General features: G+C 57.0%; 808 protein-coding genes, 15 tRNA genes, 2 other RNA genes, 10 pseudogenes and 1 riboswitch (1 of these 836 running past the window's edge). Of the genes and pseudogenes, 351 read left to right on the forward strand and 484 right to left on the reverse strand.

What is annotated here, in order from left to right:
• Nucleotides 1-136 precede the first annotated feature (136 nt).
• The 3 genes from A0U92_RS07760 to A0U92_RS07770 all read right to left on the reverse strand — a co-directional run bounded on the left by A0U92_RS07760 (nt 137) and on the right by A0U92_RS07770 (nt 4,116).
• On the reverse strand, nt 137-2,350 hold the full coding sequence (locus A0U92_RS07760; protein WP_149026423.1) for a TonB-dependent receptor: 2,214 nt from the start codon (nt 2,348-2,350) through the stop codon (nt 137-139).
• A 362-nt stretch (nt 2,351-2,712) separates the two neighbouring features.
• Nucleotides 2,713-3,504: an ABC transporter permease gene (locus tag A0U92_RS07765; RefSeq protein ID WP_077812721.1), complete on the reverse strand. Its 792-nt coding sequence runs from the start codon at nt 3,502-3,504 to the stop codon at nt 2,713-2,715.
• A gap of 3 nt (nt 3,505-3,507) precedes the next feature.
• A complete protein-coding gene (locus A0U92_RS07770) occupies nt 3,508-4,116 on the reverse strand; it encodes an ABC transporter ATP-binding protein (protein WP_077814316.1) in 609 nt (202 codons plus the stop codon).
• Between the two features lie 208 nt (nt 4,117-4,324).
• Between A0U92_RS07770 and A0U92_RS07775 the strand changes: the two genes are divergently transcribed.
• Nucleotides 4,325-5,089, forward strand: coding sequence for a glucose 1-dehydrogenase (locus tag A0U92_RS07775; protein ID WP_077812722.1), 765 nt, complete (start codon nt 4,325-4,327; stop codon nt 5,087-5,089).
• A 65-nt stretch (nt 5,090-5,154) separates the two neighbouring features.
• Here the strand turns inward: A0U92_RS07775 and A0U92_RS07780 are convergent, their stop codons facing one another.
• Nucleotides 5,155-5,961, reverse strand: a complete 807-nt coding sequence (locus A0U92_RS07780; RefSeq protein ID WP_077812723.1) for a transglutaminase-like domain-containing protein — start codon at nt 5,959-5,961, stop codon at nt 5,155-5,157.
• A gap of 190 nt (nt 5,962-6,151) precedes the next feature.
• Between A0U92_RS07780 and A0U92_RS07785 the strand changes: the two genes are divergently transcribed.
• The 4 genes from A0U92_RS07785 to dnaQ are packed head-to-tail and all read left to right on the forward strand — an operon-like array spanning nt 6,152 to nt 9,185.
• Nucleotides 6,152-6,979, forward strand: coding sequence for an N-formylglutamate amidohydrolase (locus tag A0U92_RS07785; RefSeq protein WP_077812724.1), 828 nt, complete (start codon nt 6,152-6,154; stop codon nt 6,977-6,979).
• Nucleotides 6,979-7,884 (forward strand): shikimate dehydrogenase, encoded by a 906-nt coding sequence (locus tag A0U92_RS07790; protein WP_077812725.1) that lies wholly within the window; start codon nt 6,979-6,981, stop codon nt 7,882-7,884. Before A0U92_RS07785 ends, A0U92_RS07790 begins: the two co-directional genes overlap by 1 nt.
• A gap of 6 nt (nt 7,885-7,890) precedes the next feature.
• Complete coding sequence (gene coaE, locus A0U92_RS07795; protein WP_077812726.1) at nt 7,891-8,493, forward strand: dephospho-CoA kinase; 603 nt, start codon at nt 7,891-7,893, stop codon at nt 8,491-8,493.
• A complete protein-coding gene (dnaQ, locus tag A0U92_RS07800; RefSeq protein WP_077812727.1) occupies nt 8,490-9,185 on the forward strand; it encodes a DNA polymerase III subunit epsilon in 696 nt (231 codons plus the stop codon). Before coaE ends, dnaQ begins: the two co-directional genes overlap by 4 nt.
• 3 nt (nt 9,186-9,188) lie before the next feature.
• Here dnaQ and A0U92_RS07805 read toward each other — a convergent pair whose 3' ends face one another.
• Nucleotides 9,189-10,805, reverse strand: a complete 1,617-nt coding sequence (locus A0U92_RS07805) for a sensor histidine kinase (RefSeq protein ID WP_149026424.1) — start codon at nt 10,803-10,805, stop codon at nt 9,189-9,191.
• A gap of 30 nt (nt 10,806-10,835) precedes the next feature.
• Nucleotides 10,836-11,552: a response regulator gene (locus A0U92_RS07810; protein WP_077814317.1), complete on the reverse strand. Its 717-nt coding sequence runs from the start codon at nt 11,550-11,552 to the stop codon at nt 10,836-10,838.
• Nucleotides 11,553-11,710: 158 nt separating this feature from the next.
• Between A0U92_RS07810 and A0U92_RS07815 the strand changes: the two genes are divergently transcribed.
• The gene (locus tag A0U92_RS07815) at nt 11,711-12,451 is read left to right on the forward strand and encodes a PRC-barrel domain-containing protein (RefSeq protein WP_077814318.1); all 741 of its coding nucleotides are present in this window, start codon (nt 11,711-11,713) and stop codon (nt 12,449-12,451) included.
• 75 nt (nt 12,452-12,526) lie between these two features.
• A complete protein-coding gene (locus A0U92_RS07820) occupies nt 12,527-13,783 on the forward strand; it encodes an MFS transporter (protein ID WP_236748320.1) in 1,257 nt (418 codons plus the stop codon).
• Nucleotides 13,784-13,806: 23 nt separating this feature from the next.
• Here A0U92_RS07820 and lipB read toward each other — a convergent pair whose 3' ends face one another.
• Nucleotides 13,807-14,481: a lipoyl(octanoyl) transferase LipB gene (lipB, locus tag A0U92_RS07825; protein WP_408736116.1), complete on the reverse strand. Its 675-nt coding sequence runs from the start codon at nt 14,479-14,481 to the stop codon at nt 13,807-13,809.
• Between the two features lie 142 nt (nt 14,482-14,623).
• Between lipB and A0U92_RS07830 the strand changes: the two genes are divergently transcribed.
• From A0U92_RS07830 to A0U92_RS07865, 8 genes are all read left to right on the forward strand, one after another.
• Nucleotides 14,624-14,709 (forward strand) — tRNA-Leu (locus A0U92_RS07830).
• A 243-nt stretch (nt 14,710-14,952) separates the two neighbouring features.
• Nucleotides 14,953-15,831, forward strand: a complete 879-nt coding sequence (gene galU / locus A0U92_RS07835) for a UTP--glucose-1-phosphate uridylyltransferase GalU (protein ID WP_077812730.1) — start codon at nt 14,953-14,955, stop codon at nt 15,829-15,831.
• A 1-nt stretch (nt 15,832) separates the two neighbouring features.
• Nucleotides 15,833-17,242 carry a phosphoglucomutase/phosphomannomutase PgmG gene (pgmG, locus tag A0U92_RS07840; protein WP_077812731.1) on the forward strand — a complete coding sequence of 470 codons (1,410 nt, stop codon included), beginning with the start codon at nt 15,833-15,835 and terminating at the stop codon, nt 17,240-17,242.
• 12 nt (nt 17,243-17,254) lie between these two features.
• The gene (locus tag A0U92_RS07845) at nt 17,255-17,443 is read left to right on the forward strand and encodes a DUF3553 domain-containing protein (RefSeq protein ID WP_077812732.1); all 189 of its coding nucleotides are present in this window, start codon (nt 17,255-17,257) and stop codon (nt 17,441-17,443) included.
• A 100-nt stretch (nt 17,444-17,543) separates the two neighbouring features.
• Entirely contained in the window at nt 17,544-18,563 is a 1,020-nt protein-coding gene (gene moaA, locus A0U92_RS07850; protein ID WP_077812733.1) for a GTP 3',8-cyclase MoaA, read from the forward strand.
• A 126-nt stretch (nt 18,564-18,689) separates the two neighbouring features.
• Complete coding sequence (locus A0U92_RS07855; protein WP_077812734.1) at nt 18,690-19,475, forward strand: DNA polymerase beta superfamily protein; 786 nt, start codon at nt 18,690-18,692, stop codon at nt 19,473-19,475.
• Between the two features lie 79 nt (nt 19,476-19,554).
• The gene (locus tag A0U92_RS07860) at nt 19,555-19,743 is read left to right on the forward strand and encodes a DUF4089 domain-containing protein (protein ID WP_077812735.1); all 189 of its coding nucleotides are present in this window, start codon (nt 19,555-19,557) and stop codon (nt 19,741-19,743) included.
• Nucleotides 19,740-21,104, forward strand: a complete 1,365-nt coding sequence (locus tag A0U92_RS07865; RefSeq protein WP_077812736.1) for an AtzE family amidohydrolase — start codon at nt 19,740-19,742, stop codon at nt 21,102-21,104. Before A0U92_RS07860 ends, A0U92_RS07865 begins: the two co-directional genes overlap by 4 nt.
• A gap of 33 nt (nt 21,105-21,137) precedes the next feature.
• Here the strand turns inward: A0U92_RS07865 and A0U92_RS07870 are convergent, their stop codons facing one another.
• Nucleotides 21,138-21,530, reverse strand: coding sequence for a DUF4112 domain-containing protein (locus A0U92_RS07870; protein ID WP_187668893.1), 393 nt, complete (start codon nt 21,528-21,530; stop codon nt 21,138-21,140).
• A 147-nt stretch (nt 21,531-21,677) separates the two neighbouring features.
• On the opposite strand from A0U92_RS07870, the gene A0U92_RS07875 reads away from it, so the two are divergent.
• Complete coding sequence (locus tag A0U92_RS07875; RefSeq protein WP_077812737.1) at nt 21,678-22,376, forward strand: MarC family protein; 699 nt, start codon at nt 21,678-21,680, stop codon at nt 22,374-22,376.
• Nucleotides 22,377-22,562: 186 nt separating this feature from the next.
• On the opposite strand, the gene A0U92_RS07880 is transcribed toward A0U92_RS07875, so the two are convergent.
• From A0U92_RS07880 to A0U92_RS07905, 6 genes are all read right to left on the reverse strand, one after another.
• Nucleotides 22,563-23,147 carry a uracil-DNA glycosylase family protein gene (locus tag A0U92_RS07880; protein WP_077812738.1) on the reverse strand — a complete coding sequence of 195 codons (585 nt, stop codon included), beginning with the start codon at nt 23,145-23,147 and terminating at the stop codon, nt 22,563-22,565.
• On the reverse strand, nt 23,147-23,854 hold the full coding sequence (locus A0U92_RS07885) for an NAD-dependent deacylase (protein ID WP_077812739.1): 708 nt from the start codon (nt 23,852-23,854) through the stop codon (nt 23,147-23,149). The genes A0U92_RS07880 and A0U92_RS07885 overlap by 1 nt, the downstream gene beginning before the upstream one ends.
• 2 nt (nt 23,855-23,856) lie before the next feature.
• Nucleotides 23,857-25,338, reverse strand: a complete 1,482-nt coding sequence (locus tag A0U92_RS07890; RefSeq protein ID WP_149026425.1) for an ArnT family glycosyltransferase — start codon at nt 25,336-25,338, stop codon at nt 23,857-23,859.
• A gap of 232 nt (nt 25,339-25,570) precedes the next feature.
• A complete protein-coding gene (gene cysC / locus A0U92_RS07895) occupies nt 25,571-27,448 on the reverse strand; it encodes an adenylyl-sulfate kinase (RefSeq protein ID WP_077812741.1) in 1,878 nt (625 codons plus the stop codon).
• An 18-nt stretch (nt 27,449-27,466) separates the two neighbouring features.
• The gene (gene cysD / locus A0U92_RS07900; RefSeq protein WP_077812742.1) at nt 27,467-28,261 is read right to left on the reverse strand and encodes a sulfate adenylyltransferase subunit CysD; all 795 of its coding nucleotides are present in this window, start codon (nt 28,259-28,261) and stop codon (nt 27,467-27,469) included.
• 39 nt (nt 28,262-28,300) lie between these two features.
• Nucleotides 28,301-28,996, reverse strand: a complete 696-nt coding sequence (locus A0U92_RS07905; protein WP_187668894.1) for a phosphoadenylyl-sulfate reductase — start codon at nt 28,994-28,996, stop codon at nt 28,301-28,303.
• A gap of 221 nt (nt 28,997-29,217) precedes the next feature.
• Here A0U92_RS07905 and A0U92_RS07910 point away from each other — a divergent pair, with 221 nt between their 5' ends.
• Nucleotides 29,218-29,823: a glutathione S-transferase N-terminal domain-containing protein gene (locus A0U92_RS07910; RefSeq protein WP_077812743.1), complete on the forward strand. Its 606-nt coding sequence runs from the start codon at nt 29,218-29,220 to the stop codon at nt 29,821-29,823.
• Nucleotides 29,824-29,940: 117 nt separating this feature from the next.
• Here the strand turns inward: A0U92_RS07910 and A0U92_RS07915 are convergent, their stop codons facing one another.
• Entirely contained in the window at nt 29,941-30,822 is an 882-nt protein-coding gene (locus A0U92_RS07915; RefSeq protein WP_149026426.1) for a methyltransferase domain-containing protein, read from the reverse strand.
• Between the two features lie 165 nt (nt 30,823-30,987).
• Here A0U92_RS07915 and A0U92_RS07920 point away from each other — a divergent pair, with 165 nt between their 5' ends.
• The 6 genes from A0U92_RS07920 to A0U92_RS07945 all read left to right on the forward strand — a co-directional run bounded on the left by A0U92_RS07920 (nt 30,988) and on the right by A0U92_RS07945 (nt 36,189).
• Nucleotides 30,988-31,788, forward strand: a complete 801-nt coding sequence (locus tag A0U92_RS07920; RefSeq protein ID WP_077812744.1) for a ComF family protein — start codon at nt 30,988-30,990, stop codon at nt 31,786-31,788.
• Nucleotides 31,789-31,930: 142 nt separating this feature from the next.
• Complete coding sequence (gene grxC / locus A0U92_RS07925) at nt 31,931-32,191, forward strand: glutaredoxin 3 (RefSeq protein WP_077812745.1); 261 nt, start codon at nt 31,931-31,933, stop codon at nt 32,189-32,191.
• Nucleotides 32,192-32,199: 8 nt separating this feature from the next.
• Nucleotides 32,200-32,670: a DUF1178 family protein gene (locus A0U92_RS07930; protein WP_077812746.1), complete on the forward strand. Its 471-nt coding sequence runs from the start codon at nt 32,200-32,202 to the stop codon at nt 32,668-32,670.
• A gap of 43 nt (nt 32,671-32,713) precedes the next feature.
• Complete coding sequence (locus tag A0U92_RS07935; protein WP_077812747.1) at nt 32,714-33,271, forward strand: DUF2147 domain-containing protein; 558 nt, start codon at nt 32,714-32,716, stop codon at nt 33,269-33,271.
• 108 nt (nt 33,272-33,379) lie between these two features.
• Entirely contained in the window at nt 33,380-33,865 is a 486-nt protein-coding gene (locus A0U92_RS07940; protein WP_077812748.1) for a DUF2946 family protein, read from the forward strand.
• A 110-nt stretch (nt 33,866-33,975) separates the two neighbouring features.
• The gene (locus A0U92_RS07945; protein WP_077812749.1) at nt 33,976-36,189 is read left to right on the forward strand and encodes a TonB-dependent receptor; all 2,214 of its coding nucleotides are present in this window, start codon (nt 33,976-33,978) and stop codon (nt 36,187-36,189) included.
• Between the two features lie 70 nt (nt 36,190-36,259).
• On the opposite strand, the gene A0U92_RS07950 is transcribed toward A0U92_RS07945, so the two are convergent.
• The 3 genes from A0U92_RS07950 to A0U92_RS07960 form a co-directional block, all read right to left on the reverse strand.
• Nucleotides 36,260-36,988, reverse strand: coding sequence for a hypothetical protein (locus A0U92_RS07950; protein WP_077812750.1), 729 nt, complete (start codon nt 36,986-36,988; stop codon nt 36,260-36,262).
• Nucleotides 36,989-38,140 carry an FMN-dependent L-lactate dehydrogenase LldD gene (gene lldD / locus A0U92_RS07955; RefSeq protein WP_077812751.1) on the reverse strand — a complete coding sequence of 384 codons (1,152 nt, stop codon included), beginning with the start codon at nt 38,138-38,140 and terminating at the stop codon, nt 36,989-36,991. It lies immediately after the preceding gene.
• A 184-nt stretch (nt 38,141-38,324) separates the two neighbouring features.
• A complete protein-coding gene (locus tag A0U92_RS07960) occupies nt 38,325-38,672 on the reverse strand; it encodes a DUF3147 family protein (protein ID WP_077812752.1) in 348 nt (115 codons plus the stop codon).
• A 161-nt stretch (nt 38,673-38,833) separates the two neighbouring features.
• Here A0U92_RS07960 and A0U92_RS07965 point away from each other — a divergent pair, with 161 nt between their 5' ends.
• Entirely contained in the window at nt 38,834-39,817 is a 984-nt protein-coding gene (locus tag A0U92_RS07965) for a zinc-dependent alcohol dehydrogenase family protein (protein WP_077812753.1), read from the forward strand.
• Between the two features lie 23 nt (nt 39,818-39,840).
• Here A0U92_RS07965 and A0U92_RS07970 read toward each other — a convergent pair whose 3' ends face one another.
• On the reverse strand, nt 39,841-42,429 hold the full coding sequence (locus A0U92_RS07970; RefSeq protein WP_077812754.1) for an HWE histidine kinase domain-containing protein: 2,589 nt from the start codon (nt 42,427-42,429) through the stop codon (nt 39,841-39,843).
• A 220-nt stretch (nt 42,430-42,649) separates the two neighbouring features.
• Nucleotides 42,650-43,228 carry a YqaA family protein gene (locus A0U92_RS07975; RefSeq protein ID WP_077812755.1) on the reverse strand — a complete coding sequence of 193 codons (579 nt, stop codon included), beginning with the start codon at nt 43,226-43,228 and terminating at the stop codon, nt 42,650-42,652.
• 601 nt (nt 43,229-43,829) lie between these two features.
• Here A0U92_RS07975 and A0U92_RS07980 point away from each other — a divergent pair.
• The 5 genes from A0U92_RS07980 to A0U92_RS08000 all read left to right on the forward strand — a co-directional run bounded on the left by A0U92_RS07980 (nt 43,830) and on the right by A0U92_RS08000 (nt 50,614).
• Complete coding sequence (locus A0U92_RS07980; protein ID WP_077812756.1) at nt 43,830-44,705, forward strand: bestrophin family protein; 876 nt, start codon at nt 43,830-43,832, stop codon at nt 44,703-44,705.
• Between the two features lie 184 nt (nt 44,706-44,889).
• Nucleotides 44,890-46,656 (forward strand): porin family protein, encoded by a 1,767-nt coding sequence (locus tag A0U92_RS07985; protein ID WP_077812757.1) that lies wholly within the window; start codon nt 44,890-44,892, stop codon nt 46,654-46,656.
• 225 nt (nt 46,657-46,881) lie between these two features.
• Nucleotides 46,882-47,472, forward strand: coding sequence for a CarD family transcriptional regulator (locus A0U92_RS07990; protein ID WP_077812758.1), 591 nt, complete (start codon nt 46,882-46,884; stop codon nt 47,470-47,472).
• 19 nt (nt 47,473-47,491) lie between these two features.
• Nucleotides 47,492-49,126, forward strand: coding sequence for a tetratricopeptide repeat protein (locus tag A0U92_RS07995; RefSeq protein WP_077812759.1), 1,635 nt, complete (start codon nt 47,492-47,494; stop codon nt 49,124-49,126).
• A 30-nt stretch (nt 49,127-49,156) separates the two neighbouring features.
• Nucleotides 49,157-50,614, forward strand: a complete 1,458-nt coding sequence (locus tag A0U92_RS08000; protein ID WP_077812760.1) for a SulP family inorganic anion transporter — start codon at nt 49,157-49,159, stop codon at nt 50,612-50,614.
• A gap of 343 nt (nt 50,615-50,957) precedes the next feature.
• On the opposite strand, the gene A0U92_RS08005 is transcribed toward A0U92_RS08000, so the two are convergent.
• The 9 genes from A0U92_RS08005 to A0U92_RS08045 all read right to left on the reverse strand — a co-directional run bounded on the left by A0U92_RS08005 (nt 50,958) and on the right by A0U92_RS08045 (nt 59,751).
• Complete coding sequence (locus A0U92_RS08005) at nt 50,958-51,908, reverse strand: hypothetical protein (RefSeq protein WP_077812761.1); 951 nt, start codon at nt 51,906-51,908, stop codon at nt 50,958-50,960.
• A complete protein-coding gene (locus A0U92_RS08010; protein ID WP_077812762.1) occupies nt 51,905-52,855 on the reverse strand; it encodes an MlaD family protein in 951 nt (316 codons plus the stop codon). The genes A0U92_RS08005 and A0U92_RS08010 overlap by 4 nt, the downstream gene beginning before the upstream one ends.
• Nucleotides 52,855-53,553 (reverse strand): ABC transporter ATP-binding protein, encoded by a 699-nt coding sequence (locus A0U92_RS08015; protein ID WP_077812763.1) that lies wholly within the window; start codon nt 53,551-53,553, stop codon nt 52,855-52,857. The genes A0U92_RS08010 and A0U92_RS08015 overlap by 1 nt, the downstream gene beginning before the upstream one ends.
• A 64-nt stretch (nt 53,554-53,617) precedes the next feature.
• Nucleotides 53,618-54,568: an MlaE family ABC transporter permease gene (locus A0U92_RS08020; RefSeq protein WP_077812764.1), complete on the reverse strand. Its 951-nt coding sequence runs from the start codon at nt 54,566-54,568 to the stop codon at nt 53,618-53,620.
• Nucleotides 54,565-56,883: a cache domain-containing protein gene (locus A0U92_RS08025; protein ID WP_077812765.1), complete on the reverse strand. Its 2,319-nt coding sequence runs from the start codon at nt 56,881-56,883 to the stop codon at nt 54,565-54,567. Before A0U92_RS08025 ends, A0U92_RS08020 begins: the two co-directional genes overlap by 4 nt.
• A gap of 102 nt (nt 56,884-56,985) precedes the next feature.
• Nucleotides 56,986-58,383 (reverse strand): MATE family efflux transporter, encoded by a 1,398-nt coding sequence (locus A0U92_RS08030; protein ID WP_077812766.1) that lies wholly within the window; start codon nt 58,381-58,383, stop codon nt 56,986-56,988.
• Between the two features lie 195 nt (nt 58,384-58,578).
• Nucleotides 58,579-58,653 (reverse strand) — tRNA-Thr (locus A0U92_RS08035).
• Between the two features lie 86 nt (nt 58,654-58,739).
• Entirely contained in the window at nt 58,740-59,153 is a 414-nt protein-coding gene (dksA, locus tag A0U92_RS08040) for an RNA polymerase-binding protein DksA (protein WP_077812767.1), read from the reverse strand.
• Nucleotides 59,154-59,310: 157 nt separating this feature from the next.
• Nucleotides 59,311-59,751 carry a flagellar assembly protein FliX gene (locus A0U92_RS08045; RefSeq protein WP_077812768.1) on the reverse strand — a complete coding sequence of 147 codons (441 nt, stop codon included), beginning with the start codon at nt 59,749-59,751 and terminating at the stop codon, nt 59,311-59,313.
• Nucleotides 59,752-59,899: 148 nt separating this feature from the next.
• On the opposite strand from A0U92_RS08045, the gene A0U92_RS08050 reads away from it, so the two are divergent.
• The 3 genes from A0U92_RS08050 to flgN are packed head-to-tail and all read left to right on the forward strand — an operon-like array spanning nt 59,900 to nt 61,766.
• Nucleotides 59,900-61,051 carry a flagellar basal body P-ring protein FlgI gene (locus A0U92_RS08050; protein WP_077812769.1) on the forward strand — a complete coding sequence of 384 codons (1,152 nt, stop codon included), beginning with the start codon at nt 59,900-59,902 and terminating at the stop codon, nt 61,049-61,051.
• Nucleotides 61,048-61,365, forward strand: coding sequence for a rod-binding protein (locus A0U92_RS08055; RefSeq protein WP_077812770.1), 318 nt, complete (start codon nt 61,048-61,050; stop codon nt 61,363-61,365). Before A0U92_RS08050 ends, A0U92_RS08055 begins: the two co-directional genes overlap by 4 nt.
• Nucleotides 61,362-61,766, forward strand: a complete 405-nt coding sequence (gene flgN, locus A0U92_RS08060; RefSeq protein WP_077812771.1) for a flagellar export chaperone FlgN — start codon at nt 61,362-61,364, stop codon at nt 61,764-61,766. The genes A0U92_RS08055 and flgN overlap by 4 nt, the downstream gene beginning before the upstream one ends.
• A gap of 82 nt (nt 61,767-61,848) precedes the next feature.
• Here flgN and A0U92_RS08065 read toward each other — a convergent pair whose 3' ends face one another.
• Nucleotides 61,849-62,346, reverse strand: coding sequence for a hypothetical protein (locus A0U92_RS08065; RefSeq protein ID WP_149026427.1), 498 nt, complete (start codon nt 62,344-62,346; stop codon nt 61,849-61,851).
• 493 nt (nt 62,347-62,839) lie between these two features.
• On the opposite strand from A0U92_RS08065, the gene mtnA reads away from it, so the two are divergent.
• Nucleotides 62,840-63,943, forward strand: a complete 1,104-nt coding sequence (gene mtnA / locus A0U92_RS08070) for an S-methyl-5-thioribose-1-phosphate isomerase (RefSeq protein ID WP_077812773.1) — start codon at nt 62,840-62,842, stop codon at nt 63,941-63,943.
• A gap of 237 nt (nt 63,944-64,180) precedes the next feature.
• Nucleotides 64,181-65,089 carry a DUF2272 domain-containing protein gene (locus A0U92_RS08075; protein WP_077814323.1) on the forward strand — a complete coding sequence of 303 codons (909 nt, stop codon included), beginning with the start codon at nt 64,181-64,183 and terminating at the stop codon, nt 65,087-65,089.
• 27 nt (nt 65,090-65,116) lie between these two features.
• On the opposite strand, the gene A0U92_RS08080 is transcribed toward A0U92_RS08075, so the two are convergent.
• On the reverse strand, nt 65,117-65,524 hold the full coding sequence (locus A0U92_RS08080) for a rhodanese-like domain-containing protein (RefSeq protein ID WP_077812774.1): 408 nt from the start codon (nt 65,522-65,524) through the stop codon (nt 65,117-65,119).
• 135 nt (nt 65,525-65,659) lie between these two features.
• On the opposite strand from A0U92_RS08080, the gene A0U92_RS08085 reads away from it, so the two are divergent.
• Entirely contained in the window at nt 65,660-66,700 is a 1,041-nt protein-coding gene (locus A0U92_RS08085) for a cysteine synthase A (RefSeq protein WP_077812775.1), read from the forward strand.
• 53 nt (nt 66,701-66,753) lie between these two features.
• Here the strand turns inward: A0U92_RS08085 and A0U92_RS08090 are convergent, their stop codons facing one another.
• From A0U92_RS08090 to argC, 5 genes are all read right to left on the reverse strand, one after another.
• Nucleotides 66,754-67,644 (reverse strand): DUF2167 domain-containing protein, encoded by an 891-nt coding sequence (locus tag A0U92_RS08090; RefSeq protein ID WP_077812776.1) that lies wholly within the window; start codon nt 67,642-67,644, stop codon nt 66,754-66,756.
• Nucleotides 67,645-67,718: 74 nt separating this feature from the next.
• The gene (locus A0U92_RS08095; protein ID WP_077812777.1) at nt 67,719-68,909 is read right to left on the reverse strand and encodes a phosphoserine transaminase; all 1,191 of its coding nucleotides are present in this window, start codon (nt 68,907-68,909) and stop codon (nt 67,719-67,721) included.
• Between the two features lie 17 nt (nt 68,910-68,926).
• Nucleotides 68,927-69,011: transfer RNA gene (locus A0U92_RS08100), tRNA-Leu, on the reverse strand.
• 52 nt (nt 69,012-69,063) lie between these two features.
• Entirely contained in the window at nt 69,064-69,711 is a 648-nt protein-coding gene (grxB, locus tag A0U92_RS08105) for a glutaredoxin 2 (RefSeq protein ID WP_077812778.1), read from the reverse strand.
• Between the two features lie 11 nt (nt 69,712-69,722).
• Nucleotides 69,723-70,652, reverse strand: a complete 930-nt coding sequence (gene argC / locus A0U92_RS08110; RefSeq protein WP_077812779.1) for an N-acetyl-gamma-glutamyl-phosphate reductase — start codon at nt 70,650-70,652, stop codon at nt 69,723-69,725.
• Between the two features lie 368 nt (nt 70,653-71,020).
• On the opposite strand from argC, the gene A0U92_RS08115 reads away from it, so the two are divergent.
• Genes A0U92_RS08115 through A0U92_RS08130 form a run of 4 tightly spaced genes read left to right on the forward strand, consistent with a single transcriptional unit; the run spans nt 71,021 to nt 74,661 of the window.
• The gene (locus A0U92_RS08115) at nt 71,021-72,193 is read left to right on the forward strand and encodes an ABC transporter permease (RefSeq protein WP_077812780.1); all 1,173 of its coding nucleotides are present in this window, start codon (nt 71,021-71,023) and stop codon (nt 72,191-72,193) included.
• 2 nt (nt 72,194-72,195) lie between these two features.
• A complete protein-coding gene (locus tag A0U92_RS08120; RefSeq protein ID WP_077812781.1) occupies nt 72,196-73,044 on the forward strand; it encodes an ABC transporter ATP-binding protein in 849 nt (282 codons plus the stop codon).
• A complete protein-coding gene (locus A0U92_RS08125; RefSeq protein ID WP_077812782.1) occupies nt 73,034-74,017 on the forward strand; it encodes an MlaD family protein in 984 nt (327 codons plus the stop codon). Before A0U92_RS08120 ends, A0U92_RS08125 begins: the two co-directional genes overlap by 11 nt.
• A 5-nt stretch (nt 74,018-74,022) precedes the next feature.
• Nucleotides 74,023-74,661, forward strand: a complete 639-nt coding sequence (locus tag A0U92_RS08130; RefSeq protein WP_077812783.1) for a PqiC family protein — start codon at nt 74,023-74,025, stop codon at nt 74,659-74,661.
• Between the two features lie 289 nt (nt 74,662-74,950).
• Here A0U92_RS08130 and A0U92_RS08135 read toward each other — a convergent pair whose 3' ends face one another.
• Nucleotides 74,951-78,448 (reverse strand): glycosyltransferase, encoded by a 3,498-nt coding sequence (locus A0U92_RS08135; protein WP_077812784.1) that lies wholly within the window; start codon nt 78,446-78,448, stop codon nt 74,951-74,953.
• Between the two features lie 352 nt (nt 78,449-78,800).
• Between A0U92_RS08135 and A0U92_RS08140 the strand changes: the two genes are divergently transcribed.
• On the forward strand, nt 78,801-80,129 hold the full coding sequence (locus A0U92_RS08140; RefSeq protein ID WP_077812785.1) for a glutamate--tRNA ligase: 1,329 nt from the start codon (nt 78,801-78,803) through the stop codon (nt 80,127-80,129).
• Nucleotides 80,130-80,413: 284 nt separating this feature from the next.
• Here A0U92_RS08140 and A0U92_RS08145 read toward each other — a convergent pair whose 3' ends face one another.
• The 4 genes from A0U92_RS08145 to msrB all read right to left on the reverse strand — a co-directional run bounded on the left by A0U92_RS08145 (nt 80,414) and on the right by msrB (nt 84,010).
• Nucleotides 80,414-82,162, reverse strand: a complete 1,749-nt coding sequence (locus A0U92_RS08145) for a hypothetical protein (protein WP_149026428.1) — start codon at nt 82,160-82,162, stop codon at nt 80,414-80,416.
• A 290-nt stretch (nt 82,163-82,452) separates the two neighbouring features.
• On the reverse strand, nt 82,453-82,908 hold the full coding sequence (locus tag A0U92_RS08155; RefSeq protein WP_077812788.1) for a 23S rRNA (pseudouridine(1915)-N(3))-methyltransferase RlmH: 456 nt from the start codon (nt 82,906-82,908) through the stop codon (nt 82,453-82,455).
• Between the two features lie 30 nt (nt 82,909-82,938).
• The gene (gene upp / locus A0U92_RS08160; protein WP_408736104.1) at nt 82,939-83,574 is read right to left on the reverse strand and encodes a uracil phosphoribosyltransferase; all 636 of its coding nucleotides are present in this window, start codon (nt 83,572-83,574) and stop codon (nt 82,939-82,941) included.
• A gap of 25 nt (nt 83,575-83,599) precedes the next feature.
• Nucleotides 83,600-84,010 (reverse strand): peptide-methionine (R)-S-oxide reductase MsrB, encoded by a 411-nt coding sequence (gene msrB, locus A0U92_RS08165; protein WP_077812789.1) that lies wholly within the window; start codon nt 84,008-84,010, stop codon nt 83,600-83,602.
• A gap of 520 nt (nt 84,011-84,530) precedes the next feature.
• Between msrB and gpmI the strand changes: the two genes are divergently transcribed.
• The 5 genes from gpmI (at nt 84,531) to A0U92_RS08195 (ending at nt 91,033) form a co-directional block, all read left to right on the forward strand.
• A complete protein-coding gene (gene gpmI / locus A0U92_RS08175; RefSeq protein ID WP_077814325.1) occupies nt 84,531-86,069 on the forward strand; it encodes a 2,3-bisphosphoglycerate-independent phosphoglycerate mutase in 1,539 nt (512 codons plus the stop codon).
• A 42-nt stretch (nt 86,070-86,111) separates the two neighbouring features.
• A complete protein-coding gene (locus A0U92_RS08180) occupies nt 86,112-87,539 on the forward strand; it encodes a murein hydrolase activator EnvC family protein (protein WP_222927859.1) in 1,428 nt (475 codons plus the stop codon).
• A 183-nt stretch (nt 87,540-87,722) separates the two neighbouring features.
• Entirely contained in the window at nt 87,723-89,195 is a 1,473-nt protein-coding gene (locus A0U92_RS08185; RefSeq protein WP_077812792.1) for a S41 family peptidase, read from the forward strand.
• Nucleotides 89,176-90,522: a divergent polysaccharide deacetylase family protein gene (locus A0U92_RS08190; RefSeq protein WP_077812793.1), complete on the forward strand. Its 1,347-nt coding sequence runs from the start codon at nt 89,176-89,178 to the stop codon at nt 90,520-90,522. Before A0U92_RS08185 ends, A0U92_RS08190 begins: the two co-directional genes overlap by 20 nt.
• 16 nt (nt 90,523-90,538) lie before the next feature.
• Entirely contained in the window at nt 90,539-91,033 is a 495-nt protein-coding gene (locus A0U92_RS08195; protein WP_077812794.1) for an RNA pyrophosphohydrolase, read from the forward strand.
• Nucleotides 91,034-91,048: 15 nt separating this feature from the next.
• On the opposite strand, the gene A0U92_RS08200 is transcribed toward A0U92_RS08195, so the two are convergent.
• From A0U92_RS08200 to A0U92_RS08230, 7 genes are all read right to left on the reverse strand, one after another.
• Entirely contained in the window at nt 91,049-91,624 is a 576-nt protein-coding gene (locus tag A0U92_RS08200) for a phosphatase PAP2 family protein (protein WP_077812795.1), read from the reverse strand.
• Entirely contained in the window at nt 91,625-91,801 is a 177-nt protein-coding gene (locus A0U92_RS17730) for a hypothetical protein (RefSeq protein WP_187668895.1), read from the reverse strand.
• A gap of 237 nt (nt 91,802-92,038) precedes the next feature.
• Nucleotides 92,039-93,196 (reverse strand): glycosyltransferase, encoded by a 1,158-nt coding sequence (locus A0U92_RS08210; protein WP_077812797.1) that lies wholly within the window; start codon nt 93,194-93,196, stop codon nt 92,039-92,041.
• A gap of 395 nt (nt 93,197-93,591) precedes the next feature.
• Nucleotides 93,592-93,975 (reverse strand): hypothetical protein, encoded by a 384-nt coding sequence (locus tag A0U92_RS08215; protein ID WP_222927860.1) that lies wholly within the window; start codon nt 93,973-93,975, stop codon nt 93,592-93,594.
• Nucleotides 93,976-93,998: 23 nt separating this feature from the next.
• Nucleotides 93,999-95,084, reverse strand: a complete 1,086-nt coding sequence (locus A0U92_RS08220) for a glycosyltransferase family 4 protein (RefSeq protein ID WP_077812799.1) — start codon at nt 95,082-95,084, stop codon at nt 93,999-94,001.
• The gene (locus A0U92_RS08225; protein WP_077812800.1) at nt 95,084-97,285 is read right to left on the reverse strand and encodes a GumC family protein; all 2,202 of its coding nucleotides are present in this window, start codon (nt 97,283-97,285) and stop codon (nt 95,084-95,086) included. The genes A0U92_RS08220 and A0U92_RS08225 overlap by 1 nt, the downstream gene beginning before the upstream one ends.
• Before the next feature lie 85 nt (nt 97,286-97,370).
• On the reverse strand, nt 97,371-98,147 hold the full coding sequence (locus A0U92_RS08230; RefSeq protein ID WP_236748321.1) for a sugar transferase: 777 nt from the start codon (nt 98,145-98,147) through the stop codon (nt 97,371-97,373).
• Nucleotides 98,148-98,823: 676 nt separating this feature from the next.
• Here A0U92_RS08230 and A0U92_RS08235 point away from each other — a divergent pair.
• Together A0U92_RS08235 and A0U92_RS08240 are read left to right on the forward strand one after the other, a co-directional pair.
• Entirely contained in the window at nt 98,824-100,143 is a 1,320-nt protein-coding gene (locus A0U92_RS08235; RefSeq protein ID WP_077812801.1) for an outer membrane beta-barrel protein, read from the forward strand.
• Nucleotides 100,144-100,222: 79 nt separating this feature from the next.
• Nucleotides 100,223-100,810, forward strand: coding sequence for a polysaccharide biosynthesis/export family protein (locus A0U92_RS08240; protein WP_077812802.1), 588 nt, complete (start codon nt 100,223-100,225; stop codon nt 100,808-100,810).
• A gap of 51 nt (nt 100,811-100,861) precedes the next feature.
• Here A0U92_RS08240 and sucD read toward each other — a convergent pair whose 3' ends face one another.
• Nucleotides 100,862-101,737 carry a succinate--CoA ligase subunit alpha gene (sucD, locus tag A0U92_RS08245; protein ID WP_077812803.1) on the reverse strand — a complete coding sequence of 292 codons (876 nt, stop codon included), beginning with the start codon at nt 101,735-101,737 and terminating at the stop codon, nt 100,862-100,864.
• Entirely contained in the window at nt 101,737-102,936 is a 1,200-nt protein-coding gene (gene sucC, locus A0U92_RS08250) for an ADP-forming succinate--CoA ligase subunit beta (RefSeq protein ID WP_077812804.1), read from the reverse strand. Before sucC ends, sucD begins: the two co-directional genes overlap by 1 nt.
• A gap of 366 nt (nt 102,937-103,302) precedes the next feature.
• Here sucC and A0U92_RS08255 point away from each other — a divergent pair, with 366 nt between their 5' ends.
• From A0U92_RS08255 to A0U92_RS08265, 3 genes are all read left to right on the forward strand, one after another.
• Entirely contained in the window at nt 103,303-104,313 is a 1,011-nt protein-coding gene (locus A0U92_RS08255) for an NAD(P)H-quinone oxidoreductase (RefSeq protein WP_236748322.1), read from the forward strand.
• 88 nt (nt 104,314-104,401) lie between these two features.
• On the forward strand, nt 104,402-105,187 hold the full coding sequence (locus A0U92_RS08260) for an alpha/beta fold hydrolase (RefSeq protein WP_077812805.1): 786 nt from the start codon (nt 104,402-104,404) through the stop codon (nt 105,185-105,187).
• Between the two features lie 116 nt (nt 105,188-105,303).
• A complete protein-coding gene (locus A0U92_RS08265) occupies nt 105,304-106,737 on the forward strand; it encodes a DUF2252 domain-containing protein (protein WP_077812806.1) in 1,434 nt (477 codons plus the stop codon).
• A 70-nt stretch (nt 106,738-106,807) separates the two neighbouring features.
• Here A0U92_RS08265 and A0U92_RS08270 read toward each other — a convergent pair whose 3' ends face one another.
• The 12 genes from A0U92_RS08270 to A0U92_RS18270 all read right to left on the reverse strand — a co-directional run bounded on the left by A0U92_RS08270 (nt 106,808) and on the right by A0U92_RS18270 (nt 121,016).
• Nucleotides 106,808-108,331 (reverse strand): SpoVR family protein, encoded by a 1,524-nt coding sequence (locus A0U92_RS08270; RefSeq protein WP_077812807.1) that lies wholly within the window; start codon nt 108,329-108,331, stop codon nt 106,808-106,810.
• Complete coding sequence (locus A0U92_RS08275; protein WP_077812808.1) at nt 108,328-109,641, reverse strand: YeaH/YhbH family protein; 1,314 nt, start codon at nt 109,639-109,641, stop codon at nt 108,328-108,330. Before A0U92_RS08275 ends, A0U92_RS08270 begins: the two co-directional genes overlap by 4 nt.
• Nucleotides 109,642-109,668: 27 nt before the next feature.
• Nucleotides 109,669-111,615 (reverse strand): PrkA family serine protein kinase, encoded by a 1,947-nt coding sequence (locus tag A0U92_RS08280; RefSeq protein ID WP_077812809.1) that lies wholly within the window; start codon nt 111,613-111,615, stop codon nt 109,669-109,671.
• A gap of 495 nt (nt 111,616-112,110) precedes the next feature.
• Nucleotides 112,111-112,917, reverse strand: a complete 807-nt coding sequence (locus A0U92_RS08285; protein WP_077812810.1) for an MBL fold metallo-hydrolase — start codon at nt 112,915-112,917, stop codon at nt 112,111-112,113.
• Between the two features lie 32 nt (nt 112,918-112,949).
• Nucleotides 112,950-113,741: a TatD family hydrolase gene (locus A0U92_RS08290; protein WP_077812811.1), complete on the reverse strand. Its 792-nt coding sequence runs from the start codon at nt 113,739-113,741 to the stop codon at nt 112,950-112,952.
• Nucleotides 113,738-115,285, reverse strand: a complete 1,548-nt coding sequence (gene metG, locus A0U92_RS08295) for a methionine--tRNA ligase (RefSeq protein WP_077812812.1) — start codon at nt 115,283-115,285, stop codon at nt 113,738-113,740. The genes A0U92_RS08290 and metG overlap by 4 nt, the downstream gene beginning before the upstream one ends.
• A 180-nt stretch (nt 115,286-115,465) precedes the next feature.
• A complete protein-coding gene (locus A0U92_RS08300) occupies nt 115,466-116,422 on the reverse strand; it encodes a DNA polymerase III subunit delta' (RefSeq protein WP_187668928.1) in 957 nt (318 codons plus the stop codon).
• 63 nt (nt 116,423-116,485) lie between these two features.
• Nucleotides 116,486-117,160 carry a dTMP kinase gene (tmk, locus tag A0U92_RS08305; protein ID WP_077812814.1) on the reverse strand — a complete coding sequence of 225 codons (675 nt, stop codon included), beginning with the start codon at nt 117,158-117,160 and terminating at the stop codon, nt 116,486-116,488.
• 1 nt (nt 117,161) lies between these two features.
• Nucleotides 117,162-118,487 (reverse strand): D-alanyl-D-alanine carboxypeptidase family protein, encoded by a 1,326-nt coding sequence (locus A0U92_RS08310; RefSeq protein ID WP_077812815.1) that lies wholly within the window; start codon nt 118,485-118,487, stop codon nt 117,162-117,164.
• Between the two features lie 10 nt (nt 118,488-118,497).
• Nucleotides 118,498-119,373 (reverse strand): septal ring lytic transglycosylase RlpA family protein, encoded by an 876-nt coding sequence (locus tag A0U92_RS08315; RefSeq protein ID WP_236748323.1) that lies wholly within the window; start codon nt 119,371-119,373, stop codon nt 118,498-118,500.
• A gap of 17 nt (nt 119,374-119,390) precedes the next feature.
• On the reverse strand, nt 119,391-120,380 hold the full coding sequence (locus tag A0U92_RS08320) for a lytic murein transglycosylase (RefSeq protein WP_077812817.1): 990 nt from the start codon (nt 120,378-120,380) through the stop codon (nt 119,391-119,393).
• 129 nt (nt 120,381-120,509) lie between these two features.
• The gene (locus A0U92_RS18270; protein WP_236748324.1) at nt 120,510-121,016 is read right to left on the reverse strand and encodes a hypothetical protein; all 507 of its coding nucleotides are present in this window, start codon (nt 121,014-121,016) and stop codon (nt 120,510-120,512) included.
• A gap of 161 nt (nt 121,017-121,177) precedes the next feature.
• Between A0U92_RS18270 and A0U92_RS08330 the strand changes: the two genes are divergently transcribed.
• Nucleotides 121,178-121,783 (forward strand): DedA family protein, encoded by a 606-nt coding sequence (locus A0U92_RS08330; RefSeq protein WP_077812818.1) that lies wholly within the window; start codon nt 121,178-121,180, stop codon nt 121,781-121,783.
• 214 nt (nt 121,784-121,997) lie between these two features.
• A complete protein-coding gene (locus tag A0U92_RS08335) occupies nt 121,998-123,065 on the forward strand; it encodes a D-alanine--D-alanine ligase (protein WP_408736117.1) in 1,068 nt (355 codons plus the stop codon).
• A 34-nt stretch (nt 123,066-123,099) separates the two neighbouring features.
• Here A0U92_RS08335 and A0U92_RS08340 read toward each other — a convergent pair whose 3' ends face one another.
• Complete coding sequence (locus tag A0U92_RS08340) at nt 123,100-123,561, reverse strand: MlaD family protein (RefSeq protein ID WP_077812820.1); 462 nt, start codon at nt 123,559-123,561, stop codon at nt 123,100-123,102.
• Between the two features lie 228 nt (nt 123,562-123,789).
• Here A0U92_RS08340 and A0U92_RS08345 point away from each other — a divergent pair, with 228 nt between their 5' ends.
• From A0U92_RS08345 to A0U92_RS08355, 3 genes are all read left to right on the forward strand, one after another.
• Nucleotides 123,790-124,656: an undecaprenyl-diphosphate phosphatase gene (locus tag A0U92_RS08345; protein ID WP_077812821.1), complete on the forward strand. Its 867-nt coding sequence runs from the start codon at nt 123,790-123,792 to the stop codon at nt 124,654-124,656.
• A 125-nt stretch (nt 124,657-124,781) separates the two neighbouring features.
• Nucleotides 124,782-126,296 (forward strand): amino acid permease, encoded by a 1,515-nt coding sequence (locus tag A0U92_RS08350; RefSeq protein ID WP_077812822.1) that lies wholly within the window; start codon nt 124,782-124,784, stop codon nt 126,294-126,296.
• A 60-nt stretch (nt 126,297-126,356) separates the two neighbouring features.
• Nucleotides 126,357-126,431 (forward strand) — tRNA-Met (locus A0U92_RS08355).
• Nucleotides 126,432-126,787: 356 nt separating this feature from the next.
• Here the strand turns inward: A0U92_RS08355 and A0U92_RS08360 are convergent.
• From A0U92_RS08360 to argH, 3 genes are all read right to left on the reverse strand, one after another.
• The gene (locus tag A0U92_RS08360) at nt 126,788-128,098 is read right to left on the reverse strand and encodes a polysaccharide polymerase (protein WP_149026429.1); all 1,311 of its coding nucleotides are present in this window, start codon (nt 128,096-128,098) and stop codon (nt 126,788-126,790) included.
• Between the two features lie 164 nt (nt 128,099-128,262).
• Nucleotides 128,263-128,403 (reverse strand): hypothetical protein, encoded by a 141-nt coding sequence (locus A0U92_RS17735; RefSeq protein ID WP_187668896.1) that lies wholly within the window; start codon nt 128,401-128,403, stop codon nt 128,263-128,265.
• Entirely contained in the window at nt 128,400-129,854 is a 1,455-nt protein-coding gene (gene argH / locus A0U92_RS08365) for an argininosuccinate lyase (protein ID WP_077812824.1), read from the reverse strand. Before argH ends, A0U92_RS17735 begins: the two co-directional genes overlap by 4 nt.
• A 3-nt stretch (nt 129,855-129,857) precedes the next feature.
• Here argH and A0U92_RS08370 point away from each other — a divergent pair, with 3 nt between their 5' ends.
• The 7 genes from A0U92_RS08370 (at nt 129,858) to A0U92_RS08405 (ending at nt 138,565) form a co-directional block, all read left to right on the forward strand.
• Nucleotides 129,858-130,454 carry a TlpA family protein disulfide reductase gene (locus A0U92_RS08370; protein WP_077812825.1) on the forward strand — a complete coding sequence of 199 codons (597 nt, stop codon included), beginning with the start codon at nt 129,858-129,860 and terminating at the stop codon, nt 130,452-130,454.
• Between the two features lie 11 nt (nt 130,455-130,465).
• A complete protein-coding gene (locus A0U92_RS08375; protein ID WP_077812826.1) occupies nt 130,466-130,675 on the forward strand; it encodes a TOBE domain-containing protein in 210 nt (69 codons plus the stop codon).
• 141 nt (nt 130,676-130,816) lie between these two features.
• Nucleotides 130,817-133,723 carry an isoleucine--tRNA ligase gene (ileS, locus tag A0U92_RS08380; protein WP_077812827.1) on the forward strand — a complete coding sequence of 969 codons (2,907 nt, stop codon included), beginning with the start codon at nt 130,817-130,819 and terminating at the stop codon, nt 133,721-133,723.
• A 4-nt stretch (nt 133,724-133,727) separates the two neighbouring features.
• The gene (gene lspA, locus A0U92_RS08385; RefSeq protein ID WP_077812828.1) at nt 133,728-134,264 is read left to right on the forward strand and encodes a signal peptidase II; all 537 of its coding nucleotides are present in this window, start codon (nt 133,728-133,730) and stop codon (nt 134,262-134,264) included.
• A gap of 11 nt (nt 134,265-134,275) precedes the next feature.
• Nucleotides 134,276-134,812 carry a DUF3035 domain-containing protein gene (locus A0U92_RS08390; protein ID WP_077812829.1) on the forward strand — a complete coding sequence of 179 codons (537 nt, stop codon included), beginning with the start codon at nt 134,276-134,278 and terminating at the stop codon, nt 134,810-134,812.
• A 706-nt stretch (nt 134,813-135,518) separates the two neighbouring features.
• The gene (locus A0U92_RS08400) at nt 135,519-137,033 is read left to right on the forward strand and encodes a hypothetical protein (protein WP_236748047.1); all 1,515 of its coding nucleotides are present in this window, start codon (nt 135,519-135,521) and stop codon (nt 137,031-137,033) included.
• Nucleotides 137,034-137,203: 170 nt separating this feature from the next.
• A complete protein-coding gene (locus A0U92_RS08405; RefSeq protein ID WP_077812832.1) occupies nt 137,204-138,565 on the forward strand; it encodes an amino acid permease in 1,362 nt (453 codons plus the stop codon).
• Nucleotides 138,566-138,656: 91 nt separating this feature from the next.
• Here A0U92_RS08405 and A0U92_RS08410 read toward each other — a convergent pair whose 3' ends face one another.
• The gene (locus A0U92_RS08410; RefSeq protein WP_077812833.1) at nt 138,657-140,087 is read right to left on the reverse strand and encodes a helix-turn-helix domain-containing protein; all 1,431 of its coding nucleotides are present in this window, start codon (nt 140,085-140,087) and stop codon (nt 138,657-138,659) included.
• 133 nt (nt 140,088-140,220) lie between these two features.
• On the opposite strand from A0U92_RS08410, the gene aceA reads away from it, so the two are divergent.
• The 4 genes from aceA to A0U92_RS08430 all read left to right on the forward strand — a co-directional run bounded on the left by aceA (nt 140,221) and on the right by A0U92_RS08430 (nt 145,279).
• Entirely contained in the window at nt 140,221-141,504 is a 1,284-nt protein-coding gene (gene aceA / locus A0U92_RS08415; protein WP_077812834.1) for an isocitrate lyase, read from the forward strand.
• A 170-nt stretch (nt 141,505-141,674) separates the two neighbouring features.
• Nucleotides 141,675-143,894 (forward strand): malate synthase G, encoded by a 2,220-nt coding sequence (locus tag A0U92_RS08420; protein ID WP_077812835.1) that lies wholly within the window; start codon nt 141,675-141,677, stop codon nt 143,892-143,894.
• 225 nt (nt 143,895-144,119) lie between these two features.
• Nucleotides 144,120-144,533, forward strand: a complete 414-nt coding sequence (locus A0U92_RS08425; protein WP_077812836.1) for a CidA/LrgA family protein — start codon at nt 144,120-144,122, stop codon at nt 144,531-144,533.
• 2 nt (nt 144,534-144,535) lie between these two features.
• Nucleotides 144,536-145,279 carry an LrgB family protein gene (locus A0U92_RS08430; RefSeq protein ID WP_077812837.1) on the forward strand — a complete coding sequence of 248 codons (744 nt, stop codon included), beginning with the start codon at nt 144,536-144,538 and terminating at the stop codon, nt 145,277-145,279.
• A gap of 125 nt (nt 145,280-145,404) precedes the next feature.
• On the opposite strand, the gene A0U92_RS08435 is transcribed toward A0U92_RS08430, so the two are convergent.
• The 3 genes from A0U92_RS08435 to A0U92_RS17740 form a co-directional block, all read right to left on the reverse strand.
• Complete coding sequence (locus A0U92_RS08435) at nt 145,405-145,959, reverse strand: hypothetical protein (RefSeq protein WP_187668727.1); 555 nt, start codon at nt 145,957-145,959, stop codon at nt 145,405-145,407.
• A gap of 137 nt (nt 145,960-146,096) precedes the next feature.
• Complete coding sequence (gene mscL / locus A0U92_RS08440; RefSeq protein ID WP_077812838.1) at nt 146,097-146,561, reverse strand: large-conductance mechanosensitive channel protein MscL; 465 nt, start codon at nt 146,559-146,561, stop codon at nt 146,097-146,099.
• Between the two features lie 70 nt (nt 146,562-146,631).
• The gene (locus A0U92_RS17740; protein WP_187668728.1) at nt 146,632-146,775 is read right to left on the reverse strand and encodes a hypothetical protein; all 144 of its coding nucleotides are present in this window, start codon (nt 146,773-146,775) and stop codon (nt 146,632-146,634) included.
• A gap of 75 nt (nt 146,776-146,850) precedes the next feature.
• On the opposite strand from A0U92_RS17740, the gene rpmE reads away from it, so the two are divergent.
• On the forward strand, nt 146,851-147,078 hold the full coding sequence (gene rpmE, locus A0U92_RS08445; protein ID WP_077812839.1) for a 50S ribosomal protein L31: 228 nt from the start codon (nt 146,851-146,853) through the stop codon (nt 147,076-147,078).
• A gap of 283 nt (nt 147,079-147,361) precedes the next feature.
• A complete protein-coding gene (locus A0U92_RS08450) occupies nt 147,362-147,943 on the forward strand; it encodes a DUF1013 domain-containing protein (RefSeq protein ID WP_077812840.1) in 582 nt (193 codons plus the stop codon).
• A gap of 50 nt (nt 147,944-147,993) precedes the next feature.
• Here the strand turns inward: A0U92_RS08450 and A0U92_RS08455 are convergent, their stop codons facing one another.
• Complete coding sequence (locus A0U92_RS08455; protein WP_077812841.1) at nt 147,994-148,164, reverse strand: YdcH family protein; 171 nt, start codon at nt 148,162-148,164, stop codon at nt 147,994-147,996.
• A 254-nt stretch (nt 148,165-148,418) separates the two neighbouring features.
• Here A0U92_RS08455 and A0U92_RS08460 point away from each other — a divergent pair, with 254 nt between their 5' ends.
• From A0U92_RS08460 to A0U92_RS08470, 3 genes are read left to right on the forward strand one after another with little or no spacing between them, the layout of a single operon-like run.
• Nucleotides 148,419-148,619 carry a YdcH family protein gene (locus A0U92_RS08460; RefSeq protein WP_077812842.1) on the forward strand — a complete coding sequence of 67 codons (201 nt, stop codon included), beginning with the start codon at nt 148,419-148,421 and terminating at the stop codon, nt 148,617-148,619.
• 38 nt (nt 148,620-148,657) lie between these two features.
• Complete coding sequence (gene purE / locus A0U92_RS08465; RefSeq protein ID WP_077812843.1) at nt 148,658-149,200, forward strand: 5-(carboxyamino)imidazole ribonucleotide mutase; 543 nt, start codon at nt 148,658-148,660, stop codon at nt 149,198-149,200.
• Complete coding sequence (locus A0U92_RS08470) at nt 149,184-150,338, forward strand: 5-(carboxyamino)imidazole ribonucleotide synthase (RefSeq protein ID WP_077812844.1); 1,155 nt, start codon at nt 149,184-149,186, stop codon at nt 150,336-150,338. The genes purE and A0U92_RS08470 overlap by 17 nt, the downstream gene beginning before the upstream one ends.
• 120 nt (nt 150,339-150,458) lie before the next feature.
• Here the strand turns inward: A0U92_RS08470 and A0U92_RS08475 are convergent, their stop codons facing one another.
• The 4 genes from A0U92_RS08475 to A0U92_RS08490 all read right to left on the reverse strand — a co-directional run bounded on the left by A0U92_RS08475 (nt 150,459) and on the right by A0U92_RS08490 (nt 153,909).
• Nucleotides 150,459-151,220 (reverse strand): ABC transporter ATP-binding protein, encoded by a 762-nt coding sequence (locus A0U92_RS08475; protein ID WP_077812845.1) that lies wholly within the window; start codon nt 151,218-151,220, stop codon nt 150,459-150,461.
• A gap of 5 nt (nt 151,221-151,225) precedes the next feature.
• A complete protein-coding gene (locus A0U92_RS08480; RefSeq protein ID WP_236748049.1) occupies nt 151,226-152,125 on the reverse strand; it encodes an ABC transporter permease in 900 nt (299 codons plus the stop codon).
• Between the two features lie 79 nt (nt 152,126-152,204).
• Nucleotides 152,205-152,678 (reverse strand): NUDIX hydrolase, encoded by a 474-nt coding sequence (locus tag A0U92_RS08485; protein WP_077812847.1) that lies wholly within the window; start codon nt 152,676-152,678, stop codon nt 152,205-152,207.
• Nucleotides 152,656-153,909: an MFS transporter gene (locus tag A0U92_RS08490; protein ID WP_077812848.1), complete on the reverse strand. Its 1,254-nt coding sequence runs from the start codon at nt 153,907-153,909 to the stop codon at nt 152,656-152,658. Before A0U92_RS08490 ends, A0U92_RS08485 begins: the two co-directional genes overlap by 23 nt.
• 149 nt (nt 153,910-154,058) lie before the next feature.
• On the opposite strand from A0U92_RS08490, the gene gpt reads away from it, so the two are divergent.
• The 7 genes from gpt to A0U92_RS08520 all read left to right on the forward strand — a co-directional run bounded on the left by gpt (nt 154,059) and on the right by A0U92_RS08520 (nt 157,954).
• Nucleotides 154,059-154,544: a xanthine phosphoribosyltransferase gene (gene gpt / locus A0U92_RS08495; RefSeq protein ID WP_077812849.1), complete on the forward strand. Its 486-nt coding sequence runs from the start codon at nt 154,059-154,061 to the stop codon at nt 154,542-154,544.
• A 6-nt stretch (nt 154,545-154,550) separates the two neighbouring features.
• A complete protein-coding gene (locus A0U92_RS08500) occupies nt 154,551-155,471 on the forward strand; it encodes an N-acetylmuramic acid 6-phosphate etherase (RefSeq protein ID WP_077812850.1) in 921 nt (306 codons plus the stop codon).
• 15 nt (nt 155,472-155,486) lie between these two features.
• Nucleotides 155,487-155,563: transfer RNA gene (locus tag A0U92_RS08505), tRNA-Pro, on the forward strand.
• 42 nt (nt 155,564-155,605) lie between these two features.
• Nucleotides 155,606-155,911 carry an ETC complex I subunit gene (locus tag A0U92_RS08510; protein ID WP_077812851.1) on the forward strand — a complete coding sequence of 102 codons (306 nt, stop codon included), beginning with the start codon at nt 155,606-155,608 and terminating at the stop codon, nt 155,909-155,911.
• A gap of 76 nt (nt 155,912-155,987) precedes the next feature.
• Nucleotides 155,988-156,064 (forward strand) — tRNA-Arg (locus A0U92_RS08515).
• 251 nt (nt 156,065-156,315) lie between these two features.
• Nucleotides 156,316-156,588 (forward strand): hypothetical protein, encoded by a 273-nt coding sequence (locus A0U92_RS17305; RefSeq protein ID WP_149026430.1) that lies wholly within the window; start codon nt 156,316-156,318, stop codon nt 156,586-156,588.
• 274 nt (nt 156,589-156,862) lie between these two features.
• Nucleotides 156,863-157,954, forward strand: a complete 1,092-nt coding sequence (locus A0U92_RS08520; RefSeq protein WP_149026431.1) for a glycosyltransferase family 2 protein — start codon at nt 156,863-156,865, stop codon at nt 157,952-157,954.
• Nucleotides 157,955-158,139: 185 nt separating this feature from the next.
• Here A0U92_RS08520 and A0U92_RS08525 read toward each other — a convergent pair.
• The 3 genes and pseudogenes from A0U92_RS08525 to A0U92_RS08535 form a co-directional block, all read right to left on the reverse strand.
• Nucleotides 158,140-158,852 (reverse strand): annotated as a pseudogene (locus A0U92_RS08525) (transposase).
• Nucleotides 158,853-159,225: 373 nt separating this feature from the next.
• Nucleotides 159,226-159,789, reverse strand: a complete 564-nt coding sequence (locus A0U92_RS08530) for a LolA family protein (RefSeq protein WP_077812853.1) — start codon at nt 159,787-159,789, stop codon at nt 159,226-159,228.
• A complete protein-coding gene (locus A0U92_RS08535; protein ID WP_077812854.1) occupies nt 159,786-160,094 on the reverse strand; it encodes a BolA family protein in 309 nt (102 codons plus the stop codon). The genes A0U92_RS08530 and A0U92_RS08535 overlap by 4 nt, the downstream gene beginning before the upstream one ends.
• Nucleotides 160,095-160,179: 85 nt before the next feature.
• Here A0U92_RS08535 and A0U92_RS08540 point away from each other — a divergent pair, with 85 nt between their 5' ends.
• Genes A0U92_RS08540 through A0U92_RS08550 form a run of 3 tightly spaced genes read left to right on the forward strand, consistent with a single transcriptional unit; the run spans nt 160,180 to nt 163,744 of the window.
• The gene (locus A0U92_RS08540; protein ID WP_077812855.1) at nt 160,180-160,785 is read left to right on the forward strand and encodes a J domain-containing protein; all 606 of its coding nucleotides are present in this window, start codon (nt 160,180-160,182) and stop codon (nt 160,783-160,785) included.
• Nucleotides 160,786-160,826: 41 nt separating this feature from the next.
• Nucleotides 160,827-161,819 carry a cobaltochelatase subunit CobS gene (gene cobS, locus A0U92_RS08545; protein ID WP_077812856.1) on the forward strand — a complete coding sequence of 331 codons (993 nt, stop codon included), beginning with the start codon at nt 160,827-160,829 and terminating at the stop codon, nt 161,817-161,819.
• A gap of 20 nt (nt 161,820-161,839) precedes the next feature.
• The gene (locus tag A0U92_RS08550) at nt 161,840-163,744 is read left to right on the forward strand and encodes a cobaltochelatase CobT-related protein (protein ID WP_077812857.1); all 1,905 of its coding nucleotides are present in this window, start codon (nt 161,840-161,842) and stop codon (nt 163,742-163,744) included.
• Here the strand turns inward: A0U92_RS08550 and A0U92_RS08555 are convergent.
• Complete coding sequence (locus tag A0U92_RS08555) at nt 163,727-165,205, reverse strand: pyridoxal phosphate-dependent decarboxylase family protein (RefSeq protein ID WP_077812858.1); 1,479 nt, start codon at nt 165,203-165,205, stop codon at nt 163,727-163,729. The two genes, A0U92_RS08550 and A0U92_RS08555, sit on opposite strands and share 18 nt — an antisense overlap.
• 73 nt (nt 165,206-165,278) lie before the next feature.
• On the opposite strand from A0U92_RS08555, the gene A0U92_RS08560 reads away from it, so the two are divergent.
• Nucleotides 165,279-166,166, forward strand: a complete 888-nt coding sequence (locus tag A0U92_RS08560) for an alpha/beta fold hydrolase (protein WP_236748050.1) — start codon at nt 165,279-165,281, stop codon at nt 166,164-166,166.
• Nucleotides 166,167-166,205: 39 nt separating this feature from the next.
• On the opposite strand, the gene A0U92_RS08565 is transcribed toward A0U92_RS08560, so the two are convergent.
• Nucleotides 166,206-167,048: a DUF1217 domain-containing protein gene (locus tag A0U92_RS08565; protein ID WP_077812859.1), complete on the reverse strand. Its 843-nt coding sequence runs from the start codon at nt 167,046-167,048 to the stop codon at nt 166,206-166,208.
• A 206-nt stretch (nt 167,049-167,254) separates the two neighbouring features.
• On the opposite strand from A0U92_RS08565, the gene A0U92_RS08570 reads away from it, so the two are divergent.
• On the forward strand, nt 167,255-168,763 hold the full coding sequence (locus tag A0U92_RS08570) for a circularly permuted type 2 ATP-grasp protein (RefSeq protein WP_077812860.1): 1,509 nt from the start codon (nt 167,255-167,257) through the stop codon (nt 168,761-168,763).
• Nucleotides 168,745-169,824 (forward strand): alpha-E domain-containing protein, encoded by a 1,080-nt coding sequence (locus A0U92_RS08575; RefSeq protein WP_077812861.1) that lies wholly within the window; start codon nt 168,745-168,747, stop codon nt 169,822-169,824. The genes A0U92_RS08570 and A0U92_RS08575 overlap by 19 nt, the downstream gene beginning before the upstream one ends.
• Nucleotides 169,825-169,899: 75 nt before the next feature.
• Here the strand turns inward: A0U92_RS08575 and A0U92_RS08580 are convergent, their stop codons facing one another.
• From A0U92_RS08580 to A0U92_RS08595, 4 genes are all read right to left on the reverse strand, one after another.
• Entirely contained in the window at nt 169,900-170,613 is a 714-nt protein-coding gene (locus A0U92_RS08580; RefSeq protein ID WP_236748051.1) for a JAB domain-containing protein, read from the reverse strand.
• A gap of 178 nt (nt 170,614-170,791) precedes the next feature.
• On the reverse strand, nt 170,792-171,559 hold the full coding sequence (locus tag A0U92_RS08585; protein ID WP_236748052.1) for a Crp/Fnr family transcriptional regulator: 768 nt from the start codon (nt 171,557-171,559) through the stop codon (nt 170,792-170,794).
• 52 nt (nt 171,560-171,611) lie between these two features.
• The gene (locus A0U92_RS08590) at nt 171,612-172,709 is read right to left on the reverse strand and encodes a branched-chain amino acid aminotransferase (RefSeq protein WP_077812864.1); all 1,098 of its coding nucleotides are present in this window, start codon (nt 172,707-172,709) and stop codon (nt 171,612-171,614) included.
• 171 nt (nt 172,710-172,880) lie between these two features.
• Nucleotides 172,881-173,579 carry an HAD hydrolase-like protein gene (locus tag A0U92_RS08595; RefSeq protein WP_077812865.1) on the reverse strand — a complete coding sequence of 233 codons (699 nt, stop codon included), beginning with the start codon at nt 173,577-173,579 and terminating at the stop codon, nt 172,881-172,883.
• Between the two features lie 179 nt (nt 173,580-173,758).
• Here A0U92_RS08595 and A0U92_RS08600 point away from each other — a divergent pair, with 179 nt between their 5' ends.
• Entirely contained in the window at nt 173,759-174,136 is a 378-nt protein-coding gene (locus A0U92_RS08600) for a VOC family protein (RefSeq protein WP_077812866.1), read from the forward strand.
• A 60-nt stretch (nt 174,137-174,196) separates the two neighbouring features.
• Here the strand turns inward: A0U92_RS08600 and A0U92_RS08605 are convergent, their stop codons facing one another.
• The gene (locus A0U92_RS08605) at nt 174,197-174,718 is read right to left on the reverse strand and encodes a cupin domain-containing protein (RefSeq protein ID WP_077812867.1); all 522 of its coding nucleotides are present in this window, start codon (nt 174,716-174,718) and stop codon (nt 174,197-174,199) included.
• Nucleotides 174,715-175,275, reverse strand: coding sequence for a VOC family protein (locus A0U92_RS08610; RefSeq protein ID WP_077814330.1), 561 nt, complete (start codon nt 175,273-175,275; stop codon nt 174,715-174,717). Before A0U92_RS08610 ends, A0U92_RS08605 begins: the two co-directional genes overlap by 4 nt.
• Before the next feature lie 193 nt (nt 175,276-175,468).
• Between A0U92_RS08610 and A0U92_RS08615 the strand changes: the two genes are divergently transcribed.
• Both A0U92_RS08615 and A0U92_RS08620 read left to right on the forward strand, forming a co-directional pair.
• On the forward strand, nt 175,469-176,257 hold the full coding sequence (locus tag A0U92_RS08615; RefSeq protein WP_187668730.1) for an inositol monophosphatase family protein: 789 nt from the start codon (nt 175,469-175,471) through the stop codon (nt 176,255-176,257).
• A gap of 189 nt (nt 176,258-176,446) precedes the next feature.
• Nucleotides 176,447-177,157, forward strand: a complete 711-nt coding sequence (locus A0U92_RS08620; protein WP_077812869.1) for a YfdX family protein — start codon at nt 176,447-176,449, stop codon at nt 177,155-177,157.
• A 186-nt stretch (nt 177,158-177,343) separates the two neighbouring features.
• Here A0U92_RS08620 and A0U92_RS08625 read toward each other — a convergent pair whose 3' ends face one another.
• The 3 genes from A0U92_RS08625 to glmU all read right to left on the reverse strand — a co-directional run bounded on the left by A0U92_RS08625 (nt 177,344) and on the right by glmU (nt 181,837).
• Entirely contained in the window at nt 177,344-178,309 is a 966-nt protein-coding gene (locus tag A0U92_RS08625; protein ID WP_236748053.1) for a DMT family transporter, read from the reverse strand.
• Nucleotides 178,310-178,655: 346 nt separating this feature from the next.
• Nucleotides 178,656-180,482 (reverse strand): glutamine--fructose-6-phosphate transaminase (isomerizing), encoded by a 1,827-nt coding sequence (glmS, locus tag A0U92_RS08630; protein WP_077812871.1) that lies wholly within the window; start codon nt 180,480-180,482, stop codon nt 178,656-178,658.
• Complete coding sequence (gene glmU / locus A0U92_RS08635; protein ID WP_077814331.1) at nt 180,482-181,837, reverse strand: bifunctional UDP-N-acetylglucosamine diphosphorylase/glucosamine-1-phosphate N-acetyltransferase GlmU; 1,356 nt, start codon at nt 181,835-181,837, stop codon at nt 180,482-180,484. The genes glmS and glmU overlap by 1 nt, the downstream gene beginning before the upstream one ends.
• Nucleotides 181,838-181,933: 96 nt before the next feature.
• On the opposite strand from glmU, the gene A0U92_RS08640 reads away from it, so the two are divergent.
• Together A0U92_RS08640 and A0U92_RS08645 are read left to right on the forward strand one after the other, a co-directional pair.
• The gene (locus tag A0U92_RS08640; protein WP_236748054.1) at nt 181,934-182,611 is read left to right on the forward strand and encodes an HAD hydrolase-like protein; all 678 of its coding nucleotides are present in this window, start codon (nt 181,934-181,936) and stop codon (nt 182,609-182,611) included.
• A gap of 224 nt (nt 182,612-182,835) precedes the next feature.
• Entirely contained in the window at nt 182,836-183,627 is a 792-nt protein-coding gene (locus A0U92_RS08645; RefSeq protein WP_077812872.1) for a hypothetical protein, read from the forward strand.
• 26 nt (nt 183,628-183,653) lie between these two features.
• On the opposite strand, the gene A0U92_RS08650 is transcribed toward A0U92_RS08645, so the two are convergent.
• From A0U92_RS08650 to A0U92_RS08670, 5 genes are all read right to left on the reverse strand, one after another.
• Nucleotides 183,654-184,469, reverse strand: coding sequence for a TIGR00282 family metallophosphoesterase (locus tag A0U92_RS08650; protein ID WP_077812873.1), 816 nt, complete (start codon nt 184,467-184,469; stop codon nt 183,654-183,656).
• 74 nt (nt 184,470-184,543) lie between these two features.
• Complete coding sequence (locus A0U92_RS08655; protein WP_077814333.1) at nt 184,544-185,128, reverse strand: 5-formyltetrahydrofolate cyclo-ligase; 585 nt, start codon at nt 185,126-185,128, stop codon at nt 184,544-184,546.
• Between the two features lie 16 nt (nt 185,129-185,144).
• Nucleotides 185,145-185,301: non-coding RNA, 6S RNA (gene ssrS / locus A0U92_RS08660), on the reverse strand.
• A 9-nt stretch (nt 185,302-185,310) separates the two neighbouring features.
• On the reverse strand, nt 185,311-185,649 hold the full coding sequence (locus A0U92_RS08665; RefSeq protein ID WP_077812874.1) for a cell division protein ZapA: 339 nt from the start codon (nt 185,647-185,649) through the stop codon (nt 185,311-185,313).
• Nucleotides 185,650-185,652: 3 nt separating this feature from the next.
• Nucleotides 185,653-186,042, reverse strand: coding sequence for a hypothetical protein (locus A0U92_RS08670; protein ID WP_077812875.1), 390 nt, complete (start codon nt 186,040-186,042; stop codon nt 185,653-185,655).
• Nucleotides 186,043-186,121: 79 nt separating this feature from the next.
• Here A0U92_RS08670 and A0U92_RS08675 point away from each other — a divergent pair, with 79 nt between their 5' ends.
• A complete protein-coding gene (locus A0U92_RS08675) occupies nt 186,122-186,574 on the forward strand; it encodes a hypothetical protein (protein WP_077812876.1) in 453 nt (150 codons plus the stop codon).
• Between the two features lie 38 nt (nt 186,575-186,612).
• Nucleotides 186,613-187,284 (forward strand): thiamine phosphate synthase, encoded by a 672-nt coding sequence (locus tag A0U92_RS08680; RefSeq protein WP_077812877.1) that lies wholly within the window; start codon nt 186,613-186,615, stop codon nt 187,282-187,284.
• Nucleotides 187,285-187,306: 22 nt separating this feature from the next.
• Here A0U92_RS08680 and A0U92_RS08685 read toward each other — a convergent pair whose 3' ends face one another.
• Nucleotides 187,307-188,836 (reverse strand): FAD-binding protein, encoded by a 1,530-nt coding sequence (locus A0U92_RS08685; protein WP_077812878.1) that lies wholly within the window; start codon nt 188,834-188,836, stop codon nt 187,307-187,309.
• A gap of 199 nt (nt 188,837-189,035) precedes the next feature.
• The gene (locus tag A0U92_RS08690) at nt 189,036-189,998 is read right to left on the reverse strand and encodes an NrtR DNA-binding winged helix domain-containing protein (protein ID WP_077812879.1); all 963 of its coding nucleotides are present in this window, start codon (nt 189,996-189,998) and stop codon (nt 189,036-189,038) included.
• 405 nt (nt 189,999-190,403) lie between these two features.
• On the opposite strand from A0U92_RS08690, the gene A0U92_RS08695 reads away from it, so the two are divergent.
• Together A0U92_RS08695 and A0U92_RS08700 are read left to right on the forward strand one after the other, a co-directional pair.
• Complete coding sequence (locus A0U92_RS08695) at nt 190,404-191,090, forward strand: carbonic anhydrase (RefSeq protein ID WP_077812880.1); 687 nt, start codon at nt 190,404-190,406, stop codon at nt 191,088-191,090.
• Nucleotides 191,091-191,105: 15 nt separating this feature from the next.
• Nucleotides 191,106-192,005, forward strand: coding sequence for an endonuclease/exonuclease/phosphatase family protein (locus A0U92_RS08700; RefSeq protein ID WP_077812881.1), 900 nt, complete (start codon nt 191,106-191,108; stop codon nt 192,003-192,005).
• Nucleotides 192,006-192,082: 77 nt separating this feature from the next.
• Here A0U92_RS08700 and A0U92_RS08705 read toward each other — a convergent pair whose 3' ends face one another.
• From A0U92_RS08705 to A0U92_RS08720, 4 genes are all read right to left on the reverse strand, one after another.
• Complete coding sequence (locus A0U92_RS08705) at nt 192,083-193,006, reverse strand: transglutaminase family protein (protein WP_077812882.1); 924 nt, start codon at nt 193,004-193,006, stop codon at nt 192,083-192,085.
• Nucleotides 193,003-195,624, reverse strand: a complete 2,622-nt coding sequence (locus A0U92_RS08710; protein WP_077812883.1) for a circularly permuted type 2 ATP-grasp protein — start codon at nt 195,622-195,624, stop codon at nt 193,003-193,005. The genes A0U92_RS08705 and A0U92_RS08710 overlap by 4 nt, the downstream gene beginning before the upstream one ends.
• 92 nt (nt 195,625-195,716) lie before the next feature.
• Nucleotides 195,717-196,811 carry a zinc-binding metallopeptidase family protein gene (locus A0U92_RS08715; protein ID WP_077812884.1) on the reverse strand — a complete coding sequence of 365 codons (1,095 nt, stop codon included), beginning with the start codon at nt 196,809-196,811 and terminating at the stop codon, nt 195,717-195,719.
• 698 nt (nt 196,812-197,509) lie between these two features.
• Nucleotides 197,510-200,917: a transglutaminase family protein gene (locus A0U92_RS08720; RefSeq protein ID WP_077814334.1), complete on the reverse strand. Its 3,408-nt coding sequence runs from the start codon at nt 200,915-200,917 to the stop codon at nt 197,510-197,512.
• A 150-nt stretch (nt 200,918-201,067) separates the two neighbouring features.
• Between A0U92_RS08720 and A0U92_RS08725 the strand changes: the two genes are divergently transcribed.
• On the forward strand, nt 201,068-201,814 hold the full coding sequence (locus A0U92_RS08725) for a phosphohydrolase (protein WP_077812885.1): 747 nt from the start codon (nt 201,068-201,070) through the stop codon (nt 201,812-201,814).
• Nucleotides 201,815-203,557: 1,743 nt separating this feature from the next.
• Here the strand turns inward: A0U92_RS08725 and A0U92_RS08735 are convergent.
• Together A0U92_RS08735 and A0U92_RS08740 are read right to left on the reverse strand one after the other, a co-directional pair.
• The gene (locus A0U92_RS08735) at nt 203,558-205,759 is read right to left on the reverse strand and encodes a pyrroloquinoline quinone-dependent dehydrogenase (RefSeq protein WP_077812887.1); all 2,202 of its coding nucleotides are present in this window, start codon (nt 205,757-205,759) and stop codon (nt 203,558-203,560) included.
• Nucleotides 205,756-206,139: a glycerol dehydrogenase gene (locus A0U92_RS08740; protein ID WP_077812888.1), complete on the reverse strand. Its 384-nt coding sequence runs from the start codon at nt 206,137-206,139 to the stop codon at nt 205,756-205,758. Before A0U92_RS08740 ends, A0U92_RS08735 begins: the two co-directional genes overlap by 4 nt.
• A 145-nt stretch (nt 206,140-206,284) precedes the next feature.
• Between A0U92_RS08740 and A0U92_RS08745 the strand changes: the two genes are divergently transcribed.
• A complete protein-coding gene (locus A0U92_RS08745) occupies nt 206,285-206,800 on the forward strand; it encodes a hypothetical protein (RefSeq protein ID WP_077814335.1) in 516 nt (171 codons plus the stop codon).
• A 73-nt stretch (nt 206,801-206,873) separates the two neighbouring features.
• Here A0U92_RS08745 and A0U92_RS08750 read toward each other — a convergent pair whose 3' ends face one another.
• Nucleotides 206,874-207,077 carry a hypothetical protein gene (locus A0U92_RS08750; RefSeq protein WP_077812889.1) on the reverse strand — a complete coding sequence of 68 codons (204 nt, stop codon included), beginning with the start codon at nt 207,075-207,077 and terminating at the stop codon, nt 206,874-206,876.
• A 210-nt stretch (nt 207,078-207,287) separates the two neighbouring features.
• Between A0U92_RS08750 and murJ the strand changes: the two genes are divergently transcribed.
• Nucleotides 207,288-208,850 (forward strand): murein biosynthesis integral membrane protein MurJ, encoded by a 1,563-nt coding sequence (gene murJ, locus A0U92_RS08755; RefSeq protein WP_077812890.1) that lies wholly within the window; start codon nt 207,288-207,290, stop codon nt 208,848-208,850.
• A 378-nt stretch (nt 208,851-209,228) separates the two neighbouring features.
• On the opposite strand, the gene A0U92_RS08760 is transcribed toward murJ, so the two are convergent.
• Complete coding sequence (locus A0U92_RS08760; protein ID WP_187668731.1) at nt 209,229-209,927, reverse strand: YfdX family protein; 699 nt, start codon at nt 209,925-209,927, stop codon at nt 209,229-209,231.
• Between the two features lie 207 nt (nt 209,928-210,134).
• On the opposite strand from A0U92_RS08760, the gene A0U92_RS08765 reads away from it, so the two are divergent.
• Genes A0U92_RS08765 through A0U92_RS08775 form a run of 3 tightly spaced genes read left to right on the forward strand, consistent with a single transcriptional unit; the run spans nt 210,135 to nt 212,267 of the window.
• Entirely contained in the window at nt 210,135-210,410 is a 276-nt protein-coding gene (locus A0U92_RS08765; RefSeq protein WP_077812892.1) for a hypothetical protein, read from the forward strand.
• A gap of 7 nt (nt 210,411-210,417) precedes the next feature.
• Complete coding sequence (locus A0U92_RS08770) at nt 210,418-211,950, forward strand: PepSY-associated TM helix domain-containing protein (RefSeq protein WP_236748055.1); 1,533 nt, start codon at nt 210,418-210,420, stop codon at nt 211,948-211,950.
• On the forward strand, nt 211,947-212,267 hold the full coding sequence (locus A0U92_RS08775; protein WP_077812893.1) for a hypothetical protein: 321 nt from the start codon (nt 211,947-211,949) through the stop codon (nt 212,265-212,267). Before A0U92_RS08770 ends, A0U92_RS08775 begins: the two co-directional genes overlap by 4 nt.
• Here A0U92_RS08775 and A0U92_RS08780 read toward each other — a convergent pair.
• The 4 genes from A0U92_RS08780 to yajC form a co-directional block, all read right to left on the reverse strand.
• The gene (locus A0U92_RS08780; protein ID WP_077812894.1) at nt 212,254-212,748 is read right to left on the reverse strand and encodes a DcrB-related protein; all 495 of its coding nucleotides are present in this window, start codon (nt 212,746-212,748) and stop codon (nt 212,254-212,256) included. The genes A0U92_RS08775 and A0U92_RS08780 overlap by 14 nt on opposite strands.
• A complete protein-coding gene (locus A0U92_RS08785) occupies nt 212,721-213,131 on the reverse strand; it encodes an ankyrin repeat domain-containing protein (protein WP_149026432.1) in 411 nt (136 codons plus the stop codon). Before A0U92_RS08785 ends, A0U92_RS08780 begins: the two co-directional genes overlap by 28 nt.
• 89 nt (nt 213,132-213,220) lie before the next feature.
• Nucleotides 213,221-214,342: a PAAR domain-containing protein gene (locus tag A0U92_RS08790; RefSeq protein WP_236748056.1), complete on the reverse strand. Its 1,122-nt coding sequence runs from the start codon at nt 214,340-214,342 to the stop codon at nt 213,221-213,223.
• Nucleotides 214,343-214,568: 226 nt separating this feature from the next.
• On the reverse strand, nt 214,569-214,940 hold the full coding sequence (yajC, locus tag A0U92_RS08795) for a preprotein translocase subunit YajC (RefSeq protein ID WP_077812896.1): 372 nt from the start codon (nt 214,938-214,940) through the stop codon (nt 214,569-214,571).
• Nucleotides 214,941-215,077: 137 nt separating this feature from the next.
• Between yajC and A0U92_RS08800 the strand changes: the two genes are divergently transcribed.
• The 4 genes and pseudogenes from A0U92_RS08800 to A0U92_RS08815 all read left to right on the forward strand — a co-directional run bounded on the left by A0U92_RS08800 (nt 215,078) and on the right by A0U92_RS08815 (nt 219,285).
• Nucleotides 215,078-215,938 (forward strand): ATP-binding protein, encoded by an 861-nt coding sequence (locus tag A0U92_RS08800; RefSeq protein WP_077812897.1) that lies wholly within the window; start codon nt 215,078-215,080, stop codon nt 215,936-215,938.
• A gap of 135 nt (nt 215,939-216,073) precedes the next feature.
• A pseudogene (locus tag A0U92_RS08805) lies at nt 216,074-217,207 on the forward strand (Rieske 2Fe-2S domain-containing protein); the annotation flags it as partial.
• A 286-nt stretch (nt 217,208-217,493) separates the two neighbouring features.
• The gene (gene mutT, locus A0U92_RS08810) at nt 217,494-218,477 is read left to right on the forward strand and encodes an 8-oxo-dGTP diphosphatase MutT (RefSeq protein ID WP_077814338.1); all 984 of its coding nucleotides are present in this window, start codon (nt 217,494-217,496) and stop codon (nt 218,475-218,477) included.
• A 52-nt stretch (nt 218,478-218,529) separates the two neighbouring features.
• Nucleotides 218,530-219,285: a competence/damage-inducible protein A gene (locus tag A0U92_RS08815; RefSeq protein ID WP_077812899.1), complete on the forward strand. Its 756-nt coding sequence runs from the start codon at nt 218,530-218,532 to the stop codon at nt 219,283-219,285.
• An 82-nt stretch (nt 219,286-219,367) separates the two neighbouring features.
• Here the strand turns inward: A0U92_RS08815 and A0U92_RS08820 are convergent, their stop codons facing one another.
• The 3 genes from A0U92_RS08820 to A0U92_RS08830 form a co-directional block, all read right to left on the reverse strand.
• Nucleotides 219,368-220,339 (reverse strand): acetyl-CoA carboxylase carboxyltransferase subunit alpha, encoded by a 972-nt coding sequence (locus tag A0U92_RS08820; RefSeq protein ID WP_077812900.1) that lies wholly within the window; start codon nt 220,337-220,339, stop codon nt 219,368-219,370.
• A gap of 93 nt (nt 220,340-220,432) precedes the next feature.
• Nucleotides 220,433-221,377, reverse strand: a complete 945-nt coding sequence (locus tag A0U92_RS08825; RefSeq protein ID WP_077812901.1) for a tyrosine recombinase — start codon at nt 221,375-221,377, stop codon at nt 220,433-220,435.
• A 217-nt stretch (nt 221,378-221,594) separates the two neighbouring features.
• On the reverse strand, nt 221,595-221,870 hold the full coding sequence (locus tag A0U92_RS08830; RefSeq protein ID WP_077812902.1) for a hypothetical protein: 276 nt from the start codon (nt 221,868-221,870) through the stop codon (nt 221,595-221,597).
• A 153-nt stretch (nt 221,871-222,023) separates the two neighbouring features.
• Here A0U92_RS08830 and aroB point away from each other — a divergent pair, with 153 nt between their 5' ends.
• From aroB to alaS, 4 genes are all read left to right on the forward strand, one after another.
• Nucleotides 222,024-223,790, forward strand: coding sequence for a 3-dehydroquinate synthase (aroB, locus tag A0U92_RS08835; protein WP_077812903.1), 1,767 nt, complete (start codon nt 222,024-222,026; stop codon nt 223,788-223,790).
• Between the two features lie 285 nt (nt 223,791-224,075).
• On the forward strand, nt 224,076-225,203 hold the full coding sequence (locus A0U92_RS08840) for an OmpA family protein (RefSeq protein WP_077812904.1): 1,128 nt from the start codon (nt 224,076-224,078) through the stop codon (nt 225,201-225,203).
• A 102-nt stretch (nt 225,204-225,305) separates the two neighbouring features.
• Nucleotides 225,306-225,815: a GtrA family protein gene (locus tag A0U92_RS08845; protein WP_077812905.1), complete on the forward strand. Its 510-nt coding sequence runs from the start codon at nt 225,306-225,308 to the stop codon at nt 225,813-225,815.
• A 243-nt stretch (nt 225,816-226,058) separates the two neighbouring features.
• Nucleotides 226,059-228,716, forward strand: a complete 2,658-nt coding sequence (gene alaS / locus A0U92_RS08850) for an alanine--tRNA ligase (RefSeq protein ID WP_077812906.1) — start codon at nt 226,059-226,061, stop codon at nt 228,714-228,716.
• Between the two features lie 467 nt (nt 228,717-229,183).
• On the opposite strand, the gene A0U92_RS08855 is transcribed toward alaS, so the two are convergent.
• The 3 genes from A0U92_RS08855 to epmA all read right to left on the reverse strand — a co-directional run bounded on the left by A0U92_RS08855 (nt 229,184) and on the right by epmA (nt 231,631).
• Nucleotides 229,184-229,927 carry a fasciclin domain-containing protein gene (locus A0U92_RS08855; protein ID WP_236748057.1) on the reverse strand — a complete coding sequence of 248 codons (744 nt, stop codon included), beginning with the start codon at nt 229,925-229,927 and terminating at the stop codon, nt 229,184-229,186.
• A 173-nt stretch (nt 229,928-230,100) separates the two neighbouring features.
• Nucleotides 230,101-230,544, reverse strand: coding sequence for a hypothetical protein (locus A0U92_RS08860; RefSeq protein WP_187668932.1), 444 nt, complete (start codon nt 230,542-230,544; stop codon nt 230,101-230,103).
• Nucleotides 230,545-230,626: 82 nt separating this feature from the next.
• Nucleotides 230,627-231,631: an EF-P lysine aminoacylase EpmA gene (gene epmA / locus A0U92_RS08865; RefSeq protein ID WP_187668732.1), complete on the reverse strand. Its 1,005-nt coding sequence runs from the start codon at nt 231,629-231,631 to the stop codon at nt 230,627-230,629.
• A 156-nt stretch (nt 231,632-231,787) separates the two neighbouring features.
• On the opposite strand from epmA, the gene A0U92_RS08870 reads away from it, so the two are divergent.
• Nucleotides 231,788-232,867, forward strand: coding sequence for a lysine-2,3-aminomutase-like protein (locus A0U92_RS08870; RefSeq protein ID WP_077812909.1), 1,080 nt, complete (start codon nt 231,788-231,790; stop codon nt 232,865-232,867).
• Nucleotides 232,868-232,910: 43 nt separating this feature from the next.
• Here the strand turns inward: A0U92_RS08870 and A0U92_RS08875 are convergent, their stop codons facing one another.
• Nucleotides 232,911-233,300 (reverse strand): hypothetical protein, encoded by a 390-nt coding sequence (locus A0U92_RS08875; RefSeq protein WP_077812910.1) that lies wholly within the window; start codon nt 233,298-233,300, stop codon nt 232,911-232,913.
• A gap of 209 nt (nt 233,301-233,509) precedes the next feature.
• Between A0U92_RS08875 and A0U92_RS08880 the strand changes: the two genes are divergently transcribed.
• From A0U92_RS08880 to A0U92_RS08890, 3 genes are all read left to right on the forward strand, one after another.
• Nucleotides 233,510-234,133 carry a DsbA family protein gene (locus A0U92_RS08880; protein ID WP_236748058.1) on the forward strand — a complete coding sequence of 208 codons (624 nt, stop codon included), beginning with the start codon at nt 233,510-233,512 and terminating at the stop codon, nt 234,131-234,133.
• An 80-nt stretch (nt 234,134-234,213) separates the two neighbouring features.
• Nucleotides 234,214-238,767: an AAA family ATPase gene (locus A0U92_RS08885; protein WP_077812911.1), complete on the forward strand. Its 4,554-nt coding sequence runs from the start codon at nt 234,214-234,216 to the stop codon at nt 238,765-238,767.
• Nucleotides 238,760-239,578 carry a hypothetical protein gene (locus tag A0U92_RS08890; protein WP_077812912.1) on the forward strand — a complete coding sequence of 273 codons (819 nt, stop codon included), beginning with the start codon at nt 238,760-238,762 and terminating at the stop codon, nt 239,576-239,578. Before A0U92_RS08885 ends, A0U92_RS08890 begins: the two co-directional genes overlap by 8 nt.
• 884 nt (nt 239,579-240,462) lie before the next feature.
• Here the strand turns inward: A0U92_RS08890 and groL are convergent.
• From groL to A0U92_RS08910, 3 genes are all read right to left on the reverse strand, one after another.
• On the reverse strand, nt 240,463-242,106 hold the full coding sequence (gene groL, locus A0U92_RS08900; RefSeq protein ID WP_077812913.1) for a chaperonin GroEL: 1,644 nt from the start codon (nt 242,104-242,106) through the stop codon (nt 240,463-240,465).
• A gap of 56 nt (nt 242,107-242,162) precedes the next feature.
• Complete coding sequence (locus A0U92_RS08905; protein WP_077812914.1) at nt 242,163-242,456, reverse strand: co-chaperone GroES; 294 nt, start codon at nt 242,454-242,456, stop codon at nt 242,163-242,165.
• Nucleotides 242,457-242,818: 362 nt separating this feature from the next.
• Entirely contained in the window at nt 242,819-243,760 is a 942-nt protein-coding gene (locus A0U92_RS08910; protein WP_236748059.1) for a LysR family transcriptional regulator, read from the reverse strand.
• A gap of 327 nt (nt 243,761-244,087) precedes the next feature.
• On the opposite strand from A0U92_RS08910, the gene A0U92_RS08915 reads away from it, so the two are divergent.
• The 5 genes from A0U92_RS08915 (at nt 244,088) to cysE (ending at nt 249,305) form a co-directional block, all read left to right on the forward strand.
• Nucleotides 244,088-245,593, forward strand: coding sequence for a TonB-dependent receptor plug domain-containing protein (locus A0U92_RS08915; protein WP_236748060.1), 1,506 nt, complete (start codon nt 244,088-244,090; stop codon nt 245,591-245,593).
• Entirely contained in the window at nt 245,529-246,524 is a 996-nt protein-coding gene (locus A0U92_RS08920) for an MFS transporter (protein ID WP_236748061.1), read from the forward strand. Before A0U92_RS08915 ends, A0U92_RS08920 begins: the two co-directional genes overlap by 65 nt.
• A 218-nt stretch (nt 246,525-246,742) precedes the next feature.
• The gene (locus A0U92_RS17745; protein ID WP_187668733.1) at nt 246,743-246,889 is read left to right on the forward strand and encodes a hypothetical protein; all 147 of its coding nucleotides are present in this window, start codon (nt 246,743-246,745) and stop codon (nt 246,887-246,889) included.
• Between the two features lie 130 nt (nt 246,890-247,019).
• Nucleotides 247,020-248,396, forward strand: a complete 1,377-nt coding sequence (locus A0U92_RS08925) for an MFS transporter (RefSeq protein WP_077812916.1) — start codon at nt 247,020-247,022, stop codon at nt 248,394-248,396.
• Between the two features lie 90 nt (nt 248,397-248,486).
• Nucleotides 248,487-249,305: a serine O-acetyltransferase gene (cysE, locus tag A0U92_RS08930; protein WP_077812917.1), complete on the forward strand. Its 819-nt coding sequence runs from the start codon at nt 248,487-248,489 to the stop codon at nt 249,303-249,305.
• Nucleotides 249,306-249,315: 10 nt separating this feature from the next.
• Here cysE and folP read toward each other — a convergent pair whose 3' ends face one another.
• The 13 genes from folP to ruvC all read right to left on the reverse strand — a co-directional run bounded on the left by folP (nt 249,316) and on the right by ruvC (nt 262,309).
• Nucleotides 249,316-250,347 (reverse strand): dihydropteroate synthase, encoded by a 1,032-nt coding sequence (gene folP / locus A0U92_RS08935; protein WP_077812918.1) that lies wholly within the window; start codon nt 250,345-250,347, stop codon nt 249,316-249,318.
• A 97-nt stretch (nt 250,348-250,444) separates the two neighbouring features.
• Nucleotides 250,445-252,376, reverse strand: a complete 1,932-nt coding sequence (gene ftsH / locus A0U92_RS08940) for an ATP-dependent zinc metalloprotease FtsH (RefSeq protein ID WP_077814342.1) — start codon at nt 252,374-252,376, stop codon at nt 250,445-250,447.
• 134 nt (nt 252,377-252,510) lie between these two features.
• Nucleotides 252,511-253,809, reverse strand: coding sequence for a tRNA lysidine(34) synthetase TilS (tilS, locus tag A0U92_RS08945; protein ID WP_077812919.1), 1,299 nt, complete (start codon nt 253,807-253,809; stop codon nt 252,511-252,513).
• A gap of 13 nt (nt 253,810-253,822) precedes the next feature.
• Nucleotides 253,823-254,668 carry a tol-pal system YbgF family protein gene (locus A0U92_RS08950; protein ID WP_077812920.1) on the reverse strand — a complete coding sequence of 282 codons (846 nt, stop codon included), beginning with the start codon at nt 254,666-254,668 and terminating at the stop codon, nt 253,823-253,825.
• Nucleotides 254,669-255,056: 388 nt separating this feature from the next.
• Nucleotides 255,057-255,536 (reverse strand): peptidoglycan-associated lipoprotein Pal, encoded by a 480-nt coding sequence (pal, locus tag A0U92_RS08955; protein WP_077812921.1) that lies wholly within the window; start codon nt 255,534-255,536, stop codon nt 255,057-255,059.
• Between the two features lie 246 nt (nt 255,537-255,782).
• Nucleotides 255,783-257,150, reverse strand: coding sequence for a Tol-Pal system beta propeller repeat protein TolB (gene tolB / locus A0U92_RS08960; protein ID WP_077814343.1), 1,368 nt, complete (start codon nt 257,148-257,150; stop codon nt 255,783-255,785).
• Nucleotides 257,151-257,178: 28 nt separating this feature from the next.
• Entirely contained in the window at nt 257,179-258,225 is a 1,047-nt protein-coding gene (locus A0U92_RS08965) for an energy transducer TonB (protein WP_077812922.1), read from the reverse strand.
• Nucleotides 258,226-258,347: 122 nt separating this feature from the next.
• A complete protein-coding gene (tolR, locus tag A0U92_RS08970; RefSeq protein WP_077812923.1) occupies nt 258,348-258,794 on the reverse strand; it encodes a protein TolR in 447 nt (148 codons plus the stop codon).
• A gap of 3 nt (nt 258,795-258,797) precedes the next feature.
• Entirely contained in the window at nt 258,798-259,520 is a 723-nt protein-coding gene (tolQ, locus tag A0U92_RS08975; protein ID WP_077814344.1) for a protein TolQ, read from the reverse strand.
• A 167-nt stretch (nt 259,521-259,687) separates the two neighbouring features.
• Complete coding sequence (gene ybgC, locus A0U92_RS08980) at nt 259,688-260,095, reverse strand: tol-pal system-associated acyl-CoA thioesterase (RefSeq protein ID WP_077812924.1); 408 nt, start codon at nt 260,093-260,095, stop codon at nt 259,688-259,690.
• A complete protein-coding gene (gene ruvB / locus A0U92_RS08985; RefSeq protein ID WP_077812925.1) occupies nt 260,092-261,156 on the reverse strand; it encodes a Holliday junction branch migration DNA helicase RuvB in 1,065 nt (354 codons plus the stop codon). The genes ybgC and ruvB overlap by 4 nt, the downstream gene beginning before the upstream one ends.
• The gene (gene ruvA / locus A0U92_RS08990) at nt 261,153-261,770 is read right to left on the reverse strand and encodes a Holliday junction branch migration protein RuvA (RefSeq protein ID WP_077812926.1); all 618 of its coding nucleotides are present in this window, start codon (nt 261,768-261,770) and stop codon (nt 261,153-261,155) included. Before ruvA ends, ruvB begins: the two co-directional genes overlap by 4 nt.
• On the reverse strand, nt 261,767-262,309 hold the full coding sequence (ruvC, locus tag A0U92_RS08995; RefSeq protein ID WP_077814345.1) for a crossover junction endodeoxyribonuclease RuvC: 543 nt from the start codon (nt 262,307-262,309) through the stop codon (nt 261,767-261,769). The genes ruvA and ruvC overlap by 4 nt, the downstream gene beginning before the upstream one ends.
• 169 nt (nt 262,310-262,478) lie before the next feature.
• Here ruvC and A0U92_RS09000 point away from each other — a divergent pair, with 169 nt between their 5' ends.
• The gene (locus tag A0U92_RS09000; RefSeq protein ID WP_187668734.1) at nt 262,479-263,624 is read left to right on the forward strand and encodes a glycosyltransferase family 2 protein; all 1,146 of its coding nucleotides are present in this window, start codon (nt 262,479-262,481) and stop codon (nt 263,622-263,624) included.
• Nucleotides 263,625-263,861: 237 nt separating this feature from the next.
• Here the strand turns inward: A0U92_RS09000 and A0U92_RS09005 are convergent, their stop codons facing one another.
• On the reverse strand, nt 263,862-264,545 hold the full coding sequence (locus A0U92_RS09005) for a hypothetical protein (protein ID WP_077812928.1): 684 nt from the start codon (nt 264,543-264,545) through the stop codon (nt 263,862-263,864).
• A 371-nt stretch (nt 264,546-264,916) separates the two neighbouring features.
• Here A0U92_RS09005 and A0U92_RS09010 point away from each other — a divergent pair, with 371 nt between their 5' ends.
• The 3 genes from A0U92_RS09010 to A0U92_RS17310 all read left to right on the forward strand — a co-directional run bounded on the left by A0U92_RS09010 (nt 264,917) and on the right by A0U92_RS17310 (nt 267,028).
• Entirely contained in the window at nt 264,917-265,276 is a 360-nt protein-coding gene (locus A0U92_RS09010; RefSeq protein WP_187668933.1) for an acyl-CoA thioesterase, read from the forward strand.
• A gap of 155 nt (nt 265,277-265,431) precedes the next feature.
• Nucleotides 265,432-266,178 (forward strand): DUF4422 domain-containing protein, encoded by a 747-nt coding sequence (locus A0U92_RS09015; RefSeq protein ID WP_187668735.1) that lies wholly within the window; start codon nt 265,432-265,434, stop codon nt 266,176-266,178.
• Nucleotides 266,179-266,270: 92 nt separating this feature from the next.
• A protein-coding gene (locus tag A0U92_RS17310) for an IS5 family transposase (protein WP_149026434.1) occupies nt 266,271-267,028 on the forward strand; the annotation gives its coding sequence in 2 pieces (ribosomal slippage) (nt 266,271-266,589 and nt 266,589-267,028; 759 coding nt in all).
• A 250-nt stretch (nt 267,029-267,278) separates the two neighbouring features.
• Here the strand turns inward: A0U92_RS17310 and A0U92_RS09030 are convergent.
• Complete coding sequence (locus A0U92_RS09030; protein ID WP_077812933.1) at nt 267,279-268,445, reverse strand: glycerate kinase; 1,167 nt, start codon at nt 268,443-268,445, stop codon at nt 267,279-267,281.
• Between the two features lie 113 nt (nt 268,446-268,558).
• Nucleotides 268,559-270,076: a succinate CoA transferase gene (locus tag A0U92_RS09035; protein WP_077812934.1), complete on the reverse strand. Its 1,518-nt coding sequence runs from the start codon at nt 270,074-270,076 to the stop codon at nt 268,559-268,561.
• Between the two features lie 376 nt (nt 270,077-270,452).
• Here A0U92_RS09035 and A0U92_RS09040 point away from each other — a divergent pair, with 376 nt between their 5' ends.
• From A0U92_RS09040 to gltA, 4 genes are all read left to right on the forward strand, one after another.
• On the forward strand, nt 270,453-271,202 hold the full coding sequence (locus tag A0U92_RS09040) for a metallophosphoesterase (RefSeq protein WP_077812935.1): 750 nt from the start codon (nt 270,453-270,455) through the stop codon (nt 271,200-271,202).
• Between the two features lie 155 nt (nt 271,203-271,357).
• Nucleotides 271,358-271,720, forward strand: a complete 363-nt coding sequence (locus A0U92_RS09045; protein ID WP_077814346.1) for a chorismate mutase — start codon at nt 271,358-271,360, stop codon at nt 271,718-271,720.
• On the forward strand, nt 271,713-272,252 hold the full coding sequence (locus tag A0U92_RS09050; protein WP_236748062.1) for a SixA phosphatase family protein: 540 nt from the start codon (nt 271,713-271,715) through the stop codon (nt 272,250-272,252). Before A0U92_RS09045 ends, A0U92_RS09050 begins: the two co-directional genes overlap by 8 nt.
• Nucleotides 272,253-272,413: 161 nt before the next feature.
• Entirely contained in the window at nt 272,414-273,706 is a 1,293-nt protein-coding gene (gene gltA / locus A0U92_RS09055; protein WP_236748063.1) for a citrate synthase, read from the forward strand.
• Between the two features lie 149 nt (nt 273,707-273,855).
• Here the strand turns inward: gltA and A0U92_RS18275 are convergent, their stop codons facing one another.
• The gene (locus tag A0U92_RS18275) at nt 273,856-274,092 is read right to left on the reverse strand and encodes a hypothetical protein (RefSeq protein ID WP_077812936.1); all 237 of its coding nucleotides are present in this window, start codon (nt 274,090-274,092) and stop codon (nt 273,856-273,858) included.
• A gap of 240 nt (nt 274,093-274,332) precedes the next feature.
• On the opposite strand from A0U92_RS18275, the gene A0U92_RS09065 reads away from it, so the two are divergent.
• Entirely contained in the window at nt 274,333-275,709 is a 1,377-nt protein-coding gene (locus tag A0U92_RS09065) for a tetratricopeptide repeat protein (protein ID WP_236748064.1), read from the forward strand.
• Between the two features lie 92 nt (nt 275,710-275,801).
• On the opposite strand, the gene A0U92_RS18280 is transcribed toward A0U92_RS09065, so the two are convergent.
• The 6 genes from A0U92_RS18280 to A0U92_RS09090 form a co-directional block, all read right to left on the reverse strand.
• Nucleotides 275,802-276,818 (reverse strand): HAD-IIIC family phosphatase, encoded by a 1,017-nt coding sequence (locus A0U92_RS18280; RefSeq protein WP_236748065.1) that lies wholly within the window; start codon nt 276,816-276,818, stop codon nt 275,802-275,804.
• A gap of 19 nt (nt 276,819-276,837) precedes the next feature.
• Nucleotides 276,838-277,587, reverse strand: coding sequence for a hypothetical protein (locus A0U92_RS18285; RefSeq protein WP_236748066.1), 750 nt, complete (start codon nt 277,585-277,587; stop codon nt 276,838-276,840).
• A 36-nt stretch (nt 277,588-277,623) separates the two neighbouring features.
• Nucleotides 277,624-277,872 (reverse strand): acyl carrier protein, encoded by a 249-nt coding sequence (locus tag A0U92_RS09075; protein ID WP_077812938.1) that lies wholly within the window; start codon nt 277,870-277,872, stop codon nt 277,624-277,626.
• Nucleotides 277,873-278,363: 491 nt separating this feature from the next.
• Nucleotides 278,364-280,658, reverse strand: a complete 2,295-nt coding sequence (gene gspD / locus A0U92_RS09080) for a type II secretion system secretin GspD (protein WP_077812939.1) — start codon at nt 280,656-280,658, stop codon at nt 278,364-278,366.
• A gap of 60 nt (nt 280,659-280,718) precedes the next feature.
• A complete protein-coding gene (locus tag A0U92_RS17995) occupies nt 280,719-281,006 on the reverse strand; it encodes a hypothetical protein (protein ID WP_149026435.1) in 288 nt (95 codons plus the stop codon).
• A gap of 1,062 nt (nt 281,007-282,068) precedes the next feature.
• The gene (locus tag A0U92_RS09090; protein ID WP_077812941.1) at nt 282,069-282,983 is read right to left on the reverse strand and encodes an ELM1/GtrOC1 family putative glycosyltransferase; all 915 of its coding nucleotides are present in this window, start codon (nt 282,981-282,983) and stop codon (nt 282,069-282,071) included.
• Nucleotides 282,984-283,106: 123 nt separating this feature from the next.
• Here A0U92_RS09090 and A0U92_RS09095 point away from each other — a divergent pair, with 123 nt between their 5' ends.
• Complete coding sequence (locus A0U92_RS09095; RefSeq protein ID WP_077812942.1) at nt 283,107-283,862, forward strand: orotate phosphoribosyltransferase; 756 nt, start codon at nt 283,107-283,109, stop codon at nt 283,860-283,862.
• An 18-nt stretch (nt 283,863-283,880) separates the two neighbouring features.
• Entirely contained in the window at nt 283,881-284,762 is an 882-nt protein-coding gene (gene murI / locus A0U92_RS09100; RefSeq protein WP_077812943.1) for a glutamate racemase, read from the forward strand.
• A gap of 223 nt (nt 284,763-284,985) precedes the next feature.
• Here murI and A0U92_RS09105 read toward each other — a convergent pair whose 3' ends face one another.
• Both A0U92_RS09105 and A0U92_RS09115 read right to left on the reverse strand, forming a co-directional pair.
• Nucleotides 284,986-285,471, reverse strand: a complete 486-nt coding sequence (locus A0U92_RS09105; RefSeq protein WP_077812944.1) for a hypothetical protein — start codon at nt 285,469-285,471, stop codon at nt 284,986-284,988.
• A 451-nt stretch (nt 285,472-285,922) separates the two neighbouring features.
• Nucleotides 285,923-287,062, reverse strand: a complete 1,140-nt coding sequence (locus A0U92_RS09115) for a polyprenyl synthetase family protein (protein ID WP_077812945.1) — start codon at nt 287,060-287,062, stop codon at nt 285,923-285,925.
• A 193-nt stretch (nt 287,063-287,255) separates the two neighbouring features.
• Between A0U92_RS09115 and A0U92_RS09120 the strand changes: the two genes are divergently transcribed.
• Nucleotides 287,256-287,963 (forward strand): tRNA1(Val) (adenine(37)-N6)-methyltransferase, encoded by a 708-nt coding sequence (locus A0U92_RS09120; RefSeq protein WP_077814349.1) that lies wholly within the window; start codon nt 287,256-287,258, stop codon nt 287,961-287,963.
• 230 nt (nt 287,964-288,193) lie between these two features.
• Nucleotides 288,194-288,748, forward strand: a complete 555-nt coding sequence (locus A0U92_RS09130; RefSeq protein WP_077812947.1) for a Dps family protein — start codon at nt 288,194-288,196, stop codon at nt 288,746-288,748.
• A 67-nt stretch (nt 288,749-288,815) separates the two neighbouring features.
• On the opposite strand, the gene A0U92_RS09135 is transcribed toward A0U92_RS09130, so the two are convergent.
• The 3 genes from A0U92_RS09135 to A0U92_RS09145 form a co-directional block, all read right to left on the reverse strand.
• Nucleotides 288,816-289,421 carry a tetratricopeptide repeat protein gene (locus A0U92_RS09135; RefSeq protein WP_236748067.1) on the reverse strand — a complete coding sequence of 202 codons (606 nt, stop codon included), beginning with the start codon at nt 289,419-289,421 and terminating at the stop codon, nt 288,816-288,818.
• Nucleotides 289,422-289,508: 87 nt separating this feature from the next.
• Nucleotides 289,509-289,634 carry a type B 50S ribosomal protein L36 gene (gene ykgO, locus A0U92_RS09140; RefSeq protein WP_003625637.1) on the reverse strand — a complete coding sequence of 42 codons (126 nt, stop codon included), beginning with the start codon at nt 289,632-289,634 and terminating at the stop codon, nt 289,509-289,511.
• A 573-nt stretch (nt 289,635-290,207) separates the two neighbouring features.
• Entirely contained in the window at nt 290,208-291,158 is a 951-nt protein-coding gene (locus A0U92_RS09145; protein ID WP_077812949.1) for a hydrogen peroxide-inducible genes activator, read from the reverse strand.
• Nucleotides 291,159-291,305: 147 nt separating this feature from the next.
• On the opposite strand from A0U92_RS09145, the gene A0U92_RS09150 reads away from it, so the two are divergent.
• Both A0U92_RS09150 and ahpD read left to right on the forward strand, forming a co-directional pair.
• Nucleotides 291,306-291,848 (forward strand): peroxiredoxin, encoded by a 543-nt coding sequence (locus tag A0U92_RS09150; RefSeq protein WP_077812950.1) that lies wholly within the window; start codon nt 291,306-291,308, stop codon nt 291,846-291,848.
• A gap of 131 nt (nt 291,849-291,979) precedes the next feature.
• The gene (ahpD, locus tag A0U92_RS09155; RefSeq protein ID WP_077812951.1) at nt 291,980-292,504 is read left to right on the forward strand and encodes an alkylhydroperoxidase, AhpD family; all 525 of its coding nucleotides are present in this window, start codon (nt 291,980-291,982) and stop codon (nt 292,502-292,504) included.
• 79 nt (nt 292,505-292,583) lie between these two features.
• On the opposite strand, the gene A0U92_RS09160 is transcribed toward ahpD, so the two are convergent.
• Nucleotides 292,584-293,282: a retropepsin-like aspartic protease gene (locus A0U92_RS09160; RefSeq protein ID WP_187668738.1), complete on the reverse strand. Its 699-nt coding sequence runs from the start codon at nt 293,280-293,282 to the stop codon at nt 292,584-292,586.
• 498 nt (nt 293,283-293,780) lie between these two features.
• Here A0U92_RS09160 and A0U92_RS09165 point away from each other — a divergent pair.
• Nucleotides 293,781-293,857: transfer RNA gene (locus A0U92_RS09165), tRNA-Asp, on the forward strand.
• A 1,078-nt stretch (nt 293,858-294,935) separates the two neighbouring features.
• Here A0U92_RS09165 and hflX read toward each other — a convergent pair.
• The 11 genes from hflX to A0U92_RS09230 form a co-directional block, all read right to left on the reverse strand.
• Nucleotides 294,936-296,261 (reverse strand): GTPase HflX, encoded by a 1,326-nt coding sequence (gene hflX, locus A0U92_RS09180; RefSeq protein ID WP_077812955.1) that lies wholly within the window; start codon nt 296,259-296,261, stop codon nt 294,936-294,938.
• Nucleotides 296,242-296,568 carry an RNA chaperone Hfq gene (gene hfq, locus A0U92_RS09185; protein WP_077812956.1) on the reverse strand — a complete coding sequence of 109 codons (327 nt, stop codon included), beginning with the start codon at nt 296,566-296,568 and terminating at the stop codon, nt 296,242-296,244. Before hfq ends, hflX begins: the two co-directional genes overlap by 20 nt.
• Nucleotides 296,569-296,814: 246 nt before the next feature.
• On the reverse strand, nt 296,815-298,203 hold the full coding sequence (gene ntrX / locus A0U92_RS09190) for a nitrogen assimilation response regulator NtrX (RefSeq protein WP_077812957.1): 1,389 nt from the start codon (nt 298,201-298,203) through the stop codon (nt 296,815-296,817).
• Nucleotides 298,193-300,448 (reverse strand): sensor histidine kinase NtrY-like, encoded by a 2,256-nt coding sequence (locus tag A0U92_RS09195; RefSeq protein WP_077812958.1) that lies wholly within the window; start codon nt 300,446-300,448, stop codon nt 298,193-298,195. The genes ntrX and A0U92_RS09195 overlap by 11 nt, the downstream gene beginning before the upstream one ends.
• Before the next feature lie 54 nt (nt 300,449-300,502).
• On the reverse strand, nt 300,503-301,978 hold the full coding sequence (gene ntrC / locus A0U92_RS09200) for a nitrogen regulation protein NR(I) (protein WP_077812959.1): 1,476 nt from the start codon (nt 301,976-301,978) through the stop codon (nt 300,503-300,505).
• 84 nt (nt 301,979-302,062) lie between these two features.
• Nucleotides 302,063-303,226: a two-component system sensor histidine kinase NtrB gene (locus A0U92_RS09205; RefSeq protein ID WP_236748068.1), complete on the reverse strand. Its 1,164-nt coding sequence runs from the start codon at nt 303,224-303,226 to the stop codon at nt 302,063-302,065.
• On the reverse strand, nt 303,223-304,332 hold the full coding sequence (dusB, locus tag A0U92_RS09210; RefSeq protein WP_077812960.1) for a tRNA dihydrouridine synthase DusB: 1,110 nt from the start codon (nt 304,330-304,332) through the stop codon (nt 303,223-303,225). The genes A0U92_RS09205 and dusB overlap by 4 nt, the downstream gene beginning before the upstream one ends.
• A gap of 108 nt (nt 304,333-304,440) precedes the next feature.
• Nucleotides 304,441-305,067, reverse strand: a complete 627-nt coding sequence (locus A0U92_RS09215; protein ID WP_077812961.1) for a scabin-related ADP-ribosyltransferase — start codon at nt 305,065-305,067, stop codon at nt 304,441-304,443.
• 302 nt (nt 305,068-305,369) lie between these two features.
• Entirely contained in the window at nt 305,370-307,970 is a 2,601-nt protein-coding gene (locus A0U92_RS09220) for a cation:proton antiporter (RefSeq protein ID WP_077812962.1), read from the reverse strand.
• 278 nt (nt 307,971-308,248) lie between these two features.
• A complete protein-coding gene (locus A0U92_RS09225) occupies nt 308,249-309,037 on the reverse strand; it encodes a RodZ family helix-turn-helix domain-containing protein (RefSeq protein WP_077814351.1) in 789 nt (262 codons plus the stop codon).
• 216 nt (nt 309,038-309,253) lie between these two features.
• Nucleotides 309,254-309,463 (reverse strand): entericidin A/B family lipoprotein, encoded by a 210-nt coding sequence (locus tag A0U92_RS09230; protein WP_077814352.1) that lies wholly within the window; start codon nt 309,461-309,463, stop codon nt 309,254-309,256.
• 337 nt (nt 309,464-309,800) lie between these two features.
• On the opposite strand from A0U92_RS09230, the gene A0U92_RS09235 reads away from it, so the two are divergent.
• The 5 genes from A0U92_RS09235 (at nt 309,801) to A0U92_RS09255 (ending at nt 314,366) form a co-directional block, all read left to right on the forward strand.
• Nucleotides 309,801-310,019 (forward strand): hypothetical protein, encoded by a 219-nt coding sequence (locus A0U92_RS09235; RefSeq protein WP_077812963.1) that lies wholly within the window; start codon nt 309,801-309,803, stop codon nt 310,017-310,019.
• A complete protein-coding gene (dcd, locus tag A0U92_RS09240) occupies nt 310,019-310,573 on the forward strand; it encodes a dCTP deaminase (protein WP_077812964.1) in 555 nt (184 codons plus the stop codon). The genes A0U92_RS09235 and dcd overlap by 1 nt, the downstream gene beginning before the upstream one ends.
• 3 nt (nt 310,574-310,576) lie before the next feature.
• Entirely contained in the window at nt 310,577-311,839 is a 1,263-nt protein-coding gene (gene murA, locus A0U92_RS09245; RefSeq protein WP_077812965.1) for a UDP-N-acetylglucosamine 1-carboxyvinyltransferase, read from the forward strand.
• A gap of 33 nt (nt 311,840-311,872) precedes the next feature.
• On the forward strand, nt 311,873-312,841 hold the full coding sequence (locus A0U92_RS09250; protein ID WP_077812966.1) for an alpha/beta hydrolase: 969 nt from the start codon (nt 311,873-311,875) through the stop codon (nt 312,839-312,841).
• An 82-nt stretch (nt 312,842-312,923) separates the two neighbouring features.
• Nucleotides 312,924-314,366, forward strand: a complete 1,443-nt coding sequence (locus A0U92_RS09255) for an aspartyl protease family protein (RefSeq protein WP_077812967.1) — start codon at nt 312,924-312,926, stop codon at nt 314,364-314,366.
• A gap of 123 nt (nt 314,367-314,489) precedes the next feature.
• Here A0U92_RS09255 and A0U92_RS09260 read toward each other — a convergent pair whose 3' ends face one another.
• Nucleotides 314,490-315,053, reverse strand: a complete 564-nt coding sequence (locus tag A0U92_RS09260; protein ID WP_408736118.1) for a hypothetical protein — start codon at nt 315,051-315,053, stop codon at nt 314,490-314,492.
• Nucleotides 315,054-315,274: 221 nt separating this feature from the next.
• Here A0U92_RS09260 and A0U92_RS09265 point away from each other — a divergent pair, with 221 nt between their 5' ends.
• A complete protein-coding gene (locus A0U92_RS09265; RefSeq protein ID WP_077812969.1) occupies nt 315,275-315,517 on the forward strand; it encodes a DUF1653 domain-containing protein in 243 nt (80 codons plus the stop codon).
• Between the two features lie 94 nt (nt 315,518-315,611).
• Here the strand turns inward: A0U92_RS09265 and A0U92_RS09270 are convergent, their stop codons facing one another.
• The 5 genes from A0U92_RS09270 to A0U92_RS09290 all read right to left on the reverse strand — a co-directional run bounded on the left by A0U92_RS09270 (nt 315,612) and on the right by A0U92_RS09290 (nt 322,196).
• Nucleotides 315,612-316,025, reverse strand: coding sequence for a YjjA family protein (locus tag A0U92_RS09270; protein ID WP_077812970.1), 414 nt, complete (start codon nt 316,023-316,025; stop codon nt 315,612-315,614).
• 146 nt (nt 316,026-316,171) lie between these two features.
• A tRNA-Gly gene (locus A0U92_RS09275) sits at nt 316,172-316,245 on the reverse strand.
• Between the two features lie 64 nt (nt 316,246-316,309).
• Nucleotides 316,310-317,803: an efflux transporter outer membrane subunit gene (locus A0U92_RS09280; RefSeq protein ID WP_077814353.1), complete on the reverse strand. Its 1,494-nt coding sequence runs from the start codon at nt 317,801-317,803 to the stop codon at nt 316,310-316,312.
• Nucleotides 317,803-320,955 carry an efflux RND transporter permease subunit gene (locus A0U92_RS09285; protein ID WP_077812971.1) on the reverse strand — a complete coding sequence of 1,051 codons (3,153 nt, stop codon included), beginning with the start codon at nt 320,953-320,955 and terminating at the stop codon, nt 317,803-317,805. Before A0U92_RS09285 ends, A0U92_RS09280 begins: the two co-directional genes overlap by 1 nt.
• Before the next feature lie 5 nt (nt 320,956-320,960).
• Complete coding sequence (locus A0U92_RS09290) at nt 320,961-322,196, reverse strand: efflux RND transporter periplasmic adaptor subunit (RefSeq protein WP_077814354.1); 1,236 nt, start codon at nt 322,194-322,196, stop codon at nt 320,961-320,963.
• 191 nt (nt 322,197-322,387) lie between these two features.
• Here A0U92_RS09290 and A0U92_RS09295 point away from each other — a divergent pair, with 191 nt between their 5' ends.
• The 6 genes from A0U92_RS09295 to A0U92_RS09320 all read left to right on the forward strand — a co-directional run bounded on the left by A0U92_RS09295 (nt 322,388) and on the right by A0U92_RS09320 (nt 329,239).
• Entirely contained in the window at nt 322,388-323,077 is a 690-nt protein-coding gene (locus tag A0U92_RS09295) for a TetR/AcrR family transcriptional regulator (protein ID WP_077812972.1), read from the forward strand.
• 80 nt (nt 323,078-323,157) lie between these two features.
• The gene (locus A0U92_RS09300; RefSeq protein ID WP_077812973.1) at nt 323,158-325,044 is read left to right on the forward strand and encodes an AsmA family protein; all 1,887 of its coding nucleotides are present in this window, start codon (nt 323,158-323,160) and stop codon (nt 325,042-325,044) included.
• Between the two features lie 76 nt (nt 325,045-325,120).
• Nucleotides 325,121-325,200: riboswitch (SAM riboswitch) on the forward strand.
• Nucleotides 325,201-325,297: 97 nt separating this feature from the next.
• Entirely contained in the window at nt 325,298-326,533 is a 1,236-nt protein-coding gene (gene metZ / locus A0U92_RS09305; protein WP_077812974.1) for an O-succinylhomoserine sulfhydrylase, read from the forward strand.
• Between the two features lie 18 nt (nt 326,534-326,551).
• Nucleotides 326,552-327,028, forward strand: a complete 477-nt coding sequence (gene apaG, locus A0U92_RS09310) for a Co2+/Mg2+ efflux protein ApaG (RefSeq protein WP_236748069.1) — start codon at nt 326,552-326,554, stop codon at nt 327,026-327,028.
• A gap of 82 nt (nt 327,029-327,110) precedes the next feature.
• Nucleotides 327,111-327,722, forward strand: a complete 612-nt coding sequence (gene folE / locus A0U92_RS09315) for a GTP cyclohydrolase I FolE (RefSeq protein ID WP_077812976.1) — start codon at nt 327,111-327,113, stop codon at nt 327,720-327,722.
• Between the two features lie 71 nt (nt 327,723-327,793).
• Complete coding sequence (locus A0U92_RS09320; protein ID WP_077812977.1) at nt 327,794-329,239, forward strand: tetratricopeptide repeat protein; 1,446 nt, start codon at nt 327,794-327,796, stop codon at nt 329,237-329,239.
• 53 nt (nt 329,240-329,292) lie between these two features.
• On the opposite strand, the gene parE is transcribed toward A0U92_RS09320, so the two are convergent.
• Entirely contained in the window at nt 329,293-331,317 is a 2,025-nt protein-coding gene (gene parE, locus A0U92_RS09325; protein ID WP_077812978.1) for a DNA topoisomerase IV subunit B, read from the reverse strand.
• A gap of 54 nt (nt 331,318-331,371) precedes the next feature.
• Nucleotides 331,372-331,905 carry a hypothetical protein gene (locus A0U92_RS09330; protein ID WP_077812979.1) on the reverse strand — a complete coding sequence of 178 codons (534 nt, stop codon included), beginning with the start codon at nt 331,903-331,905 and terminating at the stop codon, nt 331,372-331,374.
• Nucleotides 331,906-332,250: 345 nt separating this feature from the next.
• On the opposite strand from A0U92_RS09330, the gene A0U92_RS09335 reads away from it, so the two are divergent.
• Entirely contained in the window at nt 332,251-332,799 is a 549-nt protein-coding gene (locus tag A0U92_RS09335; RefSeq protein ID WP_077812980.1) for a hypothetical protein, read from the forward strand.
• An 82-nt stretch (nt 332,800-332,881) separates the two neighbouring features.
• Here A0U92_RS09335 and A0U92_RS09340 read toward each other — a convergent pair whose 3' ends face one another.
• A complete protein-coding gene (locus A0U92_RS09340) occupies nt 332,882-333,331 on the reverse strand; it encodes an RrF2 family transcriptional regulator (RefSeq protein ID WP_077812981.1) in 450 nt (149 codons plus the stop codon).
• A 253-nt stretch (nt 333,332-333,584) separates the two neighbouring features.
• Between A0U92_RS09340 and cysK the strand changes: the two genes are divergently transcribed.
• Nucleotides 333,585-334,574, forward strand: coding sequence for a cysteine synthase A (gene cysK / locus A0U92_RS09345; protein ID WP_077812982.1), 990 nt, complete (start codon nt 333,585-333,587; stop codon nt 334,572-334,574).
• 87 nt (nt 334,575-334,661) lie between these two features.
• Here the strand turns inward: cysK and A0U92_RS09350 are convergent, their stop codons facing one another.
• The 14 genes from A0U92_RS09350 to A0U92_RS09415 form a co-directional block, all read right to left on the reverse strand.
• Nucleotides 334,662-335,801, reverse strand: coding sequence for an OmpA family protein (locus tag A0U92_RS09350; RefSeq protein ID WP_077812983.1), 1,140 nt, complete (start codon nt 335,799-335,801; stop codon nt 334,662-334,664).
• Nucleotides 335,802-336,071: 270 nt separating this feature from the next.
• A complete protein-coding gene (locus A0U92_RS09355) occupies nt 336,072-336,413 on the reverse strand; it encodes a DUF1491 family protein (protein ID WP_077812984.1) in 342 nt (113 codons plus the stop codon).
• Complete coding sequence (locus A0U92_RS09360; RefSeq protein WP_149026540.1) at nt 336,410-338,119, reverse strand: S41 family peptidase; 1,710 nt, start codon at nt 338,117-338,119, stop codon at nt 336,410-336,412. Before A0U92_RS09360 ends, A0U92_RS09355 begins: the two co-directional genes overlap by 4 nt.
• 65 nt (nt 338,120-338,184) lie before the next feature.
• Nucleotides 338,185-340,239 carry an RNB domain-containing ribonuclease gene (locus A0U92_RS09365; RefSeq protein ID WP_077812986.1) on the reverse strand — a complete coding sequence of 685 codons (2,055 nt, stop codon included), beginning with the start codon at nt 340,237-340,239 and terminating at the stop codon, nt 338,185-338,187.
• Complete coding sequence (topA, locus tag A0U92_RS09370) at nt 340,236-342,953, reverse strand: type I DNA topoisomerase (RefSeq protein ID WP_077814355.1); 2,718 nt, start codon at nt 342,951-342,953, stop codon at nt 340,236-340,238. Before topA ends, A0U92_RS09365 begins: the two co-directional genes overlap by 4 nt.
• A 34-nt stretch (nt 342,954-342,987) precedes the next feature.
• Nucleotides 342,988-344,154, reverse strand: a complete 1,167-nt coding sequence (dprA, locus tag A0U92_RS09375; protein ID WP_077814356.1) for a DNA-processing protein DprA — start codon at nt 344,152-344,154, stop codon at nt 342,988-342,990.
• A gap of 11 nt (nt 344,155-344,165) precedes the next feature.
• Entirely contained in the window at nt 344,166-344,804 is a 639-nt protein-coding gene (plsY, locus tag A0U92_RS09380) for a glycerol-3-phosphate 1-O-acyltransferase PlsY (protein WP_077812987.1), read from the reverse strand.
• Entirely contained in the window at nt 344,801-346,120 is a 1,320-nt protein-coding gene (locus A0U92_RS09385) for a dihydroorotase (protein WP_077812988.1), read from the reverse strand. Before A0U92_RS09385 ends, plsY begins: the two co-directional genes overlap by 4 nt.
• A complete protein-coding gene (locus A0U92_RS09390; protein WP_077812989.1) occupies nt 346,117-347,076 on the reverse strand; it encodes an aspartate carbamoyltransferase catalytic subunit in 960 nt (319 codons plus the stop codon). The genes A0U92_RS09385 and A0U92_RS09390 overlap by 4 nt, the downstream gene beginning before the upstream one ends.
• The gene (gene gltX / locus A0U92_RS09395; protein ID WP_187668739.1) at nt 347,069-348,472 is read right to left on the reverse strand and encodes a glutamate--tRNA ligase; all 1,404 of its coding nucleotides are present in this window, start codon (nt 348,470-348,472) and stop codon (nt 347,069-347,071) included. Before gltX ends, A0U92_RS09390 begins: the two co-directional genes overlap by 8 nt.
• Nucleotides 348,473-348,568: 96 nt before the next feature.
• Nucleotides 348,569-350,347, reverse strand: coding sequence for an FUSC family protein (locus tag A0U92_RS09400; protein ID WP_077812991.1), 1,779 nt, complete (start codon nt 350,345-350,347; stop codon nt 348,569-348,571).
• 115 nt (nt 350,348-350,462) lie between these two features.
• Entirely contained in the window at nt 350,463-351,368 is a 906-nt protein-coding gene (locus A0U92_RS09405; protein ID WP_077812992.1) for a LysR family transcriptional regulator, read from the reverse strand.
• 117 nt (nt 351,369-351,485) lie between these two features.
• Nucleotides 351,486-352,994: a sodium:solute symporter family protein gene (locus A0U92_RS09410; protein ID WP_077812993.1), complete on the reverse strand. Its 1,509-nt coding sequence runs from the start codon at nt 352,992-352,994 to the stop codon at nt 351,486-351,488.
• Nucleotides 352,991-353,170: a DUF3311 domain-containing protein gene (locus A0U92_RS09415; protein WP_077812994.1), complete on the reverse strand. Its 180-nt coding sequence runs from the start codon at nt 353,168-353,170 to the stop codon at nt 352,991-352,993. Before A0U92_RS09415 ends, A0U92_RS09410 begins: the two co-directional genes overlap by 4 nt.
• A gap of 102 nt (nt 353,171-353,272) precedes the next feature.
• Here A0U92_RS09415 and A0U92_RS09420 point away from each other — a divergent pair, with 102 nt between their 5' ends.
• The 3 genes from A0U92_RS09420 to A0U92_RS09430 all read left to right on the forward strand — a co-directional run bounded on the left by A0U92_RS09420 (nt 353,273) and on the right by A0U92_RS09430 (nt 358,576).
• Complete coding sequence (locus A0U92_RS09420) at nt 353,273-354,706, forward strand: protein adenylyltransferase SelO family protein (protein ID WP_077812995.1); 1,434 nt, start codon at nt 353,273-353,275, stop codon at nt 354,704-354,706.
• 178 nt (nt 354,707-354,884) lie between these two features.
• Nucleotides 354,885-357,734 carry a DNA translocase FtsK gene (locus A0U92_RS09425; protein WP_149026436.1) on the forward strand — a complete coding sequence of 950 codons (2,850 nt, stop codon included), beginning with the start codon at nt 354,885-354,887 and terminating at the stop codon, nt 357,732-357,734.
• Nucleotides 357,735-357,892: 158 nt separating this feature from the next.
• Nucleotides 357,893-358,576 (forward strand): RluA family pseudouridine synthase, encoded by a 684-nt coding sequence (locus A0U92_RS09430; RefSeq protein ID WP_077814357.1) that lies wholly within the window; start codon nt 357,893-357,895, stop codon nt 358,574-358,576.
• A gap of 21 nt (nt 358,577-358,597) precedes the next feature.
• On the opposite strand, the gene A0U92_RS09435 is transcribed toward A0U92_RS09430, so the two are convergent.
• The gene (locus tag A0U92_RS09435; RefSeq protein ID WP_077812997.1) at nt 358,598-359,737 is read right to left on the reverse strand and encodes a glycosyltransferase family 32 protein; all 1,140 of its coding nucleotides are present in this window, start codon (nt 359,735-359,737) and stop codon (nt 358,598-358,600) included.
• A gap of 252 nt (nt 359,738-359,989) precedes the next feature.
• Here A0U92_RS09435 and thiO point away from each other — a divergent pair, with 252 nt between their 5' ends.
• The 5 genes from thiO (at nt 359,990) to A0U92_RS09460 (ending at nt 363,322) form a co-directional block, all read left to right on the forward strand.
• The gene (gene thiO, locus A0U92_RS09440) at nt 359,990-360,961 is read left to right on the forward strand and encodes a glycine oxidase ThiO (protein WP_077812998.1); all 972 of its coding nucleotides are present in this window, start codon (nt 359,990-359,992) and stop codon (nt 360,959-360,961) included.
• Nucleotides 360,962-361,092: 131 nt separating this feature from the next.
• A complete protein-coding gene (gene thiS / locus A0U92_RS09445) occupies nt 361,093-361,290 on the forward strand; it encodes a sulfur carrier protein ThiS (RefSeq protein ID WP_077812999.1) in 198 nt (65 codons plus the stop codon).
• Nucleotides 361,291-361,295: 5 nt separating this feature from the next.
• The gene (locus A0U92_RS09450; protein WP_077813000.1) at nt 361,296-362,066 is read left to right on the forward strand and encodes a thiazole synthase; all 771 of its coding nucleotides are present in this window, start codon (nt 361,296-361,298) and stop codon (nt 362,064-362,066) included.
• Nucleotides 362,063-362,677, forward strand: coding sequence for a thiamine phosphate synthase (locus A0U92_RS09455; RefSeq protein ID WP_077813001.1), 615 nt, complete (start codon nt 362,063-362,065; stop codon nt 362,675-362,677). The genes A0U92_RS09450 and A0U92_RS09455 overlap by 4 nt, the downstream gene beginning before the upstream one ends.
• A 219-nt stretch (nt 362,678-362,896) precedes the next feature.
• A complete protein-coding gene (locus A0U92_RS09460; RefSeq protein WP_149026437.1) occupies nt 362,897-363,322 on the forward strand; it encodes a hypothetical protein in 426 nt (141 codons plus the stop codon).
• Here A0U92_RS09460 and A0U92_RS09465 read toward each other — a convergent pair whose 3' ends face one another.
• A complete protein-coding gene (locus tag A0U92_RS09465; protein ID WP_077813003.1) occupies nt 363,323-364,234 on the reverse strand; it encodes an N-formylglutamate amidohydrolase in 912 nt (303 codons plus the stop codon).
• Nucleotides 364,235-364,345: 111 nt separating this feature from the next.
• Between A0U92_RS09465 and A0U92_RS09470 the strand changes: the two genes are divergently transcribed.
• Nucleotides 364,346-364,420: transfer RNA gene (locus A0U92_RS09470), tRNA-Val, on the forward strand.
• A 169-nt stretch (nt 364,421-364,589) separates the two neighbouring features.
• On the opposite strand, the gene A0U92_RS09475 is transcribed toward A0U92_RS09470, so the two are convergent.
• A complete protein-coding gene (locus A0U92_RS09475) occupies nt 364,590-365,450 on the reverse strand; it encodes a site-specific integrase (RefSeq protein ID WP_077813004.1) in 861 nt (286 codons plus the stop codon).
• 534 nt (nt 365,451-365,984) lie between these two features.
• Between A0U92_RS09475 and A0U92_RS09480 the strand changes: the two genes are divergently transcribed.
• Nucleotides 365,985-367,136, forward strand: coding sequence for a glycosyltransferase family 4 protein (locus A0U92_RS09480; protein WP_077813005.1), 1,152 nt, complete (start codon nt 365,985-365,987; stop codon nt 367,134-367,136).
• 216 nt (nt 367,137-367,352) lie between these two features.
• Here A0U92_RS09480 and A0U92_RS09485 read toward each other — a convergent pair whose 3' ends face one another.
• From A0U92_RS09485 to A0U92_RS09515, 7 genes are all read right to left on the reverse strand, one after another.
• Complete coding sequence (locus A0U92_RS09485) at nt 367,353-367,997, reverse strand: LolA family protein (protein ID WP_077813006.1); 645 nt, start codon at nt 367,995-367,997, stop codon at nt 367,353-367,355.
• 33 nt (nt 367,998-368,030) lie between these two features.
• Nucleotides 368,031-369,449 carry an NAD(P)H-dependent flavin oxidoreductase gene (locus tag A0U92_RS09490; RefSeq protein ID WP_077813007.1) on the reverse strand — a complete coding sequence of 473 codons (1,419 nt, stop codon included), beginning with the start codon at nt 369,447-369,449 and terminating at the stop codon, nt 368,031-368,033.
• Nucleotides 369,450-369,584: 135 nt separating this feature from the next.
• Nucleotides 369,585-371,732, reverse strand: a complete 2,148-nt coding sequence (gene pnp, locus A0U92_RS09495) for a polyribonucleotide nucleotidyltransferase (protein ID WP_077814358.1) — start codon at nt 371,730-371,732, stop codon at nt 369,585-369,587.
• Nucleotides 371,733-371,739: 7 nt separating this feature from the next.
• Entirely contained in the window at nt 371,740-371,934 is a 195-nt protein-coding gene (locus tag A0U92_RS09500) for a hypothetical protein (protein ID WP_077813008.1), read from the reverse strand.
• A gap of 129 nt (nt 371,935-372,063) precedes the next feature.
• On the reverse strand, nt 372,064-372,333 hold the full coding sequence (gene rpsO / locus A0U92_RS09505; RefSeq protein ID WP_010667834.1) for a 30S ribosomal protein S15: 270 nt from the start codon (nt 372,331-372,333) through the stop codon (nt 372,064-372,066).
• A gap of 15 nt (nt 372,334-372,348) precedes the next feature.
• Nucleotides 372,349-373,272: a tRNA pseudouridine(55) synthase TruB gene (gene truB, locus A0U92_RS09510; protein ID WP_077813009.1), complete on the reverse strand. Its 924-nt coding sequence runs from the start codon at nt 373,270-373,272 to the stop codon at nt 372,349-372,351.
• Between the two features lie 115 nt (nt 373,273-373,387).
• Nucleotides 373,388-374,557 carry a transglycosylase SLT domain-containing protein gene (locus tag A0U92_RS09515; protein ID WP_236748070.1) on the reverse strand — a complete coding sequence of 390 codons (1,170 nt, stop codon included), beginning with the start codon at nt 374,555-374,557 and terminating at the stop codon, nt 373,388-373,390.
• Between the two features lie 244 nt (nt 374,558-374,801).
• On the opposite strand from A0U92_RS09515, the gene A0U92_RS09520 reads away from it, so the two are divergent.
• Nucleotides 374,802-375,140, forward strand: coding sequence for a TIGR02300 family protein (locus A0U92_RS09520; RefSeq protein WP_077813011.1), 339 nt, complete (start codon nt 374,802-374,804; stop codon nt 375,138-375,140).
• Nucleotides 375,141-375,329: 189 nt separating this feature from the next.
• Here A0U92_RS09520 and clpS read toward each other — a convergent pair whose 3' ends face one another.
• Complete coding sequence (gene clpS, locus A0U92_RS09525; RefSeq protein WP_077813012.1) at nt 375,330-375,650, reverse strand: ATP-dependent Clp protease adapter ClpS; 321 nt, start codon at nt 375,648-375,650, stop codon at nt 375,330-375,332.
• Nucleotides 375,651-375,984: 334 nt separating this feature from the next.
• Here clpS and A0U92_RS09530 point away from each other — a divergent pair, with 334 nt between their 5' ends.
• The gene (locus A0U92_RS09530; protein WP_077813013.1) at nt 375,985-377,184 is read left to right on the forward strand and encodes a D-alanyl-D-alanine carboxypeptidase family protein; all 1,200 of its coding nucleotides are present in this window, start codon (nt 375,985-375,987) and stop codon (nt 377,182-377,184) included.
• Nucleotides 377,185-377,197: 13 nt separating this feature from the next.
• Here the strand turns inward: A0U92_RS09530 and prmC are convergent, their stop codons facing one another.
• Nucleotides 377,198-378,052, reverse strand: a complete 855-nt coding sequence (prmC, locus tag A0U92_RS09535; protein ID WP_077813014.1) for a peptide chain release factor N(5)-glutamine methyltransferase — start codon at nt 378,050-378,052, stop codon at nt 377,198-377,200.
• A 91-nt stretch (nt 378,053-378,143) separates the two neighbouring features.
• Between prmC and A0U92_RS09540 the strand changes: the two genes are divergently transcribed.
• Nucleotides 378,144-378,629, forward strand: a complete 486-nt coding sequence (locus A0U92_RS09540) for a hypothetical protein (protein ID WP_077813015.1) — start codon at nt 378,144-378,146, stop codon at nt 378,627-378,629.
• Nucleotides 378,630-378,953: 324 nt separating this feature from the next.
• Nucleotides 378,954-380,666, forward strand: coding sequence for a D-lactate dehydrogenase (gene dld, locus A0U92_RS09545; protein ID WP_077814359.1), 1,713 nt, complete (start codon nt 378,954-378,956; stop codon nt 380,664-380,666).
• Between the two features lie 134 nt (nt 380,667-380,800).
• Here dld and A0U92_RS09550 read toward each other — a convergent pair whose 3' ends face one another.
• Entirely contained in the window at nt 380,801-382,330 is a 1,530-nt protein-coding gene (locus A0U92_RS09550; RefSeq protein ID WP_077813016.1) for an FAD-dependent oxidoreductase, read from the reverse strand.
• Between the two features lie 67 nt (nt 382,331-382,397).
• On the opposite strand from A0U92_RS09550, the gene A0U92_RS09555 reads away from it, so the two are divergent.
• Nucleotides 382,398-382,850, forward strand: coding sequence for a MarR family winged helix-turn-helix transcriptional regulator (locus A0U92_RS09555; protein ID WP_236748071.1), 453 nt, complete (start codon nt 382,398-382,400; stop codon nt 382,848-382,850).
• A gap of 265 nt (nt 382,851-383,115) precedes the next feature.
• Here A0U92_RS09555 and A0U92_RS17755 read toward each other — a convergent pair whose 3' ends face one another.
• The gene (locus tag A0U92_RS17755; RefSeq protein WP_187668741.1) at nt 383,116-383,259 is read right to left on the reverse strand and encodes a hypothetical protein; all 144 of its coding nucleotides are present in this window, start codon (nt 383,257-383,259) and stop codon (nt 383,116-383,118) included.
• 157 nt (nt 383,260-383,416) lie between these two features.
• Here A0U92_RS17755 and A0U92_RS09560 point away from each other — a divergent pair, with 157 nt between their 5' ends.
• The 3 genes from A0U92_RS09560 (at nt 383,417) to A0U92_RS09570 (ending at nt 387,572) form a co-directional block, all read left to right on the forward strand.
• Nucleotides 383,417-383,806: a hypothetical protein gene (locus tag A0U92_RS09560; RefSeq protein WP_077813018.1), complete on the forward strand. Its 390-nt coding sequence runs from the start codon at nt 383,417-383,419 to the stop codon at nt 383,804-383,806.
• A 71-nt stretch (nt 383,807-383,877) separates the two neighbouring features.
• Nucleotides 383,878-386,208, forward strand: coding sequence for a TonB-dependent receptor family protein (locus A0U92_RS09565; RefSeq protein ID WP_236748072.1), 2,331 nt, complete (start codon nt 383,878-383,880; stop codon nt 386,206-386,208).
• An 11-nt stretch (nt 386,209-386,219) separates the two neighbouring features.
• Entirely contained in the window at nt 386,220-387,572 is a 1,353-nt protein-coding gene (locus A0U92_RS09570; RefSeq protein WP_077813020.1) for a PepSY-associated TM helix domain-containing protein, read from the forward strand.
• A 2-nt stretch (nt 387,573-387,574) separates the two neighbouring features.
• Here the strand turns inward: A0U92_RS09570 and A0U92_RS09575 are convergent, their stop codons facing one another.
• The gene (locus tag A0U92_RS09575) at nt 387,575-388,216 is read right to left on the reverse strand and encodes an SCO family protein (RefSeq protein ID WP_077813021.1); all 642 of its coding nucleotides are present in this window, start codon (nt 388,214-388,216) and stop codon (nt 387,575-387,577) included.
• Nucleotides 388,217-388,333: 117 nt separating this feature from the next.
• Nucleotides 388,334-388,792: a MarR family winged helix-turn-helix transcriptional regulator gene (locus tag A0U92_RS09580; RefSeq protein ID WP_077813022.1), complete on the reverse strand. Its 459-nt coding sequence runs from the start codon at nt 388,790-388,792 to the stop codon at nt 388,334-388,336.
• 47 nt (nt 388,793-388,839) lie between these two features.
• On the opposite strand from A0U92_RS09580, the gene A0U92_RS09585 reads away from it, so the two are divergent.
• The gene (locus A0U92_RS09585) at nt 388,840-389,277 is read left to right on the forward strand and encodes a hypothetical protein (RefSeq protein ID WP_236748073.1); all 438 of its coding nucleotides are present in this window, start codon (nt 388,840-388,842) and stop codon (nt 389,275-389,277) included.
• Nucleotides 389,278-389,343: 66 nt separating this feature from the next.
• Here the strand turns inward: A0U92_RS09585 and A0U92_RS09590 are convergent, their stop codons facing one another.
• On the reverse strand, nt 389,344-393,558 hold the full coding sequence (locus A0U92_RS09590; RefSeq protein ID WP_077813023.1) for a translocation/assembly module TamB domain-containing protein: 4,215 nt from the start codon (nt 393,556-393,558) through the stop codon (nt 389,344-389,346).
• Nucleotides 393,558-395,615: an autotransporter assembly complex protein TamA gene (locus tag A0U92_RS09595; protein ID WP_236748074.1), complete on the reverse strand. Its 2,058-nt coding sequence runs from the start codon at nt 395,613-395,615 to the stop codon at nt 393,558-393,560. The genes A0U92_RS09590 and A0U92_RS09595 overlap by 1 nt, the downstream gene beginning before the upstream one ends.
• Before the next feature lie 174 nt (nt 395,616-395,789).
• Here A0U92_RS09595 and A0U92_RS09600 point away from each other — a divergent pair, with 174 nt between their 5' ends.
• The 5 genes from A0U92_RS09600 (at nt 395,790) to A0U92_RS09620 (ending at nt 401,132) form a co-directional block, all read left to right on the forward strand.
• Complete coding sequence (locus tag A0U92_RS09600; RefSeq protein WP_077813024.1) at nt 395,790-396,848, forward strand: lysophospholipid acyltransferase family protein; 1,059 nt, start codon at nt 395,790-395,792, stop codon at nt 396,846-396,848.
• Between the two features lie 310 nt (nt 396,849-397,158).
• Nucleotides 397,159-398,499: a tRNA (N6-isopentenyl adenosine(37)-C2)-methylthiotransferase MiaB gene (miaB, locus tag A0U92_RS09605; protein WP_236748361.1), complete on the forward strand. Its 1,341-nt coding sequence runs from the start codon at nt 397,159-397,161 to the stop codon at nt 398,497-398,499.
• Nucleotides 398,500-398,567: 68 nt separating this feature from the next.
• Entirely contained in the window at nt 398,568-399,644 is a 1,077-nt protein-coding gene (locus A0U92_RS09610; RefSeq protein WP_077813026.1) for a PhoH family protein, read from the forward strand.
• Nucleotides 399,625-400,218 carry an rRNA maturation RNase YbeY gene (ybeY, locus tag A0U92_RS09615; RefSeq protein ID WP_077813027.1) on the forward strand — a complete coding sequence of 198 codons (594 nt, stop codon included), beginning with the start codon at nt 399,625-399,627 and terminating at the stop codon, nt 400,216-400,218. Before A0U92_RS09610 ends, ybeY begins: the two co-directional genes overlap by 20 nt.
• Nucleotides 400,215-401,132 (forward strand): hemolysin family protein, encoded by a 918-nt coding sequence (locus A0U92_RS09620; RefSeq protein ID WP_077813028.1) that lies wholly within the window; start codon nt 400,215-400,217, stop codon nt 401,130-401,132. Before ybeY ends, A0U92_RS09620 begins: the two co-directional genes overlap by 4 nt.
• Nucleotides 401,133-401,207: 75 nt before the next feature.
• On the opposite strand, the gene A0U92_RS09625 is transcribed toward A0U92_RS09620, so the two are convergent.
• The 16 genes from A0U92_RS09625 to mutM form a co-directional block, all read right to left on the reverse strand.
• Nucleotides 401,208-401,582 (reverse strand): hypothetical protein, encoded by a 375-nt coding sequence (locus A0U92_RS09625; RefSeq protein WP_408736081.1) that lies wholly within the window; start codon nt 401,580-401,582, stop codon nt 401,208-401,210.
• Nucleotides 401,583-401,873: 291 nt separating this feature from the next.
• On the reverse strand, nt 401,874-402,299 hold the full coding sequence (locus tag A0U92_RS09630) for a hypothetical protein (RefSeq protein ID WP_236748075.1): 426 nt from the start codon (nt 402,297-402,299) through the stop codon (nt 401,874-401,876).
• Between the two features lie 314 nt (nt 402,300-402,613).
• Nucleotides 402,614-403,420 (reverse strand): formate dehydrogenase accessory sulfurtransferase FdhD, encoded by an 807-nt coding sequence (gene fdhD / locus A0U92_RS09635; RefSeq protein WP_077813031.1) that lies wholly within the window; start codon nt 403,418-403,420, stop codon nt 402,614-402,616.
• Nucleotides 403,417-403,845 carry a molybdenum cofactor biosynthesis protein MoaE gene (locus A0U92_RS09640; RefSeq protein ID WP_077813032.1) on the reverse strand — a complete coding sequence of 143 codons (429 nt, stop codon included), beginning with the start codon at nt 403,843-403,845 and terminating at the stop codon, nt 403,417-403,419. The genes fdhD and A0U92_RS09640 overlap by 4 nt, the downstream gene beginning before the upstream one ends.
• On the reverse strand, nt 403,842-404,084 hold the full coding sequence (locus tag A0U92_RS09645) for a MoaD/ThiS family protein (protein ID WP_077813033.1): 243 nt from the start codon (nt 404,082-404,084) through the stop codon (nt 403,842-403,844). Before A0U92_RS09645 ends, A0U92_RS09640 begins: the two co-directional genes overlap by 4 nt.
• The gene (locus A0U92_RS09650; RefSeq protein ID WP_077813034.1) at nt 404,072-404,680 is read right to left on the reverse strand and encodes an NTP transferase domain-containing protein; all 609 of its coding nucleotides are present in this window, start codon (nt 404,678-404,680) and stop codon (nt 404,072-404,074) included. Before A0U92_RS09650 ends, A0U92_RS09645 begins: the two co-directional genes overlap by 13 nt.
• Nucleotides 404,681-404,799: 119 nt before the next feature.
• Nucleotides 404,800-405,873 carry a GTP 3',8-cyclase MoaA gene (gene moaA / locus A0U92_RS09655; RefSeq protein WP_077813035.1) on the reverse strand — a complete coding sequence of 358 codons (1,074 nt, stop codon included), beginning with the start codon at nt 405,871-405,873 and terminating at the stop codon, nt 404,800-404,802.
• A 71-nt stretch (nt 405,874-405,944) separates the two neighbouring features.
• Nucleotides 405,945-408,248 carry an FdhF/YdeP family oxidoreductase gene (locus A0U92_RS09660; protein ID WP_077813036.1) on the reverse strand — a complete coding sequence of 768 codons (2,304 nt, stop codon included), beginning with the start codon at nt 408,246-408,248 and terminating at the stop codon, nt 405,945-405,947.
• Nucleotides 408,249-408,252: 4 nt separating this feature from the next.
• Nucleotides 408,253-408,714, reverse strand: a complete 462-nt coding sequence (locus A0U92_RS09665; protein ID WP_187668937.1) for a nitrate reductase associated protein — start codon at nt 408,712-408,714, stop codon at nt 408,253-408,255.
• A gap of 53 nt (nt 408,715-408,767) precedes the next feature.
• The gene (locus A0U92_RS17320; protein WP_149026439.1) at nt 408,768-408,926 is read right to left on the reverse strand and encodes a DUF2474 domain-containing protein; all 159 of its coding nucleotides are present in this window, start codon (nt 408,924-408,926) and stop codon (nt 408,768-408,770) included.
• An 828-nt stretch (nt 408,927-409,754) separates the two neighbouring features.
• Nucleotides 409,755-412,196 (reverse strand): DNA topoisomerase (ATP-hydrolyzing) subunit B, encoded by a 2,442-nt coding sequence (gyrB, locus tag A0U92_RS09670; RefSeq protein ID WP_077813038.1) that lies wholly within the window; start codon nt 412,194-412,196, stop codon nt 409,755-409,757.
• 138 nt (nt 412,197-412,334) lie between these two features.
• Entirely contained in the window at nt 412,335-413,471 is a 1,137-nt protein-coding gene (gene recF, locus A0U92_RS09675) for a DNA replication/repair protein RecF (RefSeq protein ID WP_077813039.1), read from the reverse strand.
• 31 nt (nt 413,472-413,502) lie between these two features.
• Entirely contained in the window at nt 413,503-414,627 is a 1,125-nt protein-coding gene (gene dnaN / locus A0U92_RS09680; RefSeq protein ID WP_077813040.1) for a DNA polymerase III subunit beta, read from the reverse strand.
• Nucleotides 414,628-414,779: 152 nt separating this feature from the next.
• On the reverse strand, nt 414,780-416,201 hold the full coding sequence (gene dnaA / locus A0U92_RS09685; protein ID WP_077813041.1) for a chromosomal replication initiator protein DnaA: 1,422 nt from the start codon (nt 416,199-416,201) through the stop codon (nt 414,780-414,782).
• 542 nt (nt 416,202-416,743) lie between these two features.
• Complete coding sequence (gene rpsT, locus A0U92_RS09690; RefSeq protein ID WP_077813042.1) at nt 416,744-417,013, reverse strand: 30S ribosomal protein S20; 270 nt, start codon at nt 417,011-417,013, stop codon at nt 416,744-416,746.
• 103 nt (nt 417,014-417,116) lie between these two features.
• Complete coding sequence (gene mutM / locus A0U92_RS09695) at nt 417,117-418,052, reverse strand: bifunctional DNA-formamidopyrimidine glycosylase/DNA-(apurinic or apyrimidinic site) lyase (protein WP_077814362.1); 936 nt, start codon at nt 418,050-418,052, stop codon at nt 417,117-417,119.
• 28 nt (nt 418,053-418,080) lie between these two features.
• Between mutM and A0U92_RS09700 the strand changes: the two genes are divergently transcribed.
• The 5 genes from A0U92_RS09700 to A0U92_RS09720 all read left to right on the forward strand — a co-directional run bounded on the left by A0U92_RS09700 (nt 418,081) and on the right by A0U92_RS09720 (nt 424,052).
• The gene (locus A0U92_RS09700; RefSeq protein WP_077813043.1) at nt 418,081-418,875 is read left to right on the forward strand and encodes a class I SAM-dependent methyltransferase; all 795 of its coding nucleotides are present in this window, start codon (nt 418,081-418,083) and stop codon (nt 418,873-418,875) included.
• A gap of 3 nt (nt 418,876-418,878) precedes the next feature.
• The gene (locus A0U92_RS09705) at nt 418,879-420,288 is read left to right on the forward strand and encodes a bifunctional phosphopantothenoylcysteine decarboxylase/phosphopantothenate synthase (RefSeq protein ID WP_077813044.1); all 1,410 of its coding nucleotides are present in this window, start codon (nt 418,879-418,881) and stop codon (nt 420,286-420,288) included.
• A gap of 40 nt (nt 420,289-420,328) precedes the next feature.
• Nucleotides 420,329-420,793, forward strand: coding sequence for a dUTP diphosphatase (gene dut / locus A0U92_RS09710; RefSeq protein ID WP_077813045.1), 465 nt, complete (start codon nt 420,329-420,331; stop codon nt 420,791-420,793).
• Between the two features lie 60 nt (nt 420,794-420,853).
• Nucleotides 420,854-422,581: an ABC transporter permease subunit gene (locus A0U92_RS09715; RefSeq protein ID WP_077813046.1), complete on the forward strand. Its 1,728-nt coding sequence runs from the start codon at nt 420,854-420,856 to the stop codon at nt 422,579-422,581.
• 97 nt (nt 422,582-422,678) lie between these two features.
• On the forward strand, nt 422,679-424,052 hold the full coding sequence (locus tag A0U92_RS09720) for an ABC transporter ATP-binding protein (protein ID WP_077813047.1): 1,374 nt from the start codon (nt 422,679-422,681) through the stop codon (nt 424,050-424,052).
• Between the two features lie 136 nt (nt 424,053-424,188).
• Here A0U92_RS09720 and A0U92_RS09725 read toward each other — a convergent pair whose 3' ends face one another.
• The 4 genes from A0U92_RS09725 to A0U92_RS09740 form a co-directional block, all read right to left on the reverse strand.
• A complete protein-coding gene (locus tag A0U92_RS09725; protein ID WP_077813048.1) occupies nt 424,189-424,980 on the reverse strand; it encodes a class I SAM-dependent methyltransferase in 792 nt (263 codons plus the stop codon).
• A gap of 63 nt (nt 424,981-425,043) precedes the next feature.
• The gene (locus tag A0U92_RS09730) at nt 425,044-427,788 is read right to left on the reverse strand and encodes a M16 family metallopeptidase (protein WP_077813049.1); all 2,745 of its coding nucleotides are present in this window, start codon (nt 427,786-427,788) and stop codon (nt 425,044-425,046) included.
• A gap of 138 nt (nt 427,789-427,926) precedes the next feature.
• The gene (locus tag A0U92_RS09735; protein ID WP_236748076.1) at nt 427,927-428,802 is read right to left on the reverse strand and encodes an SDR family NAD(P)-dependent oxidoreductase; all 876 of its coding nucleotides are present in this window, start codon (nt 428,800-428,802) and stop codon (nt 427,927-427,929) included.
• 3 nt (nt 428,803-428,805) lie between these two features.
• Complete coding sequence (locus tag A0U92_RS09740; protein WP_236748077.1) at nt 428,806-431,226, reverse strand: mechanosensitive ion channel family protein; 2,421 nt, start codon at nt 431,224-431,226, stop codon at nt 428,806-428,808.
• 235 nt (nt 431,227-431,461) lie between these two features.
• Between A0U92_RS09740 and A0U92_RS09745 the strand changes: the two genes are divergently transcribed.
• Nucleotides 431,462-433,405 (forward strand): OPT family oligopeptide transporter, encoded by a 1,944-nt coding sequence (locus tag A0U92_RS09745; RefSeq protein WP_077813050.1) that lies wholly within the window; start codon nt 431,462-431,464, stop codon nt 433,403-433,405.
• 22 nt (nt 433,406-433,427) lie between these two features.
• Here the strand turns inward: A0U92_RS09745 and A0U92_RS09750 are convergent, their stop codons facing one another.
• Nucleotides 433,428-433,976 carry a TadE/TadG family type IV pilus assembly protein gene (locus tag A0U92_RS09750; RefSeq protein WP_077813051.1) on the reverse strand — a complete coding sequence of 183 codons (549 nt, stop codon included), beginning with the start codon at nt 433,974-433,976 and terminating at the stop codon, nt 433,428-433,430.
• Nucleotides 433,973-434,557 (reverse strand): TadE/TadG family type IV pilus assembly protein, encoded by a 585-nt coding sequence (locus A0U92_RS09755; protein ID WP_077813052.1) that lies wholly within the window; start codon nt 434,555-434,557, stop codon nt 433,973-433,975. The genes A0U92_RS09750 and A0U92_RS09755 overlap by 4 nt, the downstream gene beginning before the upstream one ends.
• A 200-nt stretch (nt 434,558-434,757) precedes the next feature.
• Between A0U92_RS09755 and A0U92_RS09760 the strand changes: the two genes are divergently transcribed.
• The 3 genes from A0U92_RS09760 to A0U92_RS09770 all read left to right on the forward strand — a co-directional run bounded on the left by A0U92_RS09760 (nt 434,758) and on the right by A0U92_RS09770 (nt 437,920).
• Complete coding sequence (locus A0U92_RS09760) at nt 434,758-437,133, forward strand: heavy metal translocating P-type ATPase (RefSeq protein ID WP_077813053.1); 2,376 nt, start codon at nt 434,758-434,760, stop codon at nt 437,131-437,133.
• Nucleotides 437,134-437,230: 97 nt separating this feature from the next.
• Entirely contained in the window at nt 437,231-437,440 is a 210-nt protein-coding gene (locus A0U92_RS09765) for a heavy-metal-associated domain-containing protein (RefSeq protein ID WP_077814365.1), read from the forward strand.
• A gap of 159 nt (nt 437,441-437,599) precedes the next feature.
• On the forward strand, nt 437,600-437,920 hold the full coding sequence (locus tag A0U92_RS09770; protein WP_236748078.1) for a hypothetical protein: 321 nt from the start codon (nt 437,600-437,602) through the stop codon (nt 437,918-437,920).
• Nucleotides 437,921-437,926: 6 nt separating this feature from the next.
• Here A0U92_RS09770 and A0U92_RS09775 read toward each other — a convergent pair whose 3' ends face one another.
• Nucleotides 437,927-438,472 (reverse strand): HNH endonuclease, encoded by a 546-nt coding sequence (locus A0U92_RS09775; protein ID WP_187668939.1) that lies wholly within the window; start codon nt 438,470-438,472, stop codon nt 437,927-437,929.
• Between the two features lie 217 nt (nt 438,473-438,689).
• Between A0U92_RS09775 and gluQRS the strand changes: the two genes are divergently transcribed.
• The 4 genes from gluQRS to A0U92_RS09795 all read left to right on the forward strand — a co-directional run bounded on the left by gluQRS (nt 438,690) and on the right by A0U92_RS09795 (nt 443,684).
• Nucleotides 438,690-439,568, forward strand: coding sequence for a tRNA glutamyl-Q(34) synthetase GluQRS (gluQRS, locus tag A0U92_RS09780; RefSeq protein ID WP_077813055.1), 879 nt, complete (start codon nt 438,690-438,692; stop codon nt 439,566-439,568).
• A gap of 105 nt (nt 439,569-439,673) precedes the next feature.
• Nucleotides 439,674-440,981, forward strand: a complete 1,308-nt coding sequence (locus A0U92_RS09785; protein ID WP_077813056.1) for a glycoside hydrolase family 68 protein — start codon at nt 439,674-439,676, stop codon at nt 440,979-440,981.
• Nucleotides 440,982-441,244: 263 nt separating this feature from the next.
• Nucleotides 441,245-442,447: a pyridoxal phosphate-dependent aminotransferase gene (locus tag A0U92_RS09790; protein ID WP_077813057.1), complete on the forward strand. Its 1,203-nt coding sequence runs from the start codon at nt 441,245-441,247 to the stop codon at nt 442,445-442,447.
• Between the two features lie 16 nt (nt 442,448-442,463).
• A complete protein-coding gene (locus A0U92_RS09795) occupies nt 442,464-443,684 on the forward strand; it encodes a pyridoxal phosphate-dependent aminotransferase (protein WP_077813058.1) in 1,221 nt (406 codons plus the stop codon).
• A gap of 133 nt (nt 443,685-443,817) precedes the next feature.
• Here the strand turns inward: A0U92_RS09795 and A0U92_RS09800 are convergent, their stop codons facing one another.
• Nucleotides 443,818-445,098 carry an MFS transporter gene (locus A0U92_RS09800; protein ID WP_149026440.1) on the reverse strand — a complete coding sequence of 427 codons (1,281 nt, stop codon included), beginning with the start codon at nt 445,096-445,098 and terminating at the stop codon, nt 443,818-443,820.
• A 73-nt stretch (nt 445,099-445,171) separates the two neighbouring features.
• Between A0U92_RS09800 and A0U92_RS09805 the strand changes: the two genes are divergently transcribed.
• Nucleotides 445,172-445,759 carry a TetR/AcrR family transcriptional regulator gene (locus tag A0U92_RS09805; RefSeq protein WP_077813060.1) on the forward strand — a complete coding sequence of 196 codons (588 nt, stop codon included), beginning with the start codon at nt 445,172-445,174 and terminating at the stop codon, nt 445,757-445,759.
• A gap of 177 nt (nt 445,760-445,936) precedes the next feature.
• On the opposite strand, the gene A0U92_RS09810 is transcribed toward A0U92_RS09805, so the two are convergent.
• Entirely contained in the window at nt 445,937-446,803 is an 867-nt protein-coding gene (locus tag A0U92_RS09810; protein ID WP_222927820.1) for a 2OG-Fe(II) oxygenase, read from the reverse strand.
• A 196-nt stretch (nt 446,804-446,999) separates the two neighbouring features.
• Between A0U92_RS09810 and A0U92_RS09815 the strand changes: the two genes are divergently transcribed.
• Nucleotides 447,000-448,682 (forward strand): M3 family oligoendopeptidase, encoded by a 1,683-nt coding sequence (locus A0U92_RS09815; RefSeq protein WP_187668940.1) that lies wholly within the window; start codon nt 447,000-447,002, stop codon nt 448,680-448,682.
• Nucleotides 448,683-448,762: 80 nt separating this feature from the next.
• Here A0U92_RS09815 and A0U92_RS09820 read toward each other — a convergent pair whose 3' ends face one another.
• The 4 genes from A0U92_RS09820 to rpsD all read right to left on the reverse strand — a co-directional run bounded on the left by A0U92_RS09820 (nt 448,763) and on the right by rpsD (nt 453,342).
• A complete protein-coding gene (locus A0U92_RS09820) occupies nt 448,763-449,647 on the reverse strand; it encodes a DUF3108 domain-containing protein (protein ID WP_236748079.1) in 885 nt (294 codons plus the stop codon).
• Between the two features lie 55 nt (nt 449,648-449,702).
• Nucleotides 449,703-450,509 carry an IclR family transcriptional regulator gene (locus A0U92_RS09825; RefSeq protein WP_236748363.1) on the reverse strand — a complete coding sequence of 269 codons (807 nt, stop codon included), beginning with the start codon at nt 450,507-450,509 and terminating at the stop codon, nt 449,703-449,705.
• A 541-nt stretch (nt 450,510-451,050) separates the two neighbouring features.
• Nucleotides 451,051-452,613: a peptide chain release factor 3 gene (locus A0U92_RS09830; RefSeq protein ID WP_077814369.1), complete on the reverse strand. Its 1,563-nt coding sequence runs from the start codon at nt 452,611-452,613 to the stop codon at nt 451,051-451,053.
• 111 nt (nt 452,614-452,724) lie between these two features.
• Nucleotides 452,725-453,342 carry a 30S ribosomal protein S4 gene (gene rpsD, locus A0U92_RS09835; protein WP_010666343.1) on the reverse strand — a complete coding sequence of 206 codons (618 nt, stop codon included), beginning with the start codon at nt 453,340-453,342 and terminating at the stop codon, nt 452,725-452,727.
• A 312-nt stretch (nt 453,343-453,654) separates the two neighbouring features.
• Between rpsD and A0U92_RS09840 the strand changes: the two genes are divergently transcribed.
• From A0U92_RS09840 to A0U92_RS17760, 6 genes are all read left to right on the forward strand, one after another.
• Nucleotides 453,655-454,572: a LysR family transcriptional regulator gene (locus tag A0U92_RS09840; protein ID WP_077813063.1), complete on the forward strand. Its 918-nt coding sequence runs from the start codon at nt 453,655-453,657 to the stop codon at nt 454,570-454,572.
• A gap of 134 nt (nt 454,573-454,706) precedes the next feature.
• On the forward strand, nt 454,707-455,141 hold the full coding sequence (locus A0U92_RS09845) for a flagellar biosynthesis repressor FlbT (protein ID WP_077813064.1): 435 nt from the start codon (nt 454,707-454,709) through the stop codon (nt 455,139-455,141).
• 73 nt (nt 455,142-455,214) lie between these two features.
• Entirely contained in the window at nt 455,215-456,162 is a 948-nt protein-coding gene (locus A0U92_RS09850) for a flagellin N-terminal helical domain-containing protein (protein WP_077813065.1), read from the forward strand.
• 48 nt (nt 456,163-456,210) lie between these two features.
• On the forward strand, nt 456,211-457,905 hold the full coding sequence (locus A0U92_RS09855) for a glycosyltransferase family 9 protein (protein WP_077813066.1): 1,695 nt from the start codon (nt 456,211-456,213) through the stop codon (nt 457,903-457,905).
• A gap of 16 nt (nt 457,906-457,921) precedes the next feature.
• Nucleotides 457,922-458,317, forward strand: coding sequence for a flagellar biosynthesis regulator FlaF (locus tag A0U92_RS09860; protein WP_077813067.1), 396 nt, complete (start codon nt 457,922-457,924; stop codon nt 458,315-458,317).
• Nucleotides 458,318-459,047: 730 nt separating this feature from the next.
• A complete protein-coding gene (locus A0U92_RS17760) occupies nt 459,048-459,218 on the forward strand; it encodes a hypothetical protein (RefSeq protein WP_187668742.1) in 171 nt (56 codons plus the stop codon).
• A 428-nt stretch (nt 459,219-459,646) separates the two neighbouring features.
• Here the strand turns inward: A0U92_RS17760 and rbfA are convergent, their stop codons facing one another.
• From rbfA to rimP, 5 genes are all read right to left on the reverse strand, one after another.
• Complete coding sequence (gene rbfA / locus A0U92_RS09870) at nt 459,647-460,090, reverse strand: 30S ribosome-binding factor RbfA (protein ID WP_077813069.1); 444 nt, start codon at nt 460,088-460,090, stop codon at nt 459,647-459,649.
• Entirely contained in the window at nt 460,087-462,792 is a 2,706-nt protein-coding gene (infB, locus tag A0U92_RS09875) for a translation initiation factor IF-2 (RefSeq protein ID WP_077813070.1), read from the reverse strand. The genes rbfA and infB overlap by 4 nt, the downstream gene beginning before the upstream one ends.
• The gene (locus A0U92_RS09880; RefSeq protein ID WP_077814370.1) at nt 462,789-463,460 is read right to left on the reverse strand and encodes an RNA-binding protein; all 672 of its coding nucleotides are present in this window, start codon (nt 463,458-463,460) and stop codon (nt 462,789-462,791) included. The genes infB and A0U92_RS09880 overlap by 4 nt, the downstream gene beginning before the upstream one ends.
• 46 nt (nt 463,461-463,506) lie before the next feature.
• Entirely contained in the window at nt 463,507-465,078 is a 1,572-nt protein-coding gene (nusA, locus tag A0U92_RS09885; protein ID WP_077813071.1) for a transcription termination factor NusA, read from the reverse strand.
• Nucleotides 465,079-465,227: 149 nt separating this feature from the next.
• Complete coding sequence (rimP, locus tag A0U92_RS09890; RefSeq protein ID WP_077813072.1) at nt 465,228-465,839, reverse strand: ribosome maturation factor RimP; 612 nt, start codon at nt 465,837-465,839, stop codon at nt 465,228-465,230.
• A gap of 179 nt (nt 465,840-466,018) precedes the next feature.
• Here rimP and A0U92_RS09895 point away from each other — a divergent pair, with 179 nt between their 5' ends.
• From A0U92_RS09895 to A0U92_RS09905, 3 genes are all read left to right on the forward strand, one after another.
• Entirely contained in the window at nt 466,019-466,627 is a 609-nt protein-coding gene (locus A0U92_RS09895; protein WP_236748080.1) for a hypothetical protein, read from the forward strand.
• 64 nt (nt 466,628-466,691) lie between these two features.
• On the forward strand, nt 466,692-467,963 hold the full coding sequence (locus A0U92_RS09900) for an AAA family ATPase (protein WP_077813073.1): 1,272 nt from the start codon (nt 466,692-466,694) through the stop codon (nt 467,961-467,963).
• A 9-nt stretch (nt 467,964-467,972) separates the two neighbouring features.
• On the forward strand, nt 467,973-468,956 hold the full coding sequence (locus tag A0U92_RS09905) for a hypothetical protein (RefSeq protein WP_077813074.1): 984 nt from the start codon (nt 467,973-467,975) through the stop codon (nt 468,954-468,956).
• A 6-nt stretch (nt 468,957-468,962) separates the two neighbouring features.
• Here the strand turns inward: A0U92_RS09905 and A0U92_RS09910 are convergent, their stop codons facing one another.
• From A0U92_RS09910 to acnA, 4 genes are all read right to left on the reverse strand, one after another.
• Nucleotides 468,963-469,862, reverse strand: coding sequence for a LysR family transcriptional regulator (locus A0U92_RS09910; protein WP_077813075.1), 900 nt, complete (start codon nt 469,860-469,862; stop codon nt 468,963-468,965).
• 207 nt (nt 469,863-470,069) lie between these two features.
• A complete protein-coding gene (locus tag A0U92_RS09915; protein ID WP_077813076.1) occupies nt 470,070-471,668 on the reverse strand; it encodes an ABC transporter substrate-binding protein/permease in 1,599 nt (532 codons plus the stop codon).
• Nucleotides 471,665-472,396 (reverse strand): amino acid ABC transporter ATP-binding protein, encoded by a 732-nt coding sequence (locus tag A0U92_RS09920; RefSeq protein ID WP_187668941.1) that lies wholly within the window; start codon nt 472,394-472,396, stop codon nt 471,665-471,667. The genes A0U92_RS09915 and A0U92_RS09920 overlap by 4 nt, the downstream gene beginning before the upstream one ends.
• Nucleotides 472,397-472,490: 94 nt before the next feature.
• Complete coding sequence (acnA, locus tag A0U92_RS09925; RefSeq protein WP_077813078.1) at nt 472,491-475,184, reverse strand: aconitate hydratase AcnA; 2,694 nt, start codon at nt 475,182-475,184, stop codon at nt 472,491-472,493.
• A gap of 231 nt (nt 475,185-475,415) precedes the next feature.
• Between acnA and ccmA the strand changes: the two genes are divergently transcribed.
• Nucleotides 475,416-476,072, forward strand: coding sequence for a heme ABC exporter ATP-binding protein CcmA (ccmA, locus tag A0U92_RS09930; protein WP_077813079.1), 657 nt, complete (start codon nt 475,416-475,418; stop codon nt 476,070-476,072).
• Complete coding sequence (ccmB, locus tag A0U92_RS09935) at nt 476,069-476,737, forward strand: heme exporter protein CcmB (RefSeq protein WP_077813080.1); 669 nt, start codon at nt 476,069-476,071, stop codon at nt 476,735-476,737. The genes ccmA and ccmB overlap by 4 nt, the downstream gene beginning before the upstream one ends.
• Nucleotides 476,738-476,746: 9 nt before the next feature.
• On the opposite strand, the gene A0U92_RS09940 is transcribed toward ccmB, so the two are convergent.
• Together A0U92_RS09940 and hpnH are read right to left on the reverse strand one after the other, a co-directional pair.
• Nucleotides 476,747-478,036, reverse strand: coding sequence for a hemolysin family protein (locus tag A0U92_RS09940; RefSeq protein WP_077813081.1), 1,290 nt, complete (start codon nt 478,034-478,036; stop codon nt 476,747-476,749).
• Nucleotides 478,037-478,136: 100 nt separating this feature from the next.
• Nucleotides 478,137-479,333: an adenosyl-hopene transferase HpnH gene (hpnH, locus tag A0U92_RS09945; RefSeq protein ID WP_077813082.1), complete on the reverse strand. Its 1,197-nt coding sequence runs from the start codon at nt 479,331-479,333 to the stop codon at nt 478,137-478,139.
• A gap of 470 nt (nt 479,334-479,803) precedes the next feature.
• Between hpnH and dxs the strand changes: the two genes are divergently transcribed.
• From dxs to hpnK, 5 genes are all read left to right on the forward strand, one after another.
• Nucleotides 479,804-481,837 (forward strand): 1-deoxy-D-xylulose-5-phosphate synthase, encoded by a 2,034-nt coding sequence (dxs, locus tag A0U92_RS09950; protein ID WP_077813083.1) that lies wholly within the window; start codon nt 479,804-479,806, stop codon nt 481,835-481,837.
• A gap of 6 nt (nt 481,838-481,843) precedes the next feature.
• Nucleotides 481,844-482,476 carry an ABC transporter substrate-binding protein gene (locus A0U92_RS09955; RefSeq protein WP_077813084.1) on the forward strand — a complete coding sequence of 211 codons (633 nt, stop codon included), beginning with the start codon at nt 481,844-481,846 and terminating at the stop codon, nt 482,474-482,476.
• 86 nt (nt 482,477-482,562) lie between these two features.
• Nucleotides 482,563-483,753, forward strand: coding sequence for a bacteriohopanetetrol glucosamine biosynthesis glycosyltransferase HpnI (gene hpnI, locus A0U92_RS09960; RefSeq protein WP_077813085.1), 1,191 nt, complete (start codon nt 482,563-482,565; stop codon nt 483,751-483,753).
• A gap of 156 nt (nt 483,754-483,909) precedes the next feature.
• Complete coding sequence (hpnJ, locus tag A0U92_RS09965; protein WP_077813086.1) at nt 483,910-485,334, forward strand: hopanoid biosynthesis associated radical SAM protein HpnJ; 1,425 nt, start codon at nt 483,910-483,912, stop codon at nt 485,332-485,334.
• A 10-nt stretch (nt 485,335-485,344) separates the two neighbouring features.
• A complete protein-coding gene (hpnK, locus tag A0U92_RS09970; protein WP_077813087.1) occupies nt 485,345-486,193 on the forward strand; it encodes a hopanoid biosynthesis-associated protein HpnK in 849 nt (282 codons plus the stop codon).
• A gap of 22 nt (nt 486,194-486,215) precedes the next feature.
• On the opposite strand, the gene A0U92_RS09975 is transcribed toward hpnK, so the two are convergent.
• Nucleotides 486,216-487,313 (reverse strand): cysteine desulfurase family protein, encoded by a 1,098-nt coding sequence (locus tag A0U92_RS09975; protein ID WP_077813088.1) that lies wholly within the window; start codon nt 487,311-487,313, stop codon nt 486,216-486,218.
• Nucleotides 487,314-487,904: 591 nt separating this feature from the next.
• Here A0U92_RS09975 and A0U92_RS09980 point away from each other — a divergent pair.
• Both A0U92_RS09980 and tyrS read left to right on the forward strand, forming a co-directional pair.
• Complete coding sequence (locus tag A0U92_RS09980) at nt 487,905-488,570, forward strand: alpha/beta hydrolase (RefSeq protein ID WP_077813089.1); 666 nt, start codon at nt 487,905-487,907, stop codon at nt 488,568-488,570.
• Between the two features lie 98 nt (nt 488,571-488,668).
• The gene (gene tyrS / locus A0U92_RS09985) at nt 488,669-489,937 is read left to right on the forward strand and encodes a tyrosine--tRNA ligase (protein ID WP_077813090.1); all 1,269 of its coding nucleotides are present in this window, start codon (nt 488,669-488,671) and stop codon (nt 489,935-489,937) included.
• A gap of 649 nt (nt 489,938-490,586) precedes the next feature.
• Here tyrS and folB read toward each other — a convergent pair.
• The 6 genes from folB to ffs all read right to left on the reverse strand — a co-directional run bounded on the left by folB (nt 490,587) and on the right by ffs (nt 495,038).
• The gene (gene folB / locus A0U92_RS09990) at nt 490,587-490,985 is read right to left on the reverse strand and encodes a dihydroneopterin aldolase (protein WP_077813091.1); all 399 of its coding nucleotides are present in this window, start codon (nt 490,983-490,985) and stop codon (nt 490,587-490,589) included.
• 7 nt (nt 490,986-490,992) lie between these two features.
• On the reverse strand, nt 490,993-491,805 hold the full coding sequence (locus A0U92_RS09995; RefSeq protein ID WP_077813092.1) for an SDR family oxidoreductase: 813 nt from the start codon (nt 491,803-491,805) through the stop codon (nt 490,993-490,995).
• Nucleotides 491,806-491,834: 29 nt separating this feature from the next.
• Complete coding sequence (gene recR, locus A0U92_RS10000) at nt 491,835-492,428, reverse strand: recombination mediator RecR (protein ID WP_077813093.1); 594 nt, start codon at nt 492,426-492,428, stop codon at nt 491,835-491,837.
• A gap of 24 nt (nt 492,429-492,452) precedes the next feature.
• Entirely contained in the window at nt 492,453-492,776 is a 324-nt protein-coding gene (locus A0U92_RS10005; RefSeq protein WP_077813094.1) for a YbaB/EbfC family nucleoid-associated protein, read from the reverse strand.
• Nucleotides 492,777-492,841: 65 nt separating this feature from the next.
• Nucleotides 492,842-494,851 (reverse strand): DNA polymerase III subunit gamma/tau, encoded by a 2,010-nt coding sequence (locus A0U92_RS10010; RefSeq protein ID WP_236748082.1) that lies wholly within the window; start codon nt 494,849-494,851, stop codon nt 492,842-492,844.
• 92 nt (nt 494,852-494,943) lie between these two features.
• Nucleotides 494,944-495,038: signal recognition particle sRNA small type (gene ffs / locus A0U92_RS10015), an RNA gene on the reverse strand.
• Nucleotides 495,039-495,343: 305 nt separating this feature from the next.
• On the opposite strand from ffs, the gene clpA reads away from it, so the two are divergent.
• Both clpA and map read left to right on the forward strand, forming a co-directional pair.
• A complete protein-coding gene (gene clpA, locus A0U92_RS10020; RefSeq protein ID WP_077813095.1) occupies nt 495,344-497,701 on the forward strand; it encodes an ATP-dependent Clp protease ATP-binding subunit ClpA in 2,358 nt (785 codons plus the stop codon).
• 103 nt (nt 497,702-497,804) lie between these two features.
• The gene (gene map / locus A0U92_RS10025; RefSeq protein WP_077814373.1) at nt 497,805-498,608 is read left to right on the forward strand and encodes a type I methionyl aminopeptidase; all 804 of its coding nucleotides are present in this window, start codon (nt 497,805-497,807) and stop codon (nt 498,606-498,608) included.
• Here the strand turns inward: map and A0U92_RS10030 are convergent.
• Nucleotides 498,596-498,862: a hypothetical protein gene (locus A0U92_RS10030; RefSeq protein WP_077813096.1), complete on the reverse strand. Its 267-nt coding sequence runs from the start codon at nt 498,860-498,862 to the stop codon at nt 498,596-498,598. The two genes, map and A0U92_RS10030, sit on opposite strands and share 13 nt — an antisense overlap.
• Nucleotides 498,863-499,006: 144 nt before the next feature.
• Between A0U92_RS10030 and ggt the strand changes: the two genes are divergently transcribed.
• The 3 genes from ggt to A0U92_RS10045 all read left to right on the forward strand — a co-directional run bounded on the left by ggt (nt 499,007) and on the right by A0U92_RS10045 (nt 502,688).
• Complete coding sequence (gene ggt, locus A0U92_RS10035) at nt 499,007-500,746, forward strand: gamma-glutamyltransferase (protein ID WP_077813097.1); 1,740 nt, start codon at nt 499,007-499,009, stop codon at nt 500,744-500,746.
• Between the two features lie 149 nt (nt 500,747-500,895).
• Entirely contained in the window at nt 500,896-502,137 is a 1,242-nt protein-coding gene (locus tag A0U92_RS10040; protein ID WP_187668743.1) for an argininosuccinate synthase, read from the forward strand.
• A gap of 47 nt (nt 502,138-502,184) precedes the next feature.
• Nucleotides 502,185-502,688: an FKBP-type peptidyl-prolyl cis-trans isomerase gene (locus A0U92_RS10045; protein WP_077813099.1), complete on the forward strand. Its 504-nt coding sequence runs from the start codon at nt 502,185-502,187 to the stop codon at nt 502,686-502,688.
• 45 nt (nt 502,689-502,733) lie between these two features.
• Here the strand turns inward: A0U92_RS10045 and A0U92_RS10050 are convergent, their stop codons facing one another.
• Entirely contained in the window at nt 502,734-503,009 is a 276-nt protein-coding gene (locus tag A0U92_RS10050; RefSeq protein ID WP_187668744.1) for a hypothetical protein, read from the reverse strand.
• 77 nt (nt 503,010-503,086) lie between these two features.
• Here A0U92_RS10050 and A0U92_RS10055 point away from each other — a divergent pair, with 77 nt between their 5' ends.
• From A0U92_RS10055 to A0U92_RS10065, 3 genes are read left to right on the forward strand one after another with little or no spacing between them, the layout of a single operon-like run.
• Nucleotides 503,087-503,578 (forward strand): c-type cytochrome, encoded by a 492-nt coding sequence (locus tag A0U92_RS10055; protein WP_408736082.1) that lies wholly within the window; start codon nt 503,087-503,089, stop codon nt 503,576-503,578.
• Nucleotides 503,579-503,620: 42 nt separating this feature from the next.
• Nucleotides 503,621-504,616, forward strand: a complete 996-nt coding sequence (trpS, locus tag A0U92_RS10060) for a tryptophan--tRNA ligase (protein ID WP_077813101.1) — start codon at nt 503,621-503,623, stop codon at nt 504,614-504,616.
• An 18-nt stretch (nt 504,617-504,634) separates the two neighbouring features.
• A complete protein-coding gene (locus A0U92_RS10065) occupies nt 504,635-505,138 on the forward strand; it encodes a CinA family protein (RefSeq protein ID WP_077813102.1) in 504 nt (167 codons plus the stop codon).
• A 310-nt stretch (nt 505,139-505,448) separates the two neighbouring features.
• Here the strand turns inward: A0U92_RS10065 and A0U92_RS10070 are convergent, their stop codons facing one another.
• A complete protein-coding gene (locus A0U92_RS10070; protein WP_187668745.1) occupies nt 505,449-506,267 on the reverse strand; it encodes a mechanosensitive ion channel family protein in 819 nt (272 codons plus the stop codon).
• 362 nt (nt 506,268-506,629) lie between these two features.
• On the opposite strand from A0U92_RS10070, the gene hslV reads away from it, so the two are divergent.
• From hslV to A0U92_RS10085, 3 genes are read left to right on the forward strand one after another with little or no spacing between them, the layout of a single operon-like run.
• Nucleotides 506,630-507,220 (forward strand): ATP-dependent protease subunit HslV, encoded by a 591-nt coding sequence (gene hslV / locus A0U92_RS10075; protein ID WP_077813104.1) that lies wholly within the window; start codon nt 506,630-506,632, stop codon nt 507,218-507,220.
• 3 nt (nt 507,221-507,223) lie between these two features.
• Nucleotides 507,224-508,537, forward strand: a complete 1,314-nt coding sequence (hslU, locus tag A0U92_RS10080) for an ATP-dependent protease ATPase subunit HslU (RefSeq protein WP_077813105.1) — start codon at nt 507,224-507,226, stop codon at nt 508,535-508,537.
• Nucleotides 508,537-508,992 (forward strand): SufE family protein, encoded by a 456-nt coding sequence (locus A0U92_RS10085; RefSeq protein ID WP_077813106.1) that lies wholly within the window; start codon nt 508,537-508,539, stop codon nt 508,990-508,992. The genes hslU and A0U92_RS10085 overlap by 1 nt, the downstream gene beginning before the upstream one ends.
• A gap of 66 nt (nt 508,993-509,058) precedes the next feature.
• Here A0U92_RS10085 and pdxR read toward each other — a convergent pair whose 3' ends face one another.
• Nucleotides 509,059-510,489 (reverse strand): MocR-like pyridoxine biosynthesis transcription factor PdxR, encoded by a 1,431-nt coding sequence (gene pdxR, locus A0U92_RS10090; protein WP_187668746.1) that lies wholly within the window; start codon nt 510,487-510,489, stop codon nt 509,059-509,061.
• 78 nt (nt 510,490-510,567) lie between these two features.
• Between pdxR and A0U92_RS10095 the strand changes: the two genes are divergently transcribed.
• Complete coding sequence (locus tag A0U92_RS10095; protein ID WP_077813108.1) at nt 510,568-511,209, forward strand: pyridoxamine 5'-phosphate oxidase family protein; 642 nt, start codon at nt 510,568-510,570, stop codon at nt 511,207-511,209.
• Nucleotides 511,210-511,226: 17 nt separating this feature from the next.
• On the opposite strand, the gene A0U92_RS10100 is transcribed toward A0U92_RS10095, so the two are convergent.
• The 15 genes and pseudogenes from A0U92_RS10100 to A0U92_RS10175 form a co-directional block, all read right to left on the reverse strand.
• The gene (locus A0U92_RS10100; protein ID WP_077813109.1) at nt 511,227-513,173 is read right to left on the reverse strand and encodes a response regulator; all 1,947 of its coding nucleotides are present in this window, start codon (nt 513,171-513,173) and stop codon (nt 511,227-511,229) included.
• The gene (locus A0U92_RS10105; RefSeq protein ID WP_077813110.1) at nt 513,170-514,963 is read right to left on the reverse strand and encodes an ATP-binding protein; all 1,794 of its coding nucleotides are present in this window, start codon (nt 514,961-514,963) and stop codon (nt 513,170-513,172) included. Before A0U92_RS10105 ends, A0U92_RS10100 begins: the two co-directional genes overlap by 4 nt.
• Nucleotides 514,964-514,965: 2 nt before the next feature.
• Complete coding sequence (locus tag A0U92_RS10110; RefSeq protein ID WP_077814375.1) at nt 514,966-516,087, reverse strand: response regulator; 1,122 nt, start codon at nt 516,085-516,087, stop codon at nt 514,966-514,968.
• A gap of 286 nt (nt 516,088-516,373) precedes the next feature.
• Nucleotides 516,374-517,864: a Ppx/GppA family phosphatase gene (locus A0U92_RS10115; protein WP_077813111.1), complete on the reverse strand. Its 1,491-nt coding sequence runs from the start codon at nt 517,862-517,864 to the stop codon at nt 516,374-516,376.
• 710 nt (nt 517,865-518,574) lie between these two features.
• Nucleotides 518,575-519,618 carry an agmatinase gene (gene speB / locus A0U92_RS10125; protein ID WP_077813113.1) on the reverse strand — a complete coding sequence of 348 codons (1,044 nt, stop codon included), beginning with the start codon at nt 519,616-519,618 and terminating at the stop codon, nt 518,575-518,577.
• Between the two features lie 475 nt (nt 519,619-520,093).
• Nucleotides 520,094-520,471 (reverse strand): annotated as a pseudogene (locus A0U92_RS10130) (transposase); the annotation flags it as partial.
• 90 nt (nt 520,472-520,561) lie between these two features.
• On the reverse strand, nt 520,562-521,548 hold the full coding sequence (locus A0U92_RS10135) for a LysR family transcriptional regulator (RefSeq protein WP_236748084.1): 987 nt from the start codon (nt 521,546-521,548) through the stop codon (nt 520,562-520,564).
• Nucleotides 521,538-522,500, reverse strand: a complete 963-nt coding sequence (speB, locus tag A0U92_RS10140; protein WP_077813115.1) for an agmatinase — start codon at nt 522,498-522,500, stop codon at nt 521,538-521,540. Before speB (A0U92_RS10140) ends, A0U92_RS10135 begins: the two co-directional genes overlap by 11 nt.
• Nucleotides 522,497-523,447 carry an agmatinase gene (gene speB, locus A0U92_RS10145; RefSeq protein WP_077813116.1) on the reverse strand — a complete coding sequence of 317 codons (951 nt, stop codon included), beginning with the start codon at nt 523,445-523,447 and terminating at the stop codon, nt 522,497-522,499. The genes speB (A0U92_RS10140) and speB (A0U92_RS10145) overlap by 4 nt, the downstream gene beginning before the upstream one ends.
• Nucleotides 523,444-524,217 carry a creatininase gene (locus A0U92_RS10150; protein ID WP_077813117.1) on the reverse strand — a complete coding sequence of 258 codons (774 nt, stop codon included), beginning with the start codon at nt 524,215-524,217 and terminating at the stop codon, nt 523,444-523,446. The genes speB (A0U92_RS10145) and A0U92_RS10150 overlap by 4 nt, the downstream gene beginning before the upstream one ends.
• A 31-nt stretch (nt 524,218-524,248) precedes the next feature.
• On the reverse strand, nt 524,249-524,959 hold the full coding sequence (locus A0U92_RS10155; protein WP_077813118.1) for an SDR family NAD(P)-dependent oxidoreductase: 711 nt from the start codon (nt 524,957-524,959) through the stop codon (nt 524,249-524,251).
• 6 nt (nt 524,960-524,965) lie between these two features.
• Complete coding sequence (locus A0U92_RS10160; RefSeq protein ID WP_077813119.1) at nt 524,966-525,721, reverse strand: SDR family NAD(P)-dependent oxidoreductase; 756 nt, start codon at nt 525,719-525,721, stop codon at nt 524,966-524,968.
• Nucleotides 525,718-526,506 carry an ABC transporter ATP-binding protein gene (locus A0U92_RS10165; RefSeq protein ID WP_077813120.1) on the reverse strand — a complete coding sequence of 263 codons (789 nt, stop codon included), beginning with the start codon at nt 526,504-526,506 and terminating at the stop codon, nt 525,718-525,720. The genes A0U92_RS10160 and A0U92_RS10165 overlap by 4 nt, the downstream gene beginning before the upstream one ends.
• Before the next feature lie 2 nt (nt 526,507-526,508).
• A complete protein-coding gene (locus A0U92_RS10170; protein WP_077813121.1) occupies nt 526,509-527,324 on the reverse strand; it encodes an ABC transporter permease in 816 nt (271 codons plus the stop codon).
• Entirely contained in the window at nt 527,321-528,307 is a 987-nt protein-coding gene (locus tag A0U92_RS10175) for an ABC transporter substrate-binding protein (protein ID WP_077813122.1), read from the reverse strand. The genes A0U92_RS10170 and A0U92_RS10175 overlap by 4 nt, the downstream gene beginning before the upstream one ends.
• 457 nt (nt 528,308-528,764) lie before the next feature.
• Between A0U92_RS10175 and carA the strand changes: the two genes are divergently transcribed.
• The 5 genes from carA to A0U92_RS10200 all read left to right on the forward strand — a co-directional run bounded on the left by carA (nt 528,765) and on the right by A0U92_RS10200 (nt 536,544).
• Nucleotides 528,765-530,183: a glutamine-hydrolyzing carbamoyl-phosphate synthase small subunit gene (gene carA / locus A0U92_RS10180; protein WP_077813123.1), complete on the forward strand. Its 1,419-nt coding sequence runs from the start codon at nt 528,765-528,767 to the stop codon at nt 530,181-530,183.
• A gap of 10 nt (nt 530,184-530,193) precedes the next feature.
• Nucleotides 530,194-531,399: an ATP-binding protein gene (locus A0U92_RS10185; protein ID WP_077813124.1), complete on the forward strand. Its 1,206-nt coding sequence runs from the start codon at nt 530,194-530,196 to the stop codon at nt 531,397-531,399.
• 15 nt (nt 531,400-531,414) lie between these two features.
• Nucleotides 531,415-534,669 (forward strand): carbamoyl-phosphate synthase large subunit, encoded by a 3,255-nt coding sequence (carB, locus tag A0U92_RS10190; protein WP_077813125.1) that lies wholly within the window; start codon nt 531,415-531,417, stop codon nt 534,667-534,669.
• 190 nt (nt 534,670-534,859) lie between these two features.
• Nucleotides 534,860-535,333, forward strand: coding sequence for a transcription elongation factor GreA (gene greA, locus A0U92_RS10195; RefSeq protein ID WP_077814377.1), 474 nt, complete (start codon nt 534,860-534,862; stop codon nt 535,331-535,333).
• Nucleotides 535,334-535,347: 14 nt separating this feature from the next.
• A complete protein-coding gene (locus A0U92_RS10200; protein WP_077813126.1) occupies nt 535,348-536,544 on the forward strand; it encodes a threonine ammonia-lyase in 1,197 nt (398 codons plus the stop codon).
• Between the two features lie 79 nt (nt 536,545-536,623).
• On the opposite strand, the gene A0U92_RS10205 is transcribed toward A0U92_RS10200, so the two are convergent.
• The 9 genes from A0U92_RS10205 to A0U92_RS10245 form a co-directional block, all read right to left on the reverse strand.
• Nucleotides 536,624-537,331, reverse strand: coding sequence for a hypothetical protein (locus A0U92_RS10205; protein WP_149026442.1), 708 nt, complete (start codon nt 537,329-537,331; stop codon nt 536,624-536,626).
• Between the two features lie 195 nt (nt 537,332-537,526).
• Entirely contained in the window at nt 537,527-537,964 is a 438-nt protein-coding gene (gene rsfS / locus A0U92_RS10210; protein ID WP_408736119.1) for a ribosome silencing factor, read from the reverse strand.
• Nucleotides 537,965-538,095: 131 nt separating this feature from the next.
• Nucleotides 538,096-538,761 (reverse strand): nicotinate-nucleotide adenylyltransferase, encoded by a 666-nt coding sequence (locus tag A0U92_RS10215; RefSeq protein WP_077813128.1) that lies wholly within the window; start codon nt 538,759-538,761, stop codon nt 538,096-538,098.
• 8 nt (nt 538,762-538,769) lie between these two features.
• Nucleotides 538,770-540,041, reverse strand: coding sequence for a glutamate-5-semialdehyde dehydrogenase (locus A0U92_RS10220; RefSeq protein ID WP_077813129.1), 1,272 nt, complete (start codon nt 540,039-540,041; stop codon nt 538,770-538,772).
• A gap of 39 nt (nt 540,042-540,080) precedes the next feature.
• Nucleotides 540,081-541,175 (reverse strand): redox-regulated ATPase YchF, encoded by a 1,095-nt coding sequence (ychF, locus tag A0U92_RS10225; RefSeq protein ID WP_077813130.1) that lies wholly within the window; start codon nt 541,173-541,175, stop codon nt 540,081-540,083.
• A complete protein-coding gene (pth, locus tag A0U92_RS10230; RefSeq protein WP_077814379.1) occupies nt 541,175-541,801 on the reverse strand; it encodes an aminoacyl-tRNA hydrolase in 627 nt (208 codons plus the stop codon). The genes ychF and pth overlap by 1 nt, the downstream gene beginning before the upstream one ends.
• A gap of 62 nt (nt 541,802-541,863) precedes the next feature.
• A complete protein-coding gene (locus A0U92_RS10235; protein WP_077813131.1) occupies nt 541,864-542,481 on the reverse strand; it encodes a 50S ribosomal protein L25/general stress protein Ctc in 618 nt (205 codons plus the stop codon).
• 144 nt (nt 542,482-542,625) lie between these two features.
• On the reverse strand, nt 542,626-543,144 hold the full coding sequence (locus tag A0U92_RS10240) for a YMGG-like glycine zipper-containing protein (protein WP_236748085.1): 519 nt from the start codon (nt 543,142-543,144) through the stop codon (nt 542,626-542,628).
• A 27-nt stretch (nt 543,145-543,171) separates the two neighbouring features.
• Nucleotides 543,172-543,462: a hypothetical protein gene (locus tag A0U92_RS10245; RefSeq protein WP_077813132.1), complete on the reverse strand. Its 291-nt coding sequence runs from the start codon at nt 543,460-543,462 to the stop codon at nt 543,172-543,174.
• A gap of 401 nt (nt 543,463-543,863) precedes the next feature.
• Between A0U92_RS10245 and A0U92_RS10250 the strand changes: the two genes are divergently transcribed.
• From A0U92_RS10250 to A0U92_RS10280, 6 genes are all read left to right on the forward strand, one after another.
• The gene (locus A0U92_RS10250; protein WP_077814381.1) at nt 543,864-544,910 is read left to right on the forward strand and encodes a rod shape-determining protein; all 1,047 of its coding nucleotides are present in this window, start codon (nt 543,864-543,866) and stop codon (nt 544,908-544,910) included.
• A gap of 231 nt (nt 544,911-545,141) precedes the next feature.
• A complete protein-coding gene (gene mreC / locus A0U92_RS10255) occupies nt 545,142-546,278 on the forward strand; it encodes a rod shape-determining protein MreC (protein ID WP_077813133.1) in 1,137 nt (378 codons plus the stop codon).
• 11 nt (nt 546,279-546,289) lie between these two features.
• Nucleotides 546,290-546,856 (forward strand): rod shape-determining protein MreD, encoded by a 567-nt coding sequence (gene mreD, locus A0U92_RS10260; protein WP_236748086.1) that lies wholly within the window; start codon nt 546,290-546,292, stop codon nt 546,854-546,856.
• A 34-nt stretch (nt 546,857-546,890) separates the two neighbouring features.
• On the forward strand, nt 546,891-548,807 hold the full coding sequence (gene mrdA / locus A0U92_RS10265) for a penicillin-binding protein 2 (RefSeq protein ID WP_077813135.1): 1,917 nt from the start codon (nt 546,891-546,893) through the stop codon (nt 548,805-548,807).
• 63 nt (nt 548,808-548,870) lie between these two features.
• The gene (gene rodA, locus A0U92_RS10270; protein ID WP_077813136.1) at nt 548,871-550,034 is read left to right on the forward strand and encodes a rod shape-determining protein RodA; all 1,164 of its coding nucleotides are present in this window, start codon (nt 548,871-548,873) and stop codon (nt 550,032-550,034) included.
• Nucleotides 550,035-550,344: 310 nt separating this feature from the next.
• Nucleotides 550,345-550,785, forward strand: a complete 441-nt coding sequence (locus A0U92_RS10280; protein WP_077813138.1) for an RcnB family protein — start codon at nt 550,345-550,347, stop codon at nt 550,783-550,785.
• An 83-nt stretch (nt 550,786-550,868) separates the two neighbouring features.
• Here the strand turns inward: A0U92_RS10280 and A0U92_RS10285 are convergent, their stop codons facing one another.
• Both A0U92_RS10285 and A0U92_RS17765 read right to left on the reverse strand, forming a co-directional pair.
• A complete protein-coding gene (locus A0U92_RS10285) occupies nt 550,869-551,810 on the reverse strand; it encodes a DnaJ C-terminal domain-containing protein (protein ID WP_077813139.1) in 942 nt (313 codons plus the stop codon).
• Complete coding sequence (locus tag A0U92_RS17765; RefSeq protein WP_173573386.1) at nt 551,807-551,974, reverse strand: hypothetical protein; 168 nt, start codon at nt 551,972-551,974, stop codon at nt 551,807-551,809. Before A0U92_RS17765 ends, A0U92_RS10285 begins: the two co-directional genes overlap by 4 nt.
• A gap of 318 nt (nt 551,975-552,292) precedes the next feature.
• Here A0U92_RS17765 and A0U92_RS10290 point away from each other — a divergent pair, with 318 nt between their 5' ends.
• A complete protein-coding gene (locus tag A0U92_RS10290; RefSeq protein ID WP_077813140.1) occupies nt 552,293-554,017 on the forward strand; it encodes a Na+/H+ antiporter in 1,725 nt (574 codons plus the stop codon).
• 345 nt (nt 554,018-554,362) lie between these two features.
• Nucleotides 554,363-555,355, forward strand: a complete 993-nt coding sequence (locus A0U92_RS10295) for a lysozyme inhibitor LprI family protein (protein WP_077813141.1) — start codon at nt 554,363-554,365, stop codon at nt 555,353-555,355.
• A 301-nt stretch (nt 555,356-555,656) separates the two neighbouring features.
• Here the strand turns inward: A0U92_RS10295 and aspS are convergent, their stop codons facing one another.
• On the reverse strand, nt 555,657-557,468 hold the full coding sequence (gene aspS / locus A0U92_RS10300) for an aspartate--tRNA ligase (protein WP_077813142.1): 1,812 nt from the start codon (nt 557,466-557,468) through the stop codon (nt 555,657-555,659).
• Between the two features lie 104 nt (nt 557,469-557,572).
• Nucleotides 557,573-557,701, reverse strand: coding sequence for a hypothetical protein (locus A0U92_RS18435; RefSeq protein WP_257788144.1), 129 nt, complete (start codon nt 557,699-557,701; stop codon nt 557,573-557,575).
• Between the two features lie 17 nt (nt 557,702-557,718).
• Between A0U92_RS18435 and A0U92_RS10305 the strand changes: the two genes are divergently transcribed.
• Nucleotides 557,719-559,137, forward strand: coding sequence for an FAD-binding oxidoreductase (locus A0U92_RS10305; protein WP_077814382.1), 1,419 nt, complete (start codon nt 557,719-557,721; stop codon nt 559,135-559,137).
• Nucleotides 559,138-559,204: 67 nt separating this feature from the next.
• The gene (locus A0U92_RS18290) at nt 559,205-559,324 is read left to right on the forward strand and encodes a nitroreductase family protein (protein WP_236748087.1); all 120 of its coding nucleotides are present in this window, start codon (nt 559,205-559,207) and stop codon (nt 559,322-559,324) included.
• 136 nt (nt 559,325-559,460) lie between these two features.
• On the opposite strand, the gene A0U92_RS10310 is transcribed toward A0U92_RS18290, so the two are convergent.
• Together A0U92_RS10310 and lepA are read right to left on the reverse strand one after the other, a co-directional pair.
• Nucleotides 559,461-560,960, reverse strand: coding sequence for a lipopolysaccharide biosynthesis protein (locus A0U92_RS10310; protein WP_077813143.1), 1,500 nt, complete (start codon nt 560,958-560,960; stop codon nt 559,461-559,463).
• Nucleotides 560,961-561,428: 468 nt separating this feature from the next.
• A complete protein-coding gene (gene lepA / locus A0U92_RS10315; protein ID WP_077813144.1) occupies nt 561,429-563,234 on the reverse strand; it encodes a translation elongation factor 4 in 1,806 nt (601 codons plus the stop codon).
• Nucleotides 563,235-563,353: 119 nt separating this feature from the next.
• Between lepA and A0U92_RS10320 the strand changes: the two genes are divergently transcribed.
• The 5 genes from A0U92_RS10320 (at nt 563,354) to A0U92_RS10340 (ending at nt 570,849) form a co-directional block, all read left to right on the forward strand.
• Nucleotides 563,354-565,231, forward strand: coding sequence for a M3 family oligoendopeptidase (locus A0U92_RS10320; RefSeq protein ID WP_077813145.1), 1,878 nt, complete (start codon nt 563,354-563,356; stop codon nt 565,229-565,231).
• A 3-nt stretch (nt 565,232-565,234) separates the two neighbouring features.
• Entirely contained in the window at nt 565,235-566,596 is a 1,362-nt protein-coding gene (locus A0U92_RS10325) for an ABC1 kinase family protein (protein ID WP_077813146.1), read from the forward strand.
• Nucleotides 566,597-567,109: 513 nt separating this feature from the next.
• Nucleotides 567,110-567,607, forward strand: a complete 498-nt coding sequence (locus A0U92_RS10330) for a hypothetical protein (RefSeq protein WP_236748088.1) — start codon at nt 567,110-567,112, stop codon at nt 567,605-567,607.
• A 606-nt stretch (nt 567,608-568,213) separates the two neighbouring features.
• On the forward strand, nt 568,214-570,172 hold the full coding sequence (locus A0U92_RS10335) for a putative bifunctional diguanylate cyclase/phosphodiesterase (RefSeq protein WP_187668747.1): 1,959 nt from the start codon (nt 568,214-568,216) through the stop codon (nt 570,170-570,172).
• A 107-nt stretch (nt 570,173-570,279) separates the two neighbouring features.
• The gene (locus tag A0U92_RS10340; RefSeq protein ID WP_077813149.1) at nt 570,280-570,849 is read left to right on the forward strand and encodes an NADPH-dependent FMN reductase; all 570 of its coding nucleotides are present in this window, start codon (nt 570,280-570,282) and stop codon (nt 570,847-570,849) included.
• 80 nt (nt 570,850-570,929) lie between these two features.
• Here A0U92_RS10340 and A0U92_RS10345 read toward each other — a convergent pair whose 3' ends face one another.
• Entirely contained in the window at nt 570,930-572,678 is a 1,749-nt protein-coding gene (locus A0U92_RS10345; RefSeq protein ID WP_077813150.1) for a DEAD/DEAH box helicase, read from the reverse strand.
• A gap of 134 nt (nt 572,679-572,812) precedes the next feature.
• A complete protein-coding gene (locus tag A0U92_RS10350; RefSeq protein ID WP_077814383.1) occupies nt 572,813-574,651 on the reverse strand; it encodes a hypothetical protein in 1,839 nt (612 codons plus the stop codon).
• Nucleotides 574,652-574,840: 189 nt separating this feature from the next.
• On the opposite strand from A0U92_RS10350, the gene dapF reads away from it, so the two are divergent.
• The 4 genes from dapF (at nt 574,841) to A0U92_RS10370 (ending at nt 579,569) form a co-directional block, all read left to right on the forward strand.
• On the forward strand, nt 574,841-575,668 hold the full coding sequence (gene dapF, locus A0U92_RS10355; protein ID WP_077813151.1) for a diaminopimelate epimerase: 828 nt from the start codon (nt 574,841-574,843) through the stop codon (nt 575,666-575,668).
• A gap of 17 nt (nt 575,669-575,685) precedes the next feature.
• The gene (gene mtaB, locus A0U92_RS10360; protein ID WP_077813152.1) at nt 575,686-576,972 is read left to right on the forward strand and encodes a tRNA (N(6)-L-threonylcarbamoyladenosine(37)-C(2))-methylthiotransferase MtaB; all 1,287 of its coding nucleotides are present in this window, start codon (nt 575,686-575,688) and stop codon (nt 576,970-576,972) included.
• A 2-nt stretch (nt 576,973-576,974) separates the two neighbouring features.
• A complete protein-coding gene (ftsY, locus tag A0U92_RS10365) occupies nt 576,975-577,934 on the forward strand; it encodes a signal recognition particle-docking protein FtsY (RefSeq protein WP_077813153.1) in 960 nt (319 codons plus the stop codon).
• A 372-nt stretch (nt 577,935-578,306) separates the two neighbouring features.
• Nucleotides 578,307-579,569, forward strand: a complete 1,263-nt coding sequence (locus tag A0U92_RS10370; protein ID WP_077813154.1) for an outer membrane beta-barrel protein — start codon at nt 578,307-578,309, stop codon at nt 579,567-579,569.
• Nucleotides 579,570-579,779: 210 nt separating this feature from the next.
• Here A0U92_RS10370 and A0U92_RS10375 read toward each other — a convergent pair whose 3' ends face one another.
• The 4 genes from A0U92_RS10375 to A0U92_RS17770 form a co-directional block, all read right to left on the reverse strand.
• Nucleotides 579,780-580,886, reverse strand: coding sequence for a flagellin (locus A0U92_RS10375; RefSeq protein WP_077813155.1), 1,107 nt, complete (start codon nt 580,884-580,886; stop codon nt 579,780-579,782).
• 4 nt (nt 580,887-580,890) lie between these two features.
• On the reverse strand, nt 580,891-582,441 hold the full coding sequence (gene flgK, locus A0U92_RS10380) for a flagellar hook-associated protein FlgK (RefSeq protein ID WP_077813156.1): 1,551 nt from the start codon (nt 582,439-582,441) through the stop codon (nt 580,891-580,893).
• 158 nt (nt 582,442-582,599) lie between these two features.
• Nucleotides 582,600-583,973, reverse strand: a complete 1,374-nt coding sequence (flgE, locus tag A0U92_RS10385; RefSeq protein ID WP_077813157.1) for a flagellar hook protein FlgE — start codon at nt 583,971-583,973, stop codon at nt 582,600-582,602.
• Nucleotides 583,974-584,126: 153 nt separating this feature from the next.
• Nucleotides 584,127-584,288 carry a hypothetical protein gene (locus A0U92_RS17770; RefSeq protein WP_187668748.1) on the reverse strand — a complete coding sequence of 54 codons (162 nt, stop codon included), beginning with the start codon at nt 584,286-584,288 and terminating at the stop codon, nt 584,127-584,129.
• A gap of 155 nt (nt 584,289-584,443) precedes the next feature.
• Between A0U92_RS17770 and A0U92_RS10390 the strand changes: the two genes are divergently transcribed.
• On the forward strand, nt 584,444-586,729 hold the full coding sequence (locus A0U92_RS10390) for a hypothetical protein (protein WP_077813158.1): 2,286 nt from the start codon (nt 584,444-584,446) through the stop codon (nt 586,727-586,729).
• Nucleotides 586,730-586,740: 11 nt separating this feature from the next.
• Nucleotides 586,741-587,544 carry a flagellar hook assembly protein FlgD gene (locus tag A0U92_RS10395; RefSeq protein ID WP_077813159.1) on the forward strand — a complete coding sequence of 268 codons (804 nt, stop codon included), beginning with the start codon at nt 586,741-586,743 and terminating at the stop codon, nt 587,542-587,544.
• 101 nt (nt 587,545-587,645) lie between these two features.
• Here A0U92_RS10395 and A0U92_RS10400 read toward each other — a convergent pair whose 3' ends face one another.
• The 6 genes from A0U92_RS10400 to A0U92_RS10425 form a co-directional block, all read right to left on the reverse strand.
• The gene (locus A0U92_RS10400; RefSeq protein WP_077813160.1) at nt 587,646-587,852 is read right to left on the reverse strand and encodes a hypothetical protein; all 207 of its coding nucleotides are present in this window, start codon (nt 587,850-587,852) and stop codon (nt 587,646-587,648) included.
• A gap of 185 nt (nt 587,853-588,037) precedes the next feature.
• A complete protein-coding gene (locus tag A0U92_RS10405) occupies nt 588,038-589,501 on the reverse strand; it encodes an MATE family efflux transporter (RefSeq protein ID WP_077813161.1) in 1,464 nt (487 codons plus the stop codon).
• A 168-nt stretch (nt 589,502-589,669) separates the two neighbouring features.
• Nucleotides 589,670-590,818 (reverse strand): AI-2E family transporter, encoded by a 1,149-nt coding sequence (locus A0U92_RS10410; protein WP_077813162.1) that lies wholly within the window; start codon nt 590,816-590,818, stop codon nt 589,670-589,672.
• Between the two features lie 92 nt (nt 590,819-590,910).
• On the reverse strand, nt 590,911-593,007 hold the full coding sequence (locus A0U92_RS10415) for a S9 family peptidase (RefSeq protein WP_077813163.1): 2,097 nt from the start codon (nt 593,005-593,007) through the stop codon (nt 590,911-590,913).
• Between the two features lie 120 nt (nt 593,008-593,127).
• Complete coding sequence (locus tag A0U92_RS10420) at nt 593,128-593,460, reverse strand: hypothetical protein (RefSeq protein WP_077813164.1); 333 nt, start codon at nt 593,458-593,460, stop codon at nt 593,128-593,130.
• A 140-nt stretch (nt 593,461-593,600) separates the two neighbouring features.
• Complete coding sequence (locus A0U92_RS10425; protein WP_077813165.1) at nt 593,601-594,647, reverse strand: aldo/keto reductase; 1,047 nt, start codon at nt 594,645-594,647, stop codon at nt 593,601-593,603.
• 369 nt (nt 594,648-595,016) lie between these two features.
• Here A0U92_RS10425 and A0U92_RS10435 point away from each other — a divergent pair, with 369 nt between their 5' ends.
• A complete protein-coding gene (locus A0U92_RS10435; RefSeq protein ID WP_077813167.1) occupies nt 595,017-596,231 on the forward strand; it encodes a glycosyltransferase family 87 protein in 1,215 nt (404 codons plus the stop codon).
• A gap of 101 nt (nt 596,232-596,332) precedes the next feature.
• Here the strand turns inward: A0U92_RS10435 and trhO are convergent, their stop codons facing one another.
• The 3 genes from trhO to A0U92_RS10450 are packed head-to-tail and all read right to left on the reverse strand — an operon-like array spanning nt 596,333 to nt 599,082.
• On the reverse strand, nt 596,333-597,292 hold the full coding sequence (trhO, locus tag A0U92_RS10440; protein WP_077813168.1) for an oxygen-dependent tRNA uridine(34) hydroxylase TrhO: 960 nt from the start codon (nt 597,290-597,292) through the stop codon (nt 596,333-596,335).
• The gene (locus A0U92_RS10445) at nt 597,279-598,103 is read right to left on the reverse strand and encodes an ABC transporter ATP-binding protein (protein WP_077814384.1); all 825 of its coding nucleotides are present in this window, start codon (nt 598,101-598,103) and stop codon (nt 597,279-597,281) included. Before A0U92_RS10445 ends, trhO begins: the two co-directional genes overlap by 14 nt.
• A 31-nt stretch (nt 598,104-598,134) precedes the next feature.
• Nucleotides 598,135-599,082, reverse strand: a complete 948-nt coding sequence (locus A0U92_RS10450) for an ABC transporter permease (protein ID WP_149026443.1) — start codon at nt 599,080-599,082, stop codon at nt 598,135-598,137.
• A 343-nt stretch (nt 599,083-599,425) separates the two neighbouring features.
• Between A0U92_RS10450 and A0U92_RS10455 the strand changes: the two genes are divergently transcribed.
• Nucleotides 599,426-600,826, forward strand: coding sequence for a lytic transglycosylase domain-containing protein (locus tag A0U92_RS10455; RefSeq protein ID WP_077813170.1), 1,401 nt, complete (start codon nt 599,426-599,428; stop codon nt 600,824-600,826).
• Between the two features lie 41 nt (nt 600,827-600,867).
• Nucleotides 600,868-601,419 (forward strand): peroxiredoxin, encoded by a 552-nt coding sequence (locus A0U92_RS10460; protein ID WP_077813171.1) that lies wholly within the window; start codon nt 600,868-600,870, stop codon nt 601,417-601,419.
• Between the two features lie 42 nt (nt 601,420-601,461).
• Here A0U92_RS10460 and A0U92_RS10465 read toward each other — a convergent pair whose 3' ends face one another.
• The 4 genes from A0U92_RS10465 to A0U92_RS10480 all read right to left on the reverse strand — a co-directional run bounded on the left by A0U92_RS10465 (nt 601,462) and on the right by A0U92_RS10480 (nt 606,326).
• On the reverse strand, nt 601,462-601,998 hold the full coding sequence (locus A0U92_RS10465) for a hypothetical protein (protein ID WP_077814385.1): 537 nt from the start codon (nt 601,996-601,998) through the stop codon (nt 601,462-601,464).
• Between the two features lie 378 nt (nt 601,999-602,376).
• Nucleotides 602,377-603,534 carry a radical SAM family heme chaperone HemW gene (hemW, locus tag A0U92_RS10470; protein ID WP_149026545.1) on the reverse strand — a complete coding sequence of 386 codons (1,158 nt, stop codon included), beginning with the start codon at nt 603,532-603,534 and terminating at the stop codon, nt 602,377-602,379.
• A gap of 8 nt (nt 603,535-603,542) precedes the next feature.
• Nucleotides 603,543-605,537 carry a potassium transporter Kup gene (locus A0U92_RS10475; protein ID WP_077813173.1) on the reverse strand — a complete coding sequence of 665 codons (1,995 nt, stop codon included), beginning with the start codon at nt 605,535-605,537 and terminating at the stop codon, nt 603,543-603,545.
• A gap of 99 nt (nt 605,538-605,636) precedes the next feature.
• On the reverse strand, nt 605,637-606,326 hold the full coding sequence (locus A0U92_RS10480; protein ID WP_149026546.1) for a YggS family pyridoxal phosphate-dependent enzyme: 690 nt from the start codon (nt 606,324-606,326) through the stop codon (nt 605,637-605,639).
• Nucleotides 606,327-606,541: 215 nt separating this feature from the next.
• Between A0U92_RS10480 and A0U92_RS10485 the strand changes: the two genes are divergently transcribed.
• The gene (locus tag A0U92_RS10485; RefSeq protein ID WP_077813175.1) at nt 606,542-607,414 is read left to right on the forward strand and encodes a sulfotransferase family protein; all 873 of its coding nucleotides are present in this window, start codon (nt 606,542-606,544) and stop codon (nt 607,412-607,414) included.
• A 4-nt stretch (nt 607,415-607,418) separates the two neighbouring features.
• On the opposite strand, the gene A0U92_RS10490 is transcribed toward A0U92_RS10485, so the two are convergent.
• Nucleotides 607,419-608,420 carry a glycosyltransferase family 2 protein gene (locus tag A0U92_RS10490; RefSeq protein ID WP_077813176.1) on the reverse strand — a complete coding sequence of 334 codons (1,002 nt, stop codon included), beginning with the start codon at nt 608,418-608,420 and terminating at the stop codon, nt 607,419-607,421.
• A 190-nt stretch (nt 608,421-608,610) separates the two neighbouring features.
• Here A0U92_RS10490 and hisG point away from each other — a divergent pair, with 190 nt between their 5' ends.
• From hisG to A0U92_RS10530, 8 genes are all read left to right on the forward strand, one after another.
• Nucleotides 608,611-609,345 carry an ATP phosphoribosyltransferase gene (gene hisG / locus A0U92_RS10495; RefSeq protein ID WP_077813177.1) on the forward strand — a complete coding sequence of 245 codons (735 nt, stop codon included), beginning with the start codon at nt 608,611-608,613 and terminating at the stop codon, nt 609,343-609,345.
• Nucleotides 609,346-609,411: 66 nt separating this feature from the next.
• A complete protein-coding gene (gene hisD / locus A0U92_RS10500) occupies nt 609,412-610,704 on the forward strand; it encodes a histidinol dehydrogenase (protein WP_077813178.1) in 1,293 nt (430 codons plus the stop codon).
• Nucleotides 610,705-610,834: 130 nt separating this feature from the next.
• Nucleotides 610,835-611,053 (forward strand): translation initiation factor IF-1, encoded by a 219-nt coding sequence (infA, locus tag A0U92_RS10505; protein ID WP_010667149.1) that lies wholly within the window; start codon nt 610,835-610,837, stop codon nt 611,051-611,053.
• A 15-nt stretch (nt 611,054-611,068) separates the two neighbouring features.
• Nucleotides 611,069-611,707, forward strand: coding sequence for a Maf family protein (locus A0U92_RS10510; protein WP_077813179.1), 639 nt, complete (start codon nt 611,069-611,071; stop codon nt 611,705-611,707).
• Nucleotides 611,695-612,801, forward strand: a complete 1,107-nt coding sequence (locus A0U92_RS10515) for a ribonuclease E/G (protein WP_077813180.1) — start codon at nt 611,695-611,697, stop codon at nt 612,799-612,801. The genes A0U92_RS10510 and A0U92_RS10515 overlap by 13 nt, the downstream gene beginning before the upstream one ends.
• Nucleotides 612,794-612,979, forward strand: coding sequence for a DNA gyrase inhibitor YacG (locus A0U92_RS10520; RefSeq protein WP_077813181.1), 186 nt, complete (start codon nt 612,794-612,796; stop codon nt 612,977-612,979). The genes A0U92_RS10515 and A0U92_RS10520 overlap by 8 nt, the downstream gene beginning before the upstream one ends.
• 60 nt (nt 612,980-613,039) lie before the next feature.
• A tRNA-Phe gene (locus A0U92_RS10525) sits at nt 613,040-613,115 on the forward strand.
• 129 nt (nt 613,116-613,244) lie between these two features.
• Complete coding sequence (locus tag A0U92_RS10530) at nt 613,245-614,504, forward strand: tyrosine-type recombinase/integrase (protein ID WP_077813182.1); 1,260 nt, start codon at nt 613,245-613,247, stop codon at nt 614,502-614,504.
• 69 nt (nt 614,505-614,573) lie between these two features.
• Here the strand turns inward: A0U92_RS10530 and A0U92_RS10535 are convergent, their stop codons facing one another.
• Both A0U92_RS10535 and A0U92_RS10540 read right to left on the reverse strand, forming a co-directional pair.
• Nucleotides 614,574-615,143, reverse strand: coding sequence for an ATP-binding protein (locus tag A0U92_RS10535; protein WP_077813183.1), 570 nt, complete (start codon nt 615,141-615,143; stop codon nt 614,574-614,576).
• Nucleotides 615,143-616,024: a hypothetical protein gene (locus A0U92_RS10540; protein ID WP_149026444.1), complete on the reverse strand. Its 882-nt coding sequence runs from the start codon at nt 616,022-616,024 to the stop codon at nt 615,143-615,145. Before A0U92_RS10540 ends, A0U92_RS10535 begins: the two co-directional genes overlap by 1 nt.
• Before the next feature lie 799 nt (nt 616,025-616,823).
• Here A0U92_RS10540 and A0U92_RS10545 point away from each other — a divergent pair.
• The 3 genes from A0U92_RS10545 to A0U92_RS10555 all read left to right on the forward strand — a co-directional run bounded on the left by A0U92_RS10545 (nt 616,824) and on the right by A0U92_RS10555 (nt 619,510).
• A complete protein-coding gene (locus A0U92_RS10545) occupies nt 616,824-618,836 on the forward strand; it encodes a hypothetical protein (protein WP_149026445.1) in 2,013 nt (670 codons plus the stop codon).
• Nucleotides 618,837-618,911: 75 nt separating this feature from the next.
• Nucleotides 618,912-619,244 (forward strand): hypothetical protein, encoded by a 333-nt coding sequence (locus A0U92_RS10550; protein ID WP_077813186.1) that lies wholly within the window; start codon nt 618,912-618,914, stop codon nt 619,242-619,244.
• Nucleotides 619,241-619,510: a hypothetical protein gene (locus A0U92_RS10555; RefSeq protein WP_077813187.1), complete on the forward strand. Its 270-nt coding sequence runs from the start codon at nt 619,241-619,243 to the stop codon at nt 619,508-619,510. Before A0U92_RS10550 ends, A0U92_RS10555 begins: the two co-directional genes overlap by 4 nt.
• Before the next feature lie 169 nt (nt 619,511-619,679).
• Here the strand turns inward: A0U92_RS10555 and A0U92_RS10560 are convergent, their stop codons facing one another.
• Both A0U92_RS10560 and A0U92_RS10565 read right to left on the reverse strand, forming a co-directional pair.
• Nucleotides 619,680-620,342: a hypothetical protein gene (locus A0U92_RS10560; protein WP_149026446.1), complete on the reverse strand. Its 663-nt coding sequence runs from the start codon at nt 620,340-620,342 to the stop codon at nt 619,680-619,682.
• 158 nt (nt 620,343-620,500) lie between these two features.
• Nucleotides 620,501-621,310: an IS5 family transposase gene (locus A0U92_RS10565; protein WP_077812350.1), complete on the reverse strand. Its 810-nt coding sequence runs from the start codon at nt 621,308-621,310 to the stop codon at nt 620,501-620,503.
• 86 nt (nt 621,311-621,396) lie between these two features.
• Between A0U92_RS10565 and A0U92_RS17775 the strand changes: the two are divergent.
• From A0U92_RS17775 to A0U92_RS10590, 6 genes and pseudogenes are all read left to right on the forward strand, one after another.
• Nucleotides 621,397-621,876: pseudogene (locus A0U92_RS17775) on the forward strand (putative phage tail protein); the annotation flags it as partial.
• A 36-nt stretch (nt 621,877-621,912) separates the two neighbouring features.
• Nucleotides 621,913-624,198 carry a hypothetical protein gene (locus tag A0U92_RS17330; RefSeq protein WP_149026447.1) on the forward strand — a complete coding sequence of 762 codons (2,286 nt, stop codon included), beginning with the start codon at nt 621,913-621,915 and terminating at the stop codon, nt 624,196-624,198.
• A gap of 254 nt (nt 624,199-624,452) precedes the next feature.
• Nucleotides 624,453-624,944, forward strand: a complete 492-nt coding sequence (locus A0U92_RS10575) for a hypothetical protein (RefSeq protein WP_077813190.1) — start codon at nt 624,453-624,455, stop codon at nt 624,942-624,944.
• A gap of 107 nt (nt 624,945-625,051) precedes the next feature.
• Nucleotides 625,052-625,621 (forward strand): hypothetical protein, encoded by a 570-nt coding sequence (locus tag A0U92_RS10580; protein WP_077813191.1) that lies wholly within the window; start codon nt 625,052-625,054, stop codon nt 625,619-625,621.
• Nucleotides 625,622-626,111: 490 nt separating this feature from the next.
• Nucleotides 626,112-626,495 (forward strand): DUF6876 family protein, encoded by a 384-nt coding sequence (locus A0U92_RS10585; RefSeq protein WP_236748091.1) that lies wholly within the window; start codon nt 626,112-626,114, stop codon nt 626,493-626,495.
• A 95-nt stretch (nt 626,496-626,590) separates the two neighbouring features.
• Entirely contained in the window at nt 626,591-627,250 is a 660-nt protein-coding gene (locus tag A0U92_RS10590) for an Abi-alpha family protein (protein WP_077813192.1), read from the forward strand.
• Nucleotides 627,251-627,753: 503 nt separating this feature from the next.
• Here the strand turns inward: A0U92_RS10590 and A0U92_RS10595 are convergent.
• Complete coding sequence (locus A0U92_RS10595) at nt 627,754-628,473, reverse strand: hypothetical protein (RefSeq protein WP_077813193.1); 720 nt, start codon at nt 628,471-628,473, stop codon at nt 627,754-627,756.
• A 5-nt stretch (nt 628,474-628,478) separates the two neighbouring features.
• Entirely contained in the window at nt 628,479-629,000 is a 522-nt protein-coding gene (gene moaC / locus A0U92_RS10600) for a cyclic pyranopterin monophosphate synthase MoaC (RefSeq protein ID WP_077813194.1), read from the reverse strand.
• A 351-nt stretch (nt 629,001-629,351) separates the two neighbouring features.
• Between moaC and A0U92_RS10605 the strand changes: the two genes are divergently transcribed.
• From A0U92_RS10605 to petA, 3 genes are read left to right on the forward strand one after another with little or no spacing between them, the layout of a single operon-like run.
• A complete protein-coding gene (locus tag A0U92_RS10605; RefSeq protein WP_187668750.1) occupies nt 629,352-630,593 on the forward strand; it encodes a cytochrome b in 1,242 nt (413 codons plus the stop codon).
• A complete protein-coding gene (locus tag A0U92_RS10610) occupies nt 630,593-631,369 on the forward strand; it encodes a cytochrome c1 (RefSeq protein ID WP_408736120.1) in 777 nt (258 codons plus the stop codon). The genes A0U92_RS10605 and A0U92_RS10610 overlap by 1 nt, the downstream gene beginning before the upstream one ends.
• Nucleotides 631,370-631,385: 16 nt before the next feature.
• The gene (gene petA / locus A0U92_RS10615; protein WP_077813197.1) at nt 631,386-632,012 is read left to right on the forward strand and encodes a ubiquinol-cytochrome c reductase iron-sulfur subunit; all 627 of its coding nucleotides are present in this window, start codon (nt 631,386-631,388) and stop codon (nt 632,010-632,012) included.
• A 127-nt stretch (nt 632,013-632,139) separates the two neighbouring features.
• Here the strand turns inward: petA and A0U92_RS10620 are convergent, their stop codons facing one another.
• On the reverse strand, nt 632,140-632,835 hold the full coding sequence (locus A0U92_RS10620; protein WP_236748092.1) for a YdcF family protein: 696 nt from the start codon (nt 632,833-632,835) through the stop codon (nt 632,140-632,142).
• A 175-nt stretch (nt 632,836-633,010) separates the two neighbouring features.
• On the opposite strand from A0U92_RS10620, the gene A0U92_RS18640 reads away from it, so the two are divergent.
• Together A0U92_RS18640 and A0U92_RS18440 are read left to right on the forward strand one after the other, a co-directional pair.
• A complete protein-coding gene (locus A0U92_RS18640) occupies nt 633,011-633,604 on the forward strand; it encodes a hypothetical protein (protein ID WP_236748093.1) in 594 nt (197 codons plus the stop codon).
• 161 nt (nt 633,605-633,765) lie between these two features.
• On the forward strand, nt 633,766-633,897 hold the full coding sequence (locus A0U92_RS18440) for a hypothetical protein (protein ID WP_257788145.1): 132 nt from the start codon (nt 633,766-633,768) through the stop codon (nt 633,895-633,897).
• An 85-nt stretch (nt 633,898-633,982) separates the two neighbouring features.
• On the opposite strand, the gene A0U92_RS10630 is transcribed toward A0U92_RS18440, so the two are convergent.
• From A0U92_RS10630 to A0U92_RS10665, 8 genes are all read right to left on the reverse strand, one after another.
• Nucleotides 633,983-634,582 (reverse strand): thioredoxin domain-containing protein, encoded by a 600-nt coding sequence (locus A0U92_RS10630; RefSeq protein WP_077813199.1) that lies wholly within the window; start codon nt 634,580-634,582, stop codon nt 633,983-633,985.
• Between the two features lie 24 nt (nt 634,583-634,606).
• Nucleotides 634,607-635,968, reverse strand: coding sequence for an outer membrane beta-barrel protein (locus tag A0U92_RS10635; protein WP_077813200.1), 1,362 nt, complete (start codon nt 635,966-635,968; stop codon nt 634,607-634,609).
• A 90-nt stretch (nt 635,969-636,058) separates the two neighbouring features.
• Nucleotides 636,059-636,562 (reverse strand): c-type cytochrome, encoded by a 504-nt coding sequence (locus A0U92_RS10640; protein WP_236748094.1) that lies wholly within the window; start codon nt 636,560-636,562, stop codon nt 636,059-636,061.
• 22 nt (nt 636,563-636,584) lie between these two features.
• Nucleotides 636,585-637,061 carry a c-type cytochrome gene (locus tag A0U92_RS10645; protein WP_077813202.1) on the reverse strand — a complete coding sequence of 159 codons (477 nt, stop codon included), beginning with the start codon at nt 637,059-637,061 and terminating at the stop codon, nt 636,585-636,587.
• Nucleotides 637,062-637,087: 26 nt separating this feature from the next.
• On the reverse strand, nt 637,088-637,648 hold the full coding sequence (gene mauA / locus A0U92_RS10650; RefSeq protein ID WP_077813203.1) for a methylamine dehydrogenase (amicyanin) small subunit: 561 nt from the start codon (nt 637,646-637,648) through the stop codon (nt 637,088-637,090).
• Nucleotides 637,635-638,240 carry a thioredoxin domain-containing protein gene (locus A0U92_RS10655; protein WP_077813204.1) on the reverse strand — a complete coding sequence of 202 codons (606 nt, stop codon included), beginning with the start codon at nt 638,238-638,240 and terminating at the stop codon, nt 637,635-637,637. Before A0U92_RS10655 ends, mauA begins: the two co-directional genes overlap by 14 nt.
• Nucleotides 638,237-638,782, reverse strand: a complete 546-nt coding sequence (locus tag A0U92_RS10660; protein WP_236748095.1) for a MauE/DoxX family redox-associated membrane protein — start codon at nt 638,780-638,782, stop codon at nt 638,237-638,239. The genes A0U92_RS10655 and A0U92_RS10660 overlap by 4 nt, the downstream gene beginning before the upstream one ends.
• A complete protein-coding gene (locus A0U92_RS10665) occupies nt 638,779-640,008 on the reverse strand; it encodes an amine dehydrogenase large subunit (RefSeq protein ID WP_077813206.1) in 1,230 nt (409 codons plus the stop codon). The genes A0U92_RS10660 and A0U92_RS10665 overlap by 4 nt, the downstream gene beginning before the upstream one ends.
• A gap of 525 nt (nt 640,009-640,533) precedes the next feature.
• On the opposite strand from A0U92_RS10665, the gene hemB reads away from it, so the two are divergent.
• From hemB to A0U92_RS10700, 7 genes are all read left to right on the forward strand, one after another.
• Complete coding sequence (gene hemB / locus A0U92_RS10670) at nt 640,534-641,529, forward strand: porphobilinogen synthase (protein WP_077813207.1); 996 nt, start codon at nt 640,534-640,536, stop codon at nt 641,527-641,529.
• A 198-nt stretch (nt 641,530-641,727) separates the two neighbouring features.
• Nucleotides 641,728-642,678: a hypothetical protein gene (locus A0U92_RS10675; RefSeq protein WP_077813208.1), complete on the forward strand. Its 951-nt coding sequence runs from the start codon at nt 641,728-641,730 to the stop codon at nt 642,676-642,678.
• A gap of 126 nt (nt 642,679-642,804) precedes the next feature.
• Nucleotides 642,805-643,536, forward strand: coding sequence for an arginyltransferase (locus A0U92_RS10680; protein ID WP_077813209.1), 732 nt, complete (start codon nt 642,805-642,807; stop codon nt 643,534-643,536).
• Nucleotides 643,537-643,731: 195 nt separating this feature from the next.
• Nucleotides 643,732-644,412, forward strand: coding sequence for a winged helix-turn-helix domain-containing protein (locus tag A0U92_RS10685; protein WP_077813210.1), 681 nt, complete (start codon nt 643,732-643,734; stop codon nt 644,410-644,412).
• 126 nt (nt 644,413-644,538) lie between these two features.
• Complete coding sequence (locus tag A0U92_RS10690; RefSeq protein WP_077813211.1) at nt 644,539-646,116, forward strand: sensor histidine kinase; 1,578 nt, start codon at nt 644,539-644,541, stop codon at nt 646,114-646,116.
• The gene (locus A0U92_RS10695; RefSeq protein ID WP_077813212.1) at nt 646,113-646,517 is read left to right on the forward strand and encodes a hypothetical protein; all 405 of its coding nucleotides are present in this window, start codon (nt 646,113-646,115) and stop codon (nt 646,515-646,517) included. Before A0U92_RS10690 ends, A0U92_RS10695 begins: the two co-directional genes overlap by 4 nt.
• The gene (locus tag A0U92_RS10700) at nt 646,514-647,221 is read left to right on the forward strand and encodes an SIMPL domain-containing protein (protein ID WP_077813213.1); all 708 of its coding nucleotides are present in this window, start codon (nt 646,514-646,516) and stop codon (nt 647,219-647,221) included. Before A0U92_RS10695 ends, A0U92_RS10700 begins: the two co-directional genes overlap by 4 nt.
• Before the next feature lie 401 nt (nt 647,222-647,622).
• Here the strand turns inward: A0U92_RS10700 and A0U92_RS18300 are convergent, their stop codons facing one another.
• The 6 genes from A0U92_RS18300 to A0U92_RS10725 all read right to left on the reverse strand — a co-directional run bounded on the left by A0U92_RS18300 (nt 647,623) and on the right by A0U92_RS10725 (nt 652,749).
• A complete protein-coding gene (locus A0U92_RS18300; protein ID WP_236748097.1) occupies nt 647,623-648,303 on the reverse strand; it encodes a hypothetical protein in 681 nt (226 codons plus the stop codon).
• Nucleotides 648,293-648,670 (reverse strand): DUF707 domain-containing protein, encoded by a 378-nt coding sequence (locus A0U92_RS18305; RefSeq protein ID WP_236748098.1) that lies wholly within the window; start codon nt 648,668-648,670, stop codon nt 648,293-648,295. The genes A0U92_RS18300 and A0U92_RS18305 overlap by 11 nt, the downstream gene beginning before the upstream one ends.
• A 181-nt stretch (nt 648,671-648,851) precedes the next feature.
• Complete coding sequence (gene rfbC / locus A0U92_RS10710; protein ID WP_077813214.1) at nt 648,852-649,400, reverse strand: dTDP-4-dehydrorhamnose 3,5-epimerase; 549 nt, start codon at nt 649,398-649,400, stop codon at nt 648,852-648,854.
• A complete protein-coding gene (locus A0U92_RS10715; protein WP_077813215.1) occupies nt 649,387-650,745 on the reverse strand; it encodes an NAD(P)H-dependent oxidoreductase in 1,359 nt (452 codons plus the stop codon). The genes rfbC and A0U92_RS10715 overlap by 14 nt, the downstream gene beginning before the upstream one ends.
• Before the next feature lie 62 nt (nt 650,746-650,807).
• The gene (rfbF, locus tag A0U92_RS10720) at nt 650,808-651,587 is read right to left on the reverse strand and encodes a glucose-1-phosphate cytidylyltransferase (protein WP_077813216.1); all 780 of its coding nucleotides are present in this window, start codon (nt 651,585-651,587) and stop codon (nt 650,808-650,810) included.
• 97 nt (nt 651,588-651,684) lie between these two features.
• Entirely contained in the window at nt 651,685-652,749 is a 1,065-nt protein-coding gene (locus A0U92_RS10725; RefSeq protein ID WP_077813217.1) for an NAD-dependent epimerase/dehydratase family protein, read from the reverse strand.
• Between the two features lie 1,705 nt (nt 652,750-654,454).
• Here A0U92_RS10725 and A0U92_RS10730 point away from each other — a divergent pair.
• The gene (locus A0U92_RS10730) at nt 654,455-655,471 is read left to right on the forward strand and encodes an acyltransferase family protein (RefSeq protein ID WP_077813218.1); all 1,017 of its coding nucleotides are present in this window, start codon (nt 654,455-654,457) and stop codon (nt 655,469-655,471) included.
• Between the two features lie 138 nt (nt 655,472-655,609).
• On the opposite strand, the pseudogene A0U92_RS17335 reads toward A0U92_RS10730, so the two are convergent.
• From A0U92_RS17335 to cobU, 15 genes and pseudogenes are all read right to left on the reverse strand, one after another.
• A pseudogene (locus A0U92_RS17335) lies at nt 655,610-655,774 on the reverse strand (IS5/IS1182 family transposase); the annotation flags it as partial.
• Nucleotides 655,773-655,943, reverse strand: a pseudogene (locus tag A0U92_RS17340) (IS5/IS1182 family transposase); the annotation flags it as partial. The pseudogenes A0U92_RS17335 and A0U92_RS17340, both read right to left, overlap by 2 nt.
• A gap of 142 nt (nt 655,944-656,085) precedes the next feature.
• Complete coding sequence (gene glpK, locus A0U92_RS10740; RefSeq protein ID WP_077813220.1) at nt 656,086-657,576, reverse strand: glycerol kinase GlpK; 1,491 nt, start codon at nt 657,574-657,576, stop codon at nt 656,086-656,088.
• A gap of 19 nt (nt 657,577-657,595) precedes the next feature.
• Nucleotides 657,596-658,417 carry an MIP/aquaporin family protein gene (locus A0U92_RS10745; RefSeq protein WP_077813221.1) on the reverse strand — a complete coding sequence of 274 codons (822 nt, stop codon included), beginning with the start codon at nt 658,415-658,417 and terminating at the stop codon, nt 657,596-657,598.
• A gap of 16 nt (nt 658,418-658,433) precedes the next feature.
• Nucleotides 658,434-659,951, reverse strand: coding sequence for a glycerol-3-phosphate dehydrogenase (glpD, locus tag A0U92_RS10750; protein ID WP_187668751.1), 1,518 nt, complete (start codon nt 659,949-659,951; stop codon nt 658,434-658,436).
• A 136-nt stretch (nt 659,952-660,087) separates the two neighbouring features.
• Nucleotides 660,088-660,909: a DeoR/GlpR family DNA-binding transcription regulator gene (locus A0U92_RS10755; RefSeq protein ID WP_187668752.1), complete on the reverse strand. Its 822-nt coding sequence runs from the start codon at nt 660,907-660,909 to the stop codon at nt 660,088-660,090.
• 5 nt (nt 660,910-660,914) lie between these two features.
• On the reverse strand, nt 660,915-662,828 hold the full coding sequence (recQ, locus tag A0U92_RS10760) for a DNA helicase RecQ (RefSeq protein ID WP_236748099.1): 1,914 nt from the start codon (nt 662,826-662,828) through the stop codon (nt 660,915-660,917).
• A gap of 9 nt (nt 662,829-662,837) precedes the next feature.
• Nucleotides 662,838-663,221: an OmpA family protein gene (locus A0U92_RS10765; RefSeq protein WP_077813225.1), complete on the reverse strand. Its 384-nt coding sequence runs from the start codon at nt 663,219-663,221 to the stop codon at nt 662,838-662,840.
• Nucleotides 663,222-663,371: 150 nt separating this feature from the next.
• Nucleotides 663,372-665,063 (reverse strand): thiol reductant ABC exporter subunit CydC, encoded by a 1,692-nt coding sequence (gene cydC / locus A0U92_RS10770; protein WP_077813226.1) that lies wholly within the window; start codon nt 665,061-665,063, stop codon nt 663,372-663,374.
• A gap of 43 nt (nt 665,064-665,106) precedes the next feature.
• A complete protein-coding gene (cydD, locus tag A0U92_RS10775) occupies nt 665,107-666,837 on the reverse strand; it encodes a thiol reductant ABC exporter subunit CydD (RefSeq protein WP_077813227.1) in 1,731 nt (576 codons plus the stop codon).
• A gap of 51 nt (nt 666,838-666,888) precedes the next feature.
• Nucleotides 666,889-668,688 carry a sensor histidine kinase gene (locus A0U92_RS10780; protein WP_077813228.1) on the reverse strand — a complete coding sequence of 600 codons (1,800 nt, stop codon included), beginning with the start codon at nt 668,686-668,688 and terminating at the stop codon, nt 666,889-666,891.
• A 147-nt stretch (nt 668,689-668,835) separates the two neighbouring features.
• A complete protein-coding gene (locus A0U92_RS17345; RefSeq protein WP_187668944.1) occupies nt 668,836-669,009 on the reverse strand; it encodes a NepR family anti-sigma factor in 174 nt (57 codons plus the stop codon).
• A 120-nt stretch (nt 669,010-669,129) separates the two neighbouring features.
• Entirely contained in the window at nt 669,130-669,720 is a 591-nt protein-coding gene (locus A0U92_RS10785) for a sigma-70 family RNA polymerase sigma factor (protein WP_077813229.1), read from the reverse strand.
• Between the two features lie 842 nt (nt 669,721-670,562).
• Nucleotides 670,563-672,125 carry a carbohydrate porin gene (locus A0U92_RS10790; RefSeq protein ID WP_077813230.1) on the reverse strand — a complete coding sequence of 521 codons (1,563 nt, stop codon included), beginning with the start codon at nt 672,123-672,125 and terminating at the stop codon, nt 670,563-670,565.
• Between the two features lie 554 nt (nt 672,126-672,679).
• On the reverse strand, nt 672,680-673,201 hold the full coding sequence (cobU, locus tag A0U92_RS10795; RefSeq protein WP_077813231.1) for a bifunctional adenosylcobinamide kinase/adenosylcobinamide-phosphate guanylyltransferase: 522 nt from the start codon (nt 673,199-673,201) through the stop codon (nt 672,680-672,682).
• A 35-nt stretch (nt 673,202-673,236) separates the two neighbouring features.
• On the opposite strand from cobU, the gene cobT reads away from it, so the two are divergent.
• The gene (cobT, locus tag A0U92_RS10800) at nt 673,237-674,268 is read left to right on the forward strand and encodes a nicotinate-nucleotide--dimethylbenzimidazole phosphoribosyltransferase (RefSeq protein ID WP_077814387.1); all 1,032 of its coding nucleotides are present in this window, start codon (nt 673,237-673,239) and stop codon (nt 674,266-674,268) included.
• 55 nt (nt 674,269-674,323) lie between these two features.
• Complete coding sequence (cobS, locus tag A0U92_RS10805) at nt 674,324-675,040, forward strand: adenosylcobinamide-GDP ribazoletransferase (protein ID WP_236748100.1); 717 nt, start codon at nt 674,324-674,326, stop codon at nt 675,038-675,040.
• 91 nt (nt 675,041-675,131) lie between these two features.
• Here the strand turns inward: cobS (A0U92_RS10805) and A0U92_RS10810 are convergent, their stop codons facing one another.
• From A0U92_RS10810 to zwf, 4 genes are all read right to left on the reverse strand, one after another.
• Nucleotides 675,132-675,677, reverse strand: coding sequence for a histidine phosphatase family protein (locus tag A0U92_RS10810; protein WP_077813233.1), 546 nt, complete (start codon nt 675,675-675,677; stop codon nt 675,132-675,134).
• A 23-nt stretch (nt 675,678-675,700) separates the two neighbouring features.
• On the reverse strand, nt 675,701-676,102 hold the full coding sequence (locus A0U92_RS10815) for a hypothetical protein (protein WP_077814388.1): 402 nt from the start codon (nt 676,100-676,102) through the stop codon (nt 675,701-675,703).
• A 287-nt stretch (nt 676,103-676,389) separates the two neighbouring features.
• A complete protein-coding gene (locus tag A0U92_RS10820) occupies nt 676,390-676,857 on the reverse strand; it encodes a hypothetical protein (RefSeq protein ID WP_077813234.1) in 468 nt (155 codons plus the stop codon).
• Complete coding sequence (zwf, locus tag A0U92_RS10825) at nt 676,854-678,365, reverse strand: glucose-6-phosphate dehydrogenase (protein ID WP_077814389.1); 1,512 nt, start codon at nt 678,363-678,365, stop codon at nt 676,854-676,856. The genes A0U92_RS10820 and zwf overlap by 4 nt, the downstream gene beginning before the upstream one ends.
• 393 nt (nt 678,366-678,758) lie before the next feature.
• Between zwf and A0U92_RS10830 the strand changes: the two genes are divergently transcribed.
• A complete protein-coding gene (locus A0U92_RS10830) occupies nt 678,759-679,070 on the forward strand; it encodes a DUF2312 domain-containing protein (protein WP_018307807.1) in 312 nt (103 codons plus the stop codon).
• Between the two features lie 157 nt (nt 679,071-679,227).
• Here the strand turns inward: A0U92_RS10830 and A0U92_RS10835 are convergent, their stop codons facing one another.
• On the reverse strand, nt 679,228-680,640 hold the full coding sequence (locus A0U92_RS10835) for a SidA/IucD/PvdA family monooxygenase (RefSeq protein WP_077813235.1): 1,413 nt from the start codon (nt 680,638-680,640) through the stop codon (nt 679,228-679,230).
• Nucleotides 680,641-680,837: 197 nt separating this feature from the next.
• Nucleotides 680,838-681,107 (reverse strand): Hint domain-containing protein, encoded by a 270-nt coding sequence (locus tag A0U92_RS18645; protein WP_408736121.1) that lies wholly within the window; start codon nt 681,105-681,107, stop codon nt 680,838-680,840.
• A gap of 330 nt (nt 681,108-681,437) precedes the next feature.
• Here A0U92_RS18645 and A0U92_RS10845 point away from each other — a divergent pair, with 330 nt between their 5' ends.
• The 10 genes from A0U92_RS10845 (at nt 681,438) to A0U92_RS10890 (ending at nt 691,414) form a co-directional block, all read left to right on the forward strand.
• Nucleotides 681,438-683,033 carry a gamma-glutamyltransferase family protein gene (locus A0U92_RS10845; RefSeq protein ID WP_077813236.1) on the forward strand — a complete coding sequence of 532 codons (1,596 nt, stop codon included), beginning with the start codon at nt 681,438-681,440 and terminating at the stop codon, nt 683,031-683,033.
• Nucleotides 683,027-684,328, forward strand: a complete 1,302-nt coding sequence (locus A0U92_RS10850; protein WP_149026449.1) for an allantoate amidohydrolase — start codon at nt 683,027-683,029, stop codon at nt 684,326-684,328. Before A0U92_RS10845 ends, A0U92_RS10850 begins: the two co-directional genes overlap by 7 nt.
• The gene (locus A0U92_RS10855; RefSeq protein ID WP_077813237.1) at nt 684,325-685,578 is read left to right on the forward strand and encodes a pyridoxal-phosphate-dependent aminotransferase family protein; all 1,254 of its coding nucleotides are present in this window, start codon (nt 684,325-684,327) and stop codon (nt 685,576-685,578) included. Before A0U92_RS10850 ends, A0U92_RS10855 begins: the two co-directional genes overlap by 4 nt.
• A gap of 6 nt (nt 685,579-685,584) precedes the next feature.
• Nucleotides 685,585-686,499, forward strand: a complete 915-nt coding sequence (puuE, locus tag A0U92_RS10860; RefSeq protein ID WP_077813238.1) for an allantoinase PuuE — start codon at nt 685,585-685,587, stop codon at nt 686,497-686,499.
• The gene (uraD, locus tag A0U92_RS10865; RefSeq protein ID WP_077813239.1) at nt 686,496-687,023 is read left to right on the forward strand and encodes a 2-oxo-4-hydroxy-4-carboxy-5-ureidoimidazoline decarboxylase; all 528 of its coding nucleotides are present in this window, start codon (nt 686,496-686,498) and stop codon (nt 687,021-687,023) included. The genes puuE and uraD overlap by 4 nt, the downstream gene beginning before the upstream one ends.
• Nucleotides 687,020-687,373 (forward strand): hydroxyisourate hydrolase, encoded by a 354-nt coding sequence (gene uraH, locus A0U92_RS10870; RefSeq protein ID WP_077813240.1) that lies wholly within the window; start codon nt 687,020-687,022, stop codon nt 687,371-687,373. Before uraD ends, uraH begins: the two co-directional genes overlap by 4 nt.
• A 180-nt stretch (nt 687,374-687,553) precedes the next feature.
• Nucleotides 687,554-688,336: a hypothetical protein gene (locus A0U92_RS10875; protein WP_077813241.1), complete on the forward strand. Its 783-nt coding sequence runs from the start codon at nt 687,554-687,556 to the stop codon at nt 688,334-688,336.
• 94 nt (nt 688,337-688,430) lie between these two features.
• Nucleotides 688,431-689,147 carry a nucleoside/nucleotide kinase family protein gene (locus tag A0U92_RS10880; RefSeq protein WP_077813242.1) on the forward strand — a complete coding sequence of 239 codons (717 nt, stop codon included), beginning with the start codon at nt 688,431-688,433 and terminating at the stop codon, nt 689,145-689,147.
• Nucleotides 689,141-689,899 (forward strand): nucleoside/nucleotide kinase family protein, encoded by a 759-nt coding sequence (locus A0U92_RS10885; RefSeq protein WP_236748101.1) that lies wholly within the window; start codon nt 689,141-689,143, stop codon nt 689,897-689,899. The genes A0U92_RS10880 and A0U92_RS10885 overlap by 7 nt, the downstream gene beginning before the upstream one ends.
• Before the next feature lie 141 nt (nt 689,900-690,040).
• A complete protein-coding gene (locus A0U92_RS10890) occupies nt 690,041-691,414 on the forward strand; it encodes a lipopolysaccharide biosynthesis protein (RefSeq protein WP_236748366.1) in 1,374 nt (457 codons plus the stop codon).
• A 174-nt stretch (nt 691,415-691,588) separates the two neighbouring features.
• On the opposite strand, the gene A0U92_RS10895 is transcribed toward A0U92_RS10890, so the two are convergent.
• From A0U92_RS10895 to A0U92_RS10935, 9 genes are all read right to left on the reverse strand, one after another.
• Complete coding sequence (locus tag A0U92_RS10895) at nt 691,589-691,945, reverse strand: hypothetical protein (protein WP_077813244.1); 357 nt, start codon at nt 691,943-691,945, stop codon at nt 691,589-691,591.
• 175 nt (nt 691,946-692,120) lie between these two features.
• On the reverse strand, nt 692,121-693,122 hold the full coding sequence (locus A0U92_RS10900) for a ribonucleotide-diphosphate reductase subunit beta (RefSeq protein ID WP_077813245.1): 1,002 nt from the start codon (nt 693,120-693,122) through the stop codon (nt 692,121-692,123).
• Between the two features lie 202 nt (nt 693,123-693,324).
• The gene (locus tag A0U92_RS10905) at nt 693,325-695,223 is read right to left on the reverse strand and encodes a ribonucleoside-diphosphate reductase subunit alpha (RefSeq protein ID WP_077813246.1); all 1,899 of its coding nucleotides are present in this window, start codon (nt 695,221-695,223) and stop codon (nt 693,325-693,327) included.
• Between the two features lie 324 nt (nt 695,224-695,547).
• A complete protein-coding gene (locus tag A0U92_RS10910; RefSeq protein WP_077813247.1) occupies nt 695,548-696,549 on the reverse strand; it encodes a Gfo/Idh/MocA family protein in 1,002 nt (333 codons plus the stop codon).
• A gap of 261 nt (nt 696,550-696,810) precedes the next feature.
• Nucleotides 696,811-697,749: an ABC transporter permease gene (locus tag A0U92_RS10915; protein WP_077813248.1), complete on the reverse strand. Its 939-nt coding sequence runs from the start codon at nt 697,747-697,749 to the stop codon at nt 696,811-696,813.
• The gene (locus tag A0U92_RS10920; protein ID WP_077813249.1) at nt 697,746-698,810 is read right to left on the reverse strand and encodes an ABC transporter permease; all 1,065 of its coding nucleotides are present in this window, start codon (nt 698,808-698,810) and stop codon (nt 697,746-697,748) included. The genes A0U92_RS10915 and A0U92_RS10920 overlap by 4 nt, the downstream gene beginning before the upstream one ends.
• A complete protein-coding gene (locus A0U92_RS10925; RefSeq protein ID WP_077813250.1) occupies nt 698,807-700,384 on the reverse strand; it encodes an ABC transporter ATP-binding protein in 1,578 nt (525 codons plus the stop codon). The genes A0U92_RS10920 and A0U92_RS10925 overlap by 4 nt, the downstream gene beginning before the upstream one ends.
• Entirely contained in the window at nt 700,377-701,519 is a 1,143-nt protein-coding gene (locus A0U92_RS10930; RefSeq protein ID WP_077814392.1) for a BMP family ABC transporter substrate-binding protein, read from the reverse strand. Before A0U92_RS10930 ends, A0U92_RS10925 begins: the two co-directional genes overlap by 8 nt.
• Nucleotides 701,520-701,618: 99 nt before the next feature.
• Complete coding sequence (locus tag A0U92_RS10935) at nt 701,619-702,194, reverse strand: nicotinamidase (protein ID WP_077813251.1); 576 nt, start codon at nt 702,192-702,194, stop codon at nt 701,619-701,621.
• Between the two features lie 130 nt (nt 702,195-702,324).
• Between A0U92_RS10935 and A0U92_RS10940 the strand changes: the two genes are divergently transcribed.
• The gene (locus A0U92_RS10940) at nt 702,325-703,119 is read left to right on the forward strand and encodes a YdcF family protein (RefSeq protein WP_077813252.1); all 795 of its coding nucleotides are present in this window, start codon (nt 702,325-702,327) and stop codon (nt 703,117-703,119) included.
• A gap of 3 nt (nt 703,120-703,122) precedes the next feature.
• Nucleotides 703,123-704,397, forward strand: coding sequence for a DUF2075 domain-containing protein (locus A0U92_RS10945; RefSeq protein ID WP_077813253.1), 1,275 nt, complete (start codon nt 703,123-703,125; stop codon nt 704,395-704,397).
• On the opposite strand, the gene A0U92_RS10950 is transcribed toward A0U92_RS10945, so the two are convergent.
• Nucleotides 704,376-705,419 carry an ABC transporter substrate-binding protein gene (locus tag A0U92_RS10950; protein ID WP_077813254.1) on the reverse strand — a complete coding sequence of 348 codons (1,044 nt, stop codon included), beginning with the start codon at nt 705,417-705,419 and terminating at the stop codon, nt 704,376-704,378. The two genes, A0U92_RS10945 and A0U92_RS10950, sit on opposite strands and share 22 nt — an antisense overlap.
• A 145-nt stretch (nt 705,420-705,564) precedes the next feature.
• Here A0U92_RS10950 and A0U92_RS10955 point away from each other — a divergent pair.
• Nucleotides 705,565-705,640, forward strand: a tRNA-Asn gene (locus tag A0U92_RS10955).
• Nucleotides 705,641-705,761: 121 nt separating this feature from the next.
• Here A0U92_RS10955 and A0U92_RS10960 read toward each other — a convergent pair.
• Both A0U92_RS10960 and A0U92_RS18515 read right to left on the reverse strand, forming a co-directional pair.
• Nucleotides 705,762-706,094: a type II toxin-antitoxin system HicB family antitoxin gene (locus tag A0U92_RS10960; RefSeq protein WP_077813255.1), complete on the reverse strand. Its 333-nt coding sequence runs from the start codon at nt 706,092-706,094 to the stop codon at nt 705,762-705,764.
• Nucleotides 706,091-706,174: pseudogene (locus A0U92_RS18515) on the reverse strand (type II toxin-antitoxin system HicA family toxin); the annotation flags it as partial. The pseudogene A0U92_RS18515 and the gene A0U92_RS10960, both read right to left, overlap by 4 nt.
• Before the next feature lie 229 nt (nt 706,175-706,403).
• Between A0U92_RS18515 and A0U92_RS10970 the strand changes: the two are divergent.
• The 3 genes from A0U92_RS10970 (at nt 706,404) to A0U92_RS10980 (ending at nt 712,536) form a co-directional block, all read left to right on the forward strand.
• Nucleotides 706,404-708,998: an MMPL family transporter gene (locus A0U92_RS10970; protein WP_077813256.1), complete on the forward strand. Its 2,595-nt coding sequence runs from the start codon at nt 706,404-706,406 to the stop codon at nt 708,996-708,998.
• A 1,379-nt stretch (nt 708,999-710,377) separates the two neighbouring features.
• Complete coding sequence (locus A0U92_RS18315; RefSeq protein ID WP_236748102.1) at nt 710,378-712,093, forward strand: DUF4132 domain-containing protein; 1,716 nt, start codon at nt 710,378-710,380, stop codon at nt 712,091-712,093.
• An 83-nt stretch (nt 712,094-712,176) separates the two neighbouring features.
• Nucleotides 712,177-712,536 carry a hypothetical protein gene (locus tag A0U92_RS10980; RefSeq protein ID WP_236748103.1) on the forward strand — a complete coding sequence of 120 codons (360 nt, stop codon included), beginning with the start codon at nt 712,177-712,179 and terminating at the stop codon, nt 712,534-712,536.
• A 19-nt stretch (nt 712,537-712,555) separates the two neighbouring features.
• On the opposite strand, the gene A0U92_RS10985 is transcribed toward A0U92_RS10980, so the two are convergent.
• Nucleotides 712,556-713,497, reverse strand: coding sequence for a metallophosphoesterase family protein (locus tag A0U92_RS10985; protein WP_077813258.1), 942 nt, complete (start codon nt 713,495-713,497; stop codon nt 712,556-712,558).
• 222 nt (nt 713,498-713,719) lie between these two features.
• Between A0U92_RS10985 and A0U92_RS10990 the strand changes: the two genes are divergently transcribed.
• On the forward strand, nt 713,720-714,874 hold the full coding sequence (locus tag A0U92_RS10990) for an MFS transporter (protein ID WP_077813259.1): 1,155 nt from the start codon (nt 713,720-713,722) through the stop codon (nt 714,872-714,874).
• A 323-nt stretch (nt 714,875-715,197) separates the two neighbouring features.
• Here A0U92_RS10990 and A0U92_RS10995 read toward each other — a convergent pair whose 3' ends face one another.
• The 15 genes from A0U92_RS10995 to A0U92_RS11065 all read right to left on the reverse strand — a co-directional run bounded on the left by A0U92_RS10995 (nt 715,198) and on the right by A0U92_RS11065 (nt 731,964).
• Nucleotides 715,198-716,520, reverse strand: coding sequence for an ammonium transporter family protein (locus tag A0U92_RS10995; protein WP_077813260.1), 1,323 nt, complete (start codon nt 716,518-716,520; stop codon nt 715,198-715,200).
• 146 nt (nt 716,521-716,666) lie between these two features.
• Nucleotides 716,667-717,407 (reverse strand): tetratricopeptide repeat protein, encoded by a 741-nt coding sequence (locus A0U92_RS11000; protein ID WP_077813261.1) that lies wholly within the window; start codon nt 717,405-717,407, stop codon nt 716,667-716,669.
• Between the two features lie 477 nt (nt 717,408-717,884).
• Nucleotides 717,885-718,073 carry a hypothetical protein gene (locus A0U92_RS17780; RefSeq protein WP_077813262.1) on the reverse strand — a complete coding sequence of 63 codons (189 nt, stop codon included), beginning with the start codon at nt 718,071-718,073 and terminating at the stop codon, nt 717,885-717,887.
• An 841-nt stretch (nt 718,074-718,914) separates the two neighbouring features.
• Complete coding sequence (locus A0U92_RS11010; protein ID WP_236748104.1) at nt 718,915-719,478, reverse strand: polysaccharide biosynthesis/export family protein; 564 nt, start codon at nt 719,476-719,478, stop codon at nt 718,915-718,917.
• A 77-nt stretch (nt 719,479-719,555) separates the two neighbouring features.
• Entirely contained in the window at nt 719,556-720,920 is a 1,365-nt protein-coding gene (locus tag A0U92_RS11015) for an outer membrane beta-barrel protein (RefSeq protein WP_077813263.1), read from the reverse strand.
• 2 nt (nt 720,921-720,922) lie between these two features.
• Nucleotides 720,923-722,056, reverse strand: a complete 1,134-nt coding sequence (locus A0U92_RS11020) for a glycosyltransferase family 4 protein (RefSeq protein WP_077814395.1) — start codon at nt 722,054-722,056, stop codon at nt 720,923-720,925.
• Between the two features lie 14 nt (nt 722,057-722,070).
• The gene (locus A0U92_RS11025) at nt 722,071-724,278 is read right to left on the reverse strand and encodes a GumC family protein (protein WP_236748105.1); all 2,208 of its coding nucleotides are present in this window, start codon (nt 724,276-724,278) and stop codon (nt 722,071-722,073) included.
• A gap of 41 nt (nt 724,279-724,319) precedes the next feature.
• Complete coding sequence (locus A0U92_RS11030) at nt 724,320-725,150, reverse strand: WecB/TagA/CpsF family glycosyltransferase (protein WP_077813264.1); 831 nt, start codon at nt 725,148-725,150, stop codon at nt 724,320-724,322.
• Complete coding sequence (locus A0U92_RS11035) at nt 725,140-726,633, reverse strand: exopolysaccharide biosynthesis polyprenyl glycosylphosphotransferase (RefSeq protein ID WP_236748106.1); 1,494 nt, start codon at nt 726,631-726,633, stop codon at nt 725,140-725,142. Before A0U92_RS11035 ends, A0U92_RS11030 begins: the two co-directional genes overlap by 11 nt.
• Nucleotides 726,634-727,009: 376 nt before the next feature.
• Nucleotides 727,010-728,548: a hopanoid C-3 methylase HpnR gene (gene hpnR / locus A0U92_RS11040; protein ID WP_077813266.1), complete on the reverse strand. Its 1,539-nt coding sequence runs from the start codon at nt 728,546-728,548 to the stop codon at nt 727,010-727,012.
• Nucleotides 728,549-728,652: 104 nt separating this feature from the next.
• On the reverse strand, nt 728,653-728,973 hold the full coding sequence (locus A0U92_RS11045) for a hypothetical protein (protein ID WP_236748107.1): 321 nt from the start codon (nt 728,971-728,973) through the stop codon (nt 728,653-728,655).
• 52 nt (nt 728,974-729,025) lie between these two features.
• Nucleotides 729,026-729,214 carry a Trm112 family protein gene (locus A0U92_RS11050; protein WP_077813267.1) on the reverse strand — a complete coding sequence of 63 codons (189 nt, stop codon included), beginning with the start codon at nt 729,212-729,214 and terminating at the stop codon, nt 729,026-729,028.
• Nucleotides 729,215-729,243: 29 nt separating this feature from the next.
• Entirely contained in the window at nt 729,244-729,960 is a 717-nt protein-coding gene (locus tag A0U92_RS11055; RefSeq protein ID WP_077813268.1) for an LON peptidase substrate-binding domain-containing protein, read from the reverse strand.
• Nucleotides 729,961-729,966: 6 nt separating this feature from the next.
• Entirely contained in the window at nt 729,967-730,959 is a 993-nt protein-coding gene (locus A0U92_RS11060; protein ID WP_077813269.1) for a thioredoxin family protein, read from the reverse strand.
• 273 nt (nt 730,960-731,232) lie between these two features.
• Nucleotides 731,233-731,964: an SDR family NAD(P)-dependent oxidoreductase gene (locus A0U92_RS11065; protein ID WP_077813270.1), complete on the reverse strand. Its 732-nt coding sequence runs from the start codon at nt 731,962-731,964 to the stop codon at nt 731,233-731,235.
• A 258-nt stretch (nt 731,965-732,222) separates the two neighbouring features.
• Between A0U92_RS11065 and A0U92_RS11070 the strand changes: the two genes are divergently transcribed.
• Nucleotides 732,223-733,149, forward strand: coding sequence for an AraC family transcriptional regulator (locus A0U92_RS11070; protein ID WP_077813271.1), 927 nt, complete (start codon nt 732,223-732,225; stop codon nt 733,147-733,149).
• Nucleotides 733,150-733,366: 217 nt separating this feature from the next.
• Here the strand turns inward: A0U92_RS11070 and A0U92_RS11075 are convergent, their stop codons facing one another.
• From A0U92_RS11075 to nth, 4 genes are all read right to left on the reverse strand, one after another.
• Complete coding sequence (locus tag A0U92_RS11075) at nt 733,367-734,902, reverse strand: efflux transporter outer membrane subunit (RefSeq protein WP_077813272.1); 1,536 nt, start codon at nt 734,900-734,902, stop codon at nt 733,367-733,369.
• Nucleotides 734,899-738,015 carry an efflux RND transporter permease subunit gene (locus A0U92_RS11080; protein ID WP_077813273.1) on the reverse strand — a complete coding sequence of 1,039 codons (3,117 nt, stop codon included), beginning with the start codon at nt 738,013-738,015 and terminating at the stop codon, nt 734,899-734,901. Before A0U92_RS11080 ends, A0U92_RS11075 begins: the two co-directional genes overlap by 4 nt.
• Nucleotides 738,008-739,222 (reverse strand): efflux RND transporter periplasmic adaptor subunit, encoded by a 1,215-nt coding sequence (locus tag A0U92_RS11085; RefSeq protein ID WP_077814398.1) that lies wholly within the window; start codon nt 739,220-739,222, stop codon nt 738,008-738,010. Before A0U92_RS11085 ends, A0U92_RS11080 begins: the two co-directional genes overlap by 8 nt.
• A gap of 213 nt (nt 739,223-739,435) precedes the next feature.
• A complete protein-coding gene (nth, locus tag A0U92_RS11090) occupies nt 739,436-740,173 on the reverse strand; it encodes an endonuclease III (RefSeq protein WP_077813274.1) in 738 nt (245 codons plus the stop codon).
• A 288-nt stretch (nt 740,174-740,461) separates the two neighbouring features.
• Here nth and A0U92_RS11095 point away from each other — a divergent pair, with 288 nt between their 5' ends.
• Entirely contained in the window at nt 740,462-742,759 is a 2,298-nt protein-coding gene (locus A0U92_RS11095) for an AAA family ATPase (protein ID WP_077813276.1), read from the forward strand.
• 352 nt (nt 742,760-743,111) lie between these two features.
• A complete protein-coding gene (gene mazG / locus A0U92_RS11105) occupies nt 743,112-743,954 on the forward strand; it encodes a nucleoside triphosphate pyrophosphohydrolase (RefSeq protein ID WP_236748108.1) in 843 nt (280 codons plus the stop codon).
• A gap of 24 nt (nt 743,955-743,978) precedes the next feature.
• Here mazG and A0U92_RS11110 read toward each other — a convergent pair whose 3' ends face one another.
• Nucleotides 743,979-745,829, reverse strand: a complete 1,851-nt coding sequence (locus A0U92_RS11110; protein WP_077813279.1) for a tetratricopeptide repeat protein — start codon at nt 745,827-745,829, stop codon at nt 743,979-743,981.
• A gap of 16 nt (nt 745,830-745,845) precedes the next feature.
• Nucleotides 745,846-746,415: an acyl-CoA dehydrogenase family protein gene (locus tag A0U92_RS11115; protein WP_187668977.1), complete on the reverse strand. Its 570-nt coding sequence runs from the start codon at nt 746,413-746,415 to the stop codon at nt 745,846-745,848.
• Between A0U92_RS11115 and A0U92_RS11120 the strand changes: the two are divergent.
• Nucleotides 746,401-746,694: pseudogene (locus tag A0U92_RS11120) on the forward strand (ATP-binding cassette domain-containing protein); the annotation flags it as partial. The gene A0U92_RS11115 and the pseudogene A0U92_RS11120 overlap by 15 nt on opposite strands.
• Here the strand turns inward: A0U92_RS11120 and A0U92_RS18000 are convergent.
• The 7 genes from A0U92_RS18000 to A0U92_RS11155 form a co-directional block, all read right to left on the reverse strand.
• Complete coding sequence (locus tag A0U92_RS18000; protein ID WP_077813281.1) at nt 746,687-747,367, reverse strand: ABC transporter ATP-binding protein; 681 nt, start codon at nt 747,365-747,367, stop codon at nt 746,687-746,689. The pseudogene A0U92_RS11120 and the gene A0U92_RS18000 sit on opposite strands and share 8 nt — an antisense overlap.
• Nucleotides 747,360-748,613: a lipoprotein-releasing ABC transporter permease subunit gene (locus A0U92_RS11130; RefSeq protein ID WP_077813282.1), complete on the reverse strand. Its 1,254-nt coding sequence runs from the start codon at nt 748,611-748,613 to the stop codon at nt 747,360-747,362. Before A0U92_RS11130 ends, A0U92_RS18000 begins: the two co-directional genes overlap by 8 nt.
• Complete coding sequence (gene proS / locus A0U92_RS11135; protein WP_077814399.1) at nt 748,613-749,929, reverse strand: proline--tRNA ligase; 1,317 nt, start codon at nt 749,927-749,929, stop codon at nt 748,613-748,615. Before proS ends, A0U92_RS11130 begins: the two co-directional genes overlap by 1 nt.
• Nucleotides 749,930-750,122: 193 nt before the next feature.
• Nucleotides 750,123-751,382, reverse strand: a complete 1,260-nt coding sequence (locus A0U92_RS11140) for a M20 family metallo-hydrolase (protein WP_077814400.1) — start codon at nt 751,380-751,382, stop codon at nt 750,123-750,125.
• Between the two features lie 41 nt (nt 751,383-751,423).
• On the reverse strand, nt 751,424-752,692 hold the full coding sequence (preA, locus tag A0U92_RS11145; RefSeq protein WP_077813283.1) for an NAD-dependent dihydropyrimidine dehydrogenase subunit PreA: 1,269 nt from the start codon (nt 752,690-752,692) through the stop codon (nt 751,424-751,426).
• A gap of 17 nt (nt 752,693-752,709) precedes the next feature.
• A complete protein-coding gene (locus A0U92_RS11150) occupies nt 752,710-754,053 on the reverse strand; it encodes an NAD(P)-dependent oxidoreductase (RefSeq protein WP_077813285.1) in 1,344 nt (447 codons plus the stop codon).
• Nucleotides 754,054-754,210: 157 nt separating this feature from the next.
• Nucleotides 754,211-756,628: a TonB-dependent receptor gene (locus A0U92_RS11155; RefSeq protein ID WP_077813286.1), complete on the reverse strand. Its 2,418-nt coding sequence runs from the start codon at nt 756,626-756,628 to the stop codon at nt 754,211-754,213.
• A gap of 203 nt (nt 756,629-756,831) precedes the next feature.
• On the opposite strand from A0U92_RS11155, the gene A0U92_RS11160 reads away from it, so the two are divergent.
• Entirely contained in the window at nt 756,832-757,896 is a 1,065-nt protein-coding gene (locus tag A0U92_RS11160; RefSeq protein ID WP_236748109.1) for a 2OG-Fe(II) oxygenase, read from the forward strand.
• A 142-nt stretch (nt 757,897-758,038) separates the two neighbouring features.
• Here A0U92_RS11160 and hydA read toward each other — a convergent pair whose 3' ends face one another.
• Nucleotides 758,039-759,439, reverse strand: a complete 1,401-nt coding sequence (hydA, locus tag A0U92_RS11165; RefSeq protein WP_077814401.1) for a dihydropyrimidinase — start codon at nt 759,437-759,439, stop codon at nt 758,039-758,041.
• 127 nt (nt 759,440-759,566) lie between these two features.
• On the opposite strand from hydA, the gene A0U92_RS11170 reads away from it, so the two are divergent.
• The gene (locus A0U92_RS11170) at nt 759,567-761,027 is read left to right on the forward strand and encodes an NCS1 family nucleobase:cation symporter-1 (protein ID WP_077813290.1); all 1,461 of its coding nucleotides are present in this window, start codon (nt 759,567-759,569) and stop codon (nt 761,025-761,027) included.
• Here A0U92_RS11170 and A0U92_RS11175 read toward each other — a convergent pair.
• From A0U92_RS11175 to A0U92_RS11290, 24 genes are all read right to left on the reverse strand, one after another.
• Nucleotides 760,975-761,625, reverse strand: a complete 651-nt coding sequence (locus A0U92_RS11175) for a TetR family transcriptional regulator C-terminal domain-containing protein (RefSeq protein WP_077813292.1) — start codon at nt 761,623-761,625, stop codon at nt 760,975-760,977. The two genes, A0U92_RS11170 and A0U92_RS11175, sit on opposite strands and share 53 nt — an antisense overlap.
• Nucleotides 761,626-761,782: 157 nt before the next feature.
• Entirely contained in the window at nt 761,783-763,432 is a 1,650-nt protein-coding gene (locus A0U92_RS11180; RefSeq protein ID WP_077813294.1) for a ribonuclease J, read from the reverse strand.
• Nucleotides 763,433-763,441: 9 nt separating this feature from the next.
• Nucleotides 763,442-764,257, reverse strand: coding sequence for a type III pantothenate kinase (locus tag A0U92_RS11185; RefSeq protein WP_077813295.1), 816 nt, complete (start codon nt 764,255-764,257; stop codon nt 763,442-763,444).
• Nucleotides 764,241-765,017 carry a biotin--[acetyl-CoA-carboxylase] ligase gene (locus tag A0U92_RS11190; protein WP_077813297.1) on the reverse strand — a complete coding sequence of 259 codons (777 nt, stop codon included), beginning with the start codon at nt 765,015-765,017 and terminating at the stop codon, nt 764,241-764,243. The genes A0U92_RS11185 and A0U92_RS11190 overlap by 17 nt, the downstream gene beginning before the upstream one ends.
• 25 nt (nt 765,018-765,042) lie before the next feature.
• Nucleotides 765,043-766,467: an NADH-quinone oxidoreductase subunit NuoN gene (nuoN, locus tag A0U92_RS11195; protein WP_077813298.1), complete on the reverse strand. Its 1,425-nt coding sequence runs from the start codon at nt 766,465-766,467 to the stop codon at nt 765,043-765,045.
• Nucleotides 766,468-766,513: 46 nt separating this feature from the next.
• A complete protein-coding gene (nuoL, locus tag A0U92_RS11200; protein WP_077813300.1) occupies nt 766,514-768,457 on the reverse strand; it encodes an NADH-quinone oxidoreductase subunit L in 1,944 nt (647 codons plus the stop codon).
• Nucleotides 768,458-768,462: 5 nt separating this feature from the next.
• Nucleotides 768,463-768,786, reverse strand: coding sequence for an NADH-quinone oxidoreductase subunit NuoK (gene nuoK / locus A0U92_RS11205; protein ID WP_149026452.1), 324 nt, complete (start codon nt 768,784-768,786; stop codon nt 768,463-768,465).
• Nucleotides 768,783-769,508 carry an NADH-quinone oxidoreductase subunit J gene (locus A0U92_RS11210; protein WP_077813301.1) on the reverse strand — a complete coding sequence of 242 codons (726 nt, stop codon included), beginning with the start codon at nt 769,506-769,508 and terminating at the stop codon, nt 768,783-768,785. The genes nuoK and A0U92_RS11210 overlap by 4 nt, the downstream gene beginning before the upstream one ends.
• Before the next feature lie 60 nt (nt 769,509-769,568).
• Nucleotides 769,569-770,057: an NADH-quinone oxidoreductase subunit NuoI gene (gene nuoI, locus A0U92_RS11215; protein ID WP_010667122.1), complete on the reverse strand. Its 489-nt coding sequence runs from the start codon at nt 770,055-770,057 to the stop codon at nt 769,569-769,571.
• Complete coding sequence (gene nuoH, locus A0U92_RS11220; RefSeq protein ID WP_077813302.1) at nt 770,057-771,079, reverse strand: NADH-quinone oxidoreductase subunit NuoH; 1,023 nt, start codon at nt 771,077-771,079, stop codon at nt 770,057-770,059. The genes nuoI and nuoH overlap by 1 nt, the downstream gene beginning before the upstream one ends.
• Before the next feature lie 4 nt (nt 771,080-771,083).
• Entirely contained in the window at nt 771,084-773,120 is a 2,037-nt protein-coding gene (gene nuoG / locus A0U92_RS11225; RefSeq protein ID WP_077813303.1) for an NADH-quinone oxidoreductase subunit NuoG, read from the reverse strand.
• Nucleotides 773,121-773,125: 5 nt separating this feature from the next.
• Entirely contained in the window at nt 773,126-774,460 is a 1,335-nt protein-coding gene (gene nuoF, locus A0U92_RS11230; protein WP_077813304.1) for an NADH-quinone oxidoreductase subunit NuoF, read from the reverse strand.
• A 15-nt stretch (nt 774,461-774,475) separates the two neighbouring features.
• Nucleotides 774,476-775,105 carry a complex I 24 kDa subunit family protein gene (locus A0U92_RS11235; RefSeq protein WP_077813305.1) on the reverse strand — a complete coding sequence of 210 codons (630 nt, stop codon included), beginning with the start codon at nt 775,103-775,105 and terminating at the stop codon, nt 774,476-774,478.
• Complete coding sequence (locus A0U92_RS11240; RefSeq protein ID WP_077813306.1) at nt 775,102-776,394, reverse strand: NADH-quinone oxidoreductase subunit D; 1,293 nt, start codon at nt 776,392-776,394, stop codon at nt 775,102-775,104. The genes A0U92_RS11235 and A0U92_RS11240 overlap by 4 nt, the downstream gene beginning before the upstream one ends.
• A 13-nt stretch (nt 776,395-776,407) precedes the next feature.
• Nucleotides 776,408-777,064, reverse strand: coding sequence for an NADH-quinone oxidoreductase subunit C (locus A0U92_RS11245; RefSeq protein ID WP_077813307.1), 657 nt, complete (start codon nt 777,062-777,064; stop codon nt 776,408-776,410).
• On the reverse strand, nt 777,057-777,629 hold the full coding sequence (locus A0U92_RS11250; protein WP_077814403.1) for a NuoB/complex I 20 kDa subunit family protein: 573 nt from the start codon (nt 777,627-777,629) through the stop codon (nt 777,057-777,059). The genes A0U92_RS11245 and A0U92_RS11250 overlap by 8 nt, the downstream gene beginning before the upstream one ends.
• A gap of 52 nt (nt 777,630-777,681) precedes the next feature.
• Nucleotides 777,682-778,047 carry an NADH-quinone oxidoreductase subunit A gene (locus tag A0U92_RS11255; RefSeq protein WP_077814404.1) on the reverse strand — a complete coding sequence of 122 codons (366 nt, stop codon included), beginning with the start codon at nt 778,045-778,047 and terminating at the stop codon, nt 777,682-777,684.
• A gap of 365 nt (nt 778,048-778,412) precedes the next feature.
• A tRNA-Val gene (locus tag A0U92_RS11260) sits at nt 778,413-778,487 on the reverse strand.
• A 139-nt stretch (nt 778,488-778,626) separates the two neighbouring features.
• Entirely contained in the window at nt 778,627-778,911 is a 285-nt protein-coding gene (locus tag A0U92_RS11265; RefSeq protein WP_010668906.1) for an HU family DNA-binding protein, read from the reverse strand.
• 151 nt (nt 778,912-779,062) lie between these two features.
• Nucleotides 779,063-781,555: an endopeptidase La gene (gene lon / locus A0U92_RS11270; RefSeq protein WP_077813308.1), complete on the reverse strand. Its 2,493-nt coding sequence runs from the start codon at nt 781,553-781,555 to the stop codon at nt 779,063-779,065.
• Between the two features lie 242 nt (nt 781,556-781,797).
• Nucleotides 781,798-783,063: an ATP-dependent Clp protease ATP-binding subunit ClpX gene (clpX, locus tag A0U92_RS11275; RefSeq protein ID WP_077813309.1), complete on the reverse strand. Its 1,266-nt coding sequence runs from the start codon at nt 783,061-783,063 to the stop codon at nt 781,798-781,800.
• A gap of 123 nt (nt 783,064-783,186) precedes the next feature.
• Nucleotides 783,187-783,825 (reverse strand): ATP-dependent Clp endopeptidase proteolytic subunit ClpP, encoded by a 639-nt coding sequence (clpP, locus tag A0U92_RS11280; RefSeq protein ID WP_077813310.1) that lies wholly within the window; start codon nt 783,823-783,825, stop codon nt 783,187-783,189.
• Between the two features lie 257 nt (nt 783,826-784,082).
• Nucleotides 784,083-785,414 carry a trigger factor gene (gene tig, locus A0U92_RS11285; protein WP_077813311.1) on the reverse strand — a complete coding sequence of 444 codons (1,332 nt, stop codon included), beginning with the start codon at nt 785,412-785,414 and terminating at the stop codon, nt 784,083-784,085.
• 117 nt (nt 785,415-785,531) lie between these two features.
• Nucleotides 785,532-785,616: transfer RNA gene (locus A0U92_RS11290), tRNA-Leu, on the reverse strand.
• On the opposite strand from A0U92_RS11290, the gene A0U92_RS18005 reads away from it, so the two are divergent.
• The gene (locus tag A0U92_RS18005) at nt 785,591-785,791 is read left to right on the forward strand and encodes a hypothetical protein (RefSeq protein ID WP_149026454.1); all 201 of its coding nucleotides are present in this window, start codon (nt 785,591-785,593) and stop codon (nt 785,789-785,791) included. The genes A0U92_RS11290 and A0U92_RS18005 overlap by 26 nt on opposite strands.
• Here A0U92_RS18005 and A0U92_RS11295 read toward each other — a convergent pair.
• The gene (locus tag A0U92_RS11295; RefSeq protein WP_077813312.1) at nt 785,776-787,209 is read right to left on the reverse strand and encodes an NAD(P)H-hydrate dehydratase; all 1,434 of its coding nucleotides are present in this window, start codon (nt 787,207-787,209) and stop codon (nt 785,776-785,778) included. The genes A0U92_RS18005 and A0U92_RS11295 overlap by 16 nt on opposite strands.
• Before the next feature lie 140 nt (nt 787,210-787,349).
• Here A0U92_RS11295 and A0U92_RS11300 point away from each other — a divergent pair, with 140 nt between their 5' ends.
• The 5 genes from A0U92_RS11300 (at nt 787,350) to A0U92_RS11320 (ending at nt 793,575) form a co-directional block, all read left to right on the forward strand.
• Nucleotides 787,350-787,799 carry a hypothetical protein gene (locus A0U92_RS11300; protein WP_187668754.1) on the forward strand — a complete coding sequence of 150 codons (450 nt, stop codon included), beginning with the start codon at nt 787,350-787,352 and terminating at the stop codon, nt 787,797-787,799.
• A gap of 173 nt (nt 787,800-787,972) precedes the next feature.
• Nucleotides 787,973-790,189 (forward strand): DEAD/DEAH box helicase, encoded by a 2,217-nt coding sequence (locus tag A0U92_RS11305; RefSeq protein WP_077813314.1) that lies wholly within the window; start codon nt 787,973-787,975, stop codon nt 790,187-790,189.
• Entirely contained in the window at nt 790,173-791,540 is a 1,368-nt protein-coding gene (locus tag A0U92_RS11310) for a class I SAM-dependent RNA methyltransferase (RefSeq protein ID WP_077813315.1), read from the forward strand. The genes A0U92_RS11305 and A0U92_RS11310 overlap by 17 nt, the downstream gene beginning before the upstream one ends.
• Before the next feature lie 222 nt (nt 791,541-791,762).
• Nucleotides 791,763-792,077 (forward strand): hypothetical protein, encoded by a 315-nt coding sequence (locus tag A0U92_RS11315; protein ID WP_077813316.1) that lies wholly within the window; start codon nt 791,763-791,765, stop codon nt 792,075-792,077.
• Between the two features lie 169 nt (nt 792,078-792,246).
• Nucleotides 792,247-793,575: a hypothetical protein gene (locus tag A0U92_RS11320; RefSeq protein ID WP_077813317.1), complete on the forward strand. Its 1,329-nt coding sequence runs from the start codon at nt 792,247-792,249 to the stop codon at nt 793,573-793,575.
• 438 nt (nt 793,576-794,013) lie between these two features.
• Here the strand turns inward: A0U92_RS11320 and A0U92_RS11325 are convergent.
• Nucleotides 794,014-794,258 (reverse strand): annotated as a pseudogene (locus A0U92_RS11325) (transposase); the annotation flags it as partial.
• Between the two features lie 116 nt (nt 794,259-794,374).
• On the opposite strand from A0U92_RS11325, the gene A0U92_RS11330 reads away from it, so the two are divergent.
• From A0U92_RS11330 to A0U92_RS11365, 8 genes are all read left to right on the forward strand, one after another.
• Complete coding sequence (locus tag A0U92_RS11330) at nt 794,375-795,607, forward strand: multidrug effflux MFS transporter (protein WP_077813319.1); 1,233 nt, start codon at nt 794,375-794,377, stop codon at nt 795,605-795,607.
• A gap of 126 nt (nt 795,608-795,733) precedes the next feature.
• A complete protein-coding gene (locus A0U92_RS11335) occupies nt 795,734-796,435 on the forward strand; it encodes a hypothetical protein (protein WP_077813320.1) in 702 nt (233 codons plus the stop codon).
• Nucleotides 796,436-796,743: 308 nt separating this feature from the next.
• Entirely contained in the window at nt 796,744-798,375 is a 1,632-nt protein-coding gene (locus A0U92_RS11340; protein ID WP_077813321.1) for an electron transfer flavoprotein-ubiquinone oxidoreductase, read from the forward strand.
• Nucleotides 798,376-798,503: 128 nt separating this feature from the next.
• A complete protein-coding gene (locus A0U92_RS11345; protein ID WP_077813322.1) occupies nt 798,504-799,253 on the forward strand; it encodes an electron transfer flavoprotein subunit beta/FixA family protein in 750 nt (249 codons plus the stop codon).
• Nucleotides 799,254-799,255: 2 nt separating this feature from the next.
• Nucleotides 799,256-800,191, forward strand: coding sequence for an FAD-binding protein (locus A0U92_RS11350; protein WP_077813323.1), 936 nt, complete (start codon nt 799,256-799,258; stop codon nt 800,189-800,191).
• 199 nt (nt 800,192-800,390) lie between these two features.
• Nucleotides 800,391-802,748, forward strand: coding sequence for a bifunctional diguanylate cyclase/phosphodiesterase (locus A0U92_RS11355; protein ID WP_077813324.1), 2,358 nt, complete (start codon nt 800,391-800,393; stop codon nt 802,746-802,748).
• A 263-nt stretch (nt 802,749-803,011) separates the two neighbouring features.
• Nucleotides 803,012-804,235, forward strand: coding sequence for an S-methyl-5-thioribose kinase (gene mtnK / locus A0U92_RS11360; RefSeq protein ID WP_077813325.1), 1,224 nt, complete (start codon nt 803,012-803,014; stop codon nt 804,233-804,235).
• A 346-nt stretch (nt 804,236-804,581) separates the two neighbouring features.
• Nucleotides 804,582-806,312 carry a tetratricopeptide repeat protein gene (locus tag A0U92_RS11365; protein ID WP_077813326.1) on the forward strand — a complete coding sequence of 577 codons (1,731 nt, stop codon included), beginning with the start codon at nt 804,582-804,584 and terminating at the stop codon, nt 806,310-806,312.
• A gap of 670 nt (nt 806,313-806,982) precedes the next feature.
• Here the strand turns inward: A0U92_RS11365 and A0U92_RS11375 are convergent.
• The 4 genes from A0U92_RS11375 to A0U92_RS11390 form a co-directional block, all read right to left on the reverse strand.
• Entirely contained in the window at nt 806,983-807,798 is an 816-nt protein-coding gene (locus tag A0U92_RS11375) for a family 1 encapsulin nanocompartment shell protein (protein ID WP_077813328.1), read from the reverse strand.
• 1 nt (nt 807,799) lies between these two features.
• On the reverse strand, nt 807,800-808,822 hold the full coding sequence (locus A0U92_RS11380; RefSeq protein ID WP_077813329.1) for a Dyp-type peroxidase: 1,023 nt from the start codon (nt 808,820-808,822) through the stop codon (nt 807,800-807,802).
• Between the two features lie 775 nt (nt 808,823-809,597).
• Nucleotides 809,598-809,673: transfer RNA gene (locus tag A0U92_RS11385), tRNA-His, on the reverse strand.
• A 61-nt stretch (nt 809,674-809,734) separates the two neighbouring features.
• Nucleotides 809,735-810,916: an aminotransferase gene (locus tag A0U92_RS11390; RefSeq protein ID WP_077813330.1), complete on the reverse strand. Its 1,182-nt coding sequence runs from the start codon at nt 810,914-810,916 to the stop codon at nt 809,735-809,737.
• 274 nt (nt 810,917-811,190) lie between these two features.
• Here A0U92_RS11390 and A0U92_RS11395 point away from each other — a divergent pair, with 274 nt between their 5' ends.
• Nucleotides 811,191-811,529 carry a P-II family nitrogen regulator gene (locus A0U92_RS11395; protein ID WP_077813331.1) on the forward strand — a complete coding sequence of 113 codons (339 nt, stop codon included), beginning with the start codon at nt 811,191-811,193 and terminating at the stop codon, nt 811,527-811,529.
• A 164-nt stretch (nt 811,530-811,693) separates the two neighbouring features.
• Nucleotides 811,694-813,139: a type I glutamate--ammonia ligase gene (gene glnA, locus A0U92_RS11400; protein WP_077813332.1), complete on the forward strand. Its 1,446-nt coding sequence runs from the start codon at nt 811,694-811,696 to the stop codon at nt 813,137-813,139.
• A 550-nt stretch (nt 813,140-813,689) separates the two neighbouring features.
• On the opposite strand, the gene A0U92_RS11410 is transcribed toward glnA, so the two are convergent.
• Nucleotides 813,690-815,228: a gamma-glutamyltransferase gene (locus A0U92_RS11410; RefSeq protein ID WP_077813334.1), complete on the reverse strand. Its 1,539-nt coding sequence runs from the start codon at nt 815,226-815,228 to the stop codon at nt 813,690-813,692.
• Between the two features lie 192 nt (nt 815,229-815,420).
• Nucleotides 815,421-816,050, reverse strand: a complete 630-nt coding sequence (locus tag A0U92_RS11415) for a hypothetical protein (RefSeq protein ID WP_077813335.1) — start codon at nt 816,048-816,050, stop codon at nt 815,421-815,423.
• A gap of 337 nt (nt 816,051-816,387) precedes the next feature.
• Here A0U92_RS11415 and ispH point away from each other — a divergent pair, with 337 nt between their 5' ends.
• The 4 genes from ispH to A0U92_RS11435 all read left to right on the forward strand — a co-directional run bounded on the left by ispH (nt 816,388) and on the right by A0U92_RS11435 (nt 819,420).
• On the forward strand, nt 816,388-817,386 hold the full coding sequence (gene ispH / locus A0U92_RS11420; RefSeq protein WP_077813336.1) for a 4-hydroxy-3-methylbut-2-enyl diphosphate reductase: 999 nt from the start codon (nt 816,388-816,390) through the stop codon (nt 817,384-817,386).
• A 14-nt stretch (nt 817,387-817,400) separates the two neighbouring features.
• On the forward strand, nt 817,401-818,423 hold the full coding sequence (locus A0U92_RS11425; protein WP_077813337.1) for a homoserine kinase: 1,023 nt from the start codon (nt 817,401-817,403) through the stop codon (nt 818,421-818,423).
• Nucleotides 818,416-818,910, forward strand: a complete 495-nt coding sequence (gene rnhA, locus A0U92_RS11430) for a ribonuclease HI (RefSeq protein WP_077813338.1) — start codon at nt 818,416-818,418, stop codon at nt 818,908-818,910. Before A0U92_RS11425 ends, rnhA begins: the two co-directional genes overlap by 8 nt.
• Nucleotides 818,911-819,012: 102 nt before the next feature.
• Entirely contained in the window at nt 819,013-819,420 is a 408-nt protein-coding gene (locus A0U92_RS11435) for a hypothetical protein (RefSeq protein WP_077814405.1), read from the forward strand.
• A gap of 91 nt (nt 819,421-819,511) precedes the next feature.
• On the opposite strand, the gene A0U92_RS11440 is transcribed toward A0U92_RS11435, so the two are convergent.
• From A0U92_RS11440 to A0U92_RS11485, 9 genes are all read right to left on the reverse strand, one after another.
• Nucleotides 819,512-821,743: an amylo-alpha-1,6-glucosidase gene (locus A0U92_RS11440; protein WP_077813339.1), complete on the reverse strand. Its 2,232-nt coding sequence runs from the start codon at nt 821,741-821,743 to the stop codon at nt 819,512-819,514.
• Between the two features lie 167 nt (nt 821,744-821,910).
• Nucleotides 821,911-822,969 carry a transglycosylase SLT domain-containing protein gene (locus tag A0U92_RS11445; RefSeq protein WP_077813340.1) on the reverse strand — a complete coding sequence of 353 codons (1,059 nt, stop codon included), beginning with the start codon at nt 822,967-822,969 and terminating at the stop codon, nt 821,911-821,913.
• A gap of 45 nt (nt 822,970-823,014) precedes the next feature.
• Complete coding sequence (locus tag A0U92_RS11450; RefSeq protein WP_077813341.1) at nt 823,015-824,235, reverse strand: NADP-dependent isocitrate dehydrogenase; 1,221 nt, start codon at nt 824,233-824,235, stop codon at nt 823,015-823,017.
• Between the two features lie 227 nt (nt 824,236-824,462).
• Nucleotides 824,463-824,765 carry a hypothetical protein gene (locus A0U92_RS11455; protein ID WP_077813342.1) on the reverse strand — a complete coding sequence of 101 codons (303 nt, stop codon included), beginning with the start codon at nt 824,763-824,765 and terminating at the stop codon, nt 824,463-824,465.
• A gap of 1,726 nt (nt 824,766-826,491) precedes the next feature.
• Complete coding sequence (locus A0U92_RS11465) at nt 826,492-827,523, reverse strand: isopenicillin N synthase family dioxygenase (RefSeq protein WP_077813344.1); 1,032 nt, start codon at nt 827,521-827,523, stop codon at nt 826,492-826,494.
• Nucleotides 827,524-827,535: 12 nt separating this feature from the next.
• Entirely contained in the window at nt 827,536-828,375 is an 840-nt protein-coding gene (locus tag A0U92_RS11470) for a sugar phosphate isomerase/epimerase family protein (protein WP_077813345.1), read from the reverse strand.
• A gap of 9 nt (nt 828,376-828,384) precedes the next feature.
• A complete protein-coding gene (locus tag A0U92_RS11475; RefSeq protein WP_077813346.1) occupies nt 828,385-830,655 on the reverse strand; it encodes a TonB-dependent receptor in 2,271 nt (756 codons plus the stop codon).
• 215 nt (nt 830,656-830,870) lie between these two features.
• Nucleotides 830,871-831,626, reverse strand: a complete 756-nt coding sequence (locus A0U92_RS11480; protein WP_077813347.1) for a class II aldolase/adducin family protein — start codon at nt 831,624-831,626, stop codon at nt 830,871-830,873.
• A gap of 42 nt (nt 831,627-831,668) precedes the next feature.
• Entirely contained in the window at nt 831,669-832,610 is a 942-nt protein-coding gene (locus A0U92_RS11485; RefSeq protein WP_077813348.1) for a 2-hydroxyacid dehydrogenase, read from the reverse strand.
• 248 nt (nt 832,611-832,858) lie between these two features.
• Here A0U92_RS11485 and A0U92_RS11490 point away from each other — a divergent pair, with 248 nt between their 5' ends.
• From A0U92_RS11490 to A0U92_RS11500, 3 genes are read left to right on the forward strand one after another with little or no spacing between them, the layout of a single operon-like run.
• Entirely contained in the window at nt 832,859-833,818 is a 960-nt protein-coding gene (locus A0U92_RS11490) for a LysR family transcriptional regulator (protein WP_077813349.1), read from the forward strand.
• Nucleotides 833,815-835,383 carry an ABC transporter substrate-binding protein/permease gene (locus A0U92_RS11495; protein WP_236748110.1) on the forward strand — a complete coding sequence of 523 codons (1,569 nt, stop codon included), beginning with the start codon at nt 833,815-833,817 and terminating at the stop codon, nt 835,381-835,383. The genes A0U92_RS11490 and A0U92_RS11495 overlap by 4 nt, the downstream gene beginning before the upstream one ends.
• Nucleotides 835,373-836,131: an amino acid ABC transporter ATP-binding protein gene (locus A0U92_RS11500; protein ID WP_077813350.1), complete on the forward strand. Its 759-nt coding sequence runs from the start codon at nt 835,373-835,375 to the stop codon at nt 836,129-836,131. Before A0U92_RS11495 ends, A0U92_RS11500 begins: the two co-directional genes overlap by 11 nt.
• Nucleotides 836,132-836,308: 177 nt before the next feature.
• Here A0U92_RS11500 and A0U92_RS11505 read toward each other — a convergent pair whose 3' ends face one another.
• Nucleotides 836,309-837,226, reverse strand: coding sequence for a LysR family transcriptional regulator (locus A0U92_RS11505; RefSeq protein WP_077813351.1), 918 nt, complete (start codon nt 837,224-837,226; stop codon nt 836,309-836,311).
• 230 nt (nt 837,227-837,456) lie between these two features.
• Here A0U92_RS11505 and A0U92_RS11510 point away from each other — a divergent pair, with 230 nt between their 5' ends.
• Nucleotides 837,457-837,858 carry a hypothetical protein gene (locus A0U92_RS11510; RefSeq protein WP_077813352.1) on the forward strand — a complete coding sequence of 134 codons (402 nt, stop codon included), beginning with the start codon at nt 837,457-837,459 and terminating at the stop codon, nt 837,856-837,858.
• Between the two features lie 144 nt (nt 837,859-838,002).
• Here the strand turns inward: A0U92_RS11510 and argE are convergent, their stop codons facing one another.
• The 17 genes from argE to A0U92_RS11595 all read right to left on the reverse strand — a co-directional run bounded on the left by argE (nt 838,003) and on the right by A0U92_RS11595 (nt 858,494).
• Nucleotides 838,003-839,163 (reverse strand): acetylornithine deacetylase, encoded by a 1,161-nt coding sequence (argE, locus tag A0U92_RS11515; RefSeq protein WP_077813353.1) that lies wholly within the window; start codon nt 839,161-839,163, stop codon nt 838,003-838,005.
• 1 nt (nt 839,164) lies between these two features.
• The gene (locus tag A0U92_RS11520) at nt 839,165-840,778 is read right to left on the reverse strand and encodes a GMC family oxidoreductase (protein ID WP_077813354.1); all 1,614 of its coding nucleotides are present in this window, start codon (nt 840,776-840,778) and stop codon (nt 839,165-839,167) included.
• Nucleotides 840,778-842,172 (reverse strand): purine-cytosine permease family protein, encoded by a 1,395-nt coding sequence (locus A0U92_RS11525; protein ID WP_077813355.1) that lies wholly within the window; start codon nt 842,170-842,172, stop codon nt 840,778-840,780. Before A0U92_RS11525 ends, A0U92_RS11520 begins: the two co-directional genes overlap by 1 nt.
• A gap of 121 nt (nt 842,173-842,293) precedes the next feature.
• Nucleotides 842,294-842,701, reverse strand: coding sequence for a RidA family protein (locus A0U92_RS11530; protein ID WP_077813356.1), 408 nt, complete (start codon nt 842,699-842,701; stop codon nt 842,294-842,296).
• A 376-nt stretch (nt 842,702-843,077) separates the two neighbouring features.
• Entirely contained in the window at nt 843,078-844,337 is a 1,260-nt protein-coding gene (locus tag A0U92_RS11535; protein ID WP_077813357.1) for a flavin-containing monooxygenase, read from the reverse strand.
• Nucleotides 844,338-844,452: 115 nt separating this feature from the next.
• Nucleotides 844,453-845,130 (reverse strand): DUF1028 domain-containing protein, encoded by a 678-nt coding sequence (locus A0U92_RS11540; protein ID WP_077813358.1) that lies wholly within the window; start codon nt 845,128-845,130, stop codon nt 844,453-844,455.
• 374 nt (nt 845,131-845,504) lie between these two features.
• Nucleotides 845,505-847,307, reverse strand: coding sequence for an allophanate hydrolase (gene atzF, locus A0U92_RS11545; protein WP_077813359.1), 1,803 nt, complete (start codon nt 847,305-847,307; stop codon nt 845,505-845,507).
• A gap of 41 nt (nt 847,308-847,348) precedes the next feature.
• Nucleotides 847,349-850,888, reverse strand: coding sequence for an urea carboxylase (uca, locus tag A0U92_RS11550; protein WP_077813360.1), 3,540 nt, complete (start codon nt 850,886-850,888; stop codon nt 847,349-847,351).
• An 18-nt stretch (nt 850,889-850,906) separates the two neighbouring features.
• Nucleotides 850,907-851,551: an urea amidolyase associated protein UAAP2 gene (locus tag A0U92_RS11555; RefSeq protein ID WP_077813361.1), complete on the reverse strand. Its 645-nt coding sequence runs from the start codon at nt 851,549-851,551 to the stop codon at nt 850,907-850,909.
• Nucleotides 851,552-851,567: 16 nt separating this feature from the next.
• The gene (locus A0U92_RS11560; RefSeq protein ID WP_077813362.1) at nt 851,568-852,371 is read right to left on the reverse strand and encodes an urea amidolyase associated protein UAAP1; all 804 of its coding nucleotides are present in this window, start codon (nt 852,369-852,371) and stop codon (nt 851,568-851,570) included.
• Nucleotides 852,372-852,411: 40 nt separating this feature from the next.
• Nucleotides 852,412-852,891 (reverse strand): CopG family ribbon-helix-helix protein, encoded by a 480-nt coding sequence (locus tag A0U92_RS11565; RefSeq protein WP_077813363.1) that lies wholly within the window; start codon nt 852,889-852,891, stop codon nt 852,412-852,414.
• An 11-nt stretch (nt 852,892-852,902) separates the two neighbouring features.
• Nucleotides 852,903-853,817: an ABC transporter ATP-binding protein gene (locus A0U92_RS11570; RefSeq protein ID WP_077813364.1), complete on the reverse strand. Its 915-nt coding sequence runs from the start codon at nt 853,815-853,817 to the stop codon at nt 852,903-852,905.
• On the reverse strand, nt 853,814-854,779 hold the full coding sequence (locus A0U92_RS11575) for an ABC transporter permease (protein ID WP_077813365.1): 966 nt from the start codon (nt 854,777-854,779) through the stop codon (nt 853,814-853,816). Before A0U92_RS11575 ends, A0U92_RS11570 begins: the two co-directional genes overlap by 4 nt.
• A 22-nt stretch (nt 854,780-854,801) precedes the next feature.
• Complete coding sequence (locus A0U92_RS11580; protein WP_077813366.1) at nt 854,802-855,785, reverse strand: ABC transporter substrate-binding protein; 984 nt, start codon at nt 855,783-855,785, stop codon at nt 854,802-854,804.
• A gap of 764 nt (nt 855,786-856,549) precedes the next feature.
• Nucleotides 856,550-856,798 (reverse strand): hypothetical protein, encoded by a 249-nt coding sequence (locus A0U92_RS11585; protein WP_077813367.1) that lies wholly within the window; start codon nt 856,796-856,798, stop codon nt 856,550-856,552.
• A gap of 39 nt (nt 856,799-856,837) precedes the next feature.
• The gene (locus A0U92_RS11590; protein WP_077813368.1) at nt 856,838-857,323 is read right to left on the reverse strand and encodes an Hsp20 family protein; all 486 of its coding nucleotides are present in this window, start codon (nt 857,321-857,323) and stop codon (nt 856,838-856,840) included.
• Nucleotides 857,324-857,510: 187 nt separating this feature from the next.
• A complete protein-coding gene (locus A0U92_RS11595) occupies nt 857,511-858,494 on the reverse strand; it encodes a glycoside hydrolase family 5 protein (RefSeq protein ID WP_236748111.1) in 984 nt (327 codons plus the stop codon).
• A gap of 291 nt (nt 858,495-858,785) precedes the next feature.
• Here A0U92_RS11595 and A0U92_RS11600 point away from each other — a divergent pair, with 291 nt between their 5' ends.
• The 4 genes and pseudogenes from A0U92_RS11600 (at nt 858,786) to A0U92_RS11610 (ending at nt 864,131) form a co-directional block, all read left to right on the forward strand.
• Complete coding sequence (locus tag A0U92_RS11600; RefSeq protein ID WP_077814407.1) at nt 858,786-861,056, forward strand: GumK N-terminal domain-containing glycosyltransferase; 2,271 nt, start codon at nt 858,786-858,788, stop codon at nt 861,054-861,056.
• Nucleotides 861,053-861,412, forward strand: a pseudogene (locus tag A0U92_RS18320) (glycosyltransferase family 2 protein); the annotation flags it as partial. The gene A0U92_RS11600 and the pseudogene A0U92_RS18320, both read left to right, overlap by 4 nt.
• A gap of 120 nt (nt 861,413-861,532) precedes the next feature.
• Nucleotides 861,533-862,984: a glycosyltransferase family 32 protein gene (locus A0U92_RS17785; protein ID WP_236748368.1), complete on the forward strand. Its 1,452-nt coding sequence runs from the start codon at nt 861,533-861,535 to the stop codon at nt 862,982-862,984.
• Nucleotides 862,985-862,994: 10 nt separating this feature from the next.
• Nucleotides 862,995-864,131, forward strand: coding sequence for a glycosyltransferase family 2 protein (locus A0U92_RS11610; RefSeq protein WP_077813370.1), 1,137 nt, complete (start codon nt 862,995-862,997; stop codon nt 864,129-864,131).
• Nucleotides 864,132-864,231: 100 nt separating this feature from the next.
• Here the strand turns inward: A0U92_RS11610 and A0U92_RS11615 are convergent, their stop codons facing one another.
• The 11 genes from A0U92_RS11615 to A0U92_RS11665 form a co-directional block, all read right to left on the reverse strand.
• Entirely contained in the window at nt 864,232-864,963 is a 732-nt protein-coding gene (locus tag A0U92_RS11615) for a JAB domain-containing protein (protein WP_077813371.1), read from the reverse strand.
• A gap of 120 nt (nt 864,964-865,083) precedes the next feature.
• Nucleotides 865,084-866,667 carry a DHA2 family efflux MFS transporter permease subunit gene (locus tag A0U92_RS11620; protein WP_077813372.1) on the reverse strand — a complete coding sequence of 528 codons (1,584 nt, stop codon included), beginning with the start codon at nt 866,665-866,667 and terminating at the stop codon, nt 865,084-865,086.
• Nucleotides 866,664-867,836, reverse strand: a complete 1,173-nt coding sequence (locus A0U92_RS11625; RefSeq protein WP_077813373.1) for an HlyD family secretion protein — start codon at nt 867,834-867,836, stop codon at nt 866,664-866,666. The genes A0U92_RS11620 and A0U92_RS11625 overlap by 4 nt, the downstream gene beginning before the upstream one ends.
• A gap of 201 nt (nt 867,837-868,037) precedes the next feature.
• The gene (locus tag A0U92_RS11630) at nt 868,038-869,510 is read right to left on the reverse strand and encodes a helicase HerA domain-containing protein (RefSeq protein WP_077814408.1); all 1,473 of its coding nucleotides are present in this window, start codon (nt 869,508-869,510) and stop codon (nt 868,038-868,040) included.
• A 28-nt stretch (nt 869,511-869,538) separates the two neighbouring features.
• Nucleotides 869,539-870,771, reverse strand: coding sequence for a TIGR03862 family flavoprotein (locus tag A0U92_RS11635; protein ID WP_077814409.1), 1,233 nt, complete (start codon nt 870,769-870,771; stop codon nt 869,539-869,541).
• A gap of 100 nt (nt 870,772-870,871) precedes the next feature.
• Complete coding sequence (locus A0U92_RS11640; protein ID WP_077813374.1) at nt 870,872-871,957, reverse strand: EscU/YscU/HrcU family type III secretion system export apparatus switch protein; 1,086 nt, start codon at nt 871,955-871,957, stop codon at nt 870,872-870,874.
• Nucleotides 871,958-871,988: 31 nt separating this feature from the next.
• Entirely contained in the window at nt 871,989-872,792 is an 804-nt protein-coding gene (locus tag A0U92_RS11645; RefSeq protein WP_077813375.1) for a flagellar biosynthetic protein FliR, read from the reverse strand.
• Nucleotides 872,789-873,061 (reverse strand): flagellar biosynthetic protein FliQ, encoded by a 273-nt coding sequence (locus A0U92_RS11650; RefSeq protein WP_077813376.1) that lies wholly within the window; start codon nt 873,059-873,061, stop codon nt 872,789-872,791. The genes A0U92_RS11645 and A0U92_RS11650 overlap by 4 nt, the downstream gene beginning before the upstream one ends.
• Nucleotides 873,062-873,088: 27 nt before the next feature.
• On the reverse strand, nt 873,089-873,430 hold the full coding sequence (gene fliE, locus A0U92_RS11655) for a flagellar hook-basal body complex protein FliE (RefSeq protein WP_077813377.1): 342 nt from the start codon (nt 873,428-873,430) through the stop codon (nt 873,089-873,091).
• The gene (gene flgC, locus A0U92_RS11660; protein ID WP_077813378.1) at nt 873,427-873,834 is read right to left on the reverse strand and encodes a flagellar basal body rod protein FlgC; all 408 of its coding nucleotides are present in this window, start codon (nt 873,832-873,834) and stop codon (nt 873,427-873,429) included. Before flgC ends, fliE begins: the two co-directional genes overlap by 4 nt.
• A gap of 14 nt (nt 873,835-873,848) precedes the next feature.
• Nucleotides 873,849-874,244 (reverse strand): flagellar basal body rod protein FlgB, encoded by a 396-nt coding sequence (locus A0U92_RS11665; protein WP_077813379.1) that lies wholly within the window; start codon nt 874,242-874,244, stop codon nt 873,849-873,851.
• Between the two features lie 209 nt (nt 874,245-874,453).
• Here A0U92_RS11665 and A0U92_RS11670 point away from each other — a divergent pair, with 209 nt between their 5' ends.
• Both A0U92_RS11670 and fliP read left to right on the forward strand, forming a co-directional pair.
• Nucleotides 874,454-874,735, forward strand: coding sequence for a flagellar biosynthetic protein FliO (locus A0U92_RS11670; RefSeq protein ID WP_236748112.1), 282 nt, complete (start codon nt 874,454-874,456; stop codon nt 874,733-874,735).
• Nucleotides 874,732-875,526 (forward strand): flagellar type III secretion system pore protein FliP, encoded by a 795-nt coding sequence (fliP, locus tag A0U92_RS11675; protein ID WP_077813381.1) that lies wholly within the window; start codon nt 874,732-874,734, stop codon nt 875,524-875,526. Before A0U92_RS11670 ends, fliP begins: the two co-directional genes overlap by 4 nt.
• Before the next feature lie 427 nt (nt 875,527-875,953).
• Here the strand turns inward: fliP and A0U92_RS11680 are convergent, their stop codons facing one another.
• From A0U92_RS11680 to purD, 8 genes are all read right to left on the reverse strand, one after another.
• On the reverse strand, nt 875,954-876,499 hold the full coding sequence (locus A0U92_RS11680; RefSeq protein WP_077813382.1) for a gluconokinase: 546 nt from the start codon (nt 876,497-876,499) through the stop codon (nt 875,954-875,956).
• 94 nt (nt 876,500-876,593) lie between these two features.
• Nucleotides 876,594-877,283, reverse strand: a complete 690-nt coding sequence (gene rpiA, locus A0U92_RS11685) for a ribose-5-phosphate isomerase RpiA (RefSeq protein WP_077813383.1) — start codon at nt 877,281-877,283, stop codon at nt 876,594-876,596.
• Complete coding sequence (gene pgl, locus A0U92_RS11690) at nt 877,280-878,035, reverse strand: 6-phosphogluconolactonase (RefSeq protein ID WP_077814410.1); 756 nt, start codon at nt 878,033-878,035, stop codon at nt 877,280-877,282. The genes rpiA and pgl overlap by 4 nt, the downstream gene beginning before the upstream one ends.
• Nucleotides 878,036-878,199: 164 nt before the next feature.
• A complete protein-coding gene (locus A0U92_RS11695; protein ID WP_077813384.1) occupies nt 878,200-879,066 on the reverse strand; it encodes a Cof-type HAD-IIB family hydrolase in 867 nt (288 codons plus the stop codon).
• Between the two features lie 29 nt (nt 879,067-879,095).
• A complete protein-coding gene (gene gnd, locus A0U92_RS11700; RefSeq protein ID WP_077813385.1) occupies nt 879,096-880,091 on the reverse strand; it encodes a phosphogluconate dehydrogenase (NAD(+)-dependent, decarboxylating) in 996 nt (331 codons plus the stop codon).
• Nucleotides 880,092-880,112: 21 nt separating this feature from the next.
• The gene (locus tag A0U92_RS11705; RefSeq protein WP_077814411.1) at nt 880,113-882,968 is read right to left on the reverse strand and encodes a bifunctional transaldolase/phosoglucose isomerase; all 2,856 of its coding nucleotides are present in this window, start codon (nt 882,966-882,968) and stop codon (nt 880,113-880,115) included.
• 93 nt (nt 882,969-883,061) lie between these two features.
• Nucleotides 883,062-885,164, reverse strand: a complete 2,103-nt coding sequence (gene tkt, locus A0U92_RS11710; RefSeq protein ID WP_187668947.1) for a transketolase — start codon at nt 885,162-885,164, stop codon at nt 883,062-883,064.
• 233 nt (nt 885,165-885,397) lie between these two features.
• Nucleotides 885,398-886,678, reverse strand: a complete 1,281-nt coding sequence (gene purD / locus A0U92_RS11715) for a phosphoribosylamine--glycine ligase (protein WP_077813387.1) — start codon at nt 886,676-886,678, stop codon at nt 885,398-885,400.
• 88 nt (nt 886,679-886,766) lie between these two features.
• Between purD and xseA the strand changes: the two genes are divergently transcribed.
• Nucleotides 886,767-888,239: an exodeoxyribonuclease VII large subunit gene (xseA, locus tag A0U92_RS11720; RefSeq protein WP_077813388.1), complete on the forward strand. Its 1,473-nt coding sequence runs from the start codon at nt 886,767-886,769 to the stop codon at nt 888,237-888,239.
• The gene (locus tag A0U92_RS11725; RefSeq protein WP_077813389.1) at nt 888,236-888,481 is read left to right on the forward strand and encodes a hypothetical protein; all 246 of its coding nucleotides are present in this window, start codon (nt 888,236-888,238) and stop codon (nt 888,479-888,481) included. The genes xseA and A0U92_RS11725 overlap by 4 nt, the downstream gene beginning before the upstream one ends.
• 308 nt (nt 888,482-888,789) lie before the next feature.
• Here the strand turns inward: A0U92_RS11725 and A0U92_RS11730 are convergent, their stop codons facing one another.
• From A0U92_RS11730 to A0U92_RS11760, 7 genes are all read right to left on the reverse strand, one after another.
• Nucleotides 888,790-889,479: a fumarylacetoacetate hydrolase family protein gene (locus A0U92_RS11730; RefSeq protein ID WP_077814412.1), complete on the reverse strand. Its 690-nt coding sequence runs from the start codon at nt 889,477-889,479 to the stop codon at nt 888,790-888,792.
• A 245-nt stretch (nt 889,480-889,724) separates the two neighbouring features.
• Nucleotides 889,725-892,241, reverse strand: a complete 2,517-nt coding sequence (locus A0U92_RS11735) for a glycosyltransferase family 2 protein (protein ID WP_077813390.1) — start codon at nt 892,239-892,241, stop codon at nt 889,725-889,727.
• A gap of 218 nt (nt 892,242-892,459) precedes the next feature.
• Entirely contained in the window at nt 892,460-893,146 is a 687-nt protein-coding gene (locus A0U92_RS11740) for a phosphorylase family protein (protein WP_077813391.1), read from the reverse strand.
• Nucleotides 893,147-893,148: 2 nt separating this feature from the next.
• A complete protein-coding gene (gene shc / locus A0U92_RS11745) occupies nt 893,149-895,140 on the reverse strand; it encodes a squalene--hopene cyclase (RefSeq protein ID WP_077813392.1) in 1,992 nt (663 codons plus the stop codon).
• Between the two features lie 110 nt (nt 895,141-895,250).
• Nucleotides 895,251-896,555 carry a hydroxysqualene dehydroxylase HpnE gene (hpnE, locus tag A0U92_RS11750; RefSeq protein ID WP_077813393.1) on the reverse strand — a complete coding sequence of 435 codons (1,305 nt, stop codon included), beginning with the start codon at nt 896,553-896,555 and terminating at the stop codon, nt 895,251-895,253.
• A gap of 5 nt (nt 896,556-896,560) precedes the next feature.
• Nucleotides 896,561-897,463 carry a presqualene diphosphate synthase HpnD gene (hpnD, locus tag A0U92_RS11755; protein WP_077813394.1) on the reverse strand — a complete coding sequence of 301 codons (903 nt, stop codon included), beginning with the start codon at nt 897,461-897,463 and terminating at the stop codon, nt 896,561-896,563.
• Nucleotides 897,464-897,568: 105 nt separating this feature from the next.
• Nucleotides 897,569-898,519, reverse strand: coding sequence for a squalene/phytoene synthase family protein (locus A0U92_RS11760; RefSeq protein ID WP_077813395.1), 951 nt, complete (start codon nt 898,517-898,519; stop codon nt 897,569-897,571).
• A gap of 122 nt (nt 898,520-898,641) precedes the next feature.
• Between A0U92_RS11760 and A0U92_RS11765 the strand changes: the two genes are divergently transcribed.
• Entirely contained in the window at nt 898,642-899,061 is a 420-nt protein-coding gene (locus A0U92_RS11765; protein ID WP_077813396.1) for an NUDIX hydrolase, read from the forward strand.
• A 161-nt stretch (nt 899,062-899,222) separates the two neighbouring features.
• On the opposite strand, the gene A0U92_RS11770 is transcribed toward A0U92_RS11765, so the two are convergent.
• Together A0U92_RS11770 and hpnA are read right to left on the reverse strand one after the other, a co-directional pair.
• A complete protein-coding gene (locus A0U92_RS11770) occupies nt 899,223-900,377 on the reverse strand; it encodes a glycosyltransferase (protein WP_077813397.1) in 1,155 nt (384 codons plus the stop codon).
• 11 nt (nt 900,378-900,388) lie between these two features.
• The gene (hpnA, locus tag A0U92_RS11775) at nt 900,389-901,384 is read right to left on the reverse strand and encodes a hopanoid-associated sugar epimerase (protein ID WP_077813398.1); all 996 of its coding nucleotides are present in this window, start codon (nt 901,382-901,384) and stop codon (nt 900,389-900,391) included.
• Nucleotides 901,385-901,648: 264 nt separating this feature from the next.
• On the opposite strand from hpnA, the gene A0U92_RS11780 reads away from it, so the two are divergent.
• Both A0U92_RS11780 and A0U92_RS11785 read left to right on the forward strand, forming a co-directional pair.
• Nucleotides 901,649-902,704: a lysylphosphatidylglycerol synthase domain-containing protein gene (locus A0U92_RS11780; protein ID WP_236748113.1), complete on the forward strand. Its 1,056-nt coding sequence runs from the start codon at nt 901,649-901,651 to the stop codon at nt 902,702-902,704.
• 6 nt (nt 902,705-902,710) lie between these two features.
• On the forward strand, nt 902,711-903,616 hold the full coding sequence (locus A0U92_RS11785) for a prephenate/arogenate dehydrogenase family protein (RefSeq protein ID WP_077814413.1): 906 nt from the start codon (nt 902,711-902,713) through the stop codon (nt 903,614-903,616).
• Here the strand turns inward: A0U92_RS11785 and A0U92_RS11790 are convergent.
• A complete protein-coding gene (locus A0U92_RS11790; protein ID WP_077813400.1) occupies nt 903,607-904,953 on the reverse strand; it encodes a glycosyltransferase family 87 protein in 1,347 nt (448 codons plus the stop codon). The two genes, A0U92_RS11785 and A0U92_RS11790, sit on opposite strands and share 10 nt — an antisense overlap.
• A gap of 232 nt (nt 904,954-905,185) precedes the next feature.
• Between A0U92_RS11790 and A0U92_RS11795 the strand changes: the two genes are divergently transcribed.
• Both A0U92_RS11795 and A0U92_RS11800 read left to right on the forward strand, forming a co-directional pair.
• Nucleotides 905,186-905,830, forward strand: a complete 645-nt coding sequence (locus A0U92_RS11795; protein ID WP_077813401.1) for a 2OG-Fe(II) oxygenase family protein — start codon at nt 905,186-905,188, stop codon at nt 905,828-905,830.
• Between the two features lie 433 nt (nt 905,831-906,263).
• The gene (locus A0U92_RS11800; protein WP_077813402.1) at nt 906,264-907,481 is read left to right on the forward strand and encodes a tyrosine-type recombinase/integrase; all 1,218 of its coding nucleotides are present in this window, start codon (nt 906,264-906,266) and stop codon (nt 907,479-907,481) included.
• A 14-nt stretch (nt 907,482-907,495) separates the two neighbouring features.
• On the opposite strand, the gene A0U92_RS11805 is transcribed toward A0U92_RS11800, so the two are convergent.
• The 3 genes from A0U92_RS11805 to A0U92_RS17790 form a co-directional block, all read right to left on the reverse strand.
• A complete protein-coding gene (locus tag A0U92_RS11805; RefSeq protein WP_077813403.1) occupies nt 907,496-907,690 on the reverse strand; it encodes a hypothetical protein in 195 nt (64 codons plus the stop codon).
• A 6-nt stretch (nt 907,691-907,696) separates the two neighbouring features.
• A complete protein-coding gene (locus tag A0U92_RS18325; protein WP_236748114.1) occupies nt 907,697-908,251 on the reverse strand; it encodes a hypothetical protein in 555 nt (184 codons plus the stop codon).
• Nucleotides 908,252-908,474: 223 nt separating this feature from the next.
• The gene (locus tag A0U92_RS17790) at nt 908,475-908,768 is read right to left on the reverse strand and encodes a hypothetical protein (protein ID WP_187668756.1); all 294 of its coding nucleotides are present in this window, start codon (nt 908,766-908,768) and stop codon (nt 908,475-908,477) included.
• 608 nt (nt 908,769-909,376) lie between these two features.
• Here A0U92_RS17790 and A0U92_RS17795 point away from each other — a divergent pair.
• From A0U92_RS17795 to A0U92_RS11865, 11 genes are all read left to right on the forward strand, one after another.
• Complete coding sequence (locus A0U92_RS17795; RefSeq protein WP_187668757.1) at nt 909,377-909,547, forward strand: hypothetical protein; 171 nt, start codon at nt 909,377-909,379, stop codon at nt 909,545-909,547.
• Nucleotides 909,544-909,747, forward strand: a complete 204-nt coding sequence (locus tag A0U92_RS11820; RefSeq protein WP_236748115.1) for a hypothetical protein — start codon at nt 909,544-909,546, stop codon at nt 909,745-909,747. The genes A0U92_RS17795 and A0U92_RS11820 overlap by 4 nt, the downstream gene beginning before the upstream one ends.
• Complete coding sequence (locus A0U92_RS11825) at nt 909,744-910,667, forward strand: phage/plasmid primase, P4 family (RefSeq protein WP_236748116.1); 924 nt, start codon at nt 909,744-909,746, stop codon at nt 910,665-910,667. Before A0U92_RS11820 ends, A0U92_RS11825 begins: the two co-directional genes overlap by 4 nt.
• Nucleotides 910,668-911,382: 715 nt before the next feature.
• Nucleotides 911,383-911,562, forward strand: coding sequence for a helix-turn-helix transcriptional regulator (locus tag A0U92_RS11830; protein WP_077813404.1), 180 nt, complete (start codon nt 911,383-911,385; stop codon nt 911,560-911,562).
• Nucleotides 911,559-911,777, forward strand: a complete 219-nt coding sequence (locus tag A0U92_RS11835; RefSeq protein ID WP_077813405.1) for a hypothetical protein — start codon at nt 911,559-911,561, stop codon at nt 911,775-911,777. Before A0U92_RS11830 ends, A0U92_RS11835 begins: the two co-directional genes overlap by 4 nt.
• Complete coding sequence (locus A0U92_RS11840) at nt 911,777-912,292, forward strand: hypothetical protein (protein WP_077813406.1); 516 nt, start codon at nt 911,777-911,779, stop codon at nt 912,290-912,292. The genes A0U92_RS11835 and A0U92_RS11840 overlap by 1 nt, the downstream gene beginning before the upstream one ends.
• Nucleotides 912,256-912,885 carry a hypothetical protein gene (locus A0U92_RS11845; RefSeq protein ID WP_236748117.1) on the forward strand — a complete coding sequence of 210 codons (630 nt, stop codon included), beginning with the start codon at nt 912,256-912,258 and terminating at the stop codon, nt 912,883-912,885. Before A0U92_RS11840 ends, A0U92_RS11845 begins: the two co-directional genes overlap by 37 nt.
• Nucleotides 912,878-913,651, forward strand: a complete 774-nt coding sequence (locus tag A0U92_RS11850) for a terminase large subunit domain-containing protein (protein ID WP_077813408.1) — start codon at nt 912,878-912,880, stop codon at nt 913,649-913,651. The genes A0U92_RS11845 and A0U92_RS11850 overlap by 8 nt, the downstream gene beginning before the upstream one ends.
• 7 nt (nt 913,652-913,658) lie before the next feature.
• Nucleotides 913,659-913,979: a hypothetical protein gene (locus tag A0U92_RS11855; RefSeq protein ID WP_077813409.1), complete on the forward strand. Its 321-nt coding sequence runs from the start codon at nt 913,659-913,661 to the stop codon at nt 913,977-913,979.
• On the forward strand, nt 913,979-914,701 hold the full coding sequence (locus A0U92_RS11860; RefSeq protein ID WP_077813410.1) for a hypothetical protein: 723 nt from the start codon (nt 913,979-913,981) through the stop codon (nt 914,699-914,701). Before A0U92_RS11855 ends, A0U92_RS11860 begins: the two co-directional genes overlap by 1 nt.
• Nucleotides 914,698-915,192 carry a RuvC family protein gene (locus A0U92_RS11865; RefSeq protein ID WP_077813411.1) on the forward strand — a complete coding sequence of 165 codons (495 nt, stop codon included), beginning with the start codon at nt 914,698-914,700 and terminating at the stop codon, nt 915,190-915,192. Before A0U92_RS11860 ends, A0U92_RS11865 begins: the two co-directional genes overlap by 4 nt.
• 88 nt (nt 915,193-915,280) lie before the next feature.
• Here the strand turns inward: A0U92_RS11865 and A0U92_RS11870 are convergent.
• Nucleotides 915,281-915,366, reverse strand: a tRNA-Tyr gene (locus A0U92_RS11870).
• A gap of 81 nt (nt 915,367-915,447) precedes the next feature.
• Between A0U92_RS11870 and rlmB the strand changes: the two genes are divergently transcribed.
• Entirely contained in the window at nt 915,448-916,314 is an 867-nt protein-coding gene (gene rlmB, locus A0U92_RS11875; protein WP_077814416.1) for a 23S rRNA (guanosine(2251)-2'-O)-methyltransferase RlmB, read from the forward strand.
• A gap of 94 nt (nt 916,315-916,408) precedes the next feature.
• Here rlmB and A0U92_RS17800 read toward each other — a convergent pair whose 3' ends face one another.
• The 5 genes from A0U92_RS17800 to A0U92_RS17805 all read right to left on the reverse strand — a co-directional run bounded on the left by A0U92_RS17800 (nt 916,409) and on the right by A0U92_RS17805 (nt 919,981).
• Complete coding sequence (locus A0U92_RS17800) at nt 916,409-916,549, reverse strand: hypothetical protein (RefSeq protein ID WP_187668978.1); 141 nt, start codon at nt 916,547-916,549, stop codon at nt 916,409-916,411.
• A complete protein-coding gene (gene cyoE / locus A0U92_RS11880; RefSeq protein ID WP_077813412.1) occupies nt 916,546-917,502 on the reverse strand; it encodes a heme o synthase in 957 nt (318 codons plus the stop codon). Before cyoE ends, A0U92_RS17800 begins: the two co-directional genes overlap by 4 nt.
• Nucleotides 917,499-918,839 carry a heme-copper oxidase family protein gene (locus A0U92_RS11885; RefSeq protein WP_149026455.1) on the reverse strand — a complete coding sequence of 447 codons (1,341 nt, stop codon included), beginning with the start codon at nt 918,837-918,839 and terminating at the stop codon, nt 917,499-917,501. Before A0U92_RS11885 ends, cyoE begins: the two co-directional genes overlap by 4 nt.
• Nucleotides 918,840-918,944: 105 nt before the next feature.
• Nucleotides 918,945-919,691 carry a class I SAM-dependent methyltransferase gene (locus A0U92_RS11890; RefSeq protein WP_077813414.1) on the reverse strand — a complete coding sequence of 249 codons (747 nt, stop codon included), beginning with the start codon at nt 919,689-919,691 and terminating at the stop codon, nt 918,945-918,947.
• A 146-nt stretch (nt 919,692-919,837) separates the two neighbouring features.
• Nucleotides 919,838-919,981, reverse strand: coding sequence for a hypothetical protein (locus A0U92_RS17805; protein ID WP_187668758.1), 144 nt, complete (start codon nt 919,979-919,981; stop codon nt 919,838-919,840).
• 104 nt (nt 919,982-920,085) lie between these two features.
• Here A0U92_RS17805 and A0U92_RS17810 point away from each other — a divergent pair, with 104 nt between their 5' ends.
• On the forward strand, nt 920,086-920,232 hold the full coding sequence (locus A0U92_RS17810; RefSeq protein WP_187668759.1) for a hypothetical protein: 147 nt from the start codon (nt 920,086-920,088) through the stop codon (nt 920,230-920,232).
• A 219-nt stretch (nt 920,233-920,451) separates the two neighbouring features.
• Here the strand turns inward: A0U92_RS17810 and gshB are convergent, their stop codons facing one another.
• The 3 genes from gshB to motA all read right to left on the reverse strand — a co-directional run.
• Nucleotides 920,452-921,432, reverse strand: a complete 981-nt coding sequence (gene gshB / locus A0U92_RS11895) for a glutathione synthase (RefSeq protein WP_077813415.1) — start codon at nt 921,430-921,432, stop codon at nt 920,452-920,454.
• A gap of 69 nt (nt 921,433-921,501) precedes the next feature.
• Nucleotides 921,502-922,020, reverse strand: a complete 519-nt coding sequence (gene greB / locus A0U92_RS11900) for a transcription elongation factor GreB (protein ID WP_236748118.1) — start codon at nt 922,018-922,020, stop codon at nt 921,502-921,504.
• Nucleotides 922,021-922,045: 25 nt separating this feature from the next.
• On the reverse strand, nt 922,046-922,746 hold the 3' portion of the coding sequence (gene motA / locus A0U92_RS11905; RefSeq protein WP_077813417.1) for a flagellar motor stator protein MotA. The gene runs 166 nt beyond the window's last position; 701 of the gene's 867 nt are visible here — the last part of the coding sequence; its start codon lies off the right edge, out of view; it ends in the stop codon at nt 922,046-922,048.

Below are 922,746 nucleotides of genomic sequence, written 5' to 3' on the forward strand. Positions count from 1 at the left end.
CCCGTTCTTCTCACCAGCCGAGACCTTTGCAGCAGCTCCGTTATAAACTTTGCAAATCCACTGCTCAGTGGCAACAGGGGTTCGGAAGCGCGTAGCTCACTCTATATTCCTGATCTTCTGATTGTCACAAACACAGTCAGAGATCCGTGGTGAACGAGAACTTGAAGGTTCGCGGCAGACCTTCCAGCAGATAGCCATTGAAGGCTGATGACCAGAAACGGGTGTTGGCAAGATTATCCACGCCGAACCGCAAGGTCAGTGGTTTGCCGTAAGCGGCGAAGGTATAACGCGCGGCTAGATCAAACCGGGTCCAGACGGGCAGGTGAGCGGTGTTCTCCACATTGACCATCTGCTTGCCCGTATTGACCACGCGCCCGACAACCGTCGCGCCTTTCAGGAACGGCAGGTCATATTCAAGGTTACCGTTGATCGTGTAGTTCGGGATGCCGATGGCGGTGTGGCCGTTGTTGACGCCGCCCTGCGTGCGTTTCAGATCGGCGTCGATCAGCGTCAGGCCGCCATTGAAGCGCAATCCCCTGATGATCTCGCCATTGACCGTGAGTTCCATGCCCCGGTTCCGCTGCAATCCGTCTTCACGGAAGATCAGGCTGCCAGTATTGCCATAGGCTTCGGTGTAGGAGTTTGGCTGCGAAATCTGATAGAAGGCCAGTCCGGCACTGAAACGTCCGATATCGTATTTTGCGCCGATCTCGTACTGCACGCTCTGATAGGGCGCAAAGATCTGGCCGAGATTGACGACATTCGCGCCCGTGGCCTGCGGTCCCTTGGACAGCCCTTCGATACGATTGAAATAGATCGCCGTCTGTCGTGTCGGATGAATGACAAGACCGACAACCGGTGTAAACGCGCCTTTGTCATATCCGCTAGAAAGAGCGCCATTTGTCGAATATTTATAGCTGTTATCAAGGATATTCTGGTAGCGGAATCCTGCGGTCAGGGCAATCCGGTCATGCCAGAACGTCATCGTGTCAGAGAAATACAGGCTGTAGAGCTTGGTCCAGTTTGAACGGACAGGGTCTTTCAGATTACCGCCCACCAGATTCTGATTGGGAGAAGCCAGTTGCGGTGTATCGTACAGATTGCTGCGCAGCGGAGACGCACTGTTATAATACATTGAGTAGGCCGTCCGGGCTTCCTCCCATAGCGCAGACCCGCCAGCATTGATTTCATGATGCACGGGGCCGGTATCCACATGGGCCATGACACCTGCGCGCGTGCTCTCGTTGTTCTGCTGGTAAGGCACATACATGGCCCCGACAGTGCCTGCGCCAGTAGCCGCGTCGGTTACTGTGAAGCTGGAATAGTTGCCTTCTTCATTGCTGCCGAGTGCTCCGAAAGCCCCGTAAACAGTAATATGTTTTCCGAAATCATGTTCGACGTTCAGTGTTCCGAACAGATAGTTCAGATCGGCATAGGTCCAGCGCTGACCGAAATTATGGGACGGAGCGACCGGACGAGGCGCCGAGGTCACGCCCGGGCCAAGAAAAACGCCTCCTCGGCCGTTCTGCACATTCTGGTTCTGGTAGGCCATGGTAAGATCAATGCGGGTCCTGTCGTCATGCCAGTCGAATGTGCCTCCAACTGCCGCATCATGCCGCCGTTCATGATCGATGGATGTCTGACCGTCCATTCCGGCAGCATTCAGACGAAATCCGAAAGCCTTGTCCTGACCGAAGCGGCGGCTGAAATCGACAGCGCCGCCACCCTGTGCATTGCTGGTGTAATCGCCCGTCACCCGGTTGAGGTCGGTGCTTTCGGCTTTTTTGAACATCAGATTGATGTTGCCGCCAATGGATGAACCGCTGGGAGCCGCGCCATTGAGGAACGCGCTGGCGCCGTTCAGCACCTGCACCTGATCGTAGAGCTGTGGGGAAACAAGCTGGCGGGGCACAACGCCGTACAGACCATTGATCGAAATATCATCGCCATTCACGGGAAAGCCACGAATGATGAACATTTCAGAAAAATTTCCATACCCCATGGTTGTGCGGACCGAAGGATCGTTCTCCAGAACCTGACCCAGCGTCTGGGACTGCTGGTTGAGGATCAGACTGGAGTTGTAGCTGCGGATGTTGAACGGCACATCCAGACCTTTTTTGGTTCCGAGCGCGCCAAGCTGACCGCCGCTGGTCACCTCCATGCGATTCCGCCGTGCCGCCCGGATGACAATGCTTTCTGTCTTGTCCGCCTGAACAGACCGGCTCGGACTGGCTGTATCCGGTTTTGCGGATTGCGCGTTTGAATCAGGCTCTGCCGCAAGACTGGGTGGAATAAAACCGCATGAAGCAAACAGAAAGGAGAGCAGGCAGGATGCGGACTTTGCAGTCATGGGATGTAGCGCCCTGATGAACGGAAGGTTGCTTTCTCGGGTGCATCATCGCCCCGTGAAGGAGTGCGTTGTTAATGATAATTCTTCTCAATTGCAAGTGGTCGGTCAGGGGGAAAGTTTTCGAACGGGCGGCTGGCGGCTCTCCTCGGTAAAGCCCTGCATGATCTGACCCGGTATTGATGCGCAGCAAAAACAGAAGATACTGGCGGTCTGTAAAGCTCAATCCCGAAATGACAGTGCTGCTGTCACGTTGTTCAGACTCTCATCGTGATGTCGTTTGCTGTAGTGCCCGATAAAGAATGCGATTGTCGCTTCCACCGCCTCATTTTCTCCGCTGCAGACAAGAGGCCAAACGAACACCGTCACCGAGCCCGCTCCAGCCTCAACCGTCCCCGCTCATCCGTCAGATGCAGACACGTCAGTACCGCCGCCAGTGTGGCTCCGGCTAGGTTACCGAAAATGACAAGGCTCATCAGCACAATCTGGTAGCGGGAGGCAGCGACGGGGCTCATTCCGGCGAGCAACTGTCCGGTCATGATACCGGGAAGCGTGACCAGTCCGGCAGCCGACATCTGATTCAGTGTCGGGATCAATGCCGTGCGGAGCGCCTTGCGGATGGGGTCTTCCAGCGCCTTCAGGCGTGTCGCACCGAGGAGAATACGGGCTTCGATGGCCGAACGATCCCGTGTCACTGATGTCAGCAGACTGTTCAGGGTGAGGCTGGTCGCGTTCATCACGTTGCCGATAATCAGTCCCGCCATGGGAATGGTCGCACGTGCGGCGAACAGCGGGTGAGGGCGCAGGCTGGTGAGGAAGCCCATGGATGTCGCCAGCGCCGCCCCGAAAAGGATCGATGCGCCCGCAATGCCGTAATGCCAGCGCGGCGTCATGCGCGATGTCTGACGATTTCCAGCCTCGAAGGTTCCGGCGCACAGGATCACGGCGAGCACGGCGAATGTCAGGAACAGCGATGTCTGTCCAAACACAAAGAGCAGTACATTACCGATCAGCAGTAACTGAACGGACATGCGCAGGGCCGCGATAACGATGGATCGGCCCGTTTTCAGAGCCAGTATCTGTGAGGCGAGCGCACAGGCAAGGATAAGGCAAGCCGCAATGGCAAGGTCAAAGGGCGTGATAAGGGCAGGAGCCATGTGTCAGGCTACTTCTTCCAGCCGACCATCCCGCAGGATGGCGCGCCGGTCGGCCAGACGTTCAACCTGAGCCGCGTTATGGGACACCAGAGCAATGATCCGTCCATCGTTTTTCTGGCGTCTGATCAGGTCTTCGACCAATGAAGTGGATTGAGGGTCGAGGGCTGACGTTGGCTCATCCAGCAGCAGCACCTGCGGACCGTGTAAAAGTCCTCTGACAAGAGCCAGCCTTTGTCGCTCGCCGGTTGAGAGACCACGTATTTCAGCCGTCAGCATCCGCTCAGGCAGACCGACCGCCTTAATGAGTGCCCGCGCCTGCGGGGTGTCCGGAACGTGGTCGCTGACGTTCTCGCTCCACCATCCCGGTTCGGCGGGAAAGTAGGCGACACGCTGCCGCCAGACGTGACCGGCCACGCTCAGGGAGTTTTCACCATCCAGAATGAGTGTGCCGGTGTGGGGATCAAGGTCGGCGACCAGACGGAGCAGCAGGGATTTGCCGCTTCCTGAAGCGCCGGTGATGGCCAGACACTCGCCGTGTCCTACGTGAAAGGTGACTGGACCGACCCGTTCAGACCTGAGTTTTTCGGCAATCAGGCCGGTATTCTTGCTCATGAATGGCTTGTAGCGAAACGGCGGGAAGGCCGCAATTCCGCTAGAAACATCATGTTTCATATCGGATAAAAAACGAAATATAAAAGTTTATTATCTTTTATAGCGTGGAATTGACGGAAATCATGGAGCCGGATGCCGGGATGCGTGCCTGCTGCCCCCGCAGGTCAGAAATCTGCTATTCACATCTGCTCTTCAGGGGAGAACGCAAATGGCACGCGTAGCAGGGAAAGTAGCGATTATCAGTGGTGCGGCTTCGGGTATCGGCAAGGCGACTGCCATACTTCTGGCCAGGGAAGGCGCTTCCGTCGTCATAGGCGACCTGAAAGAGGAAGACGGACAGAAGACCGTTGCGGACATCGAGGCGGCTGGCGGCAAGGCGCTGTTCGTCAAGCTCGACGTCAGCAGGGAAGCTGACTGGAAAGCGGCCATTGACGCAACGATCGCAAAATTCGGAAAACTGGATATTGCCGTCAATAATGCGGGCATCGCCTACACGGGAACCGTGGAAAGCACCGACTTTGCACACTGGCAGCGTGTGATTTCCATCAATCTCGATGGCGTTTTCCTTGGCACGAAATACGCCATTGAAGGCATGCGCAAGCATGGCAAGGGTGGGTCGATCGTCAACCTGTCCTCGATCGAGGGGCTGATCGGTGACCCGACGCTGGCCGCCTACAACGCCAGCAAGGGTGGCGTGCGGCTGTTCACCAAGTCATCCGCGCTGCACTGCGCCAAATCCGGTTATGCCATCCGGGTCAACTCGGTGCATCCCGGCTACATCTGGACGCCGATGGTGGCGGCGCTCACCAATGAGGAAGCTTCAGCCAAACAGAAGCTGGTGGATCTGCATCCTCTCGGCCATCTGGGCGAGCCGGACGACATCGCTTACGGTATTCTCTTCCTTGCGTCAGATGAATCCAAGTTCATGACGGGCAGCGAACTGGTCATTGATGGCGGTTATACGACTCAGTAACTGACAGGCTTAACGTCCGCTGCATCGCAACATCAGCGGGCGTTAAGCCTCTTTCAGAAGACGAACTAGCCGACTTCCAGCGTCGTCACATTGAATGATGACAGCATGTGGGGGCCGAACGAGGTGGAGATCGCCACATCGGCGGCGTCCCGTCCGCGCGCAATGACAATCCGACCGATACGCGGTTCATTGTGTCGCGCATCCTGCGTGTACCAGCAGCCGTCCATCCAGACTTCGAACCACGCGGAAAAATCCATCGGATCAGGCAGGAGCGGCACACCGATATCGCCCAGATAGCCTGTGCAGTAGCGGGCCGGGATATTCATGCAACGGCAGAGCGTGACCGCCAGATGCGCGAAATCACGACAGACACCGGTGCCCTCACTCCATCCTTCCCACGCTGTCCGGGTGTTGCGGGCATTCTGATAACTGAATTTGATATGGTTATGTACGTAATCGACAATGGCCTGAACCCGTCCCCAGCCGGGAGCGATATGCCCGAACAGGGACCACGCGAATTCGGAAAGTATATCTGTTTCGCAGTAGCGACTGCCCATCAGAAAGACCAGCACGTCTGAAGGCAGATATTCGACAGGTGTCTGTGGGGCGCCATACCCCTGCCTTTCATGCAGTCCACTGTCATAGATCGTAAAATCGACCCAGGTACGGAACCGCCCCGCAGGTGCGAGAAGACGTGTGCAACGATTGCCGAACCCATCGATATAACGCTGTACCGGAACGAAAGGATCAAACCAGGCATTCTGGGGCGAAAGCAGATCGTTTTCGCGTTCCGGACGGATATCGAGCATCAGAACCAGAGGTGTGGGGGCTGGAAAGTCTATGGAAATGTCGTAGCCGGCTCTGATTTCCATGTATTTCTTTCCTTTTCGGATACGCAACAACTGCGACAATGGCGTTTTTCGCAACAGATGTCACGATGCTAGTCGTTAACGATCTTCAGGTGCTACGGTTCTCCTGAGAAAATACTGCCTGCCCTTGAAGAAAGGCATGGCTTGTGTGAGTCCGGACAGCGAACCGTCTCAATGCGCGCATGGATGACCGATGACTGATAAACACGCCCGGCTTTCCTCTTCATCATTCCTGACGCCCCAGGATCCGTCGCCTGTCGTCGTGCATGGAGGGGCAGATCCGCAGTCACCTCTGCTTCTGGTCAGTGACCATGCAGGGCAGGCCATTCCATCGGTTCTGGGCGATCTGGGCGTGTCCGAAACGGAACGCGCCAGACATATTGGCTGGGATATCGGCATTGACGGAGTAGGGCGGATGCTGGCCGATCTGACAGGCGCCCTGCTGATTGAGCAGAGCTATTCCCGCCTTGTGATCGACTGCAACCGTGCTCCCGGCCATGAGACCGCGATTGTGACCGTCAGTGACGGAACACCGGTGCCAGCCAATCAGGACGTCAGCACAACGGACGCCGCTCTCCGCACCAGAGCCATTTTCGAGCCTTATCACAACCGTATCGGCGAGGAACTGGACCGACGCGAGGATGAGGGGATTGAGACCTTTCTGATCGCGCTTCACAGCTTCACACCTGAGATGCAGAGTTTCAGGCGACCGTGGCACTGTGGCGTGCTGCACAATCATGACCCACGTTTTGGACGGATCGTTATCGACTGTCTGGGCGAAGAAGGTCTGACTGTCGGCGATAACGAGCCCTACGAGCTGACAGACACCAGCGACTATACGGTCCCGGTACACGGCGAGCGCCGCAAAATCCCTCATGTCGAAATCGAAATCAGACAGGATCTGATCATGGCTGAAAGCGGTCAGCGGGAGTGGGCCGAGCGGCTCGCCCGTATTTTGCCGGAAGCGATAAAACGCTACCATGAACAATATGGCAGCCACCCCACCACGGAAGCAGAGTGATGAGTGAGTTCCGCATTACCGGTAGAGCGAAACTGGCCGGAGTGATCGGGCATCCGGTGACGCACTCGCTCTCGCCCGTGCTGCATAATTACTGGCTTGCCCGACATGGAATTGATGGAGCTTACGTGCCTCTTTCGGTCGCGCCTGATGCCTTTGTCACTGCCGTAAAAGGTTTGCAGGTTTCAGGCTTCAGGGGAGCGAACGTCACCATTCCCCATAAGGAGGCCGCCTTCGCCATAGCGGATGAGGTGGACCCGATGGCCCGCATCGCGGGGTCGGTCAACACGCTGGTGTTTCGTGAAGATGGCGTCATCCACGGCTCGTCCACGGACGGGTTCGGCTATGTTGCAAACCTTGAATCTGACGGCATCGATGTTGCCGCATTGGCCAGCCGGGGACCGGCGTTGCTGCTCGGGGCAGGCGGGGCTGCGCGGTCCATCGCGACAAGCCTGCTGGAGAAAGGATTTCAGGTCGTTTTCTCCAACCGGACTGCCGGGCGTGCGGAAAGGCTCGCAATGGAACTCGATGCGGCCTGGCGACGCTATTTCCCGAAAGGTGATGCACCCCGGCTTTCCGCCATTGCCTGGGATATGTGGGAAGAGCGTCTGGGCGACGTGGCGCTTCTGGTGAACACCACCTCACTGGGGATGCAGGGCGGCCCTGCTCCGGACTGGACACCGAAGCTGGGCACGGCATCCAGCCATCTGGTCGTCTCCGACATTGTGTATGTCCCGCAGGAAACACCATTTCTGAAAGCCGCCGGAGAGCAGGGGCTGACAACCTCAGGCGGGCTGGGGATGCTGCTGCATCAGGCGCGTCCCGGCTTCAGGGCATGGTTCGGCGCGGAGACGGAAGTCGATGAGGCTACGGTTGCGTATATTAGCGCAGTCCTGAGTAATCGCTGAAGTCATATGAAGGTTATGGGGCTTACCGGCGGGATCGGCATGGGCAAGACAACCGTGGCCCATCTGCTCAGGCGGGCCGGTTTTCCGGTGTTTGATTCAGATGCCACTGTGCATCGTCTTCAGGGGGCTGGAGGCGCCGCCGTTCTTCCGATTGGAAAGCTGATCCCGGCCGCTCTGGTGAAAAACGCAGAGGGTGAGCTTTCACTGGACAGGCAGGAACTCAGAAAAGCCGTGATGGCGCATCCTGAACTGATCGGGCAGCTTGAGAAAATCATTCATCCTCTGGTGTTCGCTGCTCGTGACCGGTTTTACAGACGATGTCGCCGCCGGGGTGCGGACTGGGTTGTCATCGACGTTCCTCTGCTGTTTGAGACAGGCGGAGACAGACAGTGTGACAAGGTTGTGGTCGTCTCTGCGCCACGGCGCACGCAGATCGCGCGGATTGCCCGCAGACGGGGCATGACGCCGGCGGAGGCTCAGAGAATGATCGCCCGACAGATGCCGGATCATGAAAAACGGCGTCGCGCGGATGTGGTGATTCGCACAGGACTCTCGATGGCTGATACAAGGCGCGAGGTGAGGGCACTGATCAGGGAAATGCGCGCATGAAACGCTCGGTTCTGTTCGATACGGAAACCACGGGGCTTGAGGCGACCAAGGGCGACCGTGTGATTGAAATCGCGGCGCTTGAGTTGCTGGGGGACCTCCCGACCGGCGAGGTGTTTCACGTTCTGATCCACCCGGAGCGTGATATTCCGGAAGAGGCGTCGCGTGTGCATGGCCTCACGCTTGCCGATCTGGAAGGCAAGCCGAAATTTGCCGCCATCGCCGATGACTTTCTGGCGTTCATTGGTGATGATGAGCTGATTGCTCACAATGCCAGCTTCGATTTCGGGTTTATCAATGCCGAGATGGAGCGCGTGGGCAAACCACCACTCGATCCGTCCCGCAAGGTCGATACGCTGGAACTCGCCCGTGAGCGTTTCCCCGGCATGCCCAACAGCCTTGATGCGCTGTGCCGCCGTTATGGCATCGACCTGTCAGAGCGCACGACCCATAATGCTCTGCTCGACTGCAAACTGCTGGCCGACGTTTATGTCGAACTCATGGGTGGTCGTCAGCATGGGCTGGGGCTGGGCGGAACCGACGGCAATGAGTCACCCGTCGCACGTTACGCAGGGCCGGGTGTCCGAACACCGGTTCTTGTTCAGCCTGATGCGGAAACCCTTGCGTCTCATGCTGCTTTTGTCGGGAAATTGCCTGATAGCCTCTGGACCGCAGGCGAGAAGGCGCAAGGCTGACACTCAGGCGACCAGCGTGACCACCGCCTGAAGCCCGTTCGGTTCACGGTTGTGCAGCACGACGTCGCCACCCTGACCACGAATGATCGTCCGGGTAATGGCCAGTCCAAGCCCGGTTCCGCCGGTTTCCCTGTTGCGGCTTTCCTCACCACGGACGAAAGCCTCGAACATCCGCTCCAGATCATCCTCGGGCAGACCCGGACCATCGTCTTCGACCGTGACTGTCACACGTCCGTTGCGGAGTGAATGGATCGTCACCAGAGCATTGCCACCATAATTGACCGCGTTGTTGATCAGATTGGTAAAGGCCCGCTTCAGCCCCATCGGACGGCCTTTTGTCATGACCGTGCCATTGAAATCGGCCAGCATGATCCTGTCACCATCTGAGGGGCGGCTTTCAGCCACGTCATCGACGACCGTTTGCAGGAGAGCATGGAGGTCCAGCTTGGCCAGGGGTTCACTGGCCGAGCTGTCCTTGCTGAATTCAAGGGTGGATTCAACAAGTGTCATCAATTCATTGATGTCGTGGAGAAATTTTTCTCTCATATCATCATCTTCAATGAATTCGGCCCGTAGTTTCATCCGGGTGATGGGCGTGCGCAGATCATGTCCGACCGCAGAAAGGATACGTGTTCTCTCCGAAATGAAACGCCGGATACGGGCTGCCATGGCATTAAAGGCAGCGGCTGCCTGAGCTACTTCAAGAGGGCCTTCTTCTGACAGCGGAGGCGAGGCGGCGTCGGGTGCAAATGCGGCGGCGGCGGCGGACAGGGTACGAACCGGCAGCAGCAGCCGTCTGACGCCCCATGCGATCAGCAGGCCGCTACCAACTGTCATCAAACCCAGCGCCAGCGGAAAAGTTGAGGAGTTGAACGGATTGGGCGCGGGCAAGCGGTAACGTATGACCAGCCAGCGCGTATCATTGGGAAGCTGAAAAGCCAGTCCCCGATAGCGTTTTCTATGAACGGGCAACCATGCCACTCGCTTGGGTGGAAAGGGAAACAGCAGATCTTTCAGGCGATGCTGTTCGGGCGATGGTCCGAAACATTGGGGATCTGGTGGATGCTGCGCATCTCCAGTGAAACTGCCATCCGTCTCTTGATGAGGCAGATCATGACAGAGTTCTGAAGAGTTGCCACCACCGAAAAGCGGGGCTGGCGAACCATCCCGAAAGGAACGCAATTCCAAAGGCGGTGACCCGGAACGAGGGCCGCCTGGGCTCGCCATGTCACCCAGCGGGTTGTTTCTGAAGCCTTTTCTGAAGCCTTCCGGAACAAAGAACAGTTTCTGGAAATCCATCCAGCTTTCCTGCCGCACCATGTCCCGGTCAGGCTCATCAGCGAGGTGAACGGAAAAACTGGCGGGGAGATCCAGTTCAAGCAACTCCCGAGCCCGTTCTGCAGGGAGATCTTCCGCGACAGAACGATAGATCATCAGAGTGCGAAGCAGATCCTGATGCGCCACCATGCGTTCATGGAAGGTGATCCTGTCCATGGTCTCGACCGTAAGACCCATGGCTCCCAGCCCGACGAAGCCGACGGTGAGAAACAGGCTCATTCTCGCCGCAAGAGAACGCGGCAGGAACCGGACACACCATCTCTGGGGAAACAGGCGTTTCACTTACGGCGTAAGACCGTCTGGGCGGGCATGTCAGCGCCGCTCCACATCAGCTGCCAGCACGTAGCCGCCGCCACGCACTGTCTTGATCAGTTGCGCGTTGCGTCCGTCATCCTCAAGCTTCCGGCGCAGGCGGCTGACAGCCACGTCGATCGCACGATCAAAGGGACCAGCCTGCCTTCCGCGAAGAAGGTCAAGCAGCATGTCGCGTGTGAGCACGCGGTTTGGACGCTCCAGCAGCGCCAGAAGCAGGTCATACTCACCGCCCGTGAGAGAGATTTCCGCGCCATCGGGGTTCAGAAGACGGCGACGGGCGAGTTCCAGACGCCAGCCGGCAAAGAGGATTTCTCTGGTTTCGCTTGAGCCCTGCTCCTGACTCTCGCTGACCCTGCGCAGGACTGCGCGAATACGGGCCAGAAGCTCCCGTGGATTGAATGGCTTGGTGACGTAATCGTCCGCACCGAGTTCCAGACCGATGATGCGGTCTGTCTCCTCATTCATCGCCGTCAGCATGATGATCGGCACGTTGGCCTGACTGCGCAGCCAGCGTGCGAGGTCGAGACCCGACTCGCCGGGCAGCATCAGATCGAGCACAATCAGATGATAATGCCCCTGACCCCAGACACGTCTAGCCTCACGTCCGTCACGGACGCTGGTGACGCGCATCTGGTTGCGCTCAAGGAATTTCGAGAGAAGATCGCGGATTTCGCGGTCATCATCTATGATAAGGATATGGGGTGTCTGCTCCATGAATGCGTTATAAATCAACCTGAGCCGCCTGTGCAGGCCATGTTTCATTCTGTTGCACTTCGGGATGTGTCTTACAATTTGACCGGCAGGCACCAGCAGTCGATCATGCTCTGAACCCGGAGGTGCACGCCATCTTTCCCAACGGACAGGCTCCCAAGATGCGCAGACTGAAAAGCATTGCGATGGATGATTTCGGACCCTGCGTTCGACGGGCACACCCGGGACTGTTCAGAGCTGTTCTGGCTGGCGTGATCGCTGGTCATCTTCTCGCTTTTCCATCCGCGGCCATCGCTCAGCCGCAGGACAGCCTTCCGTCATCACAGGTTCAGGCAGAAGCACAGACTGTGCTCCCAGGTTCGGTGAATCGCGATACGGTGACGGGTGACAATCCTGATCTGGCTATTCCTGAACCCGCTCTCCGGCAGCCTGTCACCGGCAATGCTCCGTCCAGGACTGACGCTGCCATTATCACAAAAGCATCTCTCGGCAGCCTCATCGACAGGGATGTCGATGCAGCAGGAGGCGGCAACCTTGGTCATATCGTTGACGTTCTGATCGACGTTGATGGAGAGATGCGTGCGGTGGTGATCGATATTGGTGGGTTTCTGGGTGTCGGCAACCGCCGCGTCGCAGTTGCGTCTGATCTGATTCAGGTCAGTCATGCCAATCCGCAGGCTCCGCTTATCATGCAGGTGTCAGCAGCAGTGATCCGTTCCGCCCCTGAATACAAAAGAGGGGATATGAACATATCTGTGCTTGCCGGCCCACGCCTGCCTGCCTCTGGGCAATCTGCAGGCGCACCGGCAACATCTTCGGCAGAGACGATTTCCGTGAAAACGTCCGTCCGGCCAGTTGCCAGCCCGCCTGCCAGTCCTGTTTCCTCCTCGCCCGACGAGTAGGCGTGTGGCAGATCCACGCACGCTCGGCTGCCCGGAACACAGCGTCAGACTATCTGTCATAAAAGGCAGGTGGAGATGATGATGAAGCTTAAACCCAACAGCACGATGGGGCTGGATGGGGTCAGTTTTTTTGTCGCCAACCTTCAGGCTGCCTTCGGTCCGTTTGTCTCTGTCTATCTCACGGAAGAACACTGGACACAGGGAGAGATCGGTATCGCCCTGACGATCGGCTCCGTCACCGCGATGGCCAGTCAGGTGCCGGCGGGCGCACTGGTGGATGCCCTGCGGAACAAGCGGCTGATCGCCGAGCTGTCCATCGTCGCGATTATCGCCTCCTGCCTGATCATGGCGATCATGCCGGAACGTCTGCCTGTCGCTATCGCCGAGATCCTGCATGGCCTGGCGAGCTGCACGCTCAACCCGGCCATCAGCGCTCTGACCCTGGGGGTTGTCGCTCTGGCAATCGCCCGCGCTCCTGACAGGACAAGGGGGGCGCTCGGTATCCGCTTTGGGCGTAACGCCAGTTTTGCGGCAGTGGGAAATGCCATGTCGGCCGGTCTGATGGGAGCCGCCGGCTATTTCATTTCTGCAAGGGCGACATTCTTTCTGGGAGCCGCCATGGCTGCTCCCGGACTGATCGCCCTTCGCCTGATCGAGCCTGTCGTCACACCGTTTGATCAGAGCGCATCTGGCCTGGCTGAGGGCGAGAATCCCGGAAGGGCTACTGTCCGATCCTCTCTTGCCCTTTTAAAAGAGCCGGGCCTGTTTGCTTTCGCATTATGTGTGGTGTTCTTCCATCTGGCCAACGCCGCCATGCTGCCGCTGGCGGCTGGCCAGATTACAAAAGACGCCGGTCATTCCGCGGAAATTATCATCGCGGCCTGTATCCTTGCGCCACAGCTTCTGGGAGCGGTCCTCTCTCCCTGGATCGGACGCTGGGCGGAAACGATCGGACGCCGCCCTGTCATGCTCATGACATTCATGGCGCTCCCTTTGCGCGGCATTCTTTTGAGCTGCACATCCAATCCCTGGCTTGTCGTGCCGTTTCAGATGCTGGATGGAATCAGTTCAGCGTCTTTTGGCGTCATGTTGCCGCTTGTGGCGGCGGACCTGACCCGCCGCACAGGGCATTTCAATCTCTGCATGGGGCTGCTGGGACTTGCCATGGGACTGGGAGCGAGCTTCAGCACCAGTCTTGCGGGAGCCGTCGCAGATCATTCGTTGCGATACGCCTTTCTCCTGCTGTCGGCGTCCGGAGGTATCTGCCTGATGCTGATCGTTTTCGTCATGAAGGAAACCCGCAGGGAAGATGACGCCCCGCAGCCGTCTTGAGTGCCAGTTTTTGAAAGCCAGTTTCAGGATGCGACAAGTCTGTCCCATTCTTCCATGAGGATGGCGTCAACTTTTTCCATGCTGACCGGCACGCCAAGTTTCTTCAGGCTGGTCACGCCGAATTCCCTTATTCCGCATGGAACGATGCCATCGAAAGCAGACAGGTCGGGATCGACGTTGATCGAAATTCCGTGCCAGCTCACCCAGCGGGTCACACGAACACCAAGCGCCGCGATCTTGGCTTCCGCTCCGGTTCGAGGATCGACGACCCAGACACCCACACGTCCTTCGCGTCGCTCACCCTGAATCCCGAGACGCGCAAGCGTTGCGATGATCCACTGTTCCAGAAACGAGACATAGGCCCGAAGGTCACGTTCAGGCACGGGGCCATGGGGGCGGGACAGATCCATCATCAGATAGGCGACCCGTTGTCCGGGGCCGTGATAGGTCCACTGGCCACCCCGTCCGGCCGGGTATGTGGGATATCCTCTGGGATTGAAGAGATCAGCTTCCTTTGCGGATGTCCCGGACGTGAACAGGGGCGGATGCTCAAGGAGCCAGATTCGTTCCTGCGTTTCCTCTGCCCGAATCTCACGGACTGTCTGCTCCATGCAGGAGAGCGCGATCGGGTAAGGGACGAGTTCAGTCGATTTTTCCCAAATGATACCTCCGTCAGTCCTCACCCTTTCCGGGGAGATCCCACGTGGAATGGCCGTATCGGCAATTAAATCAGGTTCTTTGTCACGAATCGTACATTCAGACATTGCGGCATTCTCAGGCATCGGTTATACGCCCCTCCAACTCCAACCGGTATCACTCAAATGAGGCTGGTTGTCACGGGCGGCCGTGGCGGAATGGTAGACGCGCAAGCTTGAGGTGCTTGTGGGGGAAACCCTGTGGAAGTTCGAGTCTTCTCGGCCGCACCAAAGTGACCCTGAAAATGGGGAGTTATACCAAAATAAAAGACAATTGATGAAAATCAAACCACCCTGCAGAGAATGCGGGTGTGGTCTGTCTTTGTTTTTTGTAAATAATTTCCTTTTGCCGCGTTTTTAACAGACTTCTGCACTAGAACAGACCGGTGAGACCGATTTAGAGTCTCCACCTATCTGGGCGCGGGAGGTTTGCTCGTGTGCCCTGTTCCGTAGCATGGATAAAGGTACTACTTCGTGATCAAGCCTTTACGTAAAGCAGTTCTTCCGGTTGCCGGACTTGGAACCAGATTCCTTCCCGCCACCAAAGCCATGCCGAAAGAGATGCTGCCTGTCGTGGACAGACCGTTGATCCAGTATGCTATCGACGAGGCGCGGGCCGCGGGTATCGAAGAGATTTGCCTCATCACCGGCCGTGGCAAAGACTCGCTCATCGATTATTTCGATGTCGCGTTTGAGCTGGAACACACGCTGCGTGAGCGCAACAAGGTCGATGCCCTGAAAGCCCTGGAGCCCACCAGCATCGAGGCCGGCTCTCTGATCGCCGTGCGTCAGCAGGAGCCCATGGGGCTTGGCCACGCCATCTGGTGCGCGCGCAGCTTCATTGGCGATGATCCGTTTGCCATCCTCCTTCCGGACGATGTCGTGCAGGGAAAAGTCGCCTGCATGAAGCAGCTTGCCGATGCGTATTACGCAACAGGCGGCAGTGTGGTTGCCGTGGAAGAAGTTCCCCGCGAGCACACCAATCGTTACGGCATTCTGAAGCCCGGGAAGGATGACGGTAAGCTGGTCGAGATCACCGGTCTGGTTGAAAAGCCGAAGCCGGAAGATGCGCCGTCCAACCTGTCCATCATCGGACGCTATGTCCTGACACCGGACATTATGCCGTTCCTCGCGCTCCTTGAAAAAGGTGCGGGTGGTGAAGTGCAGCTGACCGACGCCATGGCCAAGACCATCGGCAAGACGCCGTTCCATGGCCTGCGTTATGAAGGTACCCGATTCGACTGCGGTAACAAGATCGGCTTCCTCGAAGCCCAGATCGCCTTTGCTCTTGAGCGTCCTGAACTCGCATCCGATGTGAAGACGTTCCTGAAGAAATATACGGGAGCTGTCTGATATGAGTTTCAAACATACATTCGAACAGACAAGCCTGCGCGAATATGACATCCGCGGCATTGTCGGCAAGACACTGCATGTCGAAGATGCTTTCGCCATCGGCCGGACCTTCGCCAGCATCGTTCTGAAGAACGGCGGCAAGACGGTCGTGATCGGCTGCGATGGTCGCGTGTCTTCGCCTTCTCTGGAAGAAGCGCTGGTCAACGGCGCTGTTGCTTCAGGCGCAGACGTGATCCGCGTTGGTCGTGGCCCCACCCCGATGCTGTATTTCGCCTCCGTTACGCTGAAGGCGGACGGCGCGATCATGGTGACGGGCAGCCACAATCCGGCCAACTACAACGGCTTCAAGATGATGCTGGCCAACAAGCCGTTCTTCGGCGAGCAGATCAAGCATCTCGGCCATCTGTCCCGCGAAGGCGATGTCGTTCCTGAAGCAAAAGGCACGGTGAAAACCGTCGATATCAAGAAAGAGTATATCGAGCGTCTTCTGAAGGATTACGACGGTGGCGACCGCAAGCTGAAGGTTGTCTGGGACAACGGCAACAGCGTGGCTGGCGACATTCTCCCGGCTCTTCTGGACAAGCTGCCCGGCGAGCATATCGTCCTGAACGGCGAAGTGGACGGCACATTCCCGGCTCACCATCCGGACCCGACAGTTGCCAAGAACCTTGAGCAGATCATCGCGTCGGTCAAAGAGAACAAGGCCGACCTCGGCATCGCCTTCGACGGTGACGCAGATCGTGTCGGCGTTGTGGACAACGAGGGAGGCATCCTCTGGGGTGACCAGATTCTCGTGCTGCTGGCGCGCGACGTCCTGAAAAACCATCCCGGCGGCACGATCATCGCCGACGTGAAGGCGTCTCAGGTTCTGTTTGATGAAGTGAAGAAGGCCGGTGGTGAGCCGCTGATGTGGCGCACGGGTCATTCGCTCATCAAGTCGAAGATGGCCGAAACGAAGTCTCCGCTGGCCGGTGAGATGTCGGGCCACATCTTCTTTGCCGACAAATGGTACGGCTTTGACGATGCGATCTACGCTGCCATCCGCGTGCTGGGTATCGTCGCCCGCATGGGAGAGCCGCTATCCGCATTCCGCAAGGCCCTGCCGCAGACGATCTCCACACCGGAAATCCGCTTTGACTGCGACGACCTGCGCAAGTTCCAGGTGATCGAGGAAGTGGCCGAGCGTCTCCGCAAGGATGGCGCGGATGTGTCCGAAATCGACGGTGTGCGCGTGAACACGCCGGACGGCTGGTGGCTGCTCCGTGCGTCCAACACGCAGGCTGTTCTGGTCGCGCGTTGCGAAGGCAAGAGCGAAGCCGGTCTGGACAACCTCAAGGCGGCGCTGACGCGTCAGCTTGAGCTGTCCGGTCTGGAGAAGCCTGATTTTTCTGGCGATAACGCCGGTCATTGATCTGAGGAAAGAGTGGAACGTGTGACAGACGATACGTTCCACTCCTTTCTGGAGCCGGGCCAATGGGTCCGGCATCCCGATCATCCCGAATGGGGAGACGGGCAGGTGCAGTCGGCCATCTCTCACAGAGTGACCGTCAATTTCCTGCATATGGGAAAAGTGGTTCTCGACGCCCGCGTCGTGACCCTTACCGTTATCTGACTATAATTTTCTGTGTTGGCTGACTGTGCGCCAAGCACATGCTGCCATTCTGGCAGGAGTTTAGCTTTCCAGTAAGTCCTCGTGGGTTTATACAGGACTGATGCAGTCCAGTTTAATCGACATTCAGGGCCGGAAAATCTCTTACCTCCGTGTTTCGGTGACAGACCGGTGCGATATGCGCTGTGTTTACTGCATGTCGGAAAGCATGGAGTTTCTGCCGCGTCCTGAGGTTCTGACATACGAAGAGCTGGAACGACTCTGTGCGGTTTTCATGCGCCATGGTGTGCGGCGCATCCGCCTGACCGGCGGTGAGCCGTTGGTCAGGCGTGATATCGGTGATTTCCTGCAATCACTTGGACGATGGATAAGGCCTGTTTCCTCTGCTCCGGGGCTGGACGAACTGACTCTCACAACCAATGGCAGCCAGTTGGGCCGTTATGCCGATACGCTTGTGGGGGCAGGGATTCGCAGGGTCAATGTGAGCCTGGATTCACTCCGGCCCGAGCGTTTTTCCGCAATTACCCGACGCGGTGATTTGCATCGGACCCTTGCGGGCATCCATGCTGCACGGGATGCGGGGTTGGCGGTTCGCATCAACACCGTCGCGACGAAGGGGATCAATGACGATGAGTTTGACAATCTGATCGTCTGGTGCGGCGAGATCGGCGCTGATCTGTGTCTGATCGAGACAATGCCGATGGGAGAAACCGGGGAAGACCGGCGCGCCCAGTATCTTCCTCTCCATTCGGTCAGACTCAATCTTCAGAAGCGCTGGAGCTTCGAAACGGCGGATGGTGCGACGGGCGGCGGACCGGCGCGCTATGTGCGGATCGCAGAGACTGGACAGAGACTGGGTTTTATCACGCCGCTCAGCCACAATTTCTGCGATAGCTGCAATCGTGTTCGCCTGTCATGCTCGGGCCAGCTTTACACATGCCTTGGATCGGATGGCGCCGTGGATCTTCGTGAAATTTTACGAAGCGGCGGGACTGATTCCGACATTCTTGATGCAATTGACCTCAGCCTTGCCCGCAAGCCCCTGCGGCACGACTTTCTGATCCCCGACAATGACGCACAGGTGCAGGGACCAGCCCGTCTGATGAGTGTTACTGGCGGATAAACCGATACCACTGTTGACGTTTGCCGAACACACACAGAGATTGGGCGAAAGCGGCATTTCCACGGAATTGGTAGTTTTTCAATATATTCCGTGCCTCATGCCGTACAGCACAACACGAGGCAGGAAATGAGCGTGAGCAGCCGGATCAGTCCCGTCATTCAGGACATCGTTGAGAAAGCTCTTGAAGAAATCGAGACGTCACTGGACGCCCGCATCATCCTCGCAATGGATGCCGGCCTGAGAGGGCAGGGCATGGAGTCTGCTGACAGCCCTTATCGAATCATGTTCGTCTATGTGCATCGGCTGGACTGGTATCTGAAACTCTCGCCCGGTCCTGCGACAGTTGAACTGCCCGCTTCTGATGATTTCTCGCTGACGGGATGGGATATCCGTCATCTTGTGGAGACAATGAAGCAGTCGAACGCCACGCAAACGACATGGCTGAACAGCGCGGCGATCTACCGCTCCGACCAGGACCTGCTCAGACGTCTGGCTCTTCTCCAGCGCCGGGTCTGGCAACCGGCTCCCGCTCTCGCGGCTGAGATCGAAACCGCGACCAGTGAACTTGGCAAATGGTCATTTGGCCATACACTGACCACGGAAGAGTTTCTGACGCCCATGTACGCCACTCTCTCCGCCAGAGCTATTGCGGAAGACGACGGTCCGTCGCCAGAGGACATAAGGGTGCTGTACGAGGGGCTGGCGGAGGATGTCACCAGTGAGATGGATTTCATTTTGTCTGAAAAGGCAAAAAAGGGAGCGCATTCTGACGCTCCGTCATGTTTTCGGTCCCAGCTCTTCATGAACGCCGAGTTGCCGCGTCTGCGGACGGTCGAGTTGCCGGAACATCCTGCTCCGGACGATAGTGTGTTTGACCGCTTTCTGGCCGATACGATCCGCAGGTTTGGTTGATGCGGATGCAGGCTGTCCGCAGGCACCACAATCAGAAGAGATCCGGTCTCTGAGGAAAAGCTGAAGGAAGGCCAACATAATGAACGATGACACAGAGCAGGAAACGGGTGACATCCTCGCCGTGGCCCAAAGAATCGGACTGACACTTCCTGATCCGTGTCTGCCGGGCGTCGTTGCCAACACCAGGCTTTTACAGACCTACATTGACCTCGTGCTTGGTTTCGACCTCCCCGACGACTGTCTTCCTGCTTATGAGTACGCGCCATGAGCCAGACTGCTGTCGCCATCGCCAATACCGTGCGTTTCGGACTGAGGTCTGCCCGTGAAGTTGTGGAAGCGGCACTGGAAGCGCTCGGAACCCGTAATCAGGCATATCAGTGCGTCACGCGCCTGCTGCCTGAACGGGCGCTCCATATGGCTGATACGTTGGACGCCCGAATTGCCAATGGCGATCCTGTGGGCGTTCTTGCCGGTGTCCCGTTCGGCGTGAAAGACCTTTTCGATATGGAAGGGATCGTCACGACGGCGGGTTCAACCGTCCTGAAAGGCAATCCTCCCGCCACGCAGGATGCCGCCGTGGTCCAGCGGCTCATCGCTGCGGGCGCGATCCCGGTCGCCACCCTGAACATGGATGAGTTCGCCTACGGCTTCTCCACGGAGAACGCCCATTACGGGACCACACGCAATCCAAAGAACACGGACTGTCTGGCGGGCGGGTCATCCGGAGGTTCAGCGGCGTCCGTTGCGGCAGGCCTGCTGCCATTCGCGATTGGCTCGGATACAAACGGTTCGATCCGTGTGCCTGCATCGCTCTGTGGTGTCTGGGGGTTGCGTCCCACACAGGGACTGCTTCCTCTGGACGGTGTTTATCCTTTTGTCGCCAGCCTCGACACGGTGGGGCCGTTTGCCGGAACAGTGACGGACCTGCAGCGCGTTTTTGAAGCGATGAACGGTCATGCTCTTGATGACATAGAAGATGTTCGGAGTCTGCGTGTCGCCCAGCTTGGAGGCTGGTTCACACAGGACGTCGATCCAGCCCTGCTTGACGGGATTGCACGTATCATGGCGTTTTTCGGAAGCCGAAAAGAGATCGAACTGGCCGAAGTGGCGCGGGCACGCGCCTCGGCTTTCGTGATTTCAGCAGCGGAGGGAGGAAATCTTCACCTTTCGCGTCTGCGGAAAGTCCCGATGGATTATGATCCGGCGACAAGAGACAGGCTTATTGCGGGCGCCATGGTGCCGTCAGCCGCAGTGGTTCAGGCGCATCGTTTCCGGAACTGGTTTCGGGCTGGCCTTCATGAGCTTTTTGACGAAGTCGATGTGCTGATCGCTCCCGCGACACCGGGACCGGCCCCTCGCATCGATCAGGCCACCCTCTCCGTTGGCGGCAGGACTGTTTCCGCCCGCGCCAATCTTGGACTGTTTACGCAGCCATTGAGTCTGGGAGGAATGCCTGTCCTCGCAGCGCCGCTCCCACCGGCAACCGCAGCGGCGGGACTGCCTTTGGGCATACAGATCATTGCGGCGCCTGGAAAAGAGAATGTTCTTTTCGCGATAGGCAAGGCGCTTTCGCATGCTGGTCTGGCAGGGTATCCGGTTCAGGGTGCGTCGGTAGCAGACACGGATTGAACCGGACCGCAGCGCCGAAAGCGTGCTGACCGGCTATCGTCTGACGATGCCGAAATACTGCTCCAGAAGCGCGACATTCCTCAGATTGGCCTTGAACGCGATATCGACAAGATTTCCCAGCACAGGGACAAGGTCGAAAACCGCCTCCAGCGCGATATTGGTCAGCATTCTGGCAAGCAGGCTCCCGGGCGCCTTCAGACGCCAGCCTTCCCAGACAAAGAGCAGGGAAAGAACTGTCATGATCAGGGTGCCGCCCACAGGAAGCAGACCGATCAGGGCATCAGCTCCCATCCGGAACTGCGTGCCCGGTATGCGAAGGGCCGCATCGAGAAACCACGCCAGACGACGGAGCCTCTGAAGACGCTGAAGCACGTTTCCAGAGAGTGGAGGCAGAATTTCTCCATTCAGGGCAGTTGCTGCATTCATGGCAGAGATATGAGAATCGCCGACCTCCCGCGCAAGGATGGTAATGCAAAAATTTCTTTTGCTTGCTAAGGGAGACCGCTTCACTCCGGTTTTCATGAATGTCAGTCGCCGGACGACACTGCCTTTCTTTCTGGAACTCATCCGGTCATGCACATTCCATCCGCCGTCGTCGTTGCTCGCGACAGTTTTCTTCTGGCGTTTCCGGCTCTTTTTTCGATCATCAATCCTCTTGGAGCGGCGATCATCTTCATTCAGGTCGTAGGTGACTCTCCGTCCAGCGAACGGGCTCGACTGGCGAAAATGGTTGCCTTCTACACGACGCTTCTGCTGATAGGCTCCGTCTGGATAGGCAGCCTGATGCTCAGCTTCTTTGGGATTACCCTGAACGCCCTGCGCGTGGCAGGTGGTCTTTTTGTCGCACGTGGCGGCTGGATCATGCTGCAAAGCCCTGCCGACGATGATCAGAAGCGACAGAGCCAGATCGTTACCGAAGATGGCACCCCCATTTCAGCGCCCAACTCCCAGGATATCGCTTTCTTCCCGCTCACAATGCCTTTTACCGTTGGTCCCGGTACGATGTCCGTCGCCATTGCCCTGAGTTCGGGTGATAGCGGCAAACATTCACTGGCTTACGAAGGAGGGCTGTCAGCGGCCTCTGTTGCAGTAGCTATGACCGTGTGGCTTGCCTACGCTTATGCTGACCGGCTGACCACCATTCTTGGCGTTACGGGAACCCGGATCATGGGACGGCTGGCGGCTTTGATCCTGCTGGCGATCGGCGTGCAGATTGTTGCTGCCGGACTGATGGGTTTCGGGCATGATTTTCTGAATTCCGTCAAAGACTGACAGGCAAAGACTGGTAGGCAAAAACTGGCAGGTTGTTTCAGGACAGTCGTTGATTGAGGAAATTTTACGGATTCGTTTTTATGAAGTTATTTTAAGAAAGATTCATAAAAAAACTTCTGAATAACTCAAGGCGATTGAAGTTGGATGGGACGACTGGAGCATATCAACACGTTCCGGATTACCGGATCAGTTCCCGAGAATCCGGCTTATTTCTTTTCTGAGCGCGGGAAGAACCTCTGCGCCGAACCAGGGATTACGCTTCTCCCATGCTCCGGTCCGCCATGAAGGATGGGGCAGGGGAAAATAGCGGGGTAGATACTCCCTGAAGTGAGCGACCCGATCCGAGACCTTGCCGGGTCCAAGCGCGTAATTCTGGGCGTAGCTTCCCACCAGCAGCGTCAGTTGAATGTCCTGCAGTTCAGAGAGAACTTTCTCACGCCATAGGGGAGCGCATTCCGGTCGGGGCGGACAATCGCCACCTTTCGACAGTCGTCCCGGATAACAGAACCCCATTGGGACGAGTGCGACATTTTCCGTGTCATAAAAAGTGTCCCGATCCATGCCGAGCCACTGCCTGAGTCTGTCGCCGGACGCGTCATTGAAGGAAATGCCTGTCTCGTGAACTTTCGTGCCGGGCGCCTGACTGGCGATGAGAAGCCTCGCTCGTGGAGAGACATGCAGAACCGGTCTCGGTCCCAGCGGCAGTGCGTGGGAGCAGGCAGTGCAGGAGCGAATGCGCTCCACCAGTTTATTCAACGAAGCATCCGACATCAGGCCCGGCTTGCCAGTCGATCGCGGACAAAACGGGGAACTGTCCAAGTCGCCGGTCCGTAGCTGACTTCATCGAACAGTTGGGAGTTACCGGTCGGCACGAGATTCACTTCCACCGTGTGGGCATGCTGAGCAGCCTGTTCGGCGAAACCTGCGGCAGGATAGACGGTCGCGGACGTTCCAATGGCGACAAAGATGTCACAGGCGTCAATGGCCTGCATGATGCGTTCCATGTGCAGCGGCATTTCACCAAACCAGACTATATCGGGCCGCAGCGTTGCCTGACCACATTCCGGGCAGGGAGTCTCTCGCGTGCAGATGCCTTCCCACGCCGGTGTCGCGCCGCAGGCAAGACAGCGGAGACGCAGGAGTTCGCCGTGCATGTGAACGACGTTTCTTGAACCCGCACGTTCATGAAGGTCGTCGATATTCTGTGTCACCAGCAGAAACGTATCGTCCGGATTGTCGCCATAGGCTTCCTCGAGTTCCGCCAGAGCGGAATGGGCAGCATTAGGTGTGACGTTTTTCAGTTCAAGCCGACGGTGATTGTAGAAATCATCGACCATGGCCGGATTTCGCCCGAAGCCTTCCGGCGTGCAGACATCCTCCAGTCGCACCTGCGACCAGATACCTCCCTCATCACGGAAAGTGTCCAGCCCCGATTCACGGCTGATGCCGGCTCCGGTCAGGATGACGATGCGTTCCAGTATCAGGGGTTCCCATCATTAAGTTTATAGACAACCAGAAACTCATCTTTTTCCGATTGTTTGCGTTTATAATACTCATGATAGCGGCTTTGCAGGATCTTATAAAGCAGAGACCTGACGGCAAGATTTTCTTCAGACCATGCTGGCTCCTCCGTAACGACATACTCGGGAGAAGCGGCGAGAACATGCTGTAGTTCTTTTTGCGGATCTATTCCGGTCGCTTGCCTTTCCGCGTATTCATTGAAATGTCCGGGGAACGGATGCGTAGTGAGTCCACACCAAGGAAGAACATCATAGAGAATAACAGGACCCTGATAAACAAACGTACATCCGAGAGGTTTGGACATGTACCCGATCATCTGGTTCAGAACACGCATATCCCCATCTTGCTGCATATGTTTATGAATATCCTTCTGGCCGAAAAACACGGCGATAAGCAGAAGAACCACAAAGCCAATGCGTCCCTTTGGAATATCCCATAACGGAGCGCACAGCAGGATCAGGGGAGGGAATAGCGGCAGCGCATAATGCTTATACCATCCACCAAATACTGCGACTCCAATACAGGCAGATAAAGCCCACAAACTGAGAAATCTTAAAGCAGGCACTTCTGTTTTTTTAAAGAATATTCCATGTTTCAAGCGATATCCACATCCAGCCATGGCCACGACGACAAGAGGGGCGGCAAGCAGCAACAGCCTGATCTTGTTCTGTCTCAGTGTTGCAGCGGTGCGTGAGCCACGCAGAAAAATTGACTCAATATTGGCGAACCACCAGTCATGCCCGTAGCCACCAGCATAATAGACGACGCCGATAACAACTGTTGGTAATAAGGCCAGCATGCACCAGAGAAAACCATTCAGAACCATGACGCCGCCATTGTTCTTTACCCGCGCGTTGCAACAGAGCAGGAATATCCCGAGAAACATGCCCTCAAAGACGGCGGTATATTTGATCTGTAAAGCCAGCCCGATCAGCAGCATCGCCTGACAACCGGTATTTCTCAGCGTTCTGTCTGAAGGAGTAACCAGCACAACCCGAAACAGAACCAGCGCCATCGCCGCAATGACAAGCAGATTGTAAAAAACAGGGCTTTGACCACCTTCACCGCCCGCCAGATTCAGCCAGTTGATGTAAAGCAGCGCCGCAACAAATGCCCCGGTACGTGAGGCTATCGTGCTGGCCATACGCATGAGAAGAAGGGCGGTCCCCCATACCGACAGGAGCGCTCCTATCTGATAGGCCCAGAAACGCCAAGGTCCGAACAGATGGAAAAAGGCGTAAAGGAGAAAGAGGCCAAGCGGCTTTCGATCCCATATTTGCACATAGGGCAGATCACCGTGAAGGATACGCCCCCCGGTGAACATATAGAATTGCTCATCAATATGAATGAAGGGACTACCAAAGGTCGCCCCACGACAAATGATTGCAAAAAGTAGGAGCGCTATCGGAAAAACGACGCGGATCTTGTCTATGGAAAGCAATGGAGCAGCCTGCTTTACGTATTTTCAGACCTGATAACGACTACCGTTCAGGACGATGTTGTCATGTCCAGATCACGAAAATGCTGAACGACTGCATTCATAGACGGTCTGTCAACTCAGACAATACCAGTCGCAATACAAAATATTTGGATATTTTTCAGTATGTGACACCCTGCCGCATAAAGCGGCAGGGATCACGTCTGTCTTCTGCTGAGAGAAGACAGGCCGGACGTCAGATGACGCTCAGGATATGCCTGACAAGCGCTTCAGCGTTCTCTTCCGCTGCAACCCCATCCGCCTTGATATGCAGATCAGCTTTGGTCGGCGCTTCATAGGGCGAACTGATGCCTGTGAAGTTCTCGATTTTGCCATCCCGCGCGGCTTTATAGAGCCCCTTGGAATCACGCTGCTCACAGGTTGCAAGACTGGTGTCGATAAAGACCTCGTCAAACGCCTCACCGACGATCTTCCGGGCGAGAGCACGGTCGGCCACCAGCGGCGAGATCAGCGCCACGATCACGACCTGACCGGCCTGCGTGAGGATTTTGGCGACCTCGGCGGCACGGCGGACGTTCTCGTGACGATCAGCTTCGGTGAAGCCGAGGTCACTGCACAGACCCATACGCAGCGTGTCACCATCCAGAACGAAGGCGTCCGTGCCACGGGCAAACAGCTTTTTCTCGGCCAGACGGGCGATGGTGCTCTTGCCTGCGCCGGACAGGCCGGTCAGCCAGACGACTCGCGCCTTGTGTCCTTTGCTGCGGGCACGCTGTGCGCCGTCAACTTCGCCAGCGGACGGATGAATCGCGTGACCATTCTTCAGATCGGCCGGACCAAGCAGCGGCGCGCCGCCGACGATGCGCTGGTTGCGGTCAACCAGAACGCCGCGTCCATCGGACGTGCCGGGCGAGAACGGATCGAACTGGATGGCCTCACCCGCCACCAGTGTGACATGCGCGAAACCCTCGGGACCGACTTCCTCGGCCTGCTGCTCGGTCAGATCATCGAGACGCAGCACTGAGTCGATCGACGCCACCGTCACCTGATGCTCGGCGGTGGAGAGCCGCAGACGGAAGCTTTCGCCAACCCGCAGCGGCTCCTGACGCAGCCAGAACAGGTGGGCGCGGATACGGGCCGTTTTCTCGGGAGCCTGATGCGGCAGGAACAGCATATCGCCGCGGGCGGGAATCACGTCCGGTTCAAGCACCAAGGCGATGGATTCACCCGCCACAGCTTCCTTGCTGTCGGCCGCATTCCAGCGGGCGACCTTCGCCACACGGGCCTTGCTGCCCTGCGTACCGATTTCCACCGTATCGCCCTCACGGATGACGCCGCGTTCGATGCGACCGGCGACATAGCGCACGTCGTCATAGCGGTAGACATCCTGCACCGGCATGCGGAACGGCAGGGCGGCGCGGGTGTTGCCGCTCGGGACCGCCGCCAGAGCCTCGGTGAGGATCGGACCGGTGTACCAGGGAGACTTGTCGGAACGGCTGGCGATATTGTCGCCGTCACGGGCGGAAGCCGGAACGAACAGGGACGGCTTCAGCTCAAGCTGGGCCAGCAGTTCGGTCACGGACTTCTCGACGGCGCGGATCTTCTGCTCGTCGAAGCCCAGCAGGTCGGCCTTGTTCAGCAGCACGATGATGTGGCGGATACCGATCAGGCGCAGCAGCATCGCGTGGCGACGGGTCTGCTCCTGAGCGCCCTCGTTGGCGTCCACGACCAGAACGGCGGCTTCGGCATCGGCGGCGCCGGTGATCATGTTGCGCAGGAACTGGCGGTGGCCCGGCGCATCGACGATCACGAACTGGCGGTTGCCGAGGCGGAACGGGATACGGGTGGAATCAACCGTCACGCCCTGATCGCGCTCGATCTGGAGGCTGTCGAGCAGGAAGCTCCATTCGACGGCCAGACCGCGCTTCTTCGAGGACTCGATGATCTGCTGGACCTTGCCGTCCTGCAGATTGTCGGTGTCATACAGCAGGCGGCCGATCAGGGTGGATTTGCCGTGATCGACGTGCCCGACGATGACGATGGGGGTTGCCGTATCGAGCAGGGCCTCGCGGTCAGCGGGATCGAGGCGTGCGGCGGATAATGTGTCGCTCATGGTGTCTGTTCCCAGCTCTCAGAGATAACCGGCGACACGCAGCCGCTCGAATGCGTCTTCGGATTCATGGTCCATGGCGCGGCCAGCACGCTCGGACGTCTTGGTGGTTTCCAGTTCCGCGATGACCTCAGCCACGGTGGAGGCATTGCTCTCGACCGGGGAAGTGATGTCGGAATCGCCAAGCGAGCGGTAACGCTTGCCGTCCCTGGCGAAATACAGGTCGACCAGCGGGATGTTCTCGCGCTCGATGTAGCGCCAGATGTCGATCTCGCGCCATGAAAGCAGCGGATGCACACGGATGTGCATGCCTTCCTCGTGCGGAGTGGCGTACTGGTCCCAGAACTCGGGCGGCTGGTTGCGGATGTCCCACTTGTGGGACGCGCCACGCGGGCTGAACACGCGCTCCTTGGCGCGGGTGCCCTGCTCGTCACGACGGATGCCGGCGATGACACCCTGAAGCTTGTGGGTCTCGATCATGCTGGCGAGACCAGCAGTCTTGCGGGCGGCAGACCGGGCGGCGGGCGGCAGGGTCGGGTCCATTTCCTCGACCGGCGGACAGTAGCCCAGCAGCAGATCGAGGTTCCACTTCTTCGTATATTCGTCGCGGAACGCATACATCTCGGGGAATTTCTTCTCCGTATCGACATGCATCACCGGGAACGGCACGCGGCCCATGAACGCCTTGCGGGCGAGCCAGACCATGACGTTGGAGTCCTTGCCGAGCGACCACAGCATGGCCAGCGGCTTCAGCTTCCGATACGCTTCGCGGAGGATGAAGACGCTCTGCGCTTCAAGTTGATCGAGATGATCCATGATGAGTGGAACCTTCTTATGCTGTCAGGCCGAGTGCTGTCAGGTGGGGCGGTGAATGCCACATTCGACTTTTGCCATACCAGCCCAGCGGCCGGCACGGGGATCTTCATTTTTTCCCACCGGCCGTGTGCAGGGCGCACAGCCGATCGAGGGATAACCTTTGGAGGCCAGCGGGTGACGCGGCAAGCCGCGTCGGGTCATTTCCGCGTCAATTTCTTCCCTGCTCCATTCGGCCAGCGGGTTGATCTTGATGCGTCCTTCGCCATCCACCTCGACGATTTCCATACGATTGCGTGTCGCGGCCTGTGAACGTTTCCGCCCTGTGATCAATGCGGGATAGGGCAGGGTGGCGGCATCAAGCGGTTCCACCTTGCGCATCTTGCAGCAGGCGTCGGGATCAAAAGCCCAGAGCTGGCTCTCAGGGTCGCGGTCCTGAATCGCGCGCTCCGAAGGTCGGACGTCAATCACATCAAGCAGGCCGAGGGTGCGGGCAAGCTCGTGGCGGTATGCGATCGTCTCCGGGAAGTGCATGCCGGTCTCCAGAAACAGAACCGGAATGGCGGGATCGACCTCGGCGGCCAGAGCCAGAAGAAGAGCGGACTCAGCACCGAACGACGACAGCACGGCGACCTGTCCCGGCAGCACATCGCATGCAGCTTGCAGGATAGCGCCCGCATCGGTTCCGGCAGCCCGGAGAATATCGATCTGTTGCTGGGTGACGCTCACGTCTGACATCCCTGCTGTTTAATACGACTGAATGCCGTGATTTAAAGGCGATGTAGAGGATCAGACTTACAAATTCAAGACGTATAACGGAATTTCATGGAAGGGTTTAATGTTAGTTGAACGATAAATAATAGTGAAATTGATTTGGCCGTTTGGTAAAACAGTATGATAGGCTTCGTCTGGACCTTGTGACCGGCTTTGCAACGCCGCACGCTCTCCGGAGAAGAAACATGAAGCTTTATTATTCGCCAGGCGCCTGCTCTCTCGCTTCCCATATCATCCTGAAAGAAACCGGCCTTCCGTATTCACTGGAAAAAGTCGATCTGAAAACAAAAAAAACCGAAACAGGCGAAGATTTCCTTGCCATAAACGGTCGTGGAGCCGTCCCGGCGCTTGAGACCACCCCCGGCGTTTATCTGACGCAGAATGTGGCCATCCTTCCGTATATAGGCGACCACTCCGCTGTTTCAGCCTTCAAACCGGAAGCCGGTTCTCTGGAGCGGGCCCGTCTGGCGGAAGCGCTTGGCTTTTGCGAGGACATTCATTCGGCTGTGGGTGTGCTTTTCGCTGATGTTCTGGAACCCGCCGTCCGCGAACGGCTTGTCGGTCTGGCGCACCGCAGGCTGGGTCAGTTCGAAAGCATGCTGACGGAAGGACGCGACTACTGGCTTGAGACAGGCTTTACACAGGCGGATGCGCTGGCGTTTGTCATTCTCAGTTGGGCCGAACCGTTGAATCTCGATCTCTCTCCCTACGTCAAAGCCGTTGCATTGCGCGACCGCGTGGCAGTTCGTCCTGCCGTGCAGGCTGCCCTCAAGGAAGAAGGGCTGGTCTGACTTCCCTGTCCGGCCATACGGCGGGCATTAAAGTCTGATTGGTTTTTTGCCTTAACACACTCTTCGTTCAGACCTCACTGAGAGTGTGTCTTCTCTTTCATCGGTTCAATCCGGGGTTCAATCCGGGCTTCCCAACACATCACGTAGAGACGTTGTGAACTGTCCCGGCGCGAGCGGCTTTGGCTGTGTCGGGGCAGGCGCCCAGGCGCTCATCACAGCCAGATGCAGGGGTAGGGACAGAATGCCCTCCGTATCCCCACATTTTTCCGCCAGTCCTTCGAGTGCTGTCGGGAAAAGCGCCGGGTCAGGAATACGTCGGTCCCGCAGGGACAGGGCGTTGGTCTCGCCCGCAGCCCGCAGATCCCGAAACAGCGCCAGTCCCGAACGGTAACGGATATCCATCACATCCGCGTCCACAACTGGCAGAGCAAAGCCCGCCCGCTGAAGCAGGGAGGCGCAATCCCGCAATGTTGGAAAAGGCGAGACATGCGGTGAGACACCGCCGCTCAGGGCGAGTTCCGCTTCCTCGAACCCGGCGCGCAAAGGGGCGAGGGTGGGCAACACGGGCATGCTGGCCAGAAACAAGCCATCCGGTTTCAGGATTTTTCTGATCTGGAGCAGCGCCCCCGGAAGGTCGTTGATCCAGTGCAGCGAAAGACTGGCGATCACCAGGTCGAAGCTGTTCTCTGCAAAGGGAAGAAATTCTTCATCGGCACAGACTGTCAGCGTGCCGGTCCTGTCCCGGACGTGACGCGCCATACGTGGCGACAGATCGCTGCTGACAACCTCAATCCCGCGCATCTGAAGGCTGGACGCCGTCGCTCCCCGACCGCCGATGTCGAGCGCCAGCGTGAAGGGCCGTGTCAGGTCGTCCAGTCGCTCAATCAGCCGGTCCGCGGCTTCTTCCAGAACAGCGGACACACTATCAAGAGTAGTCGCCGCACGATCCCGATGCAGTCTGACAGTATGGCGGTCGAAGATGGCATGGTGATGTTCCATGCTGGAAATATGTGCGCCGGTCTTCTGTCTGTGCCAAGAGGAAAGCAGAGGATGAAGCGGTATGTTCATCACCGTGACGGCAGAATCATGACAGCAGACCGGGGCCAGTAAAGCGATGTCAGCACTCCCATACCCGCCAGTCCCCTGCCAGCAGGCCGGTTCACTATGACGCTCCTCTCCGGACAGTGGGGCAGGGCGCTCAGAACCACTGGCCGTTTTGCGCTGGATCTTGTGCTGCCCCCCACATGCTCATCCTGTGGCGAGGAGGTGGATCAGCCCCATTCGCTCTGCCCGGCCTGTTTCATCAGGATGCACCCGATCGGCGAACCTCGCTGTGACCAGTGTGGTGTGCCGCTGCCAGCCTCCACACATCTCGGGCGGGACGCCCGCTGCGTTTCCTGTGAACTGCATCCACCAGTCTGGTCGAAAGCCCGTGCGGCCTACGTCTATGACGAGGGATCACGTGATCTGATCCTGTCGCTCAAATATGCCGACCGCACACAGAACGCCATCATTCTGGCGAGGCAGATGAACAGGGCCGGGCGAGACATTCTGGAGCAGGCGGACTGGCTGATCCCGGTTCCGGTTCACTGGCGCAGGCTGCTGGAACGGAAATACAATCAGGCGGCGCTGCTGGCGCGTGCGGTAAGCAGGCTGGCGGTTGTCCCCGTATTCGTGGACGCTCTCCAGCGCCCTCGCGCCACCAGTCGTCTCGCCAGCTTTTCCGCGGACGAGCGGGCGAGGGAGATGCAGGATGCTATCCGGGTCAGGCCACGGGCTGTCGATACGCTCAAAGGCAGGCGTGTCGTGCTGGTGGATGACATTCTGACAACAGGATCGACAGCCGCCGCCTGCACGAGTGTGCTTCTGTCCGCAGGTGCGGCAAGCGTCTGCCTGCTGGCGGCGGCGCGCACCACGCCGGATGCGCAGGAAGATATCAGTCAGACGGAACTGCCGGAAGATTAGCGGGCAGGCTGTGTCCCCGACGCCTCATCAGGACGATTTCTGTCCCGCCTTTCATATGACAGAGAAAAATGACACGCTATGATGCTGCATCATTATAACAGCGCGCGGCATGATCTGCCCGCGACAGAGTGACGGAATGCGAATGCCGAAGATCGAGATCTACACACAGCCGGGTTGCCCTTACTGCGTTCGGGCTGTGGCGCTCCTTGACCATAAAAAAGCGTCTTTCACGGAGATCAACGCGCCACACGGCACACAGGAACGTGTGGATGCGCGGGAGCGTTCCGGCGGCAGGACCACGGTTCCGCAGATTTTTGTGGATGGCAGGGCCATCGGTGGCTGTGACGATCTCTTTGCGCTTGAGCGGAGCGGAAAGCTGGACGCCCTGCTGCAGGCCGCCTGAAGCAGATCATGATCCACTATCAGCTCCGCTGCGTCTCTGACCATGAATTCGAGGGATGGTTCAGGGATTCTTCCGCCTTCGAGGATCAGGCGGCGCGTGGACTGCTGTCCTGCCCTTATTGCGGGACGGCGCAGGTCGACAGGGCGCTCATGGCGCCTGCTGTGCGTTCATCCCGGCAGAAGAGGGATGAGCGGCAGGAGGCGCCCGCAACACAGGCGGAAGTCCCCGCGGCATCTGTTGCCGGACAGGCAGGCATTCCCGATATCCTGCTGTCCGCACTTCAGAAAATGCGGCAGGAAGTCGAAAGCAAATGCGAAAATGTCGGCGACAAGTTTGCCGAGGAAGCCCTTCGTATCCATTACGGTGAAACCGAAGAGCGCGGCATTTACGGGCGCATGACCGATGAGGAGCATGAACGCCTTGAGGATGAAGGCATTTCAGTTCAAAGGCTTCCCTGGGTACAGCCTGCCGAGGGATAACCGTTCCACTCAATGGAGCCGGTTGCCCCGGGCAACCGCAAGGATGAAATACGTGACTGCTGATCTGCCGCCAGAAGCTCCCGGTCGTCCATCATCCGCCATTGCTGTCGTAAAAGCATTTGTCCGGCTGTTTCCTGCTGCTTTCATGGCGCTCTCTGGTCCTGCCATGATGGTGCCTGCCTATGCGACTGAACCCGCCGCCATCGCCGGGCAGAACGCTGCGGTCATGGGAATGTGGCTGAGCGAAAAGCATGACGGCATCTTCCGGATCGCTCCGTGCGGCGACTCTGTCTGCGGTACGCTGATTGGCCTGTCCTATGGTCCGGATGAACCCATGCCACGCGCCAAGGACGGTCGATCGGAATGCAATCTGGTCATGCTCACGGATTTCCGCCCGCTGAAAGATGATCCCGGACGCTGGGAAGGCAAGATTCTCGACCCTGATGCCGGCAATCTGTACCACGCGCAAATCTGGTCGCCGAAACCGGATACCCTGAAGCTGCGTGGCTATATTCTGGTGCCGGTTTTTGGTGAGACCCAGACATGGAGCCGTTATCACGGCACGATCGGTCCCGAATGCCGCATGCCTGCCAATCCGTAAAAGTGTGGCAGATCTCATGTGGGGTGGACGCGCTTCCGTCACGTGACTAAGGCATGAACCGCAAGGACGATCATTTTCTGAGAGACGGGGGCGGATTCTGACGACGAGATGAGGCTTTCGGGTTCTCCCGCGACACGATCGCCTGCCGGTCGCTGGTTTATCGTCGCACTCACCTTCATCGGTCTGCTGGGACAGCTTGCCCTGCAGAGCCTCGCCTCGCCGGACGAGACGCCTCGTGCGGCCATTCTCCGTCTGACCGGTATCGACATCAGCCTCATGGCTGTCATCTCCGATCATTCGTCGCATCATGAAATGAGCAGCATGAACATGGGACACGGCGCTTCAGCCGACAGTCACCATGTCATGCCCATGCCCGACCACGACGGAAACGCCGGCAAGGCGCATCATCACGGCAGTGACTGCCCGCTCTGTCCACTGCTGCTGTTTTTCGGCATTCTTCTGAACGCGACAGTCTTTCTGCCAGCCATCAGCGCGGTGTGGCTGTCGATGCGCCGTTTCTGCGCGCAACCAAGAGCGCCGCCCTCTTTCACTCTGCTGCTGCCACCGGCGACAGGGCCTCCACCCGTCATCTGAACGCCTTCCACCGTCGCAATTCATAGTTGGCTGAATGGACGCCGCCGCGTGCGCGCTCATCCGGTGACTTGTGCGATCGACCTCTGTTCAGATCACAGGATAGCCCTGTCATGTTCACTCCCGGCCACAAGCACGCGCTGCTGTGCTCTGTTTTCACGCTTGGATTTTTCGTCTCTGTCTCGCCGTTCGCAGTATTCAGCGCCTGTGCTGCCACGTTTGACCTGAGTCCGGCAAAAAGCCTTTCCCCCGCTTCATCCAGATCCTCTCAGGCCAGGGTGTCGGCTGAATCGGATGCTTCCGGACACACCAAAGTCGTTGCACAGGCTGATGAGAACATCATCGTCAACGCAATCAGGCTGCGCGACCGCACCAGCCCTGACACGACTTCGCTTTTTCGCCACAGCCTCGGCTTCAGTTCCTATTCCGCAGGAGGAGTCTCCGCACTGCCGGTGCTGAATGGGATGGCGGACGACCGTATCGCCACGATTGTCGACGGTATGAGGATCGCCTCCGCCTGTCCAAACCACATGAATCCTGCCCTGTCCTATGTCGATCCTGATTCCGTTGCGACGGCGCAGGCGATCGCGGGAATTACTCCTGTGAGCATCGGCGGCGACAGCACGGGCGGCAGCATCGTGGTGGAACGGCGTGATCCCCTGTTTGCCGAGCACGGCAAGCTTCTGGTCACCGGGCATGTGCGGGGAGATTACCGCAGCAATGGCGGCGGGTCAGGCGCATCGGGAACCATAACCGTCGCCAACGATACATGGAGCCTGCGCTATACCGGCTCGTATGCTCATGCCAGCGATTACAGGACTGGTGGGAGCGCCAGCAGACAGGTCCGTTCGACCAGCTATCTGAGCTTCAATCATGCCGTGACCGCCGGTTTCCACAAGGACAACCATCTGGCTTCCGTCACTTTTGGTCAGCAGGATATTCCTTACGAAGGCTTTCCCAACCAGTACATGGACATGACAAACAATCGCTCCACCTATGTGAACGGCAAATACAGGGGCGACTTCGACTGGGGCTCTCTGGAGGCGCGAGCCTACTGGCAGCGCGTCGATCATGTGATGAACATGATGAACGACAAGGGTGGCCACACCGCCACCACCGGAATGCCGATGAACACCGACTCCCGCTCGGTCGGTTACACCCTCAAGGCGATCATTCCTCTCGCGCCGAAGCATACGCTGACGCTTGGCAGCGAGTTCGAGCATAACGGACTGAATGACTGGTGGCCGCCACTATCCGGCAGCATGATGATGGGGCCAAATACGTTCCACAACATCAACAACGGTCACCGCGACCGACTGGGCCACTATGCGGAATGGAACGCCCAGTGGCTGCCCCGGGTATCCACGCTGCTCGGCTTTCGTAGCGACCTGATCATGATGAACACGGGGCAGGTCGCGCCCTATTCATGGACCGGCATGATGTCGATGGCCGACGCCATGGCGGCTCAAAAGTTCAATGCGGCGTCACGGGGACACACTGACACGAACTTCGATGTGACGGCTCTGGTTCGCTGGCATCCGCTGGACAGTCTGTCGATCGAAGGTGGATACGCCCGAAAAACACGGTCTCCCAACCTTTATGAGCGCTATTCCTGGGCTCGGGGGGCGATGGCCACCAGCATGATCGGCTGGTTCGGTGATGGAAACGGCTATGTCGGCAATCTTCATCTGACGCCGGAGGTTGCCAATACGGCGAGCTTCACCGTGACCTGGCATGATCCGGTTGATGATGGCTGGGAAGTGAAGATCCAGCCTTATTATACCTATACGCATAACTACATAAATGTTGTGCGGATCGGTTCTTTCTCTGACGGACTCTCAAAGCTTCAGTTCGTGAATCACAACGCGCAGAGTTATGGAATCAATTCTTCCGCAAAAGCGCGGCTATGGAAGACCGAGGCGTATGGAACAGGAGAAATCCGCGCCAATCTGAACTGGGTGCGGGGACAGGATCTGCAAAATCACTCCGGTCTCTATCACCAGATGCCGACCAACGGCACAGTAGGACTTTACGAAACCTACCAGAACTTGACGGGGCGCATCGAAACCACTCTGGTCAAGAGCAAGGATACGGTGGACTGGATCAGAAACGAGCCACGCACACCGGGCTATGTGCTGCTTGGTCTTGGCGGCAGCTATCGCTGGCGGAACTTCCTGCTGGATGCCAGTATCGAGAATATCTGTAACCAGAAATACTATCTCCCGCTGGGAGGTCTGTCGCTGGGAGACTACAAAGCGACCGGCATCATGAGCCCGCTTCAGGGAATGGGGCGGTCATTCAATGTGAGCCTGACGGCTTCTTTCTGATACTGATTGCCAGAATTTTGTTGCCAGAAAGGGTGATCTGCATTGCATATTCCCTTTCTCTTCATCGAGGTCATGATTTTGCGCTGGCGCTCCGAACCAGCGCAAGACACTGGTCGAACAGAATAAAGGGCTGACAGGACAAGACTATTTCATCGGTTTTTGAAAGGACCAGAGCGTTCTTTTCATCAATGTCTTCGACCGTAATCTCGTCTGCTGTCTGAAAATCTCTCGCGGATGTTTCATCTTCATCCGGATAGAGCGCACACAGTCGCTCGAAACCCGCGTTGATCGTGGCCTGCATGGCTTCCTCCAGAGCGATGCCAGTCAGCACAGTCTGCATTTTCGCCAGATCAAAAAACAGAACGATCTGATGGGTAATTTTTGAAACAGACTCACCGAGAAACCGTCCCTCTCCGTGAGCGATATTTGCAAGCAGACGACCCAGGCCCGGCATGGTGAGGCAGGTCTGACCATCCACGGCAAGATGGTCTTCGACCTGAAGAGTACGAAGACTTTCTGCAATGCCAATCGGGTAGCCAATCTTCGTCAGCCGCGCGTCCCATACTGGCCAGTCATGCGCCACGCCAAGCCTCAGACACACCCGACGCGCCTCCATCTCAACCTGAGAAGAAGACAGGGGATGATGCGTGCCATCCCTGAAGATCACCGTCGGCACATAGTCCCCCCGAACGTGCGAAACAGGCCTGACCCAGAGACATCTCACCGCATCGGGAGCAAGCAGCAGCGGGTCAGCGAACAGAGAAGCGATATCAGACGCCGTATAATAGCCGGCAACCATTTACGTGGAACTGGTATCCAGTTTCTCGATACTCTCACGGGTAATGTCGGCGATCGAACTGGCCCCTGTCAGGGTCATGGCGACCTGAAGTTCCTTTTCCATCAGTGAAATAAGGTTCTCGACACCAGCCTGTCCCTCTGCCGCCAGCGCATAGACAAATGCCCGTCCCAGCAGAACGGCGTCCGCGCCAAGGGCGATCATGCGTGCGATATCAAGTCCGGAGCGGATGCCTGAGTCCGCCAGAATCGTCAGCTTTCCCTTGATCTGATCCACAATGGGCGGCAGAGCGCGGCAACTGGACAGAACACCGTCGAGCTGACGGCCTCCATGATTGGAAACGACAATTCCGTCAGCGCCGAACAGCACGGCGTCCTTTGCATCTGCGGGGTCGAGTATGCCCTTGATGATCATCGGGCCTGTCCAGAACTCCCGGATCCACTCCAGATCTTTCCAGCCGATGGAAGGATCAAAGTTACCGGCCAGCCAGCCAATATAGTCTTCCAGTTTCGTCGGGCTGCCGCGATAAACCGAGATGTTACCCAGATCATGTGGCCTTCCCCGCAGGCCGACATTCCAGGCCCAGTCAGGATGTGTGACGGCCTGAAGATACCGTCTCAACGAAGCATGGGGGCCTGACATGCCAGAATGTGCGTCGCGGTAACGTGCGCCCGGAGTAGGCATGTCGACGGTAAAGACCAGCGTGGTGATCCCCACGGCCTTGGCGCGTTCCAGCACGTTCTTCATGAAGCCGCGGTCTTTGAGCACGTAAAGCTGGAACCAGATCGGTTGCAGAGACTGACTCTGCACTTCCTCGATCGGGCACACGGAGACCGTCGAAAGCGTGAAGGGAATACCTTTTTTAGCGGCGGCCCTGGCGGCCTGAACCTCTCCCCGACGTGCGTACATGCCGGTCAGCCCTACAGGCGCGAGAGCTGCGGGCAGGGAGAGTCTGTGTCCGAAAAGATCTGTGTGTGTGCTGAGACTGGAGACATTTCGCAGAATACGCTGTCTGAGGGCAAGATCCGACAGGTCGGAGATATTCCGCCCCATGGTATGCTCGGCATACGAGCCACCATCGATATACTGAAACAGGAATGGCGGCAGACGGCGGCGGGCGGCTTCCCGGTAATCCGTGGGAGCTGAAATGATCACTGCAAATCTCCTGCTACCGGTTTCCGGGAGTTGTTACCCGGCAATGGACTGTTCCGGCGTTACGTGACGATTTGCGTCAACAGATAATTGATAATAAGTCGCATTTTCAATACAGAAATGGTACGGGCAGAGAAAAAATCCTGTCATACGCTTCGCTCGGCGGGGTGGATCACTCTTCCTGTTATTAGAGCGAATATCCGAACCAGCGCAGCGTGCCCATCGTTGCCGCATAGAGCCCGAACGTCAGGCAGCATCCACCAAGGAGCGCAGGATAAAAGGGTACCCCATGTTTCATGGCCCAGGGGATGAGCAGAAACATCGGCAGGGAGGGCAGCACATACCAGAACGTCGCGAAGACATGGACCTGCATCCGCTCGGCATCATGTGTTTCCTGCCACAGCCAGAGCATCCCGAAGATTGAGACAAGAGGCAGGGAAGCGATAAGAGCGCCCGCAGCCGGGTAGCGTCTGGCTACTGAGGAAGCAAGGGCGATCATCAGTCCGGACATCACGACTTTCAGAAGAAAAAACATCCGCACTCCGCTCATTTCTTTTTTTTTCGTTAGTCTTTTTCAGACGATCTGCCCAGTCTTACGGCTAACGGCTTCATACGAAAAAAAATCGACACCCAACTGCGCCATATCAATGCACCATCGAGTCACTTCAACCAGACTTCTTTTGCAAGGAGGCAGAAATGTTCGCGATGCAGCTCAGTCAGCCACATACTCCGCTTGAAGGAGTCGAGCTTCCAGACCCTCATCCCGGACCGGGCCAGATCCGTGTGAAGGTCGGGGCCTGTGGGGTGTGCAGGACAGATCTGCATGTGGTGGACGGCGACCTGATCCATCCAGCGCTTCCCATCATTCCGGGCCATGAAATCGTCGGTCGGATTGATGAACTGGGGGATGGCGTCACGGATCTGGCCATCGGCCAACGTGTGGGAATTCCCTGGCTGGGACATACGTGTGGCCACTGCCTTTACTGCGATGAAGGCAAGGAAAACCTCTGCGATCATCCGCTGTTCACCGGCTACACGCGCAACGGTGGTTATGCGACGATGACAGTGGCCGATGCCCGCTATGCCTTTCCGCTGGGAGAAGAGGGGGACGATGTTTCTCTTGCTCCGCTGCTCTGCGCCGGGCTGATCGGCTGGCGGTCCCTGTCTCACGCGGGCAACGGCAGGAAAATCGGGCTCTACGGGTTTGGGGCAGCCGCACACATCATCGCTCAGGTTCTGCGCTGGCAGGGCAGGGACGTGTACGCCTTCACCACACCTGGCGACACGGAAAAACAGGCTTTCGCGCGGTCGCTCGGGGCTGTCTGGGCAGGTGGTTCGGATGAGATGCCGCCGGAACTTCTCGACGGAGCGATCATCTTTGCTTCGGTAGGGGCTCTGGTTCCTGCGGCCCTCAAGGCCATACGCAAAGGCTGTCGCGTGGTTTGCGCGGGGATTCACATGAGTGAGATTCCGGCGTTCTCCTACGATATTCTGTGGGAAGAGCGTGAGATTGTGTCAATCGCCAATCTGACCCGGCAGGATGGACTCGATTTTCTGTCCCTTGCTCCAAAGATCGGCATCAAGACGAAGACCACATCCTACCCGCTCCGTAAGGCGAACGAAGCACTGGATGATCTCCGACACGGTCGGTTTGATGGCGCTGCCGTGCTGGTGCCCTGAGCGCATGCCGTCGCCTCGGAGCGTCAGGCAAGCACAGCCTGCAAACTGCGGATCAGAACAGATGAAGCATAGGGTTTCTGGACGATGGGCACGGTCAAAAAGTCGCCGGGGAGCATGTCCGGTGTTGTATATCCGGTGGTGAAGATGAACGGCACACCTTTCTCTCGCAGGATGACTGCGACATCAATCACGTTTTCCTCGCCGAGATTGATGTCGAGAACAGCGACATCCACGGGCGATGACAGGATCAGTTTCTTCGCCTCGCTTGTTGAGGCGGCCGTACATATCCCCGCCACGCCATGATCAGTGAGAGTGTCCTCAATCTCCATGGCGATCAGCATCTGATCTTCCACAATCAGAACGTGAGCATTTTTCAGGTCCATGCCGCTCCGCTCGTCTTCCGAGGGTCTGCGGCTTTTCTGACGTGTCAGCGACCAGGGCGTACGATCAGGCTCGGACACCTCGCTCACGAAGCGGGCGGGTACTGACAGGCGGATGCTGACACCCTCCGGAGAGAATGTCCGTTCCGCCGCGCCTCCCAGTTCATGTTTCAATGCGCGGGAAAGCAATATTGACCCGAAACCGAGATGGGTCGACTCACTGACGACCGGACCACCGCTTTCCTGCCAGAGAATATCCCAGGTCTGGTGAGCAGGATTATGTTTCCAGGAAATCGCGAGATTGCCGGGCGCACAGGAAAGGGAGCCATATTTTGCTGCATTGGTCGCCAGTTCATGGAAAAGCAGCGTCATGACGGAAAGTGCCTTTCCAGGCATCCACAGGTCAGGACCATCCACGGTGATGGCTTCCGGCCGGATGGCATATGGAGTCAGTTCAGCTTCAAGGAGGGCGTAAAGATACCCGCCGCTATTGGCGCTTACGATCTGGTCGTGAGCCACGGCGAGGGCCTTGATCCGGTCACGCAGTCGCTGAATGCTGTCTTTCTGCGACCTTTCTTCGACAATGGAGCGACCGACAACAGACTGCACAACAGACAGAATGTTTTTGACACGATGCGTCAGTTCATCATTAAGGAGCCTCTGGCGTGCTTCGGCTGCTGAGCGTTGCTCCAGCAAAGCCCGATAGTAGGCGCCGGTGGCCTCTATCAGAGCGGCGCGCAGTTCTTCAGCGGCTTCTTCGTCCTCAACAGTCCATGTCGCCGCGCAATTATGAACTTTATCCTGGCACAGCCCTCCCGTTCCATATGGCACAGAAGGGGCTTCGTCGGGCTCCGGAGCGCGATTGACAATGCGGACCTTTTCCTTACGGAAAAAATACAGATAATCTCCCGGCTGCACTGTCAGTGGGATAACCATCATTCCGGCAATGCCGGGAAGATAGCGGGCCAAGGCAGGAGCCTCTTCGATGAGTGAGACCGTACTCCATATCTGGGCCATTCCACCCTTGTAAGATGCTGACCAGCGCACAAGCTCCGTCATGGAATCCGGCTTGATTTCAAACCCGTCGACTGCCGGATGGCCATCAATCCATACGGCCACGCCATCACATTCCATCTGCCCCGCCAACTCCGCAACATGCGCGCGGATATAGGCGGGAATGTCGGTTGCGGACGCGGCGTCATGCACGAACCCATGGATGGCGGCGTATGTCTGCTGCGTCACATGCAAACGACTGGCGCGGACATTGGCTGTAATCTGGAGAGCCACATATTCGCTGAACATTTTTGCGACGGCACGCTCATCCATCGTCACTTTTTTCGGCGAATAATTCCGCCCGATCAGCATACCCCACAAGGCGCCGTCGACGACCAGCGCCAGTAACATTGTCGCCTCGATACCGCAGGCTTTCATGTGAGCCCGCCGGAGTTCTGATGAGGCCCGCATCATCACCAGTGAAAGATCCAGCGGCGGCAGGTTGCAGGCCGAGCGGATTTCAACTGCTTCCGCCGAGACATTCTCGATCACACGAATGAGGGAGCGCAGATAAAGCTGTCTGACTTCATCGGGCATATCTGCCTGCGACAAATATTGCCCGGCCAGATGGGAGACCCCTGCAGCGCAGTCGTCAGCCATTACTTCAGCCAGCCCATGCTGCGCAAACCGGCACAGCATGACGTGGTCATAATCCACGATCATTCTCATCTGAATGACGGCTGCCTGACAGAGTGACGTGAGTTCGTTATTTTCCCTCAGCCGATCGATAGCGCTTCTCAGATGACGGATAAGAGAGCCGGTCCGCTGCGGTGGTCCGGGAGGGGTGCATTCAAGAACGAGATCATCACCCGTGACATGGACGGCAATATCACAGGCAATCTGCCGGGTGCCGAAGGGCAGATTGAAAAGCAGGGCAGGGCGGCCCGTAACCCGGTTTTCCTTCAACCCATCCAGAATGGCGCGTGCCGCCGCTTCATCTGCGCATTGAACAAAGGTTTTCCCCAGGGCAATGTCAGGCTGGGCAAGAAAAACCGGCGCGTTTACGGAATAACGGCGGAGCAGGAGTGACTGGGTGTCAAAACACAGAAGACACCCGCGTGACTGAAGAAAGTCACCGTTCGCAGTGCCTGTCTGAGCAGGCGAAGCGCCGTTGACCTTGCTTTCACCCTGCCGGGTCTCCCCGCAGGCGGCGTCACTCTTTTCTCTGTCGAAGTCCATTCCGTGTATCCACCCTGCAAGGCGCCGTGTATTTCTCAGACGACAGAAACGCCTGTTTCCTTCTGCCGTGAGTTCGTATGGCTACGGCAGGTGTTCCGCGTTCAAAAAATCTCCCTATCAATCAGTCAACTCATAGAAAAATAATTATTTTCCATGTCTAGCATGGCCGATGAATTTTCAAAAAGGTTATAGAATATAAAATTTTCTTTTTAGAAACCAGTTACAAACAAGCGAGAGCGACAACACCACCAATTACAGCAAGAGCAAAAACGCCACACACAAGCGGCAGACGTTTTTCAATGAACGTTTCGATCGGGGCTCCGAAGCGTCGTAGCAATCCGGCTATCAGGAAGAACCGTGCTCCCCGCGTCACCAGACTTGCCCCCAGAAATGGCAGCAGGGCAAAATGAGCCGCTCCACTAGCTATTGTTACGAATTTATATGGAACAGGTGTCAGTCCCTTGATGAGAACAATCCAGACACCCCATACGCGGAATTTTGCCTGTAATGCAGCCAATGTTGCGTCAGCATGATAAAAATGAACGATTGGACGCGCGATGACCTCCAGCAGGAAGGCGCCGATATACCATCCCAGCACACCACCAGCGACACTGCAGAGGGTCGCAATGGCTGCATAACGCCACGCTCTGGCTCTATTGGCCAGAACCATGGGGATAAGGAGGGTTTCCGGAGGCAGAGGAAAGAAGCTTGCTTCGCAGAACGAAAGAATCGCCAGAAAAAAGGGTGCGTTCGGACCAGCCGCATGCCCGCGAACTCGCGCATAAAGACGGTCAAGCATGATCCGCAACCCCGTATCCAGTTAAGTTGGGGCAGGCATGCCACTTCGAGCGCATGATGAGCAAGACTAATGATGCAATCATCATCAAGTCATCGATCGGAGTAAAATGAAAACAGTGCGTGGCCTGCGTCCTGAGAGCATTTCCGGGTCGTGCGCTCTGTGGGAGCGAGCCTCGAAACCTGCTTCGGGAGAAGGGGAAAGAGAACGGTCACGACAACAAATAAAACCCATAAGCCACAATAGGGAAGAGCGCAGACACGTTGCGCAATGTGCTTCACCGTAAAAGAGAGCGTGAAGTGAGGTTTCTGCCTTGATTTATATGCTGCCGGACGGCGGCTGGGCCAATCGGAGGCTGCATCGATGCGTGCAAACGAACGAAACCGTCTCAAACTGCATAGCTCATCATGTGTGATCGAGACACACGTAAGACGCATAAGATATATTATGCCAACTTTTATCGTGAGGATTAATGATAAACTATGACAAGGATACACGACTTCGCGTCTGACTGATTGTCCATTACAGTCTGCCAGACAGACGGCCAGATTAAAGGCTGCGACAGTCAGATCAGACTTCAAAAACCGGAGGAAGACGGCAACTCATGATCGTCAACAAGCGGATCGGCCTTATGGTCCTGATGCGGGAAAGCATCGGCACTCTCCTCATTCTGGCCGCATGGGATTTTATCGTCGTTATCCTCTATCAGCTTTTCCATCAGGAATGGATGGAGATCCCAAGCCTCCCTCTGTCCCTTATCGGCTCCGCCCTCGCCCTTTTCATGAGCGTGAGAAACAACACGGCGTATGCAAGATGGTGGGAAGGACGCACGCTCTGGGGCGCGGTCACCAACAATTCCCGCTCTTTTGGACGTCAGGTCTGCTCTATTCTGGGAGGACGCAAGGATCTCGTGCGGGCAATGGCGGCTTATCCACACGCCCTCAGAACGGCTCTGGGTGAAGTCGATGGAACAAAGGATGTCGAGCGGCTTCTCGCTCCTGAAATGGCTGCCCGTATCAAAGGCTGGAAGAATCAGCCCAACGGCATTCTGGTGCAGCTGGGCGTCGGCGTGACCGAAGAAGCCACGAAACTAGGCATCGATGGCGCGCTGCACGGCCAGATTGATCGCATCCTGTCTGATCTGGCCAATGCCCAGGGCGGTCTGGAACGGATTCAGAAAACGCCCCTGCCCATCCAGTATTCCGGTCTGCCGCGCGCCCTCGCCAACATCTTCTGTATCGTATTGCCGCTGTCAGCGGTTCAGACTCTGGGATGGATCACACCTTTAGGCTCCTCACTGGTCGGGCTGCTGTTTGTGGTTCTGGACAAGACAGGCGCCGATCTGCAGGAACCCTTCATCAACACTCCGCACGCGCTGCCCATGGCGGCCATGGCGACGACGATCGAGACAGACCTCCTGCAGTCCATCGGAGAGGCCGCCCCTCCCCCTGTGGTCATCAGCAACGGTGTGCAGCCCTGACCAAAGTTGCGTCATTCAGGACACAATCCGATCACAAGACCTTTAGGTGACCAGATATTGCGTTGACCGCCATTACTATTTCGTCACATTTCAGAATTATCGTTGTCACATATATCTCACCATGCGTCCCATGCGGTTGCGGCCCCAGCGAGCCGTGCCCATGCAGGGATAGAAAAGGACCAAAATGATCGGAGTTCAGCTGGCCCTGATTTCTGCCTTGCGTGCCTGTGGCCGACACCGGCCAGCATCACTGGCAATGCCTGGAAATGTGCGTCGTTCTGGCCATAAGTCTCTTCTGGCAGCCGGACTGCTCGCAAGCTCTGCGCTATTTCTGAGCGCTCATCAGGCCAGAGCCGATGAATATAGCGATCTGCTGGACATCCTGAAAATCAAGGGCAGCCTTACTCAGGGTGAATATAGTGCGCTGATGATCAAGCATCGTCGCCACCAGCAGGAAATGGCTGAGGCCGAATCAGAGCGAAGCGAGCGTCACTCCGGTCGCTTCGCGTCTGCGCGGGATCAGGATCATTCGGGACGTATCCGCTCAGCGTCTGCATCTTCATCCGCCCATCATGTCGCCGTAGCAGGCGGTTTGGATGTAACGCCCGTCTTTCTTGACGCACAGGATGCCGCCTATGACGCCGCAGCCAGCGCACGCTCGGCACGTCAGTCCATGCTGGCGGCTCAGGCCGCCATCAACGATCCGGGCATTGTCCGGACCGACAAATATGTTCCGGGCAAAGGCATAACGTTTCACGCGGGTTCAGTCGCGATCAACCTGTCCGGCTTCGTGAACGGCTTCTACACCTACGACAACGCCTATGGACGCTATGTCGGCGGCGGAACATCCGCAGGTGCCGGCGGCAGCAAGTTCGACGCCTCCGCCGTGCGTAACGGCTATCTTCCGGCGGCTCTGATCACCAAGATCACGACGACGCAGGAAGGCATCGACATGGCCGCGGTGTTCGGCATGTATCCGGGGCTCGACAACAACAAACCCGGCGCGATGAACGCCAACTCCGGCGGCAGTCCCGTCGGACTTGGAACACCCGGCATCGATTTCCGTCAGGTGTACATGACCTTCGGGAACAAGAAGATGGGAACGGTCAAGATCGGACGTGATCTCGGCATCTTCGGTTCCGACGCGATCCTTGATGACGCCACGCTCATTACGGTGGGCTCCGTCGGCGGTAACTCCGCGCCAGGCAACACAAGCCTTGGCCGCATCGGCGTAGGTTATCTCTATGCTGACTGGATTCCGCAGATTTCCTACCAGTCACCCATGATGAGCGGCGTGCAGGTCACGGTTGGCGTCATGCAGCCTATGGATGAATTCAACTTCGCCGGAACCAACAATGAAGGTGCGGGGCCGGACGCACTTTCAGCCCAGTCCACGCATCACAGCTCACCCATGGCTCAGGGCAAGGTCACCTACGATTTCACCAGTGGAGATTTCAAGGGACGGGTCTGGGCCGGTTTCCTGATCCAGCACCAGCAGAGACTCTACTCTTCCGTCATCAGCCAAAACCAGGGCAGGAGCGCTACGGTTGAAGCTGGCGAAGTCGGCACCAAACTCAGCTATAAAGGCTTTGAAGGGGTCGCATACTATTATCGGGCCAGCGGTCTCGGGACGACCGGACTTTTCTTTGACGGTATCACTCCGACTGGCCACAAGCGTAATTCGGAAGGCTATTACGTTCAGGGCTCCTACTCGTTCGACAAGCGTCTGCGCGTTGCCGCGAGCTATGGCGTCAGCAATCTTTATCAGGCTCCAGGCGAAATCGATTCAATTCTTGTCCGGCGCAATGAGTCCGAAGTGGGAGCGCTGTTCTACAAATGGACAGACTGGATTCAGTTCGTTGCGGAATACAGCCATACCGAATCAATTGCTCATAGCGGCAATCGCGGCAAGGATAACTCCGCGTCCGGTGGCGCTGTACTCCTTTTCTAATAATGAAATGCTCTGCCAGACTCGTTGGGTAAGGTCGGATCTTCCGGCGCTACTCACAGTCTGGCCGAGACTGACACGCTGTTCATGTCCATTACCGGCCGAGAGGGTTGCATTGAGAAAATCAATGCAACTTTCAAGCGTTGTGTGAGTTGAATGCCATGTACCCCATGCTGAGCATTTTCACCCACAAGACAACGTTGCGTTTTTATGGTAAAGCCGGACACTATGAATACATTCAGATCTCCTCCGAAGGGCGGCGTCACTGACGCCATGGCGCGGACAGCTGCGGCCACCACCGCTGCACAGGCGAAAACGAAGGTCAAGGACGAAGACCCGTTTCAGGAAGGTGACTCAATCGTCTATGCCGCTCATGGCGTCGGACGCGTGGATCGGATCGGGATCGACGAAATCGCCGGAACAAAGCTGGAAGTGATCCAGATTTCGTTCCCCGGCAACCAGATGACGCTCCGCATTCCCCTCTCAAAGGCCAGAAAGGCCGGGCTGCGCAAGATTGTGTCCCGTGAAATCGTCGACAAGGCGATGTCCATCATCAAGGGCAAGCCGCATGTGAGCAAGGGCATGTGGGCCAGACGCGCCGTCGCCTATCAGGAAAAGATCAATTCGGGTGATCTGGTCCAGATTGCTGAAGTTCTTCGGGATCTGCGTCGTAACGTGGACAGCCTTGATGGAAGCTTCAGTGAGCGGAAACTGTTCGAGGCTGCTCAGGAGCGCTTCGTGGCTGAGGTTGCGGTTCTTGAAAAGAAAGAGCCTTCAGACGTGCTTCAGTCCCTGACCGCCGTTATGAAAGCCGCCTGAGACACCGGAAAAACTGACAGTGCTGCTCCCCTCGCCTGCGCCGCTGCTAGCGAATATATCCCTTCCTGGTAGGGAAGCATTGGATCTGCTGCTGCGGCGGGCCGAGGCAGAACTGGAAGCCGGGCATTTCTCCGAGGTCGTAGCGGGCCTCACTCCCCATGCAGGTATGGGGAGTGAGGCCATTGATTCGCTTCTCGGATTTGCTTTTACCGGCCTTGATCGATCCGAAGAAGCGGCACTCTGTCTGCTTTCCGCCTTTAATCTTGGCGAAGGCAGCAGGCATCCGGCTCTCGAACTGGTTGCATTGTTCGGGCGGTTGAATCGAAGGGACCAGGCCAGGAACACCCTTGAAGCCCTTCTGAACATGACACCAAACGACGCGCGCGTACTGGATGCTCTGGGAGAGCTGCTCATCTATCTCGGTGAGATCGAGGAAGCTCTCAGTGTTCTGGAACACTCCCTTGATGTTCGGCCGATCTCACCGCTGACAATGAATTTCAAGGCCATCGCCCTTATGGAAAAGGGCCGGATTACCGAAGCAACCAGCATCTTCAAGAGAGTGCTGGAGCTGATACCGCACAATGCGAGCGCCCTCTCCAATCTGGCCTGTATCTACTCTGCGCTCAATCGTACTGACGATGCTCTCGCTCTCTATCGTTCCGCCGTCATTGAACGACCCGAGAACGCGACAATTCGCCTGAATTACTCGATCTCTCTCCTCAAGGCCGGACGATACGCGCAGGGCTGGGCGGAACATGAGTGGCGTCTTCAGCTTCCCGGCCATTCCCAGCTGCCTGTGTCAAAGCTTATCCCTTCTCTGGGCGACGGCGTGGATATTCGCGGCAAGCGCATTCTCGTGACGCAGGAAGAAGGGCTCGGCGACACCCTGATGTATCTTCGCTACATCCCAGCTCTGGCCCGGCGTGGCGCGATCGTTCATCTATGGGTGCCGGATACCCTGGCTGACCTGTGTCGGCGTGTAGAAGGCGCCGCTGTGGTGCAGGTCGGCGGCACTGTGCCGGAATTTGACTGGCACTGTCCCTTCATCAGCCTCCCCCGAGCCTTTGTGGGAACGGAGGACGCCATGGGCGATCCTGTTCCCTATCTCAGCACGGATCCTCAGAAAGACAGGGCAGCGCGAAGCCTTCTTCCCGACAACGGCAAGCTGAATGTCGGTCTTGTATGGGGGGGCGCCCCCCGGCCCAATCTGAGCAGTGCGCTGATGCTCGACCGTAAACGCTCAACATCCCTCGCCGCGCTCGATCCGTTGGGGAAAATAGCGGGTATCAATCTGATCAGTTTTCAGAAAGGACCGCATGCGGAGCAGGGTACGATCCTGCCCTGCGGCAAGGAAATTCTGGACCTGATGCCTTACGCCGATACGATGGACGACACGGCTTCCTTTCTCATGGGGATTGACGTGCTTGTTTCGGTCGATACATCGGTCGTGCATCTCGCCGGGGCTTTAGGGCGTCCTGTCCTGCTGATGGACCGGTTTGACAACTGCTGGCGCTGGCTATCAGGACGGGAAGATTCCATCTGGTATCCGGATTTCACGATTATTCGCCAGAAAAAACCCAACAAGTGGGATGACGTCGTCAAACGTGTTGCAACACATCTTAAAAAGATGGCCGCTGCCCACAAGCACCCCTGAATCTTCCGACGCTTCAATCTGGAACACTGAATGACTGGTTATCTGGGAGGCTGGAAAGCCAACCCCATTCGCGAATGCCTTGCCGGCATGGTCGCCACTTTCGCTCTTATCCCAGAGGTCATCGCTTTTGCTTTCGTCGCGGGGGTTGATCCTTCGGTCGGTCTGTATGCTTCATTCGTCATCAGCATTGTCATTGCCTTCACAGGTGGTCGGCCGGCTATGATTTCCGCCGCCGCGGGTTCAGTCGCGCTTGTCGCCGCAGGACTGGTTCACGCCCACGGCATCCAGTACCTGCTGATGGCGACGCTCCTGTGCGGCGTCATCCAGATCGTGTTCGGACTCCTCCGTCTGCATGTGTTGATGCGGTTTGTGTCCCGACCGGTGCGGACCGGCTTTGTGAACGCGCTGGCCATCCTGATCTTCTCGGCGCAGTTGCCGCATCTGACCGGCGTATCATGGCAGACATGGATGCTGCTCGCGATCGGGCTTGTCATCATCTACGGTGTCCCACGATTTTTTACGGCAGTTCCATCGCCTCTCATCTGCATCGTGGTGCTGACAGTCATCACAGCGTTGTATCCAATGCCGGTCGCACGGGTATCCGACCTCGGGCACCTGCCGGATGGTCTGCCCCTTCCGATGCTGCCGCACCTGCCTCTCACATCTGAAACACTGGCAATCATCTTCCCTGCGGCGCTCGCCATGGCGATGGTTGGATTGCTGGAAAGTCTGATGACGGCACGTGTGGTCGATGACCTCACGTCTACTTCTTCCGACAAACGTCAGGAATCATTTGGTCTGGGTCTCGCCAACTGCGCTTCCGGCCTGTTCGGCGGTATCGCAGGGTGCGGCATGATCGGACAGACAGTCGGTAATGTCCGGTATGGCGGACGCGGGCGTCTTTCGACGCTTTTCGCAGGTGTCTTTCTGCTCGTTCTGATGGTGCTGCTGCGTCCTCTGGTCGCGCAGGTGCCAGTCGCCGCTCTGGTCGCCATCATGGTCATGGTGTCAGCCAGCACTTTCTCATGGTCTTCCATCAAGGAGCTGACGTCTCACCCACCTCTCGCCAGCACGGTCATGATCGCAACTGTTGTGGTGGTCGTTCTGACACACAATCTGGCAGCAGGCGTTGTGGTTGGCGTCCTGCTGAGTGGGGTGTTTTTTGCCTTCAACGTGTCGTCAATGCTGCGCGTGGAGAAAACTCACGATCCTCTGACGGGCTCGGTGCATTATGCCGTCGTGGGTGAGGTCTTCTTTGCTTCGGCTGAACTTCTGGAGGATTCCATTGAGTATGGTGAGCCTGAAACGGGCAATGGAACGTCTGTCACCATCGACCTGAGTCAGGCGCATATCTGGGACAGCACCGGTACGGGAGCGATTGAAACGATCGTCACCAGCCTGAGGGAACGGGGATATGCCGTTCAGTTGACGGGACTCAATCAGAAAAGCAGCAGCCTGCTTGAGCGCTGTTCGTCCGTTCCGGGTTGAGAAGCAGCGCAGAGCAAAGAGTCGTTGCCTGCGCAAAAATGCAGCGACTTCTTCCGATCAGGCTCTCTCGAACCCGGGTCTTGCAACCCGCTTTTTATGATGATGAAATGTTTTTGTGCCGTCTTTTCTGAACCGCGACACAGAACAAATTGCATTCAGTTCACTGGCTGATTGGCTGGAATCTTGTACCAGCTAGGCGGGTACATTCCGTGATGGTGTCTGGAGTGGAAACCATATTTTCCATCAGCGTCATCATCGGCGCAGGCAGTGAGAGAACAGGCCAACATAAAAAATATCAGCCCGCGCCGCCATCCGGCAGAACCTGAAGTCAGAATAGCGTTCTTCATGGTGTGGTTTCCCCAGCTTTGAAGGGCTGTATCCTGGCCAGTGACCCGGCCTCCCGCATATATTGCGCGGCCAGAGGATCAGCCTTGGTATCTGTTCCGGCTCTCGCTCCGAGGCTTTGCGCGGCCTGAACCAGAAGTTCGTTCGCACGACTGCCCTGCCCTGCCTGACGCGCTGCCTGCGCTTCCAGCGCCAGAGCACGGGCCATCGCCCTGTAATCTCCCGTCTCACGACGCAGGGAAACAGCATCGGCCGCATGGCTCATGGCCTTTTGCGGATTACTATTCAGAGAATAACAGGCCTGAAGCTCGGCCAGATCACCCTTCTGGACCGCTGATTGCGGTGGCTTGGCTGCCTGTAGCGTCCCGATCGCCGCCATCAAAGTCGTCGTGTCACTCTGTCGGGCTGCGACCAGTCCGCTGACAAAAGCACCGCGCAAGGCGACATCCGTATCCGGCGACTGAGTGGCAATGCGGGCTTCGCGCGCAGCAGTGCCGAGATCGTTCAGGCGAAATGCTGACGCCGCAGCGACAAGGCTGAGCGCGCTGGCTCCAGCCTCCACAGTCCCGGCCCCATGAGAGCTTTGAGGCAGCCCTCCCGTGGCCGCATGAGCCTCTCCGCCCTGCCGCATAGCCAGAGCGGAGCGCGCGTTCTGCACGGTCTGAAGCGCATCCGACGCATGATCCGCGGCAAGCTGCGTGACAGCCAGATTGTAGGCAGCATCACTGATCGCCCCTACATCATCCCGCCTCAGGGCAAGCCGTGTCGCTTCACGATACGATCGCTCCGCAACGGAATAGCGTTCGATGGCGAGAGCCTGCCTCCCTGCATCCATGGACTGCTGGTAGGCCAGATCCTGATCCTGAACCGTCTCGTCCTTCGTGGCCCCGGAACAACCGGACAGCACCGTGCAGAGAAGCAGCGCCACGATGAGAGAAGTCTTTTTCATGGCGCCACCTTTCTGGCAGGCAGGCGGTTGTGGTTCGTCTCCTTGTGGCCACCCAACAGCCACAATCCCTTCAACTGATCTGTCAGCTTTTGCAGACTGTAGAGCGTCGTCTGAGCCTGCGTCAGCATGGCCGGCACACTCGACAGGCTGTCATCCACATTCCGGGTGATCGACGGAAGCCTCGGCGTGGCGTCCTTCAGATCATGCGTTGCGGATTTCACGTTGGCCATTGTCGTATCGGTCTTGTTGAGAATGGCGTGCAGTTGTTCTTCTTCCGGACGCAGGCGACTGATGACTTCATTCAGAGACACAATCATCGCCTCGGATTTCCGGACCAGTTCGTCATTTGTCAGCAACTGTCCAACGCTGCCCTTACCTGCATGCATGTCCGTGATGGCTTCATCCAACTGGGCCGTCATGTGGCGGGCGCTGGCGAGGGCTGGCATGATCTGGGCCTGGATATCCTTCAGGGTCTGGGTGATCATGTCCGTCGGGCTTGGTTCGGTGATGGCGTTGATGACCGCGTAATTCCAGTCCATCGCCTCGCCTGAGCCACGGGTCAGATCCAGATAGCTTGCGCCCGCCACGACAAATGCCTTTCGGATGACGGCCTTGCTGTCACGGCGAAGAAAGGGTTCCACCTGAGGATCAAGATCGACAATGGCGTACATGCCTCCGGTTGGATTCAGTTTGATGGCGCGGATCGTGCCGGCATGAGCGCCGAGGATCTGCACGTCTCCTCCCACGGTAAGGCCGCCCACGCCTGTCTCAGGAAGCACGACACGCAGACGGGCGGGAGGGCTCAGCCAGTCGCTCAGCACGCCTGCCTCGATAACCGCCGCCGCAAAAAGAACCATGGCGATCAGAACAAGCAGCCCGACCCACTCGTCAGCATACCGCAGATGAATGAGAGGGCGGCCTTTCTGCCGTAACCTGATCTGAAACATCAGCGTATCCGTACCGTTAAGAGACCATCATCCGCCAGCCGCCACAGGGCGCTGACCGCCTTGCGATAGGGCTGCCACACACTCGAATCACGTACAAACCAGACGACAGACGCCCCCCTGTCACGTGCTTCTGTCAGGCATTCAAAGAATGCTCCTGAAATATCCACGGGACTTCCCTCCAGAGGATCTTCGATCAGAAGGAGTTGGGGTTGCCCCAGAAAAGCCCGAACGCAGGTTACCCGCACCAGATCCGCGCTTGAGAGACGGCGCGGCGTTTCAACCGGGATACCCGGCAATCCGAACCGGGTGCACAGACGGACGGTTTGCGACGTCAGATCCGGCACCGAGACCGTCGTGTGATGCAGCTCCTTGAACATGATACCCACGTGGGTGCCGAACAGATCCGTCCATATCGGCCTGCGGGTAATGCGTCCGATCCGGCCACGCAGGGCGTTACGGTGCCGGTCATCCAGATCATCCCAGCACATGCCCATGAAATGCGCACTCCCGTTACGGAGATGTACCATGCCGGAACACAGATCGGAGAACATGGTCGCTCTCGACATGTCCCGCGTTTCGATGACGACACATTCTCCCGACATCACCCGCATGGAAAGCGGCACAGGCGGCAGACTGCTCTCATCAAAAACAGGCGTGGCGTCAGCCAGCTCAAGCAGGGGGCCATTCAGGCGCTTCATGCGTCTCTCGCATCGGGAAAGACCGGCTGACTGGAGCTTTCAGAAAACATGCTTTCCGGCCTCCTCACACCTTGAGACTGAAAAGAACGCTGACCGTCATCACGATCAGAATACCACGGGAGAAGCCACGAGGAAGCAGCGTCCCCAGAGAGTCCTCATTGGAAGCCGTCAGGCCACTGACGCAGCACCCGAGCCCCACAAGGAACCCGACAACCACGAATTTGAGCGGAATCAGCAGATAGTCCGCTGGAGTCATCGCCGTGACCACGTCGTAGAAAAACGAAAACAGCGAATTCGATAATGCGCCCGATGCGCGGCTGATGATGTAACCCGTCGTCAGGGATGCGATGGAAAACATGATACCCAGCGTAAAGCCGGCGACCGTGAAAGCCAAGGTTCTGGGCAGCACGAGCAGCAGGAATGGATCGAGTCCTTCCGCCTGCATGGAGCGGATCTGCCCACCTGTCGCCAGCATGCCGACTTCAGCCAGCGACAGCATTCCGCTGCGTCCAAGCATCAGGATACCGACCAGGATGGGAGCCAGTTCGCGCACAATGACACTGACCAGCACCGAGCCTGTCATTTTGGCCATACCGGCAAAACCCAGCCAGTAAATCGCCTGCGACACCACTCCAACGCCCGTCAGGGAGCCCATGACCAGTGTACTGAGGAGACCTCTTCCGGCGACATCCGAGAGTGTAAGCTGGAATTCATACCGGACAGTGCGCCGCCAGGAATTGGGACGCACGCTTTCACGCAGCACGCCCCACATGGTTCCCAGTATGACGAGCAGAAACCAGACCTGCTTGCGGACCAGCGCTCCGAGCGTTCCAAGGAAATAGACGAAGCGCTCACTGATGGTCGCGTTTTCCTGGTTCTCCTCATCCGGATGAAATGTTTCAGGCGGAACGCCCAGCCCATGGGCTATGCTGCCCGGATCGTTCGGCAGAATATCTTCAGGGGCCGCATTGTCGTGCTGCGGTGGGCCGCCCTGCCCTGTCGGCCTGTCTGTCACCGTCTTGTCGCGAGTACGTAAACCCGCCCTATACCGGCGCTCGGTGCGTAGAACGATCCACGACTATGGAACAGATAATGTTCCCGGAGCGCCTGATAAACCCGTTCGGTGACCTCGATCGTGCCGACATCCGGCGCTCCCTGCGCCATGAGTTCAGCAAGAGTGACGGATTCTCCCCAGAGATTGAATATCCTTGGATCCGTACCGAGTTCACCCCCCATGGCCGGACCGTAATCCATGCCAATGCTGAAAATCGGTTCAATATTGTTAGAGGACAGCAGCAACATGCAGGTTTCGCGAAGAACCAGTGCTGCTTCGGCAACTCTCCAGATCGCGGTGGAATCAGGCTCCTTGTTGCATCCCGCCACGCAGATCAGTCTATGGCCAGCAACTTTTACAGAAAACAGACTATACCGCTTAGCAATTTCCTGAACTTCCGACGCAATCCGGTCGATCAGAGGCAGAAGTGAAGACGTGTCATCGCCATTTTCCATGACCGGATCAGAGAAGGTGACGACCATCACCGCAACGCTGGGAAACTGTCCCTGACCGACTTCACCACTCGCCGTTGTCGCCTGCATCAATGCTGCGTCAAAGCGGGGGGGAGCCAATTGCTGGACTTTTGCGGCATCTGCTTCGGCAATTTCATTGGCTTCAGGAAGTTCCGCCATACCAGCAAAACGAATGGCGGTAATGGATGCCACAATTTCCAGGAAATAACTGAACGATAAAGGATCTCGTGCGTCCTCGACCGTGATGACCCCGACACTGTCCGCATGTCCGCCGCTGGTTCCCCTTATGGGATAAAGCATCAGAGAAGACGTGCCGCTGTCACGCATGATAACACGTTCATAAGGCGCTGTCCGGTCGTCCTTTGCCGCCAGAGGCACTGTAACCGGCACACCTGTATCGACCAGCTTGAAGAACCCCTCCATGTCCTTGCGGGACAGATCGAAACCACCGGAATGCGCTTCCTGCCGAGCGTCAAAGCTGTCTTCACAGATCAGCGCCATACCATCATGCAGCAAGCGCCACAGGGACACCCTGCTCGCCAGCGTGATGCGGGCAAGCTCCTCCGTCAGGGCCAGCGCTTCACCGTTGACATTGAGAAGATCAGGCGTAACGGCAATCTGCTGTAGCGCGGAAGTCTGTGTATTTATCAGCGCTTTTTCGTGAATGAGTTCCTTCGTCACACGTTCCGTACGGCGGCCCTGCCGCGCCAGCAGCGCCGCCAGAATGCTTGCCAGAACAATGATGATGACCGAAAACTGGAAATTTTCCCGACCGCTCTGTCGCGCAAAGCTGGCGAAATCATTTTCGGGAGCGACAATCAGCAGAACCCAGTGATCGGACGATGGCAATGTCTGGGCCATGCCGATGTAGTTCTTGCCCTCATAACGAAAGGGATGGGATCCAACTCCACGTACCCTGTACGTGTCGTAAACACGCTTGAAAGTGCCCTGCGTCGCGGGATCAAGCGTCATTCTTGTCGGATCACCCTGCGACCGCTCTACAACGGACTGGAATCCATGTCCGGCAATAATACGACCGTTACTATCCAGAATGATCGCGGTTCCGTTCTGACTGATTTTCAGGGCGTCCAGAAAATCACTCAGTTCATTCAACGAAACATTGATTGCGAAGACTTTCTGAAGCCCATCCTCGCCCACGAGAGGAACGGAGCCTGTTACAACCAGCTGTTTTGTCGATGCGTAAATGGTGGGCGGGGTCCAGGCGAAGCCTTTTTTCTCGACGGCGCCCTGATACCAGGGACGGACACGAGGATCATAGTTGTCTGAAGGATTTTCCTCTGACCTGATCTTTTTGCCTTTTTCATCATAGAAATCATGATGAAAAATCGCTTTTCCGTCTACGACCCGCAGATCGGTATATTCCAGTCCCTTTCCCTGAGGAGCACGCTCAACCAGCAGGAACTCACCATTCTGATCCCCCATGTAATAGGACTGGATCTGTGGGACGAGCCGCAGCATCGTGGCGCCGTAAGAATAGAAAGCGTTACGGGTTACGGCCACAGGCGCATGACTGATGAAGTCCTGCGCAAATGATCCGCCCAGCGTGGCGGCGCCCATATAGCCTGTAACATCCTGCACAACATAACGCTGCACCGACTGTAACAGTTCATGTGTCAGCTTCAGAACACCAGCACGGGTGGTGCGATAATTGTGCCAGCCGATGCCACCGATAGCCAGAAGGATAAGCAACACCGTTGCGATAGGCACCACGACCTGAATAAACTTCTGGCGCAGGGAGACGTCTTTCTGCTCCGTCGGATCGACTATCTCATTTGCAATCAAAAGCTTCGCATTCCTCTCGGCTCAGACGCACAATGCCACATCACATGTCTGATGTGTAACAGATCAACCTATTCTTAACAAAATAGTTTCCGAACAACATTTTCATTGCACGGGCGAAAGTGACCGATGGCGCCAGCATATGGCCCAGTACGCCACAGTACCCAGAAAAACCGCCGAGAAGCTGGTTGTATAACCAAACCACACTCCCCACGCGCCGTAGTAATGCGCAAACCAGTAACCAGCGGGCAGTTCCACGAATGCAATGCAGCCCAGCATGATCACCATGGGCGCAACAGAATCACCACTCGCCCGCATGGCCGAACCAAGAACGCCACCAAGAGAAAGAAGAACAGCACTTCCCATAACAGCTCTGAAAGCATGTGACGAAAGAGCAATCACGCGCGGATTGGACGTAAACAGCAGCGATACCGTCTCAGGAATCAGAATGACGATCGTTGCCAGTGTTCCTGTCATGAGCAACGCGACCAGAAACCCTACCCTCAGTATATCACGGGCACGCTGGGCATTCCGTGCACCGATTGCATGGGAGCACATGACTGAAACAGTTATGCCGACGGCCATTCCGGGATATTCGATATAGGTCAAAGTCTGAGTGAACAGGCCGTAGGCGGCCGTCATCTCGGAACCGAATCCATTGATGCGGCCGACCAGAACGATCTCGGCAAGCCCTTGCGTGGCGACTTCGACCATTGCGGGAAAGCCAAGGCTGATGACTGACCAGAGAACCTTACGTTCTGGCAAAAGCTCTCTCAGCATTCCCAGTCCCGGAGCGAGTTCATGCCCCGACCGCCTGAGCCATATCCCTGCCAGAACCAGCGCCAGAATCCATCCGAGAATGGCGGCAAAAGCGGCTCCGGAAAGCCCCAGAGAGGTTGTCAGCAGAACTGGGGTGAGAACAAGCGAGACGACGATCTGCAAACCCATCATCACAAGCGGGCGGATGTTATCTCCGGCGCCACGCAATGTGATTGCTACGGTCACCACCAGAATCAAGGCCGGCGTGCCTGCCAGAAAGACCCGGCAATATTGCGCTGCATGGTCGGTGATGTTGGCGGGCACACTGAAGAGATGGAGCATGGGCAAGACAGCCCATTGTCCCGCAACCGCAACCACCCCACCCAGCAGGACCGAGACCGCTACCGCGGCTGACGCCATGACGCGAGCCCGTTCCGGATGACCTGCCCCCCACAGTTGTCCAACGAGAACGCTTGCTCCGGTTCCGAGGCCCACGCCACATGAAACGAGAATCAGCAGTAACGGATAGAACGTACTCGCTGCCGCCAGATCATCAGCACCCAGCAGGCGGCCGATATAGATATTGCCGATCGTGCTCGCGATTGACTGAAGAACACAGTCCATCAGGACGGGCATCATGAAGATCAGGAAGGATTTCAGAAGCGGCTGCGTGCTGGCGTCGTCAGCCCGGATGAGGCTTTCGCATGATTCGGATTTCTGGATGGAGAGGACTTCCCTCGGCATTACGTGTCGCTCATCGCTTCAGTCCATCCCGGAAAGAGCCATCCGGGATGATGGAACCTGCCGTATTGCGCCAACCGTGCCCGGATCAGACATTAGGACATTGTATAATATATTATATTATTTTCTCTTTTCAGAAACATAAAATGCTCCAAGAGACATTTTGTGGATGCTGAATAATTTTGATTTGCAGAAAACTGGTGCTGCTGGCGAGGATTGAACTCGCGACCTCTCCCTTACCAAGGGAGTGCTCTACCACTGAGCTACAGCAGCGCTGCGGGTGGGTTCCTACCGTCAGAACGCGATGACGGCAACCCCCTAAAAACCTTGGGGAACATTTTTTTGTTCCCCGCATCGTCTCAGTCGTCGCGGTGAATCTTTTCCATCCGCTCATGACGTTCCTGCGCTTCGATCGACAGAGTGGCGATCGGGCGTGCTTCCAGACGCTTGAGACCAATGGGCTCACCCGTCTCTTCACAATATCCGTAGGCATTGTTTTCAATACGCAGAAGCGCCTGGTTGATCTTCCCAATCAGCTTACGGGCGCGATCACGGGTGCGAAGCTCAAGAGCGCGATCCGTCTCGACGCTTGCCCGATCCGTTACATCGGCTTCGTGAATGCCCCCCTCGGAAAGGCTGGCGAGTGTGCCCCCCGCTTCTTTCAGGAGTTCACCGCGCCATTTGACAAGTTTCTGGCGGAAATATTCAACCTGCAGGGGATTCATGAACTCTTCCTTTTCAGAAGGCGCATAATCCGGAGGAAGTGTCAGCATAATATGTGTCTCCGTTCCCTGAGGCGAAGCCCCCTTGACGAATGCGCGGCTTATAACCGCGAGGACTGAGACAGCCAAGCACGAATCCACTTTTTTCTTTGAAACATTCCTGTCACGTGTTTTTTCGGAAATTACATGCGGCTGTTTCTTTCTTTGATCATTCCGTCTCTTTCCTGTCCGTCATGAGCCGCTTCATCTTGGCGACCTCAATGGCGACACGAACTTTTATGGACATGGTCAGACTCCTGAAAGCCGGAATCTGAGCAGTCGGCGACTGTTCGGAAATCGCTTCCAGCTCGGATAGAAGCGTCATTGTGCCGGCATTTCCTTCGAGAAAGGCTAACTGGAGCTTCCTGAGCGCATCAAGAGCCTCCCCACCCCACTCAATGACCACCTGCCTCTCTGAACGGGGCTGAAGCTGGCGGCCGCTTTCTTCCTGGAGAGACAGCAGGCACGGTGCGGTCACGGATGTAACAGGCTGATCACTCGCAACCTCCTGCTCAGAAGGCACTGAAAATGCTGAAAGCCCCTTTGACTTCCGCGCCTGCGTAAGGGGCTTTCCCCGGCTCACATAGCCGATCGCGCCAATTCTGTTCACCTTGCATCTCCCTGAGCCAACCGAATCTGGCCCTGTGCGGTTCCGCTTCAAAGCTCTGAACAACGCTTTGCTGCGGACTGTTCAGGAATTGTTTGCTCTTCGCGTCGATAGTGTGGGCTCGAAACATTGACGAGCGGCAAAGAGCGGCATGACCTTTTTTTCTTGCAGGCCTGATACGGAGCGGCGGAAGGTTTTTCACCTTCTGTCTTTCCTGTTTCTGGCAGGCTTCCTGTTGATACAATCCTTTGCTGCCCATGCGGCGCTTGTCCGCATCAAGGATATCGCTGACTTTGAAGGAGTCAGGACAAATCAGCTTATCGGCTACGGTCTGGTTGTGGGGCTGCATGGCACGGGAGATAAACTGACAAACGTCCTGTTTACCCGTGAAACACTGATCAGCATGCTCAATCGTCTGGGTGTGAATATCCGTGATCGTGAAATTCAGCTTCAGACACATGATGTCGCGGCTGTCATGGTGACGGCTGATCTCCCTCCCTTCTCTCATGGTGGCGGCCGAATCGACGTTACTGTCTCGGCAACAGGCGACGCGACGGATCTGACCGGCGGAACACTGCTTGTCACCCCGCTGATGGCTGCCGATGGAGAGATCTACGCTGTCGCCCAGGGCTCGCTTGCAACCAATGCTTTCAGTGCAAGAGGCGCTGCTGCTTCGATAGTACATAACATCCCGACCAACGGTCACATTGCCAATGGCGCCGTGGTGGAGCGCGAGGTGCCGGTTGATCTGGCCAACCGCAAGCAGATGCATCTTTCGCTGCGCAATCCTGACTTCACGACAGCGGGACGGATCGCACAGGCGATCAACGGCAGTCTGGGAAGTAATATTGCCCGCGTCATGGACCCGCGCACCATTGCGCTTGATCTGACGTTACGTGACAGCATCCCGGCGTTATCCCGTATCGGAGACCTGATGGTCGAGCCGGACACTCTGGCGAAAGTTATTGTCGATGACGCCAGCGGCACCATTGTGATCGGCAACGACGTCCGTATCAGCACAGTCGCTATCGCTCAGGGCAACCTGACCATTCAGGTCACGGAAACCCCAATGGTTTCACAGCCCGGACCGATGTCCAATGGCACCACAACGGTGGTTCCACGAACCAGTATCAACGTCAATAATGGCAACAACGCCAAACTGGGAATTCTACGTAACGGGCCGGCCCTGAGTGACCTTGTCTCTGGCCTGAATGCGATGGGAGTTGGTCCTCGTGACATGATTTCGATCCTGCAGGCCATCAAGGCAGACGGGGCGCTACAGGCCGATCTGGAGGTCAGATGAGCAACGTGATCAAAAACGTCACATCCACAGGTTATGGAGCGCAGAGTCCGTCGCAACCACAGCCGGTTGACCCCAAGATATGGAAGACCGCATCTGATTTTGAAGCAATGACGATCGGGGAAATGCTTCAGCCGATGTTCGATACGATTGACACGTCTTCCGGCTTTTTCGGAGGCGGTGTGGGAGAATCGAGCTTTCGTCCAATGCTGACGACTGAAATGTCGAAACAGATAGAGAAAAGTGGCGGTTTCGGACTTGCCCCGGCCATTTACCATCAGATGCTTGAAATGCAGGAAAAAGGATCACGAAAATGACGGATCAGACCATTGCCGTCATCGAAAACGCCAATGCGCTGCTTGAAGAAGAGAATGTGTTTTTACAGGAGGGCAATATCCCTGCTGTCGTCGCTCTCCTCAGGCGCAAGGAAGCCGTTCTCGCACAATTAAGCACTGTCACCATTCAGTGCAGGAAAACGTTGAAAGATTCGGGGAAGCCCTGTTGCTCGGAAGAATTGCCGCTGGCTACGGAAAAATTAAACCGCACCATTGAAAATAATCGCACACTGCTCCAGCAGGCCATGATTGCACAGAAACACATTGTGCAGTTGCTCACAGCTTCCCTGTCCCCTCCCGGGAACAAAACACATTATGGCAAAGATGGTTCTTACAATGCGCCACGATCCACAACGGGAAGCGCTTACCGGAAAAACATTTAAGGTTCAGGATCAGAATAATCTGCAAATTAAAAAAGCCTCTTTTCCGTTGCGGAAAAGAGGCTTTTTCATGAATCAGAAAAAATCAGGTACGACGAGGTTTGCGGCCAGGTGTTGCCCGGGTGCGTGCAACCGGACGCTTGCTTGCTGCACTCTCTTTCTCGGCTGCAAGGCGATCCAGACGCTTCTGTTTCCGCGTTTCCTGAGTGATGCGCAGCTTGTCAACAGCCGACTGCTTGGTAACAACTTCCTGTTTCCGGGCGGTGGACTTCGTTACGATTTTTGCTGCGCGCGGCGTTTTTGCAACCTCTTTCGGCGCAACAGTTTTCTCTACAGTTTTTCTGGCAGATTTTGTCGCTACTGGAGCTGCTGCCTTTTTTGCGGCTGCCTTGACTGGGGCTTTTGCTGCCACTTTAGCAGTTGTAGCGACGCGCTGCGTCGTACGGGGCTTTGCAACAGGCTCTTCAACGACTGCCTTGGTGCGTTTTTTGGTTACCACTGGCGTCTCGGCTTTCTGCTTTGATGCCCGTCGTGTCGTCGTCGGAGCCGCCACTGTGACTTCTTTGGTCGGTTTTCTCGCCATATCCCCAATCTCACCCTAGTCAATGTCACAACAGACGCTTTCTCGACGCTGCTGATTTTATAAGCAATGTTTCCAAAGTAAGATTATCATGGAACCAGATATTCGATGTTAAGAATAATCCAGAGCACGACAGTATCCCACCATTTATCAACTGCGTAATATAGATTTATAGTAACTTTTGCAATATCCATATCTTGTTTTTTACAATAAAAAGAATTGCAGCTTTTGCGGCGCAAAAAACAAGAAACATAATTATAAAATTCCTTTTAATTAAACGGAGTTTTCAAATTCCCCCTCCATCACTTTATCTCGCAATCTCAAGACCGTCTTGCCATGCGTGTTTTTCATATCGCGCCAGCGTATTCAGTTACTCGTAATGAACCACGCATCTCGCGGCAGTTTTTGCATAAGCCGCCAGAATGTCATTTGTGAGAGCTGCTTGGCTGAGCTAATGGTTACCTGATTTTTTCCCACTCCTGAGGACCATGCAGCCATGAAGATAAACGGTGTGCCTTATAGAAGCGTCTGGGTAGATCAGACTGATCAACGTACAGTCTGCATTTTTGATCAGACACGCCTGCCGTTCGCTCTGGAGATCCTTCGTCTTTCTTCATCTGAGCAGGTTGCACATGCCATTGTCACAATGCAGGTCAGAGGCGCCCCACTGATTGGAGCTGTCGCAGCCTATGGTCTGGCTTTGGCTCTTTCTGCAGACGCAAGTGACGAGGCGATGGAGCGTGAGGCATCCATGCTGGCGGCAACGCGGCCAACAGCAATCAATCTACGGTGGGCCATCGATCGAATGCTTCAGAAACTTCGACCAGTCAGACCGGAAGATCGGGTGGCAACCGCCTATTCAGAGGCTGGGCTTATCTGTGATGAAGACGTCGCCCAGAATGAAGCCATCGGCAGGCATGGTCTCGAACTGATCCGCGCTATCAAAAACAGAAAGCAAGAGAGAGAAAGAATCAACATTCTGACACACTGCAATGCCGGATGGATTGCAACAGTGGATTGGGGAACAGCTCTGGCACCGATCTATATGGCGCATGATGAAGGACTGGATGTACATGTGTGGGTTGATGAAACCCGTCCACGCAATCAGGGTGCGGCCCTGACCGCATGGGAACTCGGCAGTCATGGCGTGTCTCATACAGTGATCGTCGACAATGCCGGAGGCCACCTGATGCAGCATGGGCAGGTTGATATCGTGATTGTCGGAACAGACCGCGTTACGGCAAATGGCGACGTCGCCAACAAGATTGGCACTTACCTCAAGGCGCTTGCCGCCCGGGACAACGGCTTGCCATTCTGGGTGGCCCTTCCCTCCACGACCATCGACTGGCGTGTGCAGAATGGACTGACCGAAATTCCCATAGAAGAACGCTCTCCGCTTGAGGTCACCACAGTAACTGGCCGCACCGCAGCAGGGCATCTGGAGACGGTCCGTATCACTCCGGACCATAGCACCGCCGCCAATCCTGCCTTTGATGTGACGCCTGCACGGCTTGTCACAGGACTGATAACGGAACGAGGCTGCTGCGACGCAAGTGGGCCGGGCCTACAGTCACTTTTTCCGGCGACTACCCGCCTATAACGAAATGCTGTTGCCAGTCTCCGGCTGGTGACAGCAGCCCTATCCGGCAGCAACGTGGGCCGAAACCCTCATCCCGACTCTGTGTCAGGAAGACCTTCTGGTCGGGTTAACCTCATGATTATTCATCTTTCCGTTCAACCCGCTTGACGTTAAAGAGGTCTGAACGACATGTTCGTCACTCTGTGGGCACGCGGTGTTCACGCAACCGGGGAGCCGGAAGAATATTCTGGCATATGCATGAGCAAGACTGCGGCATTTGGGCCCACTGTGCTTCTTCTGGCTCTTGCAGCCACATCCTGCGCCTCCCATCCAGGCAACAATCCTGTACCGGCTCAAACACCTGTTGCGCAGTATAGAAATGCAGCCGGTCCCCTGGCCTACAATCCCCACGTGCCTGATTTCGCCACCCGCAACTTCACTCCCTTCAATCGTCAGGATGTTGTGGCCATTTCCATGCGGGAATGGCGACTATTCGGCATGCCGGTCGATGACGATGATCCCGAACTGCGACCGGAGCCGACGGTCGCCAGCGTAAAACCTGAACGGGCGCCCGGACTATGGCAACGTGTCGGCGAATACTGGTGGATTGGACAGGATCCGCAGGAAACTGAAGTCTCATGGAGCGGTAAATACGACGCCGACGGCAGGTTGTTCAATTTCGTCCATGACGGGCATTACGCCTGGTCTGCAGCCTTCATCTCGTATGTCATGCGTGTGGCGGGAGCCAATGACCGGTTCCCCTACTCGCCCAATCATTCGACCTATATCAATGCCGCCGCATCAGGTCAGTCGAGCGGCCTGCGGGCGCATGATCCGGGAAGCTATGTTCCCAAACTTGGTGATCTTGTCTGCACCGGACGGGGCGGTAGCAAATCCGTTCGATTTGCAAGCCTGCCTACGTCATTCGGCTTCCCCGCACATTGCGGGATTGTTGTTGCAACCGGCCAGAACGGCCAGCCATTCGGTCATCAGTTGAGCATCATTGGTGGCAACATTGATGACGCCGTCACACTGACTCACGTCCCGACAGACTCCAATGGCGCTGTCGCATCGGCCGATGGTCATAGCTACGACTCACGCTATCCGTGGTGCGCCGTTCTGGAAGTGCTTTACGACGCCGAAGAAGAGCCTGACGCCGGTCAATAAAGACCGGCACCCGTGGCGATATAAGTCTCAGTTCTGCCGCCATGGCAGTCCTGAGGCTTTCCAGCCTGCGGCTTTGCCTCGATGCATCTGTCCGTCCGGCGGGCCTTCAAAACCATCTGCGACGTTGAAAACATGCTCAAAACCTTCTCTGGCAGCAGCCATCGCTGCCGAACGGCTGCGCGCTCCGGACCGGCAGATGAAATAGAGCTTCTGCGTTGCTTCAAGCCCGGCGCGGCGCAACTCCTCAACAAACTGGCTGTTTACAAGTCCGCCCGTCACCTGCCAGCTTATGGGATACAGCGTGTGTCCGGTCGCAGAAACATCTGGTATCCCAACCAGTTGCCACTCTTCTGGCGTTCTCACATCGATCAGACACGCCTCTGGATCGTTTTCCAGCGCCAGCCAAGTGTCCTTCGGGCTTACATCTTTAACCATCGTTTCTGAACTCCATTTTCTCACCCCTGTTTACCAGACGGCTCCGGCAGGGTTCGATATTCCTTATTCAAACCTGATTGCATGCAGTGCCGACACGCGCTAGCCCCAATGCTAAAAGGACGAAAGGCAGACAGCATGACTCCGACTTCAAATTCCCTGCCGTTTCCCGGCTGGACCACTGCGTCTTCCGACATGGCTGGCGCCATTGGCGGAACGCCGCTCATCAGGTTGACACGCGCTTCTGAGGCAACCGGGTGCGACATTTTCGGCAAGGCCGAGTTCATGAATCCCGGTGGGTCGGTCAAGGATCGTGCTGCTCTGGCAATCATCACTGACGCGGAAAAACGCGGCGTGTTGGCCCCCGGCGGGACGATTGTCGAAGGTACAGCAGGGAACACGGGCATCGGCCTGACCCTTGTCGCCAATGCTCGTGGCTACAAGAGCATTATCGTCATGCCGGAAACCCAGAGTCAGGAGAAAATTGATTTTCTCCGTATGATTGGCGCTGATCTCCGCCTTGTGCCTGCCAAACCCTATCGGGATGAAGGCAATTACGTTCACGTATCGCGGCGAATCGCAGAGGAAAACGGTTTCGTCTGGGCAAACCAGTTTGACAATCTCGCCAATCGGGAGGGTCATCGCCACTCGACAGCGCCTGAAATCTGGGAGCAGCTTGATGGCCGTGTCGACGCCTTCACCTGCGCCTGCGGTACAGGCGGGACACTCGCTGGTACGGCGCTTGGTCTGGATGACTGCGCGCAGAAGGCAGGCGTCAAACGTCCGGAGATCGTTCTGGCTGATCCGGAAGGCTCCGGTCTGTATGGCTGGGTGAAATCCAACGACCTGTCGGTCAGCGGCTCTTCCATCACTGAAGGCATCGGGCAGTCACGCGTCACCGCCAATCTGGAAGGCTCACCGATTGATGACGCCGAGCGTATTCCTGATCCGGAAGCCCTTGAGCAGATCTACAGCCTGCTCATCCATGAAGGACTCTCGGTCGGTGGCTCTTCCGGCATCAATGTTGCTGCTGCAATTCATGTCGCGCGTCGTCTCGGGGCGGGCCATCGCATCGTGACCATCCTGTGCGACGGGGGAGCGCGGTATCAGTCCAAGCTGTTCAACCCGGAATTCCTTCGAGCCAAAAACCTGCCGGTTCCGTTCTGGCTCGATAAATAAAAACCCGCCACTCTCCACGGGATTTTCCATGAATGCCGTGGAGAACGATTGATTTAGGAAGATTTTTTATCTCGCCTGCGTTTTAACCAATAGAGCGCAGCCGCAGTCATCAGACTGTACCCCGTCTTCTGCCATGATGGAAAAGCAATATCATGAGCATACGACGCACGGCGATCATGCGCCGGATCAAAATCACTATAGTTATGCCCTGCCAGATAACTGAACCGCTGAGTGATCGGGTCTGTAATGGGATAAATGGCTTCGAGGGGGCGAGCCATCGCGATAAAATTAAACGATAGAATCCCACTGCGTCCGATAAAATCGTGACTGAATAAAACTCCTTCCCTATCCAATCCCTCGATTGTCCAGTCTGTTGCATACTCCGCAGAATGCGTGACGGTATCGTAACGAGGAGAAAGCAGCAGGTTTTTCAGATGAAGAGCAGGAAGACCTGTCTTTTGACGAATTTTATTCTGTGTAGCCACCACTTTTTCGATTGAACGGGTGATTTGCCGGATCGAGAGGTTTTTGAGTCTGTCTTCATCGACAAACCCAATCTCCTTCCAATTGATGACCACCATCCAGTCAGGGTCCGTATAAAAATTTTGAGAAATGATCATTCCCATGACGGAAAAATCAGGCGAACTACCCAGAGATTCCAGAAATGCCCTGGTCTGTTCAGCCGGGACAAATCGTGTGCCTTCAGGCACTTCAAGCAAACCCTGTCCTGCTATTGGAACAAGCGATGAACTGGGCTGGGTGCTCGCTTCGGCTTCTTTCAAGGCTGTCGCAAGCCGCTTCAGCCGATCCACACTGCTCACTACCTCACGGGAGCAGGCTGCCCCAGATAAGAGCGGCATCAGCAGAACCAGCGCTATGCAGCGACAGGCTGAAAAACGAAACAGCAAACGATACCCCCCCCCGCAGCCCATGAGAAGTGGCATCTTTTCTTCATAAGAATAAAGAAAGGATATACATCATAAGATATATATCCTTTCTTTATGAAGTAACTGGGCAGTCAGGCTGAAAATTCAGTCCGCACTTGCGTTTCAGCCCAATCCAGCCACGGAAGAAGCGCCTCGATATCCGAGGTTTCTACCGTTGCGCCACCCCAGATGCGCAGGCCCGGCGGTGCGTCACGATAGCTGGCGATGTCGTAGGCCACGCCTTCTTTGGCAAGCAGGTCAGCGATTTTTTTTGCAGCTTTCGTCCGGGTTTCTGCGTCAAGCGCCATGAACCACGGGGCAACAATTCGCAGGCAGATAGCTGTGTTCGAGCGGATACCCGGTTCAACAGCAAGGAACTGCGCCCAGTTGGACGTTTTTTCCCATTTCTCGATAGCGGCGAGGTTGGCGCGGCTTCGGGCGATCAGTCCCTTCAGTCCACCAGCCCCCTCGGCCCATTTCAGGCCATCCAGCGCATCTTCCACACACAGCATGGATGGCGTGTTGATCGTATCTCCACAAAAGATGCCTTCGATCAGCCTGCCTTTGGAAGTCAGACGAAAAACCTTGGGCAATGGGCGTGGAGCCGGACCGGCCTCAAGCCGGGCCACCGCACGAGGCGAGAGCGCCAGCATGCCATGAGCCGCTTCACCTCCCAGCACTTTCTGCCATGACCAGGTCACAACATCGAGCTTCTCCCAGGGCAGTTCCATGGCGAAGGCAGCCGAGGTCGCGTCACAGATCACCAGCCCGTCATGCTCGGCTGGAATGGCTTCCGCATCATGGAACTTCACGCCTGACGTGGTGCCGTTCCATGCCAGCACCACATCCCGCGACCAGTCTACCGCCTTCAGGTCAGGCAGTTCGCCATACTCGGCCTTCAATACGCGAGCATCGAGTTCCAGTTGCGCTGTGATGTCATTGGCCCATGTGGCGGAGAAACTCTCGAAGGCGAGAACGTCCACAGGCCGCGTGCCCAGCAGCGACCAGAGCGCCATCTCGACAGCGCCTGTGTCCGACCCCGGCACGATTCCGAGACGCCAGTCTTCCGGCATACCCAGAATGGCTGCCGAGCGATCAATGACTTCGCCAAGCCGTGCCCGGCCTTCCGGCGCACGATGGGAGCGGCCCAGAAGAGCGCCAGAAAGCCCTTCCAGCGACCAGCCCGGCCGTTTGGCGCATGGGCCTGAAGAAAATGCCGGGTTGGCGGGGCGTGTCTGAGGCTTACCCTGCCGGGAGGACACGGGCGCTGCTGTAACGGTCATGAATCATCCGGAATGTCTGGTGCGAGAGGGGGGACTCGAACCCCCATGCCTAAAAGGCGGTCGATTTTGAGTCGACTGCGTCTACCATTCCGCCACTCTCGCGACTGCCTGCTCTGTATCAGCATCCGATCGTTCAGAAAAGATGCCAATCTGCTCAGGCGGCGTAATCGTCCATCAACGCCACTCCGCAGAGGCGTACCATCGTCTGACGATAACGCTCGACCTCAGGCGGGTAGATCACGCCTTTTATCACGGACAGGCTGTGCAGCGCCGCGAAGAGATGAATGTCGTCCATGGAGAGAGCGCCGTTCACCGCTGCTTCGGAACGGATCAACGGAGCCAGCAAGTGCAGCCGGGAGTTGAGTGTTGCGAGGAAATCGGTTCCGTCTTCCAGCAGGAGAGAAAACTGTCCCGCCGAAGGTTCTTTCTTCCGCACGAAATAGGCGCGTGCCGCTGTCGTCGCGAACTCCGGCAATGGGGCGCAGGCCGCGCGCGGCAACATGAGCTTGTAGAGCGGCTTCGAGATGCCTGATATCCAGTCCTCGATGGCAGGATTAGGCTCGCCGCACAGAACTTTTTCGCCGGTATCATCAATATGGGCGATGATATCCAGGCTTTCGCCCATGAACCGCCCATCCTCGTCAAGGATGGGTAGCATTTTCTGGCCGATCATGCCTATCGGACCGGCCTCGTCGTCATTCAGTAGATATTTGATTTCAACCGGGATGTTCTTGAAACCGAAGATCATGCGCGCTTTCACGCAAAACGGGCAGTGCTCGTAGACATAAAGAGTGCGCGTCACAATCAGTCCCCTCAGTTCGGGGAAATGCCAAGCATGAGGGCGATATTCTGGATCGCAGCCCCTGAGGCGCCTTTCCCCAGATTATCCAGCCGCGCCGTCAGCACGGCATGACGGCCTTCTGCATCGGCATGAACCCGCAGTTCCATGCCATCGCTTCCCGCCATCGTGTCCGCAACCAGCGTATTTTCCGGCCCGGCGACAGTGACGAAAGATGAAGCGGCATAATGCTCCTCCAGAATGCGACGCAGATCCTCGACGGTAGTTCCCTTTACAAGCAGATCCATATGCACCGGGATCGACACAATCATCCCTCGTGGGAAATGCCCGACTGAAGGAACAAAAATCGGTCGACGATCCAGCAGCGCGTGCTGACGGATTTCTGGAAGATGCTTGTGGGCAAGATTCAGGCCATAAAGCAGGAAAGCCGGTCCCCCTGCCCGCTCCTGCTCCTCAATCATGGTTCTGCCGCCACCTGTGTAGCCACTCACGGCATTGATGGTGACAGGAAAACTCGGTTCCATCACGCCCGCATCAATCAGCGGACGCAGCAGGGCGATGGCTCCGGTGGGGTAACAGCCTGGATTGGAGACCCGCTCCGCACGCATGATCGCTTCGGGCTGATCCGCCGCCAGTTCCGGGAACCCGTAAACCCAGCCCGGCGCTGTCCTGAAGGCTGTGCTGGCGTCAAGTATCTTCGGCGCACGCTTTCCTTGCGCGCTGAACTGGCCGATCATCTCCACCGCGTCCCGTGACGCATCGTCGGGGAGACAGAGAACGACCAGATCGGCAGCCTGCATGGCCTCGGCGCGGGCCTGTGGATCCTTGCGGCGAGCCGGATCGACGGAATGAATTTGTACAGGCAGGGACAGAAGGCGCTCACTGATTTCGAGCCCGGTCGTGCCTGCTTCACCATCAATAAAAACAACCGGTTCGGATACCATGCTCCGTTTTCCTCATCATGTTCCCGGCTTGATATAACCGGCCAGCGGGCAGTAATACCAGATGTCGATGAACTGATCCTCGTCTCATAGAGGAATGTTTCTGTCTTCAAAGGCTTAGAGAGCCGATTGCCATGGCTGCGGTCAAAAAAGCTTCCTCGCGAAAGATGAGAGGCTGTGCCTCTATGGCTCAGTCGCAAAAATCAGATAAAACCAAGCTGGCGAATTTTACCCGATGGGGGCTTACAACTTTCTTCAGATCAGCACACAGTGCGATCCATTGCCTGAGCGACACATGCCTGTCCCCACCACATCTGGCCCCACCACCTCTGGCCAAAAAGCCAAGCCTGCCTTATTATCAGCAAGGATTCATGGATAGTCACGCACCAGAAAGTTCTTCCGCCACGCAGAAAATGACGCCTGCGCAGCCTGAATGGACTCTTTCCACCAACGAACAGGTGCCGGTACTCCATATTTCAGGCGACTGGACGATCGACGAAAATGTCCCTCTGGCATTTTCCACCGGCACCATGCCAAATCATTTGCCATCAGCCTCACTGGCTGTCGATGCGAGCAGGCTGGGTCAGTGGGATTCGTCTCTTGTCTCGTTTCTGTGGAGCGCGAAGCAGGTCGCCAGCAAAGCTGGACTGACGCTCGATATCAGCGAACTTCCTCAGGGCGTGCAAAGTCTTTCCTCCCTTCTGCCGGAAACGCCACAGGCTCCAGCCCATCAGGATGCAAAGATTCGTAATCCGTTCAGACTAAGCGGCGCCTTTACCCTCTCCACCATCGCCGAAGTCGGCGCGCTGACGGAACTGGGACTGGAAACGGCGCGCGTTTCCACGAAGGCCCTGAGCGGACGCGGCGGCATGCGCCTGCGCGACCTTCTTTCGAATATTTTCGATGCCGGTCCAGCAGCGCTCATCATTGTCAGTATCGTCAATTTTCTGATCGGCGCGATTCTCGCTTTTGTGGGTGCTGTACAGCTTCAGAAATTTTCGGCTGATATTTACGTCGCCAACCTCGTCGGCATTGCCTGCGTCCGTGAGCTTTCGGCCGTCATGACAGCCATCATCATGGCGGGTCGTACGGGAGGGGCTTACGCAGCCCGCATCGCCACCATGCAGGGCAATGAGGAGATCGATGCCCTGCAGGTTTTTGGGATTCCCGTCTCCAGCTATATTCTGGTGCCCGCCGTCATATCGCTGATGGTCATGATGCCGCTTCTGTATCTTTATGGCTGTGTGATGAGTATTTTTGGCGGTTACGTCGTCTCGGTCGGCATGCTGCCTGATATTACCGGAGCCGGTTATATTCATCAGACCTTCAATGCCGTCGCGATGAATCAGTTTGAATTTGGTTTTGTCAAATCAATTGTTTTCGCGATCATGATCGGCCTCGTCTCTTGCCATATTGGCCTGAAAGCTGGCCGCAGCGCCGCCGATGTCGGCACGGCGGCCACCTCGGCCGTGGTGGTCGGCATTGTGGGAGTGATCACACTGGATGCGATCTTTGCCGTCATGGCCAATGCTCTGGGAATCTGACCATGCAGAGCAAAGCTGACCTTCCCCAACCCGCATCGGGCGCACAGCAGAATGATACCCTCCTGTCCCTGCGCGATGTCACCATTGGTTATGGTTCCAAGGTCATCCAGAAAAACATAACAATGGACGTCAAGCGTGGCTCCATCTTCGCGGTCATGGGTGGTTCCGGATGCGGCAAGAGCACCATTCTCCGCAGCATGATCGGCTTGCTTCCACCAAAAACAGGCCGATACACCGTCGATGGGGATGACTACTGGGCTGGGCCAGACAGCCACAGGACAGCTCTCAATCGCCGCTTTGGCGTGCTGTTCCAGAGTGGCGCACTCTGGTCTTCCATGACGGTCGGCGAAAACGTGGCGCTCCCACTTGAGATGTTTACCCGGCTCGATAAAGCCATGATCCGCAATCTTGTCGAACTCAAGCTGGGGCTTGTCGGTCTGTCTCAGGCCATTGATCTCTACCCTTCCGAGATTTCAGGCGGAATGAAAAAGCGGGCCGGACTGGCGCGGGCGATAGCCCTTGATCCCGACGTCCTGTTTTTCGATGAGCCCTCGGCCGGCCTCGATCCGATCACGTCGGCGCGTCTGGACGATCTCATCCTCAGTTTGCGGGAAGGTCTGGGAGCGACAGTCATCATCGTAAGCCACGAACTGCCGAGCCTGTTCGCTATCGCTGATGATGGTATCTTTCTCGATGCCCAGAGCAAGACACCGATCGCCCACGGCTCTCCCCGCGATCTGAGGGATCACTGCACCGATCCGCAGGTTCATGCCTTCATGCACCGCGACGCTCGGGTCGACTCAGCGCCCGCTGAACCAGTCAGGAAAGGCTCATCTCACAATGGCCAATGAAACAGGCGCAGCCCGTCAAACGATTGTCGGTCTGTTTGTCACGGGAGGCATCGCCCTGAGTGTGCTGGCCTTCATCTTTTTTGGGAACACCAATTTTTTCTCAAGAAACACGCAGGCCGTCATTGTGTTCCAGGATTCCGTCGCCGGACTGTCCGTCGGTGCGCCTGTGACGTTTCGAGGCGTTCGTGTCGGGTCTGTCGACAAGATCACCCTTCGGTATGATCAGTCGACAGGGACTCCCTACATACCGGTGGAAATCACGCTCGATCCGGCTCAGGTTCATGTCATTCGAGACCCGAAATCGTCCGATCATATCAATCTCCGCGAAGTCATCGATCGTGGATTGCGCGCTGAACAGAATGTCCAGAGCTTCGTGACAGGCACAGTCAGCATCAACCTCGATTTTTTCCCGGGTTCTCCCGCCGTTTTACACCCGCAGGTCACCAGCCTTAGAGAAATTCCGACTCATGCATCGGCTATCCAGAAGATGAAGGAAACGCTGTCGGATCTGCCGCTCAAAGAGCTGGTTTCCAATGTCAATGACGCCGTTCTGTCCATTCGGGAGGTTGCCCAAAAGCTCAACGTCCAGTTTCCGGCCCTTGTGGACAGTCTTCAGGAGAGTTCCAGAGACGCGCAGCAAACCCTGAAAGCGGCGACAGCGACAGTCAAGGATATGCAGGGAAAACTGAATGTTACCCTGCTCGACATTGATCGGGTCATGCAGACGGGTAATGCCCAGTTGCAAAGTCGCGGGGCCGATCTGCACGCAACATTGACCAGCGCCACCAAGACGGCCGATGAAGCCAGAAAGACACTGGAAAATGTTGAAAGCATCATTTCCCCCCGTTCAGCAAACCGGGATAACCTGGACTCAGCCCTGCGTGATATAGCAACGGCCGCCGCCGCCTTGCGGGGTTTTGCCAGCGACGTTGAAAGAAATCCCCAATTACTTCTCATGGGACGGCGTCAGTAAATCCGATGCAGATGGTTTTACACAAAGGGAAGTCTATGTCCGGGAAACAAAAAAAGCTGGCTCTTGTGGCTGGCCTGGTTTTCGCTGTGTCTCTGGCCGGTTGCGCCAGCCCCCCCTTAAGGCTCTATACTCTTGAAGGCGCCGCAACGGTAATTCCGATTACATCAGGGCCTGTCGCTGAAACCGGCCCTGTTCTGGAAATAAGCCGGGTTACTCTTCCTGACTACCTCGACTCACAGGACATTCTGACGCGCAGAGGAAATACTGTGGAGCGGAGTCCGAACGGGCGCTGGGCTGAACGTCTCTCTAGCGGAATCACCGATCTGATCACTGCACGCATCAGCGCTGCACGCCCAGATGTATTTGTTACAGAACAGGCTCCGATAGGCTCCTTTGCCAGAGCTCGTTTGCGTATTGTCATCACACGTCTGGATATCTCCACATCTGGACCAGCTTCTCTTGACGCAAACTGGACGTATATCTCAGATAATGATCATGGGCCTGTAAAAACTGAACGGGCTCATTTCACCTCTTCGGTGTCAGGCAGCGGAACTGACGAAAGAGTTGTTGAGATAACAAATGATCTTGTAAATCAGTTGAGCAGAACAATTGCATCTTCTCTGCCCGGATCTGGAACTCCATAAGAAAATACTTTTGTAATCACAATGATTACACAACCTTCTGTCTTATTTTTTGATCTCTCCGGGAAAATTCCGTCTAAAACAAACGCTGGAAATTGTGAAAATTACAGACAAGGCTTGCCAGCACTCTTGAGAGTTGCTGGCTCATAAGGCAGCAACCCCAACGCTTTTTGTACTGAAAAGCGCAGGTCTAGGCGGAGAATGCCTGATTTCACGTGTTTTAAGATATGCCAATCGATCATCACGCGTTTCGATATGACGAGTTTTATCTCTCTACTCGAACTGTTCTCAATCAATGACTGAGAACAGTCATATCGCTCTGGAATCGTCGATAACTGTGAATATAAGCGTCCGCGACTTTTTCGATGCCATAGCGTGCGCCGCATCGCAGTGCTGTAGCCGCAAAAGATTCACGCATATCAGCATTCATCATTTTCTTTACAGCATCAACAATCGAAGACTGAAAAGTTTCATCATCAGCATCCATCGGCAGCAGCAGACCCGCCTGATTTTTGCTGTCATCAGTCAGCATGGAACGGACAAAACCAACTTCTGTTGCAATGGCAGGCGTGCCAACCTGAAGAGCCTGAATCAGCGTCAGAGGGAAAGATTCACCAGGAAATCTGGTTGGTAGCAGCATACAGTCAGCCAGACGGTAAAGCCCATTGATGCATTCCTGATAACCGAGGAAATGTATTTCTGGCACCTCTCCATATTCCGCCATAAGCCCGTCAAGCGCCTCTCCGGTTCCACAGAGAAGAATATGAACCCTGCTCCCAGCATCCATTTGGTTGAGCTGGAGGACAGCTTCACATGCCTGCTTCCACCCTTTTTCAGGAATGCAACGGCTGGCTACTGCCAGAACAAAATCGGTTTCAGTCAGGCCCAGTTGAGCCCTTGTCATTGGAAACGGCCGATTATCCAAAGCCATGCCATTGCCTATGAAAGAAATATCGCCAACAGGCAGTTCTCCACGCCGATCGCGCAGGTGCAATAGATTTTTTTCAGTCAGGTAGACCCACAATGTCACGGCTTTTTCCAGTCGCCTGATAATGCTTCTGGAAAAAGCCACGCATTCATAAGAACCATGCAGCGTCACCAGATAGGGCAGCACCGGCATTGTCGTATCATCAGGGAAAAACAGCAGTTCACAGAAGCAGAAATGCGAATGAATCAGATCTGCGCGCAGATCAAGAACATAACGCCATATCCCGACCATACGTGCCGCATCAGCCGAATAGACAGGGACTGAGGCATCCAGAAGCGCCCGTATTTTTGGATCTTCGCCCGTGTGCTCATAAACCAGAAACGACACCATGACACCCTTCTGGACAAGGGCATTGGCAAGCTGGATCGGGAAAATTTCTCCTCCTCCCAGTTTGAAACCGAGCACAGCAAAGATGATATGCTGTTCTTCACGTTGGCAGGCGAGCACCTGTTCCAGATTGAAGACTGTTTCAAACGGCCCCAATATCTGCTCGGCATTCACAAACGTGAAAGTCGATTTCAGAGCCTCTGTGAAACGCATGACATGCGCATCATCCACACCCCATTTACGGCGTAGATACTCTATCAGCTCCTGATGCTCCTGATAGAAACGAGCTTTTCTGAAACTGTTTACTGATGTGTTGTTTTCATGCTGCCTGAAATAGGCCACTGCGTCAGGCGAATAGGCAATCTGACCGCCAGCGGCCCACTCAGCATAAAGATACCAGTCGCCCAGAACATGGAATTGCTGTGCCTTTGCCCAGACTTCATCCCGAACATTTCGCCGGCGGATAAGACATCCCCCTACATTGGGAATGACATTGGACACAGCAAAGGCGTTGGTAAACCACCACCCGGCTGGTCGGACCTGTGTGTCACCCCAGATTCCGGAGTGTGCACGTTCCCTGTAGCCATCCAGACCGTCCTGAAACTCTCCCGCACGATTACAGTACTGAATGCGACCGAAAGCTATCTGAACGCTCGGATCAACAAAATATCCTACCAGTTTTTCCACAAAATGTTCATCGGCAAAATCATCGCTTTCACAAATCCAGACGATCTCACCTTCAGCGGCATCAGCACCTTTCCGCCATTGCCGGAATACATTTCCCGAGTTGGAATCATTAGAGAAAATTCTTATCTTTTCTGGGTATTTCTCTTTATATCTTTCTGCGATTTCAAGACTTCCATCCTCTGAATTATCATCAAGAAATATGATTTCTATATTATCATAGCTCTGCCCCAGAATGGTTTCAAACCGTTGAGACAGGAATTCCGCATGATTATAGTTGGGAATAATAGCAGAGACCAAAGGCCTGTAAGAAATGAATTTCAGGCGCTCTGTATAGGGTAGCGCGGGACGTCCTTCACGACGACCGTGCAAGACCCAGTGCCAGAGCGGATGCATGCCAGCGTCTATGATATCTGGATATCTTGTCTTATAGTAATTGGTGTTAAAACTTGTACAGGGATTCAGACCTTCTTCGTAGCCTGTAGTCAGGTAATGTCCCGCCGCAGTAATATTGTCCAGACTTTCTAAGGGTAACCCTGATTGTTTGCTGTAATAGGCAACGTCAAAGAATGGCGCGATGTCCCTTGCGATCATCTGCTGTGTTTCATCAAGCAGATATTCGGTTCGATGGGCGCTCCCATCGGCTTCGCCCGTTGAGTCATCCCGTGCTGGCACGACGACCTGGGAACTCCCGGCGCGATGACGGGCGCGACGGGCAGCGGCTCTCGCAAAAGGCATTTTTGCAATCAGGTTCCGTGCGGGCCTGGTCATGCGCCATATGGTGCTGTTTTCAACCGCACCATATCGCTGTTCGGCATAGGCAAGTTTTACCGTTAAATCCTGCTTTTCTGCGCTCAGGGCATTCTTTTCCCGTTCACGATCATCGCAAAGCGCCGCCAGCAGATTGGCATTGTGACATTGCGTCGCAACATCCCTTGTGAGAACAGCATTTTTTTCACGCTCCTCAAAGAGAGTCCGGGCCAGATCAATGACCTTAACCTTCTCTCTGTCCAGCTCGTTTTCCAGCCTTGTAACGGAATGTTCTGTCTTCGACATGCCCTGGAAAGCATCGCTGGCCGTCACATGGTCAATGCAAACCCCGCGCACGGCCAGAGGAAGCTCTGCTCTGGATGCGATGGCGATCAGATACATTGGCTCCGGAACGTCTTCAAACCGGGCAATATCGCCTTCAGCAAGGGAGAAGCTGACATCCCGGCTCGGGGCGTCGGGAAAATCTATGACCGTCCCGAACATGTTTCTCTGACCACCAAAAACTACATTGGTAAAATATTTCTGCATAAGCTGCTGAAACTCATGACTGAAAAGCTCTTTTACATGAAACTCATTGGAGTATCCGGTTATCATCGAGTAACGATATTTATCGGGACTGGAAATGATCACCACACCTGACGGTTTCAGAACACGAAGAAATTCTTCGAGCATTTTTTCATGATCGGAAATATGCTCAATCGTCTCGAAACTGACAATAAAATCGATGCTGGAAGACGGCAATGGCAACGCGCATACGTCCCCTGTGAGGAATCTGACGCGATCATTGCCGTATTTACCTTGAGCATGTGCAGCCGCTTTCCGGGAAACATCCACGCCGATAACCGTTGCCGCCTTTGCACTGAGCAGAGCGCTGCCATAACCTTCTCCGCACGCCACATCGAGAACCGCACTGCCTTCGCTTATGACCTCACGAGCGAAAAGATAACGATGCATGTGCTCGAGAGCGGTTTCTCCACTCATTCCAGGCATGAACCGTTCGCCTGTGGCATCCAACGTCATGGTAATTCCTCAGCCCCGAATATCTGCCGGTGATCGCGCAAGGCGCTATTGTACTCTGTCTGCGTTTGTTAGGAGAGGCGGCAAAAGGCGTCAAGCGACTGACTGACATAGGAACTCAATGAAATGGAGTGTAAAATTCTACAAAAATCTTCTTTTTGAATGCCGCTTTTGATACGCGCGCGATTGCGTGGTCTCTGCGGGGATGGTGGTCTCGCTGGAACTGAAATATGATGCGCGCCAGGAGAAGAGGACGCGGCGTGTCAGATCATGCGGTCGCAGCATGATGCCGGGCATGAAATATAAGGCTCCCTCCCCCTAGCGATCACCCACCGGGATACGGCATACCTTACTGATGAAACTTCGTTTTGCTCCCAGTCCGACAGGCATGCTCCATGTCGGCAACGCACGCCAGGCCATTGCCAACGCGCTCTTTGCCCGTAAGCACAACGCGACATTTCAACTGCGGATTGATGATACGGACATCGATCGGTCCAAGGAACTCTATGTCACCGGCATCCGGACTGATCTTGAGTGGCTTGGAATCTCGTGGGATGAAACCTTTCGTCAGACAGAATGTCTGGATCGCTATGCGCGGGCTATTGAGACCCTGAAGGCGTCCGGTCGCCTTTATCCCTGCTTCGAGAGCGAGCAGGAGCTCGCCGCGAAGCGCGAAATGCGGATCAAGCTGCGCAAGCCGCCACTTTATGATCGCGCCATGCTCAAGATGACAGCCGCCCAACGCGCTCAGGCGGAAGCGAACGGCAAGGTTCCCTACTGGCGTTTCAAGCTCACGGACTCCAGCAAAAGCTGGCAGGATCTCGTGATGGGCAACTGTTCGGTCAAGCTGACAGCCGTTTCAGACCCTGTTCTTGTGCGGGCTGACGGCACCATCCTTTACACGCTGGCGTCCATTGTGGATGATCTGGAAACGGATGTAACCCATATCATCCGTGGTGAAGATCATATCACCAACACCGGTGTTCAACTGGATATAGCGGAAGCTCTTGGAGCGAAACCCAACCGCTTTACGTTCGCGCACCTCCCTCTCCTGCTGGATGAAGGCGGCGGAAAGCTTTCCAAGCGCTTTGATTCCATGTCGATGAAAACACTGCGGCGCGATGGTATTGAAGCCAAGGCCATAACGACGTACCTCGCCACGCTGGGCAGTTCAAAATCACCTGAACCTATGGGTTTCGACGCGCTCGCACAGGATTATGACCTGTCCTGCATCTCGAAATCCGCGGCACGCTTCGACATGAAACAACTTCTGACGCTCAACAGGCGCATTCTGGCTTCGGCTGAATTTCAGGATGTCAGAGCACGTTTGCCTGAAGGAGTCACAGAGCAGTTCTGGCTGGCAATTCGCGGCAATATTGAATTGCTTGCAGAATGCCATCACTGGTGGGATGTTGCGCGTGGAGAGATCAATCCTCCAGCACAGCCGGAAGAACTGGATTACCTCAAGCAGGCCGCTGACCTCCTGCCGGAAGAGCCATGGTCGGAAGAGACATGGTCTGTCTGGACAAAGGCGATTACCGAAGCGACAGGGCGTAAAGGGAAGGCTCTTTTTCTTCCCCTGAGGCTGGCTCTCACGGGTGAGGAGCATGGTCCGGAGTTGAAAATGCTTCTGCCCCTGATTGGTCGGGAGCGTGCAGTGAGTAGACTTGCTATCGAGGTCTGAATTTCGGCGCCCTTGAGAATGCCATTACGGCCTCAAGGGCGCTCCCTATCCTGCCCGTATAACCTTGGGCAGGATAGCGCTGGCGTAAGCTGCTTGTCCCATTGCAAAAACTGGTGCGAAAGCGGCTAGGTTCCGGCAGTATCGATTGCCAACATGCTGTCCATAACAAGACATTTCATCATGTGTGCCCATGCTCTGAACGGACTCAAACAGTACCTTTCATGATGCTGTTCTGATATACTCAAGTCTTCATCACTACTTCATATCCAGCGCCCGCTGGTCCACTAACTGCGGGCGCTGCTTGCTATGGTATTTTTAACTTGAGTATAAGTTGCGCCATTTTGGAATAGTGTCATGGCTGCCGCAAGCTCGGCATCAGTCGGTGCCCGAGCAAAACTGGTCATATAAAATTGCGTAATAATGGCTTGAGCTTCCACGCCATGCGCCAGCGTGGAGACAAAGGTCGCATAGGTTACTCCATTGGACATTGTGTCCTGCCAGGCGCTGATCTGGGCAGATGAAGCCGTTATATTCAGAATTTTCTGATACGCATTCGTAATCATGCTTTGCGCTTCGACACCATGACTGATGATGCTGACCATGGTGCTGTAGTTACCACCGGAAGCAAGGTAAGACGCCCATGCGTCTATCTGCGCCGAAGCTGCGACAATTCCCGTTTTGTCCTGATACACAGCAGCAATGACCTGCCGCGCTTCATTTCCCTGAGAAACGTTACTGACAATATCACGGTAAGTGGCTCCCTGTGCGAGGTAATCCTGCCAGGCATCTATCTCGGTTGCTGACGGGGTAATCCCAATCTTCTGTTCATAAACAGTCGTTATGGCAGTGCTGGCTTCACTGCCATGCGAGACCGCATTGACGAGATCGGTATAAGTGAAGCCACCTATGAAAGCATTTTCCCAAGCCGAAAGAGCATTGCTGCTTGGATTAATACCCGTTTTTTGCTGATAGACATTGGAAATGACTGATTGGGCCTCTCCTCCCGAAGAGACAGCCGAGATGAGCGAATTATACGTTGCGCCATTTCCCAGCGCATCTTCCCATGATGCTATTTCGTTACTGCTTGGCGTATAGTTCAGCTTGCTTGAATAAACAGAAGAAATAACTGCGGCAGCCTCAACGCCATGCGTTACAGCCTGGGTAGCCGTGGCAAGTGTGGCTCCCCCACTCTGCATCGCGCTTTCCCACGCAGAAACCTGATTGCTGGAAGCTGTAATCGTTAAATCGAGTTTGTCATAATAAAGGGAGATAATAGCATCACTCGTCTGAGCGCTGGCGATGATATCATTTTTAAGACTACCCAGACTATCCTGACTGGCCAAGAGCGCCTGACCTTGCGTAATAATGCTGTTTAAAGCGTTTTTTCCAGTGTAATCAACAAAATAGGAACTCAGTGTCTGATAGGCTTCACTGCTGTTTGCGAGGGTTGTGACCAGACTGGAGTAGTTTGAATACATGAAGCCATTGGACCCAAGTGGAGATGTAGTCACCTGGGAAGCATAAGTTGCCAGTTCGTCAGTCGTTGGATTTCGTCCCAGCACTGACTGAAAAGCCCATGACACACCTTGGTTAATCAAGCTTTGCTGGTTGTTCGCAACAAAGAATGGTCTAACGGGCGCCAACGAAGAAGACCACGTAAAATTGGTATCGTTGATTGTGTCATCAGCCATAGTTGGTGATGTCGCAAGCAGGGCCGAACTTGCGCTGAGAAACTGTATTGAGCCTGTTGACGCCGTTCTGGCTACTGTACTGGTTGCGTCGGAACTGGTCGCATTTGATGTGGTGCCTGATGAAGACAGGATGGTCGCTGCGCTACTGAGTTGGCTACCTGTCTGAGCATAATCACTCGAAGCAATGCTGCCGGATGTCGTTGTGTCAGTTGACGACGAACTCGCATAAGCCGCAGCAAGAGTGTCCGCCATGGACGACGTGGGAACAGTAACTGCAATAACCTGATCGCTGGATGAGGCGCCAGTTGTGCTGCTCGACAGCAGCAGGGAGGTATCGGTCATTCCCAGCCTGTTCTTTGTATAATGCCGAAATCTTTTTATTTTCACAAAGGATTGCGGATTATGTTAATGATTTTTTAGCGATACATAAGAACCGATCTCTCAGTCAACAAAACATTTGTATAAAATACTATAATTAGGTCTTTTATTTTATTTTTTATAATAAATATTCTTAAACAAGAAAATAAATTTATGTCTAATAAAGTACGTATTTTCTTTATTGTGGTCTTCTCTGAGGACAAGAACTCATAAATTAGTCTTTTATAAAATATTTCAAGGGTTTATACAGAATCTCACGGTCGTCCGGAACGGTGATAAGGATGCCCTGCCGCTATGGCTCGGGCCCTGTAAATCTGCTCCACCAGCATAATTCGAACCAGCATATGCGGCCAGGTCAGGCTGCCCAGAGACAGCGATGCATCCGCACGGGTGACCACTGTCGCGTCCAGTCCCTCTGCTCCACCAATGATGAAGCAGACATCACGGCCAGCTTCGAGCCACTCGCCAAGTCTTTGCGAAAAAACTTCGCTGGAAACAAGTTTTCCCGCCAGATCAAGAACGACCACAAAAGCCCGATCAGGCAGGACGGACAAAATCGCGTCCGCTTCCCGACGCTTGATTTCTGCCGGGCTCCCTTTTCCATCAGGGAGTTCCGTAATCGTCAATGACGGATTCAGCCGCTTGACATAACGATCCACCAATGCCCGTTCGTGGCTGTCCTTCATCCGCCCTACTGCGATCAGGCGCATTTCAAAAACGATTCCTGATTACGGGCAGCATTACTTCGTTCCGAACAGTCGGTCCCCGGCATCGCCCAGCCCCGGACAGATATAGCCGTGATCATCCAGTTCACGATCGATCGAACACGTAATAATCCTGACGTCAGGATGGGCTTTCTGAAGACACGCGATGCCTTGGGGAACAGCAAGCAGGCAGACGAAGATTATGGAATTGCATCCGGCGTTTTTGAGACGATCGATAGCAGCGACTGCACTATGCCCCGTCGCCAGCATAGGGTCCACGGCAATACAGATACGATCACCAATATCGTCCGGCAATTTGATGTAATATTCAACCGCCTCCAGAGTTTCCGGATCTCTGAACAGGCCAATATGCCCGACACGCGCGGATGGAATCAGATCGAGCATACCATCCAGAATACCGTTTCCCGCCCGCAGGATCGACACGAAGCAGAGCTTCTTGCCCGAAAGCTCCTCGCCCTCCATCGTTTCCTGCGGTGTTTCTATTGTCACCGGCTCAAGCTTGAGATCCCGGGTCGCCTCATAAGCAAGCAGCAGACTCAACTCACGCACCAGCCGTCGAAAACCGGCTGTCGATGTCGTGCGGGCTCGCAGATGGGTCAGCTTATGACGCACCAGAGGATGAGTAACGACAGTGACCATATCAGTCGGCATGCTGCGGCTTTCGGTTGACGTCATTTCAAATGGCATCTGAATGAGTGGAATCTTCGGGCTGGAAATCCAGAATCAGGCCGTTCATGCAATAGCGAAGCCCTGTTGGCGGGGGGCCATCAGGGAATACATGCCCGAGATGGCCTTTGCAGTTGGCGCACAGAACCTCGACACGCACCATGCCAAGACTGTCGTCTTTCCGCTCTTCGATCGCTCCGGGCAGCACATCGAAAAAAGAAGGCCAGCCACTTCCGCTCTCATACTTGGCGTTCGCCGTAAAAAGAGGATTTCCGCACCCCGCACATCGATACGTCCCCGGACGTTTTTCGTGGTTGAGCGGGCTGGAGCCTGGCCGCTCTGTCCCATGCTCACGCAGAATGCGCACCTGATCCGATGTGAGAGATCCACAAACGGCTACGGGGGTGGATTTTTGAACCATTACTGTGCCTTCCCTGAAACCGCACACTTCGGCAGCATGCTCGCTGTAACGCTATCGTCAGAAAATACACAACCCGAGTCAAACAGGAGATCTTAATTTCAGCACGGAATCGTGATGCTGCAATTATTTTAATCAGCAACTCTCTACCCAGACCGCGTTGAGTCTCCGTAGGCACTTTCATGAAAACAACCGGAGAGCGTGAGATGAGTGAGAAAAAACCTCCCGTATGCGGGACATCAAGCTCCAGCAAACCCATAAATGAGATTCTTGATGACGAAGGGAAAGGATCTTTTCCAGCGAGCGACGCTCCGTCATCCGGGAAAATCACTGGCGCGAATGACTGTGTCGACGAAGACACTGTCAAGGCCGGGAAAAAGAAGGACGAGGCTCCACATAAAGAGCCCTGAAACCTGCCTGTGTTAATGACCCTGTGTTATTGGGGATGACTTGGAAGCTGAGGCGTGTGGTGCCATATTTGAGTCAATAATAAAGGCACAAACAGAAGAAGGCCTGCAGAATGATGACCACCTCATCCCCACCCCGCCCCGTCATGCTGGTCATTCTTGACGGCTTCGGCTGGCGGGAAGACGAATCCGACAATGCTGTCCGTCTGGCGTCCACGCCTGTCTTCGATGGTTTGTGGGATAAATGCCCCAGCACTTTTCTGGACACGAGCGGCCATGATGTCGGTCTTCCGGATGGGCAGATGGGCAATTCCGAAGTCGGACATCTGAATATCGGCGCGGGTCGTGTGGTCATGCAGGAGCTGCCCCGGATCGGACAAGCGATTCGGGACGGCAGTCTCGCCAAAAACGAGGTTCTGACGGCTTTTATCGACACGATGAAAAAGACCGGCGGCACCTGCCACCTTCTGGGCCTCGTTTCTTCAGGGGGCGTACATTCCCATCAGGATCATGCTGTCGCTCTCGCGCATATCCTCACCGATGCGGGCGTGAAGGTTGCATTCCATATCTTCACGGACGGCCGCGATACGCCGCCCCAGTCCGGTGCCGGCTACATTGAGAGTCTGACGAAAGCTCTTCCCAAAAACGTCGGGATCGCCTCGATTTCAGGGCGGTATTACGCCATGGATCGGGATAATCGCTGGGAGCGTGTATCCAGAGTCTATGATGTCATCACCAGCGCTGAAGGTCCACGCGCGGCTTCTCCTCTGGAGGTGCTGGAGGCCTCTTATAAAGCGAACGTCACGGACGAGTTTGTCATTCCCACCGTGCTGGGCGACTTTCAGGGGGCCAAAGACGGTGACGGCATTCTCTCTTTCAACTTTCGGGCCGATCGCATCAGGGAGTTGCTGACCGCGCTTCTGGAGCCGGATTTCAGCGGTTTCCAGAGGAAAGTCGTGCGTCATTTTGCGGCGACAGCCTGTATGACCCGCTACAGCGATGAGCTTGCGAAATTCACGACTGTCCTGTTCGCTCCGCAGGATCTCCGCGAGCTACTGGGAGACGTTGTCGCAGCCGCCGGGAAAAAGCAGCTTCGCATGGCGGAGACCGAGAAATATCCCCACGTCACCTACTTTCTGAACGGTGGCCGGGAAGAGAAATTTGAGGGCGAGGACCGAATTCTCGTTCCCTCACCCAAGGTCGCCACCTATGACCTGCAGCCGGAAATGTCCGCGCCGGAACTGACGGACAAGGCGGTCGCGGCTATCGAGAGCGGCCAATATGATCTGATTGTTCTCAACTACGCCAATCCTGACATGGTGGGACATACAGGCGTCCTGTCCGCCGCCATCAAGGCCGTTGAAACGGTGGATGCGGGTCTGGGCCGTATCGCCGCCGCCATCCGGAATCAGGGTGGCGCCCTGCTCGTGACAGCCGATCATGGAAATTGCGAGACCATGAAAGACCCGGAGACAGGCGGTCCGCATACATCGCACACACTGAATGAAGTGCCCTGCGTTCTCATGGGAGCGGGTAATGTCAGGCTTCATCATGGCCGGCTTGCCGATATTGCTCCCACCCTTCTCGGTCTGATGGGCTTGCAACAGCCTGCCGCCATGACCGGGAAAACGCTGATCTCTGCTCAGGAGGCCTGATATTTCCTTCTGTGTTGAGATGGTGTTGGCAAGGGAGGAGGCGTGAGACCCGTCAAAGCGATTCCTCCCGCTGCAAGAAAAACAGGCCACGTCAACAGTCGAAAGAAATGGGGATGCCTTGTTTTAACGGGAAGCACGATTTTCCTGACATGGCCACACGTGTCATATGCTGCATCCAGCAGGCAGGTCCGGCACGCGCCCTCCTCACATTCAGGCTCCCACTCGGCAAAGAAAGCACTGACGGTTCCTTCAACGTCAACGCGGGCGGCGCTTGAGGCTGCGCAGGCGCGGGAAACTGCCCTGAGAACGCAGGCGAAAGCAGAAGCCGCACGACTGGAGCAGGCGCGCAAACAGAATATGGCGGCAGCGGCGCAGGCGGCTCAGGATCACGCCCGCTCCGTCGCGTTGTCCTCCGCAACAGTCGCTGCCGCTGAACAGCTTCAGAAAACAGAAAACAGAACCCAGTCCATTCAGTCGGAGGTCGAAGATCTCCGGGCAGACCAGAAGGCGACGCAGGCTGACCTGCAATCAGATGCAAGAGCTTTGGAACCCATGCTCCCTGTGGCGCAGCGCCTGTCGCTTTACCCCATGGACGCCCTGCTGACTGGAGCCGGTCCAACGGAAGACGTGGTGCGGGGACTGCAGGTCATGCGGGGGCTGGGAAACCTTCTGGAAACACGGGCGGAATCCCTCAGGAACCGACAGAATGACCTCGTGACGATCGAAGGAAAGCTGTCCCGGCAGATTGCGGAACTCAGTCGGGTTGAAGCGATCCAGAGTCAGCAGCGAGCCGAACTGGCAAAGCAGGCCAATGCAGCACGTATTGCCCAGATTCAGTCAAACGTCGCTGCCAGACTGGCCTCCAGCAATGCCTCGCAGGAAGCGGAAAAGCAGAAGGCCCTGCAGGCTGAGCTCAACAGCGTGCTGGCAGCGGAAGCCGCAGCCATGGCGCAGTTGCAGAGAGAGGCTGAGGCAGCCGAACGCGCTGCCAGAAAGGCCCGGGAAGCTGCCGAGGCGCGCCACAGAGCGCAGAGCACCGCTGCGGCGGCAGCCCGCATCTCTGGTCATAATGTCATAAGAGAAGCAGAACCACTGCCAGCAACAGTTTCCTCCGGACATGGCGGCGATGGTATCGTGGCGGGGCGACTTCTGACGGCCTGGGGGCAGCCTCTGGAAGGTGGCGCGGCATCGGGCAATACCTATTCAGCAGCTCCCGGCAGCAGTGTTCGGGCCCCCTGTTCCGGAACCGTCGAATTCGCCTCGCCATTCCGGAGTTATGGCGAGATGCTTATCCTGAATTGCGGACACGGCTACCGCTTTGTTCTGGCCGGTCTGGGCAGTATTGGTGTCGCAACGGGGCAGTCTTTGGTGAAAGGTTCTTCTGTCGGCTCCATGCCCTCATCTGGAGGCGCACTCCTTGTGCAGCTTCGAAACGGTGCGCGATCGGTCAACCCCAGGTCGCTTTTGTAACTGGTATTGTTCCCCTTATGGAGCAAGCCGTGGCACACGCGGGTTGGCGTGCCGGATGAGAGGCGGTATTCGTTTTGGTAAGAACCTTGTTGGATGATACGCCCTGACTGGGGCGATTCGTGCCGAGAGAGACAGAAAGCTGACTGCCAAGCGGCGCAGTCCGGCAACAGGAGACTTCACTTTATGACGTTCCGCACCGCTCTGCTGTTCGGAGCCGCAGTTCTTTCCGGACTGACGCTCGCGCCTGAGTTTCCTGTTGCTGGAGGAAATTACGGCGTCGTGGCAGAGGCTCACGCCGAGACAGCCCCCGCGTCCTCTACCGACCCGAAAATCAGTCACGCTGAAACCTACAAGCTCCTGACCCTGTTCGGCAGCATCTTTGATCTCGTGCGCGCCAACTATGTCGATCCGGTCTCGGATCGCGAACTGATCACCAATGCCCTCAACGGCATGCTGAGTGGCCTGGATCCACACAGCTCCTACATGACTGAAAAACAGTATGCCGACATGCAGGTCCAGACGACCGGCAAGTTTGGTGGACTGGGGCTGGAAGTCCAGGGTGAGGATGGTCATGTCCGCGTGGTCTCCCCGATTGACGGAACGCCGGCATGGCGGGCCGGAATCAAGCCGGGTGACTATATTGTCGCCATCGACGGGCATAATATCGACGGCAGTCCTCTGAATGACGCTGTCGAAAAGATGCGCGGCAAGCCTGACACGAAGATCACGCTGACGCTGATTCGGGCAAAAACACCCAAACCGGTCATTGTGACCCTCACGCGTGAGATCATCCATATCGAGGCCGTCAAATCGGCTCTCTATGACAAGACCGGCTACATCCGTATCCCTCAGTTCACGGAAGACACGTCCGAAGAACTCCACAAGGCTTATGATGAACTGCTCAAGAAAGCCGGTGGAAAACTGACAGGTGGGCTGGTTATTGATCTGCGGAACGACCCAGGTGGTCTGCTGACGCAGGCGATTGATGTCTCGTCTTCCTTCATCAGCAATGGTGAAATCGTTTCCACGCGCGCCAGACACCCCAAGGACAGCCAGCGTTGGGATGCCAAGGGGCATGACATAACAGATGGAATGCCAATCGTCGTGCTGATCAATGGTGGTTCGGCTTCCGCCAGTGAGATCGTGTCCGGTGCGCTTCAGGATCATCATCGCGCCGTTCTGATCGGCACCAAGAGCTTTGGTAAAGGCTCCGTGCAGACGATTATGCCCATTCCGGGAAATGGCGCGGTTCGTCTGACTACAGCCCGCTACTACACACCGTCGGGACGCTCCATTCAGGGACTGGGAATCGTTCCTGATGTCCTGGTGAAGGAAAGCCGTGAGGAGCCAGCCTTCAGCATCCGTGAGGCTGATCTTTCCCACATCCTGAAGAATCAGGGTGGCAACCAGACCAAGCCGCCGCAGCGTTCTGATTTGCCGGCTCTTGCGTCCAAGCTCCCGGAAGAGCCTCCCGCCAACTGGCCTGCTTTCGATGTAACCAAACCAGCAACGGACTTTCAATTGCAGGAAGGACTTCGTCTGGTACGGAGCATGGCTAATGTGGCGGCGCCTGACCCGGTCGCCTCCCTGCCTCCTGTTCCAGCACCCGCTTCTGAGAAGACAACGCCAGTAAAGAATGAGGCCTCCCATCACTAACGACGATCTTCATCTGGCAGCCGAGGCGCTGGAAGGTGTAACTCCAGCCAGCCTCTGGCAGCGTCTGCCACGAAACGGACGAATTTTCGTTCGTTTTTGGGGCGGCGTGTCGTTACTGGCGCTTCTGGCTGGTATTGGGCTGCAGGAATGGGCTTCCAGACATCATTCGGCGATAAATACCGCCCCACAGAACAAGCCGAATGTCACAGAGCAGGCTCCGGTGGTTGCGACCGCGAAAGAAGCGGCTGAAAAACCTCCTGTCAGTGTGGCGGATAACACGCAGCCCGATAAGCCAAAAAGTGAGTTTTCATCTGAAATCACACCCGGCGTCGCACCTATTTCGCAACCCATGCCGGATATGCTGGAAGCTGTAGCTGGTGACCCCGGCCATAGTCTGCCCAAACGTGGCCCGAACGGGGAAATGCCCCGTAATGTTTATGCGGCGGCTGTTCCCCCTATTCCGGCGGGAAATGCACGTATAGCCATTCTGCTGGACGGTTATGGCTTGTCTGAAGAGATGAGCCTGAACGCGGCGCGAAATCTCCCGGCCATGGTGTCATTCGCCGTTCCCGCTTACGCTCCGGCCAGATTGCCACTGTCCGAAACGGCAAGACTTCGCGGACATGAAATTTTCCTCTCCCTCCCAATGCAGCCTTCGACGGCGCCACTCGATGATGAGGGACCGCGTGCTCTTGGCTACGACCACACGGCAGCGGCGGACAAGGACAACCTGGAATGGGCCCTGTCCCGTTTTAATGGATATGTCGGCGTAACAAACGCCTTTTCAGGTCTGGATGGAGACGCTTTTGCCCAGTCTCCCGATTTCGCCATGGTGAGCCATGCTCTTGAAAGCCGGGGTCTGCTTTATCTGAACGCGACTCCTGGCGCTCCACGCACTGGTCCGGTGATGGGGGGGGACGCCTCTCTCACCATGGATACCAACACCGACGCGGCCGGTGTCGATGGCCAGTTGGCTCGCCTTGTGGCAATGGCCAAATCCCGTGGCACGGCCATTGCCGTCGCAGGCCCGATGCGCCCTGTATTCCTGCAACGGCTGACTGAATGGACCCATACTCTTTCCAGTCAGGGCGTCACGCTGGTCCCGGTCAGCGCGTTAAGCCGGAATGCAACACTTTCTCCAAGCCTTTCGGATAGCAGAACTCTGCATGTCGCCGTCCCGATGGCGTCGCCGCAGGCATCTGTGCCTTCAGTCGTTCCAAAGCCTGCAAAGATCGGAACGGCGTCAGGCAAACGTTCCGTAACGGAAGCTCCTCTTGACCCGCCTTCTTCGGCACCTGCTCGGGACAATACGCCCACATCTCCATAAACTGGTGACTATTGCGATGACCGATCCATCATCCCTGCCCTACCGCCGTAATGTGGGAGCGGTTATTTTCAATAACGCCGGAGAGGTCTTCGTCGCACGCCGCACTGACATGCCAGGTGCAGGCGGTCCCCCGGAAGAAGGTGTCTGGCAGTGTCCCCAGGGTGGCATTGACGATAATGAAGCAACCGATCGCGCGGTCTTCCGGGAGGTTGCTGAAGAGACCGGGATGACTTCACTCACGCTTCTGGGCGAACACCCAGAATGGATGAGCTATGATCTGCCTGCGGAGCTTATTGGAAAAGCTCTCAAGGGTCGTTACCGTGGACAAACGCAGAAATGGTACGCGTTGCGTTTCACAGGGCCGGAGACCGAAATTCGGCTTGACCTTGATGCTCATCAGGAATTCGACGCCTGGAAATGGGTTCCACTAACCCAGCTCTCAACGCTAAATGTTGGCTTCAAGAAGCCTATTTACGAAAATCTTGCTGTTTCCTTCTCACACTTTTCTTGATTTGCTCCACAGACCCTATATCCGCTGACAATAAAGATATCGGCCAAGGGTATGAGAAGCCTTTGCAATCCAGACCTCGGCGCTCAGACGATAGCCATGCAAAGCGCAGCCAATAACCAAGGCTGCGGCAACGCTGAGAAACGCCGCCTGAGGCGATAACGGGTTACGATGACGCCCCAATAAACGATGCAGGATGATGACAGCGCCCACACCAATCAAGGCGCCGACGACAGCTTCCGTAACGGTGTGAACGTGCAAAAACACACGTGAAGCACCAAAAGCAATGGCCAAAGCACACGCGCCAGCAACGACGATCGTGCCGTTTCGACATAACAGGGCGAGAAGCCCGCCATAAACCATGGTTCCACCCATGGTATGACCACTGGGACTGTAAATAAGACGCTGGTGAGGAATACCGCAGCGTTCACACCATAGTTTCAGAAAAAGCATGAGGCATGAGGCCGCTGCCATGATGCCGCCCCATACCAAAGCATCATGCCGCCGACCGACCAGAATCAGAATCAGAAATATCGCAATCTCGACAGGACCAACGACGGCCTGATCGGCGAAATCACTGAACGCACCGATCACTCATGGCACTCCGGAGCGTGTGGTCGGGTCGCTAACGGCTGCCGGCTCATTCGGCCCAATCGCCATAGCGCCGAAGTCTGTTGTCGAAGTCGTCCGACGGAGCACAATATTGGATACCCAGATCAGAACTCTCCAGACACGATAGTCTTTCAGGGTCAGCCAGAGAGTGGAAAGCACGACATCCACCTGACAGAAGGCTCAGGCCGCTGAAAAGAATCCAGAAACCGGAACCAGTTGCAGAAGATGTTAGGGTTTTGACCAGAAAGCAAGACCGAGAGGGATGAGGCTTGCTCCCATAAGAGGAAGCATCAGGCGAATTTCCCTGTATTTTGTCTGCCTGCTTTTTTCGAGCGTCTTTGACTCTGATCTCTCCGCATTCTGAAAAGAAGCAAGCAGACTTCCTGAGTGTGTTACCTAAAAACCTTCCGTTAAAATACGATCAGTGAGATCTATGATATGGGAGCGAAAAGCGGCTTTCGAAAAGCGAAGCGCATTATCCCTGCATCCCTGATCCGATATCTTATCTCGTATTTTTTCAAAGTGCTCTATGGTTTTCATAATTGAGTCAGCCGATTGTTCGTTGAACAGAAGGCCTGTGGGAGATTCTGAAAGGGTGTCATCCAGAACAATATCCAGTGCTCCACCGCGCCCAAAACTGATAACGGGCGTTCCGCAAGCCTGAGCTTCCACCAGGGTAATCCCAAAATCCTCTTCAGAAGCGAACACGAAAGCCCGTGCATTCTGCATCAGCGAAAGGAGCTCTGAATGAGGCACTTTTCCTTTAAGAATAATATTCGGAGCTCCGGCGGCTAGAGCACGGATTTTTGCATTTTCAGGGCCATCGCCTACCACAATCAGCTGTCTTTGCGGCATACGGCGAAATGCTTCCACAACAAGATCAACGCGCTTGTAAGGAACCTGTCGTCCGGCCACCAGATAGGCATCGCGGTTTGCCGGATCGGCCGGCAGGTTGAACGCATCCGTATCGACAGGCGGATGAATAACCTCCGCATCGCGCCGATAGACTTTTCTGATACGGCGGGCGATGTAGCGCGAATTGGCCACAAAAACATCTACACCGGTTGCCGAGCGTACATCCCAGTTTCGAATGCGATGGAGCAACCAACGGACAAACAGTCCTTTCAGGCCGGTCGTCAGACCGCTTTGCTTAAGATAGGCAGCCTGCATATCCCAGGCGTAGCGCATCGGAGAATGGACATAACTGATGTGATACTGATCAGGCCCCGTGATGATGCCTTTTGCGACAGCATGATTGCTCGAAAAGACAAGGTCAAACCCACTGAGGTCAAGCTGTTCCACGGCAAGCGGCATCAGCCCGAGATAATTCCGGAAATGCTTTCTTGCGAATGGCAGTTTCTGGATAAACGTCGTGGTGATTTTCCGACCGCCAAGAAAAGCGCGCTCCTTCTCCGGGAGAAAATCGACAATGGAAAAAACCTGCGCCTGAGGAAAGACAGCCAGAAGTTCACCCACCACACGTTCTGAACCAGCATAGTGCTCAAGCCATTCGTGTACAATGGCAACTTTTACGGTTGATTTGTCTGTCGTCACAGTTCTTTCCTCTTGCTTCGAATTTCAATCATAAAAAAGTTACAGTGAATATTTTTCGGCGCGAAACCTGTCGTACCAGCATTTCGTTAAGAGTTTGATCATCACTATCTGCCACTAGTTTTGATAAAGAAACTGATTTGGAATCTTGTAAATGACACCCGTTTCCTCTCCCACGGACCGTGGTCATACTTTCCCCTCGTCTGCGCCACAGACGTTACAGCGGGCAAATAATCTTGCCCCGGCTCGAGGAATTTTGCTCGCTTCAGTCACTGGCATTGTCGTCTGGACTTCTGCAATCACTGTTGTGCTCACATCCATCCGCTAAATTCTGCGGATAGGGTGCTATCCGACGCTTACTACCGCACACCAGGTTTGTAGCATTTTTTTTATAGCTTTCAAAAAATACCAGCATTTTTTACAGTAAGATCGCTTTTTCTGGCTCCTGCCATTAAAATCATGCGCGCGTTCTGTGCGGCAGCCGAATTTCGAAACATATGACAATGCTGCGCATTCATGGCAAGATGAATACCAAACCGGGCGTTCATCGTCTGAGCAAAGTGTCCGCTGAGAGAATTGACTGCCATACCGCTGCCAGATGGCTGACGCTTTACGTCACTGATGTAAAGTTCCCGTCTTTCACTGTTTGCAGCACTGCACCATACAAAAACACCCCCGCGTGCCCCCTGAGACAAGGTGGTGTCATCTTCTGAGCTCAATGCGGGAAAACTCTCCTGAGCCCGCACCGGGATACTCACAGGATAAATGAAACTCAATCCCATCAGGAGCAAGGCATACCTTGACCTCATTTCATGTCATCTTTCGCTATGGCAATTAGCATTCGGGCAGCTTTATCCCACGTGAAATATTGTGCCCGCTTATCTCCCTTATCCCGCAGGCTGGCTGCAAGCTGAGGGTCGTCCAGAAGACTGCAGATTACATGGCTGATGGATTGAGGATTACATGGATCGACATATAACGCCGCGTCCGCGCAGACCTCTCTCAACGCCGGAATATCTGCCGCGACTACAGGGCAATGACAGGCCATGGCCTCGATTGCAGGCAACCCAAAACCTTCATAGTGGGATGGAAAGACAAAACAGGAGGCTGCTGCATACAATGCATGCAGTTCTTCATCCGTCACCCGGCCAGTATAGAGTGCTGACCTCGGCAAATTGGTCTTTCCGGAGAAAACGCCTTTATCAACCCCACCGCTGATGACGAGAGGTACGCCGCGCTGTTGTAAATCCTGGGATAAAACATTGAGAGCGCCAAGATTTTTATGTCGCGCAAGATTCCCGACGGCAAGCACAAAAGGCCGTCCTACAAGATTATGGCGTTGAAGAATGGAGGTATCTGGAGCGACCCGCGATATATGCTCACATCCTTCAGGAACAACCTCAATACGTTCAGGACTGACTTTTAAATGCTTTGAAAGCTCCTGACGGGAAAATTCCGAAACAGTCACGATCCTTGCTGTCGTATGGCAAAGGATTGTCTGCAAAATCTTATACCAGACACGGAATTTCCACGAATACCCTTCGGGCTGAGAAAATACCGCAGCATCATGCAGGACGACCAACTGATGACGCCTGAAAACAGGAGCTGTATTGCCAGGATTGATAAGAAATCGATCCTGAGAACAGCGGGGAAGATCGAACTGCTCCCACGCCTGCCCTTTCAGACGGCCACAATGCACAACGGTCAGCCCCAACCCGTCTGGCGTGGTTGACGTCGTGTGCGGTGACAGCAGGATGGGCTGCTCTCCTGCTTGCCAGTCCAGCTTTGCGATCGCTCTTGTCAGTTCGCCAGCAAATCTTTGAACACCACTCTGAATCTGCGAAAGATAACGCCCGTTAATGGCGATCCTGACCCTGTTTTGCGTCTTCATCACGAGGCCAAAAGTCCATAATGCCGGTAAACCTGCAAAGCCGCCCCGGACAGGCCGGATGCGCTACCAGCAGGAACCTGTGTGAGCACAGCACCAAGTGTACGGGCATCGTATGCTTCCAGCTGGCGCATCGCACCTTTCAGATTTTCCTGCGTGGTTACGCCCCATTTTACCACGAGAACGACGCCATCGGTTTCATGGGACAAAACTGCTGCATCGGGAAAGGCCAGAAGCGGCGGCGCATCCAGAATGATGAGATCGTAATGAGGACTGAGTTCCGACAGCACAGCCTGGATAACGCCAGGTGCAATCATCTGGTCGCCAGTAGATTTCCAGCCATTCATCGTCATGACGTCCACCCCGGGCAGAACATCCCGGCTCAATCCATTATAGTCCAGACTGGTGATCAGACTGTTGTTATTCGTCTTCCCTTTGGCTGGCGTCTGAAAGGCTTCCAGCGCGGAAGGACCACGTGTATCACAGTCAAGAACCAGGGCTTTCTTGCCAGCCCGACCTGTATTGGCGGCCAGAGACAATGCAAGCACTGTCTTTCCCTCTTCCGGTCCTGATGATGTGATGATAATCGTTTTCGCACGGAAACGATTGCGACCGAAAGAAAGAATGGTTCTTACAGCCTCGACGGCTTCGATATAAATCGAAGGGCGGCTTGACTTGTACAGTTCCTGAAGAGAGCTGGAAAAGGAAGGTATCATGCCGAGCGTAAACAGCCCCGGAACAGAATCAATCTCTGTGCCCTGCCTTACGCCTTTCTGCATCCGCTCCAGCAATATGGCTACTCCAACCCCGGCAAGCCCTGAAAACAGAAGAGCAATAGCGATAAACTGGGTGCGAGGGGGGCCTGACACGCCCAGAGGCTGTTCAGCGCGACTGATCAGTTCGGCCTCTGGCTCCTGCAAAGCAGCAGCCGTGGAAGTCTGGGCATAACGACCAAGGAAATCCTGATAGACCGCGCGGGCAGCAGCAGCTTCACTCTCAAGTTGCTGCAATGTGACATTGGCGTCGTTTTCTCTCGCGACGTGCTGCTGAAGTTTTTCCACCTCATCCTTCAGAGCCGCGACGCGCATCTCGGCGCTACGGAGATCCTTGTCCGTACTGGTTGTGATTTGTGAAGTGATCTGGCTGATCTGAGCCCTGACATGCGCTGCTGCGGCACGCGCTGCCTGCAATTCCGGATTGGCATCTCCCGCCGTGCTTGCAAGACTGGCCACACGGGCGTTCAGCATCGCTTGCTGCCCCTGAAGCTGCTGGATGATCGGGGACGAAAGCACGTCTGTCGTACTTGCCGTGTCGCCCGCCATTTGATTCGCCCGGGCTCTCTTAGCTGTCAGGTCCGCCTGCGCCGCAATGAGTGCACGATTGATTTCCACAAGCTGCTGATCGGTTACCGTCACACCAGACGGCGCATTCGGACTGCCGGAATGGGTGATTTCAGCCGCGATCAGGCCGTTTTTCTCGCGATAATTTTCAACGGCCTGCTCTGCCTTACGCAGCCGTTCCCGCAAAGGAATAATCTGTTCATCGAGAAGTGAGTTGGATCGCCATGTTGAGGCAATCTTCATATGACGCTTGAAGTCCAGATAAACGTCGGCAAATGCATTCGCGATGCTGGCGCTGAGGTCAGGGCGTCCGGTTCTGACATTAACCATAATGAGATAGGATCGCCCATCATTCAGAATGGTGACATTTCGTCCAAGAAGATCTCTTACAACCTGTAGCTTTTCCGCTGGAGTGAGCGGTTTCTCCGGCAAAGCGCTTCCGGTTACTTTACTGATCCAGCCAGAAATTCGTGTTTTGAGAGATTTTTTTTCCATCTGCGCACGAAAATATGGATCATCCACCAGCTTCAGCCGCTCAGCAACGGCTTTGGCTATGGACTGGCTCTTGATGATTCCAACTTCCGTATTGATCGCCACCGCATCGACATCCAGCGCGCCCTGAGTGGCCTGCAGATCCCGGAACTCCGCCTGACGTGTGCCGATCATGAGTGAGGAAGAGGCATCATAATAAGCCGGCAGGGTCATAACGACAGCAAGAGCCGGCACAGCCAGAACCGTTGCAACGAGGCTTATGATCAGCCAGCGTTCCCGTATGATTTCAAATATCTTAAGAGGTGAGACCTGCGATAAATCCGGTGGAGGCTCGGAAATCCTGTCAAACGAAGTAGGCTGAACGGCATTCATAACGGCGCTCCACTGCGCAAAAGGAAAAAGCTACAAAGAGCGTTCTTTCTATAAACAGAAAAGACCATTTCGGGTAGCAGGCGGCTCAGCGTGCCCCTTTCTGCATCATAACAGCAGGTATGGTTCGACAAAGAATGGAGAAATCAAGCGCCAGACTCCAATTCCGGACATAATAGCTATCAAGGTTAACGCGCTCGACGTAACTTGTGTCGCTTCGACCACTGACTTGCCACAGACCTGTAATGCCGGGACGAACAGCCTCATAGTAACATAAATCCTGTCCGTAATACTGCAATTCGCCCTCGACCACCGGGCGGGGCCCCACAAGGCTCATATCCCCTTTTATGACATTCAGAAGCTGAGGGATCTCATCGAGACTGGTTCGCCGCAGAAAACGACCAATTGTAGTGATGCGAGGGTCATGCCTCAGTTTGCGGGTAGCATTCCATTCATTAGCACAATCTGCATCCGTATCGAGAAGCTGCTGCAGGACAGCATCCGCATTGGGGACCATTGAACGAAACTTAAGGCATCTGAATGGGACACCGTTCCTGCCTATTCTTGTATGGCCGTATAATACCGGACCACCATCCAGTGACACCATCACCCAGGCGAGCAGAAAAACCGGCATTACAACTATCAGAAGACAGGATGCTACCACCACATCAAGCAGTAACTTTATTTTTCGAGCTATAGAGCGACTAGCCCTACAATTTTCAGGCATTTGTGTTCCGACCCGCTCTCGTCGTGAAAGTTCATTGCGTGCATATATGCCATTAGCATTTTTCGTAATAGTCATTTTACTTGAAAAATCAGAAGCATTAGATGCCTTTCCTCTGATTTCAGAACCTGATGCGCTCATTACTCACCGCCAAACCGTAACTCTGTCATTGCTTTAGAGAAGATTTGTGACTTTACAGTGATGATATAAACAAAATTAAATAAAAATCAAAGCGTAAATTTATTTTTGAGATTTTAATAATTCGTTAAACTGAACATTTCAGCTTGAAATTAAAAACTCTTAATAATCTCACAAAATTTCATAATATTTATTTATTTTAGTAATAAAATTTCCAACTTAAAAGCCGGCAACACTTTTTGTGATTTGTGAAAAACAAGTCAAAAAACCGATAATTAAAAAATAACACCAAGTCTTAACCGCAATACGATCAGTCTCCCGCTAAAAACTGCCACCGAAAAAATCACGTTAATGAAAAATTTCAGTCCAGATTTAGTGCAGCACATGGTATTTGAGCTGATTCACCTACTGCCGAATCTCTCGCGGGATTTCATTCCTGACAGCACTCGTGGCTTGTCGCCTAATCATTCAGCATGACAATCATATGCAGGAAAAAGACACCATTATCAATTCCCTCTTGACTTTGTGATGTCTCGGTTACGGCGTTACTGTCGTAATAACGATAATATAATTCAAAATGCAAAAATTACGATTGTTGCATGACGGCAAGTTTATGTTGGCGACAAATTCAGAAGTTAATGCTAAAAAGGTCAGGTTATGGAGACCCACAGCTTAACCAATGAATAAAGTGTTTTACCTGCTCCGAGCGGCTGCAATCGTCTGGATATCACTTCCTGCAGCGGCATACGCGCAGGTGGTGACGCAGTATTTTCCAGGATTGGGTTCCGGAGCGGGCGAACTGAGCGAAGAACCTGCCCAGGTGAAGGCTACCAGTTCGTATCAGCCACTAGGCTATCATTCGGGGCCGCTGACGGTTCATCTGGATGGCGATGAGCGCGCAGGATACACTACCAACGCGGACCAGCTTCAGCATGGCCGCAAAAGCTCCATAATCAATACGCGAGGTCATATCGGGACTGTGTATCTACTTGATCGCAATGATCAGGTCCACGCAGATATCAGTGTTTCCGACGTGCGCTATCCGACCCGTTCCCTGCAAAATCGAACAACCTGGACGGCCAATATAGGCGGCACAAAGCACTTCGGTCGGGATGAACTTGGTGTAGCCTTCACCCACCTTTCACTGGTCCAGATGCCTACCGAGTCGGGCGCTCTCCTTATTCTAGGGCCGGTTCCCTACACCCTTGATGATGGACGGGTCAGCTACCTTTTAACGACCCACGGAAGACTGAGCTTCCAACCTGAACTCTCCGTTCAGCATTATCAGTTCGGCAAGCCTCAGCTCACCGGCATCTCGGAGTTTCAGAACCAGAGTTACCGGGACCGCGTTATCATCAACGAGAACCTCACTGCCCGATATCAGATGATGCAGAACAGTCATCTGCTGCTGCTGCTGCAGGGAACCCAGATCGATTATCAGTCCAGCTATATGGGATTCCCTGCCCGCAGCTCGAACGGCTTCTCTATTCTTGGCGGATATAACTGGAATGAGGCCGGGCCGTTCCAGTTCCGTGTCATGATCGGCTACCAGAGACGAATTTTTTCTTCCGCGCTCTACGGTTCACTCAGTTCTCCCATCGCGGAAGCCTCCCTAAAATGGTCCCCGACCCGCCTGACAACCGTGTCAGCTACGGTCAGTCATGGTATTGAGGATGCCGCCTTCGAAGGCGTGGTTGGTTATACCACCACGAGCGCCAGACTGAGCGTCACCCACGCCTATTCACGAAATATTGTGTTCGAGGCACACGCAGGACTCCAAAAATCCCACTACCCGTCCAGTTCCCCGGCCCTTCTCTCGACTCCCATTGGGCAGGTCGCGAACAGCCAGAGCAGTTATGGCGCCGGCGCAGGCGTTCATGTCTACCTCAATCGCCATGTCAGCCTTGAGCTGAATTACGATTTCTTTAGCCAGAGCGCGTTTCTCGGTCCTCTTTTCCCCACACACGTTGTTATGGCAGGCGTACATTTTGCCTTGTAACAATGCAGCTATTCCTGCTTCCGGGGCTCCGGCGGCAAGCCATCACACCACCTTTCTGAATGACAGGATTTTTCAGAACATGACACCAGGGTGCCCTTCTCCGCTCCGCCGTATGCGCTCGCTTGTTGCTGCCGGAAGCCTCGCCATTTCCCTGGCGGCCTGCGCAGAAGGAGGTAGCCTGAAAACTGTCCCTCCCTATGACCCCGGCACTTATACGCTGGGCGTCGATGACCAGATCAGGGTCATCACCTATGGGCAGGATCAGTTGACGTCTGATTTCCGGGTAGACAGTACCGGCAAGGTCGCCTTTCCGCTGACCGATGGCCTGCAGGCCGCGGGCCTGACAACCACACAGTTCGCTGATGAAGTCAGGCAGGCGCTTGAACACTCCAGAATGTTGCGAGATCCGAAAGTCTCGGTCGAAATCACCGCCTACAGGATGATATCGGTTCTGGGCGAGGTCGCGCGCCCCGGTCAATATCCCTACCAGCCCGGCATGACCATGCTGACCGCCGTGGCGTCGGCTGGCGGCTTTACCTACCGCTCACTCGAAAGCCGGGCCTATGTGATCCGTCAGGAAGGCGAGCAGAGCGTAGTGGGCAAGATCAAGCCGCAGGACTATGTGAAACCGGGCGACGTCATCAAGATCTACGAGCGGCATTTCTGACCCTTCCGCTGGCGGTGACTGAAAGACGGCAGACGGAATCTGTCCGCCGCCTCAGCCCCCCAGAACGCTCTTGAGCGTGCTACCGAGCTCAGCCGGCGTTGGAGCAATATGCACTCCAGCCGCCCGTAGCGCCTCGATTTTGGCCTGAGCCGTGTCGTTTCCACCCGAAACCACGGCCCCGGCATGACCCATGCGGCGTCCCGGTGGCGCGGTGATGCCGGCGACCAGTCCAACCACCGGTTTCGTGATCTTGCTTTCCTGCAGAAACTGAGCGGCTTCAATCTCTGACGTGCCACCGATTTCACCGATCATGATGATTGAATCTGTCTCGGGATCAGCCAGAAAACGATCAAGAATATCGATGAAATCGAGCCCCTTGATCGGGTCGCCACCAATGCCGACGCTGGTGCTCTGTCCCATTCCGAGAATGGTCGTCTGCGCGACCGCTTCGTAAGTCAGCGTTCCCGAACGGGAAACAATTCCGACGGAGCCCCGACGATGGATCGGTCCCGGCATGATCCCGATCTTGCAGGCGTCAGGAGTGATGACGCCCGGACAGTTTGGTCCGATCAGAAGACTTTTGGAGCGGTCCAGCGCTGCACGAACACGCAGCATGTCCTGAACGGGGATTCCTTCCGTGATGCAGACGATCAGCGGCATCTCAACGGAAATGGCTTCCAGAATAGCGTCAGCGGCCCCGGCTGGAGGCACGTAAATCACGCTTGCATCGGCTCCGGTTTCACTGACAGCCTGCTCCATCGTATCGAAAACCGGCAGGCCAAGATGCGTTCTGCCACCACGTCCGGGCGTCACACCGCCGACAATGGTCGTGCCGTAAGCAAGGGACTGTTCCGAATGAAAGGTGCCCTGAGCGCCTGTGAAGCCCTGCACGAGAACCTTTGTGCCCTTATCAACAAGAATGGACATCAGGCAGCCCTCCGTGCATGCACTTCTGCGACAATCTTTCGGGCCGCGTCTCCCAGGTCCGTCGCGATGGTGATGTTGAGGCCCGATTGACGGATCATCGATAGCCCTTCCTCAACCAGAGTTCCGGCCAGCCTGATGACGAGTGGCACTTTCAATCCCTCTTCCTTGCAGGCATCGATCACAGCGCCTGCAATCAGGTCGCATCGCATGATTCCGCCGAAAATATTGACCAGAACCCCTTCAATCTTCTGATCCGACAGAAGGATACGGAAGGCCGCACCGACCTTTTCCCTTGATGCGCCGCCGCCGACATCCAGAAAATTCGCCGGGGCCTCTCCTTCTTCGTGAATGATGTCCATGGTCGCCATGGCGAGACCGGCTCCATTGACCATGCAGCCGATGGTCCCATCAAGACTGACATAGGACAGGCCGAAGCGGGCAGCCTCCTGCTCACGAGGGTCTTCCTCATTAGGATCGCGCAGTTCAGCAATCTGAGGGTGTCTGAACAGGCCGTTGTCATCGAACGCCATTTTGGCGTCGAGAGCCATCAGGCCGCCTTCCTTCGTGACCACCAGCGGATTCATCTCGATCATCGACGTGTCGAGGCTGGTGAAAGCCGAATAGGCGCTCCTGATTATGGTGGCAAATTCATTGATCTGCGGCCCCTGCAAGGCAAGGCCGGTGGCGAGAACCCGTGCCTGATAATCCCCGAGGCCCAGCTCAGGATCAATCCAGATTTTCTGAATTTTCTCGGGCGTCTTTTCCGCAACGTCCTCGATACTCATGCCCCCGGCCTGTGAAGCGACGATCATGATCTTCCGCGCACTCCGGTCGATGAGCATGGAAAGATAAAGCTCCCGTTCGATCGCACAGCCTGCCTCGACATAGAGTTTATGTACGACACGGCCTGCCGGACCTGTCTGACGCGTGATCAGCGTCTTGTTAAGCATCTGATAAGCCGCATCCTTTGCCTCATCTGCATTTCGGACGAGACGCACTCCGCGAATTTCAGGGTGGTCTTTAAAATGACCAGCTCCACGCCCGCCCGCATGAATTTGCGCCTTGACGGCACAAATGGGCGTTCCAAGAGAGCGAACAGCCTGCCGGGCTTCCTCCGGAGAATGGATGAGCACTCCTCGGGGTGTGGGCACACCATAAGAGCGCAACAGCTCCTTGGCCTGATATTCGTGGATATTCATTGAGACTTCTCCGCCATAAGGAGGACACTGCAGACGGTCATCGCTCACATGACGAACATCTGTTACGGGTCAATCTATAAGCCGGCCTGATGAATCAGCACTACACGGGATGCTTCAATCTTTAGTGCCCTATAAAATATGTCCTGTCTCGAACCTCACACCATGTGAAACTGATTTAATAGAAAAATACAATAACACACTGATAATAAAATATATTTTTATTATATTTCAATTCAGTCTTCTATGGCGCTTCTGTCTTTTGGATAATCACTTCCCACCTCAAAGACGTGTGACTGGTCGTGAGCGCATCATCCGCCTACCGTGAAACCCAACACGACAAATCAAAAATGAACGGGACAGAACGCCATGGCTTCCACCATTCCTGATGAAATGACCGCCATCATTCTTGATGAACCGGGAGGTCCGGAGGTTCTTCACACCGACAAAGTGCCCACTCCCTCACCAAAGCCGGGCGAAGTTCTGATCCGCGTTGAAGCCAGCGGCGTCAATCGCCCAGACATCATGCAGCGCAAGGGGTATTATCCACCACCACCCGGCGCCAGTCCCTTGCTCGGGCTGGAGATTGCGGGGACTGTCGTAGCGCACGGAAGTCCACTCTCAGGCACTGAATTTCCAGCAATAGGGAGTAAAATCTGTGCTCTCACTAACGGTGGAGGATATGCGGACTACTGCGCCGTTCCCGCATCCCAATGCCTGCCCTGGCCGGATCATTATGATGCTGTAAAAGCGGCCGCCATTCCGGAAACTTTTTTCACGGTCTGGTCCAATCTTTTCACGACAGCGGACCTGAAAAAAGGCGAGACCGTTCTGATACATGGTGGCGCAGGCGGCATCGGCACAGCAGCCATCCAGATCGCCAAAGCCATGGGCGCCATTCCACTCACGACCGTCAGTGATCCCGAGAAAGGCGAATTGTGCGAGAAACTTGGTGCGATCGCCATCAACTACAAGACAGATGATTTCGTTGAAAAAGTCATGGAGCACACCGGCGGCAAAGGTGTTGATGTCATTCTCGACATCATTGGTGGCCCCTATTTTTCACGAAACCTCAAAGCGCTGGCCATGGATGGCCGGCTCGTCATCATCGCTTTTCAGGGAGGAGCGAAGGTGGAAGAATTTTCGCTTACACCTCTGATGACAAAGCGCCTGCATGTCACGGCGACCGCCCTGCGACCGCGCAGCAAGGAGTATAAGGCGACCGTTGCTGAGGCGCTGAAGACCCATATCTGGCCCTTGCTCGATAGCGGCGCTCTGGAGCCGATCGTCCACACAACTTTTCCTCTTGCGGAAGCAGCAGAAGCGCATCGGCTGATGGAGAGCAGCAATCACAGCGGCAAGATCATTCTGACGCATTGAGCGCCATAATACAGATCTGTCAAACGACATCATTAATCAGGATAATATTCTGTTTTTATAATATTATTTTACGAAAAGAGAATGATATATGCTTCTTCACGCTCTTGATCGCGGCCCCGAAAACCCGTCCGGAAACGCCACTCCCATTGTTTTCATCCATGGTCTTTTCGGCCGGGGACGGAATTTCGGCTTCTTCCAGAGACGACTTGCGGACACACGGCGCACAATAGCGCTCGACCTTCGCAATCATGGCGAGAGTCTCCACGGCCCCATGGACTACTCCACCATGGCCGAAGACGTTTACGAAACACTGAACCACCTTGGAGTTCACTCCGCCATCATTGTCGGTCACTCGATGGGGGGCAAAACCGGAATGATGCTGGCTCTGCAGCATCCCTCGATGGTCGTGAGGCTGCTTGTCGCGGATATTGCGCCCGGTGAAGGTGGCTTTGCGCAAGGGCACGACCTCGCGGCAAGGCTGGCGGCGTTGCAGTTTCCCGAGCATCTGAGCCGGGTAGAAGCCGATACTCTACTGGCGACTGTCATCAGCGAACCTGAAGTCAGAAATCTCATGCTGCAGAATATTGAACTGGGGGAACATCCTCACTGGCAGATCGGGATCAGTGAAATCGCAATGGCGATGCCGCAGATCATCGGCTGGCCGGATATTCCTGATGGCGAGACTTATGACGGACCAACACTTTTTGTGGCAGGCCAGCGTTCCCATTATATCGCTCCGGAAAATTATCCGGTCATGAAAAAGCTCTTCCCCCGATACACGCTGAAGACGATTGAAGGGGCTGGCCACTGGGTTCATGCGGAAAAACCGAATGAATTTTATGAAATACTGTCAGATTTCATCAAGGAGACCTGAGGGAGTGGCAGTGAAAACACGTCTAAAAAATATACCGAAATCCGCTTTTTCCTGCACTGCAAACAGGAATCGTCATCAGGGCAGACAGCTTGATCCGGTGACGGCATAATTCATCCATGACGATCCCTTCCGTTTCCCCATCTCCAGCATCTGCCCCCCTCCTGTCACGCAAGGAGCGTCACCAGGAAGGGAGGATGCTACGTCAGTCAGTCCCCAGATCCTCCCACGCGGAGTGGTCTCCTGCCAAAAACCGGTCTGACCCGCTTGACCTGCTCACCCGACAGAACACGCACCGCATCACCAGCCTGATCGCGGTCCGTTACGAACGGATGAGGGCGTCTCCCTTCGCGTTTCTGCGTGGGTCTGCGGTCGTGATGGCCTCAGACCTGTCAGGCACCCCCACAAGCGGTTTAACGGTGCAGGCCTGTGGCGACTGTCACCTTGCCAATTTCGGAAGCTACGCCTCGCCCGAAGGTATTCCGGTCTTCGACATCAACGATTTCGACGAGACATATCGCGCTCCCTTCGAATGGGACATCAAGCGTCTCGGCACATCTTTTGTCCTCGCTGGACTGGAGACCGGCCTCTCCTCTCATGGCGCGCGTGACCTCACTGATATCATGGCCCGAACCTACTGCGGGGAGATGCATCGTCTTGCCAGACTGAGCCCACTTCAGGTCTGGCTCAATCGCATTGATCTCAGGGACGCGATCGAGCATTTCGATGATGCAAAGACACGGCGCACCACGGAAGCGCTGTTGAAGAAGCGTCTGAACAGCACCAGTAAAGGCTTTGGTCTGATTGGTGATGATCGCAATGCGCCCTCTCTTCGGGAGCGTCCACCACTGGTGATGCGTCTGCCAGATCAGGATGATGCCACCCGGCAGGCTTTCGCCCGCTATGTGGCCACGCAGCCGCCGGAACGTCTGGCTCTTCTGAAGCACTATGCTCTACGCGACGTGATCTTCAAGGTCGTTGGGGTTGGTAGCGTCGGCACGTTTTGCGCCATCGGCCTGTTCACTACAGCGGATAACGAGCCTCTGCTGCTTCAGATCAAGGAGTCTCAGGAATCCGTGCTTGCGCGTTACACGGCTTCAGCACCTCACATCCATAATCAGGGTGAGCGTGTTGTCACCGGCCAGCGCATCATGCAGGCGGTTTCAGATTCTTTTCTTGGGTGGACGCACAGCGCAGGCGACGATGGGGAGCAATCCGAAGCCGATGCGGATCTGCCGGCAAGCCAGTCGAAGCGGCAATTCTATGTGCGCAGGGTGAAAGATACACGCCTCGCGGCAATAGGCGCAGATTTCGCGCAGGAAGGACTGGAGGACTATGCAAAGCTCTGCGCACGTGCGCTTGCCCGCGCCCATGCCCGGTCAGGCGATCCAGTGGCGATCGCAGCCTATCTGGGCAAAGGGACAGCCTTTGCCGATGCTATCGCCGCATTTTCGGTCGCGTATGCCGCCCAGACCAAGCACGACTGGAAGAAGTTTGTAGCAGTGACCACCGGCAAGTCGGCGCCGTCAGCGGACAAATCGTCCCGGACATAAAGTCCTGCCTGCTTTCCCGCGATTCGTGCGTGGAAAGCAGGCTTTATCACCGCAGGCAGAAATGGCGCGCTTATGCCTGCCCAGCCTCATGAGACAACACGACACGACCGGTCGGCGTGTCGATCTCATCCAGAACAACCCGATACCCCCACAGATCCGCCAGAGCGTTCAAGGTCAGTTTCATGTCGTTGTCAGCCAGAACCTGGCCTGACTTGGTGCGATGCTCCAGTCTCAGGGTTCTATCGCCAAGTGTATCCACATCCACGATTTCTATCTCGGTGTACCATGCCGAGGGATCGTAGGAAGCCGCGACAGTCCGGCGGATATCACGATAGCCCGCCTCGTCATGAATGGCGTCCACCAGCAGATACGGATCGCGGGTATCGTCCAGAAGCCGGAACATGCGGAAGTCCCGCATCACTTTTGGCGAGAGGAACTGAAGCACGAAACTCTCATCCCGATACTCCGCCCAGGCATGACGCAGGGTCGCGTAAGCGTCTCCGTTACCCGCGATATCCGGCTGCCACCGTCGATCCTCCTCTGTCGGATCAGTGCAGATGCGCTCGATGTCCTTCATCATCGCAAAGCCCAGCGCATATGGATTGAAGCTGGTGGAGCCCTGCTCATAACCGAACTGGGCGATGACATTCGTGGTCGAGTGGATCACCTCCATGAAGGCTGCGTCGTCGATAAGACCTTTCTCATGCAGGCGACTCATGATGCGGTCATGCACCCACGTCGCACATCCTTCATTCATCAGTTTGAGCTGAGGCTGTGGATAGAAATACTGGGCGATCAGGCGGACAATGCGGATGATTTCCCGCTCCCACGCAGTCAGCCGTGGGGCATGTTTCTCAAGGAAATAGAGGATATTTTCCTCGGGCAATCCAAGCCGACGGCGAAGCGCCTGCTTTTCACCATCCCCGAAAAATTCCGGCTCACTCCCCTGTGGCAATGTGCGCCACAGATCGTTGAAAGATCTGTCCTCGTAAGCCCGACGTTCACGCGCCCTCGCCTGCTCGTCCTTCAGGTCGACACGCCGTGACCCGCTATGCCGATTGACGCCCTGTCCCTGCAAGGCGTGCGCGGCGTCCAGCACGCGCTCGACCGCCGCCTGTCCATGGATTTCCTCACAGCGGGAGATATAGCCGCGGGCAAACTCCAGATAGTTCAGAATCTGCGAGGGATCGGTCCATTCCTGAAACAGACGGTTGTTCTTGAAAAAATGGTTGTGGCCGAAGGCCGCGTGCGCGATCACCAGCGCCTGCATCGTGGCGCTGTTTTCCTCCATCAGGTAGCTGATGCAGGGATTGGAGTTGATGACGACTTCGTAGGCAAGTCCCATAAGCCCCCGGCGATAGGCGTTTTCGTGCCCTGCGAAACGCTTGCCATAAGACCAGTGGTGATAATTGATCGGCATGCCACTGGCCGTATAGACATCCAGCATCTGCTCTGAGGTGATGACCTCGATCCGGTTTGGAAAAACGTTGAGGCCAAGCTCCTTTTCCGCAATCTCCTCAATGGCGTTGTAGCAATCGCGGATAATGGTGAAATTCCAGTCCGCGCCCTGATAGAGCAGCCCTGTTCCCGTCATGCGTGGCTGGCCTCCCCGGTTGTCTTGCGTGCAAAAAGATCGCGGAAAACAGGAAAGATTTCCTTCCGGTCACTGACCTGACGGATCGCGAGATGCGGCTGTTTTTCAGCAACGCTGCGATAGGCCTGCCAGAGATCCGTCTCTCCCCGAATGATCGCCCCTGAGCCCGTGACCTCGATGTAGGCGTAATACTGCACAAGCGGCAGGATCTCTTCACCAAGCAGTCTGACGACCTGAGGAGTATCCGATGGAGAGTTGTCTCCATCCGACGCCTGAGCGACGTAGATGTTCCATTGCTGGACTGGATAACGCGCCCGCTGCACCTGCAGCATCTCTTCCAGTGCTGTGGAAACAACGGTGCCGCCGGTGCGTGGATCGTGGAAGAACGTCTCCTCATCGACCTCTTCAGCCGTTTCCGCATGCCGGATAAAGACAACATCGAGTGTCTTGTATCGTTTTTCCAGAAAGACATGCAGTAGCAGGAAGAACTGCTTGGCCAGATCCTTCATCCGTTCCGTCATGGAGCCGGACACATCCATCAGGCAGAACATCACCGCTCTGGTGGAGGGTTTCGGTGTCGGAGCAAACCGCCTGTAACGCAGATCAACCGGATCAACCCACGGAATACGGTTCATCCGTTGCCGAAGGTTTCCACGCTTTTCACGAAGCTCTTCCAGTTCCTCAAGCTGCGCCGAAGAAAGAGGACGCACCTCTTCCAGTTCTGTAATTCTGGCTTCAATCTCATCAAGCTCGGCAGGTTTCGGACGCCCCAGCCCGATACGTCGCGCCATGGAATAACGAATGGTCCGTCCCAGATCGAGTTGCGAAGGGGAGCCGTCGTTACTCAGGCCTGCCCGACTTGGGGCGGCCGTTTCTGTGGCGGAGATTTCCCTCTTTATGAGGTCGGGAAGTTCCAGATCATCAAAGAACAGGTCGAGGAACTCATCACGCGAGAGGATGAAGCGATAGGCATCCTCGCCGCCGCCATCGGTGCCGGCCTGTCCGGGTCCACCACCCTTCCCGCCTCCGCCGGAGGGTGGTCGCCGCAGTTTGTCGCCACGGGAGAACTCATGGTTCCCCGTCAGAATAATATGTCGTTCTCCTTGCGTGAAAACGCGATGAAACCCCGGTTCATGCAACGCATCAGCCGGAATGGAGACAGCCTTGCCGTCTCCAATTTCACGGATTTTGCCGTTTGCCACGGCATCCCGCACGGCCTTCTGAACCGCGCCTCGTGCCCTTTCCAGAGCACGTCGACGGTTTTCAAGGTTTTTGCCATGTGGATTGGATCGTCTGTCAATAATGTCCAAAGCGCACCCCTGATCTGTGGGCGTATGTCAGGCAGACTGTTTTACCCGCATGTACCATTCAACGAGCCGACGGACCTGACGCTCCGTGTAGCCGCGCTCCATCATGCGTTCGACGAATTCGTCATGTTTGCGTTCGGTTTCACCGTCTTTCTTGGAACCAAAGCTGATGACGGGCAGAAGATCCTCCACCTGACTGAACATCCGTTTTTCAATCACGTCGCGGATTTTTTCGTAGGATGTCCACGATGGATTCCGTCCTCCGTTGGACGCCCGCGAACGCAGGGCGAACTTCACCACCTCGTTGCGGAAATCCTTCGGATTGGCGATTCCTGCCGGTTTTTCAATCTTTGTCAGCTCTGCATTCAGAAGATCACGATTGAGCATCTGTCCGGTATCAGGATCCTTGAAGTCCTGATCCTCGATCCAGGCATCCGCGTAATCAAGATAGCGGTCAAACAGGTTCTGTCCGTAGTCACTGTAACTTTCCAGATAGGCTTTCTGGATCTCGTTACCGAGGAACTCCGCGTAACGTCCCGCCAGTTCGGATTTAAGAACCGCGAGATAGTTCGCCTCCACTTCCGCCGGGAACTGCTCACGTCTGACGGCGTGTTCAAGGACGTACATCAGATGAACAGGATCGGCAGAAATCTCTGTTGAGTCATGGTTGAAGGTTGCAGACAGCACCTTGTAGGCGAAGCGCGTGGAGATACCATCCATACCTTCATCCACACCCGCAGCGTCCCGATACTCCTGCATCGTGCGGGCCTTGGGGTCTGTCTCACGGATATTCTCGCCGTCATACACCCGAAGCTTGGCGTACTGCGTTGAATTGGGGTGTGTTTTCAGCCGCGACAGCACAGCAAAGCGAGCCAGCATATCAAGCGTATTGGGTGCGAGCGGCGCTTCCTTGAGAGCCGATGTTTCCACCAGCTTTTCATAGATTTTGGCTTCTTCCGTCACGCGCAGGCAGTAAGGCACCTTGATGACGCAGACACGGTCAAGGAAGGCTTCATTGGTCCGGTTGTTACGGAAGCTCTGCCACTCCGCCTCGTTGGAGTGAGCCAGTATGACGCCAGTAAACGGAATGGAGCCGATATTCTCCGTCCCGACATAGTTGCCTTCCTGCGTCGCAGTCAGCAGCGGATGCAGCATCTTGATCGGCGCCTTGAACATCTCGACAAACTCGAGAACACCCTGATTAGCGCGGTTAAGGCCGCCCGAAAAGCTGTAAGCGTCCGGATCGTTCTGGCTGTAATGTTCGAGCTGCCGGATATCGACCTTTCCGACGAGCGCCGAGACATCCTGATTGTTGTCGTCACCCGGTTCGGTCTTGGCGATGGCAATCTGGCGCAGCTTGGACGGGTTCAGCTTGACCACGCTGAAGCGCGACAGATCACCGTCGAATTCATCCAGACGTTTGAGCGCCCAGGGGCTGGCGATCCCTGTCAGAACACGCCTGGGAATGCCGTAATCACGCTCAAGCGCCTCGCTCATGGTGAAAGGATCGAACAGACCCAACGGGCTTTCAAAGACAGGGCTGAGGTGCTTTCCCGCCTTAAGCACATAAATCGGCTCATGCTCCATCAGGGTCTTGAGGCGTTCGCCAAGCGAGGATTTACCGCCACCCACAGGACCAAGCAGGTAGAGAATCTGTTTCCGCTCTTCCAGTCCCTGGGCTGCATGACGGAAGAAGCCGACGATCTGCTCGATCGTCTCTTCCATGCCGTAAAAATCCTTGAAAGCAGGATAGATGCGAAGCGTGCGGTTCATGAAGATCCGCGACTGGCGGGGATCGCGGGACGTATCAACCATGACCGGCTCGCCGATGGCCTTCAGCATACGTTCTGCCGCGCTGGCATAGCAGGATGGATCAGTCCGGCAGGCTTCGAGATATTCCGAAAGGCTCATTTCAGTCTCGCGGTGCCTATCTCGCATCGCGGTTGCCAGGGAAAAAACGTCAGAGACAGAAGCCATCAGTACCGCTCTCCGGAAATTTCAGAAATCAGGATCAGAAATGTTACGCGATAGAAGAAAACCTTTCGGACATCGGGTATCCCCTCTGTAGTCATCGCTCGTTCAGCCTGCGTGTCCCATTACAGCATCGCAATGAAAAGAGAGTGAACGAGCCCGTTCCACATGACAGTGTCGGAAATCAGGACTTGTCAGTTTGCCCGAAACAGGGCAAAAAGCGCGGTCATTTCCGGCTGTAAGACTACGCTATCGAACCGACGACGATATTTTCAAGAGAAATCGCTATTCTTTCTATTGGCGACGCACTGCGTTGGCAGATTCTCAATAAGTTTTTCTTTTAAAATCAGAGAATTATAAAAAACCTGTCACATTCATGAGGAACTCGTCACATCCGTAGCCGCTATCAGGACGCACAGCTCTCAAAGCCCTGAAAAGGGCCGTCGATCGCGGTTTCTCTTGATAAACACCTCGAATCTCGCGATTCGGGTCAGAAGACGGTCAGGCCGGCGTCTCGAAAATCAGACCATCAAAAGCCGCCTCAACGCCTACGGGAAGTATTCTTTCCAGAGTCGCCCAATCCATGAACGGCCCGAGATGCGTGAGGATTGTCCGCCGTGGCTGGATACGCTCACGCCACTCCAGAACGCGGTCGAGCCAGGCATGGGCCGAGTGAGGCTTCATCTGAAGGCAGTCCACCATCCAGGTATCGACGCCCTCAAGCAGGGAAAGAACCTCATCGGTCAGGGACACGACGTCCGTGCAGTAGGCGAAACCTCCGCAACGGAAGCCAAGAGAGCTCAGTTTTCCGTGGTCCTGTTCGAAAATATCAAGGACCAGACCAACGATCTCGTGCCGCTCGCCCCCCTTGATAAAGCGCGGCTCCACGCCGGGGCGGAACGCATCTTTCGGTGTCCACGGACGGAATGCATAGTCAAAGCGCTCACGGATCTCGGAGAGCGTCGCCTCCGTGCCGAGCACCTCGATCGATCGCTCAAGCGCCCAGTTAAAAGGGCGCACATCATCCAGACCAGCAATATGATCGGCATGGGCATGCGTGTAGAAAATCGCATCGGCATAAGGAATGCCGTTCGCGATCAACTGATTGCGCATATCCGGCCCGGTATCCACGAGAAGACGGCGCCTGTCCGGAGCCTGTATCACAATGGAGGCGCGTGTCCGCCGGTTGCGCGGCTCATTCGGGTCACACTCGCCCCAGGCGCCCCGCCCATCGGCGCCACCAATAAGCGGCACACCGGAAGAACCTCCACAACCAAGAACGGTGATGGTGAGCGCGGTGTCAGTCACGATTGGTCTTCCCCGTGTATTGGACGACTGGATCAGTGTGCGCGGGTAAACAGACGACGGAAATTGGCCGTTGTCGCCTCAATGAAGGCCCTTTCTTCCATGCCCCGCGCCTGCGCGACTACTGCAGCGGTGTAAGCCGTGTAACCCGGCTCATTCCGCTTGCCGCGACGCGGAACAGGCGCAAGGAACGGAGAGTCGGTTTCGACAAAAACACGCTCCAGCGGCACGCCAGCAGCGATATCACGCAATTCCTGACACTTCGGAAACGTCACGATTCCCGAGAAGCTGAGATAGCCGCCCAGTTCCAGCGCCGTCTTCGCCAGTTCCGGACCGGACGCGAAACAATGCAGCAGAAACGGAAAAGCGCCCCGCGTTTCCGTTTCTTCCCGCAGGATCGACGCCATATCCTCATCAGCCTGACGGGTGTGGATAGCCAGCGGCAGACCGGTCAGACGCGCCGCATGGACGTGCTCGCGAAAGCTTGCCTGCTGCGTGGGCCGAACCTCTTCCGCACCATGAAAATAGTCCAGACCACTCTCACCGATCGCCACGACTTCCGGATCTTCCGCCAGTTTCACGATGGCGTCAGCATCCATGGGAGCCTCTTCCATCACGTGATCCGGATGCGTGCCGATGGCGCACCAGATCGACAGGTCCGGTCGGCTGTATCGGGTCAGAGCTTTCTGCTCCGACTGCCGCGATAGCCGCGTGCCGATGGTCACCATCCCCTCCAGACCGAACTCCTTCGCCCGGTCCAGCAGTCCCGGCATTTCCTCGTCCGAGAAATGGTCGAGATGACAGTGCGTGTCGATCAGTCCGGTCATTTTGCCTCACCAGCCTCCGGTTCGACGAAGCGCGGGAAAATCCCTTCCGGCTTCGGCAGCTCGCGGCCAGCGGGAAGCGGCATTTCCAGCGCGTCGAAGTCGCGCTCATCCGGCTCGACACCAAGCTGCGTCAGCATCTTGTCCATGCTCTCCGGAATGTAGGGCTGAAGAACCGTGGCGATGGAACGCAGGGCATCGGCCAGAACACGCAGAACGTCAGCCATCCGCTCGGGATCGGTCTTCTTCAGCGCCCACGGAGCCTGATGGTCGATATAGGCGTTGCAGGCGCGGATCAGTTTCCACGCTTCTTCCAGTGCGTCCGTCAAAGCCACGCGGGCGATCTGCGCCTTCATCACGTCGGGCAGCACGGCCGCCTGTCCCAGCAGATGGGCGTCCGCCTCGGTGTGTTTGCCCTGCGCGGGCAGGATGCCGCCGCAATTGCGGGCGATCAGGGACAGCGTGCGCTGACCAAGATTGCCCAGGTCGTTGGCCAGTTCGACATTCAGGCGGTTGATGAGGGAGCGACGCGACAGGTCACTGTCACCGCCGAACGGCACTTCGCGCATCAGGAAAAAGCGGACCGGATCGACGCCGAATTCCTTCACCAGATCACGCGGGTCGATGACGTTGCCGAGTGACTTGCTCATCTTCTCGCCTTCGACCGTCCACCAGCCGTTGGAGAACACCATGTCCGGCAGGTCGATCCCGGCCGCCATCAGGAAAGCCGGCCAGTAGACCGTGTGGAAACGGGCGATATCCTTGCCGACGATATGCAGGTTCGCGGGCCAGAACTTCATGCGTGGCGCATCGACGTCGGGATAACCGAGCGCGGTCAGATAATTGGTCAGAGCATCGAACCACACATACATGACGTGATCCGCATCGCCCGGAACCGGCACGCCCCACTTGAAGCTGGTGCGGCTGACGGACAGATCCCGCAGGCCCTGCTTTACAAAGCTGACGATCTCGTTACGGCGACCGACGGGGCCAATGAAATCCGGATGTTTCTCGTAGAGTTCGAGCAGGCGATCTTCATAGGCAGAGAGCCTGAAGAAATAGGACGGCTCGCGCATCCATTCCACCGGCGCACCTGTCGGAGCGACCTTGGCGCCGTCCGGACGCGTGGTGATCTCGTCCTCGTTGTAGAACGCCTCGTCACGCAGGGCGTACCAGCCTTCATACGCGCCGAGATAGATGTCGCCGTTGGCCGCAACCTTTTCCCATACGGCCTGAGCGCCTGCGATATGGCGCGGCTCGGTGGTGCGGATGAAATCGTCATAGGAGACGTTCATCGCATCGGCCATGTTGCGGAAATCGGCGGAAATCCGGTCGGTGAACGCCTGCGGAGCCTCGCCCGCCGTCTGTGCCGCCTGCTCGACTTTCTGGCCGTGCTCATCGGTGCCGGTCAGGAAAAACACCTCATCCCCGCACAGGCGATGGAAACGGGCGACGATATCAGCGGCGATGGAGGTGTAGGCATGGCCGATATGGGGCGCGCCGTTCACATAATAGATCGGGGTCGTGACGTAAAAACGGCCGGTCATGTCCTGCTCTTCGTTAAAACTGCCAGCCTGAACGGGCAGTAGGGTGGAGGCTCGCTCACCGTGATGAGACGCCGCGTGATCCTGACTGATGGTGCCCTATCCATATCGGATCGGCGTCCATGACGCGACCCCCGGCGGCGGCAAATCCGCCCTGCCGATTTTGGCGATCAGTTCCGTTGCTCAGCTCTGACGCGTCTGTCCTGCGACAGTCAGCGCCTCAATGATCGCCTCCTGCCTGTCGAGGTTGAAATTCTCGGTTTTGGACCGGATTTCCGCGACTTCGCGCCATGCGTCGGCCAGCCGGACACCGATGTGCAGCCCATCTTTCGACTCAGCGCGCGCCTCCTCGGCAATGGCGCTGCCCAGCAGAGTGAAGAACAGTCCGAACCCGCCTTCTCCAGCCCGCGACAGAGTCTCCGCCGCATCCAGAATACGCCCCGTGGACATCCCCTGAACGGCTTCATGGACCAGCGTGTCGATAGCCCCGCCCTTGTCCGCCAGAAGTGCAATCGCCCTTCCCGGCGAGCCTTCGGCCAGCGGCACGACGCGCTCGATCTCACCGGGCTCGGCGTCAGGCACAGTCGCCCTCAGCACGGCTCGGACATCGCCTTCCCGGAGCGGCGCGACTGGCAGCCTGCGCACGCGGCTGCGGATGGTCGGCAGCAACGCGCCGGGAGTGGCGCTGGTCAGGATCAGAATGGCGCGAACGGGTGGTTCTTCAAGAATCTTCAGCAGCGCATTGGCTGCATTCCGGTTCATCGCCTCGGCGGTATCGACAATCACCACCCGCCAGCCGCCTTCCGCCGCCGTGCGATGCATGAAGGCGTTGATGGGCCTTATGTCATCGGCGACAATTTCACCGCGGAATTTTTGCTTTTTCTCGTCGAAAGCGCGCCCGACCGCCAGAAGATCGGGGTGCGAGCCCGCACTCACAAGACGGCCGGCTGATGACTGCCCATCCTCTGCGCCGAGCAGTCGGCGCGCCATACGGAACGCCAGTGGAAGCTTGCCGATTCCCGCCGGTCCGGTCAGCAGCCAGGCGTGATGCAGTCGGCCGGACGCAAAAGCCTCGTCGAACGCGCTGAAAGCAGCGTCGTGACCCACAACATGCAGCGAGGCCGCACGGGCCGCATCCATCGGCGATACAATCGCGTCAGGATCAATTTCAGCTGCGGATGTAGCGCGGCGGGCCGCCATCACTCAGCGCTTTTCGAGGAAGGTCTTGAGCAAATTCACCACCCGGTCGGTGATGGCGGGCGCATCTTCGCTCTCGGATGAAATCCGGACAAAACGCTCGGGCTCGGCATCGGCAATCTCGCGGAATCCTGCCGCCAGACGGGCGTGAAAGGCACGATCCGCGCTTTCATACCGATCGAGCGGAGCATCCTGCCCGGACAGATCCGCCGCGCGTGCCGTAATACGACGATGGCCGGTATCCAGACCGACCTCGAACAGCACGGTCAGATCCGGCTTCAGATCAACAAGATTGATCAGGGAGCGGATCATCCCGATCAGGGCTGGGTCACCCTCTCCACGGCCGTAGCCCTGATACGCCATGGTGGAATCGAAAAAACGGTCACAGAGAACGATCTTCCCGGCTTCCATGGCGGGCCGGATGACCTGATCGACATGATCACAGCGGGCCGCGAAGTGAGTCATGATCTCGGCGCGCGCTGAAAGATCGTGCTTTCCGAAGAGCAGCAGCTCCCGCAGGGCTTCCGCACCGGGGGAACCACCGGGCTCGCGCGTCGCCACAACCTCATAGCCGAGCGCTTCGAGACGAGGCGCTACAGCCCGGAGCTGGGTCGATTTACCGGCGCCTTCTCCTCCTTCAAAGGTGATGAAGGCGCCGGGGCTTTTGCCTGCGACGCTCACCTTATGAGTGACGCTTCATGCCAAGACGCGCGGCGATCCGGCCACCGAAGCCCAGTTTGGACACGCTTGAGCCTGCTTCCACCGGAACAGTGATGACCGTTGGCTGCGGAGCGGTCGCTGCAGGAGCAGCGACCCCCACTACAGCCGCCGGAGGCACCAGAGCCGTCTGACTGCCAGGAAGTGTGATGGTGAGCTGGCCGAGTGACTGACCCGCTGTCACCGGTGCGGCGACAGGTGAGAGATAATCCACGGAAATATGTACGCGGGACTGCCAGCCGTGCGGCAGCAGGAATGTCACGTCACGGGACGCCACGACAGGCACGGTCGCGTCCTGCCCCATCCAGACCGGAGCCTGCTCAAGCACCTGCCCTTTACGCGCAATGACGGCCAGCTCGAAATTGGCGAAAGCCCAGCCGAGCAGACGCTCGCCTTCGTGCGCGCGGATGTTGGTGCTCGCCATGCCGTTGATCGCCATGACCACACGGCGACCATCCCGCTTGGAAGACGCGCAGAGGCCGAAACCGCCCGCATCCGTGTGACCGGTTTTCAGTCCGTCCGCGAGCCCCTTGTCGACCAGAACATTACGGTTGCCCTGATTGATCTTGTTGAAGGCGAACGAAGTCTCGGAGAAGAAATGATAATATTGCGGGAAGTCGCGGATGAGATGCGTCGCGATGGTGCAGACATCACGCGCCGACATGTAGTGGCCTTCAGCGGGCCAGCCGGTCGTGTTCATGAAGTGGGAATTGCTCATTCCCAGCTTCGCGGCCGTGTCATTCATCACGGCGACAAACTGTTCTTCCGAGCCGGAAATGCCTTCAGCCAGAACGATGCAGGCGTCGTTGCCGGACTGGATCAGCATACCCTGGATCAGATCCTGCACCAGAATGCTCTCGCCCAGCGGCACGAACATCTTCGAGCCCTGCATGCGCCAGGCTTTCTCGCTGACGGGCAGCATCTGGTCGAGCTTGATACGCCCCGCATTCAGCATGCCGAACACGACATAGGCGGTCATCATCTTGGTAAGAGATGACGGCGCCATATGATCGTCAGCCGCTTTCTCCAGCAGAACCTGTCCGCTGTCGAAGTCGGTGATGCAGGCCCAGCGCGCGACCGTATCGACCGGGCCGATCGGCGTCATCGCGGGCGTCGCATCAGCAGCGACCGCCGGGGCTTCGGCAGGTGAGGCAGCTTTCCCGCCATGCCTGGAAGCATGATGAGGTTTTGCCGCGAGCGCCGTGCCTGACAGGCCGACACCATTGAAAAGGCCCGCGCCACCGGTGATGGCGGCCGCGCCGCTGGCAAGAAGTATCCGACGGGTCTGCACGTTCCCAATCCTATTCGACGACAATGTGGGCCCCCGTTAACCCGAGGGCCAGGGCATGGTCCAGTGCTGCATCCGCATCAGCAACACCGGAAAATGGTCCGACGCGAACGACCCAGCCGGGACCATTGTTGTCAGAGGCGTAATTCACCGTTCCACCGGCGCGTGCCGCTTCTATCGACGCATAGGACCGCTGTGTAAATCGACCGACTTCAATCCAGAGGCTTCCTGCGGTCGCCCACCCCTGCGTGTAGACCACGGGAAGGGCCGGAAGAGTAACAGGCTGCTTCTGTTGTGAGCCGATCTCGGACCGGCCAACCGAAGCCGTTTTCGGCATGGCGGGTGTGTCAAGCGATTCGGTCTGGACCGTTCCGACTGGCGCTGCCTGCATCTCCAGCAAAGGGCCGCCCGGCAACGTTTCAGCGAAGAGTCGGCTGGGCAACTCATCCTCGATCACCTCAACCCGCGCCGGATCACGACCCATGCCGAGCGCAAGCGCTGCCTGTGGCGTAAGCGAAATCAGCCGGCCGCGCTGCTTCGGACCTCTGTCATTCAGACGCACTTCAATCTGTCGGCCATTATCCAGATTGCGGACAGTCACCTGCACAGGCAACTGAAGGGTCGGATGCGACCCTGTCATGGCTTTGGAATCGTAGACCTCGCCGTCCGCCGTGATATGCGGCGAGATGTCTGCATCCACCACAGCCAGACCGGTCTCCCGCCAGGCAAATTCCTGCCGTGGATAAAGCCAGACACCATCCTGATTATAGGCGGCGCCGACTTCATAATGAATATGGGAAGGCGGCAGGGGTGGAGCCGGTTTATGACATCCTGCGAGAAGGATTGTCACACCCGGAATCAGCCACCACGCTCCGGTCTGCCTTCTCATGCAGCCAGACCTGAGACTCATGTTGCAAGATTACCCATCAGTCCGACGCCCAGCGCATAATAATCCGAGGGGTTGTAGCGGCGGATCACGTTGAAATTGTGATACACCATGAAGGCTTCACCACCGACTCCATCGGGGCGGACAATGGCTCCCTCCACCTCCGGTCGCCCGAAAGCCGTTCCATCCTTGCGGCGCACGCCCACCGCCATCCATGCCTGAAGCGTCCGCGGGTGCTCGCGGCCCACAGCGGACTGCGCGAGAGAATCCGGAACACTGATTTCCTGTCCCCATGGTTCGCCTGTCTTCCAGCCGGATTTGGCCAGATAGTTCCCGATGGACATCATCACATCGGGAATATTTTTCCAGATATCGGCATGCGGTGAGCCGTCAAAAGCCCGGGCATATCTCAGATAGGCGCTCGGCATGAACTGCGGCTGCCCCATCGCGCCTGCGTAACTCCCCGTCATGGACGCGGGAGCAATGCGGCCCTCGCCAAGAATCTGCAGCGCTTTCAGAAGTTCGGAGCGGAAAAAAGCGGCCCGGCGGCCGTCGAACGCCAGTGTCGCAAGCGCGTCAATCACGTTGAAACCACCTGTGATCCGGCCATAATAGGACTCAAGCCCCCAAATTCCCATGACGGGCTGGCGGTCCACACCGGTTGCGGCTTCGACTCTCACGAGCGAACCATGCTGCTTTGCGTAAGCCGCACGACCTGCGTCGATCTTGGCCTGTGTCAGCACCTTTGCCCGATACTGTGCCCAGGTCAGCGTGAATTCCGGCTGATGACGATCAAGCTGCAAAACCCGCGCATTCGGCTGGTGGGTCTGGGCAAGGGCTTCACTGACCAACTCGTCCGGCAACCCCATCCCGATCGCCTGGCTGCGAACGCCTGCGAGAAACTGCGCGTAAGATCCCGTCGCTGCGTGAAGAAGTCCGGGACGCAGGGAAACGGCAGAACCGAGCCCACCGAGAAGCAGACCTCGCACTGCGGAACGACGGTTGATCATGCAAGTCATACCGGCACATTCTCCAAAATGCTGCGCTGCCTGTCGGCACACAGGGAGAACATTCCCTCCGTGCTCATTCACGCTTTCCTTTACTGCGATCGCAGAGGCTTCTCCAGAGGGTTGATGAGCCTATTTTACAGAAGGAGCATCGGGCTTCAGGAGACGACGTTCGGCAATGCCAAAGAAGATGAAATGTTCGAACGGATTTGTATCGGGACCGACATCCGGATTGGCAGCCAGATAGGCGTGTGAATCGAAGTGGGGGTTGGGATTTCTCCCCTCCCGCCAGCCTGTCTCGATATAATGGCGACTGGGATCGATATTGGCCTGACGCACATCCGGATGCTGCTTCAGATACCACTCACGATCAAAAAAACGCACGGCGACGGGCAGTGCTTTCGCTTCTGCTTCGGTCATCCGGGCGACTGGACCGACCGTTTTTCGTGATGATGGAGCTGTGGATGAGCCGGAGTGTGTGGCCGATTTCATCATGGGACGGCGACGCACCGCCAGAGCGGCCGGTGCTGGCCGATTTCCAAGAACGCTCCTGAGGGCGGCCAGTCGCGCCGCGCCCGTTGCAGGCAAGTTCGGAATTTCGCGGGCAAGTTCGGCCAGGGAAAATAGTTTTTCTGACATGCGCGAACCTTCCCGCTCTATTAATTGGACAGGGCACCCTAACCGCAAATACTCGGAAGTTAAGTCTTTTTTAACAAACAAGCTCCCTCGGAAGTCAATTGTCTATCCGCTGTGCGTTTTTGGAAACTGGAGTTCAGCCCCGGCTCGTGCAAAGAAGCGCCATGCCTTTCAACCTGTCCAATATTCTGACCACCGGCCTGACAACAGCGGCGCACACCCCGTTATGGCAGGCTGTGACGATCATTATCGGGACGTTCATTCTTGAGGATGGCGCGACTATTCTGACGGCCATCGCCGTCGGAGATGGGGCCGTGGCCCTCCAGCTCGCCCTGCCCGCTCTCTATGTCGGAATCGTTGCAGGAGATGCCGGATTATACGGGCTTGGACGGCTGGCAGCCCTCTGGCCACCAGCCCGGCGCTGGGCACCGTCCCAGGCCGGAAAAGAGAACAGCCCAGGGGCAAAATGGTGGCGTGGCGCCGCTCTCTTCCGGGTCATTTTTGTGTCCCGTTTCATTCCCGGCTCCCGCCTCCCGATCTACACTGCCAGTGGTTTTTTCAATGCCGGTTTCAGGGTTTTCATCCTCGCGACTGCTCTGGCGACGCTTTTGTGGACAACCGCGTTATTTGCACTGTCGCTGAAAATGGGTCAGATCCTGCTGGATGAGCTTGGTGTCTGGCGCTGGCTTGGTGTGGCAGGATTCATCGTGGCGATTGTTCTGGTGGGACGTCACATCGCCCGCATGCAATCGCCATCTGCACGGGGTTAAGGCGATAATGGATCATTTGGATGGAACGGGTCTTGCCGACCTTGACGCGGAGGACACTGTGACATCAGTCCTCGTGACGGAGCCCTCTTCACGCAGTACGCGTCCCCACAGCCATATCTCCGGCGGTTCAGGGGCGCACAACAAAACATTACGGCCCGCCATCCTGCACCACGAAGGCAAGAAAAGGTCTTTCATCAGCAGTCTTCTGGCCCATCTGCGTGGCCGGAATGTGGAGAACGCAGAGCCCGTCAGTTTTTTTGAGTTCTGGCCGGGCTGGCTCTTCTACACGCCGATTGTCGCCTACTGGCTCGCGCTGGGCGTACGCTACCGCGATATGGGCCTGCCAACGGCGGCAAACCCCCTGATTGCAACCGGCGGTCTCTGCGGCGAGAGCAAGAGTTCGATCCTTGATATGGCCGGCCCGTTCGCAAAAGGCTTCATTGCGCCCTATGTGATTCTGGACACGGATCGCGACGATCTGAACCGCGCCGAAGCGGCGATGAAAGCTGCGGACATCACCTGCCCTGTCGTCGTCAAGCCCGACGTGGGCTGCAACGGAACAGGCGTGAAGCTCGCCCGCACACGGGCTGATCTGGAACAGATTCTTCAGGAATATCCCCGGGGAGTCCGTCTCATGCTCCAACGGCTGATCCGTTGGGAACATGAAGCCGGTCTTTTCTATATCCGTCACGCCGGAGAAAAGCAGGGACGCATCACCTCCGTCACCTATAAGGATGTGCCCGTTCTGCTGGGTGACGGGGAATCGACTGTTGCCGAGCTGCTCGACCGTGATCCCCGGACAAAACTGCTGCCGCATATCTACCGGCCTCGTCTGGCAGACCGTCTGGACGACGTGCCTGCTCCTGGCGAAGGTCTTCCGCTGGTCTTTACCGGAAATCACTGCAAAGGCTCGGTTTTCCGCAACGGTGCGGCTGACATTACACCTGAACTGACCGCGGTTCTGGACCGTATCATGCAGGACATTCCGGAATTCCATTTTGGCCGCGTGGACGTGAAGTTCAGGTCTCCAGACGCTCTTCGGCGCGGTGAGGATTTCGAAATCATCGAGATCAATGGCGTGGGATCGGAAGCGACACACATCTGGGATGCCCGCACCAGTCTACGGGAAGCCTATGCGGCGCAATTCCATCACTATGGCGAGGCGTTCCGCATCGGCGCCGAAAACCGCAAGCGTGGCTGGAAATCCACTCCCCTGCCTGCAGGGTTTCGCCTCTGGTTCGAACAGCGCCGGCTACTGCGTTCCTATCCGCTGAACGACTGACAAGGGAGAGTAGCCCCTGATATCGTTACCGATATCAGTTTACGGGCAGACCTCCACTTCCAAAGATGTAATTGCTCACCTGCTGCTCAAGGCTGACGGGCTCACGGGTGTTGTCGAGAGCGTCACCGGCCTTTGTAACCTGACTGGATTTTCCGGGTTCGATCATCAGGGCATTATCGCCCGACATGGTCATGGACCCGACGCTCAGAACGCTGTCGATTGGAAAATGCAACGTATCGTTGACTTCGAATCTGACGACAGCCAGTTGCGTTTCGGAATCAAGGCGTACATCGGAGACACGCCCTACAACCACTCCCGCCATGGCGACCGACGCGCCGGGGTTGAGACCATTCGCGGAAATAAAGCTGGCTGAGAGCGGATAACGGGAGATACCAAAACTGGTCTGGGTTCCGTGGGCGTAGACGGCAAACCCTATTGCAGCAGCCAGAACGCCAAAACTGAAAACAATGGTGCCTGTCTGTCGGTTGCGAGCCATTCCTGCGTCCTTTTATCGAGCATTTCTGAACGCTCGTCATTCTTCAATAAGGCTTCACGACCCCTTACGGTCAAGCCGATGGGAAAAAAGAATAACGGCCTGATACCAAAACGATCATAAACGCAGTATCCCTGCCTGATAAGGCGCGTTAATTTTACCGCAAATGTGCGGGCGACTCACTCCCGTATCACGCTTGAGTCGTCAGGCTTTCAGGAACGGGTTTAATCTATGTCTTTGCTGCAGGCCCTCATCATTGCAATTCTTCAGGGGGCAACAGAGCTCTTCCCCGTCAGCAGTCTGGGGCACGCGGTGCTGCTGCCTGCCCTTCTGCACTGGCCCTTCGACGAAAACGATCCGACCTTCCTGCCTTTTCTCGTCATGCTGCACCTTGGAACATCCGTCGCGCTGTTCGTGTTTTTCTGGCGTGACTGGGCAGCCATCATTGGCGGCGCTCTCGGACTGCATGGCAGACGTTACCGCCTTGAGAGTTTCCGCATACTCTTCCTGCTGGCTATCGCCACTGTCCCTGCCGTTATCTGCGGCGGCCTGTTCGAACATCTTTTCCGTCACCTGTTCGGCTCTCCGCTGCCGGTGGCGGGCCTGCTTGTCGCAAATGGTGTCATGCTCCTGCTCGTGGAACAACTGCGTTCACGAATGGCTCCACTTCATGGCGAAGACCCTGAGGCCGGACGACCGATAGCCAGCCTGACGGCACGGGACGCGCTGTTCATCGGACTGTTCCAGTGCCTTGCCCTGTTCCCGGGCATGTCCCGTTCCGGGGCGACCATCGGAGGGGGCCTCCTGCGCGGACTGCATCATGATGTCGCCGCCCGTTTTTCGTTCCTGATGGCTGAGCCGATCATTCTGGCGGCCACAGCTCACCAGATCCTGAAAATGCGCCACGTTCCTGTCACGCATGAGCAGATCCATCTTGGCGTCATTGCCGCCTGTGTCTCCGGTGTGACCGCCCTGATCTGCACCGCTATCCTGATGCGCTTCTTCAGACAGCACGATCAATGGGCCCTGGCTCCTTTTGCCTATTATTGCATCGTGCTCGGACTGGGTTCGCTCGCCTACCTGAGTGGCGTTCTGTAACGCATACGCTCGTTCCCCATGAGCTGACAGTCCCATGAAGGATTGCGGATCATGGGGAGAGCAGCCCCGTAACGGCGACTCTCCCGCCGACAGTGTTTTCCAGACAGAACAGATCGCCTCCGAACATGACAGAACCACGACGCAAAACGGTCGAGCAGGCTGTGCAGGCCAGCGAAACGTCCGGATTGCGACGTACGATGGGGCCTTTTCACCTGATCATGCTGGGTGTCGGCTCAACCGTTGGTGCGGGGATCTACGTGATGGCCGGTACCGCAGCCGCCAATTACGCCGGTCCCGCCGTCATCCTCTCTTTTGTCATTGCGGGTCTCGCCTGCCTGTTCACGGCATTTTCATACGCTGAACTGGCTTCCTCCATCCCGGTCGCCGGTTCAGCCTATACGTACGCCTACGTCTCCCTTGGCGAGCGAGCCGCCTGGTGGGTCGGCTGGCTGCTGCTGCTTGAATATGGCGTATCCTGCGCTGGCGTTGCGTCCGGATTTTCCGGTTACGCCGTCAGTTTTCTGCGTGATCTGGGCATTGTCATCCCCAATTTCCTCCATGTGTCGCTGATCACCGTATCCATGACGACGAACGACACAGTACTCTCAGCCGGATGGCGCGTTGACCTGCCCGCAACGGTTTCTGTTCTCGCCGTAACGGGCATGCTGATGCGGGGTGTGACAGAATCCATCACCATCAACACGGCTATCGTGCTGCTCAAGACGATAACTCTCCTGATCTTTGTCGCAGTAGGTCTGACCGCAATCCATCCGGCCTACTGGCACCCTTTCCTGCCTCCTTCGCAGGGCGCTTTCCGCTACGGCATGGCAGGCGTCTTTCGAGCGGCTTCAGTCGTGTTTTTTGCCTATGTCGGTTTCGAGGCCGTTTCGACCGCATCGACCGAGGCCCGTTCACCCAGACGCGATATTCCCATCGGGATCATAGGGTCGCTACTGCTCTGCACCCTGATCTACCTCTGCGTCGCACTGGTCCTCACAGGGGTCGTGCCCTGGCAACAACTCGATGTCTCTGACCCTCTGGCGCTGGCCGCCGATGCGATCGGCTCGCCGACTCTCGCGGTACTGGTGAAGCTGGCGGGAGTGATCGGGCTATGTTCCGTTCTGTTTGGTCTCCTCTACGGACAGAGCCGGATCTTTTTCACGATGGCTCAGGATGGACTTCTGCCGCCGGTCTTCAATCGATTGCACCCCCTGTTTCACGCTCCGGTTGCCGGTTCGCTGCTTCTGGGAACACTCGTGGCTCTGACTGCCGCCACACTGCCTATCGATATCATCAGCGATCTTGTCAGCATTGGTACGGCAGCCGCATTCGGCGTTGTCAATCTGACGGTTATCAGAGATCGTTCAGTGCGCCCCGGAGCGGAACGCCCCTATCGGGCGCCTCTCGGGGGCGTATGGGTCGGTCGCATCTGGATAGGACTTACTCCCCTGCTGGGAATCACGTTTGCCATCGTGATGATGGTGCCTCTCCTGATCGAGCTGATCCACGGCATTCTCTCGGGCAATCGGCTGCCGGCGATTCTTCTGGCCGTATATTTCGCTTCCGGCGCAGCAATTTACCGTTTTTATGGCCAGTCTCATTCAGAATTTGCCCGTAACACGAAGGATATGGCGTCCTGACCCCTGATATGGGTTGACGCCGCTGCCGCATCTGGATATTTCAGCGCTCACCGGCGCGATGGCGGTGTAGCTCAGCGGTAGAGCAGGGGAATCATAATCCCTTGGTCGGCGGTTCAAATCCGTCCACCGCTACCATCGGCCGGTCTTTTCTCTCAAAATAAATATGCGGTATCATTCCAGCTACTCCTTTGGAATGCTGAGAAAATCTCGCGTTACTCCTCCCCTTACCGTCCCGCAGTCAGGCCAAAGATCTCGCTGATCGGAAGATATGCTTCGCCTACCGTCTCTTCGGTCGACGGGATATCGTAGCCGTTAAAAACTGAGCATCCCCGTTGAGGATGACGGAAAGCTGAGGGACCAGAAAAGATATCCAGAGCAATTCCACTGAACTCTGGCCCAGTGGAATTGCTCTAATTCATTGTTTATCGAGCATATTCACCAGTTCGAATGTGTCCATTCAAACTGGATATGCTCTAGCCACGCAAACCTTGTTATCCCGCTCTGGTTTCTCTCGGGACGGATAAAGCGCTGGCCCCTGGAAACAATGAATTTCTCGATGAAGCATCCAGAGCGCCGTACAGGAACCATAGCAACGCACCGGTTTTGATCGTTACCGCATTTGCCCCGATGCAGAGAGAAGTCGAGAAATAAACAGCCAGCATTGTTTTCATGATGGCGGCTTCTGGCGAAGAATTTCGGTGAAAGGCTATGAGTATCCATAAGGTTACCGTCAGCAGAACGCCGAGATTATTACACAGATAAGCATAACCGGTATCCGCTGTATAAACCGGCGACGGCGCCAGCCCAAACCACGATGCAAGGCTCCAGTCATCAAGCAGCCTGCCTGAAAACAGGAGCCTTCCCTTAAAATCATCCGAAAGAATGCCTGGATGCACTCCGGGGATTTCGTGTGTCGATCCAACCACAGTCAGTATCGTCATGACCAGAACCGGCAGCCCGATTACAAACAGAGACGAGCGTACCAGAGGCGTAAAACGCAGCATCACCATCAAAAAACAGCAGCCGGTTGCGAACCGGGAATCTCCCAGAATGATACAGAGAAATCCGAGCGCCAGAATGACCAGCATTTCGCTCCCGGAGCCTTTTTTCCAGAGGCTCAATCCCCATGCAAACAGGATGGTGGCATAATTGCCAAGGGACACAGGTTCCAGAAATACGGAAGAAATACGGGCGGAACCAAGAAGCGATGGAAAATAGGTGCGTGCATCCGCAGCACGGTTTCCACTCAAAAAAGACGTTGTATTCTGGTAATTGATAACATTTGTGCCCAACGCACCTTTATCTACATAATACTGCCATACATTAAAGAACTGACCATACACATTAAAAGCGAGAAGCTCGAAGAAACCAAAAAACAGAACAAAAACTATAGATATCCACACTGTTGTCTTTGCCGTTTTCAGGCTTGAAAGCGTTCCCAGCAGATAGAAAACATACGGAATCCAGAGATCATGAAGAATCTTGAGGCTGACAGTAGAGTTAATGAGGTGAGCCCCCACCACATAAGCCGAAATGATTAAAGCCAGCGTGATCGCCAGAGTTTGCATTTGCTGGCGAACATACCAGGTACCTGCGAAAATAATGATCAGCTCTGCAAGCGCGACTACTCCACTTGAGGCGTGCAGAAGCCCTTTCGTATCAAGGAAACAGAGCAGAGGGTTGAACATGATCGCCGCGATAACGAGCCATTTGCCCGCCACAAAACGCGATGAGGCAACAATTTCTCTCTGAAAAACAGGTATTCCTGCGAATTCGGGGGGTTGGGAAACGGCAACACTCATGGCACCCCGCAGACAATGGAAGGCTGTCGAAACAGATCAGGAACGATCAGATCTTGCGTCTATTTCCGAACCTAGAACGGCTTCAGAAAGAAAACCACATCACCTTCAACAGACAGCCTGTGTCCCCATGTCTGACGCTCTCCTCTGCATGATGAAAAGGCATCTCAATCTGGAGCCGGGTAGCTACGTGGATAGATAATCTGGCTATCTGGTCCCGGAGGATGAGGTGTGCCCTTCTTGCCGCAACCCGCAAGAGGCAGCGCGATACAGACCAGCGCCACGAACGCTGCAAATCGACGGATCATGAATGCCCCCGCTCTTTTCCAAGTCGTTCAAGCCAACCCTCAGCCTCGCGGCGTACATTGCTGCCCGCTGTGCCACCTTCGCTCACACGCGAGGCAATCGAAGCCTCAACGGTCAGCACGGAATAGAGGTCCTGCGTGATACCCGGCTCCACGGACTGCATTTCCGCAAGGCTCAGATCCGAGAGATCAACCCCCTTCCTCTCCGCCATTGCCACCAACTGGCCGGTGACATGATGCGCCGTGCGGAACGGCACCTTGAGAACACGAACGAGCCAGTCGGCAAGATCCGTAGCGGTCGAGAACCCGGAACCGGCATATTTGCGCATCTGGTCCACATTCGCGGTCAGATCGCGCACCATGCCGTCACAGGCCGCCAGCGTGAGCGCCATCGCTTCCGTCGCCTCGAACACAGGAACCTTGTCCTCCTGCATGTCCTTGGCATAGGCCAGCGGCAGGCCCTTCATGACGGTCAGCAGGCTCACCATCGAGCCCAGCACACGCCCCACCTTGGCACGCGCCAGTTCGGCCGCGTCAGGGTTGCGCTTCTGCGGCATGATGGACGAGCCGGTGGTGAACGCGTCCGTCAGACGGATGAAGCTGAACGGCGATGAGCACCAGATGACAATCTCTTCCGCGAAACGGGACAGGTGCATCGCCATGATGGAGAGCGCCGAGAGATATTCGAGCGCGAAATCGCGATCCGACACGGAATCGAGCGAATTGGCGGTCGGACGGTCAAACCCGAGCGCAGCCGCCGTCATCTGGCGGTCGATCGGAAAGGACGTTCCGGCAAGAGCCGCCGACCCGAGCGGGCACTCGTTCAGGCGCTTGCGGGCGTCCGCCAGACGACCGCGATCACGCGACAGCATCTCGACATAGGCGAGCAGATGATGACCGAACGTGACCGGCTGGGCGGTCTGGAGATGCGTAAAACCGGGCATGGCCGTATCGGCATATTCCAGAGCCCGTGTGGCGAGTGAGCGCATCAGAGCTTCTACCTGCCCGCTGATCCCGTCGATGGCGTCGCGCACCCAGAGGCGGAAATCCGTCGCCACCTGATCATTGCGGGAACGGCCGGTGTGCAGACGCTTGCCCGCCTCGCCGATCCGGTCGCTCAGGCGCGCTTCGATGTTCATGTGGATGTCTTCGAGCGCCTCGTCGAACGGGAACGACCCGGATTCGATCTCAGCCCCGATTTCGGTCAGACCACGTCTGATGGCGGCTTCATCATCGGTGCTGATGATGCCGACCTTCTTCAGCATGGCGGCATGAGCCAGCGAACCCGCGATATCCTGCCGCCACATGACCTTGTCGAACCCGATGGACGCGTTGATCTCGCGCATGATGGCGGATGGACCGCCCGCAAACCGACCGCCCCACTGCACGTTCGCGCTATTTTCTGCCGGGCTTTCTGTCGGCTTGCTCACTGCGTTCTGCTCGTCCACACTCATCAAATGCCTCAACATCACTTTCGCCCCCGCGTCTCGACCGCGAAACTGAAACTGCAGCGGCGTTCCATCCTCATGCTGGCGGGCACCCTAATCGCAGGCATGACACCGCGCAAACCTCTTCATGCGGAAGATATCACGGATGCTCCGCTTTCACTGGCGAAGCTGACGCGAACGCTCCCGCAACCTCTCACCAGCCAGACCATAACCGATGGAGACGGAATCGAGCACTCTCTGGGCGATTTTCGTGGCCGACCCACAATCGTGCATCTTTGGGCGACATGGTGCGGTCCGTGCATTCAGGAGATCCCTGCCCTTGCCACGCTCATTCCATCCCTGACAGCGCAGGGCGTCACCGTGCTGCCCGTTTCGGTCGATCATCGGGGGCCTGAAGTGGTTCGGCCTTTTCTCTCGAAACTGCACAGGGAAGATTTTCCTTCCTTCTATGACCAGAGGCGCGTCATACCGAACAGTCTGGAAGAAACCACCCTGCCCCTCACTCTTTTTCTCAATCGCCAGGGAGAGATCATCTGCCGTCATGCAGGCCCTCTTCAGTGGGATGCCCCTGATGCAGCCGCTGTTCTGCTGCGTCTGATGTCATGAAGGAAAGCACCATGAAACTCAGCGCCCGCAACCAGATCCGCGGCACAGTGACAGCGATCGCAAAAGGCGCCACCACGTCTCACGTCAGCATCGATATCGGTGGATCAATCGTCATGGCCTCCATCACCAACGAAGCGGTGGCCGATCTTGATCTGGTGGTCGGCAAGCCTGCCTACGCCGTCATCAAGGCGTCAGATGTAATGGTGGGCGTGGAAGACTGAAGCATCGGAACGCAGGAGAAACTGCCCCGCTCCGGATCACAGTCTTGACCGGGCCGGTTGGTCCTCTTCATAACGTCCTGCCCCTTATCGGGACAGGACGTAAGTCCATCATGAATTTTAGCGAATGACCAAGCGGGAACGATGACCGGATCGGACAAGACGAACACGAGCAACGCTGAGGCAGACGGTTTTCGCGACACCGTTTTCCTACCGAAGACCTCGTTCCCGATGCGCGGCAATCTGCCTGCGCGGGAACCGGAACTGCTCGCCCGCTGGCAGGAGCTGGATCTCGACGGTAAAATTCTTGCCCAGAGTGAAGGCCGACCGCTGTTCGTGCTGCATGACGGCCCTCCTTACGCCAACGGCAACCTGCATATCGGTCACGCCCTGAACAAGATCCTCAAGGACGTCATCAACCGCAGCCATCGCATGACAGGTTTTGCGGTCCATTACGTTCCCGGCTGGGACTGTCACGGTCTTCCCATCGAGTGGAAGGTTGAAGAGGAGTATCGCAAGGCGAAACGCGACAAGGATTCCATTCCTGTCCTTCAGTTCCGCGGCGAATGTCGTGCATGGGCCGCGAAATGGCTCGACGTGCAGATGGGCGAGTTCCAGCGGCTCGGCGTGCAGGGCGAATGGAACCACCGCTATTCGACGATGGACTACAGTTCGGAGGCCGCCATCGTCGGTGAAATCGGCAAGTTCCTGCTGAACGGCGCGCTTTATCGCGGCCTGCGTCCGGTCATGTGGAGCCCGGTCGAAAAGACGGCGCTGGCGGAAGCCGAAATCGAGTATCACGACCACACCTCCACGACGATCTACGTCGCTTTCCCCATCATCACGGACCCGACTTCGGCAGAGGCGCTCCGCGATGTGTCGGCCGTCATCTGGACCACGACCCCGTGGACGATCCCGGCCAACCGCGCCATCGCCTACAATCCGGAAATCACCTACGTCGTATTCCGCGCCGACGAGACCTCGCCTGATGCGGCCATCGCTCCCGGCATGAAACTGCTGGTTGCCGAAAGCCTTGTCGAGCAGGTCTGCAAGGATTGCGGCATCGTTGAGCACCATATTCTCTACACCATGCCGGGCTCCGCTCTGGATGGGGCCATCGCATCCCATCCTCTGCGGGGTCAGGGCTACGAGTTCGACGTGCCTTTGCTATCCGCCGAGTATGTCACTGCGGACGCAGGCACGGGTCTTGTTCATATCGCCCCGTCGCACGGCGAGGATGACTTTGCGGTCGGCAAGGCGAACGGGATCGAAATTCCTGAACTGATTGCGGATGATGGCCGTTACGTGGACCATGTGCCGCTGTTTGCTGGCATCCACGTCTTCAAGGCTGCCGAGCCTGTCTGCGCGGCCCTCGCCGCCAGCATGACGAAAGCCGCCGAAGAGGGTTCTGCGCCCAATGGCCTTCTGGCGCGTGGCGAACTCGTTCATTCCTACCCGCATTCATGGCGGTCACGGAAACCGATCATCTACCGCGCCACACCCCAGTGGTTCATCCGCATGGATGGTGAAAACCGGATTCGTGAGAAAGCGCTTCAGGCTCTCGGTGACGTCACTTTCGTCCCGGCGCAGGCCCGTAACCGCCTGACCTCCATGGTCGCCGACCGTCCGGACTGGTGCATTTCGCGTCAGCGCGCATGGGGCGTCCCCATCGCCGTGTTCGTGAACAGGCAGACCGGCGAAGTCCTGCGTGACGCCGCCGTCATGGACCGTATCGTCGCAGCCTTCCGTGAGGACGGCGCCGATGCCTGGTATGACAGTGACCCGTCACGCTTCCTCGGCAACGATTACAATGCGGCCGATTTCGAGCAGGTTTTCGACGTTGTCGATGTCTGGTTCGAGAGCGGCTCGACGCATTCTTTCGTGCTGAACAAACCCGGCCTGCGTTTCCCCGCCGACCTGTATCTGGAAGGTTCCGACCAGCACCGCGGCTGGTTCCAGTCTTCCCTGCTGGAAAGTGTCGGGACACGCGGTGTCGCCCCTTACAGGACGCTTGTGACCAACGGCTTCGTGCTCGACGAGCAGGGTCGCAAGATGTCGAAATCCTTGGGTAACGTCATCGCGCCTCAGGACGTGAACGATTCGCTCGGCGCTGACATTCTCCGCCTGTGGGTGATGAATTCCGACACCAACGAAGACCTTCGCATTGGCAAGGAAATCCTCAAGCAGCAGGGCGAGCTTTATCGACGCCTTCGCAATACGCTGCGCTGGCTCCTCGGCGCGCTGGAAGGCTATACTGATGCAGAAGCAGTTCCGTATGCGGAACTGCCCGAACTTGAGAAATGGGTGCTGCATCGCCTGACCGAATTTGACGGCATGATGCGTCAGGCCGTTGAGACGCATGAATGGGTGGGGGTTTACCCTGCCCTGCACGGGTTCTGCACCACCGACCTGTCAGCGTTCTATTTCGATGTCCGCAAGGATGTCATCTATTGCGACGGCACGGACAGCCTGCGTCGTCGTGCGGCTCGTACAGTGCTGGATGTCCTGCATCGTTGCCTCGCCACCTGGCTGGCGCCGGTGCTGGTCTTCACGGCGGATGACGCCTGGACAGCCCGTTTCGGCAAGGACTCCTCCGTGCATCTGGAATCCTTCCCGGTCATTCCGGAGGAATGGAATGATCCGGAACTTGGCGATCGCTGGACGACCCTGCGCGCCGTGCGCCGGATCGTCACCACGGGAATCGAATCCGCCCGCCGGTCCGGACTGATCGGTTCTTCCTTGCAGGCCGCTATCGAGCTGCCTGTCTATGAGGACAAGACTTCCCTGTTTGACGGGGTGGACTGGGCCGATCTGGCGATTGTCTCACAGGCTGAATTCACCATTCTCCCGGCGACAGCGCCACAGGTGGAGAACGGTGCGAATATTCCTTGCGGTGCGCCGGTCGTGACCGTGGCCGAAGGCGAAAAGTGCATCCGTTGCTGGAAAGTCCTGCCTGAAGTCGGACAGAATGCGGCCTATCCGACGCTGTGCGTGCGCTGTGCCGATGTTGTGGCAAGTGATCTGTTCTGCTCTCCAGCGGCTGGCCACTGAGAGTATGCGGGTCCATTACCGTTCTCTGGCGCTGGGTCTCTTCTGTGCCGCTATCGTCTTTCTGGTCGATCAGCTCTCCAAATACTGGATTCTGTTCGACTTCCGGCTGCCGGAAAAAGAGTCTGTCGCGATCTGTCCCGGCCTCAATTTCACGATGGTCTGGAATCACGCCATCACCTTCGGGATGTTCGGCGGTGCGGGCCCGGCTGGCCGCATCATCTTTTCCGTTATTTCGCTGGCCATCGTGGCGGGCCTTCTGACATGGATCGCCCGGAGTCCTCGCCTGCTTATCGCGGGACTGGCCGGCGCCATCACAGGCGGCGCAGTCGGGAATGTGCTTGACCGGCTGCGTTATGGAGCTGTTGTCGACTTCATCCATGCTCACGCTTTCGGCTGGTCATGGTATGTCTTCAATATCGCTGACGCGGCGATTGTGTGTAGTGTAGCAGGTCTGATATTGGACAGCCTGTATCGGGAGCGTCAGCATCCTTCTCAGCAGGATTCTGAACAGACAGTCGAACGGAGCGCCGGGGACAAGTGAGACAGAACAGAATGCGAGTCATCGTCGGATTTCGACATGTATCTCTTGGACTTGGACTAGGCGCCCTGTTGACAGGGTGCGCAGGCAGCGATGTCACGCGCGCCTTCGGGCTCCAGCGCAATGTACCGGACGAATACACGGTCACGACCCGGGCGCCATTGTCCATGCCGCCTTCAACCGAGCTTGTGAAGCCCGGCACCGGCGTTGATCACACGCGAGATGAAAGTCAGCGGATGGAGGCTCTCGAAACCCTGTCTCCTGATGTCGCGCTGCATGGAACATCCGGGCCAGACAGCTCGGGTCAGACCATGCTGATTAACGAAGCGGACGACGCTGCGGAACAGGCGGATCAGGGCGAACTGGGCAAGGCCGGTGAAGGCTATGTCGATGCCCTGCTGTTCTGGAAAGGCGGCGGCGCGGGTTCCGTGGTGGATGGCGATGCAGAAAATCGTCGCCTGAGAGCGAATGCTGCTCTGGGAAATTCTCCGACCAAAGGGGCTACGCCGACAAAGAAGGCAAAAAAATCCAAGATGCTTGGTGTCCTCTGAACAGCGTTCTGACCTAAACCAGAGCACTTTCAAAAGCTGACATCACCGGAAGCAGCTCTCGCAAGAGCTGCTTTTTTTGTATAAGCTGGTGAACCGCACTCTTAAAATCCACGCTGTATTTTTCTCTTTGCAGTTAAAGAAACATCTTGTTTGCATCTATTTCAGGAAAATGGCTTCAGATGATTACCCGCAGGCTCTTTTCTCCGGGTGCGATTTCAACAGCGTCGCAAGATCATACGCCATTGATGAGGCGCTGCTACACTGAAATTTCGTTCTGTCACGCCTGAGAATATCTCCGAGTATAACAACACCCTGGAATGATCCAGATTTTATAAGGCTTGATTGATACGCAAGAGATTTGACACAAAATAACATAAAAAACAAAAACAAGCCTATCAATAAATACAGAAAACCTTATTTCTTTTTTCGTAATTTTTATATTTATAAAAAATAAAAGTAAATATTTTCATTTCCAACAACAAATGAACAAAATCACTTCGTTATACTTGCATACATCAAAAAGCCTCGACGCTTGAATATAATATATCATTGTGAGACAAATATGAAATATCAGTGAGGCTGCCTGTTTGATGATCCGGCGAGTGGAATGAGAAACCAGACCAAATCCAATTCGTTCTTTACAAGAAACGGGTCATCTACATTTCGTATGAAAACGATCCCGCTTCATCAGAAAAGCAGAATCGCGTTGTTCACGTTCACTGCGTTCCTTGCTCCTCTGTATGACAAGGATGCGCAGGCAGAAACGACACTGATTTCCGCCAAAAATGTTACAATCATGGGGGCTCTTGATATAGGCGGATCAGCTTTCTTTCTCCCGAACACCAATTTCGGCGCAGGCTCCTATGAGCCCCGCAAAGATGGAAGCTACGTAAAAAACAAGAACTCCTCCTACGGTGAACTGTACGGCAAACCCATTCTCACTGGCCGTTGGGACACATCCTGGGGCTTCAATGTTTTCGGTATGATTTCCGCAGTCGGGTCCACCACGCTCGGCGATGGCGAAGCAGAAAGCGTGTCACAGACATCCGGCACCCCACGGGCTGTCACTCTGGAAGACGCCAATCTTGGAGCGGAGATCCCTCTCCATCTTCTGAAAGGCAAGCAGAAGCTGATTATTGAAGGTGGACGCCAGCGTTTTCAGATCGATGATGGTTTTCTGGTGGGTAAAGGCGCTTACAGTTCTGGCAATCGTGGCGCATGGTGGTATGCCCCACGTTTCGCATTCTCCGGACCCGGCGTTGTAAAATTTGAAGCCGACACAGTCCGTGCCGATGTTTTCATGCTTGAGAACAACAGCAACAATGATCAGGATCGTGGCTATGACAGGCCAAAGACGAAATTTGAGGGTTTTGACGTCACCTGGTTCAGGAACAAGCCTGGTGGCCACGGCGCGTCCTTGTATGAGGATCGGGCAGCCTACGTCACACTGACCTATATCCACGTTCGGGATTCTGACAGCTCATCCCACTATAATTATAATTATCGTGGCAGCCGTGATGGAATGAATATTGCCTCCCTGAGCTGGGGCGGCACTCTCTTTCCTATAAAATCTCTTGGTATATCGAAAAATTTTACATTTTATGGAAACTTCGTCGCGGAGGAAAACCGACACGCCAGAAATGGCTATCAATCGACAGAAGCTTATGGAATGAATTACGAACCCGGCTATATCTTTTCAATGCTGCCGTGGAAGCCCCACGTTTTCTATCGGTACACCCGATTGGGGGGCGCCAGGAATTCTCATGGTTCAGTCAAGAGAAATTATGATCCATTCTTTCTTTACGATGGTCGACGCTATACATATGGCGGTTACTGGCCCGGTGAAATCGTCGGCATGTATCTCTCTCCGCTGTCGGATGTCGAGATTCACCAGTTCAATATAACCGCGGTGCCACCCATGCACCTGCTCCGAAAAGATGATGAACTGACAATCGGCGCCCATTTCTACGATCTGCGCCTTTTGTATCCAGGAGGAATGGGGCTACCCCAAACTACAAAACGTCATATATCGGATGAAATCGATTTTTCAGCTGAATATAAATATGACGAAACACTCTCCGGCGCAGTCGCGGGCGGTGTCGCGTTTTCCGGGCCGACAGCCAAGGCGTTTGCCAGAGCAGGCATTCCGGAAGGATACAGCACACCTGCCATCGGCCGACATGCCGGTATCATTGAGGCGTATTTCTACAAACACTTCTAAAATGGTATCGCGATCCTTGACCTGAGCGGGCGTCTAAACTGTAATGACTCCGGAACAAAGGAACGGCATATTATCGCAGTCAGCAATATTGCTGATTTATCATCAGGTTTTTTCTTTCTTCTGCCAGGCAGAGGTGACGGAAACAGACATCTATAGAGGATTTGTCTCTTATGGCGGAGCAGAATAACGCAGTGAGCGGGCTACAGGAAAACGGTCTGAAGAACCGGCACATCATGATGATCGCCCTTGGCGGCGTCATTGGAGCGGGCCTGTTCGTCGGCAGCAGCGCCGCCATCGTGGCGACCGGTCCAGCCATTCTTCTGGGCTTCCTGATGGTCGGCATCCTGATCTTCATGATCATGCGTATGCTCGGGGAAATGGTGATCGCAGATCCGGGACGAGGCTCCTTCGTGGAGTATATCCGGAAAGCTCACGGTGACCATGTCGGATTTACCTCTGGCTGGCTTTACTGGTTCTTCTGGGTTGTCGTACTGGGTAGCGAGGCGATTGCCGGCGCCATGCTGATGCAGGACTGGGTCAATCTGCCTGTCTGGATTCTGTCTCTGGGACTGATCATCCTTCTTCAGCTGATCAATTTCGCCGCGCCCCGTATTTTCGGCGAATGCGAGTTCTGGCTTTCCGGCATCAAGGTTCTCAGCATCCTGCTTTTTGTCGGTATTTCCCTGCTGTATGTTTTTCACATCTTTGGTCCGGGCGTGCCTGCCACCGAAAATTTTCTCGGACATGGCGGCTTTTTCCCGCATGGTTTCATCTCTGTTCTTTCGCTGATCCCGACCATCCTGTTCACCATGATGGGTTCGGAAATCGCTACAGTTGCTGCGGCTGAATCGTCCGAGCCCGGCAAGAATGTCGCCCGCGTGACACGCAGCGTCGGCATCCGCGTGACACTGTTCTACCTTGCCTCCGTCACAATGATCCTGCTCGTCATCCCCTGGACCACTGTCGTCGCTGGAAAGTCACCTTTCGTCACGGCGATGGACGCAATGGGCATTCCGGGTGCGGGCCTGATCACCCGTCTCGTCATTCTGAGTGCGGTTCTGTCCTGCCTCAACTCCAGCATGTACATCACCTCCCGTATTCTGACAGAGCTTGCGGACAAGGGTGATGCTCCGGAAGCTCTTACCCGCAACTCAACGGCTGAAGCCCCGCGCCTCGCCATTCTGGTCAGCAGCATCGCGGGCGCGATTGTCGCCTTCTCATCCATTCTTGCGCCAAAAACGGTTTTCGCTTTTCTGCTGAACTGTAGTGGTGGTCTGATCCTGCTGATCTACTGCCTGATCGCCTCTTCCTATATCGTTGCGCGTCGTCTGGCCCGTAAGGATGGAACAGAAAAAGAAAACTTCGCGCTGCCACTGTTTCCTGTGATCAACTACGTGACGATCGGTGCTGTGGTTCTGGTTTTCATCGCCATGCTGATCGATCCGGGAGAGCGTATGACAGCGCTCAGTTCTCTGCTGACGGCTGTCGGATGCTATATTCTGGCGCGCCTTTTCGCCAGCAAGGCCGCGTGACTTCAAACTGACTGTATCGTTCATTTCTTACAGGAAAGGAGAAGACGGGATGACCGTCTTCTCCTTTTTACAACAAGACCAGCCACCGGTTTCATGGGCCTTCGAACGGTATCGGACGCATGACACGTTCATTGATATCCGGAATCAAACGATGCTTCAGCGGTGGAAAAGCCCGTGACCGACAATCTTCCCAGTCACACAGATGACAGGAAATACCGATGGAAGTCGGGCGTGCTTCCAGATTGAGCTGATCGGAATACACCACCTCCCGTGCGCGGGAGAGATCGCACCCAATAGTAATGGTCCGTATAGGGCGCACATCCCCCCAGCGCTGAGCCATGCCCAGAGAGCTTCTGGCAATCGAGAGAAAGGACTGGCCGGTTGTGAAGGCGACAATCTGGGTCTTGATCTGGCCGAGCGTTGTAAACGCGGTGCAGGCATTCCACTGCGGACAGGGATTGCCCTGACGGGGAATGGGAAAGCCACAGGCTGAAAAACTTTTACTGATATTTCCCGCCGGATCTGTCCGGACAAAGAAGAACGGCACGCCGCGAGCGCCCGGCCGCTGAAGACTGGCGAGACGCTGCGCCGCCTGCTGGTAAGACACACCGAAGCGGAAGCTCAGAACTTCCATATCATAGCGGCTGGCGACAGCCATTTTCAGAAAAGCCATATAGGGCATCATGATCGCGGCGGCAGCATAATTGGTCAGACCAATCTGCAGGAATGTACGGGCCTCCTTCGTGCTGGGGTCCATTTCAGCAAGAAGCGCTTCCACAACATCCCGTGCTTCCAGAAGCATGAGCTGAAAAGCCAGTTGAAATCCACGACTTTCACGAGGCAGAAGATCGGAAAGAACAAGCTGTCGCGTGACAGGATCATAACGCCTCAGTGCGTCGTCCATGGGAAGAACCTGCACGACCACACCATGTTTCTGGCGCAGCCGCGTCGCCACAGCATGATTCACTTCAGCCTGCGGCAGCCCCTCTCCATGGACAAACCCCATATCCCGCGCCATTTCCTCACGGACACTTTCGGCAACCTCCTCCAACGCCGAAAAATAGCTGCGGTGTTCGTCATAAATCTTCCTCACCTCTTCCTGAGGAAGAACAAGACGACGCCCGCCCGGCAGCGCCATCCCTTCAGCATCATGACGCGCCGCACGGTAGGCCTGATGCAGCGCCAGAATCGCCTTGGCGACATGGGCCTGTGAGGCAACGGCGGCAACTTCGTGTGCCGTCCCCTCCATATCGTTACCCAGTTCCGGGTCCGACAGCGCCTCCCGCAACTGGGCTTCGATCTTCTGCTCTTCCGAGCCCGACAGGGCCTCTATGCTGACATCCAGCGCACGCGTGAACTTGATCAGCAGAGACGCCGTGACACTGCGCTGATCATGTTCGATCAGGTTGAGATAACTGGCGGAAATTCCCAGTCGCGCAGCCAGAGCCTGCTGGGAGAGCTCCCTCTCCTGCCTGAGACGACGAACGATACGGCCAATGCGTGTTGAAGATGATCCAGTCATGACATGTTTTACAAATATAGAGTTATTTTTGTAAACGAATTTACAGCATTCATAAGAAACTGTTCCTTTTCTGTAGAAGTAATCAATGAAACCCTCTTAACTGAAAACATCACAAACAAGAAGGAACAACGCCATGTCCTCCGTTGACGCCATCGAAAAGTTCATCAGTGACAAGACCCGCTTTGCCGGTATCGAGCGGGACTACACCGCGCAGGATGTGGCGAAGCTGTCCGGATCGTTCACCGTCGAACACACGATCGCACGGATGGGTGCGGAGCGCCTGTGGAAACTGCTGCATGAAGAGCCTTACATCAACTCACTCGGTGCGCTGACAGGCAATCAGGCCATGCAGCAGGTCAAGGCTGGCCTCAAGGCCATCTACCTGTCCGGCTGGCAGGTCGCTGCGGATGCGAATCTTGCGGGGCAGATGTATCCCGACCAGTCGCTCTATCCGGCCAACTCCGTGCCGAACGTGGTGTCGCGTATCAACAACGCGCTACGCCGCTGTGACGAGATCGCGACACTGGAAGGCAAGGGCGACAAGACCTACTGGATGGCGCCGATCGTAGCCGACGCCGAGGCTGGTTTCGGAGGCGCTCTGAACGTGTTCGAACTGATGCGCTCCATGATTGCGGCTGGCGCGGCGGGCGTTCATTTCGAGGACCAGCTTGCGTCCGAGAAGAAATGCGGCCATCTCGGCGGCAAGGTGCTGATCCCCATTTCGCAGCACCTGCGTTCGCTGAATTCCGCTCGCCTGGCCGCTGATGTCGAGCGCACGCCGACCCTGCTGGTCTGTCGCACCGACGCCCACTCCGCCCAGCTTCTCACGTCGGACGTGGACGAGCGCGACCGTCCGTTCCTCAGCGGCGAGCGCACGGCGGAAGGCTTCTTCCGGATCAAGGAAGGTCTCGGCGTTGAATACGCGATCGCCCGTTGCGAAGCCTATGCGCCGTACGCCGACCTCCTGTGGTGGGAGACGTCCGAGCCGAACCTGAAGGAAGCCGAGCAGTTTGCCGAGGCGATCCACAAGAAGTTCCCCGGCAAGCTGCTGGCCTACAACTGCTCGCCTTCCTTCAACTGGAAAAAGAAACTGTCCGAGAAGGAGATCGCCGAATACCAGAAGGCGCTCGGCAAGCTGGGCTACAAATACCAGTTCGTCACGCTCGCGGGCTTCCACGCGCTGAACTTCTCCATGTTCCAGCTTGCGAAAGGCTACGCCGAGCGCGGCATGGCGGCCTATTCCGAGTTGCAGCAGGCCGAGTTCGCGGCGGAAGCGGACGGTTACACCGCGACCCGCCATCAGCGCGAGGTTGGCACCGGCTGGTTCGATGCAGTCGCCACAACGGCCAGCGGTGGCCAGTCTTCCACAACGGCCATGCACGGCTCCACCGAGCATGACCAGTTCAACCATCACTGACCACTGAACTCCCGCGCCGGGAGCCGATCCGGCGCACATCGTCCCGTCCAACTGCGGAGGCGGGCGGGACGATGGTCCTCATTTTATCGAAGCATCCGTGACGGTCTTCCAGCCCCTGTACATCCAGAAAGGCGCAGTCGGCAGACCGTCACGGACCCGGAGACACGACTATGACCACGCATATCCAGATTGAAGGCATCAGCATCGATCGCGGTCTTCATACGTTCGTCAACACCGAAGTTCTGCCGGAAACCGGCGTTTCACCGGAGACGTTCTGGGCGGGCATCTCCGGTCTTGTCGTCGAATACTCCCCCAAAATTCGTCACGCGCTCGCTCAGCGCGACCGACTCCAGAAGGCTATCGACAATTTCCTGATCGGCAGCAGCGGCACGGACATGCATCTCCGCACCCGCTTCATGCGCGAGATCGGTTACGTCGAGGAACTCCCGCCCAAATTCACCGTCTCGACGCAGAACGTGGACGCGGAGATCGGCCGGGTCGCCGGGCCGCAGCTCGTGGTGCCCGTCAACAACGCCCGCTACGCCCTGAACGCCGCCAACGCGCGGTGGGGCAGCCTGTATGACGCGCTCTACGGAACGGACGCCCTGCCCCAGACGCCGCCTTTCCAGTCCGGTACGGAATACAATCCGCTCCGGGGCCGCATCGTCGTCCGTCGCGCCAAGCTGTTCCTTGATGAGACCGTGCCTCTGCTCATCGGTAGCCACGCGGATGCATTGTCCTACTACGTGCATCATGGCGAACTGCACGCGAAGCTCGAGTGCGGCCGCACGACAGGACTGAAACACCCGACGCAGTTCGCCGGTTTCGCAGGTGCGCCAGCAGAGCCCCGGGCTGTGCTGTTCAACAATCGCGGCCTGCATATCGAGCTCAAGATCGACCGTTCGTCCCCGATCGGCAGTGTGGACAAGGCCGGAATCGCCGACGTGATTGTCGAAGCCGCCATGAGCACCATCATGGACTGCGAGGACAGCGTGGCCGCCGTGGACGCGCAGGACAAGGTTCTGGTCTATCGTAACTGGCTCGGTCTGATGCGTGGCACGCTGACAGCGGCGGTTCCCCGCAACGGTCAGGTCACGAACCGCACGCTGGCCCAGGATCGCAGTTACACCGCACCGGATGGCGCACCGCTGACGCTGCACGGCCGCAGCCTGATGCTGGTGCGCACCGTCGGTCATCATATGTTCACGGACATGGTGCTGGACGCTGAAGGCAACGAAACACCGGAAGGTGTGATCGACGCCGCCATCCTGTCCGCCATCGCACTGCATGATCTGCGCGGCAACAGCCCGGTCCGCAACAGCCGCATGGGCTCGATCTATCTCGTTCGCCCGAAGATGCATGGCTCGCAGGAGGTTGCACTGTCCGATGCCATCTTCACCTCGGTTGAGGAGATCCTGTCCCTGCCGCGCAACACGCTCAAGATGGGCATCATGGACGAAGAGCGGCGCACAAGCTGTAATCTTGCCGCCTGTATCAACGCGGCCCGCGAGCGCGTGTTCTTCATCAACACCGGCTTCCTGGACCGGACGGGTGACGAAATCCACACCTGCATGAAGGCAGGTCCGGTCGTGCGGAAAGGCGACATGAAGCAGGAGCCGTGGATCAGGGCTTACGAGCAGCGCAATGTCGCCATCGGGCTGGAATGTGGTCTCGGTATCGGTCCGCGTGGCCATGGCCAGATCGGCAAGGGGATGTGGGCGATCCCCGACCGGATGGCCGACATGCTGGAGCAGAAAGGCGCGCAGATGCGGGCAGGCGCCAGCACCGCGTGGATTCCGTCACCCACGGCGGCCACCCTTCACGCACTGCATTATCATCAGGTGGACGTGATGGAGGTCCAGAAGGAGCTGAAATACCACGCGCCGCTGCCGATGGAGGATCTGCTGTCCCTGCCCCTCGCTCAGGGCGCACACTGGTCGGAAGAGGAAATCGCCGCCGAACTCGACACCAATCTCCAGAGCATCCTCGGCTATGTGGTGCGCTGGGTGGATATGGGCGTCGGTTGTTCCAGAGTGCCTGACCTGAACAATGTCGGGTTGATGGAAGATCGCGCCACACTGCGGATTTCCTCGCAGCATGTCGCCAACTGGCTGATGCACGGAGTCGTGTCGGAAGCGCAGGTCGAGGCCGCGCTTATCCGCATGGCGCGGATGGTGGACGAGCAGAATCAGGATGAGGCTGGTTACATTCCGCTCTCCACCCATCAGGATGGTCCTGCCTTCATGGCGGCCCGTGAACTGGTGTTCGACGGAGCGCGTCAGCCGAACGGTTACACGGAGAGCATCCTGCACAGACGTCGCAGGGAGGCGAAAAGCCGCCACCGCATCGACGGTGTCTCCCATGAGGACATGGAGTTCGCCGCTGACTGACGGCTCCTTCATCCTCCTTGGTGACAGATAGCGCAAGGCGTTCCGGCCAGTTCTCCAGAAGTCGGAACGCCTTTTGACCCTGCCAGACGCGCAAATGTGGTTTGCCAGAGATCGGGTTGCGAGCGACATTCAGCCTCGCAACCCTTTACAAATCGGGGAGCACGACACCCGGCCCTCTCTTTTTCGGTTCGGGCGTTTGCTGCGCCTCCAAAAAGAAGAAAAGCCATGCCGGAAGCTTTCCTTATCCTGATTCTGTTCCAGCTTGTCGGGTCCGCGTTGCAGACCGTGCTGCATCTCCCGGTTCCCGGTCCGGTGATCGGCATGTTCCTGCTGGCCGCTGCCCTGCTCTGGAAACGCAGCCGGATACGGGCGGACAAGCCCGCCTCTTCCTTTGACACCCCTGCCCTGTCCTCGCTGTCCCGCAGTCTGATCGCCTGCCTGGGACTGCTGTTCGTCCCTGCGGGAGTGGGGCTGGTCACGCAGATGCCGGTACTGCTTGCGAACGGACTTCCGATTGCGGTGGCGCTGTTCGGTTCGACACTTCTCGGACTGATGGTGACAGCGTTCGTGATGCACAGGGCGACCCGCGACCGCCCCTCGCCCGAGCGTATTCCCGACACAGGTGGACAGGTGCTCTGACAATGCAGTCTTTTTCCCACACGCTTCATCAGATTTACGCGCGTTTTCTGCCCGAGCCGAATATGGAAACCCTGTTCTGGCTGAGTGTAACGCTTGCGGTCTTCGCGCTCGGCGTGCGGTTGCAGATCCGGCTTGATCGTGCGCCGTGGGCCAATCCCGTGCTGTTTGCGATCGCTTTCGTCGCGCTCGGGCTTCTGGTCACGGAAACACCTTATGCGACGTATTTTCAGTCCGTGAAAATCATCAACTTTCTGCTTGGCCCTGCCACCGTCGCGCTGGCCATTCCGCTGGCGGATTCAATTCGTCTCGTCACCCGCAGCCTCCCCGCCATGACACTGGCTCTTCTGGCAGGGTCGATAACGTCCGTGGTCAGCGGTGTGTTGCTCGTTCTGTTGTTGGGCGGTTCCCATGATGTCGCCCTGTCCATGGCGCCGAAGGCGGTCACGACACCGATCGCCATCGCCATCACCACGCAGATTGGCGGTATTCCGGCGCTGACGGCAGCCTTCGCCATTCTGGGCGGGATCATCGCGGCGATGATTGGAGAGACGACCCTGCGACGGTTGGGGATTACGGACTGGCGGGCGCACGGACTGGCGGCGGGGATTGCAGGCAGCGGGATCGCCGCGGCTCAGGTGGCGCAGCGTGATCCGGTGGGCGCTGCTTTCGCGGCGCTGGGGATTGGGCTGAACGGGCTGGTGACGGCGATTATTGTGCCGTTGATCCTGTATTTTCTGCCGGGATAATCAATGCTGTTCTGGAAATTGGCGGCACTGAAACTCGGGACGGGGATGGTGCTATCAGGCAAGACTGTCCCGGACTATTAAGCCCGAAAGAGCATATCAGTCGAACCTCATTTCACTATGATACTTCAAGGATCGGGCGTTTTCGGCGCATTGTCTGCTTCATGCGTTACGGAAGCTGCCTTGACAGTTTCATTGATACCCTGTTCGACCATAACGGCTTCTTGTGCTTTTCTTGCTGCTCTGGCGGCAGAAATCTGCTGGATTATCTGGGTTTTCACTTTAGCCAAGGTGGCGACAAGAAGCCGGTCCATCCCTGTTTTACGCAGAACAAGACGCATGTGGAGAGGCAAGTGGTCAATGACGATATTAGCCACCTTTGCAATAATCAGTTCATCAGAAATGATTTCGAAAAGTGTGGAAGCCGCGACCTTTGAAATGGCCCCTTCAATATAAGGCTGATACTTCCTGATGATTGCAGCCTCTTTCAAGGATATAGTTTTATCTTTCAGCCAGACCGCACTGTCCATGACATCGTCTCTGATGCCAGCTACTTTCCCGGGAAGAAATGAGATTTTTTCAGGAAGCCATTTCCTCTTGCTCTTTTCATCTGTTTTCTGAATTTCGTCATTATCCGCTTCCGTTTCATCTGAAGCAGGAGCATTTTGTCTTTCAGGGATCATGAAATCACTCCAGTCCAGTATCCGGCCTTATGAGAAGGTAAAGCTGACTTCCAGGAAACTGTTCTATCTTCAGGAACAAAGTAAAAAAAAGAGGAGCCGGAGCTCCCCTTTTCTTCAGGCTCATACGAGACAGTCGATCAGCCGTGCGTCTGCTGATGAACGATGGCGTCACGGATATCCTGCAACAGGAGTTCACTCTTGGTTGGTGCTGGCGGCGCTGCGGGCTCTTCAGCCTGCTTTGTGTGCAGCTTGGACAGAAGGCGCACCATCCAGAAGATGACAATGGCGACAATCAGGAACTGAATGACTGCGTTGATGAAGACACCATAGTTGAGGGTGACTGCCCCCGCTTTCTGGGCTGCATCCAGGGTCGGCTCAATCGGGCCTTTAAGGGTTACGAACAGATTGCTGAAGTCAATGCCGCCTGTGGCCAGACCAAGCACTGGATTGAACACGTCCTTGACGAGGCTGTTCACAATTGCCGTAAAGGATGCACCGATGATGACACCGACGGCCATGTCAACGACATTGCCCCGCATGATGAAGGCTTTGAAATCGTTGACCCAGCCCGGTGTATGCACAGCAAGTTTCTTGTCTGCCATGAGATCCTCTAAAAAATGATGTAGCCTGTCTTATCGACTGTCCACTCTTGATTACAACAATAGATTAACCTTATGGCAACAAATGGGCGCGGAAATTGATTTTTTGGCCACAGACAATCAAAAGCCCATTAAAGATTTTCCGGATGCCTGCGTCTGACCACACCCTGCCCAGGTGCGGGAAATTGCCATTTTCTACCGCTTTCTTCGTTGCCATGGCTGCCGTATCCGCCTATACGTGCGCGATCCATCCCGGTCGGCATCGGGATCTTTATTCCTAGAGAGCGTTGAAATGAAACAGAACATTCACCCCGACTACCACGAGGTCAACATCATCATGACCGACGGTACCGAATACAAAACGTATTCATGCATGGGCGCCCCAGGCGACACGCTGCGTCTTGATATCGACCCGAAGTCTCATCCGGCATGGACAGGCGTCCAGCGCATGATCGACAGTGGAGGTCAGGTGGCCAAGTTCAACAAGCGTTTCGCTGGCATCGGCAAGCGCAGCTCCTGAGAAAAGGATCACTGTGAAAGGATGCGTTCTTTTCACAGATGACCTTGCGAAACCCTGCACCGTAGCCCGGTCGCAGGGTTTTTTCTTTTTTGCTGCTCCATGAATTGCATTTCGCTCCGTCCGGATCGACGTTTTTCGCTTGACCCGGTCGCAAGCGGCGGCCATTACCGTACCAAGAGCGCGCCGGCAGGCACGCAGGGACGGACCAGCGAGGCTCCTCCCCCTCAAACCGATCCCGGTGCCTGCGTGAGCGCCAAGAGACCACGCAGCAACAGGATCGATGATGAGCACGCTTCCTCTTATGCCCAAAGCGACAGCCGTATGGCTGATCGAAAAGACTGCCCTGACCTTCACTCAGGTCGCTGAATTCTGTGGCATGCATCCGCTTGAAGTGCAGGCTATCGCTGATGGTGAAGTGGCGCAGGGAATCGTGGGATATGATCCGGTCGCCAATCGTCAGGTCACGGCGGAGGAAATCAGTCGCTGTGAAGCCGACACGAATGCCAGACTGAAAATTCTTTCGACCATCAACCCGGTGAAACGCCGCGCCAAAGGCGCCCGTTACACGCCGGTCGCCCGTCGCAACGACCGGCCGGATGGCATCGCTTTTCTTCTACGTAATTTCCCACAGGTTCAGGATCAGCAGGTTGCCAAGCTGCTCGGCACAACCAAGGACACCATCGCCAAGGTTCGCGACCGTCAACACTGGAACAGCCAGAACATCAAGCCACGTGACCCGGTGACCCTGGGCCTGTGCAGCCAGATGGACCTGAATGCTGCTGTTGCCGCCGCCAACGAGCGCCTGACACGTGAAGGGCACGAAGTGCCGCAACCCATGCCGATCGAAAGCGCTGACGGAGAATAATCACAGGCTGCGCCTGTTTCTACAGGCGCAGCCTGATAACAGTCGTCACATCAGGATACGGCCCTGATACGGTCCATTTCCTCCTTGACAGTGAGCTTCTGCAGTTTAAGGCGCATCAGGACATGCTGATCCGGCATTGGCCGGTGCCCTTCATCGTGGATTTTTTCATCAAGAACGGAGTGGCGGCGGCTTAGGCTTTCCAGGCGGGACTGCTTGCTCATTGTTTCACTCTCCGATTGGATAGTTGCAACATGCGAATGCTAGCGCCGTCCGTCACCAATCTGACATGAAAAATTGCTCATGTTTTACGGATTATTTTTGCTCCGATGGGTGTTCTTCATTTCGGAACGGGTTCTGCCTCTGGTGTCAGACAATACGTTGGCTTAACGTGACAAAAATCAGGACTGATTGTCTCACGGATGTGTAAAACAGATGTTCGTGGAGAATATCACGGAACGGAATTGCCGGAGGTGCGATGCTGAGTGACCGGGAAAGTATGCTTCGCAGGCTTCATGAGTTGCGAAGCGAACACCGTGATCTGGATACGGTCATTGACCGTCTGGTCCATGAACCGATGGATCATCTTCAGCTTCAGAGGCTGAAGAAACGCAAGCTTCTCCTTAAGGATGAGATTGCATGGATCGAGAGTCACCTTATTCCGGATAATATCGCTTGAACAGAATGGTCTGACCGGCTTCTGAGATTTGAGAGATCATGGATAATATTGAAAACCAGCCCGAAGCGGCAGCGGATGAGTCTTTACAACAGAACTCTGAAGCACCCCGCGTCGGAATTATCATGGGCAGCCAGTCAGACTGGGAAACCATGCGGCATGCCACGCTGACACTGGAAGCTCTGGAAGTGCCATATGAGGTGAAGATCGTCTCGGCCCACCGGACACCGGACCGGCTGGCGGACTATGCCCGCACGGCAGCGGATCGCGGCCTTTCAGTCATCATCGCCGGCGCTGGCGGCGCGGCCCATCTTCCGGGCATGTGCGCGGCATGGACACGCCTGCCGGTGCTGGGTGTGCCAGTCGAATCAAAGGCCCTGAAAGGTATGGACAGCCTGCTGTCCATTGTTCAGATGCCCGGCGGCATACCGGTCGGCACACTGGCCATCGGCAAGGCTGGCGCCATCAATGCGGCCCTGCTCGCCTCCTCCATTCTCGCCATTTCCGATGCGGAACTTGCCGCCCGGCTCGATACATGGCGCGCACTTCAGACTGCCTCGGTACGTGATGAACCCGAAAAATAATACGACTGCACTGCCCCCGAACTCTGTCATCGGTATTGTAGGCGGCGGCCAGCTTGGACGGATGTCCGCCATGGCGGCCGCCCGTCTTGGCTTCCGCTCCCACATTCTCGCCCAGCACGAAGATGAGCCGGGATTGCAGGTTTCTCACGACGCCACCATCGGCTCGTTCGACGACCCGGATGTCCTGAAACGCTTTGCGTCGGCTGTCGATGTCGTGACATTCGAGTTTGAGAATGTGTCCGCGAATGGACTCGATCTGCTGTCAGTTCTCAAGCCCGTCCGTCCCTCCGGCGCCATTCTCCGGATCAGTCAGGACCGCGAACAGGAAAAGACATTCCTTGGCTCCATTGGCATCCCGGTAGCGCCGTGGTCCGTGGTTACCGACGCAGAGAGCCTTGCTGTCGCAGCTGAGACGCTTGGTTATCCCTTTATTCTGAAAACCACCCGGATGGGCTATGACGGCAAGGGACAGTTCCGCGTCCATGGCGTCGAAAAGCTCGATGCGGCTCTGGCGTCGCTCTCGCCAAAGCCGTTGGTGGCGGAAGGAATGATCGATTTCGCGATGGAAATCAGCGTCATGGTGGTGCGCGGTGTCGATGGAACCACACGTAGTTTCACCGCGACTGAGAACCGCCATGTCTCGGGTATTCTCGACCTCAGTCTGGCCCCTGCCCGTATCAGCGAAGAACTGGCTTTACAGGCAGGCGGGATCGCCTCTCGTATTGCGGAAGGTCTCGACCTCGTCGGAATCATGGGCGTCGAGATGTTCGTTGGCCGAAATGGCGAGCTGCTTGTCAACGAAATAGCGCCCCGCCCACACAATTCCGGCCACTGGACGATGGATGCCTGTCCTTACGACCAGTTTGAAATGCATGTGCGTGCTGTGACAGGGCTTCCGCTGCCGGAACCTGTGCGCCACTCGGACGCAGTCATGAAGAACCTGGTGGGACCGGAAGATATGGCCCTGTGGCCCGAGATCATCGCTGCACAGGGGCTGATCCCGCATCTTTACGGCAAACGCGAAGCCAGGCCCGGTCGCAAGATGGGCCACGTCAACGTGCTGTTTCCGCGTGGTTCGCTGCCGGGAGAGTTTGGCGTGCAGGCGGCGCTCGGACCGCTGGCCAGTCCGGACGCGTAATTTCCCTGTCGCGGGCAACCATCACCTTTTCAGAAAAGGGTTGCCCGCATACTCTCAGCCAACAAAAATCAGGCCATTATCAGGCTATGACGTTCCGTTCCTGAACGGATATGCGCCAGTTTAATGCCCCGCATTCAGGTAGACCGGCAGCACATCAGCAGGCCTGCCATCCATCACGATCTTCCCCTGCTCCATCCAGAGCACGCGTGTGCACCATTTCTCGACAATGGCTGGCATATGGCTGGAAATAACCAGAATCTCCGCCCCTTCGACCAGTCCTGCAATCCGCCCTTCCGCACGCTGGATGAACGTAGCGTCTCCGGCCATGAACCACTCATCCATGATCAGGATTTCCGGCATGATCGCTGTCGCAAGACCAAAGGCCAGACGCAGACTCATGCCTGAGCTATAGGTTTTCAGAGGAAGATCCATGAAAGCGCCCAGATCTGCGAAACTCTCGACATCCTGCTCGACCTCCCGGATGGCCATGTCCGACAATCCGAAGAACAGCCCACGCAGGCGGATATTCTCCCGGCCTGACAGTTCAGGGTCCATGCCAAGGGATGTATCCAGCAGCGTCCCTACCCGTCCCCGCACAACCACGCGGCCTTCGACAGGCTCGTAAATTCCGCTGAGCGCCCGCAGGAGTGTCGTCTTGCCCGCTCCGTTTCGCCCGATCAGACCAAGACGTTCACCGGGATTCAGGGAAAAGCTGATGTCCGTGAGCGCCTGCACCATGATCCGGTTACGCGCGTCACGGGCAAACCGGCTCGATGGGGCTTTGCCTGTCAGCGCGCTTTTCATGGTCTTCTTCAGACTGCGCGCATCACCGTGATAGAGTGGAAAGGATATGGACAGGCTCGTGACATCGATTCCAGCCATATCGTCTACACCCAGTAAGCCAGACGGCCGCGCAGGCGGGCGAACAGCAGAAAAGAGACACACCAGAGAACAACACTGTAGGCCAGGGCCATGAACCAGATGGATGGTCTCAAGACCACTCCCATAAAGGGGCCTCGCAGGATCTCGATCAGCGGATAACAGGGGTCAAGCAACATATATTGCCGCCCCAGATAAATGAGATCGGGTTTCCAGAGGATCGGCGTCACAAAGAACAGGATCTGCATCACATTGGCGGCAATCGGCGGCATGTCGCGAAAACGCGCGCCCAGCACACCGAGCATCAGGGTAATGGCGTAGAGATCCGTAATCCACAGGAAGACACCGGCTGGCAGGGACCAGTTGAAGGTCGGCGTGATCCGGAAGATGGCGAACAGCACGACAATCACGCCGACACTATGCAGAAAGGTCAGGAAATTCCTGACCATCACCCGCATGATATGAACGGTGAATGGCATACGGATCGAATGGATCAGGCTGGATGTGCTTGTGAAAGCACAGCACCCGTCTGTGACAACACCACTCAGATAGGACCACAGCACGAGAGAAAAGCACAGGAACGGCAGATAAGCCCTGAGATCCGTGTGCAGCAGTGTGGCGTACAGCATACCCATCGCCGCAACCAGAATGGTCGTGGAAATGGTGACCCAGAACGGCCCGAGCAATGAACCGCGATAACGCATTTTTATATCAAGCCAACCCAGCATCCAGCCGAGGCGGAGCAGCCGGAGACTGCCCGACAGGTCGTCCAGAGCGTGAACGACACGGGCCATTCCACGTTCCGGTCGCAGATCCATGACCGGCATGTCTCCATGCGCGGCAAGTTCTGCCGCAACATGGGGCTCGTCCGTGATGGGTTTTGCGGGCCTCGTCGGTTCTGACGTCACGAGGTCTTCTCCCCCGGTGTCCGGCCGTTCTGTGCTGTCCATGCCTGCGCGATAGACAACCCTGCACGGAAGCGCAAGGTCAGGAGCCTCGCGCTTCCTTTTCAGCCCGTTGCGCAAGCGTGAAGACGCCGGCACTGGCAAGCGCGCCAAACCTGCCGATTGCTTCGAGACTGAACCACCCTGCTTCAAGGGCGTCATCAGCGGCTACGGGCTCCGGTGCGGAAAGAGGAGACGTTAAGTCACACCGCACCGCCACAATGACGTAATGAAACAGCAGAGCCCCGTCCTCGTCCCGGTGGATCGAATCAAAGGCCGTCAGCGCACATATCCCCCGGGTATCGAGGCCGGTTTCCTCCGTGAGTTCGCGGCTGGCTGCCGTCAGAAGATCCTCTCCCGGTTCGATGCGTCCACCGGGGAATCCCCACAGGCCGGCGTCCGGAGGATTGGCGCGTCGCACCAGTAGAAACCGTCCATCGGCCGGGTTACGGCAGACGGCAATCACCGCCCCTCGTGGTTCAGGCACTCGTGGTTCAGGCAGAGGGTTTGATGTCATCAAGACGATCCAGTTCACGCAGTCCGGGGAAAAGGCGCATCCACACGCCCGTCACAATCAGCGTGCCGACACCGCCAATCACCACGGCGGGGACTGCCCCCACGCAGGCCGCCAGCATGCCGCTCTCAAACTCTCCAAGCTGGTTGGAGGAACCGATGAACAGCATGTTCACGGCTGAGACGCGCCCGCGCATTTCATCGGGCGTGCCAAGCTGGATCAGCGCACCCCTGACCATCACGCTGATCACATCAGCGGCCCCCAGAACCATCAGGGCCAGAATGGAGAGCGGGATCGAGCGCGATACACCGAACACGATCGTCGCCACTCCAAATACAGCGACTGACAGGAACATGATTTTTCCTGCATTTCTGCGGATAGGCCAACGAGTCATGATGACTGCCATCAGAACAGCACCCATGGCGGGACCAGCCCTGAGCAGACCAAGCGCGACAGGTCCTGCATGCAGAATATCCTCGGCATAGACTGGCAGAAGCGCCGTTGCGCCACCAAGCAGCACGGCGAACAGATCGAGCGAGATCGCTCCCAGCATGGGCCGTTGCCTGCGCAGGAAAGCGATGCCTCCCATCACGGATTCCAGCGTAATGGGCTGACGACGGCGTTCGGGGAAGCGCATTCTGATTGACGCTGTCGCCAGAGCGGATGACGCAAAACCGATGCAGCACAACGCATAGCAGGTGTCGGCGCCGAAGCCGTACAGCACGCCACCCAGTGAAGGGCCGGCGATGCAGGCCACCTGAAACAGGGATGACGACAAGGCCGCCGCTCGTGGAAACAGGGAGGTTGGAACGATGGCGGGCAGGAATGTCTGCTGCGCGGGCATTTCAAAAGCGCGACAGGCTCCGAAGAGGGCTACCAGCGCATAGAGCGCCCACGGACCGATCAGATGCTGCCAGGAGGCAATCGCCATGCCGAACGCCGCAGAGGCTTCGATCATCTGACAGGTGATCACGATACGATGACGGCTGAACTGGTCCGCCACATGCCCGGCAGGCAGAGTCAGCAACAGCATGGGAAGAAACTGCGCCAGACCGACAAAACCCAGAGAAGCGGCGCTATGCGTCAGGGAATAGATCTGCCAGCCAACGGCAACCGCTTGCACCTGAGAGGAGAAGGCGGAAAGATTGCGTCCGACCAGACAACTGATCAGGCCCGGTTGCCGTAACAGAGTGATATCGGGAGACGAGGGGGCGGAGGAATCAGACGCTGACATGCGTCAGTTCCTAGCAGGTGATGATCGGGCTGACACCACCCACCCCTTCACGTTGCCAAGACAGGTGACGGGAGGCAATACAATCGTTACGCCGCCTTAAGCCTGTATCGAGCCTGCGGCGAAGAGACTGAGATCAATGGAGACGCGGCGTGACAGCGACGACTTATGCAACTGTGACCTGGGATCAGCTTCACCGCGATGCCCGTACTTTGGCGGAAACCCTCATGCCGAAGGGTCCGTTCAAGGGAATTGTCGCTATTACCAGAGGCGGTCTGATCCCAGCCGCTATCCTCGCCCGTGAGCTCGACTGCCGTCTGATCGAGTCAATTTCCGTTGTGACCTATGATGAAGAGTCAAAAGGCACTCCAAAAATAATCAAGGATCCGCAGGCTGCCGGAGACGGCGAAGGCTTTCTTGTCGTGGATGATCTTGTCGATTCCGGCATCACGGCCCGCGTCGTACGCGAGCGTCTGCCAAAAGCGTTCTTCGCCTGCCTCTACGCCAAGCCGACGGGAAAGCCGCTGACTGATCTTTTCGTCATGGAAGTGCCGCAGGACACATGGGTGCTCTTTCCATGGGATACGGCTCCCCTGTTCATCGCTCCCCTCGCCAAAAAAGCGACGAACGGGAACTGAGCTCTCATGTCTTTACTCCTGCCCGCCACGGAAACTGCTGACCCGGCTTTTCTGGATTACGACACATGGCCTGTCGCCACGCAGTTGACGGCGCTCTGGCAATCCCAGCTTGCAGCGGCGGCTGTCGTCGCATCAGCTCTGCCGGCTTTGACAGAAGCGGTTGAAAGCGCCCTTCCCCGGCTCATGGCCGGTGGTCGTCTGATTTATGCCGGAGCGGGCAGTTCCGGGCGTCTGGCCGCGCAGGATGGGGCGGAACTCGAACCAACCTACAACTGGCCGCCAGAGCGGATGTGCCTGCTGATAGCGGGGGGACGGGAAGCTCTCCTGAATGCCGTTGAGAACGCAGAAGACAATGCCGAGGCCGGGCGTGCCGAGGTGGAGGCGCTTGCCCTGACAGAGAATGATGTCGTGGTCGGGATAGCAGCAAGCGGGAGGACGCCTTACACTGTCGCCTGCGTCAAAGCGGCCCGAAATGCCGGCGCACTGACCTTAGGCATCGCGAACGTGCCTGAGACGCCTCTCCTGCTTGCTGCGGAGCATGCTGTTTTTGTTGGAACGGGTGCTGAGCCAATTGCAGGTTCCACACGGATGAAAGCGGGCACGGCCCAGAAGATTGTCCTCAACCTGTTCTCCACTTCCCTCATGACCGGGTTGGGACGCGTCTATAAGGCCCGGATGGTGGATATGCGCAGCCGAAACGCAAAATTGCGTGAGCGCGCTGTTCGAATGGTCGTCAATCTCACGGAATGTAGCGAGGAAAACGCGCGAATCGCTCTTGAACAGACGGAAGGTCATGTAAAACCAGCCGTTCTGATAGCGCTTGGAGCCGAGAAAAAGGCCGCTCACGCTGAGCTTTTACGGTCTGATGATAATTTACGCATGGCCCTGAGCCGATTGGGGCTTGCCAGAACCTCTCTCTGCACATAGGTTCCGCCGCAGGTTCGGGGCGTGGCGCAGCCTGGTAGCGCGCCTGTTTTGGGTACAGGAGGCCCCCGGTTCGAGTCCGGGCGCCCCGACCACTTTTCGACACGGTCTCGTTGAAAGCAACGGAGTGGCGAGTAATGACTGCAAGAATTTACAAGCAACCCAAAAGTGCCGGTCAGTCAGGGCTTTATGGTTCTCGTGACTGGATTTTCGAATACGGTCAGTCTGCTCCGCATCGTCCAAGCCCTCTTATGGGATGGACAGGAAGCAGTGACGCAAAAGCGCAGATTCATCTGAAATTTGACAGTCTCGAACAAGCCGAGGCTTATGCGCGTCGTCATGCTATCCCCTATCAGGTTGAAAAGACTGTCGAGCGCATTCGCACGCCCAAGGTCTACGCGGATAATTTCGCGATAAACCGTATCCAGAACTGGACGCACTAAAGTCCCTCAGCGGCCTCTTGTTTTTTCTGCTGGAACAATGGATAAAACGCCAGCCGGACGTTCAAGGCGGTTTTGCGCGCCCTTAGCTCAGTTGGATAGAGCAACAGCCTTCTAAGCTGTGGGTCAATGGTTCGAATCCATTAGGGCGCGCCATTTTTCCTTATAGATCAATGACTTAAATGGATTTATACCCTATTCCTTTTAGGGATATATCCACTTTTGACGCCTTGCATAATCCTCGCACAAGATTTCCACAACGAAGGAAATCAAGGGTTTGGGCATGTCTGAAAACCTGAAAAAGCACAGCACTAACACATTGGGCCAAGCTGCAGCCGTTCGGTCATTCAGTTTTTTTATGCCCAACGGCACACAAAACTGGTCCATGCGGTTTTCGCTTCCCGGCCATGGACAGATCAGACAAAGAAAAAGCAACGGCCCTTGCACACCGAAAATACTGTGAAGCGGTGCACCGTGCGGAAGCAGATCAATCAGTCAGAAATAAAGCTACAGAAAAACCAATCAGTGATTGGCTGAAATTACCGCGTTCAGGTGAACCACATCAAAAAATATCAACGCGCTTGTTTGTGATGAACCGATATTTTGGTGGCTTTATAGGTAACCAACCTATCACTGACAAGACGATGGCCGCCTATCCGCTCCAACTGGTCGCAGCGTAAAACCGTAACGCCGCATCTGTCTGCCTCCCTGAAATGCAGGGAAAACAGACACCACACGCAGATAGAAAGTACAACCTCTACGCGCCACACTAACAGCTTAAATGACGACACACTGTAGGCCAAATCAAAGAAAAACCCAAGCCGCATTAGCGACGTTTTGAACAAGGCAGCATCACAGAATGAAGATATTGGCCTCCACTCACTACTGAGATAGAATATCAAAAAAGACATCTATTTCATAGGGGTTTCTGTGACGTGTAAATTAGACATTCTAATGTCAGTCTACAATTGTGACCGATACATTTTGGAAACACTGATCAGTATCCAGAATCAGACCTTCACCGATTATAGACTTCTCATCGTTGATGATGGATCAGTCGACAGAACAGGCGAGATCATCAGGCAAGTCGCCGAGACAGATAATCGTATTCAATATTATCGGCAGGATAATGCCGGAATTGTTGCCGCTCTCAATCATGGTCTCCAGTATTGCTCTGCTCCATTTATCGCCCGGCACGACGGGGATGATATTTCCTACCCTGAGCGATTTGAAAGAGAATTAGCCTATCTACAGAAAAATCCAGATTGTGTGGCAGTTAGTTCTTATGTCGATTTAATTGATGAACAAGGCAAACGCATAGAACGAGCACTGTATACATACCCTACTGAGGATGCCGATGCATTCAGTATCCCTGCGAGAGAACCATATATCCCGCAACCCATGCTAATGATGAGAGCTAAAACGTTCATTGAAGCAGGTGGCTATAGATATCTTCCCTGCTGCGAAGATACAGACCTCTATTGGCGACTGAAGCACCTTGGCCATCTAGGAGTTATTCCTACACCTTTGGGAAGCTACAGAATTCACCCCAACTCAACTACGTCTGGATCACATAAAAAGCTTCAATCGATAGCTATTTGGTCGCAATTGAGCGCTATATCTGAACAAAGACGTCAAGCTGGTCATGATGATATCAGATTTTCTTGCGAGTTCATGTCCATCTTGGAGAGAGAAGATACTTTCAACGAATCCTTACATCATGCGGAACGGATTTTATCACCTAGTGAAAAAAGGTGGTTTTTATCATCTGCAGCTGCAAAAATAATGGAAATGTATAAAGCACGTTTTTTCCTGCCTAATATTGAAGAAATATCAATTATTAAGCAGGCTTTTGACGCTGATCCTAATATAAAAGAACATATAATAGCCACAGCAGTTATCCTCAACAGTCGTGGACACATTGAGGAATCTAAAAAATTTATAAAGCACACAACAAACTATATTACCTATATAAAATACAAAACAAGAGTTCTAAAAAATAATATCACCTCATCCACAACAATTAAATTAAATATAGAAAAATAAAAAATATTTTTATTATACTTTAAAATAACAATCCTGAATGCGCTGCTGCGAGATGGAGGAATTGAAGAACCGTTGATTGATGCCTCTGGCTCGCGATTTCAGGCTTTTGGCGATTTGATTGACGATTCTTGGGGGCTTTCGATCTGTGTTCTGAGCAGAACCGGGGACTATCATTCGCTGGATTACTACGCGCTCGCGTTCATCTTCTCGAGGAAGAGGAAGTGGCGCATATTGTAGACGATATTGGCCAGCCAGATCCTCATGGTGGCCCGGGTGAGACCTACGGTCCGGATGAACAGTCCCGTCTGCGGTTTCTGATCGGCAAAGACATGCTCGACACGGGATCGGATGACGGACTTCCCGGCATTGGACCGCTGGATATGCCGGGGCATGGGCTTGGGATGCGGCTTTTTCCTGTAAACCTTCGAGACGAAGCCCCTCTTTTCCATGAAAGCCTCATTGGCTTTTGAGCGATACGCCGTATCCGCCCAGACATCGGACGCTGTATTGCTTCGATCGAACAGGCCCTCTCTCAATCGCGCACCATCAGTGGCTGCGGCGTCTGTCGTCTTCCATTTCCGGATCAGCCTGAACTTCCGGTCGATGGAAATATGTGATTTGTAACCAAAAAACGGAATGGCGAGGTCCGTGGGCGGGAGCGTCCCGTCCTCTTGCCGTTTTGCCTTCGTGAACTTGAGCGCCCGTCGCGCATGGCGGTCCTTGTGCGACAGTTTTGCTTGAACATCAGCACTGGATCAAACGGTGGCCGTCCGCCTCTGCTCCCGTCTGAATACACCAGTGCCCTGTCCAGATCAGGGCGGAAGGCTTCAGGTTGATCACCATGCCCGCTCAGGCGAGCAAACCGCTCCTCAACATCAAAGAACCCGGGCTGTTTCATGGCGCCATCCCTCCAATCAGAACCGGAAAAATGGAATCACAGCCAACACATCAATACCAAGAGGTTTTTCGAACCCTCCACTCTCTGAAATTACTCAAATCATTTTCGGTGAGACAGTGAGCATTTTGAATAATAGACTGTGTGACTGTTGTTTCGGCAATCTGCCGGGCAGTGCTCTATGCGTTGCTGTCACCCATATGACTGAACAGGCAATTACTGACGCTTTTGGTCGCGGATAAAGCCGCCCTCCTGATTCAGAAAAAATTTCGAAAGTTAAAATTCTGAACAAGACTGTATTCCATACAACAGGCAGTCTGCCAAAATAAGAATTCAATTACAAATAACACAGTAATTCAACGCCTGTTTTTCAATATTACCCAGAAAAATTCAACGTTATCATATGCTGTCGGTCATCCACGATGACCAGACCAGACAACGTGAGCCTTTCTTCACCCTCATCCCGGAAACGTAATGTCAACAGACCATCTGACAGTCGATCCGTTCGGGCGACGGAAACCTGAAGCGTCGACGGACCACGCTTCACGGCTGTTACAGTGACCGCTCCCTGCATATGAATCGGTCGCGCCAGCAGCAGCCCAAGCGGTGTATGAGAAAGCCCCATACGTGTCACAGCACCAGTCTGCGGATTATCAAGGACCAGATGGCCATCACCCGCCGTAAGCGTCATACCTCTCGGATTGCTGTAATCCAGTCTTAGCTGCCCTGGCTGATAATTCAGCATTCCTTCACCCTGGCTGCCATCTGGCCAGGTTTGTACAAACCTGCTTTGCAGAGTTGTCAGGCCGTTCAGATAGTCTTCCACGCGAGTGACATCCTGCTGGTCCTGTACCGTCAGAGGAACGGTTCCTGTCTGAGAACAGGCAGCCAGCGCCAATCCGGATAACAGGGCGCTCCTCCGGGAAAGCAGCCGCATCATACAGCAATCTCTGCCGGTGTGTTCAGAGTCAGGGCCAGCGCATGCAGGCCATCGGTAAATTCGGCGTCGAGATATTTATGAACAAGCCGTGACCGGGCAACACGCGAAAGTCCGGAGAAGGCGTCACTCACCAGCGTAAGACGAAAATGTGTCTCCGACGCACCCTCCTGTGGTCCACGTGGGCGTGCGATGTGATGTGCATGCCGATCGCTCTCGTCGATAATCTCCATACGGACCGGGTGCAGCTTCTCCTGCAGAAGCGCCGTTACGCGCTGGGCCCGCGGGCCTGTTGCAATACCTGCCATCGCTCTTAATCTCCACCTTCTGCATGCCACTATCCGTCAACAACCCTCTTGCATCCGGACCATCGTGGCACACATAACAGGCTGCATGAGCAGACGAAACACACGTCATCGGGCATTTGATCCCGATCCGGATGCCCCGAGGCAATGTTGCGACGCCCCCGGCTGCGAGCAGGAGGCGGGCTACCGCGCGCCTCGGTCCCGCGACAGCCTGAATGAATATTTCTGGTTCTGCCTTGAGCACGTTCGCGAGTACAACGCCCGGTGGGATTATTACAAAGGCATGAGTTCAGCCCAGATCGAGGCGCATCTGCGGGCTGATATGTCATGGGACCGCCCCTCCTGGAAAATCGGGCATATCGGCCAGAAGGGTTTTAACGAGGAGGACGTCCTCGATCCGCTCGACATTCTCAACGCGTCGCGCGCCGATCGCGCCCGTCGCCACCGCCAGTCCCGCGAACCGAAAACGCCAGAACCGCTGCGTGAACCGCTTGCGACGATGGGGCTGCGTTGGCCCGTCTCTCTCGACGAGGTCAAAACACGCTACAAGACCCTTGCCAAGAAGCACCATCCGGACACCAATCATGGCGATCCCCATGCCGAAGAGCGCCTGAAAGTCATCAATGTGGCCTATTCAACCCTTCGCACGCATTTCACCTCCAACATTGAGAGTGACCTCGAAAAATCTGCCTGATCGTGGCAGGGTCACTCTGAACATTAACGAACGGATGCATCATGACCGCTGAGTCTGCTGACCTGATACCAACATCTGCGATCTCGGTTCCCGACCTTGAGGTCTCGGCACGTGAGGTTTTCGGAATTGACAGCGATCTCAAGGTTCCCGCCTTCTCGATCCGCACCGAGCATGTGCCTGAAATCGACACCAGCTACCGGTTCGATCACGACACCACTCTCGCGATTCTGGCGGGATTCGCGTTCAACCGCCGTGTCATGGTGCAGGGCTTCCACGGCACCGGTAAATCCTCCCACATCGAGCAGATTGCCGCCCGCCTGAACTGGCCATGCGTCCGTATCAACCTCGACAGTCACGTCTCGCGTATCGACCTGATCGGCAAGGACGCCATTGTCCTGAAAGACGGTCAGCAGGTGACCGAGTTCCGTGAAGGACTGCTGCCGTGGTGTCTCCAGCACCCCTGCGCTCTCGTGTTCGACGAATACGACGCAGGCCGCCCGGACGTGATGTTCGTCATTCAGCGCGTGCTCGAAGTGGACGGAAACCTGACCCTGCTCGACCAGAACCGCGTCATTCGCCCCAACCCGTTCTTCCGTCTGTTCGCCACCGCCAACACCGTGGGACTTGGCGACACGACCGGCCTGTATCACGGTACGCAGCAGATCAATCAGGGACAGATGGACCGCTGGAACATCGTCACCTCCCTGAACTACCTGCCGCACGAACAGGAAGTGGCGATCGTCACCTCCAAGCTGGGTGTTGCGTCCGACGACAAGAAGATGCGCCAGACCATCGACAACATGGTCGCCCTCGCCGGCCTGACACGGTCCGGCTTCATGGCGGGCGATATCTCGACCGTCATGTCTCCCCGTACGGTCATCGCCTGGGCAGACAACCTTCGTATTTTCGGTGATCTGGCCTTTGCTTTCCGGGTGACGTTCCTGAACAAGTGCGATGAAGCCGAGCGCAGCATGGTGGCTGAATACTATCAGCGCTGCTTCAACGCTGATCCCCTGGTCAAGCGCAAGAACTGACGACAGGAAAAAGACTGGACATGGCCGAACGTCCCCGTTCTTCCCCGCCCCTTCCCACAGTGAATGATGCGGCTGACAAGGCCGAGGCGTTCCGGCGTGCGACGGTCGGGGCTATTCGCGCCATGGGCGGACGGCCTGACACCAATGTCACCTTCCACTCCGGGAACATGCCGCCCGGCCCTCTGGATCAGGAAGGGCCGATCCGCCTTCCCCAGCCTTCACGCCATGCCACGGAGGATGAAGCCACCCGTATTCGTGGAGCGGCTGATTCTGAAGCCCTGAAAATCAGGCATCACGACGCGGATTTTCATCGGTCTCATCAACCGGATGACGGTGCGGCCCGTGCTGCTTACGACGCACTCGAAATGGCGCGTATTGAAGCCGTCGGTTCACGCCACATGCTCGGCGTAGCCGCCAATCTGGACCAGAAGCTGGAGCAGGAATGCCGCGACCTCGGCGTGTCGCACATGTCCAGCAAGGAGCAGCTTCCCACAGCCTTCGCTCTTGGGCTGCTTGCCCGTGCCAGGATCAGCGGACGGCCTGTGCCGGAGATTGTCCGCCCTCTGCTCGATGACTGGAGCCGCACGCTCTCGCCTGACGCCCTGAAAGCGCTTGAAGCGCTCAGCGCCGCCCAGAACGATCAGGCCGCCTATTCACGCGCCTCGCAGAAGCTGATGGCGGCATGTTCCCTTGTTGAACTCGACAGCGAGATGCCCGAAAGCGACGATAACGGAGAAGAAGACGCCACCGGTGAGGATGAAGAGGGTGCGGAGGAGCCGCCAGCCGCGCCGGAAGAGCAGCCTTCGACCGACGAGATGGAAGAGGAACAGGCTGGCGCCGAACCTCAACTGATGGATGGCAGCGGAGAAACTGGCGACCCGGATGAGTCCACTGAAATGGAGTCGGGCGATACGGACGGCACCGGCGATCCTTCCGGTCCCAATGAGGGGCGGCCTGCCACCCCAGGTGACACCGCATCCGGTTATCACGCCTACACCATCCAGTTTGACGAGGAAATTGCCGCAGAGGATCTGTGTGACGAAGACGAACTGACACGCCTGCGCCAGCAGCTCGACGTCCAGCTGGCGGCGCTGACCGGCGTGATTTCACGACTGGCAAACCGCCTGCAACGCAAGCTTCTCGCCCAGCAGACCCGTTCATGGAACTTCGATCTGGAAGAAGGCATCCTTGATGCCGGACGTCTCTCACGGATTGTCGTCAACCCTACCCTTTCCCTGTCTTACAAACAGGAAAGCGAGACGGAGTTTCGTGATACTGCCGTCACGCTTCTGATCGACAACTCCGGCTCCATGCGCGGACGACCGATTTCCGTGGCGGCGATGTGTGGCGATATCCTCGCCCGCACGCTTGAGCGCTGTGGTGTCAAGGTGGAAATTCTCGGCTTCACGACACGCGCCTGGAAAGGCGGCCAGAGTCGTGAGAAGTGGACGACTGACGGAAAGCCGAAAAATCCCGGACGTCTGAACGATCTGCGGCACATCATCTACAAGTCTGCCGATACCCCCCTGCGGCGGGCCCGCCGCAATCTCGGGCTGATGCTGCGTGAAGGTCTGCTCAAGGAAAATATCGATGGGGAGGCGCTTCTCTGGGCCTCGCGACGCCTGCGCGGCCGCCCGGAGCAGCGCCGCATCCTGATGGTGATCTCCGACGGGGCGCCCGTGGATGACAGCACCCTGTCGGCCAACCCGAGTTCCTATCTGGAAGACCATCTGCGCGAGGTCATCAAGGCGATCGAAAGTCGCAGCGAGATTGAGCTGGTCGCCATTGGCATCGGGCATGACGTGACGCGCTATTACCGGCGGGCCGTCACGATCACGGACGCCGAAGAACTCGGCGGCACGATGATGAAAAAGCTGTCCGAACTGTTCGATGAAGGCGCACGTCGCTCAGGCGGGCAATCCTGAGCGACGCTTTGCGGCAAAACAGAGAACCGCATCCACCATCCGGTCGACATCCGCCACCATCGTCCTGTGGTTGACGATGGCGGCCCGGATCACCAGACGCCCGTTGATACGTGTCGTCGAGGGAGCCGCCAGCCCTGACTCCTGAACGTCCTTCACGACCTCACCGTTCAGATGATCGAGTTGTTCGTCCGTCAGTGCTGGATCACGAAGTCTGAAGCAGACGATATCCAGCGTTACAGGCGCCATGAGGTCGAGTGTCGGTTCAGCGGCGACGCGGTCAGCGAGATGACGCGCAACGGCACAACAATTGTCCACCATCTGGCCAAGACGCTGCGTTCCGTAGACCGACAACGTTGCCCAGACTTTCAGCGCCCTGAACCCCCGGGACAGATCAGGACCAAGGTCGCAGAACCATGGCGCGCCCGCGGCAAGACCTCGATCTTCCCGCGAGAGATAGGACAGGGTCTGCGCAAACGCCGCGGCATGTTTGGTGGAATCCCTCACGATCACACATCCCGCGTCATAGGGAACCTGCGCCCATTTGTGGAAGTCGAAGGCAAGACTGTCGGCTTTTTCAAGACCAGACAAAGCCTCTTTAAAACGTGGAGAGAGAGCCGCCATCGCGCCGAAAGCACCGTCCACGTGGAACCAGACGCCTTCCTCAGCGGCAATACCGGCGATGGCCTCAAGCGGGTCAATCGCACCGACATCGACGGTCCCGGCCGTACCGACCACAAGGAAGGGTTCGAGGCCCGCTTGCCTGTCAGCGGCGATCATTTCCTTCAGAGCCGTTGTATCCATACGGAAGCTGTCATCCAGAGGCACCAGACGCAGCGCATCTGATCCGAGCCCGGCAAGATCAAACGCCCTGCTGACACACCCGTGCGCGCTCCGGGCGGCATATCCTACCAGCGATCGGTCCCTCATCCCATTTTCTCGTAGGGACAGACCATTTTCCGCAGCGCGACTGGCGACGATCACGGCGATAAAGTTGGCAATTGAAGAGCCTGTGACAAACAGGCCCGATGCCGTTTCCGGAAAGCCCATCAGGGTCGCGGCCCAGCGGATCACCATGCGTTCGACTTCCACCGGCGCGTGGTCCCTACCACCCAGATTGGCGTTGAGACCTGCGGCCAGCAATTCCGCCAGCATACCGACAGGAGTGCCGCCTCCATGCACCCACCCCATGAAGCCCGGATGGCGGTTGCCTACGCTGTAAGGGAGAACTGTCTCCCGGAACACCTCACCGAAGGCGTCTGCGTCCATTCCCTGATCTGGAACCGGAGCGTTACGAAATCCTGCACGCATGTCATCAGGCAAGGGCTGCCACACAGGCTGCTCCCTGAGGTTTTGCAGATTATCGAACATCATATCGAGCAGACGATGCCCAGTGGCTCTGAGCCTGTCCCAGTCCGCTCCCTGAGGATCAAGAGAAGAGAACAGGTCGGTATCATCCACCATGAGAACGCTTTCGCAAGAAACAGGCCGGCAGGAAACTCAGGCCATCACCGTGCTTTCATACAGAACTGGATTGATGAAGACCAATGCATGCTATGCTGATCATCGTAAGCCATTGATTGCAATGATCTCGAATTACAGCGATCCGGAGCGAGGACAAATCATGCTGTTCGACGGTTTTTCCCGCACAACCAGAATTGTGAACGATATCCCCTATCACTTCTGTCTGGGCGGAAGCGGCCCGCTGCTCATGCTCCTTCATGGTCGGCCCGAAACCCACGCCATGTGGCACAGGATAGCACCGGCTCTCAGCGCACAGCACACGGTGATATGCCCGGACCTGCATCCGGAACGATCACTTTCAGAGCAGGCTGCAGATCTGCTTAGTCTGGCGGATAGTCTTGGCCATCACAGCCTCATTCTTGCAGGACAGGATTATGGAGCGCGGGTCGCGTGCGAAGTCGCCGGACAGCAGCCGTCTCGTGTAAAGGCTCTTATCCTGCTCGAAGCCCTGCCCGGCCCTGATCACACAGGCCGTGACGATATGGCTTTTTCCCTGACGCAATATGAGAGTTGCTGGTTTGGTCAGCTTCATCCCAAACCTGAGGCCAATTCAGTGCAGATACCAGCTGAATGGCTATCCGATCCCATTTCTGAAGACAGCTATTTTTCACCGGAGGCCGTTAAAGACTATCTCTCCGCGCAGGTCTGGCGGAGTAACATTCCATTTTCATGGCCGGCATCCCGTCCCGAACTTCAATGTCCCGTTCTGGTGCTCTGGGGTAAAAAAGGCCGTATTGGCGGTTGGTACAATCCCGTCGCGCTGTGGCAGGCCGTCTCGGCCAGCACGGTGACGGGCCAGGCGCTCCCGGGAGAGCATTTTCTTCCTGAAGAAGTGCCGGAAGAAACAATATCCGCCATGCAGAATTTTCTGGCCGCCATGTCATGTAGCGATGGCAGGTAAGCTGCGAATGAGCGCAGATCCAATCGCTGTCTATCTCGTTTAACCGAACAGCGAAGCGACAAGGGATGTGCCGCTCGAGGTGATGCCAAACAGACTGAGAGTTGGGTCATTCGACCCATCCGAACCATAAAGCGACAATATTGTTGAAGGCTGGGTGATTGTCTGCGGATTGAACTGGAGAATAGCCAGATAACGTTCTGCATATTTCTGGATATTCGCTTGAGATGAAAAATCCGATGGTTGGTACGTTTTTTCGATCAGACGCTTCTGTTCATCGTAATCCAGAAGACCGAACTGCATTGGATTATACCCGCTGACGGTTTCAACGACTTTCAGAAGAGTGGCATCCGACATGATCTGATCGACCGTCATGCCTGTTGTCATTGTTCTCGTGAAATAAAGAGCGTTACCAACACCGGAAGTACTCCTCTGAGCCTCCAGTCCAGTTTCATATGACTTCTCTTCATATTTGGTGACGATCGAATCAACGGTCGATTGATCGGCAAAAGGTGATGTCGTGGAAGCCGAAGTGCCACTTGTATTGAATGCAGCAAAGGCTTTTGCAAACGCTGTCCAGGCCGCATTGCCTGATTTGGCCGATACAGATGTGGCGGCCTTCGGATCCTGCGTAAGGAGGTCTTTCACCAGCGCCGTGGAGTTCTGAATCGACCCGAGACCATAAGCACCGAGAACAACAGAAAGCGCCTTGTAGTTCTTCATCAGGGCGGAAGCAGACGTTATCGTTACGGCATCGGCTTCAAAGGATGACGTATAGTTACTCACCGTCGCGTCTGTCTTGGCGTAATCGGAAGCCGATTTCGCCTCGTCCTTGAGATCTTGCTCATACAGGGCGACAGGTGAGAGACCGGTGATAACAGACATGGGAGACCTCCATCAGCCGGCTTTTCCGGCGTTTGCGTCTGTCCGCAGATTGCTCCTTCTCTGTTAACGGTCAGTTAAAGCCATATACGTGGAATGAATGCTCAAGGTTAATTTTAAGCTTGGCGACACGAAATTTTCTTGCTCTTCTGTAATGAACTTCTCCCGGCAGGCTACGTTTTCCAGGAGAAAAGCGGTCAGGAGCACGAATGGGCAACTATACGCACAAACAGACCGGACCTTCCCCGACTGCCAGCGGCTTTTCCGCTGACACGCCGTCTGAAGGCCTGTTCTCCGCCTATCGCAATGGGCATTTTTTCTGCGAACTCACCAATGCCGGGGCGCCGCTCGATCCCCGGATCGACCTGCTCCGACAACGATTGAACGCGCTCCCTCTCGACGACCTCCGTGCCCGCGCGGCGCAGGCCGAACAGGAACTGTACAATCTCGGCATCACCTTCACCGTTTATTCCGACAGGGACGCCATTGACCGTATCCTGCCGTTTGACCTTGTTCCCCGCATCCTGACACAACCAGAATGGCGTCATGTGGAAGCAGGGGTGAAACAGCGCGTCAAAGCCCTGAACATGTTCCTGTGGGACATCTATCACGACCAGAACGTCCTCAAGGACGGGATCATTCCGCGTGAACTGGTCGTCGGAAATGCCAATTTCTGCAACGCCATGATGGGTCTGGACGTGCCCGGCGGCACCTACATCCATATCGATGGCACCGATCTTGTCCGCGACGAGACAGGCCGCTTCCTCGTACTGGAAGATAACGGGCGCACACCATCCGGTGTATCGTATGTGATCGAAAACCGTCATACGACGTTGCGCGTCATGCCCGACATCGCCTCGGGCATCGATCTCATGCCGGTGGACGAATATGGCATGCGGCTTCAGGATGCGCTCAGCCAGGTAGCCCCAGAAGGCGTAGACAATCCACAGGTCGTCCTTCTTTCTCCGGGCATCTACAACTCTGCCTATTTTGAGCATGTTTTCCTCGCTCGCGAGATGGGAGTTCCCCTCGTGGAAGGGCGCGACCTCGTCACTGAAAACGATCGTGTCTACATGCGCACGACAGCAGGTCTGCGACCCGTCCACTCCATATACCGTCGCCTCAACGATGATTTTCTTGATCCGGAAGCCTTTGATTCCTCAAGCATGCTGGGCGTGCCCGGACTGGTGCGGGCCTATCGCAAAGGGAATGTGACCATCGCCAACGCCATCGGCACGGGTGTGGCGGATGACAAGGCTGTTTATGCGTACATGCCGAGGATCATTCAGTATTACCTCTCGGAAGAGCCGATTCTTTCCAATGTTGAGACGCATATCTGCGCGGAACCGGAGGGTCTGGCCTACACACTGGCCAATCTCGACAAGCTGGTTGTCAAACCTGTCGGTGAATCAGGCGGCTATGGCCTTCTGATCGGCCCGCACGCGACAAAAGAAGAACTGTCCGACTTCAGCCGCAAGCTGAAAGATGATCCCGCGAACTATATCAGCCAGCCTGTCGTGCAGCTTTCGGTCTGCCCCACCCTGTGTGAAACCGGCCTTGAAAATCGTCATGTCGATCTGCGGCCTTTCGCCGTTACCGGCAAGGACACATGGGTGCTTCCCGGCGGTCTGTCCCGCGTGGCCCTGAAACGTGGCTCACTCGTCGTCAATTCGTCCCAGGGCGGTGGCTCCAAGGACACATGGGTACTGGCATCATGACCATTACTGTCGATCCGATCGCAACCCTCCCTCCGCAGCCGCTTCTGTCGCGGTATGCCGAATGTTCCATGTGGCTCGCCCGCTACATGGAGCGCATAGAAAATCTGGCGCGCATCATTGATATAACCGAAACCTTCGTTCGTTCCGGCGCAACGGAGGGCTGGAAAGCCATCATCCAGATCAATGCGGATGACGAGAGGTTTTTCAAGGCGCACCATCAGGACTCGGCGGAACAGGTCATCTCTTTTTATGTGATTGAAAGAGACAACCCGACATCAATCGCAGGACTGGCTCATGCCGCCCGTGAAAACGCACGCTCCCTGCGCCCGATCATTTCCGTGGAGATGTGGGCGCAACTGAACGTGTTCACCAACTTTATTCGCGACCTGAAAGCTGGAGATATCCGTCCGGGTGAAATCTCGACCCTCTGCGCGAAAATCAAGGAAGAGTGCCAGACCCACACCGGCATCACGGAAGGTACGCTCTATCGGGATCAGGTATCGGTCTTCTACAATATCGGACGCTTCCTTGAGCGGGCCGACCAGATCACCCGTCTGATTGACATCAAATACCATACGCTTCTGCCATCAGAGGCCGGCGTGGGATCGGAAGTCGATATCAGCCAGTGGTCCGCCCTCCTGCGCTCGGCAGCGGGCTACCACGCTTACAGACGGGTCATGGCAGGAGATATCCGCCCTTCCAGCGTCATCGGCTTCCTGCTGAAAAGCGCCGCATTTCCACGCTCGCTGGCGACCAACCTCAGGCTCGTTCATAACGGCCTTACCCAGCTTCGTCGGGATTACCGTCTTCTTGCGTCATCCAATATTCTGGAACGTGTGGAACATCTGTCCGCAGTGCTGGAAAGTCAGACAGCAGCACAGATCATTGTCAACGGACTGCACGAGTTCTGTGACTGGATTCAGAGCGAACTTCAGAAGGTTCAGAATGAGATTGCCCAGGCTTTCTGGCCAACTGAGCCGGTTGTGGCAAAGTCCATCTGGCCCATGGCTCCGCTTGAGCCCCTTCCCGCCTTTACATCGCAAACACAGAGTCAGAGCTGATCGGGTCACAGTTTTTAATCTTTGAACATTGGCCGGGCCTTTCCCCGGCCATATTTTTTCAGGTGTCCTGTGTGACTAAAGCAGCCCTGATTCCGCGAAACTCAGCCATCTGCCGTTTCCGACAATAACGTGGTCCCGCACAGTGATCCCCAGAACGCCGGCAGCAGCGACAACCTGTCTGGTCATGGCGAGATCTTCAGCCGAAGGCGCCGGATCTCCGCTCGGATGGTTGTGCACAAGGATCAGCGCTGTCGCTTTCAGTTCCAGAGCCCGACGCACGACTTCCCTTGGATAGACCGGCGTGTGATTGACCGTGCCCCTCGCCTGCGCTTCGTCAGCAATCAGCAGCCCGATCTCATCCAGAAAAAGAATATGGAACTGTTCAATGACTTCCCGAGCCAGAACGGCTGACAGGTAAGCATACAGCCTGCTCCGGTCCGAAAGAATTTCCAGGTCTGTCAGTCGGGATTTCTGAAGTCTGATTGCAGCCTCACGAAAGACTGTTACGGCTGCGAGCATGTAAGGCCCTATCCCGGCAACAGAACGCAAAGCCTGTGCTGAAGCTGTAAGAGTACCCGCAAATGACCCGAATCGGGCAAGAAGCATACCCGCAAGAAGCATCGGTTCCTCGTGCTTCGGCATGGCCAGACGTACAAGCGCGGACAGTGCTGCAATATCGTCAAGAACAGGATGATCAGTGACGAGACCACCCTCTTCCCGCATAGACAATCCGCTGTCGAGGAGCGCTCTGGTTGGGTCAGGAGACAGTCTGGTCCCGTGAACATTCAAGTCACGGAATGTCGCTCCGTCTGAAAATCCATCATTCACGAGAAGCCTCGACGCAAACAGAAAGCATCGAAAGTCTATAGTCTTATTATTTCATTTAATACCGCCAATTTTGTTTTTTTATATAAACAAATACTAAAATTAAGACGAATTATCTGTGCAGTTTATTTAAAATAATATCCTAATTATTGAGAACCGCCGTGAGTCGTGACTGATCTAGCCAGAGATTGCGGGAATCAAGACGCTTGACCAGACCATCTTCTTCAAGTTTCCCCAGCGTACGACTGACCGTTTCCACAGACGTACCCAGATAGTCAGCGATATCGGAACGGTCCATGATCAGATTCAGAACGTTTCTTCCGGAATCAAAAACCTCCGGCTGGTGGCTGCATTCCAGCAGGAAATCAGCAACACGTTTCAGCACTCTCTGATGCGTGACGATCAGCAGATGCCGTTGTGACAGCCGCAGTTGCGCCATGGCGCCCACAAGACAATCCTGCTGTAGCCGGGGTTCGTGATTACAGAGTTCGTGTAACGCGTCACGCGGTATCCGGATAAGGCAGCAATCCGTGAGCGCACTGGCGGAGTTCAGATAAACACCGTTCCCGCCCAGCCCGAATGGTTCCCCCGGCATGAAGAAGGCGACGATCTGGTTTCTTCCATCCGCAAGCTGGTGAGCGACGCGCACAGCTCCTGAATGCGGAATGTAGATATATTGTGCGGGCGTATCCTGAACGAAAATCTTTTCCTTGCAGTCGTAGGAAACCAGTGAGGCAATTCCAGCCAGTTCCTTCTGCACCACATCGTCCAGAATCAGGAAACCACCATGATCAATGCGGTCCACAGGCCAGTGTCCGATGGCGCAGATACGAACTTTCGGCAAAGGAGTGGCGAGAATCTTCATCAAAACCAGTCTGAAATGAATGGGTAGAAACGCGGGAGCCGACACTGAAGAAGTGTCGGCTCCGTAAGGGCTGATCAGATTTGTCCGCCGAACGGTTTCAGCAGACGCGATGCACCCAGTTATATGTGTCCGCAACACGGCCGCGCTGCGTCCCGATCAACGATTCCCGCAGGGCGCTGGTCACAGGACCTGGGCCTGTTCCTCCCGAAATCTTGACTTCACCGCCGCTCTTGGTGCGGACAGCGCCAATCGGAGAAACAGCAGCAGCCGTGCCGCAGGCGAAGGTCTCGGTCAGACGTCCAGACTTCGCATCCGCGAGCCACTGATCGATCGAATACGCCTCCTCACGCACCGTCATGCCTTTCTCGCGGGCGATCGTGAGGATCGAGTCACGCGTGATGCCGGGCAGAATGGTTCCGGTCAGGCCCGGCGTGCTGATGGAGCCGTCATCGAACACGAAGAATATGTTCATGCCGCCCATTTCTTCAATGTAGCGGTGTTCGACGGCGTCAAGGAACACAACCTGATCGCAGCCCTGCGCCTTGGCTTCCGCCTGCGCCAGCAGGGAGGCGGCATAGTTGCCGCCACACTTCGCAGCACCTGTGCCGCCGGGGGCCGCACGCGTGTAGGTCTCGGAAACCCACACAGTCACAGCACCTGAGCTGAAATAGGCTCCCACAGGCGCCGCGATCACCAGAAACAGATATTCCGATGCCGGTTTGACGCCCAGAAAGGCGTCATTGGCGAACATGAAAGGACGGATATACAGGCTGGCGTTCTCACCCGACGGTACCCAGTCGCGGTCCGCTTTCACGAGTTCATCAACAGCGCGGATGAAGAGTGACTCCGGCAGCTCTGGCATGGCCATGCGTTCGGCAGACGAGCGGAAACGGCGGGCATTGGCATCGGGGCGGAAGATGGCGATGCCATTATCCTCGGTGCGGAAAGCCTTCATGCCCTCAAAGATTTCCTGAGCATAGTGCAGAACCGCAGCAGACGGATCGAGTGTCAGAGGACCGCGCGGCATAACCTTCGCATCATGCCAGCCTTCGCCATCCTTGTAGCGGATCATAACCATATGATCGGTGGCGATACGCCCGAACGCGGGGTTGGCCATAAGCTCGGCCCGCTTTTCCGGCGACGTAAGATTGGAATGCGGAAGGGTTTCGAAGCTGATGTCCTCGGCGCTGCTCACGACCTGCTCTCCTGCCCTTTTCAACGGGCTTACTGTGGTTCCATGGCCGCCTGGGCCACTATTGCGCCACACTTGAGCGGAAAATATCGCTTTGGGCAATCCGGTTGCGACGCAATTCTGCCGCCTGTTTCCAATGCAATGACCGATCGGTCAATCCCTTGGGAACAGCTCCTAGGCATGAACATGTTTCAGGGCGGCTTCCAGTTGCCCGGAGACAAGCGTGGGTAGATCGGCCGGCATTTCAGCAATGGCTTCCGCGCCAGCACTGACCAGCTCACCTTCTCCACCATAACCCCACGCGATGCCAATGGCCCGGATGGCGTTGGCGTGCGCGCCGGAGATATCGAACCGTCGATCTCCGAGCATGATGGCGTGATGCTTTTCAATCCCGTGATCGGACAGGACGGAGGCGATCAGTTCCGGCTTTTCCGCGCCGCTGTCATCCGGACGGGCGCCATAGACTTCCCGGAATTCTGTCAACAGTCCCGCACGTTCAAGGATGGCGCGAGCCAGCGTTCTGGGTTTGGATGTCGCAATATAGAGGGAGGCGCCCGCCTCTTTGATGGTTGCTATCGCCTCCCGCATTCCCGGGAAAACAGGCGTCTGGAACATGCCCTCGGCTTCGTAATGCCATCGGTAACACGCCATCGCGTGGTCACAGCGGTCATCGCCATAATGCCGGAGAACCTCTCCAATCAGATCTCTCAGCGGCGGCCCCACGACCCAGGTGAGATCCTGATCCAGATCAGGATCATGGCCAAGCTCGCGGATCACTTTACGGATTGTTGCGACGATCCCTGCACGGGAGTCGATGATTGTTCCATCGAGATCGAAAAGAACCGAGGAACCGGCAAGAGGGTGCGCTGTCATACTTCCAGTTGAATACGCTTCCGGACAGCCGTCAATGCAGTGTCTGTCATCTGGCCTCCCGGTAAGGGTCTTGTCTGAATATCGCGGCTGCCTGTAGCGTGCGGCCTGTGGATGGTGCCCTGCAAGGCCTGCTTAAAATAGTGCAGGCCCGGCACGATCTGAAACTCTGGAGATCGCCTATGTTCAGCCACATCATGCTTGGCAGTAACGACATCGAAAGATCACGCAAATTCTACGACGCCATCTTCGCGGCAATCGGTGGCGCACCGGCAACCCTGAATCCAAAGGGACGCCTCGTTTACAGCCATAACGGCCAGCGTCTCGTCATCGGCAAGCCTCTCAATGGCGAACCCGCCACCGGAGGCAACGGCTCGACCGTCGGTTTCGCGATCGAGACGCCGGAAAAGATCGACGCATGGTGGAAAGCCGGTGGCGAGAACGGTGGTGTCCAGATCGAAGACCCGCCAGGCGTACGCAAGAATGCGACGGGTGACCTGTATCTCGCCTATCTGCGTGATCCAGACGGCAACAAGCTCTGCGCCCTGCATTCCATGTAAGGCTGCTTAACAGGATGATACCGGAAGATCGATTTCCGGTATCGCCTTGTCCGCCTGTATTTATTTGAAACGGCAGGGCTGGTCGCTGGTTGGTGTGTCACTGGTTTGAACAACCATCAACTCGACCGGGTCATCACCCACATTTCCTGCGTCATGCCCGATATGGCCCTGCTGGTCCTTGCGGCTGAGCTGATCCTCACCCAACGAGACCTCACCCGGTCCCATGACGACTTTGTGCCCATCCATGGCCGTTACGTACCAGGACCCTTTGAGCGGGACGATCCACTGTACTTTCGGATCGGGATGCCATGCTCCGTCCCAGTGCGCTGGTTGCACAGTGAAGATCACCTGAGCCGGGCCTTCCTTCAGACGATCCTGCCACTGCGGTCCAGCCGGTTTCGACATGGTTTTCAGATCAAAGTTACGGATCGGGCAGTGTGTCATGTGACTGATACCGTCGTGATCGCTCCAGTTATGCCAGTACCACATGGTCGGGTGAGGCGGCGTCTCATCGGCCCGCGCCATTCCGACGACACTGAGCAGACCCGCCAGTCCGGCAAAAATCGTTCCGGGCTTTATCATTCTGCTTTTCCAGACTGCCTGCGCGGAGGCTGATAGCGTTTTTCGGGTGACACCGCATCAAAGCGCTCCCTGCTAGGGGTAGCCAACAGTTCGACAATCATGCCCCAGGGTGTCTTTCCGTAGCAGAACAGGTTGCCCGGCCCTTCTTCCAGTGAAGGCTGCTTCTGCGGCTCTGTCATCAGAACACCCCCGGCTTCAGTGAAACGGGCGCATCCTGCTTCGATATCGTCAACATAGACCGCGAAATGCTGAAGCCCGAAATCGCAGGGGCGCAGGGCGGAATGCTGTTCCGGGCCGTGCATTTCAAAAAGTTCGATACAAGGCCCCTGCCCCAGCGCAACCATGCACATTTCTTTCACGACCGTTCCGGGTACAAGGTCCAGAATCTTTTCGACCTTACTTCCCTCCTGCGGGTGATCCGGCGTCACATTGCGGTAAAGCGGAACAGCTCCGAAGGCTTTTTCCAGAAAACCCAGAGCCGCGTTGATGTCAGGGACAGTCACACCGACATGATCAATCCCGCGTGGCAGACCTGAACAATCTTCGGTCTCTTTCATGGCCGCTTCTCCTGATCCATCTCTGAAAACAACGGCTCCTGCGCTGATCAGTTGCATCTGAAAACCCGATGGACAGAACCGGCGCTCTCGACGCGCCCCCGCTCCCCGGCCTATTTCTTGTCCTGTTTCAAGAAAGGGTGACGCATCGTCATCCTGCCTGACAGGAGACCGGCCCCCGCCGGGAAACATGCTCATGACTGTTGCCATTGAACGCCGTTTTGAAGCGGCACGCGCCGTTGTGGATGATGCCGCACGGCTGGCCCTTTCCATGAGACCGCCTCCGGGTGGACCGGTCGGCACGCTGAAATCGGCACAAGACTGGCTGACGGAAGCAGACGGTGCGGTTGAAGCGTTCATCTCCAGACGTATGGCGGCTCTTTTCCCGGATGACGGATTTCAGGGGGAGGAGGAAGGCGCGACACGCAGTGGCAGTCTGCGCTGGGTTGTCGATCCCATCGACGGCACCTCCAATTTCGCACGCGGCCGCAATCGCTGGTGTGTCTCGCTCGGTCTTCTGGAAGATGACCATCCAGTTGCCGGCATCGTCTGCGCGCCCGCTCTTGGCGAAACCTATACAGGCCTGATCGGCAAGGGCGCTTTCCTGAATGGCAAACCCATCAAGGCGTCACCCGTAAATGACACACGCAGCGCCATGATCGAGATGGGCTGGAGCAACCGGGTGCCGAAACCGATTTTCATGGAAAAGATCGGAGCCATTCTGGACTCAGGCGCGATGCCCCGTTCGGGTGGTTCCGGCGCGCTGGCGCTGACCGATGTGGCTTGCGGGCGGCTCGACGCCTACATCGAAATCGTCATCAATCTCTGGGATGTCGCCGGCGCTCTCCCCATTCTGGCGGAGTCGGGCGCGAAAGTTTCTCCCTTTCTGCGTGATGGCGGCCTGACCGGAGGCGCAACCATTCTTGCCGTCGCGCCCGGCATTGCTGACGCTCTGGCGAAAGCCGTACAGATTCCACTCATCTGATGCCCCAGGTCATCTGACACCCTTGGCCCAGGTGGCGCGACGCCACCCGGTGACCGTCAAAAACAGCCTTATGTAACAGTCAGCTACAAAACAATGACCTTTCATGTCTCAAACAGGGTTCTCGCCGCACCTTACGCACGATACCTTGCAGCCCATGTCATTTTCGAATGACGACAAGGAGTTTGAAACATGAAGAAAATTGCACTCTCTCTCATGCTGGCGACCGGTCTGGCGACAGCACCGACATTCGCTCACGCAGCATCAGCGCATGTGGTCTGGGAGAAATACAAGGCAGGTCGCGCCCTGAAGCATCTGTCCGCCGACGGGCAGCGTGCTTTCGGTGATCTGCTTCAGGCCCATGACCTGCTGGCGGCAGGCAAGACGGAGCAGGCCATCCCGCTCCTCTATGATGCGAACAAAAGCCTGACAGCGGCTTCAAAGGCGGACAAAAAATTTGTCACGGCTGAAGCCTCCCTGACCCCGGCGCCGCAGCATCCGGCAGCACCGGGCCACACACCTTCCACCACACAGGACGTCTGGATCCCGGTTGGTGGTGAGTTTGTGGAAACGGAAACGCTGGCTCCCGAAAAGAAAGCCGCCATCGCAGCCGCTAACAGCCAGATCAAGGCCGGCAAGGCTCCTCAGGCCGCAGAGACCATGCAGGTTGTCGATGACAATCTGGACTTCATCGTGGCTCTGGCTCCACTGAACGCCACACAGGGTGCAGTGAACCGTGCGCAGGTCTTCACGGAAGGTCGCAATCCGCAGGCTGCACTTGATGCGGTGACCCAGGCACTGAACGGCCTCGTATTCGTCGATGATGACCTGATGGATGCAAAGGCCGCGCCCGCAAAGGCTTCGGCACCTGCCTCTGCTCCGGCAGCCAAGACAGCACAGTAAGGCTGACAAGATTACTCCTGATCATCCGTTGGATCGATCAGGAGTAATTTTATGCTGCATGAGATGTGCGGAAAGCAGGCGGAGCGTTCGCTGACAAAGGTCCGTTTTTTCAGTCAGTCAGGCCTCAAGCGGACTGCATGGTCCATGCGTGCATTTGCAAACGATGCAGAGGCTCACTCCCCTCGCTCAGAAACGCTTCGACGCGGTGACTACTGATCCCCGTGCGATTTCGTTGGAGCGCTTGGCCGCCAGCTTGCGTTCCTTGCGTTCTTTCATGGCCATCCGCTCATAGCGGATGCGCTGGCGAATCCAGTTCAGCACACCCGAGAACATCAGCACCGTGATGCCGACAAAGGTCCAGCCGTCCAGCGGCTCCCTGAAGACGATGTAGCTGAGCACCACGCCCCACACCATCTGGCTATATTGTGGGAGCGCCACGCGGTTTGCAGGCGCCTTTGCCGTCGCCATCATCATCAGCAACTGACCAAGAGCCGCGAGAAATCCGTAGCCGAACAGGAAAACCCAGTCTTTGACGGAGGCGGGCCATGTTGCATGCACGCCCATCAGAATGCCGTTTCCAATGATCGGACCGATAAGGCTCGATCCGAACAGGGACAGACGGGTCTTCTCACGATCAGCCAGACGATAGGTGATCACGCTGCCCGCGTTCGCAAACGCGGCGACCAGGGCGCACAGATGTCCGAAATGCAGGGCGCGGAAGCCCGGACGCAGCACAATCAGCACGCCGATAAAGCCGAGAATGACCGCAAGCCAGGCCCAGAAGATGACTTTTTCTTTCAGAAAAACTACTGAAATGATCGTCACGAACAGCGGCATCAGGAACATCAGCGACATGGCTTCCGGCATGGGCAGAAGCATGAAGGCTTCGACACTCGCCGCCGTCGCCACGAAAACGCAGATCGCTCTGAGAAACCACATCGTCCACAACTGCGGACGTACGACATCGATGTAGGACTCTCCTTTCTGCCGGATGAACGGCAGGATCAGAAAGCCGAAGACACCTCCGGAAAAGGCGACTTCAAACGGGTCCAGAGATCCTGCCAGCAGTTTGGAAAAAGCGTCACTGATGGAAAAAGCCGCATAAGCTCCAAAGGCGAGCGTCATTCCGGTAAAGAGGTCTCTCGGAGTCATGGAATTATTACGCCGTCTGCTGGAGAAATGCGAAAAACAGTTGTGTGGGCCTGAAACAGGGAGCCGCGTATAATCATCGCGCTATATAACGTCACGCGCTATTATGCGGCTGGCACAAAAAAAATTTACAGCGTGTTTTTCTGCACTACGAAATACGCAGGTCTCCGGAAAAATAGCGCTCAATTATTTCAAACAATATTAACTTAAAATTTTCATATTACTTATCCACAAATCAGATATGCGAGTCCCAAAAGAAAAACCCTGAAGCAGGGGCTTCGCGGTCAATGCTATATTTCAAGGACATCTTTACTATAATCGGGAGCAGTTCTGCTCCCGCAAGGCGGCCCTACTCGACCGTAACCGACTTCGCCAGATTGCGTGGCTGATCGACATCCGTGCCTTTGAGAAGGGCTGTTTCGTAAGCCAGCATCTGCACGCCGATCGTCTGGATGATGGGCGTGACAAACGGATGCACCTTGGGCAGCGCAATCGTCTGCTCGGCGATGGCGGACAGACGATCCCTGCCGACTTCGTCGGTGAACGCCAGAAGACGGCCACCACGCGCCTTTGCCTCCTGAAGATTGGACAGGGTTTTATCGAAAAGCACGCCGGACGGCACTGTCGCCACGATGGGCACCGTGCGGTCAATCAAGGAAATCGGCCCGTGCTTCATCTCGCCAGCAGCATAGGCTTCCGCATGGATGTAGGAGATCTCCTTGAGTTTCAGCGCGCCTTCCATGGCGACCGGATAGGCGCTGCCTCTGCCGAGATAAAGCACATCACGCGCCTCAGCCACGACCGACGCCATCTGGCGAATGGCATCGCCATGCGTGAACACATCTGCCGCACGGCTGGGCAGATCAAGAAGAGCTGAAACCAGCTCTTCCTCACCATCCGCATCAAGTTCGCCACGCATCCGGGCAATGGCGATGGTCAGGCACGCCAGCACCGTCAACTGTGCTGTAAACGCCTTGGTTGAAGCCACCGAAATTTCCGGCCCTGCGACAGTACCCAGCACCGCGTCACTGTCGCGGGCCATGCTGCTATGTTCAGCGTTCAGGATCGACAGGATCGGCAGGCCAGCGTTTTTAAACCCGCGTAGCGCTGCCAGGGTGTCTGCTGTCTCACCCGACTGGGAAATCAGAATACCCAGCGAGCCCGGCGTCAGAGGCGGGTTGCGGTAACGCATCTCGCTGGCGACATCGATATCCACCGGAAGACGAGCGATTTCTTCAAGCCAGTAGCGTCCAACGACACCCGCATAAAAAGCCGAACCACAGGCGGTTATGACGGCACGGGGAATGGTGGCGAGATCGAACGGCATCTCCGGCAGCACAACCCTGCGGGTCGCCGGATCGATCATCCGCTGAAGCGTCTGGCCAATGACCAGCGGATGCTCGTGGAGTTCCTTCTCCATATAGTGACGATAACCGTCCTTGCCGACCGCACCGGCAATGAGCGCCGTCGTCTGGATGGTTCGCTCGACTCGCTCGCCGGAGTGATCGAAGAACTCGGCCCCATCACGGTTCAGAACGACGCAGTCGCCATCATCAAGATAGGCGATGCGGCGCGTCAGGGGAGCCAGCGCGAGACTGTCTGAGCCCAGAAACATCTCGCCATCGCCAAAACCGACAGCCAATGGTGCGCCATGACGGGCTCCGATCATCAGCCCTTCATGCTCGGCGAAGATCATGGCTATGGCATAAGCCCCTTCCAGACGGCGCAGGGCTGAAAAAGCGGCCTCGCGCGGCGACTGACCCGCACCGAGATAATGATCGACCAGCTTGGCGATCGTCTCGCTGTCCGTCTCGGTCTCGAAGCTCTGGCCTTCGGCCTCAAGCTCGGTCCGCAGGGTTTCGAAATTCTCGATGATACCGTTATGCACGATGGCCACACGAGCGGTTCCATGCGGATGCGCGTTGGTTTCGGTCGGTGCGCCGTGCGTGGCCCAGCGGGTGTGACCGATGGCGGTCTTCCCATGCAGGGGGGTCTGCTCCAGAATCTTGCCGAGATTATCCAGCTTGCCTGCCGCGCGGCGACGCTCGATATGACCGTCGGCATTCAGTGTGGCGACGCCGGCCGAGTCATAGCCCCGATATTCCAGCCGACGCAGACCTTCAAAGACGATCGGCGTTGCCTGTCTGTGTCCTACGACGCCACAGATACCGCACATCAGCCCTGTTCCTTCTTTGCCCGGAGCGCTGCACGGAAACGTGCCGCCCATCCAGTTTTGTTTGTCTGCACACCGCGCGCAACCGCCAGCGCGTCCGGCTCCACATCATTGGTGATGACACTTCCTGCCGCCACCAGTGCGCCATCCCCAATCGTCACCGGGGCAACGAGAATGGAATCCGAACCGATAAAGGCGTTCGCGCCGATGGTCGTGCGGTGCTTGAACACGCCATCATAATTGCAGGTGATCGTCCCGGCCCCGACATTGGTGGCCGCCCCGATGCTCGCATCCCCAAGATAGGTGAGATGGTTGGCTTTTGCACCGTCTCCCATCGTCGTGGCCTTGAGTTCGACGAAATTGCCGACGTGACAGCCCTCACCCAGCTTTGTGCCAGGACGCAGTCGCGCATAAGGGCCGATCAGCGATTTCGACCCCACCTCGCACTGTTCGAGATGACTGAACGCCCTGATTTCCGCACCGGAACGCACCGTCACGCCGCGCCCGAAGACCACGTTCGGCTGCACGACCACATCAGGCTCCAGCACCGTATCGAACGAGAAGAAGACGGTCTCCGGCGCAGTCAGGGTCACGCCGTGCTCCATTGCCTCACGACGCAGACGACGCTGGACGGTCGCCTCGGCTTCCGCCAGTTCGACGCGCGAATTCACGCCGAGCAGTTCACTCTCCGGTGCTTCGACAGCGCGAATGATGCCGCCCTGCTCCCGCACGATGCCGACTACATCCGTCAGGTAATACTCGCCCTTGCTGTTCGCATTGCCGACCTTGTGCAGCCACTCGCGGAAACGGGTCGCGTCGGCGCAGAAAACACCGGCATTGCACAGATCAACGGTGCGCTCGGCATCCGAGGCGTCAGCCCACTCAACGATCTTTTCGACCGTTCCGGTGTCATTGAGGATCACACGACCGTACCGGCCGGGCGTGGCGGGCCGCATGGCGAGCAGTGCGAGGTCCGTATGCCCTGTCTCACTCCGCCGCGTGTCGAGCATGCGCCGGAGCGTCTCGGGCGTGATGAGCGGATTGTCGGCATAGAGAACCGCAACGTCGCCATCACCAAACAGGTCTTCTGCCTGAAGCGCCGCATGGGCCGTGCCGAGGCGGTCATGCTGGATCACCGTTGCGTGGGGCTCGGCACAGCGCGCGAGATCGTCCATGTCGGGGCCGATAACGACGACGACACGATCGAATATCTTTGCAGCACTGGCGATCAGATGGCTCAGCATCGGCTGTCCCGCCAGTGGCTGAAGCGCCTTCGGCAGGGAAGAGCGCATCCGCGTGCCGAGACCGGCTGCGAGGAGAACGGCTGTGGAAGAGCGGTTTGCGGACGGTTTTGTCATGGTTTTCTGGCGGTAAGCCACTGGCGGGATACTGTCAAACCTGTGAGGTGTGTTTCTGTTTCACTTCGCGTTACTCTGCTTTTCCGGACCGGATTGATGGTGGGGCGACACGGCATGCGACTGGTGGTTTTCGATCTCGACGGCACCCTCGTCGACTCACTTCCCGATCTGTCTGACTGTGTAGGACTGCTGCTGGCAGAACATGGGCTCCCCGCCCCTTCGCAGGACGCTGTCCGGACCATGATTGGAGATGGTGTCGGCAGGCTGGTCGAGCGGGCGCTCGATCACGCGGGTGCAAAAAATATCGACCCGCAGAGCGCGGTTCATCGTTTCATGGAGCTTTACGGACCGCGTTCAACAGACCGCTCCCGCCTGTTTCCGGGCGCGGAGGAAACGCTTCACCGCCTGGCCAGCGAAGGTGTGGCTCTGGCCGTATGCACCAACAAACCCGTCCTGGCCGCGACAGATATCCTGCGGACCCTTGGTGTTCTTAATCTATTCGCAGCAGTAGGTGGCGGGGATTCCTTCCCTGCCCGCAAACCAGATCCAGCGCATCTTCTGGGCACCATTGCGCTCGCCAACAGCACACCCGCCAGATCCATCATGGTTGGAGATCATGCCAACGACATTCTGGCGGCACAGGGAGCGGGAGTAGACTCAATCTTCGCCGGGTGGGGCTACGGTATTCCCGCTTATGCAGCCGGAGCCTCGGCGGAAGCCGAAAAATTTTCCGACATTCCTGCCCTTGCTGACACGCTTCTGGCTACAGACTGAAGACTTCCGTTTCATAAGAAATGGCGTATTGGGTCAGCATCTGATGTATTTATTGAAACGACTTCCACAAAATGATGGCGTCATCTTTCCTGCCGGTTAAATCCGGCAGGCATCATCATTCAGTTCACACTACACAAACAAATTTCCAATTAATGATTTTCCGGTTTTAAGCGATCTGAAATATCCGCGAGCTACCGTGCCCTGAACAGATCAAGGCCGGACGAGTGTACGCTTCACAGACCTCCCCTCATGTTTTCATCGCCACGCCTTGCTTTGGCGGACTGGTCACGCAGACCTACATGCAGTCAGTCATCGGCTGCATGGCCATGGCCCAGCATCACGGGATCGAACTGACTCTGTCACTCGTCGGGAATGATGCTCTGGTCACACGCTCACGCAATACGCTGCTGCACCAGTTCTACGCCCAGAGCGATGCGTCTCATATTCTCTTTGTCGACAGTGACATCGGCTTCGCCCCGGATGCCGTGCCACGACTTGTGGCGGCAGGAAAAGACCTTGTCGCCGGGCTCTACCCTCTCAAGGACCGTTACTGGGATACGTTCACAGACGTCCTCATCAAAAGAGACGAGCCTGCTGAAACGGCCTCCCTGCGCTATGTCGGCGAAAGCACCTCGCTGCATGAGCATCAGCCCGGCGAAGGCCCTTACGCCGGGCTGGTCAAGGCAGGCTATGCCGGAACGGGTTTCATGCTCATTTCCCGGAGAGCTGTCCAGCGTATGATCGAAGCCTATCCGGAGACCCGCTACAAACGGATTGACGCCCCAGTCGCGCAGGACAACTCAGCGTCCGTCGAGACAGACGCCTACGCCCTCTTTGACTGCATGGTCGATCCTGAAACCGGCACTTACCTCAGCGAGGATTTCACGTTCTGCAGACGATGGCGCGCTCTTGGCGGCGAGGTCTGGCTCGATCCCGGTCTTGAGCTTTCCCACACGGGCGCATCCACCTTTGTGGGCGATCCTTCACTCCGCCTGGGCATCGCCAGAGGTCAATGAGCAGACAGGACGACACGCTGAACCAGTCAGAAATCCGGGAACGTTTCTGACAGCATTCCTCCCTGCCGCAAGGGGGCGACCCGCCGGGCAAGGCCAGTCGCGTCGTCTGTCTCGACCATCAGGCCGCAGACCGTCGCCTCTCCTTCCGCTGGCTGCAGGCGCTCCCCCGGCATCTTGCGGACAAAGCGGGCGACAGCGGCGTCTTTCTGCATGCCGATGACGCTATCGTAGTCGCCGCACATCCCCGCATCACTCTGAAACGCCGTTCCTCCGTGGAGAATGCGGTGATCGGCAGTGGGAGTATGGGTATGGGTACCCACCACCAGCGACACCTTGCCGTCCAGGACGTAACCGAGCGCCCATTTCTCGCTGCTGGCTTCCGCGTGCACATCCACGATGGCCGCCTGCACTGTGACGCCGAGACGATGTCTGGCAAGCAGCTCAAGCGTCAGGCGGAACGGGTCATCGAGAGGGTCCATGAAGAGGCGCCCCATGACATTCGCAACAAGCGCCTTTCGGCCATCTGTAAGCGTGACAATCGTGCTGCCCTGTCCCGGTGTGCCGGGGGGGAAATTCAGCGGCCGCACAACCGTGGGCATCCCATCGATTTCACCGATAAGGTCGCGACGATCCCATGCGTGATTGCCCAGCGTGATGACATCCACGCCGCACCCCATCAGATCCCGCGCTATTCCAGGCGAAAGTCCAAATCCGTGACTGGCGTTTTCAGCGTTGACGATCACAAGGTCGAGGGCCAGTCGCTCACGAAGCGTGGGAAGACGGGAGGTCACGCCGTCTCGTCCGCTACGCCCGACAACATCTCCCAGAAACAGAATTCTCACGACATGACTCTCACAATGATCTCAGGCTTCCATAACGCCGGGTGTCTGGAATGACACGACACGGTCAGGTTTCCTTACAGAACCGAACCGTCAGCGGGGGTGATATTTTCTTTTTCAGTAACGATAACCGGCAACGGCACGTCAAACGGCCCCACCGGAATGTCATTCACTTCCTGCACAGAGCAGGCATAGCCTATGGCGCGGGCATCCGGCAAAGACGCGAGCGTGCGATCATAATATCCCCCGCCATAGCCGAGCCTGTAGCCTCGCCGGTCAAAAGCCAGCATGGGCACAAGAATCAGATCAGGCACGTCAATCGGACCATCGGGATAAACTGTTCCGAATCGTCCCTCTCGCATCAGGCTGTCCGGTCCCCATTGCCTGAAAAGCAGAGGAGATCCTTTGGGTGGCGTTTCAGGCAGCAGGATTTGCCAGCCTCCCTTATGAAGCCGCCCATACAAAGGACGCAGATCAACCTCACCCGGCATTGGCCACACACAGGCGATACGGACAGGAGAATCGGCGCGAAGAAGGGTATGGATCCGATCGCAGATCATCTCTGATGCAGAGGCGTCAGCAAGTTCCATCCGCTGCTTCATAAGGAGACGCGCGTCCCGCTTCCTGCCTGTTGTCTCGGGGAGCTCTCGGGAGTGTGTCATGGAGTCGGAAAAACCGTGTGGAGCCGCCATGGCCGTTGGACTTTACAACCTCCAGGACCTGCTAGTGCAGGTGGGCGCCGGAATACCATGACCAAGATCACGACAGAGCCAGCTCCCGAGGAAGTGCTTATCGGCCCAGGGGATGAATTGCCTGACGCACCGGGCAGCTCCACATACATAATCTAGTCCGCCTCAAGCGCCGCCGCAATGGTTTCGGCACGTTCAGCCAACAAAGATAATTCATCCATGAGGCGTGCATTCTCCCGGGTTGCGGCTTCGCCTGCCGCAATCGCCTTGCTGGCTTCGGTGGAAACCAGTTCAGCGGTGAGGTCGGAAAGTTCGTCAGCCATCAGCAGTGATGCAAGAACGAGAATCTTTGCCTCTCCGCTGAAACCGAGAGCCCTGACCCGCGCCACCCGCTTGCTGACTTCCTGCGCCATATCCAGAAGATGGCGTTCTTCTCCGGGCTCACACCCGATCTGGTAGGCATACCCGTTGATGCGCACTGTTACCTGCGGCATGGATCAGTACCCTCCGCCATGATGTGAACCGTCACGCTCGGGGAGATCCCTCCAGCCTTCATACGAGTCCTGCTCGCCCGGCACCGGATCTCTTTCACTGTAAGACGGCTCAGACGACGAAAACTCTTCGATGGTTTCAGCCGGTTCGCCCTCGGGATGGACGGAAGAAAGCCCTTCAAGCACATTTTTCACGTCAACCATCAGCGCATCAAGTGTCGCAATGGCTTTCTCGACCTCTGGTCCCGTCTCTTTCGCGGCAGGAACCGGATCGGGCACACGCTCCCGTTCCTCTTTCTGACGAAGTTCTAGGGCAAAAGCGATCCTGTCCAGCGCGGAACGAAGCCGTGAAACAGGATCGACAGGCCTATTGTTGTCCGGCTTGTTCTCGCTCATATGCGACACGTGACTCCGTCCTGATGTCCATCTTTGGAATTTTGTTTAGAAATCGCCCGCAAAGGATTGAACGTCAAGCATGATCGGGCAAATCTGCCAGCATCCTCCCACAGGAAATGACGATACCGGACCCGGCTGTGCTTTCCTGGTTTCCAATTTGCGGGAGGCCTGTGAAGCGCTCAACGTCGCTCGGGTGAATGGATTGTCTGACGTTCTCCTCATCTCGCCTCCCGGAGCGACCGGGTCTATGGGAGCGCCATGGTGGATGGCCATGATGACAAAACTAAGAACACTTCAGGGTGACGCCCATATTTTCAGGTCCATCACCGATATTCTCGATTGCGGCAGCCAGGCGGGCCGCGCTGTTTCAGCCCTGGCTCAGGGCCAGAAACACATCGTGTTCGATCCGGCCTCTCCCCAAAGGAAGGCTGTGGAGATGCTGGCGTCCTCGCTTGGCGCAGTCGTTCTGTTCACACGCCCCGACACGATTCAGCCTTTCCCTCTTGGCATCACACGGTCTTCCGGGGAATAAGCCTCTTTTCACAGATGAGCCCGCTATCGGAGACTGAAATGAGCAGCAAGCAGCCCGAAACGGGTCAACGCCCCGAACCCTGCGAAGGGTATCTCGTCACCCCGCCCCTGCTTCAGGCCAGTTCCTTTGCAGACCGTCTCGACCGGGCGCTGGCGATGCTCCCGATAGCAGCGGTCCGACTGAGACTGGCGCCCTCAGATCCTGACAGTATGAAACGGACGATCCATGATATCCGGCTTGTCGTGGATCAGCATGACGCCGCGCTGATACTGGACGGCCTTCCGGAACTGGTGCGTGAAACGGGGTGTGACGGTGCCCATGTCGAAGCAGAAGACATTGCGGCGGCCCGCAAGATACTGGGAAATGACTTCCAGCTTGGTGCTTCATGCGGCCTGAGTCGTGATCTGGCCATGCTGGCTGGAGAAAAAGGTGCTGACTACGTTGCTTTCGGGCCGTTTGGCGCCGAGCCTGAAGCGGACGGCCTTGCTCTCCTGAACTGGTGGCGGGAAGTGATGGAATTGCCTGTGGTTGCCGAATATCGCCCTGCGTCTGATGCGACTGACCTCGTTCACACTGCAATGCTTCAGACGCTTGCGGCAACGGCGGATTTTCTGGCGCTGGGAATCACGGCAGAGGGTGAGGCCTTTGACGCCCTCTGGCAGACACCAGAAAAGTTCCTGCCTCTCTTTACTGAATCCGTTGAAAGCTGAGCAGAACCACCGCCATCAGCTGTCAGGATGAAGGCTGATGGCGGCGGTCCATCGTTGTCACGGACCCTGCGGAATCCAGTGTATTGAGGTCGTGCACATCATAGGCGATGGACCGCACCATGGCGGCAAGCGCTTTCGCACACAGATCCGTATGATGGACTGAACCGGCCTCCCCCGTGAAGTCAGACCGGAAATGCACACCCCGGCTTTCCTGTCTCTGATAAGCGGAAATAATCATCATCTGGGCAATCAGGGCTGCATCATCACAGGATGCCAGACGGGAAACACGGAACAGGGCCTGCCGTAGGGAGAAGCCCTCTCTTACAGGCCCCAGAGCCATCTTCACCAGCGGACGCAGCATCTCTCCCACGCCATTCGGGACAGAGAATTCTGGTGTTATCATGGACACATCGATCAGCGTATTTTTTGATTGATTCAATACGCTTTCGGCAACCATTTCACCGCACACAATCATTTCCAGCAGAGGATTGCCGGCAAGGGTGGACGCGCCATGCAAACCGGTACTGGCGCACTCCCCGCAAGCCCACAGTCCGGAGAGCGACGTTCTGCCAGCGGCATCAGCCTGAATGCCGCCAATATGAAAGGTGGCGGCCGTCTTGACCGGCAACGCTTCACGGCGCGGATCAAGACCGATGCTCATACATTGCTGCAGAAAGTGATCCAGCCAATCGCCAGCAATCACCGGCAACCCAACAAGCTGTTTCCTTATGTCGAGAAAAACAGAGCGTCCCGCATCACCATAGTGCTGGACAATGCGAGCAAGTTCATCCTGCTCCTTACCTGACACATCCTGCCGGTTTCCGGTTTCATCCAGAAGGAGGGCATGCTCTGCCCATAAGGGGTAAGGAACCGCAAGTCTGCTTTTGCCGCCGGTTTCAATTGACATCACAAAAGGGTGAAACTGGACAAACTCCATATCACGAAGCTTCGCCCCAGCCCTTGCGGCGATCGCCATACATGAACCTGCCCCGTGAGATAGTCCGGGATCATCTCCAAACAGCCCGCATGCTCCGCTGCCAGCCATGATAACGGCACCGGTATCCAGAATACCGGTTTTATCTCCTGTCGCGAGAACCGCGCCCCTGACATGCCCTTCTACAAGAATGAGCTGACGTAATGCAGTTGACGGGATGATCGTGACGTTAGGTCTTTTCGCGAGAATGCCGAGCAGGATGGCATGGAGGGCGCTTTCAGATTCCGGCCAGCCATGCGTTCTGATGAAATCGTATTTTTCAAGGCCGGCCAGCGCCTGATCCATTCGTCCCATGATGCACTGCACGACATCAAGCCGGGCCAGTCCCTTTGCGGCGCGTAGTGTCCGGGCAGCCCTTTCTGTTGCGCCACCCGCCTCTTTCAAAAGAGTGGAAAGGCTGTCGGAGCCCATATCCGTTACCTGAGGCTCTCTGCCAGCAATAAGCACGCAGGGCGCATCGTTCATATGCAGCGCCACAAGGGCTCCGGCAATTCCGGCACCGACAATCAGTGGCTGTCCACGTAATTTTTCAAGATTGACGGTGTGAGCCGTAACCATGCCTCTTCCTTTTCAGCACCGCACCGGCTCCTGCAGATTCAGACCAAGGCTGTACTTTTTCGTCATCGTACCGCCTGACAGGGTCTGTCGCGCAGCAGGCTCACCTCCACCTTCATCAAGCATGCATGGAGGATCAGTCAGCTTCTTCTCTCAGAGAAAAGTCAGTAAAGGGTTACTGGAGCGGCTCACTCAACAGTGCCTAATTTTCATCTTGTGGCGGATCCGGGCTCTCTGATCTTCTACGATACGAAAAAAGCAGGTTTTCGATCGTTTCCATACCGGTCAATGTTTCCGCCAAAGGCAGGACCAGTGGCAGACACTGGGTATTGCGGGCGATCACTACATCGTTTTTGAATCGAAACAATCTGGCGGGACGACCAAATATCTCGTCACTGACGCCACCAGCTTCCTCAATCAGACCGCAATTCGTGACACTTCTGCGAAAAGCCTGCTTGTCCAGCGTCTCTCCCAGCACACCCTCCATCGATGCCTGAAACTGCGGAATTGTGAAGCGTTCCGGCATCAGCTCCACTGGCATGGACAGGGATCTGAGGGGCTTTCGCAGATGCCCCAGTCCCTGCGCCAGCCATTTGTAAAATCTGCTGTCAGCAAGGGTCATCATATCCATCTGTCCATCTGCTGGCAGGTATCCGGCCTCAATCAGCACCCCGCAACGCTCCGGGGCAAGCTCGGGTCGCCAACGCAAACCTTCGAGCGCAAACAGCACACATACCTTTTTGCGCACACCCACCTGCTCGGATGTGGTCGGTGGCGTCACCTGTGCAAGAAGAAATTCTCCCAACCTGTTTTTGAGAGTGACGCCGTGATCATTTCTCTGATCCTCCCACGGTAAAAAATCGTAACAGGATGACCAGCCCTTTCCGTCTCCTCCTGTCTGTGTGGTGACAAGATAGGGAAGCTCCACGATTTTCCGAGCGTCGGACGTCTGCTCCATGCTGGCGGGCAACTGTTCGGCGCAGGCGGAAAGGATGCGTCTATGAGTGACAATCAATGTCTCAAGCGCCGCCTTGATCTGCGCCTCATCACTGCCGTAAAACTGCATATGCGGCAGCTTTCCCTGCCCGTCAGTCAGAACAAGTGGCTCTCCGGCCTGCAGGGCAACGGGCACCGCCGCAATGATGATCCCGGCTCCCTCCGTCATGTTGGGCGGATCATGTCAGCCACGTCTTCGGCTCACTTTGCTGGACGATGCTCTCGTGCGACGCTCATCGTTCCGTTGTTTCAGGCGAGCGTACGCACTCCCACACATACCTCCAATCCCGGCCCCCGGCTCCGGTTGCACGACCCACAGGACCGCCTACTCGTGAAAAGCCGTTTCAATACCGTACAACTCTCTTGAATCATTGCGGGGCAAGCCCGACAGGACAAGCGAAACCGTCAACGGTCTGTCAACGGGTCGCGTTCATTATGTCATGGCTGTTGCACCGCAATAACTTTTCCTGTCGTCTGGAACCCTGATCCATCCGCAGACTTTTTAATCCTATGCACAGCGTGCTACGCTGTCGCGAAGATTTGCAGCTTTTTTTCTTATAAAGAGAGGGTCCCGATGGCAGCCACCAGCGCCAAAGAAAGTCTCATTGCCCTTCTGCGGGGTGTTGAAAAGTTCAACACTGAAGTTTTCCCTGAAAAACAGAATCTTTTTGAAGGACTGGCAGAAGGCCAATCACCCAGCACGCTGTTTATCGCCTGCGCAGACAGCAGGGTGAACCCGACCCTCATTACCCAGACGGATCCCGGCAATCTTTTCGTTCTGCGCAACATCGGCAACATTGTGCCGGCCTATGGCGAGATGCTTGGAGGCGTCTCTTCGGCTATCGAATACGCCGTGCAGGCGCTGGGCGTCTCCAACATCATCGTGTGCGGTCATTCGAACTGCGGCGCAATGATGGGACTGCTGGACCCTGATCCGTCCAAGCTGGACAAGATGCCAACCGTCAAATCCTGGCTCCGCAATGCCGAGGCCGCAAAGGCGGTCATCGGCGCGCTGAACAGCACCGATGTCGGGCCAGCCGCTGTTCGCAGCCTCGCCGAGCAGAATGTTCTGTTGCAGATTTCCCACCTCCGCACCCACCCTTCCGTGGCCGCAGCGCTAGCGCAGAATAAACTGATCCTCCAAGGCTGGTTCTACGACATCGGAACGGGTGAAGTGATGGTACTGGACGAACAGTCCCGTAAAACCATTTCGATCGACGAAGCCATTGACCATCTGGAACAGTCGAAAACTGCCGCCTGACGCTACTTTTCCCGGATGAAAGACACATTCCTTCTGACGGGGAGACGCTGGTTTCGAACAGGCGCTATCTGGGGCGTTATCTGGCTGTCGACTCTCTTCCCACAGGAAGGACGCTGCCAGCCGCTTCGTATCACAACCTGGAACATGAGCTGGCTGACAGCCCGTCCGGCGTCTGATCCAGCGCTGCCGGAAGACATCTACCATCGTTCGCCCGACGATGTTCGACGCCTGACTGATTATGCCCGTCGTGTTGATGCGGATATCGTCGGGTTTCAGGAGGTTGACGGTCCGGAGATCGCAGCCCGGGTTTTCCCGCCCACCCGCTACCATGTCTACATGACAAGCGATCCCGTTGTGCAGCGCGTCGGGGTCGCAGTCAGAAACTCCCTTGCTGTCGAGCGCCACCCGGACCTCACCGACCTGAACGTCTATCCTCCCTCGGCTCCGCATCCTCTGCGCAGCGGTCTGGATATCACTGTTTCTGATGGAAAAGCCTCTCTCCGCATTCTCGTGCTGCATCTCAAGACGGGATGCTGGGACAATCCACCCGACGAGCGCAAACATGCCTGCCCGACCCTGCGTCGTCAGTATGAAATCATTTCCGACTGGATTCTTGAGCGTCAGGACGAGGGAGAAGCCTTCGCCATCATGGGGGATTTCAACAGGAGAATGACGCCGGGTGATCCGTTCTTCCTTGAACTTTCACAATCGGCCCCTCTCCTTCTGACGACCGCAGGCAGGGCCAGCCCATGCTGGGGTGGCGAGTATTTTATTGATCATATACTTCTGGGAGGGCAGGCCTCAGGCTGGCTGGTGCCTGACAGCCTACGGGTCATGACTTTCAAGGGGGTGGAAGAGACTCCCAGAAACACTTCTGATCATTGCCCCGTCTCAGTCGAGCTTTCGCCTCCCTGAAGAGCGCAGCATGGCATGGACAGCGCCTCGCCTGTCATCCGCTGATTGCAGATCTGCCCGGTACGCCAGAAACCCTGTCAAACGGCTTCCCGTGCAGGAAACACTCCCAGACTCTGCAGCGCCGGATCGTGCTCCCATTCATCAAGCGGAACAAGATCCACCCCGACCCGCAGCAGATCGCCACCACCACCGAGAATCAGCCCTCGAACCGGGCTGATATCCGCATAGTCACGGCCCCAGCCGAGAATCACATGCTCATCCCGCACGACAATGCCATTGGTCGGATCAAGGCCGATCCATCCCGTCTCCGGTCCAAGCCAGACGCCAACCCATGCGTGAGAAACATCAGCTCCCAGTCTTCGCTTCTGTCCGGCCAGCGGCCTCGTACGGATATAACCCGACATATAGCGCGCAGGCAGCCCCAGCCAGCGCAGTCCGCTGAGCATGAGGTGCGTGAAATCCTGACACACGCCTTCCCGGCGCTGAAGAACTTCTTCCGGCGTCGTACGTAAGGTCGTGACACCGGATCGGAAACGGAATTCCTTGTACACCCGCTCGTTCAGTGCGAGCAGCCCTTCCAGCACAGGCCGTCCGGGAGCGAAATCCCCGGACACATAGTCTCCCACAATCCGGGAGGGCCCACCCATCGGACCACCGAAAAGATACTGAGACACATCGGGATCCTGAGCCGCCAGCAACGCGACATCCTCCCACGCCAGAGTGCTGTCGGCAGGCGGTGGTTCAGGAAAATACACGTCGACATCGGATAGGGCGACAATGTCAAAATGTGAGTGCGGCGCTTCATGGAACAGCCACACGATCCGATTGCCGAAATGATCGACGCCCGTTTCACGTCGCACAGGTGCCGGAGCGCATTCCAGATGGGTGCGCAGAACCGTCTGCCCCGGACAGTCACGAGGCGTCAGGTGCAGGATATGGGCTGCCAGCTCCACTGGATGACCATACGTATAGGACGTTGTATGCCGGACACGATAGATCATGTCATGGCTCCGTCCATATCGATGGCGGTCTCATTACCGATGCCGACAAGCCGGGGAGAGTTGAGCACGGAGAAGTAGCTTCGGCCTATCTGCTCTGAAAGCTGAAGAACGGCTGCCTGCGTCTGTTTCAGGGCCGGAGGCAGAGCTGCCGTCGCCTTATCCTGACTGGCGGCAGAGAGAACCGAGGCGACCATGTCTGCCAGCGTTGCAAGAATACTCCCCGCCGCGTCCGCCAGTTCATAGGATGCTGACCGCTGCCCTTCCGACATGGAAGGACTGTCCGTAGCAAGCCCGGCCAGAGAATCCCGCAGGGCGGCAAGCTGGTAGGCGGCCCCGCGGGGATTGTCTTCATCAAGAAGAAGCAGATCCAGCACGGGCGCCGGCTGAACGACCCCGAAATAACGCGAGCGATAGGTAATCACACTATCGCAGAGCTGCAGCATCAGACGCAGCGCGGATTCCATCCGCCCACGTTGATACACGTCCGGCTGTTCAAGCACTCCCGAACAGATGAGCAGCACGGAAGACGCACGCTCAATCCGCCGTCCGAGGTCGAGGAACTGACGGCCACCGGACCGGACCATGCTTTCCGCGGTGAACCCGGACAGGGTTGCGGAATACAGCAGCAGGTCATTGGTCAGCACCGACAGCAGATCCAGCATGCGGGATGGATCTGCACGACGAGGACGCCGATCCATCATTTGAAGGATCGCACCCGCACGATGGGAAATGAAGTCACGGACGTCCTGCGTCAGCCGATCAACCAGTTCCGGCACAAGACGGATTATCTTTCTCAGCACCCGGGCGAAGAAACCGTCGGAGCTACCCACGGCGAACAGTTCGCGAACCATGCCGGCATACCCATATCCCGGCACAGGAGCTTCCTGCACGAGTCCCATGGTGCGCATCTGCCGCATCAGGACTGCAATATCCGCCAGTTCCCGTGGGGATGGCTCAGTACCGGCCATATGCGTCATGACGACCCGCAGGAGGCGGGCGCCGCTCTCAATCTGCTCAAGATAACGTCCCAGCCAGAAGAAATCATCGGCCGCCCGGCTGGGAAGATCGCCCTGTGACCTTCGGATCGCCATCGGGCGCGCCCCGGAGAAAGGGGTTTCCTGACGGGCAAAATGCTCATCCATCATGACCCAGACATCCTTGGTCGTCTGGTTTTCCCTGATCGGTCCAGCCGTGACGGCTTCTCCCGAGTCAAACATGCGTGACACGCCACCGGGTAAAACCGACCAGCCACCCTCATCCTGAATCGCAAACATCCGCAGGACGATGGAACGCGGCACTATTTCCTTTTCGCCGACACAGGGTGAAAGGGAGGCCAGAGGTTCACGGCAGGCAACGTAACGCCACGGCTCCGTCCGGACCTTCTCCCAGAGAAGGGCACGCTGTTTTTCGTCCAGCATAGCCAGACGCTGAACGGGAAGCTCCTCCCCTATGGCGGAGACAACGGCCCAGTAGTCAGTGGTATCCTGATGCGACTGCGAACGCCCGAGCAGGAGCTGCTCGAGAAACACCCGGTTATCCGGCTGCCCCAGCCAGAGACTTTTCACATTTTCCAGACTGAGCGTTTCACCAAAAAGCCGCGATGCAATTTCAGGCAGAAACGACTGCACTCCAAGCGCTTCGATAAATCCGGCTCTGGGATCGTTGATCAGACGGACAGAACCGTTACGCGCAGCATCAAGCAGGCCAGCCACGCCCGCAGCGCCTGTTCCATCCAGCTCAAGCGGATCAATCGAGTCAGCATTCTGCCTGACCAGCAGGACATCCACCTTTCGCAGCCCACGAACGGTCTTGAGCCACAGCTCTCCTTCCCGGACCGTAAGATCACCCGCTTCCACCAGCGTGCATCCCAGTTCCCGGGCAAGAATGACATGCTCGCTCCAGTAGGGACTGGTCGGTCCCGGCGTCAGAAGCGCCGGATGGGCTGTCTCGTTCATACCTTTCTTCTGAACACTGTCCTGCCAGCGCTCGAGGAAAGGGCCCAGCCTCTGCAATGCCGCCCCCGCGAACAGCTCGGGGATCGCCCTTGCCATCTGCCTGCGGTTTTCCAGCGCAAGGCCAACACCATTGCTCTGGCGCACACGATCCGCCAGCACACGCCACTGCCCATCAGATTCGCGGACAAGGTCCACGGCATAGGACGAGATGAAGTGATGAGGCGCAGGCTGAAGGGCGTCCACGTTTCCGCAGCGCAGAAAGCCTTTGTTGGCCCATACCAGCGCGGGAGGCAGCAGATGATCCGCCAGCACTCTGCGTTCGCCATATACATCCCGGAGAGTGGCTTCCAGAAGACGCGCCCTCTGGATGATGCCGTCTTCCAGCCTGCCGAATTCGTCCGCCTTCAGGAGCAAGGGTATCGGATCGCACTGCGCTCCGATGAAACTGCCTTCATTCCGGTTGTCCGCGGATTCCTCGACACGGGCAGATGGGGAAGGCAACAGCGCTCCGGTCTGATCGGCCAGGGCAAGCGCAATCTGCTGCTGACGCGACCGGAGTTCCTGATGTCCCAGATCGGAAATGGCGCTGAGAAGACGGCGCCACTGTGGGCGCACGCCTCCCTGTCCGTTGACCATCTCATCAATTGGAATCGCGCCACTCATCCGATCGGTTCTAGGGTGTCGCACTCTCTCCATGCAATCCTGCATTGAAGAATGCGACAGATTTCCTGCATGAAACAATACAGATCAATGACTTACTGTGGCGCGGAGATCACGGGTGGAAGAGGCAATCCATGCACGAGATCATGAACGAAACGCAGTTTTTCCGTGATGGAGGGCGTAATCACAAACGGATAAAGGTCCGGCTGCCCCATTGAGCGGTTGAGCGCGTTCACTGCCAGCGTGAGCGGAGGCCAGGCCACCAGCAGTTCATCGAAGCTTGCAGCGCCGTAGGCGTCGAAATTGAAACTCTGGGACAGGCTGCCATCCTGCGCGACAGTGGGGCTTACCGCCACACCAAAGGACACCGCTGTCTGGAGCGTATCCACGATATGCAAATAGTGCGCCCATGTTTCCGCAAAATCTTCCCATGGATGGGTTGTGGCGTAAGAACTGACATAATGTTCCTCCCAGCCTGCCGGCGGACCATTCTCATAATGCTGCTGAAGGGCTGCGCCGTAATCCTGTGTATGATCGCCAAACATGGCGCGACAGGCGTCCTCGTGACCCGCATCGCGCACCAGTATATTCCAGTAGAAATGCCCGACTTCATGCCGGAAATGCCCGAGCAGCGTACGATAGTGCTCACCCATTTCGACACGCATTTTCTCACGCTCGGCATCATCCGCCTCGCGTAGCGCTATGGTGATCTCGCCCTCGTCATGGCCCGTCATGACCTTCTCTTCGCCGTTTTCCGGGTCTTCAGGAAAACTGAACACCAGTCCGCCCGTCGGGTTCTCGGCACGGGTCGGTATGGGAAGGTTCAGCAGAAGAAGACTGTAGAAGAGGCGATGCTTGGCCTGCTCCAGACTTCGCCACAACTCCTGATTCCCTTCCTTGTTCAGGTCGGGGATGACGTGATTATAGCGGCACGCCATACAGAGCGCGTCAGAGCTTCCCTCAGGAACCAGCCAGTTGCAGACATCATATTCTGCATTTGTGCAAAGGAAACGTGTGGGCGCCTGAGCGTCAATCCCTACGGCAAGCCAGCCATTGTCATCCGCATTCGGTTCAAGCGCCAGCAGCCTGCCTGTTTCCGTGCAATAACCCAGCCTGTGACCACATCTTTCACAGTGTGTATTCTCAAAAAAAAGAACCTGACCGCAACTCTGACAACTGAACAGCTTCATGACAGCACAATTTCCCTCTGCATCCATCTGTCCGGTGAACGTGCTTCAGACGGTTTCGTTGCCAAAAGTCTCTGCGCAGCAATTCATTTTTTTCTATAATTATATGTTTGTGAACGTAACTTTAATCTGCAAATGATTTTTCAGCGCGACCGTTTTTATTGCCGGACAGATTGAGAGAGCCCGGCCTTTAACGCCCCGACCTGCATATCTCTCAACACCGCGACTGCGACGACAATTCAGACCCGCGCAGAGGACGACGAACTGATTTTTCTGGCCGTCCTCGCGGATGAAAACATGGCTTTCCTTTCCTGACGATCATTCCGCTCTCTCTTGCCGCATTTCCAATGTCACCAGCTTCTGAAATCAACTTGTGACCAATCGGAAGAAACGGGAAATTACGCCAACCGATACTGTCGGGCGAACAGAAAACGCCAACAGGAGCGCGCAAGCTGAAGAGACTCCCGTCAGAACAGCCTTCTGGAGCCGTTTGATATTTCTTCTTACAGGAGCACAGAAGACGCCTTGTCGACGTTCAGATCGATCAACGCACAGGGTCGGGTCCGACAAAGATCACAAACAGGACATTTATTCCATTCGTTCCTGATTAAATCAGGAATTTTCGAAAACTTTCTTTCAAAAAAGCTTCACTGACGGAACGCCGGCGGGGCATTGAAAAATACCCCGCCGGTCACGGTTTTTCAGAACCGTCTGAGGTCCAGCGTCCTCGGCTGCTCCAGCGACCGCTCCACATGCGGCTCCTTCATGGTCCCGGACGTATGACCAAACGGGAAGAAGCGGATGCGACGGCGCGCCTCTGCCTCATTGGCGTTGACGGGGCGCGTCTCGTAACTCCGCCCGCCCGGATGCGTGACATGGTAGGTCATCCCGCCGATGCTGCGTCCGGTCCATGTGTCATAGATGTCAAAGACCAGAGGAGATTCGACTCCGATGGTCGGATGCAGCGAACTGGGCGGATTCCACGCCTTGAACCGCACGCCTCCGACATATTCTCCCTGTCGCTGCGTACCGGTCAGCGGCACCGCGCAACCGTTGCAGGCGAGGATGTACCGCTCGTCCACCCAGCCGGAAACAAGGGCCTGCACACGCTCGACAGAACTGTCGACATAGCGCGCCGTGCCACCGGCCACAGGCTCTTCCGCAAGGGTATTCCACGGCTCCAGAGCCGTGCGGAGCTCCAGCGTCATCCCCAACTCGGTGATGGAGCCGATTTCCGGGAAACGGAACTGAAAATGAGGCTCGAACCACTCGGCTTCGATCGGCGCACCCAACAGACGGAGTTCGTCGATTGCATCCCCGAAATCCTGCCTCACATAGTGCGGCAACATGAAATCATCATGCAGACGGGTGCCCCAGCGCACCAGACGGCGCTCATACGGCTTCTTCCAGAACGCCGCGACCGCTGCGCGCATCAGCAGCACCTGCGCCGCCGACATCCGGTGATGGGGCGGCATTTCGAATGCACGGTATTCCATCAGCCCCAGCCGCCCGGAACTGCTTTCCGGCGCGTAGAGCTTGTCGATGCAGAATTCCGTGCGGTGGGTGTTGCCGGTGATATCCGCGAACAGGTTGCGGAACAGCCGGTCCGTCAGCCATGGCGGCGTGAACACCTCCCGGTTGACCTGCCGGAACGCGATCTCCAGCTCATAGAGAGCATCCTGTCGGGCTTCGTCGATACGCGGATGCTGGGAACTCGGGCCAATGAACAGGCCGCTGAACAGATAGGACAGTGACGGGTGATTATGCCAGAATCCAGCCAGTGACTTGAGCAGGTCGGGCCTGCGAAGGAATGGACTATCCTCGGCGCTGGCCGCTCCCATCACCACGTGATTGCCGCCACCCGTGCCGACGTGACGTCCATCAAGCATGAATTTTTCCGCAATCAGCCCGACCTTACGGGCTTCCTCGTAAAGCTGGCTGCTGCGGGTCTCATACTCATCCCAGCTTGCTGCCGGATGCACGTTGACCTCGATCACACCCGGATCAGGCGTGATGGAAAAGGACAGCAGACGCGGATCACGGGGTGGCGCATAGCCTTCCAGCACGATCTTGCGCCCGAACTCGGCGGCTGTCGCCTCGACGGCGGCGCAGAGATCCAGCCAGTCCTCGACAGCGTAAAGCGGCGGGAAGAACACATGCAGGATACCGCCGCGGGATTCCACGGTAAGCGCCGTGCGGACGACATCAGGTTCCTCACGATTGACCTCCAGCAGATGCTCGCTGAGCGCCTTTTCAGTGCTGATCCGCCAGGGTTTGCGTACAGGGTAAGGCGGCAGCGCCGGAAGATCGGAGAGTTGCGCGACCGGACGCTCAGGAGGCGCAACCGATCTTCTGATAAGATCAGGCACATCCGCACGATAGGTCTGCGCTGAACGCCGCGCGAAGGCCGGATGGGGCGGCAGACGGGGATGCGGTGCGAAAGGATCGACCGGAAACGACGGCTCGATATCATCGGCATCCGCCCAGGGCAGACTCTGAAGAGGAAGGCGGAAACCAATGGAAGAGTCGCCGGGCACAAGGAAGATCGTCTCACCCCGCATGAACCAGCGACCCGACTGCCAGCGTCGCACCCTATCCTGCACGGTCACCCTGAGCGGCAGCACTGACCCGGATTCGCGCGACAACCCACGACCGAAGACACGCGCCAGACGCTCCCGTTCCATCGGGTCATTCAGCTTCGAGCCTTCCGCGAGCACGTTGGCTGGCAGGCGATGCTCTTTCCAGAGGTAGTAATGGATATCTTCGTACGCTGGCGTGACGAGTTCCGGATCAACCTGCAACCTGGCCGCCAGTGACTGGGCGAAACGTCTTGCATCATGCTCCGTGGCGTTGTCGGTATCGTCGTCTGACGCAAGCAGGCCACGATCAAGCCAGACCGGTTCCCCGTCGCGCCGCCAGTATGTGGTCAGCGCCCAGCGCGGAAGCTGCTCGCCCGGATAATGCTTGCCGAACAGGGTCATGTAGGTTGCGCCGGGCGACCAGATCGTCATGAGACGCCGTAACAGACGGTTGGCGTAAGCCCGTTTGGTCGGGCCGAGAGCCTCGATATTCCATTCAGGCGCATCCATGTCATCTGCGGCGATAAAGGTCGGCTCGCCGCCCATGGTCAGGCGGACGTCACCGTCTTCAAGCTGCCTTTCGACCGCCTCGCCCGCATCAAGAATGGCGTCCCACGTCCGCTCGTCATACGGTTTTGTCGTACGGGGTGTTTCGGCGACGCGCTTCACCTGCATGTCGAACCCGAATTCGGTTTCGCACAACTCGACACCGCCGGAGATCGGAGCAGCCGAACCGGGTTCAGGGGTCGCCGCGAGCGGGATATGTCCTTCACCCGTCAGCATGCCGGACGTGGCATCGAGCCCGATCCAGCCCGCGCCGGGAAGGTAGACTTCGGCCCATGCGTGCAGATCGGTGAAGTCTCTGGCTGGTCCTTCCGGTCCCTCCAGAGGTTTTTCATCCGCAACGAGCTGGATCAGGTAACCTGACACAAACCGGGCGGCGTAACCGAGGTTACGGAGAAGCTGAACGAGCAGCCAGGCGCTGTCACGGCAGGAGCCCTTGCCTTCTTCGAGCGTCTTTTCCGGCAGCCAGACGCCGGGCTCCATCCGGACGATATAGCTGATGCGTTTCTGCACGATCTGGTTCAGCGCCACCAGCATATCGACGGTGCGCTGTTTTTCCCCCGGAATTTCAGCAAGCAGCGCCTTGAGCAGAGGGCCGGCCGGTTCCAGCTTTCTATAAGGAGCCAGTTCCTGATCCAGAACATGGTCGTAAGTAAACGGCCACTCTTCCGCATCGGGTTCAAGGAAGAAGTCGAAAGGATTGATGGTCGCCATGTCCGCGACAAGATCGACGGTGACATCGAAATGGGTGACGCGTTCGGGGAAAACCACGCGCGCCTGCCAGTTTCCCGAAGGATCCTGCATCCAGTTGATGAAATGAGGCTCCGGTTCGATGGTCAGCGCATAGGATAGGATATTTGTCCTGGCATGTGCCGCAGGTCTGAGGCGAATGACCTGAGGCCCCATCATAACAGGGCGGTCATAATGATACGTTGTCTTGTGAGTCAGCGCGACGTTCAGCGTCATCGTCATCTTTCCAGATCGGTCCGTTAAGGATTAAACCTCACCTCTCGTCACTTCGACAGTCTTTTTCGTTACGATTCAAAAAAAAATTACCGATACCTCTCGAAAAAGACAGCATTCTGTCATGCACACATCCTGCCCTGAAGAGCCGAAATGCCTGCCTCATCCGACAGTTCCGAAACCTCCTGCAATCTCGCTCATGACCTGCGGGACTGGCGCTGCGAAGAGCTTCAGCCTGATGTCCGCCTGATCGTGAATGAGTCGGAACCTGAGTTGACGCCAGATGTGGAAAGGCATGTTCAGGCCATCTGGGACAAGGCCCGCGCTCTCCGTCCCAAACTTTTTAACGGGCGGATTTTCTGCATGGACAGAATCGCCCCTGACCGGATCGAAGGTCACTGGACAGAATACCGTCGGGCGCTGGCTCAAATGGCGGAACCGACGATTTTCGGAGATACTCCGCTCCACCAGCTTGCTGTTTGCGGACTGCTTCGCTGCGCGGACGGCGTCGTTCTGGGGCGACGCCATCCCTCGTCGCTTTATCTTGGCGGGTTCTGGCAGTCACCGCCTGCGGGAACGGTGGAAATGCGGAAAGAGGCGCAGTCTTTCTCTCTTGCCGACCAGATTCTGGCGGAAGCAGAAGAGGAGGTGGGCCTCACCCATCATGATGTCAGTGTCTCGGCTCCCCGCCTTGCTGTCACTCACTCCAGAACAGCCATTGTCGATATTGGCGTTCCCCTGACAACACCGCTTTCCTTTACTGCCGTTCAGGACAGATGGATGTCTCATGCCAACAGGGAATACGATCGGCTGACTGTGATTTCAGATGACCAGATTGAGGACTGGCGCCTGCGGGAAGACGTTCTGCCCACGACACGCGCCCTGCTCCACACGAAATGAGACCTTTTGTTACAGTCATGTGTTTCATTCATGGCTGCAATACGATTTTCATTTACCGAAATGATCAGCAATGCTAGATTTGCTTCAGGATTAAGCCCCAAACGAAACAGGAGCCCGTGCCATGGTCACCCGCATTGCTCGTTTTGTCTCGAATGGCCTGATTGCCGTTCTGGTGGCGTCGAAGGACGAAGTCGGCATTTCAGTAACTGGCGCTACTCCGTCACAGCAAAAACCCTTCTAGGTTTGCAACGCATTCGTTGGCGCAGAAGATGAATCTTGCTGCCATATGAATTGTGGACATCAATATATAAGCGCAGTGATTGTATCGTATGGCGATTCATTGCCAAACTTTGAATGTTATAAACATCCTTTTGATAAGATGGCGTTTTTATACAGATACCAGATGTAGGAAGGTTTTGATTTTCGATTGTTTTTCTTCGAAATGCAGGCAGCAATATTCCATCGTGGGGGAGCCGCCTGATTTTATTACAGCCATCTCCCCGCTCCCCCAACAATCTCTCCTGCCTTACCGGAGAGATTGATCAGAAGAATATACGAACATCTGAAGCTACTGACCTGACCCGCAGTCAGATAAAGGCTAACAGATCTGCCTTGGCTATATCGACAAAATTACGGGGCTTTGAATTCAGTCAGCTTTTGTGCGTTCGATACGGCGGGAGGAAGCCTTTTTTTGAATAAAAAGTCTGATGTTTGGTAAGCTTTCAAGTGTATCGCATCAGCCACAAACACAAGCCCGTGGAAAAAGCATATTGATCTTCTCCATCTGCCGCTCAGACAGAAAAAACAACTCATTCACAAACTCATCCTCTACTGGCGAACCGGCGAATCACAATTGATCGTTCAGCCCAACAAACCAGCAGATCCTGATTCTAATTGGCCGCATTCTTGTTTTTTGCATTGAAAAACAAGAAAAAATACATCATGTACAATAGTTTAAAACAGTACAATAAGAACGAAAAATAATTATCAGTTTTTGTATGGTTTGACGGATGACAAAATGCACTGTACCCAAAATAATACTCTGGATCCTTATGATAAATTATATCATAAGGAAAATTAGAGTAAATTATAACGCCTAAAAACGATGCAAATGGAATAAAGCCATATTTAAATTTTGAAAACCAAAGAATAACCAAAGAATAACCAAAGAATAACCAAAGAATAACCAAAGAATAACCAAAGAATAACCAAAGAATACATTAAAAATTCAAGAAAATAAAATATAAAATAAACAGACCCATCGACCATAATGTATTTATATTTTTTCAAATGAGTTATTTTTATTAAACATTCAATTTTTTTCAAATCCATTAAAACGTAAAATGAATAAAAAGAAACATAAATCAATACAAGACAGATCAAAGAATATGCAATATTTTTCGAAAAAACATTCATTTTAATATTTTCCACAATATAAATGAATAATAATAGAATTATTTAACATATATTTACAAAATCCCGAAATCTAGAAATGCGATTTAGATACACGACTGACAATCAGAAGATGACTGTTGCAGCGAGTGTCAACATACCCCAAGTTTTTGGGTGAAGTCTTTCTGTGAAAGCGAGGCGCTCCATATCTGCTCTCAACAAAGACCGTCAGAATATTTCTTCAAATCCATATCTACGGATCTTTTATCAAATACCCCCAGAGACAAACAAGAAACAGGTCATCCCTCTTCTCCACTATCCGCCAGACAGCGGAGAAGAAAACGATCCAGGTCAGTGCGTATCAGGCAGAGCGTAGACAACCAGTTCATCGCTGACCGGTGTCATCATGAAGTGATGCCCTCCGGCCATGATCGCAACATACTGCCTGCCCTTGTACTCATACGTCATTGGTGTGGCCTGTCCGCCACCTGGCAGAACGGCGTTCCAGACTTCCTTGCCTGTTTTCAGGTCGAAAGCGTGGATGAGGTTGTCTGTCGTCGCTCCAACAAACACCAGTCCCCCAGCCGTAATGACCGGACCACCATTGTTAGGTGTGCCGATTGTCAGCGGCAGGTAGGTTGGAAGCCCCCACGGACCGTTGGCGCGGGCGCTGCCCAGCGGATGTTGCCACAGCACTTTCCTTGTGTGCATGTCGATCGCCGTAATCATGCCGTACGGCGGTTTGTTGCACATCATGTTGGTAAACTTGTTCCAGAAAGGCGTCACGACGATACCATAAGGCGTATCGGCCATTGCGCCATTTCCTTCGGCTCCACCAGCCTTGGGGTTGAAATGGGGGCTGTCGATCGGCAGCAGGCCGAGTTCATCGGCCCTGGTGCGGTCAACAAGCTGATCCCGCATCGGGGTGTTGTTCCAGTTGGCGATCAGGATACCGGTTCTGGCGTCATACGCCATGCTGCCCCAGTCGCTGCCGCCATTGTAGCCCGGATATTCAATCCATGGCCTGTTGATCTCGGGCGCAGTAAATTCACCCTCATATTTCGACTTGCGGAACAGGATACGGCAGTAAAGCTGGTCGATCGGGGTCATGCCCCACATGTCGCTTTCCTTGAGATCAGGAAAACCAAGACGCGGCATACCGACCGACCAGGGCTGGGTTGGAGACCGCGGATCGTTCGGCACATCAGTGGCTGTCGGAGCCGGACGTTCCTCAACCGGCAGAACCGGTTTTCCCGTGCGCCGATCCAGCACGAACGTCTGACCTCGCTTCGACGGCACGATCAGCGCAGGAACAGTGCCATCCGCCGTCGGCATGTCGATCATGGTCACCTGAGAACCCATGTCGTAATCCCAGACATCCTTGTGCACGGTCTGGAAGACCCAGCGCGGCGAGCCGGTTTTGACGTCGATGGCGACAATGGAAGAGGAAACAGCATTTTCCTCGGGAGAGCGCATGGCGCTGTAATAGTCGGCCGCAGAATTACCCGTCGGCACGTAAACCAGCCCCAGCGCATTATCACCCGTCATGGTCGCCCAGGAATTCGGTGTGCCGCGACTGTAGTGCTCACCTTCTTTCGGCTCGCCATGGTCGTTGGGGCGGTTGACGTCCCAAGCCCACAGGAACCGTCCGGTTTCCGCGTCGTAACCACGGATCACACCGGACGGCGCCCAGCGTCGCTGACCATCAAGCACTTCCTGATTGGTCACAACAGCGCCGTTCACGACCGGCACAGGGGCGGTGATGGAGACGAATCCCGGCACCGACTCTCCCATCCCTTTCATGAGATTGACTTCGCCGTGATAACCGAAGCCTTCGCACTTCCGCCCTGTCTCCGCATCGACCTCGATCAGACGCATATCCAGCGTGCCTTCGAGAATACGGTTGTGACAGGGCTGTCCCTCAGGAACGGTCGAGGACGTGTAATAGGTTACGCCCTTGCAGGCCGCCGTGTAGGGAATGCTCTCGTATTTGACACCAGCCTTGAAATGCCAGACTTCCTTGCCTGTCGCAGGATCAATCCGCATCATGTCGTTCATGGCGGAACACATATAGAGCCCGTCACCGACCTTGATCGGCGTGGTCTCGGCCGCCCATTTGTTGGCCTGTCCCGGACCGGGCTTGCTACCCGTGTGATAGACGAACGCCTGCCTCAGTTGCCCCACATTTTCAGGCGTGATCTGATCCAGCGGGGAATAGCGCGTGGCGTTGCTGTCGCGGCCATAAGCCGCCCAGTCGTCGTGAGCAGGATGACTGCTTTCCTGATCCACTGCCGGAGTGGCTTCGCTGGGAGGCGCTGGCGGCCCGTCCGGAATATTCGCAGCATTCACACCGCCCGCCTGAGGCGCGCTGGGTGACGGTGCGCCATACCAGCTTCCGGGATGAGGCAGAGCATCCTTGCTGGCTCCACTCCTCTCGCCCGGTGGATCTTCATTCTTGGATGGAACCTGAGCCCATGACGCCGTTACAGGCGCAAGGAGAGACGGCAGCCCACAGACGATGGTTGCCGCCAGCAGAGTGGTTTTGCGCGTCATACCGCACTTCCTCTGAGAGATGTCTTGCGCTGGGTACGACGCAGAACCGGAATGGTGAGCAGCACAGCAATAGCGACAAGGCTGGGTCCGAACAGGCGGGGAAGAAGTCCCCAGCCATCCATTCCGACTTCCCAGAAAGCCCAGGGCCAGGTGCAGAGCCACGCCGCAAGGTAGACAAATGCTCCGGCGACATGTCCGAACACCATCAGAACACCACCTGTGATGATCGTCGCTCCGAAAAGCACGTAATATAAGGAGCCACCCAGAGTCGCCAGTTGCGCCCCCATGATGAGCAGGGGCAATCCAAGCAGGACAAGCAGAACTGCCACAGCAAATGTGGCCCACTCCGCCGCGCTTCTGGGACGGTGAACAGTTTCCATGAAAAAACTCCGGCTGCGTTAACTCGCTGCACCGGCATAACGCCGGTCGGGATGAAGTGTTTCCATCTGGCAAAACTCCCTGCCGTGATTTACCGACGAACCAGATCGGGTGGTAAATCCTGATGACACTCTTTCGGAGAATGAAATGCGGCGAATAAGCGTTGCTGCAGGACTACTGTTCTGCTTTTCGGCCCATGCGCAGGAAGCCATCACCACACCTGAGAGAATGGACGGGCCATGGGTGGCCTTGCATCATTCTTCCGATGGCGGCGAGCATGTCGATGCCTGTATCCTCAAGGCCAGTGGACTGGCGCTTCAGTTCCAGGCGACACAAAAGGCTGCCTCCATTCAGGTCGCTGACGAAAGCGCCTCAAGCGGACAGTCCCTGCCTGTAACCTTGAAAGCCGGCAGCTTCTCAAGAACATTCCAGATGACATCGACAGCGTCAGAGAGCCTGTCAGCCCGCATCAAAGCTGAAGCCATGCGAACCATTCTGGACGCTTTCAGAAAAGCGCCGTCCGTGATCGTTCAGATCGGCTCGACCGATGGCGAGCCGATCCCTCTGGAAGGAAACACGCGGACTCTCGACGCCTTTCTTTCCTGCATGAAAACACATGCGTTCGACGGGCTGGAAAAAGGGGGCAGCAAAGTCCGGCATTAACGGACTCGCAGGTACCTACTTCCCGCACTCCCTTCTGGAAACGGACTGCAACGCCTTGAAGCGTCAGATAGCGTCAGATACCTATCCAGATGGCGGCCAGCACGAAAATGGCTCCCAACGTGACGAGAACCATCGTTCCGGCGGCATTGCCTGGCATGACAGCGGGAAGTTCAGCCACAAATCTTGCCGCGGCCAGCAGCATCAACGCGCCAACGATAAACACCACTATCCTGACAATGGACGTGGAACTGATGGGAAAACGTCTGATCGGCCGCATGGTGACTCCGGGTCCGCTCCTGTCCGGAAACTGGTGAGGAAGCAGTCCCATGCTCTATCAGCTCCCGGAGACAGGACAACCCTCGACTTCCGCTCTCTCTCATGCAGAAAACAGCAGGCGAGTGCCATGACGCTCATTCCGCACATATTTTTCTGCGCAAGCCCCAGAAGCTGTCTTCCCGATAACGGCAGGACACTCCTATAAGCATTCATGCTCAAAGGGTTCCTCACTGTTGGCGGCTGGACCATGCTCAGCCGCATCCTCGGCCTTGTCCGCGATCAGCTTCTCGCCGCTTTCATGGGCGCCGGACCGATGCAGGACGCCTATCAGGTCGCGTTCCGTCTTCCCAACATGTTCCGGCGTCTGTTCGGAGAGGGTGCGTTCAACGCCGCCTTTGTGCCGCTCTTTTCAGCCGAACTGACAACGGAAGGGGATGACACGGCCCGCACGATGGCGCGGCAGGTGTTTGGCGTTCTCCTGACATGGCTGGTGATCCTGTGCGTTCTGGGCGAGATTTTCATGCCCGCCGTTCTGCGCGTGATCGCTCCAGGCTTCGCCGAAAACGGGGAGCAGTACGAGCTTGCCGTTTCACTCAGCCGCATTACCTTCCCCTATCTTGTGCTGATCTGCGCGGCCGCACTCGTGTCCGGCGTGCTGAATGGACTGCACCGCTTCAGCATGGCCGCAGCCGCCTATCTCTCGTTCAATGTCGTCGGGATCGCCGCCGTCCTTTTTGCAACCCCGTTCTTTCCGGACGTCGCCCACACGGCGGCATGGGGCGTGACGGCATCCGGTTTCGTGCAGCTCGGCCTGCTCATGTACGCGGCCCGGAAAGCCGGTTTTGATCTCACCCCACTGCCCCCCCGCATCACGCCCAAGATCCGCCAGCTTGGACGACGGATGCTGCCTGGACTGATCGGCAGCGGCGTCACGCAGATCAACCTGACCATAGACACCATCATCGCGACCCTGCTTCCGGCCGGCAGCGTCTCGCTGATGTATTTTGCCGATCGTCTGAACCAGTTGCCTCTTGGCGTGCTCGGGGCCGCCGCCGGAACGACGCTCCTGCCGGTCCTGACCAGACATCTGGCTTCAGACGACATCGACTCAGCCCATGCCGCACAGAACCGGGCCATGGATTACGTCCTGATGCTCACCCTGCCCTCCATGGCCGGACTGCTGGTTCTCGGCACGCCCATCATGCAGGTTCTGTTCGCGCATGGCTCTTTCAGCCTGCTGGACGCAGCCCTTTCCGCCCAGTCACTGCGGGCCTATGCGCTCGGCCTTCCTGCCTTCGTTCTGGCGAAGGTCCTGGCTCCGGCCTTCTTCGCGCGCGGTGACACGTCCACACCTGTCAAAATCGGTTTCTTTACCCTGATGATCAACCTGATCCTCAACCTGCTGCTGATGAAACCTCTGGCGCATGTCGGGCCTCCTCTCGCCAGCAGTCTCGCGGCAATCCTGAATGTCAGCATTCTTGGAGCTCTTCTTATCCGGCGTGATGCTCTTCGTCCGGAGCCAGCCATGCTCCGACGGATTGCGCTGATGGGCCTGGCGGCCTCTGTCATGGCGTTGGCCTTGCTCGGGCTGAACAGCCTGCTCATCCTGCCTGCGTCACACGTGACATTCTGGCTGGCGATCCTGCTGTCCTGTGAAGTCCCAATGGGCGGGCTGCTCTATCTGCTGTCTCTCCATCTGTTCGGCGTTCTGGATCTGGCGAATGCGCTTGATGGCCTGAAACGCCGCCTGAATCGGAAACGTGGCAGGATCTGATTATGGAGAACTGGGCTGAGTGGTTTTGCTTGCCGTATAGGGCTCTGAAACCAAGCAACGACGAGGCTGCTTCTGACTGATGATGTCCGCCTGTGCCGCTCAGAATCACACAGGCACATGCTGCCGCATAAGGAAGAGCTATTTCCGCTCAATTCCGCAAAAAGTTCATCAGAACAGTGATTACGCAGACAATACGCCGATCAGAACAAGAGATATTTTCAAAGAAAAAATCTCTTGTGACCCTGTATTGAACCTTCAGTATTGTTATTTATTTTCAGTGTTGCAACACAAATAAATCAGCTACAGCATCCTGTTCTTTAAAAAGAACGCTCTCCACATAAACTCGGTGATATCAGGATGCCAACCGCTTCCCCCGTTTTACTTCGCCGGCTGCGGTGAAGCCGGTTTCTTCCCTGCTGTCCCCAGAATATTATCTTCACTGACAAAACGAAGCGTCTCCTGCGCCTCGGTCAGCGCGGCGACAGCTTCGTCATTTTTCCCGCCCTCAAAGAGAACCGAGGCACGGTAAACATCAGCCGTGAAAGCCTGCTGCGGCGCGATGGCGAGCACGAACTGGACGTCCACACCTGCCTTTTCCAGCCCTTCAGCAGCAGCTTTCGGCTGTCCTTTCTTCATCAGGTCATTGGCCTCGGCAATGGCCTGCTGCTGGCCGGGAGACTGCTTCGCCTCAGACGAAATGACATATTGCCCAAGCACAGGCAGCCACAGCACAGGGCCCGTCGTGGCGACTGAAGAAGGCAGTCGGCCCGGATGCCCGGCGGGCACAGCAGCGGCAGGATGAAGCTCGTTCTCAGCCTTCAGAAACTGACGATTATCCTGCGTCGCCCGGGTCAGCGTCCGGTTGGCGTCAGCCAGTGCGTCGGTGGCGATCTTATGGTCTTTGGCGATAATCGCCCTGCGGGCCACATCCACGTCAGCAAAAGCTCTCAGGCCCTCCTGCGAAAGACGACCGAAATCCTGATTAACCTGCCTCGCCGTCACAGGGGCCGCAAAAGCAGGCTGGGCACAGACTGCGGCAGTCACGAGAGCCGAGGTCAGAAAAGCGCGAATAGTCATGAATTTCTCCAGGAAAACGATCACCATACATTGACCCATCCGGCTTCAGATAAAAGCCAGAGAGATGCAATACCGCCTACAGATTTTGGCATGGAACAGTTTTCAACAATTTCGAGGGCTGTTTCCCGGGATTATCCGCTTTACAGGATATGAAGACACCCCCCTATCAATTGCGAATAAATATCATTTACAGAAACCGGCTCCACCATGGCTTTCTCATCCTACTACCTGCCCCGCCTGCTGATTGCATCCCTTCTGGCCTACCCGGCGGGGCTGGTCGTCGCAACCTTCCTGCCCCAGTTGCTCCACATGCCTCGACCTGATTCCTTTTTCGTGGCTCAGGTTGGAGCGGTCATCGTGGTGCCCACCACGGTTCTGACCATCTTCGGAACACGCTCGCTCTGGGGAGGATTGCTGGCGGCGGTCGCGGTCATTGCCACCACAATGCTCATTGCGCTCCCGCTTGCTGCTTTTGGACCTTAGTGACGCGATGACAGTCACACATAAACAGAGCGTGCCCTCCCTGCGTATGCGCATGGGGTGGCTTCACGCATGGGTCGGATTTATTGCGGGCCTGATTCTGGTGTGTATTTTCGCGACCGGAGCCATGGCCATCTTTGATACGGAACTCACTGAGTGGATGCAGCCGGAAACCCCATCCGCACAGCCCGGGATTCCCTCCGCCGCCGCGCTTGAGCAGGCCGCCGCCGTCGTTGCCGCCCAGGAAGGCAAGGAGAAGAACCGCATCTTTCTCAGCCTGCCTTCAGAGCGCGATCCGCTGCTCCATGTGAGCTACATGGAGCATGACGTCTTCAAGAGTAAGACCTTCCATCCCCAGACCGGACAGACTGTTCCTCTGCGCGAGACGGTGGGAGGGATGCTTTTCTTCTCCTTTCATTACACTCTTTATATGGGCCGCATGTTCGGTGTCATCTTCGTTCAGACGCTCACCATCGGCATGCTGGTCACGCTCGGCTCAGGAATCATCATCCACCTGAAAGCCCTGCTCCCCAACCTGGTGGCCTTCCGCCCGCAATCCAGCAGCCCTCGTCCATGGATCGACGCCCATGTGATCGCCGCCGTGCTGTTCCTGCCTTTCATGTTCATGATCGCCTACACAGGCGTTCTCATTCATGCGAATCGCTTCTTCCCCAATACGGCTACAGAGCGTCCCAACCGCGACGAGCCGGACAGGAATGGTCATCGCCAACTGTCCCCCCTGCCGTCGCTTGCGCCCCTGCTGACGGACGCGGCTGGAACTTTCGGAGCAGACAAGCTCGGATTCATCCAGTTTTCTCCGAAAACAGTGACCGTCGTGCGGGCAGACAGTTCCCGGATCGGTATCAGCCGGGATCATATTGATTATGACCGCATCACAGGCGAACGCATCGGTCTGGTCAGTAAAGACAGCCCGGCCGCCCGTACCTCCCAGTTTCTCAGTGGGCTGCATATGGCGCGCTGGGCTCCCATTTCCGTCCGCTGGCTCTATTTTATTTCAGGCTGCGCCGGTTATGTGATGTTCGCCACTGGGCTGGTGATGTTCCTCATCAAACGCCGCCGCACAGCTACACAAAAGAACTCCCTACCGATGGAGGTTGCGGAAGGACTGGCTCTGGGAACCGTGCTGGGCATGCCTCTGGCCTGCGCTGGCGTGCTCTGGATGAACCGGCTGCTTCCGGCTGATCTTCCCACCCGCGTTACGATTGAAGGATCGACACTGTTTGTCCTGTGGGGCGCACTGACAATCCATGCGCTTGGTCGGGCGTTCGGGCGCAAGGTGATGAAGGGATGGATCGAGCAGAGCAGCCTGTTGTCCCTGCTGCTGTGCCTGCTTCCCGTCCTTGATCTTGCGACGCGCTGGAAATGGATCGCGGGGCAGGACCAGACGGTCTATGTCGCCGTCGATCTGACTGCCGTTGTTCTCGGTCTCATCGCCCTGCGGCTGTCGGTCGTTCTGAAGCGCAAGACCAACACCATCAACAATCTGCCTGAACCGTCTTTGTCAGAAGAAATCACGTCATGACCATGCTGACAGCGTCACTGTTGTTCAATCTTGTCCTGTGGAGCCTTTCGCTCGCCTGTCATGCCCGCTTGCAGAGCGGCTGGCAGAGACGCCGGAAGTGGTCTCCCTCCCGCCCCATCCGGCAGATCATGCAGGCAGGCAGAGCAGTTCCACCGATGGCCGGACTGGTCCTGTCGACTGTTCTGGCTGGAGCGGAAGGTGTCGTCGGATGGGTGGCGTGCGCCTCGCTCTCTGGCGTAATGATTGCTTCAGCCGACGCATGGTATGCACAGACATCAAGACAAATTCGAGCGGAATCAGGCTCTAGGAAGACTTGACCCTTTCTCCCAAACGAACGCTACGAAGCATGGACGCAAAGGTCTGCTCGAAGTCGGGAAAATCATCTTTGCCGACAGTCGCTGCTGATATTACAACTGCGGCATGATCCGAGTAAGCGTAATTGAACAGTTGGATAACAGGCATTCCCTCAGCTTTGCAGGAAATTCTGAGAGAAGCGGTCAGACGCTCCTTTACAGGATGACGGCAGGTTATTTCGACAAAATCATCGAGCGACATCTGCATCGCAAGAATCTGTCGATTGACGAATTCCTGAAGTCGCAAGACCGGATCTGATGGAAGATCATCAGGCAAAACCCGCCGTGTAATAACCAGATTGGGAGTAATCCCGGAGGTACCTGGACGTTCAGCCGTGAGAATGAGTGTCGAGGTGTCCCGCCAGCCCCGAGGACACACTATCGACATCTCCTGAATTGATGTCCTGACGCCAACCATCAGCGTTTCGCCCCCGGTGGTGGCCATTTCCCGTCTTTATCAAGAATAAGAATTTCGTCTGGATCGGGCGATGGAAAGGGATATCCTTGAGCTTTAAGTTTTTCAATTACACGCATACGGGCCTGATCTTCTTTCGAGCCCTTAAGAATACGGCTATCTAGAATATAACTAGCAGCAGTATCACCAAATTCACTATGCGCCCAGATATTTGCACCGTGATCGATCAGGATTTCCACTACGGGCCACTGGTCTGTTGCAGCGGCAGCAATCATTGGCGTCGAATTGTCATCTGGATTCCGTTCGTCTAGATTCTGATGTTTTTCAGCTAATAAGCGCACCGCATCAATATCAGATTCCATGACGGCCCCGTACATAGGCAGTATGTCCGAACGTCCTTTTTCGCCACTCACTGTATGATCCTTTTCTGAACATCCGGAGAGTCTGGAGCAACCGACCAGAGATATTGCGCTTACAAGACTCACAAAAGCACGTCTTCGCTTCATGGGCAGTCATTGGCAGCAAGACTACCTTCAATAGCTGCCTGACGTAGCTTTAGTGCATCCATCACAGATCCCATGAAGTGCAGCTTGACACTGCGCACCGCGTTATGGAGTCCCAGCGAAGAAACATTCAAAAGCCGGTCTTTCAAAGTATAGTGGTCAGCCGGATCAAGCGCCCATGTTCTGGTCGCAAGAGCGTGGGGCATACCAGGAATTCGTTGACTGGCATGCAGAACTTCTCCACGGACATAAATCATATCCACTTCGCTGGAAACGGGATGCGGCACGGTCCGGGCGTTCAGACCGGCCGGATTGATCGTCGTGGCCGGCAGACCGGAGGCTCTTGAGGCGGCACTCGCCATGCCACCTCCAAGCGAGTGTCCGGTCAGTTGTGCTCCTGTGCCGACAGGGGATTGTTGCACACGTCGTGCTATGAATTGAGCCTGATCGTAATAAAAAGTTTCCCGACCAATTCCTTGATTAAGATTGGCTCCCCAGTCCTGTTTACCTGACGTTCCTTTATAGGCAACAAGAGGTGCACCGGTTTTCTCATTTATGAATACAGCAGCGCGAAATTCGGTTGATTTGCCTGTACGCCTGTCTATCGGATGCTCCAGCATAGCCTGACTGAGGCGGAGCTTGCGCAGATCATCTTCCGTTGCATTGCGATAACCGTCGGGAGGCTGGCGTTTTTCAGGAGGATCATATGCCGCGCTACTCGCCTGCGCATCTGTCATAAATCCAGCAAAAGTGGCTTCTTCGTTGCGAAGGGAAGTGCAAATTGTGGATTGGCGCGGTCCACCTATAAAAACATTGGAACTTCCGATGATGACAACACCACCGTGTTCCGTACGATCTCCCATACGGGCAGCAGGCTTCCCGTTGATGAATACCGAAGCCGAGCCTTCGCTAATCTTGTCCAGAGGACCATTGCAGGTTGCGATATCACCCACGCGAGCCGCTGAACGACCATTGATGAAAACATTTGGCGAGCCCGATGCAATAGGACCACCCACATGCGGCACCTGAGACGCCGTTTCTGGACAGGTGTGCATATCTGTAGTTCGGGCGGCGGGCTTACTTGAAGCCATATTCTCTCCAATATATTTCGGGCCATCCATTCGTCTTTGTGTGACAGCTTCATGGTTTTGCTAAATTTTGGAAAGACGGGGTTCACTGCAAAACTTCACACTCCGAAAGACCGATCCAACCCACGTCTGCTCTTCAGACGGGTGATGAAGCGGAATAAGGATGTCCGCCCTGATCAGAAGACGTTATATCCGGGAGCGGGAAACGCTCCTTGACACTTTCCCTCTGACCACACGCGAAACAAAGACAGTCGCCAAATCAGCCTTTACTGGCGCTTGCCCCGGTATCGTTCGCAGGCTTCTCAACGCTGGAAAGCACGGTTGAGACTGTGGAGCGCAGAACCTTCACAGTGACGTTCGGAGCTATTTCCACGTCGATTTCATCCATTTCCGGGGATGCCTTGCGCACGAGCCCGATGATCCCACCGGACGTGACGATCCGGTCACCACGACGCATATTTTTCAGGCTCTCTTTCAGCTTCTTCTGTTTCAGCTGCTGGGGGCGGATCATCATGAAATAGAAAATCACAAAAACCAGCACGTAAGGAAGCATCTGATACATGCCACTCAGGCCGCCTCCGGCACCACCAGCAGCCTGAGCGTAAGCAGGAGAAATAAGGAAATCACTCATTATGGTAACTTTTCGTCCGACGGGTTGCGGTCAGCCATAGCCGACTGATAGGCCGGGACCATAGATTTTGAGTGCGGTGCGTCAACCATGCTTTATGTCACCGCCTTCCACAACAGGACCGTTTTTCGGAAATCAAGATGACAACAGATATCATGCCCGTTCTGGAACGTATCGCCTCCGCACTGGAACGTCTTGCACCGGCTACGGCCACGCTGGACGGCCTGGACGCTGCTGGAGCCTTCATCTGGCAACCTCAGCGCGGCAGACTTTCTCCTGTCCGCGCCGTCTCGCATGTCGCCCTGAAGCTGCTTCAGGGAGTCGATTCCCAGAAACATCTGCTTCTGAACAACACGGCGCATTTTGCAGCGGGACTTCCCGCCAACAATGCAATGCTGTGGGGCTCACGCGGCACAGGGAAGTCCTCCCTGGTGAAAGCCTGCCACGCGGAAATCAATGCAACGCTTCCCGAGAACCAGCATCTGATCCTGATCGAGATCGAACGCGAGGACCTTGGCACCCTCCCCGATCTGATGGATCTGCTCCGCGCATCCGGTCGCCGCTTTATCGTGTTCTGCGATGATCTGTCGTTCGAGCGTGAAGATGCGGATTACAAGGCGCTCAAATCGGTCCTCGACGGCGGCATCGCCGGACGACCGGAAAATGTGCTGTTCTATGCCACCTCCAATCGACGTCACCTGATGCCGCGTGACATGATCGAAAATGAGCGCGCGACAGCCATCAATCCCTCGGAAGCGACAGAAGAAAAAGTCTCCCTGTCCGACCGTTTCGGTCTCTGGCTGGGTTTCCATGTCTGTCCGCAGGATGTTTATTTCGACATGGTCAGAGCCTATGCCAAAGAGCGTAACCTTCTGATCTCAGATGAGGATCTTTGTGCCCGCGCCAACGAATGGGCCATCACAAGAGGCAATCGCTCCGGCCGTGTCGCCGCCCAGTTCATGGATGACCTGACAGCGTCTCTGAAAAGCGGCAGTCAATAAGTTTACAAGTTTTTGCCTGTTGATCTGTCTCACTTCACCGGGAGCGCCGAAGTGCTATAGGAAAATGACTTTATTTTTTATACCGTTACGAAAAGCAGTGCATGCTGTGCTTTATGAAATGTGAGCAGAGATACGATGGACCAGCCAACCACGACCGAACTGCCTGATGACTTCGAAGCTTCCTGCGAAACACCCCCGGAAGCGAAGCGTAACCAGGCGGTCGATCTGCGTCGTATCCATTGTGATCCCGATTTCTGGTATCCTGTCGCCTGGTCCCGTGAGCTGAAGCGCGGCAAGACGATCGGCGTGCGTTACGCCGGGCAGCCCATCGCGCTGGTCCGGCCTGAAGAAGGCAATATCTTTGCTCTCGAAGACCGGTGCGCCCACAGACAGGTTCCCCTGAGCAAAGGGCGTGTGCAGGGACAGTCGGTTCAGTGCTGCTACCACGGATGGGCTTATGGCCGGTCGGGACGCTGTATCGACGTCCCCTATCTCGGCAAGGGAAAGCTTCCAAACGGCGTGCGCACCTTCCCGGTGATCGAGCAGGACGGGCTGATCTTCGTGTTCCCCGGCGATCCGGAAAAAGCCAGGACGGTGCACCTTCCCGCCACGCTCGCCCGCGTGGATAACCCTGCCTACAAGACCCGTCGTTTTGGTCGTGAAGTCGGTTGCCACTACAGCTTCATGCATGAGAACCTGATGGATATGAACCATCAGTTCATGCACATGAAGCAGATGGGGCAGATGCGTCCCCGGTTCCTCGGGCAGAAACGTGAGCCCGGTCTTGTCGAGGCACGCTACTCCTTCGCCCGCACCGGCGGCAAGCAGCCGCTTGGCGAGGCGCTGATCTTCGGCGAGCGCAGGGATGCTTCAGCCAAGCATCAGGATCGTGATGTCATGACGATCCGCACGACCTATCCGTATCAGACCCTGCATATCCAGACAGGCGACGAAGATCCCGTGATGGATCTGTGGATTGCCTACACACCGCAGGACAAGGACCAGCTGACGAACCGCACATTCGGCCTTCTGTCAGTGAAACGTCCGGGTATTCCGGGCCTGCTTGATCTCGCATGGCCTTTCCTCATCGCGTTCACCGAGCGGATTTTCGCGGAAGACCGTGAAATCGTCGAGCTTGAACAGAAGGCGTGGAACGAACTGGGAGGAGACCACAACCTTGAGGTTTTCCCGGTCATCAACAATCTTCGCGCGCTTCTGGCCGAGTGTGGCGTTCCTGCCGACGCCGGCAAGGTGAATGCGCCAGCCGCCTGCGCTCCCACGTCCTGCAACAAGGCCAACCCACCTTCTGAAGCCGCTACCCGCCTTGTGGCAGTTGACGAGCCCCCTCCTTTCGCTCCCATTGCCGCAGCAAGTCCTTCGGCAGGTCAGGAAGCAGACAGCTCTGTCGAACAAACGACGACACCTTCTCCAGTGGCGCCGCCGAAACGGAAACGCCATCGGACCAGAAAACATCCCAGAGATGACTCCGTAACTCCTTCCGTTTCCTGAGAATATCGAGGCAATAGTGACTTTTCCGGTCGAACCGCCAAGGCTTATGGCTGGAACATTCTGTCTGCGTGGCCTCCGGCCTGACGACGCGGGGGCCATTCATGCGCAGGTCAACGACTGGAATGTCATCCGGATGCTCAGCCGGCTGCCGTTCCCATATCCGCGTGATCTGGCTGAACGCTGGATCACCAGCACGGTCGAGCAAGCGGAAAGCAGGACGGCCTATCACTTTGCGATCGAAAATCAGGCCGGTGCGGTCATCGGATGCATCGGCCTGACACTCAGCCAGACTGATGGTCAGTATCGCGGCTCACTGGGTTACTGGATCGGGCGTGAATACTGGCGGCAGGGCATCGCCACCCTTGCGTCCGACCGTCTGTGCAGATGGGCTTTTGCGAACCTGCCGGTTGACACGATTGAAGCGTCCGTTGCGCAGGACAATGTCGCTTCGGTTGCCGTGCTGAACAAGCTTGGCTTCAGACAGACAGGCGCCACCACTCAGGTGTTCACCGCCAGAGGCGGCAATGTGAATGTCCTGTTATTCAGCGCGTCCCGTGAAAGCTTCGACACTGCCCACCAGAACAAGCCTGCTGCAGAAACCGCCTCACTAACTGAACAGAGTGAAGAGCCCCGCCGTCTTGTGCTGGTTGTTGCCGCCATTCTGATTGACGCCAACAACCGCATCCTTCTCGCCCGACGCCCTGAAGGCAAATCACTCGCAGGGTTGTGGGAGTTTCCGGGGGGGAAAATGGAACCAGGCGAAGCGCCTGAAGTCTCGCTGGTCCGGGAATTACAGGAAGAACTTGGGATTGACGCCAGCCACGCCTGTCTTGCGCCTTTCACCTTCGTGTCCCACAGTTACGAAACATTCGATCTGCTGATGCCGATCTACCTCTGTCGGCAGTGGCAGGGACATCCGGAAGGCCGTGAAGGACAGAAGCTCGCGTGGGTCGAGGCTGGTGATCTGGATCAGTATCCGATGCCGCCCGCCGATATTCCCGTCATTCCCTTTTTGCGTGATTTTCTTTGAGTGTTTAACACCTTACTGTTTTCACTGTTTACGAAAAAACGAGATACCGGTCATGAATCCCTCTTCAGCTCTTATCGTTATCGGCAACGAAATTCTTTCCGGTCGCACTCAGGATGCCAATATCCGCTTTCTGGCGACACAGCTCGGCGATATTGGAGCACCGCTCAGGGAGGTTCGGGTCATCCCCGACGTACGGGAGACGATCATCGCTACCGTCAACGAGATGAAAGCACGTTACGATCAGGTCTTCACGACGGGTGGGATCGGGCCGACCCATGACGACATCACCGCCTCGTGCGTGGCCGAGGCCTTTGGCGTTCCGCTTGAACTCCATGCGGAGAGCGCTGCCCTGCTGGAGGAGCATTACGGCACGGATCAGTTCACGTCCGCCCGCCAGCGGATGGCCATGCTGCCGCGAGGCGCAACCCCTATCAAGAACACAGCTTCCATCGCTCCAGGATTTTCAATCGACAACGTGCATGTCATGGCGGGTGTGCCGTCCATCATGCAGGCGATGTTTCATGCCGTGAGCCCGACCCTCAAACAGGGTCAGCCGATCCGGTCGAAAACCTGGCACGCGCTCGGCATCTATGAGAGCGTCATCGCCGCAGCTCTGGAAGCCGTCCAGAATCGTTATCCTGATCTGGATCTCGGCTCCTACCCGTTCAAGCGGCCCGACGGACGCGGTGGTGTCGCTCTTGTCGCCAAAGGCTCGGACCCCGCTCACCTCGAAGCCGCTTCGCAGGCGATCCATGACCTGATCGTTGCGACCGGAAAAACGCCAATAGAGGGTGAGCCCAAAGCCTGAACAGCACTCTCTTAAAGCCCATAACGCAGGAAGGCCCGGAAACAACATTCCGGGTCTTCCTGTGATGTCACAACCCGAAAAATCAGGTCAGCGCGCTGCGTCCCATGGCGAGGAATTTTTCACGCCTCTGAGCCACAAGCGCAGCCGCACCTTCGCTCAGCAGCGGCATCAGCTCCTCAGCAATCGACTGTCCAAGTTTCTCGACCATCGACTGGGGATCACGCTGCGCGCCTCCGACCGGCTCTTCGATGATCCGGTCGATCAGTCCGAGCTTCCGCAGGTCCTGAGCCGTCAGACGCAATGCCTCGGCGGCTGTTGCGGCCTGCTTCGGGTCACGCCAGAGAATCGACGCACAGGCTTCCGGTGAAATCACCGAATAAATGGCGTTCTCCAGCATCAGAACCCGGTCAGCCGTCGCCAGAGCGACAGCGCCACCCGACCCGCCCTCGCCGATCACGGTTGCAATCAGCGGCACAGACACTGTCAGGCAGGTTTCAATCGACCGGGCAATGGCTTCAGCCTGACCGCGGGCTTCCGCGTCAATGCCGGGCCAGGCGCCGGACGTATCCACAAAAGTGAGAATCGGAAGGCGGAAACGGCTGGCCATCTCCATCAGACGGATGGCTTTCCGGTAGCCTTCCGGACGCGCCATGCCAAAGTTATGCTGAAGGCGGGTTTCGAGATCGGAGCCGCGCTCTGTCCCGATCACCACCACGGACTGTCCGTTGAAACGACCGAGACCTCCAATGATGGCCTTGTCATCCGCAAACTGCCGATCACCCGCAAGCGGCGTGAAATCGGTGATCAGGCCCCTGATGTAATCGAGGGTATGCGGGCGCTGCGCATGGCGTGCGACCTGCACCTTCTGCGAAGGTGTAAGTTTGGCATAGAGACCACGGAGCTGCTTCTCGACCTTTTCAGAGAGGCGGCCGATTTCGTCAGAAATACTGACGCCATCACTCCCGCCGTCTGCTGCTGCGGCCGTGTTGCGAAGGCCATCGATCTTGGTCTCAAGTTCGGCGACCGGCTTTTCGAAATCCAGAAACTGACGCATGGTCGACGCCGATAGCACACTCACAGACAAATCCAAGCGTGCTGATCGTCCACTCTGCAATTTCTTGATGCGTTTTTCTTCGGGAGCGCTTTTTCAGGGCTCTTCCTGCCTGTCCTGACCCGCATCCCCATCCGGGAGTTTCCCCAGCGGATGATGCGATTCGACAACTGCCCGAAGACGGTCCGCCTGCACATGGGTATAGATCTGGGTGGTCGTGATATCGGCATGGCCGAGCAACATCTGAAGCACGCGGAGATCCGCTCCATGCGCCAGCATGTGAGTGGCAAACGAATGACGCAGCACATGCGGCGACAGGCGTGCTGGATCGATTCCGGCTCGCGCACCAATATCTGCGAGAATTTTATCGAATCCCTGCCGCGTGATCGGACGTAAAGGCGTGCGGCCGGGAAAAAGCCAGAGACTCTTCTTCGCCCCGTCTTCCTGCAGCAGGGCCGTGACAGCTTCACGCGCAGGCTCCGACAGAGGCACAAGGCGCTCCCGGCCACCCTTGCCGCGAACCATCAGCATCCGGGCTTCCTCCCGGAACATGTCCCGTCTCAACGCCAGCAGTTCCGAGATTCGCAATCCGGTGGAGTAGAGCAGTTCCAGCGCTGCGCGGCCCAGCAACAGGCGGCGACGCTGTGCGGGACTGTTGTCCGGCGCGCAGGCTGAAGCGTGGATCAGCGTCGAGACTTCGGTTTCCGTGAGAAATTTCGGGAGTGTCTGCCCGGGCGAGGGCGCATCGAGCTGGCTGGCCGGATTGTCGCGCCGCCGTCCCTCACGAAGCAGAAAGAGATAGAACTGACGGATACAGGAAATCCGGCGTGCGATGGTGCGGCGGGCCAGTTTGTCTGACGCCATGTCCGCGACCCATCGACGCAGGGCCTCCACTGACGCCGTGGCCAGCGTTTCCCCTTCAGTCGCGAGACTCGCTCCGCAATGCTCAAGATCTCTTGTATAGGCGGCGAGAGTCGCCGGAGCCGCTGCCCGCTCAGCCGCCAGCATTTCCAGGAACGAATCGACTGTGTCCTCGGTCACACCCGCCTCCCTGTTGCCGAAGTGGGTTCCCTGAACTCACTCTCGCAAAAGACGCTGAACATTTCCTGCCAGAGAGCCTCATTCCAGAGCAGTTCATTCGCTCTCTGGAAACTCCTAGAGCATATCCAGTTTGAATGGACACATTCGAACTGGTGAATATGTTCGATAAACAATGAATTAGGGCAATTCCACTGAGCCAGAGTTCAGTGGAATTGCTCTAGTGTGCCTGAGCCGGCGCAGGGGTGACCGTCAGCGGGACAGTCGTGGGCGGCGTAACTGGCGCTGGCGCGGCCCCCGGAGTCGGAATCACAGCCTGAGGCGGAACAACGGAAATCGGCGCTGGCTGCGTTGCTGCCGTCAGACTGGCGACAGAGAGTTCCTTGTGAACCATCTGCTGGCTTGCGGGCGGTCCAGACGACAGGCCCAGCGAGAGAAGTCCGCCAAAGATGACGACAGCAGCGGCACCGGCTGCGATAAGGACGATTCGGCGCATTACAGCCTCGATTCTTTCAGTCTCGCAGCCGGTAATATCCGCCGCGTTCCCACGATGACGTGTGTTCGCCCGCTCTATGTTACGATGGCAGCCATGTCACGCCCATTCTTACCTGAACGGGGGAATGCAGCCCTGCCAGAGCAGACGCCTGCCATGCCTCCCTCCCCGCCTCCGGACATGGTCACGGAGTCTGCGCCCTGTCTGCCGCTCAATCTGGACGCGGTTCGCAGCAGCACAGGCTTCGGTCCACTCTGCGGTCGAAGCATTCTGCTGATCGGCCTTATGGGTGCCGGAAAATCAACAATAGGTCGCCGCCTCGCCCAGCGTCTCGGGCTCGGTTTTGTCGATGCCGACGCCGAGATTGAGCGCGCCGCGGGTTGCTCGATCAACGATGTCTTCCGCCTTTATGGGGAAGACGCGTTCAGAGATGGCGAACGGCGCGTCCTGAAGCGCCTGATCGACGGTCCCTCCCGCGTCATCGCGACGGGTGGCGGCGCTTTCATGAACGAACAGACTCGCGCCCTCATTCGCGAACGCGCCATCTCGGTCTGGCTGCGCTGCCCGCTGCATGTCCTGCTGAAACGGGTGAGCGGACGGACACACCGGCCCCTTCTGAACGGACCCAAACCGCGTGACGTGCTTGAGCAACTGATGCTCATCCGTCATCCGGTTTACGCTGAAGCCGATATCATCGTGCAATGTGGAGAAGACAACGTGGACAACGCCACAACCCGCGTCATCGAGGCGCTGGCTCTCAATCATCGCCCACGACGCCTGCCCGTGCAGCTTGAACGCAACCCTTACGAAGTCATCATCGGCACTGGCCTGATAGAGCGGGCAGGTGCGCTTCTGTCGGCAGTGCTGCCGCAGAAGCGTGTCATCGTGATCTCCGACACGACGGTGGCGGAACTCTATCTTCATCCCCTGCTGGAGTCTCTGGCGGACTCCGGTTTCGCCGTTCAGAGCATCGTGGTGCCGCCCGGCGAGCAGTCGAAATCGCTGAGCGAGTTCCAGCGTGTCACGGACGCCATTCTGGAACGGAAAGTCGAACGTCGGACGACAGTCATCGCGCTTGGCGGCGGAGTCATCGGCGATCTGGCGGGATTCGTCGCTTCAGCCACACTCCGCGGCCTGCCCTTCGTGCAGATGCCGACAACGCTGCTGTCACAGGTCGACTCCTCCGTAGGCGGCAAGACCGGCATCAATACGTCCTGGGGCAAGAATCTTCTGGGCGCATTTCATCAGCCCGCGATGGTTCTGGCGGATGTTTCCAGCCTCGCGACACTGCCTGTGCGGGAGATTCGGGCGGGTTATGCCGAAATTGTGAAGGCCGGTCTCATAGGCGACCCGGACCTGTTCACCTGGTGCGAGCGGCATGGCGCTTCTGTCATCTCGCAGGACCCGGATATGCTGGCTGAAGCTGTCGAACGGGCCTGCGCTTTCAAGGCCGCAATCGTGACCGACGACGAGTTCGAGGAGAAGCCTGAAGGCGGCCGCGCGCTTCTCAACCTCGGGCACACCTTTGGCCACGCCCTTGAGGCGGAGATGGGTTACAACGGCGCCCTTCTGCATGGAGAAGGCGTCTCCATCGGCCTCCGTCTGGCTTTCATGCTTTCCGTGCGACTGGGTTACTGCCCTCAGGCAGATCTCGATCGAGTGACCGCCCATCTGGATGAAACCGGCATGCCAGCGCGGATTTCCCAGCTTGAACGGCCCTTCGAGGCGCGCACGCTTCTTGACCACATGACGAGGGACAAGAAGATGCATGACGGCAGACTCAAATTTGTTCTGGTCCGAGGAATCGGCCAGGCATTTACCTGCCGGGATGTCCCGTTACAGGCGGTTCATGACGTTCTTGTGGAAGACGGATGTGCAGCAGATGCGATGCAGACACACGCTGACCGTGGAACTGACATCTAAAAGCCACATAGATCGTGACAGAACCCGCGCCAACCGGCTGTGTTTCAGCATCAAAGCCGGGGAAAACGGGCATTGGAAGATCTTTTGCGGCAGCAGAAAGTTCATGACCCCAACATGAACTGTTGCATATAAATCACGCCTATGGCGTGTAATAGGCGAAAGCCTCATCAGATGGGTTCCATTCACGGAACCCATCGTTTTATAGGGCTTTTAGACAGCCTGTAGGGGCAAGGGATCACACTTCACGGATCCAGCCCAAACAGTTGATATATTGAGGACGAAAAAATGCGTCTCCGCAGTGCGTTACTCGCAACAACATTGATGGCAGCAGCACCGGTTGCTGCTTCCGCAACAACGATCACAGGACCGTACGTCAACGTCGGTGGTGGTTATGACCTGACACAGACCCAGCATGCCAGCACATGGGATGCGGGTTCGCAGAGCACGGTCAGCTCCAAGTACCGTCACCAGAACGGCTTCACCGGTTTCGGTGCATTCGGCTGGGGCTTCGGCAACGGTCTGCGCGTTGAGGTCGAGGGTGTTTACAACTACTCCGAAATCAACCACCGCAACGGTGCTGGCGTCGCCAACAACAAGACGCGTGGCAGCGACCAGTCCTATGGCGGCCTTGTCAACGTCCTGTATGACATCGACCTGAAGCAGTTCGGTATCGATGCGCCTGTCACACCGTTCGTCGGTGTTGGTGCCGGTTACCTGTGGCAGCATTACAACCCGACTGACTCGAATTTTGCCAATGGCTCACGTTCACGTCTGGGCGGCACGAACGGCAGCTTCGCGTATCAGGGTATCGTCGGTGCGGCTTACGACACGGGTGTTCCGGGTCTGCAGGTCACAACCGAATACCGCATGATCGGTCAGACATTCTCTGACGGTGCTTTCAAGACAACGGCGTATGCTCCTGGCGGCGCGAAGATCGGCAGTGGCAACACAAGCTTCGATCATCGCTTCAACCACCAGTTCATCGTTGGCCTGCGCTATGCGTTCGATACGGCTCCGCCGCCGCCGCCGGCTCAGCCTTACGTTGCTCCGCCGGCACCGGCTGTTGCTCGCACCTATCTCGTCTTCTTTGACTGGGATAAGTCCAACCTGACGGCTCGCGCTCGCCAGATCGTTGCAGAGGCAGCTCAGGCTTCCACGCACGTTCAGACGACACGCATCGAAGTCAACGGCTACACCGACAACTCGTCGGCTCGTGGTGGCGCTGCCGGTGCGAAGTACAACATGGGTCTGTCCCTCCGTCGTGCAAACGGCGTCAAGGCTGAGCTGATCCGTGACGGTGTCCCGGCTTCCGCCATCGACATCCATGGTTACGGCGAAGCCCACCCGCTGGTTGCTACAGGCCCGAATACTCGTGAGCCTCAGAACCGTCGCGTGGAAATCATCCTGCACTGATCCGCTTTCCGGATCTTTCAGGAAACGCTACGAAGAAGGGCGCCTTTCGAGGCGCCCTTTTTTTATGTTCTCCGCTTATCCCTTCTTGCTTCAGGAAACACCGTGGCTGACCAGAAGTCTTCATTCCTGCGTTTATTCAGATTCGCAGTGGTCGGCAGTCTGGGTTTCCTCTGGGATACCGGTACCGTCTATGCCCTGCGCGATATCATTGGACTGAACGCCGCCACTCTTGCCGCCTACTTCGTGGCCGCCAGCCTAAACTGGGCGATCAATCGTTTCTGGACATTTGGTGATATCGGACGTCACGATCATCCGGTGCTGCAATGGCTTCGTTTTCTTTCCGCCAACAGCCTGGGTTTTTTGTTCAATCGCGGCACGGTTTACGCATTGTTTTTTCTTTCTCCTTTCTGCGCAAGACACCCGGTGCTAGCGCTCGCCGCAGGCGCGTTTGCTGGTATGGGCGCCAACTTCAAGCTGAGCGAACGACTTGTCTTTCGTGAACGCCCACCCCAATCCGTCATGGAACTTGCAGAAATTTCCGCCGGCATGACTGACGCAGAGCTTCCTCAGCGCGAAAGCGATGAAACGACATCGGTCAATCACCATCACTGATGGCCCGGCATCCTGAAATTCATGAAACCACTTCCGGAAGTCAGAAACCGCAGCAAGGAGTGTCTGGAGAATTTTCTCACCATGCCTGCCCGGTCCGGGATTTCATGAGGAATTGCAGAAGCAGGATACGAGCCATCTTTCCCTGCCCGCCCCGACTGCGCTAATGTTTCACCATCAGATATTTCTCTTGCTTACCGGCTGTCCATGACAGACGGCAGCCGCCACAGGACGCTTTTCCACACCATGCCAACAACAAATGAAATCCGCTCCGCTTTCCTGAATTACTTTGCGTCCAACGAACATCAGATTGTCCCCTCGTCGTCGCTGGTTCCCAGCAATGACCCGACACTGCTGTTCACGAATGCCGGAATGGTGCAGTTCAAGAACGTCTTTACCGGACAGGAAACGCGCCCTTATTCGCGCGCAACAACTGCGCAGAAAGTCGTGCGGGCTGGTGGCAAGCATAACGATCTCGATAATGTCGGCTATACCGCCCGGCATCACACCTTCTTCGAGATGATGGGCAACTTCTCCTTCGGCGATTATTTCAAGCCTCGCGCAATTGAGCTCGCGTGGAATCTGATCACAAAAGACTTTGGTCTCCCCAAAGAGAAACTCCTCGTCACCGTCTATTCGGAAGACGAGGAAGCTGCAGGTCTCTGGCGCAAGATTGCCGGTCTTTCTGATGACCGTATCATCCGTATCCCAACCTCCGATAATTTCTGGCGCATGGGCGACATCGGGCCGTGCGGTCCCTGCTCGGAAATTTTCTATGACCACGGACCAGATGTGTTCGGCGGACCTCCGGGATCTCCTGACGAGGATGGTGATCGCTTCGTGGAGATCTGGAACCTCGTGTTCATGCAGTTCTTCGAGGATCCACCGGGCACGCGCACGCCGCTCCCCAGCCCCTCAATTGATACGGGCATGGGGCTCGAACGCTTTGCGGCCATCATGCAGGGAAAGCGCGATAACTACGATACCGATACATTCCGCTCTTTGATTCTGGCTTCAGCCGATGTGACATCACAGGATGCCGATGGCCAGTTCAAGGCAAGCCACCGTATCATCGCCGACCATCTGCGCTCCACCGCGTTCCTGATCGCGGACGGCATCCTCCCCGCCAAAGATGGTCGTGGCTACGTGCTGCGCCGGATCATGCGTCGCGCCATGCGCCATCTGCACATGATGGGCACATCCGAACCGGTCTTCCACAAGCTGCTTCCAGCCCTCATCCAGCAGATGGGCACGGCCTATCCGGAACTCGGTCAGGCGGAAGCCCTGATCCGTGAAACGATGCGTGGCGAGGAAGAGCGGTTCAAGGCGATGCTGGGGCGCGGACTTTCCCTGCTCTCGGAAGAAACCGAAAAACTCTCCGCTGGCGGTGCATTGCCCGGTGATGTGGCCTTCAAGCTTTACGATACGTTCGGCTTCCCGCTTGATCTGACACAGGATGCGCTCCGCGCCAGCGGTCATCTGGTGGATGTCCCCGGCTTCGAAGCCGCCATGAAAGTGCAGCGGGACCGTGCCCGTGCGGCGTGGTCAGGCTCCGGCGACACTGCCGTCGAAACCGTCTGGTTCGAAGCGCGCGACAGGTTCGGTGCGACGGAATTCCTTGGCTACACAGCAGAAACCGCGCAGGCGGAAGTGCAACTGATCGCCTCGGGTGGCGTCAGTGTTGAAACCGCCGGACCAGGCGCCGAGGTCGCAATCCTGCTCAACCAGACGCCTTTCTACGGTGAGAGTGGTGGACAGGTTGGCGACACCGGCGAGATCATCGCACCGGGCGTAAAGGTAGCCATTTCGGATACCCAGAAAAAGCTCGGCGATCTTCTTGTGCATTATGGCACCGTGACGGAAGGCACCCTGAAAGCGGGAATGGCGGTCACGGCGCAGGTGAACCATGCCCGTCGCTCCGCTACTCGTGCGCACCATTCCGCGACCCACCTTCTGCATGAAGCGATGCGTCGTCGTCTGGGCGACCATGTCATGCAGAAAGGCAGCCTCAATACGCCGGATCGCCTGCGCTTCGATGTCAGCCAGCCTCGCCCGATCACCCGGGAAGAACTGAACGACATCGAGGCTGAAGTGAATGCCCGTATCCGGGAGAACACGGCTGTTACAACCCGGATCATGACGCCTGATCAGGCTTCGGGCGAAGGCGCGATGGCTCTGTTCGGTGAGAAATACGGCGATGAAGTCCGTGTCGTCTCCATGGGCGGCAAGGATGCTGATGGCAGCAAGCCTGCGTGGTCTGTCGAGTTGTGCGGTGGAACCCATGTCAGCCGCACAGGCGACATTGGCCTGTTCCGCATTTCCTCGGAAACAGGTGTCTCGGCTGGCGTGCGACGGATCGAGGCTCTGGCCGGTTCCGCCGCAGAGAGCGTTTCCGTCGCCAATGAAGAACGCCTTACCCAGATTGCCGCCATGCTGAAAGTGACAGTATCGGAAGCGCCTGAGCGCCTCGCCACGCTTCTGGATGAACGCAAGCTCATGGAGCGCAAAATCTCCGAGCTTCAGCGCAAGCTGGCGGCTGGCGGAAACGACGCGGCCAAGATTGAGACCATTGCAGGAATCCCTTTTGCCGGTCGCAATGTCGGGGAAACTCCCGCCAAGGAACTGAAGGGGTTGGCCGACACAATTGGCAAGCAGATTGGCGAAGGCGTCGTTGCTCTGGTCTCGACAGCCGACGGAAAGGCCAGCGTTGTCGTGTCCGTCAATCCCACGCTGCCGGAAGGCCTTGACGCGGTAACACTCGTCAAGGCCGCAAGCGCTGCTCTTGGTGGCAAAGGCGGTGGTGGACGCCGGGATATGGCACAGGCCGGCGGCCCGGATGTCGAGGCTGCCGAGACCGCCCTCAACGCCGTTCGCGCAGGCATTGAAGCAGCAGTAAACGCCTGAACAGCAGGGTATAAAACAGTCAGAGACACCCGGATGATGCTTATTGCTTTATCCGGGTTTGAACGCTGAGCCATTTGGCGAAGCAGCTTTGTGCTCTGTAATTGCCTTCATCTGACAGAGGCCCTCTGTGGGAATGATCACCACGGGGCTCGCCTGCAAAACTTTCGGCCCGCTGTCTGAAATTGCTCACTGAAGCCGCATTGTGGTTTGATTACAAACAGACAGAAGGCTTTAACTTAAACCTCTGATAATAAAATATAAAAATATTTTCTGGTATTTTTTAGAGAAGCCAAACTCCATAAGACTTTAAAATAAAGCCTCATCGCACGGGCGTATGGCCTACAGGGGAAACTGTGGGTAGCTTTTACAAGCGCCGTCACAGACTGTTCCGGGCAGGATAGGAAGTCAGACTTCACTGTCCCCACCGGTCCGACATGTTTTTCTGATGTCGGACCGGCAGGCTGCAATCAGTGTGTCGCGGGTAGCGAAGTTGCCACTACACCCTTGGGAGCGGCGGGTTTCGTAACAGGCTGGGAAAGAAAAACAGGCGCCAGTGTTGACTGTGTAAAGTACAGGACACCATTCGACTGAGGAATACCGGTCACCCACAGGTGATTACTGGCGCCTGCAACATTGCTGATCATGGGCTGCCCGGATACCGGGTCCAGCGAGAAGGTGAGCGGAATGCCTGCAAGCGTATTCAGGCTGAAAGCATGAGTGGGCGATTTGGTGACTGCGTCCTTTATCCGCTTCACAGGCCACTTTCCATTCACGATGGTATAGGAGATCAGCGCCTTCAGAGCCGAACTGTTGGACGGGTCAAGCAACCCGTTCCGGAACTGGGCCGAGTAATGCGCCAATGGTTCATTGGGAATGGCAAAGACCGTATAAGGCCCCTTTTCCTGCAGGACCGCGAAATAACCCGAAACGTGAAGCGCCTGAGCATAATTCGTCAACTCGATCGCCGCTGACACAGCCTCGGAAATCGGGCGGTCACAGTAAATCGGCGTTTCAGGGTCCGCATAGGCAATACGGCTGTCTGGCGCGTCTTTCTCTCCGGCAGGAGCGTAATTTCTGGTGCCAGACAGTGTCGGAGCCATGAACGAACAGACGCTACCCACCTGCTTGTAGGAATCCTGCCGTGCCGTACTCTGGCATCCCCCGGCGAACAGCACCATCACCATAGCAGCGCCTGCCGCGCTCCACTGCACTGCCCGCTCTGGCCGCATACCGATACCCCTAACTACAAAGCCTGTGCCCCCCGCCCGCGACGGTGGCTATTCTGTTACTCTTCTATGGGGTCCGGGTTTCGTATCTGTAAATCCCCCTCCAGACCACGGGGGAGGATTACATCTTTTTTCAAGTCTCTGGAAAGTGGAGAGAATCAGCACCCGTCTCCACGCATCGTCCAGCCACGAACCAGCCCCTCAGAGAGCTCGAACGTGGTCTGACAGACGGAGTTGTAATAGCTGGGGGGGAAGCCTCCGCCCATGCCCCAGCCCCCCATACCCCAGCCGCCCCAACCGCCCATGCCGCCCCAACCACCCCAGCCGGGGCCACCCCAACCAGGGCCGCCCCAGCCCCAGCCCCAGCCCATGCTGCCGGGATAGTACTGGGTTTCGTTGTCTATGTAGGCGAGGAACAGGTGGTTATTGGCCAGAAACGTCCGTGTCGGCACACCAAAGGCGCGGACGACATCCACTTCCGTCTTGCCCACAAGCGCATCAAGCTGGCGACGCTGTTCCTTTGTGGGGCCGGAACATGCTGTCAGGGAGACCAGCATCAGAGAAGCGAGCGCCAGAGACGATCCAATACGCCGGATGACCATAACAAATTCCCCGATCATTTCTCCCGCACACTCAGGCTGGAGAGGGTGGCTACAGTGATTGGGATACGATGCTTGCGCGAAATCATCCCATCCACAAGATATGTGAAAGGCATGGGGCACCCGTCGCCAGCATCACCAGCCGGTCAAACCCCAGCGCAATACCTGATGTTTGCGGCAGATAAGGCAAAGCCGCCAGTAGATTTTCATCCATGTTCCAATGCGGACGCCCTGGATAAAGCTCTGCCCGTCTCCGCCTGTCACTCTCGAACCGTTCTTTCTGTTCTGCGGAGTCAGACAGCTCCTCGAAAGCATTCGCCAGTTCGACTCCCCCGATATAAAGCTCGAATCGGAGCGCAACACGCGGATCTTTCGGACAACGACGCGCCAGAGCGGCCTGACTGGCAGGCCAATGCGTGAGAAAGGTCGGCCTGTCCCGGCCTATGACGGGTTCCACCCGCTCGAGAAGCAGTCGAAAGAAAAGATCCTCCCACTCTTCGCCCGCTCTCAGGGTGACACCAGCCTGTGACGCCAGTGCGCGCGCGTCATCGGCGGTGGCCAGAACATCCGCCCCGACATGGCGCCTGAAAGCCTCCGCAACCGTCAGCCTCTCAAACGGTTCCGCAATCGGGATCACGCATCCATCGCGCCGGATGCTGGGAGGAAGCATCGTGCGGACAAATGCTTCCGTCTCGTCCATCAGGTCATCAAGACCGGCTCCCGGTCGATACCATTCCAGCATGGTGAATTCCGGCGCGTGCAGGGCGCTTCCTTCGCCATTGCGCCAGACGCGCGCGAGCTGGAAGATTTTCTCTCCCGTCGCGGCCACAATGCGTTTCATCGCAAATTCGGGACTTGTGTGCAGAAACAGCGGCTCCCGCTCACCCGTCGGAGTTTCGCGCTCCGTGGCGAAAACATGCAGATGCACTTCCTCGCCGGGTGTCGGGACCGCATACGGCGTTTCGACTTCCAGATAGTCCCGGCCGTCAAAAAACGCTCGTAATCCCTGCATCATCAGGGCTCGACGACGCAGCAGAGGCAGACGTTCCGCAATGTGCCCGACATCTCCTCCTCTTCTTTCAGTCGTCATCGCTGTCCTTATATATTTTTCAACCGGCATTCTGTGACGCCGGGCAACTCTGCTGTCCACCATACCAGGCAAGCGTGCAACCGACACGCCCCACGCTCTACGTTGCCCAAACAGCTCTACGTTGCCCAAACACATGCAAACCCCTAGAAGCGCGCCATGTCCCCGTCAGGCTCCCCCATTATAGGCATCAGGGCGAATTCCGCCCAAGCCCGCACGCTCCGCTCACCGGAAGAGCTGCTCGGGGCCGGTCTTGTCGAGAGGGAACAGCTACCGGCCATCACCCATGTGGCGGAGCGTTACGCCACAGCGATCCCTTCCGCCTTCATGGAACTGATCGAAACGCCCGACGACCCGATCGGCCTGCAGGTCATACCCTCACCCGATGAACTACAGACCGCCCCTCATGAACTCGCCGATCCGATCGGCGACGACGCCCTGTCGCCAGTCCCCGGCATCGTCCATCGCTACGCCGACCGCGCCCTGCTCAAACCGCTTCTGATCTGCCCGCTCTATTGCCGTTTCTGTTTCCGGCGCGAGCATGTCGGCCCCGACGGCGGCCTCCTCGACGAAGAAGCCTTGACCGTCGCGTTCAGGTGGCTGCGGGAAAATACCGCCATTCGTGAAGTGATTCTGACCGGTGGCGATCCGCTGATGCTCTCTCCACGACGACTGGAGCATATCATGCGGGAACTGGCTTCCATCCCCCATGTCACGACCCTGCGAATTCACAGCCGTGTACCACTGGCCGCCCCCGAAAAAATTTCGGACGCGCTTCTGGACGCCATGGATACCGACAAGGCGGTCTGGCTGGTCGTTCACGCCAATCATGCGCGGGAGTTCAGCCCTGCCGGACGTGAAGCCCTGAAAAAAATTCAGCGCAGAGGCATTCCCGTTCTGGGGCAATCAGTTCTTCTGCGAGGCGTCAACGACAGTGAGGACGCTCTGGAAGGACTGTTTCGGGCCATGGTCGAAAGCAGGATGAAGCCCTACTATCTGCATCAGCTCGATCCCGCACCCGGCACCGCGCGCTTTCATGTTCCCATTGCGGAAGGACGCCAGCTTCTCGCGGGATTGCGTGGTCGTGTGACCGGGCTGGCCTGGCCGACCTACGTGCTGGATATTCCGGGAGGATATGGGAAGGTTCCGCTGGGACCGGACTATCTTGAGCCGTCCCTGAGCGCGGTCAGCGATCCGAACGGACAGAAACACACCATTCGCACGCCGGACAGTCTGTAAAAGTGGATCTGTGTGGCAGCCGAAGCCGCCACACAGACTGGCATCACATGTGAGTCGTGTCTGGCGCAGTCTGACCCTGTGGAGCCGGACCAGTGGTCTGCGGCGCACTGGTGCCGGGGTTCATTGTTCCCGGCTGGGTGGAGTGCTCGACGTCATAGGCCGTGGCTTTCTCGGCGTAGGTGCCTTTTGCGCCAGGATGCTCCTTGTCATACAGAGCCGCCTTGGCACGGGATTCCTTGCGGTAGCGATGACGGACATACATGCCGGTCACACAGCCGCCCATCGCGCCCAGAATTCCGTGATGATTGGCCACGTGGCCACCCACAGCTCCAGCGGCGCCATACTTGAGGCAGCCGCCGGGTTCGGCATGCGCCGCCGGAACCACACCGACAGCCATCACAGCCGCGAGGGAAAGGGAGAGAAGTTTTTTCATTGCAGCGCCATTTCAAAAATCAGGTTCCGCCGCAGCAGAACCAACTCTCCGAGTTTGCCCCAGAATTGCGGCGAAAACCAGAACAACGACAATACTTTGTAACATTTCACGCCTATTGATGGTCCGTCCGGGCTTGACGTTCTCCCATGAGACCGGTCATGACCTCCGGCAGTTTTATCAAGTGGCCCAGTTTTGCGGAGTTCCATGTCATGTCGCTTACACGCCGTGCCCTGCTTGCACTCACCGTTCCGGCCACGTTTGCTCCGGGTCTGATCGGGCAGGCCCTGTCCGCCGCCCCGGCCGATCCACGCATGGCGCCCCGCGCGTTCGGCAATCCGAACGCCAGGGTGGTGGTTGAGGAATGGTTCTCCTTCACCTGCCCGCACTGTGCCCGGTTCGAACTCGATGTGTTCCCGGAAGTCCGCAAAAAGCTGATCGACACAGGCCGCATCCGCTATGTCTTCTGCGACTTCCCGCTCGATCGCACGGCGCTGATGGCCACGCAGGTCGCCCGCAGCCTGCCGCTTGAGCGTTATGAGCCGTTCATGACGTCGCTGTTCTCAAACCTCGACCGCTGGGCGTATGGCGAGAACGTCAATCCGGAAGACCAGCTTCGCAAGATGGCCGGTCTCGCGGGCATGTCACCGGCCGAGTTCGACGCCGCAGTCAATGATGTCGCGTTCCAGAACGCCATCCTCGCCGAACAGACACGCGCCGAGAAAGACTACAAGATCGACAGCACTCCGGCCTTCCGTTTCAATAACGAGGTCTATCGTCAGGGTGAACTGACCTATGATGCATTCGAAAAGAAAGTCATCGCGGCAGGCGGCTGAGACTTCCACCGGGCTGACAGTCTGACGACGAACGCTGGACACATCGTGTCTGACACCTTCACATCTGCCCGGGTCGCGGGATGAGCGCACGCTTCGTCCAGCTACGCATCGCGGGCTTCAAAAGCTTTGCCGACCCGGTTTCCGTGGATATCCTCCCCGGCCTGACCGGTATTGTCGGTCCGAACGGCTGCGGCAAATCCAATGTCGTGGAAGCACTCCGCTGGGCCATGGGCGAGAGTTCCGCCCGCTCCCTTCGCGGCGGCGAGATGGACGATCTCATCTTCGCCGGCACAACCAGCCGCCCTGCCCGTAATCTCGCTGAAGTCACGCTGGTTCTGGAAAACGCCAGGGGTCTTGGTCCCGGCCCGTTCGCCGGGCAGGACGATCTGGAGGTGTCCCGTCGCGCCGAGCGTGGTTCCGGCAGTGATTACCGGCTGAACGGCAAGGCCATCCGTGCCCGGGACGTGCAGACCCTGTTCGCCGACCTCGCTTCGGGCGCGCGTTCGTCGGCCATGGTCAGTCAGGGCCGCGTGGCGATGCTGGTCGGCGCACGTCCTGAAGAACGACGGACCATTCTTGAGGAAGCCGCGGGCATCACCGGCCTGCATGCGCGTCGGCATGAAGCCGAACTCAAGCTGCGCGCCACCGAAACCAACCTGACCCGCGCCGAAGACCTCCGGACCCAGTTGGAAAGCCGCCTTGAAGGGCTGACCGGTCAGTCCGAGCAGGCTTCCCGATACCGGGAACTCTCCTCCAGTCTGCGTGATGCGGAAGTCTCTCTGCTGGCATTGCTTCATGCCCGCGCACGCCAGCAGGTCGAACGAGCCAAACTGGCTGCCGTGCAGGCGCGCGCAGCCCTGATCGCCGCCGAAGACGCCTCCGAAACATCCGTTCTTGCGGACTATGAAGCCGAAAAGTCTCTTCCCGCCATCCGTGAAGCGGCGGAACTCGCCCGCACGGCGCTGGAACGGCAGAAAGTCGCGGCGGAAAGCGTGGCGCTTGAGGAACAGCGCGCCGCTCAGGCTGCTGAAGCCGCCGCGGAACGCCTCAGGCAGAGTGAGGCGGATCGTGATGCAGCCCGGTCGCGGCTTGAGGATGCTTCCGCCACGCTGGCCCGGCTAGAGGAGGATATGGCGGCGCTTCAGGCGGCCCGAGCCAGCCTGCCTGACCGACAGGCGGAAGCGGAGGCAAGTCTCACCGGACTTCAGGCAGCTTTGCAGGAAGCCTCCGAGAGACTGGAACGGCTGACGGCGGAAGCCACAGCGGCGCGGGCACGCTCCGAGCAGGCTCTGGCGGCTCTTGAGGCCGCGACCCTGCGCCATACCCGTCTTTCGGAAGATCATGCCGTGCTGAAAAGGCAGATCGAAGCGTTGCAGGCAGAATGTCCTGCGCAGGAAGCTCTGAACGAAGCGGAGACGTCTGTTCAGCAGGCCGCGGCAACTCTGGCGGCCTGTCGGGAAGCGGCGGACGCGGCAACGCAGAAGCGTTCAGAAACACAGGTCGCGCTCTCCATCGCCCGCAATGCTGCGGATGCGACGAAAGCCCGGCATATCGAATGTGAAAAGGCCGTTGCGACAGCGACGGCCTCGCTCAACGGCCTTCGGAAGGACCGTGACGCGCTGGCTCTCCGCAAGGAGCAGACAGAACGCGAACTGGTGCCTGACACGCAGCGGAGCGCACTGGCGCAGGCTGTGACCGAGGCCGAAGCCGTACGGACACAGGCAGTCGCTGCGCTGGAAGCGGCGGAAGCCGAACGGGCAGCCGCCTCCACAGCCCTTGTCGAGGCGCGTGGCCGGATGCAGGAGGACAACGCTACCCGCGCCTCGGTCGCCGGCGCCGTTCAGACAGCCGAATCAGCTTTTCGACGCGCAGAACAGGAAGCCGGAACTTTTGCCCGTGATCTGGCGTCCGCCGAACAGAACGCCGTTCCGGATACTGTTCTGGAACAGGTCCAGAACGTCCGGGCGGAAGAAGAAAAGCGTCTCGCGGACGCCGAAACAGCTCTGGCCAACGCGGAGGAGGCTGCAACTCAGGCGGCAGCAGAGGCTCAGGAAGCCGACAGCATACTTGGCGCCCTGAAAGCGGAACTGACCCGTCTGAAAGCGCAGATTGAGGGATTGTCCCAGGCTCTCGGCGCTGATGAAGATGCTGACGAAGCCGCCCCTGTTTCCGGGCAACTGGATATTCCTGACGGTCTGGAAGTCGCCGTTGCCACTGTCCTGGCCGAAGGGCTTGATGCGCCGGATGCTGCTGTCGCCCCGGACTCTCCACGCTCATGGTCATCACTGGGGCCGCTCGCGTCCCCTCGAGCCCTGCCGGTTCAGGCGACTTCCCTTGCCTCCCTTCTTCCCGCAGTGCCGCCTGCCCTGTCCCGCGCGCTTGGGCAGGCAGGACTTGTGGCTACCGTGGCAGACGGCGATGCGCTCGTATCCGCGCTTCAGGCGGGGCAATCTCTCATCACGCGGGATGGTGCGTTCTGGCGCTGGGATGGGTATCGTATTGTCGCCGGTCAGCCGAGCGCCGCCGCTCAAAGGCTGGCCCAGCGCCGTATTCTGAAGGAAACGCAGCTTCGTTTCGACGAGAGGGGCTCCGACCTCCCTGCTGTCGAACAGCAGGCCGCCAAGGCGGCTCAGGCCCGCAGTGAGGCGACTGAAGCGGTCCGCACGGCCCGTATGGCGCGGGCTACTTTTGAAGGTTCGCTCGGGAAGGCCCGTGCGGCGGAAGCGGAAACATCCCGCCGTCATGCCGCCGCCCGCGCCAGACTCGATGCCGTGCGCCCACAATATGAGCGTGCGACACAGGCTCTCGCCGCCGCCAGACAGGCTGTTGTGGGTGCGCAGGCCACGCAGGCGGCGCTCCCTGCGCCGGAAGTGCTGCGTCTGGCGCATGAAGAGGCGAGATCCCGCGACCAGAAAGCCACCCAGATGGAAGCCGCGGCACGGGACTCCCGCCGCAAGGCTGATGCCGCTTTCGAGCAGGCGCGGCGGGTACAGCAGGAAACCGAAACACGCCACGGCAGCGCCGAATCCCGTCTCGCGACCATGCTGCCGGAACTGGCGCGCCTTGATTCCGAGCTGGTGAAGGGAGAGGAGACAGTCGAAGCAGCCCGTCTGGCTCTGGCAGCCACTTCCGATCCCGCATCAGCCGCCGCTACATTGCAAAAGGCCGGGACGACGGCTCAGGAAGCGGAACAGGCTGCCGTTTCCGCACGAGCGAAGCTCGATGCTGCGGGTCAGGATGTGACCCGGCTCGAAACGATCCACCGCGCCATGCAGGAAAAGGCGCTGGAGATACGCTCGCGACTGTCCGCCACGGAACCTCGTCTGGCTACGCTAGGTGTCGAACTGGCCGAAGCTGCTGAAACTCTTGCAGCCGCTGAACGGACCTGTGCGGCGGCTGTCGTTGACGATCATATCTCCGATCCGGTTGAAGCGTTGCGCCAGACAATCACTGAACTGCGCCTTGAAGAGCAGATTGGTCGAGAGGCACGGGCAGCTCTTGTCGCTGAGGCAGGGGCGCTCGCCAGCCGGGAATCGGCGCTCCAGGACTCGCTCTCCGAATGGACGGCGCGGGCAAGTGCGGCAAAGGAGCAGATGGCGGAAGCCCAGAGTCGTTTTGATGTCGTTTCCGCAGAGCATGAAACCCTGACGGCTCTCCCTGATGAGGCCCGACAGCTTCGTGAGCGGACAGCGGTCGCGCTGGCCGCAGCCGAAGAGAAATTTGTAACAGCGAACACCGCGAGAGAAGCCGCAGAAACCCGATTGAAGGATGCTCAGGAAGCAAGACGGCGGACCGAAGGTGAACTGGCGACCGCCCGGGAAAACCTGCTGAGAAGTGAAGGCAAGAGTGAGCAGGCTCAGGCCATTCTCGATCAGTTGCTGGCCGAGACACCCGAGCCTCCCACAGTGCCTGTTGGAGATCTCACGGAATCCGCGGAAACAGGGCTACGCCGCAAGATTTCCCGCCTGACCCGCGAGCGCGAAGAGCTTGGCCCCGTCAATCTGCGAGCCGACATCGAGGCGCAGGAGGCGGAACGGCAGATCGAGGTGATCCGGCGCGAGCATGGGGAGATTGAAGCCGCGATTGCCCGTCTGCGTGGATCGATCGGGAGCCTCAACAAGGAAGGGCGTGAGCGCCTGATGGCGGTCTTCACGCAGGTGGATCACCATTTCCAGTCCCTGTTCTCACGCATGTTCGGTGGAGGCCGCGCCCATCTGGGTCTTGTCGGCAGTGATGATCCGTTGCAAGCTGGGCTGGAGATCTATGCCCAGCCTCCCGGCAAGAAGCTTGCCACCCTGTCGCTCCTGTCCGGAGGCGAGCAGGCTCTGACAGCCCTGTCGCTCATCTTTGCAGTTTTCCGCTGCAACCCGGCTCCGATCTGCGTACTGGACGAAGTCGACGCTCCACTTGATGACGCCAATGTCGGCCGCTTCTGTGCGCTGCTTGGCGATATGGTCAACGAAGCAGGAACACGTTTTCTCGTGGTGACACATCATCAGCTTACAATGGCTCATATGGACCGGCTCTACGGCGTAACCATGCAGGAACGCGGTGTGAGTCGCGTGCTGTCCGTCGATCTGGACAAGGCCGCCGCCATGGCCGGCGAACGTAAAAAGGAAGAGGCTCATGCCTGATCCTGACACACAGGACTCGATAGACGATCAGAAACGGGAAGGGTCTTTTCTGACCCGCTCCTGCCGTCGGAATATCCTTATCGGGTTATCTGTGATTGCTGTTGCCGGTGGTGGATTACTGTGGCGTGACTCGCATACCGATGCGCTCCTGACCCGCATTCACCATGGTCTGGTCATCTGCGCGAGCGGGAAGGCGGCCACAACTACCCTTCCCTTCCCGACATCCGGAACCGACAGGATTCTGGCGAAGCTCCCACCGCCGACCTCAGAGATGCTCGATACACCCGGCCTGCCAACGATGGTCGCTCTGGACGTTGTCAGAAATGATGATGGTAAACTGGCAATCGCTGGCGACGCTTCTCTTCCGTTGCATGATGCGCTCAAGCTCTCCTACAGGCGACACGAACTGGTCATGCTGTCGATCCGCGACATCCCGAGTTCTGAAGTGGTAAAGGAACTGAGAGCAACCGGGATGAGGAAAAGGGCCGTCCTGATGACGCATGATCTGATCAGTGCTCATGACGCTCTGGTCGCCGACCGCTCCGTCGTCGTTGCCATGCCGGTTCAATCCTCTCGGGATGCACATCTGGCGAAGCAACTGGCAGGGCGACATCCTTACGCTCTTTATCTGCCTGCCAACGCCTCTTCCTCGCTTTTTGAAGTGGCTCATCGTGACGCTGACGCCGTCATCGCCTCCAGTCCTGATCCCACCAGCAATATCACCGCGACCCGAAGATTGCTGGATGAACCGGTGGACATAGTGATGACTGAACATCCCGAGCGACTAGCCAATGTTCTCGGTGGTTCCTGAGAGCACCTGACGATGGTATTCTGGCGGTCAAGCCCAAAGTTATCGCCAAATATTTCTCAAGATAAATCGCTCAGACATATCAAGATTTTTCTCCTGATTTCTTTTTCATCAGAAGACTTACAAAGAAAATTTTGAACGGGACTGAAACAGTCCAGATTCGTCAAAATGCGGTTCTCACTCTGAAAAAGACACAGCATTTGGCCACACACAGCTTCCTGCATTAAGAACTGGAAATCCTGCTTTAAATAAAACAGGATTCTATACCTATCTTCTCACATACCACCCAGAAAAAAAGTAATGCCGTGAAATACAACTGGATTGCAGTTGGCTTACTGTCCGGTTTTCTGCCAACTGTCAGCACCTTTGCTGCGGGCCGTGCCGCGCCTCGAAATGCTTTCGATGAAGTTTACTGCACAAGCAATCAGTTTTCGCAGACAGACCGTGCCTTCACAAATTCCTGAATACCAGCCCGCAGGCCAAACTCAAGCAAGGGCGGTTGGCATCGATCAAAAATCGTGATGATGCTTGCAGTTTTACAAAACCCAACGGCTTTTATGTCGACCTGACATGTGCCATCGGCATGCCCCCAGGAGCGTCTGGATTTTCTGAAAGAACAGGAAAGAAATTACTGAATCGCTGGCTGTAACGACAACGAAATAGGTAAACGAATACTCGTTTCTTAACGGGAGTGAATTCCAGCTTTTCAATCGAATACGGGCCAGATCAGTTTTTACAACCCTGATGACCTATCCAACTCTCGTTCAACCTCTCTACAGATACTGTCTGAGCGCCATTTCGTCACATCCGATTCCGTCATCAGGCCAAAGAAAAAGGGAGGACGAAACCGCCCTCCCTCTTCCGGAAACAGCGTCTGAACGACTGGATCAGAAATCCATATCGCCCATGCCACCCATTCCACCACCACCCGGCATCGGCGGAGCTTTTTTCTCCGGACGCTCTGCGACCATGGCTTCCGTGGTGATCAGCAGACCAGCAACCGAAGCTGCGTCCTGCAGAGCGGTACGGACAACCTTCATCGGGTCGATGATGCCAGCCTCGACGAGGTCCTTGTATTCGCCGGCCTGCGCGTCGAAACCGAAGGTGTAGGTGCTGTTTTCCAGAACCTTGCCAGCGATGACAGCGCCGTCTTCACCCGCGTTATGCGCGATCTGACGCAGAGGAGACTGAAGGGCCTTGCGGATGATTTCACCGCCGACCTTCTGGTCTTCGTTGTGGTAATGCAGGTGGCCAAGAGCCGTGGAAGCGCGAGCCAGAGCCGTGCCGCCGCCCGGAACGATGCCTTCTTCGACGGCAGCGCGGGTTGCGTGCAGCGCATCGTCGACGCGATCCTTACGCTCCTTCACCTCAATTTCGGTGGAACCACCGACGCGGATGACAGCAACGCCACCGGCGAGCTTCGCAAGACGCTCCTGCAGCTTCTCACGATCGTAGTCGGAGGTTGTTTCCTCGACCTGGGCGCGGATCTGGTTGCAACGACCCTTGATGTCGTCCGCGTTGCCAGCACCCTCAACGATGGTGGTGTTCTCTTTCGAGATGTGCACCTTCTTCGCCGTGCCGAGCATCGGCAGCGTCACGCTCTCAAGCTTGATGCCGAGGTCTTCGCTGATGACCTGACCACCGGTAAGGATGGCGATGTCTTCCAGCATGGCCTTGCGACGATCGCCGAAGCCCGGAGCCTTGACAGCAGCGATCTTCAGACCACCACGCAGCTTGTTGACAACGAGTGTCGCCAGAGCCTCGCCATCGACGTCTTCCGCGATGATGACCAGCGGACGGCCGGACTGCACGACGGACTCAAGCAGCGGAAGGATCGGCTGAAGGGAAGACAGCTTCTTCTCGTGGATGAGGATGTACGGGCTGTCGAGATCAGCCGTCATCTTCTCCGCGTTGGTCACGAAGTACGGGGAGATGTAGCCGCGATCGAACTGCATGCCCTCGACAACGTCGAGCTCGGTCTGGATGCCCTTGGCTTCCTCAACCGTGATCACGCCCTCGGAGCCGACCTTCTGCATGGCCTGCGAGATCATCTCGCCGATCTCTTTCTCGCCATTGGCGGAGATCGTGCCAACCTGCGCCGTCTCGGCCGGAGACGTCACTTTCTTGGCGTTCTTCTTCAGTTCTTCAACGACAGCGGCGACAGCCTTGTCGATGCCGCGCTTCAGATCCATCGGGTTCATGCCGGCGGCAACAGCCTTGGCGCCCTCACGGACAATCGCCTGAGCCAGCACGGTTGCCGTGGTGGTGCCGTCGCCAGCCGTGTCGTTGGTCTTTGACGCCACTTCGCGCAGCATCTGCGCGCCCATGTTCTCGAACTTGTCAGCAAGCTCGATTTCTTTTGCGACCGACACACCGTCCTTGGTGATACGGGGCGCGCCGAAGCTCTTGTCGAGCACGACGTTACGGCCTTTCGGGCCGAGTGTTACCTTTACGGCGTCGGCAAGAATGTCGACACCACGCAGCATGCGCTGACGCGCTTCACCGCCGAACTTTACGTCCTTGGCAGCCATTGGGAATTCTCCTTGAAAATGAAAACGGACAATTAAAGGGGATCAGAAGCCGGTGATCAGCCGGCGATCACGCCCATGATGTCGCTTTCCTTCATGATCAGCAGCTCTTCACCACCGATCTTGACTTCGGTGCCGGACCACTTGCCGAACAGCACGCGATCACCAGCCTTCACATCGAGCGCCACGATCTGGCCCTGCTCGTTGCGTGCGCCTGGACCAACGGACACAACCTCGCCTTCCATCGGCTTTTCCTTGGCCGTGTCAGGGATGATGATGCCACCAACTGTCTTTTCTTCGCCTGTAAGACGGCGAACCACCACACGATCGTGCAGGGGACGGAATTTCGTCATTATGGATTGCTCCACATTCTATCTGAGGACGACGCCCTCGTTATTAAAGCAACGTCGCCGCGTGCCACGCGCTCTACGCCGCGGTGCGTTAGCACTCCCACCCCGGGAGTGCCACGTATGGAGATAGGTGCTCCCAGAGAGGGTGTCAAGAAGGTTCGGCACTTTTCTCTCGAGAGTGCCAGTCACAAGAATTTAAAAAGATTTTTTTAAATCATCGACAGAGAAATAAGGATATTTTCACCTTGATTTGGCTGGCATGGAACCTATCCCGGTTTCTTCAAAAACCCCCGATCATCCGCATGATGTGGCAGGCAAATCTTCCGTAGCCGCAGACCTTGAGCTTATCCCCACGGAAACACCCGTCAAGCAGGGCGTCCTTCTGCCTGAGCAATAATCCATTGATAAAAGGCAGACGCCTCTCTGCTCGTTCGACGATGAAGGGTGAGAACATAACCGTTCTCGCTTTTGGCGGGCGTCGACCAGAGCTTCACCAGTTGTCCGCTCTCCAGCGCCTTATCAATCAAGGGCCTCCAACCCAGTGCGATGCCCTCGTCCTGACAGGCAGACTGCATGAGAAGCGGGAAATGACTGAAGGTATGGAATACATTCAATCTGCTGTTCCGAGTCTGCGCGCCATCGACGATTTCGTTCCGAAACCAGCTCTCCCAGTTCAGCCACAGCGTACCGTCACCCTTCAGATGCAGAAGATGCGCTTTTCTGATCTCTTCCAGCCTATCAAATGGCCCGTGGCGTTCCAGATAATTCCGGCTGCAGACGGGATAGACTTCTTCCTGAAAAAGCATTTTCCGTTGAAAAACCGAATCATCTCCCCTGATTGGGCCGGCTTCAAACAGGATGGAGACATCAGGTCGGAAATCGCCAGATACTGTCTCAGACAGATTTCTCGTCGTGACGATCTGGACTTCCACACCCGGACAAAGCCGCTCGAAATCTGACAGACGCTCCATGAGCCAGGTAGCGCCAAAGCCATAATCCGTCACCACGGCAATCTGTCTTCGACCCGCCTCCACGGCAGCGATCTCTCCCAGACAGTCACGGATACGTCTGGTGCTCTCCGTCGCCGCCTCGAACAGCAAACGACCCGCTTCCGTCAGAACCACCCCCCGATGTCCACGCGTGAACAGTTCGTGGCCGATCACCCGTTCTATCTGCCCGATCTGCCGGCTGACATTGGGTTGCGTGACGCCGAGTTCAGCGGCGGCGGCACTGAAACTCCCCAGTCTGCCCACCGCCTCAAGCAGGCGAAGATGGGCAAGCACATATTCCACTACATAAGGTGTCATAATTCAGAGTTATATCACACATAATAAATGCACTACATCACAAACAATCAAATTTTATGGTTAATAGATTAATACACCATCAGGACGCGACATTGCACGCTCCTTACGGAACCAGATCGATGCCTTACCTAGACGATAGTGCCGTTTTCCAACCAATAATCCAAATCCACAGCCATCTGCACAGCATCATAATCCACTATAAAAAAATGGAAAATACCTCCCTCAACCATACCACGAGAACCTGTCGATAAAGCCACGTCCGCCCTCTTCTCCCACAAAATGCCCGAACAACCATCGCGCATGTATTTTCCTAAAAGGCCTGTGGCTATGGAATTCAATATTCTTCTGAACGGTACGGTCGCAACGGCCCTTCTCGTATCCGCCAACTCCGTCGCTGTCGCCGCCCCTGACACCACGCATAAAGCAGGGCATCAGAGCAATGCGGAGATACCGCACGCTACGCCGCACAGACCGGCTGCCAGTCCGAAAGCCATCAAACAAAAAGACCCTGAACAACTGACCGTCAGCGCGCGACGCTCATACGCGCGAGGAATCACTGAAACGATTTCCTCGGAAGTGCTTTCCAGATCTGTTCCGGGAACAAACCCGCAGAAAGTGCTCGCAACTCTTCCGGGCGTAATGTTCCAGTCTGCTGACCCACAAGGTCTGGATACATGGTCTGCCCAGTTCTACATGCACGGATTCCTGCAAAACCAGATTGGCATGACACTTGATGGCATACCCCTCGGCGATCAGGAATTCCGGTCGCTCAATGGACTGAATAGTACTGCCGCCATTGCGTCCGAAAATGTCGGTCACATCACTATGTCAGAGAGCGCAGGAGCGGAATCCGTAGCCAGCACGTCAAATCTTGGCGGTTCCCTGGAATATTTCTCCGCCGATCCAAACCACGAACGCCACCTGACAACAGCACAGACTTTCGGAAGCAACGCCGCCTATCACACTTTCATTCGTGCAGACAGCGGCGACCTGAACCAGATCGGCTCACGCTTCTATGTCTCCTATATGAGAAACAACACCGACAAATGGAAAGGTGGAGGCAACCAGTTCGCGCAGCAGGTCAACGCGAAATTTCTCCAGCCCATTGGCCAGGACAGCCGGATTTCAACCTTCTTCGACTGGTCCGATAAGGATCTCTACAATTATCAGGACATGTCCTTCGACATGCTGAAGAACGGCGGCTACAGACTTGATAATTTCGTCGGAACGCCCGACGGTTACGCCAAGGCCTACCGACTGGCGCAGTCCCTCAACAATCTGCCCGGCGGCGCTATTCCCCCCGGTTATTCACGGATGTCCGATCCTTGGGATGCGTCGTATTACGACGCCGTCACCGCGGAACGGGATTATCTCGGCGGTCTGACTGCGGATTTCTCCCTGACCCATGCTCTACGCTGGAAAACAACCATTTACGGACACGGTCAGTACAGACGTGGCGGCTGGACATCTCCTTATCTCACTTCACCCAACGGAGCGCCACTGGCTGAGCAGATCAACGCCAGCAACACACAGAGATACGGTTTCACATCCGCATTGACCTACACGATCGCCCGCAACGATATCAGCGCTGGCGTCTGGTACGAAAACTTCCATACCCAGATTGGACGTTACGGCATTGAGCAGCCTCTCCTCGGAGAAGGATCGCCCATCAATGCGCTCGGTACCCTACCTGCAGGCTATCAGGATTTCTGGTCACAGACCTTCAACTCCAACAGCTTTCTCACCGCTTCAGATGGGCGTATGGAGTATGGTGGAATTACTGGCTTACGCCGTAACGATGCTGTTCATCGCGCCCCATGTCGTCCTCCTTAGCCCCCGACGGCTGGCGCTTGCGGCGGGAGCGCTGATCGGCGCAGCGCAGTTTTCTTCTTCCCTGCTGCACGGTTTTATTCCGCTTCTGGTCACGCGGGTGGCTTGCGGCCTGGGCTTCGGACTGGCCAATACAGCCCTGAACCTGACGGCGGCCCGCACGAACAGTCCCACTCGTGCGATTTCCATAGGTCTGGCCATTCAGACGATTATCTACACGCTCATCAACCTCTCTCTTCCTGTGGTTGGGACGAACCATGGAACACCGGGTATGTTCGTCATGCTTGCTGTTCTGGCCATGCTGTTCACCCTCGCAGGCGGAAGTTTCCTGCCGGATCGACCAGGCACGTCAAATCTTCAGTCACCGGTTCAGTGGAATGAGCTGAAAAGCAGCGGCCGAATTGTCCTGATAGCAATCTCGCTCTTCAGCTTCGGCAGTCTGGCGCTATGGCCCTTTATCGAACGCGCCGCTCATGAAATCGGAATATCAGCAGTCACCTACGGTCGATATCAGAGTATTGCGACACTGGCCTGTGCGATCAGCAACACCATTTTCGGCATTCTGGCGCAGCGTATCCCTCGTCGGTGGAGCCTGCCTGTCTCGCTGCTTATCTGTGGATTGTCCTGCGCCGCACTTACGCTCGTTTCCAACGAGGCAGGCTTTGCCATCGCACTCATCGTGTTCAATGTCAGCTGGCTGATCGCCTATCCGCTCATACTCAGCGTCGCTTACCAGATCGATGCAGGCGGCCGTCTCGCCGTGCTGTGCTCATCGGCCTGGATCATAAACATGGCGGCAGGCTCCCTCGTCACGGGCGCGATAGCCCAATGGCTGGAAAGCTATGTTCTCGTTGGCCCGCTTGGCCTCATCTCATGTGTCGGGGCCTTCCTGCTCCTTCGCCCTCTTGTCCTCTCCCCATGTCGGCGGTCGTGAACAGAGCAGGCGACGCTCCGCGCAGTTTGCACAGCGCCCTGTTGAACGGCAGGCAAGAACCCTGAGAGATCTGCCCTTCTCTCCCTTACGCAGGGATGAAGACCGGCGGCATCGGGCCAATACCCCGCCCGGTCCCCGAACAGGCTCTGTCTCTCGCTTCCGAAGCGTTTCTGGTACATCCTTGGTGCGAATCGAAAACTGAAATCATGTCAGGAATCATGCGCCGCGCTCTGTTTCTGGGCTTTTGTAGCCTCATTCTTTCCGGCTGTTCCTGGTTCGGGGACTCCACCAATCATCACCTCACGCAACAGCAGCAGTGGGAAGCGCTTGGCTACAAGGATGGCCTCAAGTCGGTGAAACACTGATCACAGCCCTGCCTGCCACCACAGACAGAGTCCTGTTCACCCGTCTGTGATGGCGCTGTGCGAGCCAACCCCGTTTTCTCCTGCGTTGTCCTGTTCTGAGAATCCTTCCGATGGGGATAAGGTCAGCGGGATGACAGTTTCACCCACCTCACATTCCACGCCGAACGGCCTTTACGGCGCAGCACGCTTCAAGGCGATGACAGCAGTCTGCCTTGCCGTTCTACTGGCTCAGATCGACTACGCCATCGCCAACATCGCTCTGCCCGACATCGGTGCTGATCTGCATAGTTCCGCTTCAGATACGGTCTGGGTTGTGAACGCCTATCAACTGGCCAGCCTGTCATCCCTGCTGCCACTGGCCGCTGCCGGTGCGTGGATCGGCTATGCACGCATGTGCATGATGGGGATCACACTCTTTATCCTGGCCTCTGTCGGATGCGCCCTTGCCCCAACGCTTCCGCTGCTGACCATTGCCCGCGCCATACAGGGATTTGGCGCAGCCTCCATGCTCGGTGTTGTTTCCGCCCTGATCCGTTTCATCTACCCTGTTGAGGAACTCGGAAAAGGTGTTTCCGTGAACACCCTGATCGTGGGCGTGGGCATGGCCCTTGGTCCAACGGTTGCTGGCATGATTCTGGCTGTCGCGCACTGGCCTTGGCTTTTCTGGATCAACCTGCCCATTGGCGCTCTGACTTTTGTGCTGGCGGCGTCCTCCCTGCCCGTGACCCCCCGGCAGAAAGAAATGCCGGACCCCATAGGCGCCGTGCTCTGCATCATTGCAGTCACGGCGCTGGGTCTGGGAGGAAACTCCGTCGCGCACTCCGATGGCGCCATGCTGGCCTGCGCCATGCTGGTGGTTGGCGTCGCGACAATGAGCGGACTCATCCGCAAGGAATCCAGTAGTCTTCAGCCAATCCTGCCTATAGATCTCCTGCGTGGAATCGGCTTCAGGATCGCCTTTATCGTGGGTATCATCGCGTATATCGGCTCGAATCTGTTCATGATTTCCATGCCCTTCACGCTCCACGATCATTACGGATGGAGCGCAACCGCCACCGGCCTGCTCATGACACCCTGGGCATTCGGGCTGATCGTTTCCGCTTCCGTCACACGCCGCATCGCAGACAGGATTCCTGCAGGAATCCTGTCCTCGATCGGTCTTGTCTTCGTCATGCTCGGCTTTATCGCACTCCGCTTTCTGCCGGACATCCCCACAGCATTCGATGTCGCCTGGCGGATCGGCCTGGCCGGGTTCGGGTTTGGTGTCTTTCAGGTTCCCAACAACCGGGCGATGTTGCTGTCCGCTCTTGCCGGACGTGAAGGGGGAGCGAGCGGTATGGTTCAGGTCTCCCGTCAGAGCGGCCAGACTTTTGGAGGTATTGGAACGGCGCTCATCCTGCGCCTCGTGCCAATGAACGGCAGTCTTGTCTGCCTTGACGGTGCAGCCTTCTGCACTGCCGTCGCGGCCCTGCTCAGCGTCTCGCGCATGGTTACCGGCAGAAAATAACCCTTCGTTGCGGTCTGCCCGTGCTCCCTGTAAAATTCCCCATATCCCAGACGGTTGCTTCCACCGTCCCCTCAATGGATCGTTTCATAGATGACACAGTCTGACACCGCAGGAGTTTCCATCAATCTGAACAGCCTGTGGAAGCAGATGGTGCAGGAATCTCAGGTCTGTTGCGATCCGCTCGTGATGGGGCTGCTATCAACGGGCATCAAGAACCACTCCGGCTTCGCTATCGCCATGTCTGCTCTCATCGGTCGCAAGCTTGGCGACCATTATGTGAATAGCGAGCAACTGACCGCCCTCGTGCTTGAGTGCTATGAAGACACACCTGACGCGATTGTCGCAGGTGCCGCCGACCTTCAGGCCATCCGTGACCGTGACCCGGCCTGCCCCGACTACGTGACCCCCTTCCTGTTCTTCAAGGGGTTTCACGCGGTCCAGTGTTACCGGGTCGCCCACTGGCTCTGGAACGGCAATCGCCGCCACCTTGCGCTCCATCTGCAAAGCCGCGCCTCCGAACTGTTCGCCGTCGACATCCATCCGGCCGCCACTCTGGGACGACGCATCCTGTTCGACCACGGAACCGGGATCGTGGTTGGTGAAACGTCCATTATCGAGGACGATGTCTCGCTGCTCCAGGGAGTGACCCTGGGAGGCACCGGTAAACATGCTGGAAACCGCCATCCCAAGATCCGGCGCGGCGTGCTGATCGGCGCCGGGGCCAAGGTTCTCGGCGCGATTGAAGTCGGTGAAGGCGCCAAGATCGGAGCCGGTTCCATCGTCCTGGAAGCCGTCCCGCCCTACACGACCGTCGTGGGTAATCCGGCCCGCAAAGTGGGAACCCGTCTCAAGGAAATGCCATCCCTGACGATGGATCAGACATTGCCGCCGATTGATTACATTATCTGATCCGCAATGATCAGGCCGGTGAGAAACACCCTTCCCACACACGCACGGCCTGCATCATCCCCGCACAGTCATGAACACGCAGGATTGTGTCTCCAAGCGCCAGTCCCGGCAATGACGACGCGATAGTTCCCGGGTCACGCCCGCTCGCGTCGCTCACCCCTGCCAGCGCCCCGATCATGCGTTTGCGTGATGTGCCCAGAAGAATCCGGCATCCAAGATTGGCGAACAGCGGCAGTCTGCGGATCAGTTCGGCATTCTGTTCCGTGGTTTTTGCAAAACCTATTCCCGGGTCAACAAGAATACGGTCTCGGGAAATACCGGCTTTCTCCGCGTCCGCAATTCTGTCGCCAAGCTCCCTGACCACATCAATCGCTACATCCCGATAGGTGGTGAGACTGCCCATCGTTTCCGGCGTGCCGCGCATATGCATCAGGGCGACCGGGCAGGATCGGCTCACCAGAAGAGGAAGAGCATCCGGATCGTGCGTGAGCGCCGTCACATCATTGATAAGCGTGGCTCCGGCATCCAGCGCAGCCTCCATGGTGCGTGCGTTACGGGTATCGACGGAAAGGCAGGCTCCCCGTCGGGACATTTCCAGTAACAGCGGTTGAAGCCTCGCCCATTCTTCATCAGCAGACACAGGAGCAGAACCGGGACGCGTGCTTTCTGCTCCGACATCCAGAATGCGCGCCCCGTCATGCGTCAGTTTTTCAGCATGAGCCACTGCCGCTTCGGGATCCACATATCGACCACCATCGCTGAAACTGTCCGGCGTCACGTTGAGGATACCCATCACGACAGGGCCGGACGGCAGACCTGCGTCGGCAGGCTTTACTGTGATACGTTCCAGTTCCGCGTGCCACGATCCAGGAATGCGATCGATCGGGATCGGGTCGGAAACCTTCTCTTTTTCAATGAGTGTCGCAAGCGTGAAGGCTGTCCTGCCTCCCGCCAGAGGTAACGCCACTCCAGCCTTGATGACGGCTTCGGCAGCAGGACCATGCACAAGACCAGCAGGCTCGATAAGACGCGTGGTGTCCATGGTTACACTCCGACTGGTTTAACTCATGTATCTGTATATTCCGGGCACAAAAAAAGGCGAGGACACCAGCCCTCGCCTTTTCATGAAGCTCCCGGATTTAGCCGGGCTGGGGAGAGGCATCTCCCAGAGAAGATGGCACATCGGGAGCAGCCGGTTTGCCAATCACCGGCGGCACTGAAGAGCGTCGATTTTCAGGCATGGTGTCATCGACGACAACCCGTTCGATCGGCTCGCCGCGCAGGATCTGCCGGATTTCCTCGCCACTCAGGGTTTCATATTCCAGCAGAGATTCCGCCAGACGATGCAGTTCATCAATGTGATCGATCAGCAGCGTCTTGGCGCGATGATACGCGGAATCGATCAGATTTTTGACTTCGGAATCAATCGACCGCGCCGTCTCTTCCGAGATGTTCTTGTTCTGTGTCACGGAGTGACCGAGGAACACTTCCTGACCATTATCGCCATAAGCGATCATGCCCATCTTTTCGCTCATGCCCCATTCCGTGACCATCCGGCGGGCCTGATCGGTCGCCATCTTGATGTCACCGGACGCACCGCTCGTCACGTTATCCGGGCCAAAGATGATTTCTTCAGCAGCACGGCCACCCATCGCGAGATCGAGTTCAGCCACACATTTCGCACGGCTCTTGGAGTAACGATCCCCTTCCGGCAGGCTCATCACCATACCAAGGGCGCGGCCACGCGGAATGATGGTCGCCTTGTGAACAGGGTCCGTGCCCGGCGTCAGGATCGAGACGAGTGCATGGCCACCTTCGTGATAGGCCGTCATCTTCTTCTCGTCGTCGCTCATGACCAGCGAGCGGCGCTCGGTGCCCATCAGCACCTTGTCCTTCGCGTTCTCGAACTCAAGCATCGCCACAGTGCGCTTGCCCTGACGCGCAGCCAGAAGAGCGGCCTCATTGACCAGATTGGCCAGATCGGCGCCGGAGAAGCCCGGCGTGCCACGCGCGATGACTTTCGGATCAACATCAGAAGCCAGCGGCACCTTGCGCATATGCACACGCAGGATCTGCTCACGACCGTTCACATCCGGGTTCGGCACAACAACCTGACGGTCAAAGCGGCCCGGACGCAGCAGCGCAGGATCAAGCACGTCAGGACGGTTGGTCGCGGCGATGAGGATCACGCCTTCGTTGCTCTCGAACCCGTCCATCTCGACCAGCATCTGGTTGAGGGTCTGCTCACGCTCGTCATTACCACCACCGAGACCGGCGCCACGGTGACGGCCCACGGCATCGATTTCGTCGATGAAGATGATGCAGGGAGCGGCTTTCTTGCCCTGCTCGAACATGTCACGGACACGCGACGCGCCAACACCCACAAACATTTCCACGAAGTCGGAACCGGAAATGGTGAAGAACGGAACATTGGCTTCACCGGCAATCGCACGCGCCAGCAGCGTCTTGCCTGTACCCGGAGGACCGACGAGCAGAACACCCTTGGGGATCTTGCCGCCCAGACGGGTGAACTTCTGCGGATCTTTCAGAAATTCAACAATTTCCTCCAGTTCGCTCTTGGCTTCCTCGATACCAGCGACATCAGCAAAGGTCACCCGACCCTGCTTTTCTGTCAGCATCTTCGCACGGGACTTGCCGAAGCCCATGGCCCGACCGCCGCCCGACTGCATCTGACGCATCATGAACAGCCAGACCGCGCCCACCAGAAGAAACGGGAACCAGTTCAGCACGATCCGCAGGAAGGGATTGCCTTCAGCCTCAAGCGGCTTGGCGACCACTTCCACGCCTTTGCCCGTCAGACGGGACACGAGACCCGTATCCTGAGGCGCATAGGTCTCGAAAGACGTGCCGTTAGTCAGCGTTCCGGAAATATTGTGTTCCTGAATGACAACCGAGCGCACTTCGCCTTTATCGACATCACCGATGAAGTCGGAATAGGCGATCTGCTGCGCGGCATGCTGCGCCCCGGTGGGCTGGAACATGTTGAACAGGAACAACAGCAGAACAATGATGCAGACCCAGAGGGCAAGGTTACGTCCAAAATTATTGATCACGACATCCGTTCCATACTGTTCCTATACGCGTCCGTTCCTGTGGCGCTGATCTCATGAGACCGGTTTCACGCGACGAATGCAATCCTGTTCATGCTGACATTGGGTCTTCACACCCTGCATGAAAGTGGCTCTCAGGTTAAATATGCGTTCATCCAGCGGCAAGTTGCCGTAACCGGCGACGATGGAACGAAGTCAAACGCCACTTTTGCGAGCATCCCTTCGTCCCCCAGCCCCAGATGCGGCACGCACAGCCGCTGCCCTTCCTTCCAGAGAGCAGGAAGCGTCGCCGTCACAGCCGCAGGCAGACCCGCGCGGTCTTTACGGGAGATTCCCTGTCCTGCCGCCCCCATCATGATGCCTTCAGGCAGACCTTCTGCACAGCGAAGCACGAACCGTCTGTCCCAGCACCCACCATGGCGAGCCGACACCGGAGCCTGCATGGCTGCCATTTCCCTGACGAGCAGCCATTGCTCCTGACGATCTCCACCAGCTCGTCCGCGCATGAGTCTTGCACCTCCTACTGTGACGGGCAGTTTCTGCTCGCAAATGCTTCTCATCGCGGAGAGTGACGGCAGATAATCACTGCCTCCAACACAGCGGACCAATGCTGCGAGAGTATGGGCCGATGGCAGCGCCTCTCCCGGAGCCGCCCATCCCCAGGACATGCGACAGCCCGTCTCGACCAGTTCATCGATGATTGATTTCTCGAGACCGATACGATCTTCGGAGGCTCTTCCGACCTGTCGCAGCAATGCCTGTTTTTCTGCCGAAGCAAGGTGTTTCCTGACCCTTACCCGTTCAGCGCGTTCATTTTCATTTGAGGGGTCATCGCACCAGGAAAGACCTGCCTGACGCAGTGTATTTCGAAGGGCCTGACGGGAATATCCCAGCAGGGGCCGCACAATCCGGACATCATCGCGTTCAGAGACCCACGCCATGCCAGAGAGACCCGGTCCACTGCCACGCTTCTGTCTCATCGCCACGGTTTCGACCTGATCATCAGCCTGATGAGCGACAAGCAGGTCAACTGCGCCCACGCGGCGGCACGCCCTGATGAGCGTTTCATAACGGGCGTCACGGGCCCGTCGCGCCAGCGCCGAACCGTATGGCAGATCCTGAACCTTGAGGAGTTCGGCCGGAATTCCCAGTGTGGAGAGAGTTTTAAGCGCGCTGGCGGCTTCAGCCGCAAACTCGGGCCGCAGTCCGTGATCGACAACAAAGGCGATCAGGCGCTTTCGCCAGGATGCGACTAGCCAGGCCAGTGCGATGGAATCCCCACCACCAGAAACCGCGAGCGCTACCGGCGGAGCATCGGGTCCATCGGGAATCCACGGACCCAATTTTCGCATGATCGTCTGAAAACCGGTTCGCGAAATACCGTCATGACCGGTGAACGTCAGAAGATCGTCCTCTCCTGACAGGCCGGTCATGCCAGAGTCACCTTCAGGAGCAACCGCCCTGCTTCGTGAAGTACGCCGCCGACTTCGCAACACGTTCGGAAGGATTCGGAAACTCTGATTTCAGTTTGGCCAGAGCCTGACAGGCGGCTTTCTTGTTTCCAAGACTGATGAGGGCGGAGCTGACACCCAGCAAGGCATAGGGTGCTTTCGCTCCTTTAGGAGAGAGCTTGTAGGCGTCATAATAGGCAACCGTGGAATCACGATACTGCTTCTGCCCGGCCAGAGACTGTCCCAGCAGATACTGGGCATCGATTTTTACGCTGCCTTTTCCATGGGCAAGAGCAGACTGGGCGCTGTCCTGCGCCGCGCTGTAATCGTGTTTCAGAAGAGCCGCATTTCCCGCCTTGAGAGCATCTTCCGGCGTCTGCGCCGCGTCACTTGTGGCCGGTGCATGAATTTCTTTCGCTTCTTCTTTTTTCCCCGCAGAGGAAGAGGACGCCATCGCACCGGCAGCCGCGCCGCCGCCATTCTGGGCGGCGAACTGCATGTCGCTCATCTGCTTGGAGAGAGAAGCGTTCTGCTCCTTGAGCTGATTGGTCATTTCCTCAAGCTGTCCGCGCATATCGCGTTGCTGCGACTCCAGCGTATTCACTCTGTCGAGCAACTGGGCGACAAGATCGCCGCTGGCGCCACTGTTCCTGCTGCCCACAGCTTCAGGCGCCGGCAACGAACCTGACGAGGATGCGCTGCTGCTCTGAACCTGCGATAGTTGCTGGCGCAGTTCCATGATCTGATCCTGGAGCGCAATCCCTTCCCGGCTTGATACCTGAGCATGCGCTACAACCGGCGCAAAAGACAGGAACACGGTCGCCGCCATCAGGCGTGTCATCCGGGATGGGTTCCGGAACGGGTAAGAAAATCCTGTCATGACAAGTCTTGTGCGGCTGAACAGCCGTCTCCCTCTGGCGTTGTTCCTGCCATCCCGGCGTCTGTGAATTTCATTACGAAATCACAGATTACCAGAGGCCGGTGAAACATCTGCTCATACAATCCGCAGACAATCATCTATCTTGTTATTTTAACATGATTCTCCGTCCAACTAGCAAGCCGCTCCCGGTTACATGAAGTATCCGCTCGTTCGAAACTTCAATTGCCGTAGAGGAACACAGCCCATCAAAAGAAGAATCATCAAACTGTTTTAAAAACGAAAGGCCGGACAGGCGCGTATGCGCCTGTCCGGCCTTTCAATCAGCACGACAAAACCGTTCCGACAGAAATTACTGAACGGATGTGATCGCGTTACGGTTCTGAGCCCAGACGTCTTCACCTTCACCTGTCGCTGTCGGACGATCCTTACCATAGGAAATCGTTGTCAGACGCGAGCTGGCAGAGCCCTTCGCAACGAGATAGTCGCGAGCGGCGTTTGCACGGCGCTGACCCAGCGCAAGGTTGTATTCTTCAGTGCCACGGTCGTCGCAGTTGCCGGCGATCTGCACTGCAACCTGCGGATACTTCGAAAGCCAGTCAGCCTGCTTGTCGAGAGTCGTTTTGGCGTCAGCGGAAAGACCGCTCTGGTTCAGCTCGAAGAAAACGCGGTCGCCCACATTTGCAACGAGATCAGCTTCGCTTCCCGGCACCGGGCCGCTTGGCTGTACAGCAGCGCCTGATCCGGTGTTAGCACCGGTGTTGGTGTGATCATTAGAGCAGCCAGCAAGAAGCGCCGCTACACCGAGCGCACCAAGAAGTTTCAGTCTCATTTGTTTGATCCTGAGATCAGTTCCCAAAGCGGAACATAAGGGGATGGGATAAGTAGAAACGGGCCAGTTTTATCGTCTCCGGCAACAGAAAACCTGCTCCATATACAGAAGCGGTTTCCTACCGGAGGTTACCATCTCGTAAGCCACATTGCTGAAGACGCGTCAAGCGCCATCAGCATATGCCTTACTGTTTTGCATATCCACCCTGCATGAAAGACACTATCAAAAGCGTGAAGACTTCTGCCGTCAGACGTTCAGGGGTGACCAGGTCGGTCCGGAACCCCCTTCCGGTGTCGGAATTGCCTGCTCATGAAATCCGGTAATATCAATCGTATGAATGGCGGCGCCACCGTTGGGCCCACTGCGAGAGAAGGCCAGAACACGGCCATTCGGGCAGAAACTTGGTGACTCCACAGTATAGCCCTGTGTCATGATGCGTTCGCCGGTTCCATCAGGATTCATGACGCCCAGCGAGAACTGTCCCCCTGAGATCCGTGTAAATCCGATCAGATCACCGCGTGGAGACCAGACAGAATCGCCATAATGACCGCTGCCATAGGACAGTCGGCGCGCCGATCCCCCGCTGGCGCTCATGATGTAGAGCGCAGGGGAGCCCCCCTTGTCCGAGTTGAACACAATCTGGGACCCATCAGGGCTAAAGCTCGGACTGACGTTAATCGCCCCGCCCGATGACGTGATCTGACGCTTGGCGCCGGACGCGATATTGACCGAATACAGGTCAGAACCGCTTCCTTTCGCCACAGGAACGACAAGGGAACTACCATCCGGGGAATAATGTGGTCCCAGAGGAACGCCGTTGAAGTCGCCTATGATCCGCTGATGACCGCTGGCAAGATCAAACACATAGATCCGGGGCACACTGGATGCGTAGGAGAGAAAAGCGATCTGGTCCCGCACCGGGCTGAAAGCGGGCAACTTGGTCTGCGTGCTGCTCAGGATACGGCAGTTCGCACCATCCTGGTCCATCACGGCCAGCCGCATACGAGGCTGGTGCACGGAACCTGAACGGGAGATGAAACCGATGCGGGTGTCGAAATAGCCTTTCTCACCCAGCATACGCTCGTAAATGACGTCGCCTATGATGTGGGCGATCCGACGCCAGTTGGCGGCATTGGTCGTATAGGCCGTTCCCTGAATCTGCTGACCCGCCAGAACATCCCAGAGACGGAATTCAACCCGGATGCTGCCGCTTCCTGAAAAGCCGCCCGTTACGGCCGCATGAGCGCCCATAGCCTTGTAGGGCGCGAAATCAGGCGTGCCGGACATGGCTGAACCCGGAAGAACCTTGAACAGACCCGTATTGGAAAGATCGTTGGTCACAACCTGCGTGATCTGCTCGCCAACGCCGGGACCGAATGACGGAATGACGATGGGAATAGGAGCCGTTCGCGCCTGATCAACCGTGATCTCCGCTTCAGGCGCATCGGCCGCCCAGGCGGAAAGAGGCGTTGCGGTCAGCCCGCCGACCAGTCCTGCTCCCATAGCCAGACCGCCGCCAAGAAGGGAGCGGCGGCGCATTCCATTCGGACCAAACGCTTCCGCAAGAGCTTCGGCCTCATGATCCGGAAGATAGCGGCTGGAAATCGAAACCATGGTCATGTGTCCTCTCTAATCCTGCGGCTTATGGCCGGAAGACGAATTTCAGAGTCTGGGTCTTGCCCAGCAGATTCTTCGGAATCGGCAGTTTTGAACAGGTCGGACTGAGCACTGCCGCCCGTGCCCGCTCGGCAAGAGCGCGGTACGACGAATCGCCATTCATCTTCGCCTGCGTTTCGGGCGCAAAAGTGACAATGCGCGCTTCACCACTTGCATCGACCGTCACGACAAGGTGAGCCACAAAAGTCGCATAATCCTTGGCCGCGGTGTCTTCAGTATAGCAGCGACGCACCTCTCCACCGATGGCGCGCTGGTCACCCGCGCTCATCTTGCCTGTGATGTCACCGTTCGGAGACCCTCCCCCGTCCGGCGCTCCACCCTGGCGCGGATTGGCCTGCCCCTTGGGAGCATGCGTCTGCTTCGAATCAGACCTGAAGGAATCCAGCGTCTCCAGCAGGGAGTGCGTGTCCGCTTCGGTCTTTTTTGCCGGGTTAGGCTGTGTGATGTGCGACGGCAACGCCATATCCGGCAGCTTGTCTGTCGGCTGCGCCAGCGGTGACGGGGGCGCAACCGCAGAGGATGTCTGCACGGGAGCCTGCAGGTACGGCGGCGCCACGACCTTTGAAGGCGTCGGTTTTGCCGGAGGTGTCGGCGGCGTCGGCTCGGCGTCCGGTGAAGGCTCCTCCACTTTTGGTGGAACAGGCGTATCCGGCAACGGTGGCGCTTCCGTCGGTGGCGGGGGCGGCACGGGCGGCGGAGGGGGTGGCGGAGGCGGCGTCTCTTCCGGCGGCAAGGGCTTCGGGGGTGTCGGCGTCTGTGGCGCGTCCACTTTTTCCGGAGCCGGAGCCGGCGCGGGTTTGGGAGAAGGCGTGGCGGATTTGGCCGGAGGGCCGGAATCGCTGCTAGCGCCTTCAAACTGCACTTCTACCGGCGGGGGCTCCTTAGGCTCCTCAGGCGGCTTTTGTGCTGGAAGAGCCAGCAGTATGGCGGCGAGAAGCAGGAAATGCAGCGAACCCGAGACGATCGTCGAGCGCCGCATCAGAATTGTTTCGGAACGGCGGGGCCGAACCATGGAGTGTCAGACTCCTGATGTCATGCCACCGTACGGCAAGTCGACCGGTGACCACCAGGGGCCGCGACTACCGCAACGGGGCATATGGAAGGGAAATAAAAACCAGACATGCGTGGCTGATCTCACTGGCCCGTAGCAGCAGGCTGCTGCGCCAGAAGCGCAACATGCGTAAATCCGCCGGCCGTGATCTGACCCATTACCTGCATGACCTTGCCGTAATCGATATGCGCATCACCCCGCACAAAAATACGGTGTTCCTGATCGTTCTGCGCCGCAGCCTTGAGCTGGTTCACCAGTTCATCCGCCGACACAGGATTGTCGCCGAGGTAGATCGAACCATCCGCCTTGATGGAGACAGTGATCGGCTTGGTGTCCGTATTCACCGGCTTGGCATCGGTTTTCGGCAGATCCACGTTTACGCCACTGGTCATCATCGGAGATGTGACCATGAAGATGATCAGCAGCACCAGCATGACGTCGACAAGCGGCGTGACATTGATGTCCGACATCGGGCGTCCACGACGGCGTGAGCCGCGGCGACCGCCCCCTCCTCCGACCGACACGCCCATGACTTACGCCCTTTCCTCGGACTGACGGGACAGGATGGCTGCGAACTCCGTGCCGAAACCCTCCAGACGATCCTGAAAATGCGACAGGGAATTGCTGATCACGTTATATCCGATTACGGCCGGGATGGCGGTGACAAGACCGATTGCCGTTGCGAACAACGCTTCGGAAATACCGGGAGCCACGACGCTCAGGTTGGTGTTGTGCATCGCCGCAATCGAACTGAACGAATGCATGATGCCCCATACCGTGCCGAACAGACCGATAAACGGTGCGATCGGACCGATGGTTGCGAGGAAAATCATCCAGCGCTCAAGACGTTCCATCTCGCGCGTGATGGTGATGTTCATCGCCCTGTCGACGCGCTCCTGCACGCCGCCATGAACAAGGTCCACACCCGGAATACGGGATGACCGACGCCATTCCCCCATCGCCGCGCCAAAAATGGCGGCCATCGGGTGAGCAGGCTTGGCGCCTTCATTTTCATACAGATCGTCCAGGCTGCCGCCGGACCAGAACTTGTCTTCAAAAGCCGTGGCCTGCCGTTCGACACGGCGCATGGTCACAACCTTGTCGAAAATGATGGCCCAGACCCAGATGCTGCAACCGACAAGGCCGAGCATGACCAGTTTGACGACCAACGACGCCTGTACGAACAGGCCCCACAGCGACAAATTCCCGCTCGCGGCTGCGGCGAGATTTGTTGCGTCTACCGCTGCTTGATCCAAAAAACGCCTCCTGTCCTGAACGGACCTGCTTTTTCCTGCCGCGCAACCGGCTTCCGGCAGATGCCGAAGAAGACAGCGCACACCCGACTCGCTGAACATTCGAATCGTCTGGCGATCCTTACTGGCTTCCCGCGGAAAGCAGAAGAGACCTTCCCATTATTCCTGTTTCATTCTTCAAGTCTGGCAAGAAGAGCACGCCAGGAAGGCGGAAATCGGGCAGGCCGTCCATCTTCCGCACGAATGCAGGCAAGCCGCACATCCGTATGAACATGGATCTCATCATCCTTGATGAAATTCTGCTCCAGTCGACAGGTCGCCGCTGCCTGGGCTTTCAGTCTGGTCTGCACGGTAAAAACATCATCAAGGCGCAGCGGCCGACGATAATCCAGCGTCGCATTGCGAACGACAAACAGAAGTCCGTAATCATTCAGCAGATCCATCGCGGACATGCCTTCAGACCGAATCGCCTCCGTGCGCGCGCGCTCGGCGAAGGCCAGATAGCGGGCGTGATAAACAACGCCTCCTGCATCGGTATCTTCGTAATAGATTCGGAAGTCGATGTTGTGAATGGTCATGCTTCGCCTTCTCCAGCCATGTCTTCTTCTGCAAGAAGATCGAATTGCGCCATCTGAGCCGATGCTGGTGGTGTCAGTCCGAGATGTCGCCATCCCCTCTCTCCCAGCACGCGCCCCCTGCTCGTACGCAGCACAAGTCCTTCCTGAATCAGGTACGGTTCAATCACGTCCTCCAGCGTATCTCTCGCCTCGGCCAATGCTGCGGCCAGTGTCTCCACCCCCACAGGCCCACCATTGTGATATTCGGCGATTCGCCGCAAATAACGCCGATCCATCCCATCGAGGCCGAGGCCGTCCACTTCGAGACGGGTCAGCGCCGCATCGGCGAGTTCAGCGCCCACCGGCTCGTCGCTGGCGTTACCGACCGATGCGAAATCCCTCACCCGCCTCAGCAGCCGTCCCGCAATACGCGGCGTGCCGCGTGACCGACGGGCAATCTCCATCGCGCCCGCATCAGTCAGCGCAAAACCCAGTTTGCGGGCGCCCCGCGCCACAATCAGTTGCAACTCGTCCGGAGTGTAGAACACCAGCCGCAATGGAATACCGAAGCGGTCCCTCAGAGGTGTCGCGAGCAGTCCGGCGCGGGTTGTCGCAGCAACAAGTGTGAACGGGGCAAGATCAATCCTGACCGAACGCGCCGCCGGACCCTCGCCGATAATCAGATCAAGCTGAAAATCCTCCATCGCCGGATAAAGGATTTCCTCAATGGCGGGTTGGAGACGATGAATTTCATCAATGAACAGCACGTCACGTGGCTGAAGATTGGTCAGGATCGCAGCCAGATCCCCTGCCCGCTGGATCACCGGACCAGACGTAGCCCGGAATCCGACACCCAGCTCGCGCGAGACAATCTGGGCGAGCGTCGTCTTTCCCAGTCCCGGCGGTCCATGCAGCAGGACATGGTCGAGCGCCTCACCGCGATTACGCGCGGCTTCAATGAAGATGGCCAGATTTTCACGGTTGGATTTCTGCCCCGTGAAATCGGCGAGAGTCTGCGGGCGAAGCCCTCCTTCGCCGAGATCCTCTTCGGAACGTGCGGGATCGACTGTGCGGTCGTTCATTTCGCCAGTTCTTTCAGAGACTCACGGATAACGCCGTCCAGCGTCGCCTCCGCAGCTTTTTCAGCAATCAGACGGCTCACGATCGGCCAGGCTTCGGCACGACGGAATCCCAGCCCCGCCAAGGCCAGCAACGCATCAGCTTCGATACTGCCGCCGCGATCTGCCTGCGCGATGATGGCGGCGGTCGCTGTGCCGCCGCCTCCACCCGGCATCTTTCCGGCTTTATCCCGCAACTCGGTCAACAGACGGTCGGCCAGCTTGCCGCCCACACCGGGAGCCCGGGTCAGACTGGCCCTGTCAGCGCTGGCAATGGCGGAGATCAGTTCGGAGGGAGAGAGTGTGGACAGCAGCCCGAGCGCCACCTTGGCCCCCACTCCCTGGATAGCGGTCAGGGTGCGAAACCATTCCCGCTCGGAAGTCGTGGCGAAGCCATAAAGAAGGATGGCGTCTTCCCGCACGACGGTTTCCACCAGAACCTTGGCGAGCTCGGGCGGGTTCGGCATCGCAGAGATCGTCCGGGTGGAAGCGAAGACAAGATACCCCACCCCGTTCACATCGATCACGCAGCGATCAGCTTCCACGTGTGACAGCAGGCCAGTCAGCGAGGCGATCATCGACGCCCCCCCGCACTCCGAGCCGCAGCACTCCGGCTCCCCGCTTCCACACGCAGTGAGCTGGCGCGATGATGAGCATGGCAGATGGCGACTGCCAGGGCGTCCGAAGCGTCATTGCGGGAGATGGAAGCAGCAGGCAACAGGCGACGCACCATCATTTCAACCTGCTCCTTGGTGGCGGCTCCCGTCCCTACAACAGCGCGCTTGACGGACATCGCGCCGTATTCAGCAACAGTCAGACCTTCCAACGCGGGAGCCAGAAGCGCAACCCCCCGGGCATAACCGAGCTTCAGGGTCGAGGCACCATTCCGGTTGACATAGGTCTCCTCCACAGCCGCCTCATTCGGTTTATGAGTCTGGATCAGGGCGGTCAGCGCATCGTAAAGAGCGCACAGGCGGGCCGGCACAGGTTCACCGCTATCAGTGGCGATCACCCCGTCAGCAACATGAATGATCCGGTTGCCATCGACGTCGATTACTCCCCAGCCGGTGAAGCGTAGTCCGGGATCAATGCCTATGAGGCGCGCGCGTGAAGTCATGTTTGTTCTCATAGCGTTCTTGTTCTGCTCACGCCAGAGCACATGAAACAGCCCTGCTGTTTACCGGGTATTTGTTACCTTCTGCTTCGTTTTCTCCCGAAGAGAGAGAGCGTTAAGAATTTCCATGATAAAAGCGCATTGCTGTTCAGGGCAGGCGAAAGGAATAACGATGGCGCGAGTCAGATGTCTCATGATGCAACGGGATGAGACTCTCCTCCTTGAAGCCTGGTTCCGCTATTACGGCTATCTCTTTGGTTTTGAGAATCTCTGTGTTTTCGACAACAATTCAACTGATCCGTCTGTCATTGAAACCCTGAAAACATACGAACGCGCTGGTGTGGATATTCACTGGGGTCATAACCGCCCCGAGGATTTTCTTGGCCGCAATGAGCATTTCAAAAATATCATCCGGCACTGGGATTCAGGCGGTCATTATGACTTTGCCCTGCCTGTCGACTGTGACGAATTTCTTGCTGTTTTCACCGAAAACGGTCTGAGTTGCTCAAGGAAATCCATACACGCGCAATTTGACGCGCTCCTTGCGGACAAGCAGGCTTTCGAGATTCAGTCGATGCTGCTCAATGTACCTTCGAGACCGGGATATTTTCGCCCGGAGCCGCATATCCGGACTTTCCTGGCAGCCGACACTCTGGACAATATGGATTTTGGTTTTCAGGCCTGTTCATCCCGAATTTCTCATGGACGCCGGGGGACGGATTTCACTCTCGTTCATATGCACAACAAACCGTTCAGCCACTTGCTGCAGCACACCCACCACAAGCTGGAAAAAGCTGTTCCGCTCGATAATCCCAAGATTCTGGCAGGCTATCATGGACCGGAAACACGTCTGATCCGATATCTGGACATGACGGAAGAGGATTATCTCGGACAGTTCGATAAGGGTGTATTTCTGCGCTTCGAAGGACTGTCCGATCTCATGCCGGCGCTCGGTATCAGAGCACCACTTCTTGTTGCGGAAACATCCGATGCAACCGGGACAGTGGCCGACGTTAATTTCATAAATGTCAGCAAGGGCAGGATAATCCAAACGACATCGTTCAGTCCCTCAACCTATCTTCGACTCAACCCTGATGTCGGAGCAGCAAACATTCCTCCCTTACGCCATTACATCATGCATGGAAGGGATGAAGGGCGTCCTATAGCTGAAGAATCCCCACCAGAAACATCTTCGCAGACGACACTCCCCGGTATCGCGCCCAGCCTGACTTTACCGCCGCAAAAGCTGGCGCGATCAAGGAAAACTTCTTCCATGGGGCAGGAACGGCGAGCACGCAAAAAAGCCGCAACTGCCTGATGCCCTCAGTCTTAGATGCCGCAAGCAGAACGCTTACGGCATCGCCCCTATGCTTCCAGCACCATAGAACCCATGAACGGAATGGCGGTTTCCGTTACCTCCAATCGGATGACACGCAGCAAGAACTGACAGGACGACAAAAACGATTGTCAGCGTTGCCAGTCTTCTTTTTGCAGACATGTGCAAAAACTCTGCCTTATCCCCTGAAAGAGAAACCTCCCCCGCTCTCACCACAGATTACTGCCCAGCCGGAACGGGAGCCTGCGGTGGGACGGCCACGGAACCGGTAGCGCCGGTCTGCTGCTGGACCGAGACATTCGGGGCCACAACGCGGTTCAGAACAGTGAAGGACACTGCATCCATGGTCGTGACATCGACCTTGTCATTCTTCTTCAACTGAGCAAGCATCGGCAGAAATATCTTCTGCTTCACGACCACTTCACGCTGCGCTCCCGCTGAATCGATCACGGTCAGAGTGTGAGCCTGCACATCGGTTGATACGACGCTGACCCGACGACGCCGGAAGGAAATCAGTGTTCCGTGCGGGTGACGGTTTGCATAGCCACGCGCCGTGGAAGTCGTAGACTCAGGCGCTGGGCTATCAGGGGCCGCGAGGGTCGCATCCAGCGTCTTGATCGACCGAAGCTTCAACCGGTCACCGACATCCAGGTGTGGCAACGCATGGCGTTTCACCGGCACATCGAGCGTGAACAACTCACCGTCTTCAGCGCGCAGCAGAACTTCACCGGTTGTAGCATCGACGCTTTCAACCGTGGCGACTGTATTGTTGGTAGAGGTAATAACACTCTGCGCCGCAGCACGCTCTGCCAGCAGAACAGTTGATGTGCATCCGGACATCATGGCGGCAAGAACTGCAGCCCGGCAGAACATGCTCGAACGAAAAAATGTCGTGGAATTCATGGGGTCAAGATGCCTTATAAATTTCAGTTACCATAATGTTACAGCGAAGAAGCACGCCGCACCATTCATTGATCGCATTGGGCCACATATTGAAACCTGAAACTATCATTTCCAACCAAAAATCTGACAGCTCCAGTCGGAGCTGTTTCCAGAGATATCACGAACGTACAGATATCCGTGTATTTCTGCGCTCCCCTGTTGCACAATCCCCCCACAGCAGGCTTATGATTTACGCCAGCAGATGAGGTATGAGCTTTTGATCGCTCATGCCTGATACCCCTGCGATATTCTGACGCGACCAAGGATCATTCCCCGTGCCGACAAGCTCTCCCTACCCTCCCGAAGTGATCCCTACGATTCGTGTTGTCGCCATGCCGACTGACACCAATCCTGCAGGAGATGTTTTCGGGGGCTGGCTTGTGTCCCAGATGGACCTTGCAGCCGGAACTGCTGCCGCTTTTCGGGCCAAAGGTCGTTGCGTCACAGTCGCCATCGACAGTTTCATCTTTCACGAACCTGTTGCTGTCGGAGACGAAGTCAGCATCTATACCAAGATCACCCAGACTGGGACGAGTTCAATCATTGTCCACGTCGAAACATGGCGTCGGGCACGCAACACGAATGAACGCCGCAGGGTGACGCAAGGCAAATTCACATTTGTTGCTCTGGATCAAAATCGCAAGCCGCGTCGCCTGCCTCCGGAATCAGGGTTCGATACGATTACAGACTGATAAAGCGCCAGGAGCTTTCGTAAACGGCATCGTTATCGGGCTCTGCTGCTGATTTTAAGTTTCATATAGCATTCCGTCATGATTTGTTCATGTGCCTTAGCTACAGACCTAATCTCATTCTGCTTGCAAGAAATTATTTTCAGAAAGGCAACCGTGTGAATATTAAGATTTATGTCGCCACACATAAAGAATTCAATCCGCCTCATGATGACAATTACATGCCAATTTACGTCGGAAAAGAACTATCAGAAACTGACTCTCCATTCTCAGGAGACAATACTGGCGACAATATTTCTGCTCTCAACAAGTCTTTCTGTGAATTGACGGCACTTTACTGGATATGGAAAAACGACCTTTCATCAGATTATGTTGGCGTCGTTCACTACAGAAGATATTTTTCAAAGCATCATCATGGTATCAACAAGTATATAACCGGCAAAGACGGCTCATATGTTCATCTTGGCGAAGGGCCGGAAATCGCAGCTTCCAACGATTTTGGTGAACTCACAGACGGCGTTGATCTGATTTTGCCTACAAGAGAGCATGTCGGTAATATTCTTGAAAATTACGGAGCCTGCCATCATGTTGAAGATATGTATCTAGTGCGTGATGTCATTAAGAAAATACATAATGAATACTTGGATGCTTACGATTTTACCATGAAAAATGTAACGCATATATATACCCGCAATATGGCTATCACAAGAAAAGAAATATTTTCAGAATACTGCGAATGGTTATTCAGTATTCTATTCACCTTAAAAAATATGAATTTTTATAGAAACTACGACAGTTACCAGAAGCGCATCTTTGGTTTTATTTCAGAGAGAATTTTCAATGTCTGGCTGCTGAAGAACAGGGATAGACTCTGCATCGGAGAACGTCACATCATAAATCTTTAAAGCCTTTTTGGAAAAGGCTTAGGGCCTGTCTGCATTCAGGGGTTCCATCTGGATTGAGGTTCTGATTCAAGGCTGTCCATGGAGGGCGAGGCTTGAGCAGACGGACACTGACAGACGAGCAATGGAACCGGATCAAAAACCATCTCCCGGGCCGGATCGGGCTGCCTGGGCGGAGTGGGGTCGATAATCGGCTGTTCGTAGATGCGATCCTGTGGATGGCCGGCAATGCGGCTCACTGGCGCGATCTACCGGAGGTTTTTGGCAAATGGTCCACAATCCACTCCCGTTTTCGGCGCTGGTCGCACGCGGGCGTCTGGGAGCGGCTGTTTCATGGTCTGGCCGATACGCCCGACTTTGAATATGTCCTGATCGATAGCACGATTTCGAAAGTTCACGCTGATGCGACGGGCGCAAAAGGGGGGCTGAAGCTGCCGCCATCGGTCGGTCGCGCGGCGGACTGACGACCAAGCTGCACGCCGCCGTCGATGCGATCGGCCTGCCGCTACGCATTCATCCGACGCCGGGACAATATGGCGACCGACCGCAGGCAGAGACGCTCCTGTCCGGTTTGCAGGGCGTCGGCCACGTCATCGCCGACGCCGCATATGATGCGGATCCTCTGCGTGCCTTCATCGCCGATCAGCTCGGTGCAACCGCCCAGATCAAGGCCAATCCCAGTCGCACTATCGTTCCGCCAATAGAGTGGAGGCTCTACAAGGAACGCCATCAGATCGAGTGCTTCTTCAATAAACTTAAACGTTTCCGAAGAATCGCCCTGCGATGCGAAAAGACACTCACAGCCTTCATGGGCTTCGTCCACCTCGCATGCGCCATGATTTGGCTACGCTGAATGCAGACAGGTCCTAGAGTCCGGATATGGAATGAAACCAATTCTCTGCATAAATGGAAAAATAGCAAACGATCGGCCTTGTCGGGGGTATGTATGTGCTCCGTAAGGTCGGCTCAGCGTCAGATGATGAATTTCCAAAAGGGCTCTCATTGGTCGTCATGCTAACTGACCGCCTCATCTGCCTGCCACCCAGAAAACCGGGAAAAACACATATTATTACTTTTTTCTTAACCGCCCCTACTTAACCACCTCAACTACGCGCACCCTTCCCTGTCACATTCAAAGCCATACCAAGCCTGAGGGCGGCAGCCGTATTACGCGCCACGCGAATCAAATTGGGCCGGGCTTCAGCGAGTGCTTCCGCAAGCGTACAAGGTCGAGCAACCGATGCGAATACAGCCTCTATCCCGGCAAAATGCACTTGCCCGGCATCGGCTCCCAATGATCCACCAAAGGCAATAACAGGCTTTCCGACACGGCGAGCGATCTGAGCCACTCCCGCCGGTGTTTTTCCCCGGACGGTCTGCCCGTCAATACGCCCTTCCCCCGTGATGACCAGATCCACGGAGCGGAGAATCTCTTCGAGCCCCAACACCTCACTGATAATATCAAAACCCGGCCTCAGATGGGCGTTCAGAAAGGCGAGCGTCCCAGCCCCCGCACCTCCAGCCGCTCCTGCTCCGGCTCTCTCCGCGACATCCTTTCCCATATCCTTTTTCAAATGGTGGGCATAAACAGCCAGAGCCGCATCCAGAGCTTTGACAAGACTGGGAGAAGCTCCTTTCTGAGGCCCGAATACGGCAGATGCCCCTTCAGGGCCAAGCAGGGGATTATCGACGTCACAGGCGACTTCCACCACGCATTCGGCCAGCCGGGGCTCCATGTTCGACAGATCAATGCGCGCAAGTCGACTCAGCGCCAGTCCACCGGCCACAAGCTCCCGCCCTTCTCCATCCAGCAAACGTGCGCCGAGCGCCTGAGCCATACCTGCCGCACCATCGTTCGTTGCACTCCCGCCAAGACCGATGATGAAATGACGACATCCTTCATCCAGCGCATGACGGATCAATTCTCCCAGCCCACGCGTAGTCGTGAGGCCAGGGTCGCGCTGTTCGGGCGTCAACATTTCCAGCCCGGCCGCAGCAGCCAGCTCGATTACGGCAGTGCGACCATCACCTGTGATTCCGTAAAAAGAGTCTGCGGGGCTTCCAAGCGGTCCGGTCACGGACACCTCAACCAGTTTGCCGCCTGTCGCGGACACAATGGTGGAAACCGTTCCCTCTCCACCATCAGCAGCAGGACACATAACGAATTCCGCGTCGGAAAATATTTCCTGAAAGCCGGTCTGAATGGCCGTTCCGACCTCGACCGCCGTGAGACTTTCCTTGAAGGAGTCGCAGACGATAGCAATTTTCATTCTGTGTCCCCTCGAACAGGCTTAATAAATCGCAGGGTGGCAATCAGCATACCACCCATCAAAAAAGGGCGCCCTTTCGGTACGCCCTTTCCTGTTTCACAAGAAGCGGATTTTCAGCCCGCAAGCATGGAGCCGGTTTCCACAAACCGCTCATGCCAGGACAGGGCTTCCTTAAGCAGATGAGGCGTATGCTTGCCGAAGGAATCCTTTTTGGCGCGCGCCAGATAGTCTTCCAGAAGCGGCCTGTACGTCGGATGTGAGCAGTTGCGGATCACAACTTCAGCCCGCTGCACCGGTCCCAGACCACGCATATCCGCAAGCCCCTGTTCCGTCACGATGATCTGGCTATCCTGCATGATGTGATCCACATGCGCGGCCATCGGAACGATTGCCGAGATGTGACCATCTTTGGCTGTCGATGGCGTCAGGAAGATCGACAGATAGGAATTACGGGCGAAGTCGCCTGATCCGCCGATTCCGTTCATCATCTTCGAACCCATCACGCGGGTCGAATTGATGTTGCCGTAGATATCCGCCTCCAGCATGCCGTTCATGGCGATACAGCCCAGACGGCGGATGACTTCGGCGTTGTTGCTGACATCCTGCTGACGAAGGATGATCTTCTCACGGAAGAAGGAAATGCGGCTGTTGATTTCCTCAACGGCGTCCGGGCTGAGAGAGAACGAGGTCGCGGACGCAATCTTCATACGGCCATTGTCCAGCATACGCAGCATGCCGTCCTGAATAACCTCGGAATAACCCATCAGATTCTCGAACGGCCCTTCATTGAGTCCATTCAGAACCGCATTGGCCACGTTGCCGACACCCGACTGTAACGGAAGCAGATGCGGCGGCAGACGACCGATTTTCACTTCATGCTCGAAAAACTCGAGGAGATGGCCGGCGATAGCCTTGGCCGAGTCATCCGGCTTCGCGAACGGCGCATTCCGGTCCGGTTCGCTGCTGCGCACGATCGCCGCAATCTTGCCGGGATCAACACGCAGGAACGTCTCACCGATCCGCTCGTCCGCACTGGTGAGAGGAATGATGTCACGAGGAGCCATGCCGCTGATGTTGCCCCGGAACACGTCGTGCATGCCCTCAAGACCTTCGGGCTGCCAGTCATTGACCTCGATGATGACCTTCTCGGCCAGATCGAGGAAAGTCTGCGAGTTTCCGACCGATGAGGTGGGAACGATGCCACCGTCTTCGCGAATCGCTGTCGCCTCGATGACCGCGAAGTCGAACTTGCCGTAATTGCCCTGCACAGCGCGGGGCGCAACCAGACCAAGATGCGTATCGAAATACTCGGTCTCGCCCGAGTTGATGTTGTTGCGCATTGCAGCGTCGGTATTGAACGGCGACCGATAGGACACGCCGTGAACCTTCGCGAGCGCGCCATCCATCTGCGGCCCGGTGGAAGCGCCTGTCACCAGACGGACCTTGAGTTCCTCACCTTTCTCTGTCGCTGCGGCAATCCGGTCCGCCAGCGCCATGGGAATGGCTTTCGGATAGGCAGCTCCGGTGAAACCACTGGTTCCCAGAGTGGCGCCGTTGCCAATCAGGGCGGCGGCAGCCTCCGCCGGCATTTCCTTGGCGCGCAACGCCTGGCTACGGATACGATCAGTCATAAAGCGTTCCAGTTCCAGCTTCGATTCAATGGATCAGCCCGGCAGTCACATTCCCTCCGGGGAATCGTCTGCGCTGAGCCTTCTGATCCGGGAGCAGGAGCGGTCTTCCAGTTACTTCTTGTTTCTATGCAAAAAACCATCTCACACCCCCTCCGAGATCATTGGGTTCCCCATCTACGCTCAATTCGTCGGAAAACGCGTCTCACATGAGTGTGCGCAGACCGTGTTCAGCCTGTTTATCTGATCGAATTTTCGTGAGGTCGGTGCGGCACAAAAACTGGACGCGCGTTATACAGGACATAAATAATGAAATGGCCCCTTCGCTCACAAGAAAAATTGGCCAAATATGACAGCGTGATGTCGCAGCGAGTACGCCATGTATGACCAGAGAAACTTACAGCACCGCATCGCCGGCCGAGGCATTCGTGTCGTGGGAGACGTACATGGTGATCTGGACGCGTTTCGCCATGCCGCCGCGACGGATCGCTTCATCATCCAGTTGGGCGATCTGGTCGATTACGGCCCGGATAGCGCAGGCGCTCTTCGACTGATGGCGCGCATCATTCAGGAACAGCGGGGCCTGTTCCTGCTTGGCAATCACGATCGCAAGCTTGGCCGCGCCCTCATGGGACGGAAGCTGCGCCGGGATCCGCCTCTGGAAGCCACACTGGAGCAGATCAATGATTCGCGTAATGCCGACATCCGGGATCTGCTGATCCCTCTTCTCACAGATGCCCCCACCTGGCTGCGGCTGGGACGAAGAATGTTCGTCCATGCAGCCTTTCACACCGGCATGCTGGAAGAAACATCTCCTTCCGGTCTGGATAATGTCTCATCCCTGCTATCGCGCGCCCTCTTCGGCGAAGTGACGGGAAAAACCCAGCCCGATGGTTACCCGGAGCGTCGTCTGAACTGGGTGGACCATATCCCCATGGGACACACGGTTTATTGCGGACACGACCGTCGCTCCACCGACGGACGGCCATGGATCAAGCATGGCCGGTCGGGAGGAACGGCTGTTTTTGTGGATACAGGAGCAGGGAAAGGCGGGCATCTTGCGTGGATCGATCTCCCCGAGGAGAGCATGGAGATCCCGGATTACCCACCGCCACCTTCATTCTATTGATTGGTGATTTTCTCACAAACGGACAGACTGGCCGTTGCCCTGATCTCTCTGCTCACGGCATGATGACACGAGCGGTTTCTCAACCATCCCGGTCGGCAGACATTCTCTGCCATCACACAGAATCGGGACGCATGACACAAACAGGACCAAATGGCGTGACCTCTGCCTCCTCTGACACGACTCCCTCCACCGACGGTCTGAGCCGGCAAAACGCCGAACTGGCGGCGCTCCGTCAGAGCATCGACAATATCGACATGGCGCTTGTGGCGATTCTGGCTGAGCGGTTTCGTTGCACACAGGCGGTCGGCGAGCTGAAGGCCCGCTACCGGATGCCACCTGCTGACCCGTCCAGAGAAAAGCGGCAGATCACGCGGTTAAGGCAGTTGGCCAAAGACGCGAAACTGGACCCCGATTTTGCCGAGAAATTCCTGAACTTCATCATCAGTGAAGTCATCCGGCATCATGAGGCCATTGCGAAGCAGAAAGACACAGGCGCGGGATCTGTCAGCAATGATTAAGCCGGTCGCCCATCGCCTCCTGCTGCTCAGGCATTGTGAAGCCGCCCCCCCCGAAGGCGGCGACATGAGCACGAAAGCCGATCTTGCCCGCCCGCTGACGGATACCGGTCATCGTATGGCTCGCCAACGGGGCGAGAGCATGCGTCGTGCCGGACTTATCCCTGATCTGGTGCTGTGCAGTCCGGCCATGCGGACACGCCAGACCTATGCCGGGCTTCTGCCATTCGGAAACGGCGCCCGGCCTGAAATCCGTATCGAGCCGACTCTGTATCTTGCAGCGCCCGATGAACTTCTGGCCCGTCTTCGGGCTACCCAGGATTCGGTGCATACGATTCTTCTTGTCGGCCACAATCCGGGCCTCCCTGCCCTCGCCCGCTACCTGAATGGTGTGGAGGTTGCCCTCGAATCTGATTTCGAACTGGGAACGCTCGCCACATTTAATGTAGAGGTCGAAGAGCGGGAATCGATCGCTCTCGCGTGGAAATCTCTTGGCCCGAAGACCGCGTGGCTGGAATCGTTCTCGCAAAATTGAGCAGAAATCGGCTCAGAAGGTCTCGCCTCGCAACAAGGTGACCCATTCGCAGGGTTCCGATTTCTCTCGTGATCGGGGACATTCACCAATGTTGCCACCGCCTTGAGGCGTGTGGCCAGATCGTGTCAGAAGTAGCGCCATCGAGCGCGTCGGAGGAAGCTGTGACGGGTACAACTGCCAGCATCAAAATCGGAGACAAATCGGCTGAACTGCCGGTTCTCAAGGGCACTCTTGGACCGGATGTCGTCGATATTCGTCGTCTGACCCATGATACGGGCGTTTTCACGTTCGACCCTGGTTATGGCGAGACCGCCTCTTGCGAGAGCAAGGTCACCTTCATCGACGGTGACAAGGGCATTCTGCTGCATCGGGGATATCCGATCGAGCAGCTCGCCGAGCATGCATCCTATCCAGAAGTGGTTTATCTGCTTCTGAACGGGGAACTCCCCAACAAGGAACAGTATGATTCCTTCGTAAACACGCTCACGAACCATACCCTGCTGCATGAACAGCTTCGCAACTTCTTCAACGGCTACCGCCGTGACGCCCATCCGATGGCGATCCTGTGTGGCACCGTGGGCGCGCTGTCCGCTTTCTATCCGGACGCCAACGACATCTCCAAGAAGGAAAGTCGCGACCTTTCGGCCATGCGTCTGATCGCCAAAATCCCGACGATTGCCGCCTGGGCCTATAAATACACGGTTGGCGAGCCGTTCGTTTATCCGCGTAACGACCTGAACTATGCCGAGAATTTCCTCTCGATGATGTTCGCTCGTCCCTCCGAGCCCTACAAGGTGAACCCGGTTCTGGCCCGCGCCATGAACCGTATCCTCATCCTCCATGCAGACCATGAGCAGAATGCCTCAACGTCCACGGTGCGTCTGGCGGGATCAACCGGAGCCAATCCGTTTGCGTGTATCGCAGCCGGAATCGCAGCTCTGTGGGGACCTGCTCACGGTGGCGCCAATGAAGCCGTGCTGAAAATGCTGACCAGCATCGGTTCCAAGGAAAACATTCCTGACTTCATCTCCAAGGTGAAAGACAAGAACAGCGGCGTGAAGCTCATGGGCTTCGGACATCGCGTCTACAAGAATTTCGACCCACGTGCGAAAATCATGCAGGCGACCTGCCACGAAGTCCTGTCAGAACTCGGCATCAAGGACGATGTGGAGCTTGATCTCGCAGTTGAGCTGGAAAAAATCGCTCTCAGCGACGACTATTTCGTGCAGCGCAAGCTCTACCCGAATGTCGATTTCTATTCTGGCATCATCCTGAAGGCGATGGGCATCCCTACCAGCATGTTCACCGTGCTGTTCGCCGTTGCCCGCACAACGGGCTGGATCAGCCAGTGGAAAGAGATGATCGAAGAGCCGGGTCAGCGTATCAGCCGTCCGCGTCAGCTTTATACAGGCTACACGGAGCGTGATTTCGTCGATCTCGACAAGCGCACCTGAATTTTCTGACCAATTTAAAAAGGGAGGCCACCTATCAGAGGTAGCCTCCCTTTTTTATTTATACCGACACCGGAAAAGTGCCTCAGATCTTGGTTTTCAAGACCTACGCGTTGCGATCGAATATCGTTACAGAAAAGGATCGTCTATTTTTAGATACAGTTACAACCCTTGGTCGGTTGGTTGCTTTTCTTGATGACGTGATGATCAATCCACTCAGAGACCAAACGCCTCGCCTCATTCAGAGAAGATTCCGGATGATGAATGCGATAGAGGGTCGTGCAGGCATTGAACGCTGAGACATCATTTGTCCCGACCTGCTTCAGCTCCTGATAAGCCGTGACCACAGCCCTTTCGCAGTTTCTTGCTATCCGACTGCTATCGACCACTTTATACCATCCTTAGAACTGATAATCATTTGCAACTCGGTGAGTATATCTTATACGCCCCAACTCCGCAAGGAACTGACCCCGTTCCAGCCATCACGTTTAACTCACGTTATGTATCAGCCTCTCCCGAACATCCCCTGCCCGCCCGTTGCCATATCCTGCTCCGCCATGAACCTGCTGCGGATACCCGTCAGGCAGACGAAATCCTGAGAAACCGGACTATTCCGGTGACAACCGATTTTGCATTTTCTGTGGCAAGATTTACCGTACCTTGATTCCTTTCGGGGATATACTAAGCAGTGCGTCAGCCACTCGGGAGAAGCAGTAGTGTCAGAGTACGTTCTTGTTTCTGAAGAAGAAAAGCCGTCGAGATTTCAGCAGGCCCAGGAATTGATGAAAGACGGTGACTACGAGGAAGCATGTGATATATTTGAGAAACTCGCTAAAAGCTTTCCCGATGATCGAGGGATATGGTGGCAGTATCTATCAGCTCTCAATCGTGCTCGCCTGACAGATAAGGCCGATGAATATACAGAATGGTGCTACAGGGCTTTTCCTGGTGATTTAGGCTTCACATTGGCCTGGATGCGTGGTTTCGACGCCCGCGCCGACTGGGATGAAAGTATTCGACGCCGCTATGAAATACTGGCGCAGCATGATCCTCGCACAGATCCAGACTACCTTCCGGTCATAACAGAGTTTTTTTTACCTCTCGTTGAAAAGAAAGACTTCAACGCGATCAGGACACTCCTCAATCAGTACTGGAATATACTGACCAGAAATGATGAATGCGGAGCGGCTACCTACTTTGCTCTTGAGGCGATCGGTGATTTTCACCGCCAGCTGGAACTCTGCGACATCTTTCTCAAGCGCTGCGATCCGGCTGACCCGGTCGTGCATGGCGTCAATTACGCCAATCTGCGGGTGATGGTCCAGTCAGCTCTCTGGAACCAGGAAATACTCTCGCGCCGTCACAGCCACACGAAAGTTGTCTCTTTCGGTCAGAACTGCCTCCCATACTCCATGTCAAACCGATGGGGACTGCTCAAATACATCGGCAATCCCGATAACATAACAATTTTTGATCTGGGAGCTTTTAGCCGGAACTCGGCGCCCGAAGCCTTGCTCAGTGATTTTGAAGGTTTTCGTAACCCCGAAAATTACTATGAGAGCCGCGATGCCGTGGGCGCTCCCCAGATGATGCACAAGCCTACCGGGGTTCATTTTGGTCATGAACGCGGTCGCACGATCATCGGCAATGATCAGGAAAAGTTCTTCTCCCTGATCAACAAGAAAATCGACGCTTTCCAGAACATGTGGAACGAGGGGCGTTGCCTGCTCGTCTATTCCGTAACGGGCCAGTGCGATCTTCCTGAACTTGTCCGTAGTATGGAAAAGGCTCTTGAGGAAAAATCCTCACGCCTCCTCATTCTGAACTGCACACGACAGGCTATGGACTGCCCGAGCTCGCAATTTGTCACCTATACCCACACCCCGTTCCCGTTTGATTACCATTGGAACGAGATAACCAATTTTACGAAGGATGTTGGTCTTGCCTTTGACGCGCGCATCATGGCGGCGATCAAGCAGGAAATTGACAGGATGGACAGGTCGTAAGCGACCTTCCGGCCACCTTACACCATAAGTATCTCTCCATGAAAAAGGCTTCAGAGCAGACCCGCTCTGAAGCCTTTTTCATTCCAGAATGCCTATAGGGAAACCGCGTTCACATAGGTCTCACCAAGTGTAGTCGATGCTGAAAGATCAAACACCCACCTGTCCTCACCTTCGCGGGTAAAACCAAGCCGATCATAAAGATCTGCCACCACAGTGTTTTTGGCGGTTTCCTTGAAGCGCCCGACGATCCGACGAATATTCTTTTCCCTCGCTCTCCGGATCAATTCATTCATGATGAATTGCTCGAATGTACGGGAAAAGACGCGGCAGCTCATTGTCCATTCAGCAATATCAAGATCATCGTTCTGTTTCTGGGCGATCAGCACGGAAACCAGCCCGTGATCACCAAACCTGTCCTTCAGGGAGCAGGCCAGAACGACATTCCCGTCATCGGCCATGAAGTCACGCACAGTCTGTTCATCAAAGCGCTGCGTCAGTAGATTGAACTGATTGGTCTTCTGCCCCAGTTGCACCACCCGCTCAATCTGGCCTTCTGACGGACGCGCCGCCTGCCCCATCATTTCCAGACTACGCAGATAGGATGGCAGATCTGATGCGTCATCCTGTTCAGCCAGGGCAGCAGCGCGCATGGCGTAAGCCTGCGTACGGGCGAAATCATCACGACTGTATTTCTGGAACTGGAACCAGTAACCCTGCTCAACTTGCGCAATGAAATCGGACGGATCGCCGTCCAGATGCACGGTGCCGACCTGCGGCAGTTCCTGGCGGACAAGAGTGCATTCCGCCGGATTGTCATCGACGAACACAAGAGCATCCAGACCGATATTCAGCTTTTTGGCGATCTTGCGCAGACCACTGGCTTTATCATCCCACGATGCTTCAAAAGCCGCGAAATCATCGACCTTGAGGATACTTCCCGGTTTATCAAAACCGGTCTTGGCAATGTCAGGGTTATTCTTGCTGCATACGGCAAGAATGATGCCGCGATCAGCAAGCAGTTTCACGTAGCTCTGGAAAGCAGCATACGCTTCGGAAACGGCGTCACCACTTCCGATCTTGATACCGTCCATCCCGTCATCGCCGATCACTCCGCCCCAGAGCGTGTTATCAAGATCGAGAACAAGAGCTTTTTTTTGCCGTGTTCAGGACACCGCGCAGCGCCGAACGGAAAAGTGGCACGTAAGCAGGCAGCGCACTGTTTTCGATCGGGAGTTTGGCGCTGTACCAGCTTCTGGGAGCAAAGGCGGCGGTATTGCCATATTCCAGCGCGAACCGGCCAAAGTCGATGATCTGAACGCCAAACGTCTCGGCGGACCATAGCCTTCTGAGGAGTTGCTGGAGCTGGTTGGTGTAGGATGAAGGGAGATACTGCTCCGCGACACCTGTCAGGCGGAACTGGGGTGGCGGTGGGAAGTGATGGATGATCTTCGCGCCACAATTCTGGCTGATGCGCCGCCACATCGACAGAATTTCATTCGCTTTCCTGTCAATAAACGCGGACACATCTTCTTCACTGGTGCTGGCGGGGATATCCGCCACCAGACTGCGCCAGTCAGACACAATAACGGCAATATCCGGCTTGAGACTGTAGAATTCGGAAGCCGGATTCAGCACATCCTGCATGAATGAGCCGTAAAGAGACTGTGTAATGTGCGGCCGGATGTTCTCCTGAACGCAGCCAATGGCAATGGCGCGCGCCAGCATGTCCGTGGTGGTCGTGCCCATGATATGGATCTTGAGCTCACGGAAGCTGCCTGCTTCCCCAAACGGCCATGCCCCTGCGACAATGCGCGTGCCGGTAGACAGAATGTCGCCAAGACCGGGGATAACTTTTGCGGAAAGAGGCAAATCAGACACACGGAACTCCTAATTCTGGACAGGCTCAGACACTGATCAACCGACTTTTTCGGCCACCAGTTTCTCAAGAGCTGCAAAGCTTTTGGTTTCGCCGATCAGATCCAGACCAAGCTTGATGCCAAATTCTTCCTCGGCCAGCGTAAAGAGCGACAATGTCGCCAGAGAGTCCCAGCCTTCAGTATTGTCAACTGTCGCTTCAGGAACTTCTTCAGCGCTTTTATCTGGAAGAATGGTATTGAATACACGAACAAGGCGCTTGCGAATGCGTTCTGGGGTCATACTCATCGGAACTCTCCATAATTGTTTCTTTTACTAATAACTCTGGACCAGCCTGCGACTGTCGTCCTGCCAGTATCTTACACCTAAATGTACGGATTCAAAGGCACATGCCTCTGCTACGGATATACCGGCACGTATGAGAGACCTGATTTAGCAAAGAAATATTTCCTGTTTGATAATCGGACGGACAGCCGCCCCCCTCAAACTGGATGACGGTTTTCACGGCAGCGACCCCAGCATTGCTGGCTGGAATTCCGCCATTCATCTGTCAGGCTTACATATGAAACATATGAAAAATTGACGGCGCGTATCCATCCACCGACATACTCGCGTGCATTACGTTAGAGGAGGCCCATCCATAAAGGGTTCCCAGAAGCGCAGCCTCAGCGATACGTGTTTCCATCCGGCGAGTAGATCTGACCTGAGCAACCAGAAGAACAACACCTCACTCATTGCGCCCGCTTTCAGTAATTCCCTTTTCGGGAGCTACATTTTTATCAGTCGTTCAGCCCGAGGGCATGCAGGATGCGATGATTGGGGTTTGCTGATCCGGACATGGGTGTCTTGTTGAGTTCAGGTTGCAGCATTGCCGCATGAGGCAACAGCTCACGCATATCCTCCGTCAGTTTGGAGGCGTCTGTCTGGCTGTGAATGACATGCGGAGTAATCAGCACCAGCAGCTCAGTTCGGGAACGTGTGTTGGTCTGCTCCCCACCCAGGGCTCCAAGGATCGGAATATCCTTGATCCAGGGCATACCCTGATTTCCAGTCTGACGGTTGTCGGTGATCAGACCCGCGAGACCGACAGTCTGACCGTCGGCTATCTCCACACGTGATTTCACCTGACGCTGCGAGAAAGTCGGACTGTTGATGGTGCCGCTCCCGGTGATCGTTGTCGAAGAGGCCACCTGACTGACCTGCTGCGAGACATCCAGCGTGACCAGATCACCGTTACTGACATGCGGAGTAATCTGAAGAATCACGCCGGTTGGCTGGTAGCTGATCGAGTTTGTGATTGTTGAACTGGTGGTCAGCACGCCTGTAGTGGAACCGGTCAGATAGGGCACCATATCACCCACCATCAGCGAGGCGGACTGGTTGTCCATGACCATCAGTTCCGGTGAAGACAGAACCTGAACCTTGGTAATTCCCTGAAGAAGATTGATGACAAAAGGCGCACCTCCCTGACTGCTTCCTCCCAGGACAAAGCCGGGGAATGAACTGCTCAACTGGGACGAGGTCAACGTTGTTGAGATGCTCTGCGTCGCACCGCTCAGAATGCCATTCACACCGCCGGACTTGAAGAAGAACTGCGTGCCGTATTTCAGGTGATCATTCAGCGTGACTTCCGCGACCGTGGCGTCAATCCGAACCTGCAGAGGGATAATGTCGATCTTGTGCAGCATGGCGATCACATCGCCTGTTTCTTCCGGCGTGCCATAAACAAGTATCGAATTATTCTGCAAATCGGGAATGATTTTCACCGTTTCACGCGCACTGTCTCCACTTGCCTGATTGCCAAGACCTCCAAGCAGGGGATTGTTGGAAATACCATCATCCTGTTGCTGCTGTGAGGACTGACTTCCGCCATTTCCTGAAGAGCCATCACCTTGCCCACCAGATGACCCATTGCCTCCCGATAACAGTCCCTGCTGCTGGCTGCTGTCACCCAGAGAAGGGGAGCCAGTGCCTGAACTGCTGCCGCCAGACATGCCGTTCTGACTCATCGCGTTGCTCATCTGACCAACCGATGAATTCTGTGTTGTTGGTTTTGCGGTCACATGGCCTGGAGTAAAAGCCTGCTGCAGGACATATGCGACATCGTTGGCCCGTTCGTTCTGAAGATAATAAACGTTCCAGACACGTGCCGTCCTGTATCGTCGGGCCTCCACCAGATGATACAATCTCTGTACATCTGCAATCTGTCGCTCGGTGTGCGCCACGATCAGAACACTGTCGATGCGCGACATCGGCACAATCTGGAGCTGTCCGGACAGAGCACCATTTTTTCCGGCGTCAAGCGCGGTTTGCAATGCGTGCGACAGATCCTGCGCGCTTCCCGACATGGAAGGCAGGAGCGCATAAGACATGCCGGACAGAATGTCAGTATCAAAACTCCTGACAAGGTCCGCCAGAGACTGGCGGGTCGCCGGATCACCACTGACAATAATAACATTCGAACCGGAGGAAGCAGCGATATGCCCTCCATTCTGCTCGAATGGTTTCAGTACCTTGGCCAGATTTTCCGCAGATGTGTATTTCAGGGCAATGGCTATCTGTCCCTGCTCTGCACCCTGACCACCGCCGGAATGACCTCCGGCGCCAGCAAGAGGGACAACACGGTAAAGACCGTTACTCTGCACGACCGTGGCGCCAACGCCGGCAAGAAGATCCTTCAGTATAGGAAGAAGCTGATCCCGTCGGACAGGATGCGTCACCCGCAATGTAACGGCACCCTGCACGCCCGGATCAATCGTATAATTGACGCCCATCAGATCACCAAGGATCTGGTCCGTGGCTGCCCTGACATCCGTTCCGGCGAAGTTAAGTGTAATGTCACCCGCTGCATCCTGCCCGTCTGTCACCAGTCCACTCGAAGAGCGACGGCCATAAGACGCCAAGGCTTTTGAACCTGTTGCGACGCTGATCTGGCCGTTGGTGCGTTCAGGGGCGCTCATCGAAACGACAGAGCCAGGCAAAGGCGTCACGACCGGGTCATTTTCCTGGCATCCGGCCAGAGACAGCAGACCCAGCATTCCGACCTTCAGTGACAGATTCCGGGGATTTTTCATGAGTATTCCTGGGCAGCCTGAAGTAAGAAAAAATTCAAAAAAACAAGGTATGTCATGACATTACCCAATCCCCTGCGATGCCGTTTTATCGCTCTGCCGAACCATTCCCGCATCATGGGCCGGTAGCCAGCAGCCTCTTGTCACGAGCGCAACATCCACACCCTCACTCTGAATATTTCCCTGTATGGCCTTATCGGACTGAAGGCTGGGGATATGCAGTTCCTCTGCAGGCAATCCGGGCTGTGACAGTTCAAGCTCTGTCTGAAGCACAACGAAATCATGCCATGAGATCGACAGGGCGGCGCGCGCTCCGGCTTTCTGCAGATTTCCAAAGATCTGTTCTGGCACTCTCTTTGAAAGAGCCTTGGAAAATACAGAAGAGCTCTGATGCTTCCCTTTATGGGCCTTCAGCATCATGTTCGCGAACTGATCGACAGCGATGCGCTTTTTTTCTACCGGTGCGTACCCCTGACAAACTGCAACCGAAATTTCACCTGCATCCCGATGGCCTTCTCCGCTAATGAGAAAAAACCACTGATCGAACGGACCTTTTTTTGAAGTGGTGTTAACAGGCGAAAAGATCTGTTTCCTGAAGCGGGACAGAAATTCGGGGTAGCCTCCTTTATAATTCATGGAACGCTCTTAAAGGATGCTGTCTCGCAACATAACGTCAGCACCACCTATCAAAACTCCCCCAATCACAAGATCAGTCAGTACGTGACGAATTGCAGGCGGCTCACCTACAATCGTTCCGGCCACAGCGAGCGTTGATATCAGTTTTGCAATTCCAGACCAGAGCCGAGCGCGATAATCTCCGCTTAACGGGGGCAATACATCAAAATTTAATAGAAACGTTACGCCTGACAAAAAGGAGGCAGGCGAAACGCCTCCTTCCCTTCATAGACAACGCCGACAGCTATGGCTGGGGTGAAGCAGTCACCAACGCCGGATAAAAGCGGGAGTTGAAAGAAGCCGATGCTGTAACGGCCAGAGAGCGCGCCATCAACATAACGCAGCGTCTGGTTGCCGGCACAACCGAGATCTGCCCGATAGCATAAGCGGCGGCATTGATAGAGAACCCATCCCAATCACCAGGTCGATGGACCATTCCAGGGACCAATATCAGACAGGGTGTCCGCGTCACAGCACCTGGCAGGCTATCAAAAGCCTCCCTTACAGTGTGGTCACGCGGATAATGTTCGATCCCGATAAAGAAGAAATTCAAGCACTGCTGATGAAAACAAGAGGCTGGATATCCAGCTCTTTCACTTTCAGATCCACCTAAAATATACGAAAATAAAAATACATTATTTGCGATAATAATTTTTATGAATTATATACAAAAAGAAATAATCAGATTAAATTACATTTTTATATTTGAAAATACAAAAATCACCTGTCTTGCAGGTCTCATAGTCCAAACCGATGCCTGATGAAACCGGCGGCACGTCCGGTCTCGTCCAATGTGTTGCGCGGCCATGGAGAAAAATCACTGTCAAATATACGGGCATCCCCACGCCCCAGCAGAACACGGACAAGACTGCTGTAGCCACCAAATCGGCCCGGAACATGCCCGAGGAACAGCGGCAGAACACTCGCCGCGGCCTCAATCAGCGCGGATACCCGTGTTCCATAGACAATCACAGCGTCGGCACAGGCGGTAAAACCGAGGCCCGGATTATCGTCTGGTTCACCATGCCGCCAGATCAGCTTGACGCATGAACCAAGCCCTTCAGAAAAAGCGTTCGCGAATGCGGCCGGCACTCCTTCACCGATCGTCACCAGCACAGAACCGCCGAACAGTTTGATGCTCAGTTCGATCTGCCGTGCCGCCAGCATTGCGTCGGCCACCGAATCACTCCAGCCAGCTTCCAGTCGCACAGACACTCTGGGTCGAGGCAGATGCTCCAGCCTTTCCCGCCAGAGACGTTCAGCACGCTCATAAAGCGCGGGAGACACAACGCTCAACGGTCCAAGGACAGGAAAAACGCGGCTGTTCCTCGCTTCCGGCACATGCCACCCGGAAAAAATCACCTCGTCAAAAAGACGACTGCCCAGCAGAGCCACAGATCTGCTGCTGCTGCAATGCACGACCGGCACCTTCAGTTTCCGTCCCAGAGAAAGACCCGCCAATCCGGCGGTAAACCCGGCGGTCAAAACAAGGCCGGGCTGCACGGAATCGTTTTCGACAGAGGACGCATCCGTCAGACGCCTGAAAGAACATCCGAGACGACCGGCGAGCGCATGAGCTGGCCCGCATCCTCCCGGCTGAGCCGACTCAATCACCCATACAGGTACGGCTGACGGTGTCAGGGCATCCGTCATGGCGCGTGTGAAGACCAGCCCACTGTGTCTATCAGTGGGTTTTCAGCCGGTAGCGATGGATTTTCCGCCTGTGTGCAGCTATGCCACGTCGACGCAGGCGAATGCGCGCGAAGGGAAAGGGACATGAAGCACATGATCGGACAGGAATCGGTTCTCGGCAATGACGCCTCTGCGTGGGACCGGGATGCAGCCCTTACAACCGCACGGCTTCTTCTGGAAATCAAGGCGGTCAATTTTCGCCCTGAAGACCCCTACACACTGACCTCCGGCTGGAAGTCGCCCGTCTATATTGACTGCCGCCGCATCATCTTCTTCCCACGCGCACGGGCAAAGATCGTGGAGCTCGGCGTCGAGAAAATCGGGCGTCACGTTGGCTACGAGAGCATCGACGCCGTGGTCGGCGGTGAAACCGCAGGCATTCCCTTTGCCGCATGGTTCGCCGACCGCATGATGACGCCGATGGCCTATGTCCGCAAAAAACCGAAAGGTTTCGGTCGCAACGCCCAGATCGAAGGCGATGTCCCTGAAGGCATGCGTACTCTCCTTGTTGAAGATCTGACGACTGACGGCGCTTCAAAAATCGGCTTCGCCAAGGCTCTGCGCAATGCAGGTGCGATTCTCGACCATACGTTCGTCGTGTTCTTCTATGGCGTGTTCCCCGGCGCCCATAAGACGCTTTCCGAAATGGGCATCACCCTGCACTCGCTCTGCACATGGTGGGATGTGCTCGAAGCCTGCGCCGAACGGCCGTATTTCTCGGAAGGCGCTGCTGCGGAAGTACGCCGCTTCCTTGAAGACCCATGCGGGTGGTCCGCCAAGCATGGTGGTGTCGGCAGCCTCGAAGAAGCTCTGGCACTGAAGACAGCCCGCGATTCCTGATCGCCCGCAACAGATGAGATGACCGTGCCGGTTTCCACACCAGATCAGTCTGCGACTGGAGGGAGTTTCACTCCTTCTTCGGCAAAAGGCCGCATTCTGGCGTTCGATTCCGGTATTGGCGGCCTTGGCATCGTCGCGGCGCTGCGTCGCCGCCTGCCAGAAGCCTGCATCAGCTATATCGCGGACACAGCCCTGTTTCCTTACGGGGAACAGGAAGACGCAGCGCTCTGCGCCCATATCGTGGCCCTGCTGAAAGAGGCGATCGATACATGCAGACCTGACGTTGTTGTCATTGCCTGTAATACGGCCAGCACACTGGCGCTCGGCGCGTTGCGGAAAGCCTGTCCGGAGACCCCGTTTGTCGGGTGCGTTCCGGCTATCCGCTGGGCTTCCCGCATCAGTCAAAGCCGTGTCATCGGACTGCTCGCCACACGCGCGACCGTGCGCCGCCCGTATATCGACTCTCTTCGCCAGCAGTTTGCTCCCGACTGCACTCTCATTGCCCACGGTGCGCGACATCTGGCCGATTACGCGGAAGAAGCTTTCCGAGGCAAGATGCCCGCCCCGCATCTGATCAAGCAGGAAGTGGCTGGTCTGTTCGGACAACCGGAGGGCGATCGGATTGACGCCGTGGCGCTCGGCTGCACGCATTACACATTCCTGCTTGAGGCTCTGCGTGCGGCCTCGCCGGATCACGTTATCTGGCTTGATCCGGCTGATGCTGTCGCCCGTCAGACCGTCACAATTCTGGAAGCCATGGAAGCGTCGCCTCCTCTTCACGACTCAGAAGAGCATCTCTGGTTCACCGCGCCTCCGGTGGATGTAATCGAACTGGAGGCTCATCTGCGCCCGTTCGGTTATGCTCACGCGGAACAGTGGACAACTGGCCCGGGTTTTTAACGCGGCAAAAACGGCAGACAGCTTTCTGCCGCCGCTGTTTTCTCCGGGTCAACGACCCGCCATTCCCGCTTCCGGAATGCCACCCGCCCCTGCCGCGCAAATCATCTTATACCGCGATCCTGATCCTGCGCTGCGTCCCTTCCGTTCACCGCGCATATCACACCTGTAACACAGATTATGGACAGTCTTGTGACGCCAGCCGAGCAGACCGGGACGCCGCCTCTCATGGTTTTTGCGTCATCGGCTCCGTCTGAAGAAGATGGAATGCCTTGCCGTCAAAATCGTAGAAATATTTTCCATGCCCGGTTTCGTTCAGGCTTCCTGTGACAACAAGCAGAGTGCTGTCGCGTCGCCAGGAAAGAGGTTCCGTGACATCCAAAGGCCAGTCAGAGACGGTGAAAGGCAGCATCGTCACAGCACCCGTTACGACATTGATGGCGCCTCCCATCACGCATCCAGCGCCGCATCCCCATGTCGTCAGAACGAAATGTCCGGCAAAATTGACGGGATCGTGCATCGCGCCGCGCAGCATCGTCGCAAACTGACGCTCTTCTTTCGAGCGTATCTTCAATGGTGGACGACGAACCGGTTCTCCGGTTTTAGCCAGATGATCGACAAAGGATATCGTAGACGCGTGCAAGGCATCCGGCGCAACAAAAAGAGCAAGACACACCACCCCCGGGGCGACGTTCCGGGTTTTCAATACCATTTGTGTTTCATCCAGAATTCTTTGGCGGCTTCTGCCGTTTTATAGCGGGCATAGATGTAGCGTATTCCGCCCTGACACTCTTCAATCGGGTTTCCAAACGAGCTTTCACCATTCGGGTTTCAATAATATTGCGCTTTCAGAAGCTCGAATAATCCGCGCGCTGTCGACACTCCGTTTCTTGTATCCACTACGCCTCCGGATTCCTGTGCCATGATCCAGAGAAGGTCATTGAAGTCGGATGAATTTTTTCCTTCAAGTATCATGGCCTGTCGCAAAGCCGACTGAACGGCCTGTCCCGCCAGACAGAACCGCTGCTTCACCATCAATAAGAACAACAGTGACAATGCTGGTTTTTTCCGACAGCACCCGCACGCTTAACGGCCACAGTCCACCTGCTTGCATCAGCGCCAGTCAGAAGCCTGATGATTATGCGTTACGGCAAGCGCGCTGCCTATCGCGCACGATCCACCGTGTAGATCGCAACATCTTTCAGCAACTGACGCAGCGGCTCCATATCGGCATTGGCGGTCCGACAGGCATCGGAGACCTGATCCAGAGCGACACTTGCGGCCTCGGCATAATCGCGAGCCTTGGCCATGGTCACGTCGATGGCGTTTGTCTTCGCAATCAGGCCAAGCGCACGCTCAAGGTCACCATCCTGCTGCTCTTCGTTGTTCTCGATCGTCCGCTTCCAGAAAGCCTGCTCTTCGCTGTCTCCGGCGTGATAGGCCGCCAGAACCGGCAGGGTAACCTTTCCTTCGTAGAAATCGTCGCCCACCGTCTTGCCCAGCACAGCCTGATCGGCGGCGTAATCAAGAGCGTCATCGACAAGCTGAAACGCCATGCCGAGATTCGCGCCATACTGACGGAGGGCTTCCCTCGTCTGGTCGTCAGCTTTGGCAACGACCGCACCCGTTTCGCAGGCTGCGGCGAACAGGGCCGCCGTCTTCCCGTAGATGACCTGAAGGTAGCGATCGACCGTCGTGGTCAGATCGTTCTGCGTGGTCATCTGCATGACTTCTCCTTCCGCCAGCGTCGCGGAGGCGGCGGAGAGGATGGCCATGACCGGCAGGGAGCCGTCGGCTGTCAGAATCTGGAAGGCGCGGGCGAAAAGAAAGTCACCCACAAGCACGGAGGCCTTGTTGCCGAACACGGCGTTGGCGCTGGCTAGACCGCGGCGAAGCTGGCTGTTATCCACCACATCATCATGCAGCAGCGTCGCCGTATGGATGAACTCCACACAGGCCGCCACGCCCACATGGCGCATGTCGTCACCGTGTTCCCGATATCCGGTCACGCGAGCCGCTGCGAGCACCAGAAGCGGCCGGAGCCGCTTGCCGCCCGCCGCCACCAGGTGGGCAGCCAGTTGCGGGATCAGCGGCACGTCGCTCTGCATCCGCGCCACGATTTCCCTGTTGCAGGCCATCATGTCATCAGCGAGATAATCGGCCAGAGCCTTCAGGACGTTTTCACTGTTCCGAGGTTTCACGGCATCATCCACACGCGTGCTGTCGCCGGACTTCTTTTCGGTCTGGCCTGCATTCGGGCTTGCGGTGCCCTCCGTATTCGGCAGATTGACTGCAACGTGCAAATGACTTTCTCCCGAAAAAGGGACCCTAGTAGTGCAACCATATGAGCGGCGCTCCGGAGACGGTCAAGTTGTCCGCCCCGCAACCCCCTCCCTTTCTGACCTGCCCGAGACCACGAACGGCACCCTTTTAGGGGGCCGTATTGCCTATCATCAGTTCCGGCAGGGCTACCGGACAGGTCTCGAACCCGTGCTGATGGCGGCCCTTATTCCGGCTCGTCCGGGGCATCGCGTGCTGGAAGCCGGATGCGGCGCTGGCGCTGGCCTCCTGTGCCTTTCTGCCCGCGTGGACAATCTCGCCCTCACAGGATTCGAAATCGATCCTGCCACGGCCACGCTGGCACGCCTCAATCTGATCCTCAACGCCTGTAAGGATACGGAAATTGTTACCGGGGATATCTGCAACGCTTCCCAGATTCTAAGGGACACCCCTGAGAGCCCTCCCCTCCGATTCGACCATATTTTCGCAAACCCCCCATGGCATCGTGAAGACACGACGGCTTCTCCGGAGCCACGACGGGACAAGGCACGACGCGCCAGAAAAGATACCCTGCATCGCTGGATTTCCACTTTTGCAGGTCTTCTCCGGGAAAAGGGATCCCTCACCCTTGCGATTCCCAGTACGCGGCTGGCTGAATCGCTCGCTGCCTGTGAAAAAGTACGGATCGGAAGCGCCGAAATCATTCCCCTATGGCCTCACGAGGGGGAAGAAGCCCGGATCGTGCTGATTCGCGCCCGTCGCGGCGGACAGGCTGGCTCCAGAATTTTACCGGGCTTAGTCCTGCATAAAGATGATGGCAGTTTCACCCCTGCCGCAGAGGCAATCCTGAGAAACGGGCAACCCCTGTATTCCGAGTCCTTCCGGAGTCCAAGACGGGTCTCCGGTCCTCACAAAGATCTCTGATACCCTATTCTACTCTATTCCCTCATCGGGAATGATGATGCTGTCGCGATTTTTTTGAAACACTCTGTTCACTTGACATCCCGGAGCATTGAGCGGCTGCATACAGACCGTGAAGCCATTCAAGGCTCCCGTCCCGCTCGCTTCCGGCGCCGACAGCATCCCGCCCTGAGGAGTGGCAACCCTGTCAGACCGGACCAGCCAAGAGGGAAAACTCAAAGGGGAAAACATCGATGAGCAAATCATCTGCTTCCGGCAAAGCCGAACAGGCACGCACCGCTGAGGTTCAGCATTATCTCGGCACACCCACGGATCTGCCCAGAGAGGGCGTGGAAAACATTTCCGCCGCCCTGCGCGCCCTGCTTGCTGACGTCTTCGCCCTCTATCTGAAAACGAAGAATTTCCACTGGCACATGAGCGGTCGTCACTTCCGCGATCTGCATCTGCTGCTGGATGATCAGGGCGCGGAACTGCTCGCCATGACCGATCCTCTGGCGGAACGCGCACGTCGGATCGGTGGCCTGACGCTCCATTCGATCGGAGAGATCGGCCGTCTACAACGCGTCAAGGACAATGACGCCGTGTATGTCGATGCGCCGGACATGATCGCCGAGCTGTGCGAGGACAACAAGAAACTCGTTGCCTCCATGCGTGAAGTCCACGGCCTGACAGACGAAGTGGGGGACTGCGCCACGACAAGCCTGCTGGAAAACTGGATCGACGAAAGCGAAAAGCGGACGTGGTTCCTGTTCGAAGTTACACGCACCACGTTTGGCTCGAACAGCTGATCAAAAAAGGGCCTGAAGAACTCTTCCGGGTCTTCAGGCCTGTCTGTTTTTCCTCAGAGACACAAAATCAGGTTGGACGCCCGTAAGCCTTCATCTGCAATTTTTCGAACTTCCTGGCCGCACCCGGCTGTTGTGGATCAAGCTCCATCACACGCTGCCAGGCTTTAAGAGCCGCCTGCCCGTCACCAGCGACATCTTCCGCTGCAGCCAGAAGCTGCCAGCTTACCGCGTCATTGTCGTCATGATGGAGTGCGACGCCGAGATCGCTGATCGCTCCGCTGGTGTCTCCCCCCATCAGGCGCGCCTGCGCCCGGAGCCGCCACAGGACCGCAACATCATTCTGCAACGACAGCGCGGCCCCGAAATCCTCGACAGCATCGCCGGCCTTCTCATCGCCCAACTCACGGACAGCCCGCCGCATGAGCAATCTGGTCGCTGGTCTGATCGACTGCGTGCGGAGTTCCTCAAGCTGTCCCCGGATCTGCACGGCTTCCGTGGGATTTTTCGACGCAGCAAGCTGAGCCACAAGTCCGGCTTTTTGGGTCTCGATCGAGAGTTTCTGCGGCGAGGACGTCGGCGCACCGGGGGCCGCTCCGGAGGCGACAGGCTCGGCTTGCGCAGTCGTCGCGGTCAGGAGAAAGATCAGTCCGACAAGAGGATAAGTTCTGTTCATACAACGAAAAAACCCGCCTTTTGGGTCCGTTTCCAGAGCCAGTGGGCGGGTTTTCCTGTGCATGGGATCATCAGGTTGATCGAAGGATCAGCCCTGACGTGCCTTCATGCGCGGGTTTTTCTTGTTGATGACGTAGACGCGACCGCGACGACGCACAACGCGGCAGTCCTTGTCGCGGACTTTTGCCGACTTGAGGCTGTTTCTGATCTTCATAACTCGTCTCTTCTATCCGTCTGCGGCCGGTGTCCGCATGAAAAAGTTGCTGCGACATACGCAGCCAAAGCTGAAAAGTCAATGCAAAGAGCCGATGTCGTCGATTATTTCGGCCTTAATTCCCGCCTTTCTGAGCAGAGACCGGAACAGTTACACATGACCCACCGGGATAGCCACAATCCGTGCGATCGTTAACTTTCGTCATCACGCAAAAGACGATCCATATCCATCGCTTTCATGGATTTAATCCTGCATTCCAGATTGCGACCATAATGTTGGCCGTCTGGCTCCGCGCCGCGTTGAGCTTTTCTCGCATATGCGGACATGAAACTGCTCATGGACATAACTCTCAGCCCCTGACGCACTCCTTAATCCGGGCGTGGCCTCGAAGGATTGCCTGTGAGTGATTTTTTCCGTCTTTGCGCATGCTGCTGCTTCGACACAGGATATCAGGATCAAGAACAGCACATCCTGCCGTCTATATTTTGATATTTCATAAACCCGCCACCTCACAGCTTTTTCCGGACGCGCCAGCGTGCGGCAGACATTAAAATCACCGTATTTTTCGGAAACCTACCGCTCCTCGTCCAGCAAGACCGCCTCGGCGTTGCTGGGCGCCAGTTTTTTCAGCGTACGTGCCAGAACCCTGAAATCCTCCGTCCGTGGCGATTTCAGACGCCAGCCCAATCCGATCGTCCGCCACGCCGGACCGCCTGTAACAGGGCGCGCCACCACACCAGTTCCATCGAGGATACCTGAATCCACCGCCAGTCTGGGAAGCAGCCCCACACCAAGATTTTCGCCGACCATCCGGACAAGCGTATGCAGGGATGATGCCGTGTGGGCCGACTCAGGCTCACTTCCTGCCCAGTTACGCTCCTGACGGCAGACATCGACGGTCTGATCGCGCAGACAATGTCCGTCCTCCAGCAGCACCATACGCTCGTCCGTCAGCATTTCCAGCGGTACGGCAGGCAGCTTCGCCAAGCCATGATTGCTCGGCAGCGCCAACACGAACGGGTCACGCCAGAGCGGAATCGTTTCCAGTCCCTCGCAAATGCACGGCATGGCGAGCAGCATGGCGTCCAGTCGCCCGATAGCGATTTTTTCTATCAGGCGCTCCGTCATGTCCTCCGTGATGATGAGACGGATCTGAGGAAACCATTCCCGCACAAGAGGAATCAGGCGCGGCAGGATGAAGGGTCCGATCGTCGGGATGACGCCCAGTCTGACCGGTCCCGTCATCGGCTCACGCGATGCCTGGGCGATCTGGGAAATCCCTTCAAGAAGTTCCAGCGCGACACGGGCGCGCCGCACCACTTCTTCACCCAGCAGCGTGAATACCACGCGCTTGCCCACCTCCCGATCCAGCAGACTGGCGTCGAGCTGCCGCTCAAGCGCCAGAATTCCAGCGGACAGGGTGGATTGCGTCACGGCGCAGGCGGAAGCGGCTCTTCCGAAATGGCGTAACTCCGCCAGGGCCAGCAAATAACGGAGTTGCTGGGGAGAAGGCAGGATCATCATGGCCGACGCTCCGCTCAATCGATTTCGTCAATAGTATTATGATAAATTATTCATTGGCATGATTGCCACAGCATGGCCATAGATATGTCCAGCGGCGCGCCATATCGACGCACTGCACTGTTACCGAGATATGCAAGGAGCATTCCGATGCTGACCGTTGGCGACAAGTTTCCTTCATTCGACCTGACTTCCGTTCCGGGTGGCCCGGAAGGCCTGACCGGCAAGTTTGTTCAGATTTCCGACTCAACGGACGCTGGCAAATGGAAGGTCGTGTTCTTCTGGCCGAAGGACTTCACCTTCGTCTGCCCGACCGAGATCGTGGCGTTTGGCAAGCTTGCGAAAGATTTCGCAGACCGTGATGCCGTCGTTTACGGCGTGTCCATCGACAGCGAGTTCGTTCACCTGAACTGGCGTCTGCACCACGAGGACCTCAAGAAGCTTGAGATCCCGATGCTGGCCGACATCAAGCGCGAACTGTCCGAATCCCTCGGCGTGATCGCTGCTGGCCCGGGCGTTGCCCTGCGCGCCACATTCATCGTCGATCCGCAGGGCATCATCCGCCACGTGTCGGTCAACGACCTGTCGGTCGGTCGTAACCCGCAGGAAGTCCTGCGCGTTCTCGACGGTCTCCAGAGCGACGAGCTGTGCCCGTGCAACTGGAAACAGGGTGACGACTTCCTGAAGGTCTGATCCTTCCGGAAGACCGGAACGCTGCGGGGCGCGCCCTCGCCTGCCCCGCAGCGTTCCGCCCTAACTGACTTCTGGTTTTTCAGCCAGACTACCGGGACTTTGTCCTGCCCCATGGAATAGAGTGAAGCATCATGTCGATTGAAGCCCTGAAAGAGCGCCTGCCGGATTACGCAAAAGACCTGCGCCTCAATCTCAGCAGCCTTGCTTCCGACATCACGCTGAACGAGCAGCAGCTTGCCGGCACCTTCGTCGCCACCGCCATCGCTTCCCGCAATGAGGAAGTGACCAAAGCCATCATCGCAGAATTTGGTGCGAAGCTGAGCCCGGAAGCGTTGGATGCTGCTCGCGCCGCCGCCGCCATCATGGGTATGAACAACATTTACTATCGCTTCACCCACATGATGGGCGGTGATTACACCCAGATGCCCGCGAAGCTGCGCATGAGCGTGATCGCCCGTCCCGGCGTGGATAAGGTGGACTTCGAACTCTGGTCCCTCGCCGTTTCCGCCATCAATGGCTGTGAGATGTGCGTGAAGAGTCACGAGCACGCCGTGCGTGAGGGCGGCCTGACCAGCGAGCAGATCCAGACGTCCGTTCGTATCGCCGCGACCGTGCATGGCGTTGCCGTAGCACTCGATGCGGAGCCGGCTGCCTGACAGTCACTTCGCTGAATCCTGTGCCCCACACGCGGTATCGCTGGAACCGTCTGAACCGTGCTTCCTGCCTGTGGGGTTTTTACTGATGTGTTACGCCTGAACAGCACAACCGCCCGCTCACGATACGAGATCCACATCGGCATCCGCCACAGAAAATCCGCACCGAGCAGCGCGCAGGATCTCTGCATCGGCGCGACGACAAGCTCTTCATTGCGGTAGATATCCGTCCCGATCTCCAGACTGTCGAACCGATGCCTCCATACATCCAGATACGTACCATCGCTTCCGGTGCTTCCAGGATTTTCGTCCTGCTCCATGAGGATTGTGGTCCGGTTGGAGCCGTGTCCAGCATCAGATCGATTGATTTGCCGTTCAGCCTTGCTGGCAATGTAACCCTGACAGGGCTGCTTTCCGCGAAAGGCAGACGCTCCACAGGCTCCTGCCAGTGGAGACTGGCCGCTGAGCATCCTTTCAGACGGAAAAGCGTGATCTGTCGCTTGGGCAAATCAGACAACACATCATAACCGCTGAGAAAATCGGCGCCGAACAACCTCAAGAGTGGCACCCCCAGCCCAGTGAGACGCGGCAGATCGGCTTCGACAAAGACCATCTGGGACGCGACGGCATCTCCGAGCTTCAATGTGTTCTCCGTAATGACTGGCGTCTGCACAAGGCCGCCCACAGCCTTCATGGTCACTGACCTGCTCGTGGCGTCGAGACTGAAGCGCTTCACCGCTGCCTGTGTCAGCAGAGAGTTATCCGCGCCCGTATCGACCAAGCATGACGGCGGGATTGCCGTTGGGCAGAACCCTGACTAGGGACGATCCATCATTATTCAGGACAGGGAGCGGTCCAATCCGGCTGAATTCGCACGTCTGTGGTCCCGGGGCGCAGGCAGAAAGGACCAGCAGACAGCCAGGGCTCGCAAGGGCTGCTCTCTTTGCCCTTTTTTCTGCCTTTGGCCGGTGACAGGTATCTGCCGAACACCTGAGCATTTCAGTTTACTCTTCCCCCGCTCATGCAGGCTCCCTGCCACCTTTCGCTTCTCTTGCGAAAACCGGAAGGAATAGAGGTTTATTCTCACACGCAGACTCTGCGAGGACTGATTGAAATCTCAGTTTCCTTCAGTGGGAAAGCCGGTTTTCAGCCATTATCTGTCTTGGAAGTGACTGAAAATTCAGGAAATCACATTTTTTTCGTAAAGTGGAGTTGCAACTCCTGAAAACGCGGTTATAAGACCGCCAACGACAACGCGAAACGCGGTGTCGCTGAAAAAGCGGGTGTAGCTCAGTTGGTTAGAGCGCCGGCCTGTCACGCCGGAGGTCGCGGGTTCGAGCCCCGTCACTCGCGCCACTTTCTCTACTTTAATGAGAAATGGTAAAGCTTAAAGCTTTTTCAAACATAAAATTCCGAACTTTCCGCTTTTGCAAGTCTTTGCTACATTTTCCTGATGACAGGCAATAAGGGCAGAGCTTCAGGGGCCGCACTGCTTCGATTATGAAGGCCGTGTTTCGCCCTGCTGATCCAGCGGACCCCCGGCAACCTTCTCACCAGTCTTCGCAAATGTTTCCCGCAATGAATCAGAGGCTGGCGAGACAAAGAATTTACTGGAAGAGGTCGCACATACTTCCATGAGATTCTGGGCCGTCGTGTGTATGGACGAATGATTATAAAGAAGAACGTAAATCTTTATCCCGTCCGTTGTCTCCGGCTTCAGTTTCATCGTTGATATATTCACGAAAGTCAGGGAATTGCTCCCTTTCATAGACTGCCATCCATACAAGACATATTTTGGATAGATGGAGGGAGAGATGAAAGCCGTGAAAGGTGCTTCCATACCACTCGGGAGAAGCGACGCAGTATTGTCGATGACAATCGTTATCTCGATACCCGAGGTTGAAGCGACCCCCTTGGCCGATACCGTGACAGCAGAAAGCTGCTGAACGAAAAAAGATTGACTGTAGCGGCTGCTATGAGACTAACGGTCTTTCCTTCAACTGTCAGACTTTCGATAGTCGCCTGACTGCCTCCGGATTCCGGCCTGCCACTTGCGCCATTACCGGCAAAAATTGCGCCACAAGATATTCTGGACCACACTTTCCTGCTTCGACCTATCGTTTGTTCTAGCCGATGCAAGCGCTACCGCATCCTGAAGCTTGCTTTTCACCGCATCGGCTTCTTCAACGCTCACAGCCGTTTCAGCAGCTACCAGCAGAGCACCGAAAATCGAGGCCGCGCCTGCCCTGTCACGAATAAAATCAAACCGTGTTTTCTGCTTCGAGTGGAAAACCGACAAAATATATCAGACAAACAGCCCAGTTTGCTTCGCCAGACACCTGACAGGCACAGTATTCGTTGCCAGACTTTCATATATTTCATGCGTCTGGATAATAATTGAGGCCCTCAAAGAAGGGCGAACATTAGGAATGGGTTAATTATTGTCGTTCTGCCCCGCCGTTCCAATCGCAAATAAACTCTCAAATCGCGCACGATCAGACTCACGCAGCCGCACCAACGTATCAATGTGCGTCTCATGATCTTCCCGTGTGACAACCTCTCCATGCTGGTAGAGCCACGCCAGCGCCTCTCCGGCCTCCACAGGGATGCTGTAGCGCAGCAGTTCCATGGCGTGCACCATATGCGCATCAATGGCCGCCATCAGCTCCGGCAGCCCTTCTCCGGTGATGGCCGAGATGGGCACGGCTGTACCGTGATGTTTCACCTGCTCGGGTCCACCCAGAAGATCGGCCTTGTTCAGCACTTCGATGACGCGGGAACGCCAGTCAGGGTCCAGCATCCCGTCCCGTTCCATACCGGACAGCACGGAAAACACGTCTGATCGCTGAGCTGCCGAATCAGGATGCGCGATATCCCGCACATGCAGAATAATGTCGGCCTCGGCCACCTCTTCCAGCGTTGCGCGGAACGCCGCGATCAACTCGGTCGGCAGGTCACTGATGAAGCCCACGGTATCGGACAGGATCACCTGCCGACCGGACGGCAGACGGATGGCCCGCATTGTCGGATCGAGCGTGGCGAAGAGCTGATCCTGCGCATAGACCGCCGCACCGGTCAGCGCATTGAACAGCGTCGATTTGCCTGCATTGGTGTAGCCGACAAGCGCCACGATCGGGAACGGCACGCGCCTGCGGGCACTTCTGTGCAGCCCACGGGTCCGGCGCACCTGCTCCAGTTCACGCTTGAGTCGAACGATGCGATCTCCAATGATCCGCCGATCGGCCTCAATCTGCGTCTCACCAGGACCGCCAAGAAAGCCGAAGCCACCGCGCTGACGCTCCAGATGGGTCCAAAGGCGGACAAGACGGGATCGCTGATATTCCAGGTGCGCCAGCTCGACCTGAAGGCTGCCTTCGCGCGTGGCGGCTCTTGCGCCGAAGATATCGAGAATCAGGCCGGTCCGGTCGATCACCTTGCAGCCGAGTGCTTTCTCAAGGTTACGCTGCTGACCGGGTGACAGTTTGGCGTCAATGACGACGACCTTGATCTCTTTTTCAGCGACTGCTTCACGCAGCGATTCCACCTGTCCTGTACCAAGCAGCGTCGCCGGCTTGCGCGCCCTGAGCAGCAGGACAGCCTTCAGTACAACGACCAGCCCTATCGAGGAGGTCAGGCCGACGGCTTCATCCAGTCGTGCTTCAGCAGCCCGGACGTCCTGATCACGGTCAGGCTTCTCCCAGGGCAGGATAACGGCAGCCCGCGTGGCGGGAGTGGCTGTTTCAGTAGGTATCGTCGACAAGAGTTTCGTCGCTCTCCGCGTAAAGGGGATGGCGTTGATCCGCTTCGGACTCAACGGTGACACCGGCGCCGCCGGATGACGTTTCAACAATATTGACCGGTGCAAGCGGCATGACGGTGCTGATGGCGTGCTTGTAGACAAGCTGGGTGTGACCATCCCTGCGGAGCAGGATCACACTGTCGTCAAACCAGGTAATGACTCCCTGGAGCTTGACGCCGTTGACGAGAAAGATCGTAACCGGAGCCTTTCCCCGTCTGACATGACCGAGAAATACGTCCTGGACGTTCTGAGGCGGTGTCTTTGCCACGATCGGAGTCCTGTTCTTCTTAGTTCTTGTTGCCCGGTATGATTCGAGGCTTACCTCTGTCATTACGCTCACAAACGTGAAGCTCAAAGACCGGAGCGATCATCCAGATTAATTTTGACGACAAATATGCTGTGATCAACGCAGGCGACATGCCCGCTTCCTCACGTTCTGTCCAGCCCTCTGGACACATCCCAGCAAGCCAGCATACGAGACACCGATAAAAAAGACTGTTTCCGGAAAGCGGCTCTACACGCCCGCGCGATCTTCCGCCGTGACGCCGAGTTGCTTGAGTTTCCGATGCAGGGCGCTGCGCTCCATCCCTACAAATCCGGCTGTTCTGCTGATATTTCCACCAAATCGCAGAAGCTGGGCCTGCAGATATTGGGTCTCGAAAAGATCCCGCGCCTCCCGCAGGGGGAGGCTCATGACATCCGCATTCGAATCGAACTTCAGAAGAGCCGGCGCACCTTCGCTGATGGAAGACGGCAGCATGTCGGCCCGGATCGGTTCATTGCCGTTCCCCGGCATCATGATCAGCAGCCGTTCCATCAGATTGCGCAATTCACGGGCATTGCCGGGCCAGTCATAGGCCTGCAACGCCGCCATGGCGTCCACACTGAGTTCCGGAACAGGAAGCCCTGCGGTCTCGGCAGCCCGACGGAGAAACAGACGCGCCAGTTCGGGGATATCTTCCCTGCGCTCCCGCAGGCTCGGAATCCGCAGAGGCACCACGGCAAGACGGTAATAAAGATCCTCGCGGAAACGCCCGTTGCCGATTTCGGCCTGAAGATCGCGATTCGTCGATGAAATGACCCGGATATCCACCTTGATCCGCGTCGAACCGCCGATACGCTCGAAACTCTGATCCTGAAGCGCCCGCACGATCTTGCCCTGCGTCTCGATCGGCATGTCAGAGACTTCATCAAGCAGCAGCGTACCGCCATGGGCGCGCTCAAGCACACCGATCCTTCTGGGAATGCCTTCGACACCCTCCAGACCAAACAGTTCTTCCTCAAAACGGCTCGGAGCGAGTGTCGCACAGTTCAGGGCAATGAACGGTCCTGCCGCACGCCGGGATCGGGCATGGATCATGCGGGCCGCGACTTCCTTGCCTGCGCCGGGCGCGCCCGTGATGAGGACGCGTGAGCCGGTGGGAGCGACACGTTCAATCTGCGAACGCACAGCGGAAATCGCAGCACTCTCACCAAAGAGCGTGCTTTCCGGCCCGGCACGCAGGCGCAGCTCCGCATTTTCCCGCTCCAGACGGGACGCCTCAATGGCGCGTCTGACAATGACGAGCAGTCGGTCCGACTGGAAAGGTTTTTCGATGAAGTCGTAGGCGCCGTGCTGAAGGGCCGCGACCGCTGTTTCAATGGTGCCGTGCCCGGAAATCATCACGACCGGTACGCTGGCATCCTCCGCCTGCATGGTCTTGAGGATTTCAAGCCCGTCCAGCTTCGAGCCCTGAAGCCAGATATCCTGAATGACAAGTGAGGGTCTGCGCGCTCTGAAGGCCGCCAGCGCAGAGTCGGAGTCTCCGGCGACACGAGTCTCGTATCCTTCATCATGAAGAATACCCTCGATCAGCATGCGGATATCCGGTTCGTCGTCGACGATCAGGATTTCATACGCCATGATTCTCTTTCTGTGTTCCAGCCTTGAGCGGCAAAATCAGAGTAGCTTCAGTACCTTCCGCATTCGGACGATCCCTCAGCTCTATCGTTCCTTCATGGTCTTCCATGATTTTCTTGACAATGGCCAGCCCCAGACCCGTCCCTTTGGGCTTGTGTGTGACATAAGGTTCGGTCAGCCGGTCCCGATCTTCCCTGGGCAGGCCGATTCCGTCATCCGTGACTACGATATGCACCCGGTCATCCTGCTCTGTCACGTCAAGGCGGATCATACCGATGGAACCTGTCACTTCTGAGGCAGCCTCGCCTCCTTTTCCAGATTCCGCTTGGAGCACACGCCCAGTCATGGCGATGGCGTCCGCTGCATTCTGAAGCAGATTGGTCAGTGTCTGGCCGATCTGCCGACGATCGCAGAAGAGTAACGGCCCTCCCCCCGGCAGCAGATGCACATCATAACGAATTTCCGGATGTGCTCCCTGCTGCAGAATCAGGGCGTCCCGAATGATGCTGGACAGGTTTTCTTCCGCCATGCGTGGCTGCGGCATCCGGGCGAACGCCGAGAATTCGTCAACCATCCTTCCGATGTCGCCCACCTGACGCACGATTGTATCCGCACATTGCTGGAATGTTTCAGGATCAGACGTGATCTCGCGCAGGAATCGACGCTTGAGCCGTTCGGCGGCAAGCTGAATCGGCGTGAGTGGATTTTTGATTTCATGCGCGATGCGTCGGGCGACGTCCGCCCATGCCGCCTTGCGCTGGGCGGACTGGAGCGCGGTAATGTCATCGAATGTGACGACGTATCCAGCCACCAGATTGTTCCGCATCTCCGCCGCCGCACGGACGAACAGCACGCGGCGGCTGCCCGGCACGCCAATCTGCACTTCCTGCGTCTGCACCCGGCCATCGCCGGACTGAAGCGCGTTCAGCACAGGTTCGAATTCCGGCACGACCTTCACCAGGGGCTCGCCCGCGCACTCCGTCAGATCCTTGCCGAGCAGGTCGCACGCCACACGGTTCGGCAGCTCGATGCGCGCCAGCCCGTCCAGACCGATCACACCGGCTGACACGCCGGACAGCACGGCCTCGGTGAACCGTCGTCGCTCGTTGATCTGCTCATAGGCGTCCATGAGTTGCGAACGCTGACTCGCCAGTTCATCCGTCATGAGGTTAAAAGCGTGTGACAGGCTGCGTATTTCGTCGTCGCGGCCTTCTTCCGGCACACGCACCGAAAGATCGCCCTCACTGACACGATGCGATGCATCCATGAGCAACCCGAGAGGACGCGCAATCTGTCGGGCGAGCGTCAGTCCCATCAGGGCCGCCGCCAGCATCACCAGCAGCGCCACCAGTGCGAAGATGATTACAAACGTGATCTGGATTTTTGTCCGATTATGATCGAGCCGTTTGTAATCAGCCACAACCTTCTCGGTCTTGCGCATATGGCCGAGAATTTCCGGATCGACAGGCCGCGTGATGACCAGCATCATCTCCGGCGTTTCGCCCAGCGCCACAACCGCGCGCACGACTTTTTCGTCCGGGCTGTCATAGATCGCCACGTCGTTGGTGCGGGCCATCATCGTGGCGGCAGGCGGTGGCAACGGCTGGTCGTACCCCGAGCGGCTGAGCAGTCCACCCGCGGCGATGACCTTGTTGGTGATGGGGTCGTAGACCACTGCTTCCGTCAGGCCGCGGATCGTCGCCTGACTGTCCAGCATCTGCCCCAGCGTTTCCGGATCATGCAGCAGATCGGTGCCGTTGTTCTGAAGCTCATTCTCCGCACTGACAAGAAAATTGGAGAGGGAGAAAGCTTCCGTCCGGATGTTGGCATTATGCTCGGTCAGATAACCGCGCGACGCCTGCAGAGCCTCATTCAGCGCCGTGTTGACCCGATCCGAAAACCAGATCTGGATTCCGTAGTCGAAGAATATTGTCGCAAAAATACCCACGACGATCGTGGGCGCCACCGCGACCATACCGAACAGGGCCACCAGCCGGACATGCAGCCGGGCGCCTGCGGTTCCCTCGCGTTGACGCTCATGGATCAGACGCCGGACCCAAAGGCCGCTCGTCACAGCAAGGAGCAGAAGCGTCGCGCCACCAAGAATGAAGATACCGTTCTGCAGAAGCGGATGATGCGCCAGAGCGCCTCCACCCGACAGCACCACGAAGATGGCGAAAACCAGCAGTAACGCCAGCGCGACGAGCGTGATGGTCACACTGCGCATTTCCAGCGCCCGCCTCAGCATGCTTCGCGCTGCACCGGATGTCCTATGGTGTCACTCTTCTGCTGCATGAGGTTGTCAGATCGCCTCCCGAGCGGAAGACCCTTTGGTCACGGAAATTTCGAGGTCCTTGATACGTTTTCGCAGGGTGTTTCTGTTGACGCCCAGCATGGCGGCGGCACGGATCTGGTTTCCTCGTGTTGCGTCCAGAGTCAGCCTGATCAATGGCCGCTCGATTTCGGCGATCACCCGTTCATGCAGGGCCGTGGGAGGCACACCATTCTCTTCGGCCGCCGTGAAGTATTTCCGAAGATGCCGCTCGACAACAACGGAGAAAGGCTCCTCCTCCTCATCATGCGACGCCACGGACAAGGGACGCTGGCGGCTGGCTTCCGACAGTTCGCCCTCTATCACCGCGCCGCTGATCACATCATGCGGATAAAGCACGGAGATACGCCGCATCAGGTTCTCAAGTTCGCGCACATTCCCCGGCCAGCGCCATGCCTGCAGACGAATGATCGCGTCGTCTGCCAGAGTGCGGGGAGCCTGCCCTTCCTCGTTGCACTGACTGAGAAAATGTCTGGCCAGCAAGGGGATGTCCTCAGTCCGCTCACGCAAGGGCGGGATGCGGATCGGCACGACGTTCAGGCGGTAAAACAGATCCTCCCTGAACGAGCCGTCCCGTATGGCCTGATGCAGATCCCGATGCGTCGAAGCAATGATCCGCACATTGGAACGGATCGGCTGCCTGCCTCCTGCCGTCGTGAATTCTCCTTCCTGAAGAACGCGCAGCACCCGGGTCTGCGCTTCCGGCGACATGTCGCCGACCTCATCAAGAAACAGGGTTCCTCCCGCCGCCTGTTCAAAGCGTCCGGAGGATCGTGTCCCGGCAAGGCCGTTGACACTGCGTTCCTGCCCGAACAACTCGGCTTCGATCTGCTCACGCGGAATGGCGGCGACATTCACCGCAACGAAGGGACCGGTCCGCCGCTGCCCGTAATCATGGAGCGCCCGTGCGACCAGTTCCTTGCCCGTGCCGCTTTCTCCCGTGATCATCACCGTGAGATCTGACGTCGTGAGGCGCGCGATCATCCGGTAGATGTCCTGCATCGCCGCCGAACGCCCTGTCAGCGGCATCTTTTCTTCGGCGGAAGAGAGTGCGGGCTGCGCCGCCACGAGCGACTGTTGAGGCGTGCTCAAGGCCCGCTCGACGACCGACAGCAACTCCGTCAGATCAAAGGGTTTCGGCAGATATTCGAAGGCGCCCCTCTGTGTCGCCTTGACGGCCGTGACCAGCGTGGACTGGGCGCTCATCACGAGAATACGCAGATCCGGGCGCGCCTTTCTGATCCGCGGCACAAGGTCCAGCCCGTTTTCGTCCGGCATCATCACATCCGTGATGACCAGATCTCCTTCACCTTCTTCAATCCACTGCCATAAGGTGGCGGCGCTGGCTGTGGTGCGGACCTGATATCCGGCGCGGCCCAGAGCCTGACTGAGAACCGTCCGGATCGAGCGATCATCGTCAGCGACAAGGATAGTGGGCAACGGCATACGGATCTTTTACCATCATTGATAAGCTGGGCTCGATAATGAGCGGATTTTACTGGAAAACAAGCGACAACCCTTTCCCGATTGTCACGACATACCGCTGGCCTCGTCCATGACCACGGGAAGGTGCAGGCTGACTTCCGTACAACCGGGCCGACTCTCGACTTCGATGACCCCGCCGTGGTCGTTGACGATCTTTCCCGCCAGCGCCAGTCCCAGCCCGGACCCCGAGGTCTTGGTGGTGAGAAACGGCTCGAACAGATGCGGGCGGATCGCCTCGGCAAATCCCGGCCCCGTATCGCGGACAGTCACCACAAGCGGCAGATGACGCCGACGATCCGACCCCGGCACGGCGAGCCGCAGTCCCTGACGGTACGCCGTGACCAGCGTGATCTGTCCCGGTTCGCCTGTGTCCAGAATGGCTTCCGCCGCGTTCTTGATGAGATTGAGCAGAACCTGAATCAGTTCATCCCTGTTGCCCCAGACCGACGGGAGCGAAGGGTCGTACTCCTCGACGATCGGAATGCCTTTCGCCACGCCGTTTTCGGCCAGCACCCGCACATGCTCCAGCACCCGATGAATATTGACCGGACGGCGACCCTCGGGGTTCTCGCTGAACATTTCCATGCGATCGACCAGCGCCCGGATGCGATCGGCCTCGTCACGGATGAGAACAGCAAGTTCCTTGTCATTCGCGGCAACCGAGCTTTCCAGCAACTGGGCAGCACCTCGGATGCCGGACAGCGGATTCTTCACTTCATGCGCCAGAATAGCCGCCATCCCCGATACACTTCGCGCAGCGGAACGGAAGGCAAGCTGACGATCAAGAACCCTGGTCGAAGACGCATTCTGAATCAGCAGGAGCACCTGACCGGGATATTCGGCGACAGCCGCTCCCTGTACGGTCACCCCGTCATAATGAAAGCGCGGTGAACTGATCATCACCCCATGTTCGGTCACCGTATTGCCGGTCTGCCGAACCTGATGAAGCAGGAGAAAAAGGGGATGATCGGCAGGCAGAAGGTCAGAGAGTTTTTCCTGTCTGAGCAAAGAGCGGGAGCGCGCGAAAAAACTCTCCGCTTCCGAGTTGACGAAGAGGATATGATCCCGCTGTCCGACAAGGACGATCGGAGCAGGCAAGGTTTCCAGCAGAAGCGCCGCATCCGGCGCCTGGTCTTCGGCTCTGTGACGGCTGGCCGGACCAGACGTTTTTTTCGACGGGTCGTCGCCGCTTCCTGGGACACCCTTCATGCTGCCTGAAGTGTGTCAGCCTCACTCCTCGCTTCACCGGTGTGATTGCCATCCCCTCGCGAACGATGCGGCGCACGGACGGCTCCCGCAGAGATCTGCCGGTCGTAAAATGCATTGATCGCGTCGATCACCTCGACCGCCGTATCCATCCGGTTCACGGAAGCCCGGAAACCTGCCGATTCAGGCAGTCCTGCCGAATACCAGGAGACATGCTTGCGGGCGAGCCTCAGGCCGGGATGCTCGCCGAAATGCCGAAGCATTGAATCATAGTGTTCCAGAACAACGGCACGTTCCGTCGGCAGATCCGGATCGGGGGGCGTTTCACCCGTACGTAACGCCTCAGCCACCTGCCCGAGAAACCACGGACGACCATACGCACCACGTCCAATCATCACGCCATCGGCTCCCGAGAGAGCAAGCGCCTGTCGCGCGTCATCAACAGTGACGATATCGCCGTTCACGATCACAGGCAGACGGACGGCCTCTTTCACCTGACGGACGAAGGCCCAGTCCGCGGACCCGTTGTAGAACTGCTGCCGGGTCCGTCCATGCACCGTGATCATGCGGATGCCGCATTCCTGGGCAATACGCGCAAGAGTGGGCGCGTTGAGATGATCATGATCCCATCCCATGCGCATTTTCAGCGTGACGGGCACATCGACCGCTTTCACCGTCGCCTCCAGCAGCCGTCCCGCCGCAAGCTCATCGCGCATCAGAGCCGAGCCGGCCATCTGACCAACCGCGACCTTCTTGACCGGGCAGCCGAAATTGATGTCGATAATGTCCGCGCCCCTGCCGATAGCAATGCGAGCCGCTTCACCCATGGCGTCAGGATCGCACCCGGCCAACTGGATGGAATTCGGTCCGGCGGCGTCAGCGACTTCGGCCATGCGGAGCGTCGCTTCGTTTTCGCGGACCATTGCCCAGGACGCGATCATTTCAGACACGACCAGACCAGCGCCAAACCGACGGGCAAGCCTGCGGAACGGCACATCCGTCACACCCGCCATTGGTGCGAGAATGACGGGTGCATCCAGCACAACGCCACCAAGATCGATCGGCCCGGGACACTGGGCCCCTACCCTGTTCATTTCTGCCATACCCATGATGACGCCAACCTAGCGGTGCAGGCGCGTGAATTCAACAGAATCTCTGCGCGACGGTGGCTTGTCGGAGGGGGTGCAAAGATGCCTATTAACCCTGACTTTTTCTACTCATTGACCGTTGAGATTTGCAGGTATAGTGCTGCTGAGTTCATTCATTATTTTAGTCAAGTCAAGAAATCTGTTATTGACTGTTATTTTCATTGGACCTCTGTAGCCAGGGTTCTGGGTTACTTTTTTTACCGCCACCTCGTCCTCATTATTTATTTTACTGATCCTATATTCCACACAATTAAAAATTAAATCCGTGGCAATACCACCTTTAACAGCAACCTCTCTTTGCTGCACATACAGGTTGAGCCCATAGGAATTGCAGGATGCCTCAGGCTTTCCCCTTGCACCGTATCCATTGACTTCCCATCTCCTCAAATCTTCGGGGATTTCAAAGGTATCATGATCAGTGAACCTTATCTTTTCAGGCTCCCATGTTGGTCGACCATCCGGAATAACAATAGTGTATATGTACACAAATGATTCCTGCGCTCGGGCATTCGGCCTTCTCGCGAAGCCCAATACACTCTGCCAGCTTCTGGTTGTACTGATAAACGGTCCGTGCTCATTGAACTGGACATAACGACCCAGTTCCAATTCCGGATTATGATCACCGTAAAGTTGAAAACCTTCCATAAAGACCTGGCTTGGGGGTCTTCTGTCAGCGCGGTAGACTAATTCTGACATAATATCGGGCTCCAGATTGAATTTACTGTGATTAACTAAAATTTTACATATAAAATCATTTTAGATCAATTGGATATTATAAATCCATACAGACTGATCCATAAAAACCCAACGCGAAATCAGCAATCAACCGCACTATGCCTATGCTGCGGTGAAGCCAGACAAGTATTCAATTCAGTGACACGATATTGCCCAAGGCATCCATCACTTCCCAAAAAACTCACTGCGCATTTAAATCTTACGTGAATTCTCGCGAGGTTTAAGAGAACGCCTTCCCAAATCACTGGCAGGGCGTCCGGTGCCTATTCCCTGGAAGCAGAGAGATATTTCATCGTGCCCTGTCCCTGGGACTCACGATCAAGCTCCGTTGTTCCGACCATATTGAGAGTGTTTGTTTTCGTACGCTCATTGACCCTGGCGACATCGTCGAGATTTCTGCTCACAATCGGATATTCTTCCACGAGCCTGCGAAAACGGGCTGCCGGAATGGCGAGCATGTGTCCGAACCTGACCGCGCGGACCGTACCCGGCATGGGACTGTTTTCAATTGCTTCCCGCGCCCCGATGACATCCCCGGCGCCGTATTCGATGTCCCGCTCACTGACATGCATTTCGGCACGACCGGCGCTCACGAAAAATACCGTATGCGCCGTGCGACCACGCTTCAGGAGTGTCTCACCGACAGACGGGAAACGGAGCGAGGCTGTCTGCGCAAGTTCATGCAAGGCCACGGCAGGCAGTCCCTTGAAAATCAGGGCGCCGCGCAGACGCAGTTCGATATTGTTGCGCAGATTGAATGTCATGCGCCGGTCGAGGCGAACGCGACGCCGATCCACATCCTTGTGCAGTTCCCGCGACAGTTCATCGCTGATCAGGGATTCCGAGTGAAGCGTCTCGATCTCCCGCGCCTCAAGCCGAATGACGATCTGCCTGAAAATCCGGGTTTCCAGCGCTTCCGAGTAGCCAGGATAATGCAGTCTCAGCGCCAGCAATGCTTCGTCCAGCATCTTGCGCTGGCGCGACAGGGTCTCCGCCACGATTTCACTGACACGGGTGCCGAGCGTCGGCTCCATCATGTCTCTCAGAAAACGGGCCAGAGCCAGCGAGACAAGATGACTGACCATCAGCATCTCGAACCGTTCCGCCATGGCCGCCATCAGTGGCTTGTCAAAATGGAAACGGTTGTGAATAGCCTGGGCGATCCGGAACCTTATTGACGGCTTGAGACGTTTCCGGAGCGCCCTCACATAACCGAAGCGACCTTCAAGGCGGGCTCCGTCCGCCATCGCGTCGGATGTCCGCAGCAATGTCTCCATCACCCGGCGCGACAGACCCTGAATACGGAACAGATCCAGCAGAATGGACCTTTCCTGATTGGCGACCGTGATCAGCGCCAGCGTAACGCGCTGACGATCCCCGAGCGCCGTATCGAACGTGTTGGCCGAGCGTTCTTCATGACTGCGAACTTCGAGCGCATCGATCACCGAACGGGTGGCGTCGGTCGAGAAACCCAGCTCTTCACCGGTTTCCTTCGCCCGTTCGGCCACTTTTTCAAGAGAGATGCTCAGCACCTGATGCCGCAGGGCCTGATCCATCGGCGACAACTGGTCGAGCTTGAGGAACAGCACGACGGACTTGAGCGTCGTCCCGTTCACCAGAAGGGTGATCAGCACGAAGCCTGTGGCGATGATACCGATAAAATGCGCCACCGGCGTCGAGACGTGAGGATTTTCCGTCACGGCCAGAGCCAGAGCCAGCGTAATGGCCCCACGCAGGCCACCCCACACCATCGTCACCTTGAATGGCGTTGGAACCGAAGGCGCCAGACGGGTCCATGCGAGGATCGGCAACAGTCCGAACACCACCGCGCCACGCGCCACCAGGCCCGCCACGCTGGCAATCAGGATCAGCACCACATCCCAGCGCGTCATGCCGACCAGCAGGCGGGGGATCAGCATTGACGCCAGCACGAAGACGAGTGATCCGGCCCAGAACACAAGCTGTTGCCACAGTTCATTCAGGAACTGCCATGTCTGGGGACGGAAGGTGGACGGTCCATACACCGAAAGCGTCAACCCGGCGGCAGCGGTCGCCACCACGCCGGACACCCCGATCACTTCATCGCAGAGGATATAGACGATGTAGGGCAGCGCGACGGTCATGGTGGTTTCGGCGGCCGGCGCATTGCCGAGCGCCGTGATGATATAGAGCATCATCCGCGCGCCGATGACGCCGATCGCGATAGCGCCGGAAAAGGAAATTACGAAAGAGAGCGCGGCGCTCCCGATATGAATGGACTGATGGGACGTCACCGCAGCGAGCAGAACGGCGAAGATGGCGATGGCGGCCGCGTCGTTGAGAAGCGCCTCGCCCTCCACCAGCCGGGTCAGGCGGGAGGAGGCGCCGATGTCACGGAAAATCCCCGCCACGGCGGACGGATCGGTTGTCGCCACGATCGAGCCCAGCAGCAGACAGACAATGAGCGGCATCTGGGCGAATGGCATCAGGGCCAACCCGATGGTCGCGGTGGACACCAGCACCGCGACGACAGCCAGCAGAAGGACAGTCGCGGCCTCGTCAGCCAGTCGCCTCACATCAATGACGAGCGCGCCCTGAAAGACCAGAACAGGCAGAAAGACCAGAAGGAAGACTTCGCTGCTGACGGGGAAATCGAGGAAGGTTTCCGCCACGCCGTTCAGCGCTGTTCCCGCGACGCTGGGTATTTTCCCGGTGTAGGTGCTGCGGATAATCAGGTCCGCACCGCCACCGATGACAATCCCGACCAGCGCCAGAAGCACGGTTTCCGACACTTCGAAGCGACGGGCGACGGGCTGTACCGCACTCACAACAACCAACAGCAGCGCAATTGCCAGCAAAACTGCCGCAAGGCCCGTCACTTCCATCAAATTCCCCCTCAGCGCAGCGGTGAAGCGCCGGTTTCAATCCTGCCTCAGAATGACTTACCCCAGAACGGTTAACCGTACCGACAGCATGTCCTTATTGCGGAACATTTCGGGCAACCTTGTGGCGCGCTCATTCGAAACGATCAAACTTTCCGTAAAAGAACGCCGGGAATACCCGGAACGTTGCCATGTCCGGACACCACATCGCCGCCAGACCCCTCCTGCGCAATCAGGACAGTCCGACACAGACATCCATCCTACACCTTATCACAGCTATCTCAGCGGATGGATGATCCAGAACTGGCGACAGGCGCGGCAACCGGTGAATCCGAAGCCCCAACCGGTGCGCGAGCGGGCGCAAAGGCCGGAATCGGAGGCTGCACCTGCGACGGAACAGGAGCGGCCAGCGGTGCGACGACGAGCACTGACTGGCTGCCAGAAAGCGGCGCGATGGAAACAGTGCCTGCCCCACGCTCGCCGGACGCCGGAACCGCAACAACATCGACAGGCTTCGCTGGAGGCACAGGCTGTCCGGGATGGTAGACAGGGCCTTTATAACTCCCATCGATCTGGGACGCATTCAGAAGATCAACCCTGCCATCTCCACTGACATCATGAGCCAGTGGCGTCTTTTCCGGAGGAACCACCGGGACATTGCTGCCGATTTTTACGGGCTGCGCCTGAGGTGCGGGGTGACCAACGTAATAGACCGGACCTTTATAGGCCTGCCCTATCTGCGCGTCATTCAGAAGATCGACTTCCGCATCGCCCGCCGCGTCACTTTTGGTCGGGTCATCCTGCCTATCCCTTACGGGCTGCGCCTGCGGGATGGGCTGTCCCGGAATGTAAACCGGCCCCCGGTAGGAAGAATTGAGCTGTGCCTCGTTGAGACGATCGACAGCGGCATCCCCTGCCTCGGTATCGCCCGTCCGGGAAGTAAATGGTGCATGTGAAGCTTCAAATACGTGGTTCGAGGTCTGTTTCCGTGCTGGCGCCGCTTCGGCGCGCAGCAGGGCTGTCGAGGCGCATCCCGCGATCAGCAGAATCAGTCCTGTATTTTTCAGCATATTTTCCGTTTTTCTTTTCCGGGTCATTTTGAACATTGATCATTCCACAAGCGGTCACGTCTCGACCGCCATGTGGCCAGGCCATAGTCTCCACAACAGAAAGCAAACAGTCCGACAATGCTGAAAACAGCACATGATCTCAGCAGACAGGCCAGGCCAGGCCAGACCAGACGCCGACCGGCCTGTCTGCTGCCCGATTATCCCGCCAGATCCAGCCTAGTGGGTGGATGCGCCTGTCGAATTGGCGATGCTCTGCTGAGCGGCGGCTGCGCCACGAGAGACATCATGTCCAACGGCGCTCACATCCTTGCCTGCACCATGAACAGTGTTGCAGGCGGCAAGGCTCATCATGAAAGCAGCCGCACCTGCAATGCGAACAATCCGGGCGCCGGCTGTCTTGACTGAGGTCGTTTTAGTAGCGTTCATTGTCGTCTTAGCTCCAAAATAGCGCATAGACCTGAGAACGCCGGTCATTCCATAAGGTTGCGCCGATTTAATCACTGCCCGCAAACACACAACGAACGGGGCCGCAGAGGCGTGGACCCGAATTTCCTCCGGTCATGCACGGACAAGACCGTCAATTCCGGCCTATGTCTGGGCTCTGGCCGGATTGCAGAAAAATTCATGATCTGGCTTCATTGTGCTGTCGCTCATATATAACAGGCAGAAAATTCAGAATGTCAGCGTCAGGCGATGACAGCACCAGTAATGTCAGCCGGTCAGCCCGCAGGCAGGAACACCCTTCCGCCGGGAAAGGCGAAATATGAAGCACCCATCCGACCAGATCCGCCTTACACCAGCGGCAGAAGCAGCCCGTCAGAAACGCCTCGCCGATGAGGCCGAGGCCTTGCGCGCCAACCTCAGGCGGCGTAAGGCGCAGGCTCGTGCGCGGACCACGATGGAAACAACGTCAGACCGCCAGGATTTATCAGACAGCGGTACGACCACACCCGCTTCGCCCATCATTCCGGAGACTCCCTGATGCCGATCATGCCTGACACCTGGATCCGACGCAGGGCGCTCAATAACGGCATGATCGAGCCTTTCGTGGAAAACCAGAAGCGTGAAGGCGTGATTTCCTATGGTCTGTCTTCCTACGGGTATGACGCCCGGGTCGCTGACGATTTCAAGATTTTCACCGATGTGAACAACGCTATCGTTGATCCGAAATCTTTCAGCGAAGAAAGCTTCGTCTCACGCAAGGCCGATGTCTGCATCATTCCGCCAAACAGCTTCGTTCTGGCGCACACAATCGAGTATTTCCGTATTCCGCGCGATACGCTGGTGGTCTGCCTTGGCAAATCCACCTATGCCCGCTGCGGCATCATCGTGAACGTTACCCCGCTGGAACCCGAATGGGAAGGTCAGGTGACGATCGAAATCAGCAACACGACGCCCCTGCCCGCCCGGATCTATGCGAACGAAGGCATCTGCCAGTTCCTGTTCTTCCAGGGCGCATCTCCCTGTGAGGTCAGCTATGCCGACCGCGCGGGAAAATACATGCACCAGCGCGGCGTCGCGACACCGAGGCTCTGAGATATGGATCGTTTCATCATCCGGGGCGGCAAGCCTCTTCATGGCGAGATCACCATCGGTGGCGCAAAGAACGCCGGCCTGAAACTCATGGTCGCCGGCCTTCTGACGGCTGGACGCCTTGTCCTGACCAATGTGCCGCGCATCGCCGATATCGCCACCATGCGCGATCTGCTGGTCCAGCACGGTGTCGCGGTCGAGGATCTCACGGGCGACGGCTCTTCCTATTCCATTGGCGGCGAGATCACGAACACGGAAGCGCCCTACGACATCGTGTCGAAGATGCGCGCTTCCATCCTTGTGCTTGGTCCGCTGCTCGCCCGTTGCGGCAAGGCCCGTGTCTCTCTTCCCGGTGGCTGCGCGATCGGCACCCGTCCGGTGGACATGCATCTCAAGGGACTTGAGACGCTTGGCGCGGAAATCCGTCTTGAGGGCGGCTACATCAACGCCACAGCGCCGAAGGGACTGATCGGCGATCGGGTCATTCTGCCTTTCGCTTCGGTCGGCGCTACAGAAAACCTGCTGATGGCCGCAACACTGGCCAAGGGATGCACTGAAATCGTCAACGCAGCCCGTGAGCCGGAAATCGGTGATCTGGTCGCCTGTCTTAACGCAATGGGCGCAAAGATTACCGGTTCCGGCAGCGGCACGCTGATCATCGAAGGCGTGGAGGTCCTGCATGGCGCCGAACACCGTATCATGCCGGACCGCATCGAATGCGGCACCTACGCCTGCGCCGCCGCCATTACGGGCGGTGATCTGAAGCTGCTCGGCGGGCGCGTGGACGATCTCGGCGCGGTTGTCCGGGCGCTGGAAGAAACCGGTGTCGAAGTGACGCAGGAAAGCTACGGCATGCGGGTGCGTCGCACCGGCGCGCTCCGTGGCGTCGACATCATGACCGAGCCTTATCCCGGTTTCCCGACGGACATGCAGGCCCAGTTCATGGCGATGCTGGCGGTGGCCGAAGGCGCCTCGATGATCACCGAGACGATCTTCGAGAACCGCTTCATGCATGTGCCGGAACTCAACCGGATGGGCGCGCGTATCAATGTGCATGGTTCGTCCGCGATCATCCGCGGCGTGCATGCCCTCTCCGGCGCGCCGGTCATGGCGACGGACCTGCGGGCCTCGTTCTCGCTGATCCTCGCCGGTCTCGCCGCTCATGGCGAGACGACGCTCAGCCGGGTCTATCATCTGGATCGTGGCTATGAGGCGGTTGAGAAGAAGCTGGCGGCCTGTGGCGCGAACATTGAGCGCGTAAAGGGCTGAACCCTGACCTGAGAAAAGCAGGAAGAGGACATCGTGACAGAGACAGATCTTCGGCAGTTTGTTGACCCGGAACTGCGTCCTCTTCTTGATCGTTACGGACCGTCCGCTCTTGATGCGACGTCGCTTGCTGAAGCACGGGCCAAACGGCAGCCGCCACCAGGCATGAAAGATGACCTTCCTGTGCGGACGGAGATCGGATTGATCCCCGGCATGCCGGGTGATCCGGATGTTCGGGTGCTGGTCATCGCCCCTGAAGCGGCCTCCGCCACACCTCGTCCCGCCATTCTGCACATCCATGGCGGCGGCTTCGTGATGGGCAATCCGGACTCCATGGCAGCGGCCTTGCGTCAGTGGGTCCTGAAACTGGATTGCGCCATCGTTTCCGTTGATTATCGTCTGGCTCCGGAACATCCCTTTCCCGCTCCTCTGGAAGACTGTTACGCCGCTCTGGTCTGGATGGCCGGAAAGGCTGCCGACCTGAACATTGACCCGAAGCGTATCGGTGTAGCGGGAGAAAGCGCCGGCGGCGGACTGGCGGCAGGTATCGCGTTGCTGACCCGTCAGCGCGGTGGGCCGGCCCTCGCATTCCAGAGCTTGCAATATCCGATGCTGGATGACCGCACCGTCCTCAGCACACCGGACATTCCCGGCTGCGGTGCTTTCCTCTGGACACCGGAGATGAATGTTTTTGGGTGGGAATCCTATCTGGGAAGCCCGCCGGGTGGAGAGGGGATTTCACCATTCGCAGCCCCTGCCCGCGCCGCCTCGCTCAACGATCTGCCGCCAACCTATATCGGGGTCGGCTCGATTGATCTCTTCCTGCGCGAAGATCTGGCCTACGCCATGCGGCTCATGCAGGCGGGCGTTCCTCTGGAACTGGAGATTTTCCCCGGAGCCTTCCACGCTTTTGAGCTTGAGCCGCGGGCTAACGTTACAATCCGGTCGTCCGACCGACGTCTTGACGCCATGCGGCGTGCGATGGCCTCCCCGCAGGCCGACTGAGACCTCACTTCCGTCTCCCCACCCGACTTGACCCCTGAGATGTTCCGAAACACACCGTTACATTTACAGTTCGGAATCTCTCATGCGTTCTTCCCTTTTCAATCTCGGACTGCGGACGGTTTTCACCGCCTTTTTTCTGACAGGCGTGACAGCCCTCTCTCCGGTTATGGCTCATGCCCAGTCAGAGAAAATCGCCTCAGGGAAAATCGCCGCCTTCGATAAAAGCATGATCCACCAGGACCCTGATGGTTCCTACTATCTTTCAGCGCGCGACAAACTTGGCGTACTGCTTGAAATGGAAGATGGCGATGTTATCGGATTGAGCAAAATCATTGACCAGCTCAAGGCCAGCCCCACCGCATCTCCACTGGAAAAAGTTTTTGAAGCGCGGCTCTCTCTGGCTGCCATCCAGCGGACAGCCGGGAATTTTCCCGCCTCCAACGAGCAGCTTGATAAACTCGCTCATGCACTTGGCCCGATAGCGGACCCGGAGCGCATGGTTACGCCGCTTGGTCTGATCATAGCCACAATGCGGGCTGGCAACTTCTTTCTTGATGGTGACATCCATGCATGGGCGGTTGCGGTCGACGCCCTGCGCAGACAATATTTCGAACCTCTTCAGGCGTTCTATCATATGCCTGGCCTGACTGTCCGGAACGCCTCCCAGCTGGATCTCGTGGTTTCACCAGACACCATTCCGGAGCAGAGCGTTACACTTTCCAAAGGAGAGACCATTCCCTTCTGGCAAAGCACAGAATTGGTGAATGGCCATCAGCAGATCAATGCAAAAGGCCGGGTAACCGTTGACGGAGAGAAAACAGACGCTGTTTTCGACACAGGTTCGGCCACCCTGTCAGTACCTAGCGGTTTCGCAAGGCGACACAATCTGCGAGTAATTGCAAAAAGTTCCCTGATCCGGGATGGCGTGGGTCACTCACCTTTTGCGACGACCCAGTTTGTGATTGTGCCTTCCCTGAACATTGGAGGAACCGTTTTTCGTAACCAGATTGCCTCTGTCACCAGCCCTGACAGCCCTGTTATCGTTGGGCTCCAGCAACTGCTGAAATTATCTCATGTGACTTTCAGCAAAACAGGGCTCGAATTCGGCCCAGAAAAAGCCCTGAACTGCACAGGCCCTTTTGTTCTCGCCACTTTCCGGAGCGGACAGAAAGCGTGGCTGATGGACATTGTCACCCTGAACGGAAGTCAGGATTTTACCATTGTGGACACCGGTAGCAACATGCCGGAAATACTGGAAGTCAACACGCCTTCTCTGACGCCATCCCTCCGGCAACATGCTTTCCGCGAACACTCGGCTACGATTGCCGGAGAACAGACTGCGACGGTAGCGGTGGAAGATTCCTCGGTCGCCTTTGGTACGCAGCAACTCATGACGCCGGTTCGATACAAGCAGACCCCTGCCCATCTGCGTCCGCTGCTTACAACGGCCATCCTGAATTACGGAACCATTCAGTTTGACAGAAACAGCCGTGTGTTCTGCGTCAATCTTCAGACGACAAGATAGTAGAGGGGCAGATGGTTTCCGCCGTATCAGGGGTTAGCGGGCAGAGCGGCTGCTCTCGAAAAGACGGTCTTCATCTGCTTCACATCAGGTGCGGATGAAAACCTTGAACAGAGTGGTCAGGCGTTACTGGCCGCTTTTCGAGTTTTTGTGTTTGTCCTGAAACTGTTCGATTTCACCCCGCAGATTCCCAATCGGGGCAGCATTGATCGTGTCCTGATAGGTATTGCCGTCCCACAGCCAACGATCCGAACCATCCACCAGAAGATCATACATGCCACGATGACTGGTCGGCAGCACGGAAATCTGGCCGCTCACGGAATCAAGGATTTTCACCCAGTCCTGATCCTTGCGCAGATACACATCGGTCGAACACCCGGCCGATCCGCATAAAGCGGCCGACTGAAGCTCGATAAACAATGCAACGTCGCCTTTCTTTGTGGAGAGCGGAGCGGAGCCGATCAGCACAAGCGGCTCTTCCTTATGCCTGCGGGACGTGGCGATATCGTCAGATGCGAGTTTCCGGGCCTGCCTGTCGAGTTCCGTTCCCGGCTGCTGGGTCAGGATAACCGGGTTGCCGCCTTTCGACGGGGTGCTCGCGGTTTTCGCGACGGAGCGATGGCGGGTATGCGAGGTCGTGTGGTGGGCCTGCGTGGTAGTCGCCTCCGCATACCCCGAAGACAGCGCCAGAGACAGGCAGGCTCCCAGTATGGCCGTTGACCGTTGACCGCACAGACGTTGCTGAACAGATGAAGCCTGCACTGCGAAGCGTTTTACCGATGGCGACAGGGAAAATGAATGCAAGACTGAAAAACTCCATCTGACGATCATGCCCAAAGGGTCATGACGAAGACACATCAACCACGTATTCCTGCTATCATACCGTAATTCCCTGAAGGAGCGACACGATCTTGCAGGATATCTCTTTCTCCATTCAGCCGGGTCTGTACCGGCATTACAAGGGAGGACTGTATACGGTCCTTCATACGGCGCGACACAGTGAAACCGAGGAGTGGCTGGTTGTCTACCGGAGCGAGGCTCACGGCAGCCTATGGGTCCGCCCATTGTCCATGTGGATCGAACAGGTCGATGGCTGTCCCCGGTTCGCATTCATAAACCCCGACGACGCGGAGGCACCCAACCCTGTGGTCTGAGGCAATTTTTCAGGCTCAGCCGATGATATTCCCATAAAAAAGCCCTCTCCGACCTGTGCTGGAGAGGGCTTTTTCTGCCGGAACTGCCTGAAGATCAGATCAGCGACTTGGCGCGAGCCAGAACAGCCGAACAGACATTGCCCTGAGCAGGCGACTCCAGTGGTGTAATGGTCGAACGGTTACCGTTGATCAGGAACTCACCAGATGAACCGATGGCATAGTCCATGTTGCCATTCTGATCCGCGGGAACTGCGTTCGTCTTGGCGTTGATCGCTGCCTGAAGCGAATCACCGTCATCGTGGGAGACGTGGTCTGTCTCGACGCAGTAGTTCAGAAGGCCTGCGACATTGGCCGGAGAAACGGAAGCGACATCCGCCGGAGACGCAACTGCCGTGGGGGCCTTGCCATAAACAGCAGGCAGGTCAGCGGCATGGGCTGAGAGTGTGAAGGACGCGGCGCCTGCGACAAAAGACGCCGCGGCAAGGGCGCGAAGATAAAAACGGGTCATCGAAAGCTCCTGTTGCTTTGCCGGTATGTTGCTTCAATGCAATCTTCCGCGCAACACATGCAGGAGGCATGGAGCCATGTCTCACGGGGGAAACAGGCGTTCACAATATCGGGAGGTTTGTGAAACCGTCTTCAGAAGAGCCATTCTGGAGCGGGTGAAGGGAATCGAACCCTCGTATGCAGCTTGGGAAGCTGCCGTTCTACCATTGAACTACACCCGCATTCACTCAACCCTATAATCCGCTCCACTGGGCATGGCAATCGCCACCATGCCCGCAGAGAGAATCAGAGTTTTGACGGGACTCTTGGTGAACGCAGTGTCTTGTCACTCCATCCGCCGCCAAGCGCACGATAGAACGTTACGATGTTTTCATATCGTGCGACTATCACCGCCACACGCGACTGCTGCGCCTGAAGCAGATTCCGCTGCAGGACCAGTTGATTGAGGTATGAATCCGTTCCCACAGAATACCGCATCTTCGACAGGCGGTACGCATCAGCCATCTCACGGACATAATCATCCATCCGGCGACTTTCCTCCAGATAGGTGGAACGCGCGACCAGCGTGTCCGACACCTCACGAAAAGCCGTCTGGATCGTCTTTTCGTAAGTGGCCAGCTTGATGTCCCTGCCCGCCTTGGCGGATTCAAGATTTCCCTTGTTCTGACCCCAGGTGAAAATCGGGATGCTGACATTGGGTTGCAGTCCCCATGTCGTCGCCGGAGCCGTAAAGAGCCGGTGGAACAAGAGGCTGCTGACGCCGTCAGTCGCCGTCAGCGTGAACTTCGGGAAAAACGCGGCTCTCGCAGCGCCGATAGTGGCGTTGGCCGAAAGCAGATCGTGCTCGGCGGCGACGATGTCCGGACGGCGGAACAGAAGCTCCGACGGCAGTCCTGCCGGAATGTCCGCCATCAGCGTCTGCTCGCCCAGCGGACGCGCAGGCGGCAGGTCAGCGGGAATCGGCGCACCGATCAGCAGGGTGATGTTGTTTTCATCCTGCGCCACAAGCCGGGTCTGCTGCGCCAGAAGCTGACGGGCCTGATCCACCTGTGTTTCCGCCTGCCGCACGGTCAGCAGGTTTTCCTCGCCATGCTCATAACGAAGACGAATGAGCTTGAGATTCTCATTCAGATTCGCCACCGCCTTGTCGGCGATATCCAGAACTTCCCTGTCGCCAAGCCATGCCAGATAAGCATTGGCGACCTGCGAAACGATGCTGATCCGCACGGAGCGTTCGGCCGCCACCTGTTTGAGTGCGGCTTCAGCCGTCGATTTCGACAGGCTACGGATGCGACCGAAAATATCGATCTCATAGGAAGAGAATCCGATACCCGCGCTGTAGTAGCGGAAGGTCGAGATCGTCTCACCGACACCAGGCGCGAAGCTGAAGCCGGCTGTCTGGGAAGGCGCCATATACATCGCCTGTCCTGTCGCTCCGATTGGAGGGAACAGGGAAGCGTGCTGCACGTCATACTGCGCAGCAGACTGGGAGATATTCGCAACCGCGACACGCAGGTCACGGTTTTCACGCATGGCGATGGCAATCAACGCCCGGAGGCGCGGATCAGTGAAAAACTCTTCCCAACCGATATCGGACGCAGGCGTTTGCAATGCGTCTCCTGCCTTCTTCATCGGTTCAGCAGGATAGGCGCCCGCCACCGGCGCTTTTGGCCGGTGATAGGTCGGCTCCATGGTACAGCCCGCCAGCAGAATCGCCGCGAGGGCCATGCTGCCGGAACGGGAGACCACTCCACTACGGACGCGAGAAAAAACGTTCATCATGTCGCCTCCGGTGTGGCGTTGGGAGGAAGCCTGTCATCGTCACGGCGTTCCGACAGGCGACGCACCCTGAACAGGCGCAGCACCAGAACAAAGAACAGCGGCACGAAGAAGATCGCGAGGAAGGTCGCGGTCAGCATGCCGCCCACCACGCTGATGCCGATGGCCTGACGGGCGGCGGAACCGGCGCCTGAGGCGATCGCCAGCGGCAGCACACCCAGCACGAAGGCGATCGACGTCATCAGGATCGGACGCAGGCGTTCGCGCCCGGCATTGATGACGGCTTCTTCCAATGTCTGTCCGGATTCAAAGTTCGCCTTGGCGAATTCCACGATCAGAATGGCGTTCTTGACCGCCAGACCGACCGTGGTGAGCAGGCCGACCTGAAAATAGACGTCATTATCGCGGCTGCACCACAATGTTGCGGCGATAGCGCCCAGCACACCCAGCGGAATAACCAGAATCACCGCGAACGGAATGGCCCAGCTTTCATAAAGGGCTGCAAGGCAGAGCAGGATGACAGTCGCCGCCAGAGCATAGAGGGGACCTGTCGAGGAACCGGCCGCCATCTGCTCGAAGGACAGGCCCGTCCATTCATAACCGATGCCCGGGGGCAGATCGTTCAGAATCTGCGTGATTGCGGCAATGGCGTCGCCGGAACTGTAACCCGGCGCAGGCTGGCCAAGAATTTCATAGGCGTTCAGGCCGTTATAGTTCTCCACCTTCTGCGGACCGACAATCCAGCTCCCGCTGACAACAGCGTTGAATGGAACCATCGTGCCGCTCGTATTGCGCAGATACCAGGCATCCAGATCGACCGGCACCATACGTGAGGACGGCATGCCCTGAATATAGACCTGCTTCACGCGGTCATCGCGCATGAACTGGTTCACATAGATCGAACCGAGCGCGCCGTTGACCAGCGTGTTGATGTCCGCAACCGAGACACCCAGCGCGTTGGCTTTCTCACGGTCAATATCGAGATGATATTGCGGCGCGTCTTCCATGCCGTTCGGACGGACGGCCATCAGCCGCCTGTCCTGTGCCGCGCGTCCAAGAACCATATTCCGGGCAGCCAGAAGCTGGTCGTGTCCAAGATGGCCACGATCTTCCAGTTCCAGATCGAAGCCGGACGCATTACCCAGTTCAAGCACGGCTGGCGGGTTGATGGCGAAAATCTGCGCCTCCGGGTCGCCCCAGAAATGCATCATGATGCGTCCGGCAATGGCCGCCGCGCCCTGACCCGCACCTGTACGCTCATCCCATGGCTTCAGCTTGATGAAGAACGCGCCGGCGCTCTGACCCTGCCCCGCAAAGTTGAAGCCGTTCATGACATAGACGGATTCAACATTGGCTCCCTCAGCCTTGAGAACGTAGTCCGAGACCTTCTTGGTGACGTTCGCCGTCTGTTCCTGTGTCGCTCCAGGGGGCGTCGTCACCTGTCCGAAGATCAGACCCTGATCCTCGTCAGGAAGGAAGCCTCCCGGCAGGCGCATGAACAGGAAGACCGCGAAGGCCGTGATGGCGGCGAAACCGATCAGCGACAGAAACCGATGTCCGATGATCAGGTGGACCCCGCGCAGATAGACATGTGTCAGACGGTTGAAAGAGCGGTTGAACCACCCCGCCACACCTTTGTCTTTCTCATGCTCGCCTGGTTTGAGCATCGTCGCACACAGGGCCGGTGTCATGACCATCGCCACAAGCACGGAGAGCCACATGGCGGCGCAGATGGTGATGGAGAACTGTCTGTAGATCACACCTGTGGAGCCGGTAAAAGCCGCCATAGGCAGGAACACGGCTGTCAGCACCAGCACGATGCCGATCAACGCGCCGGAGATTTCGTCCATCGACACACGGGCGGCCTCTCTCGGGGAGAGATTCTTTTCGTGCATCACGCGCTCGACGTTTTCGACCACGACGATCGCGTCATCCACGAGCAGGCCGACGGCCAGAACCATCGCCAGCATGGTGAGCGTGTTGATCGAAAACCCCAGCGCCGACAGGAAGCCGAACGTGCCGAGCAGCACGACAGGAACAGCAATGGTCGGGATCAGCGTGGCGCGGAAGTTCTGGAGGAACACCAGCATCACAAGGAAGACCAGACCGATCGCTTCAGCGAGGGTAACGACCACCTCGTGAATGGACAGGACGATGAACGGCTCGGTGTCGAGCGGGTAGAAAGTCTTCAGCCCGGCGGGATAGAACTTCTCAAGACGTTTAATTTCCTCACGCACAGCGGCTTCGGTGGTCAACTGGTTCGCACCGGGCGTCAGCTTCAGCGCCATACCAGCGGCCGGATGACCGTTATAAAGTGATTTGAAGTTGTAGCTCTGCGCGCCGAACTCGACCTTGCCCACATCGCCGATACGGACCTGTGAGCCATTCGGCATGACCTTGAGCAGGATCTTGCGGAACTCGTCCGGCGCCGTCAGTCGTGTCGGACCGATGATGGTCGCATCCAGTCTGGCGCCCGGCACCGCCGGCAGACCGCCCAGTTCACCTGATGAAACCTGAATGTTCTGGCTCTGGATCGCCGCCTGCACGTCACCGACTGTCAGGCCGTAGCTATAGAGTTTGCGGGGATCGAGCCAGATACGCATCGCGTATTCCGAACCGAACAGGGTGTGATCGCCCACGCCGGTGACACGCGACAGTGGATCGGACACGTTGGACGCAACATAATCCGCGATATCTTCAGCGTTCATGGAGCCGTCGGTGGAGATGAAGCCGATGACCAGCATGAAGTTCTTCACGGCCTTGGCGACCATAAGACCCTGCGCCGTCACCTCCGAAGGCAGCTTTGGCTGGGCAAGCTGGAGCTTGTTCTGCACCTGCACCTGAGCGATGTCAGGATTGGTTCCCTGTTCGAAGGTCAGGTCGATTTCCATCTGACCCGACGCATAGGATTGCGACGAGATATATTCGAGATGATCGAGCCCGAACATCTGCTGCAGGATCGGCCGCACCACCGTATTGTTCACGGTTTCCGCCGAAGCGCCCGGGTAGGTTACGCTGATGGAGATCTGTGGCGGCGCGATGGACGGATACTGCGCGATCGGCATGCGGAAGATGGCGACACTGCCAACCAGCATGATGATGAGGCCGATCACCCATGCGAAGACCGGCCGGTCAATAAAGAAGCGTGACATGCTGCTTAGTTTTTCCCGGCATCTGAGGAAGACGCGCCAGCAGGCTGGGCATCTGTAGGCTGGGCATTTACAGGCCGGGCGTCAGGCGGAGCCGCTTCCTGGAAAGGCGTGACCGTGACCTTGTCGCCCGGATGCACCTTCTGAAGCCCGATCACCACAACCCGGTCCCCCGCTTTCAGGCCGGAGCTTACAATCCAGTCACTGTCACGCGTGGCGCTGGTCGTGATCGCACGCTGGGCGACCTTATCCCCTTCCCCCACGACCATAACCTGCGGGTCACCGTGACTGTTCCGTGTCACAGCCTGCTGCGGCACGAGGAGCGCCTGCGGATTGGTGCCCTCATCGAGGGTTGCATGCACATACATGCCCGGCAGGAGATATTTCTGCGGATTGGGGAAGACAGCACGGACAACAATCGTCGCGGTGGCTTCATCCACATTGACTTCGCTGAACTGCATCTTGCCGACCTGATCGTAATGAGAGCCGTCTTCAAGCTCCAGCGAGACCGGCACTGAATTGTCCGGGTTGGTGTGGATCTGTCCGGCGGCCACTTCCCGGCGCAGACGCAGCAGGGAAATTGCCGGCAGGTTGACATCCACATAAATCGGATCAAGCCGCGTGATGATGGCCAGATTGCTCGACTGGCCAGCCTGCACAAGAGCGCCGACCGTCAGGATCGTGCGTCCGATGCGCCCGGAAATCGGCGCGTTCACATGCGTGTAGCGCAGATTGGTCGCAGCGTTTTCCACCTGCCCCTTGGCGATCAGGATCTGGGCGTCAGCCGAACGGGACGCCGCCAGAGCATCGTCATATTCCTGTTTACTGACCGCATGAGCCGCTTTCAGGGGACCATAACGTTCCAGCTTGGCCCTGGCGGTCACCGCGTTGGCCTGCGCCTGCGCCAGTTGGCCGTTGGCGCTGTCATAGGCCGCCTGATAGATGCTCGGGTCAATCTGGTAGAGCTGCTGGCCCGCCTGCACGTCTGTTCCCTGGACGAACAGACGTTTCTGGATGACACCGCTGACCTGCGGACGGACCATCGCAATTTCATATGCTTCGGTACGGCCGGGCAATATGGTACGAATCTGAACAGCGCGAGGCTGTACGGTCAGCACTTCAACTGTCTGTGGCGGCGGAGCGCCCTGTTTGGAGGCTTTTTTCTCACAGGCGGTCAGAATCAGCAGGCTGGCAACCGAAGCGCACAGGGCCGGGGCTGAAAAACTACGAACGGGGCTTTTCACGGATAGATCCTGCTGATTGTGTGTAAAAATGAAAGACGGACGGCATGACTGCCCCATGTTCCTTACAAAAAAGAACAACTGACGAATCTCACTATCCTGATTGAATAGAAACTACTTAGTTTCCTAACATCAGGTCAAGCCTGCGTTTCGCATCAATCAATGGACAGATCCCGCACGAAGGCGCACATGGGATGATTATGAATGTGAAGGAACATCAGCATTCTTCCTGCCGTGGCCCGGGTCGCCCGCCCGAGATGGCGGAATGCGAACGACGCGAACGGATTCTCTGCGCCGCAGATGAAGCCCTGCGAAGGTACGGCTATCAGGCCGTCTCCATGGACAAGGTCGCGCAGTGTTCAGGCATGTCTAAACGCACACTGTATCAGCAGTTTCCATCCAAGCAGGATTTATTCCAGTCGCTGATCGAAACCCGGCTGTTCTGTTTCTCGCTGTCCGTCCGCGAACATGCCCGCACATCGGAAGACGAGCTGATCGGGCTTCTGGATGATCTGGCGGCCCACCTCACCCGCCCGGAAACCATCGAACTGATCCGCGCGATCATCGCCAGTGCGTCGGAGGCCGAAGATCTCCGCGATATCATGAACAGCCTCAAGCAGTGCGGAAAGTCGAACGTCCTGCAGGTATGGCTGCGTGCTTATTGCACGCAACACGGTCATCCTGAGACACGGATAGACCGCAAGGCGCAGCAGCTCTTCAGTCTGACCGCTGGCGAAAGAATGCTGCATGCCCTGTTCAACAAGGAAAGCAACGAGGAAGAATCCCGCGCCATTATAGCTGATGGCGCCCGGCTTTTTCTCGCCGGATTACATGCGGAATGGGACCACTCTCCTGTCGAAGCCAGACAGTTGTCTTCTCAATAATCCGTTTTTCTTTTTAGGTCTTTATTTTCACATTATTTGATGAGCATGAAAGAACCCGTGTCACCATCGGAGATTCGTTTGTGCGTCGTCTTACCCTCGTTGCCCTCGGCGCCGTCTGCCTGAGCGCCGCACTCTGCGGCGGCGGCCTTTTCGCCCTCTCCCACATTGATCTGGCCGGACTCGCGACCAGAAAGCTGGCCGAAGCCACCGGGCGTACGGTACACATAGGCAGCGTGCACCTGTCTCCGGGCCGCTGGATGACGCTTGACGTTGATGATCTCAGTATCGCCAACATTCCAAATGGCAGCAGGCCGGAGATGATCACACTCGGCCATCTGCATACGCAGGTGCGGCTGATGTCACTCCTGCATGGACCTGTCGAAACCCGCGATCTCGTTCTGACGCGCTTCTCCGGCCTGTTCGAACGCACAGCCGATCGTACCCCCAACTGGCGGTTCGGTCCTCCCGCCCGGACGGACAGGAAGCCGGAGGAGCAGCCAGAAGCGAAGAAAGAAACGCCTCCTGACTGGAGCTGGTTTCCGGGTGTCCGGCAGGCGACCATCAAGGACAGCGAGATCATCTATCGCTCGGCGAACGGGCACGCCTATCGTACGAACCTCGACACCGTCACGCTGTCTTCAGCAAGCGACAGCAGCCCGTTCGAAATGAACGTCGCAGGTGGCTATAACGGCACGCCCGTCGCGCTTGCGGCCCATCTTGGCCCACTGATCATTCTGCGGGAAGCCGGCAAGCCTTATCCAGCCATCATGCACGCTTCGTCAGGAGATCTGACACTCGACCTCGACGGCACCATGACCGACCTGTTCGATTTTGATGGTATCGACGGAAAGCTGTCTCTTCGCACGCCGACATCCGCCCCCCTGCTGGCCATCGCCGGCGCGTCTCCGGACAGCTTTCACATGGTTCTGAATCTTGAAGGACATTTCACGCATAAGGGCGACATCTGGACGATGACCCAGACCAGCGGGCTTCTGCGCGACAACCCCATTGAAAACGCCAACATCACCTTCACCGAGGGCAAATCAGGGTTTCCAGACACGATCGCCGGAAACATGACCTTTGCGAGACTCGACCTGAACGGTCTGCAATCAGCAACGCAGAGCAACGAGAAATCCGGACAGCACGCCACTGATATCCCACTGTTCGCGCCTGCCCATCCCGACCCGCTGTTCGATCTCAAGCTCTCGGCCGGATCCGTGCGCTACAACGATCTTGTCTTTTCCGATGCAAGCGTGGCAGCGAGCCAGCAGCCCGGCAGGATCAACGTCTCTTCGCTACAGTTGAACTGGATGAAAGCGTCACTGCACGCTTCGGGAGAGGTTACCGCCCACCCGCGCGGCTCTTCGCTGCACGCCATGGTCGATGTGAGCAAAGCCGATATCGACACATTCCGCAGACAGGCCGGCCTTGTCCCCGTGCCCGTCCGTGGCGCGCTTTCCTTTCGTGTGAAAGCGAGCGCCGAGGGAGTGCGCACACTCAATGAAGCCTCCCGCAACGCGGACATTCAGGCTGTGGTCGGCATGAACAGCGGGCTGATCAGCAAGGAGGTGATCGGTATCGCCTCGACGAATATCGGCACGCTGTTTGGCGCCATGAAGGGCACGACACCCGTGACATGCCTGCTGGGCGCGCTGACCATGAAACGCGGCGAAGGTAACGTCGTGCCTCTACGCATTTACACACCTGCCGGATCAATCGTCGGGGAAGCCCTGTTCGATCTCAACCGGCGCTGGTTCGAACTGGCGTTCCAGAGCCGGACGCCCGGTATGCTGGGGCTGGACATCCCCATCCGTGTCAGCGGTCCGTTCAACAGCCCCTCCATCGGCCTCGCCGGATGGTCAGCCCGAGGCCGCGCCCTTCTGAAAGATGCGCAGAGCGTCAACACGCTCCCCGCGGAAATGACCTCCTTCACGCCGGGACGGGCATGCCTGAGCGCGCTGAAGTGAAGCTTGGAGGAACCGCCCTGAGCGAGAGACCCTGTTGACGGCACGCGGTTTTTTCCGCGATAACCTTTGCCTCCCCCATCAGGGGCCTCGTGATTTGTATGGCCGGCTTGCGGCGAGGTTAAAAAAACGCGCTAAAGAGGCTCTGGCAGGATAGAGGCCGCCAGGTTTCCACGGTCGAAGCCCCGTGCAGGGACGACAGGGTCTGAAGTGATCCGGCGTTTCTGCTGCGGACAGAACGGAACCGAGACCGACCATGACTGATACGTCCATCAAAACAACGTCTCCCGAAGTTGCCGCCACGTGGCGCGCCGCCACTCGCCTGATCCACGGCGAGGTTGAACGCACCCCTTACGGTGAGACAAGTGAAGCCCTTTTCCTGACCTCCGGCTTTGCCTACGACAGCGCCGAGCAGGCCGCCGCCACCTTTACCGGTGAAGCGGTGCATTATCAGTACACCCGCTTCGGCAACCCGACGGTCGATGCGCTACAGCGTCGCCTCGCCGACCTTGAAGGTGCGGAAGCCTGCGTCTGCACCGCGACCGGCATGGGCGCTGTGTCCTCAGCACTTCTGGCGCAGGTGAAGGCCGGCGACCGCGTTGTCGCCTCTCGCGCCCTGTTCGGCTCCTGCCACTGGATCGTCGCCAATCTGCTGCCGCAATATGGCGTGGAAACCGTTTTTGTTGACGGTGGCGACCTCAAGACATGGGACGAAGCCTTCAGCAGGCCGACAGCCGCCGTGCTGCTCGAAAGCCCGTCCAACCCCATGCTCGATGTGCTGGATATCTCCGCCATTTCCGAGCGGGCGCACGCGGCCGGTGCGATCGTTATCGTCGATAACGTGTTCGCCTCACCCGTCTACCAGAAGCCTCTGGAACTGGGCGCTGACGTGGTGGTGTATTCCTGCACCAAGCATATCGACGGTCAGGGCCGCGTTCTCGGTGGAGCCATTCTGGGCCGCAAGGACTGGATCAATGACACGGTGCTGCCTTTCACACGCAACACGGGCAACGCTCTTTCACCGTTCAACGCCTGGGTCATGCTGAAAGGTCTCGAGACGCTCAATCTGCGCGTGGACGCCATGACCCGCAATGCCGCCGCCGTTGCTGACTGGCTCGCCAGCGCGCCGGGCATTGTCAGTGTGCGTTATCCGGGTCGCAGGGATCATCCGCAGCATGAACTGGCCGTGCGCCAGATGAGCGGCTTCGGTTCGCTGATCGCCTTCGAGGTTGCCGGCGGTCAGGAAGGAGCGTTCGCATTCCTCAATGCCCTGCGCATCGTTCTGATCTCGAACAACCTTGGGGACGCCCGTTCGCTGGCGACCCACCCGGCAACGACGACCCACATGAAGATTGGTCCGGAAGAGCGGGCGCGTCTCGGCATTGCCGATGGCGCCATCCGCCTGTCGGTCGGCCTGGAAGATTCCGCCGATCTTATCGACGATCTCGCCCGTGGCGTTGCGGCCCTGAAAAGCCGTGGCTTCGCTCACTGAACAAGAGAGTTACCGCTCATGTCCTCAAGGCCGCCCATGCCGCCCAAGCTGTTCGAAGATCCGGAAACGGCCTTGAACGAAGCCATTGCGGCATTGCCGTCCTATGAGGCCACGACGGGTAACATACGGATTGTCGTCCGGGCCTTCTGGCTCGACGAGCAGTCCCAGCCGGAGGAGCGCTCCTACTGCTGGGGCTACCGTATCCGCATCGAGAACCATGGGCCGAACACAGTCCAGCTTCTTGAGCGGTCATGGGAAATCATTGACGCCAACGGGCATGTCGATCGCGTTCGTGGCGACGGCGTGGTGGGCGAGCAGCCCACCCTTGAGCCCGGCGGCGGCTTTGAATACACCTCCGGCGCATCCCTCGACACGCCGAGCGGCATCATGCGCGGCTTCTTTCACATGGTGGAGGAACCGGGCAGACGACTCTTCGATGCGCGCATTCCCGCCTTCAGCCTCGACAGCCCTTATCAGCCCGGCATTGTCCACTGACCTTTCCGCGCACTTTCCGCTGTGACCCGGTCGCTATAAGACCTGACGGCACACGTCCACCTTCCCAGCAGAGATCCGACTGATGACGAATCCTCCTACTCCAGTCCGCCCTTCCCGCGAGGAAGCCGAGGAAGCCGTCCGGGTCATGCTGCGCTGGGCGGGTGAAGATCCGTCCCGTGAAGGGCTGCTCGACACGCCTTCCCGTGTCGCCCGCTCCTATGAAGAGTTCTTCGAAGGCTATGCGGTCAATCCGGAAGAACTGCTTCAGCGCACCTTCTCGGAAGTCGACGATTATGACGAGATCGTCCTGCTGCGTGACATCCGTCTTGAGAGTCACTGCGAGCATCACATGGTGCCGATCATCGGTCGCGCCCATATCGCCTATCTCCCCCGCAAGCGCGTCGTCGGCATTTCCAAGCTTGCCCGCGTCGTGGAAGCCTATTCCCGCCGCTTCCAGATTCAGGAGCGTCTGACGGCCCAGATCGCCAACACGATTGACAGCGTGCTTGAGCCCTATGGCACAGCCGTCATTATCGAAGCTGGTCATCAGTGCATGACGACCCGTGGCGTGCATCGCCCCGGCGTGTCCATGGTGACCAGTCGCATGCTGGGCGTCTTCCGCGATAACTCGGATACGCGCCGTGAACTGATGGCCATGCTGAACCGTCCCGGCATGAGCGAATTCTCTGCCTGAAAGACTGACCTGAAGGCATGATGCGCTTTCAGGTCACATTTTTTTAAGGCTGTCGGGCGAACGTAGCGTCCATGACATCCTCACCCGCTCCTCACCCCGACAATACCGCCTTTTTCTCCGATTCCGGCACGCAGTTGCAGCGCGAAGGACGGATTCTGGAAGCGGAAGCCGTCTACCGGAAACGCATTGGCGAGGAGCCGCGAGACGCGCTCACCCTGAGTAATTATGGCGGCCTTCTGATCGGCATCTGCCGCTTCGAGCCCGCCCTTGAGGTCCTGAGCCGCGCCGTTGCTCTGGCTCCGCAGCTTGCAGACGCCTGGTGCAATCTGGGCAATGCCCTGCAATCGCTCCAGCGATATGACGAGGCGATTGCCGCCTATACGAAATGCCTCAACCTCAACCTGCAACACCCTCTTGCGGCAACCAACCTCGGGGTCGCTCTGGATAGCCACCGGGGACAGCATGAGATGGCCCAGAAGTTTCATCGGGTTGCCGTGGAACTGACACCTGACAGCCCGGAAGCCCATACGAACTACGCTCTCTCGCTGCTGGCGCAGGGCAACTATCCGGAAGGTTTTTCCGAGTATGAGTGGCGCTGGAAGATCAGAACCTCCAGCCACCACGGTTTTGATGGCCCGCTGTGGCGCGGTGAAAACTTCGACGGCAAGACTCTTCTGATCCACACGGAAGGCGGCTTCGGAGACGTCCTGCAGTTTGCCCGTTTCATTCCTCTGGCTGCCGAGCGTGGTGGCGAGATCATCATGCGCGTGCGGCCAGAGCTGCTGTCCCTGCTATCCCGCTCTTTTCCGCAAGCCCGTTTTGTCAGCGAGAAAGATCCGGCGCCGACTCATGACCTGCAATGCCCGGTTCTCAGCCTGCCGCTCGCACTGGGCATGACGCTCGATACCCTGCCTTCGCCGAAAGGCTTCCTGAAACCTGATATGGAAAAAGTAAGGAACTGGGCCCAGCTCATCCAGAAGGACACTTCCACCGGTCGTCCTCTCAAAGTTGGTCTTGTCTGGGCTGGCGCTCCACACAGCGAAATCCGGGAAGCGGAAGTTGCTGACAGACGCCGTTCCACCACACTGTCAGCACTGGCTCCTCTGGCCGAGAGCGCTCCAGACGTTGTGTTCTTCAGCCTGCAGGTCGGCGAGCAAGCCTGTCAGGCCCTTACACCCCCAGTCGGGATGAGGCTGATTGACTACACGGAAAAGCTTCATGATTTCGATGACACGGCGGCGCTGATCTCCAACCTTGATCTGGTCATCGCTGTCGACACGTCCACCGCGCATGTCGCGGCAGGTCTGGGCAAGCCAGTCTGGCTGCTGTCACGCTATGACCAGTGCTGGCGGTGGCTCTCCCACCGCACGGACTCACCATGGTATACAAGTGTCAGACTTTATCAGCAGGACAGACCTCTCGACTGGTCCAGCCCTGTGGCGCGCATCGCGGAAGATCTGAAAACACTGGAGCGCCAGCACCTGTCCGAGAGAACTCCCGAAACCATCGACGCCTGACTGAGAGCCTTCGGTCCCGGTTCAGACGACCGGGACACACTCCTTACAGATTCTCAGATATCGAGCATTTCCACTGACTGGGCGTGCTCCTGAATGAACGCAAAGCGCAGTTCAGGCTTGCGGCCCATCAGACTTTCCACACGTTCCCGCGTCTCAAGCCTGTCCTCAGAATGGATCACCACCCGAAGCAACGTGCGCCGCTTCGGGTCCATGGTCGTCTCCTTGAGATCTTTCGGGGGCATTTCGCCCAGACCTTTAAAGCGCGATACTTCCACTTTCGCGTTCGGCTTGAACTGCGTCCTGATCTTCCGGTCCTTGTCGGCATCATCCATCGCGTAAACCGTCCTGGCGCCATGCGTCAGACGGTAAAGCGGCGGCTGCGCCAGATACAGATGACCGGAGCGCACAAGCTCAGGCAGTTCACGATAGAAGAATGTCATGAGCAGCGAGGCGATATGCGCACCGTCCACGTCAGCATCGGTCATGATGATGACTCGACCGTAGCGGAGCCGCGTCAGATCGAAGCGATCCCCCGTTCCACAGCCAAGCGCTTCCACCAGGTCGCTCAGTTCCTGATTGCCCCGAAGCTTCTCGCTCGTGGCGCTCGCAACATTGAGAATTTTACCACGCAGAGGCAGCACCGCCTGCGTTTCACGATTACGCGCCTGCTTGGCCGAACCACCAGCCGAGTCACCCTCGACAAGAAATATCTCGGTTTCCTCGGCTTTCTCGCGTGTGCAGTCCGTCAGCTTGCCCGGCAGACGCAGACGGCGTGTCGCACTTTTACGGGGCGTATCCTTCTGCTCACGACGACGCAGACGATCCTCGGCACGCTCGACGACAAAAGCCAGAAGCGAGTCTGCCTGTGTCGGATTGCCGGACAGCCAGTGATCAAAGCGATCACGAAGCGCTGTTTCGACCAGCTTCGACGCTTCGGCGCTGGTCAGTTTTTCTTTGGTCTGTCCCTGAAACTGTGGATCACGCACAAAAGCGGAAAGCTGGATTGCCGTGCATCCGAGAATGTCTTCGGCTGTAACAATACTCGCACGCCTGTTTGACCGCTGATCACCCCATGCACGGAAACCCTTGACCAGAGCTGCGCGACAACCGGCCTCGTGCGTGCCGCCGAGCGGCGTGGGAATGGTGTTACAGAAGGATGCGAAGCTGGCTGTGCCGGATTCAAGGAAAGCGATCGCCCACTCGACCCTGCCGCCAGACACGCCGTTGGTTTCCGGAAGCTCGGCGTCACCGGACCAGATCGGAGACAGCAGCGGCGCGTTTTTACCGAGTTCATCCGCCAGACTGTCCGCGAGGCCGCCGGGAAAATGCAGAACGGCTTCGGCTGGCGTCAGATCGCCCGCCTTGATCAGCGACGGATCGCAGTTCCAGCGGATCGTCACCCCACGGAACAGAAACGCCTTCGAGCGGCACAGCTTGTAGAGACGCGCCGGCTGAAAGGAATGCGTTCCAAAAATTTCCGGATCGGGCTGAAAGCGTATCTGCGTGCCCCGTCGGTTGGGGGCGGCGCCAATCTTTTCGATAGCTGTCTGGGGAATGCCCCGCGCATAGATCTGCCGCCACAGCGTCTTGTCGCGGGCGACTTCCACTTCCATTCTGGTCGAAAGCGCATTGACCACGGACGAGCCCACGCCATGCAGGCCACCCGAGGTCGCGTAGGACTTGCCGGAGAACTTGCCGCCAGCATGCAGCGTCGTGAGGATGACCTCAAGCGCCGAGCGATCGGGAAAACGTGGATGCGGATCGACAGGGATACCGCGCCCATTATCGCGCACTACCAGCCAGTCACCGGCTTCCAGCGTTACATCAATGGTCGTGGCATGACCGGCGACCGCCTCATCCATCGAATTGTCGAGAATTTCAGCGGCGAGATGATGCAGTGCACCTTCGTCTGTGCCGCCGATATACATGCCAGGCCGACGACGGACAGGCTCAAGCCCTTCCAGAACCTCGATGGAGCTGGCGTCATACTGCTGATCCGGGGCTGACGCCGTCTGCTGGGCTTTTTGCGGCGTCGGCTGCGCGGGAGGAGAACCGGTGCCTGAGAAAAGATCACTCATGCCCGGTTCTGTCTCCCTCTACGGATGATTCGTCAAGAACCGAGGCGCCGGTGCTTACGCCTTGCGGGCTGTACGACGACGGGTGCGGCTGCGCGTCTCCGTGGTTTTCTCTACCCCGGGAGCCGCACAGGTCTCGAATGTCGCAGGCTGTGTGATATCTTTCGCCTGAGCATATTTCGAAAGATCATGCTCGTCATCCAGAGCCGCGACCTCGTCAAACATGCCGATGCGCTGATTACAGAATACGGAGCCGGACTGAAGACCTTTTTCAGACTGCACGTTCGCCAGCTGAGTGATGTAGTCATCATGCTCGACCTGTGAGCGCTTTCCGTATGTGGTGCGGAAATAGGTGTTCAGGCGCTGTTCTTCAGCCAGCAGTTTGGTGCGGAATTTCGCCACGAAGTCGTTGTAACGGTCCTGCGCCTTGCAGGAGAGGGCCGTCACCATCAGTTCGCTTTTGAGACCCTGCACATCGAAGGCTTCGGTTGCCGGGGATCCGCTGCAGGTGGCGGCGAACGCACCGGAGCCGCAGGTTATGCCGAGAGAAACCAGACCGGCGATCGCGAAACGGAACGGACCTGTGGACATGAAGAGCCTCTTTAAAACGGATGGAATACAACGTGCGCAGACATATGCACTGCCCGCATCATGATGGCGAGAGGATTCTGAAACCTGTTTCTCAACCTGTCATCTCAAAGCACGGTTTTGGCGACATTTTATCGTGATAAATTATCGGGCATGTCTGTCATGCGACCATAATATCGCCCTGATTGTGGCGTTTCGACGGCATCTGCCTCCCGCAGCTTTCCGATCCTCTCTCCCCACGTCTTTCAACTGGGTGTCGGATGTTCTAGAGCGGGATGGATTTCGTGCGGTCGGTGGATTCGCCACCCGTCCCCCAAGTTGTCAACAGCTAATAAGCGGAGCCTTTACGTGCGTCTTAAAGTCCTAGCCGTGCCTGTGCTGGCCACCAGCTTTCTGGCCGGATGTAATCATGGTCCGCTTCAGAGCGGTCGTTACGGGTCTCCCGACCCATTCGGCTACATGAAAACGTCCGCCGTCTGCCAGACCACAAAACCGATTGCTGACGCCCAGGGCGATCGTACCGTCGCCATGACCGTGCGAAGCGACGACGGACGCTGCGTTCTGACTGTTGTCCCGCCGGACGGCGGCGCTTACGCATCCTTCGGCATTTCTCCTGCCCCTGAGCATGGCAAGGCCTTCCTGTATACGCTGGATGGGCAGACCCAGATCACCTACACACCGGTCATGGCTTACGCCGGAGCGGACAAATTCTCGGTTGTGCTGATCCGTGGCCCTGGCCAGAAGCGTGACAATCTGACGGTGAACGTCACCGTCGATGCGACAGGTGTGGTTATTCCGAAACCAGCCGTCAGCGCTCCGACGCCTGAGCACAAAGAAACGCGCAAAGCGACGACGGCAACCAAACGGCGCACGGTCACCAAGACACGCAAGAAGTAAGCCTGCGCGTCCGCACACACGGCTGGTACGCCTCTCCAGCCCTGGTCTACCCTGATGTGCTCCGGAAGAGCGTATCAGGGACCTATATCGAAAATGAGATCGGCTCTGTCAGAGGACGGCGCAGTCCGGCCGCTTCAGCTTTTCTGACAAGATCATCAAGCGTGACTTCGCGCAGTCTGGCCCCAAGCGCTTCGTCCTCTTCACGCCAGAAAGGATCCAGCACCTTCTGGTAGAGATCCCCCGAAGACCCATCGTCAGAATCAGGATCGGTGTTCACCACTGTCGAGACGATTTCCGTAATGGAAATATCTCTTCTCGGCCGTCCCAGCCGATACCCTCCCCGTGGCCCTCTTACACTCTCCAGCAGTGATGAGCGGGATAGCATCTGAAGCAGAGGTTCGATGCCACGCCGGACCAGCCCGGCCCTCTGAGCAATATCCGCCGCGTTCACAGTGCCGGTTCGTCCCGCATAAAATGCAACATCCAGCATGATCATGATGCCTGTCATGGCACGATCGCGTCGCAGAAACATTAAGTCGTCCTCAGAGCCATTCGTTCAGCTGACAATTAGCTGACAATCCGCATGATGGCGACATATCCATGCCATGAAAGTGAAAAGCAACAAAAGCTGCACTTATCCACATTGCTCTGTCGTGCTATTTTACACGCCTATCCCGATTTGCGGGAAACGATGTCTGTTCAGGACTTCAGCCGGATCGATTCTTCCTGGCGGCGCGGTTCAAACATCCGCACTGCAAGGAGAGTGCCAGAAAAAAGGTTACGTCATGGTCTCCGAAACACCAGCCGACCGTATTGATTTCAAACTCGCCCCTCCCCGTGGCCGGATTTTCGATTCCGTTGTCGATGTGGTCGGCGGTACGCCTCTGGTTGGCCTGCCACGCATGATGGAAGAAGATGACCTTCAGGCCCGCGTGCTTCTCAAGCTTGAGTTCTTCAATCCACTTGCTTCAGTGAAGGACCGCATTGGCGCCGCCATGGTGCTGGCCGCTGAAGAGCAGGGCCTCATCACCCCCGGCAAGAGCGTTCTGGTGGAACCGACCTCCGGCAACACGGGTATCTCCCTCGCGTTTGTCGCAGCATCACGGGGTTATCGTCTGATTGTGACCATGCCGGAAGGCGCGTCCATCGAACGTCGTAAAATGTTGCGACTGATGGATGCCCAAGTTGAACTGACCCCCTCCCGCCTCGGTATGGCGGGGGCTATCGCCCGTGCCCAGGAGATCCTCAAAACCACGCCTGACGCCTGGATGCCCGGTCAGTTCGATAACCCGGCCAATCCTCTCGTCCATGAGCAGACGACGGCGGAGGAAATCTGGGTCGATACGGCCGGAACAGTGGACATCGTGGTTGCCGGTGTTGGCACAGGCGGCACGGCGTCCGGCATCGCGCACGCCCTTAAAAAGAAAAAATCGGGTATCGAGATTTTCGGTGTCGAACCTGCTGAAAGCGCGATACTCAACGGCGATGAGCCGGGACCGCACGGCATTCAGGGCATTGGCCCGGGCTTCTGTCCTCGTACGCTCGATGTCAACGCTCTGGATGGCGTCCTGACAGTTTCCGAACGCGAGGCGATCGCTGCCGCGCGCCGCTGCGCCCGTCTGGATGGTATTCCCATCGGCATTTCATCGGGCGCTGCCCTCCACGCCGCAGTTACGCTGGCGCATCGTCCGGAAAACAGGGGTAAAACCATCGTGGCCATCGCACCGTCCTTCGCAGAGCGGTATCTGTCCACATCCCTGTTCACCGGACTCTGAACAAGAAAACGGGGCCAGATGGCCCCGTTATTCCATAATGACAGAGACTGCTGTCCGCCTTCACATCTGAGATGTCAGACCAGATGGTTAGCGCAGAATGATTTCCACCCGACGATTCTGGGGTTCCCTGACGTTTTGACCAGTCTGAACCAGCGGATGGGACTGCCCATATCCCTGCACATCGATGATGGAGCCTGCCACGCCATCGCGAATCAGCTCAGCCTTCACTGCTCCAGCCCGCCTGATTGAAAGCGCCATATTGTAGCTCTGACCGCGAGCGCCGGGATGCGCCGCTGATGTGTCCGTGTAACCTGACACCTGAATGCGGGTCAGGGATGTGTGCCCGGATGCCTGCGCCGCCAGAGCAACGATGGACCGCGCACGATCTGTCAGGCCCGCTCCATCCCAGTTGAAGAATACGATATAGCTGCGGTCCGCAACCGGCATCGGTGCAGGCGCCGCTTCCACTGGCGGGGGTGGCGGCGGAGCCGGATTGAACTCGTAGCGCAGGCCCAGCATCATGGAATGGTTGAAATCGGTCGCCGTGCTGCGGTTGCCTTCAGCAAGACCTGCTTCCTTGACGGCATTGCTCCCGCCAACCGTACCCAGCGCGGTCGCGTGATATCCCTGTGGGGCCAGCATGGTCCAGAAACGGTATTCCGCTGTCGCGGAAAGCCCCACAACCCATGGCACAGGGAAAGCGAGACCAAAGATTCCCTGATAGGTGAAACCGCCATGCGTACCCCGAACCTGCTCTGAAAGAGAGCGGTCAAGGCCCGTTATGGTCGTATGCATATTGGTCCAGCCGTAGCCGATACCCGCACCGAAATAAGGGAACAGCCAGCTTTTGCCGATATCCAGATCAAACAGTGCGTTAGCCATCAAACCTGAGGTCTGACGACGGCCATCACCTTTTGTGGACACCGTGGCGGAAGAAAGATGATGGTAATCCATGTTCCGGTAATTGCCTTCGAGCTCTACCCGGAAGCCGTTACCAAGTCCGTAACCAATCGAGCCTATGCCGACAGCGCCTGTTTTCCAGGTATCGCGTCCGCTCGGCAAGGTGGGACTCAGACGAACCTGCTGAGCCTGATTGATGGTCGCGCCACCCTCACCGGCAACATACAGACCCTGCACTGGCTGAGCGGAAGCCGGGGCGGAGAGAGCGAGGACGACAAGCGGCGCCGACAGGATTGATCCCGTAAGAAACCCGTTACGCAGCTTCATCATGTTCTCCTCACCTCTGCACCGCTATCGACCGGATATGTCGACCCGGTGCAATGTCACTGCAATATCACATGGCCCTGTTTCGCCGAAACCCGGCCGTGGCGCAACTCGCAACGCCATCCACAAGACTTTTAACTTTGAAAACCCTGGCCTGTCGTCCGGCGTTTAGCGCCGTTCCCTCACCGTGACTGCAAATCCGGAGAGAGACGGAGGTTGCATGACAGACAACTCTTACCATTCATGTGTGGCTCTCATGCAACGACCGAACAGTTAAAGCAATACAGCCTCGAAAGGGGGCATAAGGTCTTCGGTTTCAAACTCAAGAACCCACAGGTCCGGATCACGCCCGATCTGCCTTTCCACATAGGCCTCGGCAGTGGCCTCATCGACAGGATCAGCGCCGGTTCCCCTGATCCATGCGGGAGACCCGTCCGGCGCACGAGTCTGCGCAAGCACAACGGCTCTTCTGTCCCGAGACGTGAGGATGGCCAGCACGCCACCCGCATCCTGGTCTCCACGACGACGACGCATGGCAGGGCAGCCGCTGGAATTGGCCTGCCGCAACACGGCGCTGACCCACAAACCAGTCATAAGGCGGGGTTCAGTACTCATTCGGCTTCCATTCCCGCAGTGTCTGCTTCATCGGGGATCATGAACAGGGCGGCCCGGTAAGCGGCCGGCGTCTCCAGCAGGTCACGTCCGACGTCAAGATCGAGGTCGCCGCCAAGCGCCGCCGGGCAGGTTTTACGAATTTCGAGAATCCGGGAAACCGGAACCGGATACCTGACACTGCGTGACTGTCCCACAAAAGATCCTTCCGGCGTGTGGCCGGACCGGAGCGCCGCCATCTGCGTTTCCGTATCAGCAGCGCCCCGGCTTGTGCAGACCTGCGGCATCACGCCAAGCCCCTGCAGCGGCCAGCCGAGCGGAGCGATCACACGGCTCCAGGTCACGAACAGTTCCCCACGATCGGGCAACTGGGCGACGGTCTGTACCAGCCCCTTGCCCATTGTCGAACTTCCCACCACCACCGCCCTGTGATGATCGGCCAGAGCAGCCGCCAGAATTTCCGCCGCACTCGCCGTACGCCCGTCCACGAGCACCACAACCGGGAGGTGATTTGTCATGTCGCCTCCCTGTACCGCCCAGACATGATTAGCCTGAGGGTCACGCCCCTTGGTGACGACCGCCACTCCATTATCAAGGAGGAGCGCCGCAGCGGTGACGGCCTGCTGCAACACGCCTCCCCTGTTGCCTCGCAGGTCGATGAGGATGCCGCGCAGATGCCGGTCCTGCGTCGCCTGATCGAGATACTGGCTCATTTCCTCCGCGGTCTCGGAAGAAAAGGATGTAATGCGGATGATCACGAGCGGTCCCGCACTGAAGGCGAAGACTGTTTCCGGTGGTATTTTCTCGCGCCGCAGTTGCAGGGTACGGGTCCGCTTCAGGGCCGGGGAATACAGACGGACAGCCACAGTGCTGCCGGGGACACCGGAGAGAAGCGCGTTCACCTGCTCGACCGAATGGCCGATGATGCTGTGGCCATCAATGGCGACAAGCCGCTCGCCAACATCCACCCCGGCGGGCCATGCCGGTCCATTGGTGTTGACGGCGGTGACGACCAGATGACGTGACCCGACCTTGCTCCGACCGTCCGGAGAACCTGTCTGTTCATCAATCGTGATACCGATCCCTGCGTTGCCGCCGCTCCGCACCGTACGATCGGTTTCAGCAGGCGCCGGGCCGACATAACGGGAATAAGGATCAAGATGGTTGAAGAGTTCGTCAAAGAAGCTCTGGATAATCCCGTCTCCCTGCACACTTTCCAATACAGAGGAATGCTCTGTGGCAGCCAGGAGAAAGTCAGTCGTGACCACGGCCCAGTCCCGTGAACTGCCCGCAACCGGAGCGGGTCGTTTCAGAACCACAGCCTGCCCCTGCATGAGCTCGATCCCGTCGGAAACCTCCACAACACGCAGGGCCGGATCAAGCGCGCTAATGCCTCCCAGTCCCCAGAGACACAATTGTCGGGCATCGTAAGGATGCAGAGTGCGGGGCTGTAAAAACTCCAGCGCCGTCTGGATGACCGAACGTATGAGGTTCGTGTTCAGACGTGGAGGCGAATCCTTCTTCTCGCTGGCCTGCTCTCCGAGAGGTCTGTCGGTCGCCGGTGACGTGGTGTCTTTGGCTGGCTCTTTCTGACCGGCGACGGGAACGGCGGGCGCGTGCGCACCGTCCTTCTCCTCTTCGGGCGCCGTCGCGGCGTAGGCGCAGACTGCGGTCGTCAGCAGCCAGACAGCCACCACCAGCGGCGCCATCACCGGACGAAGTCTTCGCAGCCCCCGCTGATCCGAAGAATTTACTGCGGGCAGACGCGGCCTTCTCATGCGGAAAACCCTGCGAACTGAAAGATGCACCGAAAGACGTCGTGTGACAGACCGACGATCCTGACACGCACGACGGTCCCCTTTCGCGGAGAAAACAGTTCCCATGACTCCGGAGAGGACGCTGTTGCGCCAGAACACGCTTCACTTCCTCCGCTCGAATCCGAAAACATCTTTCGGTCTGCACTTCCCCGAAAAGGGAGCAGACCGGTTGTCTGCGTTTCCGTCAATGTGACCAGAGCGCCGTCCGGGGTCGCACCAGTCACATGGCCCGACCAGATCCTTTCCTGATCCTGAGAAAGCCAGAGCGCCAGCAGACGTTGTCGCGTCATGGCGGACGCCTCCGCCGCCCGGGCCTCAGTCACGGCGAGATGGGCAGGAAGAGTGTCAAGACATCCGCCACGACCGGCCCGAACCTCGGAATACAGCCCTTCCGGCAGTATCGTTTCCAGAAGAATCCTGTGATTGATCAGGTCTGCATACCGCCGGATCGGACTTGTAAGATGAGCGTAAACATCGAGCTGCAAGCCGGCATGATACGCTGGTTGCGTGACGTAAACAGCCGGCAGACGTGGCACATCCGCAACAGGGTGCTTATCGGCATGAGACCGGAAAAGAGCGGCCTTTCCCTTATCACGCATGACCTGTGCACCGGCATGGCAAGCTGCGATCATGAAGGACTCGACAAGATGCCTGCTTTCAGGTGGTCGGCTGTTCCAAACAGCCAAACGTCCGGTCTGTCGATCCAGTTCCACACGAAGCGGCTCCCTGTCCGCGATTTGCAGACAACCACGGCGGATGCGTGCCGCCTGCAACGCTTCGTGCGCCGCATACAGGGCGTCGACCCACTCACGCCCCAGCTCATCATGGAGAAAAGCGCACGTTCCCTCACGCATGCCCTCAAGCTGTTCGTAAGTCAGACGTGCCCGACTCCGCATGACACCACGTTCGATGCGGGTATCTGTGGGTAGCCCTTCGCTGCTGAAGCGCATCTCAAAAACGACACAGAACCGGTCTTCATCCGGTCGGAGCGAACAGAGTTCCTCCGACAGCCGGGGCGGCAGCATCGGCACAACGGCGTCCGGAAAGTAGACGGAATGTCCGCGTCGCCGCGCTTCCGCGTCGAGAGCTGAATGAGGCGTGACATAGTGGGAGACATCCGCGATCGCCACGAGCAGCCGGAAACCCTCCCCGTCGCGCTCCACCCAGACCGCATCATCGAAATCACGTGCGTCAGGACCATCCACCGTCACAAACGGGATGGCGCGAAAATCCTTGCGACCAGCTGAGGGCTTCTCTTGCTCCGGGGCATGCAGTTCCATGGCTTCGGAGAGGACGTCTGGCGGGAAAGCTTCAGGCAGACCATACTCGGCTCTGCCCATATCCGCGACGGCCAGCGGGTCATCCCGTTTACCGAAAGAGCGATGGATGTGACCTTCGCCATCGGCCAGAACGAGATCACCCTCTTTCAGCTCATGGCGCTCTTCTTCCGCGATATTGCGACGACAGGTGCTCTGCGGGTCACAGGCTCGCACCTCTCCACCTGTTTCCGCGCCAAAGACTCCTACGAAACAGGCTGGCTCCCGCCGTTTCAGTATGCGGGCTTCGTAGCGGTTCGCACCGACTGAACGCAGACGCGTCAGCACCGTCGCTCCGGCGACAAGCGGAGGGTCATCGGCCGGAGGCGGATGCACGAACACGATCGGCAGACCACCTTTCGACGCAGCTCTCCTGCCAAACGCCTCCCCAGCCGCGAGCCTTCCAAACGGCGCGCCATGCCGGTCGCGTCCCGTGATGACGACCTCGGCCAGCAAGGGCAGCTCGGGCTCGCCACGCAGCTTGCCGAACAGGGCCTCTTCCCGAAACGCGCCATCAAGAGCCATCGCGTGCAGCAAGGCCCGCACCTGCTTCTTGCGATCAGGCGGCAGACCCAGCCGACGAAGCAACTGTCCTGCTGTCAGAGGCGTAGATGAGTCCCGCAGGATCTGCGCCAGAACATCCCTGTCCGGCCGGCCCATGCCCGGGAACAGGGATGTCGCTGCATCAGCATTCATTCAGCGGACGTCTGATCTTTCGCGGTTGCTGCTTTCCTGCTGGCGGCAGGCTTCTTTTTTGCCGTGGCCGTTGTTTTTGCCTTCGTCGTCTTTTTGGCCGGTTTGGCAGGTTTCCCGGCGTCGCCCTCAGCCTTGACCCTGCCCTTCGCCGTGGTTTTTGCAGCCGTCCTGGTCGTCTTCTTGGCGGCCGCCTTGCCTTTCGGCTTCAGTGGCTTGCCCTTCTCGGCCAGCAGTTCCAGCGCCCCGTCCAGCGTGACATCGTCCATGCTTTCGCCACGCGCCAGATTGGCCACGACCTGACCATGCTGGACATACGGCCCGAAGCGGCCCTTCCGCACCATGACCGGCTCGCCATCTTTCGGATGCGGCCCGAGATTACGGATCGAGGCGATCTTCTTGGCCAGTGCGTCCACAGCCCGATTGAGTCCGACCGTCAGAACGTCATCGTCCTTGTCGAGCGAGCCATAGATCGCGCCCATCTTCACATACGGACCAAAACGACCCAGTCCGGCTTCGATCGGCTCATTGAATTCCGGGTGGATACCCACAATCCTGGGCAGGCTCAGAAGTCCGACCGCCTGATCCAGCGTCAGGTTCTCCAGACTCAACCCTTTCGGCAACGAGGCGCGTTTCGGCTTGGCTTTCTTGTCCTCCGGGTTGGGTTCGCCCTGCTGCACGTAAAGGCCCCACGGTCCACGCTTGACCGTGATGTCCTCGCCAGTGACCGGATGCTGACCGAGCAGCTTCATCCCGTCTTTCAGCTCTTCGCTGCCGTCACCCTCACCACCTTCGACGGCGAGCTTCCGGGTGTACTGACATTCCGGATAATTGGAGCAGCCGATGAAAGCGCCATAGCGTCCGAGTTTCAGTCCCAGACGACCCGTGCCGCAGGACGTGCAGACCCGCGGATCGGTTCCTTCCTCGTTCGGCGGGAAGAAATGCGACCCGAGATCCTGATCCAGAGCGTCAATGACTTCAGTGATGGTCAGGTCTTTTGTCTGCGCCACGGCAGCGGAGAAAGCCTCCCAGAAGGCGCTCATCACCTTGCGCCAGTCAGCGTGCCCTGCCGAAATATCGTCAAGCTGCTCTTCGAGACCTGCCGTGAACTGCGGATCGACATAGCGCTCGAAGAAGGAGACAAGGAACGCCGTAACAAGGCGTCCCCGATCTTCCGGCATGAAGCGCCGGGCTTCCAGACGCACGTAATTACGGTCTCGCAGGACCGTCAGAATGGAGGCATAGGTGGAGGGACGACCGATGCCGATCTCTTCCATTTTCTTGACCAGCGACGCTTCCGAATAACGCGGCGGCGGCTGGGTGAAGTGCTGTTCAGCCTCCACATCGCCACGCCTGAGCGGGTCGCGCTCGTTCATCGGCGGCAGCATACGGCTTTCATCGTCAGCCGCCTTGTCGCTCTCGTCCCGGCCTTCCGTATAGAGTTTCAGAAAGCCATCGAACGCGATGATCGAACCCGTCGCGCGCAGCACGGTCCTGCCCGGCTGATCGGCCACGTCCACGGCGACCTGATCCAGTTCCGCCGACTGCATCTGGCTGGCGACAGCGCGCTTCCACACCAGCTCATACAGTCTGCGCTGCTCGTCACTGAGGTAACGCGCCACGGAAGCCGGTGTGCGGCTGACATCAGTCGGCCGGACGGCTTCATGCGCTTCCTGCGCGTTCTTGGCCTTGGTCGAATAGACGCGCGGCTGGGCCGGGACGTAATTCGCGCCGAAATCCTTGCCGATGTGACGACGGATATCAGCGATCGCCTCTCCGGCCATCGTGACGCCATCGGTTCGCATATAGGTGATCAGACCGACCGTCTCGCCACCAAGCTCGATGCCTTCATAAAGCTGCTGCGCCGTCCGCATGGTGTTCTGCGCGCCCATGCCCAGTTTGCGGGAAGCCTCCTGCTGGAGCGTGGACGTGGTAAACGGCGGCGGCGGGTTGCGCTTGACCTTCTTGCGTTCGACGGATTTGACCGCAAACGTCCCCGCCAGCACCGCATCCCGTGCTGCGAAGGCAAGTTCCTCGTTGGAAAGATCGAACTGGTCGAGCTTCCTGCCATCCAGATGCGTCAGGCGGGTCGTGAAAGGCGCGCCAGCCGGTGTGAAGAATGTCGCGCCGACCGTCCAGTATTCCCGAGGCTTGAAAACCTCGATCTCGGCTTCGCGCTCGCAGATCAGACGCAGGGCGACCGACTGGACACGACCGGCGCTCTTCGAGCCCGGCAGCTTGCGCCACAGGACGGGCGAGAGGGTGAAACCGACAAGGTAGTCAAGAGCGCGACGGGCGAGATAAGCCTCGATCAGCGGCATGTCGAGGTCACGCGGATGCGCCATGGCTTCCTTGATGGCGCCTTTGGTGATCTCGTTGAACGTCACACGCCGGACGTTCACGCCCTTGAGCGCATTCTTCTCCGCCAGCATCGCCTTGACGTGCCATGAAATGGCTTCGCCCTCGCGATCCGGGTCAGTGGCGAGATAAAGCGTATGCGCGCCCTTGAGCGCCCTGGCGATGGCCGCAACCTGCTTCTGGCCGCGCTCATCGGACTGCCATTTCATGGCGAAGTCTTCGTCCGGCATGACGGACCCGTCTTTCGGCGGCAGGTCTCGGACGTGCCCGAATGAGGCGAGAACGGTATAACCGTCGCCCAGATATTTATTGATCGTCTTCGCCTTGGCAGGCGATTCAACCACGACGACGTCAGTCATGCTCTCTCCGCGCCAGGCCGGCATGGAGAAAGAATCACCCCGTTCCGTCTGGCATCAACTGGACAACAGCTCCTCCGGGCAGCATCTCCGCCCGGCCGGCAAGCTCAAGTTCGGTGAGCACCGTCAGAACCGCCGAAACCGAGAACTGACAGCGCCGCACCAGATCGTCAACCGGGACCGGTGTGAATGAGATAAGTGAAGGAATCATTCTTCTCACACGGTCAAGGTCTGCGTCGCCCGCTGCGGAAGGGGCTCCCCATTCCTCCTGAGCCTCGGCAAACCCGGACAACACCTGTCCCGCTGCCGCATGAGAGTGGCGAAGATAAGGCAGGATATCCTCAATCGTTTCGACCAGATGCGCATTGCGGGTGCGCAAAAGATCGTTACTGCCACGGCAGCGCGGGTCCAGCGGCGATCCCGGCACGGCGAAAAGAGCGCGGCTGTAACGGTCAGCCAGCTGCGCCGTAATCAGACTTCCCGAGTTCATGGCGGCCTCGACAACCACCGTGCCGAGAGACAGTCCGGCAATGAGGCGGTTACGGCGTGGGAAGTGTCGCGCCTGTGGCTGGGTGCCCAGTGGCGCTTCCGTCACCACAGCACCTTTTTCGGCAAGCAATGTCTGTAGAGCCGCATTTTCCGTTGGATAAACCACATCCAGCCCACCCGCGATGGCCGCAACCGAACTGCCCCACTCGGGGAAGCTCCCATGCAGCGCGCCTCGATGCGCCGCCGCGTCGATCCCGCGAGCCAGACCGGAAATCACCGTAATCCCGGCATGCGATAATTCAGTCGCAAGACTTTCCGCGAACCGCATTCCCGCCGCCGAAGCATTGCGCGCGCCTACGATTCCCACACTCCGGGGAGCCGACAGACAGGCTCCGTTGCCCAGAATGGACAGAATGGGCGGCGAATCAGGTAACTCTGCCAGAAGCGGTGGATAGTCAGGATCGAACAGGGTGACGATCCTGCCGCCAAGCGACAGGACTCCCTCGATTTCACGCTCAATTTCGGCCTGCTCAGGAATTCGGAGCGGACCTTTTCGCCCGCCTCGCCGCGCCCGTTCCGGCAACGCCGCCAGCGCCTCTTCCGCCGAAGAATACTCCTGCATGAGCCGACGCCATGTGACCGGACCGACATTTTCCGTGCGGGCCAGCCGTAACAGAGCCGGAAGCTCGGGGTTCAGGTGTCTGTCTTCATTCACCGTGACGGCTGTCAATGTGACGACTGGCCGATTCTGGGCTCGGTTCCGTTCAGCAGCCGGGCGATATTGGCGCGATGCCTTACGAAAATAATGCAGGCGACCAGCACGCCAGCCAGCGGCTTTTCCGAACCTGAAAAGGAGTGTCCATTCAGGAAAAACAGGATGACAGGCATGCAGGCAAAGGCAAGCAGCGCCCCGGCTGAAGAAATGCGGGTCACTTTTGCGCCGACCAGCCAGATAAGGCAGCAGGCCAGACCAGTAACCGGCGACAGCGCCAGCACGACGCCCAGCCCCGTGGCCACGCCTTTTCCGCCCCTGAACCCGAGCCAGAGAGGAAAGCAGTGACCAAGCACGGCGAAGATCGCTGCCAGTGATGCAGCGCGATCACCGAGTTCCGGCGGCGTCATCACCCATGCGATGAGGACCGCAAGCGCACCTTTCAGGCCATCCAGAAGAAGCGTGGCGGCAGCGAGCTTCTTGTTACCCGTACGCAGCACATTGGTTGCGCCGATATTGCCTGAACCGATCTGACGGATATCACCCTGCCCGGAGGCGGCTGTCAGCAGCAGGCCGAACGGAATGCTTCCCAGCATGTAGGAAAGAAGCATCACACCTGCCAGCAAAGTGCCGGGTGACTCGAAAAAATTCACGCGGCACCTCCGAAGACCCGACGTCCGTTCTTCCAGGTGCCCAAGACCTTCCCTTCCAGCGCCCTGCCGTCAAACGGCGTATTCTGGGCGTGACCGGGAAGCTCGCCCGCAATCACCTGCCACGCGCGGTCGGGATCGAACAGACACAGGTCCGCTGGCGCTCCGGCGACGAGCGTTCCCACAGGCCGGGAACCACCGCGTGCGGCTGCACCACTCACGCCGAGCAGAGTTGCCGGTCGGCATGTCAGCAGCGCCAGTGCATCGCTCAGGGACAGGGTGCCATCGTGATAGCGCGTCAGTGTGACGCCAAGCAGCGTGGCGAGTCCGGTTCCGCCCGCCGAAGCCTGCGCGAACGGCAGACGCTTGTCGTCCGGGTCGCGCGGCGCATGATCGGAAGCGATGGCGTCGATCGTCCCGTCCGCCAGAGCCGCGCAGATGGCCAGCCGGTCATCCTCGCGACGCAGAGGTGGCGAGAATTTGGCGTAGGTCCGGAAATCACCGATCGCCGTTTCGTTGAGGTCGAAATACTGCGGAGCCGTATCACAGGTCACACGCACGCCGCGCGCCTTGGCCTGACGGATCAGTTCCACGCCCTCGCCCGTCGAGACATGGCCGAAATGCAGACGGCCACCGGTCATCTCCACCAGCCGGATGTCGCGGGCGATCATGATCGCTTCCGCCGCTGTCGGAATACCGGGCAGACCAAGACGCAGGGCCAGTTCACCTTCCGTCGCACAGCCGCCAGCCAGTGTCGGCTCTTCCGGATGCTGCACCACCAGCGCATCGAAAGCCTGCGCGTAGGTCAGCGCCAGCTTCATCTGACGCGCCGAGGCGATGGCGCGATTACCGTCCGTGAAAGCCACGGCTCCCGCTTCGGACAACAGACCGATCTCGGCCAGTTCCGCGCCCTGACAGCCCTTGGTAAGTGCGCCATAGGGCAGGATCGAGACGTAATCCGGCTCCTCACCGCGAAAACGCAGCATCCGCACCATGGCGGGATCATCGATGGGCGGAGAGCCGGTCGGCAGCACGGCGACGGTCGTTACGCCGCCCGCAAAGGCGGCCCGGGAAGCCGATTTGACCGTCTCACGGTATTCGTGTCCCGGTTCGCCAATCTCGACACGCATATCGACAAGGCCGGGACAGAGAACGGCGCCCTGCCCGTCTACAATTTCAGCTTCGTCCGGCTTGCCTTCTGAACCGGGCAGATCGTAGCCCACCACCACGCCGTCACGCACCAGCAGCCGTCCCGGCTTGTCCAGACCGGATGCAGGATCAATCAGACGCACATTTTCGAAAACGGTGCAGGTGCTCATGACCGGCCTCCACGGGACAGACGGTCAAGCACGGCCATTCGCACGGCGACTCCCATCTCCACCTGTTCGCGGATCACGCTCTGGTCGGAATCCGCAATCTGGCTGGCAATCTCCACGCCACGATTCATCGGGCCGGGATGCATGACCAGCGCGCCCGGCTTCGCCAGGTCGAGTCTGCGCTGATCGAGGCCGTAATAGCGGAAATATTCGCGGGCGCTGGGGATCAGCCCTCCCGACATCCGCTCTTTCTGAAGACGCAGCATCATCACCACGTCAACGTCACGCAACCCGGTTTCCATGGAATGGTGCACTTCAACACCAAGGCTCGCCATGGAGCGTGGCACCAGCGTCGGAGGACCGACCAGACGGACCTTGTTCGCCATGGACGTCAGCAGATGGATATTGGACCGCGCCACGCGGGAATGGGCGATGTCGCCACAGATGGCGACAGTCAGCCCTTCCAGACGTCCAAGATGACGACGGATGGTCAGCGCATCGAGCAGCGCCTGCGTCGGGTGCTCATGCGTGCCGTCTCCGGCGTTGATAACGGCAGCATCAACCTTCTGCGCCAGCAGCGCGGGCGCGCCGGACTGGGAGTGACGCACCACCAGCAGGTCGGTCCGCATGGCGTTCAGCGTCGCCGCTGTATCGAGCAGGGTTTCACCCTTGTTCACGGATGACTGCGCGACTGACATGTTCACCACGTCAGCGCCAAGACGCTTGCCCGCCAGCTCGAAGGATGTGCGCGTGCGCGTGCTGTCCTCAAAGAACAGGTTGATGAGCGTACGCCCCCGCAACAGATCCCGCGGTGTCTTGCGGGACCGGTTCAGGAGCGCGTAGCTCTCGGCCAGATCAAGAATGGGTTCTATCCGGGAGGGGTGCATCCCCTGAATCCCGAGAAGATGTCGGTCCGAGGGACCGAAAAAACGGGAGCCCCCGGACGACGCCTCAGCCATTCTGAACGGCCCCTATCCGTGCCAGCACTTCATCACGTCCCAGCGCCGCCGCCGTGGCGTCGATGCCCGGCGAGGTCGTCGTGCCGCACAGCGCGGCGCGAAGCGGCTGGGCGACTTTGCCGAGTTTCAGGTCATGCTTTTCAGCGAACAGCTTGAGTGCTTCATGAACCGGTTCCGCCGTAAAAGGCTCGACCACAGCCAGATCACGAGCCAGTTCGCCCAGCATCGTGCAGTTTTCAGGAGTAAGCTGCTTCTCGGCCTTGGCGTCGAAGGACAGCGGCACCTGACGACCAAGGAACGCGGCGCTCTCCGTCAGTTCGATCAGCGTGCGGGCGCGCTCTTTGAGACCGGGCATCAGTTCCAGCACGCGCTTGCGGACTTCCGGACCTGTTTCCACACCCTCACGGCTGGCCAGACGCTCCATTACGTCATTGGTCAGACGCTCGTCATCGGCTTCACGCAGATAGACGGCGTTGACGTGTTCCAGCTTGGTGTAATCCATGCGCGAGGCCGAGCGGCCCACGCCGGACAGGTCGAACAGGCGGATCTGCTCGTCACGCGACAGGATTTCCGCATCGCCGTGGCCCCAGCCGAGACGCAGCAGATAGTTGCAGAGCGCTTCCGGCAGATAGCCCATCTCGCGGAATTCGACGACTGACTGCGCGCCATGACGCTTCGACAGTTTCGCGCCATCGGGACCATGAATCAGGGGCAGATGGGCGAAACGCGGTGCTTCCCAACCCATTGCACGATAGATCATCAACTGACGGAAGGTGTTGGTCAGGTGATCGTCGCCACGGATGACGTGGGTGATCTCCATGTCATGGTCATCCACCACAACGGCGTGCTGATAGGTCGGCGTGCCGTCGGAGCGAAGGATGATCATGTCATCGAGTTCGGCGTTGGCCACGCGGACCTCGCCCTGCACAAGATCCTCGATCACGTTCTCGCCTTCACGCGGGGCCTTGATGCGGATGGCATACGGCGCACCGGCGGGCGCTTCGGAAGGGTCACGGTCGCGCCACATGCCGTTGTAACGGGGCGGCCTGCCCTCGGCCACGGCGGTCTCGCGCATTTCCTTCAGTTCTTCCGGCGTGCAGAAGCACCTGTAGGCCTTGCCTTCCGCCAGAAGCTGGAGCGCGACCTCCTTGTGACGCTCCTCCCGCGCGGACTGGAACACGGGTTCACCGTCCCATGTCAGTCCCATCCATCTGAGACCTTCGAAGATCACGTCCACGGCTTTCTGCGTGGAGCGTTCCTTGTCGGTGTCCTCGATGCGGAGCACGAACTGGCCGCCGCAATGACGGGCATAGAGGAAATTGAAGAGGGCGGCGCGGGCGTTGCCGATATGCAGCAACCCGGTCGGGGATGGGGCAAAGCGCGTACGAACGGTCATGACCGGGTGCATATCACGGAGGCGGAGGCGCGGCTATGGAGATTTCGGAACAGCCTTCTGAACGCAATGCGTTTGTCTTAACGGATTGAGAACGCATCACGACCGAACTGCGTGTTGCAACCGCACCATTTTCACAAGAGCGAGCCTCAGGTCCGTGTGATCGCCCGGTACCCGGTCAATGAACCGCAGCAGAACAGGCAGCATCATCTCCCCTCGCGCCTGATCCTTTCTCCACACCCGCAGAAACACCTGCAACCGACGTGACAGCCCTGCGGAACAGGTTTTGTCCTGTGCCGTCTGCCGCACCTCGATGACATACATACCGACCGTCATGATCGCCATATGCTGCGAAAAACGGGCGAAAACCACATCCTCCGGCACATTCCGCGCCGTTCGCACCGTCCGGACCATGCTGTCCGCATTCACGATCAGCCATGCACGTTCGGATATCATGCTGGTCGGATAGGTCAGGTCGAACAGACACCGCTGCGCCCAGCCAATCGTCCGTCGCAGATGGTCATCAGGTCGGAAGGTCAGCACAAACCGGAACATGACAGCGGAGAAAAACACCGCCCCAAGGAATGCGGAGGTGCCGTTCAGGAACGAGACTTCGTCATACCGCCCCATGTTCGCAGGCCCGATCAGAACGGGCAGAAACATGTTGAAGGAAAAGGCGTGATTGATCAGCCGGGGCGTCCGGGCCGCCAGACCGCCCGCCACCATCGGCACCATCAGCGCGCCAGCCAGAAGCTCCGGCGACGTCACACCGGGCACCACCAGCACCACAAAAACTGCCGCCACCAGCGCACACAGGAGTGCGCCACGGACAAAGTCGCCTGTCGCCAGCGTCGGCGTTTCCCGTGTGGCGAGCAGGCCGTAGACCAGCGCGACATAGGACACGAAGGTAATACCGGACGGCCAACCCGTGACTTCCCACAACAACCATGCCCCCACGATCCCGGCGGCAGCACGCAGTCCGTTACGCACACCTTCAATCCCCTGTCGCACCGAACGGGATCTAAAGCGGAATCGGTCGCCTCGCAGGGGAGAAACGATCAGCCGGACATGCTCGTCGGCATGGGCGAGACTGCGCTGAATTGTGGGCCAGCCAGCTTCCGCCCGCCTGCGCGCAAACGCCGCCAGCAGGGAGGCCAGCGCGGCGCGGGCGTGATCCGCCGCCCGTCCTGCCGCCGGCCCCATCTCCAGCACATCGTATTCAATGCGGGTCGCCGCCGCCATGATGTCTGCAAGCAACGCCTGCTGTACCGGACGGGAGAAGTCAGCGCCCTGAAGCATGATGCTGGTATGATCAGCAACATGCTTCAGGCGCTTCACGAGTGCGCGACGCGCCTTCCCTTCCATGTCCGGCATGAACATCATCGTCGCCACACCTTCGCAGACGATACCGAGCATGATGTAGGTTCCTCGCGCCATCGCCACGGAAAAGGCGGCGTCCGGATCCGGAATGGCGTCGACCGCGACGATGGCCGTCGTGAAACCGGCCACCAGAAAGCCGTAGCTCCGAAATCCGTCGAAGAAGGTGGCGCAACCGCAGCACAGACCGATCCACGCGGCCAGACCTGCGAAAAAAATGGCGGCCTGCTGTGGGAAGGACGCGATCAGCGCCACGCCGACGGAACAGCCGATGATTGTTCCCAACAAACGCCACCGCGCCTTGGAAATCGACTCACCACGCGAGGCTGTGGCGACCACCCAGACGGTCAGGGGCGCCCATTGCGGGCTGCCAAGCTCCATCCACATGGCGACAAGCAGGGAGAAGACCGCAGCGCAGGACGTCCGTACGGCGAACCCGAGATTCGCCATGGACGGCGCGAAAAGCCAGCTCCACTTTCGCTCTGCCGTCACCGTTGTCACGTCTGCCCGGTTCCCTGCTCACCCATTGATAATGGCGTTGCTAGCAGACGATAGCGGGAGAAAAGTCCAAGTCTTTCTTATGATGCAATTATAAGAAGCACTTATAATGGCGCTTTCAGAGGGTGAGAGCCCTTGTCAGATCCAGCTTGGTCACCGTGTCCCAGACACATTGCATGAGTGCGCTCATCAGTGGCTTTCGGAGTCTGATCACCCCCACAGGCACCTCCGGCGAAGGATGCAGACGACGGATATTCAGCCCTGCTCCATCACTGCCTGAAGGGAGGGCGGCAATCGGCAGGATGGAGGCCAGCCGCCCCGCTTTCAGTTCTGCGTGCAGCAGTTCAAGCGCATTGGTCTCGAACTGGATGTCCGGTTTCTTGACCTCCGCCTTCTCGAAAGCATCGTCCACGATCTGACGGCTTTTCATTGACCGGTCAAAAAGACAAAGGGGAAGTCCCGCTGCTTCCGACCAGTTGCAAGATGTCCGGCCCGGCAGGCTCACGCCAGAGCCCGCGGCCAGAACATGCTGCTCCCTGTAGAGCGTGTGCTCCTCAAGATTGGGGGAGGTTGTCTGCTGCTCGAGATAGACCAGTCCCAGATTGAAGCGCTCCTCAGCCAGTCCCAGCATCACTTCGGCGGAAGAGACGACCGTCACTTCCAGATGGAGAGCCGGAATCACGGCGCGAAGACTTTCCACCAGCAGGGGCGCAATCTGTATGGCGGGCGGCATGACGCCGATGGACAGAGAGCCACCCGCCACATCATGCGCGAACCCCGCCTCCTGCTTCAGTCCATCCAGCGCCGCCAGACTCTGGCGCGCCCAGGCGACAACGCGTTCGCCCTCCGGTGTAAGGCCAAGAACACGATGTCGCCGGCGCACGATGGAGACACCCAGTTCGTTTTCAAGCTGCCGGATGGCCGTGGAAAGCGCGGGCTGGGACACGCCGCAATGGGCCGCTGCGCGGGAGAAGTGCCGGAAGTGGTCAAGAGCGATCAGATAATTCAACTGCCGGAGAAACATCCGATCTTCCCTTTGTCATTCGTATTCGGTTTTGCGGGGAATAAAATGTCATAAACGAAAAATGCCCGGCTAAGAAAAGCCGGGCATTTCTGACATTACCGTTAAAAGAAGCGGGGCTTATCTGGAAGCAACCGCCAGGTTCCGTTGCGGAACAATCATCGAGACCACTCCCGTCACGATGATGTTAACAACCAGAGCAATCAGTCCCGTTGAAACCAGTTCGGACCAACCACCGATTGCAAGCGTATGAACCGGCTTCAGGCCATCGGCCCAGCAGATACCAAGACCAACCACCGTGCCGACAATCCAGCCTGTCAGCATACCGGTGGATGAGAACCGGAATTTTGTCAGGCCAAAGATCAGCGCCGGGAATGTCTGAAGAATGATCACGCCACCAAGAAGCTGAAGATCGATGGCGAACTTTGCGTTCAGGAACAGCACACAGAGCAGAGCGCCCAGCTTCACGCCGAGCGCTGCAATCCGGGAGGTCGTCACGCCAGCATAACGCTTCGGCAGGATGTTGTTCGTCAGCAGGTTGGCTGCACCGATCGCCATGACAGCGGCCGGAACGAGCGCTCCTACTGCAATGGCAGCGAAAGCAAAACCCGCAAACCAGTCCGGGAACAGTTTCAGAAACAGGTAAGGCACCACCATCGAAGACACGGTCGTATCGATGCCCGCGACGTGCGCCATCATGCCGAGCAGGGCGATCAGTCCGAGGACAATGGTGTAGATCGGCAGATAGACGGCGTTCTGCTTGACCGTATCCGCTGATTTGGCCGCCAGAATGCCTGTCAGCGTATGCGGATACAGGAATGCCGCCAGCGCGGAGGAAAGCGCCAGTGTGGCGTACGGCATAAGCTGCCCGGCCTTCATGACATGATCAGCATCCGGCATTGCCACCACGTTGTTCATGACATCGAACATGTGGCCATAGCCGCCGAGTTTGATCGGGATCAGCGTCACGGCGGCGATGACCGCGATGTAGATCATGATGTCCTTGATGAACGCCGTCAGAGCAGGCGCATGCAGACCGCCCATCCATGTGTAGGCCGCGAGGGAAACAAAGGCGATGATCAGCGGGATCTCACCCGAAAAGCCCAGCGCCTGCACGACGGTACGGATACCGATCAGCTGAAGCGCGATATAGGGCATGACGGCGATCAGGCCCGAAAACGCAACGGCCAACTCAAGAGCACGGCTGCCGAAACGTGCCCGGATCATGTCCGCAGCCGTCGCGTGACCGCCGTCATGGGCGATCTTCCACAGCTTGGGCATGACGACGAAGATGAACGGGTAGACGATGATGGTGTAGGGCAGCGCGAAGAAACCGTAAGCCCCCACCGCATAAACCAGAGCCGGAACCGCGATCACGGTGTAGGCCGTGTAGAAATCGCCTCCAACCAGAAACCACGTGACCCAAACTCCGAACTGTCGTCCGCCAAGGCCCCATTCTTCCGTGCCGTGACCGCCATGTCCTTCGACAGGCGTGGAAGGGGACGATTTCTTTCCGCCGGAAAACCATTTCTTCCAGTGGGAAACCGTGCTGCCTGCAATGATCGTCACCCCGAAGAACAGGATGAAGACGACGAGCGCAAGCGTATCAGCCGCAGGAATGCCGTTCATGACTGTGCTCCCTTTTTCCAGGCAAGCCAGATCAGAACTGACGTCACGGGGACCCAGGCGAACTGGTACCAGTAGAAGAAAGGAAATCCGAGCAGCATCGGGGTCTGGTGGTTATAGAAGGGCACCCACAGCAGCCCGACAAAGGGCGCAATGAGCAGGATATTGAAAATTTTCATTCAGCGACCACTTCTTATTATTCGTGTGTGTGTGTCGGATTTGTTGACACTGTAAAATGACCATCGGGAAGTCAATAGAACTTCCCGTGAAAGCGCGGTTTGATGCCATTTTCACAAGCTTTTCATCCGGCTCTCGATCACACCCGCCTCGGCGGTCTGTTTTACGATGTCGTGCAGCCCGCTCACTTCCCCACGCACACGCTCCGTTATCGTAACAACCGGGCAGCGTCCACTGTCGGCCTCGATACGCTGACCGATGCCGAATGGGTCGATCATTTCGGCCGTTTTGTCCCGCTTCCCGGCTCCCTGCCCCAGCCTCTGGCGCTGCGTTATCATGGCCACCAGTTCAGGCAGTACAACCCTGACCTCGGCGACGGCAGAGGATTTCTGTTCGCCCAGTTGCGGGATGATACCGGGCGTCTGCTCGACCTGGGCACCAAGGGTAGCGGGCGCACTCCATGGTCTCGCGGCGGCGATGGACGCCTGACCCTGAAAGGCGGCATGCGGGAGATTCTGGCCGCCTCCATGCTGGAAGCGCTGGGCGTTGAAACCTCCCGCGCCTTCAGCCTGATCGAAACCGGTGAGAACCTGGAGCGGAACGACGAACCGTCCCCCACGCGCTCCGCAGTTCTCGTGCGACTGGGTCACTCTCACATCCGCATCGGCACGTTCCAGCGTCTTGCGGCCAATGCCGAGACAGAGGCTCTGAAGCTACTCGTCACCTACGTTCGGGAGACCTACTACCCAGACCTGTCCGTCCCGGAAGATGGCAATGAAGCGCTGGTCCTGTTTGAAGCCGTGTGCGGTCGCGTCGCCCGTGTGGGAGCCCAGTGGATGGCCGCGGGCTTTGTCCACGGCGTCCTGAACACCGACAATATCGCGATTACGGGCGAGAGTTTCGACTATGGTCCATGGCGGTTCCTGCCCCGGTTCGATGCGGGCTTTACCGCCGCCTATTTCGACCATAACGGGCTTTACGCCTATGGACGCCAGCCACAGGCGCTGCTGTGGAATCTGGCCCGTTTGGCGGAATGCCTGCTGGAATTTGCCCCCCATGCCGGACTGACGGACGTTCTTTCCCGCTTTCCCGCACTTTATGAACGCGAACTGGATCTCGCATGGTGTCGTCGTCTTGGCGTCAGCCCGGACACTCCCGAGACCGATCGCGCCCTGCGGCATGCAGTCACGCTGTTTATGGAGACCTCAGGCATTCCGTTCCATTGCCTGCCCTTCGACTGGTATGGAGGCAGTGATGGCGCGGAGCGGGCGTTGAACGGTGAACGTGGCGACCTCTATCGTGACAGCGCCTTTGCAGAGGCCCGCGGCCTGCTCGAAAAACGGACCCCGGTCGCCTCCTATTCCGTAGATCATCCATATTTTTCAGGCGGTCAGCCCTGTAATATGCTGATCACGACGGTCGAGGCTCTCTGGACAAAAATCAGTGAGCAGGATGACTGGTCCGCCCTCGATGACAAGCTGGCAGAAATCGCCCTGATGGCCGATGCGCTGGGCCATATTCCCGCCGTGAAAACGTGAGGCCGGAGAAACCTCCTTCATGAACTCAAAAAATCTTCGCTTTTTGGACATATCCGGGCTTTAAGAACGGTTCTTCACCTTTAGGATACACGCCGCACGCGATATGTTCGCATTCCATGCGAACCGTAGGTGGCCCGCATATCCAGCTTTTGAACACTGTAACCTTGGGACCGGTTTCTTGGCGCGTATCAGCCGCATCCTTCCTGCCAGCCTTTCATCCGCCACGACGAAAACGTCGCTGAAACGCCGGGGTGACGAACTCGGCGGTGTTCTGCTATGGGTACTGGCGCTTGCCCTGACAACCTGCTTCTGGAGCTATGACCCGCTCGACCCCTCCCCGGATGTGTCGACCGACAGAGCGCCCACGAACCTGTTTGGACGACCGGGCGCGTTTCTTGCCGACATCCTCATTCAGGCGGTGGGACTCTCCACGGTCCTGCTCATCATCGCGCTCGTCGCATGGGGATGGAGAATCTTCCGGCATCGCGGCCTGAGCGTTTTTGTGCTGCGTGCGGTCGCTCTCTGCTGCCTCATGCTCGTGGGTTCGGCCCTGCTGGCGGCGCTTCCCATCCTGATCACGGCGTTTCATGCGCCCGCATGGCCATCCGATGCCGGGATCGGCGGTGGCATCGGCGCCAGCATGGCCCGGGAAGCCGTGGCGGCGGGCATGTCGGCCATCGGACCTGCGGGCGGCGTCATCATCTGGTGCCTTGGTCTGATACTGGCCGTTCTTCTTGGTGCGCTGGCTTTTGGTCTCGATCGCAATGAATGGAACAGCATCGCCCGCCTGACAGGCGCGACCATGCTGATCATCGGCCGTCAGCCCGGCCGTCTCGCCAGAGTGATTATCGCGCGGCAGCGCCGTGTCGTTCCGGGTCAGGAAGAGGCTTACGCTCGCAGCGACTATGGTAATGGCTATGATACAGCCATTTCCGAGAACGGCTTCGCCGAGCAGGACAATGGTAGCAAACGGTCATGGATTCCCCGACGGGCCAAGGCGTCCACGGCATCCGCCGGCCAGTATCTTGCGGCAAAAGCAGCGCAGGAAACACGGTTTGCGCCGCCGCCGCCCCGCTCGGAAACGGCGCGACAGCCTGCGGCCACTCGAAGCACAGCTCCGACCGGAACAGACGTCGCCCTTCTGGCGCCTTCACCGGAATCGCCTCCGGCAAACCGCCCGACCGGCCGCAGGCCCGCGAACACAGTCAACGAAGACGAACCCGTCTATGCGCTGCCGGGCCCGATGCATGACGCTCCACCGTCTGGCGAGCCCATGTCAGCCTATCGGGATGAGCGCGCTTCCGTCTCTGAACTTCTGGCCACACCTTCGTCTCAGCCGGAATCTCCGCCGCCCGCAGCCCGCCCTGAACCGATCACACAGTCAGCGGGTCACGGCGCCCCGGCTGAAGGGGAAAGCAGGAAATCCCTGCTTTCCAAACTCTTCGGTGGCCGGTCGGAGAATGAAGGAAGTTCGGCAGCAGGCCGTCGGGAAGCGGCGAAAACCTCTCAGGGCTGGATTCTGCCCCCCGTTTCCCTGCTGAAACTTCCACCCGCCTCACGGGCCGCCATGGCTCCATCACGGGAAATGCTGGAAGGCAACGCACGGCTTCTCGAAACGGTTCTGGCGGATTTCGGTGTTCAGGGTCGGATTGTCGATCTGCATCCCGGCCCCGTGGTGACACTGTATGAGCTTGAGCCAGCGCCCGGCATCCGTGCGGCCCGTGTCATCGGTCTGGCCGACGATGTCGCCCGCTCCCTGTCCGTGCTCAGCGTCCGTATCGCCACAGTCCCCGGCCGCAATGTCATCGGCATCGAAGTCCCGAATGCAACCCGCGAGACGGTCTATCTTTCTGAACTGTTCAAATGCCCGGAATGGGTAAACACGACGGCGCGGCTCGAACTGGCTCTCGGCAAGGATATCGAGGGAGAACCTGTTTTCGGCGACCTCGCCAAGATGCCGCATCTGCTCGTCGCAGGCACCACCGGTTCCGGCAAGTCGGTCGGGATCAACGCCATGATCCTGTCGCTGCTCTTCCGGCATTCTCCGGATGAGTGCCGCCTGATCATGATCGACCCGAAAGTGCTGGAACTGTCGATCTATGACGGCATCCCTCACCTGCTGACGCCGGTTGTCACCGAGCCGACCAAGGCCGTCACGGCCCTGAAATGGGTTGTGCGCGAGATGGACCGTCGCTATCGCGCCATGGCGCATCTGCAGGTCCGTAACATCGCCGGTTATAACGAGCGTGCGGCGCAGGTCCGTGACCGCGGCGAGGAAGTCACCCGGCGGGTGCAGACCGGCTACGATCCGGAAACGGGGAATCCGATTTTCGAAGAGCAGTCCCTGACGCTCGATCCGCTGCCCTTCATCGTCGTGGTGATCGACGAGATGGCCGATCTGATGATGACGGCGGGCAAGGAAATCGACGCCGCCGTCCAGCGTCTCGCGCAGAAGGCCCGTGCTGCGGGTATTCACGTCATCATGGCGACGCAGCGCCCGTCCGTGGACGTGATCACCGGCACCATCAAGGCCAACTTCCCGACGCGTATTTCCTTTCAGGTGATCAGCAAGTTCGACAGTCGTACGATCCTTGGCGAACAGGGTGCGGAACAGTTGCTTGGTCAGGGCGACATGCTGTTCATGCAGGGCGGTGGCCGTATTACCCGTGTGCATGGGCCATTCGTGGCTGACAGTGAAGTAGAAGCGGTGGTCGAGTTCCTGCGTGAGCAGGGTGAGCCGATTTACGACGAGGACGTCATTTCCGAACGAGAGGATGATGGCGCCGCAGGAGCTTTCGAAGCTGCGAGCGGTGGTGGAGACGGCGATACATCCGGTCTGTATGACAAGGCGGTCGCCATCGTGATCCGCGAAGGCAAGGCGTCCACCTCCTTCGTCCAGCGTCATCTTTCGATTGGCTACAACCGTGCCGCCAAGCTGATCGAGCAGATGGAGAAGAACGGCATCGTGACGGCAGCGGACCATGTTGGTCGCCGCAAGGTTCTGATCGGACGCGGCGCAGAAGACTGATGCGCCTGTTTCAGGCATGCTTCACAGGGTATCTTCGCCCGTTCAATCAGAATGATTTGAACGGGTTTTTCTCCACATCTCAGTAAGGCTCCTGCTCAAGGCAATTACCCTGGGCAGGCACCAGCTTTCCCCTGCTTTCTGGAAATGAGCGCATGATCATGACGGGTCTTTCTCCAGCTCTCCCGTTTGAAACGCTCTACGAAAGCAATCAGGCGCTCATCATCAACAAGCCAGCGGGATTGCCGGTTCATCCCGGCCCGAAGGGTGGTCCCAGTGTGGAAGACTGGTTTCCTCTGATGAGTCGCCGGAAACATGGTCCCTGGCTTGCTCACCGGCTTGATGCCGACACGGCGGGTTGCCTCGCCATCGCCCTTCGCAAACAGACGTTGCTAGCGATGCAGGCCTGTTTCTCACAAGGCCGGGCACGCAAGGTCTACTGGGCCATCGTGCAGGGTGTTACTCCCGAAACGGCGGAAATTGACGAGCCTCTGAAAAAAATCAGCAGCCGGTCCGAGGGATGGAAGATGTGTGCGGCGCCTGACGGGCAGAATGCACGCACGACGCTCAAACGACTGGGAACGGACGGCGTGTGTTCATGGGTGGAGCTCACCCTCCACACAGGCCGGACCCATCAGGCGCGCATTCATTGCGCCCTGTTGGGCACACCAATCAAAGGCGACCCGATCTATACGGAAAACAAGAACACGGGCTCAGGTCCGCTCCACCTGCTGAGCCGGGAGTTGTCCCTCCCGCTCCCAGCGCCAATAGCAGCCGTCGCCCCGCCGCCGCCTCATATGGAGGCGGCCTTACGGCGCTGTGGCTATCACCCGCAAACCGGGTGACAGGCGTTCAGGACTGAGTCATCAGTTGCTGACGGAGTGCCAGGACTTGCCCTGGAACTTGTAGTCCACGTGCAGTTCTTCGATGATGTCCGAGAAGACCTGGCTGTCATACACAACCATCGAAGGAATGGGACGAACCCGCATGAAGTCGGCATGGAATGTGCGGTTCAACGCACGTTCGAAAACACCGGGTCCTGTTTTATAGGGAATATACAGACCCGGATGCAGATAGCAGTTCCGGTAGAGCGACAGCAGAACATCTTCCAGAATGGGGCTGTTTGCGACCGAACCGAAAAAATCATTATGCACGACGCTGTCATGGGTCAGCAGGAATACATGTGAGTGGTGGTGTGACAGCTTCTCGAAGAAGACGTCCTCGGACCGGACCCGGATATCGGCATCAAGCCACCAGCCTCCCAGCTTCTGGATGACATGGGCACGCAGGAAATCAGCCGCCTCGGCAGGGTGCCGGGTGCTCAGGAACAGGGTCCGGGCCTCGACGCCATAGAGCTCATACAGCCACTGGGCGGCTTCTTCCTGATTGAAAGTCCTGACCTCAACTCCCTTGAGGTTACGATGATACTCGAAGTTCCGCTCGACTTCCTCCGGCGTCTCCTTGTCCCAGTACATGAAAATCTTGCGCGGGATGAGAGCGCCGGGATTACGGCTATCTGCCACACCATTCCGCATCTGCTCGGTGTAGAGACGGTTCATGATCTCCAGATACAGCCGGTCGCATTCTTCGCCGGTATGGAACTCGTCGTAACAGTTCCCCATGATCCGTGCGGCCTTGATCAGGTCGCCTGCGGTCCATGCTGTCTGGATGCCAAGGATATAATTGTAGAGCGGAAGTGACAGGGACCGCAGTGCATCCATATCTGCCTGATTGAGCGGCAGACCGGCCTTCAGCTGGCACAGAAGGCTGACATGAAGCAGGATATGCGCGCCGGGATGCTGATCCGGAGATTTGGAATGAAGTTCATACCCGATATGATAAACGCGAGCGGCTTCGGCAACGCACCGATCGGTATGGAGGACATTGGCGAGATAAAATGCTTTTTCGACGGTGTCGCAGCCATGCTCGTTATAATAGGCAACGGCTCTTTCATTGTTCGCCAGGTCGGAGGGGGTAAGATGCGGTGGTGTTACCGGTTCAGTCATTCCATTATCTCCGACGCCTTGTCTGGCCAACTTATTAGCAAATCCTCAGACCGTTACAACCGGAACGGACGTTCATTTGGATCATAGCTACTCCTGATTATCATTTTTTACCCGTTGAAATGAAAAACATTATTTCATGGCGCAGTCTCCGCAGGGCCTTCCCGGCAATCAGGTGCGAGGCCCCCTTAACAAACCACTGTAACATCGTCATCGTGGCACCCTTTTATTACTGTCCGGCAGGGGAGGCTCTCCATGACACGCCCTCAAAATATTCTGGTTCGTGGCGCAGGGGTCGCCGGTCTTGTTTCTGCTGTCAGACTGGCCAGTCGTGGAGCCCGCGTCACCCTCGCTGAAGCGGGTCCGAAAGTCGGGTCAGGGGCTTCCTGGATGGCGGGAGGGATGCTGGCTCCCTGGTGCGAAGCAGAGTCGGCGCCCCCTGAAGTGACAGAGCGTTCGATTGATTCCCTTGCCTGGTGGCGCGCAAACGTCCCTGACGTGCAATCCAATGGCAGTCTTGTGGTCGCTCCGCCCCGCGACACGGCGGAGATCGCCCGCTTTGGACGCCGCACCAGTCACTTTCGGGAAATCGGGCCACAGGAAATCGAAGACCTGGAACCGGATCTCGCCGATCGCTTTCAAAAGGCGCTCTTCTTTCCGGAAGAAGGGCATCTCGATCCACGCAAGGCTCTGCCTGCCCTCGCCCAGCGTCTGGTGAACGAACTGGGTGGACGCCTTCTGCTGAATTGCCCGCATGCGCCAGCCGACCTGTCCTACGACTGGACCGTTGATGCAACGGGCCTTCGCGCCCGGGAGGAACTTCCCTCTCTACGCGGCGTAAGAGGAGAGATGCTCCTCCTCCGCTGCCCGGACGTGGCGCTGCACAGACCCGTGCGGATGCTGCACCCCCGCATCCCCATCTATATAGTGCCGCGTGCCGATCACCTGTTCATGGTCGGCGCAACGATGATCGAGAGTGAAAATGACGGCCCCGTCACGCTCCGGTCGATGAGCGAACTGCTCAACGCGGCCTGGACGCTCCACCCCGGATTTGCGGAAGCCGAGATTGTCGATATCGGTACTGGTCTGAGACCTTCCTATCCTGACAACGTGCCTCTTGTGACCCGGGAAGACCGTACCATCTTCGTCAACGGGATGTATCGTCACGGTTACCTGCTGTCGCCCTGGCTGGGCCAGCAGGTCGAGAAGCTCGTATTCGATTCGTAGAAGACCCGTGACTTGCGTGGCCTTCCTGAAAGCCCCAAGTGATGCAGGAGCGACGCCGGTGGTGATGGCCTCATCGACAACTGCCCCGATGACAACTGCTCAGGTGACGATGGATGGTCAGGGAGACTGACATGAACATTATGGTCAATGATGAAGCCCGCGAGGTGAGTGCTCCCACCCTTGCCGCTCTTGTTGATGAACTGGGTCTGACGGGCGCCCGGATCGCAACCGCCGTAAATGGTGATTTCGTCCCGGCCTCTCGCCGCACCCATCTGGCCATTGCAGAGGGGATGAAGATCGAAATCGTCGCCCCCATGCAGGGTGGATAAAACCGATGAAATTTTACGGAACCAGTCTTTCTTCCCCCCTGATGCTGGGTACGGCGCAGTACCCTTCGCCCGAAATCCTCGCCTCCGCCGTGAGGGCGGCTCAGGCCGGCGTGATCACCGTCTCGCTGCGACGGGAATCCGCTGGCCAGAAGGCAGGGCAGGCGTTCTGGTCCCTCATCCGTGAGCTTGATGTTCCGGTTCTCCCCAACACGGCCGGATGCCACACGGTCAAGGAAGCAGTCACCACGGCCCATATGGCCCGCGAAGTGTTCGAGACGGACTGGGTCAAGCTGGAAGTCATCGGCGAGTCCGATACGCTGCAACCGGATGTCTTCGGCCTTGTGGAAGCGGCGCGCATCCTCACTTCGGAAGGGTTCAAGGTTTTTCCCTATACGACTGAAGATCTGGTGGTGGCGGAAAAGCTTCTTGCCGCGGGCTGCGAAGTGCTGATGCCGTGGGGTGCGCCGATCGGCTCAGGCAAAGGTCTGAACAATGTATTCGGGCTGAGGGCTCTTCGCGCTCATTTCCCGGACGTCCCTCTTGTGGTCGACGCCGGAATCGGCGTGCCGTCCCATGCCGCTCAGGCCATGGAACTCGGCTATGACGCCGTTCTGATCAACACGGCGGTCGCCAGGGCGGGCGATCCGGTGGCCATGGCCCGCGCGTTCAGCCTTGCCGTCGAAGCCGGAGCTCTCGCCCGTCAGGCTGACCCCATGGCGGAACGCGACATGGCGGCCCCCTCCACTCCCCTGCTCGGAAAGCCTGTGCTCGCATGACCCATTCACCGCTACCCCAGCGCATCTATCCTGTTGTGGACCGGGCGTTCTGGGTCGACCGTCTGGGAGCAGCCGGAGCACGCTTCATCCAGCTTCGCATCAAGGACAAGGTGGGGGAGGCGTTTATTGATGAACTGAAGGAAGGTCTGCGTTTCGCCGACCGGCACGGCGTATCACTGGTCGTCAATGATTTCTGGCGGGAAGCCATTCTGTGTGGAGCGCCGTGGGTACATCTGGGTCAGGAAGACCTTGATACAGCGGACCTCGAAGCCATCCGGAAAGCAGGCATCCGGTTCGGCATCAGCACGCACTGTGTGGAGGAGCTGGACCGCGCTCTGGCGACAAGGCCTGATTACGTTGCTCTGGGGCCAATCTGGCCTACACGCCTCAAGAAAATGGCCTTTGGTCCGCAGGGTACGGAAAAACTGACCGAATGGCGCAGGAAAATTGGCGACCTGCCTCTGGTGGCGATTGGCGGCGTAACCCTGAGCCGTGCGCCCGAATGTATCGTCGCCGGTGCGGACTGCGTTTCCGCCGTTTCCGACTTCATTCTGTCACCCGATCCGGAAGCCCAGATCACAGCATGGCTGGAAGCAACAGAAAAAAAATAGTGCAAAACGACATCGTGCCAACAATCGCTGCTCGCCGCTTAAATGTTCTTCAATAGCTGTGACTGATTATCCTGCCAGTTGGTTGGATCGAAAGTTGTGCAGTTGATACCCGTCATTAATAAAGCTGCCAGATTGATTACTGCATGCGCCCTGAGTCATGGTCTTTTCATCGCCATGTCTTTTCGCGCACACGCTTTCGACTCCAAGGATGTCAACATCTTGAGGGAGACGCTGCACTTTATCGTGCCGCCGCCGAAAGGAGAGATTACTGTAGCGGTTGTATACAACCCCGCAGTGACAGGCTCGGTGCAGGAAGCACAGCAGATCAGCAAAGCTTTCTCCGATACTTCACAGGGTGTCGACATCGTCATGCATGCTTTCCCCGTAAGTCTCGATGGTCTGAATCGCAGCACGTTCGCCGCGGTCGTGTCCGCCAACGGAGCAGGCACTCCCACCCTGAAAAATGCGCTCAGCTCACATCACGCCGTCTGCGTGACAGGACATCTGGATCAGGTAGAGAGCGGAAGCTGCCAGATTTATCTCACTTCGCGGCCGACTGTGGATATCCGCCTCAATCAGGATGCCACTGACGCCGCGGACGTGCATTTTGCAACGGCTTTCAGAATCATGGTGCGCACGCTCTGATCAACGTTGAGTTACGCATTGCGCCACGTATGCCGCCATATCTGCGATGACCTGCTCTATTTTCTGGGCAAACCGGGGATTTAGCCCCGAACTGCCGTTTGCCCGCCGGCTCACATAGAGAGCACGATTCATCTCAAGCTGTATGGCGCTCACCCCTTCATCCGGACATCCGTAATGGCTGGTTATGAATCCTCCTGCGAACGGGTGATTCCGGGCGACTTTCATATCCTGCGCCAGCAGGCTTCGGGCCATCGCCTGCACATAGTGCAACTCACTCGATATTCCGAAGCAGTCGCCAATCACACAATCCGCTTTTGAGCCATCGACCCCTGCCGGCATGGAGTGCATATCGAGCAGCACACAGAAACCGTGCTTCTCTTTCATGTCTCTGACCAGTTTGCCGAGCGTGGTGTGATACGGATGCCAGTAGCGTCTCAGGCGGGATGTCGTCTCCTCCATGGAAATTTTGTTCGCATAGAGCTGCCTGCCACCCGAAACCACGACCGGAACACTTCCCAGCCCTGCGCGCCCACGGGCTGAAGGCCTGAGCGTCCCCTCCTCTGCCCCGTTGATCATGGCCGGATCCAGATCGAGAGAAGCCCTGTTCACATCGCAGACCACTCTCGGAAATGTAGCGGAGAGCAGAGTCGCGCCATGAACCGGCGCAGAGGCCACGAGAGTATCAACATGGAAATCCTCACCACTCCGCAACACATCAAGAGGCAGCCTGACCTGAGCAAGAAAGCCGGAAGAATAATCGCGTCCGGAATGAGGTGATGAAATAATCAGCGGTATTGATTTTCCAGACGGATGCACAACCGTGACAGGCGGATTCGCGTGAAAGCCGTCAGTTGCGCCTTCTTCTGTGATATTGAAAGAATCGCTGAAAGCAGCGCCTGATTGGTCCAGCATAAGCACTCGGAACAGGGGGTCGTTGGGGTGTTCTAACAGGCTACACTATTTTTCACACATGGGCTTGCCTTCTTCGCAGAGCCTCTTTAAAAGCCCGTTTACCGAACAGATGGGCGCATAGCTCAGCGGTAGAGCACTACCTTGACATGGTAGGGGTCACAGGTTCAATCCCTGTTGCGCCCACCATCCGTTCCGGCAGAAAACAAACGGTTTTCTGAGGCTTATGCATTGGACTTCCATCCTTTGCAGTTGAGTCTAGCACGCTATTAGCACGCAAATTGAGATTTACCATTGACCGGGCTGCCACCCGGTCAATGGTGCTTGCGACCTCTTCTTCGCGCGCGCCGCGTCAAGCTCAGTTGATCTTGAGAATCGGCTTGTCCTTGTAGGTCACGAGATGACCAGAAGGGACGCTCTCAATCCACGATCTCAAAAACTCCGGCATCGGAATACGTGGTCGTCGCTTCTTCGTTCGAGCCCGACCTGGCGGGTTGAGGTCAATCACCCCATGCCCCAGATCGCATTGCTCACGAGTGAGTTGCAGAAGCGCCTCAGGGCGTGACGCCGTCCCGATGAGAAGCGCAAGAAACATGCGAAGATGGGACGGCATATCTGTCGCCCAAAGCCGAGCCATCTCCCGAATCGTCATAATGCGCTCGCCCCCTTCACCCTCGGGTGGCAGCACAATCGGAATCTGACGGTCGATCTCGCCATTCTTCCAGGCCCAATTCACAACGGCAGCAGCGATACCCATGACGCGGCGCGTACACGCGGGACACGGGGCGTCTTCGACACCATGAAGGCCACCGTGAACCGCTTCGGCCCCGGCAACGCGCCGACTATGGGGTCGAACCAATCTGCCGGATATTGTGGATCGCCCCAGAGGCCTATTCCGAGCGAGGGCGAAAACGGCGCGAGCCGACGCGCCGGTTCCACGCGGGAACAACGGGATGCCGCTCTGCATTCGGATATTCTGCGTGTTTCCAATGAGAAATTCAGCGGTTGCGGCATGCGCAGGGTCTGGCGGCAGATGCGCGACCTCGCCCTGCACGGCGGCGTCCGCGACAAGCCCAAACGCACGACGCTCAGCGACAAGAGCGCCGTGTCCGCGCGACACGGTGAACCGCCAGTTCAACACGCTGGCGCCGAACCGGTTGTGGGTGTCGGATTTCACCTCTGTCGCCACGTGTTCGGAGTTCGTGTATGGCGCGTTCATTATCGACGTGCTCGCCTGATACGTCGTCGGCTGACGCGTCAACCGCCGGGCCTCGTGCTCGACGCGCTGGAACGGCGATCCTGGCCCGCTGTCCGTCAGTCTCGGAGGAGAGCGAATCTGCCATTCCGATCACGGTAGTCAATACGTCGCTATTCGCTATACCGAACGGCTGACCGAGGGCAGGGTCGAACCGTCCATCGGCAACATCACGCCAGCCGAAGTCTAGCAACGTCATTACACCGCCATGGACCCCATTCCAATGGCCGCGTAATTTGATCAAATCACTCTCCGGCAAGTCCGGGGCGGTTCAGAACTTGAACCATAACCTCGTTCGAATGTGAATCCTCATAAATCTTAAGTCAGACAGTAAGAACCCGCATATATTTTATTTGAGCCCTCGCTTTCTTTCGATAACAGAAAACGGTATCCTGAGGCGGGCATTCAATAAACGGTCGCGCCTGTCTCTCCGAGAGGTAGCGTCAATTGGCGTGTCAAGCGTCACAATAATGAATGCATTGGGGTTGGATTTGAGAGATGCGTGTCGTCATTTTTACAAAAATACCTCTTTTTCCAACAAATGGTGGCAATCGCGCACGCATCCTGACACTCGTTAACGCGCTGAAAGCGCTCGGGCATACGGTAAGTTTTGTTCTGATTCCGTCGAAACAGATGGGCGATTTCGACGAGAGTTCTCATATTACGTTTTTTGGTCGAGATGAATTTGTTATCGCGAAACTGACAAAATTTGATATCTTTCTGAAGAACGTTAACATTGTGTCCCACATTCTGGCGCATTGGGTGCGGCAGAAGCTTCGTCGACCGCATCATCGACATGATAACGTCGATTATATTTTCCCACGTTTTCTTGCTCGACGCGTCTTTCTCTCGGTGAAAGAACGATCATTTGACTGCGTCATTGTGGAATATGTCCATTACTCGCATATTCTCGACTTCTACCCGCCCGAAACCCGAAAAATCATCGATACGCACGATTCATTTATGCTCGAATTTACTGACCGGGCTGAAGCTGAGGGGTTCACTCGAGCGGATGTTGTCATGGCAATTCAGAACAAGGAAAAACTTCTCTTCGAGCGCATCATACAGGAAAATTTTCCGACGTCGAAGACGCGAACAGCGCTTATCGGGCACTTCATTGAGCCGTCTGCGGCATGCGATTTGACGCACACGGATGGTGCAACGTTCCTTGGATCGAATTTTCCCGCAAATCGACTATCGCTGGACTGGTTCCTGAACGAAGTTTTTCCAAAAATTCTGTTAAAAAGACCAGATTTCGTGCTGATGATCGCCGGAACAGTTGGTGTCAACGTCACTCCTCACCCGTCCATCAGAATTCTCGGCACCGTTCCCACCGTGCGCGATGCATTCACGTCGGCACCCATTCTCATCAATCCGATCGTGTCGGGTACAGGCTTGAAGATCAAGTTGATGGATGCGATATCCCTCGGCGTGCCGGTGGTCAGCACTATGAAAGGTGTAGAGGGGATCGAACCCGATTTTCTGGGTGGCGTTGTCGTGGTGCCCGACAGTGATAGTGCCGCGTTTGCTGAGGCGACATTGCGCGTCTATTCCGATGCCGCATACAGAACGAGTCTCGGGGAACGTGCTCTCGCGGCAGGGCGCTCCATGCAGGAGGGGCAACTGGCGGCTCTTCAGGCGGTGCTTTAGGGTTCTAATATCAGAGCCCCTCCAGGATCATCGTGAATCATTGGAATCGTTTATGATTCTGAGACGTGTGCGCGGGTGGGTGATTGCCTGCGTGACAAGCCCTTTTTAGGCTTTTAAAGCCTCCCGGATTTGCCGGAGGCCAATTAGCTAGACACAGGCGCAGACTGTCCTCAAGTCAAAAGCACCGCGTCTCTTCAACAGAGACGCAGCATCCGATCAGTTCTCGCGAGGCAATGCGAACAGAGAGTCGGAAACCTTCACACCCCGCTTCACATCAGACAGTTCAACCCTTGTCTGCCTGCCCTGTGCGTCAATGACGGTCCAGCCCTGCAGGTTCAATGGTTGCTCGGACAGCAGCATGACCAACGTGCCCTCTCCCGGAGCGGCGGTACGAACAGCAGAGATCTGAAGCGTTCCGTTCTGACGCTGAAAGTTCGTGACGGTCACGTCACCCGAGAGTGAAACATGCTCGCTGAGCAGCAACCCCAGAGGAGTGCGTTCCAGCGGGATTTCCGTGGTCTGGTCAAGCTGTGTATCGCGAAAAACGACCTTGCCTTCATTGGCGACCAGCAACAGCGGACTGGGTTTGTCATACTCGAACCGCATCCGGCCCGGTCGGGCCAGCCAGACCGTGCCTGTCGTGCGTTGCCCGTCCGGGGCGACCTGCTCGAAACGGCCCTTCATGGTGGTGACTGCGTTCATTGAATCCTGAACGCGAGCAACCCAGCCCTGATCGACTGGAGAGAGGACTGGGTCCGCATAAGCTGCGGCACCTGTCAGCAGGATGGACGACGCCATAACCATGGTTCCTGCCAGAAAAACAGTCCGCAGCAGGGTAGCGCTTTTCTCTCGAAACAGCATGGTTCAGAACCTCTTAATTCTGCTATCCGCCGGTCAGCGTCCGGTCATGATCCGTTCGACAAGCTGCTTTACCGTTGGAACGAAACCATTCGAGTAGAATGGGTCCGTGGCAAAGCGCCAGGCGTTGGTGCCACCGAACATCAGATTGTTATCAGCAATTTCCGCCTGATCCGGCCCTTCCGCATGCGAGATCGTCTGAAGCGTTTTCTGAATGCAGAACGACCTTGGATCGGCTCTCCTGCCATTACTGTATTCCGGTGGACGCTGACTCCAGTTGGAAAAGCGGCACTCTGACAAACAGCCCATGCAGGCCACCTGATCAGCCAGAATTTCCCTTGCGCGATCTGGAGTTACGAAAATCAGGGTCGAATCAGGCGTGCGCATGGCTTCTGTGAAACCGGCTTTTTCCCAAGCCTTGATATGCAGCAGGTCCGCTTCGGTCACAAAGACTTCGCGCTTGCGGGCGCCGACGCCATATCGGGCCACCAGTTCACCGAGCGGCTCTGACGCATAGGCCACCTGACGTTCTGAACGGCCGCACAATTCCTGCATGAAGCTGTTGTTCACGGCGGAAGAGTAGAAGCCCGTGGGAGAGAAGCGATTGAGGTAGACGTCGCCTTCCTTAAGGGTCAGCAGCCGTGACTTCCATGCCTCGGGAATAGGGCTTTCCTGTGTAAGCAAAGGTCGCGTCCCGAACTGGAAAACGATCGGCCCCAACTCTGGATTGTCGAGCCAGTCTTCCCATTCCTCAAGCCACCAGACACCGCCCGCCATGATGATGGGGGTGTCACCGAGCCCGAATGAGCGCATCAGCTTCCGCAACTCAAGCACGCGAGGATACGGGTCTTCCGGCAGAAGCGGGTTTTCTGTGTTGGACAGGCCATTATGGCCGCCAGCCCGCCAGGGGTCTTCATAAACCACACCGCCAAGAAGCTCGGATGCCTTGCTGTAGGCCCGCTTCCACAGTGCGTTGAAAGCCCGCGCTGACGAGACGATCGGATAATAGTGAACGCCGAATTTTGCAGCGATCTCTGACAGGCGATACGGCATGCCCGCACCGCAGGTCAGACCGTGAATCAGACCTTTGGCGCCTTCCATGACGCCCTCGATCACCCGTTCCGAGCCGCCCATCTCCCAGAGAATATTGGCATGAACCCGACCTCTGCCACCGGACCGCTCATGGGCGATTTCCGCCTGCGCGATACCACCTCTGATGGCATAGTCGATCAGTTCTTCCTGACGTTCCCGACGTGTGCGTCCCTTGTAGGTTTGCGGAACAACATTGCCGTTCTCGTCATAGCTATCTGCATTGACGACAGAGATCGTGCCGGCACCACCCGCAGCGGCCCAGGCCCCGGCGGATTCACCCGTCGAAACGGCAACACCTTTTCCACCCTCAACCAGAGGCAGGACTTCAGCGCCCCCCAACCTAACTGCGTTAATCGACTTCATGCTATCCCGTCATCGTCCCTGTTCGTGCCGCAAACATGGCGCTCTTAGCCCGATGCTACTTCAGGCGCCATAGAGAAACGGGCGTTACGACCGGAAAGTCGCAACGCCCGCCCCACTTCAGACCGTCAGAGGATTTCAGTCCTCGCGGCGTGGCGCGCGTGCCGGCTTCTCACCGACGTCTGTTGTGATATCGGCACCTGTGGCCTGATCTACAACCCTCATCGAGAGCTTCACCTTGCCACGATCATCGAAACCGATGACCTTTACCTTCACGGCGTCGCCCTGCTTCACAACGTCCGTGGTGCGGGCCACACGACCCTGACCCAGTTCGGAAATATGAACCAGACCGTCCTTGGCGCCGAGGAAGTTCACAAAAGCGCCGAAGTCAGCCGTCTTGACGACCTTGCCGTCATAGATACGGCCGACTTCCGGCTCAGCCACAATCCCGTTGATCCGGGAAATGGCCTTCTGAGCCTGCTCGTCGGACGATGCCGCGATGGTGATCGTGCCGTCATCGCCGATATCCACTTTCGCGCCGGAATATTCGACGATCTCACGGATGACCTTGCCGCCCGTTCCGATCACGTCACGGATCTTCTCTTTCGGCACGCTCATCGTGGTGATCTTCGGCGCCGTGGAGGACACGCCGGAACGGCCTTCCGTCAGCGCCTTGGACATCTCGCCGAGAATGTGGAGACGACCGCCACGGGCCTGCTCCAGAGCGATTTCCATGATTTCGGGCGTGATGGACGTGATCTTGATATCCATCTGCAGCGCAGTGATACCGGCTTCGGTTCCAGCCACCTTGAAATCCATGTCGCCGAGATGATCCTCGTCGCCAAGAATATCGGACAGCACGGCGTAACCGCTATCTTCCTTGATGAGACCCATCGCAATGCCAGCGACCGGACGCTTCAGCGGAACGCCGGCGTCCATCAGGGAGAGCGAGGTGCCGCAGACAGTCGCCATGGAAGACGAACCGTTGCTTTCCGTGATCTCGGACACGACGCGCATCGTGTACGGGAACTCGGCCTTCGTCGGCAGCAGCGGGTGGATGGCGCGCCATGCCAGCTTGCCATGACCGATCTCACGACGGCCCGGTGAACCCGTACGACCACACTCACCGACCGAGAACGGAGGGAAGTTGTAGTGCAGCAGGAAGTTGGTGCGGTATTCACCTTCGAGCGCGTCGATAACCTGCTCGTCCTGACCCGTGCCAAGCGTCGCGACCACCAGAGCCTGCGTTTCGCCACGCGTGAAGAGCGAAGAGCCGTGGGCGCGCGGCAGAATGCCGACTTCAGAGACGATCGGACGAACCGTGACAAGATCACGACCGTCGATACGCAGGCCGGTATCAAGGATCGAGTTACGCACGATGTCGGCCTCAAGATCCTTGAGCATCGGCTTGGCGGCTTCGGCATCCAGATCGGCTGCGACCAGCTTCTCGATGACAGTTTTCTTGGCTGCTGCGACTTTCTCGTAGCGGGCCTGCTTGGCCTTCTCCTTGTAAGCTGCGACGAGCAGCTTGCGGCCCAGCGTATCGACCTTCTTGCGAAGCGCGATGGCTTCCTTGCTCGGCCCTTCCATTTCCCAAGGTGCTTTGGCAGCGTGTTCAGCCAGAGCGATGATCGCGTCGATGACCGGCTGGAACGCCTTGTGACCAAAGTTCACGGCGCCAAGCATGACGGCTTCGGACAGCTCGCTGGCTTCCGACTCCACCATCAGCACGCCCTCGGACGTACCGGCGACGACGAGGTCGAGATCAGACTCTTTTGTCTCGTCAATGGTCGGGTTCAGCACGTATTCGCCGTTGGTGTAACCGACACGACAACCAGCAACCGGGCCGAAGAACGGGATGCCGGACAGTGTCAGGGCTGCTGACGCACCGATCAGGGCCGGGATGGCCGGATCGTTTTCCATGTCATGGCTGAGAACCGTCGTGATGACCTGCACCTCGTTGCGGAACCCTTCCGGGAACAGCGGACGGATCGGACGATCGATCAGACGGGAGTTGAGTGTTTCCGCCTCGGAAGGACGACCTTCACGCTTGAAGAAACCGCCCGGGATCTTGCCGGCGGCGTAAGCTTTTTCCTGATAATTGACTGTCAGCGGGAAGAAGTCCTGTCCCGGCTTGACGGTCTTGGCGCCCACCGCCGTACACAGGACAACGGTCTCGCCATAGGTGACGACAACAGCGCCGTCTGCCTGACGGGCGATCTTGCCGGTCTCAAGGATCAGCGGACGACCGCCCCATTCAATTTCTTTACGGAAATAATTGAACATTCTTGTTTCAAACCTTTCGGCCATCCCCAGCGACAGCCCCGGTCCGGGCCTGATGGCGGCCCTGTGTTTCCCGGGATTTGAGAAACCGGATGCAGACAGCGTCTCGGACGGCATGGTGGCTGACGAAAACGCCAGAACGCCATGTGGCCTGAAACGCCGTGGCCAGCCCGGCCTCCGCGCGTGCGGAACGGCGCAGCTTCACGTCCGGACCATTCCAGACGCAAAAAACCCGAGGCTCCACAAGCGGAACCCCGGGCAAACCTTTACAGGATTATCGGCACAGGGAAAACAGCAGATTGACTGCCATTTCGCCTTTTGCCGGATCCCGTGATCAGCGACGCAGACCCAGACGACCGATCAGCGTCTCATAACGCTGCTGGCTCTTGCGCTTCAGGTAGTCGAGCAGGCCGCGACGGTTACCAACCATCACCAGCAGACCACGGCGGGAATGGAAATCCTTCGCATGGGTCTTCAGGTGCTCGGTCAGGTTGTTGATGCGCTCGGTGAGGATCGCAACCTGAACTTCCGGCGAACCTGTGTCGGTCGGGGTTGTGCGGTATTCTTCAATCAGCGCCGTGCGGCGTTCTGCGGTAATCGACATCGTCGTCTCCCAGTATCAAAGCAAACGGACAGGCCTGAGCCACCCTTCTTCAAGGCGTCCAAGCCCCAGAACCACTTCCCCGTCCATCATGCGGACCACGTCATCCGGCCCCGTTTCCGGGATACGGTCGATGAAGTCCATCAGGCCAAGAGCCTGACCATGTCGGATAAGCGCTGCTTCATCAGGCATCAGGGCCACCGCCGGGATGTCGGCCAGCGCGGTCGATACCGGAAGAAGCAGTTCCGGCGAAGCGGGGCCTTCTTCGGCGCTCCCGGTGATTTTGTCCAGTGAAATCGCATCCGCCTCCGTGAAAGGGCCGACACGTAACCGGCGCAGGACGGCGATATGCCCGACCGTTCCACAGGCCAATGCCACATCACGGGCGAGTGAACGCATGTAGACCCCCTTGCCGGATTCAACTTCGAACACCGCATGATCTGCATCGGGACGATCAATCAGCACGAAACGGTCAACCCGGGCCGGACGGGGAGGAAGCTCCGGCGGTCGACCGTCACGCGCCATGTCGTAGGCCCGTTCACCAGCGACTTTCAGCGCGGAGAACACGGGAGGCACCTGCATGATGTCACCCGTCAGGTCGGCCGCAGCCTGTTGCAACTGCTCGTCCGTCGGACGCACATCGGAGGTTGCCGTGACGGCGCCGTCGGCGTCGTCGCTGTCCCGCGCCTCACCCAGTTTCAAGGTGAAATGATACCGCTTTGTGCCGTCCATAATGTAGGGGACCGTCTTGGTGGCGGCTCCCATGGCGATCGGCAGAAGACCTGTCGCCAGTGGGTCGAGCGTACCGCCATGACCGACTTTCTGGGCATTGAAGATGCGTTTAAGGATGCTGACCACCGCTGTCGACGTCATGCCGGTCGGCTTGTCGATGACCAGCCAGCCATCCAGAGGCCGCCCCTTGCGAACTCGGTTACGCGCCATTCCTGCATCTCCCGATTGCCCGTGACCGGACAAATCAGCCCCGGAAAGGCGCGGGTCTAGCCGAGCAGAGCGTGGATCGCAACGCCTGCACGACCAACAGAGGGGTTGCTCGTGATCAGGTCGACTGCGGAACGGCGAAGCAGGCCACGGAGTGACTGTGAAGGATACGGCAGGCCGTTGTTGCATCCTGCGCCGCAAATCCGACCAGCCGCGCCCGGTAGAGTGAGTTCGCCGTCGGGGAGACTTTGGTGACGACAGGGCTGGCGTCGCTATTTCTTCCGATGATGGCCTGCGCCTGCGCCAACGCGACTCTCGCATCAGAACCCGATGAGAACGCGCCGACCTGCACTGCCCAGCCTCCACCACTGGAGGCTGGGTGGGTATAGGTCACGGGAGTCAGGCGATAGGGCGCAGCGGCATGCGCTGAAGCGGGTTCGACATAGCTGGCCAGTTCCGCCGGCAATGTCTGCGACCGCACGGCGACCGGCGGCGCCGAGGCCACTTCAACGGCAGGCTGTGGTGGCGCGAGCGGAGCCTCTGGGTCCGCATGCGGCACATCGCGGTCAACCAGACAGTTTGACGGATCGTAGGCGGCGTCCACATTACGCAGGCAGCCATCGGAAGTCCGTGCCACCGGTCCTGCTGTTGCAACGGTGTTCTGGGCAACCGTATAGGCTGGCACAGCTCTCGCACGGGCAACCATGACAGGTGACGCAGGCGTCGTCACGGCAGGAACAGCGTCCCCCAGATGCGGGCTGATTGAAGCGACGTAATTGACCGTCTCATCGGGCAGTGAGCCGCCTGTCTCAAGATACTGCTCCAGGCGTCCCGGACCGGCATTATAGGCCGCCAGAAAACCGGGCGATCCGAACTTGTCGTAGAGCTGGCGGATATAGCCGGTGCCAGCCATGATGTTGTCGTGAGGTTCGTATGGGTCATTGCCCAGACCAAACTCCGCCGCCAGTTCCGACCATGTGGCGGGCATGAGCTGCATCAGGCCCATTGCGCCTGAACCTGAGCGTGTCAGATGGCCATTCTGGTATTCGTGACCGCCCGATTCCTGATGCATGACGGCCCTTACCCACGGTTCAGGGACCGTGAAACGATTGGCCGCCTCGCGGATATAGGGGCCCCACGGGTCACTGGGGGGACCGGGCGGGGTGTAATCGCCACGCCCCCACTGGGACGGGCTTCCTCCGGGCCGTGAACCACCGCTGCATGCGGCAAGACCAAGCATGACACCCAGCGTCACGGACCGAAAGATTACCGCCTGCCCCCGACTCATCCTGAGCCCCCTTGAAAGAATGGACATATCCCAACATTACACTTGTGTATGCCAATGGAAAATTAAGGCGAAAATGAGATAAGTTTGCTCTGGATCAACGGATGCGACAGATTTTCCTTGGTTGACGCAGACTGTCTGAGCTGGCATGTGGCCTGCCCTTAGATTGCGTGCGGGTCTTCTGGTCGCACCATATACCGTCGGGGACTCGCGTCCTCTGCCACGAATACAATGCGACAGGTTTCATATGGCTCAGCCCGAACTCGGTTCCAAACGCGTCTGCGTCTCGTGCGGCGCTCGTTTCTATGACCTCACAAAAGACCCGGCTGTTTGCCCGAAATGCGGGACAGAGCAGCCGGCTGAAGTGCCCCGCCTCAAGCGAACGGGCGAGATTGTCCCGACCTCGCCCGTCAAGGCTCCAAAACCGACGACCGGAGAGGATGATGTCGATGATATCGACATCGTGGCTGACGATGATGACGACGATGATGATGTGATCGAGGATACGTCTGATCTCGATGACGATGCCGACGACATCAGTTCGGACATTGATGTACCGTCAGAAAAAGACGAACACGACTCCTGACGCCACAAGAAAACAGGGCTCTGCCGAACGCGACAGGGCCCTGTTTCTTTGCTTGATGCCGCGCTCGGGGTTTTGAGAAAACAGACCTGATCCTGCGATGGGCGCCACAGCTTCAGCTCCGGATTACCCCCGGCTGAAACCTCACATTCCCGCAAAATTGAACCAGATTAAAAGCTGAAGCTGCCGTTTTCAGTCGCGCTCGATCGTGCACTGGAGCGGATGCTGATTCTGCCTTGCCAGATCCATGACGAGGGAAACCTTGCTCTCGGCAACCTCGTACGTGAAAACACCGCAGACTCCCACGCCTTTCTTGTGCACATGCAGCATGATGTTCGTGGCTTCGTCACGGTTCTTGTTAAAAAAGCGCTCAAGTACGTGCACGACGAATTCCATGGGCGTGTAGTCATCATTCAGCATGAGGACCTTGTACATCGAAGGTTTTCTGGTTTTGGGAACAGCCCTGACCAGAACGCCGATATCCGATGTGTTATCTTCTGAATTCTCCGTCATGAAACTCACCCGGCTGCTTCGCGGTGCCGATACCCCCACTCTCCCTGACAGAGAAGGCGGGACTGCCACGTTTGTCGTGCTTCTCTAAACCGCTCGACTTCGCAAGGAAACAAAAAATCAGGAACAAGGCTACGGAACCCGTTTCGTCGCCCTGTCTGCTTTGAGTATAAATCGGCGTCGCCACCGTGCCTCAACTCTCTTAAAAAGAAGTTGCTTTCAAAGCCCCATTTCATTTTGTGATTTCCAAAATATTAGTAATTTTCCCTCTAGACGATGGATTCGACACTGTTAAGCTATCGCCCAAATACCCATCAGGATTATTGTGCGCTCCGCCATGAAAAACAACTTTGGATTCCCAACCAGCTCTTCCGAAGTGAATGACGGCCCGGCTCGCCGCACAGCAAAAATATTCCGCATAAAAATCAAGGCGCTCCCAGCCTTTGATCGCGTTTACAAAAAAGGACTGGCAGCTTCGCTGGTTCTTTCATCCGTTCTGGCCATCGATTCTGCCCGCGCGCAGTATGTCGGCAATGTCAGCGCCTTTATTGAAGACGCACGAACCGGCACCGTGCTGGCGCAGATCAATCCGGACCTTCAGCGCTACCCGGCCAGCCTCACCAAGCTCATGACGCTGTATATGGCTTTTCAGGCCCTGCATGGCGGACAGATCTCACTGGATCAGTCTGTCCCTGTTTCTGTCAGGGCCGCCACCCGCGAGCCGTCCAAACTCGGGCTTGTTCCCGGCTCCTATATTACGGTTGAGCAGGCCATTCTGGGCCTTGTCACGAAATCAGCAAATGACGCCGCCTGTGCGCTGGGCGAACTGATTGGTGGGGATGAGATGCGTTTCGCCGCCATGATGACGGCGCAGGCGCACGCCCTCGGCATGTCCTCTACAACCTTCCGCAATGCGTCCGGCCTTCCTGACCCCGAGCAGGTCACTACGGCCAGAGATCTGGCCACTCTCGGCCGTCGGCTGATTTCTGATTTCCCACAAGACTATCATTATTTTTCCACGCCCGTTTTCTATTATCATGGACGTGAAATTCCGAACCATAATCCGATGCTCCGGTTCTATCCGGGCGCTGACGGCATGAAGACCGGCTATACCGCGCAGGCAGGCCTCAATCTTGTGGCCTCCGCCATCCGGGAGAATGTGCGTCTGGTCGGTGTTGTCATGGGCGCATCGTCAAACGCGCAGCGGACCCGCACCATGGCGGACCTGATGGATCAGGGTTTCCAGGATGAGGGCGTCGCTCCCGTCGAAAGGCGCGCGATCATACCCCGCCCCCTTATCATTGCCCGCAATACTCCCGCGTCCCGGCGGCATGAACTGCGTCTCTATGCAGCCAGTGGTCTTGGGAAGAAGCAGCCTCTGCAGGTTGCTGAAGCGCCGCGTGGAGGTCGCCTGAAGAAGCTTGGCATCATTCACTACGTTCTGGCCAGAACGCCCATCACGAAGCACGCAAAGCCCAGTGAAATTTCCCGGTCAGTCCATAGCGCCGCCAAGCATGGTCATCGCTCCAAGACCTGAGCGGGAGAAGTTTTCAGAGCGACAGGACGATTGCCCTGATGATGCCCGCCAGATCCTTGCAGCATTCCACGACAGACAAACCGGATTGCCCGGCGATCGCGGCGACCTCTTTCTCCTGACCAATCCCGAATTCCAGAATCGCCAGTCCTTGCGGCGCCAGCAGATCTGATAGTGTGGGAATGATCTGACGGTAAGCATCCAGCCCATCGTCACCGCCATCGAGAGCCGCGCCGGGCTCATAGGCCACCACGTCTTTCATCAGGCCGGGAAGATCGTCTTTCGGAATGTAGGGCGGATTGGAAAGAACCACGTCGAAACAGGCATTCAGCGGGTCGCCCCAGTCAGCCACCACAAAATCAGCCCGTGACGCCAGACCATTCAGGACTGCATTTTTCCGCGCCTGTCGCGCCGTTCTCTCGGCCCGGTCCACCCCTACCCCGAAGGCCTGCGGATATTCACTCAGAGCCGCCAGCAGCAGGCAGCCGCTTCCTGTTCCAAGATCCAGCACCGACGACACAGAGCGGCGGTCAGGACGGTGTCGAAGAAGCGCTTCCACAAGCGTCTCCGTATCACCGCGCGGGATCAGGGTATCGGGCGTGACGTCCAGATCAAGCGTCCAGAATCCCTTTTTACCACTGAGATACGCCATCGGCTCCCCTGCGCCCCGACGCCGTACGAAACCGGCAAACAGCCCTGTTTCTGCCATGATTTCATCGCCATGTGCGAGTTGCCAGCTGACTTCCTTGCCATAGGCCAACTCAAACAGCAGCCGGGCTTCCCTGCGGCCCTGCTCGATCCCGCGTTCATCGAGATACACTGAGGCCCGACTGATCAGAGCGGCTGCCCGACTATCGTCGCCGGGTGTCATAACGTATTATAAAGCTGTTTCATGGCATCGGTTTTCGCACACATCGCCGGTTGATGGCGAGCATATCACCACCGGAGAGAGACAGTTTCTTATGGCTGCACGCACTCTTTCGGGCATTTCTCGCCCTTACGGATACAGCATCCTCAAAGCAGCCTGTCTGCTGGCAATGATAGCCACTCTGACGAACGGTTCGGCATGGGCCGCGCAGTTTGTCGTGGAAGACGGCAAGGCGACGCAGGAAGTTTCGGAGACTTCACGGCTCTATATTGATGGCGATCTGGTCGCCACGATGGTGCTGGACGAAAAAACGCCTCAACGTCGGGCCGTCATCACTGTTCCGGACAAGCCTTCCTACACCTATGCGCTGTGCGGCGAGATCGTGGTGCGGAATGCCGAAGGAAAGACCGAGACCCATCTCGTCACCAGTCAGGGTACACTCCATGACCCTAACGGTCATGTATTTCAGGCGATGGGAGCAGAAAACTTTACGGATTTCTACCTGATCGATCCTTCATCTCCCACAACAGCCGAGCATGAACCTGGACGCAAGGGCGCCTGCACGGTCGCAACGAGTTAAGTCGCACCGTTTGAAAGGCGTTGAACCTTTCACATAGATTTGCACGCAATGTTAAAAATACCGGAGAATGTTCTAACGAAGCGCGTTCGGGATTCTTCTTGAATGAAGCCTGTGTTTCCCGTTTTCCGAACTGCCATGCTACGACAGAAGCATGATGTATGACGGCAGATACGGCGTCGTGCCCCCAGACAAAAAACTTGTCTTTTTCACATCTGCCATATCGAAAAAATATACATCGTTCCTTCCACAGCACTGCCTTTCTTCCGCGTCGCGCTCTATTGTGCGCGCCTATAAGAAAATAACGACTTCCAGGGTCCTTTCATGATGTCCTCTTCCCAGAACAGCCCCGAACTTGTTTCAGCCCTGAAAACCATTGTCGGCCACGCGCATGTCATGACAGGCGACGCCGCCACGTACCGGTTTACGCATGGCTTTCGCTTTGGGGCCGGCAGGGTGCTCGCGGCCGTGCAGCCCGGTTCTCTTGTGGAACTCTGGCGCGTGGCGAAAGCCTGCACTGACGACGGCAAGATCATCATCATGCAGGCGGCCAATACCGGTCTGACCGGCGGCTCCACCCCAGACGGCAATGATTATGACCGCGACATCGTGCTTATCAGCACCCTGCGGCTGGATCGCTCGCATCTGATCGGTGAAGGCAGGCAGGTGGTCTGCCTGCCGGGTGCCACGCTTTACGAACTGGAAAGCAAGCTGGCCGCCATCGGGCGTGAACCTCACTCGGTGATTGGTTCTTCCTGTATCGGCGCATCGGTTCTGGGTGGTGTCAGCAACAACTCTGGCGGCGCACTGGTTCAGCGCGGACCGGCCTACACCGAAATGGCGATTTTCGGTCAGGTCGGTGAGGATGGACAACTTCACCTCGTCAACCATCTGGGCATCCGGCTTGGCAATGATCCGGAAGCCATGCTCCGCAAGCTGGAAGACGGCAGTTTCTCGGAAGCCGATATCGACTGGAATGCCGGACGTGGCCATGACGGCCAGTATATCAGCCACGTCCGCGAGATCGACGCCGACTCCCCTGCCCGCTTCAATGCCGACCCGGCGCGCTGGCACGAGGCAGCCGGTTGCGCGGGTAAGCTGGTCACCTTTGCCGTGCGCCTCGATACGTTTCCGGCCGAGAAGAACACCGGTGTTTTCTATATCGGCACCAACAGCACCGATGAACTGGAAGACCTGCGCCGTCATCTGCTGACAGGCTTTGATACTTTACCGATTGCCGGTGAATACATCCACCGCGACGCTTTCAACATTGCTGAGAAATACGGCAAGGATACGTTTGCGGTCATTCGTTATTTCGGCACAAAAGTCCTGCCGAAAATGTTCGCCATGAAGTCGCGTTTTGATATCTACGCCAAAAAACTCGGCTTCCTACCAGAGCATTTCAGCGATCGGGCGATGCAGGCCCTGAGTTACCTTCTACCCCAGCAGCTTCCGCAGCGGATGCTGAATTATCGTGACCGGTTCGAACATCATCTGATGCTGAAAATATCTGCCGACCTCACGGGTCCGGTGCAGGCTTATCTAACGGACTTCTTCGGTAAAGCGTCCGGCGAGTTTTTCGAATGCACCGCCGATGAAGGCAAGCGCGCCTTCCTGCATCGCTTTGCCGCAGCGGGCGCCGCCATCCGTTATCGTGCCGTGCATCATCAGGAAGCGGAAGATATCGTTGCGCTCGACATCGCCCTGCGGCGTAATGACCGGGAATGGTTCGAGACACTCCCACAAGAGATTGAAGACAAGCTGATCGTCAAACTCTATTACGGCCATTTCCTGTGCCATGTGATGCATCAGGATTACGTCGTGAAAAAGGGTTATGACGCCATGGAAGTTGAACATTCCATGCTGCCCGGCCTTGACGCCCGAGGTGCGAAATACCCTGCCGAGCACAATGTCGGGCATCTCTATCAGGCTCCGCAGGAGATGCTGGATCACTACCGTTCGCTTGATCCGTGCAACTGCATGAATCCGGGGATCGGCAAGGCGACGAAACGGAAGAACTGGGTGTCGGAGAGCGTTTGAGGAGAACGAGTTAGATGGGGCGGATGCGTCTGCTTCCGCCTACAAGTCGGACTTCGTCGGCAAGATTTGTGCTTCCGGAAAGTTGACATGAGTGCTCAGCGTGCCAATGTTGGTTGCCGCCAATCCCGGAGCGTTCACCGCTTCCCTCCCTCATGACCCTCCGGGCGTGTCGTCCGGGTGGACGGCAGCACATGCGGGAGGTAGCGCGAAAGCTGCGCCTCCAGTCCGTCAGAGGGGAAAATTCCGGCGATGTAGCCGTCCGGTCGGACGAGTATCCACTGACCAGGTTCGATCCCGTAAGTTTCGGCGATATGACCATCTTCGTCGACGAGTTCATATCCGTTACCGATGGTGACGATACGAACACCCGCGATGGCCGACGGCCGGTCGTGCGGCTGATAACCGAGCAAGGTCCAATGTGGCCCTTGAAAAACCGTGAAGAGCCGTGTCCGTTGCCCGGCCTGTCCGCGACAGGGCGCGTCAGGCGCGCGATCGCCCGCCTGCACTTTTCCGCCCACGGAACCGGGTACGTTCAACGATGAACCGCGATATCCAAGGTCGAGCTGACGCGCTTCGCGATCGCGTCGCATGGTGCCCTGCTTTGCTTCCCCGAGGAGGCGCGTCGAGAGACCAAGCATGTTCGATGCAATCGGTCGGCGTTCCGCCTCATAGCTGTCGAGCAGCGCCTCCGGTGCTCCCGCGAGCACGGAAGCCAGCTTCCAGCCGAGATTATACGCGTCCTGAACGCTGGTGTTGAGGCCCTGACCGCCGGTTGGCGGGTGAACATGCGCGGCGTCTCCCGCGATGAAGACGCGCCCGATCCGATAGCGATCGGCCAGACGCGCGCTCATCGCATAGACCGAGGACCAGGACACCGAGCGGACGATGATGTCCGCTCGGCCAGTTCGCTCGCCGATAAGAGCGGTCAGTCCGGCAGGAGACAGATCGATCTCTCCCTCCAGAGCCACGGGGGCCTGAATCTGGAACAGGTCAGTGCCCGCCAGCGGACAGATCATCACCTGTGTCGCCGGTGAATCGAACTGGAAACGATGCCAGGCGGACCGATCAAGACCTTCCAGCCGCACATCGGCAACGATCGCACGCACACCCAGCGCTTCTCCCGGAAAATCGATAGCCAGAGCATGGCGGACGAAGCTGCGACCGCCGTCGGTTCCGACAAGGAACCGGGCACGGACAACCTGCTCGCCGCTTTCCTGTTCGATCCTCGCCGTAACGCCATGGGCATCCTGTTCAAATCCCGTCAGCCGTGTTCCAAAATGTGGATGATGGCCCAGTTCGGCAAGCCGCTCCCGCATGACGGCTTCGGTTGCGAACTGCGGCAGCATCAGCGGCGCGGCATAGGGCTCGGCTGCGGTCGGTAAGACGTCTGCTTCCGTCAGAAGCGACACTTTGTGAGTTCCATCAGGACGATACTGACACAGCGGCGGATAGGGTCCGCCTGCCGCCGCCATACGGTCGACGAAGCCGAGATCCTCGAAGATCTCCATCGTCCGGGGCTGGATGCCCTTGCCGCGCGATCCGCTGAACGGCTGTGCGTTCTGCTCGATCAGTCGGAACGAAACCCCGCGTCGGGCGAGATCGATCGCAAGGGTCAGACCAGCGGCCCCCGCACCCGAGATCAGGACGTCTGTATCGAAAGACACTGGCAGCTCCGCGAATCAATGTGTAATATTCACGTATATGAGATTGGCGTCGAAGGCAACAAGAAACGTGAATAATACACATGATCCTAAAATCCTGCGTGGACTGCATGCCGCGATCATCGATCTGGTCGATGAAATCAACCGTCCACGCCGTGACGATCGCCTGATCGAGGAGGCCGGCATTCCTCTGGATCGGGCCCTGTTTCCGCTTCTGGCGCGGGTATGGCGTTACGGTCCTATCGGGGTTGTTGAACTCGCGGACCGTACGGGGCGTGATCATACGACGATCAGCCGACAAATGAGCAAGCTGGAGGAACTGGATCTTATTGAGCGCAAACCGTCCATAAGGGATAAGCGTGTTCGCGAAGCGACAGTGACTGGAAAAGGACTGGAAATGGTCGACCTGCTCAACGCGGCCCGTGAGAGGCTGGCGAACCGCATTCTCGTCGATTGGACCGACGCAGACCTTGATCAGTTGAGGACGCTTTTGCGGCGTTTTGCTGACGATTTGATGCGATGATAAATCCGCTGGAAATCTGTCATCAGAATCAAAATCGGTTGCTTCCTTCGTAAAGCTGTATGTCGTCACGTTCTGAAGAAAGGACGAAGACACGTCCGGCAGTTCGGCCGAAAGCGGGCTCTCAGTGACCGTCCTGTGCGCCATCGCAGGAGAAACAGTCGCGCCACAGCCCAGAGCAGCCGCGCCGGTGACGAAACGACGACGCCCGATGGGCGCGTGTTTCGAGAAAACAGACTCAATCATGTCTGAAAGATCCTGAAAAAGATCACAGAGGAAGGATGGCCGGTATGGCCGCCTCCCCCGGAGGCAGACCGACTGGCGGGCTGTGATAATGTGTTGCAGCAAGAAGCCGTTTTTCATAAACGGCCGACACCCGCATATCCGCTTCGAGAATGGAGCAGACAGGCAACTATTGCCTTCTTCTCGGTCGTTCAGTGGCCAATTTACGTTTTCCGAAAACTGACATGCAATACCGCCCAAAGATCAGGGATGTCGTCATCGAAAGGTAGGATTGCCGCAATCGATATGGACTGGTGAACAGAAAGAACTTGATGTAACGGTGACGCATGACTCCACGTGCTCACAGTTCAACTTACCTGCTGGCCTTCTGGCCTCTCGTATTGCTTGCACTGATTGCACGCCTGACATTTGGCGGAATTGCTTCTCCTGCTGCACTGATCGACGATCCCCTCAAAACTCTTACAAAGCTGAGCATTCTTTGCGACGATCAGAGCACATCGCCTGATCCGGACGGACAGCATCATCACTCAACCGCTCCTGATGATGACAGCTTCCTTCTGTCCGAGGCATTGGACCTGCTTATTGTAAGCATCGTTTTCTATTTTTTTATGGGATTGTGTGTTGCCAGCATTCGCCAAGCATGGATGTTCACATCCATCCGGGGGCCGCCAACACCGAAACGGACTTCTCTCTGCCCACAGGGACCTCCTGCCTGACCTGAATTGAAAAGAGCCGCTCACCTGCCACGCCGGTGAGCGTTTTGCGTTATCTCTTCAGGTACCCTGACATGTTTCGTACTGCTTATTTTTCACTCCCGTTTTACGGGATAATGATGGGTGCCGCCATTTTCTCGGCGACCACCACATACGCTGCCGTCGGTGCGGAGAAGCTTCGCCCACCTTTGAGCAAACGTGTTCTTCCTGCGTCCAGAACCAAAAAAACTCCTGTCAAAACCGAACAGATTCTTGTAACGGGATTAAGCCGATCTTCTGCCCTCACACGTCCCGCAGGCCAAACGACTTATAGTTCCGACAGAAGTAGTTTCGCGAACCAGGTTGGCCAGAGCGTTGCCGATATGGTGGTGACCATTCCTGGCGTCAGCTTTACTCAGGGGAATGGCCCTCGCGATACGAACATTTCCATTCGTGGCTCAGGAGATCGTCAATCATGGGGACTTAAAAATATTCAGGTTCTGGAAGACGGATTCCCCATGACCCAACCCGATGGGACAGCCCGGGCCGACCTGATTGACCCTCACGCCTATCAGGGGGTCGATATTTTCGAGGGGCCAGCCTCAACCCTCTATGGCAATTACGCCATTAATGGCGCCATCAATTTCCGCACCCGGAAGGGAGCGGATATCCACGGGCTGGAACTGGGCTCTGATTTCGGCAGCTTCGGAATGTTCAACAATTATGCAGCGCTAGGTTTAGGCAACAGACACTACGATCTGATGATCTTCGGCAGTGATGTGCGTGGGAACGGCTTCATTGCGAACAGCCGTTATAATACCTCGACAGAAAATGTGCGGCTTCGTGTCAATCTGACGTCCGCCGATCGTCTTATCCTGAAATTTGTCAACAACGTCACGGATGCGTTTCTGCCAGCAAGACTGTCACTCAACCAGTATCGGGCCAATCCTTACCAGCAAGGGTGCATCAATGCATCCAGCGCGGCTGCTGGATGCGCATCTGTCAATCTGTTGGTCAATGGCCGCTATGGTGCAAAAGTTGCCATGAGCCCTGAAGCAGCAGGTCTGGGGCGTTTCGACCGGCGTACCGTGGTTGGACTGCGCTGGGAACATGATTTCAACAGCCGCACAACCTGGAGAAACCAGTTTACATACGATCAGCGCCATATCGACCAGCCGACGTCGCCTATGGCGTATGTCGGTCCTTATAATTCCTATAATGTCAGCAGCGACATCACCAGCCATGCCGAACTTGCCGGCAGAGCATTGGAAACGTTTGCTGGCGTCAGTTTTGACTATCTCGATTTTGGTTCGCAGACCTACAACATCATGCCTCTCGGCGGTGCAACACGAGGGGCCATGAGTTCGGAGAGTTATGGGCACCAGTGGAATCTTGGCGCGCGCTTTCAGGAAGACTGGCACTTTGCACCCGACTGGCACATCGTCGCAGGGCTTGGCGGCACATATTCCGATATCGGCGCAACCGAAACACTCTATGGCTATTCCGCGACGACCAGCACCCAGCGGGCCATCACAGCCAATCGTTTCTATTTCAATCTCGCGCCAGAAGGCGCGTTGATTTATACGCCGTCAAAAGACTGGACACTGCATACCCGTGTTGGCACAGCCTATGGCACCCCATCCTCTTCCAATCTTTTCATTACGCCACAGGGGGAATACGGGAACAATACACAGCTGAAAAGCCAGACAAGCGTCGGCATTGATCTGGGCGGTGACTGGCATCCTTCCTCGACGATCAGCATTCAGGCAACAGGTTTTTACGAGTTTTATAAAAACGAGTTGGTCAGCCAGTCTGCCGGGGTCAACACCGTTGGTTCCTACACTTTCAACGCACCTGCGTCCGAACATCGTGGTGTTGTTCTGGGTGTGGAGTGGAAACCTATGCCGAAAATGCTTCCCGGCGGTCGAGTTAAACTGAGTTACACCTACGATAATCAGGTTTATACCAATTATACCGAGGTTCTTTCCAATAGCACGCTCTCACGCAGCTTCAGTCGCAAAGGGCATTATATCCCCGGGGTCATTCCCAATTTCCTCAATGCCCGTTTTCTCTACGACCAGCCTGACGGTCCACTGGAAGGACTAGGCGGATATGCGGAAGTCACGTGGCGGGATTCCTATTGGCTGGATAACGCCAATCGCCTGAAAGCGCCGGGTTATGCGCTGCTTAATCTTGAAATGCATTATGATTCTCCCGCCCAGTTCGGCTGGGCGCATCGTTTGCACTGGTATTTCGAGGTGCAGAACGTTGCCAACCAGACCTATATCGCAGGCGCCGCAAACATCAGCGATAGCCTGCAGGCCAATGGTCAGCAGGCCGGCGCCACGACACTCATGAACAGCACAGGTTCCATCTACGCAGGTTCGCCGCGTGCGTATTTCGGCGGTGTGCGCATCAGGTTTTGAGGGATAGTGCCATGACCATACACAGCGCCACTCTCTGGCCAGACCGTCGTACGCTCTGGCGCTGGCATTTCTTCGCAGGGCTGTTCTGCCTGCCTTTTGTGGCTTTTCTCTCTCTGACCGGGGCGGTTTATCTTTTCAAACCCCAGATAGATGACTGGATTGACTGGCGATATGACCATCTGCCCATAGCCCTGTCGCCCTCTCCCGAGCGGGACGTTCAGACAGCCTTATCTGCAGTACCGCAGGGGACTTTTCTGGCTTATGAACTTCCCCGGACTTCGCAGAGTGCTGCGCGTGTTCTTGTCAACAGGCCGGACGGAGAAGCAGTACGGGTCTATGTGGACAGGAACACCCATACCGTTCTGAAAACTGTTCTGGAAGAAAGAAGATTTGAGCGGCTGGTTTTTCGGCTGCACGGCCAGTTGCTATTGGGCAATGTGGGTTCTGTCATTATGGAAATGGTTGCATCATGGACCATTGTGCTCATCGTGACAGGCCTGCTGCTCTGGTGGCCACGCCATCAGCGCGGACTGGCAGGCGTTGTCTATCCACGCCTTGGAACAAAGGGGCGAACCCGGTTGCGAGACCTCCACGCTGTCACTGGCGTGTGGATATCAGTCTTTCTGGTGTTATTCCTGGTATCTGGTCTTCCATGGTCTTTCGTCTGGGGCCATGCCCTGCAATCAGTCGAAAACACGGTTGGTCGCCAGACCTCTGTCAAGGACTGGGAAATTGGCGCTGTTCCAGCCGCCACGGTCATTGCCGGGCGCCCGGTCGGACAATCACAGAAACTTCCCGTAAAAGACAGTATGGATATGCCCGGCATGGACATGCCAGCCCCCTCCCCCTCGTTTCCTGAAGGAGATTTGCTGAGTAGTCTGGATACTGTTGTACAGACTGCGAGCACTCTTTCCCTGCCTGCTCCGGTGATCATTACGCGGTCTGGCTCTATGTGGACTGTGCGTTCCGACACACAAAACCGACCTTTACGGGAAAGTGTGACGGTAAAACCTGACGGCCATGTGACGGGGCAGACAACATTTGCCCAGAAAGGCCTTATGGACCGGATCATTGGATACGGCGTTGCGGCGCATGAGGGCCTGCTTTTTGGAGGGGTGAACCAAGCTATCAATCTTGTGGTGGCAACGGGATTACTGATGATGAGCAGTGCAGCAACAGTGTTATGGTTCAAGCGCAAACCTGTGGGATCCCTGGGTGCTCCGCCCGCCATGCCTTCTCAGAAATATGGAATTGTCGGTATTGCGACCCTTGTGATTCTGGGGCTGCTTCTACCGGAACTGGGGGCTGCATTACTTATTCTGGTTCTTGCAAACCGGATGTTTGCGAGATTAGGTCCGACCTGACATCAGGAGGATGGTAAAAGCCGTCTGAGTTCGCTTGCAATCTGATGAGCACTGGCATCAACGGGGATCATGCCAACCAGATGGTTTTGTCCATCCATGAGATAAAGAAGTGAACTATGATCAACGAGATAGCCTGAGCCATTGGGAGCATGACGTCGTGCTGAGACATGAAATGCCTTCATAACCGGCTCAAGCTGTCTTTCAGATCCGGTCAGGCCGACAATGCGAGGGGAGAAACGCTCAACGTACTCCTGTAAAATTTCAGGGGTATCACGTTCGGGATCAACTGAAATGAACACGGGAATAATGTTCTGTCCCCGCTTACCAAGCTCATCAAGAGCGGCTGACACAGTCGCAAGTGTCAACGGACAGACGTCCACACAATGTGTATAGCCAAAATACAGAAGCGTATAACGCCCCTCAAAAGCTGCCTGAGTGACGATCTGCCCGTGGCCATTCACCAGAGTGTAAGGCCCGCCAATCTGTGCATGCTGCTGCGACGTCAGAAATATTCTCAGGCCAACAGCCCCAGAAAACAGAAACAAGATGATACCAAGCAGAGGAAGTATCTTTTTCCACTCCTGCCGTCTGGAAAGGGGCACTGGCTTGGTTAATGCAACCTTTATGAGCTTCTTACGATTCATCGTGCCATCATAGCAAACAGTATGCCGAACGACAGCAATACATCCCTTTTCAATTTCAATGGCCGCTTTTTATTGCATTCAAACATAAAGCCGACATTCTGCTTTCCCCCGAACTTGTCATTCGTTGTTCGTCAGGCCGTTGATAACTCCACGTAACAAGTTCAGCAGTAATTCACTATTTTCAGCCGATAGATGCATGTGACTTCTGGCATTGATTGCTGCAACGGCGGCAGCGATATCCGGCAATCTGTCGGCCGCCGAAGAGGACAATGATATCAAGGCACTTCGCCGGTCATTCGGATCTGGAGCGCGTTGAATCAGTCCATCTCGTTCCATACGTGCGAGAGTCTTTGCCATGGTGGACTGCTCTACCGCAGCGAGACGCACCAGTTCACGCTGGGACTGCGGCTTTCCATCGGCGAGGGCAAAAATGACGGGCAGTTGTCCCGACATGAGGCCAAATGGCCGTAAGGCTTCGTCCATCTCACGCGCAAATAGCCTCGCCGCCCAGTTGACCATATAGCCAAGCGACTGTTCTCGGGACTGCCATTTATATGGCTTGCTATTTATATTCATGGCTAGCTATATAAATCTTCCGGGTTCATTGACGCAAGGACGGTAACATGCAGAACCTTCTCCGTCGCATCCACCCTCTGACAGGAGCGATGGCCATTCTGTGCATAGCCAGTTTCATGACAGCTTCCATCATTGCAGAACTATATGGAAATCCTCAGACCATGGCCGTCATCAGGCACGCCATTCTGTGGGGATTGCTGGTTCTCATTCCCTGCCTTGCTCTCACAGGCCTGTCTGGATACCGGGCAACAGGCACAGCGCCGCGCGGTCTGGCGCTTACGAAATTCAAACGCATGAGGGTCACTGGGCTCAACGGTATCTGTATCCTGGTCCCCTGTGCGTTTTTCCTTGCGCTCCGTGCGTCTGAATTAAAATTCGACCGATTATTTTATGAGGTTCAGTTCATTGAACTACTGGCAGGGTCAATCAACCTTGCGCTTCTCGGTATGAATTTTCGTGATGGACTACGGATGGCTCGATCCTGATGGATGTCAGGCATTTTGAGCTCTACACCCCAACCGGACATTCCACTCCCCCCAAAGCGCCATCCCTCAATACCGATACTGCCATAACAGCCCCACACTGCTCCCCGGATCGTTTTCCGGCGTGGTGAACCCTGTCACGTTTCCGCCTGTGCCGACCGTCGTATTGAGTTTCAGGTGTCTGGTCAGATCGACCTGCACCTGCGCCTGCGTGCCGCTGCCGGAAGTCGCCTGTTTCGCGCCAACATAGACGCCCTTCATCACGTACTTGCCAGCCTCGACACTTGCCCCGCCATTACCCACGCCTGAGCCACCGCCGAGGGCCAGACGATCCAGACCGAGGGTTTTGCGGACGGTTCCAAGCGGGTCAAAGCTCGAGCCTCCTGCGATGGTCGCCAGAGCCGCGCCGAGTTCGGCCATCTGCGTGGTGGACAGGGAATGCGAGTCCGTGCCGAACAGCAGCATCGCCAGAACCTGATCCTGCGGCAGGGAAGGAATGGATTCAAAAGTGATCTTCGGATCACTGGCGTAACCGCCGACTTTCAGCATGGCTGTCTGGCCACTGACATTGCGTTCGGCGACAAATTCCAGTGTCGGATCGAGCTTGTGGGAGACGCCGGTACCATCAAACCCGACACGGCCTTTTGTAAAGTTCAGCGTGATACCGCCAAGACTGAACAGGCCGCGCTTCATGTTGAAGCCGCCTTCCACGACCGGCTGGCTGGCCGTTCCCTTGACGCTGAGAAGACCGGCCATCTCAGCGTCCAGACCATGGCCACGCACGAAAAACTCACCCGGCGAGATCAGTTTCAGGTCCAGCCCGATGACCCGTTCGGTGGCTTTCTTCCCGGTTTCGGCAGGTTTGTCGCCGGGACGGATCACATTCAGCGTGGCGACCGAACTTGGCATGGAATTGGGAATATTGATTTCCACATGAGGCAGTCTGATCCCGCCCACCACGTCGATGCGTGTATCAGCCTGCCCTCTGACCGTAATGTCAGCGTCCATAAGAGCCGTCAGCAGATCACTGGCGACGGGCTGGGCCTTGCTCGCGGTCAGATGCAGATCGACCGGCATGCCCGGTGTGAACACGCCCACCGTGCCGTTCAAAGCCATCGTGCCTTTTCCGGCCCGAGCGGTGAAGGACTGGATGACCAGCCGTTCGTTCTCCGCCAGTACAGTCGCCTCGATATCCGAAAGATGCAGTCCCTGCGAGAAGTCCTGAATATCGCCCTTATGCAGCGTCAGGGAACCTCGGGCGGCCGGACGCGCAGCCGTGCCGCCCACGGTCATGTCGAAATTGACCTGCCCCAGCGCCTGTCGTCCGCTTGCTCCCAGCATGGCGTTGGCGAGGGACAGGTCCAGATTCCCACGTGTATGCAGATTGATCGGTCCGGTTCTGGAAGTCGGCACGGTGCCGTCCGCCGAAAGACTGACCTTCGGACCCGCGCCGGCGTGAGCATTCAGACGGGCGGTCGCGCCTGCCAGATCGGCCGTTGCCGCGATTTCAGCGGGAGGCAGCGAGGCAGCGTCGCCCGACATCATCCGCAGGCCGTGACCGTCGAGACGCACGGTGCCACGGGGCGCGGCGAGCGTGCCCGTCACCCTGGCGTCAGCGGACAGGGTGCCGGTTGCGCGCAGGTCAGGTGCGAATGGCTTGGCCAGCGCAGGAGTGACGTTCCTGATCGTACCTGTCAGATTCAGCGCGGGTTTGGCTGTGCCGGCAATGTCGATGCTGGCCGGAGCTACGCCCGGCGGCGCGACCGTGGCGCGAAGCCGGTCAACACCCAGCGTCTTGCCGTAGGAAACCTTGACGGGCGCTTCAAGCTTCAGGGATTCGCCCCTGGCGTTGGCCGTCAGACGGCTGACACGTACGCTCTGATCCGGAATATCGGCTACAGCAGCGAGTTCGAGCGCCGCCGGAGCGCCATACAGTTCGGAAAACCGACCGTTTGCATCAACGGCAATTGCGTTCTGTGGCCCTTTCACCGTCGCTCGCAGACCGCCTGCAATGGAGGGCGCGGCAACCCTGTCGAGTTGCAGGGACAGGTCCGCGCTGGGCGATCCTTCGGGATCATTGACGAAGCCGGTCAGTTTCAGGGCACCGATGCGATAGGGCATCATCGCCACATCGCCGGTTACGTTGATCGCGGCTTTCAGCGGGCTGCTGTCCGTGGCCGCCGTGCTTTTCAGCGAGGCCGCGAGTGTGCCGCTGACAGGCTGGCCAATCAGGTTTTTCAGATCCGCCAGTCTGGCCACTTTCAGATCGAATGTGCCGAGCGGAATCTTGCGTTTGGCAGGCAGTTCCAGCGCGCCGTCCCCATGCACGCTGTTCCAGTCCAGTCTGGTGATTTTCAGGGTCCGGTCGCCATCCTTGTCCTGCGCTGCCGCAAGATCGACGTTCAGAGGCGCTTTATCGAGCGTGCCTCCTGCGGTCAGATGCGCTGTCGGGGCGGTTGGCAGATGGTCGGCGACAAGGTCGAGTGTAATCGGACCGCGCGGCATTGTAGCCGTGCCGAAGTCACTGGCGAGATGCGCTTTCGCCGAAAGATCATCCGTTGGTCCGGAGGCGTCGAGATCAAGTTCCGCTGCGCCACGCAGCATCTTCGCCGCCGCTGACAGATCTGTCAGCGACAGACTGGTCTGTGCGGCATCCAGCGTGGTCTTGCTATTTTTTGTATGCGCCGTGGCGTTGGCTGTGAGATGCAGCGTGCGTCCATCGAGAGTGAACGTATCGAGATGAATGGCCTGCCCGTCATCCTTCTTGGTGAGGATCGCATGAGCCGCCAGCCTGCCAGTCGGACCGATCAGTCCGACCGCCTGTTCCAGCCCTTTAAGCGCGGCGATATTGCCGGTCAGAGCCACCGTCGTCGTGTCACCGGAGGCTTCCGGCAATGCGAAGCTCGCGGCAAGGTCGGCGTGTCCTTCCAGCTTCTGCCCGCCCGCCGCCGCGAGGGGAGCGAGATCAGGCAGGTTGAGGGTCGCATTCCCCTTGATGGCGGGCTTCGTGTCGGACTGCGCGTTGAGCTGAAGCAGTGGGTGCGTCAGCGCCAGCGCCACCTGTGCGGCCGGTGTGCTGGGCGCGTATGTGGCGTCCAGTTGCAAGGGCGCGCTGGCCAGCAAGGTTGGCGAGCCGCCGGGAATCCGCACTCCGGACGCGACCGCGTGCAGATGCAGCTGATCGAGAAACTCGCCCTGCCCTATTCCGTCAAAACTGGCATCAAGAGACCCGACCTGCGCCCCGCCTGCCGCAAGCTGCTTTACTGTCAGCGTTCCGGCTCCGGAGGGTGCGGTATAGGGGCCGCTCAGCTTGGCCGCGAGAGCAATGGACTGCCAGCCGATATTGTCGCTGAGCGACATGGTGGGTGCATTGAGAACTGCCGCGACATCAGCCTTACTGGCGATGAGGTTGAGCTTGCCCTTCACCGTGCTGGTGATGCTGCCTGCCTGCGCGCCGAAATCGAGAGCGGCAGCCTCCGTGGGACCAGCGAGATGCAGGGTCAGGGAGACCGGCGTGATCTCCGGCATCCTGCTCAGCCCCGCGACGATGCCGTCCTTGCCGTCATGAGCTGTCAGGTCGAGCGCCAGTGAGTGCGGTTCGGTCTTTGCCGCAACTTTCACCGCCCCTTCTGCGTCGAGACGCTTCAGATCGACCAGAATATCGGCCTCAGGAAGATCCTTGAAGGAAAGTCCGTTGATCAGCGCATCAAGTTCCGGAGCGGCTGCGTGACCTTGCAGGGAGAATGCCGCCGCCACTCCTGCGATGGGCGCACCAATTTCGATCCGCTTTGCATCAACCGTTCGGATGTCGATCCCGAGCCCGGTTCTGGTCGGGCCGCTGGAGGCTGCCGTGGCTGTGGAGCTGTCGCTAACCGGCAGACGTGGCAGAGCCAGCCGGTCGAAGCTGAGCGTGTCGACATGCAAGGTGCGGCCGACCATGCGGAGCGGCGACCAGTCGAGGCGCAGATTATCGATGGTGAGCCATATGCCTTTGGTATCACGCAGTTCGATACGCGTGATTTTCAGCGCGTCAGGAAACCGTCCGTGCAGCCCTGTCACCACAACCGTGTTGCCGGTCAGCGACGTTGCTTCCCGCTCGATGAAACGCCGTCCGGGATCAATATTCGCGCCAACAAGGACAACGCCCACGACCAGCACGGCGAGACCCGCAACGGAGGCGGCTGCGATCCCGCCGCCTCTGGCGATACGCCGTCCAAGGGAGCGGCGGCGCCCTGAAGGCATCGAGGGGTTTTCGGGGGGAGTATCAGGTGTCTTCGCGGACATCAGAAGGTTTCTCCCAGACCGATATAGAGTTCCCACCGGTCGCCACGCTGCTGACGGTTGAGGGGCACAGCCACGTCAATCCGCACCGGACCGATGGGCGTGAAATACCGCGCGCCTCCGCCAGCGCCGACCCGCACCGTGCCGGTAAACGGCGCGCTCCCCGACCCCACCTGTCCGGCATCCATGAAAGCGGCGGCTCCCCAGCTTTTGAAAAACCGCTGGCGGAACTCGACCGTACCTGCATCCAGAGACGTGCCACCGATCGCATATTTGGAGTTGGCGAACTGCGGACCGACCCCCTGATAACGGAAGCCACGGATGGTCGCCGTGCCGCCGCCATACAGGCGCTGATCGGGAGGGATGTCGTAGGTGGAAGCCCCCTGCACGCTGCCCACGATTCCCCGGAATGCGAAGACGCTGCGTCCTGGTTGTGTCAGGCCCAGCCTTGCAAGATCGAAATAGGTCGAGGCATTGGCCTGCAGCAGGGCAAAGAAGCGCGTTCCGTGATTGAAGGAGGCTGACGGTGTGACGCTCAGGGACAGGCGGACACCATGAGTCGCCGGGTCGAGCGGAGAAGGAAGATCCGTGGTGTCATAGTTGGCGCTGAGCGGCGCGAAGATGAGGGAATAGGCGCGGCTCACGCCGAACTGCTCGATCTTTTCCTGCTCTGCCGCAATCCCGTAGGACACGTTCCAGCGTTTGCTGAGCTGCCGGACGATACCTCCCCTCAGAATGATGGCGGTCTGGCGGTAGGAATAGAAAAGCTGACGAATCCCTTCGATTCTGAAACTGGCGTTCTGACGGCGGCCGGGGAAATCAGGCTTGAAGAGATCGGCATAAACATCATAGCCAAGCCCCTGCTGGGCCGTTCCCCCGACACCCGTGACCAGCGCCGTGAGTTTCAGGCGTTCGGCGTTCCCGAAAAGATTGTGATGCGTCCAGGACGCGCCGACGCGGCCACCGAGATCAGTGGAATAGCCGGCTTCGGCTCCCACTGTATGACGCTTGGCTTCCTTGAAACTGAACGCCAGCGGCATGCTTCCGTCGGGCGCCAGCTTCGGCGCATCCTTCACGCCCACCGTCGAGAAGATTCCGAGTGACGCCAGATCCTGCCGGGCGTCTTCAATTCTGGAAGGCTGGTAGAGCTGCCCAGACGCAATCGTCAGACGTTTATGGACAAATCGGGGGTTGGTGTAATCGAGCCCGTTCAGCGTGATCTTTCCGATATCCGCTTTTGGCCCGATGGTGACGGGATACATCAGATCAAGCGTTCTTGAACCGGGCTGAAGCCAGGCGGTCGGCACATCAACCCTGGCAAGCGGATGGCCTTCTTCCCTGAGCGTATCATTCAGCCGGCTGGCGGCTTCCAGCACGTCGGTTGCGACCGCAGGCTTACCGGGTTTCATCCCGAAGGCCTTCTGCTCGCTTTCGGAAAGAGAAACCGGTTTCCTGCTTTCCGGCTCGACAAGCTTGATGGAACCAACATGAAAGAGCGGACCTGTCTTCGCACTGATCCTGATGGAAAGGACCTGTCCTGACGGCATGGACGCCAACCACAGAGGCAGACCGACATCCTGTCCGTCCATGGAAATCTGCGGGGGAACAGTGGCGCCTTTCGGACGGTCCACTGTAATGGTGATCCTGCCGTCGTAAAAACCAAAGCTCTCGAGGGCCGTATTCAGACGGGCGTATTCGTTCCTGATCCGTCCTGCGAGCGCGAAGGGGCCGACCGCATGGGTCTTCTGGAGATTCAGCAGGTCAGAGGAAGATGTCAGGACAGAATCGACATCGGCAGTGCCGGTCGGGTTGATTTTCGTCGTGTAGGAAACTGTCGGCCCTACAGGTTCCGGGGTCTTCACCTTGTGCTTTTTCGCCTCGTCACTGGCAGCCAGAGAGGGTTGGCCTGCGCTCAGAAGGACAACGAAAACAGATATGACAGTGCGCCACGTCCTGCCGTCACACAGCCGACGGCGTCTGACGGCGCTATGCTTCCCCTGACCGCACGTCTTCTTGTCGTGGGCGTACGGAGGTGTCGGGGTGGTGACGAAGGCGGACATCGGACTCTTAATGACAAGAATTTCCTCAGCAGACGAGATGAATGCGGCCTTTTTTTACGAGGATCCATGTCGTTTTTGGGGTTTGCGGCTCATCCGTTGTCGAAATTCGTAATTTGGGGGTATGAAAAGGGATGCATTCAATGATCCTTCTTTCCCTCCCTTACGGAGAGGCGTATGCGCGCCGCCGCTAAACTTTCCTCTGACCTGCCCCATCTGAAAAGACGCGGCCCGCCGTTCCGGATCGACGCCGCCGAGCTGGACCGGATCGACGCGAAAGAGCGGAAACAGGCGCAGCGCAGTCTGTTCCGACGCATCCGCGGTGTCGCCAGACTGCTCGCCATCGCAACATGGGTGCCGTTATCCGTCGGGTTCGAGGCTGTGCTTCTGATAGTGCCCGGCAACTCCAAGGTCCGCTGGACACGGGTGATCTGGGGCGGCCTGTGCCGCCTGCTGTCCCTGAAGATCAATGTCATCGGACGCAAGGCGGGCAAGGTTACGGGACCAAAATCCCGTGAGCGCGGCGAACGGCCGATCATCTATATTTCGAACCATTCGAGCTGGATCGACGTACTGGTCCTCGGCACAATTCTTCCCTCCGTCTTTGTCGCCAAGGGAGATATTGAACACTGGCCCGTCATGGGGCTGATCTCCAGGATCGGGCGCACCATTTTCGTCAGCCGGCAACGCAACACCACGGGTCGTGAACGCGACGAGATGACGTCCCGGCTGGCCGGAGGCGACAATCTGGTGCTGTTTCCGGAAGGCACCTCCTCTGATGGATCGCGCGTTCTCCCGTTCATGTCAGCCTTTTTCGCCATTGCGAAGCCGCCTCGCCTGCGGGAATCCGACGCCTCGCAGATTCTGCCTGATTTTCGACCGGGCATGACGCCACTGATCCAGCCAGTTTCCGTGGTTTATGACAGACTCGACGGGTTTCGGATCGGAAAGGCTCGCCGGACCGTATTTTCCTGGTATGGCGACATGGATCTCGGTCCTCACGTCTGGCAGTTGGTGAAACGGAAATCCATGCGCGCCACCGTTCTGCTGCACCCTCCCCTCGATCCCGAGGACTTCCCGAGTCGCAAGGCGCTGGCGCAGGCGGCATGGCGTGCCGTGACAGAAGGCGCCGCCCGTCTTCGTCAGAATGACGAACCCGATGCGCCTGAATGGCAGGCGAAACTCCATGGGCCTGCACAACCATCACGGAGCCGTGAAAACAAAAGGTTTTCTTGACAAACTCTTTGTATCTTTCGCCTGATGGAGACTGAAGGTTGGCCGGAGCAGCTCTGGCGACAGTCCCCAGCGTGAAGAGAGGTTCATGGCTTGATTGCCTTTCGCACTTCTTCTGCTTCTTCAGCCGGCCAAACCGGCGTCATGAGCTTCTGCCCTTGACCCGGACGCCCGCATTCAGGATTCCTCCCTCCGTCGCGCGGAATGGTCCGGCGGCGTGCCGGAACGAGCCTGAACTGTGACGACTGATTTCTCCATCAAACCCCATAGCGCCAACGCGTCCGACGTCCGCCCCAACACCCGTGGCCTGCACATGATCACGTGGGGCTGTCAGATGAACGTGTATGACAGCGCCCGCATGACCGATGTCCTGCGTCCGCTCGGCTATGCGCCGGTGGATGATCCCGCACAGGCGGACATGATCATTCTCAACACCTGCCACATCCGTGACCGGGCCGCCGAAAAGGTGTTTTCCGAACTGGGAAGGCTCCGGCACATCAAGGAGGAGCGCAGCACGGAAGGTCGGCAGACTGTTCTGGCTGTGGCGGGCTGTGTCGCACAGGCCGAGGGCGAGCAGATCCTCAAACGCGCGCCCTATGTGGACATCGTGCTCGGCCCGCAGACCTATCACCGCCTGCCGGAGATGGTCGCCCGCGCCGCCCGCGCCGGTGGTTCGGTCATCGACACGGATTTTCCTGCCGAGCAGAAGTTCGACTTTCTGCCCGACAGCGAAGCGCCACAGACCGCAGGCAATGTCACAGCCTTCCTCACGGTGCAGGAAGGCTGTGACAAGTTCTGCTCGTTCTGCGTGGTGCCTTACACGCGCGGCGCGGAAGCCAGCCGTCCCGTCGCCTCCGTTCTCGCGGAAGCCCGGCGCATGGTCGCCAGCGGCGTGCGCGAACTGACCCTGCTCGGGCAGAACGTCAATGCCTATCATGGTGAAGGTCCGGACGGCGGCGCATGGAGCCTCGCCCGGCTGGCCTATGCGCTGGCGGAGATTCCGGGTCTGGAGCGTATCCGCTACATGACCTCCCACCCGCGCGACATGGGCGATGACCTGATCATGGCCCATCGTGACCTGCCAGCGCTGATGCCATTCCTGCATCTGCCCGTGCAGGCCGGTTCGGACAAGATTCTCAAGGCGATGAACCGGGGCCATACGGCGGACGAATATCGTCGTCTCGTTGAGCGTCTCCGGCAGGTGCGTCCGGATCTGGCCCTGTCCTCCGATTTCATTGTCGGACATCCGGGTGAAACCGACGAGGATTTCGAGGCGACCATGCAGCTTATCCGCGATGTCGGGTTCGCTCTGGCCTACTCGTTCAAATATTCGATCCGGCCGGGAACTCCGGCGGCTGGCGCGCCGTTGCAGGTAGCGGAAGCCGTCAAGGATGAGCGTCTTCAGGCATTGCAGGCGCTGCTGCGCGAACAACAGGACTCCTTCAACGACGCCGTTGTGGATGTTGTCGCGCCGGTCCTGTTTACAGGTCGGGGCCGGAAGCCGGGCCAGATGGTCGGCCGGTCCCCATGGCTTCAGCCGGTTCATGTCGATGGACCGGATGATCTGGTCGGCAGGACGGTTCCTGTCCTGATCACAGAACGACGCAGCAACTCGCTGGTCGGAACGCTTGTCGAGGAGTGTATGCCCGCTTGACCCAGCCCATCGCACCCGGAACCTCCCAGCCCCGTCACAAGGGCTCCTCCCCCTCTCCAGCAAGGGACATGTCGCGCACGACAACCCTTCAGTTCGGAGATAACGCCCTTCTGGCGCAACTGGTCGGCGACCACGACCGGCATCTGCGTCACATGGCGGAAGCTCTGGGAGTGCGCATTGCCTGCAAGGGCAACCGGATTGCGATTGTTGGTGAACCGGGACGTACGGCGCTGGCGCATTCCGCGCTGACGACCCTCTACCGCAAGCTGGAACGCGGCACGCCGATCAATACGGATGAGATCGACGCCGCCATCCGTCTCTCCGACATTCACGCAGCCCTGCGCGATCAGGTGCCCGGTCAGACGCCGGAAGCCGCCAGCGAAGTCGAGACGAAACCGAACGGCCCACGACTGATGATCAATGATCTCCCGGCCATCCGAACCCGCCGGGGCGCCATCGAGCCGCGCTCGCCGGGTCAGGCCGCCTATATGGAGATGCTGGCGCGCAACGAGATGGTGTTCGGCGTCGGTCCTGCCGGAACCGGCAAGACCTACCTCGCAGTGGCGCAGGCGGTGGCCATGCTGCAATCCGGTCAGGTGGATCGGATCATCCTCTCACGGCCTGCCGTCGAAGCCGGCGAGCGGCTGGGCTTCCTGCCGGGCGACCTGAAGGAAAAGATCGACCCCTATCTGCGCCCGCTCTACGACGCGCTGCATGACATGATGCCCGGCGATCAGGTGACCCGGCGCATGGCGACCGGCGACATCGAGGTCGCGCCCCTCGCCTTCATGCGTGGCCGTACACTGGCGCACGCCTACGTGATTCTCGACGAAGCACAGAACACCACGCCCGCTCAGATGAAGATGTTCCTGACCCGTATGGGCAACGGCACCCGCATGGTCGTGACCGGCGATCTCAGTCAGGTTGACCTGCCGTCCGGCACGACTTCCGGATTGCAGGACGCCCTCGATACACTGGAAGGCGTGCAGGGTATCGCCGTCAATCGCTTTGACGCGAGAGACGTTGTGCGGCACAGACTGGTCGCGCGCATTGTTGATGCGTATGATGACAAGAAGACGGTGGAACGGGAGACCTCCCGCAACAACAGATTCCGCCGGGAGCACAATGGAACCGCCAAGTACTGACAGCTACGCTCACCAGAGCGTGGCGGACGGCGAGCCCTCCCCTTTCGGGGCGGGGCTCTTCCCCTTTCCTCCCATCCCGTGGGAGGATGATAGCGACACGGACGGCAATGGTCCCGAGATCATTGTCGAGGATGCGGGGTGGCGCGCCGTCGTCCCCCACGTCGAACGACTGGTCCGACGCGCCAGCAACGCCAGCCTCATCTGGATGGAGCGTCGCTTCTCCGGAGTGGCTCTTGTGCTTCCGGAAACGATCGTCCTGTCTTCGGACAGGATTGTGAAGACGCTCAATGCGCGTCATCGCGGACGCAACAAGCCAACGAACGTCCTGACATTCGAGCCGCCACCCGGCTACCCCGGTGGAGAAATCATTCTTGCTCTGGGTGTCGTCTGCCGGGAAGCACGGGCCGCCAGAAAGCCTGTCTCCCATCATCTGGCGCACCTGATCGCCCACGGTGTGCTCCATCTCAGCGGCCATGATCATCATGAAGCTGGCGATGCACGACGTATGGAGATGGAAGAAGTCCGTGTTCTGGCGATGATGGGCCTACCCAACCCGTGGAAGTCCCGGACATGAGCGACACAGACCATTCCAGCGGTCCGAACGGATCACAGAAACCTCGCAAGGGTCTGCTCTCTCTCTTCGGACGCAAGAAAGATCAGGGAGTCCGGCACTCCATCGCCGCACTGGTGCAGGAAGCGGCAGACGCTGGCGAAAGCGGCGATGAAACCCCGGAACTGGACCGTCAGGAACGGGCGCTGATCGCCAATGTGCTGCGTCTGCGTGAAACCAGCGCGGATGACGTGATGGTGCCGCGTGCGGACATTGTGGCGATGCCTGCCGATATCAGCCTCGACGACGCACTGGCGATGATGCGGCGTGAGAATCACTCACGCATGCCGGTCTATCGCGGGCAGCTCGACGATATTGTCGGGATGATCCATGTGAAGGATCTGATCGCCTATGTCGGCACCAGCGAGGCGTTCAATCTGGAGACTCTGCTTCGTCAGCCGCTGATGATCGCACCGCAGATGCCGGTACTCGACCTGCTGCTGATGATGCGGCAGAGACAGGTCCATCTGGCGCTCGTGATCGACGAATATGGCGGTATCGACGGTCTCGTCACCATCGAGGATCTGGTCGAAACGATTGTCGGCGATATCTCGGATGAACATGACGAACCCACGGTCGCTCTGATTGTCGAACGCCCCGACAGCTCCTTCGACGTGGACGCCCGCTGTCCGGTGGAGACGTTCGAGGAGCAGATCGGTCCGATCCTGACAGACTCAGAGCGGGAAGCGGAGATCGAGACCATTGGTGGTCTGGTTTTCCGTCTTGCAGGGCATGTCCCGACACGCGGTGAGGTTTTCAATCACGAAAACGATTTCGTTTTCCGTGTTCTGGATGCTGACGCCCGTCATATCCGCAAGGTGCGCGTGCGTCGCCCGGTAGAAGAAAAACCTGTGACGGCAACAGGAACAGCCGCGTAATACCCCGAAACCTCCTGTTCCACGGAAGCCCGGATTCAGTGTGGAACAGAGGGGGTCTTTCAGGATAACGGCTGCTCAGGCCGTCAGGTTCCTAAAACGCGCCAGATCGGACTGACCGGCAAACAGGAACAGCATGTAATAGTCGAGGTAATGCCGTCTGTTACGCGCTACCCGTGTATAAAAGGGATAGACAGGAAACGGGCCGGACATCCCTTCAGGACGAGGTTCGCTTTCCAGCACGCATCTGGCCCGGAACAGCGGAACGTAGAGCGCTGAGTCATCGTCCTGACGCCTGCGCACATGATAAAGATTTTTTCGAAAGTTCTTCAGTTTGTCAGGAAGGATAAAGACGATCCCCTTCTCGATAAACGGTCGGGGAAATTCCTCCTCCCGCATGTAATGCAGCCCTTCCGGCATGTCACAGAACCAGGGATAATCCTGAACGATCACGCTCCGTCCCCGCTCACGGCAATACAGCCCCAGCCCGTCCGTCAGATAATGCGTGACGTGTCATCCGATACCCGCAAAAACAGTGAGATTAGAATGTTCCAACGCATAATCTGACTCATCTGGATACATGACGGGTATTCAAACCGCGTTTTTGACACATAAAACGAGCTCGTCCCTACAAAGGAGACGGGTCCGCCATTCCCTTCGTCTGCACCATACCGAGCATTTTCCCGCGCTCTAAACGTGGACTGGCTGCAACAGGCTGATATGCTTTTTCAGACGTCTCACCTTTCAGTCGTCTGAAAGCCCGAACTGGCTGGGATACGGCATGGCGTTTCTGCCCAGCTTCTTCTTTTTCCACTCAGCCATCGCCCTGTTATACTCGACATGACGCAAGGCAAACTGCAGCGCTTCTTCATGGCGTTCATTGCTGGCGTCCATCATGTTACGACGCCAACCCGCCGCAATGAGCCAATACTCACCAGCAAGCCGCCAGGAACCAGCCCGCTGATGCTCCTCGGCCAGCCGCTCAAGCCCGTGATACCTGTTATTCGGGTTGGCGAGCGCTTCCGGTGTGAGGATGAAATCGTCGCCTCTCCATAGGAACGTCGATTTCATATAGGGAAACTGCCGGGTAAGGGCTCCCGGGTCACCGAAATGTTCCTTGATCAGCATCGGAACCAGCCTGTCGTAAGACCTACGCCATTCGCACTGCACAAACCGCTCCTTGAAGACCATGTTGAAGAGTGTTGCTTCTATAATGAACGGGTCTGGCAGAGTCGATTTTCTTACAGTCCGGTTTCCGGAACGATGCAGGGTTGACCGACTGCCTGGACCTTATCCCGAATGCCCGGACCGTCACATCCAGCCTGTTCATATGGCGATGTGGCGCCTCGAAACGGGAAAGGCGGCGCGGACTGACATTGTTGCGGCATTACGGGCAATGATGATGAATATTCATCTTGCCCCGCCAGCACCTTGGGGCAGCCACACGCCAACCCGGCCACAACAGCTTTCCCCATTCGCTGCTGTCATCGTCCTGTCAGACGTGCCCCGCCACAGAATACGAACTGCCTGTCGTGCCGTGCGATTGCGATCAGCGTCTGGTTCATCCGCTCGGCAAGCCGGAAAGCCCGCTCTGTAGGAGCCGACACAGCAACCACGGTCATCATGCCCGCACGCACTGTCTTGAGCGCCATTTCATACGAATAGCGACTGGTCAGCAGACAGATTCCATCCTCAGAAAGAGAACCACCGCACATGCGGGCGCCGATCAGCTTGTCAAGTGCATTATGGCGGCCGATATCCTCCCGGATCAGAAGGATCTCCCCCTCCCTGCTCGCCCAGGCGGCTCCGTGGACCATGTGTGTCGCAGCGTTCAGTTCCTGCCAGCGATCGAGGTCATGCAGCGCCCGGCGGATCGCCGCCGAAGTAATTGTCGTGGTGAGCGGAAAAGGTGACTGCCCGGTCATATCCACGGACGGCACATCGTCGCCGCCACAGATGCCGCAGCCCGAATGCCCGGTCTGGGCGCGGGGTCTGCGCCGCAACAGCTCTGAAAGGCAGTCACCCGAAACCGAGACATCAAGCATCGGACCGTCCTCGCCATCCGACACCACGACCGACTTTATCTGTTCAGGTCTCTCGATAATGCGTTCCGTCAGGCAGTAGCCAAATACGAAATCTGTCAGATGATCCGGCGTCAGCATCATCACGCCGTATGGAAAAATTCCGTTGAAGACGAGTTTGACCGGCACCTCATCGGCAATATTCAGGGCGACCTCTTCCGCAGGGCGATCGAGGCTCGTTACTTTCCTTGTATGAAACAAGGGGGTCATGGGCCGCGCTTCCCCACGATATCGGATGGGCACTGCCGGCCTGTTACGTCCACACCCTGATGACCCGAAACCCGACGCCTGGCCTCCTCGATGATGTGATGGCAGCCCCTGAAGACGGCATCACGATGGGGAGCGGCGACACCGTTCCAGACGGCGAGATCATCGACAGGCAGATGCCCGGTCCTGTGGATCGTGCAGGTTGCCGTAATGTCGCACTGCGCTAGAGCCTTGTTGAGAATGGCCTGTCGTTCGGATGTGGCCAATGGGGCGAACGCCTCATACTCGATAGCGGAAACGAGCCTGCCGTCGTTCGTCTGCCGCACCCACCCCTCGGACGTACAGAAGCCAACCGCTCCGGGATTCAGAAGCATTTCCTGAAGGGTGCCACTATCGGCGGACGTGTGGGCAAGCATGAAGTGGGTCATCCGCCGCTCACCGGCGCGATGAACACAGCATGGTCGCCCTCTTTGAGACGCCGGTTCCAGGGACGGAATGCCGCGTTCACGGCCACACGGATCTGGCCAGCCGGAAGCGCAAAACCGTATGCCGCGCAAAGTTCCTCATGAAGCGCCGCCGCCGTGCTGACGGACGTCGCCCTCGTTTCGACGCGACGACCGGGCTGCTCGCCCGGTTGCGCGAAATATGCGAGTTCTATTCTTGGCATGTCTGGTCCTGACCGCCCGCAAGCCTGAGTTCAGCCTGCCGCCGTTCCTCGGGCGTATTGATATTGTCGAGCGCGCCGGGTGTGCATGCAGGCAAAAGCGCCATGACGCCATTGATGAGCGCCTGACGCGGTGCGACTCTGCCTGACGCCACCTGACGAGATAACATCTCCAGAGCTTCGGGCTCCCAGATGGTGCAGAAGGGTTCGGGCAGCCCGTCATGTTCACTTCGGAACGCGACGGCCGTGCATCCCTCCCGTCGGGCCGCAATCAACGCATCGAGCGTAGCGTCATCCAGAAACGGCAGGTCACATGCCAGCGCCAGCCACGCGACATCAGGATATTCCTCATGAGCGGCGAGCAGACCCGCAGCAGGTCCGATTGCCTGAGACCTGTCGGCAATTCCCGGATAAATGCTTCTCACAACGTCAGTTTTCTGATCTTTCCGCAAGGACACGAAACAGCGGCTAACCCGCGGCGCAAGCAGGCTGAACGCACGATCAAGCTGTGGACGCCCTTCATAGACAAGCGCCGCCTTGTCCTGCCCCATGCGACTGCTGACACCGCCAGCAAGAACCAGTCCGTAGAGCGGCTTCATGGTAATGCGGTCACAGAAAATGCATCGCCGAAATCGCGTTTTCCCCGCGCATGCCGACAAGACATATCTCGCGGATCACCTTCTCATGGATCAGGACAGGCCTTGCTCCGCTCATCGCATCACCCTCCGATATAGTGCATTTCAATTTTCTCCCCAGCCCTATTCCCATGCGGCGCTTCAGCCCGGGAGCGCCGCTCCTGACGTTCCTCGCTGTATCGGTCGGTACGACGATGCCAGATACCTGCCAGCGCCTGCCGAAGCGGTTCATCATCGCCTCCATGACCGGCATCACGCAGGGTTGCCCGCAGGTCCGTGCCTTTGGTGGCGAAAAGACAGGTGAAAAGCTGACCATCCGAAGAAAGTCGTGCTCGCGAGCAACTTCCGCAAAACGGCGCGCTGACCGAGGAGATGAACCCGATCTCCCCGCCCCCATCGACATAGCGGTAACGGGCAGCGACTTCACCACGATAGGCGGGTGACACCGCATAAAGAGGCCAGAGCGCTTCGATCCGCGTCATCATCTCGCGCGAGGTTACGACGTCAGCGCGGTCCCAGCCGTTACGGCTGCCGACATCCATATATTCTATCAGGCGTACGATCACGTCCGTATGCCGGAAGTGTGCGAGGAGATCGGGCACCCCCACATCGTTGACGTCACGCTGGACAACCGTGTTGATCTTCACCCCACGGGGAAAACCGACTGCACGCGCTGCCTCGATACCATCCAGCACGGTTTGCAGATCGCCGCGTCCGCCACTCATATGGGCGAACACAGCCGGGTCCAGACTATCGAGGCTCACGCTCACACGATGCAGACCTGCCGCATGCAGTGCGGATGCCTGACGCGCCAGCAACATTCCGTTGGTCGTAAGCGCGATATCCTCGATCCCCGGAATGCTCGCGAGCCGCTCCACCAGTTCCGGCAGGTTCGGACGAAGCAGCGGCTCTCCACCGGTCAGACGCAGCTTGGTCACGCCCAGTTCCGCCGCCAGCCGTGCCAACCGTTCGATTTCATCAAAACTCAGCCGCTCATCAGACTTCAGAAAACTGAAACCTTCATGATAGATGGAATCCGGCATGCAATAGGGGCAGCGAAAGTTGCACCGATCCATCACGGAAATGCGCAAATCCTTAAGTGGCCGATGCAGCCGGTCTTCTGCAGGTCCGATGTGTGGCGAGAATTCCGAATTCATGATCTGGGATCTTCGTTTTCCACTCGCGACACCCTCCGGCGATGGAGGATGAGGCACTGAATGGGACACGTTCAGCCGACAATCCGGATCGGCGCAGCCGAGGCGATACTCGGCACCACTTTGACCGGAATGGCCTTGGCTGCTGGCGTGCCGCTGATCTCGTCATAAAAATCAAGCGGCAGGAGAGGATTGAGTTCCGGGTAATATCCCGCAACCGCGCCACGCGGCATGGGATAATCGAGAATGGTCAGCCCGTCGACATACCGGCGACGCCCGTCCCCGCTATAGGTTTCCAGACCGATGACCGCGCCATTTTCCAGTCCCCGATCCTCACGATCCTCCTTGTTCATGAAAATAACGAGGCGGTTATTATACACGCCGCGATACCGGTCACTGTTGCTGTAGATCGTGGTGTTGTACTGGTCGTGCGAACGGATAGTCGCCAGACGCAGCATCGCGGGATCCTCGATGACATCGTTGACCTCAAGTCCCGACATGACGATGAAGTTCGCCTTGCCGTTCGGTGTTTTCCAGACACGCCGACGCGGGGGAATATCAAGATGAAAACCATGAGGATCTTTCATCTTCTCTGAAAATCCCTCGTAGATCTCGGGATAGACATCCGCGATCCTGTCACGGATCGGCGTATAATCCTCGATGTAATCCGCCCATGGCGTCTTCGAGTGCGGCAGGGTCGCCATGGCCATCCGGCAAATGATCTCCGTTTCCGGTCGCACATCCGGGCTGACCGGTTCAAACACGCCACGTGAAGGTGTGACGTTCGCCATCGCGTCCTCGATGGTGACGAACTGCTCACCTTTGGACGTGCGGATGATCTCGGCACGGGACACCACCGGCAGGATCAGCGCCTCCTTGCCGTGGACCAGATGGCCTCGATTGAGCTTGGTCGTGACGTTGACCGTCAGGTTCAGTCGCGCCATCGCGGCATAGGAACGCTCGGTATCCGGGATTGCGCGGACGAAATTGCCGCCCATGCCAAAAAAGACCTTCGCGGTCCCCGCTTCCATGGCTGCGACTGCTTCAACGACATGATGCCCGTGCTCACGCGGCGGCTCAAAACCGAAGACGTCCCGCACGCGATCGAGATAGGCCTGCGTGGGTTTCTCGTCGATTCCGACCGTACGGTCGCCCTGCACGTTGGAATGTCCGCGGATCGGAGCGATACCTGCGCCCTTTTTACCGAAATTCCCTTTCAGAAGCAGCAGATTCGCCACCTGCTGGACAAGATGGGAGCCCTCCTGATGCTGGGTCAGTCCCATCCCGTAGCAGATGATCGTCGCGTTTGATTTTGCGTAAATTCCGGCAATCCGACGGATCTGTTCTTCAGAAACTCCGGATATGCGGGTGATATCCGCCCAGGAAACCGACATCACATCCGCACGCAGAGCCTCCAGCCCTGCCGTATGTTCCGCAATGAACTCCTGATCCAGAACTTTCTCGCCGCGCTCTTCAGCTTCGAACAGCGCACGCATCATGCCTTTGAAAATGGACAGATCGCCGCCGATGCGCACATGAACGAATTCGCTGGAAATCGCGGTTGAACCGAACGTCCCCATCTGCAGGATGTCCTGCGGCTCGGTAAAGCGGATCAGCGCACGTTCGGGCATCGGATTGATCAGCACGATCGGGATGCCGCGTTTGCGCGCCTCCACGAGGTTCGTCATCATGCGCGGGGAATTGGTGCCCGTATTCTGCCCGATAACGAAGATTGCCTCGGCATGCTCGAAATCGGCCATGACGATCGTGCCTTTACCGATGCCAATGGCTGGCGGCAGTCCTCGCGACGTCGGCTCATGGCACATGTTCGAACAGTCGGGGAAATTGTTGGTCCCGAATTCACGCACGAAGATGGAATAGAGAAACGCCGTTTCATTGGCCGTTCTGCCGGATGTGTAGAACTCCGCCTGATGCGGGCTTTCGAGCGCCTGAAGGTGCCTGCCGATCAGGGCGAACGCATCGTCCCATGCAATCGGCACATATTTATCCGTCGCTTCATCGTAGCGCATCGGCTCGGTCAGACGCCCCTGCATCTCCAGCCAGTAGTCGCTACGCTCCATCAGTTCCGTGACGGTATGCTGAGCGAAGAACTCCCGCGTAACGCGCGCCTTGGTCACCTCATGCGCCAGCGCCTTGGCGCCGTTCTCGCAGAATTCGAGCGTCTTGCGATGGTCAGGATCAGGGAAGGCGCAGCTCGGGCACTTGAAGCCGCCCGGCTGGTTCATCGCCAGCAGACCGCGCGATCCCTTGACCAGGACGCTCTGCTCCATGAGCACTTTCGCGGTTGCTCCCGTGGCGCCCCAGCCGCCCGCAGGATGATGATAGGGCTTGAATTCGGATTTTTTCTCTTTGCTCATGATATCAACCCACTTCCTGAAGGATGCCGAATTCTTTTAATGCTGGCACGAAGTTTTCGTTTTCATGCCTGGATCGCGCAAGCTTGATCAGCGCAAACCGCTCGATCGGCGATAAGGCGGCCCATTGCTCCGGCGTGGGAGCGGGAACGCCATCCGCCTTCGCCTGCGCTGACACCGCCTCAGGCATCTGATCGTCCTCGCGCCAGTCTTCAAACGTCAGAGGGGGCAGAAAACGGGCAGGCTCATCAGCCCGCGCGGCAATCAGATCCAGAACAAGGGCGCGGTAGAGATCCTGTTCCTCACGGGTATCGCAGAGCGCTTCCACCAGCCTGCCCCGCTCCTCACGCGACAGACGGCTCCACTGACGGAGCGTCATCTTGATTCCGACGATATCGAGCTTTTGCCGCGTGATCATGGGAATACAACGCAGGGAACCTGCGAAATCGCGCTCGAATTCGAAAATCATGGAATTTTCAGACATTACGCCTGCTTTTTCGGCCATCAGGAGCGATTCATTTTTCATTTGGGCACCGGAAGATCCAGAAGATAAAGCATGAAAGCTGCGACAAGGAATACGGCGGTACTGACAATCCAGATAGCGGCAAGCCAGCCCAACCGGACAGTCAGATGACGGGGCACCTGCGACCCGTCACCTCTTACAACTTCAATGATAGCCATTGGCTTCGGACACTTTTCTGCGAAACACGGAAGAGGAGTAAATTGTGCAGGCCAGAGTGATCGATAGAAGAATGACGGTTCCGACAAGCTGAAAGAACTGACTGGTGACTCGCAAAATTCTTTACACTGTTCATTTCAGGGCGACTGTAAGGTTATTCAGAGCTACCAGTCCAAGACCTTCTCTTTATGATGTTATACGTGCAGGTTATAAAAATAACTATATCTTGAGAAATATAGTTATCTTGGAATGAGGTCGGATTACAGAAAAAGGACTATTCAATAGTCGTGACACGAGTTGTTCACTAGCATATCAGGTGATTTTCTCTGTCTTAAAGAATCTTTGTTCCGACCACGAAGGCGATGTCGACTGCACCGCTTCCGGCGGCCGTCCTTTCGGAACCGCGCGGCATCGTTATGGCGCAGGCAATTCCCCTGCATGATTTTCCCACTCCTTTCGGAGGTGAAAAATGTTCATCGCGGTCTGCGCCACTGCTCCGAAAGTCTTATGGCTGAACGCATTTTCACCAACTGTCGCTGATCAAGTCAATGGATGCATGACGATCGACGGCACGATTGCCCATGTGCATCAGCGCAGCGCAGCGCAGCGCCGGAGCCTGCAACAAGGAGGATCTGGTCAAGTATATAGCGCGGCCCTGTGGAGATTGACATAACACCTGATAAGCATGCTGGCACAATCTCTTTCAGGAAGACAGTCTTAACCAGAACGCCTTCCTTATTGCCATTCGACTCCCTTCAATCGTCATCCTGCTTAAATGACGGCAAGCCGAGGAGAAGACCCGGGCCTACGGCTTGCTTATCAAACGCGGATCAGACGTCCAGGTTGGCGACTTTGAGAGCATTGCCGACGATGAAGTCACGACGCGGCTCGACCACATCACCCATCAACGTCGAGAACACCGCACCCGCCTCTTCCGTATCCTCGACACGAACCTGAAGAAGGGTGCGTGTCGCCGGGTCAAGCGTGGTGTCCCAAAGCTGCTCGTCATTCATCTCGCCGAGACCTTTGAAGCGGTTGATCGCCAGTCCCTTGCGTCCCTGCGCCAACAGACGGGCAAAGGCTTCCGCTGGTCCGGCGACGGTCACCTGCGTGCCGGCATCAAGCCTGAGATGAATCCCGTTGGAATAATCCCGCACAAACCGTTCCAGATTGGCGGCGAGCCAACGGGCGTCGTTGCCGGCCAGCGTGGAGGCTTCCACGCGATAGGTCTCGCCGATCCCGCGCACGCTCCGTCCCATTTCCAGCCCTGAGTCGTTGAGGGAGACTTTCCAGCTCCGCTCGGACTCACGGGAAGCCGCATCCAGACGCTTCTGCAATTCAGGAACCTGCGCCTGAGCCGCATCACGGTCTGCGTTGAAGATCCCGGCAATAGCAGCCTGTTCAACGATCCAGAGAGGAATACGTGACGACAGGCGTCCGATCACACGGGACGCATCCCGCATGAAGCTGATTTCCGCAAGCAGATCATCACCTTCGAGAACGCGACCAGATCCCAGGGTCAGGGCGGCATTCCCCAGCGCCTTGTCGAGAAGATACTGCTCAAGAGCGGCATCATCCTTGAGGTAGCGCTCTTCATTGCCACGCTTCGCACGGTAAAGCGGCGGCTGGGCAATGTAGAGATAGCCCTTCTCGATCAGTTCCGGCATCTGACGGAAGAAGAAGGTCAGCAGCAGCGTACGGATATGCGACCCGTCCACGTCAGCGTCGGTCATGATGACGATGCGATGGTAGCGCAGCTTGCTGATGTCGAAGCCACCCTGATCCGCCTCGCCGCGTCCGATACCGGTACCGAGCGCCGTAATCAGCGTGCCGATCTCCGCGGAACCGAGCATGCGGTCAAAGCGTGCGCGCTCGACATTCAGGATCTTGCCCTTGAGCGGCAGAATGGCCTGGAAACGGCGGTCACGTCCCTGCTTGGCCGTGCCACCAGCGGAGTCACCCTCGACGATGAAGACTTCGGCCTTGGAGGCGTCGCGTTCCTGACAGTCAGCCAGCTTTCCCGGCAGCGAGGAAATATCCAGCACGCCTTTGCGACGGGTCAGTTCGCGGGCGCGCCGGGCCGCTTCACGCGCGGAGGCAGCGTCGAGCACCTTGGCCACGACCAGCTTCGCCTCTTTAGGATGCGTCTCGAACCAGTGGCCGATCATGTCGGCAGCCGCCGTATGCACGACGGGCTGAACCTCGGATGAAACCAGCTTGTCCTTGGTCTGGGAAGAGAACTTCGGATCAGGCACCTTGACCGACAGCACGGCGGTCAGACCTTCGCGCATATCCTCACCCACCAGCGAAGCCGCGTCTTTCTTTGCAATGCTTTCCGCATATTTGCCGACGATACGTGTCAGAGCCTGACGGAAACCGGCCAGATGCGAACCACCATCCCGCTGGGGAATGTTGTTCGTGAAGCACAGCATCGTCTCATGGTAGCTGTCGTTCCAGGTCAGGGCGAACTCGACCTTGATACCGTTGTCCGGGTTTTCAAGACTGCCCGAAATAGGAGGCGCAATGATCGGCGTACGGGCGCGGTCAAGCCATTCGGCGAACGCGACCAGACCGCCATCGTAATGGAAAACCTCTTCCCTGAACGGCTCGGCGCGCTCATCACGCAGGGTGATTTTCAGTCCGGAATTCAGAAACGCCAGTTCACGAAGACGACGCTCCAGAACGGAGAATTCAAAAACTGTCTTGGTGAATGTCGCCGCACTCGGCTGGAATGTGACCTGTGTGCCGCGCTCCTCATCCGAGGGACCGACAACCGTGAGAGGTTCGACACGCTCGCCATGGGCGAAGCGGATCATATGTTCTGTCCCCTGCCGCCAGATGCGCACTTCCATCCATTCGGACAGGGCGTTCACCACAGCGGCGCCGACGCCATGCAGACCACCGGAAACCTTGTAGGAATTCTGGTTGAATTTGCCGCCGGCATGAAGCTTGGTCAGAACGACTTCCGCCGCGCTGATCCCTTCTTCCTCATGCATGTCGGTCGGGATTCCACGACCATTATCCCGGACTGTCACGCTGCCATCGGCATTCAGCGTCAGTTCGCAATGCGTGGCGAACCCGGCCTGCGCTTCATCGACGGCGTTATCGATGATTTCAAAGGCCATGTGATGGAGGCCAGATCCGTCATCCGTATCGCCGATATACATACCCGGACGTTTGCGTACTGCGTCCAGTCCCTTGAGCACCGAAATGGAGGACGCGCCGTAGTCGTCATCTTCGGCGGGGGAAACAGAACTGGAAGTTTCGGTCATAACGGGGTGGGTACTCCGGTCATTCGCATAGGATACAACAGAGCCTGTTTATAGCCGCTTCTCTCGGTCACGACCAGCATGTGCGGCGGATATGCACACCATCATCTGCGGTTTTTCAGCCTTTTCCCGACGTATTTTTCAGTCACTGTCCATCGGGATGATCTGGCCGTCATGCAAGGTGACAAAACTGGCCCTTTCAGCCAGCGGCCCGAAGGGAGAACGGTCTGTTCCGGTCAGCAGAACCGGTGTCTGAAAATCGAGTAAAGTCGCCAGCAAAGCCTCTCTTCGCCGCTGGTCCAGATGAACAAGCGGCTCATCAAGCAGAAGCATCGGCGCTGTGCCGGCCCCCTCTCCCATCAGGCGGGCATGCGCCAGAATGAGACCGATCAACAGCGCCTTCTGCTGCCCCGTGCTGGCTTCCGCCGCCTGCCGTCCGGTTTCAAGATCCTGAAGCGTGAAGTCAGTCCGATGCGCCCCGATCATCGCATGGCCCCGTTGCCGGTCCGCCGACCGCCCTCCCCGCAGAACCCCTTTCAACCAGTCCTCGACCGAAAGGGCCGGTTCACTATCCAGCCGATCCGCGACGGGGCAAAGCAATGACAGGCGAGCAGAGGGAAAAACCCCCTGCGGATCAGCGCCCATGGCGTTCAGGCGCGCCACCATTTCCCGCCTTGCCGCCACGACAGCAACACCATGACGCGCCATGGCGTCCTCGATCCCCGAAAGCCAGACATCATCTGTCCGTCCTTCGGACAGAAAACGGTTCCGTTGCGCCGTCGCCCGCTCGCAGGCGGCCAGTTCAGAGGCGTGGTGCGGGACCATCGCCACAACAAGACGGTCCAGAAAACGGCGGCGTCCGCTTGCGCTTTCGCCAAACAGCCTGTCCATCTGCGGCGTGAGCCAGACAGCGGACAGATTGGCGGCGGCAACATCCCGCACACGCGTCTGCACGCCATCGAGCAGGAATTTGCGCGCACCGGACTGACCGGCTTCCATGCCGGTTGAAACCTCGAAATCGCCGGCACTGTCAGAAAAACGGGCCGTCACGCCCCACCCTGTCGGAATGGGTTCGCCAGAGGCTTCCCTCAAAGGGAGATCGGCGTTTCTGGCGCCTCGAAGGCCGCGTCCGGGAACCAGCAGGGACAACGCTTCAAGCAGATTGGTCTTGCCACTGCCATTGTCGCCGGTAATCACTACCGGCGAGCGCTCGGGCTTCCACACAAATCTTCGATAATTCCGGAAACCGGCCAGAACAAGACGATCAAGTGACGTCATGGCTGCAACCGGTCAGAAAGAATGGCCCGGATCAGACCCGCATGGGCATCAGGACGTACAGCGCCGAAGGGCTGTCCACGTCGCGCACGATGGTCGGAGCCGAGCTGTCGGCAAAGACGAACTCCACATCCTTGCTCACCTGATCGGTGATGTCGTTCAGGTAGCGGGCCTGAAACCCGATCTCCATATCATCGCCGTCATAGGTGACGCGTGTGTCGTCAAGCTCTTCCTTCGCCGTCCCCTGGTCGGCGCTTGTGGCGGAGAGGATGAGCAGGTCACGCGACAGCATCAGCTTCACCGGACGGGAGCGCTCCTGACTGATGGCGGCGACACGACCGACCGCGTCGGAGAAATCCTTCTTGCCGACACGCAGGGTACGGTTGTTACCGGACGGGATGACCCGCTGATATTCCGGGAACGTACCGTCGATCAGCTTGGATGTCAGGGTGATGGGCCCCACGCTAAACTGAATACGGGTGTCAGAGACGGAAACGTCCACCTCTTCCGGCGCTTCATCAAGCAGCTTGCGGATTTCACCGATGGTCTTGCGGGGAATGATCACGCCCGGCATGCCGGAAGCCCCGGTCGGAACCTCAGTCTCAACACGCGCCAGACGATGGCCATCAGTCGCCACGGCGCGCAGCAGGCCGCCCGTCTCACCCTCTGCGACGTGCATATAAATGCCGTTCAGATAATAGCGGGTTTCTTCTGTGGAAATAGCGAAACGGGAGCGGTCGATCAGGGATTTGAGCACGCCACTGTTCAGCTTGAACTGATGCGGCAGGTCACCGGCGACCATGGAGGGGAAATCATCGACCGGCAGGGCGTTCATCCGTGTCGCATAATGACCGGCACGGAGATCGAGCTGCGCCTCTCCGCCGGGGTGGCTCAGTTCAACCTGAACACCATCCGGGAGCTTACGGACGATTTCATAGAGCACCGCCGCCGGCGCCGTGACCGCACCGGATGTGTGGATCTCGGCAGGCACTTCCTCAACGACCGCAATTTCCATATCGGTCGCTGTCAGACTGAGGCGACCGTTATTCGCATCAATCAGCACATTGGCGAGGATGGGAATTGTGTTCCGCTTCTCGGCAACGCTCTGAATATGTGCGAGAGCCTTGAGCAGCGTTGCGCGATCGGCTGTAAACTTCATCGACACCAGTTCCCCTGTCCTGCGGACATTGTTTCCGCGTTCCGACCCTGATCAAACTGATCGGAAATCAAGGCAGGCAATCTAGCAGGGGAGATGTCCCGGGCAAAGTGTCAGACCCGGGTTTTCTTTGTGAAACAGCGTGTTTTCTGCGGTCAGCTCTCAAGCATCCGCCGCAGAAGCTCGACGTCCTCGGCGAACGCCGTATCCCGTTCCATCAGTTCCTGCACACGGGAGACGGCGTGCATGACCGTCGTATGGTCACGGTTGCCGAATTTACGTCCGATTTCAGGCAGGGAACGACTGGTCAGCTGCTTGGCCAGATACATGGCGACCTGCCGTGGGCGCGCAACGGCACGGGCGCGACGAGCCGAAGACATGTCGGTCAGACGGATATTCCAGTGCTCGGACACCTTGCGCTGGATTTCCTCGATCGTCACCCGACGGTCATGGGCCTTGAGGATATCGTGCAGAACGTCCTGCGTGGATTCCAGCGTGATCGGACGCCCGAACAGGTTGGCGTGAGCGATCAGACGATTCAGCGCGCCTTCAAGCTCGCGCACGTTGGTCGTGATCTTATGCGCCAGGAATTCCAGCACCTTGCCCGGCACAACCACGCCGGACGCGGCAGCCTTCGCCTCCAGAATGGAGATACGCAGTTCGAAGGTCGTCGCGTGAATGTCCGCGACCATGCCGCAGCCGAGCCGTGTCCGCAGACGATCTTCCAGACCGGACAGATCGGACGGTGACTTGTCAGCGGAAACGATGATCTGCCGTCCCGCATCGACCAGAGCATTGAACGTATGGAAGAACTCTTCCTGCGTGTTGTCCTTGCCGATCAGGAACTGAAGATCATCGATCATCAGCACGTCAACCGAGCGCAGATGGTCCTTGAACTCGACAGTGGACTGGGAGCGGATGGCGGCGATGAAGCGGTACATGAATTTCTCGGCGGACATATACGCCACCGAGATACCTCCGCGACGCGACAGTTCCGCGCCGATTGAGTGCATGAGATGCGTCTTGCCGAGTCCGACACCGCCGTACAGAAACAGCGGGTTGAACCCCACGCTTGACGGTTTTTCAGCCACACGGCGCGCGCAGGCATAGGCGAATTCATTGGGTTTTCCGACGATGAACGTATCAAACGTGAAACGCTGATCGAGCGGAGCAATCAGATCGGCCCTCGTGTCGGAAACACGGTCAGCCGGAGCGGACGCCGGAGAGGACCGTCCCGGCGGCGCGGCATGCACTGCTTCAGGAGGAGCAGAGGGCGTGTCAGCACCGCCATTCACTGGCCCAGCGGATGGGCTGACAGCATCGCTGGCCCGCATGACCTGAAGCTCGACACGGCGGATGGCAGGAATTTCCTGATTCCACAGCGCGCTCAACCGATCACCATACTGGCTGCGGACCCAGTCGCGCAGAAAGCGTGTGGGAAGCATGAGAGTGACTTCGTCACCATCAACAGGCCCAAGGACGATCTGCTGAAGCCAGGTCCGGTATTCAACGTCACCGACCTCGGCTCTCATGCGGTCGGAAATTCTGTCCCATGCTTCTGTGAGCAGGCCTGACATACCACCTGAAGCAGACTGCAATCCGGCACCTTCATCTGAACTCAACGGCATTTCGGAGGATGGGGTTACCGGCATTGTTTCTGCACACTCACTTCCCCGGATCATTGCTGGATCAGAGCAGCCCGGCAAAGGCTCTCCAGCAACTTCGGCGATCAATCACAAAGACACACCCGCATCACGGGCAAAGCATACCTTCGGGGCAAATTCCCGAGGTTCATTTTTGACAAAAACTGCCGGATAACAACGATAGATTAAATTCGTAAACCGCCTCCCGGTTTCCGGGAAAAGACGTATATTCACGACTGCAACAAGGTTTCAAGACTAGGCAAACGCGCCTGCGAAAGCAACGCATTTATGCCTGCAAACCTGTATGCAAAATCATCCTCCACCCTGAAATCATCTCTCATCCGGCAGCAGGGATACTCCCTGAATACAGAGCAAAAATAAGCCGGATTCCTTTTGCGGGAATCCGGCTTATTTCTCAGTCATCTCAGATGCTGAAGAATAGCCGGCTGTTTCGGAAAAACAGCCGGCGCAGTTCTTCAGACTGTCGCGATGGCCTTGATACGGGCAGACAGACGGGAAATCTTGCGAGCCACAAGGTTGTGATGCACCACACCTTTTGTTGCAGCGCGCTGGATCTCAGGCTGGGCGACCTTCAGGGCTGCGTTCGCCTCTTCCTTGTTACCGCTTGCAATGGCTGTCTCGACCTTCTTCAGGAAGGTCCGCATGCGGGACATGCGAGCTGTGTTGCGGGCAGTGCGGCGCTCCGTCTGACGGATGCGCTTACGGGCAGATGCGATGTTCGCCATTGTATATGTCTGATCCAGCAAGTCGATTTGGTTATGCGCGCTCCGCCCGAAAGCGGTTGCGCCGAATTAGGTGCGGTTCTCTAAGCTACCAGATGGCCGCGCGTCAAGCAGAGTTCTTGCTTTTCCGCGATATTCTGCCCTCCCCGTTCCGCATATCCATCTTGGCCGGAGACGGATTATCCACAGCAGGCTGCTGTTGTGGACAGAAAAACGTGGACCGCCCGGCCTGTGTGATCTGAACCACCCCTGAACACCCTGACTGTCCCTTGCAGTCCGGGCAGGGCTGCCCTGCCCGCCCGTAAACACGCCAGGCATGCTGGAAATATCCAAGCTCCCCATCGGGCTGCACATAGTCCCGAAGACTGGAGCCACCGGCATCGATCGCTTCCTGCAGAACCGCCCGAATAGCGACGACAAGCCGTTTCAGCGCAGGACGCCCAAGCAGACCTGCGGGCGTTTCCGGGTGGATACGCGCACGGAACAGGGCCTCGCACACATAGATATTACCCAGCCCGGCCACGATACGCTGATCAAGCAGCATCACCTTCACCGGGCTGCGTCGGCTGGCGAAAGCTCTCATCAAGGTATCGACTGTGAAAACGGGATCGAACGGCTCCGGTCCCATGGCCGCGACCAGAGGGTGACGATCCTCCGCTTCCGTCTCGACAAGATCGAGCGCCCCAAAGCGCCGGGGATCGACCAGACCGAAACGCTGTCCACCTTCCGTGGTGAAGGCGACGTGCTCGTGACGGAGCTTGCCTTCCCCCACTTCCAGTGTTGTGTCGGCGTCTTCCAGCATCACCCGTCCGGACATGCCCAGATGCAGCAGAACCGACTGGCCGCCGGAGACACGGATGAAAATATATTTCCCACGCCGCCGAAAGCTCTCGATCGTCCGGCCTTTAAGCGCCTGCCCGAGACCGGGCGGCAGAGGCCAGCGGAGGTCAGGGCGACGCACGACGATGGCGTGGATACGTTCGCCAAGAAGGCGTCCCATCATTCCACGCATGACGGTTTCTACTTCGGGGAGTTCTGGCATGACGCTAAACACGCTATAGAGTGCAGCCATGACCGACAATGCCCCTCATGATCTCCACACCGCGCCCCATTCCACCGGGACTACGGGCGACGATACCGCCGATTTCGGCTTCCGCGCTGTGCCCAGGGAAGAGAAGAAACCTCTCGTCCGGGCAGTCTTCGACAGCGTGGCGAGTCGCTATGATGTGATGAACGACCTCATGTCGCTGGGGATTCATCGAGTCTGGAAACGGATTTTCAACGCCGAGCTTGCCCCGCAGCCCGGCCTGAAGCTGCTCGACCTCGCAGGCGGCACCGGCGACGTGACGTTCGGCTGGCTGGCTGGCGGCGGTGGCCCGGCCATCATGACGGATATCAACGCCAACATGCTGTCGGTTGGCCGTGACCGCGCCATCTCGCGTGGTTATGTGTCGGACCTGTCCTTCTGCGTGGTGGACGCGGAACAGATTCCGCTTCCCGACCGCTGCATGGATCGCGTGACCATCTCTTTCGGTCTGCGCAACTGCACCGACAAACTGGCCGTTCTGAAGGAGGCCCGCCGCGTCCTGAAGCCGGGCGGTCGTTTCCTCTGCCTTGAATTTTCCCGGGTGCAGGTCGCCGCTCTGGCGCCGCTCTACGATGCCTGGTCGTTCAAGGTTCTCCCCACGATGGGCTCGCTCATCGCCAAAGATCGCGACAGCTACCAGTATCTGGCCGAGAGCATCCGCATGTTCCCCGATCAGGAAACGCTGGCCGACATGTTCCGGGAGGCCGGATTCTCCCATGTCCGTTACCAGTCACTGTCCGGTGGCATCGCCGCGATCCACTCCGGCTGGAGGCTCTGATCCATGGCCGCCACGACGACCCATGCAAGACCGCCCCGACGCGTTCTGCTCATCGTCAGCGGCGGCATCGCAGCCTACAAGGCGCTCGAACTGGTTCGCCTGCTGCGAACGGCCGGTGTCGGAGTCCGATGTGTCCTCACCCGTGCCGCCAGTGAATTTGTCACGCCTCTGTCGCTACAGGCTCTGAGTGGCGAGCCTGTTCATCAGGATCTGTTTTCCCTGACCGATGAGCAGGAAATGGGGCATATCGCCCTCTCCCGCTCGGCGGATCTTGTGGTCGTCGCGCCTGCCACAGCCAATATTCTGGCCAAAATGGCATCGGGCCTTGCTGACGATCTCGCCAGTACCCTGCTGCTGGCCACCGACACCCCCGTTATGGTGGCTCCTGCCATGAATGTGCGGATGTGGGAGCATCCTGCGACACGCACGAACATGCACACGCTGCGTCAGCGCGATGTGATCGTCGTGGGACCGGACGAAGGCGAAATGGCGTGCGGCGAATACGGTCCCGGTCGTCTGGTGGAGCCAGTCGCACTGCGTGACGCCATCCTCGCTCACCTTGAGACGCCTTCTTCCGGCAGTCCCGGCGAGAGCGCCTCCGCACCTGTTTCAGGCCACCAGCCTCCAGCCGCGCAGGCATGCAGTTCCCCTGCCGTCAGCCTGCGCGGCGGGTCTCTGTCGCATCGCGAACAGGGCGCATCTCAGGAAGCGTCATCACACTGGCGTCCCCTCATCGGCAAACATGCGCTGGTGACGGCGGGACCGACGCACGAGCCGATTGATCCTGTGCGTTATCTGGGCAACCGCTCCTCCGGTCTGCAGGGCTACGCCATTGCCGGCGCTCTTGCTGATCTGGGTGCCCAGGTCATCCTGATCAGCGGACCGACCTCCCTGCTGGCTCCCTCCAATGTCTCCCTGATCCGGGTCGAGACAGCGCAGCAGATGGAAGCAGCCGTCATCGCTTCTCTCCCGGCTGATATCGCTGTCTGTGCGGCGGCCGTTGCCGACTGGCGTGTGGCTGATCCGGTTTCGTCCAAGGTCAAGAAACAGGCAGGTTCTCCTCCGCCCTCATTCGTCCTCGAACCGAATCCCGATATTCTCGCCCGCATTTCCAGACCGGGTCCGACCCGTCCTGCTCTGGTGGTTGGATTTGCCGCCGAGACCGATGATGTCGAAGCCAACGCCATCGCCAAACGTCAGCGCAAGGGTTGCGACTGGATTGTCGCCAATGACGTCTCGACAGGCACGAATGTCATGGGCGGCACGGAAAACACGGTTATGCTGATCACCGAAGATGGCGTGGAACACTGGCCTCTGATGGCCAAAACGACACTCGCGCTCAATCTGGGCCGCCGTATTGCCCTCCGCTTCGGGGCTCCCGCTCTTGCAACCAGGGAAGAAGGCCGCCAATGACGCTGCCTGCTCTACCACTCTCGGAAACGGATCTCTTTTTGTGAATGCACCGGTTGTCCAGGTCGCCGTCCTGCGCCTGCCTCGCTCGGAAGGGCTTCCCCTGCCATCCTATGCCACCACCGGTGCCGCTGGCATGGATCTTCTGGCCGCCATCGACAGCACGCTGACAGTGCCGCCGGGCGCCCGCGTCCTGATTCCCACAGGGCTCTGCATCGCGCTGCCCGCAGGTTATGAGCTGCAAATCCGTCCCCGCTCCGGCCTCGCCCTGAAGCATGGCATCACACTTCCCAATTCACCCGGAACGATAGACGAAGACTATCGCGGTGAATTATGCGTTATTCTGATGAACGCCGGACAGGAAGCCTTTACGGTGGAACGGGGCATGCGGATTGCTCAGGCAGTCGTTGCTCCGGTTTTTCGGGTTGCATGGAATGAGGTTGATGACCTTGAGGCGACGGAACGTGGCGCTGGTGGTTTTGGCAGCACGGGCACACACTCCTCCTGACAGAGACGTGAATCGCGTCCGACGCGTCGGACGACACCGTTCCAGACGACACACGGTCCGATGAGCAGCACATCCTTTTTATCCGACGCTGCGGGGCTCACCAGAAGACTCAGTCATGATTCCCCCCGTCTGGCGATGATCGTGGCGATGCTCTGCGTCGTAGGGGTTCTGCTGGGTTTCGGCTCCAACGCCACGACATGGTTTGGCACCGTCTTGTCCGAGCCCCCGCAGCCCGCGGAATCTTTACCGCTTGCAGCGCTGCCTTTCGCGCTGGCCGTCACCACTGCGCGTGTCGTGGCTTGGTTCGCCATTTCCTTCCTGTGCGCTCTTGCGGGCGCCGCACTGGTCTTTGGACGGGAAAAACCCGGACAGGTATCACTCGCTCTGCTTGAGATCGTGCAGGCTGTTCCGATTCCGGCCTTCATGATTCTCATTCTGCCTGTCTGTTTCGGCACTCATGGCTGGCTTGCCGGCCATGCCATCGCGGGCGAGGTTCTCATCGGCGCCCCGGCATTCGCCGCACTCACCTTTCCCATGATGGGCGCGGCCATCCGTGCGCATCAGGATGTACCTCCCCATCTCGTGCTGGCCGTACGCAGCTTCGGTCTTCGGGCATGGCCACGCTTCTGGAGACTCTACGCACCGTTCGGGCTGCCTGCTGTCGTCAGAAACATCGCACGCGCCATGCCGAATGTCTGGCTCGGCCTCACTTTTGCCGAGGTCTATGCGGGGATGAAAGGACTGCCTCTCCCGCCGGGACTGGGCGGTTATGCCGTATCCTCCATCAGGGAAAATGCATCGGTAGCCTTCACACTCACACTTCTGGCCATGGGGTGTCTTGTCATGGTGACAGATCTTGTGATTGTCCGCCCCATGAAAAAATGGGGCCAGCGCTTTGACAGGAACGCCTCCGCACGCTCATCGTCCCCCCTTCTCTTCGGGGACATTCCTTTGGTTGGACGCATGCTTACCGATGCGTCACGACTTCTGAGAATTATCGGCAACCTGCCGCTTGGCCCCCCACCACGGGCAACCGTTCTGGATGACCCGGAGGAAACGCCCCGGATCATCGCACTGGTCATCCCTGCCCTTCTTGGGGTGAGCGGTCTGCTGGCATGTGCTGCCTCGCCCGAGGGACTCCCTGATCCCGACGAACTGCTTCGTGCCGGATTTCTCGGCATCGGCGAGTTGCTGACACTGCTGGTTCCGCTGGGCGTCTGCTCCATCGCCCTGCTTCCCATCGCCGTCGCCCTGAAATGCTGGGCTGATCCGATCCTTCCGATCCTCCGTTTTTTAACGCTTTTTCCTGCGGTGCTACTTTTCCCGCTTGTCATTGCTCTGGTGGGCCCGGAGTCCTTTCTGTCTCCTCTGATGTTTGTTGGACTGCCGTTTTTTCTCGCCTTCCATCTGCTGGTTGGCGTTCGGGATTTTCCGCGAAATTTGCGGGAGGTTGCACGAGCCTATCGAATACGCGGGTGGCTCAGATGGAAGACCATCCTGTTGCCCGGCCTTGCACAGTCATGGCTGAGTGGCGTCCATAGGGCGTTCTTCTGGAGCTGGAACGCCATTATTGCCGCCGATATGACCCTGTGGGGCACGCACATTTCCGAACACGGGCTGATCGGTCGTTCCATTATCGACGCCACCAGCAAGGGCGACATGGCGCAGGCCTCTCTTGGCGTCATGGTCATGACGCTGCTGGCCATAGGAAGCGAAGTGCTGATCTGGAGGCCGCTGGGTCTTTACGTCAGACGCCGCACAGCCGGGCAAGTGGCGGATCTGCCCTGATCATGCGCTCTCTTTGCATTCAGGGTTTTTCTGTTTCAAATGGCTTGTCAGGCTGACATCAGATGGTCTCCAGACATCAACGCGCAGGATAAGCACCATGTTTTCCGCTGACGCACCGCCCTCACTGGAAGAAAGACCTTTCTCCGCATCGCTGACAGATGAGCCGTTGCTATCGCTGCGCGATGTGGGACAGTCCTATCATCGGGATTCATCAACCGATGTCCAGATCCTCGACGGAGTTTCCCTTGATGTGAAATCAGGAGAAATTGTCGGACTGCTCGGTCGTTCCGGATCTGGGAAATCCATGTTGCTCCGCATCATGGCCGGTCTTCTCATTCCCAGCAGCGGAACGGTTCTCTGGCGTGGCGCTCCTCTGAAACGCCCTATTGCCGGACTGGCGATGGTGTTTCAGTCCCCTTCCCTGTTTCCGTGGCTGAACCTGCAGGACAATGTCGAACTGGCTCTTGAGGCTGACGGCATGAAAGGAAAGGACCGGAAGCCGCGGGCTGAAGAGGCCATCGACCTGATCGGACTGGGCGGCTATGAAAATGCATGGCCGCACGAACTGTCGGGCGGCCTGTCCCAGCGAGCCGGCCTGGCGCGCGCTCTTGCGGTCCATCCCGATCTTCTGCTGATGGATGAGCCCTTTTCATCACTCGATGTTCTGACGGCAGAGAATCTGCGTACGGATCTGGTCGAACTGTGGTGCGAGAAGAAGCTGCCGGTGCAATCAATACTGATGGTGACACACAGTATCGAAGAAGCCGTTCTGATGTGTGACCGCATTCTTGTCTTTGCGGCAAACCCTGGTCACGTTGAACATGAGGTTACGGTGCCGCTTGCTCATCCACGCGTGCGTGATGACCCTGCGTTTCTGGAAATTGTTGATCATATCTACACATTAATGACACGGCGCACTCCGGTCATCTCCGAGGCCGAACTGCCTGACATGACCATCGCGCAGACTGCGCAACCGCTGCATCTTCCGATCGCGTCTGTTTCTGTGGGCAGTATGGTAGGGCTGATCGAGGCGCTGGCTGCTCCGCCCGTCAACGGTCGGGCCGATCTTCCTCTGCTCGCCGCAAAAGCGCATCTTGAACTCGACGATCTGTTTCCTCTTGTCGAGGCCCTGCAAATTCTCGAACTTGCGGAAGTTGAAGATGGCGATCTTCTGCTGACAATCGAAGCACAGCGTTTCGCGGAAAGTGAAATTGACGAACGCAAGACGATCCTGCGCCATGCCCTGCTGAATGCCGTGCCATTGGTCAAAACCATCTGCGCCGTGCTGGATGAGCGACCAAGTCATAATGTCGGCGCGGATCGTTTCCGGGAAGAATTATGCGAGAGCATGTCAGCAGCTTACGCCCAGCAGACTTTACAGACCATTATCTCCTGGGCCCGCTACGCAGAGCTGTTCGATTACAATGAAGAATCCGACCAGCTTTTTCTCAACAGGGATAGCGCAACCTGATCTTCAGGGTAACGCTGTGTAGCGCAGCATCACCAACACGCCTGAGCCTGGTCTCAAGAGATCGACCGGAGCATAATACTTTTGCTCAAGCTGCAAAAATTACACTCCGATCAACGATTTTCATAAATTCGTTATTTTATCGGGCAGGCTTGCGGAATTTGTAAACCACCTGATCCGTATGCCCTTTTATGCTCTCATCAAAGACGGGGACAGAGTGGGTATCCTGAGTATTACGCAACGCGCGGCTTTCACTTTCAAAGACAAAGCCAGCCTTTTCGACCTGTGAGCGGATCAGGGCTGGATCAATACGATGTAATGTTCTTGCTGTTTCGGGAAGGCTGCCAGCAGCCGCGACATGGTCAATCACCATATACACACCACCGGGCCGTAGAAGATTGAAAACAGACCGGTCAAAAGCCAGGGCGGCGTCGGTTCCTCGACTGTAGACATCATGATAGTTCTGAGAGGTCCAGGCTACATCAACAGGTGTAGGAAGCGACAGGGCCTGCATTGACTCGACCAGAACCGAGACATTGGAAAATGCTGGATCAGCTGCGATCGCCTTGACCGCATCAGCGGCATCGGGTTTTTCAGCCACGCGCTCCGCAGCGACAAGCGCATAAACATGCCCTGTCTTGCCAACAACATTACTGAAAATGCGTGTAAAATATCCTTGTCCGGGCATGAGATCCGCGACTTTCATGCCCGGGCCCATACCAGCAAACGCCAGCAGTTCAGCCGGCTTGCGGGTCTTGTCTCGCGCACGATCAACCTCAGGACGATCCTTATTGGAAAGCGCTACCGCAATCGGGAGTGTTCTGACCTGATTGCTTTTAAAAACAGACTGAGCCTGCACGGTATGTGTGGCAGTCAATCCTGCTCCTGCCAGCAGGCCCATGACTGAACACATGATGAACTTTCTATGCATTTTTTATCCTTCCTCAAAAGAAAAAGCCCCACTTCATTACGAAGCAGGGCTTTTCGCATGAACTTACCAGCGTGGATCAGGACCTTTGACAATCTCGGACAGATCGTCAGGACGTACCCATTTGCTGAAAGCTCCCTTCACATCAGCGGCGGTCGCCTTGTAATAGGCATGGGCTGCAATATCGGGAGTATCGAGAGGTAACCCCAATTCGATCAGGCGTAGATATTCACCTGCAATCGCTCCAAGACTGGCGCGCCCCAGTGGAATACCGCGCAGAAGCGAGGATTTGGCGACAACCAGTTCATCATCGGTCACAGGTGAAACCTGCATGGCGTGAATATCACGCACCGCGGCTTTCCGGGCCTCTCCGACTTTATCTGGATCCGCACCATAAGAGACCGAATAGGCTCCACGGTTACGGCTCCAGTCGAAACTGCTGCTGACGGAATAGACATAGCCTGTTTTCACACGCAGATCGCGATACAGACGGGATGAGAAACCGCCTCCCAGCACCTCATTCCCGAGTGTAAGCAGGAAATGGTCCGGATTGGTCGGCGTCAGTCCGAGGCTTTCCGGCAGAACAACCGTATCCTGCACGTTGCTCTTGTCAGGCACATGAGAACGGGAGGCCTTGCTCTCCGGTCTTGTCGGCAGATCGACAACCGGCTTCGGACCTGTCGCCTTCCATGCTCCGAAGGTTTTCTCAACGACAGTTCGTGCCTGTCCGGGCGTCACATCGCCGGTCACGACAATCGTCGTCATGTCCGGCCGCCACACAGCGCCATAATAGGCTTTCACATCGTTGAGCGAGAGGGCCATCAATGTTTTCGGTGTTGCCTCACGCAGTGTCGGATCACCCTTGGGCGATACAGACGCCGTGATGGCGCGGCTGAAGAGATAGCCCGGCGACTGCAACTGTCCGGCCTGTTCCTGCGCCGCCTGCTGCCTCACAATCTGGAACGCCTGATCCGGGAAGGCAGGCTGGAGTTCATTTTCCGCAAGCAACGTCATGCCCTGCTCGAAACTGGCAGCAGGAACCCGTAGCGAAAATTCCACTCCGGCGCTTTCCCAGGCGGGCACATCGTCCAGCGCCTTGCGAAAAGCCAGACGATCATGTTTCTGCGTGCCGTAGCCGAAAAGTTCCTCCGTCACGTCGGAGACCCCTTCCTTGCCCTGCGGCTCCTGCAGGTCCGAGTTATGACGGATCAGCCCGGCAACCTCGATGGTCTGACTGACGTGTGACGGGTGCACGATCAGAGTCAGACCATTCGGAAGCGTTTCAACAGAAGGTGCAGTGGCTGGCTCCGGAATATCCAGCCTTGCCAGGGCTTTTTCAGCCCAGTCAGGAAGTCTGACCGGCTTGTCAGGAGCTGACGCAAAGGATTCCGCGCCGCCAAACCCTTTACCTTCAATCGGTTTTCCGGAATTTTCAGGTGTAAGAATGGCTGTTACGGCGCGATCAGGATCCAGAAGCTGCGCCGCCATCCGATTGACATCTTCCGGCGTCACAGCGCGATAGGCTGCGATCATATCATCCGGCGACTGAAGATTTTTGAAGGCGAGTGCTTCAGACCAGCTTTCGGCAAGACCACTCACGGAGTTTGCCGAGAACCCGAGCTGAGCGATTTCCTTGGTCTTTGCGGCCTCAACAAGCTCGGCCGGAACACCGTTTTTCCGAATATCCGCCAATATGGACCGGACATACGTCAGAACCTTGCCTGAATCACCGCCTTTCGGAAAAGCAGCCAGAGCCAGACCGAAACCTGCCGATTTTTTCGGTGCAAATTCAAATCCGGCGAAAAGCGCCTTGCCAGCCGGCACCAACTGGTAGAGCGCTCCACGCTGGCTCCCCAGCACATCGGACAGAATATCCGCAGCAGCGAACTCTTTCGCACTCTGCCCCGGCATCGGGAAGGCGATTGTCGCGAAACCCACAGGATAGTCTGTCGGGAAAGTCAGGGTCTGCGCGGGTGCTGGTGCGGGCGTTACGGCAGTGCGGTCAGGCAATGTCTTGCTGGGGATGGATCCAAAGATGTCCCGAACCTTCCCAATGGTCGCCTCTGGATCGACATCACCTGCAATAACGAGAACAGCATTGTTCGGCGCATACCACTGCTCGTAAAACTTCCTGAGAAGCGCTGCATCTGTCTTATCGAAAGAAGGGCGCGTTCCCAGCGCGTCATGTTCGTATGGCGTTCCCTTGAACAGGATCGACTGCAACTGCGAGATATAACGATAAGCCGGGCTGGAGAGATCGCGGGAGACTTCCTGCTCGATCGCGCCACGCTCCTTGTTCCAGTCTGCGTCTGACAGTGTCAGTCCCTTCATACGCAGAGCTTCAATCCGCAGCAGCACATCGAGATCTTCTGCGGGGGCCGTGTAGTAATACTGCGTCACGTCTTCCGTGGTGTCCGCATTGTAGCTGCCACCAAGACGCGCGCCGAGAGCGGCAAGCTGATCCTTGTCCAGCCCGTCACTGCCCCGGAACATCATGTGTTCCAGCGCATGTGCCGTGCCCGGAAACCCCGCCGGGGCTTCGGACGATCCGACCATATAATTCAGTTCAGTCGTGACGACCGGCGCGAGCCTGTCCTGCACCACGACAACACGCAGTCCGTTCGGCAGGGTTGCTCTGGTTACTGAGGGAACCTGCCGGGTGACAGGCTCCGCTTCACGAGCGACCGCCTGAGGGAACAGCGTGATCCCGCCCGACATACCTGCTTCCGTCATGCTGCCGCCAAGCATGGTTCCAGCAAGCAGCGCAGCGCAGAAGAGTGGACGAAATGTGCCGAAGGTCTTGAAAAACATCGTGCAGTTGCAATCCCGTAGCGTCTAACTGCGCGGGATCATGCAGGCTGGCGACTGATCTGTCACCTCTTGGGGTCTTCTAAAACCCGCTCATGAAACATTCTTCATAAAGTAAAAAAAGTGTGACCCAATCGACGATCAGACCTTCCTTTTCAGCCGGACATGCTTTTTCAAGCCTCTTTTCCCGACCCACGTGAATAGAGGCAGCACGAAACGCAGAAGTCCCGGCCAGCACATGCAGATCCGCCCGAAGATGCCGTCCACCGCAGGTCGGAAATACTCCCCGCCATTGGAACGACCAATCGCCCTGATGACAGTAGCCGCCACGCTTTCAGGCGTTGCAGGCGGATTGACGAAGTTCAGGACCGAGCCGCCGCTTTGCATTTCCTGCTCCAGCATCGGCGTGTCCACCGCACCGGGAAAAACTGAAGACACTGAAATTTTCCTTGCCTTGACCTCGATCGTCAACGCCAGAGCAAAGCTGCGCAGGGCTGCTTTTGCCGCAGCGTAAACAGAGCTTTCGGGAAGCGGATAAACTGCCGCCAGAGAATTGACGAAAGCGATATGCCCTCCCTGCTTCATCACCGGCAGCAGAAGAGACGTCAGAAAAACCGGCGCCGTAAAATTGACGGCAAGCTGCCGTTGAAGCGCATCAGCCTTCAGGCCGTCGATGGCTCCCGGCTCAATAATGCCCGCACAGTGAACGAGAGCCTCAATCTGCACGTTTGCGTTCACGATTTCTGAACCGGCGCGCTCAATAGCGGTCGTATCTGTCAGATCGCAGGCAATATGGGACAGACGGGCATGGGACAGCGGGGGTGCGCGACGACTCAGCACCATGACTTCATAACCGAGATTCAGCAGATCACGGACAACAAGGCTCCCGATTCCCCCCGACCCTCCGGTCACAACCGCGCGGGGCCATCGCGCCCCGGCACGCGGTGTTTCGCTGAAGTCAGTCGCCTTGCTCATACTCAGTCCCTGAAAATCGAACAGTGTATCCAGTTGGGCCATACCTTAGCTACTGCTTTCCGGGCTGGCGACTATTCCGTTTTTTTCAAGCGCATCCCACACAGCCAGACGGGCATTGTTGGCAATGGTATCGACACTCCGCGGTGAGGACGTCTTGCCGGAGATCTTCACAATCACCTTGTCAAACTGGATCTCGGCAATCGTGACGGAAGGAGCGGGATCATTCAGCAGCCCATCAACCTCGCCCAGCGCCGCCGCCATGACAGGAATTCCTTTCGACAGATCCGTGCCCATAGGCAACCCTACAGTGAAAGACATGGCTCCCGAAGGACGTCCGAATGTCGCGTTTCTGACGGCTGAAGTGATGAACTGCGAGTTCGGCACGATCAGGGTCGAGCCGTCAGACAATCCCAGATCCGTCGAACGCACGCTGATCCGCCGGATATCACCAGTCTTTCCACCGATCTCCACCATATCACCTATCGTGACCGGTCGCTCGGCCAGCAGAATGATGCCGGACACAAAATTCTGCACAATCGACTGGAGACCAAAACCGATACCGACTGACAGGGCGCTGACAACCCAGGTCATGCTGCTGACCGTCACTCCTATGGACGACATGACAATCAGAATGATGCCGATCCAGGAAGCATAGGTGAAGATCGTGAGGATGGATGTCTGACCTCCCATATCCAGAGTCGTGGTGGGAAAGAGACGTTTTCTAAGCCAGCGTTTTACGATTTTTATGAAATAGTGTCCGGCTACCGGGATAGCGAGGCATTTCAGCAGGACATCGAACGAGAGCGTCACGCCGCCGATGCTCTGCCCCAGCACGACCTTGCTTATGTTCCCGAAAATCACACTGAAATCGAAATCGCCTCCGGACTGCGCCACAGCGACCGCAACAAAAAGCAGGAAGACGCTGAAAAGCCCTGACATGACGGTCATCGTCTGATCGATGATCCGGTCGGACAAACCCATTGACACAAAATAACGACCAATACGACCGTTACTCAGCAGTTCCGTTTTGGAGAAATCATTGACCAGCAGATAAACCAGTGCAAGGCCGAAAAGCGTGACGACCATGGAACAGACCCAGGACAGGGTCGTGTACCCAAGAGGAATATAGCCAAGCAGCATGGCGATGACGCTGAAGACCGATACGAAGGAAATCAGCACCCGAGTTATGCGGCCCAGCATACTCTGACGCACGACGCCGCCTTCCGCGATCGGAGCCGGATGACGTTCGATCTGGAGCGGAATCGCCAGAAGCAACGGGGCGGCAAGCAGAATAAATCCGCCATCCAGCAACTGTATCGTCGTCTGCCCCAGCCCTGCTTCCATATCAAAATACCGCAAGGCTCCGCGCAGGAAGATCAGAAGCGCGAACCATACGACATGCCAGCGGAGGGCTTTCGCTGCACTGTCGCTGATCGGCAGAACGCGCCAGTCCGGATTGCCGGGAGCAAGGGTTGCAAAACCCGCTCCCAGAATGAAGCCAACCAGAGGAATCTGTGTGCTGACCGTGCTCGCCATGCTGGCGAGAGCACTTCCATCCGGCATATCCCCACCAGTGACGCCCAACCAGAGCGCGCCCGCGGACAGGCTGGCGCAGACGAGGCAGAGTGGCGCGAAGAGAGCGACCGCAGTGACGCGGCGCAGCCTTCCATCAGGCACGAGCCTGGCTGCGGCCCGTCTGATCTGTCGCAAAAGAAAAAACGGGGTCGAGACCAGGCAGCCAACAGCGACCAGGGAACCAAGCAGGCGGGCGATCCCCCACCCCCGGAAATCCTGCATGACAGTTTGCAGCGTTTCTGAATAGATGGTCAGAATACTCTGTTCGGTCGCAGGAAACTCCTGCGACACGTGTCTCCAGAATGTAGGCGTGACAGGAGAGGCAAATCTCTGGAGCAGCAGGGCCTGCTGCACTGCGTCCGTCTTCTGGCTGAGAACTTCCGCAAGGGCGTGCGCCTCAAGCGCGTAAAGACGCGCCCTGATGAGCCGCCCGTGCAGATCACTTTGAGCCTGCTGGATCAACTTCCGTTGCCGGGTGATTGACGCCTGTTCCGCAGGGGCATCCTTCGCTGGGGCGTCTCCCAGAACATCCAGAAGATTCTTGTATGTTTTTTCATAGGGCTGGAGCTTGGCCACCATACCCTGTGCGGATATTTCATCTGCTGCAGCCTGTTGCGCCAGTTCATTCACAGTGATCTTGTGAAGGTCTGCGGTTTTCTTCACATCGATTCGTGCCTGATAGACACTGCGGATGGAGGCTTCCAGACCATTCAGGTCGCTGTCAGGAACGACGGCGGCCGGAACGGCGATAAGGGAATCCTGATCGGGCTCGGTATCCGCAAACGCAGGCGACATCATGAACAGCGCCATCAGGCACAGGAAAAAACTGCGGACAGGATAATTCTTCAACTCAAAGAACTGACGATCGCGCATCGTGCGTGTCTCAAACATCAATAGCCCTGCCTGCCCATTCCCACTGTCACTGATGTGGCTGACCACCGGTCGCACATATCGGATGATCTCATTGATAACTCACAAAAAGCATTTTCGTTCGCCCTGAACCGCCAGACATTCCCACAGGTCAGTCTTTTCGCCATGATGAGCCCGTCCTCACGAAAGCCCGGTTACGCCGTACGGACAAGTGCCTTGTGGCGCTGTTTTTTCTTCTGTCTGGCTGGGAGGCCCGATGCACCACTCCGATACGTCGCGCGAACTGACTGTGCGTGGCCTTGTTCTCGGCGCCCTGATCACTGTCGTCTTCACTGCCTCCAACACCTATCTGGGTCTGAAAATCGGGCTGACATTCGCCTCCTCGATCCCGGCGGCCGTGATTTCCATGGCAGTCCTGAGACTGATGGGGGGAGGAAGCATTCTCGAAAACAACATGGTCCAGAGTCAGGCTTCAGCCGCCGGGACCATCTCGACCGTCTTCGCTGTGTTTCCAGCCCTGATCCTGATCGGACACTGGAATCATTTCCCTTTTCTGGAAACGGCGGGACTGACTGCTGCGGGAGGGATGGCCGGCGTTCTGTTCACCATTCCGCTTCGTCGGGCGCTGGTGACGGACAGTCCTCTCCCCTATCCAGAAGGTGTCGCTGCTGCTGAAATCCTGCGCGCCGGACATGAAAGCGCTTCCGGCGAGGCGTCTCATCGCGGTCTGAAAGCCCTGATCAGCGGCGCAGCCGTGTCCGGAGTGGTTTCCTTTGCATCAGGTGGGCTGCGCCTTCTCGCTGACAGCGCCACGACGACCTTCTCGCTTGGCGGCTCTGTCTTCCGACTGTCCACCGGCTTTTCCCTCGCACTTCTCGGTGCAGGATATCTGGTGGGTGCCGCAGGAGGACTGGCGATGCTGTTCGGTTATGCTCTCTCGTGGCTGGTGGCCGTGCCCTGGCTGACAGCCATCACGCCCAACACCGCTCACCTCGATGCTGCATCCTTCGCAACGTCTGTCTGGGTTCACAAGGTCCGGTTTATCGGAGCGGGTGCCATTGCCACCGCCTCCCTGTGGACGCTTGGCGAACTGGCGCTGCCGGTTTTCCGGGGCGTCAGAGACGCTCTTGGCAGCACTGCAAGCAGCGAAGACGCAGCGAAAGACCTGTCTCCCCGTACAATCATGATCACAGGCTCATTGCTGTCAGCCGCCCTGTTTCTGCTGTTCAGCCTGTTCCTCTACCCCTTCACCTCGCATTTTGTGGTGCCAGCCCTGTTCGGTACTGCCTTTCTTGGTGTGTTCGGCTTTCTCACGGCTGCGACCTGCGGCTATATGGCCGGGCTTGTCGGGTCATCGTCCTCGCCGATCTCGGGCATCGTTCTGCTGGCCACCGTTCTGGTCTGTTCACTACTTATGCTTATGGAACATCTGGCGCTGCTGCCTTCAGTTTTCGCAGCCAGTGACCATCATCTGGCCATCGCCTTTGCGATGGTGATTCTGTCGGCGATCGTGGCGGCGGCTTCCATCTCCAATGACAACCTGCAGGATCTGAAAACAGGACAACTGGTCGGTGCGTCCCCATGGCGACAGGAAGCCGTTCTGCTGCTGGGATGCGCGATTGGCGCGCTTGTCGTACCCCCTGTACTCAATCTGCTTTATCAGGCCTATGGCTTTGCGGGCGCGATGCCGCGTGCGGAGATGGACCCGACGCGTGTCCTCTCGGCTCCGCAGCCTGCCATCGTCACCATGATCGCTTCCGGAATTTTCAGGCAGAATCTCGACTGGAGTATGCTCTCGATCGGTGCTGGAACCGGCATCACTCTGGTTGTTCTGGACCGGATACTCCGTTTCCGTGGGTTGGCCCTCCCACCACTGGCGGTAGGGATCGGCATCTATCTGCCGCCCTCCGTCTCCACAACACTCGCCATCGGGGCCTGCCTTGGATGGGTTGTAAAAAAAGTTGCTTCTCACCGTGCGGGGCAGTCGGACGAAGGCGCAATGATCGCCTCCGGGCTGATCGTAGGCGAAAGCCTGACCGGTGTGGCGCTTGCAGCCGTTTCCGGCCTCACCGGAAATGACGGTGTTCTGGCAATTGGAGGCGGTGTTCCCGCGCCATGGAACGGCGTTTCCGGCCTGCTGGTCTTTGCTGCCGTCTGCCTGTGGTTTGGCCGCCGCGTTCTGAAATCCGGGCCTGCATGAAAGCGTCCTGCTTCCGGAGCCGTCAGCCGGACGATGTTGTCAGCGGGATGGATGTAGAGATTCGCGGCACCATGAAAAGGCTTTGATAGAACGTGATTCCAGGTACGAATTTGTTCGCGACACGTGGGGTATAATTATACGTCACCTCGCCGAGAATCAGATAGGTTGTGTCAGAATCAGAACTGGCTGAAGCTGCGGGAATTGAAACAGTGGATCCTACAGCCCTGGGACCAGTATTAAGCGCCTGACTCCAGACCACGGTACCCGTCCCTCCCCCTGACGCCACCTGGACTTCAGAGACAACCATCTTGGCGGAAGTCGTGGGATAGGGCTCCAGCACCACCGTGGAGGCTGACAGGATCACCGACAGATCTGTATTTGCCACGGTGGAATACTGTGTCGTCACATCGGCAATAGAGTGCGCTGCGGCTGTCACCTTGTGTGACACAACGACAGCCTCCTCCAGCGCCGTCCCGCCAATCAGCATGATCAGCAGAATGGGCGCTATGAGAGCGAATTCAACAGCCGCAACCCCTTCTTCCGCCCGGAGAAATGCTGGCCAGCGCTTCACGAAGCCGGCTCCACCTTGAGCACGGTTGTCGAAATGATCAACCGGGAACCATTGGTGAGCGACGCTGCTGCAAACCCGTCAAAGGCTTTCAGGACCGGAAGCATGTACATCAGTTCGAACACGACAATGCTGCCGGCGGAGCCCGGATCATAGCTCATGGAATTCGTCACCTGACCGGCGGAATTAAACGCAAGTTGTGGCGCCGTCGTGCTGGCGTCCGCCAGACTGCTGACTGACCGCACATTTACAAGAAGATTGGAGCAACTCATGTATGACGGCAGAATCGCACAGGCCTGACTCTTGAATTCGTCTCCATTGCCCGATGCCGGGGCCTTCCCTGTCAGAAGTTCGCGTGACATCTGATCAGCAACAGCGTCGAGTGCGCTTTGGGTGAAATAGACGACGCTCATGACCAGCGCGGCCAGTATCAGCGCGAAAAGAGGCATACAGATGAGCGCAAACTCAATCGCGACAACCCCTGTCTGGTCAGAGACATCCCTACGGATCTGGCGGCGAAACAGGTGTGAGAACACTGGCCTGCCGCCGACTTGCGGACATGGCGATTCAGCCTGGCTGTTCATACCGCAATCCAGATCATGACCCTGTGAAAGCGCACCGGATAGGACTACCGTTTTGTTGAGATCAGAATGTTTATAGTCTCCATGCCTCTTAAAAATGGGTTTACGATCTCATGAGAGTCCCATCCCGAAAGAAAATGAGCGTACGGGCAGCCGACATGCGAGACCAATGCCTCAGATTCCCTGCCGGAAAGAGCTGACGGATGAAAACAGTGTTTGCCCTGCCAGTGGAAGGTATGACCTGCGCGGCCTGTGCTGCGCGTCTGGAAAAGGTTCTGAACCGGCTGCCGGGCTTAAACGCTCAGGTCAGCTTCGCCACGCGCAAGGCGGCGCTCACGCTTGATCCGGATCACGCGCCCCTGAAAGAGATCACGGAGGCGGTCGAACGCGCCGGGTTCAGCGTCATGCCCGAACACATCACCCTCGCCATCGAAGGCATGACCTGCGCGTCCTGCAGTGCGCGGATCACCAAGGTTCTTGAACGTCAGGACGGGGTTTCCGCCAGCGTCAACCTGGCCAATGGCAAGGCCGAGATCGATTTCATTCCCGGCGCTGTCACGGTCAATGATCTGATCGGCATCATCACAAAAGCCGGATTCAGCGCCACCGTCGCCGGTACCGACGACACGGCCCGCAAGGCGCGCCGCCAGCAGGAAAAGCGTCGTCTGCAACTGGAACTGGCCGCTGGCATCCTCCTGACCGCGCCGCTGCTCCTGGAAATGGTGGGCGGCATGCACCTGATGCTGCCACGCTGGATCCAGCTTGTGCTGGCCACGCTGGTCCAGTTCGGTCTGGGTGCGAAGTTCTATCGCGGCGCGTGGGTGGCGTTGCGCGGTGGAGGCGCCAACATGGACGTCCTCGTCGCACTGGGCACAACGGTCGCGTGGTTTGCGAGCGCCGTTATCACCGTCTCCGGACTGCCCGAGCAGGTCTGGTTCGAATCTGGCGCGACCGTTTTGACGCTGGTCACGGCTGGACGCCTGATGGAAACCGGAGCCAGGAACCGGGCGGCGGCCGGTGTGGAAAGGCTTGCCCGTCTCCAGCCGGTTACCGCGCATGTCGAAACATCAGACGGTGTGCAGGACCGTCCAGCAGCTTCACTCACCACGGGTGATGTGTTCGTTATCCGGCCCGGTGAGGCCGTGCCGACAGACGGATTGATCCTGAGCGGTGAATCCAGTCTGGATGAGGCGATGCTGACCGGCGAAAGCATGCCGGTCGGACGCGGTCCCGGCGATCCGGTGCGGGGCGGCACGATCAATGGCGCCGGGGTGCTGCGGGTCCGGGCGACAGCGGTGGGAGCCGATACGGCCCTCGCCCGGATCACCCGCATGGTGGATGAAGCCGAGGGCTCGAAAGCGCCGATAGAGCGGCTGGTTGACCGGGTCTCCGGAATCTTTGTGCCCGTCATTCTTGTCATCGCCCTGCTGACGCTTGGTGGCGGCTGGCTCGTCACAGGCTCGTTTGATCGCAGCCTGATCAACACCGTCGCCGTGCTGGTCGTGGCCTGCCCGTGCGCGCTGGGTCTGGCCACACCCACCGCGATCATGGTGGGAGCCGGTCGTGGAGCGGCGGCGGGACTACTGTTCCGCTCCGCCGAGGCGCTGGAGCAGACGGGGCGCATCGGCGTTCTGCTGATGGACAAGACCGGCACCCTGACGGAAGGACGTCCGCAGGTTTCCGGAATATTTCCCCAGGATGGCGTGACAGAAACAGAACTGCTTGCCCTGGCGGCGGGGCTGGAGGGGGATTCAGCTCATCCGCTGGCCAGAGCCGTGCGGGAGGCTGCGGCTACACGGCAGATTGCGCCGGATGTGATTGATGGCAACAGGGCCGTCACGGGGCATGGTCTGGAAGGCGTCCATGAAGGCGCGGGCGTCAGATTGGGCTCGGCGCGTTTCCTCGGGAAAACGCCGTCAGGTGATGCCGGGAACGCAATGTCATCGGGAGAGACGCTGATCGGTGTCGAAAAAGACACTGCGCTTCTGGGCTGGCTCGCCGTTGCCGACACCATCCGTCCGGATGCGGTTCAGGCCGTTGCCCTGCTGAAGCATTACGGAATCCGCCCGGTCATGGTCACCGGCGACACGCAGGCCGCAGCTCTCCGCGTCGCCGAGGCGGTCGGGATTTCCGAGGTACAGGCGGAAGTTCTGCCCGGCGACAAGGCGGACGCCGTGAAAAAGGCCCGGGCAGGCGTGACTTCCGGCACACTGATCGGCATGGCGGGCGATGGCATCAATGACGCCCCTGCCCTCGCCAGCGCCGATGTCGGGATCGCCATGGGGGGAGGCACCGATGTTGCGCTGGAAACGGCTGATGTGGTGCTGATGCGCTCCCGTCTTCTGGCACTGGTGGACGCTGTCAGCCTCTCGCGGGCGACATCGCGCAAGATACGTCAGAACCTGTTTTTTGCCTGCATCTATAACGCACTGGGAGTTCCCCTCGCCGCCTTCGGCGTGCTGCCGCCGATGCTTTCCGGAGCGGCCATGGCCATGAGTTCCGTCTCCGTCGTCGCCAGCGCGTTGCTGCTGAACCGCTGGAAGCCGCTGTCCGCTCGGAATACGGGCCGTTCAGAATGACGATCAGGGCCCGGGAGTGGACAAGCCTGTCCTGTCAGTGGATGCTTGCAGAAAGCTGATCCGCGGATCGACCACAAATTTTCAAGGAAGAACGCTCATGGAATCCACAACACTCATGGTACAGGGCATGACCTGCGAGGGATGCGTGTCTTCCGTCAAACGCGCACTGGAAGGCATTCCCGGCGTGAAATCCGCAGAGCCGTCTCTGGAAAAAGGCACGGTGAAGATTGACTACGATCCCAAGGAAACGGGGCCGCGCAATTTCAGACCTTCCATCGAAGCCGCCGGTTTCGAGGTGATCGGCTGATTTCAGCCCACCTTATCCCTCCCGTGTCATGCGAACAGCACGCGGGGGGAATGCCGCCATTCGCCTTCCCCGCGGCTGGCGGTCATGGCAGAAGTCGTGGCTGACTGGGTGCGCATGAAAGCCCGGTCTGCCTGACAAGAATTCGAGAACGAACGAGGAATGACTGTGACGTCTTCAACCAGTTCCAGCCTGCGCAGAAACGTCAGAAACTGGCTTGTTCCGGGCGTGCTTCTCTGTCTTTCGGGCTGTGCCGCCGAGACCGGCCGGATGTGGAACGATACGGACGCATCCTGTCTTCGGAAACAGATGGGCAATGCTGTGCATTCGTCCTTTCCTCTGGCGGCCAACACCTGCCAGCGCCTGACAAATCACGGTTTCATTTTTGGTGAGGCAAGCGCGAAGCCCATTCCGCTTGAACTGCACAATGCGCCCGACCTGCAGGCGCTCGCAGAGGAATATGGCTACAGCTACAACAAGTAAGCTGTTTCAGCTTTCCAGCTCGACATCCCAGTAGAGATAATCCCGCCAGCTATCGTGCAGATAGTTCGGCGGAAAAGCGCGTCCATTGTCCTGCAATTCCCATGAAGAGGGCTGGGCCGGCTGCCTGCGGGGGAACATGCGGATTTCGTGCGGCATCCGCGACCCCTTCAGCAGGTTGCAGGTGCTGCAGGCGGTCACGATGTTTTCCCATGTCGTCCGCCCACCACGACTGCGGGGGATGACATGATCGAATGTCAGGTCATGGGTGGGAAGCTGGTCATGGCAGTACTGGCAGGAAAAATTGTCCCGCAGAAAAAGATTGAAGCGGGTAAAGGCTGGTCTGCGGGCTGTCGGGACATATTCCTTCAGTGCGATGACGCTCGGCAACCGCATGCTGCGGCTCGGAGAATGCACTTCCTCGTCATATTCGCTCAGCACCGATACCCGGTCGAGGCAGACGGCCTTGATCGTGTCCTGCCATGACCAGAGGGATAGCGGGAAGTAGGAGAGTGGTCTGAAATCTGCGTTCAAAACGAGTGATGGATAGTGCATACTGCCAGCCGACAAGGCGCGCTTCCTTTTCCCGGAGACGGCTCATGATCCGCTATTGGCAAACTCGAAACTGCATACCAAGGGTCACGCGTCGTCGAGAAGTCTTACGAAAGTATAAGCGCAGCTTTTTTCAGACTGCAAGGCAAGTTCGCCCCATAAAACATGAGGTTTCCGTGACAGTCAGTCTGAACGACACCTTTCCGTTTAACGCCTAAACATGACAGTTTCAGCTTTTTACAAGCAGAACCATTGGGTTACACGCTTCGCCCCCAGCCCCACAGGCCCTCTGCATCTCGGCCATATCGCCGCTGCTTTTTTTGCCCGGCGACATGCGGACCATGGTGGACGGTTCCTGTTGCGTATCGAAGACATCGACACGGCGCGCTGCCGTGAGGTTTTCATTCAGGACGCGTTGGATGATCTGACCTGGACAGGACTGCGCTGGGAGAAAGCCGTTCTCCGGCAATCGGCCCGTCTGCCGCTTTATCGAGCGACTCTTGACGCTCTTCGGCGCCAGGGGCTGGTATATCCCTGTTTTTGCACACGGACTGATGTGGCGCGGGAAGCAGCAGCCGCCTTTTCAGCACCACATCACACACCGGACGGCAGTCTGCTTTATCCCGGAACCTGCCGTCGTCTGGCTGACGCCGAACGCGCTGAACGGATTGCAGCAGGCGATCCTTACGCTTTACGGCTCGATGTTCGGAAAGCGTTGGACAGACTGGGCAATCCTCCCCTCACCTATCAGGATCTCGATCACGGGGCTGTCGCCTGCTTTCCCGACCTGTTCGGTGACGTGGTGCTGGCGCGGAAGGATACGCCTGCTTCCTATCATCTGTGTGTCACGCACGATGATGCGGCTCAGGGTGTCTCGCTCGTGACTCGCGGAGAGGAACTGCGGGACGTCACGGCCATTCACCGCCTGCTACAGGAACTGATGAAGTGGCCTGAACCTGTTTACGCCTTTCACCCGCTTCTGATGGATCCGGACGGCAAAAAACTCTCCAAGCGTGACGGCGCGCTCTCCATCAGAACCATGCGCGAAGCAGGGCTGAGTCCCGCTGAGGTGCGAAGGGCGGCTGGTATTATTCTCTGACCGTATGAAATTTATTCCATACAGGGACTGAAATCGGACGTAAGGACGGTCATCCTCCGCCGTGTCGTAACCCGACATGATTTAATGCGGAGATTTTAGAGCTACATGACTTCTTACACGTCACGCTGGACCATTGCTGATGCACTCAAGGTTCACGCGGACGACCCGACCACAACGATGCCCATGATCGACCAGAACTTCCCGACGATGGATGAGTCGGTGATGATCTGGGACACGGGCGCACTTCGCAACATTCATGGCCAGACCGTCACATTTAAGGGGTGGCATGTTATCTGGTCGCTCGCGGTCGACAAGATCGACATGAGCAATGACGATATTTATGACGAATGGCATTCCCGCAACGACCGCGCCTATATCGGTTACTGGTATTCCCGCACAGGCAATGGCGCTGACTGGCAGTGGGGTGGCCGTCTTCTGAACCCATCCGCCGATCTTCGTCCGCATGAATGGTCCGGTGGCCTGGTCATGCGTGAAGGCACGGGCAACGTCGTCGACATGTTCTATACATCCGAAGCTGATTCCCCGATCAACCAGTCCGTTCCGTCTGTTTCCACCGGTCGGATCTTTGCCGATGCGGACGGTGTCTGGTTCAAAGGTTTCAAGACCACAACGGAAATGTTCTCGGCGGATGGCATTCATAACGCCAACTCCCAGCAGGATGAATACTTCGACTTCCGTGACCCGCATCCGTTCGTAAATCCGGCCGATGGCCGCGTCTACTGCCTTTATGAGAGCAATGTCGCCGGTATGCGCGGTCAGTTTACGATTGGCGGCGAAGAACAGGGTGTTCTGCCTCCCGGTTTTGCTGTTGATGCCGGCGCACAGTATGGCGCTGCCTCCATCGGCATCGCCGTGCTTGATGACGGCGCTTACAAGAGCGGCGATTTTTCAACCGCACGCTGGACACAGCTCGATCCGCTCGTCACAGCGCTTGGTGTGAACGATCAGATGGAACGTCCGCACATCGTGTTCCGTGACAACCTGACGTATCTGTTCACGATCAGCCATCACAGCACCTACAGCGGTGACCTGTCCGGTCCGGACGGCGTTTACGGCTTTGTCTCCGAAAACGGCCTTTTCGGTCCCTACAAGCCGCTGAACTCTTCCGGTCTGGTTCTGGGCAATCCGTCGAGCGCTCCTTACGAAACCTATTCCCACTTCGTGGACCCGGATGGTTACGTGCAGGCGTTCATCGACACACTCCCGGCTCCAGGAGAAGATCCCAACAACCCGGCAACTTTCCGGATTGGCGCGACTCTTTCCCCGACCGTGAAGCTGGAACTCGACGGTGACCGCACCTTCATCTCGGAAGTCCACGGTTATGGTCAGATCTATGCACAGGCTGCGTGGCCGGTAGGCAGTGCATGGGATCATCGTCCGGCAACGGTCTGATCTTTCTGCACCGCCTCAGCAGATCATGATTCCGTGATCTGACTGTACATTACGGTAAAAACCGGAGACCGGCGTTGCAATGCAGCGCCGGTTTTCTGGTGTTGCCTGAACCCTGAACACATGTTCCCCGGCGATCATCCTGCTGTCATCACAGGAACCGGTTCCTCATTGAGGAAAAAACCTCTATCGTGCCGCGCCGTCGGCGTGGGGCCGACCACCGGAGCCGGAAGAACTCCGGACTTCATTTCCCAGGATCGAAACCTATGTCCTTCATTGCCGACCGCCTGAACAAGATCAGCCCGAGCCAGACCATTGCCATCTCGGCAAAAGCCCGCGCGCTCAAGGCGGCAGGCCGGGACATTATCAGCCTCTCCGCGGGCGAGCCTGATTTCGACACCCCCGCCGGCATCAAGGCGGCGGCCATCAAGGCCATCGAAACCGGCCAGACGAAATATACGGACGTCTCCGGCACCCCTGCCCTGCGCGCCGCCGTCGCCGAGCGTTTCCGGCTGGATTCCGGCCTGGACTACAAGCCCGAGGAAATCATTGTTTCCACCGGCGGCAAGCAGGTGATCTACAACGCGATGGTCGCCACCATCAACAAAGGTGACGAGGCGATCATCCCCGCACCGTGCTGGGTGTCCTATCCCGACATCGTGGCGCTGGCCGATGGCATCCCGGTGATCGTGCCCTGCCATGCCAAAAACGGTTTCAAACTGACGGCGGAAGAGCTCGAAGCCGCCATCACACCGAAGACCAAATGGTTCTTCCTGAATTCACCCTGCAACCCGACAGGCGCGACCTATTCGGCTGAAGATCTGCGTCCTCTCTGCGACGTGCTGCTGAAGCACCCGCATGTCTGGATCTTCACCGACGATATCTACGCCAAGCTGGTCTATGACGGTTTCAAACCCGCGACCATCGTGCAGGTCGAACCGCGTCTGCGTGACCGCACCGTCACCATGAACGGCGTGTCGAAAGCTTACGCCATGACCGGCTGGCGCATCGGCTTTTCCGGCGCGCCGCTGGAACTGACCAAGGCGATGAACAAGCTTCAGGGACAGTCCACCTCCAACCCCTGCTCCATCGCACAGGCCGCAGCACTCGAAGCCGTCAGCGGCCCGCAGGACTTCATCGACACAATGTGCGAGACCTATCGCGAGCGCCGCGATCTGGTCGTGTCCATGCTCAATCAGGCTTCCGGCATCACCTGTGGTCGTCCTGAAGGCGCGTTTTACGTCTTCCCGTCAATGAGCGGCTGCCTCGGCAAGCGTACCCAGAAAGGCGTGATCATCGATACGGATGAAGCGTTTGTGACGGCCCTGCTGGATGAAGAAGGCGTCGCCGCCGTGCATGGTTCGGCGTTCATGTTCGCCGGACATTTCCGCGTCTCCTATGCCACGGATACGGAAAGCCTGCGTGAAGCCTGCACCCGTATCCAGCGTTTCTGCGCCAGCCTGAGCTGAAGGAGACAGGCTCGCCATGACCGCTATCGCTTCGGGACCAACGCTTGCCCATCGTCTTGAAGGACTTCCCGCTCCCGCGACCATTGAGATGGCGCGACGGGCCAGAGAACTGAGAGCCGAGGGGCACAAGGTCATTTCACTGGCGCTTGGCGAGCCTGATTTTCCGACGCCTGCCGTGGCGATTGAAGCAGCGCATCAGGCCGCGCTGGCGGGAAAGACGAAATACCCGCCGGTGGATGGCACACCGGAACTGAAAGCAGCCGTCGCCCGCAAATTCAGCCGTGAGAACGCTCTGGACTTCGCGACCGACGAACTGATGGTCTCCAACGGCGGCAAGCAGGTCATCTTCAACGCCTTCATGGCGACGATCAATCCCGGTGACGAGGTCGTCGTCCCTGCCCCCTACTGGGTGAGTTATCCTCTGATCGCCAGAATGTTCGGCGGCGTCCCGGTCCATCCGGTCTGTGATGAATCTGATGGATTCAGCCTGAAGCCCGAGCGTCTGGCCGCCGTCATGACGCCCCGCACCAAATGGCTGGTGCTGAATTTCCCGAACAATCCAACGGGTGGCCTGTGTTCGGACAATGATCTGCACGGCATTGCCGAAATTCTTCGCGCCTATCCGGATGTCTGGATTCTGTCCGACGAAATCTATGAACATCTCGTCTTCGACAGCAACCGTTTCACCTCTTTCGCCGCGATTGCGCCGGATCTGAAAGACCGGATCGTCACCATGAACGGCGTCGCCAAGGCGTATGCCATGACGGGCTGGCGCGTTGGTTATGCTGGTGGTCCCAAACGTCTGATCGCCGCCATGCGGAGTGTCCAGAGCAACGCGACCTCCGGAGTCTGCACGGTCGCTCAGGCCGCCGCGGCTGCCGCTCTGGATAGTCCACCGGACCTGATCCACGAGATGGTCGCTACCTATGAACGGCGTCGCAACCTGATGGTCGCCGCGCTGCGGGACATTCCCGGTTTGACATGCGCCAATCCTGCCGGTGCTTTCTACGTCTATCCCGGTATCGCCGGATGTCTTGGTCGTGTCAGCGCAGGCGGACGCAGGCTGGACACAGATACTGATTTCGCCATGGCGTTACTGGAAGAAGCGCATGTCGCTACCGTGCCTGGAAGTGCTTTTGGACTGGCGCCATACCTGCGACTGTCCTGTGCGACAGCGGATGCAACACTGATGGAAGCATGTGAGCGGATAGCAGGGTTTGTCGGGGCATTAAGATAGACGCTGCTGTTTTGGCGGAGCGAATGACAAGCCCGTTTCCAGCCGATGTGAGGCGTAAATAGTCTCGTCTAAACAGCTTATCATCCGGACATGACCAAATCAGAACAGGCTTCAGCAGTAAGCAGGTTTTCGGTCAGCTTACTGTTTTTTGCAAAGCGCTCCGCTTACCAATGCTGATGGCAAGAAACGCCGCAATAACCCCGGCGGTCCCTGCCAGAACAAGCATATCCTGATAACTTCCCTGCGCCTGTCGCAGCATACCGGCAAGAGACGCCGCACAAGCCGCCCCGATCTGATGCCCGAATACAATCCAGCCGAATACGATGGGGGCAGAGCGTTCTCCAAACGCCATATTGGACAGACGCAGGGTTGGTGGAACCGTTGCGATCCAGTCGAGACCGTAGAAAATCCCGAAAATCGTCAGGCTTTCCGGCGAGAAATCAATGAATGGCAGCGCAATCAGCGACAGCCCCCGCAGCCCGTAGTAGGAAAACAGCAGCCAGCGGGCATCCGCTCTGTCGGTCAGCCAGCCGGACAAAGTGGTGCCGACAAGATCGAACAGCCCCATCATGGCGAGATATCCTGCCGCAGGAACCTCTCCGATGCCATGATCGGCACAAATGGCAATGAAGTGCGTGCCAATCAGCCCGTTCGTGGTGAAGCCGCAGACGAAAAAGGTCGCGAACAGAAACCAGAAATCGCGTTTCCTGGCAGCCGACAGCAGAGCCGTTATGGCCGTACGCAGTGGATTCTGGTCCGTATGCCGGAACGGCTCATGATCCGGTTCTGCTCCATGCGGTACCAGACCGCGATCCGCCGGGTATTCGGGCAGGAAAAGAGCCACAAGCGGCACCAGCAGCAAGGTGGTTGCTGCAACTGCCATGACAGGCGCCCGCCATCCAAAACCCTGGACAAGGGCAGCAAGACCCGGCAGGAAAAGCAGTGAACCGGTTGCCGTGCTGGCGGCCAGAAGCCCCATGATCGTGCCGCGACGGGCGAGGAACCAGCGATTCACCACTGTAGCGCCCAGCACCATCGCCACAGCTCCTGTCCCAAGACCTGTCAGCACACCCCAGGTCAGAAAGAACTGCCAGGATTTCGTCATGCCCAGCGACAACAGGGCTGAAACACCAATCAGCAGCAGCGCGCCGATCAGTATGCGACGGATACCGAACCTCTGCATGAGCGCCGCGGAGAAAGGTCCTACGAGACCGTAAAGGAATATTCCCACCGCAGCCGAGATGGAAATGCTGCTGCGGCTCCAGTCCAAGGCTTCCTGCAACGGCATCATAAGCACGCCGGGTGTCGCCCGGACACCGGCCGAAACCAGCAGCGACAGAAACGTGAGTCCAACCACCAGAACGAAAACATGCGGGCGTTGTGTTCTCTTGTCTCTGACCGAGGGAATCTTCATATTACTGACCGGTAAGTTATGTTTTTCAACCATAGGTACCGATCGGTAACATCGTCAAGGCGCGAGTTCAGAAATGTCGTTCCGCAAAGCTGTTTCCCGACCCTGTGCTGCCGATAAAATCCGCAGTTCTGCACGCGACCTGTTCTATAGTCAGGGTATTCGCGCCGTCGGAGTTGACGAGATCGTGCACAGGGCTGGCGTGACCAAGCCTTCCCTCTACCGGGCCTTTGATTCCAAGGATGGTCTGACGACTGCGTATCTGGCGGACTACCAGCAGGAATGCTGGGATCGGCTGAATGCGGTCTGCCACGATCATCCGGACGACCCTCGCGCCCAGCTTCTGGCCTATTTCGATGAACTGGCCTTGAGAGCAACCCAGCCCGGCTATCGCGGGTGTGCTCTGACCAATGCGATTGTCGAGTATCCGGAGCCGGAACATCCCGTGCGTCAGGAAGCCACCCGCCTGAAACAGGAGGTTCGTGAGTGGGTCAGACAGAAAGTATGCGCCCTGCCTGCAGATGATCCCGACCTTCTGACTGATGGACTGATTCTGCTCATGGAAGGCGCCTATACTGGCGGGCAGGTCTTTCTCTCTCCGAGCCCTGCGGCACAGGCTGGCAAGCTCGCGCGTCTTCTACTCAATACTGCGTGCGGAAGCTGACCGAAAAACGCGAAAAACTGCTATTCAATACTTAATGTTTTTGATAGATCCAATCAGAACATCAGTTGACCGGAACAAGATGCAAGCAGTCATGCCTACGCAAAAAAATAATGGCCTAAACAATATCTTTTTTGAAAAACCACTCTTTTCCTGAAACATTGCGAGCAAGATACGCCATCAGGAATCACCCTCATTATTTCTGTTCCAGCGGTGCACAAGGCCGGAGCGGATGCGCCGCAACGCTGACACAGCCGGCTTCGGCAAATAATCCCGGAGCGCCATCTGAAGACGTCGGTCCACAGGAAGACCCGGTCGCCGCAGATAATGTGTGTTTTCAAACTGCCGTTCAAAGACCTGTAAGTCATGCTTGTAAAAATAGGTGATCAGGGCACGCCTCGATCCGGTAACCAGCGGACGCGGATAACCGTGCAGGGCGATTTCAGACTGCTCCATGATCAGGGTGCGCCCGAACAAAGGAGCTACCTGAGATTCTGGTCTACAGGCAAAGGCGTCCCAGAGTTCCAGTTCTCCACCGTCCCCGGCTTTCCACCCCTTGTTGAGATAGGTGATCACCACCAGAGCATTCCGCAGCTTCGTGGCCGGATGCTTCTGAAAATCAACATGAATTTCAAAATGTCCATCATGACGAGCTTCATGAAGCCCTCCTCCGTACAACGTCAGATCCGGCTGAAGGGCGGCAAGCCCTGTCACTGATTCGAGAAAAGAGACGAACCCCGGGGAATGAACGGTTTCGAAATAAGCCAGAAGAGCTGGCGGCATATGCGCAAGATGGTTCACAATTCTTTTGTTCTGAAGCCGTGTGTAATGTGGTTTCCACACTTCATGCGGGATATCCGGGCTTTCCTGCAGAATATCTGAAAGCCTGTCCCGGCTGAACAGACGATCCATCACCACATGAGGATAAGGCCGGGCTGACCGAAACTGTTCTGCCAGAACAGATACGGAAGCCGGATCAGGCCGACGCCACAATCCGGTTTCGGCAAGGCTGCTCGTTGATGGAGAAAGGGTCAAATCTTTCTGCATTGAATTCATCTGTAACCATTTCCCGGCCCCGCCATTACCTGCACCGGCTTTCCCTCAAAAATACGCATTCCATCGCGGCTGACTCAGCCTCAGATAAATATTTAGACATAAACATTCAAAGAGAAGATGAACGCGCCATTCCGCTGGCGAAAAAATCAGGATGGACGTCGGGCTTTCATCCATGCACGATCGCACCATGACCCAAAGCTTCGCATCCCTGTCCTTTCCCCGCCCGACAGAAGCCAGTCTCGCAGATGGTTTCGGGGCAGTCGCAGACTTGCTAGACAGACACGACCTTGCTGGCGCCCTGTCGCGTTTTGACCGCGAACGCCGCACGTTTGAAAGCTGGTCGGCGCTTGTCTATCTGCGTTTTGCGCAGGATACAACAAGCGAAGATGCAAAACAGGATCGCGATTACGCGGATCGCCTGACCCCCAAGGCCACGGCTCATGAAGTCACCCTGAAAAAGCGCTTCCTGTCAGAACAGTTGCATGATGCGACATCCACGATTGTCGGACCCCACGTCCTCGCCCTCTGGAAAAGTGACGTCACGACATTCGACTCACGGATCGAAACCGCTCTCGGAGAAGAAGCCCGCCTGACGAGCGAATACACAGCTCTTCTTGCCTCGGCGCGTATCGAGATCGACGGACACACAGTCAACCTGTCCGGCCTTGCCCCATGGATGGAGCATCCTGACCGTACCATCCGCCACGCCGCCGAGCAGGCCAGATGGGCGTTCTTTGCCGAACATGGAGAAGAACTCGACACCCTGTATGGGCGGCTGGTCGAACTGCGCACGGACATGGCCCGCACACTCGGGTTCGAGACCTATACCCCCCTTGGCTATCGCCGGCTGCGCCGCGTCGATTACAGTCCGGAAGACGTGGCCCGTTTCCGCGAGGAAGTCGCCACGCACGTCACCCCGCTTGTCACCTCGCTGCTGGAACAGCGCCGCAAGGAAATGGGCAGGTCCACCCTGCACTACTGGGATGAAAGCTTCGTCGATCCAAGAGGCAACCCGAAACCCGCTGGCGATTATGATCTGCTCATCGAACGTGCCCAGACCATGTTCGACCGCATGTCAGGCGATCTCGGACCATTCTTCAAAAGCATGATTTCAGGCGGCTATGTCGATCTCAAAAACCGGGATGGAAAGGCAGGCGGAGGTTTCTGTACCGCTTTCCCGGATGTCGGGATGCCGTTCATCTTCGCCAATTTCAACGGCACTCATGGCGACATCAATGTCTTCACCCATGAGATGGGACACGCCTACCAGAACTGGCGCAGCCGCGATCTCCCGACCATCGATGAACTGTGGCCAACCATGGAAGCGGCGGAAATCGACTCCATGGGGCTGGAATTCCTGACATGGCCGCATATGGAACTGATGGTTGAGGATGGTGCTGCCGACCGCTTCCGCCGGATGCATCTGATCGGCTCGCTGAGCTTTCTGCCCTATGGCGTGTGCGTCGATCATTTCCAGCATGAAGTGTATGCCAATCCGACCATGACAGCACAGGAGCGTCACGAAACATGGCTGCGTCTTGAACGCCATTATCTGCCATGGCGTGACTACGGAGACCTGTCATACCCCGCGCATGGCGGACGCTGGCAGGCTCAGGGGCATATCTACCGTAACCCCTTCTACTACATCGACTATACGCTGGCGCTCTGCTGCGCGATGCAGTTGTGGCTTCAGTCCCGCCGCGATGAACCGGCGGCGATGAAGGCTTATGAAGGTCTGTGCGCTCAGGGAGGATCGGCCCCATTCACCGGCCTGATCGCAAGAGCCGGGCTTGTGTCACCGTTCGCATCAGGCGTGCTGGCCGACGTTGTTCAGGAAGCTGCTGATTTTCTGGAAAATGGCCCCCGCTGAGAAGGACAAGCCTCAGCGGGCACTCCCGGGGCAGTCAGGTCAGAGAATTATTCTGTCCTGACTGGAGAATGGTCCGCCTCTCAGCCTTCGTCTTTCGAGAGTTTATCCAGCTTGACGGTCAGATGCCCCACCTTGGGATGATTGATCTCCGTACGAACCGGCACAGGCCCATACCCGTCGACATTGATGAACCACACTGTTCCGCCATGAGGTTCACGCAGAGCTTTCGCCTGATGTCCCTTGATAAAGCCGGCGATCTGATAACCCACAAAATCGCAACGCATCGCCGGAACCTGCCGATCCTGAAACACGTCCGGCTGCATATCCTGTCCGGAGGTCTTCAGAGTGAAATGTGACACCCTGATCCCGTCGAATACGTCATAAGCGCCATCACAATGACCAGTCTGCCGGACTGTCAGGATGACCTTCGCCATGGTCGTCAGGATATCCGTGCCATGTTGCCTGAGCGCATCCGGTACCGGCTCGCGGTCTGTCTCTTTCGGTTCCTGCAAAGTGACAACAGGCTGACCCTGCCGATAGTCCAGAATAACATGCCGCTGCGCCGACCGGCTCCATCCCTGACTGTCATACCGGGAAGGCAACACAACGTCGTCACTGATACTTCCGCTTGCCACCGACTGGATACGCAGTCTGGTGAAGATACTGAGCAGCCCCTCCGCCCGCGCCTGCATGCTGACCTGATAGCGCGTCTTTTCGAGCAGAAAGCTGATATCCAGCTTCATCACTGGCAGCCAGTGCGTATAGACCGTGTATCTGGTGAGGATCGCAGCACTGGCGGCGGGGAGACTGGCTGGCGGCGGGGTCTCCTCGGCGCGGGAAGAGCCCCCTGCCAGAAAGACCCCAGTCAGAAAGAACAGACAGCATGCGGGCAGTAACAGCTTACGTCTCGCCACTTTCCTGTTTTTCAGGAAAACGCCGCTGGTTCCGGTTTGATTGTCGCTCAAGCTGTTCACCGAATGCTGTAATGGAAAACTCTCCTTTACATAGAGCCAGAGTCTTTCACTCGCCAAGAGCGCCCCAGCGTCCACGATATCCCAGCCGCCCTGACAGAACCTGAGCAATCGAAACCACAAGACGCCCCATCGACTCAGCCTGTTTCAGCGTATCTTTCGGTTTGGGCTGGCTGATTCCCAGACCGGCTACAACCTGGCCCGCAAGATCGTGAACAGGAGCGGCAAAACACCAGACCCCCACCTGCACCTGCTCATCATCAACCGCATACCCCCGACGTCGTACCCCGGCGATCTCGTCCATCACGACGACAGGAGCAGAAGCGCCCGTTGTAGTCGGCGGTGAGGGCCACGACGACATGGGATACAGCGTGAGCCACTTCCGCAACCCGGCACCCTCCATCGCCCCGAGCTGGGCCATGCCCGTCGCGGTGTACATGGCAGGCAGACGCAGCCCGACATTATAATGGATGCCGAAGCCCTTCTCGTTCGCACGACTTGCGACATACACGACCTCTTCACCTTCAAGCATGCTCAGACTGACTGTGTAGGCTCCAAGTTCCGGTCGTTCGCCAATGAGCTGATGGAACGCATTCAGCAGATCCTGCCGGGGGCTGACCTGCACGGCCCAGTCAAGCAGTCTGGAGCCGAGTCTGAATCCGCCGCCGCCAGACCCACCTGTTGTTTCCAGCAGCCCCAGCTCCGCCATCACTGTCACCAGCCCATGGGCCGAACTGCGGGGAAGATTGAGCAGGCGCGCGATTGTGGCAGCGTTGGGAGGTGAATCCTGCGTGCTGACAAGGTCCAGAATTTTCACGGCACGCCGGAGAGCCGGAACCGACTCACTCTCTTTCATAATTACCACGCATGAGTGTCCTTGACGTCGCTCCTGAGAATCGGATATATCCGAGATACGGGATCGTGTTCAATATAATGAACAAGAAAAAACTGAACACGGTCTCGTCTGATAGCGTCGAAAATGCATTCGGAAAGCCTTTTCCCTCTGCACAGAGCGTTCCCGGAACTGCCTGGATAAACAGAAGCACTCACGCAGTAAGACCATGAATGCCTGTTCCTGCTGCATCATGAAAAATCTTGCTTGCAATAAGCTTATCTCAACATATCCCAGACAGCATTGTTCCGGTGACAGACCGGAAGCAAAGAATGTTTTTGGCAGCAGCGAAAAAACTCTGGGGATGGCTCTCCTGCAAAGAAGAGATTGACGCCATTCAGAAAGGAGAAAACCCTGAGAACATCTGAATCAGCAGAAACTGTTCTCCCCTGAAAATCCATCTCTTCTCCAGCTAAGTCGCAATCAGATCAGGCCCTTTCAGACAGAGGCAGTCCTCAAAGGCACGAGCCCGCATGAAGCTGTAGGCGCTCCCATGAGGTCAGACCTATCCGATTTCGATGCCGATCTGCTTGATATCGTGAAACGCGAGCTCGGGGTTCATCTCCTCAGTGCGGCGCATCATGAAGCCTGAGCTGGCCAGGAACACCGGATCACCATCAAGGTCGTCCGCCATCGACGAGCGGTTCGCCATCATGAACGCTTCAAGCTTGGTCCGATCTCCAGTCGCCCAGCGGGCAAGCGAGAACGGTGTCGAATCAAATCCGATGGATACCCCATATTCACCTTTCAGGCGCTCCTGAAGCACATCCAGCTGAAGTGTCCCCACCACACCGACAATCGGCTGAGCACCATCCTGCGGCCTGAAAAGCTGCACGACGCCCTCTTCCGCCAGTTCAGTCAGAGCCTGCCGCAGTTTCTTGGCCTTCATCGCGTCATCGAGCCGCACACGGCGCAGGATTTCCGGCGCGAAATGAGGAACGCCGGTAAAGCGGATGGTTTCGCCCTCTGTCAACGTATCGCCAATGCGTAAGGTGCCGTGATTGGGAATCCCCACCACATCGCCCGCGAAAGCCTCTTCCGCAAGCTGACGATCACGCGCGAAGAAGAACTGAGGCGTATGCAGCACAAAACTTTTGCCGGTCCGCGTATTCAGCAGGCGCATTCCTCGGGTCAATCTGCCTGAGCAGACACGGGCGAAAGCAATGCGGTCCCGGTGATTGGGGTCCATGTTCGCCTGGATCTTGAACACAAGCGCCGCCATCTGCGGTTCGTCCGCCGTGACCGTACGACTCTCCGTATTCTGGGCGCGCGGTGCAGGACCGAATGCAACCAGCGCATCCAGCAGGTCCGTCACGCCGATTTCCTTCATGGCGCTACCGAAAAATACCGGCGTCAGATGGCCTTCATCGAATGACTCACGGTCAAACTCAGGCAGAGCGGCGTCAACAAGCTCAAGCTCCTCCCGCACCTGCACCATGCGCGGATCACTCTCTTCAACCGGGATCGTCGTATGGACGGTATCATTTCTGATGTCATACGTACCGACAAAGGTCGCAGCCCGACCCACCGGCCATGTGAGCGGCGTCGTATCCAGAGCCAGTGAAGACGAAATTTCGTCCAGTATCTCGAACGGATCCCGTGATTCACGGTCCATCTTGTTGATGAACGTCACGATGGGAATGTCCCGGAGACGGCAGATTTCGAACAGCTTGCGTGTCCGGTCCTCGATCCCCTTGGCGGCGTCGATCACCATCACGGCCGAATCAACAGCAGTCAGCGTCCGGTAAGTATCTTCCGAGAAGTCTTCATGGCCCGGCGTATCCAACAGGTTGAAGACGCAGCCGCCATATTCAAACGTCATCACCGAGGTAACGACGGAGATACCGCGATCACGTTCAATCCCCATCCAGTCAGAACGGGTCCGCCGCCTCTCCCCTTTCGCCCTGACATTTCCCGCCAGCTGAATGGCGCCACCCGCTCGCAGAATCCGCTCTGTCAGCGTCGTCTTACCGGCGTCAGGATGGGAAATGATGGCAAACGTGCGCCGCCGACTGATGGCTCCGGCAAGAGAAGACTGGGGCGCAGGGCCGTCATTTCTGTCTGTCATGGCGAGAAAAGCTCTGAAGTGGGGGAGAAAAAACAGGAACGCCGGACAGAGAGTGTCTCCGCCCGGCGTCTGAAAAAGCATCTGGCCCGCAAGAGCCAGAGCGTCCTGAAATCAGCGAGAGTAGAACTCGACCACCAGGTTCGGTTCCATCTGCACCGGATATGGCACATCGGACAGCTTCGGAGCGCGCAGGAACGAGCCCTTCATCTGGCGGTGGTCCACTTCCATGTATTCCGGCACATCGCGTTCGCCGCTCTGCGAGGCATCCAGAACAGCGGCAAGCTGCTTGGACTTCTCGCGAACTTCGATCACATCACCTTCGCGAACGAGGTAGGACGGGATGTTCACTTTCTTGCCGTTAACCAGCACATGACCGTGGTTCACGAACTGACGGGCAGCAAACGGGGTTACTGCGAACTTCAGGCGGTAAACAACGGCGTCCAGACGGCGCTCCAGCAGACCGATCAGGTTCTCTGAGGTATCGCCCTTACGACGGACAGCCTCTTCGTAGTATTTACGGAACTGCTTCTCGCTGATGTTACCGTAGTAACCCTTCAGCTTCTGCTTCGCCATCAGCTGGACGGAGAAGTCGGAAGGCTTGCCCTTACGACGCTGGCCATGCTGGCCCGGACCATATTCCCGCTTGTTGACCGGCGACTTGGCGCGGCCCCACAGGTTTACGCCAAGACGGCGGTTAATCTTGTACTTGCTCTCAAGGCGCTTGCTCATGGACGCGCTCTACTTTCATAAAAAACAGCCACACCCAGCCTTTGGGCCTGATATAGCCTGTGACGCCGATAGTCCCCAGTCCGGAACAGACTGAAGCGGGCGCGTCCCGTATTACTGGCCCGGGGGAGCATACACCCCATCGGCCAGCCGGTCCGTCCACTTTCCCGGCAATGGGGTGCGGCCTAAGTGAAAACAGCGCTCCTGTCAATCAGATTGAGCTTTTACCCTATGGTCGTCACAGGTTTTACCTGAAAGACAGTCCTCCATAGCGATCCGTGTTACTAATCCGACCTCGCTGCAGGGAGAACCACCATGGAACTGAGGCAGCTACGATACTTCGTGGCCGTTGCCGAACACGGCAGCTTCACCAAAGCCGCCCTTGCCATTGGCATGGAACAGCCCCCTTTAAGCCAGCAGATCAAACAGTTTGAACGCGCTCTCGGCGTGACATTGTTTCATCGCCTGACACGCGGCGTTGAACTGACCGACATCGGAGCCGCCCTGATCGGTCAGGCACAAGCCATCCTTGCGATGGAAGAGGATTTTCTCGGCTTCGCCCACGGCCTCGCCAGAGGCGAACGAGGACATCTGCGGGTGGGTCTGGCCGGGGCTGTCTCGCTTCTCCCGATTATTCCACAGACCATCCGGCGCTTTCGGGAAGCGTGGCCGGAAGTTGTCGTCTCGTTTGAGGAAAGCAACACCCCTGCCCTCTCCGCGGCGCTGCACGACCGCAGGGTTGATGTGGCAATCGTGCGCCCGCCGGTCACTGATGACCGCGAGCTGGCTGTCTACCCCCTGCTTGATGAACCAACCGTAGTTGCCCTGCCAAGTGGTCATGCCTATGAAGGCAACGGCGCCATCAGGCTGGAAATGCTTGCGAACGAACCCCTGATCATTTTCCCCAGAGAACTGGGACCAGGGTTTCATGACGCCATTCTGTCGGCCTGCCAGCATGCGGGCTTCACACCCCGCATGGGTCAGCAGGCTCCCCAGATCGCAGCCACAGTACCGCTGGTCGCCGCAGGTCTGGGGGTTTCGGTCGTGCCTCAGTCACTCTCCCAGATTCACGCCGGGGGTGTGACTTTTCATCGCATCGAAAAACCAGCACCGAGCGCAGCCCTGGCCATTGCCGTGCTTAAGGGACGACCGGCACCCCTTGTCGAACGATTTGTCGCCGCACTGAAGGATGCGTGCGGTGAATGGGTGGAAGGCCGTCAGAAAATCGAGTGATTCTCTCAATGTTTTTCAATCAAGCTTTATCAAACCATTTATCGTGCACTCAACTCAAGCTTTGGATAACTATTTGTAAACCCCTCGATGCCACCCTGCCCTCATCGCGAAACACGCAATGAAAAGGGCTTAAAATGGCAGGGTTAGGCATCAGACTCGAAGCTGGCGACAGAATGATCCTCAACGGGGCCGGCATTCACTTTCTTACAGCCGCACAGATCAGACTGACAAACCGGGCAAATTTCCTGTTCGGACGTCAGATCATGCCTCCTGAAGAGGCTACAAGTCCGGCACGCCTCATCTACTACGCACTGCAAACGGCTTATGTCGGCACGCCGGAAGAAAAAATGGCCGCTCTTGCAGAGGCGACCTATCACATCACCACCTTCATGCAGGAAACAACGTCCGTATCGGCCCGACTAATTCTCAGCGACGCCATGAAATCTGCTTCTGAAGGTAATTTTTATCAGGCTTTGAAAATTGCCCGCAGAATCATCCGGCACGAAGACGCAGTGCTTGGCCAAGTCAATGCTTCACCAGCCTCTTCAAACGAATCAGAGGGCAGTTAACTAAAAATTAGAATTTTTATCATTTTATAGCGTCACTGCAAAAAATGCAGTAAACCAAACGGAGAAAATCCACATGTCACTTTCGATCAACACCAATAACTCTGCAATGGTGGCTCTCGAGAGCCTCAACGCAACGACATCCGCTCTGGATGCGACCGAGAACACGGTTTCAACCGGTCAGAAAGTCGCTACAGCCAAAGACGGTCCGGCAGCATACGCTATTGCCCAGCAGATGAACGGCAATATTTCCGGCCTTTCTGCTGTTTCCGATGGTCTTTCGTTTGCTGCGAGCACTCTCAGCACCACGTCCACAGCAACCAGCCATATTCTGAGCACGCTAGCGCTTCTGCAGGCCGCCGTCACTACTCTCGGCAACAACCAGGGAGATCCGACGGCCCTTGCTCAGACGTCCAGCGAAATCGACGGCTACCTCGACCAGATCAATACTTTTGCACGAAATGCAACGGTTAATGGTGTCAACCTCCTGACTTCGATGAGTGACTCCAACATTGCTAACGGTGGATCCGCAACAGGACCCGATACGTCTGGCAGCCTGATTTATGTGACCAGCCTTCAGGGTTCGACCAAAACCATTTCAAACGTAACCGGAACAGCAGCTACGCTGACACAGGCTCTGGGGCTTACAGGCGGTATGGCGGCGGGTGGCAATCTGGTCGTTGGCGGCACAGCAACTGCGAGCGGTTCGAATCTATTCGTGACAGGCGGCACGGCTTTGACGAGCTCCACCTCCGCCCTGATTACGCTTGTTCAGACCGCAATCACCACGATGACAAACGCAGCTTCAACTCTGGCGACAAACGCCAAAATTGTTGATGGCATGGCTTCTTACTCCTCCAATCTTTCTGACTCCCTGACCTCTGGTGTTGGTGCGCTAACAGATGCCGACATGGCAGCAGAAAGTGCAAAGCTGACGTCTCTGCAGACGAAGCAGTCGTTGGCAATTTCTTCCCTGAGCGTTGCAAAATCTTCGTCTCAGAACATCCTTACCCTTTTCCGCTAAAGTCAAGAATGGGGGGCTCTCGCCCCCCATTTTTTTTGGATTCACATTATGAAAACAATATTAAATACAGAAGAAATTAAAAGAATTGGCAATAAACTAAAAACCTTATCACAAAAAAATAATCACAAAGAAACAATAGAAGAAATCAAAAAAAACATTAAAAAACACCCCCGCTGGGCCGACGGCTATTCGCTTCTTGGTGACATCTACATAAGCATTGCTCACTACGAAGAAAGCTATTCAGCTTACTCAAAAGCCTTGGAACTTGACCCTGATAATTTGCAGTGGAAACTATCTCTTCTCCTTTGTCAGCTTGAGATAGGAAGAGATGTTAAACACGCACTCAACGAATTACTAAATTTATTTATAAAAAATGCTGACGATGAAGCTATTTGTATAAAGATAGCTTCAATTATGGTTTCAGGAAAAAATCCAAAAATCACCATCGCCGCCATTAAGTGGCGAGCACAAAATCATAAAAACAGCGATGTTCTTTCCGGCATTCTGGCAAACCAGCTTCTTGAAGCCGGATTAATATCCGAAGGTTGCAAAATTTATCTCAATCTTTTTGATTCGTCTCCTGATGGTGTCTTGTATGCTCCTCAGCTAGGCGTGGCGCTCATACGCATTGGCGCTTTCCAGGCTTGCGCAGACATAGTCGAAGCACTCAAAGCACACTCTCCCGAGACTGCGGCTTTGATGCTGAATGAATATGGAATTGCACTGGCGGCTCTGAATCGTTCAAGAGAAGCTCAGATAGTACTGCGCGAATATCTACATACACACCCTGAGTCGCGGGCTGCAAAATTCAATCTTGGACAGGCTCTACTGAAAGGAGCGCAGTATCAAGAAGGCTGGGAGCTAATAGAATTCTCCCCACCAGAATTTAAAATTCAAGGCGTTAAAAATCCTTGGAAAGGTGACTTTCCTATAGATGGAAAAACATTACTATTATATGGCGAACAGGGATTTGGCGACATGCTCCAATTCTTACGCTATATACCGCATGTTGAGAAACTTGGAGCCAACATCGCTTTATCTGTGCCAGAAAATCTGAAAAGACTGTGCCAAGAATCGTTCCCTAATATTGAAATCATTGAAACAGATTTTAAAAAAATCAAATACGATTACAGCTGCTCGCTTCTTTCTCTTCCATTAGCGCTATCTTCTCAAATTGGATATGAAATACCCTCTTCTGTCCCTTATCTTTATCCAAACCGGGATGATATCGAAAAATTTTCGAAAATATTTGGGAAGAAAAATAAATTACGTGTCGGGCTCGTATGGTCTGGTGAAAACCGCCCCCGCCATGGGCTGAATTATAAAAATAGATCCGCTTCCTTACAGATGTTTTCCAAAATAATTAATACCAAAAACATAGATTTCATAAGCTTACAACTCGGGAATCCTCAAAAAGAGTTATTGCAATGGAATGAAAAAGAGATTTTTGATCCAATGAATGATGTGTCAGATATGGAAGACACTGCGGCCCTAATTTTTAATCTCGATTTAATAATCAGTGTCGATACTTCCGTTGCTCATTTGGCGGGTGCGCTTGGCAAGCCTGTCTGGATGATCACAAGAAGCGATTGCTGCTGGCGATGGTTAGAAGATCAGGAGGATACTCCTTGGTATCCCACCATGAAAATCTTTCGTTCTCAACCAGGCAGTCTTCATCATGCAATAGAGCTCGTAGCAGAAGCTCTTCCTGACTTCGTTACCACTTGGCAGCAGAACTCCTGACTTAAAGGCATGTCTCATGAGCTACGGCATTAAGCGCTATAATCAGAACTCGGCAACACAAATGACTTCAAGACAAATTGAAATCATGGCTTTTGGTCAAACCATTCTTCTTTTAAAAAATGCAAAAAATCAAAAAGATCGTATTCACGCTCTGACTATGAATCAAAAATTATGGTCTTCAATTCTATTGGAAACAAGTGTTGAGGATAATGGAATTCCCGATATAGTGAGAAAAGATCTTCTGAATTTGGCAATCTGGTCAACTCGATACAGTATCCGTGCTATGCTGCATAACTTTTCATTAAAGCCATTAATTGACATAAACCAAGATATGCTTGATGGCCTAAGACAGAACATTGAGAATAAAAAATCTTCTTCTGAGATTAATAATTTCAAGCTATCAGTTGCTTGAAATTATTCATTTTCTAATATGTAAAAATACATCATAACGCTTCATCAATCAAAGAGGATGATGACAAACGCAACTGAACAGCAGAATTTATTTCCCGTATAGCTTTGCTATTGCTCTCGGGAGAATGAAGCCTCAGATCCCGAACCAGAGCCGGTCGGCATTATGGTTCTGCGGTCGTGGTGCATTGCGAAACGAGGGAAATATTCGAGGCGATTGAAGCATCGCTCGAAACGATTACGATGTTTGTAAAGAGCTCGGTCGTGCGAGATGAACATCTTACGGTTCCGTTTTGACAGAATGATAGCCTTTGCTTTCATAAATCTTATCGGTGATTACCGCGCCCGCGGTCTAATCTCGAACAATGCAGGTGCCTGAGTGGCATCATGGACCTGGCCGCCGGTGATAATCAGCCGTAACGATCGCCTCAAGGCATCAGCCAGCATCCGGTGGACCGTTTTCCAGCGTTCGGCAGGTCGCAGCATTGGTCACCGAACCGCAGTATCCACAGACACCCGTTTATGAACACGATCCCGTTCGTCCTGGATCACTCGCCTTTCCGGGCAGCAACAACGCAATCTTTTCCCATTACGCCTGGCTCAACTTGTACTGCTTGACCCCCATTACCCGCTCCACACATCAATAACATAGAGCATATGATGTTTAGTCCCGTGTTTTGATGGTGCATTTAGGCTGTCCACTGAACTATAAATCATGAAGGATGACGCGGAGCGTGGATTATGATTCACCGTTTCCCTCGATGGAAGCGGAGATGGCGCGAGCATTGAGTGAAGATCTGCGGGTGCGGGTTCTGCAAGCTGGAGTAGCGGGCCGATCAGCCCCTTCAGTGGCGAGACGGTTCGAGGTCGGCATTTCGACGGCGATCCGGTGGGCTTCGGCGTGAACATGAAACAGGCGAACGGGCGGCACGCCAGCAGGGTAAGCTGCGGGGTTCGAGGCTGGAGAGCGAACAACTCACCAGATGTCATAGAGCCAAACGCAAAAAGAGCTCGAAACTGCACATGGTTGTGAACACGTTTGGCAAGCTGCTGACCCTGCAATGTCATACCAACCGGGACGATCGCGTTGAGATCGCACCCCTCGCCACCGCCCTTCAGGAGATAACGGACAAAAAACGCGGTGCGGGGATACGCGGGCGAGACGACACTGAGGCGTCGCAAATTGTAACACGGCACTGCTCTGCCCAGTCTCTACAATTCAGGAAACGCATAATAACGGCGTTCAGAAAATCCACCGACACGTCACTGCACTCAACAGGCAACGCACCGACCTTATTCCGTAACCTTTAGATGATGGACAGAAGCAAACAACTTAGCTTTCTTCATCCAGATCTCGCTGTACTTCAGGCCGACGCAGCAGGGCGTCTACTTCCATAGCATAGTCGAGAGCTGTATCCGGTTGGAAATGAATTTCCGGGGCTATACGTAAACGAAGCGTTCTAGACAGTTGTGTCCGCAAATACGGAGCCACACGTTTCAAAGCTGGCAGAAGTTTTTCGACATCTCCTTTTCCCAGATCAGAAACAAACGCTGTCGCATGTTTCAGATCGGGAGAGATACGGACCTCTGTTACTGTAATAGTGACTCCTGAAAGTTCAGGATCACGAAATTCAGTCCGGGCGAATACTTCCGACAGCATACGTCTCACTTCCTCAGCAACGCGAAGCTGGCGCTGGGAAGGACCGGATGCGGCGAGGCCGGCGAGTCTCCCCGCCGGCCCCTTTCCATCCGAAGAGCGGCTGGAACCCCGGCTCACGCTGGAACCAGTTCCATCTCGAAGCACTCGACCACATCTTTCTCACGCAGATCGTTGTAACCTGCGAAGGAAAGACCACACTCGTAGCCACGGGCGACTTCCTTGACGTCGTCCTTGAAGCGCTTGAGCTGGCTGAGATCACCTTCGTGAATGACCACACCCTCACGGAGCAGGCGCACACCGCAACCACGTTTGACAACGCCTTCGGTGACGTAGCAGCCCGCCACCTTGCCGACCTTGGTGATATTGAAGACCTGGCGGATTTCGGCGTAGCCAAGGAACTTCTCGCGATGCTTCGGAGCAACCTTACCCTTCACCAACTGCTCGATATCGTCAGCAACCTGATAGATGATCGAGTAGTAGCGAATATCCACGCCATCACGCTGGGCCATCTCACGAGCCTGCGACGTCGCACGCACATTGAAGGCGATGATCACACCATCAGAGGCTTTGGCAAGCTGCACATCACTCTCTGTGATCTGACCGACCGTCGCATTCAGCACGCGAACGTCGACCTCCTCATGAGCAAGCTTTTCGACAGTAGCCTTGATCGCCTCGGCAGAACCCTGCACATCGGCCTTGATGAGAACGGCAACTTCCTTCTGCACACCCGCCTGAATACGGGCAAGCATCTGGTCAAGCGTTCCACGAGCCGCAGTTTTGCCTGCAGCAGTATGCTCCTTGATCTTCCGCTGACGGAATTCGGAAATCTCGCGAGCGCGATTTTCGTTATCCACAACAACAAAGGAGGAACCCGCTTCCGGCACACCCGCAAGACCCAGCACTTCCACCGGCATTGACGGGCCAGCATCCGAGATCTGGCGATTACGGTCATCAACCAGCGCACGAACGCGTCCCCATTCCGAACCGGCGACAACAATGTCACCCTTACGCAATGTACCTTTCTGGACCAGGACCGTCGCCACAGGGCCACGACCACGATCGAGACGACCTTCGATGACAGCGCCTTCAGCGGCACGCTCAGGATTGGCCTTCAGATCAAGGATTTCAGCCTGCAGCAGAATGGCTTCCTCAAGCTTATCGAGATTTGTCCGCTTGAGAGCTGAGACCTCGATATCCTGAATGTCGCCACCCATGGATTCAACAACAAGCTCATGGCTCAGCAGATCCTGTCGGACGCGATCAGGGTTCGCACCCGGCTTGTCGATCTTGTTGATCGCCACGATGATCGGAGCGTTGGCGGCCTTGGCATGCTTAATCGCTTCTGCTGTCTGCGGCATGACGCCATCGTCAGCAGCAACGACCAGCACGACCACGTCGGTGACTGAAGCCCCTCGGGCACGCATGGCCGTAAAAGCCTCATGACCCGGAGTGTCAATAAAGGTGATCCTGGCGCCAGACGCCAGATTCACCTGATACGCACCGATATGCTGTGTGATGCCACCGGCTTCGCCTGCCGCCACGTCAGTGGTCCGCAGGGCATCAAGCAGGGAGGTCTTGCCGTGATCGACATGTCCCATGATCGTTACAACAGGCGGACGCGGCAGGAGATCACCTTCCTCGTCTTCCACGCCTTCAATGCCGATCTCAACATCGTTTTCAGCAACGCGTCGGACACGATGGCCGAATTCTTCGATAACCAGCTCTGCCGTATCAGCGTCAATCGACTGGGTGACAGTGGCCATAACACCCATTTTCATGAGCGCCTTGATGACTTCACCCTGACGGGCAGCCATACGATTGGCGAGTTCCTGCACGGTAATGGTTTCAGGCAGGATCACGTCACGGACAACACGCACCTGATCGGTCCGCAGTCGCTCAAGCTCGGCCTGACGGCGCTCACGCTCACGCTGACGACGAACGGAAGCGAGTGAACGCGTCTTGTCGTCATCACCTTCGATCGCGGCCTGAACGTCGATCCGACCGGATCGACGACCACCACCATCCTTCTTGACTGCACCAGCACCCTTCTTCGGCGGGGGAACAGCCCCTTTGCGAGCAGGAGCGCGGCGATCATCTTCGCCTTCACGACCACCACGCAGACGCAGGGTTTCACCTGCGCCTCCCGCTGGCGGCGCGGAGGGTGTCGATGGAGCCGGACGGGTCTGCACGAGCGGCTTGCTCGGCATGATCGCACGCTCAGCAAGCGGCCGCAGACGGCCTGGAGGCGGAGCGAGAGTAACCGTGCCCGGAATTGGCTTGTCCGACACAACCGGACCGCTCTCTTCAACAGGCGGAGCGGCAGACGCCTTAACTGGAGCTTCAGTGATCTGCTCAGCCGCCTCCTGAGCATCAAGCTCGGCACGCTGCCTGGCTTCCTGCTCTTCGCGAGCCTGTTCCTCAGCAGCACGACGTTCGTCTTCTTCCCGACGGCGCGCTTCCTCAGCCGCAGAAAGAATCTGAATCTTTTCCTGCTCGATACGCTGAGCTTCCTTGAGAGCCGCTTCCTTGCGCTGCTCTTCAAGCACTCTCTGACGGACAGCCAGTTCTGCTTCCGTCAAGCCTCTCTTGCCCGGCTGACGTCCCCCACCAGCACCACGTCCACCGGACACACCGGCTTTGGGAGCACTTGGACCTGGCCTCGCCTTTTTGCGAACCTCGACCTGTACTACCTTCGAGCGACCATGGCTGAAGCTCTGGCGCACAGATCCGGCATCGACCGTGTGTCCTACTTCAGAACGGCCCGCTGGCCGCAGGGACAGACGTCCCTTACCCTGATCCTGATCGTTGCCTTCGCTCATCTATCCGCCTGTTCAACCCGCTCGCCGGAAACTTCCGGCGTCCGCAGCACCGCCACATCGGCAAGCCCTGCAAAACGTTCACTATCCTGCTTCAACCGGTCAGCTAATGCGCCAGCCCGCAGAGCCGCGTGCACCGTGTGCTCACGACCAAATACTTTTCCCAGTTGCGCACCATCCAGTGGTTTCACCACAGGAAGAGTGCGCGCGCCAGACAGAAGTCTGACACATTCATCCGGACTTCCATCCGATGCCTGCACGACAAGAGCTGTCGCACCTGCCACGATCCATTCCCGGACCTTGGCGTAACCACTGACCGCCTGACCGGCCCGACGTGCGAGACCGAGCGTATTCGTCACACGACGAAGAAGCGCTGCCTCAATCAAACCAACCAGATCAGAAGGAATGACAACCTGACATCGTGCGGCCCGGGCAAAGCCCCCGCGAGTCCGTGCGGTTTCTAGCACATCCCGGCGCGCACTCAACCAGATTCCCCGTCCGGGCAGACGCGCGTCCAGATCAGGCACTACAGTTTTATCCGGCGCCACAACAAATCGTATCATGCTGGAAGGCGCCAGACGCTCACGCGTCACAAGACAACGACGCAGAGGACCACGTTCGTCTTCTTCGCAAACGTCGTTACTGTGGGGGAGATGATTATCCCCCTTCAGCTCCGTTGTGAACCCGCTATCTGCAGTTGTTAATTCAGAAGGGCGCTCATTGGTGGGTGTCGTGTTCAGAAGACACCTCCTCGACCGGCACTTCCGCATCGGCCTCTGCTGGAGCAGCCTCATCCTCGAACCAATGCGCACGGGCCAGCATGATGATTTCGTTGGCGGCATCCTCGTCGATCGCTTCCGAACCGAGGATTTCCACCAGCTCATCGCCAGCCAGATCAGCCAGATCATCGAGCGTCTTCACGCCCTTCTCTCCAAGCGTCACCAGCATCTGATTCGTGAAAGCGTTGAGTTCGACAATTTCATCGGTCACGCCAAGCGCGACACGTTTCTCGTCCAGCTCTTCTTTCTTGCGGGTCAGATAGGTCTCCGCACGACGCACCAGCTCTTCAACCACCGAGTCGTCAAAACCTTCGATCCCGACAAGCTCGTCCTGATCGGCATAGGCCAGCTCTTCGATCGTATCGAAACCTTCCGTCACCAGCAGGCCAGCGATCACGTCGTCCACATCCAGCGCCTCTACGAAGAGTGCGGTACGGCGACGGAACTCTTCCTGACGACGCTCGGATTCTTCCGCCTCGGTGAGGATATCGATATCCCAGCGCGTCAACTGGCTGGCCAGACGCACGTTCTGACCGCGACGACCGATGGCGAGGCTCAACTGATCGTCAGGCACAACAACCTCGACGCGTCCAGCCTCCTCATCCATCACCACCTTGCTGACTTCAGCCGGAGCCAGAGCATTGACCACGAAGGTCGCCGCCTGCGGACTCCAGGGAATGATGTCGATCTTTTCACCCTGCAACTCGGCCACGACAGCCTGCACACGGGAGCCGCGCATACCGACACAGGCGCCGACGGGATCGATGGACGCATCCCGGGAAATCACCGCCATCTTGGCGCGCGAGCCCGGATCACGGGACACCGCCTTGATCTCGATGATTCCGTCATAGATTTCCGGCACTTCCTGCGCGAACAGCTTCGCAAGGAAAGCTGGATGCGTGCGGGAAAGGAAAATCTGCGGACCACGCGGTTCGTCACGCACATCATAGATGTAGGCACGAACACGGTCTGAATTACGGAACGTCTCACGCGGGATCAGCTCGTCACGACGCAGAAGCGCCTCGGCAGAGCCGATCTCAACCATGAGGTTACCGTATTCGGTGCGCTTGACCGTGCCGTTGACGATCTCGCCCACGCGATCCTTGAACTCGTCATACTGACGCTTGCGCTCGTATTCACGCACGCGCTGGACGATAACCTGTTTGGCCGTCTGCGCGGAAATACGACCAAAGTCGATCGGAGGCAGCGGATCGATCAGATGCTCGCCAAGCTGGATTTCTGGCTTGAATTTACGGGCGATGTGAAGGGGAATCTGAGTTTCCTCATTTTCCACGGCCTCGACGGCCTCAGTCCAGCGAGACAGACGCACTTCGCCTGTCCGACGATCGATCGTCGCGCGAATATCCTTCTCGTGACCATACTTGGCACGACCGGCCTTCTGAATGGCCTGCTCCATCGCCTCGAGAACTTCCTCACGATCGATCAGCTTCTCACGCGCAACCGCGTCAGCCACCAGAAGCAGCTCGGGACGTGCAACAGAGGTATCCATACTCATCACAACTCCACGACAGACCAGACGCCAACGTCACACGACATCAGCCCAATCCCGCAAGCCGAAATCCACCCGAAGACAAGGCTTCAGACAATCTCAGGTCTGCATATGATATCACAGGCTGGGTTTTACCACCCCTGACCGCCTCAATGACGGGTTTTAGACTTCTTTTTTTCGACCGGAGCGTCTTCCGCCCCTTCCTCATCCTGCACGCCAGGCTTCATCATCGCCTGTGTGGCAGCGATCAAGGCGTCCGTCAGGACAAGTCTGGCCTTCTTCTGCTCCCGAAATGGCAGAACAACTTCCTCGCCATCATCAAGGCGCATCCTGCCGCCCTCTTCCGAGGCTCCCAGCACGATACCGGAGAAGCGCCGACGACCGTTAACGGGAATCAGCATCTCCGCCTTCGCCAGATGCCCGGCAAAACGCTCCCAGTCTTTCGGACGTGTGAGTGGACGATCGATCCCGGCAGAGGACACTTCCAGCGTCCAGTTACCGGGAATGGGATCTTCCACGTCCATGACTGCGCCTACCGCGTGGCTGATCTGCTCACAGTCTTCCACCGTGATCAGTGTGCCATCAGCGCGGTCGGCCATGATCTGCACCGTTGGCACTTCGCGCCCCAACACCGACACCCGAACGATCTCGAACCCGAGATCCTCCACAGCGGGTGTGATGAGCGCGGCAATCCGCCCTTCAAGGCCAACATGAGTCGAATGGTCTTCGTCCACAACAAAAAAGGCGACCGAGCCGGCCACCCCCCAAAAAGAGCAGAAATGAAAGGAATGAGCTTTGGTGTAAGTCACTGACCGAAAAATCGCAAGATGAAATTCATTCTCCCTGCACAGGCAGGATTATTTCGATTCATAAAGGTTTGTATCTTTTTCGTTTGCCCCTTGCATCGGTGCAACACCCCATGTCTTAGATAGAACCACAAATGACGGAAAACTCCCCCTACACCCCTCAGCGACAGCCAGAAAAAGATCCTGAGAATCGTGGTTCTGGCCTGATGATCGCGGCGATAGCTGCGCTGATGGTTGTGGCTGGCGGGGCGTCGTGGATGGCGAACGGGGGTGGAGCGAAGAATGACCAGGATACCAAGCCTCCCCTCGCCTCGCCGCAGAACATACAGAACGACACGGCGCACGGACGATTTTCAGTCGCGGGTGAGTTCGCGTACATCTCACCTGAAAATGCGCCAGAAGCCCTGCGGCGTGCGGGATATTCGGAAGCAGAGCAATCCACTATCCTTGCAGGCATCAAACGCCGTGATTACCGGCTGGCTGTCATGCCGGTCTTTGATGCGGGCGGAACGGGAGGCACAATCGCCATTTCTTCCGGCCCGGTGAGGCGGATCGTGCACCTCACGCCAACACCCCAGCCTATTGTTCTTCCCATCACGATTGTCGGGGAGGTCTCGGTCTCCGCGATTTCACCCGCCGGTCCGACCGGAATCACGACAGGGGCCGTTACAGTTCTGGGCCCCGAAGCCCTCCCTTCCCTTCAGCAGGGCGACAATCTCCTTCTGACAGTCATCGTTCAATGAGAAATCGCTTCGTGATGGATCGCTTTATGGATCGCTTTCGCCCGCATTTCCGGAGAATTGTCCCATGAAGGGTCTGCTTCCCATGCTCAACCGGTTCATGCCGGTCATGATGGTGATCTTTCTGGTCCTTGCGAGCATTCAGGCTGCTGTCAGCCTGCATCTTTCACTCGCCACTCTGGATCACTTCATGAAATGGTGTGCACCGCTCTGGCCGGTTCTGGCTGGCGCGGGAGCCTTTTTCACACTGGCTGGTCTTGTTTACGAAATAAGCTCGGAAAAGCTGGCCCGGAAGGGTCTGCTCCGCAGACGGGGATGGATGATGGACGTTCTGGCGCGACTGACCAACAGGAAGGCACTTGAAGAACTGATGGCGCGCGAACAGCGCGACTCAGCCATCGATGCGGAGGAACTCGCCGCCAATCTGCGAGCCCGGGTCATCGGACAGGATCAGGTGTGCGAGGACATGGCCAACCAGCTTCGCAGACGGCTCGCCCTCCAGGTTCGCGGCAAACCGGTCGGCATCTTCCTGCTGGCAGGCCCACCCGGCACCGGCAAGACCTATCTGGCCAAGCAGCTGGCGCGTCAGCTCGACAGGCCGCTCATGCATTTCGACATGACGCAGATGGCCAGCGCCCATGCCGCCACACAACTTTTCGGATCTCCAAAAGGCTATGTCGGCTCGGATACCTACGGAAAACTGACAGGCGGCCTCAAGGAGAAGCCGGATTCAGTGGTGCTTCTCGATGAAATCGAAAAGGCCCATCCCGACGTTTTCAAGCAGTTTCTTGTCGCCTGGAATGACGGCTATGTAACCGAAGCCTCGACGGGAGCCCATGTTTCCGCCACTCAGGCCATCTTTATCCTGACCTCGAACATCGCCACCGAAGCGCTGACCGATATCGCCAACCGTCTTGGCGATGACCCTGACCGTATGCGCGCCGAGTCGGTGGAAGCACTGCGTCAGGCCGGGTTCGCTCCAGAAGTCCTGAACCGGATTGATCGCATCTTTGTGTTCCGTCCTCTCCGCGGGCTGGATATCGCCCGCGTCGCGGCGCTGGAAATCGAAACCATGATCGAGAGCTACGGACTGGCCATCGAGCCGGGTGGTATCGAGCCTTCGATCCTGTTTGACGTCATGCGGCGTCAGAACCGGCTGGGCGACGGAGCCTCTGCCCGTGATCTTGCCCGATCCATTGAGGATATGGTCAGTGAATCCCTGATCGTTGCGCGTCAGCAAGGCGCGAAGATGGTGCGCATCGCTCATACTGATGACGGAGTTACAGCTCAGGTGGTTACTGAACCTCTCTCTCCAGCACGCCCTCACCTGACAGCCTGACGGTATTGTATGTCTGCTTTTTCGCGTCTGTGGCGTCGCGCTCCCTTGTGGCGACTGTCTCTCGTCAGCATGGTCGCATTCAGCGGTGTCACCGCCCTGTATCCACCTGACTGGCTCGTCGGCCTCTACCCTCCTCTGGGCAGGTTCGCGCATCATCCTGCGGCCACTCCGGACGACGATGCGTCATCGTCCGACAGTTCCCGGAATGAAACGGGGCAGAACAGTCAGGCAGCGGGTGGTGGAGGTCATGGCAATGGTTACGGGACGGAACAGGCCTCAGTTCCACCCATCGACGCTCAACTGATCGACCTCATGCCTTTTGCAGGACGCCAGCTTCCGCTACCGGCTGGCATATGGCACCCGGTACTGACCGAAACGACCGGGCCACATGGAGAAATTTCCAGTAATATTCTCGTTCGCACGGATCGAGGCGTTGTAACGGGAGTCATCCTCGTTCAGGCGACGACAGCCAGCGTGCCGCCTTCAGTGCTGAGCGACCAACCATGCCATGCACGGGATGCCTATTTTCAGCGCACGCTGGCTGCTCCAAAGGACGCAGTCCAGTGCATCTCTACAAATGTCAGCCTGACACCGAAGGGCGACATCCGTTCACGAGACGACATCGACTGGGCTTTCGGACGTCTCCAGCTACTCGGATTTCCAATGCCGCCAGTCTGGGCGCTCGCATCATGGACTTATGCCGTGAATGCGCCGGATGGCGGCAAAAACTTTGAAAACGTGACGATGGCGCTCAGCCCGGCCGATCCGGGAACAGCCCGCATCTCTACGTCCCTGTCTGACTGGACTCCCGACGGATTGGGGACATCGCCATTCTCCGGACGCTTTATGCAGGATGTGAATGGCTGGCTTACCCAATGGGCGCCTGTTCTGCTGCAAGGTTACCAAGGGACCCTGCAACCCTCCCCCGAAAAAATCCGTCCGGCAGCGTCCGATCCTGCCTGGCATGGCACGGCAGGCGCTCCACCGACCTGAGCTTCATCAGGTCGGGCTGAGAACGTCTAAGGAAATCTCGATCAGGAAATCCAGCACCGTGCGGGTGCGTAACGGAAGTGTCCGTGGTCCGGTATGCACCGCATAAAGTGGCATCGGCGGCACTTTCCACTCAGGGAGAACCTCAACCAGTTCTCCTGCCGCGACCAGATGACGAACCTGAAATTCCGGCAGAAGTCCGACTCCTACACCCGCCTGAACGGCATGAAGAGCAGCTTCACTGGAATTCGCCCGGAACACCGCCGCCGGAGCGACAACGCTTTCCTCGCCTTCGGCGTTCAGGAAATGCCAGTCCTGACGCCCACCCCCATACGTGAAGACCACACATGCTTCACCGGTCAGATCATGCGGATGCCGCAGCGTAGATCTGGGTGTGAAATGTGTTGAGGAACTGACCAGAGACCGATGGACAGCACCCAGCTTGCGGGCAATCAGGGAGCCTTCGGCGATCTCGCCAACCCTGATGGCAAGGTCCAGCCCTTCCTCCACGAGATCGCCGAACCCGTCCCGCATGACAAGTTCGACGGAGAGATCCGGGTGTTTACCCAGAAGATCCTTGATCCGGTTGGTGAGATACAGGCCGAATGCCGTGGTGACACCCAGCCTGACAAGACCGGACACTGACGCCCGCCGACGCCCGAGCACCGTTTCGGCCGTCTCGAGAATTTCCAGCAATTCATACGCATGAGGCAGAAGACTGCGACCATCTTCCGTCATCATCAGACTGCGGGTCGTGCGTGCGAACAGCGTTGTGCCGTAATGCGCTTCCAGCAGGGCGATATGACGTGAAATCGTCGGCTGACTGGCTCCCGTTTCGCGGGAAACAGCCGAGAATGAGCCTGTCGCGGCGACGCGGACAAAGCTGTGAAGAGCAGAAAGAAGATCCATCGCGCAGTCAGGCTAAAAGTTGCGCGGCAATCATGACCGGATGTTCATTTATGCACAATGCGTTGGAGTGAGAGGCCCACATACCAAAAAAGCATTGGCCAAAGTCATGGCCAGAAAACTCGTCCGCTAAATCGGCATTTCAAAAGTATGATTCGGCCAAATCCAATGAGCCGGGTGTGAAAAAATTTCTCACACCCGGCAAGCATATCAACCGCCGCGTCGTTCGCTGACAGCAAGACGACGTTCGGCCATTTTGGCAAGGCGCACGAACGGCAGACCCAGCAGCAGATAGGCCCCACCGACCATCATCCCTGTCCCGAAATAATCGAAATAGGTGGAGGACAGACGGACATAGGTCTGGCTGAGCTCCGTCAGGGTGATGATGCTGACCAGCGATGAATCTTTCAGCAAAGAGATGAAATCGTTGGTCATCACCGGCACCACGACCCGGAAGGCCTGCGGCACGACGACATAACGCAGAGCCTGAGCATGCGTCATGTTGAGGGCGGTCGCCGCTTCCATCTGCCCTCGTGCAACGGACTGCAGACCAGCGCGATAATTCTCCGCCTCATAGGCTGCGTAATTCAGTCCGAGACTGATGACGCCGGCGACAAAGGGCGAAAGGCGGATGCCGATACCTGGCAGACCATAGAAAATGAACAGCACCTGGATCAGTAGCGGCGTGCCGCGAATAACTTCAATGTAGAGCGTCGCGAGAGCTGCCGCCCATGAAGGGCCATAGCGTCGCGTCAGCGCCAGAATGAGGCCCAGAGCCACAGCCAGCACCATCGCGCAGGCGGAGACCGCCAGTGTCATGACAGCGCCCTTGCCGATCAGCGGCAGGAAGCTGGCGTAGCGATCAAAACGGGCTTTCCAGCCTTTGGTCGGTGCGGTCGCGGCGATGTAACGCTCCCATTCCGTCGGCGTGATACCGGGCTGGCTGTGATCACCGGTCCACGCCGCCATTTCGGGCGTCCACAGATTCCAGCGCGCCAGAATCCGGTGCAACGTGCCGTCCGCAACCATCGATTTCAGGGTAGCATCGACCTGCTTGCGCAGTTCAACATTGCCCCCCTTCGGGAAGGCGATTCCGTAGGATACATGCCCAACAGGAGGACCGACGATACGGAAGGCGGGGTCTGCTTCACCGTAATAGAGCGCAATGGGTCCATCAATCAGGATCGCATCGAGACGCTTGTTGCGAAGATCCTCGAACATGTTGGATTCTTCGTCATAACCACGCACCGTGATGTCGTGGCGCTCGCCCATCATGCGTTCGGCCAGCGTATCCTTCACCGTGCCGATGACATGGCCGCCGAGACGCTCGAATGAATCCAGTCCGGCCTGATCACGACGCACGACGATACGCTCGGAGGTCATGTAGTAAGGCTGGCTGAAATCGATCGCCTCGATATGCTCCGGCGTCATTTCGATGCCGCAGATGACCATCAGGTAGAAGTTGCGTTCGAGCCCCGGAATCAGGCCATCCCAGTCGTTCTGCACGAACTGGGCTTCGCGCCCGAGACGGCGGCCGATTTCTTCCATGATGTCGTATTCGTAACCGCTCATGCGGTTTTCGTCAGACGGATCATGAAAGGTGTAAGGCACGTTGGACGTTCCGTCAGCACCCCACTTCATGACCGTGGAGGACGGATCTGCCGTTGCGGACGCCGTTATCGGCTCCGGCTGGGGTCGCTCGGCAACCGGTGTATTCTCCGCCCATGCGGAAGCGCCCTGCAAAGCAATTCCGATGACAGCGAAACCGACCAGAAAACGCGCACGAAGCCGCGAAAAAACGGAAGTCATGCCGAGGCTCCCAGAAGAAAGCGTCGCGTCCGGGGATCGCGCGGGTTGTCATACATCTCGTCAGGGTCGCCGATTTCGATGATCTCGCCACCATCCATGAACACGATCTTGTCGGAGGCGGCGCGGGCGAAGTTCATGTCGTGTGTCACGACAATCTGCGTCATGCCTTCGCGGTCCAGCGCCCGCATGACTTCGAGCACTTCCTCCGCGACGCGTGGGTCGAGCGCGGACGTCGGTTCGTCGTAGAGCATCACGTCCGGGCGCATGGCGAGCGCACGGGCAATGGCCGCACGCTGCTGCTGACCGCCGGAAAGCGTGGCCGGATAGCGCAGGCACGCCGCCTCAAGACCGACCTTGGCGAGCAGTTCACGCGCTTCAGCCTCTGCCACGGCAGCTGATACCTTCTTAACCACGCGCGGCGCGATCATCACGTTGTCCAGCACCGTGCGATGCGGAAAAAGATTGAAGGACTGGAACACCATGCCGACATGCGCACGCAGTCTGTGCGCATGCGCTTCATCGGCGGCTTTCCAGGGACCACCTGAACGACGGATGCTGTCGTCGGCGATCGTCACAGTGCCTTCGTCGGGAATTTCCAGAAAATTCAGACACCGCAGAAAGGTGGATTTTCCGCACCCCGAAGGTCCGATGATGGAAATGAGCTCTCCCCGTTCAACGGTCAGAGACACTCCATTGAGCACCTTGTTTGAATCAAACGTTTTACTGATCGATTCAGCACAGAGTACCGTTTCAACGCAAAAGGCTGGCCCGGAATTCTCCGGGCCAGCCTTTTTGCCATCGTCATGAAGAGACGGAGTTGTATCAGGCAGCTTTCAGCATCCCACGCAAGACGTACTGGAGAATGCCACCATGACGGTAATATTCGACCTCGTCCAGCGTATCTATGCGACAAAGCAGTGACACTTTTTCTGTCGTTCCATCGGCGCGGGTGATGACCAGCGTCACGTCCATGCGTGGCGTAATCTTCTCAAGTCCGATGATGTCGAAGGTCTCGTCGCCCTTCAGATTCAGCGTCTTGCGATCCGTGCCTTCCTTGAAGAGCAGCGGCAGAACGCCCATGCCCACAAGGTTGGAGCGATGGATACGCTCGAAGCTTTCGGCGATGACCGCCTTCACGCCCAGAAGCAGCGTGCCCTTGGCCGCCCAGTCACGGGACGAACCCATGCCGTATTCCTTGCCGCCGATGACGACGAGGGGCGTGCCCTTCTCCTTGTAGTCCATGGCCACATCGTAGATGAAGCCCTGCTTGCCGTCGGCAAATTTGGACAGGCCGCCTTCCGTACCAGGGCACATCTCGTTCTTGATGCGGATGTTGGCGAACGTGCCACGCACCATGATCCGGTCATTGCCGCGACGTGAGCCGTAGGAGTTGAAGTCCTTTGGTTCCACACCATGCTCGATCAGATACTTGCCTGCGGGAGAGTCCTTCTTGATCGAACCGGCCGGAGAAATGTGATCGGTGGTGATGTTGTCGCCCAGCAGAGCCAGAAGACGCGCGCCCTTGATGTCACTGGTTGTGCCCGATGGCTCGGCGGGCATGTTCTTGAAGTACGGCGGATCCTGCACGTACGTTGACTTCGGATCCCACTTGTAGGTCTGCGAACCGGTCGCAACCTTGAGATCCTGCCATTCCTTCGTGCCCTTATCCACCGTGCTGTAACGCTTGATGAACTCGTCACGGTTGATGGAAGACCCCATCAGCGCGGCGATTTCCTTGTTTGAAGGCCAGATGTCCTTCAGGTAAACCGGCTTGCCGTCCTTGGACGTGCCGAGCGGTTCCTTCGTGATATCCTTGCGCATCGTGCCGAGCAGCGAATAGGCCACGACCAGTGGCGGGCTGGCGAGGTAGTTCGCACGCACGTTCGGCGAGATACGGCCTTCGAAGTTACGGTTACCGGACAGAACCGAAACAGCGATCAGCTTGTTGTTCTCGATGGCGTCGACAATGTTGTCAGCCAGCGGGCCGGAGTTGCCGATACAGGTCGTGCAGCCGTAACCGACCGTGTTGAAGCCGAGCGCGTCAAGGTCTTCACTCAGGTTGGCGCGGTTCAGGTAGTCGGTGACAACCTGCGAACCGGGAGCCAGCGACGTCTTGACCCATGGCTTCGGCTTCAGGCCGAGGGCGCGCGCCTTGCGGGCGACGAGACCGGCGGCAATCAGCACGGCAGGGTTGGATGTATTGGTGCAGGACGTAATCGCCGCGATGACGATATCGCCGTTGCCCAGTTCGTAATTGGTGTTGGCGACCGGGAACTTCCTGTCCTTGTCGGCTTCGGCCACACCAAGGCCCGACGTCAGCTCTTTTTCGAATGCCGTTGTTGCTTCGGTCAGAACAACGCGATCCTGTGGACGCTTCGGGCCGGAGATGGACGGCACAACCGTCGAGAGATCGAGTTCGAGCGTATCGGTGAAGACCGGCTCAGCCGTTTCCGCCGTGCGGAACATGCCCTGCGCCTTGTAGTATTCCTCAACCAGCTTGATGCGGTGAGAATCACGACCTGTCTCGTGCAGATAGTCGAGCGTGAGTTTATCGACCGGGAAGAAACCACAGGTCGCGCCATATTCCGGCGCCATGTTGGCGATCGTCGCACGGTCGGCAACCGGCAGATGGTCGAGAGCCGGACCGAAAAACTCGACGAATTTGCCGACAACGCCCTTCTTGCGGAGCATCTGGGTGACGGTCAGCACCAGATCGGTCGCCGTAGCGCCTTCAGGCAGTTTGCCCGTCAGTCTGAAGCCGATGACGTCAGGAATAAGCATGGCGATCGGCTGGCCGAGCATGGCGGCTTCAGCTTCGATACCGCCAACACCCCAGCCCAGAACGCCCAGGCCGTTGACCATGGTCGTATGGGAGTCGGTGCCGTAGAGCGTGTCCGGATAGACATACTCCTTACCGCCGACTTCGGCTGTCCAGGCGACCTGAGCGATATATTCGAGGTTCACCTGATGGCAGATGCCTGTGTCGGGCGGAACGACCGAGAAGTTCTCGAACGCTTCCTGACCCCAGCGCAGAAACGCATAGCGCTCGCCGTTACGGTCGAACTCCATGGTGATGTTCTTCTGGAGCGCATCCGGTGTGCCGTAGACGTCCACCATCACCGAATGGTCGATGACGAGGTTGACCGGCACCAGAGGATTCACCTTTTCCGGATTACCTTTCAGCTGCACGATGCCATCACGCATCGCGGCGAGGTCCACCACACCCGGAACGCCGGTGAAATCCTGCATGAGGATACGCGACGGCTTGAAAGGCACTTCTTTCGTGCTGCGGGCATTTTCCAGCCAGCCTGCGATGGCCTTGGCGTCATCCTGAGTATAAGAGCGACCGTCTTCGAAACGCAGGACGTTCTCAAGCAGCACTTTAAGGCTTACCGGGAGACGATCTACAGTGCCGATGGTTTTCTCGGCCTCCGGGATTGAGAAATAATGGTAGGTCTTGCCGTCAACCTTGAGCTCGCGCCCGGTTTTCAACGAATCGTGGCCAACCGCTTTCATAAGTATTCCCTCCGCGACAACAGCATCCCGCTGGTATGTCGAACCGGTAGCTCTCCCATCAATCATGGGTGAGCGCCTCTACCCGGGAAGAGTCCCGAGTCACCAGCTTGATCTCTGATCGGTGGTAGAACATACCGGGGGCACGCCTAGGCACAAGCACACCGGCGACCACAAGAACGCGAGCAGGACGAAAAGCCCTCTTCCTGTGGTCACAAACAGGGGAACAGGCTCATCTCGGACACACCCTCCCTTTCTGCAACGCTCGAAGCGCAAGACATCACGGTTTTTCGTGGAGAGCGGCTTGTGCTGGATCAGGTCAGCCTTTCCCTCTCCGCAGGTGAGGCGATGCTGCTGACAGGCCCGAACGGCGCGGGCAAAAGCACGCTGATGCGTGTTCTGGCCGGGCTGAGAAAACCGGACTCCGGCCAGTTGTTGTGGCAGGGCGGGAATGTCTTCGCCGATCGCATGAGCTACTCACAGAACATTGCCTATCTCGGCCATCAGGATGCTCTGAAGCCGGGACTGACTCTGGCGGAAAATCTCTCGGTGTTCTCTCATGGCGCTTCTCTTGATGAAGCATTCGACAGTTTCGATCTGCGCTATCTGGCCGACACGCCGGTCCGTCTGCTTTCCGCCGGACAGAAACGACGCGCCGCCCTCGCCCGCGTGATTCTCGCCCAGGCTCCGCTCTGGCTTCTGGACGAACCGAGTCTCGGACTGGACGCCCATTCTGTCACACGACTTGGGGAAGCGCTGCGCCGTCACCGGCAAACGGGGGGCATGATCATCGCCACCACCCATGTGCCGCTCCCGCTTGATGATGTGCGCCACCTGACACTGTCAGGCGTGCCGGTGGACGACTGGACCGGGGAGTTCGTCGACGCATGATACGCCTGTTTCTTGGTATTATCGGACGTGACCTGCGCCTCGCCCTGCGTCATGGGGCGGACACGCTCGGTGCTGTGCTGTTCTTTATCCTTGCGGGCGCGCTGTTCCCTCTCGCCCTCGGTCCGTCTCCGGACCTGCTGCGACGCATGGCCCCCGGCGTCATCTGGGTCTGCGCCCTGCTCGCCTCTCTCCTGCCACTTGATCGTCTTTTCGGCTCGGAACTCGAGGACGGGTCACTGGACCACCTGCTTCTGACCGGCCTGCCGCCCGCCCTCGTCGCGCTGGCGAAGATGACGGCGCACTGGCTGACGACCGGACTCCCCCTTCTGGTCGCGGCTTTTCCGATGGCCATCATGCTCAATCTGCCGACACAGGCCTTTCCGGCGCTGATGGCAGGCTTGATCCCCGGCACCATAGGCCTGTCGCTTTTTGGCGGCATGGCGGCTTCGATTGTGCTGGGTGCGCGACGTGGCGGTGTTCTGCTTCCACTTCTTGTACTGCCGCTCGTCACGCCGGTGCTGATTTTTGGAGCGGCTGCTGTCGATGCCGCCCGAAGCGGGATCAACTGGGCGCCTGACATGGAACTGCTTCTGGCTGTCCTGGCCGTAGCGCTCCCGCTCTGCCCCCTCGCGGCCGGATCAGGCCTGCGGGCAGCAGCGGAATAAACCGCCGCCCTAGTTTTCCGCGAGCACCTGCCGACTCGCCTTGACGCGGGTCACGCGACGGCCTTCCATTTCCAGCACTTCAAACAGCCAGCCGGAAAAGACGACCTTGTCCGCAACGGCGGGAACGCGACGCAGCAGTGCAAGAATCAGGCCGCCGAGAGTGTGATAGTCCCCCTCACCCGGCAGTTCACCGAGTCCAAGGCGGTCTTTGACCTCATCGGCAGGTTCCGACCCTTCAAGGATCACCACGTCACCGGGCTTGACCGAGAGCAGCGTATGCTGACCGTGCTCGTTCACCTCGCCTACAATGGCGTCGAACAGGTCGGATGCCGTCACGATCCCTTCGAATGAGCCGTATTCATCCACGACAAGCGCGATGCCCAGCGGGATAGAGCGCATCCGTTCGAGCATATCGAGTGCGGAGATGGAGTCAGGCACCACCACCGGCTGCCTGAGTCCGGCCTCGATCGACACCGGCATGCCATCAAGCAGACGGTCCAGCATGTCACTGGCGAGAATCACCCCGACAGGATTATCCACCCCGCCCTCGCAGACCACCAGACGGGAAAAAGTCGTCGTGCGCAGCGTGGAGACCAGAACATCGCGCGGCACATGGCGTTCGATCCAGATGATCTCGTTACGCGGGGTCATGATCGCCCGGACAGGGCGATCGGCCAGACGCAGGAGACGCTCGATCATCGTCCGTTCTTCATGTTCAAGAACGCCGGACTGAGCTCCCTCGAGCAGGACAGCCCGCAACTCCTCTTCCGTCAGAGTCTGTCTGTCCGCAACCGGCACACGAAGCAGCTTCAGCACCAGATTTGAAGACAGCCGGAGAAACCAGACAAAGGGTCTGGCGACCATTCCCAGCACATCGAGCGGCACGGCGAGCATCGCCGCAATCTGCTCGGGATACTGAAGCGCCAGTTGCTTTGGCACCAGTTCGCCCAGAACCAGCATCAGGCCCGTGATGGCAAACACGACCACAACCATGGAGATATCTTCGGCAAACGGCCGCAGGGACTCAAACTGGGCCAGCCAGGGCGTCAGCGCGGCTTCAATCTTCACGCCGCCGAAGGTGCCTTCCAGAATCGACACCAGCGTCATGCCGATCTGCACGGTCGGCAGGAAGCGTTGTGGATCATCCGCCAGCTTGAGCGCCCGTTCAGCGCCCCTCACCCCCTGACTCTGAAGCATTACGAGGCGTGCCCGCTTCAGTGAAATCAGCGCCAGTTCTCCCATGGCGAAAACGCCATTCAGTATGACGAGCAGGAGAATGATCAGAATAGAAACAGTCATGACATCCGAACGCAGGGAACAGGATCAAAAAGAAAAAAGGGCAGAACCCACCGGTCCCGCCCCATATAGTGCAGTCTGTGTCGATTATCTAACGCGCGGTTCAGTCTGCGGCGTCAACAGGCTCGGCCTTCTCTGAAGCCGATGCGCTGACCACTGTGGTGACCCGCGGCGGCTTGGCCGGTTTCTTGCGGGCGACGATTTCTTCCAGCTTCTCTTCGACCTGCTCGGAGTAGTTGTACTGGGCAGGACGCTGGTTCGCCAGAGAGATTTCCGGAGCCATCGGCTTCTCGGTCTCGGGCCCGAACAGGGCCACCTTGGCGATGTGCCACGGACGCTTCACGGCATCCATGACAGCCGTGGACTCATAGCCGGAATGGACCATGCAGTCGGCGCACTTTTCATAGTTGCCAGTGCCGTAATCATCCCACTTCGTGTCGCTCATCAGTTCGTTGAACGACTTGGCGTAACCCTCGCCGAGCAGGTAGCAGGGACGCTGCCAGCCGAATACGTTGCGAAGCGGCTTGCCCCACGGTGTGCAGTGGTAGGTCTCGTTACCAGCGAGGAAGTTCAGGAACAGAGGCGACTGCGTAAAGCGCCACTTGTGACCCTTCCCGAGGCGGAAGATCTCACGGAACAGCTGCTTCGTCTTCTGACGGTTCAGGAAGTGCTCCTGATCAGGCGCGCGCTCGTAGGCGTAGCCCGGAGCGGTCATGATTCCGTCAACGCCCATGGCCATCACTTCATCAAAGAAGGCCGCCACACGCTTCGGGTCAGAACCGTCGAACAGGGTGCAGTTGATGGAGACACGGAAGCCGCGCGCCTTGGCTTTCTTGATTGCCGCGACAGCACGCTCGTACACGCCTTCCTGACAGACGGAGGCGTCATGCATCTCCTTGTCACCGTCAAGATGCACGTCCCATGAGAAGAACGGGTTCGGCTCGAAATCGTCCATCTTCTTCTCGAGCAGAAGGGCGTTCGTGCAGAGATAGACATACTTCTTGCGGTCGATCAGCGCCCGGACAAGCTCCGGCATCTCTTTGTGAAGAAGAGGTTCACCGCCGGCGATGGCGATAACCGGCGCACCGGCCTCCGCATCTGCATCAAGACACTCCTGAAGGCTGAGGCGCTGGTTCAGGATAGCCGCCGGATAGTCGATCTTGCCGCAACCTGCGCAGGCAAGGTTGCATCGGAACAACGGCTCCAGCATCAGCACGAGGGGATAACGCTGCCTGCGGGTAATATGCTGTTTGACAACATACGCACCGACCCGGACAGCCTGCATCAAAGGTACCGCCATTACGCTCTGCTCCTCAGGTCGGTGTTGACACCGACATCCAATCAAGTTGCGGACATAATATGGCCATGTCCGGAAAGAAGAATAGAAACCGTCTCGTGGCTCAGACCTGCGGACAAGTCATGGCGCGTGTGTGCATCGAGGGCACCACGCATTCGGATTGACGCCTATATAATAATCGCCTTCTCGCACTCAAGTGCGGATTGGACAATTGTTGCATTAACACCACACCCACTGATCATTCGGAAAAAGCCCCTTGCAACTCTCCCTGAAACACGACCAAGCAGGCCGGACTTTTTAATGATCCGACATTCCGTTCGTCTGCAATCACATGGGTTCCGTGAACCCGGATGCCTGAGTGTCACCAGACACCATATTTCAAAAGCTGTGAAAACGTCTCGACACCCGGACGTTTCAATGGCTCCACACAGACGAGCCTGTCGGTGAGACACAGACGATGGATGTGAGACGTCATGGTTAAAAACATACCACCTTCCCAGCCTTCGTCAGGTGACAGCAAGCCCATCCCCACTCGGGGTCGTTTTCCTTTACTGGACCGTGTTTCCTACCCTGTTGACCTTCGGAACCTTTCGATCGAGCAGCTGAAGCAGGTTGCGGACGAGCTGCGTTCGGAGACGGTCGAGACGGTGTCCACGACAGGCGGCCACCTTGGCGCCTCGCTGGGCGTGGTGGAACTGACGGTCGCGATCCACGCCGTGTTCGACACCCCCGACGACCGGCTGATCTGGGACGTGGGCCATCAGGCCTACCCGCACAAGATCATCACCGGACGCCGCGACCGCATCCGCACCCTGCGCCAGCCGGGCGGCCTGTCGGGCTTCACCCGCCGCTCGGAGAGCGAATACGACCCGTTCGGCGCGGCCCATTCCTCAACGTCGATTTCGTCCGGCCTCGGCATGGCGGTCGCGCACCATCTGCGCGCCGGGGAAGATCCGTCCTACCGCGAGCGCAACGTCATCGCCGTGATCGGCGACGGCTCGATCTCCGCCGGCATGGCCTACGAGGCGATGAACAACGCCGCCGTCGCCGGCGAGGGCGCGGAACGGCTGATCGTCATCCTCAACGATAACGAGATGTCCATCGCGCCGCCCGTCGGCTCGATGTCGAACTACCTCTCCCGCCTGATGTCGTCGCGCCAGTTCATGGGCCTGCGGGATCTCGCCGGAAAGTTCGTGAAAAAGCTGCCGGACCGTCTGGAACGCACCGCCAAGAAGGCCGAGGAATATGCCCGCGGCATGATCACCGGCGGCACGCTGTTCGAGGAGCTGGGTTTCTATTATGTCGGCCCGGTCGATGGCCACGACATGACCCAGCTGGTGCCGATCCTGCGCAATCTGCGCGACACGGATAAAGGCCCGATCCTGCTGCATGTCATCACCGAGAAGGGCCACGGCTACAAGCCGGCCGAGGCGGCGGGCGACAAGTATCACGCCGTGGCGAAGTTCAACGTCGTCACCGGCGAGCAGAAGAAAGCCCCTCCGGGACCGCCGTCCTGGACCAATATCTTCGCCCGCGAACTGGTCGACCGCGCTTCCACGGACAACCGCATCACGGCCATCACCGCCGCGATGCCGTCCGGCACGGGCCTCGACAGGTTCGCCACCAAATTCCCCGACCGGTTCTTCGATGTCGGCATCGCGGAGCAGCACGCTGTCACCTTCGCCGCCGGCATGGCGACGGAAGGGCTGCGTCCGTTCTGCGCGATCTACTCCACGTTCCTGCAGCGCGCCTACGATCAGGTCATGCACGACGTGGTGCTGCAGAAGCTGCCGGTCCGTTTCGCCATTGACCGCGCCGGTCTGGTCGGCGCCGACGGCGCGACGCATGCGGGCTCGTTCGACATCGCCTATCTGGGCTGCCTGCCGGGCATGACCATCATGGCGCCGTCCGACGAGATCGAGCTTCTGAACATGACGGCCACGGCCTGCGAGTTCGACGAAGGCCCGATCGCGCTGCGGTATCCGCGCGGCAACACCTATGGTCTGGAGCTGCCCGCGAAGGGCGGGATCATCCAGATCGGCAAGGGCCGCATCGTCCGCGAGATGGGCCAGCAGTCCGGGCGCGAGAAGGGCGGCATCGCCATCCTGTCGCTTGGTCCGCGTCTGGAGGAGGCGCTCAAGGCCGCCGACCAGCTCGCCGCGCACGGCCTGCCGCCGACGGTGGCCGACGCCCGTTTCGCCAAGCCGCTGGACACGGAACTGCTCGAACAGCTGGCGCGCAACCACGCCGTGCTGATCACCATCGAGGAAGGCTCCGTCGGCGGCTTCGGCTCGCTGGTCGCCCAGCATCTCTCGAAGACCGGCCTGCTCGACACTGTCCGCCTGCGCACCATGACGCTCCCGGACATCTTCATCGACCACGACAGCCAGTTCGAGCAATACAACACCGCTCACCTCAACGCCCCTCACATCGTCCAGACAGCGCTCAACGCAATCGGGGTGAGTGAAGTGCTTTCTTCGTCTCCGCGAATGGTATCAGGAGTATAAAAACAAATGACCAGATTACGGTTTCCAGCCCTGTCAGCTCTTGCCCTTGGCGCTTCTCTTTCCGTCCAGTCTTTCAGTGCACACGCACAGAATGCCGCTGCTGTCACGGCGCCTGTGCAGGCTCTCAATCAGGCGCTGGATGCCATTCAGCAGCCAAATTCAGGTAGTTTTGCTGCCCGCACCGCCAAGCTGGGTCCTGTTGTGGATCAGTCCTACGATCTGGAAAGCGTTCTGCGTTCATCCGTGGGCGCGTCCCGTTACGCACAGCTTTCTGCTGACGACAAACAGAAACTGATGGTCGCATTCCGCGAGTATACCGTCGCCCGTTATCTTTCGAGCTTCAAGCCAGGCTCCGGCGCGAAATTCAACCTTTCTCCGGAGATCAGCGCGCTGCCCATTGCTTCGGAACAGAAGGTGACGACGCATATCGGGTCGGATGAAAACCCGCAGGGAACGGAGATCGATTATGTCATGCGTCAGGAAAATGGCAGCTGGAAGATTGTCGATGTGTTGCTGGAAGGGCATATCAGTCAGACCGTTGCCCAGCGTTCCGATTTCGGCTCGACGCTGGCGTCCAGTGATGTGAACGGTCTCATTGCTGTTCTGAATAAAAAAGTGAAGACCTTCGCGGAGGACTGATACCCTATGCTTCGGAGCCTGCCTGCGACCGGTCTTTCTACCGTTGCGTTTGATACGACGCAGACAGCTGGCGTCCGGCAGTCCTGATGACCCTGCTGCACGATCTCGCCATTCTCTGTGATGTCCTCGGTGTCGCCGGGAGCGTTCAGGCCGCCCTTGGCACGTTACTGGTGATTCGCTTTCGCTCTGATGAGAAAAAAGCGCGTCCTGACCACACCGTCCAGCCACAGGTCACCATCCTGAAGCCTCTTCATGGTGACGAGCCACTGCTTGCGGAAGCTCTGGAGAGTTTCTGCACGCAGGATTATCCTGAATTCCAGATTGTCTTCGGAGTGCAGCGCGCCAACGACCCCGCCATCGAGATCGTTGAGAACCTTCAGAAACGGCACCCGCATATCGACATGTGTCTTGTCATCAATGGCACGCAGCATGGTGACAACCGCAAGGTCGGCAATCTGATCAACATGCTGCCGAATGCCCGGCATGATCTGCTGGTCATTTCCGATTCCGATATCCATGTAAGCCCGGACTATCTGCAGCAGGTTGTAAAAAAACTCGTATCGCCCGATACAGGTCTGGTGACTACGGTCTATGCTGGCCTGCCTGCCAGCCGGAATATTCCCCGCCTGTTCTCCGCCTGCCAGATCAACCACAACTTTCTTCCCGGGGTCCTGCTTTCCCGCTATCTGGGACGACAGGACTGCCTCGGCGCGACCATGGCTCTCTCCCGAACGACGCTCGAACAGGTCGGCGGCTTTCAGGCTCTGGTGTCCCATGTTGCCGATGACGCCATTCTTGGACGTCTTGTCAGAAACCATGGACAGGACATCTCAATCGCTGAAACCATGACCTGGACCACGATCGCTGAAACCACATTTGTCGATCTGCTGATCCATGAGCTTCGCTGGGGACGCACGGTCCGCGCCCTCGCCCCGGCAGGTTATCTGGCCTCAGCCATCCAGCTTCCGCTGTTCTGGCTCTCGTTCGCTGCGCTTTTGCAGCCTCACGCGACTGGTTTTCTGACATTTTTTCTGTGGGGATGGGTCTTTCGAGCGCTCTGTGCATTTGCGATGGACCGGACTGTCGGCCAGCGGTCCCTCATCCCACTGCTTCTTCTGCCTTTCCGTGACTGGCTCTCGGCCGCCGTCATGGTCGGCAGCATGACAGGCTCCCGCGTGGATTGGCGGGGACATACCATGCATGTCACCTCCCATCCCGCGGTCGCCCCTTCCGTTCCGCCTGTCGGCACTCCACTTTCTCCCAATGATGGTCCCTGAATCCTCATCAAAATAGAATCGATGGTCGTGCCGATAGTCGTATTTCGCAGTTAGACCGCCTATCTTTCCATAACGAACACTTGCCATGCGACCGCGCTGGCGATACCCGTCTGCAACTTTTTGTTTCGGCGAATGCCCAGATTAAGGATTTCGCGCATGTTAAAGACCCTGTTTCTGCAGCCTCCCACTTTCGACGGGTTCGATGGAGGCGCTGGTTCGCGCTATCAGGCCAAGCGTGAAATCAAATCTTTCTGGTATCCGACGTGGCTTGCCCAGCCCGCGGCCCTTGTGGAAGGGAGCCGTCTGATTGATGCGCCTCCCGCCAACATGGGCATGGAGCCGATTCTTGAAGATGTGAAGAATCGTGATCTGGTGATCATCCATACGTCGACTCCGTCCTTCACGAAGGATGTCGAAGTCGCGCAGATGATCAAGGACGTGAATCCGAACATCAAGATCGGGTTCGTCGGCGCGAAAGTGGCGGTCCAGCCGGAAGAAAGCCTGCTCAAGGCGCCAGTGGTGGATTTCGTCGCCCGTAACGAGTTCGACTTCACGATCAAGGAAATCGCCGAAGGCCGCGAGTTCAAGGACGTCGACGGTATCAGCTATCGCAACAGCGAAGGCGAGATCGTCAACAACCGTGACCGCGCCATGATCGAAAACATGGACAGCCTGCCGTTCGTGACGGAGGTCTACAAGCGCGACCTCAAGATCGAAGACTACTTCATCGGCTATCTGATGCACCCGTATATCTCGATCTATACGGGTCGTGGCTGCAAGTCCCGCTGCACATTCTGCCTGTGGCCGCAGACGGTCGGTGGCCACCACTACCGCACGCGCAGCCCGCAGCACGTCGCCGCCGAGATCCGTCTGGCGAAGCAGTATTTCCCGCAGGTGAAGGAGTTCTTCTTCGACGACGACACCTTCACCGATGATCTGCCGCGCGCCGAGGCCATCGCCAGAGAGCTTGGCAAGCTGGGCGTGACGTGGTCCTGCAACGCCAAGGCCAATGTTCCCCGCAAGACCCTTGAGATCCTGAAAGACAACGGCCTTCGTCTGCTGCTCGTCGGCTACGAGAGCGGCAATCAGCAGATCCTTCACAACATCAAGAAGGGCATGCGCGTCGAAGTGGCGCGTGAGTTCACCAAGAACTGCCACGAACTGGGCATCAAGATCCACGGCACCTTCATTCTCGGCCTTCCGGGCGAGACGAAGGAAACCATTCAGGAAACCATCAAATTCGCCAAGGACATCAATCCGCACACGTTGCAGGTGTCCCTCGCCGCTCCATATCCGGGCACGGCGCTGCACAAGGAAGCGATCGAGAACGGCTGGTTCGATGAGTCCCATGCCGAGCTGATCGACGAAAACGGCGTGCAGATGGCGCCATTGCACTACCCTCACCTGTCGCACACGGAAATCTTCAACGGCGTCGAGGAGTTCTACAAGAAATTCTACTTCCGCGCTCCGAAGATCGCTTCCATCGTCGGCGAGATGGTGCGCAGCCCGCAGATGATGAAGCGTCGTCTGCGTGAGGGCGTGGAGTTCTTCCACTTCCTGCGCGACCGTAACGCCGCCTGACCAGACGACCATGCGGCGCGCGATCATTTCCTCCGATGACTTCGGCCTGTCAGTCGAAGTCAACGAAGCGATCGAGATCGCGCACCGCGATGGCGTTCTCTCCACAGCCAGCCTGATGATGGCTGGTCCTGCTGTAGAAGACGCCATCGAACGCGCCAGAAGACTCCCGACACTGAAAGTCGGGCTGCATCTGGTGGTGATCGAAGGGCCATGTGTCCTTCCACCTTCCCAGATTCCGCTGCTGGTTTCTCCCGATGGGCAGTTTCCGTCCGATCAGTTGAAACTGGGCATCAACTACTTTTTCCGCCCTGATGTGCGACGTCAGCTTGCGGCCGAAATCGAGGCGCAGTTCGCGGCATTTGCACGAACGGGCCTTACGCTCGACCACGCCAACGCCCACAAGCACATGCATCTGCATCCGACTGTCGGGAAGCTGATGATCGAGAGTGGCAGGCGACATGGCCTCCGTGCCGTGCGTGTGCCGCTTGAGCCGCCAGAACCACTGATGGCGGCGGGCAACTACGTCGATAGCTTCGGCGCGGCGGCCCTGCGCCGCTGGACAAAGCTGCTGCGCTGGCAGGCACGCTCCGCCGGCATGGTGACGAACGACTGGTGTTTCGGCATCGAGTGGAGCGGTCACATGACGGCGGATCGGGTCGCGGCTCTGGCGGCGCATCTGCCTGCCGGTGTTTCGGAAATCTATTTCCATCCTGCCACGCACAAGAATGCGCTGCTTCAGAAGCTTATGCCGACGTATGAGCACGCAGCCGAACTGGCGGCTCTGTGCAGTCCGGGCTTTCGCGCAGGATTGGCTGACTCCCACACAACGCTGGTCGGCTGGAGCGATCTTTCGCGCTAACGGCTGAGGAAGGCCCGTTCCATCAGCCTCCTTTTCTTCGCGCCGCCATCTTGGCGTAAGCCAGGATGAACTCATCCACATGATGGGCTTCCACATTCCATGGGAGCGACACACGCAGTGCATTTGCCGCCATCTCCCCCAGCCCCATTGCATGCAACACATGCGAACCGCCGACCTTACCTGAAGAACAGGCAGATCCTGCAGAAACACAGAACCCGGCGAGATCCAGCGCAATCAACTGGGCCTCGCTGCGGACATCCGGCAGGACGAGGCAGGACGTGTTCGCCAGTCTGGGAGCCTCCGCACCACAGACCACCGCTCCCTGCCCCCGAGCCGCATCCTCAATTTTGTCCCGAAAAGTGCTCAGATCGACAGAGTGAGCCAATGCGGCATCCAGAGCCGCAGCCATGGCGGCGATGGCGGGGAGCGCCTGAGTGCCTCCCCGCCGCCCCCGTTCCTGACCTCCTCCGGCCTGTAACGGCGGCACGACCACCGGTCCATTTCCTGCCAGAACCAAGGCTCCGGCTCCCTTCAGCCCACCGAATTTGTGACCTGAGAGCGCAACGCTGTCTGCTCCCAGGTCGGTGAGATTGACCGGCAGACGACCAACCGCCTGAACGGCATCCACATGCAATGCCGCCTGTGCGGCGCGGCAGAGACGGCTGATCTCCCTGACGGGATTGATGACGCCGGTCTCGTTGTTGGCCAGCATGATGCAGACGAGTGTTTCCTGAGAGCGATCCGCCAGTTTTTCTTCCAGAATGGCAAGATTGATCCGTCCATCCGTCAGAACCGGCAGGATTTCCACCTGATCGGTGTCATCGGACGCCTTGAGCACGGCGTCATGTTCCGTCGCACCGACAAGGCGGCGGCGACCTTTTCCCAGACCTTTCACGGCCAGTGTGTTGGCCTCCGTGCCTCCGGAAGTGAAGATGCAGTTATCCGGATGCACGCCGAGATGAGCCGAAAGGCGTCGTCGGGCGTGATCCAGAATGGTGCGCGCCTGTCGCCCTGCGCTGTGCGGCGACGAAGGATTACCGACGAGAGACATGGCGTCGATAGCCGCAGCCCGCCCTTCCGGACGCAGTGGCTCCGTCGCATTTGCGTCGAGATAAATCATGGCAGCCGGGCTTTTTACTGAGCGCCAGAGAACCGGACAAGACTGGTTTTCTGGCTGATTTCAATGCCTTTGATCACAATTATACGATTTATGTGGCAAATTGCGTTCTCGAACCGCTATATGTGGCTCAAGGGACACGATTCGTGGGAAACATTGATCGTATCCACCAAGCCCGGCGCATGTTGCAGCAATGCAGCGGACCGGAAACCATAATGGATGGTCCTGCCACCGAGTCAACTCTGGTTGCAGGCTGTCCGGCCAGACACACCAGAGTGGCTGTTGAACGCCACGAAGGAACAAGGATTGCGGCCGGTGCAAGGCACGGTTTACCCGACTGACGCAGGTTATGCGCACAATTTGACTGAATTAGTGGTAGATTAAGCGTCCCATCATGTCACGCAAGTGAAAACATTATGACGGCTCGCCGGAAAAGGTGAATTTTTCCGGAAGGCTTATTTTGCGTCCCTGCTTCAGGGGCATCCAGATTTCGAACCCGGCAGAGAGTGCGAGGCATCGCTTCTTTCCGGACAGAGTCCTAAACAGGTTTCCAGTCATGCCCAGGGACGGAAGCCAGAAAATTGCGGAAACATAATGCCTGAGGTTATGTTCGCCGGCCCTGATGGCCGCCTTGAAGGACGTTACCATCACTCGAGCGAGCCGAATGCGCCGCTCGCTCTCGTGCTCCACCCTCATCCGCTGCACGGCGGAACCATGAACAACCGCATTACCTATGCGATGTATCGTTCATTTGAAAAAATGGGCTTTTCGGTCATGCGCTACAACTCGCGTGGCGTCGGTCGCTCGCAGGGACGTTATGACGGTGGCATCGGTGAGATTTCCGATGCAGCCGCAGCGCTCGACTGGATGCAGGCCGTCAATCCGAACGCCGGCGCGCTCTGGATCGCCGGTTATTCCTTCGGCGCCTTCGTCGGCATGCAGCTTCTGATGCGCCGTCCGGAAGTCACGGGCTGGATCAGCGTGGCCCCTCCGGCTGCGCATTATGATTTCGGCTTCCTCGCTCCCTGCCCCTGCGGTGGGCTGATGATTGCCGGAGGCAAGGACGATCTGGCTCCGGAACCCGCCATCCACAAGCTGGTGGACAAACTGAACACACAGAAGAATGTGCAGGTCGATTACCGGATTTTCCCGGAAGCCGATCATATTTTCGCCAAGCAGGCCGACCAGGTTGTCGACGCGCTTGAAGACCATGTCAGCACGGTCATGGCGCGTCGCAGCCTGGCTCTCGCCGCAGACTGACAGAACTTTCGCAGGACAGCTTCTCCGAACACTGTCCTGCGGTTCCGTCCGCCGGTTCCTCGTGGTAAAGCAACGCCGCGAGACGAACAGGACCGGTGATGACAGAGCAGACCACTCCCACAGATTTCCGTAGCCCTTTCATGCGCGAAGCCCAGGCTCGCGGCTTCCTTTTCCAGTGCACGGATGCCGAAGCGCTGGATGCGGCCATGCTCGCCGGACCTGTCACGGGCTATATCGGCTTCGATCCGACTGCCGACAGCCTGCATGTCGGCCATGCCACCCAGATCATGATGTTACGACTGCTTCAGAAACACGGACACCGTCCTGTCGCCCTTCTCGGGGGCGGTACAGCGAAGATCGGCGATCCGTCTTTCCGTGAGGAAGCGCGTTCGCTGATGTCAGACGAGACCATTATCAAAAACATCGCGGGTATCGAAGGCGGCCTGCGCCAGATGATGACGTTCGGTGATGGCCCGTCCGATGCGGTTCTCGCCAATAATGCCGACTGGCTGGACAAGCTGTCCTACATTGCACTGCTCCGTGAAGTCGGTGTGCATTTTTCGGTCAACAGGATGCTGTCCTTTGACTCTGTCCGTTCGCGCCTTGAGCGGGAGCAGGGACTGACGTTCCTCGAATTCAATTACTCGATCCTTCAGTCCTTCGATTTCCGTGAACTGAACCGCCGTTATGGCGTGACGCTCCAGATGGGCGGCTCGGACCAATGGGGCAATATCGTCTCGGGTATCGACCTCGTGCGCCGTACGGACAGCAAACAGGTGTTCGGTCTGACCGCTCCCCTGCTCACCACGGCTTCCGGCGCCAAGATGGGCAAGAGCGCCAAAGGCGCTGTCTGGCTTTCTGCCGAAAAGCTGCCGGTATTCGAATACTGGCAGTTCTGGCGCAACACGGAAGACGCCGATGTCGGGCGCTTCCTCAAGCTGTTCACGGATCTGCCGATTGAAGAATGCAACCGTCTGGGCGCGCTTGAGGGCGCCAGCATCAACGATGCAAAGAAGGTGCTCGCAACAGAAGCCACCGCGCTCTGTCATGGTCGTTCAGCGGCGGAAGAAGCTGAAGAAACAGCGAGAAAGGTTTTTGAAGCCGGAACTGCTGCGACAGCTCTGCCGACGCGCACATTGCCTCGCGCCGATCTTGAAGCGGGCATTCCAGCATTTCGCATTTTCACGGAAGCGGGTCTCGCCAACAGCAATGGCGAAGCACGTCGCCTGATCCGTGGCGGCGGTGCGCGTGTAAATGACATGCAGGTCAAGGACGAAGGACTGATTGTCTCGCTGGCAGATGCCGTGGATGGAGCGATCAAGCTGTCATCCGGCAAAAAGCATCATATTCTGGTGCGACCAGAGTAATTTTTACACAACATTTGATCATGAACGATTTTCAGCCCCAGAAATATAAAAGGTAGTATTTCTGGGTACCTAACTGAATGGATTACACAAAATCCTGTAATTCTAAAACAATACAACTGTCACATAAATAATTTATTACATGAATAGCGATATCTGTATTTCCATCATAAGCTTGATAAATTATATCAATACACGCTTCTGCAATTTTGTAATTGCTTTTTTATTGGCTTCACCTGCCAGAATAATCAGACATTTTGTGAAATACTTCAATATGGCTGTTTCGACCGCAGCTGTAAAATCCGCCTCAGAGCCAACGCGGCGCAGCCCGACTGTTTCAATGAAATGCAAATTCTCCTTGCGTTCAACAACCCAGAAACAGAAACCATACGCTTTCTGGTGACAATCGGTTGATCAACCCGCGCACCTAATGCCTGTCCCGTTTGAGGGGCATCATGAACTCCATGACCTCAGGATCTGTGGACACATCGGAAAACGGCAGACAATCCGCGTCATTCCACGAACGCAAATTGAGTCTTTCCGTTGAAATAATCATGCATTTCCACCAGAATCCGAAAGCGCCACATGATTATTCACATACATTTTTCACAGGTTCGAACAGTTTCAGTGCCTGAGAAAAGCAAGAGTGCCTCTACTCCATCGCCCATCGCTCGATCTCAACCCCGACTGAATCAAGGTCTGAAAAGATATCGAGCTTTTCAACGCTGATACGAACGACCCGCACCCGACGATCCTTCATCACCTCAATGGCGATACGCTCAGCCAGCGTCTCCACAAGCTGCGTGTGTGTTTCCGTCGCCAGACGGCGGATCGTCAGAACAGCCGTCTCGTAAGAGACCGTACGGCTGAGGTCGTCCACACCCTCGGTCAGATCCCGACTGTCATCGACACCAAACGAGACATTGATGCGAACACGTTGCGTCACGCCATGCTCATGCGGAAAAACGCCTATATAGGCGTCAACAATCATATCCTTGAGAAAGAGCCGTCTTACAGCCAGATCTGCTGGCCAGGGAGCGAGGATCGTCATTGCTCTATTATTCCACCACATTACTGGACGGCGAAGGGGAGTAATACCATTGGAGATGCTGGGCACCATCAAGAGCCAGCATCTGCCCTGTCACTGACGGCAGCATCAAAAACGCCAGCAGCGCACGCGACACTTCTTCAGGCGATGTTCCTCGCCCAAGCGGCACAGCCTGGCATTGCGCCTGAAACTGTTCCTCCGTCTGACGTGTGCTCGGCAGCGCAGGCCCCGGACCAATGGCGTTGACCCGGATTTTCTTTGGAGCCAGCGCCAGCGCCATGGTCTGGGTCAGCGTCCAGAGCGCCGATTTGGAAACAGTATAGCTGACGAAATGAGGTGTCAGGGACCACACACGCTCGTCAAGCATGTTCAGCACCATCCCTTCCCGATCGGCAGGAAGCTGCTTCGCAAACTCCTGCGTCAGCACATATGGAGCCCGCAGATTGGGCTCCATATGCGCGTCCCAGCTTTCGCGGGTGACCGTGTTCCACTCGTCCCTGTCGAAAGTGGACGCGTTGTTCACAAGAACACCGACAGGTCCGCCCAGTTCGGCGACAGCTTTCGCAATGAGACCGGCAACTTCTCTCTCCCCAGAAAGATCGGCACGAAACAGACAGCATTGCCGCCCCATGCTTTCGACTTCCCGTTTCAGAGAGTGAGCATCCTCCTCGCCTGAACGATAATGCACCGCCACGGAAAAACCCGCTCCCGCCAATGACAGCACCATAGCGCGTCCCAGCCGTTGCGCTCCGCCTGTAATGAACGCGATGCGGGGAATCTCAGGCGCAATCAATGTTCCGGCGAGGGAGGCTTCAGCGGTCATTCCGTCTCTCTTCACTATGTCTGGCGTTTTTATATCAGTCGTCTGGCGCTCACCGCCGCCGCCAGCGTGCCATCATCCAGCACATCCAGCGCGCCGCCCATCGGCACTCCCTGCGCCACGCGACTGACGACCACGTCGTAGGAAGCAATCTTTTCCTGCAGCCAGTACATGGTCGTCGCCCCCTCGACGGTCGATCCAAGAGCCAGAATGACTTCCCTTACGGAACCCTCTCTCAGCCGTTCGAACAGGGAGTCGACGTTCAGGTCTTCCGGACCAATACCTTTAAGTGCTGACAATACACCACCAAGCACCTGATAGACACCACGATGCGCGCCGGCGCGTTCCAGCGCCCATAGGTCGCTGACGGTTTCGACAACACACACAATATCATGCGGACGGTCGGGATCGGCACAGATCCGGCAGGGATCGGTCACATCCAGATTACCGCAGACGGAACAGGTCTTCACCGACATTGCGGCGTTTTCCATCGCACGAGCGAGCGGAAGCATCCGACGCTGCGGATCACGCAGAAGCGCCAGCGCCACCCGTCGCGCCGACCGTGGACCAAGCCCCGGCAGGCGGGCGATCAGACCGATGAGGTGATCAATATCGGCAACAGCCATCCGTTAAAACCGGACGACCGTGGCTCAGAACGGCAGCTTCAGTCCCGGCGGCAGGTTCAGACCGCCCGTGACCTTCTGCATTTCTTCAGATGCTGTCTTGTCGAGACGCGTCTTCGCGTCTGCACAGGCGGCAACAATCAGATCCTGCAACATTTCCATCTCGGTCGGATCAGCCAGCTTCGGGTCGATCGTAATCGCTTTCAGGTCACCCTTCCCGCTGAGCGTAACGGTCACCATGCCCGCACCGGCGCTGCCCTGAATCTCGATTTTTTCGAGACTGGCCTGCATTTCTTCCATCTTCGACTGCATCTGCGAAGCCTGCTTCATCAGTCCGGCAAGATTTTTCATGTTCAATCATCCCTGCATACACAATGGCTGGCGACCACAAGCGTGACCTGACCAGCATCACACTGTCAGTCCTGTTCTTCGGGGGCGTCCAGTTCCGGGTCAAGCCCTATTGCCAGCGGTTCCGTTTCCAGAGAGCCGAAATCTTCGGGAGGCAGCCCATAATGATCGTCGAGCGTATGATCCCGCACGTCACCAAGCTCGGCATCGGGAAACACATTGAGAATCGCCTGCACCAGCGGGTGATTCGACGAACGGCGATTATGAAGCTGGATAATCTCGGCGCTCTGCTCGGCCAGTGTCGGCTCGCCCTGAGCCTCCACCGGCCGAACCACCCACTCATTTCCGAAACTGGCGCGGAGCATTTCCTGCAACCGTTTCACAAGGTCAGGGGGGGCCGGGCTGTCGATACGGACTTCAACCAGCGGGGGAGCAAATGTTACCAGATGAGTGGAATGACGCAGATGGCCGTGCAGGGTCGCCTCTCGGCTGTCCTTCACGAAAGCCACCAGTTCACGCCAGCTTCTGGGGGGCTGCGGACCTGATGGCGCGGCGGCTCTCGCCAGTGGGATCGGCTCGGATGGCCCCTCGCCTGTGTCGCCCCATCGTTCATTGGCGACTCTCTGCCGCCTGCTTCCGTCATCCGGCGACGGCATCATGGAGCGGGGCGAATCCCGCCCGTCATCGGCCACCCGATTTACGGGAGCGGCCCCTTTCACGACTTCACCGGACCGCAGCTTTTTCAGCAACTCTTCCGGCGGCGGCATGGTCGCGGCATGACAGAGACGGATCAGAACCATCTCCGCCGCCTCGCGACGCAGCGGCGCGTCATCGACTTCCGAAATTCCTTTCAGAAGCATCTGCCAGAGCCGGGACAGCGTGGAGAGCGACAGAGAACCCGCGAAAGCAGCCCCTCGGGTCCGCTCCATTTCCGGCAGTTCGAGCGTGTCTTCCAGCCCCTTCACGGTTTTCAGACGCGTGACCGTGTGAGTCAGTTCGGCCAGATCACGGAGCATCAGCCCGGGATCATTACCCCGGTCATACATACTGTCGGAAAGCCGGATCGCTTCCGTCACATCACCGCGCATCAGACAGTCGAACAGATCAAAAATCGCCGCACGGTCGGAAAGGCCAAGCATGGCCGCAACACCGGATTCCGTGACGCTACCGTCGCTCGCCCCCTGCGTGCCGGCGCCCTGTGCAATCGCCTGATCCAGCAGGGACAGACCATCACGCACCGAACCATCAGCCGCGCGGGCGATCAGCTTCAGCGCCTCCTGCTCTGCGGATACATGCTCTTTTTCGACGATGCCTGTGAAAAAGGAGAGCAACTCCGACTGGGAGACACGACGCAGATCAAATCGCTGGCAGCGGGACAGGACCGTGATCGGCACTTTCCGCAGTTCGGTCGTGGCGAAAATGAAAGTGACCTGCGGGGGCGGCTCTTCCAGCGTTTTCAGCAACGCATTGAAAGCGTTGCGGGACAGCATGTGCACTTCATCGATGATGAAGACTTTCATGCGCCCCTGAATCGGACGGAAATGACAGGCCTCGATAATCTCACGGACATCATCGACACCAGTGCGGGAGGCGGCATCCATCTCCAGCACATCGGGATGACGGTCAGCCAGAATGGCCACACAATTGGGACACACACCGCAAGGGTCCGCTGTTGCGCCTCCCTTGCCGTCAGGGCCGACACAGTTGAGACCACGCGCGATGATCCGGGCCGTAGTGGTCTTGCCGACCCCGCGGACGCCGGTGAGCATGAAGGCGTGTGCGACGCGGCCAACCGCAAAAGCATTTCTGAGCGTACGGACAAGCGCATCCTGACCAATCAACTGGTCCAGAGTGGCGGGCCGGTATTTACGGGCCAGAACGCGATAGGCAACCGCAGGCTTCGGTGATTCTTCCGGAGACGCCTCCAGAATATCCGATCCCAGAACAGTCGCTACATTCGATGGAGTGGAAGCTTGCGGCACAGATACTTCTGTCGGCGCGTCACCGAAGAAGAGTCCCATCCCGTCACCCGGCGGCAACGGCAGATCGTCTTCCGCCTCTGTATCAGTGTCTGGCATGGTTCCGGTTAATCCGTTTAGGCCCGCACAGGTTTGTGTCAGGGGCTCTACAGCCTCTTTAACGGATCTGATCATCTTGTTCAAAGGAGTGGGTGAGAGACCTGCGACAACCCGAGCAAAACTTACTGCGGCTGCTTCCTTCCGGATCTGACCGGGTTGGCAAGGCGCCCGTCCATCACAGGCCTCTCACTGAGTTGAATAACACACGTCCCTGCCAGCCGCAAAGCCCGGTTTCAGACAAATTTTATCGGACCCTGCTCCATTTCCGGCAGGTTCTTTATCCTAACCGCTTTTAAACCTCATTGTTTCAGGATCAGGAGAACAGTGTTTTCCTCATCTTTTCGGCCGGACAAGTGACAGGGTTATGAAATTTTTTCCGCAACGGCCCGTCTTATGGCTGGCATTTCTTTCGGAACAGCCCAAATATGGTGACAGGGTCACGTTCAGGCAGCGTGGCCTTATACGCCAGACGGCGAAAGGAGTGTCTTGATCATGCTGTCACGCAATCTCGAACAGACGTTGCACCGGGCACTGACGCTGGCGGGTGAGCGGCACCATGAATATGCAACGCTTGAGCATCTTCTTATTGCTCTGATTGACGACCCGGACGCTGTAACTGTCTTCCGCGCCTGCGGTGTCGATCTGGACAAGCTCCGTGGAGATCTGACCGAGTTCCTCGACAAGGATCTGGCAGGTCTGACTGCCGAGCGAACCACAGAACCGAAACCCACAGCGGCGTTCCAGCGCGTCATTCAGCGTGCTGCCATTCATGTGCAGTCCACAGGCCGCGACGAAGTCACTGGCGCCAATGTGCTGGTCGCACTCTTCGCCGAACGCGAGAGCCATGCCGTCTACTTCCTGCAACTACAGGACATGACGCGTCTCGACGCCGTGAACTTCATTTCCCATGGAATCGCCAAGGCGCCGGATCGATCTGTACGACGGAGTTCGAACGGCGCGCCCACAGGCTCAGCCGAAAAAGACGAATCCGGCAGTGAAGAAAAGGGACGCGGCGCAGCCGCCAAAACCGGCGATGCGTTGGCCACTTACTGCGTTGACCTGAACAAGAAGGCTGCCGACGGCAAGATTGATTCCCTGATCGGTCGTGATTCGGAAGTCGAACGCACCATTCAGATTCTCTGCCGTCGCACCAAGAACAATCCGCTTTATGTGGGCGATCCCGGCGTGGGCAAAACCGCCATCGCTGAAGGTCTGGCCAAACGAATCGTGGAAGGCGACGTTCCGGAAGTTCTTCTGAACGCCACCATCTATTCTCTCGACATGGGCACCCTTCTGGCTGGCACGCGCTACCGCGGTGATTTCGAGGAACGCCTCAAGGCCGTCGTGAACGACCTTGAGCACAATCCCGGCGGGATCCTGTTCATTGACGAAATCCACACCGTCATCGGCGCAGGAGCCACGTCAGGCGGTGCGATGGACGCCTCCAACCTGCTGAAACCAGCGCTTGCAGCCGGGACACTGCGCTGCATCGGCTCGACAACCTACAAGGAGTTCCGGCAGCACTTCGAGAAAGACCGCGCCCTCGTCCGTCGCTTCCAGAAGATCGACGTCGAAGAACCGAATCTCGATGATGCCGTGAAGATCCTTCGCGGCCTGAAAACGAACTACGAGAAGCACCACAAGGTTCGCTACACGGATGACGCTATCCGTGCAGCCGTGGAGCTGTCGGTCAAATATATCCACGACCGGAAACTTCCCGACAAAGCCATCGACATCATTGATGAAGCCGGTGCGTCACGGATGCTGCTTCCTGAGAGTAAGCGTCGGAAAACCATCACGCTCAAGGACGTGGAAGACACGATCGCCAAGATCGCCCGCATTCCCGCCAAGACCGTGTCGGCTGACGACAAGGAAGTGCTGCGCGCTCTGGAGCGTGACCTGAAGAACATGGTGTTCGGTCAGGACAAGGCGATTCAGACGCTGGCAGACGCCATCAAGCTGGCGCGTGCCGGTCTGCGTGAGCCCGAGAAGCCGATCGGCAACTATCTGTTCTCCGGTCCTACCGGCGTCGGTAAAACCGAAGTCGCCCGTCAGCTCGCCAACACTCTCGGCATTGAACTGATCCGGTTCGACATGTCCGAATATATGGAGCGCCACTCCGTCTCCCGTCTGCTTGGCGCGCCTCCGGGTTATGTCGGCTTCGATCAGGGCGGCCTGCTGACGGATGCCGTCGATCAGCATCCGCATGCCGTGCTGCTGCTGGACGAAATCGAAAAAGCGCATCCGGACCTCTATAACGTGCTGCTGCAGGTCATGGATCACGGGCAGCTGACGGACCACAACGGCAAGACAGTGGACTTCCGCAACGTCATCCTCATCATGACGACCAATGCGGGGGCGGCTGATCTCAGCAAGGAAGCCATCGGTTTCGGGCGCGACACGCGTGAGGGCGAAGATCAGGAAGCGATCAAGCGTCTCTTCACGCCGGAATTCCGCAACCGCCTTGATGCGATCATTCCGTTCGGCAACCTCCAGCCCGAAACGGTCGGTCGTGTGGTCGAAAAGTTTGTGCTTCAACTCGAAGCACAGCTGGCGGATCGGAATGTCACCATTGAAATGTCGTCCGCTGCCAAAGAGTGGCTGGCGGAACGTGGATATGACCGTCTCTATGGCGCCCGCCCTCTCGGCCGGGTCATTCAGGATGCGATCAAGAGACCTCTGTCCGAGGAGCTTCTTTTCGGACGTCTGGCAAAAGGCGGAGCCGTCAAGATCTCCGTCAAGGATGGCGAACTTTCTTTCGAATATCTCGAAAACTCCCCTCCTTCCCCGGCTGCCGAGGCTCCGGAAGAAGGCGAGGAAAAGCAGGATACGAACGGTCTCTCATCCTGAAGTTCGAGGAGGTCCTATCGTTCTGATGGGGCCTCCTTCCCTTGCACCCACGTGTCAGACGCGGCATTGTCCGCTCACAACTGGCTGAAGACGAGGGAAAATGATGGAGGGGAAATCAGCACGTCACGGGATTATCCTGCACACCGAAGCAGACTTTCAGGGTTTGCGCGCAGCGGGAAAGCTGGCTGCAGAGACGCTCGACATGATTACCGAGCATGTGCGCCCAGGAGTGACGACAGGCGAACTCGACACCATCATTCACGAGTTCACGCTGAAGAATAACGCAACACCCGCCACGCTCGGTTATCGGGGCTACCCGAAATCGTGCTGCATCTCGATCAACCATGTCGTGTGTCACGGTATTCCGGGTGATCGTAAATTGCTGGACGGTGACATCCTGAATATCGACGTTACGTGCATTCTGGACGGTTGGTATGGCGACACCAGCCGCATGTATATCGCAGGCAAAGCCCCCAAAAAGGCCGAAAAGCTGATCGATGTCACCTATGACAGCATGATGGCCGGCATAAGGCAGGTTCGCCCAGGCGCAACGCTTGGCGATATTGGTCATGCGATCCAGACGGTCGCGGAAAACCAGCGCTACTCCGTTGTCGAAGACTTCTGTGGTCACGGCATTGGACGCACCTTCCATGCAGCGCCAAATGTCCTTCACTTCGGTGAACCCGGAACCGGTCTGGAACTGAAAGCTGGAATGGTCTTCACCATTGAGCCGATGATCAACATTGGCAAACCGGAAGTGAAAATCCTCGAAGATGGCTGGACAGCCGTAACCCGGGATCGTTCCCTGACAGCGCAGTTCGAACATATGCTGGGCGTCACGGAAAGCGGGTATGAGATTTTCACGCTCTCTCCCAAGGGATATACGCGGCCGCCTTACGGCGCTTGAGAAGCGATTTTCAGGAAAATCGTCGAGAGTAAATGAAGAGGTTTTTGGCTGTCGTCTTTTTCCAAAAGGTTTCGCCAAAAGCTTCTCTCGAATAGACCGCTAAACAACAGGTGCAGTCTGGTGCGATCTTTTTCGAATGTGCGGCTCCCCTTGGCGCTTTCCGGCAAAGCCTCACCCAAAACTTCGTTATGATTTAAAAAACTGACCTGCAAAAGGCTTTTGAAACAGCCTTCAGGACTCAGATCCTTTTTCATTGCAGCAGGATATCACCAGTGCTGTCTTCCCCCGCCGCCCGCTTCCTTCCACGGAAGAAATATCGACCCTGCTTTACTTCCCTTACGGCGGGGCTGATCGTCTGCCTGAGTGTGTCATCGACCGGATGGGCACAGACGCCGGCCATGCCTGCCGGAGTGCCCGACCCTCTCGCCTATGCGGCGTCGATCCAGCCGGAAGCCTCTGACAAACCGATTGTGGCCCGTCACGGGATGGTGGTCTCCGCACAGCATCTTGCCTCCGAAATCGGCGCGAAAATACTGGCGCAGAGCGGTAATGCCGCCGATGCCGCCGTCGCCGTTGGATATGCGCTGGCTGTGGTCTATCCGGCTGCGGGCAATATTGGCGGTGGCGGCTTCATGGTTCTGAAACCACGTCAGGGACCGGCTGTTTTCATAGATTTTCGTGAAAAAGCGCCTCTCGCTTCCACACCCGGCATGTTTCAGGATGCCGCCGGACAGGTCATCCCTGCCCTTTCGACAGCAGGATGGAAAGCAGTCGCTGTTCCGGGAACCGTCGCTGGCCTTGAATATGTGAGAGAGCATTGGGGGCACCTTTCCCGCGCCAGGCTTATGGAACCCGCCATCCGTCTGGCGCGGGACGGCTTCGTTCTGGAGGAAGGCGACGTCGCCCTGCTTCGTCCCTTTGAAAAGGAGTTCGGCGCTGATCCTGTCGTCAGCAAGATTTTTCTGCGGCCGGATGGGCAGTCATTCCGTCCCGGCGACCGCCTTGTGCAGACCGATCTGGCCAACTCCCTTGCAGAAATCTCCCGTCATGGTGAGGATGTCTTTTATAAAGGCAACATAGCCCGCCGCGTGGTCGATGCCAGCAAGCGCAATGGCGGCATCCTGCAGATGGCGGATTTCAGCCGCTACAGACCTCGCATCATGCCGCCGCTGACCTGCTCCTATCGCGGCTATCACATTGACACGGCGCCTCCGCCGAGTGGCGGCGGCATCGCCCTGTGCGAGATGCTGACGATCCTGTCCGGCTATGATCTCGGAGCGGAAGGGCTGCACAGCGCTACTGCTCTCCGTCAGCAGATCGAGGCCATGCGTCATGCCTATTCCGACCGGCGCGATCTGGGTGATCCGGCTTTTGTCACCAATCCTGTCGATCATCTGCTGGACCCTGCCTATGCCGTGCAGGTGCGGGGGGCGTTGCCAAATGCAGGCGCGGTGAAATCAGAGACCCTGACAGCGGGCTCTCCTGTCCCGGCTCGGTCAGACGCAGGCTCCTCCCGGGCTGTCGACAGAGAAAAACACGAAACCACACAGTTCTCGGTCATGGATTCTTCCGGTCTTGCCGTCTCCACCACCTACACGCTCAACGGGTGGTTTGGAGCACGGGTCATCGCACCCGGAACAGGCTTTTTCCTGAACGATGAAATGGATGATTTTTCCGCCAAACCCGGCGAACCCAACATGTTCGGCATTATCGGCAGTCAGGCCAACGCCATCCAGCCGGGCAAGACTCCTCTTTCCTCGATGGCCCCGACCATTGTTTCCAGGGACGGCAGGACGGTCATGGTCATTGGCAGCCCCGGCGGTTCGCGTATCCCCACCATCGTGCTGTCAGTCATCACCGGCGTGATCGACTATCACCTGAATATCCAGCAAGCCATTGATCTGCCACGTTTTCACGAACAGTGGGAACCCTCGGTCATCGAAATCGAAAAAGGTGCGATCGACGCGACCGTCGCCAAAACCCTGAGCGAACAGGGCTATGTTTTCCACGACCACGCGGCATGGGGCATTCCCGAAGGCATCGTCACGGGCGTTCTGGCACCCAACCGCAACGAGCAGACGCTCCTGTTTGGTGGCGCAGACCACCGTCATCCCGGCGGTGCCGCAATCGGCGAGTGAAAAGATTCGATCTGAATTAAGGCGCCTCTCTCCGGCTTGGGACTAGTGCAACACCGGCGCGGGTGCTACTGACGCCGCAAAGAGAGTGGCGGGCAAAGGTCTGCTGCTTTTCCATTCCGACCCACCGCAGAAACCCGGAGAGAATGCGCATGGCCCCGGCCGAAGGCACCCGACAGATCAAGAAGGTCGTTCTGGCCTATTCAGGCGGCCTCGATACCTCAGTCATCCTGCGGTGGCTCCAGACCACATATGGCTGTGAGGTCGTCACCTTCACTGCCGATCTCGGTCAGGGCGAAGAACTGGAACCGGCCCGCAGAAAAGCCGAAATGTTCGGCGTGAAAGATATCTTCGTCGAAGATCTGCGCGAGACCTTCGTGAAGGATTTCGTATTCCCGATGTTCCGGGCGAACGCGCTGTATGAAGGCCAGTATCTTCTCGGCACGTCCATCGCACGTCCGCTGATCGCACAGCGCCAGATCGAGATTGCCGAGCAGGTTGGCGCCGACGCCGTGGCGCATGGCGCGACCGGCAAGGGCAACGATCAGGTCCGCTTCGAGCTGGCTTATTACGCGCTGAAGCCTGACATAACCGTGATTGCTCCATGGCGTGAGTGGGATCTGACTTCCCGCACCCGCCTGCTGGCGTTCGCGGAAGAGCATCAGATTCCAGTCACCAAGGACAAGCGCGGCGAAGCGCCGTTCTCCGTGGACGCGAACCTTCTGCACTCTTCCTCCGAAGGCAAACTGCTGGAAGATCCTGCTATCGGGCCGGAAGAAATTGTCTTCCAGCGCACGATTTCGCCGGAGGCCGCACCGGATGTCGCAACCGAGATCACCATTGATTTCGTCTCGGGCGATCCGGTGGCGATCAACGGCGTCGCCATGTCTCCGGCCACCCTGCTGACGAAGCTGAATGAACTGGGCAAGGTCAATGGCATCGGTCGCCTCGACCTCGTCGAGAACCGCTTTGTCGGCATGAAGTCGCGCGGCATCTACGAGACACCGGGCGGCACGATCCTGCTGACAGCTCACCGCAGCATCGAATCCATCACGCTCGACCGCGAGGCCATGCACCTCAAGGACAGCCTGATGCCGAAATATGCCGAGATCCTCTACAACGGCTTCTGGTTCTCGCCGGAACGCCGCATGTTGCAGGCCCTGATCGACACGTCCCAGCACTCCGTCACGGGTCGCGTCCGCCTGAAACTCTACAAGGGCAACGTGATCTGCGTGGGCCGCGAAAGCCCGAACAGCCTCTATGACACCCGCGTCGTGACCTTTGAGGACGACGAGGGCGCCTACAACCAGCAGGATGCTCAGGGCTTCATCAAGCTGAACGCCCTGCGCCTGCGTCTGGGTGGTCAGATCGGCCGACGGGGTGGCTCGCTCTGAGCGGGCACACAGCCGTTAGAATGATACTCCGGAAATGTTTTGAGGGAATGACTGTGCGTTCTTCACTGACTTCAATCCGCCTCCCTGCCCTGCTTCTGGGCGGACTGCTTTGCCTGCCGATGGCAGGATGCAGTCATGAGGACCCGGAGCTGACGCCCGAGCAGATCATGCAGAAGGAAATCGCTCAGCCCGGCGTCAAGACTCTTCCTGACGGTCTGGCTTACAAGGTTCTGGCTTCCGGTCCGAAAGACGGTCCTTCCCCCAGCAAGGGCGACAGCATGATGCTGATCTATGAAGGCCGCCTGCCGGATGGATCAATCTTCGACAGCTCCGACCAGCATGGCCAGGGCGCCTACATGCGTATGCCGTTGGATGGTCTGGTTGAGGGGTGGATGGAAGCGCTGCCGATGATGCATGTGGGTGATACCTGGATGCTCTATATCCCGGCCAAGCTGGGATATGGCAAACGTGAAATGGGGATCATCCCGTCAAACAGCCCGCTGATCTTCAAGATTCAGCTTCTTGGCGTAGAACACGGCGGACAACAGTAAAACAGAAAGGCCGGGCCTCTGACCCGGCCTTTTTTGTTCCTGCACTCAGTTCTTTTTACCCGCTGACTTTTTCCCTGTCTTCTTTTCAGGGAACATCGCCTTGCAGGCTGGACTCAACTTGTCTCGTTTCGATTGCAGGCATGCCGCGATCTTCTTTTCATTCGGGATCGAGAATGCGCAAAATTTGAGAGCATCCCCTTTGCAGGCAGCCGTCTGTTCTTCCCGTGTTGCAGCGAATGCAGCCCCCGGAGAGACCGCTGACACAAGAAGCCCGCAGGCGGCAGCTAAAAAAAGGTACCGACAGGACATCATAGGTTTCATTCAGAATTCCTTCCGTGCTCCAGAGTGGCAAGCATGCCACCTGCGACCAGAACAACCCGGATGTTTAAGCAGGTCTCATGCGTTTGTTCTCTCAAAACATTTCTAACATGTCGGCAAGAAAAAAGTTAATCCTGCTTCTGGCGGTCCTCATTCTTCCCACCGGATGCTCCCGTCATAAAAGCCCCCGCTACCTCTACGGGTCCAACTGCGGCATCTGCCACCATGGTGGAGAGGGCATGGCGGGTTCCGTACCTCCTCTGAGCGGCAGGATTGACCGCATAGCATCGACGCCGGAAGGACGGGTTTATCTCGCTTCAGTGCTCATGAATGGCGTCAGTGGACCGATCAGGGCCGCAGGCACGCGTTACAGCGCCGAGATGCCCCTGTTCCGCTATCTGTCTGATCAGGAAGCCGCCACTATTCTTTCGTGGCTTTCCCGGCAGGGCCAGACTAAACCCGCACCAGAAATCACTCCGGAAGAGATCGCCACGGCCCGCGCCCACCGGATTTCAGCGGGAGACGTTGCTGAAATGCGCGCGAAACTCGACCTGAAACATCCTCTGCCGTAAGACAGGGACTGACCGTCGCGACCAGGGATCTGAGCAGCAAGAATGACACGTGTATTTTCCGGCATCCAGCCGACCGGTATACCTCACCTCGGCAACTATCTTGGTGCGATTCAGAACTGGGTCGCGTTGCAGGCTAACCATGAATGTATCTTCTGTCTGGTTGATCTTCACGCCCTGACGGTCTGGCAGAATCCTGCTGACCTGAGAGCGCAGACCCGCCAGCAGACCGCCGTTCTGCTCGCATCGGGAATCGACCCCGAGAAGCATATCCTGTTCAATCAGTCCGCTGTCAGCGCCCATACGCGACTCGGATGGATTTTTAACTGTGTGTCCCGCCTCGGCTGGCTCAACCGGATGACCCAGTTCAAGGACAAGGTAGGCAAGGATCGGGAAAATCATTCAGCTGGCCTGTATGTCTATCCCAACCTGATGGCTGCCGACATTCTGGCCTACAAGGCCGTGAAGGTGCCTGTGGGCGATGACCAGCGCCAGCATGTCGAACTGGCCAACGACATCGTCAAGAAATTCAACCACGATTACGAGGTCGAGTTTTTTCAGGAAATCGAAGCCTTCGTTCCGGCGCAGGCCGCCCGTGTGATGAGTCTGCGCGACGGCTTGAAAAAGATGTCCAAGTCCGATCCGTCAGCACAAAGCCGTATCGACCTGACAGATGACGCCGATACGATTGCGCTCAAGATAAAGCGCGCCAAAACCGACCCGGAGCCATTGCCCTCCTCTCTGGAAGGGCTGACGGACCGGCCTGAAGCCCGCAACCTCGTCGGTCTGTATGCAGCGATGGACAATCTGACACCGGAACAGGTTCTCGCCCGGCATGGCGGGGAAGGCTTCGGTCCTTTCAAAAAGGCGCTGGCGGATGTCATGATCGCCCGTATCGAACCGATCGCAAAAGAGACCAGCCGCCTGCTGGACGACACAGGACATCTCGATCATGTGTTGCGCACCGGAGCCGCGCGAGCGGCGGCCATCGCCAACCCGATCGTGGATGAAGTGGAGCAGATCGTCGGTCTTCTGAAATAACCATCTGGAGAAACAGCCATGACCGCCATCCTGCCCCCGGAAGTGCTCAAAAAATCCGCGTCGGTTCTTGAGTTACTGAAAGCGGCAGGGCTGATGGTCGTGACAGCGGAAAGCTGCACGGGCGGTCTTGTGGCGGGTTCGCTGACGGCCCACAGCGGATCGTCCGCGGCGGTCACGGGTGGCTTCGTCACCTACTCCAATGCCATGAAACAGGCGACGCTCGGTGTTCCGGCTGAGATGCTCGAGCGATGGGGCGCCGTGAGCGAACAGGTTGCGCAGGCGATGGCTGAAGGTGCGCTTGCACGCGCACCGGGCGCCGGTATTGCCGTCTCGCTGACTGGGGTTGCGGGACCGGATGGCGGGAGCGAAACGAAGCCCGTCGGGCTGGTGTGGTTCGGTCTGCAACAGGCTGACCGACCACCTTTCACACAAAAACAGATCTTTGATGGAAACAGAACGGAGGTGCGTGCGCAGGCGGTTCTCCACGCCCTGAAGCTGATACAGGACAGTATCCGGGTTTGATTTTCCGAAGTCTTTGTGCGTCACGGCTAACGCGTCCGCTGCTTTATTGTGAACCAGCCCGGAAGCTCTTTCCTCCATCGACACCGGAACCCTTGTCGGAAGTTCACTCCCTCAGTGGACCCAGACCGGCTGATCCCGCGTTCGGCAGACAGGAACGACGACTTTCCGCTCCATCTGGCTGATACAGAGATCATCCGGCGCACCGCGTGTCCTCATAGCGCTTTTCCCAAAAGGCTCAATCGGGCAGACTGCCTGCCGGAATTCAGACAGCCCGCGACAAGCGAACTTTTACTGAGATCTGGTCAGGACTTCATGCACCGGCACGTGCGCTGATACCAAGGCGATAACCTTCCCTGCTGAGACTCTTGATGGCTGCTTCGGCATACTTCGCTGTCAGCGCTGTTGTGTTTCCGGGAGCGCAGCAGAAGCACAGCGATACAGCAATATTCGCCGCCTGCGGCAGGAAAGACACTGAAGGAGCCGGGGTGGTCAGAACCAGTTCGTCACCTTGCAGCAGGCTCAGCAGAAGAGAGCGAGCCTTGTCGAGGTCGTCTCCATAGTCAATCAGCAGACCAACCGTGGCGACGACACTCTCGGCCTGCGAACTGTTGACCACGATATTGTTCGATAACGTCCCGTTCGGCACGTAAATGAACTTGTTGCTCGCATCCCGAAGCACTGTGCGGAACATTTCTATCGAAACCACCGTGCCTGAGCTTCCGCCGGCGGTGATCGCGTCTCCGACCTCGAAAGGGCGAAACAGAAGGATCAGCACGCCTCCTGCGAAATTGGCGAGACTTCCCTGCAGCGCCATGCCGACAGCCAGACCGGCAGCACCAAGCACAGCGACAAAGGAGGTGGTCGCAATACCGACCATTGAGGCCACACTGATCAGCAGCAGCGCCTTCAGCAGAAGGCCCACGACGCTGAGAAGAAACCCGCGCAAAGTCGGCTCAATGTGACTGGCCGCCATCATCCGGCCCATCGCGCGGGTCACCATGTTGATGATGGTCCAGCCCACCATCAGGACAATGAGAGCCAGAACAAACTGCCCCACATATCCCAGAATGACCGGCATCCAGCCGTTAAACTGCGTCCACAGTGAAGTGACCTGATTTGGCATAAGCATCCTCAATCGTTTGACAGGTGTCTGAAAGAGACTTTGTTAGCGGATTATAATCCAAATGTAGGCTGATCATGATCTTGGTCTTGCCCCTGCACACACGGCACTGCCGCAATGCGCCAAAACCCCGGGGGTAAAGAAACTGGGTCACCATGGGCCTCAGGCAAAGGCTACATGATGAAGCCGGATAAGGAAAAAGGCTTTTCCCACTAAAGAATCTGGCCTGTCTGCATGGCAAAACAGATATCCGGATTTCCTGTCGGGAATCTCTTTCTGTTCCCGGCCTCCAACCCGATGTTCACTATTCTCCCGATACTCTCATATCCTTCCCTCTTGAGATTACCTCCGGAAAGTCTATCTCTTCACCCATGAATACAAATTCGTCTTCTCCCCACGATCCCGTCGGCTGGCATGGCACCACCATCATCTGCGTACGTCGCGATGGAGAAGTCGCCATGGCTGGTGACGGGCAGGTCACCCTCGGCTCCACAGTCGTCAAGGGCAATGCCCGTAAAGTCCGTCGTATCGGTGCAAAGCAGCAGGTTCTCGCCGGTTTTGCCGGCGCGACAGCCGATGCGTTCACTCTTCTGGAACGACTTGAAGCCAAGCTGGACCGCTTCCCCAACCAGCTTGAACGCGCCTGTGTGGAACTGGCGAAAGACTGGCGCACCGATCGGTATCTGCGTCGACTGGAGGCCATGCTGATCGTCGCCGACCAGCATGGTTCCTATACGGTGACAGGCAACGGTGATGTGCTCTCACCAGAAGACGGGATCATCGCCATCGGGTCCGGTGGGAACTACGCCCTCTCCGCAGCGCGGGCCCTGCTGCCGATCGACGGACTGACCGCAAGCGAGATCGCACAGCGGGCCATGAAGATCGCAGGAGATATCTGCGTCTACACCAACTATTCCGTGACGATTGAAACCCTGCGCTCAGATGACGAGAAGGTGGCGTAACCAATGACCATCAATCATTTCTCCCCCGCCGAGACCGTCACCGAACTCGATCGCTACATCATCGGCCAGCAGGACGCGAAACGTGCTGTCGCCATTGCGTTGCGCAACCGCTGGCGTCGTGCGCAGCTTCCCGAGGGTCTGCGTGAGGAAGTCGTTCCCAAGAACATCCTGATGATCGGCCCGACCGGGTGCGGCAAGACCGAGATCGCGCGCCGTCTGGCCAAGCTGGCTCAGGCCCCTTTCATCAAGATCGAGGCCACCAAGTTCACCGAGGTCGGTTATGTCGGTCGGGACGTCGAGAGCATCATCCGTGACCTCGTGGAAAACGCCATCGTCATGCTGCGTGAACAGCGCCGCAAGGATGTGCGTCCGCGTGCCGAGGAAGCTGCAGAAGAGCGTCTTGTCGTTATTCTGGCTGGCGAGACTTCCTCTGCCGACACACGCTCGCATTTCCGCAAGCTGGTAAGAAGCGGCACACTGGACGACAAGGAAATCGAAATCGCCATCACTCCCGATCCGGCAGGCCAGAGCGGAGGTGACGTGCCCGGGATGCCCCCCGGCGGCACGATGAATTTCGGCGACATGATGAAGAACATCATGGGCCGTGCACCGCAGACACGACGCCTGACCGTTGCCGCTGCCCGCGAACAGATCATTCGCGAGGAAGCTGACAAACTGCTGGACAATGATGCGCTCAACCGCGATGCCGTCCAGCACGTACAGGATAATGGCATCGTCTTCCTCGACGAAATCGACAAGGTCTGCGCGCGCTCTTCCGAAGGATTCCGTGGTGCGGATGTGTCGCGTGAAGGTGTGCAGCGCGATCTGCTACCGTTGATTGAAGGCACGACCGTCTCGACGAAATATGGTTTCGTAAAAACCGACCATATTCTCTTCATCGCTTCCGGCGCGTTCCATCTTGCGAAACCGTCTGATCTCCTCCCGGAACTTCAGGGCCGTCTGCCCATTCGCGTGGAACTCCAGCCGCTGAACCGTGACGACCTCCGGCGCATTCTGACCGAACCGGAACATTCCCTGTGCAAACAGTATGTCTCCCTGATCGGCACGGAAGGCGTGACCCTCACCTTCACGGATGGCGCGGTGGATGCTCTTGCCGAGCTTGCCGCCGATGTGAACGAGCGTGTCGAGAATATCGGCGCACGTCGCCTGGCCACGGTCATGGAAAAGCTGCTGGAAGATGTCTCTTTCACGGCGTCTGAACATGAAGGCGAGACCATCACGATTGACGCGGATCTCGTCCGTGATCGCGTGGCGCCACTTGCCCGGCAGGGCGATCTCAGCCGGTTCATTCTCTGATGCTCGACAACGCTTTTGTCCGCCCGGAGGACGATACCGCTGCGGACGCCATTGAAGCGATTGGCGATGAACTGGCGCTGTTTGATGACTGGATGGACCGTTACCAGTACATCATCGAACTGGGACGTAAACTGCCGCCCTTCCCCAGGGAATGGATGGATGACGCCCATCGCGTTCCCGGCTGCCAGAGTCAGGTCTGGCTTGAAGCCCGGATGAATGACGGAACGATGTATTTCGCCGGCGCATCGGACGCCGCCATCGTGATGGGACTCGTGGCGCTGCTGCTACGGGTTTATTCAGGACGCAGCCCCGACGAAATCCTGGCAACAGAACCCTCCTTCCTGAGCGATCTGGGATTGGTGCAGGCGCTCTCCACCAATCGGGGCAATGGTGTGGAAGCGATGGCGCGTGCCATTCGCTCGGCGGCCGCGCAGGAAAAAGAGCGGCGGGACTGATATGCCTTTCTGTATTTCAGAGAGCACATGTAAAAATATGTTAGCTCCTGCTCTCTGACATAACACTTACTGTTTCAGGACCTGTTCAAGGACCGAGCAGAATTTCCGAATGGTGTTTTCATTCGCATCAGCAAACCCCACGATCAGCCCTTCCATTGTTCCCGACAGCGAGTGTGTGGACAGACGGGCCGGACGAAACCCGTGATGAGCGAGAGCTGTCAGAGCGTCAGTCTCCCGACCACCCGCATGAAAGCGCACGGCAAGTTGCACGCCCCCATCAGGCTCTTTCACCTCGACAGCATCATTGCATGACAAAGCCTGGAAAAGAGCCTTGCCCCGGTTTTCATAAATTCGGGAAATACGTCGCAACTGACCACGATATAGCCCTGAGCGCATCATATCCGCCAGAACAAGCTGGGCATGCACATTCGCCATGATCCCGATATTGCGGATCGCTGCACGAAAAGGCCCGACCAGTCTTTCCGGCACGGCCATCCAGCCGACCCTCAGACCAGGCAACAGAACCTTTGAAGCAGAGCTGAGATAGATGACCTCTTCTCCAGCCGCGTGTGCTGTCAGTGCCGCAATCTCCTTGCCGCGCCAGAGAAATTCGCTGTCATAATCATCTTCCAGCACCATGGCCTGCATGCTCCTGGCTTTTTCCAGAAGCATCATTCTTCGTGAAAGAGAAAGACGACAGCCTAAAGGATACTGATTTGAAGGCGTGATATAGATCAGCCGTGTCTGATCGGGCAGTAAATCCGGGTCCAATCCGTCGTCATCAACGGGAACAGGCGCAACAGTCAGACCCGCGCCAAGAAAGGCTGTTCTGGCGCCGAGATGACAGGGGTCCTCCACCGCCGCGCATTCTCCCGGATCGGTCATGACCTGTGCAATCAGCGAGAGTGAAGCCTGCGTACCCGTCGTCACCAGAATCTGGTCCGGTGAAACCGTGATGCCCCGGTCTGTGAATAGCCGTTCCGCCAGAACGGCTCTTAATGCCGGCGCCCCATAAGGAGAACCGTAAGCAGAGAGCGCGCCATGTTTCCGGCGCGCCATCTGCCTCGATAATCGCGCCCATTCCTGCGCTGGAAACAGCGCTTCATCCGGCACACCCGGAGACATCCTTCCCTGATCGGCCACAAAGCTATTCCGGCGCAAATCCTTGCAGATTCCCTGCCCTCTTTTCGACAGATCATGAGAGAAAGAGGATGTTTCTGATTTAACAGGCCATTCCGGAACATGAATTGCAGGCACGGCCCCCTGACGGACCGACAGAACACCTTCCGCGCGCAGAAGTTCATAGGCAGCGTTCACGGTCGTGCGGGAAACGCCAAGACTTTCAGCCGCTTTTCGGCTTGATGGCAGCTTCGAGCCTTTTTTTATCCGACCCTCCCGAATGGCGGCCAGAATATCCCGATAGAGCTGAACAGGCATCGTATCCTGACCATCCGCAGAGAGCAGACAGAAGGCAGGCAGAAAAACTGGTCTGTTCATTTTCGGATATTCTGGTTCTCGATTCAGGCCAGTTGAAACCCTATCACAGACATCGATCAGTCTTGAAGGGATCTTTCCATGCGACCGAATTATGCACGCGCCCGGCAACAGAAACGGGCCCATTACGATGATGCGACCGTGCGTGACATTCTCTCAGGTGGACTGGTAGGCCATGTCGGTTTCATCGCCGAAGGGCGTCCCATGGTCATTCCCATGGCCTACGCACTTGTGGACGACACACTCTATCTGCATGGAGCGTCAAAGACCCGTCTGGCGCTTCTTGATGCGACGCCGCTCTGCCTCACAGTGACCCATCTCACCGGAATCGTTGCTGCACGCTCAGCTTTTCATCACTCGGTCAACTACCGCTCCGTTGTCGTCCATGGTCTGGCGCGTCGGGTTGAAGGCGAGGAGTTCGACATGGCCCTGAACGCCATCACCGAACATCTGCTACCCGGCCGCATTTCGGAAGTCCGGCCCATGTCGGAGCAGGAACGGAAGGCGACGGGCGTGGTCGCACTCGATATTGAATATGCAAGCGCCAAGGTCAGAACCGGTCCGCCTGTCGATGATGACAGTGATCTGACGCTTGGTCTGTGGGCAGGTGTCATACCCGTTACGACTGCCCTGGGAACGGGCGTTCAGGACGCCCATACACCTGCCGGGGTTCCTGCCCCACCTTCAGTCGGGGAGGCACGCAGGAAGTTCTCAGGAGCCTGAACCCGGAAGCTTGCGCCTCAGCTTCCGGGGATAAGATCTTCCACCCCGGACAGCAGCGCCTCGCGTGTAAAAGGCTTGGCCAGCACGCGGGCATCGGGAGGAAGAATGGCGCGGTCAGCAAAGCCCGTCACGAAAATAACCGCCAGATCCGGGCGCAGAACCGCAATACGGCGCGCGCACTCGTCCCCGTTCATCTCCGGCATCAGAAGGTCCATGACCGCAAGCCCGATATCGGGACGGGAGCGGACCAGATCGAGCGCTTTCGCTCCACTATGGCATTCCAGAACCCTGAATCCCGCTTTCGCGAGAAACCCGACGGTCACCGCCGCCACGGCAGGATCATCATCAACGACAAGGATGCTCCTCTGATTCCCGTGACTGTGATGCGTTTCCGTTGGTCCCGCCAATACAGGTCCATGTCGACCGTCCCTGCTGATCGCCGGAAGCCACAGTTCAATGGATGTGCCGACACCGGGATTGCTGGAGACCCTGACATCGCCGCCATTCCGCTGCACGAAACCGTACACCATCGGCAGACCCAGCCCGATGCCGGAACCGACCGACTTCGTCGTAAAGAACGGCTCGAAAATACGGGCCTGCGTTTCGGGTGTCATGCCGACACCACGGTCGGTCACGGAGACGACAACGTAATGTCCTGGCGGAAGCGGCCGTCCGGACCGTCCCACCACCATGTTTTCGCGCTGGCTTTCCTGACTTAACGTCACGGCCTCAGCGGAAATGGTGATCTCGCCGCCTTTTGGCTGGGCATCGCGGGCATTGAGACAGAGATTGACCAGTGCGACTTCCAGCAGCGACGGATCGGTTGAGGCCTGCGGCAGGTCTTCATCCGGCAGCCTGAGGCGCACCGGAACAGCCCGCGAGCCACCTCCCCCAATACTCTGGGCCAGCAATCCCTGCATCTGACCCAGCAGTTTCGGCACGTCCACCGGACGCCGGGCCAGATCACGCGGGCGACTGAAATCGAGCAGTTTCTGGGTCAGCACCGCGCCTCGACGCGCGGCATCCATGGCGTTGGTGAAAAGACGGCTGATATTGGGGTCTGTCTGAGGCTGCATATCCTGAACCAGTTCAAGAGAGCCCAGAATAGCGGTCAGCAGATTGTTGAAATCGTGCGCAATGCCTCCGGCCAGTGTGCCGATGGCCTGCATCTTGTCCGCCTGTCGCGCCCGTTTTTCCATCTCGATCAGATCGGTCACATTCTGATCGATCAGAACCGAGACAGGGTGGGTCGCGGAACAATCCGCTGGCAACGCCAGTTCCACCCGTGAAATACGATGCCAGCTTTCACGACCATCGGAAGCGACCCGTCGTACGCCCGGAAATTCATCAGGCATCCTGAATTCATCAGCACTTTTTGTTTCGACGGGCACATCGCCCAGCAGGGCTGCCTCGGTCTGTCCGATGCACTCTTTCAAGGGTCGCCCGAACGAGTCCGCAGCCAGCGCATTCAGCCGTGTAATGCGCCCTGTCGTATCGGTAATCGCCAGCCCCAGCGGCAGATTATCGAAAAGGCTCCGAAGCAGGGCCCGTTCTGTCTTCAGTTCACACCGGGTCCGATAGCCTGAAGCGGCCTCCCGCACCATGGCCAGAAGACTCCCTGCTTCCCACGGTTTTGCGGCATAAAAGGAGATCGCCCCGCGATTGAGCGCCGACACCACCGTATCAAGATCAGCATAGCCGGTGAGGAGAATTGTGCCCGCATCCGAGCGTTTACGGGCTTCGGTGAGGAACATGTCTCCGGTCATGTCGCGCATACGCTGGTCGGAAATGATGACTGCAATATCAGGATTATTCCGAAGAACCGCCAGGGCTTCCTGTGCCGAAGACGCCTGAACGATCGAAAACTCGTCATCAAGCAGGTCGGTGAGAGCGATCAGAATTTCCGGCTCGTCATCAACGATCAGAATTTTATCCTGATGAATGCCACTGATTATCGCGGTCATGGCAATTCTTCCACAGGACAAAATGTTCCTTCTGTTGTGTCCACAGGTACACAGGGGATCGCGACAGTAAAACAGGCTCCACCCATGGAAGATTTGGAAACCTCGATTGTCCCGCCATGAGCCTGCACTATGCCGTATGCAGTGGCAAGGCCAAGTCCGGTCCCCTCTCCGACCGGTTTTGTCGTGAAGAAGGGTTCAAAGACCCGCTCCCGCATGAAAGGCGAGATGCCCGGACCGTTATCGCAGATGGAAATGAGGTAATGACCTGCCGTTCCGTCCTCCTCATCGCTCAAGGCAGTGCTGATATTGATCAGAGGGACTCTCTGGGCGCTCTCGGGCAGGGAGAGCAGGGCATCGGCCGCGTTACTGATGATGTTCATGACGACCTGGTGCACGAGGGCGGCCTGGCACCGCAGCACGGGAGGCGCATCGAATGCGAGATCGACCCTGATGTTTTCAGAGAGTTTTGGAGACAGCAAGGCAAGGACCGTATTGATTGCATCCGGCATGTCAATATCTTCGAAAGCGCCCTGGTCCAGACGTGAAAAACGCCTCAGGCTGGACACAAGATCCCGCATACGGCCAAGTCCGATTGATGTGGAGGCGAGGCGATCCCGCCCTTTTTCAAGCAGAGCCCTGACACCCTCGACATCGCCGCTGTCCAGAGCTGACAATGCCCCTTCGAGTGTGCGGGACACCGTCGTTTCGTGAGCGATAACGAAGGCCAGAGGATTGTTGAACTCATGGGCAATGCCAGCCACAAGCTCGCCGAGGGAAGCCATCTTGGCCGACTGCACGAGGCGCGTCTGTGCTTCGATGAGCTTGCGATTGGCCGAGCCAAGTTCGTCATTGGCCTGTTCCAGGGCGTCCGCCAGAACCGTCTTGGCTCGCGCGCCCTCCATGGCCGCATCACGTGCGGCGCGCTCAGCCTCACTCCGCAGGCTCTCATCCAGAATCGCCTTGCGATAGAGCAGGCTTCTTACATGAAGAAGCAGAAGTTCACTGCTGACTGACGTCCCGACACAATCATCCACGCCAGCTTCATAGGCTGCGATTGCTCCCGCCTCTCCATCTCCGCCAAATCCGAGCAGACGTGGTGGCGTCAGAGTGGTGGCAAACGCGGTATAGCGCTGCCTGTCGAGCATACGGCAGAAGGCCAGTCCATCGAACGCCCGGGACGAGAGATCCACCATCACGCAATCAACGGCGGGCAACCAGAAGTCCGGCGCCCCGGCAAGCGCTGAGGGATCGAGGAGGATCGTATCCACCCCTTCTCCTCTCAACAGTTCGATAACGGGCGGTGTGGCCTTTTTCTGACCGGGCTGTGCAGGCCAATGTTGTAACCAGCCATCGTTCATGGTGGCGATCGCCACGGTAGGACGCCGGAACCGCTCCCGCATCATGGCCTGCGCGGTAATTTTCAGGCCACGCAACAGAGTTTCAATCCGCACGGCGAGGAAAGCCGGATCCGCCTTTCTCGAGACACAAACATCGATCCCGGATCTGAAGGCTTCGCAGATCATGGGCTCATCATCAGTGAGCATGATGATGGGCAGGGAGCGCGTCAGTCTGTTGAGACGGAGCTGACGGGACATTTTGCATCCCGTCATTCCAGGTAAGGAAAATTCAGTAATCAGGATCGCAGGCGGCCACTGGTCGAGACTGTCCAGCGCGGCTTCTGCGTCCGCGACCATTTTGACTTCATAGCCATGCCCCACCAGCCCCGCGGAAAACCGGTCCGTCGTCTCGGACTGTCCAACCAGAAGAACGAGAGGTCTGCGAGCGCTCATCTCTATGCACCCGGCAACGCCCGCTGCGCGTTAAGATCATCCAGCAGCGTCACCAGCCCGCTGACGGTCGCGTAGACATTCGCAGCATCAATCCTGACAGCCGTAAAAGAACTCCGGGCGAAGGGGCACAGGGCTGGCAACTCCACAAAGGCACGCCCTCCAGCCCGCTTCAGGAGAGAAAGACCCGCCGCGCCGGAGGAGTGCAGTCCTCCCAGCAAAACCGCCACTGCCTCTTTGGCCGCGATTTCGGCCGTCGATGCGAGCAGCACGTCAAAACCATTTTCCCCGGAAGACGTGTCAGGAGTCATCCAAGGAATATCCGGCAATCCGGCGAGGATGACGCCCCTCCCGTCTGAGGCCACGACACGGGGCAGGACAGAGGCCGCCACGACATTCAGCGGCCCTGCTGTCAGAGGCTGGCCGGTAGCGAGGTCCACCAGCTTCGCGCCTCCTTCGAGCGTTTCATCCAGCCACCGCACAAAATCCGGCAGGAGAGAAGACGCCAGCGCCGTCACCAGAACAACTGGAATGGAAGAGGAGAATTCAGCAGCCTGATACACCCGTAGAGCCGCACCAAGAGCGCCCGTTCCCGCCATCAGGAAAAGAACGTCTACAGGGAGAGAGGATACGTTCCCCTGAATCTCTGGCGCATCATGACGTGGCTGGAGCGCCTTCGCCTGACGCGCAAGGTCCAGAAGACGGGAAAACGTGTCTGAAGAGGAGAGGCTTTCCTCTGTTCGCGGCACAATTTCCAGTGCGCCTGACCGCAGACATTCAAACGCCCGGTCCAGATCCTCTTCCTCCACATCAGCCATGATCACGACAGGAACAGGTTGCCTCACCATGACAGCACGCGTGACCTGCAACCCGTTCATACCTGCAAACGCCGATCCGAGAAGGATCACATCCGGCGGGGAGGTCTCAAGGGCGGCAAACACGTCATCAGTGTCTTGGGCCTCGATGCAGTCAGAACAGCCCGGATGATCACCAAGCATTTTACGGACAAGCGAGCGGATTGCCGGATCACCGTCAGCAACGAGCACACGAACCGGTGGTTCTTCGGGATGGACCTGACTCGACGCCGCTGCCGGCTGTGAAAAGATCCGATCTGCTACAGTCACCATGCGACTCCCGTGAAGACGTTCCGCTGCATCATGCAGAACGTCAGCAACTCCATCGCATCGCGCTGCAAGGCACATTTGAACCAGAAAGCCAGCTATTCTGGCTGTAACCGGTCCGTGCCTGCACGCGACGTCAACAGAGCGCAAAGCATACAGCTTTTCACCTCACGGGATTGATCGCAAGTGCGTGTGCTCTCATGCTTTTTTCAGTCGCTACCCGTATCTGCCGCTCACGCCGCAGTTTCCGGCGTCATGCTGTCAAAAAGCGCCCCTGTCGCAGGGGCGTCTCTCAACCGGAAGACGCCTCATCAACACTGGCTTCCTGTCCCATGATCTGCGCCAGACGAGTCAGCCGTCGCCGGACGGAATCGCCACGCACGGCCACACGAGCCGAGGTCAGGTAGAGACAGAGACCGTCCTGATCACGCTCCAGCCGCGTGCCGCGCAACAGGGTTTCAGTGCCGCCACACAAGGAATAGGCCAGCCTGAGTGACAGCCCGAGGGTCAGCCCCCAGGTGAAGGTATCAGCATCGAGCAGCGCCCGGGCCGGGGCCAGCCAGGCAGCGTCCACTTCTCCTTCGTACCGCACGGCCAGCGCCAGCGCGAGCGCGGCCCGGGCGCGATGATCAATTCCACCGCTCTGCATCCACAGAATACGCAGAAATGTCTGCTCTGCCCGATACTCAGGGTGATCATGACTGCCAATATCCGACAGCCAGCATGCCACTTTTCTCAGACGTTTCTGGTATTCGGACTCATCGGGGAAGATGACGGAAATCCAGTCGAACAGGGCGTCAGGCAAGGTCGTACTGCGGCCGAAACGCTCGCACATCTGCCGGGCCATGGCCTCAAGCGGGTCTTCCTGCTGGAGGTGCGGCGCAACATTCAGCGCATACCACCCTTCCCGCAGGCCATCGACACAGAACACAATCCGATCCGGGGAAACCCGCTTGAGCAGACGACGCAGAACGGTCGCCGCGAAGGGAACGTCATCCAGCCGTTTCCGCGGCGCGCCCGGCAGGCGTTCCAGAACGCGACGGTTGCTCTGGATCAGCCAGCCCGTCATCTCGCGCGCCATCTGAGGCGTCAGGGTGTAGTAATGCAGGATATTCAGCGGATAACTGGTGCGGGCAATCTGCAGACGCGCGAGAGCACGGAAAGCTCCACCGACAAGGTAGAGCGTCCGCCCCTTCATCGTCTCCAGCCACTCGACTCCGGCGAGTTCCGCATCAGCTATAGCTTTTGCCGCCGCGAGATCACCATTGGCCCGATCGCCAAGACGGATGACGCCCAGCGGCAGGGTATTCGCATCATGCCGGCCTTCGGAATCGATCCGGATCAGTTCGAGCGATCCGCCACCGATATCAGCGACAAGGCCGTTCGCTTCCGGAATGCCGCACAGAACACCAAGGGCTGCGTGGTCGGCCTCTTCTATCCCCGACAGGATGCGGATGGGGACATCCGGCATAATTTCGCGGAGAGAGGCGACGAATTCGGGGCCGTTCGCAGCGTCGCGCACCGCAGCTGTCGCCAGAATTTCAAACGGGTCGGCATTCATGCCACGTGCGATGGCGTGAAAGCGACGCAGAACGTCCACGGCAAGCGCCACACCCTCTTCGTTCAGTCGACCGGTATGGGTCAGGCCACGGCCAAGACGAAGTACGGCTTTTTCATTGAAAATGGAGACCGGATTACGTGAAATTCCATCAAAGACAACCATACGGACGGAATTGGAACCAAGGTCAACAACGGCGGAACGCGCCGGAGTGTCAGCCAGCATGCATGGTTCTCCCCTGAAGCGGCAAACGGATCACTTCCACGGCACTCCTCTGGACGCACTGCGTCGTGCAGTGCCAGTCAAAAGATACGCAACGCCCTATAACCGATGAGAGCCAGGAAACCCAACAGAGAACCTTTGCCACCCAATATCCAAAAAATCTTATTCGCATCAACACATTGATATTTAAAAATAAAATTTTTGATTCGCTCTTTTTCAAAAGGATGGTGTTCGCAATTTCTCTTGAGAAAACTCCAACCCAAACTTCACCAACAAAGCCATGCAGCAAAAACCCAGACGCCAGATGATACTATATTTAATTTTTTCAATGAAAATAAAAGTAACATCGTGAAATTGTAAGATTAATTACTCAAAAATATCAAAAAAAGACAACAATAGAATCATGTCATTAAATTTTTCATTTTTCCAACGCCAAGACTCCCGGCTACTCAGTGCGGAGCCGCATTCTGACTGTGATTTTGCCTGAGTCAGCATAAAACATGATCCTTCGGTCGCCACCCGGTCCTGTTCTGTCACTTTCGTTACGGGTGGCCCGATATATCCGGCTCACGGCAGCGCCCGCCCTCATTTTGGCCTCAACAGATTGCGCCAGATCTGCAGGAAACACAGACAGATGCATAAATTTTAAATAATTTCCCGAAAGAAACCTTCCGCGACACGACGGTAGTCACGGAAGGTTTCTTTCCTCCGGATTATCGGGAAGCGATTTTCCCCGCGATCAGACTGAACAGTTCAAAGAGCATCTGAGCGCCGGCCTGCGCAGTATTGGTGGTCGCATCATATTGCGGCGCGACTTCGACAACATCGCCACCGACGATATCGAGACCATCGAGCCCACGCAGAAGTTCCAGCGCCTCACGTGTGGTCAGACCGCCCACTTCCGGCGTGCCAGTGCCAGGCGCAAAGGCAGGATCAAGACAATCCACATCGAAGCTGACATACACAGGACCGGTGCCAATCACCTTGCGCACCGTTTCCAGAATGGCGTCAGTGCCGAGCTTCGGCACATCCTCACCGTGGATGACGGTCATCCCGGAATCCCTGGAGAACTCCCAGAGATACTCGGAAGAACCACGGATACCGATCTGCACGCAGCGCTCCGGGTCCAGAACGCCATCAAGCACAGCAAGACGGAACGGACCACCGTGGTGGAACTTCGCACCTTCATATTCGCCGCTGGTGTCACAATGCGCATCGAAATGCACCATGCCGACCGGCTGCTTCGCTCCGATCGCCTTGAGGATCGAGTAGCTGATGGAGTGGTCGCCACCGACAGACAGAGGAATGACACCAGCCTTTACCAGACGGCCATAAAATTCCTGAATATCCTCATGGGATTTTTCGAGACTGAAACGGCTGCGAAATCCGACATCGCCAATATCGGCCGCCTTGCACATGCTGGAAGGCACACGCTTCAGGACATGCTCGTAAGGACCAATGCGCTCGATATCGCGCACCGCCCGAGGGCCAAAGCGCGAACCGGAACGGTTGGTGACGCCAAGATCCATCGGCACGCCGACCACAGCCACATCAAGACCGCCGAAATCATCGGATGAGGCAGCCTCCGGACAATATGGCAGCGACAGGAAAGTCTGCACGCCTGAATATGGTTTGCTACGACGATCGCCTTGAGAAAACTGAGTCGCGGCAACAGCCTTGAATTCGGGATCGAACATGTCGCTACCCGAGGCGGCGCCATATTTCTTACGCAGGGCGTCCAGTTTTGTCGTGTTCATCGGTCTCTTCTCTCCCTGCCTCAAAAGCCTTCTACAGGTTGGAACACATTCGCAACGGTAAAACCATTCGAGCCCAGCGAAGTTCAGTTTGATCGGGGGTGAAGCAAACCGTCATGAACGTGGACATTTCGCCAAACCCGTTCCTGCTCAGAGCCCTTTTGGAGATTCATCATCTGAGGCAGAGCCGGCCTTACGGAGCAAATACACACCCCCGAAAAGGCCGGATTTCCGCTATTTTTTCATTGATGCAGAGAACTGGTTTCATTCCATATCGGGACTCTAAGCCTTTTCAAAAAGGGCTCTGGGGAGAACGCGTCCTGCTGCTCCATTACCATCCGTACCCGTGATTTTCATTCACAATTCAGCAGGAACTGTCGCATCCTTTTGACGTCAGTCTTGTAAATCCTCATCATGATTCTGGTCATTGATTTCCGTCACGCCCTACAGCCCCGAAAAATCGAACGATCGATGCGCGGCCCCCTTTTTCGACGCCCTTGACGATCTGGCTGTCGATGATCGCCGCTGTCGGCCTCGCCTCACGGTCCGCCTGCTCCCGACAAAGGATGGAGAGCGCATGGTGCAGACGGTCGGGTGTGCCGTCATGCTGCCAACGGCAGAAACAGTAATTCACCGTGCTGCGCGGCGGAAGGTCTTTCGGGATCTCGCGCCACTGCAATCCGTCCCAGGAACATCCATCAGACCGTTCATGACCTCCCGTATATCCCACTGTCCGCTTGTTGCCGCCACGCCGGGCAGTCGGGATCAGGGGGAGATCTGCGACCATTCCTCGTCCGTCAGATCGCTCGGAGAGCGAAGCTGGCCGGTCATATCGGGCGCGCTGAAAGGGAATCACAAACAATTCCAATGATTCAAGATGTTCCTGAACGGACACTCAAAGAGACAAGAAGTTTCGATTACGAAATCAGCACACAACACAAATATCTTATTCAGAACCACGACAACCGCTGACAATCTCATCAACAAATATATTTATTATCCTGTTCTTTTCATCTATATTTCTAAATGCCACGTAATGTTTTGATGAAAATGTATAGATATCACGCTTTATGGCACGCATCTGCTTGTTCTTCACATAAGGAAGGGCAGCCTGCTCGGGCAGAAAGCCGATAAAACTACCTGACAGAATCATCATCAGTTGCGCCTCCATATGGACAATGCTGCCACTGGCGCGTGGATGACGAATACGCTGAAGATCCTCAAGCTTGCGATAGGCCCTTACGGAAAACCTTGCCTGATCAATCATGTCTTTCGAGATATCAGCATCCTGCATGGCAAAAAACGGGTGCTGGTCCCCGCAATACAGGGCATGAGGCTCCTCACAAAGCTCCACATACTGCACACCGGGCGCGTGACAGGCGAAAGGCCCGACCACAACATCCCGCGTCCCATCTGCAACCTGAAGTTCCAGATCCTGCGGAATACCCAGACGCAGATCGATATGGATATTGGGAATTTGAGCGATGACACGCGCCAATACATGCTGGAGCACCATCTGCGGACTGTTTATGATCCCCCCGATTGTGCCGATACGCAGTCGTCCACCCAGTTCCGTGGGAGCCTGACTGATCCGGGATTGAAAAGTGTCGATACTTTCAAAAAGATCCTGAATTGCTTCGACTGTTTCCTCGCCCAGAGGTGTCAGACGGAAGCCCTTGCGTCCACGAAGACACAGCGCCCCACCCAACCGCTGTTCCAGCGCGGCCAGATGTGTGCTCAATGTGGACTGGCTGAGATTGAGGGTAATCTGGGCGGCAGAAAAACTGCCCGTTTCCGCCAGGGTCGCAAAAACCCGTAAGAGTCGCAGATCAATATTGTCGAACCGACGCATTCTCGTGACACCGGGAACTGCCTGCTTTTTCTGGGCAGACAGGTGAGGAGATGCCGGTGATGAAGGAGATTCAGGACTCATGATTCCTGAAATACAGGATGCGTCCAATAAAATTAAGCAGCAATTGCGAGGCAAGGATCGGGGTTATTTTTGCCGGGTCGTAATCGGGAGCGACCTCCACCAGATCAACCCCGACCACACGACCTCTTTCCGCCAGGGCTGCGAGCAGTTCCAGTATTTCATAATACAGGAATCCTCCGTGGCTTGGTGTGCCCGTTCCGGGGGCGATAGACGGGTCAAATGCGTCGATATCAATGGAAAGATAATAGTTCACACCTGCGGGAATACGCTCAATCAGGGCTTCCAGTCCCAGCTTGCGCACCTGTCGCACGCTGAGAATATCCGAACCGAATTCCCGGGCATCCTCATATCCTTCCCGTCCCGTTGACGACACGTTGCGGATGCCGATCTGCGTCATCCCGGTGATGTAAGGCTGTTCTGCGGCACGGCGCATCGGGTTGCCATGACCGTTACGAACACCCTGCCGTTCATCCACGAAATCGAGATGCGCATCGATCTGGACAAGATGCATCGGCGGCTGATCGTCGAAAGCCCGAATACAGGGAATGTTGATCGAATGATCACCACCCAGAACGACAGGCAAAGCACCGGCGGCAAGAATGGCCCGAACACCCGCTTCAATGTTCGCGTGGCTCCGCTCGGTATCCGTATGCACGATATCGGCGTCGCCTATGTCGACGATACGGCCTCCGGTTCCATCAAGATAAACCCGGTCATCTTCATGATCGTAGGCACCGGCATGGCCGAAGGCGAAGAGTGTCGAAGCCTCACGGATACTGCGGGGACCAAAGCGTGTGCCGCTGCGCCATTGAGTACCGCAATCGAAAGGAGCGCCCATGATCGCCACATCAGCGTCGATGGCCGACCAGTCCAGTTGGATCGGATATTTTCCGAAACTGCATATGCCGACAAAAGGCAGATCAAGGCGACCGCCGTCGTAACCGTTTTTCATGCCTTCTTTCCTGCCGCAACAGCACAAAGCAGTTCAAACATCATTGTCGCACCGGCAAGAGACGTAATCCCCCCTACATCGAACGGCGGTGACACCTCCACGACGTCGGCGCCGATGATGTCGAGCCCATTGAGACCCCGGACCATCTTCTGGGCTTCACGCATCAGAAAGCCTCCTGCTTCCGGCGTGCCGGTACCGGGGGCGACCGAGGGGTCAAGACAGTCAATATCGAACGACACATAAACGGGGCCGTCCCCTACGCGCTCACGAATGGCGCTGATGATGCCCTCCGGCCCAAGGTCCATCGCCTCGTCCATGAGGATCAGGCGGAACCCGGCTTCACGGGCATAGTCGTAATCGGTGGGAGAATACAGCGAGCCACGCAGACCGATCTGAAGGGTCCGGTTGCTGTCGATCAGTCCTTCTTCCACCGCACGACGAAAGGGAGTGCCGTGTGTGTAACGGTTTTTTCCAAAATAGGTATCGCCGGTGTCTGTATGACTGTCGAAATGGATCAGCCCGACAGGACGCTCAGCCGCAAGACCGCGCAGGATGGGCAGACTGACAAGATGGTCGCCACCCGCCGTGATGGGCACCGCACCGGCGGCCGCAATGGCGGCGTAATGCGCGGTGATCATGTCCAGGCACTCCGTCACATTGAACGGATTGATCGGGCAATCTCCGATATCAGCCACACTCAATGACTGATAGGGAGCGATTCCGTTGGCGTTGACCTGACGCATCATGGAAGAGGCATTGCGCATCTCACGCGGCCCATGGCGTGCGCCGGAACGGTTGGTCGTGCCGCCGTCATAGGGAATGCCGGTGAAAACGACATCGTAACCCTCGGCGCTGCTGGCCAGCGGGAGACGCATGAAGGTCGGCACTCCCGCAAAACGGGGCACCTGACTGGCGTCGATCACATGGGTCTCACCATGATGCATCATAGTCCGAACTCCCTGCTGATGGCTTCCGCCAGCAGACGTGTGTGATCATCCATCAGCCATTGCCCCTTTTCGGCCGTGGAGCCCTGCGCTCTGGCCAGCACGCCCGAGGGAGGAACAAAGTCCGCACGCAGCGGCCAGCGGTCATAGGGTGGAAATGTGGCGGGGCCGTCGTTGGGAACCTTGCTCATGTCAACCAGATCGTCACGCACGAGCAGCATCAGCGAGGTTTCGAGCAGGCTTGCATGCTCAAGTTCAGTGCCGGGAAATCCTTCCGGAAACAGACGATCGAGCGTCGCACGTTCGACGAAGTCCCAGTATTCCAGACGCATGGCGGTGAGACCTTCGATCCCGTCGCGCCGGATATCGCGCATGGCGAGATCGAGACCTTCCACGGCAGGCCATGCATTTTCGAAATGACCATTCACGAGAACGATCCGTTTGACGCCATGATGCGCCAGCCGACACACGATATCGCGGATGACGAGGGTGAGCGTATTGGCATCGAGCCCGATTGTGCCGGGAAAATGCTCGCCGCCGCCTGAACGGGGCTGCGATTTATAGCCGTAAGGCAGCGTCGGGGCGACCAGCCCTCCCACCTTTTCCGCCACACGCTCGGCGACGGCCGTGGGAAGCACCTGATCAACATTCAGCGGCAGATGCGGTCCGTGCTGCTCCGTGGCGCCGATAGGCAGGAACACCACGGGATTTTCCGCCACACGGGCTGCGAAATCTGGCCAGGTGAGTTCAGCAAGTTTGACGGTTCTGGGCATGATGGACTGAAACCTCCTAATGGAAAGCAGGTCAGTGCATGGCGGCGCCGCCATCCACGTTAAGGCACTGGCCGGTGATGAAAGATGCGTCCGCAGACGCGAGAAAGAGAACAACCCGGGCAATTTCCTCGGGCCGTCCGATACGCCCCAGCGGATTGGAAAGATCCTGAGCCTGTGTGGCGGCATCCTGCCGGGCGAAATTCAGTAGAGGTGTATCGACTGGTCCGGGTGCAATGGCGTTCACCCGGATGCGGGGCGCGAGTTCGCGCGCCCATGAACGTGTCATCGACAGGACCGCCCCCTTGGTTGCGCAGTAGGCCGAGGCCCCAGCACGCCCGAGATAGGCCAGTTCGGAAGCTATATTGAGGATACAGCCACCCTCACCCATAAACGGCAGGGCATTCCGTGTGACCAGAAACGGTGCGCGCAGATTGACTGCCAGTGTAAGATCGAGTGCTTCACTGGTTAAATCCTGAAGCGTTTCTTCGATCATGACTCCAGCACAGTTGACCAGAACGTCGATCCGGTTTTCCAGATGCTCCGCGGCGTCCCTGACACCTTTTTCCAGCGCTGCGACATCTGCCAGGTCAACTTCCAGACCATCAAGCCCCTCAACAGGCGCTTTGCGATCCAGACCGATCACCTTGGCCCCGGTTGCGGACCACGCCTGTGCAATGGCAAGCCCGATCCCTGACGAGGCTCCTGTCACAAGAACATGCTGATGTGAGGACTGAGTTTTCATTGGAACCTACAGGGGATATTCGCCGCGATCGATCTGGATCGTCTGGCCGGTGATGCTTGCTGCGAGAGGAGACGCAAGAAACAGATAGGTATCCGCCACATCTGACGCCGTCATGAGGCCCGGAAGAGCCTGAGCCGCGATGATGGTATTCAGACTGTCCTCCTCGCTTTGCCCACTGCGTTCCGACATCGTCGCCAGAGAGCGCATGGCGGCCTCCGTTCGTACCCAGCCCGGCGCTACGGCATTGACACGGATACCCTGCGAACCAAGCTCAAGCGCCCAGGTTTTTGTCAGACCGATAATGGCGTGTTTGGAAGCGACATAGGCTCCAAAAAGCGGTTCCGCCACACGACCCCAGATTGACGCCGTATTGATGATGGATCCTCCTTCCCGCATGAGAGGACGCGCCATACGCGTGACATGATAGGTGCCGACGACATTGGTGTGGATGATCCGCTCAAACAGGGCGACGGTTTCTGCGTCCTGGCTCTCCAGCGGAGTCAGACGTTCAAGCCCGGCATTGTTGACCAGAACGTCAATCGGTCCATGATTACGCAGACCTTCAGTGATGGCAGACGCGTTTCCGATATCTGCTTTTACAGCCGTCCCATGGAGAGAGGCGGCCACATCGAAAATCGCGTCGTCGTCAGCGAGAAGTGTCAATGATGCCCCTGCGCGCGCGAAAGCCTGCGCCACGCCGAGGCCGATTCCCCTGCTTGCGCCCGTGATGAAAACGGACTTTTTCGAAAAATCCATCATCATGCGGCAACCGCTTTCACGCAGCGTCCTCGCAGACGATGCAGGATCTCCGTACGCAGGTGGAAAAACTGCTCGCTGTCGCGCACGGTTTCGTTTCTCTCTGCACCTATCAGGGAAGTCACATCGATATCCGCGATAACGTGGGCCGGACGAGATCCGAAGACGATGATCCGATCGGCAAGGAAAACGGCCTCCTCGACATCGTGTGTCACGAAGATTGTGGTCTTCCTTGAACTCTTCTGAATTTTCCGCAGTTCGAACTGAAGATCCTCGCGCAGACTGGCATCCAGCGCGCCGAAAGGTTCGTCCATCAGCAGCACATCCGGATCGGCGGCAAGGGTTCGGGCGATGGCGACGCGCTGACGCATACCGCCAGAAATGCGCGAAGGATAGCTGGTGGCGAAATCGCCAAGCCCGACCAGTTTCAGGAAATGTTCCGCGCGGTCCCTTTTCTGGCCGGATGAAAGGTCTTTGCGAAAACGCAAGCCGAATTCAATATTCTTGCGGACAGTCAGCCATGGGAAGGAAGAATAGGACTGAAACACCATGCCGCGCCGGATATCCGGCGCCCCTACAGGCGTTCCCTGAAGCAGAATCTCCCCGGAAGTCGGCGTATCAAGGCCACCGATCATCCGCATCAGCGTGGTTTTTCCGCATCCGGATGGACCGAGAAAGACCGTGAACTGACCCGCAGGAATGGAGAGATTGAACGGCTCCTTGACGACCGGAACGTCTCCGAAGAATTTCGTGACATTTCGGAACTGGAGATAGGGAAAGGGCTGTTCCATATTCACTGATACCTGAAGAGCTTGCGGTGCAGCAGACGCAGGCATTGATCTGTCACGAGGCCAATCAGGCCGATCATGATGACGCCTGCCATGACCTGATCGGTTTTCATGAAACGCCGCGCCGTCCAGATAACGAAACCGAGACCACTGTCAGAAGCAACGATTTCCGCGATGATCACATAGGTCCAGCACCAGCCGAGACTTATACGCATACTGTCCATGAGCTGGGGCAGCATGGCCGGAAGTGCTACAGGCAGCAGCGTTTCCCGTGGCCGGGCGCCCAACGTATAAGCCGTTTCGAAATATTCGTTAGGAATACGTTTCATGTCGGCAGCGATCATGAGAACGAGCTGGAAGAACGTCCCAAGCCACAGCAGGAATATCTTGGTTGTCTCCCCCACCCCGAACCAGATGATAGCGAGCGGCACGAGCGCCGGCACCGGAAGATAGCGGATAAAATCGATCATTGGCTCCAGTGTCGCGCCAATGATGCGATATCCGCTCATCAGGATTCCCAGTGGCACGGCCAGCAGGGCCGAGAGAAGGAAGGCCAGCCATACACGTCTGACGGAAACCACTGTATTGGGCAGCATCGAACCATCCGTGCACATCCGGACAAAGGTCTGTGCGACCCTGAGCGGCGTGGGCAGGAAGACTGGCGCCACCACATGCAGCGACACCAGCAATTGCCATCCTCCGAGAAAAGCGGCCGCCCCCAGCAATGCGGCCAGCAGCGTGGCGCTCTGTGGAATTGCCACCCGGAAGCGAAAGAGGCTCCAGACACTTTTGGAGGTGGAAGGAGAGGCCGCTACAGTCATTGGGCGGGAAGCGCAGCAATCAGGCTGCTGTCGATGGAATGGGCTGGATCGAGACGGACAGAGGCAGCGCCGTTCTCTATATTGAGCCCCATAAGAGTGACAAAGATCTCCTTGATCTTACCCGGCTTTTCAGGGGTACCCATATAAGCTCTGGACTGCGCCAGATCCGTGTATTCAAGGCTTCCCACGACGCTTTTCTTGAAATCATCCGGTGAAAGATCGAAGTGAGGAGCGGCAATCTTCGCGAAATCCTCTGGATTGGATCTGTAGTAGGCCACAGCCTTGTATAAAGCCGTCAGGAACCGCTTGTATTTGTCAGGACTGGCCTTCAGGTCATCATTGCGGACCACGAGAACATCCACGATGTAATCGGGATAATCAGCCGATGAAACCAGTTCCTTGGGGTGACGATCCGCTGAAATGCCGAGTATCTGCTGCAGAAAAGGCTGGTAGGTCACAACCGCCGCAATACTCGGGTCCGCAAATACCGCCACACTGTCGGAGGTCAGGATTTCCTTCATCTTGAGATCGGCCAGGGTCATGCCGTGCTTGTGCAGTTCCATCTGCAAGAGAAGGCGACCCGGAATATTGCTCTCCGAGGCAACCGTCCTGCCCTTGAGGTCGCTGACGGTATGGATCGAGCCGTCAACAATCACCCCATCCCCACCAAGGCTGCGGTCGATGGAGCCGATGATGATACCCGGCGTGTTCCCGTCACGCGGACGCCCCTGATATTCATTGAGGGCGCGCATTTCCATCTCGATGGAGCCGTGCGCCATGGCGGCCATGACATCGGATCGTTCGTCGGAGAATTTCAGATCGACGGAAAGATGGGCGTCCTTGAAATATCCCAGATCCTGAGCCACCAGAACCGGAGCAAATCCTGTCCATACCGGTGCCATGATCCGAATTGTGTCGTCAGCATGCGCCGCTGTCGCACAGCCAAGACCGAGAGCAACCGCAAGCACTTTGAGTGACTTCATCACGCACCCCATCATATCGTTACCGAAACATGTTAGGGCCGTGATGGCTTTATAGGTATCAAAATGTTCAGAACATTATATCGATAAATCCGGATGTATCCGCCGGGGCATAGATAAGCCCTCCTGATTGGCTGAAAGCCTCAATCACCTGATCTGCTCAGTAAGTTTTCAGATATTATGACATTGACACTTCGTGGCGCAGTCACTCCACCCTCGCAACGACTGGAAAACACACCTCTGCATGTGCGATTCAACCCCAGCTTCAAAACCAGAGAACCGTAATGGAAAACTGCATCCATTTCGCGCGGACACAGAGGCGTTTTGAACCTCATCAATCCTCTCGCGAAGTCCTCCCGAGAGAAAAAAATTCCCACCGAGGATCTTTCGTGGTTGGGAATTTTCTTCCCACTCCCGTTCCGGACTGCTACAAGCCCCTTCGGTAGGGAGTAAGCAAGCCATGTCTCTGTCTGTCGAAGCCATCATTGAGCGGGTCGGCGGTCCTGAAAAGATTGCGGCGCTGACCGGTGTCGGCACCGAAGCCGTACGCAAATGGCGTCAGGCACGGACCATTCCGCCAAAACACTGGCCTGTCGTAGCCCGGGCCGCAGGCATTTCACTTGATGAACTTCAGCCTGAAGCCTCTTCCTCCTCACCCCTCCCAGAGTCCCCTAACCGGAAACCGATCATGTCCGAACAGCGCGCAAGCACAGCCACTGACGTTCCGGAGGGAGCGACAGCCGCTCTCGTTCTTGCAGATGGCACTGTGTTCTGGGGGATTGGCTTTGGTGCCGCTCCTGCCGACGAGGCAATTGGTGAAATCTGCTTCTCCACCAGCATGACCGGCTATCAGGAAACCCTGACCGACCCGTCTTTTGCCGGACAGGTCATCACCTTTACCTTCCCGCACATCGGCAATGTCGGCACCAACATCGAAGATGACGAGGCGCTTCGCGTCGCCGCCCGCGGTCTTGTCGTAAAGCAGGATCTGACGGAGCCGGCGAACTGGCGCTCGACGGAAAGCCTCGACGCTTGGCTGAAAGAGCGGAACGTGCCGGGCATCTGCGGCGTGGACACACGCGCGCTGACCCTTCGCATCCGCGACGGTGGCCCGCAGACAGCCGTTCTCGTCGCCATCAGCAACGGTCAGATCGACCTCGACGCCGCCAGGGAGAAAGCTGTCGCATGGCCGGGTCTGGAGGGCATGGATCTCGCCAGGACCGTGACATGCGACAAGCCCTACACATGGTCGGAAGGCGTGTGGGACTGGCCGTCCGGCACCAAACCATTGCCCACCAAACGCCGTAAGGTTGTCGCGGTCGATTATGGCGCGAAACGGAACATTCTCCGCTGCCTGACATCGGCAGGCTGTGATGTGACAGTCGTACCCGCAACAACCTCCGCCGAAGAAATTCTGGCGCTCAAGCCGGAAGGTGTATTCCTCTCCAATGGCCCCGGCGACCCGGCAGCAACAGCTCCCTACGCTGTCCCGGCCATTCGCGGCGTTCTGGATGCGGGCATCCCCGTGTTCGGCATCTGCCTCGGTCACCAGCTTCTCGCACAGGCGCTCGGCGCGAAGACCTACAAGCTGGCGCAGGGCCATCGCGGCGCGAACCAGCCCGTGAAGGATATCGAGACCGGCAAGGTCGAAATCACCAGCCAGAATCACGGCTTCGCCGTCGATGAAAAGTCGCTGCCGAACGATGTGAAGGTCACCCATATCAGCCTGTTCGACAAGTCGAACGAGGGCATCGCCTCCACCACGCTTCCCGCCTTCTCCGTGCAGTATCATCCGGAAGCCAGCCCCGGCCCGTCCGACAGCTTCTATCTTTTCGAGCGGTTTGTGGCGCTGATCGACTCACACGGAAAGGCCGCCTGAGCCTTCCCGCATGGATCCCGTCCGTAACCCTTATGTCCCCGGCGCAGGGGCTTCTCCACCCGAGCTTGCCGGGCGGGAAGACCTGTTCACACAGGCGGGGATCGTGTTGCAGCGCGCGCTTGGCGGAAAAAGCGCGCGCAGCTTCATCGCGACCGGCCTGCGGGGTGTGGGCAAGACGGTCGTGCTGGCCCGCGTCGAGCAACTGGCGAAAAGCGCCGGGTATCTGACCTGCTTTGTCGAAGCCGAGGAAGAAAAGCCTCTCGGCGCGACTCTGGTTCCGCATCTGCGTCGGATGATGCTGGAACTGGATCGTCTGGGCGCGGTGACGGAACAGGTCAAACGCGGTCTGCGTGTTCTGAAAAGTTTCGCCAGCGGCCTGCGTATCCAGTCCGTGCTCGGGTTCAGCATCGAACTGGACGTGGAACCGGAGCACGGCACCGCCGACACTGGCGACCTGACCACCGACCTGCCCGACATGATCTCGGCCCTCGGTCACGCGGCGCAGTCCCGTCATACCGGCGTGGCGCTGTTCATCGACGAGATCCAGAATCTCTCCGAGGCCGACCTCTCAGCCGTCATCATGGCGATGCATCGCGTCATGCGCGAAGGTCTGCCCATCGTGCTGGTCGGCGCGGGTCTGCCGCATCTGGTCTCACTGATCGGTCAGGCCAAATCCTATGCCGAGCGCCTGTTCGAGTTCCCCATCCTCGGCCCGCTTTCTCCCGCCGAGTGCGAAGACGCCCTCCGCACACCCGCAGCACGGGAAAAAGTGGACTTCACGCCGGAAGCCGTGGCGGAAGTGGTCCGCATCACGCGGGGCTATCCCTATTTCCTTCAGGAATGGGCCTATCATGCGTGGAACGTGGCGCATGGCGACCGCATTCTCAAAGGCGACATCGATGTGGCGACCGCAGTGTCACTCACCTCGCTGGATGGCGGCTTCTTCCGGATGCGCTACGCCCGCCTGACACCCCGCGAACGGGAATACTGTCAGGCCATGGCGGAGCTTGGCGAAGGCTCTCACCGTTCCGGGGAAATCGCCGAACGCATGGGCTCCCGCACGCAGGCCGTAGCCCCCGTGCGGGCGACGCTGATCCGCAAGGGCATGGTGTACAGCCCGGCCCACGGCGAGACGGCGTTCACCGTGCCGCTCTTTGAAAACTATCTTCACCGTATTCGGACCATGGGCACCGACCCGTCCGACTCAGACGACTGACCAAAAGGACTGATCATGCCCAAACGGACAGATATCCGCTCTATCCTGATCATCGGCGCCGGTCCGATTGTTATCGGTCAGGCCTGTGAGTTCGACTATTCCGGCGCGCAGGCGTGCAAGGCGCTGCGTGAGGAAGGCTACCGTGTCATCCTGCTGAATTCGAATCCGGCCACGATCATGACCGATCCGGGTCTGGCTGATGCGACCTATATCGAGCCGATCACGCCGGAGTTCGTGGAGCGCATCATCCTCAAGGAAAAGCCGGACGCGATCCTGCCGACCATGGGTGGCCAGACCGCGCTGAACGCCGCCATGGCGCTGGACGCGTCCGGCTTCCTCGTGAAGCACAATGTCGAACTGATCGGCGCAAAGGCGGATGTGATCGACCGCGCCGAGGACCGTCAGAAGTTCCGCGAGGCGATGGACGCCATCGGCATCGAGAGCCCCAAGAGCTTCATCGCGCACACGCTGGAAGAGGCCCGTGAAGCCCTGAAGAATGTGGGGCTCCCGGCCATCATCCGTCCCTCCTTCACCATGGGCGGCGCAGGCGGCGGCATCGCCTACAACAAGGAAGAGTTCGACCAGATCGTTGCCGGCGGCCTCGACGCCTCGCCGACGACGGAAGTGCTGGTTGAAGAGTCCGTGCTGGGCTGGAAAGAATTCGAGATGGAAGTGGTCCGCGACAAGGCGGACAACTGCATCATCGTCTGTTCCATCGAGAACATCGACCCGATGGGCGTGCATACTGGTGACTCGATCACAGTCGCCCCTGCTCTGACGCTGACCGACAAGGAATATCAGCGGATGCGCGACGCCTCGATCGCCTGTCTTCGGGCGATCGGCGTGGAGACGGGTGGTTCGAACGTGCAGTTCGGCGTGAACCCGGCAGATGGCCGCATGGTGGTCATCGAGATGAACCCGCGTGTGTCGCGCTCCTCGGCGCTGGCCTCCAAGGCGACCGGCTTTCCGATCGCCAAGATCGCCGCGAAGCTGGCCGTGGGCTACACGCTGGACGAACTGACCAACGACATCACCGGCTCGACCCCGGCTTCCTTCGAGCCGACCATCGACTATGTCGTCGTGAAGATCCCCCGCTTCACGTTCGAGAAATTCCCCGGCACCCCCGCCCTGCTCTCTACTTCCATGAAGTCGGTTGGCGAGGCGATGGCCATTGGTCGCTCCTTCCCCGAGGCGCTCCAGAAGGGTTTGCGCTCCATGGAGACCGGTCTTGTCGGTCTGGACCCGGTCGAAGCTCCCGGCGACGGTGGCGTGGACGCCTTCCGCGCCGAACTGTCGCAGCCGCGTCCAGAGCGTATCCTGATGGCCGCACAGGCGCTCCGTGCCGGTCTGTCTGTTGAGGAGATCGCCGCCGCCTGCAAGTTCGAGCCGTGGTTCCTGCGTGAGCTGGAAAAAATCGTTCAGGCGGAAAAGGAAGTGCTCGACAAAGGACTGCCGGAAGACGCCCAGAGCCTGCGCCGCCTGAAAGCTATGGGTTTCTCGGACGTGCAGCTTGCCCGTCTGTCCGGCACGCAGGCCAGCGAAGTGGCCGCCCTGCGTGAGAAGGCTGGCGTAAAACCGGTCTACAAGCGGATCGACACCTGTGCCGGCGAGTTCGCCTCCGCCACACCGTATATGTATTCCACCTACGAGAACCGCTTTGGCCAGCCGGTCTGCGAGTCCGATCCGACATCGCGGAAAAAGGTCGTCATTCTCGGCGGCGGTCCGAATCGCATCGGTCAGGGCATCGAGTTCGATTATTGCTGCGTCCATGCCGCCTACGCCCTGCGTGAGGCCGGTGTTGAGACCATCATGGTCAACTGCAACCCGGAAACGGTTTCCACCGACTATGACACATCCGATCGTCTGTATTTCGAGCCTCTGACGAGCGAGGATGTCATCGCGCTGATCCGGCTTGAGCAGGAAAAAGGCGAGGTTCTGGGCTGCATCGTGCAGTATGGCGGCCAGACGCCGCTGAAGCTGTCCCGCGCTCTGGAAGAAGCAGGCATCCCGCTGCTCGGCACGCCTGCCGACGCGATCGACCGTGCCGAGGACCGCGAGCGCTTTCAGACGCTGCTCCGCAAGCTAGGCCTGCGTCAGCCCGCCAACGGCATCGCCCGCTCCCCCGCCGAAGCCGAGGATATCGCCGAGCAGATCGGTTATCCGGTGGTTGTGCGTCCGTCCTACGTTCTGGGTGGTCGTGCGATGGAAATCGTGCATGACCGCGCCAGCCTCCAGCGTTACATGAAAGTCGCGTTGCAGCTTGCCGGTGCGGAAGTGGCGAACGGCCCGGTTCTGATCGATCATTATCTGAACGACGCCATCGAAGCCGACGTGGACTGCATTGCTGACGGCAACGAGGTCTATGTCGCTGGTGTCATGGAGCACATCGAGGAAGCCGGCATCCATTCGGGTGACAGCGCCTGCGCCCTGCCGCCTTACACGCTTTCTCCGGCCATCGTGACGGAACTGAAAGCACAGACGGAAGCCATGGCGCGCGAACTTGGCATCGTCGGCCTGATGAACGTGCAGTATGCGATCAAGGGTCAGGACATTTTCGTTCTGGAAGTGAATCCCCGCGCCTCCCGCACCGTGCCTTTCGTGGCGAAAGCGACTGGCGTTCCGGTGGCGAAGATCGGCGCCCGCGTGATGGCGGGCGCCAAGCTGTCCGAATTTACGCTGGATGATCGCGCCGTCGTCCCGCATGTCGCCGTGAAAGAGGCCGTCTTTCCGTTCCACCGCTTCCAGGACGTGGACACGATCCTCGGGCCGGAAATGCGCTCCACCGGCGAAGTCATGGGTCTCGACACATCATTTGAGCGGGCTTTCGCGAAATCCCAGCTTGCCGCGGGTGTGAAGCTGCCGATGTCCGGCGCGGTGTTCCTGTCGGTGCGTGACGGAGACAAGGCCCATCTGCCCCGTCTGGGACGGATGCTGGCCGATATGGGTTTCACCATTCTGGCGACGCGCGGAACGGCGAAGTGCCTGAGCGATGCGGGAATTGAAGTGAAAATAGTGAACAAGGTGCTGGAAGGTCGTCCGCATTGCGTGGACGCCATCCGCTCCGGTGAAGTCCAGATGGTCATCAACACGGTGCAGGGCGGCCAGTCCGTGAAGGACAGCTATGACATCCGTCGTTCAGCCCTGACAATGGGTGTGCCGAACTTCACGACAATGGCTGGAGCACGTGCTGCAATCCATGCGATTGCAGCGATGCGTGAAGGTCCGCTTGAAGTTGCGCCGCTTCAGTCCTATTTTAACGGATCGTTCTGAGTAGGAATGGGCATTCCTGTTGAATGCTCCTTCATCCTCTTCCGGTATTTTTACCGCTCTGAACCGGTCTGATGGGGGGTTTATACTTTTCAGCAGATCGTGAGGGAATTTCCCTCTTCACCGGGGGCTGGACTGGCGTGGATGCTGGTCTGGTCCTCTTTTTGTGTTCCGCTTTCCGAGGATTGGCGCCTTGCAGAAAACCCCGATGACCGCTTCCGGCCTGCAGCGACTTGAGGACGAACTCCGTCATCTCAAGTCTTCGGAGCGTCCGGCCGTTATTCGTGCGATTGCAGAAGCCCGTGAACATGGCGACCTTTCGGAAAACGCGGAGTATCACGCGGCCCGTGAACGTCAGTCGTTCATTGAAGGGCGTGTGCTGGAGCTTGAGGAAATCGTCTCGACCGCCGAGGTCATCGACCCTTCCAAGTTCTCTGGCGATCAGGTCAAATTCGGTGCGCACGTTACTCTGATCGACGAAGAGACCGAGAAGGAAGTGCGCTACCAGATCGTCGGCGTCTATGAAGCCGACATCAAGCAGGGCCTCCTGTCGATCTCTTCTCCACTGGCCAAGTCACTCATCGGCAAATCGCTGGGCGATACGGTGTCCGTGCCAGCCCCCGGTGGTGACCGGAGCTACGAAATCACTTCCGTCGTCTACGCCTGAAGAAAGCTGCCCGCGTGATCACGTTCGAGGATATCACGGCCGCCGCCAGGCGGATCGAAGGGCGCGTGCTACGCACGCCAACCCTGCCGTCTCACTCACTCTCCAAGTCGGTCGGAGCGGAGATCACGCTGAAGCTTGAAAACCTTCAGGCCGTGGGCTCGTTCAAGGAACGCGGTGCAGCAAACAAGCTGGCGCTGCTGACGCCGGAAGAGCGGGCACGCGGCGTGATCGCGGTCTCGGCAGGCAATCACGCTCAGGGCGTGGCGCGTCACGCGAGCCTGCTGGGCATTGACGCCGTGATTGTCATGCCGCGTTTCACCCCGGCGTCCAAGGTGACGCGGACAGAAGGGTGGGGCGCGCAGGTTGTGCTTGAAGGTAACAACTTCGCCGAAGCCTCCCTGTTCGCGAAAGATCTTCAGGAGCGCGAAGGGCGGGTTTTCATCCATCCTTACGATGATGATGCGGTAATGGCTGGTCAGGGCACCTGCGCCCTTGAACTGTTTGAAGACGCCGGGCCGCTCGATGCGCTGGTTGTGCCGATTGGCGGTGGCGGCCTTCTGGCGGGCATGGCCGTTGCGGCAAAAGCCATGCGCCCCGGGATCGAGCTGATCGGCGTGCAGGTGGAGAGCTACTCCTCCCTGTCCGCTTTTCCCGGAGCGGAGGTGACACCGTGTGGTGGCGCGACAATCGCCGAGGGCATCGCGGTGATGAAGATCGGCCGCCGGACACGTGAAGTGATCCAGCAGCTTGTCTCACAGGTTGTCGTGGTGTCCGAGCGCGATGTGGAAAACGCGATTACGCTGATGGCCGAGGGCGCCAAGCAGGTAACCGAAGGCGCTGGGGCAACCGGTCTGGCCGCCGTGATGAGCCATCCTTCCCTGTTCGCAGGGAAGCGCCTCGCCCTCCCCGTGAGCGGCGGAAATATCGACACACGCATTCTGGCCAACACCCTGCTGCGAGCCATGCTTCGCGACGGACGCCTGCTGCGACTGATCATGGAAATCCCGGATCGTCCCGGTGTTCTGGCCGATATTTCAAAGACGATCGGTGAGGCTGGCGGCAACATCATCGAAGTGTCGCATCAGCGACTGTTCGCAGCTCCATCCGTGCAGGCAGCCGAACTTGAGGTGATGATCGAGGCGCGTGATCCACAGCACGCCGAACAGATCACCGAGGCGCTACGGGAGCATTACGTGGTGAGACGGATGTGAGAGCGAGCAGCAGCAAGCAGTCGCCCCCCTTTTCGCTTTCCTCTCATTCGACGCATCGAAATGAAGAAGAGAGTTCCGTTTAACGTGCCACCTTGCGATAGACACCTATAAAACTGACATTCAGGCCGCCGCAGATATCAACTGGAGTGGAGACGAGGAGGTAAGGCCCCAGCAACCGGAAAGCTCCGCTGCATTCTGTGTGATCAGTCAACGGAGAAACATCACTCAGACTTGGCGGAAAGACCCGCGACCAGTCGGTATCCAGTCCCTTCTGATCCGAAACTGTGGGTGACGTGCGTTCGGGGAAAGAATCCCACTTCCTGGCTTCAGTCAGAAAACCGCCCCAAGTTTCCACCGGCTTCACATACGCAGCGAAACTCCCTGTGTGCACACCCCCATTCTTCACGCGCTCAGGATCTCCAGCTCCCCATGTGGCATCGCCCTGAAAAGCCAGCACAGATGGCACTCTGGTCCTGTCAATGCGGATCACCTGCTCATCGGTATCTTTCCACTTTCCTACCCAGTCTTGCGTGACAGGCTCGGACATCGGAATATCTTCCAGCAGTCGCGTCTCGACCGCACCATCGGTCGGGTCGCCGTTTTTCCCGACAAAATCAATCACAGTAAATGCGCCCATCCTGTAGGCGGCAACCGCGATATCACCGGGAACGAGATAGGCTTTCTTCCTGCACGCAGGTTTCAGAGCCGGACAGCCGGACCTATAACCATTTTCGTAAAAACGGGCTTTCTCACTTGGCTTTACCCTTACGAGCCAAGCGTTTTTCATCGCTGTCCGCACATCGTACTGGGAGCCTGCCGAACCCGGCGGGTTATTCGAGAGGACACCGGCTCGCGCTGACGTGGAAAAAAGGGCCAGAAACGACAGTAAAAACAAGAGAGTTTTACCGCCCATACCCCCACATTCCCACATCAAGCTTTCTAAAATATTTTGATTAACCGGATTACCACTTCTGACATACCTTCAGAGAGAGGTAATCTCTTCCCCATCGGCTCCATCGAAATCAGTGCCCCACATCTGCTCCAGACCATAAAGCGCACGCGCTTCAGCCTTGAACAGATGGATCACAATATCCCCCGCATCGATCAGCACCCAGTCGGAACCATTGGCGCCTTCAACGAGAATGCGCTTCAGACCGACATCTTTCAGCTTGCGCTCGATATGCTGGGCCATTGCGGCAATCTGGCGGTCGGCCACACCCGTCGCGATAACCATACGGTCTGCAAAGGACGCACGACCCGTCAGGTTAATGACGACAATGTCCTCACCCTTATCATCGTCGATGCTTGCGGTGATGATCGAGAGATACTTCTCCAACTCATCCGCAGGCGCATGAGGACGCTTCTTGCCTTCTTTAACAGGCCCTGCGGCGGCGGCTTTCTTGCGTGGCGTCCCCGGCACTTTTGCCACAGCGGCAAGGCCCGGATCGACCGCCTTGGGCGTTCTGGATTTTGCCGGCGCCTTCGACGCTCCAGCTTTCGCGGCGACCGGGCGACGATCCGTCGTGTCCGTATCGGTGGGGGGCTTTCTGGCTATGACCATGTCTCCTGCCGGGTGGCTGCCCGATCTGTCCGGAATAAGGATTCTGTGTGTCCCGCGCGTCGCAGGGCTGTTGCCGATATACCGTTTTGCGGGCCAGGAAGAAAAGCCCAGACTGGTGGCCTTTTGTCAGGAAGATGTCGAATTTTCTCCACGGGGAGGCGACAGCGGCTCAGACGTCCTGCAATCTTGCCATGCAACGCCGCCGCATTGCTGCCGGGACGAGGCATAACAGCAAGGGGAACCTGCCTGAGAAACGCCTGCCAGCGATACCAGCGGGGCAGTTCGGCAAAAACATCAGTCCCCATCAGCCAGACGAAGCGGGCACGAGGGAAACGGAGTCTGAGCGCGCGAATTGTATCAAAGGCATATCGGGTGCCGAGAGAGGCTTCAATATCCGTGGGGATGAGACGACGGTCAGTCGCCAGCCGTTCAACGGTAGCAAGACGGGCGTCGAGCGCCGCCATCCCCTTGCGCGGCTTGAGCGGATTGCCGGGCGAGACCATCAGCCAGACCTGATCGAGACCAAGCATGTGCAAGGCACGCAGGGCAATCTGAATATGCCCTTCATGCGCCGGATTGAACGATCCTCCGAGAAGACCGATCCGCAAAGCGCGACGGTCTCCCCGGAGCGGGATCGTGTCGTGGTGAGAGGCCACGATACCGCTTATGGGCGTGTCTGACCTGTGCCGAGGACTTCGTAACGGAAGGTCGTAAGCTGTTCGAGGCCGACGGGACCACGGGCATGGACACGTCCCGTGGCGATGCCGATTTCCGCCCCGAAGCCGAATTCGCCGCCATCGCAGAACTGGGTGGAAGCGTTCCACATGACGACGGCGCTGTCCGTGCCGTTCAGGAACCGGGTGGCGACAGCCTCATCGGACGTGATGATCGCTTCCGTGTGTCCACTGCCATAGCGTGAGATATGGGCGAGAGCCGCCTCCACACCGTCCACGACGGCAACGGACAGAACAGGGGCCAGCCATTCGGTGGCGAAGTCTTCATCGGCAGCAGGCTCAAGACCGGGGACGATGTGACGCGCCCGCTCATCGGCACGAAAATCACAGCCAAGCTCACGCAGGTCGCTGACAATCTCCGGCAACAATTCCGATGCGATGGCGTTGTCGATCAGCAGTGTCTCGGTGGAGCCACAGATACCGGGGCGGCGCATCTTGGCGTTGGCAAGCACGCGCCGGGCCATCTGCGGCTCGGCGGCGGCATGGATGTAGGTGTGGCACAGACCCTCGGCGTGAGCGAGAACGGGGATACGGGCCTCGTTCTGCACACGTTCGACAAGTGATTTTCCGCCACGGGGAATGATGAGGTCGATCAGGCCGGACGCGGCGAGCATGTCGGCAACGTGCTTGCGGTCGGCGCTGGGCGCCACCTGCACGGCGTCCACGGGCAGACCGGCGGCTTCGAGTCCGGCGGCCATGGCTTTATGGATGGCCTGCGCTGAATGGAAGCTCTCCGAACCGCCACGCAGAATGACGGCGTTACCGGACTTGATGCACAGACCCGCCGCATCCGCACCAACATTCGGACGGCTTTCGTAGATGACGCCGAGGACTCCGATCGGTGTCGCCACGCGACGGATTTTCAGACCGTTGGGGCGTGTCCACTCGCTGAGTATCCGCCCAACAGGATCGGACAGATCGGCCATGTCTTCCAGCCCTTTCGCCATGGCCTCGACGCGTTCGGCGTTAAGGGTCAGGCGGTCACGGAAGGCGTCGGTGCCGGCATAGGCGGCGAGATCTTTCGCGTTGGCTTCGAGGATGGCGTTGCTCTGTTCACGCAGGGCGCTGGCGGCGGCCCATAGCGCCTTGTCGCGAATGGCGGTTGGAGACTGGGCCAGCGTCCGCGCTGCGATCCGCGCGGCCCGGGCCATGCCCACGATCGCATTGGATTCTGTCGCTTCCGCCTTCATGCTGGCGCTCATTTGTGGTCCCCTACCCTCTTCTTCTGTTGTGTTGATGTATCAGACGTTGAAGCGGAACAGCAGCACATCGCCGTCCTGCACGATATAGTCGCGGCCTTCGATGCGCATCTTGCCCGCTTCTTTCGCACCTGCCTCGCCATTGTACTTCACATAGTCGTCATAGGCGACGGTTTCGCAGGCGATGAAGCCACGTTCGAAGTCGTTATGAATGACAGCAGCGGCCTGCGGAGCCTTGGTGCCTGCCGTGATGGTCCAGGCGCGGGTCTCTTTCGGGCCGACGGTGAAGTAGGTCTTCAGACCGAGCAGCTTGTATCCCGCCGCGATGACACGATCGAGCCCGCTGTCCGACAGGCCGAGCCCTTCGAGGAATTCCTTCTGGTCTTCCTGCGGAAGCTGACTGACTTCAGCCTCGATGGCAGCGGAAACGATGACGCAGGCGGCGCCTTCAGCATTCGCGCGGGCCTGCACGGCTTCGGAGAATGTGTTGCCGGTTGCGGCGGAACCTTCCTCGACATTGCAGACATACAGCACAGGCTTGGTCGTCATGAGCTGGAGGCGTTCTGCGATCAGTTCCTTGCCTTCCGGGACGGCCGTGCGGGCAGGCTTGCCTTCACGCAGCGCCGCGATCAGGGGCTCCATCACCTCGACCTGCGCCTGTGCGTCACGGTCGTTGGACTTGGCCTTTTTCTGCAGGGGCACGATCCGTTTTTCGAGGGAGTCGAGATCGGCCAGCATCAGTTCGGTCTCGATGATCTCGGCGTCACGAACCGGGTCAACGCCACCCTCGACATGGGTGATATCGTCGTCCTCGAAGCAGCGCAGGACATGGATGATGGCGTCCACTTCGCGGATATTGGCGAGAAACTGGTTGCCCAGCCCTTCACCGCGAGAGGCGCCGCGCACAAGACCGGCGATGTCCACGAATTCAAGGCTGGTCGGCAGGATTTTCTGCGACTTGCCTATGCGCGCCAGTTCCGCGAGACGCGGATCAGGCACAGCGACGCGACCAACATTCGGCTCGATGGTGCAGAACGGATAGTTCGCCGCCTGCGCCGAGGCCGTGGCCGTCAGGGCGTTGAACAGGGTGGATTTGCCGACATTAGGCAGTCCGACGATGCCGCAGTTGAAGCCCATCAGTCTTTCACTCCTGTTTCTCCTGCCTTCTGGCCGGGAATTGTTGGTTTGGGGCTGTTTGCCGTAAGCAGTGCGATGCGGGTCATGCAGTCCTCGCGCTGGCCTGCGGCAAGTAGCGGGGCTGTGTCTGACACGGCGTCGAGCAGATCTTCAAGCCAGGGCTGGTCTGCCTTCGCGAAGTCTCCGAGAACCCATCCATGAACGCGATCCTTCGCGCCGGGATGACCAATGCCGAGACGCACGCGCCAGTAATCCTGTGTTCCAAGCTGTCTGTCGGTCGAGCGCAGGCCGTTGTGACCAGCGGCTCCCCCACCCTTCTTGATACGGACCCTGCCGGGGGCGAGATCAAGCTCGTCATGGAAGACGGTGATGGCGTCGGGAGGGATTTTGTAGAACGTCGCAGCTTCGCGGATGCTGTCGCCGGATGCGTTCATGTAAGTCATCGGCTTGAGGAGCAGCACCTTGCTGGCGCCAATCCGTCCTTCCGCGATCTCGCCGCGAAAGCGCTTGCGCCACGGCGAAAAACCGTGACGCTTCGCAATGGAGTCGACCGCCATGAAGCCGATATTGTGGCGGTTATGGCTCATGGATGTCTCGGGATTGCCGAGACCGGCCCAGAGCTGGATCGCCGGTTGCATGGCGGTCTGTCCCAAGGCCGGAAGCTATGCTCCCGACCCGATGGGCCTCCTTACTTCTTTTCTTCAGAGGATGCTTCTGCTTCGTCCTGCTCAACGTCCACGGTCGGAGCCGCGATCGTTGCAACAACGAAGTTCGGGATCTGCAGAACCGGCGTTACGCCTTCGGTGCCCTTCAGATCGTCCCAACGCACGTTGTCGTTGATGTCCAGTGCGGAAACATCGACCGTGAAGACCTCAGGGATGTTGGCCGGATCAGCCGTCACTTCGATCGTATGACGGACAACATTGAGCACGCCGCCACGCTTGACGCCGGGCGAGTTGTCTTCACCATCGACATGCACAGCAATCTCGACATGGACCTTCTGGCCCGGCGCAAGACGCTGGAAGTCAACATGGATGGGGGCATCAGAAACCGGGTGGAACTGAATATCGCGCATCAGTGCACGTTCATTCAGAGCGCCAGCCTTGATTTCATAAACATGAGAACGCCAGCCCGGCTTGTGCAGCTCGCGCATGATGACACGCGGATCGAGAGCGATGAGGGAGGCTTCAGCTTTCGCACCGTACACGACAGCCGGGACAAGCCCTGCGCGTCGGGTTGCGCGCGCTGCCCCCTTACCTGCTTTCGCGCGCGTGGATGCTTCGAGAGGAATCAGTTTCGTCGCCACTATGTCAACTCCTGAGTATGCGAACGGACGCCGGCCTCCAGGGGTGCCGACGTGAGGCGCGCTCCTTAGCGGAAAAGCCATCACGACGCAACAGAAATGCCGGAACGGCAGTGCGTTCCGGCGTCTTTTCAGCCTCCAAGCCTGTCAGTAGCCCTGCTGAGGGGTGTAACCTGCGGGATAACCGCCATAGGTACGGGGGTAGGTCGCTCCCTGTTGGGGAACACCATTGGCTCCGACCGGATAGCCGCCCTGCTGATAGCGCTGCTGGGCAGGATACTGTTGTTGAGGATACTGCTGCTGCGGGTAAGCGGCCTGAGGCTGCTGATATCCCTGAGTATAACCGCCACCCGGACGATTGGGTGTGGTCAGCGCGCCAGTTCCTGCCCCCAGCAGACCGCCGGCAAGAGCACCGATGGCCGCTCCACGGCCTCCTCCAGCCAGTGCCCCGATTGCGGCACCGGAGCCTCCGCCAATCAGAGCGCCGTTCCCCGCCCTTTGTCCGGGGCTGTAAGGGTCACCACAAGCGGATAGAAAAAGAGGTAGAGCCAGCACCGCAATGCCACACGCTTTCTGTCTGTTCACCGTCATCGCATCCATTCGTTCTATAGGCTGTGTGCTGCGGACTATCAGGGCCGCTGCACCCCATGCCTTTTCCTGAAGCATCTCGCCTGCCCTGAAAACCGGCAGGTATCAACGCCTATTACCAGCTTTCGGAGGATTGGGCGTTGTCGCGGCTCCCACTGCCGCCCCCGTTCCACCGCCCGCCAGCGCTCCGATCAGCGCACCGCTTCCGCCACCGGCAAGAGCCCCGATCGCCGCGCCACCACCGGCGCCAATCAGAGCCCCACTCCCGGCGCGGGCGCCGGAATCATAAGGACTGCCGCATCCCGTCAGAACGGACATGGACATCAGTCCGACAGCGGCCAGTAGACGTACACCCCATCGACCATATCCTGGTTTTTTAATTGAGTTCTCTATCATGGCACCAGCCCCTGATTTCATGGCACACCGTGTCGACAGTCTCCCCAGAGACTCGTCAGGTGCAGGACAAGCAGAACGGCAAGGCGTTTCCGGAAGTTCCCCTGCAACCTGACGGGAGGCAGAAAACCCAAAGCCGCACGCAGATCCGGCTTCCTGCTTCAGAACAGTCTGAAAGAGATTTGTGGCTAAATCAGGAACGCTTCATCTCTCTCGTAGTTTCTGCATGTCAGCCCTTGCGGTGTCATCACAGCCTCGCTAATCGTCGCAACCGACCTGCATGCGCGACCGACACATGCTTCCCGCGTTCATCGCACCTGGAAAACTGGCGTCGCGGACGTCATGCGGGTTTCATTATGCCGCACGACTTCAGTGTCGGTATGACTGCTGGCCAGGAGTTTTGGATGTTCGCTCGCCTGCTGGGTCTCATGTCGGCCGACATGGCAATCGACCTCGGCACTGCTAATACGCTGGTCTATGTCAAAGGTCGCGGGATTGTTCTGAATGAACCGTCCGTTGTGGCCATCGCAGACTCACGTGGCAAAAAACAGGTTCTCGCTGTCGGCGAGGAAGCCAAGCAGATGGTCGGGCGCACCCCCGGCAACATCATGGCGATCCGCCCGATGCGTGATGGCGTGATTGCTGACTTCGAAGTCGCGGAAGAGATGATCAAGCACTTCATCCGCCGCGTTCATAATCGCAGCATTTTCGCCAGCCCGCAGGTCATTGTGTGCGTGCCCTCGGGGTCGACGGCTGTCGAACGACGCGCCATTCAGGAAAGCGCCGAGAGCGCCGGAGCGCGTCGGGTCTTTCTGATTGAGGAACCCATGGCGGCGGCCATCGGCGCTGGTCTTCCGGTGACAGAACCGTCCGGCAGCATGATTGTCGATATTGGCGGCGGCACCACGGAAGTCGCCGTCATCTCTCTTGGTGGAATCGTCTATGCCCGCTCCGTGCGCGTCGGCGGCGACAAGATGGATGAAGCCATCATCTCCTATATCCGCCGGATGCATAATCTTCTGATCGGCGAGAGCTCAGCCGAACGGATCAAGATGTCCATCGGCTCGGCCATGATGCCGGATGACCCGAACGACCCCGGCCCGCTCCAGAACGTCAAGGGGCGTGACCTGATCACAGGCGCACCCCGGGAAGTCGTCGTCTCGCAGGCCCAGATTGCGGACAGCCTTGCCGAACCGATCACCCAGATCATCGAAGCCGTGAAACTGACGCTGGAAAACACGCCACCCGAGCTGGCCGCAGATATCGTGGACAAAGGCATCGTCCTGACCGGTGGCGGCGCTCTGCTCTATCGCCTTGACGAGGTGTTGAGGCTGGCGACAGGGCTTCCGGTTACAGTCGGTGAAGACCCTCTGTCCTGTGTGGCTCTGGGAACAGGGCGGGCGCTTGAGGAGATGAAGCGCCTGCGCAATGTCCTCACGACAATGTACTAACAAAAAATAACCATGCACTCTCTGCATCTTTTTGCCATTATATCAGCAGAGAGCAGAATGATTACAGCTCGAAGAGCGTAGATTGGGGATACAGCCCCCAAAATATGGGGGTTCCTTGTCGAGCGGCTGCGAGGAAAAATCAGGGTGGGTTTCCAGAAAAATGCTGAGTGACGTGCAAGCCGCCTCGGCTCTGCCTGTCCGTCACGCAGCACCGCAGGAAAGACCGGCGGCATGATTCCCGTTTCAATCCAGATTCGGCAGGCGCTGGACCGTCTCTGGTTGCCTGCCATGCTTCTGCTTTCAATCGCGATCATGCTGCTGGGATGGGCCAATCAGCGCGTAACGGTGGCGGCGCGAATGGCGACGGCCGACGTGCTGTCTCCTTTGTGGTCGCTTGTGGCCCTTCCCGGTCATGAGGTTTCTGAAGCCGTTTCAGAACTGCACAGCATCGGGCATCTCGCGCGCGAAAACGCCCAGCTCCGTTCGGAAAATGAAACCCTGCGCGGGTGGTACGACGTCGCCGTCTCGCTGACACAGGAAAACGCCACCCTGAAAGAAAATCTCCACTGGATGCCAGACCCGCTGCCGTCCTTTGTGACAGGCCGTGTCGTCGGTGACATCGGTGGCCTTTACTCCCATGCTGTCCTCATCAATGCCGGACCAGCAAACGGTGTCCGGGTTGGCGATGTCGCCCTGGCCGCTGACGGATTTGCCGGACGCGTGACAGAAACCGGCGTGCATTCGGCCCGTATTCTTCTGATCAATGATGTCGCCAGCCGTATCCCGGTCCTGCTGGAATCAAGTCATGGCACTGCCATCATGGCAGGCGACAACACATCGACACCCCGATTGATCTTCTATGCGCAGGACAATCATCCGGTGGAAGGGGAGCGTGTCGTCACCTCCGGACAGGCGGACCTCCTGCCGACTGGCATCCCGGTCGGCACCGTCCACTACATTCATGCCGGAACGCCGGTTGTGTCTCCTTATGCTCGCCTGAACCATCTGAGCATCGTGCGGGTGTTCAATTTTGAAACAGGGACGATCGAGTCGCCGGATGCGCCGGGTCGTGTTCCGGTGACTTCCGAACGCGGCATCCGCAGCGATGGTAAAAAAGAAAACCCTCTCGACGGCATGACACTTGGAGGTGTCGTCGAAAGCGCGACGGGGCGTTCGACGGGAGGCTCCGCACCCCAGCATCAGGATACTCCGGACAACGATAAACCGGCGTCATCCCATACAGTCGAAGACCACCCACAAAATCAGAATGAGGATGACAACTCTCCAGGCGACCATCCGCCAGCGCAGAAATCAGGGTCCATTACGCCCCGCTCCTCTTTCAGTCTCCCTCCAGCGGGACGCGGATGAAAGAGTACGGCATGTCTTCCGATCCCATTTCTCACTGGCAGCCGGATGTGCGCTCCGCCCCTGCCCTTGCGCAGCGTCTTGACCGGCTGGCCATGCGCCTCCTGCCAGCTGGCCTGACAGCGCTTGTGGCTATCCTGCTCGCAGCCCCGACAGGCATACCCGGAGCCATAGCGCTGATCCCCGGGCTTGCGATGGCCTCGGTGTTTTTCTGGTCTGTCTGGCGACCGGCCTCAATGTCCGTGCCTGTGGTGTTCTGTCTGGGACTTCTGCTCGACCTGATCGGTTTCGCGCCGCTCGGGGTGACCGCGTTTGCTTTCCTGCTGCTGCACGGCACGGCTGTTCACATGCGGTTCGGTCTCATGCGCCTGAATTTCATAACGCTCTGGCTGACTTTCACGCTGCTGGAAAGCGGCGTATGCTGGCTCGCGTGGTTTCTGGTTTCTTCACTCTCGTTCAGAATAATGCCAACAGCCCCGGTCATCTTTGAATGCATGTTGACCGCCGGCATCTACCCCCCCTTTGCTGCCCTTGGAAACTGGGCGCATCGCAAGCTGTCCAACCCGGAGCCGCAACTGTGACCGCATGTGAGTTCACGATCGGAGCGTCTGTCGGATGAGACTCCGGGGGCGGAAGAAAAGGGAAAAGCTGAACAGGCTCCTGCCTGCTCGTGAGCAGAAAGACCCCGGCAAGGGTGTGTTCACCCGGCGTGCTCTTCTCATGATGGCAGTCCAGACGGCGGCCCTCGGGGAACTCAGCCGCCGTCTTTACGACCTGCAGGTCAATAGTGGCGACCATTTTGCCAAACTGGCCGACAAGAACCGGACCAGCAAACGTCTGCTCGCTCCACCGCGCGGACTGATTGCCGACCGTTTCGGCACCATTCTGGCCGCCAACAAAACCAACTGGCGGGCTCTGCTTCTTTCGGAAGAAACGACTGACGTCGAGGGAAGTGTCGAGCGGTTTTCCCAGCTTGTGCCGCTTGACGAACACGACCGTTCCCGCATTGCCCGCGAGGTCCGGCACAAGCGCAAATTTATTCCAGTCGTGCTCAGGGAGTTTCTCTCCTGGGACGATATGGCCCGTATCGAACTCAACTCGCCTTCCCTTCCGGGCGTGCTGATCGATGTCGGCACCACCCGGTCCTATCCGTTCGGACCGCTTCTGGCCCACACGATCGGTTATGTGGCTCCCCCCAATGAGCAGGATGTCGCCAAATCCGCCTTGTTCGCGCTGCCCGGCATGCGTATCGGCCGCGCCGGTGTCGAGCAGAGTCAGGATGCCATGCTGCGGGGACAGGCCGGTTCCGTGGAAATGGAGGTCAATTCTGTCGGTCGGGTCATGAAGGAACTCGACAGGCAGGACGGCACCCCTGGTGATGAACTGGCGCTGACACTCGACGTGGGATTGCAGCAAGCCATCCAGAACAGGATCGGCGACCTCGCCGCCTCTTCCGTCGTCATGGACTGCCGGAACGGTGAAGTGCTGGCCATGTGCAGTACGCCGTCCTTCGATCCCTCCCTGTTCGACAGTGGCGTCAGCCGCGCACAATGGATTGACTGGACCAGCGACCAGAGGACGCCCCTGATCGACAAGACTGTCTCAGGCGTCTATCCGCCCGGTTCCACCTTCAAACCCGCCGTTGCGATGGCGGCCCTGAACGCGGGCGTCATTTCTCCAACCGACAGGTTTTTCTGTCCCGGTCATTTCGATCTGGGCGGAGCGCGGTTCCACTGCTGGGCGAAGCACGGTCACGGTTCGGTCGATCTCCATCTTGCGCTGAAATATTCATGCGACGTCTACTTCTACGAAGTCGCCATGAAAGTCGGCATGGACAGGCTGGCGGCTTCCGCCCACGAACTGGGTCTCGGCACGGAACTGGATATCGAACTGCCTCACCAGCGGCTTGGGCTCATCCCCACGCCGGAATGGCGACAGAAACACAAACATCACTGGAACGGCGGCGATACCGTGGTCAGTGGTATCGGTCAGGGCTTCGTGCAGGTTACTCCCCTGCAACTGGCAACCTACACGTCCCGCCTTGCGACGGGCCGCAAAGTCGAGCCACATCTCGTCCGTGCGGTGAACGGCGATATCGGGTCTCAGGTCGACCCCCAGTACTGGCCTGAACTTGCAATGGACGAACGTTACCTGCGGGCCGTCAGAGAGGGTATGTTTGCTGTTGTGAACGAGACTCACGGCACGGCCCCCAAGGCGCGACTGAGCATCCCCGGCATTGAAATGGCCGGGAAGACCGGTTCCGCGCAGGTACGGCGCGTCTCCAGGGCCCTCCGAGAGAGCGGTCACTTCAACTCGGCTACTCTCCCATGGGAGTTTCGTCCCCATGCGCTATTCATCTGCTTTGCGCCCTACGACTCTCCGCGCTATGCGGTTTCGGTCGTGATAGAACATGGTAACGCCGGTGCCGAGGCGGCCGCACCGCTTGCCCGGGACATCATGACCGACACCCTGCTGCGCGATCCGGTCAATCACAAAAGTGCGCCGGGACAGACAGTTGCGGATGCAGATTAGTCTGCACGGTCTCTGATCTGGTCCCGATCTGATTTCAAGGAGGGCGTCACCGTGGATTCACGGATGCCGATGAGGCGTTTTCGCAAGCGGCTGCTACGCGCCGAGCCGAATTTCCGGACACTGTCAAAACTCTGGCAGGTCAGCTGGCTGTACATCCTCCTCATCTGCACGCTCGCAGGCGTCGGCTATATTGCGCTATATTCGGCAGGCGGCGGCTCCGCCCGTCCTTTCGCCGGGCCTCAGGCGGCGCGTTTCGGCTTCGGGCTGGTCCTGACGCTGACCGTGGCGATGCTGCCTCCCAAGATTCTCGTCCGACTGGCTGTGCCACTCTATCTCTCCTCGCTGGCGCTGCTGGCGGTCGTGCTGCAGATGGGGCATGTCGGCAAAGGCGCGGAACGCTGGGTGATGATCGGCGGCACGCAGGTTCAACCGTCGGAATATGCCAAGGTCGCTCTGGTCCTGATGCTGGCGACATGGTTTTCCCGCATTCCCTACAGCAAGATGGGCAATCCGCTCCGCCTGATCATCCCGGCGCTGATGGTGCTGATCCCGGTAGGGCTGGTTCTCAAGGAACCCAATCTTGGCACGGCCGTAATTATTGGCGGCATTGGCGCGTCTCTCTTCTTCGCCGCAGGAATGCGCCTGTGGCAGATTGCCCTTCTCCTGCTGCCCATGCCCTTTCTATTGAAAATTGCCTATTCCCATCTGCACGATTACCAAAGAGCACGTATCACCACCTTCCTCCATCCGGAAAATGACCCTCTGGGCGCGGGTTACAACATCATCCAGTCAAAAATCGCTCTCGGGTCCGGTGGCATGTGGGGACAGGGCTATCTGCACGGCACACAGGGACAGCTGAACTTTCTGCCCGAAAAGCAGACAGACTTCATTTTCACGACCATCGCAGAAGAATGGGGGTACGCAGGCGGAATGCTGGTCATTGGCCTGCTCCTCCTTCTCATTCTCGGTGGCATGGTGATGGCCATCCGCAGCCGAAACCGTTTCGGACGACTGCTGGCTCTTGGCATTTCAGTGAATTTCTTCCTGTATTGTCTGGTCAATCTTTCCATGGTGATGGGCGCCATCCCGGTCGGCGGCGTGCCTCTGCCTCTGGTATCCTATGGCGGTTCAGCCCTGATCAATGTGATGCTGGGTTTCGGGCTGCTCATGTCCGTATGGGTCCACAGGAATTCGCGATTTGGCGAAGAGGGCGAGGAAGAAGCCTGAAAATGGATACTGGTTTCGGCGCGCGCGCACCCCTCTTCAGCAGGACGTGAGAGGCTGCCACCAGAAAATCCTGTTCTACAGATTTCTCAAACGACTTCCGGGACACAGCGGCGACATGTCGGCCGTCACTATCCTTTTTGATCAGCCTCGTTTTCCTCCGGATAGTTCCGCTCCTTCGTTCATCAGGGCAAATCCGGCCTCGGATGAAATTATCCCCATCCCTCTGACGTCATCTTGAATCAACGCTATGCTGGCGCCATCGTCTTCGTGTCATATTGGCTTTCAACACAGCTCAGGAAACGAGTTCTTTATGCGAATAAAACCGATCGCATTCCTGATGGCGTCTGTTCTGAGCATTGCGCCTGTCTGCGCGATGGCTCAGCCTCTTCAAGGCGGTGGTTATCGCGGAGGGGGCGGACCTCGTCATAACAGCGGCCCCGGACGAGGGGGACCAGACCGGAGCGGACCAGACCGGGGCGGACCGGGACAGCGCTATTTTCGCGGTGGCGGTTACGGTGGTGGCTACGGTCGCCGTGGCCCACCGCCGCCGCCCATGAACAGATGGCGTCCCGGCGCACGTTATTGGGGCGGTGATCCCTGGATCAATAACTGGCAGTCGTACAACGGCCTTTATGCGCCTCCCAACGGCTATCGCTGGGTCCGGTCGGGCAATCAGTTCCTTCTGACCGCGATCGCAACTGGCATCATTTCCGCCGTGATCGTGAACGGTATGGCGGGCGGCCCTCGCTAGGCTCCTGAAACAAAACACCCTCTGTCATGCAAGATGACAGAGGGCGCCGCCTGCATTCGAAAGAGACTGCGAGAACTCCAGAGCTACTCCGCGGAAGACGGCGCCGCAGCCTCGGCAGCCTGCCCCTTGAGAAACTCCTTCAGCTTCTCATCAGCCTTTCCAATATGCACTTCCAGCCGAACATAAAGATTTCCGGCTTCGTGCTTCCCATGTTCCTTTACGCCACGCCCCTTCAGACGCAGGACAGTGCCAGTATCTGAATCAGCCGGGACATTCATGCGCACAGCGCCAGATGGCGTCGGCACCGTAATGGGACCACCCAGAACAGCCGTTTTCAGATCGACCGGCAACGTCTGCCGAAGGTCACGGCCTTCCCGGGTATAGTGCGTATCCGCAGCCACAGTGACCGTGATGAGGGCGTCCCCGGCAGGTCCGCCCTGCACACCTTCGCCGCCTTTTCCACGCAGCCGCAGAACCTGACCACTCTCGATACCCGGCGGAATGCGGACATCCAGCGTCGAGCCGCCCGGCAGCGAAACACGCGATGTCGCTCCCAGAACGGAATCGGCGAAGGAAACCGTCAGATTATAGGATCTGTCCTGACCTGGCTGCGGACCGGAAGGACGACGATTGAAACCGCCACCCCCGCCTCGGCCCCCACCGAACATACCGCCGAACAGGTCGCTCAGATCCTCGGTCGAGAAGCCACCAGCGCCGCCTCCCTGACGGAAGCCGCCCATGCCTTCTCCGAAGTCACGATAGCCGCCATGCGCCCCGTAACCCGGCGGCGCACGCTCCTGTCCGCCCGCATCGATCTCACCGCGATCGTAACGCGCCCGCTGGGCTTCGTCCGACAACAGGTCGTTCGCCTGATTGACGGCCTTGAATTTCTCCTCGGCTTCCTTGTCATCCGGATTGAAGTCCGGATGATATTTCTTGGCCTGCTTACGATAGGCCTTGCGGATCTCGTCCTGACTCGCGGTTCGCGCGACACCCAGTACCTGATATGGATCGCCTGCGCTCACTCATCTTCTCCTTCAGGCGTGGTCACACCAAAACTCTCCGTATCCAGCAGATCAATCAGAACGGCGATTGTCACGTCCGTCGAAAAGCCATTCTTCGCGGCTTCAGCTACCAGCGCGTTAAGACGCGGCTTGAGAAACTGTGCCTCGGGGCCCTCAGTCGCCATTATTCTGCTCCACCAGATCCGGAACGGTCATAACCCGCACCATAAATCGCAGATCCGGTTCCGGGCCGCCTTGTGACGCACCCGCACGAATCTCTCCTGGCGCAGCCTGCTCACGTCTCCCCATGGACAACGCACAGACACACCGCACCTTACTCTTTATAAAATAATGGGAACACAAAGCTGCCGGGTCAATGGGAAGCGACACAAGTCTTTCACATCGCTGATCTCTCACATGATTTTTCATTTGCCGCTCCCGCTTCCGTCAGCAATACCTTTTCCGGAAAGAGGCGGCCCCTTCCCCTCTAAACGAGAGTTCTGATGGAAGTCGCCCTTACCGTTCTGGCCCTGCTTGTCATAACCGCCCTGTCGGGCCTGCTGGGACGACTGTTCCCTTTTCGTATTCCGCTGCCACTTTTGCAGATCGCCGCCGGAAGCGCCGTCAGTTTCCTCGGGTTTTCCGTGCCGCTTTCCTCGGAACTGTTCCTGCTTCTGCTGATGCCGCCGCTGCTGTTTGTCGACGCCTACCGCATCCCCATGCGGGAGTTCGGGGAGTTACGAGCCATCATTCTGTCACTGGCTGTTGGACTGGTAGTTTTCAGCACCGTAGCAGGAGGATACGCCGTTCACTGGATCATGCCCGCCATCCTGCCTGTCGCAGGCATGGCGCTGGCGGCGGCGCTTTCCCCGACCGACGCCGTCGCCGTCAACAGCTTCCTCGCCACAGCGAAAGCGCCTGCCCGCCTGACGCAGATTCTGAACGGCGAAGCCCTGCTGAATGACGCGTCCGGTCTTGTCTGCTTCAAATTCGCGGTCGCCGCCGCCACGACCGGCCTGTTCTCCCTGAAGGCGGCCTCCAGCAACTTTGTGTATGTCTCGTTCGGCGGCGTGCTCATCGGCGCAGGTCTTGGCTGGCTCTTTGCCCGGATCGAGCTGATGGCGCTCAAACGGGGATACGATGATTCCGCGAATCATATTCTGATCTCGCTGCTTATCCCCTACATCATCTATCTCGCTGCCGATGCCGTGAACTGCTCCGGGATTCTGGCAGCCGTTTCCGCTGGTATTTCCATCCGTCTGACTGGCGTGATGGCGGAAACGCAGATCGAAACCCGACTGCGCGCCACGACATTGTGGGACCAGCTTTATGCCACCCTGAATGGACTGGTGTTCATCATGCTGGGCCAACAACTGCCCGGTCAGGTCGAGCAGGCTTCTCACATTGTCCAGTCCGCCGGTCTGACGCCGTGGATGCTGCCTCTGGCGATTCTCGGCATCCAGTGCGCCATGAGCATTCTCCGCGCCGTCTGGATGGTGGCGAACGGCCTGGTTTTTTATGGTGTCGGAAAACTGATCCATCGTCCGCAGACCCTGCCATCATGGCGCAATGTGCTGGTCATGACACTGGCGGGCGCACGCGGCGCCGTCACGCTGGCCGCCATCATTTCCCTGCCGCCGGAAAGCGATATGCCGGAGCGGACCGTGATGGTTGTGCTGGCGACCGGCGTCATCATCACCTCGCTGCTGCTGACCACCTTCGGTCTGCCTCGCGCCCTCGCGCTGCTTCCGCGCAATGATGGTGAAACCCCGGCGCAACGCGAACTTCTGGAAACCAGCATCACGCTTCTTCATTCGGCGATTGCCGCCCTTCAGGCGGAACAGGCCCGCCAGCCGCCAGACGCCAACCGCACCAACGACACGGTCAGTCTGCTGATGACCGAGCTCAACGAACGCCTGCGCCGTCTGGACCCGACACTCGACGACGGCGAAGGCAAACGCAGTGACAGCGTGCAGAGGAAACGCGACGAACTGATGCTGCGGCTTCGCATCGTGCGACTGCAACGGCGCGTGCTGCATTCGCTCCTGGCGGACCGCAATATCAACGATCTGACTGAGCGGGCAATCGGGCGTCAGCTCGATGTGCGGGAGCAGGAGTTTCTGATGGAACTGAACGATCTGCCGCAGTTGCCGGAACCGCCGCCTGCGGAGACGCTGATTGCGGCGGTGCCGGTGGAGAGGAAAAATGCCGGGTTGCGGGCTGAGTGATTTGAAATTATGGCAATAATAACGAAAGCAGTTTATTAAATCGATAGTAGAGTGTTTCAAAATTCTATTCGTAAAAGCTCTTCTAAACTATAAGGAAATTCTTAATAAGGCTTTTCTTGAAAAACCTCTGAAGAGGCTATCTTTTTTGAAACACGTGGCGAATCAATCATTTTCGTCAAAAATTGGCCGACGAAGCGATCTTAAAAATAGATATTCCAATTCATCTGAATCCTTGGACACCCGAAAGGTGAACGTGATGGGGTATGATAAACCACCTTGTAAAAAATAGGCTAAAAGACTATTTGATTACGTCTGAATACTCTTGGTCTGAAAAGGTTTCCTATAATGCGTAGCATATGGCTGGCAGCATTGGGAGCGCTTGCATTACCTCAACAGGTGTCAGCTGCAAGCTTCAATTGTACTTCAGTCTCCAAGCCAAAAGATAAGCTTATCTGTCAGAATGCAGAATTGTCAGCGCTCGACGATCAACTTACTCGTGTTTACGAACAGAAAATAGAGAGTTTAAGTCCTTACGGTGCGGATCTACTACGAAAATCCGAACGAAATTGGTTGCGATATGTAGAGATCGTTTGTCCAATTACTCCTATCTCCGAAAATAACTCTCGTGCAGATCAGGCCAACTGCCTACATCAGCTCTATCAGGCCCGACTGCACGGCCTCGATGCAGTCGGAAGAAAGATCGGGCCTTTTCTGTTCAATCAGGTCGACTCATTCGCGGCAGAGCCATACAATATTTCGGATATTTCCGGCAATCTGTTGGAATTTCATGACCAGCATCTCTCTTATCCTCAAATTGACGGTCCAAAATCGGCAGATACGATTACTTGGAACAAGATTTCCAACAAAGGCCAAGTCAGCACAGATACCAAGTGCGATAACCAGCAAGGTAACGAAGATATTCGCTATGACATCAGTTACGTGAATAACCACGTCATAAGTATGGTATGGACTGATTATACATACTGCGATGGTACGTCGCATGGCTTTGTTTCGTCTGGAAGTGACAATCGCGTTTGGGATCAAGGCTCACGGGAGTTGACTCCGGCTGACGTTTTCACAACTGGGTGGCCCGCCAAATTACAGCAGCTTTTTTGGAACGTCTTATTTAAGAAAGGCTGGAAGCCAAGAAACGATGAAGAAAAGCGTGCGATTTTGGAGACAGTGATTGAACCGAAGAAATGGTCATTTACAAATGAGGGGCTGAGTGTGTCATTTGGCGCTTATGACGCTGGGTGTTACGGGTGCGATCCGGGCGTTACAACGGTACGCTGGATCACTCTAAGGCCGCTTCTCACTACGAGTTCTTTGCTGCCGTAGTCGTTCCTTGAATTAACTCATCAAAGATGCGAAGTGCTATTGTTCCATATTTGCATTCAAAACCATAATTATCAGCTATATCAATATCAGTATCCATAGTGACATAATTGAATATTCGTTTTGTCTTACAATCATCATGTTCCCTCCTGAAATGAATGAATAAATTCTTAACATCTCATTGGGCAACGGACAGTCTTCCCTCCCTAAGCAGTCAAATCAAAAGATTCCTCACAAAAAAGCCGGGAACAAATCTGCTCCCGGCCTCCAAACTCACCCCATCACAAAAACGCTTAGCAGCGCCTCACTCCGTCTCCGCCGCGTCTTTCTTCACGACAGGCTTCGGCTTGGGCAGGTTCAGCGCGATGGAGAGTTCCTTCAGACGCGCAGGCTCGACGGTGGACGGTGCGCCCATCATCAGATCCTCGCCCTGCTGGTTCAGCGGGAACAGGATGACCTCGCGGATGTTCGGCTCGTCGGCCAGCAGCATGACCATGCGGTCCACGCCCGGAGCAGCGCCACCATGCGGCGGAGCGCCGAAGCGGAAGGCGTTGAGCATGCCGCCGAACTGCTCCTCGACCACGCTTTCCGGATAACCCGCGATCTCGAAGGCGCGGATCATCAGGTCCGGCAGGTGGTTACGGATCGCGCCGGAGGTCAGTTCGATGCCGTTGCAGACGATGTCATACTGATAGGCTTTGACGTCGAGCGGGTCCTGCGTGTTGAGCGCCTCAAGACCACCCTGCGGCATCGAGAACGGATTGTGGGAGAAGTCGATCTGCCCCGTTTCCTCGTTCTTCTCATACATCGGGAAGTCGACGATCCAGCAGAAGCGGAACTCGCCCTCCTCGATCAGTTCAAGTTCAGTCGCAATCTTGGTGCGGACCTGCCCTGAGAACTTCGCCACCTCGTCGCCCTTGCCTGCGGCGAAGAACACGGCGTCACCGGCTTTCAGGCCGAGCTTGTCCTGAATGGCCTTCACGCGGTCGGCTTCAAGGTTCTTGGCGATCGGTCCCTTGCCACCTTCCTCGTCGAACTGGATGTAGCCGAGGCCACCAGCGCCGTTCTCACGCGCCCATGCGTTCAGCTTGTCGAAGAAGCCACGCGGCTTCGGACCAGCGCCCGGAGCCGGGATGGCGCGGATTTCGCCACCACTCGCCGCGATTTTCGCGAACAGACCAAAGGATGAGTCGGCAAACTGCTCGGTGACGTTGGCGATCTTCAGAGGGTTACGCAGGTCGGGCTTGTCGGAGCCATAAACGGCCATCGCCTCGGCATACGGGATGCGCGGGAACGGCGCGGGGGTGACAGCGCGGCCATTACCGAATTCGCGGAACACGCCTTCCATGACCGGCTCAAGTGTTGCAAATACTTCTTCCTGCGTGGCGAAAGCCATTTCGAAGTCGAGCTGATAGAACTCGCCGGGGCTGCGGTCAGCGCGGGCGGCTTCGTCACGGAAGCAGGGCGCGATCTGGAAGTAGCGGTCGAAACCCGCGACCATGGCGAGCTGCTTGAACTGCTGTGGAGCCTGCGGGAGCGCGTAGAACTTGCCTGGATGCAGACGGGACGGCACGAGGAAGTCGCGTGCGCCTTCCGGGGAGGAAGCCGTCAGGATTGGCGTCTGGAACTCGGTGAAGCCCTGCTCGACCATACGGCGACGCAGGCTGGCGATCACCTGCGAGCGCAGCAGGATGTTGCGGTGAATCTTCTCACGGCGCAGGTCGAGATAGCGGTATTTCAGGCGCAGTTCTTCGCCGTAATGCTCGTTGCCGGCCACCTGGAACGGCAGGACGGCGGCGGCGGACTGCACCGTGAACTCTTTCGCGCGCAGTTCGATATCGCCGGTCGGCAGGTTCGGGTTGCGCGTGGTTTCCTCACGCAGCACGACCTCGCCCGTCACGGTGATGACGCTCTCGACACGGACTTCTTCGGCCACCGGCATGACCGGAGATTCGGCGGGAATGACGATCTGCGTCAGGCCGTCCTGATCGCGCAGATCGATGAACAGCAGGCCACCGTGATCCCGCTTGCTGTGGACCCAGCCGGACAGGCGCACGGTCTTTCCGGCGTCTTCGGCGCGGAGGGCGGCGCAGCTATGGGTGCGATACGGATGCATGTGGTCAATTCCTGCCCGGCTGGAACGCGGCGCGGACAGCGGGAAGCTGTCCGGCCACACTATGAAAATTCAGGGGCGGAGGAAGCCGGTCACGGGCGCTCATGTCAAGCCCGGAGAGGTTTCTCAGGCGTGAACAGCACCGTTTTCTTGCCTGTAAAGGAAACCCTGCCGCGTTCCTGCATCGGTAGCCGAATGGGTGATGAGCGGATACAACCTTCTGAATTCATTTTCATCAATCAGGTCTCTCCTCATGTCCGACACCCTCTCCGCCCCGATGACCGGCGTGGAAACTGTTCTTTCCGCCCTCCGCGAGACCATGGGCACCCAGATCAGCACCGTGCCTTCCGTGCGTGAGGAACATAGTCACGGCGAGGCTCTGGATGTCTCCTGCCTGCCAGCCGCCGTTGTCTTCGCGGAAAGCACGGACGATGTCTCCCGCGTGCTGTCGCTGTGTCATGAACATCGGGTGCCGGTCGTAGCATTCGGCGCAGGCACGTCGATTGAAGGCCATGTCACGCCACCCGCAGACGGCATCAGCCTCGATCTGTCCCGCATGACGGAGATCGTGCAGTTCAATCCGGAGGACCTCGACTGCCGTGTGCAGGCCGGTCTGACGCGACAGGAACTCAACACCCGCATCCGCGATTCCGGTCTGTTCTTTCCTGTCGATCCCGGTGGCGAGGCCACGCTCGGCGGCATGTGCGCCACCCGCGCTTCCGGCACGGCGGCGGTTAAATATGGCACGATGAAGGAAAACGTGCTCGGCATGACCGTGGTGCTGGCGACCGGCGAAGTGATCCGCACGGGTGGGCAGGTCCGTAAATCCTCGACAGGCTATGACCTGACGTCGCTGTTTATTGGCTCGGAAGGCACGCTGGGCATCATCACCGAGATCCAGTTGCGTCTTTACGGACTGCCGGAAAGCATCGCCGCCGCAATCTGCCAGTTCAGCACCGTGGACGAGGCGATCACCACCGCCGTCGAGATGATCCAGTATGGCCTGCCCGTCGCCCGTGTGGAGTTTCTGGACGAGGTGCAGATGGCGGCCAGCATCGCTTTCTCACACCTCGACGAACTGAAACCCCTGCCGACACTGTTCTTCGAGTTTTCCGGCGGCCCCGCGTCCGTGCGTGAACAGGTCGAGGCGACAGAAAGCATTGCCCGCGACAATGGCGGTCTAGGCTTTGCGTGGGCAGACACACCTGAAGAACGCACCCGTCTGTGGAAAGCCCGTCACGACGCCTTCTGGGCAGCCCGCGCCATCGACCACTCGGCGCTCGTCATCTCCACGGACTGCATCGTGCCGATTTCCCGTCTCGCCGAACTGATCGATGGCGCACGCGAGGATATTGCCGCCTCCGGCCTGCGTGCCGCCATGCTGGGCCATGTGGGCGACGGCAATTTTCACACGCTGATTCTCACGGAGAACTCCGCTGAAGGCCGTGCGAGGCTGCTTGAACTGGATCGCAAAATTGTGGGCCGCGCTCTGGCTCTGGGCGGCTCATGCAGCGGTGAACATGGCGTCGGAATTGGCAAGCTGGAATTCCTTGAGCCTGAACACGGTGTCGGGGCGCTCAGTGTGATGCGCGCCCTGAAGCAGACGATGGACCCGCGCGGTATCCTTAACCCCGGCAAACTCCTGCCCCCCGGCGAAGCCTATAGAGGATGACAGTTTCAGCCATTCTGGGGATGTTTTTCGTGGGCGGCGGGATGTTCGGCATGTCCGCCCTTAACCCGTGGAAGAGAACACGCTCGACGAGTTGCTGCAGGTCGCAAGCACGGCGCCTTCGGTTGGCCTCAGTGAGCCATGGCGTTTCATGTGGGTAGACAGCCCTGCCCGACGTGAGACAGTGTGAAACCTCTTCGCCCGCAGTCAGACCGAAGCCCTCTCAGAGCGTGAGGGCGAAGATGCGGCTGCTTATGCCCGTCTGGAACTGATAGAACTGGAAAGGCTTGGCTGGGAGCAGCGCCAGCAAGCCTGCCGGGAATGGATCAGACGCCAGCGTTGGCCGCCTGACGCCGTTTCCTGAGCTTTCCTCCGAACCGATTCACGATTTCCTTGAACATGTCAGGCCGGAATACGGCCAGAAGCGCTGGGTAGATGATGCAGGTCACAAGGCCGATGACCATGCATTCGGCAAAATCGTTGCCGTGAAACAGGCTGATCTGTGCGAAGCCCATACCAAGCCCGATAGCGATGCAGGCAAAGAACATGGGAAGGAAATAGAATTCGGCCACCGTCAGGAACGATGTGCCGGACCCGATCAGGATCAGGTAGGAGGTGATGGGAGGCCAGGTAAAATAATAAGCGGCCACGGCAAGGGCCACGCCCATGACGCCATCCCAATATCCGCCAATACCCACCATGATATAAAACAGCGGCAAAGCGATAAACTGGTAGCGACATGAACGCCTGAACTCGCGCCGGGCGCTCAGAAGCGAGCCCGTGATCCAGCTGAGCGCATCGAATGGCAACCCAATACTCAGAATGATGACATAAGGCACCGCGGGCATCCAGCGCTCACCAAACAGCAGGTGAAGACCCGGCTTGGCCAGACCGGCCTGCAGGAAACAGAACGGCATGACGAGATAACCCAGCAGGCGGCACGCGCGGATAACGGCATCGGTCTGGCGCGCCGGTTCATTACGGAACTGCACAAGCGCTGGAAAAACAACATTGCTTACATTCCCCGCCAGCATACGCACGGGCTGTGCCGCAAAGCGGAAAGCGAAGAAATAGTATCCAACCATCATCTTGGACGCTATCAGGCCGAGGACGATGTAATCCCCCTGATTGATGAACTCGACGCAGGTCCGGCTCAGCAGGATCAGCGTGCTGTTACCCAGCAGATAGCGGGCCTGAATTTTTCTGTAACGCCCCCTGGTGAAAGGTGCGGCCCGTTTCCAGAGCCACGCTGTACGAAGAATGGCGACGACAGAATAAGGGATGGCAAAAGCATAGGCTCCCACGCCCAGTGCCGCGAGAATGATCGTCAGAAGCTGGAGCGTTACAATTTCGAAGGTGTTGCAGCCAGCCAGAAAACGGAAGTCCATTTCCGCCCTGATCTTTACGGCTGACACCGTGCCCAATGCCCTCAGCGGTGTGGAGATCGCAATAGCGATAATAAGGCCGACGAGGCTTGGTGAATGGTACCAATGCGCCGCGAAAGGCGCCACCGCAATCATGCCGACCATACCGATCAGACTCACGCCCACACACATCCAGAACGCCAGCGGCTCCCAGAGCGTCATGGTTTTCTGGCGCTGGAGCAGCACCTCGTCGATCCCGAAACCGATCAGGGAATTAGCGATGCTGGTGACCGTCAACGCAAGACCGATCGCCCCGAAATCTTCCGGCAGGAGCAGACGGGCGAGAATGAGCTGGGAGAAGAAACCGATGCCTCGCGACGCAAGACTTTGAACGACAAGCCAGAGAAAACCACTTGTTGCGGCTTTCCCCACTCCGGATGGGGCAGATATCTTCGATGTCATAGTGGGGCGCAACTAGTCATATGGCTGAATCCGGCTCTTCAACGCGAGCATTCCCCATATTGGAAATGTTGGACCTCAAATCACCACATTCTCCCCCCCTACGAAACCCCTTTCCGCGCCGCAAACTCTACCCGACCCGAAATGATCACCTGATTCTTTATCTCATTATTGATATAAAATACAAAATACACAATAAAACTCAAAAATCGCACACACTTGATATACAGGAATCCAAATAGAATTTACCTGAATTCCATTCCAGATCATCCAAACGACCAATACTAATAATGATCCGGTATATCCACACAGATTACTTACACCATAGCGTCGCCCAGAGAGACAATACAGGACCGCCTCCGGCTTTCAAAGCCAGAGGCGACTCACGCAATCAAACCTTCAAAAGATTGTATTTCAATAAGACCGCAGGGCATCGCCATACCTGTACCGGTTTGACAAAGGCCCGTCAGATCATCGATCCATTTTCAGCGCAGCAAGGAACGCACTCTGCGGAATTTCGACCTTGCCGAACTGCCGCATCCGCTTCTTTCCCTCTTTCTGCTTCTCCAGCAGCTTGCGCTTACGTGAGATATCACCGCCATAGCACTTCGCCGTCACGTCCTTGGACAGAGCACCAATGGTCTCACGCGCAATCACACGCGCACCAATGGCGGCCTGAATGGCGATCTTGAAGAGCTGACGGGGGATCAGGTCTTTCAGGCGGGCACAGATGGCGCGACCACGACTTTCGGCGGCCGCACGATGCGCGATGAAGGACAGCGCATCCACCGGCTCCTGATTGACGAGAATCGAGATCCTTACGAGGTCGCTCTCCTCGTACCCATCCATCTGGTAGTCGAAACTGGCGTAACCACGTGTCAGCGACTTGAGTCGATCATAGAAATCGAACACCACTTCGTTGAGAGGCAGGCGATAGATCGCCATGGCACGATTGCCGACATAGGTCAGGTCAACCTGCACACCGCGCCGTTCGGTGCACAGCGTCAGCACGGCGCCAAGATACTCGTCCGGCACCATGATCGTCGCCTTGATCCACGGCTCCTCGATATACTCGATCTTCATCGGATCGGGCATGTCGGCGGGATTATGCAGATCCTCTTCCGTGCCGTCATTCATCTTCAGGTGATAGACAACGGACGGCGCGGTCGCGATCAGATCGAGATCGAACTCACGGGACAGACGCTCCTGAATGATCTCGAGATGCAGCAGACCAAGGAAGCCACACCGGAAGCCGAAACCAAGCGCGGCGGATGTCTCCGCCTCATAGTGGAACGAAGCATCATTCAGACGCAGCTTGGCGAGGCTGTCACGCAGCTTGTCGAAATCGTCCGCGTTGACCGGGAACAGACCACACCAGACCACTGGAATGGACGGCTTGAACCCTTCCAGCGGCTTGTCCGCCGGACGACGGTCATCGGTGATGGTGTCACCCACGTTACAGTCGGCGACGGTCTTGATGGCGGCATTGATGTAGCCCATCTCGCCTGGCCCGAGGTCATCCACCGGCACCATACGCGGCGCGAACACACCGACCTGATCCACCAGATGAGTCACACCGCTCGACATCATCCGGATACGCATACCTTTTTTCAGGCGACCTTCCTTGATGCGGACAAGGATAATGACGCCGAGGTAGGCGTCATACCAGCTATCCACCAGCATCGCCTTGAGAGGCACATCCGCCTCACCCGTTGGCGGCGGCAGGCGCGTGACCACAGCCTCCAGCACACCTTCAATATTGATGCCGGTCTTGGCCGAAATCTCCACGGCGTCCTCGGCGTCGATGCCGATGACTTCCTCGATCTGAGCCTTCACCCGCTCCGGCTCGGCGGCAGGAAGATCGATCTTGTTGAGGACGGGCACGATTTCGTGATTGGCGTCGATGGCCTGATACACGTTGGCCAGCGTCTGCGCCTCCACACCCTGCGAGGCGTCCACGACCAGCAACGAGCCCTCGCAGGCGGCGAGCGAACGGCTGACCTCGTAGGCGAAATCAACGTGGCCCGGCGTGTCCATCAGGTTCAGGATGTAGGTCTTGCCGTCCTTGGCCGGGTAGGTCAGGCGCACGGTCTGCGCCTTGATGGTGATGCCGCGCTCGCGCTCCAGTTCCATGTTGTCGAGCACCTGATTGGTCATCTCGCGGGCGGTCAGCGCGCCGCATGCCTGAATCATCCGGTCGGCAAGGGTGGATTTGCCGTGGTCGATATGGGCGATGATTGAGAAGTTACGGATCAGGGAAAGAGGCGTGTCGGTCATGCCCGCTCCATAGGGGAGAAAACTACAAAAGTCAGCAGGATAAAGTGCGGGAAATACTGCTGCGGGTGAAGAATCAATCGGCCTCGCCACCTGCGCGCGCGCGCGCTACAATCCGGACCATGGTTGATCAGGCTCCCCTTCCCCCCTCGCACGTCCGGCTGTGCGCCCTTTTCGTTCAGGCCCCACTGGCGCCAGACAGCTTGCCCGCATCAGGGCCCGCATCAGGGAGCGACAATGGTGACGTCCCTCCCCGCTGGGATCTGTCTGACCTTTATACGAGCCCCGACTCGCCTGCCCTGAAAGCCGATCTGGATCGTGCCGCCAGCGAGGCCAAGGCGTTTGCAGGCCGTTACAAAGGCACCGTTGCTTCCCTGTCCGGCGCTGATCTGGCGAAAGCGATCGAGACCAGCCAGACGATCAACGAAACTCTCGGCAAGGTCGGCTCCTTCGCGTCGCTCTCCTTCTCTGCCGACATGAACGATCCCGAAACGGGCAAGTTCAGTCAGGCCGTTCGCGAACGAATCTCTGACATCTCGTCGGATCTGCTATTCTTCACGCTGGAACTGAACACTATCGAGGAAGATGTGCTGGAGGCGAAACTGTCTTCCTCCTCCGCGCTGGCGCACTGGCAGCCGTTCCTGCGTGACCACCGGATGTTTCGTCCGCACCAGTTGCCGGACGATATCGAACAGGTGCTGCTGGAAAAATCCGTGACCGGCGCCTCCGCCTGGTGCCGCCTGTTCGACGAGCAGATCACGGCCCTTCGTGTCTCACTGGACGGTCGGGACATGCCCCTTGGCGAGGCGCTGAACCGGATGTCGGATCAGGATCGCAGCCGGCGCGAAGCGGCGGGCAAGGCTGTCGGAAAGGCTCTGGAAGACAATATCCGACTGTTCTCTCTGGTGACCAACACCCTCGCCAAGGACAAGGCCATCTCCGACAAGATGCGCCGCTATCCTCGCCCCGAGTCCTACCGCAATATCTCCAACATGGTAGAAGATGAGGTCGTCGATGCGCTTGTCTCCGCCGTGACGGATGACTTCCCCCGCCTGTCCCATCGCTATTACAGCCTGAAAGCCAAATGGCTCGGTCTGGAGAAGCTGGAACACTGGGACCGCAACGCCCCCCTCCCCGGCATGCGCGAGAAAGAGATTCCATGGGCGGATGCCAAAGCCATCGTGCATCAGGCTTACCAGAAATTCGATCCATCGCTGGGAGCGATTGTCGGCGAGTTCTTCGACAGACCATGGATCGATGCCGCTCCCGTTCCGGGCAAGTCACCGGGGGCCTTCGCCCATCCGGTTGTGCCTTCGGTTCATCCTTATGTCCTGATGAACTATCGTGGGCGCACACGCGACGTCATGACGCTGGCGCATGAACTCGGACATGGCGTGCATCAGAAACTGGCTGCGAAACAGGGCTATTTTCTCTCATCGACACCTCTGACTCTGGCGGAAACGGCCAGTGTGTTTGGTGAGATGCTGACCTTCCAGTATCTGCTCGATGCGGAAAAAGACCCGATTCAGAAAAGACTTCTCCTCGCTTCCAAGGTTGAGGACATGCTGAATACGGTCGTCCGTCAGATCGCGTTCTACCAGTTTGAAAGCCGGGTTCATCATGCCCGTCGCGAAGGCGAACTTCTCCCCGAGCAGATCGGGGCCATCTGGCGTGAAGTGCAGACAGAAAGTCTTGGTCCTGCCTTCAACTTTACGCCTGAGTATGACACCTACTGGGCTTACGTGCCCCACTTCGTGCATACGCCGTTCTATGTCTACGCCTATGCTTTTGGAGACTGCCTCGTGAATGCGCTTTATGGCGTCTATCAGCAGGGCGCACCGGGTTTCCGGGAGAAATACCATGCGATGCTGGAAGCCGGCGGCACCAAACGGCACGGTGAACTCCTGGCTCCCTTCGGTCTTGATGCCAGCGATCCAGGTTTCTGGCGCAAGGGACTGGATGTGATTTCGGGCTTTATTGATCAGTTGGAGGAAGCCTGAGCCATGGCGGAGAAAGATCTCGACACGACAGGTCTGTTCGGCGAATTTCGGCGCATGGTCCGCACCACCGGCACCGTAGGCGGCATCGCAGCCCGCATGGCCGGGCATCGTCTTGGTTTCAAGGGAGATGGCGCTGCACACGCAGAAGATCTGAAAGCCATTCTCGGCGGTCTCAAGGGACCACTGATGAAAGCCGCACAGCTCCTCGCCACCATTCCGGGCGCCCTTCCTGATGAATACGCAACGGAACTGGCCCAGTTGCAGTCGAATGCCCCACCCATGGGCTGGAGCTTCGTGCGTCGACGCATGGCGGCAGAACTTGGCCCTGACTGGCAGAAGCACTTTCGTGAATTTGGCCGTGAAGCGGCGGCGGCCGCCAGTCTCGGACAGGTCCACAAGGCTGTTCTGCAGAATGGCGAAGTTGTCGCCTGCAAGCTGCAATATCCGGATATGACCACAACGGTCGAGGCTGACCTCAAACAGTTCCGTATGGCCATGGGCGTTTACCATAAGCTGGATAACGCCATTCGCCAGGACGATGTGATCGAGGAACTGACCGACCGCCTGAGGGAAGAACTCGATTACAAGCGCGAAGCTGCGAACCTGCGGCTTTACGGTCTCATGCTGAAGAACTCGGCCGCTGTCACCATTCCGAAAACCGTTGATTCGCTCTGCACCCGCCGTCTCCTGACAATGGAGTGGGTCAACGGACAGGGTCTGCAGAAGGTTCTCGACACCAACCCGTCACAGGAAGAACGGAACACCATGGCGCGCGCGCTTTTCGAAGCGTGGTATGTGCCGCTCTACCGTTATGGTGTCATTCATGGCGACCCTCATATGGGCAACTTCACGGTCCGCGATGATCTCGGGTTCAATCTGCTAGATTTCGGAACCATTCGTGTCTTCCGTCCCCGTTTCATCCGGGGAATCATCGAACTCTGTGAAGGTCTGCGCACGAAAGATGAAGAGCGCGCCGCGCATGCATACGAGATGTGGGGCTTTGACGGCCTGTCCCCTGACACGATAACTGTGCTCAACGAGTGGGCCAGTTTCCTCTACGAGCCTTTGATGGAAGATCGTGAGCGCACGATCAATGAAAATGCCGAAACGATCTTTGGGCGCGATATAGCCGGGCGTGTCCATACCGGCCTGCAGAAAACAGGTGGTGTAAAACCCCCAAGAGAGTTCGTTCTGGTCGATCGCTCCGCCATCGGTCTCGGTTCTGTTTTCATGCGGATTGGAGCCAAACTCAACTGGCACAGGATGTTTCAGGATCTCATCGCTGATTTTGATGAAGACGCACTGGCGGAGCAGCAGGCAGAAGTCCTCAAGGCGGCCGGACTCTCTGAATTCATAGAGAAATAATTTTCTTTATTTTCAAAACAGATATTGCAAGGATTACAAAAAACACACGTTTTTGTAATCCCTGCCCAACACTTCCACACATGCATGTTCCTCTATGGACCGGTATTCTTCCACCATTTTCGTTACGTTACCGTAATATTTAATGTAAATTATAGAAAATAAAATCCATTGTATTTACATAATATTATTTAATAAAATCACAGTATTTATAATACAAAAAATCACTAATATTCTGAACAACCCGAAAGCCGGGGTAATTTATTTGAGGATTACGCCATGTACGCCTTACTGTTTGCAGAACCAGTTCTTGATCGTGATGTTGTCCGTGTCGGCACCAGAGAAGGTATTTTTTCATCGCCATTAATTCGTGCCTGCGCCCACGGTGATCGTGAAGCGATCCGTGCTTTACTGATCGGGTTCTGGCCTTTCGTGCAGGCCTTCGAGCGCGCCATCGATCAACGCGTCGGGCACCTGCCTTTGCGCCCGCTTGTGGAGCGTTTCGGTCAGTCACGCGTGAAAACATTTTTTTCGGAAGCACGTGACGCTGTCAGAGAGATGAAAGAAGAAGAGGGTTCGCACGCCCTGCTGTGGGTCGCTGGCGCCAAAGAGTTGGGGATTGATCTGAATACAGATCATTACCCGCAGCTTTCCTCTATTGAAAATCTCATTCAGGCTTCAACCAGCGAAGATCCTGTTGAATTTTTTTCCTGGCTGGCAGGCGTGGAATATCTTGCAGAGGAGCTTTCAGCTTATCTGTGCCATGCTCCTGCCTTCACACGGGCATTTCCTTCCGGTCGCTGGATCTGGGGAGAGGCTCATAATGCACATGACCATCATGGCCCATCACATCTTGAAATAGATGAAGATCTGGCCAGAGCCTATCACCCTTCAAACGACCCGGAAATTGTGGGAGCAACCATGACTGCAAATATCCGCCGCTGCATTCAACTTTTTGACAGGGCAGCCACTCAGATACAGGACACTCTTGCCCAATCGGAAAAAGTTTCTTAAAATAAAGTTAAAATAAAGTTAAAATAAAGTTAAAATAAAGTTAAAATAAAGAAGGTTTGAATAAATATCTAATTTAATTTTAATATGATTGTGTCATTTTTTCAAGAGAAAATGCCTCTGTTTCTTCTTGATATAAGAAATAGAGGCATTTTTATGGTGCATGAGAGGTGATAGAAGCATGAAGGGTCTAAAAAATAATATTTTTTCTAAAATATGACTAAATATGTTTTTTTCATACATCTCAGGAAGACGCTCGAAAACATTCCTTTCTTGCCGAAAGGACCGGTTATACCACCACGCCTGAGGGCAATCGTCAGTGGGCAGCAGCGCAGAACCCTTCTCCGTCTGCTGCCTTTTCATCTGGCGGCGAACACCATCAGTGCGCCACTGACATTATCTTTTATTGAAACCCGTCATCCATTTTATGGAACCGCGCTTCTCCTTATCATTGAAATACTCGTTTTAAGCTATACTTTATGTATATGTTTTTTCCAAAAATCCGCACTTTCTACAAAAAATTTTACGATCTTCAACACCCTCGTCGGTTTCTGCTGGGCCAGTCTTCCCGTTATCGTGTTTCCCGGCGGGTCAGATCAGGAACAGACATTGATTGCAGGCGTCATCGTCGCTCTCATCGCAACGTCCCTGTCTGTATCACCACTATTCTGCGGAACTGTCGCCCTCGCTACCACCATCATCGCTGGCTGCATGATCGCTCTGTTCTGGGCGTGGCTTCTGCAACCCGACACGCTTTATGTCGTGCTCATGATGCTGCTGGGAATCTATGCAGGCTTCATTCTTGGTCTGGGCCGTGCGGTCTCCATTCTGCTCAAACGCTATATCATCACAAGCATCGAGCTTGAAGAGCAGACTGAAATCGTCCGGCTGATGCTGCGGCGTTCTGATCAGAGTGTGGGAGAATGGGTTTGGGAAACGGATGTCAGAGGTCATCTGACAAGCGGCATCCCTGCACTCGAAGCCCTTTTTCAGATCCCTGAAGGTCTGTCAGGAAAACCGTTTCTACGAACACTTGAAGACTATGTTACGGCGCAGGCGCAGTGGCATCATCTTGCAGAATGCATGCACTCACGCCTGTTTTTTCGCGACCTGATCATTTCACTCAAAGGCGCGCATTCAGTCCGCGTTCTCTCCTTCACCGGACACCCTCTTTTCAACAATGATGAATTCACGGGATATAGAGGCATAGGGGCGGATATCACCAAAGATTACACTCTGGATCAGCAAGCTTCCTTCAGAGCCGCCCACGACAGCCTTACCGGCCTGCCGAACCGTTACGCCTATGAGGACTCCTTCCGGGCAGTTCTTGTAAAACTATCCCGCGAGCACATACCTTTTGCCCTTCTGGCGCTGGATCTCGATAAATTCAAACCCATCAATGATACATTCGGACATGCTATTGGTGATCAGACATTAATCGAGATGTCAAAACGCCTTCAGACCTGCCTGAAGAACAACGACATGCTGTTCCGCATCGGTGGCGATGAAATGGTGCTTATCCATCAGAACGCCTCCCTCGATTCCGCGACACAACTGGCAACTGAACTCGTCAGCACGGTTGCCCGCCCGTTTTTCATCGCGGAGACAGCCATCCAGTGTTCCATCAGCGCCGGGATTGCCCTGGCTCCTGCCGCAGGGTCCAATGAAAGCACCCTGCAGGAAGCGGCTGACCTGGCGCTTTACGAAGCAAAACGGCATGGCGGCAACACGTACCGCGTGTTCGTCCCCTCCTACAGGGCAGTAGCCGATTCCCGCAGAGATCTGATCCGCGATCTTCGTGAAGCCATCCAGACACACAGCATTACCCTGCATTATCAACCGATCATCAATGCTCAGACCCGCCAGCTGGCTGGGTTTGAAGCTCTGGCGCGATGGACTCACCCGGTTCTGGGGCCAATCCCCCCTGACCGATTCATACGCCTCGCGGAAGAAGCTGGTCTGATGCACGATCTGGGCCATGCTCTTCTTGATGAAGCCTGCCGCACGGCGCATTCATGGCCTCATAATCTGTGGGTATCGGTCAATATTTCAGTCGATCAGCTCTATCATCGCAACTTCATCGGAGAAGTCAGAAGAATTCTGAAAGAAACGTCCTATCCCCCAAGACGACTCCAGCTCGAGGTCATTGAAACCATCTTTATGGAATCTGACGCCGCTACTTACAGTGTTTTACAGGAACTGGATTCGCTCGGCGTCCGGATTGTTCTGGATGATTTCGGAAAAGGCTATTCCTCTCTTGGATATCTGAGGTTTTTTCCATTCTCGAAGATCAAACTCGACGCAAGCTTCGTCCGGGACATGCTGTCAGACTCCCGCAGCGCCGCTATTGTCAGCGCAGTAATCGCGCTGGCAGGCGATCTGGGAGTGGCGGTCACAGCGGAAGGCGTCGAAACAGAAGAGTATTTTTACAGGCTGAGCAGCAAAGGCTGCACCGAAGTCCAAGGCTATCTCTTCGGATACCCCATGTCACAGGATAAGGTTGCATCCTTCATCGCAGGACATTTTCGACGGGTTCCCTTCGTGAACCAGAGCACCCTGCAATCATGACTTTCTTCTCACTGGACGGACATATCCCATTTCTGCTCCACTCTTTTGTGAATATCCGCTTCACAAAATGATACTCTGTAATCTCAGGTATCTGGCAGGGACGAGTCATGAACACAGAGTCCAGACTGAACTTTTCTGTTCTTTTAGGAAGTCTACGCAAATCATCACTCAACGCGGCAGTCGCCCGGGCGTTGCCTGAACTGGCACCATCAGGCGTATCGATTACGCCTTTGGGATCAATCGGTGACTTCCCGCACTACGATGCCGATTTGCAGGAGAGCAGTTTTCCTGCCCCGGTTATAGCCATGGCTCAGCAGATTGCCGCCTCCGATGGCGTCATCATCGTTACGCCTGAATATAATTATTCCGTACCTGGTGTTCTTAAAAATGCGATCGACTGGCTTTCCCGGGTCTCGCCACAACCCTTTATCAATAAGCCGGTGGCGATTCAGACCGCCTCGCCGGGCCTCATCGGAGGTGCTCGCGCACAGTACCATCTTCGTCAGTCACTGGTCTTTCTGGATGCATTTGTTCTCAACAAGCCGGAAGCAATGATCGGGCAGGCCACGCAAAAAATAGATCCGGAAAGTCTGCAACTGACGGACGTTGGGACGAGGGAATTTCTTACCCGCCAAATCAGCGCCCTGGTCGCACTCGCCGCGAGAGTGCGTGAATAAAGCAGAGTATCAAACGACAACGGGGGAAACAGCCTTCCGGCCACTTCCCCCGCACCAGACAACCCGGTCAGTTTTAATCTTTACCGACGCTTACGTGAGGAATCACGAGCCGGATCGCCTCCGGCGCGACGTGGCTTGGTGGAGCGTGAACCCGGGGCCCGTCCACGCGGCGAGGGCGCTTCGTTGCCAGTGGGCGCCTTGGCGGGCTCGATCTTGATTTCGTCGGCATCCGCAGCAGAAGCACATTCCGAAAACCGCTGCGCTTTTTCAGGCGAGATTTCCACAAGAGTATAAGTCGGCGCGATCCGGATGGAACCGATGTCTTTCTTGGTGACACCACCCAGACGACAGATAACTGGCACAAGCCACTTGGGATCAGCCTTGTCAGCACGTCCTACGGAAAGCTTGAACCAGCTTCCGCCTTCCATCTGCTTGCGCTCCCGGGGTTCACGTGGCTCGCGAGGTTCCCGCTGCTCGCGTCCCCCTTCTCTTGGAGCCCGTGCAGGTGCGCTGGACGGGGCAATCGGCCGAACCCTGACAGGCTGCGGCAGACCCTTGTTCCACAGAAACACCAACGCTGCCGCCAGTTGCTCAGGTGTCCGCTCGGCAATCAGGCGTTCGACAAGCGGCTTTACATTTTCCGGTGTTTCACGGGTCAGCGCTTCACTGGTGATCAGACGTTCGGTATCCGCTTCGTGGATCTGATCCAGAGTCGGGGCCGTGTTCCATGTGACGTCGACGCCTGCGGCCTGCATAAGACGATCTGCCTGACGCTTCTTCGACGGCACGGTAACCAGAACGCAGATACCCTTGCGGCCCGCACGGCCGGTACGTCCCGAACGATGCAGCAGGGTGGCCGGGCTACCGGGCAGGCTGGCGTGAATCACCAGTCCGAGTGAGGGCACATCAATGCCGCGCGCCGCGACATCCGTGGCCACGCAGACGCGGGCCTGCCCGTTGCGCAGACTTTCGATCGCCCGGCTACGCTCGTTCTGCCCCAGTTCGCCGGAGATCGCGACGGAAGAAAAACCGTGTTGCAGAAGGGCTGCATGCAACTGACGCACGCCTTCACGCGTGTGGCAGAACACCATCGAACACGGGCTTTCGATCAGCCGCAGCGTATTGATGATCGCGCCAATCGTGTCGTTCTGATCCGCAAGAATGGCGCGGTATTCGATGTCGGTATGCGGCTCGTTGTCGCCAATCGTGTCGATGCGCAGCGCGTCATGCTGATAACGCTTGGCGAGACGGGCGATTTCGCGGGCGATCGTCGCCGAGAACAGGAAGCTGCGACGATCCTGCGGGGTGGCGTCAAGCAGCGTCTCCAGCTCCTCGCGGAAGCCCAGATCAAGCATCTCGTCAGCTTCGTCGAGAACGGCGACCTTGAGGCCGGAAAGGTTCAGGTTTTTCCGCGAAAGATGATCGCACAGACGGCCCGGCGTGCCGACCACAATGTGGCAGCCCATCGACAGGGCGCGCGCTTCCTTGCGCGGCTCCATACCGCCTACACAGGACACGATGCGTGCGCCGGTGTCGGCGTAGAGCCACTCCAGTTCGCTTTTCACCTGCAGGGCAAGCTCACGGGTCGGCGCGATGACCAGCGCCAGCGGTGTAGGTGCGGGAGCAGCCTTGCCGTGCTCATCAAGCAGTTCGTTGGCCATAGCCAGACCAAAAGCGACGGTCTTGCCGGACCCCGTGCGTGCGGAGACGAGCAGATCCCGTCCCTTTGCCTTTTCATCAAGAACAGCCTCCTGAACGGGCGTTGGCTCCTGATAGCCGCGTTCGGCAAGAGCGTGCGCAAGCGTGGGGACTGTGTCCGGAAAAGGCATGATTTAGATAGGTCCTGGAACGGGGAGGCTGGAAGCCGGGCATAAAGAGAAATCTCTGGAAAAGCCAGCGTCAGCTCATAAAAAAGAACGGGCGCCCGGAAAGGAGCGCCCGCATGCCCTGTATGCAGCCATATTTACTGAAATGGCAAATACCGGAAATCGAAGAAAAGCTGACTCTCGGATGTGTGAGGCTTGCCACCGGAGCCTTCCCAGGCCTGCACACGGGAATAGGCCAGTTGGGTCCCGAATTCGACCGTCCCGAAACGACCCTTGAAAAAGCGCCACCATGCGCCAATCGTGCCTTCCATGACACTGTGGATGTTGGCTGTGCAGGGCATGGAGGACATTTCAATGTTGCAGCCCGTATTGATCGCATTCGGGTTGCCATAGCCATAAGCGGCGCCATTCAGCGTCGAGTAGTTACGTCCAGCCCACTGCGTGCCGAAATAGCCATACACGTCGAATCTCGGATTGGGATGAGCGATGATACCTGCGGTACCCTGCGCCGAGAACAATGGCTGGGGCTTGCCCTGAGCGTTGATGGTGGCGTCAGGCAGAAGAACCGAACCGTAGCGGCCAATCCCGTAACCCGCCAGGCCAGCAATACGCACTTCGACAACATGAGGGACGACAGGCAGGATCATGGAGCCGCCGCCGCCGCCCGTGGGCGCGGTGTAGTTGTGCCCTCCACCTTCCCATGACACGCGGTCATGCGCGAAATGCGCGATGCCTTCGATTTCGTAATGGCCCCAGTGAGGGTCATAGGCCATCTTGGCGATCACGTCCGGTGCAATCTCGTTCGAGAAAGGCCCATTGTTGGTCAGGCCCGTGCCATCCTTGTTGATGGTCGCCACCCTGCCGCCCGGCAGGACCACCCGCTCATCACCCTGTGTCGTGTAACCAGTCGTATCATACAGGGTCTGGGGATTCTCGATGGACAGGCCAAGCCAGAGCTTGTGGTTGAAGAAATCCTGCGTGATACGAACCTGCCATTGCCGCGCCCATGTCTGGCCGGCAAGCATCGCGGCGTCGATCGTTTCCGGCAGACTTTCCTGCCGCGGCACGATACCGATACGTCCCGGCGTCAGCATGCTCCATGCCTGACCAGCCAGAAAATGGAAGTTTTCCTTGCTGTTATCGTAAACAAGATAGGCCTGACGGAGGCGCGGCGAATAGCTGTTGCTCTCATAAGCATTGGTTGTATCGGCACCCGCGCCGAAATCGGTTTCAAAGAAGCCCGAAATGGTTTCGTACTGATCGATAGTGCCCTTCAGCATAAGGGAAAGACGGCTGTAGCGCGCGGCTCCCTCAAAGCTGTTCGTATGATAGTTCGGGCTGTTCTTGAAAGGCAGTCCTGACCAGTAAGTGAAGGTGCCCGTGGACATCTGGCGATTTTGCAGAACTGTCGCGGCGTCAACAAATCCGCCAAGTGCGATCGTCACCGGTCCTACGTGAAAGACGCCATGGTCGCCAACAGCGCCCGCAGCCTGTGCGCCCACGCTTTCACGCGGATGCGGACCAACGCCGTTTTCAGCCGTATGGGCAATCGTGTCTTCCGAACGATGAGCAGTCACCGTCTTGATCGTCGGGATGTCGTCCGTCACGAAAGTCGGATGCGCGTCCGGTTCATGCCGATGCGGGTTTGCACGCACAGGCTCCTCGATCTCTGTCTCGGGCATGGCCTCGTTGTTGGCCGTCATGATTTTCTGACGTGTCGCCTTGCTCAGCCCGGCATGACCGGCTGTCTGGCCAGCCATGGTCTTCCTTGCGACAAGCTGCTTCTGAAGGCCCATGAGAGCCTTGGTCAGCTGCGCCTGCTGCTGCTGAATCCGAGCGATCTGCTGCTCCATGAGCTCCAGTGATTCGCTCTGTTCGTCAGCATAGGCTGCAAGAGGAAAAAATGCTGCCCCGGCACAAAGCAGGAAAGTGAGGGAATAACAGGTCCGGCGGAAAAACGTCGGGCATTGGGGCATGGAGGAGGAGCGTCCCATTTCTTGAAAGAGTTTTGCGTCAAAACATTTCTTATTAAAGACATTTAATAATAAACCACTATGTAAATTGTCATTGAAAAAAAATTTAAGAAACCCGACAAAACACGTCCGAACGGTATTTTTTTCCTGCAAAACCGTGCATTGCGGAGGTTTTTGGCCTAAATGTCACACATGAGGACATTTTTTCAGAAGATGCATGGATTGGGGAACGACTTCGTCATCGTCGACGAAAGAGCAACCTCTTTTGACTTGACACCAAGGCGCATAGCCGGATTAGCCGATCGCAGGCGGGGAATCGGCTGTGACCAGTTCGTCACTCTCTCGGCTCCTGAAGACAGTAAAGCATCTGTCTTTGTCCGCTTTTTCAATCCCGATGGCAGCGAGGCAGGCGCATGCGGCAACGCGTCCCGTTGCGTCGCCAGCCTGATAGGTCAGGAACTGCACACCGACAGCCTGACTTTCGAAACGCAAAACGGACTCCTTGAAGCCAGGATACTCTCGCGCGACGAGATGAAAGGCACCGTGGTCACCGTCGATATGGGACGCCCCAGAACAGACTGGCAGGCCGTGCCTCTCGCAAAAGCGGTCGACACGCTCCGCCTGCCGCTTGCGGGCGAACCTGCGGCCCTTTCCATGGGTAATCCGCACGCAACATTCTTTGTGACCGACCTGTCCGAAGCCGAACGTGGACCGGCACTGGAAATCGACCCGCTTTTCCCTGACCGCGCGAATATCGGCTTTGCCCGTATCGACGCCCCGGACCGGATGCGGTTGCGGGTCTGGGAGCGCGGCGCGGGCTTCACGCTCGCCTGCGGTTCCGGCGCCTGTGCGGCCGTGGTCAACGCAGTACGTCGTGGTCTGGGTGAACGCCGGATGACGGTAGAGGTTGACGGCGGGGAGATGGTTATCGCATGGGATGCCGACGATCATGTGCTGATGACCGGTCCCGCCCAGCTTGCCTTTGAGGGGACCGTCGATCTCGAGGCCTATCCAAAATGACTGACACCCCTCCGGACATGCCGGCGGACGACACGCCCGAACCAACGCGGGGCAACCCGATACAGGGCGTGGATATCCTGACCTTTGGCTGTCGCCTCAACACTTATGAAAGTGAGGTGATGCGTGGCCACGCGGCTGCGCTGGAGGATGTCATCATCGTCAACACCTGCGCCGTCACCAACGAAGCCGAGCGACAGGCTCGGCAGGCCATCCGCCGCGCGCACCGCGAGCGTCCGGATGCCCGCATCGTCGTGACCGGCTGCGCCGCGCAGATCAATCCCGACCGCTGGGCGTCCATTCCCGGCGTAACGCGCGTATTGGGCAACGAAGACAAGCTGAAGGCGGAAAGCTGGAGTGTCCCTGCGCTTGGTTCAGGCAACGCCGTGTCCGACATCATGGCCGCCAGGGAGACCGCCGCGCATCTTGTGACGGAGTTCGCCGGACGCACCCGCGCCTTCGTGCAGGTGCAGCAGGGTTGTGACCACCGCTGCACGTTCTGCATCATCCCCTACGGACGCGGACCTTCCCGCTCCGTGCCGGTTGGTGTGGTCGTCGAGCAGGTGCGGGCTCTCGTGGCCTCCGGCTACCGTGAAGTCGTGCTGACCGGCGTGGATATCACCTCATGGGGGGATGATCTGCCCGGTGCACCACAGCTCGGTCAGTTATGCCGCCGTCTGCTGGCGCTGGTACCGGAACTGGAGCGGCTACGACTGTCCTCCGTCGATCCGGTGGAAATCGACGAGGATATCTGGCGTCTGCTGGAAAACGAGCCTCGCTTCATGCCTTACCTCCATCTGTCCCTGCAGGCCGGCTCCGACATGATCCTCAAGCGAATGAAGCGGCGTCATCTGGTCGCGGACGCCGCGTCCGTTATTGAACGAGCCCGGTCGATCCGTCCCGGAATCGGCATTGGTGCCGACCTGATCGCCGGCTTCCCGACTGAGGACGAATCGCTGTTCGAGGAAACACTAAGCTTCCTTGGACAGGCCGCCCTCCCCTATCTGCACGTCTTCCCCTATAGCGCCCGTCCCGGCACCCCGGCAGCGAAGATGCCCGCTGTGCCGGTCGTCGAACGCAAGGCCCGCGCCGCTCGTGTCCGCGCTCTCGGAGAACAGTCGGCGCAGAGCTATTTCAGGAGCCTGCTTGGCCGTGAACTGCGCGTGTTGATGGAAACCCCCGAGAGTGGCCACAGCGAGGAATTCGCCCCCGTCCGGCTGGCACAGGGTCAGTCGGAGACGGGACGCATTGAAGTTCTGCGGCCTGTAACGGTTGACGAAAAAGGGCTTGTGGCGGAAATCGTATAGTCATGGCACTCGGATTTTTCTCCCGTCTCAAGCAGGGGCTGTCGCGCTCCACCCAGAAACTCAGCAGCGTCTTCACCAAGCGCAAGCTCGATGAAGCGGCGCTTGAGGATCTGGAAGAGCACCTGATCGCAGCCGATCTCGGCCCGGAAGTGGCTGAGCGGGTGATTGAATCCTTCCGCAGCACCCGTTTCGGGGCGGAAGTGACGGATGAGGAAATCCGGCAGACCCTGGCAGAAGAAATCGCCCGCGTCCTGACGCCTGTGGCGATTCCGTTCGAGCCGAACCCGGACCTCAAACCTCATGTCGTGCTGATGGTTGGCGTGAACGGCACCGGCAAAACCACCACCATCGGCAAGATGGGTCGCTATTTCAGCGAGCAGGGCAAGAAAGTGATCATGGTAGCGGGCGACACCTTTCGCGCCGCCGCCGTGGAGCAGCTGCAGGTGTGGGGTGAGCGAACAGGCGTTCCGGTCATTGCGGGCAAACCGCAAGCCGATGCCGCGGGGCTTGCTTTCGAAGCTCTCCAGCGAGGCAAAAAAGAGGGCGCAGACCTGCTTCTGATCGACACGGCCGGACGCTTGCACAACAAGGGCGCTCTGATGGAAGAGCTGGCCAAGATCATCCGGGTGATGAAGAAGTTTGACGAGACTGCTCCTCACTCCGTCATTCTGGTGCTTGATGCGACCACCGGTCAGAACGCGATTGAACAGGTGCGCGTCTTCCGTGAGCTGGTGAACGTGACAGGTCTGGTCGTGACCAAGCTGGATGGTTCCGCACGTGGAGGCATCGTCGTCGCACTGGCGGACAAGTTCAAGCTTCCGATCCACGCTGTCGGTGTGGGAGAAAAAGCTGAGGATCTACGCCCGTTTTCGGCGCAGGAATTCGCCCGGGGTCTCGTTGGTAAAACAGAGATTTCAACGACAACGGATGAAGAGACTGCCGTGCCGTCTGATTCGCGATAGCCCAAGGCGAATGAAAGCATCCAGTCTTTACTGGCAGGAGGGTGGATGCAATCGCCTCCTATGTTTTGAACAATCCGCCTTCATAAATCAGGCGCCACCTCACATGATCTTTCAATATCCACTGTGGAAACACACGCTCTCACAACAGGGTCGTGAAAGAATTCTGACATTACCCATAACAGTAGAGACAGCCGGGAATAACCTCAGATATCCGGATATATTTCCGATAGATTATCTATATATATAGATAATATAAGGATATATTATCTATATTTTTGCTTCGCCTTCCAATGAACCGAACATTATGGTCGCGACATATCGAAATGCGCGTCCTGTCGAGATCTGAATTTTCTATACGATACAGGAATAGAAATGCCGATATCAAAGTGGAAATCAGCCCTCTGCACTACATTGGCTTTTCTGACGACAGGAGGCTCCGTTTCCGCCTATGCCGCTATTCCGTTATTCACCAAAAGCACTCAGGCAACTGGCTTCGAGGCATGGTGGAGAGGCATAACCCTGGCCGGTCGTATGGATGGCGGCATATCCGCCAATCCTGCTCGTCCTGACAACGGCATCAATTTCGGAAACTTCATTGGTGATCATGCCAATCAGGCGCAACTCAACCAGTTTGCTCTCACCTTGGCACGGCCAATCGACACAACGACCGACGGATACAGTTTCGGCTTTACTCTTGAAGCTTCCTATGGCTCTGACTCCCGGTATTACCACCTTCTCGGCATTTCTGACCGCGCCTTCAATGCGCGTTACCAGATCATTCCTTCTCATGCACAGGTGGACGCTCACCTCCCATGGTTTACAAAGCTGGGCGTCGATATGCACGCAGGCATTCTACAGGCGCCCATGGGACTGGAAGCTTTCGATCCGACAGCAAGGCCATTTTATACATTCAGCTATACTGGCCAGTATTCAGTGCCATTTCAGCATGTAGGCATGATGGCCACTATTCATGTCACACCCATGATTGACGTTCTCACAGGAATTGATACTGGCAACCAGACCACATTTGGACGACAGGATAATAATAGCACACCCGCCGGATATGCAGGAATCACACTGAACAATCTTGCGAACGGAAAACTTGTCCTTACAGAGTTAAGCCGTTTTGGTTCAGAAGACTCACGTATCGCTTTCGGGCACAGCGCAAACAAGGATCTTCGCTTCTGGAACGATCTTGTCGCCATCTATAAAATCACTCCCACCGTTACTTTAACCGGTGAGTTTAACTACCTTCATGACGACGGCCTGAAAGCCGATACGGAAAGTTTCGTCTCTTATCTGAGCTGGAATTTCAGAAAAAGCTTCACTTTCAACTATAGAGGCGAAATTTATCGTGACAATACAGGTTTGATGGTCGCAAACTTTTTAACTAACGAAGGTTATATGAACGCGATCGCGGGACGCTCGACACCTACAGAGAGTGCACCTCCCACAACTTATGGTGCGCTCACGCTAGGCGTGACTTATAAAACACCGCTCAGCAAAGATTACGGCTATTTTGCAATCCGTCCTGAAGTCCGCTTCGATCGCTCATTGAATGGCACAACACCTTTCAATGATAACCGTAACAGTGGGATGTTCACTTTCGGTGGAGATGCAATGATTGGTTTCTGATTGCATCCGGAAAATCGTGATGAGCCAATCCTGATAGCAGTACAGAAATCTTTACATACTGACCATAATAATTAGAGATAATTATTTCTGCATTTTAGATTATGAGATAAAAAAACCTGATTATACATCAGGAAATAAAATCCTCAATAAGTCTGAGCAGTTGGTGGAAGGCAATAAAAGCAGCCCTCCACCCTGCCATTTTCAAAATGATTATATATAGCTTGCCAGTGTCATACCCTTGAGATCAGAGATCAGGGTATAGGACGCGAGAAGCTGGTCCTGAATATTTCCCGTCTGCACAGAAACCGCTGCAATATCAACATCCTTGATGTTGGAAAGCTGCGATACCAGCATGGTGCTCATTGTTGACAGGTTCGTCGATTGCGTTGTCAGGGAGGATTGCGTAAGGCCGATAGACCCTTCCTCTGTGGCCAATGATATACCGACTGAGGTTGTGGACGCTTTCAGCTTCGTCACAAGGTCAGAAAAATTGCTGCTGGACGTGTCAGCACTTCCAAGAGAAGCCACAATCATCAGATTACGCATCAGATCCCGAATTGCTGATCCGGTTGTTGTGGAATCCGCAGGCGTGGTTCCTTCTGTAGCAACCATTCCCACACTCACCACTGACGACTGTCCGACAACGGCTTTGGCCTCAAGGGCTTTTGCTGAAACAGGATCTGTGGACAGAGCAGGAGAAAATACTGAAAGACTGCTTGTTACGCCGTCACTATCGGTGAATGTTCCACCACTTGAGGCATAGGAAGTAGCCGTTTCAAAAACCGAATCCGCACCCAGCGTATCAAGCTGACTGACAATACCGGAAGTGGCCGTTGCCAATCCACTGGTCGCCAGATTACTTGCATCGGTCACCGGCGCGTTATTGACATCCGAACCGGCAAAGACATACCCGTTACTTCCGGTTGTATTCAGATAATCTCCCAACTGGGATAAAGCCGCCTGCGCGCTGCTGACAATAGTGCTCAGGGTGTCTGTCCCATACGACCCACCCAGAGAAAGAAGGTTGGTTTGCAGTGTCGTATTGAGTGATGCGATTTCTGTGAGCGCACTTTGGGTCACACTCAAGTTCGTCTGTGCGCCGGAAATGGAGTTCTGCCAGGTAGAAATCGCGGTAATCTGCGGTTGCAGACTCAACGCCTGCCCACGCTGATCTCCCAGACCGGCATAGCTATCGGATGACACGCCTGATGTTGCCTGTCCGGCAAGTTGCGTCTGTTCATTAGTCAGAGTACTGAGTGCCTGCTGCAAAACATAGGCCGTGCCACTTGCGCCATAAAGACCAACAGATGTGCTCATGATTTTACACCGCATCCAGAAGAGCTGTGAACATCGTCTTCACAGCTGTGACGATTTTTGCATTGGCTGTATAGGCATTTTGTAATGCAATAATATTGGACATTTCATTGTCCACATTCACACCCGAAACATTCGCCACTTTTGTGGTCAATGAAGACTGGACCGAAGTCGCAGTCGTGAGACTTGCCGTCGCCGTCGCCGCAACCTGCGCCTGTGCCGATGTCAGGGATGTCGCCAGATTGGCAAGTGTCTGACTGCCACTATAGCCTGTAGAAATATTACCGTTCACACCCAGTCCTGAAGCGGGGGCTGCCGGCGTGCCTGATCCAAGCGCTGTTGTCAGCAAATTCTGGGCAACAGTCGTCGATCCATCCGGAGACAATGAAGACGGATCAGCGGTCAGCGCCGCACTGACCTGAATGACGCTGGAAAATCCTACAATGCCAGAAGGAGATGTCTCTGTTGTACTCGTCCCCGGGACATCACCTGAGCTATCAGTGAAGAGCGCAACACCTTGGTCATTGAATCGTGTTGCAAGTGTCGCAGAAAAAGAATCAAGCTGCGCCTGCATTTTCGGATAAACATTGTCGCGCAGATCAATGTTGGCGCCGATCTCACCACCCGTCAGATGAGACGTAAGATCCGTCTTACTTCCAACCAGCGTGATGGCCGGAACATAACTGCTGCTATCAGAAGCCGTAATGGAAGAGGAGGCGCTCAGCGTCACTGTATCTGTCGTCAGGGGCCAGGTCGAACTGGATTCCAGCGTGGACGTTCCCTGACCATTGGAAGCTGTTGTGGGATACGTGGAGAGAACATTGTTATTGCTGTCTTTGGGATAAGTCGGCAGTTGCGTTCCGTCTGCTGTCTTGACCAGCATATCCCCTTTGGATGTTTCAGTATAAGTGACCGACATATAGGATGACAGATCGGACATTGCGCTGGCGCGCTGATTTTCCAGATCTGCCGTGCTCATTCCCTGCACTTTTAGAGCCATGATCTGTTTTGACAGAACACCGATAGTCGTCAGATCCGTGTTCACTGATGAAATTTCAGTAGCAATTGAATTCTGCGCTGCCTGACGCTGCGCCTGATACGCTGAAGACAACGTGTTGATGGATGTCGTCAGCGTCTGCGCATTACTGATAACAGCATTTCTTGCCGTCGCGTTAGAAGGTGTTGAAATGAGAGCTGTAATAGCGTTTGAAAGATTACCAACTTCATCCGACAATGTCGCACTCGATCCTGAATCTGAACTTGTCGATCCCTGAAGCGCTGTGATGGCGGAGAGAGAATTGTCCTGCACCGTAAGCGACGCAACTTCGGCATTCTGCGTATACAGGCTGCCCTGCAGCGCAGTATTGACGGTACGCGTCGTCAGACCGATCGAGACACCGCTTCCGGTTCCGGTCGTATCTGAGGAATTGAGGTGCGCAACCTCTTCCACATAGCCAGTCGTGCTGGCGTTGGAAACATTCTGCGACAGCACGCCAAGGGCGTACTGGTTGCCTTCCAGTCCGCTGGTGGCGATGGACAGAGCATTGTTCAGATCCATGACCTTGAACTCCGACAAGACCTCGCCAACCCATAAAAATTGAGCAAGGCGCACCACGCCCAACTTTTTTGGAAACGCAGCGCTTTGTTGAACCGGACGGGACTGCCGATCTTTTTCTCAGAGTGCCCCGCTCAGATGAAAAACAGGTTAATGAGCCGTTAGCGGATCATCGAAATCGTCGCCTGCAGCAGAGTGTCAGCCGTCGTGACAATCTTCGTGTTGGCTGTATAGGCTTCCTGAGTGACGATCAGGCTGGACAGATCAGACGTCAGATCGGTCGTAGACGATTCTGTGGAAGAGGTTTTCAGAATGCCCGTCCCGTTTGCGCCAACCATTCCCACCTTGGCGGACCCGGACGCTGAAGTGGCCTCATAGGCCTGGCCATCAACCGCCATCAGACCATCCGGATTTGCGAATGACGCCAGAGCAACTTTACCAACAACCTGAGTGTCACCGTTACTGAAGGTCGCCATGATCGAACCGTCAGATTCCATGGAAATACCCTGATAAGTACCTGTCGTTACACTATCACTGTCAATTGTTGGCGTCGTCGAATTGGTCGCTGCCGTTGTCACGCCAGCACTGCTGCCGATCGTTCCCAGATCAAGGTTGATCGTCTGGGCTGCAGCGCCATCGGTATAGTTCAGTGTAATCGGCAGCGTAGCATCTGAGCCTGTATAGCCTGTACCAATCAATGCGCCTGTGGAATCTTTCACATCCTTGATAGCGCCAGTTGAATCGAAATCAACGGTGTAGGTAGCCGTGGAGGTTGAATCAGTACCACCACCAACAATCATGCCCGTATCTGTTGTCGGGGCAGCATTTGCGACTGTGACCGTATAGGTCGACCCGCCAACATTATCGGGTGATGTTGAGGCTGTTCCCGCACTCCATGTAACACTCAACCCATGAGCCTGAGACGTGGAATCATAAATTGTCTGAGGAGTGGGCGCATTTGTTGTCGGATCAATCGGATATGTGGCGCCCGTGCTGCTGATACCACCCGTCATCGTCAGAGTGGTTGTTTCAGTCGGACGGAATGCAACATTTGACACCTTGATCTGCGTCAGATCACTGCTGAGCGTACCCGTTTTGGGGTCGGCCATATATCCATTCAGATAGTAACCTGACGTATTCACCAGATAACCATTTTTATCCTGGGAAAAATCGCCGTTTCGTGTGAAATACTGCTGATTGGAGAATGTTTCGGTTCCGGCGGTCGCCTGACCGGATGGCTCCGAAACATCAAAGAAACCGTTTCCTGAAATCGCGAGAGAAAGCGTATTTGTACTGGCTGAAATCGTACCCTGCTTCTGCGTCTGTGATGTCGTATACGCCGTCACACCATCAGAAACAGCCTGTCCCTGCGCGTAAGAAGCAAGGTTGTTGGAAACCGTATCCTGAAAGCTTGTATCAGATGACTTGTATCCGACAGTCTGGCTGTTGGCGATATTATTACTGAGATTTGTAAAAGCTGTCGACTGAGCATTGATGCCTGCAACGGCCGTTGTAAGGGAATTGAAAATCGACATGGATCACTCCTAAAGGGCGGCCCCGGCAACGCGGCGCCGACGACCTCAACATCCCTTATCCATGCAGAAAGCGTGCCAACCTCGGCCTGATCGCGTTTTTTTATCGATATTAATAAATGACCCCGGAAACTCGTGCATCCCAGATCTCAATGTTTACCTTTCGGTTTTGCAATTATTGTTTTCAGAAAAAAGAGACCGTGACGGCTCGGCATATTTTGCCGACCAGGTCATTTTCAGACCTGCATGACGCAGCAATTCCTTCACGCACACATGCCCCATACTCTGGGCCACAAAAATCGGCATCACATCATTCATTGATGTATTTTCCTGAAAACTAAATGTTTTCATTGCCTTACACAGAGACAGGCCACGCAAATCCTCTCACGCAAACATAATATGGAAAAATTTTCTCAGAGGTGGCCCGAAATTTGCATCTATTCCCAATGAATAATTCGACTGGGATTTAAGTCATGGCAAGTCTGGTGACATCGCTGATTACCGAAAACCCATCCAAGATGGTCAAAGTCACATCCGGGAAACTCAACGTCGCCGCCACACCCCCGACGGTTCGCCAGTCTTCTTCGCAATCACCATCAACTGATCTGTCCGGATCAGACAGTTCCTCCACATTCAGTGACCATATTGCACAGCAGACAGCCAGCCAGACGGATAATTCACAATTCGCCCCGCAGGTGGCCAAGACAACGGAGGCTTCACGTTCTTCGACTGGGCAGGCAAATTCTGCCCAGTCGCAAAATGCAAATGTCGCTTCTTTGCTATCTGAACAAAATGAAGCGACGCTGGTCCCCACCTCCCCTGCAGCAATACTCGATGGCAAGGCGCTGTTGTCCGCGGCACAGGACAGTGTCCGGCAGCAGGCAAAAACTGCGACAGCCGATGAAACGGCAACGATTGCAGCAAGCGCGGCGACTCTTTCCACTAGCCCTACAAACAGTCCGACGACAGCCACCGCGACTGGAGCCACAACGTCCGACAGCCCATCCGCAAAAAGTGTGCGGGTGGAAAAGCTCTCTCAATCTTCTGATAGCGCGGATGAGAAAGACGCCGACAGCACAACAACATCACCATCGGACATAACACTGGAACTGGCGGCTCTGAGTGTGTTGCAGCCTCTCTCAGCAGCATCCTCCGTCGAAACGGCAGTGAAAAGCACCGACAGCGTCGATGAAGTATCTTCCATCCAGACCACCACACAGGGAGCGGGCGCCTCTTCGGCTTCGTCATCCGTCGCGGACTCAGGAAAAGCGACCACAACAGCCCGGACACTCAGTGGTTCGCTTCCTGAGACCAATGCACTCGCCTCTGCCCCGTCGTCGGAGGAAAACATCAGCGCAATTGCCCCCGCTTTATTCAAGCCCGTGGTGGATTCAACATCTTCTGATCAACAGACTTCATTGCAGGCCATAGCCAGCAATGAAAGCTCGCCTCAAGCAACAGACAGCAGTACGGCACTGACGGCGCCAGCCGACATCAAGATAGACACCAGTTCTACAGCCCTCTCTCATGATGATGCTCGTCCTGTAGCCTCAACCAGTTTTAGCCAGCTTCAGTCGCTGCAGGATATCGCCTCTCCTCACAACGATGCCGCTGGCATCACACAATTCTCCCTGAGCGCCACGCCGTCTCCCTCGAATACTGTGTCTGATCCAGGAACCGTTTCCAGCGCGAGTCTTTTGCAGACTGCCTCGGCACAGCAGGCGGCACTGTCCACACAATCCCCTGTCATTGCGGCTTCCGCACCCACACCTGCTTCGAATGACAGCACGCAGGCACAGCTTCAGACGGCGCCATCGTCCGCGCAGGTGCAGATAGCCCAGAGCTCTTCCACTGTCGCGACTTCTTTCTCGACAGGGAGAGTGACGGCATCCCGCGCTTCGCGAGTGGACAATCTTTCTTCATCACGCCCGGACGTTCCGGATGCCACATCGACACAGACCGTCGCCACAAAACCGCAGGCAGATGAAATATCTTCTCCTGTTGTGTCTGAGAAAACGCTTTCCGATAAGCGGAACAACGGAAGCGCCAATCAGAGCCCCGACCAGCGGACTTCGTCTGATCAATCCCTGACAGCAAGTCTCCTGCCTTCACAAACCTATAATGAATCCAATCCATTTTCTGAACCGTTGGCAGCAGGAACGTCTATCGACACTTCGCCCGCCACGAGTGCCTCGTCACAGACTTCCACAACCTCCGCCACAGCAACAGATGCGTCCGCATCTTCCCACGCCGGTTCCACGGCGCTTAATCTGACGGTTGCGCTACAAAATGATGATCAGACGCCGCTGCACGTCACCATTGATAAGTCCGATAATTCTGACGGGCTGAATATTCACATTGGCGCCGACGGCCTCACGACCCTGAATGAACTGCAAAACCATAAGCACGAACTGGTTCACGCTCTGGAAAACGCAGGCATTTCGACAGCGGAGTCACAGATTTCATTCGGTCTCGCCAACAACAGTTCTGACTCTTCATTCTCGCAGAACAATCACTCGTATCACACACCGCAGGATAACAGCACGAACGCCACAGCAGGATCTTCAGATTTTGCAAACGCTTTTAGCGGTACATTGTCCGGAAACAGCAACGGAGACGGCTCGCGGAACGCCTGGAACGCGAACCCGTCGGCAGCCATGACTTCAGCTTCAGCTTCGGCTTCGGACACCGACGATACCAGCGATCAGACATACGCCCTGGCTGCCCTGCGGACAGGCTCAGTCAACATCACAGCCTGAAAGAAACGGATATGATAACGACAGCACCAACCTCATCCTCCTCAACGTCGCTTCTTTCATCTGCAGCAACCGCGTCACAGTCAGCAGCCTCGGTCAATACCGCCGCCAACAGCGCCGCCACAGACGCCACCCCGACGGCCACCAGCACCAACGCCCTCTCCTCGCTGACAAGCAATTTCAACACGTTCCTTACCCTGCTCACCACGCAGCTCAAGAATCAGGACCCGAGCAGCCCGATGAGCAGCGACAGCTTCACCTCCGAACTGGCGCAGTTCGCCAGTGTGGAGCAGCAGGTCGACACCAACACCAACCTGAAAACTCTGATTTCCCTGACACAGGATGGTCAGCAGTCGACCGACATGTCGCTGGTCGGCAAAACCGCTGTCGCAACCACAAGCGAACTGCCACTTCAGAACAGCAGCAGCAGCGTTTCCTTCAACACCACAACAGAAGCGCCGATTGCAATTGCCGTCAGCGACAGCAACGGCACTGTCGTCAAGACAGCAGAGCTTACTTCCACTGTCGGCGCCAACACATGGACATGGGACGGCACCAGCGATAGCGGAGCCCGTCTCAGCGACGGTTCCTACAACATCGCCGTGCAGACGGCGGACACATCCGGCAATACATTCGACGTTCCGTTCACCGTCACAGGCACCGTCACAGGAGTTACCCGCAACGGCAGCTCGATTTACGTCAAGATGGGAGACAGCATAATCGACATGTCGAACGTCAACTCGTTCTCGGATGCGCCGACTTCAAGCACGACGTCAACATCCTCCACATCGTCAGGTTCACCGTCCTCATCAAGCTGAAGACAGGGGGGAACAGAGTCTTTTCTTTCGATCAGACCCTGTTCGTTCCCGGAGGCCGTTGCAGAGCAGGCTTCTGACAATTCAGCGGCAAGCCCGGACTGCTATTCATCTGCGTCCAGCACTTCCCGGGCACGTCGCACGATCGTTTCATATTCAGCATCTGACAACTCGCCCCGATGATGAAACTCGCTGGCGCGGGCGAGCGCGTCTCGGGCGTGATTTCTGTCGGGAATGGGATAACGTCTTCCCGGCAATGCAAAGGCGCTGTCAGGAAGCGCATCGCGCTCGGCTTGTGTCAGGCGTGACATGACGATCCTCCAGAAAAAAGCGCTCGCCTGAAATCATCATACCAATCATCATACCAACGATCCCGGACTTGAGCGACGGCAGCATGCCCGACGTTAAACCGGCCAGTTATGCTCCGCTTTGATATGGCCCCGAGTTCTGCCGAAACAACCATCCATCCGCCTTCAGCGCAAGAATTTCACGGCGATCAGTCTTTCACGTAAAGTTCCGCTTCGCCGATTTCATCGAGATCCACCATGGCGGCCTCCGCACTCAGGGTCGGCACGTCGCTGACGCGGACATCCATACGCTTCACCGACGCCATGACCGCCTCGGGAACCGACAATCCGTGCACGACCCGAAACGCAACAATGATCGCGAGCCCTCCGAACAGCACACTGCCCACGGCCTGACCAATCTGGACTCCCAGCGCTCCGAACCCGGCTCCATAGGCCACGAAGGGGATCGTTCCCAATGTCGCTCGCCCCCAGTTGAACAGGGTCGAATAAAGCGGATGACCGAGGTTGTTGAATACCGTATTGGCGACAAACAGCATTCCGACAAACAGATATCCAAGCACCGTCCATGAACAGAACAGATGGATCAGGGCTGCGCCATCGCCCTGTAGATGGAAGCCTTCCGTCAGCAGATTCTGGGAAAGGGCCAGCACACCCCAGGTGCAGACGACGCACCCCACCACAATCTTGAGAGAAGCGACCAGCACTTCCCTCACCCGATCCAGCTTGCCCGCTCCAAGATTCTGGGAAATGATTGGCCCCACCGCGCCTGTCAGGGCGAACACCATGGCGAACGCCACGACGACAATCCGCTCCACCGCCGTCTGACCACTGACCGCTTCAAGACCGAACTGGGCCATATGCTCGGTTACATAGGCTCCGCCCACAGGGGTCGCCAGATTTGTCAGGATGGCGGGCACAGCAATCACTGCGACACGACGGCTGTCGCCCCATACTGCAACCGGTTTAGGCCATTCGAGCATTCCATGCAGGCTTGCTCCACGCCACCCAAGAACGAGAACCGCCCCACGAGCGAGGATCGTGCTGATGGCGGCGCCCATCAGCCCTTCTTTCAGACCCAGTATCAGAACCGGGTCCAGAATGGCCGTGAGGATGGCGCCTACAAGGGTAACATTCATGGAGCGTTTGGCGTCTCCAACAGCCCGCATCAGCGCCGAGGCGGACATGCCGAGAGAGAGCAGCGGCAGGAACGGGGAGGTCAGATGGATGTAGAGGACAGCCTGATCGAGCGCCTCCCCCGACGCCCCCAGCAGTGTAAGGATGGGACGGGCCAGAAGAGCCGTCACGATCCCCACCATCGCCGTGAGTAGCAGACTGGTCAGCATGAACGAGGACGCAATACGCCGGGCCCGATAGACGCTGCCCCCGCCGATCTCCCGGCCCACGCAGGCGCCGAGTCCTATGGTCAGGCCAATAGACACCGCAATCTGGATACCGCCCACGGCCCCGGCGAAACCGACTGCCGCCGTCAGGGCCGGCACACCCAGATGCGCGATATAAATCATGTTCAGCATATCAACGGCGAACACGGCCATCAGTCCGATGGCGCCGGTCCCCGCCATGACGAGAACGTGCCGCATAATGCTGCCGACCACGAAACACGCCTTTTGCTTAGGCACTGGTCTTCCGCTCATTCACATCCTGCTTGTCGGGCTTTGCAATACGGAGCCCTTCGCCATTCGCCTCAGTATGGCATGGCCTGAGTGTAACGCGAATGCCGAATACCGGTCACAAAAACATTTATCTTCCTGGTTGGCCTGTTCTCGAGAATGTCGATCCGGAAACGCGGGATATCAGGCGCATTACACTTCCTTGCCGCTGACTCCCCGCTCACGGGACCAGTTGCGCCAGAGCAGATGCAGCGTCGCCATCGCCGCCGGACCAAGGAACAGCCCAAGCAGACCCCATGTCTCCGCGCCCCCCACAATCCCGAGCAGCACCCACAGGAACGGCAACTGCGTGCTGCCACCGATAAGACCCGGACGGACGAAATGATCCGCCGTGAAGATCACCACCGCTCCAATGGCGAACACAGTCACGGCGCCCATCGTGCCGCCATCCACGAGCAGAAAGGTCGAGGCAAGACCAACCGGGATCATGGCGCAGAAAGGAATCATCGCGGCAATGGCCGTCGCGCCGCCGAGGAGGACCGGATGCGGAACACCCGTGAGAAAGTAGATCACTCCCATGATGATCCCCTCGCCCACGCCGACAAGTACCAGCCCTGCGACCGTGCCGTGGATGGAGGCAATGATCTGATGACCGATCAGTTCACCACGCCGCCCGAAAGCACGACGGGAGGCAATTGTGCACTCCCGCATGATGGTGTCTCCATCCTTGTAGAGAAAAAACAGGGTCAGGATGGAGAAGAAGAACAGTGTGCCACGATGGACGACCTGTGACCCGACAGTCCTTGTCATGGCCAGTCCCCGCGCATCGAATGAACTGAAGAACTCCGCGGCGGCACTCGGGTCGGACAGATGGGCGTTCCACCATTTGACGACGGCGCCAGCTCCAACAGGCAACCTGCTCACCCATACCGGCACGGGCACACCGGTATTGCGGGCATGCTTCATCAACTCAAGCACGTTCTGCGCTTCGTTGGCGGCCTCAAGCCCGACGAACAGCATCGGAATCAGAAAAAGCAGCGCCATGCCTGCCGTGCAGAGCGCCGGCAGCAGTGGCCCGCGCGCCAGACGGGGCCAATGATTCTGGATCTTGCGGTAGAGCGGCCAGGTCGCCACAGCGAAGACCACCCCCCATGCGAGCGCGCTCAGAAAGCCGTGGATTGTGTAGGTTGTGATCGCAACAATGGCGAGGGCCAGAATTTCCCGCGCCTTCCACTGTATCCGCCGGGCAGTCTGTCTTTGCTCAGAGGTGATATCTTCAACCGGACAGAGCGGCAGGTGAACACGATCGTCATCATGCGGCGGCAGACCGGATTGTGACATTCAGCTATATTCCCTCAAGCATTGCTCCACGGACAGGCCCATGGCGCAACCTGCGGACCTGATAGACGCCATGCCATGCGAGACCGATCCTGTCACGCTTCCGACTGTCGGCCACGCGCTTCCGCCCAGATGGCGAACGCATGAATCAGCGCTGCTTCATCAAGAGCCTTGAAGCGTCCCGACGCGCCGCCATGCCCTGCTTCCATGTTGATCCGAAGCAGAAGAGGATTGTCCGAAACAGAATGCTCACGGAGTTTCGCAATCCATTTGGCGGGTTCCCAGTAGGTCACACGGGGATCGGTCAGGCCACCGATCGCGAAGACTGCCGGGTAAGGCTTTGCGGCAATCTGGTCATAGGGTGAATAACCGGCAATGCGATCATAGGCTTTTTCGTCGACCAGCGGATTACCCCATTCCGGCCACTCAGGCGGCGTCAGCGGCAGGCTGTCGTCCGACATGGTGTTCAGCACGTCCACGAACGGCACAACGGCGATGATGCCTGCAAACAGGTCGGGACGCATGTTGGCGACCGCCCCCATCAGCAGACCGCCAGCGGACCGGCCATCCGCCACGATACGCCCGGCATCCGTCCAGCCCTGCTCGATCAGATGATCCGCACAGGCGACGAAATCCGTAAAAGTGTTCGTCTTGTGCTCGCCCCGCCCGCCGAGGAACCAGTCCCAGCCCTTTTCCGAACCGCCCCGGATATGCGCGATGGCATAGACCCAGCCGCGATCGACCAGACTCAGGTTGCGGGTCGAAAAGGTCGCATCAATGGAAATACCGTAGGAACCATACCCATAGAGCAGCATCGGCGCAGGCTGACCTTCCGGCGTGTCCCGGCGCCATAGCAGCGTAATCGGCACGAGTTCGCCGTCCGGCGCTCGGGCCATGAGACGCTTCGTCCGATAGTGCTCCGGATCGTGACCTGACGGCACGTCCTGCGTCTTCAGCAGATGCCGAATACGATCCTGCATGTCGTAGGAGAACCACTGCCGCGGCGTGGTCGGCGACTGGTAGGAATAGCGGAGTTCCGTCGTCGCGAATTCATAGGAACCATCGAGCGAGAGCGTGTAGGCGTCCTCGTCCGTCGCGATCTGGTGCCGTTCACTGGCCCTGTTTTCAATGACGATGACGATGTTCGCGTTCACCCGCTCGGTCCACACCAGATGACCGGAGAAGCAGATCGCTCCGGTGATGTAATGCCCTGGACGACAAGGCACATGCTCACGCCACGCCGAGCGGTCCCCCACGACCTCATCGGCCACCGTCATCAGCTTGAAATCGGTCGCCCCGTCCGCATTCGTGCGGATGACAAACCTGTCGCCCCAGTGCGACAGTTCATACATCAGCCCCTTTTCACGCCGGGCGACGCACACAGGAGACGCTTCAGGGTCAGCACCGGAGATGATCCAGTTCTCCGACGTGTCATGATCGTTGGTGCTTATGACAATCCATTTGCCGGAACGGGCGGCGCTCACTCCGACAAAGAAGCCTGAATCGGGCTCATCGTAGACCAGCACGTCATCGCCTGCTGTGAGCGCACGACGGTAGATCTTCACCGGACGACCGTTATCGTCCCGGCAGGTCCAGAAAATATAACGCGAGTCCGGAGAGAAGGTGAACTCGCCAGAACAGTTCGCGATCTCGACTGGCAGCATCTCGCCTGTGGTCAGGTCACGCACGCGGATGGTGTAAATCTCGGACCCCTGCGTGTCTTCCGCCCAGGCAAACAGCCGGTGATCGGGACTATGGGTCGCGCCTCGGGCTGCGTAATAGGGCTGATCCTTTGCCCGTGCGTCCGCATCAAGCAGCACTTCTTCCGTGTCCGGATGACCTTCCGCATGGCGCACGTAGCGGGGATACTGGGAACCGGCCTCATACCGGACGCCGTAGCGCCAGGTTCCATGCGGAAGCGGCGGGAAAGAGTCGTCTTCCTTGAGACGCCCCTTCATCTCGGCGACGATTTCATCCTGCAGCGCCTGCGTCGGCGCCAGCACGGCGTCAGAGTAGGCGTTTTCTGTCCGAAGATGGTCGGCAATATCCTGCCGCAGCAAGGCCGGATCACGCAGAACCGCCTGCCAGTTATCATCCTTCATCCACGCATAGTCATCCACACGGGTACGACCGAGCTGCTCGATACGGCGCGGTTTTTTGTGGGCAACAGGTGGTGCGGGGATTTCGGACATGCAGACGGCCTTCCAGTGACTACCAGAAGGCCATTCTTGCACAGGATCGCTGGACGAACACCCCGCCACCCGACAGGGTTCAGCCATGCGTTCGTCGAAAAGCGGCGCGGAATACTCCCGTCAGGAGTCTTTCAGCGCTTTCTCTTCCTCTTCACGGGTTCCGAACGGCACTTCCCGCCTGTCATCCCGCTCGTCCATGCTGCCACCGGGATTACCCAGATTTTCCTGAATCCTGGCGTTCTCGATCGGTTCGCCGTTCGGGGCCAACGGTACAGGAGACTCGACCGGAATTTCTCCGGCGTCAGGGTTGATCTCCATCCCGATCAGATCGCCCGCGGCTTCCACATATCCTTCCGGGCCACAGGTCGGCTTGCCGTCGGCAATCCACATTTCCCTGGCTTTGGCCTTGATTTTGGCGTCGCGCTGCGGCGAGTCTTCCAGTGGGTTTTCCATACCAAGCACTCCTCAAGCGGCTGTCACTGTGCGGAGAAATGACCGCATCCCGATCAGAACGACCTGTCGGGGAGTCAGTTTCAGCCCTGCCAGCATGTTAGGCCAGCCATTGCCGGAAGACACCCCCTTCAGAGGGCGGCTCAGGGAGCCGGATTATTGTGGACCTGATGAATGGCGTTGATCCTGCCTTCCAGCGCCGGCGTGATCTCCACATCCACAGACCCGAGAATGGTCTGCAACTGGGCTATGCTCGTCGCCCCGATGATGTTGGAGGTGACGAAGGACCGCGACGTCACAAACGCCACAGCAAGCTGCACCGGATCGATTCCAAATTCCTGCGCCAGAGCAAGATAGGCCCGGATGGCATCATCCACACCCGGCTTTTCATAGCGCTGCCCCCGGTCGAACAGGGTAGTGCGTGCACCAGCAGGTCGCGCACCATCCAGATACTTCCCTGTCAGATACCCCTGCGCCAAGGGGGAATAGGCCAGCAATCCCACCTGCTCCCGCAAGGCGAACTCGGCCAGACCCAGTTCAAATGTCCGGTTGATCAGATTGTAGGCGTTCTGAATCGACACCACTCTCGGCTTGCCCTGACGCGAAGCCTCCAGACATTTGGCAACGCCCCATGAGGTTTCATTCGACAGACCGACATGCCGGATTTTTCCTTCCGCCACGAGGTCGCCCAGCACACCCAGCGTTTCCTCAAGAGGCACTTCATCATCAACAGGCGGTTTTTCGAATGTCGTGCCGCCCGCACCAAACAGATTGACCCGACGGTCAGGCCAGTGAAGCTGGTAGAGATCGACATAATCCGTGCCGAGCCGCTTCAGGGAGCCTTCCAGCGCATAACGGATCTGACGCGGCGTGAGACGGGTTTCCTCGCCAGAAGGACGGAACCACTCCATCGGGCTGCGACCAACGACCTTGGTGGCAAGAACGATCTGGTCACGACGTCCGGTCTTTGCCAGCCAGCTACCCACAATCCGTTCCGTGGCGCCGAATGTCTCGGCCCGGGGCGGGATGGAATAGAGTTCAGCCGTATCGATGAAATTGATGCCTTTTTCGATCGCAAGATCAAGCTGGGCATGGCCTTCCGCTTCCGTGTTCTGCTGACCGAATGTCATCGTGCCGAGACAGATTTCACTGACGAGGATGCCAGTTCGACCGAGTTCGCGTTGTTTCATGCTGCCTGTCTCCTGTCCGGATGAGTTCCGGGCAGGAGATAAGCAGTGCTTTGGTAATCATCGCAAGTGAGGTTGATGATTTTTGCCGTCAAATTATTGAACGGCGTCAATTGAAAAAATTTCAATCCTTGATGCAGGGATCAGCAGACAGTTTCGCTCACCAGAGTCGGTCGTCCCCCAGATGACAGGCTTCCGGATGTCTATGAAACGTTCTCACGCACGCCCCAGGCATAAACCTCTTCCTCAAGAACAATAGGATTGTCCCCACCACCCACAATCTGCCCGCTTCTTCCGCCATCGTCTGACTGCTGATCTCACAACGCTGAAACAATAGCGTTTGCTTCATGTTTTGCGGATAGCCTGAAGTCTATGACCGCCTCTGCGCCCTCAAGAAAACGATCAGCCGATCACCTGTTTTTTCTGGTCTGGTTCTGTGTCCGGGTCTGGGTGATCTGTTCATGCAGCATCCTCATTACCCACGGCCTGTCAGAACTCCATGCCGGATGGACCGATGGCGCAGGACATCCGTTCTGCGAGGATTTCCTGAACCTCTGGTCGGCAGGCTTCCTGCTGCTGCACGATCATCTGATGGTTGCTTACAATTTCGAGGCATTTCACCATTTTCAGACCAGTATCGTTCATCACGACATCAATCTTTATCACTATAGTTATCCGCCCGTCACGGCATTGCTCAGCCTTCCTTTCAGCCTCTTTCCCTACCCCGTGGCGTGCGTCCTGTGGCAGGGCGGAGGATGGTTTGCATTCGCTCTTGTTTTGAGGCGGATCTTCCCGAAACACTGGTGCCTGCTTGCGCTCGCATGGCCGGCTGTTTTCGTAAACACCCTGTCAGGGCAAACCGGTTGCTGGATGGCCGCGATCATGGGCCATGCACTCATCGCTCTTCAGGACGGTCGAAAAATACAGGCAGGTCTCCTGTTCGCGCTGCTTGTCGCAAAACCGCAACTTGGGTGGATCGTGCCGCTTGCTCTTCTGAGCGGAAGAGAGTGGAAAACACTATTCACCATGGCTATGGGCAGTCTCGGCCTTCTGGCCATGAGCATCATGACCTCAGGTGTTCAGCCCTGGCTGGCATGGCATGAAAGACTGGGCATTCTCCGACGATACATTCTCGAAGACGGGTCCGGTGTCATGCAGCGCATGATGTCGGTCTTCGTGCTGGTGCGTCATGCAGGCGCAGACGTGACTACGGCATGGCTGATGCAAAGTGTCGCGACACTGATCAGTGTCGTCCTCCTCATGCTCGTCTGGAGCAAGGCACGCGAAAACAACATATCTTTTCCGGCAAAGGCATCAGCTCTGATTTTCGCCATGCTGACAGCAACGCCGTATGTCAGCGATTATGACTGCGTCGTTCTGGCATTTCCCTGCATCTGGCTCTGGCCTCTCGCCGACCGGGGCGGGCGGTTTATTCTGGGGCTGGCCGCCCTCTCGCCCATCATGGCGGCAGGGATCGCTCTTGGAACCGGCATTCCACTGGCTGCTGTTTTTCTGTGGGCCGGGTTTCTCTGGGCGGTAATCCGCGTTGTTCGGCGGGATCCCGTCCCGGCATCACTCAAGCAGTGAAGTTCTGGATCCTTGACGATAACGAAAGCCACTGCTTCTGAAGCTTGCTGAAAAAAGCTTCACCAAAACTTTTATACACCCAGCAGTTTTGAGTCGTTACCCTACTCAGCCGGTCCCAGATGGTGCGTGCCGCGCTGGGCAGCCAGACGGCTCTGATGCTCGCGGTCAGCATAACGACGACGCTGAGCCTCTGTACGCTCGTCATGACAGGCGGGACAACTGACCCCTTCTTCATAAAGCGGTGAAGCCTTGTCCTCATCACTGACCGGACGGCGACAGGCATGGCACACGGAATAGCGCCCCTGTTCAAGTCCGTGTTTCACCGTCACGCGCTGGTCGAAAACAAAGCACTCACCTTCCCAAAGACTTTCATTCTCCGGGACAGTTTCAAGATATTTCAGAATCCCGCCTTTGAGATGAAAGACATCCTCCACACCTTCCGCCCTGGCGAAAGCCGTGGATTTCTCGCACCGGATGCCCCCTGTGCAGAACATGGCCACTTTGGGCTTGCGACCCTGTGCGACGAGTTCATCCCGTTTTGCGCGGAACCAGTCCGGAAACTCGCGGAACGTCGCAATCTGCGGGTCGATCGCGCCATGAAACGTGCCGACCGCCACCTCGTAATCATTGCGGGTGTCGATAACGATCGTATCCGGATCGGAAATCAGGCCGTTCCAGTCAGCGGGATCAACATAGGTTCCCACAATGGCGAGAGGATCGACACCCGGCACGCCCATGGTGACGATCTCTTTCTTGACGCGCACCTTCATCCGCAGAAACGGCAGTTCAGCGGCGCGGGATTCCTTGATTTCCAGATCGGCGCAGCCCGGCAGGACGCGGATATGCTCCAGCACCCTGTCCATGGCCTCGTCACTGCCAGCAATCGTCCCGTTGATGCCTTCATGCGCGAGGAGCAGGATGCCCCGAATACCCAACGAACAGCACAGTTTCGCCAGAGGCCCACGGATCGCCTCACAATCCTCGAACGGCGTGAAGCGATAGAGCGCCACAACCCGGACAGGCAGCGTGGTTTCGGTCAGATTATGATCAGACATGAGCATTCATCGCTTCCGCATAAGCCTTCAGCACGTCAGAGGCCGGGCCGTCCATTTTCACACGTCCGCCTTCAAGCCAGACAATCCGCGAGCACCATTCTTCAAGAACGGGCAGCGAATGGGACGTGATGACCAGAATTTCCGCCCCGTCCACGACATTGGCGAGACGCGCGCGGGCCTTGTCCTGAAACCGCGCGTCTCCTGCCATGAACCATTCATCCATCAGCAGGATCTGCGGCGCAATCGCCGTCGCCAGTCCAAAACCGAGACGAATGGCCATGCCTGATGAGTAAAGCTTCAGGGGCAGGTCCATGAATTCGCCAAGCTCTGCAAACGCTTCCACATCCTGTTCAAGCTGCTTGAGCTGCGCGGACCGGAGCGCCTTGTGCTGCGCCAGCAGGTAGATGTTTTCACGCCCTGTCAGAGCGGGGTTCATCCCGGAATTGGTGTCGATCAGTGTCTCGACCGAACCCCTTACCGTCACCATGCCGGGCTGCGCGAGATAGATCCCGCCAAGCACACGCAGGAGCGTGGACTTTCCTGCCCCGTTATGTCCGACCAGCCCAACCCGTTCCCCGCTGCGTATTGTCAGGGACAGGTCGCTGATCGCCCGCACCTCAAGCACACCGGGCGTGTTCTCGCTCATGCGGACTTCGCCACCCGCGCGCGTGCCGCGCCGCAGATCGAGCGGACGCTTCACCTTCCCGAACAGGCTTTTCTTGAGGGAACGCGCCCCTCCGTGGAAGATCGGGAAGTCGAGCGTCAGGTGGTCAAGCCGAATGAGAGCCTTTGACTGCCCCGACTTCTTGCCGGTCATGGCTGGAACGGATGCGGAAACTGTCACGTCGTCAGATCCAGAAGGCGAGTTGCGCCCGTGAGCGCGAAAACACAAAAAGACTACTGATCCAGAGCAGAACACTCAATCCGATTGCGACACTCCACACAAGCAGGGACGGCATATCCCCCGTCAGGGGCTGACGCACGATTTCGAGCAACGAATAGAAGGGGTTGAAAATCAGCCACCATCCTTTTTCGCCTAATTGCCTGCCGTTCCAGATAATCGGCGTCACATAGAACGCGACCTGCACGACACTGGCCACAATCGGCGGAATGTCGCGATAGCGGGCGGCAACCGAGCCCAGCAGCAGGCAGAAGGCGAAGGCGTTCACCGCCCAGATGAGCAGCCCCGGCAGCGCCAGCAGGGCGACCGGTCCCGGCAGCAGCCCGAAGATCACATAGACCCCGACAGGCACAACGATATTGTAGGCGAACATCGCGCCGTTGCGGACCAGCACACGGAAGGCCTGTAGCGAAAACGGCAGGCGGGTCGCCCGGATGGAACTCGCCGCACTGATGAAGCAGGTGCAGGCGTCCTGCGTCACCCCCGCAATCCCGATCTGCCAGAGAATCATGGAGATCGCGAGGTAGGGCAGATAATCCTTCAGAACGATATGGAAGAGATTGCTATAAATCCCTCCCATCGAGCCGATCATCACCGCAGTGCCAAGCGTGAGCCAGAGCGGCCCCACCCGGGATCCGCGAAACTGAAGCTTGATGTCCAGCCAGCCGAGAGAGACGGCCAGACGCCAGAGGCGCAGCCCTTCTCCGATATCCATCAGGGCCAGCATCAAGGAGGAGCGCTGGACAGTATCCTCATTATCGGGATCGTCCCGCCATTCGTCATCGCCATCCGTATCGGCGAGCACCCCGCCCCGCAGCGAAGGCGCATGCTTCATACTCTCCTGTATGGAGAGTGTGGGTGTCACAGCAGGAATCTGGCCGGTCGAGGCAGTCATGGTCCGACCGCGTAGCCCATCCGGCCCTCCGGCGGCAACTCCCGCGGCTGACAAGCCTTTCAAATTCACGCTGATATCGGCTTTGCCTGCCGATTGAAAAGACGACTCCACACCGCCACGATAACGTCACAATTCGCAGCCAGAGGAGAAATGCCCGGTACAGGGCTCGCGTGCAGGCAGATAAATCGCGTGCATCCTGCCGCATTGAGGGTTATTCCTGCCTTTTGAAACAGAGGGTAGAAAGGGGAGAGACGCTTTGCGGACCGGGAAAGAGATACCGATGGACCATGAGTCAGGGCTTCCTCCGCGTCACGCCGTAACATCCGGACCAACGTCTGCTCCCATGACCAAAACAAAGCGCAGGTTTCCCCGTATCGCTCGCAATTTCCAGGCTCCGGCCATTCTTGGCCTGCTGGCGCTGCTGTCCGCCTGCGCCAATCAGGGACCGCAATCCGACATGCAGATCCCCATCGCGCAGGAAGAAGCGCGATACCGGGCTCACGCGAAATCCTATTACGCGCCTCCGGGTTCCAGCGATGATCCGTGGGGGCCCTACATCACAGAAGCGTCCCAGCGTTTTGACGTTCCGGAAATCTGGATTCGCAGCGTGATCCAGCGCGAGTCCGGCGGCCGCCTCTTCCATAATGGCGAACTGGTAACGTCCGCACCGGGCGCCATGGGGCTGATGCAACTGATGCCGCCGACATACGACGCCATGCGCGGCCAGTATAATCTCGGCGACGATCCTTATGATCCGCACGACAACATACTCGCGGGAACAGGCTACATCCGGCAGATGTACGACATCTACGGATCACCGGGCTTCCTCGCGGCCTATAACGCAGGCCCCGGTCGCCTTGAAGATTTCATATCCCGCAACCGGACCCTGCCGCGTGAAACCCGCAATTATGTCTCCGCCATCGGGCGTGAAATTGCCGGAATTTACCCGAGCAACCGCTCACAGGCGGATCTTCTCGTCGCCAGCCATACGTCCGGCCAGAATGCGGAATATGCCGCGGCCGCCCTGCCGACAGGAACGGCTGCCAATATCCGTAACGCCTGGGCACAGCGCAGCAGCGGCAACACGCAACCAGTGGAAGTCGCGCAGGCGCCAGCCTCTTCGGCGGAAGACACGACTCCTGTCATGCAGACGCCAAGCTACATCCGTCAGATGGCTCCGATTTCAAGCAGCAGCACGTCTCCTCAATCTGTCAGCTCGGTCTGGGCAGCCCGCATGAAATCCGGTGACGCCGCTCAGGAAACATCGACCACACAGGACGAACCACAGGCTCTGGCAACCCCGACTTCCGCCGAGCCACCTGTCGTCATCAATGACAGCGCAATGCCGGTCGCACACCAGACCCGCACCAGCAGCCGGTTCGTGTCTCCGGTGACGTCCACACTCTCCACATCTTCTGCCCGCACACTCGACACAGCTAACAGCCGTCGCGTCACAGCGCTGGCGCCGGAGAGTCCGACAGTCGCCAGTTCACGGGCATGGGCCATTCAGGTCGGCGCCTTCAGTTCTCCCTCTCTGGCTCAGGCCGCCACGAGCCGGGCCCGCACCAAGGCAGGCACGGACCTGTCCACCGCCAGAACCCAGATCGCCAGTGTCCGCCTGGCAAGAGGCCAGATTTACCGTGCCCGTCTGACAGGGCTATCCCGTTCCGAGGCTACAGCCGCCTGTCATCGCATTGACATCGGGTCGGCCAACTGTGTGGTCGTCTCACCTGAAGGCATCTGATCACAGCACCACGAAGCTCCCCTTTACCGGCAGGACCGATCATGACGACCATCCGACAGCTTTTTGCTCTGATCGTAGCGACCGGTCTCACGCTTTCCACGCAGGCGCACGCTGCGCTGCCGCCGGGTGACAAGGCGCCTGATTTCACCCTTCCGGCCAGTCTCGCAGGACATGGGTTCAGCTTCTCCCTGAAGGAAGCGCTGAAGAAAGGCCCTGTGGTTCTGTATTTCTATCCTGCCGCCTTCACACCCGGCTGCACGATTGAAGCCCATGACTTCGCGGAGGCCATGGACCAGTTCCATGATCTGAACGCGACCGTCATCGGCGTCTCGATGGACCAGCTGGACACGCTGAAAAAATTCTCGGTCAGTGAATGTCGCAGCCGCTTTGCCGTCGCCGCAGACGAGAGCGGTTCCGTATCCCGCCTCTACGATGCAAGACTGTCCAGTGGCGTCCATGCGGCGCGGGTGTCTTACGTCATAACACCTGACGACAGAATTCTGATGAGCTATGAAAATCGCTCGCCTGACGAGCACGTCGCTCAGGCCCTCATGGCGCTTCAGAAATGGAAGGCTGGGTCATCCCGACACTGAGACCACCCTCAACCCTGAAAGTCACCCGTAGGGAAGAGACTGTCACTCGGTTCCCCACTGAACTTTCCTGAGAAACCACTGCAGCTCAAGGACGCTGGTCAGACGGGCGCCTTTCTCCGTGTCGATCAGTGCGCCTGTACGGCTGCGAGGCTCTATCAGCCCCCATTTCACCAGATCACCACGGATCTTGGCGTCGTCATAGTCGTAGCCTTCACGCACGACTTCTTTCAGCCGCTCAACAATCGTGGCGAGGAGAGTGAGGTCAGAGGCATGACGGGCCAACATGCTGCGCCTCACTTCGGCCACTGCCTGCATGGCGACACGTGGCACCTCTCCTTCCTGCACGAGCGGCGTGATCGTGTAACCGAGATTGAGGTAACGGTCAGGATAGTCAGTCGTGAGCCACTTCTCACGTCCTGCGGCCTCGACAAGCCACGCTTCCACCTTGGCGTCGACCTGAGGCAGAGCAAAAGTCCCATTCAGAACTTCATCCGGCGCCCGTGAGGCCATTCGCCCGGCAGTCTCTCCTTCCCTGGAAGAATACTGTTCTGTCCGGTCTTCAGGCACATCCTTGTTCAACAGGATCTTGCTCCTCCGCAGGCACCTCAAAGGCAGTTCATTGCCGAGGTTATCATTGCTCGGACAGACCATCTGCCAGAACAACAGGACAAACCATTTTCCACGAAACACCTTACAGGGGAAAATAGCCCAGTCACATTTTTCAGACGATTATTCGCGTCTCAACCCATAGTCCACTTCTGTTGTCCGCCATAAGACCAGCCCGTCATGACCCTAGAGCAGATTCCGCGCAATGGAAATCAATTGAACGCGTGAAGAGGCTCTGAAAACAATAGATTAAGAGCGTTTTCCCTTAATACTGCACACGGCGTAATGACCCTGACAGTCCAACGTTTTACAGGCAATCGAACTCACAAAGACCGGTCATCATCCGGTCCGTTAAAGCACCAGCCGCGGCAGAATCGCTTCCAGTCTCATACGGCCTGAAGGCGTCGCCACCAGCCCTCCTCTGGAAAGCCGCCGCAGATACCCTTCCTCAAGGCACAGTTGCAGCACGTCGCCATCGAGAGCATCGGCAAAAGCACAGCCAGTACGCGCCTCAAACGCGGTGCTGGGGACACCCTCCGCCAGCCTCAGCCCCATCAGCAGCATCTCCCGTGAGCGATCCAGCCTGTCCAACGGATCAGCACTCGTTTCGCCTGAGCCGGTCTGTTCGACCTTTTCAGCCCATATCTCCGGCGCACGATGCCGACGCGTCGCCAGCAACTGCCCGTCGAGCGTCAGCCGCCCATGCGCCCCCGCACCGATGCCGAGATAATCCCCATAGCGCCAGTAGGTCAGATTATGGCGACTCTCCGCGCCCGGCACCGCGTAATTGGAGACTTCGTAAGCCGACAGACCATGTCCTGCCGCCACGTCCGTCGTGTCGTCATAAAGCGCCGCCGCCAGTTCCTCGTCGGGCAGAACCAGCTTTCCCTGACGAAACAGCCCTTCGAACTTTGTGCCGCCCTCGATGGTCAACTGGTAGAGCGAGACATGGTCCGCGACGAGATCAAGCGCCTGAGCCAACTCGGCGCGCCAGTCCTCCCGCGACTGCCCCGGACGCGCATAGATCAGGTCAAATGTGACACGGGGGAAAATGCGCCTCGCCATTTCCAGCGCCTGCACGGCCTGCCCAGCAGAATGCTCACGTCCCAGCATCTTCAGGGCGTCGTCTCGTAAGGACTGCACACCCAGCGAGACCCGGTTTACACCGGCATCACGAAATCCCTGCAAGCGGCCCACTTCCACACTGGTCGGATTGGCTTCCAGCGTGATCTCGATGTTCGGGTCCGCATCAAACAGCGTCCGCGCATCGCTGATCAGCGCCGCCACGCCTTCCGGCGGCATGAGAGAGGGTGTCCCTCCCCCGAAAAAGATCGACGTCAGGGACCGACGCCCCAGACGGGCCGCCTCATGCGCCAGCTCTTTTCGCAAAGCCGCAACGAAGCGCTCGGACGGGATACGCTCCCGCACATGACTGTTGAAGTCACAGTACGGACATTTGGCCAGACAGAATGGCCAGTGGATATAAAGCGCAAGAGAAGAAGAGTTTATCACAGGTCTCAGATGGCGACCTTCACGCCAAGCTCGACAACGCGGTCCATCGGAATCCGGAAGAATTCGGTGGCCGGCGTGGCGTTACGCGCCATGAACATGAACACCGCCATCCGCCAGCGCGCCATCTTCGGCACAGAGGAGCGTGCGATCAGCTCGCGCGAGATGAAGTAGGAGGCCAGCGACGGATCGAAATCGATGCCGTTGGATTTCAGCTCTTCCAGCGCCCGCGGAATGTTCGGGGTTTCCATGAAACCGTAACGCAGGATCACCCTGTAGATATCATGCGCCAGTTCCTCGACCATCACACGGTGGCCTCGATCGGCTTCAGGCTGGTCAAGGTTCTGGATGGTCACGAACAGCACATGGTCGTGCAGGACCTTGTTATGCTTGAGGTTGTGCAGCAGGCATGGCGGCACGAAGTCCGGCGTGGCGGTCAGGAACACGGCCATGCCCGGCACACGCACGGTACGGGACTGCGGCAGACGGGCGATGAACGAGCCCATCGGCAGGCTGTCCTGTCCCTGTCGCGCAATGATGAGGCTACGACCGCGTTTCCAGGTCGTCATCATCAGGGTGAGCACACAGCCCAGCATCAGCGGCACCCAGCCGCCATCCGGTATTTTCAGCGCGTTGGCCGAAAAGAACGTCATATCAATGAGCAGGAACGGAATGAACGTGGCGTAGACCGCCTGCGCCGACCAATTGAAATGCTTGCGGAACACGATGAAGCACAGAAACGTCGTGCAGATGAAGGTCCCCGTAACCGCAATGCCGTAAGCGGCGGCCAGCGCATCGGAACTCCGGAACGCCACCACCAGCAGGATCGCACCCACCATCAGAAAGCGGTTGAAGTCGGGAAGATAGATCTGCCCCTCTTCCTCGGCGTTCGTGTGCACAATGCGCATACGTGGCAGATAGCCAAGCTGGATAAGCTGCCTGCACACCTGAAAGCCGCCGGAAATTCCGGCCTGACTGGCAATGACGGTCGCACAGGTAGCGAGAATGACCAGCGGCATCTGCATGGAATGCGGAGCCAGCATGAAGAACGGGTTCGCGAGCGCCGCAGGGTCCGCCATCACCAGCGCGCCCTGCCCGAAATAGTTCAGCACCAGCATCGGCAGAACAAAGAACAGCCACGCATAACGGATCGGCTGACGGCCGAAATGGCCCATGTCTGCATACAGCGCCTCGGCGCCTGTCACGCAGAGCACGACGGAACCAAGCGCCATGAACGACAGCGTGCCGTGATGGATGACGAACTGGATGGCGTAGAGTGGGGAGATGGCGAACAGCACGGCCGGATGATGCAGGATCTCAAAAAGACCCATCACACCGAGAGATCCGAACCACAGCAGCATGATCGGTCCGAAGATGGCCCCCACCTTGCCCGTGCCAACCCACTGGACACTGAACAGACCAATGATCACCGCGATGGCCATGGGGATGATGAATTCCTGCGCGGCAGGAAAGCTCACCTCCACACCTTCAATCGCCGAAAGGACCGAGATCGCGGGTGTTATGATGCCGTCACCAAAGAACAGGCAGGCTCCGACAATGCCGATCAGCCCCAGAATGACGCGCATCCTGCTGCTGGCCGCAGCGCGCTGGGCAAGCGAGGTCAGAGCGAGAATACCACCTTCCCCATTATGGTCGGCCCGCATCACGAGGAGGACATATTTGACCGTCACGACGATGATGAGCGTCCAGAAGATCAGGCTTTCAATGCCCAGAACTTCTGCGTTCTGCACCGGATGGTGGCCGGAGACGACTTCGATGGTGGAGCGCAGTGCGTAGAGCGGGCTGGTGCCGATATCGCCATACACCACGCCCAGCACGCCAAGAAGCGCCGCAAAACCAACGGGCGGAGCCTCATGCTGAGGCTGATCCGCACCGAATTCCGTCACTTTCGGGGTCTTGCGGGCGGATGCCCCCCCGTCCTTATCCGCAGCAGCGGGCGGTAGCGCACCGTGGCTGTCAGCCGATGTCTCGTGTCCGGTCATTCTTCGCGTTGCACTCCCTTACGCGGGCCCTTGCGCGGGCTTTCACACTGAGAAATCCGCGTTCTCGGAAAATCGTTGCCGGAGACTTACCGGCTCCGGTCAGCCTGCCGCAACCCCTGAGGGTCTCGCACCGAAAATGGCTGTCCCCACACGCACCAGTGTCGCGCCCTCGGCAATTGCCTGCGGATAGTCCGCCGACATCCCCATCGACCGCACAGGCAGGCCGTGCTGATCGGCCAGCGACCGCAGAAAACGGAAATGCGGGACAGGATCCTCACCGGCTGGCGGAATACACATCAGCCCACGCAGTTTCTCTCCGAACCGCGCCCGACTCTGGCGAATAAATTCATCGGCGTTTTCACGAAGAACGCCGAATTTCTGCGGCTCATCACCCGTATTCACCTCGATCAGAAGATCTGGCATGCGACCTTCCTGATCCGCTGCTTTCGCCAGCGCGTCTGAAAGAGACGGTCGGTCGAGGCTTTCGATCACATCCGCAATCCGCACGGCCTCCCGCGCCTTGTTGGTCTGAAGGCCGCCGATGAGATGAAGGCGAAGATCAGGGTACTGCTCACGGAAGGAGGGGAATTTTTCCGCTGCCTCCTGCACCCGGTTCTCACCGAAGACTCTCTGGCCAGCGAGGAGGGCGGCCTCCACTGCGGCAGCCGGATGAAACTTGGATACAGCGACCAGCGTGACAGCATCAGCAGGTCGTCCAGCGTCCTGAACCGCTTTTTCGATCTGCGTGCGGACATCACGCAAGGCCCTGCTGATATCCGAAGCAACCATTTCGACCAGCGGTCCGTCAGAGTGTGGGTGTGTCATGACCTGCACCTTGCTCTTTTGTCATGTCCGGTCAAGAGATCGCGATGCCTGACACCAAAGCATCAGGCGCACCATCCTGCACGGCCAGAGCATACAAGACATAAACCTGTAACACGCAGGAAGGATATTATACCAAACCTTCTGATTGGCGCTCGTTTGAAGCCAGGATGTATTGATTCATGCAGCAGTCCGACCGCGAAAAACGGGTCATTGTGATTCTTGGCGCACGAAGTGGCACCTCCGCCCTCAGTGGAACATTGTCATTACTTGGGGCCGGCCTGCCGCAAAACCTGATGCAGGCCAACTGGGCCAACCCGAAAGGCTATTTCGAACCGCAGGACATAGCAGAACTGCACGACGAGATTCTCGCCTCGGTCGGAAGCTCATGGTCCGACTGGCGGGAGTTTCCACGGGACTGGTTCCGCTCCGAAGCCGCCGCTCACTATACGGCAAGGCTGACAGCAATGTTCCTCGAAGATTACCGTAATGCTTCAGGACTCTGTATTCTCAAGGAACCACGCATCTGCCGCCTGCTCCCCCTGTGGGCGGAAGTCTTTCAGACAGCAGGCGTCGCGCCTCTCTTCTGCTTCATAGACCGGGCGCCGGATGAAGTGGCCGCCTCTCTGGCTGCCCGGGACGGGTCATCCATCGAGCAGGGGCTGCTCTATTATATCCGCAACCATATCGAATCAGAACGTGACACCCGGACTGCCCGACGTGTTTTCGTTCAGTACGATGCTCTCCTGAACGACTGGCGAGAGGGTGTCGGCAGGATCAACCAGGCCCTCGGCACGTCATTTCCACTCGAAAGCACTGCGGCCACGCAAGTGGATGATTTTCTCGAACGCAATCTCAGGAATCAGAATGCCGGACAAACGGAGCCCGCAGACTGGATCGGGAGCCTCGCATGCAAAATTCACAGGGCGTTCTCAACACTGACAACAGATCCTCATGATCCCGTGGGGCTTGCCTGTATGGACCATGCACGGGTTGCTTTCAGCATGCGCAGTGACGAAAGCAGAGCCCTTCAGAGTCTGCACGGCGGTCCCTGACACTTCAAGCCAGACGTCGCCCTTCTCCCATTCCGAAGGCGAGGTAATGGTAAAAGGCTTTCATACCTGACGAAGCGACATCAGGATAAAGTTCAAAATATTTTCCAGCGTCGAATATCCGGGTCTGCGTGATCCGGCCCTCTTCCACCTTCACCAGTTCGGCAAGGTCGGTCGGGGTCGCCGGTTCAGCCGGGAGCATCGTTCCAAAAAATTCCGAACAAACACCGATCGACCGGAAATGGTTCAGCGCGCCGGGAAAGCGTAAATAGACCCCGCTCTCAAAGCGTCCCAGATATTCCTCCGGGGTCATGAAGAAATATTCGATCAGGTGCATACCCGCGCCGGAAAAGCGTCTCAGCGCTTCATGATCCGTCACATCCACACGATCGCGCAGCTTGCGGGAAGCATGCTCCACCAGCATGTCGAACGGCTTGTGGTGCATGTGCAGATAGGCCAGCCGGGTTTCGACAAAGCCTTTCTCCACCCGCGACGTGATCGCATGGTAGCCGAGATCGACTTCTCCCACAGTTTTGCTGGCGACGAATTTCTTTGGAAAATCCATCGGCATGAAGCATCCGGGCACACCGGGCACATTGCCCGGACTGAACCGGATCTGCATCGTCCGCTTTTCCCCGACCAGTTCATCCAGACAGGCGTGAATCGCCGCTCTTGAACAGCTGAAACCGTCTTCCGTGTAGACGGAGAGAAATTCATCGCAATCGACCGGGATCGCAAAGTCGTAGTCTTCCGTGGCATCCCAGAATTCAATGATACGCCGGGCATATTCACCCTTCGCCTCGAAATCCTTCGCCTTGCCCAGTCCCCGGAAGACCTGGACGCCCGCCTTTTCATAGGTATCGAGGGTGGCGAGCACGGAAGGTTCGACAGAACCGTTATCCAGAACAACAAGGTTTTCGAAACCGAACAGGTATCCGTAGTGCCTGAACCACGCTTCCAGCAGCAGGGTTTCATCCCGCTGCATCATCACACATTTCACACGCGCCATTCGCGCAGCACCCCGTCCGGCATTCACTGAAAGCGCACCCTACAGTCCGTCTGGTTAAAACTCTATTCTTCCCGAAACGGACAGTTTTGGCGGAGTGTTCACTCTATGGTAAACGCCGCATCGACCTTACACAAAAGCCGCCTCCTCGCGGCCTGAACCCGGCATCCGGCCGGGCGACCCGGAGCATCACATGAATCTCGACCGGACTACGGACCTCGCAGCGAACGCCCCCGTCAACAGGGACGAGACGACGCATGCGGCCCACCATCCGGACGACAGGCTGGTGCTGGCGCTCCCCAAGGGCCGCATTCTGAAAAGTGCAGGCCCCCTTCTGAAAAAGGCGGGTATCATCCCCTCCTCGGACTGTCTGGACGAGAGCAGCCGCCGCCTGCGCTTCACCACCAATGACCCGAACCTCGACGTCGTGCGCGTGCGCTCCTTCGACGTGGCGACCTTCGTGGCGCAGGGCGGCGCGCATCTTGGCATCTGTGGAGCCGATGTCATCATGGAGTTCGATTACCCGGAACTCTACGCACCGCTGGATCTGGGTATTGGCGGCTGCCGCGTCTCCGTGGCGCAACCGGTGTCCGACTCTCTGGACGAAGAAGCCGGTCGCCTGTCGGAAATCCGCGTCGCCACAAAATATCCCTCCATCACACGTCGCCATTTCGCCGCGCGTGGCATCAACGCTGACATCGTGCATCTGCATGGCGCCATGGAACTGGCCCCGATGCTTGGCCTGTCCCGCGTGATTGTCGATCTGGTCGATACGGGCTCCACCCTGCGCGCCAACGGCCTGCGCGAAGTGGAGACGATTGCCCACATCACGAGCCGTCTGGTCGTCAACCGCACGGTGATGAAGACACGTCCGCAGGAAATAGCGCGTCTGATCGCGAATTTCCGCGATGCTCTGGCGACACCCTGATCCCTTCGGTCTCCTGACCTGATTTCATCCGGCCCGATCTGAACGGGCAAAAAGACAGAGAGCATCATGAAACGCCTTGATACACGCTCCGCCGACTTTGAAGCCGGTTTTGTCGCATTGCTGGCCGATCGCGAGACGGAAAGCGGCCGTGTCGACAAACCCGTCGCCGCCATTCTGGAAGATGTCCGCACCCGTGGCGACGCCGCCGTCTGCGAACTGACGTCAAGATTCGACAGGCTGCCCCTGACGCCAGAGCACATGCGTATTACCGCGGAAGAAATCGACGCCGAGACGGCGAAAGTCCCGCAGGACCGGATCGACGCGCTGAATGTGGCCGCCTCCCGTATCGAAGCTTTCCACCGCGCCCAGTTGCCGAAGGACATGGAATTCATCGACGCTGACGGCGTGACGCTCGGCCAGCGCTGGAACGCGCTCGACGCCGTGGGTCTCTACGTTCCCGGCGGGAAGGCGGCCTACCCCTCTTCCGTGCTGATGAACGCCATTCCGGCCCATGTGGCGGGCGTGGAGCGTCTGGCCATGTGCGTGCCTACACCCGACGGCGTGCTGAACCCGCTGGTTCTGGCGGCGGCCAAACGCGCCGGTGTGACCGAAATTTACCGGATCGGCGGCGCACAGGCCGTCGGCGCCATGGCGTTCGGCACGGAAACGATCCGTCCCGTGGACCGCATCGTCGGCCCCGGCAACGCCTATGTCGCGGAAGCCAAGCGGCAGGTGTTCGGGCGTGTCGGAATCGACAGCATCGCCGGTCCTTCGGAAGTCGTGGTGGTCGCTGACAACCAGAACAATCCGCGCCTTGTCGCGCTGGACCTGATGGCGCAGGCCGAACATGATGAACTGGCGCAGTCGATTCTGATTACAGACGATGCCGCCTTTGGTGACGCCGTGGCCGCTGCCGTGGAAACGGAGCTGAAAACGCTGACCCGCTCGGCCATCGCCTCCGTGAGCTGGCGCGATTTCGGAGCGGTCATCACCGTCGCCGACTGGGATGAAGCCGCGAAACTGGTGGACCGGATTGCGCCCGAGCATCTTGAGCTGATGCTGGACGATCCAAAAGCGATGTTTGCGAAAGTGCGTCACGCCGGAGCCGCGTTCCTCGGACGCTTCTGCCCGGAAGCGGTCGGCGATTATGTCGGCGGTCCGAACCATGTCCTGCCGACTTCGCGCACGGCGCGGTTCGCCTCTGGTCTTTCCGTTTATGACTTTCTCAAGCGGACGACTTACATCGCCGCAGACAAGGAAGCGCTACAAAAAATCGGGCCGGCAGGCGTCACACTGGCGAATGCGGAAGGTCTTGAGGCCCACGCGCTGAGTATTTCGGCCCGCCTCGGCAATTCGTGACTCGGCAAAAATCAGCCAGAACTTGACCCGGAGGTTCAGGCGCGGTCATAAGACCGCCCTTGACCAGCTATTTCAAGCAACCGGGTTCACTACAGGGAAGCCGACAACCATATGAAGAGTGGAAATAACGATGTCTAAAGAGGACATGATCGAGTTCAGTGGAACCGTAACGGAGCTGCTGCCTAACGCCATGTTCCGCGTCAAGCTCGACAACGAGCACATGATTCTGGCCCACACGAGCGGAAAGATGCGCAAGAACCGCATCCGCGTGCTGGCTGGTGACCGTGTGAGCGTAGAGATGACGCCTTATGACCTGTCCAAGGGTCGCATCACATTCCGCTTCAAGTAAGACCGGGTGCCGGGATTGTCTGAAAACCCGGTTGGCGGACCGGGTGAAGCCGCTTCACAGCGGCCCCACCTGATCCTTGCCTCGGCTTCTCCCCGTCGTCTGACTCTTCTGGAGCAGATCGGTCTGACGCCGGATCGCATCGATGTTCCCGACATTGATGAAACACCCCGAAAAGATGAGTTGCCACGTATCTATGCCCAGCGTCTGGCGCAGGAAAAGGCAGCGGCTGTCGCCGCACGCACGGCTGGCCCGGCGCTGATTCTGGCCGCCGACACGGTTGTTGCGCTTGGCCGTCGCATCCTGCCGAAAGCTGAAGACCGCAAGACCGCCGAATCCTGCCTGCGTCTTCTTTCCGGACGTCGCCACATCGTTCTGACGGCCGTCGCCATTCAGCCCAGCGCTGCATGGGCAGACGGACGGCCCGGTCTGCGTGTGGTGGAAACAGGGGTGGTGTTCTCCCGCCTGACCGAAGCCCAGATTCAGGGGCTGCTTGATGGCGGCGACTGGGAAGGCAAGGCCGGAGGCTACGCGCTTCAGGGACAGGCCGCCTCCTGTATCCGCTTCGTCTCAGGAAGTCCGTCCGCCGTCATAGGCCTGCCGCTTTTTGAAACCGCCCAACTTCTCCGCGGCCAGAAAGGCCAGTGGCTGCCGTGAAAGGCGCGCTACGCCTCGCCTGCTCGCCGGGTGAGGCCCGGATCGTCGTTTTCGAGAACGGCATACTTCAGGATTACGGAATCTGGACGCCGGGTTATTCAGACCATCTTGGCTCTGTCTTCCTCGGACGTGTCACAGCTCTTGCTCCCGCGCTGGGAGGAGCCTTCGTCCATATCGGCCTCGGTGAAGCAGGCTTCATGCCCGTGCGGGACAACGACCCGGCCCTGCACGAGGGCGATGCCGTCCCCGTGCAGCTCATCCGCTGCGGCATGGGCGGCAAAGGCCCTCGCCTGAAACGGGTGGAGTTATCTTCTCCCGCTTCAGGGGTCGGTTTGATACAGCAGGGGCCTTCACCGCTGGAAGATATGGCGCAACGATGGGATGGCGATATTCAGGTCGATCATCCGACCTTCGCCGCCCGTGTGCCTCCGTCTCTCCGGGATCGTGTCCGGCTTGTGCGGCAGACATGGACCGATGACATTCACGATGCCGTTGACGCCCTGCTGGCATCTGAGATTGCACTGCCGGGCGGGATGAGGGCCAGCATTACGCCCACACCGGCTCTTGTCGCCATCGACATGGATACGGCGTCGGCGTCCGGGATGGCTGGGCTGAAACAGACCACCCAGTTTGCCCTGAACCGGGACGCCTTCCCGGCTCTGGTACGACAGATCTACCTGCGTAATCTTTCCGGCGCGATCCTGATCGATCCCGCCGGTCTTTCGACCCGCAAGAGGCAGGCTCTTCGTGACTCCATGGAAGAGGCGCTGAAATCCGACCCTCTGAAAGCACGCTGCCTCGGCATTACGGCGCTTGGGTTGATCGAAATTGTCCGGACCAGAGTTCGTCCATCCCTGCATGAACAGACATTCAGCCCTCACGGTCGCGCCATGGCCGCTCTGCGGGATGTTGTGGTTTCCTGTGAAGACCAGCCATTATCCCGCCCGTTTCTGGAAGCGGGGGTCGGGCTTGTGGAAGCCCTGTCTGCTGACCCTGTGGCTGTCGAAGACGTTACCGCATGGTGTGGCTATCCCCTGACAGTTCGCAGCACCCCCAATCTTCCCCCTCTTTCATGGAGTATTGTCCGTGGCTGAGCCCGTTCCCTGCCCGATCTGCAAGAAGCCTTCGACGCCGGAATTTCGTCCGTTCTGCTCCCGTCGTTGCGCCGACATTGATCTCGGTCGTTGGTTTTCCGAGGATTATCGCGTCCCGGCAGCTCCTGCTTCCGGAGATGGAAAAATTTCTGACACAGAAGACGACCTCCCCGCTTGATCTTCATGGCAAGGCGGGTTAAATGCTCCCCACACCAGCCGGTTAAACCGCTGGCAAGGTGCCCAAGTAGCTCAGTTGGTAGAGCATGCGACTGAAAATCGCAGTGTCACTGGTTCGATCCCGGTCTTGGGCACCATTTATTGCTTGTAAAACAAGCACTTAGCAACTCGGTTGCTTTCCCCTACCTCAGAAAACAAGCTATCAAAGCCCCTAGCAAAGCATTTTTAACGCTTTGTCGGGCTTAATGTTTTCAAGAGGTTAGCCCATGCGAAGCAAAGAAGCAGCAAAGCAGCCGGAGCGTGCAACAGCACTAACCGGCAACGTAGAGCAGCCGTGGCAGCTTTATAAGCAGCGCAACACAGTCAACTGGCTCGTCCGCTTCTCTATCAAAGGCCAAGGTCAAATCCGTAAGAGCCTCGGCACCCCAGACGAGTTCGAAGCCAAGCGAAAAGCCGAGCGCATCTATTACGAAGCCTTGATACGAAGTGAACAAGGTCTCGACGCTCGCGCCAAGAAGGTCAGCATTGTTGTTGAAGAATGGCTCAAAGAGGTCTCTTTATCTCCACCAGAGATGACCGTCCTAAACCGATATATACTGGGTTACTTTGCCAACATACCGCCGGGCGACATTACATCGAAGATGGTCGGGCAGTTTATGAAGTGGCGCAAAGATTATTGGATCAGTGGCCCAGGCAAAGATATCGACTTCATTTGGTATGAGCGCAGCGGTCGCAAACTCAAACGACCTATCGACAAGACAGTCCCAAGCAGTTCGACACTTCATAGCGTCGAAGCTCTCTTACTCAAGTTCCTCAAGTTCTGTGAACGTGAGCAATATATTCGACACCTTCCCAAGTTTGAAAAAGTAAAAGTCAAAGCAAGTCCGAGAGCCAGCTTTACGCCAGAAGAAGTCCGTTTACTCGAAAGTAAAGCAGCAGAAGCAACCGAAGCCGAAAACTTAACAAGAAGCCAAAGGTTCCAAGCCTGTCTACTTTACCACTATATCGGCATATTGGCTTCAACAGGAATGAGGCCAACAGAATGTCTCAGGCTGCAATGGAAACAGATTACAAAGTTCGATCCTCGTTATGAAGGACCAATGCGTAAATCAAAGACGATCTTACTCATATGGGGTAAAGGAAAAGAGCGTCACGGTTTCGGACTAGACTCCCTTGATATTCATCTACGAGGTTTATGGCTTCTCTATAACTGGTTCTGGGAACGGGAACCGACCAAAGATGATTTTCTCTGGGCTACGGAAAAAGGTCTACAGTTCAAACGACTGGATATACTGTTCAACCGATTGCTCGAACAGCTTGATCTCAAGAAAGACTTTCGAGGCAAGCCACGAGACGCATATAGCTTCCGTCACTATTTTGTCACCGAACAAATCAACAACAGATGTCCAGTGATGAATATTGCTCGATCATTAGGCACTAGCGTTACGATGATCGAGCGCTTCTATTCGCATAACTCAATCGAATCATACAGAGAGTCTATGCAGCTACCGGGATCATCACTGTAATGCTCTTAGAGCCCCGAGCAGAGACGTTCGGGGCTCTAACGTCTCAGTATAGCTGAGATGCCAAAATCGTCATGTATGAAGCTCTCTGGCGTAACTGCTTCTTAACTGCTTGTGACGGATCGTCTCTGTATCAATAAGGAGACAATCGCAATGGCTCTCGACTTCCTCAGCAAGTACAAAACAGTTACTCGAACCAAAGCGGCTCACTAGGGCTTTATCCAGCTTCGATAAGTGGTTCGTTGTCAGAATTACAGGGGTATCTTCCCCAAGTCCGTCCAACTTACCTTTCAAAGTCGAAGCAGCCGTCGAAGATAAGCAGTCAACTTCATCGAGGATCAGAAACTTTTTCCCCGACGAGTTTTGCCCAAAACACCGAGCACCTTCTATTGCGGATCTAACACCATCCTCACTACGGTTTACCGCCGCATTGAGGTAAATGATGTCAGAAGGCGTCTCATGAAGATCGGTATAACGGCTCAACAACAGCGCATCAGCCGCCGAAGTCTTACCGCTTCCCGGAGGCCCTTCGAACATCAGCCAGTTAAGGCTTCCCTTCAAAAAAGCCTCGCCTACTTTCTCAGCGCGTGGATTAGGGGGGATTATCTCCCCCCACCCGCTAGGCGCAACAACCTTGACCATTAAGCCACCTCGCTTTCTGGAGCCTCGTCCAACGAGCCTTTTAGCTCATCAGCCTCAGCATCTTCCGACTTGGCAGCTTCAGCCGCTTGTTCGTCATGCAGTAGGACATCTTGCTCCATGGCCTCAGTGATCATCGGATCAATCACGTTCGACTGCCGAGACATCCGAACGATCTCAAACTTCGATCCAGAAGCTCGACACAGAGCAACCCATAGGCCGTCAATCGGCGGCCGCCCGTTGACTTCTTCCATTTCGAAAATCGCCTTTGCAGGCGAGGTTTTTTCGTAGAAGCATTTGGTAAAACGACGCTCTCCATTAAGGATGTTGTCCTTAACCGTTGTCTCTGGTTCAGGTTTAGAGACGCGACCAGCCTCGTCTTCCCGTACCTTCTTGATCAACGCATTGAATGACTCAAACTCGTCGAGTTCATTGATCCGTTCGTCCAACGTATCGCCCAGTTTGCAGATATAACTCACTGCCTGTTTGAGACGTGTCTTCGCGGAACCGTCGATTGCAGTCCCTCCATTCGATACCGCAGACGCATTAAGCGCAGCGATCACGTGTTCAACTTTGAAGCGACGGTCGGGTTTCTTCCTTAAGCTGTCCCTGAAGGCTTCGCTCTGCTGAGCTTTTAGTCCCTCACGGATCGCAGGTTCACCCTGACGGGAATACAAGGTCAGGCAGACAGCTACCGTCTTCAGCCAACCCTTTCGGGTATCAGCGAAGCCTGCATACATCTCGGAAATACCCGCGATGCCGTAGGCAACCACCTCATTATAAGGTTTATCAACGACAGCCGTCATGTCTGAACGACCGATGATGCTAGACATCGGGTTGCTGAGGTCCGTTGTCGTATTTTTTAGTGAAGATGACTTGGTCATCGTAACCTACTTTGGCAACAATCCGGGAAAATCCCCGAAAAGTAAGACTTTGTTGGTCTTAGTGCGCCGATGGGAAATCGAATCCCAAAACCCTTACGGGTGCTTCCGCCGCGCAAAATCGCATCACCGATCTAATGACTCACTAGATTGTCAAAGAACTACGAGCCTAACTGCTGCTCGCTTAAGTTGTCTTATATCATATTTTTCGCGTTTTAGTTGTATCCATATATGAACTTTTGGTAATGTTTGGCTTCCAATGTTGGAAGCCCGTAGAGCGCGTTTTTCTCCTAAAGGTATCAACATAGCAGCGTATCACTTGAGAGCCCTGTGGCGTGATCTACGGGGCTCTTTGTATGCGGTGTTATTGCGCTGTCCCCCTCATTTTCATTTGTGGCGGATTTCTGCCGATTTTGTTTCGACTGCTCAAAAAGTACAGCACGAAAACCCTCTTAAGGCCTTTAAAGTATTATCGTTGCATACTTTTGTTCTCACATGACCAATATCCCGGCGCGAACGCAGTGAGTGCCTTAAGGCTGACAACGCAAATCTTGAATAATGACAACCAGAAACACCTGAACTTATAATCAGGTTATAAATACAAACAGCAGAAGAAATCCCGGCCATTATTGGTTCTGTACTTCTCACAAGTGCCTATTTGATCTCCCGATAATGGCCGGGGCTGGTGCTGTGAGGAACATCGAAGTGAGAAGCGATGACAGAGATCTTATAGGAAAAATATATGGATCACCCATTGAATATAAATCTTGTTAATGCCCCATGCGCTGCGGGTAAGACATACGTGGCATTAAAGAAGATCGCTTACGCAGAAGAAGTAAGCAACCAACTCACAATACTTGCTCAACCCACTGTTGAACTATGTGAGGAATCTTACAAACAATCTCAGAGCAGATATAAGATGCTCGTAACATCGAAGGTCTCAAGTCACTCTTTCGATGTAGCTTCGCAACTGACAATCACCGAAGATGATAATGCTTTCAAACAGCTATTGAGTACGATCTTAACAAAGAACAAGCAGCTACGTGACCCAGACTTTAACGAAACGGGTATTACGATCATTACCACTCACGCGAACCTCATTAACTTGAGACTGTCGGGATTTAATGATCTTCATGAATGGGTCGTTGTTTGGGATGAAGTGCCTGGCTACACAATCCAGCTACCGTCAAAGATACCTCTGACTTTTCAATACATTAAAGATTGCTTCGAGATCGAAGACCAAACAGGCGAATGTGGTCTACTAAAAGTTATAAATAAGAAGCAACTTGAAGACACGCTTGCTGCCGACGAAGTCATGAATAATGGATATCACGATTTCAAGAACGTCTTATTGGCAGATGACATTGTTGATATTCATGTTGACAGCCAGCAATATAACAACTTCGTTGATCTCACGGATGACTCTTTCAGCCTCAAATCACTAGCTACTCTACGCCCTCAGTTTTTTGGCGACACAAGAGAAACAATCATCATGGGAGCGAACATAACAAACTCACTGATATACAAGGCTCTATTTTCGGACGCTGACTTTGTGAAGCACAAGACATCATGGGAAAAGGAACTACGTTTCCAGAAGCACGATGGCTCAAAGGTAACTATCTATTATGGATATGAAGGCCGGTGGTCACAGAACAAGGCAAATAAAATCAACATTAAAAGTGAAACATACCTACAGGCTCTTGTTGATGCAGCAGCAAACCAATGGAAAGGCAAGCAATGGGCTTATCTATCAAATATCGAGAAAACCGTTAAAGGAAAGAAGAGAAATCAGATCAAGCTACCACCGTTGACAAGGGCTCATGAGCTACCCAAGAAACCTTATGGTTTTAACAAATACAGTCACATTGAACGTATCGCAAGTTTTACAGCACTAATCCCTCATCCTGATTTCGTTAGTCTCTTCACAGCAGCTACAGGTATTTCCATAGAAGAGTTCTTGCTCGCGAACTATTATGAAACCGTCTATCAGTCATTGATGCGCGGAACGATGCGTGACCCCGACAACAAGAACCCCAAAGAGTTTGTCTTACCCGATAAAGACACAGCCGACTGGCTTGCCTCAGAAGTCTTTGCAGGTGCGAAACTCGTAAAGTTCGATCTACCAGACGAAGCACCAAAGAAATCAGGTAGACCGACAACTGGTACAGCAGCAAACGCAACCGATAGATCCCGCAAAAGACGCGAAAAAGAAAAGAACGAACTCCTTAAAGACCTTCATGACGCACAAAGTCTTGATTTCGCGTCATACGTCTTCGCTGGAAAGTTTGATAAAACGGGAACGCCGATCACAGATGTTAATGACGTTGATCTTTTCTCGAATCAGTTAAAGACGTTCTTTGACAGGGAGACAGACGACAAACACAACAATGACCTCATATGTCCCGCAATGATGGATGCAAGCCGCTCAACAGAGACGTCACGCGGCAAAGACAACGTGATAGCAGCGAAACATATCTATCTCGATATAGACGATGGGGATATGAGGCACGAAGATTTCGCTGCTATGTTCCCAAAGTGGCGGATGATTGTTTATTCAACATTTTCAAGCACAACTGCAAAGCCAAGATGGCGCGTGATTATCCCAACACAGGATATCATGACCGCAGCAATCTATGAGCGTATGGCACAGCACATCAACAAGGTATTGAAGCGCAAGGGCTATCATCCGAAGAAAGACATCGACAAGGCAGGCAAACAAGGCATCTGGAAATGCTCTGGCCTTGACTTGTCGAAACTCGGTCCGACGAACATGATGTATTTGCCAGTCAGAAATGCAGCCCATCCCAATGAATGATTCTTTGATGACTACAAGGAAACAAAACGCAAGGTCATATCGGCATTTGATATTGTGTCTAACGTCAAGACAACGATGACTGTTGATGATGATATGGAGATCATAGAAGAAATCGAAAAAGCAAAACCAAAAACAAAATCCAACAAGCTGGATGATATCCGCCGCAAGTTAGCAGCGAAGAACCCCGAACTTATGGAAGCGAAGAAAAACAATGCCATCATAGCATATCAATCAACACCAAAAGGGTCCGGTCTTCGAAATGACGCGTTCTGGAAACTCGGGCTGGCGCTAAAGAAAGCCGGTTATGATTACATAGAAATCGAGAGCACATTGAAGAACATCGCTGATGACAGTGACCGACGCAAGCAGATCAAATCAATAATCTCGAACTTGAAGAAAGCAAAATGATAGAAACATACACAGAGATGAAAAATGATGGGACATTCGTTGTTGAACGAATGGGCCTATCTTATGAAGAATATCACGAAGACAAAGAATGTCTTCTTGAGGACTTAAAAATAGAACTCAAAGAAGATACGCAAATACAGGTAGACAACGACTATTGGTCGAGTGTGACATCGCCTTCTGTTGAGGTTGACTATTGGTTTTGGCGCATTGAGATAGACCAAAGCCAAGTAGACAAGATATTACATGCAAAACTAAAATGGAAATAAGATAAAGAAAGTAACTTATGAACATAAACTACGGCATAGGACAGCCTACAAAATAACCGACACTTGATACTCCACTAAACGGAATAAACCGAAATATAACAAGCTATCTAGAGAGCGGAACGCATTATCGATCTTTACTATATTGCAAAATATGATTTATATATAAAAGTCAGCTCACAGAAGATTGTTTCGTTATATCAGATATATTAAGATATAAATCAAATAATGACTCCACGGAAAGCTGACACTCAATGGCATGAAATCTACAATCTTCACACCTACGTATAGAATTTAATACACTATCAGAAAAAACAGATTTATCTAAAGACATTGAACTTTTTACCTCACTTAAGTACCATATCAAATCACTAAGATAATAACACAACTTTTTTATACTCTTAGCTGTATTAGCATCGAAAATAAAACGACATTTTCCATTAATGGTATGAATGTTGTTTTCAAATGTTTTTATTTTAGATTTCATTTCATCGTATTTTGATATGAAATAATACATATCTGCTTTAATATTATCACCGCTTATTTTGCAATCTAAAGAGTAATTCTTATTTATATTTTCGTTGAAACTTACGATATCTTTAGAAGATGGAATATAATCTGTGAGCCCCAGCAACATCTCGAATCCATGCGATAAATCATCGTACAGTTCATATATCTTTTCAAACAACTCGACACGTTGCTTATTATGAGCGATATCTCGCTGATCTTGTGATAACTTTGCTTGGGTTCGACTAAGAAGGTGTTGTTGCCATGCGATATAAACTGTAACTAGTCCAACAACTATAGGCGTCAATAACGCAACAACCCCTTTCACATTATGTCTCGTGAACAACGAAGACAGAACCGTAGCAACAGCATCACCTCTGAATACAAGAAGAAGCTCGAAAGAACAGCCAAGCACAACGAAGCAAAAAACGAAGGCTTGAAATCGCGTAAAGTTCATAAAGAGCATACCATACGATCTAGAAGGTGTTATGCACCTTGAGCGAGTATAGCGGCGTTTCTGAGCATGAAGCATGCGAAAGCGACGACATGGAGACTTGCGAGTGTTGAGGCATAGCGCTCGTAATCCTTGACGAGCCTACGGCATCGCGTGGCCCATGCGAAAGATCTTTCGACGACCCAGCGACGAGGTAGCAGAACAAAACCGCGCTTGGCCTCGGGCAATTTGACGACCTCAAGGGCGATACCGTGAGCCCGCGCTGCCTCTGCCGGCCTCTCACCCGTATATCCCTGATCGACATAGGCCAGTTCGACGCTTTCGTCCGTCACTTCCTGAATGGCGGCAGCGAGGCGTCCGACCTCGGCGCGATCGTCCCGATTGGCTGGCGTGACGTGCAGGGCCAGCAGATGGCCAAACGTGTCCACGGCCATATGCAGTTTCGAGCCCTTTTTGCGTTTGGCCCCATCATATCCGGCGCGTGCCCCGCTCTCCGGCGTCGAACGCAAGGTTCGGCTGTCAAGAATAGCCGCCGTGGGTTCCGCCTTGCGGCCTGAGGCCATGCGCAGCACAGCACGCAGGTCAGACGCCAGCGCTTCGAAGCAGCCTGCCTCCATCCAGCGACGGGATTGCTGATAGACCGCCGACCAGGGCGGCAGATCGTTCGGCATGGCGCGCCAGGCGATCCCGTAGCGGATCACGTAGCGCAACCCGTTGAACAGTTCGCGCAGATCATGCCGCCGCTGTTCCGCGTCCTCTCGCATCAGAACCAGATACGGAACAACCAACGACCATTCTTCGTCTGACACGTCAGAGGGATACGGCTTGCGAGCTTGCTTCATTCAGCATTACTGAAACAATCACGCGCGAAAGTACATAACACCCTCTAGCGTGGCCGAAAGAAAAGAACACCGTTAAAGGCTCTGTCGTCGCTGGTTTACAGCAAGAGGTTGCACGAACAGATCAGAGTGCATGCGATCTTCTTACCGATATATTCCCAACAACGACAACGAACTTCATCAACGAATGGAATGACACGCTTGGTCTTCCTGATAAATGCCAATCAAGCAATCCGACACTCGATGAACGTAGAGGTCAGATCGGTGCTCGTCTTGTAGCCACCTATTCGATGAATAAGCAGTTCTATATCGAGTATGCTGCGAACTTGGGCTTCACGATTGAGGTCATTGAATACGGCGCAATCTATCCAGACGTCTATGATTTCAGTCTCGACGGTCAACGCTTAATGAATGACGACAACGACGAGTATTGTGTGACCTTCGTTTCACTCAATAACAGTGATATCGCTCTTCTTGAATGTGAGTTCTCCGATATATTGCCTGCTTTCGCACATTGTTACTTCTATTACGGTGGACCTGATTTCTCGCCAGAACCAGCAGACGGATAAATACCATCGAATATATTCACATTTAAGAGGTCCATTATGTTTCAAAAGACTTATTTAAGTCCAAATCCGGCTATTGGCCAGAAGGGTTCGAAGTTCACAACAACGGATGCCAATACAATCGTGGGAGAACTCGCATCAGTTGTGACAGGTCTCGGTGGGACACTCGACGCGACACAGAATAATCAGGTGCTAGGCGTTTTGACATCGCACTTCGCGCCGATCAACTCCCCTTCACTAACAGGCATCCCGCTTACAACCAATCCTGATGGAACAGTCAATAACCAGATTGCTACCGTCGATTACGTTAATCAGAAAGCCTTGTCAGCAACAATAGGTTTCGTTCCTGTTCAGCAGAATGGCGGTACCAATATGGGAACCAACAAGGTTTATATCGGTGAAGATAATACCCTCAACTGGCCGACCATTCAGGTTGATAACGGTCAGCCCGCTGCCTTCACGTTACAACAGAATGATTCACAGACATTAGGTATTAAAAGGATAGGTTGGAATACAACAAACGCTGGATGCTGGATTCAGGATGCTGGTGGAACAGGCCGCTTCTTAGTCGAACAATCACAGATGACAACCGCCTTATCCGGTTATCTTCCACTGTCTGGCGGTAACGTAACAGGTGCCTTCACAAACATCGATGCCAACGGCTTTGGGTTTGAATATGGTGTAAATGACGCTGCACAAGTTTCTTATGTGGACTGGCATACTGTCAGCAACGGCAAAGGTGATCATTCACAGGTCAATGACTTCGATTGCCGTATTTCTGTCAGTGGCGGTACGGCTGGTTCTAACCAGACAGGGAACCTTACCATACAGTCGGCAACGACTTCGCTACCAGCCACAACCGTAAGAAGCACGCTTGCCGTTCAAGGAACATCATCATTAGATAATGGAAAAATAACAACTGATGGTTCCGGTAAGATCACAGCAAGCACGTTCAACAACGGAACTATTTCCATATCAGGAAATAACATTGGTTCAACTGCTGGCTTTGAACTTATACCATTAACAGGTATTACAAATAGATTAGAAATCGGAACATCTTCACTTTCTTATTTTCAGAACAGCCCAACGGCAACTTTAAGTTGTTCGGCATCTGGTTTTACAGTTAATCAAAACACCACAATCAATGGAACTATATCATCAACAAGCAGTATATCTTCACCGAAATATACAGTTGATAGTGGTTCTGGCAATACACAAATACATTTTCAAAACTCATCAAAGGAGCGTTGGGCTATAGGAAAAAATGCCGATAGTGAAACGGGTTCTAACGTAGGTGGAAACTTTCTTATTGGTCGTTTCGATGATTCTGGAAGTTATATTGATGCTCCAATGACTATCTCTCGATCAACAGGCATTGTGAGTATAAGTTCTGGTCTACAGGTTCCTACACAAGCAATAAGCGACAACTCGCTCAATGCAGCATCGACGGCTTATGTGCAGAATAATCTTTCAAGTTATGTCAAATCAGGAACCTTTCCGTCGCTTACAGGTGTTCAACTTGTTTCGGGAAATCCGGCTTCTACATCTGTTTATAATGATAACGGAAAATCAAATATCGTTCTTCATACCAATGATGGAACAAACCATTATAATATAGTAAACGCCGATGGTTCTGTTACTTTATCTGGAAATATAACCTGTCCGGGTAAGGTTATGACCGATTATATATATAATAATGGTTCTGGTATAATAGACATGGTTTCAAATGTTAATGTGGTAGCTGCTTTAAGTGTGGCAGGCGCTTTAACACAGAATGGTAATACCGTCGCTACTTGCATATGGACTGAACAAAACTACGTTTCTACATCAACAAATACATCTGGTACAAACGATTTAAATATCAACTATTTTGGATGGTCAACTGCTGTAGGTAACAAACCTTATATAACACATTATCAAGCTGATGGTTCTACTTCTATGCCTGTTATATTGGCAACAGAAAATGAACTATCGAACTATGCACTAGCTTCTGCATTGCCTACATCCGGTGTTATTGCTGGTAATGGGGCAACAGAAAATGCCGCTGGTTATGTTGGTCCGTGTTCATGGACGAATGTAGATGGCGTATTGACCATATCATTTGCCATGTATCTAACAACTTCTGGATGGGCTGGAACTGTTACGTTTCCTAAGTCATTTTCAGGAAAGCCATATGGGATTGATATAACCAATGCCGGTGATTCTGATATGGATACTATGGCACCACACGAATCATGGACTGCTTCACAATGCACGGTAAAGGTTCCTTCGGACAGTCCGACAACCAACAGTATGATTTCAGTAAGGGTTACTGGTCCTGCATAAAGGATATCAGTCGATTGCTTACTCGATTGGCAAGTTCGGGACGCCTACTCTTCCCTCATCTACACAATAAACGAACTAAAGAACAAACCAACGTATTTCTCACCAAATGCGTTGGTTTTTCTTTCTTTTTCGAAGTCAACCTATCTTTGACTAGATAAAAGGCAAGAAAAGGATAGGAACATATTAGGTATGAAACTAAATTTGTTTTGTAGGGCAGCAATAACGCAAAGCACTACAAGAGAAAGCAACTTACAATGACCGTTCTTAGCAAGCTACAGTTCGTTAAAGAAGTAGAAGCAGAAAATGATCGTGCTCCACACGTCCGTAAACGCTTCGTAGAAGGCGTCAACACTCAGCTTGAGGCACTAGCAGCCGAAGTCGAAAACAAGCCCTTTACACTTACGAGAGAGCGTCGTGAGAAAGATGAAGAGACCGGCGAAACTACGAAATACGAGAAGGTGGTTCGCTTTAGTGTGTGGTGGACTAAGGGACCAAAGGGTTACAGCGTTGAGCCCAGATATGGTTCGAAGAAGATCCAGCTTTCCGATGCCGGGTCAGTCATTAAGACCGGGCCTAAGTTAGATGACGTAAAAGCGGTGCTGGAACTGCTTATCCAAGCCGCTAACGCCGGGGAACTCGACAAGCCATTGCTTGAGGTGTCGGAACGCAAGCGCAAAGCAGATGAGGCAGAGAAACCGGTAACTCCGACAACAGGCAAAACCGAACGCACAACGCGCGGGCACTGATCTCAGGGGGCTTCGGCCCCCATTGTTAGGGAGCAGCCGCTCTGACTTGACCTATTTCCTTATGAGTGATTTTCTTACACAAGGAAATCACTCATGAGGAAATATCCATGTCTATCAGTGCATTCGATAATCTTAGTTCTTATATAGAGTATTATAAAAAAAATGGCGGTCCATCGCTTATTCCGATAGACATCATAGGGGATGAGTTGGATATAACCAAAGCAACGGTCGTTCGTATGCTTCAGGATGGTCGCCTTGAAGGCATAAAGATTGGACGCAGTTTATACACTTCGACAGAAAGCTATATCAGTTTCGTCCATGACGAAAAACAGAGAGTTCAAAAAGTACGCCTTTTCCTTGAAGAATGTGCGAAAAATGGTGAGATCGTTACCTATGCACCCGTCATGGAACATGTTGGCTTACGCTGGCAATCTCCTCCTGATCGAAAGATTATTGGACGTATTTTAGGAGAAATATCAACCGATACCCACAAAGAAAAAAAAATATTCTTGACCGCTATTGTTCATAAAAAGCAAGGCTCGAGAACGATACCAGGAAATGGCTTTTTCGATCTTGTTGAATACATTACAGGAGAGTCGCCACGAGGTGATGAACATACCGCCGCAATGAACGCAGCAAATAAAGTATTCAAATATTATGCTAAGCATCGATCTTAACGGAATAATAGGCGGTACACATGCGGTAAGGGGCAAGCACTACATCGGACCTAAACCAAACTGACAACAAGCCCGGTAGAAATGCCGGGCTTTCTTTTTACCAAAATCGCAAGTGAAAATAAGGCGCTTCGGTGTCTTTCTTTTTGGCTGAAAGGCTAGGAAGACAACTTATAGACTGTATAGTAGAATATGGGAGAGCAGAGGTATAGAACTCGCCAATCCATACCAAAAACAGAACGCCATTTTACCAGTCAGTCAAGCAATCTTTGGCAGTATCTGACTGTCTTTGGCGTTGTACCTGCTTGGAGCCTGTACTACAAAATGATCGAAGGAGAGCAGTTATGCTTCATGCGATCATCGAAACACTTTCCCCGTCAGACGACAGCGTAGTCGATACCGAACACTTGTTCGTCACACGCGCTGAATATGAGGATCGTAAGAGCCAACTGACCTCCCTTCAAGAACTCATCATCATACAGGAACAGATCGTATGAGCATTGAAGACATTACCCAACAGAACCTCTGTCAGTTTACCGGCACAAGTCAGTGGTATCGGTATCGACCGAAAATCCTTCTGACCGATGGAGCCAAGTTTTTATGCGACAACGGTATGGGCTGGTTCATCGACCTCGTAGTCAGTTGGCAAACGAAAGCAGAGGTTCGAGCCGAGCCCATGCAGTTTTGGACCCTGACAACTGATCTGGAAAAACATACCGCGATAGCTGTCTGCACTGATGGAGGTCAGGAAGACAATCACGCGATGTCACTTGCTAGACAACGGATACCTTACACTGACTGCCCGCTAAAGACCGTGAAGCTCTACGTATGTCAGGAAGGTGATAACAAAATAATCCTCTTGCCGTCGGAATACTGATACACGTCACCCGCGCACATTTGAGAAGCCCCGAGTCGAAAGGCTTGGGGCTTTTCCTATGCCTTAGGCACAGTCATCTTGAAGCTGAGGGGTCGATGTCTTCACTTATTCCTACTGATCCAGAAAGCCTAGAACACACAGCGAAGGCCATTGGATTTATCGTCAAAGGAGTTCCTGGTCTTCACGACGCTATCTATGAGACCATCAGATCAGTTTGGACTGATCCACTCATGCGGCGTCGTAGAGCCAAGAATCTCGAGCATGAGCTTGAGATGGCCGAAGAGATGCTGAAAGGTCAGAAGCGTCTTGAAGACGTGTCCGCAAAGGTGGCCAAAGAGATACTCGAACCAGCAATGGAAGAGGATCGAGAAGAGCTTCAGAAGTTATGGGCTGCGATGATTGCTAGATTACAAGTCGGTCAGCTATCTACAGTCCGAAGAGAATGGATTAATATTATTAAAAGCCTTGAAGTCGTTGATGTAGGAATACTGACTGAAATGCCCTCAGTATCATTCATCATAGAAGCCAACAAAGATAGTCACACACAAGCATTCATTGATGCATTAAAAATAAAATACCCTCAAACAACTTTTTCGAATGATTTGATAGTCCTCGCATTTCACTCTCTTGAAGAGAAAGGTCTTATAAAGCACATTGTGAATGGAGGAAGAAGTGTCGGTTCAGAATGTCGTTCCTTTTACACATACACAACGCTCGGTCGGACCATCCTTGAAATCACTTCTCCACCTTCGTGACAGCTGATCGAACTCACTATTCGTTCTTTGGCGCGCTCAATGTCGTGAGGACCGAATCGTCGGTATCGAGTCCCTTCCCGATTCGCTAACAATGGAAGAGGTTCGAGATAGGCTTAGGTGTCGAAGGCATCACAGCAAGCCAAGCAGCGTTGTTCTCTGTCATGCGAATCGCAAGCTCTCGCTGGACCTCTAACATTACAAATGGTTAATATAGAGAGAAAATACAGTTTAGCGTGCAACGAATCGAGGAAACTAGCAAAGCAAGCAAAGCCGAAAAAATATTGTGTGAAAACGGTATGTTAAGTGGCCTAGCGTTTAACTGAAAATCGCAGTGTCACTGGTTCGATCCCGGTCTTGGGCACCATTTTTCCAAAACATGAATATACTCTCTTAAGATTATATAGTATTTTCGGTAAGTCTCTGATCAATCCTGCGTTCACTCCTTTTTTGGCCGCAGTTAGATCACAAAAATATTTTAAAGAACCCTCATCTGGCAGGTCTGGCTATTCCTTATCCGGATAGGCGTGACTGACAACATAGTCGGCAATATCTGCCACACTCGCAGCTCGAGCGACTGCTGCATTTGCAAACACAGCCAGCAGCATCACCATAACCAGAATAATCCCTGCTCCCAGCACAATGCCAGTAAAGGCTGATCCCAGTCCTTTGGTTGTCAGAGCAAAGATTGATGACAGCGCCGCCATCAACATCACAATGAAACCGCTCCTGGACAGATCACCGACCATGATCGTTGCAGGCGAGATTTCACATGACAGATGCTGCCGGAATAAGAGAACTGCGAACTCAAGCTCCGCTTTGGGGAAGAGTCTCAATTCATTATATAATGCAACGTTCGCCTCAGTATTCCGATTTGCAGCGTAATAGACGGACTGCAGAGGCAAAACAGAAGAACATTGACTGACAACAGACACAAAAACACCAGCCCAGTATGCCGGAACAGCAATCCTCAGCACCATGTGCTGCATTTCAGGCTTTAAGGGAGACCAGTGCGGATCGCACAGCACGGTCGCAAGCAAACCCAGAAGAACCACAGCAAGACCGCCAGCAAAAAAATACTGGTTGATCGAATTCTTGAGAGAGGGAAAACGGATAGGCTTTTTTCTGCTCAAAGCCGCTTTCAACACCTCAATGATACGGGAAACCGTTTCTTCCTCGATCACTGAAGGCTGCACCGTCATCATCGCTGGTTTCAAGCTGACCATACTGGTTATGTACCAGAATCCGGTTTGACTTTTTCAGTCATGAGCGTGCCGAAATCCCGTTTTCCACCGACCTTGCCCAGCAATCCGACACTGTGAATCACCATATCGTGGCTGAGCGCCTTACACATGTCGTAGATCGTCAAGGCCGCGACAGTCGCACCCGTCAGCGCTTCCATCTCCACACCCGTCTGCCCGACGCAGGCGACACGACAGTCAATGACGGCATCCTGATCCTTGACCATGATTTCGATCTTGCAGCCACTGATGGAAAGAGGGTGGCACATCGGGATCAGGGTGGATGTCGCCTTGACGCCCATGATCCCGGCGATCTGAGCAACTGTCAGCACGGCCCCTTTTTTTGTGACAAATCCGGCTTCACGTAGAGTTGCAATGACAGCTTCCGGAAAACGGAGACGAGCCTGAGCATGAGCTTCCCTCTTCGTAACGGCCTTGTCGCTGACTTCCACCATACGCGGCTGTTCACCGGTTTCATCGACGTGGGAAAGGATCGGCGCGGTTTCGGTCATGACAAGTCCAGATCAGTAAAAAGCTCACTCTCTGTTAGGACAGATATCCCGGACCATACCAGTGGAAATCAGTTCATGCTGAGACCTGAACAGTTTTACCTCTCCCGCATGGCGCCAGCACAGACCGAATCACTCCTGCCGACCGCTCCAGCCTTACGGATCACGCCACCATTCTCATGGTCCTAACGGCCTTCAGTTCTTCATCTGCTTCATGACTGCCGCCCGGTCACCAGTTTTCGGCGTCTCGAACTGCGTTTTTATTCAATCACATGTCTTTTCCGTAACAACATGCTAGTCTGGAGGTAATGTGCAACCACAAGCAGGCCTGAACGTGAACTCTGGATTTCCGTCATGAAAATACCCGAAAATACGGGTGACCATTCTGCGAATACGCCACCAGCTACCGGCCTCGCAGGCTGGATCGATCAGCGTCTTCCAGTCATTTCAGCCTTTCGCGCCGAATATGTTGATTTCCGCCTTCCCCGCAATCTCAACTGGCTGTGGAACTTCGGCGCCATCCTGACGGTTGTGCTGGTTCTCATGCTGGCGACCGGCATCTTCCTCGCCATGAACTATACGGCGACGGACGCGGGTGCCTTCCTTTCGGTCGAGGCCATCGACAGGCAACTTTCAGGCGGCTGGCTCCTGCGGGCCATGCACATGACGGGCGCAAACCTGTTTATGGCGGCGCTCTATATCCATCTTTTTCGTGGGCTGTATTACGGCTCCTACAAAGCGCCCCGTGAAATTCTCTGGCTGACCGGCCTTATCCTGCTGGTCATGGTCATGGCGACCGCCTTTGCGGGCTATATGCTGCCCTGGGGCCAGATGTCCTACTGGGGCGCGGATGTCATCACCAAGGCGGTCGGTGCGGTTCCTGTGATCGGCGGCGCGCTTGAGCACATCATGACCGGCAGCGATCATCTGGGCGACGTGTTCCTGCATCGCTTCTTTGTGCTGCACTTCCTGATGGCGTTTCTGGTTGTGGTTGTTGTCGGGCTGCATGTGACGACCGTGCATATCAGCGGCGCCAACAATCCGTTAGGCATCGAACCAAAGAGCAGGAAAGACACACTGACCTTTCATCCTTACTACACCAGCAAGGATCTGGTCGGGCTGATTATTTTCGCGCTGATCTTTACGGCCCTGATGTTCTTCTGGCCCAACCTGCTGACCGAGCCTGCGAACTATGCGCCCGCCGACCCGATGCATACCCCCGCCGACATCGAGCCGGAATGGTATTTCCTGCCGTTCTACGGCCTCCTTCAGTCGGTGCCGTCCAAGTTTGGCGGTCTCCTCGCCGCTGCCGGATCAATTGTCGTGCTGTTCTTCCTGCCCTGGCTGGACCGCTCGCCCATCCGTTCGGCGCGGTTCCGTCCGATGTGTCGCGTGGGTCTGCTTGGCCTTGTCGTGGCCTTCGTGCTGCTGGCTGTCGCAGGCAAGCATCATGGTGAAGGTTTGTGGATGATCGTCGCCCGTCTGGCCGGTCTCTACTATTTCGGCTACTTCCTCGTGCTGCTGCCGCTGGCCGCCCGCATGGAAAAGACCCGCCCCCTGCCCTCGTCCATTGCTGCCGCAGAGGGAGACGCATGATGAAAAACATACGTTTCCTCGCACTCGCCGCCGCCGCTTTTCTTTCCACTCCTCTAACGGCTCTGGCGGCTGTTCCGGAACCGCTGGTTCCACCACACCAGAAATGGGATTTCGACGGTCCCTTCGGACAGTTTGACCAGAAAGCACTGCAACGCGGTTTCATGGTCTATGACCGGATCTGCTCCACATGCCACGGCATGAAGGCGCTGACCTACAATGACCTCAGCGGCATCGGGATGAGCGAACAGGCCATTCTGGATCTGGCGCATTCCAAGATGATTGCCGGTCCGCCCGATGTGTCCGGTCAGCCGACCTCCCGCCCCGGTCGCCCTGACGATCATTTCCGCTCGCCATTCCCGAGTGACGAGGCCGCGGCAGCCATGATGGGCGGCGTTGCCCCGCCTGACCAGTCGCGTCTGGCCCTAATCCAGCCGCATGGTGCGGACTGGCTTTATGCCTTTCTGACCGGCTACAGGATGCCGCCGCCTGCTGATGCGCCTGTCGTGCCGGGCAAGTTCTACAATGACTGGGTCGATGGGCACCTGATCGGCATGCCGCCTCCGCTGATGAACGGCATGATCCAGTATCCGGACGGCACACCCGCGACTGTCGAACAGCAGGCGCGCGATGTGACCAGTTTTCTGGTCTGGGCCGCCGATCCGCATCGCAACGCCCGCCATCGGACGGGGCTGTGGGTGGCGCTTTATCTTATCGGACTTCTTGTTCTGGCGATCGCATGGAAGAAGAAGACATGGAAACGCGTGAAGTCGCAGTAAACGGGACGTGCAATCAATGACCGATCATTCTGACACCACGGACAGCACGGAACCCGGCCGTCGGGACTTCCTCGGCATGGTGACGACGGCGGGTGTGGCGGCTGGCGCCTGCGCCTGCGCTGTTCCTTTCGTGCAGAGCCTTGCGCCGCAGGACAGCGCTTCCGCGCATCTGCCCGTGGATGTGGACATTTCCAAACTTGCACCCGGTCAACAAATGACCGCCGTGTGGCAGGGCAAGCCGGTATTCATCCTGCGTCGCACGCCTGAAGATCTGAAGCAGCTTCAGGATGCCGCTCTCGTGGCCGATCTCCGCGATCCGGACTCTTCCGTACTCCAGCAGCCGTCCTACGCGAAGAACTGGCATCGCTCGCTTGTGCCGGAATATGGCGTGTATGTCGGTGTCTGCACGCATCTGGGCTGCGTGCCGGTCTACGAAGCCACCACGGGAGGCGACAACAAGGGCCGCTATAACTGCCCGTGTCATGGCTCGAAGTTCGATCTGGCCGGGCGCGTGCGTAAAGGGGTTCCGGCTCCTTACAACCTGCCGGTTCCACCGCATGTGCTGGTCAGTCCTACCCAGCTTCGGCTGGGGGAAAGCCCTAAAGGCGAGAGTTTCGATTTTTCGAGTATTGTTCAGATCTGATGGAAGGCCCCGTGAATAGCGGGGCTTTTTTGTGAGAATGCTGCCATATATAAACTATGGTGGTTTTCGTCTCTACGAAGACGCGCAGCATATCACCCCAAAACAAAGCAGATAGCAGTTCTGTCAATCACGACAGGATCCGGCCTTTCGTTTTCTCATGGTTTTTCAAAAGCTCACAAACATGCTGGTAAGCTGCTTCAATCTCGGAAGGAACGTCAACGTGCGGGATAAAGCCATGCCCGCACGGACCGTAGCCATTCTCATCGTCACGCAATCTTGGAATTTCTCCCAAAATCAAAGATAGAAACCGTTCCGGACTCCATAGTCCGGAAGGTAATCCTTCAGCATATGTTATGATCCCGTCCCGCATTTGAAGACGAGGAACAAAAGTCGGGGAACTATAGAAAACCGTTGCACAAGATGCTTCCTGAAAGGCTTTCTGGAAGGTTACGACAGTTCTTAACTGCATGGCCGGATCCTGAAACAGGATCGCCGTTCGAATATTCAGATCCAGCTTCAGGAGGAGTGATTGCGTAAAGCTCGCGTTTTCACCGCAGTTGGTGGAACGTGTTTCCAGAATCAGTTTTTCTTTTGGAAATTTCCAGAATTTCGACGCCAGATCAGCAAATATCTCAGCTTCGGATCTGTCTTTCACCTGTATTTCTGGCAGCAGATTTTCCGCTCTGACAGCTTCCACCAGAAGAGAGGTCGAATGTCCGATCCCACCTGAAAAAAGCAGGGGGCAATTGGCTTCAAGCGCTGCTCCGGAAGCCGCATGAGCCGTTTCAAGGATGGCATTTCCAGCGTGAATGACCAGATCCACGGGAGGACTGCCAATCTGCGGCATATTACTGAAAGCCAGAAATGCCGCTATTGCATTGACTGCATCAACATCCTTCTGGGTTTTCAGCCACGCATTGAACTCGGACATGTTATTTTTCTTTTCTTATTGAAAGCTGCGCTCCGCAGGACATAACGTCTCTGCCACAAAGCCCGCAATGTCGGAAAAAGCTTCGAAAAGCTGCTTTTCATCAGATTGGCCGCCACGGGTAGATGTGCAGACGACGACGGCCGTTTTTCGTCCTGCCCATGCAACGCAAACATCTCCGGCCGCGTGCTTCCCGTTGTTACCAGTTTTATCGCCCACAGTCCAAAGGGCGGAAAACCTGATCGCAATCTTTTACCGCCTGTCCGACAGTCTTTCATCCATCCCAACAGCAATGAGCAGGATGCGACAGACAGCGCCCAACCAGAAATCAACTGTCGCAGTATATCGGCCATCGCTGTCGGTGTCGTTGATTTCAGTCCAGATCATCCTGATCTCATCAGGTTCTCGCAAACTCATTAAGCATAACATACTGAAATCATTAAAATCATTTCAGGTCAGACACTCAGGTGATATGGCGCAAGTGGTCAGCTATAGCCTTCGCCATCTGAAACCTGCCGATATTCATGCCATGGTTGTGTATCTGCGTGACGTAAAGCCTCAGTCATCCAGTCATGGCGCTGCGTCGGTCCGTCAATCGCCTTCCGCTGACACCACCCTGCCCCAGCAGACAAAACGGAGGACGGCTGTTTACATCAGCCTGTAGCGGCTGCCATCTCCCTGACGGCAGCGGTCGTCAGTCCACTTTCGCCAACATTGCCTGAGCCCGCAGTCTCAGCCCACAGTCTGAGCGCGGACAATGGCCGTAACCTGCTCCACGTCATCATGAAGGGCTCGAACCTGATGACGGACAAAGGAAATCAGACGATGCCCGGCTTCTCAGGCGGCAATTACAGCCAGAAAGACCTGAACGGTATTGCTGCTTTTGTCATGACGCATTTTACGGAAGGGAATCCCTCCGAACATGTCTTCAGCGAGTTTGCAAACAAACCCGGCTAAACCTCTGCTCTCCGAAAGTTTCTCTTCCGGAGAGCAGAGGGCCTGTCATTCTTTTCTGGCAGAAACAGGCGTCAGAAAAGAGCGATCAGGCCGTCTCAATTTTCTGCTGTTTACGGTGCGTGATGTAATCCTGCACCGTTGTAAAACCGCTCTCCCAGGCATTGAGAAGACTTTCCAGATGTTCACGACTGTTTACCAGACCACGGGACAGGATGACGCCTTCTGAAGAAAGCAGGAAGGCGGCTGGAAGTTTATCCACCTCCAGCACCCGTCCAAGGACAGGATCATTAATAAAACGATCCGTCCTGATCCCGACGTTCTTTGCAAAGCGCTCCTGAATCCCGATAGCATCATCTCCGGCGAAAACCAGACTGACATGTTCTTTTCGACAGAAATCCTGTGCGATCGGAATGATCTTTCTCGATACCGGGCACGTTGCAGAGACAAACAGCAGCAGCGTCGTTTCCCGCCTGTCTGACGGACTGAAAGCATCTCCATTCAGCAAACGGAATGGCCCTGTAGGGCAGGTATCACCCGGCTGGAGACCTTTTGATCCTGTCAGTGCTCCCGCCGGCGCGACCTCGCGGAAAAGCTGCCTGACCTGACGGGTCAGACGCCATGTCACAAGAAGCGTAGCCAGCAGAACACCTGTCAGCAGCACATTGACGCAAACCAGCTCTGTCATCGTTCCTGCTCCAGCCTAAAGACTTCAGAATGCCCAGATTGCGTCACAACTGAACCAGAACATGTTGTTGGTGCCATTGTTCGCATATTTGATGGTCGGATCGTCTGTGGATGAGACGCGATTGAAAGGGCGCGTCCCGTTCAGCGACTTGTCCAGACGCAGTTCCGGCCGGATGGTCAGGCTACCTTTGGGGAGGTGAAGGAATTGCGGACGATAAGCCACACCCACAGTCAACTCACCATAGGTGGTGCCTGCGGCGTAATTATAAGGGTAAGGGCGTCCACGCAACTCGTTGATATAGGACATTGTCGAAGTATTGCTGCCGATAACACCACCATTATTGTCGCGAAAAATTTCCCCACGAGCATTGAATGTCAGCCACGGATAGAAATCATGGGCGAAATAGGCTGTCACGCCATACACATCGTCCTGAAGATAATCATCGTGAAAATACGTGCCGTTGAGAGTAAAGGTGGTCGTCTCGTTGATTTTGTAAGAAGCGATGATGTCACCGATATATTCCATCGCATGATTGGCGTCACGACCAATGGCGTACACGCTCTGCTGTGGTCCTACATAGGCAAGGGCGGACAGATCCAGCTTTCCGTCCAGAAGGCCATTGGACTGGAAACCAAAATACCCTTTGGGACGATTGTTGTTTTTCGCACCGCCGAAGGTCGTCGAATTTCCGGCGTTCACGCCGAGGATCCAGTCAAGATGCTCGGTAAGGTGGACAGTCGCCGTTACGCCCACCACTTCGAACGGCACGATGAAGTCCGATGAATAATTGTAGCTGTAGAAAGGCCGCTCCAGAGCATCCGTGCCTTCCACGCCCTGCATGCCGTACATCTGCCCGATCTGAAGATCGAGACCATCCTTGGTGAACCAGGGAAGATGCGCATCAATGTGCGCCTGTGTCGGCGCGAACTGATACATGCCTGTGATCGCCCCGTCGGCCATACCGATAGTCGGGTTGAACCGGGCGTCCGAGCCGTAGAGGACTTCAAGCGTGAATCCGAGACCGTAACCGGCGCCAATCTCTGAAACCGGATGAGAAAGCGTGCCTGTGATCTGGTTGAGTGTCGCGGTATTGGCGCGATCAACATAGGACTGCGCCCAGTTGCGTCCGGTATGCGTCCAGGGATTGCCGTTGACGCCTGCCTCGACAACGATATGACCTTCAAGATCGTCAAACCAGCTGTGGCTTCCGGGTGGCTGGAGATTGACATCCACCTTGGCTGCGTCAGCTTTTTCCGCTGCCGTTTCCTCACTGACCAGAGGACGTCCCGACTGTTCCGGTGTCAATCTCTCCTGCGCAAAAGCCGGCAAGGAAACGAGCTGAAGCGCAAAATACGCCCCAACGGAGAGACGGGGACGAGAGATCATGCACGGAACACTCCTTGTCTGGCATCATGCAAACTGGCCAATGACATCCCGGTATCCAGAAGATTACAGAGATCAGCGACCGTTTTCTTTTTACAGTTTCTTTGCAGTCTTCTCTGCACAGGCTGCCAGAGAACGCCCGAGGGTCTGACCGCGCTGCGCCATGAAATCGGGAACGGATAAAGGCTCTTTCCGCCATGCATGAATCTCGGCTGCCGTATAAGGCCGGAACCCTTGCGGCAGACTGGTTCCAGCCAGCCGGAACATGACAAAATTCATGACATCCGCGAGGGTCTGATCGTCCCGGACGAGAGACATCGACACACCGGGCACACGGATCAGATAGGCCCGCCCCTCATCTGTGCAGGCGAATCCGCCAACAGCATTGCGTAAAGTCGGCACAAAACTGCTCCCGGATACGCCCTCTATGCCGTGACAACCACCGCAATGAGACAGATAGGTCACACTGGTGTGGTCAAGCACGGTGGCGTGCGACACGGAATCCGCAGCCTGTGAAACGCCGGACAGAAAGCACACACTTCCCGCAATCAGAATCAGAGCCGGAACGACCCGCATCAGAAGAGCCGTTCCGGGCATCGAAGACCGCCTTCCCGCTTTCTCAGGGGATCGGGTGCACAGCATTCAACTTGTTTCGCTCTTCAAGAACCGCTGGAGGCGTCAGCGTGGACGCACGCTCTTTCTTCACATCATCAGCAGTGAAGGTCGGCGCGGGCTTTACGTCACTGAGAGATGCAACATAGGTGAGAATAGCTGCAATATTCTCATCGCTCTGGGCACCGAAGGACGGCATGTAACCCATATAGGTGCCGCCACCAGCCTTGATCATACCCGACAGACCATTGAGCAGTACATGCGTCACATACGCTTTGCCTTCCGGTGTGGACGCAATCGCACCGATACGTCCCTTGAGCGGCGGAAACTGACCGACGACGCCTGCTGCGCTGACCTGATGGCAAAGGCTGCAATTACCTGTGTAAAGCTGCTGACCGTCCGCCGCAGCGTGAGCCTTGCCCGAAGCGGTCACCCCGCTGGCAAGAAGGGCTGCGGCACTCAGGGAAAAGAGAATTTTCTTCATTATCACTACAATCTGCTTCTGATGACTTATGATGCCCTGCCGACCACGGCTGCGGTCGAGCAATTGTACATCTCCGATGTTCCCGTTCCGAAACACCAGATGATGTCGTTATTGGCCATCGGACGATAGGACGGCTGGTCACCATCCGTATTAAGGCACGTCACCTCGTTACACGAATCCTGACCACAGCAGTCGCGATAGGCAATCATATAGGAATTGCCGTCCTGCGGGTTGTAACAGCTACCGATCCACGAGGTGGGAGACGGCGCCGTTCCCGGCGGGCATGTATGGGTGCCGCCACCGCAGGCCGTGCACAGATTGCCGTCGATGGCGCAGTAACGCCAGTAATCGCAGGCAAGATCGTCTTTCGCCTGCGCTTTCGCAGCGAACGGTGACTGGGGCTTGGGCTTTGCTGTTGCGGCGTCAGCCCGGCTGACCGGCAGCAGCATGAAGGCCGGAGCCGCCACAACCGCACCACCGACTTTTGTCAGCATATCACGGCGCGAGGTATGGCCAGCGATCCGCCGCAGAACGCTCTCTGTCAGACGATCCAGCATCGAACCCTGTTTCTTTTCAGACGGCAGCATGAGAAATCACTCCTGTCTTCACCCGATCAACCTTCGGAGCCACTGGAACAGTGTCCAGCAACTCTTCGATCTGACGGCGTGTATTCACAATATCCTTGGCCCGAATGACGCCGCGCTCATCCAGCAGCACCAAAGCAGGCAGACGGTTAATCTGAAGGACCAGCCCAAGCTCCACTCCCGTCAGAAGCGGAACATCCTGCATCTCAGGGCGACTGGCCACCATGTCCTGAAGTTCCGGAACCGGTCCGTCCCCGACGAACAAAAACTCGAATCCTCTGCTGGCAGCCACTTCACGCGCAACGGGAATAACGCGTTTGCAGACCGGACATTCCGGCGCCACGAACAGAAGCATCTGGTAGTGGCCCGGTTGCAGGGCATCACCGATCATGACCGGCCTGTCTTCCAGTGTGCGCAGAACCAGCCTCGGGACTGTCTGCCCGACATCCAGCCCCGGACGCGCTTCCTGAGCGCCAATCGGCGCTATCCGTTCATGCAGCACGCCGATCTGACGTGCGAGCGCCAGCAATGTCACAGCAAGAACCAGAACCAGAACTGTCAGAAAGCCCTGCCAGATAAGAAGAGCGACCATCATGCCTGCTCTCCTGACGCATCACTGAGGGAGAGATCCGGCAATACGCGCAGCGCCTGCCAGAGCACCCAGAGCGCCACGCCACACGCGGCACCCTCGATCCGGATGCCAACCGAAGAAACCTCCCCTCCCACGACAGGCAGCAAGGCAGGCACACCACACGCCAGCGTACGGAAAACCAGCGACCAGGAAAGCGCCTCGCCTTTCTGTCCGGGTGTGCAGCCACAGGACAGGTCAGTGCGGCCCCGCATGACGTTGATACCCATCGCCAGAGCGAAGGTCACCATCAGACCAGCGGCGGCAACACCTCCGACACCCTGCCCGATACCGGACAGCAGCATCAGACCGACAAGCACCTCCACCGCGCCAAGCCCCCACGCCGCAGTCTCAAGAAACGATGCGGGAAGAAGCCGGTAGGACGAAAGCGTCCCGAGAAAGAGGTCATGTTCCCGTAGCTTGGAAACTCCAGCCACAAGAAACATGATCCCCACACCTCCGGCGCAGAGGGCTGAAAGACCACCCATCATGAGAGAGGCGGCATTCATCCTTCACCGGGCGCAACCGTGAAGATCAGCGAACTGCCGAGCGCCTTCATCTTGTGCGCCTGTTTGCCGGTTTTCGCATCGAGGATATAAAAATCACTGATATCTTCATTCGTTGTGAACATCAGAGGATGTTCATCCTGCGTCACACCGACCATAGGGCTGGGAGTCGGCAGAGCCATACGACGGATGCGCTTATGCGTAGCCGTATCGTAAACCCAGACTTCCGAACCGGCCTCCTTGTGACTCCAGAACGGCCCCTTGTGCATCAGCACGTACAGTTCATGACTGCTTTTATGCAGAGCGGACATCTGCCAGCCACCGGGACGCCACGTCACCTCGAAAGGCTTCGACGAGTCTGGCGCCACCTTCATTCCGGCGCCTTCCTGCAGAGACCAGGGCTTGCTGACGACAGAATCAGCACCAAGCCCGGTTTCGTAAACCTTGCCGGTATAGCTGATGAACCACGCCTTGCCGTCCTTGGCCGAGGAAGGACTCTGCTCAAAGATGCCGTCGTGATCAGGCTCGAAGAACGCCGCGCTGTGCGTCATGGACGGCTTGCCATCAGCGCCGATGCTGACATTGGCCAGCGTGCCGTCAGCGCAGAGCGAGGAGAAACCGCTGTTACCCCAAGGGTAAATCAACGCACATCCCGGCACATCAACCGTCTGCGTGATCTTGTGGGATGCCGTATCCACCACTTCGACCGCGCTGCCGGGGCTCATCTGGTAAACATAGACAAGAGAGCCGTCGGCGCTGATGGCGAGGTTATTGCGCTTGGGTGTGACCAGCGCACGGGACGGAAGCTTTTCGTCGGCGACGATCTTCAGTGTGCTGCTTTCATATTCAGCCAGCAGATCATTGCGCTCACCGCGATTGCCGCGTTCCCACGTCGTTTCACCAACAAAGAAATGGCTGGCGTCAGGCGACAGAACGACATTCGGATTGTATGCGGCCTGCACCATCCCCAGCAGACGCCCCTTGTCGGCATCCACCACGTAGGCACGACCATCCTTGCCATGCTGATACACGGCGTCCACGACCAGAATCGTATGAGGCGACCATGGCGCCAGCGTTACAATATCGCTTTGTTCCGTCTGAGGAATAGGTTCATCCGCCCGCGCCGAGGCTGTTGCTGCAATAAGAACAACACCGCCCAGTAAAGAACGGAGAAAAGCAGCGCGACTACTCTTCTTATTAGGCAAATGCGGGAACGTCATGAGACTCATTTCTATCGGTTTCGCAATGTTTCAGATATGACGCGACTGTCGCATTTCCGCAAGACCAATCATCATTATCTCTATTTATTTTCTCCAGAGAAACAAAAACACAACAGCCATAGGTTAATCCACACCTGTTATATCGAAATATCCGATAGATGGGTAAATATTACCACTTTTCAAGAAATTATGCCTGAGCATGAAGCCACACACCCGACCATGCACAAGGATCTTCTATTTTGTTATTAAATCGAAACATTCTCGCGGGGCTCGTGATCAGTTACAAGCCACTCTCCTTGGCCCTAGCGCGCACAACAGCCCACCCGACTTTGGTGGCGATTTTGCAAACCTGTCGGCAGGGCGCATAATCGCTTCACTACAAGAATTGTATCTCGCGCGACAGTGTGTTGCCGCGGGCTGCTTTATCCATGGTTCCGTCGAGCTCTGACAGCCGTTGCCGGGCCTGGAATCATCTGCATTCACGCCGTGCCTATCGCCCTGATTGCGGTATCCAACGGGACAAGAGGAGTTGTCATGACTGTCGGTCGTTTTCCGCTGACACGCCTGCGTCGCAACAGGCAGGACCGTTTCACCCGCAGGCTTGTTGCCGAGAACAGTCTTTCCATTGATGACCTGATCTGGCCGATCTTCGTGATGGAAGGCAGCAATTCCATTACGGATGTTGCGTCCATGCCCGGAGTGCAGCGTGTCACCCTCGACAGACTGGCCGCGCATGTTGAAACAGCCGCCAGGCTGGATATTCCTGCGCTGGCCCTGTTCCCCATTACGCCTTCGGAAGTGCGTGATGAGGCCGGGACCGAGGCGCTCAACCCCGACAATCTCATGTGCCGGGCAGCCCGCCTGCTTAAAAGCGAGTTCCCCGACATGGGGCTGATCGGCGACGTTGCCCTCGATCCCTACACCAACCACGGCCATGACGGCGTCATTCGCGATGGTTACGTCGTCAATGATGAGTCCGTTGATATTCTGAAGGTTCAGGCGACCAATCAGGCAGCCGCGGGCATCGACATCATCGCCCCCTCCGACATGATGGACGGACGCATCGAAGCCATCCGTCGCGATCTGGACGAGAATGGTCTGATCGACACACGGATCATGTCCTACGCCGCCAAATATGCCAGCGCGTTCTACGGCCCGTTCCGTGACGCGCTCGGCTCCGGAGGGCTTCTGAAGGGCGACAAGAAAACCTACCAGATGGACCCGGCCAATTCGGATGAAGCCCTGCGTGAGGTCGAACTTGATCTTCTCGAAGGCGCCGACATGGTCATGGTCAAGCCGGGAATGCCCTATCTCGACATCATCCGACGTGTACGGGACAGCTTCTCCGTACCGACCTTCGCCTATCAGGTCTCGGGTGAGTACGCGATGCTGATGGCGGCGATCCAGAATGGCTGGCTGGATCATGAGCGGGCAGTCATGGAAAGCCTGCTGGCTTTCAAGCGGGCTGGAGCGAACGGCATTCTGACCTACTTCGCCATTGAGGCGGCACAGCGGATCAAGGTCCAGTAGTCAGGGTTCACAAACGAATCAACGTCTTGGCGGCACGTTCTCCAGTCGCGGAGACGTTGGTTTTACAGTGACGAAACCGCAACACTCCAGAAATATGATCCCGTTCAAAAAATAGAATATCAATTAAAACAATTACTTAAAAAAATACAATTCATAGGGCTCTTTGAATCGCAATGTAACAGCTTCGATAAATGTGACATGCATCTCATCAACGTTCCAACGCTGGTGAAAGCCCTGAACCTGATGCTTCGCAAAACCGCCCTTCTGACCTGCCTGACCACCGCAACACTTGCATTTTCGATGATCGACGCCGCCTGCGCCGCTCCTCCGGCAGTTGTCGCCGTCAACAGGGAGATCGGCCTTTCTGTAACGGGTAACTTCGAGGATCTGACACGCAACATTGGACATAATTATAACGTACGTCCTACCTGGTTCTCCGATGACAATTATCAGTCGCAGAGATCAGACCGCATTCATCAAACAGGCTGGACACCAGGCTTCCGGGCGGATGCACAGTACATGTTTGACACCAGCATCATGAAACATCTTTACGCTGCGGCCACTTTCACACTGGACGACGGCCAGACAGAAGACAGCCGGAAAACATATTGGCATGTGCAGCCAGCTTCCGGTTCAGCGTTCAATGATCACGCCCGCTATCAGGCTGGACAAAACCGATCCGGCATCAATGTAACCGGCGAAATCGGCAAAGGGTTTCTGATACTCAATGACCGACTGCTTATCATGCCGACCATACAGGGCGGTTATCGAGCTGGAGGAGCAAATACTTTTACTGCCTATGGTAAAGGTTATATCGGCCTCGCTCTTCATATCGATTACGCCATTACCAACCGCCTTGTCATTCGTGGACGGGCCGGCTGGGCACAGTTTCTTGACACGCATACCTACTTCGGCAGCAACAACCCTTATGCCCATGACTCCCGTCCCGAATGGAGCGGCGACATCGCCCTTGACTATCGCATGACAGATCGCGTGCATCTGACAGGAGGCGTACGCTACACTTACCTGAACTACGGCCGGGCACGACAGACCGCCTATACTCCATTCTGGAATGAAACTGACTCAGCAAACGGTATTAACTGGCGCAACGGCGTTCAGCTCCGCCTCGGCGTGGCGTATCAACTCTGAGAAAAGAATGAGGACATAGCCGGTCTTCAATTGACGGCAGGCCCGACTGTTCGTCATTATCCATCCCCTGTTCCGGATGAACATTCGGGAGCAGGGTGATGCGCCAATGCGGGAGGCTGAAAACTGATGACTTTTTCGTCTCGCCACCCGCAGTTTTTCTATACGACCGCTCCCCAGCCCTGCCCTTACCTGCCGGACCGGATGGAGCGGAAGGTCGTCACCGATCTGTCTGGTCCCAATGCGGAAGCTCTGCACGACCGACTGTCGCGGGCGGGCTTTCGACGCAGTCACGCCATTGCCTACGCGCCCGTCTGCAACGGCTGCACTGCCTGCGTCCCCATCCGCATTCCCGTCCAGCGATTTGTTCCCAGCCGAACCCAGAAACGAAGCATCAAAGCCAACTCCGATCTGCAGGGGTTCGAGGTTCCGGCAAAAGCCACTGCCGAGCAGTTCGTGCTGTTTCGTCAGTACCAGCTTGCCCGACACGCAACGGGCGATATGGCGAGCATGAATTTCGCCGATTACCGGTCAATGGTTGAAGATACTCCCATTGATACCTTCATGGTGGAGTTCCGGTCGCCGGAGAACCACCTTATGGCGGTCAGTCTGGTCGACGCCCTGAGTGATGGACTCTCGGCTGTATACAGTTTTTACGACCCCACCGACAGCACACGCTCTCTGGGCAGCTTCGCGGTCCTCTGGCTGGTCCAGCAGGCGAAACGAAGACGCCTGCCATACGTCTATCTTGGCTACTGGATCGCCCAGAGTCCCAAGATGGCCTACAAGACCAACTTCCGTCCTGCCGAGATTCTGTCACGAGGGAACTGGCGTGATCTGGACGAACACGACCTCGCATGAAATGCAGTCTGCCACGACGTATGAAATCAACCTCGCCGTTTCATGAATAACCTCTCATGTAAGATCTCTTTTCCGCGGAAATCCGCGACTTAGGCGGACAGGCGCCCTGCCCTCCGCGTGACAGGTGCCGCAACTCACTCTAATCTCCTACCGCATTCAGTATGCGATCCGTCGCAATATCGGAGATCTCGTTTTATGCGCATACTTCTCGTTGAGGATGATCCGACAGTTCGGGGTTTCGTCGCCAAAGGTCTGAGCGAGACCGGCCACCTCGTCGAGCAGGCTGACAACGGCAAGGACGGGCTGTTTCTTGCCGTCAGCGAGAAGTTCGATGTCATCATTCTCGACCGCATGCTTCCCGGCGGCATTGATGGCCTCCGCATCCTGGAGACGCTCCGCTCGCAGGCCAATGCAACGCCGGTGCTGATTCTTTCCGCCCTGGCAGACGTGGATGACCGCGTCGCCGGATTGAAAGCCGGTGGCGATGATTATCTGACAAAGCCTTTCGCATTCTCGGAACTCCTTGCCCGTGTCGAGGCGCTCGGGCGGCGCGGTCGCAACGAGGCTGCCCCCCAGACCAGACTGGAAATCAGTGGCCTTGAGATGGATCTGCTTTCCCGGAGCGTGAAGCGTGACGGGCAGAAGATCGATCTCCAGCCACGAGAGTTCCGCCTGCTTGAATTTCTGATGCGGCATGCCGGACAGGTCGTTACCCGCACAATGCTGCTTGAAGGCGTGTGGGATTACCATTTCGACCCACAGACGAACGTGATCGATGTCCACGTGTCACGCCTGCGGCAGAAAGTGGACAAGCCATTCGAAGCGCCGCTTATCCATACCGTCCGGAACGCGGGTTACATGCTCCGCGCTGACTGACCTTTTCAGCTACCCGGTGATGGGGTTATTTTTTCAACCTGCCCATCATCGGCTTTCGCCAGTCGGGATACTGATAGTGCGTAATGGTCTTTTTCCATTTCTCTGCTGGCCCGGCGCGGCTGACTTATGACACCCCCCATCTCTCCTGAACCGGCTGAACAGGCAGTTCCCGCAAGGCAACGCGGATTTCGACTATCCCGTCTCTCACTCAAGGCCCTGCGTTACCATATCGGTGGCCTGAGATCCGCGGGTGTCCGCTTTGCTCTCGGTTATGCGGTTCTGTTCTGGGTTTCCGCCGGGCTTTTTCTCTCAGTCATCTGGTGGGGAACCGCCAGCCTTCTGCAACGGCAGGTGGAAGCTTCCGTGGCGGCGGATGCGCGCGCCCTTTCCGAACGCTGGTCAGATGGAGGCCTCTCGGCGCTTGCGCTCACCATCGAAGACCGACTGGAAGACAATGTTGATGATGACGCCCTGTATCTGCTGGTGGGTCCGCATGGAGAGCGTATAGCCGGCAATCTGCCCTCATGGCCGGAGCCCGTGGCCATGAGCAATGTCTGGTATCAGCTCACCATCAAGCGGGCCGGAATCAGAGGGGTTGCCGAAGTACAGTCTTTCGATCTTCCAAAGAACTATCGATTACTTGTCGGAAGGGACGTGCGTGGACGGTCCACATTGCGCCATCTGCTCACCGACACCCTGTTCTGGGCATGGGGCATCATCACTGTTCTGACATTTATCGGCGCTTTTTTCGTCCGCAGCATGTTCAGACGCATGATTTCATCCATTGCACGAACCACCTCCGCCATTGCGCACGGCGACATGGACCGACGCGTCCCTCTTTCCGGACGTGGTGATGAAATCGATGAAGTTGCCGAAGCGATCAATGAGATGCTCGATCGCATCAAACGCCTGATGGACGGCGTGAAGCAGGTTTCGAACGCGATTGCCCATGATCTGCGCACTCCGATCACGCGCGCCCGTGCCCAGCTCGAATATGCAGCATTGCATGCCAGGGATGAGAATTCACTACGCTCGGCCATCGAGGAAGGCGTCAGCGATCTCGACAATATTACAGCCGTATTCGAAGCTCTTCTCAGAATTGCACAGATTGAAGCCGGTTCGAGACGATCGGCCTTCGCGTCATTCGACCTGATGCCTGTGCTCAGCGACATTGTAGAACTCTACGAACCGTTGGCCGATGATCAGGGCAGCAGAATCATGTTGCGCGCACCGGAACATCTCCAGTTCTATGGCGATCGTTCCATGATCCAGCAGGCTGTTTCGAATCTGATCGATAACGCCATCAAGTTTTCGCCTCACAACGGAACGATCACCGTCGCTGTCGCCACCGGCTTCAATCCTGTCCCCGCCGACCGGGCGGGTGGGCGCATCGTTACCCTTGAAGTCAGTGATCAGGGGCCGGGTATGACAGCAGCCGACATGGAAAGAGCATCAGAGCGCTTCTTCCGTGCAGACGCCGCCCGCAATACGCCCGGTTCCGGTCTTGGTCTTTCTCTGGTCCAGGCCATTGTCCACCTTCACGGTGGTATTCTGCAGTTTCAGTCCCGTAGTCCCGGCCTCTGCGTAAGAATGTATCTGCCGCTCCCGGAAGATGACGGCAAAAAACAGGGTACAGATATGACGGAGGATTCACACACTTACCATCCGCAAGACAGACCGGATCTGCTAGTGTCTCAATCATGATACGTGTGATGTTTCTGATTGCAGCACCGATTCTGCTCTTAGCCCTGTGTGGGGTGGCAGAAGCCGAAACTGGTGACAGTTCAGTCCGAATGCTGTTTGCCCGTGAACCCGTGAATGGCGGAGCATCACCGGTCGCACAGCCCGTCGCCATGGTGAGGACGATGGATGGAAGCGACACTTCTCCCTCTGAACGCAGCATGGAAGTCACCTCCGACAGCCGGGATTACTGCTCGCGCCTGATGCGCACGATTGATGAGCATGACAGGCAGATACGATCCGAAGATGTTGTCGCTCTCAGAAAAGAAGGCCAACGTCTTTGTAGTCAGGGCTATGTCCGGCTGGGTGTCACGCGGCTGAGGGAAGCCCTCGCCATTCTTAAAGGCAGGAATATACATCCATGAGTCATTCGAAGTCGTCTTATATCGCAGTATCTGGTCTGGCGCTGCTCGCCGGTCTCGCTCATGGCACAGTGGCATCTGCGGCTGATCCCGAAATTCATGACGGGTCGACACGTCTGAATGTTACCGGAACCGGTTCGGTTGATGCTGCTCCTGATCTGTTGACAGCCACATTGCTGATTCAGAATGAAGCGGTGAAAGCTGTTGATGCACAGGCGAAAACCAACGATGCCGCCCATGCTGCCGTGACCAAAGCTGAAAAGGTTGCAGGCGTTACGGTTCTGACCGATTCGTACGACGTGTCGGAAAACCGCAAAGACAACAAACCCTCCAGTTGGACAGCCCGGCAGACCATTCAGATCAAGGCCAAAGATGCTTCAGCTCTGCTGGATCTGGTCGGCAGGCTTCAGGCCAACGGATTGTTGCTGGAAGGCGTATCCTGGTCTCTGTCGCCTGAACATCAGAAGGAACTGCATCGTCAGGCCGAGAAAAAGGCGGTGGATGATCTCCGCAGCCGCTCCAGCGAAATAGCTAATGACCTTGGTCTGAAAGTGTCTTCAATTGCTTCAATCTCGGTCGATGAGCCGCTGACTGTTCGCCCAGTCGCCTTCATGGCCCGCGCTGCGATGGCTGCTCCGACGATGCGTTCGGAAGATCAGACGGTTACAGCCAATATTCAGGCTACAGTAATCCTGAAGCCACAATAGTTATGGGGCGTATTTTCTTCCATTACCAAAGGCTACCTTTGTTTTTATTAGAGGATTAACACAAAACACACTCCAGCTCCGACTGAAGAAGCAATTACTTATGATATAAATATAATATTATTAATCTTCTATGTGAATTTTTTACATAATAGTATTCAAAAAAATCTCTCTTCGGTTAATGGAAATCACAACTCAGTGGTATTCCTGCAGACAAAAGCATTCAGATAATTTTCAAACCCGTCGCCTTAAATCTTTTAAAGCCGTGATCGCAGACATTCAAAACTATCTTTCGTGATTCAAGGAGGATCTTCAGGCCGTTCCAATCATTGATCCGGACAGGTTGCATAGAAAAGCGCGTCACCGCGCAACATTCAGCCTGGCAAATTCAGGCTCTGGAGCGTTTACGGTCTGACTACGCTATTCTCTCCCAACCCGGAAAGGACTGTATCACGTGCTGCCGCAACGTCGATAATCTCATTATCTCCGCGATCGACCGACGCCACCTTTCCCAGCCCCAGAAGAGCCATTTCTGTGCCCGGTATGGCGCGAAGCTGTTCAGGACGATATCCTGCCTTGGTAAATGCCCACACTGTCATGCAGGCCGATTTGAAGACCGCTCTCGCAGGGTTTTTCACTCGTCGGGCCATCCATAAAAGCGCGATAGCATTGCGAATACGCGTTTCAAAATCCCCCACCCGTCGTCCGTTTGTCAGCCACCCTCCGTAAACATGCTTGGTCTTCGGATGATTATCAAAGCAACTCGTCAGGAACTTGATTTCCTGATGTGGATCGATGCCATCCTTGACGAAATTCACATAGATGGGACCACTGTAAAGCGGGCGGACATGAACCATCGGAACCTCATCGACGACCGCTGCACGGAAGGCGGGATCTTCCATCAGCATTGTCCAGATGAGATCAGTCCCCCAGCCCGTGAAATGCCGCTCGAACATCGGCAGGATCGTGCGGAGATAGGACGATTTGATGCAGCAGGCCATTGATTCGAGAAAATTACTGTAACGCAGCCGAAAGCCAGGCACACGTAGAAGAATGTCGTGAGAGACATAGCTGTCATGTGTCATGTGTCATGGCCGGCTGCGCCATCGTCAGATCGTATTCCACCGCTATATCGAACAACTTGCTGATATCAGAAGATTTCATCCGCAAGTCATCATCCGGCAGCATGATATATTCATAACGATCAAGCAGTTCAGGATGCGCTTTGAAATGGCGGGCTATACTGTCCCATTTCGTTCCATAATCGAATACAGGAGGCAGATCACCATCGAAAGAGAGCGACTGATCTTTTGCATAGACATTCAGCTGAAGATCCCAGTTGCGTGGTGTTGCATCATTCGCAATCCATTCGCGATGAAGCGACTCATCGCCGACACGCGCCAGAACAAGAAAACGTCTTTTTCCAGACTGGAACCCTTCTTCGTTTTTCATCCCAAACTCCTAGCATCAGAAATAGAAGATATTTAAAGACTTCATTCCCTAAACCTAACGCATTTAAACGGACACATCTTACAAGAATCTATAGCAGAAACTGGAAGTATCCGGGTTATTCACATCACCGTGTTCCCTTCAGATTCCAGACGGAAGAAGAAAGTCCACTACAGAAAACACATTAAAAAATTGGAGACTGCCCTTGCCGCAAAAGCGGCCATGCCGCGTCTTTTGTTGATAGATCAATAACTTCCAGAGGCCATGTAATCCGCAGCAGTGGATCATCGTAACGCAACCCGCCTTCAGCGCCGGGTGTATAGGCAGCGCTCACAGGATAAAAAACCTCTGTATTATCAAGAAGGGTCTGAAATCCGTGAGCGAATCCGGGCGGCACGTACAGCATACGATGATTCTCTGCACTCAGAACAAAAGACTCATGTTTCAGATAGGTCACGGAATCCCCGCGAAGATCCACAATGACGTCCACAATACTCCCTCTGGTGCATCGCATGAGTTTGGCTTCAGCATGAACACCACGCTGGAAATGCAGCCCACGAACCGTGCCCTTGTTACGTGAAAACGACATATTATGTTGTACAAAATCGGAAATCAGACCATGTTGCGTGAATTCATCCCGACACATCATCCTGGAGAAGAAACCACGATTATCCTCTACCAGTTCTGGCTCGATAATCATGGCATCCTTCAGCGTGGTTTCACGAAAGATCACAGGCAACCTCCTTGATCGTCTCGCCTGGTGAAAAAGCTCTTTCCTGCTCGGCATAAAGACGATCGATGACTCTTCCTTCCGGCAGATCGATATCTGCAAAGGTCAAAGGACGGTCACGTGGAATGTGTCTGCGAACCGTCGAACCTATGGCAAGTCCCAGAGGAATAAGGTTTTCCTCTCTGATGGTTTCGATATTTTCAATCATTCCGTAAACTTCGAAACCACCGAGTTCGGCGATTGTCTCTCCCGGCTCGAGGTCTTTCTTGGCTAGCGCAATAACACCGACAACCGGTCCAGAAAGCGGGGCAAGAGTCGCGTCTCCAAACAGAACGGCACGGGCCACAGAGCCGGGAACTTCAAAATGGCACAGATGAAACGGGGTATAGAAACAGTAATAAGGGCCCGGTCCCATCTTGTAATAATTCAGAAAATGTCGCTGTTTTACGTCATCCATCGTCCCAAGCACAAAAACTCCCGGCCCTGGCCTCGCTCCGATCACGTAATCGACAACGCCGGGACCTCCTTCCGCGAGATGTGCATCCAGAAACGGGGAGAAGGCTGTCGCCACGTCTTCCAGAGGTACCAAGGGTGTATCCGGATTTCCACCCGAGAAATCAGGACCGAGCATGCCTCGCCGAGCCACCTTCATACCCGTGCCATTGGCAATCACTGTCTGCTCAAAGGAAATTTTGGTTCCGTCAGCGAAGGATGCAGCCATAGCCGGCTGCAAACTCCATTTTTCCGCAAAGGATATCTGCGTGTCTGGAGTGCGATAAGGATCGTAAAGGCCCTTGATACTGCCGCACAAAACCGGGCGCACACCAATACCTGTCATGAAGCGAACCAGATTCATCATGACGCCCGGCTGATCTCCATCGCCTGCGGTATAGACGACGTTGGCGAGGTCAGCTTTCTTTTTCAGGATGGGGCCAACCGTTCCATCAAGCTCCGCGTTCACCTGAATCAGATGTTTTCCGCCTTCGATCGCTGCCAGCGCTGCTCTGGCAGCGTGCTCCATGGAGCCAGTTGCCTCGATAATCGCATCGATTCCACTGGCCTGAGCCAGAAGCACCGGATCACTGGTCACGACCCGCTGCCCTGATGCAAGGACACGTTCAACTGACTGAGCATCCGGACACCACACCGGTTCAAGGCCCAGTTCTTCAAACAGGACTTCACCATGAGCGCGTGTACGGTTGCAAACAGCCACTACGCGCATCCCGGGTGTAGCTGTTTCAATGGTGCGCGCGATGGCCTTCGCCTGTGTCCCTGCACCAATCAGGGCCACTGTCACTGGCCGCCCTTCGGTTTCGCGACGCTTCAATGCCGTATCGACAATAATCATGTTCCGGCTCCAGATTTATTACCATGAAGTTCGAGGACAGGACGGTTTCCGTCAGGACACTCTCAGTCAGCCCAGACTTTCCACGGGGCAGCCCCCGTTGCCCATGTGGCCTCCAGAACCTGCTTGTCACGCAGGGTGTCCATATTTTGCCAGTACCGATCATGCACGAAGCTCGACAGCTTGCCTCGTTCGATCAGTCTGCTCATCGGTTCCGCTTCCCATGTCGTCAGATCGTCATCGATCAGGTCGAGGACCTGCGGTTCACACACGAAAAAACCGCCATTGATCAACCCACCGTCACCGGCGCGTTTCTCACCGAAGCCACTTACGGACATCGCATTATCGGTAAGCTCCAGCGCACCAAAGCGACCCGGCTGCACGACGGCTGTCAACGTGCACCAGGCTGCACGCGATCGATGAAATGCCAGAAGATCGGCTATATTCACGTCACTTACACCGTCGCCGTAGGTGAGACAGAACGTGCTGTCCTCAAGATAACGACGCGCTCGAAGAATGCGACCGCCCGTCAGGGATTCCTGTCCTGTATCCAGAACGGTAACACGCCAGTTGTCTGTCTGGGCTTCCAGCCAGCGCACATCCCCCGTGCCGAGGTCTATGGTGAAATCGCGACGCGCGTAACGGTAACGCATAAAATAGTCTCGTATGAATTCGATACGATAACCACCGAGAATGACAAAATCAGAGAACCCATAATGGGCGTATATCTTCATGATATGCCAGAGTATTGGTCGTCCGCCGATTTCGGCCATAGGCTTTGGGCGGATCATTGTCTCTTCACTAAGTCTGGTGCCAAAGCCTCCGGCGAGAATTGCGACCTTCATTTATTTTTTCCTTATGCCGCAAAGCATTGTTAAAACGATTACCTTGAAGACAGAGCTGTTTTCTTCTACTGCCTATCAGAGATAAGAATATTCAAACTCAGAGATTGTATCCCCCTTCCTCGCATCGCCAGACAAGAGAACGGTTAAGCCGCCCTGACGCCATATGGCTCTCAAGCACCTTGAGTCGTATCAACGATGAATTACGAAACTCACTGTCTTCAAAACCCATTCCAGCCAGACCGGACTTAAGATGAGAAATCGAATCCTCAAGAGTCACCTGAGGCTGGTGATTCGGCGCCAGTGACTTGTACAGGCCGAAATCAACCTGATAGGACCGGCTATCCACTGCTGAATTGGTGTTTATACTTATCTCGGTTCCTGGAAGGGCTTTGGCTACAGCCTCAGCAATCTGATGGACCTGATAATTTCGCTCATCGCTGCCTACGTTCACGACCAGATAACGCCCACCATTATCTGGCGAACGGCTCACCGCCCACTCCACCGCACGGGCCATATCGTGCGTATCGATCAGCGGTCGCCAAGGTGTGCCGTCCGAAAGCACGCTGAGTTTTCCAGTCACCATCGCGGAAGCGACAAAGTCGTTCAGCACAAGATCCAGTCGAAGGCGATCAGACATACCGCAGGCTGTAGCAAAACGCAGACAGGTAATTGTCATGGCGCCATCAATCTGTTCCAGCGCCTTTTCCGCGCCAATCTTGGATTGTGCGTAGGTAGTCACTGGATTGAGTGGATCCGTCTCCCTACGGGGACCACCCTCGGCAACTCCATAAATACTGCAACTGGATGCAAAGACGAAATGTTTTACACCAGCCGCAGATGCCGCCTGAGCCAGAGCCACGGTTGCATTTTGATTGATGTCGAGTGTGACATCCTGAAACCTGTCCCCCATGGGATCGTTCGAAATCGCCGCAAGCTGGACAACGGCATCATAACCAGCCAGCAATCCATCAGAAAAAGCCCTCACATCCCCAAAAAACTGAGCATCAAGGACTCTTTCGGGTAGACACGCAACTCCTGTGAGGCAATGCGCGAAGTAAGCATTGTCAAAACCATGTAATACACTTTGTGGGCATGCCTTCTTTAGCTGCGCCGAGACGGCCGGTCCCACGTAACCCATATTTCCGACGATCAGAATTCGCATGTTGGTCTTCTTTCACTCGTATCCAAAGAGTCGAAATTCAATCCGTTACGTCAGCAGATCTGCATCTTTGCAACGACATTCTTGACCTCTCAAAAATATGTTTGCTGCGGCACATGAGAACTCAAAAAAAATTGAGACACGTTTTTCTGTAAGCAACAAACCAAAGTTCGATATTTTCTCCAAATAAATATCCACACTCACTATCTAATTAACAAAACAAATAAAACATATTATTGAAATTTTAAAGCAAATGATTATAATTGTATTATTATATATACTCAATACAATAAAATATATTCCATCAGAAACTGATATCTATTTCTGTTGCATTGTTTTCGTTTATTGCCTGATTTAGAAAACCAGCCACTTCTTCCCCACCTTTAATTTTTTTATTTATTTTTAAATATAACCTGATACGGGGCTACATTACACATAAAATAGAAAGCATGTCATCAAAAAAAACACATCATCAAAAATACAGCAAATGGCACTGCAAAATGACATCGCGTAGTATGTTGCGCTATTTTCTAACCCATTAATATTATTGAATAATAAGACTTGAACGAGTTGAATTTACTAAAAAACTTATTTTTTGCAAAATTGATCTTATATCAACATGGATTCTTGTGGTTACGCTCTCAATTTCGTGATCATTTGATCGCATTATCGATATTACCCTTTAAATACAATCACGCAGCTTCAGGAACAAGAGCCCTTATTGGAAAAGGCTTAGAGTCCCGATATGGAATGAAATCAATTCTCTGCATCAATGAAAAACAGCGAAAAACCGGCCTTTTCGGGGGTATCTATGTGCTCCGTAAGCCCGACTCACCGTCAGATGATGAATTTCCAAAAGGGCTCTAACATTCGATTGAAATGCTGTCTTTATAGGTGGACTATTCATTCTTCTTTCTTTGAAAAACGGCGATGATGATAACCGCTACGTGTGACACGATATGTCACACACTTTCCTTTGGTTGATCTTGCTTTTTTTGTAACAATACTTGATCCGGAAACAATAATGACCACTCATATGATCGGAACAGCGACGTGCATGCAAGAGCCATGCAATCCTTGCCACGTATTGTATGGCTTGTTTTCTATGCGTATCGGGGCCGGCATCATGGGTTGCGACACGCTGCTGTGTTAGCGTTGTCCGAGACCTGCGCTATGAGCACACTGTCTCCAGAAAGCTGTTACGAATTACGTAAATAAGCCGTTCACTCACGGATTATTTTTACATCAAGCTTTGAATTTCTGCCATCTTGTCTTCACATGAATGAGCAATCATGGCAGCAGGATTTTATACGGCGAGACTGATGGCCGAGACAGGAATTTCCGAATCGAGGTTACGAAAACAGTAAAGGCAGGAATAATGTGACAACAGTTACCGTTACCGTTAGACTATATATTGTCTATATCCCTTGCTGATACTGGCATTCCCGTCAAACACGTCAGCTTCCATGAGACCGATAAGACATGAGAGAGTCGATTTCCTCCCCGCTCGTGGACCAGCATGACAATGTTCGGCTTGTCAGAAGCGGGCAGGATGAGACTGATGCCACCATCAGTGTCAGATATTCGTAGTGGGAAAGAATGAGTCAAAAGTAATCCTGATACACTACCACAGTCCGATCATACGGTTCGTCAGCCCATGATAGCTGCAGATGTTTCGTTAACGAGCGAAAAAGACAAAAGCTACCCGATGCTTCAACTGCTGCGCATGCTCGTCGCGCTCAGTATTTTTACCGGTCACTGGGGGGAACCCTATGTGGGACGGTTATGGCCTCAGGGGCAGATCGCCATCGACATCTTCTTCATGATCGAAGGCTTCCTCGCAATGGGCTCTCTATCACAGCCTGCTGTTATCAGTATGACCAGGCAGCAGATTATCGGCAGCCGCCTCGCTCATATCTATCCGGTTTATGCCATCGCACTCGTAGCCAGCTTCTGTGCCTTCGCTCCTCTGGCGCTCACCAATGCGGAGGGATGGACCGTCACAAACTGGATCGGCGCTTTCATTTCCGGCCTTGTCCTGCTGCCTTTCTTCTCCACACTCGTTGACGGCTCGGTCTTCCCGCTCAATCCACCCAGCTGGGCTATAGTGCTGGAGTTATTCGGCTTTGCCCTTCTGGTCTGTCTACGTGTTCATGATACTCCCAGACGGTTACTCGCTCTATGGATTGGCGCAGCTTTCACCTACTTCACGCTAAGCATGATGTGGCGCGATCTCAATGCGGGCTGGTCATCAATGCATTACTGGGGTGGATGGCCGCGCATGATTCTGAGTTTCTCCGGCGGCGCGTGGCTGCGCCATCTGCATGGGGAGCATGAGGTGCGCACCCCGAAAATCCATCCAGTCATCGTTCTCGCGCTATTCGTTGGTATGCACCTGCCGAAAATTCACCTCATCGGCGCGCCATTACTGGGCATCGGCGTCCCTGTGCTGGTGTGGCTAGGAGCTTCATGCCCGCGTCCAGTCTGGCTCGAAACAGTCGCAGCCTTTTCCAAAAGAAACACGCTCGCACTCTATCTGCTCGGCTATCCCGTCATGATGGTCTGGCGATACGTCAATACCATATTCATGGTGCCTCCTTCTTTCGCCGGAAGTCTCGCAGGATTGGCCCTAGTTCTTGGCAGTTTGCTGGTGGCAAGTATGGTTCTGACTTACACAATGAAATATCTAAACCATGGGGACACACAAATTCAGAAATCACCATAAATACATGGAGGGATCGAAGAACCGTTGGTTGATGCCCTTGGCTCGTAATTTCAGGATTTTGGCGATTTGATTGACGGTTCCTGAAGTAGCATTCGATCTGCGTTTTGAGCAGATTGGGGGCTATCACCCGCTGGATGGCTACGCGCTCGCGCTGATCTGTTCCAGGAAGAGAAAGCGACGCATATTACAGACGATATTGGCCAGCCCGATCCTCATAGTGGCTCGCGCGATGCCGACTGTTCGGACGACCAGCCCGGTCTGTGATTTCTGGTCGGCAAAGACATGCTCGACACGCGAGCGGATCGAATGTCGGTCGTCCGCCTTTGCTCCCGTCAGAATACGCCAGCGCCAGCTCCAAATCAGGGCGAAACACTTCAAAATCTACAGTTCGCGAAAACGCTTCGAGCCGATCACCAAGCCTGCTCAATCGCGCAAGCCGCTCATCAACATCAAAGAAACCGGGTTGCTTCATCTTCCATCCCCCAATCAACGTACGGGAAAATGGAATTACAGAGAAAGCCTCAAAACCAGAGGGTTTTCAGAACAGAAAAAAGGGGGCCTTATCCGCAACCCAGCGGGAAACGGACAAGACCCCGATACAAAGTCAAAGAATGTCAGGCTTGAATCAGCGTCCGGCGCACAGCGACATGCCAACCGTCGATCATATCCTTACGGGTCGAAGCTTCCATTTTCGGCTCGAACAGCGCGCCACGCTGCCATTCAGATGCGACTTCTTCCAGATCGTTCCACAGACCGACGCCAACACCTGCAAGGAATGCGGCGCCGAGAGCCGTCGTCTCGATCTGCTTGGGACGCTCGACCTTTGCCTGCAACATGTCGGACAGGAACTGACAGAACCAGTCATTGGCCGCCATGCCACCGTCGATACGCAGTGTGTCGGCCGTGCCGCCACCGTCCTGCGTCATCGCAGCCACGAGGTCGAGCGTCTGGTAAGCCACGGATTCCAGAGCCGCACGGGCGATGTGCGCCTCGGTGGCATCAAGCGTCAGACCACAGATCAGACCACGCGCATTCGGGTCCCAGTGCGGTGCGCCGAGACCGACAAAGCCCGGCACCATATAGACGCCGTGACTGTGCGGTATGCGCGTCGCCATGTCGTCAGTCTGGGAAGCATGGGTGATCAGGTGCAGGCCGTCACGCAGCCACTTGATCGCCGCACCCGCGACGAAGATGGAACCTTCCAGAGCGTAGGCGGTCTTGCCCTTCACGCGGTAGGCGATGGTCGTGAGCATCCGGTTCTGGGAGATGACCGGCTTCTCACCGGTGTTCAGCAGAACGAAACAGCCCGTGCCATATGTAGCCTTGGCCATTCCCGGCTTGAAGCAGGTCTGACCAACAACGGCGGCCTGCTGATCACCGGCAATACCGGCAATCGGCACGGCGCGACCAAACAGATCAGGAACACTTTCTCCAAAGATACCGCTGCTGTCTTTGACTTCCGGAAGCAGCGCCACAGGGATGTTGAAGAGCGCAAGAAGCTCGTCATCCCACTGCTGACGATGGATATCGAACAGCAGTGTACGGGAAGCATTGGTCACGTCCGTCGCATGAACCTTGCCGTCCGTCAGACGCCACAGCAGGAAGCAGTCGATCGTGCCACAGGCCAGTTCGCCTTTTTCAGCCCGTGTGCGCGCGCCTTCCACATTATCAAGAATCCAGGCGAGCTTCGTGGCTGTGAAATACGGATCGAGCAGCAGGCCGGTACGGCTGGCGACCAGTTCTTCCTTGCCCTGCTTCTTGAGTTCGGCACACAGCTTGGCAGTCCGGCGGTCCTGCCAGACGATGGCGTTGTGTACCGCTTTGCCGGTCTTGCGATCCCACACGACGATGGTTTCACGCTGGTTGGTGATTCCGATCGCCGCGATGCGGTCAACACCACCGGAGCGCTCGACTGCTTCCTGCGCCGTCGTTTTCGCATCACGCCAGATATCTTCAGGATCGTGCTCAACCCATCCCAGTTGCGGATAGTACTGGGGAAACTCCCGTCGTGCGACCGAGATTTCCTGCCCGTTCATGTCAAAGACAATACTACGGGTAGAGGTGGTTCCCTGGTCAATCGCCAGAATACGATCCTGTTTGATCATGATGGCTGCTCCTTAACGGTCAGACAGATGTTTCGATCGAGGAAGCCGCGGCAGCGGGCTTCGGCATGAACGGCTGGATAAGCGCGCGGTAAAGGCCGGCTCCGATAACGCCACCACAAATCGGGCCTAAAATGGGCACCCACCAGTAATTACCAGGGGACGGCAGAGCCTGCGGCCCCCATCCGGCGAGATAACAGAAAAGACGCGGGCCGAAATCGCGCGCCGGGTTGATGGCCCAGGCGTCGAGATATCCGGCGGAAGCACCAATGGTCGCCACGAGAAGACCAATGATCAACGCACCTGAATTCGCCTGAGGCGCCATGGTGTTATGCTCATAGGTGATCGCAAAGATCCCGAATAGCAGCATGGCGGTCAGAATGATTTCGACCAGAAAAGCGTGCATCGGCGTGACGAAATCGCCCGGATGCGTGAAGAATACACCTGCCGCCGCGCCGTCATGTATCCGATCCAGACCATGCGAGACGGCAAAGTGATCAATAACGGGCGAGAACAGCGTATAAACGACCACCGCTCCAAGAAAACCACCCAGAATCTGCGCCACGCAGTATGGCGCGACCTTCGCCCATGAGAATCCACGATACACGGCGAGCGCCACCGTCACCGCCGGATTGGCGTGCGTGCCGGAAACCGCGCCCGTCGCATAAATAGCGATCGTGACGCCGAGGCCCCAGACGATACACACGCCCCAGTAAGCCGTCTTGTAGGGGCTCGGGTCATAGAGAGAATACATGGCGGCAACAGAATCACCGAACAGGATGATTATGAAAACCGCAATACATTCGGCGATAAGTTCGCCGATCAGTTTTTTCCGGGCTGTCATGGTGCTCCGATAGTCGTTAGCCGACTTTTTGTTTTATATATGCGCCCACACGCTGACGCTGCTCTTCGGTCATATGCAGACCGATCTTGGTACGCCGCCAGAGTACGTCCTCCGGTGCGCGTGCCCATTCGTTCGCGATCAGATAATCGACTTCGTTGGCCGTCATCCCCTGACCGAAATCCTCGCCCATATCGGAAAGCGACTTTGCTGTTCCGATAACATCGTAAGCCCGCATGCCATAAGTCCGCATCAGACGCCACGCCAGAGGCAGCGACAGGAAAGGTGCAGCATCACGGAAACGGTTCAGGGCAGCTTCAAAGCCACCCGTTCCCAGATCACCACCGGGCAATGCCGCATCCGCCGTCCAGGAATAGCCTCCCACGGCAGGCAGAACCGGTGCAAGCTTTTCAAGCGCATGTTCAGCCAGCTTACGGAACGTCGTGATTTTGCCGCCAAAAATGGAAAGCAGCGGTGCGCCATCTGTATTATCGAGATCCAGCACATAGTCACGTGTCACAGCAGAAGCATTGGCTGCGGCGTCATCATAGAGCGGACGCAGACCAGCATAGCTCCATACGACATCACCCGGCTTGACGTCCTCCTTGAAATAGCGGTTCACGCTTTCGCAAAGATACTTGATTTCGTCCTGAGAAATCTGAACCAGACCCGGCTCTTCATTCCAGGTCACATCGGTCGTGCCGATCAGGGTGAAACGCTGCTCGTAAGGAATGGCGAACACGATACGCTTGTCGGGATTCTGGAAAATATAGCACTGCGGACCGTCGAAGATCTGCGGCACAACAATGTGACTGCCCTTGACCAGACGCACGGATTTCGAATTCGGCAGATCAAGCTGGTTGGACAGCAAACGCGCGACCCACGGGCCGGCTGCGTTCACGACACCTTTGGCACGCACTGTTTTGGTGCCGCCCTTACGCATGTCCTCGATCTCGGCTTCCCAGACGCCGTTGACACGACGGGCGGAAACCAGCCGCGTGCGGGTGCGGATATCCGCGCCGCGATTGGCGGCGTCCATGGCGTTCAGCACGACAAGGCGGCTGTCCTGCACCCAGCCGTCGGAATAGACGAAGCCCTTCCTGTACTGATCCTGAAGCGGCTGACCGGCGGAATGCGTGTTCAGATTGAGCGCCCGTGACTTGGGCAGCTTCATCTTCGGGGCAAGATGATCGTACAGGAACAGACCCAGACGGATCATCCAGACCGGACGCTGCTCCGGAGAATGCGGCAGCACGAAACGCAGCGGCCACATGATATGCGGCGCGATGGACAGCAGCCGGTCACGCTCGATCAGAGCCTCGCGCACAAGGCGGAATTCGTAATATTCCAGATAGCGCAAGCCGCCATGGATCAGCTTGGTGCTGGCTGAAGAGGTGTAGCTGGCAAGGTCATCCTGCTCGACCAGCAACACGGACGCGCCGCGACCGGACGCATCACGCGCAATGCCCGTTCCGTTAACACCGCCGCCAACAATAAGCAGGTCATATACGGTGGAGGAGTCGTCGGCTGCAGCCATCTTCATCGGTCCCGTCTGTTGTTCGAAAAATATATCGGAATTTTCGTATCCGAACATGAACCTCTTTGGCAATGGAAAAATAGCGACAGGACTCTGCCAAAAGTCGCCACAATTCCATTACACGTTGACTGAACCTCTAAATAGTTCGTTTCCGAACATCGTCACCAACCAGCACAAGCGCGACATCGTGAGCCGTCAGCATCTCGCAGATTGGCGCAGGTGGTGTTCTGTCCGTGAAAAAGGCCGTCACACCGGCAATACTGCCCGCATTCATGAGGGGCCTGCGTCCAAATTTGGTGTGATCCGCCAGAAGAAAAATCTTGCGGGAGTTGGCGCGGATAAGTTCGGATGCGCGAATTTCCTCGGCATCATAGTCCAGAAGAGTGCCGTCTTCATCGATTCCGCTGATGCCGATCACGCCATAATCGGCGCGATACCGGCTGAGCATGGTCAGGGAATCCGGCCCCAGAATCCCCCCATCCCGCACACGCACCGTGCCGCCGGTGAGCACAACCCGGCAGTCCTCGCTCCCCGCCAGCAGGGTGGCGACATGCAGATTGTTCGTGATGACCTGCAAACCCTTGTGACCCGCCAGAGCACGCGCGAACGCTTCCGTCGTGGTGCCTATATTCACGAACAGGGACGCCCCATCGGGAATGGCGGCGGCGGCGAGTTCGCCAATAGCGTCCTTCTCGCCGCGATTGCGAATCTGTCTCTGTGGATAGGCAATATTTTCCACCGAAGACGGTGCGCTGGCTCCGCCGTGATGACGCAACACCTCTCCGGCAGCGTCCAGCGTGCGGATATCGCGCCGGATGGTCTGCACGGCCACATCGAACAGACGGGCCAGTTCCTCATTCGAAGCATAGCCCTGCCGCTTCACCGTCGCGATGATCGCCTGATGACGCGCCTGCGTGCGGGAACCCTCTCCTCCAGCATCGCCACGAGACTCAGGCATAAGACTCACTTTCTGACCTCAATATCCTCAAGCACTTCCAGAACCGCCTCGCCATAGCGACCGAGCTTGGAGCTTCCAACGCCTTTGACATCGCCCAGTTCATCAAGTGTGCCGGGACATTCCAGCGCGATATCCCGCAATGTCGCATCATGGAAAATGACGTATGGCGGAATTTCCTGTTCACGCGCCTCAGCCAATCGCCAGCGTTTGAGCGCGTTGAACCGCTCCCGGGCGTCCTCGGTGAGCTGATCCGCGATCGAGTCGCCCTGCCCCGTGGATCGGCTGTTTCGGACAGAAGCTTCGACCGCATCCTCTCTCAGCCGCACTTCTTCTTCACCGCGCAGGATCGGACGCGCAACCTCTTCATTCAGACGTAGACCACCGTGCTCGTCGCCGGTCATCAGGGCGCCACGGGCGATCAACTGCCGGACCACGCTCCGCCAGAACGTCTCGGTTTTATCCTTGCCTATCCCCCAGACCGAGAGGCGATCGTGGCCTGCCCGTGAAATATTGTCCGAAGGCCTGCCGCGCAGAACAGCGATTACATGCAGCGCGCCATAACGCTGGCCAGTGCGATAGATGGCGGACAGCAACATCCGCGCCGCCTGCGTGCCGTCGAAAGTCGGCACCGGCGCGCGGCAGTTGTCGCAATGCCCGCACGGCTCGGTCATGGTCTCGCCAAAGCAGGCCAGAAGCGCGCGGGTCCGGCAGGACGTGCTTTCCGTGAAGGCGATCATCGCCTCCAGCCGCCCGCGCATGATGCGTTTTTCGCTGTCCGGCGCGTTGGACTGGTCCAGCCAGTAACGGGCGCGGCTCATATCCTCGCCGCCATAAAGCAGCAGCACGTCGGATGGCAGTCCGTCACGTCCGGCACGACCGATCTGCTGGTAATAGGCTTCGGGCGACGAGGGCATGTCGAGGTGGATCACCGTCCGCACATCGGGACGATCAATCCCCATGCCGAATGCGATGGTGGCGACGATGACAATCGGTTCGCCTGAGCGAAACCGATGCAGGGCCGCGCGTTTTTCCTGCGGTGACAGGCCGGCGTGGAAGGCGCAGGCGGGATAGTCTTTCTCACGCAGCGAAGCGGCGATCCGCTCGGTGCGCGCACGCGACCCGCAATAGACAATGCAGGCATCATTGCGATGCTTCTGCAGCGCATCGACAAGCTGCCGCATCTCGCCGCCTTTGGGGCGCGCGGCGATCATCAGATTCGAGCGATGAAAACTGGCGGACAGAACCTCCGCTTCCGGCATCGCCAACGCGGTGAGGATGTCATTGCGAGTCCGCGGGTCTGCCGTCGCCGTAAGCGCGATACGCGGCACACCCGGGAAATGTTCCGGCAAGGTCTGAAGCGCACGATATTCCGGGCGAAACTCATGTCCCCATGCGGAAATGCAGTGGGCCTCATCAATCGCGATGACAGAAATCCGCTGGCGGGACAGACGATCCAGCGTTCCGGGAGACAGCAGCCGCTCCGGCGAGACATAGAGGATATCGACCCGTCCGTTGAACAGTTCGCCCCGGATACGGGAGGCCTCGTCTCCTTCCAGTTCCGAGTGCAGAGCCGCTGCATTGACGCCAAGCTGGCGCAGGGCCGCGACCTGATCGTCCATCAGGGCGATCAGCGGGGAAACCACCAGTCCCATACCGGCACGACAGAGCGCAGGCACCTGATAACAGACGCTTTTTCCGCCACCTGTCGGCATGAGGACAAGCGTGTCCTCGCCGACCATCACCCGGTCGACAGCCTGTTCCTGCAACCCTCGAAAAGCCGGAAAACCGAACACACGATGAAGGACTTCACGTGGTGACAAACCGACGAAACGGTCACGTCCTCCCTCAGGAGCAGACGGCTCCACACATGGGCCGTCTACTCTGTCATCTTGGCCTGACAAGAATGGTCTTTCCAGCATCAGGTAAGATTACTGGGCGAGCAGTTCTATCTCGACGCGACGGGAGCCTACGATACCTTGCGCGTTGGAAGGAGGCCGGGTCGTTTCACGAATGCGCTTCGGAGAAACGCCGTCCGCCACAAGCTGTTGCGACACGGCTTTTGCCCGCCTGATAGCGAGAAGGGATTCCGTGGAGAGATCCCCATCCTGTCGTGCATAGCCTTCAACAACGACAGTTCTGCCAGAATAATGCCGTGCTTTTTCAGCAACTTCTGTCACCACGGAAAGCGACGCCTCATCCAGAACCGATGATCCCTCGCTGAAGAAGACGACATACTGCCGCCCCGGCCCGGTGCCGTTACTGGCGCAGGCGGAAAGCAGGCAGAGAGTGGCAACAGAAACAAGACGACGCATGACCCAATTCCCTATGACGCACCGGATCCGACGCAGATTGATGTCAAACCAAGCTGAACACACTTTGTCGTGCCTGCGCAGCGAAGGAAGGTCAACAAAAGAGAGGCGAAGCCCCACCCCGTTGCGCGCAGGAATTGCAGACGCCACCCTTTAAACGGGCAGCGCCGTGCCGCCGGAAAGACGCCAGACCTGATCCAGTTGTTCCACACCGGTGAGACGATGCGCAATCAGAACAACCGTGCGCCCCTGCGCCACACGGTTCAGGGTGAGGAAGAAATCCTGCTCCGTCTGGGCATCCAGACCGGTCGCAGGCTCATCCAGCACCAGAATCGGCGCTTCGGAGAGCAATGTCCGCGCCAATGCAATGCGTCGCCCCTGCCCGCCTGAAACCTTGACGCCGCCTTCACCGAGCCAGGTGTCGAGCGTCTCGGGGAGCGTGCGCACGAAGTCACCGACAGCCGCTTCATCCAGCGCTTTCCACAGCGCCGCCTCGTCCGCGTCCGGCCTGCCGAGCAGCAGGTTATTGCGGATCGTATCGTCAAACAGATGCGTCGCCTGTGACAGCCAGGCAATATGCTGACGCAACCACACATCCGGGAGAGAAGCGATATCCACACCGCCGATAAGCAGCCGTCCTTCCTGCGGAAAGGCCGCCTTGAGAAGCAGCGCCGCCAGCGTTGATTTTCCCGCCCCGGACGGCCCAAGCAGGGCGATACGGTTGCCTGCCGGAATGTTCAGCGAGAAGTCGCTGAACACGGCGGGACGATCAGCCCGCCACTGAAACGCGATATGCTCGAAAGCAATGTCAAAGTGGGTCGGCATTGTCGCCGCTGGCGGCACAGTCCGCACAGGAGAAGGGTGTTCGTCGGCAATCGCCACAACCCGATGAGCCGCCGCCCCCATGTTGCCGGCCAGCATGCCTGCACGGGTCAGACCTGACACCCCCTCGAAACAGGCAAAGGTCAGGAACATCAGGCCCACACCCTGCACGGCGGGAATCCGATCAAATCCGATACCCGCAATCGCAGCAAGCAGCAGAAGCAGGGCCGTCTGCGTGCAGAGGCTGGAAAGCGCCCCCACAAACGCCATCCGACGCGACATCCGGGCCTGACGCGCCAGCAGGCGGCTGTTCGCCCTGTTGACCTGATCAATAATTCTCGGACCTGCGCCAAAGGCCCGGATCTCGCGCATGCCGCTGACAAGATCCAGCACGCCGACACGTAGCGCGGCCTGCGCGTGACTGAGACCTGCGCCTTCCCTGCGGCTCAGCCGGGCCGCAGCCAAAGGCATGATAAAGGCTGATGACACAAAGAGAATACCGATCAGAACACCCAGCAAGGAATTGGCGCTACTGATGACCAGCACCAGAATGGGGAACGTCAGGCAGGCTCCGGCCAGTGGCAGCAGCAGCCGGAGATAAAGCCCGTCCAGAGTTTCGATGTCCGAGACTAGCCGCGAGAGCAGATCGCCCGCCCGCCGGAAACCGAGGCCGGCGGCAGCGCCCTGCGCCAGTGAGCGGAAGAACCAGACTCTCAGCGTCGCAAGTGCCCCGAACATGGCGTCATGAGCATAAAGACGCTCGGAATAGCGCAGGACGATACGGCCCAGACCAAGAACACGGAGCGATGCGGCCGTGACAAGCACCATACCCAGCGCCGCGCCGGCAAAACGCAGACCGGCGCTGCTCATCAGGGCCAGTCCGGCCAGAACGGCCAGCAGCGAGAGGACGAGACCGATGGTCAGACGCAGGGCATGCGGACGCCAGACCTCGACGATACGGATCAAAGCGTCACGATCGGCCCGTTCACGCTCGGCCACATCCCGGGAAGAAGGTCTGCTCATGAACGGTCCTCCCGCATGCCGGTTTCAGGTGCTGGAGAACAGTTCATCCCGCCTCTCCTCCGGCAATCCGGCCGTCGGCCAGTTCGATCCTCTGCCCCTGAAACGCCTGAAGCGCTGTCGAATGGCTGGCGAGAATCACGGTACGGTTCCGGGCCAGCGTCTCAAGACTTTCGAACACGTCACCTTCCGTCACCGGGTCAAGATAGGCCGTCGGCTCATCCAGCAGCAGAACCGGAGCATTCTTGAGATAGGCTCGTGCAATGGCGATCCGCTGCGCCTGTCCACCAGACAGGCCAAACCCGCCCTCACCGATCATGGTTTCAATTCCATCCGGCAGACTGCCCAGGAAACGATCCACTGAAGCCGCACAGATAGCCTGCTCCAGTTCTTCCTCCGAGGCGTCCGGTCGGGCGAAGAGAATATTTTCCCGCAATGAACCCGCGAACAGGATCGGACGCTGCCCGATCCAGGAAATCAGATGCATCAGGCTGGTCGGTGCGATCGTCTGCATATCGACGCCATTGAACGTGATCCGTCCCGAGGTCGGTCTGATGAAACCGAGCAGGAGTTCCATCACCGTGGATTTACCAGCGCCGGACGGACCGAAAAGGATCACGGTTTCTCCGGCGGCAACCGAGAACGAAACATCGTCAAGCGCCCGCCCGCGCGCTTCATCCCAGACGAACGAAACATTTTCAAACGCGATCGCGATGCCTTCATTTGGTGCCACACGAAGCTGCCGGGTCTCGCCTGATGAAGCCGCCTCTTCCGGAAGCGCCAGAATATCTGCGGCAGCGCCCTGCACCAGCGCGCGATCCTGATAAGCGAGAGCCAGCCCACGCAAAGGCACGAAAAACTCTGGCACGATCAGCAGGGCAAAGAGGCTGGACGTCACCATTGTGCGGAACGTCGCGGCGTCAGTCGTATGGATGGCGGCCTGCACATGCCGCCCATCAATCAGGGCGATCAGGATCAGCGCGACAATCATGGCGCAATCGATGGCAGCGGAAGACAGAAAGGCCACCCGCAGGATTTTCATCGTCCGCTTGCGCAGATCGTCCGCCGCCTGCCCGAGACGCTGCGCCTCGTCATCCGCCCGGCCCGCCAGCACGATGGTGGCTATGCCGCGCATACGATCCAGAAAGCGCGCCTGGAGTCGTGTCATGGCGAGGAACTGCTTGCGGGAGGCCACCGCTGCGCCAATACCGAACAAGGCCTGTGAAAACGGCACGAAGAGACCGCAGAGCGCCAGAATAAGAGCCGCTCCGGGCTGCACGAGCGCTGTCAGAACGACCAGCACGGCTGGCGACGCCACCCACAGCACGGACGCCGGCGCCCAGCGGGTGAAATATCCATCCAGCGCCTCAATCCGATCCACGACCAAAGCAGCCAGCGCGCCGCTGTGCGCATGACGCAGAACCGCAGGTCCGGCGCCAACGATGGAGCCAAGCACTTCGTTCCGCAGTCGGCTGCGGGCGCGTCGTCCTGCCGTGGCGGACGCGTTTTCACTCAGGAAACTGATGGCGATACGGGCAAGGGCGATGAGGACAAAAGCGGGCAGAGGCCACACAGGAACCGGCGTGCCTGCGCCATGGCCTGATGGTGTCACGAAGTCTGTCAGCGCAGGCCCAAGAATATTGGCCACGCACCAGAATTGCGCCGCTCCCGCCAGACTGGAAACAATGCCCAGCATAATGGACGGACGCACCGCACGCAGTCCCAGACGCGCCTGCGCCCTGGTCCAGACCTTTATGGCTGCCTTACTCTCATTCATGCCGCCCCTATAGCGAAGACTCGGCTCTGGAAACAGAGGGCATCTGTCGTGTCAGCTTCGCATTTCGCGAATTGGAAGCAGCTCTCCTCCCTCATCCCGGCGACTGCCTTTCACGGGACAGGTTACAACCACACGCAGGCCCGCTCCCTCCTCGATACGAAGCTTTCCACCTATCTGTCTGACAAATCCTCGAACAAGCTGCAACCCGAACTCTCCTTCGTCTCCTCCCCCCTGCAACGCGGTAGTGCTGTCATCATCACCTTCGATTGTCAGTGTCATGACGTCATTCGCCTGGGAAAGAGAGACGCGCACTGTCCCGCTCCGCTCGTCGGGAAACCCGTGATTCAACGCATTCAACAGCACTTCGGCGATAATCAGCACAACCGGAGTCGCAATATCGGGGGACAGCATGACACCTCCCGCGTCCTCCTCAATTGTCACCCGACGCCTGACGTCCTCAGGCGCAGACCGTTGTATCTGTTGCGTCAGGGCGGGAAGAAACTCTGTCATGCTCAGATCTGCAAGCTCGTCACCCACATACAGCAGGCGTTGCAGCATTGAGAGAATTCTTACCCGGTTGCGGGCGGCCAGGAGCGCCATGCGCACATCGCTTCCGGAAGCCCTGTTGGCCTGCAGGCTGAGGAGGGAACCGACAATCTGAAGATTGTTTTTCACTCGGTGATGGATTTCAGCAACCAGTCGCTTCTGGTGCATCAGCGCCGCTTCAAGCTCCGCTTCGCGATGGGCCAGTCGCCATGTCGCCGTGCCGAATGCGCCGGAAAGCTTGCGAAACTCCTGTGGCATGCGTGAGTCTGCGATATTTTCGTACTTGCCTTTCCGCATCCAGGTCTCGACGTCATGGGTCAACTGATTCAAGGGCTCGATCACAAGCCTCCGCCCGGCGACCATAACCCCCGACAGCCCGGCGGCCAGCAGGATGCCGACCATCATGATCCATCCGATCAGCAGGAAAAGTGCACGTCTTTCCTCCGGCAACTGCCTCACCTCGATCAGTGCGGAATCACCGTAACCAAGAGAACCGTAAACATAGGATCGGCTGCCTATACGCTCTTCAATGCGCATACGATCATAATGGTTGCGGGCAGCCTTTCTGGCTTTGGCGACCATCTCCGCTGCTGGCGAAGCCCAGACACAGCGTGGGCATACTGACACAAGCGATCCGTCTTCCATGACGAACCAGGCGGACAGGGATTTTGAAGAGACCTTTTCTGCTCCTTCATGGAACGAGGAAGCGCTGTCGAACGCACTCGGATCCCACGCGACTGACTGCACCGCGACAATAAAACGCTTTCCGTTTCCTTCTTCAGCAGCAGGAAATTCCTGCACGATCCTCAGATAGGGGCGATCCTGATACATCCAGAGATGCGCGGGAGCGGTAGCGGGTCTGATATCACGTGCAGCGACAAAGCAGTTGGTGTCGTCGGCGCCGGTCAAAGCATCCAGTAAATTTCCGGCTTCATCGACGACGGCGAGAAGGCAGTACCGCCCCTTGCTGGCTGCCTGCGCCAGCAGCAGGAAGCGCCTGAGAGAAGCGTTATCGGCCGTCTGGTCGATCTGCCCCAGCATCGACTCTGTACGAAAAGCCTCACTTTCCAGATATTTTCCAAGCTCTGAGAGCGCGAATTCACCGCGCTGGGTGCCTGTCTCGTTCAGGCGGACATAATCCTGCCAGATGAGCAAAGCCTCAAGAGCTGCAACAGGCAGCACGGAGCCCATGATGACAATCGCCATCCGGCTTCGGACAGAATCGAACAGACTTCTGATTTCGATCAGGAAAGAAACCACAAAGCGGCAGGATCGCCAGCCGTATTGAGGATCACGTCGCCTCATCTTGCCGCCAACGACGAGGCATCAGATGGCAGTGTCACAGACCAGATCATGCGAACTACCCGACAGACCCCGGCCTGAAGACGAAAACACCGGGCGCATTCCAGTCAGCCCATAGACAGTGAAAGGCAGAAAACAGACCAATCTTCTTCACTGACCTTCATCACGCTCTTCAAGAAGCCGCAGAAGTTCTTCAGGGATTGGCTCTTTGGCAACATCATCGAAAAGCTGATGAAGGCCACGCTTCAACCAGATATCGAACGCATCATCCTCTTTCTTTCCGCTTTTCGCGGAAGAACTGGGCTTTCGGTCTCTGGCCGACATCGACAACCACCCCGGCAGACATTCAGACAGTTCCGGGCGCGATTCCGGGAAGCAATGGCCATTCATACTGCGGAACCCTCCCGGCTTAACATTTCATTTTTCGAAACACCAGTCAGTTTCTTACCTGAAGGCCGAATTTGTTGCCGCGTCATGGTGACCGGACTGTTTACGACGCTGCTCAACTTCCTGGCGCAGCGCCATTGCCTGCTGACGCAGACGGTCACTCTCGGGCAATTCACCCATCATCCATGCCTCAAGCTGACGGCGAGCGCGGAATACGCGACTTTTGGCTGTCCCCACCGCACAGCCTGTCGCCTCAGCAAGTTCCTGATAGCTCATGCCCTGCAGCACGACCAGAACCAGCGCCTCACGCTGATCAGCCGGCAGCCGCGCAAGGGCAAAACTCAGATCCTTGACGGCCAGACGGTCCTCGTGATCCGGCTTGGTCGCTAGCATGTCGCCTGGCAGATCATCGATGTCTGTCGTTGCTCTGCGCTTGCGCAGATCGGAGATGAAACGGTTCCGCAGGATGCGATGCATCCATGCCGGAAAGTTGGTTCCAGGAATAAAGCTGTCTCGTGCACCGAGTGCATTGCACACGGCATCCTGCACCAGATCCTCCGCCTGAGCACGATTGCGCGTGAGCGCAAGTGCCTGAACGCGAAGCTTGGGCAGGATAGCAACGATCTGGGTCTGGAAGGTATCAGCCATCTTTATTTCCCCTTGTTCTTACCGGAGCAATGAATGGCGACACCAGTTCGTTCCATCAGACGCATATTTTTTCGATCACGAAAAAGCGAGCCCGTTTTCCATGAAGGACTGAAGCTTATCCGCCCGCTCCACAAACAAACCGTTCGCGACGGGATACTTCCGTTGTCTGAAGGATATTACGCACCGGCCTGAAAAATGTTGCGAAACAAATGAATAATTTCCATCAGAAACCTCATTCGGCTGGGTGACAGTCGCTCTCTCCCGTCTGCCCGGACGTGACCTCGACTCATCGCAGACCTGTCGCGCCAGCCACAGAGGCCATGGATTTTGGAGCAGTCATGCCTTGATTATCGGAGGGATCATGACGCCTTTCGTTCAAGGCATCGCCTGTGCTGATGAGCCCCCACACATGACTGTGATTCTAGAGCAATTCCACTGAACTCTGGCCCAGTGGAATTGCTCTAATTCATTGTTTATCGAGCATATTCACCAGTTCGAATGTGTCCATTCAAACTGGATATGCTCTAGCGGGAAGTTCCACCCCGGCACTCCACGCGTCACCCTCTGTCCTGCCAGCAACCAGAACGGATGGATGCTCATCTGCACAGAACACCGCAAAAGCTGCCGATGCCATCATCCGAAGATGATCGCCAACACCTTCGCTTTTAGACGGAGGGCTCTTGCGTCATCTTCTTATGGATGAAGCCAAAAGACCCTGCTGTGTCCGGGCTGTCTCCCGAACACGTCGAGAGGCGACCAGAACAGGCCATCAGATCGTGAAACACATACAGTCCCGGAAGCTGGATTTCCCAGACACGGCAGAACGGTCGCCATACAGGACTTCAGAGAGTGAAGCTGAATGCCGAACTGAAGACTGCGGCATTCTTGAAGACTGTGCTGCCACCAGGACGCTGGATGTACTGGAAGTCAGGCTGAACATTGATGCCGGGAATGACCTGAATTGTGTAGAAAAGCTCGTAAATGTTTTCGTGAGACTGAATGCCGTAAGGAACGCCGAAATTCGCTCCCTGAAACGGCAGTCCCGCAGCCTGCGAGGCCTCCTGCTGCCGAATGGCCGAACGGCTGAACTCTGCCCACTGGAAAGCAAAACCCACCATGTCTTTCGGTCGTGACCACCAGTGGCCGGTATCCATGATTACGCCGACAAGGTGATTTTTCATCGCCGAAGTCTGACCGGAGGCGTAGCTGTACTGGCCGCCGATGATCAGGCCATTCATTGGTCCGTCGCCATGGCGCACCAGCATCTGATCGATCATGACCCACATGGAGGTCTGTCCGCTCTGACGACGTGCCGGCTCTCCGGATGTCACCCAGGCGTGACCATAGATATCTTTGTACAGGTCATTATATTTTGAATTATCGTACATCACGCCGACCTTGTAATGGCCGATCAGATGATTTTTCCCGAACTCCGGAATCCAGCCCAGTTCAACTTCGGTCGAAAGTTTCCCAAGCCCAGACTGAGCCCATGACCAGCCGGAGATACCGCCATTATAGGAATGCGGTGACACCGCAAAAAGACCGCCCATGATGTAGATATGCTTCGTCGGCATCAGACGCAGCACCGTCCCGATATTGCCCGACGGCCAGTCGCGACCACCATTCAGATATTTTGTCGGTGTGACGTTGCCGCACATCCACACGTTCATGAATGAGCACCCCCAGGGGGAGTTGTTGAAAAACGTTCCTGTCGGAATCCACCCCATGGCCCAGTCGACCTTGTTGTGGTACATCGACTTTTCAAAATATGCCCAGACCAGATGCGCCACGACGTTACCACGCGCACCGTAAATCTGCTGGACCTGGTTGCCATTATCACCGAATTCGGAACTCAGGTTTCGACCATGACCGTTAACTGCCAGCATGTGCAGCCACAGGTTGTCCGACCAGTGACCGGCATTCAGGATTTTCTGCCAGTCGATATCCAGCGTCACACCAACCTGACCGGCATCCGTCACTGTCTGCTTCTTGCCGCCGATCGGATTGCCGGAAAGACTCTCATATACGTTCACAGCCACGTAGACACCGTGCTTCTGCAGCCACGGCTGCACACCGCCCCAGTCACCAAAAAGATGAGAGGTGCCATAGGGTGGTCCAAATGACGGCGGCCCATAGGGAGCCTGAAGAAAGCCCGGTATCGACTGGTAGAGTGGAACGATCTCCTGTCCTTCACCATACATGGGAGGGTTCGAGACGTCCGGCGAAGGATCGTAAAATGCGTCGCTTTTCCGGGGCTGATTCGTCTCATTGGTGTACGGAGATCGCGCGGAGGCGTCCTCAACAAAACCGACAGTTAAAAAGCACGCAAGCACACCGGCGACAGCCTTGCGGATATCGAACCGGAACATCGGACTGGTTTTCAACATGACGGCCTGTCGTGACATAATTTTTCCTTGTTATGGCCTAAACTGCTCCGCCACAAAAAAATGACAAAACATTTCTACACAAAAACATTTCCGCAGGGAGACTCAGCGAAAGTCCATAAAGCGCCTGTTTTTGTCTGTGTAGTGCCCAGAGAAGAAGAGTTTGAACTGTGTCTTAAGTGTCACGCAGCTTTCGCAGCCTCGAGCGCGACGGGGCACACTAGAGCAATTCCACTGAACTCTGGCCCAGTGGAATTGCTCTAATTCATTGTTTATCGAGCATATCCAGTTCGAATGTGTCCGTTCAAACTGGATATGCTCTAGAAAACCAGCGAAATACAGCCGGAATATATAAAACAACCCGCCAGAGGGTAAAAAACGCCTCCAGTCAGACCGCTACAAGAGAGCCTGTTTACAGGACAGCCCACTTTCCACCTGCACCCACCATCTCCGAAAAAATGGTTTTTATATTATTGCTACGGATACGGTCGCACGAGGCAGATCAGAAACATTACCATTCACTTTTCATAACATGAAATCAGCTTCACCCATCAACGAAATGGCTGCGTAAAAGTTCAGTCACCCGCAGCGCCCGAAACATTTTTAATAACACAAGGAATTCCGGCCACACTGAGAACAACTTTCTGCGCCTGGCTGGCGATAGCCTGATGCAGCCAACCCGCCTCATCCCTGAAACGACGCGCCAACGCATTCTCTGGCACAATACCAAGACCAACTTCATTGCCGACGAGCACAGTCAGGGCCTTGCGGCAGGACAGCACATCCAGCAACTGCTTTTTTGCAACTGAAATATCCCGCCCTTCCATCAGAAGATTGGTCAGCCAGAGTGTGAGGCAATCGACCAGAACGGGCGCCTCGCCCGCCGCGACCAGTGCATCCGCCAGTTCCAGCGGCTCTTCAACCGTGCGCCAGCCTTCTCCACGGTCAGCCTGATGGCGGGTAATGCGTTCCTGCATCTCCGCGTCCCATGCCCGCCCCGTGGCAAGATAAACCCATGGTGCCGGAAATTGCTTCACCACGCTCTCGGCATAGTGACTTTTGCCGGACCGGACGCCCCCCAGAACCAGTTCAATCATTGCTCTTGCCCTCCGAAAACGGCATGTCTGTGTTCATGAGCACGTCCCCTTTTACAGCCCCCCTTTTTACAGACATAGACAGTCTGCGCACCCTGTGCCGCGAACCCGCATCCAGCGATGCAGTCGCCATAAACCAGATTGCCGAACGTGAGGCCACACTCACCAAACCGGCTGGCAGTCTGGGGCGCCTGGAAGAACTGACGTCATGGCTTGGCGCGTGGCAACGGCGAAGCACTCCGCAACTTGAACGTGTGCAGACGATCATCTTTGCAGGCAATCATGGCGTTGCAGCGCAGGGCGTCTCGGCATGGCCTTCGGATGTAACGGCCCTCATGGTGCAGAATTTCCATAATGGCGGCGCGGCCATCAACCAGCTTTCCCGATATGCAGACACGACGCTGACCATAGAAACGCTGGAAGATCTCCGCCCGACGGAGGATTTCACGCAGACCCCCGCCATGGATGAAGAGATTTTTCTTCGCACCCTTACGCGCGGTTACAACGCTGTTTCACCCGATACCGACCTGCTCTGCCTGGGTGAAATGGGCATCGGCAACACCACGCCGGCCGCCGCACTTTCGGCAGCGTTGTTCGGTGGAGACGGCAAGGAATGGGCCGGGCGGGGAGCGGGGAATGACGATGCCGCCATGGCTCGCAAGATTTCCGCCATTGACCGGGCTCTGGATCTCCATCGCGCCTCTCTGGCAGACCCGCTTCAGGTTGCCCGGCGACTGGGAGGGCATGAACTCGCCGCCATCATGGGAGCCGTCATAGCCGCCCGCATCCACGGAATTCCGGTGCTTCTGGATGGTTTCGTCTGCACGGCCGCAGTCGCTCCTCTTCACATCCTGCATGCGGAAGGTCTGGCCCACTGCCGCATTTCACACTGCTCCGCCGAGACCGGCCACACCCGGCTGGCGGCCCACCTGAAACAAAAGCCCCTTCTGGATTTTGATCTCCGGCTGGGAGAGGCATCCGGCGCCACCCTTGCGGTTCCCCTGCTCCGGGCGGCACTCGCCTGCCATACCGGCATGCATACCTTTGCCGAGGCCGGGATTGCCGGATAATCGACACAGGTCAGCTTCGGGACGTATCGCCGCGGATTGTCTCGCGGCTCTTGGCATGTTCACCCGCCTGCCCCTGCAATGGCTCGAAAAACATGCGGCGGATGTCGATCTTCGGCGCTCGATCTGGGTCTGGCCGCTCGCGGGCGCGCTGGTCGGTTGCCTGACAGCCTGCGCCATGTGGATCGGTTATGCCGCACATCTTCCTCCTGTGGTCTCGGCTATCTGCGCCGTAATGGCGCAACTTCTCGTCACCGGTGGTCTTCATGAAGACGGACTTGCTGACAGTGCTGACGGGCTGGTTGGCGGCGGAACAGTGGAGCGCCGTCTGGAGATCATGCGGGACAGCCGCATTGGTTCCTATGGGGCGCTGGCGCTGGGCACCTCCGTTGCACTGCGTTGCGCCTGTATGGCTTCCCTTCCCGCATCCTGCCTGTTCCCGTCATTGATTCTGGCTGGCAGCGTCTCTCGTGCCGCCATGCTGCTGGAACTGAAATGGGGAAAACCCGCGCGACAGGACGGACTGGCCAGCGCCCTGTTTTCTCTTGCGCCCCGCCCTCTTGCCGTAGCGCTCCTTACACCTCTTCTACTGGCGGCGCTTCTGATCCCTGCTGATGAAATCATTGCTCCTTTCGCAATCGCGCTTCTGGTGACTTTCCTGATGCATCGTTTCAGCATGAAAAAGATTGGCGGATTTACAGGAGATATTCTTGGAGCCGAAGCCGTGCTTGCGGAACTTACCGTGCTTGTCAGTCTGACCGGACTGAACGGATAAATTTCCGTCCAGGAACGATGCAGAAAAATTCAATAAAAATAACAAATTTTACGAAAACACTTTCCTTGATTCACAAGGACATTCGTGATGATTATTCTTCAAAAATCTTCTCTGAAACCATCTTTATCGATCCTAACGGCACTGCCTCAACCGCCAGATCAATGTTCTTTCCCGAAACAAGAGCATCCAGAATACGTAATGGGCCTCCGTGCGAGAGGACAGCACAAGACGGGCCTGCATTAAATTCGCTCCAGACGGCTGTGACCCGAGAGATCAGTTCCTGACCGCTTTCTCCTTGCGGAGAGGAAAATCCGAGCAGATCAAGAGCCCATTCATCCAGAGCGCTTGGAGGAACATCGTCCCATGGACGCATTTCCCAGTCACCAAAGCTGATCTCTTTCAGACGCGGCTCCAGAAGCAGCTCACACTGCGTATGTGCGGCCACCCATTCCGCAGGCATCCGGCATCGCATGAGCGGAGAAGCGACCAGCATCCGAATACCTGTTTTCCGGATGCAGTCCGCCAGCTGGGAGGCGAAGACCTCCCACCCTGTCGTCAGCGCCACATCAGACTGACCATAACAGACACCTCGCGGCACCTGTACTGCAGGATGTCGGGCCAGGCATCGAATGGTCATGGCTCTGTCTGATGCGCCTTCCGTCAAATACGGGACAGCGGCATTTCGAAATGGTGGTCAGGCTTGTCGCCGACCATCGACAGGATACCAAAATTATCTGACACAAGTTTGAAGGAGAGCGTCACATTATCCCGGGTTCCGCTCCATTCATCACTGCTTTTCTGTGACAGGGAGAAGGTATCCTGCCCAGACTTCTGCAGATTTTGCGGCAGATGTACGATGATACGGCTTGCCGGACCAGCAGCCCGATTGGCGACCATGTCAACAACAGTACCCATGGAAGACCACTGACCGGCAATAAATGTTGCTGAATGAGAGGAATGGGCTGCGGTCTCGGATTTTGGCGCGCCGTATGCGGGCACATGCCATCCGAAGGAGAAACTGCAGATGACTGCCGAGCAGACAGCGGCAAAACGTAAACGCATGATGATACATCCTTGTTTGTCCGGACATCCAAAAACAAACAGGTTTCTACAGGACATCCCGACCTGATTCAGTTCACAGCAGGAGATGTGCCCCAGCTCTCCCGCCACGTTCACCCTGCCCGGCGCACGCGTTCCTCCCGGAAAACGCACATCGACAATCCGGTCAGACACCAGAACAGAAAAACACCTGCAGACACCGGATTATTCCCGGTTTGCCTTACCGTATTTTCTGCCCTGAAAAGATTGTGATCGCAGAAACCCGAAGCATCCGGGTTCACGTCGTCAAATCAGGGAAGCTGATGAAACTGCCCGGGCGTGCCCTGATCCGTTTCCACACGGGCGGCCACACGGTCCACACGAAGGCTGAACAGTTTCGGCAGGGACGTATCAGGGTTTGGGCAGGTTCCGGAATGCTTTTCCATCACGTCAATCATCGTGGCGGTCGGAGGGCTGTTACCGTTAACAATGAACAGCAGGCAGTCCGCACGATCGCCTGTCATGCCGTTATGGGTCACCGTCTGACGCAGATGCCTCACCAGCGCCGTGTCATCGAACCAGCTTGTCTGTTTGAAAGTATACTGATCGACAAGACGATCCATAACTCCTGATTTAGCCAGAACAATCATCAAAAGACTGAGCGGGAGGACCAGTATCAGACGGCGCAGGATATGCTGCTTCAGGGAGCGCCCCTTGAAAGGCCCACTTTTGAAGCGGCGCGGGCCTTTCGCTGAATCGGATGTGACAGGCGGCGTCATTGAATATTTTCTTTCCAGACAAAGCCGTCACGCGCCAGCAACTGATCTGACGAGGCCGGTCCCTGCGTCCCGGCCGGGTATGTTTCGAGAGGTCGGATATTCTTTTCCCAGCCACGAAGAATCGGCTCGATCCAGCGCCAGGAAGCCTCAACCTCGTCCCGTCGGATAAACAGAACCTGATCGCCACGTACGGCGGCCATCAACAGGTCTTCGTAGGAATCCGGATAACGGGTGTTGAAAGCCTTCACATAATCCACATCAAGCACGGCTTCTTTCAGACGATACTGTTCTGAAGCAGGGTCCTTGCTGGCCAGCGAGAGGGAAACACCCTCATTCGGCTGAATGCGCAACACCAGTTGGCTGGGTTCAGGATTGTCTGCAAAAATAGCCCATGGCTGAGGACGAAATTCAACGACGACTGTCGTTTCCTTGCTGGCCATCCGTTTGCCAGTGCGAATATAGAATGGCACGCCTGCCCAGCGTGCCGTCCGGATTTCCGCCCTGATGGCAAGATAGGTCTCCGTGGTGCTCGTCGGTGCGCCAAGATCCTCAAGATATCCCGGCGCCAGCTTACCATTTGGGTGACCCTCGCCATACTGGGCCCGCACCGTATCAGTTGCTATGTCATGGTCAGACATAGGCTTCAGCGCCCGGAGAATCTTCAGTTTTTCGTCTCTGAGGTCCATGGCCGAAAAGGCCGTCGGCGGCTCCATTGCAACAAGGCTCAGAACCTGCAGCAGATGGTTCTGCACCATGTCCCGCAGAGCGCCCGCATTGTCATAATACGGTCCCCGCTTCCCTACTCCAACCGTTTCAGCAGCGGTAATCTGCACGTGCGCAATGGAATCAGTGTTCCACACGCGCTCAAGGATAGGGTTGGCGAACCGGAGCGCCAGAATGTTCTGCACGGTCTGTTTGCCGAGATAGTGGTCTATCCGGAAGATCTGCTCTTCCGTGAAATACCGGCCAACGCCGTCATTGATCTCGGCAGCGGTAGCCTGATCCGTACCGATCGGCTTTTCCAGAACGATCCGCGTGCTTTCGGTGATCAGCTTGTTATGCCCGATCGCATCCGCGGTCGGAACGTAGAGCCTCGGAGCTGTCGCAACGTAGAAGACCCGTGGACGGCCCCCGTTCGTGGAAAGCAGACTGATCAGTCCGCTCCAGTCCGTGGCCCTGTCCGACATATCAAGTGAAACATAGTGCACGAGGCCCAGAAAGTCCCTGACTGTGACGTCATCATATGAGTCTGCCGCCACAAAGTCTCTCAGAGCCTCTTCAGCCTTGACCCGATAGTCCTGGATACTCAGGTCGGACCGGGCAACACCGATAATTTTCGTGGTCCTGTCGATCTGCCCGCGACGGAAACACTCATAAAAAGCGGGAAGAAGCTTGCGCATCGTCAGATCGCCAGTTGCCCCAACGATCACGAAATCGAAGGCGACAGCTTCCGAATCAGCTCGTTTTCCATCGGCCTGAATCTTGCTGGATGAACCAGCAGCATCCATTCGTTCAGCCATCGCGATCTCCATTACAGTCTATCATCCATGATGTGTGTCCACGCATTCAGGGAGACAACAGGTCAACCCCTCACTGGTTCATCCGTGAGGGTTCATTAGCCTCAGGTTGACCAGCAAACCTCACCGAAAGCAATCCGTCGTAAGTCCTGAACTGCGTCAGTCCCTTTTTCCCATGAGGTCATCCCTTTCCTGAAAAACCTGATTTTTCAAGTCCGGACAAACATCTTCTTATTATTTTCCATCCATAAAACAGTCAGTCAGGTGCATCCAACCCGTGTTCCGCCATAATTCCGGACTACCGCAGCTTGCCCACTGACCATATAAGGGCCGCTATCTGTGGCTACCCAGCCGCTCCGGCCCATTAAGACTATCGAGGAAATCATGTCTGACGTCCCTTTTGATATTGACGACGATGCCGCTGCCAGCCGTGCTCGCCAGGCCGCTGACCCGGAATCAAATGTCGGTGGCATTGCTGCCGATCGACTGCGCAGCATTATCGAGCGCGTCGAACGTCTTGAAGAAGAGCGCAAAGCTCTTGCCGGCGATATTAAAGATATTTTCAGTGAAGCGAAATCCGCCGGATTTGATGTGGCGACCATCAAGCAGATTCTGAGACTGAGAAAGAAAGAACCTTCCGAAATTGAAGAGCAGGAAACGCTTCTCGATATCTACAAAAGAGCCTTGGGAATGTAATCCCGGAGCGGGATCGAATATATAGACAATGTGATTTAATTATCCGATCACTTCGGCAGGCAGCCCCCATGCAGCACATATCTCTGTCGTGCCAGCATGGGGTTTTTCACAACATTACAAAATAAACCCAGTCAAATGACTTTTATCCAGAAAAACGTTATTCTGGAGGGTCAAGGCTGACCAGTTCATCTTCATTATACTCAAGAAGACTCTGAAGGTGCCTCTCACCATCTTCCACAAACAGATCGCGACCAATTGCAAACGTCAACTTCTCGACGCCAAAGCGCATTGCGCTCACGGAAGATCCGGACAGCCCCATGCTGGGCGTGGCTGAAAAGGTGAAATTGTGGATTGCGGACATCATCGGGGCCAGAGGGTCGTTTTCATCTTTCGGTAGAAACTGGAAACTCTTTCCGAGATAAGGATAACTTCCCAGGACCGGGCTTTCCTGCCCTTCCGGCGGGATAAAATGGTCCCGCCACAGGACCACACGCGAAGCGAACGCCTTCATCTCCGGACGAAGCGTGAGATCCATCAGAAAACCTGTTCCGATAATCAGGAAATCAAACCGCATTTCCTTGTCGGGCGTTGTCACGACAACCTCTCCTCCTTCCTCCCTGACAGCCAGCCATGGGCAAGCCGTGTGAAAGGAAAAATTCTGATGTTTGCGGCAACGCCAGAACGTGTCCTGCGGTGGAGGCTGGTTAAGATCATAGATCCTGTGCATGAAACGCCATCGGATCACATCAGGAAGTTCCGAAAAATAACTCAGAAATCCTGCATTCTCCATCCAGCGGTAGGGATTGACGGAGGGAATAGTCTTGCGGCGCAGACAGAGATCAACGCTCAGAGCCCCGGCTTCCAGAGCCGTTGCCGCGTTATCAAACGCTGACGCTCCTGCTCCCAGAACGCCAATTCTCTTTCCACGCAGTTGATCGAAATCCATCGGATCGGAAGTGTGAGCATAACGATCCGGTGACACCACCGAGGAAATGAACGCTGGAATATGCCATTTCCCACCGCCCTGAATGCCGGTCGCCAGCACGACCTTACGAGCCCACACATATTTCCGGACGTCATCTTTGCAGGCGAATGTCAGCCTCACAAGGCCGTCCTGCCAGTCCATATCTCTGAGATGATGCTCATTCTGGACCGGCAGCGCCAGAATGTCGCGAACCCAGTCCAGATAGGCCTGCCAGTCCTGCCGTGGAATCTTGTGCAGCTTTTCCCACGCTTCTTTGCCATATCTGGCTTCATACCAGGACTGCGGTGTCAGACTTGGTATCCCGAGGTCTGGCCCTGTGACGTATTTTGGCGTCCGGAGAGTAAGCATCCGCGCAAAGGTAATCCATGGTCCCTCGCCTCCCTGAGGAGCCATGTCAAACATGCAGACATTGGAAATTCCCCGGCGCATCAGACCGAAACAGGTGGCGATTCCTCCTTGCCCGGCGCCGATAATCGCGACATCAAGTACTTTCTCGTCCCCCTTCTGGCGAGGGAAACTCCAGTCCTTTGTTGCATACTGAATTTTCTGAAGGTCCGAGCGAACACGCCTGTTGAGTTCTTCCATACCTGCATCTCAATCCAAAATGGACGCCAAGAAAAGCAACCGGATGTCGTTTACCAAAGCGCCTGAAAAAATCCGTCCAGTTTTCATATACAAGATCTTTGCGTATGTCCCCCAGACCTTTAGCGCCACAAGGTGATGCAGCGTCGCCTTCGTGCACGTGACGGAAAGACTTGTTGGAAAGAGGCATCTGAGCCACATCAAAACCATCCGTGCAAGCTGACATGCCGGCATTCCACACTTCCCACGATGTTTGCGACCCGGAACGAAGCTCCGTACTTCCTTCTGCAAACATCGAACGGTTTCCTGCTATCCAGACAACTTTCCTTCAGGGTGTCATTGGTCCAGATCACTGCATGTTCTGCGGTTTCAATGTGAAAATAGTCGCAACTGATGGAGGTGCGATCGTAAAAAATACTCTGACCGTTAACTATCATCCGTGCCGGGATGAATTTGTTCTCAAAAAACAGGCAATACTCGGCGTCATCAGAAGATCCTGGCTGGACACTCCATCAGCAATCGCATCACACAGGATACGGACCGGATATCTACCAACGTCATTACCACAGAACGGTCACTTCAAATACATTTCGTGACAGAAACACAAAAATCCGGATATTTCCAAAAAAGCAAATCCAGAAAAAGCACTCAGGCAAGATCTGACACATTTTGTTTGCAATTGCTGATAATTGCCATAAATCGACGCTGCGGGATTGCAACAACTGGAAAAGAGCATCTTTTCCGGTTACATCCCTTTCCTGAAATGCTGACACACACGCAACAGGAAAGGTGATTGCAGGATGCTGCATACAGCCCGTTCATTACGCGGCATGGTTACCGCACCGCATCATCTGGCTTCACAGGCAGGTCTTGCCATTCTTCGCAACGGCGGCTCGGCTATCGAAGCCATTGTGGCCACGGCTGCCACCCTTGCTGTCGTCTACCCCCATATGACCGCCATTGGCGGTGATGCCTTCTGGCTCATTTCATGGCCCGACGGACGCACGGAGACGATCGACGCCTGTGGAGGCGCAGCAGCCGCAGCCAATCTCGACCTGTACCGCAAAGCCGGTCACACAAACATTCCATGGCGCGGGCCACTGGCCGCCAATACCGTTGCAGGCACCGTTTCCGGCTGGGCAAAAGCTCTTGAACTGGCCGAGAAAGCTTACGGCTCCACCCTGCCTCTGGAACAGATCTTAGCCGAAGCCATTCACCACGCTGAAGCCGGCGTGGCTGTCACCGCAGGAGGCGCCGCGCTCGCCCGTGAAAAATCCGCGGAACTCACACAGGCTCCCGGTTACGCCACCGTATTCGAACCGGAAGGACATCCTCTGCGAGAAGGGGATATCCTGAGGAACCCGGCTCTCGGCGCGACTCTCCGTGAACTTGCCGCTTCCGGTCTACAGGATTTCTATACCGGCTCTCTCGCCCGCCGTATCGCCATTGATCTTGAAAACGCTGGTAGCCCCGTCAGTGCGGAGGATCTTGCGACCCATCAGGCGCAGGTCCGGCCACCCTTATCCGTGCCGGTAAAGGGTGCAACGCTCTATAATATGGCCCCTCCGACACAGGGCGTCGCGTCTCTGCTCATCCTCGCGCTCTTTGACAGGCTGAAAGCGGACCAAGGCGAAAGTTTCGCGCATATTCACGGGCTGATCGAAGCGACCAAACAGGCATTCCGCTATCGCGATACGCATGTGGGTGACCCGACCTATATGACGGTCGAAGCGCAGCATCTGCTGGATGATCCTTCGGCGCTGGACGCCATGGCCGCCGCCATCGACTCGCAACGCGCCGCCCCGTGGCCGCATCCGTCGCAGGCGGGCGATACCGTGTGGATGGGCGCCATCGATGCCAGAGGTCTCGCCGTCAGCATGATTCAGAGTACCTATTTCGAGTTCGGATCGGGCGTCGTGCTGCCGCAAACCGGCATCGTCTGGCAGAACCGTGGCGCGAGTTTCCGTCTTGCGGAAGATGGCTGGAACGCCCTGAAGCCCGGACGCAAACCGTTTCATACACTGAACCCCGCCGCAGCCCGCTTCGACGACGGGCGCGTGATGGTTTACGGCACGATGGGCGGTGAAGGACAGCCGCAGACGCAGGCCGCGGTGTTCTCGCGATACGCCCGTTACGGCATGGGGCTTCAGGCCGCCGTCACCGCGCCACGCTGGTTGCTGGGGCGCACTTGGGGGCAGGAAAGCGTCACCCTGAAATATGAGGACCGGTTTGATCCGACGCTGATCGCGCAGCTCGGTGCGGCGGGACATGCCATCGAACGGGTCGCACCTTTCACGTCCATGATGGGGCATGCCGGAGCGCTGGTCCGCCATGCGGATGGCGTGATTGAAGGTGCGGCCGATCCGCGCAGTGATGGCGGTGTCGCGGCGTGGTAGAGGCTGAAACCACGCCGGGGGAACGTGCTGTTGCACGCTGCGATATGCTCGGCGAACCGCCATTCAGCGACGATGTGGGGCTGCTCTATCGTCCGTGGCTTGGGCCGGGCTTCATCGCCACGGTGGAAGCCATTTCGAACTGGATGCGTCAGGCGGGCATGACGGTGCGGCAGGATGCCGCCGCCAATCTGATCGGACGCTATGAGGGCAGCACGCCGGATGCGCCTGCTCTTCTTTTCGGCTCGCATCTGGACTCGGTGCGCGATGGCGGTCGCTATGACGGAATGCTCGGCGTGATCGCGGCGCTGGAAGTGGTGGCCGGATTTCATGAGCGGAGCGAGCGCTTTCCGTTCGCGATCGAAATCGTCGGTTTCGGAGACGAGGAAGGATCGCGCTTTCCCGTCACCATGCTGACAACGCGCGCCATCGCCGGTGTTCTGGAAGAAGATGATCCTGTCGCCGCTTTTGCGGAACTACGGGATGTCGACGGCGTCACTGTGGAGCAGGCGCTGGCACGTGCGGGGCTGACGCCACGCGGCATGACTGCGGCGAAACGTTCCAGAAACGACATACTGGCCTATGTCGAAGCGCATATCGAACAGGGTCCGGTTCTGGAGGCCGAAGGACTGGCGCTCGGCGTGGTGAGCGGCATTGCGGCGCAGAGACGGTTCGAGATCAGACTGCATGGCATGGCGGGTCACGCCGGCACGATGGCCATGTCGCTGCGGCGGGATGCGCTGACAGCGGCGGCGGAGATGGTTCTGGCCATTGAACGCATTGGCGTGGCTGGTGGAGATCGCGACGGCCTTGTGACGACGGTCGGCTCGTTGCGCACATGGCCGGGTGTAACGAATGTCGTGCCGGGAAATGTGACGTTCACCATCGACGCCCGCGCAGGCACCCTTGCGACACGAGACAGGGCAGTCGAGGAAATTCTTGCGGCGCTAAAGGAGATTTCTGAACGTCGCAACGTAGGGATCGAAATCATACCACGCGAGAATCTCAATCCGTCACCCTGCGATCCGGGCCTCATGGCGCTGATGGAAACAGCCGTTGAGGACGTAACCGGCCAGCCTGCGCGCGTGCTGGTCAGTGGCGCGGGGCATGATGCCATGATCATGGCACGGTTTGCGCCCATAGTGATGCTGTTCATCCGTTGCGAGAAGGGCATCAGCCACAATCCGGCGGAAGCGGTTCTATCCGCCGATGTGGACGCAACCATCAGCGCGCTGGGTCGTTTTGTTCGATTGTTTGCCGAAGATCACAGCAGGACTCAGGGGAGCCAGTTTTCATGACCGTGCCCGTTTTCGGCCAGATCGATCCGCCGCAACGCCTGTTGATGGGGCCGGGACCGGTCAACGTCCATCCGCGTGTGCTGCGGGCGATGAGCGCGGACATGCTCGGTCAGTTCGACCCCGAGATGACCACCTACATGAACGAGACGATGCAGCTTTATCGCGAAGTGTTCATGACGCGGAACCGCTGGACGTTCCTGATCGACGGCACGGCGCGCGCGGGCATCGAAGCGGCGCTGGTGTCGCTGCTGCAACCCGGCATGACGGTGCTGATCGTACGCGCCGGGCGGTTCGGGCTACTGTTGTCCGAAATCGCGGAACGGATTGGCGCTGACATCCGCACGATCGATCTGGAATGGGGCGAAGTCGCTTCTCTGGACACCATCGAGGCCGCCTTCAGGGAACACAAGCCGCGCGTGTTCGCCTGCATCCACGGCGACACCTCCACCACGACGGCGCAGCCTCTCGAAGGGCTGGGCGACCTCTGCCGCAAATATGATGTGCTGTCCTATGTCGACGCGACCGCCACGCTTGGCGGCATGCCGGTCGATGTGGATGGCTGCGGTCTGGATATCGTCACGGCGGGCTTGCAGAAATGCATGGGCGGCCCTCCGGGTTCCTCTCCCGTCACCATTTCCGATCGCGCCGCCGAACATATCTTCAGTCGCCGTCATGTGGAGAAAGGTATTCGCGGCGCGGACGCCGAGGATGGGTATGGGACGCGGATCAGCTCCAATTATTTCGATCTGGCCATGGTCATGGATTACTGGTCGGAGCGCCGCCTGAACCATCATACCGAGGCGACCACCATGCTTTACGGGGCACGCGAATGTGGTCGGATCATGCTGGAAGAAGGCCTGAAAAACCGGTTCAACCGTCATCGTGCCGCTGGAGCCGCCATGACGGCGGGGCTTCGGGCTCTGGGTCTCGAAGTGTATGGTCATGACGCATACCGCATGACCAACGTAACCGGTGTATGGATTCCGGGTGGCGTGAACGGTGAAGCCGTGCGCCGTCGGATGCGTGAGGACTTCGAGATCGAAATCGGCACGGCGTTCGGACCGCTGGCCGGCAGGATCTGGCGGATCGGCGCGATGGGCTACAACGCCATGAAACATAAAGTATTGCTCACGCTCGGCGCACTGGAAAGCGTGCTCGCTGCGGAGGGCTATGCCACTCCGCGTGGGGCCGGGGTGGATGCAGCATTGGTCGTCTGGAACCAGGTGCTGCCTGAGGCCCTGAAGGACTGACTGTTTATGACGACTTATCCCCGTGACATGGTGGGTTACGGAGCGAACCCACCTGATCCGGAATGGCCTGGCAAAGCTCGTATCGCCTTACAATTCGTCATCAATTACGAAGAAGGCGCCGAAAATTCGGTCCTGCATGGAGACGAAGGCTCGGAAGCGTTTCTCTCCGAGATGGTCGGCGCACGCTCCATTCCCGGCGCACGCGCCATGGCGATGGAAAGCCTTTATGAATACGGCTCGCGCGCCGGTTTCTGGCGTCTGCACCGCCTGTTCACAAAGCGGAGGCTGCCGGTCACGGTATTCGGTGTCGCCGAAGCGATGGCGCGTAACCCGGAAGCGGTGTTCGCCATGATGAAGGCAGACTGGGAAATCGCCTCGCATGGACTGCGCTGGATCGATTATCAGGATGTGCCGGAAGAGATTGAGCGGCATCATATCCAGCGCGCCATCGGCCTGCAGAAAGCCCTGACCGGCCAGCGTCCGCTGGGCTGGTATCAGGGTCGCACGAGCCCGAATACGGCGCGGCTGATCGCGGAGGAAGGCGGCTTCATCTACGATGCCGATTCCTACGCTGATGATCTCCCTTATTACGATCACACATGGGCTTCCGTCACCGGCCGTCCACAACTGATCGTGCCTTACACGCTCGACGTCAATGACATGAAGTTCGTGGCCTATAACGGCTTTTCCGAAGGTGAGGAGTTTTTCCGTTATCTGCGCGATACATTTGATCAGCTATGGGATGAAGGCGCGACCCAGCCCCGGATGATGTCGGTCGGGCTTCACTGCCGTATTGCCGGCCGTCCCGGACGGGCCCGGGCCGTGGCGCGGTTCCTCGATCATGTGATGCGGCATGACCGGGTCTGGGTGGCCAGACGTATCGACATTGCGCGGCACTGGCTTAAAACATTCCCAGAATGAAAACCGTATTCTCACACCTCAACGCGCTGGATCAGGCCGGTTTCACGGCGTTGTTCGGCACACTTTACGAACATTCTCCATGGATTGCAGAGGCTGCATGGCTCTCTCGTCCTTTCCAGGACAACGAGGCCCTGCTGGCCGCTTTCCGCGCAGTCGTGGCGAACGCTTCATCAGATGCCCAGATGAGGCTGATTCGCGAGCACCCGGAACTGGCGCGTCGGGTCGGGATTGATGAGACACTGACCAACGCATCCCGGAACGAACAGGCTTCCGCAGGGCTGGACCGCCTGACACAAGCAGAGCATGCCCGGTTCACAGCCAGCAATGACGCTTACAGGACGAAATTCGCCATGCCTTTCATCATCTGTGTCCGGCTCAGCGAAAAAGATCGTATCCTGAGCGAGATGGAGCGTCGGACGCGGAACACTCCTGACGAGGAACGCCAAACCGCCTTGGTGGAAATCGACAAAATCGCCGCGATACGCTGTCACGACATTCTCAAGGGACTGGAGACGGAAGCATGAGCACTCTTTCAACCCACGTTCTGGATCAGGTCAGCGGCAAGCCCGCTGAAGGCATGTCCGTCACCCTCTGGCGCGGGGAGACCGTGCTGTTCGCAGGGGTCACCAACGCGGACGGGCGCTGCCCTGAAATGGCGTCAGCTGGAGATCTGGAGCCCGGCTCCTACCGGCTGGAATTTGCTGTCGCGCCCTATTTCCGGCGGGCGGGTGCCGAACTGAGCGACCCTCCGTTTCTTGATACCGTGCCCATCGCTTTCGGCATCTCCACTCCCATGGAAGGAGAGGCTGGCCGTCATTACCACGTCCCTCTTCTGGTCGCGCCGTTCGCCTATTCAACCTACCGGGGCAGCTGACCTTTTCCGAAAACAAATGTCACCAAAAACCGCTTCCGGATTGACAGAAAATTCTACAAACAGACCTTCAAAGCAGCCTCGTTTGCCGTGGCGTCACTGACCAAATTACGCGATGATGCCAAGTCGGGCGTCCTGACGTAAGGGGACGCCAGAAATGTTTTCCGGAGCGTTTGTCTGATAATGTCTCTTGCTATTCCCGACTGGATGCCACTCTGGGCGCAGATTCTGCTGCTCGGGTTCGGAATCATTGTCCTCGTGGCGTTTCTGCTGATGCCTTTCGCCGTTTACGGAGTGAAGGGAAGACTCTCTGAAATCGCGTTACAGCTTGAGGATGCAAGGGCCGATCTCCGCGTCCTGACCATGCGTGTCGGCGCGCTCGTTCCTGAACAGGCGGCGTCACGGAGAAAACCGGAAATGTCAGCACCGCAGGAGGAATGGACGCCGCCGACTGCGACGCCCCTCTCAGCGCCGGAATTTCAGCCGCCATCCGCACCGCGTTCGCGTTCAACCGGCATGGCTCCCTCGCCGCTCCTGCCACCAGATATTGTTCGACCCCAGCAGGAAGCCGGGCCGCGTTCTCCGGCTCCATCTCCGGCCCCATCTCCCGATGATCTTTCCGGTGACGTTTCGTCTTCGGTTGAGAAATCCTTTTCCATGCGGCGGGAACGGAATGTTCCTCCGGTTGGCTCGTCCTCCCCGTCGCGCACCTCCGATGCTTACGAACCCGGGCCACCACGCCCACCGGAACTCCGTGCGATCCGCACCGAACGGGAGGCGTTCTCCACACCGCCGATGGAACGGATGCCGTGGCATAACGCTTCCAGTCCGGAGGAGCCTGTCTTCTCGCGACAATCGCCTAAAACGACCGGGGCAGGAAGCAGATCGACTGCTGACGGTCGTAATGAGCCTGTCTTGCGCTGGCCATCCCGTCCTTCGGCAGAACCTCCTCACAGCGACCGATAACAAACAACATTTTTCTGTTACAATCCCGGGTGTATGATTGATGACAAAGAACGCTACTCATTCTGAACAGCGTTAAGGGACATATTGCTGCCTTATGGCGATCTCAGGCATCATCATCGCTGTCGTCGGTTCGGACGGGAGCGGCAAATCGACTGTTGGTACAGAGTTGCTGGCATGGATGCGCAAGACGCAGCCAACCGCCCTCTGCCATCTCGGCAAGCAGAGCGGGGAACTGGGGCGGGCAATCGCGCGCCTCCCGTTTGTCGGAAAGAAAGCAGACCGCAGAATCGTCAAGGTCACCAACGGCACCCGTCAGAACCGAAAGATCGGGTTTTTCCCGGCTGCGGTCATGTTTGCGCTCTCCATGCGTCGCGTCATACGTTTCCGCCGCATGCTCAGGCTACACCGGCAGGGTGTCTGCATCCTGACGGATCGCTATCCGCAGGTCGCCGTGCCGGGACCGATGGATGGACCAAGCCTGACCTTTTCTCCACGCAACAGTTCTGTCGTGCAGTTCCTGACGATGCAGGAAAGAGGTCTTTATGACTGGATGGCCAGCTACGTACCCGATCTGGTGATCCGGCTGAACGTCGATCTTGAGACCGCCATCTCCCGCAAACCCGACCATAGACAGGCCTCGCTGGAACGCAAGATCGCCGATGTTCCCAGACTGAGTTTCAACGGCGCGCCAATTCTGGATCTGGATGCGACCGAGCCTCTGGACGTTGTGCTCGAAAAAGCCAGAAACGGCATCAGGGAGGCCATCATCAGACATCAGGCGCAGGCTATGGATGGGCAGCCAGCATGTTGAGTCAGGCCGACCGGGTCTCACAACACTACGCCGCGCCACGATCCGTTGCCATCTCCCGGAAGCAGTCCCTTGCTCCTCTCGTAGCCCTGATCGGTTGCGATGGCGCTGGCAAAACCGCCATCTCCAATGAGCTTGCGATCCAGCTTAACCAGACCCGGCCGACACAAGCCGTCTATCTTGGTCTGGGCTCAGGTGATCTGGGGCGAAGGATCGGCAGCATTCCGCTGATCGGACCGGCACTGGAGAAACTGCTGACCGACAAGGCCAGGAAAACCCGCTCCAAAGGCGAGAAGATTCCTGGTCTGCTGACTGCGCTGGTGGTTTACGGGTTCTCCCTTCTCCGGTACCGTCGTTTTCTGAAGATGCAGGACGCCCGCAGACGCGGCATCGCTGTCATCGCGGATCGGTATCCCCAGACCGAGATTCCAGCGTTCTATGATGGTCCCGGCCTGTCCGCCGCCCGTCCCGGCAGTCGTTTTGTTGCCGCTCTCGCCCGCAGCGAACTGCGACTCTACGAAAAGATGGCGGCGGTCAAACCGAATCTTGTGATCAAGCTGGATGTCGATCCGCAGACAGCCCTCAGCAGGAAACCGGATCATGATCTGGCGACGCTTACGGCAAAAGTGGTCGCTACTCAGAAACTGACTTTTGGGGGCGCGCCGATCGTGACGATCGACGCCCGCCCTTCCTATGCTCAGGTCAAGGAAGAAGTGACGAAGCTGTGTCGTCCCCTTTTTGTTGAGGCCGTCTGAATACCGTGCGGTGCCGCCGAGTGCTCTCGGGCCGCGTTGTCTGTTGCGTGTAAGGCCCTCACCCATCATGAAGCACGAGAATGCCGGAGTTGCAGTGCGCCCGACAAGAGATGAAGCAGGAAATCGTTCGGGTCATTGGCTGTGAAAAACTGGTTTAATGACGGAATATTACGGTCCATCGTCCGAAAAGCAGGACAACTTGCTTCCACCAAGCTGCTTGGCGGTATCATCGGGCTTCTCGGGCTGGTCTGCACAGGACGCGGGCTGAGCGCCGATCTGTTCGGCACGGTCATGCTGATTCATGCCTATGCGTTGGGTGCGTCGGCCCTGACGAAATCCCAGAGCTGGCAGATGATCATCCGCTACGGCGCTCCGGCCCTGACCCAGGGCAACACCTTGCCGGCACGCCTCGCCATCCGGTTCGCCTGTGCGGTTGACGCCGTGGCGGGCATCATCGGCATGATCGGCGCCATACTGGCGCTGTTCTTTTTCGGCACGAAATTCGGCGTCAGACAGGAGCATATTCCGCTCGCCATCGCCTACTGCACGCTGATCCCCACCATGTCCTGCGCCACGCCCGCCGGCGTGCTGCGCCTGCTGGATCGCTTTGACCTGCTCAGCATTCAGCAGATCGCCACCCCTCTGATGCGCTCATTTGGCGCTGTCACGGCGTGGACCCTCGGGTTGGGCATGCCTGCCTATCTTCTGTCCTGGTATATCGCGGATCTTGCCGGTGATCTTGTCCTGTGGGCAATGGCTTTCATTGTGCTTGACCACCACAGAATGCTCGATGCCATGCGGCCCAGTCTTTTTGACGCTCCACGCCGCCTGCCGAAAGTCTGGAGCTTCATCTGGACGACCAACCTGAACACCACGCTGGCTGTGGGCAAGGAACCGATCAGCAACGTCATCGTCGGCGGCATGCTGGGGCCGGCAGCGGTTGGCGTCTACAAGATCGCTACTTCCGTAATCAATTCGGCGACCAAACCCGCCACTCTGATGGAGAAGGGCTTCTATCCGGAAATCATGCGACTTGATCCGCACAGCACCCGTCCCTGGAAGCTGGCGCTGAAAACCGGATTTCTGGCAGGGTGCATTGGACTGGCTGTTGCCCTTGCAATCATGCTGCTCGGTCACCCGGTCGTCTCGCTCTTCGGAAAGAAATACCGGGAGTCGGCCAGTCTCCTGATCATGATGGCCCCTGCGCTGGTCATCACGCTGAGCGCCTTTCCGATGGAATCCCTACTTTATATGTCAGGCCGCCCGAAAGCCCTGTTTTACTCCCATATCGTCGGCACAGGCGCATACATTGCAGCGCTGGTCTATATGACCCGGCATTTCGGATTATACGGTGCTGGCGCTGCCTTTATCGTGGGACCGCTGCTGCTGTCGCTCTGCTCGCTGATCCCGACGCTCTATTGCTTTTTCAACCGTCGTTCGATCATTCTGCCCACTCCTGTCCAACTTGCTGCTGATGACGCCGAAATGGAAGAGGAGGCTCTCGCGGAAAGCTGAGGCCGCGAAGATTTCTGCCGCAGAACAGAGGGGGGCAGCTTTGCCTTCCATGCCTCTTTCTCGGAGTGGACCTAGAGCATATCCAGTTTGAATGGACACATTCGAACTGGTGAATATGCTCGATAAACAATGAATTAGGGAAATTCTACTGAGCCAGAGTTCAGTGGAATTGCTCTAGTTTTTTCCAGATCGAAACAGCATTTTCCGGAGGCTTTCGAACCGCGCCTGATCCAATGGATGCGGCATTTCCAGCGCAAGATGCTGCAACTGCCAGACCCGTTCAAATCCCAGAACAAGCTGTTCCAGCAACCTGCGCCCTGATGCGCCCTGATGCTCATTGCGCCCGACCATGACGCGTTCCGCCAGTTCCAGAAGACCGCGTGCGATATCAAATTCGCCATAGTCACAGGCGAAATGGGCATCAGCCAGCAAGCGCCGGGTAAGAGTGCGCCCGTTGCGACTCACCCTTCCCCTGTCACCCGCCACTGATCCGGCCTCCGCCAGATCGTCACATCTGCGTCCGTAATCCATCGTTCAAGGCTGCCTGCACTGCCTTAGTGTTTGCTGGCAGAAACCGTCCCGCAAATCACAAAGAAGCTTTTGGTAAATATTTTAAAACCGCCTCAAAAGAACGCCACCCTTCAAAAAAAAGACAGCACCCAAAAACTTTTACTTATGATTGCAGCCAGTTACGACGACACACCCCTCAACCAAAGACGTCAGCCTCAAACGCCTCTTCCCAGGTTCCATCCGTTGAAGCGCGACTATACTCGGTCGCACGGTTTTCAAAGAAGTTCGTATGCTCGACGGCGTTGAGCATGTCGTCCACCCACGGCAGCGGGTTCCGCTCAAGCGCACCATAAATCGGATCAAGACCGATCTGTCCCAGACGGCGATCCGCAATAAACCGAATGTACGCCTTGACCTGATCAGCATCCAGACCTTCAACCGGCCCGGCTTCAAACGCCAGATCGATAAAGGCGTCCTCGTGCTCCACGATCGTCTCGCAAATTTCGGTGATTTCGCTCTTGAGCCTGTCCGTCCAGATTTCCGGGTTCTCGTGAATGAAGGTCCGGAACAGACGCGCGACAGACAGACAGTGCAGCGTCTCGTCCCTGACGGACCAGCTGACAATCTGCCCCATACCCTTGAGCTTGTTGAAACGTGGGAAGTTCAACAGGATGGCAAAAGAAGCGAAAAGCTGAAGCCCTTCGGTAAAAGCACCGAAAGCAGCAAGTGTTTTTGCGATTTCATGCTTGCTGTCGACCGAGAAGGTCTGCATGTAGTCGTATTTGTCCTTCATCTCCTTGTATTTCAGGAACATGGAATACTCGCTTTCGGGCATTCCAATCGTATCAAGGAGATGGCTGTAGGCGGCGATGTGGATCGTCTCGATATTGGAGAACGCCGAGAGCATCATGAGAACTTCAGTCGGTTTGAAAACCTGACTGTATTTCTTCATGTAGCAGTTATTCACTTCCACATCGGACTGCGTGAAGAAACGGAAAATCTGCGTAACCAGATGACGCTCACCGTCATTGAGAACGCGATGCCAATCCTTCACGTCATCAGCCAGCGGCACTTCTTCCGGCAGCCAGTGGACGCGCTGCTGTGTGAGCCATGCGTCGTAAGCCCACGGATAGCGGAACGGCTTGTAGACCGGATTAGCGGTCAGAAGATCGAATTTCTCATGTTCCTGCATCGTCATCACGGCACCTGCTGTCGGGGAAAAGAACGTAAAGAAGCGTTACGAAATTTATCTGAACTGATAACGCCGCGGGATAAGGATTTCCAGAATATAAAATCCGAAATCCGTTTGTTTTACCGATTATTTTTTACATATGACATGATGTGTAAACGGGCATGGACAACATGGGTCCAAGCCCACCAGAACGGTATGCGCCTTCCGCTCACTGACAGGAAAGGCATTCCTCGTAATTGCTTGGACCAGCACCACTCTCCGCCTGAGGCTTCAGGTCCATCTCATGCTTCCGGGAGACATTGCTCACCGTGTCGGCGCGCTGGATGGACAGGGAGCGGCAGTAGTAGAGCGACTTGACGCCCTTCTTCCATGCCTGGAAATGAATCTGGTGCAGATCACGCTTATGGACATTCGCGGGCAGGAACAGGTTGACCGACTGTGCCTGACAGATGAACGGCGCCCGATCCGCGGCATGTTCGACGACCCAGCGCTGATCGAGTTCGAAGGCGGTCTTGTAGACATCCTTCTCATCCTGCGTGAGAAAGTCGAGATGCTGCACGCTCCCCTGATTCAGGGTGATGGACGACCAGACATCGTCCGTATCCTGCCCCTTTTCAATCAGCAGCTTTTTCAGATGCCGGTTACGGACAGAAAATGACCCGGACAGTGTCTTCTGGAGGAAGACGTTCGCCGTGATCGGCTCAATGCCCGGGCTGGCGTTGCCGGCAATAATGGAAATCGACGCCGTCGGGGCGATGGCGAGCTTGTTGGAGAACCGCTCCTCAAACCCGTACTCGGCCGCATCGGGGCAAGGTCCGCGTGTCTTTGCGAGCGCCTTGGAAGCCGCATCCGCCTGCTCACGAATCTGCTTGAAGATCTTGCGGTTCCAGACTTTCGCAATGACGCTTTCGAACGGAACCTTCCGCGCCTGCAGAAAGGAGTGGAAGCCCATCACGCCAAGACCAACGGAACGCTCACGCATCGCCGCATAGGCGGCGCGATGCATTTCCTTCGGCGCACGATCGATGAAGTCCTGCAACACATTATCCAGGAACAGCATCACATCTTCAATGAACTGCGGATTATCGTGCCAGTCGTCCCACGTCTCGAGATTGAGTGAGGACAGGCAGCAGACCGCAGTACGATCCTTGCCGTGATGGTCAATCCCTGTCGGCAGCGTGATTTCCGAACACAGGTTGGAGGTCTTGACCTCCAGACCAGCCAGCTTCTGGTGCTCAGGGCGGGCATTATTCACATGGTCGGAATAGACGATGTAAGGTTCGCCCTGCTCCATGCGGGCAGTCAGGATACGAATCCAGAGCGACCGTGCCGATACCTTGCGGATGACCGAATGATCCTTGGGGGAGAGCAGCGCCCACTGCTCATCAGCCTCCACAGCGCGCATGAACGCATCGGTGACCAGTATGCCGTGATGAAGATTGAGCGCCTTACGGTTCGGATCACCGCCGGTCGGACGACGAAGCTCGATGAATTCTTCAATCTCGGGGTGCCAGACAGGCAGGTAAACAGCAGCAGACCCGCGACGCAATGATCCCTGGGAGATCGCCAGCGTCAGGCTGTCCATGACGCGGATAAACGGAATGACACCCGACGTCTTGCCGTTACGGCCGACATTCTCACCAATGGAGCGCAGATTACCCCAGTAGGAGCCGATGCCGCCTCCTTTGGACGCCAGCCAGACATTCTCGTTCCAGAGACCGACAATGCCATCGAGACTGTCCGAGGCTTCATTGAGGAAGCATGAAATTGGCAAACCCCGGCTCGTGCCGCCGTTCGACAGAACCGGAGTAGCTGGCATGAACCAGTGGCGGGAAATATAATCGTACAGTCGCTGGGCATGGGCAGCGTCCGCACCATAATAGGACGCAACACGGGCGAAGAGATCCTGATACCCTTCGTCTGGCAGCAGATAGCGGTTATCCAGCGTGGCGCGACCGAAGTCGGTCAGCAGCGAATCACGGGAGCGATCCACGCGAACAGGATGATGTCCTTCGAGTTGCACGATATCTTCCAGCATATCGGGCTCGAAGAGAGAGCCTTCATCCTCGATATTGCAGGCGGGGGAACCGGAGAGGGTGTCAGACATGTCTGTAGTCAGGCTCACTCAGGTTGCTCCGTGCACTCATGTAATTTAGGCAGAATCAAGAACACGGACGTTTCGTCCCGCGTTGTGGGGACACAATATGCGGTATGAAGCTGAACTTCTAGCACAAGATGTAGGGTAAAAGCACAAAAAAAGTGTTGACGTTTAAAAGCTGGCAGCCTTCTGCGGAACAGGAATCAGTTCCCCCTTCCAACACACCAGAGTTCATTCTTTGTTCTCAAAACCACAGTCATGCAAGCTCCTTCTTGCATGACACGCCATGACTTCAGTCAACTCCGCGGCAAACCCGTTTCCGTCCTGCCACCATCAGGAAACTTGGCCGCCGATCAGGCCCGACAGCTCCATTCTCTGGCGCGATTCTGCGATATCGTCGCCCACAGCCAGCGCCGCTTCCAGTGCGCGACGTCCAGCCTGAGCGTCCACCTTCACAGGAACGCCATCCAGGCAGGAAGCCGCGAAGGCCCGATGCTCGGCTTCGAGAGAATCGTGCTCCTTCCACGACGCCGCCTCCCGCCGGAATCCTCCGGTCCCCGGCAGCGGCATGCCCTTCTCACGTCCGATCATCACCAGTTCACGCTTGCCGAAATCAGCGGACAGGTAGCCTTCCGCAGAAAACAGCCTCATCTTGCGCTCGGTCTTGAGGGAAATGCGGCTGGCCGTGATGGTGGCCACACACCCGTTCTCGAATCGCACCCGGGCGTTGGCGATGTCTTCATGCTCGGAACTGACTGCCGCGCCGATCGCATCAACCTGCGCGATCGGACTGTCGACAATCGCGAGAATCAGATCGAGATCATGAATCATCAGATCAAGAATCACCGATACATCAGTGCCGCGCGGCTTGAAGGGCGCAATACGGGTCGCCTCTATATAGAGAGGACGCCTGATTCGCGCCGTGATGGCCTCGTATTCCGCCGAGTAGCGGAGCAGGTGGCCGACCTGAAGCACTTTCCCGGCATTGTTCGCCAGCGTGACCAGTTCGTCTGCTTCCACCAGAGTCGCAGCCATCGGCTTTTCGACCAGCACATGCTTCCCCGCCCGAAGCGCCTGCGCGGCCAGAGTGAAATGTAGCTCAGCCGGTGCTGCGATGATCACGGCTTCGACCTGAGACAGCAGTTCGTCGAGATCGTCAAACGCCTTCGTGCCAGCTTCTTTCGCCAGCGCTTCAGCCTTCGTCTGATCCGGATCGAACAGCCCCACCAGCGTTTCCCGTGGCGCCGCGGCTGATTTCAGGGCGTGAAATCGTCCGAAATGTCCGCATCCTACAAGCCCTACCCGTAGCATTGAGGAAGAGTCGCCCTGAACCATGGTTTCATCCCTGAACCTGTTACCGGATCGCAAGCAAGCACGGGAACCCGCCGATGGGAACACCCCCGTCTCTCATAGCGACATGATCGTTCCGGCAGAGAGCGGCTTCCTCAACTTCTCGTTGGGGATGGTTCGCACTGTTTTATAGATCACAGCAAACGAAAGTTTTTGGGTGTCGCCTTTTTTTCAAAAAGGCGACCGTCTCTGAAGCTTTTTGGAAAAAGCTTCACCAAAAACTTCTTTATGATTTAAACCGTAGCTTCACCGAACACTCCGGAAATAAGGCAGTCCCAGCGCCGCTGGAGCCTGCCCGCCACGACGGCCTTTCCGTCTGAACACAGCAGGCAGCATGATGAAAGCCAATGTTCCCAGATAAGGCAGCATGTTCAGGACCGGCGCGGCGATAGGCCACCCCCTCGCCTGCCCCAGAAACCCTATGGCGCTGATGAGACCGAACAGAAGTCCTCCGGCCGCCGCATTGAACGGCCTGAAACCGGCAAAAATGACCAGAGCGAGCGCGATCCAGCCACGCCCCGCAACCATGCCTTCCGACCAGCTCGGAATGACCGCCAGGCTGAGATATGCTCCCGCCGCACCCGCCAGCGCTGCGCCCAGCGTGACATACCAGAAGCGAATGGCTTTGACCGGGATGCCCGCCGCGTCCGCAGCAGCAGGATTTTCACCCACGGCGCGCATATTCAGCCCGTGACGCGTGTGAAACAGCAGCCAGTGACAAAACGCAGGCACCAGAAAATAGGCCGGAACGATCAGCAGATTCTGGGCGAAAAACGCAGGGCCAATGATCGGCAGCGCCGACAGGACGGGAATCGACACGGGCGCAAACGTTACAGGAACCGGCATGCCTGCCACCGAATGGCCGATCACGGCGGACAGACCAACCCCGAGGAAAGTTATCGCCAGTCCGCAGAGAACCTGACTGGCCTGCACAAAGACGGCGGCGCTGGCGAATGTCATGCCTCCCAGCGCTCCGGCAGCGGACGCCGCCAGCAGGGCGAGCCAGGGATTGCCGGTCGAGATCGCGGTCAGAGCAGCAGTAGCCGCTCCGACTGAAACCAGCCCTTCCACACCCAGATTGCTCACTCCCACGCGTTCGGCCATGACTTCGCCCACAGACGCGATGGCCAGAACACCGCCCGACAGGACGGCGGTTGTCAGAAGAGCCGTCAGCATCTCGATCATGATGTGCTCCTCGCTGTGCGTGTGGCTGCCGGCGCTACCGCACGGTAATGCGCGCACTCATCGGCGATCGCCACGAGCAGCAGGACCAGTCCGGTGATGGCCAGCACGACCGTCGCTGCGACCTGCTGGGTCTGGAGCACGATTCCCACATCAAGAATCAGCGCCATAAGAAGGGCCGCCGGGATCACTGCGAGACAGGAGCCGCGCGCCAATACAGCCACCACGATTCCGAGATAACCGAAATTATCCGCCATGCCGCCCTGCAGGCGATGAACCGTTCCGGCGACTTCAAACATACCAGCCAGCGCCGCCAGCGCGCCGGACAAAAGCATGGCCGAAATGATCCTGAGGCTGACGGGCATGCCGGCGTACCGGGCCATACCCGCGCTGGCCCCGCTGATTCGCACCTCATAGCCCCATCGGGTGAAGGACATGATCCCAGCAAGACCACCCACGATCAGAAGCGTCAGGGGAAAGCCCCAATGCACAACGCCCCATAAATCCGGGATACTCACAGGCAGGCGCTGTGTTGAAACCAGCGCATCGGTCACGCGATCGCGCCAGGGGCCGGTCGCCAGCCAGTAGACCAGCAGACTCGCCACGAAGTTCAGAAGCAGCGTGGTGATGATCTCGTTCACATCAGCGAAGGCACGGGCCAGCGCGGGCAGGAGAATCCAGACCATGCCGCACAGCATCGCCGCGAGCGCCATCAGGGGCAGAATCAGCACCGCAGGCCCATGAACAAACAGTCCCACGCCGGCCGCGCCCACAGCACCCAGATAGAACTGCCCTTCCGCGCCGATGTTCCACAATCCCATGCGGCGGGTCACTGTCACCGCGCTGCCGGTCAGCAGCAGCGGCGTCATGAACAGTGCAAGGTCTTCCAGCCCGAAGCGCGAACCGATAGTGGAGGTCAGAACCAGACGCGCCAGTTCCCCGACATTCCGCCCGGACATCGCCAGCAACAGGCTGACCACGGTCGCCGAAACCAGAATCGCGATGGCCCGACAGACCAGAATCCTGCGGGCCGGAGCGGTCGGGAATCGTTGAAAACGGCTCATGTCAGCGCCTCCGTCTGGACCGAAGCGCCGCTGGTGCGCCCACCCATAAGCAGACCGATTTCCTCGCTGTCGGCAGTCGCGGAATCGAGCACGGCCATCATCCGGCCACCACACAGGACGCCGATCCTGTCGGACAGGCTGAGCAGTTCACCCAGATCTTCCGAGACGATCACGACCGCCACGCCTTCATCGCGCAGACTGGCGAAATAACGATGCATGGAGGCAATCGCGCCAATATCGAGACCACGGCTGGGATACGCCGCCACCAGCAGTCGTCGCGCGATACGCATCTCCCTGCGCGCGACAAGGCGTTGCTGGTTCCCTCCGGAAAGATTACGCACAGGCATGGAAAAGTCGGGAGTGGTTACGTCCGCCACTTCGGCAATCGTCTCCGCAAGCGCATGGGCTTCGGCTGCGCGGTACAGCACACCGCCGCCAATCGGCGCACGATCATATTCCCGCACAGCCATATTGTCGGTGATCCCGAGAGACGGCGCCAGCGCGCTGTTCAGGCGATCCTGCGGGATATGCCCGACACCGGCTTTGGCGAAGCCCGCCGCTCCGGACGGTGCGGCCTGTCCGTCCAGCAGAACCGTTCCCGCCGAAGGTGTGATCAACCCTGTCAGAATCTCTGTCAGTTCACGCTGGCCATTTCCGGCAACACCCGCCACGCCAAAAATCTCGCCGCCGAAGATATCGAGCGTCACATCGGAAAGCGTGACGACATTCTGGTCATTGCGGACCGTCACATCGCGCAGACTGATCATCGGAGCAGTGCTGACGGGGACAGCATCGCCCGAGCGGGCGTGCAGATCCTGTCGCTGGATGTCATGCCCCACCATGGACGCGGCCAGCATGTTTGCCGAGCAGTCAGCCGTCGCCCACGTGCCCACATTCCGACCGGCTCGCAGGACCGTTACCCGGTCGGTGATCTCCATCACCTCATCGAGTTTGTGACTGATGATGATGACGGCGTTACCTTTTGCACGGAAGGCACGCAGCGCCGTGAACAGTTCGCGCGTTTCCTGCGGTGTCAGAACGGCTGTCGGTTCATCAAGGATGAGCAGGCGCGCCTGACGGGAGAGAACGCGCAGGATTTCCACACGCTGCTGTTCTCCGGCTGAGAGTGTCTCCACACGGGCGGCGGGATCGACCGGAAAACCGAAATGCTCCGACAGTTCGCGTGTCCGCGCTTCCAGTACGGCGCGGGAAGTGCGTTTTGGCGTCTCGCTCCAGCCGAGATGGATGTTTTCCGCCACAGTGAAGGCCGGAACCAGCTTGAAATGCTGGTGGACCATGCCGATCCCCGCCCTGATGGCGTCCTGCGGTGTCGCAAATTCCGCGCCATAGCCGTCAAGAATGATCTCGCCCGCATCAGCCTGATAGATGCCGGTCACGACATTCATCAGCGTCGATTTTCCCGCTCCGTTTTCACCCAGAAGCCCGAGAATTTCTCCCGGACGCACGTCCAGATTCACATCCTCGTTGGCGATCACGCCCGGAAAGTATTTGGACACGCCAAGCAGTTGCAGAACCGGTGGCGTACCGCCACTTTGTGTCACGGGATCAGCCAAGACCTGTCATCCCCTGCACACCCCAGTCCCACTGATAGATCGCCATGTCGTTCATGGTCGTGCCCGCCGGAATACGGATGGCGCCGTTATTGTCGCGGATCGGTCCCTGAAAAGGTGAATATCCGGCGAGTATCCGATCACGCATCGCATCCGCCTGCGTTCTTACATTTTCAGGAACCGTCTGCCCCCATATGTCACGATCCACACCATGCGCCATGGTGAGAAAGTTACCGGCGGCTTTCCATGTGCCGTTCAGCCTTGCGCGAACCTGCTCGATATAGAACGGAGCAAAATCGAGCATCACGGAACTGACATACGCATTGGGACCGAAACGGCGCATGTCGAGATTCCACATCGCAGCTTTCAGACCACGACTTTCGGCAACACGCAGATAGGCCGGTTCGTCCGTAATGCCACAGAGGAAGTCACAGCCGCTGTCAGCCAGAGCCGTGGCGGCCTGTGTCGCAGCCTGCGGGTCGAACCATGAGTTCGTTGACACAGCCTGCATCATGCAGGCCGGATTGACCGACTGCGCGCCAAGAAGCGTTGCGTTTGCACTGGCGAACACCGACGGGATCGGAAATGTCCCGACATATCCAAGCCTGTTCGTTTTGGTCATGAGACCCGCCGCAATCCCGATCACGTAACTTGGATACCAGTGTGTGACGTAATACCAGCCGAGATTGCTGGTGACGGATGTACCATCACATTCCAGAAACGCCACTTCCGGAGCCCGGTCAGCCACATCCTTGATGAAGTCGCCATAGTTCGACGTTCCAAGGACCATGTTCGCGCCTTCCGCCACGAACTGACGGAAAATGCGGGTTGCATCGGCGGAATAGGGCACGCTTTCGACATAGACTGTACGCAGTCTGGGGAAAGCTTTTCTGACAGCCTGAACGCCCATGTCGTGCGCCGTATCCCAGCCTCCATCGGTGATTGGCCCTGTATGCCCGAAAGCGACCAGAGCATCCTCTTCTTTCACTGGAAGCAGGGAGAGGGCCGGCGTTGCGGCATGTGCTGCCAATGGACTGAGCAGACCACCAGCCGCCAGTGCGCCAGCCCCTTTCAGAAACCCGCGTCGTTCGGGCAGAATCAGCGCGTTTTTATGGAGAACGGGGAACGTGCGCGTCACTGAGGACCTTTCTTTATCCAGAGACACCCTGTGACGTCACAAAGGTCCTCACCTCGTTTCGAGAACGTTTTGACAGGTTTATTGAGACCGTTGCATCGGTCAAGACAGGTCAGAGGATCTGACCAACAAAATTCCAGCGTTTTCTGCTTTACTCACAGCGTCTTCCAATGGCGCGATACCCCGGCACGCGTCCAGAACGATCACACTCTCAAATCCATCGTCCTGCGCATCGATGGCAGTGGCCGTCACGCAGTAATCCAGCGCCAGCCCTGTTACAAAAACGCGCGCGATCTTCCGCTCATGCAGCCAGTCCTTCAGGATCGTGCGCGTCACGCCATCATTTTCCAGAAACGCGGAGTAGCTGTCCACGGACAACGACTGCCCCTTGCGCAACTCCAGACTGACAGCCGCGCAATCCAGCGTCTCTGCCAATGCCGCGCCGGACGTATCGGCGACACAGTGCCGCGGCCATGGACCGCCCTGTTCCCTGAAAGAACAATGCGCGGCGGGATGCCAGTCCTGCGTTGTGACAATCTCACCGAAAGGCAGTCTCATCAACTGATTGATCACAGCAATCACAGCGTCGCCTTCAGGCACAGCAAGCGCCCCGCCCGGAAGAAAATCATTCTGGACATCGACAATCAGCAGGGCGTCGGCGGAAGAAATCTTTATCATTCCGTAATGATAACGCAGATCGTTCCCTCTGTCTTTCTTCTTCTGCGGGGTGACTGTTCGTTGTCCGCTCCAGCATTGAAGACTATGGCTTCACGGAATACTGACCGTCTGCACAGATCCGGAGCCCGAGATGTTTGTCATCGGTAAAATTCTGACCATGGCCATGATGCCGACACCCCTGCTTGTCGAAATCCTTCTGATCGGACTTCTCCTGCGTCGCTTCCTTTTCGGGCGCATACTGGTCACTCTGGCTGCAACGGTTTTTGCAATCTGCCTGATCTTCCCTGTCGATCAATGGGCAGTCAGACCCATTGAAGACCGCTTTCCACAAGTCAGAACACCACCGGAGCATGTCGACGGGATCATTGTTCTCGGAGGCTCGATAGACGATCTGACCAGTGAGGATCGTCAGACCCCTGTAACAGGCGCTGCAGGCGACCGCCTGACCACATTCGTGGCGCTTGCCCGGCGTTATCCGGACGCCAGGCTCGTCTTTACGGGCGGGTCCGGTGACATTGAACAGGGCGTCACCAATGAAGCGAAGTGGGTGCGCATCCTTTTTGAAAGTCTCGGCCTGCCTGACGAGCGAGTGATCTACGAAAACCGCTCCCGCACGACACACGAAAATGCCACAGACAGTTTCGCGCTGGTCCAGCCCAAGCCTGATGAGACATGGATTCTGATCACATCCGCCAGCCATATGCCCCGTTCCGTCGGCGTCTTTCGCAAGGCGGGATGGCGAGTCATTCCCTGGCCGGTCGGTTATGTATCCCGCGACCATCTCCATACGTACTCTCTGGTATCGGGAAATCGTTTCGCCACACTCGATTGGGCCGCCCATGAATGGATCGGGATGGTGACTTACCGACTGCGGGGTTGGACAGATACCGTTTTCCCAAAGCCCGAAGCTTTCACAGGACACTGATCGATGACATCTCCCCTGAAAACAGCCGGCTCTCACGACAGTTCCACCTCTGTAGCGCGTCTCTCTCCGACATTCAGTCTGACAGATGTGCAGAAGCATCTTGTCGATGACATTGTCAGGTTCTGCAAGAAACATAGTCATGACAGGCAGGCCGTCCTGATTCTGGAAGGAGATGCCGGAACCGGAAAAAGCCTTGTCCTGAACACAGCCTTTTCACGAATTCAGGAAGAGGCGAGAGGTCGTGACAGCACGCTCCCGCTGCATGGGACGCATAATACGCTTCTCGTCAATCATCCCGAGATGATCAAGCTGTACCGCAATATCGCCGCGGATATTCCGGCACTCCGCAAGAAGGATTACGAACGTCCAACCAGCTTCATCAACAGCCTGCATAAAACCTGCGGGCATGCCGACATTGTATTCATTGATGAAGCCCACCTTCTTCTGACCCGCAGCGATCCCTACAATCATTTCCGCCAATCGAATCAGCTTGAGGAAATTCTCAAGCTGGCGCGGGTGGTTGTCATGGTGTTTGATCCCCGACAGACCCTGAAATTCAAGGGTTACTGGGAGGACACTCATCTCAGGACGCTCCTGCAGCCCATCCCGACAGAAACGATCCGTCTGACAGAGCAGTTCCGTGTGCAGGCCCATCCCGACGTCATGCGCTGGATCCGGGCTTTCTGTGATGGCCGCCTGCTCCCCTTACCGGAAAAGCAGGCATTCGATTTCCGTATCCATGATGATGCAGAAAGCATGTACAGTGATATCCGAGAATATGATCATCGCTGCGGACTTTCACGCATTCTGGCCACCTATGATTTTCCCTATACCCTGAACGGAACTGATCACTTCGTGCAGACCGGCTCTTTTCGGCTCAGATGGGACAGAAATCAGCCATCGCATCCGTTGCCATGGGCTGAACGACCAGACTCCATCGACGAGGTGGGTTCGGTCTACACCGTGCAGGGGTTCGATCTGAATTATGCCGGCGTTATCCTCGGACCTTCCGTTTCCTACGATACAGCCACAGACAGAATCATTCTCGATCCTGCATTTTATGAGGACAGCGCGGCCTTCACCGGGCGCGGAAGCTTTGCCGATATGGACGCAGCCAGGCGACACGTCATGGCCAATGCCCTGTTCGTCATTCTGACACGCGCCCGCAAAGGCCTGTTCCTCTATGCGCATGACTGCGCGTTACGGGCACGACTTCATACTCTCCAGGTCAACCGGAGCCAAAGCGTGCCACTTTTTCAGACGTGCAGAACATTCTGACAGATGGAATGCGAAAAGGCGCCTGAATCCATTTCGTTCGGCAGCAGATCAATCAGTTTCAGCTCATCGGCATACTGCGCCATCTGCTCACGTAGCCAGTGTCCCAGCAGATGGACCGGAGCCGGTTCATGCGCCAACATATGCTTGACGTCATCATCGTTCATATCAGGAATATGAAGCGACAGCAGTTCGGCTGTCTCATCTCGATGTTTCTCAATCCAGCGGCAGGTATCCCGCAACGCCAGCACAATAGCCAGTCCTCCCTTCGGATCATCTGCAAGAAATCGACTGGAAAGCCCGAAAACCTTACTCACCCGCTGTGCATAATTCCCTGTAGTCGACCCGGCGAGTTCAGTCAGAAAATACTGGTTTTCCGACAGAAGCTGCCAGCCATCCGGGTCCTGCAGCACAACGCCGTCCACTTCCCGGCTTTCAAGAGCCTGGTCAATCCTGTCTTCCGAGACAGATCGCCAGAGCACCTCTGACGGATTAATTCCTTTTCGTCTCATGAGGACAGAAAAGAAGCGCTGATCAGCAGAGTCTTCATTCAGAACGGCTATCTTTTTGCCGACCACATTCTCGATTTTTGTAATCCCTATGTTTTTTCGCACCAGCAGTCTGAAGGTTCCCGCACTGAGACCCGCAACCAGTTTTGCCGGCACTCCTCCATGCAGCCTGGGAAGCCACGAAAGTGCTGCTGCAGCAGCACCGACCACTTCCCCCTGAGAAAGCGCATCGATCGCCTGATGGCCTGTGATGCAGGGATGAGCTGTAATCTCAAGATTGTAATGACTGAAAAAACCCAGTTTCTGAGCCACGATGAATACCGGGTCGTTCTCTGGTGCAGGCCAGGACACGGAAAGACTTCTGGGTTGCTGGTCAGGCTCCTGCAAGGCACGTTGGGGATGTTTAAACCACCATCCCACTCCTCCGAGCGCGCACGTTCCGGCAACAGCCCCAGCCGCCGCAAGCATATTCCGGCGACTGCTCATACCGCTCTTTTTCGCGGGTTTTATATCCATCTTTCAGGCCTTCTTCCCTGCGACGCGTTCCCTGCCGGAACCTAGCTGCCCGCAGGTTGCCGCAATGTCAAAGCCGCATGAAAAAATCCTCGCAAAAGGGGTTTACGGCGGTTTCAGGGTTGGCTATACGATCGCCAACAACTGGTCCCGAATAGCTCAGTTGGTAGAGCAAGCGACTGTTAATCGCTGGGTCGTAGGTTCGAGTCCTACTTCGGGAACCACTTGTTGTATTTTCCCTACAAAACAAAATAGTTACGCCATTACCCTGAATGGTCATCCTGTATGTTGTCCCTCTTACGGACAGACATTCAGAGCGCTGCCCTGAGGCTTGGAGAGACGTTTTCAGCCCGCCACATGCTCCAGCGCATCCTGAACAAGGCGGTTCAGACTAACACCGCGGGCGGCAGCCATCTCGACGGCCCGGGCATGCGCTTCAGGCGGCAGACGCACCTGAAACTTGCCGAAATAGTGCTTCACAGGCTCAATACCTTTTTCCGTACACATCTCCAGAAAGACGCGTAGGGATGTTTCCCCTTCCTGCCGGAGACCTTCCACACTGTCGGCATAAAAGTCAGCCCCGCCATTCAGGCCAACGAACTCGCCCCGAAACAGGCCGATTTCAGGATCAAACTGAATGACGGCCCGATGGCCGCTTATCTCCATCATATTGTTCATGGCGTCACCTCATTCTGCTCAAACCATTTGCGTACCGCTGCAACAGCGCCCTTGTCGGTGTCCGGTTTGGGGTGCGGGCGATCCTATGTCCGCGTACCAGACATGATCCATTCTCCCGGCAGGATCGACCTGCGTGCGCCCTGATCAAGCACTTCAGTCCTTTTCCTCCAGCGTGCGCTTTACGGCCTCCCCCTTGCGTCCCGCCGCCGCTTCAGCCAAACCAAGCCTTTACTTCAACTTGCGCTGGTCACGGGATTATCGGGACTGGCCAATCTTGCGCTGTCAACGGCAAGGGCCTGAAGACCTCACATGATCTCGCTTTTCATCGGCAGACTTATCGTCCTGTGCGCCAAGCGCGCCTCTCTCGTCGTCGCACTGTTCATGCTGCTGGCCGCGACATCCGTCTGGATAAGCTACAATCACCTTGGCGTGACCACCGACACGGACAAGATGCTGTCCGACAGGCTGGCCTGGAAAAAACGCTCCGACATGATGGGAAAACTGTTCCCTCAGAAGGACAATCTTCTGGTCGCGGTTATCGAAGCCGACCTGCCTGAGGAAGGACGCGCCACAGCACGCGCTCTGGCCGACAAACTGTCCGGAGATCATGAGCACTTCAACTATATTCGTCTGCCCGATGACAATGCCTACCTCAATCGCAACGGGCTGATGTTTCTTGACCAGAAGGCTCTCGCCAAGGTTCTGGATGACACGGTTGCGGCCCAGCCCTTTCTCGGCGCTCTGGCGGCTGACCCGTCAGCGCGTGGTCTCTTTGACTCCCTCGGGCTGATCGCGGAAGGCGTCAAACGGGGGCAGGCCAATATGGCTGGCTTTCAGGCTCCCCTGATCGGCTTCGCCAACAGTCTGGAAGCCGCCGCGAACGGACACCCCGAGTTTCTGTCATGGCAGCAGCTTCTGGCCGGCAACCTGACAGATCTGGCGGGTCGCTACCAGTTCGTCATGACACAGCCAAAGCTTGATTATGGCTCGTTCCAGCCGGGCGGCGCTGCATCCGACGCCATCCGGGCTGCCGCGAAAGATCTGGAATTTGTAAAAGCCGGACACGCCCATGTCTACCTGACAGGCGACGTGCAGATCAGTGACGAGGAATTCGCCACGGTTGCCGATGGAATGGTCGCGGGTCTGCTGGGTTCGCTGGTGCTCGTCATTGTGTGGCTGACGCTGGCTGTCCACACATGGCGCGTCATCGTGCCGATCGTGATCACCCTGATCACCGGGCTTCTGCTGACGACCGGTTTCGCGGCTGTCGCTGTCGGCACGCTGAACCTGATCTCCGTGGCCTTCGCCATCCTGTTTGTCGGCATCGCCGTCGATTTCGCCATTCAGTTCTCGGTACGACTGCGTGGACAGCAGCCAACGCAATCAGGTGAGGCCGGGCTGGAAGAAGCGCTTTTCAAGACTGGTGAAGAAACCGGCCATCAGATTCTGGTGGCGGCCCTGGCCACAGCGGCGGGCTTTCTTGCCTTCACCCCTACAGCGTTTCTCGGCGTCGCTGAACTCGGTCTGATTGCGGGCGTGGGGATGCTGGTGGCGTTTGTCTGCACCATTCTGCTCCTGCCCGCCCTTCTGCGCCTTTTCCGTCCGTCCATCGACCATGCGCGCACAGGCTATACATTCATGAAACCCGTGGATCGGGTCATCCGCCACTGGCGCAAGCCGTTGCTCGCCATGTTCGCGGTCGTGGCTGTTGCAGGTATCATCCTGATCCCGAGCCTGAAATTCGACGGTGATCCACTGCATACAAAGGACCCGAAGTCCGAAGGCATGCGGACGTTGCATTTGCTGATGAGCAACCCGGTTTCATCACCTTACAGCGCCGAATATCTTGCACCCAACCTCGATGACGCCAAAAGCATGGCCGACAGGGCTGGAAAACTGCCGGGTATACATGATGCCATGTGGCTTGGCTCTTATGTCCCCGAGGATCAGGATACGAAGCTGGCCCTGATTCAGGATGCAGCGCAGATCCTTATCCCCGGTCTGACTGTGCAGACCGTCCAGCCAGCCCCGGATGCGGCAGCGGTCAAAGCGTCCGCGGCTTCTGTTGCCACTGCGCTTTCCGGCATTCTGGACGGGCTCGCGCCAACAGACCCGCTGCGGCGCATTCAGGCGGCGCTCGCCAGGCTTGCGACCGCACCTGATGCACTGGCCATGCAGACCAATGACGCACTGGTCCGCTTCCTTCCGATGCAACTCGATACATTGAAGGATGTGCTGTCCGCCCAACCAGTGACGCTCAAGGATGTTCCGGACGTCATCAAGCGTGATTACCTACTTCCGGATGGGCGTGCACTCGTGGAGATTCATCCCAGCGGCCTGATGACGCAGTCCGGAGCGTTGCACAGGTTTGTCAAAACAGTCCGTCCGCTTTCGCCTGAAATGGCAGGATCCGCAGTCGATATTGTCGAAAGCGCGAAAACCATTGTCGGCGCGTTCAAGGCAGCCGCCATTTCCGCCATCATCATGATTGCGATCATTCTGTTGTTCGCACTGCGCAAGGTGCTGGATATGGGACTCGTTCTGGCTCCCCTGCTGCTCTCGGCCCTGATGACCGTGATCCTGATCAGAGTGGTTCCTGAGACCCTGAACTTTGCGAATATCATCGCACTTCCGCTGCTGCTGGGCGTAGGCGTGTCGTTCAACATCTACTTCGTGATGAACTGGCGCTCGGGCGTGCAGTATCCCCTCGCCTCCCCCACAGCCCGCGCCGTGCTCTTCTCGGCACTGACAACGGGCACAGCCTTCGGTTCTCTGGCTCTGTCCCATCATCCGGGCACCGCCAGCATGGGACGCCTGCTGCTGCTCTCTCTGGGCTGCACGCTTCTGGCGACGCTGGTGTTCATTCCGGCCCTGCTGCCGAAGCGGTCGATTGATCAGGAATAGCAACCGCTTTTTCGGGAAACAAGAAACACGCGAGGACTATGGTTCTCACGTGTTTTTTTATTTCAATCAGTATTAACACGCGCGTGATGCGCAGAATGACAGCGTATTTGCTCCATTCCATGACCAGCAATCAACCAGCACAACAGAAGACTGTTTCATAACCAGTGATTGGTCATGGACAATAAAATTTTCTTATTCCATCTTCTTTACATGGTCTACGGGAATAGAAACTTCTGCAAACAGCGTCTTCAAAAACCTCTTTACGATGGGCCTCAGATGACAGGCATAGACTTTTGCAATCGCCTGAATGCCGACAAAGATAAAGGATGCGCGGATTTATGACGCAGCACGATCTTTTAAACGCCGACATGGCGCTTGCAAGAATGGTACTCTCTGAAGTCGGTGTCCTTGAACGCCAGCTGGTCAGATGGATGGCGGAGATGCACCAGATTGATCGGCATATTTTCTGGAACATTCATTGTGCCTGGAAAGAACAGCGGCTTGCCACGCTCAACAGATATTATGGGAGCATAGCTCCGCAATCATTTATCAAAAGCCTTAACAGCGATGACGCGCCACTCGAAATCTGCCTGGCGACCGACCTGCCCAATATCGGACCACTTCCAAAACCACCTGAATGTTTAAAGAAATTTTTTAGTCTTGAGAATCGCCATGCACCAGACATGGTCGCGGCATATCGTATTCTCCGTCAAAGCACGAAACCCACATCAGAATTGCGTTTTATCCCGAATCCAAAGCTGCTTGGTTATCTGAGTTCATTCAAAAGCACAGGAACCAGCCTGCCTGACGAACAATGGTTCGATCAGGCCGTGCAGGACCAAGAATTTCTCGCACGTGACTTTCCGGCGCTTTACTGGCTGGGACGTGAATCCCTACTACGACGCAACCCCAAAACGTCACCGGATCAGATGGACGCCCGTCTGGAGTTCTTCCAGATACCGGACACACCACAACCATCGTTAAAAACTTTATCCCGGTTCGCCAAAAGGCTTGCAGAACCGGATGGCAAGCGCGAACTCGACTTCGCACGCAATTTTCTCCAAGGATATTACCAGCTTTCCTTGTTGCAGCCTTACCGCGTCCCCCCTCTTAATTTGTTTCCTCTCTATCGGGCCGCCATTCTTCCTTACTTTATAGCGCTGATTAAACAGGTGCATTCGGAAACCGGATCAATCCGGAAAACAGCAGAAGCATTTCTGCAAAACCCTTGGTTGTATAGCTTCCGCAATGGCAGACCGTCCAATGCTGGCAATATGCAATTTGGAGTGGACAACAGTCTACGCACAAAAGCTCCATACATCAGAAAATCCCGCATAAAACAAAACATTTTCGACGATATCAGGCCAGCATGTCTCTGCATGATTGCAGTCGCTCGTAACTCTGCTGATGTCGACTGGCTGCTGCCACAAGGCATTCTGGCCATTAAGAAAGAAGACGTTTCGTTCTTCAATCGTCTCGTTTCAACCGTTGGCGCTATCGGCACACCTAACGCGCTTCGGGCACTGACTCAGCTGCGGGCAAAAACCCGTCACGCGACCATGCTGTCTCACCTCAATAAAATACTTGCACAGGCCTCCGCAGCTCTTGGCATGACGACTGTCGAAGCAGAGGAATTCATCGCGCTGGATCATGGGCTGGATACACAGCACCGTCGTCGCGAAAGCCTCGTCGACGGCGTATCAATTGTCCTGAGTATTGCGGAATCTGGTAAGGGCGTAAGTCATTACGAGGATGCGACAGGCGCTCCTCTGAGCAAGCTGCCCGCAGCCATCCGCAAGGAAACAGGGTGTGATGCGATCCTGCGCAGAACACGGGCGGACGCAAAGCAGCTTTCCGCCGACATGGCGCTGCACCGTCTGAGGCTGGAACGGTCATGGGTGACCGGACAAACCTGGTCATGGCCGACCTTTGAGGAACGCTGGCTTCTCCATCCCGTGCTGGGATGGCTGGCGCGGCGGCAGATATGGCTGGTGGCCATGCCCGGTAAACCGCTTCAAACCTGTATGATCAGACAGGATGGCACACTGTTTGGACCCGACGGCAACACGATGCCGCCTCTTTCGCCTGATGCGCTTCTGAGTCTCTGGCATCCACTCCACGCAGTGGAATCAGAGACGGCCGCACAGTGGCGCACAACGCTCGCACATCTGCAGATCTCACAGCCCATCCGACAGGCGTGGCGGGAGACGTACACAATAACCCAGTCAGAACAGGAGACGTCTCCCGCTTCCTACCGCTATGCACGACGCATTCTGAATCAGGCTCAGGTCATCCAGATCGGGCGGCAGAGAGGTTGGCGCATCCGCACGCTGACCGGTCACATGCCATCCAGTGAAAGCGCACCCTGGACATTTCAGGTGCCCGCTCACGGTGTCTATGTCGAGTTCCGGACGGGTGGTGTCGGCGACAGTAAGAACTCCGACTGGTCAGGCGTTTTCACCCACATCATGACGGACAGAATCCGTTTCTGTATCCTGAAAGATGAAGGAGACTGGAGCTATGACGGCGGCAAAAAACTGCACGAAACAGGCACGCCAGTCCGTCTGGGTGATATCGATCGTATCGTTTTCTCGGAAGTGATGCGGGACGTTGATCTCATGGTGAGCGCAGCGGCCAGCAATATCACGTTCGATCCCGAAACGCTTTTCTCCATACCAGATCTCGCACTCTGGCGGCGTCAGGGCGGCCTTGAAGACATCGCACTCCCCAGAGAACCTCATTTCGGAAGCATTGCTCAGGGCCGCAGACAGCTTCTTGAGACTCTGCTGCCTGAACTGGATACGGGAGATGCAGTCACTCTTGAAAAACATCACGTCCTCATCAATGGAAAACGCTGTCGTTATCGTATTCATCTGGGCAGCGGTGACATCATGGTCCTGCCGCAACAACGTCAACTGGTAGTAGAGGACAGGAAGATAGCATCCCTCCGGAAAGGCCTGCCTTCATATCGGCCGCTCCATGACGACGCGCAGATGGACTCAATCCTGCAAAAGATCATCATGCTGATACGGGATGACCGCATCCGCGATCAGTCCATTCTGGATCAGCTCAATGCCATTGGAGATGAGGAGTAATAGTCGCTCTAAGGATGCGTCGAGGTCGGGTTACGATACCTTTACCAGCCTGTGTCATTCAGGACGCAAGGAAACCCTGAAACATGCCTCGACACGTCCCCGCTTTTGTCCTGATCCTCTTTGCCGGTTTCTGTATCGGTTCAGACAGGGCCATAGCCCGGTCCGTCAATCTGGAAGCCCTGCATCTGCCTTATGACGGATTTTGCGAGACTGTCGTGCAGGCTTTAAAGAACTACCCACCCAGCACACCTGACGCCGCAGAGGCCAACAAGCGCTGGTGGAATGGAGCCATGGCTGCCGGTGGCATACCGCCCTACAATATCGGATACGATCACTACCGCATCATCGATGAGTTCTTTGACGCCTGCCGCCCAAGCCCTCACACCCCGATCAAACCCATCATGAGACAGATCGGTCTTCAGCACAGGTGGATTCTGAATTAGGATCTTACTGGGATGAGCCTCAGGTATCGTGAGGATCAACACTATGAAATCCGTACGTTTCATAGCGTGTTTTCATGATTCCATTTTCAACATGCACAGTCATGAACCCCTCTGGCGTTCCATAGCGTGTGCCATGCCACCAGTTCCCGCTCACCGCACCGCCGGTAATATAGGGAATACCGTGCCATTCGATCCGTTCAAGAATATGGGTATGTCCCTGTAGAACACCGATAATATTGTACCGGTCAAACAACGGCAGCACGTCATAGGCATTTCTGACACTCATGACATGGTGTTTCGGAGGAACCGCCTGCGGTGCGGCATACTCGGCTGCGGCAGTCACCAGAGGAATATGCGTGACAACGATCATCGGTGTTCCGACGGGTTGCGCTGCGAGGTCATGCGACAGCCACGCAATCTGGGCATCGTCGATCCAGCCTTCGTAACCACGATCCTCCGTGATCCCGATTGAGTCCAGGACGATGATATGCACACCCTTATGATCGAACGAATAATAAAGCTTCCCGAAATTATCTTCAAAAAACTTCTTGCCATACAAAGGATCGGTCGGTTGCACGCCGCTTTTCGTATACACGCCAAAACAGTCGTGATTCCCGATCGCATGATGAACGGGAAGCGAAAGATCCTGAGCGGTTCTTTTATAAAGATCGATCAGCATCGAGGCCCGTCCCGCATTCACGCCCAACGCATCGAAAACATGATCGCCACCCTGAATGGCAAAATCCGCATGGATGGAGCGTGCTTTGACAAACGCCTGATGACAGCCTCCTGCCGCATTCAGTTCAGGCTGAAGATGCGTGTCTGTAATAAACAGGAAAGAGAACGGCTTGTGGGAGCGTAGGGGCGGTCTGACAGGAAGAGCCGCCTTTGCGCCAATGGTCTTGATCAGTCCCGAGCTGCCCGCGAAGGAAAGAAAGGTTCTTCTGTTGAAGTAAAACATCCAGATCGGCCTCTTTCTGTCCACGCACCGCAAGACTGAAAGAGTAATCTGCTCACAATCCGGCAGCCTTTCAAGCATGTCACAAATGCTTCATGTCATTCCAGAGATATTCCGGCAGACACCGTAGGCAGGGAGCCAGCCCTCTCCACTTTTCGTCGAAACGGGTTCTGCTCCGCCGCAACATTCGCTATCGATATAACGGAACAGAAACGGAATGACAGAATGAACAAGGCCCTGATCGCCCTTGCCCTCGGAGCGTTCGCCATTGGCGTGACGGAATTCACCCCCATGGGGCTGCTTCCCGTTCTGGCGCACGGCGTCCACAGCAGCGTGCCGCAAGCAGGTGGACTGATCAGCGCCTATGCCTTTGGCGTCATGGTGGGCGCTCCGGTCATCACCCTCTTCCTTGCCCGGTATCCGCGCAAATATGCCCTGATCGGGCTGATGATTCTCTACACAGTGGGGAATCTGACAGCCGCCGCCAGTTCGACCTATACCCAACTGCTGCTGGCCCGTGTTTTCACCAGCTTTTCGCATGGCGCGTTTTTCGGACTGGGCGCTGTCGAAGCGGCAAGCCTCGTTGACCGTTCCAGGCGGGCCAGCGCCGTCGCCAGCATGTTCATGGGCCTGACGATTGCGAACATCCTCGGTGTGCCCGCAGCCACATGGATGGGCGATACGCTGGGCTGGCGTCAGGCTTTCATGGCGATCTCGCTGCTCGGTCTGGTCGCGGCCACCGCCCTGTCCCTGTTTCTGCCGCTTGCCGAATCCGGCCCCCGTCCGAACGCAGCCGCTGAACTGAAGGTGATGGTTCGTCCCAACGTGCTGATGGCGCTGGGGCTTACGGTCATCGCCGCCGGTGCGATGTTCGAACTCTATACCTACATCGTTCCAATGCTGGAAACCGTCACCCACGCCGGCCCCACACTGGTGACCATCGCGCTGATGCTGATCGGCGTCGGGTTCAGTATCGGGAATATCGTCGGCGGAAAGACCGCCGATATTTCACTGACAAAAACGTTGCTCGTCGGCTTCCCAATCCTCGGCCTGATCATGCTCGCCTTCCCCATCGCGGCACAAACGCCTGCTGGCGCACTGGTCGGTGTCTTCCTGTGGGGCATTGCCTGCTTCTCACTCACTCCCGCCCTTCAGATGCGCACGATGCAGGCCGCGCACGAAGCACCGGGGCTGGCGTCTTCCATGAATATCGGCGCTTTCAATCTTGGAAACGCCCTGGGAGCAGCCTTGGGCGGCAGCGTTCTGTCGCTGGGGCTGGGTTACTTCATGGTATCGGCGCTTGGTCTTGGTCTGGCGGCGATCGGGGTCGTGATGGTGCTGTTGTCCCGGCAGGGAAGACTGTCGCCTGAGGCAGCGTAAGATTTTCCGCCCCTATACGGAGGTGTCCACGTGGACGGAGAAACCGAAGATCCGGAGTGAGCAAAAACAGCAAGCAAGCGCAGGTCGAATCTCGACGTGCCTGCATGGCTGACTATCGTGTATCGCTCCACGAACCGCTTCTGTCGTGCGTACGCTCCCGGGTAAAATCTGTCCCGCAGCGCATCCCTCCAGTCCTCACTGAATAATGCACCAGCAAACAATGGGACCATACACCTGGCCCCATTGGAGAGGAGTTTCCAACGGGCTCTTTGCAACACGAGTTCTGGTCAAGGTTGGTACTGACCGCCGCCAGAACCAGAGCGTCAACCTCCTTCCTGCCCCCAGTAAGTCGCATCCATTCCATTTCTTTCACACTCACGGGAAATGCGAAGTCCTGAAGTAGCTTCAAAAATACGACACACGATGTAAGCCGGCACAGCAGACAGCAGAATGACGGTGATGATCCCCACCAACTGGAACAGAGGCGTGATATGGGCATGGCCGAGCGCATAAGGCGGCGGCAGATCAGTAAAACCTCCGGTTGCAGTCCCCCAGTGCAGAAAACCTCCTGCCAGTGAACCGATGATGCCAGGCCCAAACGCGAGAGGGGCGACTTTCGGTTCATCAATACGCAGGGTTACGAGCAGACGGGAAACGATGACGGCGAGAGCAGGTCCGATCACCCCGAAAGCGAGGCTTTCCATCGAACTTGCGACGTCAAACACAGTGCCGGTCATGACGGCTCCGGCTATGGGGCCGAAAAACACCCAGACAGGCTGCCTGAGAAACGCGGCCAGAGCCGCCCCGCTGACGCCGCCGCCAAGCAGCGCGAGAAACACGTTTTTCAGCACAACACCGAGACCGGTCGGAACCATGGTGATGCCGTAAACGGTTTTCCCCGGCGTGATCCAGGTGGAGCCCAGCGCAATGAGAGGGATCGCCATGAAAACGAACAGGGCCCCGGACGCGATATTCCCATAATTGCTGGGTTTCGGCTGCAAACCTTCAGGATCGGGCGTGAAGACACCGGCTCGTGGCCCCATTCGCCATGCGGTCACCAGTGTCCATGTGCCTGTAAATACATAGAGCGCAACAGCGCCTTCAAAATCATGCAGTCCGTTATTGGTGAGAGGTGAAAGTGGTCCCCATGTCAGATACGCCGCGAGCGGGCAGAAAATGAGGCCCGTAGCGAGTGACATGACATAGAGAGGAGCGCTGCGTATCCGTTCCACGGTCCCGCTGTGAATGAGGGCGACTGTGGCCATGGCGAAGGTCACGAAAAAAACCGAAAAGACCTGCTGTGTGTCCGCGCCCTGCACCAGCCTCGGGTCCTGCGCCATGGCGGGCGTGTTCATTGCGGCGCTACCGGGCCACCAGTCCAGGAGAGCCTGCCAGAACGGGTGAGGCGTGCCGAAAGCGGTATAGAATTGCCATTGCCAGATGGCGTCACCGACAAAAAATGTTGCGAGCCCCCCGATCATGCAGGTCGTTATTTTCTGCACCCAGCAATGAAGGACATTGTCCTTTCGGACCAGACCGGCATCGACCAGACCGAGACCAATCAGAACAAGGATCACACTGACGGCGCTGACCACATAAATGAAAGCTGACAGAATATTGGCCGTCGAGACCTGTTCTGGGAACATGCTTGGAACCTTTATGAAAAGCCGGATCGTTCAGGATGAAGTCTTTTGTCTGTGCCCGCAATGGCTTTCCCCGCAAGGAGGTTCATCAGGCTCAAGCGTCCTGAGAGAGACTGGGCTCCCGAAAGCCGTCTAAAGAAAAGACGCGCTTATTTCTTCAGAAATGCTTCGAGTTTACGGTCTACATCCGCAAGAAGGGCGTCGTCCTGTTGCATGTCCTGCGCCGTCAGAGAGCGTTTCATGGCCTGAAGGATGTCCGGCGTAATGTCCTTGTCCTGAATGGCCTGCCGCCACCAGTTCAGGGCTTCCTCGACAAGTCCGGCTTCAGCAAGCGCCGTAGCGTAATTGTGCTGCCCGCGATAGTCGCCCTGTTCCGCAGAGCGTTTATACCATGCCAGCGCTTCCTGCCTGTCCTTGGCCACTTCCCATCCTTCTTCAAGAAAACGGGCATAGAGGTTCATGGATTTGGCGTGCCCGTTATGAGCGGCTTCCCGGAACAGGGCGAAAGCCCGTGATCGGTCGGCAGGTATGCCAAGCCCTCTGAGAGCGAGGATACCCAGATTGTAGCGCCCCCATTCATCGCCAAGAGCAGCGGATTTTTCGTAATGGAGAGCTGCCTGAGCCAGATCTTTATCGACGCCATGACCAAAGTGATAGCAACGCCCAAGCATGTTGTGGGCTGGACCAAAACCGGCGTTGGCCGCGATTGTAAACCATCCGATAGCGGCCACCGGATCACTCTGCATGAAAGTGCTGCTGAGAAGAGCCTGCCCCCACTGTGTCTGGGCGAGGGGATCACCTTTCAGGGCTTCAAGACGGATCTGTTCGATATGGTCGGGAAGAGGAGTGCGTTCAGCGGGACGTTTCCCCGGAAGCAGACGGGAGATCATGGCAGGACTCTTGTTGCGAGGGGTTCTCAGTAGCATCGCTTACGGGTTGAGGGCAAGAATGTCAGTCATTATTCGCTGTGTTATGAACAGGGAGCTGCTGCGCCCTTGGAGAGATCAGGCAGGTCGCAATTTTCAGGCGGTGATTTGTTGAGCAATGCGGATTATATCCCATTGTGCTTTTCTGAGATGCAGAAGCATAAGTATTGTAGGTCAGCGAGAACAGGTTTTTGAAGCTTCAGTCAGGGTGAGTGTCGAACAGGATAGTTTGTGTCCGCTAAATGGTGGGAGGCTGACTGTCTCCTTTCGGGGGCGATTAAGTCCTGCCAGATCCTGAATTTCTTCCCATATTGCAGGGACGAAAGAAGGAGACGAAGCCGGCGTTTTTACGGACGGAACATGGGTGGACTTGATACGGTTTTGTGCCGGTGTCCGTCGAACCCGTCGCCAGCCAGACCCGAACACCCGATGGAACCGGGATCATCGCCGCAGCAGCGTCAGCACACGCGCGACGACATCCAGATCCGTTCTGGCCGTCACGCGCAGGTGCGACCCGTCAGGCAGCACAGTCTCCAGTCCCGCGTCAGCGCCCCCAACGGGCAATGCCAGACCGGACGGCAAGGTCGGGAGCGTCACAGCCAGGCGGCCCGGATCCGTCCCGACGCCCAACTCGCCTCGCCACCACTGCCGCCGCCACGTCCAGAACAGGGCCGGCTGATGTCATGCTGCCGCCCCACGCATCACATTCCGCAACCAGCCGGAGTTTCTCCTCCAGGCTCCACCACCGACGCCGCTCCACTCCCGTGATGATTTCCATGCCATCTCCGTTCTCAAGATCAGAAACCATCGCTCACACCCGCAAGGCGTCTTTCACCGGGCGGATACGCTTTATCTGGCTGCCTGCCGCCGATCGCGATTTACAATTAACCCCCCTTTAATCAATGCTCAGTTATTGAGACAAATCATCACTTTTTACACAGAGTTGCTCAGATGATTTCGTCCAAGAACACGCTCCCTCTGTCTCTATGGAGGGTAGCCGCCACTCAAGACAATTCTGTCGAGTTCCGGACGCACATGAAAATCACGGCGCTCACAGAACGGCCACGAGCATCTGCGTTTCGGGGCATAGCCGTAGGCGTCGCTTTCTGTATGCCTTTCTGGGCTGGTGTGATCTGGTTTGTGGTCGATCACGTCCACTCCTGACAGGCAGGATCCGCATGTCTCGCTCTTATTTTCTTTCGATCTGAAACAGCATCCACATCAAAAGAAGTCTGTCCATTGGCAAGATCGAGCGTGCCTTCCCGTTAAGCGATAAATCCGGGTATCGTCGGGTGCCTGCAATGCACCAGAAAACCCAAATCAGTTGAATATGCGCGTGCCATATGATCTTTATAGCCATACGCATAGAAAATCTTCAGGCTGGAAACGGTAATCATTCCGCTTAACAGCGAGACTTTCAGAACGGTTTCAACCATCGCCATACATCAGAAAAGACAGACGAAAGCGTCTTTTAAAAGAACCGTTCATAAATTGTGATGACATCACCGGGAGCAAGATAAGTCTCTTCCGAAAGTCTGCCTTTCAGCGGACGACCATCTGGCGTTCCTTCTGTCCGCACCACGCTCGCTGGATTTTTGATAGCGCGATATGTATATCCGCCGGCAAGTGCTACGAGAGTTTCCATGGTCATCCCAGGAAGGTAGTTATACTGCCCCGGTTTCTGAATCTCTCCCAGGATAAAGACCGGTCTGTATTGAGTCACTTCGACAGACACACTTGGTTTGCTCAGCAAACCACGAGATCCCAACTGCCTGACGAGAGTCGATGCAAAACCTTCAGGTGTCTGGCCTGCCGCCTCAATCGTTCCGAGAAGCGGAAATGCAATTGTTCCTGCGTCACTGACAGAAAAAGCGTTGCTTAGCTGCGGGTCATTATAGGTCAGAATCCGGATCTGATCTCCTGCCCCAAGACGGTAAGGACCACTCACAGGAGGAATAGGTTTAAGCCCATGTGTCGGGGAACACCCCGCCAGAAACAGGCCAGACATGCCGACCATGACAAGACGGTGTATCATACGTATCGACATCCTGTAATCGCACTCCGTTGCAGGCAAAAAAGAAGGAAATTTTCAGACTGGAGCGACCCTGTCGCTTAACGGGCAAACGCAACGCCAAAAGTTATCGTGTTACCTGTGAATGTAGCACGTGAAATGCCTGTATCCAGAACCGCAGGCACACCATGCTTTGCATAGCTGGAGGTGTGGTTATAGTTCAGCGTTAATTTCAGGTCGCGGGTGAACTGCCAATCCAGTCCGGCCATAAATTTGATCTGATTCTGTTGCCGTGTCCGGGCGCCAGCGACAGACGAGCGGGAGTCTGTACGCGCATATGCAACATTCCCATGGAAATAGAGATCCTTTCTCAATTCACGATCCCATCGAATTTGCACTATTGACATGATCTGGTTACGAGAAAAAGGGGATGTCGGGTCAAACAACCCTCTCCGACCAGTAAGCGTCACGGTATTCAGCTTGTCCGGCATCCACAATACCTCTGCTTCCGCCGTAGGCGTTGTTACAGGTCGACCACTGTCCCGTGTGAAATGGCGTGTTTCCGCACCAACCAGCATTCGATATTGCAAGACAGGATCGGCTCGGAGATCAAAACCAGTAAATCCGCCACCACTGATATAGTCATTTGACAGTTCTCCGGAACGGGGATTGAACTGTGCTTCAGATCCCCGAAGGATCGTCACGAGCGCATTGCCTTTCGAGATTTCAAATCGCCCCTGAAGCATTTGCATTTCCAACTGATGACTTAGCGCGCCTGTATCGCGGGAAGCTGTCGGCAAAGACCCCTGACTCTGCCCGAAAGCAAATTTATCATACGATGCCGTCGGAATAAGCGCGAAGCGGGTCCAGCTTTTATGATAACTGAGGCGCACATCATCAGTGTTATAGGGCACCGGGTAGCCAATTCCGAAGTTGCCCAGATCAGTTGCCGAGAGGTGCCTGACAGAGTGAGCATATCCCAGAGACAGCGTGTCACGGCGGAGATTGAGCGTTCCCCCTGCCGCTGCGGACCAGTCGGTGTAATTAGCAGCACTTACAGAAGGGTAGGCCTGATTGGATACCGACATGGATGCCCCGATAGCATGCCGGGACCAATTGGAATTTACTGCAAGCCCCGCTGAGGTGCTAAGGACAGCACTCGACGTATGAGGAACCCCCAAAATACTGGTACTATAACCAAACTGCTGGGATGCTGTTGGTTTGAGAATATAGGCTCCTACAGGAATACCCAGATGTTTATGTGATATTACTTCTCTAAGAGAAACACTTCCCGTTGAGTCCGCCGAATATCCGGGCAATTCGTTTGGAAAATACTGCTGAATAAGTTGCGCGCGCGCCTCGGTCGAACACACTCCCGCAAGCACAAAAACAAACCACAACAATATATTTCTAAAATGGCTTATCTTAACATTAATTCCATTCATATATCGATATTCATCAATCATATTCAGGATGCATGCTCAGATGAAAGCATAGGCACATTCAGAACTTCAGCATAAACATCCACATAACGTCGTGCGACATCTTTCCAGTCGTAGCGCTGCGCGCCTATAATCGCAGAAGCTCTCCCCATCGCCATTGCGTCCGGATCAGCCTGCTGAGTCTCAATTTTTATAGCAAGCCTCTCCATGTCGTCGCCCTCCAGCACAATCCCGGTTCCCGTGCGGCTCACCAGACGTCGAAAGGGAGCGATTCCACTCAGGATCGGAATCAGACCTGCGGACATGGCTTCCACGGCAGCCAACCCAAAACCTTCATGATCTGAAAAACTGGCAAACCAACTGGCATTACCAAGGGCATGCCGCAGTTCCGCATCAGAGGGTTCGGAAATAATCTTCACAGCGTCCTGTACCCCGGCACGTACCGCGAAGTTTTCCAGATCCGGCACGGACTGCTCAGCCGGCCTCCCAGCTATGATCAGCCGCCATTCCGGGTTCTGTCTTTTCAGCGCGGCCAGAAGATCGAATAAGAGATCAAGACGCTTGTGCAGAGAAAATCGTCCGAAACTTATCAAGGTGCGCACAGGCTTTTCTGAAGCCGCATTAGAAAATTTCGACTGGTTGATGCCGTTCTCAATGGTGATCAGACGCCCTTTTGCTACATCTGCAAAAATATCCGCATCATTCTGACTGCATGCGACAACCTTGTCGTACGCCCTGATACTTGCCCGTGTCAGCGTTGCGAACCACAGTTTTTTGAGCTTTCCATAGGCTCCACTGTGAAAAAATCCGCCATGCGTGGAAACCACAAGAGGTTTCCTGATCAGGGTCTTCATCAATGCAAAGAAATCAAAGAAAAAATCAATTGCGTGTACATGAACGAGGTCTGCTCCTCCGACGTGTCCGATCACGGCAGGAGCCAGTGGATAACGCGTTGACCCACACCAGGCCAGGCGCGTTACCGGAATACCCTGTACCGAGTCCTGCGGAGGCAATATTCCTTCCCTGTTGAACACTGTGTTCAATGTCACAATCTGGGCGTCAATTCCCATGGCCTTCTGCTGGAAAGCCAGATTCAGAACAGAGTCTTCAAGGCCGCCCACAGACGGACTGAACTGCCTCACGACATGGATGATTTTCATGACAGGAACGTCTTTCACGCCTGACGGCGGTGAGCAATCAGGCGGGCTTCCTGCCGGGTCAACTGAGCGCCACAAAGAAGATTGAACGACCCGTTGTCAGTACCTGTCACCACAAATCCTGAGAGTCTGACGCCATAAAGCCGCAGTCGTTCCACACACGCAGCCGTGGTTTCCCGAGACGCACGCCCCCAGCGACAGACAAAAAGCGTCTGGTCGGCAACAGAGGCCATCGACAGTCCTCCTGCCGTCACGCCCAGAGGAGGCGTGACAAGAATGATCACACGATAAGAGCGGGAAAGATCACGAAACAGATCCTGCAGCTGCGTGATTTCAGCCCGGTCAAAAACATAGCCACGTGGCGTTCCGGCAGCCATGACATCACATCCCCGGACCTGATCTCTGGAAATGACATTCCGCGCAGCCGCTTTTCCTTGCAGAACATCCGAAAGGCCCAACGCCCCCCCTACCCTGCTGCTGTCGAGACCAACACGACGGCTGAAATCAGTATCAATGACCAGAGCTGTTTCACCGGCCTCCTCAGCCGCGGCAGCCAGCCACGATGCAAGCGTCATCTTTCCGTCACCAGGCAAGGCTGATGTTATGGCTATAACTCTCGCCCCGCCACTACCTGACATGCCCTGAGCCATGGAAAGCTGCGCTCCCAGCTGTCTTACGGCCTCAGCAGGCAACGAGAAGGCATGATCCCGCATCAGATCGGTTGGCGATTTCCTTTTTCCAGGCTGAATACGTGGAAAGACAGCCAGCAGAGGGATGCCGCCAAAGCCTCTGAACTCATCCAGATCCGTAAAGCCTGAAGAAAACAGAACGCGCAGCGCAACCGCACCAACACCACCGGCAATGGCGAGAACAATGACACCCATCATCAGTTTCTTGCGATTGGGAAACGTGGCCGTCGCCGGAACGGCTGCATGAGAAACAAACATGATGGGAGGCTGGAGGAGAGCCACGCGGTCCGTCAACTGCTTGGCGCGATCAAGAAAGGCTTCGTACACACCGCGTGCACTCTGCGATTCCTGATCAAGAGTGCGGTATTCTGCCTGCGCCCCACTCTGCCTGCCTGACTGGACACGAAGACGATCAAGCGCTGACGTCAACTGTTCGACATCAGCCCGTGCGGACATGAGAGCGCCATTGATCGAAAGCAAAGCCTGCCGGGTGGCGGCGTTCAGATTGGCCCGGCTGCTGGCGATCTGCCTGTCAAATGCGATGACGTCCGGATGATTGGGACCGAAAGAAGCACTTTTCTGCGCTTTCTGATTCTCTCCCTGCATAAGTGCGGTCGCAGCAGCCACGACCAGCGGCTGTTCCGTCAGCGATAAAAGTGTCTGCGGATCGCCGGTCTGCATAGCCGTTTTCAAAGTAGCCGCTTTTGCCTGAGCAGCAGCATAACGTGTCTGCGCCTGCCCTAAGCTGACCGCCATGTCAGAGATTTGATGCTCGACAAGGGGAGATCCGCCGGTTGTATTAACCAGTTCATGCTGGACATTATAAGCGCTCGCCGCACGTTCGGCTTCCAGCCAGCGTTGGCGAAGCGCTGCGGTTCGGTCATCCAGCCATTCCGCTTCACGCTGCAGATCACCGCTTTGCTGGGTCAGGGCAAGCTTCTGATAGTTTGTAACGAAGGCATTTGCCACAGCAGCTGCCCGTTCACCAGTATCGGCCTTCGCACTCACAGTCATGATGCGTGACCGCGCCTGCGGTTCCACCGTCACGCTGGACAGCAACGCGTCAATCTGGCGGTCGAGTACACCGGCGCTGTTGCTCGCCACTTCTGTGCCGGCGCCACATCCCAGCCTGACACCATGTTCACACAGAAAATGATGCCAGTTGCGCGACGGCTTCTGGGACGGAGGCGGCAGTTCCTTCAGGACCAGAGCCGCCACATCCCGTGACTGAATCAGAGCGGCCTGTGTGGCGGGCTCATCATCTTCGATTGATCTGTTTGCATCAGGAGACTGCGCCATCGGATCAACCACACGCGTTGTCACGACCACAGTTGCCGGCGCCATAAAGGAGCGTTTCAACGACAGCACCGCCAGAGTGCCGAAAACAAGGATACCCAGAGCGACAGCACAGAACAGATAGCGAGATCGCCACCCCAGCGAGAAATAGCGCATTGCCAGCGCGTGGGCACCCGCTGCGGCAGGAGGAGATTCAGCTCTTGGCTGCTCGAAAGTACGGTCTAGCGGTCGATCAAGCATACCGGAAGGGTCCTACATACAACAAAGATCTACCAGCGATCTCACACCTCCTGAGATGACGCTGTTTTTTTACCAAGCAAGGCGGACAATCGCCATCGCATTACATATACGCCAAAACAGGGCAGGCCCAGCAGATAGCGACGCCATAATCTTTTGGGCTCACGACTCAATCTGACTAGCCATTCAAGCCCCAGATTAGCAACCCATCTCGGAGGCCGTGAAACACGCCCGGCTGCGTGATCGACAAGAGCTCCTGCTGTTATTGCCACCAAAGGCGGCAGCCGATTCCAGTTATCCCACAACCACCGTTCCTGACGTGGCATCCCCATATTAAGCAGAAGCACAGACGGTTTTGCCGCTACTATTTTTTCAATGACACTTTCCGCCTCAGGGCTGCCAGGAGTGACGTCGAAAAAACCGTGCTGAACGCCTGCAGTGCGACATCCATATTTCCTGGAGAATACCGCAGCCGCTTTTTCGGCAACATCCTGCTCTCCGCCAAGCCAGAAAACATTGGCGGCGTCACCAAGCGCGGAAAGCATATCGCCAATCCATTCCGGTGGAGTGGTCCTGTGCAGATTCTTTCCTGTCAGAAAGACCGATGCCAGCTGCACACCGGCACCGTCACAAAATGCAATTTCAGCCTGATCGAAAAGTCCCCGCATCCAGAGCTGTTTCTGGGAGAGCGTGACGCAGTGGGCATTGGCGTTGATAACTCGTGCCGCGCCTCTTTGCCGCACTACCTCCGTCAGACATGTAACAATATCTTCACGGGGGATATCCATCAGCTCCAGCCCCATCACTTCCACAACGGGAAAGTCACGCCCACAGAGCCGTTTTGTCTGTTCTTTCATCGCAACATCAGAACGCATGACGGCTGAACACCTCCCGAACGATGGTCAGGATCATAATCCTGAAATCAAAGACAAGAGACCAGCGACGGATATAATCCAGATCATACGCCACTCTTTTTTTCAGGTCATCAATCGTGACAAGCTCGCCTCGTGCGCCGTTGATCTGCGCCCATCCGGTGATGCCGGGTTTGACGTGATAACGCAAAACATATTCGGCCAGCGCGTCGTCCAGCAGCAATCCACCGGCACGTGTATGAGGAGCGTGAGGTCTCGGACCGACCAGGGACATCTCCCCCCTGAGCACATTCAGCAACTGGGGAACCTCATCGATACTCAGTCGACGCAACCATTTTCCGATACGGGTCACTCTGGGATCATCGCGACTTGTCTGGCGCGCGGCCATGAGATCCGACATATCGGTATGCATGGAACGGAACTTGTAGACCATGAACTCCCTGCCGTTTTTCCCCGTCCGTGGCTGCCGGAAAAAAACAGGTCCCTTCGAATCAAGCTTGATGGCCAGAGCCACCCCGATAAGAAAAGGAAGGAGAAAAATGGAGACACAGAAGGCCAGACTGAAATCCACGATCGCCTTCTCGACAAGCTGAATATCGGAAAGCGGCCGTCTCTGGATGACAAAAACCGCATTTTCGCCAAGAAACTCACAAGGAAGAACGCGATCAAAACCAGATACAAGGTTGGGAGTGACGTAAATATCTGAAAGCACCGGCTTCAGCGCAAGAGCTACATTACGGACTTTCGCCTCGGCATCACCCGCCTCTGGAAAAGCCAGAATAATGGCATGCAACGACTCCCGACGACTTCTGTGAATCAGGTCGTCGAGCGTGCCGTCCAGCTTCCGGCCTGAATCATGACGCGTATTGTCAGCGAAATTACCAAAAAGGGAATAAGCCTGCCCTGCGTCCAGAGAAAGCCGGTTCACCAGATCCGTAGCTACAGCCCCTGTTCCGACGATGGCCACCCGACGACGAAGCTTACTCACAACACCAGGCTGATGCAGGAAGAATGTGACTATGGCACGCTCGACAGAAAGCGCGACACATACAGCCACCATCCATGCCGCCGCCATTTTCAGGGACACAGCACTATCCGGCATCAGGATCGTGGAGAGGCAGAAATGTGCAACACACCCTGCCACGACGGGCGTAATCAGATAACGAAATTGGGCTTTGGCACGACGAATTTTCGGAAAAGCGAGAAGTTTCGATTTCTTTGGAAAAAGACAAAAAACCAATACGGCGACTAAATCAGCAGCATCTGTCCCTGTTTTTATTGAATGAGCAATATGGGTTTTTTCAAACCAGTCCGCGCCCATCGTTCCCGAAGCCACACATATGGCATCCAGACAGCGTATGCTCATCGCCAGAACACTGTGCAGGTAGGGATAGGGCTCCCTCAATAACTGGCGTATAACCGGGGTTTCCACCAGCGGCTGCGCGGCTTCAATCTCAGAAGCCACATAACCTGAATCTATAACCAAGCGTCGGTTATCCATCAGCATCCACTCTCCCGACACATAACGGATAGCTTGCAACACCAGAATCAGTCATCGTTACTGAACGGTCAGGAAAGATATAACCCTATTCCCGACATCTCAAGAGAGCTCGGAACGGTCCCTCATGAAAAATCGTTTATAACCGAACTTCTGCACGTCATGCAGAGAACATTTCCAATTACTGGGCAAGCGTGCATCCCGACGGTTCAAAAGAGACAGCCCTACAACAAATGTCAATAAGGTTCCGTGCAACCATTCGTCTTTGACGTCTTACAAACTATCTGACAGCGAAACAGACTGGAAGAGAAAACGACAGGGAGATTATCGTTCAGTCATGTCTACAAAAACCTGCAGCCTCCACTCAGACGTCAGCTCCCATGCGTGTCTGATCGACAAATTTTTCAGTATCATCGTCCAGAGTTCGGGATTTTCTCCCTCCCGGACCATGAACATATAATTCCTTGACGTTCATTTTCTCAACAACATCCGGCTGGACAGGCATCTCATAGCGCGGCCTGCGCATATGATCCGCCAATTGCAGCCTGGGATTGAAAACAGAATTAAATTTCCAGATCATTTTGACAAAGTTTGTCTGCCCCTTGCTCAACAGGCGGGCAGCAATACCAACCGTATCTCGAAAAGCTGACCACCCCATATGCTTGGTGTTCAGAACCTGCTGCGTTTTGACCAGTTCCTCGTAAAATTCCGGCAAAGACAGCGTTGTCGGTAAAACTGCATGCTGGATATCAAAAAGACGATAATCTCGTGTTGTGAGACGGCGTACTTCTTTATGCCAGATCTCTGTTCCCGGATAAGGCGTCGTCACCGAGATGTTGACGATATCGGGAATCTCCAGGCACCACTGACGGATCGTCTCAAACCGCTCCTTCGTCCATGACGGATCCGCAATGAGATTGATCGCCACCATCAGCCCCAATGAGCGGGCATACTCCAGCGCCTCGAAGTTTCGATCCACGGAAACGCGTTTGCGGAATCTTTTCAGCCCCTCCTCATCAACCGCTTCAAGTCCGATGAAAATGTAACTAAGGCCGATCTCGCTCCATTCCTTGAAAACTTCCTTATTGCGAAGAAGAACATCTGCACGGGTTTCAAGGTAATATTCCTTCTTGATCCCACGCTTCCTGATTTCCGCAGCGATCGCCAGCCCGTGTTCGGCATGAACAAACGCAACATCATCCACGATGAAGACACCCGGTTCCTTCAAAGCTTCCAGTTCATCGGCGATGACTTTTGGATCAGCCGTACGATAGGACCGACCATAGAAAGTCCAGGCGCTACAGAATGTACAATCCCACGGACATCCACGCGCAAACTCGATCGAAGCAGCCGGATCGAGCGTGCCGATAAAATACTTGTTCCGGTGACGCAGCAGGTCACGGGCAGGTCTCACATCATCAAGGCTTTTGACAAATGTCGGGGCCGGTCCCTCGAACGTGGTCGTGACAACACCCGGAACCTGGGAAATATCGCCCTTCAGCCAGCCGTCGAGCAGCGGGCCAATGCTGGGCTCACCTTCACCGCGAAGGATGCAGTCAATCGCCCCTTCTGAAAGGCCCAGGACGTCCTGCGGAATGAAAGAAACAGAATGACCGCCCACGATCGTGAAACAGTCTGGAAAACGGTCTTTCGTCTCTTTACAGAGATCGACGATTTCCGGGATATTCGCGAGGTAGTTTCCACAGAAACAGATGGCATCCGGCCGGAATTCCTCGACCAGATTCCAGTAATCCTTATGTTTCTCGACCTGCAGATCTATGAGTCTGACATCATGGCCTGCATTTCTCGCAGCGCCAGCCACCAGTTCAAGTCCCAGAGGCTCCAGCCTCAGAAACACTCTTGTGTACATCAGTGCGCTCGGATGTACGGCCAAAAGTTTCATTATGCTGTCTCCCGGATTTCGTTCAGTCTTCCCGGGGAGCATTGTCGAACGAACAGGAGGGGGTGTCACACGTTTTCGGGAAATACCTCCTATTCACTGACTGATTATCGAGGCTTGTTCTGTCCGGAATTTGGTTTCCCATACGTGACTTCGGTATCGGGTGTCGCATTGGAAGTGCCGGGTTTCGGAAGCGACGTGCCGGCATAAGGCGCAGGCTCGTAGCCTTCCCTTACACCACCAGCAGGCGGCGACCGGTAATTCGCCTCCCGCTCATGACGCTCCTCAGCCTCCGCAGCCTCCGGAATATTGCGACCGGGGCGTTCCGGCGGCACGTCGATATTATCGCCCGCTCTCGGATCGGACCCGGCCATCCCGCAGGAAGCCAGAAACGCAACCGGCGTGAAAACCAGCACCCATTGTGACAAACGTATTATGGCCGGTCGACACATCGCACTCTCTGAACCGCAACAGCCCTGATCAAAGTTTACGGGCTTCTTCCGGCAGCATGATCGGAATGCCATCACGGACCGCAAAGGCCAGACCGGCACGCTCGCTGATCAGTTCCGATGCTTCACGATCATATCTCAGCGGCCCTTTTGTCACCGGGCATACGAGAAGAGACAAAAGTCGCTGATCCAGAGGGGCTGAAGTCTCGGTGGTCGTCATGACTGTCTCCAAAAAACAAAACAGAAGGTCTATACAGGCCGGGAGCTGCCGTTCTGCGATCCAGAAAGATCAAGGAGTGACTGCAGCACCCGAGCCCGCTCCGTCAGCGTATCCGCTTCAAGCAATGCCTGTTTTTCCGAAGAAGGGAAAGGACAGATCATCGGCAGCGCAACCAGAAGAGCGTCATCCGCCATCTGATCGATCACTTCCCACCGCACGCCCATGCCACGGGACTCAAAATAGTCCTTCAGCGAGTCCAGCAGAAGCTTGCGGTCAAAAGGCGCCGAGGGGATTTCGTTCAGATCGCCCGCATATGCGGAAACATCAATACGCGCGCGACGATATCCGCGCGCACCTTCACTCTCACGCAGATAACGGAAACGGCTGATGCCCGTCAGGGTAAGGGCGTACGTATTGTCCAGCCGCTCCACGAACGATGTGATACGACCAATACATCCGACCTCGAAGAGATGGGGTTCCGGCGCAAAATCTTCGTCATCGTCAATTTCACTGAACGGCTGGATGATGCCGATCAGTCGCTGATCGGCCAGCGCATCCTCAATCAGTCCGATGTAACGGGGCTCGAAGACGTTCAATGGCAGCTTTCCCCGAGGCAGCAGCAGAGTGCCGAACAGGGGGAAAAGCCCTATTTCCGCAGGAAGATCCGCAAGGGTGATGTCACCGAGGCGGGGAACTCTCCGCGGGGTGTTGTCATCGAAAAAGTGAGATCCGGTAGCCAGACCCATTCCTCCTCAGGAGAACAGCATGGAAGAAAGACGACGACGCGATGAAACGGTTGCCGGGTCCGTATGTCCCCACGCTTCAAAGAACCGGAACAGCAACTGTTTGGCAGCGCCTTCTTTCCAGTCGCGATCCGCCTTGATAATCGCCAGCAGCTCGGCGGCAGCCTCCTCCCGATGACCCGCGACATTCAACGCGTTGGCAAGATCCATCCGTGCATCAAAATCATCCGGATTGGCCGCAATACGCTCGCGAAGAGCATCCGCTTCTCCCGCGACCTTCCGGCCTTCACGCTTCAGCTCAAGCTCCGCCCGAGCCCCTTCGATCTCCGGATGCGTCGTGATGGCCGCCGGAACATCATCCAGCGCGGCAGAAGCGGCTTCCTCATCATCCAGCGCCAGCATCGCACGAATGAGACCACCCCACGCGGTCGGATTCTCGGCTTCATCTTCCAGCACGGCGGAATAGAGCTCGGCGGCGTGCGCAGGGTTGCCCGCCTCCATCGCCAGACCGGCTTCCACGAGCAGATCCGCGCTCGGAAGCGTGCCGCCGCCGGCTGCTTTCAGAACAGTTTCGACGAACTGCTTGACCTGACTTTCCGGAAGCGCGCCCTGAAACAGGTCCAGAATCTGCCCTTTCCAGAAAGCCGCCACCATCGGGATGGACTGAAGCGGCAGTCCTGCACGCGTCAGCTGCGCGGCAAGATTACGGTTGGCCTCGATATCGACCTTGACGAGTCTGACCCGCCCCTTGGCCGCTGTAACGACACGCTCGATAACCGGAGTCAGCTGTTTGCAGGGGCCACACCAGTCAGCCCAGAAATCGACCAGAACCGGCACATCACGGCTGGCTTCCAGCACGATCTGCATGAAATTGGCTTCAGTGCCTTCCATGATGACGTCACCACCGCCCTTCTGCCCCTGAGCCGCTGAAGACCCAGCACGCAGACCGGCGCCATTACCGGTGGGGGGAGCTGAACGGTTCTGGCCGATTATGTAATCCATCGTCTGCAATCCTGCCTTCCTGCAACCGCCGCACATCTGCCAGCGCCAGACTCAGCTTCGTCTGGGTCAGGCTTAGCGCAGAGACGCGAAAACAGAAACCCACCTTCAGAGTGAACCTCTCATCAGGCAGGCTTCCCTAAAACACAACCGAACCGCCGCGCTCGCCAGAACAGGGCGAGCGCGCAGCCGCAGTTCTGTTTTTCAAGTGGATTGAAGACAGGACTTATTCAAGAGGGAGGCAGCCATGAAGCCGCCCACATCTCCTGCTTGCACTCAGGCCAGCAGCCCGCCGTCCACTGGAATGGCCGCGCCTGTGATATACCCGGCATCCGGTCTGGCGAGGAAAGACACCATGCGGGCAATATCCCCGACATGGCCGTACGCACCGGTCGCAACGAAGCCCGCAAGAGCAGCCGCCCCTTCCGCATCCGCCGGATTCATGTCTGTGTCGATCGGACCCGGTTCCACCACGTTGATGGTGATGCCTTTCTTGCCGAGATCACGGGCGGCGCCCTGAGCAAAGCCACGCAGCGCCGCTTTTGTCGCGCCATAGAGAGACAGGCCGGGGAACGGCAGACGACCTGCAAAGGCCGAGCCCATCAGGATGATGCGCCCGCCGCTCTTCATGTGCCGGAGCGCTTCCCGCGTCTCGACCATAACGCCACGCACGTTGAGGTTCAGGACTTTTTCGATGTCCTCGATACTGGCCTGATCGATGGTTGTGTAAGGATAAGCACCCGCGTTGCACACCAGCGCATCAATGCGCCCAAAATGACTCACGGTTTCGGCGATGATTTTCCTGTTGCCTTCAACGGTCGCCCCATCAGCCTGAATGGCCTTGGCTTTCCGTCCGATCTGCTCGATTTTTTTGCACAGTTCATTGGCCTGCGCCTCGCTCCGCGCATAGGAAAACGCGATATCGAATCCGTCTCTGGCGAGGTGCTCGGCAACAGCGGCGCCAATTCCACGGCTTCCGCCGGTAATAACAGCAACACGATCAGTCATGGTTGATATCCCTGTTCTCAATGGGGTCGAGAGAGGTTTCTGGATACAGACATGAAGAGAAATCCACAGCCCTCGCATTGTCCGGCCAGACAGGATGATGAACAGCGAGCCGAAACTTCATCATGACGCACTGCCGCCTTACTGCTCACCCCAGCCCTCGTTCTGTGACGTTTGCACTCAAAAGGCGTGAATGGGATAGAATGATCTTCCTAAAAAATTGCCTGATTTTCCACAGAGCCAATCGTCCGGACTGCTTTCATGGCCTCTCATATTCTCAGAAAAATCCAGTCGCGGGTCGCTGGTCTCTGTCAGGACAAGGTCGTCAGAACCGACATCGACTGCCTGACACTCTATAAATCCGAACGAAAAACCGATCCGGTCCTCTTCGTATATGAACCCCGCATCTACATCGTCGTGCAGGGGAGCAAGCAGGTCTCGCTTTACGACAGAATCTACGACTACAATGAACGCCAGTATCTCGTCTCGACCGTCGATCTGCCGGTCTCAGGCATGATCACCGAGGCATCGCCCGACAAGCCTTACCTCGCAGCCTGCATCTCGTTCTCGCCACTGGAGATTCTGGAAGTGATCGAAACATGCGGCGCAGAGGCCATGCCGCATCCCGCTTCCCGTTCAGGAATGGGACTGAGCGCTCTGACAGACGACCTTCTCGATACGGTGATGCGATTGCTGAACTGTCTGAGCTCGAAACAGGATATTCACTTTCTCGCCCCCCTGATCAAAAAGGAAATCATCTATCGGATGCTTGCCGGGGAGCAGGGAAAAACACTGTATGACATCGCCAATGACAGAAGCGACCTGTCCGGCGTCAATCGCGCCATCGCCTTCCTGAGACAGGGCTTTACTGAAAATGGCGACATGACCATCCTCCCCTCTCTTGCCGGGATGAGCCGTTCCCGCTTTTACAAAAAGTTCCAGCAGGCCACCAATCTGACTCCCTTGCAGTACCGCCTTCGCCTCCGAATGCAGGAAGCACGCCGTATGCTACTCCATGACGCCATGTCCGTGGCCGAAATCGGATTTCGCGTGGGTTATGAAAGTCCTTCCCAGTTCAATCGGGAATACAGGAAAGTGTTCGGGCTTCCACCTCATGCCGACATGAAACGGATCCGCACAATCGGCATCGACCGCTACAAGGATGAAAACGAAGCGATCTGGCGATAGGGGTTTGAGGGGGTTTTGTCCCTTACCCCACCCTAAAACTTTCCACTGGAGACCATTTCACCGGCATGTCGAGGCATGCGCCTGCACAGGAAGCTTGCGGATTTCATCTTGAAGTTACAGGAGTCGGCCAATACATCAGGAGGTATGAGACGTTACCTGAAATACCCGTTCACGGTTCGGATTGCCTCAGCCTGAAACACCCAGACATCAAAACGCTTCAGCTTTTTTGCGGTGAGCGCTTCTTTCCACCCGCTTTCGGATGGTTCGCCGGATCATCCACACGGTTCCACCAGCCGCCGCCCAGCGATTGAAACAGCCCGACAGTATCAGACAGTCTCGCACCCTGCGCCTGCGCCAGAGCCAGCTTCGCCTGCAATTCCGTCTGCTGCGCGTTCAGCATGGTCACCCGGCTGACATCCCCCAGACGGAGTTGCGCCTGCGAGATGCCGGCGCTTCTCGTTGCCGCTTCCGCCGCATTCTCTGTCTGGATCAACATATCCGAATCATTGTGAACAGCATTCAGACTATCAGCGACATCTTCTATCGCCGTGGTAATGGTCGAGCGATACTGAGCGGCGGCTTCATCGTATCGACGACGCGCCCCGGTTTCCTGATGCTGCAATTCAAATCCGTCGAAGAGCGGCTCAGTCAGCATTGCCGCCAGTTCCCACTGACCAAAGCCCGGCGCCGCCATCTGAGCGATGCTTGCTGCCGCGAAACCCGGCGAGAACCCAAGCTGCACGTTCGGCAGGCGGTTGGCGATCGCCACGCCCACATGCGCGCAGGCAACATGATAGTCGGCTTCAGCGGTTTTTATATCCGGTCGCTGATTGATGAGCTGCGCGGGCAGGCTGACTGGCAGTTCGGCGGGCAGCGTAAAGCGGGCCAGTTCGAACTCCGGCGTCGGCTGGTCCGGCAGATCGTTGGCCAGCGCCGCGATCTCGTCATGCAGGGCGGCAAGCGTCTGATTGAGTGTCGGCAATGTCGCACGGGTCTGCGCCAGAAGCGTCTGCTGCTGCGCCAGATCGGCCATCGACACATCACCCAGCTTCTGCTGCATCTCCATTGAATGCAGCACCTTTTCCTGCTGGTCGATCAGCACGTTGGTGACAGCGATTTCCTCCCGAACCATAGCATAGGAAATGGCCGCATCCACGGCGGAACTCGTCAATGTGAGCCATGCCGCCTCAAGCTGGTATTTCTGTCCTTCCCGCTCGGCAGCGGCAGCCTCGACCTGACGGCGCACCCCGCCCCACAGATCTGGTGAATAGGAAATGTTCAGCTGCGCCGTATGGACGTTGTAAAGCCATGAATTGGCCATCGGAACGTTGGAATAGGCCCGGGATGTCTTGAAGCGGGCAGGATTGAAGTAACCGCTGACCGAAGGATACAGTGCGCTTTCGGAAGCAAGCTTGTCCTGCTGGGCGGCATAGAGGGACTGCTTGGCCGCCTCCAGAGACGGGTTACGCGCCAGAACACGCTTCAGCAGTTGGTCCAGCTCGGGATAATGAAACAGCTTCCACCAGTCAGCCGGAATATCCGCGCCAGTGCGGAAAACCTGATCACCATCCTGCGCCGACTGTGATGTTGCCCGGCCTCCGCTGCTCTTCGGCAAGCCACCCTGGACATAAGAGGTGACAGGTGCGGCTGGGCGATGAAAATCCGGACCGACCGCGCAGCCCGCCAGCATCAGAGCGCAGAAGGAAACGCTGGCATACTGAGTCAGGCTTCTGGAAAGACCACATTCCCTCATATCTGGTCTCCTCCGTCACCTTTCTGAAGCGCGTCCATCTGGCGCTGGCGACGCCGCTCGAACATGGCTTCCATTTCAGCGTAATAGGTCGGCAGGATGAACAGGGTGAGGATCGTGGCAATTCCCAGTCCTCCCACAACCACAGTCGCCAGCCCGCGCTGCACATCCGTGCCGATGCCGGTTGCGATTGCAGCCGGGAGCATACCCACGGAGGCAACCGTCGCCGTCATCAGAACAGGACGGAACCGCTCGCCCGCTCCCTCCAGAACCGCGTCGCGCAGGGAATTGCCTTCCGAACGCAGGCGGTTGATGTTGGAGATCATGATGATTCCGTTCTGGATCGCCACGCCGAACAGCGCGATGAACCCGACCACGGTGGCGACGTTCAGTGTCTCCCCCCGCACATGCAGGGCGATCAGACCGCCCAGCGTGGCCAGAGGCACAACGCCCAGCACAAGCACGGCCTGACGGAACAGGCGGAACTCGCCGAACAGGAGCAGGAGCATCACGGCGAACATGATCGTCAGCGCCACGCTCAGACGCGCCTGCGCCCGCTGCTGCTGCTGGAAGGTTCCGGCCCATTCCAGACGATATTTCGCAGTGTCAAAGTGAACTTCACGGTCGATATGGGTCTGGGCATCCGTCAGGTACTGCGACAGAGGCCGGTCGCCATTGTTCACACGAATGGTGATCTGACGCCGGTTGTTTTCATGCGCGATATTGCTCTCGCCGGTTTCCAGCCTGATTTTCGCCAGCGCTTCAAGAGGAATGTGATCACCTGACGTGCCCGTCAGCGGAAGATGGCCAAGTTTCTGAAGATTGGCTGCCTCATCGGGATCAAACCGGACCGTCATGTTGTAGGTCCGGTCACCGACATAGACCTGCGTGACAGGAGCGTCACCAATACCGTTCTGGATCACAGCCATCACATCGGCAACGGAGACGCCGTAGCGGGCGATGGCCGACCGGTCCACGGCAATGGCGAGTTCCGGAATTTCCGGTCCCTGGAAGATGGAGGCGTCCCGCGTTCCGTTGACAGAGTGCAGAATGCGCACGATCTCGTCGCCGATCCGCCGCAGTTCTCCGAAATCCTGACCATAGACACGCAGCACCAGGGGTGAGTGCGCGCCACCGACAAGATCGTTCATGCCGTCTTCAATGGGCTGGCTGATATCGAAGCTGATGCCAGGAACCTGCCGCAGTCGTTCGCGCAGACGGCGCTCAAACTGCGCTTTCGTCTCACCTGCAGGCCATGTGCTGTACGGCGTCAGCCCTACAGGCATTTCGATATGCGACGGCGTCCAGGGGTCCGTGCCGGAATCGTTTCGTCCGAGCTGCGTGATGGCGTAGGAAATTTCCGGGAACTCCCTGACCGCTGCGCGGATTTCACTGGCCATCGCGCTGGCTTTATCCAGAGAGATTCCAGATGGCAGTCCGATCTGGAGCCAGAGCGCGCCTTCATCCAGTTCAGGCAGAAATTCGCGGCCGGTGCTGAGGCCCAGCACAATCACCAGAGCAAAAGCAGCCCCGCCGCCGAGATAGGCCAGAAACGGCCGATCCACGATATGACCCAGCCAGCGGATATACTGGTGATGCAGCCATTCAAGCGGCCGGTTATGAAACAGCCGGTGCGGGTTGCGCATGGCCAGCCATGCCAGAGCCGGTGTCAGCATCGTCGCGCTGAGCAATGCGCCGAACAGCGCGAAACTGACCGTAAAGGCCATTGGGCGGAACAGCTTGCCTTCCGCTCCCTCGAACGCGAACAGCGGGCTGTAGGCCACAATGATGATCAGCGTCGAGAACAGGATCGACCGGCCGACATGGTTGGTGACGCCGAGAATATCCTTCATCTGGATTTTCTGTGTCGGACGTTCTTCGCGTATCCGCAGGATCGCTTCCGTCACCACGATGGCGCCGTCCACCACCACGCCGAAATCGATGGCCCCCAGCGAAAACAGGTTCGCGGGCATCCCGACAAGGTCCATGATCACGAAGACCATCGCCAGCGCCAGCGGAATGGTCACAGCCGCCACCAGCGCGCTGCGAGGACTGCCGAGAAACACCAGCAACACCACGACCACCAGCAGGACACCCTTGAACACGGTATCCATCACCTTTTCAGTGGTCGCCTTCACCAGCATGTCGCGGTCGATGTAGGGGACGATCTTCACGCCCATCGGGTCAAGCTGCTTCTGGAGAAGCGCCACCTGCTCGTGCACCTTTTCCAGCACCAGAGAGGCGTTCTGCCCGGTGAGCATCGTCACGATGCCCTCGATCGTATCCGGGTTGGAATTCTTGCCGAGAATGCCTTCCCGCACCTGATGCCCCATCTGGAGACGCCCCAGATCGTTGAGCAGGATCGGCACGCCATGATGCTGGGCCACGGCAATCTCGCCCATGTCGCTTAGCGTCCGCACAAGGCCGGAGCCACGCACCACATAGGACTGCTCGCCGCGCGTGACCCGTCCGCCACCGGCATTGGCGTTGTTGTTCTGCATCGCCGTGACGACATCGTTCAGGCCGATACCGTAACGCTGTAACGCGCCGGGCGTCAGGACAAGCTGATATTCCTTCGTGAAACCGCCGAAATTATTGATCGCAGCAATACCGGGAATCTGCTGGAGCGCCGGCATGACGATCCAGCGCTGGATATCCGAAAGCTGCATCAGGTTGGCGCGGTCGGATTCCAGCGTATAGCGATAGATCTCGCCGGAGGGGCCTGTGACCGGCCCGAGACCGGGCGTCGCGCCATACGGCACCGTGACCTGCGCCAGCTGTTCGGTCACACGCTGTCGGGCGAAATAGACGTCTGTTCCATCCTTGAAAATCAGCGTGATCAGGGACAGTCCGAAGGTGCTGCTGGACCGCGAGTCCACAATCCCCGGCGTGCTGGCAAGCTGCCGTTCCAGCGGAATGGTGATCTGCTGCTCGATCTCTTCGGCGGCCAGACCCGAGACCTGCGTGGAGACCTGAACAGTGACCGCGCCAAGATCCGGGTAGGCTTCGATGGCGATGTTGCGCCATGCGAAGAGACCACAGATCGCCAGAATGGCGGCGCCCAGAAAAACGAGACGACGCTGGCGCAGGCAAGCTGCGATGATCGCATTAATCATCGTTAAGCAGGACCGCGCCGGTCGTCACAATACGGGCGCCGGGAGTCAGTCCCGAGGTAACCCGGCACAGATCGCCATCGTCATAGATGACCTGAACGATCCTGCGCTCGAACACATGCGGCGACACTTCCACAAACACCGTCACCTGATCATTGTTCATGACCAGTGCCGACTGCGGAACGGAAATGGTTTCCGGCTGCGGAGCCATGACCGTCATGTTGGCGTACATGTTCGGATGCAGCTTGCGGTCCAGATTGGGCAGAATGACACGCACCATCAGCACCTGCGTATCCGCCTGCATGATCGGCTCGATGCCCGACACAGTGGAGTGGAAAACCTGACCGGGAAAGGCGGGAAGCGTCAGATTGACAGCCTGCCCGAGCGCCACGTTGCGGATGTCGCGTTCAGGAATGCTGGCGACAGCCCAGACCTCGGCGATATTGGTCACCACCGCCAGCGGCTGCGTCAGATCCACGACATTCATACCTTCCGTGGTGTTGACGCTTCCGACTGCCCCTTCGATGGGCGACCTCAGAGTGATGACACCACCTGCGCTCACACTGGTGGAAAGAGAGTCGAGATGCGTTTTGGCGCGCTGCTCTTCGGCCTGCGCCTGCGCGTAGCCGGCCTTTGCATTCTCAACATCCTTGACCGCATCACCTCCGGCAGCCAGCACGGCCTGCGCGCGGCGGAGCATCCGGCCTGCAAGATCAAGCGCTGCGCTCGCCTTCAGCTCATCAGCGGACGCCTGTGCCGCATCCGCCGAAAGAATGTGGGCGATTTCGTCACCGACATCCACATGCTCGCCAACGCGGACGGCGACATCGAGCACCTTTCCGGCAGCCGGTGCGAATACGGTGACGTTCCGGGCGGGTTCCGCCACGATGACGCCGGGCGCGGTCGTGCCCCGGTTCCAGCGGCTGACCGTGACCGACATAACCGTCAGACGTTTGTCCACCGGTGAGCCTTCCGGCACGGTCACCCGCCCATCCGCCTTACGTTGTATCGGTGGATGACCGTCCGCAAGCGCCGAACCACCAGTCAGCACAACGAGACCCAGCAGCGCCAGCATGTGTCTGATCGCGCACGTCAACAGCCTCCCGTTCCGGGCAGTCATTACAGACATGTGGCCAGCCAGACCGGAGACAGCGCCGGGCTCCGGAAGGGCGACCTTGAACCGCACGGGAAAGAAGTCATGAGTCTTCATTGCAAACCAAGGGAAACCAGAAAGCGAAACATCGAACGGCGGCAAATTCTCTGATGCAATCGCTTACGTCCTGCCTGAGAATGCGTCCCTGCACCTAGAACACAGTTGCAGACAGCGCAACGGGCGACAGGCCATCAGACTCGTATCCCTGCCGCAATAAGAATGACATTTGCATGACGATCATGTTTTTCTGATGAACACTATCCGCCTGCGCTACCTTTTGGGCGCGATCATTTCCTTTTCGGGATAGAGGCAGTCTTTCGTCGCAGCACAGCGCCAGCACTCGGGCCTCCGCGCCTTGCAGACATATCGCCCCTGCAGGATCAGCCAATGATGTGAATCCCGTAGCAATTCACACGGGATTCGGGCCTCCAGCGCATTTTCCACGTCCAGAACCGTCCTGCCACGCGCCAGCCCTGTCCGGTTGGCCAGCCTGTAACAGTGGGTATCGACCGGCATGGCCGGAAGCCCGTAGGCGACGTTCAGGATGACATTGGCCGTCTTGCGACCAACACCGGGCAGCGCCTCCAGAGCGTCACGGTCCGCAGGCACTTCGCCATTGTGACGTTCAAGCAGATCACGCGACAGAGCGACAATGTTCTTCGCCTTGTTCCGCCACAGGCCGATGGTCTTGATATACGCGCCGACCGCTTCCTCCCCGAGCGCCGCCATTTCCTTCGGACCAGGCGCCACTGCAAACAGCGCGGGCGTCGCCTTGTTGACGGAACTGTCCGTCGCCTGCGCCGCCAGCGCCGTCGCGACGAGAAGCTGATAGGGCGAACTGAACACAAGCTCGGTTTCCGGGTCCGGCCATGCCTTTGACAGGTCAGCGAGAAAACGGGTGACTTCCGGCCTGGTCATGTCGCGGGGCGCCATGGCCGTGCCGTTGGGGAGACGGGGAATGTCTGCTTTTGTGGGTGGCGTGGTTTTTTTGGAGCGCGTGGAGGCCATGAAGCTGTTATTGGTCAGAACAGGGCATTCGTCAAAAACGGGAAAGGGTTGTCATACTTGGGTGAGCGGTGGATTTGTGTGTGTGGGGGGGGGGAAGGAGCGGTCTATCCACTTGCCTGCATTGACGTCTGAAATGGACGTTGCCATCAAACCCGGAGCACTTCACTTGGCTTGCGGAGCCGATTGTCTGCCAACGATATTGCCTCGGTGAGGAGAAGTATCGTATCAATAAATCACATAAGCAGAAGGCTATTGACAGCAGAGAAGTAATACATATGAATTCTCTTTATGGGAATTATAGCGAACATTCAGTTATTGCAGGGGATGGGGATTTACTCCAACCGCGACTCTCATTCCCCCTCTCTAAATTTTTGCCGCTACAACCTTATTTATGGCTTCAATGGATCGGGAAAAAGCACGTTATCTCGTCTCTTTGCCAGCCTCGAGGCTGGTCGCCCGCATCCAAAACTTCCGAAACACAGCACATTCGAAATGGTGTCCGACGATGGTTCTACTTTCGGATGCCCAAACAATCCCACAGGCCTTGAACAGCGCCTATTGGTCTTTAACTCCGACTACATTGAGCAAAATCTACAGTGGACCGTGGGACGGGTAAATCCAGTATTTTACATTGGCGTGGACCAGACTGAAGCCGCAAACGAGCTGACAAGTGTCGAGGGAGAGATTATTAAGGCGGAAGCGAAGAAAGATGCTGCAGGACAGACCCTTAAATCCTTAAAAAATGCTTTCACCATCTTCAAAAGAGAGCGAGCGAAGCTTATCGCATCCCGTCTTTATCGCGCCGGCCGCAAGTACGAGGCACCAGCTTTCGCCAAAGACTACGAAAAGTGGCAGGCCGATGATCGGCCTCTACTTACGAACGAAGAACTGAGGGCTGCAGAAGATACGCGTCGATTGGCCGAGCCGATGCCCCCCATACAGCCGCTAATATTCGATGAAATGAATATTGGGGAAGCCTATCGCTTCATCGTCAAGGTTTGCAGTCAGTCACTTGCGATGGTCGCGCTTGATGAAGTGAAGCAATATCCTGACATGCTCCTCTGGCTGAAGCAGGGGCGCGACTACCATGAAGCCCATGGGATCTCCGACTGTCTCCTATGTGGTAATGCGTTTTCAGTCGAGCGTCGGTCGCTTCTCGCAATCACTCTTGACGATAAGGTCGACCGGTTCATTGCCCACCTAACGAGGACAGCCAATCGACTGAGCGAACTGATCCAAACAACCACCCGCTTGAGTAGCCAGCTACCAGCCTCGAACGATCTGATGACAGAACTGCGGACCGGCTTCAACGACACCCGGGAAGCTTTATTAAAGGACGTCTCTCTGCTCTCGGAACAGCTTGCTACACTACAAGCCGTTCTGTCCGCCAAACAGGAACGGCCAGCAACGCCCGCTAATATGCTGTGCGTTGCCAAAGAAGCAGATGTCACCGCCACTGCGGACCGACTTGCCGCAAGCGTGACAGCCATCAACGAAGCCATTACAACGCACAATAAAGCGATTACCGATTTTACGAAACTGAAGGATGCGGCCGAGACGGCAATCCGGCAACACTTCGTCACCGTCTACCGTGACGAGTATCGGAGAGCAGAAAAGGATATAAAAAGAGCGGCGGAAAATCATAAGGTCGCGACTGATACGGCAACTGCGCTTGAGGAAAAGGCGCACAGGTTACGCCAGAAGATCAGGACCCATGGCCCCGCTGCCGACGTGATCAACAGGCTGATAGCGGCTTACCTAGGTCACAGCGAACTGACGATTAATCCCGTTGATGAGGGTTACGAACTCCACCGACACGGATCACCAATCACCGGTGTTCCAAGCGAAGGCGAAAAGACCGCGATTGCGATTTCCTACTTTCTTTCATCCATCAACGCAGAAAACCGAAAAATACAGGACCTGATCGTGGTTGTTGACGATCCGGTGTCGAGCTTGGATACAAAAGCCCTAAACTATGCCTGCGCGCTTGTAAGGACCCGCCTCGAGAAGGCGGCGCAAGTGTTCATCCTTACCCACAACCTCCAATGTATGAACGAGTTTAAAAAGGCTTGGAAAGGCAGAGTGCGTCCTCCACCGGGAAAAGCGCCGACTGCTGCCTTCATGTTCATTGATGTTACAATTCCGGCAGGGCAGACGCGGAGAGCATCAACCATTATTGGAATGTCAAAATTACTACGAGAATATGATTCAGAGTATCATTTTTTATTTAGCCACATTCTCCGTTTTACAAAACAAGCAGATGCTTACGACGACCACGGCTATATGATCCCCAATGTAATCCGACGGGTGCTAGATGTTTTTCTTGCCTTCAAATGCCCTGGCAGCAGCGGATTGTCCAGCCAGCTTAACACGCTTTGTACCGACTACCCCGACTTAGACCGCGAAGCACTAACCGCACTCGAGCGTCTCGCACAAGTCGAATCCCACTCCGATAACGTCGACGACCTACTATCTTTTTCAAGCATGACGCTAGAGGAAACAAAAAGAGCAGCAAACGCACTCTTTACCATGATTGGAAAAGTAGATCCGAAACATCTTGAGCGTGTAATTAGACTTTTCAATTAAAGAAAAAATAAAAAAGCGCTGTAATAATATTTTTTCTTGTTAAAGAATTTATTTTTTATTATTAATTATATAGTAATTTATAATATTTCAGCATATTTTCAATAATCTGCCAATTTTCACTATATAAAAATGTGATATATTGATACATTCTCACGATTTGTTTTTATCAATTCCTGTCCGCTTTGCGAACGTTTCTCTTAGCAAACGCACGTCTGAGAAAAGAGCGAAAGCCGACGTTACTCTCTTACCAAAAAACCATTCCTCTTCTGTCAACTCCCGCTTGTTTCCCTTACTATCTCGCCAACACTGACGCCGTACAAACCACCGCATCCAAGTTTCCACGGAGCACACCATGAGCAAATCCTTCCCCGCAGACTCTTTCATGGACGCCTCCGTTGCTGACGCAGGCCATGAACTGGAACGCCTCATCCGGATCATGGCGCAGTTGCGTGATCCGGAGACCGGGTGTGCGTGGGATGTACAGCAGACACCGGCCACCGTGGCGCCTTATGCGATAGAGGAAGCCTACGAGGTTGCGGACGCCATTGAGCGGGAAGCATGGGACGAGACGGCTGATGAACTCGGCGATCTCCTGTTACAGGTGGTATTCCAGTCCCGGATTGCGGAGGAGAAGACGCGTTTCGATTTCGCCGAAGTTACCCGCCGTATCGCCGACAAGATGGTGCGCCGTCATCCGCATGTGTTTGGCGAGGCGCAAGATATCCGCGACGACAGGGTCGCTCTGACCGCGCAATGGGAGCAGAACAAGGAGCAGGAACGGCAGAAGCGTTCAGAACATGGTGCGCTGGCGGGTATTCCTCTGGCGCTCCCTGCCCTGCTTCGCGCCAGTAAACTGGCTTCCCGCGCCGCGCGTGTCGGGTTCGACTGGCCGGATGTCAACGGTGTTGTCGCCAAAGTGCATGAGGAACTGGCCGAAGTGGAAGCAGAAATCGCGTCCGGTGACAGGGCAGCTCTTCAGGATGAAGTGGGTGATCTGCTTTTTTCCGTCGCCAGTCTGGCCCGCAGGCTCGATCTCGATCCGGAAGCCTGCCTGCGACAGGCCAATGGCAAGTTCACCCGCCGCTTTGAGGCCGTCGAAAGCCTGCTCGCCCTGAAAGGTCTGACACCGGCGGAATGCGATGTGGAAAAGCTCGACGCAGTCTGGAACGAGGTCAAGAGACAGGAAAAATCCTGACATTTAAAAGTATTTTCCGGATACTTATTGTGCACGACTGACGATGAAGGACCGCAGGGCTTCCGCTATTCTGGCGACCGGCTCCCGCCAGGCGATGTCCGGTCTGTCCGCCGTTTCCTGAGCAAACAGACGCACCTGTGGATACCAGAGATGGCGACCCGTCTGCTGGTCCCAGTTGCCCTCCGCCCAGCGCCAGTCACCACCAAACCGATTCAGGAGCCACAGCGGCGCTCCCATGGCGCCCGCAAGATGCGCCATGGCGGTATCGACAGAAATCACCAGATCAAGCGTGCTGATCATGGCGGCGGTCGCAGCCATATCGCCGTCTTCCGGAAGGAGTTGGAAGCCCGAAGGAGCCGGTCCTCTATTAAGAGAAATCCACTGTATACCATCGATTTCCAGAAGCGGATCAAGAAGCTTCAGCGCGATCGAGCGTCGCCGATCGAAGCGGTAGCCGGGATTGCCCGACCAGCACAGTCCGATGCGTGGCCGGTGCCCTTCCTGCCGGATATGAGAGTTCACAGAAGCGAGGTAAGGCGCAGTTTCCATTGGTCGCCCCACGCCCAGAAGATAAGGCAGGCTCAGAAGGGATGCTTTCGCCACAAAGGTCTTATCAGTGGTTGAGGTGATGAGACTCAACCTGCCACTCTCATAAACACGTCTCCAGACAGGCAGACTCAAAGACTGTTCGACAAGGTTGGCCAGACTGCCCGGCGCCAGCAGATGAACGGGCGCACGCTCCACCGCGATCGGCACAAAACGCAGGAACTGGATGAAATCGCCCAAACCCTGCTCGCCGCACAGCATGACGGGCTCTTCTGAGGGATCGCCATCCCAATCGGGGAGATCAGGTCGGGGCAGCGGATGGAGCAGAAGACGTCGCGCCTCGAAATCACTCCAGCCTTGCGAGAAACGACCTTCTGCGAGTTCCACTGTGGCAAGATTGAAATGCGCTCTTGCTGCATCCACCGTTCCCGTCGCGTCCTTCATGACCTGCTGGAACAGGTCCGCCGCCTCTTTCCGACGCCCCAGATCATTCAACAGCGTCGCCTGATTGAGCATGATGCGGAGATCACCCGGCCGCAGCATAATCGCTTTGGAAAAATCCTTTTCTGCTTCGACAAGATGGCCGAGCGCCATATGCACAAGCCCAAGATTGGTCAGTGTCTCGGGTGTGGGCAGACCGAGGACTGTCGCCTCTTTCAGCGCGTCACAGGCTTCCTCCAGACGACCCAGTTCGAACAGCATGGCTCCATGATTGGCCCATACGGCCGGATCGGCAGGACGGAGGGCACATATTTCCGCAAACAGCATTTCGGCAGCCGCATGATCACCTGACGCGCTGAGTAGCGTCGCTTCATGCTGTCGGGATATGACATCATCGGTGGCCGCCAGACGTGTGGCGCGCCGCGCCATCGCAAGCGCCTCGACAGAATGGCCATGACGGGCAAGAAACTGCGACAGAACGAGCGGGTAACCCGCCTCCAGAGGCCGCAGGTCCAGCGCCATGCGGAGTGCGGCCTCGGCGTCGACAAACTGCCCGGCAGCTTCACATGCTTCAGAAAGCGCCAGTTGCGCGGAAGGATTGCTCGGGTCCGTCAGCACAGCCACTCTGAGCGCGCCCAGCGCCGCCTCAGCATGGCCAAGCCTCAGGAGCGCCAGTCCGAGTGTGACATGAAATTCGGCGCGAGGGTCAACTCGGACGGCCAGTCCCGCATAGCCGACGGCCTGATCGAACCGTCCTTGTGTGAAAGCAGCTTTTGCAACTCCATGAAGCAGAAGCGGATCACCAGGTTTCTGAGCCAGCCGTGTTTTTAATTCATCGTAGGAAAGATCTTCGGCTGCATCGAAGGAAGTGGGGTCATGATCCTTCAAGCGAGCCTCCTTGAAATCAGTAAGATCCTGTCTGTAACAGGTTTACGGTGGAGTTTCGAGTGACAAGCGATGCCGCGACATTGCGCTCAGGTTCACTCGCACAGGTAACGTCTCCACCAGACACGTCCTTCTTCATCGGTATTTTCAAAGAGAGCTTTTTGAAAGCTGAGACCATAACCGCTCGTTGACTGTTCCAAACAGCAGCCTCGCTGAAAGGCTGCTCACGTTCCGGACCAGCCTGCGTCGCCTCATACCTTTTCCGAAGCAGAGCCCGCCCGCACAGGACATCACGATAATGCCGCTCCAGAGGGTTATCCTGACTCAGGTCCGGATTGCCCGGCACCTCAATCGCACACGCCACCACCGCAATAGCGTTTTCCGTAACCAGCTTCCTGATCCGCCCTGCTTTCGCAAGCGTCATTTCCTGTGTGGCAGCCAGAGCAAGACCGAAATCAGGTAACGCCCGGTTCGTTAGCAGCAACCCATCAATTTCTCCAATCACAGCATGAAAACGCGGGAGCGTGGAAAGAAGGCGGCCCAGAGCAGCCAGCACGAGGGTCTGCAGAAACCTGATCAACTGGATCACAATATTGCTCCCGGCGAACTTGTCGTTCTTCTTGACCGTAGTGGTTCGGGGAAATCGACGCTTCTCCGTACATTGGTCGGCCTGTATCCGGTTACCGAAGGCGAGGTCTCACGCCCTGAGGAAATTTCGGTGGTCTTTCAGGAAAGCCGCCTTCTGCCCTGGAAAAGAGTATGGCAGAATATGACGCTGGGACAGCAACAGGCATCACGAGAGAAAGCTGTTCCTGTGCTGGAAGAAATCGGTCTGGGTCATCGCATCGGTGCGTGGCCGCTTACCCTTCCACCAGCACGCCATCACGCAACGTCACGACCCGGTCCATACGTGCAGCAAGCTCTCCGTTATGAGTCGCTATCAGCGCGCCTACGCCTGAACCACGCACCACACGCAGCAGTTCCTCGAACACGTTATCCGCTGTCGAGACATCAAGATTTCCGGTCGGCTCATCCGCCAGAAGGACAGAGGGCGCGTTAGCCAGCGCACGGGCGATAGCCACGCGCTGCTGCTCACCCCCAGACAGCTTGCCGGGCAGATGGTTCAGACGGTGGCCCAGTCCGAACAGACCCAGCAACTCCTCCGCGCGACGACGGGAAGCTGCTGGTGACGTCCCGGCAATCATCTGTGGGAGAGCCACATTTTCACGCGCCGTAAATTCTGCCAGCAGGTGGTGGAACTGATAGACAAAACCGACTTCCGAGCAGCGGATGGCAGTGCATTCCCTGTCCGACAAGCGTCCCGCATCACGTCCTGCGATCTCGATCACGCCACCATCCGGGTGATCGAGCAATCCTGCGATATGCAGCAGCGTGGACTTGCCGGTGCCGGATGGCGCAACGAGCGCCACAGTCTCCCCAGCCCGGAGTTCAAAATTCACGCCGCGCAGGACATGCAGTGTCTCGTCGCCGCTCACATAGGAACGCGTGATGTCGCGTAGCGCCAGAACGGTCTCACCCATGACGCAGCGCCTCCACCGGATCGGTCTTCGCCGCCCGCCATGACGGATAGAGCGTCGCCAGAAGGGAGAGGCCCAGCGCCATGACGATGATCTCCACCACCTGCCCCCATACCAGCTTCGCCGGAAGATGTTCGAGGTAATAGACTTCCGGATTGAACAGGTTCGTGCCCGTTATCTTCTGCAACAACTGGCGGATACGCTCGATGTTCTCGCAGAACACCACGCCGAGAACCGTGCCGAGAACCGTGCCGGTGACACCCACGGAGGCACCGCACATCAGGAAGATCCGCATGATAGCTCCGCGTGTCGCACCAAGCGTCCGTAGCACAGCAATGTCCGCCGTTTTGTCCTTCACCATCATGATAAGGGACGAAATCACGTTGAACGCCGCCACCAGAATAATCAGTGTCAGGATCAGGAACATGACGTTCTGCTCGACCTGTACCGCACCAAAGAAAGCGTTGTTGCTCTTCGTCCAGTCGATGACGCGGATACGGGGATCATCCAAAGTCTGCGTGATGGCCTTTGTGACCGGCTGCACGTTTTCAGCATCCGTCGTCATGACCTGAATCTGGGTTACGGCATGAGGCTGCTGGAAATAGACCTGCGCCGCTTCAAGCGGGAGGAAAACATAACCCGCATTGTAATCGTTCACGCCCGCATCGAAGATCGCCACAACCTTGTAAGCCCGCACGCGCGGCACCGTACCGAACGCGGTCGCGGCGCCGTTCGGTGAGACCAGCGTGATCTTCGAGCCGATCATCAGGCCCGCTCGATCCGCCAGCGTGACGCCAACAGCAATCGCATCATCACCCTGAAAGTCATCAAGAGAGCCAGCAATAATGGAAGAACTGATTTCTTTCAGGTCCATCAGTCCCTGCTTCGTCATGCCATGCACAACACCACCGGAACTGAAGTTGCCGACACTGAGAAGCACCTGCCCCTCCAGCAGCGGCGTGGCGCTGACGACGCCGGGAACCTTTCGGACCTCGCCTGCGATGGAATCATAATCCGTAATCGAGCGCGTGACGCTGGCGCTGTAGAGCGAGAGATCGCCATTCAGGCCGAGAATCCGTCCCATCAGGTCGGAGCGAAACCCGTTCATCACCGCCATGACGATGATGAGGGTCGCAACGCCGAGCGAGATGCCCACCAGCGAGAAGATGGCGATGACCGAGACGAAGCGTTCGCCTTTTCTCGCCCTCAGATACCGCCCGGCGACGGCGCGCTCGAAGGAGCCGAACATCAGGCGCTCAGGACTTTCGTCAGTGCTTCATTGACGGTCAACTCGAAACGCTCACCTGTAGCACGACGTTTCAGTTCGACCTTGCCTTCCTTCGCCCCACGCGGTCCAACGATGATCTGCCAAGGGTGGCCCATCAGGTCGGCATCGGCGAACTTGGCGCCAGCGCGGTCGGAACGGTCATCGTAAAGGAACCGCTCCGGAGCCTTGGCGTAAAGCGCCTCGCACAGCGTATCGCAGGTCTCGTCACCGACCTTCAGGTTCAGGATCACAGCCTTGAACGGTGCGACATTGTCCGGCCAGATGATGCCGGCCTCGTCATGGCTGGCCTCAATGATCGCGCCGACCAGACGCGACACGCCTATGCCATAGGACCCCATCTCCGGATGGACGGGAGCGCCATCCGGACCGGCGACGGTGATGTCCATCGATTTGGTATATTTCGTGCCGAAATAGAAGATGTGCGCGACCTCGATGCCGCGGCCTTCACGACGACGTTCGACAGGCACGGACTCCCACGCCTTGTCGTCATGCTTCTCGTCCGTGGCGGCGTAGTAGGACGACACGTTGTTAAAGAATTTCTCAAGGTCTTCCGACTTGTCCACGTCCACCGGATCGGCCAGCCAGTCGAGCGTGTCGAGCGCACCGTCATAGAACACGCCACTCTCGCCTGTCGGCGCGAGGATCAGGAACTCGTGGCTCAGGTCGCCGCCGATCGGGCCGGTGTCAGCCACCATCGGCACGGCGCGGACGCCAAGACGCTGGAAGGTGCGAAGGTAGGACAGCATCATCTTGCGGTAGGTATCGACCGCGCCCTTGTAGTCGATATCAAAACCGTAGCCGTCCTTCATGTAGAACTCACGACCACGCATCACGCCGAAACGCGGCCGGATCTCGTCACGGAATTTCCACTGGATCTGATAGAGAACCTGCGGCAGTTCCTTGTAGGATTTCAGTTCCTGCCCAACGACATCGGTGATGACTTCCTCGTTGGTCGGACCAAACAGCAGTTCGCGCTCATGGCGGTCCTTGATACGCAGCATCTCGGGGCCGTAGGCGTCATAACGCCCGGAACGCTTCCACAGATCGGCGGACTGGATGGTCGCCATCAGCACTTCCTGCGCACCGACCCGGTCCTGCTCCTCACGCACGATGTTCGCGATATTGCGCAGAACCTTCAGGCCCGCCGGGAGCCAGGTGTAAATGCCCGAAGCTGTCTGCCGGACGAGGCCAGCGCGGAGCATGAGCCTGTGCGACACGATCTGGGCGTCGGACGGGGTTTCCTTGAGGGTAGGCAGAAAACTGCGTGACAGGCGCATGGCGGGCTTTCGTTCCTGCAGGACAGACTGTTGACCGGAAGCGGTCATTCCCTTGCGTGATCCCTCACACCGGCGCTGGATGCAAGCCCCTCCCCTGTCAAAACGTCGGTTTCATGGGCTTTGCAAACAGAAAAGGCCGAACGGGTGAGGTTTCCCTACCCAGCCGGCCTCCCACAGAACCTGACTTTATACTTTACTGATTGAATGTTTGATCCGCCTTGAGCACGGCTGCCAGCAGCACGTTTGCTCCCATCTCCGCATCATTTTGCAGAATGCTCTCCTCCTCATTGTGGCTGAGACCATCCTTGCAGGGCACAAAAATCATCGCAGTGGGTGCGACTTTCGCCACATAACCGGCATCATGACCGGGGCCGGAGACAATGCGGCGTGCGCTATAACCATGTTCTGTGGCAGCGTCCTCCACCATACCGACACACGCCTGATCAAAGTGGACCGCCGGCGCATCCCAGATCTGCACGATCTCGAGTTCGACGCTGTTATCCTGTGCAATTTTTTCCAGCCTGCCACGAAGTTCCTGTTCCATCTGCAACACGACAGCGTCGTCCGGATCACGGATGTCGATGGTGAAAAACACCTCACCTGGCACGACATTGCTGCTGTTGGGACGGTTTTCGAGCAGCCCTACCGTTCCAACCGCGCTGGGACCGTGCGCCTTCGCCACGTCATTGACCGCCATGATCATCCCCGCGGACGCAACCAGCGCGTCATGCCGCAGCGGCATCGGCGTCGAGCCCGCATGTGCGTCCCTGCCCCGCACCGTGACTTCATACCAGCGCGCGCCCTGAATGCCGGTAACGATGCCGATCGTCCTGTCCTCGGCCTCCAGAATCGGACCCTGTTCGATATGCAGTTCAAAATACGCCGAGATCGGGTGCTGACCGCAGGGTTCCTGTCCCCGATAACCGATCGTATCCAGTTCATCGCCAAAGCGGATGCCCGCACGATCCCGCTTGTCGAGCACTTCCGCTTCCGTGAATACGCCTGCGAACACCCCCGAACACATCATCGGCGGCGAAAAACGTGAACCTTCCTCGTTGGTCCAGTTGATCACCTCGATGGGATGGCGCGTCGTGTAACCGGAGTCATGCAAGGCACGAAGCACGGACAGACCGCCGAGCACGCCCAGAATCCCGTCAAACTTGCCACCTGTCGGCTGCGTATCCAGATGACTGCCCATGGTGATGGGGGGGAGCGCATTATCCAGCCCGGGACGACGGGCGAAGAGATTCCCCATGGAGTCAAAGGACACTTCACAACCCAGATCGGTGCAGGTGCGCACGAACCAGTCACGCACCTGACGATCCTCATCCGTGAGCGTCAGACGACGGACACCCCCCTTCGGCGTACCGCCATAGCGGGCGGTTTCCATCAGGTCCACCCAGAGGGCGTTACCATCGACCCTGAGATTGCTGCCTTTGACCGACTGGGACACGCTCACTCTCCTCGTTCAGACTAAAATTAGGAAACAGACAGTTATGCCATAATACGATGCGGATTGTTGGGATGCTCTGGCCACGTCAGATGCCCCTCAACCGGCTGCGGCTCCATCGTAATGCAGCCGTCGATCGGGCAGACATGGGCACACAGATTGCACCCCACACATTCCTCGTCGATCACTTCGTAATGCCGCTCATCACCCACACGCGTTTTGGCAATCGCCTGATGCGACGTGTCCTCGCAGGCGATGTGACACAGGCCACAACTGACGCAGGCATCCTGATCGATACGTGCGATGGTCCTGAACTTCATGTTCAGTTGATTCCATGGCACGAACTGCTGGAGTGCGCGACCCGAAACATCGTCGATCGAACTGTAGCCCTTCTGGTCCATCCATGCGGAAAGCCCGTCCACCATGTCCTCGACAATGCGGAAACCATAATGCATCGCCGCCGTGCAGACCTGAAGCGTGGTCGATCCCATCGCCAGAAATTCGGCCGCATCACGCCATGAACCAATCCCGCCAATTCCAGAAATCGGGATGCCAGCCATTTCCGGATCACGCGCGATCTCACCGATCATGCGCAGCGCAATCGGCTTCACCGCTGGTCCGCAATACCCGCCATGCGTACCTTTACCACCCACCACCGGTATGGGCGCCATCTGGTCAAGATCCACGCCGATCACAGACTGGATGGTATTGATGAGCGACACGGCATCCGCGCCACCACGTTTGGCCGCACGCGCAGGCATGAGAATATTGGTGATGTTCGGGGTCAGTTTCACAATCACCGGCATGCGGGTGTTCTGCTTGCACCAGCGCGTGACCATTTCCACATATTCAGGCACCTGCCCGACGGCAGCACCCATATTGCGTTCGGACATACCGTGCGGGCAGCCAAAATTCAGCTCGATACCATCAGCACCCGTTTCTTCAACGATGGGCAGGATGGCTTTCCATTTATCCTCCTCGCACGGCACCATCAGACTGACGATGACAGCGCGATCCGGATAGTCTCTTTTAACGGCCTTTATTTCCGCAATGTTGGTCGCAAGCGGACGGTCGGAAATCAGCTCGATATTGCTCAGCCCGATCATGCGCGCACCGTTGTAATCCAGCGAGCCATAGCGTGAACTGACATTTACCACCGGCGGATCTTCACCGAGCGTCTTCCACACCACGCCGCCCCAGCCTGCCTCAAAGGCGCGACGGACATTGTATTCCTTGTCCGTCGGCGGCGCGGAGGCGAGCCAGAAGGGATTGGGAGAGCGAATACCCGCGAAAACTGTTGTCAGGTCAGCCATATTTCCGTTCCCCTTCCTTATGCCGCGTTCGAAAGAGCAGCATTGATGGCTTCCGCCGCGTCCCGTCCGTCCCGCACCGCCGCGACCGTCAGGTCTTCGCCCGGCGTGCAGTCGCCGCCCGCGTAAACACCCGTCATGCTGGTGCGATGTTCTGCATCCACCATGATACGACCGTTCTCGATCGCAATATCTTCTTTACTGATCGGGTCATGACAGAAGGTCTGCCCTACCGCTTTCAAAACCATATCAGCCGGCACGAACAGCCGATCTTCTGTATCATAAACAGGTTTTCCTGATGCATTCAGGGAACCGCGAGCGAAGTCCATCCCCACAAGCACACCATCCTGCTGCACGATCGCCACTGGTGATGCCCACAGCTTTACCGTAACGCCATTGGTCTGCGCCCATTCCCGCTCGACGGTTGTCGCCGACATATTCTCCGCACCACGGCGATAAACCAGCGTCACCTCGTCAGCGCCCAGTCGACGCGCCTGCACGGCGGCATCAACGGCGGTATTGCCTCCACCGATCACAACAACACGTCGACCAACGGGGACATCAGTTTTCGGCGTTGACCTTAGCGTTTCGATGAAAGCGACAGCATCCTGAACACCTGCGAGTTCTTCGCCTGCCAGTTCAAGCTGCCTTACGCCAGTCAGACCAATGGAGAGAAAGACAGCATCGTATTCGCTCTTGAGTTCGCCAACAGTGAAATCGACACCCAATGTCTTGCCGCCAACAACCGAAATACCACCGATTGCCAGAAGAAAATCAATCTCTTTCTGTGCGAAATCATCAGAAAGCTTGTAGGCCGCAACGCCATATTCGTTCAGACCACCCGCTTTCGCGTGACGGTCATAAAGCACGATCTCGTGTCCATGCATTGCAAGACGATGAGCGCACGCCAGACCCGCTGGTCCCGCACCGACAACGGCCACACGGCGACCTGTTCCTGGAGCCCGCTGAAAAGGCTGCCCTCCATGCTCCATCTGCCAGTCCGTCGCATGGCGCTGCAACTGGCCAATTCGAACCGGCCGCCCTTCTTCGAGCGTGTTGTGCACACATTTCTGCTCACAAAGAATTTCCGTCGGGCAGACACGGGCGCAGGAACCACCAAGGATATTGGAGTCCAGAATGGTGCGAGCCGATCCCTGCATGTTGCCAGTCGCAATCGCCCGGATAAAGCGCGGAATATCGATACTGGTGGGACACGCCTCGATACACGGCGCATCATAGCAATAGAAACAGCGTTCCGCCTCAACCAGCGCCTGCTCATGGGTCAATGGCGGGTGGGCATCTGAAAAGTTGTGACTGAGTTCCAGCTCTGTCAGACGACCGCTTGCAATATCCGGGGATGGCATTCGCTGTTTATCCATCAAGTGTTCTAGTCAAAATGATCGTGCCGAATATGATTCGTTTTCGCAATATTTTTCTGACCATTTAGTCAGTTTTTTTATCAGACAGAAAAAAGGCTCGACAGTTTTCACTGACGAGCCTTCCCTGATCATGAAAAGAAAATCAGAAACCGGTGGAGACTGAAAAGGAAACACACAGAGGGGGGGCCAGCGTGTAGGTCGGAGCCGAACTCGACGTATATTGCGTGCCGTTCATACCTGTCGTCGGATGAGCGAATGGCGACATGGAATACACTCCGTTTCGATAAAGCGAGCCAGCCAGATTCTGGAAGTTAAGCTGTATCTGCGGCGAATGAAGATACCACACATTGGAAAAACGATAGCCAACAGTTAGTGAATCTGAAATATAGGAATGCAGTTTCTCATCATTGACAAGAGTAGCGTACTGAGACCCGACATATTTCAGATTAAGGTCGAGGAATATGTGGCCATTATCCCAGTCGACGCCAAGCGCACCCATTTCATGGGGTGTCTGTGCGGGACGTTTCCCTCTGGTCCGCAGATAATCCCCCAGATAACGAATATTCGAGTCCATGGTCGCGTCGAGATATTCAAAACTGACATAGGGACGGAAATGTCCAAAGATCGGACGCGTCGCAAGCTGGACGTCAACGCCGCGTGATGTCTGATTGCCGACATTCATCGTCGTCACCATTGGCGCGCTACCAAAGTAGCTCAGCACCGCCATCTGACGATTGGTGAAGTTGTAATTGAAGAAGGAAATATCCCCAACAAAGATATCATCGTGATAACGATAACCTATTTCTTCATTGATTGAATATTCCGGCTTTACATTACTGGAAGGCGCCGTCGACATGGAACCATTGGCATTATACAGCTCGAATAATGTGTTGTTGTTCGGCATCTTGAAGCTGCTCGATCCACGAACATACAGCTGATGATGAGGATTGAATGTGTAGCTGATGCTGACCTGAGGCAGTGGTTCGAAAACATTCTGTCCACGATGCTGGACAATGTTGGGCACATAACTGTCAACCTTGCGATTGACCATCGCCAGACGCACGCCAGCCTGCAATTCCAACTTGTCGTTCAGTAGCTTCAACTTGTCTCCCAGATAAAGCATGTTCACCTGCGTGAACGTGTTATGATCGTTGAGATACCATTTCTTGCCTTCAGCAGTACGGTAGATATTGGGGCCATAATCACCATAGATATTGGCAGGACCACCGTCGTTCTGATTGATATAGGACACCGGCGTCGCCTGATTGGTACGAGACCATTCATACCACCAGCCAAAAGTCAGAGTATTGATCCCTTTGGTCCACGTTACCTTCGCGTTGTTTCCAGTTCTATGATAGCTGAAATACAGCGGTGAATAGACCGTCGTGCCGTTCGCAACATTCACGTCTACAGGCTGATTGCCTGAAAACGTCTGACCGTCTTCGATCATGCTTACACCGCCAATGGAGCCAGACCCCCACCAGAGATAAGGCGTATCGTCAAACCTGAGCCCATCCACCAGTTTCAGGGAAAGCGGTGCGGATGCGATAAGGTTCTGAAAAGCATCCAATCCATATTTATAATAGTTTGTAGGATCATTTTTATTAAAATGAGAACTGTAATCCAGTTTCTTTCCATACTCCGCGAACTGATCCCTGGTCGGATACATATCAAGCTGCAACTGGTTGGTGTTATAGCTGGCATTGAGCGTCCAGCGACTTTCCGGCGTGAATTCCTTGATCAGTTTGAAATCGACATGTTTACGGGTGAATTTGCCCGGACCACGCCAGTTATCTGAAGCAGTGTTGGAGAAGGAGACGAATGCACGCACGCCTGTTTTACCGATATCACCACTTTCCAGACGCACGAATTCTCTATGCATGTCATAGGAACCATAGGAAAAATCGACAAAACCGCCACGCTTGTGTGAGGGATCAATCAATTCAGCATATGCCGCACCAGCAGCAGCCGAGATACTGGGAGTATCAATATCAACTGATCCGGGTGTGAGAGAAACGGATTTCAGATTATCACCGTCGGAGGTCTGGTTGGCATAAAAACCACCATCACCCACATCATTGACCGGCGCACCATTATAGATCCAGCCGACATGGTCGCCGGGCAATCCACGCAGGGTCAGATTGCCGCCAGCAATACCGTAGGGCTCGGTCAACGTGACAAAGGCGCTCGGCGTCAGTGACAGAACCTGTACCGGATTGGCTGACGGAGGCTGTTTCGAGATAAAATCCCGTGTAACTGACTGAATAGTTCCCGCACGCGTTTCCACACGCATGAGACCACCACCAGGCTGCTTCCCCGTCACACCCTGCGCGGATGCCGTGCTGCCAGTGACCTGGATTGCTTCTCCAGGGCCACTTGCGTTGATCGAACGTGGCCTGGGAGCAACGGGCTTTTTAAATACACCCTTTCCATTGGCCACTTTTACCGTCTTTGCCGGGAGCGGCACATCCCGCGCTAACGCCTGTTCAGCCAGAACTGTCTCTGCACAGATTGTCCCTGCTAGAAGGAAATGAAAAACTGAAAGGCGTTTTTGGACCATATTCTTTTCCTGCTCCAGCATCGAAACGTAAGAGTGATCGATATTGCATAACTATAATTTTTTAATCCGGATTCGCAACGAAATTTCGACCATATGGTTAAGTTTTTTGGTTTCCTGTGTTTTCCACAAAATAAAATTCAACAAAAAAGATAGAATATTCAGCATTTTCAATATAATAAGTAATAAACAATAGTGATCTGAGAATGGCGCCCATGATTCTCCCCGGCGATCCCGCTCCCCTCTTTCTACAGAAAGCCAATACCGATTGGGGGCGTTACAGCTTCGATATGGCTGCCGGGCGGTATAGCCTGCTGATCTTCACGCCTTCACTCCAAACCCTCCCATCAGCTTTCGCTACGGAATCCTTCCGCAAGCTTGGGGAGAAGCGCAAAAACGGCACTCTGGAAATCTTCTGTGTTACCGGAGACTGTCAGGAAGGCGGCAACGACGGCCCTGATTTTCCGGCAGATGGCAGCATCATTCTTGTTGACAATGACGAGACCGTGCACAGGCTTTACAATGTCGATAGAAAACAGGTGCTCTGGGTTCTTGTGGACCCGATGCTCAGGATCAAACAGGTTCTTCCCGATAGCCCCGACGTCGCGGAACTTCTAAATCAGTGGCTGGATCATGCGCCGCGTTTTCAGAACGGTCCCATCCCTGCCCTCATGCTTGATGGTGTTCTTGAGCCGCAGTTCTGTCAGGCGCTTATTTCATACTATAAAAGCCAGCCACAAAACTTCTCCGGCATCCTGACCCGCAATAGCGAAGGCGCTGCTATCCAGACCATCAGCCAGTCTTTCAAGCGTAGACATGATTGTGTTTTACGTGACGAAACGCTGGTCAGGGGGTTACAGGCCCGCATCATCCGACGTGTCGTTCCAGAAATCCGCAAGAGTTTCCAGTGTACCGTTACAGGTATGGACCGCATGATTGTCGGATGTTACGACGCCGCCGAACTGGGAGGCTTCGGACCACACCGCGATAATACGGTCAAAGGGGCATTCCACAGACTTTTCGCCATCTCCCTTAATCTGAACAATGATTTCAGGGGAGGAGATCTGGTCTTTCCCGAATTTTCAGATCAGGGATTTTGTCCTCCTGCCGGAGGCGCCCTCATCTTTTCCAGCGCACTCATGCATGCCGTCCGGCCTGTCACAGAAGGCAAGCGTTATGCATGCCTTCCCTTTGCTTTCAACGAAGAGTCTCTTGCCTATGCCCGCACTCAGGATGGCATGACGGAAGACAAAGATTCCGACAGGAAATAAGAATATTCTTGCACGATATTGATATACTGACCTCTGCCCCACTTCCTTTCATAAATTAAGTCCGAAGAAAACCGTTGCATCCTTGTGAGCTTCGAGACGAGTTCACGGGCTGAAGCGCTGTTTCAAATATCCTCTATGTTTCCTAAAGAGGCTTCCGCGGCGTACGTTTCAGAGCCGAACGGCTGAGATAACGCCCTGCCCCTTTGACCGCCCGCAAATCACCATCCTGCCAGACGATCTTTCCATGGCTGATCGTGGTCTGAGCCAGACCGGTCAGCGTCATACCTTCAAAGATATTGTAATCGACATTCTGATGATGCGTCGCAGCCGAAATGGTTCGCTCCGCATCCGGATCCCACAGGACAATGTCGGCATCAGCGCCCGGCGCAATAGCCCCCTTCTGTGGGTAGAGATTGAAAATCCGGGCTGTATTGGTTGAAGTCAGAGCCACGAACTTTTCCGGGGACAGGCGACCTTTCTTCACTCCATAGTGCCACAGCACACTCATTCTATCCTCGATCCCGGGCGTTCCATTAGGGATGCGCGTAAAATCATGTCGCCCCGCTTCTTTCTGGCCCGCGCAGAAACAGCAATGATCCGTTGCCGTCGTATGCAACTGACCGGACATAAGACCACCCCACAGCGATGACTGATGATGACGTGGACGGAAAGGCGGACTCATCACATAACGCGCCGCCTTCAGCCAGTCCGACGTTTCATAAACGCTTTCGTCAAACACAAGATGTTGGGGCAGAACTTCGCCATATACTTCCTGTCCTCTCATGCGGGCATCAGCGATCGCTTTCGCCGCCTGCTCCGTCGAGACATGGACAATATAAACCGGCGCACCCAGCAGACCCGCCAGCGTAATGGCGCGCCGGGCCGCCTCCCCCTCCACTTCCGGGGGCCTTGAAACAGGGTGCGCCTCCGGCCCGGTGCGTCCCTGCGCCAGCAGATACTGCTGGAGATAGGCGACAGCATCGCCATTCTCCGCATGAACCGTACAGATTGCCCCCAGTTCCGACGCACGTTTCATCGAACGAAGCAGGGTGTCATCCTCGACCATCAGGGCATTTTTATAGGCCATGAAATGTTTGAAGGAGTTGACACCGCACTCCTCAACCAGCGTGCCCATATCGCGGTGCACCTGATCGTTCCACTCCGTGATGGCGACATGAAAACCATAATCAGATGCCGCTTTCGCCGCCTTTTCGCGCCACTCCTTCCATGAATCCAGCAACCCACGCCCCCGGCCAGGGATCACGAAATCAATGATGCTGGTCGTGCCGCCTGCGAGACCGGCAGCCGTTCCAGTAAAAAAATCGTCCGTTGCAGTGGTGCCCATAAAGGGCATTTCCATATGCGTATGGGGATCGATGCCACCCGGCATGACCAGCAGACCGCCAGCATCCACCACATCGAATCCGACCGGGGTTTCGAGATCTGCTCCGACCTGAAGAATCCGTCCATCATCGCCACACAGGACATCGGCCCGCATGGTGCGTTCCGCCGTTACAACGTCACCGCCTCTGATGTGCAGCATCAAACCATCCTTCGTGATTGCAGGAATCGTGAATTTCTCCACATTTCATGTCGAAACCGTATTGTTATTCTGACTATCTGGTCAATAAGATATTTCGTAAACGAATCATGTTCTCAGGGAGAACACCATGAGCGGCCCTTCATCACTCCAGACAGGCTCATCCAGCCTGATCAATGACGATCTGGCCCCGGTGACCCAGCGCACATGGGGCGGCAAGGACTATCTGTTTCTGTGGATGTCCAATATTCATAGCGTGGCAGGCTACGTGACAGTCAGCAGCCTGTTCGTCATGGGATTACCTCTTCAGGACGTGTTCCTTGCCCTGCTTCTCGGTATTCTTGTGGTGCAGGTGGCCTGCAATCTTGTCGCGGCCCCCAGCTTCCGTACCGGAGCGCCTTTTCCCGTCGTGGCGCGCATGACGTTCGGAGTGTATGGAGCCATCCTCGCCGCGCTTATACGCGGGCTGATCGCCATAGGCTGGTATGGCATCCAGACCTGGCTCGCCTCCAACGCGCTCGTGGTGCTCGCCGTCAAACTCTGGCCTGCCATTGAACCCTGGGCCATTACCTCACAGCATGGCTTTGTGGGGTTGTCACTGGTCGGCTGGGTCGCCTTCATGACCGTATGGACCCTGCAGATCATGGTTTTCTGGAACGGTATGGACGCCATCCGTCATTTCATCGACTGGGCCGGTCCCGTCATTTACGGCATGATGGCGCTTCTCGACGGCTGGCTTCTTTTCAAGACGGGCGGGCATGTCTCGTTTCATATGTTCCACGTCGCGACACATCCTACCTTCACACAGCAGTTCTCCGGCATAGTGAATGCGATGGCGCTGATCTTCGCCTACTTCTCGCCGATCATTCTCAATTTTGGAGATTTCGCCCGTTACGGTGTCAACATGCGCGCCATCCGGAGCGGCAACTTCTGGGGCCTCCCGTTCAATCTACTGGCTTTTGCCTTTCTGACCCTGCTGACAATCGCCCTGACATTGCCTGTCTTCGGTCATCTGATTTTCGACCCGGTTGAAACAGTCGTCAAAACCACCAGCCTGACCACAGCACTTCTAGGAGTTCTGACTGTCGTGACAGCGACGGTCGGCATCAACATCTCGGCAAACTTCGTTTCCGCTGCCTTCGATTTTTCCAATATTGCACCCAATCGCCTGTCATGGCGTCAGGGAGGACTGATCGCCGCAACAGGCGCCATCATTGTTACACCATGGAATCTGTATGCACGCCCGGAACTGGTGCATCTCACACTGGATGTGCTGGGAAGCTGCATCACACCGATGGTCGCCATTCTTCTGGCCGATTACTACATCGTCAAAAAGCAGAACATCCAGCCTGAAGCTCTTTATTCATCAGACCGGAACAATGCTTACTGGTATCAGGGAGGCATCAACCCGGTAGCCATCAGCGCTCTTGGTGCAGGCACGCTCTGCGGGCTGAGCTTTATCTTTTTCCCGGTTTTTGCTGAGTATCGAAATCTGTCCTGTGTTGCCGGTTTTACGACCGCCCTCGGGTTCCATCTTCTTATCGCGCAGATATTTCCTCATCAATGCACACAGAAGAAAGCAGTTGCATGATGGTGCCCAGGCCGTCGTCATAATCACTTTTCAGGAGCTTCTTTCGGCCCAGAACGGCTGCAAACTGGACCTGCATATCGGCATAGGACTGGGTCATGGACCAGAGCAGAAACATGAAGTGCGGAACATTCACCGCCTTCATCTGTCCGCGTTCCTGCCAGGTGCTGAAAACTTCTGACAGTCTCTCCACATGCTCTTTCAGTGTGACTTTCAGAAAATCCTCGATCTGACCACCGCCCGACAGGAGTTCCTGCATGAAGAGCCGGGAGACCTCCGGCTTGCGCCGGGAGAAAGCGATTTTCGCCTGAACGTATTTCAGCAGACCGTCATAGGGCCTGTTCTTTTCTGAAATCCACGCGTCAGCATCAGCCAGCCAAACATCAAGAAAACGCTCCAGTGTCGCATGATAGAGCTTTTCCTTGGTGTTAAAATAATAAAGGACATTCGCTTTGGGCAGATCACAGACCCGGGCAATCTCATCAATCCGAGCACCCGAAAAGCCATGACAGGAAAAGACTTTTTCCGCCGCATCCAGAATATGGCCTGTCATATTCTCGCGCAGGGACCCTGCGGGCCGGTTTCCGTCTTTCTGCCGCATCGAATTTTCTGTCTCTAGAGTCCTGTGACCATCGTCCGATAATTATGTCACTTGATCAGTGACCATACATGACTGCAGCATTTCGAAACGTATCATCTGCCACATTCATGAACAGGCAGACACCGCCAGAATTGGCGCCTGCCTGAAACACGGTCTATCAGACGCGAAGAACGTGAACATCCACGAGCGGACGCTTCTGAAGCTTGCGCCCCAGAGCGCGACGCAGCGCTGTCTTGGCAGCTTCCCGGAAGGAAACGTCATCCATGCGCAGTTCATCCGGAATCTCGTCGATTGCGTTGGAGAACTCTTCCTGCACGCGGATGCTTTCCGGCTCCCCCGCTTCCAGCAGACCCGGCGCGCTGATCTTCGGCTCACCGATGACGTAGCCTTCGTCATCAACCGCGACACTGGCGATGATGATGCCGTTGAACAGCATCTTGCGACGGGCCGACAGAACATCACCATCCATCGCCAGCAGACGATTGCCGTCCACAGCCAGACGACCCGTCGGCGCAGTGTCGACCACCTGCACCGCACCGGGCGCGAGGTTCAGGATATCGCCGTCTTCCAGCAGGATGGAGGCGATGCCCTTCTCCTGGGCCAGAGCCGCATGAGCCGTCAGGTGCCGCCACTCACCATGCGTCGGCACGGCGTATTGCGGACGGATCAGGTCATACATCGTCCGCACGTCATCAGCCGTCGCATGGCCGGAACAGTGGATCATGTACCCTTCCTTGTCCGTGATGACACGGACGCCGTTACGGGTCAGATTGTCCTGCACCTGCATGATCGCGCGCTCGTTGCCGGGAATCATGCGGCTTGAATAGATGACCGTATCCCCTTCACCGAGCGCCACGCTCTGATGCGTGTCGGATGCTATCCGCGACAGCGCCGAGCGGGGTTCGCCCTGACTGCCGGTGATGATCATGACGATCTTGTCGTCCTCGACATTGTTGATCTCATATTCCGGCAGGAACGGCAGCACGCCTGAGAGATAGCCACACTCACGCGCCGCCACGTCGAGGTTGCGCAGGGAGCGACCGACCAGCACCACGACACGTCCGGCAGCCTGCGCCGCCATGGCGATGGTTTCAACGCGGGCGACGTTCGATGCGAAGCAGGTGACGGCGATGCGTCCCGTCAGCGTTCCCATCAGTTCCGTCAGGCCCTGACGCACTTCAGCCTCCGAGCGCGAGGCGCCGGGGGTCATCACGTTGGTGCTGTCACACACCAGCGCCAGCACGCCTTCATCACCGATCTCGCGCAGGCGCTCGATATCGGTCGGCGGACCAACCAGCGGCGTCGGGTCAATCTTCCAGTCACCGGTATGCACCACAATGCCCTGTGGCGTGCGGATGGCCATCGCCTGCGCTTCCGGCACCGAATGGGTCACCGGGATGAACTCGATATCGAACGGGCCGACATTGAAACGTCCACCGCAGGGGATCACGTGGATCTTCACCTGCTGATCGAGGCGCGCCTCACCGAGCTTGCGACGCAGCACCGTCGCGGCGAAAGGCGTCGCGTAGATCGGACAGCCGAGGCGCGTCCAGAGATGCGCGACTGCGCCGATATGATCTTCATGGGCGTGGGTGATGACCAGACCGGCCAGCTTCTCCCGACGTTCCACGATATAGGTCGGATCCGGCACCAGAATTTCCGCTTCCGGCGTATCATTGCCGGAGAACCCGATACCGCAATCCACAGCGAGCCATGTCTCCCCCAACCTGTAGAGGTTGAGGTTCATACCGATCTCACCCGTTCCGCCGAGTGGCAGAAAGGCCAGACCGCCATCCTTTTCCGTCATGTCGTTCTGTTATCCTTCTTCCTGTGTACTGTCTGTGATGGTGTGTAATGGCGGCTCCGGGTTTCGTTCGAACAGGAACCGCAATCCGTTGATGGTCAATTCAGGGTCGATATGGTCGAAGACCTGTGTTCCTTCGGAGAAGAGCGGCGCGAGACCACCGGTCGCAAGCACCTTCATGGGCGCCCCGAATTCCCGTTTGACCCGCTCGACAAGCCCTTCGATCAATCCGACATATCCCCAGAACACGCCTGACCGCATGGCCGTGTTCGTGTTCTTTCCAATAACAAGGCCGCCTTCCGGGCGACCAATTCCAATCCGCGGCAGGCGTGCCGCGGCCATATGCAGGGCCTCAACCGACAGATTGATGCCGGGAGCAATGATGCCACCCAGATAGGTTCCGTCTTCCGCCACGACGTCGAACGTGGTGGCCGTTCCGAAATCGATGACCACCAGCGGGCCGCCATAAAGACGCTGGGCGGCGAGCCCGTTCAGCAGGCGGTCAACGCCCACTTCCGTTGGATTATCCAGAGCGATCTGGAAACCCCAGTCAAGACGTGGAGACGCCACGAGAGGCTCGACATTGAAATACTGACGGCAGAGCTGGCGAAGATGATAGAAAGCAGCCGGCACCACCGTACCGATGGCGGCCCCGGTAATATCCTCCGGGGCAATGCCCTCATTATGCAGAAGGGTCAGCAGCCACACTGCGTATTCGTCGCTGGTGCGCTGCGTCTGCATGGAAATGCGCCACGTTCCGCGCCATTTCTCTCCGTCATCGACAGCAAAAACAGCGTTCGTGTTGCCCGCGTCAATGACCAGCAGCACGACCGGTTTCCAGCGTATTCACCTTGGGGTCACCATAAAGCACTTCACCCGTGATCACTCTCTCGATCTTTCCATTACAGTCGAGGAGCAACTCACCATCCTCACCAATCCCTGCAAATCTGCCTTTAGAATAGTGTCCGCCGCCATTTACTACAAGGGGCGCATCCAGAGGCAGCGATCGTTCAAGCCACGCGACGCGAATTGCGGCGAAGCCTTGAGCCCTGAAAACCGTCCGCCAGCGCGCCAGTGCGACAAGAATTCTCTCCGCGACAGCGCGCGGTTGGCAGGAGGCCGTCCACTCCGCCAGACAGGCCAGTTTACGGCCGGAAATCACGGGAGAAGCCACAAGGTTGGCCCCAAATCCGATGACCAGCCAAGGCGCGTCTCCCCCACCGGCTTCGACCAGAATACCCGCCATCTTGCGGCCATCCAGCACTATGTCGTTGGGCCATTTGATTCGAAGACGAGGACTGATCCGGTCTTCAGCAAGCGCATCATGAAACGCAAGAGCTGCAATGAACGCCCATGCACCGGGCTGTTTCCGCTCAGCCATGTCAGGCCGGATGAGCACTGAAAGCGCCAGACTGTCTCCCGGATCGGCCCAGAGACGCCCTCGACTGCCTCGCGGGCTGGTCTGATGAAACGCCAGCACGGCAAAACCGTCCACCTCCCCCGCGTCCGCTTTTGCAAGACAGAGATCGGACGTGGACGGCAGTTCATCGAAACAGGAGAGCCGCCAGCCGAACGGCTGACCAGCCATACCGCTTTCTCGCGGAACGACATGACTAGTCAATGAGCGCCTGCGCCGCAGCCTGTGCGGCCTCGCTGATCGGGCCCAGACCGATCAGGAACAGCACCGTGGCGAGCCCCATGGCGATGGACACGAACGAAACGGACGGAGCAGGACGATCAAACGCCGGAGCCGCCGGATCAAAATAGGCCACTTTCACGATACGCAGGTAATAGAACGCACCAACAATGGCCGACACCACGCCCACAGCGATCAGCGGATACAGGCCAGCATTCCAGGCTGCTGCAAACACCATGAACTTGCCGAAGAACCCGGCCAGCGGAGGCACGCCGATCATGCTGAACATGCAGATCGCCAGCACCAGAGCCAGCCCCGGATTGGTGCGACCCAGTCCGGCGATGTCGGAGATTTCCGTAACCTCACGTCCCTGCCGACGCATGGCGGTGATCACACCGAACGTGCCCGCATTCATGATCAGATAGGTCGTGAGATAGACCAGCGTGCCGGTCGTTCCTGCCGGAGACGCGGCAGCAAGACCCATCATCGCGTAACCCATATGACCGATCGAGGAATAAGCCATCAGACGTTTGATGTTGCGCTGTGGAATGGCGGCGAAGGCGCCGAACAGCATGGACAGGGCCGCGATCACCTCGATCAGCAACTGCCAGCGCGGAGACATCGCACCGAACGGTCCCGCCATTACGCGCAGGATCAGGGCAAAAGCCGCAAACTTCGGGGCTCCGGCCATATAGGCCGTCACCGGCGTCGGCGCACCCTGATAGACATCCGGCGTCCACATGTGGAACGGCACGGCGGACAGCTTGAACGCCAGTCCGACGATGACGAACACCATGCCAATCACAAGACCAACGGGCAGGATGCCTGCTCCGTTGATCTCGGCCGCGATGGGCGCATACTCCATCGTGCCCGCGTAGCCGTAAACCAGCGATACACCATAAAGCAGCAGACCGGACGCCAGAGAGCCAAGGATGAAATATTTCAGCCCGGCTTCGGCCGATCCCAGACGATCACGCTCCAGGGCGCACAGCACGTAGATGGCGAGCGAAGACAGTTCCAATCCGACAAAAAGCGTCATCAGATTGGTCGAAGACGCCATGACCATCGCGCCTAGCGTCGAGAACAGGACGAGAATGGGCATCTCGAACGGCAGCTCGCGGTGCTCATTGGTGTAACCGACCGACAGCGCAATCGCGACCACGCCACCGACAATGGCCAGCAGCTTGATGAAGCGGGCGAACGCATCGACCACGAACAGTCCGTCGTATCCCATGCCCTCCGGCGAGAGAGCCACCAGAAAACCGGTCACTACAAAGGCCGCGATGCTCAGCGTCGCCGACGGCAGGAAGGCATGACCCTTCTTCGTGAGCACACCCACCGAGAGGATAAGGAGACCGCTGACCGCCAGAACGATTTCCGGCAAGGCAAGTATCCAGTTCATCGTCCATTCTCCCCGGCGATGACGTGCAGGATTTCAGAAAAACCGCTCATTTCAAGAACACCACAGTGGTGACGAACACGACCAGCCCGACAAGCATGGTGAACGCATAGATGGCGATGGACCCGGTCTGCGTGCGCGTGGCGGTGACCGCCGTGCCGCGCGTGACTTCCGCAAGACCGACGGGGATCTTCTCGATCACCCCCTCATCCACACCATGCCACAGGGCGCGGGCAATGGCGCGATAGGGCTTCACAAAGATCACGTCATAGAGTTCGTCGAAATACCACTTGTTGAGCAGGAACTGATAAACCGGACGGAAGGATGTCGCGATCTGTCCGGGCAGTTCCGGCCTGGCGATATAGAGGACATAAGCCAGCGCGATGCCCAGCAGACCGACGATGCTCGGCATCAGACCGATAAGCGTCGGGACATCCTCAAGTGACGCCATGACCGTATTGCCCGGCGCGTTGAAGATCGCACCCTGCCAGAACCCTTCCTGCCTGCCACCGATATAGAGTGGAGCCAGAGCCGCACCGGCAACGAGCGCGCCGATCGACAGGATCAGCACCGGCCCCAACATAACGGCCGGGCTTTCATGAGCGTGATCGTACGCATGCTGGTCACGCGGCTTGCCGTGGAACACGAGGAAGATCAGACGCCAGCTATACAGCGCCGTGATGAACGCCGTGACCGTGCCGAGTATCCAGCCGTAAGTGCCGATACCGGAATGCGAGACCCATGCCGCGTTCAGAATGGCGTCCTTCGACCAGTAACCTGCAAAGGGAAACACGCCCGCCAGCGCCAGACTGCCGATCCACATCATGGCGTAGGTCACCGGAATCTTCTTCCAGAGACCACCCATGCGGAACATGTCCTGCTCCTCGTGCATGGCGTGAATCACGCAGCCCGCGCCAAGGAACAGCATCGCCTTGAAGAAAGCGTGGGTCGTCAGATGGAAGACCGCCGCCTGATAGGCTCCGACACCGACGGCCATGAACATGTAGCCAAGCTGCGAGCAGGTGGAGTAGGCAATCGTGCGCTTGATGTCCGGCTGCACCAGACCAACCGTCGCCGCGAAGAAGCAGGTCGTGGCCCCGATCAGCACGATGAAAATCCGTGTGTCAGGCGCGAACTCGACCAGCGGCGACATGCGCGCCATCAGGAAGACACCCGCCGTGACCATGGTGGCGGCGTGAATCAGCGCCGAAACCGGTGTCGGACCTTCCATCGCGTCCGGCAGCCATGTGTGCAGGAAGAGCTGCGCCGACTTGCCCATCGCACCGATGAACAGCAACGTCGCGATGATCTCCAGTACGGAATGAACGGAGCCGAACAGGTAGTAACCTGTCTGGACGTGGTCCGGGACCGTGGCGAAGATGTCGTCATACTGGACCGTGCCGAACACCACGAAGATCAGGCCGATCCCGACAAGGAAGAACAGGTCGGCGATACGGTTGACCACGAAAGCCTTGATCGCGGCGGCGCAGGCGCTGGGCTTCTGATACCAGTAACCGATCAGCAGGTAACTCGCGAGACCGACGCCTTCCCAGCCGAAGAAGAGCTGGATCAGGTCGTTGGACGTGACCAGCATCAGCATGGCGAAGGTGAACAGCGAAAGATACGAGAAGAACCGGTAACGCGGCATCGTATCGTGCGCCATGTAACCGATGCTGTAGATATGCACGAGCGTCGAGACGGTCAGCACCATCGCCACCATGGTGACGGACAGCGTGTCGAACCGCAGCGCCCAGTTCACGTGGAAGGAGCCGGCATCAACCCAGTGCGCCAGCAGGGCCACGCTGGGCATCCCACCGCCGACCATGCCGCCGAGCAGCGCGCCATAGCTGCATACCGTGGCGATGAGCATGCACAGGACCGTCACGGCCTGCGCCGCGCCGTCACCGATGCGCCGTCCGAACAGGCCCGCGATAGCCGAGCCACACAGAGGAGCGAGTGTCGCGACCGAAAAGAGGATGAGTGCTGCCTGCATGATGCTCAGCCCTTCATCGTCGCAACGTCCTCGACCTGAATCGAGCCACGGTTGCGGAAATAGACAGTGAGGATGGCGAGGCCAATAGCAGCTTCAGCGGCCGCTATGGTCAGCACGAACAGCGTCAGAACCTGTCCGGAGAGATCACCGAGCACGGAGGAGAACGCCACCAGATTGAGGTTGGCTGCCAGCAGGATCAGCTCCATCGACATCATGATGATGATGATGTTCTTCCGGTTGAGGAAGATGCCGAACACACCAAGCACCAGCAGCGCCGCGCTGACCGTCAGGTAGGGACCGAGCCCGATCTGGGCGATTGCCGTGTTCATTCTGCGTCTCCTTCACCCGGCTCGCGCTTTTCTGCGGCAGGGACTCCGTAAGAGCCCGGAACGGCTGTCACGTAATAGGAATCATTGGGGCGGATGAAGCCGCCGTTGGCATCCGTGCCCTGCCCCAGCGGCAGGGTCATCATCTCGAGCGTGTCGGCGCGCTTGCGTTCATGCTGGCGGGAGATGATCTGGCGACGGCCCATCGGACGGTCACGCAGTGTCAGGGTGATCGCGCCGATCATGGCGACGAGCAGCACGAGACCGCAAAGCTGGAACAGCAGGATATAGTGCGTGTAGATCAGGTTGCCGAGCGCGCCGGTGTTGGTCGCAGCGCCTCCGGGCTGGCCGAGGCCGCCCGTAATTGGCGCAGGCATGACCGGGGACATGCCCCAGTGCAGGCCCGCCATCACCAGTTCGACGAACAGGATGCAGCCGACAACGCCGCCAATGGGCGCGTAACGCTGCAGGCCTTCCCGCATCTTGGTGAAGTCGATGTCGAGCATCATCACCACAAACAGGAACAGCACGGCGACCGCGCCAACATAGACGATCACCAGGATCATCGCGAGGAACTCGGCCCCGGCGACGAGAAACAGACCTGCCGCGTTGAAGAACGCAAGGATCAGGAACAGGACCGAATGGACCGGATTGCGTGCGCTGATCACCATGGCGGCTGAGCCGACCAGAATGGCGGCGAACACATAAAAGACGAGCTGGACCATCAGACACAGCCTCCACGACAGCAGGCGGCGGACACGGCTACGGACATAGCGTGAGGCCGATCAGCGATAAGGCGCATCAAGCTCGAGCCTCCGTGCCAGCACGCTCTCCCAGCGGTCGCCGTTCGAGAGCAGCTTTTCCTTGTTGTACATGAGCTCCTCACGGGTCTCCGTGGCGAACTCGTAGTTCGGACCCTCGACAATGGCGTCCACCGGGCAGGCTTCCTCGCACAGGCCGCAATAGATGCACTTCGTCATGTCAATGTCGTAGCGCGTGGTGCGGCGGGAGCCGTCGTCACGCGGCTCGGCCTCGATGACGATCGCCTCCGCCGGGCAGGTCGCCTCGCACAGCTTGCAGGCGATGCAGCGTTCCTCGCCGTTCGGATAGCGGCGCAGCGCATGCTCGCCACGGAAACGCGGAGAAAGCGGTCCCTTTTCATAGGGGTAGTTGATGGTGACTTTCGGCTTGAACATCGTTTTGAATGTCGAGGCCATGCCCGAGATGATCTCGGTCAGCAGAAAAGCCTTCAGCGCACGATCCATGCCAGCCATCAGCTTACTCCCTGCGGCAGAAGACCCGTTGCAAGCAGGAACCCGGCGGTTGCGATCATCCAGAGCAGCGAGAATGGCAGGAATACTTTCCAGCCAAGACGCATGAGCTGGTCATACCGGAAACGGGGGAACGTTGCGCGGGTCCAGATAAAGACGAAAAGACAGAACAGAATCTTGGCGATCAGCCAGAGCGGTCCCGGAATCCATGTCAGCGGCGCGATACCGAGCGGCGGCAGCCAGCCACCAAGGAACAGGATGCTGACCATGCCGGACATGAGGATCATGTTGGCATATTCGCCAAGGAAGAAGAGACCGAAGGAGAGCGAGGAATATTCGACGAAGAAGCCCGCCACCAGCTCACTCTCGCCTTCGGGAAGATCGAATGGCGCGCGGTTCGTCTCGGCCAGCGCCGAGATGAAGAACAGGATGAAAATCGGGAACATCGGCACGCAGAACCAGACATGCCGCTGCGCCAGCACGATATCGTTGAGGTTCAGGCTCCCCACCGCCAGCAGCACGGACACAATCACCAGACCGATGGAGACCTCGTAGGACACCATCTGCGCGGCGGACCGAAGGCTGCCGAGAAAGGCGTATTTGGAGTTCGACGCCCAGCCCGCGATAAGCATGCCGTAGACACCGAGCGAGGAAATCGCCAGCAGGTAGAGGATGCCCACATTGATGTTGGCGACCGCCAGCCCGTTGCCCGTCGGAATGACCGCCCACGCCGTCATGGCCAGCGAGAACGTCAGGAACGGAGCGAACAGGAAGAGGAAACGATTGGCCCCGGTGGGGATGATCGTTTCCTTGGTGATCATCTTGATCGCGTCGGCAAAAGCCTGAAGCAGACCGAAGATGCCATTCACGTTCGGGCCACGACGCAACTGCATCGCCGCCATCACCTTGCGCTCCATGAGCGTCAGGTAAGCCACACCGATCAGCAGCGGCACGAGAACCGCGAGCGTCTCCAGCACCATGAGAATGAACTGCCCGGCGAGCGTATGGAAGAAAAAGTCAGCCACGTTCCTACTCCGCCGCTACAGCCACGCCCGGCGCGTAGACTTCCGCGCACTCGACCATGGTCGGACTGGACCGGCTGATCGGATTTGTCAGGTAATAACTCCGGGAGGACGCCAGCAGCGGCTTCGCCTCGATAGCTTCCGCACCCGGCTCGTCCGCCACTTCGCCTGCCGCAGAGGACACGCCAAGCTGAAGCCGCTCACGCAGCGTCTCGATCGTGTCGTACGGCAGTTTCGCGCCCAGCACTTCCGAGGCTGCGCGGATGATCTTCCAGTCCTCCTTCGCCTCTCCCGGCGGGAACACCGCCTGGAAGCTGCGCTGGATGCGACCTTCCGTGTTGACCCATGTGCCCGATTTTTCGGTATAGGCCGAACCCGGCAGGATCACGTCGGCACGGGCCGCGCCCGCATCGCCATGATGCCCCTGATAGATCACGAAGGTTTCAGGGCTGATGGCGTTCACCGAGAACTCGTCCGCGCCCAGCAGCCACAGCACATCCACACCGCTGCTCAGCATCCCGCGCAGGCTGCGACCACCCTTGCGTGGCACAAAGCCAAGGTCGAGCGCCGCAACCCGCGACGCCGCGGTGTGCAGGATGTTCAGGCCGTTCCAGTCATCTGTCAGCGCACCGACCGATTCCGCCAGAGCGCGACAGGCTTTCAGAATGGCTGCGGAATCCTCACGGGTCAGCGCCTCCTGACCGACAATGATCACCGGTTTCCTGGCGGCCTTCAGCTTTTCAACAAATTCAATATTGCCGCTCAGCAGACCGTTCACCGAGACCGGATTACTGCCCAGATCCTCATACGCCCATGTCGGATCGGAGGTCAGCGTACCGATAACACCGATAGGCAGACCGCCGCGCCCCAGTGACAGATAGCGCTTGCGGATACGGGCGTTCAGAACCGGTGCATCCAGACGCGGATTGGCCCCGACCACAAGGATCGCATCCGCCTCATCAATGCCGACGATGCCGCTGGCGAAAGTGTACCGCGCACGATCCGACAGATCGTATTTCGCGCCATCCTGACGGCAGTCGAGATTGAGCGAACCCAGCGACCACATCAGATCCCGCAGCGCCATGATGCTCTCGGCGTCGCACAGATCACCGACAATCGCGCCGATCCGGCTGCCCTGCACACCCTCAAGCCGTTTGGCGATGGCGACGAAAGCGTCCTGCCAGCTCGCCGGATGCAGCTTGCCATGCACCCGCACCCACGGACGGTCGAGGCGACGGCGCTTCAGGCCGTCGACAGAGAAACGGCCTTTGTCGGAAAGCCATTCCTCGTTCACCTCGTCATTCACGCGGGGAACGATACGCTTCACCTCGCCGCCACGTGCCTGAATCTGGATATTGGTGCCGACCGCATCCATCACGTCGATGGCGTCGGTCTTCCGCAATTCCCACGGACGGGCCTGAAAGGCGGACGGTTTGGAAGTCAGCGCGCCAACCGGGCAGATGTCGATCAGATTGCCGGACAGTTCCGAGGTCAGCGCCTTCTCGACATAGGTGGTGATCTCAAGATTCTCGCCACGCGAGATGCCACCCAGTTCCGGCGTGCCCGCCACTTCCGCGCTGAATCGGACACAGCGCGTGCACTGGATGCAGCGCGTCATCACCGTCTTTACCAGCGGGCCGAGATTCTTGTCGGTAACGGCGCGCTTTTCCTCATGATAACGGGAAATGCCGCTGCCGTACCCATACGCCTGATCCTGAAGGTCACACTCGCCGCCCTGATCGCAGATCGGGCAGTCGAGCGGATGGTTGATGAGCAGGAACTCCATCACCGCCCGCCGCGCCTTGCGGACCGTTTCCGTGTCCGTGAAGATCTTCATGCCTTCATTGACAGGGAAACCGCACGAAGCGACCGGTTTCGGAGCCCGCTCAACCTCCACGAGACACATGCGGCAGTTGCCGGCCACGGACAGGCGTTCATGGTAGCAGAAGCGTGGAATTTCCTTGCCCGCCGCCTCGCACGCCTGAAGCGCGGAAGAACCGGGAGCGACATCGACAGGCGTGCCGTCAACAATGACTCTGACCATCCGCCTTACTCCGCCGCAATCGCTACGACAGGCGTTCCCGCAGGCACCTGCACCTGCTGCGAACCGCCATGCCGCCGCTTGTAGTCATGGATACGCTCTTCCATGAGCGGGCGGAAATGCCGGATCAGACCCTGAATGGGCCATGCCGCCGCATCGCCAAGCGCACAGATCGTATGTCCTTCAACCTGCCGTGTGACCTGCTCCAGCATGTCGATTTCCTCGATCTCGGCTCGGCCTTCGACCATGCGGTTCATGACGCGCATCATCCAGCCGGTGCCTTCACGGCACGGCGTGCACTGGCCACAGCTCTCATGTTTGAAGAACTGCGAGAAGCGGGCAATCGCCTTGATGATATCGGTGGATTTATCCATCACGATCATGCAGCCCGTTCCGAGCCCTGACTGCACCGCCCGCAGGCTGTCATAGTCCATCAGCACCGTCTCGCAGACATCCTTCGGCAGCAGCGGCACCGAGCAGCCGCCCGGAATGACCGCCAGCAGATTGTCCCATCCGCCACGCACACCGCCGCCATGCTTCTCGATGATTTCCTTCAGCGGCACACCGAGTTCTTCCTCGAACACGCAGGGCGTATTCACATGACCGGAAATGGCCATCAGCTTGGTGCCCGCATTGTTCGGGCGGCCGAGTGCGGAGAACCATGCCGCACCACGACGCAGGATCGTGGACGCCGAAGCGATCGACTCCACATTGTTTACCGTCGTCGGGCAGCCATAAAGCCCCGCGCCCGCCGGGAAAGGCGGCTTCATGCGCGGCTGGCCCTTCTTGCCTTCGAGGCTTTCCAGCAGGGCCGTTTCCTCGCCGCAGATATAAGCGCCCGCGCCGCGATGCAGATAGAAGTCGAAATCCCAGCCTGTTCCCGCAGCGTTTTTGCCAAGCAACCCGGCTTCATACGCTTCATCGATGGCGATCTGGAGATGACGCGCTTCGTTATAGAACTCGCCGCGCACATAGATGTAGGACGCGTGCGCCCCCATCGCGAAAGAGGCGATCAGCGCGCTCTCGATCAGCTTGTGCGGCTCATGGCGCAGGATCTCACGATCCTTGCAGGTACCCGGCTCGGACTCGTCGCCGTTGATGACGAGGTAGCGTGGCGCTGGTCCGTCGCCTTTCGGCATGAAGGACCACTTCACACCCGTCGGGAAGCCCGCACCACCACGCCCGCGCAGGGCGGACGCCTTCATCTCGTTGACGATCCAGTCGCGGCCCTTGTCGGTGATCGCCTTCGTATCGTTCCAGTCACCACGGGCGCGGGCGCCAGCCAGCCGCCAGTCATTCTGGCCATACAGGTTGGTGTAGATCCGGTCCTTATCGCTCAGCATCGTCGCAGATCTCCCTCAACCCTGACCGGAACCGGTCTCTTCGAGCAGCACCCGACGGCCACCCTCCGGCTCCGCGCCATGACGCCCGTTGGTCGGCCCCGACTCCGGATACTCGCCGCGTTTCAGCGCCTCGATCAGCGCTTCCGTACGAGGGGCGTCGAGATCCTCGAAAAAATCGTTATCCACCTGAAGGATCGGCGCATTGGAGCACGCTCCAAGGCACTCGACCTCACTCAGCGTAAACAGACCATCTTCGCTGGTCTCGCCAATATTATGGATGCCGGTCGCCTTCTTGCAGGCGGACAGCACATCGTCCGACCCGCGCAGCCAGCAGGATGTCGTCGTGCAGACCTGAAGGTGATATTTCCCGATCGGCCTGGTGTTGAACATGAAATAGAAGGTCGCAACCTCGTAAATACGCATCGGCGCGACTTCCAGCTTTTCAGCCACGGCATCCATCGCCACGGTCGGCACCCAGGCGCTGCCGGTCTGCCGTTTCATCTGGTTCTGCACGACATAGAGCAGAGGAAGAGCACCGCTCGCTTTCCGCTCCGGCGGATACTTGGCGAGGATCGTTGCGATCTCGCCTTCGCTGATCTCATCAAATTCGAAGTGATCAGGCTGCACGTTTGTGACAGTGCTCATCGGTCCACCTCACCAAAGACGAGATCCAGCGAGCCGATGATCGCCACAGCGTCAGCCAGCATACCCCGTCGAGAGAGTTCATCAATCGCCTGCAGATGCGCGAAACCGGTCGGTCTGATCTTGCAGCGATACGGACGATTGCTGCCGTCAGCCACGAGATAGACACCGAATTCACCCTTTGGCGTTTCGACTGCCGTGTAGGTCGCGCCCGGCGGCACATGATAACTCTCGGTAAACAGCTTGAAGTGATGGATCAGGGCTTCCATCGACCGCTTCATCTCGGCACGTGGCGGAGGCGAGAACTTGGGGTCCTGCACCTTGATCGCGCCGGGTCTGATCTGCGCCAGACTCTGCTTGATGATCTTCACGCTCTCGCGCATTTCGGCCACGCGAACGAGATAGCGATCATAACAATCGCCATGCCGTGCCACGGGAATTTCGAAATCGACCTTGTCGTAATTGTCATACGGCTGGGAGCGACGCAGATCCCACGGCACGCCCGAGCCACGCAGACACGGACCACTCCAGCCCCACGCCAATGCCTGCTCGCTGGTGAACACACCAATACCGACCGTACGCTGCTTCCAGATACGGTTTTCTGTCAGCAGCCCTTCGAGATCATCGATCCAGTTGGGAAATTCTTCAGCCCACGCAGCGATTTTCTCTTCCATACCAGCAGGCATGTCGCGTGCGACACCACCGGGACGGAAATAGTTGGCATGGAAACGCGCTCCGGAAACCGCCTCGTGAAACTCAAGCAGTTTTTCGCGCTCTTCATAGCCCCAGAGCGCAGGCGTCACCGCACCGCAGTCGAGCCCCATCGCCGTCAGGTTGAGGATGTGGTTCAGGATGCGGGTAATTTCCGCGAAGATCACGCGGATCCACTTGGCGCGATCCGGCGCTTCAATGCCAAGCAGTTTCTCGGTCGCCAGCGCGAAAGCGTGCTCCTCGCACATCGGAGAGGCGTAATCGAGACGATCGAAATACGGCAGCGCCTTGGGATAGGTCTTGTATTCGATCAGCTTTTCCGTGCCGCGATGCAGCAGCCCGATATGCGGCACGGCACGCGCCACAACCTCGCCTTCCATCTCCAGCACAAGACGCAGAACGCCGTGGGCCGATGGATGCTGCGGGCCGAAATTGAGCGCGTGACTGTCGATTTCGACTGTCCGGCGCTCAACTTCATGCTTGGCCACCTGTTCAGGCAGCAAAGTCTCGGGCAGCGGACCTTCAACAAGGCTGTCACGCAGACCGAGGAGATTTTCGTCCTGTTTCAGGGCCTCTGTCATGCTCCGGCTCCTGTCACTGTATCTTTTTCATGATCTGACGCAGTTCATGCGCCCGTTCGTCACCCGGCAGCGTCAGAACGCCTTCCCAGGGAGACACAAAATCGAAATCGCGGAAATCCTGTGTCAGCGTGACCGGTTCGCGCACAATCTGGCGACGCTCCGGATCGTAGCGAACTTCTGTATAACCGGTCAGCGGGAAATCCTTGCGGAGCGGATGCCCCTCGAAGCCGTAATCGCTGAGAATACGACGGAGATCCGGCTGGCCCGAGAACAACACGCCATACATGTCGTAACACTCGCGCTCCCACCATGTGGCGCAGGGCCATATCTGGTGCACCGACGCGACCGGTGTCAGTTCGTCTGTCGTCACGATCACCCGGACACGCTGGTTCAGGCTTACGGACAGAAGGTTGTAGACCACATCGAACCGTTCGGCGCGTTGAGGGAAATCAACGCCACACAGGTCCATGAGCTGTTCGAAACGGAACCGTCGATCATCACGCAGAAGCATCATCAGCGGGGTCAGGCGATCACGATCCGCCCGCACCACAAGTTCTCCGCCTTCTATAGCGGCGGAAGATATGCCCGGTAACGACGTTGAAAGCGTGAAGGCCAGGGATGAGAGACCGGAATTGCCTCTGGTGACGGGTGCAGTGGATTGATCAGCCACGGAGAATCGTCCCTGTCCGGCGGATTTTCTTTTGCAGCAGCATGATACCGTAAATCAGCGCCTCGGCCGTCGGGGGACAGCCCGGCACATAGACATCGACCGGCACGACACGGTCACAGCCACGCACAACCGAATAGGAATAATGGTAATAGCCGCCGCCATTGGCGCAGGAGCCCATCGAAATCACCCAGCGCGGCTCGGCCATCTGGTCGTAAACACGCCGCAGGGCCGGGGCCATCTTGTTGGTGAGCGTTCCAGCGACGATCATCACGTCTGACTGTCGTGGCGAGCCACGAGGAATGATACCCATCCGATCGAGATCGTAACGCGGCATGTAGGCGTGGATCATTTCCACAGCACAGCAGGCCAGACCAAACGTCATTGGCCAGAGGCTACCCGTCCTGCCCCAGTTCACGAGTTTGTCGAGACTGGCGACCACGAAGCCTTTCTCGCTGATCTCACCCGTGATGCCACGGACGATAGCGTCCTGCTCCGGTCCAGCGGGAACCGCATCCCGGTTCCAGACGATATTGGTGTCCGAGCCCACAGCGCTGTCACCGTTCATTGCGCGTTCTCCACCTTCATTACCGTTACAGCCACGTCCGCCAGCATCAAGATCAATCCCAGTCCAGCGCGCCCTTGCGCCACTCATAAAGGAATCCGATCCCCAGCACGCCAAGGAATCCCATCATCGACAGGAAGCCATAAAGACCGATCCGCGACAGGCTGACCGCCCACGGAAACAGGAAGGCCACTTCCAGATCGAAGATGATGAACAGGATCGAAACGAGATAGAAACGGACATCAAAACGACGGCGCGCATCGTCGAACGCTTCGAAACCGCACTCATAGGCTGTCAGTTTTTCCGCATAAGGTTTCTGGTGTCCACACACGAGCGAAGCGCCCAGCATGGCGCCTGCAATCACCACGGCGAGAATGCCGAAAATGAGAACCGGCAGATAATCGTTGATCACCGACGGCATGACGCCCTCCGTAATGATTTTCCGTTTCCACATCCGCGCCTTATGGCTCGAACCGATGGATAATGCGGCCAAACTATGCCCGGAATGCCCCCATGGCCACCCTCATACCGGCACGACTCAGAAACTTTCGCGTGAGGAGTTCAGCCTATTGAATTCAATTCACAGAGCTGAACGTCACCCTGCAACCGTCCCATCTGAAGTGCTTTTTCCGTCAACACATACCACCACCTTAGATCTATATACATAAAAATATAGACTTAGCTATAAACATGCGATCAGGCGCCTGCTCATGGGGTTACGGTCAAAAGGAAGACCGTGCACAGACCCACGGGGCTGATGTCTGTCAGATTGAATTTTCAGGAAAATGGTGGGCGATGACGGGATCGAACCGCCGACCCTCTCGGTGTAAACGAGATGCTCTACCGCTAAGCTAATCGCCCGTCGCATTGGTTAGACAAAACGGAGCGATCAATCAACCCCCGACAGTCACAAAAATGAAGGAAATCGACCACATAAAAAAACAGGCAAGACAGTAAAAACCGTCTTGCCTGTCTGCAAAGCACTCAGTGAGGCAGCGTCTTAGCTGACTGCGTCCTTGAGGGTCTTGCCTGGCTTGAAACGTACAGACGTCGAAGCCGGAATGTCGATTTCCTCACCTGTGCGGGGATTGCGACCTTTTGTCGCCTTACGATGAGCCGTGACGAACGAGCCAAACCCGACGAGACGGACTTCCTGTCCACCCTTCAGGGCCTTCTCAATGGCTGAGAATACAGCGTCAACCACTTCGCCAGCCTTCGCCTTGGGCAGGTCTACATCATCTGCAACAACCGAGACGAGTTCCTGCTTGTTAAGCGGCTTGTCCATACATACGCCTTTCTATGTTCAAGTCTCTCGTGCGGCTCGGTGCCGTCAGAGACATTCCGCGGCGCACTATGCAGCCGTTTTCGGCCACGTCAACAGCAGGTGGTGGCGACAGGGACGCAAAATGAACGCCCCTGCCTTTTCCACCCATCCGTCAGTGAGCCACTGCGCTGGCAGTTCCCGAAGCTGCAATCGGCGCAACGATGTCGCTTTCGTCTTCCCACTCAATCGGCTGCGGAACGCTGACAAGAGCGCGTCCAATCACCTCATCCACATGGGAAACAGGGATAAGTTCGAGATTCTTCTTCACGGTTTCAGGAAGTTCCGCGATATCCTTCTCGTTGTCCTTGGGGAGAAAGACCGTCTTGATCCCCGCCCGAAGAGCCGCAAGCAGTTTCTCTTTCAGCCCCCCGATCGGGAGAACACGCCCACGCAGGGTGATCTCACCCGTCATGGCCACGTCACGACGAACAGGAATGCCAGTCAGAACACTGACGAGCGACGTCGCCATGGCAATCCCAGCCGAAGGACCATCTTTCGGAGTCGCCCCTTCAGGCACGTGCACATGGATGTCACGCTTCTCGAAGAGCGTTGGTTTAATCCCGAAATATGGCGCCCGGCTTCTCACGTAAGACAGGGCTGCAGACACGCTTTCCTGCATGACATCGCCGAGTTTGCCTGTCTGCTTGATGTTGCCCTTGCCCGGCACCATCACGCTTTCAATCGTCAGAATCTCACCGCCGACTTCCGTCCAAGCAAGCCCCGTCACCATGCCCACCATGTCAGTGGTTTCAGTCTCACCATGCGAGAAACGACGCACGCCAGCGAACTTGCCGAGATTTTTCTCGGTCACAGCAACTTTCTTCGCCTTGCCCGTGACAATCTCCTTCACGACCTTGCGGGCCACGTTGGCGATTTCACGTTCAAGACTGCGGACGCCCGCCTCACGTGTGTAGAAACGGATGAGATCCATCAGCGCCGCATCGGAGATCGACCACTCTTCAGGCTTGAGATTGTGGGATTCACCCTGCTTTGCCAGCAGATGCCGCTTCGCGATGTTGAGCTTCTCGTCTTCCGTGTAACCGGAGAGGCGGATGATCTCCATACGGTCCAGCAAAGGCTGAGGCATGTTAAGACTGTTCGCCGTGGTGACGAACATCACATCCGACAGATCGTAATCAACCTCGAGATAATGATCCGAGAAGCTGCCATTCTGCTCCGGGTCCAGCACTTCGAGCAACGCCGAAGCCGGATCACCACGCCAGTCGGCACCGAGCTTGTCGATTTCATCAAGCAGGAAGAGCGGATTGGAAACCTTGGCCTTCTTCATGCCCTGAATGATCTTGCCCGGCATCGCGCCGATATAGGTCCGACGATGCCCGCGAATCTCGGATTCATCCCGCACGCCACCAAGCGACATGCGGACATAATGCCGCCCCGTCGCCTTGGCGATGGCGCGCGCCAAGGTGGTCTTGCCGACGCCCGGAGGACCGACAAGGCACAGGATCGGACCCTTCACCTTCCTGGAACGGCTCTGCACCGCGAGATATTCAAGGATACGTTCCTTGACCTTCTCCAGCGCGTAATGATCCTCGTCGAGCACCTTTTCGGCCGCATCAAGGTCGTTCTTCACCTTGGTGGCTTTTTTCCAGGGCACGCCAAGCAACCAGTCAAGGTAGTTACGCACCACCGTCGATTCGGCGGACATCGGGCTCATGCCGCGCAGCTTCTTCAGCTCGCCGATGGCCTTCTCCCGCGCTTCCTTGGTCAGTTTGGTCTTGACGATCTTCTCTTCGATTTCGGCCGTCTCGTCCTTGCCGTCCTCGCCCTCACCAAGCTCTTTCTGGATCGCCTTGAGCTGCTCGTTCAGATAGTACTCGCGCTGCGTCTTCTCCATCTGCCGCTTCACGCGATTGCGGATGCGCTTCTCCACCTGAAGAACACCAATCTCGGCTTCCATGTGCGCGAGAATCTTCTCAAGCTGCTTCGTCACAGACGGCAGCTCAAGAATTTCCTGCTTTTCGGAAATTTTCAGATTGAGATGACTGGCAATCGTGTCGGCAAGCTTGGACAGATCGCTGATCTGGTTGAGCGAAACCAGCACTTCCGCAGCAATCTTCTTGTTGAGCTTCACATACTGCTCAAACTGCCCGACCACCGCGCGAGCCAGCGCTTCCGCCTCTTCCGTCGCCGCCGGAGTATCGGTAACAAATTCGATATCGGCCTCGAAATGCCCGTCTACATCGTGCAGCGCCACCACGCGCGCGCGCTGATTGCCTTCGACAAGAACCTTCACTGTTCCGTCCGGCAGCTTCAGAAGCTGGAGAATGGTGGATGTCGTGCCAAAGCGATAGATATCGTCTGGACCCGGATCATCAACTGTCGCCTCTTTTTGCGCGACCAGAAGAATTTTCTTGTCATCCTTGGTGACGGATTCAAGCGCCTTCACAGATTTCTCACGCCCGACGAACAGCGGCACGATCATGTGAGGGAAGACAACGATGTCACGCAAAGGCAGAACAGCCACACGCTCCGTTACCGGAGCAGCAACTTTCTTCGTTGCGGCCTTCTTTGCCGGCACATCAGTCGTCTCGGCAGATTTGGTGCGCCTGCGACGCGGTGTAGGTGTCCTGGTTTTTTCTGTCATGATGCCGATCTCCTGAATGGACGATCCGGCGATGAGTACCCATTCAATGGCGCACCCTATCGCCCATCCGCCCCGGCAGTGGGTGGATTCTCCGTATAACGTCTTCTGACGATGATCCGGAGTGGTCGTTGATACTGATGAATATCGGGATGCTTTTCGGCACTATCAAGAGCCGTTTGCCTGAATCAGGTTGCCCGGCCTGAACAGGGCAACCTGAACGTCATGCCTTTGTGCGAAAGCAGTCAGGCTGACTGCTCCGCAGGCGTGCCTTTGGCCTTGCCGTAAACAAACACCGGAGAGGCTTTTCCTTCAGCCACATCCCTGTTCACGACAACCTCGTCCACATTTTCCAGCCCCGGAAGCTCGAACATCGTGGTCAGCAGAATGCTTTCCATGATGGAACGCAGGCCACGGGCGCCAGTCTTTCGTTCAATGGCACGATGCGCAATCGTCTTGAGCGCATCCTCCGTAAAGGTGAGTTTCACATCTTCCATCTGAAACAGCTTGCCATACTGCTTGACCAGCGCGTTCTTCGGCTCAGACAGAATCTGAACGAGTGCTGTCTCATCCAGATCGCCCAGAGTAGCCACAACCGGCAGACGGCCGATAAATTCCGGGATCAGACCGAACTTGATCAGATCCTCCGGCTCAACACTTTTCAGAATCTCACCTGTCCGGCGATCTTCAGGGGCCTGTACATCGGCCCCAAAGCCGATACCAGAGCCTTTACCGCGTGCCGAGATGACTTTCTCCAGACCGGCAAACGCGCCACCACAGATGAAGAGCATGTTTGTCGTATCAACCTGCAGGAATTCCTGCTGCGGATGTTTGCGACCGCCCTGAGGCGGAACGGACGCAACGGTGCCTTCCATCAGCTTCAGAAGCGCCTGCTGAACGCCTTCGCCACTGACATCACGGGTGATCGACGGATTATCCGACTTACGGGAAATCTTGTCGATTTCGTCGATATAGACAATCCCGCGTTGAGCCCGCTCGACATTGTAGTCTGCGGCCTGCAGCAGCTTGAGAATGATGTTCTCGACATCCTCACCAACATAACCCGCTTCGGTCAGGGTGGTGGCGTCCGCCATCGTGAACGGCACATCAATGATGCGCGCCAGCGTCTGCGCCAGCAGCGTTTTACCCGAACCCGTTGGCCCGATCAGAAGAATGTTCGACTTCGAAATTTCGACGTCATTATTCTTCTGGGCGTAAGCGAGGCGCTTGTAGTGGTTGTGCACCGCAACAGAGAGCACCTTTTTCGCGTCGAACTGACCGATGACATAATCATCGAGAATCTTGCAGATCTCTTTTGGAGTCGGCACGCCATCACGAGACTTCACCAGAGTCGTCTTGTGCTCTTCGCGGATGATATCCATGCAGAGTTCAACGCACTCGTCGCAGATGAACACTGTCGGCCCCGCAATCAGCTTGCGGACCTCATGCTGTGACTTTCCGCAGAACGAGCAATACAGCGTGTTCTTGGAATCGCCGGACTTTGCGTTCATCTGCAGTCCCCTAATCTTGGCTCCATCCGGAGCCGCCCGGCCATATTACCGGGCAAAGCGAAAATCGTAACCGGACCAGCAAGACGCATCAAGTGATAGTCAGGCATGACGGTGTCTGAAGGCTCAGGCCTTCTCTCCGGTCTGAGCCGGATGTTTCTTGATAACTTCATCCACAATCCCGAAGGCTTTCGCCTCGTCAGCGGACATGTAGCTGTCACGCTCAAGCTTCTGCTCGATATCTTCAAGCGTCTGACCTGTATGTTCACGGTAAATCTCGTTGAGACGCTGACGAATCGTGAGAATCTCACGCGCCTGAATCTCGATGTCACTGGCCTGACCCTGCGCGCCACCTGACGGCTGGTGAACCATCACGCGAGCATTCGGCAACGCAAACCGCTTGCCCTCAGCACCACCCGCCAGGAGCAGCGATCCCATGGATGCAGCCTGACCGATGCAGACCGTACTGACCGGGCTGCGGATATACTGCATGGTGTCATAGATCGCGAGACCTGCCGACACCACTCCGCCCGGACTGTTGATGTAAAAGGAGATTTCCTTGTTCGGGTTCACACTCTCCAGATAGAGAAGCTGCGCCGAAATGACGGAAGCCACCTGATCGTAAACCGGCCCGGTGAGAAAGATGATCCGTTCCTGCAGAAGACGCGAATAGATATCGAACGCACGCTCCCCGCGGGAAGTCTGCTCGACCACCATCGGCACAAGAGCGTTATTAAAAATCTCTACGGGGTTCGAATCCCTCATCACATCATTCCCGACTTATATGCCGTTACGCCGTATATCCTGCCCCGTCCCCTGCCGACCGGACAGGACAGGTTCAAACCCAGACAGAACGCCCGGTCTGCTTAAGATAGAGATAATCAGACCCGGCGCCACCCCATTGGGTGAAAATCCTGCATTTCCGACTCATCATCGCAACAGGTCACACACACAAACGGCACTTTCCTCCCGAAAAGAAGAAAGTGCCGTGTTATCACTTACCGCAAGAACAGCAGAGATTATCAGACGTTGGCCGCTGGCATATCCGCCAGCTCTTCCGGCGTCACATCCTTGTCTTCGACCTTCGCCAGTTCGATGATGTAGTCGATCACCTTGTTTTCAAAGATCGGACCACGAAGGGACTCGGCAGCCTGCGGATTCTTCATGAAGAAGTCGAACACCGCCTGCTCCTGGCCACGATACCGCATGGCTTCGGCACGGATGGCACGGGCCATCTCGTCCTGCGTGACACTGATGCCCTTCGCACGACCGATCTCGGCAAGCAGCAGGCCAAGCTTGACGCGACGCTCGGCGATCTTGCGATAATCAGCCTTGAGTGTGTCCTCGTCCTTGCCCAGATCTTCCTCATCAAGCTCGCCAGACTGACGGTCAGATTCCACACGCGCCCAGATCTGGTTGAATTCTGCCTCAACCATGCTTTCCGGAGCCTGGAAATCTGTCTTCTCAGCCAGCTTGTCCAGAAGGTCGCGCTTCAGACGCAGACGGGAAAGCTGCTCGTACTCATCCTCAACCTGCTTCGTGATCACTTCACGGATCTTGTCGAGATTCTCGAAGCCGATCTTCTTCGCAAGGTCGTCATTGAGCTCAACTTCGAGCGGCTTCTTGAGTTCTTTTGCCTTGATGTCGAAAGTCGCGACCTGACCGGCCAGCTCCTTCGCATTGTAGTCCTCGGGGAAGGTCACCGTGATGATCTTCTCTTCACCCGGCTTCATGCCCTCGAGCTGCTCGGCGAAACCGGGGATAAACCCTTCGCCGCCGATCTCGACGCTCACATCGTCCGCTGTACCGCCTTCGAAGGGAACGCCATCGCGCTTACCGACGAAATCGACCACCAGAGCATCACCCTGAGCAGCCGGACGGTCCTCTTCAACAGCCACAAAATCACGCTGACGCTTCGCGATGTCGTTGAGGGCCTTGTCCACGGTTTCCGCATCAGGCGTCGCCTTCAGGCGGACAAGAGACACGTCGGACAGGTCCGGCTCCTTGATTTCAGGGAGAACTTCAGTCTCGACCTTCAGTTCAAGATCACCCTTGCCGTCACCACCGGAAACAACATCAACCTTGGGCTGCTGCGCCGGACGGAGGTTACGCTCCTCAAAGAGATTACGCAGCGCGTCATTAACGGTCTGCTCCAGCACTTCACCCTTTACGGATTCGCCGAAACGCTGACGGATAACGGAAAGCGGCACCTTACCCGGACGGAAGCCCGGAAGATTGGCTGAAGCACCGACTTCCTTGAGGCGCGCCTCTTGCTTCTTCTCGAGTTCGGCCGACGGAACGACCACGGTGAAGGCGTGCTTCAGGCCTTCGGAAAGCGTCTCAGTAACCTGCATATGCCCAGGCCATCCTCTCGTACGAACTCTTCAATACACAGCGATCTCCATCGATCGCCAAAACTCTTCCGGCAGAATAAATGGGGTGCAAACCCAGCCTTGCCTTTATGGCAGGGCTGGTACGGGTGGAGGGACTTGAACCCCCACGACTCTCGCCACCAGAACCTAAATCTGGCGTGTCTACCAATTCCACCACACCCGCGTGGCCAGTCAGCGCAACCCACAACGCCGAGGGCGCACCGATTACCCCAGTCTCAACCTTACGGCAAGGTCACTCCGACACGCTTCCTGCATTAAAGATGACTTCGGATCGTCCGGACCCCGACTTCACCGGCATGTCACGGAATGGCGCCCGCAGTTTTCACTTCTCAAACTGAAGCCGCGTCGCCCTGTCCCTCGCCGCGCCGAGATGCATGTCCAGATCCTCCGCGATGAGCCAGTCTCCGGCCTGCAAAGCGGCCTCACCATGCAGCCACACGCCGGCGCAGGCCGCCTCCCAGGGCTCCATGCCTGCCGCCAGCAGGGCTCCGATGACGCCCGTCAGCGTATCACCCGAGCCTGCCGTGCCGAGAGCCGATGTCGCGTGTATGTTCAGCGCCATCCTCCCGTCCGGTGATGCGATGATGCTGGTCGCCCCCTTCAGGACCACCACCGCATTCACTTTTTTGGCCGCAGCCCGGACCGCAGCCGGAGGATCTGCTTCCGGAGCGCCGAAAACCCGGGCGAATTCTCCGGCATGAGGCGTCAGAACAGCCGCGCCCCGCAGCCGCTCCGGCGCACCAGCAGCCCATGAAAATGCTCCCGCATCGGCAAGAATCTGTCGATCCGCCGCAACCAGTCGCGGAAAAACCTGCTCCACCTCTTCAGGCAAAAGACCGGGCCCGCAGATCCACGTCCGACGCCGATGATCTTTCAGCAGATCCGCAAGAGGCTCCTCGTCGATGATCAACCCCGGCTCGCCCAACCGGAACGCGGGAGCGGCCTTTCCTGCCGCAATCCGCACGAGCCCTGCGCCCGTACGGCGCGCAGAGGTCGCCGCCAGCCTCGCCGCGCCCGGCATGGCCTCACCCGCACAGAGACTGACGACCCCGCGAGAGTATTTATGAGCTTCAAGACCGAGCACAGGGAGTTTCCACAGTCCCGGTTCGTTCCGCCACGTGGTGACAGCGACATCCTTCAGCGTTGCGGCGGAAATCCCGATATCCCTTACCTCGAACTGCCCGAGATACTGACGCCCCGGCAGGAGAAGATGTCCCGGTTTGGCGCGGAAAAATGTCACGGTCAGGTCAGCCGGGCGCGCATAACCGCGAATCTGCCCGGTTGCTCCATCAATGCCGCTTGGCATGTCGATTGCGACGACACGCTTTGCGGCGGCCAGCACGGACGGCACGGGTTCCTGTATATCACGACTGAGACCAGCCCCGAATACGGCGTCAATCACCAGATCGACCCGGGCGGCTTCTTCAGGAGCAAACGGCACATGCGGGCCGTGAAATCTTGCCGCCACCGACGCGGCATCACTCCCCGGACGCGGCTCCACCAGCGCAGCAACGGCAACAGGCCATCCCATATCGGCAAGATAGCGGGCCGCAACATAACCATCTCCTCCGTTATTGCCGGGACCACACAGGACCAGCACACGGCAGGGTTTCGTAAAACGCCTGACGGTATGCGCCACCGCCCGCCCGGCGTTCTCCATCAGGGTCGTTACAGGAATGAAACGGGATGCAATGTGATCAATACTGCCCATCTCATCAGGAGAGAGGATGGCGAATCTGTCGGGCTGGCCAGACATGGCGAGTGCCTCCGTAAAATAGTGCTGCGGGATGCTCCCGCCTGAAAACAGCTCTTCCGCAAACAGTCAGCCTTGCGTTCGAGGCTCTGATTGGCGACACAGCTTACGACCGTACAGCCGATCTGTCCGATGGAGTTCGCATGCCACATATTCTCTGGAGTCTTGTTCTGACACTGCACATCGCCGGAATGGCCGTGTGGGTAGGAGGCGCGACCTATGCCGTGGCAGTCCTGCGTCCGAGCCTTTCCCTGCTCGACAAAGCCCAGCGCAGCGCCGTTCACCTGCTGACACTGAAGCGTTTTCTGCGGGTGATCTGGCATATCATGCCAATTGTGCTGGTTACCGGCTGGCTCATGATCTTTCATGAGGGTGGCTTTGCGGTGATTCCCTGGACCACCAACGTCATGCAGATTCTCGGCCTGATCATGGCGGGCCTGTTCCTGCGTGTTTTTTATGGTCCGTATCAGAAAGCCCGGCGCGCCATCCGTCCGCAGCCGCAGACGTTCGATTCCATTCGCAGCCTGATGCTTGGCGTCATCGCCTGTGGCGTGCTCGCCATTCTGTGCGCCTCAATAGGGCATGGTCTTTAAACTTTCATGAGAGCCTGATGGATATTCTGCAGAAAAACCTCCTCGATCAGTTCGTAGATAAAACGACTGACGCTTGATTTTTCATGCAGGACGGCCTACCGACAGGCACCGGTTTTTTCCGTATCCTTCTGTGCGCCCCGCCTTCGAGGCGGCTGACCTAATCTGAGAGCGACTTGAGCCCCAAAGCTTCCGACACGACCGAGAAAAAGCCGCGTACAGCGGCCTCCCGCACTCGCACCCGCAAGGCCGCGACGACCAGCGACGCGATGACGACAGAGTCTGCCGCCGTCACGGCTGAAGCCTCGACGACGCCTGCTCCGAAGCGAGCGACGACGCGACGGAAGAAACCGCTCGAAGAAACAGTCGCTACAGAAGTGACTCCTGTGACTGAATCCGAAGCTCCGAAAAAGGCCACACGGACACGTCGGACAAAGGCTGAGCCTGCTGAAACTGAAGTTGCGGTCGCAACGGATGATACCCTGGAAGCCAGACCTGCCGCGAAAGCGCCACGCCGCACGATGCGTAAAAAGGCTGAACCTGTCGTAGCGGATAAAAAGGAAGCCGTGCCGACAGAAGCCGACGCCGAGGAAACACCAGTCAAAAAGCCGCGCACGCGCAAAGCCGCTGTTGCGAAAAGTGCGGACACGGAGACCTCCCCGGCGCCGGCAACCAAAAAACCGACGCGCCGTCGCAGCACCAAGACGGAAGTCAAATCTGTAGATGAGGCTGCTGTCGAAGATACAACGGAAGCTCGGCCACTTCATGTCGGCGGGGCTCTGGACGGTACCGTCGAACCGAACACCGAGATTCATCCGCCTGCGGCTCCTGCTTCTGTTGCAGAGCCTGCGCAAAAAGATGTCCCCGAGGAAAGTGCTCAGGTAACGTTTGCTGATCTGGGACTTTCCGAGCCGATCCTTCGCGCCGTGACGGAGATGGGTTACGTCCATCCGACTCCGATTCAGGAACAGGCCATTCCTTCCGTTCTGCATGGACAGGATGTTCTGGGAGTCGCCCAGACCGGCACAGGCAAGACAGCCTCCTTCACGCTTCCCATGCTGGAGATTCTCTCCGGTTCCCGCGCCCGCGCCCGGATGCCACGCTCGCTCATTCTTGAGCCGACACGCGAACTGGCGCTTCAGGTCGCCGAAAATTTTGTCAATTACGGCAAGCATCTGAAGCTGACCCACGCGCTTCTGATCGGCGGCGAAAGCATGGCCGATCAGAAAGAGGTTCTGAACAAGGGCGTGGACGTACTGATCGCCACCCCCGGCCGCCTGCTTGATCTGTTCGAACGCGGCGGCCTGCTGCTGACGCAGACGCGGATTCTCGTGATTGATGAAGCCGACCGCATGCTCGACATGGGCTTCATTCCCGACATTGAGCGAATCGTCGGTTTTCTGCCGATGAATCGGCAGACGCTGTTCTTTTCCGCAACGATGGCGCCTGAAATCCGTCGCCTCGCCGACGCGTTCCTGCAGTCGCCCAAGCAGATAACGGTCAGCCGCCCTTCGACTGTCGCGACGACCATTGAAACGGGTCTGATCGTTGTTGATGAGGACGACAAGCGGAAGGTTCTGCGCAGGCTGCTGCGGGCTGAAAACCTTCAGAACGCGATCGTTTTCTGTAATCGCAAGCGTGATGTTGACGTTCTGCTCAAGTCACTTCTGAAGCATGGTTTCTCAGCGGGCGCTCTGCACGGCGATCTGCCGCAGTCGGTCCGTTTCCAGACTCTGGAAAAATTCAAGTCCGGCGAACTGAAGATTCTGGTCTGCTCGGATGTCGCCGCACGCGGTATTGATATCGGTGGGCTGTCTCACGTCTTCAATTTCGATCTTCCCTTCCATGCCGAGGACTATGTTCATCGCATCGGTCGTACGGGACGCGCGGGGAAGGAAGGCAAGGCCTACAGTCTGGCGACACCTTACGACCGTAAATTTGCGGAAGCGATTGAAACGCTGACTGGCAAGCCCATTCCCCGTCTGGAACGTGATGACATCACGCAGCTTGACTGGGCCAGCGATGAAGAATCACGAGGCAGTCGGGGCAGGAAAAAGCGCAACGGTCGCGGTCCGGAACGTGAACGCGATAACGAGCGTCCAAGGCAGTCGGAAGCGCCGGCCCGCAAAAAGGAAGTTGAGAAGAAACCGGCCACGCCTGTTGAGGCTGCGCCCCATGCAGAGGCACGTGAGGATCGTCGTGGAACACGGGATCGCAACGATCGTAATGACCGCAACCGGCGGGATGATAACCGTCGTCGCGGCTCTGAAATTGCCGATGCGCCAGGCGAGAATGTTCTCGGCTTCGGGACGGATGTTCCAAACTTCATGAAGCTTCCCCGGCGTGTGCCGGTCGCAATCGAGGCAACGGTCGAGGATGGCACGGAAAGCTGAAGGGAGAGGCCGTCGTCGGCCCCACTCCCGTCAGCCTCCCACTCCCGCCATTGACCCGACGCCGCGACGCTATCGTATTGAAGCGCTTGGCGTCAGTGGTGATGGCATTGGCCGCCTGACGGATGCAGGAGCGCAACAGGCCGCTCCTGTCTTCATTCCCTATACGGCACCCGGCGATGAAGTTCTTGCCCGCAGCACGGGCAAAGATCGGGCGTCGATTCTGGAAATCTGCTCCTCTGCGCCTGAGCGTGTCACACCCCCCTGCTCCCTGTTCGAAACCTGTGGCGGATGCTCTCTTCAGCACCTGTCAGCAGAATGGATACTGGAGTGGAAAACGGCCGAGGTCGTAACAGGATTACACCGGGCGGGCGCGGTTGACCTTCCGCCGGCGGCCTCGTTTCAGACCCCACCCGCCACACGTCGGCGCGCCGATCTTGCTGCAAGACGCAAGCATGATGGCGTCATTCTGGGGCTGCATCGACGCGCTGGCAATGTCGTCGATCTGACGGAATGCTCCCTGCTGCATCCGGATATTGTCAGCCTTCTCCCCGTCCTTCGCACAGTTCTTGAGCGTCTGGATCTTTTTCGCAGGGAGGCGGATCTGGTCATCAACCTCTTCGATTCAGGACCGGATCTTCTGCTGGCATCGGATGGGCTACCCAGCACGGGCGACCGCACAAAACTCGCCGCATTTTGTAAGACTCACCGCATTTCCCGCCTGTGCTGGAAGCAGAAAGACTCGCAGGAGAACCCGGAAACCCTCGTGCAGTTGACCCCCTCTGTCGTCACATTCGATCGTGTGGAGATAGAACCGCCCTCCGGCGCCTTTCTTCAGGCGAGTCGTGAGGGTGAAACAGCGATCCGCACCGCCGTTCTCGATGCTCTTCCGCCCTCGAAAGGTCGGAAAGCAAAAATAATCGAGCTTTATGCAGGCTGCGGCACTCTGACTTTTGGTCTGGCCACCCATGCCCGTGTTGAAGCCTATGAAGGGCATCCCGGAGCGGTGGAAGCCCTCGCGCGCGCAGCTGCGGGACACAATGTCACAGCCCATCTCAGAGACCTGAACCGGCAGCCTGTGGAAGCAAAGGAGATGGCTTCCTCTCTGGCCGTAGTTCTTGACCCGCCGCATTCCGGCGCGGGTTTGCAGATGGACGGGATTCTTGAGGCCCGACCTGGGGTCATTATCTATGTCAGTTGCAATCCGCGCACGCTCTACCGGGATACCGGACGTCTTCTGAAAGCCGGTTACCAGATCGACGCCCTGACGATCATTGACCAGTTTCTCTGGTCAGCAGAAACAGAGGTCGTATGCCGCTTCTCCCGCAAAGCGCAGAAAACCCATAACAAGTAATAAATGTACATATTTATATAATAAGTAATTACAGTACACATATAGACTTCATTATTAACGGTTTTTTTTCAAAAACAATGCCAATTACTATTTCCATAAAGCTTCCCAAACAGTTGAGATAAAGTTACTGTGGCAAGAAGAGAAGCCGCTGAGTTTCTCACATACAGCTCTTTTATATGAAAAGAGCATTTATCAAACGTGTTATTGTGGAGGAATTTTGCCATGCGTGAACTCACGGTTTCCGAACTGAATGAAATTTCCGGCGGCGCCGGCCTGAACTCCCTGATCGGCAATGCCCTGATCGGTGCAGCCAACACCTTTAATTCTTTTCTTGATGCAATCGGACCTATTGGCGTGGCCCTCACCTATGCTGGCGGTCCTGTCGTAGGGGCGCTTCATGAATTCAACGATTATGTTGTCTATGAAGGCTCAAAAGCCATTGATACCGTTGGGCAGGCTCTCGGCGGCACACTGACCCCGGACTATCACTATAAGAACGAATGGCAGGGCAATGGCGCTCTGAGCAAGTACTTCTGATTCAGAAGAAGTCGTTTCCCTGCTGAACAAGCAGCAAACCAAACCGGGCTGTATTACCGCATGATACAACCCGGACAAAACATGCAAATAAAAACAAGTAAAATGATGAATTTCATTTTTCTTTTACTGAAACCATTCTGCAGCGCAGAAATTTTTCCTGGATGAGAAAATGCTGGAGTCTTCTTCACCTCTGACTCTGACTGAAGAGCAGATTGAAAAGCTTCGTACTGATACGGATAACGGTACGGCCAATCCTCTGAAGGGTTATCAGGACATGATAATCTTTCTTGATGCGGCAAATGCTGCAGGCACCGATACGCTCGATGATGCAAGCCAGTTCTGGTATCAGCAGGCAATCACCATCAACGGTAACGATCCTACCAGCTTCGGCAATATCTTCATCCACGCTGCGACAGCTTACGGAGCAGCCTGGGACGGAAAAACCGTTGATTTCCAGTCTTTGTCCAACAAGATCGGCCTCGCCGTCATCAACGGCACCCTGGAAACCGGCACGCTGCAAAGCATCAATTCGATGCTGGAAGACGATATCGGAACGTCACTTTCCTACGGTGGCATGACAGTTGGCGGTTGGGGCGGTTCCTTCTACTACTGGAATACCCCTTTTGAAGGAACGGAAACCGTGGGTCAGGCCATCATGGCCGATCCTGAGCAGTACGATAAATTCATTGCGACAACAGCCAACGCCATTGTTGTCACAGGGAATACCGCGATTCAAGAACTCGGGCTGAGTTTCAATTCCGGCTCGATCACCAATGAAGTTGATCAGTTTCTGAACATTCTTCAGGTTGGCGTGCCCACCATTGTCGATTCAGGCGTGCAGACAAGCGTCAAGGCAGAAGTGATAGCCCGTGCTTTTGAAGAAGACGTTCTTGGACAGAGCGCTGCGGGTAACCCGGATCTGATCAACGGCTATCAGTACGTTGGCAAAAGCTGGTTCAATAGCAGTGGATGGGTGGCTACAGCCAATGCCGGCATCAGTTCGGTCAATGTCACTGACATCAGGGAGCTCAATACCCTGCGCACCACGCGCCTTGAGGAGCAGGACACCAGATCTGGTGATGCCGTCACCAATATTTACTCCGCCCTCGCCAAGGCTGCCAACGCCGGAATTACCGGCAGCATGACGCTCCCCTCCGAGCTTCAGCTTCCGGCTGGGTCAACGCTGACAGCAGGTGACCTGACGGCTTCAAAGGTTACGTTGAATCTGCCTGCTCTTCCGACAGATCTGGTCACAGCGACCATCAAGGACGTGCTGGCAGACATCGCTCCTGCGATTTCTGCTGACTTTCTCGCGCCAGTCGTCTCCATTGTCGGGACAGGCCTTACGGATGCCCTGAATTTTGCCGGTAATATCCTGACCGATCTGACGAGAGGTTCCTCCTCCACATCGTCTTACGGCGCAGGCCTCTCCAGCGCGCAGACGACTCACGTTGCCCCGAGCAGCCATCATAATCCGTTTGCATCGCTGTTTGCATGATCAGAACTGCCCTGCCTTTCAATAAAAAGCAGGGCGATTTGCTCTTGCGGCTGCTATGCCTGCGGCAACAGGAAACACTGTTCCACGACAACGGATTTACGTGGAGCAACAAGAACTACAGATGTCGCCCTTTCAAGAGGACGACATCGTCCGAAGCTTTCTGAAGAAAGCTTCATCAAAAAATTCTTCACAATATGCCGGACGTTTCACGATTAGAAACTCCGTAATCGTTCCGGACAACTGCCTGCAGACAGCGTCACATACCATGACGAAACGCTATCTGCTGTGAAGGTGCAGGGCTGGAAAAACCATTGATTACTTCTTCTTTTGCCTGATGTTTGCTCTTCATTTTAAGCAGAATAATGGTTGTGTGGTCTGGATTGCTACGAAGCGGCGTTAATCCGCTCCGGGAGGAGAAAGCGGCGCATCTTATAGACGATAACCGGCGTTCCGCAGGGTCGTGTCAAAGCGATCAAACAGTGTTTCAGTCGCTCCCGTCCGGGTCAGACGCTCGCGAAACAACCAGACCGTTCTGGCGTCAGGCACGCGATCTGAAAGCCTCGGACCACAGAAGCGTATGAAGGACAGGCGGTCGTTGATCAGATATTCCGTCCGTTCGCCGGACAGCTGTTCAGCGTCTGGATGATCAGGATTTTGAACATCAGCACTGGATCAAACGTCGGACAGACCGGACAGAAAATTTATTCCACCAGACGCAGACCGGCATTTCCAATTCGGCATGGACAGTTCCCCCGCAAGACGGCATAGCCGTTCCTCCTTTTGCGGGCGGGTTTCAGGCATGGCAGGCAAGATGTCAGTAGAGACGATGCAGGCCAGTCAACGTCTGCCTTTTTATCTTGTGGCCATGCTGGGACTGATTACAGCGCTGGGCCCCCTGTCCACCGACATGTATCTGCCCGCCTTCCCGATTCTCGATCAGGAACTGGGTGGCGGACCCGGCTCGGCCCAGTTCACACTTGCGACATGGTTCATCGGACTGGCGGTCGGACAGTTTTCCTGCGGCCCCCTGTCAGACCGTTTTGGCCGACGCGGCCCCCTTGTCGTGGGACTGGCGCTCTACACACTGGCTTCGACCGGCTGTGCGATGACATCCGACTATCGTCTTTTCTGCCTGTTTCGCTTCCTGGCCGCTCTTGGCGGCTCGGGCGGAGCGGTCATTCCCAGAGCCATGATCCGCGATGTCGCAACCGGCAAGGCGGGAGCGCATATCATGACCCAGCTGACACTGGTCTTTGGAGTCATGCCAATCCTCGCCCCCTCGATCGGTGGCCTGATTCTGGAATTCTCGACGTGGCGCTGGATGTTCTGGGTGGCAGCGCTTTACGGCGTGGCGGGCATTGCGGGCGTCTGGTTCGTGCTGCCTGAAACACTCCCGCTCTCCCGCCGTCTTCGCCTGCCAGTCAGCACCATTCTGACACGCTATCTGTTCATTGTGCGGGAACCGCATTTCTTCCTGAACGCCCTCATCGCCAGCGCCTCGACCTTCGTCATGTTCGCCTATCTCGGTGGCGCGCCGGTGGTGTTCGAACATCTGATGGGATTTTCCCCCCGCAACTTCGCCATTTTCTTCGGCGTCAACGCAGCCATCTTCATTCTGTGCACCCAGATCAGCGGACGACTGGTGCATCGCGTGCGCCTTGAAACGCTGATGCAGTTCGGCATCGGATGGTGCGCCTTTGCCGGGACCATGAACGTCCTGCTGACCACCACTCACGTCATCACAGCCCAGACTCCTGTTCTTGTTATCATGATGATCATGTTCATGACCGGTTCGCTCGGATTTATCGGAGCCAACGCGACAGTGCTCGCCTTTCACCATCACGGTGCTCATGCGGGAAGCGCTTCCGCCCTGCTGGGGACGATGCAGTTCAGCATCGGCGCCGTCAGTGGCCTGATGATGGGCTACATGCCGACGGATTCGATCATTCCGACAGCCTGCGTGATGGCGGTCGGTGCGCTGATGATGCTGATCGCGAACATCTTCCGCCCGTCACACGGCGCGGAGACGTAACCGCTCGCTCGCCATTCCCGCACCTTTTTGCTAGACAGGCCATCCCTTGTCGCGAACGCCCCTCCTGCTGTCGCGTTATGAGGTCTGATCGCTCCGGCCACTTCCGGGTCGTAAGCGAAAAGGATGATGATGACACACAACACACGGACATCGGCATTGGCTTCAGACCGAACAGCCTGTGAGGCCGCCATCGCGGGCCTGCGCAACTCCCTCGACACGGCAGAGCGTTCGACGACACCGTTCCGCCACTGGACGTTGTCGGACGTCCTGCCGCAGGAAGCGTGCGAGGCTCTGGTGGCGTGGGAGCCGGAAGGCAGCGCTGTCGCCGGAGACACCGGCGGTCGCCGTGAAACACGCAACGGTTCGCGTGTTTTCGTGGAACCGGAAGCACGGGCGCGGGACCCACGGCTGGATGTGCTGGCCCATATGTTCGACAGTCCCGAAGGACGCGCTGCGGTGGAAGCACTTTGCGGCACGAAGCTCGATCACACGGCGCTCCGGCTTGAGCTCAGCCTGGATACGGACGGTTTCTGGCTGGAACCGCATACCGATATTGGCGCAAAAAAGCTGACGCTTCTCATCCCCCTGTCCATTCATGATGATGCGGAACAGTGGGGCACGGACCTGATGAACGCAGAGGGTAAAACAGTCGTTCGCAGCAGTGGCCGCTTCAATACCGGCACTCTGTTTGTGCCGGGAGACGATACCTGGCACGGCTTCCAGAAACGGCCCATCAACGGCCTGCGACGAGGGCTGATCGTCAATTTCGTTGATTCAAGCTGGCGTGCGACTCAGGAACTGGCTTTCGGCCCTGCCGCATTAAAATAAGACCATCTGACCAGTAAAGCGGGGAGCATCCATCGTGGAAGGCGCTGGAGGCCAGAGCAGACAGTTTTCGGAGGGACGCCTTCAGCCCAACAGCAGCCTTTCAGACCTGTCGACCAACGTCCGTGAGCCGGCAGTTTTTCTGCCACACCTCTCTCTGAAACGCCTCCTTTCAGACCTTTCAGAGAGATAAACGGCCTTGGCAAACCGGGACGAACGCCTTACCCGGACACTTCAAATCATGGACAGCCCGCGAGAAAGCGCCCTTTCGCCTTCTCGTCCACGGCATTGACGACGAGGAACGAGGACCGATGAGCGAACGCGAGGCGATGGAATTTGATGTCGTCATCGTGGGTGGCGGCCCGGCGGGTCTGGCGGCAGCCATCCGCCTGCGTCAGCTTAACCCCGAAGCCAGTGTCTGCCTGATCGAAAAAGGCAGTGAGATCGGCGCGCATATCGTCTCCGGCGCAGTGATCGAGCCTCGCGCTCTTGAGGAACTGTTCCCCGACTGGCTGGAGCGCGGCGCTCCCCTGAAGACCCCGGTGACCGAGGAGGAAATGTATTTCCTCACCGAGAAAAAGGGCTTCAGGATTCCGGCGCTTGACCGTGTGATGCCGCATCTCGCCAACCATGGGAACTATGTTGTCAGCCTCGGCGAGGTATGCCGCTGGCTGGCCGCGCAGGCGGAAGAACTCGGCGTCGAGATCTATCCCGGTTTCGCGGGCGCTGAAGTGCTGATCGAGAAAAACCGCGTGGTGGGCGTGGCGACGGGCGACATGGGCATCACCCGTGACGGCGAAAAAGGCCCGAATTACCAGCCCGGCATGGAACTGCGGGCGACATACACGCTCTTCGCAGAAGGCTGCCGTGGTTCTCTCACCAAGCAGGTGATGGAACACTACAATCTCCGTAAAGGCGTCGATCCGCAGACCTACGGCCTCGGCATCAAGGAAGTGTGGGAAATCCCCGCCGAAAACCACCGTCCCGGTCTGGTTGTGCACAGCTTCGGCTGGCCGCTCGACGACAAGACCTACGGCGGTGCATGGCTCTACCATTTCGGCGAGAACCTCGTCTCCTATGGCTTCGTCACAGGTCTCGACTACGAGAACACGTGGCTGTCGCCGTTCGACGAGATGCAGCGCACGAAGCTGCACCCGGTCTTCCGCAAGCATTTCGAAGGCGGTCGTCGCCTGATCTACGGCGCACGCGCCCTTTCCGAAGGCGGCCTCCAGTCGATCCCGCGCCTAACCTTCCCCGGTGGCGCACTGCTCGGCGATTCGGCGGGCTTCCTCAACACACCGAAGATCAAAGGCACGCATACAGCCATGAAGTCCGGCATGCTGGCCGCTGAAGCCGTGATCGATGCGCTGAAGGCCGAGCGGGTTGAGCCTGCCTCCTACACCAGCCTTGTCCGTCAGTCCTGGCTGTATGATGAACTGAAAACCGCCCGCAACGTTCGCCCGGCCTTCGCTCGCTGGGGGTCGAAGCTGGGTGCGCTTTATGCCGGGTTCGACGCGATGGTGCTGCGCGGCAAAGCTCCCTGGACGCTTCATTTCAAGCATGCGGACAACGAAACGCTGAAGCCCGCTTCTCTCAGCACACCAATTGATTACCCGAAGCCGGACAACAAGATTACCTTCGACAAGCTGTCGTCCGTGTTCCTGTCGAACACCAACCATGAGGAAGACCAACCGGTCCATCTCAAGGTCCGCAATATGGGTCTGTGGAAGACGGTGAACTGGGACGTGTTCCATTCTCCCGAAAGCCGCTACTGCCCGGCCGGTGTCTATGAAGCGGTCGATACGGACGTCGAAGCCCGTCTGGTGATCAACGCGCAGAACTGCGTCCACTGCAAGACATGCGACATCAAGGATCCGACGCAGAATATCGACTGGTGCACGCCTGAAGGGGCGGGCGGCCCGAATTACCCTGCGGGTATGTGATTTTTATCGATAGTACGTTAAGCCTGCCGCCAATTCCGGTGGCCCGATTGCCGGACGTGGTTCTTGCATCCATGTCCGTGCGCCACCATTCTGCGGCCACCACCTGCGGGTAGTATGCGAGAAAGACGATGAAGATACTTGTCCCGGTAAAGCGGGTTGTTGATTACAACATCAAGGTTCTCGTCAAATCGGATGGTAGCGGCGTCGAGACGTCCGGCCTGAAGATGTCGATGAACCCCTTTGACGAAATTGCCGTCGAAGAAGCTGTCCGACTGCGTGAAAAAGGCGCCGCGACCGAGGTGATCGCCGTATCGATCGGTGTGCAGCAGGCGCAGGACACCCTCCGCACAGCGATGGCGATGGGGGCTGACCGCGCCATCCTCGTCCTCTCGGAAGAAAGCCCGGAGCCTCTGGCCGTCGCCAAGGTGCTGAAGGCGCTCGTCGAGAAAGAGAAGCCGGACCTCGTCTTCCTTGGCAAACAGGCGATTGACGACGACATGAACGCGACAGGCCAGATGCTGGCCGGTCTGCTCGGCTGGGGTCAGGGCACCTTCGCCAGCAAGGTGGAAATCGTGGACGGTCGTGCGGAAGTCACCCGCGAGATCGATGGTGGCACCGAGACAGTGTCCCTCGCCGTTCCGGCCATCGTTACGGCGGACCTGCGCCTGAACGAGCCTCGCTACGCGTCCCTGCCAAACATCATGAAGGCCAAGAAAAAGCCGCTTGAGACGATTCAGGCTGCGGATCTCGGCGTCGACATGACCCGCCGCCTGACGACGGTGTCCGTGGCTGAGCCGCCCGTCCGCAAGGCAGGCATCAAGGTCGGTTCCGTGGCCGAACTGGTCGAGAAACTGCGCAACGAAGCGAAGGTGATCTGATCATGACCGTTCTTGTTCTTGTCGAGACCGAAGCCGGCCAGATCCGTCAGGCTTCCCGCTCCGCCATCACCGCAGCGACCAAACTGGGCGACGTTCATGCTCTGGTTGTGGGCAATGCAGCGGACACAGACGCTGCCGCGGCCCTCGCCGCCAGGGTGCCGGGCGTGGTCAAGGTGCTGAAGGCCGGCGCCGACGTGCTGGCGCACGAACTGGCCGAACCTGTGGCCGACCTGATCGTGTCTCTGGCTGGCGAGTACAGCCACATCGTCGCCGCTTCCACGGCTGTTGGGAAAAACGTCCTGCCCCGAGCCGCCGCGCTGCTCGACGTGCAGCCGATTCCCGACGTGATGGCTATTGTCGATGCCGATACATTCGTCCGTCCGATCTATGCGGGCAATGCGCTGGCGACCGTGAAGTCTTCCGATGCGAAGAAAGTGCTGACCGTACGCGCGACCAACTTCGATCCCGCTCCGGCTGAGGGTGGCTCCGCTACCGTCGAGGCAGTCAATGTCACCGTTCAGGACACGGTTTCCCGCTTCGTCTCCGAACACACGCCCACCAGCGATCGTCCGGAACTCGAGTCGGCTCGTGTGATCGTTTCCGGCGGTCGTGGTCTGGGCAGCGCCGAGAACTTCCAGTCCGTGCTGACGCCGCTGGCCGACAAGCTGGGCGCGGCCATTGGCGCTTCCCGTGTGGCTGTTGATTCCGGTTACGCCGAGAACGACTGTCAGGTCGGTCAGACAGGCAAGATCGTCGCACCTGAACTGTATGTCGCCGTTGGCATCTCGGGGGCGATCCAGCATCTGGCTGGTATGAAGGACAGCAAGGTCATTGTCGCCATCAACAAGGATGCTGACGCTCCGATGCTTCAGGTAGCCGATTACGCGCTTGTTGGCGATCTGTTCGAAGTCGTGCCGGAGTTGGCCAACTCACTCTGAGGGGCAGTTAAAGCCTCAGTATTTCAGGAAAAAGCCCCACCATTTTATCCGGTGGGGCTTTTTTCGTATGGCCTTGCCATCCGACATGGTCTTCATATGTTCGAGAGTGTCCAGACAAAAATCAGAGCAACCTGTTAACGGGTGATTGACCTGAACAAGGCAGACTGACGGCAGTTCCACAGGATCAGCCCGGCGTCATATGTCTGACAATCTTCCAGAATTCACTGGCTATAATTTCACCTTCGCGGTCGGTGCGCTCATTCTGTGCACCGTGACCATGCTGATTGCAGTGCGGATGGTCTGTCGCGCCGCAATGGTAGTTGGTCTATCTCGCAAGAAGAGGCTGCTGTTCAGCGCCTGCGTAGCCGGAAATGGCGTATGGGCCACTCACTTCGTCGCCATGCTGGGCTGTGTAAACAGCATGGCCACCGTCTATCAAGTGCCTCTTACAATCCTGTCCGTGCTCGTCGCCATGGGACTTTTTGTGCCGACATGGTGGAGCGAATGCCTGACTCCCAACCGGTCCCTTTCGTCCCGTACAGCCCTCCTTATGACTGTGGCCGTAGGAGGGATGCATTATATTGGTATTGCCGCCATGGGCGGGGAAGGGCTGGAATCCATCCCGCCCCTCAGGTTTATCCTTTCCCTGGCAGTCAGTTTTGCCTTTTTCTATGCTGGTTGCCTCCTGCGCCGACAGCAGCGTGGGCGTCGCAGATCTTTTGCCGCGATTGCCTGGGTTCTAGGCATATGTTCCCTGCATTTCATGGGGATGCCCCATACCTCCTCAATGCATGGATCAATGGGGGGCATGTCTCAGCATATCGCTTCTCTTTCCCTTGCCGGAATGGTCGGAGCGGGCACGTCGACTTTCCTTGCTCTGGCCAGCATTTTTCTCCTGCTTGAATATCAGTCGGCAAAGCGGAAGATTGAAAACAATACGCGGGCCCGCAGCTTCGCTGATGCAGCCCTTGAAGGGCTGGTTGTCACGACCGGCAGCGTTGTCCTTGACGCCAACAGCGCATTCTGGAACCTCGCAGGAATCAAACCTCACTCCACATATCAGCTGAAAAATTTTTTTCCCGCACTTTCGACGGAAGAAATCGTTCAGAAGCTTGTCAAGGAAGACGCCCCGCGCGAGACCCAGATGATTCGGCATGGCGGCGAACGTATCCCTGTAGAAATCTATGCCCGGGAAAGCTTCTGGCGGGGAAAAGTACGGACCATTCTGGCCGTCATTGATCTTCGTGCGCGCAAGGAGACCGAGGCCGCGATAAAGGAGCTGGCCATTACGGATATGCTCACCGGCATCGGCAACCGTTCGTTTTTCGTCTCCAGCCTTACCGGTCTCCTTCAGGATAAAACGCGGAACCATCCAGTCGTCGTCTTTCTTGTCGATATTGATCGTTTCAAGAACATCAATGAGACGTGTGGTCATGCCATGGGCGACAAGGTCCTTTCCCACATCGCCAAACGTCTTCAGCTTCTCGTGCCACAGGACGCGATCATGGCGCGCATCGCCGGAGATGAATTTGCTGTCGCCTGCATGCTCAGTCCGGAGGATGTGACAGATTTCGCTTCCTACCTTGCGCTGGAACTGAAAATCCCCCTACCCGACGGTCATGATGAATTACCGGTTTCTGTGAGCGTAGGTTTCGCCGTATCCGACGATGACATGCAGGATGGCGGACAGCTTCTGCATTGTTCAGGAATCGCGCTACTGGCTGCAAAGCAGTCAGGACGTGGAAATTTTCGTGAATATGACAGCTCTTTTGACAGCTCTATCCAGGACCGTATCCGTCTTGAGCGTGAAATCCAGCTCGGCCTCGAACGCAATGAATTCTTCCTTGAGTATCAGCCGATCATGTCGACCCATGACCGCACACTGGTCGGATACGAAGCTCTGGTTCGCTGGCAGCATCCGGAGCGCGGGCGCGTTCCACCCGACCAGTTCATCGGAATTGCTGAAGAATGTGGACTGATCGCCCAGCTTGGGGGGTGGGTCTTACGGCGAGCCTGTCGTGATGCTGTCAGCTGGAAAAACGGACTGAACGTGTCGGTCAATGTGTCTCCAATCCAGTTTACCACTTCGGATTTGCCAGACGTCATCAAGTCCGCTCTTGACGATGCCGGCCTGGAACCGAACCGCCTCAGTATTGAAATCACGGAAAGCACATTCCTTGTCGGCAAACAGGCCATTCAGATTCTGAAGGCTCTGCGTGCCCTTGGTGTCGGCATCGTCATGGATGATTTCGGAACGGGTTATTCAAGTCTCAGCCATCTTCGGGATTTCCAGTTCGATAAAGTGAAGATCGACCGTTCCTTTATCTGGGACATGATCAATCGCCCCCATTCGGCCGCTATCGTCGACGCGATTCTTTCACTTGGTCACGGCCTCGGAGTCGATATTGTTGCTGAAGGTATTGAGACTGCCGAGCAGCTTGCCTATCTGGAGCAGCGGTCATGCTCGCTGGTGCAGGGATATTTCATAGGCAGGCCAAGCCAGACCATTGCCGAGCGCCCGAGAACAGAGGTTATGGAAGCTCCTGTTCCAGCATAAAATTTTCAGTCGAAATCCTTGTTCACCTGTTCAGTCCCTTCCCTGCGTGTTTTCCGCCTTACCATCAGGCGTTCCGGGAGAGAGTATGTATCCGACTGGACGGCGTTATTTGAACGGGCAACTCCATTCTGACGCCATGAGGTAGAAACTCTCTTCTGGAGCCAAACTGCGTGGAAATGCCCAGTCCCCAAACTACCGGAATTAGACAGAACATCGCCTTTGCATAGTATAATCTGGCCAGTATTGATCACTCCGCCAGAGGCATGACTTTGACCAAAGATACGCAGTATCGCTCCCTGAATCCTGACAGTCTCCGACAGGTTCTGGCTGATTTACCTCCCCTTGCCTCTCGTCTCGGTGGCGCCGCTGCTGACTGGAGCATTCGGGAAGTCAGTGATGGTAATCTCAACAATGTCTGGCTCGTTCATGGCCCTGCTGGATCTCTCTGCGCCAAGCAGTCTCTTCCTCATGTTCGGGTCGATCCCTCGTGGAAGATGCCGCTGGACCGGACGACTTTCGAGGCTGGCTGGCTAGAGGCGGTCACGCCCGTGGTTCCGGACATGGTCCCGGCCTTTCTTCATTTTGATCCACAGCTTTTCCTGCTTGTGACGGCCTGCCTTGACGATCATGTCACCTTCACGGAAGCCTTGGCCAAAGGAGCAGACCCCGCCCCTGTAGCCAGTCAGATCGGCGTCTTTGTCGCACGATCCACATTTCATACGTCCTGGCGTGGTGGTCCATTCGAGAATATGGCGCGTCTCGAACAATTTTTCTCCGGAAATACAACCCTTTCCCGGATCACGGTCGATCTGGTCCTGACGGACCCCTACCACGATCATCCTCGTAATCATTACCATGCCGAGCTACAGCCGCTGGTGACACGACTTCATGCTGACCCTGCCATTCATCGTTCGGTCTGCCATATGCAGTCACGTTTTTTCACGGCGCGTGAAGCTTTGCTGCATGGAGATCTGCATAGCGGCTCCGTCATGGTCGGTCAGGACAAAACCTCCGTGATTGACGGGGAATTTTCCGGCATAGGCCCGATCGGTTTCGATTGCGGTATGTTTGTCGGCAACCTTATCCTCGCATCATTCGCCGCTCCATCAGGCTCCCGCCGTGATCAGCTACATCAGGCCGCATCCATCTTTCATGAGAGTTTTATCGAGACATACTGCAATGAGTGGCTGCACAGTGAGGCAAAGACCGATCTGGCTCCTACTTTTCTGAGCTCCCATGATCCTGACGAAATCCAACGCCAGCAGAAGGAGGAATGCGATCGTATCACTGCTGACACGGCAGGTTTCGCAGCCATGGAAATCGTTCGCCGATTGACAGGCTACGCAAACACTTCCCTCTTCAATGGCCTGCCTGAACCACAAAAGGGAAAGCAGCAATATCAGGCGCTTTCGTTTGCGATGGAGCTTCTTTCCGATCTGAAAACTGCCCCAGAGAAACTCTTCCCAGGCAGAATTATCCCTCTTTGAAAAACAAAGTCACACTACCAGCGATACGTGTGATGCGCTTACTATAACCGGCATGAAGAACAGCGTGAGGAATGAGAACGAATTTAGATTATTGTCCGCTGAAAGGGCTCGACACACAACAAGCCCGGGCCATTCCACTAAACCAGCCCCAGTGGAATTATCCGGATTTTGAATTGCCACATCTCATGATTTTTAGAAAATCATACCCATTCGGTTATCCTGAGTGTGGGCGCGCACCGTATTTCACAACCGGGAAAGATGAGCATCAACAGCTCAGGGGCAGCCCGGATCGCAACAGGCTTTTAACCCGATCCCTGTAGGAGAGGAGTCCTCAAAGGAGTCTCACATGCCTGCTCTCGATGACGCCCCCGCAACGATATCTCCGGAACTCAGCGCGTGCCTTGCCGAAGCACGCACGTTCGAGAAGCGTGGAGACATGGTGGGTGTGAGGAAAGCTGCCCTGACATATCTGGCGCGCTGTCCACGTGAGCCGGCTATTCTGGCCCTTCTGGGGCGCGCAGAGTTATTGCTGGGCCATCCTGCACGCGCACTGGCCCCTTTGACCAGAAGCGCCCGCCTTACCAATCATTTTATTTTTTACCTTCTGCAGGCAGACTGTTTAAGAAAACTTGGCCGTTTCTCTGAACAGAAGGAAGTTCTTGAGAAAACCTCTCTGTGGATGCCTCAAACTGGTACCGCCTATTTTATGGCCGGCATCGCTTTTGAAGGAATCAGGGAAACCGAACGCGCGATCCGCTTCTATCGACAGGCCCTCACGACACTCCCCAACGAAGCGCCAGTCCAACATCGCCTTGGTCGTGCTCTGGTTGAAAAAGGCGAAACCATCGGAGCTTTGCACTATCTTGAACAGGCCCTCGCGCTCCGCCCGAACGAGCCAACCTACCTTGTTGATCTCAGCGTTGCCCTTGAACATGCAGGCAGGCTTGAAGAAGCGCTGGCGACAGTTGAAAAGGCGCTGATTCTTCAGCCAGACAATCCGGAAGCCATCCATAATCGCGGCCATCTGCTTTTCAATCTGAATCGTTCTGCTGAAGCACTGGCCGTCTTCAACGATGCGCTGGCAACGGGACGCGACTGCTCCAAAACCCTGTTTTCTCGCGGAGTCACCCTGCTGAAACTCGGACAGTTCGAAGAAGGATGGGTTGGCTATGAAACCCGATGGGGAACCTCGCAGACACTCCCCACCAACCTCCCCGCTCCACTCTGGCAGGGAGAGCCTCTTGAGGGGTGTCATATCCTGCTTCATGCCGAGCAGGGGCTGGGGGATTCACTCCAGTTCATTCGCTTTGCGCCACAGCTTGCTGAACGAGGCGCTGTCGTAACCGTTCTCGCGCCACCACCACTGCAGAGACTTTTCACAACCGTCGCAGGCGTGACGCACAGTGTGACCGATCTATCGGCTGAGGCTCATTTCGACTACCACTGCCCTGTTGCCAGTCTGCCGCATCGCCTCGGCGTCACGGAAGCGAATATCCCATCGGCTCCTTATTTTTCCGTGCCCCCTGAAGAAGCTTCCCGGCAGGGAAGCGCCATCCGTCGTCTCATGTGGTCAGGCAAGCGCCCGGCCCAACGTGTCATCGGACTTGTCTGGTCCGGCGCCCCTCGGCCTGCTCAGGTTGAGGCTCACGCCATCGACCAGAGACGCTCCATGCCCCTGTCAGATCTCGCTCCTCTGTTTGATCTGCCTGACACGGTTTTTGTCAGTTTCCAGTTGAATGGCGCTCAGCAAATTACAGAGGCTGGTCTGCCGATTCATGACGGCACGCACGGAATCAGGGACTTTGCAGATACGGCTGCCCGTCTTCTTGGTATCGACCTGCTGGTTTGCGTGGATACGTCGATTGCTCATCTGGCTGGCGGTCTGGGTTTGCCTGTATGGATGATGTCCCGTTTCGACGGCTGCTGGCGCTGGCTTGAACACCGTAGCGATACTCCATGGTATCCCACCATGAAGATTTACCGTCAGCCCAAACCCGGTGATTGGGCTGGGCTCGTCATGAATCTGAAAGAGGATATGAGAGCTTACACTCCGGCATTGCTGGCTGCTGCCTCCTGACAAACCACTCCGACACGGAAGCTGTTTCGATGCCAATGCTGTACAGCCCATATGCGCCAAGAGGATATCGGCATCAGAGCCGTGTCATGTCCTTCACCTATGCTACATCGAAAGCATACGGTGTTATCAAAAACCTTTACTTTCAATCACGAATAACTTCCGCCATTTCCAGACAGTGATCTCATTCCGTTTTGATGGTTTTTGCGGAAATCTCCGTCAATCAGACTAACCCTGAGGCAGTTCTGGATGTCAGAAAATCCAACCTGCGCATATCCTCGAAAAAATATCAAAATCCATCAAAGAACCGGCAGTGACGAGATTTTTCATGAGAAAAATCAGACAAAAAAACGATACGACTGTTGACAGCGCACCACGAGAAAGCGGTCCATTCAGGATCGGATAGTCTGCCAGACGGCAAAATTCCCTTTCCCTGCTCGGTCGCATGCTCGAAAAGAAGAACAATCTCTTCCCTGGTCAGGAGTTTTGGAGAATGCGCCGCTTTACGGGCAAGGCCATTCAGCGAAGAGGAAGCATGTAGTGCACAGTCATGTGACATGCTGTGCCCTTCTCTGAAATCATGTGGACTGTAACGGACGCCTCCGAAATTTTCTGGTCATTTCTGACGCATCGTAAAAGACTGAACGAAACAGTTCAGCAATTGTTCCGGCGTTCAGGACGCCGGTTGCGCAACACCATCAATGGCTACTGTCGCTTCACTGGTCAGAACACGGAACACAAAGCTCTCCTGCAGGTAGAGTTCGACCGTCTCTGCTGTATGTCCCAGATAGCCGATGGAGAAATCCTGGCCAATATCGAGCACGAGATCACCACCACGCATGGAGACAACGAACGCCCCTTCAATGGCCGGAGCCCAGACAAGCTTTCCGTCGATCAGACTCTCGATATGCTTGCGGATTGGATAGCCCTCATCGTCGCCGCCGTTGACAGCCAGCCAGGCCTGAGCGCCCAGAACGATCGAGTAAGGACCATTCACCCCGGCAAGACGCAGGGCGTCCAGCGCTTCGGTAATGACGTAGGAATAATCCTTGGGAGAAGCAGGGAGCTTGAGATGGGCGTTGGACGTGCCTTTGCGGATGCCCTGGATGCCTGCCGCCGGATATCCGTCGAAGATGGCGCGGTCTTCTGCGTAAGCAATTTTCTTCGCGGCATCTTTCACCGGCTGCCAGTCCGAATCCTGAGAACCGCGTTCCACGGCGTCAATCTCTGCGCGTGACAGAGTGAAAGGAACACGCAGTTCAACGAGCGGCAGAACTTCGCGCTTCACGGCGCGAATACCCGTGTCCGGCGTCTCGATCGTGCTGAACCGTCCCGTTCCGACGCCAGCGAAGGTCTCGCCGTGAGGTTCGGACGTGTCGACCACCCGCCTTCCGGCAAGGTATCTCCGCAGGGTGCGCGAGGCTTCTTCCTCAATCTGGTCCCAGGCGGAGCTGGAAACCGGGGCGAGATGGCGATGAAGATTGTTCATATCACTGTTCCTCTTTCAGTGAGCCTATGCTCAGGGAGGTGTCGGTCTGGGTCGGCTTTGTCTCTGCGGTTGCAGGCGCGCTGTTCGGGAGCGCGAAGTCAGGGGCTCCATCCAGAAAGTCGGATGTCGGGATAAAAAACAGAGTCCCGGTAACAGCCGTGCTGACATCGAGCAGACGGTCGTAGTTACCGGGCGGCTTCCCCACGAACATATTCTGCAGCATCTGTTCCGTCCGCGCCGGTGAACAGGCGTAACCGATGAAATATGTGCCGAACTCGCCCTGACCGACCTTGCCGAACGGCATGTTGTCACGAAGAATCTGGAGCTGTTCTCCGTTTTCCTCAATGTTGGTCAGCACATTGTGCGCGTAACTTTTCTTGGCGCTGTCGGCGATTTCAATGTCGGAAAGTTTCCTGCGACCAATGACATCTTCCTGCGTTTCGGTCGCCATCGCATTCCATTTTTTCAGGTCATGCAGATATTTCTGGATAATGACATAGCTGCCACCAGCAAAAGCAGGATCTTCATCGCCGATTATCGTCGCGTCGATCGCAGCCTGACCGGAGGGATTCTCCGTGCCATCGACAAAGCCGAGCAGGTCTCGTTCGTCGAAGTATTTGAACCCATGCACCTCATCAGCAATCGTCGCCACGCCTTCAAGCCGTGAGACAATCACCTTCGCCAGTTCGAAGCAGAGATCCATGCGTGTCGCGCGGATATGAAAGAGGAAATCACCCGGTGTCGAAGGCGCGACATGCACCCCGTTAATCTCCTGAAACGGGTGGAGATCCTTCGGTCGCGGCGCGCCAAAAAGAAGATCCCACGCATCGGAGCCGATTCCGGTCACACAGCTCAGTCGGCCATCGGGAATACGAAACCCTACACCGCGCACCAGAGAAGAAAGATCGCCAAGCAGATCGCGTATCTGGGTAACCGCCGACGCAGATGCCCCGTCGTTGAGAGTCGCGACCATAAAGATTGCGGCCTGGGTCAGCCTGGTATCGACGGGTTGAGGCGTGGCCAATGGACGGATACTCCCTTGATGCGTTTTTCACACGGAAACAGGACATAAACATAAATCGCCGGTCAATGGTGGCAAGACTGGCCCTGAATTAAAATAACTCTCCCTCGATTTACGTATCCTGATTGATCTTCGACAGATCGATTATCCTGTATCAGAGCGCGCTGCCTTGCGAAGCCTCCGGAGAGAAGCTCCGTTATTACGGACATTTTCTCCCGACGCTGTGAAGGGGCAGGCAGACCCGCTCTTTACGCGGACGTGCGTCTGGTATGCCTATGGCCTGACTGAAACCCGCAAGAGTGGCGGGAAGCCATTAGTCTTCCGCCCCTGCAAGATCTTTGCGGGCCTTCAGAGCCTGTTCAAGTATCTGTGTCTGGAGGCTTCTATCCCGTGAAGGAGACCAAAAACCATGAAGCGGAAGCAGAGTATGGACAGACAGTGCTTGATTTGAGGGCCTCTCTCATAACTGAAAGAACTGTGTCACGCCTCCCGAGGGTTCCCGATAGTCCTTGATCTCAAGAGACTTTACGGTGTCTCTGCGGGTTCCGTTGCGGGCTCCTGTGACTCGGCCAGCATCGGTCCAACGATCTTTTGGAATGATGAGGCGAGCATAACAGACGCTGCCCCGCTTGGTCATACCCTGCATGTCACCTTTGGCCTCTGACAGCGACGCTGCTTTTGAATGGCGCTTTGGTGTGACGTCAGACCTATGACGCACAGCTACAGGACTATGACGCTTTACTTTGTAAGTCATTGATTTTTATGGGATTTTTATTGCTGGGGCGAACGACGGGGATTGAACCCGCGACAACCGGTACCACAAACCGGCGCTCTACCAACTGAGCTACGTCCGCCACACAGCGGGCCTGCTAATAGAGAATTGCGAGGCACCCCGTCAATAGAAAATTTTCCATTTCATCCTCTCTGGATACGATCCCGCAACCGCGTCAGCGCCTGTTCGAGGACGACAGGCCTCTTGCAGAACGCAAATCGGACCAGATGGGAAGGCGCCTCCGGTCCCGTCGGATCATAGAACGCTGAAACAGGAATAACCGTGACTCCGGCTTCAATCGTCATACGTCGGCTCCATTCCAGATCGGTCTCTGCGCCTGTGACCATTTCCCCGACCCCACGAATATCAGCGGTCAGAAAATAGGTTCCATCACAGGGAAGCACGGAAAAACCCATTTCATTGAGACCGGACGCAAGGATATCACGCCGTATCTGCATCTCCGAAGCCAGTGTCTCAAAGTAGGCGGCATCCTGATCCAGTCCGGCAGCAACGGCACGCTGCAGATTGGGTGCTGTAGAAAACGCCAGATTCTGGTGGGCTTTGGCAATCACGGTCGCCAGAGCGACTGGGGCGGTGATGTATCCCACCTTCCAGCCGGTCATCGAAAAACTTTTCCCGGCACTGCCGATACGGATGCAACGCTCACGCATTCCCGGCAGAGTCATCAGGGGAATATGAGGCGCGTCAAAAGTCAGATGTTCATAAACCTCATCGCACAGCGCATAGACATCATGCTGCTCGACCAGTCCTGCAATGAACTGCAATTCCTCCTGAGAAAACACTTTCCCGACAGGGTTCATCGGCGAATTCAGGATAATTGCCTTGGTTTTCGGACCGAATGCGGCTGCCAGCGCGTCACGCGGCAAGGACCACTCGGGGGGCGTCAGGCGCACCAGCTTCGGGACCGCCCCCAGAAGACGGATCATGGGCAGATAGGTATCATAGGCCGGTTCAATGATGACAACTTCGTCACCGGGATTCAGAAGCGCCGCGAGGGACGAGGCCAGTCCCTCCGTCGCACCGGACGTCACGATCACTTCACGCGACGGGTCGATCTCCAATCCGTAGAAGCGTGCATTCGATCGCGCGACCGCTTCACGCAATTCCGGCAGGCCTGTCAGCGGCGCATACTGGTTACGGCCATCCTGAAGGGCCTGGGCCGCCACCTCAACCAGATGGGCTGGCCCCTCCATGTCAGGGAATCCCTGCCCCAGATTGATCGCGCCATGTTCCGCGGCCAATGCGGACATGAGCGTGAAGATGGTCGTCGGCAACTGCGTCAACTGATGGTTCAATGGCTTCACGGTGTTCCCCGGGCCTGACTGATGAAAAGTAAGGAGGTGTTCTCTGCTGCTCCGTCCCACTACACTGAAAGGCGGCGCGGGACGGAAAGTAAGCGCAGCGTCCGGGTCTGCGTCAACAATCCGCGCTCACCAGCCGGAAGCAGATTTATTTCGGTGTCAACCCGATTGCCCCTCAGACGAACCCGTGCAACTGTTCTGCCTGAACCGCAGTTCAATCGCTGCCGTTCACATGCTAAGGGCTTGGCAGCAACAGAGTTGGTGTGACGACAGGGACATGAAGAAGATCGAGGCCATCATCAAGCCATTCAAACTCGACGAGGTGAAGGATGCCCTTCACGAACTCGGTCTTCAGGGTATTACCGTGATCGAAGCGAAAGGGTTCGGGCGCCAGAAAGGCCATACCGAACTGTATCGCGGTGCGGAGTATATCGTCGATTTTCTTCCCAAGATGAAAATCGAAGTCGTCTGCACCGATGATCTGGCCGAACGGGCTGTAGAGGCGATCTCCAATGCCGCGCGCACCGGCCGAATCGGTGATGGAAAGATTTTCATCATCCCGGTCGATGACGCGATCCGTATTCGGACAGGCGAGCGCGGGGGAGACGCCATCTGAACGGACAATCCACAGACTGAATGACTTTTCCGTCTTGCTAGGATGTCCGTCATAGGACAAAAAAGTTTCGGTGCGGTATCGATCTGACCATTCGCGGGATGGAAATGACGAACCGCAAATCTGAAGGCCGCGCTGGCGGCGCTAACAGGCAGGTAGAGGCACTAATGGCGAAAAAAGAAACCGGTTCGACCAAGGCGTCGTCGGAAGCAGTAGCCCGGGTTTTTGAACTTATTAACGAAAACTCCGTCGAACTGGTCGACTTGCGCTTCACCGATCCTCGCGGAACGTGGCACCACACCACCCAGTACATCACGACGATCGAAGAAGACACCTTCACAGAAGGTTTCATGTTTGACGGTTCCTCCATCGGCGGCTGGAAAGCCATCAATGAGAGCGACATGGTCCTGCTGCCAGACCCGACAACGGCCGTCATGGACCCGTTCTCCGCAAAGCCGCAGCTGATCCTGATCTGTGACATCGTCGATCCGGCGACAGGCCAGCTCTACAACCGCGACCCGCGCTCCACCGCCAAGCGCGCCGAGCAGTATCTCCAGTCAACCGGTCTGGGCGACACCGCCTTCTTCGGTCCGGAAGCTGAATTCTTCATCTTCGACAACGTCCAGTTCGGCACAGGCCCGAACTACGGCAAGTATCAGCTCGACAGCATCGAAGGCCCCGGCGCTTCCCTGAAGGAATATCCGGAAGGCAACCTCGGTCACCGTCCGGGCGTGAAGGGTGGTTACTTCCCCTGCGCTCCAGTCGATAGCGAGAACGATCTCCGCGCTGAAATGCTGACGACGATGGGCGAGATGGGCCTGCCGATCGAAAAGCACCACCACGAAGTCGCACAGTCCCAGCACGAGCTCGGCACGAAGTTCGACACGCTGGTCCGCTCGGCCGACTTCATGCAGATCTACAAATACTGCATCCACAACGTCGCTGTGTCCTACGGCAAGACGGCAACCTTCATGCCGAAGCCGATCTATGGCGACAACGGCTCGGGCATGCACGTTCACCAGTCGATCTGGAAAGCCGGCAAGCCGACCTTCGCTGGCAACGGCTATGCGGATCTGTCCGACACGGCGCTCTACTACATCGGCGGCATCATCAAGCACGCCAAGGCGCTGAACGCGTTCACCAACCCGTCCACAAACTCCTACAAGCGTCTGATCCCGGGCTTCGAGGCTCCGGTTCTGCTGGCTTACTCCGCCCGTAACCGTTCCGCCTCCTGCCGTATCCCGTATGCGACGAGTCCGAAGGCAAAGCGCGTCGAAGTTCGCTTCCCGGACCCGACCGCCAACCCTTATCTGGCGTTCTCCGCCATGCTGATGGCCGGTCTGGACGGCATCAAGAACAAGATCCACCCGGGCGACGCCATGGACAAGGATCTGTACGACCTACCGCCGGAAGAACTGAAGCAGATCCCGACGGTCGCCGGTTCGCTGCGTGAAGCTCTCCAGTCTCTGGAAGCTGACTACGAGTTCCTGCTGGCAGGCGGCGTCTTCACGAAAGACCAGATCGAGAGCTACATCGAACTGAAGTGGAAAGACGTATATCGCTTCGAGCACACGCCTCACCCGGTTGAGTTCGAAATGTACTACTCCGTCTGATCCTTTCAGACAGTTCGGGTTCCAGAGAACGCGGCCTTATCAGGCCGCGTTTTTTGTTGGGAAATGCTTTCGGATTTTCTGGGGGACAGCACTGATCCGTTGAGGGCACTCCCAATGAAGAGCGCATAAAATTATTCACGGCATCGCGCTGGGCATAAAGAGCCTTCACCCGTTTCCGGTGAGAATACGACCTCTATACTTTGCGCGGCTTTTGGAAAAAATTAGTCAGGTTTCTTTCGAAACCAAAGAGCAATCTCCACGATTCATCGTGTGTCTCTGTCTGGCAGCACGCCTTATCAGGCAGCCACGCGCCCCGCCTATCCCCACAACCGACGGAGTGAGAGAAAAGCGGTTTCAAACCCATCGATTGAAAACAAGGAACAGGCTTATCCAGAGACCCGCTTTGCTGGAGCTTTTCCTCCTGAAGCTTTCCGGGAAAGCTTCAGCAAAAAAAACCATTCATTCTTCACAGACGGTTTCATGGAAAGGCGTGGAGGCAGCACCATCGGTCAAGAGGATGTGCTTACCACCGCCACACGGCCCTGAATTCTCAGTTGTGATCCGAGCCCGTTGCATATCCGCTGCCACGCGGATCGACCCAGCCAAAACAGTGGCCATTACCGCCCGGTAATCCATTACGGCAGGAAATCGCATTGGCGCGACCACTGGATGTGGTTGCCTTCACATCACCCGCCAGAGCCCCTGACAGCGCGGCGCCAGCGGCATCCGCGGCATCAGCCTGCCCTGAGGCTGTGGCAGCAGCCAGGAACTCACCATCCTGATGCGCAATTCCGGCGGGCAGGATCGGACGAGGTCTATGCGCCGCTGAAGCACCCAGCACGATGCCCGTTGAACCCGCAACCCGTCCGGTACCGAACAGGTTATTCATGGAAACGGCGCAGGCGACTGCCTCACCCTTCCTGTCTACAACCGCAAAAGACGTCGAGGCCGGGAGATTAGGCATGCCACTCCCCCCCGATATCTTGCCGGAATCAAGCAGCGCCTGCGCCTGTTCGGTAAGAGCCGCAACAGAGGAACGGCCCTCCCCCGCACGCCAGCCAGCAATGGCGCGCGCTCCGGCATTGCCTGTCGTCTGGCCACCTTCTGACGCTTTCCATGCGACCGCCATGCCATAACCACCGTCGGCAGGGGGTGGCACAAATGAAGCCCTTACATTTCCGACAGTCACCGTCAGAGGAGCCGTTTCGATCGGCACAGCACTCCGTAATCCGCCCATGGTCAGACCTGCGCCGGTCGTTTCATTTGACGCAACCAGCACCTGCGCAAGAGCGCCGGTATAGAGATCACCGGAACCTGCAGACCGGATCCGCTCAAGAGTACCGGTCAGGTAACGCTGACTGAAGATATCCCCGGCCTTCAGCACAGTGCCGTCAGAGCGCCCGAAAATCTTCCGGGCACCTTCATCAGCCAGTAGCGGCGCCTGCACCACAGCCAGATCGGCTGCCAGCTGGGCGCCGACTTCTATCCCGTTTCGAGCCAGCGTGATGGCTGGCTGCGCTGTTTCAGCGAAATCCACGCTGCCATAGCGCAACTGCATCAGGAAAAGACCACGCACGAGCATGGGAATCGAAGCTGGCCTGTCAGCCCGGCCTTTCGCGCCCGCCATCATCGGATCAGCCGGAGCATCGCCTGTGGGCATGAACAGGAAAGCCCGTCCGGCTCGCTCTTCAGGCCGCCAGGCCACACAGGCACCCCCGGAGCCGAGAGACGCCCGGGACGGCAATGTGACCGACAGCGCCAGCCCAAGTGCCGCTGCGGCATCCGCCGCGTTTCCGCCGCGCTGCAGGACGGTCATCGCAGCCAGAGCCGCATGGGGCTCGTCAGCGACGACATTCCCCACATATCCGCTCAGCATCTTCGATCCGCCGCCATAAAGGGACAGAACCGGATGCTCGTCAGGCTCGTTCTGCGGCGTGATCCCGAAGATCCATGAACACCCGGACATCATGCCAGTCATGGCCAGAAAAAGCCCTATCCGTTGGGCGGCAGCGATTTTTCGGCCAACTCCCTTCAGAACAGGCATCTCGCCGCACGAAACAGAACGAAAGCTTACGGGACGTTCACGCACGCGAGAGACACTCCATCATTGGTATCTGGCATTGGTATCTGGCCATCATTGCATCCGACCTGTCCGGTAATTCCGTGTAAGGCGGACAGACCTTTTGACTTGGTTAGCTTTCTTCCCGCAATGCGGCAACGGGGCAGCAAGCGGTTTTCCCACTCCGGGACAAGGCTTTCTGCCGGAAAAGCACTGTTCAGCTCACTTCGACACGAAAGAAGCTGTCACCCCATGCTCACGGTTATAGGCGACCTGCGTATGATTGAGCTGGAAACCAACCTCGAAACGATAGCCATTGTCGATCGTAGTGGGCCTGATTGGCAGATCGACAGTCACAAGTCTTGTATCGACGGCGACAGCGTCCTGCCCTGCGGGAAAGGTCACTTTCTGCTCGAAAGTATGTTTTCCGACAATTTTGTCATTATGCACGACAGCGATAAACCATGGCAGGCTGATCGTCTCCCCGGGGGCGGCAGGCCCCTTGCGCACCACCATATGCACACCGACACGTGTCCTCAGATTCTTGTGCCCGGTCGCCATGCAGTCACCACTCAGACTGTTGAGACTCGCATGCGTCACAAGGTGATCGAAAGAAGGCCCCTTGGCCGAGTAATTATAGTAATCCGCCACTTCCGACGGAATATGCATCTGCGGGCAGCTCGGAGCGAACGCATCGTCATCGCTTTCCGTGCATCCGGTCAGCGCCAGAGGCAGCATCAGAGCCGCGAAGCCCGTAACGCTCCATTTCATGAACCACACGCGACTCGATAGGCGGCCATTCGCGGCAGGCGAACGGAAAGAGTGTAGAAACACAGGCGAAGACCGGGTCATGCGACAATCCAGACTGACAAATTTCACGACCTGACGCCGCACTTATCCTCCAGCGGAGGCGTTATGCAGTGGGCACAGATCACAGGTCGAGTATCGACCAGAAATGCCTCCACGAAAACAGGGCCTGCCTGAAATCCTACACAAAAAAATAAACAGTCACACACTGTATGGGGCAAAAGGCTTGTTTTGTGCCATAAGGGATTGGCAGCTCTTTATCACGATACGGCTTGCGCGATCCGTCCGTCTTGCGTAGGGCGGGGCAAAACCTGTCCTGTGGCCAGCCGGCGCTTATGCCGGTCGCCCCGTAATATCGCCCGCCGAATGTTTGGGGAACACCATGCCCGACCAGTCCACACTCTCCCTGAAACCTGTCGAAACGCAGGACCAGACACGCGCCCTTAAAGTGCTGCTGGCCGGCCCCCGCGGGTTCTGCGCCGGCGTCGATCGCGCCATTCGCGTGGTGGAAGAAGCCATCCGCGCTTATGGCGCGCCGGTCTATGTGCGCCATGAAATCGTCCATAATCGGACTGTGGTCGAAGAACTGGAAGAAAAAGGCGCGATCTTCGTGGAGGAACTCGATGAGGTTCCTGCCGACGGTCATGTGGTCTTCTCCGCCCACGGTGTTCCCAAGGCCGTTCCGGCCGAGGCCGTGCGTCGCAACCTGCTTTATCTTGATGCGACCTGCCCGCTGGTGTCCAAGGTTCACCGTGAAGCCGAACGGCATTACGCCAATGGCGGACCGGAAAGCCGTCATATTCTGATGATCGGTCACGCGGGCCACCCGGAAGTCATCGGCACGATGGGCCAGCTTCCTCCCGGTGCTGTAACGCTCATCAATGACGCGGAAGAAGCCCGTACGGTGCAGCCTGCCGATCCGGCGCGCCTCGCCTTCATCACGCAGACCACGCTCTCGGTCGATGATACGGCTGAAATCGTGGACATCCTGCGCGACCGGTTCCCGCTCATCGAAGGTCCGAAGCGCGAAGATATCTGCTACGCGACAACCAACCGTCAGGAAGCCGTGAAGGCCATTGCGCCGGAGTGTGATCTGGTCATCGTCATCGGCTCGCCCAACTCCTCCAACTCGCAGCGCCTGCGCGAAGTCGCCGAGCGTTCCGGCACCAAGCGCGCTCTGCTCGTTCCCAAGCTGGCGGCTCTCGACTGGTCCGTGCTGGAAGGCGTGAAGACGCTGGGCATCACGGCGGGCGCTTCCGCGCCGGAAGCCCTCGTGCAGGAAATGGTCAACGAGCTTGCCAAGCGTTACACGCTGCAGATCGACGAGCGCACCGTGAAGGAAGAAAACGTCACATTCCGTCTTCCCGCACCGCTCGGCTAAATTAAAAGAGACTCATGGCCGTCTACACAGAAATCACTGACGAGGAGCTTTCAGAGTTTCTCGTCGGTTATGATATCGGGCACCTGACTGCCTTTCGCGGCATTGCCGAAGGTGTCGAGAACAGCAATTTCCTTCTCCGCACCGAGAAAGACGGCAGGGAATCCGACTACATTCTGACGCTCTACGAGAAGCGTGTGAACCCTGATGATCTTCCGTGGTTTCTCGGTTTCATGCGTCATCTGGCGACCCAAGGTGTATCCTGCCCCCTGCCCGTCTGTGGCCGGGATGGTGAAGCCCTCCGCACACTCGCAGGCCGTCCCGCCGCGATCACGACGTTCCTGTCCGGTGTCTGGCCACGTCATATTCACAGTGAACACTGCCATCCGCTTGGAGAAGCGCTCGCGCGCCTTCATCAAGCTGGCGACAGCTATGCGCCCGTTCGCCCTAATAGTCTCGGCCCCGACGCATGGCGACCACTTCTGGAGGATATAAACGGTTTTGGCGGTCCAGCCGCGGGTAAATTGGATTATATCCCAGAGCGTGTGTCTGATGAGATCATTTCAGAACTCTGTTGCGCACTCGATCGAATTCTTGCGACATGGCCTGGCGGCCACAATCAGGTTGACCTTCCACGTGGACAAATTCACGCCGACATGTTTCCGGACAATGTATTCTTCCGCGATCATCAGGTGTCCGGTCTCATCGATTTCTATTTCGCTTGTACGGACCTGCTTGCCTACGATGTCGCCATCTGCCTGAATGCCTGGTGCTTCAATGACGATGGCACAAAATTCAACGAAACATTCGCCCGGCAACTCATCGCCGGATATGAGAGCGTTCGCCCATTCAGCTCTGCCGAACGGAAAATTCTCCCTTTGCTCTGCGCCGGTGCTGCCATGCGCTTCGCCCTGACTCGTATGTATGACTGGATCAGCACGCCGCCTGGCGCCATGGTAACACGCAAAAATCCCATGGATTACATCCACCGCCTCCGGTTTCATCTCGCTGTCGATAACAGCGGAGTTTACGGTGTCTGAAGCGCACGATACGCCTGAAGTTGCTCAGGATGATGACTCGGTTGTGCTGGTATGGACCGACGGTGGATGTCGGCCTAACCCCGGCCCCGGTGGCTGGGGCGTTCTGCTGCGTTACAAGGGCCATGAGCGTGAACTGTCCGGCGGCGAGGCCGAGACCACCAACAACCGCATGGAACTGACAGCCGCCGCCGAGGCTCTGGAGGCCATGAAGCGGCCATGCAGGATCGCCCTGCATACTGACAGCGAATATGTCCGCAACGGCATCACCCGCTGGCATACGGGCTGGGTCCGTCGCAACTGGCGCAACGCCGCCGGCGATCCGGTCAAGAACATGGATTTATGGCGACGGCTGCTTGATGCGGCCAAGCCTCACGATGTTTCCTGGCACTGGGTCAAAGGTCATTCCGGAGTGCCGGAAAATGAACGGGTGGATCAACTCGCGACAGATGCCCGTATTGCTATCGAAAACGGCTCACCGGTCAAATAATAACCGGAAAAACGCTCAGATTTAGAAGCAGGACAGGGCTGGACTTGCCGGGGACGACCTGAAGTGGAACACTGGCGTTTTCGTTTTTCAGTGAGTTTTACGATGTCGATCCGGTTCCGCTCCCTCTCCGCCCTCCTCCTTCTGGCCGGTCTGTCGCTGGCGCCAGTAGCAATGGCCGCAGACGCGCCGTGTGAGAGCGACCTTTGCCGCTCCGTACGCCAGTCCTGGTCTTCCGTCAGCCACGACACCACTAACGCCGCAGAGTGGACCAAGAAGGAAAGTGTGAAAGGCTGGGACGCCACCAAAGATGGCGCTTCAAAAGCGGCTCACTGGACTGGAAAAGAGAGCAAAAAGGATTGGGATGCCACGAAGAAAGGCACCTCAAACGCAGCCCACTGGGCCGGCAAGGAAGGTGAGAAGGGTTGGAAGGCCACGAAAGCTGGCGCCAAAAAAGCCGCTCATGACACAGCGACATGGACGAAGAAGACTGTGAACGACGTCACACAGTAAAGATTCCGGCAGTCGCAAGACAGTCAGCGATTACTGAGGGAGCCACGGGCGAAAATACTCTGTTTCCGTCCGTGGTCCCTGAACCGTTTTGCTAATTGATGATCTTCATCTGGATTGAAGCAGAGCGTTCCACAACATTGATGGCAACCTCGTCACCAGCGCGCGCAACCCTGACAGTCAGCCATTCTCCTCCGACAGCCAGATTGAAGAGCTTCAGGGACTGGATTGCTTCGGGCAAAACCGGTCGGACGAATTCGACCGCAACATTGTCGGGATCATAACGCAAGCCTATGACCGCCTGCACCAACGCGGGCAAGGTGGCCGCTGCCCACGCCTGAGGTGAACAGGCCACAGGATAGCGCACCGGCCCTTCTGCCTGACTGCGTGTAAATCCACAGAATAATTCGGGTAAACGACGAAGATCGGTATGCAGCGCGGCATCGCTCAATCCGGAGAAGATAAGAGCCGCCTCTTTTCTCAGACCATGCTTCACAAAACCCATCGCGATCAGGGCATTATCGTGCGGCCATACGGAACCATTGTGATAGGCCATGGGATTATACCGCGCCTCCCCTTCGGGAATGGTCCGGATTCCCCAGCCGGAGAATGATTTTCGATTCATCAGGTTTCGGACGACTTTATCGAGCCTTTCACCCGGCACCATGTCAGTCAGCAATACATGCCCGGCATTTGAAGACCGCACGACACACTGCTGCTTCTTACCATCCAAAGCGATGACGTAGGTTCCGATATCATCATTCCAGAACTTCAGATTGAAAGAGACCCTCAGAGCATCCGCTCTCGTATCCTGATGGGCTGCGTAGGCAGTTTGCCCGAGCCTGCGTCCGATAACAGCCGCAGCACGCCTTGCCGCGTAGACGTAGGCCTGCACTTCACACAGCGCGATCGGTCCTTCGGCTATGGAGCCATCCGCATGGAAAATACTGTCATGGCTGTCCTTCCACCCCTGATTGACAAGTCCATCCTTGTTTTTACGGCCATATTCCACAAAACCGTCACCATCGCGATCGCCGAATCTCTCTATCCAGTCAATCGCCCGCGTAATGTGTGGCCAGAGATGGCTGAGCGTCCCGACATCCCCTGTACGGTCGAGATAAGCTCCCGCCAGCATGACAAACAGCGGTGTGGAATCAATTGAACCATAATAGCGCCTGAAAGGCACTTCCCTGAGTTCAGCCATTTCGCCCAGACGCACTTCATGCAGGATTTTCCCTGGTTCCGCATCAGCCAGAGGATCTTCATGATCAGCCTGATTGACAGCCAGATACTGGAGAACGCCTTTTGCGATCAGTGGGTCGAGCCACAAGGTCTGTAGCGCCGTGATCAGGGCATCCCGCCCAAAAACCGTGCTGTACCAAGGGATACCGGCATAAGGGTATGGACCGGTCTTTTTCTCCGTCAGCAGCATATAGATATCGCAGATGGACCGACGGATCGCCTCATTGAAAGCTTCATTCGACGTGGCGATGGCCGACGCCCGGGATGACGCAGTTCTCAGCGCCCGGCGTGCCGCCACAGCAGCCGAGAGGAAAGTGCGCGCCGGAGGCTGATTACTTTGCTCTCTCTCGGCTGGATCGCACTGGACCTCCAGATGGATCAGCATCTTTTCTCCGGGTTTGATCGCGAAACTGAACGTTGCCCGATCTGTCGATAATGTTTTCGGTTGAGGGCAGAACCGCAGACGGGTTGTCCGGGTGCGATCGTCCAGACCTTTATAGGAAAGAGTGACTGTGTCGTTTTCCAGAACAGGTTGAAGAGATTCACCCCGTCTGGTACGTTTCATGCCTCTTGCTTCGAAAAGATCGGCAAAATCGGCAAAAAACCGCATGTCACAGACAATTTCGTGAGGGATTGTATCAAAATTGCGTATTTCAATCCGCTCGTAGCATCCTCCCTTCCAGAGAAAACGCGATCGCAGCACATGGAGCAGATCATGCGCCAGCCGCGTTCCATTCCGCAGTGACAAATTTTCATTTGTCAAATTCACTGACATCATAATGTTGTTTTCACGAACAACAGACGAGAGGAGAATGGGCCGCTGGTCTTCCAGGCGGAATGTCAGGCCCGACAGGTAGCGTGTGTCACGATAATACAGCCCATCAGCAATATCCTGCCCCCACAGTATGTCTCCGGTCTGATCAAAGACGCCAAAAAGATCATCATTTTTCAGGCAATGCAGCCGTCTGTTCGACAGGATCGCACTCGCCATCGAACTCAGTTCGTCGGAAACAGGTGTAGTATCCGGTTGTTCATCGACAGAAGTATCAATGTGATCGGCAGGACCAGTAGGCTGGGCATCCATGAAAACATACTCCATTCTGTGTCTGGCAGGACAGCAGCAAAGGAAAAATGTATCTTTTTATAAAGTGGCGTTTCTCCGCCATCTGATGCCTAACGCAGCATGAACGCAATGGTCGCTCCAACGGAAGAAAAACTTCCTTACGGATGAGTTATCTTTCCGTCGGCAGCTCAGAACCTCGGCGGAAGGATCATGGCCTGACGCACCATATGCACAGGATTCGCTCGGTAGGATGCCAGCGAACGTCCTCCGCTTTCCCCGCCGAAAAAAGCAGGCCGGGAAGCTGGAGCCGCATATCCGCGTGACGGAGCAGCCGATGGCGCAGGTGCTGCGGCGCTCCCACCACCTCCCCCCATTGAAGCCATGGTGGCGGCCGCTCCCCGAGAGGTCACATAGGGTGTGGTCGGCTGTGTCGAGGGGGCCAGCGGCGACGTGTGATGAGGTGTCATCGCGGTGGACTGTGCAGTGTTATGCGGCACACCCGTGCTGGATGGCATCGTGCTGGACGGCATCGCCCAGGATTCCAGCACTTTCCACTGATAGGCGGACCCGATGTTGGGTGTGAAGGAGTGGTAGGCGGCGGCCGCTCTGGGCCAGCTTCCAGTCCGGCCGAACAATTCGGTCAGGAAACGCGCTGCAAACATGGCGTTTGTAGAGGGATCGAACGCTGCTTCCAGGGAGGGAAAAGCATCGGCATGCTGCTGGAGATTCACCTGCATGCAGCCAACATCAATCGAGCGGATACCCTGCGCCTGAAAAGCGCGAACGGCTTCCATGGCCTCCCGCTTGTTGTCGTAAACATAACCTTTGCCCTGCGCGTTGACCGTCCACGGCCAGGGCACCAGTTCACCATTGACATGACGACCACTCTCGACACGTCCCATGGCGACGAGAAACTGGTCGGGAATCCGGGTGCTACGCTCCGCCATCAGGATGGCGCTTGTGCACAGGCGCGCATCTCCGGGCGCTATGTTCCCCGAGGACTGCATCTGCGCCATTGCAGTCGGCTGTGTCATAGCCGGGGCAGTCGCGCTGGGGGAAGCTGTGTCGCCGGACGCCGCAAACGGCGAAGGAGAGTGTGCAGTCGACCAGAAGGGCTGGCCATTCGCGTCCCGCTGAGCGAAAGGTGGATGCGCTGCCCACGACATGGCTGGAAGCTGGGACTCCGCCCATGCTCCCGAAACCGGTCCAGACACGCACCCGATGGCAAGAAAAAGAAAACGCCGCATCCCAGCAGAATGCGGCGTTTTTCCTAATCAACCGTTAGCAGTGCGTTACGCGCCCCCCAGAGCCTTCTGCAGCCGGGCATCGATCGCATCGAGGAATGGCTGCGTATCGAGCCATTTCGTGCCTTTTCCGACCAGCGCCGCCAGATCCTTGGTCATCTCACCGGCTTCCACGGCCTCGACGCAGACGCGCTCAAGAGTCTCGGCGAATTTCACCACTTCCGGCGTCTCGTCGAACCGGCCGCGATAGGCCAGACCACGGGTCCATGCGTAGATCGAGGCAATCGGATTCGTGCTCGTCGGACGGCCTTTCTGATGTTCGCGATAATGACGTGTCACCGTCCCGTGCGCGGCTTCGGACTCAACGATGGTGCCGGTCGGATCGAGCAGAACGGACGTCATCAGTCCGAGGCTGCCGAAGCCCTGCGCCACGATGTCGCTTTCCACATCGCCGTCGTAGTTTTTACAGGCCCAGACATAACCGCCTTCCCACTTGAGAGCGGAGGCCACCATGTCGTCGATCAGACGGTGCTCATAGGTGATACCCAGCTTTTCGAAATCAGCCTTGAATTCACTGTCATAGATTTCCTGAAACACGTCCTTGAACATGCCGTCATAGGCCTTGAGGATCGTGTTCTTGGTTGAGAGGTAGACCGGGAACTTGCGGTCACGGCCATAGCTCAGCGATGCTCGTGCGAACCCTTCGATGGACGCACGGGTATTGTGCATGCCCAGCGCCACACCCGGTCCCTTGAAGTCATGCACTTCAAGCTCAAGCGGCTCGCCGCCATCGGCTGGCACATAGTTCAGGGTCACCTTGCCGGGACCGGGAATCTTCGTCTCGGCGGCGCGGTAGATGTCGCCGTAAGCATGGCGCCCGATGACGATCGGCTTGCTCCAGTGCGGCACCAGACGCGGCACGTTCGAGCAGATGATCGGCTCACGGAAGATGGTGCCGTCAAGGATGTTGCGGATCGTGCCGTTTGGCGAACGCCACATCTTCTTGAGACCAAACTCCTCAACACGCGCCTCATCCGGCGTGATGGTCGCGCATTTGACGCCCACCCGATACTTCTTGATCGCCTCAGCAGCCTCAACCGTGACCTTGTCATCGGTCCTGTCGCGATTTTCGATCCCGAGGTCATAATATTTCAGGTCAATATCGAGATATGGCAGAATCAGCCTGTCCTTGATGAAGTGCCAGATGATGCGTGTCATCTCGTCGCCATCGAGTTCTACAACCGGGTTTTTGACCTTTATTTTCGCCATAGGACGTGTATTTCCTTCGATAATCGTCACGCTTCAGACCGTGTTTGCGGCGCTGAACAGGTTTTTGGCCTAACACGCCCCCTGACGACGCCCAACGGTCGATCAGGGTATTTTCACTCACATTTGCGATAGGCGTCATACATATAACGCATAAACAGGACTCTCCCGTTTCACTCTTGCGTGAGACGCGTGGCCGAAGCCGTGAACCGCCTCTCCGGCAGAGAGGTTCAGAAAAATGCCCGTATGTTCCCGCCTGCAACAGCCTGCTGCATGCACATATAATGCCCGTTCGGTGTCGCGCCATACCAGAAGCTACCCGGCATATGATAGACATGCGTCTGCTGGTTGACCCAGACTTTCACACACGACTGAGTATCACTGGCCTGCGTAACTTTCTGCGACGGACCGTCATTGTTGACCGCGTGTTGAGCGGCATGCCGTGGACGGTTTGATTGTGCAACCTGACTATCGGCAAAGGCCGCACCGGTCATGCAGGTCATGACACACAGAGCGGCGATATAATGTTTCATATTATCTCTCTGGATTTGATTGAAGGTTAGCTAAACCTTGTAAAATTCGGAGGGATGTGACCAGTAACGGCCCCGTTATGTGTAATAATAAATTTGTGTACTCATATCTTCATTATTTTTATCACAAACACGTCAGACAATTCAGGCACTTATCGACGCGATAGAAATAAAGAAAATAAATTATTACTACACACTCATTCCTTCAAGAGTCAGAACACATTGATTTTCCGCTGGCAATCTGTTTCAGGTTCAGGGAGAGACCTGAGGATGAACGAACTGCACTGACTGACAAGCGCACAAAGGATCTATGTGCGGCCCTTTTCCAAAAAAGAAATGGTCGACCGCGTGCTGAGTGGCATTATCCCTGTTCACCGGGATGCTCTGATCTGGCATGAGGCATCTCGGAATCATGATCGGCTCAAAACACACTACAATCGTTAAAAGCGTCAGTTTTGTATAGGAATTTTCGTGTTGATGATGGACGGGATTTCAATCCGGAAAGCCCAATATCAAACCCTTATGAGTGACACGACAAAAGAAAATACAAACGCCACAATCGCATCGAAATCATCTCGGACTTGTCAGGACTGGCTATATATAGCGATGGTTACTGACAGGTGCCTGACCGCCTTCTTCTCGACCATCTCCTCGCTGCAATCCTCATGTTCAGGCCATGAGTTTCAAGACAAAAATCATAAAATACTCTTGTTTTGGAACTCTCTGAACCGACGATGTTGGAGATCATCTACGAGAAGATCATGTCTGATCAGTCAATGATCCGAAAAAACGTATTCTTATGCTTCTTCCGACCACCTGTTTTCGATGCCATCAATGTCCTGAATATACAAACCGCCAAACAGCAGTTTGATAGTATGGTTATAAACATTGCTGATCATGGTCTTTTTCACATAATGGAAAAACCGTGTGACAGGTTCCGTATCGGCCCTGCGTTCTGTCAGTTCTGTTCCAGTCAGGCTGTTTGCGGATTCCACCACAATAGATGGTCTTTATATTTGCTCCCGAACTCAGACGTTAATGGATAAATATAAAAATTATTGTAATACTCATTCAATTTCACATAACAATGATTAGACTTCAGCATTCCGTCCTTCAAGACCCATCCACAAACATTATCCACCTCACTCGAGGAAAATATGGATCACCGCTATCCAGATCCGGATGGTACAATTTATACATCAGGAACAAGCCCAGGCAATCTGGCCATAAGCATCAACATGGAACCGTGCTGCTATTCCGTCCCTCCGGTATAGGTCTGCGACCTTGGCTTTTCCCGTGACCACAGCGCAAGGACGCCTCAGGCCAAAACCACTGCACAATCAGTCACCCCAGATTGTTCTCTGACATCCCGGACGTTTCGTTCTGATTTCAAAAAGAGTCGGAGATGACTATCTTCCGTCAAGCTTCGTGATGACCCAGTATGAAACAGGGTTTGCAGATTGGAAGCAGACGAAACAAAAATACCCCGCAACGACAGTCTTCATGTGATTAGACCCTCTTTATTGAGAATCCTCTTTATAATCGTAGGGCCATGACGGTCTATTCTGAACATGAAAGACCGTTTCGGGAACCTCCGAGGATGAGAAAACCGTCAGATCAAAAAGCTTGCTGCGAAACGGAATGGAATACGCCCCGGAGCGCCAAGTTCGCGGGGATAAGGTATAAAAATAGTCAAGAAGGACCATACGCGCCGCCTTCAAGAATATTTTTACGCTTTCACCCGCTTGAAATGACCGAATGTCGCCGTTTTACGGGTGCCTTCAGGCCGCTTCAATTCACCGCGTTTTACTTTCTCAACCAGATAACGGTACGTCTGAAGCGCCTGCGCCCACATGTGATCACCGATCATCATCGCCTCGTAAGACGCGCCTTCCCTGTCGAAGGCTGCGAGCGGCTTGATTTCGGTGTGATAGTCGCATGCGTAGAAGAGCGGAAAGGAATAGCGTTCTTCATTAACTTTACGAACACGATGAGCTGTGGCCACAAACTCCCCAGCCGTCATCACTTCAAGCATGTCGCCGATATTGACCACAAAAGCGCCGGGAATGGGTGGAGCATCAATCCAGTCACCATTGCCGTTCATGACTTCAAGGCCCGGTGCATCCGCCAGAAGGATGGTAAAGCATTCATAGTCCGTGTGCGCACCGATGCCTGGTGCGTCCTGGGCTTCACCATCATAGGGGTAATGAATCATGCGCAGTTTTGACGGCGGAAAATTGGCCTTGTCGTCGAATGCGTCCTCCGGCAGGCCGAGAGCCAGAGCAAAGCCACGGAACAGCGTACGTCCGAGAGCAAACACCGCACGATAGTAGGCTTCCGCACGTTCACGAAAATGCGGGAGCGTCGGCCAGTTGTTGGGCCCAAGCAACGGAGTGCCAGCCGTGACCAGCGGATTGTCCGCCGGAACTTCGTAGCCTATATCGAAGGCTTCCTTGTGGTCTGGACGGTCACCGCCATACATCTCCTCGCCTTCGGGGACGAAACCTTTATGCGTGGCGGAGGTACCTATATAATATTTCATCTTCTCATCGAAGGACTCAGCGAAGAAATCCTTCGCCGCCGCGCGGACGCCCGCAATCAGATCGGCGCTGACCGTGTGACCTTCGATATAGAGAAACCCGACCTTGCGGGCGGCGTCACCAAGCTCGCGGGCGACCGCTTCACGATCCGCCAGAGAGTCGGAAAACAGTCCTGCGATGTTGACGCATGGAATGGATGTGAATGTTTCTGTGGCCGTCATGATTTATCAGTCTCAGCTTGTCCAGAGAGCGAACCGATGCTGCTGTTCGGCACCGATCCAGCGATTGAGATCCCAGAGATCCGCTACGGGGGCATTGGTAAATGGCAGTGTATGAAGATAGCCGTCCGGTCCGAATTCAGGCGTCATGGTGGTGACGGTATAGCCGCGTCGCTTCTGTGATTCCCAGACAGACTGCCAGAACTTCTGATGGAACGAAAGCGCGGCAGCGTACTCAGGAGCACCCGGATGCGTGACCTGCGGCCCCTGATCATAGCCGACACGGGCCTGAAGATGATGCACTCTTTCGATGAAAGGCGTGAAATCATCACAAGGATCGTCAAGAAGGCGTTCGCACACAACAATCCAATGGCTGATGTCGGCGGTAAACAGCGCCTCGGGACACTGCCGCAGCACGTCCAGCGTTATCCAGGGCGAGGAGAGGATACGCGATCGATGTGTTTCAAAAACGCACGTAATCCCGGCATCCTTACCCAACTCATGAGCCGTATTGATAAATTCGGCCTGCTGACTCGCGTCCCAGCGATCATTGCCACCGAGCACGTTGACAAAGCGTGGCTTAAGGACAACAGCTCTGTCCAGGCATCCACGGAAGTCTTCGATATGATCAGCAATAGTCGCTGACTGTCGTGGAATAATTCCTCCCCCAGTCAGGGCGATGGCAATGTAAGGGACACCATTACCCTGCAGCACAGTGGCGTTTTCCATCGCCTCCGCCCTGGTCAGAGGGATACGAGCTTCCAGACCGGTAAACCCGGCCTCACGCGTTTCCGGAATGATATCCGCCCAGTTCCGCGTGTCGCCCCATAACGTTCTGAAAAGTTCCAGTTTCATAAATGATCTTCAGAAGTTGTATCGCAGGTCGCAGCCCACCCAGCGCGGTGTCTGGAGATACTGCACTCGGCTGTTGTCACTGCCTGTATAGGAGTAAGTATTGCCGTGATTGTTCAGCATGTTGTCGACATAGACAGCGGCTGTCCATTTTCCTGTCTTCGGGCCGACCTCAAGGCGCATACCCATTGAGCTGATCTTGCTGGTCTGGCCGTTCGGATCGCCGAGGGCGACCAGCATGTTGTCCTTCCACGTATAATTGACCTGTACGGATGCACGATAATCGTGTGTAATATCAATACCGTAACGTGCATAGGCGCTCCATGAGAAACGAGGCGCAAACGGCAGCGCCGAGTGAGCATCCACGTTCGAGAGAAGCGGCAGACCGGCGATATTCGTTACTGACGAAATAGAACGACCATCAAGATAAGCGAAGGAGCCGCTCAGATCGAGATTGGGGACCAGATTGTGAAGGGTGCCGCTCAGTTCACCGCCACGCGTTCTGGCCCGGGGGATCGGACCGAGACTGAGCGACGTGATGTTACCCGGCATTTCAGCGACGAACAGGGTCTGACGGTTGTGATATTCGTAGTCAAACAGAGAACCTTCAAGAATGACCTTGTCGTGGAACAGGCTTGTCTTGGCGCCGATTTCATAGGCGATCAGATTTTCGGGGCGGACATAATCCAGTGCACTCGGAGAACTGACTGGTCCTGCGAAGTAGGAGCCTGCCTTGTAGCCGTTCGAAATCGTGCCATAGACGAGCGTGCCAGGCACGATTGTGTAACGAAGACCGACTTTACCAGTAAAGCGCTCATAGGTGTGATTGCTGTTCAAATAGCTGAGCGAGGAGCCGGGAATACCTGTGAGAGCACCACCATCATCATGTGTGCCACCGTGAAAACCACGTTCGTCATAGGACAGGCGACCACTTGCGATGAAATCAAGGCCTTTGACAATATTGGTGACAGTGTTGACGTAAAGACCCGTCGACAGATTCTGCTGCACAAAATGATCCGTCAAAGTGCCGTTCGGATTATCCAGCAGGAAGGAACGATAGCTGGTATAGGCGCCATTGATCTTGTCGTATGACTCAAACACACCTACCGTCAGATGAAGGCGATCGGCGATCGTCGTGCGCAGATGCATATCATGTGACTGCACAATGTAGGTATCGTTCCAGTGATAATCGCCGACATTCACGGATTCACCGTCATAGTTGTCGTAATTGCTACGGCGGTAGAAATCGATACCGGTGGCTGACGTGAATGTGCCCCAGTCGAATCGACGTGTGAAATTGAGACCGACGCCGCCGCCGTTCTCGTCACGGGAGACACGGTTGTTACCAACATTCACTGCATTGTTCTTGGCATTTGGACCGACGCCATAGGTGCCGACGGGCACATTATTCATCTGGTCCGTATTGGTGTCCTGCGGCGACATCGGTGTTCCGCGATCACGGGTATAGTGGATATTCAGCAGAAGGGAGGAGCGGTCATCGAGATCAAAGCGGGTCTGGTTGCGCAGGCCGAGCAGATCCTGTGCGCCATAAAGCCTGTGGGTATTGACGTCGTGCTGCCAGCCATCACCCTTGATATAGCTGAAGGAAAATCGGTTAAAAATACGATCGGTGATGGGAACATTGATCGCCCCCTTCGAGGTATTGGTGTTATAGCTGCTGTAACCCCAGTTTAAAAATCCACCGAACTTGCTTGACGGTTTTACAGACTCCACATTGATGGAACCGCCTGTCGTGCTGCGGCCATATTCGAAGCCCTGAGGTCCTTTCTCGACACTGACCGTCTGCACGTCATACATCTGGCCGTTGTACAGGACAGGGTAAGGTGCGAAGACGCCATCCTGATAGATACCGATACCGCCCATATTGGTGCCGATATAATCGTCCAGCCCGATACCACGGATGGAGAAGATCGGCGTACTGCCGGAAACGGCATTCACGGCAGTGACGCCGGGGATAAACGCCGCAATTTCCTTGGGGCTGACAATATGGAACTGTTCGAGCTGACGACCACTCAGCGTGTTCACGGTATTGGCCATCTGATGAAAACGACGCGTGCGGGAACTGGTGACGGTAATCGCTTCCGGATCGGCCTTCGCCGCAACCCGTGTTTTTGGAACTTTTTTCACAGACTGCGAAGAATGCTGTGCATTTTTATCATGGCTTGACGCTGCTGCGGCCGTAGCGATCGGGCTGGCTGCACAGAGCAGGGAAGCAGTGAAAAGAGCGTGGCGAGACGGACGGGAACGGAACACAACTCTCATCGGATGCCCTTGGCTGACTGCTTAATTGTTTCGATTAGATAAGAATATCCGATGCGTGTTCGTTACGAAGCTCCAAAAGCTCACTTTAGTGTCACAAATTCTTTCTGAAAAACAACACAGCCGTCCAACACGAACGAAGAAGCCTTCCATGCTGAAAATTACGCCTGTTTTCAGGAGCAGAACACCCGGATGACGCGGCATCCGGGCCGTGGAAATCAGCTCCGATAGTCAGGCTGTTCGCGGTCGAGCTTGCGTTTGAGGGCGGCCCAGGGAAGCTCGCCCTGATCTTCATCCTTCTCAAACTGCTCACGTGCGCGCAGGACGTAACTCTCCGGAGGAAGAGCCGGAGGAACACCGGTCGACTGCACTGCGACCTGAATGCGACAGACCTGCTCCAGATACCAGGTCCGGTAGAATGTCTGCGCCACTGTCGAGCCGACCGTCAGCAGCCCATGATTCTGCAAAATCAGACCGATATTGTCGCCAAGATCGCGAACAAGCCGCTCCCGTTCGCTGAGATTGTCGTCAGCCGCGATTCCTTCGTAACCATGAAAACCGATTCGGCCGTAAAATTCCATACTCATCTGATTGACCGGGAGGATTCCCGTGGTCTGGGCAGCAATCGTCATGCCTGCCAGTGTATGTGTGTGCATGACACAGGCAGCATCGGGGCGCGCCCGGTGCACGGCGGAATGAATGACAAATCCAGCCGGGTTCACCGGCCAGCTTGTTTCCTGCTTCGAATGACCTTCGGCATCCACCACAACCAGAGAACTGGCCGTGATTTCCTCGAACAGAAACCCGTAAGGATTGACGAGAAAGCGATGGTCTTCGCCCGGAAGCCGCACAGAAAGGTGCGTGTAGATGAGGTCCGTCATGCCGAACATCGCCAGCAGGCGATAGGCTGCGGCCAGATCTTCTCGAAGCGTCCGCTCATCCTGCGCAGACGACGGGGCGGAAGATATCTGCATGTTACCTGTCCTTCTCACACAGCGATGGAGTTCTATATTTGCTCAGTAGCCACGTTCAGGCCGATAAAGGAGCGACGGCGTCGATCCTTCTTCCAGCTCTTTTATTGCCTGTGCGACATAGGCAGCCTGCGCGTCGCGCGACGCTTCCGATGCCATATGGGGCGTCAGAGTAATGCGCGGATGGTCCCACAAGGGAGAGTCGGCAGGCAACGGCTCAGTCGCCACCACATCAAGCACGGCTCCACTCAGTCGCCTCGAATCCAGCGCCATCAGAAGGTCTTCCTCAATCACATGATCGCCCCTCCCCACATTGATAAAACCGGCGCCCGGTTTCAGGCGGGACAGCAGTTCAGCATCAATGATGTGACGGGTCCGGGGAGTGCTGGGCAAAAGATTCACGAGGATATCAACAGAAGAAAGAAAATCAGGCAGACCTTCTTCGCCGAAAAACAGGGGAATATGCTTTTCCTCGCGTGCGCTACGGCACCATGCGGAAACAATAAAACCTGCTGCCGCCAACCGACGTGCGACGGCAGCCCCGAGATTGCCAAATCCGAGAATGCCGACCCGTGTTTCCGCACTGTTGCGAAAAACAGGATTGCGATTCCAGACATGCTGTTCCTGCTGGCGCGTCCAGTTCTTTGCATCTCGCAACAGGCTGATCGTCGCCCACATCACATAGTCCGCCATCAGCACGGCCGTCTGGTCGCCACCCATGCGCACCAGAGGCACATGTGCTGGAAAATCCGGCCGGTTGACCAGATGATTGACCCCTGCCCCCGTGCTCAGGATGGCGCGCATGCCGGCCATACGGGTCATTTCACCTGTCGCGGGCTCCCAGACCAGAACGTAGTCCGCATCTGCGGGATCAAACGCAGGATCAAACCAGGAGATCGTCGGGAGATCCGGAGCAACTCGGACAAAGGCATCCCGCCAACCCGCCCAGGCTTCTGGTCCATCAGCACTGATAGCAAGCCTTTTCATCCCTTTCTCCGTGTCCCGCGATACTCATTCTGATAGTGAAACATACAGTATAGAAGAAAGAGCTGCATTTCCATAGCGCTCAATATGACTTTGCCATTTCCTTAAGTGGACAAGCTGACACAATCGTTTATCCAGCTTGTACGCCGGGTTCAGTTTAGCAATCGCAAAAGTGATGTTACCCAAAAGCGGTTGACCGCACAGCCCGAAATTTGTTTAAGTTTCGAAATGATATGGCGCCCATTCAATCTATGGAGGCCGACCTGAGCCGCATGTCGTCCAGTTTCCCCAACCGCACCACGGGCTTTCAAGGCCGGATAGCAGAGGTCGATCTGCGGCTTCTCAGGGTGTTCGCCGCCGTCGCCGAACATGGCGGCTTTGCTGCGGCAGAAATGGCGCTGGGCAAGAGCAAATCGGCTGTCAGCATCGACATTTCATCGCTTGAAAAAAGACTGAATACGACACTCTGCCATCGTGGCCGGAGCGGGTTTGCACTGACCCCGGCTGGTGAAAGCGTTCTGGACGCCACAAGAAAGCTGTTCGATGATATCGACAGCTTTCAGAAACGCCTTAACGAGGCCAGCGGCACGCTATCTGGACGTTTCCGGCTTTATCTGCCCGATACGATCCAGATTCATGGTGAAACCGTTCTGGTCAGGGCCATAGAAAGTTTCACCCTGCATTACCCCGACATTTATCTGGATGTGCGTTCGGCGACACCGCGCGAGGTCGAGTTTGCCGTACTCAACGGTTCCGCCACAATGGGCATCACACTTTATCCCCATCAGCGTCCGGAGATGCAGACGACGCCTCTGTTTCAGGAAACATCATCGCTCTATTGCGGACAACGCCATCCTTTTTTTTCCATGACGGACGAAGAAATTACGCGAGCTGATCTGACGGCAGCCCGTATGATCGAAGTCTCGGACGCCACCACTTCCCCGCGTTGGGATGAACTGCGCAGCGAGATGAACTTCTCTGCCGCAGCAGACAACATCGATTCCCGCACACTCCTGATTCTCTCCGGAGTGTACATCGGTTTTCTGCCGGACCTGTTTGCAGAGCCGTTGCTGCAGGAAGGTCACCTGCGCCGGATTGTGTTTGGCGGCCTCTCTCTGACCAACAGCTTTTATCTCCTCGCCCGTCCATCGCAGGAGAGTGAACCGATGACGGTTGCTTTCCGCTCCGTTCTCAATGAGGTCAGCCGGTGAAAATCCATTCTTTCATACACCGGTCGGCGTCACGCCTGATCGCCGCGGCGGCCCTGTTTGTGGCGGTATGCGCGCTTGCTCCCGCCGGACACGCCCAGAATACCGACGTACCGTCCTTTGCAGCAGCAGGCCATTTTACTGTCTGCACAGATCCCACACTTCCTCCAATGATCTTCGTGAATGGGCAGGACACGCGCGATGTCGCAGGATTCGACATTGATCTGGCTCGCGAACTCGGCCGCACATGGCATGCCGAACCGACCATTCTGACAATGGACTTTGAGGGCATGCTGCCCAGCCTGTCATCGCGCCGATGTGACATGGTGCTTAGCGGCGTCATGAAGCAGGCAGGTCGCGAAAAAAATTATGATGCCGTGGCTTATCTGGACTCATCCATTGTGGTCATTGCCCGCTCCGGCACCCCACGCATCACATCGCTGGACGATCTTTCCGGTCTGAGCGTCGCTGCGCAGTCCGGCACCAGCTATGCAACCCTTGTGGAAAAAACCAATCAGAAGCTCGTGCAATCGGGACGTGCGCCAATCAACCTTCAGCAGTATCCGGCAGAAGATCAGGTCGTGCAGCAGGTTCTGCTTGGCCGCGCCCATGCGCTGATCACCCAGGATGTCGAAGTTTATTACCGCCAGAAACAACTGGGCGGGAAAGTCACGATCATCCTGAAACCTGACAATCCTGACTTTCGGGAGTTCGGCGCCTATATCAGAAAAGATCCTCACAACAAGGAAGTCCTGTCACAAACAGTCGCCTCTCTGAAACAACAGGGGATTCTGGAAAATCTGAGCAGGAAATGGAACATCTCCAACGCACAGGAACAGGCGTTTACAGAGAAAGCCGCGCCATCATCATTCAATCCTGAAGTCTTCTTCTCCGCCCTGACATCCATGGCGTTCGTAAAAGGCGCCGCCCTGACACTGGTTGTTGCAGTGCTGTCTCACATGACCGCCATCGTCATCTCCATTCCGGTCGCCCTGAAACTCAACGGTCCCCGCTCTCCCGTGCGGATGCTGCTTTCCGCTTACGTCGCGGTCTTTCGCGGAGCGCCGACGCTTTTGCAGCTTCTGTTCATCTGGAACGCCCTGCCACAGTTCTTTCCGATCTTCCGGGAAAGCTGGTTCACACCGTTTCTGGCGACGTGGCTTTCCCTGTCTATCAATGAATCCGCCTATCAGGTGGAAATCAATCGCGCCGCCCTGCGGGCAGTCGATCAGGGACAGTTGGTCGCAGCCGACGCTCTGGGGATGAAACGTTCCCAGATCTATCGCCATGTCATCTTCCCGCAGGCACTCCGCATCGCTCTTCCGCCAACGATCAACGAGTTCATCAGCCTCCTGAAAACGACGTCACTCGCCTCGGTCATCTCGTTGCAGGAACTGCTGGCCGTGACACAGATTCAGGTAGCGCGCACGTTCGAATTCACGGAGTATTATTCAGCGGCCCTCGTCTATTATCTGGCGATGGTGTTCTTTTTCCTTTTCCTGCAGAAGCGGATTGAGCGTCGTTTCTCCTGGGCAGACCGCAACAAGGTGACCGACCATGGTCAGTGACACCCCACCGAACCCGGATATCCGGATCTCCATCCGTAATCTCAACAAGTTTTATGGAGAGTTTCTTGCGCTTGACCGCCTGAGTCTCGACATCGACAAAGGTGAGAAAATTGTCGTTCTTGGACCTTCAGGTTCGGGAAAATCGACTTTCATCCGCTGTTTCAACCGCATTGAACCTCATGACAGCGGCACACTGATGATCGACGGACAGATCATCGACGACAGGACGGATCTCGCCACGCTGCGTGGTCGTGTAGGAATGGTGTTCCAGAGCTATAATCTCTTTCCTCACCTGACTGTTCTCGATAACTGCACGCTTGCACCGCGTCTGGTGCGGAGCACTCCACGAGAGCAGGCAGAAGAAGAGGCGCGACGTTATCTGGCGCAGGTAGGTATTGGCGAGCAGGCGGGGAAGTATCCGATCCAGCTTTCCGGCGGTCAGCAGCAGCGTGTCGCTATCGCCCGCGCGCTGAGCATGAACCCCGAGATCATTCTCTTTGATGAACCGACCGCCGCTCTCGACCCGGAAGCCATCTCCGGGGTTGTCGCCATCATGGAAGATCTTGCGGCTCAGCAGATCACGACGATCTGCGTAACTCATGAAATGGGTTTTGCCCGCCGCATTGCAGATCGTATCGTGTTCATGGACAAAGGCAGCATTCTCGAAGTTGCGCCTCCACAGGAATTTTTCACGGCGCCACGCACGGAGCGCGCCCGGGCATTTCTTGATCAGATGATCCAGTTCTGAATCGGTTACCAAATACTCCGCGGGGGTGCCGTATGTTTTCAAAGATCGTTTCGTGAGAGGTTTCCTTTCGGTCTCCTCTCCCACGGCTGGAAAACAGACGTTACACGATGACTGATCTTCAGCCATTGTGATGATTGCTGATGATTGCTGATGATCCTGCTTTGATGATTGAGAGTTTCAGATTGTGCCAGGCAGATTCCGGTTGGAAAGAGTCTCAATGCACATATCGAGAAACGCTGAAACCCTCAGAGGGATTCGTTGACCGGTGACGGTAAAAAGCCCGTAGATGAGCGGGGCGCACTCATCTTCCAGTCCCAGATAAGCCAGTGGTTTACCGTCAAGCGCGTTCTGATTACGCGGACGAGCGTTTCCCAGCCCGAAACCCACACCCCGCGCCGCCAGACTACGAATCACGTCCATGCTGGGGTAATGACCCGCGATACGGGGAGTCACACCCGCTGAAGAGAAGAGCTGGAGGAAGTAGTCACGTGAGAAAGGCAGGTCGAGCAGGAGAAAAGGCTCATCCACAAGATCTTCCAGTCGAACATGATCGAGCCTTGCGAGAGGATGATCGACTGAGGTGAATACATAAGGCGGAAGAGCTGAAAGCGGCTGAAAGCTGATCTCCTGCGGCACGGGCATATTATAGCCGATCATGACCGAGACCTCGCCATCCCGCAGTTTCTCGGTCAGTTCTTCGTGATGGCCGGCAATGACACGCAGACGGGCTTCCGGATAGATTGCAGAAAAATTCTGGATCAGATCAGGAGCCAGCAGAGGAAAGAGCGTGGTCATACAGCCGACGATGACCTCACCCTGCACCCGTCCCAACATACCGTTGAGTGAACTGCCCAGTTCCTCCGCCTGAGAGAGAAGTCCGCGTGCTTCCTGCAACACCATGCGCCCTTCCGGTGTCAGCGATAATCCCTGCGCGTGATGACGAATGAAAAGCGACACGCCGAACACGCTTTCCAGATGCGCGATCGCCGCCGAGATGGCAGGCTGTGAGATAGGAATCTGGCGCGAGGCCTGCACGATGGACCCGGTTTCAGCCGTAGCGACGAAATATTCGATCTGTCGCAGGGAGAACTTCACTCTTGGCAGCTCCTCGGATATGGCGGTAAAGTCCGCTGTCCTGACGCATGGACTTTACCAGAAATCGCAGAAAAATGAATCTTTCAAATGCTAAAGACTTTCATCTTTCAAATTTTTCGCCATGATATCCTATAAATTTAATCCATTTTCTATAAATAAATCATAATGAATATTAATTTCATGTCAGTATAAACCTCCATCAAACACAGCTTCGATTGCAAGGTAAGTTTATGACGATATCCGAAGAAGAAGGCGCTTACGCAAATCGATATCTGCTTTTCGTCTACTGTCTGGACACGCTAGCACAAGATGCAATCGAGCAGTGCAGAATACTACAATATTACAATGTAGCATGGGAACTGAAAAATGACTCCCTGATTGATGGATATAACACTCTTTCTACAGGAGAAAAATATCTCACATCAGATCAGAAATACTTGATAAAAACGCTTCTTCAAAACATCGAAAATATCCCAGATGAAATTATAAATGCGACAAACACTCGGGAAAATCATCTAAAAACAATGAATGATCCTGTCTGGACTCCGCTCAGATTCGAAGCCCGTAAATTGCTGGATATTCTGGCGATGGAAACACAGCGCGTGCACAGACTGTTAAATATGGACCCCTGAATTTTTTGCGAGACCTGATGTGGCTTCATACGCATGACCCTTCACAATCGACATGCATAATCGACATGCATATACGTACAGATGGAGCTGCCACGCATGCCGAATTATGGGCATCAGTTTTTCCACTCGCTCTGAAATGATCTTTCAGGAACGAGACAGCATATCCGCAACCTGCTCCACAAATCGCACGCCATCCTGCAACTCTTCCGGCAGAATGAACTCATCCGCCTTGTGAGCGCGATCAATCGAACCGGGACCGCAGACAACAACCGGCATCCCCAGATATTCCCTGAACAGGCCACCTTCCGTTCCAAAACCGATGCGTGAGGGGGCGTTATCACCTGTAATTCGCATGATCTCGTGCAAAAACGAAGCGCTGTCAGATGTATGCAGACCGGGATAGGTGTTCAGCGTCTCGATCTCGATACGGGCATGTCGTCGTTCCGCACACAGACGGTCCGCCACCGCACGCAACCGGTCAAGCAGAGGCTGCGGATCAACGCCGGGCAGCAGACGCATCTCAAACTGGACCTCGCACTGATCCGGCACGATGTTGAGCGCCACGCCGCCCCTGATCAGGCCGACCTGTAGAGTGCTGTAAGGCACTTCATACTGCGCATCCTGAACGCCAGTCTCTTTCAGTTCCTCCTGCAAGGATTCAATGGCTTTCACCATCTCCGTCGCCAGACCGATGGCGTTGCAGCCCCGAGAGGGATTGGCTGAATGCGCAGCCAGCCCATGACAGACAATGCGCGCGGCAAGCTTGCCCTTGTGGCCCGAAACAGCGCGTAGACCTGTCGGCTCTCCAATAACGCAGCCACGCGCCTGAAAACCACGGGCGGCCAGATCGTGCAGCATCGAATGCACACCCACACACCCAATTTCCTCGTCATAGGAGATGGCCAGATGCAAGGGGGCGCTCAGTCCGGATTGACTGGCAGCATACCGCGCCGCCACAAGCATACAGGCTAGAAATCCCTTCATGTCGCTGCTGCCACGTCCGTAAAGCTTTCCATCCCGTTCGGTCAGGACAAAGGGATCAGTCGTCCACGGCTGTCCCTCCACCGGCACCACATCGCTATGGGCCGACAGCACGATACCGTCCGGCGTATCCGGTCCGATGCTGGCGAACAGATTGAAACGCCCGTCTTCCCTGCCCGGCACGCGGTGACACCGTGCGCCGAGACCTTGCAGGAATGCTTCCACCCAGTCGATCAGCTCCACATTTTTCGTGCGACATACAGTGGGAAACGCAATCAGACGTTCCAGAATCGCACGGACGGACAGCTCATACGGACTGGTCATGTCAGAGCTCCGAGAGGATCATGTCAGAGGCCTTGTCACCGATCATCATCGTCGGCGCATTGGTGTTACCGCTGACGAGTGTCGGCATGATGGAGGTATCGGCCACACGCAGCCCTTTCAGCCCGCGCACCTTTAGTTCTGGTGTGACCACACTGTCCGCATCCGATCCCATGCGACAGGTGCCGGAAGGATGAAACACGGTGCTGGCGGAGGCACGGAGATACTCCATCAATTGAGTATCTGTTTCGAGATCGGCGGTGGGAGCCATTTCCTTGCCCCGAATGGCATCGAACGACGACGCCCGAAGGATGCGGCGGGCAAGCTTCACCCCTTCCAGCAATACGAGCGCATCGCGTTCATCAGAGAGGAAATTGAAGTCGATCTCGGGGTTACGGCTGCCATCCTGAGCCAGGCGGATGCTGCCCCGGCTTTTGGGGCGCAACACGCAGGTGTGCAGCGCAAAACCGTGTCCCCACTCGAACAGGCGTCCCCGATGGCTGCGATACCCCGGCACGAAATGGAACTGCACATCCGGCACACCTTCGGCGTAACGGGTAGAGGCGAAACCTCCGGCCTCCACGTAGTTCGTTGTCAACCAGCCTTTGCCACGCAGCAGAAACCGCAAGGGAGCTGGCAGCACGGAGCCGAGGGAGGATCGCGAGAACCCAAGAGTGCTGGCTGAGTCCGAGCGGATGGTCACCAGCCCGTCGATATGGTCCTGAAGATTGCGGCCCACTTCCGGCAGATCGCTCACCACAGGGACACCGGATTGCAGCAGTTCCTTCGCACGACCAATGCCTGACGACATGAGGAGATGCGGCGAACCGATGGCGCCAGCCGAAAGGATGGTTTCCCTGTGCGCCCGCAGGACGTGGAACTGACCATTGCGTTCTATGGTGACGCCCTGTACCTCCCGCCCGTCGGTCACGAGAGAAGCCACACGACATCCTGTCAGCACATGCAGGTTCGGACGTGACCGCACCGGAGCGACAAAAGCGCGGTAGGCGCTAAGTCGTTTTCCATCTTTCTGTGTGACGTCATAGATGCCGACGCCCTCAAGCCGGGCTCCGTTGAAGTCGGTGTTTTCCTTCAGTCCCACTTCTTCTGCGGCCCTGATGAACAGGCGCGACACGTCGAGCGGATCACGTGGCTGATCCACCATCAGTTCACCGCCCGTGCCGTGAAAATGCGGGTCTTGGTGCAGACGGTTATCTTCCTCGCGCATGAAATATTTCAGCACGGAGTCATAGCCCCAGCCGGTGCAGCCCATAGCCTCCCAGCCGTCATAATCCGTGCGCGCGCCACGGATGTAGATCATGCTGTTCATCGAGGAAGAGCCGCCCAGCATCCGGCCACGCGGCACATGGACGCGACGGTTGTCGAGATGCGTCTGCGGCGTTGAGTAATACTGGTAGGTATATTTTCGACTTTTGTAGAGCGAGATAGTGCCGGCTGGGACATGGATGCGCGGCGTGCTGTCGGGACCACCCGCTTCCAGCAGCGCCACACGCAGAGTGCCGCGCGCGCTCAGCCGGTTGGCGAGCACACAGCCCGCCGCGCCGCCGCCCACAACAATGAAGTCGTAGTCTGTTGGGAAATCGTTCTGTGCGGTCATCAGTCAGCTCCACTCATGACAGGCTGGGTGTGACGTTCGTTGCGCATCATCCAGACATAGAACACCGTCACGACAACCAGCCCCACGATCCAGGAAATATCGGCGCCACCAAGCATGTTCGCGACAGGCCCGGTGTAGAGACCGTTCGAGACGAAGGGAATCTGGATCAGAATGCCGAAGACGTAGGCGATCAGAGCGGGCCAGCAGTAGCGGCCATAGATGCCGCCATCGGCGCGGAAGAAGGAAGGAACGTCATACTCGCCATGCCGGATCAGATAGAAATCGGCCAGATTGATGGCGGTCCAGGGAACCATCACATAGAGCAGTAGCAGAATGAAGTTGGTGTATTCTTCCATGAAGTTCGCTTCTGCGCCGAGGGCGATCAGCAGTGAGAGGCTGGCCAGAACGATGGCTGTGCCCGCACGTCCGACATGTGTCGCTTTCCATGAAGGAATGATGGTCTGCACGACCGTGATGGCGGAAAGCGCGCCGCAATAGAGGTTCATCGCGTTGGTGGACGCGATGCCCAGCGACAGTACGGGTACGATGAACAGCGCCAGCGGACCGACCTGAGTGGTCAGCGTCGCCACCACATCGCCGCCTCCCGCGATCACGCCGAGCAGGCCACCGAGGATCATCGGGAAAACCGAGCCCAGCACGCAGCCCCAGTAACTCGCCATGAACGCCTGACGGCTTCCGGTGCCGGGCGGCAGATAACGCGAATAGTCCGAAACGTAGGGCGCGTAGGCGATCTGCCAGAGCGCCGCCGTGGACAGGCCGCCGAGGAAGCCTGACATGGTGAACGTGCCATGCGACAGCGTTGCGGACGAAACGCCGTTCACACAGAGTATCCACACGAAACACAGCGCCAGAGCGATGCCGGACACCACCGTCATCAGTCGGGTATAGGCGTGAATCAGGTCATGGCCGTAGATCGTCGCGACGAGACTGACGAGGCCAAGCAGGATGACGCAGGCCTTTTCCGGAAGGAACGTCACCACCGTATGCAGGGACTCACCACCCAGCACGAGGTTGGAGGCGAAGAAGCCGACATACATCACAACCACCAGACAGATGACCGCCATCGCTCCCATGGAACCGAACTGGCCGCGCGTCTGCACCATCTGCGGCACGCCGAGCTGCGGTCCCTGCGCGGCGTGAAGCGCCATGAACAGACCACCGATCATGTTGCCCAGCACCGCCGAAAGCAGAGCGGGCCAGAACGGCAGGCCGAACACCGTGGTCGCCAGCGCACCCGTGATGATGGTCAGCATCATGATGTTGGAGCCGAACCACACTGTGAACAGATCGCGCGGGCGTCCGTGCCGCTGGTCGAGCGGGATCTGGTAAATAGTATGGGCCTCTGGGCCTCGTGCCGTCGCAGCGTCTGTCATGGGGGCGGTTCCTTCCTCTGGCATCAGGCGTGTGTCCGTGGGAATTTTGTGTCGAAATCGTAATATTGAGAGCCAGAAAAACCCCGCCGACGCCTATGGCCTGACGGGGTTTGTTATCAGATCATTCCCGTTCGGCGATCACATCGACCTCGATCAGCCATTCCGGACGGGCGAGGGCCACGACCACAAGGCCGGTGAACACCGGAAAGACGCCCTTGAGGCGACGGCCCAGCACACGATAGGTCGCCTCGCGATGACGAATATCCGTGAGATAGACGGTAACCTTGCAGATATCGGTCAGCTTGCCACCTGCTTCGGTCATCAGCAGTTCGATGTTGTCCATTACCTTCTCGGCCTGCGCGATCGGGTCGCCCACGCCGACATTCTCGCGCGTGTCGAGATCCTGCGGCACCTGCCCGCGCAGATAGATCGTGTTGCGCGTGATGACGGCCTGGCAGAGATCGTTGTCGAGCGCCTGCTCGGGGTAGGTGTCCTTCGTATTGAAGGGGCGAAGACGGATATGGGCCATGGTCTTTATCTCCCTGTAAGGGCTGGTGCGGCTCGATAGCGGCCTGTCATGCACCGCTGCGGATGGTCCTGCGCGAACGGGGACGGTTTGGCGCCGGAAACACTGGCGGGTTTTCAGCTTGCTTCCCGCATGATCCTGTTGCGAGTGTGGAACGATTTTGACTTTCAGAAAAAGAAGTTATTTCTGACGTTTTGCCTCGGTTAATCTGATGCACCCGCTACCGAACGGCTTTCATCGCAGTAGCCTTCTTAAAGCTGCCCACAAGCGCACCGTTCGGGATCGGAAAGAGACGATCAGGACACTCCAGCACTCAGTCTGACAGATATTTCTGACAGCAGGGTATCGGCACATTCCATTTCACATGAATGATTTTTCATCATGCTTCTCCGTGTTCCGGACGATAGGCCATGTAGCTACGCTGCTTGGCGATATGATCCGCAACATATTTCGCGTCATGCCACACACCCCAGATGAAGGACGAGCCACGGCGTGTCTGCCAGGGCAGACCCAGAAAATAGATGCCCGGTTCAGAGGACACACCGCGCTGATGATGGGGACGACCGTTCTCGTCCAGCGCCTCCACTTTCAGCCAGCTGTAATCCACACCGAATCCGGTCGCCCAGATGATTGTGGTGATCCCGGCTTTTTTCAGATCCAACTCAAGCTGGGGATGCTTCACGCATTCCGGCTCAGGGAGAAAATCGCGCGCGGACGGTTCTTCCGGCAGGTCCAGACCGTTGCGGGTGACATAAGCATCCGCCTCCCCGAGAAGGGACAGATAGTTGGCATCCCCTTTCGCAATGTTTTCAGCAAGGTCAGGAGCGAATGTCAGTTTGCCGTCCGAGAAATTTTCGGTGCGCCCAAGCAGTGTCATGCCTTCTGAGGCAAAGCGTCGGAAATCAACGGTGTGACCACCATTAGCGCCACTGACGGCAATCGTCGTATGTTCCACACCCGGTGTCGCTTCGGCATCCCATTTGTTGAGAACACCCAGCCACCACACAAAATCGCGACCCCGATAGCTGCGAGGTGGACGGTCATGCGGACCCACGGAAAGATAAACCTTTCGACCGCTGCGCATCAGCTCCTCGGCAATCTGCACACCGGAAGAACCTGCTCCGATGACAAGCACCGCACCTTCGGGAATCTGGTCCGGGTTGCGATAAGTGGACGAGTGAATCTGGGTCAGCCCCTCACTCTCCGGCACCACTGGCGGAATGACCGGAATCTGGAAAGGGCCGGTTGCTGCAACGACAGATTCGGCTTCGATCGCGCCTTCTGAGGTCTCGATATGAAAGCCGGTCTCTCCCTGCTTACGGCGCACATCTCTGACTTCCACGCCACAACGGACGGGAGCCTCGATCTTCTGTGCGTAAGCCGCGAGATAGTCGGCCACCCTTTCCTTGGGAACAAAATCGTCCGGACCATCTTCAGAAAAGTCGAGACCCGGAAAGCGGTCGTGCCATGCCGGTCCATTCGCGACGAGAGAATCCCAGCGACAGCTGCGCCAGCGTTCAGCCACCCGGTTCCGCTCCAGCACGATATGCGGGATGCCGTAGCTGCGCAGATGTTCGCTCATGGCGATACCGGCCTGACCGGCTCCTACCACAAGGACTTCGGTTTTCTCGACAGACATGGCTGTCTCCTTGATTCATGACCGCAGCCGAATGCGGCATAATGATTTGATATCGAAACCAATAGATGTGAATGACAGTCGCTTCTGCCGGAATGCGCCTCAGTCGGCGAAGAGCTTATTCGTCGCCGGGAACGCCGTAAGACGGAGCGGCTTCCGGGTTGAGACAACGTGTGACGTAATCATGCATCTGCGGTTTCCACACGGACCACAATGTTGCCAGACGTCCAATCGGGTCATCCTCCCAATCCACCCGCAGATCGGCTAGAGGCCATGCTTCCCGATCAACCACCAGCATCCCGGCGGAGCGCACGGGACCGGCTTCTCCGCCCGCATGCAGCCCTGCCTGCATGGCCAGCACCACACGCTGTCCGAGTTCCAGACCTGAGCCGGACTGCTCGAAGCTGCGCACGATGGTTTCCGGCACTTCCGCCGAGGCAAGAAGATTGCCGGCAGACACCACGTTCATCCCTTCGGCCTGTGCATTGATTCCAAGGGATTTCTCACCCGACCACAGAGCGGTGCGGCCTTCGCGATCGATCAGGGTCATCTGGCGATAGGACGCAAACGTGCAGGTGCGGGCGATAATGTCACGAGCCTCCCCGGCTGACGCACCGGCCTGCATGAGATCGAGCGCCCACGGGCCAAGGCGTGGATCTGTCACGTTCTGCGTGGTGACCGCCCCTACACCGGCTCGGGCGAAAGCGCAGCGGGCAGCCACGGCAGGCGAGGATGACGACACGGCGACGGCGAACTGGCCGGTACGGGAACAGCGCGCAACGAGTGAAAAGGTCATGGCTTCGATGTCTCTCCGCAGTAAAACCCTGTCAGCCAACTAACGAATTCTGACTGTATGCAGAAGCTAACATCTCTGTTCTGGTATCGTAACAAGGACTTTCAGAGGCGCAGCTTCCGTTTTCCTGAGGCTGGAATTGTTTAAGGATCAGGGAAACCGACATCAGACATGATGGAAGTTGGTGCGGTGCGTAAAACCGTCAGTCAAAACCGCGGGGCTGGAGAGTCCTTTCCTCCCCTTCTTCTATAAAAGCCATTATTTCATCATCAGTAAAAACGAAAAGAGGCAGCCCGTTAATCCCGGCGCTGCCCCCTTCAACCACCTTCAGGAAGACAGAGCGCAATGTCCCTGCCCTGCCGGAATGACAGTATTTTTCACTTCTTCTGCATGTAGGAACGCCAGCCGCCAGTCGCAGTAATGTCCGTGCCGCTACGGGCAACAGCTTCGCTACAAAGGAAACCACAGACTTCCTTACCGTTCGCAAGCGTGATGCGCCCGATAGACATCGGCTGCGGAACGGAAGCGACAAACCGCCCGAAACCTGCCGCATCCAGTTCATACACTTCGACTTCGAGTCCAGCGCCTGCAAAGCCTCGCTCACGCACAAGACCCGGCTTTGGCGGTGTCGCATCAGGCAGCGCAAACAGCCTGTAATCGGATGCCGTCAGCGTTGTCTCCCGCAGAACGGCCTGCTCCTTTTCAAGCTGCCAGTGCAATGGGAAACCTTTCAGATGCGCCCCGACGACAGCCAGAAGCACGCGTCCAGAGGATGAGGCATCCTGCCCTGTCGCAGCCTCGGGCTTCTCATTGCGCGCAACGCCGATACCTTCGCCCAGAGCCTCATGAAAACGTCCGGCCAGAGCGGCCAGATCCTCATCAGTAAAGGCTGGTGAGACGAACGTCACACCAAAGGGCAGGCCGTCGGGCGCAAAACCGGCAGGCACGGCACACGCCGCCATATCCAGCAGATTCACGAAATTGGTGTACGCGCCAAGCAGGCTGTTGGCTGCGATGGGCTGTTCGACAACTTCCTGTTTCGTGACGATACGGGGCGCGGTCGGCAGGAGCATGACATCGAACTTATCCCACATCCGCTGTGCAATCTGCTGTAACGCATGCTGGCGATAGATGCCGTCGAACACATCTGTCGCTGTATAGTTTGCAGCTCCATCAAGGATAGTTCCAACAGTCGGGTCCATATCCGTGCGATTGGAATTATAAAAATCCTTTATCGCAGCCAGACGCTCCACCACGAAGGGACCGCTATAGAGTAGCGCCGCCGTTTCCTTCAGAGGTGCAAAATCCAGCTCGACAGGCGCGCCTCCAAGCTGCTCAAGGCGCTTTATGGCCTGCTCATAAAGCGCGGCGTTGGCTTCGTTACCATCAAAAAAGCGATCTTCTGCCGACAGAACAGCGAAGCGGAATGTTGCAAGCGGCAGCGAACGTGGCGAGAGGGACCGCGAGAAAGGAGCACGCGCATCCGCAGCGCCGGCTATCCGCTCAACTTCCCATGCATCAGATGTCGATCCTGCAAAAACAGAGATGCAGTCTAGAGATTCACATGCCGGAACAAGACCATAGGTGCTGAGAACGCCTCTCGACGGCTTGAGACCGACGATGTTGTTGAATGCAGCAGGAACGCGGCCTGATCCCGCCGTATCCGTTCCGAGTGAAAATGATACAAGTCCGGCCGCCACGGCCACAGCAGAGCCGGAGCTTGAACCACCCGAAACATAGTCCGCGTTGAACACACAGTGCGGCTGGCCATAGGGCGAGCGCATCCCGACAAGTCCTGTGGCGAACTGATCAAGATTGGTCTTGCCGATGACAATGGCTCCGGCTGCTTCCAGCCGCTTGATCACTTCAGCGCTTTCAGTCGGTTCATAGGCAAAAGCAGGACAGGCCGCTGTCGTCGGCAGACCGGCGACATCAATATTATCCTTTACCGCAAACGGAACACCGTAAAGCGGCAGATCAGCCGCGGGCAGCTTTTCCAGTTCAGCCGCACGAGCCAGAAGCCGCTCCATTGGCACGCGACAGATCCAGACTGCCGGGTCCTTGGCCGCGTAGGCCTCAATGCGCGCAGAAACTTCCCGCACGATGTCTGTGGGTGTCAGCGTTCCGGCGCGACAGGCGGAAAGCAGGGATGTTATCTGCAACATGTTCGGGAGGGTCATGATGTTTTCCTGTTCTGTCAGCGTCGGATTGTTCGTGAAAGTCAGTCTGTGCGCACAACCATGATGCGTTCGCCGCCACGCACTTCCCGCCCCTTGCGGCAGAGAATATCCATGATCACGCCGGTTGCAGGCGAGACGATTTTCATCTCGGTCTTCATGGATTCAATGATGGCGACAGTGTCTCCCACTTTCACAGGGTCGCCCACATTGACGGGAAGCTGCCACACGCTGCCGGGCACCGGGCTGTCCACACCCATATGACCTTCGGGAAGAAGGGACTCATCAGCCTGATTATCGTTCGTTTCTTCCTCGAACGTGTCAAGACCTTTCGAAATCCAGTCCTGTCGCTCGGCCTCAAAGGCGGCCTGCTGCCGGCTCCGGGCAGCTTCGATCTCGTCCTTGTTCGCCTCAAGAAAAGCACGATAGTCCCGCAGACTGAACTGCGTTTCCTCGATTTTCACGGAGAAGCGGCCATACGGAAAAGCGGCACGCGCCTCCATCAACTCGTCGTGCGAGACGGGATAGAAACGGATCTGATCGAAAAACCTGAGAAGCCATGGCTTACCTTCATGGAACACATCCGTTGTGCGCCATGTATTCCAGACCTGCGTGGTACGGCCGAAAAGCTGATAACCGCCCGGCCCTTCCATGCCGTAGATGCACATATAGCTGCCGCCAATGCCCACCACATTGTCAGGCGTCCATGTGCGGGCCGGATTGTATTTGGTCGTCACCAGTCGGTGACGCGGGTCAATCGGGGTGGCGACAGGCGCGCCGAGATAGACATCGCCCAAACCCAGAACGAGATAGGAGGCGTCAAAGATAATGTCTTTGACTGCGTCAATGGAAGGCAGTCCGTTGATGCGGCGGATGAACTCGATATTGGACGGGCACCATGGCGCGTTGGGACGCACAAGCTCCTGATAACGCTGCATGGCCAGTTGCGCCTGCTCGTCATCCCATGAGACGGGGAGATGCACGATACGGCTGGGCACCACGATATCGTCGTCGCCTGATGGGAGCGCCTGCTCGATGCCGTGCAGGATTTCCAGAAGTGCGGAAAGACTGATGACATCGGGATTGTAATGAACCTGAAGCGACCGGATGCCGGGGGTAAGGTCAATGATGCCGTTCACAGCTTCGGTTTTCAGGCGCTCCAGCACAAGCTGGGCACGCAGACGCAGCGTCACATCCAGTTCAGGAGGACCGAATTCGAGCAGCAGATAACTGTCGCCCGCACGACGATACACGACCGGAATTTCACCTTCCGAACGGAACAGGATGGGACTGTCGCTTGTCACTGGGGCGCTCAGGAATGGCAGATTCAGCGGCTCAGGCTGCACGCGACGAAAGCGTACCGTGTCGCCCGGATGAAGCTGGCCCATTTTCCACAGCTCATCGCGGGTAAGCACGGCCGGACAGACAAAACCGCCCAGGCTCGGGCCATCAGGCCCCAGCAGGATCGGCATGTCGCCGGTAAAATCAATGGCGCCGATGGCGTAGGCATTATCGTGAATGTTGGAAGGATGCAGTCCCGCCTCGCCACCGTCCGTGCGCGCCCAGCGCGGCTTCGGTCCGATCAGGCGCACGCCCGTACGGGCGCTGTTGAAGTGAACCTCATATTCGCTGGAAAACAGCTCGGCGATATCCTCGTCACGGAAGAAATCCGGTGCGCCATGCGGGCCATACAGAACGCCCAGTTCCCATGTCCGCGTCAACGCCGGACGGTCTTCGACAGGAATCGTGATGGTCGGAGGCGCATCCGCCAGCGGCGCAGCAAGTCTCAGAACATCGCCGGTACGCAACTGTCCGGTCGCATGACCACCGAACTGACCGAGCATGAAGGTCGAGCGCGATCCGAGATAAAGCGGCGCATCAATGCCGCCACGAATGGCGAGGTAGGTGCGATGCCCTGTCCCCTTGATCTGCCCCAGCGACAGAACCTGCCCGGCCTGCACCTCGATCGGCTCCCAGTAAGGGATTTCCTTGCCATCCAGTGTCGCGGGCATGAACGCCCCGGCAAGGCCGATGGTAGCAGGCGCATTGAAACGAAGGACCGGACCGGAAACCGTGAATTCCAGAGCCGCCACACCTTCCGCATTGCCGACAATGCGATTGGCGAGCCGGAAGCTGCGATCGTCCATCGGGCCATTGGGGGGCACACCCACGTCCCAGTAACCGATCCGTCCCGGCCAGTCCTGCACAGTGGACTGAAGACCCGGCGCGATGACCTCGATTGTGGTGGGTGTATAAGCAAAACTGTTGAGCAGGCCGGTAAAAACCTCTCCGGCCAGAACCGCAGGCGCTGCGGTGATGGCGCGCAGATAATCGAGATTGCTTTCCAGACCGCCGATGCGTGTCGCTGTCAGTGCTTCATTGAGGTTATGAAAGGCTTCTTCCCGCGTGGCGCCCCGTGCGATGACCTTGGCCAGCATCGGATCGTAATAGGGTGTCACTTCCGTGCCGGTCTCGATCCATCCATCCACGCGCACATTGGCCGGGAACTGCACTTCGGTCAGACGACCCGTTGAAGGACGGAAATTTTCCGCCGGGTTCTCGGCATACACGCGAGCTTCCACGGCTGCGCCCTGCGGGATCAGACTATCCTGTGATGGCAGGACCAGACTGCCATCCGCCTGACGCACCATCCACTCAACAAGATCGATTCCGAACACTTCCTCGGTGACACAGTGCTCGACCTGAAGGCGTGTGTTCACCTCAAGGAAATAGAACTCGCCGCTTTCGGTGTCGTAGATGAACTCTACCGTTCCCGCAGATTCATACGCGACTGCGGAACACAGGGCGCGGGCGGCTTCACGCAATCCCTTGCGTGTCGTCTCCGACAGGCCGGGGGCAGGTGTTTCTTCGATTACTTTCTGGTTGCGGCGCTGAAGAGAGCAGTCCCGTTCGCCCAGTGTGAGAATGTTGCCTTTGCCATCACCAAAGATCTGCACTTCGACATGACGGGCGAAGGCAATGAATTTTTCAAGAAAGACGCGGGCGTCACCAAAGTTGTTGCCGCCCATGCGGGACACTGCGGCAAAACAGTCACGCAGTTCGGCTTCGTTGTGACAGACCTGCATGCCGATGCCGCCACCGCCAGCAGTACTCTTGAGCATGACCGGATAGCCGATGCGCTGAGCCTCGACCGCGGCCTCATCGGCTGTGCCGAGAATATCGGACCCCGGCAGCAGCGGCACATTGTTCTGTTTGGCCAGATCGCGTGCGGTATGTTTGAGGCCGAACGCCCGCATATGCTCCGGACGCGGCCCCATGAAACGGATGCCTCGTTCAGCCAGCTTTTCAGCAAACTCGGCCCGTTCACTGAGAAAACCATAACCTGGGTGAACAGCCTGCACCCCTGTTCTGGCGCAGGCGTCCAGAATCGCATCCATGTTCAGATAGCTGTCTGTCACCGCCGCCGGGCCGATCAGCACGGCCTCATCCGCCTCCAGAACGGGAGGCGTAAAGCGGTCCGCTTCCGAACACACGGCGACGGACGCGATATTCATGTGCCGGAGCGTACGGCTGACACGCCGGACAATTTCTCCACGATTGGCGATGAGAACCTTACTGAACATGACTGGACTTCCGATGGATCAGATGGAGACGGGATCACCGATGACCACGCGAATGGGCGTGGGTGTGAAGCCATTGCATGGATTATTGACCTGCGGGCAGTTCGACACCACGACAAGCGTGTCCATCTCGGCGCGCAGATCGACAAAACCGCCGGGCGCGGACAGGCCGTCATCAATCACCAGTTCGCCATTCTGCATGATGGGAACATTCATGAAGAAGTTGACGTTGTTGACGATATCCCGCTTGCTCATGCCGTATTTTTCGACTTCCAGAAGGAAGTTTTCACGACAGGCATGCATGTATTTCGTCTCATGCCCGAAGCGCACCGTGTTGGATTCACAACTGCATGCGCCTGCCAGAGTGTCATGACGCCCGCAGGTGTCCTCCACAACGGTCATGAGCACATTGCCTTCATTGGAAAACAGCCGACCACCCTTGCCGATATAGGCTGCTCCCTGATTGACGAGCGTATCCTGTGCGCTGTAACGCTCGTGATAGGCATGGGCGTTGTAGAAAAGCGCATCGACAGCCTGCTGGCTTTCAAGATCGATGATACGCAGGACCTGTCCCTTGCGGACCACGCCGGACCAGGGAACGCGGGCAGCGACGACCTGATCGAGAGTGATGGTCGAGAAGACCTTGCTGATGTCATATTCTGGCATGGATCGGACTCCCGGATCAGACAAAGAGAGGGTCGGTATTTTCGAAGCCGCGACGGGCTTCTTCACAGAAAGTCCGGCACAGATCATCCGGCTTGATGGCGGGAGCCTGCCAGCGCACGGCCTCGATCGGTCCGGGCGCAAAGCTCTTCTCGGGAGCCAGAGGATGTGGACAGTTCGAGACCGCTACAAGGAGATTCATCTCCGCGCGCAGATCGACATGGTCACCAGCCCGGATATCACCATCAATCCAGCGGAAGCTGCCGTCCGCCTGCGTGCTGATATGCGAAAAGAAGGTGATGCAGGACGTGACGTCGTGCTGCGCCATACCGTGCTTACCTGCGATCAGACGCAGATTGTTGCGTGTGTTGCGCAGACCCTCGTTACCGAAATTCCGTGCATTGCTCTGCGGCGTGCTCCCTCCTGCCAGCGTGTCGCTGAAACCACAGGAGTCACCGATGATGGAGGTCAGAACACGTCCCATATCCGAGAACAGAACCCGGCCCGTTGTCAGACAGGTCGTCCATTGCAGCTTGATGGTGTCACCAGCGTTGTAACGTTCGCTGAGATCATCCGCATTCCACAGCCCGACGGAAACGCCATTATTGCCTGACGTGTTTATCAGTCTCAGAGCCTGCCCACGCGGCAGGAGCGTGCTCCAGTACCACCCGCCCGGGATGGTTTCACGGTGCAGAACGCTGCTCTCGGTCATCTCGATAGGAGTAAAGGTCGGACGTGCGCCGCTCTCGGCGAGAAGAGCCTGATCGCGGAGCTGGTTGTAGCGGGCGCGATACCACTCGGGCATCTGTTGATCGATCTGCATGAAAGGCTCCTTTTTTACGGAGTAAGCCGAAAAATACCGTTCAGCACGGCGTTATATCGAGCGAAGGGGGCCGCCCCTTCTCATGGACGGGAGGGATGAGCGACGCGATAAGATGAAGCTTCCCGGAAATGACACCGGACTGCGTCATGAACTGGTCTGCAATTTCCTGAAGCTTGCCAACCTTCCCCTGCACGAGAAGAACTTCGAGCGTCTGGCGGCGCACAAGATTGACATGCAGGGAACTGATGACTTCGGCGAGATTTTCGTATTGCAGTTCGGCAAGTTTCTGGGAAAGCCCGGTCGCCGCGTTATTGTAGAAAAGAATGATGACACCGGCCATCAGTTCATCCGCGCAGTCATTGCGCGAGGCCATCAGTTCCTGATGCAGGATGTTCTGAATGGCCTGCGAACGGCTGGCGTAACCTTTCTCCGCCACCATGGCGTCCAGTTCCTGCAGGATGCCCGGCGGCAGCGAAATGCTGACACGACTGACCTGTTCCTTTGTTTCCCGATTGGTCATTGATACGTGTCCTACTCAGCCTTGTCCGTGACGAGAGTGAGGAGAGGCATATTGAAATCCTCATCCCCCTCATCCATTTCTTCGTCATCACCGCCAAAGGAACGGATAAGCCCTTCAAGATGGGCTTTCGTGGCGAGGAATTCGTCGGATGTCATCTGCGCCGCCCGACGCGGACGTGAAAGCGGGACTTCAATGACCTCCTCCACCCGGCCGGGGCGAGGTTTGAGAACAAGAATCCGGTCCGCCAGATAAATGGCTTCATCCAGATCGTGTGTGATGAAAACAATAGTGATGTCGATCTTGCGCCAGATCTCCATCAGGTAGTTCTGCATCTTCAAGCGGGTCTGGGCGTCCAGAGCGCTGAAGGATTCATCCATCAGCAACACCCGAGGCCGGGCGGCCAACGCACGGGCGATCGCCACGCGTTGCTGCATACCACCCGAGAGCTGATGGGGAAAGGAAGAGGCGAACTGCTCCAGCCCCACGACTTCGAGCCACTGCATGGCCTGACGACGCGCTTCAGCGCGTTCAGTGCCGCCCATTTCAATGCCGAACATGACGTTACGGCAGACATCCAACCAGGGAAACAGGGTGTATTTCTGGAACACCATACCACGGTCCGGACCCGGCCCGTTCACAGGTTTTCCATCCACGAGGATGCGTCCCGTGGTCGTTTCCTCAAGCCCGGCAAGGATGCGGATCAACGTCGATTTACCGCACCCCGACGGCCCAACGACACAGACAAACTCACGCCGGTGAATACCGAACTCAATGTCTTCAAGCGCGACGGTCTGATGGCGTTTCTGTGCGAAAGTTTTTCCGACATGGTCGATTTCCAGCACATACTCACGCTGTCTGATCTGATCCATGCGCTCGGCCACATCAGGCGGAAGCGTCAGGTAGTCAGGAAGCTGATGTTCGGTCATCCGTCGATCTCCCTTTTCCAGGTGAAAAACCGGCGTCCCAGCAGACCGAGAACCATGTCCGTGCCGAGCCCGACAATGCCGATGATGGCCATTGCAGCATAGACATTGTCAAAATGCTGATATCGCGCCTGCTGCGTGATGAACCATGTGATACCGGAGGACGTGCCGATCAGCTCAGCTACAATCAGATAAGTCCAGGCCCAGCCAAGCAGAATACGCTGGTCACGGTAAAGGTCCGGCAGAATACCGGGGATCACCACCCGGAAGAGCAGCTTCAATCCCTTCGCCCCGAGCGTGCGGGAAGCCTCGATCAGGGAAAAGTCCAGTTTGCGTGTGGTATTCGCAATTACCAGAATCTGCTGGAACAGCGTGCCGATAACGATGATGGCAATCTTTGGAGCATCATAAATACCAAGGATGGCAACAGCGAGCGCACCGAATGCGGGAGCCGGCAGATAACGGAAAAAATCCACCGAAGGCTCAACAAGTCTCGCAACCGCAGGCAACGCGCCGCACAGCACACCCAGCGGCACGCCGATCAGTGAAGAGATCAGGAATCCCCAGAAGATAATCTGGAGACTATGCCCGAAAGCCTGCGTGATGGAGTGTTCAGCCCCCGTGGGAGCTGAAGACGTGAAGGCGTGAACAAAAGCTGTCAGCACCTCCCCTGGAGACGGAAGATAAACCGGGTTTGTCGCAATACCTTGTGGAACAGGCTGATTTTTTTCCTTCATCTCACTTACGGCGCGGGTGAAATCAGCCCGGTTCATCCGCATGCCTGATTCCAGATAATCCTCCCCACCCGGGTCCGTAATGAGCACCTGCGGATGCCATACGAACGGGAGATAACTGACAGCACTCCAGACGAGCAAAGGCAGGAGCACCGCCAGAATACCGAAGACCCCACGGGACACTCCGTCAGTCCGGCCGTATAATCTCCATGAAGCGGCAAGGCCCTGCATGGTGGTCACTCCTGCCTCGACATTATTTTACGGCTGCAACGAAAGACGGATCGATGTAACTGTCCACATTCTGCGGTGTCTTGTAGACACCGTAACGGACATTGAAGGAATCAGAGACTGAGGAAGAACCATAGAGCGAGTCCAGTCCGTCTTTTTTTGTAAACACGGCCTTGTCGTCAGCGACCGTCAGAAGATGCGTTCCTTTCAGGAAACGCTTGTACGCTTCAGGAGAAACACCGGTCCGTGCCGCCATGATACGCAACGCGTCCGGCTGGGTTTTCGGATCCTTGATGTAGGAGACGACATGATCCCAGACACCCACGAGCTTCTGCCACTGATCACGATTGTCATGTAGGGACTGAGGATCCACCACGATGGTGTCGTAGATCAATCCCGGCGCTTCATGGGAGGTGAACACGGGACGCGCACCCGGCACCATATGTAGCGCCTGTCCGGCATTGGGCTGCCATGCCGCAACAGCAGCCACTTCGCCGGAAGCGAGCACCTGCGGTGTTTCATTGGTCTTGGTGTTGACCAGCTTCACATCCTTTTCGCTCAGACCCGCTTTTTCCAGCCCCTTGAGCAACAGGAGATGATCAACCAGCCCTTCCTCAACCGCGATGGATTTGCCTTTGAGGCCCTTCATATCGGTGATGCCTGGCTGGGCCACCACCATATCATTACCATCGGAATAATCGGTCGCGAGGATCATTTCCCCTTTATGCCCATTCGCTCCCGTTACAAGCGCGTCTCCGTTCGTGGCCATGACAGCGTCGAGTTTGTGGGCTGAAAAAGCATCCAGTGAGACGCTATAGTCGAACCATTGGAAGTCAGCATCCACACCCGCCTCCTTCAGCCAGCCCTTGTCGATGGCCACCTGCCAGGCAACCCAGCCAGGCCAGTCGCTGTAACCTATCTTCAGTGTCGCAGCGGAAGCAGAACTGAGCGTCGCCGCGGCACAGACGCCAGCGAGAAGAGTTTTGCGAAGAAGCGGGAGGAGGGGCATGATCGGACTCCAGTAATACGAATTGTCAAAATCGTATTATTCATTCTCTGCCGGAACATGCCCCGGTGCAACAGAAAAATGTTCTCTATCCGAAACTAAAGTCTGAAAGCACAATAACAAACTGATTTTATAAGATTATTTTAAAGAGAATTTTCTCTCAGATCCGGCTTAGGACTCGTTTTTTGCGATAAAAATGAAGGTAGCCGTAACATTAAGGGCGGGACATCGAAGAAAAGTATGTTTGGAAAAATCTAACAAGACATTGATGAAGCCTGCCGAGCAGTATCCGTTACATGAAAATGCAGAGGTGCCCCTCCTCATTCAGCACATGAAATCTCGGTAAGTCCGTAACCGCTTCGTCGTGTTTCTGGTATCCATGTCGCCTGCCGGCAGCCTACAGCGGAATCTGTCCAGACCTGCATTTCCTGCCGCCTTCCCGGCGATCAGGCACCCACTCTCATGAAACACCCAGACGTTCCCACAACGGCATCTGATAATCGGAGCGTGAATTCGATATTATAATGCAGAAACGTCGCAGACCACATTGTTATGACGAGACAGAAGAACCTCTCTTTGCCTCCCTAAATCTTGCTTCTTTACGAAGAACGGCCTGCAAACTTCGACCGTCATTTAGAGACATTGCCATTTGCAGCAGCCACGGAAGCAGATATGTCACTCACAGGCTTCACCTCTCATGAGATGAAGCCTGTGATCAACACCGCCAACAGTCCGAATCAATGGCCTGATGGAATCCGTTGCAGGACCTAATGCAACAAGGTCGCCACCAAAGCATGCTCATCAATAGCAGAACGAACCATTTCGCTATCTTCAGTCGTTCCCATTAGCTCGCCATTCGCCGCATAGATTGCGAAGCTTTCCTGTCCGAGCAGTGAGCCCTTGCGCACATAGACCAGTGTGGGAAGGCCCAGACTCAGAAACTGGGCGTCAGTCAGGTTGCGAATATCAATCAACTCCCGGGAGGGGGGAGTATTGCCGGATGTCTTACTCTGCATGTCTCCTCCTTTTCTGAGGTAATCCGTATCCAGAAAAAATCATTCGTCCCCGATGGTGCGGACAGACCGGGGGGATGCAGGAAGCGGACCGTCATTGGCGACCGATCTCGCAACACTTCCTTTGGCGATATCAATACGTCTTACGCGCACTTCAGGCTCGGGCCGAAAAAGGTCAATATGGAGCAATCCATTATCGAGCCACGCCCCACCGATATCAATTCCCTCCGCCAGAACAAAAGATTTCTGAAACTGACGAGCCGCAATGCCTCGGTGCAGGAATATACGTCCCTGAAGATCTTCGGACTGACGTCCCCTGATGACGAGCTGATTATCCTCCTGCGTAATCTGAAGATCTTCCATTGTGAACCCTGCAACCGCAAGGGTGATCCTCAACGCAGACGAACTGAGCTGCTCGATGTTATAGGGGGGATAACCGTCCCCCGACGACTTGGACGCACGCTCGAGCATGGTCTCAAGATGATCAAAGCCGAGAAACATCGGCGATCCAAACACTCTTCCTGACATTTCAGCCCCCTCCGCTGAGCGAGACAATCCCTGACCGGCCCCACCTGGGCGACCGGCTTCCACGTAACAATATGGAACGTCTCCTCTGATTTACAAGAGCGAACAGAGAAAGCACCTGCCACCCGACTGAGGCTGACTCTGGCATGACCGCAAAATCGGCAACGCCAGCACTCGCACAGAAAATCAGTTAATGAGACCGCTCGACAGCCTGCTTCAGCACACTCATCTGCGGCTTTTCACTTCCATCCTTACCGGGCTCCACCGAATAGATATAATTCCCCCAGAGCGGACCACCAGCCCAGTAAGTCCAGCCATACCAGACGCCAGACGTCTGATGGATGAAATTCAGGGCAGCTTCCAGATCCGCCAGACACCCGGCATTGCTGCTGACACCAAACTCGCCAAGCAGACCTTTTGCGTGATGCGCCTTGAGCCAGTCCGCAAAAGGAGACAGCCGCCTCTCCACCTGATCCTGAGGCACGCACTCAGCGGATCGTCCTGAACTGTCTCCATCGAAATACTGGTGCGCCTCAAAAATCAGGGCGTGATGCGGATCAGTCAGCGTCGCCAGAGCATCGCCATTCACCTGGGGAAAATTATGCGCGCCATCCCAGTTCACACCAGATACGGCAATGATGTTTTTCGCACCGGCTGCCCGCACGGCGTTGATGACTTTCTGCTGGATGGCCGCCCAGTCCTGCGCCGATGCTATTTTCGGTTCATTCATGAGCCCGAAAAGCACGTTTCGGTCAGCACCAAAGACCCGGGCCAGCCTGACCCAGACATCCACAAAAGCTTCAACGCTGACGGCATCCGATCCGATGAGATTGCCGCCATAGGCGCCATAATTGTGCAGATCGATAATGACCTTTGCTTTTCTTGCTTTCGCTATCGCCGCAACAGCCTGAATATGCGCGAGATAGCCGGGATCAAGGTCAGACAAAAGCTGTGGCTGCACTCTCTCCCAAAGCACCGGCAGGCGAATCAGTCTCATGCCCTGGCTGGAAAAATATTCAACCTCGTTCTCACGAGGAAACATATAATCCCAGTTATCACGCCCCGGAATCCTGCCACTGGCAAATGCCGCCGCAGACAGATTGATGCCCGGCAAAGGAGTGGCTTCGGCCCTGCCCACAGCAAAGCATGGCGCCGCCAAAACCGCGACTGTCACAAAACACAACAATCTCATTTATTTTCTCCGGATCAATAAAAGCACACCCAGACAGCCATGCAGAACCGGACCACTGCATTATATTAAGAAACAGCTTTATCGTATCAGAAAAATACTTCACATATCCTGAGATCTGCATAGCATGCGGGATACCCATACTGTTCCGACTGTCTCAGGCAATTCACCCACTCTGCCCTGCCCTTTGATCCGGGAGGGCAGAATGGCACTGATCAGCGCCATGGAAAGGCGCATATTGCGTTGTTTCTGAAAAACGGGGAAACACGTTTCATTATGACCAGCTTTCTCGTCCTTTCCGTGCATGACTTCCGCTCCCGCCGCCAGGCCAGCGTACATTTCATCGCAACCGAACTTGCGAAACGGGGTCATGTAAGATTCTATTCCACCGGGCTCAGCCGCCTCTCCGAACATCGTGGCGACACACGCACCGACCTCGCTCCACGAGCCAATCGTGTTGAAGTGAAGAATGGTGTGGAGTGCTATCTCCAGCGCGGTCTCTGGCATCCGTTCCGCATCATGAAACCCGGCCTGCAGCCGATGGAAACGGCCATGTTCCGTTTTTATCGCTGGCGGATGCCCCCCATTCTGAAACAGTGGATTCAGCAGGCGGATGTGGTTTTCATCGAATCCGGCATGGCTGCTGTCTATATCGCTGACGTCAAACGCCTGAATCCAAAAGCCCGTATTATCTATCTTGCCTCTGACGATCTTTCAGTGGTGGGAGCCGCCCGGACAATCCAAAGAGAGTTTATCCGTAATTTCGACAGGATAGATCTGGTCCGCCTCCCCTCCCGGCTTCTGCTTGAAGGAATGCCTCACAGCCGGAACACGATCTTCGCTCCTCAGGGCGTTGATCGAGACCTAATGGAACGCCCGCGACCTTCTCCTTTCAGGGGACGGCAGGCCTGCGTATCCGTTGGCTCCATGCTGTTTGACGCCAGCTTCTTCAACCTTGCCGCGCCTGAAGTTCCTGAGCTGGATTTTCATGTCATCGGAGCAGGCCGTGCAGCCGAGGCTCTCGACAAGCATCCCAACATCATCGTCCACGATGAAATGCCGTTCGAGGAGACACTCGGCTACGTGCAGAACTGCGCCTTCGGTGTTGCCCCATACAGGGACGCGAATACCCCACGCTACCTTTTCGACACGTCCCTCAAACTCAAACAGTTTTCCTTCTTTGGGAAACCGGCCGTCTGCCCGGAGTTTGCCGCGGGCGAAGACAGGGGGCGATTTGGTTATACGCCCGGCGACAGGGCTTCCATCGTTGCCGCCATTCGTGGCGCCCTCACCTGCACCGATCCGATCACGCTGGACATTCCGACATGGAGCGACGTCGTGGATCGGCTGTTAACCCCGGAACGTTTCCCGGAACATCGTGTTGTGGATGCGCTCGATGGCCAGACCGTCGCCATCTATCGCACTGAAATCCTGCCATTGTCGGAAACCTTCGTGCGGGATCAGGCCCTCGGGCTGCGGCGCTGGAAGCCGGTGCTGATTGGCGAGCGCGCGGTGGACAAGCTGCCACTGGAAGGACTTCCTGTTCAATCCGTCTACAAGGGGGCGGCCACGTTTTTGCAAAAAGCCCGTGGAGCGATTGCCCGTCGCCTTGATCTCCCTGCCCCGGGGATCATGAAAATTGCCCGTGAAGTCAAACCGAAGCTGATCCACGCCCATTTCGGCTTTGACGCCGTCGAGGCGTGGCCCATCGCCCGGCGTCTGGGCGTACCACTGGTGGTCACCCTGCACGGATCAGACATCACCACGTACATGGACTGGTTTGCCTCCGGGAAAGGTGGGCGGCGCTGGCGACGCTATCCCGGCAAGCTGATGAAACTCGTCAAACGTCCGCATGTCAGTTTCATTGCTGTATCCGGCCCCATCCGTGAAGCCGCCATTCGTGTCGGTGTGCCTGCCAGCCGTATCTCTGTCTGTCACATCGGCATCAATATCGAACGTTTCCAGCCTTCAGAACCGCCAGCGGGCGCACGCGCACCGGTCATTCTGTTCGTCGGCCGCCTTGTGGAGAAGAAGGGCGCATTCATTCTTCTGGAGGCTTTCAGACACGTCAAACAGGCCGTGCCCGAAGCACGGCTGATTATTGCCGGAGACGGACCGCAAAAAGCCGAACTGGAACGACAGGCTGCGGAAACTGGTTCCGTGACATTGACGGGCGCAGTTTCCAGAACAGTCATACAGACACTGATGCGCGACGCCCGAGTGTTCTGCCTGCCCAGCATTACAGCATCCAACGGCGATGCTGAAGGACTTGGGCTTGTCCTGCTGGAAGCTCAGTCCTGCGGTGTTCCTGTTGTCACTTCTGCCAATGGAGGGACAACAGAAGGTATGATTGATGCCGAAACCGGGTTCGCTTTTGCCGAAAAAGATACCGAAGCGCTCACACGTCATCTGATCACGATTCTGACTGATGACGAACTTGCAACGCGTTTTGGAAAAAATGCACGCGCCTACGTTGAAGAAAAACACGATATCAGAGCCTGCACATCACGGCTTGAATCTGCATATGACTGGGCCTGCGCACAATGACCCTGACCTTCTCTGTCATCATTCCTGTTTATAATGCCGAAAATTTTCTGGAGCGGGCTGTTCGCTCCGTCCAGAACCAGACAGTGCCGCCACAGGAAATTCTGGTGATAGATGACTGCTCCACCGATGGCACTTACAGCAAGGTTGCGGATCTGGCTCAAAAAGATCCTCGCATACGCCTTCTGAAAACATCGCGAAACGGCGGACCTTCCGCGGCCCGCAATCTCGGTTTCGAGAATGCCACTGGCGACTGGGTTGCCGTTCTTGATGCCGATGACGCTTTCGCACAAAACCGTCTGGAGCAGTTTGCTAAAACAATCGATCATTCACCAGCAGATATTCTTGCTGATGACCTGCTTTACTATGACGCTGGCGCCTCGTGCGTGACGGGACCGGCCAGAGCCACACAGGACTTCAATGCGAAGCCCATTACTCTGGAAGATTTCCTGAGCCACAATGTGGTCAATGGAAAATCCATGGACTGGGGGCTGCTAAAGCCGGTTTTTCGACGTGAATTCCTCGTGGAAACCGGGTTGCGCTACCGTACCGACATGCGGCACGGAGAAGATTTTTCTTTCATTATCAGCCTTCTTTTGAAAGGCGCTCATTTCATTCTGATTGAAGAACCACTCTATCTTTATACACAACGATCAGGCGCTATCAGCAAGAAGCTGTCTGATCTCACCCGCACCAGCATAGCTTACGGCACACTGGCCAACTCTGCTCTTGCCCTTACCCATCAGGAAGGGATCGCCGGTCAGCCTGAACTGGTCAGCTTGCTGGAGAAACGCGCCAGTGGCCTGATGCGACTGGATGACGCCCATTTCTTTTCTGTCGCTGTTCGGAGACGGGATCTGAAAGGATTGATCGCCAGATCTATGAAGCGTCCTGCGTTCATGAAGCAGGCGTTAGATTCTATCGTGATGGCCATATCAAGACGGGTTCCATACTCTTCCGTCCTGAAAGAAAGAGTCCGTTCCTTCAAACAATACCCTTATCTTTGGAAAGATGCCGCAAAATGTGTGTTGTACGGTTTCTCCGCACGCAATGGATCGGCGCCTGAATTTTCAGGATGGTCAGACACGATCGTCACCAATTCCCTCCCGCAGCCAGAAAGCACTATTCCGAAAATCATATGGTTGTTCTGGGATGGTGCGGAAAAACCGCCTCTTGTTCGAGCCACCATCGAACGGATCCGCTCTTTAAACCCTGACTACGAGATCAATCTTCTTGATACGGGCACTGTTTCCCGCTTCATTGATGACAGCTTTCTAACACGCTCCGACATCACCCTATCGCACAAAAGCGACCTGATCCGCCTTGAACTCCTGGCGCAGCATGGTGGACTCTGGATTGACGCCACCTGCATCTTCAATGAAAATTTCAAATGGGTGCATGAAGCAAGTAAATCTGCCTCTGCCGATCTTGTCGCATTTTATCGTGCGCAGGATACGCACAATCTTTCTTTTCCCATTATTGAAAGCTGGTTTCTTGCCTGCTCGCCAGCCAACCGGCTGATATGCGCGTGGAGAGACGAATTCAGAAAGATACTGGACAGTGGCAGTAAAAATTATTTCTTATCAATAAGCAAACGAAGCGATTATGAGGCAATCAGGCAGGGAATTGAACGTGTTGAATATCTGATAGTTTATCTGGCTGAACAAATTGCAGTGCGCACTATCGATAATCCTCGTTTATTCCTGAGAAAAGCTGAAGATGGTCCTTTTCTTTATCAACAGCTTGTCAGGTGGGATCGTGAACGGATCGCCACCCTGCTTTGCCGACTGAAAGCCCCGACTTCGCCTCCACCTGTTATCAAGCTCACTCATAGCAACCGCTATCTCCTGCCCTTTCTCATACGTGCTGGCCTGATACGGTCAGACAGCATTCTCGGACAGTTCCTGCACCCTGTCCGCAAAGAGCATTAGGAGAATTTTAATGGCTAAGATTGATGTATTGTTGCCCGCTTTCAATTGCAAAGACTATATAGCTGAGGCTCTGAAAAGCCTTCAGAACCAGACGATCAGCGATATTCGTATTATTGTAGTGGATGACGGCTCATCCGATGGAACCGGCGCCATCATACAGGAATTTGCCAGCCAGGATTCTCGTATTGTGTACCACCGACAGGACAATGCCGGCATCGTGGCCGCCATGAATGCCGGTCTGGCCTTTTGCACGGCCCCCTTCATCGCAAGAATGGATGGTGATGATATTTCCTATCCAGAACGCTTCCAAAAGGAACTCACCTATCTGGAAACCTCGCCAAACTGTGTGGGAGTGGGCTGCCGTGTCCGCCATATTGATGGAGATTCAGCTCCCCTGGGAACAACGACACGCTGGAAAGACAATACCGCGACCAACTGTTTTTCACTTCCGGCCCTTGAACCTTACATCATTCACCCGATGCTGATGTCCCCTGCCTCGGCTCTGAAAGGCGCAGGCGGATACCGGCTTGTCTATAATGCAGAAGATGCTGACCTGTACTGGCGTCTTAAAGATATTGGCGATCTGCATGTTCTGGACGAAGTGCTCGGTGATTATCGTATTCATACCGGCTCCGTCTCATCCAACTCCATTCTAAATGGCAGACAGCAGGCCGTCTGGTCGCAACTCGCCGCTCTTTCCGAACAAAGGCGTATTCAGAAAAAATCAGACATCGAATTTACCACTGATTTTGCAGCGAGTATTCGATCTCAAAAAACCTTACGAGATATTCTTCAGGCAGCCACAAAAAACCTGTCAGGCACAGAGGTCCGCTGGCTGAAAGCCGCAACCTGCGCCAAGCTTCTGGAGATATGTTATTACCGTCCCTTTGAGCCGGACAGGGACGATATCCGATATATCCTTGAGCTTCATAAGGACTATCCCGACCTCAAGAACATGCACCGGTTTGATGTCATGAAAGAAGGCGAACTTTCAGCTGCAATCCGTATGCTGATCTCTGCTCGAGTAACAGATGCCTTCACTCTTGCGGGGGCTGCAAATATTCCCGTCCTGCTAGGCCGCACCCTGTTTCGCGTGGGATTTCCAGAAAGTCTCAAAACCAGAATCAAGAAAACGCTCGGTCGCTGAACCCGGAAGCTGCGACAGCTCTTTCCCGCAGAACGATCCGGCCTGTTGTTTCAGAGCTTTTCAGACCCTGATAAAAAGCTGTGTCAGGAGAATGACTGTTCTACAAACGTCCTGTCTGCTTCAGGCTCGCCCAGCTTCCGCCATGCAGGGCGAAAACATCATGTAACGTAATGGCCAGAAAACCACCGGCACGCACCAGTTCGCGTGCGAGCGGCTCGTCCAGCCCAATGATTTTCCCTGGCTCTGAGCCACTCCCGCAAAGACGGATCAGTATAAGCGCCGTTGAATGAACCTCGAGAGCACGCCGAAGGATATTCGCAGCTTCCTGCTGGGTCTCCCTACCCTGCCCTGTCGTGCCAATCACCGCTTCATCCGCGAGAAGGCGATTTTTATTATCGAGAAAAAGCACTCGCAACTGCCCCGGCACGGCTCCTTCCAAAGCCGTATCGAAATAGCCGAGCAAAGCCTCCCAGTTTCCCAGATGAGGACGCTCTCTCGCCTCGGCTCCTCCAAGACGCTGTGCCGCCAGCAAAGACAGCCTGAGCGCCGCAATGCTGTCACTGTTCATCCCGGCTGCGGTCAATGCTGCAACCGGAGCCGACAGAACCTCTGCAAAAGAACCAAACTGGTTGATCAGCGCTTTCGCCAGCGGTTTGGTGTCGCCACGCGGCAGGCCGAAGAACAGCAGCATTTCCAGAAGCTCATAATCCGCCAGCACGGACGCTCCACGAGCGATGACACGCTCCCGCATCCTCTTGCGATGGCCATGAGGCCCCGTACTTGCGAATGGAGCTATTCCGGTGGGCTGGGGAGTGGAGGCTGAGCCATGCATGCACAAACTCTGTCACCGAACGGCGTCGATGCCAAGACGGCCAGTCGCGCGCCTCACTGAGAGCCGGTCAGCCATAAAGACGAACCGGCTTTAACGCCGTATTGTCAGAATAAAAAGTCTTCAGTGCACCGCAGTCGGTTTTCCACCACTCTTTATCCCGGAGAGCAGGAAGCAGAACGGAACGACACAGAACGCGGCAATGCCGAAGATCATGAAGGCTTCATTGTAAGCCAGCATCGCGACCTGCTGGGTGAAATCCACAAACAGATGATGTCTGGCGAATGCGTTCGCCTGAACCGAGTGATTATGATCAATGGCGACCTGACGTCCACGAGCCAGATAGTCATTATATGGCTGATGAAACGGCGTCATCCAGTGAACCATATCCGACTGATGAGCCTGCCGGCGCTCGATGATCAGAGACGTCGCTCCCGAAATACTCAGAGAACCCAGAAAGTTTCTGACCATCGAAAACAGAGCCGAAGCATCCGCGTTCATGGATCGCGGCAATGTCGCATAGGCGATCGTGGAAAGAGGGACGAATAAAAAGGCGAGACATGCCGTCTGGCTCATGCGGAACATCACCAGATGTCTGAAATCAAGACTCGGCACGAGATGCGCTGACCAGAACAAGGCGACGCCCATCAGCGTGAAGCCAAGCGCGATCACAGAGCGGATCGACATGATCGTCATCATTTTGCCCACGATGGGAATCAGGACAATCACAGCAATACCGCCCGGCGACAGCACAAGCCCGGACAGGGTCGCGGTGTATCCCATCACCTGCTGCGCAAACTGCGGAACAATGATTGCGGACGAATAAAGCAGGGCTCCCATCGCGCCCATCAGGAACGTCGCAACAGCGAAATTGCGATCCTTGAAGACCCTCAGATCCACAGCAGGACGTTTTGTGGTCAGCAGCCAGATCACGGCACCAATGATGCCGATCGCAGCCAGCACGCCCATGATACAGATGAAGGTCGAACCGAACCAGTCATCATCCTCACCACGGTCCACCATGACCTCAAGACAGCCGAAACCGAGCGTGATCAGGCTGATGCCGATCACATCGATCGGTTCGTGGCGTTTCTTCGCCCACGGCGGATCTTCCACCAGAAAACCGACGGCTATCGTGGTCAGTATCCCGAATGGCACATTGATGAAGAAAATCCAGCGCCATGAAAAGTTGTCGGTAATCCACCCCCCCAGCGTCGGGCCGAGCACTGGGCCCACGACAGCGGCAATAGCCGTCAGTCCGAAAGCAGCGGCCCGTTTTTCCGGCGGGAACACGTCAAGGATGATCGACTGCTGGTTGGGCTGGAGCCCTCCGCCAAAAAATCCCTGCAACAGACGGAAGGCAATCAGTTCACCCAGACTGGTGGAAATGCCGCACAGAAAGGATGTCACGGTGAACATCGCGATGCATACCATGAAATAGAGTTTCCGGCCGAACAGCTTTCCCAGCCAGCCGGAAATGGTCAGCACGATGCCATTGGCCACAAGATAGGAGGTCAGGGTCCAGGTCGCGTCGTCATACGTGCTGGACAGGCTGCCGGCGATATGCGGCAGGGACACGTTCACAATCGTCGTGTCCAGAATTTCCATGAACGCCGCCATGGTCACCACAAAAGCGACGAGCCACGGGTTATATTTGGGCTTCCAGTTCTCGTCCTTTTTCTCGACGTCGCTGGAGGCCGCGCTCATGGGTTGCCATGCTCCAGCTCTTCATGACCGGGATCACGGTTCACGATATGACCATCAGCGCTGCGCGCAGGTGTGCTGTCCGTATGCACAACCGGCACGACCGAAAGACCCAGCGCCAGCGGAATATCAGGGTTGAGACCGCTGTCGATACGGATCTTAACGGGCACGCGCTGCACGATCTTCACGTAGTTGCCTGTCGCATTTTCAGGCGGGAAAGCACTGAAGTTCGCACCCGTTCCCTTCTGCAGCGAGTCGATATGCCCATGCAGATCATGAGAAGGATAGGCATCGACGGCGATATCCACCAACTGCCCCGGCCGCATGTTCGTGATCTGCGTTTCCTTGTAATTCGCAATCACCCAGACTTCAGGTTCCACGATCGAGAACAGGCTCTGGCCGGACGTCACGTAATTGCCGCGTTCGATATTACGCTGAGAGATCCACCCATCATGCGGCGCGCGGATTTCTGTCCAGCCCAGATTGAGTTCCGCCTTGATCAGCGCCGCCTTCGCACTGGCCAGATCAGCAGCATCGCCCTCGATCGCCGCCTGTGCATTGCCTATGCTTGGTTTCACCGGGGTCGCGATCATGACCTGAGCCTGAGCCTGCTGAACGCGGGCCTTGGCCTGATCGAGAGCTGCCTTGGAATAGTCGATATCCTGCTGGGATGTAGCGGCACGCTCGACCGAATGCTGACGCCGGTAGTCGGTCAGTGCCTTGAATTCATCCGCTTTCGCCGCTGAAAGATCAGCCTCCGCCGCCGAGAGACGTCCAGGGAAGTTCTTCTCAGCCACAGCGAGCATCATCTGATGCGCGGTCATGCTGGCCTGCGCCTGCTGAACGCTGGCTGTCGCACGATCACGCTCGGCCTGCCAGTCACGGCTGTCAATGCGTGCAAGTAACTGCCCGGCATGAACGAACTCATTATCGTCGACCAGAAGGTCCGTCACATAGCCAGAAACGTGCGGTGCGATGGTAATGGAACGCCCCGCCGTGAACGCGTCGTCCGTTTCAATTTCAAAACGGTGCAGAAACCAGTACGCCACAGCTCCCGCAATAACCAGCAGCAGCACGAGGATAAGGATCACACGGACAAGCGGATTCCGCTTTTTCTCCGGCTTCTTCTTGTCGTCCTGAATATTGTCCTGAGTCTGCTGTCCGTCGGCCATGCCGTCTCCGTCCGCCTGATACCGGGTTTGTCATGGTCAGCGCCCTGTACCTGAATCCGCGCTGACCGATCGGTTCGGTCAGTTTCATGGCATGCCAGAGCCACTCCATCAAGTCAGGAGGCGCATGCCGCCCCCGACACGGACGTCAGGCGTTTCTGGAAATGAGAAGAAAGCGCCCCTCCAGCCGGGATAATTCCCGGCCTACAGGCCAGGATCGCCCGGCTGTGTCTCCCAGCCCAGCCCAATGATCGCCGCGCGACGGCGTCCTGCGCCATCCAGCCGGAGAACGATGACATTCTGCTCTTCAAGCCATCCCAGAATACGCCGCGCCCGCCCGGTCGAATGCGTGCCGTAAACCTTTGCGACCGTCGTATCCGAAGGACAGATGGCCTGCTCCAGCGCTGCCCGCGCCAGATAAAGAAACACACCCTGCATGTCTTCAGGCAGAGTGGAGGCCACGGCTTCAGCTTCCAGCCATTCCGCTGATTCGGCAGCTTCGACACTGATACCGCTCCGGGCGGACGCAAGGGCGCGCCGAAAATCCTTCATGTCCATCGCATCCCGCCCGAATCCGGCAATCCGGCAGCGGACGAGAAAATCCTGATAGAGCGAAGCGGGTGGACGAAAACCTCCGTCATCCTCCGCCAGCACATCCCGCAGCACCGCTTCCATCTGCTGACGGCGCTCGCGTGGATCAATAGGGTCGACTTCTTCAGCCGCTTCTGTTTCAGCGCGCGACGCTCCATGCGTTGCAAGCTGGGTCAGCAGATCCGGAGGCGGTGGAGCCACAGGACGCCTTGCACGCTGCATCACCTCGGTTTCCGGCAAAGGCGCGAGAATCAGATCTGCGATCTGCTCGGACGGCGGCCTGAACGGTTCCAGCACAGGCCCGGCAGACCGGCTTTCCGTCTCCACTTTTCCGATCCGGATCGTGACAGGACGGCGACACAAAGCCGGACCCAGCGCCACGAACGTGCCGCGCTGAAGATCGCGGAAGGCTTCGGCCTGTCGCCGCTCCATGCCGAGCAGATCGGCGGCGCGCGCCATGTCGATGTCCAGAAACGTGCGTCCCATCAGAAAATTGGAGGCTTCGGCCGCGACATTCTTGGCGAGCTTGGCCAGACGCTGCGTGGCGATCACTCCCGCCAGTCCACGTTTTCGGCCGCGACACATCAGATTGGTCATGGCTCCCAGAGAGGCCCGTCGGGCTTCATCCGAAACCTCACCCGCCGCTGCCGGCGCAAACAGCTGGGCTTCATCGACCACGACCAGCACCGGATACCAGTGCGCCCGTGGCACATCGAACATACCACCGAGAAAGGCTGCCGCACGCTTCATCTGAAGATCCGCGTCCAGTCCTTCCAGATTGAGGACAACAGAGGCCCGATGCACCCGCATCCGCTCCCCCGCGACCTGCAGCGCCACTTCCGTATGCTCAGCCGCATCGATCACCAGATGGCTGTAAGCCTCGGCCAGACTGACGAAATCGCCCTCCGGATCAATGATCGCCTGCTGAACAAGCGCCCCCGTCTGCTCAAGCAGACGCCGGAGCAGATGGGATTTCCCGGAGCCCGAATTGCCCTGCACAAGCAGGCGGGTCGCAAGCAGTTCAGCAAGGTTCATCATCGCCGGGCCGCCGCCGACAATCTCGCCTAATTCGATCGTACTGGTCATGGCGACCGGATACAGTCCCGACTCCTGTTCAGGCAACAGCTTCCCGCTCGGCAAGCCATTCCAGAACGCCCTGCCCCGCCGCCCGCCCGGTCGCCATGACGGCCTGCAACAGATAACCTCCCGTAGGCGCTTCCCAGTCGAGCATTTCCCCACACACGAAGACGCCCGGCAGCGCCTTCAGCATGAACCGCTGATCCACGGCGTCCTGACAGACGCCTCCCGCTGAAGAAATGGCGCGCTCCAGAGGCTCCGTTGCCGTCAGGCGAAGAGGAATGGCCTTCAGACGCCGCGCCAGTCCTTCAGGGTCCGCCGGGACCTCCCCGGTTTCCCGCAACAGACCCACTGCGACAGAAGAAAGCTGTAGCGCTTTCCGCAACCGATTGGAGAGGCTTTCCCGCGCACGGGAACGCTTCAGCCTGTCCGTCATCTGCTCAACATCAAAATCAGGTCGCAGATCCAGAAGAACCTCAACCGTGCCGTCACGCTCCAGAGCATCGCGCAAGCGGGCTGACAGGGCGTACACGACCCCGCCTTCGAGACCTTTTTCCGTAATGACAGCCTCACCCCGACAGGCTTCTCCGGCAAAAGACAGAGCTATCCGTTTCAGAGGGACACCAGAGAATCTTTCCCTGAAACCTTCAGACCACTCGACATGAAACCCACAATTTGCCGGGCGCAGCGGCGCGACCGGGATGCCGGCGGCTGACAGAAGGGACACCCAGCCGCCATCTGAACCGAGCCTGGCCCAACTCCCGCCACCCAGAGCCAGAACGGTTGCGTCAGCTTGCAGAATTTCTTCAGAGCCATCGCGCGCAGTCAGCACGATCTTCCCGTCGTCGTTCCAGCCCTGCCACCGCAGTCCGGGTCGAAAATGCACCCCACGCTCAGCAAGCCTCTTCAACCACGCACGTAATAACGGTGAGGCTTTCATGGCTTTCGGGAAAACCCGTCCTGAGCTGCCGGTAAAGCAGGACTGCCCGAGATCGTCCGCCCACGTCGTCATCATGGAGGCGGAAAATGCAGACAAGGCTGGCGCCAACCATTGCTCAGCCACGCCATAGCGTCGCGAAAATGTTGATTCATCTTCGGCGTTCGTCAGGTTGAGACCGCTGCGACCGGCCATCAGCAGTTTTCGCCCGAAGCTTGGCATTTGATCAACGACTGTAACTTCGCAGCGCCCATCTGTCAGGATTTCAGCCGCAGCGAGTCCGGCCGGACCTCCGCCTATCACCACTATCTGTGGGCTGCTCTTTTCTGTCATGCTGATGGCTCCCCCGATCGTTCGCGCGCAGGGGCTTCCTATCCGTACATCATCGCACAAGGATAGGATTATCCTTCACGGTGAATCGGCTGGAATACCGTCACAGCACCGGCTTACGCTGCGTCCCGGCCGGTTGTTTCAGACGCCATACGTATGCAATAATGGCTGCAACTGCCTGAAAATATTCGTATGGAATTTCGACATCTTCCGGAAGCTTATACAAAGAACGCGCCAGGGGTGGATTCGAAATGACGGGCACTTTGGCCTCATAGGCAAATTCCCTGATCCGCCCGGCCAGCTCATCAGCGCCTTTTGCCACGATCTTTGGTGCGCCACTCGTGCCGACTTCGTAGGACAAGGCGACAGCGTAATGCGTGGGGTTCGTCACAACCACAGTCGCTGACTGAACAGCTTTCCTGATCAGCTTCCGGTTACGCTGCATGCGCAGCTGCCTCTGACGTCCTTTGACATGCGGATCACCTTCTGAATCCTTCATCTCATCCTTGATGTCCTGTCGGCTCATTTTCAGATCCTGAAGTCGCTTATAGCGCGTCCAGCCCTCATCAAGGACGATGATCCCAATCTGGACAACAAGAACGGAAATCAGAATCCTCAGTGTGATTTTGCTTATCTGGGCAGAAAATGTTTCAGCAGACCAGAACATTGTTCTCGGCGCGAGCACAAGAACATCCTTCACGACAGCATAGAGGATAAGAGAAAAGACTATTACTTTCAGAATAGATTTCAAGGCTTCTATAAGACTTGAAACCCCGAACATTTTCTTGACACCCTTGAGAGGATTCAACCTTCCAATATCGGGCACCAATGCTTCAGGACGAAACAGGAAACCGGACTGCATCGCCGCTGTTGCAATCCCGCCGGCTACAGCAGCTATAATAACGGGGAATGACAGCATCATCAGCATTTTGCAGCTCATTTCCAAAAGAAAGGCTACAGTTGATGGATCAAGGCGGATTTGCTCCACATGGTCACAGAGACCAGCCATCTGGGAGATAAAGCTGCGCGCACTGGCAGGCACGATCATGACCAGAGCGATAGTTGCCAGGCCAAGACCAGAGAAAATATGAAGCTCTCTCGATTGAGCGATATTGCCCTGCTCACGGGCTTGCTCAAGCTTTCGGCCAGTCGGGGCTTCTGTGTTGTCACCGGCACCGGATTCTGCCATTTATATTAATCCGATATGCAATTTTCTGTATTCAATGGACAAGCCCGTATCCAGGCAACTGGACCAGACTGGCAGAAGTAGCGTGAGTCCACACAGACAACATGCCCTTGAGCAGCAAGGCCAGCAGGAATATTCCCCCCAGCAGCTGCGCGGGCATCGCAATATTGTAAACCTGCAATCCCGGCGAGAAACGGCTCAACAGACCAAGCATGATCGGCCAGACCGTGCCGATCAACACAACGGGCATTGCGAGCTGGAACGCCAGAAAAAAGGAATATTCTGTCGCTTTCGCAACAGACTTCGCTGCATCACCGAGAAAGGGAAAATGCCCGGGCGGAAAAATCTGGTAACTCCCCACCAGCGCATTCAATGGAAAAACATACAGGCTGGATGAGAAAACAATCAGAGTGATCGAAAGCTGACCCAGATGACTGAGAGGCGTACTTTGCGCGCCCAACTCAGGATCCGGCTGCAATACGTTTGACACACCAATGAATGTTGACATGATCTGAACCGAGATGGGGAAAGACAGCATCATCAACTGAGCCAGCCACCCGATCAAAGCTCCGCTGAGAAAATCAGAGCAGATCAGGACCAGAAGACGTGCCGGCACCATGACATCATCAGAAATGGCGGAAGCAAACTGCGTTTGTACGAGCGGAAACAGCAGCAGACTGACACCAATCGCCATTCCGGCTCTGACTGTTATCGGTGCAGACGCAAACATGAAGGCCGGAAAGGCCACAAACATCGCCGCAACCCGCGCAAGAACAGCAATGAAAATTACGGCCTGCGTTGGCAAAGTCGCGATGAACTGATCCAGGTCAGGATTCAAGATGCCCCGGCAACAATCAGTTGATCAAAAACATGTCGCGTATAAGTTACGAGAGTAGCATACATAAATGGCCCTCCCACAAGTAATGCCGCCATTGACGCCAAAAATTTTGGCAGAAATGCAAGCGTTGACTCGTTAATCTGTGTGACAGCCTGGAAAATGGAAACCAGCAAACCCGCTCCCATGGACGCCAGCAATGCGGGAGCGCCTACCTTTACGGCAACAAAAAGAGTTTCTCGTAATACAGATGCAACATCAATTGAATTCATTTAATTAAACCTAAAAATATTAAATAATTAAATAGTCATGCGCATAATATCCTGATACGACTGAATCACTCTATCGCGGACAACTGACGCTGTTTGCAGCACCATCTGAGCCTGAGAAACCGAAGTGACAATATCGGTCAGATTACCATGCCCTTTCAGACCCGAAGCTGCTTTCACTTCAGCCTCTTTATTGCTGGAAATAGCACCTTCAATCGCTGTGCCCAGCACATCTCCAAAACTTTGTCCGCCGGAAACGCCTGACACCACTCCATCGGCATCATCGGATGAGAGACCGGTCTCAAGAGATGACTGAGTTTTTGCGTAGGCTGCCGCCGCAGTAGAGTTACTGGCTGTTGAGGATATTATCATTTCAGAAGATCTATTGTTCGGGTTACCATCGTGCGGGTCGTCTGAAAGGTGTTCAGATTCGCTTCATAAGATCGTTGCGCTTCATGGGAATCAACGACTTCAACCATCGTGTTGACGTTGGGCATTTTCACATATCCCCTCGAATCCGCAGCTGGATTTGCAGGATCATAGCGCATTTCAAAATCGGACATATCGTGTCCGACCTTTTTCACCTTAACTTTTGATATACCTGTATTGTTATCAAGAATATTTTCAAATGAGATCGTTTTCCTGCGATAGGGATCCGCTCCCGGAGTGGATCCCACCGTATCTTTATTGGCAATATTCTCCGCCACAACACGCAATCTCTCTGACTGAGCCTCCATCCCGGCTGCGGAGATGGATAATGTCGAATTAATATCCATCAATTAATCCTTTCTTATTTACCCAGAACAGAATTGAGCATGCTTCGGTAACTTGAATAAACATTAGTCGCCAGCCGCTGCTCATCGGCCGTTTCAGCAACAAGCTGCATCTGCGTCTCCAGAGAAACCCGATTGCCATCCAGAGACTGCGTCTCTGAAGAAGCATCAGACTTCTGATACCTTCCACTCTTGCCAGCAATATGACGCTCTGAAGTGGTCGCCAGTTCTCCCTCAAATTGAGACAGCATACTTTCAAAAGGCGCCAAGTCTTTCGCAACATATTCAGGCGTGTCTGCGTTTGCGATATTGGCTGCCAGCACCTGTTCACGGTTATCCAGCCATTCCATACGTCTCTGAGCAAGCCCAAAGAGGTCAACACCACCCGCAGCGGGACGCGAAGCATCAAACATTATGCAACTTCCTGTATCATGTGGGTGAAGCGTTACTGCACCAGAAACTCTCATCCGTTATCAGACAGAAAAACTGCAATATCGTTAACATTCCATCCGAATGGACCATTCGTTTACACAGAAAGAAAACGGTTCGCTGTAAAGGAATGATTAATCTTCAGGGCCCAAATCTGACACTTCCGGAACCTGGACCACGGAAACTTGTCTGCATGGGATTCTACGATACACTTTCTGTGACGCTCGCTCTTGTTGCTGTTCTGGCCATGATTCTGCTGAGCCGGAAAGGCTGGAAAATTGCAGCACGTTTTGGTGGCGCACGGCGGGGTTCAAGTTCACTCGCCCTGGAGTCTTCCCTGGCTCTGGACACCAGAAGACGGCTGAGTGTCGTCACATGGGAAGGGAGGCGCTTCCTTCTCCTCACAGGAGGGCCCAACGACCTCGTTGTCAGTGGGATAGACCCCCTGTTCTGCGTTGAGGAGAGTGAAACATGACTGTCGGCCAACGCTCTTCATTCAAGCGCAACAATGCTCTTCTGGTCTTTCTTTCTCTCGCCAGCGTGGCCCTGCTTGGTGGTGTGCTGCTTGCAGTCTGGCCTTCAGCCGCTCACGCGCAGGCCATAAGCCTTGATCTCGGCCAGAAAGCCGGACCGGGCACGACAGGGCGCCTCGTTCAACTTTCCGCCCTGATCACCGTGCTGTCCCTCGCTCCCAGCCTGCTGGTCATGGTGACGGCCTTTACGCGAATCGTTATTGTCTTGTCGCTGTTACGTGGCGCGATAGGCGCACAGGGCACCCCCCCCAACACGGTTTTAATCGGACTTGCTTTGTTTCTGACGTTTTTTGTCATGCAGCCCGTATTCGAACAGTCATGGAAAGACGGCATAGCGCCCTTGGTCAACGGAAGCGTCAGTGAAATGGATGGCCTTCAGGCTGCGGCTGAGCCATTCCGGACATTCATGCTTCACAACACCCGTCCGGCTGATCTGGCTACTTTTTCCGGTCTCGCGCACGTAAAGCCGCCGACCACCGCTGCCGACACACCATGGCGTATTCTGATGCCTTCATTCATGGTCGGCGAATTGCGCAGAGGCTTTGAAATGGGCTTTCTTCTCTATCTGCCATTCCTTGTTATCGATCTGGTCGTATCAACTGTCCTCATGAGTCTTGGCATGATGATGCTACCGCCCACGACAATCTCACTCCCGTTCAAACTCATCTTTTTCGTGATGGTGGACGGCTGGCAATTGACAGCCGGCAGTCTGGTAAGAAGCTTTGGTGGATGACGCTCTCGCCGGCCCGGCTTGGCCGCCTGAATACCGCCTTCAGGAGAAATTTCGATCACCCAGCCTCAAGCTGCTGATAAATTCCGGCCTTTGCTGAAAGATCTTTCAGAATAGCCGATCAATTACCACAGCGATCGATTACAAAAAAATACACCCAGGAAAACACAGCCATTGAAACAGAAGCCTATAATTAACCAATATCCTTAAATATTAACCAAACAAACCATGTTCTTGGGGGCATCTATGTCTTACTGCAACAGACAGATAGAACAGGCGAACAAAACCCCGCAGACAGTCTCATTTTTCCTTGGGAACGGGCTGGAATGCGTCTCCTGCGGCGGCTGGCTCCGATGGCAGGGGCAGCACGCCGGATGCCAGAACAACTGCAAACACACCGTAGTCGCCATTCGTCAGAAATAAGCCTTTGCTAAATCTGCTTTTCCTGATCCATACAAAGAAGATCAACAGCTTTGACAATCACCTCAGTCGGATGATCTACCGCGTCCAGAACAAGCATGTGTTCATGGGCAGATGGCACTTCCAGCGTCTCCAACTGACTATCCAGCAGCGTGACAGGCATGAAGTGCTTCTTTCTCCCTTTCAGACGACGCTCAAGCTCATCCCGCGGCACCCTGAGAAAGAGAAATGTTATATCCATCCCACCCTGTCGCAGAATATCGCGATAAAGACCCTTTAACGCGGAACAGGCGAGAACGCCTCCCTTCCCGTCCCGTGCGCGCGCCACAAGCCACTCCCGGCATTTCTCCAGCCAGGGCAGCCGATCTTCATCCGTAAGAGGTTCTCCCGCCGACATCTTTGCGATATTTTGTGGAGGATGAAGATCATCGCCTTCCTGAAAAGGCCAGCCAAGCCGGGAACAGAGCCCTTCGGCGACCAGCGTCTTGCCGCTGCCGGCAACGCCCATGACAACGACCAGACGAGGCGTAATTCCGGTCGGACATGAGTGCGTCATAACCTGTGCTCTCTCCTGCGTTACGGCTTCAACTCAAAGACAAGACGGGCAAGAGCCAGAATATTCCCTGTCCGTTTTTAAAGTCAGAGCGCGTTCACGCACCAACAGTCAGATGAGCAATACCTTCTCCACCAGCCACAATAGCGTCAGTGCCCATTCCGACAAACAGACCGCTCTCCACCACACCGACAATTGAGCGAATATCCTGCTCAAGACGCCCGGCGTCGGAAATTACAGGAAAACGGCAATCAAGAATCAGATTGCCGCCATCACTGACAAAGAATGCGCCTTCCCGATTACGGCGAGGAGAAGCCTGCGCTCCCAGTCGTTCAATCTGTCGTGCAGTCGATTCCCAGCCGAACGACGTCACTTCCACCGGCAGCAGCGTTTTCATACCAAGATGATCGACCAGTTTTGTCTCGTCCGCCACAATCACCAGACGGTCAGACGATGCGGCGACGATCTTTTCACGCAGGAGCGCACCACCCAGCCCCTTGATCAGATTGAGCGTACCGCGCTGAATTTCATCAGCTCCATCAATGGTCAGGTTGACCCTTGCATGCTCCCCAAACGTCGTGAGAGGAATACCGACACCAAGCGCCTGCTTTTCTGTCGCCAGAGAGGTCGGGATTGCCACGAAACGCAGACCTTCCTTATGTCGACGCCCGAGAGCCTCCACCACAAACGCAGCCGTGCTGCCTGTGCCAAGACCGACGACCATACCGTCTTCAACCATCTCGGCCGCAAACTCTGCCGCCTGCCGCTTGTATTCGCTCGCGCTCATCGTTCCGTTTTCCCCTCGGCCTGCCCCGCAGCGCCTCTGTCGATAATCCACACAACCTCACCATCCGAGCATATATGGCTGGCTGGTTCAGCCGCATCTCCCGCACGGACCCGGCCAAGCACGCCCGCCTTGGACGTTCCTGTCACGAGAAACAGCACATGCCTGCTGGACGCAATCGCCGGATAGGTCAGCGTCAGTCTTGTATGAGGGGCGTCGTCAGGCACGCAGGACGCAACCCACCGTATCTTCTCTTCCAGAACAGGCTGTCGTGGAAAGAGAGAGGCTGTGTGGCCGTTCTCACCCAACCCCAGCAACACGACATCGAAGAGCGGCTTATTCGCAATGAGCGTGTTCCCACCATAAGCCTGCTGAAGATCTGCCTCATAGGAGCGAGCTGCTTGATCCGGTTCGCCACGATCCGGCATCGGATGAATATTCTTCGTCGGAACGGGAACGTGGTCGAACAGGATCGACTGCACCATCCCCCGGTTACTGTCGGCAGACTCTGCCGGGACAAAACGATCATCCCCGTAAAAGAACTCTGTCCGGCTCCAGGGAAAGCGGTCTGCATAACCAGCCTCCGCCATGAGCGCGTAGAGTTTGCGCGGCGTCGAACCACCTGAGAGGGCGATACGAAAAACACCTCTGGCAGAAAGCGCTTTTTCCAAAAGAAAGTCCGCTGTCCACTGCGCCACGGCATCAGGGTCTTCCAGCACGACTTCCCGTGCAGTCATCACATCCTGCGTACTCATCAGTCCCGCTTCCAACGAATAACCATCATGACGCTTCTTTCGAAAAACCACCGTAACTGTCGGGCGGCTTTAATCCATCCGAAAATCAGACGCAACGCCGGGAACTGACCGCCCGGTTCGGGCAACCACTCTCAGGACGACAGAAGCGCGGCCTTATCGACGTCTCAACCAGCCCTGCCGCCGACCCGAGGCAGTATCCAGTCCTCGACTGCTTTCGCCCAGCCTTCATTATCGTTCGTATCCGTCACGAAATGCGCATGTGAGGCGACTTCGTCCGTGGCGTTCCCCATGGCGATCGAAAGACCCGCAATGTCAAACATCGGCACATCGTTCTGCATGTCACCCAGGCAGGCGATTTCATGAGGCTCAAAGCCCAACTGCCGCCCGACCTCACACAGCGCGTAGCCCTTGTTGGCATGGAGCGGCGTGATATCCAGATAATACTGCGCCGAACAGGCGACGCTGGCCTGCCCTTCCAGCATCTGGCCGATTTCCCCCTGAAGACGTCCCAGAAGATCATAATCCGCACTGGAACCGGTAATCTTGCCGACCTTGTCCTCCCACGGGCCAAAATCTTTCGTCACGATCGGGGCGAGGCCAAGAACCTTGTGCTCATGAGGCACGTATCCCGCTGTCTCGTCCTTGACGATCCAGTCGGAACCACAGAACAGCCAGCCATCGACTTCATGGACATCCAGCATGTCGATGGACGCCTTGACCGCATCCACGGGCAGGGAGAGCGTAGACAGGGTTTTCCCCTGACCATCACGCACAATCGCGCCATTCATGGCGGCGTAAGGTGTGTCGAGCTTCAGGGCCTGATGATACCGCTCGATCCCCACGGGCGCCCGGCTGCTGACAAGACACACCGCTACACCTGCCGCCCGAAGCCTGTCGATCATCTCGACACTGCTGCGCGCCACCTGTTTCTCCGGCGTCAGAAGCGTGCCGTCCATGTCCGTCACCACGAGACGGACACGATCCGTCGGCGCAGGCTTCGCATCATGTCTGGCGATATCATCAACTCTCACAGCACACTCCCCACACCGCAGACAGAACGTTATTTTTCCTCGACGTGACCGCCAAAGCCGAAACGCATGGCAGACAGCACTTTCTCGCCATAGGTATTTCCGCTGCGCGACCGGAAGCGCGTGAACAGCGCCGCCGTCATCACCGGCACGGGAACAGCTTCCTCAATGGCCGCTTCAATCGTCCAGCGGCCTTCGCCTGAATCCTGAACTTCGCCGCTGAACTCGGACAGTTCTCCATTGCGCGCCATCGCTTCGGCCGTCAGATCAAGCAACCAGGACGATACGACGCTGCCGCGACGCCAGACTTCGGCAATATCGGCCATGTTCAGGTCGAACCGCTCATCTTCCGACAGAAGCGGCGAGTTCTTGCTTTTCATGACGTCGAAGCCTTCCGCGAAGGCCTGCATCATGCCGTATTCGATGCCGTTATGGACCATCTTCACGAAATGGCCAGAGCCTGCCGGGCCACAATGCAGATAGCCCTGCTCGGCGCGGGGATCGAGACCAGCGCGGTCACGATCCGGCGTCGGTGGAATATCGCCCTTGCCGGGAGCCAGCGCACTCAGGATCGGATCGATATGGTCAGCCGCCTCTTTCGAGCCGCCGAACATCATGCAGTAACCGCGTTCCAGACCCCACACACCGCCGGACGTACCGACATCGACGTAATCCACGCCCTTCGTTTTCAGAGCGGCGGCACGACGGAGATCGTCTTTGTAATAGCTGTTGCCTCCATCAATGAGAATATCGCCCTTACCGAGCAGATCACCGACAGACTGAACAGCCGTCTCGGTGATCTCACCGGCGGGCAGCATCAGCCAGACGACCTTCCTGTCGCCCGACAGCTTCGACACCAGATCGGTTTCACTCACCGCGCCGACGGCGCGCCCCTCCTCGGCACGCTCCACGACCCTCTGCACCGTGGCGGCGTCACGGTCATATACCACTACATCATGTCCATGACGGGTCAGACGAACCGCAATGTTGCCACCCATACGGCCGAGGCCAATGATTCCGATCTGCATGTTCTTCTTTTTCCTTCCTCCTCAGATCGCGGCTTTGATCGCGGACGCAAGCGTCGCCAGACCCTTTTTCAGATCGCCCTTGATGTGCACGCGCAACGCACGGCGGCCACGCTCGGCCAGCACGTCGAAATCACCACGGGCCTGCGCCGCCTTCACAACACCGAAGCTGTAACGCTCGCCGGGCACCGGCAGATCCTGCGCGTCATCCGCTGTGATCTGAAGAAACACGCCGCTATCAGGTCCGCCCTTGTAAGCCTGCCCTGTGGAGTGAAGGAAACGCGGGCCGAACTCGGCAGCCGTTGCCACCGCCCTGGCGTCGCGGATGGCCAGACGGATGTGCTGGATCCACTCGATACTGTTCCGGTCACGCTCGATATAGGCCAGCAGACCAACATAATCGCCAGTCTTCACGCGGTCGAAATGCGCCTTCAGGATTGCCTGCGTCGTGTCGCCTTTCAGTGCGCCGGCATTCTTCCTGTCAGCGAAGAACTCCAGATCACCATCCGTGGCGAATGGCGATTCAGCAGGCAACGAACCGGTTTCGTTATAGGCGGCCGTCAGCTTCTTCGTTTCGATCTTGCTGGCCTCGACATCCGGCTGATCGAACGGGTTGATGCCGAGAAACGCGCCCGCGACCGCCGTGGCGATCTCCCAGCGGAAGAACTCCTGCGCGATCTGACGGCGATCATGCAGATTGATCGTCACAACGGGCTGGCCTGCATCGATCAACGTCTTCACGGCCTCGTCCTGCTCGTGAGAATGCTCGTTGGACAGGCGGAAATAAACGAACAGGCGATCCTTGCCGTAATGCGTCGGACCCGCCAGCGTCTCGTCGTCGATGGGGATCAGACCCTTGCCGAGCTTGCCTGTGGATTCCGCAATAAGCTGTTCGGCCCATGCGCCGAAATCCATCACCTGTTTAGTGGCGATGATGGTGATCTTGTCGCGTCCGAATTTCTCGGCGCCGACACCAAACACCGTGCCGAGCAGCACGCCTGGATTGACGGCAGGCGGCACGCTGCCGTCGCACGCCTTCACGCCACGTAGCGCATCCTCGAGGAACAGCTTCAGCGGCACACCGGCAGCGGCTGCCGGAACCATGCCGAAATTCGACAGCACGGAATAGCGGCCACCAATCTGCTTGTCGCCGTTGAAAACTTTCCAGAACCCATCGGCAACCGCCTTCTTCTCCAGCGCCGAACCGGGATCGGTCACGGCGACGAAATGCTCACCAGCCTTCTCACCGAGCGCCTTCTTCGCGACATCGAAGAAGTAGGAAAGCATGATGTTCGGCTCCAGCGTGGAACCGGACTTGGAGGAGACGATGAACAGCGTTTCTCTGGGATCGATCCTGCCTTCGAACGTGCGGACCTGCTGCGGGTCGGTGCTGTCCAGCACATAGAGGTGACCGTAACCCTCATGCTTGCCAAAAGTCATGGCCAGCACTTCCGGCCCCAGACTTGAGCCACCCATGCCCAGCAGCAGCACCTGCCTGAAACCGCGCGCCTTCACCTCTTTCTGGAACGTCTCCAGTTCCGGAAGATGCTTCAGAGCGTCAGCAACAATACCAAGCCAGTTGAGCCACTTCGCTTCCGGGCCGTTCGTCCAGACCGACGCATCCTTTGCCCACAGACGGCGGATGGTCCCGCCTTTGCGCCACTCATCCAGACCGGCTTTCACGGCGTCATCAAAATCTTTCGGCAGGGACAGCTTCGTTTCCGTCAGCTTGTTGCCGAGCAGATCATTCTGCTTCTTCGCCACTGAGCCGAGGAGAGCATCGAAAGCCTCTTCAAACGAGACGACACCTTCTGAAACCAGCTTTATCGTCATGCCGTCGAGGTCGAGGCCAAGACGTTTGACCTCCGCCATGACATGCTTCGCATCAGCGACATTTTCTTCCAGCGAATCACGCGGCGTTCCATGATCACGGAACGCATCCAGTGTTGCAGGCGGAATGGTGTTGACCGTCTCCGGACCGATCAGTTCATCAACATACAGAACATCGCTGTAGGCCTTGTCCTTGGTGCCGGTGGACGCCCAGAGCAGACGCTGCGGCTGCGCACCGGCAGCTTTCAGCTTCGCCCAGCGATCGCTCTTCATGATCTCCTGCCAGTACAGATAGGCCATCTTCGCGTTGGCAATGGCGACCTTGCCACGAATGGCCTTCAGCGCCTCGGCGTCCCTGTCGCCCGCCTTCACCCGACGGTCGATCTCACCATCGACCTTGCCGTCCACACGGCTGACGAAGAAAGAGGCGACCGATGCAATCCCGGCGACACTCCTGCCTTCCTCATGGCGCGCTTCAAGACCGGAGATCCATGCCTCGACGACGGCCTTGTACATGTCCAGCGAGAACAGCAGCGTGACGTTGATGTTCACACCATCCGCGATCTTCTGATGGATAGCGGGGATGCCCTCCTTCGTCGCCGGAATCTTGATCATCAGGTTCGGCTCGGACACTGCTGTCCAGAGACGTCCGGCTTCCTCAACAGTGCCAGCCGTGTCCAGCGCCAGATAGGGCGACACTTCAAGACTGACATAGCCGTCGATGCCCTTGGTCTGGTCAAAGACGGGTTTCAGCAGCTTCGCCACTTCCCGAATGTCTTCAATCGCCAGACGTTCATACAGTTCACCGGCGGAGACGATCTCCTTATCGAGCACATCACGGATCTGGGCATCGTAATCCGTGCCCTCACCCATCGCCTTCTGGAAGATCGCCGGGTTGGAGGTGACGCCCTTGACGCCATCCTGCTCGATGAGGGCCGCCATTGACCCGTCCCGCGTGTAACCCCGACGCACGAAATCCAGCCAGGGCGACTGCCCGAACTGTTCCAGAGCGCGTAAAGGGCTTTTTCCGTTCACGGATGATGCGTTCATCGAGCAATTCTCCCCGGCAGCAGCAACGGAACCTGCCGATTTATTCATTTGATAAAAAGTCCTGCACCCGGACCCGGATGCAGGGCTGGTTTCCTAAAGCGCCAGTTGCCGACGGGCAGCTTCCAGCACGGCGTCCACCGTAAAGCCGAACTTCTTCATCAGCGCCGAAGCCGGAGCCGATGCGCCGAAGCCGTTCATGCACACGATGTCACCCGTCAGGCCGACATAACGATGCCAGCCGATGGGAGACGCCGCCTCGACAGCCACACGCGCCGTGACGGAAGGCGGTAGCACCTCATCACGGTAGGATTGTGGCTGCTCCTCGAACAGTTCCCATGACGGCATGGACACGACACGCGCCGCTACGCCTTCGGCTACCAGCTTCTCGTAAGCCTCGACCGCCAGTGAGAGTTCGCTGCCCGTGGCAATGAGAATGACCGCAGGCGTCTTCCCGCTGTCACCCAGAACGTAACCGCCCTTCGCCACACCGGCAGCGGACGCATACTTGCTGCGATCCAGCGTCGGCAGGTTCTGACGGCTCAGCGCCAGCACGGCAGGACGATCACGGAACGGGATCAGCGTGCGCCATGCTTCAGACACTTCGTTGGCGTCACCCGGACGGATGGTAATGACGCCCGGTGTGGCCCGAAGCTGCACAAGCTGCTCGATCGGCTGATGCGTCGGACCGTCTTCGCCCACGCCGATGGAATCATGCGTGAAGATATAGATCGTCGGCAGATGCATCAGGGCCGACAGGCGGATCGGCGCCTTCATGTAATCCGAGAAAATCAGGAAGCCTGCGCCATAGGAACGCAGACCAGACAGCGCCATGCCGTTGATGATCGAGCCCATCGCGTGCTCGCGCACACCGAAATGGAAGTTGCGCCCGGCATAGCTGCCGCCCCATGCCTCCGGCTGGAACCCGCCACCGTCCTTGATGAGCGTCTTGGTGGACGGCGCGAGATCGGCGGACCCACCGACAAGCCATGGAATGTGTTTGGCGACAGCATTCTGCACTTCACCGGAACTGGCGCGGCTGGCCACACCCTTTGCGTCAGTCGGATAGGTCGGAATGTCGGCGTCCCAGCCCTTCGGCAGATCACCGGACAGGATCAGATCGAGTTCCGCCGCCTCGGAGGGAAATTCCTTGCGGTAAGTAGCGAACAGATCGTCCCATGCCTTGCTGGCGTTTGCGCCGCGGGCCCCCAGACCCTGCTGGAAATGCTCGGTCACACCTTCCGGCACATAGAACGACCTGTCTTCCGGCCAGCCGTACGCGCGCTTGGTTGCAGCAATTTCGTCAGCGCCCAGCGGCTCACCGTGTGCGGCGGCCGTTCCCGCTTTCTTCGGTGCTCCCCAGGCGATCACGGAATGAACGATGATCATCGTCGGACGCGCGGTGTCCGCCTTCGCTTCGGCCAGCAGCTTTTTGAATTCCGCCGTGTCGTTGGCGTCCTTCAGCGTCAGAACCTGCCAGCCATAGGCTTCGAAACGCTTGCCGACATTTTCCGTAAAGGCGAGGTCGGTCGAACCTTCGATCGAAATCTGGTTGGCGTCATACATCCAGATCAGGTTGCCGAGCTTCAGATGACCGGCTGTGGAAGCAGCCTCGCTCGACACACCTTCCATCATGTCGCCGTCACCGCACAGCGCGTAGACATGATAATCGAACAGCGGGAAACCCGGCCGGTTGAAGCGGGCCGCCAGCCACTTCCCGGCAATCGCCATGCCGACGGAATTGCCACAGCCCTGTCCGAGCGGCCCGGTCGTCGTCTCGACGCCCGCCGTATGGTGATATTCCGGATGGCCCGGCGTCTTCGAATCAAGCTGACGGAACTGTTCCAGATCGGCGACCGTGAGCGACGGCGCGTTCAGCACCTTGCCGTTTTTCACGTCACGGATGCCGCTGAGGCAGATCAGCGAGTAGAGCAGCATCGACGCATGACCGACGGACAGCACGAAGCGGTCACGGGCAGGCCAGAGCGGATTGGCCGGGTCGTAGCTCAGCACATCCTGCCAGAGCGTATAGGCCACCGGAGCGAGCGCCATGGCCGTGCCGGGATGGCCGGAATTCGCCTTCTGCACCGCGTCCATCGACAGCGTGCGGATGGTGTCAATGCAGGTGCGGTCAATCGTGTGACCGGCGGCTCCGCCTGTTTCAGGCGCACGGGTCGCACCAGCCAGACCACTGGCCATACCGTCTCCAGACACGGCGTGGAAAGAACGCATTGTAACCGATCCTCTATCAATCAGGCCGGCAACGGATCGTCTTCCGTTGCGGCGGAAACCCTCCCGGCACGAGAGGGCCATACCATCACATGCCCCTTTTGCCCCGACAAGGCGGCAGACAGGGACACCACACACGGAACTCAGGAACTCAAGCCCACAAGGTAGCCCCGGTTCCCGTCATCACGAGTTTGTGAGAAATATCAGCGATCAGCCGCCAGCGCCCGTGCGCCGATATCGCGCCGCCAGACACCCTCTTTCCAGCGAATGGCGGAAACTCCCTGATAGGCGGCGTCAATGGCCTCCTTCATGGTCGGCGCGATACCGCAGACAGCCAGCACACGCCCACCGGACGAAACGAGATGCCCCTGCGGGTCACGCGCTGTTCCCGCCTGAAAAACCTGCACACCCGGCACAGCTTCCGCACGATCAATCCCTTCGATCAGGCCACCTTTGACATAGTCTCCGGGATAGCCTTCCGCCGCCATGATGACCACGGCGGAGGCGTCGTCCGAGAACGTGATCTGCACGTCGTCCAGAGAACCTTTCGCCAGCGCCACGAATGCAGGCAGCAGGTCGGACGTCAGGCGAGGCAGGAGCGCCTCCGCTTCCGGATCGCCGAAGCGGACATTGTATTCGATCAGTTTCGGCCCCTCGGTTGTCAGCATCAGACCGGCGAAGATCACGCCGCGGAACGGCGTCCCACGCTTCACCATCTCTGTCAGCATCGGACGCACCAGAATGTCGAGCGCCTTTTCCTGCGCCGCACGGTCGAACCCGGCTGGCGGCGAGACCGCGCCCATGCCGCCGGTGTTCGGGCCGGTATCCCCGTCGCCAATACGCTTGTGATCCTGCGCCGCGCCGATCAGCACCGCCGTCTCGCCCGAGCAGAAGGCAAAGAGCGAAACCTCCTCCCCAACCATACATTCTTCGATCACCACCGAGAGGCCCGCGTCTCCCAGCTTGCTGGACGTCATCATGTCGGTGACGGCTTCTTCGGCTTCCGCCGCCGTCTGCGCCACGACCACACCCTTACCGGCAGCCAGACCATCAGCCTTCACCACGATCGGCGCACCACGACGGCGCACGAAGGCAATCGCATGGGCCGGATCAGTGAAGCGCTCCCATTTGGCGGTCGGGATGCCTGCCGCGTCACACACTTCTTTCGTGAAGGTTTTGCTACCCTCCAGTTGCGCCGCCGCTTTCGTCGGACCCGCACAGGGGATGCCGACCTCGGCGCAGGCATCGGCGAGTCCTGCGACGAGAGGCGCTTCCGGTCCCGGCACGACGAGGTCGATGTTTTCTTTCTGGGCAAACGCCACGAGTGCGGCGACATTGCCAGCCGCAATGGCGACATTCGTGCCGCACAGGGCCGTGCCCGGATTGCCTGGAGCGATATAGAGCTGCGTGAGAGCTGGCGACTTCGCCAGCGCCGCCGCGAGCGCATGCTCACGACCACCCGAACCAACCAGCAGAACTCTCATCGCGTCACCTTCTTTCCGACCACATGGAGGGGCTGTCCCAATTGCGGCTCTTGTTGAGAACGCAGCGTCTGTAGCATAGGGTCGCATCATGGACGATGGCTCTCCGACACCTCCCGCTTCCTTTCCCGGCGTCAATGTGCCGGAATATTCGGTCTCCGAAATTTCCGGGGCCATCAAACGCACCCTCGAAGGAACGTTCGGGCGAGTGCGCGTGCGTGGCGAAATCACGGAATTCAAGCGTTACAGCTCCGGCCATCTTTACTTCTCGCTAAAGGACGAAGGCGGAAAAATTTCCGGTGTTGTCTGGCGCGGTTCCGTGTCCCGCCTCGGGCTGGCGCCGGAAAACGGGCTGGAGATCATCGCCACGGGCCGCGTCTCTTCCTATGGCGAGCGTTCCAGCTATCAGTTGATCGTCGAGAAGATGGAGTATGCGGGCGAAGGCGCGCTGCTCGCCCGTATCGAACGGTTGCGGCAGAGGTTGGCGCAGGAAGGACTGTTCGACGTCGAGCGCAAACGGCAGATTCCCCGTCTGCCATGTGTGATTGGCGTGGTCACTTCCATGCAGGGCGCGGTGTTGCACGACATCCGCACGACCATCGCCCGCCGCTTTCCCCGTCACCTGCTGATCTGGCCCGTCGCCGTGCAGGGTGAAGGGGCCGCCGCACAGATTGCTTCAGCCATCGAGGGATTCAGTCTGCTGGGTCGCTCTGGTCCCGGCGAAAACCTGCCGCGTCCGGACGTACTGATCGTCGCGCGTGGCGGCGGTTCGCTCGAAGACCTGATGGCCTTCAATGACGAAGCCGTTCTCCGCGCCGTCGCCGCCTGCCCGATTCCGGTGATCTCCGCTGTTGGGCATGAGACCGACACCACGCTGATCGACTTCGTTTCAGACATGCGGGCGCCGACCCCCACAGCCGCCGCCGAACTGGCAGTGCCGGTGCGTGACGAACTGCTGGCCGATCTCACCCATCGCATCGCCCGTATGGGAAGCGCACTGAACCGGATCGCACAGACCGCACGCCTGCGTCTGGATCGCGCCACATCCGGCCTGCCGGATCTCCCTTCCCTGCTCAGCACGGCGCGGATGCGTCTTGATGACCGGTCACACAGGCTGGACCTCGCCCTGCCCGCGCTGCTGGAACGTCGCAAGGCGGCTCTGGGTGCAGCAGAACGACATATGCCCGCGCCGTCAGCCCTGTTCAGCGATCGGCGCTCCCGTCTTTCTCTGGATAATGCCGCTCTGGGCGCCGCCATGGCGGCCTCCTGTCGGGCCGCGGAAGCCCGTCTGGGACGCCAGCGTCTGACCGCCGCTCCCCTGCAGGCCCTGTGTCGGGAACGGCAGGCGCGCCTGTCAGGTGTCGGAAACGTGCTCGAATCCGTCTCGCCGCGTGCTGTTCTCGACCGTGGCTATGTTCTCGTCCGTGACGCGGCAGGCGATGCTGTCACACGGGCAGCCGGATTGAAGTCCGGCCAGCACGTCACACTTGTTTTTGCTGATGATGAGCGCCTCGCCCGCATCGAAGCCCCCAAGGATACGGCTCAGGGAGCCCTTGATCTATGAAAAACATCTTCAAAAATCTGAAGTCCATTAAACCGGATTTCAGCCGGATTGCCTCGCCCGATGCCGATGGCGTGGAAAACCGTCCTGAAAAGCTGATGTTCATCATCATGATCGTTCTCGCATCGCTCTCGATGCTTCTTTATATCGGCGGGTCGTTCGTCAATGCCATCCGTATGTCAGAACAGCCTGCGCCTGTGGAGCAGCACGCGCCTGTGGCACAGCCAGACAGCACGCAGCAGTAACTGGTTCAGTGAGTTTGGCTATCCGAAGATTTTGAAAAAACTTCACCAAAATTTTCATTTATCGAGAGTCTTCAAGACTGTTTTTATAGTTTACAAACAGAGGACAGAGCAGCCCACTGCCCTTCCCGCCTTCGCGGTTTAATACATCGGGTTCAGAGGGACTGTGTCCCTTTGTAGGGTTCGGGGCAAAGCCCCGGAAACCTCTGACTTATGCTTGCAAGATAATACGAACGCCTTTTCAAACGGGTTCCAGAGCGCCTTTGTGCTCCCCAAGCCCGTTTGCAAGACACACTCAATCGACAAAAACCTCAGCGCTCCGTGTAACGCACATGAAGCTTCCCGACGCCTTCACATTCTCCTTCGAGTCTGTCTCCCGGCTTCACAGGCCCCACACCGGATGGCGTGCCGGTGAGGATAAGATCTCCCGGACGCAATTCGACAAAACTCGAGAGGATGGAAATAACTTCCGGAACTGACCAGATGAGGTCACTGATATCCCCGTGCTGACGCACCGTTCCGTTGACCGAAAGACTGATCCGTCCTTTCACCAGATGCCCCGCCTTCGACACCGGCACAATCGTGCTGATCGGACAGGACTGGTCGAAACCTTTACTCAGATCCCATGGTTGACCGGCTTTCTTGGCGACGGCCTGCAGATCACGCCGCGTCATGTCTAAAGCCAGAGCATAACCGAACACATGATCCAGCGCGTCCTGCACGGCAATATTCACGCCCTGCTGACCAATCGCTACAGCCAGTTCAATTTCATGGTGTAGATCTTCTGTGTGCAATGGATAGGGAAGAACCTCTTCCATTGTGACTGCATCAGAGGGTTTTGCAAAAAAGATCGGAAGGTCATGTGCGGGATCTCCCCCCATTTCCCGCGTATGTTCTCCATAGTTGCGTCCGACACACCAGATCCGATGAACCGGGAATCGTGCTTCAGTCTCAAGGACTGGGACGGACGGAATCGAAACAGGCTCAAAGAAATAATGCATGGGGACAAATCCATTCTTTTCGGACACGGATAACATGACCTCGCACTGGTTTTCATCCAAGACTGCGACGACTCCCATGATTGTGTTGAGACCCCGCTTATTGCGATGGAAGACGCCTCCATTGCTTCCGCAGGATCAGGCCGTCTGCGGATATTCTCATTGCCCTCATAAACAAACACCCGCCTCGAAGAAGCGGGTGTTGTCCAAAACCTGATACGGCGGCAAAAAACTTCTGATCCCTGCGCTTATTCCGGCGTGACCAGATCATAATAACTCTGATCAAGCATGAAATGCGGCGAATAGGCCGGGTCACGCTGATAGATCGCATGGTCACCCCAATACTGATGCATATGCTGGGTCTCGGCAAAGAACCGGGCCTCATGCTCGGGCCGATCATCGCTTCCACGCGACACACTCTCATGGTGCACCGCCACGAAATTGTTGCACTGGACAATACGCCAACCGGCCTCACGCATCTTCAGGCAGAGATCGACGTCATTATAAGCGACTTTCAGATTAATCTCATCAAAGCCACCGGCCTCGCGGAAGGCTTCGGCGCGAACCAGCATGCCCGCCGCCGTGACTGCCGTGACTTCATGCGACAGAATGGCGCGGGAAATATAGCCATAGTCATGCGCCTGAAGTCCGCGATGCGCATGGGACGCCACGCCATCGGGGCCCACCACCACACCCACATGCTGGATAGCGCCGTTGGGATAGAGGAACTTCCCGCCGACAGCCCCGATATCCTCACCCGCGAGCGCTTCTCCCACAATGGTTTTCAGCCATTTGGGATCTTCCACGAAAAGATCGTTGTTCATGAAGAAAAAGAATTCGGATGAGCAGGTCGCCGCAGCAAGATTGTTCAGACGCGAGAAATTGAACTCTTCCCGGATCGAAAGAACCTGAACGCGCTTGTTCCGGGAAATCTCCTTGCAGAAGGCCAGCGCATCTTCATCTGTCGACCAGTTATCGACCAGAATGATGTCATAAGCCTTGTAATCCGTGTGTTCCAGTATCCGTGAAACACATTCCCGGGTCAGAGCCGTCTGATTACGGAACGGAATAATGATCGATACCGTCGGCTCGCGACTGATCCCCCACCACACATTGTAGATGGTCAGATCATTGATCGCCTCGACCCGCGCCTCATGTCCGACACGCCTCAGATGATCGGCGACAGCCCGGACACCGGCATTCACCGCATACTGCTTGTTGGCAATCGTCATCGCTGTCGAGTTCGGAGTCTTCCGCCAGTGATAAAGAACTTCCGGAACATGCAGGAAGCCTTCACGCGGCACGATCTCCGTCAGACGCAACATCAGATCATGATCCTGCGCGCCATCATAACTGGCGTTCAGATCCCCGACCTGACGCAGCACATCCGTACGCACCATGGTGAGATGGCAGATGTAGTTACAGCCCAGCAGATACCGGTAATCAAAATCAGGCTTGAAATTCGGCTCCAGAAAATACCCAGCCTGATCGATCTTGTCCTCGTCTGAATAAATCACCTGAGGATCAAGGCCCGAAGCCGCCTGCAACATGGCCTCCAGAGCCACGTCAACCATGGCGTCATCGTGGTCAAAGAACGCGACCCAGCTGCCTTTCGCCGCCTTGACGCCCTCGTTTGTCGCTCCGGAAATTCCCAGATTTTTTTTCAGACGAATCAATTTGATACGAGGATCATTCCGGCAATATTCCGCCATCCTCGCCGCAACTTCCAGAGACTTCCCGCCATCGTCCACGACGATGAGCTCCCAGTTGCTCCAGGTCTGCGCCATGACCGATTCAACTGCGGCGATGAAGTCGGTCATGTCCGGTTTGTAGGTCGGACAGATGACACTCACCAGCGGCCCCTTGGCGACAAAGCCCGCGCCAAGCTGCTGGCGACGCTCCGCTACGCGAGCCCTCAGAACATTGAAGTAACGACGCGCCCAGTTGTCATAATCGCCAAGATTGAACCGCTGCTCGGGGAGCAGGTTGTTTACTGTCGCACGCAGGGACGAGATTTCACGATGAAGGCGCGCGATGGTTTCGCTGACGCCCAGCAGATGCTCTTCGAGCCTGTTATCAACCAGCGACGTGTTGATGGGACTACCCATCAGTTCCACATCGCCCGGCACAGCAAAGAAACTGATCGTCCGGGCACCTGTCTGACGACGATGCTTCGGGATGACCAGTTCGAAACCGCAGTTTGCCTCGCCTCCTACGGCCGACGCCACATCACCCCGAAAACGGTCCGCACGAATGCGCGCGAAAGGCGCTCCATCGATAAAAACCGCGACTTCGCACTGCCCTTCACGGTTCCCATTCGCCGCATTGATGCGTTGCACCCATCCCCGCAGCGCGCCCCGCGAGAAGCCATCCACGCAGGATTCGTAATTGAAACGCGGCTGAAGAACGATCTTGACGTCTTCTTCCTTGATCGTGCCGTCCTCTGTCACCAGACAGGGTACGACCGAACGATTCGGAAACCGCAGCCCGATCCGATGCTCCCTGCCATCAGCAAACGAATCCGGCAGCACGAAGGAGAAGCCAAGATTGGGCGTCATGACCCCGATGTTTTCCTGCACGTCCGATCGCGGCTGATCGCAGATCACGGACCCGACTTCCTGTCCGTCAATAATGACGTGAAGCGTGGCAGGCACACGCGGCGCAGCCAGATTACAGGCCCACCCCCTTACTTCCAGCCCCTCCAGACGATCGAAATAACCAATAAACTGCGTAATCTGACGGGAAGTCGGCAATGGAGCTTTCATGAAAATCCTCGTTTTCCTGACATGTGCGAAAAAACACAGATCAGGATAAAGCGCTGTCCGAAGGGCATATTAAAAACATCCCTTCTTCAGAACATACCAGTTCAAAACAAACTCTTCATGCAGAACAATCTGGAAGAGGCCAGAAACGCCATAACCGCAAAACATGACCGGCAAGGAAATTTTCCGGCCATGTCGCGGGCCTGACGCCCTCTGAAACATCATGATGATAAGGCTGAAGCCTTAACTTCCAGAAAACGCTGCATCGATTTACGGGCACGGGATGCGTCACCTCCAAGCCGGATCAGGCTTCCGATCTGCAGGGGATTACGCAGCAAGGCTGCTGCCAGAGCACCCACTCCCAGCCCGCCGTCCGGCGACAGCGCGATGCCCGCAGCGGGAGGCAGCGTCCGGTCAGCCGGATCACACACCACGCGCAGCACGCCGAAAGGTCTTTTCACGGACTGCGCCGCCACCGCCAGAAAGCCGCTCTCCATATCAAGAGAGCAGCAGCCGCTCTCCAGAGCCAGACGCTGCTTGTCCTCAGCGGTCAGCACGACGACATCGCTGTGCAGAAGCGCGCCTGCCACCACACCGGAGGCTTCCGCCCCCAGAAGACGTCGTACGGCTGGCGCGCAGGGATAGAGCTTGCCGTCCTTCACCACCGCATCCGGCACAAGGATCGTCCCCGGTCTGAGCGCCGGATCAAGACCCGCCGCGAGCCCGAACGACACGACAAAAGGCGCGCCCGAGGCGACCAGCCGTTCGGCTCCCTTCCGTGCGCCCTCCCGTGTGGCCCCGCTGATTGCAATCGGCGAGCCGGGAAAAAACTGTCGCAGAAGAGAGGCCTCAGCCTTCAGTCCCACAAGAAATCCGATATCGGCTGGAGAGGGAAGGCTCTTGTTCATGATCAGAAACCGTAGCTCACCTGGCCGGAGTTGCTGCTCTTGAGATTCCGGTAGCGCGACACAGCCAGAAGCGGGAAGAACTGCCTGTAACCGTGATACTTGAGATAGAACACCTTGGGGAAACCAACGGCGTTATAGGGATCTTCTTCCCACTCGCCATTGTCACCCTGATGCTTGGATAGCCACGCGATACCCCGCACCACGGCCGGATCATCACGACGACCGACCGCCATCATGCCCAGAACCGCCCACGCCGTCTGGGAAGGCAGGCTTTGTTTGTACTCGCCACGAGGACCGTCTTCATAGCTCTCGCAACCTTCGCCCCAGCCGCCATCGGGACGCTGGACGGAGCGGAGCCACTCCACGGCGCGCACCACCATCGGATCATCATGGGAAATACCGGCTGCGTTCAGGGAGCACAGGACAGACCATGTACCGTAAATGAAATTGGTACCCCACCGACCAAACCAGGAACCGTCCTCTTCCTGATCGCCCCGGAGATACTCCAAAGCGCGTTCAATCACCGGACGATCCTCGGCATGACCAAGCTGCGCCAGAAAAGACACACAACGCGCCGTCACATCGGCTGTCGGCGGGTCAAGAAGCGCACCATGATCCGAGAACGGAATATGGTTCAGCAGTTCCTTGTCGTTATCGACATCGAATGCACCCCAGCCGCCATTGGTGCTCTGCATCCCCACGATCCACTTGCGGGCACGCTCGATCGCTTCATCATTGGCCGGGTCGTTCTGGCGATGCAGCAGCATGCCGACAACCGCCGTATCGTCCACGTCAGGATAATAGTCATTGCGATACTGGAAAGCCCAACCGCCCGGTTCGAGGTCGGGGCGATTGATCGCCCAGTCACCCTTCACATCGAGAATCTGACGGTCGCGCAGCCATTCAGCCGCCTTCGCCATCTTCTCTTCCGTTTTCTTCCGCGCGACAGGATCGGAACCGCTGGCCGCTTCCATCATGGCGTGACCCGCCAGTCCGGTGTCCCAGATGGGAGACACGCACGGCTGGCAATATACCTCATCCCCATGATCAATCAGAAGCGCCCTGACCGACTCCCATGCCGTGGCGGCGCGGGGATCACTGTCCGGCACGCCCATGGCGCGATACATCATCACCGTGTTGGCCATGGCCGGATAAATCGCGCCAAGACCGTCAAGGCCGTTCAGCCGCGGTTCAATGAAATCAACGGACGCCCTGATGGCCTTCTCGTGAACCTTCTGAGGAATCAGCTTCACCACCGGACGCAGAACCTGATCCAGCACCTTGAAGGCATGTCCCCACCTGGAACGGTATGGCCCCCTGATCCAGTCCTTCACCTGATCCGGCGGCGTGACGAACAGTTCCTGCACATGCACGCCGCGCGGATTGACCGCCACCGGACGCAGCGCCGCCAGCACCAGCAGCGGCGCGATCACGGTGCGCGACCAGTAGGACATGTTCCAGACCGAGAAGAACGCGGAGCGCGGCAACAGCATCAGTTCGACCGGCATGACCGGCGTGCCATGCCATGGCACCTCCCCGAACAGCGCCAACTGGAAACGTGTGAAGACGTTGCTCCGCTCGGCGCCGCCATGATCGAGAACAGCCTGACGGGCGCGCTGCATGTGCGGCGCGTTGATGTCGTCACCAATACATTTCAGCGCGTAATAGGCCTTCACCGTTGCGGAGATGTTGAAATCGCCGTCATGATAGAGCGGCCAGCCACCGTGCTCGCCCTGAATACGCCGCAGATAAACGCCGATCCTGTCTTCCAGAGGCTGATCGATCCGGTCGAGAAAATGCTCAAGCAGGACATATTCCGCCGGAATGGTCGCATCGGCTTCCAGTTCGAAAACCCAGTGCCCATCGTCGTTCTGCTTGCCGCCCAGTGCTGCATGCGCACGCTCGACCACACGATCCAGCTCACTCGGAGCCAGTTCACCGGAGGTAAATCCCGTGTTCTCGGTAATGGCAGAGTTCGTTACATCGTCCAGCATGGCCTGCAGTCATTCCTCCAGTAGAAACACGTTTCTTCAGAAATCGTGCCAGTCGTTAACGCGATCCACGGTCTTACCGTGATATCGTAATCAGAGTCAGTCAGGCGCCATCAGCCAGACAGGGGCCCGCGAAGCCCCAATGCCTGCACGGCGGTAACGCCTGAACGAATTGAACCGTCAATGGTGGCGGGCAAACCCGTCGTCGTCCAGTCCCCGGCCAATGCCAGATTGACCAGTCCCGTCGCGGCGCCCGGTCTTTTCCGCAGTTGCGCAGGTGTGGCGGCAAAGGTCGCACGCTTCTCCCAAACCAGCCGTTGCAAGGGTGGCTCGGCAGGAAGCGGTCCTGCCAGAAGTCCGTCCATCGCCTGCCGCACCTCCTGCCAGATCTGTCGCCCCAACTCATCAGGATCACGCTCGGCATAGCGGTTGGCCGCGCTGACCGTGACCGACAGGATATCATTCTTGAGAAAAATCCATTCCGTCACGGCGCCCACGACACCGACAAAGCGGGTCTTCGCAAAGGCCCCGACAGGCACGGGAGGTCGTTCAAGACGGAAATGCGCGTTGAAAATACCTTCAAACTCATCCGGCACCACCAGATCGGGCAGCGCCTCTTTCAGCAGGCTCGCCGCCACGGGCGCGGTGACAGCCAGAATGACCGCATCATCCTCGCCAACGTCGATACGTTCGTCCGGGAAGATCAGCGCCGTGACACGACCGTTCGCGGTTCCGATACCGGTGACACGCCGTCCGGTACGGACCTCCGCCTTCAGAATGGACAGATGCGACAGAGCCGGGTCCACAAGGCTTTCGGACAGGCCGATCTTAGGGAAACGCGGCAGGCAGGCGCGACCACCCTTGGCCAGCGATTCGTTGATCACATGGCCGAGCAGAGCCGCACTGGCTTCATCGCTCGGCGTGTTGAGCGCGGCGATGGAGAACGGATCGAGCAGGCGACGCGAGAACTCGCCCGGCAGCAGGCAGTCGGACACGACCTGATCGGGTTTCGCGTCAATCAGACGCTTCAGGCTGAGCAGCTCGCCGAGCTTCATTCCCGGCACACGCCGGTTCGGGCTTAATACCCACCATGGCACCCGCCCCATCGAGAGGTCCAGCGTCCATACGCAGGGCTTCCTGAGGTCCACAAACGGAAAAATCGGCTGATCCGGCCCCTGCAACGTGTTCAGAGCGCCGATCAGCCCCATATATCGAAAGACAGCCTCGTTGGCTGTCAGCAGCAGGTGGTTGCCGTTGTCGATCCGGCAACCCAGCTTCTTGTCCTCGTAGGAGCGGGCGCGTCCGCCGCAGGCGGGACCGGCCTCATGCACGATGACATGCTGCCCGCTGCCCGCGATCTCGACGGCGGCGGACAGCCCGGACAGACCCCCGCCGACAATATGAACCCGACGCGCCATCCGTATCAGGCCGCGAATGCCAGCACGACACCAACTGCCTTGCTGGCCTTCGACACCGCAAGCGGAACGCGCACCTGCTCCCAGCCCCGTTTTGTCAGGGCGTTCAGGATCGCCAGATAGCAGCCGCCCATCATACGCGCAGGCATCATGGCCTTGCGGTCACATTTCTTCATGGCCCGGAACGCCTGACGGAAATGGTCCTGTGCCCGCACGGAAAGAATCTGCATCACGCCAGCCAGACCGGGCGCTGCGAGAACCTTCTGCGGATCGGCCGGCACGTCGAAGCGGGCCAGCAGTTCCTTCGGCAGATACAGGCGGCCAATCCGCGCATCTTCCGCCACGTCGCGCAGAATATTGGTCAACTGGAGCGCGCGACCGAGATGATAGGCCACCCGCTCCGCGTGTTCCGAGCTGTCACCGAACACATGCACGGAGAGACGTCCGACAGCGGACGCCACACGGTCACAGTAAAGATCCAGCGTCTCTTCGGACGGCGCGACCACCGGTCCTGTGGCGTCCATGATCATGCCGTCGATCACGGCGTCGAAATCTTTCTGCTTCAGCGAAAAGAAACGGATGGAGGCATGCAGAACCCGGTCCAGCGCATCCTCGGTTCTGTCCGCGTAAAGACGGCCAATGCGCTCACGCCACTCGGTGAGGCGCGCTTCCCGGTCTTTTGCGTGCTCCGGACCGCTCAGGGACGGCACATCGCCATCCGCGATGTCGTCCACCAGCCGACAGAATGCATAGATCGCATACATGCCATACCGCCGGTAGGGAGGCAGAATGCGCATTCCCGCGGCGAATGACGTCCCCGCCTGCCGCACGATCGCCTCGACGCGCGCAAGATCGGTCGGGTCGCAGCCGAGCGGTGTGGGTTCGTCATGCGTTCCGAGTGCGTCAGTCATGGCATCCCTTTCCCGGACGGTTCCACACCGCCCCATAGTCCAGCGAGAGCAGACGCTCCCCTGTCTTTCCAGCCCTGTCCCCGGCTCCGTCTTCCGGCAGACATCTCAGTTCTTCCAGCCTTTGAGCGCCGCGAATGCCGCCCGTGCGAAATCGCCTTTTGTCAGCGCCACACGCTCTGCCAGCGGATCTCCCGCACGCAGACGGGCCGCCAGCAGATGCGCCAGCCGCACGACAGCGGCGCAATACATCCGCATCCGACGATCCTTTACCTGACGCAGCAGCCCGAGGGCCACCCCGTTCAGACGATCTGTCTCGTCGAGCAATATGTCGAAAACACGACGCAATGACGGGGAGGTCGTACTTTCCAGAACAGCGTCTACACCCAGCCCCTGCGCCTCAAGAAGGTCCAGCGGCACATAGCTCCGCTTCAGAAGAAGAAGGTCTTTCTGACAATCCTGGAGATGATTGAGAATCTGGAGTGACGTGCACAGCGCGTCAGACGCCGGGAAAGTCCTGTCGCTTTCGCCGTGCAGGCCCAGCAGAAAACGTCCAACCGGATTCGCGGAATAGCGGCAATAGCGATCAAGTTCAGCCTGAGAAGCGTAGCGCGATTTGACCGCGTCTTCCCGGAACGCGACCAGCAGGGAGGTCGCGACATCGAACGGCAACCCCGTGCGCAGCAGCATCTCCCGGACCCGCGCGGCGGAGCGGGCATCCTTGCGTTCAGGCGCCTGCGCCCGACCGTGCACGATGTCTTCCATCGCATCCAGCCGCGCCACCTTCTCCTCGGGCGTCAGCCTGTCGCTATCCGTCACATCGTCGCTAAACCGGGCAAAATCATAATAGGCATGCACATGTTCGCGCATGGCGGGCGCGAACAACACCGATCCGACCGGAAAATTCTCGTCTGATTGTCCCTTGCCGGACGAGACATCAGGCGCGCGCCATGGATCGATTTTGTCACGGGCGACAGCAGCCCGCACGTCTTCAACTGACAGGCTTTCTGACAGGAGGGCTGGCTCCGCGTGCGCGGCTGATGAGGAATCCTGAAACATGGCGGGGTGGTTTACACGCTCCGAAGGCTGCTGCCTACACTTACCACCGCTTTACATCCGGCCGACCGGAGCGAACAGTTGACCGAGTCACCCGCAGGAGCGTCCACAGGAGCCATGCCCCCATGACAAATATCCCCCTGCCACGTGTCGGTTGCGGGGCCGCGATCTTCCGCAACGGGCGACTCCTGCTCGTTCAGAGAAAACGCAATCCCGAAGCCGGGCACTGGGGTCTACCCGGCGGCAAGGTCGATCCCTATGAGAAAGTCGCCGACACGGCGGCGCGCGAGATCGACGAGGAGCTGGGCATCCGGATCGAATCTCCCGAACTGCTCTGCGTCGTGGACCAGATCGACCGGGCCGGTGAGCAGCATTGGGTCGCGCCGGTTTTCCTGGTGGAAGCCTTCATCGGCGAGCCCGTCATCCGTGAGCCCGAGGCTCTGGCCGACATGGGCTGGTTTGCCCTGTCCTCGCTGCCCTCGCCTCTGACCGAGGCGACCCGGCAAGCGCTTCAGGCTCTTCGGAAACGTGCAGGATATCGTTGAACCGACAGACCTGCGGAATGGTCTTCCTCACAGGACTCTTTCCCGGATGATATCCGCTCCAACCCGCTGGAAGAGAGCAGTTCCCAAAGGTCTGCGTGAGTAGGACACGGGACAAAGCGTCCTGAAACCTCCGCGGTGGAAGAGGTTTCAGGCTGTCAGCTTTATCCCGAGTGCGTCGCCCCGGTATAAGACCGGTTCTTCCATCTCACCCCACGACCACAATGATGATCCACAGCCGATCCGACCGTCGCGGCCGTGTAGAACATTGCAACGACTGGCAGCAGCAGGGCCCAGAAAGGCGACATGCGGAAACGCCGCAATGTTGGAATGTAGGACGCCATCGACGCCGCCCAGGCGAGCGCCGCAAGCCTGCGGGCCGGTCCTTTTCCAAACAGCGCCAGAAAGACGGGAAGAACCCAGACAAGCAGCATCCCCAGCACCGTCCCGACAAGGATCAACGGAGAATAACGCAGCTGAACGTATGCTGTGCGGGCGATCATGCGCCAGATGTCACGCGGATGCGGATAGGGTCGGATCGAACGGGCCAGACAGGAATGACCGAGATAGATCCGCCCACCCGATCGCTTGACGTGCGCCGCCAGCGTGCAGTCATCGATCAGGGCGCCACGCAGGGCGGCGATACCGCCAATGCGCGTCAGCGCGGAACGGCGGATAAGAATTGTGCCGCCCGCCGCAGCCGCCGTCCGGCTTTTGGGATCAGCCACCTTGGAGAAAGGATACAGCAGCGCGAAGAAGAACACGAAGGCAGGAACCAGCGCCTTTTCGGCCGAACTGACACAGTTCAGCTCCACCATCTCGGACACCATATCGAGCCCATCACGCTCGGCTTTTTCAACCAGCGTGGAGATATGGGCCGGATCATGCTCGATATCGGCGTCGGTCAGCAGAATGTAGCCGCCCTCTTCCGGCTGCTCCGCCCGGACATGCGCCACCCCCTGCTCGACAGCCCAGAGCTTGCCGCTCCAGACTTCATCAGGGCGAGGCTGTCCATCCAGAACCGTCAGCCTTCCCTGCGGGTCCGCTATGGAGCGCGCGAGATCGCCTGTTCCGTCAACACTGCGATCGTCGGTCAGCACAATGCGATACTGTCCCGCATAATCCTGCGCCAGAAGGGATGAGAGGCAGATTTGGATGGACTCGGCCTCGTCCCGTGCGGGAATGACCACACTGACGGGAGGACGTGTCTTATGCGCCTTACCGGGACGCAGAATGGGACCGGCCTGCCAGAACCGTCCATGAAAGCCGAGCAGGGCGGCCCAGATCAGTGCCGAAAGACCGGCCAGATAAACCAGCATCGTTCCCGCTCTTATTTCAGCATATCAGCCTGACGGAACCAGTTGATCGCGTCCTTGACGGCGTCATACGCCGGGCGCGGCGCATAGCCGAGGTCGTGAATGGCCTTGTCCGAGGAGAAGAACATCTTCTTGCGCGACATCGCCAGCATCTCCCGTGTCACGCGCGGTTCGATACCGAATTTGCGTGACAGCCATTCGGACGCCACAGCAACCGGCCAGATCACTCCCTGCGGGAGGACGATCCGGGGCGGCTTCACATGCGCGATCTCAGCCACCATGCGGAACAGATCGCCCAACAGATAGTTCTGTCCGCCGAGGATATACTGCTCACCCACGACGCCGCGCTCCAGCGCCAGCGCATGACCTTCCGCCACATCATCGACATGCACGATATTCACACCGGTATCGACATAAGCGGGCATCCGGCCTGCCGCGCAGTCCAGAATCATCTGTCCCGTGGGGGTCGGCTTGATATCGCGAGGACCGACAGGCGTGGACGGATTGACGACGACAGCCTTCAGCCCCTGCTCGCGCACCATACGAAGCACTTCCTGCTCGGCGCGATATTTGGATTTCTTGTAAATCCCGATGACGGAGTGTTCGTTGACAGGTGTTTTTTCTGTCGAAACCGTGCCGTCACCAATCAGCCCGAGCGCCGCCACCGAAGAGCAGTAGACGATTTTTTCCACGCCAGCCGCCTGTGCGGCCTGCATGAGCAGGCGGGTGCCCTCGACATTAGCCGCCATCATCGGAGCCGGATCAGGCACCCACAGGCGATAGTCCGCCGCGACGTGAAACACATAACGACATCCCTCGACCGCCTTGGCGAAGCTGGCAGGGGTGGAAAGATCTCCCTCCACGAGTTCGACCGGCATGTCGGCGATATTGCGGCGATCACTGCCGGTGCGGACCATCAGACGCAGGGCATGACCACGGGCCAGAAGCACACGGGCCACGGCAGAGCCCACAAAACCGGTAGCACCTGTGACAAGAGTTGGCGCGGTCATGAAATCCCTTTCTCTCAGGCATCATGGTCAAAATATGTCTTTCTGCTTTATCCTGAGGAAGATGGTTTAGACCAGAGGGACACGATAAAAGCCCGCAACCCTGTTACACTGGCGCATCCCGTCGGGGTGGTGTAAGGACTTCGCCCTGTTTTGGAGAAGGGTCGCACATCCTGTGCCGGACCTCCTGTTTCGATCTTTTCCGGACAGATTCGCCCCGCGTCCGGACCAAGCCATGAGCTACAACCGACGGATGGTCAGATACTCTTGAAAAAACTTACCATCCTTCTCACCCTCCTCGGACTTGCCGCGATTACGGCCGCCATGGCGTGGAACGGCTTTGATTCAGTGGCGGCGGCTGTCTCCCGGATCGGGATTGTCGGCTTCTTCCTGACAATCCTTGCGCAACTGGCCGTGGACGCCATTCTCGGCTGCGCCTGGCATGCCGCCTTCCCCACCATGACCTACAGGCACCTGCTGCTGGCCCGCATGATCCGGGACGCCGCTTCAACCTGCCTGCCTTTTTCCCAACTGGGCGGCATCGTCCTCGGCATCCGCGCCACCAGCCGCCATCATGCCGTGAAAATCTCCTCCATCGAATGGCCGGAAGCCGCCTGCGCCAACGTGGTCGACATCACCACGGAAGTGCTCGGGCAGATCGTCTTCATCCTGCTCGCCGTGACCCTTCTGGCCGTTGGCAGTTCTTCCTCTCCCCTGGTCAAGCCGGTCATCATTGGCGCCCTTCTGCTCGCGGTCGGAGCCGCCGGGTTCATCTGGACCCAGCAGCGTGGCGGAACGGCAGTCAAACGCACGGTGCGCCTGCTCGGCAGACACATCGCGGGACAGTGGCAGGCGACTGTCATGGATGGCGCCGGGACATTGCAGGACTGGATGGAGAAAGCCTGGTCCCGTCCCGGTCGCATTTCCGCTTCGGCAGCCATCCATCTGATGGGCTGGATCAGCAGTGCCGGCGTTCTCTGGCTCACCGTTTATCTGATGGGCGCGTCGCTGAGTTTTCCTGACGCCATCGCCATTGAGGGTGTCACCTGCGGCCTCATGTCGGCTTCATTTCTGGTCCCCGCAGCCCTCGGCGTGCAGGAAGGCGCCTACATGACTCTGGGCCACGCATTCGGGCTTGATGCCTCACTCTGCCTCGCCCTGTCCCTGCTGCGTCGTGGTCGGGAAGTCAGCATCGGCATTCCCACGCTGGTATGGTGGCAGCTTTCGGAAATGCGTGCGCTGAAAGCCCGTACGGCGCAAACCAAGCCACATGTTCTGTCGGCCGGGCTGCCCGACGCCCTGACAGATACAACGGAAGGATAATTGCCCGTGACCGATTCTTCCGACGCCCCCACTCCTTTATTCGATAAACTGGTCGTCATCGGCCCGGGTCTGATCGGCGCTTCTGTTCTGCATCGCGCCCGACGCGACAAGACGATTGCGCGACAGCTGGTGGCCGTGGATATCAACCCGGCCTTCCGTGAGCGTGTGCGTGAACTCCGTATCGCCGACGAGGTTACAGGTGACGCCGCAGCCGCTGTCGCCGATGCGGACTGCGTGTTGCTCTGCGTGCCGGTCGGCGCAATGGGCGAAGTCGCCGCAACAGTCATCCCCGCCATGAAACCCGGCGCCATTCTGACGGACACCGGCTCGACCAAGGTGGCAGTTATTGAGGCCATCAGCCCTTTCCTCCGACCGGACATCCCATATGTCCCGGCTCATCCGATGGCGGGGACGGAATATTCAGGTCCGGACGCCGGTTTCGCCACGCTGTTCGATAACCGCTGGTGCCTGCTGACCCCCCTGCCTGACAGCTCATCTGAGAGCGTGGAAACCATCACAGCCCTCTGGCGGCTTTGCGGAGCCCGCACGCGGGACATGACTCCCGAGCACCATGACAGGGTATGCGCCATCGTCAGCCATCTGCCGCATCTGCTGGCCTTCACCATCTGCGGCACGGCGGATGACCTGGCCGACGAGACCCGCTCCGAAGTGCTGGAATTCGCAGCCAGCGGCTTCCGCGACTTCACACGCATCGCGGCGTCGGACCCCATCATGTGGCGGGACATTTTCCTCTCCAACCGTGAAGCCATTCTGGAGATGCTGTCACGCTTTCTGGAAGATGCCCAGGCCATGGCCCGGGCGATCCGCTGGGGCGATTCCGACTATATCGTGGACCGTATCGAGCGTGGACGCAGCATCCGCCGTAGCCTGCTGGAAAACCGTCAGGCCTGAACCCCAGCCCTGCCCGGCTCAGAGACGGAAGAGACGTCCGGCTCACTCCTGTTGAACCGACCTGCCTGCGACACAATTCTCCGCCTGAGGCCCAGCCATTCTTCCGGCGCGATACGGCGCGCAAGCACGAGCAGCAGAGCTGCGCTGATGAGAGGAGTTGGACCGATATGCGTCAGCTCAGCGAACAGCCTTGCTCCCAGAAGATAGATATAGGCCAGAAACAGAACGAATTTCTCACCTGACCACCAGCCGGTCCGCCGTGCCTGCAACACCAGCCATCCCATCGGAAAAGCCAGGCAGGCCAGATCGTAATCCAGAAGAAAAGGCGAACAGAACGGCATCGCCGCGATCATCACGGCGACTTGCCCCGATGCCGCCGTCGCCTCACCCAGATCGGCAGAACGTCTCCGCAGACCCGCGGCGAGCCACCCGGCGATACTCAGGGCCGCCACAGCCGCCATTATCTGTACGCCATAAGCCATCCATGCAGGCGCATGCAGCAGATGAGCGGCAGCAAACACGCTCTGCATTTTCCATGCCTGCACATAGCCGTGGGAAAATGCTCCCTGCGCCTCGTGACTCATGTGCAGAAAGCCACCCCAGCCGGCATGACCAAAAGCGAGCCATGACGCCGCGATCAGCCCCAGACCGGAACACATTCCTCCCGCAATGGCTCGCCAGCGCCGGGCGCACAACAGGACGACTGGCGCCGCCACCAGCAGTTGCGGCTTGATCACCAGCCCGCCAAGGCACAGGCCCGCGAGGAAAGGATGTCCTGCCAGCAACACCATCGCCCAGCCGAACAGCGATCCGGTCAGAAGCCCATTCTGCCCATTCGCCACGCCAATCACGAGGCCCGGAAAGGCGAGAATGGGAAGCAGCGCCCACCGTTGCGGCAGCAGCCGGCGCAGGGCGCGGACGAAAGCCGTCGCGGTGAGGATCAGAAACAGTGCGACGGAAAGACGGTAGGGCAGCAGGGCAAGCGGCACACAGAGGAGGAGAAAGGTCGGCGGGTAGTAGAAAGCGAAATTCCCGAAGGACAGGCCGGGAAACGCGGACAGTTCGGCCAGATGGTGCTTCGCGCTGTCATACACCTCCGCCAGATGCCCCTGCAGCACCTGCCGGGACGCGGCCCAGAAGCTGACGAAATCGGCACAGATCGGCTGCCCTTCGAAATCGGCGCCCCAATGGGAGACCACGATGATGGAGAGAAACAGTCCCCACCCGTAGAAACCGAGAATCCTGCAATAAGCCAACGCTCGTGCGGGAGTCAGCCATTCAGCCTGTAAAAAGGCTCGCCCGAGCGCCGATTTAAGTCTCTTTGGCCGCCTGTCCATACCCTGCCTGATGCGATGATATTTTCCGGCACCATCCGGCAGAAATATTAATGAAATGCTTACTCACACAGGATCAAACAGGTCGGGTGATGATTTTTAATCCTGTTATCGCCCCCATGACCCGCGTGGGACATGGCCATGTGACACACAGGTCCCGTGGACGTATGATGCACCAATCACAAGGTTAGAACCCGGCTTCTTCAGGCATGACGAGGTCAAGGAGTCTCAGATCATGACTGCTGCCGCTCTGAATCTCGACTTTGCAGCGCTGAAAGCTGCGCCGGTCGTGGAGAGTCCTTTCCCGCATGTAGCCGTTGAACATTTCATTCCACAGGATGAACTGGCAGCCCTGCAGACATCCCTGCCACAGATCGGCTCCGGAGGCTCCTTTCCTCCCGAAGCCCTGGCTCTGACGCCACTCATGCAGGCGCTCATCGCCCAGCTTGAAGGTTCTGAACTACGCAAGATCATTGCCCGAAAGTTCAGTCTCGATCTCGACGACGCCCCCACCATGCTGACCATACGCGGGCGTACGCGGGAGAAAGATGGCCGGATTCACTGCGATTCCATCGCCAAGCGCGTGACGATTCTGCTCTATCTCAATCCGCCGTCAGCCGCATTCGAACGTCAGGAAGGCTGCCTTCGCCTGCTGAATGGTCCAGATGATGTCGAAAATTTTGCTGTGGAAGTGCCTCCTGTGAACGGTACACTGCTCGTCTTTCCCAACGGTCCGACGACGTGGCACGGTCATCGCCAGTATGTTGGCCCACGTTACACGATCCAGCTCAATTACATGGAAACCGGCGCAAAAGCCCGTTCCGAGCTTCGGCGTCACAAACTGTCCGCTCTGGTGAAGAAGATGACATTCGTGACCTGATGATCGAACATGGCTGCAAAGTGAGATGGTTTGCGGATGCCATGCGGGACTTTATTCCCACTCCCACAAAGAGAGACACCCGCTGTGATCCTGACCTGCCTTGAGTCATAAAACGGGAATCAGGCGCATACGTCCTGCGCTTTGTTGCCGAAATATAAGCTGGGTGGACCCGTTGCTGCCATCAGACTTCCAGAACCCGCATCACGGAAGGAAACTCAGGCTGATAGCCTGTAGATCATCTGAAAGCGCATAACATTTTAAGGAAATATGGTGGAAGGGGTTGGATTCGAAATAACTTCTCACGGCATGTCAGGTAGCATCACGAATCGTTATAAAATACAGAATGTTATAGAGTTACCTTTCTCTGTACTTCTCACCGATACTCTGCTAAACGCAGGTTTTAAGAGGGACACGAAAAGGGACACGCACGGTTATGAGTCGGCTCGCACCACACCGCCTGACAACTCGCCAAGTAGCCGCTCATAAGGACGGCGATCTTGCAGATGGCGGCAACCTCTGGCTGGTCGTCCGGGGAGCCTCCCGGATATGGACGTTCCGATACAAGTCCCCAATCACAGACAAGCGTCGGGAGATGAGCCTCGGCTCGGCTTATGATGTGTCTCTGGCTGAAGCCCGGACGCTGGCAGCCGAGAGCAGACGTCTGGTCAATCAGCGGCTGGACCCGCTCGAACAGCGCCGCAGTGACGATGCCAACCGTAAAAGCGACACCACTATCGGCTTCCGCGCCGTGGCCGGCCAATATATCGAGTCACAGAAACCTGGCTGGCGCGATCCGCGGGCTGAGTCGGTCTGGACCAGTTCACTGGAACAGTATGTCTATGCCATCTGCGGGGAGAAGCCGGTCAAGCTGATCGACACGGCAGACATTGAAGCGGTCCTCAGGCCAATCTGGACCGACCGCACCGAGACCGCCACACGGGTCCGGGGACGCATCGAACGGATCCTCGATTACGCCCGCGCACAGGGCTGGCGGACCGGAGAGAACCCGGCCCGATGGAGAGGACATCTGTCCGCCATACTCGCTCCACCGTCCAAGGTGATGAAGAGCGGCCACTTCGCCGCCATCGATCGAAAAGATATCGGGCGTGTGATGGCTGCACTGACTGAATCGCAGGGCGTGGCAGCGAAGGCCGTACGCTTCACCTGCCTGACTGCGGCCCGGTCTGGTGAGGTCCGCAATGCCACATGGTCGGAGATCGACCTGCAAGGCCGCGTGTGGATTATTCCGGCACACCGGATGAAGATGGGGAAGGAGCATCGAGTGCCGCTGTCAGAAGGCGCTGTGGCCGTCCTGCAGGAAGTGCTGCCTCTCCGCGATGAACATGCTGGAAATCTGGTGTTTCCCGGACAGAAACGGGGGAAGCCACTGTCAGACGTGGCGCTGTCCAAGGCGCTTCACATCGCGGCTGGCACGAAGGACGTCACCGTGCATGGCCTGCGTTCCACGTTCCGCGACTGGGCTGCCGAAGAGACAGACTACCCCAGCGAAGTGGCCGAGATGGCGCTGGCGCACGCCATCAGCAACAAGGTGGAAGCCGCTTATCGACGCGGGGATCTGTTCGAGAAGCGGCGGGAGATGATGGTGGAGTGGTATAACAGGTCTGGAAACAGCGTTATTCCTCACACATGAGGAACGCTTTGTGATCAGTAATAGGCGCGGACAGGCTCTTTTCCGGCCTCACGAGCGCGCTCAGCCATTCTGCGGAGCAACTCTCTTTTGGCTTCCGTACGGAGCCCCCCCTTGTTCCTGAGGGCGTCTATGCGCTCAGGAGTATCAACCAAACCAAGAGCCACCTTTCTGGCTTCAATGTCACACAGCATGTCTTCAAGGTGTAGCATTTGGCCTCACTCGCTTCTTGTGGGAAGAAGGCTGATGTCTCCACCTTCCTCCTCAATTCGCTTCCGCAAGTAATTAATATCAATTTTTGCGGCCAAAAGAAACATGAGTTTTGCCTGCTCAAGACGGGATGTATCGGATGGTGAAGCAACACCATGCTGCCCAAGACGGTCAGCAATAATATCTTCAATAGCCGGGAGTGTGATTGTGCGCCCATCCCGCACTGAAACGGCAACAAGCCGTCGTCTATCAGCCCTTCCGTCAAACAAGGCTCCAGAAACAGCCTGAAATCCATACTGGGGGTGCATTGGGTGATAATAGCCCATTCGGAGCCGACCTTGTCGATCTTCTTTGATGAATCCACTCCGAAGCATTGCTTTTTCAAATAATGCGTCATCAATAACAATAAAATCGAAGTCACCGGAACTGAAAACGCCCGCTGTATACAGGACTGTCGCCGCGCCCCCAACAAGCACCGCGTCGTGTCCAGTTTCCTGTTTGTAAATCCCGAAAACACCCGCCAATTCTGACAGAGCATCTAAAAATGATATTGGAATACTCATTTTATGTCGTCTTTCCGCAATTTCATGTGTGCAATCCCATTCTCAGTAATGAACTCGATGCTCGAACCTCCGGCTCCTTCCGGCCCGAACACAGTGCTTTCCTGTTCGTGCCTGTGACCCCCGCCGTGTGAAGGCGATGCTCTACGGCATGGAGGGACGATTCACCCCCTCCATAGATCTTTTGCACACTGTGTAGAGCTATGAACTCGTGCGTGCACAAGTCTCACACGTCGTCATTCGGCTTATAAAAACACAGCAGCTCATCGGCACTACGCTGTGACAGGACGGCACCCCCTATATCAGCCAGCAGGGCAGCCTCACTTGGATAGCAGCCTTCCAGATCATATTCGTCGAATACCGACTCGCCAACGGCGTAGGGCGGCCCCTTGAACCAGGAGGGGTCCAACTGGGGTTCAAGCTGAATGGCTATGATGGTGCGGCGGCCCACGTCTGTGCAGCGCCATTCACCGGAAGCTGTCCAGAATGACACGCCCTCACGGAACTCATCGTGCTTCATCAAATTTTCCGGGCGACCCGGCATGCAGATGAGTGATGCGTTTTCAGTATCACGCTCTGCTGGAGATCGATAGCGCCGCGTCGCAGAGCCACCCGCACTAACGGTGCAATGGTCTATGAAGGGCCGTCTTTTGCCTGGGTGGCAGATGGGTGACCGCATGGGTAGCAGATGGGTGGCAAGGTGGTAGTCGGATGGGTAGGAGTATGGGTCGGTAACGGATAGCCTGGACGGTTATCCCCCATTCCGGGCTTTAAGGAATGCAGCATACCTAGCTGAATAAGCTTGATCATATTCAGCTGTACCCTCTTTGGCCTCTGCCACGCGGTAACAGGCTAGCCCTAATTCGATCATTCGACGAGCGGCTTCAGCTCTGGAGGGAAGATCTGAAACGCCACGTCGCCAGTTATCTATTTCATCCTCTAAATGAGGGGGGAGGCGTAGCTCGAAGCGGGTAGGTTTTCGTTCCATATCTCTATAATACGGTAAATACGTATCATACGTCAATTCTGTTGACGGGGCAGGTGAGATACGGTAGATACGTATCAGCCGGATGGGAAGGTGGAATCTCCCACACCCGGCCTAACCACAACCGAACCGGAGTTTCGGACATGGCTGATCACGCCCATATCACACCCGCGCCCCAGTGGGCAGAGGAAACACGCGCCAACATTCTGGCGGCTGTCCTCGTTTCATTTCTCATCGCGCTGTCCATAGTTGGACTGGGATCGTCTGATCCTGTCACGACCGGCCATGCCTATGCAGTGGAGGTCGTGCGATGAACAACGCCGAAGCAAAGCGCCTGGACGATGCCATGACCAACCGAGAGCATATCGGGATGATCGTGGACCTTCTGAAAACGATCCATTCCCGCCCGCTGCTGGACCAGAGCTGTCATAGAGAGGCGATCTTCTGGCTCCTCGGTGAAATCGAGGAGGGGGCTGAGATCATGCGGCAGCAGATCGCGGGGGCATGCTCATGAGCGCGAAGCAGACACCTCCCAAGACCATCACAGACCTGACGGAAGAAGAACGCGATGTCGTCATGAATATGCGGTCGCCGTCCGTCCTTCTGGATGAAATGCAGCAGATGGCGGACCTGTTTGTACAGATCACCCACCCCGATAGAGACGGCTTCCCGCCCGAGATCACAGAAGGCCGCGCCGTGCATTGGCTGGCGTGCAGGATGGCAGACCGGGCGCAATGGATGCGTGAAGCATTGGATAAGGAGACCGACCTTGCCATGCTTCGGGGTGCGCGACTGGTAACGGCCTCGGAGACGGAAGAAGGACGTGCCTGGGCGGAAGCGCGGATCAAGCAGATGACGGGTGGTGATCCGATAACCGCCCGTTTCATGCGACAGGACAACTTCACGTTCGTGCCGCACTTCAAGCTGACCATTGTCGGCAATCACAAACCGGAGCTGAAGAACGTCGATGATGCCATGCGGCGACGGCTCAATATGGTGCCGTTCATTCACAAGCCCAAAAACCCAGATCGGGAACTGGAGCAGAAACTGGTCGATGAATGGCCTGCAATCCTGCAATGGATGATCGAGGGATGTCTGAAATGGCAGGCAAGCGGATTGCCGCGTCCAAAGGTCGTGCGTGAGGCAACGGACGAATACTTCGAGGCTCAGGACAGTTTCGGACAGTGGCTTGCCGAACGGTGCATTCTTGATCCGGGACTTGAGACGAAACCCTCCATGCTGCTGAAGGACTTCCAGGACTGGTCGCGGCAGAATGGTGAGCATGAACCCGATAACAAGCGGCTCAGGGGGCTGTTGGAGCGGACAGACGGGGTTCGGTATCATCGACACAAAAAGACAGGGCAATCGGTTCGGGGGATCGGTTTGAAACCCAAGGAACACGATCAGGCACAATGGGATGATCGTTACAGGTGATAGGGTATGATAGGGTTCTATGTATAACTGCCCACACGCGCGCACATGAGCAATAACAGTTTTACCCTATCACACCCTATCACCCTCGTATTCCGAGAGGTGGGATTTGAGATGGCGGATATACCCTTAACCCCTCAAAAATCGACTGAACGCGTACCTGCGCGCGCGCCGTAAAGGTGCCTGAGATGGTCAGCTAAATTGTTGCCACGGTGGCGGAAATTGGAAGCAGGATCTCCGTTACGGAGATGCAGCCCGCTCATCAGATGTGAGAAGTGAGGACTGCCGGGAAGTCAGTAGTTTTTCCGCCCTTGAAAGATCCAACCAATGGCCAGCCGAATACTTGTCGGACATTCACTCCAGATCGGACGGAAACAGAAGTTCGGTTTCTATTCTATGCTCCGAACTTGACCGAAAAATCCCCTGAAAACAGCCAGAACGTAAGACGTTAAACAGTATAACCCCTCTTTGTGTCCCTCTTAATGTCACACCAAACCGCAAATCGAACCTTCGTGGCACGTTTGCCGTCAAATCGGCCCTGAAATACGCATTCTGGTATATTTGCAATAATTTGTGATATTCGTCCATATTATCCCGGCGTATCTCTGCATATCAGCGCATGTCTGTGTGGTAGTTTAGTAATTGCAGAAGAATATACTCTTTCGTATTCTTTTATTGTATTGTGGCACTCATGAATACGTCCCCAGACACTTCTGTCATGCTGAACACGGAGACCGCAGCACGCCGAATTGGTGTCAGTGCTGTGACCCTTCGTCGGATGCTGAAGGAGGGCAAGGCTCCACCTTCAATCGTGCCGGGAAGGCGCAAGCGCCTCTGGCCCGAGGCGGCCCTGACTGAATGGGTGCGTTCCCGAACAACAGAGGAGCGTAGCCAGTGAGTACGCTTGAACAACTGGCCACACAGGCCGGACTGAAAGACACCGCCCTCCTGCAATGCGTTCGCTCCGACCTGCCGCCAGTGGGGCAGATTGCGGACCTGAAACAGCGTTATCCCGCCGCATTCCCGGCTCCGTTCGATGCCCTGACGGCCACGAAAGCCGAATACGAAGCGCGCCTGAAAGAGATGGGATATCACAGGCGGAGTCCGATGTAATGCCGACAATGACTGAAGAAAAGCCGATTGGCATGCTGGTTGAAGAGATGCTTGAAGCCCACACTGCCGCCCGCAGTCGTAACGGTGTGCCGTGGCAGAAGCTGGACGGCATGGTCATGCAGGCTCGGCACGCTGCCAGCCGCTACAACGACACAGGGGCAAACCCGAACAGTCCTGAAGATCGCCGTCATAAGAAGCACATCCGCGCCGAGGTGGAACGTGTGAGGCAGGAGTGCATCCGTTGGCGGGACATGCCGCATCAGGACATTGGCCGTGAAGCCACGGTGGCCCTTGCACCTGCTCCGCAGCCTGCCGCCACACCGCAGCAGATCGCCCGGCGTCTGCTCAACGAGTTCTCGCAACGCGGCATCCGTCTTGAAGTAGGGTCCAAAAGCCGCCTGAGCGTGCGTCCGGCCCATCTGCTGACTGATACTGACAAGGACAGCCTGAAGACCTTTCAGGATGACATTGCAGCGGCATGGCTGGAGCAGAATCAGGTCTGGATCGTCGAGTGAAATCACCCGTCGAAAACGCCTCTGAAACGTCGGACGAAATTACCGGCGAAAATGCCGTTCCGGCGACCGGCGCGACGAAAAGAACAGCGGCCAAAAGAGGGCGTTCGTGCAGCATCTGCACCCACCCTCTGGCACGGGAGATCGACCGGGCTCTCATCAACCCGGACACCTCCTGCGCCTCGGTTGCGGAGGCGTTCCCCGGCGTCACGGCCCGCTCCCTTCAGAGACATTACACAGACCATCTTCTCCCCCGGGTGGGAAAGGCGACCGGGCTTACGTCCGATGAGATCGAGCCGACTCTCGGTATTGTCGCCCAGCTTGAAGAGCTACGTGGCCGCGCCATGGCGCTGCTCGACCGGGCGGAGAAGGCTGGCAAGCTGAAGGATGCCATCGCCGCCATCCGTGAAGCCCGTGGCGTGCTGGACAGTCAGGCCCGTGTGACGGGTGAAGGCTCCCGCGCTGGCGTGCAGATCAATATCGTCAACGCGCCTGGCTGGACGGTCGTGCAGGGGAGTATCCTGTCCGCACTGACTCCGTTCCCGGAGGCGCGGGCCGCCGTGGTGCAGGCGCTCGGACAGGTGATCGATGCCTGATCTGGCGCAGGACATGGCTCGCGACATCCGGCACGGTCTCGACCCCGTGCTGTTCGCCCGTGAGCGCCTGGGATTCACCCCTGACCCATGGCAGGGAAGCGTCCTGAACTCGACCAGCAACCGCATTCTGCTCAACTGTACCCGGCAGGCGGGCAAAACCAGCACAACCGCCGTGCTGGGACTTCATACGGGCATGTATCAGCCCAATTCCCTGATCCTGCTTTTCTCCAAAGCCCAGCGCCAGAGTTCGGAACTGCTCGCCAAGATTTACGGTCACATCAACACGATGGAAGGACCGCCGCGCCTGGTGAAGGAAGCGGCGACTGAACTGAAGCTCGCCAATGGTTCCCGAATTGTCAGTCTGCCGGGTGACGGTGACAGCATCCGTGGCTATTCCACCCCGAACCTGATCGTGGAAGATGAGGCCGCGTTCGTTCACGACAGCCTGTATGAGGCTTTCCTGCCGATGCTGGCGACCAGTAACGGACGGCTGGTGCTGATGAGCACGCCCAACGGCAAGCGCGGACATTTCTATCATGCCTGGGCTGGTGGAGATCCAAAGTGGCAGCGGGAGAGTGTCAACGCTCTTCAGGTGCCTCGCATCAGCCCTGACTATCTCGAAGACATGAAATCCGAATACGGGCCGCACAAGTTTGCTCAGGAGTTCATGTGCCGGTTTGTCGAGGCTGACGACCAGTTCTTTTCCGATGAGGCCATCGAGCGGGCGTTCTCCCGCGACGTGCCTCTGCTCGAACTTAATTTCTGAGGCCACAATGGCAGATATTGCAGATCAGATCGCTTCTGTTTCCGATGATCCCCCCCTTCTGACGATGGCGGCCATTCTCATGAAAGGCACTTCGTGGGCTCTGGTCAGGGATAGGGTGACCGTGAAAGTCGTGAGAACCAATGCGTCGGACAGACACCCCTTTCAGGGGATCGAGGGGGTTCCCGACAAGCCGGTACCTTCAGGGAGCCATGTGCCTGAGACTGGCTATGCCGTGGTCAACGTGACCGGGCATGAAGATTTCACACGTCCGGGTGTGCCGTGCGACCAGTGGGGCAACATGCACCCCAGCCATGGCTCACATTTCTGATGGGAGTGATCTCACCAGGCCACAAAGTCGTCGAAGATCGCCGCGTCATCACCGAGGGTCATCTGGATGGGTATTCCATCGGGCTCGATCTCGGAAAGTCGCAGGATTTTACGGCCATCTGTGTGGCGGAAGTTTTTCTCTGCGAGCGTCAACGCTGGCAGAAATTGCAATTCGAGCCGCTTGCCCAGATCGTGCAGCGCCGGGTGACGTGGCGCTACCGTATCCGCAACGTGCATCGTTACCCCCGTGGCACGTCCTATCCCGATATCGCCAGATCGGTACGCAATGTCATGGGACAGCTTCCGGCGGCTCCTGTTCCGCCCGCGCTGTTCGTGGACCGCACGGGCGTCGGGGCTCCGGTTGTCGATACCATGCGTGAAATGGGGCTGGCGCTTGTCGGCGTGTCGATCACAGGCGGCGCGAAGGTGAACAAACCGAACCCCCGTGAGGCGAATGTGCCGAAATCGGTGCTGGCGTCCGCGCTGGATATTGCCTTTGCCGAGGACCGTCTCGAACTCACATCGCAAGCCAGCGCGTCTGAAGCTCTGAAATCTGAATTGCAGGGCTTCAGAGTGAAGAAAACGGCGCACGGGAACGAGACGATGGAAGCGTGGCGTGAAGGCATCCACGACGATCTCGTACTGGCCACGGCGTTGGCGGTCTGGGGTGGCGAGCAACGCATCCGTCCGCGCCAACCCGTGCAGTGGAGTATGGGCCGATGACCATCGCCACAATCGACCCCGGCAACAGCGGGGCCGTCGCCATCCTTTCCAATGCCGGCGACCTGATCGAGATCTTCGACATGCCGACCGTGGCCGTCACAGTTGGGAAGAAGCAGCGCAACGTCGTGTCGGCTCCGCTACTGGCGACGATGCTGCGGGCGCATGACCCGGCGGAGATATGGCTTGAGAAGGTCTCGACCAGACCGGGCGAGGGTGCCGTGGGGGCTTTTGCGTTCGGTCGTGGCGTTGGCGTCATCGAGGGCGTGGCTGCTGCCCTTGGCAAGCCTCTGTCCACCGTGACGCCAGCCGTCTGGAAGAAGGCGACCGGATGCCCTGCCGACAAGGGCGGGGCGCGTGCCAGGGCGATGCAGCTTTTCCCGACCGCAGCCGACCAGTTCAAGCGTGTGAAGGATGACGGGCGGGCAGAGGCGGCGCTGATTGGGGTTTATGCCTGCCGACTCGGCTCCCAAAGCCTCAGAACAGCGCTCTGAATGTCTGCCCCTAAGAGGGACAACATGCAGGACGGAGTTCTGTATGGGGCAATAAGCCACTGATTTTGTTCGTTAAATGTAATATGGATGGTGGAAGGGGTTGGATTCGAACCAACGTAGGCGTACGCCAGCGGATTTACAGTCCGCCCCCTTTAGCCACTCGGGCACCCTTCCGTTGGGCCGACGAATTAAGGGTGTTCACGCTGTCTGTCAACCGGTTTGGCGGTTTCTCTTCCATTCCTGTCATCAGACCTGATGACGACGGCACGCAACCCGTCGTATAGCAGCCCCATGCGCACACCTCGACAGTCCCCCCATCAGTCCTCCCGACCGCCTCGGGCCGATTCCCGTGACACCGGTGAAGCCCGCCGTAGCGGCCCGCGTCCCCACGGAAAGAACCGGCAAAAACCCGGCGGTCCCTACTGGATCGCAGGCGTCCATGCCTGCCAGGCCGCTCTGGAGAATCCACACCGCACGGTTCAGCGTGTTCTGCTCTCCGCCGAGGCTCAGGACGATTTCACGCAGCGTCTGTCTGTCCCCCTGCCCGCTTACGTCGAGCGTGGAGACAAGGCCCGCTTCACCGCACTGCTCGGCGCTGAAGCCGTGCATCAGGGGGTCGCCGTGCTGGTGGAGCCGTTGGAAGGCGTGGCCATCGAGGATGCTCTTGAGCGTCCGGGACCGGTCCTCGTGCTCGATCAGGTAACCGATCCCCGTAATGTCGGCGCGATTCTGCGTTCGGCTGCTGCATTCGGTGTGTCCTGCGTGGTGATGCAGGATCGCAACGCACCGGAAGAAGGCCCGGCTCTGGCCAAGGCCGCTTCTGGCGCTCTGGAGGTTGTGCCACTGGTGCGTGTGGTGAATCTGGCCCGTTGTCTGGAAACCCTGAAGCAGAATGACTGCTGGGTTGTCGGACTCGATGCAGGCGGAGGACGGCTTGAGGGCAGCAGCCTTCAGGGCCGTCGCGCGGCTCTGGTTCTTGGCTCGGAAGGCGATGGTCTGCGCCGCCTTACTCGCGAAAACTGTGACGAGATCGCCGGCCTTCACATGCCGGGCACAATGGAGAGCCTCAATGTCTCCGTGGCGGCGGCAATCGGGCTGTATGAACTGGTGAGAGCAGGCTGAAAAAGGCTTGCAGCTCAGTGGGGTGGTCGTTTTAGGGGCTTTGCCCTACGCCCCACAAAGGGACGCGGTCCCTTTGATCCCGACCGGCGGTTCCTTACAAACGGATCAACGCCACCACATAGACAATCAGTACCATTGCCAGCGTAAAACCGACAAGACTGATGACCCGTCCGCGCTGGCGACGGAGCAGTTCACCCTGTTCCACTTCAGTCAGATCAGTCGGCACGGTCATCATGCTATCCACCATGTCAGGGCGTGGTCAGCCAGCAGGCCACAGAACAGCAGAAACAGATAGGCCAGCGAGAAACGGAACGAGACCCGTGCGGCCTTGTCTCCATCCAGGCTGACGCCATTTGCGTCCTGCTTTTCCAGAAGCACACGAACGGCGCAGGCGATAAACCCGAGGCCAAGCAGCAGCGCAGTCGCCGTATAGAGCATCCCGCTCAGATGCATGAAGGACGGCACCAGCGACACGGCCAGCAGAATGATGGTGTAGGCCAGAATATTCCAGCGCGTGTAACGCGCGCCCTTCACCACCGGCAGCATGGGAATACCCGCTCGCCCGTAATCCTTGCAGGCGTAGAGCGAGAGCGACCAGAAATGCGGAGGGGTCCACAGAAATACGATGGAGAACATCACCACCGGCATCACATCCATCGAGCCGGTCGCAGCGGCCCAGCCGATCATCGGCGGAAAGGCGCCCGCTGCACCACCAATGACGATGTTCTGCGGCGTCGAGCGCTTCAGCCACATCGTATAGATCACGGCATAGAAAAAGATGGAGAACGCCAGAATCCCGGCAGCCAGCGTGTTCGTCGCCAGCCACATCAGGATCACCGAGAAAACCGACAGCCCCAGCCCGTAAGCCAACGTCTCATCAGCAGGAATACGACCACCCGGAATCGGGCGCGTCGCTGTCCGCTGCATGATGATGTCGATATCGCGATCGTACCACATGTTGATGGCGCCCGCCGCACCGGAGGCAAGGCAGATACACAGGATACTGATCGCGGCCATAAACGGATTCATGTGACCGGGGGCCATATAAAGACCGGCAGCACCCGTAAACACCACAAGGGAAATCACTCGCGGCTTGAGCAACTGCACCCAGTCTTTCGCATTCGTTCCAACACGAGCTGCGTCAAAACGAACGCGGGCAGGACGCGCTTCAGCAGTCGCACCGCTCATCGACGAATCTCCCGCATGACGACGTGACCGGAGGCCGCTTTCCGGCCTGCACTCAGGACACTCAACAGCACAAAAGCCAGCACCCAGAGCGAAATCGCCATTGCCGCACCACCAAGCGCCTGCCCCAGACCCGTGTTGCTCTCAGAGGCCAGAACACCAAAAAACATGAGGCCAAACTGCACTCTGGCAAAAATCCGGGAGTAGCGCCCCTTCGTCTCTTCGTTCAGCCATGCGTAAAAACCGCCGAACAGGACGAACACAGCGCCATTCAGAACCGCCGTATGCACCCCCGAACCCATCCAGCCAGCAGCAAGCAGCACGAAAAAGCCTGATACCCACAACACTGGCACATCCAGAGCCACTCGCAGCGTCACGGTCTGCCGCCACAGGGCGCGAATCCAGATCCCTGTGAAAGTGATCGCCGCGACAGCAGCCAAGATGGTTCCCGCCTGCTGCACGGAAGCCGGGTTCGCATGTACGAACGCCATACGCCCCCAAAGCACGGGACCGCCAATCGCCACCGTGGCGATAATGGCGACAGCCATCGCCTTCAGCTTCTGTCCGACCGGAGCGATTGTATCAAACACTCTGGCCGCCAGACCGAATGCTGCGACCAGCACAATCAGGGTTGCAGGCATCTCAAAGCGCGGCATCACACCAGATGCGCCAAGAAGCTCCCGGGTCGCTCCCGCCGCCAGCACCGGCGCGGTCAGCAACAGACCAAGAGCGGCGCAAAGCTGCGTCCAGACGAAAAGGGAAAAAGGCACAAGACCGCTCACCCGCTCCTGCCCTCGGGGCGCGATGAGACCTGCTCCGGCGCGCGAATCACAAATGATCGCCACTGTCGACGCTGACATGAGGACAGCCCCGAGACTCCACAGGCACATGCCGGACAGTTCGGCATGTGCAGCGCCGCTCAGGAACATCAGCAACGCCATCAGCATGGCGGCAAGCGCGGCGCCATCAAGCCAGGGAAGAGCTTTCACCCCGCCCCTCATCAGATCATGTGTAAGAAAAAGTCGACCAAAAGCGCCAAGAAAAGCCGGAATACCGACAAACAGCAGCATGGCGCTGGGATGAAATCCCGCCATTCTTGCTTCAAATCCTGCTGGCAAAAGATGAAGCTGGGCGGCGAGAGCCGTGGCTCCGGCCAATCCACCTACCGCCACTGACAGCGCCAGATAACCGGTAGCAGGAGCATAGGGAGACAGTCTGCTACGACGGCTGACCGCTTGAGTTTGGGCAGGTGTCACAACAGCCATCGGCGTCCACGTCTCTCGTTCATCAAGGCTTTTATTATAGGCGGCAACGGCCGGCACGCCGACCGTCAATGGCACTAACCTGATCAGACTAACGGAAACTCCCGTTAATCAAAAGCGCCCTGCTACCCGCCCGGCGGCACACAGACCTGCTTGCAGTGCGCGCCAGTACAGGCCAACCGATCAGGCGACGACCTTTTCCCGACGCTTCAGCACCTCCGCCACAGCGACTTCATGCTCCAGCGTGACCAGTGTGAATAATCCGGCGGGAGGAACGGGCTCAATCCGCGCACGGGCCAGATCTTCCGGTGGAAGAAGGGCTTCCATGGCAAAATCAGGGTGCCAGCCAAGGGAGTGGGAAGCCCGGGCCATACCACGTTCGATCACGCCGCGCACACCGGTCGGGGCCAGAAAATGATTCACGAACAGGATATACCCGCCCGGACGGACCACCCGTTTCAGTTCGGTCAGCAGTTTGCGCGGATGAGGCACAACAGAGGCCACGAACATCGCCACGGCGATATCGAAGGAATCATCGGCGAAACGCGTTTCCTCGGCGTCCATTTCCAGCAGCGCATCAACATTGCTGAGATGGTCACGGCGCACGCGTTCACGCGCCCGGGCCAGCATATCGGAGGAAAGGTCGATACCGGTAATCCGCTTGCTTGCCGTATAGTGCGGCAGTGCAAGACCGGTTCCGACACCGACTTCCAGAACCCGTGAGCCAGGCAGCCGATTCACCGCTGCAACCGCTCTTTTTCGCCCGAAAGCCGAAATGCCACCGAATACGGCGTCATAGACTCCAGCCCAACGCCGATATGCAGCCCTTACAGCATCTGCATCGAGCGCCACACGAGGCCCGTGATTTTCCTCCGTATGGGAGACGCCTTCCGCCGTTTCACTGCGGACATCCTGCAAGACTTCGCTCATTACGCCCTATCTGCTGCCCAATGGTTGAACATTGAGACACGACCAGGGCATCGTAAAAACACGGTCGTGCTCAGTATTGTGGCGACACACTGCCACACGAGACGGCAACGACCAAGCCCACGGAACAAAGATGTCATGGGCAAACCTCATTTCGCGCCGTTCCGAAGGTCTTTTCCGTGCGACAAATGGTCCAGTTCACTCACGCCAGAGCCTGAATAACGACCACAAGCCGTGCTTTCCGCATCCCGGCCATGCTCAGGATTGTCCAGAATACCTTTTTTCAATGACATCTTTCTCTTAATGTTATCATGTCAAAGATGTTTCCGCCTGATGTACAAGGCTGCGATATTGCGGCATAATGGATGGCAACGCACGACGCTACCGGAGAGAAAACTTGAATATTTTCCTGATCATCGTCTGCATTGTCATCTGGTCGGGAATGCTCATCGTGCGGTGGCGGCAGGCCATTTACATGTGGCTGGACAACAAGTTTGACCTTGAGCGCCTTCGCCGGGTCGACAAGGAGAAAAACAACTCCTGACTGTCGTTCAGCCTGCATTCCGCGAGACTTTGGCCTTTATTGAGAAACAGAACAGCCACCATCCACCGCAGTGTAGGAGACCAGTCTGCCCCTGAAAACCAGGACCTCAACACTCAAGAAGGCAGCACAAGTTGCCGCCCCACTCTGATATTTCACAAAATATTTCTATAATCAGACGTTGCCATCTGACAGCAGAGTCCATCGGTCCTGAGAGCAGCGTCAGGCCGACAGACGGCTCTCGATGCAATCCCACAGCAATCCTGCCGGATTGATGCCGTCAAACCGCTCAAGCTCCTGAAGACCCGTTGGTGACGTCACGTTGATTTCCGTCAGCCAGTCACCAATCACGTCGATTCCCACAAAAATCAGCCCACGCTCTTTCAGCATCGGCCCGATGGCGTCGCAGATTTCGACATCGCGAGGCGTCAGTTCCACGCGCTGCGCCACACCGCCAACATGCATGTTGGATCGTGCCTCACCTTCAGCGGGCACGCGGTTGATGGCTCCAATCGGTTTGCCATCAGCAAGAATAATCCGCTTGTCGCCTTTCCTCACTGCGGCTTCATAACGCTGAATCATCAGAGGCTCTCTTGAACGGGCGAAATGCATCTCAAGAAGCGCATTCAGGTTCTGATCGTCCTCACGAATACGGAAGACACCACTGCCGCCATTCCCGAAGAGCGGTTTGACAATGATGTCTTTCCACTTCTTTCGGAACGCATGGATTTCGCCGACATCCCACGTCACCAAGGTCGGCGGCATGAGTTCGGGATAATGTGTAACGAGCAGCTTCTCCGGGGAATCCCGCACGGAACGCGGATCATTGACCACCAGCGCCTTGCCGGGCCCCACACCGTGAACGTGCTCAAGCAGATGAGTCGCGGTGATATAGGCCATGTCAAACGGCGGATCCTGCCGCATGAGGATCACATCCATTTCAGCCAGATCACTTCGCTCAGCATCCCCGAACGTCGCGTGGTTACCTTTTTCGCGCCGCACCGTGACAGGCCGCACCGAAGCCGTCAGGCGGGTTTTCTCACCATGCCCGCCCTCCAGCAGCGCCAGAGAGTCCACGCCGTATACGAAAAGGCGGTGTCCCCGGGCCTGAGCTTCCAGCATCATGGCAAATGTCGAATCACCATTGATATCGACCTCCTCGAGAGGATCCATCTGCACAGCAACATCAAGCCCAGAACGCATCAGCCCAAACTCCTTTTCCAGAGCGAAACTCTTAAAGCACTTCCCTTCCCAAGCAAAACGCTTCCGGATTTACAGGGGTGAGGGATAGGTGATGGCTATGATTTCGATCAGATCCGTACCTCGCGGGGTATGCAGCGTAATCTCATCTCCAACCACCCGCCCGAGGAGCGCCCGGGCGACAGGGGCCAGCAAGGTGATTTCGCGTTTTTCAGAGATAGCTTCGTCCGCTCCGACAATGGTGACCGTCGTTTCCCGGTCATCCACATCGGCATAAGTCACCGTCGCACCGAAAAACACCCGGTCACGACGTACCTGCTGCGCGGGATCGACCTCGATGGCCGTCTCCACCCGCTTGGTCAGAAAGCGGATGCGGCGATCAATCTCACGCAGCCGCTTCTTGCCGTAAATGTAGTCGCCATTTTCAGAGCGGTCACCGTTTCCGGCGGCCCATGAAACAATTTCCACTACAGAAGGCCGTTCGACACGCATCAGATGCGAGAGTTCATCCCGCATCGTGCGTAAACCGCCAGGCGTTATGTAACGGGCGAGATCCCCGTTTCTGTCAGTTTTTTCACTTTGTTGCGCCACGCGGTCCCAAACCTGTTCATCGGTCTTATCCGATGGAGAGTTCATTGATCGCGGTATCGATCTCCTGGAAACTCGGCATCAGATGCATCGGTATATCCTTCCGGCCGATCTCAACACTGACCTGTGCCGGGTTGCCCTGCAGATAGGCGACAAACACGACCCTGATCAGGTCATAATAATGCGCGTCCTCTTCCACAACACTCTGGATACGACCGGCCAACGGACCAACCATACCATAAGCCAGCAGAACTCCAAGAAAGGTACCAACCAGCGCGCCGGCAATCATTTCACCCAGAACTTCCGGTGGCTTGCTGATTGATCCCATGGTCTTGATGACACCAAGCACGGCGGCAACAATGCCAAGCGCAGGCAGACCATCCGCCAGCGTCTGCAGACCGTGCGCCACATGAGTGTCTTCCTTGAGATTCTTTGTCAGTTCACGGGACATGACTTCATCGAACTGAAAGGCGTCATCCATGTTCATGCTGATCATGCGCAGATAATCACAGATCAGATTGCGGACCCGGTTATTGTCCCGAATTTTGGGATAGGCGGCAAAAGCCGTGCTCTCCATTGGCGTTTCGATATGCGACTCAAGCGCCATCACACCCTGTGTCTGGGCCAGCCGCGCAAAGAAAAACAGCAACCCGAGAAGATCAATATAGTCCTGACGACCAAAAGACGGTCCCTTGACTGCCGTCTTCAATGCGCCGGGCACATGCTTTA

The organism is Acetobacter aceti (assembly GCF_002005445.1).
GTDB classification, from domain to species: Bacteria; Pseudomonadota; Alphaproteobacteria; order Acetobacterales; family Acetobacteraceae; genus Acetobacter; species Acetobacter aceti_B.

Bases quoted from the DNA above. Each gene is read 5' to 3' on its own strand.
- A0U92_RS08760 (WP_187668731.1), bottom strand. From the start codon at position 209,927: ATGACTATTCGCGCTTTTCTGACCTCGGCTCTCGTGACTGCCGCAGTC.
- A0U92_RS07940 (WP_077812748.1), top strand. From the start codon at position 33,380: ATGAGGCTTTCGGGTTCTCCCGCGACACGATCGCCTGCCGGTCGCTGG.
- A0U92_RS10480 (WP_149026546.1), bottom strand. From the start codon at position 606,326: ATGGTTGCTTCGGATATCAGCAGGGCCTTGCGTGATGTCCGCACGCAG.
- A0U92_RS10590 (WP_077813192.1), top strand. From the start codon at position 626,591: ATGTCTTCACTTATTCCTACTGATCCAGAAAGCCTAGAACACACAGCG.
- A0U92_RS10290 (WP_077813140.1), top strand. From the start codon at position 552,293: ATGGAAGTCGCCCTTACCGTTCTGGCCCTGCTTGTCATAACCGCCCTG.
- metZ (WP_077812974.1), top strand. From the start codon at position 325,298: ATGACTGATACGTCCATCAAAACAACGTCTCCCGAAGTTGCCGCCACG.
- sucC (WP_077812804.1), bottom strand. From the start codon at position 102,936: ATGAATATCCACGAATATCAGGCCAAGGAGCTGTTGCGCTCTTATGGT.
- A0U92_RS09785 (WP_077813056.1), top strand. From the start codon at position 439,674: ATGACTTCTTACACGTCACGCTGGACCATTGCTGATGCACTCAAGGTT.
- glmS (WP_077812871.1), bottom strand. From the start codon at position 180,482: ATGTGCGGTATCTGTGGCGTCGTAGGACACAGACAGGCAACGCCGATC.
- A0U92_RS09120 (WP_077814349.1), top strand. From the start codon at position 287,256: ATGGCGGCCCTTATTCCGGCTCGTCCGGGGCATCGCGTGCTGGAAGCC.
- purD (WP_077813387.1), bottom strand. From the start codon at position 886,678: ATGAGAGTTCTGCTGGTTGGTTCGGGTGGTCGTGAGCATGCGCTCGCG.
- A0U92_RS07865 (WP_077812736.1), top strand. From the start codon at position 19,740: ATGAGCCAGACTGCTGTCGCCATCGCCAATACCGTGCGTTTCGGACTG.
- A0U92_RS10830 (WP_018307807.1), top strand. From the start codon at position 678,759: ATGTCTGACGTCCCTTTTGATATTGACGACGATGCCGCTGCCAGCCGT.
- gspD (WP_077812939.1), bottom strand. From the start codon at position 280,658: ATGAAAAATCCCCGGAATCTGTCACTGAAGGTCGGAATGCTGGGTCTG.
- hpnR (WP_077813266.1), bottom strand. From the start codon at position 728,548: ATGAAACTTTTGGCCGTACATCCGAGCGCACTGATGTACACAAGAGTG.
- A0U92_RS11150 (WP_077813285.1), bottom strand. From the start codon at position 754,053: ATGCCATCCCCGGATATTGCAAGCGGTCGTCTGACAGAGCTGGAACTC.
- fdhD (WP_077813031.1), bottom strand. From the start codon at position 403,420: ATGACCCCCTTGTTTCATACAAGGAAAGTAACGAGCCTCGATCGCCCT.
- A0U92_RS08405 (WP_077812832.1), top strand. From the start codon at position 137,204: ATGGCGGAGCAGAATAACGCAGTGAGCGGGCTACAGGAAAACGGTCTG.
- A0U92_RS09050 (WP_236748062.1), top strand. From the start codon at position 271,713: ATGATTAAGCCGGTCGCCCATCGCCTCCTGCTGCTCAGGCATTGTGAA.
- A0U92_RS08720 (WP_077814334.1), bottom strand. From the start codon at position 200,917: ATGACGCTGAACGTCGCGCTGACTCACAAGACAACGTATCATTATGAC.
- A0U92_RS09765 (WP_077814365.1), top strand. From the start codon at position 437,231: ATGGAATCCACAACACTCATGGTACAGGGCATGACCTGCGAGGGATGC.
- A0U92_RS10905 (WP_077813246.1), bottom strand. From the start codon at position 695,223: ATGTCTGACACCCTCTCCGGTTCCCCCGCCTGCAATATCGAGGATGAA.
- hpnK (WP_077813087.1), top strand. From the start codon at position 485,345: ATGCGGCGCGCGATCATTTCCTCCGATGACTTCGGCCTGTCAGTCGAA.
- A0U92_RS10245 (WP_077813132.1), bottom strand. From the start codon at position 543,462: ATGATAGAGAACTCAATTAAAAAACCAGGATATGGTCGATGGGGTGTA.
- grxC (WP_077812745.1), top strand. From the start codon at position 31,931: ATGCCGAAGATCGAGATCTACACACAGCCGGGTTGCCCTTACTGCGTT.
- A0U92_RS10115 (WP_077813111.1), bottom strand. From the start codon at position 517,864: ATGCTGGCTGACACTCCGGCGCGTTCCGCCGTTGTTGACCTTGGTTCC.
- A0U92_RS09010 (WP_187668933.1), top strand. From the start codon at position 264,917: ATGCCGACTGACACCAATCCTGCAGGAGATGTTTTCGGGGGCTGGCTT.
- cobT (WP_077814387.1), top strand. From the start codon at position 673,237: ATGAGCACGTCCCCTTTTACAGCCCCCCTTTTTACAGACATAGACAGT.
- puuE (WP_077813238.1), top strand. From the start codon at position 685,585: ATGACGACTTATCCCCGTGACATGGTGGGTTACGGAGCGAACCCACCT.
- A0U92_RS07945 (WP_077812749.1), top strand. From the start codon at position 33,976: ATGTTCACTCCCGGCCACAAGCACGCGCTGCTGTGCTCTGTTTTCACG.
- A0U92_RS07935 (WP_077812747.1), top strand. From the start codon at position 32,714: ATGAAATACGTGACTGCTGATCTGCCGCCAGAAGCTCCCGGTCGTCCA.
- ahpD (WP_077812951.1), top strand. From the start codon at position 291,980: ATGTCGATTGAAGCCCTGAAAGAGCGCCTGCCGGATTACGCAAAAGAC.
- A0U92_RS17330 (WP_149026447.1), top strand. From the start codon at position 621,913: ATGTTTCAAAAGACTTATTTAAGTCCAAATCCGGCTATTGGCCAGAAG.
- A0U92_RS08690 (WP_077812879.1), bottom strand. From the start codon at position 189,998: ATGACGGAGGGAGCCGGGATCATCATTGCGGCGGTGCCCGTTGCCCTG.
- A0U92_RS09145 (WP_077812949.1), bottom strand. From the start codon at position 291,158: ATGATGATCCTGCCTTCTCCCCAGCAACTCCGTTATTTGCTGGCCCTG.
- A0U92_RS10345 (WP_077813150.1), bottom strand. From the start codon at position 572,678: ATGCCTTTTCCGGACACAGTCCCCACGCTTGCGCACGCTCTTGCCGAA.
- mtnA (WP_077812773.1), top strand. From the start codon at position 62,840: ATGAAGATAAACGGTGTGCCTTATAGAAGCGTCTGGGTAGATCAGACT.
- A0U92_RS11170 (WP_077813290.1), top strand. From the start codon at position 759,567: ATGAGCGGCCCTTCATCACTCCAGACAGGCTCATCCAGCCTGATCAAT.
- A0U92_RS11530 (WP_077813356.1), bottom strand. From the start codon at position 842,701: ATGGCCCATATCCGTCTTCGCCCCTTCAATACGAAGGACACCTACCCC.
- A0U92_RS09135 (WP_236748067.1), bottom strand. From the start codon at position 289,421: ATGAACAGAACTTATCCTCTTGTCGGACTGATCTTTCTCCTGACCGCG.
- A0U92_RS09420 (WP_077812995.1), top strand. From the start codon at position 353,273: ATGCCATTTTCACAAGCTTTTCATCCGGCTCTCGATCACACCCGCCTC.
- A0U92_RS10765 (WP_077813225.1), bottom strand. From the start codon at position 663,221: ATGCGTCGTCTTGTTTCTGTTGCCACTCTCTGCCTGCTTTCCGCCTGC.
- A0U92_RS09855 (WP_077813066.1), top strand. From the start codon at position 456,211: ATGAAAACAATATTAAATACAGAAGAAATTAAAAGAATTGGCAATAAA.
- A0U92_RS07760 (WP_149026423.1), bottom strand. From the start codon at position 2,350: ATGACTGCAAAGTCCGCATCCTGCCTGCTCTCCTTTCTGTTTGCTTCA.
- A0U92_RS11735 (WP_077813390.1), bottom strand. From the start codon at position 892,241: ATGAAAGCTCCATTGCCGACTTCCCGTCAGATTACGCAGTTTATTGGT.
- thiO (WP_077812998.1), top strand. From the start codon at position 359,990: ATGACACGCCCTCAAAATATTCTGGTTCGTGGCGCAGGGGTCGCCGGT.
- A0U92_RS10700 (WP_077813213.1), top strand. From the start codon at position 646,514: ATGAGTCATTCGAAGTCGTCTTATATCGCAGTATCTGGTCTGGCGCTG.
- cydC (WP_077813226.1), bottom strand. From the start codon at position 665,063: ATGAGCAGACCTTCTTCCCGGGATGTGGCCGAGCGTGAACGGGCCGAT.
- ftsY (WP_077813153.1), top strand. From the start codon at position 576,975: ATGGCACTCGGATTTTTCTCCCGTCTCAAGCAGGGGCTGTCGCGCTCC.
- atzF (WP_077813359.1), bottom strand. From the start codon at position 847,307: ATGACCCTCCCGAACATGTTGCAGATAACATCCCTGCTTTCCGCCTGT.
- A0U92_RS10460 (WP_077813171.1), top strand. From the start codon at position 600,868: ATGACGACCATCCGACAGCTTTTTGCTCTGATCGTAGCGACCGGTCTC.
- A0U92_RS10660 (WP_236748095.1), bottom strand. From the start codon at position 638,782: ATGAATGCCGCCTCTCTCATGATGGGTGGTCTTTCAGCCCTCTGCGCC.
- A0U92_RS11580 (WP_077813366.1), bottom strand. From the start codon at position 855,785: ATGCCCCTCCTCCCGCTTCTTCGCAAAACTCTTCTCGCTGGCGTCTGT.
- glpK (WP_077813220.1), bottom strand. From the start codon at position 657,576: ATGATCAAACAGGATCGTATTCTGGCGATTGACCAGGGAACCACCTCT.
- A0U92_RS11015 (WP_077813263.1), bottom strand. From the start codon at position 720,920: ATGATTGATGAATATCGATATATGAATGGAATTAATGTTAAGATAAGC.
- tkt (WP_187668947.1), bottom strand. From the start codon at position 885,164: ATGGCCAGTGGTCTGGCTGGTGCGACCCGTGCGCCTGAAACAGGCGGA.
- nuoF (WP_077813304.1), bottom strand. From the start codon at position 774,460: ATGCTGAGCGATAAGGACCGGATCTACACCAACCTGTATGGCCAGAAT.
- A0U92_RS10405 (WP_077813161.1), bottom strand. From the start codon at position 589,501: ATGAGCGGAAGACCAGTGCCTAAGCAAAAGGCGTGTTTCGTGGTCGGC.
- A0U92_RS10900 (WP_077813245.1), bottom strand. From the start codon at position 693,122: ATGACGATGCAGGAACATGAGAAATTCGATCTTCTGACCGCTAATCCG.
- A0U92_RS09255 (WP_077812967.1), top strand. From the start codon at position 312,924: ATGCGTTCTTCCCTTTTCAATCTCGGACTGCGGACGGTTTTCACCGCC.
- A0U92_RS11485 (WP_077813348.1), bottom strand. From the start codon at position 832,610: ATGAAAAGGCTTGCTATCAGTGCTGATGGACCAGAAGCCTGGGCGGGT.
- pal (WP_077812921.1), bottom strand. From the start codon at position 255,536: ATGAGACTGAAACTTCTTGGTGCGCTCGGTGTAGCGGCGCTTCTTGCT.
- ybgC (WP_077812924.1), bottom strand. From the start codon at position 260,095: ATGACCATTCACAACATCGACTTCCGAATCTATTACGAAGATACCGAT.
- A0U92_RS11590 (WP_077813368.1), bottom strand. From the start codon at position 857,323: ATGTCAGGAAGAGTGTTTGGATCGCCGATGTTTCTCGGCTTTGATCAT.
- trpS (WP_077813101.1), top strand. From the start codon at position 503,621: ATGACACGTGTATTTTCCGGCATCCAGCCGACCGGTATACCTCACCTC.
- A0U92_RS08915 (WP_236748060.1), top strand. From the start codon at position 244,088: ATGGAATTCAATATTCTTCTGAACGGTACGGTCGCAACGGCCCTTCTC.
- rpsD (WP_010666343.1), bottom strand. From the start codon at position 453,342: ATGAGCAAGCGCCTTGAGAGCAAGTACAAGATTAACCGCCGTCTTGGC.
- A0U92_RS09705 (WP_077813044.1), top strand. From the start codon at position 418,879: ATGGCCGCCACGACGACCCATGCAAGACCGCCCCGACGCGTTCTGCTC.
- A0U92_RS10815 (WP_077814388.1), bottom strand. From the start codon at position 676,102: ATGCGTTTACGTTTTGCCGCTGTCTGCTCGGCAGTCATCTGCAGTTTC.
- A0U92_RS09905 (WP_077813074.1), top strand. From the start codon at position 467,973: ATGTCTGCTTTTTCGCGTCTGTGGCGTCGCGCTCCCTTGTGGCGACTG.
- ruvC (WP_077814345.1), bottom strand. From the start codon at position 262,309: ATGACTTCACGCGCGCGCCTCATAGGCATTGATCCCGGACTACGCTTC.
- mtnK (WP_077813325.1), top strand. From the start codon at position 803,012: ATGACTTTGACCAAAGATACGCAGTATCGCTCCCTGAATCCTGACAGT.
- A0U92_RS08550 (WP_077812857.1), top strand. From the start codon at position 161,840: ATGGCCGAACGTCCCCGTTCTTCCCCGCCCCTTCCCACAGTGAATGAT.
- recR (WP_077813093.1), bottom strand. From the start codon at position 492,428: ATGGCTGTTGCCGATATTGATCACCTCATCGGTCTGATCGCCCGCCTG.
- A0U92_RS09595 (WP_236748074.1), bottom strand. From the start codon at position 395,615: ATGTCCGCCTTCGTCACCACCCCGACACCTCCGTACGCCCACGACAAG.
- A0U92_RS08410 (WP_077812833.1), bottom strand. From the start codon at position 140,087: ATGACTGGATCATCTTCAACACGCATTGGCCGTATCGTTCGTCGTCTC.
- infB (WP_077813070.1), bottom strand. From the start codon at position 462,792: ATGAGCGAAGGCAACGATCAGGATCAGGGTAAGGGACGTCTGTCCCTG.
- speB (WP_077813113.1), bottom strand. From the start codon at position 519,618: ATGAACACGACAAAACTGGACGCCCTGCGTAAGAAATATGGCGCCGCC.
- A0U92_RS10030 (WP_077813096.1), bottom strand. From the start codon at position 498,862: ATGAAAAAGGATCTGAGTCCTGAAGGCTGTTTCAAAAGCCTTTTGCAG.
- A0U92_RS07960 (WP_077812752.1), bottom strand. From the start codon at position 38,672: ATGTTTTTTCTTCTGAAAGTCGTGATGTCCGGACTGATGATCGCCCTT.
- A0U92_RS10595 (WP_077813193.1), bottom strand. From the start codon at position 628,473: ATGGTCAGCTTGAAACCAGCGATGATGACGGTGCAGCCTTCAGTGATC.
- A0U92_RS10745 (WP_077813221.1), bottom strand. From the start codon at position 658,417: ATGACAGCCCGGAAAAAACTGATCGGCGAACTTATCGCCGAATGTATT.
- A0U92_RS09225 (WP_077814351.1), bottom strand. From the start codon at position 309,037: ATGCTGAAAAATACAGGACTGATTCTGCTGATCGCGGGATGCGCCTCG.
- A0U92_RS10350 (WP_077814383.1), bottom strand. From the start codon at position 574,651: ATGCCCCAATGCCCGACGTTTTTCCGCCGGACCTGTTATTCCCTCACT.
- A0U92_RS08520 (WP_149026431.1), top strand. From the start codon at position 156,863: ATGTCAGTCTACAATTGTGACCGATACATTTTGGAAACACTGATCAGT.
- A0U92_RS09825 (WP_236748363.1), bottom strand. From the start codon at position 450,509: ATGAAAGAGAGTGAGTCGGTTCCGGCTCTCCGGCGTGCCGTGAAAATT.
- A0U92_RS10655 (WP_077813204.1), bottom strand. From the start codon at position 638,240: ATGATGGTCGCTCTTCTTATCTGGCAGGGCTTTCTGACAGTTCTGGTT.
- A0U92_RS18300 (WP_236748097.1), bottom strand. From the start codon at position 648,303: ATGACACATGACAGCTATGTCTCTCACGACATTCTTCTACGTGTGCCT.
- ileS (WP_077812827.1), top strand. From the start codon at position 130,817: ATGACCGGATCGGACAAGACGAACACGAGCAACGCTGAGGCAGACGGT.
- nuoN (WP_077813298.1), bottom strand. From the start codon at position 766,467: ATGAACTGGATACTTGCCTTGCCGGAAATCGTTCTGGCGGTCAGCGGT.
- A0U92_RS08010 (WP_077812762.1), bottom strand. From the start codon at position 52,855: ATGTTTCAGATCAGGTTACGGCAGAAAGGCCGCCCTCTCATTCATCTG.
- A0U92_RS08640 (WP_236748054.1), top strand. From the start codon at position 181,934: ATGGTGGGGCGACACGGCATGCGACTGGTGGTTTTCGATCTCGACGGC.
- A0U92_RS08090 (WP_077812776.1), bottom strand. From the start codon at position 67,644: ATGCCACTTCTCATGGGCTGCGGGGGGGGGTATCGTTTGCTGTTTCGT.
- A0U92_RS08685 (WP_077812878.1), bottom strand. From the start codon at position 188,836: ATGGTTACGGCTCACACCGTCAATCTTGAAAAATTACGTGGACAGCCA.
- upp (WP_408736104.1), bottom strand. From the start codon at position 83,574: ATGCCGACTGATATGGTCACTGTCGTTACTCATCCTCTGGTGCGTCAT.
- A0U92_RS08220 (WP_077812799.1), bottom strand. From the start codon at position 95,084: ATGAAGACGCAAAACAGGGTCAGGATCGCCATTAACGGGCGTTATCTT.
- A0U92_RS09530 (WP_077813013.1), top strand. From the start codon at position 375,985: ATGAAAAACAACTTTGGATTCCCAACCAGCTCTTCCGAAGTGAATGAC.
- A0U92_RS09235 (WP_077812963.1), top strand. From the start codon at position 309,801: ATGAAGCACCCATCCGACCAGATCCGCCTTACACCAGCGGCAGAAGCA.
- A0U92_RS09195 (WP_077812958.1), bottom strand. From the start codon at position 300,448: ATGCTGAGGCGGGCGCTGGAAATGCGCAGTGTGACCATCACGCTCGTC.
- A0U92_RS08370 (WP_077812825.1), top strand. From the start codon at position 129,858: ATGCCTCAACATCACTTTCGCCCCCGCGTCTCGACCGCGAAACTGAAA.
- A0U92_RS11450 (WP_077813341.1), bottom strand. From the start codon at position 824,235: ATGGCGAAAATAAAGGTCAAAAACCCGGTTGTAGAACTCGATGGCGAC.
- A0U92_RS10400 (WP_077813160.1), bottom strand. From the start codon at position 587,852: ATGTCACGCCTGACACAAGCCGAGCGCGATGCGCTTCCTGACAGCGCC.
- folE (WP_077812976.1), top strand. From the start codon at position 327,111: ATGACGAATCCTCCTACTCCAGTCCGCCCTTCCCGCGAGGAAGCCGAG.
- A0U92_RS11065 (WP_077813270.1), bottom strand. From the start codon at position 731,964: ATGACTGATCGTGTTGCTGTTATTACCGGCGGAAGCCGTGGAATTGGC.
- A0U92_RS10575 (WP_077813190.1), top strand. From the start codon at position 624,453: ATGACCGTTCTTAGCAAGCTACAGTTCGTTAAAGAAGTAGAAGCAGAA.
- A0U92_RS09320 (WP_077812977.1), top strand. From the start codon at position 327,794: ATGACATCCTCACCCGCTCCTCACCCCGACAATACCGCCTTTTTCTCC.
- rpsO (WP_010667834.1), bottom strand. From the start codon at position 372,333: ATGTCGATTACCGCAGAACGCCGCACGGCGCTGATTGAAGAATACCGC.
- A0U92_RS08475 (WP_077812845.1), bottom strand. From the start codon at position 151,220: ATGGCTGGAATCGATGTCACGAGCCTGTCCATATCCTTTCCACTCTAT.
- speB (WP_077813115.1), bottom strand. From the start codon at position 522,500: ATGAAAAACGGTTACGACGGCGGTCGCCTTGATCTGCCTTTTGTCGGC.
- A0U92_RS09350 (WP_077812983.1), bottom strand. From the start codon at position 335,801: ATGAAGCTGCGTAACGGGTTTCTTACGGGATCAATCCTGTCGGCGCCG.
- clpP (WP_077813310.1), bottom strand. From the start codon at position 783,825: ATGAGGGATTCGAACCCCGTAGAGATTTTTAATAACGCTCTTGTGCCG.
- A0U92_RS09805 (WP_077813060.1), top strand. From the start codon at position 445,172: ATGTCGTTCCGCAAAGCTGTTTCCCGACCCTGTGCTGCCGATAAAATC.
- A0U92_RS11615 (WP_077813371.1), bottom strand. From the start codon at position 864,963: ATGCATGGCTCAGCCTCCACTCCCCAGCCCACCGGAATAGCTCCATTC.
- dld (WP_077814359.1), top strand. From the start codon at position 378,954: ATGTCCTCTTCCCAGAACAGCCCCGAACTTGTTTCAGCCCTGAAAACC.
- preA (WP_077813283.1), bottom strand. From the start codon at position 752,692: ATGGCTGACCTGACAACAGTTTTCGCGGGTATTCGCTCTCCCAATCCC.
- murA (WP_077812965.1), top strand. From the start codon at position 310,577: ATGGATCGTTTCATCATCCGGGGCGGCAAGCCTCTTCATGGCGAGATC.
- A0U92_RS07915 (WP_149026426.1), bottom strand. From the start codon at position 30,822: ATGGAACATCACCATGCCATCTTCGACCGCCATACTGTCAGACTGCAT.
- A0U92_RS09895 (WP_236748080.1), top strand. From the start codon at position 466,019: ATGACGGAAAACTCCCCCTACACCCCTCAGCGACAGCCAGAAAAAGAT.
- A0U92_RS11295 (WP_077813312.1), bottom strand. From the start codon at position 787,209: ATGTCTGGCCAGCCCGACAGATTCGCCATCCTCTCTCCTGATGAGATG.
- A0U92_RS11890 (WP_077813414.1), bottom strand. From the start codon at position 919,691: ATGAGCGAAGTCTTGCAGGATGTCCGCAGTGAAACGGCGGAAGGCGTC.
- A0U92_RS10450 (WP_149026443.1), bottom strand. From the start codon at position 599,082: ATGACTGCCTCGACCGGCCAGATTCCTGCTGTGACACCCACACTCTCC.
- A0U92_RS09030 (WP_077812933.1), bottom strand. From the start codon at position 268,445: ATGAAAATTGCTATCGTCTGCGACTCCTTCAAGGAAAGTCTCACGGCG.
- dnaQ (WP_077812727.1), top strand. From the start codon at position 8,490: ATGAAACGCTCGGTTCTGTTCGATACGGAAACCACGGGGCTTGAGGCG.
- A0U92_RS08555 (WP_077812858.1), bottom strand. From the start codon at position 165,205: ATGGTGGATGATACCGACCTGTTCTCTTCTCTTGATCCTCAGGGAGCG.
- A0U92_RS08050 (WP_077812769.1), top strand. From the start codon at position 59,900: ATGACCTTTTTTTCTTGCAGGCCTGATACGGAGCGGCGGAAGGTTTTT.
- A0U92_RS09650 (WP_077813034.1), bottom strand. From the start codon at position 404,680: ATGAAGCCGCTCTACGGACTGGTTCTTGCTGGCGGTGTCAGCAGTCGC.
- A0U92_RS08570 (WP_077812860.1), top strand. From the start codon at position 167,255: ATGGGCAACTATACGCACAAACAGACCGGACCTTCCCCGACTGCCAGC.
- A0U92_RS09850 (WP_077813065.1), top strand. From the start codon at position 455,215: ATGTCACTTTCGATCAACACCAATAACTCTGCAATGGTGGCTCTCGAG.
- A0U92_RS08015 (WP_077812763.1), bottom strand. From the start codon at position 53,553: ATGAAGCGCCTGAATGGCCCCCTGCTTGAGCTGGCTGACGCCACGCCT.
- A0U92_RS11340 (WP_077813321.1), top strand. From the start codon at position 796,744: ATGAGCGAACGCGAGGCGATGGAATTTGATGTCGTCATCGTGGGTGGC.
- A0U92_RS08185 (WP_077812792.1), top strand. From the start codon at position 87,723: ATGACGTTCCGCACCGCTCTGCTGTTCGGAGCCGCAGTTCTTTCCGGA.
- A0U92_RS09095 (WP_077812942.1), top strand. From the start codon at position 283,107: ATGAAGCACATGATCGGACAGGAATCGGTTCTCGGCAATGACGCCTCT.
- A0U92_RS11825 (WP_236748116.1), top strand. From the start codon at position 909,744: ATGAGCGCGAAGCAGACACCTCCCAAGACCATCACAGACCTGACGGAA.
- A0U92_RS10730 (WP_077813218.1), top strand. From the start codon at position 654,455: ATGCTTCAACTGCTGCGCATGCTCGTCGCGCTCAGTATTTTTACCGGT.
- coaE (WP_077812726.1), top strand. From the start codon at position 7,891: ATGAAGGTTATGGGGCTTACCGGCGGGATCGGCATGGGCAAGACAACC.
- A0U92_RS07920 (WP_077812744.1), top strand. From the start codon at position 30,988: ATGACGCTCCTCTCCGGACAGTGGGGCAGGGCGCTCAGAACCACTGGC.
- A0U92_RS09860 (WP_077813067.1), top strand. From the start codon at position 457,922: ATGAGCTACGGCATTAAGCGCTATAATCAGAACTCGGCAACACAAATG.
- trhO (WP_077813168.1), bottom strand. From the start codon at position 597,292: ATGCTCATGTCTGATCATAATCTGACCGAAACCACGCTGCCTGTCCGG.
- A0U92_RS11525 (WP_077813355.1), bottom strand. From the start codon at position 842,172: ATGACAGACGCTGCGACGGCACGAGGCCCAGAGGCCCATACTATTTAC.
- A0U92_RS09755 (WP_077813052.1), bottom strand. From the start codon at position 434,557: ATGAACAGCCAGGCTGAATCGCCATGTCCGCAAGTCGGCGGCAGGCCA.
- A0U92_RS11375 (WP_077813328.1), bottom strand. From the start codon at position 807,798: ATGAACAATCTTCATCGCCATCTCGCCCCGGTTTCCAGCTCCGCCTGG.
- A0U92_RS09660 (WP_077813036.1), bottom strand. From the start codon at position 408,248: ATGAGCAAAGAGAAAAAATCCGAATTCAAGCCCTATCATCATCCTGCG.
- A0U92_RS09745 (WP_077813050.1), top strand. From the start codon at position 431,462: ATGCACCACTCCGATACGTCGCGCGAACTGACTGTGCGTGGCCTTGTT.
- A0U92_RS10110 (WP_077814375.1), bottom strand. From the start codon at position 516,087: ATGGTGACTGTAGCAGATCGGATCTTTTCACAGCCGGCAGCGGCGTCG.
- argH (WP_077812824.1), bottom strand. From the start codon at position 129,854: ATGAGTGTGGACGAGCAGAACGCAGTGAGCAAGCCGACAGAAAGCCCG.
- hslV (WP_077813104.1), top strand. From the start codon at position 506,630: ATGAATACAAATTCGTCTTCTCCCCACGATCCCGTCGGCTGGCATGGC.
- A0U92_RS09590 (WP_077813023.1), bottom strand. From the start codon at position 393,558: ATGTCCGCGAAGACACCTGATACTCCCCCCGAAAACCCCTCGATGCCT.
- ychF (WP_077813130.1), bottom strand. From the start codon at position 541,175: ATGGGCTTCAACTGCGGCATCGTCGGACTGCCTAATGTCGGCAAATCC.
- A0U92_RS09430 (WP_077814357.1), top strand. From the start codon at position 357,893: ATGACGGGTCTTTCTCCAGCTCTCCCGTTTGAAACGCTCTACGAAAGC.
- folP (WP_077812918.1), bottom strand. From the start codon at position 250,347: ATGGACACCACGCGTCTTATCGAGCCTGCTGGTCTTGTGCATGGTCCT.
- A0U92_RS10425 (WP_077813165.1), bottom strand. From the start codon at position 594,647: ATGAAACAACGCGAACTCGGTCGAACTGGCATCCTCGTCAGTGAAATC.
- A0U92_RS17805 (WP_187668758.1), bottom strand. From the start codon at position 919,981: ATGTCATTGAAAAAAGGTATTCTGGACAATCCTGAGCATGGCCGGGAT.
- A0U92_RS10085 (WP_077813106.1), top strand. From the start codon at position 508,537: ATGCTCGACAACGCTTTTGTCCGCCCGGAGGACGATACCGCTGCGGAC.
- A0U92_RS08235 (WP_077812801.1), top strand. From the start codon at position 98,824: ATGAATAAAGTGTTTTACCTGCTCCGAGCGGCTGCAATCGTCTGGATA.
- A0U92_RS08815 (WP_077812899.1), top strand. From the start codon at position 218,530: ATGAATCCCTCTTCAGCTCTTATCGTTATCGGCAACGAAATTCTTTCC.
- nth (WP_077813274.1), bottom strand. From the start codon at position 740,173: ATGGCCTCCACGCGCTCCAAAAAAACCACGCCACCCACAAAAGCAGAC.
- A0U92_RS09490 (WP_077813007.1), bottom strand. From the start codon at position 369,449: ATGAAGTCGATTAACGCAGTTAGGTTGGGGGGCGCTGAAGTCCTGCCT.
- A0U92_RS09730 (WP_077813049.1), bottom strand. From the start codon at position 427,788: ATGTTTTTCAAGACCTTCGGCACATTTCGTCCACTCTTCTGCGCTGCG.
- A0U92_RS10100 (WP_077813109.1), bottom strand. From the start codon at position 513,173: ATGACCGCGATAATCAGTGGCATTCATCAGGATAAAATTCTGATCGTT.
- A0U92_RS11055 (WP_077813268.1), bottom strand. From the start codon at position 729,960: ATGGGTCTGGCTACCGGATCTCACTTTTTCGATGACAACACCCCGCGG.
- A0U92_RS11640 (WP_077813374.1), bottom strand. From the start codon at position 871,957: ATGGCAGAATCCGGTGCCGGTGACAACACAGAAGCCCCGACTGGCCGA.
- mazG (WP_236748108.1), top strand. From the start codon at position 743,112: ATGAGCAAATCCTTCCCCGCAGACTCTTTCATGGACGCCTCCGTTGCT.
- purE (WP_077812843.1), top strand. From the start codon at position 148,658: ATGGATAATATTGAAAACCAGCCCGAAGCGGCAGCGGATGAGTCTTTA.
- A0U92_RS10175 (WP_077813122.1), bottom strand. From the start codon at position 528,307: ATGAAGTCACTCAAAGTGCTTGCGGTTGCTCTCGGTCTTGGCTGTGCG.
- dapF (WP_077813151.1), top strand. From the start codon at position 574,841: ATGAGGACATTTTTTCAGAAGATGCATGGATTGGGGAACGACTTCGTC.
- A0U92_RS08155 (WP_077812788.1), bottom strand. From the start codon at position 82,908: ATGCGCCTGATCGCAGTAGGGCGGATGAAGGACAGCCACGAACGGGCA.
- A0U92_RS09910 (WP_077813075.1), bottom strand. From the start codon at position 469,862: ATGGATCTTCTTTCTGCTCTTCACAGCTTTGTCCGCGTCGCCGCGACA.
- A0U92_RS09405 (WP_077812992.1), bottom strand. From the start codon at position 351,368: ATGTTTCTCCGGCAGTTGAATTATCTGATCGCTCTTGACCACTTCCGG.
- A0U92_RS10295 (WP_077813141.1), top strand. From the start codon at position 554,363: ATGCGTAGCATATGGCTGGCAGCATTGGGAGCGCTTGCATTACCTCAA.
- A0U92_RS08260 (WP_077812805.1), top strand. From the start codon at position 104,402: ATGCTTCTTCACGCTCTTGATCGCGGCCCCGAAAACCCGTCCGGAAAC.
- ccmB (WP_077813080.1), top strand. From the start codon at position 476,069: ATGATACGCCTGTTTCTTGGTATTATCGGACGTGACCTGCGCCTCGCC.
- mreC (WP_077813133.1), top strand. From the start codon at position 545,142: ATGATTCCCGTTTCAATCCAGATTCGGCAGGCGCTGGACCGTCTCTGG.
- metG (WP_077812812.1), bottom strand. From the start codon at position 115,285: ATGACCGGCCGTTTTTACGTCACGACCCCGATCTATTATGTGAACGGC.
- flgE (WP_077813157.1), bottom strand. From the start codon at position 583,973: ATGTCGATTTTCAATTCCCTTACAACGGCCGTTGCAGGCATCAATGCT.
- A0U92_RS11320 (WP_077813317.1), top strand. From the start codon at position 792,247: ATGCTGGAGTCTTCTTCACCTCTGACTCTGACTGAAGAGCAGATTGAA.
- A0U92_RS10780 (WP_077813228.1), bottom strand. From the start codon at position 668,688: ATGAGGCGACGTGATCCTCAATACGGCTGGCGATCCTGCCGCTTTGTG.
- murI (WP_077812943.1), top strand. From the start codon at position 283,881: ATGACCGTGCCGGTTTCCACACCAGATCAGTCTGCGACTGGAGGGAGT.
- A0U92_RS08265 (WP_077812806.1), top strand. From the start codon at position 105,304: ATGACGATCCCTTCCGTTTCCCCATCTCCAGCATCTGCCCCCCTCCTG.
- A0U92_RS09410 (WP_077812993.1), bottom strand. From the start codon at position 352,994: ATGAACGGCATTCCTGCGGCTGATACGCTTGCGCTCGTCGTCTTCATC.
- A0U92_RS07860 (WP_077812735.1), top strand. From the start codon at position 19,555: ATGAACGATGACACAGAGCAGGAAACGGGTGACATCCTCGCCGTGGCC.
- A0U92_RS11175 (WP_077813292.1), bottom strand. From the start codon at position 761,625: ATGCGGCAGAAAGACGGAAACCGGCCCGCAGGGTCCCTGCGCGAGAAT.
- A0U92_RS11265 (WP_010668906.1), bottom strand. From the start codon at position 778,911: ATGGACAAGCCGCTTAACAAGCAGGAACTCGTCTCGGTTGTTGCAGAT.
- A0U92_RS11560 (WP_077813362.1), bottom strand. From the start codon at position 852,371: ATGCAGATCGATCAACAGATGCCCGAGTGGTATCGCGCCCGCTACAAC.
- A0U92_RS09790 (WP_077813057.1), top strand. From the start codon at position 441,245: ATGTCCTTCATTGCCGACCGCCTGAACAAGATCAGCCCGAGCCAGACC.
- A0U92_RS11845 (WP_236748117.1), top strand. From the start codon at position 912,256: ATGGCTGGAGCAGAATCAGGTCTGGATCGTCGAGTGAAATCACCCGTC.
- A0U92_RS10715 (WP_077813215.1), bottom strand. From the start codon at position 650,745: ATGATTATTGTCGATACGGCATTGAAGCGTCGCGAAACCGAAGGGCGG.
- A0U92_RS09610 (WP_077813026.1), top strand. From the start codon at position 398,568: ATGTCGCGCACGACAACCCTTCAGTTCGGAGATAACGCCCTTCTGGCG.
- A0U92_RS09915 (WP_077813076.1), bottom strand. From the start codon at position 471,668: ATGACTTCCGTTTTTTCGCGGCTTCGTGCGCGTTTTCTGGTCGGTTTC.
- A0U92_RS08920 (WP_236748061.1), top strand. From the start codon at position 245,529: ATGGTGGAATTACTGGCTTACGCCGTAACGATGCTGTTCATCGCGCCC.
- aspS (WP_077813142.1), bottom strand. From the start codon at position 557,468: ATGCATCCGTATCGCACCCATAGCTGCGCCGCCCTCCGCGCCGAAGAC.
- A0U92_RS10530 (WP_077813182.1), top strand. From the start codon at position 613,245: ATGCGAAGCAAAGAAGCAGCAAAGCAGCCGGAGCGTGCAACAGCACTA.
- A0U92_RS08435 (WP_187668727.1), bottom strand. From the start codon at position 145,959: ATGATCCCTGAAAGACAAAATGCTCCTGCTTCAGATGAAACGGAAGCG.
- A0U92_RS09475 (WP_077813004.1), bottom strand. From the start codon at position 365,450: ATGAACGCGCCATACACGAACTCCGAACACGTGGCGACAGAGGTGAAA.
- A0U92_RS08700 (WP_077812881.1), top strand. From the start codon at position 191,106: ATGAAAGACACATTCCTTCTGACGGGGAGACGCTGGTTTCGAACAGGC.
- A0U92_RS11250 (WP_077814403.1), bottom strand. From the start codon at position 777,629: ATGAACGGTGACAGCGCTGTGGGCTCGGACACCAATATCGTCTGGAAC.
- prmC (WP_077813014.1), bottom strand. From the start codon at position 378,052: ATGACACCCGGCGACGATAGTCGGGCAGCCGCTCTGATCAGTCGGGCC.
- A0U92_RS08615 (WP_187668730.1), top strand. From the start codon at position 175,469: ATGACTGTTGCCATTGAACGCCGTTTTGAAGCGGCACGCGCCGTTGTG.
- infA (WP_010667149.1), top strand. From the start codon at position 610,835: ATGTCTAAAGAGGACATGATCGAGTTCAGTGGAACCGTAACGGAGCTG.
- mreD (WP_236748086.1), top strand. From the start codon at position 546,290: ATGTCTTCCGATCCCATTTCTCACTGGCAGCCGGATGTGCGCTCCGCC.
- A0U92_RS10540 (WP_149026444.1), bottom strand. From the start codon at position 616,024: ATGACCAAGTCATCTTCACTAAAAAATACGACAACGGACCTCAGCAAC.
- A0U92_RS11060 (WP_077813269.1), bottom strand. From the start codon at position 730,959: ATGGATTACATAATCGGCCAGAACCGTTCAGCTCCCCCCACCGGTAAT.
- A0U92_RS07790 (WP_077812725.1), top strand. From the start codon at position 6,979: ATGAGTGAGTTCCGCATTACCGGTAGAGCGAAACTGGCCGGAGTGATC.
- A0U92_RS09840 (WP_077813063.1), top strand. From the start codon at position 453,655: ATGGAACTGAGGCAGCTACGATACTTCGTGGCCGTTGCCGAACACGGC.
- A0U92_RS09435 (WP_077812997.1), bottom strand. From the start codon at position 359,737: ATGACTGAACCGGTAACACCACCGCATCTTACCCCCTCCGACCTGGCG.
- A0U92_RS10990 (WP_077813259.1), top strand. From the start codon at position 713,720: ATGAACAAGGCCCTGATCGCCCTTGCCCTCGGAGCGTTCGCCATTGGC.
- A0U92_RS08565 (WP_077812859.1), bottom strand. From the start codon at position 167,048: ATGTCTGTTATCACCGGTCTCTCACCTGTCGCCCTGTATGAGCAAGAT.
- A0U92_RS07785 (WP_077812724.1), top strand. From the start codon at position 6,152: ATGACTGATAAACACGCCCGGCTTTCCTCTTCATCATTCCTGACGCCC.
- A0U92_RS10305 (WP_077814382.1), top strand. From the start codon at position 557,719: ATGTCCGACACCCTCTCCGCCCCGATGACCGGCGTGGAAACTGTTCTT.
- dcd (WP_077812964.1), top strand. From the start codon at position 310,019: ATGCCGATCATGCCTGACACCTGGATCCGACGCAGGGCGCTCAATAAC.
- A0U92_RS09520 (WP_077813011.1), top strand. From the start codon at position 374,802: ATGGCTCAGCCCGAACTCGGTTCCAAACGCGTCTGCGTCTCGTGCGGC.
- A0U92_RS17745 (WP_187668733.1), top strand. From the start codon at position 246,743: ATGCGCCGCGCTCTGTTTCTGGGCTTTTGTAGCCTCATTCTTTCCGGC.
- A0U92_RS08230 (WP_236748321.1), bottom strand. From the start codon at position 98,147: ATGAGCGCATCAGGTTCTGAAATCAGAGGAAAGGCATCTAATGCTTCT.
- epmA (WP_187668732.1), bottom strand. From the start codon at position 231,631: ATGACGACTGAAAGAAGAGGAGGAGATGTCGGGCACATTGCGGAACGT.
- A0U92_RS09815 (WP_187668940.1), top strand. From the start codon at position 447,000: ATGACCCAAAGCTTCGCATCCCTGTCCTTTCCCCGCCCGACAGAAGCC.
- cysD (WP_077812742.1), bottom strand. From the start codon at position 28,261: ATGGATCATCTCGATCAACTTGAAGCGCAGAGCGTCTTCATCCTCCGC.
- A0U92_RS07990 (WP_077812758.1), top strand. From the start codon at position 46,882: ATGAATACATTCAGATCTCCTCCGAAGGGCGGCGTCACTGACGCCATG.
- lspA (WP_077812828.1), top strand. From the start codon at position 133,728: ATGCGGGTCCATTACCGTTCTCTGGCGCTGGGTCTCTTCTGTGCCGCT.
- cysC (WP_077812741.1), bottom strand. From the start codon at position 27,448: ATGAGCGACACATTATCCGCCGCACGCCTCGATCCCGCTGACCGCGAG.
- A0U92_RS11085 (WP_077814398.1), bottom strand. From the start codon at position 739,222: ATGAAGACTCATGACTTCTTTCCCGTGCGGTTCAAGGTCGCCCTTCCG.
- A0U92_RS09485 (WP_077813006.1), bottom strand. From the start codon at position 367,997: ATGCTGTTTCGAGAGAAAAGCGCTACCCTGCTGCGGACTGTTTTTCTG.
- A0U92_RS09040 (WP_077812935.1), top strand. From the start codon at position 270,453: ATGTATGACCAGAGAAACTTACAGCACCGCATCGCCGGCCGAGGCATT.
- A0U92_RS07815 (WP_077814318.1), top strand. From the start codon at position 11,711: ATGCGCAGACTGAAAAGCATTGCGATGGATGATTTCGGACCCTGCGTT.
- A0U92_RS09450 (WP_077813000.1), top strand. From the start codon at position 361,296: ATGAAATTTTACGGAACCAGTCTTTCTTCCCCCCTGATGCTGGGTACG.
- A0U92_RS11455 (WP_077813342.1), bottom strand. From the start codon at position 824,765: ATGAAACATTATATCGCCGCTCTGTGTGTCATGACCTGCATGACCGGT.
- lepA (WP_077813144.1), bottom strand. From the start codon at position 563,234: ATGACCGACACGCCTCTTTCCCTGATCCGTAACTTCTCAATCATCGCC.
- A0U92_RS11760 (WP_077813395.1), bottom strand. From the start codon at position 898,519: ATGTTTCAGGATTCCTCATCAGCCGCGCACGCGGAGCCAGCCCTCCTG.
- A0U92_RS10005 (WP_077813094.1), bottom strand. From the start codon at position 492,776: ATGAAAAATCTTGCCGGACTGATGAAGCAGGCTTCGCAGATGCAGTCG.
- A0U92_RS08145 (WP_149026428.1), bottom strand. From the start codon at position 82,162: ATGACCGATACCTCCCTGCTGCTGTCGAGCAGCACAACTGGCGCCTCA.
- ntrX (WP_077812957.1), bottom strand. From the start codon at position 298,203: ATGGCGTATGAAATCCTGATCGTCGACGACGAACCGGATATCCGCATG.
- A0U92_RS10665 (WP_077813206.1), bottom strand. From the start codon at position 640,008: ATGAGTCTCATGACGTTCCCGCATTTGCCTAATAAGAAGAGTAGTCGC.
- A0U92_RS10635 (WP_077813200.1), bottom strand. From the start codon at position 635,968: ATGATCTCTCGTCCCCGTCTCTCCGTTGGGGCGTATTTTGCGCTTCAG.
- A0U92_RS10910 (WP_077813247.1), bottom strand. From the start codon at position 696,549: ATGGTTCAGGGCGACTCTTCCTCAATGCTACGGGTAGGGCTTGTAGGA.
- A0U92_RS08455 (WP_077812841.1), bottom strand. From the start codon at position 148,164: ATGAGCAAGCAGTCCCGCCTGGAAAGCCTAAGCCGCCGCCACTCCGTT.
- A0U92_RS10820 (WP_077813234.1), bottom strand. From the start codon at position 676,857: ATGACGCCGCCTGTCACATCCGATTCAGCGAAAGGCCCGCGCCGCTTC.
- dnaA (WP_077813041.1), bottom strand. From the start codon at position 416,201: ATGTCAGGCCTGCTCACAGAAGCATGGGACAGAATTTCCGACCGCATG.
- A0U92_RS11600 (WP_077814407.1), top strand. From the start codon at position 858,786: ATGACCAGCTTTCTCGTCCTTTCCGTGCATGACTTCCGCTCCCGCCGC.
- A0U92_RS10875 (WP_077813241.1), top strand. From the start codon at position 687,554: ATGTCTCTTGCTATTCCCGACTGGATGCCACTCTGGGCGCAGATTCTG.
- A0U92_RS11840 (WP_077813406.1), top strand. From the start codon at position 911,777: ATGCCGACAATGACTGAAGAAAAGCCGATTGGCATGCTGGTTGAAGAG.
- hpnI (WP_077813085.1), top strand. From the start codon at position 482,563: ATGACCCTGCTGCACGATCTCGCCATTCTCTGTGATGTCCTCGGTGTC.
- A0U92_RS08670 (WP_077812875.1), bottom strand. From the start codon at position 186,042: ATGAGCGAGAACAAGCCGGACAACAATAGGCCTGTCGATCCTGTTTCA.
- A0U92_RS07855 (WP_077812734.1), top strand. From the start codon at position 18,690: ATGAGCGTGAGCAGCCGGATCAGTCCCGTCATTCAGGACATCGTTGAG.
- zwf (WP_077814389.1), bottom strand. From the start codon at position 678,365: ATGGATGCTGCTGGTTCATCCAGCAAGATTCAGGCCGATGGAAAACGA.
- dksA (WP_077812767.1), bottom strand. From the start codon at position 59,153: ATGCTGACACTTCCTCCGGATTATGCGCCTTCTGAAAAGGAAGAGTTC.
- A0U92_RS08575 (WP_077812861.1), top strand. From the start codon at position 168,745: ATGGGTACTGGCATCATGACCATTACTGTCGATCCGATCGCAACCCTC.
- A0U92_RS09215 (WP_077812961.1), bottom strand. From the start codon at position 305,067: ATGTCAGAATTAGTCTACCGCGCTGACAGAAGACCCCCAAGCCAGGTC.
- A0U92_RS10580 (WP_077813191.1), top strand. From the start codon at position 625,052: ATGTCTATCAGTGCATTCGATAATCTTAGTTCTTATATAGAGTATTAT.
- A0U92_RS08055 (WP_077812770.1), top strand. From the start codon at position 61,048: ATGAGCAACGTGATCAAAAACGTCACATCCACAGGTTATGGAGCGCAG.
- A0U92_RS08490 (WP_077812848.1), bottom strand. From the start codon at position 153,909: ATGTCAGCGTCTGATTCCTCCGCCCCCTCGTCTCCCGATATCACTCTG.
- A0U92_RS11470 (WP_077813345.1), bottom strand. From the start codon at position 828,375: ATGAAACTGGAACTTTTCAGAACGTTATGGGGCGACACGCGGAACTGG.
- A0U92_RS10690 (WP_077813211.1), top strand. From the start codon at position 644,539: ATGACACCCCCCATCTCTCCTGAACCGGCTGAACAGGCAGTTCCCGCA.
- A0U92_RS08350 (WP_077812822.1), top strand. From the start codon at position 124,782: ATGACAGAACCACGACGCAAAACGGTCGAGCAGGCTGTGCAGGCCAGC.
- A0U92_RS08680 (WP_077812877.1), top strand. From the start codon at position 186,613: ATGAGCAGCAAGCAGCCCGAAACGGGTCAACGCCCCGAACCCTGCGAA.
- A0U92_RS10475 (WP_077813173.1), bottom strand. From the start codon at position 605,537: ATGACCGGACACGAGACATCGGCTGACAGCCACGGTGCGCTACCGCCC.
- A0U92_RS09735 (WP_236748076.1), bottom strand. From the start codon at position 428,802: ATGGCCCAACTGGATACACTGTTCGATTTTCAGGGACTGAGTATGAGC.
- cobS (WP_077812856.1), top strand. From the start codon at position 160,827: ATGACCGCTGAGTCTGCTGACCTGATACCAACATCTGCGATCTCGGTT.
- A0U92_RS08715 (WP_077812884.1), bottom strand. From the start codon at position 196,811: ATGAAGCTGTTCAGTTGTCAGAGTTGCGGTCAGGTTCTTTTTTTTGAG.
- A0U92_RS08360 (WP_149026429.1), bottom strand. From the start codon at position 128,098: ATGAGTGTTGCCGTTTCCCAACCCCCCGAATTCGCAGGAATACCTGTT.
- recF (WP_077813039.1), bottom strand. From the start codon at position 413,471: ATGACGTCACTTGATCGTCTTGTTCTGGCCGGTTTCCGGAATTATCGA.
- ggt (WP_077813097.1), top strand. From the start codon at position 499,007: ATGCCTGCCGGAGTGCCCGACCCTCTCGCCTATGCGGCGTCGATCCAG.
- A0U92_RS08005 (WP_077812761.1), bottom strand. From the start codon at position 51,908: ATGAAAAAGACTTCTCTCATCGTGGCGCTGCTTCTCTGCACGGTGCTG.
- A0U92_RS10240 (WP_236748085.1), bottom strand. From the start codon at position 543,144: ATGCTTCAGGAAAAGGCATGGGGTGCAGCGGCCCTGATAGTCCGCAGC.
- A0U92_RS08925 (WP_077812916.1), top strand. From the start codon at position 247,020: ATGACAGTTTCACCCACCTCACATTCCACGCCGAACGGCCTTTACGGC.
- A0U92_RS10685 (WP_077813210.1), top strand. From the start codon at position 643,732: ATGCGCATACTTCTCGTTGAGGATGATCCGACAGTTCGGGGTTTCGTC.
- A0U92_RS08870 (WP_077812909.1), top strand. From the start codon at position 231,788: ATGTCCCCGTCAGGCTCCCCCATTATAGGCATCAGGGCGAATTCCGCC.
- A0U92_RS11425 (WP_077813337.1), top strand. From the start codon at position 817,401: ATGGCCGTCTACACAGAAATCACTGACGAGGAGCTTTCAGAGTTTCTC.
- A0U92_RS08120 (WP_077812781.1), top strand. From the start codon at position 72,196: ATGCAGAGCAAAGCTGACCTTCCCCAACCCGCATCGGGCGCACAGCAG.
- hpnJ (WP_077813086.1), top strand. From the start codon at position 483,910: ATGTTAAAGACCCTGTTTCTGCAGCCTCCCACTTTCGACGGGTTCGAT.
- A0U92_RS11860 (WP_077813410.1), top strand. From the start codon at position 913,979: ATGGGAGTGATCTCACCAGGCCACAAAGTCGTCGAAGATCGCCGCGTC.
- clpS (WP_077813012.1), bottom strand. From the start codon at position 375,650: ATGACGGAGAATTCAGAAGATAACACATCGGATATCGGCGTTCTGGTC.
- A0U92_RS10160 (WP_077813119.1), bottom strand. From the start codon at position 525,721: ATGATGATGGATTTTTCGAAAAAGTCCGTTTTCATCACGGGCGCAAGC.
- A0U92_RS11850 (WP_077813408.1), top strand. From the start codon at position 912,878: ATGCCTGATCTGGCGCAGGACATGGCTCGCGACATCCGGCACGGTCTC.
- A0U92_RS11865 (WP_077813411.1), top strand. From the start codon at position 914,698: ATGACCATCGCCACAATCGACCCCGGCAACAGCGGGGCCGTCGCCATC.
- uraD (WP_077813239.1), top strand. From the start codon at position 686,496: ATGAAAACCGTATTCTCACACCTCAACGCGCTGGATCAGGCCGGTTTC.
- mscL (WP_077812838.1), bottom strand. From the start codon at position 146,561: ATGGCAGACAAGAAACTTGCTGTGCATACACCGGGCTGGGTCAACGAT.
- A0U92_RS08420 (WP_077812835.1), top strand. From the start codon at position 141,675: ATGACCACGCATATCCAGATTGAAGGCATCAGCATCGATCGCGGTCTT.
- A0U92_RS09845 (WP_077813064.1), top strand. From the start codon at position 454,707: ATGGCAGGGTTAGGCATCAGACTCGAAGCTGGCGACAGAATGATCCTC.
- A0U92_RS07765 (WP_077812721.1), bottom strand. From the start codon at position 3,504: ATGGCTCCTGCCCTTATCACGCCCTTTGACCTTGCCATTGCGGCTTGC.
- A0U92_RS08390 (WP_077812829.1), top strand. From the start codon at position 134,276: ATGCGAGTCATCGTCGGATTTCGACATGTATCTCTTGGACTTGGACTA.
- A0U92_RS08530 (WP_077812853.1), bottom strand. From the start codon at position 159,789: ATGATGCGGCTGCTTTCCCGGAGGAGCGCCCTGTTATCCGGATTGGCG.
- A0U92_RS11765 (WP_077813396.1), top strand. From the start codon at position 898,642: ATGACAAATATCCCCCTGCCACGTGTCGGTTGCGGGGCCGCGATCTTC.
- A0U92_RS09150 (WP_077812950.1), top strand. From the start codon at position 291,306: ATGCTGACCGTTGGCGACAAGTTTCCTTCATTCGACCTGACTTCCGTT.
- recQ (WP_236748099.1), bottom strand. From the start codon at position 662,828: ATGCTGGAAAGACCATTCTTGTCAGGCCAAGATGACAGAGTAGACGGC.
- hpnD (WP_077813394.1), bottom strand. From the start codon at position 897,463: ATGACTGACGCACTCGGAACGCATGACGAACCCACACCGCTCGGCTGC.
- A0U92_RS18435 (WP_257788144.1), bottom strand. From the start codon at position 557,701: ATGAAAATGAATTCAGAAGGTTGTATCCGCTCATCACCCATTCGGCTA.
- A0U92_RS17735 (WP_187668896.1), bottom strand. From the start codon at position 128,403: ATGATCCGTCGATTTGCAGCGTTCGTGGCGCTGGTCTGTATCGCGCTG.
- rpmE (WP_077812839.1), top strand. From the start codon at position 146,851: ATGAAACAGAACATTCACCCCGACTACCACGAGGTCAACATCATCATG.
- A0U92_RS07970 (WP_077812754.1), bottom strand. From the start codon at position 42,429: ATGGACTTCGACAGAGAAAAGAGTGACGCCGCCTGCGGGGAGACCCGG.
- A0U92_RS08625 (WP_236748053.1), bottom strand. From the start codon at position 178,309: ATGACTCCGAGAGACCTCTTTACCGGAATGACGCTCGCCTTTGGAGCT.
- A0U92_RS09640 (WP_077813032.1), bottom strand. From the start codon at position 403,845: ATGACCCACTTCATGCTTGCCCACACGTCCGCCGATAGTGGCACCCTT.
- A0U92_RS10995 (WP_077813260.1), bottom strand. From the start codon at position 716,520: ATGTTCCCAGAACAGGTCTCGACGGCCAATATTCTGTCAGCTTTCATT.
- A0U92_RS11330 (WP_077813319.1), top strand. From the start codon at position 794,375: ATGGCAGGCAAGATGTCAGTAGAGACGATGCAGGCCAGTCAACGTCTG.
- tolR (WP_077812923.1), bottom strand. From the start codon at position 258,794: ATGGGCGTGTCGGTCGGAGGAGGGGGCGGTCGCCGCGGCTCACGCCGT.
- A0U92_RS11095 (WP_077813276.1), top strand. From the start codon at position 740,462: ATGGGAATTATAGCGAACATTCAGTTATTGCAGGGGATGGGGATTTAC.
- hydA (WP_077814401.1), bottom strand. From the start codon at position 759,439: ATGCTGCACATCAGAGGCGGTGACGTTGTAACGGCGGAACGCACCATG.
- A0U92_RS10895 (WP_077813244.1), bottom strand. From the start codon at position 691,945: ATGGATTACGGACGCAGATGTGACGATCTGGCGGAGGCCGGATCAGTG.
- A0U92_RS09035 (WP_077812934.1), bottom strand. From the start codon at position 270,076: ATGACTGATCGTATCCGTAGCCAGGCGTTGCGCGCCAAGGAAATGCCG.
- A0U92_RS10415 (WP_077813163.1), bottom strand. From the start codon at position 593,007: ATGTCCGAAATCCCCGCACCACCTGTTGCCCACAAAAAACCGCGCCGT.
- A0U92_RS11465 (WP_077813344.1), bottom strand. From the start codon at position 827,523: ATGACGGCCACAGAAACATTCACATCCATTCCATGCGTCAACATCGCA.
- A0U92_RS09270 (WP_077812970.1), bottom strand. From the start codon at position 316,025: ATGACCCGTTTTTATCTTCGCGCCCTTGCCGCGGCGTCTTTTGTCGCA.
- A0U92_RS09465 (WP_077813003.1), bottom strand. From the start codon at position 364,234: ATGCTGGACCAATCAGGCGCTGCTTTCAGCGATTCTTTCAATATCACA.
- A0U92_RS10250 (WP_077814381.1), top strand. From the start codon at position 543,864: ATGTTCGCTCGCCTGCTGGGTCTCATGTCGGCCGACATGGCAATCGAC.
- A0U92_RS08965 (WP_077812922.1), bottom strand. From the start codon at position 258,225: ATGGTTCGGCCCCGCCGTTCCGAAACAATTCTGATGCGGCGCTCGACG.
- A0U92_RS10185 (WP_077813124.1), top strand. From the start codon at position 530,194: ATGGATCCCGTCCGTAACCCTTATGTCCCCGGCGCAGGGGCTTCTCCA.
- A0U92_RS08270 (WP_077812807.1), bottom strand. From the start codon at position 108,331: ATGACGGGAACAGGGCTGCTCTATCAGGGCGCGGACTGGAATTTCACC.
- A0U92_RS10065 (WP_077813102.1), top strand. From the start codon at position 504,635: ATGACCGCCATCCTGCCCCCGGAAGTGCTCAAAAAATCCGCGTCGGTT.
- A0U92_RS07930 (WP_077812746.1), top strand. From the start codon at position 32,200: ATGATCCACTATCAGCTCCGCTGCGTCTCTGACCATGAATTCGAGGGA.
- rpsT (WP_077813042.1), bottom strand. From the start codon at position 417,013: ATGGCGAACATCGCATCTGCCCGTAAGCGCATCCGTCAGACGGAGCGC.
- A0U92_RS08860 (WP_187668932.1), bottom strand. From the start codon at position 230,544: ATGGTCATCCGGCGTATTGGATCGTCTCTGGCGCTCGCTTCTCTGATG.
- A0U92_RS11075 (WP_077813272.1), bottom strand. From the start codon at position 734,902: ATGAGGGAATGTGGTCTTTCCAGAAGCCTGACTCAGTATGCCAGCGTT.
- clpA (WP_077813095.1), top strand. From the start codon at position 495,344: ATGCTGTCACGCAATCTCGAACAGACGTTGCACCGGGCACTGACGCTG.
- A0U92_RS09360 (WP_149026540.1), bottom strand. From the start codon at position 338,119: ATGGCGCCGCTGGTGGTGGCTGTCTGGCTGCTGACGACCGCAGTCTGC.
- A0U92_RS07880 (WP_077812738.1), bottom strand. From the start codon at position 23,147: ATGTCGGATGCTTCGTTGAATAAACTGGTGGAGCGCATTCGCTCCTGC.
- A0U92_RS10135 (WP_236748084.1), bottom strand. From the start codon at position 521,548: ATGAGTCCTGAATCTCCTTCATCACCGGCATCTCCTCACCTGTCTGCC.
- A0U92_RS09005 (WP_077812928.1), bottom strand. From the start codon at position 264,545: ATGAATTCCACGACATTTTTTCGTTCGAGCATGTTCTGCCGGGCTGCA.
- A0U92_RS08780 (WP_077812894.1), bottom strand. From the start codon at position 212,748: ATGGCCACCACCGGGGGCGAAACGCTGATGGTTGGCGTCAGGACATCA.
- gltX (WP_187668739.1), bottom strand. From the start codon at position 348,472: ATGACCGTTCGTACGCGCTTTGCCCCATCCCCGACCGGGTTGCTGCAT.
- A0U92_RS11805 (WP_077813403.1), bottom strand. From the start codon at position 907,690: ATGCTACACCTTGAAGACATGCTGTGTGACATTGAAGCCAGAAAGGTG.
- A0U92_RS09810 (WP_222927820.1), bottom strand. From the start codon at position 446,803: ATGCAGAAAGATTTGACCCTTTCTCCATCAACGAGCAGCCTTGCCGAA.
- groL (WP_077812913.1), bottom strand. From the start codon at position 242,106: ATGGCTGCCAAGGACGTAAAGTTCGGCGGTGAAGCGCGTCAGCGCATG.
- A0U92_RS09975 (WP_077813088.1), bottom strand. From the start codon at position 487,313: ATGATTTATCTCGACGCAAATGCGACGGAGCCACTGCGTCCGGAAGGG.
- A0U92_RS10055 (WP_408736082.1), top strand. From the start codon at position 503,087: ATGCGTTTGTTCTCTCAAAACATTTCTAACATGTCGGCAAGAAAAAAG.
- A0U92_RS09480 (WP_077813005.1), top strand. From the start codon at position 365,985: ATGCGTGTCGTCATTTTTACAAAAATACCTCTTTTTCCAACAAATGGT.
- A0U92_RS10535 (WP_077813183.1), bottom strand. From the start codon at position 615,143: ATGGTCAAGGTTGTTGCGCCTAGCGGGTGGGGGGAGATAATCCCCCCT.
- flgN (WP_077812771.1), top strand. From the start codon at position 61,362: ATGACGGATCAGACCATTGCCGTCATCGAAAACGCCAATGCGCTGCTT.
- A0U92_RS11830 (WP_077813404.1), top strand. From the start codon at position 911,383: ATGCTGAACACGGAGACCGCAGCACGCCGAATTGGTGTCAGTGCTGTG.
- A0U92_RS10610 (WP_408736120.1), top strand. From the start codon at position 630,593: ATGAAAAACATACGTTTCCTCGCACTCGCCGCCGCCGCTTTTCTTTCC.
- A0U92_RS18000 (WP_077813281.1), bottom strand. From the start codon at position 747,367: ATGGGTGAGACCGTTCTGGCGCTACGCGACATCACGCGTTCCTATGTG.
- A0U92_RS11025 (WP_236748105.1), bottom strand. From the start codon at position 724,278: ATGCTTGATCGACCGCTAGACCGTACTTTCGAGCAGCCAAGAGCTGAA.
- A0U92_RS11625 (WP_077813373.1), bottom strand. From the start codon at position 867,836: ATGGCCGACGGACAGCAGACTCAGGACAATATTCAGGACGACAAGAAG.
- A0U92_RS11480 (WP_077813347.1), bottom strand. From the start codon at position 831,626: ATGCAGATATCTTCCGCCCCGTCGTCTGCGCAGGATGAGCGGACGCTT.
- A0U92_RS11235 (WP_077813305.1), bottom strand. From the start codon at position 775,105: ATGAGCACTGTCACAAACGTGCAGCCTGATCACTTCGAATTTGATGAG.
- tyrS (WP_077813090.1), top strand. From the start codon at position 488,669: ATGACAGAGCAGACCACTCCCACAGATTTCCGTAGCCCTTTCATGCGC.
- A0U92_RS11705 (WP_077814411.1), bottom strand. From the start codon at position 882,968: ATGAACGCATCATCCGTGAACGGAAAAAGCCCTTTACGCGCTCTGGAA.
- moaA (WP_077813035.1), bottom strand. From the start codon at position 405,873: ATGAATTCGGAATTCTCGCCACACATCGGACCTGCAGAAGACCGGCTG.
- rpiA (WP_077813383.1), bottom strand. From the start codon at position 877,283: ATGAGCGCGAGCGAATACAAGCGGCAGGCGGCAGAGTTTGCGGCCGAG.
- A0U92_RS09830 (WP_077814369.1), bottom strand. From the start codon at position 452,613: ATGACAGACAGAAATGACGGCCCTGCGCCCCAGTCTTCTCTTGCCGGA.
- A0U92_RS08875 (WP_077812910.1), bottom strand. From the start codon at position 233,300: ATGAAAAAACTTCTCTCCCTTTCCCTCGCGGCTGTGATGGCTGTCGGT.
- A0U92_RS11635 (WP_077814409.1), bottom strand. From the start codon at position 870,771: ATGACAGAAAAGAGCAGCCCACAGATAGTGGTGATAGGCGGAGGTCCG.
- A0U92_RS09665 (WP_187668937.1), bottom strand. From the start codon at position 408,714: ATGATTTTCGAATTCGAGCGCGATTTCGCAGGTTCCCTGCGTTGTATT.
- A0U92_RS09280 (WP_077814353.1), bottom strand. From the start codon at position 317,803: ATGAACGTTTTTTCTCGCGTCCGTAGTGGAGTGGTCTCCCGTTCCGGC.
- cysE (WP_077812917.1), top strand. From the start codon at position 248,487: ATGACACAGTCTGACACCGCAGGAGTTTCCATCAATCTGAACAGCCTG.
- A0U92_RS08320 (WP_077812817.1), bottom strand. From the start codon at position 120,380: ATGATCAACCGTCGTTCCGCAGTGCGAGGTCTGCTTCTCGGTGGGCTC.
- A0U92_RS08300 (WP_187668928.1), bottom strand. From the start codon at position 116,422: ATGGATGCGGCCCGTGCGGCCTCGCTGCATGTTGTGGGTCACGACGCT.
- A0U92_RS10155 (WP_077813118.1), bottom strand. From the start codon at position 524,959: ATGAAAACTCAGTCCTCACATCAGCATGTTCTTGTGACAGGAGCCTCG.
- A0U92_RS10935 (WP_077813251.1), bottom strand. From the start codon at position 702,194: ATGATAAAGATTTCTTCCGCCGACGCCCTGCTGATTGTCGATGTCCAG.
- A0U92_RS09075 (WP_077812938.1), bottom strand. From the start codon at position 277,872: ATGAGTATGACCCCAGAACGCATTCGCAAGCGCCTTGTTCGTGTATTC.
- A0U92_RS10390 (WP_077813158.1), top strand. From the start codon at position 584,444: ATGGCAAGTCTGGTGACATCGCTGATTACCGAAAACCCATCCAAGATG.
- truB (WP_077813009.1), bottom strand. From the start codon at position 373,272: ATGGCGCGTAACCGAGTTCGCAAGGGGCGGCCTCTGGATGGCTGGCTG.
- A0U92_RS08600 (WP_077812866.1), top strand. From the start codon at position 173,759: ATGTTCAGCCACATCATGCTTGGCAGTAACGACATCGAAAGATCACGC.
- A0U92_RS09090 (WP_077812941.1), bottom strand. From the start codon at position 282,983: ATGACGGATGCCCTGACACCGTCAGCCGTACCTGTATGGGTGATTGAG.
- argE (WP_077813353.1), bottom strand. From the start codon at position 839,163: ATGACCAGTCCGTATGAGCTGTCCGTCCGTGCGATTCTGGAACGTCTG.
- topA (WP_077814355.1), bottom strand. From the start codon at position 342,953: ATGACTGACGTCGTCGTGGTTGAATCGCCTGCCAAGGCGAAGACGATC.
- A0U92_RS10040 (WP_187668743.1), top strand. From the start codon at position 500,896: ATGGCCCCGGCCGAAGGCACCCGACAGATCAAGAAGGTCGTTCTGGCC.
- nuoL (WP_077813300.1), bottom strand. From the start codon at position 768,457: ATGCAGGCAGCACTCATCCTCTTTTCGGTCGCGACACTCGCTCCTCTG.
- fliP (WP_077813381.1), top strand. From the start codon at position 874,732: ATGACTGTCGGCCAACGCTCTTCATTCAAGCGCAACAATGCTCTTCTG.
- carB (WP_077813125.1), top strand. From the start codon at position 531,415: ATGCCCAAACGGACAGATATCCGCTCTATCCTGATCATCGGCGCCGGT.
- ispH (WP_077813336.1), top strand. From the start codon at position 816,388: ATGCCCGACCAGTCCACACTCTCCCTGAAACCTGTCGAAACGCAGGAC.
- A0U92_RS17345 (WP_187668944.1), bottom strand. From the start codon at position 669,009: ATGTCGGCCAGAGACCGAAAGCCCAGTTCTTCCGCGAAAAGCGGAAAG.
- A0U92_RS11575 (WP_077813365.1), bottom strand. From the start codon at position 854,779: ATGCAGGGCCTTGCCGCTTCATGGAGATTATACGGCCGGACTGACGGA.
- A0U92_RS10550 (WP_077813186.1), top strand. From the start codon at position 618,912: ATGACTGTTGATGATGATATGGAGATCATAGAAGAAATCGAAAAAGCA.
- A0U92_RS10280 (WP_077813138.1), top strand. From the start codon at position 550,345: ATGCGAATAAAACCGATCGCATTCCTGATGGCGTCTGTTCTGAGCATT.
- A0U92_RS08190 (WP_077812793.1), top strand. From the start codon at position 89,176: ATGAGGCCTCCCATCACTAACGACGATCTTCATCTGGCAGCCGAGGCG.
- cobU (WP_077813231.1), bottom strand. From the start codon at position 673,201: ATGATTGAACTGGTTCTGGGGGGCGTCCGGTCCGGCAAAAGTCACTAT.
- A0U92_RS08085 (WP_077812775.1), top strand. From the start codon at position 65,660: ATGACTCCGACTTCAAATTCCCTGCCGTTTCCCGGCTGGACCACTGCG.
- A0U92_RS11395 (WP_077813331.1), top strand. From the start codon at position 811,191: ATGAAGAAGATCGAGGCCATCATCAAGCCATTCAAACTCGACGAGGTG.
- A0U92_RS11800 (WP_077813402.1), top strand. From the start codon at position 906,264: ATGAGTCGGCTCGCACCACACCGCCTGACAACTCGCCAAGTAGCCGCT.
- A0U92_RS10585 (WP_236748091.1), top strand. From the start codon at position 626,112: ATGAGCATTGAAGACATTACCCAACAGAACCTCTGTCAGTTTACCGGC.
- A0U92_RS08125 (WP_077812782.1), top strand. From the start codon at position 73,034: ATGGCCAATGAAACAGGCGCAGCCCGTCAAACGATTGTCGGTCTGTTT.
- A0U92_RS10880 (WP_077813242.1), top strand. From the start codon at position 688,431: ATGGCGATCTCAGGCATCATCATCGCTGTCGTCGGTTCGGACGGGAGC.
- yajC (WP_077812896.1), bottom strand. From the start codon at position 214,940: ATGAGTGATTTCCTTATTTCTCCTGCTTACGCTCAGGCTGCTGGTGGT.
- A0U92_RS18640 (WP_236748093.1), top strand. From the start codon at position 633,011: ATGTCGGAAAAAGCTTCGAAAAGCTGCTTTTCATCAGATTGGCCGCCA.
- A0U92_RS08790 (WP_236748056.1), bottom strand. From the start codon at position 214,342: ATGGATGGCCCGAAATATATTGGAGAGAATATGGCTTCAAGTAAGCCC.
- A0U92_RS09900 (WP_077813073.1), top strand. From the start codon at position 466,692: ATGAAGGGTCTGCTTCCCATGCTCAACCGGTTCATGCCGGTCATGATG.
- A0U92_RS10555 (WP_077813187.1), top strand. From the start codon at position 619,241: ATGATAGAAACATACACAGAGATGAAAAATGATGGGACATTCGTTGTT.
- mutM (WP_077814362.1), bottom strand. From the start codon at position 418,052: ATGCCAGAACTCCCCGAAGTAGAAACCGTCATGCGTGGAATGATGGGA.
- A0U92_RS09995 (WP_077813092.1), bottom strand. From the start codon at position 491,805: ATGACCGCTGAAGCCTCCCTCGCCGGAACATTGATTGCGCCTGAGATT.
- A0U92_RS10920 (WP_077813249.1), bottom strand. From the start codon at position 698,810: ATGAGCCGTTTTCAACGATTCCCGACCGCTCCGGCCCGCAGGATTCTG.
- A0U92_RS11585 (WP_077813367.1), bottom strand. From the start codon at position 856,798: ATGCAGAGTAAGACATCCGGCAATACTCCCCCCTCCCGGGAGTTGATT.
- A0U92_RS08215 (WP_222927860.1), bottom strand. From the start codon at position 93,975: ATGGGATTGAGTTTCATTTATCCTGTGAGTATCCCGGTGCGGGCTCAG.
- A0U92_RS11020 (WP_077814395.1), bottom strand. From the start codon at position 722,056: ATGAAAATCATCCATGTCGTGAGGCAGTTCAGTCCGTCTGTGGGCGGC.
- A0U92_RS11440 (WP_077813339.1), bottom strand. From the start codon at position 821,743: ATGGATGCCCAGCCTACTGGTCCTGCCGATCACATTGATACTTCTGTC.
- A0U92_RS09645 (WP_077813033.1), bottom strand. From the start codon at position 404,084: ATGCCAAGAATAGAACTCGCATATTTCGCGCAACCGGGCGAGCAGCCC.
- A0U92_RS08950 (WP_077812920.1), bottom strand. From the start codon at position 254,668: ATGACACGCCTGATGGCGGCGACCGTGTTCCTGTCTTTTGCGCCGGTT.
- cyoE (WP_077813412.1), bottom strand. From the start codon at position 917,502: ATGAGCGGTGCGACTGCTGAAGCGCGTCCTGCCCGCGTTCGTTTTGAC.
- A0U92_RS08500 (WP_077812850.1), top strand. From the start codon at position 154,551: ATGTCTTTACTCCTGCCCGCCACGGAAACTGCTGACCCGGCTTTTCTG.
- A0U92_RS10605 (WP_187668750.1), top strand. From the start codon at position 629,352: ATGAAAATACCCGAAAATACGGGTGACCATTCTGCGAATACGCCACCA.
- A0U92_RS11740 (WP_077813391.1), bottom strand. From the start codon at position 893,146: ATGAACAAGAGCCTTCCCTCTCCAGCCGATATCGGATTTCTTGTGGGA.
- A0U92_RS10675 (WP_077813208.1), top strand. From the start codon at position 641,728: ATGCATCTCATCAACGTTCCAACGCTGGTGAAAGCCCTGAACCTGATG.
- A0U92_RS10395 (WP_077813159.1), top strand. From the start codon at position 586,741: ATGATAACGACAGCACCAACCTCATCCTCCTCAACGTCGCTTCTTTCA.
- A0U92_RS08330 (WP_077812818.1), top strand. From the start codon at position 121,178: ATGCCTTTCAACCTGTCCAATATTCTGACCACCGGCCTGACAACAGCG.
- A0U92_RS10725 (WP_077813217.1), bottom strand. From the start codon at position 652,749: ATGCGAATTCTGATCGTCGGAAATATGGGTTACGTGGGACCGGCCGTC.
- A0U92_RS11820 (WP_236748115.1), top strand. From the start codon at position 909,544: ATGAACAACGCCGAAGCAAAGCGCCTGGACGATGCCATGACCAACCGA.
- A0U92_RS09700 (WP_077813043.1), top strand. From the start codon at position 418,081: ATGACCGACAATGCCCCTCATGATCTCCACACCGCGCCCCATTCCACC.
- A0U92_RS08595 (WP_077812865.1), bottom strand. From the start codon at position 173,579: ATGACAGCGCACCCTCTTGCCGGTTCCTCGGTTCTTTTCGATCTCGAT.
- A0U92_RS10050 (WP_187668744.1), bottom strand. From the start codon at position 503,009: ATGAAACCTATGATGTCCTGTCGGTACCTTTTTTTAGCTGCCGCCTGC.
- A0U92_RS08740 (WP_077812888.1), bottom strand. From the start codon at position 206,139: ATGGAAACTGTTCACCGTCCCAGAAGCGCGGCGGAGTGGGCCACATTT.
- A0U92_RS10940 (WP_077813252.1), top strand. From the start codon at position 702,325: ATGTTTGTCATCGGTAAAATTCTGACCATGGCCATGATGCCGACACCC.
- A0U92_RS11080 (WP_077813273.1), bottom strand. From the start codon at position 738,015: ATGATTAATGCGATCATCGCAGCTTGCCTGCGCCAGCGTCGTCTCGTT.
- A0U92_RS10565 (WP_077812350.1), bottom strand. From the start codon at position 621,310: ATGAAGCAAGCTCGCAAGCCGTATCCCTCTGACGTGTCAGACGAAGAA.
- A0U92_RS17320 (WP_149026439.1), bottom strand. From the start codon at position 408,926: ATGGCTATCATTGAAGTTGTAAGAGGTGACGGGTCGCAGGTGCCCCGT.
- msrB (WP_077812789.1), bottom strand. From the start codon at position 84,010: ATGGTTCAAAAATCCACCCCCGTAGCCGTTTGTGGATCTCTCACATCG.
- A0U92_RS10045 (WP_077813099.1), top strand. From the start codon at position 502,185: ATGACTGTGCGTTCTTCACTGACTTCAATCCGCCTCCCTGCCCTGCTT.
- cydD (WP_077813227.1), bottom strand. From the start codon at position 666,837: ATGAATGAGAGTAAGGCAGCCATAAAGGTCTGGACCAGGGCGCAGGCG.
- A0U92_RS09620 (WP_077813028.1), top strand. From the start codon at position 400,215: ATGAGCGACACAGACCATTCCAGCGGTCCGAACGGATCACAGAAACCT.
- A0U92_RS09715 (WP_077813046.1), top strand. From the start codon at position 420,854: ATGAGCAGCACATCCTTTTTATCCGACGCTGCGGGGCTCACCAGAAGA.
- pnp (WP_077814358.1), bottom strand. From the start codon at position 371,732: ATGTTCAATTATTTCCGTAAAGAAATTGAATGGGGCGGTCGTCCGCTG.
- A0U92_RS10105 (WP_077813110.1), bottom strand. From the start codon at position 514,963: ATGAGCGCTCGCAGACCTCTCGTTCTTCTGGTTGGACAGTCCGAGACG.
- A0U92_RS11620 (WP_077813372.1), bottom strand. From the start codon at position 866,667: ATGAGCGCGGCCTCCAGCGACGTCGAGAAAAAGGACGAGAACTGGAAG.
- A0U92_RS08430 (WP_077812837.1), top strand. From the start codon at position 144,536: ATGCAGTCTTTTTCCCACACGCTTCATCAGATTTACGCGCGTTTTCTG.
- A0U92_RS08820 (WP_077812900.1), bottom strand. From the start codon at position 220,339: ATGCGTCAGTTTCTGGATTTCGAAAAGCCGGTCGCCGAACTTGAGACC.
- A0U92_RS11030 (WP_077813264.1), bottom strand. From the start codon at position 725,150: ATGCGTTCTGATGTTGCGATGAAAGAACAGACAAAACGGCTCTGTGGG.
- ykgO (WP_003625637.1), bottom strand. From the start codon at position 289,634: ATGAAGATCAGAAACAGCCTCAAGTCGGCAAAAGTCCGCGACAAGGAC.
- A0U92_RS10855 (WP_077813237.1), top strand. From the start codon at position 684,325: ATGACCGTGCCCGTTTTCGGCCAGATCGATCCGCCGCAACGCCTGTTG.
- speB (WP_077813116.1), bottom strand. From the start codon at position 523,447: ATGATGCATCATGGTGAGACCCATGTGATCGACGCCAGTCAGGTGCCC.
- A0U92_RS07780 (WP_077812723.1), bottom strand. From the start codon at position 5,961: ATGGAAATCAGAGCCGGCTACGACATTTCCATAGACTTTCCAGCCCCC.
- A0U92_RS11355 (WP_077813324.1), top strand. From the start codon at position 800,391: ATGTCTGACAATCTTCCAGAATTCACTGGCTATAATTTCACCTTCGCG.
- A0U92_RS11240 (WP_077813306.1), bottom strand. From the start codon at position 776,394: ATGACAGAGGCCCTGAAACAGGACGAAAATCTCCTCGGTCTGCGTGAC.
- A0U92_RS11680 (WP_077813382.1), bottom strand. From the start codon at position 876,499: ATGACGCACTCATGTCCGACCGGAATTACGCCTCGTCTGGTCGTTGTC.
- dnaN (WP_077813040.1), bottom strand. From the start codon at position 414,627: ATGAAGTTTACAGCCGATCGCGCAACGCTGCTCAAGGCTCTCGCACAT.
- A0U92_RS08705 (WP_077812882.1), bottom strand. From the start codon at position 193,006: ATGATCTATCGTGTCCGGCATACAACGTCCTATACGTATGGTCATCCA.
- A0U92_RS09580 (WP_077813022.1), bottom strand. From the start codon at position 388,792: ATGAATATAAATAGCAAGCCATATAAATGGCAGTCCCGAGAACAGTCG.
- A0U92_RS08620 (WP_077812869.1), top strand. From the start codon at position 176,447: ATGAAGAAAATTGCACTCTCTCTCATGCTGGCGACCGGTCTGGCGACA.
- A0U92_RS11210 (WP_077813301.1), bottom strand. From the start codon at position 769,508: ATGGTCCAGCTCGTCTTTTATGTGTTCGCCGCCATTCTGGTCGGCTCA.
- A0U92_RS11300 (WP_187668754.1), top strand. From the start codon at position 787,350: ATGCCACATATTCTCTGGAGTCTTGTTCTGACACTGCACATCGCCGGA.
- A0U92_RS11670 (WP_236748112.1), top strand. From the start codon at position 874,454: ATGGGATTCTACGATACACTTTCTGTGACGCTCGCTCTTGTTGCTGTT.
- acnA (WP_077813078.1), bottom strand. From the start codon at position 475,184: ATGAAAGCGGTTGGCCACGATTCGTTGAAAACCGGGCGCGAGCTCAAG.
- A0U92_RS10375 (WP_077813155.1), bottom strand. From the start codon at position 580,886: ATGAGCACATCTGTTGGTCTTTATGGCGCAAGTGGCACGGCCTATGTT.
- A0U92_RS10945 (WP_077813253.1), top strand. From the start codon at position 703,123: ATGACATCTCCCCTGAAAACAGCCGGCTCTCACGACAGTTCCACCTCT.
- A0U92_RS07875 (WP_077812737.1), top strand. From the start codon at position 21,678: ATGCACATTCCATCCGCCGTCGTCGTTGCTCGCGACAGTTTTCTTCTG.
- A0U92_RS08675 (WP_077812876.1), top strand. From the start codon at position 186,122: ATGATCGGGCAAATCTGCCAGCATCCTCCCACAGGAAATGACGATACC.
- A0U92_RS08890 (WP_077812912.1), top strand. From the start codon at position 238,760: ATGCCTGATCCTGACACACAGGACTCGATAGACGATCAGAAACGGGAA.
- A0U92_RS10485 (WP_077813175.1), top strand. From the start codon at position 606,542: ATGCAGCAGTCCGACCGCGAAAAACGGGTCATTGTGATTCTTGGCGCA.
- flgK (WP_077813156.1), bottom strand. From the start codon at position 582,441: ATGGATCTGAACAATGCTCTGTCCATCGCCACCAGCGGACTGGAAGGC.
- A0U92_RS09295 (WP_077812972.1), top strand. From the start codon at position 322,388: ATGATTATGAATGTGAAGGAACATCAGCATTCTTCCTGCCGTGGCCCG.
- A0U92_RS09770 (WP_236748078.1), top strand. From the start codon at position 437,600: ATGACTGTGACGTCTTCAACCAGTTCCAGCCTGCGCAGAAACGTCAGA.
- A0U92_RS10420 (WP_077813164.1), bottom strand. From the start codon at position 593,460: ATGGAAAACCCACTGGAAGACTCGCCGCAGCGCGACGCCAAAATCAAG.
- A0U92_RS11570 (WP_077813364.1), bottom strand. From the start codon at position 853,817: ATGACCGAACATCAGCTTCCTGACTACCTGACGCTTCCGCCTGATGTG.
- A0U92_RS08560 (WP_236748050.1), top strand. From the start codon at position 165,279: ATGAAGACCAATGCATGCTATGCTGATCATCGTAAGCCATTGATTGCA.
- A0U92_RS10640 (WP_236748094.1), bottom strand. From the start codon at position 636,562: ATGCCCGGAACGGCTCTTCTGATGCGGGTCGTTCCGGCTCTGATTCTG.
- gyrB (WP_077813038.1), bottom strand. From the start codon at position 412,196: ATGACCGAAACTTCCAGTTCTGTTTCCCCCGCCGAAGATGACGACTAC.
- uraH (WP_077813240.1), top strand. From the start codon at position 687,020: ATGAGCACTCTTTCAACCCACGTTCTGGATCAGGTCAGCGGCAAGCCC.
- A0U92_RS11790 (WP_077813400.1), bottom strand. From the start codon at position 904,953: ATGGACAGGCGGCCAAAGAGACTTAAATCGGCGCTCGGGCGAGCCTTT.
- argC (WP_077812779.1), bottom strand. From the start codon at position 70,652: ATGGTATCCGAACCGGTTGTTTTTATTGATGGTGAAGCAGGCACGACC.
- A0U92_RS08655 (WP_077814333.1), bottom strand. From the start codon at position 185,128: ATGACACACTCCCGAGAGCTCCCCGAGACAACAGGCAGGAAGCGGGAC.
- A0U92_RS11315 (WP_077813316.1), top strand. From the start codon at position 791,763: ATGCGTGAACTCACGGTTTCCGAACTGAATGAAATTTCCGGCGGCGCC.
- A0U92_RS08470 (WP_077812844.1), top strand. From the start codon at position 149,184: ATGAACCCGAAAAATAATACGACTGCACTGCCCCCGAACTCTGTCATC.
- A0U92_RS09455 (WP_077813001.1), top strand. From the start codon at position 362,063: ATGACCCATTCACCGCTACCCCAGCGCATCTATCCTGTTGTGGACCGG.
- A0U92_RS10310 (WP_077813143.1), bottom strand. From the start codon at position 560,960: ATGACATCGAAGATATCTGCCCCATCCGGAGTGGGGAAAGCCGCAACA.
- A0U92_RS08130 (WP_077812783.1), top strand. From the start codon at position 74,023: ATGCAGATGGTTTTACACAAAGGGAAGTCTATGTCCGGGAAACAAAAA.
- A0U92_RS08135 (WP_077812784.1), bottom strand. From the start codon at position 78,448: ATGACGTTGGATGCCACAGGCGAACGGTTCATGCCTGGAATGAGTGGA.
- A0U92_RS11520 (WP_077813354.1), bottom strand. From the start codon at position 840,778: ATGACCGCACAGAACGATTTCCCAACAGACTACGACTTCATTGTTGTG.
- A0U92_RS17785 (WP_236748368.1), top strand. From the start codon at position 861,533: ATGGACTGGGGGCTGCTAAAGCCGGTTTTTCGACGTGAATTCCTCGTG.
- A0U92_RS11180 (WP_077813294.1), bottom strand. From the start codon at position 763,432: ATGACGGAAAAGGATGGCGGTCTGGCCTTTCTGCCACTCGGCGGAACG.
- A0U92_RS07775 (WP_077812722.1), top strand. From the start codon at position 4,325: ATGGCACGCGTAGCAGGGAAAGTAGCGATTATCAGTGGTGCGGCTTCG.
- hpnA (WP_077813398.1), bottom strand. From the start codon at position 901,384: ATGACCGCGCCAACTCTTGTCACAGGTGCTACCGGTTTTGTGGGCTCT.
- A0U92_RS11050 (WP_077813267.1), bottom strand. From the start codon at position 729,214: ATGACGACCACCGAGACTTCAGCCCCTCTGGATCAGCGACTTTTGTCT.
- A0U92_RS07905 (WP_187668894.1), bottom strand. From the start codon at position 28,996: ATGTCAGACGTGAGCGTCACCCAGCAACAGATCGATATTCTCCGGGCT.
- A0U92_RS11630 (WP_077814408.1), bottom strand. From the start codon at position 869,510: ATGACCAGTACGATCGAATTAGGCGAGATTGTCGGCGGCGGCCCGGCG.
- cobS (WP_236748100.1), top strand. From the start codon at position 674,324: ATGTTCACCCGCCTGCCCCTGCAATGGCTCGAAAAACATGCGGCGGAT.
- A0U92_RS07950 (WP_077812750.1), bottom strand. From the start codon at position 36,988: ATGGTTGCCGGCTATTATACGGCGTCTGATATCGCTTCTCTGTTCGCT.
- ruvA (WP_077812926.1), bottom strand. From the start codon at position 261,770: ATGATCGCCTCGCTGACTGGCCTGCTGTCACACGTGGAAGCTGATCGC.
- A0U92_RS10790 (WP_077813230.1), bottom strand. From the start codon at position 672,125: ATGTCACGACAGGCCGTCATGTTGAAAACCAGTCCGATGTTCCGGTTC.
- nusA (WP_077813071.1), bottom strand. From the start codon at position 465,078: ATGGATACCTCTGTTGCACGTCCCGAGCTGCTTCTGGTGGCTGACGCG.
- A0U92_RS08315 (WP_236748323.1), bottom strand. From the start codon at position 119,373: ATGAGAAGGCAGACCGGAGCGTGGTGGCTGATTCCGGGTGTGACAATC.
- gnd (WP_077813385.1), bottom strand. From the start codon at position 880,091: ATGCAGATCGGAATCATTGGCCTCGGCCGTATGGGTGGCAACATTGCG.
- A0U92_RS10325 (WP_077813146.1), top strand. From the start codon at position 565,235: ATGGCGGAGAAAGATCTCGACACGACAGGTCTGTTCGGCGAATTTCGG.
- A0U92_RS11310 (WP_077813315.1), top strand. From the start codon at position 790,173: ATGGCACGGAAAGCTGAAGGGAGAGGCCGTCGTCGGCCCCACTCCCGT.
- A0U92_RS17770 (WP_187668748.1), bottom strand. From the start codon at position 584,288: ATGAATGATGTGATGCCGATTTTTGTGGCCCAGAGTATGGGGCATGTG.
- gshB (WP_077813415.1), bottom strand. From the start codon at position 921,432: ATGCGTTCTGGGCTTGATGTTGCTGTGCAGATGGATCCTCTCGAGGAG.
- A0U92_RS07965 (WP_077812753.1), top strand. From the start codon at position 38,834: ATGTTCGCGATGCAGCTCAGTCAGCCACATACTCCGCTTGAAGGAGTC.
- tolB (WP_077814343.1), bottom strand. From the start codon at position 257,150: ATGGTTTCGATTTCCAGCCGCTATCTTCCGGATCATGAGGCCGAAGCT.
- A0U92_RS17740 (WP_187668728.1), bottom strand. From the start codon at position 146,775: ATGGCAACGAAGAAAGCGGTAGAAAATGGCAATTTCCCGCACCTGGGC.
- A0U92_RS09575 (WP_077813021.1), bottom strand. From the start codon at position 388,216: ATGAATCGTAAGAAGCTCATAAAGGTTGCATTAACCAAGCCAGTGCCC.
- A0U92_RS09000 (WP_187668734.1), top strand. From the start codon at position 262,479: ATGGCGCGAGTCAGATGTCTCATGATGCAACGGGATGAGACTCTCCTC.
- A0U92_RS08510 (WP_077812851.1), top strand. From the start codon at position 155,606: ATGACTGCAAGAATTTACAAGCAACCCAAAAGTGCCGGTCAGTCAGGG.
- A0U92_RS09585 (WP_236748073.1), top strand. From the start codon at position 388,840: ATGCAGAACCTTCTCCGTCGCATCCACCCTCTGACAGGAGCGATGGCC.
- A0U92_RS08450 (WP_077812840.1), top strand. From the start codon at position 147,362: ATGAGCACGCTTCCTCTTATGCCCAAAGCGACAGCCGTATGGCTGATC.
- A0U92_RS09385 (WP_077812988.1), bottom strand. From the start codon at position 346,120: ATGAGCACCTGCACCGTTTTCGAAAATGTGCGTCTGATTGATCCTGCA.
- A0U92_RS08830 (WP_077812902.1), bottom strand. From the start codon at position 221,870: ATGCGCCGAATCGTCCTTATCGCAGCCGGTGCCGCTGCTGTCGTCATC.
- A0U92_RS17795 (WP_187668757.1), top strand. From the start codon at position 909,377: ATGGCTGATCACGCCCATATCACACCCGCGCCCCAGTGGGCAGAGGAA.
- A0U92_RS18325 (WP_236748114.1), bottom strand. From the start codon at position 908,251: ATGAGTATTCCAATATCATTTTTAGATGCTCTGTCAGAATTGGCGGGT.
- fliE (WP_077813377.1), bottom strand. From the start codon at position 873,430: ATGATAATATCCTCAACAGCCAGTAACTCTACTGCGGCGGCAGCCTAC.
- A0U92_RS11855 (WP_077813409.1), top strand. From the start codon at position 913,659: ATGGCAGATATTGCAGATCAGATCGCTTCTGTTTCCGATGATCCCCCC.
- A0U92_RS11540 (WP_077813358.1), bottom strand. From the start codon at position 845,130: ATGACCTTTTCACTCGTTGCGCGCTGTTCCCGTACCGGCCAGTTCGCC.
- glpD (WP_187668751.1), bottom strand. From the start codon at position 659,951: ATGGCTGCAGCCGACGACTCCTCCACCGTATATGACCTGCTTATTGTT.
- A0U92_RS08725 (WP_077812885.1), top strand. From the start codon at position 201,068: ATGCCTGCCTCATCCGACAGTTCCGAAACCTCCTGCAATCTCGCTCAT.
- A0U92_RS08240 (WP_077812802.1), top strand. From the start codon at position 100,223: ATGACACCAGGGTGCCCTTCTCCGCTCCGCCGTATGCGCTCGCTTGTT.
- miaB (WP_236748361.1), top strand. From the start codon at position 397,159: ATGATCACGTGGGGCTGTCAGATGAACGTGTATGACAGCGCCCGCATG.
- A0U92_RS09955 (WP_077813084.1), top strand. From the start codon at position 481,844: ATGACCAGATTACGGTTTCCAGCCCTGTCAGCTCTTGCCCTTGGCGCT.
- A0U92_RS09940 (WP_077813081.1), bottom strand. From the start codon at position 478,036: ATGACTGTTTCTATTCTGATCATTCTCCTGCTCGTCATACTGAATGGC.
- A0U92_RS10370 (WP_077813154.1), top strand. From the start codon at position 578,307: ATGCCGATATCAAAGTGGAAATCAGCCCTCTGCACTACATTGGCTTTT.
- A0U92_RS07975 (WP_077812755.1), bottom strand. From the start codon at position 43,228: ATGCTTGACCGTCTTTATGCGCGAGTTCGCGGGCATGCGGCTGGTCCG.
- A0U92_RS08030 (WP_077812766.1), bottom strand. From the start codon at position 58,383: ATGCCGAGGGAAGTCCTCTCCATCCAGAAATCCGAATCATGCGAAAGC.
- A0U92_RS10755 (WP_187668752.1), bottom strand. From the start codon at position 660,909: ATGCCTGAGTCTCGTGGCGATGCTGGAGGAGAGGGTTCCCGCACGCAG.
- A0U92_RS08425 (WP_077812836.1), top strand. From the start codon at position 144,120: ATGCCGGAAGCTTTCCTTATCCTGATTCTGTTCCAGCTTGTCGGGTCC.
- A0U92_RS10980 (WP_236748103.1), top strand. From the start codon at position 712,177: ATGCCTCGACACGTCCCCGCTTTTGTCCTGATCCTCTTTGCCGGTTTC.
- A0U92_RS09560 (WP_077813018.1), top strand. From the start codon at position 383,417: ATGACTCCACGTGCTCACAGTTCAACTTACCTGCTGGCCTTCTGGCCT.
- xseA (WP_077813388.1), top strand. From the start codon at position 886,767: ATGGACGATGGCTCTCCGACACCTCCCGCTTCCTTTCCCGGCGTCAAT.
- A0U92_RS09355 (WP_077812984.1), bottom strand. From the start codon at position 336,413: ATGAGTACTGAACCCCGCCTTATGACTGGTTTGTGGGTCAGCGCCGTG.
- A0U92_RS10630 (WP_077813199.1), bottom strand. From the start codon at position 634,582: ATGACAGAGCTGGTTTGCGTCAATGTGCTGCTGACAGGTGTTCTGCTG.
- nuoG (WP_077813303.1), bottom strand. From the start codon at position 773,120: ATGGTCAGAGTCATTGTTGACGGCACGCCTGTCGATGTCGCTCCCGGT.
- pgl (WP_077814410.1), bottom strand. From the start codon at position 878,035: ATGAGTACGCAGGATGTGATGACTGCACGGGAAGTCGTGCTGGAAGAC.
- A0U92_RS10845 (WP_077813236.1), top strand. From the start codon at position 681,438: ATGCTGCATACAGCCCGTTCATTACGCGGCATGGTTACCGCACCGCAT.
- A0U92_RS08290 (WP_077812811.1), bottom strand. From the start codon at position 113,741: ATGACCGGACTGATCGACACGCACTGTCATCTCGACCATTTCTCGGAC.
- dxs (WP_077813083.1), top strand. From the start codon at position 479,804: ATGGTTAAAAACATACCACCTTCCCAGCCTTCGTCAGGTGACAGCAAG.
- A0U92_RS11475 (WP_077813346.1), bottom strand. From the start codon at position 830,655: ATGAGAGTTGTGTTCCGTTCCCGTCCGTCTCGCCACGCTCTTTTCACT.
- A0U92_RS08910 (WP_236748059.1), bottom strand. From the start codon at position 243,760: ATGACACCTTATGTAGTGGAATATGTGCTTGCCCATCTTCGCCTGCTT.
- A0U92_RS11070 (WP_077813271.1), top strand. From the start codon at position 732,223: ATGGCCTCTCATATTCTCAGAAAAATCCAGTCGCGGGTCGCTGGTCTC.
- A0U92_RS11350 (WP_077813323.1), top strand. From the start codon at position 799,256: ATGACCGTTCTTGTTCTTGTCGAGACCGAAGCCGGCCAGATCCGTCAG.
- A0U92_RS10435 (WP_077813167.1), top strand. From the start codon at position 595,017: ATGACCGCCTCTGCGCCCTCAAGAAAACGATCAGCCGATCACCTGTTT.
- A0U92_RS11795 (WP_077813401.1), top strand. From the start codon at position 905,186: ATGACTGCTGCCGCTCTGAATCTCGACTTTGCAGCGCTGAAAGCTGCG.
- A0U92_RS09330 (WP_077812979.1), bottom strand. From the start codon at position 331,905: ATGTCCACAGGTCCGTTCCGTTTCGCGATCGCCGGTCTGGTTTCTCTC.
- A0U92_RS17305 (WP_149026430.1), top strand. From the start codon at position 156,316: ATGGACAGATCAGACAAAGAAAAAGCAACGGCCCTTGCACACCGAAAA.
- A0U92_RS11665 (WP_077813379.1), bottom strand. From the start codon at position 874,244: ATGTTTGATGCTTCGCGTCCCGCTGCGGGTGGTGTTGACCTCTTTGGG.
- A0U92_RS10490 (WP_077813176.1), bottom strand. From the start codon at position 608,420: ATGGCGCGTGTGAAATGTGTGATGATGCAGCGGGATGAAACCCTGCTG.
- hisG (WP_077813177.1), top strand. From the start codon at position 608,611: ATGAATCTCGACCGGACTACGGACCTCGCAGCGAACGCCCCCGTCAAC.
- gpmI (WP_077814325.1), top strand. From the start codon at position 84,531: ATGACCACCTCATCCCCACCCCGCCCCGTCATGCTGGTCATTCTTGAC.
- A0U92_RS17800 (WP_187668978.1), bottom strand. From the start codon at position 916,549: ATGATGACCGTGCCGACTGATCTGACTGAAGTGGAACAGGGTGAACTG.
- A0U92_RS11445 (WP_077813340.1), bottom strand. From the start codon at position 822,969: ATGCGGCGTTTTCTTTTTCTTGCCATCGGGTGCGTGTCTGGACCGGTT.
- A0U92_RS08905 (WP_077812914.1), bottom strand. From the start codon at position 242,456: ATGACGAAATTCCGTCCCCTGCACGATCGTGTGGTGGTTCGCCGTCTT.
- A0U92_RS11415 (WP_077813335.1), bottom strand. From the start codon at position 816,050: ATGACCCGGTCTTCGCCTGTGTTTCTACACTCTTTCCGTTCGCCTGCC.
- A0U92_RS08280 (WP_077812809.1), bottom strand. From the start codon at position 111,615: ATGGCTTCTGTCTCTGACGTTTTTTCCCTGGCAACCGCGATGCGAGAT.
- A0U92_RS10645 (WP_077813202.1), bottom strand. From the start codon at position 637,061: ATGAAGAAAATTCTCTTTTCCCTGAGTGCCGCAGCCCTTCTTGCCAGC.
- A0U92_RS08375 (WP_077812826.1), top strand. From the start codon at position 130,466: ATGAAACTCAGCGCCCGCAACCAGATCCGCGGCACAGTGACAGCGATC.
- A0U92_RS08735 (WP_077812887.1), bottom strand. From the start codon at position 205,759: ATGACGCGCAAAACCACTCTGCTGGCGGCAACCATCGTCTGTGGGCTG.
- mutT (WP_077814338.1), top strand. From the start codon at position 217,494: ATGGCTGGAACATTCTGTCTGCGTGGCCTCCGGCCTGACGACGCGGGG.
- A0U92_RS08665 (WP_077812874.1), bottom strand. From the start codon at position 185,649: ATGCCGCAGGTAACAGTGCGCATCAACGGGTATGCCTACCAGATCGGG.
- rodA (WP_077813136.1), top strand. From the start codon at position 548,871: ATGCCGATGAGGCGTTTTCGCAAGCGGCTGCTACGCGCCGAGCCGAAT.
- A0U92_RS10785 (WP_077813229.1), bottom strand. From the start codon at position 669,720: ATGGCTGATACCTTCCAGACCCAGATCGTTGCTATCCTGCCCAAGCTT.
- A0U92_RS08345 (WP_077812821.1), top strand. From the start codon at position 123,790: ATGTCTTTGCTGCAGGCCCTCATCATTGCAATTCTTCAGGGGGCAACA.
- A0U92_RS10835 (WP_077813235.1), bottom strand. From the start codon at position 680,640: ATGGAAGAACTCAACAGGCGTGTTCGCTCGGACCTTCAGAAAATTCAG.
- A0U92_RS11650 (WP_077813376.1), bottom strand. From the start codon at position 873,061: ATGAATTCAATTGATGTTGCATCTGTATTACGAGAAACTCTTTTTGTT.
- A0U92_RS09775 (WP_187668939.1), bottom strand. From the start codon at position 438,472: ATGCACTATCCATCACTCGTTTTGAACGCAGATTTCAGACCACTCTCC.
- A0U92_RS09390 (WP_077812989.1), bottom strand. From the start codon at position 347,076: ATGGCTGAGGCGTCGTCCGGGGGCTCCCGTTTTTTCGGTCCCTCGGAC.
- A0U92_RS10950 (WP_077813254.1), bottom strand. From the start codon at position 705,419: ATGGATATAAAACCCGCGAAAAAGAGCGGTATGAGCAGTCGCCGGAAT.
- A0U92_RS08340 (WP_077812820.1), bottom strand. From the start codon at position 123,561: ATGGCTCGCAACCGACAGACAGGCACCATTGTTTTCAGTTTTGGCGTT.
- A0U92_RS08255 (WP_236748322.1), top strand. From the start codon at position 103,303: ATGGCTTCCACCATTCCTGATGAAATGACCGCCATCATTCTTGATGAA.
- parE (WP_077812978.1), bottom strand. From the start codon at position 331,317: ATGAGTGATCTTTTCTCAGGCACCGGTTCTCCTCCCGCGCAGCCGACG.
- A0U92_RS07870 (WP_187668893.1), bottom strand. From the start codon at position 21,530: ATGAATGCAGCAACTGCCCTGAATGGAGAAATTCTGCCTCCACTCTCT.
- apaG (WP_236748069.1), top strand. From the start codon at position 326,552: ATGTCCTCAAGGCCGCCCATGCCGCCCAAGCTGTTCGAAGATCCGGAA.
- A0U92_RS08605 (WP_077812867.1), bottom strand. From the start codon at position 174,718: ATGATAAAGCCCGGAACGATTTTTGCCGGACTGGCGGGTCTGCTCAGT.
- A0U92_RS08610 (WP_077814330.1), bottom strand. From the start codon at position 175,275: ATGAAAGAGACCGAAGATTGTTCAGGTCTGCCACGCGGGATTGATCAT.
- A0U92_RS10205 (WP_149026442.1), bottom strand. From the start codon at position 537,331: ATGAAAAACGCTTGGCTCGTAAGGGTAAAGCCAAGTGAGAAAGCCCGT.
- A0U92_RS10970 (WP_077813256.1), top strand. From the start codon at position 706,404: ATGATCTCGCTTTTCATCGGCAGACTTATCGTCCTGTGCGCCAAGCGC.
- cysK (WP_077812982.1), top strand. From the start codon at position 333,585: ATGGTCTCCGAAACACCAGCCGACCGTATTGATTTCAAACTCGCCCCT.
- mauA (WP_077813203.1), bottom strand. From the start codon at position 637,648: ATGCTGCCGTCTGAAAAGAAACAGGGTTCGATGCTGGATCGTCTGACA.
- A0U92_RS11335 (WP_077813320.1), top strand. From the start codon at position 795,734: ATGATGACACACAACACACGGACATCGGCATTGGCTTCAGACCGAACA.
- A0U92_RS09740 (WP_236748077.1), bottom strand. From the start codon at position 431,226: ATGTTTGAGACACGCACGATGCGCGATCGTCAGTTCTTTGAGTTGAAG.
- A0U92_RS10810 (WP_077813233.1), bottom strand. From the start codon at position 675,677: ATGACCATTCGATGCCTGGCCCGACATCCTGCAGTACAGGTGCCGCGA.
- A0U92_RS09720 (WP_077813047.1), top strand. From the start codon at position 422,679: ATGTTTTCCGCTGACGCACCGCCCTCACTGGAAGAAAGACCTTTCTCC.
- A0U92_RS07810 (WP_077814317.1), bottom strand. From the start codon at position 11,552: ATGGAGCAGACACCCCATATCCTTATCATAGATGATGACCGCGAAATC.
- moaA (WP_077812733.1), top strand. From the start codon at position 17,544: ATGCAGTCCAGTTTAATCGACATTCAGGGCCGGAAAATCTCTTACCTC.
- A0U92_RS09340 (WP_077812981.1), bottom strand. From the start codon at position 333,331: ATGTTTCTGCGACGCGATCGTGCCATGACAGGCATCATGATCATGCTG.
- aroB (WP_077812903.1), top strand. From the start codon at position 222,024: ATGCCTCCCTCCCCGCCTCCGGACATGGTCACGGAGTCTGCGCCCTGT.
- hslU (WP_077813105.1), top strand. From the start codon at position 507,224: ATGACCATCAATCATTTCTCCCCCGCCGAGACCGTCACCGAACTCGAT.
- A0U92_RS09800 (WP_149026440.1), bottom strand. From the start codon at position 445,098: ATGAAGATTCCCTCGGTCAGAGACAAGAGAACACAACGCCCGCATGTT.
- A0U92_RS08080 (WP_077812774.1), bottom strand. From the start codon at position 65,524: ATGGTTAAAGATGTAAGCCCGAAGGACACTTGGCTGGCGCTGGAAAAC.
- A0U92_RS10410 (WP_077813162.1), bottom strand. From the start codon at position 590,818: ATGTCACAATCCGGTCTGCCGCCGCATGATGACGATCGTGTTCACCTG.
- alaS (WP_077812906.1), top strand. From the start codon at position 226,059: ATGCCAACAACAAATGAAATCCGCTCCGCTTTCCTGAATTACTTTGCG.
- A0U92_RS11610 (WP_077813370.1), top strand. From the start codon at position 862,995: ATGGCTAAGATTGATGTATTGTTGCCCGCTTTCAATTGCAAAGACTAT.
- A0U92_RS10960 (WP_077813255.1), bottom strand. From the start codon at position 706,094: ATGAACAATATGATGGAGATAAGCGGCCATCGGGCCGTCATTCAGTTT.
- A0U92_RS08225 (WP_077812800.1), bottom strand. From the start codon at position 97,285: ATGAATGCCGTTCAGCCTACTTCGTTTGACAGGATTTCCGAGCCTCCA.
- dusB (WP_077812960.1), bottom strand. From the start codon at position 304,332: ATGGGTATGGCAGAAATGAACAGGGTAGGGGCCCAGTGTCCCGGGCCG.
- gluQRS (WP_077813055.1), top strand. From the start codon at position 438,690: ATGACAGTTTCAGCTTTTTACAAGCAGAACCATTGGGTTACACGCTTC.
- A0U92_RS09130 (WP_077812947.1), top strand. From the start codon at position 288,194: ATGAGCAAATCATCTGCTTCCGGCAAAGCCGAACAGGCACGCACCGCT.
- ntrC (WP_077812959.1), bottom strand. From the start codon at position 301,978: ATGCCGTTGCCCACTATCCTTGTCGCTGACGATGATCGCTCGATCCGG.
- clpX (WP_077813309.1), bottom strand. From the start codon at position 783,063: ATGAACGCAAAGTCCGGCGATTCCAAGAACACGCTGTATTGCTCGTTC.
- A0U92_RS09725 (WP_077813048.1), bottom strand. From the start codon at position 424,980: ATGCATAGAAAGTTCATCATGTGTTCAGTCATGGGCCTGCTGGCAGGA.
- A0U92_RS11255 (WP_077814404.1), bottom strand. From the start codon at position 778,047: ATGCCGTCGGTGATCAACGATTATCTGCCGGTTCTCATTTTCGGCATT.
- A0U92_RS18305 (WP_236748098.1), bottom strand. From the start codon at position 648,670: ATGAAAAACGAAGAAGGGTTCCAGTCTGGAAAAAGACGTTTTCTTGTT.
- ybeY (WP_077813027.1), top strand. From the start codon at position 399,625: ATGGAACCGCCAAGTACTGACAGCTACGCTCACCAGAGCGTGGCGGAC.
- A0U92_RS07910 (WP_077812743.1), top strand. From the start codon at position 29,218: ATGAAGCTTTATTATTCGCCAGGCGCCTGCTCTCTCGCTTCCCATATC.
- A0U92_RS18440 (WP_257788145.1), top strand. From the start codon at position 633,766: ATGCCCGGCTTCTCAGGCGGCAATTACAGCCAGAAAGACCTGAACGGT.
- A0U92_RS10455 (WP_077813170.1), top strand. From the start codon at position 599,426: ATGACCAAAACAAAGCGCAGGTTTCCCCGTATCGCTCGCAATTTCCAG.
- A0U92_RS08540 (WP_077812855.1), top strand. From the start codon at position 160,180: ATGAGCAGACGAAACACACGTCATCGGGCATTTGATCCCGATCCGGAT.
- flgC (WP_077813378.1), bottom strand. From the start codon at position 873,834: ATGGATATTAATTCGACATTATCCATCTCCGCAGCCGGGATGGAGGCT.
- rlmB (WP_077814416.1), top strand. From the start codon at position 915,448: ATGACGACGGCACGCAACCCGTCGTATAGCAGCCCCATGCGCACACCT.
- pgmG (WP_077812731.1), top strand. From the start codon at position 15,833: ATGAGTTTCAAACATACATTCGAACAGACAAGCCTGCGCGAATATGAC.
- A0U92_RS08840 (WP_077812904.1), top strand. From the start codon at position 224,076: ATGCGTCTCCGCAGTGCGTTACTCGCAACAACATTGATGGCAGCAGCA.
- A0U92_RS09795 (WP_077813058.1), top strand. From the start codon at position 442,464: ATGACCGCTATCGCTTCGGGACCAACGCTTGCCCATCGTCTTGAAGGA.
- A0U92_RS07980 (WP_077812756.1), top strand. From the start codon at position 43,830: ATGATCGTCAACAAGCGGATCGGCCTTATGGTCCTGATGCGGGAAAGC.
- hemB (WP_077813207.1), top strand. From the start codon at position 640,534: ATGACTGTCGGTCGTTTTCCGCTGACACGCCTGCGTCGCAACAGGCAG.
- ruvB (WP_077812925.1), bottom strand. From the start codon at position 261,156: ATGAACGACCGCACAGTCGATCCCGCACGTTCCGAAGAGGATCTCGGC.
- glnA (WP_077813332.1), top strand. From the start codon at position 811,694: ATGGCGAAAAAAGAAACCGGTTCGACCAAGGCGTCGTCGGAAGCAGTA.
- A0U92_RS11510 (WP_077813352.1), top strand. From the start codon at position 837,457: ATGACGATATCCGAAGAAGAAGGCGCTTACGCAAATCGATATCTGCTT.
- folB (WP_077813091.1), bottom strand. From the start codon at position 490,985: ATGACGATCCTCGCTCCCTGGCCAGCAGATCTGGCTGTAAGACGGCTC.
- A0U92_RS08880 (WP_236748058.1), top strand. From the start codon at position 233,510: ATGTCGCTTACACGCCGTGCCCTGCTTGCACTCACCGTTCCGGCCACG.
- A0U92_RS10070 (WP_187668745.1), bottom strand. From the start codon at position 506,267: ATGCTTATGCCAAATCAGGTCACTTCACTGTGGACGCAGTTTAACGGC.
- A0U92_RS09980 (WP_077813089.1), top strand. From the start codon at position 487,905: ATGCCTGAGGTTATGTTCGCCGGCCCTGATGGCCGCCTTGAAGGACGT.
- A0U92_RS11435 (WP_077814405.1), top strand. From the start codon at position 819,013: ATGTCGATCCGGTTCCGCTCCCTCTCCGCCCTCCTCCTTCTGGCCGGT.
- A0U92_RS08765 (WP_077812892.1), top strand. From the start codon at position 210,135: ATGGCTTTCTCATCCTACTACCTGCCCCGCCTGCTGATTGCATCCCTT.
- A0U92_RS17790 (WP_187668756.1), bottom strand. From the start codon at position 908,768: ATGAAGCACGATGAGTTCCGTGAGGGCGTGTCATTCTGGACAGCTTCC.
- A0U92_RS08800 (WP_077812897.1), top strand. From the start codon at position 215,078: ATGACAACAGATATCATGCCCGTTCTGGAACGTATCGCCTCCGCACTG.
- A0U92_RS11365 (WP_077813326.1), top strand. From the start codon at position 804,582: ATGCCTGCTCTCGATGACGCCCCCGCAACGATATCTCCGGAACTCAGC.
- sucD (WP_077812803.1), bottom strand. From the start codon at position 101,737: ATGTCCATTCTTGTTGATAAGGGCACAAAGGTTCTCGTGCAGGGCTTC.
- A0U92_RS11555 (WP_077813361.1), bottom strand. From the start codon at position 851,551: ATGCCAGAATATGACATCAGCAAGGTCTTCTCGACCATCACTCTCGAT.
- mtaB (WP_077813152.1), top strand. From the start codon at position 575,686: ATGCCGGCGGACGACACGCCCGAACCAACGCGGGGCAACCCGATACAG.
- A0U92_RS10915 (WP_077813248.1), bottom strand. From the start codon at position 697,749: ATGATCGAGATGCTGACGGCTCTTCTGACAACCGCCGTCCTGTCGGGC.
- A0U92_RS09220 (WP_077812962.1), bottom strand. From the start codon at position 307,970: ATGGAAGTGACGGGCCTTGCGGCAGTTTTGCTGGCAATTGCGCTGCTG.
- hisD (WP_077813178.1), top strand. From the start codon at position 609,412: ATGAAACGCCTTGATACACGCTCCGCCGACTTTGAAGCCGGTTTTGTC.
- pdxR (WP_187668746.1), bottom strand. From the start codon at position 510,489: ATGAACAGACCAGTTTTTCTGCCTGCCTTCTGTCTGCTCTCTGCGGAT.
- A0U92_RS09565 (WP_236748072.1), top strand. From the start codon at position 383,878: ATGTTTCGTACTGCTTATTTTTCACTCCCGTTTTACGGGATAATGATG.
- A0U92_RS08140 (WP_077812785.1), top strand. From the start codon at position 78,801: ATGAAACTTCGTTTTGCTCCCAGTCCGACAGGCATGCTCCATGTCGGC.
- A0U92_RS11770 (WP_077813397.1), bottom strand. From the start codon at position 900,377: ATGCTGGTTTATCTGGCCGGTCTTTCGGCACTGATCTGGGCCGCCCTG.
- A0U92_RS11000 (WP_077813261.1), bottom strand. From the start codon at position 717,407: ATGATCTCCCGTCTGCTTCCGGGGAAACGTCCCGCTGAACGCACTCCT.
- A0U92_RS09570 (WP_077813020.1), top strand. From the start codon at position 386,220: ATGACCATACACAGCGCCACTCTCTGGCCAGACCGTCGTACGCTCTGG.
- tig (WP_077813311.1), bottom strand. From the start codon at position 785,414: ATGCAGGTTACTGAGACGCTTTCCGAAGGCCTGAAGCACGCCTTCACC.
- A0U92_RS09600 (WP_077813024.1), top strand. From the start codon at position 395,790: ATGCGCGCCGCCGCTAAACTTTCCTCTGACCTGCCCCATCTGAAAAGA.
- A0U92_RS09365 (WP_077812986.1), bottom strand. From the start codon at position 340,239: ATGAATGCTGATGCAGCGACATCCCTGTTCCCGGGCATGGGCCGGCCG.
- tilS (WP_077812919.1), bottom strand. From the start codon at position 253,809: ATGACCGGCCTGTCAGGAGAGGACGATCTTCTGACGTTCACCGGTCAT.
- A0U92_RS11010 (WP_236748104.1), bottom strand. From the start codon at position 719,478: ATGATACACCGTCTTGTCATGGTCGGCATGTCTGGCCTGTTTCTGGCG.
- A0U92_RS11155 (WP_077813286.1), bottom strand. From the start codon at position 756,628: ATGGTCCAAAAACGCCTTTCAGTTTTTCATTTCCTTCTAGCAGGGACA.
- hpnE (WP_077813393.1), bottom strand. From the start codon at position 896,555: ATGGCGCGTCGGGTTCATATTGTCGGCGGGGGTCTGTCCGGGCTGTCC.
- A0U92_RS11565 (WP_077813363.1), bottom strand. From the start codon at position 852,891: ATGACCAATCGGGAAACAAAGGAACAGGTCAGTCGTGTCAGCATTTCG.
- A0U92_RS10695 (WP_077813212.1), top strand. From the start codon at position 646,113: ATGATACGTGTGATGTTTCTGATTGCAGCACCGATTCTGCTCTTAGCC.
- aceA (WP_077812834.1), top strand. From the start codon at position 140,221: ATGTCCTCCGTTGACGCCATCGAAAAGTTCATCAGTGACAAGACCCGC.
- petA (WP_077813197.1), top strand. From the start codon at position 631,386: ATGACCGATCATTCTGACACCACGGACAGCACGGAACCCGGCCGTCGG.
- carA (WP_077813123.1), top strand. From the start codon at position 528,765: ATGTCTCTGTCTGTCGAAGCCATCATTGAGCGGGTCGGCGGTCCTGAA.
- A0U92_RS08485 (WP_077812847.1), bottom strand. From the start codon at position 152,678: ATGACATCAAACCCTCTGCCTGAACCACGAGTGCCTGAACCACGAGGG.
- proS (WP_077814399.1), bottom strand. From the start codon at position 749,929: ATGCGCCTGTCACGCAGTTTTCTGCCTACCCTCAAGGAAACCCCGTCC.
- A0U92_RS08695 (WP_077812880.1), top strand. From the start codon at position 190,404: ATGGCAGCCACCAGCGCCAAAGAAAGTCTCATTGCCCTTCTGCGGGGT.
- thiS (WP_077812999.1), top strand. From the start codon at position 361,093: ATGAACATTATGGTCAATGATGAAGCCCGCGAGGTGAGTGCTCCCACC.
- A0U92_RS11500 (WP_077813350.1), top strand. From the start codon at position 835,373: ATGGTCAGTGACACCCCACCGAACCCGGATATCCGGATCTCCATCCGT.
- A0U92_RS09415 (WP_077812994.1), bottom strand. From the start codon at position 353,170: ATGAAAATTTTCAATATCCTGCTCATTGCGCCCTTTGTCGGGCTGCTG.
- A0U92_RS11130 (WP_077813282.1), bottom strand. From the start codon at position 748,613: ATGTTCGGCTCCTTCGAGCGCGCCGTCGCCGGGCGGTATCTGAGGGCG.
- A0U92_RS10340 (WP_077813149.1), top strand. From the start codon at position 570,280: ATGAACACAGAGTCCAGACTGAACTTTTCTGTTCTTTTAGGAAGTCTA.
- A0U92_RS09285 (WP_077812971.1), bottom strand. From the start codon at position 320,955: ATGTCACGCTTCTTTATTGACCGGCCGGTCTTCGCATGGGTGATCGGC.
- A0U92_RS11535 (WP_077813357.1), bottom strand. From the start codon at position 844,337: ATGTCTGTCGAGAAAACCGAAGTCCTTGTGGTAGGAGCCGGTCAGGCC.
- A0U92_RS18270 (WP_236748324.1), bottom strand. From the start codon at position 121,016: ATGTCAGAAAAACTATTTTCCCTGGCCGAACTTGCCCGCGAAATTCCG.
- A0U92_RS10165 (WP_077813120.1), bottom strand. From the start codon at position 526,506: ATGGAACAGCCCTTTCCCTATCTCCAGTTCCGAAATGTCACGAAATTC.
- A0U92_RS08770 (WP_236748055.1), top strand. From the start codon at position 210,418: ATGACAGTCACACATAAACAGAGCGTGCCCTCCCTGCGTATGCGCATG.
- A0U92_RS11490 (WP_077813349.1), top strand. From the start codon at position 832,859: ATGGAGGCCGACCTGAGCCGCATGTCGTCCAGTTTCCCCAACCGCACC.
- A0U92_RS11190 (WP_077813297.1), bottom strand. From the start codon at position 765,017: ATGGCTGGTCAGCCGTTCGGCTGGCGGCTCTCCTGTTTCGATGAACTG.
- A0U92_RS09105 (WP_077812944.1), bottom strand. From the start codon at position 285,471: ATGGTATTGAAAACCCGGAACGTCGCCCCGGGGGTGGTGTGTCTTGCT.
- A0U92_RS07770 (WP_077814316.1), bottom strand. From the start codon at position 4,116: ATGAGCAAGAATACCGGCCTGATTGCCGAAAAACTCAGGTCTGAACGG.
- A0U92_RS10095 (WP_077813108.1), top strand. From the start codon at position 510,568: ATGCGACCGAATTATGCACGCGCCCGGCAACAGAAACGGGCCCATTAC.
- rfbF (WP_077813216.1), bottom strand. From the start codon at position 651,587: ATGAAGGTCGCAATTCTCGCCGGAGGCTTTGGCACCAGACTTAGTGAA.
- A0U92_RS08195 (WP_077812794.1), top strand. From the start codon at position 90,539: ATGACCGATCCATCATCCCTGCCCTACCGCCGTAATGTGGGAGCGGTT.
- uca (WP_077813360.1), bottom strand. From the start codon at position 850,888: ATGTTCAGTAAGGTTCTCATCGCCAATCGTGGAGAAATTGTCCGGCGT.
- A0U92_RS08115 (WP_077812780.1), top strand. From the start codon at position 71,021: ATGGATAGTCACGCACCAGAAAGTTCTTCCGCCACGCAGAAAATGACG.
- A0U92_RS09230 (WP_077814352.1), bottom strand. From the start codon at position 309,463: ATGAACGCTACTAAAACGACCTCAGTCAAGACAGCCGGCGCCCGGATT.
- A0U92_RS08745 (WP_077814335.1), top strand. From the start codon at position 206,285: ATGCGGCGAATAAGCGTTGCTGCAGGACTACTGTTCTGCTTTTCGGCC.
- A0U92_RS08075 (WP_077814323.1), top strand. From the start codon at position 64,181: ATGAGCAAGACTGCGGCATTTGGGCCCACTGTGCTTCTTCTGGCTCTT.
- hpnH (WP_077813082.1), bottom strand. From the start codon at position 479,333: ATGGCGGTACCTTTGATGCAGGCTGTCCGGGTCGGTGCGTATGTTGTC.
- shc (WP_077813392.1), bottom strand. From the start codon at position 895,140: ATGCTGGACGATGTAACGAACTCTGCCATTACCGAGAACACGGGATTT.
- A0U92_RS08535 (WP_077812854.1), bottom strand. From the start codon at position 160,094: ATGGCAGGTATTGCAACAGGCCCGCGGGCCCAGCGCGTAACGGCGCTT.
- A0U92_RS08885 (WP_077812911.1), top strand. From the start codon at position 234,214: ATGAGCGCACGCTTCGTCCAGCTACGCATCGCGGGCTTCAAAAGCTTT.
- A0U92_RS10680 (WP_077813209.1), top strand. From the start codon at position 642,805: ATGACTTTTTCGTCTCGCCACCCGCAGTTTTTCTATACGACCGCTCCC.
- A0U92_RS08065 (WP_149026427.1), bottom strand. From the start codon at position 62,346: ATGGCGAGAAAACCGACCAAAGAAGTCACAGTGGCGGCTCCGACGACG.
- moaC (WP_077813194.1), bottom strand. From the start codon at position 629,000: ATGACCGAAACCGCGCCGATCCTTTCCCACGTCGATGAAACCGGTGAA.
- A0U92_RS09205 (WP_236748068.1), bottom strand. From the start codon at position 303,226: ATGAAGGGTGTCCCAGGAAGCGGCGACGACCCGTCGAAAAAAACGTCT.
- A0U92_RS08095 (WP_077812777.1), bottom strand. From the start codon at position 68,909: ATGACCGTTACAGCAGCGCCCGTGTCCTCCCGGCAGGGTAAGCCTCAG.
- A0U92_RS18315 (WP_236748102.1), top strand. From the start codon at position 710,378: ATGATTGCAGTCGCTCGTAACTCTGCTGATGTCGACTGGCTGCTGCCA.
- A0U92_RS10985 (WP_077813258.1), bottom strand. From the start codon at position 713,497: ATGTTTTACTTCAACAGAAGAACCTTTCTTTCCTTCGCGGGCAGCTCG.
- murJ (WP_077812890.1), top strand. From the start codon at position 207,288: ATGCTCAAAGGGTTCCTCACTGTTGGCGGCTGGACCATGCTCAGCCGC.
- mrdA (WP_077813135.1), top strand. From the start codon at position 546,891: ATGAGACTCCGGGGGCGGAAGAAAAGGGAAAAGCTGAACAGGCTCCTG.
- A0U92_RS10010 (WP_236748082.1), bottom strand. From the start codon at position 494,851: ATGCCAGACACTGATACAGAGGCGGAAGACGATCTGCCGTTGCCGCCG.
- A0U92_RS11730 (WP_077814412.1), bottom strand. From the start codon at position 889,479: ATGCATTATTTCTTTGAGCCTGTTTCGATTCCGTCCGTCCCAGTCCTT.
- A0U92_RS11345 (WP_077813322.1), top strand. From the start codon at position 798,504: ATGAAGATACTTGTCCCGGTAAAGCGGGTTGTTGATTACAACATCAAG.
- A0U92_RS10320 (WP_077813145.1), top strand. From the start codon at position 563,354: ATGGTTGATCAGGCTCCCCTTCCCCCCTCGCACGTCCGGCTGTGCGCC.
- A0U92_RS08460 (WP_077812842.1), top strand. From the start codon at position 148,419: ATGCTGAGTGACCGGGAAAGTATGCTTCGCAGGCTTCATGAGTTGCGA.
- A0U92_RS10170 (WP_077813121.1), bottom strand. From the start codon at position 527,324: ATGACTGTAGCGGCCTCTCCTTCCACCTCCAAAAGTGTCTGGAGCCTC.
- glmU (WP_077814331.1), bottom strand. From the start codon at position 181,837: ATGACAAAACCGTCCGCAAACCGCTCTTCCACAGCCGTTCTCCTCGCA.
- A0U92_RS07985 (WP_077812757.1), top strand. From the start codon at position 44,890: ATGATCGGAGTTCAGCTGGCCCTGATTTCTGCCTTGCGTGCCTGTGGC.
- A0U92_RS10220 (WP_077813129.1), bottom strand. From the start codon at position 540,041: ATGAGCGCCAGCATGAAGGCGGAAGCGACAGAATCCAATGCGATCGTG.
- A0U92_RS11160 (WP_236748109.1), top strand. From the start codon at position 756,832: ATGGCGCCCATGATTCTCCCCGGCGATCCCGCTCCCCTCTTTCTACAG.
- A0U92_RS17765 (WP_173573386.1), bottom strand. From the start codon at position 551,974: ATGGCGACTGAGGGCCCCGAGGCACAGTTTCTCAAGCCGCGTCTTAAC.
- A0U92_RS10150 (WP_077813117.1), bottom strand. From the start codon at position 524,217: ATGCCCAGAACCGTCAAACTTGCTGAACTCACCTGGCCAGATTTCGCA.
- A0U92_RS08775 (WP_077812893.1), top strand. From the start codon at position 211,947: ATGACCATGCTGACAGCGTCACTGTTGTTCAATCTTGTCCTGTGGAGC.
- A0U92_RS08000 (WP_077812760.1), top strand. From the start codon at position 49,157: ATGACTGGTTATCTGGGAGGCTGGAAAGCCAACCCCATTCGCGAATGC.
- A0U92_RS10885 (WP_236748101.1), top strand. From the start codon at position 689,141: ATGTTGAGTCAGGCCGACCGGGTCTCACAACACTACGCCGCGCCACGA.
- A0U92_RS10445 (WP_077814384.1), bottom strand. From the start codon at position 598,103: ATGACCGGCAAGAAGTCGGGGCAGTCAAAGGCTCTCATTCGGCTTGAC.
- A0U92_RS07820 (WP_236748320.1), top strand. From the start codon at position 12,527: ATGATGATGAAGCTTAAACCCAACAGCACGATGGGGCTGGATGGGGTC.
- A0U92_RS08710 (WP_077812883.1), bottom strand. From the start codon at position 195,624: ATGAGTGGCGCGATTCCAATTGATGAGATGGTCAACGGACAGGGAGGC.
- A0U92_RS08750 (WP_077812889.1), bottom strand. From the start codon at position 207,077: ATGCGGCCGATCAGACGTTTTCCCATCAGTTCCACGTCCATTGTCAGG.
- A0U92_RS09540 (WP_077813015.1), top strand. From the start codon at position 378,144: ATGGCTGCACGCACTCTTTCGGGCATTTCTCGCCCTTACGGATACAGC.
- nuoI (WP_010667122.1), bottom strand. From the start codon at position 770,057: ATGGCTGGCATGGATCGTGCGCTGAAGGCTTTTCTGCTGACCGAGATC.
- A0U92_RS11725 (WP_077813389.1), top strand. From the start codon at position 888,236: ATGAAAAACATCTTCAAAAATCTGAAGTCCATTAAACCGGATTTCAGC.
- nuoK (WP_149026452.1), bottom strand. From the start codon at position 768,786: ATGAACACGGCAATCGCCCAGATCGGGCTCGGTCCCTACCTGACGGTC.
- A0U92_RS09515 (WP_236748070.1), bottom strand. From the start codon at position 374,557: ATGAGTCGGGGGCAGGCGGTAATCTTTCGGTCCGTGACGCTGGGTGTC.
- lon (WP_077813308.1), bottom strand. From the start codon at position 781,555: ATGACAGAAAAAACCAGGACACCTACACCGCGTCGCAGGCGCACCAAA.
- A0U92_RS09760 (WP_077813053.1), top strand. From the start codon at position 434,758: ATGAAAACAGTGTTTGCCCTGCCAGTGGAAGGTATGACCTGCGCGGCC.
- map (WP_077814373.1), top strand. From the start codon at position 497,805: ATGGAGGGGAAATCAGCACGTCACGGGATTATCCTGCACACCGAAGCA.